This window comes from Rhizobium sullae (assembly GCF_025200715.1).
GTDB lineage: Bacteria > Pseudomonadota > Alphaproteobacteria > Rhizobiales > Rhizobiaceae > Rhizobium > Rhizobium sullae.
Genome location: NZ_CP104143.1, coordinates 167553 through 1074057, shown reverse-complemented (window position 1 = coordinate 1074057; position 906505 = coordinate 167553). Strand labels below are relative to the sequence as shown.

Annotated in this window: 872 protein-coding genes, 8 tRNA genes, 1 other RNA gene and 16 pseudogenes (1 of these 897 running past the window's edge); 378 read left to right on the top strand and 519 right to left on the bottom strand. The window is 61.0% G+C overall.

Annotated elements, in window-relative coordinates; genetic code table 11:
* From murG to N2599_RS05260, 15 genes are all read right to left on the bottom strand, one after another.
* Positions 1 to 848, bottom strand: partial view of an undecaprenyldiphospho-muramoylpentapeptide beta-N-acetylglucosaminyltransferase gene (gene murG / locus N2599_RS05330; RefSeq protein ID WP_027508734.1) — the 5' portion only. It extends 277 nt beyond the left edge of the window; only the first 848 of its 1125 coding nucleotides appear in the window; its start codon is at positions 846 to 848; the stop codon falls past the left edge of the window.
* A 6-nt stretch (positions 849 to 854) separates the two neighbouring features.
* Positions 855 to 2009, bottom strand: a complete 1155-nt coding sequence (gene ftsW / locus N2599_RS05325) for a putative lipid II flippase FtsW (protein WP_027508733.1) — start codon at positions 2007 to 2009, stop codon at positions 855 to 857.
* A gap of 1 nt (position 2010) precedes the next feature.
* Positions 2011 to 3423: a UDP-N-acetylmuramoyl-L-alanine--D-glutamate ligase gene (gene murD / locus N2599_RS05320; RefSeq protein ID WP_027508732.1), complete on the bottom strand. Its 1413-nt coding sequence runs from the start codon at positions 3421 to 3423 to the stop codon at positions 2011 to 2013.
* 7 nt (positions 3424 to 3430) lie between these two features.
* A complete protein-coding gene (mraY, locus tag N2599_RS05315) occupies positions 3431 to 4531 on the bottom strand; it encodes a phospho-N-acetylmuramoyl-pentapeptide-transferase (protein ID WP_027508731.1) in 1101 nt (366 codons plus the stop codon).
* A gap of 22 nt (positions 4532 to 4553) precedes the next feature.
* On the bottom strand, positions 4554 to 5987 hold the full coding sequence (locus tag N2599_RS05310) for a UDP-N-acetylmuramoylalanyl-D-glutamyl-2,6-diaminopimelate--D-alanyl-D-alanine ligase (RefSeq protein ID WP_027508730.1): 1434 nt from the start codon (positions 5985 to 5987) through the stop codon (positions 4554 to 4556).
* Positions 5984 to 7501: a UDP-N-acetylmuramoyl-L-alanyl-D-glutamate--2,6-diaminopimelate ligase gene (locus N2599_RS05305; protein WP_027508729.1), complete on the bottom strand. Its 1518-nt coding sequence runs from the start codon at positions 7499 to 7501 to the stop codon at positions 5984 to 5986. The genes N2599_RS05310 and N2599_RS05305 overlap by 4 nt, the downstream gene beginning before the upstream one ends.
* 6 nt (positions 7502 to 7507) lie before the next feature.
* Positions 7508 to 9259 carry a peptidoglycan D,D-transpeptidase FtsI family protein gene (locus N2599_RS05300; protein WP_027508728.1) on the bottom strand — a complete coding sequence of 584 codons (1752 nt, stop codon included), beginning with the start codon at positions 9257 to 9259 and terminating at the stop codon, positions 7508 to 7510.
* A gap of 2 nt (positions 9260 to 9261) precedes the next feature.
* Positions 9262 to 9711, bottom strand: a complete 450-nt coding sequence (gene ftsL / locus N2599_RS05295; protein WP_027508727.1) for a cell division protein FtsL — start codon at positions 9709 to 9711, stop codon at positions 9262 to 9264.
* Between the two features lies 1 nt (position 9712).
* Entirely contained in the window at positions 9713 to 10738 is a 1026-nt protein-coding gene (gene rsmH / locus N2599_RS05290) for a 16S rRNA (cytosine(1402)-N(4))-methyltransferase RsmH (RefSeq protein ID WP_027508726.1), read from the bottom strand.
* 14 nt (positions 10739 to 10752) lie between these two features.
* Positions 10753 to 11193 carry a division/cell wall cluster transcriptional repressor MraZ gene (gene mraZ / locus N2599_RS05285; RefSeq protein ID WP_027508725.1) on the bottom strand — a complete coding sequence of 147 codons (441 nt, stop codon included), beginning with the start codon at positions 11191 to 11193 and terminating at the stop codon, positions 10753 to 10755.
* A gap of 416 nt (positions 11194 to 11609) precedes the next feature.
* Positions 11610 to 12007: RNase P RNA component class A (gene rnpB, locus N2599_RS05280), an RNA gene on the bottom strand.
* Positions 12008 to 12060: 53 nt separating this feature from the next.
* Positions 12061 to 13236, bottom strand: coding sequence for an NAD(P)/FAD-dependent oxidoreductase (locus tag N2599_RS05275; protein WP_027508724.1), 1176 nt, complete (start codon positions 13234 to 13236; stop codon positions 12061 to 12063).
* 54 nt (positions 13237 to 13290) lie between these two features.
* A complete protein-coding gene (locus N2599_RS05270) occupies positions 13291 to 13854 on the bottom strand; it encodes a lytic transglycosylase domain-containing protein (RefSeq protein ID WP_027508723.1) in 564 nt (187 codons plus the stop codon).
* A gap of 262 nt (positions 13855 to 14116) precedes the next feature.
* Entirely contained in the window at positions 14117 to 14878 is a 762-nt protein-coding gene (locus tag N2599_RS05265; protein WP_027508722.1) for an N-acetylmuramoyl-L-alanine amidase, read from the bottom strand.
* Positions 14875 to 15582, bottom strand: a complete 708-nt coding sequence (locus N2599_RS05260; protein ID WP_027508721.1) for a J domain-containing protein — start codon at positions 15580 to 15582, stop codon at positions 14875 to 14877. The genes N2599_RS05265 and N2599_RS05260 overlap by 4 nt, the downstream gene beginning before the upstream one ends.
* 366 nt (positions 15583 to 15948) lie before the next feature.
* Here N2599_RS05260 and N2599_RS05255 point away from each other — a divergent pair, with 366 nt between their 5' ends.
* From N2599_RS05255 to N2599_RS05245, 3 genes are all read left to right on the top strand, one after another.
* Entirely contained in the window at positions 15949 to 17160 is a 1212-nt protein-coding gene (locus N2599_RS05255; protein ID WP_027508720.1) for a pyrophosphate--fructose-6-phosphate 1-phosphotransferase, read from the top strand.
* 58 nt (positions 17161 to 17218) lie between these two features.
* The gene (locus tag N2599_RS05250; protein ID WP_027508719.1) at positions 17219 to 17854 is read left to right on the top strand and encodes a LysE family translocator; all 636 of its coding nucleotides are present in this window, start codon (positions 17219 to 17221) and stop codon (positions 17852 to 17854) included.
* Positions 17855 to 17968: 114 nt separating this feature from the next.
* Complete coding sequence (locus tag N2599_RS05245) at positions 17969 to 18910, top strand: lytic transglycosylase domain-containing protein (RefSeq protein WP_027508718.1); 942 nt, start codon at positions 17969 to 17971, stop codon at positions 18908 to 18910.
* 3 nt (positions 18911 to 18913) lie between these two features.
* Here the strand turns inward: N2599_RS05245 and N2599_RS05240 are convergent, their stop codons facing one another.
* Positions 18914 to 20293 (bottom strand): serine hydrolase domain-containing protein, encoded by a 1380-nt coding sequence (locus tag N2599_RS05240; protein ID WP_027508717.1) that lies wholly within the window; start codon positions 20291 to 20293, stop codon positions 18914 to 18916.
* Positions 20294 to 20471: 178 nt separating this feature from the next.
* Between N2599_RS05240 and N2599_RS05235 the strand changes: the two genes are divergently transcribed.
* The 4 genes from N2599_RS05235 to N2599_RS05220 all read left to right on the top strand — a co-directional run bounded on the left by N2599_RS05235 (position 20472) and on the right by N2599_RS05220 (position 24644).
* Positions 20472 to 21716 carry a BtaA family protein gene (locus N2599_RS05235; RefSeq protein WP_027508716.1) on the top strand — a complete coding sequence of 415 codons (1245 nt, stop codon included), beginning with the start codon at positions 20472 to 20474 and terminating at the stop codon, positions 21714 to 21716.
* A 50-nt stretch (positions 21717 to 21766) separates the two neighbouring features.
* Positions 21767 to 22387, top strand: coding sequence for a class I SAM-dependent methyltransferase (locus tag N2599_RS05230; RefSeq protein ID WP_375714135.1), 621 nt, complete (start codon positions 21767 to 21769; stop codon positions 22385 to 22387).
* 125 nt (positions 22388 to 22512) lie between these two features.
* Entirely contained in the window at positions 22513 to 23310 is a 798-nt protein-coding gene (locus N2599_RS05225; RefSeq protein ID WP_027508714.1) for a glycoside hydrolase family 25 protein, read from the top strand.
* An 80-nt stretch (positions 23311 to 23390) separates the two neighbouring features.
* Positions 23391 to 24644, top strand: a complete 1254-nt coding sequence (locus tag N2599_RS05220; RefSeq protein WP_027508713.1) for a lytic murein transglycosylase — start codon at positions 23391 to 23393, stop codon at positions 24642 to 24644.
* Positions 24645 to 25160: 516 nt separating this feature from the next.
* On the opposite strand, the gene metF is transcribed toward N2599_RS05220, so the two are convergent.
* The 5 genes from metF to N2599_RS05195 all read right to left on the bottom strand — a co-directional run bounded on the left by metF (position 25161) and on the right by N2599_RS05195 (position 30616).
* Positions 25161 to 26063, bottom strand: coding sequence for a methylenetetrahydrofolate reductase [NAD(P)H] (gene metF, locus N2599_RS05215; protein WP_027508712.1), 903 nt, complete (start codon positions 26061 to 26063; stop codon positions 25161 to 25163).
* Between the two features lies 1 nt (position 26064).
* A complete protein-coding gene (locus tag N2599_RS05210) occupies positions 26065 to 27081 on the bottom strand; it encodes an ArsR/SmtB family transcription factor (protein WP_027508711.1) in 1017 nt (338 codons plus the stop codon).
* A 164-nt stretch (positions 27082 to 27245) separates the two neighbouring features.
* Positions 27246 to 28895, bottom strand: coding sequence for an energy-dependent translational throttle protein EttA (gene ettA / locus N2599_RS05205; protein ID WP_027508710.1), 1650 nt, complete (start codon positions 28893 to 28895; stop codon positions 27246 to 27248).
* A gap of 151 nt (positions 28896 to 29046) precedes the next feature.
* Positions 29047 to 29811 (bottom strand): methyltransferase, encoded by a 765-nt coding sequence (locus N2599_RS05200; protein WP_027508709.1) that lies wholly within the window; start codon positions 29809 to 29811, stop codon positions 29047 to 29049.
* Between the two features lie 64 nt (positions 29812 to 29875).
* Positions 29876 to 30616, bottom strand: coding sequence for a ribonuclease T2 family protein (locus N2599_RS05195; RefSeq protein ID WP_027508708.1), 741 nt, complete (start codon positions 30614 to 30616; stop codon positions 29876 to 29878).
* 150 nt (positions 30617 to 30766) lie between these two features.
* Between N2599_RS05195 and N2599_RS05190 the strand changes: the two genes are divergently transcribed.
* From N2599_RS05190 to N2599_RS05175, 4 genes are read left to right on the top strand one after another with little or no spacing between them, the layout of a single operon-like run.
* The gene (locus tag N2599_RS05190) at positions 30767 to 31696 is read left to right on the top strand and encodes an alpha/beta fold hydrolase (RefSeq protein ID WP_027508707.1); all 930 of its coding nucleotides are present in this window, start codon (positions 30767 to 30769) and stop codon (positions 31694 to 31696) included.
* A gap of 15 nt (positions 31697 to 31711) precedes the next feature.
* On the top strand, positions 31712 to 32665 hold the full coding sequence (locus tag N2599_RS05185) for a DMT family transporter (RefSeq protein ID WP_027508706.1): 954 nt from the start codon (positions 31712 to 31714) through the stop codon (positions 32663 to 32665).
* 18 nt (positions 32666 to 32683) lie between these two features.
* Positions 32684 to 33898 carry a succinate--glutarate CoA-transferase gene (caiB, locus tag N2599_RS05180; RefSeq protein ID WP_027508705.1) on the top strand — a complete coding sequence of 405 codons (1215 nt, stop codon included), beginning with the start codon at positions 32684 to 32686 and terminating at the stop codon, positions 33896 to 33898.
* Complete coding sequence (locus N2599_RS05175; protein WP_027508704.1) at positions 33895 to 35553, top strand: thiamine pyrophosphate-binding protein; 1659 nt, start codon at positions 33895 to 33897, stop codon at positions 35551 to 35553. Before caiB ends, N2599_RS05175 begins: the two co-directional genes overlap by 4 nt.
* Before the next feature lie 40 nt (positions 35554 to 35593).
* Here N2599_RS05175 and N2599_RS05170 read toward each other — a convergent pair whose 3' ends face one another.
* The 3 genes from N2599_RS05170 to N2599_RS05160 all read right to left on the bottom strand — a co-directional run bounded on the left by N2599_RS05170 (position 35594) and on the right by N2599_RS05160 (position 37242).
* On the bottom strand, positions 35594 to 35938 hold the full coding sequence (locus N2599_RS05170; protein WP_027508703.1) for a RidA family protein: 345 nt from the start codon (positions 35936 to 35938) through the stop codon (positions 35594 to 35596).
* Positions 35939 to 35992: 54 nt separating this feature from the next.
* Positions 35993 to 36331 (bottom strand): protein tyrosine phosphatase family protein, encoded by a 339-nt coding sequence (locus N2599_RS05165; protein WP_022714338.1) that lies wholly within the window; start codon positions 36329 to 36331, stop codon positions 35993 to 35995.
* 71 nt (positions 36332 to 36402) lie between these two features.
* Positions 36403 to 37242: a DUF4432 family protein gene (locus N2599_RS05160; protein WP_027508702.1), complete on the bottom strand. Its 840-nt coding sequence runs from the start codon at positions 37240 to 37242 to the stop codon at positions 36403 to 36405.
* Between the two features lie 244 nt (positions 37243 to 37486).
* Between N2599_RS05160 and N2599_RS05155 the strand changes: the two genes are divergently transcribed.
* Positions 37487 to 38860 carry a L,D-transpeptidase gene (locus N2599_RS05155; RefSeq protein ID WP_027508701.1) on the top strand — a complete coding sequence of 458 codons (1374 nt, stop codon included), beginning with the start codon at positions 37487 to 37489 and terminating at the stop codon, positions 38858 to 38860.
* Between the two features lie 59 nt (positions 38861 to 38919).
* Here N2599_RS05155 and N2599_RS05150 read toward each other — a convergent pair whose 3' ends face one another.
* Entirely contained in the window at positions 38920 to 39384 is a 465-nt protein-coding gene (locus N2599_RS05150) for a MarR family winged helix-turn-helix transcriptional regulator (protein WP_027508700.1), read from the bottom strand.
* Between the two features lie 79 nt (positions 39385 to 39463).
* Between N2599_RS05150 and N2599_RS05145 the strand changes: the two genes are divergently transcribed.
* Together N2599_RS05145 and N2599_RS05140 are read left to right on the top strand one after the other, a co-directional pair.
* Positions 39464 to 39601, top strand: coding sequence for a hypothetical protein (locus tag N2599_RS05145; protein ID WP_156915226.1), 138 nt, complete (start codon positions 39464 to 39466; stop codon positions 39599 to 39601).
* The gene (locus N2599_RS05140) at positions 39583 to 40266 is read left to right on the top strand and encodes a glutathione S-transferase family protein (protein WP_027508699.1); all 684 of its coding nucleotides are present in this window, start codon (positions 39583 to 39585) and stop codon (positions 40264 to 40266) included. The genes N2599_RS05145 and N2599_RS05140 overlap by 19 nt, the downstream gene beginning before the upstream one ends.
* 95 nt (positions 40267 to 40361) lie before the next feature.
* Here N2599_RS05140 and N2599_RS05135 read toward each other — a convergent pair whose 3' ends face one another.
* Positions 40362 to 41336, bottom strand: a complete 975-nt coding sequence (locus N2599_RS05135) for an AraC family transcriptional regulator (RefSeq protein ID WP_027508698.1) — start codon at positions 41334 to 41336, stop codon at positions 40362 to 40364.
* A gap of 231 nt (positions 41337 to 41567) precedes the next feature.
* Here N2599_RS05135 and N2599_RS05130 point away from each other — a divergent pair, with 231 nt between their 5' ends.
* Complete coding sequence (locus tag N2599_RS05130; RefSeq protein WP_027508697.1) at positions 41568 to 42071, top strand: DUF1097 domain-containing protein; 504 nt, start codon at positions 41568 to 41570, stop codon at positions 42069 to 42071.
* Between the two features lie 78 nt (positions 42072 to 42149).
* Positions 42150 to 43034 (top strand): NAD(P)H-binding protein, encoded by an 885-nt coding sequence (locus N2599_RS05125; protein ID WP_027508696.1) that lies wholly within the window; start codon positions 42150 to 42152, stop codon positions 43032 to 43034.
* A gap of 41 nt (positions 43035 to 43075) precedes the next feature.
* On the opposite strand, the gene N2599_RS05120 is transcribed toward N2599_RS05125, so the two are convergent.
* From N2599_RS05120 to N2599_RS05090, 7 genes are all read right to left on the bottom strand, one after another.
* Positions 43076 to 43789 (bottom strand): AAA family ATPase, encoded by a 714-nt coding sequence (locus tag N2599_RS05120; protein ID WP_027508695.1) that lies wholly within the window; start codon positions 43787 to 43789, stop codon positions 43076 to 43078.
* Positions 43790 to 44015: 226 nt separating this feature from the next.
* The gene (locus N2599_RS05115) at positions 44016 to 45170 is read right to left on the bottom strand and encodes an iron-containing alcohol dehydrogenase (RefSeq protein ID WP_027508694.1); all 1155 of its coding nucleotides are present in this window, start codon (positions 45168 to 45170) and stop codon (positions 44016 to 44018) included.
* Entirely contained in the window at positions 45167 to 46552 is a 1386-nt protein-coding gene (locus N2599_RS05110) for an aldehyde dehydrogenase family protein (protein ID WP_027508693.1), read from the bottom strand. Before N2599_RS05110 ends, N2599_RS05115 begins: the two co-directional genes overlap by 4 nt.
* Before the next feature lie 18 nt (positions 46553 to 46570).
* Positions 46571 to 46756, bottom strand: a complete 186-nt coding sequence (locus N2599_RS05105; RefSeq protein ID WP_244564431.1) for a PIN domain-containing protein — start codon at positions 46754 to 46756, stop codon at positions 46571 to 46573.
* Between the two features lie 229 nt (positions 46757 to 46985).
* Entirely contained in the window at positions 46986 to 48356 is a 1371-nt protein-coding gene (locus N2599_RS05100) for a glutamine synthetase family protein (RefSeq protein WP_027508692.1), read from the bottom strand.
* Positions 48357 to 48504: 148 nt separating this feature from the next.
* Positions 48505 to 50052 carry an amino acid permease gene (locus tag N2599_RS05095; protein ID WP_027508691.1) on the bottom strand — a complete coding sequence of 516 codons (1548 nt, stop codon included), beginning with the start codon at positions 50050 to 50052 and terminating at the stop codon, positions 48505 to 48507.
* Positions 50053 to 50176: 124 nt separating this feature from the next.
* Complete coding sequence (locus tag N2599_RS05090; RefSeq protein WP_027508690.1) at positions 50177 to 50944, bottom strand: N-formylglutamate amidohydrolase; 768 nt, start codon at positions 50942 to 50944, stop codon at positions 50177 to 50179.
* A 179-nt stretch (positions 50945 to 51123) separates the two neighbouring features.
* On the opposite strand from N2599_RS05090, the gene N2599_RS05085 reads away from it, so the two are divergent.
* The 8 genes from N2599_RS05085 (at position 51124) to N2599_RS05050 (ending at position 58225) form a co-directional block, all read left to right on the top strand.
* Entirely contained in the window at positions 51124 to 51996 is an 873-nt protein-coding gene (locus N2599_RS05085) for a MurR/RpiR family transcriptional regulator (RefSeq protein WP_027508689.1), read from the top strand.
* Positions 51997 to 52034: 38 nt separating this feature from the next.
* Positions 52035 to 52190: a hypothetical protein gene (locus N2599_RS05080; RefSeq protein WP_156915225.1), complete on the top strand. Its 156-nt coding sequence runs from the start codon at positions 52035 to 52037 to the stop codon at positions 52188 to 52190.
* Positions 52187 to 53290, top strand: coding sequence for an ABC transporter substrate-binding protein (locus N2599_RS05075; protein WP_027508688.1), 1104 nt, complete (start codon positions 52187 to 52189; stop codon positions 53288 to 53290). The genes N2599_RS05080 and N2599_RS05075 overlap by 4 nt, the downstream gene beginning before the upstream one ends.
* A 78-nt stretch (positions 53291 to 53368) precedes the next feature.
* Positions 53369 to 54262, top strand: coding sequence for an ABC transporter permease (locus N2599_RS05070; protein WP_022714326.1), 894 nt, complete (start codon positions 53369 to 53371; stop codon positions 54260 to 54262).
* The gene (locus N2599_RS05065; RefSeq protein ID WP_027508687.1) at positions 54259 to 55044 is read left to right on the top strand and encodes an ABC transporter permease; all 786 of its coding nucleotides are present in this window, start codon (positions 54259 to 54261) and stop codon (positions 55042 to 55044) included. The genes N2599_RS05070 and N2599_RS05065 overlap by 4 nt, the downstream gene beginning before the upstream one ends.
* Before the next feature lie 6 nt (positions 55045 to 55050).
* Positions 55051 to 56112, top strand: coding sequence for an ABC transporter ATP-binding protein (locus N2599_RS05060; RefSeq protein ID WP_027508686.1), 1062 nt, complete (start codon positions 55051 to 55053; stop codon positions 56110 to 56112).
* A gap of 403 nt (positions 56113 to 56515) precedes the next feature.
* Positions 56516 to 57859, top strand: coding sequence for an MFS transporter (locus N2599_RS05055; RefSeq protein ID WP_027508684.1), 1344 nt, complete (start codon positions 56516 to 56518; stop codon positions 57857 to 57859).
* 60 nt (positions 57860 to 57919) lie between these two features.
* Positions 57920 to 58225: an NIPSNAP family protein gene (locus tag N2599_RS05050; RefSeq protein ID WP_027508683.1), complete on the top strand. Its 306-nt coding sequence runs from the start codon at positions 57920 to 57922 to the stop codon at positions 58223 to 58225.
* Positions 58226 to 58251: 26 nt separating this feature from the next.
* Here N2599_RS05050 and N2599_RS05045 read toward each other — a convergent pair whose 3' ends face one another.
* From N2599_RS05045 to N2599_RS05025, 5 genes are all read right to left on the bottom strand, one after another.
* Positions 58252 to 59253 carry an ABC transporter ATP-binding protein gene (locus N2599_RS05045; protein ID WP_027508682.1) on the bottom strand — a complete coding sequence of 334 codons (1002 nt, stop codon included), beginning with the start codon at positions 59251 to 59253 and terminating at the stop codon, positions 58252 to 58254.
* Between the two features lie 11 nt (positions 59254 to 59264).
* Entirely contained in the window at positions 59265 to 60329 is a 1065-nt protein-coding gene (locus tag N2599_RS05040) for a Gfo/Idh/MocA family protein (protein WP_027508681.1), read from the bottom strand.
* Positions 60326 to 61168: a carbohydrate ABC transporter permease gene (locus N2599_RS05035; RefSeq protein WP_027508680.1), complete on the bottom strand. Its 843-nt coding sequence runs from the start codon at positions 61166 to 61168 to the stop codon at positions 60326 to 60328. Before N2599_RS05035 ends, N2599_RS05040 begins: the two co-directional genes overlap by 4 nt.
* 12 nt (positions 61169 to 61180) lie before the next feature.
* The gene (locus tag N2599_RS05030; protein WP_027508679.1) at positions 61181 to 62125 is read right to left on the bottom strand and encodes a carbohydrate ABC transporter permease; all 945 of its coding nucleotides are present in this window, start codon (positions 62123 to 62125) and stop codon (positions 61181 to 61183) included.
* Between the two features lie 200 nt (positions 62126 to 62325).
* The gene (locus N2599_RS05025; protein ID WP_027508678.1) at positions 62326 to 63585 is read right to left on the bottom strand and encodes an ABC transporter substrate-binding protein; all 1260 of its coding nucleotides are present in this window, start codon (positions 63583 to 63585) and stop codon (positions 62326 to 62328) included.
* Here N2599_RS05025 and N2599_RS05020 point away from each other — a divergent pair.
* The 4 genes and pseudogenes from N2599_RS05020 to N2599_RS05005 form a co-directional block, all read left to right on the top strand.
* The gene (locus N2599_RS05020) at positions 63575 to 63850 is read left to right on the top strand and encodes a hypothetical protein (RefSeq protein ID WP_156915224.1); all 276 of its coding nucleotides are present in this window, start codon (positions 63575 to 63577) and stop codon (positions 63848 to 63850) included. The genes N2599_RS05025 and N2599_RS05020 overlap by 11 nt on opposite strands.
* Positions 63851 to 64118: 268 nt before the next feature.
* A complete protein-coding gene (locus N2599_RS05015) occupies positions 64119 to 65003 on the top strand; it encodes a glucosamine kinase nucleotide-binding domain-containing protein (protein ID WP_027508677.1) in 885 nt (294 codons plus the stop codon).
* Positions 65000 to 65764 (top strand): GntR family transcriptional regulator, encoded by a 765-nt coding sequence (locus N2599_RS05010; RefSeq protein WP_027508676.1) that lies wholly within the window; start codon positions 65000 to 65002, stop codon positions 65762 to 65764. The genes N2599_RS05015 and N2599_RS05010 overlap by 4 nt, the downstream gene beginning before the upstream one ends.
* A 93-nt stretch (positions 65765 to 65857) precedes the next feature.
* Positions 65858 to 65926 (top strand): annotated as a pseudogene (locus N2599_RS05005) (type II toxin-antitoxin system prevent-host-death family antitoxin); the annotation flags it as partial.
* Positions 65927 to 66610: 684 nt separating this feature from the next.
* Here the strand turns inward: N2599_RS05005 and metH are convergent.
* Positions 66611 to 70384, bottom strand: a complete 3774-nt coding sequence (gene metH, locus N2599_RS05000) for a methionine synthase (protein WP_027508674.1) — start codon at positions 70382 to 70384, stop codon at positions 66611 to 66613.
* 173 nt (positions 70385 to 70557) lie between these two features.
* On the opposite strand from metH, the gene N2599_RS04995 reads away from it, so the two are divergent.
* Positions 70558 to 71817, top strand: a complete 1260-nt coding sequence (locus tag N2599_RS04995; protein ID WP_027508673.1) for an AGE family epimerase/isomerase — start codon at positions 70558 to 70560, stop codon at positions 71815 to 71817.
* 49 nt (positions 71818 to 71866) lie between these two features.
* Here the strand turns inward: N2599_RS04995 and N2599_RS04990 are convergent, their stop codons facing one another.
* The 4 genes from N2599_RS04990 to N2599_RS04975 all read right to left on the bottom strand — a co-directional run bounded on the left by N2599_RS04990 (position 71867) and on the right by N2599_RS04975 (position 74263).
* Positions 71867 to 72355 (bottom strand): heme-degrading domain-containing protein, encoded by a 489-nt coding sequence (locus N2599_RS04990; protein WP_027508672.1) that lies wholly within the window; start codon positions 72353 to 72355, stop codon positions 71867 to 71869.
* A gap of 87 nt (positions 72356 to 72442) precedes the next feature.
* Positions 72443 to 72844 carry a DUF4174 domain-containing protein gene (locus N2599_RS04985; protein WP_027508671.1) on the bottom strand — a complete coding sequence of 134 codons (402 nt, stop codon included), beginning with the start codon at positions 72842 to 72844 and terminating at the stop codon, positions 72443 to 72445.
* 95 nt (positions 72845 to 72939) lie between these two features.
* Entirely contained in the window at positions 72940 to 73323 is a 384-nt protein-coding gene (locus tag N2599_RS04980) for a BRA0787 family protein (RefSeq protein ID WP_027508670.1), read from the bottom strand.
* 241 nt (positions 73324 to 73564) lie between these two features.
* A complete protein-coding gene (locus N2599_RS04975) occupies positions 73565 to 74263 on the bottom strand; it encodes an SIMPL domain-containing protein (protein WP_375714134.1) in 699 nt (232 codons plus the stop codon).
* 203 nt (positions 74264 to 74466) lie between these two features.
* Between N2599_RS04975 and N2599_RS04970 the strand changes: the two genes are divergently transcribed.
* Positions 74467 to 74542: transfer RNA gene (locus tag N2599_RS04970), tRNA-Ile, on the top strand.
* Positions 74543 to 74674: 132 nt separating this feature from the next.
* On the opposite strand, the gene N2599_RS04965 is transcribed toward N2599_RS04970, so the two are convergent.
* Positions 74675 to 74893, bottom strand: coding sequence for a site-specific integrase (locus N2599_RS04965; RefSeq protein ID WP_027508668.1), 219 nt, complete (start codon positions 74891 to 74893; stop codon positions 74675 to 74677).
* Complete coding sequence (locus N2599_RS38190) at positions 74890 to 75120, bottom strand: anti-phage protein Upx-like protein (protein WP_027508667.1); 231 nt, start codon at positions 75118 to 75120, stop codon at positions 74890 to 74892. Before N2599_RS38190 ends, N2599_RS04965 begins: the two co-directional genes overlap by 4 nt.
* A 300-nt stretch (positions 75121 to 75420) precedes the next feature.
* On the opposite strand from N2599_RS38190, the gene N2599_RS04960 reads away from it, so the two are divergent.
* Both N2599_RS04960 and N2599_RS04955 read left to right on the top strand, forming a co-directional pair.
* Complete coding sequence (locus N2599_RS04960) at positions 75421 to 75675, top strand: type II toxin-antitoxin system Phd/YefM family antitoxin (RefSeq protein ID WP_027508666.1); 255 nt, start codon at positions 75421 to 75423, stop codon at positions 75673 to 75675.
* Positions 75668 to 76120, top strand: coding sequence for a type II toxin-antitoxin system VapC family toxin (locus N2599_RS04955; RefSeq protein WP_027508665.1), 453 nt, complete (start codon positions 75668 to 75670; stop codon positions 76118 to 76120). The genes N2599_RS04960 and N2599_RS04955 overlap by 8 nt, the downstream gene beginning before the upstream one ends.
* Before the next feature lie 604 nt (positions 76121 to 76724).
* Here the strand turns inward: N2599_RS04955 and N2599_RS04950 are convergent.
* Positions 76725 to 76952 carry a hypothetical protein gene (locus tag N2599_RS04950; protein ID WP_375714116.1) on the bottom strand — a complete coding sequence of 76 codons (228 nt, stop codon included), beginning with the start codon at positions 76950 to 76952 and terminating at the stop codon, positions 76725 to 76727.
* Between N2599_RS04950 and N2599_RS04945 the strand changes: the two are divergent.
* Positions 76937 to 77128 (top strand): annotated as a pseudogene (locus tag N2599_RS04945) (transposase); the annotation flags it as partial. The gene N2599_RS04950 and the pseudogene N2599_RS04945 overlap by 16 nt on opposite strands.
* A 76-nt stretch (positions 77129 to 77204) precedes the next feature.
* Here N2599_RS04945 and N2599_RS04940 read toward each other — a convergent pair.
* The 3 genes and pseudogenes from N2599_RS04940 to N2599_RS04930 form a co-directional block, all read right to left on the bottom strand.
* A complete protein-coding gene (locus N2599_RS04940) occupies positions 77205 to 77816 on the bottom strand; it encodes a hypothetical protein (RefSeq protein ID WP_027508663.1) in 612 nt (203 codons plus the stop codon).
* A gap of 417 nt (positions 77817 to 78233) precedes the next feature.
* A pseudogene (locus N2599_RS04935) lies at positions 78234 to 78576 on the bottom strand (integrase core domain-containing protein); the annotation flags it as partial.
* 32 nt (positions 78577 to 78608) lie between these two features.
* The gene (locus N2599_RS04930; RefSeq protein WP_027508662.1) at positions 78609 to 78869 is read right to left on the bottom strand and encodes a TFIIB-type zinc ribbon-containing protein; all 261 of its coding nucleotides are present in this window, start codon (positions 78867 to 78869) and stop codon (positions 78609 to 78611) included.
* A gap of 220 nt (positions 78870 to 79089) precedes the next feature.
* On the opposite strand from N2599_RS04930, the gene N2599_RS04925 reads away from it, so the two are divergent.
* Positions 79090 to 80025: a HEPN domain-containing protein gene (locus N2599_RS04925; protein WP_260307902.1), complete on the top strand. Its 936-nt coding sequence runs from the start codon at positions 79090 to 79092 to the stop codon at positions 80023 to 80025.
* A 46-nt stretch (positions 80026 to 80071) separates the two neighbouring features.
* On the opposite strand, the gene N2599_RS04920 is transcribed toward N2599_RS04925, so the two are convergent.
* From N2599_RS04920 to N2599_RS04910, 3 genes are read right to left on the bottom strand one after another with little or no spacing between them, the layout of a single operon-like run.
* The gene (locus N2599_RS04920; protein WP_027508660.1) at positions 80072 to 82237 is read right to left on the bottom strand and encodes a glycosyltransferase family 2 protein; all 2166 of its coding nucleotides are present in this window, start codon (positions 82235 to 82237) and stop codon (positions 80072 to 80074) included.
* On the bottom strand, positions 82222 to 83526 hold the full coding sequence (locus N2599_RS04915) for a hypothetical protein (protein ID WP_027508659.1): 1305 nt from the start codon (positions 83524 to 83526) through the stop codon (positions 82222 to 82224). The genes N2599_RS04920 and N2599_RS04915 overlap by 16 nt, the downstream gene beginning before the upstream one ends.
* A gap of 35 nt (positions 83527 to 83561) precedes the next feature.
* Complete coding sequence (locus N2599_RS04910) at positions 83562 to 84947, bottom strand: HlyD family secretion protein (protein WP_027508658.1); 1386 nt, start codon at positions 84945 to 84947, stop codon at positions 83562 to 83564.
* Between the two features lie 387 nt (positions 84948 to 85334).
* On the opposite strand from N2599_RS04910, the gene N2599_RS04905 reads away from it, so the two are divergent.
* Positions 85335 to 85553, top strand: a complete 219-nt coding sequence (locus N2599_RS04905) for a hypothetical protein (protein ID WP_027508657.1) — start codon at positions 85335 to 85337, stop codon at positions 85551 to 85553.
* Positions 85554 to 86091: 538 nt separating this feature from the next.
* Here the strand turns inward: N2599_RS04905 and N2599_RS04900 are convergent.
* The 8 genes from N2599_RS04900 to N2599_RS04865 are packed head-to-tail and all read right to left on the bottom strand — an operon-like array spanning position 86092 to position 95998.
* Positions 86092 to 87747, bottom strand: a complete 1656-nt coding sequence (locus N2599_RS04900; RefSeq protein WP_027508656.1) for a GMC family oxidoreductase — start codon at positions 87745 to 87747, stop codon at positions 86092 to 86094.
* Positions 87748 to 87761: 14 nt separating this feature from the next.
* The gene (locus tag N2599_RS04895; RefSeq protein ID WP_027508655.1) at positions 87762 to 88538 is read right to left on the bottom strand and encodes a 3-ketoacyl-ACP reductase; all 777 of its coding nucleotides are present in this window, start codon (positions 88536 to 88538) and stop codon (positions 87762 to 87764) included.
* Positions 88538 to 90043 (bottom strand): GMC oxidoreductase, encoded by a 1506-nt coding sequence (locus N2599_RS04890; protein WP_027508654.1) that lies wholly within the window; start codon positions 90041 to 90043, stop codon positions 88538 to 88540. The genes N2599_RS04895 and N2599_RS04890 overlap by 1 nt, the downstream gene beginning before the upstream one ends.
* Before the next feature lie 30 nt (positions 90044 to 90073).
* On the bottom strand, positions 90074 to 91582 hold the full coding sequence (locus tag N2599_RS04885) for an aldehyde dehydrogenase family protein (protein ID WP_027508653.1): 1509 nt from the start codon (positions 91580 to 91582) through the stop codon (positions 90074 to 90076).
* Positions 91582 to 92355, bottom strand: a complete 774-nt coding sequence (locus N2599_RS04880) for an enoyl-CoA hydratase/isomerase family protein (protein ID WP_027508652.1) — start codon at positions 92353 to 92355, stop codon at positions 91582 to 91584. The genes N2599_RS04885 and N2599_RS04880 overlap by 1 nt, the downstream gene beginning before the upstream one ends.
* On the bottom strand, positions 92348 to 93961 hold the full coding sequence (locus N2599_RS04875; protein ID WP_027508651.1) for an acyl CoA:acetate/3-ketoacid CoA transferase: 1614 nt from the start codon (positions 93959 to 93961) through the stop codon (positions 92348 to 92350). Before N2599_RS04875 ends, N2599_RS04880 begins: the two co-directional genes overlap by 8 nt.
* 1 nt (position 93962) lies before the next feature.
* Entirely contained in the window at positions 93963 to 94964 is a 1002-nt protein-coding gene (locus N2599_RS04870) for a Gfo/Idh/MocA family protein (RefSeq protein ID WP_027508650.1), read from the bottom strand.
* Positions 94961 to 95998: a LacI family DNA-binding transcriptional regulator gene (locus N2599_RS04865; RefSeq protein ID WP_027508649.1), complete on the bottom strand. Its 1038-nt coding sequence runs from the start codon at positions 95996 to 95998 to the stop codon at positions 94961 to 94963. Before N2599_RS04865 ends, N2599_RS04870 begins: the two co-directional genes overlap by 4 nt.
* A gap of 126 nt (positions 95999 to 96124) precedes the next feature.
* Between N2599_RS04865 and N2599_RS04860 the strand changes: the two genes are divergently transcribed.
* On the top strand, positions 96125 to 96325 hold the full coding sequence (locus N2599_RS04860; protein ID WP_156915222.1) for a hypothetical protein: 201 nt from the start codon (positions 96125 to 96127) through the stop codon (positions 96323 to 96325).
* A gap of 65 nt (positions 96326 to 96390) precedes the next feature.
* On the opposite strand, the gene N2599_RS04855 is transcribed toward N2599_RS04860, so the two are convergent.
* The 3 genes from N2599_RS04855 to N2599_RS04845 form a co-directional block, all read right to left on the bottom strand.
* Positions 96391 to 96705, bottom strand: a complete 315-nt coding sequence (locus N2599_RS04855; RefSeq protein ID WP_027508648.1) for a hypothetical protein — start codon at positions 96703 to 96705, stop codon at positions 96391 to 96393.
* A gap of 106 nt (positions 96706 to 96811) precedes the next feature.
* Positions 96812 to 97234 (bottom strand): secondary thiamine-phosphate synthase enzyme YjbQ, encoded by a 423-nt coding sequence (locus tag N2599_RS04850; protein ID WP_027508647.1) that lies wholly within the window; start codon positions 97232 to 97234, stop codon positions 96812 to 96814.
* Between the two features lie 12 nt (positions 97235 to 97246).
* Positions 97247 to 97600: a DUF1428 domain-containing protein gene (locus N2599_RS04845; protein ID WP_027508646.1), complete on the bottom strand. Its 354-nt coding sequence runs from the start codon at positions 97598 to 97600 to the stop codon at positions 97247 to 97249.
* Positions 97601 to 97990: 390 nt separating this feature from the next.
* Between N2599_RS04845 and N2599_RS04840 the strand changes: the two genes are divergently transcribed.
* From N2599_RS04840 to N2599_RS04830, 3 genes are all read left to right on the top strand, one after another.
* On the top strand, positions 97991 to 98989 hold the full coding sequence (locus tag N2599_RS04840) for an ABC transporter substrate-binding protein (protein WP_027508645.1): 999 nt from the start codon (positions 97991 to 97993) through the stop codon (positions 98987 to 98989).
* Between the two features lie 119 nt (positions 98990 to 99108).
* Positions 99109 to 99996 carry an ABC transporter permease gene (locus N2599_RS04835; protein ID WP_027508644.1) on the top strand — a complete coding sequence of 296 codons (888 nt, stop codon included), beginning with the start codon at positions 99109 to 99111 and terminating at the stop codon, positions 99994 to 99996.
* A complete protein-coding gene (locus tag N2599_RS04830; RefSeq protein WP_027508643.1) occupies positions 99989 to 101020 on the top strand; it encodes a quaternary amine ABC transporter ATP-binding protein in 1032 nt (343 codons plus the stop codon). Before N2599_RS04835 ends, N2599_RS04830 begins: the two co-directional genes overlap by 8 nt.
* Here N2599_RS04830 and N2599_RS04825 read toward each other — a convergent pair.
* The 11 genes and pseudogenes from N2599_RS04825 to N2599_RS04775 form a co-directional block, all read right to left on the bottom strand.
* Positions 101017 to 101415 carry a DUF427 domain-containing protein gene (locus N2599_RS04825; RefSeq protein ID WP_027508642.1) on the bottom strand — a complete coding sequence of 133 codons (399 nt, stop codon included), beginning with the start codon at positions 101413 to 101415 and terminating at the stop codon, positions 101017 to 101019. The genes N2599_RS04830 and N2599_RS04825 overlap by 4 nt on opposite strands.
* A gap of 69 nt (positions 101416 to 101484) precedes the next feature.
* On the bottom strand, positions 101485 to 102375 hold the full coding sequence (locus N2599_RS04820; RefSeq protein WP_027508641.1) for a DMT family transporter: 891 nt from the start codon (positions 102373 to 102375) through the stop codon (positions 101485 to 101487).
* Between the two features lie 71 nt (positions 102376 to 102446).
* Complete coding sequence (locus N2599_RS04815; protein WP_027508640.1) at positions 102447 to 103253, bottom strand: AraC family transcriptional regulator; 807 nt, start codon at positions 103251 to 103253, stop codon at positions 102447 to 102449.
* 64 nt (positions 103254 to 103317) lie between these two features.
* The gene (locus N2599_RS04810) at positions 103318 to 103482 is read right to left on the bottom strand and encodes a hypothetical protein (protein ID WP_156915221.1); all 165 of its coding nucleotides are present in this window, start codon (positions 103480 to 103482) and stop codon (positions 103318 to 103320) included.
* Positions 103483 to 103565: 83 nt separating this feature from the next.
* Positions 103566 to 104708, bottom strand: coding sequence for a DUF930 domain-containing protein (locus N2599_RS04805; RefSeq protein WP_027508639.1), 1143 nt, complete (start codon positions 104706 to 104708; stop codon positions 103566 to 103568).
* Positions 104709 to 104877: 169 nt separating this feature from the next.
* Positions 104878 to 105171, bottom strand: coding sequence for a GYD domain-containing protein (locus N2599_RS04800; protein WP_022714277.1), 294 nt, complete (start codon positions 105169 to 105171; stop codon positions 104878 to 104880).
* A gap of 220 nt (positions 105172 to 105391) precedes the next feature.
* Positions 105392 to 107446, bottom strand: coding sequence for an RNA polymerase sigma factor RpoD (rpoD, locus tag N2599_RS04795; RefSeq protein ID WP_027508638.1), 2055 nt, complete (start codon positions 107444 to 107446; stop codon positions 105392 to 105394).
* A 436-nt stretch (positions 107447 to 107882) separates the two neighbouring features.
* Positions 107883 to 108234, bottom strand: a pseudogene (locus tag N2599_RS04790) (GFA family protein).
* Positions 108235 to 108240: 6 nt separating this feature from the next.
* Positions 108241 to 109278, bottom strand: coding sequence for an L-threonine 3-dehydrogenase (gene tdh / locus N2599_RS04785; protein WP_027508637.1), 1038 nt, complete (start codon positions 109276 to 109278; stop codon positions 108241 to 108243).
* Between the two features lie 21 nt (positions 109279 to 109299).
* A complete protein-coding gene (locus tag N2599_RS04780; protein ID WP_027508636.1) occupies positions 109300 to 110487 on the bottom strand; it encodes a glycine C-acetyltransferase in 1188 nt (395 codons plus the stop codon).
* A 66-nt stretch (positions 110488 to 110553) separates the two neighbouring features.
* The gene (locus tag N2599_RS04775) at positions 110554 to 111282 is read right to left on the bottom strand and encodes a class I SAM-dependent methyltransferase (protein WP_027508635.1); all 729 of its coding nucleotides are present in this window, start codon (positions 111280 to 111282) and stop codon (positions 110554 to 110556) included.
* Between the two features lie 174 nt (positions 111283 to 111456).
* Here N2599_RS04775 and N2599_RS04770 point away from each other — a divergent pair, with 174 nt between their 5' ends.
* Complete coding sequence (locus N2599_RS04770) at positions 111457 to 112227, top strand: SDR family oxidoreductase (RefSeq protein ID WP_027508634.1); 771 nt, start codon at positions 111457 to 111459, stop codon at positions 112225 to 112227.
* A 60-nt stretch (positions 112228 to 112287) separates the two neighbouring features.
* On the opposite strand, the gene N2599_RS04765 is transcribed toward N2599_RS04770, so the two are convergent.
* The 3 genes from N2599_RS04765 to dnaG form a co-directional block, all read right to left on the bottom strand.
* Entirely contained in the window at positions 112288 to 112749 is a 462-nt protein-coding gene (locus tag N2599_RS04765; protein ID WP_027508633.1) for a cupin domain-containing protein, read from the bottom strand.
* 97 nt (positions 112750 to 112846) lie between these two features.
* Positions 112847 to 114688, bottom strand: coding sequence for a DNA helicase RecQ (gene recQ / locus N2599_RS04760; protein ID WP_245209211.1), 1842 nt, complete (start codon positions 114686 to 114688; stop codon positions 112847 to 112849).
* 14 nt (positions 114689 to 114702) lie between these two features.
* Positions 114703 to 116688, bottom strand: coding sequence for a DNA primase (dnaG, locus tag N2599_RS04755; RefSeq protein ID WP_027508631.1), 1986 nt, complete (start codon positions 116686 to 116688; stop codon positions 114703 to 114705).
* A 666-nt stretch (positions 116689 to 117354) separates the two neighbouring features.
* Here dnaG and N2599_RS04750 point away from each other — a divergent pair.
* A complete protein-coding gene (locus tag N2599_RS04750; RefSeq protein WP_027508630.1) occupies positions 117355 to 118212 on the top strand; it encodes a hypothetical protein in 858 nt (285 codons plus the stop codon).
* Position 118213: 1 nt separating this feature from the next.
* Here N2599_RS04750 and N2599_RS04745 read toward each other — a convergent pair whose 3' ends face one another.
* The gene (locus N2599_RS04745; RefSeq protein WP_027508629.1) at positions 118214 to 118666 is read right to left on the bottom strand and encodes a GatB/YqeY domain-containing protein; all 453 of its coding nucleotides are present in this window, start codon (positions 118664 to 118666) and stop codon (positions 118214 to 118216) included.
* A 274-nt stretch (positions 118667 to 118940) separates the two neighbouring features.
* Between N2599_RS04745 and carA the strand changes: the two genes are divergently transcribed.
* Positions 118941 to 120146 (top strand): glutamine-hydrolyzing carbamoyl-phosphate synthase small subunit, encoded by a 1206-nt coding sequence (gene carA / locus N2599_RS04740; protein ID WP_027508628.1) that lies wholly within the window; start codon positions 118941 to 118943, stop codon positions 120144 to 120146.
* A gap of 237 nt (positions 120147 to 120383) precedes the next feature.
* Here carA and aspS read toward each other — a convergent pair whose 3' ends face one another.
* Positions 120384 to 122174, bottom strand: coding sequence for an aspartate--tRNA ligase (gene aspS, locus N2599_RS04735; RefSeq protein WP_027508627.1), 1791 nt, complete (start codon positions 122172 to 122174; stop codon positions 120384 to 120386).
* 258 nt (positions 122175 to 122432) lie between these two features.
* Here aspS and N2599_RS04730 point away from each other — a divergent pair, with 258 nt between their 5' ends.
* The 4 genes and pseudogenes from N2599_RS04730 to N2599_RS04715 all read left to right on the top strand — a co-directional run bounded on the left by N2599_RS04730 (position 122433) and on the right by N2599_RS04715 (position 127893).
* Positions 122433 to 123824 carry a multicopper oxidase family protein gene (locus N2599_RS04730; RefSeq protein ID WP_027508626.1) on the top strand — a complete coding sequence of 464 codons (1392 nt, stop codon included), beginning with the start codon at positions 122433 to 122435 and terminating at the stop codon, positions 123822 to 123824.
* Positions 123825 to 124178: 354 nt separating this feature from the next.
* Positions 124179 to 125324 carry a ribonuclease D gene (gene rnd / locus N2599_RS04725; RefSeq protein WP_027508625.1) on the top strand — a complete coding sequence of 382 codons (1146 nt, stop codon included), beginning with the start codon at positions 124179 to 124181 and terminating at the stop codon, positions 125322 to 125324.
* Positions 125325 to 125416: 92 nt separating this feature from the next.
* On the top strand, positions 125417 to 126481 hold the full coding sequence (locus N2599_RS04720) for an adenylate/guanylate cyclase domain-containing protein (RefSeq protein WP_027508624.1): 1065 nt from the start codon (positions 125417 to 125419) through the stop codon (positions 126479 to 126481).
* Positions 126482 to 126835: 354 nt separating this feature from the next.
* Positions 126836 to 127893 (top strand): annotated as a pseudogene (locus tag N2599_RS04715) (esterase-like activity of phytase family protein).
* 106 nt (positions 127894 to 127999) lie between these two features.
* Here the strand turns inward: N2599_RS04715 and N2599_RS04710 are convergent.
* From N2599_RS04710 to N2599_RS04690, 5 genes are all read right to left on the bottom strand, one after another.
* Positions 128000 to 128878 (bottom strand): aldo/keto reductase family oxidoreductase, encoded by an 879-nt coding sequence (locus tag N2599_RS04710; RefSeq protein WP_027508623.1) that lies wholly within the window; start codon positions 128876 to 128878, stop codon positions 128000 to 128002.
* Between the two features lie 179 nt (positions 128879 to 129057).
* Positions 129058 to 130581: an exopolyphosphatase gene (gene ppx, locus N2599_RS04705; RefSeq protein WP_027508622.1), complete on the bottom strand. Its 1524-nt coding sequence runs from the start codon at positions 130579 to 130581 to the stop codon at positions 129058 to 129060.
* Between the two features lie 12 nt (positions 130582 to 130593).
* Complete coding sequence (locus N2599_RS04700) at positions 130594 to 132798, bottom strand: RNA degradosome polyphosphate kinase (RefSeq protein WP_027508621.1); 2205 nt, start codon at positions 132796 to 132798, stop codon at positions 130594 to 130596.
* A gap of 66 nt (positions 132799 to 132864) precedes the next feature.
* Positions 132865 to 133563, bottom strand: a complete 699-nt coding sequence (hdaA, locus tag N2599_RS04695; protein WP_027508620.1) for a DnaA regulatory inactivator HdaA — start codon at positions 133561 to 133563, stop codon at positions 132865 to 132867.
* On the bottom strand, positions 133560 to 134681 hold the full coding sequence (locus N2599_RS04690; protein ID WP_027508619.1) for an AI-2E family transporter: 1122 nt from the start codon (positions 134679 to 134681) through the stop codon (positions 133560 to 133562). The genes hdaA and N2599_RS04690 overlap by 4 nt, the downstream gene beginning before the upstream one ends.
* A 240-nt stretch (positions 134682 to 134921) precedes the next feature.
* Between N2599_RS04690 and purM the strand changes: the two genes are divergently transcribed.
* On the top strand, positions 134922 to 135995 hold the full coding sequence (purM, locus tag N2599_RS04685; RefSeq protein WP_027508618.1) for a phosphoribosylformylglycinamidine cyclo-ligase: 1074 nt from the start codon (positions 134922 to 134924) through the stop codon (positions 135993 to 135995).
* A complete protein-coding gene (gene purN, locus N2599_RS04680; RefSeq protein ID WP_027508617.1) occupies positions 135992 to 136654 on the top strand; it encodes a phosphoribosylglycinamide formyltransferase in 663 nt (220 codons plus the stop codon). The genes purM and purN overlap by 4 nt, the downstream gene beginning before the upstream one ends.
* Positions 136655 to 136659: 5 nt before the next feature.
* On the opposite strand, the gene N2599_RS04675 is transcribed toward purN, so the two are convergent.
* The 4 genes from N2599_RS04675 to N2599_RS04660 form a co-directional block, all read right to left on the bottom strand.
* Positions 136660 to 137823, bottom strand: a complete 1164-nt coding sequence (locus tag N2599_RS04675) for an alpha-D-ribose 1-methylphosphonate 5-triphosphate diphosphatase (RefSeq protein WP_027508616.1) — start codon at positions 137821 to 137823, stop codon at positions 136660 to 136662.
* Between the two features lie 336 nt (positions 137824 to 138159).
* Entirely contained in the window at positions 138160 to 139398 is a 1239-nt protein-coding gene (locus tag N2599_RS04670; protein ID WP_260307889.1) for an RNA-guided endonuclease InsQ/TnpB family protein, read from the bottom strand.
* Positions 139399 to 139483: 85 nt separating this feature from the next.
* On the bottom strand, positions 139484 to 140116 hold the full coding sequence (locus N2599_RS04665; RefSeq protein WP_051336411.1) for an NUDIX domain-containing protein: 633 nt from the start codon (positions 140114 to 140116) through the stop codon (positions 139484 to 139486).
* The gene (locus N2599_RS04660) at positions 140113 to 142251 is read right to left on the bottom strand and encodes a molybdopterin-containing oxidoreductase family protein (RefSeq protein WP_037140598.1); all 2139 of its coding nucleotides are present in this window, start codon (positions 142249 to 142251) and stop codon (positions 140113 to 140115) included. Before N2599_RS04660 ends, N2599_RS04665 begins: the two co-directional genes overlap by 4 nt.
* 83 nt (positions 142252 to 142334) lie before the next feature.
* Here N2599_RS04660 and N2599_RS04655 point away from each other — a divergent pair, with 83 nt between their 5' ends.
* Together N2599_RS04655 and N2599_RS04650 are read left to right on the top strand one after the other, a co-directional pair.
* Entirely contained in the window at positions 142335 to 143207 is an 873-nt protein-coding gene (locus N2599_RS04655) for a 23S rRNA (adenine(2030)-N(6))-methyltransferase RlmJ (protein ID WP_027507348.1), read from the top strand.
* Positions 143208 to 143263: 56 nt separating this feature from the next.
* Positions 143264 to 143860: a glutathione S-transferase gene (locus N2599_RS04650; RefSeq protein ID WP_027507349.1), complete on the top strand. Its 597-nt coding sequence runs from the start codon at positions 143264 to 143266 to the stop codon at positions 143858 to 143860.
* A 51-nt stretch (positions 143861 to 143911) separates the two neighbouring features.
* Here the strand turns inward: N2599_RS04650 and N2599_RS04645 are convergent, their stop codons facing one another.
* On the bottom strand, positions 143912 to 144547 hold the full coding sequence (locus tag N2599_RS04645) for an outer membrane protein (RefSeq protein WP_027507350.1): 636 nt from the start codon (positions 144545 to 144547) through the stop codon (positions 143912 to 143914).
* 366 nt (positions 144548 to 144913) lie between these two features.
* Between N2599_RS04645 and N2599_RS04640 the strand changes: the two genes are divergently transcribed.
* The 5 genes from N2599_RS04640 to N2599_RS04620 all read left to right on the top strand — a co-directional run bounded on the left by N2599_RS04640 (position 144914) and on the right by N2599_RS04620 (position 149395).
* Positions 144914 to 145681: an SDR family oxidoreductase gene (locus N2599_RS04640; RefSeq protein ID WP_027507351.1), complete on the top strand. Its 768-nt coding sequence runs from the start codon at positions 144914 to 144916 to the stop codon at positions 145679 to 145681.
* Complete coding sequence (gene uvrC / locus N2599_RS04635; protein WP_027507352.1) at positions 145678 to 147717, top strand: excinuclease ABC subunit UvrC; 2040 nt, start codon at positions 145678 to 145680, stop codon at positions 147715 to 147717. Before N2599_RS04640 ends, uvrC begins: the two co-directional genes overlap by 4 nt.
* 111 nt (positions 147718 to 147828) lie before the next feature.
* Positions 147829 to 148419: a CDP-diacylglycerol--glycerol-3-phosphate 3-phosphatidyltransferase gene (pgsA, locus tag N2599_RS04630; protein WP_027507353.1), complete on the top strand. Its 591-nt coding sequence runs from the start codon at positions 147829 to 147831 to the stop codon at positions 148417 to 148419.
* Positions 148416 to 148670 carry a molybdopterin converting factor subunit 1 gene (gene moaD, locus N2599_RS04625; protein WP_027507354.1) on the top strand — a complete coding sequence of 85 codons (255 nt, stop codon included), beginning with the start codon at positions 148416 to 148418 and terminating at the stop codon, positions 148668 to 148670. The genes pgsA and moaD overlap by 4 nt, the downstream gene beginning before the upstream one ends.
* Before the next feature lie 263 nt (positions 148671 to 148933).
* Positions 148934 to 149395 (top strand): molybdenum cofactor biosynthesis protein MoaE, encoded by a 462-nt coding sequence (locus tag N2599_RS04620; RefSeq protein WP_027507355.1) that lies wholly within the window; start codon positions 148934 to 148936, stop codon positions 149393 to 149395.
* Here the strand turns inward: N2599_RS04620 and N2599_RS04615 are convergent, their stop codons facing one another.
* Positions 149396 to 150292: a branched-chain amino acid ABC transporter permease gene (locus N2599_RS04615; protein WP_027507356.1), complete on the bottom strand. Its 897-nt coding sequence runs from the start codon at positions 150290 to 150292 to the stop codon at positions 149396 to 149398. It abuts the gene before it with no gap.
* A gap of 64 nt (positions 150293 to 150356) precedes the next feature.
* On the opposite strand from N2599_RS04615, the gene N2599_RS04610 reads away from it, so the two are divergent.
* Both N2599_RS04610 and N2599_RS04605 read left to right on the top strand, forming a co-directional pair.
* Positions 150357 to 150905 (top strand): CGNR zinc finger domain-containing protein, encoded by a 549-nt coding sequence (locus tag N2599_RS04610; RefSeq protein ID WP_027507357.1) that lies wholly within the window; start codon positions 150357 to 150359, stop codon positions 150903 to 150905.
* Positions 150902 to 151408, top strand: coding sequence for a hypothetical protein (locus N2599_RS04605; protein WP_027507358.1), 507 nt, complete (start codon positions 150902 to 150904; stop codon positions 151406 to 151408). Before N2599_RS04610 ends, N2599_RS04605 begins: the two co-directional genes overlap by 4 nt.
* 74 nt (positions 151409 to 151482) lie before the next feature.
* Here N2599_RS04605 and ndk read toward each other — a convergent pair whose 3' ends face one another.
* On the bottom strand, positions 151483 to 151905 hold the full coding sequence (gene ndk, locus N2599_RS04600; RefSeq protein WP_027507359.1) for a nucleoside-diphosphate kinase: 423 nt from the start codon (positions 151903 to 151905) through the stop codon (positions 151483 to 151485).
* An 83-nt stretch (positions 151906 to 151988) separates the two neighbouring features.
* Positions 151989 to 152678, bottom strand: a complete 690-nt coding sequence (locus N2599_RS04595) for a glutathione S-transferase family protein (RefSeq protein ID WP_027507360.1) — start codon at positions 152676 to 152678, stop codon at positions 151989 to 151991.
* A 245-nt stretch (positions 152679 to 152923) separates the two neighbouring features.
* On the opposite strand from N2599_RS04595, the gene N2599_RS04590 reads away from it, so the two are divergent.
* The 4 genes from N2599_RS04590 (at position 152924) to N2599_RS04575 (ending at position 157583) form a co-directional block, all read left to right on the top strand.
* A complete protein-coding gene (locus N2599_RS04590) occupies positions 152924 to 153970 on the top strand; it encodes a GGDEF domain-containing protein (RefSeq protein WP_027507361.1) in 1047 nt (348 codons plus the stop codon).
* Positions 153971 to 154019: 49 nt separating this feature from the next.
* Positions 154020 to 155903: an ABC-F family ATP-binding cassette domain-containing protein gene (locus N2599_RS04585; RefSeq protein ID WP_027507362.1), complete on the top strand. Its 1884-nt coding sequence runs from the start codon at positions 154020 to 154022 to the stop codon at positions 155901 to 155903.
* A 118-nt stretch (positions 155904 to 156021) separates the two neighbouring features.
* Positions 156022 to 156948 carry a Gfo/Idh/MocA family protein gene (locus N2599_RS04580; RefSeq protein WP_027507363.1) on the top strand — a complete coding sequence of 309 codons (927 nt, stop codon included), beginning with the start codon at positions 156022 to 156024 and terminating at the stop codon, positions 156946 to 156948.
* An 83-nt stretch (positions 156949 to 157031) separates the two neighbouring features.
* Positions 157032 to 157583 (top strand): GrpB family protein, encoded by a 552-nt coding sequence (locus tag N2599_RS04575; protein WP_027507364.1) that lies wholly within the window; start codon positions 157032 to 157034, stop codon positions 157581 to 157583.
* A 10-nt stretch (positions 157584 to 157593) separates the two neighbouring features.
* Here N2599_RS04575 and N2599_RS04570 read toward each other — a convergent pair whose 3' ends face one another.
* A complete protein-coding gene (locus tag N2599_RS04570; protein ID WP_027507365.1) occupies positions 157594 to 158043 on the bottom strand; it encodes a DNA polymerase III subunit chi in 450 nt (149 codons plus the stop codon).
* Between the two features lie 8 nt (positions 158044 to 158051).
* Entirely contained in the window at positions 158052 to 159545 is a 1494-nt protein-coding gene (locus N2599_RS04565; protein ID WP_027507366.1) for a leucyl aminopeptidase, read from the bottom strand.
* Positions 159546 to 159711: 166 nt separating this feature from the next.
* Between N2599_RS04565 and N2599_RS04560 the strand changes: the two genes are divergently transcribed.
* From N2599_RS04560 to rsmA, 7 genes are all read left to right on the top strand, one after another.
* Positions 159712 to 160479 (top strand): phosphatase PAP2 family protein, encoded by a 768-nt coding sequence (locus N2599_RS04560; RefSeq protein WP_280523760.1) that lies wholly within the window; start codon positions 159712 to 159714, stop codon positions 160477 to 160479.
* A gap of 99 nt (positions 160480 to 160578) precedes the next feature.
* Positions 160579 to 161757 (top strand): LPS export ABC transporter permease LptF, encoded by a 1179-nt coding sequence (lptF, locus tag N2599_RS04555; protein WP_027507368.1) that lies wholly within the window; start codon positions 160579 to 160581, stop codon positions 161755 to 161757.
* A complete protein-coding gene (gene lptG, locus N2599_RS04550; protein WP_027507369.1) occupies positions 161754 to 162842 on the top strand; it encodes an LPS export ABC transporter permease LptG in 1089 nt (362 codons plus the stop codon). The genes lptF and lptG overlap by 4 nt, the downstream gene beginning before the upstream one ends.
* Positions 162842 to 165199, top strand: a complete 2358-nt coding sequence (locus N2599_RS04545) for an LPS-assembly protein LptD (protein WP_027507370.1) — start codon at positions 162842 to 162844, stop codon at positions 165197 to 165199. The genes lptG and N2599_RS04545 overlap by 1 nt, the downstream gene beginning before the upstream one ends.
* A 174-nt stretch (positions 165200 to 165373) precedes the next feature.
* Positions 165374 to 166324: a SurA N-terminal domain-containing protein gene (locus N2599_RS04540; protein ID WP_027507371.1), complete on the top strand. Its 951-nt coding sequence runs from the start codon at positions 165374 to 165376 to the stop codon at positions 166322 to 166324.
* A 5-nt stretch (positions 166325 to 166329) separates the two neighbouring features.
* Positions 166330 to 167352, top strand: a complete 1023-nt coding sequence (gene pdxA / locus N2599_RS04535) for a 4-hydroxythreonine-4-phosphate dehydrogenase PdxA (RefSeq protein WP_027507372.1) — start codon at positions 166330 to 166332, stop codon at positions 167350 to 167352.
* The gene (gene rsmA, locus N2599_RS04530; RefSeq protein ID WP_027507373.1) at positions 167352 to 168179 is read left to right on the top strand and encodes a 16S rRNA (adenine(1518)-N(6)/adenine(1519)-N(6))-dimethyltransferase RsmA; all 828 of its coding nucleotides are present in this window, start codon (positions 167352 to 167354) and stop codon (positions 168177 to 168179) included. Before pdxA ends, rsmA begins: the two co-directional genes overlap by 1 nt.
* Here the strand turns inward: rsmA and gmk are convergent.
* The 7 genes from gmk to fabD all read right to left on the bottom strand — a co-directional run bounded on the left by gmk (position 168176) and on the right by fabD (position 174669).
* Positions 168176 to 168838, bottom strand: coding sequence for a guanylate kinase (gene gmk / locus N2599_RS04525; protein WP_027507374.1), 663 nt, complete (start codon positions 168836 to 168838; stop codon positions 168176 to 168178). The two genes, rsmA and gmk, sit on opposite strands and share 4 nt — an antisense overlap.
* Positions 168839 to 168841: 3 nt before the next feature.
* Complete coding sequence (locus tag N2599_RS04520) at positions 168842 to 169729, bottom strand: YicC/YloC family endoribonuclease (RefSeq protein WP_027507375.1); 888 nt, start codon at positions 169727 to 169729, stop codon at positions 168842 to 168844.
* A gap of 14 nt (positions 169730 to 169743) precedes the next feature.
* A complete protein-coding gene (gene mltG, locus N2599_RS04515; RefSeq protein ID WP_027507376.1) occupies positions 169744 to 170964 on the bottom strand; it encodes an endolytic transglycosylase MltG in 1221 nt (406 codons plus the stop codon).
* A gap of 117 nt (positions 170965 to 171081) precedes the next feature.
* Entirely contained in the window at positions 171082 to 172344 is a 1263-nt protein-coding gene (gene fabF / locus N2599_RS04510; protein WP_027507377.1) for a beta-ketoacyl-ACP synthase II, read from the bottom strand.
* A gap of 88 nt (positions 172345 to 172432) precedes the next feature.
* Positions 172433 to 172669 carry an acyl carrier protein gene (locus N2599_RS04505; protein WP_027507378.1) on the bottom strand — a complete coding sequence of 79 codons (237 nt, stop codon included), beginning with the start codon at positions 172667 to 172669 and terminating at the stop codon, positions 172433 to 172435.
* A 287-nt stretch (positions 172670 to 172956) separates the two neighbouring features.
* On the bottom strand, positions 172957 to 173694 hold the full coding sequence (gene fabG, locus N2599_RS04500) for a 3-oxoacyl-[acyl-carrier-protein] reductase (protein WP_027507379.1): 738 nt from the start codon (positions 173692 to 173694) through the stop codon (positions 172957 to 172959).
* Positions 173695 to 173724: 30 nt separating this feature from the next.
* A complete protein-coding gene (gene fabD / locus N2599_RS04495) occupies positions 173725 to 174669 on the bottom strand; it encodes an ACP S-malonyltransferase (protein ID WP_027507380.1) in 945 nt (314 codons plus the stop codon).
* A 201-nt stretch (positions 174670 to 174870) separates the two neighbouring features.
* Here fabD and N2599_RS04490 point away from each other — a divergent pair, with 201 nt between their 5' ends.
* The 5 genes from N2599_RS04490 (at position 174871) to rplI (ending at position 179425) form a co-directional block, all read left to right on the top strand.
* On the top strand, positions 174871 to 175914 hold the full coding sequence (locus N2599_RS04490) for an aldo/keto reductase (RefSeq protein WP_027507381.1): 1044 nt from the start codon (positions 174871 to 174873) through the stop codon (positions 175912 to 175914).
* A 1035-nt stretch (positions 175915 to 176949) separates the two neighbouring features.
* Positions 176950 to 177420, top strand: coding sequence for a 30S ribosomal protein S6 (gene rpsF / locus N2599_RS04485; RefSeq protein ID WP_027507383.1), 471 nt, complete (start codon positions 176950 to 176952; stop codon positions 177418 to 177420).
* 13 nt (positions 177421 to 177433) lie between these two features.
* Positions 177434 to 177682 (top strand): 30S ribosomal protein S18, encoded by a 249-nt coding sequence (gene rpsR / locus N2599_RS04480; protein ID WP_027507384.1) that lies wholly within the window; start codon positions 177434 to 177436, stop codon positions 177680 to 177682.
* A gap of 141 nt (positions 177683 to 177823) precedes the next feature.
* Complete coding sequence (locus N2599_RS04475) at positions 177824 to 178825, top strand: DUF2232 domain-containing protein (protein ID WP_375714133.1); 1002 nt, start codon at positions 177824 to 177826, stop codon at positions 178823 to 178825.
* 21 nt (positions 178826 to 178846) lie between these two features.
* Positions 178847 to 179425: a 50S ribosomal protein L9 gene (gene rplI, locus N2599_RS04470; protein WP_027507386.1), complete on the top strand. Its 579-nt coding sequence runs from the start codon at positions 178847 to 178849 to the stop codon at positions 179423 to 179425.
* A 79-nt stretch (positions 179426 to 179504) separates the two neighbouring features.
* Here the strand turns inward: rplI and N2599_RS04465 are convergent, their stop codons facing one another.
* The gene (locus N2599_RS04465; protein ID WP_027507387.1) at positions 179505 to 179948 is read right to left on the bottom strand and encodes a MarR family winged helix-turn-helix transcriptional regulator; all 444 of its coding nucleotides are present in this window, start codon (positions 179946 to 179948) and stop codon (positions 179505 to 179507) included.
* Between the two features lie 315 nt (positions 179949 to 180263).
* On the opposite strand from N2599_RS04465, the gene N2599_RS04460 reads away from it, so the two are divergent.
* From N2599_RS04460 to alr, 4 genes are all read left to right on the top strand, one after another.
* Positions 180264 to 181760: a replicative DNA helicase gene (locus tag N2599_RS04460; RefSeq protein WP_027507388.1), complete on the top strand. Its 1497-nt coding sequence runs from the start codon at positions 180264 to 180266 to the stop codon at positions 181758 to 181760.
* Positions 181761 to 181809: 49 nt separating this feature from the next.
* The gene (locus N2599_RS04455; RefSeq protein ID WP_027507389.1) at positions 181810 to 182082 is read left to right on the top strand and encodes a toxin-antitoxin system TumE family protein; all 273 of its coding nucleotides are present in this window, start codon (positions 181810 to 181812) and stop codon (positions 182080 to 182082) included.
* On the top strand, positions 182079 to 182354 hold the full coding sequence (locus N2599_RS04450; protein ID WP_245209195.1) for an HVO_A0114 family putative DNA-binding protein: 276 nt from the start codon (positions 182079 to 182081) through the stop codon (positions 182352 to 182354). The genes N2599_RS04455 and N2599_RS04450 overlap by 4 nt, the downstream gene beginning before the upstream one ends.
* Positions 182355 to 182587: 233 nt before the next feature.
* Positions 182588 to 183748, top strand: coding sequence for an alanine racemase (gene alr, locus N2599_RS04445; RefSeq protein ID WP_027507390.1), 1161 nt, complete (start codon positions 182588 to 182590; stop codon positions 183746 to 183748).
* 2 nt (positions 183749 to 183750) lie between these two features.
* Here alr and N2599_RS04440 read toward each other — a convergent pair whose 3' ends face one another.
* Entirely contained in the window at positions 183751 to 184386 is a 636-nt protein-coding gene (locus tag N2599_RS04440) for a LysE family translocator (protein ID WP_027507391.1), read from the bottom strand.
* A gap of 140 nt (positions 184387 to 184526) precedes the next feature.
* Between N2599_RS04440 and radA the strand changes: the two genes are divergently transcribed.
* The 4 genes from radA (at position 184527) to N2599_RS04420 (ending at position 189145) form a co-directional block, all read left to right on the top strand.
* Positions 184527 to 185930 (top strand): DNA repair protein RadA, encoded by a 1404-nt coding sequence (gene radA / locus N2599_RS04435; protein WP_027507392.1) that lies wholly within the window; start codon positions 184527 to 184529, stop codon positions 185928 to 185930.
* A gap of 96 nt (positions 185931 to 186026) precedes the next feature.
* The gene (locus N2599_RS04430; protein WP_027507393.1) at positions 186027 to 186647 is read left to right on the top strand and encodes a CvpA family protein; all 621 of its coding nucleotides are present in this window, start codon (positions 186027 to 186029) and stop codon (positions 186645 to 186647) included.
* A 173-nt stretch (positions 186648 to 186820) separates the two neighbouring features.
* The gene (gene purF / locus N2599_RS04425; RefSeq protein ID WP_027507394.1) at positions 186821 to 188311 is read left to right on the top strand and encodes an amidophosphoribosyltransferase; all 1491 of its coding nucleotides are present in this window, start codon (positions 186821 to 186823) and stop codon (positions 188309 to 188311) included.
* A 93-nt stretch (positions 188312 to 188404) separates the two neighbouring features.
* Complete coding sequence (locus tag N2599_RS04420; protein ID WP_027507395.1) at positions 188405 to 189145, top strand: SDR family NAD(P)-dependent oxidoreductase; 741 nt, start codon at positions 188405 to 188407, stop codon at positions 189143 to 189145.
* A 3-nt stretch (positions 189146 to 189148) separates the two neighbouring features.
* Here the strand turns inward: N2599_RS04420 and N2599_RS04415 are convergent, their stop codons facing one another.
* A complete protein-coding gene (locus N2599_RS04415; RefSeq protein WP_027507396.1) occupies positions 189149 to 189898 on the bottom strand; it encodes a glycoside hydrolase family 25 protein in 750 nt (249 codons plus the stop codon).
* Positions 189899 to 189983: 85 nt separating this feature from the next.
* Positions 189984 to 190208, bottom strand: coding sequence for a hypothetical protein (locus tag N2599_RS04410; protein WP_143533921.1), 225 nt, complete (start codon positions 190206 to 190208; stop codon positions 189984 to 189986).
* On the opposite strand from N2599_RS04410, the gene cysS reads away from it, so the two are divergent.
* From cysS to cimA, 6 genes are all read left to right on the top strand, one after another.
* Positions 190207 to 191598: a cysteine--tRNA ligase gene (cysS, locus tag N2599_RS04405; RefSeq protein ID WP_027507397.1), complete on the top strand. Its 1392-nt coding sequence runs from the start codon at positions 190207 to 190209 to the stop codon at positions 191596 to 191598. The two genes, N2599_RS04410 and cysS, sit on opposite strands and share 2 nt — an antisense overlap.
* Positions 191599 to 191809: 211 nt before the next feature.
* Complete coding sequence (locus N2599_RS04400) at positions 191810 to 192283, top strand: GFA family protein (protein ID WP_027507398.1); 474 nt, start codon at positions 191810 to 191812, stop codon at positions 192281 to 192283.
* Complete coding sequence (locus N2599_RS04395) at positions 192262 to 192768, top strand: GFA family protein (protein ID WP_375714115.1); 507 nt, start codon at positions 192262 to 192264, stop codon at positions 192766 to 192768. The genes N2599_RS04400 and N2599_RS04395 overlap by 22 nt, the downstream gene beginning before the upstream one ends.
* Positions 192765 to 193241: a GFA family protein gene (locus N2599_RS04390; protein WP_027507400.1), complete on the top strand. Its 477-nt coding sequence runs from the start codon at positions 192765 to 192767 to the stop codon at positions 193239 to 193241. The genes N2599_RS04395 and N2599_RS04390 overlap by 4 nt, the downstream gene beginning before the upstream one ends.
* Positions 193238 to 194197: a prolyl aminopeptidase gene (pip, locus tag N2599_RS04385; protein WP_027507401.1), complete on the top strand. Its 960-nt coding sequence runs from the start codon at positions 193238 to 193240 to the stop codon at positions 194195 to 194197. Before N2599_RS04390 ends, pip begins: the two co-directional genes overlap by 4 nt.
* A gap of 160 nt (positions 194198 to 194357) precedes the next feature.
* On the top strand, positions 194358 to 195971 hold the full coding sequence (cimA, locus tag N2599_RS04380; RefSeq protein ID WP_027507402.1) for a citramalate synthase: 1614 nt from the start codon (positions 194358 to 194360) through the stop codon (positions 195969 to 195971).
* Between the two features lie 3 nt (positions 195972 to 195974).
* Here the strand turns inward: cimA and N2599_RS04375 are convergent, their stop codons facing one another.
* Complete coding sequence (locus tag N2599_RS04375; protein ID WP_027507403.1) at positions 195975 to 196847, bottom strand: protein-L-isoaspartate O-methyltransferase family protein; 873 nt, start codon at positions 196845 to 196847, stop codon at positions 195975 to 195977.
* Between the two features lie 112 nt (positions 196848 to 196959).
* Between N2599_RS04375 and rarD the strand changes: the two genes are divergently transcribed.
* Complete coding sequence (rarD, locus tag N2599_RS04370) at positions 196960 to 197874, top strand: EamA family transporter RarD (protein ID WP_027507404.1); 915 nt, start codon at positions 196960 to 196962, stop codon at positions 197872 to 197874.
* A 10-nt stretch (positions 197875 to 197884) separates the two neighbouring features.
* Here the strand turns inward: rarD and N2599_RS04365 are convergent, their stop codons facing one another.
* Positions 197885 to 198508, bottom strand: a complete 624-nt coding sequence (locus N2599_RS04365) for an LOG family protein (protein WP_027507405.1) — start codon at positions 198506 to 198508, stop codon at positions 197885 to 197887.
* 155 nt (positions 198509 to 198663) lie between these two features.
* Between N2599_RS04365 and N2599_RS04360 the strand changes: the two genes are divergently transcribed.
* From N2599_RS04360 to N2599_RS04340, 5 genes are all read left to right on the top strand, one after another.
* Positions 198664 to 200655, top strand: coding sequence for a LysM peptidoglycan-binding domain-containing protein (locus N2599_RS04360; RefSeq protein ID WP_027507406.1), 1992 nt, complete (start codon positions 198664 to 198666; stop codon positions 200653 to 200655).
* A gap of 212 nt (positions 200656 to 200867) precedes the next feature.
* Positions 200868 to 202745, top strand: coding sequence for an ABCB family ABC transporter ATP-binding protein/permease (locus N2599_RS04355; RefSeq protein WP_027507407.1), 1878 nt, complete (start codon positions 200868 to 200870; stop codon positions 202743 to 202745).
* A 140-nt stretch (positions 202746 to 202885) separates the two neighbouring features.
* A complete protein-coding gene (locus N2599_RS04350; RefSeq protein WP_027507408.1) occupies positions 202886 to 203584 on the top strand; it encodes a phosphatidylserine decarboxylase in 699 nt (232 codons plus the stop codon).
* A gap of 17 nt (positions 203585 to 203601) precedes the next feature.
* Entirely contained in the window at positions 203602 to 204447 is an 846-nt protein-coding gene (gene pssA, locus N2599_RS04345; RefSeq protein WP_027507409.1) for a CDP-diacylglycerol--serine O-phosphatidyltransferase, read from the top strand.
* A 157-nt stretch (positions 204448 to 204604) separates the two neighbouring features.
* On the top strand, positions 204605 to 204748 hold the full coding sequence (locus N2599_RS04340) for a hypothetical protein (RefSeq protein ID WP_165928296.1): 144 nt from the start codon (positions 204605 to 204607) through the stop codon (positions 204746 to 204748).
* On the opposite strand, the gene N2599_RS04335 is transcribed toward N2599_RS04340, so the two are convergent.
* Genes N2599_RS04335 through N2599_RS04325 form a run of 3 tightly spaced genes read right to left on the bottom strand, consistent with a single transcriptional unit; the run spans position 204745 to position 206515 of the window.
* Positions 204745 to 205374 (bottom strand): LysE/ArgO family amino acid transporter, encoded by a 630-nt coding sequence (locus tag N2599_RS04335; RefSeq protein ID WP_027507410.1) that lies wholly within the window; start codon positions 205372 to 205374, stop codon positions 204745 to 204747. The two genes, N2599_RS04340 and N2599_RS04335, sit on opposite strands and share 4 nt — an antisense overlap.
* 27 nt (positions 205375 to 205401) lie before the next feature.
* Positions 205402 to 206163 carry an SOS response-associated peptidase gene (locus tag N2599_RS04330; protein WP_027507411.1) on the bottom strand — a complete coding sequence of 254 codons (762 nt, stop codon included), beginning with the start codon at positions 206161 to 206163 and terminating at the stop codon, positions 205402 to 205404.
* Positions 206164 to 206194: 31 nt separating this feature from the next.
* The gene (locus N2599_RS04325) at positions 206195 to 206515 is read right to left on the bottom strand and encodes a YnfA family protein (RefSeq protein WP_027507412.1); all 321 of its coding nucleotides are present in this window, start codon (positions 206513 to 206515) and stop codon (positions 206195 to 206197) included.
* 80 nt (positions 206516 to 206595) lie between these two features.
* On the opposite strand from N2599_RS04325, the gene N2599_RS04320 reads away from it, so the two are divergent.
* The 9 genes from N2599_RS04320 (at position 206596) to N2599_RS04280 (ending at position 212235) form a co-directional block, all read left to right on the top strand.
* Entirely contained in the window at positions 206596 to 207012 is a 417-nt protein-coding gene (locus tag N2599_RS04320; RefSeq protein ID WP_027507413.1) for an NUDIX hydrolase, read from the top strand.
* 36 nt (positions 207013 to 207048) lie between these two features.
* Positions 207049 to 207504 (top strand): TIGR02301 family protein, encoded by a 456-nt coding sequence (locus N2599_RS04315; RefSeq protein WP_027507414.1) that lies wholly within the window; start codon positions 207049 to 207051, stop codon positions 207502 to 207504.
* A 100-nt stretch (positions 207505 to 207604) separates the two neighbouring features.
* Positions 207605 to 207862, top strand: coding sequence for a hypothetical protein (locus N2599_RS04310; RefSeq protein WP_027507415.1), 258 nt, complete (start codon positions 207605 to 207607; stop codon positions 207860 to 207862).
* 11 nt (positions 207863 to 207873) lie between these two features.
* Positions 207874 to 208623 carry a hypothetical protein gene (locus tag N2599_RS04305; RefSeq protein ID WP_027507416.1) on the top strand — a complete coding sequence of 250 codons (750 nt, stop codon included), beginning with the start codon at positions 207874 to 207876 and terminating at the stop codon, positions 208621 to 208623.
* A gap of 78 nt (positions 208624 to 208701) precedes the next feature.
* Positions 208702 to 209541: a CAF17-like 4Fe-4S cluster assembly/insertion protein YgfZ gene (gene ygfZ / locus N2599_RS04300; protein WP_027507417.1), complete on the top strand. Its 840-nt coding sequence runs from the start codon at positions 208702 to 208704 to the stop codon at positions 209539 to 209541.
* Between the two features lie 26 nt (positions 209542 to 209567).
* On the top strand, positions 209568 to 210143 hold the full coding sequence (locus N2599_RS04295; protein WP_037140711.1) for an HD domain-containing protein: 576 nt from the start codon (positions 209568 to 209570) through the stop codon (positions 210141 to 210143).
* A complete protein-coding gene (locus N2599_RS04290; protein ID WP_027507419.1) occupies positions 210140 to 210670 on the top strand; it encodes a tyrosine phosphatase family protein in 531 nt (176 codons plus the stop codon). The genes N2599_RS04295 and N2599_RS04290 overlap by 4 nt, the downstream gene beginning before the upstream one ends.
* 32 nt (positions 210671 to 210702) lie before the next feature.
* On the top strand, positions 210703 to 211599 hold the full coding sequence (locus N2599_RS04285; RefSeq protein ID WP_027507420.1) for a mechanosensitive ion channel family protein: 897 nt from the start codon (positions 210703 to 210705) through the stop codon (positions 211597 to 211599).
* 60 nt (positions 211600 to 211659) lie between these two features.
* On the top strand, positions 211660 to 212235 hold the full coding sequence (locus N2599_RS04280) for a hypothetical protein (RefSeq protein WP_027507421.1): 576 nt from the start codon (positions 211660 to 211662) through the stop codon (positions 212233 to 212235).
* A 27-nt stretch (positions 212236 to 212262) separates the two neighbouring features.
* Here the strand turns inward: N2599_RS04280 and N2599_RS04275 are convergent, their stop codons facing one another.
* Together N2599_RS04275 and N2599_RS04270 are read right to left on the bottom strand one after the other, a co-directional pair.
* Entirely contained in the window at positions 212263 to 212778 is a 516-nt protein-coding gene (locus tag N2599_RS04275) for a superoxide dismutase family protein (protein WP_027507422.1), read from the bottom strand.
* 125 nt (positions 212779 to 212903) lie between these two features.
* On the bottom strand, positions 212904 to 213236 hold the full coding sequence (locus N2599_RS04270) for a hypothetical protein (RefSeq protein WP_027507423.1): 333 nt from the start codon (positions 213234 to 213236) through the stop codon (positions 212904 to 212906).
* A 435-nt stretch (positions 213237 to 213671) separates the two neighbouring features.
* Here N2599_RS04270 and N2599_RS04265 point away from each other — a divergent pair, with 435 nt between their 5' ends.
* The 3 genes from N2599_RS04265 (at position 213672) to N2599_RS04255 (ending at position 217048) form a co-directional block, all read left to right on the top strand.
* Positions 213672 to 215465 (top strand): putative bifunctional diguanylate cyclase/phosphodiesterase, encoded by a 1794-nt coding sequence (locus tag N2599_RS04265; RefSeq protein WP_027507424.1) that lies wholly within the window; start codon positions 213672 to 213674, stop codon positions 215463 to 215465.
* A gap of 71 nt (positions 215466 to 215536) precedes the next feature.
* Entirely contained in the window at positions 215537 to 216181 is a 645-nt protein-coding gene (locus N2599_RS04260) for an HD domain-containing protein (RefSeq protein WP_027507425.1), read from the top strand.
* 9 nt (positions 216182 to 216190) lie between these two features.
* Positions 216191 to 217048, top strand: coding sequence for an MOSC domain-containing protein (locus N2599_RS04255; RefSeq protein ID WP_027507426.1), 858 nt, complete (start codon positions 216191 to 216193; stop codon positions 217046 to 217048).
* Here the strand turns inward: N2599_RS04255 and N2599_RS04250 are convergent.
* The 11 genes and pseudogenes from N2599_RS04250 to rpoZ all read right to left on the bottom strand — a co-directional run bounded on the left by N2599_RS04250 (position 217045) and on the right by rpoZ (position 226371).
* Complete coding sequence (locus N2599_RS04250; protein WP_027507427.1) at positions 217045 to 218040, bottom strand: aldo/keto reductase; 996 nt, start codon at positions 218038 to 218040, stop codon at positions 217045 to 217047. The two genes, N2599_RS04255 and N2599_RS04250, sit on opposite strands and share 4 nt — an antisense overlap.
* Positions 218041 to 218139: 99 nt before the next feature.
* Positions 218140 to 218916 (bottom strand): DNA repair protein RecO, encoded by a 777-nt coding sequence (gene recO, locus N2599_RS04245; RefSeq protein ID WP_027507428.1) that lies wholly within the window; start codon positions 218914 to 218916, stop codon positions 218140 to 218142.
* A gap of 55 nt (positions 218917 to 218971) precedes the next feature.
* Positions 218972 to 219397: pseudogene (locus tag N2599_RS04240) on the bottom strand (response regulator); the annotation flags it as partial.
* Between the two features lie 232 nt (positions 219398 to 219629).
* Positions 219630 to 220571 carry a GTPase Era gene (era, locus tag N2599_RS04235; protein WP_027507430.1) on the bottom strand — a complete coding sequence of 314 codons (942 nt, stop codon included), beginning with the start codon at positions 220569 to 220571 and terminating at the stop codon, positions 219630 to 219632.
* Positions 220572 to 220579: 8 nt separating this feature from the next.
* Positions 220580 to 221299 carry a ribonuclease III gene (gene rnc / locus N2599_RS04230; RefSeq protein WP_027507431.1) on the bottom strand — a complete coding sequence of 240 codons (720 nt, stop codon included), beginning with the start codon at positions 221297 to 221299 and terminating at the stop codon, positions 220580 to 220582.
* Positions 221296 to 222039 (bottom strand): signal peptidase I, encoded by a 744-nt coding sequence (lepB, locus tag N2599_RS04225; RefSeq protein WP_027507432.1) that lies wholly within the window; start codon positions 222037 to 222039, stop codon positions 221296 to 221298. Before lepB ends, rnc begins: the two co-directional genes overlap by 4 nt.
* Positions 222040 to 222153: 114 nt before the next feature.
* On the bottom strand, positions 222154 to 222558 hold the full coding sequence (acpS, locus tag N2599_RS04220) for a holo-ACP synthase (RefSeq protein WP_027507433.1): 405 nt from the start codon (positions 222556 to 222558) through the stop codon (positions 222154 to 222156).
* Between the two features lie 25 nt (positions 222559 to 222583).
* Positions 222584 to 223174, bottom strand: a complete 591-nt coding sequence (locus N2599_RS04215; RefSeq protein WP_027507434.1) for a DUF2062 domain-containing protein — start codon at positions 223172 to 223174, stop codon at positions 222584 to 222586.
* A 143-nt stretch (positions 223175 to 223317) separates the two neighbouring features.
* Complete coding sequence (locus tag N2599_RS04210) at positions 223318 to 223467, bottom strand: DUF3563 family protein (protein ID WP_084606358.1); 150 nt, start codon at positions 223465 to 223467, stop codon at positions 223318 to 223320.
* A 165-nt stretch (positions 223468 to 223632) separates the two neighbouring features.
* Positions 223633 to 225846, bottom strand: a complete 2214-nt coding sequence (locus N2599_RS04205) for a RelA/SpoT family protein (RefSeq protein ID WP_027507436.1) — start codon at positions 225844 to 225846, stop codon at positions 223633 to 223635.
* Positions 225847 to 225966: 120 nt separating this feature from the next.
* Positions 225967 to 226371, bottom strand: a complete 405-nt coding sequence (gene rpoZ, locus N2599_RS04200) for a DNA-directed RNA polymerase subunit omega (RefSeq protein WP_027507437.1) — start codon at positions 226369 to 226371, stop codon at positions 225967 to 225969.
* Positions 226372 to 226667: 296 nt separating this feature from the next.
* Here rpoZ and N2599_RS04195 point away from each other — a divergent pair, with 296 nt between their 5' ends.
* Positions 226668 to 227249, top strand: a complete 582-nt coding sequence (locus tag N2599_RS04195; protein ID WP_022714635.1) for a LabA-like NYN domain-containing protein — start codon at positions 226668 to 226670, stop codon at positions 227247 to 227249.
* A 3-nt stretch (positions 227250 to 227252) separates the two neighbouring features.
* On the opposite strand, the gene N2599_RS04190 is transcribed toward N2599_RS04195, so the two are convergent.
* The 3 genes from N2599_RS04190 to dapA all read right to left on the bottom strand — a co-directional run bounded on the left by N2599_RS04190 (position 227253) and on the right by dapA (position 229153).
* The gene (locus N2599_RS04190) at positions 227253 to 227669 is read right to left on the bottom strand and encodes a DUF3830 family protein (protein WP_027507438.1); all 417 of its coding nucleotides are present in this window, start codon (positions 227667 to 227669) and stop codon (positions 227253 to 227255) included.
* A 3-nt stretch (positions 227670 to 227672) separates the two neighbouring features.
* Positions 227673 to 228152 (bottom strand): SsrA-binding protein SmpB, encoded by a 480-nt coding sequence (smpB, locus tag N2599_RS04185; protein WP_027507439.1) that lies wholly within the window; start codon positions 228150 to 228152, stop codon positions 227673 to 227675.
* Between the two features lie 116 nt (positions 228153 to 228268).
* Complete coding sequence (dapA, locus tag N2599_RS04180; protein ID WP_027507440.1) at positions 228269 to 229153, bottom strand: 4-hydroxy-tetrahydrodipicolinate synthase; 885 nt, start codon at positions 229151 to 229153, stop codon at positions 228269 to 228271.
* A 215-nt stretch (positions 229154 to 229368) separates the two neighbouring features.
* Between dapA and N2599_RS04175 the strand changes: the two genes are divergently transcribed.
* On the top strand, positions 229369 to 231444 hold the full coding sequence (locus N2599_RS04175; protein WP_027507441.1) for a lytic transglycosylase domain-containing protein: 2076 nt from the start codon (positions 229369 to 229371) through the stop codon (positions 231442 to 231444).
* Positions 231445 to 231503: 59 nt separating this feature from the next.
* The gene (locus tag N2599_RS04170; RefSeq protein ID WP_027507442.1) at positions 231504 to 232388 is read left to right on the top strand and encodes an alpha/beta fold hydrolase; all 885 of its coding nucleotides are present in this window, start codon (positions 231504 to 231506) and stop codon (positions 232386 to 232388) included.
* 94 nt (positions 232389 to 232482) lie between these two features.
* On the opposite strand, the gene N2599_RS04165 is transcribed toward N2599_RS04170, so the two are convergent.
* The 6 genes from N2599_RS04165 to N2599_RS04140 all read right to left on the bottom strand — a co-directional run bounded on the left by N2599_RS04165 (position 232483) and on the right by N2599_RS04140 (position 237528).
* Positions 232483 to 233580, bottom strand: a complete 1098-nt coding sequence (locus N2599_RS04165) for a porin (RefSeq protein WP_027507443.1) — start codon at positions 233578 to 233580, stop codon at positions 232483 to 232485.
* Between the two features lie 597 nt (positions 233581 to 234177).
* Positions 234178 to 234408 carry a type II toxin-antitoxin system RelE/ParE family toxin gene (locus N2599_RS04160; protein WP_198521649.1) on the bottom strand — a complete coding sequence of 77 codons (231 nt, stop codon included), beginning with the start codon at positions 234406 to 234408 and terminating at the stop codon, positions 234178 to 234180.
* Between the two features lie 78 nt (positions 234409 to 234486).
* Positions 234487 to 234741: a ribbon-helix-helix domain-containing protein gene (locus tag N2599_RS04155; protein ID WP_027507444.1), complete on the bottom strand. Its 255-nt coding sequence runs from the start codon at positions 234739 to 234741 to the stop codon at positions 234487 to 234489.
* A 192-nt stretch (positions 234742 to 234933) separates the two neighbouring features.
* Positions 234934 to 235024: transfer RNA gene (locus N2599_RS04150), tRNA-Ser, on the bottom strand.
* 82 nt (positions 235025 to 235106) lie between these two features.
* On the bottom strand, positions 235107 to 236324 hold the full coding sequence (locus N2599_RS04145; protein WP_027507445.1) for an NAD(P)/FAD-dependent oxidoreductase: 1218 nt from the start codon (positions 236322 to 236324) through the stop codon (positions 235107 to 235109).
* 88 nt (positions 236325 to 236412) lie between these two features.
* Positions 236413 to 237528: a Gfo/Idh/MocA family protein gene (locus N2599_RS04140; protein ID WP_027507446.1), complete on the bottom strand. Its 1116-nt coding sequence runs from the start codon at positions 237526 to 237528 to the stop codon at positions 236413 to 236415.
* A gap of 208 nt (positions 237529 to 237736) precedes the next feature.
* Here N2599_RS04140 and N2599_RS04135 point away from each other — a divergent pair, with 208 nt between their 5' ends.
* The 6 genes from N2599_RS04135 to N2599_RS04110 all read left to right on the top strand — a co-directional run bounded on the left by N2599_RS04135 (position 237737) and on the right by N2599_RS04110 (position 244691).
* A complete protein-coding gene (locus tag N2599_RS04135; protein ID WP_027507447.1) occupies positions 237737 to 238612 on the top strand; it encodes a MurR/RpiR family transcriptional regulator in 876 nt (291 codons plus the stop codon).
* 92 nt (positions 238613 to 238704) lie between these two features.
* Positions 238705 to 240639: a bifunctional 5-dehydro-2-deoxygluconokinase/5-dehydro-2-deoxyphosphogluconate aldolase gene (locus N2599_RS04130; RefSeq protein ID WP_027507448.1), complete on the top strand. Its 1935-nt coding sequence runs from the start codon at positions 238705 to 238707 to the stop codon at positions 240637 to 240639.
* A 24-nt stretch (positions 240640 to 240663) separates the two neighbouring features.
* Positions 240664 to 242514, top strand: a complete 1851-nt coding sequence (gene iolD, locus N2599_RS04125) for a 3D-(3,5/4)-trihydroxycyclohexane-1,2-dione acylhydrolase (decyclizing) (RefSeq protein ID WP_027507449.1) — start codon at positions 240664 to 240666, stop codon at positions 242512 to 242514.
* A gap of 67 nt (positions 242515 to 242581) precedes the next feature.
* Positions 242582 to 243499 (top strand): myo-inosose-2 dehydratase, encoded by a 918-nt coding sequence (gene iolE / locus N2599_RS04120; protein ID WP_027507450.1) that lies wholly within the window; start codon positions 242582 to 242584, stop codon positions 243497 to 243499.
* A gap of 122 nt (positions 243500 to 243621) precedes the next feature.
* Positions 243622 to 244419 (top strand): 5-deoxy-glucuronate isomerase, encoded by a 798-nt coding sequence (gene iolB / locus N2599_RS04115; RefSeq protein ID WP_027507451.1) that lies wholly within the window; start codon positions 243622 to 243624, stop codon positions 244417 to 244419.
* Positions 244420 to 244529: 110 nt separating this feature from the next.
* Positions 244530 to 244691 carry a hypothetical protein gene (locus N2599_RS04110; protein WP_167333877.1) on the top strand — a complete coding sequence of 54 codons (162 nt, stop codon included), beginning with the start codon at positions 244530 to 244532 and terminating at the stop codon, positions 244689 to 244691.
* A gap of 29 nt (positions 244692 to 244720) precedes the next feature.
* Here N2599_RS04110 and N2599_RS04105 read toward each other — a convergent pair whose 3' ends face one another.
* Complete coding sequence (locus tag N2599_RS04105; protein ID WP_027507452.1) at positions 244721 to 245155, bottom strand: glyoxalase superfamily protein; 435 nt, start codon at positions 245153 to 245155, stop codon at positions 244721 to 244723.
* A gap of 337 nt (positions 245156 to 245492) precedes the next feature.
* On the opposite strand from N2599_RS04105, the gene N2599_RS04100 reads away from it, so the two are divergent.
* Together N2599_RS04100 and N2599_RS04090 are read left to right on the top strand one after the other, a co-directional pair.
* On the top strand, positions 245493 to 245843 hold the full coding sequence (locus N2599_RS04100) for a hypothetical protein (protein WP_027507454.1): 351 nt from the start codon (positions 245493 to 245495) through the stop codon (positions 245841 to 245843).
* Between the two features lie 276 nt (positions 245844 to 246119).
* Positions 246120 to 246986, top strand: coding sequence for a LysR family transcriptional regulator (locus N2599_RS04090; RefSeq protein WP_027507455.1), 867 nt, complete (start codon positions 246120 to 246122; stop codon positions 246984 to 246986).
* Between the two features lie 44 nt (positions 246987 to 247030).
* Here the strand turns inward: N2599_RS04090 and N2599_RS04085 are convergent, their stop codons facing one another.
* Positions 247031 to 247477: a baeRF12 domain-containing protein gene (locus N2599_RS04085; protein ID WP_027507456.1), complete on the bottom strand. Its 447-nt coding sequence runs from the start codon at positions 247475 to 247477 to the stop codon at positions 247031 to 247033.
* Positions 247478 to 247747: 270 nt separating this feature from the next.
* On the opposite strand from N2599_RS04085, the gene N2599_RS04080 reads away from it, so the two are divergent.
* Both N2599_RS04080 and N2599_RS04075 read left to right on the top strand, forming a co-directional pair.
* Positions 247748 to 248155, top strand: coding sequence for a hypothetical protein (locus tag N2599_RS04080; RefSeq protein ID WP_027507457.1), 408 nt, complete (start codon positions 247748 to 247750; stop codon positions 248153 to 248155).
* Positions 248156 to 248251: 96 nt separating this feature from the next.
* The gene (locus N2599_RS04075) at positions 248252 to 249364 is read left to right on the top strand and encodes a pyridoxal phosphate-dependent aminotransferase (protein WP_027507458.1); all 1113 of its coding nucleotides are present in this window, start codon (positions 248252 to 248254) and stop codon (positions 249362 to 249364) included.
* A gap of 162 nt (positions 249365 to 249526) precedes the next feature.
* On the opposite strand, the gene N2599_RS04070 is transcribed toward N2599_RS04075, so the two are convergent.
* Complete coding sequence (locus N2599_RS04070) at positions 249527 to 249793, bottom strand: sel1 repeat family protein (protein ID WP_022714612.1); 267 nt, start codon at positions 249791 to 249793, stop codon at positions 249527 to 249529.
* 438 nt (positions 249794 to 250231) lie between these two features.
* On the opposite strand from N2599_RS04070, the gene N2599_RS04065 reads away from it, so the two are divergent.
* Positions 250232 to 250570, top strand: a complete 339-nt coding sequence (locus N2599_RS04065) for a DUF2147 domain-containing protein (RefSeq protein WP_027507459.1) — start codon at positions 250232 to 250234, stop codon at positions 250568 to 250570.
* Between the two features lie 159 nt (positions 250571 to 250729).
* Here N2599_RS04065 and N2599_RS04060 read toward each other — a convergent pair whose 3' ends face one another.
* Entirely contained in the window at positions 250730 to 251719 is a 990-nt protein-coding gene (locus tag N2599_RS04060) for a carbon-nitrogen hydrolase family protein (RefSeq protein ID WP_027507460.1), read from the bottom strand.
* Positions 251720 to 252062: 343 nt separating this feature from the next.
* Positions 252063 to 252764, bottom strand: a complete 702-nt coding sequence (locus tag N2599_RS04055; protein WP_027507461.1) for a glutathione S-transferase N-terminal domain-containing protein — start codon at positions 252762 to 252764, stop codon at positions 252063 to 252065.
* A 164-nt stretch (positions 252765 to 252928) separates the two neighbouring features.
* On the opposite strand from N2599_RS04055, the gene N2599_RS04050 reads away from it, so the two are divergent.
* Positions 252929 to 253099 (top strand): hypothetical protein, encoded by a 171-nt coding sequence (locus N2599_RS04050; RefSeq protein WP_165928101.1) that lies wholly within the window; start codon positions 252929 to 252931, stop codon positions 253097 to 253099.
* 64 nt (positions 253100 to 253163) lie between these two features.
* On the top strand, positions 253164 to 254669 hold the full coding sequence (locus tag N2599_RS04045; RefSeq protein WP_027507462.1) for an AMP nucleosidase: 1506 nt from the start codon (positions 253164 to 253166) through the stop codon (positions 254667 to 254669).
* 4 nt (positions 254670 to 254673) lie between these two features.
* Here the strand turns inward: N2599_RS04045 and N2599_RS04040 are convergent, their stop codons facing one another.
* On the bottom strand, positions 254674 to 254895 hold the full coding sequence (locus N2599_RS04040; RefSeq protein WP_027507463.1) for a hypothetical protein: 222 nt from the start codon (positions 254893 to 254895) through the stop codon (positions 254674 to 254676).
* Positions 254896 to 255050: 155 nt separating this feature from the next.
* On the opposite strand from N2599_RS04040, the gene N2599_RS04035 reads away from it, so the two are divergent.
* From N2599_RS04035 to N2599_RS04020, 4 genes are read left to right on the top strand one after another with little or no spacing between them, the layout of a single operon-like run.
* The gene (locus N2599_RS04035; RefSeq protein ID WP_027507464.1) at positions 255051 to 255416 is read left to right on the top strand and encodes a YciI family protein; all 366 of its coding nucleotides are present in this window, start codon (positions 255051 to 255053) and stop codon (positions 255414 to 255416) included.
* Positions 255413 to 255772, top strand: coding sequence for a YciI family protein (locus N2599_RS04030; RefSeq protein ID WP_027507465.1), 360 nt, complete (start codon positions 255413 to 255415; stop codon positions 255770 to 255772). Before N2599_RS04035 ends, N2599_RS04030 begins: the two co-directional genes overlap by 4 nt.
* 4 nt (positions 255773 to 255776) lie before the next feature.
* Positions 255777 to 256136: a YciI family protein gene (locus N2599_RS04025; RefSeq protein ID WP_027507466.1), complete on the top strand. Its 360-nt coding sequence runs from the start codon at positions 255777 to 255779 to the stop codon at positions 256134 to 256136.
* Positions 256137 to 256139: 3 nt separating this feature from the next.
* Positions 256140 to 257384 (top strand): RNA polymerase sigma factor, encoded by a 1245-nt coding sequence (locus N2599_RS04020; RefSeq protein ID WP_027507467.1) that lies wholly within the window; start codon positions 256140 to 256142, stop codon positions 257382 to 257384.
* On the opposite strand, the gene N2599_RS04015 is transcribed toward N2599_RS04020, so the two are convergent.
* Positions 257352 to 258314 carry a lysylphosphatidylglycerol synthase domain-containing protein gene (locus N2599_RS04015; protein WP_027507468.1) on the bottom strand — a complete coding sequence of 321 codons (963 nt, stop codon included), beginning with the start codon at positions 258312 to 258314 and terminating at the stop codon, positions 257352 to 257354. The genes N2599_RS04020 and N2599_RS04015 overlap by 33 nt on opposite strands.
* A gap of 74 nt (positions 258315 to 258388) precedes the next feature.
* Here N2599_RS04015 and N2599_RS04010 point away from each other — a divergent pair, with 74 nt between their 5' ends.
* From N2599_RS04010 to N2599_RS04000, 3 genes are read left to right on the top strand one after another with little or no spacing between them, the layout of a single operon-like run.
* Entirely contained in the window at positions 258389 to 259402 is a 1014-nt protein-coding gene (locus N2599_RS04010) for a glycosyltransferase family 2 protein (RefSeq protein ID WP_027507469.1), read from the top strand.
* 19 nt (positions 259403 to 259421) lie between these two features.
* Positions 259422 to 260909, top strand: a complete 1488-nt coding sequence (locus N2599_RS04005) for a glycosyltransferase family 39 protein (protein ID WP_027507470.1) — start codon at positions 259422 to 259424, stop codon at positions 260907 to 260909.
* Positions 260910 to 260922: 13 nt separating this feature from the next.
* Positions 260923 to 262419, top strand: a complete 1497-nt coding sequence (locus N2599_RS04000) for a glycosyltransferase family 39 protein (protein ID WP_027507471.1) — start codon at positions 260923 to 260925, stop codon at positions 262417 to 262419.
* On the opposite strand, the gene N2599_RS03995 is transcribed toward N2599_RS04000, so the two are convergent.
* Positions 262416 to 263783, bottom strand: coding sequence for an aspartate aminotransferase family protein (locus tag N2599_RS03995; RefSeq protein ID WP_027507472.1), 1368 nt, complete (start codon positions 263781 to 263783; stop codon positions 262416 to 262418). The genes N2599_RS04000 and N2599_RS03995 overlap by 4 nt on opposite strands.
* An 83-nt stretch (positions 263784 to 263866) precedes the next feature.
* Between N2599_RS03995 and N2599_RS03990 the strand changes: the two genes are divergently transcribed.
* Together N2599_RS03990 and N2599_RS03985 are read left to right on the top strand one after the other, a co-directional pair.
* The gene (locus N2599_RS03990; RefSeq protein WP_027507473.1) at positions 263867 to 265219 is read left to right on the top strand and encodes a glutamine synthetase family protein; all 1353 of its coding nucleotides are present in this window, start codon (positions 263867 to 263869) and stop codon (positions 265217 to 265219) included.
* Positions 265220 to 265383: 164 nt separating this feature from the next.
* Positions 265384 to 266250: a nickel-binding protein gene (locus tag N2599_RS03985; RefSeq protein ID WP_051336413.1), complete on the top strand. Its 867-nt coding sequence runs from the start codon at positions 265384 to 265386 to the stop codon at positions 266248 to 266250.
* Here N2599_RS03985 and N2599_RS03980 read toward each other — a convergent pair.
* On the bottom strand, positions 266216 to 267160 hold the full coding sequence (locus N2599_RS03980; protein WP_027507474.1) for a diacylglycerol/lipid kinase family protein: 945 nt from the start codon (positions 267158 to 267160) through the stop codon (positions 266216 to 266218). The genes N2599_RS03985 and N2599_RS03980 overlap by 35 nt on opposite strands.
* Positions 267161 to 267472: 312 nt before the next feature.
* Here N2599_RS03980 and N2599_RS03975 point away from each other — a divergent pair, with 312 nt between their 5' ends.
* Positions 267473 to 268693, top strand: a complete 1221-nt coding sequence (locus tag N2599_RS03975) for an MFS transporter (protein ID WP_027507475.1) — start codon at positions 267473 to 267475, stop codon at positions 268691 to 268693.
* On the opposite strand, the gene N2599_RS03970 is transcribed toward N2599_RS03975, so the two are convergent.
* Complete coding sequence (locus N2599_RS03970) at positions 268661 to 269056, bottom strand: winged helix-turn-helix transcriptional regulator (protein WP_027507476.1); 396 nt, start codon at positions 269054 to 269056, stop codon at positions 268661 to 268663. The genes N2599_RS03975 and N2599_RS03970 overlap by 33 nt on opposite strands.
* A 103-nt stretch (positions 269057 to 269159) precedes the next feature.
* Between N2599_RS03970 and N2599_RS03965 the strand changes: the two genes are divergently transcribed.
* The gene (locus N2599_RS03965) at positions 269160 to 270173 is read left to right on the top strand and encodes a zinc-binding alcohol dehydrogenase family protein (protein ID WP_027507477.1); all 1014 of its coding nucleotides are present in this window, start codon (positions 269160 to 269162) and stop codon (positions 270171 to 270173) included.
* A 268-nt stretch (positions 270174 to 270441) separates the two neighbouring features.
* A complete protein-coding gene (mgtE, locus tag N2599_RS03960; protein WP_027507478.1) occupies positions 270442 to 271818 on the top strand; it encodes a magnesium transporter in 1377 nt (458 codons plus the stop codon).
* A 420-nt stretch (positions 271819 to 272238) separates the two neighbouring features.
* On the opposite strand, the gene N2599_RS03955 is transcribed toward mgtE, so the two are convergent.
* A complete protein-coding gene (locus tag N2599_RS03955) occupies positions 272239 to 272712 on the bottom strand; it encodes an Lrp/AsnC family transcriptional regulator (RefSeq protein ID WP_027507479.1) in 474 nt (157 codons plus the stop codon).
* 143 nt (positions 272713 to 272855) lie between these two features.
* Between N2599_RS03955 and N2599_RS03950 the strand changes: the two genes are divergently transcribed.
* Complete coding sequence (locus N2599_RS03950) at positions 272856 to 273761, top strand: DMT family transporter (protein WP_027507480.1); 906 nt, start codon at positions 272856 to 272858, stop codon at positions 273759 to 273761.
* A gap of 64 nt (positions 273762 to 273825) precedes the next feature.
* Here N2599_RS03950 and N2599_RS03945 read toward each other — a convergent pair whose 3' ends face one another.
* On the bottom strand, positions 273826 to 275490 hold the full coding sequence (locus tag N2599_RS03945; RefSeq protein WP_027507481.1) for an electron transfer flavoprotein-ubiquinone oxidoreductase: 1665 nt from the start codon (positions 275488 to 275490) through the stop codon (positions 273826 to 273828).
* Positions 275491 to 275740: 250 nt separating this feature from the next.
* Between N2599_RS03945 and N2599_RS03940 the strand changes: the two genes are divergently transcribed.
* From N2599_RS03940 to N2599_RS38130, 7 genes are all read left to right on the top strand, one after another.
* Positions 275741 to 276529 carry an SDR family oxidoreductase gene (locus tag N2599_RS03940; RefSeq protein ID WP_027507482.1) on the top strand — a complete coding sequence of 263 codons (789 nt, stop codon included), beginning with the start codon at positions 275741 to 275743 and terminating at the stop codon, positions 276527 to 276529.
* A gap of 151 nt (positions 276530 to 276680) precedes the next feature.
* Entirely contained in the window at positions 276681 to 277964 is a 1284-nt protein-coding gene (locus tag N2599_RS03935) for an efflux RND transporter periplasmic adaptor subunit (protein ID WP_027507483.1), read from the top strand.
* The gene (locus N2599_RS03930) at positions 277961 to 281074 is read left to right on the top strand and encodes an efflux RND transporter permease subunit (protein ID WP_027507484.1); all 3114 of its coding nucleotides are present in this window, start codon (positions 277961 to 277963) and stop codon (positions 281072 to 281074) included. The genes N2599_RS03935 and N2599_RS03930 overlap by 4 nt, the downstream gene beginning before the upstream one ends.
* 536 nt (positions 281075 to 281610) lie before the next feature.
* The gene (locus N2599_RS03925; protein ID WP_027507485.1) at positions 281611 to 282903 is read left to right on the top strand and encodes an Hsp70 family protein; all 1293 of its coding nucleotides are present in this window, start codon (positions 281611 to 281613) and stop codon (positions 282901 to 282903) included.
* A 57-nt stretch (positions 282904 to 282960) separates the two neighbouring features.
* Positions 282961 to 283824 carry a uracil-DNA glycosylase gene (locus N2599_RS03920; protein WP_027507486.1) on the top strand — a complete coding sequence of 288 codons (864 nt, stop codon included), beginning with the start codon at positions 282961 to 282963 and terminating at the stop codon, positions 283822 to 283824.
* 134 nt (positions 283825 to 283958) lie between these two features.
* Positions 283959 to 284150 carry a hypothetical protein gene (locus tag N2599_RS03915; protein ID WP_027507487.1) on the top strand — a complete coding sequence of 64 codons (192 nt, stop codon included), beginning with the start codon at positions 283959 to 283961 and terminating at the stop codon, positions 284148 to 284150.
* A gap of 45 nt (positions 284151 to 284195) precedes the next feature.
* On the top strand, positions 284196 to 284345 hold the full coding sequence (locus tag N2599_RS38130) for a hypothetical protein (protein WP_245209197.1): 150 nt from the start codon (positions 284196 to 284198) through the stop codon (positions 284343 to 284345).
* Between the two features lie 3 nt (positions 284346 to 284348).
* Here the strand turns inward: N2599_RS38130 and N2599_RS03905 are convergent, their stop codons facing one another.
* Positions 284349 to 285239, bottom strand: coding sequence for a hypothetical protein (locus N2599_RS03905; RefSeq protein ID WP_027507488.1), 891 nt, complete (start codon positions 285237 to 285239; stop codon positions 284349 to 284351).
* A 212-nt stretch (positions 285240 to 285451) separates the two neighbouring features.
* The gene (locus N2599_RS03900) at positions 285452 to 286390 is read right to left on the bottom strand and encodes a DMT family transporter (RefSeq protein WP_027507489.1); all 939 of its coding nucleotides are present in this window, start codon (positions 286388 to 286390) and stop codon (positions 285452 to 285454) included.
* A gap of 304 nt (positions 286391 to 286694) precedes the next feature.
* Between N2599_RS03900 and N2599_RS37575 the strand changes: the two genes are divergently transcribed.
* The 3 genes from N2599_RS37575 to N2599_RS03885 all read left to right on the top strand — a co-directional run bounded on the left by N2599_RS37575 (position 286695) and on the right by N2599_RS03885 (position 293123).
* Positions 286695 to 287804, top strand: a complete 1110-nt coding sequence (locus N2599_RS37575) for a methyl-accepting chemotaxis protein (protein WP_027507490.1) — start codon at positions 286695 to 286697, stop codon at positions 287802 to 287804.
* Between the two features lie 168 nt (positions 287805 to 287972).
* On the top strand, positions 287973 to 290621 hold the full coding sequence (pepN, locus tag N2599_RS03890) for an aminopeptidase N (RefSeq protein WP_027507491.1): 2649 nt from the start codon (positions 287973 to 287975) through the stop codon (positions 290619 to 290621).
* 183 nt (positions 290622 to 290804) lie between these two features.
* Positions 290805 to 293123, top strand: a complete 2319-nt coding sequence (locus N2599_RS03885) for a PAS domain-containing sensor histidine kinase (RefSeq protein WP_027507492.1) — start codon at positions 290805 to 290807, stop codon at positions 293121 to 293123.
* Here N2599_RS03885 and N2599_RS03880 read toward each other — a convergent pair.
* The 4 genes from N2599_RS03880 to N2599_RS03865 form a co-directional block, all read right to left on the bottom strand.
* Entirely contained in the window at positions 293120 to 296077 is a 2958-nt protein-coding gene (locus tag N2599_RS03880; protein WP_027507493.1) for a bifunctional [glutamine synthetase] adenylyltransferase/[glutamine synthetase]-adenylyl-L-tyrosine phosphorylase, read from the bottom strand. The two genes, N2599_RS03885 and N2599_RS03880, sit on opposite strands and share 4 nt — an antisense overlap.
* A gap of 85 nt (positions 296078 to 296162) precedes the next feature.
* On the bottom strand, positions 296163 to 297572 hold the full coding sequence (locus tag N2599_RS03875; protein WP_027507494.1) for a sensor histidine kinase: 1410 nt from the start codon (positions 297570 to 297572) through the stop codon (positions 296163 to 296165).
* Entirely contained in the window at positions 297569 to 298246 is a 678-nt protein-coding gene (locus N2599_RS03870) for a response regulator transcription factor (protein ID WP_198521654.1), read from the bottom strand. Before N2599_RS03870 ends, N2599_RS03875 begins: the two co-directional genes overlap by 4 nt.
* A 153-nt stretch (positions 298247 to 298399) precedes the next feature.
* A complete protein-coding gene (locus tag N2599_RS03865; RefSeq protein ID WP_027507496.1) occupies positions 298400 to 299959 on the bottom strand; it encodes a Do family serine endopeptidase in 1560 nt (519 codons plus the stop codon).
* Positions 299960 to 300216: 257 nt separating this feature from the next.
* Between N2599_RS03865 and N2599_RS03860 the strand changes: the two genes are divergently transcribed.
* Positions 300217 to 300807 (top strand): ankyrin repeat domain-containing protein, encoded by a 591-nt coding sequence (locus N2599_RS03860; protein WP_027507497.1) that lies wholly within the window; start codon positions 300217 to 300219, stop codon positions 300805 to 300807.
* A gap of 41 nt (positions 300808 to 300848) precedes the next feature.
* Positions 300849 to 301370, top strand: coding sequence for a YHS domain-containing (seleno)protein (locus tag N2599_RS03855; protein ID WP_027507498.1), 522 nt, complete (start codon positions 300849 to 300851; stop codon positions 301368 to 301370).
* 2 nt (positions 301371 to 301372) lie between these two features.
* Here the strand turns inward: N2599_RS03855 and N2599_RS03850 are convergent, their stop codons facing one another.
* The 10 genes from N2599_RS03850 to N2599_RS03805 all read right to left on the bottom strand — a co-directional run bounded on the left by N2599_RS03850 (position 301373) and on the right by N2599_RS03805 (position 311640).
* On the bottom strand, positions 301373 to 303589 hold the full coding sequence (locus N2599_RS03850) for an adenylate/guanylate cyclase domain-containing protein (RefSeq protein ID WP_027507499.1): 2217 nt from the start codon (positions 303587 to 303589) through the stop codon (positions 301373 to 301375).
* A gap of 88 nt (positions 303590 to 303677) precedes the next feature.
* On the bottom strand, positions 303678 to 304175 hold the full coding sequence (locus tag N2599_RS03845; protein ID WP_051336414.1) for a cytochrome c-type biogenesis protein: 498 nt from the start codon (positions 304173 to 304175) through the stop codon (positions 303678 to 303680).
* Positions 304176 to 304318: 143 nt separating this feature from the next.
* Entirely contained in the window at positions 304319 to 306307 is a 1989-nt protein-coding gene (locus N2599_RS03840; RefSeq protein WP_027507501.1) for a heme lyase CcmF/NrfE family subunit, read from the bottom strand.
* Complete coding sequence (ccmE, locus tag N2599_RS03835) at positions 306304 to 306771, bottom strand: cytochrome c maturation protein CcmE (protein WP_027507502.1); 468 nt, start codon at positions 306769 to 306771, stop codon at positions 306304 to 306306. Before ccmE ends, N2599_RS03840 begins: the two co-directional genes overlap by 4 nt.
* Positions 306768 to 307901, bottom strand: a complete 1134-nt coding sequence (gene ccmI / locus N2599_RS03830; protein ID WP_027507503.1) for a c-type cytochrome biogenesis protein CcmI — start codon at positions 307899 to 307901, stop codon at positions 306768 to 306770. The genes ccmE and ccmI overlap by 4 nt, the downstream gene beginning before the upstream one ends.
* Before the next feature lie 114 nt (positions 307902 to 308015).
* Positions 308016 to 308435, bottom strand: a complete 420-nt coding sequence (locus N2599_RS03825; protein WP_027507504.1) for an RT0821/Lpp0805 family surface protein — start codon at positions 308433 to 308435, stop codon at positions 308016 to 308018.
* 119 nt (positions 308436 to 308554) lie between these two features.
* On the bottom strand, positions 308555 to 309955 hold the full coding sequence (locus N2599_RS03820) for an ATP-binding protein (RefSeq protein WP_027507505.1): 1401 nt from the start codon (positions 309953 to 309955) through the stop codon (positions 308555 to 308557).
* On the bottom strand, positions 309945 to 310616 hold the full coding sequence (locus N2599_RS03815) for a response regulator transcription factor (protein WP_027507506.1): 672 nt from the start codon (positions 310614 to 310616) through the stop codon (positions 309945 to 309947). The genes N2599_RS03820 and N2599_RS03815 overlap by 11 nt, the downstream gene beginning before the upstream one ends.
* Before the next feature lie 52 nt (positions 310617 to 310668).
* Positions 310669 to 310917, bottom strand: a complete 249-nt coding sequence (locus N2599_RS03810) for a hypothetical protein (protein ID WP_027507507.1) — start codon at positions 310915 to 310917, stop codon at positions 310669 to 310671.
* 270 nt (positions 310918 to 311187) lie between these two features.
* Positions 311188 to 311640 carry an Lrp/AsnC family transcriptional regulator gene (locus tag N2599_RS03805; protein WP_027507508.1) on the bottom strand — a complete coding sequence of 151 codons (453 nt, stop codon included), beginning with the start codon at positions 311638 to 311640 and terminating at the stop codon, positions 311188 to 311190.
* 120 nt (positions 311641 to 311760) lie between these two features.
* Between N2599_RS03805 and N2599_RS03800 the strand changes: the two genes are divergently transcribed.
* Positions 311761 to 312738 carry a nucleoside recognition domain-containing protein gene (locus N2599_RS03800; protein ID WP_027507509.1) on the top strand — a complete coding sequence of 326 codons (978 nt, stop codon included), beginning with the start codon at positions 311761 to 311763 and terminating at the stop codon, positions 312736 to 312738.
* A 66-nt stretch (positions 312739 to 312804) separates the two neighbouring features.
* On the opposite strand, the gene N2599_RS03795 is transcribed toward N2599_RS03800, so the two are convergent.
* From N2599_RS03795 to N2599_RS03780, 4 genes are all read right to left on the bottom strand, one after another.
* The gene (locus tag N2599_RS03795; protein ID WP_027507510.1) at positions 312805 to 312999 is read right to left on the bottom strand and encodes a hypothetical protein; all 195 of its coding nucleotides are present in this window, start codon (positions 312997 to 312999) and stop codon (positions 312805 to 312807) included.
* A 2-nt stretch (positions 313000 to 313001) separates the two neighbouring features.
* Complete coding sequence (locus N2599_RS03790) at positions 313002 to 313220, bottom strand: hypothetical protein (protein WP_027507511.1); 219 nt, start codon at positions 313218 to 313220, stop codon at positions 313002 to 313004.
* Positions 313221 to 313566: 346 nt separating this feature from the next.
* On the bottom strand, positions 313567 to 313875 hold the full coding sequence (locus tag N2599_RS03785; protein WP_027507512.1) for a Dabb family protein: 309 nt from the start codon (positions 313873 to 313875) through the stop codon (positions 313567 to 313569).
* A 16-nt stretch (positions 313876 to 313891) separates the two neighbouring features.
* Entirely contained in the window at positions 313892 to 314581 is a 690-nt protein-coding gene (locus tag N2599_RS03780) for a chitinase (RefSeq protein ID WP_027507513.1), read from the bottom strand.
* 129 nt (positions 314582 to 314710) lie between these two features.
* Between N2599_RS03780 and N2599_RS03775 the strand changes: the two genes are divergently transcribed.
* Positions 314711 to 314842: a hypothetical protein gene (locus N2599_RS03775; RefSeq protein ID WP_260307838.1), complete on the top strand. Its 132-nt coding sequence runs from the start codon at positions 314711 to 314713 to the stop codon at positions 314840 to 314842.
* A gap of 256 nt (positions 314843 to 315098) precedes the next feature.
* Here the strand turns inward: N2599_RS03775 and N2599_RS03770 are convergent, their stop codons facing one another.
* Together N2599_RS03770 and N2599_RS03765 are read right to left on the bottom strand one after the other, a co-directional pair.
* On the bottom strand, positions 315099 to 316013 hold the full coding sequence (locus N2599_RS03770) for an SDR family oxidoreductase (RefSeq protein ID WP_027507514.1): 915 nt from the start codon (positions 316011 to 316013) through the stop codon (positions 315099 to 315101).
* A 42-nt stretch (positions 316014 to 316055) separates the two neighbouring features.
* The gene (locus tag N2599_RS03765) at positions 316056 to 316529 is read right to left on the bottom strand and encodes a YcgN family cysteine cluster protein (RefSeq protein WP_027507515.1); all 474 of its coding nucleotides are present in this window, start codon (positions 316527 to 316529) and stop codon (positions 316056 to 316058) included.
* A 185-nt stretch (positions 316530 to 316714) separates the two neighbouring features.
* Here N2599_RS03765 and N2599_RS03760 point away from each other — a divergent pair, with 185 nt between their 5' ends.
* From N2599_RS03760 to N2599_RS03750, 3 genes are all read left to right on the top strand, one after another.
* A complete protein-coding gene (locus tag N2599_RS03760) occupies positions 316715 to 318850 on the top strand; it encodes a transglycosylase domain-containing protein (protein WP_027507516.1) in 2136 nt (711 codons plus the stop codon).
* Positions 318851 to 319243: 393 nt separating this feature from the next.
* Positions 319244 to 319831, top strand: a complete 588-nt coding sequence (locus N2599_RS03755) for a DUF1214 domain-containing protein (protein ID WP_027507517.1) — start codon at positions 319244 to 319246, stop codon at positions 319829 to 319831.
* Complete coding sequence (locus tag N2599_RS03750; RefSeq protein WP_027507518.1) at positions 319824 to 320375, top strand: DUF1254 domain-containing protein; 552 nt, start codon at positions 319824 to 319826, stop codon at positions 320373 to 320375. The genes N2599_RS03755 and N2599_RS03750 overlap by 8 nt, the downstream gene beginning before the upstream one ends.
* Positions 320376 to 320384: 9 nt before the next feature.
* Here N2599_RS03750 and N2599_RS03745 read toward each other — a convergent pair whose 3' ends face one another.
* Entirely contained in the window at positions 320385 to 320564 is a 180-nt protein-coding gene (locus tag N2599_RS03745; protein ID WP_027507519.1) for a hypothetical protein, read from the bottom strand.
* Positions 320565 to 321079: 515 nt separating this feature from the next.
* Between N2599_RS03745 and N2599_RS03740 the strand changes: the two genes are divergently transcribed.
* A complete protein-coding gene (locus tag N2599_RS03740) occupies positions 321080 to 321286 on the top strand; it encodes a hypothetical protein (protein ID WP_027507520.1) in 207 nt (68 codons plus the stop codon).
* A 228-nt stretch (positions 321287 to 321514) separates the two neighbouring features.
* A complete protein-coding gene (locus N2599_RS03735; protein WP_027507521.1) occupies positions 321515 to 322528 on the top strand; it encodes a DUF2336 domain-containing protein in 1014 nt (337 codons plus the stop codon).
* Between the two features lie 223 nt (positions 322529 to 322751).
* Here the strand turns inward: N2599_RS03735 and N2599_RS03730 are convergent, their stop codons facing one another.
* From N2599_RS03730 to N2599_RS03720, 3 genes are all read right to left on the bottom strand, one after another.
* Positions 322752 to 323108: a DUF1491 family protein gene (locus N2599_RS03730; protein ID WP_027507522.1), complete on the bottom strand. Its 357-nt coding sequence runs from the start codon at positions 323106 to 323108 to the stop codon at positions 322752 to 322754.
* Positions 323109 to 323141: 33 nt separating this feature from the next.
* Positions 323142 to 324575, bottom strand: coding sequence for a methyl-accepting chemotaxis protein (locus N2599_RS03725; protein ID WP_027507523.1), 1434 nt, complete (start codon positions 324573 to 324575; stop codon positions 323142 to 323144).
* A gap of 77 nt (positions 324576 to 324652) precedes the next feature.
* Positions 324653 to 325264, bottom strand: a complete 612-nt coding sequence (locus N2599_RS03720; protein WP_051336415.1) for a TetR/AcrR family transcriptional regulator — start codon at positions 325262 to 325264, stop codon at positions 324653 to 324655.
* Positions 325265 to 325573: 309 nt separating this feature from the next.
* On the opposite strand from N2599_RS03720, the gene N2599_RS03715 reads away from it, so the two are divergent.
* Positions 325574 to 326155, top strand: a complete 582-nt coding sequence (locus N2599_RS03715; protein WP_051336416.1) for a TetR/AcrR family transcriptional regulator — start codon at positions 325574 to 325576, stop codon at positions 326153 to 326155.
* An 85-nt stretch (positions 326156 to 326240) separates the two neighbouring features.
* On the opposite strand, the gene N2599_RS03710 is transcribed toward N2599_RS03715, so the two are convergent.
* The 3 genes from N2599_RS03710 to N2599_RS37570 form a co-directional block, all read right to left on the bottom strand.
* Positions 326241 to 327338: a porin gene (locus N2599_RS03710; RefSeq protein WP_027507524.1), complete on the bottom strand. Its 1098-nt coding sequence runs from the start codon at positions 327336 to 327338 to the stop codon at positions 326241 to 326243.
* Positions 327339 to 327710: 372 nt separating this feature from the next.
* On the bottom strand, positions 327711 to 328472 hold the full coding sequence (locus N2599_RS03705) for a TetR/AcrR family transcriptional regulator C-terminal domain-containing protein (protein ID WP_027507525.1): 762 nt from the start codon (positions 328470 to 328472) through the stop codon (positions 327711 to 327713).
* A gap of 593 nt (positions 328473 to 329065) precedes the next feature.
* Positions 329066 to 329425 (bottom strand): class I SAM-dependent methyltransferase, encoded by a 360-nt coding sequence (locus N2599_RS37570; protein ID WP_311319497.1) that lies wholly within the window; start codon positions 329423 to 329425, stop codon positions 329066 to 329068.
* A 165-nt stretch (positions 329426 to 329590) separates the two neighbouring features.
* Between N2599_RS37570 and N2599_RS03695 the strand changes: the two genes are divergently transcribed.
* Together N2599_RS03695 and N2599_RS03690 are read left to right on the top strand one after the other, a co-directional pair.
* Positions 329591 to 330931 carry an Ig-like domain-containing protein gene (locus tag N2599_RS03695; protein ID WP_027507526.1) on the top strand — a complete coding sequence of 447 codons (1341 nt, stop codon included), beginning with the start codon at positions 329591 to 329593 and terminating at the stop codon, positions 330929 to 330931.
* A gap of 238 nt (positions 330932 to 331169) precedes the next feature.
* Positions 331170 to 332135, top strand: coding sequence for a phytanoyl-CoA dioxygenase family protein (locus N2599_RS03690; protein ID WP_027507527.1), 966 nt, complete (start codon positions 331170 to 331172; stop codon positions 332133 to 332135).
* Between the two features lie 68 nt (positions 332136 to 332203).
* Here N2599_RS03690 and N2599_RS03685 read toward each other — a convergent pair whose 3' ends face one another.
* Positions 332204 to 332437 carry a hypothetical protein gene (locus tag N2599_RS03685; RefSeq protein ID WP_027507528.1) on the bottom strand — a complete coding sequence of 78 codons (234 nt, stop codon included), beginning with the start codon at positions 332435 to 332437 and terminating at the stop codon, positions 332204 to 332206.
* A 90-nt stretch (positions 332438 to 332527) separates the two neighbouring features.
* On the bottom strand, positions 332528 to 333415 hold the full coding sequence (locus N2599_RS03680; protein ID WP_027507529.1) for an NmrA/HSCARG family protein: 888 nt from the start codon (positions 333413 to 333415) through the stop codon (positions 332528 to 332530).
* Between the two features lie 99 nt (positions 333416 to 333514).
* Between N2599_RS03680 and N2599_RS03675 the strand changes: the two genes are divergently transcribed.
* Positions 333515 to 334444 carry a LysR family transcriptional regulator gene (locus N2599_RS03675; protein WP_027507530.1) on the top strand — a complete coding sequence of 310 codons (930 nt, stop codon included), beginning with the start codon at positions 333515 to 333517 and terminating at the stop codon, positions 334442 to 334444.
* A gap of 7 nt (positions 334445 to 334451) precedes the next feature.
* Here the strand turns inward: N2599_RS03675 and N2599_RS03670 are convergent, their stop codons facing one another.
* On the bottom strand, positions 334452 to 335021 hold the full coding sequence (locus N2599_RS03670) for an AAA family ATPase (protein WP_425327145.1): 570 nt from the start codon (positions 335019 to 335021) through the stop codon (positions 334452 to 334454).
* Positions 335022 to 335048: 27 nt separating this feature from the next.
* Positions 335049 to 336719, bottom strand: a complete 1671-nt coding sequence (locus tag N2599_RS03665; RefSeq protein WP_084606362.1) for a carboxylesterase/lipase family protein — start codon at positions 336717 to 336719, stop codon at positions 335049 to 335051.
* Between the two features lie 131 nt (positions 336720 to 336850).
* On the opposite strand from N2599_RS03665, the gene N2599_RS03660 reads away from it, so the two are divergent.
* Positions 336851 to 337744, top strand: a complete 894-nt coding sequence (locus N2599_RS03660) for a LysR family transcriptional regulator (protein ID WP_027507533.1) — start codon at positions 336851 to 336853, stop codon at positions 337742 to 337744.
* Positions 337745 to 337816: 72 nt separating this feature from the next.
* On the opposite strand, the gene N2599_RS03655 is transcribed toward N2599_RS03660, so the two are convergent.
* Positions 337817 to 338746 carry a peptidoglycan-binding protein gene (locus tag N2599_RS03655; protein ID WP_027507534.1) on the bottom strand — a complete coding sequence of 310 codons (930 nt, stop codon included), beginning with the start codon at positions 338744 to 338746 and terminating at the stop codon, positions 337817 to 337819.
* Complete coding sequence (locus N2599_RS03650; protein WP_037140607.1) at positions 338718 to 340262, bottom strand: sensor histidine kinase; 1545 nt, start codon at positions 340260 to 340262, stop codon at positions 338718 to 338720. Before N2599_RS03650 ends, N2599_RS03655 begins: the two co-directional genes overlap by 29 nt.
* A gap of 450 nt (positions 340263 to 340712) precedes the next feature.
* Between N2599_RS03650 and N2599_RS03645 the strand changes: the two genes are divergently transcribed.
* Both N2599_RS03645 and N2599_RS03640 read left to right on the top strand, forming a co-directional pair.
* A complete protein-coding gene (locus N2599_RS03645) occupies positions 340713 to 341195 on the top strand; it encodes a DUF5330 domain-containing protein (RefSeq protein ID WP_027507536.1) in 483 nt (160 codons plus the stop codon).
* A gap of 632 nt (positions 341196 to 341827) precedes the next feature.
* Complete coding sequence (locus N2599_RS03640) at positions 341828 to 342250, top strand: SufE family protein (protein WP_027507537.1); 423 nt, start codon at positions 341828 to 341830, stop codon at positions 342248 to 342250.
* Positions 342251 to 342258: 8 nt separating this feature from the next.
* Here the strand turns inward: N2599_RS03640 and N2599_RS03635 are convergent, their stop codons facing one another.
* From N2599_RS03635 to N2599_RS03620, 4 genes are all read right to left on the bottom strand, one after another.
* Positions 342259 to 342615 carry a hypothetical protein gene (locus N2599_RS03635; protein WP_027507538.1) on the bottom strand — a complete coding sequence of 119 codons (357 nt, stop codon included), beginning with the start codon at positions 342613 to 342615 and terminating at the stop codon, positions 342259 to 342261.
* The gene (locus tag N2599_RS03630) at positions 342612 to 342854 is read right to left on the bottom strand and encodes a hypothetical protein (protein ID WP_051336417.1); all 243 of its coding nucleotides are present in this window, start codon (positions 342852 to 342854) and stop codon (positions 342612 to 342614) included. Before N2599_RS03630 ends, N2599_RS03635 begins: the two co-directional genes overlap by 4 nt.
* Positions 342855 to 342873: 19 nt before the next feature.
* Positions 342874 to 343179: a hypothetical protein gene (locus tag N2599_RS03625; protein ID WP_051336418.1), complete on the bottom strand. Its 306-nt coding sequence runs from the start codon at positions 343177 to 343179 to the stop codon at positions 342874 to 342876.
* A gap of 678 nt (positions 343180 to 343857) precedes the next feature.
* Positions 343858 to 344316: an Rrf2 family transcriptional regulator gene (locus tag N2599_RS03620; RefSeq protein ID WP_027507540.1), complete on the bottom strand. Its 459-nt coding sequence runs from the start codon at positions 344314 to 344316 to the stop codon at positions 343858 to 343860.
* 168 nt (positions 344317 to 344484) lie between these two features.
* Here N2599_RS03620 and N2599_RS03615 point away from each other — a divergent pair, with 168 nt between their 5' ends.
* Positions 344485 to 345378 (top strand): NAD(P)/FAD-dependent oxidoreductase, encoded by an 894-nt coding sequence (locus N2599_RS03615; RefSeq protein ID WP_027507541.1) that lies wholly within the window; start codon positions 344485 to 344487, stop codon positions 345376 to 345378.
* A 178-nt stretch (positions 345379 to 345556) separates the two neighbouring features.
* On the opposite strand, the gene N2599_RS03610 is transcribed toward N2599_RS03615, so the two are convergent.
* Complete coding sequence (locus N2599_RS03610; protein ID WP_027507542.1) at positions 345557 to 346174, bottom strand: TetR/AcrR family transcriptional regulator; 618 nt, start codon at positions 346172 to 346174, stop codon at positions 345557 to 345559.
* A 366-nt stretch (positions 346175 to 346540) separates the two neighbouring features.
* Between N2599_RS03610 and istA the strand changes: the two genes are divergently transcribed.
* From istA to N2599_RS03585, 4 genes are all read left to right on the top strand, one after another.
* Positions 346541 to 348094 (top strand): IS21 family transposase, encoded by a 1554-nt coding sequence (istA, locus tag N2599_RS03600; protein ID WP_027507543.1) that lies wholly within the window; start codon positions 346541 to 346543, stop codon positions 348092 to 348094.
* Between the two features lie 13 nt (positions 348095 to 348107).
* Entirely contained in the window at positions 348108 to 348884 is a 777-nt protein-coding gene (gene istB / locus N2599_RS03595; protein ID WP_027507544.1) for an IS21-like element helper ATPase IstB, read from the top strand.
* Between the two features lie 80 nt (positions 348885 to 348964).
* Positions 348965 to 349513, top strand: a complete 549-nt coding sequence (locus N2599_RS03590; protein ID WP_084606363.1) for an NAD(P)H-dependent oxidoreductase — start codon at positions 348965 to 348967, stop codon at positions 349511 to 349513.
* A gap of 72 nt (positions 349514 to 349585) precedes the next feature.
* The gene (locus tag N2599_RS03585; RefSeq protein WP_027507546.1) at positions 349586 to 350164 is read left to right on the top strand and encodes a cysteine hydrolase family protein; all 579 of its coding nucleotides are present in this window, start codon (positions 349586 to 349588) and stop codon (positions 350162 to 350164) included.
* 392 nt (positions 350165 to 350556) lie between these two features.
* Here the strand turns inward: N2599_RS03585 and N2599_RS03580 are convergent, their stop codons facing one another.
* The 9 genes from N2599_RS03580 to N2599_RS03540 all read right to left on the bottom strand — a co-directional run bounded on the left by N2599_RS03580 (position 350557) and on the right by N2599_RS03540 (position 358375).
* The gene (locus N2599_RS03580) at positions 350557 to 350988 is read right to left on the bottom strand and encodes a Ros/MucR family transcriptional regulator (protein ID WP_027507547.1); all 432 of its coding nucleotides are present in this window, start codon (positions 350986 to 350988) and stop codon (positions 350557 to 350559) included.
* A gap of 431 nt (positions 350989 to 351419) precedes the next feature.
* Positions 351420 to 351752 carry a monovalent cation/H(+) antiporter subunit G gene (mnhG, locus tag N2599_RS03575; RefSeq protein WP_027507548.1) on the bottom strand — a complete coding sequence of 111 codons (333 nt, stop codon included), beginning with the start codon at positions 351750 to 351752 and terminating at the stop codon, positions 351420 to 351422.
* Positions 351749 to 352108: a cation:proton antiporter gene (locus N2599_RS03570; protein WP_027507549.1), complete on the bottom strand. Its 360-nt coding sequence runs from the start codon at positions 352106 to 352108 to the stop codon at positions 351749 to 351751. Before N2599_RS03570 ends, mnhG begins: the two co-directional genes overlap by 4 nt.
* Positions 352105 to 352578 (bottom strand): Na+/H+ antiporter subunit E, encoded by a 474-nt coding sequence (locus N2599_RS03565; RefSeq protein WP_027507550.1) that lies wholly within the window; start codon positions 352576 to 352578, stop codon positions 352105 to 352107. The genes N2599_RS03570 and N2599_RS03565 overlap by 4 nt, the downstream gene beginning before the upstream one ends.
* Positions 352575 to 354125, bottom strand: coding sequence for a Na+/H+ antiporter subunit D (locus N2599_RS03560; protein WP_027507551.1), 1551 nt, complete (start codon positions 354123 to 354125; stop codon positions 352575 to 352577). The genes N2599_RS03565 and N2599_RS03560 overlap by 4 nt, the downstream gene beginning before the upstream one ends.
* A 240-nt stretch (positions 354126 to 354365) precedes the next feature.
* Positions 354366 to 354743, bottom strand: coding sequence for a Na+/H+ antiporter subunit C (locus N2599_RS03555; protein ID WP_027507552.1), 378 nt, complete (start codon positions 354741 to 354743; stop codon positions 354366 to 354368).
* A complete protein-coding gene (locus N2599_RS03550) occupies positions 354743 to 355162 on the bottom strand; it encodes a Na(+)/H(+) antiporter subunit B (protein WP_027507553.1) in 420 nt (139 codons plus the stop codon). Before N2599_RS03550 ends, N2599_RS03555 begins: the two co-directional genes overlap by 1 nt.
* A 526-nt stretch (positions 355163 to 355688) precedes the next feature.
* Complete coding sequence (locus tag N2599_RS03545) at positions 355689 to 358055, bottom strand: putative monovalent cation/H+ antiporter subunit A (protein ID WP_027507554.1); 2367 nt, start codon at positions 358053 to 358055, stop codon at positions 355689 to 355691.
* Between the two features lie 110 nt (positions 358056 to 358165).
* Positions 358166 to 358375: a hypothetical protein gene (locus N2599_RS03540; protein ID WP_037140615.1), complete on the bottom strand. Its 210-nt coding sequence runs from the start codon at positions 358373 to 358375 to the stop codon at positions 358166 to 358168.
* Between the two features lie 257 nt (positions 358376 to 358632).
* Here N2599_RS03540 and N2599_RS03535 point away from each other — a divergent pair, with 257 nt between their 5' ends.
* Entirely contained in the window at positions 358633 to 359040 is a 408-nt protein-coding gene (locus N2599_RS03535; protein ID WP_027507556.1) for a lysozyme inhibitor LprI family protein, read from the top strand.
* A gap of 129 nt (positions 359041 to 359169) precedes the next feature.
* On the top strand, positions 359170 to 359580 hold the full coding sequence (gene msrB / locus N2599_RS03530; protein ID WP_027507557.1) for a peptide-methionine (R)-S-oxide reductase MsrB: 411 nt from the start codon (positions 359170 to 359172) through the stop codon (positions 359578 to 359580).
* Between the two features lie 315 nt (positions 359581 to 359895).
* Here msrB and N2599_RS03525 read toward each other — a convergent pair whose 3' ends face one another.
* From N2599_RS03525 to N2599_RS03515, 3 genes are all read right to left on the bottom strand, one after another.
* Positions 359896 to 360402, bottom strand: a complete 507-nt coding sequence (locus tag N2599_RS03525; RefSeq protein WP_027507558.1) for a GNAT family N-acetyltransferase — start codon at positions 360400 to 360402, stop codon at positions 359896 to 359898.
* Between the two features lie 88 nt (positions 360403 to 360490).
* Positions 360491 to 361159: a PAQR family membrane homeostasis protein TrhA gene (gene trhA, locus N2599_RS03520; protein ID WP_027507559.1), complete on the bottom strand. Its 669-nt coding sequence runs from the start codon at positions 361157 to 361159 to the stop codon at positions 360491 to 360493.
* 105 nt (positions 361160 to 361264) lie between these two features.
* Positions 361265 to 361675, bottom strand: a complete 411-nt coding sequence (locus tag N2599_RS03515; protein ID WP_027507560.1) for a universal stress protein — start codon at positions 361673 to 361675, stop codon at positions 361265 to 361267.
* Positions 361676 to 361947: 272 nt separating this feature from the next.
* Between N2599_RS03515 and N2599_RS03510 the strand changes: the two genes are divergently transcribed.
* Positions 361948 to 362808 (top strand): VOC family protein, encoded by an 861-nt coding sequence (locus N2599_RS03510; RefSeq protein WP_027507561.1) that lies wholly within the window; start codon positions 361948 to 361950, stop codon positions 362806 to 362808.
* 22 nt (positions 362809 to 362830) lie between these two features.
* Here N2599_RS03510 and N2599_RS03505 read toward each other — a convergent pair whose 3' ends face one another.
* Entirely contained in the window at positions 362831 to 363892 is a 1062-nt protein-coding gene (locus N2599_RS03505) for a class I SAM-dependent methyltransferase (protein ID WP_027507562.1), read from the bottom strand.
* 176 nt (positions 363893 to 364068) lie between these two features.
* Here N2599_RS03505 and N2599_RS03500 point away from each other — a divergent pair, with 176 nt between their 5' ends.
* On the top strand, positions 364069 to 365235 hold the full coding sequence (locus N2599_RS03500) for an AI-2E family transporter (RefSeq protein ID WP_027507563.1): 1167 nt from the start codon (positions 364069 to 364071) through the stop codon (positions 365233 to 365235).
* Between the two features lie 302 nt (positions 365236 to 365537).
* Here N2599_RS03500 and N2599_RS03495 read toward each other — a convergent pair whose 3' ends face one another.
* Complete coding sequence (locus tag N2599_RS03495; protein ID WP_027507564.1) at positions 365538 to 365927, bottom strand: DUF930 domain-containing protein; 390 nt, start codon at positions 365925 to 365927, stop codon at positions 365538 to 365540.
* Between the two features lie 245 nt (positions 365928 to 366172).
* Between N2599_RS03495 and N2599_RS03490 the strand changes: the two genes are divergently transcribed.
* Positions 366173 to 368281 carry a S9 family peptidase gene (locus N2599_RS03490; protein ID WP_027507565.1) on the top strand — a complete coding sequence of 703 codons (2109 nt, stop codon included), beginning with the start codon at positions 366173 to 366175 and terminating at the stop codon, positions 368279 to 368281.
* A 235-nt stretch (positions 368282 to 368516) separates the two neighbouring features.
* Complete coding sequence (locus N2599_RS03485; RefSeq protein WP_027507566.1) at positions 368517 to 369041, top strand: DUF1697 domain-containing protein; 525 nt, start codon at positions 368517 to 368519, stop codon at positions 369039 to 369041.
* 184 nt (positions 369042 to 369225) lie between these two features.
* On the opposite strand, the gene N2599_RS03480 is transcribed toward N2599_RS03485, so the two are convergent.
* Positions 369226 to 369498: a ribbon-helix-helix domain-containing protein gene (locus tag N2599_RS03480; protein WP_037140619.1), complete on the bottom strand. Its 273-nt coding sequence runs from the start codon at positions 369496 to 369498 to the stop codon at positions 369226 to 369228.
* A 56-nt stretch (positions 369499 to 369554) separates the two neighbouring features.
* Entirely contained in the window at positions 369555 to 370184 is a 630-nt protein-coding gene (locus N2599_RS03475) for a TetR/AcrR family transcriptional regulator (protein WP_027507568.1), read from the bottom strand.
* Between the two features lie 208 nt (positions 370185 to 370392).
* Between N2599_RS03475 and N2599_RS03470 the strand changes: the two genes are divergently transcribed.
* The 3 genes from N2599_RS03470 to N2599_RS03460 all read left to right on the top strand — a co-directional run bounded on the left by N2599_RS03470 (position 370393) and on the right by N2599_RS03460 (position 373169).
* Positions 370393 to 371349 (top strand): homocysteine S-methyltransferase family protein, encoded by a 957-nt coding sequence (locus tag N2599_RS03470; RefSeq protein ID WP_027507569.1) that lies wholly within the window; start codon positions 370393 to 370395, stop codon positions 371347 to 371349.
* An 8-nt stretch (positions 371350 to 371357) separates the two neighbouring features.
* The gene (locus N2599_RS03465; protein ID WP_027507570.1) at positions 371358 to 371597 is read left to right on the top strand and encodes a hypothetical protein; all 240 of its coding nucleotides are present in this window, start codon (positions 371358 to 371360) and stop codon (positions 371595 to 371597) included.
* Positions 371598 to 371666: 69 nt separating this feature from the next.
* Positions 371667 to 373169 carry a protein adenylyltransferase SelO gene (locus N2599_RS03460; RefSeq protein WP_100772603.1) on the top strand — a complete coding sequence of 501 codons (1503 nt, stop codon included), beginning with the start codon at positions 371667 to 371669 and terminating at the stop codon, positions 373167 to 373169.
* A 6-nt stretch (positions 373170 to 373175) separates the two neighbouring features.
* Here N2599_RS03460 and N2599_RS03455 read toward each other — a convergent pair whose 3' ends face one another.
* Positions 373176 to 373679 carry a GNAT family N-acetyltransferase gene (locus N2599_RS03455; protein WP_027507572.1) on the bottom strand — a complete coding sequence of 168 codons (504 nt, stop codon included), beginning with the start codon at positions 373677 to 373679 and terminating at the stop codon, positions 373176 to 373178.
* Between the two features lie 478 nt (positions 373680 to 374157).
* Here N2599_RS03455 and N2599_RS03450 point away from each other — a divergent pair, with 478 nt between their 5' ends.
* On the top strand, positions 374158 to 376503 hold the full coding sequence (locus N2599_RS03450) for a glucose/quinate/shikimate family membrane-bound PQQ-dependent dehydrogenase (RefSeq protein ID WP_027507574.1): 2346 nt from the start codon (positions 374158 to 374160) through the stop codon (positions 376501 to 376503).
* Between the two features lie 307 nt (positions 376504 to 376810).
* Here the strand turns inward: N2599_RS03450 and bla are convergent, their stop codons facing one another.
* The 4 genes from bla to N2599_RS03430 all read right to left on the bottom strand — a co-directional run bounded on the left by bla (position 376811) and on the right by N2599_RS03430 (position 379603).
* On the bottom strand, positions 376811 to 377701 hold the full coding sequence (bla, locus tag N2599_RS03445) for a class A beta-lactamase (protein WP_027507575.1): 891 nt from the start codon (positions 377699 to 377701) through the stop codon (positions 376811 to 376813).
* 77 nt (positions 377702 to 377778) lie between these two features.
* Positions 377779 to 378741 (bottom strand): CDF family Co(II)/Ni(II) efflux transporter DmeF, encoded by a 963-nt coding sequence (gene dmeF / locus N2599_RS03440; protein WP_027507576.1) that lies wholly within the window; start codon positions 378739 to 378741, stop codon positions 377779 to 377781.
* A gap of 20 nt (positions 378742 to 378761) precedes the next feature.
* Entirely contained in the window at positions 378762 to 379034 is a 273-nt protein-coding gene (dmeR, locus tag N2599_RS03435) for a Ni(II)/Co(II)-sensing transcriptional repressor DmeR (RefSeq protein ID WP_027507577.1), read from the bottom strand.
* A gap of 299 nt (positions 379035 to 379333) precedes the next feature.
* Positions 379334 to 379603, bottom strand: a complete 270-nt coding sequence (locus tag N2599_RS03430; RefSeq protein WP_156915187.1) for a hypothetical protein — start codon at positions 379601 to 379603, stop codon at positions 379334 to 379336.
* Between the two features lie 222 nt (positions 379604 to 379825).
* Between N2599_RS03430 and N2599_RS03425 the strand changes: the two genes are divergently transcribed.
* Together N2599_RS03425 and N2599_RS03420 are read left to right on the top strand one after the other, a co-directional pair.
* A complete protein-coding gene (locus tag N2599_RS03425; protein WP_198521640.1) occupies positions 379826 to 380401 on the top strand; it encodes a GNAT family N-acetyltransferase in 576 nt (191 codons plus the stop codon).
* A 34-nt stretch (positions 380402 to 380435) separates the two neighbouring features.
* Positions 380436 to 381014, top strand: coding sequence for a type 1 glutamine amidotransferase family protein (locus N2599_RS03420; protein ID WP_027507580.1), 579 nt, complete (start codon positions 380436 to 380438; stop codon positions 381012 to 381014).
* A 3-nt stretch (positions 381015 to 381017) separates the two neighbouring features.
* Here the strand turns inward: N2599_RS03420 and N2599_RS03415 are convergent, their stop codons facing one another.
* From N2599_RS03415 to N2599_RS03395, 5 genes are all read right to left on the bottom strand, one after another.
* Positions 381018 to 381359: a type II toxin-antitoxin system HicB family antitoxin gene (locus N2599_RS03415; protein ID WP_027507581.1), complete on the bottom strand. Its 342-nt coding sequence runs from the start codon at positions 381357 to 381359 to the stop codon at positions 381018 to 381020.
* Positions 381356 to 381514 (bottom strand): type II toxin-antitoxin system HicA family toxin, encoded by a 159-nt coding sequence (locus N2599_RS03410; RefSeq protein WP_244915058.1) that lies wholly within the window; start codon positions 381512 to 381514, stop codon positions 381356 to 381358. Before N2599_RS03410 ends, N2599_RS03415 begins: the two co-directional genes overlap by 4 nt.
* A gap of 116 nt (positions 381515 to 381630) precedes the next feature.
* The gene (locus N2599_RS03405; protein ID WP_027507582.1) at positions 381631 to 382545 is read right to left on the bottom strand and encodes a cytochrome c; all 915 of its coding nucleotides are present in this window, start codon (positions 382543 to 382545) and stop codon (positions 381631 to 381633) included.
* Between the two features lie 102 nt (positions 382546 to 382647).
* Positions 382648 to 383091, bottom strand: coding sequence for a c-type cytochrome (locus tag N2599_RS03400; protein ID WP_027507583.1), 444 nt, complete (start codon positions 383089 to 383091; stop codon positions 382648 to 382650).
* Between the two features lie 337 nt (positions 383092 to 383428).
* On the bottom strand, positions 383429 to 384067 hold the full coding sequence (locus N2599_RS03395) for a LysE family translocator (protein WP_027507584.1): 639 nt from the start codon (positions 384065 to 384067) through the stop codon (positions 383429 to 383431).
* Between the two features lie 131 nt (positions 384068 to 384198).
* Here N2599_RS03395 and N2599_RS03390 point away from each other — a divergent pair, with 131 nt between their 5' ends.
* Positions 384199 to 384900 carry a helix-turn-helix transcriptional regulator gene (locus N2599_RS03390; protein ID WP_027507585.1) on the top strand — a complete coding sequence of 234 codons (702 nt, stop codon included), beginning with the start codon at positions 384199 to 384201 and terminating at the stop codon, positions 384898 to 384900.
* Between the two features lie 29 nt (positions 384901 to 384929).
* On the opposite strand, the gene N2599_RS03385 is transcribed toward N2599_RS03390, so the two are convergent.
* The 3 genes from N2599_RS03385 to N2599_RS03375 all read right to left on the bottom strand — a co-directional run bounded on the left by N2599_RS03385 (position 384930) and on the right by N2599_RS03375 (position 387129).
* On the bottom strand, positions 384930 to 385445 hold the full coding sequence (locus N2599_RS03385; RefSeq protein WP_244915057.1) for an anthrone oxygenase family protein: 516 nt from the start codon (positions 385443 to 385445) through the stop codon (positions 384930 to 384932).
* 54 nt (positions 385446 to 385499) lie between these two features.
* The gene (locus N2599_RS03380) at positions 385500 to 386345 is read right to left on the bottom strand and encodes a metallophosphoesterase (protein ID WP_027507587.1); all 846 of its coding nucleotides are present in this window, start codon (positions 386343 to 386345) and stop codon (positions 385500 to 385502) included.
* Positions 386346 to 386526: 181 nt separating this feature from the next.
* Entirely contained in the window at positions 386527 to 387129 is a 603-nt protein-coding gene (locus tag N2599_RS03375; protein WP_027507588.1) for a superoxide dismutase, read from the bottom strand.
* Between the two features lie 212 nt (positions 387130 to 387341).
* On the opposite strand from N2599_RS03375, the pseudogene N2599_RS03370 reads away from it, so the two are divergent.
* From N2599_RS03370 to N2599_RS03360, 3 genes and pseudogenes are all read left to right on the top strand, one after another.
* A pseudogene (locus N2599_RS03370) lies at positions 387342 to 387670 on the top strand (hypothetical protein).
* A 116-nt stretch (positions 387671 to 387786) separates the two neighbouring features.
* Positions 387787 to 389088, top strand: coding sequence for a hypothetical protein (locus N2599_RS03365; protein ID WP_027507589.1), 1302 nt, complete (start codon positions 387787 to 387789; stop codon positions 389086 to 389088).
* A complete protein-coding gene (locus N2599_RS03360) occupies positions 389085 to 389888 on the top strand; it encodes a COG3904 family protein (RefSeq protein WP_027507590.1) in 804 nt (267 codons plus the stop codon). Before N2599_RS03365 ends, N2599_RS03360 begins: the two co-directional genes overlap by 4 nt.
* Positions 389889 to 389949: 61 nt before the next feature.
* On the opposite strand, the gene N2599_RS03355 is transcribed toward N2599_RS03360, so the two are convergent.
* A complete protein-coding gene (locus N2599_RS03355; protein WP_027507591.1) occupies positions 389950 to 390285 on the bottom strand; it encodes a GCG_CRPN prefix-to-repeats domain-containing protein in 336 nt (111 codons plus the stop codon).
* A gap of 88 nt (positions 390286 to 390373) precedes the next feature.
* Positions 390374 to 390523: a hypothetical protein gene (locus tag N2599_RS03350; RefSeq protein ID WP_156915188.1), complete on the bottom strand. Its 150-nt coding sequence runs from the start codon at positions 390521 to 390523 to the stop codon at positions 390374 to 390376.
* 515 nt (positions 390524 to 391038) lie between these two features.
* Here N2599_RS03350 and N2599_RS03345 point away from each other — a divergent pair.
* Entirely contained in the window at positions 391039 to 391770 is a 732-nt protein-coding gene (locus N2599_RS03345) for a sulfite exporter TauE/SafE family protein (RefSeq protein ID WP_027507592.1), read from the top strand.
* 163 nt (positions 391771 to 391933) lie between these two features.
* On the opposite strand, the gene N2599_RS03340 is transcribed toward N2599_RS03345, so the two are convergent.
* Positions 391934 to 392266, bottom strand: a complete 333-nt coding sequence (locus N2599_RS03340; protein ID WP_037140622.1) for a nuclear transport factor 2 family protein — start codon at positions 392264 to 392266, stop codon at positions 391934 to 391936.
* Between the two features lie 171 nt (positions 392267 to 392437).
* On the opposite strand from N2599_RS03340, the gene N2599_RS03335 reads away from it, so the two are divergent.
* The gene (locus tag N2599_RS03335) at positions 392438 to 393667 is read left to right on the top strand and encodes a multidrug efflux MFS transporter (protein WP_027507594.1); all 1230 of its coding nucleotides are present in this window, start codon (positions 392438 to 392440) and stop codon (positions 393665 to 393667) included.
* A 95-nt stretch (positions 393668 to 393762) separates the two neighbouring features.
* Here N2599_RS03335 and N2599_RS03330 read toward each other — a convergent pair whose 3' ends face one another.
* On the bottom strand, positions 393763 to 395856 hold the full coding sequence (locus N2599_RS03330; RefSeq protein ID WP_027507595.1) for a catalase: 2094 nt from the start codon (positions 395854 to 395856) through the stop codon (positions 393763 to 393765).
* Here N2599_RS03330 and N2599_RS03325 point away from each other — a divergent pair.
* On the top strand, positions 395855 to 396589 hold the full coding sequence (locus tag N2599_RS03325) for a hypothetical protein (RefSeq protein WP_260307802.1): 735 nt from the start codon (positions 395855 to 395857) through the stop codon (positions 396587 to 396589). The genes N2599_RS03330 and N2599_RS03325 overlap by 2 nt on opposite strands.
* 34 nt (positions 396590 to 396623) lie before the next feature.
* Here N2599_RS03325 and N2599_RS03320 read toward each other — a convergent pair whose 3' ends face one another.
* Positions 396624 to 397511 carry a branched-chain amino acid aminotransferase gene (locus tag N2599_RS03320; protein WP_027507597.1) on the bottom strand — a complete coding sequence of 296 codons (888 nt, stop codon included), beginning with the start codon at positions 397509 to 397511 and terminating at the stop codon, positions 396624 to 396626.
* A 252-nt stretch (positions 397512 to 397763) separates the two neighbouring features.
* Here N2599_RS03320 and N2599_RS03315 point away from each other — a divergent pair, with 252 nt between their 5' ends.
* Genes N2599_RS03315 through N2599_RS03305 form a run of 3 tightly spaced genes read left to right on the top strand, consistent with a single transcriptional unit; the run spans position 397764 to position 399753 of the window.
* Positions 397764 to 398804, top strand: a complete 1041-nt coding sequence (locus tag N2599_RS03315) for a zinc-dependent alcohol dehydrogenase family protein (RefSeq protein ID WP_027507598.1) — start codon at positions 397764 to 397766, stop codon at positions 398802 to 398804.
* Positions 398805 to 398816: 12 nt separating this feature from the next.
* Positions 398817 to 399548, top strand: coding sequence for a metallophosphoesterase (locus N2599_RS03310; RefSeq protein WP_027507599.1), 732 nt, complete (start codon positions 398817 to 398819; stop codon positions 399546 to 399548).
* Between the two features lie 22 nt (positions 399549 to 399570).
* The gene (locus N2599_RS03305) at positions 399571 to 399753 is read left to right on the top strand and encodes a PIN domain-containing protein (RefSeq protein ID WP_051336420.1); all 183 of its coding nucleotides are present in this window, start codon (positions 399571 to 399573) and stop codon (positions 399751 to 399753) included.
* Here the strand turns inward: N2599_RS03305 and N2599_RS03300 are convergent.
* Positions 399750 to 400634 carry a LysR family transcriptional regulator gene (locus N2599_RS03300; protein ID WP_027507600.1) on the bottom strand — a complete coding sequence of 295 codons (885 nt, stop codon included), beginning with the start codon at positions 400632 to 400634 and terminating at the stop codon, positions 399750 to 399752. The two genes, N2599_RS03305 and N2599_RS03300, sit on opposite strands and share 4 nt — an antisense overlap.
* 80 nt (positions 400635 to 400714) lie before the next feature.
* Between N2599_RS03300 and N2599_RS03295 the strand changes: the two genes are divergently transcribed.
* Positions 400715 to 401338, top strand: coding sequence for a cysteine hydrolase family protein (locus tag N2599_RS03295; RefSeq protein WP_027507601.1), 624 nt, complete (start codon positions 400715 to 400717; stop codon positions 401336 to 401338).
* A 17-nt stretch (positions 401339 to 401355) separates the two neighbouring features.
* Here N2599_RS03295 and N2599_RS03290 read toward each other — a convergent pair whose 3' ends face one another.
* Positions 401356 to 402018, bottom strand: coding sequence for a CREC-EF hand family protein (locus N2599_RS03290; protein ID WP_167333878.1), 663 nt, complete (start codon positions 402016 to 402018; stop codon positions 401356 to 401358).
* Positions 402019 to 402184: 166 nt separating this feature from the next.
* Here N2599_RS03290 and tam point away from each other — a divergent pair, with 166 nt between their 5' ends.
* Positions 402185 to 402955: a trans-aconitate 2-methyltransferase gene (tam, locus tag N2599_RS03285; protein ID WP_027507603.1), complete on the top strand. Its 771-nt coding sequence runs from the start codon at positions 402185 to 402187 to the stop codon at positions 402953 to 402955.
* A 354-nt stretch (positions 402956 to 403309) separates the two neighbouring features.
* Positions 403310 to 404821 carry a glucose-6-phosphate dehydrogenase gene (gene zwf / locus N2599_RS03280; RefSeq protein ID WP_037140635.1) on the top strand — a complete coding sequence of 504 codons (1512 nt, stop codon included), beginning with the start codon at positions 403310 to 403312 and terminating at the stop codon, positions 404819 to 404821.
* 15 nt (positions 404822 to 404836) lie between these two features.
* Here the strand turns inward: zwf (N2599_RS03280) and N2599_RS03275 are convergent, their stop codons facing one another.
* Positions 404837 to 405361 (bottom strand): DinB family protein, encoded by a 525-nt coding sequence (locus tag N2599_RS03275; RefSeq protein ID WP_027507605.1) that lies wholly within the window; start codon positions 405359 to 405361, stop codon positions 404837 to 404839.
* Between the two features lie 99 nt (positions 405362 to 405460).
* Between N2599_RS03275 and N2599_RS03270 the strand changes: the two genes are divergently transcribed.
* Positions 405461 to 406066 (top strand): TetR/AcrR family transcriptional regulator, encoded by a 606-nt coding sequence (locus tag N2599_RS03270; RefSeq protein ID WP_037140734.1) that lies wholly within the window; start codon positions 405461 to 405463, stop codon positions 406064 to 406066.
* Positions 406067 to 406221: 155 nt separating this feature from the next.
* Here N2599_RS03270 and N2599_RS03265 read toward each other — a convergent pair whose 3' ends face one another.
* On the bottom strand, positions 406222 to 406611 hold the full coding sequence (locus tag N2599_RS03265; protein ID WP_027507607.1) for a hypothetical protein: 390 nt from the start codon (positions 406609 to 406611) through the stop codon (positions 406222 to 406224).
* Between the two features lie 233 nt (positions 406612 to 406844).
* On the opposite strand from N2599_RS03265, the gene N2599_RS03260 reads away from it, so the two are divergent.
* Positions 406845 to 408413, top strand: coding sequence for a helicase HerA-like C-terminal domain-containing protein (locus N2599_RS03260; protein ID WP_027507608.1), 1569 nt, complete (start codon positions 406845 to 406847; stop codon positions 408411 to 408413).
* 207 nt (positions 408414 to 408620) lie between these two features.
* On the opposite strand, the gene N2599_RS03255 is transcribed toward N2599_RS03260, so the two are convergent.
* Positions 408621 to 408923 (bottom strand): alkylphosphonate utilization protein, encoded by a 303-nt coding sequence (locus N2599_RS03255; protein WP_027507609.1) that lies wholly within the window; start codon positions 408921 to 408923, stop codon positions 408621 to 408623.
* Between the two features lie 436 nt (positions 408924 to 409359).
* Here N2599_RS03255 and N2599_RS03250 point away from each other — a divergent pair, with 436 nt between their 5' ends.
* Entirely contained in the window at positions 409360 to 410883 is a 1524-nt protein-coding gene (locus N2599_RS03250) for an ABC-F family ATP-binding cassette domain-containing protein (protein WP_027507610.1), read from the top strand.
* 202 nt (positions 410884 to 411085) lie between these two features.
* Here N2599_RS03250 and N2599_RS03245 read toward each other — a convergent pair whose 3' ends face one another.
* The gene (locus N2599_RS03245; protein WP_156915189.1) at positions 411086 to 412243 is read right to left on the bottom strand and encodes a type 1 periplasmic-binding domain-containing protein; all 1158 of its coding nucleotides are present in this window, start codon (positions 412241 to 412243) and stop codon (positions 411086 to 411088) included.
* Between the two features lie 480 nt (positions 412244 to 412723).
* Between N2599_RS03245 and N2599_RS03240 the strand changes: the two genes are divergently transcribed.
* Positions 412724 to 413524 (top strand): transglutaminase-like cysteine peptidase, encoded by an 801-nt coding sequence (locus N2599_RS03240; protein WP_244915056.1) that lies wholly within the window; start codon positions 412724 to 412726, stop codon positions 413522 to 413524.
* A 62-nt stretch (positions 413525 to 413586) separates the two neighbouring features.
* On the opposite strand, the gene N2599_RS03235 is transcribed toward N2599_RS03240, so the two are convergent.
* Genes N2599_RS03235 through N2599_RS03220 form a run of 4 tightly spaced genes read right to left on the bottom strand, consistent with a single transcriptional unit; the run spans position 413587 to position 419073 of the window.
* On the bottom strand, positions 413587 to 414246 hold the full coding sequence (locus tag N2599_RS03235; protein WP_027507613.1) for a ribbon-helix-helix domain-containing protein: 660 nt from the start codon (positions 414244 to 414246) through the stop codon (positions 413587 to 413589).
* Position 414247: 1 nt separating this feature from the next.
* Positions 414248 to 415540 carry an HlyD family type I secretion periplasmic adaptor subunit gene (locus tag N2599_RS03230; protein WP_027507614.1) on the bottom strand — a complete coding sequence of 431 codons (1293 nt, stop codon included), beginning with the start codon at positions 415538 to 415540 and terminating at the stop codon, positions 414248 to 414250.
* Positions 415537 to 417693 carry a type I secretion system permease/ATPase gene (locus N2599_RS03225; RefSeq protein ID WP_027507615.1) on the bottom strand — a complete coding sequence of 719 codons (2157 nt, stop codon included), beginning with the start codon at positions 417691 to 417693 and terminating at the stop codon, positions 415537 to 415539. The genes N2599_RS03230 and N2599_RS03225 overlap by 4 nt, the downstream gene beginning before the upstream one ends.
* Before the next feature lie 18 nt (positions 417694 to 417711).
* Entirely contained in the window at positions 417712 to 419073 is a 1362-nt protein-coding gene (locus N2599_RS03220; RefSeq protein WP_037140743.1) for a TolC family outer membrane protein, read from the bottom strand.
* Between the two features lie 304 nt (positions 419074 to 419377).
* On the opposite strand from N2599_RS03220, the gene N2599_RS03215 reads away from it, so the two are divergent.
* A complete protein-coding gene (locus N2599_RS03215) occupies positions 419378 to 420157 on the top strand; it encodes a GGDEF domain-containing protein (RefSeq protein ID WP_244915055.1) in 780 nt (259 codons plus the stop codon).
* Between the two features lie 73 nt (positions 420158 to 420230).
* On the opposite strand, the gene N2599_RS03200 is transcribed toward N2599_RS03215, so the two are convergent.
* The 4 genes from N2599_RS03200 to N2599_RS03185 all read right to left on the bottom strand — a co-directional run bounded on the left by N2599_RS03200 (position 420231) and on the right by N2599_RS03185 (position 435385).
* Positions 420231 to 433052, bottom strand: a complete 12822-nt coding sequence (locus N2599_RS03200; RefSeq protein WP_311319496.1) for a T1SS-143 repeat domain-containing protein — start codon at positions 433050 to 433052, stop codon at positions 420231 to 420233.
* 279 nt (positions 433053 to 433331) lie between these two features.
* Positions 433332 to 434114, bottom strand: coding sequence for a VOC family protein (locus N2599_RS03195; protein ID WP_027507619.1), 783 nt, complete (start codon positions 434112 to 434114; stop codon positions 433332 to 433334).
* 45 nt (positions 434115 to 434159) lie between these two features.
* The gene (locus N2599_RS03190; RefSeq protein ID WP_037140636.1) at positions 434160 to 434630 is read right to left on the bottom strand and encodes a DUF1579 domain-containing protein; all 471 of its coding nucleotides are present in this window, start codon (positions 434628 to 434630) and stop codon (positions 434160 to 434162) included.
* Between the two features lie 29 nt (positions 434631 to 434659).
* Positions 434660 to 435385, bottom strand: a complete 726-nt coding sequence (locus N2599_RS03185; protein WP_027507621.1) for a DUF899 domain-containing protein — start codon at positions 435383 to 435385, stop codon at positions 434660 to 434662.
* 90 nt (positions 435386 to 435475) lie between these two features.
* Here N2599_RS03185 and N2599_RS03180 point away from each other — a divergent pair, with 90 nt between their 5' ends.
* Positions 435476 to 435922, top strand: coding sequence for a MarR family winged helix-turn-helix transcriptional regulator (locus N2599_RS03180; RefSeq protein WP_027507622.1), 447 nt, complete (start codon positions 435476 to 435478; stop codon positions 435920 to 435922).
* Here the strand turns inward: N2599_RS03180 and N2599_RS03175 are convergent, their stop codons facing one another.
* The 3 genes from N2599_RS03175 to N2599_RS03165 all read right to left on the bottom strand — a co-directional run bounded on the left by N2599_RS03175 (position 435923) and on the right by N2599_RS03165 (position 437668).
* Positions 435923 to 436675 (bottom strand): RES family NAD+ phosphorylase, encoded by a 753-nt coding sequence (locus N2599_RS03175; protein WP_027507623.1) that lies wholly within the window; start codon positions 436673 to 436675, stop codon positions 435923 to 435925.
* The gene (locus N2599_RS03170) at positions 436635 to 437018 is read right to left on the bottom strand and encodes an antitoxin Xre-like helix-turn-helix domain-containing protein (protein WP_051336426.1); all 384 of its coding nucleotides are present in this window, start codon (positions 437016 to 437018) and stop codon (positions 436635 to 436637) included. The genes N2599_RS03175 and N2599_RS03170 overlap by 41 nt, the downstream gene beginning before the upstream one ends.
* 227 nt (positions 437019 to 437245) lie before the next feature.
* Positions 437246 to 437668 carry an organic hydroperoxide resistance protein gene (locus N2599_RS03165; RefSeq protein ID WP_027507625.1) on the bottom strand — a complete coding sequence of 141 codons (423 nt, stop codon included), beginning with the start codon at positions 437666 to 437668 and terminating at the stop codon, positions 437246 to 437248.
* A gap of 124 nt (positions 437669 to 437792) precedes the next feature.
* Between N2599_RS03165 and N2599_RS03160 the strand changes: the two genes are divergently transcribed.
* On the top strand, positions 437793 to 438260 hold the full coding sequence (locus N2599_RS03160) for a MarR family winged helix-turn-helix transcriptional regulator (protein ID WP_027507626.1): 468 nt from the start codon (positions 437793 to 437795) through the stop codon (positions 438258 to 438260).
* Between the two features lie 43 nt (positions 438261 to 438303).
* Here N2599_RS03160 and N2599_RS03155 read toward each other — a convergent pair whose 3' ends face one another.
* Positions 438304 to 439704, bottom strand: coding sequence for an MFS transporter (locus N2599_RS03155; RefSeq protein WP_027507627.1), 1401 nt, complete (start codon positions 439702 to 439704; stop codon positions 438304 to 438306).
* Between the two features lie 117 nt (positions 439705 to 439821).
* Here N2599_RS03155 and N2599_RS03150 point away from each other — a divergent pair, with 117 nt between their 5' ends.
* Together N2599_RS03150 and N2599_RS03145 are read left to right on the top strand one after the other, a co-directional pair.
* Positions 439822 to 440787, top strand: a complete 966-nt coding sequence (locus tag N2599_RS03150; protein ID WP_027507628.1) for a LysR family transcriptional regulator — start codon at positions 439822 to 439824, stop codon at positions 440785 to 440787.
* 151 nt (positions 440788 to 440938) lie between these two features.
* Positions 440939 to 441811 carry a cell wall hydrolase gene (locus N2599_RS03145; RefSeq protein WP_037140648.1) on the top strand — a complete coding sequence of 291 codons (873 nt, stop codon included), beginning with the start codon at positions 440939 to 440941 and terminating at the stop codon, positions 441809 to 441811.
* A gap of 43 nt (positions 441812 to 441854) precedes the next feature.
* Here N2599_RS03145 and N2599_RS03140 read toward each other — a convergent pair whose 3' ends face one another.
* From N2599_RS03140 to N2599_RS03110, 7 genes are all read right to left on the bottom strand, one after another.
* Positions 441855 to 442568, bottom strand: a complete 714-nt coding sequence (locus N2599_RS03140; RefSeq protein WP_027507629.1) for a L,D-transpeptidase — start codon at positions 442566 to 442568, stop codon at positions 441855 to 441857.
* A gap of 170 nt (positions 442569 to 442738) precedes the next feature.
* Positions 442739 to 443578, bottom strand: coding sequence for a L,D-transpeptidase (locus N2599_RS03135; RefSeq protein ID WP_027507630.1), 840 nt, complete (start codon positions 443576 to 443578; stop codon positions 442739 to 442741).
* Between the two features lie 105 nt (positions 443579 to 443683).
* Positions 443684 to 443923 (bottom strand): hypothetical protein, encoded by a 240-nt coding sequence (locus N2599_RS03130; RefSeq protein ID WP_260307784.1) that lies wholly within the window; start codon positions 443921 to 443923, stop codon positions 443684 to 443686.
* Positions 443924 to 444047: 124 nt separating this feature from the next.
* Entirely contained in the window at positions 444048 to 444737 is a 690-nt protein-coding gene (locus tag N2599_RS03125) for a VOC family protein (RefSeq protein WP_027507632.1), read from the bottom strand.
* Positions 444738 to 444845: 108 nt separating this feature from the next.
* Positions 444846 to 445769, bottom strand: a complete 924-nt coding sequence (locus N2599_RS03120) for an alpha/beta hydrolase family protein (RefSeq protein ID WP_027507633.1) — start codon at positions 445767 to 445769, stop codon at positions 444846 to 444848.
* Between the two features lie 113 nt (positions 445770 to 445882).
* Positions 445883 to 447511, bottom strand: coding sequence for a cisplatin damage response ATP-dependent DNA ligase (locus tag N2599_RS03115; protein WP_027507634.1), 1629 nt, complete (start codon positions 447509 to 447511; stop codon positions 445883 to 445885).
* 200 nt (positions 447512 to 447711) lie between these two features.
* A complete protein-coding gene (locus N2599_RS03110) occupies positions 447712 to 448722 on the bottom strand; it encodes a ligase-associated DNA damage response exonuclease (protein WP_027507635.1) in 1011 nt (336 codons plus the stop codon).
* A gap of 143 nt (positions 448723 to 448865) precedes the next feature.
* Here N2599_RS03110 and N2599_RS03105 point away from each other — a divergent pair, with 143 nt between their 5' ends.
* The 3 genes from N2599_RS03105 to N2599_RS03095 all read left to right on the top strand — a co-directional run bounded on the left by N2599_RS03105 (position 448866) and on the right by N2599_RS03095 (position 452012).
* Positions 448866 to 449840, top strand: coding sequence for a glycerophosphodiester phosphodiesterase family protein (locus N2599_RS03105; RefSeq protein ID WP_027507636.1), 975 nt, complete (start codon positions 448866 to 448868; stop codon positions 449838 to 449840).
* A gap of 91 nt (positions 449841 to 449931) precedes the next feature.
* Positions 449932 to 451254, top strand: a complete 1323-nt coding sequence (locus tag N2599_RS03100) for a TIGR03808 family TAT-translocated repetitive protein (protein ID WP_027507637.1) — start codon at positions 449932 to 449934, stop codon at positions 451252 to 451254.
* Between the two features lie 98 nt (positions 451255 to 451352).
* Positions 451353 to 452012, top strand: coding sequence for a glutathione S-transferase family protein (locus N2599_RS03095; RefSeq protein ID WP_027507638.1), 660 nt, complete (start codon positions 451353 to 451355; stop codon positions 452010 to 452012).
* 25 nt (positions 452013 to 452037) lie between these two features.
* Here the strand turns inward: N2599_RS03095 and nadC are convergent, their stop codons facing one another.
* The 5 genes from nadC to N2599_RS03070 form a co-directional block, all read right to left on the bottom strand.
* The gene (gene nadC / locus N2599_RS03090; RefSeq protein ID WP_037140660.1) at positions 452038 to 452901 is read right to left on the bottom strand and encodes a carboxylating nicotinate-nucleotide diphosphorylase; all 864 of its coding nucleotides are present in this window, start codon (positions 452899 to 452901) and stop codon (positions 452038 to 452040) included.
* Between the two features lies 1 nt (position 452902).
* Positions 452903 to 454441 (bottom strand): L-aspartate oxidase, encoded by a 1539-nt coding sequence (locus tag N2599_RS03085; protein ID WP_027507639.1) that lies wholly within the window; start codon positions 454439 to 454441, stop codon positions 452903 to 452905.
* Complete coding sequence (gene nadA / locus N2599_RS03080; protein ID WP_027507640.1) at positions 454438 to 455409, bottom strand: quinolinate synthase NadA; 972 nt, start codon at positions 455407 to 455409, stop codon at positions 454438 to 454440. Before nadA ends, N2599_RS03085 begins: the two co-directional genes overlap by 4 nt.
* Before the next feature lie 69 nt (positions 455410 to 455478).
* On the bottom strand, positions 455479 to 456381 hold the full coding sequence (locus tag N2599_RS03075) for an NUDIX hydrolase (RefSeq protein WP_027507641.1): 903 nt from the start codon (positions 456379 to 456381) through the stop codon (positions 455479 to 455481).
* Positions 456382 to 456484: 103 nt separating this feature from the next.
* Positions 456485 to 457381 carry a LysR substrate-binding domain-containing protein gene (locus tag N2599_RS03070; RefSeq protein ID WP_027507642.1) on the bottom strand — a complete coding sequence of 299 codons (897 nt, stop codon included), beginning with the start codon at positions 457379 to 457381 and terminating at the stop codon, positions 456485 to 456487.
* Positions 457382 to 457558: 177 nt separating this feature from the next.
* On the opposite strand from N2599_RS03070, the gene N2599_RS03065 reads away from it, so the two are divergent.
* Complete coding sequence (locus tag N2599_RS03065; RefSeq protein ID WP_167333875.1) at positions 457559 to 457714, top strand: hypothetical protein; 156 nt, start codon at positions 457559 to 457561, stop codon at positions 457712 to 457714.
* A 221-nt stretch (positions 457715 to 457935) separates the two neighbouring features.
* Here N2599_RS03065 and N2599_RS03060 read toward each other — a convergent pair whose 3' ends face one another.
* Complete coding sequence (locus tag N2599_RS03060) at positions 457936 to 458556, bottom strand: glutathione S-transferase family protein (protein ID WP_027507643.1); 621 nt, start codon at positions 458554 to 458556, stop codon at positions 457936 to 457938.
* A 99-nt stretch (positions 458557 to 458655) separates the two neighbouring features.
* Positions 458656 to 459012: a hypothetical protein gene (locus N2599_RS03055; protein ID WP_027507644.1), complete on the bottom strand. Its 357-nt coding sequence runs from the start codon at positions 459010 to 459012 to the stop codon at positions 458656 to 458658.
* Between the two features lie 120 nt (positions 459013 to 459132).
* Here N2599_RS03055 and N2599_RS03050 point away from each other — a divergent pair, with 120 nt between their 5' ends.
* Entirely contained in the window at positions 459133 to 459888 is a 756-nt protein-coding gene (locus N2599_RS03050; protein WP_027507645.1) for a DeoR/GlpR family DNA-binding transcription regulator, read from the top strand.
* Here the strand turns inward: N2599_RS03050 and N2599_RS03045 are convergent.
* Positions 459863 to 460600 carry a hypothetical protein gene (locus tag N2599_RS03045; protein ID WP_027507646.1) on the bottom strand — a complete coding sequence of 246 codons (738 nt, stop codon included), beginning with the start codon at positions 460598 to 460600 and terminating at the stop codon, positions 459863 to 459865. The two genes, N2599_RS03050 and N2599_RS03045, sit on opposite strands and share 26 nt — an antisense overlap.
* A 140-nt stretch (positions 460601 to 460740) precedes the next feature.
* Entirely contained in the window at positions 460741 to 461748 is a 1008-nt protein-coding gene (locus tag N2599_RS03040) for an asparaginase (RefSeq protein ID WP_027507647.1), read from the bottom strand.
* A gap of 185 nt (positions 461749 to 461933) precedes the next feature.
* Here N2599_RS03040 and N2599_RS03035 point away from each other — a divergent pair, with 185 nt between their 5' ends.
* Positions 461934 to 463148, top strand: a complete 1215-nt coding sequence (locus tag N2599_RS03035) for an MFS transporter (protein WP_027507648.1) — start codon at positions 461934 to 461936, stop codon at positions 463146 to 463148.
* On the opposite strand, the gene N2599_RS03030 is transcribed toward N2599_RS03035, so the two are convergent.
* The gene (locus N2599_RS03030; RefSeq protein WP_027507649.1) at positions 463145 to 463765 is read right to left on the bottom strand and encodes a helix-turn-helix transcriptional regulator; all 621 of its coding nucleotides are present in this window, start codon (positions 463763 to 463765) and stop codon (positions 463145 to 463147) included. The two genes, N2599_RS03035 and N2599_RS03030, sit on opposite strands and share 4 nt — an antisense overlap.
* A 105-nt stretch (positions 463766 to 463870) precedes the next feature.
* Here N2599_RS03030 and N2599_RS03025 point away from each other — a divergent pair, with 105 nt between their 5' ends.
* Positions 463871 to 465292, top strand: a complete 1422-nt coding sequence (locus N2599_RS03025) for an MFS transporter (protein WP_027507650.1) — start codon at positions 463871 to 463873, stop codon at positions 465290 to 465292.
* A 50-nt stretch (positions 465293 to 465342) separates the two neighbouring features.
* On the opposite strand, the gene N2599_RS03020 is transcribed toward N2599_RS03025, so the two are convergent.
* The 5 genes from N2599_RS03020 to N2599_RS03000 all read right to left on the bottom strand — a co-directional run bounded on the left by N2599_RS03020 (position 465343) and on the right by N2599_RS03000 (position 470282).
* Positions 465343 to 466065, bottom strand: coding sequence for a class I SAM-dependent methyltransferase (locus N2599_RS03020; protein ID WP_244564484.1), 723 nt, complete (start codon positions 466063 to 466065; stop codon positions 465343 to 465345).
* A gap of 212 nt (positions 466066 to 466277) precedes the next feature.
* Positions 466278 to 467276 (bottom strand): NAD(P)H-quinone oxidoreductase, encoded by a 999-nt coding sequence (locus tag N2599_RS03015; protein WP_027507652.1) that lies wholly within the window; start codon positions 467274 to 467276, stop codon positions 466278 to 466280.
* A gap of 77 nt (positions 467277 to 467353) precedes the next feature.
* Entirely contained in the window at positions 467354 to 469159 is a 1806-nt protein-coding gene (locus N2599_RS03010) for a GGDEF domain-containing protein (protein WP_027507653.1), read from the bottom strand.
* 145 nt (positions 469160 to 469304) lie between these two features.
* Positions 469305 to 469547 (bottom strand): ribbon-helix-helix domain-containing protein, encoded by a 243-nt coding sequence (locus N2599_RS03005; RefSeq protein WP_027507654.1) that lies wholly within the window; start codon positions 469545 to 469547, stop codon positions 469305 to 469307.
* A 180-nt stretch (positions 469548 to 469727) separates the two neighbouring features.
* Positions 469728 to 470282: an HdeD family acid-resistance protein gene (locus N2599_RS03000; RefSeq protein ID WP_027507655.1), complete on the bottom strand. Its 555-nt coding sequence runs from the start codon at positions 470280 to 470282 to the stop codon at positions 469728 to 469730.
* A 141-nt stretch (positions 470283 to 470423) separates the two neighbouring features.
* Between N2599_RS03000 and betI the strand changes: the two genes are divergently transcribed.
* The 3 genes from betI to betA all read left to right on the top strand — a co-directional run bounded on the left by betI (position 470424) and on the right by betA (position 474462).
* Complete coding sequence (gene betI / locus N2599_RS02995) at positions 470424 to 471011, top strand: transcriptional regulator BetI (protein WP_027507656.1); 588 nt, start codon at positions 470424 to 470426, stop codon at positions 471009 to 471011.
* A 178-nt stretch (positions 471012 to 471189) separates the two neighbouring features.
* Complete coding sequence (betB, locus tag N2599_RS02990; protein WP_027507657.1) at positions 471190 to 472653, top strand: betaine-aldehyde dehydrogenase; 1464 nt, start codon at positions 471190 to 471192, stop codon at positions 472651 to 472653.
* A 159-nt stretch (positions 472654 to 472812) separates the two neighbouring features.
* Positions 472813 to 474462 carry a choline dehydrogenase gene (gene betA, locus N2599_RS02985; protein WP_027507658.1) on the top strand — a complete coding sequence of 550 codons (1650 nt, stop codon included), beginning with the start codon at positions 472813 to 472815 and terminating at the stop codon, positions 474460 to 474462.
* A gap of 3 nt (positions 474463 to 474465) precedes the next feature.
* Here the strand turns inward: betA and N2599_RS02980 are convergent, their stop codons facing one another.
* The 3 genes from N2599_RS02980 to N2599_RS02970 all read right to left on the bottom strand — a co-directional run bounded on the left by N2599_RS02980 (position 474466) and on the right by N2599_RS02970 (position 476050).
* Positions 474466 to 474831 (bottom strand): type II toxin-antitoxin system VapC family toxin, encoded by a 366-nt coding sequence (locus N2599_RS02980; protein ID WP_027507659.1) that lies wholly within the window; start codon positions 474829 to 474831, stop codon positions 474466 to 474468.
* Positions 474825 to 475040: a ribbon-helix-helix domain-containing protein gene (locus N2599_RS02975; protein ID WP_027507660.1), complete on the bottom strand. Its 216-nt coding sequence runs from the start codon at positions 475038 to 475040 to the stop codon at positions 474825 to 474827. The genes N2599_RS02980 and N2599_RS02975 overlap by 7 nt, the downstream gene beginning before the upstream one ends.
* A 101-nt stretch (positions 475041 to 475141) precedes the next feature.
* Entirely contained in the window at positions 475142 to 476050 is a 909-nt protein-coding gene (locus N2599_RS02970; protein WP_051336422.1) for a LysR family transcriptional regulator, read from the bottom strand.
* A gap of 203 nt (positions 476051 to 476253) precedes the next feature.
* Here N2599_RS02970 and ampC point away from each other — a divergent pair, with 203 nt between their 5' ends.
* Positions 476254 to 477441: a class C beta-lactamase gene (gene ampC / locus N2599_RS02965; RefSeq protein WP_027507661.1), complete on the top strand. Its 1188-nt coding sequence runs from the start codon at positions 476254 to 476256 to the stop codon at positions 477439 to 477441.
* A gap of 75 nt (positions 477442 to 477516) precedes the next feature.
* On the opposite strand, the gene N2599_RS02960 is transcribed toward ampC, so the two are convergent.
* The 3 genes from N2599_RS02960 to N2599_RS02950 form a co-directional block, all read right to left on the bottom strand.
* Positions 477517 to 477993 carry a DUF6644 family protein gene (locus N2599_RS02960; protein WP_027507662.1) on the bottom strand — a complete coding sequence of 159 codons (477 nt, stop codon included), beginning with the start codon at positions 477991 to 477993 and terminating at the stop codon, positions 477517 to 477519.
* A gap of 4 nt (positions 477994 to 477997) precedes the next feature.
* Positions 477998 to 478384: a DUF6152 family protein gene (locus N2599_RS02955; RefSeq protein ID WP_027507663.1), complete on the bottom strand. Its 387-nt coding sequence runs from the start codon at positions 478382 to 478384 to the stop codon at positions 477998 to 478000.
* Positions 478385 to 478523: 139 nt separating this feature from the next.
* A complete protein-coding gene (locus N2599_RS02950; protein WP_027507664.1) occupies positions 478524 to 478973 on the bottom strand; it encodes an RrF2 family transcriptional regulator in 450 nt (149 codons plus the stop codon).
* Between the two features lie 424 nt (positions 478974 to 479397).
* On the opposite strand from N2599_RS02950, the gene N2599_RS02945 reads away from it, so the two are divergent.
* Genes N2599_RS02945 through cysN form a run of 3 tightly spaced genes read left to right on the top strand, consistent with a single transcriptional unit; the run spans position 479398 to position 482637 of the window.
* Positions 479398 to 480138: a phosphoadenylyl-sulfate reductase gene (locus N2599_RS02945; RefSeq protein ID WP_027507665.1), complete on the top strand. Its 741-nt coding sequence runs from the start codon at positions 479398 to 479400 to the stop codon at positions 480136 to 480138.
* A 59-nt stretch (positions 480139 to 480197) separates the two neighbouring features.
* The gene (gene cysD / locus N2599_RS02940) at positions 480198 to 481151 is read left to right on the top strand and encodes a sulfate adenylyltransferase subunit CysD (protein WP_027507666.1); all 954 of its coding nucleotides are present in this window, start codon (positions 480198 to 480200) and stop codon (positions 481149 to 481151) included.
* A 1-nt stretch (position 481152) separates the two neighbouring features.
* Complete coding sequence (cysN, locus tag N2599_RS02935) at positions 481153 to 482637, top strand: sulfate adenylyltransferase subunit CysN (RefSeq protein WP_027507667.1); 1485 nt, start codon at positions 481153 to 481155, stop codon at positions 482635 to 482637.
* A gap of 136 nt (positions 482638 to 482773) precedes the next feature.
* On the opposite strand, the gene N2599_RS02930 is transcribed toward cysN, so the two are convergent.
* A tRNA-Pro gene (locus tag N2599_RS02930) sits at positions 482774 to 482850 on the bottom strand.
* Between the two features lie 269 nt (positions 482851 to 483119).
* Here N2599_RS02930 and N2599_RS02925 point away from each other — a divergent pair.
* Positions 483120 to 483521, top strand: a complete 402-nt coding sequence (locus tag N2599_RS02925) for a hypothetical protein (RefSeq protein WP_027507669.1) — start codon at positions 483120 to 483122, stop codon at positions 483519 to 483521.
* Positions 483522 to 483819: 298 nt separating this feature from the next.
* On the opposite strand, the gene N2599_RS02920 is transcribed toward N2599_RS02925, so the two are convergent.
* Positions 483820 to 483894 (bottom strand) — tRNA-Gln (locus N2599_RS02920).
* A gap of 159 nt (positions 483895 to 484053) precedes the next feature.
* On the opposite strand from N2599_RS02920, the gene N2599_RS02915 reads away from it, so the two are divergent.
* From N2599_RS02915 to N2599_RS02900, 4 genes and pseudogenes are all read left to right on the top strand, one after another.
* On the top strand, positions 484054 to 484350 hold the full coding sequence (locus N2599_RS02915; protein ID WP_027507670.1) for a cupin domain-containing protein: 297 nt from the start codon (positions 484054 to 484056) through the stop codon (positions 484348 to 484350).
* A 3-nt stretch (positions 484351 to 484353) separates the two neighbouring features.
* Positions 484354 to 485286 (top strand): MBL fold metallo-hydrolase, encoded by a 933-nt coding sequence (locus N2599_RS02910; protein ID WP_027507671.1) that lies wholly within the window; start codon positions 484354 to 484356, stop codon positions 485284 to 485286.
* Positions 485273 to 485559, top strand: a pseudogene (locus N2599_RS02905) (thiol-disulfide oxidoreductase DCC family protein); the annotation flags it as partial. The gene N2599_RS02910 and the pseudogene N2599_RS02905, both read left to right, overlap by 14 nt.
* Before the next feature lie 151 nt (positions 485560 to 485710).
* Positions 485711 to 485895 (top strand): annotated as a pseudogene (locus N2599_RS02900) (DUF4166 domain-containing protein); the annotation flags it as partial.
* Between the two features lie 9 nt (positions 485896 to 485904).
* Here N2599_RS02900 and N2599_RS02895 read toward each other — a convergent pair.
* Complete coding sequence (locus N2599_RS02895; protein ID WP_027507673.1) at positions 485905 to 486810, bottom strand: DUF1499 domain-containing protein; 906 nt, start codon at positions 486808 to 486810, stop codon at positions 485905 to 485907.
* A 221-nt stretch (positions 486811 to 487031) separates the two neighbouring features.
* Here N2599_RS02895 and N2599_RS02890 point away from each other — a divergent pair, with 221 nt between their 5' ends.
* Together N2599_RS02890 and N2599_RS02885 are read left to right on the top strand one after the other, a co-directional pair.
* On the top strand, positions 487032 to 487421 hold the full coding sequence (locus N2599_RS02890; RefSeq protein WP_027507674.1) for a hypothetical protein: 390 nt from the start codon (positions 487032 to 487034) through the stop codon (positions 487419 to 487421).
* An 87-nt stretch (positions 487422 to 487508) separates the two neighbouring features.
* The gene (locus N2599_RS02885) at positions 487509 to 487778 is read left to right on the top strand and encodes a hypothetical protein (protein ID WP_037140672.1); all 270 of its coding nucleotides are present in this window, start codon (positions 487509 to 487511) and stop codon (positions 487776 to 487778) included.
* On the opposite strand, the gene ppdK is transcribed toward N2599_RS02885, so the two are convergent.
* The 5 genes from ppdK to N2599_RS02860 form a co-directional block, all read right to left on the bottom strand.
* Positions 487766 to 490438, bottom strand: a complete 2673-nt coding sequence (ppdK, locus tag N2599_RS02880) for a pyruvate, phosphate dikinase (RefSeq protein WP_027507675.1) — start codon at positions 490436 to 490438, stop codon at positions 487766 to 487768. The two genes, N2599_RS02885 and ppdK, sit on opposite strands and share 13 nt — an antisense overlap.
* A gap of 403 nt (positions 490439 to 490841) precedes the next feature.
* Positions 490842 to 494303 carry a chromosome segregation SMC family protein gene (locus N2599_RS02875; protein ID WP_027507676.1) on the bottom strand — a complete coding sequence of 1154 codons (3462 nt, stop codon included), beginning with the start codon at positions 494301 to 494303 and terminating at the stop codon, positions 490842 to 490844.
* Positions 494304 to 494570: 267 nt separating this feature from the next.
* Positions 494571 to 495263, bottom strand: coding sequence for a DsbA family protein (locus N2599_RS02870; RefSeq protein WP_027507677.1), 693 nt, complete (start codon positions 495261 to 495263; stop codon positions 494571 to 494573).
* Between the two features lie 12 nt (positions 495264 to 495275).
* Positions 495276 to 495752 (bottom strand): ribbon-helix-helix domain-containing protein, encoded by a 477-nt coding sequence (locus tag N2599_RS02865; protein WP_156915190.1) that lies wholly within the window; start codon positions 495750 to 495752, stop codon positions 495276 to 495278.
* Positions 495753 to 495810: 58 nt separating this feature from the next.
* Positions 495811 to 496296, bottom strand: coding sequence for a DUF721 domain-containing protein (locus tag N2599_RS02860; RefSeq protein ID WP_027507678.1), 486 nt, complete (start codon positions 496294 to 496296; stop codon positions 495811 to 495813).
* 97 nt (positions 496297 to 496393) lie between these two features.
* On the opposite strand from N2599_RS02860, the gene mutY reads away from it, so the two are divergent.
* A complete protein-coding gene (gene mutY, locus N2599_RS02855) occupies positions 496394 to 497485 on the top strand; it encodes an A/G-specific adenine glycosylase (protein ID WP_027507679.1) in 1092 nt (363 codons plus the stop codon).
* Between the two features lie 2 nt (positions 497486 to 497487).
* A complete protein-coding gene (locus tag N2599_RS02850) occupies positions 497488 to 498105 on the top strand; it encodes an HAD family hydrolase (protein WP_027507680.1) in 618 nt (205 codons plus the stop codon).
* A gap of 124 nt (positions 498106 to 498229) precedes the next feature.
* Here the strand turns inward: N2599_RS02850 and N2599_RS02845 are convergent, their stop codons facing one another.
* The 3 genes from N2599_RS02845 to N2599_RS02835 form a co-directional block, all read right to left on the bottom strand.
* Positions 498230 to 499360 (bottom strand): site-specific DNA-methyltransferase, encoded by a 1131-nt coding sequence (locus N2599_RS02845; protein WP_027507681.1) that lies wholly within the window; start codon positions 499358 to 499360, stop codon positions 498230 to 498232.
* A 288-nt stretch (positions 499361 to 499648) separates the two neighbouring features.
* Positions 499649 to 499996 (bottom strand): antibiotic biosynthesis monooxygenase family protein, encoded by a 348-nt coding sequence (locus tag N2599_RS02840; RefSeq protein ID WP_027507682.1) that lies wholly within the window; start codon positions 499994 to 499996, stop codon positions 499649 to 499651.
* The gene (locus tag N2599_RS02835; RefSeq protein ID WP_027507683.1) at positions 499993 to 500322 is read right to left on the bottom strand and encodes an NIPSNAP family protein; all 330 of its coding nucleotides are present in this window, start codon (positions 500320 to 500322) and stop codon (positions 499993 to 499995) included. Before N2599_RS02835 ends, N2599_RS02840 begins: the two co-directional genes overlap by 4 nt.
* A gap of 71 nt (positions 500323 to 500393) precedes the next feature.
* Here N2599_RS02835 and N2599_RS02830 point away from each other — a divergent pair, with 71 nt between their 5' ends.
* Together N2599_RS02830 and N2599_RS02825 are read left to right on the top strand one after the other, a co-directional pair.
* On the top strand, positions 500394 to 501080 hold the full coding sequence (locus N2599_RS02830) for an ArsR/SmtB family transcription factor (RefSeq protein ID WP_027507684.1): 687 nt from the start codon (positions 500394 to 500396) through the stop codon (positions 501078 to 501080).
* Between the two features lie 118 nt (positions 501081 to 501198).
* Positions 501199 to 501888: an HAD family hydrolase gene (locus tag N2599_RS02825; RefSeq protein ID WP_027507685.1), complete on the top strand. Its 690-nt coding sequence runs from the start codon at positions 501199 to 501201 to the stop codon at positions 501886 to 501888.
* 20 nt (positions 501889 to 501908) lie between these two features.
* On the opposite strand, the gene N2599_RS02820 is transcribed toward N2599_RS02825, so the two are convergent.
* Complete coding sequence (locus tag N2599_RS02820; RefSeq protein WP_027507686.1) at positions 501909 to 502556, bottom strand: hypothetical protein; 648 nt, start codon at positions 502554 to 502556, stop codon at positions 501909 to 501911.
* A gap of 198 nt (positions 502557 to 502754) precedes the next feature.
* Here N2599_RS02820 and thrC point away from each other — a divergent pair, with 198 nt between their 5' ends.
* The 4 genes from thrC to N2599_RS02800 are packed head-to-tail and all read left to right on the top strand — an operon-like array spanning position 502755 to position 509032.
* Positions 502755 to 504155 carry a threonine synthase gene (gene thrC, locus N2599_RS02815; RefSeq protein WP_027507687.1) on the top strand — a complete coding sequence of 467 codons (1401 nt, stop codon included), beginning with the start codon at positions 502755 to 502757 and terminating at the stop codon, positions 504153 to 504155.
* A 25-nt stretch (positions 504156 to 504180) separates the two neighbouring features.
* Positions 504181 to 505479, top strand: coding sequence for a M16 family metallopeptidase (locus N2599_RS02810; RefSeq protein ID WP_027507688.1), 1299 nt, complete (start codon positions 504181 to 504183; stop codon positions 505477 to 505479).
* Between the two features lie 29 nt (positions 505480 to 505508).
* The gene (locus N2599_RS02805) at positions 505509 to 506123 is read left to right on the top strand and encodes a GNAT family N-acetyltransferase (protein WP_027507689.1); all 615 of its coding nucleotides are present in this window, start codon (positions 505509 to 505511) and stop codon (positions 506121 to 506123) included.
* The gene (locus tag N2599_RS02800) at positions 506120 to 509032 is read left to right on the top strand and encodes a sensor domain-containing phosphodiesterase (protein ID WP_027507690.1); all 2913 of its coding nucleotides are present in this window, start codon (positions 506120 to 506122) and stop codon (positions 509030 to 509032) included. The genes N2599_RS02805 and N2599_RS02800 overlap by 4 nt, the downstream gene beginning before the upstream one ends.
* A gap of 172 nt (positions 509033 to 509204) precedes the next feature.
* Here N2599_RS02800 and N2599_RS02795 read toward each other — a convergent pair whose 3' ends face one another.
* On the bottom strand, positions 509205 to 510290 hold the full coding sequence (locus N2599_RS02795; RefSeq protein ID WP_027507691.1) for a zinc-binding metallopeptidase family protein: 1086 nt from the start codon (positions 510288 to 510290) through the stop codon (positions 509205 to 509207).
* Between the two features lie 133 nt (positions 510291 to 510423).
* Complete coding sequence (locus N2599_RS02790; protein WP_027507692.1) at positions 510424 to 511029, bottom strand: YqgE/AlgH family protein; 606 nt, start codon at positions 511027 to 511029, stop codon at positions 510424 to 510426.
* 140 nt (positions 511030 to 511169) lie between these two features.
* Here N2599_RS02790 and N2599_RS02785 point away from each other — a divergent pair, with 140 nt between their 5' ends.
* Together N2599_RS02785 and N2599_RS02780 are read left to right on the top strand one after the other, a co-directional pair.
* Entirely contained in the window at positions 511170 to 512015 is an 846-nt protein-coding gene (locus N2599_RS02785) for a protein-disulfide reductase DsbD domain-containing protein (protein ID WP_027507693.1), read from the top strand.
* Positions 512016 to 512077: 62 nt separating this feature from the next.
* On the top strand, positions 512078 to 512563 hold the full coding sequence (locus tag N2599_RS02780) for a peroxiredoxin (protein WP_027507694.1): 486 nt from the start codon (positions 512078 to 512080) through the stop codon (positions 512561 to 512563).
* Positions 512564 to 512907: 344 nt separating this feature from the next.
* On the opposite strand, the gene N2599_RS37775 is transcribed toward N2599_RS02780, so the two are convergent.
* Positions 512908 to 513051, bottom strand: a complete 144-nt coding sequence (locus tag N2599_RS37775; RefSeq protein ID WP_143533964.1) for a nucleotidyltransferase domain-containing protein — start codon at positions 513049 to 513051, stop codon at positions 512908 to 512910.
* Between the two features lie 202 nt (positions 513052 to 513253).
* Here N2599_RS37775 and N2599_RS02770 point away from each other — a divergent pair, with 202 nt between their 5' ends.
* From N2599_RS02770 to N2599_RS02755, 4 genes are read left to right on the top strand one after another with little or no spacing between them, the layout of a single operon-like run.
* Positions 513254 to 513376, top strand: a complete 123-nt coding sequence (locus N2599_RS02770) for a hypothetical protein (protein ID WP_260307763.1) — start codon at positions 513254 to 513256, stop codon at positions 513374 to 513376.
* Positions 513373 to 514113, top strand: coding sequence for a metal ABC transporter ATP-binding protein (locus N2599_RS02765; protein ID WP_027507695.1), 741 nt, complete (start codon positions 513373 to 513375; stop codon positions 514111 to 514113). The genes N2599_RS02770 and N2599_RS02765 overlap by 4 nt, the downstream gene beginning before the upstream one ends.
* Entirely contained in the window at positions 514110 to 514982 is an 873-nt protein-coding gene (locus tag N2599_RS02760; RefSeq protein WP_027507696.1) for a metal ABC transporter permease, read from the top strand. Before N2599_RS02765 ends, N2599_RS02760 begins: the two co-directional genes overlap by 4 nt.
* A gap of 16 nt (positions 514983 to 514998) precedes the next feature.
* Positions 514999 to 515898, top strand: coding sequence for a metal ABC transporter substrate-binding protein (locus N2599_RS02755; RefSeq protein WP_027507697.1), 900 nt, complete (start codon positions 514999 to 515001; stop codon positions 515896 to 515898).
* A gap of 36 nt (positions 515899 to 515934) precedes the next feature.
* Here the strand turns inward: N2599_RS02755 and N2599_RS02750 are convergent, their stop codons facing one another.
* Positions 515935 to 516243 carry a Dabb family protein gene (locus N2599_RS02750; RefSeq protein WP_027507698.1) on the bottom strand — a complete coding sequence of 103 codons (309 nt, stop codon included), beginning with the start codon at positions 516241 to 516243 and terminating at the stop codon, positions 515935 to 515937.
* 276 nt (positions 516244 to 516519) lie between these two features.
* Here N2599_RS02750 and N2599_RS02745 point away from each other — a divergent pair, with 276 nt between their 5' ends.
* On the top strand, positions 516520 to 517719 hold the full coding sequence (locus N2599_RS02745) for an NAD-dependent formate dehydrogenase (RefSeq protein ID WP_027507699.1): 1200 nt from the start codon (positions 516520 to 516522) through the stop codon (positions 517717 to 517719).
* An 85-nt stretch (positions 517720 to 517804) separates the two neighbouring features.
* Here N2599_RS02745 and N2599_RS02740 read toward each other — a convergent pair whose 3' ends face one another.
* The gene (locus N2599_RS02740; protein ID WP_027507700.1) at positions 517805 to 518491 is read right to left on the bottom strand and encodes a GntR family transcriptional regulator; all 687 of its coding nucleotides are present in this window, start codon (positions 518489 to 518491) and stop codon (positions 517805 to 517807) included.
* A 216-nt stretch (positions 518492 to 518707) separates the two neighbouring features.
* Between N2599_RS02740 and N2599_RS02735 the strand changes: the two genes are divergently transcribed.
* Positions 518708 to 519478: an alpha/beta fold hydrolase gene (locus tag N2599_RS02735; protein WP_027507701.1), complete on the top strand. Its 771-nt coding sequence runs from the start codon at positions 518708 to 518710 to the stop codon at positions 519476 to 519478.
* Positions 519479 to 519503: 25 nt separating this feature from the next.
* On the opposite strand, the gene N2599_RS02730 is transcribed toward N2599_RS02735, so the two are convergent.
* The 11 genes from N2599_RS02730 to N2599_RS02680 all read right to left on the bottom strand — a co-directional run bounded on the left by N2599_RS02730 (position 519504) and on the right by N2599_RS02680 (position 527970).
* On the bottom strand, positions 519504 to 520229 hold the full coding sequence (locus N2599_RS02730) for an amino acid ABC transporter ATP-binding protein (protein WP_027507702.1): 726 nt from the start codon (positions 520227 to 520229) through the stop codon (positions 519504 to 519506).
* Entirely contained in the window at positions 520207 to 520866 is a 660-nt protein-coding gene (locus N2599_RS02725; RefSeq protein ID WP_027507703.1) for an amino acid ABC transporter permease, read from the bottom strand. The genes N2599_RS02730 and N2599_RS02725 overlap by 23 nt, the downstream gene beginning before the upstream one ends.
* Positions 520863 to 521534 (bottom strand): amino acid ABC transporter permease, encoded by a 672-nt coding sequence (locus N2599_RS02720; RefSeq protein WP_027507704.1) that lies wholly within the window; start codon positions 521532 to 521534, stop codon positions 520863 to 520865. Before N2599_RS02720 ends, N2599_RS02725 begins: the two co-directional genes overlap by 4 nt.
* A gap of 74 nt (positions 521535 to 521608) precedes the next feature.
* Positions 521609 to 522394 carry a transporter substrate-binding domain-containing protein gene (locus N2599_RS02715; protein WP_027507825.1) on the bottom strand — a complete coding sequence of 262 codons (786 nt, stop codon included), beginning with the start codon at positions 522392 to 522394 and terminating at the stop codon, positions 521609 to 521611.
* Between the two features lie 4 nt (positions 522395 to 522398).
* Complete coding sequence (locus N2599_RS02710) at positions 522399 to 523145, bottom strand: GntR family transcriptional regulator (RefSeq protein ID WP_084606365.1); 747 nt, start codon at positions 523143 to 523145, stop codon at positions 522399 to 522401.
* A 169-nt stretch (positions 523146 to 523314) separates the two neighbouring features.
* On the bottom strand, positions 523315 to 524118 hold the full coding sequence (locus tag N2599_RS02705; RefSeq protein ID WP_027507705.1) for an endonuclease/exonuclease/phosphatase family protein: 804 nt from the start codon (positions 524116 to 524118) through the stop codon (positions 523315 to 523317).
* A gap of 22 nt (positions 524119 to 524140) precedes the next feature.
* Complete coding sequence (gene rnhA / locus N2599_RS02700) at positions 524141 to 524581, bottom strand: ribonuclease HI (RefSeq protein ID WP_027507706.1); 441 nt, start codon at positions 524579 to 524581, stop codon at positions 524141 to 524143.
* Complete coding sequence (locus tag N2599_RS02695) at positions 524578 to 525543, bottom strand: homoserine kinase (protein WP_027507707.1); 966 nt, start codon at positions 525541 to 525543, stop codon at positions 524578 to 524580. The genes rnhA and N2599_RS02695 overlap by 4 nt, the downstream gene beginning before the upstream one ends.
* A 63-nt stretch (positions 525544 to 525606) precedes the next feature.
* Positions 525607 to 526611 carry a 4-hydroxy-3-methylbut-2-enyl diphosphate reductase gene (gene ispH / locus N2599_RS02690; RefSeq protein WP_027507708.1) on the bottom strand — a complete coding sequence of 335 codons (1005 nt, stop codon included), beginning with the start codon at positions 526609 to 526611 and terminating at the stop codon, positions 525607 to 525609.
* 230 nt (positions 526612 to 526841) lie between these two features.
* Entirely contained in the window at positions 526842 to 527594 is a 753-nt protein-coding gene (locus N2599_RS02685; protein WP_027507709.1) for an SURF1 family protein, read from the bottom strand.
* Positions 527587 to 527970, bottom strand: coding sequence for a DUF983 domain-containing protein (locus tag N2599_RS02680; protein WP_027507710.1), 384 nt, complete (start codon positions 527968 to 527970; stop codon positions 527587 to 527589). The genes N2599_RS02685 and N2599_RS02680 overlap by 8 nt, the downstream gene beginning before the upstream one ends.
* A gap of 126 nt (positions 527971 to 528096) precedes the next feature.
* On the opposite strand from N2599_RS02680, the gene N2599_RS02675 reads away from it, so the two are divergent.
* The gene (locus tag N2599_RS02675; protein WP_027507711.1) at positions 528097 to 528738 is read left to right on the top strand and encodes a chloramphenicol phosphotransferase CPT family protein; all 642 of its coding nucleotides are present in this window, start codon (positions 528097 to 528099) and stop codon (positions 528736 to 528738) included.
* Positions 528739 to 528797: 59 nt separating this feature from the next.
* Here the strand turns inward: N2599_RS02675 and N2599_RS02670 are convergent, their stop codons facing one another.
* The 6 genes from N2599_RS02670 to coxB form a co-directional block, all read right to left on the bottom strand.
* A complete protein-coding gene (locus N2599_RS02670; protein ID WP_027507712.1) occupies positions 528798 to 529673 on the bottom strand; it encodes a cytochrome c oxidase subunit 3 in 876 nt (291 codons plus the stop codon).
* Positions 529674 to 529733: 60 nt separating this feature from the next.
* Entirely contained in the window at positions 529734 to 530342 is a 609-nt protein-coding gene (locus tag N2599_RS02665; protein ID WP_027507713.1) for a cytochrome c oxidase assembly protein, read from the bottom strand.
* Positions 530343 to 530346: 4 nt separating this feature from the next.
* Complete coding sequence (locus N2599_RS02660) at positions 530347 to 530484, bottom strand: cytochrome c oxidase system small membrane protein (RefSeq protein ID WP_027507714.1); 138 nt, start codon at positions 530482 to 530484, stop codon at positions 530347 to 530349.
* Positions 530484 to 531440, bottom strand: coding sequence for a heme o synthase (locus N2599_RS02655; RefSeq protein WP_027507715.1), 957 nt, complete (start codon positions 531438 to 531440; stop codon positions 530484 to 530486). The genes N2599_RS02660 and N2599_RS02655 overlap by 1 nt, the downstream gene beginning before the upstream one ends.
* A gap of 66 nt (positions 531441 to 531506) precedes the next feature.
* On the bottom strand, positions 531507 to 533204 hold the full coding sequence (gene ctaD / locus N2599_RS02650) for a cytochrome c oxidase subunit I (RefSeq protein ID WP_027507716.1): 1698 nt from the start codon (positions 533202 to 533204) through the stop codon (positions 531507 to 531509).
* Positions 533205 to 533222: 18 nt separating this feature from the next.
* The gene (coxB, locus tag N2599_RS02645) at positions 533223 to 534110 is read right to left on the bottom strand and encodes a cytochrome c oxidase subunit II (protein ID WP_037140679.1); all 888 of its coding nucleotides are present in this window, start codon (positions 534108 to 534110) and stop codon (positions 533223 to 533225) included.
* A 320-nt stretch (positions 534111 to 534430) separates the two neighbouring features.
* Between coxB and N2599_RS02640 the strand changes: the two genes are divergently transcribed.
* The 4 genes from N2599_RS02640 (at position 534431) to N2599_RS02625 (ending at position 537740) form a co-directional block, all read left to right on the top strand.
* Positions 534431 to 535084 carry an invasion associated locus B family protein gene (locus N2599_RS02640; protein ID WP_027507718.1) on the top strand — a complete coding sequence of 218 codons (654 nt, stop codon included), beginning with the start codon at positions 534431 to 534433 and terminating at the stop codon, positions 535082 to 535084.
* 76 nt (positions 535085 to 535160) lie between these two features.
* Entirely contained in the window at positions 535161 to 536576 is a 1416-nt protein-coding gene (gene tldD, locus N2599_RS02635; RefSeq protein ID WP_027507719.1) for a metalloprotease TldD, read from the top strand.
* Positions 536577 to 536592: 16 nt separating this feature from the next.
* Positions 536593 to 537084: a GNAT family N-acetyltransferase gene (locus N2599_RS02630; RefSeq protein WP_027507720.1), complete on the top strand. Its 492-nt coding sequence runs from the start codon at positions 536593 to 536595 to the stop codon at positions 537082 to 537084.
* An 89-nt stretch (positions 537085 to 537173) separates the two neighbouring features.
* Entirely contained in the window at positions 537174 to 537740 is a 567-nt protein-coding gene (locus N2599_RS02625) for a DUF2442 domain-containing protein (protein ID WP_100772545.1), read from the top strand.
* Here N2599_RS02625 and N2599_RS02620 read toward each other — a convergent pair.
* Together N2599_RS02620 and N2599_RS02615 are read right to left on the bottom strand one after the other, a co-directional pair.
* The gene (locus tag N2599_RS02620) at positions 537737 to 538036 is read right to left on the bottom strand and encodes a nucleoside triphosphate pyrophosphohydrolase family protein (protein WP_027507722.1); all 300 of its coding nucleotides are present in this window, start codon (positions 538034 to 538036) and stop codon (positions 537737 to 537739) included. The two genes, N2599_RS02625 and N2599_RS02620, sit on opposite strands and share 4 nt — an antisense overlap.
* A gap of 74 nt (positions 538037 to 538110) precedes the next feature.
* Positions 538111 to 539379: a D-alanyl-D-alanine carboxypeptidase family protein gene (locus N2599_RS02615; protein ID WP_027507723.1), complete on the bottom strand. Its 1269-nt coding sequence runs from the start codon at positions 539377 to 539379 to the stop codon at positions 538111 to 538113.
* A gap of 220 nt (positions 539380 to 539599) precedes the next feature.
* Here N2599_RS02615 and N2599_RS02610 point away from each other — a divergent pair, with 220 nt between their 5' ends.
* Positions 539600 to 540646: a polysaccharide deacetylase family protein gene (locus N2599_RS02610; protein ID WP_027507724.1), complete on the top strand. Its 1047-nt coding sequence runs from the start codon at positions 539600 to 539602 to the stop codon at positions 540644 to 540646.
* A 5-nt stretch (positions 540647 to 540651) separates the two neighbouring features.
* Here N2599_RS02610 and pdxH read toward each other — a convergent pair whose 3' ends face one another.
* Entirely contained in the window at positions 540652 to 541272 is a 621-nt protein-coding gene (pdxH, locus tag N2599_RS02605; RefSeq protein ID WP_027507725.1) for a pyridoxamine 5'-phosphate oxidase, read from the bottom strand.
* A gap of 66 nt (positions 541273 to 541338) precedes the next feature.
* Here pdxH and N2599_RS02600 point away from each other — a divergent pair, with 66 nt between their 5' ends.
* Positions 541339 to 541797 carry an RT0821/Lpp0805 family surface protein gene (locus N2599_RS02600; protein ID WP_027507726.1) on the top strand — a complete coding sequence of 153 codons (459 nt, stop codon included), beginning with the start codon at positions 541339 to 541341 and terminating at the stop codon, positions 541795 to 541797.
* 54 nt (positions 541798 to 541851) lie between these two features.
* On the opposite strand, the gene N2599_RS02595 is transcribed toward N2599_RS02600, so the two are convergent.
* Positions 541852 to 542283 (bottom strand): RNA-guided endonuclease InsQ/TnpB family protein, encoded by a 432-nt coding sequence (locus N2599_RS02595; RefSeq protein ID WP_260307747.1) that lies wholly within the window; start codon positions 542281 to 542283, stop codon positions 541852 to 541854.
* 335 nt (positions 542284 to 542618) lie between these two features.
* Between N2599_RS02595 and N2599_RS02590 the strand changes: the two genes are divergently transcribed.
* From N2599_RS02590 to N2599_RS02580, 3 genes are all read left to right on the top strand, one after another.
* A complete protein-coding gene (locus tag N2599_RS02590; RefSeq protein ID WP_027507727.1) occupies positions 542619 to 543776 on the top strand; it encodes a J domain-containing protein in 1158 nt (385 codons plus the stop codon).
* Between the two features lie 122 nt (positions 543777 to 543898).
* A complete protein-coding gene (fabI, locus tag N2599_RS02585) occupies positions 543899 to 544717 on the top strand; it encodes an enoyl-ACP reductase FabI (RefSeq protein WP_027507728.1) in 819 nt (272 codons plus the stop codon).
* A 27-nt stretch (positions 544718 to 544744) separates the two neighbouring features.
* Positions 544745 to 545335 carry a histidine phosphatase family protein gene (locus N2599_RS02580; protein ID WP_027507729.1) on the top strand — a complete coding sequence of 197 codons (591 nt, stop codon included), beginning with the start codon at positions 544745 to 544747 and terminating at the stop codon, positions 545333 to 545335.
* Between the two features lie 6 nt (positions 545336 to 545341).
* Here the strand turns inward: N2599_RS02580 and N2599_RS02575 are convergent, their stop codons facing one another.
* Positions 545342 to 545602 (bottom strand): DUF1344 domain-containing protein, encoded by a 261-nt coding sequence (locus N2599_RS02575; protein WP_027507730.1) that lies wholly within the window; start codon positions 545600 to 545602, stop codon positions 545342 to 545344.
* A gap of 245 nt (positions 545603 to 545847) precedes the next feature.
* On the opposite strand from N2599_RS02575, the gene N2599_RS02570 reads away from it, so the two are divergent.
* The 3 genes from N2599_RS02570 (at position 545848) to ribB (ending at position 551385) form a co-directional block, all read left to right on the top strand.
* Positions 545848 to 549027, top strand: a complete 3180-nt coding sequence (locus N2599_RS02570) for a bifunctional diguanylate cyclase/phosphodiesterase (RefSeq protein ID WP_027507731.1) — start codon at positions 545848 to 545850, stop codon at positions 549025 to 549027.
* 145 nt (positions 549028 to 549172) lie between these two features.
* A complete protein-coding gene (aroC, locus tag N2599_RS02565) occupies positions 549173 to 550270 on the top strand; it encodes a chorismate synthase (RefSeq protein WP_027507732.1) in 1098 nt (365 codons plus the stop codon).
* A gap of 11 nt (positions 550271 to 550281) precedes the next feature.
* Positions 550282 to 551385 carry a 3,4-dihydroxy-2-butanone-4-phosphate synthase gene (ribB, locus tag N2599_RS02560; protein ID WP_027507733.1) on the top strand — a complete coding sequence of 368 codons (1104 nt, stop codon included), beginning with the start codon at positions 550282 to 550284 and terminating at the stop codon, positions 551383 to 551385.
* 285 nt (positions 551386 to 551670) lie between these two features.
* On the opposite strand, the gene N2599_RS02555 is transcribed toward ribB, so the two are convergent.
* A complete protein-coding gene (locus tag N2599_RS02555) occupies positions 551671 to 552867 on the bottom strand; it encodes a winged helix-turn-helix domain-containing protein (protein ID WP_027507734.1) in 1197 nt (398 codons plus the stop codon).
* A gap of 98 nt (positions 552868 to 552965) precedes the next feature.
* Between N2599_RS02555 and N2599_RS02550 the strand changes: the two genes are divergently transcribed.
* The 3 genes from N2599_RS02550 to N2599_RS02540 are packed head-to-tail and all read left to right on the top strand — an operon-like array spanning position 552966 to position 554836.
* A complete protein-coding gene (locus N2599_RS02550) occupies positions 552966 to 553640 on the top strand; it encodes an energy-coupling factor ABC transporter ATP-binding protein (RefSeq protein WP_027507735.1) in 675 nt (224 codons plus the stop codon).
* Positions 553640 to 554248, top strand: a complete 609-nt coding sequence (locus tag N2599_RS02545) for an energy-coupling factor transporter transmembrane component T family protein (protein WP_027507736.1) — start codon at positions 553640 to 553642, stop codon at positions 554246 to 554248. Before N2599_RS02550 ends, N2599_RS02545 begins: the two co-directional genes overlap by 1 nt.
* A gap of 24 nt (positions 554249 to 554272) precedes the next feature.
* Positions 554273 to 554836, top strand: coding sequence for a biotin transporter BioY (locus N2599_RS02540; protein WP_027507737.1), 564 nt, complete (start codon positions 554273 to 554275; stop codon positions 554834 to 554836).
* A 9-nt stretch (positions 554837 to 554845) separates the two neighbouring features.
* Here the strand turns inward: N2599_RS02540 and N2599_RS02535 are convergent, their stop codons facing one another.
* On the bottom strand, positions 554846 to 555187 hold the full coding sequence (locus N2599_RS02535) for a hotdog domain-containing protein (protein WP_375714114.1): 342 nt from the start codon (positions 555185 to 555187) through the stop codon (positions 554846 to 554848).
* 227 nt (positions 555188 to 555414) lie between these two features.
* Here N2599_RS02535 and N2599_RS02530 point away from each other — a divergent pair, with 227 nt between their 5' ends.
* Positions 555415 to 556350, top strand: a complete 936-nt coding sequence (locus N2599_RS02530) for a histone deacetylase family protein (protein WP_027507739.1) — start codon at positions 555415 to 555417, stop codon at positions 556348 to 556350.
* Positions 556351 to 556352: 2 nt separating this feature from the next.
* Complete coding sequence (locus tag N2599_RS02525) at positions 556353 to 556604, top strand: exodeoxyribonuclease VII small subunit (RefSeq protein WP_027507740.1); 252 nt, start codon at positions 556353 to 556355, stop codon at positions 556602 to 556604.
* A 3-nt stretch (positions 556605 to 556607) separates the two neighbouring features.
* Here the strand turns inward: N2599_RS02525 and N2599_RS02520 are convergent, their stop codons facing one another.
* Together N2599_RS02520 and N2599_RS02515 are read right to left on the bottom strand one after the other, a co-directional pair.
* Positions 556608 to 556958: an HVO_A0114 family putative DNA-binding protein gene (locus tag N2599_RS02520; protein ID WP_027507741.1), complete on the bottom strand. Its 351-nt coding sequence runs from the start codon at positions 556956 to 556958 to the stop codon at positions 556608 to 556610.
* Positions 556955 to 557281 carry a toxin-antitoxin system TumE family protein gene (locus N2599_RS02515; RefSeq protein WP_244915054.1) on the bottom strand — a complete coding sequence of 109 codons (327 nt, stop codon included), beginning with the start codon at positions 557279 to 557281 and terminating at the stop codon, positions 556955 to 556957. The genes N2599_RS02520 and N2599_RS02515 overlap by 4 nt, the downstream gene beginning before the upstream one ends.
* 77 nt (positions 557282 to 557358) lie before the next feature.
* On the opposite strand from N2599_RS02515, the gene N2599_RS02510 reads away from it, so the two are divergent.
* Together N2599_RS02510 and dxs are read left to right on the top strand one after the other, a co-directional pair.
* On the top strand, positions 557359 to 558282 hold the full coding sequence (locus N2599_RS02510; protein WP_027507743.1) for a pirin family protein: 924 nt from the start codon (positions 557359 to 557361) through the stop codon (positions 558280 to 558282).
* Between the two features lie 102 nt (positions 558283 to 558384).
* Positions 558385 to 560301, top strand: a complete 1917-nt coding sequence (gene dxs / locus N2599_RS02505; RefSeq protein WP_027507744.1) for a 1-deoxy-D-xylulose-5-phosphate synthase — start codon at positions 558385 to 558387, stop codon at positions 560299 to 560301.
* A 99-nt stretch (positions 560302 to 560400) separates the two neighbouring features.
* On the opposite strand, the gene N2599_RS02500 is transcribed toward dxs, so the two are convergent.
* A complete protein-coding gene (locus tag N2599_RS02500; RefSeq protein ID WP_037140761.1) occupies positions 560401 to 562326 on the bottom strand; it encodes a methyl-accepting chemotaxis protein in 1926 nt (641 codons plus the stop codon).
* 303 nt (positions 562327 to 562629) lie between these two features.
* On the opposite strand from N2599_RS02500, the gene N2599_RS02495 reads away from it, so the two are divergent.
* Together N2599_RS02495 and N2599_RS02490 are read left to right on the top strand one after the other, a co-directional pair.
* Positions 562630 to 563376, top strand: a complete 747-nt coding sequence (locus N2599_RS02495; RefSeq protein ID WP_027507746.1) for a TlyA family RNA methyltransferase — start codon at positions 562630 to 562632, stop codon at positions 563374 to 563376.
* A complete protein-coding gene (locus N2599_RS02490; RefSeq protein WP_027507747.1) occupies positions 563373 to 564623 on the top strand; it encodes a class I SAM-dependent RNA methyltransferase in 1251 nt (416 codons plus the stop codon). Before N2599_RS02495 ends, N2599_RS02490 begins: the two co-directional genes overlap by 4 nt.
* 87 nt (positions 564624 to 564710) lie before the next feature.
* Here the strand turns inward: N2599_RS02490 and mcpU are convergent, their stop codons facing one another.
* The 3 genes from mcpU to N2599_RS02475 all read right to left on the bottom strand — a co-directional run bounded on the left by mcpU (position 564711) and on the right by N2599_RS02475 (position 569549).
* Entirely contained in the window at positions 564711 to 566804 is a 2094-nt protein-coding gene (mcpU, locus tag N2599_RS02485; RefSeq protein ID WP_027507748.1) for a methyl-accepting chemotaxis protein McpU, read from the bottom strand.
* A gap of 205 nt (positions 566805 to 567009) precedes the next feature.
* Entirely contained in the window at positions 567010 to 567762 is a 753-nt protein-coding gene (locus tag N2599_RS02480; protein ID WP_027507749.1) for a crotonase/enoyl-CoA hydratase family protein, read from the bottom strand.
* 8 nt (positions 567763 to 567770) lie between these two features.
* Positions 567771 to 569549, bottom strand: a complete 1779-nt coding sequence (locus tag N2599_RS02475; protein ID WP_027507750.1) for an acyl-CoA dehydrogenase family protein — start codon at positions 569547 to 569549, stop codon at positions 567771 to 567773.
* 200 nt (positions 569550 to 569749) lie between these two features.
* On the opposite strand from N2599_RS02475, the gene N2599_RS02470 reads away from it, so the two are divergent.
* Complete coding sequence (locus N2599_RS02470; protein ID WP_027507751.1) at positions 569750 to 570745, top strand: transporter; 996 nt, start codon at positions 569750 to 569752, stop codon at positions 570743 to 570745.
* Positions 570746 to 570800: 55 nt separating this feature from the next.
* Here the strand turns inward: N2599_RS02470 and N2599_RS02465 are convergent, their stop codons facing one another.
* Both N2599_RS02465 and N2599_RS02460 read right to left on the bottom strand, forming a co-directional pair.
* Complete coding sequence (locus N2599_RS02465; protein WP_027507752.1) at positions 570801 to 571313, bottom strand: BA14K family protein; 513 nt, start codon at positions 571311 to 571313, stop codon at positions 570801 to 570803.
* A 155-nt stretch (positions 571314 to 571468) separates the two neighbouring features.
* Positions 571469 to 572713: an aromatic ring-hydroxylating oxygenase subunit alpha gene (locus N2599_RS02460; protein WP_027507753.1), complete on the bottom strand. Its 1245-nt coding sequence runs from the start codon at positions 572711 to 572713 to the stop codon at positions 571469 to 571471.
* A 382-nt stretch (positions 572714 to 573095) separates the two neighbouring features.
* Here N2599_RS02460 and N2599_RS02455 point away from each other — a divergent pair, with 382 nt between their 5' ends.
* From N2599_RS02455 to N2599_RS02445, 3 genes are read left to right on the top strand one after another with little or no spacing between them, the layout of a single operon-like run.
* Complete coding sequence (locus tag N2599_RS02455; RefSeq protein ID WP_027507754.1) at positions 573096 to 573704, top strand: DUF6656 family protein; 609 nt, start codon at positions 573096 to 573098, stop codon at positions 573702 to 573704.
* Between the two features lie 56 nt (positions 573705 to 573760).
* Complete coding sequence (locus N2599_RS02450; protein WP_027507755.1) at positions 573761 to 574738, top strand: L-threonylcarbamoyladenylate synthase; 978 nt, start codon at positions 573761 to 573763, stop codon at positions 574736 to 574738.
* A gap of 19 nt (positions 574739 to 574757) precedes the next feature.
* Entirely contained in the window at positions 574758 to 576188 is a 1431-nt protein-coding gene (locus N2599_RS02445) for an FAD-binding oxidoreductase (RefSeq protein ID WP_027507756.1), read from the top strand.
* Positions 576189 to 576200: 12 nt separating this feature from the next.
* Here N2599_RS02445 and N2599_RS02440 read toward each other — a convergent pair whose 3' ends face one another.
* Positions 576201 to 578417 carry a DUF1217 domain-containing protein gene (locus tag N2599_RS02440; protein WP_027507757.1) on the bottom strand — a complete coding sequence of 739 codons (2217 nt, stop codon included), beginning with the start codon at positions 578415 to 578417 and terminating at the stop codon, positions 576201 to 576203.
* A 311-nt stretch (positions 578418 to 578728) separates the two neighbouring features.
* Between N2599_RS02440 and N2599_RS02435 the strand changes: the two genes are divergently transcribed.
* A complete protein-coding gene (locus N2599_RS02435) occupies positions 578729 to 579295 on the top strand; it encodes a DUF6101 family protein (RefSeq protein ID WP_027507758.1) in 567 nt (188 codons plus the stop codon).
* Positions 579296 to 579352: 57 nt separating this feature from the next.
* On the opposite strand, the gene ubiA is transcribed toward N2599_RS02435, so the two are convergent.
* From ubiA to N2599_RS02410, 5 genes are all read right to left on the bottom strand, one after another.
* A complete protein-coding gene (ubiA, locus tag N2599_RS02430) occupies positions 579353 to 580312 on the bottom strand; it encodes a 4-hydroxybenzoate octaprenyltransferase (RefSeq protein WP_027507759.1) in 960 nt (319 codons plus the stop codon).
* Positions 580313 to 580369: 57 nt separating this feature from the next.
* Complete coding sequence (locus N2599_RS02425; RefSeq protein WP_037140686.1) at positions 580370 to 580855, bottom strand: class I SAM-dependent methyltransferase; 486 nt, start codon at positions 580853 to 580855, stop codon at positions 580370 to 580372.
* Between the two features lie 67 nt (positions 580856 to 580922).
* A complete protein-coding gene (locus tag N2599_RS02420; RefSeq protein WP_027507761.1) occupies positions 580923 to 581504 on the bottom strand; it encodes a histidine phosphatase family protein in 582 nt (193 codons plus the stop codon).
* A gap of 46 nt (positions 581505 to 581550) precedes the next feature.
* Entirely contained in the window at positions 581551 to 582810 is a 1260-nt protein-coding gene (locus N2599_RS02415) for a cyclopropane fatty acid synthase (RefSeq protein WP_027507762.1), read from the bottom strand.
* Between the two features lie 138 nt (positions 582811 to 582948).
* On the bottom strand, positions 582949 to 585258 hold the full coding sequence (locus N2599_RS02410; protein WP_027507763.1) for a Tex family protein: 2310 nt from the start codon (positions 585256 to 585258) through the stop codon (positions 582949 to 582951).
* Between the two features lie 413 nt (positions 585259 to 585671).
* On the opposite strand from N2599_RS02410, the gene glyS reads away from it, so the two are divergent.
* The 3 genes from glyS to N2599_RS02395 all read left to right on the top strand — a co-directional run bounded on the left by glyS (position 585672) and on the right by N2599_RS02395 (position 589095).
* Positions 585672 to 587984, top strand: a complete 2313-nt coding sequence (gene glyS / locus N2599_RS02405; RefSeq protein WP_027507764.1) for a glycine--tRNA ligase subunit beta — start codon at positions 585672 to 585674, stop codon at positions 587982 to 587984.
* 74 nt (positions 587985 to 588058) lie between these two features.
* Positions 588059 to 588439 carry a cupin domain-containing protein gene (locus N2599_RS02400; protein WP_027507765.1) on the top strand — a complete coding sequence of 127 codons (381 nt, stop codon included), beginning with the start codon at positions 588059 to 588061 and terminating at the stop codon, positions 588437 to 588439.
* Positions 588440 to 588600: 161 nt separating this feature from the next.
* A complete protein-coding gene (locus tag N2599_RS02395) occupies positions 588601 to 589095 on the top strand; it encodes a 2-thiouracil desulfurase family protein (protein WP_027507766.1) in 495 nt (164 codons plus the stop codon).
* Positions 589096 to 589162: 67 nt separating this feature from the next.
* Here N2599_RS02395 and N2599_RS02390 read toward each other — a convergent pair whose 3' ends face one another.
* The 9 genes from N2599_RS02390 to N2599_RS02350 all read right to left on the bottom strand — a co-directional run bounded on the left by N2599_RS02390 (position 589163) and on the right by N2599_RS02350 (position 599723).
* Positions 589163 to 590983 (bottom strand): methyl-accepting chemotaxis protein, encoded by a 1821-nt coding sequence (locus N2599_RS02390; RefSeq protein WP_027507767.1) that lies wholly within the window; start codon positions 590981 to 590983, stop codon positions 589163 to 589165.
* 357 nt (positions 590984 to 591340) lie between these two features.
* Complete coding sequence (locus N2599_RS02385; protein WP_027507768.1) at positions 591341 to 591805, bottom strand: plant virulence effector HPE1-like domain-containing protein; 465 nt, start codon at positions 591803 to 591805, stop codon at positions 591341 to 591343.
* Between the two features lie 107 nt (positions 591806 to 591912).
* Complete coding sequence (gene purD / locus N2599_RS02380; protein WP_027507769.1) at positions 591913 to 593184, bottom strand: phosphoribosylamine--glycine ligase; 1272 nt, start codon at positions 593182 to 593184, stop codon at positions 591913 to 591915.
* 195 nt (positions 593185 to 593379) lie between these two features.
* Positions 593380 to 595314 carry a DUF2207 domain-containing protein gene (locus N2599_RS02375; protein ID WP_027507770.1) on the bottom strand — a complete coding sequence of 645 codons (1935 nt, stop codon included), beginning with the start codon at positions 595312 to 595314 and terminating at the stop codon, positions 593380 to 593382.
* Between the two features lie 44 nt (positions 595315 to 595358).
* Positions 595359 to 596621, bottom strand: a complete 1263-nt coding sequence (locus N2599_RS02370; protein ID WP_027507771.1) for a 3-phosphoshikimate 1-carboxyvinyltransferase — start codon at positions 596619 to 596621, stop codon at positions 595359 to 595361.
* 92 nt (positions 596622 to 596713) lie between these two features.
* A complete protein-coding gene (locus N2599_RS02365) occupies positions 596714 to 597265 on the bottom strand; it encodes a LemA family protein (protein ID WP_027507772.1) in 552 nt (183 codons plus the stop codon).
* 332 nt (positions 597266 to 597597) lie between these two features.
* A complete protein-coding gene (locus N2599_RS02360; protein WP_027507773.1) occupies positions 597598 to 598557 on the bottom strand; it encodes a glycine--tRNA ligase subunit alpha in 960 nt (319 codons plus the stop codon).
* A gap of 95 nt (positions 598558 to 598652) precedes the next feature.
* Complete coding sequence (locus tag N2599_RS02355) at positions 598653 to 598844, bottom strand: membrane protein (RefSeq protein ID WP_027507774.1); 192 nt, start codon at positions 598842 to 598844, stop codon at positions 598653 to 598655.
* 18 nt (positions 598845 to 598862) lie between these two features.
* Complete coding sequence (locus N2599_RS02350; RefSeq protein WP_027507775.1) at positions 598863 to 599723, bottom strand: S49 family peptidase; 861 nt, start codon at positions 599721 to 599723, stop codon at positions 598863 to 598865.
* 164 nt (positions 599724 to 599887) lie between these two features.
* Between N2599_RS02350 and N2599_RS02345 the strand changes: the two genes are divergently transcribed.
* The gene (locus N2599_RS02345) at positions 599888 to 601228 is read left to right on the top strand and encodes an Nramp family divalent metal transporter (RefSeq protein WP_027507776.1); all 1341 of its coding nucleotides are present in this window, start codon (positions 599888 to 599890) and stop codon (positions 601226 to 601228) included.
* Here the strand turns inward: N2599_RS02345 and N2599_RS02340 are convergent.
* Together N2599_RS02340 and N2599_RS02335 are read right to left on the bottom strand one after the other, a co-directional pair.
* Entirely contained in the window at positions 601206 to 601997 is a 792-nt protein-coding gene (locus N2599_RS02340; RefSeq protein ID WP_027507777.1) for a tRNA1(Val) (adenine(37)-N6)-methyltransferase, read from the bottom strand. The genes N2599_RS02345 and N2599_RS02340 overlap by 23 nt on opposite strands.
* Before the next feature lie 7 nt (positions 601998 to 602004).
* Positions 602005 to 602232, bottom strand: coding sequence for a putative signal transducing protein (locus tag N2599_RS02335; protein WP_027507778.1), 228 nt, complete (start codon positions 602230 to 602232; stop codon positions 602005 to 602007).
* 108 nt (positions 602233 to 602340) lie between these two features.
* Here N2599_RS02335 and N2599_RS02330 point away from each other — a divergent pair, with 108 nt between their 5' ends.
* From N2599_RS02330 to moaB, 4 genes are all read left to right on the top strand, one after another.
* A complete protein-coding gene (locus N2599_RS02330) occupies positions 602341 to 603357 on the top strand; it encodes a polyprenyl synthetase family protein (protein WP_027507779.1) in 1017 nt (338 codons plus the stop codon).
* A gap of 132 nt (positions 603358 to 603489) precedes the next feature.
* Entirely contained in the window at positions 603490 to 605322 is a 1833-nt protein-coding gene (locus N2599_RS02325; protein WP_027507780.1) for a tetratricopeptide repeat protein, read from the top strand.
* Between the two features lie 6 nt (positions 605323 to 605328).
* Positions 605329 to 606216 carry a 4-(cytidine 5'-diphospho)-2-C-methyl-D-erythritol kinase gene (locus tag N2599_RS02320; RefSeq protein WP_027507781.1) on the top strand — a complete coding sequence of 296 codons (888 nt, stop codon included), beginning with the start codon at positions 605329 to 605331 and terminating at the stop codon, positions 606214 to 606216.
* The gene (moaB, locus tag N2599_RS02315) at positions 606216 to 606767 is read left to right on the top strand and encodes a molybdenum cofactor biosynthesis protein B (RefSeq protein ID WP_027507782.1); all 552 of its coding nucleotides are present in this window, start codon (positions 606216 to 606218) and stop codon (positions 606765 to 606767) included. The genes N2599_RS02320 and moaB overlap by 1 nt, the downstream gene beginning before the upstream one ends.
* 44 nt (positions 606768 to 606811) lie before the next feature.
* Here the strand turns inward: moaB and N2599_RS02310 are convergent, their stop codons facing one another.
* Together N2599_RS02310 and N2599_RS02305 are read right to left on the bottom strand one after the other, a co-directional pair.
* Positions 606812 to 607126 (bottom strand): hypothetical protein, encoded by a 315-nt coding sequence (locus N2599_RS02310; protein ID WP_027507783.1) that lies wholly within the window; start codon positions 607124 to 607126, stop codon positions 606812 to 606814.
* 185 nt (positions 607127 to 607311) lie between these two features.
* Complete coding sequence (locus N2599_RS02305; RefSeq protein WP_027507784.1) at positions 607312 to 607830, bottom strand: glycosyltransferase family 2 protein; 519 nt, start codon at positions 607828 to 607830, stop codon at positions 607312 to 607314.
* 138 nt (positions 607831 to 607968) lie between these two features.
* Between N2599_RS02305 and N2599_RS02300 the strand changes: the two genes are divergently transcribed.
* Both N2599_RS02300 and rnhB read left to right on the top strand, forming a co-directional pair.
* Positions 607969 to 609126: a PA0069 family radical SAM protein gene (locus N2599_RS02300; protein ID WP_027507785.1), complete on the top strand. Its 1158-nt coding sequence runs from the start codon at positions 607969 to 607971 to the stop codon at positions 609124 to 609126.
* Positions 609127 to 609314: 188 nt separating this feature from the next.
* Positions 609315 to 610007 (top strand): ribonuclease HII, encoded by a 693-nt coding sequence (gene rnhB / locus N2599_RS02295; protein ID WP_027507786.1) that lies wholly within the window; start codon positions 609315 to 609317, stop codon positions 610005 to 610007.
* 153 nt (positions 610008 to 610160) lie between these two features.
* Here the strand turns inward: rnhB and N2599_RS02290 are convergent, their stop codons facing one another.
* From N2599_RS02290 to apbC, 12 genes and pseudogenes are all read right to left on the bottom strand, one after another.
* On the bottom strand, positions 610161 to 610604 hold the full coding sequence (locus tag N2599_RS02290; protein WP_037140688.1) for a DUF4168 domain-containing protein: 444 nt from the start codon (positions 610602 to 610604) through the stop codon (positions 610161 to 610163).
* Positions 610605 to 610782: 178 nt separating this feature from the next.
* Complete coding sequence (locus N2599_RS02285) at positions 610783 to 611544, bottom strand: aminoglycoside phosphotransferase family protein (RefSeq protein WP_027507788.1); 762 nt, start codon at positions 611542 to 611544, stop codon at positions 610783 to 610785.
* Positions 611545 to 611808: 264 nt separating this feature from the next.
* Positions 611809 to 612877, bottom strand: a pseudogene (locus N2599_RS02280) (IS110 family RNA-guided transposase).
* Positions 612878 to 613088: 211 nt separating this feature from the next.
* On the bottom strand, positions 613089 to 613580 hold the full coding sequence (locus N2599_RS02275) for a F0F1 ATP synthase subunit B (protein WP_027507789.1): 492 nt from the start codon (positions 613578 to 613580) through the stop codon (positions 613089 to 613091).
* A 3-nt stretch (positions 613581 to 613583) separates the two neighbouring features.
* A complete protein-coding gene (locus N2599_RS02270) occupies positions 613584 to 614228 on the bottom strand; it encodes a F0F1 ATP synthase subunit B (RefSeq protein WP_027507790.1) in 645 nt (214 codons plus the stop codon).
* A gap of 79 nt (positions 614229 to 614307) precedes the next feature.
* The gene (locus N2599_RS02265) at positions 614308 to 614535 is read right to left on the bottom strand and encodes a F0F1 ATP synthase subunit C (RefSeq protein WP_027507791.1); all 228 of its coding nucleotides are present in this window, start codon (positions 614533 to 614535) and stop codon (positions 614308 to 614310) included.
* A 68-nt stretch (positions 614536 to 614603) separates the two neighbouring features.
* Positions 614604 to 615356 (bottom strand): F0F1 ATP synthase subunit A, encoded by a 753-nt coding sequence (locus tag N2599_RS02260; protein WP_027507792.1) that lies wholly within the window; start codon positions 615354 to 615356, stop codon positions 614604 to 614606.
* Positions 615357 to 615426: 70 nt separating this feature from the next.
* Positions 615427 to 615771: an AtpZ/AtpI family protein gene (locus N2599_RS02255; RefSeq protein ID WP_027507793.1), complete on the bottom strand. Its 345-nt coding sequence runs from the start codon at positions 615769 to 615771 to the stop codon at positions 615427 to 615429.
* Positions 615772 to 616053: 282 nt separating this feature from the next.
* Complete coding sequence (locus tag N2599_RS02250; protein ID WP_027507794.1) at positions 616054 to 617232, bottom strand: cell wall hydrolase; 1179 nt, start codon at positions 617230 to 617232, stop codon at positions 616054 to 616056.
* A 148-nt stretch (positions 617233 to 617380) separates the two neighbouring features.
* The gene (locus N2599_RS02245; protein WP_027507795.1) at positions 617381 to 619279 is read right to left on the bottom strand and encodes a potassium transporter Kup; all 1899 of its coding nucleotides are present in this window, start codon (positions 619277 to 619279) and stop codon (positions 617381 to 617383) included.
* 17 nt (positions 619280 to 619296) lie between these two features.
* A complete protein-coding gene (locus N2599_RS02240) occupies positions 619297 to 620274 on the bottom strand; it encodes a magnesium transporter CorA family protein (RefSeq protein ID WP_027507796.1) in 978 nt (325 codons plus the stop codon).
* Positions 620275 to 620684: 410 nt separating this feature from the next.
* The gene (gene apbC / locus N2599_RS02235) at positions 620685 to 621845 is read right to left on the bottom strand and encodes an iron-sulfur cluster carrier protein ApbC (RefSeq protein ID WP_027507797.1); all 1161 of its coding nucleotides are present in this window, start codon (positions 621843 to 621845) and stop codon (positions 620685 to 620687) included.
* Between the two features lie 512 nt (positions 621846 to 622357).
* Between apbC and N2599_RS02230 the strand changes: the two genes are divergently transcribed.
* Positions 622358 to 623332 carry a small ribosomal subunit Rsm22 family protein gene (locus N2599_RS02230; RefSeq protein ID WP_027507798.1) on the top strand — a complete coding sequence of 325 codons (975 nt, stop codon included), beginning with the start codon at positions 622358 to 622360 and terminating at the stop codon, positions 623330 to 623332.
* 63 nt (positions 623333 to 623395) lie between these two features.
* Here N2599_RS02230 and N2599_RS02225 read toward each other — a convergent pair whose 3' ends face one another.
* Positions 623396 to 624127 carry a helix-turn-helix transcriptional regulator gene (locus tag N2599_RS02225; protein ID WP_027507799.1) on the bottom strand — a complete coding sequence of 244 codons (732 nt, stop codon included), beginning with the start codon at positions 624125 to 624127 and terminating at the stop codon, positions 623396 to 623398.
* Positions 624128 to 624360: 233 nt separating this feature from the next.
* On the bottom strand, positions 624361 to 625155 hold the full coding sequence (locus N2599_RS02220; RefSeq protein WP_027507800.1) for an IclR family transcriptional regulator: 795 nt from the start codon (positions 625153 to 625155) through the stop codon (positions 624361 to 624363).
* 97 nt (positions 625156 to 625252) lie between these two features.
* Between N2599_RS02220 and N2599_RS02215 the strand changes: the two genes are divergently transcribed.
* The 5 genes from N2599_RS02215 (at position 625253) to N2599_RS02195 (ending at position 629332) form a co-directional block, all read left to right on the top strand.
* Positions 625253 to 626023, top strand: coding sequence for an SDR family NAD(P)-dependent oxidoreductase (locus tag N2599_RS02215; protein ID WP_027507801.1), 771 nt, complete (start codon positions 625253 to 625255; stop codon positions 626021 to 626023).
* On the top strand, positions 626023 to 626940 hold the full coding sequence (locus N2599_RS02210; protein ID WP_027507802.1) for a 2-dehydro-3-deoxygalactonokinase: 918 nt from the start codon (positions 626023 to 626025) through the stop codon (positions 626938 to 626940). Before N2599_RS02215 ends, N2599_RS02210 begins: the two co-directional genes overlap by 1 nt.
* 13 nt (positions 626941 to 626953) lie before the next feature.
* Positions 626954 to 627586, top strand: coding sequence for a 2-dehydro-3-deoxy-6-phosphogalactonate aldolase (locus N2599_RS02205; RefSeq protein WP_027507803.1), 633 nt, complete (start codon positions 626954 to 626956; stop codon positions 627584 to 627586).
* A gap of 4 nt (positions 627587 to 627590) precedes the next feature.
* Positions 627591 to 628478 (top strand): SMP-30/gluconolactonase/LRE family protein, encoded by an 888-nt coding sequence (locus tag N2599_RS02200; RefSeq protein ID WP_027507804.1) that lies wholly within the window; start codon positions 627591 to 627593, stop codon positions 628476 to 628478.
* Positions 628479 to 628720: 242 nt separating this feature from the next.
* Positions 628721 to 629332 carry a PRC-barrel domain-containing protein gene (locus N2599_RS02195; RefSeq protein WP_027507805.1) on the top strand — a complete coding sequence of 204 codons (612 nt, stop codon included), beginning with the start codon at positions 628721 to 628723 and terminating at the stop codon, positions 629330 to 629332.
* A gap of 167 nt (positions 629333 to 629499) precedes the next feature.
* Here the strand turns inward: N2599_RS02195 and N2599_RS02190 are convergent, their stop codons facing one another.
* Positions 629500 to 630861: a putative bifunctional diguanylate cyclase/phosphodiesterase gene (locus tag N2599_RS02190; protein ID WP_037140694.1), complete on the bottom strand. Its 1362-nt coding sequence runs from the start codon at positions 630859 to 630861 to the stop codon at positions 629500 to 629502.
* Positions 630862 to 630977: 116 nt separating this feature from the next.
* Positions 630978 to 632705: a response regulator gene (locus N2599_RS02185; protein WP_027507807.1), complete on the bottom strand. Its 1728-nt coding sequence runs from the start codon at positions 632703 to 632705 to the stop codon at positions 630978 to 630980.
* Between the two features lie 180 nt (positions 632706 to 632885).
* Between N2599_RS02185 and mutL the strand changes: the two genes are divergently transcribed.
* A complete protein-coding gene (gene mutL / locus N2599_RS02180; RefSeq protein WP_027507808.1) occupies positions 632886 to 634727 on the top strand; it encodes a DNA mismatch repair endonuclease MutL in 1842 nt (613 codons plus the stop codon).
* Between the two features lie 64 nt (positions 634728 to 634791).
* Positions 634792 to 635022 (top strand): DUF2093 domain-containing protein, encoded by a 231-nt coding sequence (locus N2599_RS02175; RefSeq protein WP_022716573.1) that lies wholly within the window; start codon positions 634792 to 634794, stop codon positions 635020 to 635022.
* Positions 635023 to 635436: 414 nt separating this feature from the next.
* Here N2599_RS02175 and lpxK read toward each other — a convergent pair whose 3' ends face one another.
* The 6 genes from lpxK to N2599_RS02145 all read right to left on the bottom strand — a co-directional run bounded on the left by lpxK (position 635437) and on the right by N2599_RS02145 (position 641299).
* Entirely contained in the window at positions 635437 to 636480 is a 1044-nt protein-coding gene (gene lpxK, locus N2599_RS02170; protein ID WP_027507809.1) for a tetraacyldisaccharide 4'-kinase, read from the bottom strand.
* Between the two features lie 103 nt (positions 636481 to 636583).
* Complete coding sequence (locus tag N2599_RS02165; RefSeq protein WP_027507810.1) at positions 636584 to 637303, bottom strand: HAD family hydrolase; 720 nt, start codon at positions 637301 to 637303, stop codon at positions 636584 to 636586.
* Positions 637304 to 637311: 8 nt separating this feature from the next.
* Positions 637312 to 638631: a lipid IV(A) 3-deoxy-D-manno-octulosonic acid transferase gene (gene waaA / locus N2599_RS02160; RefSeq protein ID WP_027507811.1), complete on the bottom strand. Its 1320-nt coding sequence runs from the start codon at positions 638629 to 638631 to the stop codon at positions 637312 to 637314.
* Positions 638632 to 638803: 172 nt separating this feature from the next.
* Positions 638804 to 639052: a DUF4170 domain-containing protein gene (locus N2599_RS02155; protein WP_027507812.1), complete on the bottom strand. Its 249-nt coding sequence runs from the start codon at positions 639050 to 639052 to the stop codon at positions 638804 to 638806.
* A 61-nt stretch (positions 639053 to 639113) separates the two neighbouring features.
* Positions 639114 to 639923 carry a 3'(2'),5'-bisphosphate nucleotidase CysQ gene (locus N2599_RS02150; protein WP_027507813.1) on the bottom strand — a complete coding sequence of 270 codons (810 nt, stop codon included), beginning with the start codon at positions 639921 to 639923 and terminating at the stop codon, positions 639114 to 639116.
* A 29-nt stretch (positions 639924 to 639952) separates the two neighbouring features.
* Positions 639953 to 641299, bottom strand: a complete 1347-nt coding sequence (locus N2599_RS02145) for a TldD/PmbA family protein (RefSeq protein ID WP_027507814.1) — start codon at positions 641297 to 641299, stop codon at positions 639953 to 639955.
* Positions 641300 to 641418: 119 nt separating this feature from the next.
* Between N2599_RS02145 and N2599_RS02140 the strand changes: the two genes are divergently transcribed.
* On the top strand, positions 641419 to 643227 hold the full coding sequence (locus tag N2599_RS02140) for a monovalent cation:proton antiporter-2 (CPA2) family protein (protein ID WP_027507815.1): 1809 nt from the start codon (positions 641419 to 641421) through the stop codon (positions 643225 to 643227).
* Here the strand turns inward: N2599_RS02140 and N2599_RS02135 are convergent.
* The 3 genes from N2599_RS02135 to N2599_RS02125 are packed head-to-tail and all read right to left on the bottom strand — an operon-like array spanning position 643224 to position 646562.
* Complete coding sequence (locus tag N2599_RS02135; RefSeq protein WP_027507816.1) at positions 643224 to 644105, bottom strand: patatin-like phospholipase family protein; 882 nt, start codon at positions 644103 to 644105, stop codon at positions 643224 to 643226. The two genes, N2599_RS02140 and N2599_RS02135, sit on opposite strands and share 4 nt — an antisense overlap.
* A gap of 26 nt (positions 644106 to 644131) precedes the next feature.
* Complete coding sequence (rsmD, locus tag N2599_RS02130) at positions 644132 to 644692, bottom strand: 16S rRNA (guanine(966)-N(2))-methyltransferase RsmD (RefSeq protein WP_027507817.1); 561 nt, start codon at positions 644690 to 644692, stop codon at positions 644132 to 644134.
* Positions 644673 to 646562 carry a pseudouridine synthase gene (locus N2599_RS02125; RefSeq protein ID WP_027507818.1) on the bottom strand — a complete coding sequence of 630 codons (1890 nt, stop codon included), beginning with the start codon at positions 646560 to 646562 and terminating at the stop codon, positions 644673 to 644675. Before N2599_RS02125 ends, rsmD begins: the two co-directional genes overlap by 20 nt.
* Before the next feature lie 91 nt (positions 646563 to 646653).
* Here N2599_RS02125 and N2599_RS02120 point away from each other — a divergent pair, with 91 nt between their 5' ends.
* The gene (locus tag N2599_RS02120; protein ID WP_027507819.1) at positions 646654 to 647091 is read left to right on the top strand and encodes a nucleoside deaminase; all 438 of its coding nucleotides are present in this window, start codon (positions 646654 to 646656) and stop codon (positions 647089 to 647091) included.
* Positions 647092 to 647404: 313 nt separating this feature from the next.
* Here the strand turns inward: N2599_RS02120 and N2599_RS02115 are convergent, their stop codons facing one another.
* From N2599_RS02115 to N2599_RS02100, 4 genes are all read right to left on the bottom strand, one after another.
* Positions 647405 to 648028: a hypothetical protein gene (locus N2599_RS02115; RefSeq protein ID WP_027507820.1), complete on the bottom strand. Its 624-nt coding sequence runs from the start codon at positions 648026 to 648028 to the stop codon at positions 647405 to 647407.
* A 139-nt stretch (positions 648029 to 648167) separates the two neighbouring features.
* Positions 648168 to 651068 carry an isoleucine--tRNA ligase gene (gene ileS, locus N2599_RS02110; RefSeq protein WP_027507821.1) on the bottom strand — a complete coding sequence of 967 codons (2901 nt, stop codon included), beginning with the start codon at positions 651066 to 651068 and terminating at the stop codon, positions 648168 to 648170.
* Between the two features lie 243 nt (positions 651069 to 651311).
* Positions 651312 to 652295, bottom strand: a complete 984-nt coding sequence (locus N2599_RS02105; RefSeq protein WP_027507822.1) for a bifunctional riboflavin kinase/FAD synthetase — start codon at positions 652293 to 652295, stop codon at positions 651312 to 651314.
* Positions 652296 to 652309: 14 nt separating this feature from the next.
* A complete protein-coding gene (locus N2599_RS02100; protein WP_027507823.1) occupies positions 652310 to 653158 on the bottom strand; it encodes a TIGR01459 family HAD-type hydrolase in 849 nt (282 codons plus the stop codon).
* A 350-nt stretch (positions 653159 to 653508) separates the two neighbouring features.
* Between N2599_RS02100 and groES the strand changes: the two genes are divergently transcribed.
* From groES to N2599_RS02085, 3 genes are all read left to right on the top strand, one after another.
* On the top strand, positions 653509 to 653805 hold the full coding sequence (gene groES, locus N2599_RS02095; protein WP_004675403.1) for a co-chaperone GroES: 297 nt from the start codon (positions 653509 to 653511) through the stop codon (positions 653803 to 653805).
* Between the two features lie 56 nt (positions 653806 to 653861).
* Complete coding sequence (gene groL / locus N2599_RS02090; RefSeq protein WP_100773020.1) at positions 653862 to 655502, top strand: chaperonin GroEL; 1641 nt, start codon at positions 653862 to 653864, stop codon at positions 655500 to 655502.
* 643 nt (positions 655503 to 656145) lie between these two features.
* Entirely contained in the window at positions 656146 to 656598 is a 453-nt protein-coding gene (locus tag N2599_RS02085) for a hypothetical protein (protein ID WP_027510010.1), read from the top strand.
* 102 nt (positions 656599 to 656700) lie between these two features.
* Here the strand turns inward: N2599_RS02085 and N2599_RS02080 are convergent.
* Positions 656701 to 657529: pseudogene (locus tag N2599_RS02080) on the bottom strand (isocitrate lyase/PEP mutase family protein).
* Positions 657530 to 657678: 149 nt separating this feature from the next.
* On the bottom strand, positions 657679 to 658392 hold the full coding sequence (locus tag N2599_RS02075) for a glutathione binding-like protein (RefSeq protein WP_027510009.1): 714 nt from the start codon (positions 658390 to 658392) through the stop codon (positions 657679 to 657681).
* A 217-nt stretch (positions 658393 to 658609) separates the two neighbouring features.
* On the opposite strand from N2599_RS02075, the gene N2599_RS02070 reads away from it, so the two are divergent.
* The gene (locus tag N2599_RS02070; RefSeq protein ID WP_027510008.1) at positions 658610 to 659056 is read left to right on the top strand and encodes a DoxX family protein; all 447 of its coding nucleotides are present in this window, start codon (positions 658610 to 658612) and stop codon (positions 659054 to 659056) included.
* 75 nt (positions 659057 to 659131) lie between these two features.
* On the opposite strand, the gene hisG is transcribed toward N2599_RS02070, so the two are convergent.
* From hisG to hisS, 3 genes are all read right to left on the bottom strand, one after another.
* Complete coding sequence (gene hisG, locus N2599_RS02065) at positions 659132 to 659827, bottom strand: ATP phosphoribosyltransferase (RefSeq protein ID WP_027510007.1); 696 nt, start codon at positions 659825 to 659827, stop codon at positions 659132 to 659134.
* On the bottom strand, positions 659824 to 660945 hold the full coding sequence (locus N2599_RS02060; protein ID WP_027510006.1) for an ATP phosphoribosyltransferase regulatory subunit: 1122 nt from the start codon (positions 660943 to 660945) through the stop codon (positions 659824 to 659826). Before N2599_RS02060 ends, hisG begins: the two co-directional genes overlap by 4 nt.
* Positions 660946 to 661188: 243 nt before the next feature.
* Positions 661189 to 662790 carry a histidine--tRNA ligase gene (hisS, locus tag N2599_RS02055; RefSeq protein ID WP_027510005.1) on the bottom strand — a complete coding sequence of 534 codons (1602 nt, stop codon included), beginning with the start codon at positions 662788 to 662790 and terminating at the stop codon, positions 661189 to 661191.
* A gap of 136 nt (positions 662791 to 662926) precedes the next feature.
* On the opposite strand from hisS, the gene N2599_RS02050 reads away from it, so the two are divergent.
* The 5 genes and pseudogenes from N2599_RS02050 (at position 662927) to copM (ending at position 664941) form a co-directional block, all read left to right on the top strand.
* Positions 662927 to 663685 (top strand): hypothetical protein, encoded by a 759-nt coding sequence (locus N2599_RS02050; protein ID WP_027510004.1) that lies wholly within the window; start codon positions 662927 to 662929, stop codon positions 663683 to 663685.
* Between the two features lie 48 nt (positions 663686 to 663733).
* Positions 663734 to 663805, top strand: a pseudogene (locus tag N2599_RS38185) (BrnT family toxin); the annotation flags it as partial.
* Positions 663783 to 664082: a BrnA antitoxin family protein gene (locus tag N2599_RS02045; RefSeq protein WP_311319501.1), complete on the top strand. Its 300-nt coding sequence runs from the start codon at positions 663783 to 663785 to the stop codon at positions 664080 to 664082. The pseudogene N2599_RS38185 and the gene N2599_RS02045, both read left to right, overlap by 23 nt.
* The gene (locus N2599_RS02040) at positions 664079 to 664492 is read left to right on the top strand and encodes a hypothetical protein (RefSeq protein ID WP_446250280.1); all 414 of its coding nucleotides are present in this window, start codon (positions 664079 to 664081) and stop codon (positions 664490 to 664492) included. The genes N2599_RS02045 and N2599_RS02040 overlap by 4 nt, the downstream gene beginning before the upstream one ends.
* A 74-nt stretch (positions 664493 to 664566) precedes the next feature.
* Positions 664567 to 664941 carry a CopM family metallochaperone gene (copM, locus tag N2599_RS02035; protein ID WP_027510002.1) on the top strand — a complete coding sequence of 125 codons (375 nt, stop codon included), beginning with the start codon at positions 664567 to 664569 and terminating at the stop codon, positions 664939 to 664941.
* A gap of 63 nt (positions 664942 to 665004) precedes the next feature.
* Here the strand turns inward: copM and N2599_RS02030 are convergent, their stop codons facing one another.
* On the bottom strand, positions 665005 to 666054 hold the full coding sequence (locus tag N2599_RS02030) for an aldo/keto reductase (RefSeq protein ID WP_027510001.1): 1050 nt from the start codon (positions 666052 to 666054) through the stop codon (positions 665005 to 665007).
* Positions 666055 to 666295: 241 nt separating this feature from the next.
* Here N2599_RS02030 and N2599_RS02025 point away from each other — a divergent pair, with 241 nt between their 5' ends.
* Entirely contained in the window at positions 666296 to 667000 is a 705-nt protein-coding gene (locus N2599_RS02025; RefSeq protein WP_027510000.1) for an HAD family hydrolase, read from the top strand.
* A gap of 1 nt (position 667001) precedes the next feature.
* Here the strand turns inward: N2599_RS02025 and N2599_RS02020 are convergent, their stop codons facing one another.
* Together N2599_RS02020 and N2599_RS02015 are read right to left on the bottom strand one after the other, a co-directional pair.
* Positions 667002 to 667505, bottom strand: a complete 504-nt coding sequence (locus N2599_RS02020) for a hypothetical protein (protein WP_027509999.1) — start codon at positions 667503 to 667505, stop codon at positions 667002 to 667004.
* The gene (locus tag N2599_RS02015; RefSeq protein ID WP_027509998.1) at positions 667502 to 668131 is read right to left on the bottom strand and encodes a DNA-3-methyladenine glycosylase I; all 630 of its coding nucleotides are present in this window, start codon (positions 668129 to 668131) and stop codon (positions 667502 to 667504) included. Before N2599_RS02015 ends, N2599_RS02020 begins: the two co-directional genes overlap by 4 nt.
* Positions 668132 to 668344: 213 nt before the next feature.
* Here N2599_RS02015 and N2599_RS02010 point away from each other — a divergent pair, with 213 nt between their 5' ends.
* Both N2599_RS02010 and N2599_RS02005 read left to right on the top strand, forming a co-directional pair.
* On the top strand, positions 668345 to 669088 hold the full coding sequence (locus tag N2599_RS02010) for a L,D-transpeptidase (protein WP_027509997.1): 744 nt from the start codon (positions 668345 to 668347) through the stop codon (positions 669086 to 669088).
* Positions 669089 to 669225: 137 nt separating this feature from the next.
* Entirely contained in the window at positions 669226 to 669897 is a 672-nt protein-coding gene (locus tag N2599_RS02005) for a L,D-transpeptidase (RefSeq protein ID WP_027509996.1), read from the top strand.
* Between the two features lie 96 nt (positions 669898 to 669993).
* Here N2599_RS02005 and N2599_RS02000 read toward each other — a convergent pair whose 3' ends face one another.
* From N2599_RS02000 to N2599_RS01985, 4 genes are all read right to left on the bottom strand, one after another.
* On the bottom strand, positions 669994 to 670425 hold the full coding sequence (locus tag N2599_RS02000; RefSeq protein WP_027509995.1) for a hypothetical protein: 432 nt from the start codon (positions 670423 to 670425) through the stop codon (positions 669994 to 669996).
* 38 nt (positions 670426 to 670463) lie between these two features.
* Positions 670464 to 671774 (bottom strand): glycolate oxidase subunit GlcF, encoded by a 1311-nt coding sequence (gene glcF / locus N2599_RS01995; RefSeq protein ID WP_027509994.1) that lies wholly within the window; start codon positions 671772 to 671774, stop codon positions 670464 to 670466.
* A gap of 216 nt (positions 671775 to 671990) precedes the next feature.
* Positions 671991 to 673190, bottom strand: coding sequence for an FAD-binding protein (locus N2599_RS01990; RefSeq protein ID WP_027509993.1), 1200 nt, complete (start codon positions 673188 to 673190; stop codon positions 671991 to 671993).
* The gene (locus N2599_RS01985) at positions 673187 to 674626 is read right to left on the bottom strand and encodes an FAD-linked oxidase C-terminal domain-containing protein (protein WP_027509992.1); all 1440 of its coding nucleotides are present in this window, start codon (positions 674624 to 674626) and stop codon (positions 673187 to 673189) included. The genes N2599_RS01990 and N2599_RS01985 overlap by 4 nt, the downstream gene beginning before the upstream one ends.
* Before the next feature lie 136 nt (positions 674627 to 674762).
* On the opposite strand from N2599_RS01985, the gene N2599_RS01980 reads away from it, so the two are divergent.
* From N2599_RS01980 to N2599_RS01955, 6 genes are all read left to right on the top strand, one after another.
* Complete coding sequence (locus N2599_RS01980) at positions 674763 to 675659, top strand: LysR family transcriptional regulator (protein ID WP_027509991.1); 897 nt, start codon at positions 674763 to 674765, stop codon at positions 675657 to 675659.
* A gap of 297 nt (positions 675660 to 675956) precedes the next feature.
* Positions 675957 to 676469: an NUDIX hydrolase gene (locus N2599_RS01975; protein WP_027509990.1), complete on the top strand. Its 513-nt coding sequence runs from the start codon at positions 675957 to 675959 to the stop codon at positions 676467 to 676469.
* A gap of 62 nt (positions 676470 to 676531) precedes the next feature.
* A complete protein-coding gene (locus N2599_RS01970; RefSeq protein WP_027509989.1) occupies positions 676532 to 678031 on the top strand; it encodes an inorganic phosphate transporter in 1500 nt (499 codons plus the stop codon).
* A gap of 15 nt (positions 678032 to 678046) precedes the next feature.
* Positions 678047 to 678784: a 16S rRNA (uracil(1498)-N(3))-methyltransferase gene (locus tag N2599_RS01965; RefSeq protein ID WP_027509988.1), complete on the top strand. Its 738-nt coding sequence runs from the start codon at positions 678047 to 678049 to the stop codon at positions 678782 to 678784.
* A 148-nt stretch (positions 678785 to 678932) separates the two neighbouring features.
* Positions 678933 to 680306: a glutamate--cysteine ligase gene (locus N2599_RS01960; RefSeq protein WP_027509987.1), complete on the top strand. Its 1374-nt coding sequence runs from the start codon at positions 678933 to 678935 to the stop codon at positions 680304 to 680306.
* Between the two features lie 85 nt (positions 680307 to 680391).
* Positions 680392 to 681252, top strand: a complete 861-nt coding sequence (locus tag N2599_RS01955; RefSeq protein WP_027509986.1) for a DUF937 domain-containing protein — start codon at positions 680392 to 680394, stop codon at positions 681250 to 681252.
* Between the two features lie 88 nt (positions 681253 to 681340).
* Here the strand turns inward: N2599_RS01955 and N2599_RS01950 are convergent, their stop codons facing one another.
* Positions 681341 to 681640, bottom strand: coding sequence for a DUF1127 domain-containing protein (locus tag N2599_RS01950; protein WP_027509985.1), 300 nt, complete (start codon positions 681638 to 681640; stop codon positions 681341 to 681343).
* 203 nt (positions 681641 to 681843) lie between these two features.
* On the opposite strand from N2599_RS01950, the gene N2599_RS01945 reads away from it, so the two are divergent.
* Positions 681844 to 682800, top strand: a complete 957-nt coding sequence (locus N2599_RS01945; RefSeq protein ID WP_037141876.1) for a LysR substrate-binding domain-containing protein — start codon at positions 681844 to 681846, stop codon at positions 682798 to 682800.
* 3 nt (positions 682801 to 682803) lie between these two features.
* Here N2599_RS01945 and N2599_RS01940 read toward each other — a convergent pair whose 3' ends face one another.
* Positions 682804 to 683433, bottom strand: coding sequence for a TetR family transcriptional regulator (locus N2599_RS01940; RefSeq protein WP_027509983.1), 630 nt, complete (start codon positions 683431 to 683433; stop codon positions 682804 to 682806).
* A 328-nt stretch (positions 683434 to 683761) separates the two neighbouring features.
* On the opposite strand from N2599_RS01940, the gene N2599_RS01935 reads away from it, so the two are divergent.
* Positions 683762 to 684667, top strand: a complete 906-nt coding sequence (locus N2599_RS01935) for a hydrogen peroxide-inducible genes activator (protein WP_027509982.1) — start codon at positions 683762 to 683764, stop codon at positions 684665 to 684667.
* On the opposite strand, the gene N2599_RS01930 is transcribed toward N2599_RS01935, so the two are convergent.
* From N2599_RS01930 to N2599_RS01910, 5 genes are all read right to left on the bottom strand, one after another.
* The gene (locus N2599_RS01930; protein ID WP_027509981.1) at positions 684668 to 685543 is read right to left on the bottom strand and encodes a dienelactone hydrolase family protein; all 876 of its coding nucleotides are present in this window, start codon (positions 685541 to 685543) and stop codon (positions 684668 to 684670) included.
* 83 nt (positions 685544 to 685626) lie between these two features.
* Entirely contained in the window at positions 685627 to 686046 is a 420-nt protein-coding gene (locus tag N2599_RS01925) for an MAPEG family protein (RefSeq protein WP_027509980.1), read from the bottom strand.
* A 67-nt stretch (positions 686047 to 686113) separates the two neighbouring features.
* Positions 686114 to 686674 (bottom strand): hypothetical protein, encoded by a 561-nt coding sequence (locus N2599_RS01920; protein WP_027509979.1) that lies wholly within the window; start codon positions 686672 to 686674, stop codon positions 686114 to 686116.
* A 2-nt stretch (positions 686675 to 686676) separates the two neighbouring features.
* Positions 686677 to 688158, bottom strand: coding sequence for an IMP dehydrogenase (guaB, locus tag N2599_RS01915; protein WP_027509978.1), 1482 nt, complete (start codon positions 688156 to 688158; stop codon positions 686677 to 686679).
* 178 nt (positions 688159 to 688336) lie between these two features.
* On the bottom strand, positions 688337 to 689329 hold the full coding sequence (locus N2599_RS01910; protein ID WP_027509977.1) for an MBL fold metallo-hydrolase: 993 nt from the start codon (positions 689327 to 689329) through the stop codon (positions 688337 to 688339).
* Between the two features lie 245 nt (positions 689330 to 689574).
* Here N2599_RS01910 and N2599_RS01905 point away from each other — a divergent pair, with 245 nt between their 5' ends.
* Positions 689575 to 690996, top strand: coding sequence for an MFS transporter (locus tag N2599_RS01905; RefSeq protein WP_027509976.1), 1422 nt, complete (start codon positions 689575 to 689577; stop codon positions 690994 to 690996).
* Between the two features lie 3 nt (positions 690997 to 690999).
* Here the strand turns inward: N2599_RS01905 and N2599_RS01900 are convergent, their stop codons facing one another.
* From N2599_RS01900 to N2599_RS01890, 3 genes are read right to left on the bottom strand one after another with little or no spacing between them, the layout of a single operon-like run.
* Positions 691000 to 691383 carry a VOC family protein gene (locus N2599_RS01900; protein WP_027509975.1) on the bottom strand — a complete coding sequence of 128 codons (384 nt, stop codon included), beginning with the start codon at positions 691381 to 691383 and terminating at the stop codon, positions 691000 to 691002.
* A 58-nt stretch (positions 691384 to 691441) separates the two neighbouring features.
* Positions 691442 to 692161, bottom strand: a complete 720-nt coding sequence (locus N2599_RS01895; protein WP_027509974.1) for an RlmE family RNA methyltransferase — start codon at positions 692159 to 692161, stop codon at positions 691442 to 691444.
* A 6-nt stretch (positions 692162 to 692167) separates the two neighbouring features.
* Positions 692168 to 693763 (bottom strand): Ppx/GppA phosphatase family protein, encoded by a 1596-nt coding sequence (locus N2599_RS01890; RefSeq protein WP_027509973.1) that lies wholly within the window; start codon positions 693761 to 693763, stop codon positions 692168 to 692170.
* Positions 693764 to 694011: 248 nt separating this feature from the next.
* On the opposite strand from N2599_RS01890, the gene N2599_RS01885 reads away from it, so the two are divergent.
* The 3 genes from N2599_RS01885 (at position 694012) to N2599_RS01875 (ending at position 694895) form a co-directional block, all read left to right on the top strand.
* Positions 694012 to 694085: transfer RNA gene (locus tag N2599_RS01885), tRNA-Gln, on the top strand.
* Between the two features lie 134 nt (positions 694086 to 694219).
* Positions 694220 to 694528 (top strand): DUF6538 domain-containing protein, encoded by a 309-nt coding sequence (locus N2599_RS01880; RefSeq protein WP_244915048.1) that lies wholly within the window; start codon positions 694220 to 694222, stop codon positions 694526 to 694528.
* Between the two features lie 34 nt (positions 694529 to 694562).
* On the top strand, positions 694563 to 694895 hold the full coding sequence (locus N2599_RS01875) for a transposase (protein ID WP_100772472.1): 333 nt from the start codon (positions 694563 to 694565) through the stop codon (positions 694893 to 694895).
* A gap of 644 nt (positions 694896 to 695539) precedes the next feature.
* On the opposite strand, the gene N2599_RS01870 is transcribed toward N2599_RS01875, so the two are convergent.
* Entirely contained in the window at positions 695540 to 697705 is a 2166-nt protein-coding gene (locus N2599_RS01870; RefSeq protein WP_100772470.1) for a mechanosensitive ion channel family protein, read from the bottom strand.
* On the opposite strand from N2599_RS01870, the gene N2599_RS37770 reads away from it, so the two are divergent.
* Complete coding sequence (locus N2599_RS37770) at positions 697692 to 698225, top strand: hypothetical protein (protein ID WP_156915264.1); 534 nt, start codon at positions 697692 to 697694, stop codon at positions 698223 to 698225. The genes N2599_RS01870 and N2599_RS37770 overlap by 14 nt on opposite strands.
* Positions 698226 to 698476: 251 nt before the next feature.
* Here the strand turns inward: N2599_RS37770 and N2599_RS01860 are convergent, their stop codons facing one another.
* Positions 698477 to 700666 (bottom strand): adenylate cyclase, encoded by a 2190-nt coding sequence (locus N2599_RS01860; protein WP_244915049.1) that lies wholly within the window; start codon positions 700664 to 700666, stop codon positions 698477 to 698479.
* Positions 700667 to 700915: 249 nt separating this feature from the next.
* Between N2599_RS01860 and N2599_RS01855 the strand changes: the two genes are divergently transcribed.
* The 7 genes from N2599_RS01855 (at position 700916) to N2599_RS01825 (ending at position 707259) form a co-directional block, all read left to right on the top strand.
* Positions 700916 to 701209 (top strand): hypothetical protein, encoded by a 294-nt coding sequence (locus N2599_RS01855; RefSeq protein WP_027509969.1) that lies wholly within the window; start codon positions 700916 to 700918, stop codon positions 701207 to 701209.
* Positions 701210 to 701312: 103 nt separating this feature from the next.
* Positions 701313 to 702125, top strand: coding sequence for a DUF2092 domain-containing protein (locus tag N2599_RS01850; RefSeq protein WP_027509968.1), 813 nt, complete (start codon positions 701313 to 701315; stop codon positions 702123 to 702125).
* A complete protein-coding gene (locus N2599_RS01845; RefSeq protein WP_027509967.1) occupies positions 702122 to 702457 on the top strand; it encodes a hypothetical protein in 336 nt (111 codons plus the stop codon). The genes N2599_RS01850 and N2599_RS01845 overlap by 4 nt, the downstream gene beginning before the upstream one ends.
* Before the next feature lie 195 nt (positions 702458 to 702652).
* Positions 702653 to 704611 carry a DUF3604 domain-containing protein gene (locus N2599_RS01840; RefSeq protein WP_051336559.1) on the top strand — a complete coding sequence of 653 codons (1959 nt, stop codon included), beginning with the start codon at positions 702653 to 702655 and terminating at the stop codon, positions 704609 to 704611.
* A gap of 16 nt (positions 704612 to 704627) precedes the next feature.
* Positions 704628 to 705380, top strand: a complete 753-nt coding sequence (locus N2599_RS01835; protein ID WP_051336553.1) for a hypothetical protein — start codon at positions 704628 to 704630, stop codon at positions 705378 to 705380.
* A gap of 8 nt (positions 705381 to 705388) precedes the next feature.
* The gene (locus N2599_RS01830; protein WP_051336552.1) at positions 705389 to 706243 is read left to right on the top strand and encodes a peptidylprolyl isomerase; all 855 of its coding nucleotides are present in this window, start codon (positions 705389 to 705391) and stop codon (positions 706241 to 706243) included.
* Entirely contained in the window at positions 706240 to 707259 is a 1020-nt protein-coding gene (locus tag N2599_RS01825; RefSeq protein WP_027509965.1) for a HupE/UreJ family protein, read from the top strand. The genes N2599_RS01830 and N2599_RS01825 overlap by 4 nt, the downstream gene beginning before the upstream one ends.
* Here the strand turns inward: N2599_RS01825 and N2599_RS01820 are convergent.
* The 3 genes and pseudogenes from N2599_RS01820 to N2599_RS01810 all read right to left on the bottom strand — a co-directional run.
* Positions 707260 to 707521 (bottom strand): annotated as a pseudogene (locus N2599_RS01820) (transporter); the annotation flags it as partial.
* Between the two features lie 56 nt (positions 707522 to 707577).
* Positions 707578 to 708366, bottom strand: a complete 789-nt coding sequence (locus tag N2599_RS01815) for a hypothetical protein (RefSeq protein ID WP_037141871.1) — start codon at positions 708364 to 708366, stop codon at positions 707578 to 707580.
* Between the two features lie 45 nt (positions 708367 to 708411).
* Positions 708412 to 709788, bottom strand: a complete 1377-nt coding sequence (locus N2599_RS01810) for an alpha/beta hydrolase (protein WP_084606449.1) — start codon at positions 709786 to 709788, stop codon at positions 708412 to 708414.
* 471 nt (positions 709789 to 710259) lie between these two features.
* Here N2599_RS01810 and pepT point away from each other — a divergent pair, with 471 nt between their 5' ends.
* A complete protein-coding gene (gene pepT / locus N2599_RS01805) occupies positions 710260 to 711492 on the top strand; it encodes a peptidase T (RefSeq protein WP_027509961.1) in 1233 nt (410 codons plus the stop codon).
* A gap of 24 nt (positions 711493 to 711516) precedes the next feature.
* On the opposite strand, the gene N2599_RS01800 is transcribed toward pepT, so the two are convergent.
* The 6 genes from N2599_RS01800 to N2599_RS01775 form a co-directional block, all read right to left on the bottom strand.
* Entirely contained in the window at positions 711517 to 713139 is a 1623-nt protein-coding gene (locus N2599_RS01800; RefSeq protein ID WP_027509960.1) for an ABC-F family ATP-binding cassette domain-containing protein, read from the bottom strand.
* Between the two features lie 177 nt (positions 713140 to 713316).
* Positions 713317 to 713481 (bottom strand): DUF1328 domain-containing protein, encoded by a 165-nt coding sequence (locus N2599_RS01795; RefSeq protein ID WP_022717247.1) that lies wholly within the window; start codon positions 713479 to 713481, stop codon positions 713317 to 713319.
* Between the two features lie 78 nt (positions 713482 to 713559).
* Entirely contained in the window at positions 713560 to 714087 is a 528-nt protein-coding gene (locus tag N2599_RS01790) for a hypothetical protein (protein WP_027509959.1), read from the bottom strand.
* A gap of 78 nt (positions 714088 to 714165) precedes the next feature.
* Positions 714166 to 714957: an anti-sigma factor family protein gene (locus N2599_RS01785; RefSeq protein ID WP_027509958.1), complete on the bottom strand. Its 792-nt coding sequence runs from the start codon at positions 714955 to 714957 to the stop codon at positions 714166 to 714168.
* Positions 714954 to 715559 carry an RNA polymerase sigma factor gene (locus N2599_RS01780; RefSeq protein WP_027509957.1) on the bottom strand — a complete coding sequence of 202 codons (606 nt, stop codon included), beginning with the start codon at positions 715557 to 715559 and terminating at the stop codon, positions 714954 to 714956. Before N2599_RS01780 ends, N2599_RS01785 begins: the two co-directional genes overlap by 4 nt.
* A 37-nt stretch (positions 715560 to 715596) precedes the next feature.
* Entirely contained in the window at positions 715597 to 716142 is a 546-nt protein-coding gene (locus N2599_RS01775; RefSeq protein ID WP_027509956.1) for a tetratricopeptide repeat protein, read from the bottom strand.
* 169 nt (positions 716143 to 716311) lie between these two features.
* Between N2599_RS01775 and N2599_RS01770 the strand changes: the two genes are divergently transcribed.
* From N2599_RS01770 to N2599_RS01760, 3 genes are all read left to right on the top strand, one after another.
* Positions 716312 to 717364 (top strand): type III polyketide synthase, encoded by a 1053-nt coding sequence (locus N2599_RS01770; RefSeq protein ID WP_027509955.1) that lies wholly within the window; start codon positions 716312 to 716314, stop codon positions 717362 to 717364.
* Complete coding sequence (locus N2599_RS01765) at positions 717361 to 717864, top strand: isoprenylcysteine carboxyl methyltransferase family protein (RefSeq protein WP_027509954.1); 504 nt, start codon at positions 717361 to 717363, stop codon at positions 717862 to 717864. Before N2599_RS01770 ends, N2599_RS01765 begins: the two co-directional genes overlap by 4 nt.
* Before the next feature lie 77 nt (positions 717865 to 717941).
* Positions 717942 to 719189 carry an NAD(P)/FAD-dependent oxidoreductase gene (locus N2599_RS01760; protein WP_027509953.1) on the top strand — a complete coding sequence of 416 codons (1248 nt, stop codon included), beginning with the start codon at positions 717942 to 717944 and terminating at the stop codon, positions 719187 to 719189.
* A 24-nt stretch (positions 719190 to 719213) separates the two neighbouring features.
* Here the strand turns inward: N2599_RS01760 and N2599_RS01755 are convergent, their stop codons facing one another.
* The 11 genes and pseudogenes from N2599_RS01755 to N2599_RS01705 all read right to left on the bottom strand — a co-directional run bounded on the left by N2599_RS01755 (position 719214) and on the right by N2599_RS01705 (position 728796).
* On the bottom strand, positions 719214 to 719603 hold the full coding sequence (locus tag N2599_RS01755) for an ester cyclase (RefSeq protein ID WP_027509952.1): 390 nt from the start codon (positions 719601 to 719603) through the stop codon (positions 719214 to 719216).
* Positions 719604 to 719641: 38 nt separating this feature from the next.
* Positions 719642 to 720175, bottom strand: coding sequence for a gluconokinase (locus N2599_RS01750; protein WP_027509951.1), 534 nt, complete (start codon positions 720173 to 720175; stop codon positions 719642 to 719644).
* Between the two features lie 29 nt (positions 720176 to 720204).
* Positions 720205 to 721158 carry a peptide ABC transporter ATP-binding protein gene (locus N2599_RS01745; protein ID WP_027509950.1) on the bottom strand — a complete coding sequence of 318 codons (954 nt, stop codon included), beginning with the start codon at positions 721156 to 721158 and terminating at the stop codon, positions 720205 to 720207.
* Positions 721155 to 722171 (bottom strand): ABC transporter ATP-binding protein, encoded by a 1017-nt coding sequence (locus tag N2599_RS01740; protein ID WP_027509949.1) that lies wholly within the window; start codon positions 722169 to 722171, stop codon positions 721155 to 721157. The genes N2599_RS01745 and N2599_RS01740 overlap by 4 nt, the downstream gene beginning before the upstream one ends.
* Positions 722171 to 723082 carry an ABC transporter permease subunit gene (locus N2599_RS01735; RefSeq protein ID WP_244564718.1) on the bottom strand — a complete coding sequence of 304 codons (912 nt, stop codon included), beginning with the start codon at positions 723080 to 723082 and terminating at the stop codon, positions 722171 to 722173. The genes N2599_RS01740 and N2599_RS01735 overlap by 1 nt, the downstream gene beginning before the upstream one ends.
* Before the next feature lie 10 nt (positions 723083 to 723092).
* Complete coding sequence (locus N2599_RS01730) at positions 723093 to 724097, bottom strand: ABC transporter permease subunit (protein ID WP_027509947.1); 1005 nt, start codon at positions 724095 to 724097, stop codon at positions 723093 to 723095.
* 86 nt (positions 724098 to 724183) lie between these two features.
* A complete protein-coding gene (locus N2599_RS01725; RefSeq protein ID WP_027509946.1) occupies positions 724184 to 725779 on the bottom strand; it encodes an ABC transporter substrate-binding protein in 1596 nt (531 codons plus the stop codon).
* Positions 725776 to 726081 (bottom strand): hypothetical protein, encoded by a 306-nt coding sequence (locus N2599_RS01720; protein WP_143533950.1) that lies wholly within the window; start codon positions 726079 to 726081, stop codon positions 725776 to 725778. Before N2599_RS01720 ends, N2599_RS01725 begins: the two co-directional genes overlap by 4 nt.
* Before the next feature lie 40 nt (positions 726082 to 726121).
* A complete protein-coding gene (gene rirA, locus N2599_RS01715) occupies positions 726122 to 726598 on the bottom strand; it encodes an iron-responsive transcriptional regulator RirA (protein ID WP_027509945.1) in 477 nt (158 codons plus the stop codon).
* Positions 726599 to 726744: 146 nt separating this feature from the next.
* Positions 726745 to 727172, bottom strand: a pseudogene (locus N2599_RS01710) (M48 family metallopeptidase); the annotation flags it as partial.
* 127 nt (positions 727173 to 727299) lie between these two features.
* Entirely contained in the window at positions 727300 to 728796 is a 1497-nt protein-coding gene (locus tag N2599_RS01705; RefSeq protein ID WP_027509943.1) for a CoA-acylating methylmalonate-semialdehyde dehydrogenase, read from the bottom strand.
* Positions 728797 to 728995: 199 nt separating this feature from the next.
* On the opposite strand from N2599_RS01705, the gene N2599_RS01700 reads away from it, so the two are divergent.
* Together N2599_RS01700 and N2599_RS01695 are read left to right on the top strand one after the other, a co-directional pair.
* Positions 728996 to 729328, top strand: coding sequence for a putative quinol monooxygenase (locus N2599_RS01700; protein WP_027509942.1), 333 nt, complete (start codon positions 728996 to 728998; stop codon positions 729326 to 729328).
* Between the two features lie 32 nt (positions 729329 to 729360).
* Positions 729361 to 730242, top strand: a complete 882-nt coding sequence (locus N2599_RS01695) for a LysR family transcriptional regulator (protein ID WP_027509941.1) — start codon at positions 729361 to 729363, stop codon at positions 730240 to 730242.
* On the opposite strand, the gene N2599_RS01690 is transcribed toward N2599_RS01695, so the two are convergent.
* From N2599_RS01690 to N2599_RS01670, 5 genes are all read right to left on the bottom strand, one after another.
* The gene (locus N2599_RS01690) at positions 730203 to 730403 is read right to left on the bottom strand and encodes a hypothetical protein (protein ID WP_027509940.1); all 201 of its coding nucleotides are present in this window, start codon (positions 730401 to 730403) and stop codon (positions 730203 to 730205) included. The genes N2599_RS01695 and N2599_RS01690 overlap by 40 nt on opposite strands.
* 25 nt (positions 730404 to 730428) lie before the next feature.
* Complete coding sequence (locus N2599_RS01685) at positions 730429 to 730863, bottom strand: DUF4174 domain-containing protein (protein ID WP_027509939.1); 435 nt, start codon at positions 730861 to 730863, stop codon at positions 730429 to 730431.
* A 135-nt stretch (positions 730864 to 730998) separates the two neighbouring features.
* A complete protein-coding gene (locus N2599_RS01680) occupies positions 730999 to 731244 on the bottom strand; it encodes a helix-turn-helix domain-containing protein (RefSeq protein ID WP_027509938.1) in 246 nt (81 codons plus the stop codon).
* Positions 731245 to 731437: 193 nt separating this feature from the next.
* Positions 731438 to 731514 (bottom strand) — tRNA-His (locus N2599_RS01675).
* A gap of 129 nt (positions 731515 to 731643) precedes the next feature.
* Positions 731644 to 732093, bottom strand: coding sequence for a phasin (locus N2599_RS01670; protein WP_027509937.1), 450 nt, complete (start codon positions 732091 to 732093; stop codon positions 731644 to 731646).
* Between the two features lie 214 nt (positions 732094 to 732307).
* On the opposite strand from N2599_RS01670, the gene N2599_RS01665 reads away from it, so the two are divergent.
* Positions 732308 to 735841: a sensor histidine kinase gene (locus tag N2599_RS01665; protein WP_260307682.1), complete on the top strand. Its 3534-nt coding sequence runs from the start codon at positions 732308 to 732310 to the stop codon at positions 735839 to 735841.
* A 226-nt stretch (positions 735842 to 736067) separates the two neighbouring features.
* Here the strand turns inward: N2599_RS01665 and N2599_RS01660 are convergent, their stop codons facing one another.
* The gene (locus N2599_RS01660) at positions 736068 to 738020 is read right to left on the bottom strand and encodes an acetoacetate--CoA ligase (protein WP_027509935.1); all 1953 of its coding nucleotides are present in this window, start codon (positions 738018 to 738020) and stop codon (positions 736068 to 736070) included.
* 162 nt (positions 738021 to 738182) lie between these two features.
* Here N2599_RS01660 and N2599_RS01655 point away from each other — a divergent pair, with 162 nt between their 5' ends.
* Positions 738183 to 740072: an AsmA family protein gene (locus tag N2599_RS01655; RefSeq protein ID WP_027509934.1), complete on the top strand. Its 1890-nt coding sequence runs from the start codon at positions 738183 to 738185 to the stop codon at positions 740070 to 740072.
* Between the two features lies 1 nt (position 740073).
* On the opposite strand, the gene N2599_RS01650 is transcribed toward N2599_RS01655, so the two are convergent.
* The 5 genes from N2599_RS01650 to N2599_RS01630 all read right to left on the bottom strand — a co-directional run bounded on the left by N2599_RS01650 (position 740074) and on the right by N2599_RS01630 (position 745698).
* The gene (locus tag N2599_RS01650; RefSeq protein ID WP_027509933.1) at positions 740074 to 740892 is read right to left on the bottom strand and encodes an ABC transporter permease; all 819 of its coding nucleotides are present in this window, start codon (positions 740890 to 740892) and stop codon (positions 740074 to 740076) included.
* 3 nt (positions 740893 to 740895) lie between these two features.
* On the bottom strand, positions 740896 to 741807 hold the full coding sequence (locus N2599_RS01645; protein WP_027509932.1) for an ABC transporter permease subunit: 912 nt from the start codon (positions 741805 to 741807) through the stop codon (positions 740896 to 740898).
* Positions 741808 to 741810: 3 nt separating this feature from the next.
* Positions 741811 to 742953, bottom strand: a complete 1143-nt coding sequence (locus tag N2599_RS01640) for an ABC transporter ATP-binding protein (RefSeq protein ID WP_027509931.1) — start codon at positions 742951 to 742953, stop codon at positions 741811 to 741813.
* A 95-nt stretch (positions 742954 to 743048) separates the two neighbouring features.
* Complete coding sequence (locus N2599_RS01635; RefSeq protein WP_027509930.1) at positions 743049 to 744146, bottom strand: polyamine ABC transporter substrate-binding protein; 1098 nt, start codon at positions 744144 to 744146, stop codon at positions 743049 to 743051.
* 139 nt (positions 744147 to 744285) lie between these two features.
* A complete protein-coding gene (locus N2599_RS01630) occupies positions 744286 to 745698 on the bottom strand; it encodes a helix-turn-helix domain-containing protein (protein ID WP_027509929.1) in 1413 nt (470 codons plus the stop codon).
* 185 nt (positions 745699 to 745883) lie between these two features.
* Here N2599_RS01630 and aceA point away from each other — a divergent pair, with 185 nt between their 5' ends.
* The 3 genes from aceA (at position 745884) to N2599_RS01615 (ending at position 748630) form a co-directional block, all read left to right on the top strand.
* Positions 745884 to 747173, top strand: a complete 1290-nt coding sequence (gene aceA, locus N2599_RS01625) for an isocitrate lyase (RefSeq protein WP_027509928.1) — start codon at positions 745884 to 745886, stop codon at positions 747171 to 747173.
* Positions 747174 to 747195: 22 nt separating this feature from the next.
* Positions 747196 to 747432, top strand: coding sequence for an SMc00767 family acetate metabolism repressor (locus tag N2599_RS01620; RefSeq protein WP_027509927.1), 237 nt, complete (start codon positions 747196 to 747198; stop codon positions 747430 to 747432).
* A gap of 106 nt (positions 747433 to 747538) precedes the next feature.
* Positions 747539 to 748630, top strand: a complete 1092-nt coding sequence (locus N2599_RS01615) for a helix-turn-helix transcriptional regulator (protein ID WP_027509926.1) — start codon at positions 747539 to 747541, stop codon at positions 748628 to 748630.
* Positions 748631 to 748632: 2 nt separating this feature from the next.
* Here N2599_RS01615 and N2599_RS01610 read toward each other — a convergent pair whose 3' ends face one another.
* The 5 genes from N2599_RS01610 to N2599_RS01590 form a co-directional block, all read right to left on the bottom strand.
* Positions 748633 to 749502, bottom strand: coding sequence for a LysR family transcriptional regulator (locus N2599_RS01610; RefSeq protein ID WP_027509925.1), 870 nt, complete (start codon positions 749500 to 749502; stop codon positions 748633 to 748635).
* Between the two features lie 303 nt (positions 749503 to 749805).
* Complete coding sequence (locus tag N2599_RS01605; protein WP_027509924.1) at positions 749806 to 751650, bottom strand: methyl-accepting chemotaxis protein; 1845 nt, start codon at positions 751648 to 751650, stop codon at positions 749806 to 749808.
* Positions 751651 to 751863: 213 nt separating this feature from the next.
* Positions 751864 to 754395 (bottom strand): methyl-accepting chemotaxis protein, encoded by a 2532-nt coding sequence (locus N2599_RS01600; protein WP_027509923.1) that lies wholly within the window; start codon positions 754393 to 754395, stop codon positions 751864 to 751866.
* A 295-nt stretch (positions 754396 to 754690) separates the two neighbouring features.
* Positions 754691 to 754834: a hypothetical protein gene (locus tag N2599_RS01595; protein ID WP_167333897.1), complete on the bottom strand. Its 144-nt coding sequence runs from the start codon at positions 754832 to 754834 to the stop codon at positions 754691 to 754693.
* 150 nt (positions 754835 to 754984) lie between these two features.
* The gene (locus N2599_RS01590; RefSeq protein ID WP_051336556.1) at positions 754985 to 756118 is read right to left on the bottom strand and encodes a BaiN/RdsA family NAD(P)/FAD-dependent oxidoreductase; all 1134 of its coding nucleotides are present in this window, start codon (positions 756116 to 756118) and stop codon (positions 754985 to 754987) included.
* A 173-nt stretch (positions 756119 to 756291) separates the two neighbouring features.
* Here N2599_RS01590 and N2599_RS01585 point away from each other — a divergent pair, with 173 nt between their 5' ends.
* The 5 genes from N2599_RS01585 (at position 756292) to edd (ending at position 763234) form a co-directional block, all read left to right on the top strand.
* Positions 756292 to 757728 carry a glutamine synthetase family protein gene (locus tag N2599_RS01585; protein ID WP_027509921.1) on the top strand — a complete coding sequence of 479 codons (1437 nt, stop codon included), beginning with the start codon at positions 756292 to 756294 and terminating at the stop codon, positions 757726 to 757728.
* A 13-nt stretch (positions 757729 to 757741) separates the two neighbouring features.
* Entirely contained in the window at positions 757742 to 759040 is a 1299-nt protein-coding gene (locus N2599_RS01580; protein ID WP_027509920.1) for an NAD(P)/FAD-dependent oxidoreductase, read from the top strand.
* Positions 759041 to 759175: 135 nt separating this feature from the next.
* Positions 759176 to 760651, top strand: a complete 1476-nt coding sequence (gene zwf / locus N2599_RS01575) for a glucose-6-phosphate dehydrogenase (RefSeq protein ID WP_027509919.1) — start codon at positions 759176 to 759178, stop codon at positions 760649 to 760651.
* Positions 760652 to 760662: 11 nt separating this feature from the next.
* Complete coding sequence (pgl, locus tag N2599_RS01570; RefSeq protein WP_027509918.1) at positions 760663 to 761361, top strand: 6-phosphogluconolactonase; 699 nt, start codon at positions 760663 to 760665, stop codon at positions 761359 to 761361.
* A 52-nt stretch (positions 761362 to 761413) separates the two neighbouring features.
* Positions 761414 to 763234, top strand: a complete 1821-nt coding sequence (gene edd, locus N2599_RS01565) for a phosphogluconate dehydratase (RefSeq protein WP_027509917.1) — start codon at positions 761414 to 761416, stop codon at positions 763232 to 763234.
* 49 nt (positions 763235 to 763283) lie between these two features.
* Here edd and N2599_RS01560 read toward each other — a convergent pair whose 3' ends face one another.
* The 6 genes from N2599_RS01560 to N2599_RS01535 form a co-directional block, all read right to left on the bottom strand.
* Positions 763284 to 763637, bottom strand: coding sequence for a hypothetical protein (locus tag N2599_RS01560; protein WP_037141864.1), 354 nt, complete (start codon positions 763635 to 763637; stop codon positions 763284 to 763286).
* Between the two features lie 168 nt (positions 763638 to 763805).
* Positions 763806 to 764894, bottom strand: coding sequence for an ABC transporter ATP-binding protein (locus tag N2599_RS01555; RefSeq protein WP_027509915.1), 1089 nt, complete (start codon positions 764892 to 764894; stop codon positions 763806 to 763808).
* A gap of 20 nt (positions 764895 to 764914) precedes the next feature.
* Positions 764915 to 766567 carry a beta-galactosidase BglA gene (gene bglA, locus N2599_RS01550; protein ID WP_027509914.1) on the bottom strand — a complete coding sequence of 551 codons (1653 nt, stop codon included), beginning with the start codon at positions 766565 to 766567 and terminating at the stop codon, positions 764915 to 764917.
* A gap of 35 nt (positions 766568 to 766602) precedes the next feature.
* Positions 766603 to 767766 carry a carbohydrate ABC transporter permease gene (locus N2599_RS01545; protein WP_027509913.1) on the bottom strand — a complete coding sequence of 388 codons (1164 nt, stop codon included), beginning with the start codon at positions 767764 to 767766 and terminating at the stop codon, positions 766603 to 766605.
* Between the two features lies 1 nt (position 767767).
* The gene (locus N2599_RS01540) at positions 767768 to 768781 is read right to left on the bottom strand and encodes a carbohydrate ABC transporter permease (protein ID WP_027509912.1); all 1014 of its coding nucleotides are present in this window, start codon (positions 768779 to 768781) and stop codon (positions 767768 to 767770) included.
* A gap of 166 nt (positions 768782 to 768947) precedes the next feature.
* Complete coding sequence (locus tag N2599_RS01535; protein ID WP_027509911.1) at positions 768948 to 770309, bottom strand: ABC transporter substrate-binding protein; 1362 nt, start codon at positions 770307 to 770309, stop codon at positions 768948 to 768950.
* 274 nt (positions 770310 to 770583) lie between these two features.
* On the opposite strand from N2599_RS01535, the gene N2599_RS01530 reads away from it, so the two are divergent.
* Positions 770584 to 771606 carry a LacI family DNA-binding transcriptional regulator gene (locus N2599_RS01530; RefSeq protein ID WP_027509910.1) on the top strand — a complete coding sequence of 341 codons (1023 nt, stop codon included), beginning with the start codon at positions 770584 to 770586 and terminating at the stop codon, positions 771604 to 771606.
* Between the two features lie 2 nt (positions 771607 to 771608).
* Here N2599_RS01530 and folD read toward each other — a convergent pair whose 3' ends face one another.
* The 4 genes from folD to N2599_RS01510 form a co-directional block, all read right to left on the bottom strand.
* Positions 771609 to 772508: a bifunctional methylenetetrahydrofolate dehydrogenase/methenyltetrahydrofolate cyclohydrolase FolD gene (gene folD, locus N2599_RS01525; protein ID WP_027509909.1), complete on the bottom strand. Its 900-nt coding sequence runs from the start codon at positions 772506 to 772508 to the stop codon at positions 771609 to 771611.
* Between the two features lie 120 nt (positions 772509 to 772628).
* The gene (locus N2599_RS01520; RefSeq protein WP_027509908.1) at positions 772629 to 774302 is read right to left on the bottom strand and encodes a GumC domain-containing protein; all 1674 of its coding nucleotides are present in this window, start codon (positions 774300 to 774302) and stop codon (positions 772629 to 772631) included.
* 118 nt (positions 774303 to 774420) lie between these two features.
* Positions 774421 to 775260 (bottom strand): WecB/TagA/CpsF family glycosyltransferase, encoded by an 840-nt coding sequence (locus tag N2599_RS01515; RefSeq protein ID WP_051336551.1) that lies wholly within the window; start codon positions 775258 to 775260, stop codon positions 774421 to 774423.
* 266 nt (positions 775261 to 775526) lie between these two features.
* Positions 775527 to 776459 (bottom strand): LysR family transcriptional regulator, encoded by a 933-nt coding sequence (locus tag N2599_RS01510; protein WP_027509907.1) that lies wholly within the window; start codon positions 776457 to 776459, stop codon positions 775527 to 775529.
* 95 nt (positions 776460 to 776554) lie between these two features.
* Between N2599_RS01510 and N2599_RS01505 the strand changes: the two genes are divergently transcribed.
* Positions 776555 to 777400 (top strand): NAD(P)H-dependent oxidoreductase, encoded by an 846-nt coding sequence (locus N2599_RS01505; protein ID WP_027509906.1) that lies wholly within the window; start codon positions 776555 to 776557, stop codon positions 777398 to 777400.
* On the opposite strand, the gene N2599_RS01500 is transcribed toward N2599_RS01505, so the two are convergent.
* The 23 genes from N2599_RS01500 to N2599_RS01390 all read right to left on the bottom strand — a co-directional run bounded on the left by N2599_RS01500 (position 777354) and on the right by N2599_RS01390 (position 798610).
* Positions 777354 to 777890, bottom strand: a complete 537-nt coding sequence (locus N2599_RS01500; protein ID WP_027509905.1) for a membrane protein — start codon at positions 777888 to 777890, stop codon at positions 777354 to 777356. The genes N2599_RS01505 and N2599_RS01500 overlap by 47 nt on opposite strands.
* Positions 777890 to 778255, bottom strand: a complete 366-nt coding sequence (locus N2599_RS01495) for a hypothetical protein (protein ID WP_027509904.1) — start codon at positions 778253 to 778255, stop codon at positions 777890 to 777892. The genes N2599_RS01500 and N2599_RS01495 overlap by 1 nt, the downstream gene beginning before the upstream one ends.
* Positions 778256 to 778266: 11 nt before the next feature.
* On the bottom strand, positions 778267 to 778830 hold the full coding sequence (locus N2599_RS01490) for a rod-binding protein (RefSeq protein ID WP_027509903.1): 564 nt from the start codon (positions 778828 to 778830) through the stop codon (positions 778267 to 778269).
* A gap of 31 nt (positions 778831 to 778861) precedes the next feature.
* Positions 778862 to 779275: a hypothetical protein gene (locus N2599_RS01485; protein ID WP_027509902.1), complete on the bottom strand. Its 414-nt coding sequence runs from the start codon at positions 779273 to 779275 to the stop codon at positions 778862 to 778864.
* A 5-nt stretch (positions 779276 to 779280) separates the two neighbouring features.
* A complete protein-coding gene (locus N2599_RS01480; RefSeq protein WP_027509901.1) occupies positions 779281 to 780033 on the bottom strand; it encodes a flagellar biosynthetic protein FliR in 753 nt (250 codons plus the stop codon).
* Positions 780030 to 782117 carry a flagellar biosynthesis protein FlhA gene (gene flhA, locus N2599_RS01475; protein WP_027509900.1) on the bottom strand — a complete coding sequence of 696 codons (2088 nt, stop codon included), beginning with the start codon at positions 782115 to 782117 and terminating at the stop codon, positions 780030 to 780032. The genes N2599_RS01480 and flhA overlap by 4 nt, the downstream gene beginning before the upstream one ends.
* 89 nt (positions 782118 to 782206) lie before the next feature.
* Positions 782207 to 782473 carry a flagellar biosynthesis protein FliQ gene (fliQ, locus tag N2599_RS01470; RefSeq protein WP_027509899.1) on the bottom strand — a complete coding sequence of 89 codons (267 nt, stop codon included), beginning with the start codon at positions 782471 to 782473 and terminating at the stop codon, positions 782207 to 782209.
* Positions 782474 to 782548: 75 nt separating this feature from the next.
* The gene (gene flgD, locus N2599_RS01465) at positions 782549 to 782974 is read right to left on the bottom strand and encodes a flagellar hook assembly protein FlgD (protein ID WP_027509898.1); all 426 of its coding nucleotides are present in this window, start codon (positions 782972 to 782974) and stop codon (positions 782549 to 782551) included.
* Positions 782965 to 783414, bottom strand: coding sequence for a flagellar biosynthesis repressor FlbT (flbT, locus tag N2599_RS01460; protein WP_027509897.1), 450 nt, complete (start codon positions 783412 to 783414; stop codon positions 782965 to 782967). Before flbT ends, flgD begins: the two co-directional genes overlap by 10 nt.
* Positions 783411 to 783758, bottom strand: a complete 348-nt coding sequence (gene flaF / locus N2599_RS01455; protein WP_027509896.1) for a flagellar biosynthesis regulator FlaF — start codon at positions 783756 to 783758, stop codon at positions 783411 to 783413. The genes flbT and flaF overlap by 4 nt, the downstream gene beginning before the upstream one ends.
* 36 nt (positions 783759 to 783794) lie before the next feature.
* The gene (locus N2599_RS01450; RefSeq protein WP_027509895.1) at positions 783795 to 784841 is read right to left on the bottom strand and encodes a flagellar hook-associated family protein; all 1047 of its coding nucleotides are present in this window, start codon (positions 784839 to 784841) and stop codon (positions 783795 to 783797) included.
* Positions 784842 to 784844: 3 nt separating this feature from the next.
* Positions 784845 to 786341 (bottom strand): flagellar hook-associated protein FlgK, encoded by a 1497-nt coding sequence (gene flgK / locus N2599_RS01445; RefSeq protein WP_027509894.1) that lies wholly within the window; start codon positions 786339 to 786341, stop codon positions 784845 to 784847.
* 19 nt (positions 786342 to 786360) lie between these two features.
* A complete protein-coding gene (locus tag N2599_RS01440) occupies positions 786361 to 787662 on the bottom strand; it encodes a flagellar hook protein FlgE (RefSeq protein WP_027509893.1) in 1302 nt (433 codons plus the stop codon).
* A 130-nt stretch (positions 787663 to 787792) separates the two neighbouring features.
* Positions 787793 to 788464, bottom strand: a complete 672-nt coding sequence (gene rem, locus N2599_RS01435; protein WP_027509892.1) for a transcriptional activator Rem — start codon at positions 788462 to 788464, stop codon at positions 787793 to 787795.
* A gap of 281 nt (positions 788465 to 788745) precedes the next feature.
* Positions 788746 to 789309: a transglycosylase SLT domain-containing protein gene (locus N2599_RS01430; RefSeq protein ID WP_027509891.1), complete on the bottom strand. Its 564-nt coding sequence runs from the start codon at positions 789307 to 789309 to the stop codon at positions 788746 to 788748.
* A complete protein-coding gene (fliK, locus tag N2599_RS01425) occupies positions 789251 to 790699 on the bottom strand; it encodes a flagellar hook-length control protein FliK (RefSeq protein ID WP_027509890.1) in 1449 nt (482 codons plus the stop codon). Before fliK ends, N2599_RS01430 begins: the two co-directional genes overlap by 59 nt.
* Position 790700: 1 nt before the next feature.
* Positions 790701 to 792005: a chemotaxis protein MotC gene (motC, locus tag N2599_RS01420; RefSeq protein WP_027509889.1), complete on the bottom strand. Its 1305-nt coding sequence runs from the start codon at positions 792003 to 792005 to the stop codon at positions 790701 to 790703.
* Between the two features lie 4 nt (positions 792006 to 792009).
* Positions 792010 to 793269 carry a MotB family protein gene (locus tag N2599_RS01415; RefSeq protein ID WP_027509888.1) on the bottom strand — a complete coding sequence of 420 codons (1260 nt, stop codon included), beginning with the start codon at positions 793267 to 793269 and terminating at the stop codon, positions 792010 to 792012.
* Complete coding sequence (locus N2599_RS01410) at positions 793266 to 793904, bottom strand: hypothetical protein (RefSeq protein WP_027509887.1); 639 nt, start codon at positions 793902 to 793904, stop codon at positions 793266 to 793268. The genes N2599_RS01415 and N2599_RS01410 overlap by 4 nt, the downstream gene beginning before the upstream one ends.
* Positions 793905 to 794097: 193 nt before the next feature.
* On the bottom strand, positions 794098 to 795051 hold the full coding sequence (locus N2599_RS01405) for a flagellin N-terminal helical domain-containing protein (RefSeq protein ID WP_027509886.1): 954 nt from the start codon (positions 795049 to 795051) through the stop codon (positions 794098 to 794100).
* A 300-nt stretch (positions 795052 to 795351) separates the two neighbouring features.
* Positions 795352 to 796257 carry a flagellin N-terminal helical domain-containing protein gene (locus N2599_RS01400; RefSeq protein WP_027509885.1) on the bottom strand — a complete coding sequence of 302 codons (906 nt, stop codon included), beginning with the start codon at positions 796255 to 796257 and terminating at the stop codon, positions 795352 to 795354.
* Positions 796258 to 796503: 246 nt separating this feature from the next.
* Entirely contained in the window at positions 796504 to 797415 is a 912-nt protein-coding gene (locus tag N2599_RS01395; protein ID WP_027509884.1) for a flagellin N-terminal helical domain-containing protein, read from the bottom strand.
* A 286-nt stretch (positions 797416 to 797701) separates the two neighbouring features.
* Positions 797702 to 798610 (bottom strand): flagellin N-terminal helical domain-containing protein, encoded by a 909-nt coding sequence (locus tag N2599_RS01390; RefSeq protein WP_027509883.1) that lies wholly within the window; start codon positions 798608 to 798610, stop codon positions 797702 to 797704.
* Between the two features lie 380 nt (positions 798611 to 798990).
* Here N2599_RS01390 and N2599_RS01385 point away from each other — a divergent pair, with 380 nt between their 5' ends.
* On the top strand, positions 798991 to 800922 hold the full coding sequence (locus tag N2599_RS01385) for an O-linked N-acetylglucosamine transferase, SPINDLY family protein (RefSeq protein WP_051336550.1): 1932 nt from the start codon (positions 798991 to 798993) through the stop codon (positions 800920 to 800922).
* A gap of 92 nt (positions 800923 to 801014) precedes the next feature.
* Here the strand turns inward: N2599_RS01385 and fliP are convergent, their stop codons facing one another.
* From fliP to flgF, 13 genes are all read right to left on the bottom strand, one after another.
* Positions 801015 to 801752, bottom strand: coding sequence for a flagellar type III secretion system pore protein FliP (gene fliP, locus N2599_RS01380; RefSeq protein WP_027509881.1), 738 nt, complete (start codon positions 801750 to 801752; stop codon positions 801015 to 801017).
* Positions 801749 to 802270 carry a flagellar basal body-associated FliL family protein gene (locus tag N2599_RS01375; RefSeq protein ID WP_027509880.1) on the bottom strand — a complete coding sequence of 174 codons (522 nt, stop codon included), beginning with the start codon at positions 802268 to 802270 and terminating at the stop codon, positions 801749 to 801751. The genes fliP and N2599_RS01375 overlap by 4 nt, the downstream gene beginning before the upstream one ends.
* 12 nt (positions 802271 to 802282) lie before the next feature.
* Positions 802283 to 802999, bottom strand: coding sequence for a flagellar basal body L-ring protein FlgH (gene flgH / locus N2599_RS01370; RefSeq protein WP_027509879.1), 717 nt, complete (start codon positions 802997 to 802999; stop codon positions 802283 to 802285).
* Entirely contained in the window at positions 802996 to 803538 is a 543-nt protein-coding gene (locus tag N2599_RS01365; protein ID WP_027509878.1) for a MotE family protein, read from the bottom strand. The genes flgH and N2599_RS01365 overlap by 4 nt, the downstream gene beginning before the upstream one ends.
* Positions 803535 to 804656 carry a flagellar basal body P-ring protein FlgI gene (locus tag N2599_RS01360; protein WP_027509877.1) on the bottom strand — a complete coding sequence of 374 codons (1122 nt, stop codon included), beginning with the start codon at positions 804654 to 804656 and terminating at the stop codon, positions 803535 to 803537. The genes N2599_RS01365 and N2599_RS01360 overlap by 4 nt, the downstream gene beginning before the upstream one ends.
* Positions 804653 to 805135, bottom strand: coding sequence for a flagellar basal body P-ring formation chaperone FlgA (gene flgA / locus N2599_RS01355; RefSeq protein WP_027509876.1), 483 nt, complete (start codon positions 805133 to 805135; stop codon positions 804653 to 804655). The genes N2599_RS01360 and flgA overlap by 4 nt, the downstream gene beginning before the upstream one ends.
* 18 nt (positions 805136 to 805153) lie before the next feature.
* Positions 805154 to 805942: a flagellar basal-body rod protein FlgG gene (flgG, locus tag N2599_RS01350; protein ID WP_022718690.1), complete on the bottom strand. Its 789-nt coding sequence runs from the start codon at positions 805940 to 805942 to the stop codon at positions 805154 to 805156.
* Positions 805943 to 805962: 20 nt separating this feature from the next.
* Positions 805963 to 806292: a flagellar hook-basal body complex protein FliE gene (gene fliE / locus N2599_RS01345; RefSeq protein ID WP_027509875.1), complete on the bottom strand. Its 330-nt coding sequence runs from the start codon at positions 806290 to 806292 to the stop codon at positions 805963 to 805965.
* Positions 806292 to 806708 carry a flagellar basal body rod protein FlgC gene (flgC, locus tag N2599_RS01340; protein WP_027509874.1) on the bottom strand — a complete coding sequence of 139 codons (417 nt, stop codon included), beginning with the start codon at positions 806706 to 806708 and terminating at the stop codon, positions 806292 to 806294. Before flgC ends, fliE begins: the two co-directional genes overlap by 1 nt.
* Before the next feature lie 4 nt (positions 806709 to 806712).
* Complete coding sequence (flgB, locus tag N2599_RS01335) at positions 806713 to 807105, bottom strand: flagellar basal body rod protein FlgB (RefSeq protein ID WP_027509873.1); 393 nt, start codon at positions 807103 to 807105, stop codon at positions 806713 to 806715.
* 159 nt (positions 807106 to 807264) lie between these two features.
* Positions 807265 to 807825 carry a hypothetical protein gene (locus N2599_RS01330; protein ID WP_027509872.1) on the bottom strand — a complete coding sequence of 187 codons (561 nt, stop codon included), beginning with the start codon at positions 807823 to 807825 and terminating at the stop codon, positions 807265 to 807267.
* A gap of 2 nt (positions 807826 to 807827) precedes the next feature.
* Positions 807828 to 809234 (bottom strand): flagellar protein export ATPase FliI, encoded by a 1407-nt coding sequence (fliI, locus tag N2599_RS01325; RefSeq protein WP_027509871.1) that lies wholly within the window; start codon positions 809232 to 809234, stop codon positions 807828 to 807830.
* Positions 809235 to 809250: 16 nt separating this feature from the next.
* Entirely contained in the window at positions 809251 to 809985 is a 735-nt protein-coding gene (flgF, locus tag N2599_RS01320) for a flagellar basal-body rod protein FlgF (protein WP_027509870.1), read from the bottom strand.
* 253 nt (positions 809986 to 810238) lie between these two features.
* On the opposite strand from flgF, the gene motA reads away from it, so the two are divergent.
* From motA to N2599_RS01290, 6 genes are all read left to right on the top strand, one after another.
* Complete coding sequence (motA, locus tag N2599_RS01315) at positions 810239 to 811111, top strand: flagellar motor stator protein MotA (RefSeq protein ID WP_027509869.1); 873 nt, start codon at positions 810239 to 810241, stop codon at positions 811109 to 811111.
* Positions 811112 to 812059: a FliM/FliN family flagellar motor switch protein gene (locus tag N2599_RS01310; RefSeq protein ID WP_027509868.1), complete on the top strand. Its 948-nt coding sequence runs from the start codon at positions 811112 to 811114 to the stop codon at positions 812057 to 812059. It abuts the gene before it with no gap.
* A 64-nt stretch (positions 812060 to 812123) separates the two neighbouring features.
* Positions 812124 to 812696, top strand: coding sequence for a flagellar motor switch protein FliN (gene fliN, locus N2599_RS01305; RefSeq protein WP_027509867.1), 573 nt, complete (start codon positions 812124 to 812126; stop codon positions 812694 to 812696).
* A gap of 28 nt (positions 812697 to 812724) precedes the next feature.
* The gene (fliG, locus tag N2599_RS01300) at positions 812725 to 813765 is read left to right on the top strand and encodes a flagellar motor switch protein FliG (protein ID WP_027509866.1); all 1041 of its coding nucleotides are present in this window, start codon (positions 812725 to 812727) and stop codon (positions 813763 to 813765) included.
* Positions 813766 to 813894: 129 nt separating this feature from the next.
* Positions 813895 to 814974 (top strand): flagellar biosynthesis protein FlhB, encoded by a 1080-nt coding sequence (flhB, locus tag N2599_RS01295; RefSeq protein WP_027509865.1) that lies wholly within the window; start codon positions 813895 to 813897, stop codon positions 814972 to 814974.
* 5 nt (positions 814975 to 814979) lie between these two features.
* The gene (locus N2599_RS01290) at positions 814980 to 815420 is read left to right on the top strand and encodes a BspJ family T4SS effector nucleomodulin (RefSeq protein ID WP_027509864.1); all 441 of its coding nucleotides are present in this window, start codon (positions 814980 to 814982) and stop codon (positions 815418 to 815420) included.
* A 70-nt stretch (positions 815421 to 815490) separates the two neighbouring features.
* Here the strand turns inward: N2599_RS01290 and visR are convergent, their stop codons facing one another.
* From visR to N2599_RS01225, 13 genes are all read right to left on the bottom strand, one after another.
* Entirely contained in the window at positions 815491 to 816240 is a 750-nt protein-coding gene (visR, locus tag N2599_RS01285; RefSeq protein WP_027509863.1) for a transcriptional regulator VisR, read from the bottom strand.
* A gap of 9 nt (positions 816241 to 816249) precedes the next feature.
* The gene (visN, locus tag N2599_RS01280; protein WP_037141857.1) at positions 816250 to 816990 is read right to left on the bottom strand and encodes a transcriptional regulator VisN; all 741 of its coding nucleotides are present in this window, start codon (positions 816988 to 816990) and stop codon (positions 816250 to 816252) included.
* 582 nt (positions 816991 to 817572) lie between these two features.
* The gene (gene fliF / locus N2599_RS01275) at positions 817573 to 819264 is read right to left on the bottom strand and encodes a flagellar basal-body MS-ring/collar protein FliF (protein ID WP_027509861.1); all 1692 of its coding nucleotides are present in this window, start codon (positions 819262 to 819264) and stop codon (positions 817573 to 817575) included.
* A gap of 110 nt (positions 819265 to 819374) precedes the next feature.
* A complete protein-coding gene (gene cheT / locus N2599_RS01270) occupies positions 819375 to 819764 on the bottom strand; it encodes a chemotaxis protein CheT (RefSeq protein WP_027509860.1) in 390 nt (129 codons plus the stop codon).
* A 16-nt stretch (positions 819765 to 819780) separates the two neighbouring features.
* Complete coding sequence (cheD, locus tag N2599_RS01265) at positions 819781 to 820335, bottom strand: chemoreceptor glutamine deamidase CheD (RefSeq protein ID WP_027509859.1); 555 nt, start codon at positions 820333 to 820335, stop codon at positions 819781 to 819783.
* Positions 820332 to 820721 carry a response regulator gene (locus N2599_RS01260; protein ID WP_022718672.1) on the bottom strand — a complete coding sequence of 130 codons (390 nt, stop codon included), beginning with the start codon at positions 820719 to 820721 and terminating at the stop codon, positions 820332 to 820334. The genes cheD and N2599_RS01260 overlap by 4 nt, the downstream gene beginning before the upstream one ends.
* Positions 820721 to 821764, bottom strand: coding sequence for a protein-glutamate O-methylesterase CheB (gene cheB / locus N2599_RS01255; RefSeq protein WP_027509858.1), 1044 nt, complete (start codon positions 821762 to 821764; stop codon positions 820721 to 820723). The genes N2599_RS01260 and cheB overlap by 1 nt, the downstream gene beginning before the upstream one ends.
* Positions 821761 to 822672 (bottom strand): protein-glutamate O-methyltransferase CheR, encoded by a 912-nt coding sequence (gene cheR / locus N2599_RS01250; protein WP_027509857.1) that lies wholly within the window; start codon positions 822670 to 822672, stop codon positions 821761 to 821763. The genes cheB and cheR overlap by 4 nt, the downstream gene beginning before the upstream one ends.
* Complete coding sequence (locus N2599_RS01245) at positions 822669 to 823136, bottom strand: chemotaxis protein CheW (protein WP_027509856.1); 468 nt, start codon at positions 823134 to 823136, stop codon at positions 822669 to 822671. The genes cheR and N2599_RS01245 overlap by 4 nt, the downstream gene beginning before the upstream one ends.
* Before the next feature lie 3 nt (positions 823137 to 823139).
* Positions 823140 to 825428 carry a chemotaxis protein CheA gene (locus tag N2599_RS01240; RefSeq protein WP_027509855.1) on the bottom strand — a complete coding sequence of 763 codons (2289 nt, stop codon included), beginning with the start codon at positions 825426 to 825428 and terminating at the stop codon, positions 823140 to 823142.
* 16 nt (positions 825429 to 825444) lie between these two features.
* Positions 825445 to 825810: a chemotaxis response regulator CheY1 gene (gene cheY1 / locus N2599_RS01235; RefSeq protein ID WP_003570362.1), complete on the bottom strand. Its 366-nt coding sequence runs from the start codon at positions 825808 to 825810 to the stop codon at positions 825445 to 825447.
* Entirely contained in the window at positions 825807 to 826103 is a 297-nt protein-coding gene (locus N2599_RS01230; RefSeq protein ID WP_027509854.1) for an STAS domain-containing protein, read from the bottom strand. Before N2599_RS01230 ends, cheY1 begins: the two co-directional genes overlap by 4 nt.
* A gap of 63 nt (positions 826104 to 826166) precedes the next feature.
* Positions 826167 to 827798, bottom strand: a complete 1632-nt coding sequence (locus N2599_RS01225; protein WP_037141850.1) for a globin-coupled sensor protein — start codon at positions 827796 to 827798, stop codon at positions 826167 to 826169.
* 643 nt (positions 827799 to 828441) lie between these two features.
* Between N2599_RS01225 and N2599_RS01220 the strand changes: the two genes are divergently transcribed.
* Positions 828442 to 829869, top strand: a complete 1428-nt coding sequence (locus tag N2599_RS01220) for an ArnT family glycosyltransferase (protein ID WP_027509852.1) — start codon at positions 828442 to 828444, stop codon at positions 829867 to 829869.
* Here N2599_RS01220 and N2599_RS01215 read toward each other — a convergent pair.
* Positions 829866 to 830174 (bottom strand): helix-turn-helix domain-containing protein, encoded by a 309-nt coding sequence (locus tag N2599_RS01215; RefSeq protein WP_027509851.1) that lies wholly within the window; start codon positions 830172 to 830174, stop codon positions 829866 to 829868. The two genes, N2599_RS01220 and N2599_RS01215, sit on opposite strands and share 4 nt — an antisense overlap.
* Positions 830175 to 830208: 34 nt before the next feature.
* Here N2599_RS01215 and ybaL point away from each other — a divergent pair, with 34 nt between their 5' ends.
* From ybaL to N2599_RS01195, 4 genes are all read left to right on the top strand, one after another.
* Positions 830209 to 832011 carry a YbaL family putative K(+) efflux transporter gene (gene ybaL / locus N2599_RS01210; RefSeq protein WP_027509850.1) on the top strand — a complete coding sequence of 601 codons (1803 nt, stop codon included), beginning with the start codon at positions 830209 to 830211 and terminating at the stop codon, positions 832009 to 832011.
* A gap of 15 nt (positions 832012 to 832026) precedes the next feature.
* Positions 832027 to 832446: a hypothetical protein gene (locus tag N2599_RS01205; protein ID WP_063829595.1), complete on the top strand. Its 420-nt coding sequence runs from the start codon at positions 832027 to 832029 to the stop codon at positions 832444 to 832446.
* An 87-nt stretch (positions 832447 to 832533) separates the two neighbouring features.
* The gene (gene secD / locus N2599_RS01200) at positions 832534 to 835089 is read left to right on the top strand and encodes a protein translocase subunit SecD (RefSeq protein WP_027509848.1); all 2556 of its coding nucleotides are present in this window, start codon (positions 832534 to 832536) and stop codon (positions 835087 to 835089) included.
* An 89-nt stretch (positions 835090 to 835178) separates the two neighbouring features.
* Positions 835179 to 835886 carry a sensor histidine kinase gene (locus tag N2599_RS01195; RefSeq protein ID WP_027509847.1) on the top strand — a complete coding sequence of 236 codons (708 nt, stop codon included), beginning with the start codon at positions 835179 to 835181 and terminating at the stop codon, positions 835884 to 835886.
* 6 nt (positions 835887 to 835892) lie between these two features.
* On the opposite strand, the gene N2599_RS01190 is transcribed toward N2599_RS01195, so the two are convergent.
* The 3 genes from N2599_RS01190 to N2599_RS01180 form a co-directional block, all read right to left on the bottom strand.
* Positions 835893 to 836330, bottom strand: a complete 438-nt coding sequence (locus tag N2599_RS01190; protein ID WP_027509846.1) for a response regulator — start codon at positions 836328 to 836330, stop codon at positions 835893 to 835895.
* A 14-nt stretch (positions 836331 to 836344) separates the two neighbouring features.
* Positions 836345 to 837040, bottom strand: coding sequence for a helix-turn-helix transcriptional regulator (locus N2599_RS01185; protein WP_027509845.1), 696 nt, complete (start codon positions 837038 to 837040; stop codon positions 836345 to 836347).
* A gap of 462 nt (positions 837041 to 837502) precedes the next feature.
* Positions 837503 to 837883, bottom strand: coding sequence for a response regulator (locus N2599_RS01180; protein ID WP_027509843.1), 381 nt, complete (start codon positions 837881 to 837883; stop codon positions 837503 to 837505).
* 189 nt (positions 837884 to 838072) lie between these two features.
* On the opposite strand from N2599_RS01180, the gene N2599_RS01175 reads away from it, so the two are divergent.
* The 7 genes from N2599_RS01175 (at position 838073) to N2599_RS01145 (ending at position 847923) form a co-directional block, all read left to right on the top strand.
* Positions 838073 to 840217: a PAS domain-containing sensor histidine kinase gene (locus tag N2599_RS01175; protein ID WP_027509842.1), complete on the top strand. Its 2145-nt coding sequence runs from the start codon at positions 838073 to 838075 to the stop codon at positions 840215 to 840217.
* Positions 840204 to 840629 carry a response regulator gene (locus tag N2599_RS01170; protein ID WP_027509841.1) on the top strand — a complete coding sequence of 142 codons (426 nt, stop codon included), beginning with the start codon at positions 840204 to 840206 and terminating at the stop codon, positions 840627 to 840629. Before N2599_RS01175 ends, N2599_RS01170 begins: the two co-directional genes overlap by 14 nt.
* A gap of 3 nt (positions 840630 to 840632) precedes the next feature.
* Positions 840633 to 842252 (top strand): response regulator, encoded by a 1620-nt coding sequence (locus N2599_RS01165; RefSeq protein WP_027509840.1) that lies wholly within the window; start codon positions 840633 to 840635, stop codon positions 842250 to 842252.
* Positions 842249 to 843892: a VOC family protein gene (locus N2599_RS01160; protein WP_027509839.1), complete on the top strand. Its 1644-nt coding sequence runs from the start codon at positions 842249 to 842251 to the stop codon at positions 843890 to 843892. The genes N2599_RS01165 and N2599_RS01160 overlap by 4 nt, the downstream gene beginning before the upstream one ends.
* A gap of 498 nt (positions 843893 to 844390) precedes the next feature.
* On the top strand, positions 844391 to 845323 hold the full coding sequence (locus N2599_RS01155) for a glycosyltransferase family 2 protein (protein ID WP_027509838.1): 933 nt from the start codon (positions 844391 to 844393) through the stop codon (positions 845321 to 845323).
* Positions 845324 to 845376: 53 nt separating this feature from the next.
* Complete coding sequence (locus tag N2599_RS01150) at positions 845377 to 846867, top strand: lipopolysaccharide biosynthesis protein (RefSeq protein WP_027509837.1); 1491 nt, start codon at positions 845377 to 845379, stop codon at positions 846865 to 846867.
* Positions 846868 to 846900: 33 nt separating this feature from the next.
* Positions 846901 to 847923, top strand: a complete 1023-nt coding sequence (locus tag N2599_RS01145; RefSeq protein WP_037141843.1) for a polysaccharide pyruvyl transferase family protein — start codon at positions 846901 to 846903, stop codon at positions 847921 to 847923.
* A gap of 1 nt (position 847924) precedes the next feature.
* On the opposite strand, the gene N2599_RS01140 is transcribed toward N2599_RS01145, so the two are convergent.
* A complete protein-coding gene (locus tag N2599_RS01140; protein WP_027509835.1) occupies positions 847925 to 848821 on the bottom strand; it encodes a DMT family transporter in 897 nt (298 codons plus the stop codon).
* 125 nt (positions 848822 to 848946) lie between these two features.
* Entirely contained in the window at positions 848947 to 849372 is a 426-nt protein-coding gene (locus N2599_RS01135; protein WP_027509834.1) for an OsmC family protein, read from the bottom strand.
* A gap of 165 nt (positions 849373 to 849537) precedes the next feature.
* Between N2599_RS01135 and N2599_RS01130 the strand changes: the two genes are divergently transcribed.
* From N2599_RS01130 to N2599_RS37565, 3 genes are all read left to right on the top strand, one after another.
* Positions 849538 to 850704: a TIGR03862 family flavoprotein gene (locus N2599_RS01130; protein ID WP_051336549.1), complete on the top strand. Its 1167-nt coding sequence runs from the start codon at positions 849538 to 849540 to the stop codon at positions 850702 to 850704.
* A 47-nt stretch (positions 850705 to 850751) separates the two neighbouring features.
* Positions 850752 to 851009 (top strand): hypothetical protein, encoded by a 258-nt coding sequence (locus N2599_RS01125; protein ID WP_051336548.1) that lies wholly within the window; start codon positions 850752 to 850754, stop codon positions 851007 to 851009.
* 257 nt (positions 851010 to 851266) lie between these two features.
* Positions 851267 to 851683 (top strand): hypothetical protein, encoded by a 417-nt coding sequence (locus N2599_RS37565; RefSeq protein WP_311319495.1) that lies wholly within the window; start codon positions 851267 to 851269, stop codon positions 851681 to 851683.
* Between the two features lie 918 nt (positions 851684 to 852601).
* On the opposite strand, the gene N2599_RS01115 is transcribed toward N2599_RS37565, so the two are convergent.
* The 10 genes from N2599_RS01115 to N2599_RS01070 form a co-directional block, all read right to left on the bottom strand.
* Positions 852602 to 852677: transfer RNA gene (locus N2599_RS01115), tRNA-Phe, on the bottom strand.
* Positions 852678 to 852858: 181 nt separating this feature from the next.
* Complete coding sequence (yacG, locus tag N2599_RS01110) at positions 852859 to 853068, bottom strand: DNA gyrase inhibitor YacG (RefSeq protein ID WP_027509830.1); 210 nt, start codon at positions 853066 to 853068, stop codon at positions 852859 to 852861.
* Positions 853069 to 853085: 17 nt separating this feature from the next.
* Complete coding sequence (locus N2599_RS01105) at positions 853086 to 853706, bottom strand: Maf-like protein (protein WP_027509829.1); 621 nt, start codon at positions 853704 to 853706, stop codon at positions 853086 to 853088.
* Between the two features lie 46 nt (positions 853707 to 853752).
* Complete coding sequence (infA, locus tag N2599_RS01100; protein ID WP_003545338.1) at positions 853753 to 853971, bottom strand: translation initiation factor IF-1; 219 nt, start codon at positions 853969 to 853971, stop codon at positions 853753 to 853755.
* A 119-nt stretch (positions 853972 to 854090) separates the two neighbouring features.
* Positions 854091 to 854567, bottom strand: a complete 477-nt coding sequence (locus tag N2599_RS01095) for an arsenate-mycothiol transferase ArsC (RefSeq protein ID WP_027509828.1) — start codon at positions 854565 to 854567, stop codon at positions 854091 to 854093.
* Positions 854568 to 854572: 5 nt separating this feature from the next.
* Positions 854573 to 855046, bottom strand: coding sequence for a UPF0262 family protein (locus N2599_RS01090; protein WP_027509827.1), 474 nt, complete (start codon positions 855044 to 855046; stop codon positions 854573 to 854575).
* A 3-nt stretch (positions 855047 to 855049) separates the two neighbouring features.
* Positions 855050 to 856348, bottom strand: coding sequence for a histidinol dehydrogenase (gene hisD / locus N2599_RS01085; RefSeq protein ID WP_027509826.1), 1299 nt, complete (start codon positions 856346 to 856348; stop codon positions 855050 to 855052).
* A 36-nt stretch (positions 856349 to 856384) separates the two neighbouring features.
* The gene (locus N2599_RS01080; RefSeq protein WP_027509825.1) at positions 856385 to 856822 is read right to left on the bottom strand and encodes a DUF2948 family protein; all 438 of its coding nucleotides are present in this window, start codon (positions 856820 to 856822) and stop codon (positions 856385 to 856387) included.
* 118 nt (positions 856823 to 856940) lie between these two features.
* The gene (gene murA, locus N2599_RS01075; RefSeq protein WP_027509824.1) at positions 856941 to 858233 is read right to left on the bottom strand and encodes a UDP-N-acetylglucosamine 1-carboxyvinyltransferase; all 1293 of its coding nucleotides are present in this window, start codon (positions 858231 to 858233) and stop codon (positions 856941 to 856943) included.
* Positions 858234 to 858338: 105 nt separating this feature from the next.
* A complete protein-coding gene (locus N2599_RS01070; protein ID WP_027509823.1) occupies positions 858339 to 858533 on the bottom strand; it encodes a hypothetical protein in 195 nt (64 codons plus the stop codon).
* Between the two features lie 152 nt (positions 858534 to 858685).
* Between N2599_RS01070 and N2599_RS01065 the strand changes: the two genes are divergently transcribed.
* The 5 genes from N2599_RS01065 to N2599_RS01045 all read left to right on the top strand — a co-directional run bounded on the left by N2599_RS01065 (position 858686) and on the right by N2599_RS01045 (position 861901).
* Positions 858686 to 858760 (top strand) — tRNA-Thr (locus tag N2599_RS01065).
* A gap of 431 nt (positions 858761 to 859191) precedes the next feature.
* Complete coding sequence (locus N2599_RS01060) at positions 859192 to 859857, top strand: nitroreductase (protein ID WP_027509822.1); 666 nt, start codon at positions 859192 to 859194, stop codon at positions 859855 to 859857.
* An 83-nt stretch (positions 859858 to 859940) separates the two neighbouring features.
* Positions 859941 to 860513 carry an NADPH-dependent FMN reductase gene (locus tag N2599_RS01055; RefSeq protein ID WP_027509821.1) on the top strand — a complete coding sequence of 191 codons (573 nt, stop codon included), beginning with the start codon at positions 859941 to 859943 and terminating at the stop codon, positions 860511 to 860513.
* Between the two features lie 543 nt (positions 860514 to 861056).
* Positions 861057 to 861401 carry a hypothetical protein gene (locus N2599_RS01050; RefSeq protein ID WP_027513345.1) on the top strand — a complete coding sequence of 115 codons (345 nt, stop codon included), beginning with the start codon at positions 861057 to 861059 and terminating at the stop codon, positions 861399 to 861401.
* Positions 861402 to 861658: 257 nt separating this feature from the next.
* Entirely contained in the window at positions 861659 to 861901 is a 243-nt protein-coding gene (locus tag N2599_RS01045; protein ID WP_027513344.1) for a DUF982 domain-containing protein, read from the top strand.
* 254 nt (positions 861902 to 862155) lie between these two features.
* On the opposite strand, the gene N2599_RS01040 is transcribed toward N2599_RS01045, so the two are convergent.
* On the bottom strand, positions 862156 to 862416 hold the full coding sequence (locus tag N2599_RS01040) for a hypothetical protein (protein WP_027513343.1): 261 nt from the start codon (positions 862414 to 862416) through the stop codon (positions 862156 to 862158).
* 174 nt (positions 862417 to 862590) lie between these two features.
* On the opposite strand from N2599_RS01040, the gene N2599_RS01035 reads away from it, so the two are divergent.
* Positions 862591 to 862716, top strand: a complete 126-nt coding sequence (locus N2599_RS01035) for a hypothetical protein (RefSeq protein WP_260307628.1) — start codon at positions 862591 to 862593, stop codon at positions 862714 to 862716.
* 3 nt (positions 862717 to 862719) lie between these two features.
* On the opposite strand, the gene N2599_RS01030 is transcribed toward N2599_RS01035, so the two are convergent.
* On the bottom strand, positions 862720 to 862983 hold the full coding sequence (locus N2599_RS01030) for a BON domain-containing protein (protein ID WP_027513342.1): 264 nt from the start codon (positions 862981 to 862983) through the stop codon (positions 862720 to 862722).
* A gap of 163 nt (positions 862984 to 863146) precedes the next feature.
* On the opposite strand from N2599_RS01030, the gene N2599_RS01025 reads away from it, so the two are divergent.
* Both N2599_RS01025 and N2599_RS01020 read left to right on the top strand, forming a co-directional pair.
* Positions 863147 to 863407, top strand: a complete 261-nt coding sequence (locus N2599_RS01025; RefSeq protein ID WP_027513341.1) for a hypothetical protein — start codon at positions 863147 to 863149, stop codon at positions 863405 to 863407.
* A gap of 92 nt (positions 863408 to 863499) precedes the next feature.
* A complete protein-coding gene (locus N2599_RS01020) occupies positions 863500 to 865560 on the top strand; it encodes an ATP-dependent helicase (RefSeq protein ID WP_027513340.1) in 2061 nt (686 codons plus the stop codon).
* On the opposite strand, the gene N2599_RS01015 is transcribed toward N2599_RS01020, so the two are convergent.
* The 4 genes from N2599_RS01015 to mscL all read right to left on the bottom strand — a co-directional run bounded on the left by N2599_RS01015 (position 865557) and on the right by mscL (position 869664).
* Positions 865557 to 866618: an enoyl-CoA hydratase/isomerase family protein gene (locus tag N2599_RS01015; RefSeq protein ID WP_027513339.1), complete on the bottom strand. Its 1062-nt coding sequence runs from the start codon at positions 866616 to 866618 to the stop codon at positions 865557 to 865559. The two genes, N2599_RS01020 and N2599_RS01015, sit on opposite strands and share 4 nt — an antisense overlap.
* A gap of 86 nt (positions 866619 to 866704) precedes the next feature.
* Entirely contained in the window at positions 866705 to 867739 is a 1035-nt protein-coding gene (gene galE, locus N2599_RS01010) for a UDP-glucose 4-epimerase GalE (RefSeq protein WP_027513338.1), read from the bottom strand.
* Between the two features lie 203 nt (positions 867740 to 867942).
* Positions 867943 to 869109 carry a pyridoxal phosphate-dependent aminotransferase gene (locus N2599_RS01005; protein ID WP_027513337.1) on the bottom strand — a complete coding sequence of 389 codons (1167 nt, stop codon included), beginning with the start codon at positions 869107 to 869109 and terminating at the stop codon, positions 867943 to 867945.
* Positions 869110 to 869229: 120 nt separating this feature from the next.
* Complete coding sequence (mscL, locus tag N2599_RS01000; protein WP_027513336.1) at positions 869230 to 869664, bottom strand: large conductance mechanosensitive channel protein MscL; 435 nt, start codon at positions 869662 to 869664, stop codon at positions 869230 to 869232.
* A 215-nt stretch (positions 869665 to 869879) separates the two neighbouring features.
* Between mscL and N2599_RS00995 the strand changes: the two genes are divergently transcribed.
* On the top strand, positions 869880 to 873383 hold the full coding sequence (locus tag N2599_RS00995; RefSeq protein WP_027513335.1) for a PAS domain-containing hybrid sensor histidine kinase/response regulator: 3504 nt from the start codon (positions 869880 to 869882) through the stop codon (positions 873381 to 873383).
* Here N2599_RS00995 and N2599_RS00990 read toward each other — a convergent pair.
* Positions 873343 to 873930 carry a TetR/AcrR family transcriptional regulator gene (locus N2599_RS00990; protein WP_027513334.1) on the bottom strand — a complete coding sequence of 196 codons (588 nt, stop codon included), beginning with the start codon at positions 873928 to 873930 and terminating at the stop codon, positions 873343 to 873345. The two genes, N2599_RS00995 and N2599_RS00990, sit on opposite strands and share 41 nt — an antisense overlap.
* Before the next feature lie 136 nt (positions 873931 to 874066).
* Here N2599_RS00990 and N2599_RS00985 point away from each other — a divergent pair, with 136 nt between their 5' ends.
* The gene (locus tag N2599_RS00985) at positions 874067 to 875269 is read left to right on the top strand and encodes an MFS transporter (RefSeq protein WP_027513333.1); all 1203 of its coding nucleotides are present in this window, start codon (positions 874067 to 874069) and stop codon (positions 875267 to 875269) included.
* Positions 875270 to 875603: 334 nt separating this feature from the next.
* On the opposite strand, the gene N2599_RS00980 is transcribed toward N2599_RS00985, so the two are convergent.
* The 7 genes from N2599_RS00980 to N2599_RS00950 all read right to left on the bottom strand — a co-directional run bounded on the left by N2599_RS00980 (position 875604) and on the right by N2599_RS00950 (position 883614).
* Positions 875604 to 875981: a VOC family protein gene (locus N2599_RS00980; RefSeq protein WP_027513332.1), complete on the bottom strand. Its 378-nt coding sequence runs from the start codon at positions 875979 to 875981 to the stop codon at positions 875604 to 875606.
* A 111-nt stretch (positions 875982 to 876092) separates the two neighbouring features.
* The gene (locus N2599_RS00975; protein WP_027513331.1) at positions 876093 to 877319 is read right to left on the bottom strand and encodes an HlyD family secretion protein; all 1227 of its coding nucleotides are present in this window, start codon (positions 877317 to 877319) and stop codon (positions 876093 to 876095) included.
* Positions 877320 to 877322: 3 nt separating this feature from the next.
* Complete coding sequence (locus N2599_RS00970; protein ID WP_027513330.1) at positions 877323 to 877763, bottom strand: hypothetical protein; 441 nt, start codon at positions 877761 to 877763, stop codon at positions 877323 to 877325.
* Positions 877764 to 878037: 274 nt separating this feature from the next.
* A complete protein-coding gene (locus N2599_RS00965; protein WP_027513329.1) occupies positions 878038 to 880254 on the bottom strand; it encodes an FAD-dependent oxidoreductase in 2217 nt (738 codons plus the stop codon).
* A gap of 34 nt (positions 880255 to 880288) precedes the next feature.
* Complete coding sequence (locus tag N2599_RS00960; protein ID WP_027513328.1) at positions 880289 to 880480, bottom strand: hypothetical protein; 192 nt, start codon at positions 880478 to 880480, stop codon at positions 880289 to 880291.
* Between the two features lie 26 nt (positions 880481 to 880506).
* On the bottom strand, positions 880507 to 881715 hold the full coding sequence (locus N2599_RS00955) for an acetyl-CoA C-acetyltransferase (protein WP_027513327.1): 1209 nt from the start codon (positions 881713 to 881715) through the stop codon (positions 880507 to 880509).
* A gap of 102 nt (positions 881716 to 881817) precedes the next feature.
* Positions 881818 to 883614: an acyl-CoA dehydrogenase C-terminal domain-containing protein gene (locus tag N2599_RS00950; protein WP_027513326.1), complete on the bottom strand. Its 1797-nt coding sequence runs from the start codon at positions 883612 to 883614 to the stop codon at positions 881818 to 881820.
* 202 nt (positions 883615 to 883816) lie between these two features.
* Here N2599_RS00950 and N2599_RS00945 point away from each other — a divergent pair, with 202 nt between their 5' ends.
* On the top strand, positions 883817 to 884293 hold the full coding sequence (locus N2599_RS00945; protein WP_027513325.1) for a VOC family protein: 477 nt from the start codon (positions 883817 to 883819) through the stop codon (positions 884291 to 884293).
* A gap of 33 nt (positions 884294 to 884326) precedes the next feature.
* Here N2599_RS00945 and N2599_RS00940 read toward each other — a convergent pair whose 3' ends face one another.
* The gene (locus N2599_RS00940; RefSeq protein WP_027513324.1) at positions 884327 to 885187 is read right to left on the bottom strand and encodes a DMT family transporter; all 861 of its coding nucleotides are present in this window, start codon (positions 885185 to 885187) and stop codon (positions 884327 to 884329) included.
* Between the two features lie 105 nt (positions 885188 to 885292).
* Here N2599_RS00940 and N2599_RS00935 point away from each other — a divergent pair, with 105 nt between their 5' ends.
* Positions 885293 to 886714 (top strand): aminotransferase-like domain-containing protein, encoded by a 1422-nt coding sequence (locus tag N2599_RS00935; protein ID WP_027513323.1) that lies wholly within the window; start codon positions 885293 to 885295, stop codon positions 886712 to 886714.
* Positions 886715 to 886810: 96 nt separating this feature from the next.
* On the top strand, positions 886811 to 887182 hold the full coding sequence (locus tag N2599_RS00930) for a hypothetical protein (protein WP_037143893.1): 372 nt from the start codon (positions 886811 to 886813) through the stop codon (positions 887180 to 887182).
* Between the two features lie 5 nt (positions 887183 to 887187).
* Here the strand turns inward: N2599_RS00930 and N2599_RS00925 are convergent, their stop codons facing one another.
* A complete protein-coding gene (locus N2599_RS00925) occupies positions 887188 to 888471 on the bottom strand; it encodes a cystathionine gamma-synthase family protein (protein WP_027513321.1) in 1284 nt (427 codons plus the stop codon).
* Positions 888472 to 888921: 450 nt separating this feature from the next.
* Between N2599_RS00925 and N2599_RS00920 the strand changes: the two genes are divergently transcribed.
* Positions 888922 to 892662, top strand: coding sequence for a peptidoglycan-binding protein (locus tag N2599_RS00920; protein WP_027513320.1), 3741 nt, complete (start codon positions 888922 to 888924; stop codon positions 892660 to 892662).
* Between the two features lie 63 nt (positions 892663 to 892725).
* Here the strand turns inward: N2599_RS00920 and N2599_RS00915 are convergent, their stop codons facing one another.
* Positions 892726 to 893289 (bottom strand): nucleotidyltransferase family protein, encoded by a 564-nt coding sequence (locus N2599_RS00915; protein WP_027513319.1) that lies wholly within the window; start codon positions 893287 to 893289, stop codon positions 892726 to 892728.
* A 243-nt stretch (positions 893290 to 893532) separates the two neighbouring features.
* Between N2599_RS00915 and N2599_RS00910 the strand changes: the two genes are divergently transcribed.
* The 5 genes and pseudogenes from N2599_RS00910 to N2599_RS00890 all read left to right on the top strand — a co-directional run bounded on the left by N2599_RS00910 (position 893533) and on the right by N2599_RS00890 (position 897568).
* Complete coding sequence (locus N2599_RS00910) at positions 893533 to 894099, top strand: cysteine peptidase family C39 domain-containing protein (protein ID WP_375714130.1); 567 nt, start codon at positions 893533 to 893535, stop codon at positions 894097 to 894099.
* Positions 894100 to 894135: 36 nt separating this feature from the next.
* Positions 894136 to 895206, top strand: a complete 1071-nt coding sequence (locus N2599_RS00905) for a D-alanine--D-alanine ligase family protein (protein WP_027513317.1) — start codon at positions 894136 to 894138, stop codon at positions 895204 to 895206.
* A pseudogene (tnpA, locus tag N2599_RS00900) lies at positions 895202 to 895449 on the top strand (IS200/IS605 family transposase); the annotation flags it as partial. The gene N2599_RS00905 and the pseudogene tnpA, both read left to right, overlap by 5 nt.
* Before the next feature lie 392 nt (positions 895450 to 895841).
* On the top strand, positions 895842 to 896762 hold the full coding sequence (locus N2599_RS00895; RefSeq protein ID WP_027513315.1) for a sulfite exporter TauE/SafE family protein: 921 nt from the start codon (positions 895842 to 895844) through the stop codon (positions 896760 to 896762).
* Positions 896762 to 897568 (top strand): TIGR02186 family protein, encoded by an 807-nt coding sequence (locus tag N2599_RS00890; protein ID WP_027513314.1) that lies wholly within the window; start codon positions 896762 to 896764, stop codon positions 897566 to 897568. Before N2599_RS00895 ends, N2599_RS00890 begins: the two co-directional genes overlap by 1 nt.
* On the opposite strand, the gene N2599_RS00885 is transcribed toward N2599_RS00890, so the two are convergent.
* Positions 897569 to 898075 carry a winged helix-turn-helix transcriptional regulator gene (locus tag N2599_RS00885; RefSeq protein WP_027513313.1) on the bottom strand — a complete coding sequence of 169 codons (507 nt, stop codon included), beginning with the start codon at positions 898073 to 898075 and terminating at the stop codon, positions 897569 to 897571.
* A 117-nt stretch (positions 898076 to 898192) separates the two neighbouring features.
* On the opposite strand from N2599_RS00885, the gene N2599_RS00880 reads away from it, so the two are divergent.
* The 3 genes from N2599_RS00880 to N2599_RS00870 all read left to right on the top strand — a co-directional run bounded on the left by N2599_RS00880 (position 898193) and on the right by N2599_RS00870 (position 899981).
* Positions 898193 to 898753, top strand: a complete 561-nt coding sequence (locus N2599_RS00880) for a dihydrofolate reductase family protein (RefSeq protein ID WP_027513312.1) — start codon at positions 898193 to 898195, stop codon at positions 898751 to 898753.
* A gap of 87 nt (positions 898754 to 898840) precedes the next feature.
* Complete coding sequence (locus N2599_RS00875) at positions 898841 to 899278, top strand: universal stress protein (protein WP_027513311.1); 438 nt, start codon at positions 898841 to 898843, stop codon at positions 899276 to 899278.
* 121 nt (positions 899279 to 899399) lie between these two features.
* The gene (locus N2599_RS00870) at positions 899400 to 899981 is read left to right on the top strand and encodes a transglycosylase SLT domain-containing protein (RefSeq protein ID WP_027513310.1); all 582 of its coding nucleotides are present in this window, start codon (positions 899400 to 899402) and stop codon (positions 899979 to 899981) included.
* Between the two features lie 165 nt (positions 899982 to 900146).
* On the opposite strand, the gene pdeM is transcribed toward N2599_RS00870, so the two are convergent.
* The 3 genes from pdeM to N2599_RS00855 are packed head-to-tail and all read right to left on the bottom strand — an operon-like array spanning position 900147 to position 904088.
* The gene (gene pdeM / locus N2599_RS00865) at positions 900147 to 900875 is read right to left on the bottom strand and encodes a ligase-associated DNA damage response endonuclease PdeM (protein ID WP_027513309.1); all 729 of its coding nucleotides are present in this window, start codon (positions 900873 to 900875) and stop codon (positions 900147 to 900149) included.
* Between the two features lie 19 nt (positions 900876 to 900894).
* A complete protein-coding gene (locus tag N2599_RS00860; RefSeq protein ID WP_027513308.1) occupies positions 900895 to 903405 on the bottom strand; it encodes a ligase-associated DNA damage response DEXH box helicase in 2511 nt (836 codons plus the stop codon).
* Between the two features lie 47 nt (positions 903406 to 903452).
* A complete protein-coding gene (locus N2599_RS00855) occupies positions 903453 to 904088 on the bottom strand; it encodes a YitT family protein (protein WP_027513307.1) in 636 nt (211 codons plus the stop codon).
* A gap of 70 nt (positions 904089 to 904158) precedes the next feature.
* On the opposite strand from N2599_RS00855, the pseudogene N2599_RS00850 reads away from it, so the two are divergent.
* Positions 904159 to 904404: pseudogene (locus N2599_RS00850) on the top strand (carboxymuconolactone decarboxylase family protein); the annotation flags it as partial.
* Between the two features lie 312 nt (positions 904405 to 904716).
* On the opposite strand, the gene N2599_RS00845 reads toward N2599_RS00850, so the two are convergent.
* The gene (locus tag N2599_RS00845) at positions 904717 to 905352 is read right to left on the bottom strand and encodes a YitT family protein (RefSeq protein ID WP_027513306.1); all 636 of its coding nucleotides are present in this window, start codon (positions 905350 to 905352) and stop codon (positions 904717 to 904719) included.
* Positions 905353 to 905569: 217 nt separating this feature from the next.
* Positions 905570 to 906496 (bottom strand): class I SAM-dependent DNA methyltransferase, encoded by a 927-nt coding sequence (locus N2599_RS00840; protein ID WP_027513305.1) that lies wholly within the window; start codon positions 906494 to 906496, stop codon positions 905570 to 905572.
* Positions 906497 to 906505 lie beyond the last annotated feature (9 nt).

The following is a 906505-nucleotide window of genomic DNA, read 5'->3' as shown; positions in this document are numbered from 1 at the left end:
AGCACGGCAGGACGGCCGATCACCGAAATTTCCGAAACGGTCGAAGCGCCCGAGCGGCAGATCACGAGATGCGCGTTCGCAAGGCGCTGCGCCATGTCGGTGAAGAACGGCGCGATATCTGCTCCCATCTCAAGCTTTGCGATGCAGCCACTCACCATCTCCATATCTTCGGGACGCACCTGCTGGGTGATGCGCAACCGGGCACGCAGTTCGTCGTCGAGCAGGCTGATTGCCGTCGGCATCGCCTTGGAGAAATACTGCGCTCCCTGGCTGCCGCCGAAGACGACGAGATTGAAGGGTTCGCCGGCGTGCGAAGGCCTGTACGGCACCTTCGCCGCTTCGATGATTGCTGGACGCACGGGATTTCCGGTCGTCACGGTCTTTTCCGGATAAGCGCCGCCATTTTCCGGCAGGAACCCGCCGGCGATCGCCTGGACGCGCTGCGCTAGCGCCTTGTTGGCGCGGCCCATCACAGCGTTCTGCTCGTGGATCATCGAGGGCACGCCGAGACGCGTGGCGGCAAGCAACGGCGGAACCGTCGGATATCCGCCGAAACCGACGACGACCGCAGGCTTCAGCTGCTGGATCAGTTTCTTCGCGGCCCGCATTCCGGTCCAGAGCGTCCAGAGCGAGCGCGCGACCGCAACCGGATTCTTCGAGCCGATCGTCGCGGACGGCACGACATGAATCTCCTCCGCCGGGAACTTGCCGGCAAAGCGCTCGGCACGGCTGTCTGTCACGAGATGCACGGAATAACCGCGCGCCTTCAGCTCATATGCCAAAGCCTCTGCTGGAAACACGTGGCCGCCGGTGCCCCCGGCGGCGAGCAGGATGATACCTTTGCTCATCGGCTTTTACTCCGCCGGCATTCCGTGCGGCATGCGGAAGAAGCTCCGCTCCTGTGCCCGTTTTTCCGGGCGATGGCGCGTCAGCGCGAGAATGAAGCCGGCGGTCACGCAGATCGCGACCATGGACGAACCGCCGTAGGAAATCAGCGGCAGCGTCATGCCCTTTGCCGGAAGCAGCTCGAGATTGACGCCGATATTGATGATCGACTGGATGCCCATCTGGAGCACAAGCCCCGCGACGGCAAACCGGTTGAAGTCGTTCTTCTCCTTATATGCGTGCGATAACCCCCTCAAAACAAGGACCGTGAAGAGCAGAACGAGCGCGATGCAGAAGACGATGCCGAATTCCTCGGCGGCGACCGAGAAGATGAAGTCGGTATGCGCGTCCGGGATGATGCGCTTGACGATGCCCTCGCCGGGTCCTTTGCCAAACCAGTCGCCGCGGATGATGGCCTCGCGGGCGGTGTCGATCTGGAACGTGTCGCCCTCGCCGGTCATGAACTTGTCTATTCGCCCCGCCACATGCGGGAAGACGTAATAGGCGCTGAACAAGCCGCCCGCGCCGCAGACGCCGAGCAGGACGATCCATATCCATGGCATGCCCGCCATGAAGAACATGCCGCCCCAAACGGCGGTCGTCAGGATCGTCTGGCCAAGGTCAGGCTGGGCAACGAGCAGTGCCGCGACCATGCCGAAGAGGATGATCGCAAAGAGGTTACCCGGGATTTCCGGCTGACGCGCGTGCTCGGCAAAGAGCCAGGCGCAGACGACCACGAAGGCGGGCTTCATGAATTCCGATGGCTGGACCGAGATACCGGCAAGCGTCACCCAGCGCCGAGAGCCCTTGACCTCGATGCCGAAGAAAAGCGCCAGCACCATCATGGCGAGCGAGATGACAAGCAGCAGGATGGCGGTCCGCCGCACCTGCCGCGGCGTCAGGAAGGAAAGTCCGATCATAACGGCGATCGACGGGATCATGAAAGCCGCGTGCCGCTTCACGAAGTGGAACGGCTCGAGCCCGATGCGCTCGGCAACGGCGGGCGAGGCCGCAAAGGAGAGCATGAAGCCGACGCCCATCAGGAAGATGAACATCGCCAGGAAAAAGCGGTCGATGGTCCAAAACCAATCGGCCAAAGGCCCACGTTCCGCACGGCTCACCATGTCATTTATCTCCTGTTGCCGAACCGATCAGCATGGTCACTCCGTCGAGCGCTGCCACATGGCTGACAAATGCATCGCCCCTGACTTCGAAGTTCTTGTACTGGTCGAAGCTTGCGCAAGCCGGGGATAACATCACCGCGACAGGACCAGTTTCATCTTTTTCCGCGTCGGCCGCGGCATGCGCGACAGCGCGCTCCATCGTCCCCGAAATCTCATAGGGCACGGCCTCGCCGAGCGTCGCGGCAAATTCCGCCGCCGCTTCGCCGATCAGATAGGCCTTGGCGATGTACGGGAAGAACGGCGCAAGCGTCGTGATGCCGCCCGCTTTCGGCAGACCACCGGCGATCCAGTAGATCCGATCGTAACTGGAAAGCGCGGGCGCTGCGGCATCCGCATTCGTCGCCTTCGAATCGTTGACGAAGATGACATTGCCGCGTGTCCCGACCGGCTGCATGCGATGCTTGAGACCGGGGAACGAGGCAAGCCCGGCGCGAATCTCTTCGTCCGAAACGCCCACGGCAAGGCAAGCTGCGGCCGCGGCGGCGGCATTCTGTGCATTGTGGCCGCCGCGCAACGTCTGGATGCCGTCGAGATCGGCAAGCGGTCGAACCGCAGCGGAAGAAGCCTGTATGAGCTTCGTACCCTCAGCAAAGATTCCATCGGCCAGCGGATGGCGGCGTGAAATGCGGACCACCTTCGTTCCAGCTCGCTCGACGCGGTCGGCGATCATTTCGCAATGACTGTCATCGACGCCGACGATGGCGGTACCGCTGCCAGCAACCAGCCGCTCCTTGATGCCGGCATAGTGCTGCATCGTGCCATGTCGATCGAGATGATCAGGCGTCAGGTTGAGCAGAATGCCGGCGGAGGGATTCAGTGTCGGCGCGAGGTCAATCTGGTAGGACGAGCACTCGACGACATAATAGCGTCCGGCCTTCGGAGGATCGAGCGTCAGTACCGCCGTTCCGATGTTGCCACCAAGCTGCGTGTCGCGGCCGCTGGATTTCAGGATATGCGCAATCAGGGCGGTCGTCGTCGATTTGCCATTCGTGCCGGTGATGGCGATGAACGGGCAATCCGGCGCGTGCGCCCGGCGCTCGCGCACGAAGAGTTCGACATCGCCGACGATATCGACACCGGCGGCGCGGGCGAGATCGACCGTCCAATGCGGCTTCGGATGCGTGAGCGGCACGCCCGGTGAGAGCACGAAGAGCGACTGAACGCTCCAATCGACGATTCTGAGGTCCTCGGTATGGATTCCTTCCGCGGCCGCCTTCGTGACGCTGTCTGGATTGTCGTCCCAGGCCGTGACATGGGCGCCGCCCAGGATGAGCGCGCGGGCCGTTGCAAATCCGGACCCACCAAGCCCGAACAGCGTGACCTTCTTTCCTGCAAGCGTCGTGACAGGAATCATGACCGCCTCACCGCAGCTTCAGGGTGGAAAGGCCGAGCATCGCGAGGCCGACGGCGATGATCCAGAAACGGATGACCACCTGGCTTTCGGTCCAGCCCTTCTTCTCGAAATGGTGATGGATCGGCGCCATCAGGAAGACGCGGCGCCCGGTCATCTTGAAGAAACCGACCTGGATGATGACGGAGAGCGTTTCCGCGACGAACAAGCCGCCGATGATCGCCATGACGATCTCGTGCTTGGTGGCGACGGCAACGGTGCCGATCGTGCCGCCAAGCGCCAGCGAACCGGTATCGCCCATGAAGATTGCGGCGGGCGGCGCGTTGAACCAGAGGAAGCCGAGACCCGCACCGATGACTGCGCCGAGAACCACGGCAAGCTCGCCAGTGCCGGGCACGAAATTGATCTGCAGATAGTTCGCGAAAACAGCGTTACCGGCAAGATAGGCGATGATGCCGAAGGAGGCGGCGGCAATCATCACCGGAACGATCGCAAGGCCATCGAGGCCGTCCGTCAGGTTGACGGCGTTGCCAGCCGAAACAATGACAAAGCCGCCGAAGACCACGAACATGATGCCGAGATTGACCAGGAAATCCTTGAAGAACGGGAACGCGACCGAGGAGCCGAAGGTCGAGCCTGCGGTACCGGAGGCAAGCGCGGTGCGCATCATGAAGTAGACGGCGATGCCCGCAATGACGAACTCGATGCCCAGGCGCGCCTTGCCCGAAAAGCCTTTGTCGCTCTGCTTCGTGACCTTGAGATAGTCGTCATAGAAGCCGATCGCACCGAAGCCGAGGGTGACGAGCAGTGTCGCCACCACATAGACGTTGGAAAGGTCGGCCCAGAGCAGCGAGGCGCCGACAATGCCGGCAAGGATCATCAGCCCGCCCATCGTCGGCGTGCCGGCCTTCTTGAAATGCGTCTGCGGCCCGTCGGCGCGGATCGGCTGGCCCTTGCCCTGCCGGATGCGGAGCGAGTTGATGATCATCGGCCCGAAAAGGAAGACGATCAGTGCGGACGTGAAGAGAGAGGCGCCTGTACGGAAGGTAATGTATCTGAACAGGTTCAGAAATTTCAGTTGGTCCGACAGTTCGACTAGCCAAATTAGCATTCAGGGCCCCTTGTTTACCCGGTCAACGTTCGCGTTGCGTGTCTGCAAATGGCGCAAACTTGTCAAGGAGCGCGGCGACAATCTTGCCGAAGCCTATCCCCAAGGACGATTTCACCATCAACACGTCGCCCGGCGCGACCGAGTTCAATACAAATTCCGTGAGTTCTTCTGTCGTCTCGCGGTATTCGACCTGCACGCTGTCGGGAAGCGATTCCTTCAGCGCCAGCATATCCTTGCCCGCAAGCCAGACATGTTCGATGCCGGCCGCAAGAAGCGACCCTGAAAGGTCGGAATGGACCTTTTGCGCGTATTCGCCCATTTCCAGCATGTCGCCGAGCACCGCGATGCGGCGCCCGCGGCCAGCCGGATCGGCTGCGGCAAGCAGCGCGATCGCCGCGCGCATCGAGGCGGGGTTGGCGTTGTAGCTTTCGTCGATCAGCGTGAAGCTGCCGTTGCCGATCGACAACTTGTGGCGGCGGCCCCTGCCCTTTTCGGGCTGCAGGGTGGCCAGCGCTGCGATCGCCTTGTCGAGGTCCGCATTGACGAGCGTCACAATGCCGAGAGCGGCCAGCGCGTTTTCCGCGATATGCCGCCCGGGCGCGCCGATCGCCACCTCGAACGTGTCGCCGTCGATCGTTAGCCAGAGTGCCGAGCTTTCGTCCGAGCCGTTGAATTCCGCAAGGCGGAACTCGGCCTTCGCGTGCTGGCCGAAGGAATGGATGTTCTCGATGTCGAGCGACTGCGCTGTCCGTTCGAGGAAATTGTACTGGTCGCTGTCTCGATTGAGCACGGCATGCCCGCCGCGCACCAGGCCTTCGAAAACCTCCGCCTTCGCCGCGGCGATTTCCTTGATGCTCTTGAAATTGCCGAGATGCGCCGGAGCGATGGTCGTGACGACGGCGACATGCGGCCGGATCATCTCAACCAGCGGACGGATTTCGCCCGGATGGTTCATGCCGACTTCGAAGACGCCGAAATGCGTATCGAGGGGCATCCGCGCGAGCGTCAGCGGCACGCCCCAGTGGTTGTTGAAGGAGGCGACAGAGGCGTGCACCTTGCCGGATGGCGAAAGAACGTGGCGAAGCATTTCCTTCGTCGTCGTCTTGCCGACCGAGCCGGTCACCGCGATGATCTGCGCCCGTGAACGCTGACGCGAGGCGACGGCAAGCCGGCCGAGTGCTGCCAGCACATCGTCGACGACGATCATCGGAACGGTCAAACGGCCGAGCCCCGGAAGGCGGGCTTCGCTGACGACGAGAAGTGCGGCGCCATTGGCCATCGCCATCGAGGCGAAGTCATGGCCGTCGACCCGGTCGCCTTTGATGGCGAAGAAGGCCTCGCCCGGCGTGATCGAGCGGCTGTCTATGGAAATGCCGGTGATGCCTTCAGGAAGCGTGCCGAACGGGCGGCCCGTCATCGCGGCAACCATGTCATCGGTGGTCCAGAGCCAGTTCACGATTTCAGCTCCTCCAAAGCTTCGCGCACTTCGGCATGATCCGAGAACGGCAGCGTCACGCTCCCGATGGTCTGCCCTTCCTCATGCCCCTTGCCAGCGACGATCAACGTATCGCCGGATTTCAGCATGGCGACGGCCTCGTAGATCGCCTGCGAACGATCGCCGATTTCGAGGGCACAGGGTGCAGCCGCCATGATCTCCGCGCGAATCGAAGCCGGCTCCTCCGAGCGCGGATTGTCGTCCGTGACGATCACTACGTCAGCCAGGCGGCAGGCGATCTCGCCCATGATCGGACGCTTGCCTCGGTCGCGGTCGCCGCCGCAGCCGAAGACGACGATCACGTGCCCGGTCGTAAAAGGGCGCACCGAATTCAGTACATTCTCCAGCGCATCCGGCTTGTGGGCGTAGTCGACATAGGCAAGCGCACCATCCTTCGTATGCCCGACGAGCTCGAGACGGCCCGAGGCGCCCTGCAGCTTTTCGAGGGCGGCCATCGCGATCTTGGCCGGAACGCCGGTGGACATGGCAAGCGCCGCGGCAACCAGCGCATTGGCGACCTGGAAATCGCCGGCAAGTGGAATATCGACCTCGAAAATTTCGTCATAGATATGCACTTCGGCGACCTGCTTGTGGCGGAAGTGCTCAACCCGCTTGAGCGTCAGATAATCGCCTTTGCGGCCCACGGTACGGACATCATGGCCCGCATCCTTCGCCGCCTTGATCGCCTGCGCGGACCAGGCATCGTCGGCGAAGATGACGGCGGGCGAACCTTTCGGCAGCAGCGTTTCGAAAAGCCGCATCTTGGCGGCCATGTAGCTTTCGACCGTGGGGTGATAATCCATGTGATCGCGGCCGAGATTGGTGAAGGCTGCAGCCGAAAGCTTCACGCCATCCAGCCGGCACTGGTCGAGACCATGGCTCGACGCCTCCATCGAAGCATGCGTCACGCCCTCGTCGGCAAGATCAGCCAGCAGCTTGTGGAGCGAAACCGGATCGGGCGTCGTCAGCGAACCATATTCATTGCGCGTCGGCGAAACGACGCCGGTCGTGCCGATCATCGCCGCCGGATGTCCGGCATAGGCCCAGATCTGGCGCGTGAAGGAAGCAACAGAGGTTTTGCCCGCCGTGCCGGTTACGGCAACCATCGTCTCCGGCTGCCTGCCATAGAAATGCGATGCGGCGACGGAAAGAAAACGGCGCGGTTCCTTGACCGCCAGGACGGGAATAGAAGCCTCGACGGCCTGGGCCGACACGGCAAGGGCTGCGCCATGCTTGGCGGCATCGGCGATGTAGCCCGCGCCGTCCGCCTTAGAGCCGGCCACGGCAACGAATGCCATTCCTGCTTCGATCTTGCGGCTATCGGCGGAAAGCCCGGAAATTTCCAGTCCTCCGACCGGCCCTTCGAGTTGCTCCTTGATTTCCGGAAATGCGCTTCCGGCAATGTCCCGCAGTTTCATCGAATGTCTTTTCTCTCTCACGCCGCCCACCCCACGCGAATCGGCGCTTTTATTCATTCACACTCAATAAGACACCAGCAAGGCCGATCCGTCTTCACCGAATTGCGGCTCTATACCGAGGATGGGCGCGGCACGCCGGATGATGTTCCTGACCATCGGCGCAGCCGTGTAGGAGGCGATGGTCTGGCCCTTTTCGCCGTTGTGCGGCTCGTCGCAGAACGTCAGCACGACATATTGTGGATTATCGATCGGGAACGCTGCGATGAACGCGTTGAAATTCAGGTCATTCGCGTAGCGGCCGTTGACGACCTTGTCGGCCGTGCCTGTCTTGCCGCCGACGTTGAAGCCCGGTACGTCGGCGTTGCGCCCCGACCCTTTGAGGCCATTTAGCTTGAACAGGTAGCGGATTTCGTCGCTGGTGCTCTTCTTGACGACGACCTCGGCCGTCTCGTCCGCCTGCTCGCGGGTGCGCGGCAGGAAGGTCGGCTCGATGAGCTTGCCGCCATTGACGAGGGCAGCACCCGCAACAGCCGTCTGCAGCGGCGTCGTCGAGACGCCGTGGCCGAAGGAGATCGTGACCGAGTTGATCTTTTTCCAGACTTTCGGCTGGCTCGGCATCTTCACTTCCGGCAGTTCCGTCTGCATCTTGGTGAGCAAGCCGAAGCGCGTCAGATATTCCTTCTGCAGCTCTATGCCGACGATATCGATCATCTTCGCCGTGCCGATGTTCGACGAATACTCGAAGATTTCCGGCACCGTCAGCCAGCGGCGCTTGCCATGGAAGTCGTTGATCGTGAACCCGCCGATGCGGATCGGACGGCTCGCATCGAAGCTATCGTTGATGCTGACCTTGCCGCTGTCGAGCGCCATGGCCGTGCTGAAGGTCTTGAAGGTCGAGCCCATCTCGAACGTGCCGTTCGACATGCGGTTCAGCCAGCCTTCCTTGGCACCCTCTTGCGGATTGTTCGGGTCGAAGTCCGGCGCAGAGGCCATACCGAGCACTTCGCCGGTATGAATATTGAGGACAACCGCGCCCGCACCCTTGGCTTCGTAATTGGTGACCGCGTTTATCACGACATCGCGCACGATGTTCTGGACGCGCAGGTCGATCGAGAGCTTGACTGGCTCGAGCGGCTGGTCACTGGTCATGCCCACCGATGCCAGATCGGCAAGACCCTGGTCATCGATGTATTTCTCCATGCCGGCGACGCCGCGGTTGTCGATGTTGACGTAACCGAGAATATGCGAGGCCGTCGGACCACCCGGATAGAAGCGACGCTTCTCAGGGCGGAAGCCGATACCGGGAATGCCGAGCGCCAGAATCTGGCTCTGCTGCTTCGGGGTGAGTTGGCGGCGAAGCCACGCGAAATGCGAGCTCTTGACCGAGAGCTTCTTATAAGTGCCCTTCACGTCGAGATCGGGCAGGATGGTCGAAAGCTTCTCGATCGCCTCGTCTGCATCGACGATCTTGTTCGGTTCGGCGAAGAGAGAAACCGTGCGGATGTCGGTCGCCAGCACCTCGCCGTTGCGGTCGAGGATATCCGGCCGCGACGCCATCAGGCGGTCAGGCGGCAGGATGCTGGAAACGACTTCCGGATCCTTCATCGCATATTCGACGAGGCGCCCGCCGATGACGCCGTAAAGCGCGGTGAACCCGAGGATCAGCAGGCCGACGCGACTTTTGGCCTGACCGGCCTTCTTCTTGCGCGAACCCTCGAGCGGCAAGCTGCCCGACGGGCCACCGAAGCGGTTATAGACGCCGGAGGAAAAATGCGCCTGGCTTTTCAGGACCATGATGCGAGAGAGAAACGACATGGCTACTCCACCGATCCAGTTGACATCAGGTTTTCGTCTTGCGGCTCTTCGGCGCGCGCCTGCGGAACAGGCTTCGGCAGCGCCTTGGCAGCGAGGGCCGTACCCGTGCTTCCATCGGGCTTTTTGCTGTTCTTGGCTTCGGTGATTTCCGGAACCGGAACCTGCGACTTCAACATCGGCAGCTCGCGCACCTGTACGAGCGCGGTCGAGTCCGTCGGCTGCAGCTTGAGCTCATCATTATAGCTGTTCACCAAACGCTCCAGCCGGTTCGGCTGCGATTGCAGCGCCCAGTCGGCCTTGAGCAGATCGATGGTATCCTTTTCGAGCTTGATCTCGGCCTCGAGGCGATTGACCTCTTCGAGCTTCAGTTCCGCGCGGTGCTTGATCGTATAGGTCACGGTGGCCGCAGCCGTCATGATACCGATAAGGACGACGTCGAACGTTCTCAGCATATCAACCTCCAAGCTTTCCAAGGCTGGCAAGACTGGGCAATCCGAAGATCGCCATATCCGCAGCTTCGGCCGGCGCATTGGTGCGCATTCCGGCACGCAACTTGGCGGAACGCGCCCGCGGATTGGCCTCGGCTTCAGCCTGGCTTGCAGCAATCATGGATTTTCCAACCGGTTCGAAAGTCGCGGCACGCTCATGCGCGATCGGCAGATGGCGCGAGCCGGACGCCTTGCCCGCGCGGTCGGAGAAGAATTTCTTGACGATACGATCTTCCAGCGAATGGAACGTGACGACAACGAGACGGCCGCCCGGCTTCAAGACGCGCTCGGCAGCAAAGAGCGCCTGCCCGAGCTCGCCGAGCTCGTCATTGACGAAGATGCGAAGCGCCTGGAAAACGCGGGTCGCCGGATGAATCTTGTCCTTCATCTTGCGCGGCGTCACCACCTCGATGAGCCCGGCGAGATCGCGCGTCGTTTCGAACGGCTTTTCGGCCCGGCGCTTCTCGATCGCGTGCGCGATGCGTGGCGCCTGATCTTCTTCGCCGAGGAAATGGAAGATGCGGATGAGCTCGGCGACTTTTGCGCGATTGACAACATCGGCGGCAGAAACGCCGGAAGCCGACATGCGCATGTCGAGCGGGCCGCTCTTCTGGAAGGAGAAGCCGCGTTCGGCCTCGTCGATCTGCATCGAGGAAACGCCGATATCGAGCACGACGCCGTCGAGCCCGCCGGCAGGCGCATAGTCAGCCAGATTGGAGAACTGTGCATGGACGAGGCTGAGACGGCCGCCATGGGCAGCGACCATATCCTGGCCAGCCGCAATTGCCGTCGGGTCCCGGTCCAGCGCGATTACATCGGCGCCAGCATCAAGAATGGCCGACGTATAGCCGCCGGCACCAAAGGTCCCATCGAGAATGATTTTGCCGGGAGCTGGCTGAAGGGCCGAAAGCACCTCAGCAAGAAGAACCGGAATGTGGCGAACCGGTCCGCCACCGGCATCAGTTGAACCTCCGCCAGGATTCGCCGCCATTCCGTACCCTCGTTCTATCCGGAGCGCCTGCCCGCCAGCCTGCGCTCCCCTCGTGCCTGTATCTGGGCCGCCTGGAATGCCTGCGGCTGCCACAGCTGAAAATGATCCGCCCGACCGACGAAGGCCACCTCGTCCGAGATGCCGGTAAAGTCGCGGATGAAATCCGTGACCATCAACCGCCCCTCGGCGTCGAGCTTCATGAAGACCCCGCCCCCATGGATAAGGAGCGACATCTCGTTCGCATCCGACGAAAACGGATCCTCCGCAGCAATCTGCCGCTCGAACCTTTCGAGAAGGTCCGGGCCGCCGACGCTGATCGCCGGAAACACAAAGTCCTGGAAGCAATAAAGTTCCTGGACGTTGCGCTGCGCCAGAATGGAGCGAAAGGCCGCAGGCACGGAAACCCTGCCCTTGGAATCGATCCGGTTGGTCGCATTTGAAAGGAAGCGGCTCATGACACGAAACATCCGTTCCCGAAAGGGCCCGAACCGACATCTTACGCCCGGAACCCCCAAATTCAGGCACAGCTTCGCCAGCCGGATGAACAGGATTCCATCCGGCGCCTCCGAAGAGGAAGACGCCTTGTCTTTGCGATTGATGGGCGCTTGATCGCCCTCGTGCAGTGCAGTTATGGGATAGCATGGGACCGTATGGGCGTCAATGGGAAACGCCCGTCTCGCGATGAGCGCAGTATCGAAAATTTATAAGCTGTTAAGTTTAATAAAGGGTTAGGACCGGCTCGCCCGCCGTCCCAGAAAGCATCGATGAAAATAGAAAAACATGCGTGCCTTCGGGCGTCGCCATAAAAGAAAATCTTGAAGAATCAGGAGAATGAGTGCCTCCCGACCGGAGGCCCTTGCCACAGAAGTTAATCGCCAGTTGGCCTGTAAGCCGGGTTCTGTATGGCTCCGGCCGAAACCGGAACGTGGCAGCCATTCCTCTGGGACAGCGTTCGCACGCTGCCTCACGCAACCCACCCGGATGACTGACCCGGAAACCGGCCGGCGGGCTTTCGCCCGCCACGTCATCCCTATTCGGTCTTGCTCCCGGTGGGGTTTACCGTGCCGTCGCCGTTGCCGGAGACGCGGTGGGCTCTTACCCCACCCTTTCACCCTTACCTGCGCAAGCGCAGGCGGTTTGCTTTCTGTGGCACTTTCCCTGAGGTCGCCCTCGCCGGACGTTATCCGGCACCGTATTTCCGTGGAGCCCGGACTTTCCTCACCTTACCGCCTTTCGGCATTGGTAAAGCGCGGCTGCCCGGCCAACTGGCAGGGCTCAAATAACCGAGAGCGCCGCCGATTGCCACCAGAAATATGCGGATGTTACCGGAAAGCGGCTGTGAAATCCGTTGCGTAGCCCTGATCCGCGATTTTGCCCTCAAGCAGCAGTTCGGCTCCGAGACGGCCGATCTCGTCGGAACTTTTCGCCGAAGTGCCTGCGCAGCCGGTGAGAACCGCAAGCCGCGGAGACGAAGTATAGCCGATCATCGGATAACCGCCCTTGGTGTGCGAGACGGCGCAGGCCGCTGTCGAAACGGAAAGCGGCCTCAAATCCGGAACAATACGGCGGGCGACCGACATCAGATAATCACGCGCCGCCGGGCGCCCCTCGGTGCGGAACCAGGCGCGCAGTTCCGCCTCCGTCCCAAGTCGGTAGTCATCGGGATCGCCGCCGATCTTCAGATAGAATTTTCCATCGGGATAGCAGATCGGCGGCAGCAGATAGATGTCGATCCCGGGCGCATTGAGGATCAGCGACGGCATGGCGACGAAATCCGCTGCCTGCGCCTTGCTCACCTCGAACAGTGTAACCGTTCGCCCATGAACCGACATATCGACGGATTGTGGCAACAGATTCTCGCCAATGGAAAAACCGCCCGCCGCAAGCAGCACCTTTTTCGCCGTGTACGTCCTGCCCTCCGAAGTCTCGACAGCGACCACCCCGCCCTCGTCGCGGATCGCCGTGACATAGTCGCGAACGACTGTTGCACCCGCCATTTCCGCGATAATCGACTGCGCCTTTACGAGCTTGCGGGGGCTGATATGTCCGGCGCCCTTTACCTGGAATACGCCCTCGCAGCCGTCCGGCAGGGCAAAGAACGGAAACGTTGCCTTGAGGCCTGCCTCGTCGAGCACTTTCGTTTCGACACCAAGCGATGCAGCGGCTTTTGCCGTGTTGGCGATATAATCACTCTGCGCCGGCGCCACGAAGACGCAACCCGCTTCGGTGTAGAATTCGAGGCCGCTTTCCGCTTCGATCTCCGCGTATCGGGCGATCGAACGATTGGCCAGCAGCGCCCAGTCGCGATCAGGATCGACGGTTCGGGTGATGCGGCCCTCGTCGTAATGGCTGGCGAAAACGCCCTGATGCGCCTTGCGGTTTTCCGGTTCGTCGGGACCGATCACGGCCACGCCGCCCGTCTGTTTCGCCAGATGCTTCGCCGCCGCCGCGCCCATCATCCCGCGGCCGACGACGATATATTTGAAATCAGCCGCCATATCTCACCTCGCTTCGAGGTCCAGATAACATGGCGGCCGATGTGATTCATATTCTTAAATCGAGGTTTGCGCCGCGCTTGACATAAGGACCAGCACTTTGCCGCAATAGGCTTTCGAGACCGGGTTCATCTTCCGTGCGCCGTGGCCGGCGTTGTATTTGAGGATGGTGTTGCAGGTCTGTCCGCCGCCGAGATCGTGGGCTGCCGCCAGATATTTCATGCCGTATTTGATGTTCGTTTCCGGATCGAAGAGTCCCTTCTTCGTTCCCGAGTAACCCATCATGCGCGCGGTGGCCGGCTTGATCTGCATGAGGCCGATTTCGCCTGCGCTACCGCGTGCGTTCGGGTTGAAATTGCTCTCGACTCGGACGACAGCGTGGGCAAGCTCGACAGGCACATCGTATTGCTTGGCGTATTTGACAATCAAAACGGAATATTTGTTGGCTGTGAAATCCGGCATTGCATAACCGCTCTGGCGGTCGACGGTCTTGAAAATGACCGTTTGGGTTTTCTCTTTCCCATCTTTGTTTTTATTAGCTGCATCGCCAGCAAAAGCGCAGCCGTACCCTGCCAGCAGCAAGCTTGCGCATGCCGCTGCACCAATAATCATATGTCTCATGTAGTCTAGTTACTCCGACCCAAAGAATTACCGGACTGCGCGCCTCGCCGTCTTCCCGTTTCACGTGCCAAGGACTGGCAACGTTCCGCAGCAATTCTTATCGTTTCATTTTGACTCTCGCAGCTACACACAAAAACAGCCGCGAGCGCCGTTCAGCGAGCGGGGTTAGACCATCGCAATGAGGAGATAATAGGGAAATCATGTGGCAGTGCAGCATTCAAGGCTGTTTGCGCAAAACCGTTGCGTGAGTGTCACACAGGCGTCATGAATAGCGCGGCAGCGCCGAAAGCAGGCGGTGCAGCGTATCGATCGTCGAAAAGTCGGCGATGCCGTCGACGCGATCCTGGCGGAAATGGCGCTGGAAGGCCTCCACGTCACCCGCCGTCTTGTCGGAGAATTCACCTGTGATTTCCGTAGCATAGCCGTAAAGCGAGAGCATCGACTGCAGGGCCTCGACCGGTTGGCCGCAATCGCCCCGCTGGAAGAAGCGCCCGCCGGTGATCGGTGCCGGTTCGACCCAGTGTCCTACCCCTGCGTGATGCAGTTCCGCCCACGGAAATTTCTCGCCCGGATCGACCTTGCGAACGGGTGCAACGTCCGAGTGCGCAAGCACCCTTTCCGGTGCGATCGACCAACGTTCGCCGCAATCGCGACACAATTCGATCACCGCCGCAATCTGTTCTTTAGGGAAGTCCGGCAAACCGCCCGGATGCCCGGCATTGGCGATTTCGATGCCGATGGAACGGGAATTGATATCGCCCTCGTCGTGCCAGCTGCCCGTGCCGGCATGCCAAGCCCGCCGCGCCTCCGGCACGAGCTGAACGACATCGCCGTTCTCATGGATGAAATAGTGGCAGGAGACCTGGCTTTCCTCGCGACAGAGCCAGTCGAGCGCCCCTTCCGCCGTCGGCATGCCCGTATAATGAAGAACGATCATATCCGGCTTGCGCCCGCCCGCGCGTTCACCATGGTTCGGCGACGGCTGCACGGAAGCCTTGCTGTAGTCGGCCTCGAAAGAGGTCATGCGGCGCGGCGTTCCTTCTCGATCGTCGCATAGGCGTCATTGAGGGCAGCCATGCGCTCATTGGCGATCGCATGGAACTCCCTGGGGACGCCACGTGAAATCAGCCGGTCGGGATGGTTCTCGCTGACGAGGCCACGATAACGGCGGCGGATCGTCGGGAAATCGTCGGAAGGGGAAACGCCGAGGACCTTGTAAGGATCCCGGCCGATCGAGACATGGCGCGCCGCGATCTGCTCGAAACGTTCTTCACTCATCTCGAAGATCTGGCCGATATGATGAAGGAAATTCATCTCCTTCTCATGGACCGCCCCGTCCGCCTTGGCGATGTGGAAGAGGCCGTCGAGCACGTCTTCCAGCACCGCGCAATTGGAGGTGCAGCTGACGCAGAGAGACGAGAGCTTCGCGGCATAGGCCTCGTAACCCGCAACGTCCTGGCGCGCGAGATTGTAGAGGCGGGCAACATTCTTCGCTTGGTCCTGAGGAAAGAAGAAGATGTCGCGGAAAGCCTGGACTTCCTTCTCGCTGACGACGCCGTCAGCTTTCGCCATTTTTGCGGAAAGCGCGATGATGGCGACGGAGAATGCGACCTTACGACGGGTCTCGGGATCACCCTCGAAAACCGTGCGGATCGCCTCGACCATCGCCGAGAGCGCGTTGCCCGCAGCGTTGCCAACAGCATTCAGCAGTTTTTCCCAGAAGGACATCGAAGTTTCTCGCATCGCAATATGAAAATACGTTGATCAAATAATCATAGCCTTTGCAAGGCGGCGATTGGTCGTAGGATTGAAAACACTTTTCACAATTCGGTAATTGTCGAGCCTTTTATCAGCCGAGAGACAGCACTCGGAGGCGCACTTCCATACGCCTTTCGAACAGGCTGCCATTGCTTGCTCGAGATTTTCCACAGCGCGTCTCGGCGGGCAAATCGGGCTTGAAACGATTAGATGCGTTCTTCCGGCGCAACCGGCCATTTTTCGTAAATTCTTTACTTTACAGGCCTCTTTCCCTGCCGCATCCATGCGTTACGTTAGCTGCATGTTATCGCGCCTCGAAGCGCTCAAGGAGGGAAAATGGCCAAACAGAAAGTAGCAATGCTGACCGCCGGAGGCCTGGCCCCCTGTCTTTCCTCCGCCGTCGGCGGTTTGATCGAACGCTATAGCGACGTGGCGCCGGACGCCGAGCTCATTGCCTATAAATCCGGCTATCAGGGCGTGCTGCTTGGCGACAGCATCCAGTTCAGCAAGGAAATGCGCGAAAAGGCGCCGCTTCTCCACCGCTTCGGTGGCTCGCCGATCGGCAACAGCCGCGTCAAGCTTACCAATGCCGCCGATTGCGTCAAGCGCGGCCTGGTCAAGGAAGGCGAGAACCCGTTGCGCGTCGCAGCCGAACGCCTTGCCGATGACGGCATTACCATTCTCCACACCATCGGTGGCGACGACACCAACACGACTGCCGCCGATCTCGCTGCCTATCTCGCTGCCAACAATTACGACCTTACCGTCGTCGGCCTGCCGAAGACGGTCGACAACGACGTCGTGCCGATCCGCCAGTCTCTCGGCGCCTGGACGGCGGCCGAAGTCGGTGCGCATTTCTTCGACAATGTCAGCAACGAGCAGAGTGCGGCGCCGCGCACACTCGTCATCCACGAAGTCATGGGCCGTCATTGCGGCTGGCTGACGGCGGCGACCGCCCGGGCCTATCTCAGCCGCACGAAGAACTACGAATATGTCGACGGGATGATGATGAATGCGGGCATGAAGAGCATCGATGCCGTCTATCTGCCGGAAATGGCTTTTGATCTGCAGGCCGAAGCCGAGCGTCTCAAGGAGATCATGGACAAGACCGGCCACGCGACCGTCTTCGTCTCTGAAGGCGCCTGCCTCGATGCCATCGTCGCGGAGCGGGAAGCCGCCGGCGAGACTATCAAACGCGATGCCTTCGGTCATGTGAAGATCGACACGATCAACGTCGGCGGCTGGTTCCAGAAGCAGTTCGCCAATCTGCTCGATGCGGAGCGTTCGCTGGTTCAGAAGTCCGGCTATTTCGCCCGCTCCGCGCCTGCCAATGCCGACGACCTCCGCCTCATCCAGAGCATGGTCGACTTGGCCGTCGAAAGCGCGCTCAATAAGATCTCCGGCGTCACCGGCCACGACGAGGGACAGGACGGCAAATTGCGCACCATCGAGTTCCCCCGCATCAAGGGGGGCAAGGCCTTCGATCTCTCGACCAGATGGTTCGCCGAAGTGATGGATACGATCGGGCAAAAATACCAGGAAGCATGATTGACGCAGGGCTAATATGGTGTCTTTGCTTGTTTCCTAGGGATTAGGAGGAGATTCCATGTCGCTCGAAGCCTGGCTCGCTTTTGCCGCCGCATCCGCCATCATGCTTGCCATTCCGGGGCCGACGATTCTCCTCGTCGTCTCCTATGCGCTGGGACATGGGCGAAAGACGGCGCTAGCGACGGTGAGCGGCGTGGCGCTCGGCGATTTCACGGCGATGACGGCTTCCCTCTTCGGCTTGGGCGCGGTTCTGGCCGCATCGGCAATGCTCTTCACAGTATTGAAGTGGGTCGGCGGCGCCTATCTCATCTGGCTCGGCATCAAGCTCTGGCGCGCGCCCCTCATCACCGAGCCGGTTGCCGACAACGACAACCTGCCGGAAAAGAAGTCGCTGAAGATCTTCCTGCACGCCTATATCGTGACGGCGCTTAATCCGAAGAGCATCGTCTTCTTCGTCGCCTTCGTTCCGCAGTTCCTCAATCCCGCGAAGCCTTTTTTCGAGCAGATGGTCATCATGGAACTGACCTTCCTCGTCCTCGCGGCCATCAATGCGTCGAGCTACGCCCTTCTTGCAAATGCCGCGCGCGGACTCATCCGAAAGGCCAGCGTACAGCGCGCCGTCAACCGTACTGGTGGCACGTTGCTCATCGCTGCAGGTGCCGTGACGGCCGGTTATCGCCGTATCGCCGCTTGACGATTTTCGCCGGGTTGCCGCGCAACAGCGAATAGGTTAATGGCAAATCAGGGTTCAGGGTTTCAATAATTTTCTAAACGCTGCCAGGGCGGCGCCATCCACGAAAGTGACCGAATGGTAGCGAACGGATTTTCCGGCCTGAAACGCGGCCTTGTCGCGACGACAATGGTCTGCGCTATCGCCGGATGCTCGACCGTCGAGTACACCTCACAGGCGGAATTGACCGCAGTACAAACCGTCGTTCCAACGCCGAAACCGGGCGAAAATGCCATGATGGCTGCCGTTCCGGCCGCCGAAGGCGCCGGCCAGTCCGAAACCGCATTCGCAGCTTCTAATCCGCAAGCAACGCCCGCTCTTACCGCCGCCGCAACGGCAATGCCAGCGACGGCAACGTCCGCCGATCTTGCCATGCAGCAGGCAATGGCCGCCGGCGCAACGCAGATCCCGCTGACGCCTGAAATGACAGCGATCCAGTCGGTCGTGCCGACCCCGCGTCCGGCAACTCCGGCATCGCCATCGACACAGCTTGCCTTCGCAGCGACGACCCCGCAAAGCGGCGCCCTGGCCGCTATCGCTTCCGTCGGTGCCACGCAGCGTTCGATGTCGGATTTCACCTTCGACGAATCCGGACCGATGGACCCGCCGGCTGCACCGCCAATGTTCAGCGATAGCGACGTCGACACCGCTCCGACCGCGGAAAAGAGCTTCATCAGCAAGCTAATCAGCAAATATTCGAAACTCTACGAAGTTCCCGAAACGCTGATCCACCGCGTCGTGCGCAGAGAAAGCCGTTACAATTCGAAGGCTTACAACAAGCGCGGCTATTTCGGACTGATGCAGATCAAGTACAACACGGCCAAATCAATGGGCTATGACGGCGCGCCCGCCGGCCTTCTCGACGCCGAGACCAACATCAAATATGCCGCGAAATATCTGCGCGGCGCCTGGCTTGTTTCCGACAACAAGGAAGAAGATGCCGTGAAGCTCTATGCGCGCGGCTATTACTACGACGCCAAGCGCAAGGGCATGGCCGATATCGCCCACGGCAATTACTGAGTCTCAATTGGCGGACAGCGCGGCCAGCAGCTCCTTCAGCACCACTTGCGGCTTGTAGCCGAGGCGGCCGGGCGTCAAGCCCATGCGGACGAAGACCAGATCGGCGGACGGCACGATCGCCATGCTTTGCCCGTCGTGCCCTTCCAGCCAGAACGTATCTTCCGGCAGCCCCGATTCGGCGCTCGTATCTCCGCCGGGCGCTGCGAGCCATGCCTGGCCTTGCGTATATTTGCCGCCCGACGATTGCGTTGGCGTGCGCATCGCCCTGACAAATCCGTCCGGCAACAGCCGCTCGCCGTTCCAGACCCCATCCTGGAGCAGGAGCTGTCCAAAACGCGCCCAGTCGCGTGCCGTCGCGTAGAGGTAGGAACTCCCCACAAAGGTTCCACGGGCATCGGCCTCCAGCACGGCGCTCGACATGCCGAGCGGCCTGAAAAGCGCGTCCCCCGGATAGGCGAAGGCCTTTTTTTGGTCGCCCACCCGGTCCATCCAGATTCGCGATAATAGGACCGCCGTGCCGCTCGAATAACGGAAACGTTCGCCGGGATTCGCCTCGAACGGCGCGTTGGCGGGCAGCGCAACCATATCGGGATCGAGATAGAGCATGCGCGTCACATCCGCGACATCGCCGTAATTCTCGTTGAAAGCGAGGCCGCTTTCCATGCCCAGTAGATCGCGGAGTTTGATCCGAGACCGCTCGTCATCCTTCCACTGCGGCAAGAGGCTGGCCGTGTCGAAATCGACCTTCCCGTCGAGCACGGCACGCCCGACAAGCGCAGCATTGACCGTCTTGGTCATCGACCAGCCGAGCAGCGGCGTCTTGGCATCGAACCCTTCCCCGTAGCGCTCCGCGACGATCCGGCCGTCGTGGACGACGACCATCGCCCGCATTTGCGGACCGGCCAGCACATCATCTGCCAGCAGCGATGCAAGCTCTCCATCGTTGGCGGCGGTGACACTTTCGCCGTCCGGCCATAGTTCCGCTTTTTCCTGAACAGACGGCAGCGGATCGGAAGGTGCGGCATTGGCGGCTGCCTCGAAATCGCCATCCGGCACGCTCGTGCACCCAAATGCCCCGCGATAGAGCGCATATCCTGGTGCGAAGAGCCCCAGGATGCGTGCCGTCACATGCCCTCGTTCCCGGTCAACCGAAACGCGCACCAACCGCAACAGCGGATTTCCCGGCGCCTGCACATCGTTATGGAGCACCGCCTGCGGATCGCGCCCTGCCAGAAAGACGTTCGAGCAGACCATCTTCGCCGCATATCCGTCGCCCACGCGCAACAGTTGCGGCGGACTGACGGAAAGCCAGGCCCCGCCTCCGATGACGATGACGGCGGAAGCCGCGGCAAGTGCCTTCAGGATACGCAGAACAGATCGCATGTCATTCCCTCCACGAACGGAGAGAAGCAGGAAATCTCTTCACAAAAAAGAGCACAATGACGCGAGTGCCGTTTCGTCTCGGGCAATTCCTGTGGACAGCGATACCCACAGTCTGCGTCATCAAACTGTAGCAGGGACGCGCTACACGCCCTGAACGCTAAAAGGGTGACAGACTCATATGACGGAATTTGCACCGGATACCGGCTTCCGCAAGAACCGGAAACTCAAGGACGCTCTTCTCCGCCACAAGGCATTTTCCAAGGACGGGTTTTCGGAACGGCTTTTCGGCCTGCTCTTTTCCGGCCTTGTCTATCCGCAGATTTGGGAAGACCCGGATCTCGACATGCAGGCGATGGAACTGCAGCCGCATCACCGCATCGTCACGATCGGATCTGGTGGCTGCAACATGCTCGCCTACCTCTCCAAGGCGCCAGCCTCCATCGACGTGGTCGATCTCAACCCCCATCATATCGCGCTGAACCGCCTGAAGCTTGCCGCCTTCAAGCATCTTCCCCGCCACACCGACCTCGTTCGCTTCCTCGCCATGCCCAACGAGCGCTCGAACAGCCAGGCCTTCGACCACTTCCTGTCGCCCAAGCTCGATGAAGCATCCCGCACCTATTGGAACGGCCGCAAGTTCGGCCGCCGCCGCGTCACCGTCTTCGACCGCAATATCTATGAGACCGGCCTGCTTGGCCGCTTTATCGGCGCGGCCCATCTGCTCGCTCGCCTGCACGGCGTCGATCTCAAGCAGATGACGAAGACCCGCTCGATCCGCGAGCAGCGCCAGTTCTTCGAGGAGCAGGTTGCGCCACTCTTCGAAAAGCCGGTGGTGCGCTGGATTACCGGGCGCAAGAGCTCGCTCTTCGGTCTCGGCATTCCGCCGCAGCAATATGACGAGCTTGCCAGCCTGGCCGCCGATCAGTCGATCGCACCGGTGCTGAAACATCGCCTCGAAAAGCTCGCCTGCCATTTTCCGATGCGCGAAAACTATTTCGCCTGGCAAGCCTTCGCCCGCCGCTACGCCTCGGATGACGAAGGCCCGCTGCCGACCTATCTGAAGCCGGAGCACTACGAGGTGATCCGCGCCAATGTCGATCGTGTCAACGTCCATCACGCAAGCTTCACCGAGCTTCTCGCCAAGGAACCGGCCGCCTCCCGCGACCGCTATATTCTGCTCGACGCGCAGGACTGGATGACCGATCAACAGCTGAGCGATCTCTGGGCGGAAATTACCCGCACCGCCCGCCCCGGCGCCCGCGTCATCTTCCGCACGGCGGCCGAAAAGAGCGTCATCGAGGGCCGTCTTTCACCTGCGGTCCGCAATCAGTGGGAATACTCCGAAGACAAGTCCCGTGATATGACTGCGCTCGACCGTTCGGCCATCTATGGCGGCTTCCACATCTACGGGAAGAAGGCGTGACCGAAATCCGCACCGTCGTGGACGAGAAAGCCGAAAAGCATGCCGATCTCATGGACGGCATGTACCGCTACCAGCGACACATCTACGATCTGACGCGCAAGTACTACCTGCTCGGCCGCGACCGCACGATCCGCAATCTGGACGTACCGCAAGGCGGCACGCTGCTCGAAGTCGGCTGCGGGACGGGCCGAAATCTGGCGCTCGCGCATCGGCTGTTTCCCGGCGCCAAACTCTATGGCCTCGACATTTCGCAGGAAATGCTGATTTCGGCGCGCAAGACATTCGCGACAAAGGCCGCTGTTGCCGATTTTCGCGTTGCCGACGCGACCGCCTTCACGCCACGGGAGTTCGGCGTCGGCGGCTTCGACCGCATCCTCATCTCCTATGCGCTCTCGATGATTCCCGATTGGGAACGCGCCGTCGATGCGGCGATCGCCGCATTGAACCCCGGTGGGCAGCTGCACATTGTCGATTTCGGCCAGCAGGAGGGGTTGCCGGCCTGGTTCAGGGCGATGCTGAAGTCATGGCTTGCAAAATTTCACGTCACTCCGCGCGCCGATCTGCGCGATGTTCTGGAAGCGCAAGTCCATGAAAACAACGCAAGATTGTCGTTCGAGACGATCGGCGGCGGCTATGCCTGGCGGGCGGCAATCATCGCGCGGCCTTCATAATTTACTTGAAACTAACCGATTTTTTACGTTGATATGTTGAAAGAGGGGGATTCCTCTACTGAAACTCGTCTTTCGAAGGTCAAGCTGTGGGGCAAGTCGATCATTCGGTCCACGACGGGACATTTATGCGCCGGATTTTGTTTTGTGTATTGCCGTTGGCCATCATGCTGGCCGGCTGTACCTCGTCCGGATATGATTATCTCGAGACTGCATCCGTAAAGCCGAAGACCCGCTTCAAGGATACCGACCCGCAGGATTTCGGGGCGAAGCATCCGCATCGGAGCGAGGTTCACGGCATCGACATCTCCAAATGGCAGGGCGATATCGACTGGCAGGCGGTGAAGACTTCCGGCGTTGCCTTTGCCTTCATCAAGGCGACCGAGGGGAAGGACAGGTTCGACCAGCGCTTCAATGAATATTGGCAGCGCGCCCGCGCCGTTGGCATCGCCCATGCGCCCTATCATTTCTATTATTTCTGCTCGTCCGCTGACGAGCAGGCCGACTGGTTCATCCGCAACGTCCCGCGGGAATCGGTGCGCCTGCCGCCGGTTCTGGACGTCGAGTGGAACGGCGCATCTCCGACCTGCCGTCACCGGCCCGATCCCGCCACGGTACGGGCCCAGATGCAGCGCTTCATGGATCGCCTCGAATCCTATTACGGTAAGCGCCCGATCATCTATACGTCGGTCGACTTCCATCGCGAAAACCTGCAGGGCTATTTCCAGGACTACCACTTCTGGGTACGCTCGGTCGCCAAGCACCCCGAGGTCACCTATGCTGACAGGCGCTGGGCCTTCTGGCAGTACACGTCGACCGGCGTGATCCCGGGCATCAAAGGCCCAACCGACATCAACGCCTTCGCGGGATCCTCAAAGAACTGGGCCAACTGGGTGGCTTCCGTTTCCAAGGACAGAAATTCTTAGTAACGTCCGTCGATCTTTCTTGCTTCCGTCACATTCATCTGTGAAAGCAGCGGACATATTTCGGATATAAGGACGATCTCATGCACCGCTCGCTCGCAAGCCGCTCTGCACTTGCTCTTTTGTTTGCAGTCACCGCGGCAACCACGGCATTGGCTCAGCAGCAGGCAATGGCTCCGACGGCCTCCCCTCCACCCGCCGCAACGCCTCAGGCTGCTCCCGCGGCCTGCGGCGGCGATCTTGCCGAATTCCTGGCCGGCGTGAAGGCCGATGCGATTGCTGCAGGCGCTTCGGCCGAAGCCGCCGACAAGGCGCTCGCCGGCGCGCAGATCGATCCGAAGGTTCTCAGCCGCGACCGTGCGCAGGGCGTCTTCAAGCAAACCTTCCTCGAATTCTCACAGCGTACCGTCAGCCAGGGCCGCCTGGATATCGGCCGCCAGAAGCTGAAGCAGTTTTCCGACGTCTTCGCCAGGGCCGAGCGAGACTATGGTGTCGCACCGGGCGTCATTACCGCCTTCTGGGCGATGGAGACGGACTTCGGCGCCGTACAGGGCGACTTCAACACGCGCAATGCGCTTGTCACGCTGGCGCATGATTGCCGCCGTCCCGAACTCTTCCGCCCGCAGTTGATCGCGCTCATCGAAATGGTCCAGCACGGCGACCTCGACCCGGCGGCCAACACCGGCGCATGGGCAGGCGAAATCGGTCAGGTGCAGATGCTGCCGCGCGATATCGTCGCCTACGGCATGGATGGCGACGGTGACGGCCATGTACGGCTGAAGGAGAGCGGCGCTGACGCCATCCTCACGGCTGCGAAGTTCATCCAGCATCTCGGCTTCGAACGCGGTCAGCCCTGGCTGCAGGAGGTCACCCTGCCCGACAACCTTCCCTGGGAAAAATCGGGGCTCGGCGGCACCATGACGGCGGGCGAATGGTTCGCGCTCGGTGTCCAGCCGCGCGACGGCAACACCAGCTTCGGCAATCTGGAGGGCGACCTCGTTCTCCCGCAGGGCCGCCATGGGCCGGCCTTCATCGCCTACCCGAACTTCAAGATCTATCTCGAGTGGAACAAGTCGTTCATCTACACGACCTCGGCCGCCTATTTCGCCACCCGCTTTACCGGCGCCCAGCCCTACCTCAAGGGGACGCCGGAACAGGGCCTCGTGAACGACCAGATGAAGCAGTTGCAGACCAAGCTGCAGTCCAAGGGCCACGATGTCGGCAAGATCGACGGTATCCTGGGCTCCGGCACCCGCGTTGCGATCCAGAAGGAACAGCAGCGCCTCGGAATGCCGGCCGACGGCTGGGCGACGCCCGGCCTCTTGAGCGCGCTCTGATCTGCTATTTCGCGAAGACTGTCAATTTCGATCGCGCCCTGGAAATTGCCGGAGCGCGTTTTCGTTTTCCCGCATCATATCAGCAGCTTCCGGCCATGCCTTGATGCAGCCGTCAACGTTAACGGGCCAATCGCCCAGTTTAACGTGCCGTTAAAATGTGTGAATAAAATTTCGTTGTGATTTAGCGCTTAATTCCAATTGGTTAGGCGACAGGACCCCGACTCATCCACAGCCCGCCGCTGCGCTGCAGCATAGAATCCGCTTTTCACGCGACACAATTCAGACATATTATGTGCTGGTTAACGCGAGGAGGCAGACATGGGTATCACACGATCCTTGAATGTCCTGTTGGTCAGTGCAGCGTTCGCGTTCGTCTTGTCCATGCTCTTCATTTGAGCGCTCGACGAGCCCTATGACTGGAATACCTAGCTCCTGAAAAGCTAACAGTTCAGCCAATTAAAAAGCGCATGTCACCGCCAGACATGCGCTTTTTTATTCGACGCCGATTGGCAGGTTTCAGGCGGCGGCGCCCGCTACCCTCTTCGCGCCTTCACGGCGGAGACCGAGATTGGTGAGCACTGCCGAAACCAGCGGCGAACGATTCATCGTATAGAGATGGAACTCGTCCAGGCCGCGGCGAACGAGATCCTCGATTTGCTCGACGGCGACATCCGCGGCAACCTTTGCCCGTTCGTCCACCTTGTCGTCGAGACCGGCAAAGCGTTCGTCGAGAAACGCCGGGATCACCGTGCCGCACGCACTGGCAAAGCGCTTCAGCTGCGTCAGGTTCTGGATCGGCATGATGCCGGGCACGATTGGGATTTTGACGCCTGCGGCCCGCACCTTCTCCAGGTATCGCTCGAAATTGTCGTTGTCGAAGAAGAACTGCGTCAGCGCGCGGTCCGCGCCGTTGTCGGCCTTGCGCTTCAGCATGTCGATATCGGACGCCACGTCCCGGCTCTCTGGATGCTTTTCCGGATAGGCGGACACCGAAATCTCGAAGTCGCCGATGCCGCGGAGGCCGGCCACGAGTTCAGCCGCATTGGCATAGCCGCCCGGATGCGGCTGGTAGGGAACCCCTGCCCCGCCGGGCGCATCGCCGCGCAATGCGACGAAATGCTTGACGCCCACATTGCGGAAATGGTCGATCACCTGATGCGTCTCTTCCTTGGTGGCGCCCACGCAGGTGAGATGCGACGCGGTCGAAAGCGGCGTCTCGTTGAGGAACCGCGTGACGGCCGTCAGGGTCGGCGCCTTCGTGGTGCCACCCGCGCCATAGGTCACCGAAACGAAATCCGGACTCCAGTCCTGCAACTCTGCCACAGCCTTCCAGAGCTGACCTTCCATCTCCTCCGACTTCGGCGGGAAGAATTCGAAGGAAATGCCGATATTGCGGCGGTCTCCGGTGTTCAAAGCCATATCATACCTCCCCGGCCAATACTGTTTCGGCGCCTTCGGATGCAACGAGGCGCCTCGGATCGCGCGCAAGCCAGATGGTGACCGTAAGCCCCTTCTCGCCCTGCTGACCCGGATGAAGATCGACGGTCTGCTCCACATCGAGCCCCGTCTTGCGCAGCCAGTCCGTCACCGACTGATGCGAGAAACCGAGGCGGACATGTGCATGCTCGTCGCGAAGATATTCGAGCGCGTGCGGCGCAAGGTCTATGACCATAAGACGTCCGCCCGGGGCCAGCATCCGCGCCGCCTCGGCGATCGCGATTTCCGGCTGATCGAAGAAATGCAGGACCTGATGAATGGTGACGAGATCGAAGTCCTGCCCCTCGAACGGCAGGTTCAAAATATCGGCATGCCGTACCGAAGCCTTGGTGATGCCCGCCCTGTCGAGATTGGCGCGGGCAACGCTCAGCATGTCACGGCTGGCATCGACCCCGATCGCCCGTCGATAAAGCCCGGAAAGCAGCTCCAGCATGCGCCCGGTCCCCGTGCCGAGATCGAGCAGCGAGTAGACCGGCTGAGTGCCGAGCAGCTTGATGACAGCGGCATCCACCTCCTCGTCGGCGGCGTGCAGACGCCGAAGCTCATCCCATTCGGCGGCGTTGCGGCTGAAATAGGCTTGTGCCCGCTCCGCACGCTGGCGCTTCACAGCCGAAAGACGCTCACCGTCGCGCAGGATCACAGGGTCGTTCGCGGAGGCATGTGCCAGCAGCACGCGCACCAGCGCTGCCGCCTTGCCGTCCTGCCTCAGCCGGAAATAAGCCCAGGCACCCTCTTGATAGCGATCGATGAGGTCGGCCTCGCCGAGGAGCTTCAGATGTCGCGAAATACGGGGCTGCGATTGGCCGAGAATTTCCGTAAGATCGGTCACAGTCAGGTCACTGGCGGCAAGCAGCGCGAGAAGCCGCAGACGCGTCGGCTCACCGGCCGCCTTCAAGACGTCCACCAGCGCATCCAGTCCAAGCCTCACAGCTTCAGCCATATTCGACCCAATCAACATATAAAGATATCTTTATGTGATTTGAACGCGAGTGGCAAGCATGAATCCGCTCCATTCACGAAATTCGCCGCTCTGAAAGCGACGGCACACAATGCAAAAAGCCCCGGCGTTTGCCGAGGCTCTTGATCTGAGAGGCCGTGAGAAGATCAGCGCGTCAGGCGCTTGTAGGTCACCCGCCTTGGATTGACAGAATCCACGCCAAGACGCCGCATCTTGTCCTGCTCGTAATCTTCGAAGTTCCCCTCGAACCATTCCACATGGCTGTCGCCTTCGAAAGCGAGGATGTGCGTTGCCAGGCGGTCGAGGAACATGCGGTCGTGGCTGATGATAACGGCGCAGCCGGCGAAGTTTTCGAGTGCGTCCTCAAGAGCTCCCAGCGTTTCCGTATCGAGGTCGTTGGTCGGTTCGTCGAGCAGGATGACGTTGCCGCCGGCCTTCAGCATCTTGGCGAGGTGGACGCGGTTGCGCTGGCCGCCCGAAAGCGTGCCGACCTTCTGCTGCTGGTCGCCGCCCTTGAAGTTGAAGGCGCCGCAATAGGCGCGCGAATTCACTTCGTGCTTGCCAAGCTTGATGATGTCGTTGCCGCCGGAAATTTCCTCCCAGACGGTCTTGCTGCCGTTGAGGGCATCGCGGCTCTGGTCGACATAGCCGAGATCGACGGTATCGCCGATTCGGATTTCGCCGCTGTCCGGCTTTTCCTGGCCTGTGATCATGCGAAACAGCGTCGTCTTGCCGGCACCGTTCGGGCCGATGACACCGACGATGCCGCCCGGCGGCAGCTTGAAGGTGAGATTCTCGATCAGAACCGTATCGCCATATCCCTTGGTAAGGTTCTCGGCCTCGATCACGACCTGGCCGAGACGCTCGCCGACCGGGATGACGATCTGGGCGTCGCCGGGACGGCGGTCGGCGGCTGCCGCAACCAGATCGTCATAGGCGCGGATACGCGCCTTCGACTTTGCTTGACGCGCCTTCGGGCTGGACGCAATCCATTCCTGCTCGCGGGAAAGCGCCTTCTGGCGGGAGGCTTCTTCGCGGCCTTCCTGCTGCATGCGCTTCGCCTTCGCCTGCAGATAAGCCGAGTAGTTGCCCTCGTAGGGAATGCCGCGGCCGCGGTCGAGCTCGAGGATCCAGCCGGTGACGTGGTCGAGGAAGTAGCGGTCGTGGGTGATCATCAGCACGGCGCCCGGATATTCGCGCAGGTGCTTTTCGAGCCAGGCGATTGTCTCGGCATCGAGGTGGTTGGTCGGCTCGTCGAGCAGCAACACGTCCGGCTGCGACAGCAGCAGCTTGCACAGTGCAACGCGGCGGCGCTCACCGCCGGACAGCGTCGTGACGTCCGCATCGGCCGGCGGGCAGCGCAACGCGTCCATCGCCATCTCGACCTGACTTTCCAAGTCCCAGAGGTTCTGGCTGTCGATAATGTCCTGGAGCTTGGCGCCCTCCTCCGCCGTCTCGTCGGAGTAGTTCATCATCAGTTCGTTGTAGCGGTCGAGGATCGCCGTCTTCGAAGCGACTCCTTCCATGACGTTTTCGAGCGCCGTCTTCGAAGCATCGAGCTGCGGCTCCTGGGCCAGATAGCCGAGTGTCGCACCGTCGGCGAGCCAGGCCTCGCCCGTATACTCCTTGTCGAGGCCGGCCATGATGCGCAGGACCGTCGACTTACCGGCGCCGTTCGGGCCGAGGATGCCGATCTTGGCATCGGGATAAAAGGAAAGGTGGATGTTCTCCAATACCTTCTTGTTGCCATAGGCCTTGCTGAGGCCGGCCATGTGATAGATGAACTGACGTGCCATTATATGCTGCTCCGGGCGGAAACTTAAAAACCGTGGCCGCTATGTAGGCGAAAGCCGGCGCCCGGGCAACGCCGAAACCGGCTTTCTATACGGCAAATCGATTTTGGTTCCGTTCGAAAAGCAACGGAACGGAGGGATTCTCCGGCTCTCGTCAGGCCTTCCGCCCAGTCGCGTGAAATAGCCGCGCGATCGCTCGATATGGGTCACGCAACGAAGCAGCGCGCTCAAGCGCGATGAGCTTGCCAGCGAGCGCCTCGTCAAAGCCGGGTTCGTCAAGATGATCGGAAAACATGCGGACTCCCCGCCATTGGCATTCCGCAAAGCCACAGGCCTCCATCTGCTGAACAACCGCCGAAGGATCATCGCCGCGCGTCTTGATTCCAAGGTTGCCCATGCTGGCCGCCGCGCCGGTTTCGATCAATTCCCTCGCCGTCGCGTAGTCTCCAAGCAGCGCTTCCCGAAAACCGCTGGAGAGTGCGTTTTTCGTCAGGATGCTAAGCAGCCCGCCGCGGGTTACATGACTTGCCAGGTTTCGGATGGCAGCGGCGCTGTCGTCCAAATACATCAGCACCCCGTGGCAGCAAACGGCATCGAACAGATGCTCCGATGCGAAATCGGTGATGTCGCCCGGCGCAAACTCAAGGCGGCCGCGGACTTGCTCCGGCAGTTCTGCCTTGCGCAAATTCGCCCGGCGTAGCATTTCCGGCGAAGCGTCAATGCCGAGAACTCTAAAGCCTGCTTCGGATAGGCGCGCGGATATCTCGCCATCGCCACACCCCATATCCAGAATTGTTCCGCCGGCAGGCGCAAGGCTGGCCACGACTTCGAACACCAGCTCGTGACGTATTCTGCCGCGTATCCCATCCGAGTATCTTTGGTAGGCGTCCCCGACGCTTCCGAAGTCGTCCAGCCGCATTGTTCTCCCTCCCTGCGCGGAAAGTATGCCGGTTCTCCAGTTTCCCGGCCGTGCCGACAATCCTTCAGAAGCCCGCAGCGTCGACAACGCCTTCATCGCAGCCGAAGGAGGTGCGACCGGCGCTTTGCATGAGTTTCGCAAGCCCCGCACCGGCACCGGCGGCCGAGCCCGCATCCTCCGACAGGCCGATCGTCAGCTCACTGATCACACGGATGCCGCCTGCACGGCGGCAGCTCATCTTCACGCGCTCGCCGGCCCCCACCCCGAAGCTCGTGTCGAAAGCCGCCTTGATCTGATCGGCCTTGACAGTCTTACCGAGATTCGCCGCAAAGAGGTCGCGCACCGCCGAACCGTTCAGGTCACTCATCAGGCGGATCGCTGCGCCGAAATAATCGTCGGCGCTCATCTTCGTGCAGGTGCCGTGCTTCGTCCATTCGTGACGTTCGAGACCCGATTGCGTTCCGGGCATGGCTTTTGCAAGGGCTGACGCGTTCTCGGCCGTCAGCTTGACCTCCGGCAGCTTCTGCCAATCGCCGTCCTTGTCGGCTGCCTGCAAGTCCTTCGGCACACCGCAGTAGTTCTGGCGCAGCGGCCAGAGGCCGTGCAGCGAGAAATTCGTCGCGTCGAAACGCTCCCTCGTCTGGCTGCTGCATTCCGGCCTTTTCTGGTTTGTCTGGCAGAATGCCGGCTGCCAGCTTGCAGCAAGGATGAAGTGAGTCCGCCCTTCCCGTTCCTGCGCAACCGCAAAGCCAGCCAGAATCATCGACAGAACAAACGCCATCAAGGGCAGAAACAACCTGCTCATCGCCACTCCCCGCAGACGGAACAATTCCGGAACAAATAAACACGGAGCCCAAAACTCTGCAACCCTGAATCGCAAGAAATTTCGCTGCAAACATGTGCCGGGATGTTGCATTTGGCCCTCGATCTGCTCTGTTGCGGCGGGAGGATAGCAATGTTTTCGCAAACACAATGGCTTAAGACGCCGGAGGCAACGCTCGCCTTTCATCATGAGACAGCCGGCGGCGGCTCGCGTGGCGTGCTGTTGATCTCCCACGGACTTGCCGAACATTCGAAGCGCTACGCACGCTTCGCCAAGGCGATGGCTGCACGCGGCTATCATGTCTATGCCCACGACCACCGCGGCCATGGCGAGACGGTGGCTAAGGGCGCACCGATCGGGCAGTTCGCCCCCCGCAGTGGTGTGCAGCAAGTCCTCGCCGACATCGTGGCCATGCGGGACTATGCGGCAGAGCTCCACCCGAATCTCCCGGTGATCCTCTTCGGCCATTCCATGGGCGGCCTGATTGCGCTCAACGCTGCCGTGACCTATCCGGAGAAGTTCGACGCCGTTGCCGTGTGGAACTCGAATTTCGCGGTCGGTCTCGCAGGCCGCGCCGCGCAAGCCATCCTGCTTGTCGAAAAAGCCCTGAAGGGTTCCGACGTTCCGAGTGGCATGCTGCCTAAACTCACCTTCAGTGCCTGGGGCAAGTCCATCCCCGGCCATCGGACGGAATTCGATTGGCTCTCCCGCGATCCGGCCGAAGTCGACAAATATATCGCCGATCCGCTCTGCGGCTTCGATGCTTCCGTCTCGCTCTGGCTCGATATCTTCGAGCTCACCTTCCGCGCGCCGCAGAAGCGGCATCTCGACAGACTGCGAAAGGATCTGCCGATCCACCTCGTCGGCGGCGGAAAGGATCCGGCGACCGATGGCGGAAAAGCCGTGGCCTGGCTGTCAAACCATTTGAAACGGCATGGGTTCTCCCGTATCACGACCGAAATATATCAGGACAAACGGCACGAAACGCTGAACGAGATCGGCGCCGAAGCGGCGATTTCGGCCTTTGCCGATTGGTGCGATGAAGCAACCGCAAGGTCCTGATAAGAGGACCATGGAATGAGCAGTGCCGCGATGATGAAGAATGCCACCTCCGACGTGACCATGGGCCTGCTGCTCATGTTCCTTTCGGTGCTCGTCTCGCCGGTGATCGACATTTTTTCCAAGCTTGCGATCACGACGATTCCGTCCGCGGAAATCACCGCGGCGCGCTTTGCCGTGCAGGCGCTCTGCATGCTTCCGATCGTTCTCTGGCGGAAAAACCTGGCGGACTTGTCGTGGCGGCAGAGCCTCTTCCACGCGATCCGCGGCGCCATCATCACCATTTCGATGATCTCGTTCGTCACGACACTGAAATACATGGCGGTTGCAGACGCGATCGCGATCTTCTTCGTCGAACCCATCATTCTGACGATACTAAGCAGTATTTTTCTCGGCGAGACAATCGGCTGGCGCCGCTACGCCGCCTGCGGCGTCGGCTTCTTCGGTGCGATATTGATCATCCAGCCAAGCTTCCAGGAGGTCGGCTACGTGGCGCTATTGCCGGTCGTCAGCGCAGTCTGCATCGCCATCTCCGCGATGATGAACAGGGCCCTGGCACAACGCGAGGATCCCTGGGCGATGCAATTTCATATGGGCCTTTGGGGCCTTCTTTTCTGCGTCACTTTGCTCTTCATCGGGCATGGGAGCGGCTCGGATGTGTTTGATCCGGTGACGCCGGACATGACAGGTCTCGTCTGGCTCCTCGGCGTCGGCCTAACGGCCGCGATCGCCGGCATTCTGGGCGTCTATGCCTATCGCTCCGCACCCGCCTCGACCTTGGCGCCGCTGCAGTATTTCGAGATCGTCTCGGCGACGATCTTCGCTTGGTTGGTTTTTGGCGATTTTCCCGATGCCATGAAATGGCTCGGCATTCTCATCATCATCGCATCCGGACTTTACATCATCTGGCGCGAGCGCCGCTTTGCATCCAAGCCCGTATCCGATACATCTGAGGCGACGCGGGCGCCGTGATCCGTTCTCGGGAGGAACATGACGGACAGAAGCAGGAAGCCGCCGCTTGACGGCATCAGGGTCATCGAGCTCGCCCGCGTTCTGGCAGGTCCCTGGGCCGGTCAGATGCTGGCCGATCTCGGCGCCGACGTCATCAAGGTCGAAAATCCGGATGGCGGCGATGATACGCGGCAATGGGGACCGCCCTTCGTCGAGGGTAAGGACGGCGAAAACCTTTCGGCCGCCTATTATCACTCCGCCAATCGCAACAAGCGCTCGGTCACGGCCGACCTGAAGACGGAGGAAGGCCGGTCGCTGGTGCGGCGCCTTGCAGCAACGGCCGATGTCCTGATCGAGAATTTCAAGCTCGGCGGCCTCGTCAAATACGGGCTCGACTACGAAAGCCTTCGCAAGATCAATCCGAAGCTCGTGTATTGCTCGATCACCGGCTTCGGCCAGTTCGGTCCCTATGCCGGCCTCGCGGGCTATGACTATATCGTCCAAGGCATGTCCGGCTTCATGTCGATCACCGGCGAGCCGGATCGCCAGCCGATGAAAGCGGGCGTCGCTATCGCCGATATCTTCACCGGCATCTATGCCGCATCGGCAATCGAGGCCGCCCTCATCCATACCCTGAAGACCGGTGAAGGTCAGCTCGTCGATATGGCGCTGCTCGACGTTCAGTCCGCCGTGCTCGCCAATCAGAACATGAACTACCTGATTTCCGGCCGCGCGCCGACGCGGCTCGGCAATGCCCATCCGAATATCTCTCCCTATGAGGTCGTGCCGAGCGCCGACGGCTACCTGATCCTCGCCGTCGGCAATGACAGCCAGTTCCGTCGCCTCTGTACGGTCCTCGGCCTCGATGGCATCGCCGGCGACGAACGCTTTTCGACCAACAGGGCCCGCGTCGCCAACCGCGATGAGGTGCGCCGCCTGGTATCGACCGAAACGCTGAAATGGCAGAAGGCCGATCTCTTGAAAGCCTGCGAAGAAAACGCAGTGCCGGCCGGCGCGATCAACACCATCGAAGAGATGTTCGCTGATCCGCAGATCGTCGCGCGCGGCCTGCGCATCGATCTGCCGGATGCGGCAGGAACCATGATCCCCGGCGTGAGGACGCCGGTCGTGCTCTCCGAAACGCCCCTGCGATACGAAAGGCCGAGCCCGCGGCTTGGCGAACATCAGGAAGAGGTTCTGGCCGAGCTCGAGGCATTGGAGCGCGCCGAACGGGAGAGGAAATCGGCACCATGAAGAAGACCGGCGGCGAGCTGATTGTCGAAGCGCTGAAGGCAAACGGGGTTAAGCGCCTTTCCTGTGTGCCCGGCGAAAGCTTTCTTGCCGTGCTGGACGCGCTTTATGACACCGATATCGAGGTGATCGTCTGCCGTCAGGAAGGCGGCGCCGCGATGATGGCCGATTGCTGGGGCAGGCTCACCGGCGAGCCCGGCATCTGCATGGTTACCCGCGGCCCTGGCGCGACGAATGCTTCGGCGGGCCTGCATATCGCCAGACAGGATTCGATCCCGATGATCCTCTTCATCGGCCAGGTCCAGCGCGATGCCCGCGAGCGCGAGGCCTTCCAGGAAGTGGAGTTCCGGCGCGCGCTGACAGAATATGCCAAATGGGTCGGCGAAATCGACGATGCGGCGCGCATTCCCGAATTCGTCACCCGCGCCTTTGCCGTTGCCACCTCTGGCAGGCCCGGGCCTGTCGTGCTGTCACTGCCCGAGGACATGTTGCGTGATGAAGTGGAAGCGCCGCGCGCAAAGCCTTATGCCCGCGTTCCGGCTCATCCCGGACGCCGTCAGGTCGACGATTTCTACATGCGGCTCCTGAAGGCCGAGCGTCCGATGGTCATTCTCGGCGGCACACGCTGGGATGCGGATGCCGTTGCCGATTTCCGCATCTTTGCCGAGCGCTTCAAGCTGCCGGTCGGATGCTCCTTCCGCCGCCAGATGCTCTTCGACCACCTGCACGCAGGCTATGCCGGCGATGTCGGCATCGGCATCAATCCGGCACTGGCGGAAGGGATCAAAGAGAGCGACCTGCTGATTTTGCTGGGCGGCCGGATGTCGGAAATGCCGTCGTCAGGCTATACGCTGATCGACGTCCCCTACCCGGCACAATCGCTCGTCCATATCTATCCCGACCCGTCCGAACTCGGCCGCATCTACCGCCCGGATCTTGCGATCTGCGCATCGCCGCAGGACTTCGTCGCCACCCTTGCCGATCTCGAAGCGCCTACCGAACCGCGCTGGGCCGAGCGGACGGAACGCATGCACCAAGCCTATCTTGACTGGTCGAAGCCGCCGCGGACAGGCCCCGGAGCCGTGCACATGGGGCCGATCATGGAATGGATCGAGGGCAACACGAAGGCCGACACGATCTTCACCAACGGTGCCGGCAACTATGCCACCTGGCTGCACCGCTTCCATCGCTTCCGGCAGTTCAATACGCAGGCAGCACCCACATCCGGCTCGATGGGTTACGGATTGCCCGCCGCCGTTGCCGCCAGGCGGCTTTTTCCGGAGCGCGAAGTCATCTGCTTTGCCGGTGACGGCTGCTTCCTGATGCACGGGCAGGAGTTCGCCACCGCAGTTCGCTACAATCTTCCGATCATCGCCCTCGTCATCAACAACGGCATCTATGGCACGATCCGCATGCACCAGGAACGTGACTATCCCGGCCGTGTCAGCGGTACGGATCTCACCAATCCGGATTTCGCGGCTCTTGCCCGTGCCTACGGCGGCCATGGCGAAACGGTGGAGAAAACCGAGGACTTCGCGCCCGCCTTCGAGCGCGCCCGCGCCAGCGGCAAGCCGTCGATCATCGAGGTGAAACTCGATCCGGAGGCGATCACACCGACGCGCACGCTCTCCGAAATCGCCCAAACAAAAAGCCGGTGAGCGAACCCACCGGCTTTCGAAATTGGCAATGACGCCGATCTCAGTCGATTGCCGCCGTGACGATGAACTCGACCTTGTACTTCGGCGCTGCGAGCTTGGCTTCGCTGGTCGCGCGGGCTGGCGTGTTCGTCGGATCGACCCAGGCTTCCCAGGCAGCGTTCATTTCCGCAAAGTAGGAAATGTCGGAGAGATAGATCAGCGTCTGCAGAATCTTCGATTTGCTGGAACCTGCAGCGGCAAGCAGGCGATCGACTTCGGCAAGCGCCGACTTGCACTGATCGGTCACGCTCTCGCCTTCGCCGACTTGGCCTGCGAGATAGACGGTGTTGCCGTGGATGACCGCGCCGCTCATGCGGGCGCCGACGTCGATACGCTTGATGCTCATGATGCTCTCCTAAGTTTTATGAAATAAAGGCGCGGTGGAGGCCGCGCCGGAAGATCAGCCGCGAATATGATGGGTCTTCTGATAGATTGCGGTGGAGCGCGCGCCGGAACGGCAATAGCCGAGCATCGGGCGCGGAAATTCGTCGAGCGCGTCGACCATGCCCTGCACGGCTTCCTCCGTCACGCCCATCGGGCCGACGGGCACATGCGCGATGTCGAGGCCAAGTTCCTTGGCGCGGGCTTCGATCACGGAAAACGGCGTCTGGTCCGGGCTTTCCTGATCCGGGCGATGGCAGACGATCGACTTGAAGCCCATCGCCTTGATCTGATCGAGATCCTCCAGCGTGATCTGGCCGGATACCGAATATTCGTCGTCGATCTGGCGGATGTCCATCGCACGTTCCTCCTGAGAATGAATGGCAGAAGCTCTACGATGCGAGACCGGAAGCGTCAATAACTGTTCGCCTAGAGGAAGGCGAAGCGAAGCGCATAGCTGCGGCTCTCGCCCGGCTGCAGCATGTTGAACTCGCCGCCCGCCTGAAGCTCGCTGCGCGAGACCCAACGATGCGAGACCGGTTCGATGCCGAAAACGTCCGCCGGCGTCTTCTGGTTCCGCCAGACCTGTAGATGCGGCAGCGTATCTGCGTGGAAACGCACGCACAGCGTCTTGCCGCCCGCTGCTTTCATTGGCCCGAGCCGGACTTCGGCAAAACCATCCTCGGCGGCCAAAGCCTCGACGCAAAAGAGGCCGCCAAGCTCTTCTCCGAAGCTCCACGGAAAACCCCCGCCTTCGAACATGGCCCCTTCCAGCCGCGTACCGGCATCGAGCCATTTGCCGCCGGTATTTATGTGGTACATCAGGAAGGTCGGTACCACTTGGCCGCTGGTGTTGACGACGGTGTCGTCCAGCAAAACTTCCCCCGTCGCGCCGTCGATGCGCCAAAGCCGTTCGATCCGCTGCGGCAACCCTTCGACGGTGACGATATCGATGTCGGCGCGGCACTCGGCATTGCCGTTCTCGAATTTGGTCCGGAGAACCTTGGCGGGATGACCGGACGCCGAACCATGAAGCGGGTAGACCTTGCCATCCGCGCGCGCAGGGATCGGCTCGCGATGGCGGATGTGGTCCGGACCGCAGGTGAAGAGAAAACCTTCGAGCGAGTGGTCGATACGCGGATCGCCGTCGTCCGGGATGGCGCGCTTCGGCGCGATATCGACGCCGTCGACGATGCATCCGCCGATATCCATCACCGATGTTTCGTCCAGCATCAGGCGCGGTCCCTTGGCGGCGGCAAACTCGATCATTGCATTCCTCCCGATCTTTAGGCTGCCGTAGGGTTAGGACCCGTCCGCACATTCGTCAATCGCGGCAAGCCCGTTGCGCACAACCGGCAATGCATGCCGGAACCCGCTTGCCAAACCAAACGTTTTGTCCCAGGCAGGAAACGCAATAATTTTCATCTTTTGTTTAGTACGAATTCATAAATTCCACATTAGCGTCAAGATTCGCAGGTGTGTGTCGGCCAAGTCACTGTTTGAGGTGTAAGACGTGAAGCGCTTTCTGAAATCGGGGATGTCCCTTGCCGCGGCCGTGCTGGCCCTTGCGGCCGCCGCACCGGGTGCCGATGCGCAGCAATACGGCCGCCGCCAGCGCGATGTCGTGATGGTGACCCCCGACGGGGCGATAATCGACTACATTCCGCCGGGTGCCGACGTCTATTATTCGCGGGATCGCAACGGCAAGCGGGTCCTGCTCGATGGCTACGGCAACGTCGTCGCGACCGAAATGCGCGGCAGCGGCTATTATCCGCCACCGCCTGTCCGCGAAACCTATAACAACGATCCCTATTATCCAGATAGCGGCAGCACACGTTACGTGGAACGCGGCGCCGTGACGGGCTCCATCCCGCGCGATGCGGAAATCCAGCGCGAGCCGCTTTACGACCAGCCTTATCCGGATGCCAACGGAGAAAGCTATCCGCAGAACGAGGACTATGCGTCGATCGAACCGGATCAGCCGTTCCCGGGCGACATGCAGCCGAAGCCGCCCTCAGAACCCGTCATCACGCTCAAGGGAAAATCGAAGCCTGAAATCGTCGCCATTCAGGTCTTCCTTGACCGCGCGGGCGTTTCTCCGGGCGTCATCGATGGCCATATGGGTTCCAACGTCACCAAGGCGATATATGCCTATGAGCAGATGACCGGCGAAAAGCTTGACCCCAACAATACCGAAGCGATCCTCGAGCAGCTTCGCCTGTCGGGCGGGCTACCCGTCACCAGCTACACGATCACGCCGGCAGATGCCGCCGGGCCTTATGTCGCCGCGATTCCGGAAGACTATTCGCAGAAGGCGCTTCTGCCGTCGATGGCCTACACGTCGACGACCGAAATGCTTGCCGAGCGCTTCCACATGGACGAAGCCTTCCTCAAGGAAATGAACCCCGGCGCCGATTTCACCGTTCCCGGCACGATCATCAAGGTCGTCAACCCTGGGCAAGCCAAGACCGGCGCCGTCGCCAGGATTCTCGCGGACAAGGCCAAGAAGCAGGTCTTCGCCTATGATGCTGCCGGCAATCTCGTCGCCGCCTATCCCGCCTCCATCGGCTCCAACGATACCCCTTCGCCCTCCGGCGTTGTCAACGTCGAACGCGTTGCCCTGAACCCCGGCTATACCTACAACCCGAAGATCAATTTCCAGCAGGGCGCAAACGACCGGATCCTGAATATCCCGCCCGGCCCGAACGGTCCTGTCGGAACGGTCTGGATCGCCCTTTCGAGGCCGACCTACGGCATTCACGGCACGCCGGAACCGTCGAAGATCGGCCGCACCCAGAGCCACGGCTGCATCCGCCTGGCGAACTGGGACGCAACGGAGCTCGCCAAGATGGTGAAGCCCGGCGTGACGGTCGAATTCGTCGACTAAGCCGAAAAGCCCAAGGCGCGCAGGAACCATAGGCCAGGCGCAAGGAATTTGGTGGGTCGTCAGGATTTTCGCGACAGTGCCGCCAGCAAGTCCGCCAACTGATTGGCGCGAACATCGTCCAGCTTCGCGCCTAGATGGCGTTGGAGCGCCGAGGCATAGACGGTCCACATGCGCGCTTGCATGGCGCGCCCCGCCTCCGTCACAGTGACCCACCGGCCGCGGCCGTCCTCGTGGAACATCTCGCGCTGAACAAACCCTTCCTTCTCCATTCGGTCGATAAGGCGTGAGAGATTGTGTTGCGCCAGCAGCGTGCGCTGCTCGATCTCATACGGCCGCAATTTGCCATCCTTGGCACGCGTCAACTCTAACAGCACGTCATACCAGCCGAGCGGCGGAAAGCCCGCCGCCTTCAAGTCCTGCTCGATCGCCATCAAGACGAGCCGTTGAGCACGCATGAGACGCACCCACGCGCGTGTGATGGACGGTGAAGGTTGATCGGTTGTGGCGTTTGAGCAATCGGACATAGATGCAATTACATCTATATTGACCCACGAAGCAAGCTCCAATATAGATGCATATGCATCTATATTGACGGAGACCTCCATGACCCAGAACCGCCTGACAGGCTATGGCGCGGCATTGCTGTGGCTCAGCTCGGCGACGGCCTTTTGGCGCTATGCCCTTCACGCCCCGATGATTCCGATTAATCAGGAGCTTTCATCATGTCCGACAACAAGCTGACCTTGGTCAGTCATCATCTCTGCCCCTACGTCCAGCGCGCCGCTATTGCGTTGATTGAGAAAGGCGTTCCATTCGAGCGCCGATATGTCGATTTATCTGCAAAGCCCGATTGGTTCCTCGCCATTTCCCCGCTTGGCAAGGTGCCGTTGCTGGTCGTGCGGCAGGAGGATGAAACAGAGGCAGCGTTGTTCGAAAGCGCCGTCATCTGCGAATATCTTGAAGAAACCCAACCTGGCGTTCCGCTCCATCCAGCCGATCCGCTCACGCGGGCGCGGCACCGCGGGTGGATCGAGTTCGGCTCGTCCATCCTCTCGGACCTGTGGGGGTTCGAGACCGCGAAGGATGCCGTAACCTATCAGACAAAACGCCAGATGCTGATTGAGAAATTCAGGCGTGTCGAGGCTGAGTTAGGCGCGAGACCATTCTTCGCCGGTCCCGCATTCAGCCTTGTCGATGCGGTGTTCGCGCCGGTCTTCCGCTATTTCGACGTATTCGACGCGATCGCGCCGAGCGGCATATTCGAAGATCTTCCTCGCGTGACGGAATGGCGCAAGACGCTGGCCGGCCGGCAAAGCGTGAAAGAAGCAGTGATGGAGGACTATGCCGATCGCCTCAAGGTCTTTCTCAAGAACCACGACGCATGGATTCTGAAACTGGCCGGCTGAGAAACTCGCAATCGACCGCCGCCTTTCGAAACCTGATCGAAAATCAGAATGTTGCTTCGATCCACTTTCAAGCAACATTCACACATTGTGGAAGCTCAGCCGGTGGCGGCCTCAAGTCGATCAGCGCGAAGAACGGTCGGCGCTCCTTGGGAAGAGGCGTGCTTTTGTTCCAAACTGTATTGCCGGGGTGAACCGCCCATCTCTCTCCTGAAGGCCGTGCTGAACGCGCTCTCGGATTCATAGCCCAGTGACAAAGCAATGGCCGAGATCGGATCGTTCGAGTTCGCCAGCCTGTCCGCCGCCAACAACATGCGCCAGCGAGTCAGGTAGTCCATAGGCGTCTCTCCGACCGTTGCCTTGAACTTCATGGCAAAGGCCGATCGGGACATGCAGGCGCGCCGAGCAAGCTCCTGCAACGTCCACCGGTAGCCAGGAGCGGCATGCATCGCCGTGATCGCCGCGCACATCTGCTTGTCGGCGAGCGCGAAGAACCATCCGACCCGGCCCTTTACCTCCTCCGCCAGATGAAGCCGCAATGCCTGGACAAGCATCATATGCGCAAGGTGCTGGGCGATGAGAAAGCTACCTGGCTGAGGCTCGCGCAGTTCGTGCATCATCCGCTCTACCGACCAGCGCAACGCGGCCTGATCGGAATCCCTTCGGATATGCACGATGGGAGGCAGTGTCCGCAGCAGCGCACCAGCGTTTTGCCCGCTGACAGCGAACCGGCTGCCGACCAGAAAAAAATCCCCGCCGCCATTCACCGAGACGACACCGCCCGCCCTTGCCGGCGGAAAGATCGTGCCGGCCTCGACAGGTTGCAGGCTCAAGTCGCTTGCGAGGCGAAAGGGCCGGCCGCTCGGCAGCACGAAGCAGTCGCCGCCCTCCAGACGGACCGGATCGGACACATCTTCCACCGACAGCCAGCATCCGCCGGAGACCACCGCATAACATTTGATGCGCTCGTGCTGGTCGGCGAACTGGATCGACCAGTCTCCGCCCGCATCGAAGCCGGCGGACACATAGCTGCGCGGTTTCAGCAGCGAGAGGACATCGGAGAGCGGATCCATCGTGAAACCTGGACGATCGCGAAAGTAATATAGACTTTAACGCATAGATCGTACTTCGGCAACCGCCTAAGTTCCCACCATAACGACTGCGATCGTCGTCATGACCTCGACGACTTCGCCTTGTTCGCGGCGCTGGCCAGGCCGCCGACGCCCAGAACAAGACCTCGCGGGAGCCGTTCCGGAACGGTTCGGCTCACCCTCATTGCTGTCAGCCTTAGGAAGGATTCTGCCGTGAGTACCACCGAAACCGCAAACATCCATCGTCAAACTCCAAGACAGTTCATCCTCTTCACGCTCATCGCGGCAGTTGTCGCGTCTTTCGCGGCCTGGAGCAGCGCGACCCTCGCGCTGGAAGTCTGGGTGATGTTTGCAGGCTTCATCGCCTGGTTCGTTCGCCCGACATCGTTGCGTGAAAGCCTTTCCGCCATGGTTTGCCTTTGGCTGGGAATAGGTCTGGCCGCGGTCGCGGAGGTCGCGACCGGAGCATTGATCCCGATAGCGGGAGGCTTAGCCCTGCCATTGGTTGTGTTCTTTGTCGCCATCCTCATCGTCGGCCTGCGAACTACGCGCATCGTCAACAACATGCTGACCTGGTTTCTCGGGATGGTCACCTTCTTCGCGGCGGGCTGGGATCTGTCCGCGGAGACATTCCTGCATCTCGGTGGAGCAACGGCGATTGGCGGTTTCGCGGGCTGGGCCTGCCAGGCGATCAATCGCCGCTGGGTCGAAAACTGACCTCGACCTTCACTACCCGCGCAATTCCTACAATTTCCGACTGCAAGAGGCGGTCGCCATACCGGACCGGAGATAAACATGATCGTCATTACCGCGCCCACCAGCATGATCGGCAGCCAAGTGCTCGACAACCTTCTCAAGAGTGAAGAGAGCATTCGCGTGATCGCCCGCGATCCATCACGCCTGCCTTTGCAGGTCCGGGAACGGGTCGAGATCATACAAGGGTCACACGGCGATATCGACGTCGTCGTTCGGGCGTTTGCGGGGGCGGATGCTGTATTCTGGCTGCTTCCTCCCGATCCACGGGCAGAAAGCGTCGAGGCCGCTTATGTGGGCTTCACACAGCCGGCCTGCGAAGCCTTCAAGAGCCGGGGCGTCAAGCGCGCAGTCGGCGTTTCTGCGCTGGGCCGCGGGACTCGCGTCGCCGGACGGGCCGGCTACGTCACGGCGTCCCTGGCGATGGACGATCTGATTGCCGGCACGGGGGTGAGCTACCGCGCGCTGACCATGCCCTCGTTCATGGACAACATTCTTCGCCAGGCCGGCGTGATCAGGAACCAGGGCGTATTCTTCTCCCCGATCTCCGGAGACCGTAAGATGCCGAGTTGCGCCACCCGCGACATCGCCGCCGCCGCCGCCGGGCTCCTGCTCGACCCATCCTGGAACGGATGCGGAGAGGTTCCCCTCCTCGGCCCTGAAGACCTGTCCTTCAATGATATGGCGGAAGTCATTTCGGAGGTGCTGGGCAGGCCAGTCCGCTTCCAGCGGATTTCATTCGAAGCCTACAAGGCACGCTTCATCGAGCTCGGCATGTCAGAGCCTATGGCGCAAGGCATGACCGACATGGCCCTCGCCAAGGACCAGGGTCTCGACAACGCCGAGCCGCGTACACCCGAAAACACCACCCTGACCAGCTTCCGACAGTGGTGCGAAGAAGTGCTGAAGCCCACCATCCTCCGTTGACCATCCGGCGGGGCGCCTCGCCCTCGCCTTTCACGGCAAAATCAGGCAGCGCTGCGGATCAGCGGGCCGGTTATGCGGGCGGAAGCTGGAAGGTTCATTGGCACCTTGCGCATCATCTCTTCAGCAAGACAGAGTGCATTCTCGCGGGCCTTGTCGAGATTAGAGACCCGCGCCGGGTCCATATCATACAGCGTGCCGCCGCAATCGAAGATGTCACGAAACGCGGCCCGCTCGATGATAGCGGTATCGAGAACCGGAACGTTCCGCTCGTTGAGCAGTGTCTTGACAAGTTGCAGTGCCCGAGTGGTCACCATGGAATTGACGCGGGTAAGCACCACCGAATGGCCGATCTTGATGCCCGCCTTCTCATCCAGATACTGCAGCAGTTCCAGGACCTGCGCCCCGCCGCGTGCATCCATGGCGCAGCCCTGGATGGGGATCAGGACGTGGTCGGAAAGACCGACGGCGGTGGCCAGCAGCGGATTGCGAGCACCCGGCAGGTCGATGATGAAGTAGTCGGTGGACTGTTTGTTTTCGCTGATGTGCTGCGGAAGCGATGCACAGGTCACGAAGTCGATGACCTCAATATTCGGGACATGGCCGGAAATGTCATGCCAGCGGGAAATCCAGTGCTGCGGATCGGCATCAAGGATGGTGATCCGATAGCCTTTGCGGGCAAGTTCCGTCGCGAGCAGGAGAACGGCCGTGGTCTTGCCGGCCCCGCCCTTGGTGTTTGCAAATGTGATGACTGCCATATTCGTTCCTCGAAGACGTCGCGAGCCGGATATCGCTCTTTTGCGCACTTTCGGGTTCATCGTGCGGTTAACGTATCCTTTCCGATGATGGTTAACAAAATCCAAACAAACGCGCCGAAATTGCAGTCCGCATTTTTCACATCCCTAAAAGTTGGGATGCCGGAAAATGAAAAAAGCCCGGAAAGCTTGGACTTTCCGGGCCAGCTTGACGGTCCGCCTTATGTGATCAGAAGCAGTCTTTGAAAAGCGTCTTGGTATTTTCGAGCGTCATCGGGACGGGATTACCCCCCGCGCTTGGGTCTTCGATTGCCATCGCCGAGAGCTCATCGATCCTATCCGGTGCGATTCCCATCGCCGAAAGATTCTCCGGAACCCCGAGCTCGCCCCGAAGTTTCAGGACATAGTCGTAGAAGCCGTCGAAGCCGCCGGAAATGCCGAGATAGGCCGCGGCGCGTGCGATCTTCTCTTCGATGGCGGCGCGGTTGAAGCGCAGGACGGCCGGCATCACCACGGCATTCGTCATGCCGTGATGCGTGTTGTAGACAGCGCCGATCGGATGTGACAGCGCATGGATGGCGCCGAGGCCCTTCTGGAAGGCGACAGCGCCCATGGCGGCTGCCGCCATCATGTTGGCGCGGGCTTCGAGGTCGGTTCCTTCCTTATAGGCACGCGGCAGGAATTCCTTGACGAGGCGCATGCCTTCCAGCGCGATGCCGGCCGACATCGGGTGGTAGAAGGGCGAGGAATAGGCTTCCAGGCAATGCGCAAAAGCATCCATGCCGGTGCCGGCGGTGATGATCTTCGGCATGCCGACCGTCAGTTCCGGATCGGAGATGACGACGCCCGGCAGGAACTTCGGATGGAAGATGATCTTCTTCACATGCGTGGCGGAATTGGTGATGACGCTCGCGCGGCCGACTTCCGAACCGGTGCCGGCCGTCGTCGGCACCGCAACAATCGGCGCAATGCCTTCGACGCTCGCACGCGTCCACCAGTCGCCGATATCCTCGAAATCCCAGACAGGGCGCGTCTGGCCGGCCATGAAGGCGACGCACTTGCCGAGATCAAGGCCCGAACCGCCGCCGAAGGCGACGACGCCGTCGTGGCCACCATCCTTGAAGGCCTTCACGCCGTCGGCAAGGTTCTTCTCGTTCGGGTTCGGATCGACGTCGGCGAAGATCGCCCGGCCGAGGCCGGCGTCTTCCAAAATGTCGAGCGCATTCTTGGTGATCGCCATCGAAGCCAGGCCGCGATCGGTGACCAACAGCGGCTTTTTCATACCGAGGCTCTTGCAGGCCTCCGCCAGTTCGTTGATGCGGCCCCGCCCCAGCTTGACGGCGGTCGGATAGCTCCAGTTGGCGGTGATGTTGCTGCTGCTCATGCTGTGACTTTCTTCAGGTGATAGGATTTCGGACGCGTCAGGTTGTGGAAGCCGATGATCGAGAGCGAGCCGCCGCGACCGGTTTCCTTGACGCCGGTCCAGCAAAGCGCCGGATCGAGATAGTCGGCACGGTTCATGAAGACGGTGCCGGTTTCGATTTCGCGGCCGAGCCGCCCTGCCCGCTCCGGATCCTTCGTCCAGAGCGACGCCGTCAGCCCGTACTGGCTGTCGTTCATCAGCGCGATCGCTTCCTCGTCGTTCTTGACCTTCATGATGCCGGCGGCCGGACCAAAGGTTTCCTCGCGCATGAAGGCCATCGAGTGATCGACATCGACGAGGATCTGCGGTGCGAGATAGGCGCCGCCGTCATCGGCCGGGAAGAGCTTCGGATCGACCAGCGCCTTGGCGCCTTTCGAGACCGCATCCGCGATCTGCTCGCGCACAACCTTGGCGAAGCGCTTGTTCGCCATCGGCCCAAGCGAAGTCTCCGGATCGAGCGGATTGCCGAGTTTATAATTGGAAACCCAGGCGACCGATTTTTCGACGAAACTGTCAAAGAGCGACTCGTGCACATAGATACGCTCGATGCCGCAGCAGCATTGGCCTGAATTATAGGTCGCGCCATCCATCAGCGTATCGACGGCCGCATCGAGATCGGCGTCTTCCATGACGTAGCCCGGATCCTTGCCGCCAAGTTCGAGGCCGAGGCCCGTAAAGGTGCCGGCTGCGGCCCGCTCCATCGAACGCCCGCCTTCGACCGAACCGGTGAAGTTGATGAAATTGAAGCTACCTGCGGCAATCAGCGCCGAGGTCGTTTCGTGATCGAGGAACACATTCTGGAAGACATCCTCTGGGACACCTGCCTCGACAAACGCCTGAACCAGCCGCTCACCGACAAGCAGCGTCTGCGATGCATGCTTCAGCACAACGGCATTACCGGCCATCAGCGCCGGAGCGATCGTGTTGATCGCCGTCATATAGGGATAGTTCCAGGGGGCAATGACGAAGACGACGCCATGCGCTTCACGCTCGATGCGACGTTCGAAACTCGCGCTGTCCTCGACCACCAAGGGCGCCAGCGCATCGGCGGCGATCGAAGCGACATAGTTGGAGCGTTCGTTGAAGCCGCGATACTCACCGCCATACTTGACAGGCCGACCCATTTGCCAGGCGAGCTCCGGCACGACAACATCCGACATTTCGTTGAGCCGCGCTACACCCTTGAGCACGAGCTGCACGCGCTCTTCCAGCGGCCGTTTCGCCCAGGCCTTCTGCGCCTTACGGGCGTGGACGACAGCTTCCTTTGCCGCCTCCAGCGAGAGCGCCGGGCGCTCCGCGTAAACCGATCCGTCGACCGGCGAAATGCATTGGATCATTGGCATTCTCTTCTAACTCCAGTTCTAACAGGCCAGGGATTTCACATGGCCGGCGGCGCCATAGGCGAGGATCGCTCTATCGCGGGTCATGATGGTCAGGTCGTGCTCGCGTCCAGTGGCAATAATGATACGGTCGATCGGATCCTTATGCAGAGACTGCGGAGGGAAGGAGGACGCGATGAAGATATCGGCGGCAACCTGCTGCTCCATGACCTTCGCCTCCGAGTCATCCTGCGTTCATCCTTCAAAAGGCGCGATACGGCGCTCTCGTCGGGTCTGAGAGCACGTGCCAGATCACCTTAGCTCATCGCCTGCTTGCTAAGCTGCTCGATAAACCAATCAGTATCGATTTCAAACTTCAGCATCGTCGCCCCCACTTATGCGAAAATCTCAACAAATATCGCAATTCATGGCAATTTCGACAACACGAATCGCGACATCACGCCCTTTCAAAGCCTCTCGCCACTTCCCAATCCGTCACGCGGCGATCGTACTCCTCCTGCTCCCATTCGGCAGCGCGCGTGTAATGATCGATGACGTCGTCGCCGAAAGCCTCGCGCAGCATCTTCGATTCCGTCATGGCGACTGCTGCAGCACGAAGCGTGTGTGGAATCTCGCGGATATCGCGCGCGCCATAGGCATCGCCAACGAATGGCGCTTCGAGTTCGAGCCTGTTTTCAATCCCGTCGATGCCAGCCGCAAGCAGTGCTGCGAAAGCGAGATAGGGATTGAGGTCCGAACCGCCGACGCGGCATTCGATGCGGATCGCCTTGGTGTCGTCGCCGCATAGGCGGTAGCCGGCCGTGCGGTTGTCCTTGCTCCAGATTGCCTTGGTGGGTGCGAAGGTACCGGCCATGAAGCGCTTGTAGGAATTGATATAGGGCGCCAGGAAATAGGTGATTTCGCTCGCGTGGGCGAGAAGGCCCGCCACATAGTTCCGCATCAGCGGCGACATGCCGTATGTACCCGCCTCGTCGAAGAACAACGGCGTCTTGCCGTCGGCGCTCCAGAGCGACTGGTGAATGTGCGAAGAACTGCCAGCCGACGTATAGCTCCATTTGGCGAGGAACGTGATCGCCTTGCCCTTCGACCAGGCAATCTCCTTGCAGCCGTTCTTGATGATGGCGTGGCGGTCGGCCATCGTCAGCGCGTCGGCGTAGCGGACGTTGATTTCTTCCTGTCCCGCCGAAGCCTCGCCCTTGGAATTCTCGACCGGAATGCCGGCGCCCTGCAGGCCGGTGCGGATCGCCCGCATCACCTCCTCTTCCTTGGTCGTCTGGAAGATGTGGTAATCCTCGTTGTAGGCGCTGGCGAGCTTGAGATTGCGGTAGCCGGCGGCATGCGCGGCTTCGTAGGTCTGGTCGAAAAGGAAGAATTCCAGCTCGGAGGCCATGAAGGCCTTCATGCCCATGTCTTCGAGGCGCTTCACCTGCTTCTTCAGGATTGCCCGCGGCGAATGGGCCACTTCTTCGTGCGTGTGATGATCGAGCAAGTCGCAAAGGACGAGCGCCGTGCCTTCGAGCCAGGGAATGCGGCGCAGCGTCGAAAGGTCCGGCTTCATCGTATAGTCGCCGTAACCCTTCTCCCAGCTCGTCGCCTTGTAACCGGAGACGGTTTCCATCTCCATGTCGGTGGCGACGAGATAATTGCAGCTATGGGTTTCCTTCCAGGCGCTTTCGACGAAATATTCCGCCTGGAAGCGTTTGCCCATCAGGCGGCCCTGCATGTCCACCTGGCATGCGAGAACCGTATCGATGCGCCCTTCGGCCACGTCCTGCTTGAGATCGTCGAGAGTGTAGCTGTTGCTCATGATTGTCCGCCTGAACTTTTGAATTGGAAACTCGGGTCAACGAAACGGCATGCCGCGACCGGCTTGGTTGGCAAGATGCCTTTTCGTTGAACCGGTGATGGGGCCGCTGAACGGCGGCCCCGCCACCTGAGGGGGAAGCCTCGGTTTATTAAGCTTCGCCGACCGCCTTTTCAGCAGCGACGATTTCAGCTTGGCGCTTGGCGACTTCCTCGCCGATCGGCGGGCCCTTGAAGCGGCGCTTTTCGAAGCCGTACCAGATGACGCCCGTTAGAATCAGGAAGCCGACGGTGATGTAGAGCGCCCAGTCGTTCGGCGGTTGGATGCCGAGGACGAAAATCAGCACCATCGCAATGATCGAGAGCACGGCAAAGAGCTTGAACATCCCCTCGCCGAGGTTCCACGGACCCATCTTATCCCACTTTGAGGTACCCCAGGTGAGGAGGCCGAGCGTGATCGGGATCACGAAGGAGAAGAAGAGGAAAATGACGGTGCACGAGACGACGATGGTATAGACCGGCGTTTCGCCGATCGAAACGAGCGACGAACCCCAGACGAAGAGGACGGCGAGGATAGACCCCGTCCAGATCGCGGCAACCGGCGCGCGGTGCTTCGGGCTGACCTTCGACAGCGCCTTGGATGCCGGCAGACCGCCGTCACGCGAGAAAGCAAAGATCATCCGGGAAACCGAGGTCACCGTCGCAAGACCACACAGCCACTGGCTGACCAGAATGGCAAGATACAGGATGTCCTTGACGATCGGATTCACCTGGCTGTCCATCGCCCAGAAGAACACGTTCCAACCCTGCTTGGCGGCTTCATCCATATTGGGCAGCATCAGGACGAACGAGCAAAGCATGATGTAGCCGAAGAGCGCCGACCAGAGCACGGAGGAAATCATGCCGCGCGGCACGGAATGCGCCGCCTTCACGGTTTCTTCGGAGGTATGCGCCGACGCATCATAGCCGGTGATCGTGTAGATCGGCAGCAGCAGCCCGAGCAGGAACACCCAGGTGCCAGACGTCGCAGGCCAGACATTGCCGCCGGTTTCGCCCGAATAGTTGGAGAAGGTGAAGAGACGGCCGAACTCGTAGGACGGAGCAGCGATCAGGCAAGCCGCGGCAAGCGCGATCGCCGTCGCGAAGATCAGGTAGCCAGAAAAGTCCGTGAGCTTGGCAGTCAGGCCGATGCCCATATGGTTCACGAGCGCCTGCGCACCGGTGATGATGATCAGGAAGACGACACGGACGACGGTCGTGTCCGTCAGCCCGAGATAGCTCGTGCCGAAGGAACCCATAAAGAAATAGTAGGTGCCGACGTTGATGGCGCCGAGCACCGTCACGAGGCCGAGCAGGTTGAACCAGGCGGTCAGCCAGCCGGTGAAGCGATTGCCGAGGATGGAGCCCCAGTGATAGAGACCGCCCGCGGTCGGATAGGCCGAGCTGATCTGCGCCATGGCGACGGCGAAGACGAGCGAAATGAAGCAGCCGAGAGGCCAGCCGATGCCGATCGCAGCGCCGCCCGCGCCGGCAGTCGCCTGCGCCAGCGAATTGATGCCACCGGAAAGAATGCAGATGATCGAGAAGGAGACGGCGAAGTTCGAGAACGAACTCATTCGCCTTTCCAGCTCCTGGGCATAGCCCATGGAATGCAGGATGTTCATATCCTGCTTCTTATCAAGTTCGGTATAGTCCGACATGACTTCCCCCTGTTCGACGATCAGCAGCGGAATTGCCGCCGATCCAGTGCCAAAATTGCCCGCGGCTGTTCGCCATACGGGCCGATCGCAGTTAGACTGCTCCCTGGGGTCTTTTCTTTTATAGTCAGGCTTCCAGGCTTTGCTGGAGGAGCCCTTTCAGATAGTCGGCCATGACCCCTTGGCCGGCAGCGTCGCTGATAAGGTCATTGCGGACCTCGATCATTACATTGCGGAGCCCGTTCGAAAGCCCGTGCAGGATCAGCGTGTGCGTTACGCCGTCTTGAGGACCGTAGGGCTCGTTGCGTTCGGTTTTGTAGAGCGGCGCGTCGACCGCGCCTGCCAGCATAAGGTCTGCCAGGCGGCTGTCGGCATCGTGCAGGATGCCGAGTTCGACCGTGCGCTCCTTGCCACTATAGACCGGCGTAAAACTGTGAACAGTGACGATCACTGTCTCCTGCCCCCGTCCGCGCCTGTCCTTTATGAGGCCCCGCACCACATCGTGAAAAGGAAGGTAGAGCGCTTCGGTGCGGGCTCGCCGCTCCTCCGCGCTCAGATTTTGATTGCCGGGGATGGCGTAGATCTCGCTTTTCTCGGGCATCGCGGCCGGCGATTCCGGCGGACGGTTACAGTCGTAGATCAGGCGTGAGAAGCGCTGGAAGACAAGCGTCGCGTCGAGCGCGGTCGAGATGCCCCGCGCAACCGCCAGAGCGCCCGGATCCCAGGCGATGTGGCTCTTCAACGCTTCCTCGGAGAGGCCGAGATCGCCGAACTGCTCGGGCAGCGTCCACGAAGCGTGTTCGCAGATGACCAGCAACGGGCTCTTGCCGTGCGGCCGCTCGATGCCGACGCAGTTTCCATCCGCTTCGCTTAGAACCTTGAACTGAGTGAGCACGTGCCCAGGCCTGCCATCTCTTAATAAAATCCTACAAGAAAAGAATTCTTCAGTATTCCGGCAGTGTCAAGCGCGCGCTGAAAATTTCTTTTCACGATAGTAGTTGACATGGATTGTGACAGCGTTGTTAACTTTGAGTGGGAAAGTGGCACAAGACCAATCCCGGGGAGCAAGATCGAGTGAACGCTGCGTCGAAGACGGTTTCGGACGTTATCCATTCGCATTTCGAAGCGCTGACACGCGCCGAGAAGCAATTGGCCGAGAGTCTGCTGGATAACTATCCCGTTTCAGGGCTGGGCAGCATCACCACAATTGCCGAAAACGCTGGCGTCTCGACGCCGACCGTTGTTCGCATGGTCCAAAAGCTCGGTTTCAAGGGCTACCCGGATTTCCAGGCGCATCTGCATCAGGAGGTCGAAGCGACGATCTCCAACCCGATCGCCAAGCACGACCGGTGGGCCTCCAATGCGCCGGGCACCCACATCCTCAACCGTTTTGCCGATGCCATCATCGGAAACCTGCGGCAGACGCTGAGCGGTCTCGACACGGCAACCTTCAACAGCGCGGCTGCGCTGCTTTCGGATCGCAAACGCGGCCTCTATTTCGTCGGCGGCCGCATCACCGGCGCGCTTGCCGAATATTTCTTCACCCATATGCAGGTCATCCGGCCGAATACCGCTCTTCTGTCGTCCAACTCGTCTAGCTGGCCGCAATATGTTCTCAACATGAATGCCGGCGATCTGCTGATCATCTTCGATATCCGCCGCTACGAGCAGGAGATGGTGAGCCTTGCCCAGGCCGCCCGCACGCGCGGCGCCGAGATCATCGTCTTTACGGACCAATGGGGATCGCCGGCGGCAAAGCTCGCAAGACACGCCTTCCGCGTCCAGATCGAGGCGCCGTCGGCCTGGGATTCCTCGGTCGTCACGCTCTTCATCATCGAAGCGCTCATCGAAGCAGTCCAGAATTCGACTTGGGACGAGACGAAGGAGCGCATGAAAACACTGGAGGGCCTGTTCGAGCAGACCAAGCTCTTCCGAAAACCTGGCTAGGAGGAGAGAGCAGGAACCAACAAAGACAAAGAGGCTGCATGAAAGAAATAGAAAAGCGTGTCGCGAACGAACCAGAGTTCGAAAATACTGAAAATCGTAAGAAGAACGAACGTCACGCAACCGTCATACAAGCTGCATGCAACGCCAGTAACAGCATCGCCGGACCACTAAAAACCGAAGGAGAACAACAGTGATCTCTAACATTTCTCGACTACTCTCGCTTTCTACTGCCATCGTCGTCGCTTCGACTGCGATCGCGGCAGCAGAACCGAGTGCCGAACTCATCGCTGCCGCCAAGAAGGAAGGCACACTGACGACCATCGCCCTCCCGCACAACTGGTGCGGCTACGGCGACGTCATTGCCGGCTTCAAGGCCAAGTACGGCATCGAAGTCAACGAACTGAACCCGGACGCAGGTTCGGGCGACGAAATCGAAGCCATCAAGGCCAACAAGGGCAACACCGGCCCGCAGGCTCCGGACGTCATCGACGTCGGTCTCTCCTTCGGCCCGTCGGCCAAGGCTGAAGGCCTCATCCAGCCCTACAAGGTCTCCACCTGGGATTCCATTCCGGACTCCGCCAAGGACGCCGACGGCTTCTGGTATGGCGACTACTACGGCGTTCTCTCGTTCGTCGTAAACACAGACATCGTCAAGAACGTCCCGAAGGATTGGGCTGACCTGAAGAAGCCTGAATACGCCAACACCGTTTCGCTCGCCGGCGATCCGCGCGCGTCGAACCAGGCCGTTCAGGCCGTCTACGCCGCTGGCCTCGCCGCCGGCGAAAAGGATGCCACGAAGGCTGGTGAAGCAGGTCTTGCCTACTTTGCAGAGCTCAACAAGGCCGGCAACCTCGTTCCGGTCATCGGCAAGTCCGCGTCGCTCGCTCAGGGTTCGACCCCGGTCGTCGTCGCCTGGGACTATAACGGCCTTGCATGGCGCGACAGCCTCAATGGCAACCCGCCGGTTGAAGTCGTCGTTCCGGCGTCGGGCGTCGTTGCCGGTGTCTACGTCCAGGCGATCTCCGCCTTCGCTCCGCACCCGAATGCTGCCAAGCTCTGGATGGAATACCTCTATTCCGACGAAGGTCAGCTCGGCTGGCTGAAGGGCTATTGCCACCCGATCCGCTTCAACGATCTGGCTGCAAAGGGTAAGGTTCCGAAGGAACTGCTCGACAAGCTGCCGCCGGCTGAAAGCTATGCCAAGGCTACCTTCCCGACGCTCGAAGAGCAGGCCGCAGGCAAGACGGCCATCACCACCAAGTGGGACAGCGTCGTCGGCGCCAACGTTCAGTAAGGCATGACATCCTGCCTCCCCGCCGTTATGAGCGGGGAGGCATTTTCTTTCACTCCGACGCCCCCGGATGAGCTTCGCATGAGCACCGTTTCAACGCCTATGGCGAGCACCGCCCCGCTGATCAACAAGGATCGCGTGATAGACTGGCTGGGTATCGCGCCCTTCGTCATCTTCGCTCTGCTGTTTCTGATCATCCCCACACTTTATCTCGTCGTCGGCGCCTTCCTCACGCCGGAAGGCGAATTCACCTTCAAGAATATCGGCGATCTCTTCACGCCGTCGATCATGAGCGCCTACTGGATCAGCATCCGGGTATCCGTGGCTTCCGCTCTCGGCGGCGCGCTGATCGGCTTTTTCCTGGCTTGGGCAGTCGTTCTCGGCGGCCTGCCCTCCTCGGTTCGCTCGACGCTTCTGACCTTCTCCGGCGTGGCCTCGAACTTTGCCGGCGTGCCGCTTGCCTTCTCGTTCCTGGCAACGCTCGGCCGTACCGGCCTCGTCACCATCTTCCTGCGCGACTGGTTCGGCTTCAATCTCTACGGAACCGGCTTCAACCTTTTGTCCTTCTTCGGTCTCACCATCACCTACATGTATTTCCAGATCCCGCTGATGGTGCTGATCCTCACGCCGGCGCTCGACGGCATGAAGAAGGAATGGCGCGAGGCCGCTGAGATTCTCGGCGCCACGAACCGCCAGTATTGGACGATGGTTGCCCTGCCGATCCTCTGGCCGAGCCTGCTCGGCACCACGCTGCTGCTTTTCGCAAACGCCTTCGGCGCCATTGCCACAGCCTATGCGCTGACCGGCAGCTCGCTGAACATCGTTCCAATCCTGCTTTACGCGCAAATCCGCGGCGATGTCCTTCACAATCCGAACCTTGGCTACGCGATCGCGCTCGGCATGATCGTCATCACCGGCGTCTCCAACGTCCTTTACCTGATGCTGCGCATGCGCGCTGAACGGTGGCAGAAATGAAAGCTCAACGTCTCGGCGCCTGGATCGCCATCTTTCTAGGTGCATCGTATTTCATCATTCCGCTGATCGGCACGATCGAGTTTTCGCTGCGAATGCGCCGCGGCGAATACAGCTTCGACGCCTATCAGTCGGTCTTTTCCGACATCCAGTTCCGCGAAACCTTCGGCTACTCCATGCTGATGGCTCTTTTGACGATCGTCTTCGGCATGTTGCTCGTCGTGCCGACGGCCTATTGGGTTCGCCTGCGCCTGCCGCAGATGCGCCCGATCGTCGAATTCGTGACGCTGCTGCCGCTGGTCATTCCGGCGATCGTCATCGTCTTCGGTTATCTGCGCATGTACAATTCGTCATCGGTTCTGCCGTTGACGGGTTATACGACCGGCACGAACATCCTGCTCGTCTGCTCCTATATCACGCTGTCGCTGCCCTATATGTACCGTGCCGTCGACACCGCCATGCGCGCCATCGACGTGCGCACGCTGACGGAGGCCGCCGAAAGCCTCGGCGCAAGCTGGCCGACCATCATGTTCCGGTGCATCTTCCCCAATGTGTTGAGCGGCGTGCTTTCCGGCGCCTTCATCACGCTTGCGATCGTCATGGGCGAATTCACGATGGCGGCACTCCTCAACCGGCCGGCCTTCGGGCCGTACCTACAGCTCGTCGGCGCCAACAAGGCTTATGAGCCGTCGGCGCTCGCCGTCATCGCCTTCTCGATCACATGGCTCTGCATGGGGCTGCTGAACCTCATCTCCCGCTTCCAAAAATCCGCCCCCGCAAGGTAACTGGCCATGTCATTCCTCACGCTGACCAATCTTCAGAAGTCCTTCGGCCAGGTTCAGGTCGTCCATAATTTCAACATGAGCATCGAGAAGGGCGAATTCGTCTCCTTCCTCGGGCCATCGGGCTGCGGCAAGACCACGGTGCTGCGCATGATCGCCGGCTTCGAAACGCCGACGGGCGGCAGCCTCTTCATCAACGGCAAGGATCAGCGCCCGCTGAAGCCGAACCAGCGCAACATCGGCATGGTCTTCCAGGCCTACGCGCTGTTCCCGAACATGAACGTGCACGACAACGTCGCCTTCGGCCTCAAGGTCGCGGGCATGCCGAAGGCCGATATCGATGCGCGCGTGAAAGAGATGCTGAGCCTCATCCGCCTCGATCACCTCGCAGATCGCTTCCCCTACCAGATGTCCGGCGGCCAGCAGCAGCGCGTGGCGCTTGCCCGTGCGCTCGCGGTCAAGCCGCAGGTTCTGCTGCTCGACGAGCCGCTCTCCGCGCTCGACGCGAAGATCCGCGTCTCGCTGCGCGAAGAAATCCGCCTCATCCAGCAGAAGCTCGGCATCACCACCATCTTCGTGACGCACGATCAGGAAGAGGCGCTGTCGATCTCCGACCGTATCGTCGTCATGAACGGCGGCAAGGCGGATCAGATCGGCACACCCTTCGAGGTCTACAATACGCCCGCGACCCGTTTCGTCGCCTCCTTCGTCGGCACGCTGAACATGATCGAGGCGCAGGTCATCGATCCGGCGGCGAACCGCATCCAGATCGGCGACCAGGGCGTGACGCTCAAGCAGTCGCTCGCAGCCTACAAGGCGGGCGACACCGTCTCGCTGGCGCTCCGTCCGGAAGCGGGCTCGCTTTCCGACAGCGTCAAGAGCGATACGGCGCTGACCGGGCAGGTCATCTCCGCCCACTTCCTCGGCTCCGTCATCCGCACCCGCATGAACGTCGGCGGCAACGTCATTTCCTTCGACATGTTCAACAGCCCGGGCATCACCCCGCCGCAGGCCGGCGAAACCGTCACGCTCCGCTTCATGGCCGCCGACCTGCTCGTCGTCCGCGATTGATCGTGCGAGCCGAAGGTCTGCTCGGCAAAGGCTTGATTGGCTGTTTCGATGTGTCCGTCGAATGCTATGTTAAAGCCATGACCCGCGGCGCTGCGATAGCCAAAGCAGAGGCTTACTTCGATTCCGGCGCCTTTCGGGAGGATTTGGCACGTCGAGTAGGGATGCCGACCGAGAGCCAGAATCCCGACCGCGCGCCGGATCTGGGTGAACCCAGCGTCACCGGGAGATCAGAGATTGCTTAGACCACTGAGCGCTAACTGATATTCCCTTCCGGTGCGTCGCGCCTCCTTCATTTCCAAACATCTTCAACAATCGTGATGCCGCCATCAGTAAAAAGCGCTTGAACTGACGGGCGCCATGCCGCATGGACCGAATGATCCCCGTCCATCAAAGGCGCAGCCTCATGTCTCCCACCACGACGCCCGCCGCGGCCCCTCGCCGTCTCACCTCCCAGGATTTCCGCACGCTCGGCCTTTCGGCTCTCGGCGGCGCGCTGGAATTCTACGACTTCATCATCTTCGTGTTCTTTGCCACCGTCATCGGCCACCTGTTTTTTCCGCCGGACATGCCGGATTGGCTGGTAACGATCCAGACCTTCGGCATCTTCGCCGCCGGCTATCTCGTCCGTCCGCTTGGCGGTATCGTGCTTGCGCATTTCGGCGACCGCTTCGGCCGCAAGCGCGTCTTCGCATTCTCAATCCTGCTGATGGCGCTTTCGACCCTCGGCATGGCGGCCATGCCGACCTATGCCTCGATCGGGGTCGCCGCTCCCGTCCTGCTGATCCTGATGCGCATGCTGCAGGGTGCCGCAATCGGCGGTGAAGTACCGGGCGCCTGGACCTTCGTCGCCGAACACGTCCCCTTCCGCCGCGTCGGCTTTGCCTGCGGCTTCCTCTGCTCTGGCCTGACGCTCGGCATCCTGCTGGGTTCCTTCATCGCGACGATCATCAATTCGATCTTCACGCCGGAGGATGTCGCTGCTTATGCCTGGCGCATCCCCTTCTTCATCGGCGGCGTCTTCGGCCTCGTCGCCGTCTATCTCCGCCGCTGGCTGCAGGAAACGCCGATCTTCGCCGAAATGAAGCGGAGCCGTTCGCTGGTGCCGGAACTGCCGCTGAAGGCGGTTCTCCGCGATCATCCGCGCGGCGTGGTCATCTCGATGCTGCTGACCTGGATCCTGTCGGCAGGCATCGTCGTCACGACGCTGATGACCGCGACCTTCCTGCAGAAGCTTTACGGCTATACCGCCCAGCAATCGCTTGCCGCGACAAGCTTCGGCACGCTGTTTTTGATCTTCGGCACGGCAGCCGCCGGCGCGATCGTCGACCGGATCGGCTCCGGCAGGTTCTTCACCGTCGCAAGCATCTTCTTCGGCGTCGCGACCTTCGCATTCTACACCTATGCCGCCGTCTCGCTGACCATACTCTTCGTGCTTTACGCGATCATGGGCCTTGCCGTCGGCATGGTTGGCGCCGTGCCCTATGTGATGGTCCGGGCCTTCCCGGCCCCCGTCCGCTTCACGGGCCTCTCATTTTCATACAACGTCTCTTACGCGATTTTCGGCGGCCTTACGCCGCTCGCAGTCGCTTCGCTTCTGCCGATCAACCCGATGGCGCATGCCTATTACCTGCTCTTCATCGCAGCGCTCGCTTTTGTTCTCGGTCTTTACCTGATGGCCAAGGGCGATAGCGTCGAAGCCGAAGTCGGCATCGAGGAACTCACCGAGCGGCTCGCGGCAAGCTCGTAAGCCACTTCCCAACGGCCGGACGGAAGTTTGCCCGGCAAATCATCATTCGAGGATATTTCAATGATTACCTGCCATTTGCGCTACGTCCTCGACCCTTACAAGGTCGCGGAATTCGAGGAATACGCCCGGCTCTGGATTCCGATCGTCAATCGGATGGGCGGCACTCATCACGGCTACTTCCTGCCGTCGGAAGGCGCCAACAACATTGCCGTTGCCCTCTTTTCGTTCCCGAGCCTTGCCGCCTACGAGGATTATCGCACGCGCATGGCGACGGACCCCGAATGCCAGGCGGCCTTCGAGCTCGACCGCCACAACCGCAGCATCATCAGCTACGAACGAAGCTTCATGCGGCCCGTCCTCGGATGAGCTGAGGATAACCGTATGAAAAAGCCCTAACGGATCGCCTGCTCGTTCTCATCAAAGCGATGCATATGCGCCTTGTCCGGCGTCGCGTAGACGATCTCGTCGGGCTCGTACTGGTGTTCGCCGAAGAGGCGCGCCGTCAGCAGGCCGCATTGGTCGGACTCAAGATAGACGATCGTATCGGCACCGAGATGTTCGACATGGACGATTTTCGCCTTCCAGGTCCCCTGCTCGCGCGAAAGCGTCAAATGCTCGGGACGAACGCCGATCGTCTTCGCCTCCCCGTCGCCGAGCTTTTCTGCCGGAATCAAGTTCATCATCGGCGAGCCGATGAAGCCTGCGACGAAGACGTTGGCCGGACGGTTGTAGAGTTCCATCGGCGATCCGACCTGCTCGATCGCACCGGCGTTCAGCACGACGATCTTGTCGGCCAGCGTCATCGCCTCGACCTGGTCGTGGGTGACGTAGATCATCGTCGCCTTCAGGCTGCGGTGCAACCGGGCAATCTCGAGTCGTGTCTGGACGCGCAACGCCGCATCGAGGTTCGACAGCGGCTCGTCGAAGAGGAAGAGTTCCGGTTCGCGCACGATGGCGCGGCCGATCGCAACGCGCTGGCGCTGGCCGCCAGAGAGTTCGGCCGGACGGCGCGCCAAGTAGGGCTCCAGCGACAACATTGACGATGCCTTGTCGACGCGCGTCTCGATCTGGTCCTTCGGCATTCCCGCCTGCTTCAGGCCAAGACCCATATTGTCCTTTACGGTCAGGTGGGGATAGAGGGCGTAGGATTGGAAGACCATCGCGATGCCGCGCTTGGCAGGCGGCGTCAAGGTTTCGTCCTTGCCGTTGATGAGAACGGTGCCGGACGTCACGTCCTCGAGGCCGGCGATGCTGCGCAGCAGGGTCGATTTTCCGCAGCCAGACGGCCCGACGAAAATGACGAATTCGCCGTCCTTGACCTCAAGGTCGATGCCCTTCAGCACTTCATGCGTGCCATAGGTCTTGCGGATGGATTTGAGTTGAAGCGATCCCACTAGTCGTTCCCTTACAGTTTGACCGGTTGCCCGGTGCGCACGCTCTCATCGGCGGCGAGGCAGATGCGCAGCGACGCGACGGCGTCTGCCATGTGGCGATTGAGGTCGATGTCCTCGCGAATGGCCTTCAGCACGAAGGCCTGCTCACGGTCGCAGAGCTCCTGATGGCCCGGTTCGCCGGCCATCGTCATGTCCTGATCCGGCGTAATGAACTTACCGTCCGGCCCGGTCTCGGCGCTATGGAGCCGGATAACGGAGGTCTTGGTGTGCGTGTCGATATCATCCGATTTCGCGTTCGGATCCATGACGATGGAAACGGCACCCTTCGGGGACATGACATCCTTCACGAAGAAGGCCGTCTCCGAGATCATCGGCCCCCAGCCGGCTTCGTACCAGCCGACGGAGCCATCTTCGAAGATCACCTGCAGCTGGCCGTAATTGTACATATCCGGCGCGATCTCGTCGGAAAGCCGCAGGCCCATGCCGCGCACCTCGACCGGCTTCGCGTCGGTGATCTGGCACATGACGTCTACGTAGTGAACGCCGCAATCCACGATCGGCGATGTCGTCTGCATCAGCGATTTGTGCGTCTCCCAAGTCGGGCCGCTAGACTGTTGATTGAGGTTCATGCGGAAGACGTAGGGTCCGCCAAGCTTCCGCGCTTCCTCGATCAGCTTCGTCCAGGACGGATGATGGCGAAGAATGTAGCCGATCACCAGCTTCCGCCCGGCTTTCTTCGCAGCCGCCACGACGCGTTCGGCGTCGGCGACGGTCGTTGCCAGCGGCTTTTCCACGAAGACATCGCAACCAGCCTCGAACGCCGCGACCGCATAATCGGCATGGCTGTCGGAATAGGTGCAGATGGCGCAGAGATCTGGCTTCAATTCGGCCAGCGCCGTCGTGAAGTCCGGATAGATGGTGTAACCCTCAAGCTCCGGCGGCAGGCTCGGCCTCGAACGGTTGACGAGACCGGCGATCTCGAAGCCCGGATTGTTGTGATAGGCGAGCGCATGGCTGCGGCCCATATTGCCGAGCCCCGCGACGAGAACGCGGACCGGCTTCTGCGAAACGGTCATTTCACTGCTCCGGACGTGATGCCGCGGATCAGTTGCCGCGAGAAGATGACGTAAAGCACGAGGATCGGCAGGATCGCCAGCGAAAGTGCTGCCAGAACGGCGTTCCAGTTGGTCACGAATTGGCCGATAAATATCTGCGAGCCGAGCGTGACGGTCTTGGTGGATTCAGACGGCGCCAGGATCAGCGGGAACCACAAATCGTTCCAGATCGGGATCATCGTGAAAACCGCGACCGTCGCCATTGCCGGGCGCACGAGCGGCAGCACGAGCCGGAAGAAGATTGCATATTCAGACAACCCGTCGATGCGCCCGGCATTCTTCAGGTCGTCCGAAACCGTGCGCATGAATTCCGACAGGATGAAGATCGCCAACGGGATGCCCTGCGCGGTATAGACGAGAACAAGCGCCGTCAGCGTATTGACGAGGCCGGCGGCCACCATGCCCTGCAGGATAGCCACCGTGCCGAGACGGATCGGGATCATGATTCCGATCGCCATGTAGAGGCCCAAGAGCGTGTTGCCGCGGAAGCGGTATTCGGAAAGCGCGAAGGCCGCCATCGCACCGAACAGCAACACGAAGAAGATCGAAACAACCGTCACGATGAAGCTGTTCTGGAAATAGGTTGCGAAATCGCCCTGCCCCAGCACCGTCTGATACCCGACAAGGCTGAAGGTCGAAGGCGTCGGCACCTGCAGCGGCGAGCGGAAGATCGCGTTGCGGTCCTTGAACGAGTTGATGATTGTCAGAAACACCGGAAAGATGGCGACGAGCGTATAGCCGATCAAAGCCAAATGCACGAGGCCGGCGCGGAGGGGGGACGTGCGTGCTCTATTGGACATGGACCACGCTCCTTAGAATTGATACCGGCGCATGCGCCGCTGGATTGCGAAAAGATAGAAAGAGACGCCGGCGAGGATGATCAGGAACATCACCGTCGCGATCGTCGCCCCCATGGAACGGTCGCCGAGCTGCAACTGGAAGCCGAAGAAGGTGCGGTAAAGCAGCGTTCCCAGGATATCGGTTGACATATTGGGACCGGCAAGCGCGCCCTGTACGGTGTAGATCAAGTCGAAAGCGTTGAAATTACCGACGAAGGTCAGGATCGAAATGATGCCGATCGCTGGCAGGATGAGCGGCAGCTTGATCTTCCAGAACTGTGCCCAGCCGGTGATGCCATCGCATTCCGCAGCCTCGATCACCTCTTCGGGAATGCTGAGCAGCGCCGCATAGATCAGCATCATCGGGATACCGATATATTGCCAGTTGGAGATCAGCGACACGGCGACCAGCGCCGGACCGGACTGGCCGAGCCAGGGCGCGAAGAAGGACTTCATGCCGACAAGGCTCATCAGCCATGGTGCGACACCCCAGATCGGCGAGAGGATCAGCTTCCAGATGAAGCCGACGATCACGAACGACAAGAGCGTCGGCAGGAACATCGCCGTGCGGTAGAAGGCGACGAAACGCAGCCGCGGCGTGGACAGAAGCGCTGCAAGCGCAACGCCGATCGGATTCTGCACGCACATATGAATGGCGAAAAAGATCAGGTTGTTGACAAGCGCATTCCAGAAATCATGCGCCCAGCGCGGATCGCCGAACAGCACCTTGTAGTTCGCAAGGCCGACGAAGGCGGGCGTGCCGTCGACGATGTTGTAGAACGAAAGCCTGAGCGTTTCGATCAGCGGCAGGACCATGATCGCCGAATAGACGATGATTGCCGGGAGAAGAAAGACGCCGATATGCCAGCGCACCGGGCGCCTGATCGGTATCGCGGTTTCCGCTGTCAGATCGGTCATTGTTCTGGCTCGCTTTGCTTCGTTCTCTCCCCTCGTCCCTGTCCTCGGGTTTATGTCCGGGGTTCACACAGGGATCCAGTTGCGCCGCGTTGGCGGCACGGGAGACTCTTCTCACGCGAAAGACTTCGCGTGGCTGGCTTCCTGTGACGAGCACAGGAATGAGGGCGGCGAAATCGCCGCCCTGCCTAATCGACGCCGGCTTACTTGCCCGGCTTGTACCAGCCGTCGAGACCCTTCTGGAGCTTTTCGGCAGCCACTTCCGGCGTGTCGGTGCCGTTGATGACATTGGCCGATTCGACCCAGGTTTCGTTTTCCAGGTTCGGCGTACCGCGCGACAGGATCTGGTAGGTCGAGCGGACGGTCGACTTGTACGGGCCGCGCCAGGAAACGAATTCCTGTGCCAACGGATCGCTCATCTTCACCGGGTTGGAGTTCAGGCTGAAGAAGCCCGGCAGCGAGTTCGCGTAGATGTCTGCGAATTCGGAGGAGGCAACCCAGCTCAGGAACTTCTTGGCTTCTTCGGCATGCGCGCTCTTCGTATTGAGACCGACGCCGATGTCCGGATGGTCGGAGATGTAGCCGGTGTCGCCAGCCTTCGGAACCGGCGGCGGGAATGCGCCCATCTTGAACTGCGCCTGGCTGTTGAACAGCGAAATTTCCCAGGAACCAGCCGGGTAGATCGCCGCACGGCCGAGCGTGAAGAGGTTCTGGCTGTCGGAATAGGTCTGCGCTTCGAAGCCATCGCCGAGATAAGGCTTCCACTTGGCAAGTTCCTTAAGGGGCTCGACCCACTCGGCATCCGTCAGCTTCTTCTTGCCTTCGATCAAGGCCATGCGGCCCTCTTCGCCCTTCCAATAGTTCGGGCCGATGTTCTGGTAGCCCATGGTCGCGGCCTCCCAGAGGTCCTTCGTACCCATTGCCATCGGAATGTAGGTGCCGTCCGCCTTGATCTTTTCGAGAGCGGCGTAGAACTCGTCCTGCGTCTTCGGAACGGCGATGCCGAGCTTTTCGAAGGCATCCTTGTTGTAGATGAAGCCGTGGATGACCGAAGCCATCGGTACGCAGAAGGTGGACTTGCCGTCGTCGGTCGACCAGGCAGCCTTCGCAACCGGCGTGAAGTTTTCCATGCCTGGCAGGCTGGTGAGATCGGCAAGCTGCTTCTTGTTGAAGAGTTCGAGCGACGCGTCGAACGGACGGCAGGTGATGATGTCGCCTGCAGAGCCGGCATCGAGCTTTGCGTTCAGTGAAGCGTTGTATTCCGTCGGAGCGGTCGGCGAGAAGACGAGCTTGATGCCCGGGTTCTTGGCTTCGAAGGCCGGAATGATCTTTTCCTGCCAGATCTGCAGGTCGTCGTTACGCCAGCTTTCGATCGTCAGCGTGACGTCCGCAGAATAGGCAAAGCCAGCAGACGTGAGCAGACTGGAGGCAAGCAGCAGGCTTTTCAGAGCAGTGTTTTTCATTTCCCTCTCCTGTTTTAAGCGCCGCAAGGCGCTATCTTGGTTCTGGTACAAGCAGTTGGCGTGCCTGAGGTTTACACCCAACGCCACCTTGGTGGGGCCGCCAGCAACTGCCGGCTCCGGAAGCTCGACGGACACGGAAAGCAAAGACGCCCCCGGCCAGAATGCGCCCTCCCAATACGCTGAACTGGGCGCGATATTCTCGAAAGGAAAAAGCTGCGGCGGCCTGATCTCCCATGAAGCGCGCGCCCTGAAGCGGCAATCGTGATGCGATCTTTCTTAAGACACCAGCAGATCATTTTAGCGCCGGTTTCTATCTGCCTCTAGGTGCTGTTCCCTTTTCCGGAATTAAGTCCAAAAAAATACCAATTGTCCAGCCAAATTTAACTTTTGGCGCATACAAATTTCGTTTAAAAATTTTATCATTTAAAATCAAATAGATAAAACGGCGAAATTTTCGAGCCAATTCCACTTGGTAAATGGTATTTTTTTGGTATTGTAGTAAAAACCAAGGGAATGCGGCATTCGGAGGTTCGATGACGGAACTTGCAATCGGGATAGACGGAGGCGGATCTGGCTGCCGTGCTGCAGTTGCGGACGGGAGGGGCAACGTTCTGGGCCGCGGCAAGGCGGGGCCTGCCAATATCCTTTCCGATCTCGACAACTCTCTCCTCAATATCGTGGAGTCAGCGCGCGAGGCTCTGCGGGATGCGGGCCTGCCTGCAGAAACCGTTTCCAAGGTCTCCGCTGTCGTCGGCGTCGCGGGAGCCAACGTCGGCGACTACGGAACCCGCATCGACCGCGCCCTGCCTTTCGCGGACGGCCATGTCGTCACCGATGCTCTGATCGCGCTTCAGGGCGCGCTTGGCGATTCCGACGGCGTCATCGGCGCCTTTGGCACTGGCTCGGTCTATAATGCACGCCGGGACGGCAAATTGCGCGGCATTGGCGGCTGGGGATTCGTCGTCGGCGACCAGGCAAGCGGCGCGCGCCTCGGCCGCGACCTATTGGAAAAGTCCCTGCTCGCCTACGACAAGGTGCGTCCGTCGTCGCCGCTGACCGCAAGGCTGATGTCTGAATACGGCGGCAACCCCGAACGCGTCGTGGAATTCGCCCATACCGCAAAGCCCAAGGATTTCGCGCGCTATGCGCCGCTGGTCTTCGAATATGCCGCCCAAGACGACGAGATCGCAATTGCCATCGTTAAGGACGCCGCAGCGGCGATCGACGAGAACTTGGACACCCTCCTCTGGCCGCAATGTCCGGCGATCTGCCTGCTCGGCGGCCTCGCAAAGGCCTATGGACCCTGGCTTGCGGAGCGGCACAAGGCACTGCTTGCAGAGCCGAAAGGCGACGTCCTCCAGGGCGCGGTCGATCTCGCAGTAAAATTTCTTCAGGAGCGACAGAAGGGTGCGGCATGACGGATGATTTCGCCAGCATCCTTTCGCCCGAGCGCCTCCAGGCCGGCGGCAGCGGCCCGCTCTATGTCAAGCTGCGCCGCACCCTTGAAGAGGCCATCCGCGCCGGTACGCTCGGCCATGGCGATGCCTTGCCGCCGGAGCGCGACATCGCGGAGTTTGCGACCGTCAGCCGCGTTACAGTCCGCAAGGCGATAGACGAACTCGTTGCGGACGGCCTGCTCGTGCGCCGCCACGGCTCCGGCACGTTCGTGGCCAAGCCGGTCTCGAAGGTCGAACAGCGGCTGTCCCAACTCACCTCCTTCACCGAGGATATGGCCCGCCGCGGCATGACCTCGCGCTCCGAATGGCTGCACAAAGGCATTCACACCCCCTCGCCCGACGAGATGATGATTCTCGGCCTCGCCGCTGATATCAAGGTCTCGCGGCTGAGCCGCCTGCGCATTGCCGACGATCAGCCTCTGGCGATCGAGAATGCTAGTGTTTCCGGCGAATTCCTGCCGGACCCTTTCGTGGTGACGACATCGCTTTATGCCGAACTCGAGCGGCGTCAAGTTCGTCCCGTCCGCGCGGTGCAGCGCATCTCGGCCACCAACATGAAGGAAGCCGACGCCCATCTCCTTGGCGTCCCTGTTGGTGCCGCCGGCCTGTCGATCGAACGTATCTCCTATCTCGGCTCGGGGCGGGCCGTCGAATTCACCCGCTCGCTCTATCGTGGGGACGCGTATGATTTCGTGGCAGAACTGACGATCGGGGCAAGCTGAGCTTAGGCGTAAAACGTCCTCGCAGAAGATCTGGATTATACGTATAGTTCGGATTTAGAACTTATTGGAAAGACCATCACCCAAACCACCGCATTGGAATTTCAGCGCAAAATCGGCGAATTCCAGCATCAGGCGCAGCGGGAGCCTATCGAGATCACCCGGCACGGACGCCGCGAACTCGTTCTGATGTCAGCCGAACATTATGATTGGCTAAGGGCCGCCGCGAAACGCACGCACCGCACCGCCGACGCTTTTTCCATTGTCATCGACGCCGTCGAGCGCGCTCAAACGGATCCAGCTCATTCAGATCTCGATGAATTGCTGTAGACCCGCATGGCATCGATCCCCGAACGAAACCGGGTCTTGTCGTCCGTTACGATTATCTGTGGTCGTGTGAAGCCCCTTCTGGCAGGCATCAAGGGAAGGACAGACCGCCATGTCTCGTCGCTGCAAGCGACAGCGGCAGCCAGCCCCGTTATGTCGTTCTCTTGCCAATCACTCATGCACCGCCATCCGGAAGCACGGTCGGTGTCGAAATACCGTTGAAAGTAAAGCAGGCAATCGGTCTCAACGATGAGCCGAGTTGGGTCATCGTCTCAGAATACAATGTCGACGAATGGCCGACTGTCACCAGTACCTGGCAGCTAGGGAACATTCCCTTACGGTTTCATTCCTCCAAGCCTCTTTGGCTGGGTCAAAGCCAAATTCCTCGAACTTGCGCGGGGTAACAAGACAGCCTCGGTACGCCGGTGACCGAGACTTGTCTTTCGATTCAAATAGATAAACCCGGAAAATGAGTCACTTTCCGGCTTTTTTGAATCGACCTGAACATCGCGCGCTCCGCCCTTACGCCGCGTCGTCGATCTGCTCAGCCGCCTTGCGCGGCACGTAGTTGAGCACCGGCCCGAGCCAGCGTTCCACTTCGGAAATCTCCATGCCCTTACGCGCAGCATAGTCCTCGACCTGGTCGCGTTCCACCTTGGCAACGCCGAAATAGTAGCTGTCGGGGTGGCCGATATAGAGGCCGGAGACCGAAGAACCGGGCCACATCGCGTAGCTTTCCGTCAGCTTCACGCCGGCTGCTTTCTCAGCGTCGAGCAGGCGGAAGAGCGTTGCCTTTTCCGTGTGGTCGGGCTGCGCCGGATAGCCAGGTGCGGGGCGGATGCCGGCATATTCCTCGGTAATGAGTTGCTCGTTGCTGAGCGTCTCGTCTTTGGCATAGCCCCAGTATTCACGGCGGACCCGTTCGTGCATGCGCTCGGCAAAGGCCTCCGCAAAGCGGTCGGCGATCGCCTTGACGAGGATCGAGGAGTAGTCGTCGTTCGCCCGCTCGAAGCGCTCGGCAATGGCGATTTCCTCGATACCCGCCGTCACCACGAAGCCGCCGACATAATCCTCGACACCGCTCGAAACCGGCGCGACGAAATCCGACAGAGCCACGTTCGGGCGGCCGTCGCGCTTCGAAAGCTGCTGGCGGAGCGTATAGAAGGTTGCAAGCTCTCTGTTGCGCGCCTCATCCGTGAAGAGACGGATATCGTCACCGACAGCGCCAGCCGGCCAGAAGCCGATCACGGCGCGCGGGCGGAACCACTTCTCGTCGATCACCTTCTTCAGCATCGCCTGCGCATCGACCCAGAGCGCTCGCGCCGCTTCGCCCTGCTTCTCGTCTTCAAGGATCGCGGGATAACGGCCACGCAATTCCCAGGTCTGGAAGAACGGCGTCCAGTCGATGTACTTGGCGATTTCCGCCAGATCGTAGTCCTCGAACACCTTGGTGCCGATGAACTGCGGCCTGGTCGGCTTGTGGGCGGCCCAATCCACCTGCTGCGCATTCTCGCGGGCGCGAGGGAGCGGCAGGCGAACCTTCTCCGCTTCGCTGCGCGCATGGGCGGCAGCAACCTTGGCATATTCGCCGCGAATGTCATCGATATAGGACTGGCGCGTATCCGGAGAAAGCAAGGACGAGACGACGCCGACGGCACGGCTCGCATCCGTCACATAAACCGTCTGGCCCTTGTTGTAGCCCGGATGGATCTTCACAGCCGTATGAACGCGGCTCGTCGTCGCGCCGCCGATCAGCAGCGGGATATCGAAGCCCTCACGTTCCATTTCGGCTGCCACATGCACCATCTCGTCAAGCGAAGGCGTAATGAGACCCGAAAGGCCGATGACATCGACCTTCTCGGCCACCGCCGTCTCGAGGATTTTCGTCGCCGGCACCATCACGCCGAGGTCGATGATCTCGTAATTGTTGCAGGCAAGTACGACGCCGACGATGTTCTTGCCGATATCGTGCACATCGCCCTTGACGGTCGCCATCAGGATCTTGCCGGCAGTCTTCCTCTCATCGCCGCCGTTCAGGCGCTTTTCCTCTTCCATGTAAGGCAGCAGCACGGCGACCGCCTGCTTCATGACGCGCGCCGACTTGACGACCTGCGGCAGGAACATCTTGCCCGAGCCGAAGAGATCGCCGACCACGTTCATGCCGGCCATCAGCGGGCCCTCGATGACATGCAGCGGACGCGCCGCCTTCTGGCGGGCCTCCTCGGTATCGGCGTCGATATATTCGGTGATGCCGTTGACCAGCGCGTGTTCAAGACGCTTCTCGACCGTCCATTCGCGCCAGGAAAGATCCTGAACCCTGGCTTCCTTGGTCCCTGAACCGCGGAAACGTTCGGCGACTTCGAGCAGGCGCTCGGTACCATCCGGACGGCGGTTCAAAACGACGTCCTCGCAGGCCTCGCGCAGTTCCGGATCTATCTGGTCGTAGACCGCGAGCTGGCCGGCATTGACGATGCCCATGTCCATACCCGCCTGGATGGCGTGGTAGAGGAATACGGCATGCATCGCCTCGCGCACCGGCTCGTTGCCACGGAACGAGAATGACAGGTTGGAAACGCCGCCTGAAATGTGCACCAGCGGCATACGCTGACGGATCGTGCGCGTCGCCTCGATGAAATCGACGCCGTAGTTGTTGTGCTCCTCGATGCCGGTCGCGACCGCGAAGATGTTGGGATCGAAGATGATGTCTTCAGGCGGAAAGCCCGCCTTCTCGGTCAACAGCTTATAGGCGCGCGTGCAGATTTCCACCTTGCGCTTGTAAGAATCCGCCTGCCCCGTCTCGTCGAAGGCCATGACGACGACGGCGGCACCATAGCGGTGCAGCAGCTTCGCCTGGGCAAGGAAATTCTCCTCGCCTTCCTTCAGCGAGATCGAATTGACGATCGGCTTGCCCTGGACGCATTTCAGGCCCGACTCGATGATCGAGAACTTCGACGAATCGATCATCACCGGCACGCGGGCAATATCCGGCTCGGCGGCAATCAGATGCAGGAACTCGACCATCGCCTTTTCCGAATCGATCAGGCCCTCGTCCATGTTGATGTCGATGACCTGAGCGCCGTTTTCGACCTGATCGCGCGCCACATCGAGCGCCGCATTGTAGTCGGCATTGGTGATCAGCTTGCGGAAGCGGGCCGAACCGGTGACGTTGGTGCGCTCGCCGACATTGACGAACGGGATATCCTTGGTCAGCTCGAAGGGCTCGAGGCCGGAAAGCGACATGAACGGCCGGTGCTCCGGGATCGGCCGTGGCTTGTACTTGGCAACCGTTTCGGCGATCGCGTGGATATGCTCCGGCGTCGAGCCGCAGCAGCCGCCGACGATATTGACGAGGCCCTCGCGCGCGAAGCTGTCGATCTGTGCGGCCATCAGCTCCGGCGTTTCGTCGTACTGGCCGAATTCGTTCGGCAGGCCGGCATTCGGATAGGCGCAGACGAAGACGTCGGCAACGCCCGAAAGCTCCTGCAGGTGCGGACGCATCGCATTGGCGCCGAGCGCGCAGTTGAGACCGATCGTAAATGGATTGGCGTGGCGCACCGAATTCCAGAAGGCCGATGGCGTCTGGCCGGACAGCGTGCGGCCGGAAAGGTCGGTGATCGTGCCGGAGATCATCACCGGCAGGCGGATGCCCTTCGCTTCGAACCGCTCCTCGCAGGCAAAGATCGCTGCCTTGGCGTTCAGCGTGTCGAAAATGGTCTCGATGAGGATGATGTCGGCGCCGCCATCGATGAGGCCGTCGATCTGCTCGCCATAGGCGATACGCAGTTCATCGAAGCTGATCGCACGGAAACCCGGATTGTTGACGTCAGGCGAAATCGAGGCGGTACGGTTCGTAGGGCCGATGGCGCCGGCGACGAAACGGCGGCGGCCATCCTCGCGCTCGGCTCGGATCGCCGCGCGGCGCACGATCTCGGCGCCCTCCTTGTTCAGCGCGTAGACTTCGCCTTCCATCTGATAATCGGCCTGCGCGATGCGGGTCGAGGAGAAGGTATTGGTTTCGAGAATATCCGCGCCGGCCTTGGCGTATTTGTAGTGGATTTCCTCGAGCGCCTGCGGCTGCGTCAGGATCAGAAGGTCGTTATTGCCCTTCTGGTGACAGGCGCAGCCGATGAAGCGCTCGCCCCGGAACTGGTCCTCATCGTAGCCAAGGCCCTGGATCTGCGTGCCCATGGCGCCGTCAAGAACGAGGATTCGCTCGCTTGCGGCTTTCCGCAGAGCTGCAAAGACTTCGCTGCCGTCGCGTTTTGCCCCTTCGGGACCGAAAAGATTGTCGAACACGGGCGGACTCCTTGACGTCGTTAAAGACCAAAGTGACCAAATCACATAAAGATATCTTTATGTCAATATATGCCTGACGTTTAATGCTTTGCAAGGCTTGGCGGGTGACAGACTCGAGCGTGCCCTATATAGGCCTTTTCGCAAGGCGTTGTGCACGAAATGGGAGAAGTAACATGGCACCTGCAATCGGCGGCACCGGGCTCGGAAACTGGAGCGCCCGTGCCTATCACCGGAACTGGCTTCTTGCCCAGGCGAACGGCCTTTTCGATTTCTTCCAGCACAATTCTATCAATCCCAAAGGCGGCTTCTACGATCTCGATGATCATGGCAAACCGCTTGATGCCGAGGGTCAGGTTCGCAGCATCCATATCGCAGCGCGCGCGGTCCATTGCTTCTCGATCGGCGTCCTTCTTGGCCGTCCGGGTGCCGCCAGCGTCGTCGATCATGGGATGGACTATCTCTGGAACCATCATCGCGACAAGAAGAACGGCGGTTATTTCTGGTCGCTAGACAACGATGGTCCCGTTGATTCCAACAAGCAGGGCTACGGCCACGCCTTCGTATTGCTCGCCGCCTCTTCCGCCAAGACGATCGGCCATCCGCTGGCCGACGGAATGCTGGCCGACATTACGGAAATCCTAAACACGAAGTTCTGGGAGGCGCAACACGGCGCCATCGCCGAGGAATTCACCGCCGACTGGCAGCCGCTCGACGGCGGCGCCTATCGCGGCCAGAACTCCAACATGCATCTGACCGAAGCGCTGATGGCCGCCTTCGAGGCCACCGGCGACAAGGACTATCTCGCCAAGGCCGAAAGCATTGCCGACCTCGTCATCCTCCGCGCGGCCGGTTCCGTCGGCTGGCGCGTTGCGGAACATTTCAGCGCCGATTGGGCCCTCGACAAGAATTACTATCATCCGAACGAAATGTTCCGTCCCGCCGGCACCACGCCCGGCCACTGGCTGGAATGGGCTCGCCTCATCCTGCAACTCTGGTCGCTCGGCGGCAAGCGCCACGACTGGATGCCGGACGCGGCAAAGGGCCTCTTCTCGCAGTCCATGGCGCTCGGCTGGGACAGCAGGAAAGGCGGCTTCTTCTATACGCTCGATTGGGACGATAAGCCCGCCAAGCGCAACAAGCTCTGGTGGCCGGCCTGCGAGGGTGCCGCCGCCGCCCACTTCCTCAACGAGCACCTGCCGAGCGACTTCCACGAGCAAAGCTACCGCAAGATCTGGAATGTCATTGAACGCGCCTTCATAGACCACGAGAACCGCGGCTGGCACGAAGAGCTGACGGAAGACCTCGTTCCCTCCCACAGCCTCTTTCCCGGCAAGGGCGATATCTACCATGCCCTCCAGGCCTGCCTCATTCCGCTCTTCCCGGCGGCCGGCAGCCTGACCAAGGGTATTATCGAAGCCGGCGGGAGAATTTAAAGCAAGTGGCGGGCGCAAGGCCGGTAAGTGCGCCCCACAGTTAAATCCCTCAGCTCAACCGCAAGGAATCCAAATCCTTCGCCAGCATCAGCGATAGCGCCTCGACGACGAGATTGTGGTCGTCGCGTTGCGGCAGGCCGGAAACCGTGACGGCGCCGATGCAGCCGGTCCCTTTGACGTTGATCGGGAAACTGCCGCCGTGCGGCGCGTAGTCGGCACCAGAAAGCCCGTTGTCCTCGACCGTCTTGCCGTCTTTCTGCAGCTTCAGGCCGCACGCATAGCTGCTCTTGAAATAGCGGAGCACCATGTTGCGCTTGCGACGCACCCACTGGACGTTGTCGGGTGTTGCACCGGGAAGTGCCGCATAAAAGGCCGGCATTGAGTGGAGTGTTACGTCGATTGCCACGCCGAGGCCGCGTTCGGTCGAAAGTTCCTGCAGCAGCTTGCCGAGCTGCCAGGCGGTCGCAAGGTCGAAGGTATCGAAACTCAGCACCTTTTCTTGCTCCGCGATCCGGCCGAGATCCTCCTCGATGGTCATAGCCCTACTCCTCTTCTGCAATCGGACGGCAGAAAACATCCGCATGCGGAGCCGAAAAGTAAAGCAAAATCGTGGTGATACCTGCGATCAATGCGGCATCGACGACAGCGCCCCGATGATTTCCGCCGGCTGCATGGGTTCGCTGGAACGCAGCTTCACCTTGCCGTCGCGATCGAGCAGCACGAGCCCGAACTCGCCAGGCCGCGGTCCTTCGAGGCCGTCGCGGATGTCGTCGGCATCGAGCTCGTAGGAGCCTTCGAAAAGCGGGAACACCCCGCCGCCGGCAATGCTGAACACCTCGATATCCTCCTCGATGAACCGCAGATGCGAGGTGCGCAGCAGTTCGTCCTGAACGGTCGCGCGATCGTCATCCGCATCCGCGAATATGATGAGCAGCCGTTTGTAACCGATGAACGGTTTGAGACAGTCCGGCGAAACGGGCGCACGCGGCGCCGGACCCATGATTTCGCGTATGATTGATTTTAGCATGGGGCTCACATCCTTCGTATTTGTCTTCAACGATTGGAAGTGAGACCGGTTCCCTGCCGGGTGGGGACCGCGGTCCGGCCGCGATCCCTCAAGGCTCATTCGGGCGGTTTGCGTTCGGCCGTGCGGCTGGTGACGGCGACGATATCGGCGCCGCCATTGGCAAGAAGGCGCTTGCGCACCAGCACGCGCATGACGCGGGCGGCCGTCGAGAAGCTCATCTGATCGAGCGGACCCTCGCCTTCCCAGGGTTTGGTCAGTCTTTCGGTAACGGCGCCGACAATGTTCATCGGCACGATATCGTCGCATTCACGCATAGCCTCGAAGACGAGACTGATCGGGATGACCCGGCCTTCGAACGTGACGATCGGTTCGGTAAGTTCCGTATCCCATTCCTCGAAGGCATAGAGCGCTTCGCGGAAGAGTTCCTGAAGGGTGATCGGCGCGTGTCCGTTGTGAAGTGGCGGCAAGGCATTCGTCATGTCTGTCTCCTCTCGTGGATTAAGCCAGTTCCTCCTCATCGGCCGGGATCGAAGCAGGACACACAGAACCCCAGGGGTTCTCTCCGGACCGAATAACACGATCGATTTTATAGTGTAACACTCGCGTGATAAAGCGATTTATGCCCGCCGGGCTGCCAACGGGTGCCTTAAAACGGATAAGCCATTGATATCGCTTAAGGACATCAATGGCTTTTTTTCACTTTGAAGTGGAGATTTGAGCTTACTGTTCGAGCGCGAAGGTCACGTTGACCGTAACATTATAGGTGTTTTCACCGCCCTGGACCGGCACGGAAGCGTCGCTCGCCTCCTTCATCATCGCCGCGCGATAGGCCGGCTGCGGCAGGGGCCGAACGTTGTTTTCGCTGATCTCGATGATGCGGCCGAGCTTCACGCCGGCAGCCTCCGTCAGCGTCTTTGCCTTCTTGATCGCCGCCGCAACGGCATCTTTGCGAGCCGCCTCGATCACTGCCTCCGGCTTGTCGTTGGTGAACTGGATGTCACCGCCCTGGTTGATGCCGAGCGTCACGGCCTGGTCGATGATGCCGCCCAGCTCGCCAAGATCGCGCACGCGCACCGTCAGCCCGTTCGAAACCTGGTAGCCGATCAGCTCCGGCGGTTTCGGCTGGCCATCGGTGTTCTGCGGATAGTTATACTGCGGCTGCACCGAAAAGCCCGATGTCTGCAGATCCTTGTCGGCAATCCCGCCCTTCTTCAGCGCTGCCAGGACGCTCGCCATCGCCTTGTTGTTCTCGTCAAGCGCTTCGCGCGCCGTCTTCGCCTGTTTGACGACGGCAAGGTTGAGCACAGCCATATCCGGCGCCACCGCCGACTGGCCCTCGCCCGAGACCATGATCACCGGCTCGCGCGGCTTCGATTCGTCCGCCGCCGAAGCCGAAGCCCCCGCAAGCGCGGCCGGCATGCCGATCAGCACGCCGAAAGCCAAGTTCCTGATAGTCCGCAGCGCCATTTTTTCACTCCTTGGTTGTCGCCATTTCACCTCACTCTTTGCCGATTGATTGTGAAGCTATTGCGGCAGCGTCTTGTCGCTGCATCCGAATTACGTTAGAGCGAAATCGCACCGGGGAACCATTGCCCCGCTGCCCGCGAGGCAAAGCCACGTGAGGGCCTGTAGCTCAATGGTTAGAGCCGGCGGCTCATAACCGCTTGGTTGGGGGTTCGAGTCCCTCCGGGCCCACCATTTCCGTCTTCGAACGTTGTTTTTGCGTCGTTTTTTCCTCGATGTGTCTCACCGGCTCGATGAAAGTGGGACATTTTTGCGCGCCACATAGGTTTTGCGGCGCTCGAAACCGGCATCGATGATCCCCTTGGATTAAGCGGCTTTCGTGTAGTGCTGCGCCATCTTGGAATCAGACCAGCCAAAGATCGCCATCAACTGATGTTCGGTCGCGCCGGCCCCGGCGAGGATGGTCGCGGACGCCTTTCTGAGACCGAGTGGTTTTTCCCGATCGGGAAATTTACAGAAGCAAAAGAGATTGCCATCAATAATTTTCCCGGTCGGGAAAATATAGCCTCGAATTTGGCGGCTCACTGACCGATAAAAACTCGCGCCTGCAAGAGCGACCTTGGAACTTGGCCGAGCTTCAAATGAGCGGTGAATGCAGCTTTATTCTCATTTACCAACCTCACACATTTCAGATGCTTGGCCAACAAATCCGGCCGTCCTTTCGCGTTCGTTTTGCCACGAAATTTTGATAGCTGCTTTGCTATCTGGCCTGGCGTCTTCGCAAACTGAAGATCTTTGCATTCCAAAAGCATGACACGGCCATCCGCGCTGAAAGATGCGCCTTCATTTATCGAGGCGGAATTTCCGGTTGGGCGACTTTCAGCAGAAGCTTACAAAGAGCGGAAAGCAATCATCGGTCAAACGTAAACGGCGCTGGGGTTCCTACTGGAAAGGCCGAAAGCCGCTTACGGTGTCGCTTTTGGCGCAGCCACGAACGATTTTGGCCTGACGATCCCCTTACTTTATTTTGGGTTCCAATTCTGCCACCGCTCTTGATTCCGTCGGTGTCAATGTCTAATTTGACTATATATGGTCACATTCAGGAAGCCGCAATGTCAACAATCAGCGTAGCAGAGGCAAAGGCCGGTTTCGCCGCTCTGGTGGATGAAGCAGCGAACGGCGATTTCGTCACCATTACACGGCACGGCAAGCCCGCTGCGGTGCTTGTCAGCGTCGAGGCGGCGGAAGCTGCCAAAAAGGCTTTGAAGAAGCCACGGCCGAATTTCGGGGATTTCCTGATGTCGTATCCCGGCCCCGCCGATCTGGAACGAAACCCCTCGAAAATGAGGGAAATCGACTTTGAATAATGGCCTGCTGTTGGACACTAACATCATCAGCAAATTCTCGCCTGATAAAAAAGAAAAGCCATCCGACGCGGTGAAAGCGTGGTTCCATGAGCAAGGCGAAGCGGACGCGCTTTATCTGTCGGCAATAACCATTGCCGAAGTCGAGAAAGGCATGCGCAGCCTTCACAGGCGGGGAGTGATCGAAAGGGCCAAGCGTCTGAATGCATGGCTGGATTTCATCTTGGAATCGTTCGGAGATCGTATCTTGAACGTGGACCCCATCGTTGCCCGGATAGCCGGAGCGATGGAGGATATGGCGACAGCTAAAGGCCGTCATCCCGGCCTCGGTGATGTCATCATAGCCGCAACGGCTAAAGCTTACGGCCTAACCGTAATAGCGGAGAACCTAAAACACTTCGTGCCACTCGGTGTGGCGGTCGATCTCCCGGCAGTCTTCAAACCCTGAAAACGATAATGGACGAGCGCTGCCGACAAGTTTGTAAATGGCGCTCACAATGCCAAGGTCTCGAAATCGGCCGAAAAGGGACCCAGGCGGCAATCGGCTAGCCAAGTCCCCGGAGGAAAGGTCCCGAATGCTTTGGTTTGCCCGTGACGAAGGCAAACGTTTGCTGTTCTTTGCAAGACTCCACGTCCATTCGTCAAGCTTTAGAACGGTTTTTTGACAGTGCTACGGACAGTAAGGCTAAAAAGCTTCTCGACGTACTGGAGTCGGTAAGCGCTCCCGATCCGTATCTCAAAGGCATCTCGGAATCTCGCGAGTGATGTCAACGCTTCCGCAGGTACTCCATTACGTCGATTGGCATTCGAATATTGGTGCCGCTTTTGCGTGAGCGTCCGGTGAGTGGATTTTTTGAACGAGCCGGTTAGGCGATGTGACACCCACGCGGCTTGCCGGGCCGAATCCCAATCCAGCCGTCGCTCAGGTGTTGCCGCCCTAACATGGCAGCATCAAATAGCCGCAGCCCGGTAAACATGAAAATTGCCAGCGCCAGGCGCGCAGTAGTCCCCGGCTGGTGACAAGCCTCGTATTGCTCTGTCTCCTCAAGCGTCTATGTGTGAAACCCGTCGCCGGACTTAAGCCGCTTGGTGCCGTTACAGGGATGCGCCTTTGCCTCGCCAACCTCAATTGCCCCATCGAAAAGAGCGCTGATTGCCTTCACTATTTTGTTGGCCGCGCCGGGGGCATCTATGCGGGTGACGCAGATCGCAGCCACATGCTTGCGCTCAAGATGCTCAAAGGGCTTGTCGCCGTGCTTGATGCAGATTGCATCTGGCACTGGATGCATAGCGGCGAGATCATTGCCCATACTCTGACCGACCAAGACACAGGCGATGCTTTTCAGGCGGACCACTGCTCGGCCAGATCGGGGTCCCGACCGGACAGATCACTGCCGACGACGCCTATGGCGGAAAGCCAACCTACGATGCCGTCATCAACCACAGCGCTGCTGCCCATCCGGCGAGGGGTCCCGCACCTGTGGGACACGGACCGCCGTGAACGTCGTCGGATTGGAGATGAAGAAGGTCCTTCAGAAATTGAACCGCACGCCGACGACATTTGCACTGGAGCCGCCGTGCATGTCGCCGAGCGTCCCCCAGGCTCCGGACCGGTGGTGTATCCGCCAGAAGAAATCGACGTCGGGCATGGCGTTGAAGGAAAGGTTCAACTCGGGGCCGAGATAGAACAGCGTTCTGGCGTCCCCGTTACCCTCCAGTTCGTTCTTGCGCTCCCGTCCCTCCTGGGTATGCGTGACATGGCTGATGCCAAACGTAAAGGCTGGTGAAATACGGACGGTATCACCAATCTCGAAACCGTCGTAGCGACCGACGACGCCGCCCCAGAATTCCGCATTCGGATGCCCGCCGTATCTCCCGGCGAGCCCCGCTTCCAGTCCGAACCTGAAGGAGCCCATCCTAGCCGGGAAGTACTGGTAGCCGAGGCCGAAGATCGGGAGGTCTTCGTATGTGACGCCGAAAGGATTGGATGCCTGGAGGATGTCGGCGTCGACCATCGTGCCGCCGAAGGCGAATACCGACTGATTGACGTCGCGGCTCTGCGCCTGCGCGTCGGTTGTTCCCAAGAACGGCATCGTGGCAGCGCCGAGCAGCAGAGCAAGCGGGATGGCGTTCGAAGGCTTCATATCGGATCGTTTCCTGGACTTCATTTTTTCTCTCTAGGGCGCGCATTCACCGAGAGCTCTGGAACGGCGCCTGACTGGGCGGAAGACACCTTCCGCTAGCCCTGCATGCGGCCCCGCAGTATCGTCAACAGAGTCCTTCGGGGATCGCGGAATTTTACCATCGACGTGCTCACGGCATTTTGCCATTCCCAATCTAGAAAATGTTCCATTTTGCAACGCGTTGCAAATCCCGTTTGAATGGCTGGAAGAACGACGTTTCAGAACTGCTTCTCATCGGGGTCTGTTGGCCAGGCAACCGACGATGAAAGCCCGGCCACGAAGTCGATTGACTGCCGGTGCGGCATGCTCTGCCGCCTGGCTTCAACAGACATGCCGGCGACCGTCGGCGGAGAGGACCCGGTCGCTTTTGCCGCCCTTGAAGCGGGCCTGCTGCTGGAGGATGTTTTGCCCGGTGTCTGGTCGCCTCGTTCTTCAGCGTCAGGTGCATGCGCTCATGCCGGCCGTTTTCTTGGGGACGGCCCGGCCTGATGCGCTCCAGCGTGATCCCGAGCCTCAGCCACCACACCGACAGCTTCGACAGACTGTAGAGCCCGTTTGGGCTGGCGAACGGCAAGCTGTTGTCGCTGCGGATCGCCGTCGGCAGGCCGCATTCGGTAAACAGCCGCCGGAACGCGTCGAAGACAGCCCGTTCTCGCGTCGACTCAAAGGCTTCGCAGGCGAGAAGACAACGCGACGCCTGGTCGGTGACCGCCAGCGGGTACGCGCGTGTCACGGATCGCCGGAGCCGGAGCCTTAAAAGTCGAAAATCTCTCCGAGAAAGCCGCCTTTTTTCTTCTTATAGGGCTGCGACGCGTGCGTGCTCCCGTGCGTCCCGTATCGCTCCTGTTCCCTCTGCGGCTCGCGGTACAGCGCGGGCTCACCACTAGAGCGTTCGATGATTTTGTCTAGCTCGCCGCGGTCCAACCAAACGCCTCGGCACTTCGGGCAGTAGTCGATCTCGATTCCCTGGCGATCACTCATCACCAAGTCGGACTGATCAATCGGACATTTCATCGCTAATTCCTTTAGATGTCAGGGGTTGAATATGGGGCTCCAACCGCCACACACAAGAGCACTACCTAAGCTTGGCGATCTCAAGTTTGTGGATGAGCATTTTTTCTTGAGAGGCGCGCGTTTTGTCTTGCGACTCCCTAGCCAAGAATAGCACTTGGTTGCATTTATCAATACATTCTCGTAAAGAGTTTAGATGCGCAACAACCGATGAGCCGCTACGATGGATGAGATTCCCACCGAAGGCTTTGATGCGGCAGTGACCCTGACAGACCATCTCGACCACCTGCCCGACAAGAAGCGCCGCGAGCTTGCCCGGGTTCTGCAGATCGTGTTTTTCGAGGTCGAGCAGTTCCGCGCCACCAAGCTGTCCGGCAGGAAGGCAGCCGGTAAGGTACTCAAGGTGGTGCTCTACGGCTCGCATGCCCGCGGCGACTGGGTCGAAGATCGTGCGAGCGGCTACCGCTCCGACTATGATCTTCTCATCGTCGTCAACACCAAGAGCTTTGCCGAAGAGCATGAGCTGTGGGAGGCGCTGGAAGAGCGGCTGTTGCAGGAGCAGATCAGCCACCGGATCGAAACACCGGTGATCCCGATCGTGCACTGCCTCTCGGACGTCAACGACCAGCTTTCGCGCGGTCGGCCCTTCTTCACCGACATCGCCAAGGATGGCATCGTGCTCTACGAGGAGCCCGGCCATCCCCTCGCCCAGCCGAAGGCGCTGACAGCGGAGGAGGCAAAGGCCGAGGCACAGCGGTATTTCGATAAATGGTTTCTCGATGCGTCTTACTGTGTCAGGCAGGCTGAAAATGCTGTTGCCGATCAGATGTCAAACCACGGCGCCTTCGATCTGCATCAGGCCACAGAGCGCTTTTACCACTGCGTCTTGCTGACCTTGACGCTCTACAGCCCGAAGTCTCACCGCATCAAGGTGCTGCGCTCGCAAGCCGAAAGCGCCGATGCCCGACTGGTTTCCGCCTGGCCGCGCGACACGCGTTTTGCCCGCCGTTGCTTTGAGCTTTTGTCTCGCGCGTACGTCGAGGCGAGGTACTCGTCGAAATACACGATCAGCAGTGAAGAGCTGCAATGGCTTGTCACGCACGTGAAGGACTTGCAGGCGCTCGTTGAGGAGATCTGCAAGGAGCGCCTGAACGGGTGAAACTGCCGTATAGTTCGATACAACCGACTCCCGCGCGCAATCATACTCACTCCGCTAGCTGCGCAGCACTCGCCGCTCCGATCTGCAAAAGCGGCACCCTTGGTGCAACGTCACGCGGCCTCTGCCACCGTCGCGGCGCCTGCTGCGATCTAACGCTGACGGCGTGCTTCTCGATGCCCCTGGCGAGTTTCGACGGGCGGTCGAACATACGGCGCCAGAGGCCACGGATGGCGGCGATCGGATAGGCGCGGGCGGGCATCGCCAGCGGCATCTCGCTGAACAGGCGCTGGATCATCTTGCGGCGGATCTCTTCGGCGGTCTGCCGGATCTCCCAGTCATATCGGCGGTCGCGGACGGCGACGATTGAGATGGATAGGCCGAGGCGCACCCTGTCCGCGCCCGTCACCCTGCCTGCAACGTCGAAGTCAGCAAAAGGAGAAAAGATCAGGATGTCGCCCGGGCGAACCTGCCCTGCCGCCCGCCCGTCATGCAACGTGATCTCTGCCTTGCTGATTGAAATCGTGTCGACAGTGCAAGGGGTGGAATTGCCGTCGCGTGCAAGATTTGCCTGCCGGGCAAGCGGAAACTGGATGCTGTCCAGCGGTTCGCGCGGAAGTTCGATGCAGACGAGCAGGGAAACGAAGGCATAGACCATGACGACCATGCCCCAGGCGACGCTGAAGCCGTCGAGGTCGTTGTAGGTGCCCATCAGGGGGCCATTCAGCATGCCCACGAAGGTCAGGATGATGACCAGGAGGAACGTGCCGGCGATCGGGTAGAGGATATCGACGCGCGCCCGGTCCTCCCCTTTAGCCGTAACCTTGAACGGCCGCCCGAACGGATGGATGAGGGCGTGAAGCAGGGCGATGGTGATGGGGATCGCCGACACCATCTGCGACACTTCGGTAAAGAGCGGCATGCTGCGCCGACCGGAAACCCAGGCATGAAAGGCCCACATGCCGCCGACCATCGGCAGCGCATAGAGAAAGAAGGCTTCCGGCTCCATCTGGATCGCCGGCAGGCCAAGGAAATAATAGAGGATCGGCGCCGCCATCAAAAGCAGGATGAACGGGCGGCAGAACCAGAACAGTAGTCCGTGGAAATAATGCAGCCGCTGCAAGAAGGTATAGCCACGGCCGAAGAACGGGCCGTCCCGGAGCAGCGCGACCTGAATGGTCCCGAGGCACCAGCGGCAGCGCTGGGTAATATAGCCGGAAAGGCTTTCGGCCGAGAGGCCGACGCTGAGGCGTTCGTTCAGCCAGCGAGTCTTCAAGCCTTTCTGCAGCAGCCGATAGGTGAGATGGATATCTTCCGTCACCGTTTCCTGCGGCATGCCGCCGATCATGCCGAGCGCATCGCGGCGCACGATGCAGGAGGTGCCGACGCAAAAGGCAGCTCCCCATCCGTCCTTCGAGGGCTGCATGACATCGAAGAAAATGCGCTGATCATCGACCCATGCCTTCGATGCCAGGAGGTTATGTTGGACGGGGTCGGCATTGTAGTAGAACTGCGGCGTCTGGATGAGCCCGATTTCCGGATCGGCGAACTGACCGACGGTGCGCTTCAGGATGGCGCGCTGCGGCGCGAAATCGGCGTCGAGAATGAGGATATAGGGCGCGTTCGTCTCCTTGGCCGATTGCCGGATGGCATTGTTGAGATTGCCGCCCTTGGCGCCGACATTGTCGCTACGCCGCAGATATCGCACGCCGACCTCGGCGCAATAATCCTCCAGCCAGTCGCGGCGTCCGTCGTCCAGCACCCACACGGTGAAATTCTGGTAATCGATCGCCTTCGCGGCAAGGATCGTGCGCTCCAGAATGGAGAGCTCTTCGTTATAGGTACAGATGAAGACATCGACGGCTGGCGGCGATGGGGAGCCGGCGATGAAGAGCTCGCTCGCATCCGCAGCTGCACTGTGGTCGGTCCGCCGGAAGAAGAAGACGATCGAAAGCACCGTATAGAAGATGACGACGATCTCGAAGCAGAGATAGGCCCGCGGCCACAGCGCATAGGCGCTCCATTCGAAGTCCGGCAGCGTTTTGGTGACGCGGAAATAGAGATAATTCAACAACATGACGATGAGGATCGCGCCGAATATGACGCGGTCTTTACCCCGGCGGCTATCGAGCAGCCAGGCGCAGCCCATGATGAGCGCAAGCGCCAGAAGCGAGAAGAGAATGGCGTCCGATAGAGTCACTACTTCGGGGGACATGGGCTATCCTTGCTGATCAACGCCTGGCCCGCGCGGCCGAAGAAAGGGTTGAGATCGAGCGCGGCAAGCACGGCCCAGGCGGTCGCCCCGACATGCGGAAGACGGTAATATTTGAAATCGCCGGGCGAGGAGTTGGGGCCAACCTGAAGGCCGGTGGAAAGCTGCTCGTTGACCGTTGCATAGATAAGGCTGCCGGGCGTGACCTGAGCGGCGATGGTCTTGAACAAAGGCTCGGCTTTTTCCGGATGTCCAGCAAGACGCAGGACGAGTGCCGCCTGCGCGGTACCTTCGAGCCAGATCCCGTCCCGGTCGCTGTTGAAGTCGAAGCCGCCGTCGACGCCATGGTTCAACTCAGTCCATTCCATGACTTGCCCGGCCTTTGTCTTGAAATCCGGCACGGCAATCAGCGGCCACAGTTCGGCATCGAGCCCCGCCATTTCGACGTTCGGCGCGTTGCTGCCGGGCACGCTGCCGATGTAGAAGCGCCCCTCGTCGTCGTTCCACATGGCATGAAGGAACTTGAGCGCAGTGTCGCCGCGATGGGTCCAGTCGCCACCGGCGTCCAGGCGCGCAAGCCAGCTATCCGCGGCGTAGACGTCCAGATTATGTTCCGTCGATTTCCAGGTCAGGCGCTCAGGCGCCGGCTCGTGGCCGAAGAAGCCGCCGAAATAGCCCGGGTTTTGCGGATCTACCGTGCTGCGGTGGATCCAGTCCATGATCTTGCGCGCGGTATCGAGATAGGCAGGCTGCTCCGTCTCCTCGTAGGCCATCAGCAGCGCCAGCGCGCCCCATGCCGTGCTGCCCGTCGCACTGCCGACCTGGTAGCCGTCCTCGATCCAGGAATTGCTGGCAGCGCTCCAATAGCCGGGCAGCAGCATTCCCTCCTTGCCCGGCATGACCGGGCCGGACCGGTAGGCATTCCTCAGCCGCCCGTCATGATAGTGGCGGTCCGTCTCCACAGCGAGCACCAGAGCATCGGCGATGCGGCGGGCTTCGGCTTTCCGCTTGCAGCCGTAAAGCGCCATCAGTGCGAGCGCGTTGTCATAGGTGAAGCCGGTGTTTTCCAGAGCTGGATGCAGCGCCGAACCACCGTTTGCCGGTTCGAAACTGCGCAGGACGAAGGGCTGTCCCGGATCGCCGCCCATCTGGGCAGCCAGACCGTCGCAAAGCGTGCAGGCAAGCTCCTGATGTTCGCTATCGGCGAGCACAGGGAATGCCGGCAGGACGATCACCGTCGCTGCGAGCAGCAGCAAGCGTCCCTTGTTCATGGTCGATCTCAGATGCTTCATTGTTGACCCTCGTCAATGCAGCGGCGAAACCGGCGTTACGGATTGGCGGGTTCGGCGGCGGCGGAGCGCGGCGCCGTAGCCTTGTCGAAAAGCGTGGACGCGGAAAGCATGGCGCTCTGCGACGCCAGCCTGTTCATCGCCAGCGTCGAATAGCGGGTGATCCGTGAGACGATCGTCTCGCCCAATGAGACGATCACATCCTCGCCGACGTGGCACCCGAAGAATTTGTCGTTGTTCTGCTGCGCCGGACCGCCGCCCACGCCGGCAGGCTCGTCGATTTTGACGAGCACGTAGACCTCGTGGCCTTCGGCTTCCGGAAATTTCGCATAGTAGCGATTTTCGGGGCCTGAATTGAAGTACCGCACGATCTTGTAGATATGGGCGTCGCGCTTGACGCCGAGGCTGCGGAAATTGACCATCGCCGGCATGCCGATTTCCAGCGATGTCACGTCGCGGCTGCGATAGACGGCGGCGGCAAAGGCCTCGTTGCAATCCAGCGATTTTGCCACCGGCTGACCCTGCATCACGAAATCGCCGAAGGATGCGTCGACGCTGACGATCTGGCCATGGCGTTCGGCGACGACCTCGGCCGCACCAGTCTTGCCGAGCCGCCCCTCCTCCCGCGCAATCAGGTTTTCGACCTGCTGCTTGCGTTCCGTCATCTGGTTGATCTCGATATTGTCTTCGGCGATCTCGCCGGCAAGCTTCGTGCGCTGCATTTCAAGCGTCAGCAGATTGGCGGCAACGGTACCGCCCGTGTAGATGTCGCGTTCGACGAGCGACAGGACAATCTCGTCGCGGCGCAGTTCGCCGCGTGCGGAGTCGAGTTCGTACTGCGCAGCGTTGCGCTTCTGGCGTTGTGGTTCGATGCTCGCCTCGGAGATCAGTTTCTTCTTGAGAAGCACCAGCTGCCTCTGCAGCAGAGCGTTCTGTTCATTGAGCCGCGCCTCGTAGGTCTGCACGTTGTAACGGGCATTTTCGATGACCGCCGAAAGCTCGCTGATCACGCCGTTCTTGACATCCGCGATCTGGCTCTTGACCTTCTGGAGCTGCCCGGTGCGTTCCTGAACGACGCTTCTCGTATTGTTCAGCTTTTCGGTGAGATCGAGCTTCTCGAGCCGCAAGCCCGTCAGCGACGTCTGGTCCTGGTTGGGATTGGACACGGTCGCCATCACGTCGCCGAGCTTGACGACCTGGCCGACCTGCAGCGAAATCCTGTCCACCCTGCCGTAGATCGGCGAGGCGATCATTTGCACCGGCGCATTGATGACGGCGCGCGTGGAGACAATGAAAAACTGATTGGGGATCATCGCCATGGCGATAACGAAAATCAGCATAAAGGCAAACACATAACCAAGCGCCCTTGATACTGAAAGTATCTTATGATCACGCGGATCAAGCACTATAGTTTCGTCCTTCATTTTCGTCATTCCTGACTTTTTACACTGCAGGTCGAAGTGAAGGGCGTTTCCATGTATATTTTTTATTTATTATGTTTTATATCCATGAAATCCTAGTATGCAAATGAATTTTTTTCTGCAATGCCGTTGCTTAGTTTCAGTATCAGTACGATCAACATCGGTGAGACTACTATGGACATATATTGTCTTAAGTAATTCACACAATTATTGCGCGCAATTTTGGATGGAATCGAATTTCATCCATCCAACCATTGTTTTAATTTGTCTTTGATTTTGCGGTGATTTTTGTGACGCACCTGAAGAGACAGCCGACACGGCGCCTCATCCCTCATCTGTCGAAGCGGGCCGTACACAATCAGAAAAAGAGAAGCCCGCCATCGAAGAAAATTGGCGGGCTTTTTATTACTTTACTGCTGCGCCGGAGGCGTTGCCGGCGGGGTTGCAGGTGCCGGTTCCGTAGCCGGCGGTGTTGCCGGTGCCGGAGTTGCCGGGGCCGGGGTTGCCGGGGCCGGCTCTGTGGCTGGCGGCGTTGCCGGCGCAGTGGACGTTGCCGGCGGCGGCGTTGTCGTTTCGCCGGCTGGGGGTGCGCCCGCGCGCGGCCAGTAAATTGCGGCCAAGGCTATGATTACAACAACAGCCGCGATGCCTATCCACATCGCCCATGGTGAGCGGCGGTCGCTGCCCGGAGTGCCGCGGGCATCTTGGCCAGGCCTATTAAAATCATTGGTCATAGTAGTCCTCCTGTACACTCTAAAACTACCAAGTGCATAAAAGGTTCCATGCGGCGTTATGATGCGATGCTCGACTAGTGCAAGCCACCACAGTTCGGACGCTATACTTCTTCAGGCTTCCGGACAGTAGCGCCTGCTGCGCATCGCATCAGAAGCGATTATACCATCTTTTCGCCCTTCCCATCGCAAAAAGGAGGAACTCTATATTCGAAAGGTGATTTGCACCGGTACCGATGCCGTGGCAGCATTCACCTCCAGCGTTGCGGCCTGGCCGATAGCGCGACTGTCACCGAACAAGCATGAAACCGCGCCCGTGGGAGGGAACCATGTCCGATCAACTGCCGATGTTCATCCTGCAATCGATCGTCATCTTCGGTCTCGTCGGCGCGCTCTTCATTCGCGCCTGATCCCGTCTACCGGACCTCCGCCCTTGCTCTCGGCCGCGTATCGTTGCGTTCCCAGGAGAAGATGGCGCGTGGCAAAGGCGCCCGCCCGCGTATGATGTCGGCTCCCTTCTCGCCGACCATGATCGTCGGACCATTGGTGTTGCACGAGGGAACACGCGGCATGACGGAGCTGTCGCACACCCGCAGTCCCTCCAAACCCCTCACCTTCAGATCGAGCCCCACCACGGCCATCCCATCCGTGCCCATCTTGCAGGTGCCGACCGGATGGTGGTCCGTCTTGGCATTGGCGCAGCCATAGTCGAAAAGCTGCTCGTCGGTGACTGCGCCGGCTCCGGGGAGCTTCTCCTCCAGCACATAGGGCTTCAACGCCGCCTGCTGCATGATCTCCCGGGCGATCTTCAACCCCTCGATCGACATCTTCCGGTCATGCGGATCACTCCAGTAATTCGGGTCGATCAACGGCGCAGCCGCCGGGTCGGCGGATGAGAGGCGCACTGTACCGCGCGAGCGGGGATGCAGATAAGCGGAATTCAGAGTCACCCCTGCATTCTTCAGCCGGGCAACGCCCGCCTCGATGCCGGAGCCGAGGCCGAGATGGAACTGGACATCCGGCGAGCGCGCGTTCGGATCCGCATACCAGAAACCACCGGTCTCGAAGAGCGACGAGGCCACCGGACCCGAACGGAAGAGCAGATACTGCAGCCCCGCCCAAAGCGTGCGGTGCAGCTTGGCGACGCCGTCGTAGGTGTGGTCGCCGGTGCATTCGGCAATGACGAAGAGATCGAGATGATCCTGCAAATTGCCGCCGACCCCGGGCAGGTCATGCTTCACATCGACGCCAACAGCTTTCAGATGATCCGCAGGCCCGATGCCCGATTGCAGCAGCAGCTTCGGCGAGCCGATCGCACCAGACGAAACAAGGACTTCACGCTCGGCACGGATGATCTCGATGCCGTTCCGCCCGACAACTTCGACGCCGACCGCTCTCGTTCCTTCGATCACGATCCTGGCAACGCGGGCATTCATCCGGATGGTGAGGTTCGTTCGGTCCCTGATCGGGGACAAATAGCCGAGCGAGGCCGAAGAACGGCGGCGGTTTCGCTGCGTCAGCTGATAAAAGCCGACGCCCGCCTGCTGCCGGCCGTTGAAATCCTGGTTGTAGGGAATGCCAAGTTCCTGCCCCGCACGGATATAGGCATCGCAGATCGGTAGCGTTGAAACCGGCATCGACACCCCGAGCGGCCCGCCATAGGAATGGTAGTCGTCGGCAAAACGCTCATTGTCCTCGCAGCGTTTGAAATAGGGCAGAACTGAGCGGTAGTCCCAGCCCTCGCAACCGTCCTCGCTCGCCCAGAGATCGTAGTCTGCGGCATTGCCACGGGTATAGAGCTGCGCGTTGATCGAGGAGCCGCCACCGATGACTTTAGCCTGGGTATAGCGCAGCACCCTGCCCTTCATGTGTTTTTGCGGCACCGTCTCCCAGCCCCAGCTGGCGACGCCCTTCGTCATCTTGGCAAAGCCGGCCGGCATATGGAACAGGGGGCTCCAGTCACTGCCGCCTGCTTCGAGCAGCAGCACTTTGACATCGGGATCCTCCGTCAGCCGGTTGGCGAGCACGCAGCCCGCCGGGCCTCCGCCGGTGATGATGTAGTCGTATGCCATCGCAACTCCCCCGCTCAAAGGCGGCCGATCGAAAGCCCGCCGCCGGCATCGATCACCGAGCCCGTGGCAAAGCCGAAACTTCCCGAAGCCAGCGCTGCGACGATCGCGCCGATGTCCTCAGTCTCTCCCCAACGCTTCATTGGAACGAGCCCGCCCGCAATCAACGCATCATATTTTTCAGAAACCTTCTCGGTCATCGCCGTGCGGATGATGCCAGGCCGCACCTCGAAGACGCCGATACCGCTCTCGGCAAGCCGCACCGCCAGCCCCTTGGTGAAGGCTGAAAGTCCGGCCTTGCTGATGCAGTAATCAAGACGCTCCGGCGATGTCAGCTCCGAGGATGCCGAGGTGATGTTGATGATCGAACGGGTCGCCTGCCTGGCGCCGCTCGTGAGCATCACCTTGACGACCGCCTGCGTGAAGAACACCGTTCCCCGTAGATTGACGTCGAGCACGGTGTCAAAATTCTCCGGCTTCAGCTCGAGGAAGTCGCCGCGCACCACTGAGCCGATGCCGGCATTGTTCACCAGGCAGTCGATCGCCCCGAATGTCTGCAGGACTTCATCAACCGTTGCAGCATGCCCGACAACATCCGCCAGATCGGCCTGCAGATAGACGGCCTTGGCGCCGAGCGAGCGCAATGCCCCGACCACCGGATCGTTCGGCTGGTCATCTTCTATTCCGGTGATCGCGACGTCATGCCCCGTCTTCGCCAGTGCCTCGGCGATCGCCAATCCGATGCCACATCTCCCGCCGGTGACAAGCGCAACCGGCCGCCTTCTCTGCGCCATCACGCTAGATCCTTTTGCATGATATGTTCTCCGACACGCAGCGCCTGTGCTGCCACCGTCAGTGCCGGATTGACGGCGGCGGACGTCGGCAGGTAGCTCGCATCGACGACGAAGAGGTTCGGATGGTCGTAGGCACGGCACCAGATGTCGAGCGGCGCTGCCGCCGGATCGTTGCCGATCTTGATCGTGCCGCATTGATGCGACGGCGTCCGCTTGTCGAAAGGCCGGGAGAGAACCAGCGGAAAGCCTGCCGCCCGAAGCGCCTGCTTCAGCTTCTTCACCAGCATCAGATGCACCGGCCAGTTCGTCCGCACCCACTGCAGGAGGATACGGTCGCCGTCGACCATAATGCGGCTTTCGGGATGCGGAATGTCCTCGCTCATCGCGTAGAAATCGATCGCGTGCGCCGACAGTTGGTTCAGCATCCATTCCGGCACCGACGGCATATTGGCCTTCAGGATGGTGCCAGACACGCGGCCGAGTAGTTGTACGTTGCCGAGCGGCGGCCCGCCCTCGCCGTCCGAGAGGTAGTAGTCGTTGAAGCCGAAGGTCTTCTGATAGATGGACGTATTTCGAAAGCCTGGCGAGACGGCGATAACCGCGCTCGAATTGTGGTTCATGAAATTGCGGCCGACCTGATCCGAGCTGTTGGCGAGCCCTTTCGGATGCCTGTCATCTGCCGAGCGCAACAGCAGGACGGCAGATTGCACCGCGCCTGCCGAAAGGATCACGAGCTTCGGAGAGACCGTCTCCTCGGCACCATCCTTCCGGTAATGAACCGTCTCGATGTGCTTGCCGTCCGCCGCCGTTTGAAGCCGCGTCACCTGCGATCCGGTCTGCAGCCGAACGTTCGGATGCTGCAGCGCCAGCGCGAGGCCGATCGTCTCGGCATCCATCTTTCCGTCGAAACTGTTCGGATGTGCGTCCCAGGGCGTCTTCGCCTTGGCAAGCCAGCGCTCGATATCGATGCCGAGCGGCAGCGAATAGGGATGCAAGCCGTTCCGCTTCATCCGCTCGCGCACAAGCGCGATCGGCGGCTCGTCAGGCACCGGCGGAAAGGCATAATTTTGCGAATGCACCGGTTCCGTAGGATCCTCGCCGACTTGCCCGCGCACTTGGTAGAGGTGCTCCGCCCGACTGTACCAAGGCTCCAGCTCTTCATAGGCAAACGGCCATGCAGGCGAGATACCCTCGAGATGCCGCATCTCGGAAAAGTCCTCGCGCCGGTAGCGCACCATGACCGCCCCGAAGAATTTCGAATTGCCTCCGACATTATAGTAGTTGCCGGGATTGAACGGCTTGCCGTCCATCTCGTACCAGGATTCCTTCGGCCGGAAGTGGCCGCGCTGGAAGATCGCGCGCTGGTCGCGGTTTTCCGGCCGGTCCTCGATATGCCCGCCTGCCTCAAGGATAAGAACGTCAGCGCCCGAAGGCGCAAGCGCGGCGGCGACGGTCGCCCCGCCGATTCCCGAGCCGATAATGACGATGTCCGGCTGCTTCACCAAGCGATCCTCCCAGAACGCAATGCCTGCGGCTCAGCGCGGCATCCACCAGCCCGTCCGGGCGCCGATATGCATGTTGAGCGTCTTGGTCTCCGTATAGTCCTCTACCGCATGCCGCCCGAGTTCGCGGCCAAGGCCGGATTGGCGATAGCCGCCAAACGGCAGTTCCGCCGCGCCATCCATGAAGGTATTCATCCAGATCGTGCCCGCCTTCACCTTGCGGCCGATCGTCAAGCAGGTGTCGAAGTCGCGGCTCCAGACGCCGGCCGAAAGGCCATAGTCGACGGCATTGGCGATGCGGATCGCCTCTTCCACGGTCTCGAAGGTCAATATGGAAAGCACTGGCCCGAACACCTCTTCGCGGGCAACAGCCATATCCGGCTTGACGCCGGCAAGGATCGTCGGCGCCATGTACTGGCCGAAGCCGAAATCGATATGGCTGCCGCCAAGCGCAATATTTGCGCCGCTGTCGGCCGCCGCAGAAACATAACCCTGCACCTTTTCAAGGTGCTGCGGCGTGATGATCGCGCCAACCTGCGTCGACGGGTCCAGCGGATCACCGACCTTCACCTTCTGCGACAGAGCCGCCACGCGCGAAGTTACTTCTTCCGCAATGTCGCGATGCAGGATCAGGCGCGAACCGGCATTGCAGCATTCGCCCGCATTGAAATAGGCGCCGAACACGGCGGCATCGATGAAGGCGTCGAGATCGGCATCCGGGAACACGATCTGCGGATTCTTGCCGCCAAGCTCCAGCGAAACCTTCTTCAGCGTCTTTGCGGCATTTTCCATCGTCAGCCGGCCGACGCCGGTGGAACCGGTAAAGGAGACCATATCGACATCCGCATGCCCGGTCATCGTTCCACCGACGGCTGCCCCCGTGCCGACGATGATGTTGACGACACCATCTGGAACGCCAGCCTCCATCAGGATTTCGCCGAGTACGAGCGTCGAGCCGGAGGTGAGCTCAGACGGCTTGACGACCGCTGTGCAGCCCGCCGCAAGCGCAAAGGGCAGTTTCTGGCTGACAATGAGGAACGGGAAGTTCCAGGGCGTGATGATCGAGACGACACCGACGGCCTCCCGCAACACGACGCCGAGCGTGCCGTCGCCGAGCGTATTGTAGCTCTCGCCGTGCAGATCGCGGGCAAGCGCTGCCGCATAGCGCCAGATGTCAGCGGCACCGGCGATCTCGCCTTTCACCTGCGTGATCGGCTTGCCGGCTTCGATCGCATCGAGATAGGCAAGCTCACCGGCACGCGCGGCGATCATATCCGCCGCCTTGAGCAGAATGCCGGAGCGTTCGGAGGCCGTCATGCGCGGCCACGCACCGTGATCGAAGGCCTTTCGGGCGGCGGCGATCGCCTTCACCGCATCATCCCTGGTCGCCGCCTTGTAGCGGCTGACGGCGACGCCATGGCTCGGCGCCACGCGCTCGATCGTGCCTGCCTCAACGCCCTCCACCCACTTGCCGTCGATCAGCATGCTGAACTCGCGCACCTTCGCGTCCGCCAGCTTCTGCGGCTTCACCAGCACCGTCATCACCATTCTCCCTTGAATTGAGCTGGGCGCTTTTCGGCAAATGCCGCAACGCCCTCTTTGAGATCGCCGGTCTTGGCAGCCAGGATCGACCCAAGTGCCTCGACCGCCACGCCATTGTCCTCACCATTCGCCGATGCGATCAGAAGCTTCGAGATCTCAAGTGCGGCCGGACTACGCTGAGCAATCCGCGCCGCATGCTCCTTCGCCGCGGCAAGCGAAGTGCCGGTCTCGACGACGGCATCGACAATACCGTTCGCTCGCGCCTCCTCCGCCGAAAACATCTCGCCGCCGAGCACCATTCGGCGAACGATCTGCGCGCCGAAGCGCTTGACCAGCCGCTGCGTGCCGGACCAGCCGGGTATCATGCCGAGACCCGTTTCCGGCAGGCCGATCCTGATCTGCGTTTCGGCGATGCGGATATCGGCAGCGCCGGCCAATTCCAAACCACCGCCGAGCGCATGACCGTTCAGCGCCGCAATCACCGGCATGCGCAGCGTCGCTAGCCGCTCGAAAACGCGGTGCCCGAAGCGCACCCAGGCATGACCGAATTCATTGGCCTCCATGCCGCCCCAGGCCTTGATGTCGCCGCCCGCAGAAAAGGCCTTGCCCTCGCCCGTCAGGATAGCGACGCGGACGGTGGCATTCGCCTCCACCTCGTCGCAGGCCGCGGCCAACGCCTTCAGCATGTCGATATCGAAGGTATTGAGCTTTTCCGGCCGCGAGACGGTCATGACCGCGATCTGACCTTCGATTGAAACCTTTACCTCACCCATGGGACGTCCCTTCCAGAACCCGCTGCGGCTTCTGCGAGAGCTTGAGACCGATCGGCGCCTCGCCGAACAAAGCGGCATCCATCACCTTCAGATTGTCGGAAACGATCAGCGGAAACTCCGACTGATCGAGAATGTGCGCCTGCAGGTCGACGCCGGGCGCGATCTCCGTCAGCACAACGCCCTCAGGCCTCAGCTTCAGCACGCACCGCTCGGTGACATAGGTGACATCCTGCCCCTGGGTCACGCCGCGCGGACCGGAGAAGGTCACATGCTCCACCGTTTTGACGAGCTTCTTCAACTTGCCTTCCTTCTCGATCACCAGCCTGCCGTTCTCGACGCCGAGCTTTGCACCAGCATTGAACATGCCCGAGAAGACGATCTTCTTCGCCCGCGCTGTAATATCGACGAAGCCGCCGGCGCCCGCCGTCACATGCGGACGGAAGGAGAGCTTGGAGACGTTGACCGATCCGTCGCGGCCGATCTCAAGGAAGGATAGCAGCGAGGCGTCGAAGCCGCCGCCCTGGAAATAGGTGAACTGATAGGGCGACGGCATGAAGGCATCGGCATTCGAGGCACAGCCGAAGGCAAAGTCGAGCAGCGGAACGCCGCCGACGGCACCCTGCTCGATCACCCATGTCACCGCCCCGTGAAGTCCTTCTTCCAAGAGAATGCGCGGCACGTTGGCCGAAATCCCAAAGCCGAGATTGACGGCACTGCCGCCCTGCAGATCTTGCGCCACTCGGCGTGCAATCGCCTTCTGGATATTGAATTCCGGCAGGCGGAACGTATCGAGCGGCCGGAAGATTTCGCCGGAGATCGCCGGATCGTAGAGCGTCTGCGTCGTCTGCTTCTGGTCGGGATCGACCACGATGTAATCGACAAGCACGCCGGGAACACGCACGTCGTGCGGCTTCAGAGAGCCCTCCTTGGTGATCCGTTTCACCTGCGCGATGACGATGCCGCCGTTGTTGCGAGCGGCGAGCGCCTGGTCGAGGCCGCCGAGATAGGCGCCTTCGTGTTCATAGGTGAGATTACCACGCTCATCCGCCGTCGTCGCCCGGATGATCGCCACCTGCGGTGCGATCGCCTTGAAGAACAGCCAATCCTCGCTCTCGAAGCTGATCTTCTTGACGATTGGCTCAGCGGCGGCCTTCGGATTCATGGCGCAGCCTTCGCGCGCCGGATCGACGAAGGTTTCGAGTCCCACCTTGGTCATCACCCCCGGCCGCTTGGCGGCTGCCTCGCGGTGCATGTCGAAGAGGATGCCCGAAGGCACGTTATAGGCGGCGATCTCGTCGTTGCCGATCATCTGCCAAATCAGCGGCGGCTCCGCGCTGGACGGGCCGGAGGGATAGGAGCCGCCGATGATCTTCTTCAGCAGGCCCTTCTTCGCGATGTAATCCACGCCCTTGATGCCGCTCATGTCGCCCGCCGCAATCGGGTGCAGCGTCGTCAGATCACGCGGATGGCCGGTCGCTTCGAAACGCGCGCCGATCGCCTTCAGCATCAGGTCCGGGCAGCCGAGGCCGCTGGACGACGAGACCGAGACGATTGCGCCGTCGGGGATCAGTGCTGCGGCTTCGGCGGGTGTTACGTGCTTGTCCATGTCAAAGCCCCGGCTCGATCTTGACTGCCTTGCCGGTTCTTGCGGACTCGACGATGGCAAGGCCCGTCGCAAGCGACCAGACGCCGTCTTCGCCCGTCGCCGCCGGCTTGCCCTTCCCGGCAACCGCATCGTGGAAGGCCCTAAGAGCCACCTCGTAGAGATTGGTGTTTTCGCATTCGAGTTCGGTTTCGCCGTCCGCATTCCGTAACGTCACGCGGCCGACCGCACGCTGGGTCATCACGTTATGGGCGACGAGCGATCCCTCGCTGCCATGCACCTCGAAACCGGTCTCGGCGTATTTCGTGGTGAAACCGTCATGGAACTGCGCGATGACGCCGGACTTGAAGCGCAGCACGCCCATGACGGCATCCTCCAGCCCGACCTTGCCCATGCCGCCGCTCTGGCCGAAGGCGATCGCCTCCACCGGATCGTCGCCGAGCACGAAGCGCAGCGTATCGGCATCGTGCACGCTGATATCTAGAATGACGCCGCCACCCGCCTCCGGCCGGTCGAGCCGCCAGCCCTGCAGATGCGGCGGCAGATAGACCGCATGAAAAACGCGGGCGCCGAGCGGCTTGCCGATCCTGCCCGCTGCAATCGCATCGCGCATGGCGCGGTGGGTGGAAGCATTGCGCAGGTGGTGGTTCGTCGCCATCACCACGCCCGCCTCCCTTGCCGCCTTCACCATGGCGTTCGCATCCGCCAGGCTGATCGCCAGCGGCTTCTCGCAAAGTACATGCTTGCCCGCCCGGATCGCCGCCAGCGCCTGGTCGCGATGCAGCTCGTTGGTGGTCGAGATGTAGACCGCCTCGACATCCGGGTCATTGACGAGGCCGGCGACGCTGGTCACCGATTTCTCGATGCCGTACTCGGCCGCGTAAGTCTTGCCGCGCGCCGCATCCGTGCTCATTACGGAGACGGCCTCACCGCCGGCTGCGCGGATCGCATCGATCATCCATTCCCTGGCGATCGTGCTGGCACCGATCAAACCCCACTTCGTCATCGCACTCCTCCTTGAATGCCTGTGCCGCAGCTTTGACGGACGACGAGGCGCACGCTGCTGACCAGCGCTTCCGGCTCCGACGCCGCCGAATTGATCTGCTTCAGCAGCAACTGCGCCGCCCGGCGCCCCATGCCTTGCGGATCGACGGAAACGGTCGTCAGCGCTGGCACCGCCGTCTTTGCCTCGATAACATCGTCGAAACCGATCACCGCGAAATCGGCGCCCGGCTCCATCCTGCGGCTTCGAAGCCCGTCGCAAACGCCGAAGGCGACCGCATCGTTGAAACAGACCGCAGCCGTCGGCGGGTCGGCAAGCCGCATCGCCCGCTCGATCGCCTCGACGCCGCCCGCCCGCGAGGGCGCCGCCCCGATGAGCAGATCCACGTCGAAATCCAGTCCTGCCTCGATCAGCGCGTCGCGATACCCCGTAAAGCGCTCGGTGAAGACAGCGGTATCCGGAAAGCCGCCAAGAAAGGCGATGCTGCGATGGCCGAGCTTTGCAAGGTGCGCGACGGAGGCGGCCGCTCCCGCGTGATTATCCGATGTCAGCGACGAAACCCGCGCGCCGGGCACATTGCGCACAGCCATCACAACGGGAATCCCGGCATTGGAAAGCGGCCAGAAATCCGCAGCCTCAGTGCCTCGCGCCGGCGAAATGATGAGCCCGGAAATCCCATGTTCGCGCATCGATGCAATGACCTCGCGCTGCCGGTCGATATTCTCGCCGGTATTGGCGAGAAACTGCACGTAACCTGCCGATTGCATGACACTGTCGATGCCGACGGCGAGTTCGGCGAAGAAACTGTTCGTCAGGTCGTTGACGACCATGCCGACGATCTTCGACTTGGCATTTGCCTGCCTTAGATTGGCAGCGCCGCGATTATAGACATAACCAAGTTCGCGGATCGCGGCATTCACTTTCGCCCGCGTCGTCTCGTTGACGAGCGAGCTTCCCTGCAGCACGAGCGATACGGTCGACTTCGAAACGCCGGCGGCGTTCGCAATGTCGATGACTGTCGCCCGCTCCCTGCTCATGATTGCTCCTCCAAGAATACGCAGAGTTAATTGGAACGTTCCAAATTTGTCAAGAAATGAATTACTTTGCAGTCATATGTTTCTCATAACGATTTGGAACGTTCTAAACTGAGGTGATAAGTCCGTGTGAAAAAATATATCCTCGAACACAAAAGCGTACCGGAATTGACAAAAGTGCACTTTGCAGCCGTACTCGACGGTACTAGTGAAATGAGCGTCGCTTCTTCTTTTCCCCGAAGCGGCCTAGAACTCAGCCTCGCCCGTCGCGAGGCTTTTTTCATTTTTTGCAGCCAGAATCCCGGCAACAAAAAACCGCCCTTGCCATGATCCGAGGAGAATTGGCAAAGGCGGTTCTTGTGCCGCCGCGTCAGGAAAGGACCGGCGGCTGCTACTTAGCGGCGGATCAGCGGGCAGCCGCGGACATTCGCAAAGGTCATGCGGTCCCAACCGCGGCGGTCACGGCCGGCAACGACGACGCGGCGCGGCGTGACATTGACGACGCGCACGTCGCGCAGGCCGGACCAGCGAGCCGCGCGGACAGCGATGACCGGCGAGCAGCCGCGGTAGACCGGCGGCGGACGATGGTACTGGGCGTCGACGATAAAGCCGCGCTCAGCCCCTGCCGCAGCAGCGGTGGAGACGGTGGCGGGGATCGAAGCAATGGCAAGCAATGCGGCAAACGACGCTTTGGCAATGAAATTGGTCATTGGAGACTTCCCTCGTGTCAATGGACGCTCGAACTCCCTTTCAGGGATGATTCGACCATAGAGGGCCAAAGCTGAACGATGTTCGAATTGCGCATTCAGGCTCTGTTCACGCGCTGAGATGCAGCACGATCTCGCGGTGATGGGGACGGTCTCGATGCTCGAAGAGAAAGAGACCCTGCCAGGTGCCGAGCACCATCCTGCCGTTCGTAACGGGAATGCCGAACGAAACCTGTGTCAACGCCGCCTTGATATGGGCGGGCATGTCGTCCGGGCCCTCAGTCGTATGGACGATCCAGCGCATCGACGGGTCCGATGAAGCCGGCACGAGCCGGCGGAAGAAGGCACTCAGGTCCGTCTGCACATCGGGGTCCGCATTTTCCTGGATCAGCAGCGAACACGAGGTGTGGCGCACGAAGACCGTGAGCAGGCCTTCATCCACGCCGCCTGCGCCGACGAAAGCTGCCGCCTGGTCCGTGAACTCATAAAGACCCTGGCCGCGGGTCGGGATGCTGATCGTCGTCTGGGGCACCAAACTCCTCTTTCAAAGTTCGATGAGGGTTTCAAAACCACCGTAGATCAACCGCTTGCCATCAAAAACCGTTTTCCATTCATCGCCCTGCAGGCGTGGATCGGACATGACCTTGGCGACTATATCGTCGCGTTCCTTCCTCGATCCATAGGCGATCCAGGAAAACACGACCACTTCATCCTCCTTCGCCATCACCGCACGCGGAAACGAGGTGAGTTCTCCATAGGGCACGTCGTCGGCAAGGCACTCGACATATTTGTGTGCACCATGCTCCTTCCAGATCGAGCCGGCTAAATTCGACAATTTCTTGTAAGCCTCGATATTGGCTTTCGGAACAGCCACCAGGAATCCGTCGATGTAAGGCATTGTCGTTCTCCTATCTTCTGTTGACGATCATAAGACGAATAGCGGACGCAAAGGCCGACAGTCTCGATGAGAAAATATGCGTGATCCGACTATGTTCCAGTCCTGCAGCGTCCCGGCCTTGGCGAGATCAGGGAAAAGACCCGTCCCCGTCTGAATGATCCGCTTGCCGACCGTAGCGAATGCGCAGGCGCAATTTGCGACTAATGGAACGATTGTTCCGATCGCGACAACGCGCTCAAATGCACATTGAAAGAAAGCGTCAATGCGCCATTTTCTGGCGTAAACGGAATGGTGCATGGCAACTGAAAACATGCTCAATAGGCGCGCTGGCGGACGCGGTGCCGCAGGCGCCCGGGTTCACGTTACACCGCGACCAGAGGGAACAAGAAAATGAAAGCACTTTTGGCCTCAACCGTCCTTGCTGCCGGCCTGTTCGGCCTTGGGGGCGTGGCTTCGGCCGCCGAATGCGGAAATGTGACCATCGCAAGCATGAACTGGCAATCCGCCGAAGTTGCAGCAAACCTCGACAAGATCATCCTCGAGGAAGGCTATGGATGCACCGCCGAGATCGTCAGCGGCGATACGGTGCCGACGCTCACCTCCATGGCTGAAAAGGGTGAGCCGGACATCGCGCCGGAAGCCTGGGTCAGCCTTCAGCCGGAACTCGTGAAACGCGGCCTCGAAGGCGGCAAGGTGGTCGCTGCCGCGAAGATCCTTTCGGACGGCGCGATCCAGGGCTGGTGGATCCCCAAGTACATCGCTGAAGCGCATCCCGACATCAAGACGATCCCTGATCTCTTCAAGCATCCCGAACTCTTCCCCGCCCCGGAAGACAAGAGCAAGGGCGCCGTCTTCAATGGCCCGCAAGGCTGGGGCGGAACGGTCGTGACCTCGCAGCTCTTCAAGGCCTATGGCGGCGACAAGGCCGGCTTCACGCTGGTGGATACCGGCTCGGCAGCCGGCCTCGACGGCTCGATCGCCAAGGCCTACGAAGGCAAGCAGCCCTGGGTCGGCTACTACTGGGCCCCGACCTCCCTGCTCGGCAAATATGAAATGGTAAAGCTCGGCTACGGCGCTGAATATGATGCGGCGGAATGGAAGCGCTGTACCTCAGTTGCCGATTGCGCCGACCCGAAGCCGAACGCCTGGCCGGCTGACGACGTTCAGACGCTTGTGAGCAAGACATTCGCCGATCGCGCCGGTCCTGCCATGGATTATCTCAACAAGCGCGCCTGGACGAACGAAACCGTCAACAAGCTGATCGCCTGGATGACCGACAACCAGGCCACCGGCGAAGATGGCGCCAAGCACTTCCTCAAGGAAAACGAAGCCCTGTGGAAGGAATGGGTCTCTCCGGAGGTCGCCGAGAAGATCAAGGCTTCCCTCTGATCCCCGATGATCCGCAAGCAGGCGGTGCCTTGACAGCAAGGCACCGCCCGCCCGATCTTTTCAAGCGACGGCCATAAGAAGAACAGGCCCGCCGCCGCTTTAGCCATGGGGAACGAGACATGGACTGGCTCTGGAAATTTCCAACAATGGATGCCGATACGCTGCGTATCTTGAAAAAGAACGTGGACGAAGGCTTTCGCGCTTTTACCCGCGCTTACGGCGACAGCATCGAAGGGCTGTTCAGCCCGCTGCAAAGCTTTCTGATCTGGGCTGAAAGGCTGCTCACCGGCGCGCCATGGCCGCTGGTGATCCTAATCGTCGCCGGCATTGCCTGGCTTGGGAGCCGCAATTGGAAGATCGTCATCGGCTGCGCCGCGACGCTTCTCCTGATCGGCTGGTTCGACATGTGGGAAGACACGATGAAGACCGTTTCGATGATCTTCGTCTGCACTGTGATTTCAATCGCGATCGGCATTCCGATCGGCATCGGCATGTCGCGTTCCAACCGGCTCCAGAACGCCGTCAATCCGGTGCTCGACGTCATGCAGACCATGCCGAGCTTCGTCTATCTGATCCCCGTCGTCATGCTGCTCGGCATCGGCCGCGTGCCTGGGGTGATCGCCGTCGTTATTTACGCCTTGCCGCCGATGATACGCCTCACCAATCTCGGCATCCGCATGGTCGACAAGGACGTTCTCGAAGCGGCCGACGCCTTCGGCTCATCGAGCTGGCAGAAACTGCGCAACGTACAGCTGCCGCTTGCCCTGCCGACCATCATGGCCGGCATCAACCAGACAATCATGATGGCGCTCGCCATGGTGGTCATCGCCTCGATGATCGGCGTCCAGGGCCTTGGACAGCCAGTCCTCAAGGCCATCGCCAACCAGTACTTCACCCTCGGCGTCTTCAACGGTCTCGCCATCGTCGGCATCGCCATCATCTTCGACCGCATCAGCCAGGCCTATGGCCTCAGGCTGCAGAAGCACCGGGAAATCGTGCATGGCTAGCCAATCGATCGAAATACGCAATCTCTACAAGATCTTCGGTCCGCGTGGCGACGATTTCATCCAGGCGGTCACCAAGGGCATGTCGAAAACCGAGCTCAACAAGAAGCACGGGCACGTCCTCGGCCTCAAGGATATCAACATCTCGATCCCCGGCGGCAGCATCACCGTCATCATGGGGCTTTCCGGCTCCGGCAAGTCGACACTGATCCGCCACATCAACCGACTGATCGACCCGACGGCCGGCGAAGTGCTCTATGGCGATACCGACATCTGCAAGATGGGCGAAGAGGAACTCCGCGAATTCCGCCGCCGCAGAACGGCGATGGTGTTCCAGAAGTTCGGCCTGCTGCCGCATCGCAACGTGCTGCAGAACACCGTCTACGGGCTAGAAATCCAGGGCGTCGCGAAGGCAGAACGCGAAGAGCGCGCCAATGTCTGGATCAAGCGTGTCGGCCTCGATGGCTTTGCCGGACATTACCCGAACCAGCTTTCGGGCGGCATGCAGCAGCGTGTCGGCCTGGCCCGCGCGCTCACCAACGACGCGGAGATCCTGCTGATGGACGAGGCCTTTTCCGCCCTCGACCCGCTGATCCGCGTCGATATGCAGGGCGTTCTGCTCGACCTGCAGAAGGAGTTGAAGAAGACGGTGGTCTTCATCACCCATGATCTCGATGAAGCATTGCGGCTTGGCGACAAGGTCGCCATCCTGCGCGATGGCGAGGTCATCCAGCAGGGAAGTGCGGCCGACATCGTGCTCAATCCCGCGGACGGCTACATCGAGGCCTTCGTCAAGGAAGTGAACCGCAGCCGCGTTATCCGGATCGAGGCCCTGATGGAACCGCTCAGCAATCCTGCAAGCGACACGGTGATCCGCATCCCCGGCCAATCGACGGTAGAGGAAGGAATGCGGATGATGACCGAAAGCAATGTCACCCGCGCGACCGTCACCGGTGCCGACGGGCGGCCAGCCGGCCGCGTCTCGCTGGAAGGTCTCGTGCGCTGTCTTGTTGGGACGGAACGCTAGAACTCGCCGGCCTCGGGCGCCTGCAGTTCCTCGATCGAATCCACGCGGTCCGGATAAAACGCCATTCGGTCCTTGATTTCACGCACCGCATCGTGCGGTTTTTCATAGGTCCAGATGGCGTTCTTCGAGCGCTCGCCGCCGGGCGTGATGCTGTAATAGGAGGCGTCGCCCTTGTACGGGCAATGCGTCGAATGATCGGTGCGTGCAAGCAGCGACATGTCGACGTCCTTACGCGGAATATACTGCACCGGCGGATAGGAGGCTTCGCGCAATGTCAGCGCATCGCGCGTATCGGCAATGACGCGTCCGCCGAGCCTGACGACGACGCGCGCGGGATTGTGGTCTATGGTGATCGGATGATCAGGCCCGGGAATCTTGATCGGCTTGTCTGACATGGGGTTCGCCTTCGAAAGATTGCACCGTCCTTAGATAGGGTCGTGTCTGGCGCTTCCCAAGGGGCGCCGTCACGCGCGCCGCACCCGGACAAGTGCGGAAAACCCGAGCCCCAGAATTGCGGCAAGCACGCAGGCGACGCCGAAAATCTGATGGAGGCCGACCGGTTCGCCGAGCAGCACGAAAGCGAGGATGACGGCTGAGACCGGGGCGATCGCCGTAAACAGCGAAGCCTCGCTGCCGCTGACGCGCTCGGCGCCTGCGTACCATAAAATGAAGCCGCCGACAGTCGGCACCAGCGCATAGTAGAGAACGGCCGAAAGCGCCGCTGCGGAAAACCCGATTGCGACATGGTTTTCGAAGAGAGCCGGAATACCGGCAACGAGGAAACCGATGCCGGTCATCAGCGATGACTGCGTGAGCGGCGGGATTTCGGTCCGCATGCGCTTGTTGAGAAGGATGAACAACCCTTCGCAGACGACGGCGCCGAGGATCAGCGCATTGCCTGCCAGCGAGCCGCCTGCGGATGCACCCGGCGTCACCGCGATCGAGAAGACGCCGAAAGCGGCGAGCGCGATGGCAACCAGCAGGAAGCGATGCGGCCTTTCGCCGAGAATGAGGATCGAGATCACCGCCGAGACGACCGGCAGCGTGCCGATGATGACGCCGGCATTTGCCGCCGACGTCAACTGCAGACCCGAGATCAGCAGCGTCGTATAGCCGACGCTGCCCGCCCCTGCCTGCGTCACCAAGATAAGCCAGTCGTGGCGCGACAGCCTCGGCAGCCGCGATCGGGTGAGATGCATCAAAATCAGGAAAAAGGGAAAGGCTGCGGCGAAACGCAGCGCCGTCGCCGTGAACGGCGCAAGGCCGGACGCGATGATCTTGCTGGCGATCACCGTGCTGCCGACGGTGATCATCGCCAGCGTCAGATAGATGTAGCCCTGAAATGCTCTTGTCATGGGATCCTCCGTTTCGATGAACGGAGAGAACCGCAAAGACGGCGAAGCTTCTTGAACGAAATTGCAGGCCGTCAGGCAAGCGCCCTGGCATAGACACGCGGCGACAGGCCGTATTTGGCGGTAAAGACGCGTGTCATGTGGCTCTGGTCGGCAAAGCCGCTGGCAAAGGCTGCCTCGGCAAGCGGCATGCCGGAAGCGATCAGACGGCGCGCCATGTGAATGCGGGCCTGGACGAGATAGGCATGCGGCGTCATGCCGGTCGCCTTTGCGAAACCGCGCAGCACCTGAAACCGGCTGAGGCCGCTTTCTCGCGCAAGATCGGCGAGCGAGACGTTGGCGAGAGGATCATCGTCGATCAGGCTTTGCGCCTTGTGGATCGCGGCCGGCGCCATGCGCGCCACTTCCGGCATCGGCTGTTCGCGCATGACATCCGCAACAACGCCAAGGAGCAGTTCTTCGCGTGCAAGGTCATCCTGCGTTGAGCCGCTGGTGATTGCGGCAAAGAGGCCTGCGAAACGCGCTGTAAGGGTGGCATTTTGAATAACGGGGCGCGGAATTTCCGAGCGCATCGCCCTGCCCTCGCCAGCGTCCTGCATGAGATCGCTGATGATCGTCGGATCAAAATAAAGGATGCTCCACGACCGACCCTCCCCGATCGGCGCGCCGTCATGGACCTCGTTCGGATTGACGGTGATGAGATCGCCTGCTTCCGCCTCGACCATGCCGCGCCCGCTCAGCGACTTCTGCGCGCCGGAGACAATCAGGCCGATGCCGAATTGTTCATGCGTATGCCGCGCGAAACTGTGGCGCGTTTCCGCCTCCACCGCCTCCACCCCGGCAATCGCCGAACGGCGCATCGTGAACTGACTTTTGGCCACGCAGCGTCTCCTTCCGGCCGGACTCTGCCAGCGGCAGGCGAAGCACGCAACGTCTTTACCGAGATCAGTGAAGGGTTTCAGGCCGGATTTCGTTGGAGAGAATTTTCAGGGCGTCTTCGAGCGCAGCGACCAGAATATCGGTCAGCTCATCACCCTTGTTTTCGAGGAACGCCAAGCTCACGGCCTCGTCCTGCGTTTCAAAGAAGTGCTCGATTTCGTTCGACATCATCGTCCTTTCATTCACCGGAACATTCAGCGATGTAAGCAGGATTACGAGAAGTCACTTGCGCAGGGCTGACGTAGCCGGCGCCATCAGTATTCCGGGAAGCCGCGGCTCCGCCACTGGCTGCTTGGAATCGGATCGCCGACATCGACGGCGAAGGACACGATCTTGGTCACTCGTTCATCGACCTCGCAGCGGAATTGAACGTCATACCAGCCCTCGCGCGTGCGGAAAGCGCCACGCCGCACGTCCAGCACCGTGCCGCGCGGTAGCGCATAGGCTGGGACGATCACCGGATTGTAGGCGGGCGAGCCGTGAACCAGCTGCTCGCGGAGTTCGGTACTGCAAAGCTGGGCGGCCCGCCTGCTGCGCGGCATGTTGCCCATCGCGGTCCGGGCGATGGGGTCGTCCGTTTCGTTCTGCGAAAAGAGCGTCTTTGCTTCCTTTAGCTTTGTGGGCTTTTCAACCTTCGCCACTTCCGTCTGATCGGTGTTCGGCTTGTCCGCGGGCTTTGTCTGTTCGAAGCCGGTCTTGGCGTCGTCTTCCGCGCCGGCCGCAGGCCCGTTATTCTCCGGATTGACAGCGGTGATATCCACCTGCGGCAGATCGACATCATCCGGCACTGGATTTGCCGGCGGCCTGTCGGTGACTGGCGGCTTTATCGCGGCTGTTTCCACCGGCTTCGGCTCCTCGGGTTTCGGCTCGTCCGGCAGCGTCACCGGTGGCTTGCCTGCTTCCGCTGAAGCATTGCCCGTTTCGGATTTGCGCTCGCCGCTATCCTTGTCGCCGAATTCGAAGACGGGCCTGAGAACTGGCATGGGCTGTCCCTTCCCTTCCTTGCCGGAGGGATCGTTCCTGGCTTCGGATTTCGGCGGTTCGGACGGCTTTTCTTCCGGCTTGGCTTCCGGCGGCGCCGGAGGTGGTGGCGGCGGCGGAGGTGGTGGCGCCGGCGGTTTCTGCTCGGCCTTCTCCTCGATCTTCGGCAGTTCGGGAGGCTTCTCAGCCGGCTTTTGTTCTTCCGCCTTCTTTTCTTCGGCCTTCTCCTCCTCCGGCTGTTTTTCCTCTTCCGGCGGAGGCACGAGATCGACGTTCACCGTCTCCTCTTCTGGCGGCTGCGGAGCCTTGTCCGGCAGCTTCACCAGGAAAAACGCAACGACGGCAATATGCAGCGCAATCGAGGCTGTGACACCCCAACTGATTTCTCTCCAGCGCTTTCCGACGATCTTCTGCATGCCCGCGAATGATGCTCTCCGATAAGGTACGGATGTGGCCTTTTAAGGAGGCGGCATCAAGCCGTAAAACAAAAAAGTGCTTTGCCGCGCGACCAAGCGAAGGCCGCACGGCGGATGCTCCACATCTTTTCACCTTTACGAGGCTGCGATCGCAGGCCGATCGCCACGGTTAGCCGAGCGAGCCTATGATTTCGCGATAGGCGGCCTCCGGAAACGCCTTCAGCGTTTTCGTGCGAACATTGCCGGCCGTCGCAAGCTGCAACGTGAACCGCGCCATCACGGCGTCGTCCGGCGCCTCGCATATGGAGACCATGTCGTATTCACCCATCGTCAGAAAGAAATCCTTGAAGGAGCCGCCCATCTCGCCGAGCGCCTTCTTTGCCGCGTCCAGCCTTTTTGCCGAGTCGCGTGCACTGCGAACGCCTTGATCCGTCCAATTGATAAGCATGACGTAAGTGGTCATTCCACACCTCCCTACGGAGGGTTTTGGTCCACGCAGGTATGTGGCGACCTTCGCTCACGCGCTGCGGCCGGTCCCGTCCCCCGTATCCTCCGGACTATACCATTGAGGCGCCCGGAAAGCGACGAAATGTCGGATGGCCCAAAAAGAAAAGAGCCGGGACCAACCCGGCTCTCCTATCATCGATCGGTCACCGCACGGCTGCATCGCAGCCGGTACGGCTTTAACTGTCCAGGAAGCTGCGGAGCTTTCTGGAGCGGCTCGGATGCTTCAGCTTGCGCAGCGCCTTCGCTTCGATCTGGCGGATACGTTCTCGGGTAACCGAGAACTGCTGGCCGACTTCCTCAAGCGTATGGTCGGTGTTCATGCCGATGCCGAAGCGCATGCGCAGCACGCGCTCTTCGCGCGGCGTGAGCGATGCCAGAACACGCGTCGTCGTTTCGCGCAGGTTCGCCTGGATTGCAGCGTCGATCGGCAGCAGCGCGTTCTTGTCCTCGATGAAATCGCCGAGGTGTGAATCCTCTTCGTCGCCCACAGGGGTTTCGAGCGAAATCGGCTCCTTGGCGATCTTCAGGACCTTGCGGACCTTTTCAAGCGGCATCGCAAGCTTCTCAGCCAGTTCCTCCGGCGTCGGCTCGCGGCCGATCTCATGCAGCATCTGGCGCGAGGTGCGGACGATCTTGTTGATCGTCTCGATCATGTGCACCGGAATGCGGATCGTGCGGGCCTGGTCGGCGATCGAGCGGGTGATCGCCTGACGGATCCACCACGTCGCATAGGTCGAGAACTTGTAGCCGCGGCGGTACTCGAACTTATCGACCGCCTTCATCAGGCCGATATTGCCTTCCTGAATGAGGTCGAGGAATTGCAAACCTCGGTTCGTGTACTTCTTGGCGATGGAGATGACGAGGCGAAGGTTCGCTTCGACCATTTCCTTCTTGGCGATGCGCGCTTCGCGCTCGCCCTTCTGCACCATGTGCACGATGCGGCGGAATTCCGATATCGAAATGCCGGTTTCCGTAGCGAGGTTCTGGATCTCCTGGCGGATGTCGCGGATCGTCGTGTTTTCGCCCTTGGCGAATTCCTTCCAGCCGCGCGCAGCCAGATTGCCGATCGACTTCATCCAGTTCGGATCGAGCTCGGCGCCCTGGTACTGCTCCAGGAAGCTGTCGCGCTTGACGCCGTAGGATTCGGCCAGACGCAGCAGGCGGCCCTCGTTCTGCACGAGGCGCTTGTTGATGTCGTAAAGCTGCTCGACCAACGCCTCGATGCGGTTCTGGTTCAGCGACAGCGACTTGACGGCCTTGATCAGCTCGTCCTTGAGCTCCTTGTAACGGCGCTCCTGGGCGGAAGACAGCGTGCCGGTCGCGGCAAGACGTTGCTCGACCTGCTGGTCCTGCAGCTTGCGCAGCTTCTTATAGGTCTCGGCGATGAGGTCGAGCGTCTCCATGACCTGCGGACGCAGTTCCGCTTCCATGGCTGCGAGCGAGAGGTTGGATTCGTCCTCGTCCTCTTCCTCTTCTTCCGCGGGCAAGCCCTCGCCGCCGACATCGGTGATGTCGTCGTCGCCGAAGCGCATGCGCCGGGTCTTTTCCTTCTCTTCGGCAGCCTTGCGGTCAGCCTCGATTTTTTCCGGGCTCTGGAACTGCGGGGCGGCCTTGGCTTCCGGACCGGAATAGGTCGTTTCGAGATCGATGATCTCGCGAAGCAGGGTCGTGCCCTCGTTCAGTTCGTCGCGCCAGATGATGAGCGCCTGGAAGGTGAGCGGGCTTTCACAGAGCCCGGCGATCATGGTTTCGCGGCCGGCCTCGATGCGCTTGGCGATGGCGATTTCGCCTTCGCGCGACAGAAGCTCGACGGAACCCATTTCGCGCAAGTACATGCGCACCGGATCGTCCGTACGATCCGTCGGCTCTTTCTTCTTCGCCGTTGCGAGCGCGGTGCCGCCGGAAGGCGCGAGTTCGCCGCCTTCGCTCTCCTCGTCACCGCCCGCGTCGTCGTCGTCACCGCCGCCCGGGCTTGCCTCTTCGGCTTCCTCGTCTTCGACAACATTGATGCCCATATCGGACAGCATCGCCATCGTGTCTTCGATCTGCTCGGACGTCACTTCTTCGGACGGAAGAACGGCATTCAGCTCGTCCATCGTCACGTAGCCGCGCTTCTTCGCGGCCTTGATCATTTTCTTGACCGCGTCATCGGAAAGATCGAGAAGAGGGCCGTCGGATGCGCCGTCGCGTTCGACTTCCGCTTCTTCGTTCTCTTTGACCTTGGTTGCCATTTATATCGTCGCCTTCCTGACGCTATTCAAACTCGCTGCGATGAACGGCCCGAAGCCTGGGTAGAACCCAAGCCTCGAATCACCTTATCCACCTAACGGGATGAGCTTTAAAGCCTGATTAACCACGATCGCTGATGCCGGACGACAGAGCTTTAGTGCTTCGAAATTTCCGGCCATGGTTATGTGCGATCCGCCTCGACCCAGTTCACCGCTTTTCAAGTCGAACGGTGATTCCCACATTTTTAGTTCTCGTCAAGCTTTTCTAGTAAAAAAGCCGCCGAAAACACGGAAAAAGCCTTATCCACAGGCTAGGAACCGCTCAAGCGATTGCTTCGCTTAGATAGGATGTCACCGCAAGAAGACAAGGGGAGCGAGGATTCTTGCCACGGCAGCAGGCGTTTTCCACTGCCGTTGCCAGGATACATGCAGCCCGCAGCTATCGGGACACACCATCGTAAGGCATGATTTCCAGAGAACCGAGATCGATCACAGGAATACAACGGAGATTGATCGATGCCATGGGATCGCCGTTCGGCAGAACGCCTTCACCGAAGGGTGCATTACCGCAGTTGGTGCAGAAGTAATGTTTGATGACGTGGTTGTTGAAAGTATAGGTCGACAGGTCTTCTTCCGGCGTCTGCAGCTTCAGCTTGTCATGCGGAACGAAAGCAAGCAGGCCGCCCCCCCCCCGGCGGCAGAGCGAGCAATTGCAATCAATCGCCCTGCTTGAGGTCTCTGTCCACCTCGAATGCGATCTTGCCGCAGTGGCGACTTCCTTGGTAGATCATCGTCCCTTAATTCCAATCCATCACGACCTTGCCGGAATTGCCCGAGCGCATCGCCTCGAAGCCGTCCCGGAATTCGTCGATCTTGATGCGGTGCGTGATGACCGGCGACAGATCGAGGCCGCCCTGCACGAAGGCGATCATCTTGTACCACGTCTCGAACATCTCGCGGCCGTAGATGCCCTTCAGGTTCAGCATCTTGAAGATCACCTTGTTCCAGTCGATCTCGAAGCCGGCCGGCGCAATGCCAAGGATGGCGATCTTGCCGCCATTGTTCATCTTGTCGATCATGTCGCGGAAGGCGGGTGCCGCCCCCGACATTTCCAGGCCGACATCGAAACCCTCTGTCATGCCGATCGCCTTCATGACGTCGGCAAGATTCTCCTTCGATGCATCGACGACGTAGTCGATGCCCAGCTTGCGCGCCAGATCCAGCCGATGCGGGTTGATGTCGGTGATGACGACCTTGCGGGCGCCGGAACGCTTGGCCACCAGCGCGCCCATGATGCCGATCGGGCCGGCGCCGGTCACAAGCACGTCCTCGCCGACGAGGTCGAAGGAGAGCGCAGTATGAACCGCATTACCGAAGGGATCGAAGATTGCGGCGATCTCATCGGGAATGTCGTCCGGTATCGGCACAACATTGCTTTCCGGAATGCAGACGAACTCAGCGAAGGAGCCGGGACGGTTGACGCCGACGCCAAGCGTGTTGCGACAGAGATGCCCCCTTCCCGCGCGGCAGTTGCGGCACTTGCCGCAGACGATATGGCCCTCGCCAGAGACCCGCTCACCGACATGGTATTTGGTGACGGCAGAGCCGATCTCGGCGATCTCGCCGCAGAACTCATGACCGACTACCATCGGCACCGGAATGGTCTTCTGCGCCCACTGATCCCAGTTCCAGATGTGAACATCGGTGCCACAGATTGCCGACTTCTTCACGCGGATCAGAACGTCGTTCGGTCCGACCTCAGGCACCGGCACGTTTTCCATCCAGAGCCCGACCTCGGGTTTCGACTTGACCAGCGCCTTCATCATGTTCGACATGATCTGACTCCCCCCAACCCCTTAAATGACTCCGAGTTCCCGTCCAGCCTCAGCGAAAACCGCAATCGCGCGCTCAACATCCGCCTTCGAATGCGCGGCTGACATCTGCGTGCGGATGCGTGCCTGGCCCTTGGGTACGACGGGGAAGGAAAAGCCGATCACGTAAACGCCCTTCTTCAGCATCAGAGCCGCCATATCCTGGGCGAGTTTGGCATCGCCGAGCATGACGGGGATAATCGGATGCCCCTCACCCGCCAGCGTGAAGCCAAGCTTGGTCATCTCTGAACGGAAGAGCGAGGCATTGGACGAAAGCTTGTCGCGCAACGCATTGCCGTTCTCGATCAGGTCGAAGACCTTCAGCGATGCGGCGGCAATTACCGGAGCGAGCGTGTTCGAGAAGAGATAGGGCCGCGAGCGCTGACGCAGCCATTCGACGACCTCGGCCCTTGCCGAAGTATAGCCGCCCGAAGCGCCGCCGAGCGCCTTGCCGAGCGTGCCGGTGATGACGTCGATCCGGCCCTCAACGCCGCAATATTCCGGCGAGCCACGGCCGTGTTTGCCGACGAAACCGACGGCATGGCTGTCGTCGACCATGACCATCGCGCCGTATTTCTCGGCGAGATCGCAAACACCTTGAAGATTGGCGATTATGCCGTCCATCGAGAAGACGCCGTCAGTGGCGATCATCTTGAAGCGGCTGCCTTCGGCCTTTTTTAGCTCCTCTTCGAGAGCCTTCATGTCATTGTTGGCATAGCGGAAGCGCTGGGCCTTGGAGAGCCGCACGCCGTCGATGATCGAGGCATGGTTCAGCGCATCGGAGATAATCGCATCTTCTTCGCCAAGCAGGGTCTCGAACAGGCCGCCATTGGCATCGAAGCAGGACGAATAAAGGATCGTATCCTCCATGCCAAGGAACGACGAAATGCGCACCTCAAGCTGCTTATGCTCCTCCTGCGTGCCGCAGATGAAGCGCACGGAGGCCATGCCGTAGCCGTAGCGGTCGAGCGCCTTCTTTCCGGCTTCCGTAAGTTCGTCGTTATCCGCAAGACCGAGATAGTTGTTGGCGCAGAAGTTCAGCACGCGCTCGCCGGATGCGACGGCGATTTCACCGGCCTGCTTGGACGTGATGACCCGCTCGGCCTTGTAGAGCCCGGCGTCTTTGAGGGCCGAAATCTCGGAGCGCAGATGGGAGAGAAACTGCGAGGTCATTGGCTGCCTTTCTTCTGATACTTCCCGTTGGCGGTCGAGTAGCACATCGACGAAGGCTTGTCTCGCTCAACGCTCGGCGGAAATCAGTAGGAACATCGGCCGGTCGAGCTCCTCGGCCCAGTCGGGATTGGCCGCGAGTTCCTCGGCATTCGGCGCCCATTCCTCCACATGGCGGATGGCAAAGCCGGCGCCGATCAGCGTGTTCAGCGTCGTCCCGAGCTTCCGGTGCTGTTTGACGACGCCTCTAGCGAGCCAGTCGGTGGTGCGGCTGCCCTCCAAGGAATAGCCGGCGAGCGGCCAGATGCGCCGCCCTTCGGCATCCGTCGTCCAGGTCGGGCGGGTGGGCGCCATGTAGATCGGATGCTCGATTGTGAAGACGAATTGCGAGCCGGGAACGAGGCTGCGATGGATGGTCGCAATCACCTGCGCGAAGTTCTCGATGTAATGAAGTGCAAGCGAACTGTAGGCGAAATCGAAGACCGCCTTCGGCAGTTGCAGGTGCTCGAGGTCCGAGATCTGGTACGTGATCGCCGCATGGCCGTTATCCGCCTTCGCGCGGGCGATCATCTTTTCGGATATGTCGAGAGCGAACACGCCTGCCGCGCCCCGCTCCACGGCATAACGCGAAAACCAGCCGAAGCCGCAGCCGAGGTCGACGACACGCTTGCCGGAAAGATCCGGCAGAAGCGCGCGGACCGCCGGCCATTCGGCGGCTCCCTCGAGCCCGAGCACGGACCGGCGCATGTTGCTGTAGCCTTCGAAGAATTCAGGCTTGTCGTAAATGTTCTGCGTCATCGGGCAGCCTCCCGGCCGATCCTTATAAACGGCCACGCCCCGATCTCAAGGATCAGGCCTCAGGCAATCTCGATAAATGCATTCTCCATCCTCGCACTATTGCCAAAATTACTTGACTCAGTCCATTATTGGAGCCGCCGGCGAACGGATATCGGTTTCAGCATGGAGAGAGCTATGAGCATTTTCCAAAGATTCTCCCTGAGAGGCCGGATCGCCCTCGTCACCGGCGCAGGGCGCGGGCTGGGGTTCGAGATGGCGCGGGCGCTTGCTGATGCCGGGGCACATGTCCTCGTCAACGGACGGACGGCTGCAACGCTCGACGAAGCCGTCGAGGCCATCCGGGCGTCCGGCGGCAGTGCCGAGGCTGCCGCTTTCAATGTGGCCGACCGCGATGCGCAGCGCGCAGCGATGATCGATATCGAAAAGAACCACGACCGGCTCGACATCCTGATCAACAATGTCGGCGCCCGCGACAGACGCCCGCTTGCCGATTTCGAAGACGAAGCGATCCTCCACCTCCTCCAAACGGATCTGGCCGCTGCGATGACCCTCTCCCGGGATGCCGCCAGGCTGATGAAGCGGCACAACCATGGGCGGCTGATTTCGGTGACGTCGATCAGCGGCCACGTCGCTCTTCCCGGCGACTGCGTCTATCCCGCTGCAAAACAGGGGTTGACCGGTCTGATGCGGGGGATGGCAGTGGAATTCGGCCCACATGGCATCACCAGCAATGCCATCGCGCCCGGTTGGTTCGCGACGGAAACGAACGCGGCGATGGCCGCGAACGAAGAGCTGATGCCCTTCGTGAGGCAGCGGATTCCGGTCCAGCGCTGGGGGCGGCCGGACGAGATCGCCGGTGCCGCCCTCTTCCTTGCCAGCGACGCCGCCTCCTTCGTCAACGGCCATGTCCTGACGGTCGATGGCGGCATGACCGTCAGGATGTGAAAGCTTGCTCCTCCGGCTGGCCTTCGACCGGCGGTGGACCGCAAAATGCAGGTCCCGATCCTAGAGTTCGGCTTCCATTTCGACGTCCATGAGGCCAAAACGTTGCTGGATGAAAAGGATGGCCTCCGGCGTGCTGGCGCCGGTGCGTTCGAGCTCCATGAAGAAATGTTCGAAACCACCGGGCGTTACGACGGCCATCATGCGCCCTGGGGCGTCGCTGATGTTTTTCCACGCATGCGGCACGTTCGGCGGCAGAACGACCGTGGTGCCTACCGGCGCATCGATCACCTCTTTGCCGCACCAGAAACGATAGGCTCCAGCAATCACGCGGAAAACCTCAGTCTCCCGCGTGTGCATGTGCGGCCCCGGTCCTGTGCCAGGCGCCGAAAATGTCTCCCACATGCCGAGCACGCCACCCGTCTCTTCTGCCGTCGCATGAATGAAGACCTGCCCGTCATGCAGATGTCTGGCAATCCGCTCACGCCCGGGCAACGAAACCACCGCTTTATTGAAATTTGTCATCGAGGGCCCCCAACTTTAGGAAAACATATCAGAGGTCCGGCGCGCAGAATATCACCCGATTGCATTAGGCAGGCCTATGCAACCGCCTCATTCCGGTCTACTCGTCGTGGGCCAGAATGACGTCCAGAAACGCATCGCCATAGCGCTCAAGCTTCGATTGCCCTACGCCGGATATGCCAAGCAGTTCCTTGCGGCTGCGCGGCCGTTCGGTGGCGAAGGCGATCAGCGTCGTATCGGGGAAGACGACATAGGGCGGAACGCCGAGGGATTTGGCGATCGACGTCCGCTCCGCCCGAAGGGCCTCGAACAGAATGCCGTCGGCGCCGGAAAGGCCGGAACGGCGCTCGCTACGTTCGGCTTTCTTGGTGCGGCGCTCCGAGGCCGGGCGGTCCTTGCGGAAGAATACCTGGCGTTCATGCTTGAAGACGGCGCGGGCATCCAGCTCCAGTTTAATAGCGCCATGGGCGTCATGATCGACGCGGGTCAGACCCATGGCAAGAAGCTGGCGGAAGACGGATTGCCAAACACGGGCCGGGATATCCTTGCCTGCGCCGAAGACCGGCATGTGGACATGGCCGAAGCGCTCCGTCTTTTCATTGATATTCCCGAGAAGCACATCGATCACGTGGCCGGTGCCGAAACGCTCGCCGGTGCGATAGACGGCGGCAAGCGCCTTGATCGCCGCTTCCGTCCCGTCCCAGGTTTCGACAGGCTTCAGGCAGGTATCGCAGCTGCCGCAATTGCCAGCATGCGCCTCGCCGAAATGCCCAAGGATCGCCTGGCGGCGGCAGGAAGCCGTTTCGCAGATGGCGAGCAGCGCATTGAGCTTGCCGCGTTCGATGCGTTTGATCTCATCTGCCGCACTGCCCTGATCAATCATGCGGCGGCGCTGGATGACATCGGCCATGCCATAGGCCATCCAGACCTCCGATGGCAGCCCGTCGCGCCCGGCGCGGCCGGTTTCCTGATAATAGGCCTCGACGGAGCCTGGCAGGTCGAGATGGGCGACATAACGCACATTCGGCTTGTCGATTCCCATGCCGAAAGCGACGGTGGCGACGAGGCAGAGTTCTTCCTCTTTCAGGAAGGCATCCTGATTGGCGTCACGCAGTGCCCGGTCCATGCCGGCATGATACGGCAGTGCGCGAATGCCCTGTCCGTTCAACCAATCTGCCGTGTCATCGACCTTGGCGCGCGACAGGCAATAGACGATGCCGCTATTGCCTTTGTGGCCCGAGAGGAAGCGTAGCAGCTGCTGGCGCGGCTGATCGCGCTCGACGATCTCGTATGCAATATTCGGGCGATCGAAACTGGTGGTGAAGACCTTGGCGTTGTTCAGCGCCAGCCGCTCTATGATGTCGTCGCGCGTATGCGGATCTGCGGTCGCCGTCAAAGCGATGCGCGGCACGCCGGGATAATGTTCCGCAAGCCTGCCGAGTTGGCGATATTCCGGGCGGAAATCATGACCCCATTGCGAGACGCAATGGGCTTCGTCGATCGCAAAGAGCGCGATCCTCGCCCTGCCGATGATATCGCGAAAACCGTCCATCAGGATGCGTTCAGGCGTGACGTAAAGCATGTCGAGCGCACCGGAAGAAAGCGCCCGGCGGATGTCCGCATATTCCTCTCGCGAAATCGACGAATTGAGCGCGGCGGCGCGGATGCCGAGCTGCCTCATCGCCTCCACCTGATCGCGCATCAGGGCAATCAGCGGCGAAACGACGACGCCGAGGCCGTCGCGGCAGAGCGCCGGGATCTGGAAGCAGAGCGATTTGCCGGCACCTGTCGGAAAGAGCACGACAGCGTCGCCGCCCGCCACGACCTGTTCAATCACCTGCTGCTGCTTGCCCCGAAATGCCGGATAGCCATAGACGCGCTTCAGGATATCGAGCGGATCCCGGCTGCTGCCGAAGAGCGCGCCTGCGGCCGAAAATGCCATGTCGCCGCCGTCCATCAATGGCTTGCCGCGCCTTTGACGCGGCCGGAAAGCACGCCGAAGCCATCGATGATGGCTTCCTGGTTTTCCAGCCGAAGGCCTTCGAAATGGACTTCCTGCAGCGCGCGCATCAGCTGGTCGATGACGTCGCCGTCCCCGGCTTCCGTTGCCTCGGCGATCTCGCGTTCGAGCTCGATCTTCTGCCAGCGTAACGCCTTGGTGCGCTTGTGGAAGGCAAGCGCCTGGCGGTAGCCCTCACGGGCATCCTCCATGGCCGCCTCCTCCGTCGCGATCCAGAGGCGGGCATTGCGGATCTGCTGCTCCAGGCCTTTGAGGAGCGCGCCGAAGCCCTGCTCCTCCAGGCGCTCGATCAGATATTCGCGCGTCAGATGCTGTGCGGCGACTGCCGCCGCAGCGCCCAGCACGCCGGACCAGAGGCGCTGAAGCTCGCGATTGTCGTAGTCGATCGAAGCGATTTCGTCATACTCGTCCTGCATCAGCGCCGGATGATTGACGATAGTGAGGGCGAGCACGCTTTCCCGTAACGCCGGAATTTCCTGATGTCCGCGCACGAGGCCCGATCGCGCAAGGCGCTCGGAAATACCGCCGCCGGAGATGCGCGCACCACGCGCCTCCTGCTGCCCGCCACGCCCACCCGGCCGGCCGCCCCGATCGAAGCTCCGGCGTTCGCCTCCGCGGTTCTGGAATTGCGGCTGGAAGAATGCCTTTAGCCTGTCGCGGATATCCTGCTGATAATGGCGGCGGACATTTTCGTCGGCGATGACAGCAACCATCTGCTTCAGGCGCGCTTCGAGTTCGGCGCGCGCTTCCGGCGTATCGAATTTGCCCGTGTTGATCTCGCGGCTCCAGAGCATTTCGGCCAGCGCATTTGCCTGGCTCATCACCTTGTCGAACGGCGCGCGGCCGTCATGGCGCACGAGGTCGTCAGGATCCTTCCCGTCGGGCAGCAGCGCAAAACGCAAGGTTCGGCCGGGTTTCAGGTGCGGCAGGGCCAGATCCCCGGCGCGGTTGGCCGCGCGGATGCCGGCGCCGTCACCGTCGAAGCAGAGTACCGGCTGCGGCGTCATCTTCCAAAGCAGCTCGAGCTGGTTCTCGGTAAGGGCCGTGCCGAGCGGCGCGACGGCATTTTCGATGCCGGCCTGATGCAGCGCGATGACATCCATGTAACCTTCGACAACGATGATGGTCTGCGCGCCGTCCGCACCTTGGATCGCTCGCCGGGCGCGCGCGAAGTTGTAGAGTACGTTGCCCTTATGGAAGAGCTCGGTCTCATTGGAATTGAGATATTTCGCCGGCGCATCCGACGACATGGCGCGGCCGCCGAAGGCGATCACCTTCTCCCGCGACGAGAGGATGGGAAACATGATGCGGTCGCGGAAACGGTCGTAGCTGACTGGCACCTCGGGGCCATGCACGACGAGGCCGCAGGCCTCGATCTGCTCCTTGACCACACCCTTGCCCGCTAGGAACTCCTTGAGCGCATTGCGGCTGTCCGGCGCAAAGCCCAAACGGAAGGTGTCGATTGTCCGACCCGTCAGCCCGCGGTCGCGAAGATAGGCCCGCGCCCGGGCGCCGTTTGCCGTCTGCAGCTGGTCCTGGAAGAACTGCGTCGCAAGCTCCATCACATCCTGAAGCGAGCCGCGTTCCTTCTCGCGCTTTTCCATCACCGGGTCGGCGATCGGCATCGCGACGCCTGCCATATCGGCAATCTGCTGCACGGCTTCGGGGAAACTCAGGCCCTCAAGGTCGGTCAGGAAACGGAAATGGTCGCCCGTGACGCCGCAGCCGAAGCAATGATAGCGGCCCTTGCGGTCTTCGCAATGAAAGCTCGGCGATTTTTCGCCGTGGAACGGGCAGCAGGCCCAGTAATCGCCGCGCGGCACGTTGGTCTTGCGCTTGTCCCAGCTCACACGACGGCCGATCACATCCGAAATCTGGACGCGGTCGCGTATCTCGTCGAGAAAGGAATTGGAAAAGCGCATATGAACCCTCGTGACCAACCATCATATACGCAGGTTTGGTGGAACGTGCCATGAACTTTGACGGAAAGACGCGCTATTCACAGGCTTTGGCCGCGCAGCGTACATCGAAGAATGTCAATCAAAGAAAGCGTGAACCACCAGGGAGACGGGCTGCGACAATTGTGCACAAAGATGCGCGCCGCCTCGTTTCCACAATTTCTCCAGACAGGAATAGGGATCTCATAAAAATCTTTAAAAACAAAACTTTATGATATTATTCCGGGAACGATAGAAGCGGCTACCGCCCGACCATTGTCTCTCATCTGCAGGTGCAGAGGTAGCATGCGATCGAATTATTATATTTTTGTAATTTGAATCCCCTGCCGCACCGCAATACCGTCCACCCCAACAAGCGATCCCCGAGCGAGGCTCCATCCCTACCCCCGGCGCCGCCTCGCAAGGGTGCCTTTGCAAATACGCCGCTGGTTTGGGTTTCGGCCCGCGTCGCCAGCGACAGCAAAGAGCAAGAAGGCAGGAGCACCCCCCAGCTCCTGCCTTCTTTAATTTTGCGCTTTAACCTTGCCGGTTAACTGACCGAAGCAATTTTGCAGCATCCTTGTGCAATGTAACATTGACAGGCGCATCCTTCGTGCCAGATGGAATACGTGTGCCCGCCTGGATTGTTCGATGTCTAATACCGCAGAAAAACTTGCAGCCGATGATCGTTTTTTTGAAGCGGTACTGCTCTGCGCCAATGAAATGCTTGCAATTTATCGCGACAGCCCACGCATTGCCTCGATCTTTGCCGCGCAGCAGCGCTGGTTGATGGCGCACGCCGGGTTTGCGCTGCACTACGGCTATCCGGACGGCACGACGAAGGGGCTTTATTCCGGCCGCTTTGTGGAATTCGTCGTCGCCAACAAGATCGCCAGCCGCAATACCGCTGCCGCTTTCATGCAGGAAATGCTCGCCTATCGGTTTCTGAGGCCGGCAATCGGGCAGAGCGATCGGCGCACGCGGCTGCTTGAGCCGACGGAAACGGCCGAACAACATTTCCTGAAATGGCTGCTCGCCCATCTGTTTATCCTCGATGGGCTCGACGGTGGAAAGCGTGTCGAGCGGGCAAGTGCCGACCCATCGACCATCGGCAAAATTCAACCGCTGATTGCGAAGGCGATCATCGAGACCGATGCCGTGCGCGATCCCGGCAAGACCTTCAATCTCTTCAACTGGGCAAATTCGGGAGGCCTGGTCATGGATTATCTGATGACGCGCCTGCCGGGCTTCGACCGGTCGAAGGAGCGGATCGCTCTTGGTCCCGTATCGCTCGGCGAAATCCGCGCGCAGTTCATGATTTCGAACACGCACCTGAAGCGCCTGCTTTCCCAGGCTGCCGAAATGGGGAGCGTCGGCTGGGAAGCGCCGCCGCGCAAGGGCGATCTCTGGCTCTCGCGCGGCTTCATTCTCGAATACTGGAATTATCAGGCCGCGAAGTTCGCGGTCGTCGATGCCGCGGCCGAAGCGGTGCTTGGCCCGGCAGTTTAGCCTACTTCAGCAGCTCCTTGACTGTGCCGGAGGCCTTGGCGAAGTCCATCTGCCCGGCATAACGCTCCTTGAGCGCCGCCATGACCTTGCCCATGTCCTTCGGCCCCTCTGCGCTGGTTTCCTTGATGATCGCGGCGACATTCGCCCGCACTTCCTGCTCCGAAAGCTGCTTGGGCAGGAAGTCCTGGATGACAACGATTTCGGCCCGTTCCTTGGCGGCGAGTTCCGGACGGGCGTTCTCTTCGTAGATCTTCGCCGATTCGTCGCGTTGCTTCACCATCTTGGCGAGGATCTGCAGGATCTCGTCGTCCGAAGCCTCGCCTTTGCCTGTGCCGCGATTGGCGATATCGCGGTCCTTGATCGCCGCCTGGATCAGGCGGACGGTCGAGAGCCGTTCGGCATTCTTGGATTTCATCGCGTCCTTGAGCGCGGTGGCGAGCTGATCGCGCAGCATTATCTTCACTCCTGTTGAATGGCGCTTCATAAACCAGCCCGATGGCAGGGATCAAATAAATTGCGAGATTCGCGTAAGAAAGCGCAGGAAAAGCCCACCGATCCGCGCTACAAAGATTGACGCCGGGGCATAGCGCGGCTATCTACCGCCACCTGCACCAAAATTCGTGATCAGGCCTGAGATGCGCTGCGACAAGCTGCGCTCATACGCTTGCGAACACAAATGGCAGTCTGACGGCCCCGAGACGTCGACACCTGCCGGAAACGGGATGAAGATGACCGCGACAGCACCCTGGACAACCGAAAAGCCGACCGCCCTGCTCGTTCTGGCAGATGGAACCGTGATCGAAGGCAAGGGCATCGGCGCGACCGGCAAGGTTCAGGCCGAAGTGGTCTTCAATACGGCGCTGACCGGCTACGAGGAAATCCTGACCGACCCCTCCTATCTCGGCCAGATCGTTACCTTCACCTTCCCCCATATCGGCAACATCGGCACCAATGACGAAGACATCGAAGACCTGACGCCGGCAGCACGCCACGGCGCGGTCGGCGTCATCTTCAAGGCCGACATCACCGAGCCTTCCAGCTACCGCGCCGCAAAGCACCTCGACACCTGGCTGAAGGCCCGTGGCGTCATCGGCCTCTGCGGCGTCGATACCCGCGCGCTTACCGCCTGGATCCGCGAGAACGGCGCACCGAACGCGGTCATTGCCCATGATCCGAACGGCGTCTTCGACCTTGAAACCCTGAAGGCGGAAGCCAAGGCCTGGAGCGGCCTCGAAGGCCTCGACCTCGCCAAGATCGCGTCTTCCGGCCAGTCGTCGCAGTGGGCTCAAACGCCGTGGATATGGAATGAAGGCTACGCGGAACTCAACGCCGACAAAACAAAATACCATGTCGTCTGCCTCGATTACGGCGTAAAGCGCAACATCCTGCGCCTCTTTGCCGGCCTCGATTGCAAGGTCACGGTCGTTCCGGCGACGACGAGCGCCGAGGATGTGCTTGCCATGCAGCCGGACGGCATCTTCCTGTCAAACGGCCCGGGCGATCCGGCGGCAACCGGCGAATATGCCGTGCCGGTGATCCAGAAGCTGATCAAAACGGACATCCCGGTCTTCGGCATCTGCCTCGGCCACCAGATGCTCGGCCTCGCGCTCGGCGCAAAGACCGAAAAAATGCATCAGGGCCATCACGGCGCGAACCATCCGGTCAAAGACCACACAACTGGCAAGGTCGAGATCGTCTCGATGAACCACGGCTTCGCAGTCGACACGAAATCATTGCCGGAAGGCATTGAAGAAACTCACGTTTCTCTCTTCGACGGCACGAATTGCGGCCTGCGTGTTTCAGGCAAGCAGATCTTCTCCGTTCAGCACCATCCGGAAGCCTCCCCCGGCCCGCAGGACAGCCATTACCTCTTCCGCCGCTTCATCAACATGGTGCGCGAGAAGAAAGGTGAAGCAGCGCTCGCCGAGCGTTGAACCGCCCCTGACGGCCAAGTCAAAAGCCCGGATGCCCTCAAGACAGTTGCCTTTGCGTGACATGCTCTTTGCGGCGCCGCGCGTCTGAAGCCGGCGCTGATAGGCCGCGTCCGGTGGTCCGGCCGCTGATCGGCGTGCGGGATCGGCCGTTCATTGTTGCCGGCCGCCCCCGAAGTGGATGTCCAACTTTCGGGGGCCATTTCATGGCTGCGGGCGTTTTACTCCGTTACGAAGAACTCAGTCCTTCTTGATCGGCGGGATCGGCCGGATCGCCAGTTCGCGCAGCTGCGTCGGCGTTGCCGGCGACGGGGCGCCCATCAGGAGGTCCTGCGCCTGCTGGTTCATCGGGAACAGCGTCACTTCGCGCAGGTTCTTGGCGCCGACGAGCAGCATCACGATACGGTCGATGCCGAAGGCAGCGCCACCATGCGGCGGCGCGCCGTATTGGAAGGCACGATAGAGACCGCCGAAGCGATCCTCGACGTCCTGCTGGCTCAAGCCCACCTTTTCGAAGGCGGCGACCATCAGTTCCGGCGACTGGTTACGGATCGAGCCCGAAGCGATTTCGAAGCCGTTGCAGACGGCGTCGTACTGGAAGGCCTTGATTGTCAGCGGATCCTGGTTCTGCAGTGCCTCCAAGCCGCCCTGCGGCATGGAGAAGGGGTTGTGCGCGAAGTCGACCCGCTTCTCTTCCTCGTTCCATTCGAAGAACGGGAAGTCGACGATCCAGCAGAGCTCAAAACGGTCGCGGTCGATGAGGTTCAGCTCGTCGGCGGCGCGGTTGCGTGCTTCGCCTGCGAACTTGTAGAACTTGTCCGGCTCGCCGGCGACGAAGAAGCAGGCGTCGCCGTCATCGAGGCCGAGCTGGGTACGGATTGCATCCGTGCGCTCTTCGCCAATGTTCTTGGCAAGCGGGCCTGCGCCTTCGAGCTTGTCGCCCTCCTTGCGCCAGAAGATGTAGCCAAGGCCCGGCTGGCCCTGGCTCTGCGCCCAGGCGTTCATGCGGTCGCAGAAGGCGCGGGAGCCGCCGGTCTTTGCCGGGATCGCCCAGACCTGAACCTTCGGGTTGGATGCGATCATGTTCGCGAAAACCTTGAAGCCTGAACCGGCGAAGTGTTCGGTCACCGCCTCCATGACGATCGGGTTGCGCAGGTCCGGCTTGTCGGAGCCGTATTTGCGGATTGCCTCGTCATAAGGAATGCGCGGCCACTCCTTGGTCACCGGCTTACCTTCGGCAAACTCCTCGAACACCTTGGTCATCAGCGGACCCGTGGCATTCCAGACGTCCTCCTGGGTCACGAAGCTCATTTCGAGGTCGAGCTGGTAGAATTCACCCGGCAGGCGGTCGGCACGCGGGTCTTCGTCGCGGAAGCAGGGTGCGATCTGGAAATAGCGGTCGAAACCGGCAACCATCAAGAGTTGCTTGTAAAGCTGCGGCGCCTGCGGCAGGGCATAGAAGGTGCCCGGATGGATGCGGCTCGGCACCAGGAAGTCACGTGCGCCTTCCGGCGAGGAGGCCGTCAGGATCGGCGTCGAATATTCGGTGAAGCCGATATTGCCCATTTCGCGGCGCATGGCAGAGATGACCTGGGTGCGCTTGACGATATTCTTGTGCAGCGTCTCGCGGCGAAGGTCGAGGAAGCGGTACTTGAGGCGGACGTCTTCCGGATAGTCCGGCTCGCCGAAGACCGGCAGCGGTAGTTCCTTGGCGGCGGAGAGAACTTCGATCTCCTGCGCGTAAAGCTCGATCTCGCCAGTCGCCATCGCCTTGTTGACGGTGTCTTCGGTACGTGCCTTCACGAGGCCGTCGATGCGGATGACCCACTCGCCGCGAACGGTTTCCGCCATCTTGAAAGCCGGCGAATCCGGATCGGCAACGACCTGCGTGATGCCGTAATGGTCGCGAAGGTCGATAAAGAGAAGGCCGCCATGGTCGCGAACGCGGTGGACCCAGCCGGAAATCCGGACATTCGAGCCGACATCCGCCTTGCGGAGGGCTGCACATGTGTGGCTGCGGTAGCGATGCATAATGTCTAATCCTGGTATTTTGGCTTGAGACGGCAGCAAGGGGCTCGAATGGCTCTCCGGTGCCGACAAGAAAATCGGGCGGAAAAGCGCATGGACGGTCCGATTTGTCAAGGCTTGGGCCGCATCGAGCAGCACTTTGGCGTGGTTTATTCGGAAGCCCAATGCAAGGCAACTGCGGCAGTTTAGCCTTCACTTCTTTATTGATGAAACCTGCAGTCAACTTTAAAGATGACGCCATTGTTGTTGCCGGAGCGCCAGATGCCCCTACTCACCCGCCGCAATCTGCTGAAGGCGTCCGCCATCGCCGGCGCTTATGGCGCCGGCATGGCTGTCGCCGGCAAGTTCGGCTTTGCCGGCTCGGCACCCGAACCGCGGGTGCTGCGGGCGGTGAAGACCGAGGCTTCGCTGACCGCTGCCGGGCCGACGAGGGGTGTCATGACCTGGGGCGACGGTGGTCCACCGCCGGTGCTGCGCATGACCCGTGGCCGGCCCTATGCCGCGCGCCTGACCAATGCTCTAGACGAACCGACGACGATCCACTGGCATGGCCTGCGCATCGACAACCGGATGGACGGCGTGCCCTTCATGACGCAGCCCTACGTCTATACCGGCGACAGCTTCGACTACGCCTTCACGCCGCCGGATGCCGGCACCTTCTGGTACCACCCGCATTGCAACACGCTCACACAGATAGGGCGCGGCATGGCCGGCGCGATCGTCGTCGAGGATCCGGCCGATCCGGCATTCGATGCAGAAATCGTGCTCAACCTGCGCGACTGGCGGCTCGGCGGAGACGGGCAGTTCATTGCGCCCTTCCGTCCGCGCGACGCGGCAAAGACCGGCACCTACGGAACAGTGCGCACCGCGAACTGGCAGCAGGAGCCGCAAAATGATGCGCCGGCCGGCGGCCTTGTCCGCCTGCGCGTCGCCGTGACAGATGTCACCCGCGTCTTCTCGCTGCGGATGGAAGGCGCCGAGGCGACGGTGATTGCCATCGACGGCAATCCGGTGCCGCAGCGCTTTCCGCTTGACCTGCTCCAGATCGGCCCCGGGCAGCGGCTGGATCTTGCCGTCAGGATGCCGGACAGCGAAGGCGCTGTAGCGATCCTGGAGGATATTCGGGGGACTGCGCCGAAAACAATCGCCAGCCTGCGCGCCGTCGGACAGTCTCTGAAACGCAATGCGGGCGACCTTGCCCCGCTTGCCGCCAATCCGGTCCCGCACGCCGATCTGTCCTCCGCCGAGAAGATCCCGCTGGTGCTCAGCGCCACGGCGGAAAACGCATCCGCCGACAGCATATGCGGCACGCTGGGCTACACTTTCTGGGCGATCAACAGAGTGCCATGGCCGGGCGACATTGCCGGTTCGGCAGCTCCGATTGCCGAGCTGAAGCTCGGCAAGAGCTACGTCTTCCAGCTCGAGAACGTGACGCCGCACCTGCATCCGATCCATCTGCACGGCATGAGCTTCACCGTTATTTCATCCTCGACGCGACAGGTGATGCCGCTCGTTTCCGACACCTATCTCGTCCAACCCGACGAGAAGGTCCAGCTCGCCTTCGTCGCCGACAATCCGGGCGACTGGGTGCTGCATTGCCATATCATCGAGCATCAGAAAACAGGCATGACGAGCTATGTGCGGGTTGTTTAAGATGGAGCGATAGCCCCTTCATCCGCCTGCCGGCAACCTCGCCGCCCTTCTAGGCCATTTGGCGAGGCAAGTCCCCTCGCCCCGCTTGCAGGGAGAGGGCGAGGAGAATCTTCGGCACGACGAAACCTCTCTTTTATGTTGCATACAGCTTTCCGCCATAGTTGCATTACCTTTAGCAGAGAGTCGTGCACTGAGAGGCCTCCGCCAACGAACGCAGCAATTGTAGGAAGCATCGTATCAATCCCGGCGAATAACCCGCCAGCCGTGCCGCCACAGGCGCCTTCAACGTATTGACATATCGAACGTAAAGGAGAAGGAAGGTTAACCGATCTTTTTCCTTGCGAATGAATTGACATGATAGAAACAACCGCCGAATTGGCGGCCGCCTGCAAAGAGCTGGCCAAGTCCGACTTCCTTACAATCGACACTGAATTTCTGCGTGAGACGACATTCTGGCCGGAGCTCTGCCTGATACAGATGGCAAGCCCGACGACGGAAGTCATCATCGATCCGCTTGCCAAGGGCATTGACCTTGCGCCCTTCTTCGAGCTGATGGCCAATCCGAATGTGCTGAAGGTTTTCCATGCGGCGCGCCAGGACATCGAAATCATCTTCCATCGCGGCGGGCTGATCCCGCATCCGATCTTCGACACACAGGTCGCCGCGATGGTCTGCAGCTTCGGCGACAGCGTATCCTACGACCAACTCATCAGCCGGACAAAGGGCGTGCAGATTGACAAATCCTCGCGCTTCACCGACTGGAGCCGGAGACCGCTTTCCGAAAAGCAGCTCGATTATGCGTTGGCGGACGTTACGCATCTGCGCGACGCCTATCTCTATCTCAAGGCCGAGCTGGAGCGCGAAGGCCGCTCGTCCTGGCTTTCCGAGGAGATGGATATTCTCGAATCGCGCGAAACCTACGACATGCATCCGGACGATGCCTGGCAGCGTTTGAAGATGCGGCTGCGCAAACCGCAGGAACTCGCGATCCTCAAATATGTCGCGGCCTGGCGCGAGCGCGAAGCGCGCTCCCGCAATGTGCCGCGTTCGCGCGTACTGAAGGACGATGCGATCTATGAGATTGCCCAGCAGCAACCGAAGGACGCCGAAGCGCTGAGCCGCCTTCGCACGGTTCCAAAGGGCTGGGAGCGTTCGACTGCCGGCACCATGGTTCTCGAAGCGGTCAATACTGCCCTTGCCCTGCCGAAGGCCGACATGCCGCATGTGCCGCGCCAGACGCAGGCGCCGGAAGGTGCTGCAGCCGCGGTCGAACTGCTCAAGGTGCTGCTGAAGCTGATTTCGGAAAAACACGGCGTTGCGCCGAAGGTCATCGCCAACAGCGAAGATCTCGACAAGATCGCGGCGGAAGGCGAAAAGGCGGAGGTCGCAGCACTCAACGGCTGGCGGCGCGAACTGTTCGGCACGCCCGCGCTGCAGCTCATCAAGGGCGAGATTGCGCTTCGCTTCGCCGGCAAGAAAGTCGATACCGTTTCGCTTTGACGGCCGGCGCTCTTCCGTCGACTGGCAAAATCGCTTGACCGAGGCGCCTTGCGTGGAAGAATGCGCACGGGCGCCAACACAGGTCGGACATCATGAAAGAGATTTCTCCAGCGCAAAACTGGCTTCTCTTAACGGCCGTGATGGCTGCGAGCGGCATCGCCTATGGCATGGTCGCCTATCCCGGGGAACCGCTCATCATCAGCGCGGTCTTCGCGATCTGCATCGGCATGCCGATTTTGGCCTTCGAGCGGAGAGCCTTCCTGCGCCCACTCTACCGGCGACTCCAGAAACTTCCGACGGCGGCGTTCATCATTTCAGCTTTGCTGATCTACGAAACTCTCATGAACATCGGCTATGCGCTGGCCGCCTTGCTGCTTTCGGCGGTCGGGCTGATCAAGCCCGAGTCGCTCATGAACATCCTGGTAATGCCGTTCAATGTCTTCATGTATGCGCTGGGCGTCTGCGCCATCATCATCTTCGTGCTGCGCGTGCGCGAACTGCTCGGGCGCGACGTTTTTCTCAGCATGTTTTCCGGCCGCTACCGCAACCCCGTCCAGGAGGAACGCATCTTCCTCTTCATTGACCTCGTCGATTCGACCCCTTTTGCCGAGAGACATGGCGATCTTCGAGCACAGCAATTGCTGAATTCTCTGTTTGCCGCCTTTGCCGAACCGGTGCGGCGGAACATGGGGATGATCGACGATTATGTCGGCGATTCCGCCATCATTACCTGGCCGCTCGCGCGCGGGCTGAAGGACGGCCGCTGTGTTCGCTGCGTCTTCGACATCCTGAACGATATCGAAGCCGATGCGGAAAGTTGGCTGAAACAATATGGACAGGTGCCCCGCCTGCGCGCAGCACTTCACGGCGGCTTCGTCATCACAGCGGAAATCGGCGTTGATCACCACAAGATCACCTATTTCGGCGACACGGTGAATACGACCTCCAGGCTTGAATCCCTCTGCAAGTCGCTGAACCGGCCGGTGCTGATCTCGAGCGAGCTTGCCCAACGCCTGACGCTGCCTGAAACGATCAGTGCGCAGGACCTTGGCGTTCATGCGCTCAAGGGCCGGGGCCAGGGGCTGGGCGTCATGGCGCTGGCGCAAGCCCTGCCCGCATCGGCAGCGTCACCAAAGCTTCATTCAACCTTCAATTAGACGCCATCAATGGACTGCTAAGCGAAACCGCCATTTCATTTTCTGGAGGTTTCCATGAAGGCTTCGCTTTTCACTTCCGTCTCCCTTTTCTTCCTCATTGCCGCCTCCCCTTCCGCCGGTGAGCAGGCTTTTCCGGCCAAGCTCGCCGGCCAGGCAATCCTGCCTGCCAACACGCTGGTTCCGGCGCCTGCGGACGCGCCAGAATTCCTCAAGCACTCCGGCAAGTTCACAACGCCGGACCGTAAGCGCACCGAGACGCTCGGCACCGTTCCGGGCAAGGACGGCCAGCGCGTCACCGACATCAAGCTACCGCTCGACGGCCAGCCTATCCAGGGCTTCTCCGGTATCAAGACGATGGAAGACGGCACATTCTGGACGCTTTCCGACAACGGCTTCGGTTCCAAGGCCAACTCCAGCGACGCCATGCTCTTCCTGCACCAGATGAAATTCGATTGGGAGAACGGCAAGGCCGACGTCGTCAGGAACCTCTTCCTCTCCGATCCGAACAAGATTGCACCCTTCCCGATCACCCTCGAAGGCGCCGAGAAGCGCTATCTGACCGGCGCGGATTTCGACATCGAATCCATCCAGCCGGTCGCCGACGGCTTCTGGCTCGGCGACGAATTCGGTCCCTATCTTTTGAAGGTCGATGGCGAAGGCCGGTTGACCGATGTGATCGCCACCACGGTCGACGGCAAGCCAGTGACGTCACCGGACAATGCGCTGCTCTCGGTCCCTGCAAACCCGGCCGCAAAGATGCCAGCCTTCAATCTAAAGCGCTCCGGCGGCTTCGAGGCCTTGCCATGTCGAAGGACGGGACGAAGCTTTACGGCCTTCTGGAAGGCGCGCTCTACCAGGATGACGGCAAGATGGAATCGGTCGACGGCCACACCGCCATCCGCATCGTCGAGTTCGACGTCGCCTCCAAGAACTGGACGGGCCGCAGCTGGTTCTATCCATTCGAAGACAAGGGTGCCGCGATCGGCGACTTCAACATGCTGGACGACACGACAGCCCTCGTCATCGAGCGCGACAACGGCGCTGGCACGAAGGACAAGGCCTGCCCCGATCCCAAGCAACCGAAGCCGGACTGCTTCCAAGCTCCGGCGGAATTCAAGCGCATCTACAAGATCGAATTCAACGAGGCGAATGCCGGCAAGGCCGTGCGCAAAATCGGCTACGTCGACCTGATGCGCATCGAGGACCCGAACAACAAGAAGAAACAGGGCGGTGGCGAAGGCTTCTACGACATGCCCTTCGTAACGATCGAGAACGTCGACCGCGTCGATGCCACGCATATCGTCGTCAGCAACGACAACAACCTCCCCTTCTCCGCCGGCCGCGCCGTCGACAAGGCAGACGACAACGAGTTCAGCCTACTGGAAGTGGGTGGTTTCCTGAACGCGAAGTAAATCGAATCCTGAACGACAATGGGCGCCCGGTAAAAGCCGGGCGCTTTTTTGCTTATGATGCGAGTGACGCCCGCAATACGCCGAATTCACCTTGGGATCTATGAGATTAAGCAGCCTTAGCCGATGCTATGCCGTCGAGTTTTTTTAAGGCATCGGCCGGCAAGACGAGGTCGGCGACAGCCAGATTTTCCCTGAGGTGGATGCGTGATGAGGTACCAGGGATAAGCAGGATGTTCGGCGCGCGTTGCAATAGCCAAGCAAGAGCAACCTGCATCGGCGTTGCGCCAAGGCGCGTTGCAACATCCGAAAGCGTGGATGACTGTAATGGCGAAAAGCCGCCGAGCGGGAAGAATGGCACGTAGGCGGTGCCCTCCGCCGCGAGCTGGTCGATCAACGGATCATCCTCGCGATGGACAAGGTTGTACTGGTTCTGAACACAGACGATGCTGGTGATCTTTCGCCCGTCGGCAACTTGTTTGGCGGTTACGTTGGACAGGCCAATGTGCTTGACAAGGCCTTGTCGCTGAAGATCGGCGAGAACGGTCAGCGGTTCCTCAAGGGATCCTTCCGCCGGACCGTGAGCATCGAACATGGCACGCAGATTGACCACCTCGATCACATCGAGGCCGAGATTGTTCAGGTTATCATGGATCGCCTGCGTCAGCGCTTCTTTTGAGAAGGCCGGATTCCAGGACGCATCCGCGCCTCGCGCTGCCCCTATTTTGGTGACGATCGCAAGATCGTTCTTGTATGGGTGCAACGCCTCCTTGATGATCTGGTTGGTGACATGCGGACCGTAGAAATCGCTCGTGTCGATATGGTTGACGCCACTTTCGACTGCTTCGCGCAATACGGCTATTGCCTCCGCGCGATTTTTCGGCGGACCGAAGACGCCCTTTCCAGCAAGTTGCATGGCACCGTACCCGAGCCGCTTCACGATGCGGTCACCAAGGGTGAATGTACCCGACTTTTCGAGATTGAACATGATCTACCTCCGTTTCAAGACAGACTAGAGATAGACCAGGCTGGTTCTCGCGATAACTGGATACAATCCGCACGGGCTGTTCGAATTTTCGGACAATGGAAGCATCGGGCAAGGAGCAGACGGCATGATGACTGCTGCCGATGCCCGGCCGTCGTCGCCCGCACCATACAGCAACGCCTCTATTCAAAAACGAAGGCTAGGCGCTTATTGGTCAGTTTCGAGAGCTGCTGCAGGCGACCGTCGAGGCGTTCTCCGGCGAAGTCATGATATTCCGACGGCACGACGAATTCGAGGTCGATGTCCGGATTGGAGGACTTGCGGAACGTCAGGTTCTTCACCAGTCCCGGCATGGAGGCGGAGAAGAGATAGACGACACGCAGCATGCCGCCGAGAAGCTTGGCGCGCTCGACATATTGCGGGCCGGCGATTGCGGCAAGCGGTGCCGTCGAGCCGTCGTCGTGCAGGCCTTCGAAGCGGTAGTAATTGGCGAGCGCGATGAAGGCCCGGCCGGGGTGGCTAATGCCGACGAAGGAGGAATGGGCAATCAGGTTCAGCGCCTGCAGGCCGCGATAGTCTGGATGCGCACGCCAGCTGATGTCGGCGAGCAGGCACGCCGCCTGGCGGTAGCGCGCCTCCTCTTCCGTTTCAGTGATGCCGAAATACGGCATCATATAACCGGTCCATTCCGCAAGCTCGCGCGCATGCTCGGGAGAACGGGCGCGCAGGATCGCAAGCTCGCCGGCCGCCGAAAGCAGCGGGTCGGCGCGGCGCTCGCCGTCGGATAACAGCGAATAGAGATAGCCTTCGCGGACGCCCTGAGCGGAGAAGGAAATGACGGCGGGCTTCATTGCGCTCAACACTTCCTGCATCGCAACGGCACCGAAGGGCAGCAGCGCGCGGCGATGCTTCGAGACCGCCTGGAACGCCGGATCCTTCGACTCCCTGGCAATTTCCACCTGGTCGAGAAACTGCATCATCGCCTCGAGCGAGACCTCGTAGCCCTGCATCATGTGAAGCGGATACTGGGTGAGTTCCATGTGCAGCTTGGCGACGTTACGCCAAGTGCCGCCAACCGCGTAAAAGGTTCGCCCTGCACCCTTTTCCAGGATTTTCGTAGCGCTTCGAACGTGCTTGCGCGCGAACGTGCGGGCCCTCGCAAGAGACCCCCCAGCATATTCCGAAAGGCGCAAGCCGCCGAGCGGCAGGGTGATCCCCTTACCAATCTCGCGTTCCTTGATGTCGATGAGTTCCAGCGACCCGCCACCGAGGTCGCCGGCAATGCCATCCGGATGGAAAAAGCCGCTGATGATGCCGAGCGCGGAAAACTTCGCCTCCTCCTCGCCAGAAAGCACGCGGACTTTCCGCTGGAGGATCGTCTCGGCCTTGTGGATGAAATCAGGCCCGTTGGAGGCTTCGCGCGCCGCAGCCGTCGCCAGAACATACATGGTCGCAGCGCGCGCCTGGTCCGACAAAGCCTTGAAGCGATGCAGGGCGGCCAGCGCGCGGGCGACGCTTTCCTCATCCATCCTACCGGTCAGCGCAATGCCCTTACCGAGGCCGCAGAGTACCTTTTCGTTAAAAAGGATTGCCGGCGATCGGGACATGCCTTCGTAGATGACCACGCGGATCGAATTCGACCCGATATCGACGACGGAGACCGGGGCAATCCCTGGCAGGCGCCCCTGGGCTTCTGATTCAACCATGCAGGTCCAGTTTTATCTCTTGGTCCGGCCGGAAAGCAGGCCGGCAATCAGCTTTGGCGCGCTGGATTTCAGGGCTTCACCGCGGCCGGAGAGGCTAGGGTTGGTCATGAAATACTGCTGCGCATTGAACGGCTCTTCGCCTTTGCGCACTTCCATGCGCCGAGACGTGCCGTCGGGCAATATCTCGTAGCTCTGCTGATTGTCAATGATATTGCCCAGCATGATCTGGGACAAAACCTGCTCGTGCACAGTCGGATTGGTGAGCGGCACAAGCGTTTCGACACGGCGGTCGAGATTTCTGGGCATCATGTCGGCCGAGCCGATATAGACGAGCGCCTTGTCGGAAGGAAGCCCGTGGCCATTGCCGAAGCAGAAGATGCGGCTGTGCTCCAGGAAGCGCCCGACAATCGACTTGACGCGAATATTGTCGGAGAGACCCGGCACCTGCGGGCGCAAGCAGCAGATGCCGCGAATGACAAGATCGATGTCCACGCCGGCCCGGCTTGCCGTATAGAGCGCATCGATGATTTCCGGGTCGACGAGCGAGTTCATCTTCATCCAGATCGCTGCCGGCGCGCCGCTCTTGGCATGTTTGATCTCCTCATCGATATGACGGAGGATGCGCGAGCGCAACGTGTAAGGCGAGACGGCGAGCTTCATGCTCTGCTCCGGTTCGCCATAGCCGGTGATGAAGTTGAAAATGTTCGCCATGTCATGAGCGATCACCGGATTGCAGGTGAAGAACGACAGGTCGGTGTAAATCTTCGCGGTGATCGGATGGTAATTGCCAGTGCCGAGATGGCAGTAGCTGCGGAGCCTGCCTTCCTCGCGGCGAACGACGAGCGACATTTTGGAGTGCGTCTTCAACTCGATGAAGCCGAAAACCACCTGAACGCCGGCGCGCTCGAGGTCGCGTGCCCAGCGGATGTTCGCCTCTTCGTCGAAGCGGGCCTTGAGCTCGACCAGAGCGGTCACCGACTTGCCCGCTTCGGCAGCATCGATGAGAGCGCGGACAATGGGGCTGTCATTTGAGGTGCGGTAAAGCGTCTGCTTTATCGCCAGAACGTCAGGATCGTGCGCAGCCTGCAGAAGAAACTGGACGACCACGTCGAAGGATTCGTAAGGATGGTGGACCACCATGTCCTTTTCGCGGATGGCGGCGAAGCAGTCTCCGGCATGTTCGCGAACGCGTTCGGGAAATCGCGCATTGTAGGGCTGAAATCGAAGATCGTCGCGCGGCGCCTTGGTGATCTCGGAGAGCGTGTTGAGCGCCAGCAGGCCCGGCAGAACCGCGACACGATTATCCGGAACGTTCAGCGCCTGCACGACGAATTGGCGGAGCGAGGCAGGCATCTCGGAATCCGTCTCGATGCGGATCACCTTGCCGCGGCGGCGGCGCTTCAGCGCGGTTTCAAAGAAGCGAACGAGGTCTTCGGCCTCTTCCTCCACTTCGATATCGCTGTCGCGGATGAGACGGAACGTACCGGAACCCTGCACCTCATAGCCTGGATAGAGCCGATGGATGAAGATGTTCGCGACATCCTCGAGCGTGATGTAGCGGATTGTTGCGCCGTCATCCGGCAGGCGCACGAAGCGGTCCAACGCCGGCGGCAGGCGCAGCAGCGCAGTCATCGGCTCGCGGCCATGCTTGCTGGTGAGCTGCAGGCCGATCGAAAAGCCGAGGTTCGGAATGAAGGGGAACGGATGGGCCGGGTCGATCGACAGCGGCGTCAACACCGGAAAGATCGCCTGCTCGAACTCTGCCGCCAGCCACTGCCGGTCGGCGTCGCTGAGGGCGCCGGGGCGCACGATAAGAATATCTTCCTTGGCGAGATATTGCTGGAGGACGGCGAGCGAGGCCTGCTGCTCCATCTGCAGATTGTCAATCTCCCGCAGGATGGCATCGAGCTGTTCGGCGGGCGTCTTGCCGTCCGGCGTGCGGATTACGATGTTCTGGCGCACCTGGCCTTCGAGGCCTGCAACGCGCACCATGAAGAACTCGTCAAGGTTGGCGGCGGAAATCGACAGGAAACGCACACGCTCAAGTAGCGGGTGCTCGGTATTCAGCGTTTCCTCGAGAACGCGGCGGTTGAATTGCAGCCAGGAGAATTCGCGGTTGATGAAGCGTTCGGGACTTGCAAGGAGATCCTCAAGCGGCGAGACACGGGCCGGTGTTGTCGGAATGACTTCCTGATGCTCTAGCGCTGCATTGTCCATGGTCCCGATCACCCCGTTTTCCTCGCCCCTGCGCAGTATATCAGTTTCACGACGGAACTGTGACAGTCAATCAAGGGGCGCCGAATTACCCAATTCATTCAATACTTCGGCGGCTAGAGACCGGGTGATCTTCGTGCCCCGCGCAAGGGCCAGGCGGTCGAGCCGTTCGACGATCGTCTGGGCCGCGTTGAGCGACCGCTCCATCCGGTTCACGATATAAAGCACGAGTTTGTCATCTATATTAAGCTGCCGGTCGGAGAAGAGCTTGACGATGACCTGCGACAGGAGTTCCTCGTCCGGCTCGCCGATTTCGACAACGGTCGCCGCCTTGAGCCTCGATCGCAGATCGGGAAGCTCCACCGGCCACGACATCGGCCAGAGGCGGCTCGTCATCAACAGGCTGTTGCCGTTTTCGCGCACGCTGTTGATGACGTGAAAGAGCTCGGTGTCGTCGAAGCCGTGACGATCGACATCCTCGAAAAGCACTGGCCCGTTTGCCGCAGCGACGGCAGCATCCGATCCCCTCTTGGGATGGATGCCGACGGCACCGGTATGCTCTTTCCAGATACTTGCGAGATGCGACTTTCCGGAACCGACAGGGCCGGCCAGAATGACGACTGGCGACGGCCATTGCGGCCAGGCGTCGATGATGGTCACGGCGGCGCTCAGCCGGTCGGAGACCAGCAGATCGTCACGGCCGTTTGCCGCATCATGGGAAAAGACCAGCGGGAGCTGTTCCCCCGCCTTGCGCTTCACGTCGTTCATTTGGAATCGGCTTTTGTCTTCCGGGTGTCGGCAAGTTGCGAACGGCCCGCGTAAAGATCGCTTTGAAGGTAGCGCGAGAGCGCAAACCGGACAAGGACACCGACGACGGCGGCGGCCGGAACGGCAACGAGCAGGCCGACGAAGCCGAAGAGCGCGCCGAATGCAAAGAGCGCGAACATCAACCAGACCGGGTGAAGTCCGACGCTATGGCCGACGAGTTTCGGCTGCAGGATATTGCCTTCCAGGAACTGGCCGCTAAAAAAGACAACGAGGACCGCGCCGACCCAGAGATAATCCGGCCAGAACTGAACGAGCGCAACGCCGACCGCAAGGACCAGCCCGACGAGCGAGCCGACATAGGGGATGAAGCTGATCATGCCGGCGAAGAGGCCGATGAGCAGGCCGAAGTTCAAGCCGACGAGCGACAGGCCGACGGCGTAGAAGATCCCGAGGATCAGGCAGAGGGAGCCCTGCCCGCGGATGAAGCCGGCGATCGCCTGATCGATCTCGCCGGCGATCTGGCGAACGTCGCTGACATAGTCGCGCGGGATCCACTGATCAACCTTGGAAACCATGCGGTCCCAATCGAGCAGGATGTAGAAGGCAACGACCGGCGTCACGACCAGCAACGAGATGAGGTCGACGATCGCCTTGCCGGAATTCCAGATCTGGCCGAAGAGACCGGTCAGGAAGCCCATGCCTTCCGACAATATGCCGGAGAAATTGTCCTTGATCGTACCGAGCTGGCTCCTGATCCAGCCGGGCAGCAGCGAGTCCTGTAAGTTGGTGATGAAGGCCTGCAATTGGCCGATATAGCCGGGCAGGCGCTGGGCGAAATCGTTGAACTGATTGATCAGGACCGGAATGAGGATCATCAGCGCCAGCGCGAAGACGATGACGAAGGCGATCAGGATGACGATCGTCGCCATCAGGCGGCTGAGCCCCAGACGCTGTAGACGGTCGGCCACGGGATCGAGGAAATAAGCGATCGCCATGCCGGCGACGAAGGGCAGCAGGATCGAGCTGAAGATGTAGAGAAAGACGATGAAGAAGACGAGCACGCCCAGCCAGAAGTAGACCTGCCGTTTGAGACTTGCGCCGCTGACCTGATGTGGCATCGCTTTCCCCGTTCGTCCGCTCGTGACGCAATCGTTTCGCGCCGCTACTCGAAGCACATAGGATGCAGGCCGGAATATGGTCAAGTCTGCGGCGGAAAATCCAACTCTCCTGTATGGAAAGAGCGGGAAATTAGGGCTTTTCTCCATGCGCCGCCTTGCATAAAGCGCACTCTCATGCAATTGCGACCCGCATGTGACAGCGGTTTATTTACCGCCCCCGAACCTGCATCGGAGATCAGCATGAGCCAGTCTGGAAAAAACGGCCTGACCTATAGCGACGCAGGCGTCGATATCGATGCCGGCAATCTTCTGGTTGAGAAGATCAAGCCTGCCGTACGCTCGACGCGCCGGCCCGGCGCCGACGGCGAAATCGGCGGCTTCGGCGGCCTGTTCGACCTGAAGGCTGCCGGCTTTACCGATCCGGTTCTCGTTGCCGCCAATGATGGCGTCGGCACCAAGCTGAAGATCGCGATCGACGCGGACTACCACGAAACGGTCGGCATCGACCTTGTCGCCATGTGCGTCAACGACCTCGTCGTCCAAGGCGCTGAACCGCTTTTCTTCCTCGATTATTTCGCGACTGGCAAGCTCGACCCGGACCAGGGTGCGGCGATCGTTGGCGGCATTGCGGCCGGCTGCCGTGAGGCGGGCTGCGCGCTGATCGGCGGCGAGACGGCGGAAATGCCTGGCATGTATTCTTCCGGCGATTACGATCTCGCAGGCTTTGCGGTCGGCGCTGCTGAGCGCGGTCAGCTTCTTCCTTCTGGCGATATCGCCGAGGGCGATATCATCCTCGGCCTTGCTTCCTCCGGCGTCCACTCGAACGGCTTTTCGCTGGTACGTAAGATCGTCGAGCTTTCGGGTCTCGGCTGGGATGCGCCGGCACCTTTCGCCGAAGGCAAGGCGCTCGGCGAGGCGCTGCTGACGCCGACCCGTATCTATGTGAAGCCGCTTCTGAAGGCGATCCGCGAAACCGTCGCCATCAGGGCGCTGGCGCACATCACCGGCGGCGGATTTCCCGAGAACATTCCGCGCGTGCTGCCAAAGCATCTCGCCGCCGAGATCGATCTTGCCGCCGTCAAGGTTCCGCCGGTGTTCTCCTGGCTTGCCAAAACGGGCGGCGTCGAGGCGACGGAAATGCTCCGGACCTTCAATTGTGGCATCGGCATGATCGCCGTTGTCTCGGCTGAAAATGCCGCTGCAGCGACCGCCGCCCTGGAATCAGAAGGCGAAAAGATCATCACGCTCGGCCGCATGATCGCCCGCGCAGAAGGTGCTCCGGGGACCGTTTACAAGGGCACGCTCGCTCTATGACCATGCCGCGCAAACGCGTCGTCGTCTTCATTTCCGGCGGCGGTTCGAACATGATGGCGCTCGTTGCGGCAGCGAAAGCTCCGGGCTTTCCCGCTGAGATTGTCGGCGTGATTTCCGACAAGGCGGATGCTGGTGGCCTTGAGAAGGCCGCTGCGGAAGGCATTTCCACGTTTGCTTTCGTCCGCAAGGACTATACCAGCAAGGAGGCCCACGAGGCGGCGATCTTCGAAGCGCTCGACCGGCTTTCGCCGGATATCCTCTGCCTTGCGGGCTACATGCGGCTTTTGAGCGCGACATTCATCCAGCGTTACGAAGGCCGGATGATCAATATCCACCCTTCTCTACTGCCGCTTTTTCCGGGGCTGCACACGCATCAACGCGCCATCGACGCAGGCATGCGGATCACAGGCTGCACCGTGCATTTCGTCACCGAAGGCATGGACGAAGGTCCGGCGATCGGACAGGCCGCAGTGCCCATCCTTTCCGGCGATACAGCCGATACGCTCGCCGCGCGCGTTCTCACGGTCGAGCATCAGCTCTATCCGCAGGCGCTGCGGCTCTTTGCCGAAGGCAAGGTGAGGATGGAAGGCGGCAAGGCGGTTGGCACGGGTGTGTCCGCTCAGCCGAACTCCAATCACATCATCTCCCTGATCGCCTGACTGCCTCAGGCAGCGAGCGCCCGAAGCTGATGCAAGGTGCCGTCGCTGTAGACGAAACGTCCGCCGCGGAACGTGGCGCGGATGCGGTGCACGTCGCCCGGCTCAACGACAACCAGATCTGCACGTTGGCCGACGGCGATCTCGCCGCGGTCTGTCAGACCCGCGGAACGGGCAGCGTTCTTGGTCGCCATGGCGACTGCGACCGGCATTGCGCTTTGCTCGGCGATCTTGAAGATGCCCGGTACGAAAGCCGCCGGGTGATAATCGGCGGCAATCACCGTCAATAGCCCGGCCTTGGCGGCATCAAGGGCGCTGAGATTGCCGGACATGGACTTGCCGCGAAGCGCGTTCGGGGCGCCCATGAGCGTCCAGAGCCCGCGGCGACGCGCCTCCTCGGCAGCGGGCAGCGTGACTGGAAATTCGCTGATCGTCACGCCGAGATCATGCATCTCGGCCACCTTTTCGGCACTGTCGTCATCGTGGGAGGCAAGCGATAGCTTCCGCTTCAGTGCGAGGGCGACAATCTCCTTCAGCTTTGCCTCGATCTCGGGATTGCTTCGCATGGCAATGCGCTTAGCGACCATTTCCGCCGCCATTTCCTCCGAAATTGCCCGCCGCTCGGCGATGCTCAATACGTAGCTCTGGATATTGTTGTACTGTCCCTGGCCCGGCGTATGGTCGGTTAGCGACACCATGTCGATATGACCGGCTTCAAGCAGCTTTTGGAGCTCAGGAGCGGCACCCACATTGGTGATCTCGTAGCGGGCATGGACGCGATGGTCGATCAGCAGATTGTGCTTGAGCCGGTTGATTCCCTCGATGACAGCGCCGGTGGTCTCCAGGGAGCGGACATGGCCGTAAACGCTCTCGGTCGCGAAGGAAATCGCCGCAAAAGCCGTCGTCACGCCTGCGGCCGCGAGCTTTTTGTCAAGCTCGTGGATGCCGAAATCGATCGGCATCGTAGCGTTCGGCCGCGGTGCGATCTCGCGCTCGATCATGTCGCCATGCAGATCGACGAACCCCGGCATCAGCAGCCGCCCGCCGCCGTCGATCGCAGCGTTGGCGACCGGCTCAGGCCTTATCTCGGCGATCACGCCGTCCTCGATCCTGATCGAGCCTTGGCCCACCACCTCTTCGGGAAGAACGAGCGTGAAATTGCTGAGCCACATGACTTTTCTCCTTCGGCAACGACGATCGGCAAACAGCAGCGGATAGGCCTGCTTCGTGACAGCTGGATGAATGGGGCTCGATAGCCTGCCAATCCGAATCATAGCCGACAGCGATCACGTTACGATCTTTCGGCCTTCTCGCGCCAACCAGTTATCGGCATACGATGCAGCATATCTTGCGCTCGCGATGTCCCAAGGCACATCAGCTGCGATCCTCGATGCGAAGCTGATCGGGGCTGCGGTCGCAGAAAAAGTCGCGCCGCCGGCGCCGCGCCGCCCCTGGTTACGGCTTAGGTGACTACTCCCCGGCCTGAAGGCCGGAGCTTCTGGTCTTGATCAGGCCGCTTGCGCGACCTGACTGCTACCGTCTTCTTCCTGCTTCCGACCTCCAGCAAGGTTCGATCCACAGGCCATCCCCGGATGTCCTCCGGTTCGGGCCTTGCGGCCCAGATGAAGAATGTTGCGGCCGGCGTTGTGGTCGGCGCAGGCGGCGTGGCCGCATCTGACGCATTCGAACCGGTCGCGGTCGATCCGGTTCTTCGGATCGACATGCCCGCACTCGGCGCATCGCTGCGACGTCCGTGCGGGGTTGACGTAGAAGACGGCGCCGCCGCGGCGGCGCATCTTGTATTCGAACTGCAGACGCGTCGCTCCGGGCGACACGTCGAGGATCGCCCGGTTCAGTCCGGACTTCTGCGCGACGTTGGTGCCCGGCTCCTCGACGGTCCCCTTGGCCGAGGCGGTCATGTTCTTCAGCTTCAGGTCCTCGAGATAGAGGACGTCGCAGCGACTGACGACGTCGGTCGTCATCTTATGCTTCGCGTCCCGTCTGCGCCGGACGATCCTGGCCCTGAACCGCCTGAGATCCCGCTGCGCCCGCAGACGGTTCTTCGAACCCCTGCTGCGGCGCGAGACGCGCCTGGCGAGGTTCGCCTCTCTGCGCTTCTCCTTCTCGGTCATTCTTGGCAGGTCGTAGACCGTGCCGTCGGAGAGCGCGAGCGCGTTGACCACGCCGAGGTCGCCCCCGAGCTCGACGAGATCCGGCAGGTCGAGCACGCTCGCAGGCTCGTCGACCTCACGCTCGGTCTGCACCGCGACGTACCAGTGGTCGCCGTCGGCGGAGACCGTGACGTTCTTCACCTCGCCGAGGAAGGGCCGATGGAGAACCAGCTTCACCCAGCCCGCCTTCGGCAGCAGGATTCCCTTCTCACCGAAGGAGATCTGCTTCGGGTCTGGGAAGCGGAAGGATTCGTTCTGGAACTTCCGTCTCGCCTTCGGGTACGCCGCGTGGCCCTTGAAGAAGTTCTTGAACGCCTTGTCGAGGTCGACGGCCGCCTGCTGCAGGCAGTGGTTCGGAACGTCCTTGAGGAACGGCAGATGGGCCTTCAGGCCCGGCAGTTCCTTGATCTGGTCGAACGAGGACAGGCGGTGCCTGGACGGCATCGCATACGCCATGCTCCGCTGCTCGAGGCAGAGGTTGTAGACGAGGCGGCAGCAGCCGACGGTCTGGCGGAACAGCCGCGCCTGCCGCGCGTCCGGGTAGATCCTGTATCGGTAGCCAAGCCGTTTCTTCATCGGAAAACCATAGGACGTTCTTCATATGTTCCGCAAGCGCCGGCGGATGCCGGACCGGAACATGGTTAACGGCGTCCCGTCCGCCTTACCCCGCCCGGAAGGACGAGGTTTGCGGCGGACACGTTCCGATCAAGCTATCCCTATTCATCGCCGCCCATTGCAGCAGGATGATCGTTTTCATGTCGCGGATTTCGCCGGTTTCGATCATGGCGATCGCCGTATCGAGCGGAACCTCAAGCACTTCGATATCCTCATGCTCCTCTTCCAATCCGCCGCCGTTCGAGACGCGGTCCGTCGTATCGATCAGTGCGGCGAAGAAATGCACGACTTCGCCGTTGGAGCCGGGTGAACTATAGGCCTTGAAGAGAAACCGGACGTCGCGGATGCGGAATCCGGTTTCCTCTGTCGCTTCGCGGCGGATCGCCGCTTCGGGCTCTTCGCCGTCGAGAAGCCCTGCCGGCGTTTCGATTATGAAGGCGGGTTCGCCCTGCAGATCGGGCGGCAGGCGGAACTGTTTGACGAGGACGACGGAGCCGCGCTTCGGATCATAAAGTAGGATCGTGGCGGCCGGCGTGCGGTGATAGACCTCGCGATGAAGGCGATGGGTGACGCCGTTCGAATCCGTATAGTCAAGCTCGTAAACGCTCAGCCGCGTCCAGCCTTCGGCAAGCGTCGTTTCGCCGACGACTTCCGCCTTTGCCTTCGCGAACTTCGTCATGCGGGATCCTTGCGCAGCCAGACCTTGTTGTCGTGGATTGCAGCCCCGCCATAGGGCGCTACAGGGTCCGCGCCGGTGAGCACATTGATGCCCTCCCCGTTGACGTGCGCCTTGTTCGGCCACAGGCCCTCGGCGATCACCACCCCCGGCTTGACCTCCGTCGTCACGCGGGCGTGCAGGCGCACCTCGCCGCGCCGGTTTCCGACCTGGACGAGATCACCGTGGCCGATCCCGTTCGCCTCGGCGTCCTGCGGATTGATCATCAGCTCGGGACGCCCCTCCTTTTGCCGCGAGGTTTTCGTTTCCGAGAAGCTGGAATTCAGGAAATTGCGCGCCGGCGAGGTCGCCAGGCGGAAGGGATGCTCGGCATCGGCCACTTCGATGACGTCGACCTGATCGGGAAAGGCCGGCAGCTCGGAATGCGGCCCGAGCAGACCGACGGAATCCGGTGGGCGGTTCGGCGCCGGCTGGTTTGCCCAATCCGGCCGGAAGCGGAACTTGCCGTCCGGATGCGCGAAACCGTTGAGAAAATGCGCATCTTCGAAGACGGGCTGGCGGTCGAACCATTTGTGTTCGAGGAAGTAATCGTAGCGCGGAAGGCCGCTTGATTCGAGAATGCGATCGACCATTTCCCGCGCGCTAAAGCCGAAGCCTGGCCGATCTGCGACGCCGAGGCGCTTTGCCAGCTCCTCGATGACGAAAAGGTTGGTGCGCACCGTCGGCGGCGGCTCGACGAGTTTCGGGCCGAGCAGGATGTGGTTCTGGCCGCCGGCGCGATAGATATCGTCATGCTCGACGAACATCGTCGCCGGGATGACGATATCGGCCATCTCGGCGGTCTCGGTCATGAACTGCTCGTGCACGGCTACGAAGAGGTCGTCGCGAGCGAAGCCGCGTTTCACCAGCCGCTGCTCGGGCGCGATGTTTACCGGATTGGTGTTCTGGATCAGCATGGCGGTGACCGGTCCGCGATGGCGGAGTGCCACTGGATCTCCGGTCAGCACGCGGCCGATCTGCGATTGGTCGAGCATGCGGATATCCGGATCCTTCATCGGTTTGCCGGTGAGCTCCGCATTGTTCATGCGGAAGATATCGCTGTTCGAATGGAAGGCGCCGCCACCTTCATATTGCCAAGAGCCAAGCACGGTGGCGATCGAGGCTGCTGCGTGCATGGCGACTGCGCCGTTGCGCTGCCGGGTAAAGCCGTAGCCGAGGCGGAAATAGGTCTTCTTCGTCGTGCCGACGAGCTTTGCGAAAGCCTCGATCTCTTCAACCGGGAGCCCGGTGATCGCGGCTGCCCATTCCGGCGTCTTCGTCTGGAGGTGCGCTTCGAGGCCGGCCGGATCATCCGCATATTTCGCCATATAGGCGCCGTCGGCATAGCCGTCGCGGAAGGCGATGTGCATGACGGCGCACGCGAGCGCCGCATCGGTGCCGGGCCTGACGATGAGCGCCATGTCCGCCTGCTTCATCGTCGGATTGTCGTAGATGTCGATGACGACGATCTTGGCGCCGCGCTCCTTGCGGGACTTGATCGCATGCGTCATGACGTTGACCTGCGTCGAAACCGCGTTCGTTCCCCAGATGACGACGCAATCGGTACGGCCCATCTCGCGCGGATCAGGACCCCGGAGCGTGCCCGTTGCCATAGTGAAGCCGGTCCAGGCCGGGTTGGTACAGATCGACGAGAAGAAGCCGGAATAGCGTTTGGCATGGCGCAGGCGTTCGATGCTGTCCCGCTGCACCCAGCCCATGGTGCCGGCATAGTAATAGGGCCAGACCGCCTCGCTGCCGTTCTTCGCTTCGGCCTTCACGAAGGCTTCGGCGATCTCGTCCAGAGCCTCGCCCCAGGAAATCTGCTGCCAGCGCCCCTCGCCTTTCGCGCCGGTGCGGCGCAAAGGGTGCATCAGCCGGTCCGGATGATAGAGTCGCTCGGCATATCGCGCGACCTTGGCGCAGATGACGCCGGACGTATAGCTGTGATCGTTGGCGCCGCGCACGCGGCCGATGCGGCCGTCCTCCGCGATCTCCACCTCCAGCGCGCAGGTGGAGGGACAGTCGTGCGGACAGGCGGTGTGCCCGACCTTCTTGCCGGGATCGGCGGATTTGGCGTGAATGGGGGTCGCAATGTTCATGGCTTTTCTATATTCCAAGCCGTCATCCCCCAAAAGCCGGAAATGACGGCGATGACACAAATTCATAGCAGGCATCAGCGAAAATGAACTACCGCCATATCTATCACGCGGGCAATTTTGCCGATGTGCTGAAACACGCCGTTCTGGCGCGGCTGATCCGTTACATGCAGAAGAAGGATGCGGGTTTCCGCGTGCTCGACACGCATGCAGGCGTCGGACTCTACGACCTTTCTTCGGAAGAGGCGCAAAAGACCGGCGAGTGGCAGGACGGCATCGGAAAGATCATGGAAGCTGAGTTTGCGCCGCAGGTGGCTGACCTGCTCGCGCCCTATCTTTCTGCGATCCGGGAACTCAACCCGGAGGGCGGCATGCGCTTCTATCCCGGTTCGCCGAAGCTTTCGCGCATGCTCTTCCGCCCGCAGGACCGGCTTTCGGCGATGGAGCTGCATCCGGAAGATTATGCCCGCCTTCACCGGCTGTTCGAAGGCGATCACCATGCCCGTATCACAGAACTCGACGGCTGGCTGGCGCTCGGCGCGCATCTGCCGCCGAAGGAAAAGCGTGGCATCGTGCTCGTCGATCCGCCTTTCGAGGAAGACGGCGAATATGAGCGCCTGGTCGATGGCCTGGTGAAAGCCTACCGGCGTTTTCCGGGCGGCACCTATTGCCTCTGGTATCCGCTGAAGAAGGGGGCACCCATCAAGGAGTTCCACGAGACGCTGCAGGAAACCCAAATTCCGAAGATACTGTGCGCCGAACTCAGCGTGCGCAGCGACCGCGGCGGCGTCACCGGGTTGACGGGCTCCGGCCTCGTCATCGTCAATCCGCCTTTCACGCTGAAGGACGAACTGCACGCGCTGCTGCCGGCGCTCAAGGATGAGCTTGCCCAAGACCGGTTCGCCTCACAACGCACCTTCTGGCTGCGCGGCGAGGCGAAGGCCGGAAAGGCAGATTGACCGCCTGCTGCACTTGCGAAATAGTCCCGCGCCGAAACCGCTTTCCGAGGTGAAACATGAAGCTGCTTTGCTCTCCGACATCGCCCTACTCCAGCAAGGTGCTCATGGCCGCGCACTATCTGGAGCTCGGCGTCACCGAAATCCGCGTCGATACCAATGCCGGCCCGGCGGTCCTCGTTGACAACAACCCGCTCGGCAAAATCCCGACGCTTTTGACCGATGAAGGGCTTTCGGTCTTCGACAGCGTGACGATCATGCATTATTTCGGGCGGCTCAAGAACAGCAAGCTCTACCCTTCAAAGAACGGTAAGCGAACCGAGGCGGAGATTCTGGAAGCGCTCTGCGACGGCATTTGCGATTGCCTGCTGGCGATCATTTATGAGCGCCGCTTCCGCGAGGAGGTGAAAGTGCACCAGCCCTGGATCGACCGGCAGTGGAAGAAGGCCGTCAGCGGCCTGAACCATATCAGTGCGCATCCGCCGAAGATCGGCAAGAGACTGAACGGCAGCCATTTCGCGCTTGCGGCGACGATCGGCTATCTGGAACTGCGCTTCAAAGACCAGTGGGAAGCCGACCATCCGGAACTGATCGACTGGGCACGCAAATTCGAGAAGAAATTCCCTGCCTACGGGGAACTCAAGCCGCACGGCTGAGGCGAAAAAGCCGGGCGCGAGGCCCGGCTTTCATCATGTATTTTCGGCAACTTAGAACTTGACGCCGATACCGACTTTGACGCTGTGTTCGTCATAGCCGCGCGATACGTTCGTAGCGCCGAGATCGAAGTCCTTGTTCTGATAGTCGCTGAAGCGGTATTCGACACGTGCCGTAATATTGTTCGTCACGAGGGCTTCCGCACCCGCGCCGACCGTGTAGCCGAAGGCCGTGTTGGTGTCGGATTCGCCGAAGCCGCTGACCTTGTTGTTCGCCGCAGCGGCACCAGCCGTCGCGTAGAGCAGGAACGGGTTCAGGTCGTAACCGACGCGGCCACGCACGGAGCCATTGAAGCGGTTCTTGTTGGTGATGCCGTCCGACGTGCTGTCGAGGCCGGAATAACCGAGATCGGCTTCGACACCATAGACGATCTGGCCGCTCTGCCAGTTGTAACCCGTGTAGAGCTGGCCGCCCAATGCGTAACCGTCGCGGTCTGCACCGAAGTTGCCCTTATTATAGGTGCCCGCGCCGCCGAGATAGAAGCCTTCCCAGTTGCCTGCCGGAGCGGCCGGCTCGGCCTGCGCTACCGGAGCTTCCGGAACCTGGTCGACCGCGTCGGCAGCGTTGGCGGCGGAAAAACCGGCGATCAAGAAGGCGGATGCCATCAGGCTGGCAATAAATGTACGCATACTTATTCTCCTTTCGATCCCGCGCCCTTCGTAAACTATCCTACGCCGAAGCATTCGCGAGAAATTACTAGATGTCCCTCTCGGATCGAGGTCGAAAGTGGAGAGCAATTGCGGATTTGAGAGAGCCAAATTGTGAAATGATTGTGGCGGAGAAGCGGCTGAAATTCGATGTTGCTACAGAGCAACAGAATACTTGTTAACCATAACGATTGGTTAATCTGACAATACTTAATTTATGAACTTCATTTCTCAAATACTACATAGAATAAATCGGCAACAGAGGCAACCGTCACGGCCTATTTATATAGTCTGTGCCTGCCCCTATATAGAAACGCACCGAGAATCGCAGGACCAGAAGGCACGCTTTTGAACGAGAAAAGACTTAAGGCGGCGCTCGTAACCGGAGCTGCCAAGAGAATAGGCCGGGCGATAGTCGAGGATTTGGCGGAAAACGGCTTTTCTGTTGCCATTCATGCCAATAGCTCGATCGACGAGGCCGAGGCCGTTGCGGCGGAATTGCGGCGCCAAGGCAAAAGCGCCGTCGCAATGCAAGGCGACCTCACGAAAATAAACGAGACGGAAGCCCTTATAAAAAGAGCCGTAGACCAGCTTGGCCCCATCGATCTGCTCGTCAACAATGCCTCGGTCTTCCGCGAAGATTCGCTGAGAAAGATGGATGCCGGTGTCTGGGACGAACATTTCGCCGTGCATGTCCGGGCGCCTTCGATCCTCGCCGCGCAATTCGCGGCCCAGCTGCCGGAAACGTCCACCGGCCTCGTTGTCAATGTCATCGACCAGCGCGTCTGGGCGCTGCGGCCGAGCTTCTATTCTTATACTCTGTCGAAGTCGGCGCTTTGGACCGCAACGCAGACGATGGCGCAGGCACTTGCTCCGAAGATTCGCGTCAACGCCATCGGGCCCGGTCCCTCGATCCCAAGCGAACGGCAGTTGCAGGAAGACTTCCAAGCGCAGGTGGCAGCCCTTATCTTGAGGCGAGGACCTGCGTTGGAGGAATTCGGCCGGACGATTCGCTTTCTGTTCGAGACGCCCTCGATCACGGGTCAGATGATTGCACTCGACGGCGGCCAGCATCTCGCGTGGCAGACGCCGGATGTGCTGGAGATCAAGGAATGAATGCCAAGAAGCTGCCCGATGGCGGCGTTCTTTACGATGAAACCGACGAAAACGAAGACGATATCGAGGTGGAAAGCGACCTTTCCGCCGCGCCGGTGCCGGCTGCAATCGACTGGAATGAAGGCGGCGGCAACGAGAGCGGGCTTGCCGGCGCGGAACTCATCGGCGAATTCGTCAAGCGGCTGCCGAACAGCCCCGGCGTCTACCGCATGTTCAATGCCGACGGCGACGTGCTCTACGTCGGCAAGGCGCGCAGCCTCAAGAAGCGGGTCGGCAACTATGCGATGGGCCGGGTCCACTCCAACCGCATCGCGCAGATGGTCCGCCTGACCTCGCATATGGAATTCGTGACGACGCGCACGGAGACCGAGGCGCTGCTTCTGGAAGCGAATCTGATCAAGCGCTTACGGCCGCGCTTTAACGTGCTTTTGCGCGACGACAAGTCCTTTCCCTATATCCTCATCACGGGCGACCATCGCGCCCCGGCGATATTCAAGCATCGCGGCGCCCGCGCCCGCAAAGGCGACTATTTCGGCCCCTTCGCCTCCGCTGGCGCAGTGGGCCGCACGATCAATTCGCTGCAGCGCGCCTTCCTGATCCGCACCTGCACAGACAGCGTTTTCGAGACGCGCACGCGACCCTGCCTTCTCTATCAGATCAAGCGCTGTTCAGGGCCCTGCACCCGCGAAATCAGCGACGAAGGCTATGCGCAGCTGGTGCAGGAGGCGAAGGACTTCCTTTCCGGCAAGAGCCAGAAAGTGAAGGCGCATATGGCGGAGGAAATGAACGCGGCTGCCGAAGAGCTCGATTTCGAGCGCGCCGCGGTCTATCGCGATCGCCTGGCTGCACTCTCACACGTCCAGAGCCATCAGGGCATCAATCCGGCAGGCGTCGAGGAGGCGGACGTCTTCGCGATCCACCACGAGGGTGGGATTTCCTGCATCCAGGTCTTCTTTTTCCGCACCGGGCAGAACTGGGGTAATCGCGCCTATTTCCCGAAGGCCGACCCGCAGCTTTCGGGCGCCGAGGTTCTGAACGCCTTCCTGGCGCAGTTTTACGACGATAAGCCCGTGCCGAAGCAGATCATGCTGTCGGAAACTGTCGAGGAAATAGAACTCCTGGCGGCGGCACTTGGCGAAAAGGCCGGACACAAGGTTTCCATCGTGGTGCCTCAGCGCGGCGAGAAGCGCGATCTTGTCGATCACGTCGTTGCCAACGCGCGCGAGGCACATGGCCGAAAACTTGCCGAAACTGCGTCGCAATCACGCCTGCTCGAAGGCTTCAAGGAAACGTTCGGTCTCGCCTACGCCCCGCAGCGGATTGAAATCTACGACAATTCGCACATCATGGGCACCAATGCGGTCGGCGGTATGGTCGTCGCGGGGCCGGAAGGCTTCGTGAAGAGCCAGTACCGCAAGTTCAACATCAAATCGACCGACATCACGCCCGGGGACGACTTCGGCATGATGCGCGAGGTAATGACGCGGCGGTTCTCGCGGCTGATCAAGGAGGAAGGCATTCCGGACAGGTCGCAGCCGGTATCCAGCGCTGAGGCCGCCGATATGCCGTTCCCCGCCTGGCCGGACACAATCCTGATCGACGGCGGCCAAGGTCAGATGACCGCGGTGCGCGCAATCCTCGAAGAACTCGGTATCGCGGACAGCGTCATTGCCATCGGTGTTGCCAAAGGCGTCGACCGCGATGCCGGGCGTGAGCGTTTCTTCCCGCCGGGGCGCGAAAGCTTCACGCTGCCGCCGCGCGATCCCGTGCTCTATTTCATCCAGCGCATGCGGGATGAAGCCCACCGCTTTGCCATCGGCTCGCATCGCGCACGGCGCAAGAAAGAGATGATCAAGAACCCGCTCGACGAGATCGGCGGCATCGGCCCGTCGCGCAAGCGGGCGCTGCTGCAGCATTTCGGCACTGCAAAGGCGGTTTCGCGCGCAGCGCTTTCCGATCTCATGGCGGTCGACGGCATTTCCGAAACGGTCGCAAAGCAGGTCTACAACCATTTTCACGACGATGCCGCTAAATAGGCGGCTGCGGTCGCAAATTCCACGCAAAGGCGGCAGAAAACCAGAAAGAATGTTGACGGCTTGCGATCAAACCCGTCATCTACGGGCACAAGCATTCAGAGAAACGGTTTCATGGCATCGCGCGCATATAGTCTTCCCAACTTACTGACCTACGGCCGTATTCTCGCGGTACCGCTGATCGTCCTCTGTTTCTTTATCGAAGGACGGCTCGCCATCAGCAATACGGCGCGATGGGTTGCCCTCTGGATCTTCGTCATCGCCTCGCTCACCGATTTCCTGGACGGCTATCTGGCGCGCATCTGGAACCAGACCTCGAATATCGGCCGCATGCTCGACCCGATCGCCGACAAGCTGCTCGTCGCCTCGATCCTGCTGCTGGTGGCCGCGGATCAGACAATCGCCGGCTGGTCGATCTGGGCGGCGATCACCATCCTCTGCCGCGAAATCCTCGTTTCCGGGCTGCGGGAGTATCTTGCCGCGCTCAAGGTTAGCGTTCCCGTCACGCGGATCGCCAAATGGAAGACGACATTGCAGTTGGTGGCGATCGCGTTTCTGCTCGCAGGTCCAGCGGGCGACGAGATTTTCCCCTACACGACGCAGATCGGCATCGGCCTTCTATGGATCGCCGCCATTTTGACCATATATACCGGCTACGACTATTTCCGCGCGGGCCTGAAGCACATCGTGGACAACGAAGAATGACACGGCTTGTCTATTTCGCCTGGGTGCGCGAACGGATCGGCAAGAGCGAGGAAGACATCGCGCTTCCTTCCTCCGTCGTCACCGTTGCCGATCTTCTCGGCCACCTGAAGACGCTCGGCGAAGAATACGAGACGGCGCTTCAATACGAAAACGTGATCCGCGTGGCGCTCGACCAGGAACATGCCGAACACGACGAGCCGATCGGCAATGCCCGCGAGATCGGGATTTTTCCCCCGATGACGGGCGGGTGAGATATGTCGGGCAGAACGGCCGAGTTTCCGAGAAGACGAATGGAAACACTGCGCATAAAGACGACTGCCCCGCACTCCTCCCTCATTCCTGTGCTCGTCACAGGAATCGAGTGCGCCCAAGTCCTTGGGCGCACGAGAAGTTCTTGCAAAAGTGAAAGAGTCATTCAAGGCGCGGAGACGCCGTCACCGGATTCCTGTGACGAGCACAGAAATGAGGGAGCATGCGGGAACCTCGCCGTCCGTCATCGAGCGGAGAGTGTGCTGTGACCATCTCCCCCACCATCCGCGTCCAGCGCGAAGATTTCGACCTGCAGACCGAAGTCGATCGGCTGACGAGGGCTGAGCCCGGTATTGGCGCGATCGTGACCTTCTCCGGCCTCTGCCGTGACGAAGGCGGCATGCTCGCCGCGCTCGAACTCGAGCATTATCCGGGCATGGCCGAGGCGGAGATGACCCGCATCGCAAATCTCGCGATCGAGCGTTTCGGCCTGCTTGGGCTCACCGCCATCCACCGCTTCGGAAAAATCGCCGCGGGGGAAAATATCGTGCTGGTGATCGCCGCCGCCCCGCACAGGCAGGCGGCATTCGACGGCGCAAACCTCGTCATGGACTATCTGAAGACCGCCGCGCCCTTCTGGAAGAAGGAGCATGGCACGGACGGCTCGGCAGGCGATTGGGTCTCCGCCAAGGATGCAGACGACGCGGCACGCGACAAGTGGAAATGATCAGGGAATGGCCCGCTCGCGCCTGCTCAGCACCAGCAGGAAGACGAGCAGCGAGAAGATAACGAAATCCCGCCAGAGAAACGGTCCGTAAGCGGTCCACAGGGTTTCGGCAAAGCCGATGCCGGCCGCGCCGCCCGCGGATCTCAGCGGATCGGAATAGCCGCCCGCCGCAGCGATCATCAGCACCTTAAGGCCGAAGAGCAGGCCCGCGCCGAAATTCATCGAGCCGTAGTAAAAGGTCGTCAGGATGCCGCAACATGTGGCGACGAAGACGGCGGCCACGTAGGCACCCAGGAAGACGCGGCTTGCGCTGACGCCGCAGAGCTCGGCGGCGAACGGATCATCCGTCACCGCGCGCCAGATACGACCCCAGGCGCTGCGCCGGAGCACCAGGCCGCCAATCGCGATCAGCGCGCACATGAGCGCCGTATTGATGAGTTGAATATAGGTTAGCGTCACCTTGAACGACGCGTCGCTCCAGAACACGACGGTGCGGTTGAAAAAGGGCGACAGCCAGAGTTCCCGCGTATCGGACGCCAGCCGCGCCGTCTCCATGAGCAGGATGGTCACGCCGAGGGCTGCGACGATGACCGTATTTGGCGAACGGCGAACGAGCGGCTGCATAACGGAGCGGCCGATCCAGAAGCCGGTGCCGAGAGAATAGACGAAGGACATGAGGACGCCGATCGCGATCGACGCGGGCAGGACGAGCCAAAGCCGGTTATAGGCAAAATCGGTGAACAGCAGCAGGATCTGCCCGGCGAAAGCAAACATCGCACCATAGGTGATGTCGGCGCGTTTGGTGACGCCGAAGGCCAGTGCATAGCCGAAGGCAAGTGCCGCATAGAGCGCTGCCAACGGCACCGCGTTTGCCAGCTGCTGCAAAAGATAACCCATCGAGAACTCCGGACCCTTTGCAAATATAACTGGCAAAAACCATTTTGCCAGTTATATTTTCACCATGACCTTTGCCTGGACCGCACATCGTTTTTCCAGCGGCGCGCTGGCGCTGGATGTCGCCAACAGCGTCGTTCTGCGCCATAGTACATCACGCCGCATCGACCGTTTTGCAGCAGGTGAACAGCTGGAGAGTTTTCCGCTAGCGGCGGCAAAATTCTGCGCCGAGCGCGCGCTTTTCGGCGACGTGCTGCCGGTGGCTCCGGAAAACAGGCCGAACTTCATTGCGCTGCGTGAGGCGACAGACCGCTATTTCCGGCAGAAGGTGCTGACCGGCAACGACGATCGTCTTCTCGCGGAACTGCTCGAAACACTTGCCGTGACGCTGCGCGATGCAAAGCCCAACGGGCTCGACGCCGCGACCGCGCATTCGGTGCTTCGGCTCATTGCTATGCCCGATCCAGAGCGCATGAAGATATGCCGCAATTGCGGCTGGCTGTTCATCGATCGCAGCAAGAACAAAAGCCGTGCCTGGTGCGACATGGCCGTCTGCGGCAACCGCGCCAAGGCGAGCCGGCACTACCGCAGGAAGAAGGAGGAGGAGGCGACATGAAGATCAAGGCCGTTACGGCGCTGGCGCTGGGTGCGGTGCTGATTGCCGGGTGTCAGCGCAAAATGGAAAAGATGGTCGAAGTCAGCGGCCACATGTTCGTGTTCAACTACCGCGTCGCGACCGCCACCTATCTCGTCACGCTCAAGAAGACATCGCCTATTCCAGACGGCACCGTGGCGATCGCGGAATTCGAGAATCCGGCCGGCGGCGATCCGATCATCCTCAAGGAGAAAGTCTTCCCGGCCTGGGACAAGATCACGCTGCAGAGCCCGAGCCTGCACTGCGTCCGCAAGGACAGGCCCTATTCCGTTAATATCCGCCTTGTCGATGCCGAGGGTACGACGCTGCAGGAGTTGAAGACGCAGTTGGTCTCGGACGTAGATCAGTCGGTGCTGCCGAGCAAGCCGCTCGTCGTCGGGCCGCTCTATACGCAGAACCCGGAGGTCTTCAAGCCGGACGGAACGACCGACTTCAGCAATGCCGACAAGTGTCCCGCGGTATAATGAAAAAGCCGGAGCGAGGCCCCGGCTTTCGAGAGTCATTTCAAAGGCTTCAGCCTTACGGCTGAGCTTCCGATTCAGCCGACGATTTCAGTGTCGGAGAACCAGTACTTGATTTCCTGGGCAGCCGTTTCCGGAGCGTCGGATCCGTGCACGGAGTTTTCGCCGATCGAAAGAGCATGGACCTTACGGATCGTGCCTTCGTCAGCGTTTGCCGGGTTCGTCGCACCCATGATTTCGCGGTTCTTGAGGATAGCATCTTCCCCTTCGAGAACCTGAACGACGGTCGGGCCAGAGGTCATGGTTTCGACGAGTTCGCCGAAGAACGGACGCTCTTTGTGAACGGCATAGAAGCCCTCAGCTTCGCGCTTGCTCATCCAGACACGCTTGGAAGCAACGACGCGCAGGCCGGCATCTTCCAGCATCTTGGTGATAGCGCCCGTCAGGTTGCGCTTCGTTGCGTCCGGCTTGATCATCGAAAAGGTGCGTTCAATCGCCATTGGGTCAAATCCTCTGGTTTAGCGGGAAAAGTGGGCGGTCTTTACCCGCCCGCAGCCCCGAAAACAAGGGGGACGCGGCAATTTCACGCCGCTGTCATAGTGCGGCCCCTGCCCTCATGCAGATCAAGGCAGCGCTCGAACCACGTCATCACCGGATCGTCCGCGGCAAGCATGGAAAGACCGGCGACGACACGCAGCCACTGCACCGCACCAAAGACGATGTAATCGGCAAAGAGCGGGCTCTCGCCACCGATGAAAGGCTGGAACTTCAGCATATGCCGTATGGGCTCGAGCTTAGCCGGGAATGCGGCCTTTTCCGCCTCGCGATCGGCGGCGATCTCCTCCAGTGTCTTACCGAGCCGCTGCTCGCGGCTTTCGCGGAAATAGGCCTTATCGCCTTCATCGAGAACCGCATGAATGTCGAGCAGCGCGATGCGCATGATCGCGGTGTGGACCACCATCTGGGAGTAGCCTTCAACCATGCGCGACAGCGCCTTGCCGCCCTCGCCCCTGAAAAGCGAGGGACGATCCGGATAGGCCTCCTCCAGATAAAGGGCAATTGCAAAGCTGTCGGAGACCAGACGGCCGTTGTCCTCCAGCACAGGAACCGTCGGCGAAAAACCGCCGCCGATCTGGCGGATTCGGGCATAGGTCGTCGGAATCTCCTCGAAACTCAGCCCCTTGTGGGCCAGCGCCATGACAGCTTTCCAGCAATGCGGGGAAAAGAAATTCTGCGGGTCGGCACCGCACAGGGAATAGAGCGCTCTGGTCATCATCTGCCTTTTCAAAAGGGGTTTCGGTTTTGCATTTCACGACAGATGCTGGCCGCGATCAAATCAGGAAATTTCATGGGCGCCATTGTTTCGAGTTGCAGCGCTTCAAGGTTGCATTAACTTCATTTCAGCGATCCGTAATAAGCGAGACAAAACCACTGAAAATTCAAGATATTTTAAAATATTGACGGGATAGTGGAGCTCAAGGCCGCAGCCGGATAGCGCTGGCACAGCGAGGGACCGTCATGCAGAATGCAACTAGAAATGCAATGCAGCACGAGGGCGCCCGCCCTGCTCCCTTAACCGATACCCAGAAGATCGCGCAGCACATGGCGCGGCTGAGCATTGCCGGCCTGCCGCGGAACTACGAACTGCTGTACGAGGCGGTTGCCGGTCACAATGCGGCGCTTGCCAGCGACATCGCAGCACTCGGCTCCCATCCGCAGCAGGCGAAGCTCGATGCACTCGGCCTGCAGTATCGCCTCGTCAGCCATTGCGGGCTTGCCGCGGAAGCCGCCGGCAGCGAAGCTGGCAAACTCCTTCGGGAAGCCGCCGAACGGCTGGCGGATGGCGTCAGGCAGAAGCACGCCTTTTTGCGCGCCGCGGAGGCCCTGCTGGAATCGATCTCCGGCAATGGCGACCAGAGTCTTGCAGCATTCATGAGCGAGATGGAATTCCTCGCGGCATCGCTCACGAGCGTGCTTTCGTCCGAAGCGGGACTCGAGGTCAAGCTGCTTGCCGATGCCGAACGCATCGAGATGCTGGAGCGCGGGATGTCCGCCGTGCAATCAGCATCGGTGACGGATGCGCTGACGGGCCTGCCAAACCGCATCGCGCTGACGAAGGCGATCGGCGAACTTTACGAGCTCAAGGAAGGCGTCGCCGGCAGTGCGCTAATCATGGTCGATATCGACGACTTCAAGCAGTTGAATGCCAAATATGGCGTGCAGGCGGGCAACAAGCTGATGAAGAAGCTCGCCGACCTTTTCCGCAAGTCCATCAAGAAGAACGACCATGTCTCGCGCACCGAAGGTGACGAGTTCGGCTTCCTGTTTGCCAATGTGGGTATGCGCGAAGCGCTGGCGATCGCCGAGCGGCTGCGCCACTCGGTGGAGGACAACATGGTTTTCGCGACCTCCGACAAAGGCGATCCCGGCAGGCTCACCATTTCTCTCGGTATCGCGCTGAGTTCCGACGCGGCAACGCCCGCGCAACTGGAGGCCAATGCCCGTGTCGCGCTTCTTGCCGCCCAGTCCAATCGCCGCCAGCCTGTACAAGCTTTCGGCCGCTAATACGCGCACGGTCTTGCCTTGATCGCGGCTTTCGGCCAAAACGCCGCGCATGATCACGATTACCGACATCTCCGCCCGCATCGCCGGGCGCCTTCTCCTCGACAATGCCAGCGTCACGCTTCCCGCGGGCACGAAGGCTGGCCTTGTGGGGCGCAACGGCGCGGGCAAATCCACGCTCTTCAGGATCATCACCGGCGATCTCGGCGCGGAGACGGGCTTGGTTTCCATACCGAAGAACGCCCGTATCGGCCAGGTGGCGCAGGAGGCGCCGGGCACGGAAGATTCGCTGATCGACATCGTCCTTTCCGCCGACAAGGAGCGCGCAGCGCTTCTTGTCGAATCCGAGACCGCGACCGATCCGCATCGCATTGCGGAAATCCAGATGCGCCTTGTCGACATCGACGCGCATTCGGCGGAGGCGCGCGCGGCGAGCATTCTCGCGGGTCTCGGCTTCGACCAGGAGGCCCAGCAGCGCCCGGCCTCGGCGTTCTCCGGCGGCTGGCGCATGCGCGTTGCCCTTGCCTCGGTGCTCTTTGCCGAACCGGATCTGCTGCTTCTCGACGAGCCGACGAACTATCTCGACCTCGAAGGCACGCTCTGGCTGGAAGACTATGTGCGGCGCTATCCGCATACGGTCATCATCATCAGCCATGACCGGGACCTTCTGAACAACGCCGTCAATTCGATCATCCATCTCGACCAGAAGAAGCTGACCTTCTACCGCGGCGGCTATGATCAATTCGAGCGGCAAAAGGCGGAAGCTGACGAACTGCAGACAAAAGCGAAGGCCAAGAACGAAGCCGCGCGCAAGCATCTGCAGAGCTTTATCGACCGCTTCAAGGCAAAGGCTTCCAAGGCGCGCCAGGCACAGAGCCGCGTCAAGGCGCTCGAGCGCATGGGCACCGTCGCCGCAGTGATCGAAAGTCACGTCCAGCCGATTACTTTCCCGGAGCCGGAAAAGCAGCCCGCGTCGCCGATCGTCGCGATCCAGGGCGGCGCCGTCGGTTATGAACCGGGCAAGCCAATCCTCAAGAGCATCAGCCTCCGCATCGACAACGACGACCGCATCGCGCTGCTCGGCTCCAACGGCAACGGCAAGTCGACCTTCGCGAAATTCATCGCCGGTCGGCTTTCGGCCGAAAGCGGCGACATTAAACTCGCACCCAGCCTGAAGATCGGCTTTTTCGCCCAGCACCAGCTCGACGATCTCGTTCCCGACGACTCGCCGGTCGCGCATGTGCGCCGCCTGATGCCCGCGGCGCCCGAGGCCAAGGTGCGCGCCCGTGTTGCGCAGATGGGGCTTTCGACGGAAAAGATGTCGACCGCCGCCAAGGATCTCTCCGGCGGCGAGAAGGCTCGCCTGCTGATGGGGCTTGCCGCATTCCACGCGCCGAACCTGCTCATCCTTGACGAGCCGACCAACCACCTGGACATCGACAGCCGCCGCGCATTGATAGAAGCGCTTAACGACTACGATGGCGCCGTCATTCTCATCTCGCACGACCGCCATCTCATCGAGGCGACGGTCGACCGTCTCTGGCTGGTCAACAACGGCACGGTTTCGGATTTCGACGGCGATATGGAGGAATACCGCAACCTCGTTGTCTCTTCGGGCAAAAAAAAAGACGAAAAGCCTGAGCTGAATGACGAAGCGTCCTCCAAGGCGGATCAGCGCAAGGCGAATGCCGGCAAACGTGCCTCGCTTGCACCGCTTAGGAAAAAGATCAACGAAATCGAATCCTTGACGGCGAAGCTGGAGAAACAGATTCAGGCTCTCGATGCCGAGCTTGCCGATCCGGCGCTCTACGAAAAGACACCGGCAAAGGCCAGCGAGAAAGTCAAGCAGCGTGGCGAGGCAGCAGCAAAACTCGCAGCCTCCGAAGAGCAGTGGCTCGAGCTTTCCGCCGAATATGAGGACGCCATGGCGGGCTAACCGCAGCGCCTTGTCGATCTGCAGGTGACAACGCCGCTTGCCCGGCGGTAACATTCTGATAAAACACCGCGCAATAAATCATACTTTTGAGCGAAACACCGAACGCGAGCTTTATCCCATGTCACCCATCAACCTCGCCATCGTCGGCGTCGGCAAGATCGTCCGCGACCAGCACCTTCCCTCGATCGCCAAGAACCCGGATTTCAAGCTTGTCGCGACGGCGAGCCGCCACGGCACCGTCGATGGCGTCCAGAGCTTCACGTCCATAGAAGCCATGCTCGACGCGGTGCCGGCGATCGATGCGGTGTCGCTTTGCATGCCGCCGCAATATCGCTACGAGGCAGCCCATAAAGCGCTTTCCGCCGGCAAGCATGTCTTCCTCGAAAAGCCGCCGGGCGCGACATTGAGCGAGGTCGCCGACCTCGAAGCGCTGGCGGCCGAAAAGGGCGTCTCGCTGTTTGCAAGCTGGCATTCACGTTACGCGGCTGCGGTCGAGGCCGCGAGAGCATTCCTCGCCTCGACCAAGATCGAAAGCGTTCACGTCGTCTGGAAGGAGGACGTGCGCCACTGGCATCCGAACCAGGACTGGATCTGGCAGGCCGGTGGGCTTGGCGTTTTCGATCCCGGCATCAATGCCCTGTCGATCGTCACCCATATCCTGCCGAAGGCGATCTTCCTGACGAGCGCCACGCTGGAGTTCCCGGAAAACCGCGACGCGCCGATTGCCGCCGACCTGCATTTCAAGAATGCGGACAACGTTCCGGTTCACGGTGAATTCGACTGGCGCCAGACCGGAAAGCAGAGCTGGGACATCATCGCCGAGACGGCAGCCGGGACGATGGAGCTTACGGAAGGCGGATCGAAACTCTCCGTCAACGGCGAGCTGAGATTCTCCGCGCCGGAGGAGGAATATCCTCAGCTCTACCGGCGCTTTGCGGAAATCGTCAAGGCGGGCAAATCCGACGTCGATCTCGCGCCGCTGCGCCACGTCGCCGATGCTTTCATGCTCGGCAAGCGGAAGTTCGTCGAGGCGTTTCACGACTGACCGGCAGATCGCCGGCCAGATGCCAAACCGGCCGTTGAATGTTAGAGTGACGAGATCGACCCTCGCCAAGGACGTCCAATACCATGCCGCAGGAGCAAGACGAGTCTTTTGGATTGGGCGTGCGGCATCTGACCGTCACGCTCGCCGCTCCCGACGCGAGATGGCAGAAAGCCTATGCGCTGGAAGAGGTTAGAATCCGAGGTGCGCTCGGATCTCTGGCGCTCGACATCCAGCATTTCGGCAGCACCGCCATCCCGGCGATCAAAGCAAAACCAATCATCGACATTCTGATCGGCATCAGACGTTTCGAAGACGGGGCGACCTGTATCGGACCGATGGAGCGGATCGGCTACGACTATGCTGGAGCAGACGTCGTGCCCAACGATCACATCTTCGGCCGCGGCATCAAGGGCGAAACGCGTACGCATCTCGCCCATATCGTCGAACATAACGGTTATAACTGGAAGCGGAATATTCTTTTCCGCGACAGGCTTCGGAGCAATCCAGCTCTCGTCAAAGCCTACGAAGAGCTGAAGATCGATCTTGCGCGGAAGTATGCCGAAAATCGCGCCGCTTACACCGCGTCGAAGAAGGCCTTCATCGACAAAGTCGTAACGGACGGTGATCTCGCCTGACCTTCGGCGGTCAGGCCTTCTTCTCCCAGCGTCCCTCCGGCGTCTGCTGCCAATAGGTGAGGCTGTGCCCCTCGCCTTTCAGCTTCTTCCATTGGGCGCGCGCGGCTTCGAGTTGTTCCTGGTCGTATCCGTCGAACATGAAGACGATCCGTTCATAGGTGTCGACCGGCGGCGGTTCGGCGGCGTCGACGACGAAACGCACGGTCGCGGCGTTGGCGTTTCCAGCGGATGCCGTCAGCAAGACGGGCTGGTCTTCGGCAAGTTCAGCCTCATCCGTGCCATGCGGCAGAAAACTGTCTTCACGGAACGTCCAGAGATGCGCATCGAGCGCGTCCCTTCGGGCCGGCTCCTTCACCTGGATCGCGACACGCCAGCCGCGCCCGACGCTCTTGTCGACGAGCGGCGGCAGGGCGTCTTCCAGCTTGGATTCGGTCAGATGATAGAACAGGACTTCCGTCATGCGCGCGATCAGGCTTCGTAGTGGTCGCGCACGAGGCGATCCAGCAGCCGGACGCCAAAGCCGGAACCCCAGGACTGGTTGATCTCATCCAGCGGCGAACCCATTGCGGTGCCGGCGATATCGAGATGCGCCCAGGGGGTGTCCTGCACGAAGCGCTTCAGGAAATGCGCCGCCGTGATCGAACCCGCGTAGCGGCCGCCGGTGTTCTTCATGTCGGCGAACTTGCTGTCGATCATCTTGTCGTATTCCTTGCCGAGCGGCATGCGCCAGACCTTCTCACTCGTGGAGAGGCCGGCCTCCGTCAATCGGCTGGCAAGCGCGTCATCGTTCGAAAACAAGCCGGCATGGACGCTGCCGAGCGCCACGACGACGGCGCCCGTCAGCGTCGCAAGGTTGATCATGAACTGTGGCTTGAAGCGGTCGTTGCAATACCACAGCGCGTCGCAGAGCACGAGACGGCCTTCGGCGTCAGTGTTGATGACCTCGACCGTCTGGCCGGACATTGAGGTGACGATATCGCCCGGGCGCTGGGCATTGCCGTCCGGCATGTTTTCGACGAGGCCGATGATACCGACGGCATTGACCGCTGCCTTGCGGGCGGCAAGCACATGCATCAGGCCGGTGACAGCGGCCGCACCGCCCATGTCTCCCTTCATGTCCTCCATGCCTGCCGCCGGCTTGATCGAGATGCCGCCGGTGTCGAAGACGACGCCCTTGCCAACGAAGGCGACGGGACGCTCCTTGGCCTTTCCGCCCTTCCACTGCATGATGGCAAGGCGCGGCGGACGAGCGGAACCTTGGGCGACGCCGAGCAACGCCCCCATGCCGAGACGCTTCATCTCGCGCTCCGTCAGGATTTCGACCTCGACGCCGAGTTTTTCCAGCTGCTTTGCCTTTGCCGCGAACTCGACGGGGCCGAGCACGTTCGGCGGTTCGTTCACGAGATCACGCGCAAGGTTGACGCCATCGGCGACAACTTCAGAATCGGCAAAGGCCTTCGTTGCGCCGGCCGCAGCGGCGGTAATGATGGTGACCTTGGTTGCCTTGCCGTTCGCCTTGTCCTCGTCGTCGGTCTTCTTCGTCTTGTAGGTATCGAAGCTGTAACCCCGCAGCAGAATGCCGAGCGCGAAATCCGCGGCAATCTTTGCATCGATATCAACGCCTGGGGCATCAATGAAGATGGTCGCCTTCTCGACGCTCTTGATCTTCGAGGCAGCCGTACCGCCTGCCTTCAGCCAGTCATGCGCCGTCAGTTCTTCGGCCTTGCCGAGACCGATCACGATAAGGCGTTCGGCCGGCGAGCCTTCGGGGGCGACAATATCGAGCGTGCTCACCGGTTTTGCCGAGAATTTCGCAATTTTCATGGCCCTAGCGATGACGCTGGCCGGGTCGGCGATCCCGGCTCCCGCAGCCAAATCGGCGTCGCTTGCCTTCAGCAGAATGCTCAGTCCGCCGCTGATCTTGGCCGACTTTGAAAATGAGATATCGAATTTGGCTGCCATGTCTTCTCCATTCGGATTCTGTGGAATCCAACCGGCGGCGATAATTTCGGGTTTCAGCGCTGAAAACAAGCGTGATCTGGAAACCATGGACAAATCTGCAGGACCGAGTCAAAAAGCAACTGTGCTTGCTATGGCGCGCCGGAAACCATGAGAAGAATGCCCTGACGTGACCGCTAGTCTTGCAGACAAGTCATCCGCCCAAGCTCGCTTTCCATCCAGCGCGGGATATATTTTTATAGCGCTCTTCTGTCTGTGGTGGGTGCTGCTTCTGATATTCCATTCTTTCCCGCAGGTCGATATCGTTGCCTCGTGGCATTTCTTTCTCGTCGAGACCTGCAAACCCTCCAACGCAGCGGCGCAGATTTGCGGACATTTCCCCTCACGTCAGCCCTTTCTGGAAACGCTCAGAACGATTTTCTTTCGGCTGCCGTATGTTGTGGGGGCCTTTCAACTCGCCCTGCTGATTGCGTGCTACCGGCATCACGGCGGAACCTTCAACGCGCTCCGGGCCCGAAACCTCAAGATCGCCCTGGCATCACTGCTGCTTGGACCCGGCCTGATCGCGAACCTCATCCTTAAGGCACATTGGGGCCGGCCGCGGCCGATCGAGACCCTCAACTTCGGCGGCAGCTTCGATTTCGTGCAGGCGGGATCGCTTGCCGGAAAGTGCATGTCGAACTGTTCGTTTGTCTCCGGAGAGGCGGCAAGCGCCGGCTGGCTGCTCTGCCTCGTCATGCTGATACCGCAACCGGCGCGAACCGGACTGTTTTTGCCGATTCTGGCGATCTCTATCCTCACGCCGCTGATGCGGCTTTCCTTCGGCGCGCACTACCTGTCCGATCTCGTGCTCGGCTGGCTTTTGGCGATTGTGGTTTTTGCCGGTGTCTATGCGTTTACCGATTCGTCACACCGGCCAAAAAATTCTGAAATTTGAGCGAAATTTTGACACCTGCTTGTCGCAAATGCGCAGCAAACAGCTTAGATGGGTTCCTGCTGCGATGCCTCCGCTTCGCAGGTGCTTTCAAGGGCAGGCATGAAACTACTAGAGATCTACATATTGCGGCGCGTCGGCCAGATGTTTCTCGTAGCGCTGCTGCCGGTGCTCGCGATCATATGGACGACCCAGGTCCTGCAGCGTATCAACCTGGTCACCGATAGCGGTCAGTCGATTGGCTCGTTCGCCAAGCTTGCGACGCTGATCCTGCCATCGATCATTCCTGTCGTCCTGCCCTTCGCCATTGTGATCGGCGTCACTCAGACGCTGACGACGATGAACAACGATTCGGAGCTGACCGTTATCGATGCGGCCGGCGCAAAACGGAACATCATCATCCGCCCGATCCTGCTGCTTGCGGCCGTGATAAGCATATTCTCGTTCTTCGTCGACAACGTCGTCGAGCCGAAGGCTAAGACCGGCGCGCGCCAGATGATCGCGGCAGCCTATGCCGATCTGCTGTCCACCGTCATCGAAGAGAAGAACTTCCGCAGGATCGATGAAGGTCTCTACGTGCAGATTTCGGAACGGTTGGCAGGCCGCGTGCTGAGGGGCCTGTTCGTCGTCGACGAGCGCGATCCCGCCTTCGACATGATCTATTACGCACGCGAGGGCGCGGTCGACGATGCGGGAACATCACTCATCATGCGCGACGGCGAGGTTCAGCGCAAAGCCCGTGACGGCAACGTCTCCATCATCAAATTCGACTCCTATTCCTTCGATCTCTCCGATCTGACGCAGAACCGCGGGCAGGCGACGCTTCGGGCCAGCGACCGCGATCTGGCCTTCCTGTTCAATCCGGATCCTGCCGACAAGGATTACATCGCCAAGCCGGGGTCGTACCGCGCTGAACTTCACCGTCGGCTCAGCGATTGGGTTCTGCCTTTCGTTTTTGCGCTGATTGCGCTGGCGGTCGCCGGTGACGCGCGGTCGCATCGCGAGGCGCGTCTCCATCCGATGGTCGCGGCTCTGACCCTTGCCTTTGCCCTGCGCTGGGCGTCGTTCTACGCGGCAAACCAGATCGACACGGATCCGTTCTACATCAGCGTGCTGTATGCGATACCCGTCGTGGCCGGCATCGCCGCTATCGTCTTCCTCAGCATGCACAAGCGTCTTTTGATTCCAGCCGCCGTGGGAGAACGCGCCGCCGGCATCTGGCATAGAATCGAGCGACTGCTGCCTTCCGCAATCGGAAAAACGCCCGGAGGCCGCGCATGATCTTCGGCACCCTGGGACGCTACTTCTTCCGCCGGTATCTTGCGATCACGATCTGGTTCTTCCTCGGAATCATCTCGATCGTCTACCTTATCGATTTCAGTGAGACGGCAGGCCGGATGTCGGGCCTGCCGGGCTATACAGTTGCCGGAGGCCTGCTGATGACGGCCGTCAGGCTGCCGCTCATCATTCAGCAGACCGTGCCTTTCATAGCGCTCTTCGTCGGGATGACCGTGCTGATCGGATTGAACCGCAGGTATGAACTGGTGGTGGCGCGCGCAGCCGGCATCTCGGTGTGGCAGTTCATGTCGCCTTTCATCGCCGGCGCCTTCCTGCTCGGCATCCTGACGATGACCGTCATCAATCCACTCGCGGCTTGGGGTCAGCGGCAGGCAGCACTCGTGGAAACCGATTGGCGCGGCCAGGAAAAAGCAACAAGCAACAAGCCGCAGGTTCCCTGGCTGCGCCAGATCAGCGGCCAGGACGACGTCATCATCGGCGCGCGCACGATTCAGGAGAACGGGACGCTGCTGATCGATGCCGTTTTGATCCACTTCGATTCGGCCGGCCGCGTCATTCTGCGACAGGACGCAGCTTCGGCAAAATTGGAAGATGGTTACTGGCTTCTTAAGAACATTACCGAACGCCGGCCAGGCGAAATCGCGGTTCGAAAGGATACTCTTCAACTTCGCACCAATCTGAAACAGGATTTCGTCCAGGAACGGTTGACAGCGCCTGAAACCGTTGCCTTTTTTGATCTTTCCAATCGAATAGCAATTGCCAAATCCTTCGGCGTTCCGACGAAGGCACTGGAGACGCAATTCCACTCATTGCTGTCCCAACCGCTGCTGCTTGTCGCGATGACTCTCATTGCTGCAACAGTGTCGCTAAAATTTAGCCGGTTCAACCAGTCGAGGTCGGTGATTCTGGGTGGAATCCTTTCGGGCTTCGTGCTTTATGTCGTCAACGTGCTTGTAAAGGCATTTGGAAGCAGCGGAGTCGTACCGCCTTTCGTGGCGGCTTGGATTCCGGTCGTCGTCGCATTGGCTCTCGGCGCAACGATTCTGCTTCATCAGGAGGACGGCTAGTGGCGGCAGGCGACCGCAAGACTTTTAGTAAACAGTTGGTTGCCCTGCTCGCAGGGACGACTCTGCTCAGCTATTCCGGAAACATTCCCGCCGTATTCGCGCAAGATTCGACGCTGCAGAGGCTGCAGCCGAGGGTCGATCCCGAAGCGAAGATGATGCTTTCGGCCAACGAGCTCGTCTACAACCGCGATCAGCAGATCGTCTCCGCAATCGGAGGCGTACAGATCAACTATGCGGGCTACAAAATGGTGGCCCAGCGTGTGGAATACAACCAGAAGACGGGCCGGATGATGGCGATCGGCAATATCGAGCTGATCAGCCCCGACGGCAATCGCATGTATTCCGACAAGCTCGACGTGACAGACGACTTCGCCGAAGGCTTCGTCAATGCGCTGCGCATCGAGACTACGGACAACACGCGCATCGCCGCTGAAAGCGGCGAGCGGGTCAACGACAATCTGATGATCCTCAACAAGGGCGTTTACACGGCATGCCTTCCCTGCGCCGAACGCCCCGAACGCCCGCCTTTCTGGCAGGTCAAGGCCGAGCGCGTCATCCAGAACGGCGAAAAACATACCATCCGGCTGGAGAAGGCACGCTTCGAACTGCTCGGTCATCCGATCGCCTTCCTCCCCTGGATCGAGGTTCCGGACCAGACGGTCAAGCGAAAGTCCGGCTTCCTGTTCCCCAGCTTCAGCACATCGCAGAACCTCGGCTTCGGCCTGACGGTTCCCTACTACTACGTTTTCTCGCCGAGCATGGACCTGACAGTCAGCGGCACCGGCTACACGAATCAGGGCTTCCTGCTCGATGCTGAGTTCCGGCAGCGTTTCGAAAACGGCACGCATACGCTCCGCGTTGCGGGCATCAACCAGATACATCCGCAGAGCTTCACCGAGGACACGAGCGACCGTGAAGCCGATAACCGCGGAATGATTGGATCCCAGGCAGAGTTCAAGATCAATCCCCGCTGGACATTCGGCTGGGATGTCATGGTCCAGAGCGACAATAACTTCTCGCGTACCTACGAACTCAAAGGCTTCAACGAAACGACCCACAACAACCAGGTTTATCTGACGGGTCTCGGCAAGCGGAATTACTTCGACATCAGATCGTTCTATTTTGACGTCCAGGATGCCGATCCCGATAGCGAGGCAGAAAAAGAGCAGGCGATCGTCTATCCGGTGATAGACTATCATGCCGTGGCACCGCAGCCGCTTGCCGGCGGCGAGCTGTCGCTCGATGTCAACTTTACGAATATTTCGCGCACCCACGACAGCTTCTTCCTCAACCCTGCGGGCGAAAACCGCTTCCCAGGCCTCGAGGGACAGACGTCCCGCCTGACGGGCGAGTTGGAATGGAAGCGTACTTTCGTGACGCCCCAGGGCGTACTTATTACGCCTCTCATCGCCGCACGAGGCGATGCACTCGCGCTCAACATGGACGATCCAAGCGTGCTTGGAACTTACGACGGCAATTACGACGACGGCAAAAGCGCAACGCGCGGAATGATCACCGCCGGCCTGGAAGCGCGCTATCCTATCCTGATGACCACGGCAAACAGCACGCACGTCTTCGAACCGATCGCACAAGTCTACGCCCGTCCCGACGAGCCGCTGGCAGGCGCCCTACCCAACGAGGACGCGCAAAGCTTCGTTTTCGACGCGACGTCGCTTTTCGAGCGTGACAAGTTCTCGGGTTACGATCGCATCGAGGGCGGCACGCGCGCCAATATTGGCTTCCAGTACACCGGCACGTTCGACAACGGCTACAAGCTTCACGGCATTTTCGGCCAGTCCTATCAGCTTGCCGGTCAGAACTCGTTTGCCGAGGACGATCTCGTGAATGTGGGGGCGGATTCGGGTCTCGAGACCACCCGTTCCGACTATGTCGGACTGGCCGGTGTGGAGACGCCGCAGGGGCTTTCCTTCGCCGCCTCGTACCGCCTGGACGAGGAGGATCTTTCCTTCCGTCGCGGCGATCTGACGACCGGTTTCCAGACCGATACGTTCCAGAGCCAGCTTCTCTACACCCATATTTCCGCACAGCCGGACTACGGGTTTGCTGAAGACAGCGATGAAATCCAGGCCAAGGCAACGGTCAAGTTCAAGGACTACTGGTCCGTCTTCGGTGGCATCGCATGGGATCTCAACAACGATGTCGTCAGCAGGAAGACACTCGGCCTTTCCTATGAAGACGAATGCACGATCTTCACAATCGCCTATAGTTCGAAACGCGATACGAGCGACCAGTCGGCAAGCGATTGGAGCATCGGTGCCAGACTCACGTTCCGCACGCTTGGCGATATCAACGTTGGATATTCTGACGATATCGAAAAGAATATCTACAATAATTGATCGCGACATTGGACGGCGAAAGAAAGTGGGGCCTTTCTTTCGCCGCAACACTATGCAGGACATTGCCGTCAATCGGGTTATGAGGCATAGGGATGTCGCTTGGCGGTATCCGGCCTCGGCAAAGCTGTGTACACGCGCACTTGCTGCCGCAGCGTCTATGGGAAGGATTGACACATGATTGGCGCGAGAAAAATTGTCACAACTCTGTTTGCCGGAGCTGCCTTGTGCGTGCTCGGGGCGCTTGTTCAGCCCCAGGGCGGTTCCGCTTTTGCCGCCAGCGAAGTCAAGGCCGTCGTCAACGGGGTGGCGCTGACCACAGGCGACGTCGCAACGCGCCAGGCGTTCCTTCGTCTCCAGCGCCAGAAGGCCGATGCGAAGACGGCAGAAGAATCGCTTGTTGAGGAAACCCTGAAGCGTCAGGAAATCTCGCGGGTGCGCATGTCCGTCTCCCAGGATGACGTCAATGCGTCCTTTGCGCGCTTTGCATCCGGAAACAAGCTCTCGACCGAGCAGCTTACCCAAGTTCTCACTCAGGCCGGGGTCGGCGCCGATCATTTCAAGCAGTATATTGCAGTGCAAATGAGCTGGCCGCGTGTCGTCAATGCGCGCTATGGGTCGAGTGCCCGCATGTCGAGCAGCGATCTCGTCAGTCGCATGATGGAAAACAACAAGCAAAAACCGGTCACGACCGAATACATGCTTCAGCAAATCATCTTCGTGGTGCCGCAAGCGAAGAAGGGCATTACGGGCAAGCGCAAGAGCGAGGCCGAAGCCTCACGTTCGAAATATCCGGGCTGCGAACAGGCAAAGGTCTTTGCAGCAACAATGCGCGACGTCTCGGTCCGCGAACTTGGCCGCATCCTGGCGCCCGAACTTCCGGCCGAGTGGAAGCCATTGGTCGAGCAGGCCAAGGGCAATACCACGGCGACCCGCGTGACGGACAAGGGCGTGGAGTATCTTGCGATCTGCAGCCAGCGCGAGGTGTCCGACGATACGGCCGCTGAGATCGTTTTCCGGCAGGAAGACCTCGACAAGGCCAAGGCCGGCAAGAGCGCGCCGGAAAACGAAAACGCCGCCAAATATATGGAAGAGCTGCGCAAGAAGGCGCAGATCATCTATCGCTGACCGCCGTGGCTACCCCATTTTCGCGCCCGCTTGCGCTGACGCAAGGCGATCCGGCCGGCATCGGCCCGGACATAACCCTGATGGCCTGGCTGAGGCGGCGTGAGCTTGGCCTGCCACCTTTCTTTCTGATCGGCGACCCAGACGTGCTGGCGGTAAGAGCGCGGCAGCTCGATCTTTCCGTCGCGATAGCTGAGGCGAGCGCTGCAACGGCTCCGGATGTCTTTGCCGATGCCCTGCCCGTCCTGCCAATTCCTGCCGGCGTCGAAGTGGCCGCCGGCGAGCCGCATGTCGCGACGGCGCCTGCTACGATTGCCGCGATCGAAACCGCCGTATCGCTGGTCGTCAAAGGCGAGGCGGCAGGCGTCGTCACCAATCCCATCGCCAAAGCCGTCCTTTACGAGGCTGGCTTCAAATTTCCCGGACATACTGAATTTCTTGCCGATCTCGCTACCCGCGCGACCGGCAAACCGGTCAGGCCCGTTATGATGCTGGCGGGCCCCAAGCTGCGGGCGATCCCGGTTACCATTCATATCCCGATCAAGGACGTTCCCCAGGCTCTGAGCGGCGAACTGATTGTGGAAACGTGCCGCATCGCACACGCCGACCTCCGAAAGCGCTTCGGCATCGAGAGACCGCGCCTTGCCGTCGCCGGTCTCAATCCGCATGCTGGCGAAAGCGGAACGATGGGACGCGAGGACGAAGACATCATTCATCCCGCCATACAGCTTCTTCGCTCCGAGGGCATCGACGCGATCGGCCCCCTTCCCGCCGATACCATGTTCCACGACGAGGCCCGCGCCCGGTATGATGTCGCGGTCTGCATGTATCACGATCAGGCCCTGATCCCGGTCAAGGCCCTTGGCTTCGACGATTCCGTCAATGTGACGCTCGGCCTGCCCTTCGTGCGGACATCGCCGGATCACGGAACGGCATTCGGTATTGCCGGTAAGGGCCTTGCGCGCGAACAGAGCCTGATTGCCGCCCTCAAGCTTGCAGCCCATCTCAGTCGTTCGGCGGAACATCGCTGATGGCCGCACTCGATGGTCTGCCGCCGCTTCGGGACGTGATCCAGCGTCACGGCCTCGATGCACGCAAGGCGCTCGGGCAAAACTTCCTTCTCGACCTCAACCTGACGCAGAAAGTGGCACGCACGGCAGGATCGCTGGAAGGCTGTACCGTCTTCGAGGTAGGCCCTGGACCCGGTGGGCTGACGCGTGCCATCCTGGCGCTAGGGGCGAAGAAGGTGATTGCCGTCGAGCGTGATCCGCGATGCCTGCCCGCGCTAGCGGAAATATCGGACCACTACCCTGACCGGCTCGAGGTTATGGGCGGCGATGCGCTGAAGACCGATTTCGAGGCGCTGGCGCCCGAGGGACCTGTCAAGATCATCGCCAATCTTCCCTACAATGTCGGCACGCAACTGCTGGTGAACTGGCTGCTGCCAAAGGAATGGCCGCCGTTCTGGGATTCCCTGACGCTAATGTTCCAGAAGGAAGTTGGTGAGCGTATCGTCGCCGCACAGGACGACGACCACTATGGTCGGCTCGGCGTGCTTTGCGGCTGGAGGACCGATGCGTACATGGCCTTCGACGTCTCGCCGCAGGCCTTCACGCCGCCGCCGAAGGTGACGTCGACGGTGGTGCATCTGACGCCGAAGGAAAACCCCATCCCCTGCGCCGTCGCCAACCTTGAAAGAGTAACGCATGCTGCCTTCGGTCAGCGGCGCAAGATGCTACGCCAGAGCCTCAAGCCGCTGGGCGGCGAGAGCCTGCTCAATAAGGTAGGCATCGATCCGCAGCGCCGCGCAGAAACGCTTTCCGTCGAGGAATTCTGCCTGCTTGCGAATTCGCTTTAGAGAGCGGGCGTTTCTTCCAGCAATTTGGTGACGAAATCGTAGATGCCGTGCCGCCGGTCGCGGCGCAGGCGTTCGGCCTTCACGATCGACTGGACGGCGTCGAAGGCGGTGTCGAGGTCGTCGTTGACGATGACATAGTCATATTCCCGCCAATGGGAGATCTCGGCGCGTGAATTGGAAAGGCGCTGGGCGATGACCTCTTCCGAATCTTCGGCACGCCGGTGAAGGCGCGACTGCAATTCAGTCATCGTCGGCGGCAGGACGAAGATCGACACGACGTCTGCCGACATCTTCTCCTGCAACTGCTGGGCGCCCTGCCAGTCGATATCGAAAAGCATGTCGCGGCCTTCGGCCATCGCAGCTTCCACCGGCTCGCGCGGCGTGCCGTAGAAATTGCCGTGCACTTCGGCCCATTCCAGCAGCGCATCGGAATCGCGCAGCCGCTCGAATTCGCGAATGCTCTTGAAATGGTAATGAATGCCCTCGACCTCGCTCGGGCGCCGCTGGCGGGTCGTCACGCTGACGGAGAGGCCGATCTGCTTGTCCTGTGCCAGCAGCGTCCTTGCGATCGTCGACTTGCCCGCGCCCGACGGCGACGAGATGACGAGCATCAGACCGCGGCGGGCGATCGGAACGGGCGAAGCTTTCGCCGGTTTCATGTCCTACTCCAGATTCTGGACCTGTTCGCGGAACTGGTCGATGACGACTTTCAGTTCGATGCCGGCAGCCGTAACCGCCGAGGCATTCGACTTGGAACAGATAGTATTCGATTCGCGGTTAAATTCCTGTGCAAGGAAATCGAGCTTGCGGCCGACCGGACCACCGCGGCCCAACAGATCGCGCGCAGCCGCGACATGCGCCTTCAGCCGGTCGATCTCTTCGCGAAGATCGGCCTTGGTCGCGAGCAACGCCGCTTCCGCATGCAGCCTGTCGCGGTCAAGCGCGCCTATCCCGTCCATCAGCAAGGCAACCTGCGCCTTGATGCGCGAGGAAATCTCCTGCGGCGTGCGCGACGGGTCGCGCTCGATCGCATGCGTCAGGTCTTCGATCGTCGAGACGTGATTGAGCAGCACGCGGGACAGCGCGGCGCCCTCCTGCTCCCGCATATGCTTGAGGTCGGCGAGCGCGGCGAACAGGCCGTTGGTGATGTCTGAATCGCGCGCGGCGATCTCTGCCTCGCTGTCCTCAGTCTCGCGAAACTCAACGAGCCCGCGGATGGAAAGCAGTGTATCGAGGGTCAGCGGCGCCGGATCGATGACGCCTGCAAGCTGGTCGCGCATGGCGAGCACGTTGGCCAGCGCTTCCTGGTTGAGAACAGTTTCGAAGCGGTTCTCGCCGGCCGAGACCGAGAGGTTGACCTGCATGTTGCCGCGGCTGAACTGTTCGCCCGTGACACGGCGGACATCGGTTTCCATGCGCTCGAGGCCGGGCGGCAGGCGAAGCCGCAGGTCAAGCCCCTTGCCGTTGACCGACCGCAGTTCCCATGCCCAGCGCCAGCGGCCGCTCGTTCCCTCGCGCCGCGCAAAACCAGTCATGGACTGCAAAGCCATCCGAGCCTCCGAAATCAATTCGTCTTCTTTTTCTTCTGCTGAGCCGGCGGCTCGGCCTGAGCTTCCGGCTGGCCGTCGACCACGATATTCGGATCGGCGCCCTTGTCAGCTGCAAGCTTGCGCCAGCGCTTGACATTGGCATTGTGTTCTTCAAGCGTCGCCGCAAAAACGTGGCCGCCGGTGCCATCGGCAACGAAATAGAGATCCGCCGTCTTCCACGGATTAGCAACTGCTTCCAGGGCATCGCGGCCGGGATTTGCGATCGGCGTCGGCGGCAGGCCCTTGATCAGGTAAGTGTTGTAAGGCGTTTCCTTCTTCAGGTCCGACAGGAAGATCGGCCGGTCGGCGGGCTTTCCGTCGCCACCGAAGAGGCCGTAGATGATCGTCGGATCGGACTGAAGCCGCATGCCTTTGGCGAGCCGGTTGAGGAAAACGGACGCGACGTGCGCGCGCTCATCCGGAATACCTGTCTCCTTCTCGACGATCGAAGCGAGTATCACGAACTCTTCCCTGGATTTCAGCGAGACCGAAGGATCGCGCTTCTCCCAGATCTGATCGACGAGCTTCGTCTGTGCCGCGGCCATCTGGTCGATGATCTCGGGGCGTTTCGTGCCGCGGGAGAACTTGTAGGTGTCGGGACGCAGGCTGCCTTCGGGTGGCAGCGCCGTCGGCAGCTCGCCTTCGAGGACGGTATCCCCGTTCATGCGGTTGAACATCTGGCGCACCGTCAGGCCCTCCGGGAAGGAGATCGAATAGAGGATCGATTTGCCGGACTTCAGCAGTTCCATGATGTCGTTCATGGAAGCCTTCGCCTTGATCTCGTATTCACCGGCCTTCAGGCTCTCGCCCTCTTTCAGGTACGTCGCCGTGAGGTAGCGGAAGATGCGGGCATCGGAGACGATGTTGTTGCGCTCGAGATTGGTGGCGATCTCCGAAAGACCGGCGCCGCTGCGCACGATGAAATTGGTGTTCGTCTCCAGCGGACCGGGTTCCTGGTAGCTGGAGATCGCGTAATAGAACGCGAAGATGCCGGCGGCGCAGGCAAGCACGACCATCGTCATCAGGAAATTCAGGAAGATGACGACCTGGCTGCGCGCCTTCTTCGAGCGCTTCGGCGGCTCCGGAACGCGTTCCGGGCGCAGCGCTTCATTGGGCGACTTCGGAATGATCGGCCCATTCTGCGCAGGCTGGCTGTTGTGGCCCGCCGCGTCGTTGCTCTGATTCGTATCGCTCACCGGCAATCCTCTAAACTTGGCCCTGTCCGCTGTTTTAAGAAGCAATACGGCAAAAAGCAGGTAGGGCCATCCTCCCGAAGGTACTGGCCCGTCCTCCTGTCGCTTCAAAAACCGCCGTCAGGCGGTGTAGCGGCGCAGCACCAGCGATGCATTCGTACCCCCGAATCCGAAGGAATTCGAGAGTGCGACATTGATTTCTCGCTGACGAGCCTTGTGTGGAACGAGATCGATGGCGGTTTCTCGCTCGGGATTATCGAGATTGAGCGTCGGCGGGGCGACGTTGTCGCGGATCGCAAGCGTCGCAAAGATCGCCTCGATGGCGCCTGCAGCCCCCAGCAGATGACCGGTCGCCGACTTTGTCGAAGACATCGAAATCTTTGACGCCGCGTTGCCGACCAGACGCTCGACAGCGCCAAGCTCGATCGTATCGGCCATGGTCGACGTGCCGTGCGCGTTGATGTAATCGACATCCGCAGAGGTCAATCCGGCGCGCTTCAGTGCCATGGCCATGCAGCGCTGCGCGCCGTCGCCGTCTTCCGCCGGTGCGGTGATATGATAGGCGTCGCCCGAGAGGCCGTAGCCGACGACTTCCGCATAAATCTTTGCGCCGCGCGCCTTGGCATGTTCCAACTCTTCGAGAATGACGATGCCAGCTCCCTCGCCCATGACGAAGCCGTCGCGGTCACGGTCGTAGGGACGCGACGCCTTCTCAGGATCGTCATTGTGCTGCGTAGAAAGCGCCTTGCAAGCCGCGAAGCCCGCGAGCGAGATGCGGCTGACCGGCGATTCCGTTCCACCCGCGACCATGACATCTGCGTCCCCGAGCGCGATCATACGGGCGGCATCGCCGATGGCGTGGGCGCCGGTCGAACAGGCGGTGACGACCGAGTGGTTCGGCCCTCTGAGCTTGTGGCGGATAGAGACCTGACCGGATACGAGGTTGATCAGACGGCCGGGGATGAAGAAGGGCGAGATGCGGCGCGGACCCTTATCACGCAGCGTATAGCCCGCTTCTACGATGCCCTCGATGCCGCCGATGCCTGAGCCGATCAGCACGCCGGTCGCGATTTGATCCTCATCATTGTCAGGATGCCAGTTGGCGTCGTTCAGTGCCATGTCGGCGGCGGCCATGCCGAAGATGATGAAGGGATCGACCTTGCGCTGCTCCTTCGGCTCCATCCAGTCATCCTGGTTGAACGTGCCGTCGGTGCCGTCGCCAACCGGAATGCGGCAGGCGATCTTGGCAGGAAGGTCGCCCACCTCGAATTCGGTGACAAGACGAGCGCCGCTGCGTCCGGCGAGCAGCCGCGACCACGTCACGTCAGTTCCGCATCCCAAGGGTGATACCATGCCGGTACCAGTGATGACGACCCGTCTCATCGACAGCTTCCCCGCCTGTTCTTTCGTTAACGCAATGCACAAACAAAAAGGGCGGACTCATGGCCCGCCCTTTGAAAATCACACAGGATTAAGCCTGGGCCTTTTCAATGAACTTTACTGCGTCGCCGACCGTGAGGATCGAGTCTGCTGCATCGTCCGGAATTTCCACGCCGAATTCTTCTTCGAAGGCCATGACCAGTTCGACCGTGTCGAGCGAGTCAGCGCCCAGATCGTCGATAAAGCTGGCGCCCTCGACAACCTTCTCGGCGTCGACGCCAAGATGATCAATAACAATTTTCTTTACGCGTTCTGCGATATCGCTCATGTCGGTTTCCTCGACCTTATATCCTGATGAGAATGCCTTCCGGCATCCCTACCCTGCTTCAGCCTTCGGCGCCCTCTCGGCACTTTCAGCAAACTCGTTAGCCCGGCTCTCGAAGATGTCCCATGCTGGCAAAAAGCCCGCCGGTCCGCCTTGTTTCCCGGAACGACTGTGACAGTCATGGCCCGCTTAACACGGTTTATGTCTGCCGCAAAGCCTGAAAATCAACCCCGTTCGATTGCTCAACACGCTATTCCGGCGAAAAACGCGAACAGGGCCGGTTTTCCGTTTCAGATCATGGCCATGCCGCCGTTTACGTGCAGTGTCTGACCCGTCATGTAGCCAGCTTCCGAGGAGGCAAGGTAGGCGACTGCCGACGCGACTTCGGCGCCTGTTCCCATGCGCTTCATCGGGATCGCGCCCATGATCGCTTCCTTCTGCTTGTCGTTCAGCTTACCGGTCATGGTGGATTCGATGAAGCCAGGCGCGACGCAGTTGACGGTCACGTTGCGGGTCGCGATCTCCTGGGCAAGAGACTTGGTAAAGCCGATCATACCCGCCTTGGAGGCGCAGTAGTTTGCCTGTCCCGGGTTGCCGGTAACGCCGACCACGGACGTAATGTTGATGATGCGGCCGTAGCGGCGGCGCATCATCGGATGTGTCAGTTCACGCGTCAGGCGGAACATTGCCGTCAGATTGACCTCGATGACGCTGTCCCAGTCCTCGTCGCTCATGCGAACGAAGAGGCCGTCCTTGGTGATGCCTGCGTTGTTCACCAGGATATCGACGCCTTCGAGCTCGGCTTCGGCCTTGACGCCGAGCGCCTTGACCTCGTCACGATCGGAAAGGTTCGCCGGGAATATCTTGACGCGATCGCCAAGTTCGCCCGCCAGCGCTTGGAGCTTTTCGACGCGCGTGCCGTGAAGGCCTACGACGGCGCCCTGTTTGTGGAGAATGCGGGCGATTTCCTCGCCGATGCCGCCGGATGCACCGGTGACGAGCGCCTTGCGGCCGGAAAGATCGAGCATGGATGCGTTCCTTATATTTGGTGAAACCAATCAGGCCATGAGGGCGGCAACGGCCGCGTCGATATCGGCGGGCGTATTGACGGTGATGCCGTTCACCGTCTTGTCGATACGGCGCGCAAGGCCTGTCAGAACCTTGCCGGAGCCGAGCTCATAAAGCGTCGTGACATTGTTTGCGGCAAACCATTCCACCGTTTCGCGCCAGCGGACCTGGCCGGTGACCTGCTCAACAAGCAGCCTGGCGATCTCGCCGGCATCCGTCACCGGCGCGGCGCGGACGTTGGCAATCAGCGGCACGACCGGGTTGGACTTCGAAACGCCTGCGAGCGCTTCGCGCATCGCATCTGCGGCCGGCGCCATCAGCGAAGAGTGGAAGGGAGCGGAAACCGGCAGCAGGATCGCGCGCTTGGCGCCCTTTTCGGTCGCAAGTGCCGCGCCTTTTTCGACGGCTGCCTTTTCACCGGAAATGACGATCTGGCCGCCGCCATTGTCGTTGGCGATCTGGCAGGCACCTTCGACCGACGCGGCTTCGCACACTGCAACCACGTCGGCATGTTCCAGACCGATGATTGCCGCCATGGCGCCGACGCCGACAGGGACTGCCGCCTGCATGGCGTTGCCGCGAATACGCAGCAGACGCGCGGTGTCGGCAAGCGAGAAGGTGCCGGCGGCACAGAGCGCGGAGTATTCGCCAAGCGAATGGCCGGCGACGAAGGACACCTTTGACTTGAGATCGAGACCCTTCGCCTGAAGGACACGAATAACCGCGAGCGATACCGCCATCAACGCCGGCTGAGCATTGGCCGTGAGCGTCAGCGTATCTTCCGGGCCTTCGAACATGACCGTCGAGAGCTGTTCGCCGAGCGCATCGTCAACCTCTTCGAAGACGGCACGGGCTTCGGCATAGTTTTCCGCGAGTTCCTTGCCCATGCCAACGGCCTGGCTGCCCTGGCCGGGAAATGTGAAAGCGACGGTCATCTATATGTCCCTTATTATGTCATTTGGACTATTTCGCCTCCAATTGACGTTCTTGCCGGGAGAGTCAATAGCCGCGCCAGGGTCTCCAGAGCCTTTGCCGGCGCGAAAAGCCCCAATTTTTTCCTTGCGCTTGCGCAATTCGCGCCTAGATTTGCGCCGCCCTCCCCGGACATGTCCGCTCATCCATTTTCAAGGTATCCAATGAAGTTGAATCGATTAGGCCGTACCGATATTTCCGTTTCGCAAATCTGCCTCGGCACCATGACCTGGGGCACACAGAACACCGAAGCCGAAGCGCACGCGCAGATGGATTACGCGGTCGAGAAGGGTGTCAACTTCTTCGATACCGCCGAACTCTATCCGACGACCCCGGTCTCGCCGGAAACGCAAGGACGCACCGAGGACTATATCGGCAGTTGGTTTTCAAGGACGGGCAAGCGCAAGGACATCGTGCTGGCAACCAAGGTCTCCGGCGAGGGCCGCGACTACCTCCGCAACGGCGAAGGCGCAGACGCCAAGAACATTCGCCTCGCGCTGGAAGCCAGCCTGAAGCGGCTGAAGACAGACTACGTCGATCTCTACCAAATACACTGGCCGAACCGCGGCCATTTCCATTTCCGCCAGAACTGGACCTACGATCCCTTCGGGCAGGATCGTGAAAAGGCGCTTGCCAACATGGCGGAAATCCTGGAGACGATGGACGACCTGCAGAAGGCCGGCAATATCCGCGCCTTCGGGCTCTCCAACGAAACGGCCTGGGGCACGCAGAAATACCTGACGCTCTCCGAAGAGAAGAACCTGCCGCGCGTCGCAAGCGTCCAGAACGAGTACAGCCTGCTTTACCGCCACTTCGATCTGGACATGGCGGAGCTGTCGCATCACGAGGACGTCGGCCTGCTCGCCTATTCGCCGCTTGCGGCTGGCCTTCTCAGCGGCAAGTACCTGAACGGCGCCAGACCCGCCGGCTCACGCGCCTCGATCAACGGAAATCTCGGCGGCCGCCTTCAACCGCTCCAGGAAGCACCAACCAAAGCCTATGTCGAGATCGCCGCGAAATACGGTCTCGATCCCTCCACCATGGCGCTTGCCTTCTGCCTCACCCGCCCCTTCATGACCTCCGTCATCATCGGCGCGACGACGATGGAGCAGCTGAAGATCGACCTGAGCGCCGTCCAGGTGAACCTTTCGAGCGATGTCCTCTCCGAGATCGAGAAGGTTCGCCGACAGTATCCGATGCCGATGTGAGGGCGTGAGCCTGCCAGCAGCGTACATCACCGAAGTTCCACCCGACGGGTCAGGTCACTGAGCCGTCAACGCGGATGCCGCGGCGGCTTTCGTGACCGGCGGTGGATTCCACTTTCCCGTTAGCGCATGCGGATTCGGTGCGTACAGCCGCATTGTCAAGGAGGGTGGTCAGCCGTCATTGAGACATTGACACGAGGTGCGAAAAAGCAACGCCAATACAGCTGGTTAGTTACGACGTAGGTACTCTCGCAGATATGGTATTGGCCGTCCGGGGATTCCTGTACACGGTCCCGTGGGATGGTGAAATTATGCGGCAAATAAGTGTAACCACCATCTACCCTGGACCGCACTGAAGACGGAGGTATGGCGCGGCAATCAGAACCGCCGCAACACTTGAATTTCGTCTGTGGGTCAATCGTGCCTTCGTACCAATCATGGGCGTTCGCGGCCGTTGCGGCGGCGATACAGATTGCCGTGAAGATGAACCTTCGCATGGCATTCCTCAATCATTTGGCGGCGCGGCTCGTTCAAGCGTCCAAGTATATTAGCGCTCCGTTAAAAATACCATTGGCCTTCGACTGACTAACGCAGCTCCAGCAGGCGACGCTCGCAGCTGAAAGACCGCATTGGGTCACGGCTTCAATGCTCCGAAGGACTGGCAGAGAAGGGTCGAACTTCTCCTTTCGTCGCTGGCCGAAGATCGGACACACGTCGAAAACCAACACACGTTGCGATACGCGACTGCCCTCAACTGTGCGCGAAGGGAATTTGCCTCTTTGTCGCGGTGCTCTTGCCTTCTGCCGAAAAACCCGTATAAGCGCCCCTGTTCGCAAACCCGGTCTTCTGGCTGGTGGCTGAACGGAGGGCCGGTTTCTGTGGAAATCGTTCGGAACGGAAGCGTTCCAGCCTCCCGTGTCTCCGCTCTCGACCGTCTCGGAAACGCTTTTCTTGCCTGGGCTCAGCCCGTCAGGAGCAGTCGTTGAGGCTTAGCCGCCGAAGTTCGGGTTGAACCAACGCAAGAAAGGCAAAGCTGTCATGGCTCTTTATGAACATGTATTCCTTGCCCGGCAGGATATTTCCGCTCAGCAGGTCGATGCCCTCGTAGAACAGTACAAGGGCGTGATCGAAGCTAACGGCGGTAAAGTCGGGCGCATCGAAAACTGGGGCCTCAAGTCCCTCACCTACCGCATCAAGAAGAACCGCAAGGCTCACTACGCCCTGATGGACATCGATGCTCCGCCGGCTGCCGTCCAGGAAATGGAACGCCAGATGCGCATCAGCGAAGACGTCCTGCGCTACATGACGATCGCTGTCGAAAAGCACGAAGAAGGCCCGTCGGCCATGATGCAGAAGCGCGACCGTGACGACCGCGGCCCGCGTGACGGCGCCCGTGGCCCGCGCGAAGGCGGCTTCGGTGATCGCGACCGTGGTCCTCGCCCGCCGCGTGAAGGTGGCTTCGGCGACCGTGAAGACCGTCCGCGCCGTCCGCGCGAAGACCGCGTATAAGGAGATTTGAGATATGTCTGAAGCTTCCTCCGCTCCGGTCCGCCGCCCGTTCCATCGCCGCCGCAAGACCTGCCCGTTCTCCGGCGCAAACGCTCCGCGAATCGACTACAAGGACGTGCGTCTCCTGCAGCGCTACATTTCCGAGCGCGGCAAGATCGTTCCGTCCCGCATCACGGCTGTTTCGCAGAAGAAGCAGCGCGAGCTCGCCCAGGCGATCAAGCGCGCCCGCTTCCTCGGCCTGCTGCCTTACGTCCTCGCCTAATCGGCTGACGCAGTTGAATTGAGGGAAGGCAGCGATGCCTTCCCTCCTCCCTTCCGCGATGGGCGCGGATCGGAACCCTGAAAACCCATGTTGAGGCGGGTTTCTCTGAATTTGATTCAGGAAACATCCTCTAACTGCTTGATGAAGCAGGACAGCGACGTGACCAAACTGAACTTCAAGACGCTGCTGACCGGCGCGCTCGCCGGATTGACCGCCGCACTCCTCGTGCTCGGCGCGAGCGCGCAGTTGTCGTTCAGCGCCCTGCTTTACGCCGCTTCCGCGCTACCCATCCTTCTCGTCGGCCTCGGCTGGGGCAATGCCGCGGCAATCTCGGCCGTCGTGACGGCCGCCTCCGTCGGCGCTACCGCCATCTCGCCGACCTTCGCGCTGATGATGACGCTGGTGACGCTGATCCCGGCCGGCTGGATCAGCCACCTGGCAAATCTTGCCCGCCCTGCCGCCGAACTCGGCGGTCCCGACCACCTGACGGCCTGGTATCCGCTTTCCGATATCCTGCTGCATCTCTGCGGGCTGGTGACGCTCGCCGTCATTGTGACCGGCTATATGATCGGCTACGGCCCGGAGCTTATCGGCCAGATGGTCGATACGCTTTTCGGCTCCTTTGCGCAGCAGCAGCCTGATTTCACCTTCAATGACACGGCCACCGCGCAGACGAAATCGTTGCTGCTCCTGATGCTGCCAGCGATCCAGGGCGCGATGTGGGTGCTGATGCTGTTTGCGGCCTACTACATCGCGACACGCATCGTGAATGCATCCGGCCGCGCGCTTCGCCCGCGCGAAGACATTCCGTCGGCCCTGCGCATGAACCGCAATGCGATCTTCGTCTTCCTCGCCGGTCTTGCCGCCACCTTCTTCGGCGGCGTTCCAGCGATGATCGGAGCAACCGTCGTCGGCACCTTCGGCGCCGGCTTCCTGCTTTCCGGCTTCGCCGCGCTGCATTTCCGCACGCGCGGCAAGGATTGGCGCCTGCCGGCGCTCGTCCTCTGCTACCTGATGTCGCTCATCCTGATGCTGCCAGCCTTTTTCATTCTCGTCGTCGGTCTGTCCGATACGCGCAAAGCGATCGCCCTGACCCCGAACAAGAATGCCGATGCCCCTCAATCCACAGACAAGAAAACCTAGAGACACGAAAGGAAAACGAAGATGGAAGTCATTCTTCTCGAACGCATCTCCAAGCTCGGCCAGATGGGCGAAACCGTGAAGGTTCGCGACGGCTTTGCACGCAACTACCTCCTGCCGCTCGGCAAGGCTCTGCGCGCAAACGCCGCCAACAAGGCCCGTTTCGAATCCGAGCGCGCCACGCTCGAGGCCCGCAACCTCGAACGCAAGTCGGAAGCCCAGAAGGTTGCCGACGTCCTCGGCGGCAAATCCTTCATCGTCGTTCGCTCCGCAGGCGAAACCGGCCAGCTCTACGGCTCGGTTGCTGCCCGCGACGTCGTTGAAATCCTCGCCGCCGAAGGCTTCAACATCGGTCGCAACCAGGTTCACCTGAACACGCCGATCAAGGCAATCGGCGTCCACAAGATCGAGCTGCAGCTTCACGCCGAAGTCGAAATCCACGTCAATCTCAACGTGGCCCGCTCCGCCGACGAAGCCGAGCGCCAGGCAAAGGGCGAAACGCTCACCTCCGTCGACGCCATCTACGGCGTTGATGAAGACGCCCTTCGCGCGGAAGACTTCTTCGATCCGGATGCCGACGGTAACGCCGAAGACGAAGCATAAGCTTCGGAAGCATCTTACAGAAACAGAAGCCCGGCTCCAGCCGGGCTTCTGCCGTTTTGCAGATTGGTCTGGCCCGGTCTCATTGTCCCCGGACTACAGCAAGGTTAGCCTGCATTGCGCGGATGACGTTCAATGTCGTCCTGAGGTCGTTTTCGAGAATGCCCGCGACGACCCGGGCGCGCACGTCTGCGGCTAGATCCTCAACCTCTCCGGCGACGACCCTGCCCGCATCCGTCATGTAGATCTCCTTGGCGCGGCGGTCGGAACCGGCGACGCGGCGTTCCAGGAAGCCTTGTGCTTCCATGGCATCCAGAATCCGGACGAGCGTCGGCGTTTCGAGCTCCAGCCGTTCGGCGAGTTCCCGCTGATTGATGCCATCCTTCTTGTTCAGGGTAAAAAAGACTCGCGCGCGCGGCAACGTCATGTTCCTCTGGCGCACGAGCGAATCGAATGTCGCTCTCAATTTTCGGCTAAACGCCGCGATGTTCTCGATAAGCTCGCGCCTGAGCTGCATATCCGGCATGCATTTCCCCTATTATTTAGTTAGTATGCTAATTATATTTCCTCTGTCTAATTCAGTCCCAGCGCTTTTACAAGTGCCACGCTCAACGCATTCGGGCTAAATTATATGGGTTGGATGAGTCGCGGTTCCACGCCGTGTCCTCAAGGTGACACCGTCGATATTTTCTCCCTGGCGGCTTCAAGCGCTGTGGAGAAGTCGAACAATGTGCAAAGCGTTACGGATTTCACGGCAAGCCCAAGGCTGTTGCTGAGCTGCACTTGCATTTGCCTTGGCGAGCCTGCAAATCCGGGGACGGAAAAGACAGAACGGATCAAGATGAACGACGCAGCGCGAAAGATTGCCGCCGTTGCTCCAGCGGAGCAGCATTACCGCGAAGCACCCAACAACATCGAAGCCGAGCAGGCGCTTCTGGGTGCCATCCTGATGAACAACGACGCCTATTACCGGGTGTCTGACTTCTTGAAGCCGATCCACCTCTATGAGCCGCTCCACCGCAAGATCTACGAAGTTGCGGGCGATATCATCCGCATGGGCAAGATCGCCAATCCGGTGACGATCAAAACCTTCCTGAAGGCAGACGAGAAGGTCGGCGACATGACTGTCTCCGAGTATCTCGCGCGCCTTGCCCGCGAAGCCGTGACGATCATCAACGCCGAGGATTACGGCCGGGCGATCTACGATCTGGCGCTACGCCGGGCGCTGATCACCATCGGCGAGGACATGGTCAATATCGCCTATGACGCGCCGCTCGACATGCCGCCCCAGACGCAGATCGAAGATACCGAGCGCCGCCTCTTCGAGCTTGCCGAAAACGGTCGCTACGACGGCGGCTTCCAGGCCTTCAACGACGCTGTGGCGCTGGCGATCGATATGGCTGCGGTCGCCAAGGAGCGCGACGGCGGTCTCTCGGGCATTTCGACGGGCATTCATTCGCTCGATTCGAAGATGGGCGGACTGCAGCGATCGGACTTGATCATCCTTGCCGGCCGCCCGGGTATGGGCAAAACCTCGCTTGCGACCAACATCGCCTACAACATTGCCGCCGCCTATGAGGGCGAAGTCCAATCCGACGGCAGCATGAAGGCGAAGAACGGTGGCGTCGTCGGCTTCTACTCGCTTGAAATGTCTTCCGAACAGCTCGCCACCCGCATCATCTCCGAGCAGACGGAAGTCTCCTCCTCGAAGATCCGCCGCGGCGACATCAACGACGCGGATTTCGAAAAGCTCGTCGCCTGCTCGATGATGATGCAGAAGGTGCCGCTCTATATCGACCAGACCGGCGGCATCTCGATTGCCCAGCTTGCCGCCCGCGCCCGCCGCTTGAAGCGCCAGCGCGGTCTCGACGTGCTGGTCGTCGACTACGTGCAACTGATGACCGGCTCGGGCAAGGCGAACGAGAACCGCGTCCAGGAAATCACCCAGATCACCACCGGCCTCAAGGCTCTCGGCAAGGAGCTTAACGTTCCGATCATCGCGCTGTCTCAGCTCTCGCGTCAGGTCGAAAGCCGCGACGACAAGCGCCCGCAGCTTTCCGACCTTCGCGAGTCTGGCTCGATCGAGCAGGACGCCGACGTCGTGCTCTTCGTGTTCCGTGAGGAATATTACGTCAAGAACATGGAACCACGCGATCCGGCCGATCCGAAGTATGCGGAATGGGAAGCGCTGTTCGACAAGGTGAAGGGCACGGCGGATGTCATAATCGCCAAGCAGCGTCACGGACCGACCGGCACCGTGAAGCTCGCCTTCCAGGCGGAATTCACGCGCTTTGCCGATCTCGCCGACTCGTCCTTCGTTCAGTACGAGGAACACTGAGTTCCAGTGCGATTTCACAAGCTGCCCTCATGTTGGCATCATCGCCAACATGAGGGCGCAACTGCTTTACCGTTCGAAAAGCGTGCTGTCGGACGGGGCCATCGTGGAAGTGGTGATCTGGAACGTTCCGCGGCCATTGCTGGGCAGCCAGCATAATTACAAATATAGCCTGTTCTGCGGTTATCCTGGAAAGCGCGTCGTTGGATACGGCGACCACAAGCATATCCGAGGCCATGAGGAGACGTATGAATTCTCGACGATCGACAAGCTTATCGATGATTTCCTCACAGACGTAGTGATGAGGAGGCAACCCCGCCGATGACAACCGCCACGATCCGAATTCAGCGAAACGACGAAACTGCGCTCCGGCAAGCCCTTGAGGGATTCGCTGCAGCCTGGAAGACGGGTGAAGCACAGGACCATGTCTTCAGCTTTTCCTCCCCCGAGCAGCTCTTTATGATCCTGACGCCCAAGCGCTGGACCTTGATCGAGACACTGCAGAGACTCGGCCCCTCGACGTATCGTAGTCTAGCCTCCGCCCTTTCCCGCGACGTCAAGCGGGTGCATGAGGACACGGCGGCGCTCATCGAATGAGGGACGTATTCATGTGCCCTACGACGTCATCCACGCGGATTTCGACCTTCGCAGCGTTGCCTGATGCTGGCTTTCTTCTGAAGGATTGTGCAGCGCAAAGTTTTGCGACGACCGACGAAACTTCATTCACTCCGAAGAACCAAGCTGCAGTGCGGCGCCGGACTTCCTATTGACCAAGTTGGCCACTAAACTGGCTGGAGACTCATCTTCCGGCCATTTTTTGATGTGGATTCATGACTGAATTTTCCGACGATTTCGAAGAAGACAGGTTTGCTTCCGCCGGCGTGCGGCTGACGGTCGATCTGACTGCACTGACGGAAAACTGGCAGGACCTGGCACGGCGCTCCAGCAAGGCGCGCGCATCCGCAGTTGTGAAGGCGGACGCCTATGGCATGGGCATCGAGGATGCAGGTGAAGCGCTCTACATGGCGGGTGCCCGGGATTTCTTCGTCGCAACAGTCGATGAAGGCGTGACATTGCGCCTCTACGCGCCTGAAGCCCGCATCTTTGTGCTCGCGGGCATCTGGCCGGGCACGGAACGGCGCTTCTTCGAGAACGATCTTGTGCCGGTCATCTCCTCCGAGGAACAGCTTGCCTTCTGGATGGCCGTGCTTTCGGAATATGGCGACTATCCTTGCGCGCTTCATGTCGACACCGGGTTCAACCGGCTCGGCCTTCACATAGACGAAGCACTTGCATTGGCTGATGACGTCTCTCGCCCGGCCAGCTTCGCCCCGGTTCTGGTCCTAAGCCATCTCGCCTGCGGCGACGATCCGTCATCGCAGATGAACAAGCAGCAGCTTGAATCATTCCGCAAGGTTAGCGCCGCTTATGAAGGTATCGAATCAAGTCTCGCGGCTTCCGGCGGCATCTTTCTCGGCGAGGATTATCATTTCGACCTGACTCGCCCCGGCATTGCCATCTACGGCGGCGAAGCGGTGAGCGGCATGGCGAACCCCATGCGGCCGGTTGCGACGGCGGAGGCCCGCGTGATCCAGGTCCGCACCGTGCGCGCCGGCGAATCGGTCAGTTATGGACGGGCTCTGAAGCTTGACCGCGATAGCCGCCTCGCCATCGTGTCCGCCGGTTATGCGGACGGCTACATGCGCTGCCAGTCGAGCGGCGGCGTGCCGCTTCGCCAGGTTGTGCCGCGGGGCGGCCAAGGCTTCTTCGAGGGCTACATGGTTCCGGTTGCCGGGCGCATCACCATGGACCTCACCATCTTCGACGTGACCGATCTGCCGGAAAACCTCATCCGTTCCGGCGATTACATCGAGCTCTTCGGCAAGAACATCCCCGTCGACGATGCTGCGCGGGCGGCCGGCACGATCGGCTACGAGATGCTCGCGGGCGCTGGGCTGCGCTACGAGCGCAAATACATCAGCGAAGAATGAACTCAACGGCTCGTCAACGCCAGCCGCACGCCGAGGGCGACGAACAGTGCGCCAAGACCGCGGTCGAGCCACAGGCCGATCTTGCTGTTGTGCTTGACGAGATCGGCAAGCCGCCCTCCGGCCAGGATCAGCGGCGGCTCGATGAAGGCCGCAACCACAATGATCAAGGCGCCGTGCACGGATAGCTGCAGCCAGGCCGGTCCTGCTCCCTCGACGACGAACTGCGGCAGGAAGGCGAGAAAGAAGATCGCGACCTTCGGGTTAAGCAGCGAAACGAGCACGCCCTGCCGGTAGATCCGTCCCCAGCCCAGCCTTTCGCCCGCCGCCTTGAGGAAGGCGCCCTCGCCGCTCGACCGCAGGGCCTGGATGCCGAGCCAGACGAGATAGATCGCACCGATCCATTTCACTGCCGAGAAGGCAACGGCGGAGGCGGCAAGTACCGCCGAAAGGCCGAAGGCGGCAAGAAGCACGTGCAGACAGGCACCGGTCCAGATTCCGAAGACGGCCGAAAAGCCGGCGCGCGTGCCGCTCTTGATCGTATGGCCGAGGATAAAAGCCATATCCGGACCCGGCGACAGGTTCAAAAGCACGGCGGCGGTGAAGAAGGCGATCCAGTGGGCGAACGAATAATCGAGCATTGGCAATCCATCAGATGATCCTCCCATGCTGCCACGTGAGCACTTGATGGGAAAATCATTAGTTTTGATCGATCCCGCAAGCCATTATCTACGGCAATCTGATTCGGGCGCACCGGCGCTCATGGACGAAAGCATCATTGATGGCGAAGGCCAGGACACAATTCATCTGCCAGAGCTGCGGCACGATCCATAACCGCTGGGCCGGCAAATGCGAAAGCTGCGGCGAATGGAACACCATCGTCGAGGAAGACCCAATGGGCGGGATTGGCGGCGGACCGGCAAGAACGCCCAAGAAGGGCCGGCCGGTGACGTTGACGGCGCTTTCCGGCGAGATCGAAGAAGCGCCGCGCATCCATACCGGCATTTCGGAGCTCGACCGGGCTCTCGGCGGCGGCTTCGTGCGCGGCTCGGCGGTGCTCGTCGGCGGCGATCCCGGCATCGGAAAGTCGACGCTGCTGATGCAGGCGGCGGCGGCCCTTTCGCGGCGCGGCCACAAGATCATCTATGTCTCGGGCGAAGAGGCCGTGGCGCAGGTGCGCCTGCGCGCCCAGCGCCTGCGCGCTGCCGATACCGACGTGATGCTTGCCGCTGAAACCAATGTCGAGGATATCCTGGCGACACTCGCAGAAGGCAAGCGGCCAGACCTCGTCATCATCGATTCGATCCAAACGCTCTGGAGCGAACTGGCGGAATCCGCGCCCGGAACGGTCACGCAGGTGCGCACCGGCGTGCAGTCGATGATCCGCTTTGCCAAACAGACAGGAGCCGCCATGGTTCTCGTCGGCCACGTCACCAAGGACGGCCAGATCGCAGGTCCACGGGTCGTGGAGCATATGGTCGACGCGGTGCTCTACTTCGAGGGCGACCGCGGCCATCACTACCGCATCGTGCGCACGGTGAAGAACCGCTTCGGCCCGACGGACGAGATCGGAGTCTTCGAAATGTCCGACGGGGGCCTGCGCGAAGTCGGCAACCCGTCCGAACTTTTCCTCGGCGAGCGCAATGAAAAGTCGCCAGGAGCGGCGGTCTTCGCGGGCATGGAAGGCACGCGCCCGATCCTCGTCGAAGTGCAGGCGCTGGTGGCGCCGACATCGCTCGGCACGCCACGCCGCGCGGTGGTCGGATGGGATTCGGCCAGGCTTTCTATGATCCTTGCGGTGCTCGAGGCGCATTGCGGCATCCGGCTCGGCCAGCACGACGTCTATCTGAATGTCGCCGGCGGCTATCGCATCGGCGAACCGGCGGCCGATCTTGCCGTCGCATCCGCCCTGGTTTCCTCGCTTGCCGGTATTGCCCTTCCCGCCGATTGCGTCTATTTCGGCGAAGTCAGCCTGTCGGGAGCCGTCCGTCCGGTTGCGCATACCCCTCAGCGCCTCAAAGAAGCCGAGAAGCTGGGATTTTCTGCAGCGCTGCTTCCGTCAGCCTCCGCCGATTTGCCGAAGGGTTCGGGCGGACGCTGGAGCGAAATCGAGAGCCTGCCGGATCTGGTCGTGCGCATCGCCGGATCCAAAGGTGCGCTACGACGTGTGGAAGACGAGGTTTGATCCTTTCATTGCCATAAACGGTGGTGATATAGGATGCACACGAATGAAGCCCGACCGAACCGCATGACCAAGCGGCGGTCCTGGAGTTGAATTTATATGCCCATCACGATTTTCGACGGTATTGTCATCGGCGTCGTCCTCTTCTCCGCCGTTCTGGCGATGGTCCGCGGTTTTTCGCGCGAGGTATTGTCGATCGCAAGCTGGGGTGGCTCGGCCGCCGCTGCCTACTACCTCTATCCGTATCTCGTGCCTTACGCGAAGCGGTACACCGACGACGACCGCATCGCCATCGTCGGCTCAGCCGCCGTCGTGTTCCTGATTGCGCTAATCGTCATCTCCTTCATCACCATGAAGATTGCCGATTTCATCATCGACAGCCGGATCGGCGCGCTGGACCGCACTTTGGGCTTCCTCTTCGGGGCGGCACGCGGCATACTGCTTCTCGTCGTGGCGGTGGCCTTCTGGAACTGGCTCGTCGATGCCGATCACCGGCCGGCTTGGGTAAACAACGCCAAGTCAAAGCCGTTCCTTGACTCGATGGTCGTAAAGCTGCAATCGGTCTTGCCTGAGGAATTCGCACAGATGGTGAGAGCCAGCGTGCTCGAGAAGGTTCAGCCGCAGGGCCAGGGCGCTGGAGGCAGCAACGCACCGGCCGGCGAACAGGCCCCGGCGGATGATGCAGCCCCGTCTGGCGGCGCGCAGCCGCAGTCGAATTGACGCAGTGTTCAACAGCTTGACCTGCCGCGTGGCAATTGCCATTTGAGCGGGACGCGAAATAAGGGTCCGGCCGGGCATTTGCTCTGCCGGGCCTCCGACGTTTAAAATGCCTGAATCCGGCATCATACCATGGAAAAGCCGATCCATTCTTGTGAGAGCAAAGGCCCGCATCAATGAACCAGTCCCATTCCTTGACGCTCAACGATGAACTCGATGGAGATACGCTCCACGAGGAGTGCGGCGTCTTCGGCGTTCTCGGCCATCCAGACGGCGCCACGCTGACAGCGCTCGGGCTTCACGCTCTCCAGCATCGCGGACAGGAAGCGGCCGGTATCGTCACTTTCGACGGCCGCCAGTTCCACACCGAAAAGCGCATGGGGCTCGTCGGCGACCACTATACCGATCCAGCAACGCTCGCGAAGCTGCCGGGCTTCATCTCCATCGGCCACACGCGCTACTCGACGACGGGCGAAGTTGCGCTCCGCAATGTCCAACCTCTCTTTGCCGAACTGGAGGTCGGCGGCATCGCCGTCGCCCATAACGGCAACTTCACCAACGGCCTGACGCTTCGCCGTCAACTGATTGCCGATGGCGCCATCTGTCAGTCGACCTCGGATACCGAAGTCGTTCTCCACCTGATCGCCCGATCCAAGCAGGCCTCCTCCTCCGACCGTTTCATCGATGCTATCCGCCAGATGGAAGGCGGCTATTCGATGCTGGCCATGACCCGCACGAAGCTGATCGCCGCGCGCGATCCGATCGGCATCCGCCCGCTCGTCATGGGCGAGCTCGACGGCAAGCCGATCTTCTGTTCGGAAACCTGCGCGCTCGACATCATCGGTGCGAAGTACATCCGCGACGTCGAAAACGGCGAAGTCGTCATCTGCGAAATCCAGCCGGACGGCTCGATCAGCATCGATGCCCGCAAGCCCGAGGCGCCGAAACCGGAACGGCTCTGCCTTTTCGAATTTGTCTACTTCGCTCGCCCAGACTCCGTCGTCGGCGGCCGTAGCATCTATGTCGCCCGCAAGAACATGGGCATCAATCTTGCCAAGGAAGCGCCGGTCGATGCCGATGTCGTCGTTCCGGTTCCGGACGGCGGAACGCCGGCAGCGCTCGGATACGCCCAGAAAAGCGGCATTCCCTTCGAATATGGCATCATCCGCAACCACTATGTCGGCCGCACCTTCATCGAGCCGACGCAGCAGATCCGCGCCTTCGGCGTCAAGCTCAAGCATTCGGCCAACCGGGCAATGATCACAGGCAAACGCGTCGTCCTCGTCGACGATTCGATCGTGCGCGGCACCACATCGCTGAAGATCGTCCAGATGATCCGTGACGCAGGCGCCAAGGAAGTCCACATCCGCGTCGCAAGCCCGATGATCTATTTCCCGGACTTCTACGGCATCGATACGCCGGACGCCGACAAGCTGCTTGCCAACCAGTACAACAGCCTGAAAGCGATGTGCGATTACATCGGCGCAGATTCGCTCGAATTCCTGTCGATCGACGGGCTTTATCGCGCAGTCGGCGGGGAAGATCGCGATAACGAGAATCCGCAGTTCACCGACCACTATTTCACTGGCGACTACCCGACGCGCCTGCTCGACAAGGAAAGCACGAGCAACGTGCGCAAGCTCGCCGTGATGGCCAGCAACGGCTAAGGGACTTCATAAATCTGAATGAGCGCCGGCGCCTCCTCTTCCCCTCGTGAGGGTGAGATGCGTTTTCGCGCAAGCGACACGGACGACACGATCATGACCATCGACCTCAAGAACCGCATCGCACTCGTGACCGGCGCATCGCGCGGCATCGGCTATTTCACGGCACTGGAACTGGCAAAGGCCGGAGCGCACGTCATCGCCTGCGCTCGCACGGTCGGCGGCCTCGAGGAACTCGATGATGCCATCAAGGCGGCAGGCGGCAGCGCTACGCTGGTGCCCTTCGATCTTGCCGACATGAACGCCATCGATGCGCTCGGTGCCTCGATTTTCGAGCGCTGGGGCAAGCTCGACGTCCTCGTTGCCAACGCCGGCGTGCTCGGCGTCATCTCGCCGATCGGCCATATCGAGGCGAAAACCTTCGAGAAGGTGATGAACATCAACGTCACCGCCACCTGGCGGCTGATCCGCTCTGTCGATCCGCTGCTGACGCGCTCGGACGCCGGTCGCGCCGTGATCATCTCGTCGGCTGCCGCTCACAAGTGCCGCCCGTTCTGGGGTCCCTACTCCGCGTCGAAAGCCGCCGTCGAAGCGCTCGCCCGCACCTGGGCCGGCGAAAGCCGGTCGACGGCCCTTCGCATCACCAGTGTCGATCCGGGCGCCACGCGCACTGCCATGCGTGCCCAGGCGGTGCCCGGCGAAGATCCTTCGACGCTGCCGCACCCTTCCGAAGTCGCCAAGGCGATCCTGCCGCTCGTCGGCCCGGATGTGACCGAGACAGGCAAGCTCTTCATCGTCCGCGAGAACAGGCTCGTGGACTACCGTCTGCCGGAATAAGGGCTACTGGGTCGCGTTTTCGGCGAACCGCGCCGCAAAGCCCTTTTGCGCGGGGCATAGCGCATTGAGGTCCACCGGCCCCTCAATGCCGTCGACTTTGCCGTTGTCGGCAAACTGCCATATCGACCAGCGGCCGCATCTCTCCTGCTCTGGTTCTTTGAATACGCTACGCAACCAGAGGTAGTGATCCGGGAAGCGGGATTCGTTGCCTTTCAGATATTGATCAAAGAACTCTTGGGTGACGTAAAAGATTGGCTTTTCGGGAAAGGTGCCCTTAAGCTCCGCGACGAACGCGTTTACTTCAGCAGTCATTTCCTCGAGCGTCGGGACCTTGTCGCAGTTGCCGACAAATTCGAGATCGATCGCGATCGGCAGCGTGCCCTGCTCTTTGGGAACTGTCGCCAATACGTTCTGCGCCTGCTCGCGGCCAGGGCGGCAGAAGGTGAAGAAGTGGTACGCCCCGCGCACGATGCCGGCCTCTTTCGCCGCCTGCCAGTTTTCCGCGAAACGTGTATCCTTGTGGTCGCCGCCCTCAGTCGCCTTCATAATCGCAAAACGCACATTCGGCCGCGCGGCGAGCGTCTTCCAATCGATAACGCCCTGATGATGACTGATGTCGATTCCCTGGATGGGATAGTCTTCGAGTGAAGGAGGAACAAACGGCGCCATGGCTCGATCGTATGCCAGATACGATGCCGATGCGACAGCCAGAATGGCAATGCCAATTACGGCGCGGTGCAGGATCTTCCTCACGCGGCTTCCTTCCCGGTATTTCTGTTTTTTCTAGCAGAATTTTATGCGCAACGACGAATGGCGACGTCCCGGCCCTGCAATCGATTCACTGGATCGAATACAGCCGCTTACGCGGCACTTGACCAAACACCGTTCCCGCGCCATAAAACGCGCCATGAAAACGGTTATCTGCATTATCTGCCGGAAGATTATCCGCTAGCGCGCTCGCTGGCCTGGCCGTTTTCGTCTCCCAAATACCCAAAGATGAGAAACGCCCCGGCCCGCGGGTGCCGGTATTTTTCGGATCATTGCATTTTGGGAGAATAGACATGGCCGGTCAGCCGGAACAGAAGAAGCCGAAAATCAAGCTGTACAATACGCTGACGCGCGAGGAGACGGTCTTCAAGCCGATCGATCCGCAGAATGTCCGCATGTATGTCTGCGGCCCGACTGTTTATGACTATGCCCATATCGGCAATGCGCGTCCCGCCATCATCTTCGACGTGCTCTTCCGGCTGCTCAGGCACGTCTATGGCGCCGAGCACGTCACCTATGCGCGCAACATCACCGACGTCGACGACAAGATCAACATGCGGGCGCTGCGCGACCACCCCGGCCTGCCGCTGAACGAGGCGATCCGCCTGGTCACCGAAAAGACCGAGACGCAGTATCTCGAAGATGCCAAGGCGCTCGGCTGCCTCGATCCGACTATCCAGCCGCGGGCAACGGAAAATATTCCGCAGATGGTCGAGATCATCGGGAAGCTGATTGCCAAAGGCCACGCCTATCAGGCGGAGGGCGAAGTGTTGTTCGACACGAAATCCATGGCGGATTACGGCGCGCTGTCGAAGCGCAATCTCGACGAGCAGCAGGCCGGCGCCCGCGTCGCCGTCGATGCGCACAAGAAGAACCCCGGCGACTTTGTTCTCTGGAAGCTTTCAAGCCACAACGAACCCGGCTGGGAAAGCCCCTGGGGCCGCGGCCGTCCGGGCTGGCATATCGAATGCTCGGCAATGAGCGAACGCTATCTCGGCGAGGTCTTCGACATTCACGGCGGCGGGCTGGACCTGATCTTCCCGCACCATGAAAACGAAATCGCCCAGTCGCGTTGCGCCCACGGCACGGAGGTGATGGCGAATGTCTGGATGCACAACGGCTTCCTGCAGGTCGAAGGCCGCAAGATGTCGAAGTCGGAGGGCAATTTCGTTACCATCTACGAGTTGCTGCACACCGAGAGATTCGGCGGCCGCAAATGGCCGGGCGAAGTGCTGCGCCTTGCGATGCTGATGACGCACTACCGCGAGCCGATCGATTTTTCGATCAAGCGGCTGGAAGAGGCGGAACGCCTGCTGGCGAAGTGGCCAGTGGCGGATGCCGGCGACGCAGTTCCGGATGAGAGCGTGTTGAACGCGCTTGCCGATGACCTGAACACGGTCGCCGCCGTCCAGGCGCTCCACGCCCTGGCGCAATCCGGCAATGCCGCCGCTTTCGCGGCGAGTGCTGCCCTTCTCGGTGTGGAGATGAGGGAAACGGAGGTCGACGAAGCGGTCGCCGCCGAAATCGACAGGCGCGTGCGCGCCCGCCTTGAACTCTTGAAGGCAAAGAACTTCGCCGAGGCCGACAAGATCCGCGAGACACTGCTTGCCGAGGGCATCCAGCTCAAGGATGGCAAGGATGCGGCAACCGGCAAGCGGGTGACGACGTGGGAGGTGAAACGGTGAGTTTGCTGACATCCAAGACCCCTCCCCAGCCCCTCCCTACAAGGGGGAGGGGCTACTATGCCGCGACGCTGCGGAATAGCCTCACCGCGAATCTTGCCATATCTACCGACGTTGACGCAGGGGATAACGTCGGCGCCACTAGTTGGCCCTCCCCCTTGTGGGGAGGGTTGGGAGGTGTCTTTTCGCCCACGCCAAACTGGAGGAGGCCGCAATGACCGTCTACACCGGCGGCTGCCAATGCGGGGCGATCCGCTTTCGGCTCGAAGGCGGGCTTACGCATTCGTCGATTTGCCATTGCCGCATGTGCCAGAAGGCATTCGGCGGCTATTATGCGCCGCTGGTTTCCGTACGTGGAGCCGATTTTGAGTGGACGCGCGGCGAGCGGAAGACATTCCGGTCGTCCAATTTCGCCGAGCGCGGCTTCTGCGGCGATTGCGGCACGCCGCTGACCTATGAGGCACCGGACGGGATGGCGATCGCCGCGGGCGCGTTCGACGATCCGTCGGCGCTGCCCCCGACAACCCAATACGGCATCGAAGGAAAGCTGCCGTTCACGGACAAACTGCACGAGCTTCCCGGCACCCGGACTGAGGACGACACCGAGGCGGCCGAATTCATCAACGAGATCGTCTCCTATCAGCATCCGGATCACGACACGGCGGAATGGCCGGAGGAGCGCAAGTGACGGCGGGAGCAAGCCATAGCGGCGGATGCCAATGCGGCGCGGTGCGCTATCGCGCTTCCGGCGAGCCCGGCTATCCGCATGTCTGCCATTGCCGCATGTGCCAGAAGGCGGCCGGCAACTATTTTCTGCCGCTTGGCAGTTTCATGCGCGTCGATTTCGCCATCACGCGCGGCGAACCGAAGTGGTTCCGCTCCTCCGATCTCGTGCGCCGCGGCTTCTGCGGGGATTGCGGCACGCCGCTCTTCTACGACATTCCCGAAGCCGATTCCGTCAATATTACGCTGGGATCGCTGGACGAGCCCGATGCGGTCAAACCGGTGATGCAATCGAATACCGGCCGCAAGATGAGTTGGTTCCACGCGCTGGACACGCTGCCGGTGGAGCCCGACGACGAAAGTTCGGAGCGCGAAGGCGCGATCGCGGCGAGCAACCATCAGCATCCCGATCACGATACGAGCCACTGGCCGTCCGGAGGACAGACATGAGCGAAATCATTCGAACAGGCGGTTGCCAGTGTGGCGCCGTACGTTTCCGCATCAAAGGCAAGCTGGGGCGGCCGTCGATCTGCCATTGCCGCATGTGCCAGAAGCAATTCGGCGGCTTCTTTTCCGCGCTCGTCACCGCGCCGGACGAGGGCGTGGAGTGGACACGCGGCGAGCCGAGTTACTTCCAATCCTCGGTCAATATCGACCGCGGCTTCTGCAGCAGTTGCGGCACGCCGATGACCTACCGGCATCCGGGCGGACTGGAGCTCGCCATTGGCACCTTCGACGACCGCAGCGATCTCGCGCCGCAGATACAGGTGAACTACGACTCGCGCCTGCCCTGGGTCGAAACGATCTTCGAGGCACCGGTTCATCGGGATCCTGATTACTATTCCCGGCAGGAGCAGATCATCTCCTTCCAGCATCCCGACCATGATACCAAGGCCTGGCCCGCGAAAGGCGTGAAGATATGACCGAAGTGCTGCGTACGCTCTATCCTGAAATCGAACCCTATGCATCGGGCCATCTCGATGTCGGCGACGGCCATGTGATCTACTGGGAGCGCAGCGGAACGCCGGGCGCCAAGCCGGCCGTCTTCCTGCACGGCGGTCCGGGCGGCGGCATTTCGCCAGTTCACCGCCGCCTCTTCGATCCGGCGCTCTACGACGTGACGCTGTTCGACCAGCGCGGCTGCGGCAAGTCCACGCCGCATGCCGACTTGAATGCCAACACGACGTGGCATCTGGTCGCCGATATCGAGCGGCTGCGCGACATGGCGGGGGCCGAGAAATGGCAGGTCTTCGGCGGCTCCTGGGGCTCGACGCTGGCGCTCGCCTATGCCGAGAAGCATCCCGAACGGGTCTCCGAACTCGTCGTGCGCGGCATCTATACGCTGACGAAGGCGGAGCTCGACTGGTATTACCAGTTCGGCGTGTCCCAGATGTTCCCGGACAAGTGGGAGCGCTTCATCGCTCCGATCCCGCCGGAAGAGCGCCACGAGATGATGCATGCCTATCACCGCCGCCTGACGAGCGATAACAAGGCGATCGCGCTCGAAGCCGCACATGCCTGGAGCATCTGGGAAGGCGAGACGATCACGCTCCTGCCCGAGCCGTCGACCAGCGGCAAGTTCGAGGAGGCGGAATTCGCCTATGCCTTCGCCCGCATCGAGAACCACTTCTTCGTCAATGCCGGCTGGCTGGAGGAAGGGCAGCTCATCCGCGACACTTACAAACTCATTGATATCCCGGGCGTCATCGTGCACGGCCGCTACGACATGCCCTGCCCCGCACGCTTCGCCTGGGCGCTGCACAAGGCCTGGCCGAAGGCGGAGTTCCACCTGATCGAAGGCGCCGGCCACGCGTTTTCGGAACCCGGCATCCTGGATCAGCTGATCCGGGCGACGGACAAGTTTGCGGGGAAGGTCTGACGCATTGCCGCGAGGCCCCTAGCCTCTACCCGAGAGAGAGGGGACAACCCAAACGAGACCGGCGCAGCCCCCTTTTCCCCTCGGGGAGAAGGCCCGAAGGGCGAATGAGGCGCCACGCACACCAACAGAGACTAAAGGACCCGCTTGCCGGGAGGACGCTATGAAAGAACGCATCTACCTCTTCGACACGACGCTCCGCGACGGGCAGCAGACGCCCGGGATCGACTTTTCGGTCGAGGACAAGATTGCGATTGCGACCATGCTGGACGAGTTCGGCCTCGATTATGTCGAGGGCGGATATCCAGGTGCGAACCCGACGGATACCGCCTTCTTCGCAGAGAAGCGCACCAGCCAAGCAGCGTTCGTCGCCTTCGGCATGACAAAGCGGCCCGGCGTTTCCGCCTCTAACGATCCGGGGCTTGCCGTTCTCTTGCAGGCACAGAGCGATGCGATCTGTTTCGTTGCCAAGAGCTGGGACTACCACGTCAAAGTCGCGCTCGGGTGCACCAATGAGGAAAACCTCGAATGCATCGCTGAGAGCGTGAAGGCAGCCGTTGCCGCCGGCAAGGAAGCGATGGTCGATTGCGAACATTTCTTCGACGGTTACAAGGCCAATCCCGCCTATGCGCTCGCCTGCGCAAAAACGGCCTATGAAGCGGGCGCGCGTTGGGTCGTGCTCTGCGACACCAATGGCGGCGCGCAGCCACCCGAGATCCGCGCCATCGCCGAGGCGGTGATCGCTGCGGGCGTCCCCGGGCACTGTCTCGGCATCCATGCGCATAACGATACCGGCCAGGCGGTGGCCAATTCGCTTGCCGCCATCGAGGCCGGCGTGCGCCAGATCCAGGGAACGCTTAACGGCATCGGCGAGCGTTGCGGCAATGCCAACCTGGTGACACTGATCCCGACGCTGGCCCTGAAGGACAGCTACAGCACGCGCTTCGAAAGCGCCATCGATACGGAACGGCTGGTCAACCTTACGCTGCTTTCGCATGCTTTCGATGAACTTCTCAACCGCTCGCCGGACCACCAGATGCCCTATGTCGGCGCTTCGGCGTTCGCCACGAAGGCGGGCATCCATGCCTCCGCGCTGCTCAAGGATCCGCGCACCTACGAACATGTGCCGCCGGAAAGCGTCGGCAATTTCCGCAAGGTCATGGTCTCCGACCAAGGCGGCAAGGCGAATTTCATCAATGCGCTGAAGCGCCGCGGGATCGAGGTCACCAAGGACGATCCGAAGCTCGACCGGCTGATCTCCATCGTCAAGGAACGCGAGGCCACCGGTTATGCCTATGAGGGCGCAGATGCGAGCTTCGAGCTGCTGGCGCGCCGCACGCTCGGCACGATCCCGGAATTCTTCTCGGTCGAAGGCTTCCGCGTGATGGTCGAGCGCCGCTTCGACTCGCACGGGCGGGTGAAGATCGTTTCCGAAGCCGTGGTGAAGATGGTCATCGACGGCCACACGATCATGTCGGTGGCAGAAGGCGACGGCCCGGTCAACGCGCTCGACCTGGCACTGCGGAAGGATTTCGGCAAATACCAGCACGAAATCGACGATCTGGTCCTCGCCGACTTCAAGGTGCGTATCCTCAACGGCGGCACGGAAGCTGTCACCCGCGTTCTCATCGAATCCACCGATAGCGACGGCGTGCGCTGGTGGACGGTCGGCGTCTCGGAAAACATCATCGACGCCTCGTTCCAGGCGCTCATGGATTCGGTGATCTACAAGCTGATGAAGAACCGGCAGCTGGCGGGCAAGATCGCGGCGGAGTGAGGATCACGGCTCCTCGAAGGAAAGCCCCCAGTCCTGCTCGCCATAGCACTCCTCCCCATGGGGCGCGGTCCGCCAGCGGAAACTGCGAACCTGAAACAGCCGGCGGCTGTGGAAGGCTTCCCCCAGTCCCTCGTGGCGGCCGGCCGGTGGCGGTTCCTGACCCTCGGCCCAAACGAAGGAGACAGGCTGAATGAAGCGGGCGCCAAAACCCCTGGCGCGCCGGTCTATAAGCAGGAAGCCTGCCGAACGGGTGAAGCCGGTCGACCTGCCATTCTTGACTGCCGGGATTCCGAGCGGAAACAACAGCCGCCCACTGATGCCCAGGTTTTCGATCCAGGCGGCCGGCGGGTGATCGAGCGCGAAATTGACGTAGATGACGTCGGCGTCCTCCTTCGGCCATTCGGCCGCATCGCCCTGCACCACTTCAACATTGGGATAACCGGAAAGGTTTTCTCGCGCCTTTTCGGCCAGCGCCTTGTCGTATTCGATCGCGACGATCTTGCCAGAGGAGCCGACGAGTCCGGCAATGATCGCGGTGTAATAACCGGTCCCGACACCCAGATGGGCAACCGTCTCGCCCTCCCGGATTCCAAGCGTATTCAGAGCAGACGCGTGAAGGGAGGGCATGCCGTTGTTGACCCCGCGCCGGGTGTCGAGGCCTATCAACAAGTCCTGATAAAGCACGAGCGGATCGGTGGAAGCCATTTCCCGATAATTACGGAAGTCGTTATAGACCCAGGGCGGCGGGCCGACGAATTTCTCACGCGGTACTTCGGTAAAGGCCGCAAGCAGCCTGTCGTTCTTCGCAACACCTGCCTTCGCCAGTATCTGGCGGGCATAAATCTGCCGGTATGGCGGCTCATCCTCGAAAGCCATGCAAACTCCTCCGCTTCAAATCCGCTGACGATCCATTCACCGAAATGAATTGGTCTATTCACGGCACTTACGCTAATCGAGATCAGAAGAAGAACAAAGATGGAAACACCCGATGTCTGCCGAAGCGAGCCCTGCTGCCGTCAAGAACGAAGATAGCACGCGCGGTTTCGCGTTTGCGCTGGCGGCCTATCTTCTGTGGGGATTCCTGCCGATCTACATGAAGGCGCTGGCGCATATTTCGCCGGCGGAGGTGATCGCGCATCGCGTTCTCTGGTCCGTTCCGATTGCCGGGCTCGTGCTGCTCGCGCTCGGCCGCACGCAGGACATCCGTGACGCGCTGCGCTCGCCGCGCATGCTTGCCATGGCGGCGCTGACGGCGGCGCTCATCACCGTCAACTGGGGCACCTATGTCTGGGCGATCGGCGCCGGGCATTCGCTCGATGCCGCGATGGGCTATTTCATCAATCCGCTGATCAGCATCTTCATGGGCGCGGTGCTGCTCAAGGAGAAACTGCGCCCAGTCCAGATCGTCGCCATCGGGCTGGCGGCAGTTGCTGTTGTCGTTCTCGCCGTCGACGGCGGCGGGCTTCCGTGGGTGGCGCTGACGCTCGCCTTCAGCTGGGCTTTCTATGCCTTCTTTCGCAAGACACTGCCGCTTGGCCCCAACCAGGGCTTCCTGCTCGAAGTGCTGATCCTCAGCGTTCCAGCCATCCTCTACATCGTGTACCTGGAGTTCTTCAGCGGACAGGGCCACTTCGTTCAAACAAGCTTTAGTGACACGGCCCTGCTTTTCGGCTGCGGTATCGTCACCGCCGCGCCGCTGATGATCTACGCCAACGGCGCAAAGCTTCTGAAGCTCTCGACGATCGGCATCATGCAGTACATCGCGCCGACGATGATCTTCCTGATCGCGATCTTCGTCTTCCACGAGCCACTTGATACAGCGCGCATGATCGCCTTCCCGCTCATCTGGGCAGGCCTCGTGCTTTACACTTGGTCGATGCTGAACGCGACGCGCGGGCGCTGAGCGCCTCGCTTCACATCTTCGAAATCACAGCATCCTCGCCCTCACGGTCGGCAGCGAGTTCGGCTGCCTGCGCCATAATGGCGGGAATGATGCCGGAGATGTCGTCGATCACGAGCGGCTGCACGCGGTGGGCCGTGTGCACGAAGCCCTCGTCAGTCATGTGCTTCATCAGTTCCATCATCGGGTCCCAGAAGCCCTTGATGTTGGCGAAGACCATCGGCTTCTCGTGACGGGCAAGCTGCGCCCAGGTCATGATCTCGACTATTTCCTCCAGCGTGCCGATCCCGCCCGGCAGCGCCACGAAGGCGTCGGAGCGCTCGAACATCAGGTGTTTGCGCGCATGCATGTCCGGCGTTACAATGAGCTCGTTGAGCTGGCCGAGGGAATGGCGCGTCGCCTCCATGTCGATCAGGAATTCGGGGATGATGCCGGTCACCTGCCCCCCATTGGAAAGCACGCCGCTCGCAACAGCACCCATGATGCCTTTGGTGCCGCCGCCATAGACGAGCCGCAGGCCGTATTCGGCGATTTCTTTGCCGAGCGCGCGCCCGGCGGCCATGTATGCTGTATCCCGCCCGGGCCTCGACCCGCAGTAGACACAGATGGACTGAATTGAATGAGATTGATCGCTCATATGGGAAAACAACTATTCCATGCCTGCGCAGTCAAGAAAAATGACAGAAAAGCTGCGCGTCGAGCCTGCGTCATTGCTTTGAATGCTTGTGAAAAGCAATGGGAATCGCTAGCAATTTTTAGTACTACGGCACATTTGCCGGCTGGGGAGAGTAAATGATGAGAAATCGTGCCGGCTTGCTGGCTTTCGCAGTGCTTGCAGTTGCAATCCTTCTGATGGTCTTCGTGGTCATGCCCCGGATCGGCGAAGACGCGGCAAAAGTTGGCGATGCCATCAATCAAGCAGGCTCCGAGGTCAAGAACACGGTTGAAGAAGCCGGCAAGACCGCGCGTAACACGGCTGCCGACGCGGCGGCTACGACTGAGAAGCTCGGCCGTCTTTCCGCCGACGCAGGTCAGTCTCTCACGCAACTTAAGGCGCTCTTTGCGGACGGCAAGGGTCCGACGGCCGAAGCATTCGATGCCGCCAAGACAAAGGCGGCAGGCTCGCTGAGGGCGCTCGCTGACTTCGCGATCCCCGAAGGGACCGATCCGGCAACTGCGGCCACCGCCTCAAAAGCCAAGGACGGCGCGGCAAAGGCGCTGGCAATCGTCCAGGCCCTGCCAGAAAACATCGCCGACGCGCTTGCCGCCATCTCCAAGGCTGAAGCCGAACTGTCCGGTGCAAGCCAGCCCGCGGCACCGGCAACTGATGCGAATGCCGGATCGAAGCTTCCCGCTTTCGACGTCCTGCGCGTAGAGCCGGACGGATCCACCGTCATCGCCGGTTCGGCCACGCCGAACAGCAAGCTCGAAGTGATGGATGGCGACAAGGTTGTCACCACGACGAATGTCGGCCCGACCGGCGATTTTGCAGCCGTCCTCGACAACCCGCTGCCGCCCGGCGACCATCAGCTCGTGCTCAAGGCGACCGGCCAGGACGGCAAGAGCCAGACCTCGGAAGAAGTCGCAACCGTCTCCGTTCCGAAGGATGGCAGCGGAGCCGAACTTCTTGCCATGGTTTCCAAGCCGGGCGCGGCGAGCCGCATCATCACGGCGCCGACGGCCGGCACGCCGGCTGCCCAGCCCGCAGCAGGCGGCGACCAGGCTTCCGCTCAGCCCGGCCTGCCGGCCGGCTCGCCTGAGATCGCCAATACCGCACCCGCAGTTCCGTCCGCGCCACAGGCAGGCGCACCTTCGGCGCCCGCCGAGGTGATGGTCAATGCGGTTGAAATCGAAGGCAAGAAGATCTTCGTCGCCGGCACCGCCAAGCCGAACGCCAACGTGATCGCCTATGCGGACGACGCCCTGATCGGCAAGGCAACAGCAGGTGGCGACGGCCATTTCGTCATCGACGGCGTCATGGAGCTTTCGGTCGGCGACCACAAGATTCGCGTGGATGTCGTCGACGGCAGCGGCAAGGTGGTCATTCGCGCTTCCGTCAACTTCACCCGCCCGGCAGGCGACCAGGTCACCGTTGCGGCACAGCCCGGAAAACCGCCCGCAAACGGCGCCGGTGCCGCGATGGTTCCGCTCGATGAAGGCGAACTCGGCAAGCTGAGGGCCGATGCGGGCAAGGCGTTTGGACTGCTGAAGGGCCTTTTTGCCGACGGCAAGCTCCCCGGCGCCGAGCAGCTTGCAGCAGCGCGTTCGGCAACTGAATTCGCGCTCCGCTCGATCGCCGACTTCCGTCCGGCAGCAGAAGCAACGCCTGCCCTCAAACAGACGGCGGGCACGGCCTCCCAGTCGGCATCCAGCGCGCTCGCCATGCTCCAGGCGCTGCCGAAGGATGCAAAGTCCGTAGGCGATGCTCTCGGCAAGCTAGGGACGACGATCGACAGTCTTACGGCCATGCCAACGCCAAAGGCAGCCGGCGCACCGGCTTCAAACGAAGCAGCCGCCGACCCAAGCCAGCCAAAGACGATCGAGCAGGCGCCGCTGACGGCGGACAACACCGCCGTCATCATCCGCCGCGGCGATACGCTGTGGCAGATTTCGCGCCGCGTCTATGGCCTCGGCGTGCGTTACACGACGATCTACATCGCGAATGAAACCCAGATCAACAATCCGGACCGCATTCTGCCCGGCCAGATCTTCGGCCTGCCGAAGGAAGCGCTGCCGAACGCCGAAGAGCTTCATCGCAAGCGCCTTTCCGGCGAGCATCTCTAAGCCGAAGCAAATGATGGAAAGGCCGGGCCGATATCGCGCCCGGCCTCTGTCCGCCCCGGCTTTTCACATGTTGCATTCGCACGCCGCGCACCCTATCTGGCGGAGACGGCGATCCTGTCTGCGGAGGCTCAATCGGGCATCTCCGCCTTTTGCACTTTTGCCGTATCGAAACGCCGCATTCGCGGCCGGGCCCGACCGGGCTGGAGATGGGCATGGCAAACGGCAAGACGGTTTCGGAATCCAACCTGCTGCGGACGCTCTTCAATCTTTGGCCCTACATGTGGCCTTCCGGCCGGACGGACCTGAAGATGCGCGTCGTCTGGGCGACGGTCTACTTGGTCGTCTCCAAGTTCGTGCTCCTGCTTGTTCCCTATTTCTTCAAATGGTCGACCGACGCCCTGAATGGCCGCGTGGATCTCGCCGGTACGCTGCCGCCGCTCCTCGTCGGCGCGACGGTACTGGTGATCGCCTATAACCTCACCCGTCTGATCCAGCTTGGCCTCAATCAGCTGCGCGACGCGCTCTTTGCCAGCGTCGGGCAATATGCGGTGCGCCAACTCGCCTACCGGACGTTCGTGCATATCCACGAACTCTCGCTGCGCTTTCATCTGGAGCGCAAGACCGGCGGGCTGTCGCGCATCATCGAGCGCGGCACCAAGGGCATCGAGACGATCGTTCGCTTCACGATCCTGAACTCGGTTCCGACCGTCATCGAATTCCTGCTGACGGCCGTGATCTTCTGGTGGGGCTACGGCTTCTCCTATCTCGCGGTGACGGCCTTCACCGTCTGGGCCTATATCTGGTTCACGATCCGCGCGTCCGACTGGCGCATCGCCATCCGCCGGGCGATGAACGACAGCGATACCGACGCCAACACCAAGGCGATCGATTCCCTCCTCAACTTCGAGACCGTCAAATATTTCGGCAACGAGGAGATGGAGGCCAGACGCTTCGACAGGTCGATGGAAAGCTACGAGAAGGCGGCGACCGATGTCTGGACCTCGCTCGGCTGGCTGAACTTCGGCCAAGGCGTCATCTTCGGCATCGGAACGACGGTCATGCTCTTGTTTTCAGCCTTTGCCGTCCAGCGCGGCGAGCAGACCATCGGCGACTTCGTTTTCGTTAATTCCATGCTGTTGCAGCTTTCCGTGCCGCTCAACTTCATCGGCTTCGTCTACCGTGAAATCCGCCAGGGCCTTACCGATATCGAACAGATGTTCGACCTGCTCGACGTGACGCCCGAAGTAACCGATGCGCCCAACGCTGCACCGCTCAAGATCGGCCAGGGCGCGATCAGCTTCAAGGACGTGCATTTCGCCTACGATCCGGCGCGGCCGATCCTCAAGGGGATATCCTTCGAGGTTCCGGCCGGCAAGACGGTCGCGGTTGTCGGCCCCTCGGGCGCCGGCAAATCGACGCTTTCGCGCCTGCTCTACCGTTTCTATGACATCCAGAGTGGGGCGGTCACCGTCGACGGCCAGGATATCCGCCATGTCACGCAGAAAAGCCTTCGCTCGGCGATCGGCATGGTGCCGCAGGATACCGTGCTCTTCAACGATACCGTCGCCTACAATATCCGCTACGGCCGCCCGTCGGCCAGCGATGCTGAGGTGAAGGCGGCTGCGGAAATTGCCCAGATCGCGCATTTCATCGAACTGCTGCCGGAAGGCTTCGAAACCAAGGTCGGCGAACGCGGATTGAAACTTTCGGGCGGCGAGAAACAGCGCGTCGCCATCGCCCGAACGATTCTGAAGGCGCCGCCGATCCTGATCCTCGACGAGGCGACTTCGGCGCTCGACACGACGACGGAGCGGGAGATCCAGACGGCCCTCGACGTCGTTTCGAAAAACCGCACGACACTCGTCATCGCTCACCGCCTGTCGACCGTCATCGGCGCCGACGAGATCATCGTGCTAAAGAGCGGCGAGATCACCGAGCGCGGTACGCATGCGGCGCTGCTCGAGAAGGACGGCCTCTACGCCTCGATGTGGAACCGCCAGCGCGAAGCGACGCAGGCGGAGGAACATCTGAAACAGGTACGCGAAAGCGACGACCTGGGCATCGTTGCCCGTCTCGCGCCGGCAAGCTGAGCGTTCGAACCAAACGACCGCTTTGCCGTTTTGCTGTTTAGAACCATGCCATAAGGTTGAGCGGAAGCGGCACGGCATTGCTCCCGCAGGACTTTTTCTATAACCAGCGGGAACGAAAAAGCGCGAGGAGACCAGCGTCGATGAGCTTGCTCAATACCGTTCGAAACACCATCGTTCCGGTGCACAAGGAAGGCTATGTATTCGTCGCCGCGTTCTTCGTAGCCTCGCTGATCCTTGGCTGGATATTCGAGCCACTCTTCTGGGTCGGTCTCGTCCTGACGCTCTGGTGCGCTTACTTCTTCCGCGATCCCGAGCGCATGACGCCGCAGGATGACGATCTGGTGATCTCGCCGGCCGACGGCAAGGTTTCCTCGATCCAGATGGTCACCCCACCCGCCGAGCTCGATCTCGGCAGCGAGCCGATGCTGCGCATCTCCGTCTTCATGAACGTCTTCAACTGCCATGTGAACCGCTCGCCGGTGCGCGGCCGCGTCGTCAGCATCAACTACCGGTCGGGCAGCTTCGTGAATGCCGAGCTCGACAAGGCGAGCGAGGACAACGAGCGCAATGGCCTGGTGATCGAGACCGTCCACGGCCAGGTCGGCGTCGTGCAGATCGCTGGCCTCGTCGCCCGCCGTATTCTGTGCTGGGCCAATAACAACGAGCCGCTGGATGCCGGCGAGCGTTTCGGCCTTATCCGCTTCGGCTCCAGACTCGACGTATTCCTTCCTGCCGGCGCGGCGGCGCGTGTATCGCTCGGCCAGACGGCAATTGCCGGCGAAACGGTGCTTGCTGAATTCGGCTCCCCCAAAGGGCCGGTCATCAGCCGCCGCAGCTAGAACGAATGGAGCGCGCTATGGAGACGCCTTTTCCGCCCTTTGAACCGAACGGCCCCAACGATTCGGCGCGCGGTCCGCGGCTCCGCGAAATTCCGCTGCGGCTCGTCGTTCCCAATCTCATCACGATCCTGGCGATCTGCGCGGGGCTGACCGGCATCCGCCTCGCTTTCGAAGGCCGCTACGAGCTGGCGGTGATGATGGTGCTGCTGGCCGCCTTTCTCGACGGCATCGACGGGCGCATCGCCCGCCTGATGAAAGCAACCTCCAAGTTCGGCGCACAGATGGATTCTCTCGCCGACATCGTCAATTTCGGGGTTGCGCCGGCGCTTGTCGTCTATGTCTTTGCGCTCGACAGCGCGCGCTCCATCGGCTGGATCGCCGCGCTGATCTATGCGATCGCCGCCGGCCTCCGCCTTGCCCGTTTCAACGTCATGGCGGAACGGGAAAGCCGCGCGCCCTGGCAATCCGAATATTTCGTCGGCGTGCCCGCGCCTGCCGGGGCCATGCTGGTGCTCCTGCCCGTCTATCTCGGATTCCTCGGCCTCACCGAGGACCGCACCTTCGCCTATATCTCTTCGGCCTATACGGTCCTGATCGCTTTCCTGCTCATCAGCCGCCTGCCCGTCTGGTCCGGCAAGTCGGAAGGCAGCCGCCTGCGGCGCGATCTCGTGCTGCCGCTGATGCTCGGTGTCGTGCTTTATGTCGCCCTGCTGATGAGCTTCACGTGGGAAGTTATGGTGTTCACCGTCATCGTCTACCTGCTGTCGCTGCCCTTTGGGGCACGCAAGTGGCGGCTGAAGTACGGCACGCTCACGATCGAAGAGCCGGGCGACGGCGACGACGATATCGGCCGCCACATCTGATTTCATGCTCCTCCGATACGCCGCACCGAGCGCGGGGCTTCGCCTCGCGCGATGTGATTGGCGTACACAATTCCTGACAAGCCATGCCTCTATTTTGTCGTCTTTGGCGACAAAAGAGCAAAATAATAAAAGTCTAGGGAAACGTAAGGAGAGTATCGTGAGTTCGAATAAGACGGATCAGGCGGAACAAGCGGCAAAACCGGATCTGAGTACACATTACCGCCCGGTCGGCCTCAAGGCCGTACTGGCCGCCGCGCTGATGCTGAAGAGCAAGCCGCCCATCGTCAAGAAAGTCTCCTAAGCCGGACGGAAGAACCGAACGAGTAGGCTGATTGCCAGCAGGCTCATGACGATACCGATGATGACATCGAGGACCCGCCACGCGGCGGGTTTTGCGAAGACCGGCTGCAGCAGACGCGCGCCATATCCCAGCCCGAAAAACCAGAGGAATGACCCGACGGCAGCCCCTGCCCCGTAGGCGATTCGATCCGAACCCTGGTAGGCGGCCGAAAGGCTGCCGAGCAGGACGACCGTATCCAGATAGACATGCGGATTGAGGAATGTGAAGGCCAGGCAGGTGGCAACGGCGGCCTTCAGGCTCAGTCCGTCTGGTGCTCCCGCCTTCATGACGCCGGGATGCAGCGAGCGGCGGAAGGCCATGACGGCATAGACACCGAGAAAGATCGCGCCGCCGAGCGTCACGACGGAAATCAGCCCCGGCGAATGCGAGATCAGGGTTCCGAGGCCGGCGACGCCGGCTGCGATCAGCAGCGCATCCGACAGAGCGCAGATCAGGCAGATGACGAAGACATGCGAGCGCAGCAGCCCCTGGCGTAGCACGAAAGCATTCTGTGCACCGATCGCAATGATGAGGGATGCGCCGAGGAAGAAACCGAAAGGGCAGCCGAGATCGAGAACATTTGTTATCCGGAAAATGCTGAATGATGTGAGGTTTCAGAAGAAGCTGAGTTGATCGCCGCCAGGTTTCTTGCCGGGCGGTTTCGGCGGCTTCTCGACAACGACGGGCGTTTGCAGATCGGCCCCCATATTGATGACCTTATTGACTTTGTCAGAGACGGGGATCGCTTCGAAGAAGTCCTCTTCTGCGGGCCGCATCAAGCCAGCGACATCCCGCGGCTCCTGCGTTTTGCAGTCGAGCCAGCGAGCGAAATCCTCCGGCTTGATGACGACCGGCATGCGGTCGTGGATCGATGCAATGGACGCGTTGGCGGCTGTGGTCAGGATCGCGCCCGTATCGACTTCCGAGCCGTCCGCGGACGACCAGGTTTCCATCAGGCCGGCGAGAGCGACCACGCCGCCGCGGCGAGGCCTGATCCAATAGGCCTGCGGTTTCTCTCCGCTTTCCTTCGAGGGACGGTGCCACTCGTAAAAGCCGGAGGCCGGGACGAGCACGCGGCGATGGCGCATCGCGGCACGGAAGGATGCCTTGCCGGTCGCGGTTTCGGCCCGCGCATTGATGAGCAGCGGAAATTCCTTGGGATCCTTCACCCAGGATGGCGTGAAGCCCCAACGCACCAGCACGGCGCGACGATCCGGAAGATTGCTGCCCCTCACCTGCGTTTCGCCGGAAACGACGACGAGAATCGGCTGTGTCGGCGCAATATTGTAGCGAGCGGGAAAGTCCTCAAGCTCCAGAAGCCCAAGTATCTCCTTCAACTCCTCGGGGGTCAGCGTCAAGGCATAGCGTCCGCACATGACGTTGTCTTTGCACCCTGTTTTGCAGCGGTCAAGGCCGCGGCCCGAAGAGGATGATCGCCGCCCCTGCAAGGCAGACGGCCGCGCCGCCGATATCCCAGCGGTCCGGAACGCGATTTTCCACAAGCCACAGCCATAAAAGTGATGCGACGATATAAATGCCGCCATAGGCTGCGAAGGTGCGGCCGGCCGCCTCGCTCGGCACCAGCGTCAGAAGCCAGGCGAAAAGCGCAAGCGAAACCATGCCCGGCGCGAGCCACCAGACCGGCTTGCCTATCCGGAGCCATGCCCAGAAGGCGAAGCAACCGGCGATTTCAAAAAGGGCCGCAAAAGCGTAGATGATGTAGGTCAGGCACGCTTCCCTTCGAATCGGCGATTGAATATTCAAAACGAGAATACGGAAATCCCGGCTGAGTGTAGAGACGGCAGGTCATGACTTCAAATCCAAGAGCAGCGTCTTCGGCGATCCTTGAGCGCGACGGCCGCTTCCTTCTCGTACTCCGCCGCAACCCGCCGTCTGCTGATATGTATGCCTTTCCCGGCGGCCGGGCGGAAAATAGCGAGACACCGGACCAGACCGCGCTGCGCGAATTCGAGGAGGAGACCGGCATCCGCGCCTATAATCCGCAGCTCTTTGCGGCCTACGACCTGAAGGCCCATGCCGCCGACGGCAGCGTCAGCAGCCATTTTCTCCTTTCGGTTTTCACCGTAGAGGCTGACGGGAAAGCGATCGCCGAAGCTTCGGACGACGCGGCCGCTCTCGGGTGGTACACCGTCGAGGAAATCCGCCGCTTGCCGGTGCCCCAGTCGGTGCTTGAATGCGCCGAACGGCTCTCCGTGCGACAATAACGGCGTGGATAGTCATCAGCCCGCCTTGTTCCGGTCATGGCGAGGGTATCAACTATCAGCATGATTCCCGTTCGACGCGTCTTCTTGTCTCTCGTTGTCTGCGCCGGTTCGGCTATGGCCGCTGTGGCATGGGCGCAGGACAAGGCACCGCCGGTCGAGCCCGAAACCATACCTGCAGCGCCCGCCATCGTGCCTTATGACGACAAGCTTTTGCGGCTGGCGGAAGTGATCGGGTCGGTTCATTACCTGCGCACGCTCTGCAAGGCGCCGGGCGGCAGTGAATGGCGAAGCGACATGCAAAGGCTGCTGGATTCGGAGACGAAAGACGAACCGCAGCGGAAGGAAAAGCTGACGGCGGCGTTCAACCACGGCTACCGCGCTTTTGCTTCGGTCTACACCGATTGCACTCCATCGGCCATCGTGGCAGAAGAGCGCTACCGTAACGAAGGTGCAACACTCGCCACAGAAATTACCTCGCGCTTTGGAAATTAGCGTTTAATTAACCTGTTTTCACTCGCGCGCGTGTCGTTTTGGGAAAAGGCTGATAGACTTGTTAACCAGGCAGTAAGGCATGCAATTTGAGGAAGAAATGATGGAACCAAGCCTCAATGACATCGACGATATGATCGTCCACGAAAAGATGCAGGCGGCTCTGGAGTACCACAACGAAGCCTGGGCCGACGGTATGGCTGATGGTATCGAGCCAGAGATCATTGCCGATACGGCAATCGTTCAAGCGTTGCGCGAAACGATCCGCCGTCATGGCGAAAAGGGCGCAGAGGCACTGCTTGATTCGTTGCGTGAACGTATGTTGGGTGGCGAATTTTCTCCGAACCGCACCCTGCAATAATAGAGAGTCCCATGCGTACCGGTAAGGACACCGTATCGCGGCCTTCGATCGCGCCGCTCCTCCTCGCTGTTTGTTTCAGCGCCGGCATTCTGGCGGCTCCTTCGGCAAATGCTCTTTCTGAACTGCAGAAGATTCCGGGCCAAGCCGATCCACAGGCGGCCGATCAGGAAAACCCCGAGCAGTCCCAGACACCGCCTTCCACGTCCCCCGGCGTGCCGATGCCGGATCCCCTCGTCAACAAGGACAGCAGCCAAAGCGCGGACACGACACCCGGCGCCAACGACGATTCGAAGCCGGTCGACGTGATCTACGACATCAGCAAGGTGCCGGAACCCGTGCGCCGCATGCGCGAGCAGATCGTGGAAGCCGCCGCGTCCGGCGATCTGGAACGCCTGCGACCGCTCTTCGGCACTGGTGCCGAGCAGACGCAGGTGACAGTGGGCGAGCCGACAGACGACCCGATCGGCACGCTGAAAGACCTTTCGGGCGATCCAGACGGCGACGAGATCCTTGCTATCATGCTCGACGTGATCTCGACCGGCCTCGTGCATGTCGGCGCAGGCACGCCGGACGAGATGTATGTCTGGCCTTATTTCGCCGAGAAGGACCTCAAGACGCTGACGCCGCCGGAGCGGGTGGAACTGCTGCGCATCGTTACCGCGGGCGATCTTTCCGACATGCAGGAATTCGGAGGCTACAACTTCTATCGTCTCGGCATCACGCCTGCTGGCAAATGGAAGTTCTTCACCGCCGGCGACTGACTTCAACCTTTCAATCCCGCTTGCAGCAGGTGCACGGAAGACCTACTTCTGAGCGATAACGAACGCACAGGTTTCGCCATGCCAGCCGTCTTTCTGAACGATCGCGCGCTTATCCGCGTCTGCGGCGCCGACGCCGAATCCTTCCTGCACAATCTCATTACGACCGACATCATCTCGCTTTCCGCGAGCGAAGCGCGGCCGGGTGCACTGCTGACGCCGCAGGGAAAGATCCTGTTCGACTTCATGATCTGGCGCGACGGCACCGATTTCGTCATCGAGACGGACGCGGGGCAGCGGGAAGCGCTCGTGAAGCGGCTTACCATGTACAAGCTGCGTGCCGCTGTGACACTTGAGGTAGTCGAAGAGCCTGGCGTTACCGTTTCTTGGGACGACGACACCGCCGAAGGCGTGGCCGACAGCCGCTTTGCCAAGGCCGGGGTGGTGCTTCTGCGCCGCGGCGGCAATCACGGCGCGGCGGATGCCGCACTTTACGATGCGTTGCGCGCTGCGCACGGCGTTGCGATTTCCGGTGCGGATTTCGCCCTGCAGGACGCGTTTCCGCATGACGTGCTGCTGGATCTGAACGGCGGGCTTTCCTTCAGGAAGGGATGCTATGTCGGTCAGGAAGTGGTTTCCCGCATGCAGCATCGCGGCACCGCGCGGCGGCGTGTCGTATCGGTCAGCGCGGATGCTGATCTTCCGGCAACAGGGACCGAAATCACCGCGACCGGAAAGCCGGTCGGCACTTTGGGCACGGTCGCCGGCAGAAATGGACTTGCGATCGTCCGCATCGATCGCGTTGGCGAAGCGATCGCAAATGGCACTCCGCTCTTGGCGGGAGAGACGACAGTTTCGCTGACGCTGCCGCCCTGGTCCGGCCTCACCTTCCCTGCCAGCACCGACGAGGCGAGCGCGTGAGCAAGGAGCCGCGTGCATGGCAACGCATGCTTTCCGGCCGGCGCCTCGATCTGCTGGATCCCTCGCCGCTTGATGTCGAACTCAGTGATATCGCCCATGGTCTGGCACGTGTCGCGCGCTGGAACGGCCAGACCTCCGGGAACCACGCCTTTTCCGTCGCCCAGCACTGCCTCGTCGTCGAGGACATCTTCCGGCGGTTCAACGATGCGACGCCGGACGACTGCATGATGGCCCTGCTGCACGATGCCCCGGAATATGTGATCGGCGATATGATCTCGCCTTTCAAGGCGGTGGTGGGCGGCGGCTACAAGGTCGTGGAGAGGCGGCTCGAGGCGGCGATTCACCTGCGCTTTGGCCTGCCGCCGCATCCTTCGCGGGAACTCAAGGACAAGATCAAGAAGGCCGATACGATCGCTGCCTATTTCGAGGCGACCTGCCTTGCCGGTTTCACGCCGGTCGAAGCGCAGAAATTCTTCGGCCAGCCGCGTGGCGTCAGCAAGGACATGCTGTTGATCGAGCCGCTTCCGGCGCTGGAGGCGCAGCGGCTGTTCTGTGAACGCTTCGAAGCGATCGAAACGATGCGTAGGCGCGCGAAACCATGACAAGGATCGTCGTTTCACCGCTTTCGCGGATCGCCGAAATGGCGGTGCGCTACGGGGCGCGGGAGATGATCAGCCTGATGGCGAAGGAACAGGCCTTTCACCGTCCGGGCGTGATTGCTGCCGACCGTCATCTGCTGCTGCACATGAACGACATCGCCTTCAAGGGAACGGGAAACTTGGTTGCGCCCGAGGAGGCGCATGTGCGCCAGCTGATCGACTTCGCCGCCGCCTGGGATCAACGCTCGCCTTTGCTCATCCATTGCTGGATGGGGGTTTCGCGCTCCCCCGCAGCCGCCCTGATCGCGGCTCTTTCGCTTGCGCCGGACCAGGACGAGATTGCGCTGGCAAAGCGCCTGCGCAGCGCCTCGCCCTATGCGACGCCCAATGCGCGCATCGTCGAGATCGGCGATGTGCTTCTTCAGAGAAAGGGCCGTCTGGTGGAGGCCGTCCGGGCCATCGGACGTGGCGCGGATACCGACGGCAATGCGCCTTTCGTGCTGCCGGTCGCCGCGGAATTCGGCGGTTGACGCTTCTGCCGCCTGCCCCATCTAGCCTTGGCATGGAGCAGGCAACCGACGTCATCGCGGCAACCAGAACGGCACTCAACGAAGCAAGCGCGCTAGCCGTGCAATACTCATTCTCGATCCTCGGGGCGATCATCCTTCTGATCGGCGGCTGGCTCATGGCGCGTTTCGTGAGCCGTTGGGCCTATGAAGGCATGTCGCGGGTGCGCGGCATCGACGAAACGTTGGTGCGTTTCTTCACAAATGTGTTGCGCTATGCATTGCTGATCCTCGTTTTTGTCACGGTTCTTGCCCAGTTCGGCGTTCAGACTGCGTCGATCATCGCCGCTCTTGGTGCTGCGGGCCTGGCGATCGGACTGGCGCTGCAGGGCACGCTGCAGAATATCGCGGCGGGCATCATGCTGCTCATCCTGCGCCCCTTCCGGGTCGGCGAGTATATCGAGACGAGCAGCGTCTCGGGCACGGTGCGCGAGATCGGTCTCTTCGCCACGGAGTTCAAGACGGGTGACGGGCTCTATCGCCTCGCGCCCAATTCGATCCTCTGGAACACGCCGATCACCAATTACAGCCGGGAACCGACGCGCCAGAACGAGTTGAAGATAAGCCTTGCCTACGAAGACGATGCCGATGTGGCCATGGAGCGATTGCTCGGCTTTGCCAAAGCCGATCCGCGCGTGCTGAAAACGCCAGCACCGGCCGTCTTCATCGACAGCATGAGCGGCGCCACGATTGGTCTCACCCTGCGCTATTGGGCCAAGACCGGAGACTGGTGGGGCGTGAGCCGCGACATGATCAAGCGCGCCAAGCTTGCGATCGATGAGGCCGGGCATCTCATTCCTCCATCCGGCGCTGCAGCGCAGCCCGGACCGGCCGCCGCCGATGCCGAAATGACAGCAGACGAGCCAAAAATGCGAGAACGGAAAAGCCGGTAGGCCACTGGCGCACGGAACGTTTTGACTCGCCATCGGTTAACTTCCCAAGGAGACTGACCGATGCCGCTGCCGAACTACCGCGATACGTTTCTGCAGTGCCTGGAAACCCTGAAGGGTCTTACCGGGCGGTCGGAGGACTATGCCCGTTTCCGCTGGCAGGCGATCTATCTGACGCGCGGCCGCTTTTCCTATTTCTTCCGCGGCGCGTCCGACGGCCAAACGGCCCGCTTTTCCGGCCAGCAGATCGATCTGACGAACGGCGAAATCACCATCATTCCCGTCCGCTCCGCCGGTCTCTACGGAGCAACTTTCGGGCTTAACGAGGCGATTACGGCGTATGGCGGTCCGGCGAAGTCTGTCATCGATGTTGCGCATGCCTTCAATGAGGCAAGCGAGATGAGCTACCAGCCGGAGTTCTTTTATGTGCGGATGGACCTGCTTCACAGTGCCAACGACAGCCGGATGGGCCGTGCGGAGAATCCGCGTCTTCGGGAAAATACCAATCTGATCTTCGTCGGCCTCGAGGACCAGATAACGGCCGATTTGCTGGAGGAGAGCGATATCGCCCGCTGGGTTGCGCAGGAAAAGCCTATGGCTTCGACGGACTGGTACGCCGAGCGTTTCTACTACAGTTGAAAAAGGCGGTCTCAGCCGCCCTCACTGTCATTCGACAACACCGCAAGCGAGCCTTGCGCCCGCATCGCCCGCCGGCTGGCTGCGATAATCGTCCGAATTCGCATGGATCATCAGCGCGCGGCCGCGAATGCCGTCCTTCTTATCATCGAGCGACACCATGCCGTCAAAGACCTGCGCGCGCAGGACGCCATCCTGGCCGACATACTGGTTCGGCATGTCACCGGCGTGCGGACCCTTGGCGGTCAGTATGCCGTGCTCGGCCTGCGTCGGATTGAAATGCTTGCCAGCCGATTCATGATGGGTGGCCGCGTCGCATTTGCCGACTTCGTGGACGTGAAAACCCACCCACCTGTTTGCCGGAAGTCCAGAGACTTCGAGTTCGATCAACAAGCCGCCATTTGCCGCAGCCGTCAGCATCGCACGGCCGTTCTCCTTGCCGTCTTCGCCGACAAAATTTGCAACCGCTGTCTGCTTATCCTGCGCAAATGCCATCGACGCTGATGCGGCAACTGCGAATACCGCAATCGTGACTATCCTTGCCATCGCGATTCCTTCCATTTTTGGGAGCTTATTGTTCCCAACGCCTCATGGAGGAAGGTGTTCCTGCCGCAGATCAGGCAAACAAAAAGCCGGCCACGCGGGTCGGCTTCAATTGCCGCAGGTCAGGATCAGGACGCAATATCGAGGTCGTACTGGCCGTATGTATTGCGGTAGAGTTCGAAGGCATGATCATCGGCCTGACCTGCCGTATCCTGAGAATTCGAAGCAACGCTCCCGGCGTCGCGGTCGCCTAGACCGATCATGAGTGCAAGAACATTGTCGCCAGCCTTGGAGCGCGACTGGCGTTCCGCGTCGTCTTCGCCGAACTGCTTGAGAATGCCGGGCTTTTCATCAGCTGCACGCTCCCCGCGGCTCAACACGCCGTCGCCATTCGCGTCCAGCCGCGAAAGGGTTGCCAAATAGGCATAGGATGTTTCTGAAACAGATGAAACTTGAGTCATACAAACCTCCGTACACCGCCTTTTGCCGGTGATGTCTGTACGCAATACGATAGGAAACAATCAAAACTGACTCGGTGGATAAACTGATTTGCGAGTCGGGTCAATAAGCTGTTAACTTCTCAGTAACCAAGATTGACAAACCCTTTATACGAGATTTGCTGCCTTGCATCCAACGCGTGCGCATGGCATGGCATGACATATGCGATTTCCTATATGTTTTGCAGGCAACCGATTGTTAATTCGGCTAACAGATAATGATTGCAACGGGTTGCCGCAGCAGGACCGGTCATTTCCGGCATCGTTTAAATTGATTATTTCAAAGATTTTCAGAAAGGCCTTTGCATGCGCGGTGCAAAGCGCAGCGCTTCCTGCCCAGACTTGAGGTGATGGGGCCTGCGATGAGTTGCAGCGGTCTGCATGCAGGATATTACCCTCATGGATGCTGAAACGCTCTTTTGGCAGCAATGCACCCAAGCCGTAAATGATGACGGTTCTGTCGATGCGCAGCGCCTGATGGCGCTTGTCATCGAGACCTATCGAAGCCATGGCCGCGGGCGGGCCCTCTTCGCACTCGTGCTCGACAACCTGCCGCTGGGTCTCAGCGTCTTCGATTCGGCACAACGCCTGACCCTTTGCAACGGTCGATTCCGTCAGATCTTCGGTTTCTCCGACGATCAGGCAGTCCCCGGCGTTCCTGTGCAGGCTCTCAGCACCAATATCCACGGAAAGGAGAGGAAGGTGGCACGATCCGCGTTCCGCTCCAAAGATGAGCGTACCGCGCCGCCCGGCCAAGGGAAAATCCGCCGGCGCGAATGGCTGATGGACGACGGCCGCGTTATCTTGAGTGTTGTGACCGTCTTGCCGGACGGCAGCAATATCGCGATCCATTCCGATATCACCGAAGAACGAAAGGCAGCCGAGCGGATCGCACATCTTGCCCATCACGATCCGCTGACCGGGCTGCCGAACCGCATCCGTTTTCGCGAGCAGGTCGATGCTGCCCTTTCCGAGCGTGCGCCAGACGAGCAGATCGCGCTCGTACACCTCAACCTCGACCGATTTAAATCCATCAACAATACGATGGGCGTTTCGACCGGCGACACCATCCTCCGCCAAGTTGCCGAACGCATCCGCGCATCGGCTGGCAGCGAGAACATGCTGGCCCGCCTCGGCTCCGACGAATTCGCGATCCTTCAACGCGGAAGGCAGCAGCCGTGGAATGTTACCGCGCTTGCCGACCAGATCCGCCGCGAACTTTCCGAGCCCTTCTTTCGCGGCGACAAGCAGATCGAACTCAGCGTCTCGATGGGAATCGCAGTCGCTCCCGAGGACGGCGCCGAGACGGACGTGCTGCTCCGCAATGCCGGCGTCGCGCTCTCGCAGGCCAAGGCGGACGGGCGCAAACACGAGCGCTTCTTCACGAGCGAGATGGCCTCCCGCATCCAGGCCCGTCACGCGCTCGAAGCCGACCTTCGCCTAGCGCTGCAGAACGACGAATTCGAGTTGCACTACCAGCCGCTCTACGATCTGCGCCAGCAGCGCATCTGCGGCTTCGAAGCGCTCGTGCGCTGGAACCATCCGACGCGCGGACGCGTGGCGCCGATGGAGTTCATTCCGCTCGCCGAAGAGGTCGGCCTTGTCGTCGATATCGGGCGCTGGGTCCTGAAAAAAGCGTGCAGCGAAGCAGCGTGCTGGCCGGAAGACATCAAGATCGCCGTCAACGTCTCGGCGATCCAGTTCACCAGCAGCGATCTGCTGGCCGATGTCGATGAGGCAGTCGCGGAGGCGGCGATATCGCCGGCGCGGCTGGAACTGGAGATTACCGAAAGCGTGCTGATGGAAAACCTCGGCGATACGCTGCCGATCCTCCATGCCCTGAAAGAGCGCGGCACCAGGATTTCCATGGACGATTTCGGCACCGGCTATTCGTCGCTGAGCTACCTCAGCAGCTTTCCCTTCGACAAAATCAAGATCGACAAGTCCTTCGTCAGCGGTATAGCCGAAAACAAGGAAGCCTACGCGATCATGCACGCGATCATCCTGCTCGGAGATGCGCTCGGCATGCGCGTCACGGTCGAGGGCGTCGAGACGGCCGAGCAGAAGAGCCTGCTCGAAAGCGAGGAATGCGACGAAATTCAGGGCTACTACATCAGCCCGCCGGCGCCGGCACCTGATGTCGCTCGCCTGCTTTCGGCATCACGCTCCGGATCCATGGCGAAGGCGAGCTGAGTGCTTCATTGCGACTCGTGTCCGGAAGCTTTATGCGGTAGCCCAGTTTTTGCAAAATTCCGGTGACACGCATGTTCGAGGCCAAGGCCTTCTCTCCCTTCGAAAGCCTCGCGGCCGAACTCATTCCCTATGCCACGGAGGGCGATGATGGGTCTCATGATCTTGCCCATATCCTGCGCGTCTTCCGCAATGCGATGCGCATACACGCGACAGAGGGCGGAAACGGTCGAATCCTGTCCGCCGCCGTGCTGCTCCATGACTGCGTCGCGGTCGAAAAAAGTTCGCCGCTGCGCTCCAAAGCTTCGGCGCTCGCGGCACAAAAGGCGTCCGGCATCCTGAAGGAACTGGGCTGGACGGCAGAGGAAATTGCGGCCGTTGCACATGCGATCACCACACACAGCTTTTCCGCCAACATCACGCCGGAAACCCTCGAAGCGCGGATATTGCAGGATTCCGACCGCCTCGACGCAATCGGCATGGTGGGCGCGGCGCGCTGTTTTTATATCGGCGGGCGCATGGCTTCCGGCCTTTATGATCCGTTCGACCCGGCTGCCGAACACCGCCCGCTCGACGACCGGCGCTACGCCATTGACCATTTCCAGACAAAGCTGTTCAAACTTGCCGACGGATTTCAGACGGCGGCAGGACGCGCCCTTGCAGCCGAACGCGACAAACGTCTTCGGGATTTCCTCGCGGCGTTCATGGACGAGATTTAGGGGAACAGAATGCGCGTCAGCGATCTTTTTATCTATCCGCTCAAGAGCGCCCGCGGCATCGCCATTCCTTTCTCGGCGGTCGACGCATTCGGCCTTCCCGGCGACCGCCGCGCCATGGTGACGGATCCGGCCGGTCATTTCATCACGCAGCGCGAATTGCCCGCACTTGCCCGGATCGAAGTGCGACCCGAGCCGAACGCTTTCCGGCTGCTGATGGCCGGAAAGCCGGATATTGCCGTGCCAGTGCCGCAGCCCGACCGCCGGATGGATGTCGTCGTCTGGAAATCCTTGGTAAATGCCGCAGTTGCCGACGACGAAAGCAATGCGCGGCTTTCCGAATGGCTCGGACGTGACGTGAAGCTGATTTTCTTCGATGGCCAGGCGCGACGCATCGCAAGTGCCGAATGGGCGGGTGATGGGACGCCCGTGACGTTCGCCGACGGCTATCAGATCCTGGTGACAACGACCGGTTCGCTGAAAGCGCTCAACGCCAATCTCGCCAAGCATGCGGAAGGCAGCGTCGGCATGGAGCGCTTCCGGCCGAACATCGTCATCGACACCGACGAAGCCTGGCCGGAAGACCGCTGGGCGGCAATCGAGATCGGCGGCATCCGCTTCGATCTCGTGAAGCCCTGCGCGCGCTGCATCATGACGACGCAGGACCAGATGACCGGCTCGCGCGAGGTTCCAAGCCCGATGCCCGCGATGGGCCGCATCCGCATGTCGGCAGACCGCCGCGTGCCGGGCCCGATTTTCGGCTGGAACGTTACGCCGCGCGGCACCGGCAGCATCGCGATCGGCGACGCTGTGACCGTCGTCGAGGAACGGCCGGAAGGCTGGGCGTTCAAGGTGCGCGCGGCGGATTAACGGCCCGCCAGCGCGGCATCGATCTTCGTCATCACCTCGTCAGGCAGCGGTCCCTTTTCCAAGGCGCCGGCGTTTTCCTCAACCTGGGCGACGGTGCGGAAGCCAGGAATGGGCAGCGTGCGCGGCGAGCGTGCCCATAGCCAGGCAAGAGCCCCTTGTGTCAGCGTGCGGCCGCCGGTGGTCAGCAGATCGCGAACGGCCTCCAGGCTTGCGGCGAATTCCGGCGCGATGCGCCCATCCTTGAAATAGACCATCCAGTCGAGGCTTGCGCCGCGGACATCCTTGGCGCCGACTGCCTTGTCTGCGGTGAACTTGCCGGTGAGAAGCCCCATGGCCAAGGGGCCGCGGTTGATCGACAGCAGGCCGTTCTTCTCGATCACATCGATCATGGCCGGGACTGGCTCGAAGACATTCATCGTATGCTGGACGGAAACAAAACCATTGTGGCCTGCGTGGCGGGCGGCGCGATCCGCGAAATCCGTGCTCCAGCCGAAGGCGTCGATCTTGCCTTCGGCCCTCAAGGCCTCAAGCACGCCGAAAACTTCGTCTGAAGCTTCCAGCGGAAAGTCGTTCAGGTGGAATTGCAGGAGATCGAGCCGCTCGCGCTTCAGCCGGCGCAGCGAGGTTTCCGCCGATTTGCGGATGAAAGCCGGATCGGCAAAGGCGCCCGTTGCCTGCTTCGTTTTCTCGTCGGTGGCAAAGCCGAATTTCGTGGCGATGACGATATCGTGGCGGTTGCCGATCGCACGGCCGACGACCTCTTCCGAATGCCCGGCGCCATAATTCGAAGCCGTGTCGAAAAAGCAGATCCCGAGATCGAGGGCGCGGTGAATGGCCTCGATCGACTCTTCGTCATCGACCTCCCCCCAGCCGAGCGGCACGTCGCCTGCGAAAAAGGGCCCGCCGATCGCCCAGCAACCCATGCCGAGCCGCGGAATCTCGCGGCCATTCCAGAGCATGATCGTTGTCGCATTATCTGTTTTCGTGAGCATGAAAATCCTCCTTGAACAATACGGGCAGACATAGGGAGAGCGCCGGACCGGATAAACCGCCAATTCCGCAACATGTTTTTCAGCAGTGAAAAACGGCTCTCAGACCGAGAGTTCGTCCGGCGCGGCAGGAACGGCTGCCGTGAGAGATGGATTGAGCGCCTTCAGGGCAGCCTGAATGAACCCCTCGCGGGCTACAGCCGGTTCGATGCCGCGCGGCTCGTAGACATGGCGATGCAGGAAAAAGCCCGTCAGCCGAAAGGCCGCGCTCAGACTGTCGACGTCTGCGGCATCATTGCCGTCGGCGCGCAGAAAGGCCGGAAGCACGAACATCTTGTCGGCCCAGGGGGCACCGGCTGCCCGGCTGACCGCCCGGCCGGATTTCGGCGAGACGTAGGCAAGATCGGTCCGCGCACCGGTTGCGGCGCATTCGGCAAGATCAAGGCCGAAGCCGAGATCGTTGAGCACGGCAAGCTCGAAGCGGACGAAGAGCTCGCCGGCATCCGCTGGATTGTAGAGATTGTCGAGGATGACTTCGAGCGCATCGTAAAGATGCGGATGCGGGTCGCGCTCTGGCAGAAGCCGCAAAAGCGCTCCCATCGCCTGCACGCCGTAGACAGCGGTGGCCGTCTCCATCAGACGCGCGGCGCGCAACCGCAGCGGTTCGACGCGGAACTCGCCGAGGTGCTCGTCGAGGCGCGCGCGCCAGATGACATCCACCTCGTTGCCGGGCTGAAGCACCGGCTGCATCGCCCGTGAGCGGCCGGAACGCACGAGGCCGAGATGCCGGCCGCGAGCACGCGTCATCACCTCGGCGATGACGCTGGTCTCACCGTGGCGTTTGACGCCAAGAATGATTGCATGATCCTGCCACTGCATCAGAAAACGAACCTTTAGCCCTGGGCATCAATCCTAACGCAGGCCGGGCCTTATGTCATGAAGCCGGGCCCAATTCGGCCGTCGGAAACAGCTTCTCGAGGAATTCGCGCATCGCGCTTTCGTCGAAGGGCTTTACGAGAAGCGGCACGTCCTGGAGGTCCGGCGGGAAATCCTGCGTATCGGAATAGCCGCTGACGAAGCCGAACGGAATGCCCGTGTCATTCAGATGCCGCGCAAAGCCGAAGCTCATCGTCTCGCCCAGATTGACGTCGAGCAGCGCAAAATCATAGTTTTCCGACTTCACGGCATCCATCGCCTGATCGAGGCCGCTTGCGATATCGATGGCCTTCACGCCGACGGCGCGGAGCATATCTTCCGCTTCCATCGCGATGATGAGACTGTCTTCAAGGACCAGAACACGGCTTGCGTTCATGATCTCCGCGCCCTTCGCTGAACGCCGCGTACGGCGCACACCGCCTGCTTAACCCGCATCTCTACCTCTGGTACCCCAAATAACCCGACTGCCGGGCCATAGCCATGCGACCTGAGTGAGCCGCTTTTCCGATTTTTGTCGATAGGCAGCAAAATCGGAGGAAAGGTGGCAGACTGACCTTATTTTTAGTTTGACCGATTTGCATTCAAAAAAGACGCGACCGCAGAAATTTTATGGGCGGTCGCTTCGTTTGGCCAAGCCGGCGGCCTCTTTCAATCGGTCAACGCGGAAAGTCGAGCCCCATTTCCCGGAATCGCTCCGGGTCGTCGCCCCAGTTCTCGCGAACCTTGACGAAGAGAAAGAGGTGGACCGGCTGCTCGAGGATTTCGGCGAGTTCCTTGCGGGACGCCGAGGAGATCGCCTTGATCGTCTCGCCGCCCTTGCCGAGCGTGATCTTCTTCTGGCTGTCGCGCTCGACATAGATCACCTGTTCGATGCGCACTGAGCCGTCCTTGCGCTCTTCCCACTTTTCCGTTTCGACGTGGGAGGAATAAGGAAGCTCCTGGTGCAGACGCAGGAAGAGCTTTTCGCGGGTGATTTCGGCCGCGAGCTGGCGTATCGGCAGATCGGAAATCTGGTCTTCCGGATAGTACCACGGCCCCTCCGGCAAGGTCTCTGCCAGGTAATCCATGAGGTCGTCACAGCCAGAGCCATTCTCCGCCGAGATCATGAAGGTTCGGTCGAAGGCGATCTTTTCGTTTGCGGCGGCGGCCAGCGCCAGAAGGTCCTCGCGCTTGACGCGGTCGATCTTGTTGAGCAGGAGTATCTTCGGCTGCCGCACCTCCTTCAGCCCTTCCAAGATCGCTTCCGCGTCGCCGCGCAGGCCGCGCTCGCTGTCGATCAGCAGCACGATGAGATCAGCATCCCTGGCGCCGCCCCAGGCCGACGTCACCATGGCGCGGTCCAGCCTGCGGCGCGGCTTGAAGATGCCGGGCGTATCCATAAAGACGATCTGCGCATTGTTGTGGATCGCAATGCCGCGGACGATGGCGCGCGTCGTTTGCACCTTATGGCTGACGATCGACACCTTTGCGCCGACAAGGCGGTTCACCAGCGTCGATTTTCCGGCATTGGTGGGGCCGATCAGGGCGACGAAGCCGGAATGCGTTTCGCCATTGGTTTCAGGGGCGACTTCATGCGCCATGTCGTTTTCTTCGGTCATTGTCCCGTTCAATTTCCGGCAGAGGATTTCTGCCAAATGCCTTCGCGTTCCAGCATCTTCGTCGCGGCGACCTGTTCGGCCGCACGCTTCGAGCGCTCGACGCCCGTTTCCGGCTTCACGCCGGCGACTTCCACCGTCACCGTAAAACGCGGATCATGATCCGGCCCGGTGCGTTCTTCAACCCGATATTGCGGCGTGACGCCGAATTTCGCGTGAGACCATTCCTGCAGCTCGGTCTTGGCGTCCCGTTTTGCGCCATCGGCGCGGGCCGCCCGCTTCTCCCAGTATTTCAGGATGAAGCTGCGGGCGACTTCGAGGCCGCCGTCGAGATAGAGCGCGGCGATCAAGCTTTCGACTACATCGGCGCGCACGTTCATCATGCGCTTGCCGGTAAGTTTCTTTACGTCGGCGCCTGTGCGGATGAAGAGATGCAGGCCAAGCTCGTCGGCCACTTCCGCGCATGTGTCGGCGCTGACGAGCTGGTTCAGGCGCACCGACAGTTCGCCTTCCCCGGCCGTCCCGAAGGTGCGGAAAAGCAGTTCGGCGATGCAAAGGCCGAGCACACGGTCGCCCAGGAATTCCAGGCGTTCGTAATTGCCGCCCTTCTGAGCGCGGGCGCTCGCATGCGTCAAAGCCCGGTCCAGGCGCTCCTTCTCGGCGAACTCGTGGCCGATCAAGGCCGCAAGCCTCATCCGGTCCGCCGCCGAAAGCGTCTGCACTTTGCTCATTCAACAACCTTGAAGAGGCGGTCCCACCGCATGTTGGCCGGCCATTTCCAGATTTCGCGGAACGATGTGTCGTTGCCAAGCGAGAAGAAGATGACGCTGGCGCGGCCGACAAGGTTTTCCGCAGGAACGAAGCCGACGTCGAAACGGCTGTCGAGGGAATTGTCGCGGTTGTCGCCCATCATGAAGTAATGGCCTTCCGGCACGACGAAGTCCTGCGTGTTGTCGCCACGCGAAACGGGCGACTGGTCGAGCGTGTCGTAAGTCTTGCCGTTGTCGAGCGTTTCGCGGAATACCGGCACGTCTTCGCCCGGATCGAGCTTGTAATCCGAAGTAAAGGCGCCGTCCGTCACCTTCGGAACCGGCTTGCCGTTGATATGAAGCACGCCATCCGTCACCTGGATGTGATCGCCCGGCAGGCCGACGACGCGCTTGATGTAATCGATGTCCGGGTTCGGCGGGAAGCGGAAGACCACGATATCGCCGCGATTCGGCTCGGAGCCGAAGATGCGGCCGCTGAAAAGGTTCGGCGAAAAAGGCAGCGAGTATTTCGAATAGCCGTAAGCGAACTTGTTGACGAAGATGTAATCCCCGACGAGCAGGGTCGGCATCATCGAGCCAGAGGGAATGGTGAACGGCTGGAAGAAGACCGTCCGGATCACCATCGCCAGCAACAATGCCTGAATAATGACTTTAATATTTTCCCAAAGGGCGTTCGGCTTGGTTTCGGCTTTTTCGGACACGCAGTCTTGTTCCTTAAGGGCGCCGCAGCGGCGTATTCTCTATTTGCTTCTCTCTAGCGGCTTCGGCCGGTGGCGGCAATGCCGCGAACATTAAAAGCGACGGCACGCTGTTCCTCATGCGCTTTCCGGCAGGGCTTCAATGATCACGAATGCCTGAGCAAGCGGGTAATCATCGGTGATCGTCAAATGGACCATTGCCTTGTGCCCGGTGGGCAGCATGGACTGAAGCACGACGGCGGCACCGCCCGTCAGCTGCATCGTCGGCTTGCCGCTCGGCAGATTGACGACGCCTAGATCCTTCCAGAAAACGCCCTGCGCCATGCCCGTTCCGAGCGCCTTCGAGCAGGCTTCCTTGGCGGCGAAACGCTTCGCATAGGATTCGGCGCGGTTGGCGCGGCGGTCGGAACGCGCCCGCTCGATCTCCGTGAAGCAACGATGGGTGAAGCGCTCGCCGAAGCGCTCGAGCGACTTTTCGACGCGGCGGATGTCGATGAGATCGCTGCCAATGCCGATGATCATGCGATGCCTCCCTGTCGAAACGAAATCATACGGTCGGAATATCCTGCGCGGGATGGGCAAGGCGACGGCGCGCCCGCTCCATCAGCCTCTCGCGGCGGCGGACCTGAAAGCCCTTCACGGTGTAAAACGTCAGGACATAAAGCACAACGGAGATGATGACGGCCGGAGGAATGGCGCCGACGAGCATGGGCTCCAGCACCGGCTTCCAGAGCTCGGTGAAACGGAGCTTATGAAAAAGCTCCGTCAGATCGACGGACTGCCCGGTCATCGCATTTTCGCGCATGAGAAGCCGATGACCTATTTCCCAAGTCGCCGCCCAGATGAAGGGATAAGTGAGGGGGTTGCCGAAGGCTGCCGTACCGAGTGCCGCCGCCACCATGTTTCCGGAAAGGACATAGGCGAGCACGAAGGCCATGATGAAATGCACGCCGATGAACGGCGTCCAGGATACGAAGACGCCGGCAGCAACGCCCATTGCCACGGCGTGTGGCGGAGCCGTCAGGCGAAGAATGCGCATCTTCAAATAGCGCAGCGGACGCAGAAAGCCTTTGCGGGGCCAGAAGAGTGCCCGCATCCTTTCGTAAAATCCTGCAGATTTTCTGCGGCGAAACAGCATGGCGGCTATTTAGTGCAACGCACGTCGCCATGACAAGAGCGGTAAACTCACGGGGCTCGCCTCAGCCGCCGTCGGAGCTCTCCACCAAAGGGCGCGCGTCATGCATGGCGCCCTTTCGCGTCCTTGGAAGTATAGACCCGCAATCAACGGCTACGGAACAGGCCCCGGTCGACCTGACGCTGACGGTATTCAAGATCGATACGGTCATACGAACCGTTGAGGTATGCCATTTCACGTTCCTGTACGCTCGGAGCGCGAAGAGCGCGGGCGATTTTCTTGATCGGAGTAAACATAGCGTTGGCTCTTTTCTTTCGTTCATTCTCTGATGATCCGAAGATAGGTGCTGCAGTGCACAATTACCAACGCTCTAATATAGGTGCAGCCATGCAGAGGATGCACGCCTCGCCTTTCTGGCGCGCGAATTCTGCAATAAAGCGATCATAAAATGTGCAGACGCCTCAGTCGTAGAGGCGCCTTACCGTCGCAATGCAATCCAGATCCTTCAGCTGGGCCAGCAGCTGGTTGAGCTGGCGGAGATCCCAGACTTCGACATCGACCGCCATTTCAGTGAAGTCCGCGGCGACGCGCACCGTGTTCAGGGAACGGATATTCACGTCAAGGCCGGCAACGGACTGCGCCACCTTGGCCAGCGTGCCCGGCTCGTTCAAAGCGTTGATGAGCACGCGCGCCATGAAGCGCGACTTGTTGGCCTCGTCAAGATCCCAGCGCACATCGATCCAGCGATCGGGCTGATCATCGAAACGCTGCAGTGCGGACGACTGGATCGGGTAGATGGTGATACCCTTCGCCTTCTCCATGATGCCGACGATGCGATCGCCGGGCACGGCGCCCGCCGGCGCGAACTGCACGGCGATATTGCCGGAAATGCCGCGGATCGGGCCCATATCGGCATCAGTCTCCGCCTCCGTCTTGGCCTTGTCCGGCACCTTGAAGATCATGCCGGAGGCACTGCGGACATTGAACCAACCGTCATCGCCACTCGGCTTGACGGTAACGCGCTCATCCTGATGGTCGGGATAGACGGCGCGCAGCACATCGAGCGACGACATCTCACCCCGGCCGACGGCGGCGATCGCGTCTTCGACATCCTTCTGGCCGAGGCGGTGCAGCGCCGGCTTCATCGCGTCCCGGGAAAATATCTTTCCCGCCCGCTCAAAAGTGCGCTCCAGAATGCGATGGCCGAGACCGGCATATTGCTTGCGGATCGCCAGGCGCGTGGCGCGGCGGATGGCCGCGCGCGCCTTGCCGGTCACGACGATCTCTTCCCAGGCGGCTGGCGGCACCTGCACACCGGAGCGGATGATCTCGACCTCGTCGCCGTTTGCAAGCCGCGTCACCAGCGGCATGATGCGGCCGTTGATCTTGGCGCCGACGGTGGTGTCACCGATATTGGTATGGACGGCATAGGCGAAGTCGATCGGCGTTGCGCCGCGCGGCAGGGCGATCAGCTTTCCCTTCGGCGTGAAGCAGAAGACCTGGTCCTGAAACAGCTCAAGCTTGGTGTGTTCGAGGAATTCTTCGGGGCTGTCGCCTTCGGCAAGCGCCTCGATCGTGTGGCGGAGCCATGAATAGGCATTGGATTCGCGCGAGAGAAGGTCGCCCTCGGTATTGGTCGCACCGTCCTTGTAAAGCGCATGCGCAGCGATGCCGTATTCGGCGATCTCATGCATGCGCTTGGTGCGGATCTGCAGCTCGATGCGCTGGCTGGACGGTCCGACGATCGTCGTGTGCAGCGAGCGGTAGTCGTTCTGCTTCGGCGTCGAGATGTAATCCTTGAAGCGGCCAGGCACGACGCGCCACCGCATATGGACGATGCCGAGCGCGCGATAACAGGCTGGAACGTCTTCGACGAGGATACGGAAACCGTAGACATCCGAAAGCTGCTCAAAGGAGAGCGACTTCGACTGCATCTTGCGGAAAACCGAATAAGGCTTCTTCTGGCGCCCTTTGACCTTGGCAGTCGTCAGGCCGTTGGCCACCAGCAGGTCATGCAATTCCGTTTCGATCTTCTTGACCAGGCCCTCATTGCGCTGCGAGAGTTCCTGCAGACGCTTGGTGACGGTTTCGTAGGCCTCCGGATTGATGTGGCGGAAGGAGAGTTCCTCCAGCTCATCGCGCATGTCCTGCATACCCATGCGGCCCGCGAGCGGCGCATAGATCTCCATCGTCTCCTCGGAGATGCGGGCGCGCTTGTCCGCCGTCATATGGTCGAGAGTGCGCATATTGTGCAGGCGGTCGGCCAGCTTGACGAGCAGCACGCGCACATCGTCGGAGATCGCGAGTAGCAGCTTACGCAGGTTCTCCGCTTGCTTGGCTTTCTTGGTGACAAGATCGAGCTTCTTGATCTTCGTCAGGCCCTCGACCAGCCGGCCGATATCCTCGCCGAAGAGCTCATCGATTTCGGCACGCGTCGCCGTCGTATCCTCGATCGTGTCATGCAGCAGGGCGACGGCGATGGTCGACTCGTCGAGATGCATGTCCGTCAGGATCGCGGCGACTTCGAGCGGATGCGAGATATAGGGATCGCCACTGGCACGCTTCTGCTGTCCATGCTTCTGCATGGCATAGACATAGGCTTTGTTCAGCAGAGCTTCATTGGCGTCGGGCTTGTATTTCTGCACCCGCTCCACGAGCTCGTACTGCCGCATCATCCCGGAACTACTCCAATAAAAACAAAAGCGCGCCAATCACCGATTGGCGCACGCACAGGCAATAATATGCCTTAGCACTAAAGGCGCAAGATTGACGATTGGTAATCGTCCCGCGACTTCTTAGTAGTCGTCGCTCTTTTCCGGCGGCACGAGGCCTTCGATACCGGCAAGGAGCTCTTCTTCCGACATCTGATCGAAAGTGACCGTCTCGGGCTGATCGTCCTGCTCCTCGCCGTCCGCAGCAGCAGCGCCGCCAGCGGCAATAAGGCTGGCCGGATCAGGCTCAGGCTCGTCGACTTCGACGTGCTTCTGCAGCGAGTGGATCAGGTCTTCCTTCAGATCGTCGGGAGACAGCGTCTCGTCGGCGATTTCACGCAGCGCCACGACGGGGTTCTTGTCGTTGTCACGATCGATGGTGATCGAGGCACCCTGGGAAATCAGCCGGGCGCGGTGGCTGGCAAGTAGAACCAGCTCGAAGCGGTTCTCAACTTTGTCGATGCAATCTTCAACTGTGACACGGGCCATTGCCTGTCCTTTACGGTCGTGATTTCGGGATTAGCATGCCCGATACAATTAAAAGCCGGCGAATTCAAGTTTTTCGTGCACGGCCCCGCCGTTTATGCGCCGTCCTGCTAAAATTTTCGGAGGAATGTGACAATTCCACCGTTAGTTGCTTGGAATATGCCGAATCGTGCCCTAAATCTCCTTTATATGAATAATTCATAAATTAAGAATTATTCTTTCTTCGTTTGATTAAGCCATTGTTTTTATGGAATTTTGACCGAAGAAATTTTGGATTACTCTAATTGGATTGGCAAGCGATGTTCGACCCACGCGAAAAAATTGCACTCTTCATAGACGGCGCCAACCTCTACGCTGCATCCAAGAGCCTTGGCTTCGATATCGACTATCGCAAGCTTCTGAAAGCATTCCAGAAACGCGGATACCTGCTGCGCGCCTACTATTACACCGCGCTGATCGAGGACCAGGAATATTCCTCCATCCGCCCGCTGATCGACTGGCTCGACTACAACGGCTACAAGGTCGTCACCAAGCCTGCCAAGGAGTTCACCGACTCCATGGGCCGCCGGAAGATCAAGGGCAACATGGATATCGAACTGGCGATCGACGCCATGGAGCAATCCGAAACCGTCGACCACTTGGTCATCTTCTCCGGAGACGGCGATTTTACGACTCTGGTGGAAGCCCTTCAGCGCAAGGGCCGCAAGGTGTCGATCATCTCCACGATGGCCACCCAACCGCCAATGATTGCCGACGACCTGCGCCGCCAGGCGGATCACTTTATCGATCTGCTGTCGCTGAAAAGCGAGATCGGCCGCGACCCGTCCGAACGCCCGCAGAAGCCTGTCGAGATCGCCCCGGCGAGCGACTTCGAGGAGTAATCCTCAATCCAAAGCCTCGAACAGGATCGGCTGGGCGCCCTTCCAGAGCACCAGGTTGCCCATATCCGCGAGCTGCTCGCGGCCTTCGACGATCGTCAGGAAATGATTGCCGGCAAGGGCGCCCATCTTGCTCGCAAATGACGAGCTGCCATAGGCAAAGAGCAGTTCCGTCTCGCTGTGTCCGCCCGGATAAAGCAGGATATCGCCGCGCGACGGATGGCGGGTGTGGTTTTCGAAATCCACGCCGAACTGATAATCGCCGAGCGGCACCCAGACCGCCTCCCCGCTCCAGCGCGAATGGATGGTCTGATTTCGAAAAGGCAGCAGCGACGTGAACGCCGCGCAGGTCTTCGGCGCCCTCTCAATCTCCAGCTTCGCCACGAAGACATGCGACGCGACCAAAATCTTCAACCTTCGCATCGGTCAACGATTGTCCTTCAGCAGGCGGCTCTTCTGCCTATTCCAATCGCGTTCCTTCTCGGACTCGCGCTTGTCATGCAGCTTCTTGCCCTTGGCGAGCGCCAGTTCCATCTTCGCCCGGCCGCGGTCGTTGAAATAGATCTTCAACGGGATCAGGGTCATGCCTTCACGGTTGATGCCAGCGCGCAGCCTGTTAATCTCGCGACTCGACAGCAGCAGCTTACGGCGGCGGCGCGGCTCGTGATTGAAGCGGTTGGCCTGCAGGTATTCCGGCAGATAGGAATTGATCAGCCAGATCTCGCCGCCTTCATCCGACGCGTAAGATTCGGCGATATTGGCCTTTCCTTCGCGCAGCGACTTGACCTCGGTGCCCTTCAAGACGATCCCGGCCTCATACGTATCGATGATTTCGTAGTTGAAGCGGGCCTTGCGGTTTTCGGCCACGACCTTCTTGACGACGCGCTCGCTGCCTCTGGGGGCCATGATTTATTCCAATTCCTTGCAGGGGCGCGCGCAAAACCGCGCCCTCATTTCCTGCCCTTATGTAGGGAAACAGCCGGAACTTGTGAAGACGGACGCCGCCCGCCTTCACGCTCCGCTCAGTTCAGCAAACCGGCGTGGCGCATGGCGGCGTCGATTGCCGCTTCCGTCGCCGGCTCTAGCGTGGAGATGAGCGGGGAGCGCACGTTGCGGCTCATGCGTTCGAGTTTATGGAGGCCGTATTTCGCGCCGCAGAGGCCGGGCTCTAGGAAGATCGCCTTGTGCAGCGGCATCAGGCGGTCCTGGTATTCGAGCGCCTTCGTGTAATCGCCCGCAAGCGTCGCCGCCTGGAACTCGGCACAAAGACGTGGTGCGACGTTCGCCGTCACCGAAATGCAGCCGACGCCGCCATGGGCGTTGAAGCCGAGGGCCGTCGCATCCTCGCCAGAGAGCTGGCGAAAATCCTTGCCGCAGGTGATGCGCTGTTCGGAGACGCGCTCGATCTTGCCGGTCGCATCCTTGACACCCACGATGTTCGAATGCGCCTTGGCAAGCGCGCCCATCGTTTCCGGCGTCATGTCGACCACCGAGCGGCCGGGAATGTTGTAGATATAGATCGGCAGCCTGACGGCCTCGGCGACGGCCGAGAAATGCGCGATCAAGCCTTTCTGCGTCGGCTTGTTGTAGTAAGGCGTGACGACGAGCACGGCATCAGCACCGGCCTTCTCGGCGTGCTGGGCAAGCTCGATCGCCTCGCGCGTATTGTTCGAGCCTGCGCCTGCCATGACCGGCACACGCTTGGCCGCCGCTTCGATGCAGATTTCCACGACCCGTTTGTGCTCGGCATGCGAGAGCGTCGGAGACTCGCCGGTCGTGCCGACCGGAACGAGACCGCTGCTGCCTTCCCTGATCTGCCAATCGACATGGGCGGCGAAGGAGGCTTCATCCACCAGTCCGGCATCAGTGAAGGGGGTGACGAGGGCGGGAATGGATCCCTGGAACATGCGCAACTCCTCACGGCTGATATCCACGCTTCAGCCGCATTCCTTGAATATAGGTTGCGCACCATAAAGCGGCGAAATCGCCGCGACAAGCGCGCATAGATCGGTTTAGGGCAAATTCCGACATCAAATGTGAACGAATTTTACCGGTTTCGGTAAGGTTTCATTAAGAGGCCTGTTGCGAAACTCAAGGCATATTTTCCTCGCGAGTATCCCGGATGAAAAGAGCTGTGTTGATCTTCTCCGCCCTCGGCCTTGCGGCCGCCGCGTGGAGCAGCGTCGCCGCGCCGCTGCCTGAAGCGGGCACTCCAGCACCCGGAGTAAAGCCACTCGGCTTCGTGCCGCAAACCTCCGTGCCGGAATCGATCATGACCGGCGCCATTCCGCGCAGCACGACCGTCGCGCCCGTGAGCGGCAGCTTGAAGGCCGGATTAGACGCGCTTTCCGACAAGAATCCGCAGCAGGCCATCTCGATCCGCAACGGCATGGGCAAGGGGACGCTCGACCGGCATATCCTGACATGGGCGATCGCCGTTTCTGGCATCAAGGGCGTGCCTTCCTACGAGATTGCCGGCGCCGCACAGGAACTCAAGGGCTGGCCGGGGCTTTCCAAGCTGCGCGCGAATTCCGAGCGCGCGCTCTACGACGAAAATCCGGACCCGGCAGCGGTCCTTGCGGCCTTCGGCGATACCGCACCGGAAACGACCCCGGGCGCGATGATCCTTTCGCGCGCACTGGTTTCTGCGGGCAAGCAGGCGCAGGCCGAGAAATATATCCGCAAGGTCTGGCGCAGCGAAGCGCTGGACAAGGAGACGGAAGACAAGATCCTGACGGAGTTCTCCGCTCTGCTTGGTGCGGCCGACCACAAGGCGCGGATGGAATATCTGATGTATCGCGGCCGGACGGCACAGGCCAAACGCTTCGGCGACATGGGCCAGGCGCAGTCTCTCCACAAGGCGTGGTCGGCAGTCGCAGGCAAGGCTGCCAATGCCGGCGCGCTTCTGAATGGAGTCGACAGCAAGTGGTCGAAGGATCCGGGCTATCTCTTCGCCCGCATCGAATATCTGCGCAAGCAAGACAAATATGTCGAAGCCGCCAAGCTTCTGGGTCAGATGCCCTCCGTGCGCGACGCGCTGGTCAATTCCGGCGAATGGTGGAACGAGCAGCGTATCGTCAGCCGCGGCCTCGTCGACCAGGGCCAGTTCAAGGAAGCCTACCGCATTGTCGCCAACCATGTCGCGACGAACCCGACGGACATCGTCGAAGCCGAATTCCATGCCGGCTGGTACGCGCTGCGCGGACTGCAGGATCCGGCAACGGCCGAGACGCATTTCCGCAAGATTCTGCAAGTTTCGAACGGTCCGATCTCCGTTTCGCGGGCCTGGTATTGGCTGGGTCGCGCGGCCGAAGCGGGCGGGCCTGGCAAATCCAGCGAATTCTACGCAAAGGCAGCAAACTTCCCGAGCACTTTCTACGGCCAGCTCGCGGCCGAGAGGCTGGGCCGCAAGACGCTTAACGTCTCCTATCCGTCGCCGAGCGCCGAAGACCGGCAACGCCTCCAGTCCCGCGAGGCGGTGCAGGCGATTTCACGGCTTGAGGCCGCTGGCCACGGCTGGCGCGCGGCCAGCCTTTACCTGGCGCTCGCCGAGCAGCTGCAAAGCGCCGGCGAACTTGCGATCCTGACGGCGCAGGCCGAACGCTCCGGCGACCATCACCTGTCGCTCCAGGTCGGCAAGATCGCCTATTCGCGCGGCATGGATGTCGCCGCACTTGCCTTTCCTGTAGGCGTCATCCCCTCGAACGCGAATATCTCCGGCTCCGGCAAGGCACTTGCCTATGCGATCGCCCGGCAGGAGAGCGCCTTCAACCCCGCCGCCGTCTCGGCCGCAAACGCCCGCGGCCTCCTGCAGCTTTTGCCCGGGACCGCCAAGGCCGTCGCCAAGCGCCACAACATTACCTATTCCGCCGACAAGCTGACGGCGGACGCCGGCTACAACGCCACGCTCGGCGCGCATTATCTCGGCGAACAAATCGACGCCTTCGGCGGCTCCTACATCCTGACCTTCATCGCCTACAATGCCGGACCGAAGCGCGTGCCCGAATGGATCAGCCGCTACGGCGACCCGCGCGGCAAATCCATCAACGAGATCATCGACTGGATCGAGCGCATCCCCTTCCCCGAGACGCGCAACTACGTGCAGCGCGTGATGGAGAATTACGAGGTCTACAAGGCGCGGCTCGGGCAGACGCCGGATATCGAGCGCGACCTGATCGGCGGACGATCTTCATCCTGATCGATTTGCTTATCTCCTGAAGCGGGCTAGATTTCCCAAGTCTCAATTGGGAAATCGCAATGTTTTCAAGCACCACTGACGGCTTCGAGGAAAAGACATACCTATCGGCCGACGGCCTCAAGCTCTACGCCCGCGACTATGGCGCCGGGAATTCGGCTTCCCCGCCGGTGATCTGCCTTTCCGGTCTGACGCGCAATTCCCGCGATTTTCATCAGCTCGCGCTGACGCTCTCGAAGGATCCGGAGCGCCCCAGGCGCGTGCTCGCGCTCGACTCCCGCGGACGCGGCCGCTCGGCGTGGGATGAGAACAAGCAGAATTACAATCTCGCCGTGGAGGCGAACGACGTCCTGACCGCCTGCGCCGCCTTCGGCATTCAACGCGCAGCCTTCATCGGCACCTCGCGCGGCGGGCTGATCCTTCATCTGGTCGCCGAGATGAAGCTGGAATTGCTGGCATGCGTCGTCCTGAACGATGTCGGCCCCGTGCTCGAACCGGAAGGGCTTCGGCATATTCAGAACTATCTCGCAAATCCGCCAAAACCCCGCGACTGGGATGAGGCGACCAGATTGCTTCGCGAACTGCACGAAGCGGAATTTCCCGCTCTTTCCGCCGACGATTGGCGCGGCATGGCTCACGCGATCTATCGCGAGACTGGCGATGGATTGGCCGCGGATTTCGATCCGGCGATCGCAGAGGCGATGATCGCCGCCGACTTCAGCAAGCCGGTGCCGGATCTCTGGAAACAGTTCGACGCAATGGCGGAGATACCGCTTTTGATTATCCGCGGCGAGAACTCGAAGCTGCTGTCAAAGGCAACGGTCGAAGAGATGCTGAGGCGGCATCCGGCAGCACGGCAACTCATTGCAAGACATCAGGGACACGTACCGCTGCTGCACCGCGATGATGTGGAAGCGGAAATCCGTCGTTTTCTCCAAGATCTCTGACGGCAAAGCCGCCTCCGAGCCGCCGGATGCGAACATCCACAGCGCAAAAAGCCCGGCTCGAAAGCCGGGCTTCCCGATTTGACCGATGGTCAGATTAGAACGAACGCTGCAGGCGGAAGAAGCCCGTTACGCCGTCAACGTCTTCAGCATCGTCGAAATCCTCGGCGACGTAGTTGACAGTGACCTTCGTGGAGAGGTTCTCAACGATTTCGTAGTCGAGCGTGACACCAGCGCGCCATTCGCTGCCGCCGTCGAATTCGCCTTCATCGTCGGACTCGATGTTGTTGGTGTACTGAACAGCCGGGGTGATAGTGAACTTGTCGGTTGCCTTGACAGCGTACTGAGCAGCGATTGCCCATTCGCCGTTGGCGTAGTAGTCCGACACACCGCTTGCCCATACACCGGCAAGACCGAACGTGCCCGGGCCGATGTCTGCATAGATGATGCCACGGATGGCGCCATCTTCACGGTCGATGTCGTAACCGCCGAGAAGTTCCCAGCTGATGGCACCGAACTTGCCGCCAACAGCAGCGTCGATACCGACGTTGTTACCACCATTAGAGGGGAAGTCCGTCCCCACAACAACACCGCCAATCGAACGGGTGTCGTCGTCATCGGTGCGTGTCAGCTCTTCAACAGCGATACCGGCGTAGAAGTCGCCAGAGTCGTACTGGTAACGGATCGCGTTGAAGTTGGTGTTGTTGTTGATGGATTCGGTTTCACCGGAGAAGTCAGCATCCCACCAGTTGACGAACTTACCAACGCGGAAGCCGGCGATGTCGATGTAAGCTTCATCGATGATCGTGTCGTTCTGATCGTCCTGGCTGTTGGCAACGCCGTTCGGGCGGAAGTTCGCCTGATAGACGATAACACCTGTCAGCGGACCGTATTCGGTGTCGCTCTTGGCCGTGAAGGCAACCTGACCGCGAGTACGGGCAGACCAGTCTTCGCCGCCGTAAATCTGGTCAGCAACGTCACCAGCGGACCAGTCAACCTGGAAGCGGATGTAACCCTGGATCTTGAGGCAGGTTTCGGTGCCTGGGATGTAGAAATAACCAGTGCCGTAAGCGTCGCAGACGCGGACGTATTCAACCGGCTCCGGCTCGGCAGCGACGATGGCGTCGGCAGCCTGGGCGCCGGAAACTACTGCGAGAGCAGCAGCGGAGCCGAGAAGAAGGCTCTTGATTGTCATAGTGACCTCCAATTCAAAGTTTCGATCGGGTCTGGGATTTTTCGCCGTTAGAGCAGCGTTCCCTGCCCCATCCCCATGTTTCAAGAAGTCGGACGATCAACCGCCCTCGCTTCCGAAGTTGAAAATACAAGACCGCGCCTCTCACGCAATCACCAACTTACGCCTTTGTGGTATTTGCATCCGCCTTACCGGCGTCCTGTTGCTGAAAGGCCACAAGTTGGGCAGGCGCCGCCGCATTTCTTTATGGTTTGTTAAGAAACTGCCGGTTTTGCAGGGGTTTAGCATCGCCTCACATATGTGGCACGACGCCTCCTGTGCCGCATTGATACCAATTTCCGGTCGGATTCGGCGGCGTTTACGACGGCCCCGCAATGCGGGCATGGATGAGGGGGCACCCGAATTGACGATGCTTCACCGCACGAATCACTGCCTAGCAAGGATTGATTCTTCGCACGCGATTCTGATCGCGGATGAATTCGGTTTCACGGCAAGCGCATTGCCGGGACGATGTACGATCCTGCGTAGCCGCATGACGTCCATGGGAACTTCAGCGTGAATTGTGGCTTCGCAATTTTCCGCTGTTGCGGCATCACTTCATCACAATCCGAAATCCTCTCGAAATCGCTCGATCTGGTGCATGCGCTGATGCAGGATCGTCACGATACCGATGTCGCCGTTGCTGAGCCGTCGCCAATAGACGAAATGCCTTTCGTAGCGAAAGACATAGCCATCGACTCCGAACTCCGCGGGAACCGGGCCTGACAGCACCTCGTGCGTTTCTATTCTGTCGAAAGCTGCGAACAGGCCGGTGAGATAGCGGTCGGCCACTCAGCACCCCATGTACTGGTAGATTTCGTCCAGACGGTGAGACGCCGCCTGCTGGATGCGGACGGGCGCCATTCTTGACTATGTCGCGTTGCGCGCGATGACGTCGGCCGCCGAGAGCGGATGGTAGGCGGACTCGGGGGCGGCGAAGGCATGAGTCAATTCCGCTTTCAGCCGATCGAATGCTTCTTTGTCCGCCCGTTCCTTGTCGCGGCGGATCAGGTCACGAATGTACTCGCTGACATTTTCGTAGGAGCCCGTCTCGCCGACATTGGCGGCAACGAAGTCGCTGAGTGCTCCGCGGAGACGGACCGTCATCGTCGTTGTACGGGACATGGCGGCATCCTCGCATGCTTTCTGTCTTCAATATAAACTAAAATGAACACGCGAAGCACGAATGGGCTGCCTACCCCGCGCCCTCATCACCGGCTTTGTAGGAAGCATCGACAACCCGTTCGGCACGAGGCTGTCACCCATGTCTTAGGTACGATCTGTTACCGATGTCTCCGGGTCGGACAATGGGGGTGGTGGCGGAGAGGAAGGGATTCGAACCCTCGATACGCTTTTGACGTATACTCCCTTAGCAGGGGAGCGCCTTCGACCACTCGGCCACCTCTCCGGTGGGAGCCCTGATAGAGTCATTCGACAGGTGAAGCAAGCGCTTTTTCGGCTTCCGCCCGAGAGAAAACGATGCTGCGATCTCAGACCAGCAACTGCTTAAGATCGGCGGCGGCGTCCGCCAGCACGGCCTTGTCGGGATTGATTCCCGATTCCAGCAGCTTCTTGCCCGTCACATAGGCTTTCGCGTCGTTGATCGCGTCGACGGCGATGAACTGGCCGTTCCGGAAATACCAGATGGAATGGGCGCCTTCGCGGGCGCCGGGGCGAAGGAGGGTTTCGTCGTAGCCGAGGTTGAAGCCGGCGATCTGCAGCTTCACGTCATACTGATCGGACCAGAACCACGGCTTCGGCTCATAGGGCACATGACCGCCGGCGATGACCGCGGCGGCGGCGTCGGCCTGGTCGACGGCGTTCTGCACCGATTCGAGCCTTATCTGCCCATCGTGCCAGGGCTGCACGGCGCAATCGCCGGCGGCAAAGATCGAAGGGTCCGAGGTGCGGGCGAATTCGTCGACGAGGATGCCGTTCGCAACGTCGAGGCCGGCTTCCTTGGCCAACTGGTCGTTCGGCACGACGCCAATGCCGACGATGACGAAGTCAATGTCGATCACTGAGTCGTCGGAGAGCTCGGCGCCGCAAACATGTCCGTCCCTGCCGACGAGACGCTTGAGCCCGGTCTTTTCGCGGATCACCACGTCATGGCTCTCGTGGATCGCGCGGATGATGTCGGCCGTCTCCTTGGCGGCGACACGCTGCAAGATGCGGTCGGCCATTTCGATGACGGTCACTTCGAGGCCGCGATGGCGCGCGACGGCTGCCGCCTCGAGACCGATATAGCCGCCGCCTATAATAAGGACGCGCCGGCCGGGGCGCATCTCGTCGGCCAGAAGGTCCGCATCGCGCTTGTCGCGGGCGACATAGACGCCGTTAAGGTCGCCGCCGACGGCTGCCGGCAGCTTGCGCGGCGTCGAACCCGTGGTCAGCGCCAGCGTGCCGTAGTCAAGAATCGAGCCATCCTGCAGCGCCACCTGCTTCTTGTCGCGATCGATCTGCTCGACCCAGGTCGCGAGACGGATTTCGACATTGTTGTCCGGATACCAGTGTTCCGGGCGGAACAGCAGGCGATCGAAGGTCATCTCGCCGAGCAAATATTTCTTCGAAAGGGGCGGACGCTGGTAGGGCAGAACGTCCTCGGCGCCGATGATTGTGATCGGCCGGGTGTCCTGTAGCGCGCGCAGCTTTGCGGCCATCGCGAAACCAGCCTGCCCCGCGCCGATGATTACCAGTCTGTCCGTCACGATCCCACTCCCAGAAGCAGCGTCATTATATAAAGGCGAGAGGTACCCCCCGCCCCTGGCGCCGTCAACAGGAAGCCGATCTTGCCCGTCAGCCGATCTCGATCCAGCGGCGCTCGTGGAACGACTGTGCCATGGCGTGAACAGACTTCTCTATCCTGAGACCGTCTTCGAATGTCACCAAGGACGACGGGGCGCCGGAAATGGCGCGGATCAGTTCGCGGCATTCGATGATCTTCAGGTCGTTGAAGCCGAGGCCATGGCCGGGTGCGGGAATGAAGCGGTCGTAGGGCTGGTGTGCGGGCGCCGCGAGGATCTTGCGGAAACCCTGCTCCGTGCCACGGCCTTCGGCCTGGTAGAGCTCGAATTCGTTCATGCGTTCCTGATCGTATGCGATTGAGCCTTTCGAGCCGAATATCTGCAGTGCGATGCGGCCCTTGCGGCCCCAGGCGGCACGGTTTGCCATCAACACGGCGGAAATGCCGCCGCCAAGTCGCATCAGAACGTTCGCGCCATCGTGATTCTCGACAGCACGGCGACCTCCCTCCTTCGTGGGGCGGTCGGCATAAGGCTTCACCATATCTGTAATGACGGCCTCGACGTGGCCAAAAAGATACCAGAGCAGCGACAGCGGATGCACGGCGAAATCGTCAAGCGCGCCGTAACCGGAAGACAGTTCGCTCTTCCAATAGAAGACGCCGTCCGGGTCGGCCATGAAATCCTCGTCCATCTCAACGCGGATGTGGTTGACGGTGCCGATCGCGCCCTCGCCGATCAGCGTCTTGATGTGCCGCATCACCGGGTTCTGGATATAATTGTAGCCGAGCACGGCGACTTTGCCGGAGGCCTTTGCCGCTTTCAGCATCTGCTCGGCTTCGGCAAAAGCGGGCGCCATCGGCTTTTCGCACCAGACATGCTTTACGGCTTCGAGCGCCGCAATCGCCATTTCGGCATGGAACTGGTTCGGTGTAGTAACGGAGACGACGTCGACCTCCGGATCGGCAATCAGCGCTTTCCAATCGGCCGCCGCCTTTTCGAACCCGAATTCGGCGGCGCGCGATTTTGCGAGGTCCGCATTGGCTTCGGCGAGGTGCACGAGCCTTGGGCGCTCGACATCACCGAAGACAGTTTTCACCGCATTCCAGGCCAGCGCGTGGCACTTGCCCATATAACCGGTGCCGATCAAACCGATGCCAATTGGCTTCATTTCCACCACCTCCTCCATGTCCGTGGCGATTTTTGGAATATTTGGACCGTTTTGACAAGCCGGCATGGCTGCGTCATCTGCGCCAGGCAACGCCGAACACTGTTCAAAACCCTTCAATTCCACGGGATTAAAAACAGTTAGGATCGAAAAGCGAAATCATTTATGCTTTTGAATATGGAATATTTGTTTCATCTTCTGGACCGCCTGCATGGATAACGACCCCAAGAGATTCGTGCGCGTGCCCCGCGATTTCGAAAGCCTGCGCAGCACGATCATCGAGCGCAAGGCAAGCATGCCGAAGCGGCTGGCGCAGGTCGCTGCCTTTGCGCTCAGCCATCCCGACGAGATCGCCTTCGGCACAACGGCAAGCATTGCTGCTGCTTCGGATGTTCAGCCGTCGACGCTGGTGCGACTTGCGCATCACCTCGGCTATGAGGGCTTCTCCGATCTCCAGAGCATTTTCCGCGAGCGGCTGCGCGACAGGACGCTGAGCTATGAGGAGCGCCTCGCCACGCTGGAGCAATCCGGCGGCGCCGGCGAGGACGCCAATCTGCTTTCAGGGTTCATCGCCGCGGCCACCCAGTCCATCAACCGCATGGCGGCGACGGTCGGGACGGAAACATTCACCCGGGCCGTCGACATCTTGGCTGCGGCGGATACCATATATCTTATAGCGAAACGCCGCTCCTACCCGCTGACGGCGCATATGACCTATGCCTTTTCGAAACTCGGCATCCGCCACCAGATCGTGGCCTCACCGAACGGGGTCGATCCGGAGATGGTACAGTTCGCAACGCCGAAGGATGCGGCAATCGCGGCCAGCTTCTCACCTTATGCTGCCGATAGCCTCAGTCAGGCCGAAGGGCTGGCTGATCGCGGCGTGCCGGTCGTCGCGATCACCGATTCGGCTTTCTCGCCGCTTGCGGCCTGCGCTGCCTGCTGGTTCGAAGTTGCCGAAGCTGACTTTGCCGGCTTCCGCTCGCTTTCCGCCTCCATGGCGCTGGCGATGGCGCTGCCTGTGGCGATCGCCGAGCGCCGACGCAAGTTTCACCACCCGAAAACCTCAAAAGAGAAAATGGAATAAACATTCCGAATTGACAAAAATACGGAACTAATGTTTCATTATTCAAAATTTGCAGGCGGCAATGCCCTGCACGAATCCAGCGGGAGGACATCATGGCACAACCGAATCCGGGTCCGCGGCCCGAGCCGTCTCTTGATGTGATCACCATCGGCCGCTCGTCCGTCGATCTCTATGGCCAACAGATCGGCTCACGGCTGGAGGACATCGGCTCTTTCGCCAAATCCGTCGGCGGCTGCCCGGCCAATATCGCGATCGGCACAGCTCGCCTCGGCCTCAAGTCCGGCCTGATCACCCGCGTCGGCAATGAGCAGATGGGCCGTTTCATCATCGAGCAGTCGGCGCGCGAAGGTGTTGCGACCAAGGGCATCAAGACCGACAAGGAACGGCTGACGGCGCTCGTGCTGCTTGCGGTGGAAGGCGAAGGCGTTTCACCGATGATCTTCTATCGTTCGGACTGCGCCGACATGGCGCTCGACGAAGACGATATTGACGAGGACTTCATCAAGTCGTCGCACGCGGTTCTCGTGTCCGGCACGCATTTTTCCCGCCCGAATACGGAGGCCGCGCAGCGCAAGGCGATCCGTATTGCCAAGGCGAATGGGCGCAAGGTGATCTTCGACATCGACTACCGGCCGAATCTCTGGGGGCTTGCCGGCCATGCCGAAGGCTTCGAGCGCTATGTGAAGTCCGACCGCGTCTCTTCCAAAATGAAAGAGACGCTGCCGGATTGCGATCTCATCGTCGGCACGGAAGAAGAAATCCTGATTGCTTCCGGCGCGGACGACGTGCTTGGAGCACTGAAGGAGATCCGCCGCCTTTCCGCGGCAACGATCGTGCTGAAGCGCGGCGCGATGGGCTGCATCGTCTACGATGGGCCGATTGCCGACGATCTGGAAGCGGGCATCATCGGCCAGGGCTTCCCGATTGAGGTCTTCAACGTGCTCGGCGCCGGCGACGCCTTCATGTCCGGCTTCCTGCGCGGCTGGCTGAAGGACGAACCGCTGAAGACCTGCGCGACCTGGGCCAATGCCTGTGGGGCCTTCGCCGTCTCCCGCCTGCTCTGCTCACCGGAATATCCGACCTGGGCGGAGCTCGACTTCTTTTTGAAGAACGGCAGCGAGCATCGGGCGCTGCGCAAGGACGAGGCGATCAACCACATCCACTGGGCATCGACGCGCAAGGGCAACATTCCGTTGCTGATGGCGCTCGCCATCGACCATCGATCGCAACTCACCAGCGTCTGCGACGAGCTGGGTATCGACTACAAGAAGATCGTCGCCTTCAAGCGGTTGGCCGTCGAGGCGGCGGCACGCGTTGCCGATGGCCGCGATGGTTATGGCATGCTGATCGACGAACGGTTCGGCCGCGATGCCTTCTTCGATGCGGCGGCCAAAAACTTCTCCTGGATCGGACGGCCCGTCGAATTGCCGGGTTCAAAGCCTTTGCGCTTCGAGTTTAGCCAGGACATCGGCTCGCAACTCGTCGAATGGCCGCTCGACCACTGTATCAAGTGCCTCTGCTTCTATCATCCGGACGATCCGGCCGATCTGAAGAGCGAGCAGCAGGAGAAGCTGCGCACACTCTTCGAGGCGGCGCGCAAGGTGGGCCGCGAACTGCTGGTCGAAATCATTGCCAGCAAGAACGGACCACTGACCGACGGCACGATCTCGACTGCCATGGAAGAGCTTTACGCGCGCGGTATCAAACCCGACTGGTGGAAGCTGGAGCCGCAGGCTTCGACAGCTGCCTGGAAGAAGATCGAGGCCGTGATCGCCAAGAACGATCCGTGGTGCCGCGGTATCGTGCTGCTGGGGCTGGAGGCGCCCGCCGAAGAGCTCGTGAAAGGCTTCGAGGCCACGCTCGCCGCGCCCTCCGTCAAGGGTTTTGCCGTCGGCCGCACCATTTTTGCCGACGCGGCGCGCGCCTGGCTCTCCGGCAACATGAATGATGAGGAAGCGATCGCCGATATGGCCGGACGCTTCCGCCGACTGACCGAGGCCTGGTTGAAAACCCGCGGGCTGCATTAATTAAGAGCATTTGGGAGGTGCCCGATGGGCAAGACAATCCGATTGACGATGGCGCAGGGTGTTGCGCATTTCCTAAAGAAGCAGATGACCGTGATCGACGGCAGGAAGGTACCGATCTTCGGCGGCGTCTGGGCGATCTTTGGCCACGGCAATGTCGCCGGCATGGGCGAAGCTCTCTATCAGGTGCGCGGCGAGCTGCCGACCTATCGCGCACATAACGAACAGGGCATGGCGCATGCGGCGATCGCCTATGCCAAGGCGAGCTTCCGCCAACGCTTTATGGCCTGCACGAGCTCGATTGGCCCCGGCGCCTTGAACATGGTGACGGCAGCCGGCGTCGCGCATGTCAACCGCATACCGGTGCTCTTCCTGCCCGGCGACATCTTCGCCAACCGCGCGCCCGATCCGGTGCTGCAGCAGATCGAGGATTGGGGCGACGGCACGGTTTCGGCCAACGACGCCTTCCGCCCGGTCTCGCGCTATTTCGACCGCATTACCCGCCCCGAGCAGATCATCACGGCGCTCAAGCGTGCCATGCAGGTGCTGACCGATCCGCTCGACTGCGGCCCGGTGACGCTCTCGCTCTGCCAGGACGTCCAGGCGGAAGCCTTCGATTATCCGGAGAGCCTCTTCGAAGAAAAAGTCTGGACGATCCGCCGTCCGCATCCGGACACCGATGAGCTCGCTTCCGCGATCGCGCTCGTCAAGTCGGCCGAAAAACCGGTGATCATTGCCGGCGGCGGCGTGCTCTACTCACAGGCGACGAAGGAACTGACAGCCTTCGCCGAGGCGCACGGCATTCCTGTCGCCGTCAGCCAGGCCGGCAAATCGTCGATCGACGAGCGCCACCCGCTGGCGCTCGGCTCCGTCGGCGTCACCGGCACGTCGGCTGCCAACGCCATGGCAGAGGAAACCGATCTCATCATCGCCGTCGGCACCCGCTGCCAGGACTTCACCACCGGCTCCTGGGCGCTATTCAAGAACGACAAGCTGAAGATCCTGGGCCTCAACATCGCCGCCTACGATGCCTATAAACATAACGGTCAGCCGCTGGTCACCGACGCCCGCGAGGGCCTGAAGGCGCTGTCGAAGGGGCTTGGCGGCTGGAAGGCGCCGGCAGCACTTGCGGAAAAGGCGACGAAGGAAAAGAACGTCTGGATGGATGCAGCCAACAAGGCGATGGCTTCCACCAATGCCGCCCTGCCCTCGGATGCGCAGGTTATCGGCGCGGTGACGCGCTCGATCGACCTGGAAAAGGCGATCGGCCTTTGTGCGGCAGGCGGCCTGCCGGGCGAGATGCACAAGCTGTGGCCAGCCACAGCCCCCGGCAGCTACCATATGGAATACGGCTTTTCCTGCATGGGTTACGAAATCGCCGGCGGCCTCGGTGCGAAGATGGCGAACCCGGACAAAGAGGTCTTCGTTCTGGTCGGCGACGGCTCCTACATGATGCTCAACTCCGAGCTTGCGACCTCGGTGATGATGGGCATCAAGGTGAATATCGTTCTGCTCGACAACCGCGGCTACGGCTGCATCAACCGCCTGCAGATGGAAACGGGCGGCGCGAACTTCAACAACCTGCTGAAGGACTCCTATCACGAAGTGATGCCGGAAATCGACTTCCGGGCGCATGCCGAGAGCATGGGCGCCATCGCGGTCAAAGTTTCCTCGATTGCCGAACTGGAAAAGGCGATTGCCGATTCGAAGAATAACGAGGGCACCTCGGTCTTCGTCATCGACACCGACCCGCTGATCACGACGGAAGCCGGCGGCCACTGGTGGGATGTCGCAGTGCCGGAAGTGAGCCCCCGCCAACAGGTCAACAAGGCGCATGCGGCTTACGTAAAGGCACGCGCCGCCCAGCGCGTCGGCTGATCGGCTGCTGCCATTTTACCGGAAGAGCGGTCCCGCTCTTCCAACAATGCCTTTAAGGAGACTATTGATGAAGGCCAAACTTGGCATGTCGCCCATCGCCTGGTGGAACGACGATCTTCCTGAGCTCAGCGACGATGTGTCCCTCGAGGAATGCCTGCGGCAGTCGCGCAGCGCGGGCTTTACCGGCATGGAAAAGGGCCGCCGTTTCCCCGAAGACCCGCAGGTAATGCTGCCCATCCTGCGCGCCGCCGACGTGACGCTGTGTGGCGGCTGGTTCTCAGGCACGCTAGTCGACGAGGAACTTGCCGCGAACAAAGACCGCATCACCCCGATGATCGAGTTGTTCAAGGCGGTCAATGCGCCCTGCATCGTCTATGGCGAGGTCGGCCGCTCCATACAGGGCGACCGCTCCAAGCCACTCGCGACCAAGCCGCGCCTCTCCGATGACGAGATGAAGGCCTATGCGCGCCGCGTCACCGAGTTCGGGGAATGGTGTGCCGACCAGGGCATGCCGCTCTCCTATCACCATCACATGGCCGCCGTGGTCGAAACCGAGCCGGAGCTCGACGCCTTCATGCACAATTCCGGCGAAGGCATTCCGCTGCTGCTCGATGCCGGGCATCTGGCCTTTGCCGGCGGCGACGTGCTGCGCGCTGTCGACAACCACCACGCCCGTATCAACCATGTTCACGTCAAAGACATCCGCAGACCTGTCGTGGATGGACTGGACCGCAGCCGGCAGTCCTTCCTCGACGCGGTGGCGCTTGGCGCCTTCACCGTGCCTGGCGACGGCTCGCTCGATTTCGGCGCCATCGTCCAGCGGCTCGCCGATTACGGCTATGAAGGCTGGTTCGTGGTCGAGGCCGAACAGGACCCGCGTAAAGCGCCCCCGCAGAAGATGGCCGAGATCGGCCATGCTGAATTGATGCGCGTCATGACGGCTGCGGGTTACACGGTGGAAACGGAAGGTTTTCCCAAGGGGTAACGGGAGACCTACCGGGTCTTTGGAGCAAGACGCAGCGCGGCACATCCCTTCTCCCGTCGGGGAGAAGGTGGCGGCAGCCGGATGAGGGGGCCGCCCCCCACTAACGCACGAGGAGAAACACCATGCCAAACCTCAAGGTGAAGCCGTCCGGCACGAGCGGCCGCGTCATCCATGTCACGCCGGAAAGCGCCGGCTGGACCTATGTCGGCTTTGACCTCCACCGGCTGAAGCCGGGCGAAACAGCGTCCGGCGAGACCGGCGACCGCGAGATCTGCCTCGTCTGGGTGAGCGGCAAGGGCAAGGCGACGGCCGGCACGAAGGATTTCGGTACGCTCGGCGAGCGCATGAGCCCGTTCGAGGGGGCGCCGCATGCGATCTATATCCCGATGGAATCAACCTGGTCGGTGACGGCCGAGACCGATCTGGAGCTCGCTGTCTGCTCCGCTCCCGGCGGCGGCACTTACCAAGCCAAGGCGATTCCGCCCGGCACGCATCCGTCGCTCACACGCGGCAAGGGCACGAATGTCCGCTACGTCAACAATATCATGCCGGAGGACGACGGCTCGGCGCATTCGCTGCTGGTCGTCGAAGTCATCACGCCCGGAGGCCATACCTCTTCCTATCCGCCGCACAAGCACGACCAGGACAACCTGCCTCACGAAAGCTTCCTCGAAGAGACCTATTATCATCGCCTGAACCCGCCGCAGGGCTTCGGCTTCCAGCGCGTCTACACCGACGACCGGTCGCTGGACGAGGTGATGGTGCTGGAAGACGGCGACGTGACGCTCGTTCCCAAGGGCTATCACCCCTGCGCCGCGACGCATGGCTACGACCTCTACTATCTCAACGTCATGGCCGGTCCGAAGCGCATCTGGAAATTCTACAACGCACCCGAGCACGAATGGCTGCTGAAGGCCTAGCGCCGCGTTCGATCGCTAAATAATCTGACAGCGCGAAAGCCGCGCAGGTGGTTCACTGCGATCTCATGGTCCCGTCCCGATCAGGGGACGATCAACCGGAGGATCATCAGATGAAGAAGACCACATGCGCTGCCTGCGACTGCGAACTCGGTCCCGGAGCCATTAGCGTCAAACTCGGCGGCAAGATCGTCGAGGTCTGCTGCGAAGAATGCGGCGCAGCGCTGAAGGAGGCCGACGCCGCTGCAACCACAGCGGCGACCGGCAAGAGCTAGACCTCTCCGGCAGCTAGAGCCTTTCCGGGCTAGATATCGAGCGCCAGATGCGGCCGGCCGTTCGATGTCTTGCGCGGCGAGACGCCGTTCGTGTCAACCTGCGCGTTGATGCGCTGGCGGAAGGCGGAAAAGCTCTCGAAGGTCACGACATCCACCGGTTCATCGAAATGGATTGTGATCTTGTGAAGCCCGCCGCCGGTCTCTGCGAGTGCCAGAATCTTGCCGGTAAACGGCTGGTTCAGGTAGCGGCCGCGCACGTGCGAGCCGACGGAGAGCGCTGTGATGGGATCGGCGTTCGGTTTCGTTGCGAGAGCCGAGAGTGTGTTCCAGTCACGCACGCCATGCTGCTGGGCAACGAGTTCGAGTGCGGCGCTGTGCGAAATCGCGCTACCGCGCGTTTCCATCGCCTGGCGAAGCCGCTTTGCCTGCGCCTTCAGTTCATCGATGGGAAGATAGGTCGTCATGTGTTCAGCCTTTCGGAAGGCATGCCATTTCGACTGCAAAGGGGAGCTCGCATTGCCGTCAGTCAGCATGCACCAATTGGCTGCGATGTGAACTTCGAGGACCTCACCATGGACTTTCATCCGCGAGCGGCCGGCGCCTCGAACCAGCGCCTGATATGGGCGACGCCGCTCGTCCTGTCAAGAACGCCCCAGAATGGACCGTCCTGCCTCCACCGATCGCTGAAAATCAAGGGATTTCTTGTCCAGCCACGCATAAGGCTCAAATTCTATTGATCCTGTTCAATACCTGTCAGCATTCTTGCGTTACCTTTCAATCGGACAACGAGTGGAGGCTAATATGGCCTTTCAGACGCACCTCAACGACGACAAGAACGAGCAGGAGAAATCCTACCGGGATTTCTCGCTCGACCGGCCCGGCAAGATCATTTTCGTCGGCCATCACCTCAGCACCGGCACGCAGGCCCGCTGCCTGATCCGGACCATCAATCTCGCCGGCGCCGTCCTCGAAGTGAGCCCGACGCTCGAGGTTCCGAACCACTTCTTCCTCGAAATTCTCGGCATCCGCGACGAGATCGGCTCGACGGTCGTCAAGCGGGAAGGCGAGCTCGTGACGATCAGCTTCAACATGCTGATCAATGCGGAATTCCTGCACCATGTGCTGCGCCTGAGCTTCGAAGCGGACGTCTGACGCGCTTCGCCTTCCGGTCGGGACGGCGGGCGCTGTCGCGCGCGGCAAACCATACGATCAACGGCAGGAGCCACCGCAGGCCGTCCCATTCCGGCCCGTCGAGCGGGTCTGCGAAAGGGTCGTGGCGGCCGCTTCTGTTTCTTGTCTCCAGCCCGTTCCAGAGAGCTACCCAGTTGAGAAGCATTGTCAGGTTCTCCATCTATCTGTTGGAGCACTTGAACTAAGCCTTCGCCGTCGCCGAATGTAGAGCTTGCGGAAGAAAGGGGGTTTTCAGAAATGAAAGACGCGAACTGGGACGATCTGCAACTCTTCTTCCACGTGGCGACCGCCGGCGGACTGTCGGCAGCTGCGGCAAAGACCGGCCTCAGCCCGCCGACGATCGGCCGGCGCATGCTGGCGCTGGAGCGCGCCACGGGCCGCGCGCTTTTCACACGCGGTCCGACCGGCTATCTGCTGGCAAAGGACGGCACGGCGCTTCTGGAGCGCGTGCGCCTGATGCAGGAGGCCGCGCAATCGATCTCCGACTGGCGCGGCGAGGTGCTAACCCTGCCGATCGTTTCGACGGCGGCCGACAGCTGGACGTCGCGTTTCATCGCCGACCACCTGGCAAGAATCTGGACGCCGAAAGACCGGTTCCGCATGTGCTACAAGACCTGCGATATGAATATCGATTTCACCTATCGCGAAGCGCATATCGCCATCCGGCACAGCCGCCCGGAAAACGGCAATATCGCAATCCGGCGATCAGTGACGGTCGCGCACGCCGCCTACCAGGCGGCAAGCTTCGATAATGACAACCGCAATTGGATTTCGCTCGGCACCGACAGCGCCATCACGCCGGCGGACAAATGGACCTTCGAGCAGCCGGACTCCTGGATTACCGGCTGGACGAATACGCCGCACATGCTTTTCCACCTGATCCGCGGCGGCGCCGGGCGCGGCGTGCTTCCGTGCTTCATAGGCGATGCGGAGCCCAGCCTGACACGCGCCGGACCGATCATCGAGCCGCTCACCTATGACATGTGGATCACCGCGCATGACGACGAACGCCAGCGGCCGGAGGTGCGCGCAGTCATCGACAGACTGGCAGCGCTATTCGGCGAGAATGAGGATTTGTTCGCGGGACGGAAGAGCAGCGGGTGAGAAGAGCGCGAGCCCTTGTACACGCTCTTCTTCCGGTGGACCGATCAGGCAACCAGGCGGCGCTCGATCTCATCGACCGGCATGTTGGTATAATCCTTGGGGACTTCCGCCGAGATAGCTGCCAGCGCTTCGGCGCTCAGGTTCGGCCTCAAAGTACCGAGCGCCTTGGGCGGCGCCACCAGGATGATACGGCGAGCGTTTTTTTCACGGACCAGCTTATCCAGCTTCGCAGCGATCTGCCTCAGAAAATCGGCTTCCGCCTGCGCCTGCCAGTCCGTTTGCTCCATGGCGCTGCCGCTCGTGCCGTCCGGAGCGTGGGCCCGTCCCGGCTTATCGGAGCCGAGTTCGCGGGTGGGCTCGCTGGGTTGGCTCAGCGTTTCATACACCTGCAGGTTCATGAGAAGCGCATTGCCTGCATTGCGCATGATCAAAGCCTTCGCACCATCACAGACCACAACCCATGATTCCCACGGCACTTTGATGTCAGCCATTTTCGTTTCCTCTTGATGGATTATTCGAAGCGAAACGCTTCATCGACAGAGGCAAAACGTACAGTAATTGAAAGAGTTCGGAGGGTCCACGCATAAATCGATTCGGAGAGGTGATCCGATACCTGAACTCGCGAAATCAGGCTTGTGCGCCTAAAAACAAAATTAGCTTTCATTAAAATTGTCCCGATCCGTTTGACGAATGCGAAAAGCATTCATGTGACGCTATGCGACAACAGGGCCAGGATGAGCTGGCCTAGGGAGAGCCGCGTCATGTCCATGCTCCGAGCAACGCACCTTGCTACGGTCAGATCGGAAGTCTACGACGTACGCTGGGAGCAGTTCAATGTGCAGCGCCCGGCCCGCATCGTCGCCGTCCGTCCATGCCTGACAGGCATCTCGCTTCGAAGCGCTGAAATCCTCGATATTTCCCGCGGCGGTGCCACCTTCGTCGTCTCGTCGACGGCCGGGCTGCCAAAACACTACTATCTCAACATTCTCGGCCTTGCCTATCGCATCGGTTGCGCGGAGGTCTACCGCAACAACGAGCGCATCGGCGTCCGCTTCATCAACGTCATGGATCCTGAAATCCTTCGACGCGTCGTGCGCGCCGATTTCATGGCCGGCAACATAGAGGCAATGGAAGCGCGCCGCTCGACGCGCATCGAAAGCAGACCGTAAGTCAGTCCGCGCGCTATGAAATAATCTTCCTTGCCTTGAGGATGCCAGCGCCTATTGTTGGCGCGATTTTTCATCATCCCGGGAATCTGCATTTCGATGTCCGCCTTTTCGCGCTTCACGCCACTGGTCAGCGCCCTTCCTTCCACCGTTCCCTTTGTCGGTCCCGAGGCCATCGAGCGCCAGCGCGGCCTCAAGGTCGAGGCCCGCATCGGCGCCAATGAAAACGGCTTCGGCCCCGCGCCCTCCGTGCTTGCCGCGATGCGCGAGCAGGCGGGCGACATCTGGAAATACAACGATCCGGAAAACTTCGATCTCCGCGAGGCGCTGGCCGCCCATCTCGGCGTGATGGCTGCTAACATCGCGATCGGCGGCGGCATCGACGAACTGCTCGGCCAGATCGCCCGCATGGTGATCGAGCCGGGAATGCCGGTCGTCACGTCGCTCGGCGGTTACCCGACGTTCAACTTCCATGTCGCTGGCTTCGGCGGGCGGCTGGTGACGGTGCCCTACGCCAACGACCACGAGGACCTCTCCGGCCTGCTCGATGCGGCGAAGCGCGAGAACGCACCGCTCGTCTACTTCGCCAACCCGGACAATCCGATGGGTAGCTGGTGGGATGCGGACAAAATCATCGCCTTCGCCCGCGCCCTTCCCGAAACCTGCCTGCTGGTGCTCGATGAGGCCTATAGCGAAACCGGCCCTGCCGGCTCGCTTCCCTCGATCGAGGCACTGATCGGCCTGCCGAACGTCGTCCGCACCCGTACCTTCTCCAAGGCCTACGGTCTCGCCGGGGCACGCGTCGGCTATGCCATCTCGACGCCCGGCACGGCTTTGGCCTTCGACAAGATCAGGAACCACTTCGGCATGAACCGGCTGGCGACAGCGGCAGCACTCGCCGCGCTCAAGGACCAAACCTATCTTGCTGAGGTCGTCGGCAATATCCGCGCCGCGCGCGAGCGCATCGCCGCAATCGCCCGCGCCAACCAGCTGTCGCCGCTGCCGTCCGCCACCAACTTCGTCGCGATCGATGCCGGACGCGACGGTGCCTATGCTCGCGCCATCGTCGACGGGTTGATGCAGCACGGCGTCTTTATCCGCATGCCGGGGGTCGCGCCGCTCAACCGCTGCGTCCGCGTCAGCGTCGGGCCGGAGCGGGATATGACCCGCTTCGAGGACGCCCTGCCCCAGGTTCTCCGCTCGCTGGGTTAGATTGAAGCGTTCTGTTGGCTCTAAACGGAAAAACCGCGCCGGCCTTGTTTCTGCCGGTCGCGGTTTCCGTTCTCCCGGCTCAGGCTCCGTCCAAAGCGCCCGCCAGCCCCTCTTTTTGAGGTTGTTATTTCTCTCGATTATTCCTTCGTGCCGGAGACAGCCTCAGTGGACCGTCATCCACTCGCGGGCGGCGCGGAGTGCCGCGGCGAGCTGCATCTTGTCCATCGTGGCGGCGACATCGGCGCGAAGCTCGGCAGCACGGTCATTGCCCTTGATCGCGGCGATGTTCAGCCACTTGTGGGCGGCGACGAGATCGACGTCGCAGCCGCGGCCTGTTGCATACATCAGGCCCATTTCGCAGAAGATATCGGCGTTGTTGTCGCCACCCATGGTGGCCATTTCAGCATTGTGCATTTCAAAGCGTGCCATCGGTTTAATCCCTGTTTAGCCTGTTATCGACTTGCCCTGTTTTACCTTCCGCGCCGTGCCGTCTATCGCAGCTTTCGGTCCCGTCGGTGTGGCGGGTTTGCCCCGCTCGTTTGATGGCTCCACTATGCCGGCACGCTTTCAAAAAACGCCTAAAATGCATGATTAATTTGAGACAAACAAAGTGCAAACACTTGGTAAAATTGGGTTTTTGTTAAACATCGGAGTCCCTGCGTATTAAGGACTTTTCGCACAATTTTACGAAAGATTCATATTTGAAAATCAACCTTTCGTTCACCACAAAATCAGCCCGCAAAAAGAGAAATGGAAAAATCCGGCGCAAAAGCACGCTGGAAATCGCCGATTTTCACCGACGCGGATATTCACCTTTACGTTCGCGTCAGTTATTTTCGCCGCGCTCAGGACATCAGGGAGGAAAAGATGATCCGCACACTTATTCTTGCCAGCGCAATGGCGCTTTCGGCCAGCCTTGCTTATGCGGAGGAGCCGATCGTTGGCAGTTGGAAGACGGACTCGGGCGAAACCGCCCAAATCGCTTCTTGCGGTGGCAGCTACTGCGTCACGCTGAAGACCGGCAAATTCGCCGGCAAGAAGATCGGAACGCTTGCCGGCACCGGCGGCACTTATAATGGCGAGATCACCGACCCGAAAAACGACAAGACCTACAGCGGCTCGGGAAGCGTTACCGGCAATTCGCTGAAGATGAAGGGCTGCGTGCTCAAGGTGCTCTGCAAGTCGCAGAGCTGGACGCGGCTTTAAGACGCCCAGTCCGTCGCAAAGTCGACCTTGCGCTGATTTTTTTGCGACGGACATTTTCCTTGGAATTTACTGACAACGAGTTTGGCACGAATGTCAGGAACCCACGACAACATCGTGGTGTCAGGGGACCCAGTCGGCCCCGAAACGGTCGGAGATCATTTAGAATAGGTTTTTGCCGTCGCTCCTCGGATCACCGTTTACCTGATGAGGCGTGTAAAGATCGGTCCGGACCCGTCGCCGCCATGGCCTTGCAAGATTTTCCGGATCAATTTTGATGTCAGCGACAGCAATAGCGGGCATACCGTTCTTAGGGCATTGTGCTGCCCACTGACCATCTGGAGCGGCAATTCCCGAGGGAACGGCCGTGCTCTGGGGTGCAAGGGTGGAATAGCTGACCCAGTAAATATTGCTTGCCGCATGCCCCAATACCTCAGCGGCAAATGCCGGAGCATTAGAAGGGCTATCTCCTGCTGTCGAGAACAGGACGCAATCGACATTAAGTTTCTCGTATTCGATGAATATCTCGGGATAGTGCGCTTCCATGCCGATCGCGCAGCCGAAACGGAAGCCATCCACCTCAAAAGTCACGGGGATCCTCCCTGGCGAGTACATGAACGAGATTTTCGTGTTCGATAGCAGGCGCTCATCATAGCGCGTCACCAGCTCCCCACGGTCGGAGACGACATAAAGGCTGTTATGCGGCCGGTGCGGCGAGGTGAGCTGATGGACGGAACCGAATACCGTCCAAAGCTTAAGCTCGTTCGCAAGTCTTCTGGTGACTTCCAGTTCCTCGCGCAAAGCGCCCCATTCGAAGCGCGTCCAGTCGGAAGGCCCGATTTCTCTCGGCCCGATTTCGGACATGATTCGTTTATGTGGCCAGCAGGTTGTTCCTTCCGGGAAATGCAAGAGGCGAGCCCCGGCTTTATGGGCGTCACGCATGAGGCGGCGCATCTCCGTTCCACTGGCATGAAACGCCGAAATGTCACGGGGATCATTGAACAGGGATGTTTGGGCTACAGCCATCCGTATCGAACGGATAGCGGGCTCGTCCGGAGGTTGGCGAATATGTTGGAGAGCTGCGGTGTATGATTCGCCGGTTTTGGCCGCGCGAGCACGTACACGGCGTTTGAGATTTCCGTTTTGCGTCATTGTCAGGCCTTTCACGTCCCGGACGCAGTTCCCCAGCAACCCACCCGAAACGATCGGACCAAGAGAGCGACCGGAGACAAAAGTCCCTTTGCCTCCGTTCAAGACCATTCTGAGGAAGGTCTGGGAGGTTAGGCGCAGGCCACGCCAGGACAAGATTGTCGGGCAAGTGCCGATTCGTCAAGCTGTCGCAAAATCCCCCCGATTAAAGCGACACTTGTGTGTCTGACTTTTGAACATTGCAAAACCAATCCTCCACCCGCGCCGAAATATCTTCAGCAGCGATGGCCGCCCTCAGCACCATGCTTCGAGTGACCGTCGCTTTCAGCCCTCGGGCTTTCGCATATCAGCGGGCGCGCTGGTTGAAGAGGATCTTCTGCGCTTCCTTGTCGTCAGCAATATTCGCCTGGCGTTCGCGCTCTTCCTTGCCGACTTCGATTCCCCTTAGAACCGCCGGGCGCCGGTGCATGCGCTCGAACCAGGCCTTGAGGTTCGGAAACTCGTTGAGGTCCTGGCCCTGGCGTTCATAGGGGATGACCCAGCCGATTGAGGCCATGTCGGCGATCGAGTATTCGCCGGCGAGATAGTCCCGCCCTTCCAGCCGCCTGTTCATGACGCCGTAGAGGCGGTTCACTTCGTTGGTATAGCGGTTGATGCCGTATTCGATCTTCTCCGGCGCATAGCTGCGGAAGTGGTGAGCCTGGCCGGCCATCGGGCCGAGGCCGCCGACCTGCCAGAAGAGCCATTCTTCCACCTGCACGCGCATCCGCTCGTCCGTGGGATAGAACTTGCCGTATTTGCGGCCGAGATATTGGAGGATGGCGCCGGATTCGAAGACCGAGATAGGCTCGCCGCCGGGGCCGTCCGGGTCGATGATCGCCGGCATGCGGTTGTTCGGCGCGATCTTCAGGAAGTGCGGCGCGAACTGCTCACCCTTGCCAATGTTGATGTACTTCACCTCGTAGGGAACGCCGAGTTCCTCGAGCATGATGCTGATCTTAAAGCCGTTCGGGGTCGGCCAGTAATAAAGTTCGATCGGTGCCGTCATCAAAATCTCCTTTGCAGGACTCAACACATAAGTGGCAGGGCGCCGCCTTCAAGCCGTCAACCATTGTGAACGCCAAATGAACCGGGACCTCAGCACCCGTTCAGCCGGGGTGTGGCAAGACTTATCTCAACGATAAGACGCATCTCGGCCCAAGGAACATGGACGTGCTTATTCTGGCAAGACGCTTCACCGTCATCACGCTGTTCGCGGCGGTTTTCGCGATCACATTTTCCGCAGCCGTCGTGCGCGGCGGCGGGGGCGGCGCGCAGTCGCATTTTGGCGCGAACTACACCTGCCTCAACGTGACCAGCCCCTTCTGCACCGGTATGCGCTAAAATATTCCCCGACGGGCTGCAGGCGCGTCGCTTGCTTGTTAGTAAGGGCAATCTATAATGCGCCATGAGCAAAAGAATCTCTCCATTACCTCTTGATATTTCCTCGCCGCCTGCCTTTGAACCGCAAAGCTTCGACGATCCGGCACAGGCGGTCGACGCGCTAACAGCGCTTTACGAACGCAATACCACCTTCCTGATCGACAGTTTTTCGGAGCTTGCCAAGGGCGCGCCGATCACCTCGCGCTACCGCGCCTTCTACCCTCAGGTCAGTATCGAAACGACTAGCTTCGGCCATGTCGACTCCCGCCTGTCCTACGGGCATGTGACGGCGCCGGGCGTCTATACGACAACGGTCACCCGGCCGAAGCTTTTCCGCCATTATCTGAAGGAGCAGTTGGCGCTCTTGATGAGGAGCCACAACGTCCCAATCGTCGTGTCCGAATCCTCGACGCCGATCCCGCTGCATTTCGCCTTCGGCGAAGGCGCGCATGTCGAAGCCTCCGCCTCGACCTTCATTGACATCCCGATGCGCGATCTCTTCGACACGCCGGACCTAAACACGACCGACGACGAGATCGCCAACGGCGAATATATCCCGCCGCCGGGCGAACCCTCGCCGCTTGCGGCTTTCACGGCGCAGCGCATCGATTATTCGCTGGCCCGGCTTGCCCACTACACGGCAACGAGCGCGCAGCACTTCCAGAACTTCGTGCTCTTCACGAACTACCAGTTCTACATGGATGAGTTCTGCGCCTGGGCGCGCGAGACGATCGCCAAGGGCGGCGGCGAGGACGGCTACACAGCCTTCGTCGAGCCGGGCAACATCATCACACACGCCGGATCGAGCCAGCCGGAAACCGATGCCACGCCCCCCCGCCTGCCGCAGATGCCGGCCTATCACCTCAAGAAGAAGGGCCATGGCGGGATCACCATGATCAATATTGGCGTCGGCCCCTCCAACGCCAAGACGATCACCGACCACGTGGCCGTGCTGCGCCCGCATGCCTGGCTGATGCTCGGCCACTGCGCCGGCTTACGCAACAGCCAGCGGCTCGGCGACTACGTGCTGGCGCACGCCTATATGCGCGAGGACCATGTTCTCGACGACGACCTGCCGGTCTGGGTGCCGATCCCCGCACTTGCCGAAGTGCAGGTGGCGCTGGAAGCGGCCGTCGCCGAAATCACCGGCTACCAAGGTTTCGAGCTGAAGCGCATCATGCGCACCGGCACCGTCGGCACAATCGACAACCGCAACTGGGAACTGCGCGACCAGCGCGGCCCGGTGAAGCGGCTGTCGCAAGCGCGCGCCATCGCACTCGACATGGAATCGGCAACGATAGCCGCCAACGGCTTCCGCTTCCGCGTGCCTTATGGAACGCTGCTTTGCGTTTCCGACAAGCCGCTGCATGGCGAGCTGAAGCTGCCGGGCATGGCGACGGCCTTCTACCGAACGCAGGTCAACCAGCACCTGCAGATCGGCATCCGTGCCATCCAGAAGCTCGCGGCAATGCCGCCGGAAGCACTGCATTCGCGCAAGCTGCGCAGCTTTTTCGAGACTGCCTTCCAGTAAGGTCTTACCTCGCCGTCTCCAACTTTGTGCGATCCGCAACCATCTGCGGATCGGCATCGCGTGAGTCCGCAACTTGCAGGCCGGCGATGACTGCCGCAAATATCGCGAAAGCAACCACGAGCCGCGCAAAAAACGAACGGATATCTGTCTCGTAAAATTCTTCGCGAGCCTGCTCGTTGCGCCGCGCCCAGATGAAACTTGCAATGGCGACTTCCAAAACTCCCATGTCCTTCACTCCTTCGAGGTTATCGATGGAGCTTTGTCGAATCCGCGACGGCGATTTCGACAATCAGGCCTGAACAAAGATTTTTTTCTTTGCTGTCGAATTGCGTCTAGTCTCTTCGTCAACAGGCTGTGACAGGAAGCCGGGAGGAAGCAGCCATGAAATATCTGTGCCAGGTCTGGTTCGAGCCGTCTGTGCTCGAGCGCATGAGCGAAGGGGAGAAGACGAGGCTCGACAAGGATTCGCTCGCTTATGACGAGGACCTCGTCGCCAGCGGTCACATGATCCGGGCCGAGGCGCTGCAATCGCCGAAGAGTGCCGTGACCGTTCGCGTTCGCAATGGCGAGATGTCGGTGACCGACGGCCCCTATGCCGAAACGAAGGAACAACTCGGCGGCTTCATCCTCATTGACGCGAAAGACCTGAACGATGCCATCCGCGTTGCCGCCGGCATTCCGCTGGCAAAACTCGGCAGCATCGAAGTTCGCCCCATCTACACGTTCGGCTCAGGAGACGCCTCATGAAGTTTCTTTGCCAGGTCTGGTTCGATACGGAAAAAAGCAAGCTGGTTCCGCAGCAGGAATGGGAGGCGCTGACGCAGGAATGCATCGCCAGCGACGATCTCTGGCGGGAGCGCGGTCCGCTACAGCTTGCGCTTGCGTTGCGCGAGCCCGCGTCGGCCGTGACGTTGCGCATCGGCAAGGGTACGATGGCCGCGACGGACGGTCCCTTCGCGGAAATCAAGGAACATCTGGGCGGTTTCGTCCTGATCGAAGCCAGGGACATGGAAGAGGCGAAGTCCATCGTCTCGACCTTCCCGATCCTGAAATACGCTTCGGTCGAAATACGCCCCGCCTATTCGATCACGGACGGGAGATAGCTCAATGCGCTATCTCTGCCTGATCTATAATCCCGCCGACATCGACGGTACGCTGACGCCGAAGGAGAGCGACGACCTCGTCAAGGCGCATTTCAGCTTCGATGAAGAGCTGAGCCGCGACGGCATCATGATCCACTCCGATGCGCTGGAGATGCCGGAGAAAGCGACCGTGCTGCGAGTCCGCAACAACATGCTGCAGGCGACCGACGGCCCTTATGTCGAAACCAAGGAGCATCTTGCAGGTTTCTACGTCATCGAAGCACGGGACGATCAAGCGGCGAAGGAGATTGCGGCACGCATCCCCTCCGCGCGTGTCGGCGCCGTGGAACTCAGGCCGGTGCGGATACTGACTTTACCGGAGTAGCGCTTGGAGAAACTGATCGAGGACATATACCGGTCGCAATCGCGCAGGGTTCTGGCAACGCTCATCCGCCTGCTCGGTGATTTCGACCGGGCGGAGGAAGCGCTGCACGACGCCTTTGCGGCGGCGGCTCGCACATGGCCGCGCGACGGTGTTCCCGCCAACCCGTTTTCATGGCTCGTTTCCACGGGCCGCCACAAGGCGATAGACCATATCCGGCGACGCAGGCGCTTCGATGCGTCACTGCAGGATATCGAGGACAGTTTTTACGGCGAGGCCGATACGACGGAGATCGGCGACATGGAGCTTATTGGCGACGACATGCTGCGGCTAATCTTCACCTGCTGCCATCCGGCCATTCCGTCGGATGCGCAGATGGCGATGGCGCTGCGTGAAGTCTGCGGGCTGACGACCGAGGAGATCGCCCATGCATTCCTCGTTCCGGCACCGACCGTGGCACAGCGGATCGTGCGGGCGAAAAGCAAGGTACGGACGGAGCGCATCCCGTATGAAGTTCCCGACCTCGACGAACTGCCCGAGCGGCTCGACCGCGTGCTGCACGTCATCTATCTCGTGTTCAACGAAGGCTATTCAGCGTCTTCGGGCACGGAAGTGGTCCGAACGGACCTGACGGCCGAGGCGATCCGGCTGGCGCGGCTGGTGGAAGGCCTGCTGCCGCACCCCGATGTTGAGGGACTGCTTTCGCTAATGCTGCTGCAGGATTCCCGCGGGCGGGCGCGCCGCACTGAGGATGGCGGCCTGATCCTACTTGCCGAGCAGGACCGGTCGGCCTGGGATCGCAGGAAGATAGAGGAAGGCCTGGACCTGCTGCGGCGGGCGATGGAGCCCAGCGAAGTCGGTCTCTACACCGTCCAGGCCGCTATTGCCGCCGAACATGCTAAGGCCGAGACGCCGGAGGCCACGGATTGGCCGCGCATCGCCGCCTATTACGACCTGTTGACTACGGCACAGCCCTCGCCGATCGCGGAGCTCAACCGGGCGGTTGCTATCGCAATGTCGGAGGGGCCGCAAAGAGGCCTTGAGATCGTCGACGGCATCCTGGCATCCGGGAAACTCGGCAGCTACCACCTTGCGCATGCCGCACGCGCCGATTTCCTGCGCCAGCTCGGCCGCCGGGCAGAGGCGATCGCTGCCTATGAACGCGCGCTGTCCCTCTGTCAGCAAGGGCCAGAGCAGGCTTTTCTGCGCAAGCGGATATCAGAACTGACGGCGGCGTCCGAGCGGCAATGAGATCGCGGTTCCCGTCAGAGCGGAAACGATGATCAGCAGATGCGCATTGATGCTTGCCTGAGCAAGCCCATCGAGCGCCGCCTTGCCGGTCGATGCGCCCAGGGCAACGGCGCCTGCCGTAATGCCTGCCGGATAAGTGCCAACGCCGCCCGGCGCATGGACGGGCAGTACTGAGGAAAGCTCGCCGCCGAGCGCACCGCCGAAACTCGCCGTCAGCGGCGAAATTCCCATGAGGCTGAGCGCCCAGGCAAGCACGACGACCTTCACCAGCCAGTTCACCGCCGTCATGGCCCAGGCGCGTGCGAAGGCTCTGGCATTTGCGGGCAGGCCGATTTCGATTTCCGACAGGAAGCCCTGCGCCTTGGCGGGAAAAAGTCTGAAGCCGAAGCGAAGCAGCGGCCTGCGGATCACGAAAGCCGCGACCGGCAAAAGCAGGAATGCGGCCCACAAAAGCCAGGCCAGAAGGGCGTTCGGAGCGGCTGCCGCAAATCCGATGCCGGCTGCGGCGAGCAGCGCGTGCAGATCGAGCAGGCGCATGACCAGAAGAGCGGAGGTTGCCCGCGTCAGCGGAATGCCGAATTCCGCGCGCATGAGAACCGGAAAGCTCGTCTCGCCGGTGCGGAACGGCAGCATGATATTGAGCAGGTTATGAATCTGCGTCACCCGGAAAAGCGTGCTGAACTGGCCTGCCGTCTCCCGCGGGAAGTAATCGAGAATGCGCCACGTCCGCAGGAAGTAGGTGCTGGTCAACAAGGAAAGCGCCACAAGGATCGGTATCGCGCCGACGGTGGCCCACTGGGCGATGATGGCCGACCATCCCCAGAACCACTCGATGAAAAGCGCATAGGCTGCGACGATTACGACCGTCAGCAGCGTCATGCGATTGCGCGCCAACCAGGATTGTCGGCTAGCGCCAACCGGAGAGTTCATGTACTAGGCTTCCTGACTTCAGCGGCCAAAACGCCGCTCGACTGGCCGTTACGGCCTTTTAGGAGCAATAAGAGTTGCAGACAACGTCAGAGTCGCTTCGAAGCGCAAATGATCTAGACCAATCGCTCGAACTTTCGCTTGTGGTGCCGGTTTTCAACGAGGAAGAAAGCGTCGGCCCGCTTGTCGAACGGATATGCGATGCGATGGTGACATACGCTTCCCGGTGGGAGCTTATCCTGGTCGATGACGGCAGCACGGATGCCACACTCGTCAATGCCCGCAAGTATCTCGGCCGTGAAGGGCTGGCGCTCAGGATCGTGGAGTTGCAGCGCAACTTCGGCCAGACTGCCGCGATGCAGGCCGGCATCGACACGGCGCGGGGCCGGCTGATCGCAACGATGGACGGCGACCTGCAGAACGACCCGAAAGACATTCCGTCGATGGTTTCCGAACTCGAGCGCCGCGAACTCGATCTCCTGGTCGGCTGGCGCAAGAACCGCAAGGACGCTCTGCTGCTGCGAAAGATCCCGTCCTGGTGCGCCAATTACCTGATAGGCCGTATCACCGGCGTGAAGCTGCACGACTACGGCTGCAGCCTGAAGATCTACCGCGCCTCGATCATCAGGCAGGTGAAGCTGATGGGCGAAATGCACCGCTTCATCCCCGCCTGGGTTGCCGGCGTCGTCCCGAGCTCGCGCATCGGCGAAATGGCCGTCAGTCATCACGCCCGCCAGCACGGTCAGTCGAAATACGGCATCTCGCGGACCTTCCGCGTGATCCTCGACCTTTTGTCGGTCATGTTTTTCATGCGCTACAAGGCGCGGCCCGGCCATTTCTTCGGCTCGCTCGGCCTCGGCCTCGGCGCGCTCGCGGTGCTGATCCTGCTTTACCTGTTCTTCGACAAGTTCATTCTCGGAAACGATATCGGAACCCGTCCAATGCTCATGGTCGGCGTCGTCCTGCTGCTGTCGTCCGTGCAATTAATCACCACCGGTATTTTGGCGGAGATGATCGCCCGCACCTACTATCGCGACGACGCCTCGCCGAATTACATCGTCCGGCAGATTTTCGATGGAAGCGACGTTTGACAGGCGGCGGGGCGACCCGCTGATGCAACGGTTCTGCGGCACGATTGGCAGCGCGAGCATGCTGCTTGCCGGCTATTTCCTGCTGAACATCCTACTGCGCGCCGCCCTGCCCCACTCGCTGGAGCTCGACGAGGCGGAGCAGACCTTCTACGCGCAATATCTGCTCGCAGGCTACGGTCCACAACCGCCGTTCTACAATTGGATGCAGTATGCCGTCGATGCCGTTGCCGGACCGTCGATCTGGGCGCTGAGCATTCCGAAAAACGTCCTGCTCTTTCTATGTTACCTCTTTTACGGTTTTGCCGCGCGCGAGATGCTGAAGGACCGCACGCTACAGGCTGCGGCGATGCTCGCGCTGATTACGCTTCCGCAGGTCTCTTACATGGCGCAGCAGGACCTGACTCATACGGTGGCGCTACTTTTCGCCACTTCGCTGTTCCTCTTCGGCTTCTTCCGGACGCTGGAGCGCCCGAGTCTCCTCAGCTATCTCATTCTCGGCATCGCAACCGGGGTTGGCATCATCGCGAAATACAATTTCGCACTGATGCCGCTCATCGCGGTGGCGGCTGTGATCCCGGATCGGGAATGGCGGCAGCGTCTCCTCGACTGGCGGATTCTGCCGGCGTTTGCGATTGCGCTGGCAATCACATTGCCGCATCTCCACTGGCTTTACGGCAACGTCGAGCTGGCTTCCCACGGCACGCTAAGCAAGATGATCGATAGCCGCGAGGCGAGCGACCTGTTCCCGGCAGGTAAGGGCCTACTCTCCCTTCTTATTGCAATCATTGCTTTCGCGGCCCTGCCGATCGCGATTTTCGCCGCTGCCTTCCGGCGCGATTTCATCCATGCACTTTCGGCGGGCGATTGCTGGACAAGACTGATGGAGCGGATGATAGTCATCAGCCTGATCGCGGTCGTCGCGGTGATCCTCGTGACCGGCGCAACCCATATCCGCGAACGCTGGCTCGATCCGTTCCTGCTCATTCTGCCCATTTACATCTTCCGCAAGCTCGAAGTGGCAGGCGCCGATCTCTCGCTTGGGCTCAAGCGTTTTCTCAACGTCGTTCCCGTGCTGATGGCACTCGTACTGATCGCGCTTGCGGCAAGGGTAATCGGGGCGGAGTTCATCGGTTCCTACACGAAGCTGAACGTTCCCTTCGCTGATTTCGCCAAGGCGATGACGGACAACAGGCAGCCTCCCGCCCTCATCATTGCGAGCGATCGCTATGTCGGCGGCAATCTCAGGCTCCAACTGCCGGACGTGCCCGTGATAATATCCGGCTTTCCGAACCCCGGAATCGCGATGAACGCTGCGGCCGCGGGGCCGATCCTCGTCGCCTGGCGGGGGCCAAATCCGAAAGAAGCGCCGATGCCGCCGGAAATCTCGACCTGGTTGAAGCAAAACGGCTTGGAACCCGACGCGATCGGCTCGCTGGCGCTCCCCTACCACTTTGGCAAGAGCGGCGACACCTATGCGCTCGGCTTTGCCTGGCTTGAACGGAAATGAAATGAACGAGGACATGGACAAGGCCCGCGACACCGACATGCGGTGGGTTTTCGCGCTGCTTGCCGCATATTTTCTCGTGCAGATTGCGGTCCGCCTGGCCATGCCGCCGACGCTCGGACTCGACGAAGCCGAGCAGGCCTTCCGCTCGCAATGGCTCGCCGCCGGCTATGGACCCCAGCCGCCTTTCTACAACTGGCTGCAATATGCCGTCTTTTCGCTCGGCGGCGTCTCGCTGCTTTCGCTTGCCGTCGTCAAGAATGCCCTGCTCTTTACATCCTACCTGCTTTACGGCCTGACAGCACGGATGATCCTGAAAAACAGCACGCTCGCCGCAATCGCGACGCTGGGACTTTTGACGCTTCCGCAGGTCGCATTCGAAATGCAGCGCGACCTGACGCATACGGTCGCGGTGTTCTTCTCCGGCTCAGTCTTCCTCTACGGATTTATCCGGTCGCTCAAGAAGCCGGATATGCTCTCGTATCTCGTGACGGGCGTCGGCATCGGCATCGGCCTGCTGTCGAAATATAACTTCGCCTTGCTACCAGCCTCGGCGCTTCTGGCGGCACTGCTCGATCCGCCGATGCGCAAGCGCGTCTTCGACTGGCGTACGGTCGTGACCGCGGTCACAGCATTCCTTATCACCCTGCCGCATCTTTTCTGGCTAAAGGACAATCTCGGCTTCGCCACGGCCCGGACACTGGAAAAGCTGACCGACAGCGGCAACGCGAGCTATGCCATGCAGGTCGTCATGGGTTCAGGGTCGCTCGTTCTGGCCGTGATTGGCTTTTGTGCGGTCACGTTACTTGTCTTCGCGATCGCATTCGGCAAGCCGTTTCTCTCGGCATTCTCCGGCAGATCGGCATGGACACGGCTCCTTGAGCGCATGATGCTCTTTTCCATCCTCGGCATCCTGCTTCTCGTCCTCTTCGGCGGAGCGGCCCATGTCAAGGACCGCTGGCTGGTGCCGCTCTTCTTCATCATCCCGCTTTATCTGTGCCTGAAGATCGAGGCATCGCATGTCGAGTATTCGAATCCTCTGCGCCGTCTTTTGCCGATCCTCGCGATAATCATGATTGCCGTTCCCGGTATTCTCTTCGGACGCATTGCGGCTGCCACCCTGAACGGCGACTACGAGCGCTTGAACATGCCCTACGCCCAACTCGCGGCCGTACTCCGGCAACAGGGTGAGCCTGCCGCGGTTTTGGCGGAAGGCAGCCTGCTTGCGGGGAATTTGCGGAAGGACCTTCTTCCGGCGACCGTGATTTCAACGGACTATCCAGGGTTCAAGCCTGCAGTCTCGATCTCGAAAAAACACCCGCTTCTCATTGTCTGGCCGCTCGGTGCTGCGGAAGGCAATGTCCTGCCCGGCAGAGCGGCCGAATGGCTGAAATCGGTGCCAGAACTCAGCAGCATCGCGCCGGAGATTTCGATGATCGAGGTTCCGTATTACTACGCCCGGAACGGCGATACCTATCGTTTCGGCTACGCGTGGGTCGCCCCGGCGGATTAGGTTTTCAGCTCCTTCCACGCCGCATCCAGCGCAATCTTTGCAATCCGCGCCATTTCATCGACCTGCTCATGGGTGATGACCAGCGGCGGTGAAGCGAGCATGCGGTCGCGGGTGGCTCGCAGAACGAGGCCGTTCGCAAGCGCGTGGTTGCGGACGAGCGCGCCAGCCGCATCGGGCTTTTCGAAGCGGGCGCGCATCTTCTTATCCGCAGTGAGTTGCAGGGCGCCCATCAGGCCGATGCTGACCGCTTCGCCGACGAGGTCATGATCGGCGAGCGCGCCCCAGGCTTCGGCGAAGTAAGGGCCAATATCGCTGCGAACGCGGTCAACCAGCTTTTCGTCCTCGATGATGCGCAAATTTTCCAGTGCCGCAGCGGCGCAGACCGGATGGCCGGAATAGGTGAAGCCGTGATTGAAATCGCCGACCTCGTTGATCAGCACATTGGCGATGCGATCGCTGACGAGCACGCCGCCGATCGGCAGGTAGCCCGATGACAGGCCCTTTGCGATCGGCGCCAGATCCGGCTCGACGCCGAAATACTGATGGCCGAACCACGCGCCGAGGCGGCCGAAGCCGCAGATGACTTCGTCGGTGACGAGCAGGATGTTGCGCGCCTTGCAGATGCGGCCGATCTCCGGCCAGTAGGTTTCCGGCGGAATGATGACACCCGCCGCACCCTGCACCGGCTCCGCAACAAAGGCGGCGACATTCTCCTCGCCGAGTTCATCGATCTTCGCCTCCAGTTCGCGGGCCGCCTTGAGGCCGAATTCCGCAGGCGAAAGGTCGCCGCCCTCGCCATACCAATAAGGCTGGCCGATATGGACGATGCCGGGGATCGGCAGGTCGCCCTGTTCATGCATGTATTTCATACCGCCAAGGCTGGCGCCGGCGACCGTCGAACCGTGGTAGCCATTCCTGCGGGCAATCACGATCTTCTTCGACGGCCTGCCATCGGCACTCCAATAGACGCGCGCCATCCGGAACCATGTATCATTGGCTTCCGATCCGGAGCCGGTGAAGAAGACATGATTGAAGCGCGGGCCGGCATGCGCGGTCACCTTCTCGGCGAGCAGGGTCGTGGGCGTGCTCGTGGTGCCGAAGAAGGTGTTGTAGTAGGGCAGCTCGTTCATCTGCCGCGCGACGGCATCGGTGATCTCCTTGCGGCCGTAGCCGACATTAACGCACCAAAGGCCTGCAAAACCGTCGAGATATTTCCTGCCGTGGTTATCCCAGATATAGACGCCTTCGCCGCGCTGGATGATGCGCGTGCCATCCGCATTCAGCTTCTTCATGTCGGAGAAGGGATGCAGATGGTGGGCGGCGTCAATGGCGGCGAGATTTGAGCGCTGGTAAGTATCGGACATGATTTGCAAAACACCTGCGGAGATTGAAAGGCCCGTCTCAATGAGCTACGACCTTGGGCTTGTCCGAGGGGATTTTCAAGATCATGACGGCTGACATCATGCACGGCAAAGCTGCGGTGGGCGAACCGCGGATCGAAATCCTGCTCGTCGGCATGAATGGCGATTTGCGCGGTAAGCAGATGCCACTGGACGCTCAGAAGAAGATCCGGGAAGGCGAGGTGCGGCTCCCCTCCTCGACGCAGTCGCTCGACATCTGGGGCGACGATAATGACGACATCACCGGCCTGTCGCTAACGATCGGCGATCCGGACGGCAATTGCATAGCTGACGAGCGCAGCCTTGCGCCGATGCCCTGGGCGCCGGAAGGCTCCATGCAGGTGCTGGCGACGATGCACGAATTCGACGGCAGCCCGAGCTTCATGGATCCGCGGGCGATCCTGGCAGCGGTGCTGAAGCGCTACGACGAACGCGGCCTCACACCGGTCGTCGCGACGGAACTCGAGTTCTACGTGATGGAACAGGACTGGCGGGATACCGGCCGTCCTTCACCGCCGAAAAGCCTGACCTATCGCCGCGAGCCGAACGGATTCCAGCTCTACGACATGAGCGCCGTCGATGCGCTCGACGATTACCTGCAGACGGTGCGCGCCTATGCCAAGGCGCAGAACCTGCCTGCGGAGGCGACAACGGCCGAGTTCGGTCCCGGACAGTTCGAGATCAACCTGTTGCACCGGCCCGATGCACTGGCGGCGGCCGACGACTGCATTTACCTGAAGCGCATCGCCGAACAGGCGGCTCGCAAGCATGGCCTCAAATCGACCTGCATGGCCAAGCCCTATTCCGAACACGCCGGTTCCGGCCTGCATGTGCATGCCAGTGTCATCGACAGAGAAGGCCGCAACATCCTCGACGCCAGGGGCGGAGAGCCGACGAAGCTGAAATCCGCCTGCGCTGGGATGCTGAAGACGATGTGCGAAGCGCAGCTGATCTTCGCGCCTTTCGCCAACTCCTACCGCCGCTTCCAGCCAGGCTCCTTTGCGCCTATCGATCTCACCTGGGGCAACGGCCATCGCGGCACGGCTATCCGCATCCCGGACATGAACGGACCGGCAGCGCGGATCGAGCACCGCGTCGCCGGCGCGGACGCCAATCCCTACCTGCTGCTGGCCGCCATCCTCAGCGGCATGCTGCTCGGCCTCGATAACGAGCTCGACCCCGGCGAAGAGACGACGCCGTCGCATGTGCCGGCAAACGCGACGCGGCTGACGCATGACTTCCTGACGGCGGTGGAAGCCTTTCGCGCATCACCCTTCATCGCCGACATCTTCGGCGAGCGCTACCGGAAGCTCTACGGCGACACCAAGCACAAGGAAGCAGTCACCTATCTGCGCACAGTCTCGGACTTCGACTATCGGACTTATCTGCCGAGGGTTTAAAGCTTGCTGAGATACGCGTTAAAGCGAGAACTCTCCCTCTGTTGATGTTACGCGCCGCAGCGCGGCAAACACCTGCCTCATAACCATCTCAAAGGTGGACCGGGCTGTGTACAAGTCGTAGAATAAATTTCCTGAGGCGGAGGCTTCCGAAAGGAGCGCGGCAAATGGCTATCTTCATGGACCGGCATGAACTGACGGGAACCACAGCCGCCGACGTTGCCGAGGCACATCGAAAGGATCTCGAGATTCAGGACCGGTATGGGGTCAAGTTCCTCACCTACTGGTTCGACCAGCGGCGTGGAACCGCATTTTGTCTCATGGACGCGCCCGACGCGGAAACCGCTCAATGCGTGCACCGCGAAGCGCATGGCTTCGTCGCCGGTGAGGTTGTCGAAGTCGCTCTGTCGGCGGTTGAGGCGTTTCTCGGCCGCATTCATGACCCTGAGCCGGCGCCTGGGCAAGTCTCAAGCGAAGTGGATTCAGGCCACCGGGCAATCCTGTTCACCGATATCGTCGGCTCGACCGCGATGACAACGCGCCTCGGCGACCGAATGGCGACCGAATTGGTCAGGGCGCATGACTCGGTTGTGCGCAGATGCCTCGACCACTGGTCAGGCCGCGAGGTGAAGCACACCGGCGACGGCATCATGGCGACGTTCGCCTCGATAGCTGCGGCCGTCGATTGCGCAAGAAACATCCAGCAGGAATTCAAACGTTACAACCGCGGAAATCCTGAGCCGATTCATGTTCGCATCGGATTGGATTGCGGCGAACCCGTCGAGGATAGCAACGATCTGTTCGGCTCCACGGTGCAACTTGCAGCACGATTGTGCGCAGCCGCCGCAAGCGACCATATCCTGGTGTCGGAGAACATTTTTCGGGAGTACAGCACCACCGATATCTTCACGCACGCGATGCGCCGGCGGTTGAAGGGATTTTCGAAGCCCGTGCTCGCCTTCCAATGCGACTGGGCCGATGGTGGCGTGAAGAGGGAAACTAAGCCGCAGGCTCCCGCCGCTCGGCCTCATTGACCTGCGCGGCAAGACCCTGCTTGACCAGCACCTTAAGCTCTTCGGGATGCAGCTTGATGGAAATGTCGCGTGCGAGCGGCAGAAGCTCGCCGTCCATGACGCAATTGGCCTTTGCCCTCAGCTTCGGGAAATGCAGATGCACTTCGGCCGGATGCATGACCATCACGTCGGCGTTTTCGCGCACCTTGCCGCGCAACATGTCGATGGCAAGGCGGGCGACGCCGATCGGCTTCAGCGGCTTTGCCGTGTAGAAGCCGAGCTCGCCGCTGCGCAGGTTGTCGGCATACAGCAGCGCGTTCTGGCCAAAGGGGTTGTTGGACACGGAAACGGCCGATACGCGACGCGTCTCGCGCATGCCGAGCGCCTGGAATTCGACTTCGAATTCAGGCGGGTTGAGCACGACGCCGAAGGCTGCGCGGACGCTGGCGCGCATCTTGCCGAAGCGGGAGCGATAGCTGAAGGAGTTGCGGTAGCGCACCATTCGCGCATGAAGCCCCGCCGAGAACTGATGGATGAAGGGCCGGCCGTTGGCGCTAGCAATGTCGACATGATCGACCTCACCGGTCGCCAGCACATCCAGCGCCTGCCAGATATCGAGTGGCACTTTCAGCGAGCGGGCGAAGAGGTTCATGGTCCCGGCCGGTACGACACCGAGGGCGACGCCGTTCTTCCAGGCGATCGAGGCCGCCGCCGAAATCGTGCCGTCGCCGCCTCCCGCGACGATGCCGTCGATGTCGTCGCGCCGGGCAGCGCGCTCCATCGCCGGAACAATCTCCTTGCCGGAAAAGACGATAGCCTCGAAGTCATGTCCCGCTTCCCGGAAGGTCGCCTCTGCCCGCTTTTCGTAGGCCTCCATATCGGTGGTCCGGAAGGTACCACCGTCTTTGTTGAAAAAACCTACAAGCTTCATCAGGCGTGCCGTTCCTCGCGTCGTGGCGTCTCGTTCCAAGTCCCTTAAGATGGTTGGAGCCGCCTCGTTTTCAAGCGCGGCATGCCTTTAGCGGCCGTTTGTCTGCGAGACCCAAACGTAAATATTGCAATTGACATATGCACATAGCAGGACGCTGCACTGCAAAAAACGCACTCGACGCCCATGGCGCGGTCCCCCATAACATCAATGATGGAGACCCCTGTTTCCACCTCCCGCCATAGAATGGCCGACATCCGCCTCAGCGCCCGCTCTCCGGATGGGTTGCCCTGCAGACATGCCTCAGGAGCTCCCGTGAGCCAGATCGCCGTAGACGATTCCATCGATTCCAGTTTGGCTTCGGAAGCCCCCTCGCCGATGGCGGTCGCTCTGGTGCAACTGGCACTTGCCTGTGGCGGCTTCGGCATCGGCACCGGCGAATTCGCCATCATGGGCCTGCTACCGAATGTGGCGAACACATTTTCGGTCACGACACCGCAGGCAGGTTACGTCATCAGCGCCTATGCGCTTGGCGTCGTCATCGGCGCGCCAGTGATCGCCGTTCTCGCCGCCAGGATGACGCGCCGCTCGCTGCTTCTGCTGCTGATGGGCATTTTCGCGGCCGGCAATATCCTGAGCGCTCTTGCGCCGACCTTCCAGAGCTTCACCGTGATGCGCTTGATCACCGGCCTGCCGCACGGTGCCTATTTCGGCGTCGCGGCAATCGTCGCCGCCTCGATGGTGCCGGTGCACAAACGGGCGCGCGCCGTCGGCCGGGTCATGCTGGGTCTGACAATCGCAACCCTGCTCGGCACGCCGCTCGCCACCTTCTTCGGCCAGTCGTTCGACTGGCGCGTCGCCTTCACCTCTGTTGGCGTCATCGGCCTCGTGACCGTGGCACTCATCTGGTACTATGTGCCGCGCGACCAAGTCGCGGACGGCGCCAGCTTCTTGCGCGAGCTCGGCGCCTTCAAGCGGCCGCAGGTCCTCTTGACGCTCGGCATCGCTGCCGTCGGCTATGGCGGCATGTTCGCGATGTTCAGCTATATTGCCGGCACGACCACGAAGGTCGCCATGCTGCCGGAGAGCATGGTTGCCCTGATGATGGTCCTCTTCGGCGTCGGCATGAATGCCGGCAACGTCATCGGCTCCTGGCTTGCCGACAAGTCGATCATGGGGACGATCGGCGGTTCGCTGGTTTTCAACATTGCCGTGCTGACACTATTTTCGCTGACGGCATCAAGCCCTATCATGCTGGCAGTCTGCGTGTTCCTCGTCGGCTGCGGCTTTGCGGCCGGTCCTGCGCTACAGACGCGGCTGATGGATGTCGCCGCCGACGCACAAACACTTGCCGCCGCCTCCAACCACTCCGCCTTCAACATCGCCAATGCGCTCGGCGCCTGGCTCGGCGGCCTCGTGATTGCCTGGGGCTACGGCTTTGCGGCAACGGGTTATGTCGGCGCCGTCCTGTCCTTCCTCGGCCTCTTCGTCTATTTCGCGTCGCTACGCCTGGAGCGCAGCAGCCGGAGCGCATGAAGGATCGCGCAGTTCGTGGCCCTCCGGGCGGCAGAGAGCATATTCGTCGCCCCAGGCCGCCAGTGCTCGGATGACCGGCTTCAACGTTTCGCCGAGCGGCGTCAGTGCATATTCCACGCGCGGCGGCACGACCGGATAGACGGTGCGGGAGACGAGGCCGGATTCTTCCAGTTCCCGCAGCTGCTTGGTCAGCATGCGCTGCGTCACCGCAGGCAGCTTCCGGCGCAGCTCGTTGAAGCGCAATGTTCCGTCCATGAGGTGGAACAGGATCACGCCTTTCCATTTTCCATCGACATAGCTCAGCGCCGCCTCGACCGGACAGCCGGGGAAATTCTTCGTCAGCTTGGCGCGGGGCAGCGACATTTGACAGTATCCTTTTTGGTACTACGTACAGAATTTGTGCATTCTTGCGCTCTTGGAACATAAGACGCATCTAGCCTCTGTGCAACGAACACAGGAGTTTTCCATGCGCGCCGTCGCCTACAATATCCCACAGCCCATTTCCGCCGAAACCTCGCTGATCGATGTCGACCTGCCAGTGCCGGAAGCGACCGGGCATGACCTGCTCGTCGAGATCAAGGCCGTCTCCGTCAATCCGGTCGATGTGAAAGTGCGGGCGCACATGGCACCGCCTGCAGATGAATTGAAGGTTCTCGGCTGGGACGCCGCCGGCATCGTCAAGGCCGTCGGAGCGGATGTCACGCTCTTCAAGCCGGGAGACGAAGTCTACTATGCCGGTGCGATCAATCGCCCGGGTTCGAACGCGGAGTTTCATCTGGTCGACGAGCGCATCGTTGGCCGCAAGCCGAAGAGCCTCGATTTCGCGGCCGCTGCCGCACTGCCGCTGACGTCGATCACCGCTTATGAAGCCTTGTTCGATCGGTTGAAGGTTCAAGATCCCGTGCCGGGGGCCGCACGCTCGCTCCTTATCATCGGTGGCGCCGGGGGTGTCGGCTCGATCGCCATCCAGATCGCCCACGTGCTGACCGATCTGACGGTCATCGCAACTGCCTCCCGTCCCGAAACACGGGTCTGGGTGAAGGAACTTGGCGCACACCACGTCGTCGATCACTCGAAGCCGCTCGCGCCGCAGATTGGCGCCCTCAGCATCGGCGCTCCGGGCTTCGTCTTCTCGACAACCAACACCGACAGCCATATCGCCGACATCGTCGAGTCGATCGCACCGCAGGGCCGCTTCGCGCTAATCGACGATCCAAAGGTGCTCGATATCGTGCCCTTCAAGCGCAAGGCAGTTTCGGTGCATTGGGAACTGATGTTCACACGTTCGCTCTTTTCGACACCTGACATGATCGAGCAGCATAAGCTGCTCAACAGGATCTCGAAGCTTGTCGATACCGGCAAGATCCGCACCACGCTCACCGAAACCGTCGGCACGATCAATGCAGCCAATCTGAAGAAGGCGCATGCAAGGGTCGAAAGCGGCAGGATGAAGGGCAAGGCGGTACTCGCCGGTTTCTGACCAACGCCGATGTTCACGCACAATGCCGCGGAAGGTGCGGCATTGTGGCTCACCAACCGCTGCCGCTTGACTTTTCTCAATCGAAGGGGCAGGTCTTGCGGCACGCGGATGACAGCTGTTTTCCGCGAATAATCAATGGAGCCATCAACACGATGCCAAGCGACAGTAGCAGTCGATTGCCCTTGCCGTACGCGGCCGCCGTGCGCTGACCGACTCCTGTCGGGCTCGCCCGTCGGACGCTGCGGCGGATCGACGGAAAGGCGAGCCAATGAACTTCAATCGCTTCCCCTTGCGGGCAGGCCATGCCGCCCGTTTCTTCACCAACGACAGCCTCGGAGCGGTTACCACCGCAGAGCACGTCGAGCGTCTAAATACACTCGAAGCCTCGGAGGCAGCGGCGATCCTCGCCGCGCTTCAGCAGCTGAAGGCCGTCCGTATTCTCGGCAGGCCGGAGCTGCACAACGCTGCCGCAATCCTCGCCAAGATGCCGGTCGAGCATGCAGCGCGGCTCCTCAACGCCACTGCAAACGACCGCGTCGCCGATCTCTTCCTTGAACTGAACGAGGATGCGCGCGCGACCCTCTTCGCAAAGCTCGACGACCCGACTGCGCTCGCCGTCAAACATCTGATGGGCTATCCGCCGCGCACGGCCGGCGGCATCATGACGACCGAGTTCGTCAGCGTGCCGGATAGTTGGACCGTTGCCGAAACACTGGACCATGTTCGCCAGGTCGAGCGCTCGCGCGAGACGGTCTATGCGATCTACGTCCTCGATGTGGCAACGCAGGTGCTGACCAATGTCGTCACACTGCGCCGCCTCATCACCGGCGAACCGCAGGCATCGGTTCTTTCCGTTGCGCAGAAGGGCGGCCTCGTTCGCTGTCACCCGTCGATGACGCAGGAGGACGTCGCCCGGCTGATCCGCAAGCACAACCTGCTGGCGCTGCCGGTCGTCGACGATGACGGTCGCATGCTCGGCATCGTCACCGTCGACGACGTGATCGACACGATGATTGCCGATACGACCGAGGACGCCCAGAAGTTCGGCGGTATGGAAGCGCTCGGCAAGCCTTACATGAAGATCGGCTTTCCCGGCATGATCCGCAAACGGGCCGGCTGGCTTTCGGCCCTCTTCCTCGGCGAGATGCTGACGGCAAGCGCCATGCAGTATTTCGAGGGCGAGCTGGAAAAGGCGATCGTGCTGACGCTCTTCGTGCCGCTCATCATGAGCTCGGGCGGCAATTCCGGATCGCAAGCAACTTCGCTCATCATCCGCGCCCTGGCGCTCGGCGAACTCAAGCTTTCGGACTGGTGGCGCGTGCTCTTCCGCGAGTTGCCGACCGGCATCGTGCTTGGCGCCATCCTCGGGCTCGTCGGCCTTGCCCGCATCGTGCTGTGGCAGAAGATCGGGCTCTATGACTATGGCGAGCACTGGCTGCTGGTCGGCGTCACCGTGTTCGCAGCCCTGATCGGCATCGTCACCTTCGGTTCGCTCTGCGGCTCGATGCTGCCGTTCCTGCTGCAAAGGCTCCGCCTGGACCCCGCCAGCGCCTCGGCCCCCTTCGTCGCCACGCTGGTCGACGTGACCGGTCTGGTGATCTACTTCTCGGTCGCGCTGCTCATCCTCAGCGGGACGTTGCTTTAGGCAAACCGTTCCTTCGAGGCTCCGCAGCTTCGCCTTTGGGCACCTCAGAACGAGACGAGTGACGAGGGTGCAGAAGGTCTCGGCGTCTCCGCATTCTCCCTCATCTCTGTGCTTGTCACAGAGATCCAGCCGCGGCGCGTCCGCGTCGTGATTGATTCTTCAATGAGAAGGGAGACTTGCGCGCCCAGGATTTGGGCGCGCTGGATTCCTGTGACAGGCACAGGAATGAGGGAAGAACATATGACAGCGCCAGACGGCAAGCTCGTATTTGCCGCAGCTTTGCCTGGGACCGAAGCGCTTGAAATGCTCCCCTCATCAACTGACTTGATGAGGGAGGCAGGGACAAGCTGCCGGCACCATCAAAGGCCGGCTCGCATGCCTGCGTCCGCTTGGCGGCCGACGTGGCGAACGTGCAAGATCCTACCTTCCCTTCGGCAGCTTCAAAGGGCCATGGGTCTTCATGCTGCGGATGGCGAAGTTCGAGCGGATGTCGCTGACATTCGGGAGCGTCAGCAGCGTGTCGGTGAGAAGCCGCTCGTACGCCGCAAGGTCCTCGACGACGACTTCGGCCAGAAAATCCGCGCTTCCCGAGATCAAGAAGCAGGAGACGATCTCCGGGATCGCCAGGAGAGCCGCCTGCTGGGACTCCGCATTTTCGCGGCTGTGATGGATGACCTTGAATTCGACGAAGACCGTGAGCCCCAGTCCCACCTCCTTCCGGTCGATATCGGCACGGTAACCCCGGATCACACCCGCCTTTTCCAGGTTGCGGATGCGCCGCAGGCAGGGCGACGGCGAGAGGTTTACCTTTTCGGCGATTTCGACGTTGGTGGCGCGCGCATCCTGCTGCAGGCATTCAAGGATGGCCAGATCGAATTTATCAAGATTTGGCATATTCAGTAACTTCTGTTTTTATTATTGGCATATCATTGCTGATAACATGTTTTTCACGCCATAGATAGCAAGGACATGCTTCGGCCTTTCGGAATAGTCTTTTCCTCAGCCGGAACCGATCCGGACCAAGGAAGGATAAATCGATGACCAGCTTCAGCGTCACCAACGAGAAGTCCCCATCCCTCATCACCGGCTATGCGGGCGGAACCGTCACGGTGCTCATCTGGGCAACGTGGCTTCTTGCGACCCGCCACAGCGCGGCAACGCCGCTCGGCTCGATCGATATCGGGCTCATCCGCTACGGCGTCCCGGCACTTGCCCTTTCGCCCGTTTGGCTCAAGACCGGCCTGCTGCCGAAGGGCGTTCCCTTGCATCTGCTGGCATTGATGGTAGCCGGCGCCGGGGCCGTCTTCTTTCTCGTCGCCACGCTCGCCATCCACGCGACCCCGGCGGGTTCGTCGGGCATCCTGCTCGGCGGCTCCATGCCGCTTGCAACGGCGCTGATCGGCGTGTTCATCTTCGGGGAGCGGCCCGATATTACTCGCAAGCTCGGCCTCGCCGCGATCGTCGGCGGCGTGCTGATCTTGCTTGTGCAGAGCCTTGCGGATGCATCGCTGCCATGGACGAGCTTCGTGCTTTTGCCGGCGGGCGCCGTTCTCTGGGCAAGCTATACGCACGCCTTCCGCCGCAGCGGGCTCACCGCCATCCAGGCAAGCGCGCTGATCGCCATCTGGTCGTTCCTGATCATTGCCGCACTTGCCGGCGTCTTCGGCACCTCGCTGGCGCAGGCAAGTGCTGAAGATCTCGGACTGCAGGTTCTGAGCCAGGGCATCTTGTCAGGCCTTGTCGCCATGGTTGCCTATGGTACTGCCGTCAAAACGCTGGGGGGAATACAGGCGGCTGCCTTCACCGCGATCACGCCGGTGCTTGCGACGCTTGGCGGGGGAGTCCTGCTGGGGGAGGAAATCGGCCCTGCGGAGATCGCCGCCGCTGTCATCACCGGGATCGGCGTAGCATTGTCGACCGGCATCGCGGCCCGGCGGCGCTGAACAAAAAACAAGGAACCCGGCGTTTGCCGGGCTCCTTATGCTTGAAAATCAAGCCTGCTCGACCTCACATGTTCGGATAGACCGGCCCCTCGCCACCCTGCGGCGGCACCCAGTTGATGTTCTGGTTGGGATCCTTGATGTCGCAGGTCTTGCAGTGCACGCAGTTCTGGGCGTTGATGACGAAGGTGTCCTTGCCGTCCTTCTCCACCCATTCGTAAACGGCGGCCGGACAGTAGCGTGCCGACGGGCCGGCGTAGATGTCGTGTTCGGACGATTTCTGCAACGCCATGTCCTTGACCTGCAGGTGCACCGGCTGGTCTTCCTCGTGATTGGTATTCGACAGGAACACGGAGGAGAGACGATCAAAAGTCAGCACGCCGTCCGGCTTCGGATAATCGATCTTCGTGTGCCGGGCGGCCGGCTCCAGCGAGGCGGCATCGGTCTTGCCGTGTTTCAGCGTACCGAAAAAGGAGAAACCGAACAGCGTGTTCGTCCACATGTCCAGGCCGCCGAGCGCCACGCCGACAGCAGTGCCGAACTTCGACCAGAGCGGCTTGACGTTTCGGACCTTCTTGAGGTCCTTGCCGATATCGCCCTTGCGCCATTCGTTTTCGATCTCGATGACCTCGTCATTGGCGCGGCCGGCAGCGATCGCTTCGGCGATCTTCTCGGCCGCCAGCATGCCGGAAAGCACCGCGTTGTGGCTGCCCTTGATGCGCGGCACGTTGACGAAGCCGGCCGAACAGCCGATCAGCGCGCCGCCGGGGAAGGAGAGCTTCGGCACCGACTGGTACCCGCCTTCGGTGATGGCGCGGGCGCCGTAGGAGAGTCGCTTGCCACCCTCGAAGGTGCCGCGGATCGCCGGATGCGTCTTGAAGCGCTGGAACTCCTCGAAGGGATTGAGATAGGGGTTCTTGTAGTTCAAGTGGACCACGAAGCCGACGGCGACGAGGTTGTCTTCCAGATGGTAGAGGAACGAGCCGCCGCCGGTCTTGAAGCCGAGCGGCCAGCCGAAGGAGTGCTGCACGAGGCCCGGCTTGTGGTGATCCGTCTTCACCTGCCAGAGTTCCTTGAGGCCGATGCCGAATTTTTGAGGTTCTCGGTGCTTCGAAAGGTCGAACTTGGCGATCAACTGCTTGGCGAGCGAACCACGCACGCCTTCGCCGATCAGAGTGTATTTGCCGAGCAGCGCCATGCCGCGCGTATAGTTTGGGCCGGGCTCGCCGCTCTTGTCGATGCCCATGTCGCCGGTGGCAACGCCAATAACGGCGCCTTCGTCATTGTAGAGCACTTCGGTTGCCGCGAAGCCCGGATAGATCTCGACACCGAGCGCTTCGGCGTGGCCCGCCAGCCAGCGACAGACGTTGCCGAGGGAGACGATGTAGTTGCCGTGGTTGTTCATCAGCGGCGGCATCAAAAAGTTCGGCAGGCGGACGGAACCGGCCGGGCCGAGTACCAGGAAATGATCGGCGGTCACCTCCGTCTTGAAGGGATGATCGCTTTCGCTGCGCCAATCCGGCAGCAGCCGGTCGATGCCGATCGGGTCGACCACGGCGCCGGAGAGGATATGCGCACCGACTTCCGCGCCTTTTTCCAGAACGACGACCGAAAGCTCCGGGTTGACCTGCTTCAGCCGGATTGCAGCCGACAAACCGGCAGGTCCCCCGCCGACGATCACCACGTCGAATTCCATGCTCTCGCGTTCCGGCAACTCAGTCATGTCGGTCATTCATCCGTCTCCGCTCGGCCGCCGATGCGGCCATAATCCCCTCGTCGGGTCATTGTCTTGTCAAAACCGGAAAGCATTGTCGAGCCGGGAAGCGACAGCCGATCCTCCATTTCGCACAATGCTCAACTCCTCTGTCGTATATAACGCTTACGTTAACGTCAATTATTCTTCGGCCAATGCGACCAGGATGTGCCTTCCCTTTCCCGGGCGCTGCGCTTTATAGAGAAAGCCGAAGCACTTGGAGGATATCATGGATCTCGGCATCAACGGCAAACGCGCACTCGTCCTGGCCTCGTCGCGCGGGCTCGGCCACGGCATTGCGGTTGCGCTGGCGCGCGAAGGCGCGAACGTGCTTCTCTGCGGCCGCAGCGGCGAGCAGCTGGAGGCGAACTGCAAAGCGATCAACGCCAACGGCAACGGCAAGGCCGACTGGATCTGGGCCGACCTTTCCGACGAGAATTTTGTGGAGACGGTGGCTGCCGCCGTCAAGGAAAAGTTTGGTGGCTTGGATATCCTGGTGAACAACACCGGCGGCCCGACACCTGGGACCACGGAAGACATGACGCCGGAGAGGCTCGAGACCTATTTCTTTTCGATGGTGCTGCGGGTTATCTCGCTCACCAACGCCCTGCTTCCGGGCATGAAGGCGCAAGGCTGGGGCCGCATCCTCACCGTCGCATCGTCGGGCGTCATCGAGCCCATCGCCAACCTGGCGCTTTCCAACACGCTGCGCCCTGCCCTTGCCGGCTGGTCGAAGACGCTCGCCTCGGAAGTCGCAAGCCATGGCGTGACGGCCAATTTGCTCCTTCCCGGCAGCATTCTGACCGGACGCCTCGACGAGCTCGACGGTGCCGCCGCCCAGCGCACCGGCAAAAGCATGGAGGAAATCCGCAGCGACAAGGAAGCCCGCATTCCTGTCGGCCGCTACGGCAAAGTGGAGGAATTTGCCGCAACCGCCGCCTTCCTCTGCAGCCAGCCGGCGAGCTATATCACCGGCTCGCTGATCCGTTGCGACGGCGGTGCGGCGCGTTCGGTTTGATAGCGGGCGCGAAGCGCCGATCATTACAAAACTTTTAGCCGTTATAACTGCTTAGTGATCGCCTTCGGCAAATTATGTCTTTTTCACGCCGCATATTGGCGTCTCAATTGGGGCCGGAACTTAGCGCAACCCGTCAAGACCGGTCTCATCTATGAGGAAATTCTGGATCACCCTCAGCGTTATTGCTGTTGCTGCCGCCGGCATTTGGCAGTTCGGAAACAGGATTCCGTTCGTCGCCGAGCTTCCCTATGTCTCGCAATTCATCAAGGCGCCCGCGCGACAAGGCGGCGGGACGCGCCAGGCCGCGGTCGGCCAGACGCCAACGGATCAGCAAGGCGGACAGCGGAACCGGCGGGGCAACGGCGGACCTACTTTGGTGAAGACGGTGGCCGCCATGAAAACCGTGCTGCCCCGGGACGTTACGGCGTCTGGCTGGGCGGATGCCAACAACACCACGACGATCGCCGCGCAGGAACAGGGCCTCGTTACGTCGATTGTTGCGGCTGATGGCGCAACGATCAAGCGGGGTGACCTGATCGTCAAGCTCGATGACCGGACCGCACAGGCGGCAGTCGACAGGGACAACGCGACGATCATCCGCGATACCGCAACGCTTTCGGAAGCGGAGACCGCGCTGAAACGCGCCGGCGATCTGCTGGCGCAGAGGGTCGGCACGCAAGAGGCTTACGACCAGGCGAAAGCCGCCCGCGATACGGCCGCAGCCACCGTCGAGGCTGACAAGGCCACGCTCGCCGCCGATCAGGTCCTGCTCGAGCACACCGAAATCCGTGCACCGTTCGATGGCCGGCTTGGCGATATCACCGTCAGCCCTGGAGCGTTCCTCGATGCCGGATCGGCGATCGTGACGATTGCCGAGTACGATCCGATCTACGTGAAATTCCATCTGCAGGAGCGCGACCTGCACCAATTGAAGCAGTCGCTCGCCACAGGCCCCGTCGATGTCACGACTGCGCCGGATTCGGCAAACGGCAGCGTGCGCCACGGCGCGATCAGCTTCTACGACAATACGGTCGATGTTGCCTCGGGCACGATTCTCGCAAAAGCGCGCTTCGAAAACGCATCCGGCGCACTCTGGCCCGGCCAATCGGTCAATCTCGTGGTTCACTTCAACAATAAGGAGGAGCAGATCGTCGTCCCGACCGTCGCGGTCAGCCCCGGCGCGGATGGCTTCTTTTCCTATGTCGTGAAAGACGGCAAGGTGAAGATGACGCCCGTCACCGTCGCCCGCGAGAACGGCGGTTTCACCGCTGTTTCCGCCGGGATCTCGGAAGGCGATCATGTCGTCATCGAGGGACAGGCCCAGCTTGCCGACCAGCAGGCGGTCGAAGAACAGTTCGACGATAAGGCGCTGAAAGTCGCTTCCGCCATCCAGCCGGCCCATCAAACCGAAACCCTGGCGGGGGCGGAACAATGATCCCGAACTTCTGCATCCGGCGGCCAGTGGCAACGACACTTCTCGCAATCGGCGTGATCCTTGCAGGCCTCGCCGGTTACCGGCTCCTGCCCGTCGCGGCATTGCCGCAGGTCGATTTCCCGACGATCAACGTCTCGGCCGCGCTCACCGGCGCCTCGCCGCAAACCATGGCGAACTCGGTCGCCACCCCGCTGATAAAGCAGTTCGAGACCATCCCCGGCATCAGCGAAATCAGCGCAACCAACTCGCTCGGCAATACCAGCATCGTCCTGCAGTTCGACCTCAACCGCAACATCGACGCGGCTGCGGCCGACGTTCAGGCGGCGATCTCGAATGCGACACGGCAATTGCCGGACAACATGACAACGCCGCCGAGCTATCGCAAGACGAACCCGGCCGACGCGCCGGTTATGCTGCTTTCGGTGCAGAGCGATACGATGCCCCGCGCCAAACTGGACGCGATTGCCGAAAACATCATATCACCGTCGCTCTCCACCCTGCCCGGCGTGGCCGAAGTGTCCGTGTTCGGCGCGCAGACTTATGCGGTCCGCGTCGAGGTCGATCCGAACAAGCTACTTGCCCGCAACATCGGCATCGATACGGTCAACCAGGCAATCAGCGCCGCAAACAGCCAGGTGCCTGTCGGCACGCTGCAGAACAGCTCGCAGAGCATGACGATCAATGCCGACACGCAGCGCACCAACGCGAGCGAATTCCGCTCCCTTGTTATCGCAAATCCGAACGGCGCGCCGATCCATCTCGGCGACATCGCCGAAGTGAAAGACAGCGTCCAGAACCAGTACACCGGCGGCTGGTACGACGGAAACCGCGGCATCGTCCTTGCGATCCAGCGCCAGCCAGATGCGAACACGGTCGAGGTCGTGGATGCGATCAACGCCAAGCTGCCGACGCTTCATGCCGAGATCCCGGCATCGGTCACGATCAAGGTCATGAACGATTCCGCGACGCCGATCCGCGACGCGATTTCCGACGTGAAGTTCACCCTGCTGCTGACGATCGGCCTCGTCGTGCTCGTCATCTATCTCTTCACCGGCCACCTGACCGCAACGATCATTCCGGGCCTTGCCGTTCCGCTGTCGCTGATCTCGACCTTCGGTATGATGTACGTGCTCGGCTACAGTGTCGACAATATCTCACTGCTCGGATTGACGCTCGCGGTCGGCCTGGTGGTGGACGACGCGATCGTGATGCTGGAAAACATTCTTAGGCATATCGAAGAAGGAATGCCGGTCCTCGATGCAGCTATCAAAGGCGCGGGCGAGGTCAGCTACACGATCATTTCTATGTCGGTGTCGCTGATTGCGGTCTTCATCCCGATCCTACTGATGGGCGGAGTCGTCGGCCGCATCTTCAACGAGTTCGGCATGGTCGTTGCGATCGCCATCGCCGCTTCCGCCATCGTCTCGCTGACAGTGACGCCGATGCTCAGCTCACGGCTTTCCAGCGGTCACGGCGAGCCGCCGTTCTTCATCCGCTGGTTCGACGTAGGTTTTGAACGCACGCTCAGAGGCTACGACCGGGCGGTTGGCTGGTGCCTCAGCCACCGGCCTACGATCCTCGGCCTGTTCCTCGCCTCGGTCGGGTTGACGGCCTATCTGTTCGTGGCGCTGCCCACGAGCTTCTTTCCGTCTGAAGACATCGGTCGCCTGAACATCTCGACGCGCGCACGCCAGGATATCTCCTATCCGGCGATGGAAGCCTTGCAGAACCAGGCGGCGGCGATCGTGAAACAGAATGCCGCCGTCAGCCACGTCATGTCGATCGTCGGTGGCAATGCCCGCAGCCCGCTCAACAACGGCACGATGTTTGTCGAGTTGAAAGAAAAGGGGCAGCGTCCGCCGCTCGACCAGACCTTGCGCGAACTCAGGGCAAGCATCGCCAAAGTACCAGGCCTGCAGGCCTTTATTACGCCGCAGCAGAGCCTGCGTTTCGGTGGCCGCCAGACCGCGAGCCAGTATCAGCTGGTCGTTCAGGCGCTCGGCGCCGACCAGACCAATCTCTGGGCCAACAAGATCCAGCAGGCAATGCGCAGCGATCCGCGTTTCACCGACGTGACGACCGATGCGCAGAACAACGCGCTCCAGGCCAATGTCGTCGTGGATTTCGAAAAGGCAGCCGCCTTCGGTATCGACAACAACCAGTTGCGCACCACTCTGCAGGAGTCGTTCAGCGGCTATACAGCAGCGCAAATCCAATCCACCGGCGACAGCTACGACGTCATCGTCGAATACGATACCAATAGGCCCTGGGATGATCAGAAGCTCCAGGACATCCGCGTCGCCTCCACCAACGGCACGCTCGTTCCGCTGTCGAATTTCGCAACGGTCGAGCGCAACACCGGTCCGGTGACGATCAATCAGACGGGGCAGCTCGTCTCGACGACCGTCTCCTTCAACCTGCCCGCCGGCGAGGCGCTCGGCGATGCGACAGCCGCGATCGACCAGATCAAGAAGGACATCAACATGCCGTCGGACGTCTTCACGTCCTATGGCGGTACGGCACAGATCTTCGAGCAGTCGCAGGGCAATACGCCGCTTCTGATCCTCGCTGCGGTCCTGACGATCTATGTCGTGCTTGGCGTCCTCTACGAGAGCTTCATCCACCCGCTCACCATTCTGTCCGGCTTACCGGCCGCCGCTCTCGGGGCGCTGCTGGCTTTGAAGGTGATGGGCTTCGACCTCTCGATCATCGCGCTCATCGGCCTCTTGATGCTGATCGGAATTGTGAAGAAGAATGCGATCATGATGATCGACGTGGCGCTGGAGAACCTGCGCTCCACGTCGATGTCGCCCATGGAGGCCATTCACGAGGCCTGCGTACGGCGCTTCCGGCCGATCATGATGACGACCTTCTGCGCGCTGCTCGGGGCCCTTCCGATCGCGCTCGGCACCGGCGCCAGCTCGGAACTGCGCCAGCCCCTGGGCATCGCCGTCGTCGGGGGCCTCATTGTTTCCCAGGCTCTGACGCTCTTCATCACCCCCGTCATCTTCATCGAGATGGACCGGCTGAGCAGTTGGCTCCAGACCCTTGGACGGCAAAGGAAGCCGGTCCGGGAGGAAGAGAAACCGACGGCGATCGCGGCGGAGTAAGGACGAAGCAGCGGTCGGTGGTGCGTGGCCGGCCGGAATATCCGCTACGCGCGCCGGCACACGCGCAATTGCTGTCGTGGTTGGCTTATCTCCTTCCCTCGTAGAGCCAGTTGAGGGGAACATTGCGAGCGCTTCGATTCGAGGTAAGGCTACGGCAGACATGAGGTTGCCGTCTGGCGCCGCCATATATCCTTTCCTCATTTCTGTGCTCGTCACAGGAAACCAGCAGCAGCGCCAAAATCCTTGGGCGCAGGAGACTCATTCAAGGCAAATGACTTATTCACGACGCGGACGCGCCGTGGTTGGATCTCTGTGACGAGCACAGAAATGAGGAAAAGAAACAAACCGCCGCGTCACCCGCCATCCTCGTTCAGACCACAAAACCTCTCACTTTCCGCCTGCACTCAATCCTGCGCCCCCTTGAATGTGTGGTCCCTCTATGGCATCACGCGCCCTCCTAATTCTGGGCGCGCGGGCGCCCTTCATGCGGAGCATGGCTCCGGTCTCAATCACAATCGGCATGAAGAGGTGCGGGCATGGCTCAGGCGCTGGGTTTCGACTTCGGCACGACAAACACGGTTCTCGCCACGGCAAATGGCGGGACAACGCATTCGATGGCGTTCACAAACGCGGAAGGCACGGCCGACAGCATGCGCACGGCGCTGTCCTTCATGAAGGATCCGCGGCTCGGCGCGTCGACCCCGAAAGTCGAGGCCGGACATGCGGCGATCCGTCAGTTCATCGACAATCCCGGCGATTGCCGCTTCCTGCAGTCGATCAAGACATTTGCGGCAAGCACCCTCTTCCAAGGCACCTTGATCTTCGCCAAGCGCCACAGCTTCGAAGACCTGATGGAAATCTTCATCCGGCGGCTGCGCGCCTATGCGGGCGAAAACTGGTCGGGCGATGTCACACGCATCGTCACTGGGCGGCCGGTGCACTTTGCCGGCGCCAATCCCGACCCGGCTCTCGCCACCGAACGCTACAACAAAGCGCTCTTGCGCTTCGGCTTTCCGGAAATCCACTATGTCTACGAGCCGGTTGCCGCCGCCTTCTACTTCGCGCAGAACCTGAAGTCAGACGCCACGGTGCTTGTTGCCGATTTCGGCGGTGGCACGACGGACTATTCGCTGATCCGCTTCGAAACCGTTGCCGGCAAGCTCACGGCAGCGCCGATCGGACACTCGGGCGTCGGTGTCGCGGGCGATCATTTCGACTACCGGATGATCGACAACATCGTCGCGCCGCAGATCGGCAAGGGGAGTTATTTCAGGAGCTTCGACAAGATCCTTGAGGTGCCGTCGAACTATTATTCGAGCTTCGGTCGCTGGAACCAGCTTTCGATCTTCAAGACCTCGCGCGAATTCGAGGATCTGAAGAAACTGGTCCGCACGGCGCTCGAGCCGGAGAAGCTCGAAATCTTCATCGATCTCGTCGATCATGACGAGGGCTATCCGCTGTATCAGGCGATCTCGGCCACCAAGATGGCGCTGTCGTCAGCAGACGAAGCGCCCTTCGATTTCGGCCCGCTCGGCCGCGGCGGCCATCACATCGTTCGCCGGAAGGATTTTGAAAGCTGGATCGCGGAGGACCTGGCTCGTATCGAAGGCGCGCTCGACAACGTTCTGGAAAGGACGGAGACCCGACCCAGCGAGATCGACAAGGTCTTCCTGACCGGCGGCACGTCCTTCGTGCCCGCCGTCCGCCGCATCTTCAACGAACGCTTCGACAGCGGCAAGATCGAGACCGGCGGCGAGCTTCTCTCGATCGCCCACGGTCTTGCCCTGATCGGCGAGCGCGACGACATCGCGCAATGGACTGTGCAATAGCCACAGGCCACGCCGCCCACTCTTTCATTGCCGCCGCCACTTCGCTAAGGTCGCCGCATGGTCTCCGTCAACGAACTTTCCCCGGCCGAGCTTGCCGCACTTCTGCATTTCCATGCGGACGCCGGCGTCGAATGGCTGCTGGAGGAGGAGGCGGTCGACCGCTTCGCCGAGTTCGAGGCGATGAAGCAGGCCCGGCGCAACGCCACCGCTGCTCCGCAAAGCCCAGCCCAACCGGCAGCGCAACATCAGGCGGCAGCGCCGGCTGAGCGCGCAGCCCCTCGTCCGCAACCTGCCATTCCGGATGGCGAAGCTGTGCAGCAGGCACGCTTTGGGGCCGAGAGTGCGCGATCGCTTGCCGAGCTCAAGACCGCGATCGAAGCCTTCAACGGCTGCAACCTCAAGCACAGCGCACGTTCGACGATCTTTGCGACGGGCAACGCAGCAAGCGGCATCATGGTGATCGGCTCGGCGCCAGGCGCCGACGACGACCGCGAGGGCATGCCCTTTGCCGGGCGGGCGGGACAACTGCTCGACAAGATGCTGATGGCGATCGGCCTCGACCGCGAGGGCATTCTCCTGACGCAGGTCATCCCCTGGCGCCCGCCGGGCAACCGGGTCGCCTCGCCTGCCGAAATGGAAATCTGCCGTCCCTTCATCGAACGCCAGATCGCGCTTGCCGAACCGAAAGCCATTCTGTTGTTCGGCAATTTCGCCGCCCGCTTCTTCTTCGGCGAGAACGACACCATTCACGGCCTGCGTGGCCAATGGAAGGAAATCGGCGCCGGGCCGCTGACGATACCGGCGATCGCGACGCTCCACCCGCAGGATCTTCTGACCGCGCCGATCAACAAGCGGCTGGCCTGGAGTGACCTGCTGGCATTTCAGGCACGGCTCAAGTCGCTCGGCCTGATTAGAAAATAGACAACTGTTAAGTTCTTATGAAACAACCCATGCGCTCATCGCATGGCTGTATCCTATTTTGGTGCATTGCAGAATCGATGCTGCACTGCAATATATAGTCTTGTCTTGGGAGGAATGTGACAGGAACCAAGGCAATGAACGCACGTTTTCGTCCTATCCACTGCGGGTTTGAAACCCTCCGCCTGGCAGGCGATCCGGCTCGTACTACGCAAGGCTACAGCCGTCTGGGCTTTGCAACCAACGAGCAGATGATCGCGCGTGGGACCGGCATCAGCGGCCGTACGACGCGGCCCTCGGCAATCTTCGTCGATTTCCAGGAATACTGAGATGAGCGCGCAGCCCGGCTTCGGGCGCGCGACCGGAGTTTTGTGATGTCTGCAGTTCTCATTTCGCTTCTGCGCAACATTAATACCATCGAGCATATCCGCGCTGCCGTCTGCGCCGCAAAGGAGTATCAGCGCGAGCTTTCCTCCGCCAAGCCGATTTCGCTGCTCAAGGACATCGCGGCGATCGCGCTTTAGAGACTAAGCTTCCGCGGGCACTTTGGCCGGCACACCCTTGAGCGTTGCCCTGGCGAAATGGAAGGCCTGCTCGACATAGGCAAACTTGACCGCCTGCCATCCGCAATATTCCCTCACGAAATCGCGCGATATCCATAACTGCGTCTTCTTGGGCTCATCACGCCAGCCGAGGCAGCCTTGCTGCGCCGCCTTTGCAAAGAGGCGCTGCAGGTGCGTTCGCGACATCATGAAATCGCCGGCGAGATTGCGCGTTTCGACGCGGCCGACGTCGAATCTCTCGGTGTCGGCGCCGCTGAGGTCAATTCGGGCCATCAGATGGTCCACCACCAGACCGCCCGCCTCCGTCCATAGGAAGAGCGCAATCGGCGCTGGCGGCTCCCGCCAGGCCACATCTTCGAGGCAACTGCGGGCAACCAGCGGCTGGGCGATCCGAAGGAGCTCCGGATGGGCCTGCAGGCAGCCGGCGCGGTCGCCGCCGTCCAGCATGTCGAGGGCGGCGAGATTGGCGAGAAGCCAGCCGTACATAGCCTGATTGCTGACTTCGGTCGGTTCGAAATGGCGCGGGCGGCGGCGCTCCTCACCCGGCGCGTGGGCGATGAAGCGATAGGTGAAGAGTTCTTCGATGAAGTTCAAAACCGTGTTGCGGCTCGCGACCTTGTGCTGCGTTATCAGCGTCGTCAGCGAAACCGCGGAAAAACCCGAAGAGGGATCGCCGGGATCGTACTGCATGGCGAGCGCATAGGCCGTCTGGGTAAGCAGCCAGCGCTGGTGCGAGGTGAGCAGACGGGCAAGGCGCGGACCGGCTTGGAACATGCCGCGCAAAGTCCCGGCCAGGTGACGGATGCTGAGCAGAAAATCAGGGTGCCGCGCCAGTTCTTCTGCCGTAAATTTCATAGGCGTCCCGCTTGCAAGCCAGCGTTCGGAGCAGCTAAGCACGGGGACCAAAGTCTGGCGTTAGCGGCCAATCAGACATGCAAGGCTTTGAATAAATGAAGTTTCGTCATATTTAGAAACCACATTTGGGGGCCGATTGGTATCCTTAAATTTCGCCAGTGCATTCGCCAACGGGCGGCACAATCAGCAGACAGATTTCCGCCTTGATCCGATCAGGGCTGCGGCGTGCCGGCTTTCCGGGCTTTGCGGCGCTCCAATCCGAGTTGATGCTCGCGGTAGATGATGAATATGCCGGCTGCGACGACGATCGCCGTTCCTGCCATCATATGGACGCCCGGGACATCACCGAACACGAAATAGGCGATAACGCCGCCAAGCAGGATCGACGTATATTCGAACGGCGCCACCGTCGACACGTCGGCGTGACGGTAGCTCTCTGTCAGAAGGATTTGCCCGACGCCGCCGCAGAAGCCGGCACCGACCAGCAGAAGCACCGTGTTGAGATCGAGTGAGGCCCAGCCGAACGGCAGCGTCGCGAGCGAGAAAAGCGATGCAATCATCGAGAAATAGAGGACAATCGTCGCCGTCCTTTCCTCTTCGACAAGTTTGCGTACCTGGATCATCGCCATGCCGGCGAGCACGGCGGCCGTCAGGACGCACAACGCCCCCACCGCCTGCTCCGCTTCCATGCCGCCTTGTCTGAGAAGCGTCAGCTTGGGCCACGAGACGATGGCAACGCCGATGATACCAAAGAAAACCGCGCTCCAGCGATATGCTCTGACCGTCTCCCCAAGAAATACCGCCGCGAAAATGACCGCGACCAAAGGCGTCGCATAGCCGAGTGCAATCGCTTCCGGCAACGGCAGATGCAGCAGGCCGTAGAAGCCGAAGGCCATGGAAAGGATGCCGATCGTGCCCCGCTTCAGATGGCCGAGCGGGTTTGCCGTATAAAAGGCCGTCCGCAACTGTCCGCGATAGGCAAGATAGGCCATGATCGGGAAGAGCGCGAAGAAGGAGCGGTAGAAGGTCACCTGCCCCGGCGCGATGTCGGACCCGGCGAGCTTGATGAAGGTCTGCATGCCGAGGAAGACCACCACCGATGAGACCTTCATCAGGATTCCTCTCATCGGATTTTCGAAAGCCGACTGCATGTCAGAAACTCGTGCGTCAGTTGTTTGAAGCGGGGGAAATACGTCAGACTCGACGCAACCTGACTGTGGCAGGCGTTGCGCTCGAAGAACAGGCCAAAAGTGAAAAAAGGCGCCAGCCGATTCAGTTCCCACGCTTTTCGGCTCAAAGTTGCACAAAAAAACATCATATGAGGGATATGCCCAAAAATGTTCGCCTGACTATTTAACTCTTAATCTTTTGAAAACCATAAGCTCGCATTGATTTTCAGCAGCACCGCTGCCGTCATTTTCACAGTCACGTGAAATTATTGCCAGGATCATTTGCATGTTGCCGCTTAAATCAAGTGATGGCGATCGAACGCAGCAGAACGCAACGCCACGCTCCATGCGGGTTGTGACGGAGGGGATCGGAACCGATCTTGAGCATTTCAGCGCGGCCAACACGCATGTGGTGAAGCAGATCAAGCTGCTGGCGATCAACGCGCTGATCGAGGCCGCCCGCGCGGGCGAAGCCGGCAAAGGTTTTGCGGTCGTCGCCAACGAAGTGCAGCGGCTGGCGCAGGTTGCCAGCGATATTGCTGGAAAATTCGAGAGCAACGTTCTTGGCCGCATCGGGCTTTCGCGGACGATGGCGGAATCGCTGGTGAACGAGATGGAGGGGGTGAGGCTGACGGACCTTGCGCAAACCCTCGTCCAGCTTATCGTGCGCAACCTCTTCGAACGGACGGCTGACGTGCGGTGGTGGGCGACCGATACCGCGCTGTGGCAGGCGGTGCAGGGGCCGGGCAGCGGCACGGCGAGCTTTGCGGCCGAGCGGCTGGGCATGATAAACCGCTTCTATACGGTTTATCTCGACCTCGTGCTGACCGATCTTTCCGGGCGTGTCGTCGCCTCGGCCAATCCCGAGTTCCAGCGCAAAATCACCAGCCGTTCGCTTGCCGGCGACGCCTGGTTCCAGGCGGCAGCCCATTGCAAGTCCGGCGACGATTACATCGTCGACGAGGTGCGGCCCAGCCCGCTGCACAACGGCAGGAACGCCCTTGTCTACGCCACAGGCGTTCGCGAAGGCGGCAAAGTCGACGGCAAACTCGTCGGGACGCTCGGCGTTTATTTCGACTGGCAGAACCAGGGACAGGCGATCGTCGAGAAAGAGGCCAACCTGCCGGCGCAGGTCGCCGAAAAGACGACCGTGATGTTGCTCGATGGAGCAAACAGGATCATCGCGGCAAGCAATCCGGCGCTTCTCTTCACGCACTTCGCGCTGCAAAATCAGGCAGGCCAATCCCGCGGCAGCTACTACGACAATAACGGGTCGATCGTCGCCTATGCAAAGACTTTGGGATACGAGGATTACGACGGTCTCGGATGGCACGGCGTCGTCGTCCAGCGCACAGAAGACGATGCTGCCATTAGGGCCGCCCTCAATCTCAGATAGTGCACGCGCGTCAGCCAAGCATCTCCGCCAATTGCGCCATCAAAACTTGCGCTCCCTCCATTTCGCTTTAAGTTTAGTTCAGACTTTAATGTAATGATGCCGCAAAACTTACGGCAGAGCATTCGCGTCTGTCCCAGCCCATATCGATAAAGGTCTTCAGGGAACATTATGCGTACAGACACGGGCCAGGTCATCAATCTGGCAGACTACCGCCCCACCGACTTCGTTCTGGAACGTGTGGACCTGACCTTCGAGCTTGATCCCACGGAAACAAAAGTCGAAGCGCGCTTGATCTTTCATCGCCGCGAAGGTGCTAATCCAAAGGCGCCGCTTGTTCTCGACGGCGACGAGCTTTCGCTTGCCGGCCTGCTGTTCGATCAGGTGGAAATGTCGGCGGAGCAATATACAGCAACGGCCGAGAGCCTGACCGTTTATGACCTCCCGGCAGCCGAGCCTTTCGAACTGACGATCACGACGATCATCAATCCGGAAGCAAATACGCAGCTGATGGGCCTCTACCGCACCGGCGGCATCTACTGCACCCAGTGCGAGGCCGAGGGTTTCCGCCGCATCACCTATTTCCCCGACCGCCCGGATGTTCTGGCTCCCTACACCGTCAACATCATCGCCGACAAGGCCGCCAATCCGCTTCTGCTTTCCAACGGCAACTTCCTCGGCGGCGCAGGCTATGGTGAGGGCAAACATTTCGCCGCCTGGTTCGACCCGCATCCGAAACCGAGCTATCTCTTCGCGCTCGTCGCTGGCGATCTCGGCGTCATCGAAGACACATTCACGACGATGTCTGGCCGGGACGTCGCGATGAAGATCTATGTCGAGCACGGCAAGGAGCCGCGCGCCGCCTATGCCATGGATGCACTGAAGCGCTCCATGAAGTGGGACGAGGAGGTCTTCGGGCGCGAGTACGATCTCGACATCTTCATGATCGTCGCCGTTTCCGACTTCAACATGGGGGCGATGGAGAACAAGGGCCTCAACATCTTCAACGACAAGTACGTTCTTGCCGACCCGGAAACCGCGACGGACGCCGACTACGCCAATATCGAGGCGATCATCGCGCATGAATATTTCCACAATTGGACCGGCAACCGCATCACCTGCCGCGACTGGTTCCAGCTCTGCCTCAAGGAAGGCCTGACCGTCTATCGCGACCATGAATTCTCGTCCGACCAGCGCTCGCGCCCGGTCAAGCGCATTGCCGAGGTCCGGCACCTGAAGTCGGAGCAGTTTCCGGAGGATGGCGGTCCGCTCGCCCATCCGGTCCGACCGACGCAATACCGGGAAATCAACAATTTCTATACGACCACGGTCTACGAGAAGGGCAGCGAGGTGACGCGCATGATCGCCACCCTGCTCGGCAGGGAGACCTTCAAGAAGGGCATGGACATCTATTTCGATCGCCATGACGGCCAGGCCGTGACGATCGAGGATTTCGTCAAGTGCTTCGAGGATGCGAGCGGCCGCGATCTTGCGCAGTTCTCGCTCTGGTATCACCAGGCCGGCACGCCGCTTGTCACCGCCTCCGGCAGCTACGATGCGACCGCCAAGACCTTCAGCCTGTCGCTGGAACAGATGGTTCCGGCAACACCGGGCCAGACCGACAAGAAGCCGATGCATGTCCCGCTCAGCCTCGCTCTCTTCGGCGAAAACGGCGGCAAGATCGAACCGGCCTCCGTCGAAGGCGCGGAATATGCAGGCGAAGTGCTGCATCTGACAGGCCGCACGCAGACCGCTGTTTTCCATGGCGTCGGCTCCCGGCCGGTCGTTTCGATCAACCGCAGCTTCTCTGCGCCGATCAACCTGCATTTCGACCAGAGCCCCGCCGACCTTGCGCTGCTCGCCCGTTACGAAACCGACCACTTCGCCCGCTGGCAGGCGCTGACCGATCTGGCATTGCCGAACCTGTTGAAAGCGGCGCGTCATGCACGCGACGGTAAAGCAATCGTCTGCGAACGGACCTTCATTGATGCGCTGCTCGCTGCCGCTGCCGACAAAAACCTTGAACCCGCCTTCCGCGCTCAGGCGCTCGCACTGCCGAGCGAAGCCGATATTGCCCGCGAACTCGGCAGCAACAACGATCCCGACGCGATCCATGCCGGGCGTCAGGCCGTCATGAAGCAGATTGCCGATCAGGGCGCCGAGGTTTTCGCCAAGCTCTTCGAGACGATGACCACGCCCGGCGATTTCAGTCCGGATGCACGGAGCGCTGGCCGCCGCGCGCTGCGCAATGCCGCGCTGACTTACCTTTCCTACGCCCAGTGCAGCCCGGGACACGCCAAGGCCGCTTTCGACGCTGCCAACAACATGACCGAACTGCTGCACGCGCTGACGATCCTGGCGCATCGCTTTCCCGAAAGCGGCGAAGCGATTACCGCTCTTTCGGCGTTCCGGGACCGCTTTGCGCAGAACGCGCTCGTCATCGACAAGTGGTTCTCCGTACAGGCGACCATCCCGGGCGCGGCCACGCTCGACCGGGTGCGCAAGCTCATGGAAAGCCCGCTTTTCAAACGCACCAACCCGAACCGCGTGCGCGCCCTTGTCGGCACCTTTGCCTTCACCAATCCCACCGGCTTCGGCCGGGCCGACGGCGAAGGCTACCGCTTTATGGCGCGCGAGATCCTCGATATCGACCAGCGGAACCCCCAGCTCGCCGCCCGAATCCTAACCTCCATGCGTTCTTGGCGCGCACTGGAACCGGTGCGCGCCGGTTTCGCCCGCGCGGCCCTGGCGGAGATCGAACAGGCACCTGCCCTTTCGACGGACGTGCGCGACATTGTCGAGCGCACGCTGAAGGGGTGATTTGCCCGCCAGGAACGCCGCACGACCCTGCGGCGTTTCGAAATGACTCGGCAAAAAAATCAGCGCTTATAAATGGTTAATAGATTTTTACCTTTCCCTCTGGACACGACGAATCAGTAGTGATTCATTGAGTCAGGTTCGGGCGAGCGGCGTCGCGAATCACACGAGGGATCAAAGCTGGTGATGATGAACGTGCGGCGGGCAACTGCGGCCGAAGGGCGGCTGCGTGTCGATTTCGAGGGGCTTCGTGCCTGGCACGGCAATGCCTCCAAGCGAACCGCGGCGATCTCCAAGCCGATTGCTAACCGTCTTCCGCAAGCCGAGATTATCCTGAAACGGGCCATCCCGGCTCTGATCGTCGCCTTCCTGACCGTCGTTGCGGCCTCGCATTTTTTCGGGATGATGTCGGATTATGCTCGCATGGGCACAGCCGCCCGGCACGCGACCGCGCTTTCGGCCGCGACCGCAGCCGCCGTCTTCGCCGACTCGACCGACCTCTTCGAAAGCGGAAACGCCGAGCAGGCGCAGGCGAAGCTGGCGAAATTCCTGCCGCAGGACCGCCTCGGCCGCGGCTCCTTTGTTCTCCTCGTCCAGACGAGCGGCAAGGTCTTCGCAGCATCGACCGCGGGTCTTGCATATGTCGGATCGAATGCTGGCGATTTCTTTCCCGAGGTTTCCGCCATCCGCCGCTTCGGAGATCGCGCTGGCGTCATCGAAACGACGATCGGGGGCGATCCGCACTATGCCGAAATCACCCTGGTCGGCAGCACCGGCGGCTATATCATCGCCGCAACCTCGCTGGACGAGATCGGAAGGCTGTGGCGCGAAGAGCTGACCCTTAACGTCACGCTGTTTGCCGGCATTTCCTCGATCCTGCTGGTGATCCTTTACGCCTACTACATGCAGGTCAAGCGCGCCCGCGACGCCGACGAGATCTTCGTCGAATCGAACCAGCGCGTCGAGACGGCACTTTCGCGCGGCCGCTGCGGGCTTTGGGATTTCGATTTCGACAACCGCGAATTCTTCTGGTCGCGCTCAATGTACGACATGCTCGGCCTGCCGGCTTCCGACAAGACGATGTCCTTCGGCGATGCGGCCCGGCTCATGCATCCTGAGGACGGCGGGCTGCACGAGATCGCGCGCTCGATCGCCAAGGGCAGTTCCGGCCAGGTCGACCAGGTCTTCCGTATGCGCCATGCCGGCGGCCACTATGTGTGGATGCGTGCCCGCGCCCAGATGATCCGCAGCAATTCCGGCCGCGTGCACATGATCGGCATCGCGATGGACGTGACCGAGCAGCACCGTCTCGCGCAGCGCTACGCTGAGGCCGACCAGCGCCTTGCGGACGCCATCGAATGCACGTCGGAAGCCTTCGTTTTATGGGACAAGAACGACCGCCTGGTGATGTGCAACGCCCACTTCCAGCAGGCCTACGGGCTTCCCGATAGCGTCCTCGTTCCAGGCACTGAGCGCAGCGTGGTCAACGCCGCCGCCGCCCGGCCGGTCATCGAGCGCCGAATGGCCGATGCCGATGGCGCCGGCCATTCTCGCACGACAGAAGTCCAGCTTGCCGACGAGCGCTGGCTGCAAATCAACGAACGCCGCACCCGCGACGGCGGCATGGTTTCCGTCGGCACTGACATCACGCTTCTGAAGCGCAACCAGGAGCGCCTGCGCGAATCCGAGCGGCGCCTCATCGCTACCATCGGCGACCTCAAGGCATCTCGTCAGACGCTCGAAAGCCAGAAGGCGGCTCTCTCGGTCGCGAACGCCAATTATCAGGCCGAAAAGGAGCGTGCAGAAGCGGCCAACAAGGCAAAGTCGGAATTCCTCGCCAACATGTCGCATGAGCTGCGCACGCCGCTCAACGCCATCCTCGGCTTCTCCGAAATCCTGCAGAACCAGATGTTCGGCCCGCTCGGCTCGTTGAAATACGACGAATATGCCCGAGACATCCATGACAGCGGCAAGCACCTGCTCAATGTCATCAACGATATACTCGATATGTCGAAGATCGAGGCCGGGCACATGAAACTGCACCGCGAGAAGATCGATCTTGCGCCGCTCATCGAGGAAAGCCTGCGCTTCACCGCCATTCCGGCGGCCAAGAAGAACATCATTATCGAACAGCGGGTTTGCGAAGGCATGACGCTGACGGCAGACCGCCGGGCCATGAAGCAGATCCTGCTCAACCTTCTCTCCAATGCGGTGAAGTTCACGAACGAGGGCGGCCGTATCGCGCTCCGCACCCGTCGCGATGCGGAAGGCGTCGTCGTCACGATCGCCGACACCGGCATCGGCATCCCCTACGAGGCGCTCACCAAGATCGGCCAGCCCTTCGAGCAGGTGCAGAACCAGTATGCCAAGAGCAAGGGCGGCTCCGGTCTCGGCCTCGCGATCTCCCGCTCGCTGACGGCGCTTCACGACGGCAAGATGCGCATCCGCTCGCGCGAGGCGATCGGCACTGTCGTCTCGTTCCGCATTCCGGACGGCGCGCGCTAAGAATTCACCGTCGTCTGGAATATCTTCCGGACAGCCTTGGAAAGCCGTTTGACCTCGCCTTCAAGCGTCTTGATGTCCGGGCAATCTCCGGCCCGGCACACCAGCTCGGTCAGGCCGGACGGCGCATCCTTCGGATCAAATGGCCCGTCGATGCAAAGCCGGATCAGCTGCGACAATTCCGTGTAGAGCGTGAACGCCTCCAGGCAGAGATCGAGGTCGGCTGCCGGCATCAAGTTGCCGCCAAGCGTCTTCAGTGCATCGCCGGTATTGTTCATTCCACCCATCTTCGCAGTCACGTCCCTGGCCGGAGCAATCAGCGCCAGATACTGCGCGATGAATTCAATATCGATCACGCCGCCGGAAATAAGTTTCAGATCCCAAAGGCCGTCCGGCGATTTCTCCTTGTCGATCAGTTCGCGCATCTCCGCGACGTCACGGCTTACCTTTGTGACGTCACGTCTCTTTGAAAGCACATCGCCGATGATCCGCTCCGCCTCGCTCACCAGGCTCCGATCGCCGCAGATCAGGCGGGCGCGGCTGAGCGCCATATGCTCCCAGGTCCAGGCTTCGTCGCGCTGATATTTCTCGAAGGACCTGATGCGCGTGGCGACCGGGCCCTTGTTGCCCGAGGGGCGAAGCCGCATGTCGACTTCGTAGAGAACGCCCTCGGCAGTCGGCGCCGAGAACGCCGCGATCAACCGCTGCGTCAGACGGGTGAAGTACCTTGTCGCGTCCAACGGCTTCGCGCCGTCGGACTCGGAAGCGGCGTCGTCATAGTCGTAGAGAAGGATGAGGTCGATGTCGGAGCCCGCCGTCAGCTCGAAGCTGCCGAGTTTGCCCATGCCGGCAATGGCGACCCTTCCGCCGGGAAAATCGCCGTGCGCCGCGCGCATTTCCTGCCTCACCGCTTCGAGGGCGGCTTCGATCGCAAGATCGGCCAGATGGGTGAAGGCGCGGGCCGCCATCAGCCCGTTGATCGCGCCGGTCAGCAGCCGGATGCCGATCAGGAAGCGCTGTTCGGCGGCAAAGATGCGCAGCCGATCCAGCACCTCCTCGTAATGGCTCGCCTGCCCCAGCGATGCCTTCAGGCGTTCGCCGAGATAGTCGCGTGTCGGCAGCTCCGCCATCAGTCCCGGATCGAGCATGCCGTCGAAGACGTGCGGCTTGGCGGCGATCACCTCAGCAAGCTTCGGCGCCGAGGACATGATGTTAACGATCAGCGAAAGCAGCGCCGGATTGCTGCCGAGCAGTGAGAAAAGCTGGATGCCAGCAGGCAGGCCGGAAATGAAGCTGTCGAAGCGCAGCAGCGCCTCGTCGGCCCGCTTGCTTTCACCGAACACGCGAAGCAGCTCCGGCGCGAGTTCCGTCAGCCGCTCCCGCGCTTCGACGGATTGCGTTGCGCGATAGCGGCCATAATGCCAGGTGCGGATGATACGGGAAATGTCGGACGGACGCTTGAAGCCGAGCTTCTTCAGGGTCTCCAGCGTATCCGGATCGTCGGCCTGGCCGGTGAACACCAAATTTCCGGTCTCGGTCGACAGTCTGGTTTCCTGCTCGAAAAGCCGCGCATAACGCCGCTCGACGGTCCGCAGAACCTCCACCAGCCGCTCGGCGAAACTCGACGTATCGGTGAAGCCCATCATGAAGGCGATGCGCTTCAGGTCGGCCTCCGTTTCCGGCAGCAGATGCGTCTGCTCGTCGCGCACCATCTGGATGCGGTGTTCCACATCGCGGAGAAACCAGTAGGTCTCCGTCAGTTCGTCACGTGTTTCCGCATCGATCCATTTCGCCTTGGTGAGTTCGGCAAGGGTCTCCTCCGTACCGCGGCTGCGCAGCGCCGGCATGCGCCCGCCGGCGATCAGCTGCTGCGTCTGAACGAAGAATTCGATCTCGCGGATGCCGCCGCGGCCGAGTTTGACGTTGTGCCCCTTCACCGCAATGGCGCCGTGGCCCTTGTGAGCGTGGATCTGCCGCTTGATCGAATGGATGTCGGCGATCGCCGCATAGTCCAGATATTTGCGGAAGACGAAGGGGGCGAGCCCACGCACGAACGCCTCGCCCGCCTTCATATCCCCAGCGACGGGCCGCGCCTTGATGAAGGCTGCCCTCTCCCAGTTCTGGCCACGTCCTTCGTAATAGACCATCGCCGCATCAACCGGGATCGCAAGCGGCGTCGAGCCTGGATCGGGGCGCAGGCGCAGATCGGCTCGGAAGACATATCCGTCGGCTGTCCGCTCCTGGAGGATCCGCACGAGCCGCCTCATCAGCCGCGGAAAGATGTCGATCGCATCCTCGGGATCTGGCACGATGCCGGCCTGCTCGTCGAAGAAAATCACAAGATCGATATCGGACGAATAATTCAGCTCCGATGCGCCGAGTTTTCCCATCCCGAGCACGACCAAGCCGGAGCCTTCGCTGGGATTCTCGATGTCCTTCACCTGCAGTTTGCCGCTCTCATGGGAGGATAGCAGCAGATGGTCGATCGCCGCTTTGACCGAGGCCTCGGCCAGAGCGCTCAGCCAGGCCGTCGTCTGCCGCCCATCGAAGAGCCCGGCGAGATCGGCAAGCGCGATAAGGAAGGACACTTTCCGTTTGATGATCCGCAACCGGCTCATGACGGCAGACTCGGAAGGCGAAATCCCGGCCTCCGGTTTCCAGCAGCCGCGCGCTTCGGCGATCAGCACGTCGATCTGCGGCTCGAGCGGCGATGAAATCGCAGCAGCGAGAACTGCATTGTCAATATTCGCGACGTCGCGAAGATGGGGCGAAAGCGTCAGCACCGCAGCAATGAAATCGCACATCGGGCCACCGGCCTGCAGCATCGCCGCGACCGCCGGTTCGTGTCTGCCGATATCCTGAAGGTGGGCGAGCGCCAGCTTGAGTTCGGATTGGTTCAATGGGCGCAGCAGGCCGCTGCGCACAACCTTCAGGCTATGTGTCGATTTCGTCAGCATTCCACCTCCCCGAGGACGGCAGCACCCGGAATCAGCGCCGCCGTACCAGCCCCTAACCTAGGGTCACAATCTGGAGCGGCCAACCCTAAGCAGGCTTGACGGGGAAAATCATGCTGACGGTGAGGCCACGGCCGTCTTCTTTTTCCAGATCGGCGTCTGAAAGCTCCAGCGTGCCGCCATGCAGCTCCATCACCGCCTCGACCAGCGAAAGGCCAAGCCCTGTGCCGGGCTTCGACCGGCTCTCGTCAAGCCGCACGAAGCGCTTGACGACGTCCGCGCGCTTGTCGGCCGGAATGCCCGGCCCGTGATCGGTGACCGAAAGGCAGATGCCGTCGGGCCGGCGCACCAGCTTCAGACTGATTTCACCGCCCTTGGCATCGCCGGAATATTTGATCGCGTTGTCGATCAGATTGAAAATCGCCTGGCCGACCAGTTCGCGGTTACCTTGCACGCATATGTCGGGTTCGATGCTGCATGTCAGCGCCAGCCCGGCCTCTTCCGCAACGGGCTCGTAGAGCTCGGCGCTATCGGCAACGATCGCCGACAGTTCGATTGGCGACATCTCCGCTGCGACTGAGCCCGCTTCCACGCGCGAGATCATCAGAAGTGCATTGAAGGTTCGGATCAATTGATCGGATTCCGAGATGATCCCCTCTAGAGCCGCGCGGCGCTGGTCTTCATCGGCCGTGTCCATCGCATCCGTAGCCTTGTTGCGCAGGCGTGTCAGCGGCGTCTTGAGGTCGTGGGCGATGTTGTCGGAAACCTGCCGCAGCCCTTCGTTCAGCTTTTCGATGCGCTCCAACATCGTGTTCAGCGAAACCGACAGACGATCGAACTCGTCACCCGACACGCCGACCGGCAGGCGCTGCGAGAGGTCGCCCGCCATGATCTTCTTGCTTGCGGCCGACATGCGATCGATCCGCTTCAGCGCGTTGCGGCCGATACCGAACCAGATGATGATCGCGCCGAGGCCCATGATCGCCAGCGCGATCATCAGCGCCTGGCGCACCAGCACGCGGAAGCGCTCCGGTTCGCCGAGATCACGGCCGACGAGAATGCGCAGGCCGTTGTCGAGCACGAAAATATTGGCGATCGCCATATGGCGGCGTTCGCCGCCGCCGCTGTCGGTGTAGCGCTGATAGGAGAAGGGAACAGACGTCCAGCCAGTTTCCTCGAAGACGCCCGCCTGTACCGAGGCGACGTTGCCCGCAAGGATATCGCCCGACGGACCGGCAATGACGTAGAGATTGGCGCCCGGCTGGCGCGTGCGGCGCTCCATCGCGCGCAACAGCGCGTTAATGCCGCCCAGATCATAGGCGCGCCTGACCACGTCGACTTCTTGCTGGACGGCTTCGCGTATCTGCCCGTTGAGCAGCCGTTGAGACATCGCCGTCACATAGAAGACGAGCGTTGCGGCGCAGATTGCAAAAAGCAGGATGTATAGTGCCGAAAGACGGACTGCGGTGGACTTGAAGAGAAACCAGAAGCGGTTCATCCCTCGTCCTTGATCATGTAACCCGCACCGCGGATCGTCTTCAGCAGCGGCTGGCTGAAGTCCTTTTCGATCTTCGAGCGCAGACGCGAGACATGCACGTCGATGACATTCGTTTGCGGATCGAAATGATAGTCCCAGACATTCTCGAGAAGCATGGTGCGCGTGACTACCTGCCCGGCATTCTTCATGAGATATTCGAGAAGCCGGAATTCCCGCGGCTGGAGCGGGATTTCCCTGCCACCGCGCCGGACTTCATGGGAAAGCCGGTCGAGTTCGAGGTCGCCGACCCGGTAGACCACATCCTGCTCCGGCGTGCCCTTGCGGCGTCCGAGCACTTCGACGCGTGCAAGAAGCTCGCTGAAGGCATAGGGCTTCGGCAGATAATCGTCGCCGCCGGCGCGAAGGCCGGTCACGCGGTCATCGACCTGCCCAAGGGCGGACAGGATGAGAACCGGCGTATGAATACCCTTGCGCCGCAACTCGCTGATGACGGAAAGTCCGTCGCGGCGCGGCAGCATGCGGTCGATGACAATCACGTCGTAGCTGTTTTCGGACCCCATGAAGAGGCCGCTTTCGCCGTCGCTTGCATGATCGGCGACGATGCCCGCCTCGCGAAAGGCCTTCGTGAGGTAGGCCGCGGCTTCAAGATCGTCTTCGATGATGAGAATCTTCATGCGGCCGACATTACCTGCCGGTTGCGTTTGGGCAAGGCTCAAAGCGTCGTCCTGTTGCAGTGGGGTCATCGCAGTCGTCCTTGTAAAGGATGGAGAAAGGGAGCCGCGTAGAGGTCGGATCGCGGCTCCCCTTTTCAGACCAAGGTGGGAGGATCAGCCTTGGCCGTTGATCGGCAGCGCAACGAAGCGGCTGCCGTCCTGGGACTGGATCTGGAAGAGCGCCCGGGTGCGGCCATCCTTCTTCGCCTGGTTCAGAACCTTGACGATATCATCGGCGTTCGCGACCTGCTGGTTGTTCACCGAGGTGATCTTTTCGCCTTGCTTGATGCCCTTGTCGGCAGCATCCGAGTCAGGGTCGATACCGGTGATCGTCAGGCCTTTGCCATCTTCCGAAGGACCGACGGTCAGGCCTAGATCGGCAAGTGCCTTCTCGGATGCCGGTGCCTCGGGCTGCGCCGGACCGCCGTCGTCGCCGTTGGAAGCGTCCTTTTGGTCAACCGGCAAGGTGCCGAGTTCGACGGTGAGGGACTGCGCCTTGCCATCGCGCCAGACTGACACTTCGACCTTGCTGCCCGGCTGCATGGCGCCAATGCGGCGGCTGAGGTCGCGAGCATCCTTGACCGTTTCGCCGTTGACGGCGGTCACGACGTCGCCAGCCTTCATGCCGGCCTTCTGGCCCGGCGTGCCGTCCTGCGCGGAGACGACCAGCGCACCGTTCGCTTCCGACAGGCCAAGCGAATCGGCGATGTCCTTGGTGACCGGTTGGATCTGCACGCCGAGATAGCCGCGTGAAACAGCACCGTCCTTCATCAGGTCGGCAACGACGTCCCTGGCAGTCGAAGCCGGGATCGCGAAGGCGATGCCGACGCTACCGCCCGACGGCGAGAAGATCGCGGTGTTGATACCGACGACCTGGCCGCTGAGGTTGAAGGTCGGACCACCAGAATTGCCGCGGTTCACGGCTGCGTCCACCTGCAGGTAGTCATCATAAGGACCGGAGCCGATATCGCGGCCGCGCGCCGAAATGATACCTGCCGTCACCGTCCCGCCAAGACCGAAGGGGTTCCCGACCGCCACAACCCAGTCGCCGACGCGGACATTGTTGTCGTCGGCCCAATTGACATAGGTGAACTTGCGGCCCTTGCCATCGACCTTGAGCACGGCAAGGTCCGTGCGCGGATCCCGGCCGATCAGCTTGGCGTCAAACTCGGTCCCGTCGGTCATGACGGCAACGAAAGCCGAGCCGTCGGAAACGACATGGTTGTTGGTGACGACATAGCCGTCCTCGGAAATGAAGAAACCGGAGCCCTGTGCGACCGGGCGCAGACGGCCCTTGCCATCTGGCGGGCCAAACCTTCTGTTCGGGCCGCCCTGCGGACCGTTCGGGCCCTGTTCGCCGAACTGCTTGAAGAAGCGCTTCAGCGGGTGGTCGTCCGGCAGATCGTCGAAACCGCGGCCGTTGAAATCGAAGGCAAAGCCATCGGTGCTGTCGGCAGCCGGATTGATGCGGGATTCGACGCGAACGGAGACGACGGCCGGGGAAACGGCATCGACGACATTCGCAAAACTCGGGACCGACGGAGCTTGGACATTGACCGCTTCGGCGTAGGAACGCGTGATCTCCAGCGGCACGCCGGTTGCAAACACGGCGGCAGCGAGACCTGCGACAGTGGACGCCTTCAGCATCGTGTTGAGGGATGGAGTCTTGAACATTTTCGGCACCTTCTCTTCTACTTGTCTTCGTCCCGGCCATTGCCGGTTCGGTCGATGAATGAAGATATAGGATGCCGCACCTTACTGCGAACTGTCCGCACAATGAAAAATTCGTAATGTAGGAACGATCGCTCTATAAATTTCAGTGCAACCCTGAGCAGGTTGAACACCGTAATCCTTGCTCCCCTAGATATATTCATGATATCTTAAATATTCTTCCGCTCGTACGGGGACGGCATATGCGGCAAGGGCATGCGATGAGGGTCGTCGGCATATCTCTGCTGGGAATTTTGCTCGGGCTTTCGACAGCCTGGGCCGGTCCACTGCACGATGCGGCAAGGGACGGCAATCGCGAACGCGTCGGCCAGCTTATCGATCAGGGCGCGAACATCGCCGAGCCGGATGCGTCGGGAGAGCCGGCTCTGCTAATCGCGGCACTTGCCGGAAACACGGATACCGTCACGCTTCTGCTCGAAAAAGGCACCGATATCGAGATTAGAAACAAGGGCGGGCTGACGGCATTGCATGCAGCCGCCTATGGCGGACATCTCGATGTCGTCGAACTGCTCGTATCGAAGGGTGCGCTGATCAATGATGAAAAGAACTTCTACCAAATGTCGCCGCTTCATGCTGCAGCCGAAGAAGGTCACGCCGATGTCGTCGCCTTTCTCGTCGCACACAAGGCGAACATAGAGGCAAAGGAACGCAACGGCTACACGCCGTTGACGCAGGCCGGATGGCGATCCCACTGGGATGCCGCCGACCTGCTGTTGAAAGCGGGCGCTGTTTGCCAGCAAGCCGACCTGGTCGGCGACTGGCTGTACGGCGAGTGCACGAAGCGGAAATAGCGCTGGCTGCATCTCATCGCCCGAACTGGGAGAATGGATACATGTCATATCGCAAGCAGACAGGCGGCGCTGCCGCCTCCATTATCGCTGGTGCCGCGATCCTCTTCGCGTTCGCGCAGCCGGCATCGGCGGAAGAACCGGTGAATACCGGCTATTTCGGGGACGTGGCGATCAAGGGCTACGATCCGGTGGCCTATTTCACCGAAAATAAGGCCGTGGAAGGATCTCCGGTCTATTCGCATCGGTGGCTGGGTGCCGAATGGCATTTCACCAGTTCCGAAAACCGCGACCGATTCATCGCCGACCCCGGCAAATATGCGCCTCAATACGGCGGCTATTGCGCCGACGGCGTGTCCTTCGGGACGGTCACGACCAATATCGACCCGAAGGCATGGCGGATCATCGATGGCAAGCTCTATCTCAGTTACGATCCCGGTGCCGCGGAAGGCTTCGAAAAGAAACCTACCAAGGTCGTCGATTCCCAAAAGCACTGGTCGGAGGTGCAGAGCACCCTGATTTCCGACAAGTTGCACAAGGACTGGCAGCATATCGCGGCCGAATGAATTCAAGGCGCCAACGAGAAGAACTTCAGCGCCTGCGGGGTCACGTGAACATACTGGGCGCCGGCTTGTCCGGCGTCCTTGTTTCTGTAGACCTGCCCGCACACCATGCGGTCGAGGAAATAGCCGCCGAACCGCTCGCAGAGCCTGTTTCCCTGCACCTCGACCGTGCCGGTAATATTGGTGTTGGCGCTGCGGTAGGCGGTATTGCCCGCCTTGTCGAAATACTGGACGAACACAGTTCCGTTCTTGTGTTTTCCGCTCCACGTCTTGTCGCTGATCAGGTCGCGTAGGGCGTCCACGTCCAGTCGATCGACCTCCGAGCCCACGAACCCGAAGGGCCACTCCGGAATCCCGGCCGCGCGCAATCCGCTCAGATGGTGCTCCAGGTCGTCTTCGCGCCAGTAGTCGTAGAGATAGCTGTAGTAGGTAAGGTTGGCGTCCGGAAACAGCTCCAAAAGCTTGCCCTTCTCCTGCTCGGCGCGAACCCGGTCCCCTTCATAGGCATAGGCAGCCGTCAGGTACTCGCGCGCAGGCTCCGCATTCGGCAGCGCATCCCGTGCCGCCTCGATGAGCGGGATTGCGCGCCTGTTGTCCCGCGCCGTGTAAAAGACGATCCCCGCCAGCAGCCGGACGCTCGGCTGCGGCTCGGGATCGAGCCGCAGGGCCTTTTCCATCTCGGTGACCGCCTCGTCGTGGCTTCCCGTATGGGCAAGGATCAAAGCCAGGTTGCCGAAGGCCTCCGCGCTGTTCGGCTGCGCCTCGACCGCGCGGTTTGCCGAATCCCGCGCCTCGGCGGCGCGCCCGTCCACCAGCTGCAACAGGGCGAGAACGGTGTGGGCACGCGCATTGTCGGGGTCGAGCTTGAGCGCCTGTCCGGCGGCGTCATAGGCGATCTTGCGTGCCACCGCCGCCGACCAGAGGAAGTTATAGTCGTTGCGCCAGACGTCGACGGCAACGCGCGCGATGCCAGCATGCGCATCGGCAAAGTTCGGATCGAGGTCGATGGCCTTCTGATAGTAGGATAGCGTCCGGCGATAGGTATCCACGTCGCTGTAGGCAATGCCCTCGTGCTCCGCCCGCATGTAGTAATCGTAGGCTTCCAGGTTGTCGCTCGGTATCCGCTCCAGCTGCGTGCGCTCGCCTTCGCTGAGCTGAACCGAAAGCGCAGAGATGATCTTACCGGTGACGTCATCCTGAATGGCGAACAGATCGACATACTGCCGGTCGTAGCGCTCAGCCCAGACCGAAAGCCCGCTCAGCGCGTCGATCAGCTTGACGTTGATCCGCAGCCGTGGCCCCGCGCGCTGCAACGTGCCTTCGAGCACGTAGTGCACGCCGAGTTCCGCCGCCACCTCCTGAATCTTGCCCGCACTGTTCTGGATGGCAAATACCGAATGTCTGGCGATGACGAAAAGCCCTGAAACCTTGGATAGCTCGGTAATTAGGTCGTCGGTCAGCCCCTGGGCCAGGTGATCCTGCTCCGTATCGCCACTGACATTGATGAAGGGCAGCACCGCCACCGAAGGCTTGTCCGGCAAAGGATAGGCGAAGCGCTCGACCAGCGTTGGCGTCTGGCCAAGCTCCCACGGCTGTAACCAGTAGGCTACGGCAGCGGCCAGCAACAGGAAGGCAATGGCAGCCGTAAGGCCGGCAGGTTTCCGCAACAGGCGCTTGAAGCGCTTCGGCGCTGCTCTCGCCGAGACCGGGTCGAGCACGACCTGGTAGACGCGGATCGGCTCTACGATGCTGCGCACCTTCTGCATGCCGAGTGACGTATAGCCGACGTCGAGTTTGGTTTTCACCTGATCGTAGGTCGTGCCGGAGATCGCGATCCCGCCCGGCTCGGCCAGCGCTTGTATGCGGTCAGCGATATTGACGCCGTCACCCTGAATGTCATCGCCTTCGACGATGATATCGCCAAGATTCACACCGATGCGGAAATCGAGGCGCATCGCTCCATCGCCGGATTTCTTTCGCGCCGCCTTCTCGCGCTGTACGTCAATTGCGCAATGCAAAGCATCGACAACGCTGTGAAATTCGACCAGCAGGCCATCACCCATGGTCTTGACCAGCCGGCCATGATGTTCGGTAATCTTGGGCCGGATAATGTCGTCCATATCCGCCTGGAAGTGGCGACGCGTGCCCTCTTCGTCGATCTGGCTCAAACGGCTGTAACCGGCGACGTCAGCGATCAGAATTGCTGCAAGACGGCGCTCCATGTCATCCCCGCATCTGCGATGGCCCGCTCGGGCATCTTATCGCAGGTTGATTGGCGAAGCCATTATGCTGTCAGGGGACGCGGCCGGCTCACTTGCCGAGCAGTTCGTCGAGCTTTGCCTGCTCCTCCGCTGTCAGGCGGCTGCCGGTCGGCTTGCCGGCCCGCCGCCGCGCAAAGACCGTGAGCGCGACGCCGCCTGCGGCCACCAAGAGCACCGGGGCACCCCACAGCAGGATGGTCCGAAGACTGAGCCTTGGCTTCAGCAGCACGAATTCGCCGTAACGCGAGACGATGTAGTTCAGAACCTCCTCGTCGGTGTCGCCATCGGAGATGCGCTCGCGCACCAGGAGCCTGAGGTCCTTGGCAAGGTCGGCATTGGAATCGTCGATCGACTGGTTCTGGCACACCATGCAGCGCAGTTCGGCCGACAGTGAGCGGGCGCGGGCTTCGAGCGCCGGATCGGCAAGCACCTCGTCGGGGTTCACGGCGAGGGCGGGAAAAGAGGCGAAGAGTATAAAGAGGGCTACGAGAATGCGAGAGAAAAAGTGCGACGTTCTAGGGATGCGCCGAACGTCTCCTCCCCTCATTCCTGTGCTTGTCACAGGAATCCAGCCACAGCGTGTCCGCCCCGTGAATGGTTCTCTGTCCGCAGATGAGTCATCTGCGCTCAAAGACTTGGGTGCGCTGGATTGCTGTGACAAGCACAGGAATGAGGGAGACAATGAACCTATCACTCCGCCGCCTCCATGGCCGGTCTTGCCGGTTTCGCCTTGCGGCGCGGCGCGCCGACGCGCAGCCGCCTGTCGGAGAGCGACACGAAGCCGCCCGCCGCCATCATCAGCGCCCCACCCCAGATGCAAAGAATGAACGGCTTCCACCAGATGCGAACGACGATGCCGCCGTCATCGGTCGGATCGCCGAGCGACACGTAGAGTTGGCTTGCTCCGAAGGTCAGGATGCCGGCTTCCGTCGTCGGCATCTGCCGGGCAGCATAGACCCGCTTCGACGACCAGGTGTCGGCGACCTCTACTCCGCCGCGCCGCACGCTGAAGTGCCCGCGCTCCTCGCTGAAGTTCGGTCCGGTCGCTGGCTGCATACCGTCGAAATGCAATGTGTAGCCGCCGGCCTCGGCAATCGCGCCGGGTTTCATCTCGAGCACATGTTCGGTCGCAAAGGTCGACACCGCGACGATGCCGAGCACGGTCACGCCAAGCCCGGCATGCGCCAGCGCCGTGCCGAAGGCCGAGCGCGGCAGACCAGTGAGTCTCTTCCAGACGACATGCGCCTTAACCTTGCCGATGCCGGCGCGATACCAGAGATCGGCAACGGCGCCGAAGACGAGGAACAGCCCGGCCGCCAGCCCCAGCACCGACAGCACCGGCCCCCCATGCTCGGCATAGAAAAAGACGAGCGCCGCGACGAAAGCGAGGCCGGCAACCACATAGAGCCGCTGCAGCGCGCCCAGAAGATCGCCGCGCTTCCAGGAAAGCAGCGGTCCGAAGGGCACGATAAGCAGCAACGGAGCCATCAAAAGCCCGAAGGTCATATTGAAGAACGGCGCGCCGACGGAGATCTTGTCGCCGGTGAGCGTCTCCAGCAGCAGGGGATAGAGCGTTCCGGTCAGGACGGTGCCGCATGCAACCGTGAGGATCAGGTTGTTGAGCACCAGCGCGCCTTCGCGCGAAATCGGCGCGAAGAGACCGCCCACGTTCAGACGCGGTGCACGGAACGCAAACAGCGACAGCGCGCCGCCGATGAAAATCATCAGAATGCAGAGAATGAAGACACCGCGGCTCGGGTCGCTCGCGAAGGCATGAACCGAGGTCAGCACCCCGGAGCGCACCAGGAAGGTGCCCATCAGCGACAACGAGAAGGTGAGGATCGCCAGGAGCACGGTCCAGATCTTCAGCGCCTCGCGCTTTTCCATCACCAGCGCCGAATGCAGCAGTGCGGTTCCGGCAAGCCATGGCATGAAGGAGGCGTTCTCGACCGGGTCCCAGAACCACCAGCCGCCCCAGCCGAGTTCGTAATAAGCCCAGTAGGAGCCCATGGCGATGCCGAGCGTCAGGAAGGTCCAGGCGGCCAGAGTCCAGGGCCGCACCCAGCGCGCCCAGGCGGCATCGATCCGGCCTTCCATCAATGCTGCGACGGCAAAGGAGAAGCACACCGAAAAGCCGACATAGCCGAGATAGAGCAGCGGCGGATGGATCGCCAGCCCGATATCCTGCAGCACCGGATTGAGGTCGCGGCCCTCGGCCGGTGCCGGGTCGAGGCGGGTAAACGGGTTCGAGGTCAAGAGGATGAAGAGGATGAAGGCCGCCGAAATCCAGGCCTGCACCGACAGCACGTTCGCCTTCAGCCTGTCCGGTAGATTGCGGCCGAAGAGCGCCACCAGCGCGCTGAACAGCGCAAGGATCAGCAGCCACAGCATCATCGAGCCTTCGTGATTGCCCCAGACGCCGGAATATTTGTAGACCAGCGGCACCAGCGAATGCGAGTTCTCCCAGACGTTCTTGACGGTAAAGTCGGAGACGACATGCGCATAGGTCAAAATGCCGAAGGAGAAAGCCACCAGCGCAAAGAGCACGACGGAACCGAGTGGCGCCACATCCATCATCGCCTGATCGAGCCTGCGTGCGCCGATAACCGGCACGATCGAAAGAACGATCGCCGTGGCCAGCGCCAGAACGAGCGCGTAATGGCCGATCTCGATGATCATTGCGTACCCTCGCCTTCCTGCCCCTTGCTTTCCTGCCAGAGACCCTGCGCCTTCAGCCGGTCGGCAACGTCCTTGGGCATGTATTTCTCGTCGTGCTTGGCCAGCACCGTGTCGGCGATGAACTCCCGGCTGTCGGCCGCAAACTTGCCTTCGGTCACCACCCCCTGCCCTTCGCGGAACAGGTCGGGCAGGATGCCGGTATATTTGACCTTCACGGCATCGCCGCTGCCGTCGGTGAGGGCAAATTCCACCGTCGAGCCGGCGCCGCGCACCACACTGCCCTCGCCGACCAGCCCGCCGAGGCGGATGCGCGTTTCCGGCGCCACCGGCGTCTTGGCAAGATCGGCCGGCATGTAGAAATAGGCGACCGACTGGCTGAAGGCGAACATGACGAGCAGCACCGCGGCGAGGATGAAGCCCATGCCGCCGCCGATCACCGCCAGACGCTTCTGCTTGCGCGTCATTCCGTCTCCCCCTCCGCCGCAACGCCGAGCTCACGCCCCAGCGCAATCAGCTGCCTGCCCTCTTCGCCATCCGCCGGAAACACTGCCAGCCCGCGCTTCAACGCGCTCGCTGCGCGATCCTTATCGTTCAGTACGGCATAGGAGCGAACGAGCCGCATCCAGCCCTCGAAATTATTGGGATCTGCCGCCAGCTTGTGATCTAGGCTTTCCACCATGCCGCGGATCATCTGCTGTTGGTCGCCGGTGCTCATATCCTGGGCTGCCGCGAGGTCCTCCTCCGTGGGATTGCCAAGCGCCGTGCCGTCCGCCGCCGGAGCACCACCGTTCTTGGCGATGTGCTCGTTGACGAGCGGCAGCCACGGCGCATCGGCCGGCGATTCCTTTGCTAGCGCCTCGAAGGCTGCCTTGGCCTCGGCCGCCTGCCCCGCCTGCTCCATACTCAGCGCGACGTAGAATTTCGCACGCGGGTTTTGAGGCTCCAGCGTCAGCGACTGCTCGAGCACCTTGCGGGTTTCCTCGGTCACGACACCGTTCGCGCTCGCCATCAGCGTTTCGGCAAGCCCGTCGAGACGGATCGGGCTCGGCCCAAGCAGCCGGATCGCATTGCGGTACGCCTTCTCCGCATCGGCGATCCGCAACGCATTGTAATAGATAGGCGCCAACACATCCCAGCCCTTGCCGTCCTCCGGATTCGCCGCCAGATGCCGCTCCGCCTTAACGATCAGCACCGCCATATCGTTGCCGGGGTTTTCCAACCGCGCCGCCAACGGCTGCGACGGCAGTTCCGGCCTGCCCATCGCGATGTAAAGACAGAGCCCGAGAACCGGAAGCAGCAGGAGAACGAAGGCCTCGCTGAGGCGGTGGTGCCGTGCAAGTTTGGTTACCGCCTTCGGCTCGGCAGCCGAGACGGCAATCAGCCTGCGGCCGATTTCCGCCCGCGCATAATCCGCCTCGTCGGCCGAAATCAACCCGCCGGCCAGATCGCGGTCGAGTTCGCGCAGCTGATCGCGGTAGACCGCCGCCTCGCCGGCACGGTCGTCCTCGGCCGCCGTCGCGCCGCGCAAAAGCGGATAAAGCAGGAGGGCGGCAACAGCCGCCGTCATCACGGCCACCAAAATCCAGAACATCATACCGGCCCAAATACTTGAAGCGCGGGGCCATTCCAACTGGCAAAGCCAGAATGACGAAGATTTGAGGCGTTTGGCCGCATTTTAGAAGGAAGTTATGTGCAGAACCGGCCAAATTCAGCCGAGCGGCGACCAGCTTCCGTCGCTGTTGCGGCAGGCCGCGCCGCGCGCGATGGTATCCTTGCTGTCCGCAGTCAGCGTATGCGTGTATTGACGGCAGTTCTGCGAACCAACCTGATAAGGTGCGGCCGCCACAACCTTGCCGCTTACATTGCGTCCGCTCCAGACGACCGGCTGGCCAACGGCCGCGCCTTCGAGCGCCCGATATTCGGCTTCGAGAGCCCGTTGTTTGTCGCTGTCGCTCAGCTGCACGCCGCTGCGGCCGGCAATCCCGCCCTGCAGTGCCGTAATGAACGCCGCCGATGCCGAAGGTTTGCGGGAAAACAGCCCGCCACCACCCTTCGCGGTCGTGCACGACGACAGCGCAACGGCAACAAGAAGCGAGGAAACGATCAGAGCATTTGGTCGTAACGTCATTCGGTCAAACCAGCATCGGGGTGTCGAATCGGTGCCGTCAGATGCGCATCGCCCCTTGTCGGCATTAAGGCAAAGCATGCTATGCAATTGCCTATGTCTTTGTGGCATCAAGCAATTGTTCATGCAACATCCTTTGTGACGCCGGGCAAAATCAGCCGCGCCTTGAGGCCGCCCCACTCGCCGCGGGAGAGCTCGAGCCGGCCCTGATACTCGTTGGAGATCTCAGTGACGATCGAAAGCCCGAGGCCCGTTCCCGGCTTGCTTTCGTCCAGTCGCCGCCCGCGCTTGAGCGCCTCGCGGATCTGGTCGGGCTCCAGGCCCGGCCCGTCGTCCTCGACGACAAGCTCCACCCAGTGCCGCCGCGCGCTCGCTTCGGCGCCCTTTACATCTCCTGTTACTTCAGCAGCGCTCAACCGCACCTTCGTCGCGGCAAAGCGCGACGCATTCTCCAAAAGGTTGCCGACGGTCTCTTCCAGATCCTGCTGCTCCATGGCGACCGCGAGATGTGGCGATATGCTGAGCTCGAATTCCTTGTCGACGTTGAGCCGCCGCATCACGCGCACCAGCCGCTCCAGCGCCGGTTCGGCGTCGGTTCTCGCCAGCACGGATTCGCGTTGGGCGGCAATGCGTGCCCGGTTGAGATAGGATTGCACCTGTCCCTGCATCGCTTCCGCCTGGCTGCGCACCAGGTCGCCGTGCGGGCGTTCCAGAACCCTTGCCTCGTTGAGCAGGACCGCAATCGGCGTCTTCAGCGAATGCGCCAGATTGCCGACCTGCATCCGCGCGCGCTCGACGATGCGCCGGTTGCTGTCGATCAGCGCATTCACCTCGTTTGCTAGCGGCAGGATTTCTCGCGGGAAATCGCCCTTCAGCTGCTCGCTCTCGCCCGCCCGGATGCGCTCCAGCGCCGCGCGCGCTTTGTCGAGCGGCTTCAGGCCATAAAGAATGGCGAGCGCGTTGACGATCAGGCTGCCGACCCCGAAGCCGGCAAGCGCCAGGTAGAGACTGTGGGAGAAGTTGCTGACGTCGCTCTCGACGACCTCGACATTGCCGCTCACCCTGAAGCGCGCCGCGCGTCCGTCGGTGTCGAGCACGACTTCGGTTTCGGCCACCTGTACGCGGTTTCCCGTCGCGTCCGTCACCTGGTAGTAGCGCTCGTAGTTCTTGTCGAAGGGCGCTTCCAGCACGGAGGGAACGGGGATCGTCGCCGATCCCAGCGACGGCGAAACCAGCGGGGCTGCCGTATAGGTCCCAAGCGGCTCCACCACCCAATACCAACCGGTCCTCGGCTGGGCGAAGCGCAGGTCGCCAAGCTGCGGGCTGCCGCTCAAGGCGCCCTGGTCGCCGATCGTCACGGAATTGATGACGTTGTAGAGCTGGGCGCGCAGCAGATCCTGGAAACCGCGTTCGGCGCTGCGGCGGTAAAGCGTGGAAATCAACAGGCCGATCACTACAAGCGCCACGGTCGACCAGACGGTCGTCAGAAGCAGAACGCGTGCGGTGAGCGACTTAATTCGCATTGGTCGGCGCTTGGATGCGGTAGCCGAGACCGCGCACCGTTTCGATCAGGTCCACGCCCATCTTCTTGCGCAGGCGGCCGACGAAAACCTCAATCGTGTTGGAATCGCGATCGAAATCCTGGTCGTACATGTGCTCGACCAGTTCCGAGCGGGAAACCACCTCGCCCATGTGGTGCATCAGATAGGCGAGCAGCCGGTATTCATGCGAAGTGAGCTTCAGCGTCACGCCGTTGACCATCGCCTTGGAGGTCTTGGTGTCGAGCCGCACCGGGCCGCAGATGATCTCGGAGGAGGAATGCCCGGCCGCGCGCCGGATCAGGGCGCGAATGCGCGCCAGCACTTCCTCGACATGGAAAGGCTTTGTCACGTAATCGTCAGCCCCGGCATCGATGCCGGCGACCTTGTCGCTCCAGCGATCACGGGCGGTCAGGATTAGAACCGGCATGCCGCGCCCCGCGCCGCGCCATTTTTCGATAACGGTGACGCCGTCCATCTCGGGCAGGCCGATGTCGAGGATGATCGCGTCGTAAGGCTCGGTGTCACCGAGGAAATGCCCTTCCTCGCCGTCGAAGGCCTGGTCGACGACATAGCCCGCCTCCTTCAGCGTGTCGGCGAGCTGCCGGTTCAGATTGACGTCGTCTTCGACTACCAGAATGCGCATCGGTCCGCTTTCACCTCGACTATATCACTGGTGCTTCATAGGCCGATTCCGCCTACATCGGAACCCTGACGGTCACCTTCCGCGGCCGCTGGCCGTTGCCCTGGACGAGAACGGTGATGATACAGGTGTTACCGGATGGCTGCACGGACAGAAGCTGTCCGCCCGTCTGCTCGACGACCTGCTCGGCCGCCGCGCTGCAATCGCCCGCGACGCGCACGATCAGAGGGCGCGAGTCGTCCGGCGAGGGCGCCGGTGCCGCCAGCCCAGCGGCCAAAGCTACGACGCTCAAGAGAGAGGCCATGTATATGCTTCCAACGTAATTCCAACTTGCTCCGACTATGTACTCACGTGACCTGAATGGCAAATGAATGCACTGTAAAGCCGGGCCTTTAGAACAATTCTGGACTGTATTTTCCCAAGGCGTTTCGCAGCCGAAAGACGAGAGGGGGACGCCCGGAACCAAGGGCACCCGCCACGGAATTCGCGGACTTCGGTAGAAGCTGCCCCGGCTTTCGAAGGATTTTTGAAGGCTGCTTCGCGCCTGAAGCGGTCGGCTGGGAACGGCATACGATCATAGCCAAATCGCCGTTTCTTCCTTGGCGGTTCGAATGATCATCATGGTGAAGAAGCGGGCTACATTGGTCTGATCGCGAAAAAGCCGCTCGCAGAGTGCGTCCAATTCTTCCATGTCGCGCAGACGCACCATCAGAACGACGTCGGTTTCGCCCGTCACGGCATAGGCTTGTGAAACGGCCTCTTCTGAAGCCGCGATTTCCAGAAAGCGGCGCATGTGCTGCTCACCGTGCAACTTCAGCTCGACGGTAATCAGCGCCTTGATCCTGCGGTCGGCCTTGGTGGGATTGAGGATTGCTACAGTTCTGTCAATGAAACCTGATTTGCGCAGCCGCTGCACACGGCGCAGACAACTGGAGGGCGACAGGCCTACTTCCTCGGCCATGTCGACATTGGTGCGCGATGCGTCGCGCTGCATCAGGTTCAAAAGCTTCCGGTCGATCCGATCCATGTTCTCATCTCATCCATCAGTCACATCTTTGCAATAAAATTGCACCGATCTGCAATCTTTGACCACAAATTCGAAACAGCCAGGAGTAGCAGATTGAGGCAACCGCTATGCAGGTCTCGCATGCCGTTCTTGATGCCCATCTTACGCACAACCCGAGAAACCCTCGAGATTTACTGGGTGCTTGTCCGCGTCATGGTTCCCATCACGCTTCTGACGGAACTGCTGGCGAGAATGGGCCTGATCAAGGCCGTGGCGCCTGCATTTGCGCCCGTCATGCACCTGATTGGCCTGCCACCGGAGCTCGGGCTGGCGTGGCTGACAGGAATGCTTGTCGGTATATGGGGCGCGATCCCGCTGATTTTCGCGCTGATTCCCGCATCCTCGCTGAGCGTGGCGGACGTCACCGTGTTCTCGGCGCTCATCCTCTTCGCGCATGGCCTGCCGACCGAGCAGAAGATCATCCAGCAAGCTGGACCGGGGATGATTGTGACGACGCTGCTGCGCATCTTGGGCGGCCTGCTCTACGCCTTCATCCTCCATCATGTCCTCGTGGCCACGGGGTGGCTGCAGGCTTCGGTCAACCCGACCTGGATCCCCATGAGTGCCGCGGTCAGTTGGGCTGCATACTTCTGGGCTCTTGCCGAGACCATGATGTGGATGCTGGCAATCCTTCTCCTTCTGTCGTGGAGCCTCGAACTCATACGGATAATCGGGCTATTAGACTTGATGATGAAAGCCCTATCGCCCTTGTTGCGCCTTGCCGGCATCCGTGGCGAAGCAGAGCATCTCACCGCTGTCGGCTTATTCCTGGGTATTTCCTACGGTGCCGGTCTTCTGATCCGCGAGGCGCGATCGGGTGCAGTATCGCCGCGCCAGGTCTTTCTCTCGTGCGTGTTCATGGGCTTCGCGCATAGCGTGATCGAGGACACGATCCTCGTGATCTCGCTCGGCGCGGATGTCTACGGCGTTCTCTTAGGTCGTGTCGCTTTCGCCATAGCGGCAACCGCAGTGATTGCCGCTCTACTTCGCCGCCTTTCCGATGAGACATTTTTCGCGCAAGTTTTCCGACCGCCGCACGCGCAGCCAGAAGGAGGATAAGCTATCATCTGCAAAGACCGCTTCGGCCGGAAAGCTGCCACTTGCTAGCGAACGCCTGAAATTCCCTCAGCGAAAGGCCTGCCGGATCGCCAACGTCGCCGTCAGCCTGCCATGGACCGCCAGCAGGCCGCCGATGGCTCCCGCGATATTCACGATCGGCTGAAATGTCGAAGCCCGTCGTATGCAGCCTAGATGCGCCGCGGCGGAAATCAGTGCGCCCCAGATCGTCTTCGAATGATACCAATACTTCAAATCATCCATCGTTATCTCCTTCCGTCGAAAGTCAAAGGCCGCCGCCGCACGCAGCGATGCGCCCCCGGGTTCTTCATGAACCCCTCGCGCGCCAGCGCCGCAGAAGAGCGCCCCGTCCACCTCGCCTGCCCCTGTGCTGTCAGCGACAGGAACCCGGACGCCGCCTTCTTCTCGGCCACAGTCTTTCGACCCGCCGCGAAGCCCCACGGCAGGAAGGATTGGATATTCATGTTGGGATTCCTGTTGGTTGAAACTCTTCCCCCTTTTCCCTACGGGGAGAAGATGTCCGAAGGACAGATGAGGGGGATGCAGAGCGAAAGCGACGCGTGGCCTTGAGCGACGAGCGAAAGGCGGCCGGTGCCGCGAAACCCCCTCATCCAGCCTGCTGGCACCTTCTCGCCGATGGGGAGACGAGGATATATGGCGCCCACTCTCACACGGCCAGCAAGCCAGCGTGGGGCACGTCCCTCGCCCGTTTTAACGGGGAAGGGTTAAGGTGCGGGGCAAGCGATCGGCCATCACAGTGCCCTCATGGTAAGGAGGCCCGCAGTGCCGTCTCGAACCATCAATCGCAAATCAGCCGAACGGCTTTCTCACCGCTGTTTCGACATCATAATCCGCCGCAATCCGCATTCCCCGGACCGGCCGCACCAGGTCGATCGAGCGCTGGTAGTCCGGATGCGCCTTGTAAGCCGCAAGTGCCGCTTCGTCGTCGAATTCGCCGTAGACCACTAGGTCGACATCGGTGCCGAACTGGTCGGTTTTCACATTGGTACCGATTTCCAGCAGCCGCGCATGCGGTATCGCCGTCAGCACCGAAAGCCCGGCGCGCACCTTTTCCAGGTTTTCCGCGCTGGCGGTGAAGAAAACGATATGGCGGATCACCGGGGCACTCCTTGACTCAGTCTCGACAAAGCCGTGCGATAGCACGCACGATCCACCCCTTCAACCGCTGCCAGACGCCCGGCGCGGCCTCGCGGCGCAAAGCCGCATGGAAGGCCTTGCCGTAACCGGCGAGCTTTTCCGCCCGGTCCGTGCCGTTGACGATGCGCCGCGCGTTCATCCAGTCTTCCTTTTCGGCGTTCAGGTGATCGGCCAGCCTGTGCCCGGTGAAACTGCCCGCCACCATTCCTTCGATCAGGATCGTCACGGCGGCCGGCATCTCCATCGACCGGTCCGGCTCGGCGACGAGATCGATGCCGGTCACCCTGCTCATCGCCTCGTAATTGCGCTTGTGGGTGAGTTGCACCAGGCCACGCCCCAGCCAGCATTTTCCATCCTCGTCCGGTTTCCAGTAGACTGTCTTCACCCAGGAAAGCCTGCCCGCCGCATAGGCGCGGTCGAGAATCTCGATCGCCCTTGCATCGCTGTCGGCCAGCGTCTCGCGCACCGGCTGCATCGTGAAGGCCGTCTCGTGGAAAGCCGTCGCCATTATATAGGCGAGCCAGCGCCAGTCCGCCTCCGGCATGCGCGCCTCGAAGTAGTCGAAAATCGCCGCCATGCCCTCGACTTGGCCGTCTGAAAGGGTGCCTTTGAACAGGCTTTGCCGCACGGTGTCGAAGAAGAATGTCCGGTCGATGTGGATAACCATGAAATTCGTCCTGGTCCTAATCGATTAAAATAATTTCAATCGTTTAAAGCACTTAAGCCCCTGATTTACACCGCATTTGGCCTATGTCATTCGTTATCTGTCGAAGCTCGCCGAAGGACAGGAGACCGAATGCAAACGCCCGCCAACAGCCAGCCCACCATTCCCCAGCACCTCGTCGACCAGATGGAAAACGAGTGGCGCCAGATCCGCCCGGAGCGCGAAACGCCGCGCCCGGCGCCGCAGCCGCCCAAGCAGCGATAAACCCGTAAAACACAAAAGGCGACACGGCGGATCATTCAAATCCCCCGCACCCTCGGTTCGCCGCCGCCGTCGAAGATCAGCGCCGTCAGCGCCCAGACGAGCGCGTCCACCGCGCCGTTCGGCCAGACGCAACTTTGCCGCCGCCTCGTCGCCATCGTCAGCCGTCTCCGCCACCTTGCGTAGCTTCTCACCGGGCACCGCCTCCGCGCCTGCTCCTCGCTCCAGCCCCCGACCACCTCGCCCGCTGAGCCCACCCTCACCGATACCCGGTAGCATCCGCCTCTTTCCCCGCCTCCATCACCTCGTCCATGTACCGCCAGCAGTCCGGCCGCGAGCCATCCAGATCGTTGAAACCATAGATCTTCGCGAGCCCGCCGCTCGACAGCGATTGGCCGTTCCAGCGGGCGCGGTCCGGGTCGGCGGCAAGGGCTGCGACGGCGCGGCCGGTGAAGCGCGGGGTTTCGGAGATGACGAAATGCGGCTGCACCTTCGCCGCCTCCCGCCAGTTCTCCTCGCGCACCTGATAGGCATCCAGCATCATTTCCGAGCGCATCCAGCCGGGCGTCAAGGCAACGGCCATCGCGCCATGTGGCGCAAGGTCCTTGGCATGCGCCCAGGCCATGCGGATCACGCCGGTCTTCACCAGGTCGTAATAGGGGTTCAGCCGGTAATGCGTGGCGTTGTATTCCGCGGTTCCGTCGGTCAGCTCCACCAGCAAGCCGCCCGGCCGCTCGATCATCAGCGGCAGCGCGTAATGGGCGGTGATGAGATGGGTGTCGATCGCCAGCCGCAGCATGTGCAGCCCCTTCTCCAGCGAATGCTCCCAGGCCGACTTGTTCCATTCCGTCAGCTTCTCTCCGCCCCAGATGTCGTTGACGAGAATGTCGAGCCGTCCTTCCTCGCGACGGATGCGCGCTACGAGCGCCTCGACCTCGGCGGCCTCCAGATGATCGACGCGCACGGCAATGCCCCTGCCGCCGGCGGCCGTTACCATTTCCGCCGTTTCCTCGATCGTCTCGGGCCTGCCGTACTCCGATTGCCGCTCCCGGGTCGTGCGGCCGGTCACATAGACGGTCGCGCCCGCCGCGCCAATCTCCACGGCAATCCCGCGTCCGGCGCCGCGCGTGCCGCCGGCAACGAGTGCCACCTTTCCCTTGAAGTCTGCTGCCACTGTCCCGTCCTCTACGCTAGAAAAGCTTCCGCGACGCCTGGACTACCCCTTCGCCCGCTCGCCGCCGCCCACCGTCAGCGGCCAGTCGACGACATAGTCCTCCAGGTCGTCCGGATCGATCTCCGTCTCGCTGATCGTCCGCCCTCGGGCGGAGATGCCTGCCTGGTGCACGGTTTCCGGATCGCCAGAGACCAGCGGATGCCACCAATAGAGGTCGTGGCCCTCGTTCACCAGCCGGTAGCCGCAGGTCGGCGGCAGCCAGGCGATTTCCTGCACGTTCTGTTTCGTCAACTGCACGCAGTCCGGCACGAAATCCCGCCGCTTCTCGTAGTTCGAACAGCGGCAGCTTTCGCCGTCGAGGAGCTTGCAAGCGACCGAGGTGAAATAGACGTCACCCGAGTCCCACTCCTCCAGCTTGTTGAGGCAACAGAGCCCGCAGCCGTCGCAGAGGCTTTCCCATTCCTCGCTGTTCATTTCATTCAGCGTTTTTCGCTTCCAGAAGGGTACTTCGTTCATCATCCGTTTTCTTGCAACAGCGCCCGCAAATTCGCGTGAGACGCCTTCAATTCTCTTGTTATCGGCCGCTAAATCAACCAATTATTCAGCATCCTTCATTTATCGAAGAGCGCAGTGCCGAAAGATGGCTGTGCTCTGACGCCTGGCTCGCCAGCCGTCAAGCGCGATCGGGCGGGAAGAAGAACGTGCAGGATCCGGACAATCCAGAAAAGCGCCCGCGCAAGAGCCGGCACATCCTGCTGAAGATCGATTCCTGGATCGATTCCAGCCTCTGGAATGCCGGCTTCCGTTCCGCCGAGATCTGGGAAGACGTCACCATCTTCTTCCGCCGCTTCCGCGTGCGCGGCTGGAAACGCATCGTCTTCGAACTTGGCGGCGAAGCATTGACGCTCGGGGCTGCCGGTTCGGTGCTGATGCTCCTCCTCGCCCAGCCTGCGCTAGAGGCTACCAAGGAAGATTGGCGCAATCGCGGCGATTTCGCCGTCACCTTCACCGACCGCTACGGCAATGTCATCGGCCACCGCGGCGTCATCCATCAGAATTCGCTGCCGATCGACGAATTGCCGGATTCGCTGATCAAGGCGGTGCTCGCCACCGAGGACCGCCGCTTCTTCGACCATTTCGGCATCGATTTTATCGGCCTATTCCGCGCGATGAGCGAGAATGCGCGGGCTGGCGAGGTCGTCCAGGGCGGCTCGACGCTGACGCAGCAGCTTGCCAAGAACCTGTTTTTGTCCAACGAGCGCTCGATCGACCGCAAGATCACCGAAGCCTTCCTGGCGCTCTGGCTCGAAGCCAACCTGTCGAAGAAGGAGATCCTCTCGACCTATCTCGACCGCGCCTATATGGGCGGCGGCACTTTCGGCGCGGCGGCGGCGTCGCAGTTCTATTTCGGCAAGAACATCACCGACGTGAACCTCGCCGAGTCCGCCATGCTTGCCGGCCTCTTCAAAGCGCCGGCGAAATATGCGCCGCACGTCAACCTGCCGGCGGCGCGTGCCCGCGCCAACGAAGTACTCACCAATATCGTCCAGAGCGGATTGATGACCGAGGGCCAGGTGATTGCCGCCCGCCGCAGCCCGGCGACGATCGTCGACCGCAACGAGCAGGAATCGCCCGACTTCTTCCTCGACTGGGCCTTCGAGGAGGTGCAACGCCTCGCCGCCCGCTTCCACCAGCATTCGCTGATCGTGCGCACCACGATCGACATGGGCATCCAGAAGGCTGCGGAAGACGCGGTCGAGACGTCGCTGCGCGAATATGGAGAGTCCTTTCATGCCAAGCAGGGCGCGATGGTGATGCTTGAAAACGGCGGCGCAGTGCGCGCCATGGTCGGCGGGCGGGACTACGGCGAAAGCCAGTTCAACCGCGCCACAAGGGCGCTGCGCCAGCCGGGCTCCTCCTTCAAGGTCTTTACCTATGCGGTGGCGATGGAGAGCGGCATGACCCCGCAGACCACCATCGTCGACGCGCCGATTTACTGGGGCAACTGGAGCCCGCACAACTATGCTAACCGCTATGCCGGCCGCGTGACGCTCGAAACGGCGATCGCGCAATCGATCAACACGATCCCGGTGCGGCTTGCCAAGGACAAGCTCGGCATCCAGCCGATCCGCGCCATGGCCAAGGCGATGGGCATCGAATCGCCGGTGCGCAACGACGTGACGATCCCCATCGGTACGTCGGAAGTCACCGTGCTCGACCAAGCGACGGCTTATGCGGTGTTTCCGGCAGGCGGCTACCAATCTCGCCGGCATGGCATCGCGCAGATCCTCGATTACGGCGGAGACGTGCTCTACGATTTCGACCGCGACGAACCTGCTCCGAAGCGTGTGCTGTCAGAAAAAGCCGACACCTACATGAACCAGATGCTGACCCGCATCCCCTATTTTGGCACCGCCCGCAAGGCAGCGCTCGACAACGGCATCCTCACCGGCGGCAAGACCGGCACGACGCAGGCCTATCGCGACGCCTGGTTCGTCGGCTTCACCGGCAACTACACCTGTGCCGTCTGGTTCGGCAACGACGACTACACCTCGACGAACAACATGACCGGCGGTTCGCTTCCGGCCATGACCTTCAAACGCGCCATGGATTACGCCCACCAAGGCATCGTGCAGCGCGCCATTCCCGGCGTCGAAACCCCGGCACCGCCGGCCAAGGACACAGCCAAGACCGCCGCCAAACCCGAAGACAGCATCCCCCAGCTTATCCGCCCCCGCATGCTCTCGGTGGAATCGACCAGGATGCTCAAGGACCTCGGCGAAAAACTGAAATCCGCCCCGCCGCTCGAAGCGCAGAAAGTGGCGAGCGCGGGGTAGGTTTCACTGCAAGGCTGATGGTGGCGGCGTGTTTGCCCTCATTTTTGTACCTGTCACGGGAATGAGGGAAATTGGGGGAAGCGCAGCGAAAACAGCAACGTCGCTGCGGACGTAACGCTTCTGAAGAAGTGAGCGCTTGCCTGATACTCCTCGTTCCTGAGCTCGTCACAGGAATCCAACCGGCTTGGGTCCGCAAGCCGAGAAGACTCAAACAATCGGCCTGCATCTTGCCCTGTAGCCCATGAAGATACCAGTGCACAGTCCAAAACCCCAGCAGGCGGCCTATCACTCCGATCCTCCAGCCCATATTCCGCCGCGCCCCTCACCCGCACCATTCCACCCTGCCGGAAACAATGCTAACCCTTTCACCTGATTTGTTTCCAAGGGCATGCAGTGTTTCGATTCCCGCTTTTTATCGCGATCACGCTGATTGTCGCTTTCGGCGGCGGGATCGTGGTTTCGCTTTACGCGCTCGACGCGACGCAAGGGTTCGGCGCGTTCAAGCTCGGGGCCTGGGAGGCCTTTCCCGAGCTGCAGACGGCCGATGCCGATCCTTACGCGAAATCCCACCGCGCCCGCGCCGGCAAGCTGCTTTATGGCAGCGCCGAGGGACTGACATTCACGGCAAGCGTCGACGACAGTGGCGACCGGCTGAACGCGACCTGCAGCTACCGCATCAGCGGCCAGACACCGCCTGCCCGGCTGTGGACGCTGTTCACATCGGACAACAGCGGCAATCCCGCCTCAGTGCGCCCCGGACTGCCTGCGGCGCTGAATTCCTGGACGGTGCTCCGCCAGGCCGACAGCAGCTTCACGATCGACATTTCCGCCAATGCAAAACCGGGCAACTGGCTGGCGCTACCCGCTGCCGGCACGTTCCGGCTGGTGCTGACGCTCTTCGACACGCCGACTGCCGGCAGTTCGGGCGTCATTGACCTTGCCATGCCGAAGCTTACGAAGATCGGATGCGGCAATGCTTAGGCTGATATTCGCGATCCTGGCCGGCCTCTTCGGCGCCGCACTGCTGCATCTCGTCATTATTCTCGCGCTGCCGCACTATACCGGCAGGGACGCGCAGACCCGGGTACTTGCTGAGGGTAGTCCGAACCGTTTCTATCTGCTGTCGGCGCAGAACGACGATGCGGGGCTTTCAAGCAGCGATCCTTTCGTACGCACCGCCGTCTGCGCCTTCGATCTGGAAAACAATCCGGTGCGCTTCACGGCGAAAGGCAACGTGCCGTTCTGGTCGATTGCCGTCTATGACGGTGCGTCGAACGAAGTATTCAGCATGAATGACAGGACGTCTGTGGGGGGAGCGCTGGATGTTCTTGTCGCAACGCCGATCCAGCTGACCGGTTTGCGCAAATCCCTGCCAGCGGAGCTGCAGCCGACCATTCTGGTCGAAATGCCCCATCCGCAAGGCTATGCGGTGCTCAGAACGCTTGCGCCGCAGGCAAGCTTCGACGAGGCAGCCAGAAGCTTCCTCGCGGGCGCTGGCTGTGAGGCCTATGCACCCGTCGACTGAGGCGTCGCCTCACTCGTTCTCGACGCGGTTCTCCACACGCGATGCGCGTTGCGCCGGGTGCTTCGGCATCTCCGGAAGGCGCTCGTAACGCACGCCCGTGAACAGCAGAATCTGAGCCTTGACCGGCTTCTTCTCCCTGCGGCGTGGCGCCCGCGGCCGCCGGTCCGCCAATGCGACTACTATGGCCATTCTCGTCTCCATGCACTGCCCGAGACGGATGAACGTGAGCGGATTTCACCCTGCCCGCCTGCGCGGGCCAGCGCGTCCTGCGGTGCGGAATATTCCAGACCGAGGGCATTCGCGCCTTTCTCACGGCACCTATTCGACCGTGAAGCGGAATCTTGACGACTGAAGCACTCAATCGCGCCGTTCCTATCCGAATTGAGACACACGATAGTTAACAGTTTACTAATATTTCAGGCTCGCGGCGTCTGCACGACACCGCTTATTAAACGCCGTTACCGGCCGTTTGGTTTCAAGCCGCGTCAAACAAAAACAGAATTATAATTTTCCATCGATTTCAATGACTTGAAAGAGTGCGTCACCCAAAATGCCGGAAGCGTCGCCTGTTGCATATTTACGTCACAAAAATATTAATTGTAGTCGTCCCATTTGGGCGTATCGTTATCTTGCCGGTCGAGTTTCAGGGCAACGGCCGGTTGGGAGACCATGCATGCTCTTGCCGTAAGAACGGAGGGCAGATGATGTCTTTATTGTTGAACTCGTCATATTCCCCGGAAGACCTCGATGTGCTGAGATGCGCATTGGACGCGTGGTGCGCGGAAAAGCGGATCGACATCAAAAGTGCGGAAGCGCGATTTGCCGCCTCTGCCGCACTCGACCTTTACCAGGCAGGCCATACCGATAACGAAAAGCTGCTGGCGGCCATGCGCTCGCACAAGGGTCTTTGAATTGCACCCAGGGGAACGTTCGCAAGCGCCTTGCCGCCGCAAGGTGCTTTTCGTTGCGCTGGCGACCCCTCCTGGTGCACGCCATGCGTGCACCATCGTCTCGCATTTGACTAAAATCTTCAGCAACCGTTAACCCTGCCGGTGTAGGATTTGTTCATCTTCGTATGGGTTGATGTGCGTTCCGCCAGCGCATGGAAGCCCCAAGTTCCGCGTTTCCAGGGTGTTCGTGTGCGTGACCGGTTTCGAGACCTAGAAGGCCCCTTGGCCATCCGGAAAAAGGATGTGGTATTGATGGCGACCATCAGCAGCTTCGAAGGATTGGCGCATCCAACGCGATCCGAGCTGCGCCAGTTCGCCGAACTGTTCATGCCGCTTTTCCAGGCCTCCTCCGACGAAGCGCGCCGCCAGGCGGTTGCAGCACTTTCCCAGTGCGAGAATATGCCGCCGGCGGTTGCCCTCTTCATCGGTAGCCAGCCGATCGCGATCGCCGCACCGTTCCTGACGGCCTCGCAGGCGATCGACGACGATACGCTGATCATTATCGCGCGGTCGCAGGGCGCCGCACATGCCAGGGCGATCGTCAGCCGCGACAGCCTTTCACCGAAGGTCATCGACGCCCTCGTTGCGCTGCGTCAGAGTGCGCCTGCAGCCATTTCCGAAGAACCGGCCGAGCCGCTTACGCCGCCGCCGACCGCTGCCTCGATGGAAGCCGCCGAATTCGCGGAACGCATCGCCAGCGAAGAGGCGATGCGCGAAAGGATCAAGGGTCTTGCAGGACATCTTGGACGCAACGACGGCGACCGCCTCGGACTGCGCACGCTGTCCGGCATCCAGGAGGCGTTGCTCGTCCGCTTCGCCCGTGCACGGGAGGCTGGGCCCTTCGCGACGGCACTTGCCGATGCGCTCTCCACCAGCCGCTGGCTTGCCGAGCGAATCATGCTCGATATCTCCGGCCAGCAGCTCGCAACGACACTGACCAGCCTCGGCATGGGCTTTCTCGATACCGTCTTCGTGCTGGAAAAACTGTACCCGCATCTTGCCGAGCCACAGCACAACGTGACCCGCGCCTGGATGGTACTGGATGCGCTCGATCCGGAAGAATGCCATCAGCGGGTCGAAGCCTGGCGCCGCGCCGACAGCTATACCTACAAGCCGCAAGACCAGGCGCCGGCCGAGCAGCCCGCCGCTTCCGTGCGCCAGATGCCGCCGGCGCGCGATATCCGGATGGTCGGCCGCCGGTAGGAACTTTACGGGCTTGGGAACCTCCTGTCTGATGATTGAGAAGACTCCAATCCTGAGCCAGGACTGCAAACCCACACATGCACGACGTTCAGATCATTGCTGCCCCCTCACCACGGGCGCCAGTGCCGCGCGAGCGGCTTCGTGCTTGGGCCGACAGCTGCCCTAAGGTGACGGATTCCAGGCGGGGCTCACGTTGGTGGCACTGCTACCGAAGACCGGAGGTCTAAAGCGGGTTCTTCCGTTCGTCCGCCAGCGGAACGATCTCCGCGACGTCATCGGCTTCGAGTTCGACGATCCAGAGGTCCGGGTCGAACTTTCGCTCGCGATCGAGCAGTTCGCGCACCTTTTCGGCCTCCGCCTTCTCGAGCCTGATTTCGAAAAGACGCATGCCGCTGTCCTCCTCGTCAAAGAAACTTTGCGGCGCAGGGGCGTAGAGCGTTTCGAGCCCGTCGCGGAAATGCTGGCGGATGAAGATGGCGCCCGCCGCCTCCGCCCCCTTCTTCTCGACAGCAGCGAAATCACCGCGCGCAAAAACGCGGCGCACGAGGGCGGAAACGAAGATGTCGGTGCGAAGTCTCATTGATCCCGTATAGGGCAAGCGGCGGCGGCAACGCTAGACCTTTACCGCCAGCCTCAGCCCGCCCCAATGCCGTCCGCGGACGATAATCGGGGCGGAGATGTCCTTCATCATCACGAAATTGCCGCCGCCCATATCGCGGCGGTAGGTCTGCACGAGGAAGGGTGCGGTGCTTTTGCCCGCGGCAAGCCCGACCCGGTCGTTGAAGATGCGCCGGTTGCGGCAGTTGGCGGTGTTCCACACCGTATCGCCCAGCCGCTGCGGTTCGGAGAATTTCCGGTTATGCGTCGGCAGGTAGCCGTTTTCATCGACGGCAGCGCAAAAGGCGATACGCTTGTCGGAGGCCGCTACCGGTTCCTGGATCAGCGGCAGCAGGCGATCAGTGAGTTCCGTGAAAGCCGCCATCAGTTGCACCGGATCGGTGCCCGGGACCGGCCGGTATTGGCGGTTGAAGAGCGCCTCGAAGCCAATCCGACCTTCGACGACAGCATGCTCGAAGGCTTCGGAAATCGCGCCTGCCACGGCTTGCGCCTTGGCGATCCAGAGGCTGTCAGAGGTTTCCACGCCGGCGCTCGCGGTCAGCTGCACCAGCTTCTCGGAAAGGCCGACGACGCTGTCGACGCGCTTTGCGGCATGCTGGAGCTTGACGTTGGAATTCAGCACTTCGGCGGACATCTCGCCGAGTTGGGCGACGAAACCGGCGCATTGCTGGTCGACGGCCTCGGTTGTCTTTGCCATGACCGTGGAGCTGTCGAGGATCCGGGTGATCACATGCTCCATGTTGCCGAATGCGCCGCGCATCGCTTCCGACTTGTCCTTGACGCCGGCAGCACTTTCGCGCGCGCCGCTGCCTGCCGCCGAGAGCCGGTCTATCTTGATGCGCAATTCGTCCAGCGTTTCCTGGATGGAGCCGGTCGCCTTGGAGGTCTGCAGCGACAGCGCGCGGATTTCGGAGGCGACGACGGCAAAGCCCTTGCCCGCCTCGCCGGCGCGTGCTGCTTCGATCGCTGCGTTGAGCGCCAGAAGGTTCGTCTGCCGGGCGATGGTGCTAATCTCGGCGGCAACCTTGTCGACGTCGGCAAGCGATTTCGAAAAGGTATTGATCTCGGCGCTGATCTCCTCGGAGGAGCGCACCATATGACCGATTTCCTCGATCGAGCCGGAAAGCCGGCCGGCCGATTCCTTCAGCATGTGCCGGGCCTCGGCCGTCGTGCGGTCCGTCTCGCTAAGCGACACGGCAACTTCCCGGTTCGTTTCGGCGATCGAAAGTGCCGTCCGCGTCACGTCGTCGAATGCCGTCGCATGGCGCGCCGACATCGCCGCCATGTCCTGGATGGCGCCGGCGATATCGACGAGATCGATGCCGAGCGTGGACGCCTCTTCCGCGAGCCGGGACAGGACGTGGCGCAACGCCTCCGCGTCGTGCCCTTCCGGTTCATCGGCGACCTCCACCGTCTTCAGCGCATACATGACCGGCTCCTCCAGTAGATTAGAGAAGGTTCAGGTAATATGGTTAATAAGTTGCAAACGAAGGCGGCGGTTTAGACTTAGGTTGTAGGGCGCACGCTTGAATCAGGGCAAACGTCCTCGTTCTTGTGCTGCGCATCCGGCTTCCCGGTGGTTGCCAAAAGCTCAGACCTCAGGTTTTTTGCATCGGTGATTTTGATCTTGTAGAGATGGGAAAGCCAGATGCCGTCGGCGGCCAGGCGGGCGATCTTGAGGCGCGTATCGCCGTCGGTATCGTTGTGGCGCTGCGCCCGTTCCTCGACCCAGTTTGCCATGAGATCGCGCAGATACGGGTCCGTCAGCGCCGAAATCGTCAGGGGCGCCCATTGGCCGCCCTTGGCGCAGAGGTTATTTTCGAAGACCGAGTCGATATAGGCGCGGGTGAACGAGCCATAGGGCTCCGGGTCCTTGGCCATGCGTGTATCGATATCGTCATCGATCGCTTCAAGGAGTTCTCCGAAGACGGCGTCGATCAGATCCTTCTTGCTCGGAAAATGATGGATGAAGCCGCCCTTGGTCACGCCCGCAGCGTCCGATACAGCCTGAACGGTCACCGAGGCAAGCCCTTCCCGCACGGCCAGTTTTGCCGCTTCGTCTATCAGGGTCCGCTTGACCAGCTCCGGCTGCTTCCTGCGCCTGTATGAACTTTCCATCGTCTATCTCTTGCCCCCCCGCACGCAATCACAACGTGCTCCGCGCGATGGTAATGTGTGCCGGATAAAATAACATCTGTGTTGCTTCGGGCAAACTCTTTTGAGAAGCTTGAGGCCGTAACGCAATGGTGACAATGCGTGAGCTGGGCGAGAAAGGCGGCGCGTGCGGGCGAGAGGGTCCGGATGCCTGTACCCGCCACGACGGTTCATGTATCAGTGCGGGGCCGGGATAAAAAATACAGGCGATGAGGGATCGTGAGTTCGAAAGCTGGGGAAAATGTAAAGAGGCCGCGCGGGCGCCCTAAAAGCGTGGACGCTGATCAGCGGCGAGATGAGATCATCGGCGTGGGGCGCGATGTCTTTATCGAATACGGATACATCAATACGACGGTTGACGTGATTGCGGCCAGATGCGGCATCTCCAAAAGAACCTTCTACGAGTTCTTCGACGGAAAAGCCGACCTTCTGCGGGATATACTGAAATCGCGAAGCGATTCGATTTTCTTCATACCGGAAATAGATGACCAGCTGCCGCTGGAGGAACGGCTCGCCAGTATCTTCTTTATCGACGAGGATGGTGCGCTGGATGCGGCCGGCATGAACGATTACTTCATGATAGAGGTCGGCTGGGAAGCGGCGGAACAGGTCGCCGAATTGCGGGACGATTTCAGCGTCGCGCATGCCAAGCTCGCCGAGTGGTTCCGGCAGCTGAGGCGAAACGGCCGCATAACGGTTGTCGATGCGGACGCCGCCGCCACCATGCTGATCGGCATCGTCTTCGGGAGCTTGAGCATCGACCGCGCCGGCACCGGCTTGGCGGAACGCGCCACGCGAACGAAAGCCTACCTTCGCTCAAGCCTCAAGATCTTCGCCAAGGGATTGTATGTCTAAACAATAGACAGAGAGCCCGGCTGGGATACCGGGCTCTCCTCTCGAAACTGATCGGAGGTCAAGCTGATCAGTTTTATCTCTTCGATTAGAAGTCGCGCTGCAGGCGGAAGAAGCCTTCGACCCAGTCCTGATCCGCCGCGTTGTCGTGGTCGTCCTTGACATAGGTTGCGGTGAGCTTCGTGGAAAGGTTCTCTACGATCTTGTAGTCGAGCGTAACGCCGGCGCGAATCTCGTTGCCGCTGTCCCAGCTGCCGTCAGCGTCGGCATCGATGTTGTCGATGTACTGAACAGCAGGCGTGACCGTGAACTTGTCGGTTGCCTTCAGCGCATACTGAGCAGCAACGGACCATTCGCCGGCGTCGTAATAGCCGTTGAAGCCCTGATCGCCCAGACCCGTGGAGTAGATACCGGCAACCGAGAGCGTGCCCGGGCCGACGTCAACGCCGACCTTTGCGAGTACGGCGCCTTCCTGGGCGTCGGTGTCGTAAGCGCCGAGAACCGCGTAGGTGAAGCCGCCGAGCTTACCGCCGATGGAACCGTCGATACCGAGGTTGTTGGCGTTTCCACCGTCCGTCTGAACGAGTTCTTCGAGAGCGATACCGGCATAGAAGTCGCCAGCGTCGTACTGATATCGGATGGAGTTCTGCTTCGTCGAACCATCGAGGGTCGTCATGATGTCGGTTTCGCCCGAGAAGTCGTCATCCCACCAGTTGGCAAACTTACCAACGCGGAAGCCGGCGAGGTCGATGTAAGCTTCGTCGATGACCGTGCTGTTCTGAGAACCGCCGAACGTGGAAGATGCACCAGCCGTGCGAGCGTCGCTGTCTACACCATTCGGACGGAAGTTGGATTCAAGAATGATCGCGCTCGTGAGAGTGCCGTATTCCGTATCGTTCTTTGCGACGACGTTGATGTGCGCACGCGTGCGGGCATCCCAGTCCTCGGAGGAATTGTTGTCGAGTGCATCGCCGAAGCCGAAGCCGACGTCGAAGCGGAGGTAGCCGCCGATCTGGAGGCAGGTTTCGGTGCCCGGAATGTAGAAGTAGCCGGTACCGTAAGCGTCGCAGACGCGGACATACTCAACCGGTTCCGGTTCGGCAGCGACGATGGCGTCGGCGGCCTGAGCACCGGAAACTGCTGCGAGAGCAGCAGCGGAGCCGAGAAGAAGGCTCTTAATATTCATTTTTGTCTCCGTTCCAGAGGCCAACCCCAAGGTTGGCTCTTGCTAGCGCGATGGATGCGGTCCCCTGAAATTTCAGTCCGCCAGGAGTTACCGGGCGATTTGCCCCGGCAACGCGACCTTTAGAACAGGCGATGCGCCAGCCCGTCAATTATTTAATAAACGTCTTCGTACCAAAAATAAGCTCGAACCGGCGGGCGTTGTATTTTTGCCACAATCAGGCCCGTCCGAGCCACGATTCACCATCAAGATTGCCGGGGCCTGGGCAACTTCAAGATACCGCTAAGAGAGATTCCAACAGAGGAAAGCCAAGCGCACGGCGGCTCACGAAAGAAGGTGAACGGCCGTCGGCAGCGCCATGTCCGGCTCCTCCGGTCAGGCGGCCTCCTTATAGCGGCAACCTCTCACGAAGAGATGGATGCAGTCCTTGAGATAACCAATAAGGCTCGATCTGTCCGGCAAGCCGCCACCTGCAGTCATGCGGGATGCAATTCCCCCAAACATCATCGAGATGAGCATCGTTGCCGCGTGGTCCGGATCTTCGATGTCAAGCACGTGTTTTGCGTCTTGGAACGACAGCCAGTCCGCGAGCTGCGCTATCGCTTTTTGGCCGTTATAGTCGTCCCCCTGCAATCGCGGACCGGAGGGATAGAGCGCGCCGATGCATGCCATGATCTTTCGTTCAGCTTCGACCTGGTCGGCCTGATCAAGATGGAAGATCATCATCAGCACATCGTCGGGAGCCCGCGTTTCATCCAGCGGACGCGGAAGCTGAAGAAGCTCCCGTGGAGGCGGGATGCGCGAGGTGTTCCACTGAAGAGCAAAACCCTTGATGTATTTCTTTGCCCGTGAATTCAACGATCGGGTGATCGAGGCAAACCGGGAAATGTCGGAATAGACAATCTCGAAGGTGATATCCTTCGACCCTCGAAGGAGCCGAAAAGTCTGATCGCCCCCCAAGTGAAACTCGGCCGCGCTCGATTTGGCGATTGCCGGGTAGAGGGACGAGAAATGGTCGAAAAGGACCTTGTAGAGTCGCGGGTTGTCCGCACTGCTCAGGGAGGCGATTGATTTATACATGACACGATCATCAATATGTGTTTCGGGTATGGCATTGCCGGAATCTTCGAACAACATTCGAACTATCCCGACAGGCAAAATCTCCAGCCAGACCGGCTATGAGGCCGGCCCGGCGAGCGGTATCGAGCAAGAAAAGATACCATACGTATGGTATCTTTCGAGCGGATTGACCGCCGTCTTTAGCGCGCTTTTTCGCCCCCGAAACCAGCGGCCACTGACAATCGAAATTACATTTCGATATTGCCCTAATGAATTTCAAGGCCCAGCAGGCACGTTGTCGCAGCATTTTTCTTGCAGGTGCGAAGCCCGCACGCGAAGTGATCAAATCGCAGAGCTTTCGCTGTTTTCCGGCAGGCCGTTCGTGCTTGCGAAATCGGTGGGTGCTGCGATCTAAGCAAACTTCTCGAATGTGCTAAACTGGAACTGCTGCACCGATCGCCGTGGGGTCCTATGCTGATGCCGGCAAGTTGCGGCGAGCTTGAACCCACTGCCGAGAACGGCCTGCAGGCTTTCGGCATCGTAGCGGGCAACCGGCAGGCCGCTGCACCTTTCCGGTCCGTCAGGTGCAAAGGTGCCAATCACGGCCTTGCCGCCGTTCCTGAGAGCTTGCGCCAGTACGCGAACATAGGCCTGCTGGTCGGCCGCCTCCGTCAGGAAGTGAAAGTGGCGCGGTCGTGCCAGAAGTCATATTGGCGGGCGGGCATCCATGCAGTCACGTCCGCGATGATCCACTGCACCTGCTTGGCGCCCGGCAGCCGCGCCTTGGCCGTTTCGAGGGCTGCTGCGGAGAGATCGAGAACGCTGACATGGGCCTGGCCGGATGCCACGAGGGCATCGACCAACCGCGAGGTCCCGCCGCCGATGTCGATGACGGACATGTCCGACGTCAACCCGGCCTGGCGCAGCAGAACCATCGAGAGGTCCGGCGCATCCTCGTACCAGCTAACTTCGGTCTCCGCCTTTGTCGTGTAGACAGTCTGCCAATGGGCTTGCCGGTCACTTGTGGACATATCCACTCCTTTCGAGGAAGAAAATTTACCAGATTTCGAGCGCGCGTGCCGAAGGAAGCGTCGGCGTGATCGCCGCGCTTGATCACCCTGTGCGTCGGGCTATCCTGCCTCTCCGTAAAGATGTCCCGGAACCGTTTCCCTTTCCCTGCAACGAAGGAAAATACGATGCCCACTTTGAGCAATGGCAGCGAGCTTAGCGTATGGGAAGACGTCAACAACGAGAGCCCCGATGCGATCCTCTTCAGTATAGCGGAAACGGACGGCGTCGTCCTTGGGCCGGGGACCGCGCATACGGATTACCCCTACGGCTGGGTCGATCTTGCTTCGGTCGACGTGTTCGACGGCTTCTTTACCGTGACCACCTTCACCAATGACGGCAGGACCGAGATCTTCACAACGGTGGAAACCTTCGTCTTCGATAACGAGGGCCGCTATATCCGCACGCTGTCAGATCAGGCGGCCTATCTTTCGACCGAGATCATCTCCATCACCGCCGAAAGCCCCGACGACATCGTGGTGACGTGGCAGGGCGCCAACGAATATTTCGGCGGCGACAACACCCAGTACGGTCCGCACCAGATCGTTCTGGAAGGCGGTGCGCTGCAGCCCGACACCTTCGTCAATCATGCGCCCACCGCTGCCGACCTGAGCTTCATGCTTTCGCCGGGGCAATCGCTCGACGACGTCAAGTTCAGCGCGGCGGACGCCGATTTCGACCTGTTGAGCTTCGTCGTCGTGGACGGGCCTGACCATGGCACGCTGCAGCAGGAGACGCTCTACGAAGCAGGCTACTATCCCTTTCACCAGGGCCAGTATGTGGGCAGCCTGCATTATCACCAGGACTACCTGAACGGTAACCTCTTCGACTATTCTCCAGCCGCCGGCTTCACAGGCACCGACAGTTTCTCGGTCTACGCCACCGACGGCCAGGGCAACAGCAATCTGGCGACGATCACCATCACGGTCGTCCCGCCGGCCGAAGAGATCGCGCTCACCGACGCGAAAGACGTCGTTAGCTATGAAGCCTACGATCACTCGGTCCTCGTCGCCGCGATGGGCGGCAATGACCGGATCACCGGCAGCCGGCTCGACGATTTGCTCAACGGCGGCGCGCGCGAGGACCGCCTGCGCGGCGGTGAAGGCGACGATACTCTCAACGGTGGAACCGGCCGCGACATCCTCTCCGGCGGGGCAGGCGACGACATCTTCGTCTTCGACACCAGGCCCGGCCGGGCGAACTGCGACAGGATCCTCGACTTCGCCTCCGCCGACGACACCTTGCGGCTGGACAGCTCCGTCTTTACCGGGGCCGCGGGCGGAACGCTCGACCCGGGGGCCTTCGTGAAAGGCAGAGCCGCGCTGGAAGACGACGACCGCATCCTCTACGACACGTGCTCCGGCCGCCTGCTCTTCGATTCCGACGGGAGCGGCGATGCGGCGGCCGTGGCGTTTGCGGCCGTGAGCCACGGCACATCGCTTGCCGCTGACGATTTTCATTTCTTCTAGGCGCTCCAACCGGCTTCGAAATCGGCACGCTGCCCTCATGTTGCCACATGCATAGTGGGCAACATCGCTGTTTTCCGAGACTCAGCGTCCGAAATTCGTTAACTTATTCAATTGGTTATAAAACATAGCACAGACTGCAATTGCCATGTTGCATTGCATCATGACCCAAATCCGTCTAGCGTAAGCTCGGGTGCCGCGGGGAAAACTTCATGGGAAACCGTTCGAATAAGGATGTCAGATGCTTGATACGCCCAAATCCAAGCCGAAAGACCTCGAAGCCATTGCCCGCACCGGCGGGCCCCTTCGCCGCATGGCGGCTCGCGTGCCAACCTATTTAACCGATCTCAAGGAAAATCCCGCCTGGCTGCCGATGTTCCTGCTCGCCCGCACGATGCCGTTCCGCCGGGCACATTGGCTCACCGCCCGACGTGTTCCGTCTTCGGCAACAGTAGCACCGTCGATGTTCGGCGACATCAGGGCGGATGAAGCGGCCGCGGAATTGCGACGAACGGGCATCTTCACAGGCCTCACGCTGCCGGCGGACGTCCAGGAGGAGATCGCCCGCTTTGGGCACGAGACGCCGTGTTTTGGCAATTTCGAGCGCAAGCTCGAGTTTCTCGCCGGAGAGCATGCCGAAGCGGAACGCCGCTTCGGGCGCACCATCCTGAGCGGCCATCACTTCGAACGGGTTCTGCAATGCGAGGCGGCGGTCGCCGTGCAGCAAGACCCCCTTCTCCTCGATATCGCCCGGCGCTATCTCGGCGGCGAGGCGAAATTGATCACCACGCGGACATGGTGGAGCTTCCCGACGAAATCCGCCTCGGAAGCCGATCTCAGCCGCGCCTCGTTCAAATTTCACTTCGATCTCGACGACTGGCGGATGCTGAAGTTCTTCTTCTACCTCTCCGACGTCGATGCGGATGCCGGTCCGCATGTTTATGTTCGCGGCAGCCATAACCGCCGCCGGATGAAGCACCAACTGACGCTGCTCGTCGGGCATTCGGCCGACGACGTGCTGAACTTCTACGGCAAGGAGAGCGCCGTCACGCTGACCGGAAAGGCGGGCACCGGCTTCGTCGAGGACCCCTTCGGCTTCCATATGGGAACGCTCGCGAAGCATACGCCGCGCCTGATGATGGAAGTGGGATTCGGCGTATCGAAGCCGTCAAAGCGCCGTTATCACGGCGAGCCGGTGATCAGGTAACCGCTACGGATCCCGAAGCCGGTCCGGTTGGGCCGGCTTTTGACTGATCGGATATCCGCCGCCGCGGCTCAGGCCGTCGGGCAGCCGTCGCGCAGTTTCCGCCAGGTCGTGACGTTCAGCTCCATTTCACAGCGTGCGAGATAGGACGCCCCACCCACCCTGATGCAGGCGATCTCGCCAAGCTCGTACTTCATGCCGTCGCGGTTGCGGCAGGTGCAGCGCGAGTCCGGGTGCGCCGCGGCGATGCTCCCTGCAGCCACAAGCAATAGCGTTGCGATCCATTTGGCGTACCGGCGTTCCATCTAGTTAATATACCGCAAATGGCCCGCGACGGAAACGAACGATGCCGGTTGCTGTTGCAACCGGCATCGCCCGGCGATGTCTAGGAGAACTCAGCGGGCAGCGGGCGTCCGTTCAAGGACACTCCAGTCGAACTCGCGCGCCCAATCGGCAAAACCGTGCCAGCGGACCTCGGGAAAATCCTTACGCAAGGCGGCGATGTTGGCGTCGTATCCGGCCTTGTCAAACCACTCGAACATGAGTGCAACATCCTCGCTTTGCTGGCGGGCGACGGCGATCGGGATTTCCTGATAGCTGATCGGACGGCCGATGGCTTGCGAGAGGATTTTCGCCTGCGCCTCGCCGGACAATTCGTCACCGGCGAAATCGAAACGCTTGCCGAACACCTCCTCGCGCCGCTCGACCAGGGCCGCGACGAAAGCCCCGATGTCCGCCAGGGCGACCAATTGAAGGACGCGCTTGGGCGGCATCGCGAAAGCGTGCGTTCCCTGGCCGAGCGCGCCGATCGACCACGGCGCGACGAAATTCTCCATGAAGGCGACCGGCGCGCTGATCGTGTAGGGAATGCCGAGCCCGGCCACATGTTTTTCGACGAGATACTTGCTTTCGAAATGCGGGATGCCTGTCTTCTTGTCAGCATCGGCAACGGACGAATAGATCAGATGCCCTATGCCGGCGGCCTTCGCCGCATCGGCGGCAATGATGCCCTGGCGGGTCTCCTCCTCCACCCCGGCCTCGTAGCTGTTGCCCATCAGGAACATGGTGTCGACGCCGCTTGCAGCCTTCACGATCGAGGCGGCATCGCCGAGATCGCCCACCACGATCTCAGCACCGGCCGATGCCAGCCGCCGCGCCACATCGCTGTCCGCCCTGCGGGTCAGCGCCTTGACGCGATGTCCTCTCGAAAGGAGTGCGTGCGCAACCGCGCCTCCCTGCTGGCCGGTGGCGCCGGTAACCAGAACGCTTCGTTTGTTGTTCATGTGTCTGCTCCTTTTCGTTTCCGATCGAGCAAAGTTAGTGTCTGTCACATTGATCCATAATGGCCTACAATTGGAAAACATCGTCCCAAAGGTGGCACAATGCTCGATCTCAACGATATCCTGGTGTTTGCCCGCGTCGTCGAAGCCGGCAGTTTCACCGGCGCCGCGCGCCTGCTCGGCATGCCCAAGACCACGGTCAGCCGCCGCATTGCCACGCTCGAGCGCGAGCTGGGCATCCGTCTCCTCCAGCGTACGACGCGCAGCCTCAGCGTGACGGATGCGGGACGTCTCTACTACGAGCGGAGCAGCCAGGCGCTGCGGACGATCGAGGATGCGAACCTGCGCCTTGCGGAAGCGCGGGCGGAGCCATCGGGAACGATCCGGATATCCGCGCCCGTCGGCTTCGGCAGCTTCCTCTCCGGCACGGTGTCCGGCTTCCTTGCGATGTATCCGAAAACCATGGTCGAACTGCGCCTGACCGACGACAGGCTCAATCTCGTCGAGGACAGCATCGATCTCGCCTTCCGCACCGGCATCCTCCCGGACTCGACGCTGATCGCCCGCAAGCTCGGCTCGACGCATCGTATCCTGTGCGCCAGCCCGGACTATCTGGCGCGCCTTGGCGTGCCGGAAGCGCCGGCGGACCTTGCTTTCCACCACTGCGTCATCGCAGGCCCGTCGACGACCAATGCGCACTGGGTTTTGCAGGGGCCGCATGGCGAGGAAAGCGTCATGGTGTCCGGACGCTTCGCCGCCAATGAAATGCAGGCGGTGATTGCCGCGGCGATTGCTGGCTACGGCATCGCCCAGCTGCCCTACAGGATGGCCGAAGCGTCCATCACGGACGGGCGGCTCTGCCGCGTTCTCGGCGATTACACGACGCGGGCCGGCGGCCTTTATGCCGTCTACCCGAGCAGCCGGCACCTTTCGCCTGCGGTCAAGGCATTCATCGAGCTTGCGGCGGAGCGATTGAGTGCTGCCGGAGCCAGCGAGAATGAGAATGGCAGGGGTACGGCCGTATCAAGCTAAGTCCGGCTCAGGGCGCCAGGCGGAATTCTCCGCTCTCCACCACGCCGATCACCTGGCGCAGCACGTCCTCGCGGCTCAGCCCCTCTACCGGAAGAACGTGCCGTTCCAGCTCCCCCAGCAAGGAGAGCTGCTGGTGCAGCTCTGCAATCGGCCCGGGATCGGCCAGCGTATCACCGCCGCGCGCCTTGCAGCGCCGGATCGCGTCGTCGAGCGCTGGACGCAGGACGACGTAGTGAAGCGGTACGGAAAGCGCCCTGAAGGGCGCCAGGAACCAGGGCCCGACGATGCCGTCGAGGATGACGTAATAGCCGCCTCTGGCATAGCCTTCGGCCGCCTTAGCAAGTACATCGATCACGATCCTGTTCTGCTCACGCGCTTCCGGCAGATAGGGCGCGATTACGCCGTTCTTGATGAAACACCAGAAATCGTCGGAGTGGAGATGCACCTTGGACGAGCCGGGCTGATTTGCGAGCGCCTGTGCCGTGGTGGTCTTTCCCGATCCGGGCGCACCGGTCAGGATCAGAACTTCGCCTGCGTGATCGATCATGCGCGCGGTGTAGCATGACGGGGTGATCATTCAAAGGCCGGCAAGCGGGTCGAGGCGTCACGCCTCGTAGCGATAAAGCGCCGCGCGGTTGAACGGGTCGATTTTCAAATCCGCGACAGCAAGCCGCGCCGAGCCCCGGTAATCGTTCGCGGCCTCGCAGGTGGCATTGACCAGCATCGTCGTACGCGTCTTGCTGTCGTAGGGACGCCATTCCGGCATCCGGGCGTTGTTGGGATTGCCGGAGCGGGCGAAACTGACGAAGGCCGCCATCATGTTGAGGGAGGTCTCAATCGGTGCGGCGCCCGGTCCGGCCATCGCGCCAGCCTTGTCGACGTTTCCGAATGCGAAGGGAATGTCGACCGCGTGTGGTGACCCGAGGACGCCGCCCTGGAACGGAATCGCCCAGTTGAAGCTGTACATGTAAACGGGGGACTGCCCCTCGACGCCCGACTTCGTCTCGGCTGCGGTCGTAAGCGGCAGTCGGAACTGCACGTCGGACGCGACCGCGACCAGGATGTCCGACGGCGTCATGTCCGGATCGGTCCTACGGTAGGCCGACATGATCGCGCCGATCTTCGCGTCATCGACATTGAAGACCTTGCGCATCCGCTCACGCATCTGCGATTCGGTCAGCTCGAAATTGCGCATGTCGCTCATGAAGAACAGGGTGGATTCGGTTTTGGTCGACCCCAGCAGCAGCGGCACCTTCGCATGCATCGCCAGGCCATCCGGGCTCATGGGCCGCGTAACGATGTGCCGGCCGTCGATCACGGGCCGCGCCCCTTCGAGGCCCGACTTGGACACGGCCCGGGTCCGTGCTTCGAGCAGGGTTCCGAACGGGACATCCTGGATGGCCGAAAGGTTGTCCCTGCCGAGACCGAGTTGCGAGACCAACGCGTTGACATAAGGCTCCATCATCGAAGCCTCGTCGACAATGAGGCCAGCCGCGCCGCTCATGCTGATCGCGCGGTGGAAGAGACCCCGGGCCTCCGGCATCGAGAGAAGGATCATGATTTTCGATCCGCCGCCTGACTGCCCGAAAACGGTCACGTTGCCGGGATCGCCTCCAAAGACGCTGATATTGTCCCGCACCCACTTCAAGGCCGCGACGATGTCGAGATGGCCGGCATTGGCCGCGTCCCCGAAGCTCTCGCCATCCAGGTGGGAGAGATTGGTGTAGCCGAAGACATTCAGCCGGTGGTTGATCGTCACGACGATGACATCCCCGAAATTGGCAAGGTTCGTGCCGTCAAGGCCTGCACCGCCACCGCCCCCGTTGATGTAGCCGCCACCGTGAATGTAGAACATCACCGGCCTGCGCGCGCCTGCGTCGAGGCCGGGCGTGAAGACATTCAAAACGCAGCAGTTCTCGCCGAGCGGCTCGTTCTGGTCATACCATTCGAACATCGGGCCCTCGCCCACAGTCGTTCGCACTTGCGGGCTGAGCGCGCCATAGCGTGTTGCATCAAATTCACCGCTCCAGTTCGGTACCGGCTGCGGGGCCTTGAACCGGTTGGCTCCGGACGTGTTGGCGGCGTATGAAACGCCTTTGAAACTGAAGACCCCGTTGTCATGCACACCGCGCAATATGCCATTCGCGATCCTTATAGCTGCCGGTTCGGCGGCTTTCGCGCGGCCCGCGGCAAACAGGGCCGGCGATCCAAGGGCCGCCGCCGCGGCGGAAAGGAACTGGCGTCTGCTCGGGTGAGGAAGGGAGTTCAAATTCATGGCGTCCTCCGTGACGAAGCTTTCTGCCCGAATGTCCGGACATGGATATTCCGCTTGTCCCGAAAGTAGAGCCTTCGATATACGTTGATTAGATCCTGCAATCGGCATGAACTTGTTAGGAATTCTAAACAATGGAAAACGGCGGTTATGACTCGCTAGCGGCCTTTGTGGCGGTCGCTCGGGAGCAAAGTTTCACGAGGGCAGCGATCAAGCTGGGTGTCTCGCCGTCCGCGCTCAGCCAGACGATCCGCAACCTTGAAGATCGGCTCGGCATGCGCTTGCTGGCGCGCACGACACGCAACGTTTCCCCGACGGAGATCGGAGAACGCCTTCTGCAGACACTCGCGCCGCGGTTTCAGGAAATCGAGGCGGAGCTGGCGCGCTTGCACGACTTGCGGGATAAGCCCGCCGGTACCATTCGGATCACAACGAATGAACACGCCGCGGAAACAATCGTCTGGCCTGCCTTGGAAGGCCTGTTGCAGGAATATCCCGATATACGGATCGAGATTACGTCCGATCCGTCGCTTGTCGACATTGTTGCAGACCGTTACGACGCGGGCATACGGCTCGGCGAGCAGGTGGCGAAGGACATGATCTCTGTGCCGATCGCGCCTGATATGCGCATGGCAGTGGTTGGTTCGCCGTCCTACTTCGCCCGGCGTCCGCCTCCAGCCACGCCGCAGGATCTCACGGCGCATGAATGCATAAACATCCGGCTGCCGACTTCGAAAGGCCTTTCCATCTGGGAATTCGAGAAGGACGGCCGCGAGCTGAACGTTCGCGTCGAAGGCCGTCTCGTCTTCAACAGCGGTCGGCTAAGGCTGCGGGCAGCAATGAACGGATTCGGCCTTGCCTACATGCTCGAAGACCATGCGCGAGACTATATCGCCGACGGCCGGCTCGTCCGCGTGCTGTCCGACTGGTGCCCACCCTTCCCGGGTTACCACCTCTATTATCCGAGCCGCCGCCAACACTCGCCGGCCTTCGCACTGGTAGTGGAGGCCCTGCGGTATCCGAAGTGATTTGGTCCGCGTCGGCGACGGATTGGCTAACGACTAAGGCCGCCCTTGGCGCCGAACCGCCCTCACCCAGCCTCAAATCGCCCCAATCTCCTTGAGCTTCTTCAGCACCGCCTCGTTGGGCTCGCCGGTTTCGGGCAGGTTATAGTGCTTCTGGAAGCGGCGGATGGCGGTGCGGGTTTGTTCGCCGGCCACGCCGTCGACGCCGACATTGGCGTAGGCCATGTTGGAGAGGCCCTTCTGGATCTTCAGCACCAGGTCGGCATTGGTGAGTTCGGGCGGCGGCACCTGCTTCGGGGCGGCCGGCGCGGTCTTGATCTGCTTTTCGGCACTGCGGATGGCGGCCGCGACCGGGTCTTCGGCCGAGGCTTTCGAGGTCACGTCCTCACGCGGCTTCTCGGCGGGAACGGTTAAGGGGCCGATGGAATCGGTCCTGAGGGCTGCAAGCACGTCGGGCGTCGCATTGCCGCTTTGCGGCATGCCGACGGTTTCCTCGAAGAACAAGATAGCGGCGGTGGTGCGCGGGCCGATGATGCCGTCGGCCGTGCCGTTGTAGAGGCCGCGGCGGATGAGCTCCTGCTGGATGTCCATGACGAGCTGACTTGGCTGTTCTCCGGTTGCGGCGGCCGGCGGCGTCGCATTGGTGGTCGCGGCAGCGCCCTCGTCGCCCGGACGCTCGATCTTGAAGGTCGTGACCTCGTTCGGGTGCGGTTCTTCGACGGTTGGACGGCCGATCGAGAACGGCGAGAGCACATCGCGGGTGCGGAAGAAGGGGTGCGGATGCGTGCCCGGCTGATACCAGAGCGCGTTGGCGGCGACGAAGCTGAAGATGACGATGAAGGCGGTGGTGCCGCCTGCCACCGACGGATTGCGCGCAATGACGCCGCCGAGCGCCGATGCACCCGTCATGCCCACGCCGCCTAAGGCGGCAGCCCCTGTCAGAAGCAGACCCGGCTGCTGCCGGCCTCTCCTTCCCTTAGGCGATTTTCGCTTGCGCGCGGCCATCGAAAAGCCCCTCTTCCAGTCCGGCAACATTGGTCGCCGCAGCCTTCAGGCGCGGCGGGAAATCGGTGGCGGCCCCGTCCTTTGCCGCATGTGCGGCATCGGCCCCGGAGCCATCCGCTGCGATCGAAATGGTGATGATCGTGCCTTCGCCGGGGACGCTGGCGATCGCGAAGTGGCCGCCATGTAGCGCCACGAGGCCCTTGACCAGCGACAGGCCGAGGCCCGTGCCTTCATAATGACGCGTATAATCGTTCTGCACCTGCATGAAGGGTTGGCCGAGCGTTGCGAGCCTGTCGGCGGGAATGCCGATGCCGGTGTCACTGACGCTGATCTGCAGAATGCCGTCCCGCACCGCCGCGTCGACGGTGACGGCGCCGCCCGCATCGGTGAACTTCACGGCATTGCCGACGAGATTGATGAGTATCTGCTGGACGGCGCGCTGGTCGGCAACGACCTCGTCCAGGCCGCGCTGGATGCGGCTCGTCAGCGTCACGCCCTTGCCCTTGGCCTGCAGCGAAAGCATCGCCTCGCAGGAGCGGATCGAGGCGCCGATATCGAAAGGTTCTAGCAGCAGTTCGTAGCGGCCGGCCTCGATCTTACTCATGTCGAGCATGGTGTTGACGACGGAGAGCAGGTGCGCCCCGGATTCGCGCACCAGGGTCACGTATTCGCGCTGCCGCTCATTGTCGAACTTGCCGAAATATTCGCCGAGCAGGATATCGGAGAAGCCGAGGATAGCGTTCAGCGGCGTGCGCAGCTCGTGGCTGACGGCGGCGAGGAAGCGCGACTTGGCGTCGTTGGCCGATTCGGCGTCGTCAGCCCGGCTCCGGGCTTCCATGCGCAGCTGCTGTTCGACCGAGACGTCGCGGAGCTGGGCGACGACGGCCAGGAGCTCGCCGTCCTGATCGCGCCGCGCCGTCATGTCCATTCTCAGATGCGCGAACTGGCGGAGATCGCGGAAGACGCAGGGACGGTCGAGGCGAAGGTCGACGCTGGCGCTCTCCTCGCCCTGGCGCAAGCCGTCGAGCGCCTGCAGGAAGAGGATACGGTCGGAGACATGCACCTGCTCGATGAAGCCCCTGCCCTTCGGATCGCGCATCCAGGCGAGGAATTCGCGGCAGTCGCGGCCGCCGGCGGTGGTGACGCTCCCCTGCGGATCGAGGAAGAGGACGAGACCGGCGCTGGTTTCCAGGAAGAAGTCTTCGGCGGGCGCTGCGACGACGGTTGCCGCGGCGGCGCCCTGACGCGCAAGCGCGATGCTGCCGACCGCGGAAAAAAGGAAGGCGGCGCAGACGGTCGCGACACCTGCGGGCAGAGCAACGGCCGGGCTGGTGACGAAGGAGAGGCCGGCCGGCGCGGCAACCAACGCTGCGGAGGAGAGGAAGACGAGTCGGCGCAGGATCGCAAGCTCTCGCTCGGCAACAGCTTCGCCGCTTCCCGTGCGGGAAAGCCAGCCTGCCGCTGCCCGGTCCACGAGGGCTGCCGCCCGTCCGCCAATGTCACTCAATACTTGCACGCAATACCCGCCGAAATGGCTCTTTAGACACCCGGACAATAGGCCTCGGCGGCTTAAAGAAAGGATAAGGCAACGCGGCTCTCCACAGCCGAAAAGCTGCAAAAATCCCATTTTGAGCCATCCGCAGAGCCCTTCGGGTTTTGTGGTTAATAGCGGGTAAGCGGCGGATTTCGCTTGCATTTCGGCTTTGTGTTAACCTTTGTGGCACACTGCCCTTAGGGAATCCCTGCAATTACAGCGAGCCGCCCCGGCCATGCTTAACGCCGATGGCTACAATTTGACTGAAATGCGGTCCGAATGCCTTTATTTAAAATTCGAATTAAATTTGCCGCAAATGCGATCGAGTTTTGAAAAGTGGCATTCGCATTTCCCCGCTAGGGTGAAAGCACACCGGAAAACCGGGCCTGATTCGGCAAGAAGACCGGACGGGAAACAGGATGGGCAACGACGATGTGGTTTCTGATCAAAGGATCGTTCTGGTTCGGCCTTGTGCTGGTAGCGCTGTCGCTCTTCAGCTCGGAGAGCTCGACACGGCTTGCCAGCGACCCGCAAATCCAATTCTCCGACGCCTTCACCGCCGCAAGCGGCGCCTATGACTATCTCACCGGCATGTGCAGCGAGAAGCCGGAGGTCTGCGCCAAGGGCGCGGAAACGCTCACCGCCCTCGGCTACCGGGCCCGCGAAGGCGCCCGCGTCGCCTACGAGCTGCTGGACAGCCAGTTCGCCGACGACAACGCGGCCGCGCCGAAACTTGCAGAGGCGACACCGGCCGCACCGCTTGCCCCGGCTGCCGCTGCTCCTTCCATAAAGGAAGAAAAGGCTGCCGCGCTGAACCAGCCGATGCCCTACCGCCCGCCGGTCGATGACGAATCGGCTTCCGACCAGGTCGTGACTGGCGCCATTCCGCTGCCGACGCCGAAGCCGGTCCTTTAAGAATTCCGCGGAGGTTTTCCGCCCCGAGCTTGCACCGGCGGTCCGCATGAGGCGGAGAGCCCCGTGCCTGACGTGCCTGCCCTGTTTGATTTCAGCATTTTGCTGCGCCGCAAGGATGCTCATCCTTCGCGGCGTTTTTTCTATGCGGCCATTCGCCGGCAAGTGAGATTTGGCGCCGAGGTAGGCCGGCGGTGGAATTCTGCGAAAAATCGACTCTGCGGTTGGAGCTTCAAAAGATCGATTCGGAGGAATCATGGGCAACGAGCAGGCGGCGCTAGCCACGTGCAGTTACGCCATTCCAGAAGCACAATGGGCCGAGCTATCTGCGGAAAGCCTTGGCTGGTCGCCAGGGCGTGTCTCTCTCTCTCTCTCTCTCTCTCTCTCTCTCTGGATTTAGGACATGGAGATCGTCATCGTCCACAGATCGGCCCCCCTTGAGGAGTGGCAATGGCGTAAGCCATGCTCGAATGGGGGAAATCTGACGCTTTGCGCTTTCCGCAATGCCCGGTCGTCAATGACTGTCGACCGCGCAGTAGCGCGACCTAAGTCCTGCCCAGCGGTGTTTTTCTTTTTAATGGTTCAAAAGCGGCGTCGGTTCACCTATATCACTCACAATAGTGAAAGGCCCGCTTATGGCAGCTCTTGACGAGATCATCGACGATTTCTCTTTCCTCGACGACTGGGAAGACCGCTACCGCTATGTCATCGAACTCGGCAAGGCGCTGCCGGACCTGCCGGACGAGAAGAAAACGTCCGCGAACAAGGTGATGGGCTGCGCCAGCCAGGTCTGGCTGGTGACGCATCCCGAAGGGGATCCGGAAAATCCGGTGCTGATCTTCGAGGGCGATTCCGACGCGCATATCGTGCGCGGCCTCGTTGCTATCGTGCTCGCCACCTATTCCGGCAAGAAAGCTTCGGAGATCGCCGGCCTCGATGCCTTCGATATCTTCTCCAAGATCGGCCTGGTCGAGAACCTCTCGTCGCAGCGCTCCAACGGGCTGCGGTCCATGGTGAACCGGATCCGCGAAGAAGCGCGGGTAAGAGTGGCGGCTTAAGCGCGCCGTCATTCGTTCGGCAATGCGCTGGTCTCGCGCGGAAACAGCCTGATCAAATGCGTCCGCTCCATCTGCAGCCGTGAAGGACCGGACATGATATTCTCTTCGAGGCATAGCGTAATGTCGCTTGCCAGAGCCTCGGGAACCTCGATGCCACCGGCCTTGAGCACTCGATGCTCCATCGCCGCAAGCGAGGCAACGGCACCATTGCAGCCGTCTGCGGAGAGTTCCGCCATACGGGTTCTGCGCTCGGCGGCATTGGCGGTCTGAATGCGCTCCCGCTCCCGATAGGCGGCGATCTGCCCCCATGCCAGATAAAGGGTCGCGGAGATGCAAAGGAACGCGACGAGAGGGCCGGTCCTCATGCTTCGCCCGCCCGAGCGGTATTGCAGTTGGCCGCAACCGGCACCGCATGGGTGCCGGCCGCGATATGCATGACGTAGCGCTCGGCGGCGTCAGCGAGGGCCAATGCAACCTCGCCCTCCAGCCACCCCGCGTTTACCGCTTCAATCGCGACCTGCTTTGTCAGATGGTCGAAGGCGCAAGCACATTCATTCGCGCGCCGGACATCGTCGATGTCGAAGGTGGGTGGCCCTATGTTCATGTGCGCCTCTGACGTCGCTTCAGTGAACGATCCCGGAAAGGGAGGACGGAAGGCCCTGAATGGCAAAACGGTGAAATGGTGAAACGGCCGGAGGCATGGCGGCGACACGCTTTGCCTTGCCGAAGTGACGGTCGAGTTCGCCTGCAAGCTTGGCGGGCGAGGTCGTGCCGTCCTGGAACAGCCGGACGAGCAGCAGTGCCGCAGTATTAAAAGTCCGAGGCTGCTCGAAAAGCATATCGCCGGTATAGCCAGCATCGCTCAGCACCTGCTGCAGCATGCCAAGGTCGTCGTTTGTCAGATATTTCATGGTGACTTCGGAAGACATGCAGTCCTCCTTTCGGTCGGGGCTAGGGCACGACAGGCCCTTAAACAGCAGCGCCCGGGAAAATGGCTGCTGGAGGCGGGACAGTGCGCTCTCAGGAAAAACAAAGCAAATGATATCTTTCGCATTCTCTTATATATAGCCGGGCAGTTCGCGGCAGTGGAGCGGGACGCTGCGTCAGACTTGTTTTGAACACAATGGCCGCCTATATGAACCCGCGTCGGCATGGCTGATTGAGCGCTTGAACGAATTCGAAGCGCTCGCGATGCTGGCAGTCGCTTCAGACTTTTGACCACGGATGTACTGGCACTGGTGTGAGAAGCGATGATGAGGAAGGTCGGTGCGATTTCGCCCCGGCCTTTTTTATTGCCTCACTCTCCGGGCGCGAGAGCCTGCCGCCGCCGAGTGCCACGGGGGAGCAGCCGCATTGTCAATGCGGTAAAAGCCACATGCTCGAACTTGACGAGGCGCCCGCTGCCCGCCGCACTGGTGCTGGATCCGATGAACGCCCGCGTGGAGATGTAGCTGATTGTGCCTGGAACGCCTGAGGGAGGCCATCGCGACAAGGCCCCGGCGCGCCAAAAAAATCGAAGTCGGGTGGCGGACCTGGTTCGAGGAAACCTTCAGCGGGCCTGGAGGCGGAAATGCGTCCGGTCCGGACAATAGCCTCGAAGGGCAACTCTAGGACTGCTCCATTGCTAGAGAGCAGTTCGTCGTATCCGCCCATCGCTTGGAGGATTCCTCGGCGAGCGCACCCAATGTGACCTCGCCAAATTTCGCCAGCAGAATGGCTTCCGCCTCATGCATCGCCCCGGCAAGCGACGCGTTGACGGCCTGCTCGATGACGCAGTTCGGATTATCGCCCGCCAGGCCGATCGAGAAGAGTTGCGGCGCACCGAGGGCATTGTGGATGTCGAGCAGGGTGATCTCCCGCAAAGGGCGCGCAAGCACCCAACCGCCGCCGTGCCCCTTCTCGGAGCGGACATAGCCCTGATCCCGCAGACCGGCCATCGTCCGGCGCACCACAACCGCATTGGTGCCCAGCATCGCTGCAATGGTTTCGGATGTCGCCGCACGTTCGTGGCGATCCATGTGAACAAGCACATGCAGCATGCGGGATAAGCGGGTGTCGTGTCTCATGGCTGATTTATCTCGTTTGCGGATCACAGATGTAACAGAGACATGATCATGTAACAATATTAGTTGCATGATCATTGACAAGCTATTTCACGTAACTTAAAAAGTTTCATGATAACGTCCGGCTGTCGCGCCGGGCGATGAAACGGAACGAGTGTGAAAGGATTGTTTATGCAGTTCGACGTCATCATCATCGGCGGCAGCTTTGCAGGCATTTCAGCCGCCCTGCCGCTCGCCCGTGCCAGACGGAAGATCCTGGTGATCGATGCCGGCGAGCGCCGCAACCGCTTTGCCGCTGCCTCGTACAATTTTCTAGCGCAGGACGGCCGTGAACCCGGCCTGATCGTATCCGAGGCGCGCGAACAGCTCGAACGCTATCCGACTGTCCACTGGCTGAGTGCCAAGGCTCAAGCTGCAAGGAGGACCAGCAATGGATTTGCCATCGAAATCGATGGCGAGCCTATGAAGGAAGGAAAGCGTCTGATCCTGGCAGCAGGGGTTGCAGATCGGCTGCCCGCCATTCCGGGCCTGCAGGAGCGCTGGGGAAAATCCGTCTTCCATTGCCCCTATTGCCATGGTTACGAACTGAATCAGGGGCGGATCGGCGTCATCGCATCCGGGGAGCATTCCATGCATCATGCCCTGATGCTCCCCGACTGGGGCGAGACGACTTTTTTCACCAACAGTGTCTTTGTCCCGAATGCCGATCAGTCGGCGCAATTGCGCGGGCGCGGGGTCACGGTCGAGACGACACCAGTGCGCGAGATCGCAGGGGATCGTGCGGATGTTTGTCTGGAGGACGGCAGGATCGCCGCAATGGACGGTCTGTTCGCCCTGACGCAGACTTCGGTGCAAATTCCATGGGCTGAGCAACTGGGCTGCGCGCTCGAACAGGGGCCGCTCGGCCAGTTCATCACGACGGATGCCGCAAAGCAGACAACCGCGAAGGGCATCTTCGCCTGCGGCGATGTCGCAAGAGCCGCAGGCTCCGTGGCTCTCGCCGTCGGTGATGGGGCGCTCGCGGGAACGGCAGCGCACCAATCGCTGATGTTCGGGAGCGATTGACGCTTTTTACTGTCCGCGCCTAGTCGGCTCAGGCGATATACCGCGAGACAAGCAGCCGCCTTCGCGCCGGCAGGTGGCTACTGCCACGCGTCCTTCATGTCCGGATCGTTTCTTCTCTTTTGCCTGAGTGCAGGCGTTGCTCACGTCTTCACCTATGGCACTGAGTTCACCTAGCACTTCATCGGCTTCTGGCGACCATGGCGAGGATGATTTCGAAGAGTTCGTCCTGCGCCTGCTTGGCCGTGATCTCGCCGGCTGCGGCGGCATAGGACAGGGCCTCGGCGGCACCGAGCATCGCGCGAAGGCCGGCTGGAGCTATAGTGCCGGCGGCGGCGAAGGGAGCAAGGACGATGCGGCATTGCTCCATGAAAACCGCTTCGCATTCGCGCTTGACCTTTTCGAGCTCCGGGGAACTGGCCAGGGCAGCGATCACGCCGGGTATCTCGCGGCCTTGGGCAAGCACGCAATCGACATAAGAAGAGGCAATCACCGCCGCCCTGTCCGTCAAAGTCGGTTCACTCGCCCGAAGTGCTGTTTCCATGAGCGCCGTCTGGCGCGCGTCGAATTCCCGGTAGAGCGCTGCAAACAGTCCTGGCCGCGTGCCGAAATGGTCGTAGACGACGGGTTTTGCAACGCCGGCCTGCTCGGCGAGCCGTCCGAGCGTGAGTGCTTCCGTTCCCTCCTCCCGAACCACCGCCCACGCGACATCCAGAAGCTGGCGATGCCGCCTGTCCCTCGTCAGGCGGCGGCGCAGCCTTGGAGCGGCCGTCTGTTTTCTTGTCTCGGTGCTTGACACATTAACCTACCAAACGTAACTACTAAACGTAGCTTACTAAAAGTATATAAGTTCTGACCTGCGTCCGCAATCAGCCTGGGAGCCTTCGACATGCACGCGCTCATCATTCTTGCGCATCCCGATCCCAAGTCACTCAGCCACAGCGTTGCCGCACATGTTGCCGAAGGTGTGGCACTCTCCGGTCCGGATAATAGCTGCGGGTTTCACAAAGTTCGGGACAAGGATTTCAGTAAGTCGCGGACACGCATTTCAGTAAGTCCGGGACAGCGATTTCACTAAGTCGCGGACAAAATTGTTGGCGGATTTAGATCGATTTTCGTGAGCGCCGATCTGGCATTTTGCCCTCGTGTATTGAGCGAGGACCCGATGCCCAGACGGAAGCAAGCGAGACATACTGACGTGAAGGACATCCGGTCGATATTGCGGCTGACGTTTGAGCAAGAACTGCCGATACGGGCAGTCGCGGAACGTCTGAAGATAAGCAAGACGTCGGTCTCGACGTACTTGCTGCGGGCTCGAGAAGCAGGACTTGCAGTGTGGCCGCTGCCACCTGGCCTGAACGAAGACGACGTTCTCGAGCAGCGGCTGTTCCGCCGGATGGGACGACCTCCGCGCGACACCGATGAGCCGAATTGGCCGAAGATCGCCAGCGAACTGAAGCGCAAAGGCGTAACGCTCAATTTGCTATGGCAGGAATATCGTGAGACCCATCCAGACGGATACGGCTACACGTGGTTCTGCTGCCGCTTTGCCGAATATGAAAGCCGCGTCAAACCCACTTATCGCAGCCGGCACGTGGCTGGTGTTGCGATGGAATGCGATTATGCCGGCCATACGGTTCCGTTGATTGATCCGCTGACCGGCGAGATCCGCGCGGCCCAGATCTTCGTCGCGGTGTTGAGCGCGTCGCAATTGACCTTTTCCTATGCGAGCCTCAGTCAGAAGCTGCCGGATTGGATCGAGGCGAACCAACGGGCCTTCAGCTACTTCGGCGGCGTGACGAAGACAACGATCTGCGACAATCTCAAATCTGCCGTAGCAAAAGCTCTCTGGTTCGAGCCGACATTGAATGCGACGTTTGCCGCCTTCGCCGAGCATTACGACACAACCGTCGTTCCAGCCCGGCCCAAACGTCCTCGGGACAAAGCATCGGCCGAAGGGACGGTGTTGATCGTCGAGAGATGGGTTCTGGCCAGGCTTCGAAACGACCGCTTCTTCAGCCTTGCCGATCTCAATACTCGGATCACCTCTTTGATCGAGGATCTCAATAACCGCACCATGCGCCGCTACGGCAAATCCCGGCGTGCTTTGTTCGACGAGGTTGAACGCAACCAACTCAAACCGCTGCCCGCCACACCATTCGAGTATGCGGAGTGGAAGGTCGCCAAGGTCCATCCCGATTACCACGTCGAAGTCGACAAGACCTTCTATTCCGTTCCGCACGGTCTCATCGGCCGGCGGGTCGATGTTAGGCTGTCGTATCGGGCCGTCGAGATCTTCGTTGATCACAAGCGGGTTGCCAGCCATATCCGCAGCTCTCAGCGCTCCGGCCATGTTACCGTCAATGAGCATATGCCGAAGTCGCACCAGCGCTATGCAAACACGACACCCCACACATTGCGCAAGGAAGCGGCAAAAGTCGGGAGCAATACGGCGATCTTTATCGAGCGTTTGCTGAGCGACCGGCCGCATCCCGAGCAAGGCTACCGATCTGCGCAAGGGGTTCTTTCCCTTGCGCGGCGCTACAAATCCGAGCGCCTGGAAATGGCCTGCGAGCGTGCGCTGATCATCAACGCCCTGAGCTACTCGTCCGTCGCCAACATTCTCAAATCCGGTCTCGACCAAGCCCCGGCGATGAGTGAGGCCGTCAAGCCGGCGCCGGCGCACGGCAATATCCGCGGCAAAACCTACTACCAATGAGAAAGGAAACCAGATGCTGACACACCCAACCCTCGACCAGATGAATGCCCTTGGCCTTGCCGGAATGGCGACTGCCTATCGCGAGCTGAGCGAACAGGTTCATGGAAATGATCTTAGCTTCGACGAACGGCTTGGCCTGATGCTCGATCGTGAGATTGCCATGAGAACGGACAAGCGGCTGACCAATCGATTGGCAGCGGCAAAGCTTCGTTTTGCCAATGCCTCAATCGAAGACATCGATTTTAGCGCCCATCGTGGCCTCGATCGCCGCAACGTTCTCGCCTTGGCGCAAGGAGCATGGTTGAAGGCAAATGAGAATCTGATCCTGACAGGGCAAACGGGCACCGGAAAGACCTGGATCGCCTGCGCCTTCGCGCGACAGGCAGCCCGCCTCGATTATTCCGTGCTTTACGTTCGCATGCCACGGTTGTTCGAAGATCTTGCACTTGCACGGCTCGATGGCCGCTTTCCGCGCCTCATCGACAAATTGGCACGTGTTCAGTTGCTGGTGCTGGACGACTGGGGAACCCATACCTTGAACGACAGGCAGCGCCTCGATCTCCTGGAGATCTTCGAGGAGCGGTATCGGCGCAGATCGACACTGATCACGGCTCAACTCCCCGTCGCCGCCTGGCACGAAATGATCGGAGAAGCCACCTTAGCCGATGCCATACTCGACCGTATCGTTCACAACGCACACCGCATAACGCTCGAAGGCGACAGCATGCGAAAGCGAAAAACACCGACGCTCTTGACCGGCGGCGAAATAACCGAAATCAATCACTCCTAACAGAAACATGGCAACCGGAACTCGATCGCATCCGTTGTCCGCGACTTAGCGAAACGCTTGTCCGCGACTTTCTGAAACCGATGTCCTTATTTAGCGAAATCCGCAATAATAGCTTCGAAGTCGCAGACCTTGCGGCGGAGGCCTTCGATCCCAGGTTCACCGCGGCCGATATCGCCGTCCATCGCAGGGAGGCGATGCCGCCCGCCGATGTCATAGCCGAGCAGGCGAGGATCGATCGCGCCGATGCGCTTGTGCTGGTCTATCCCGTTTACTGGTGGTCCATGCCGGGACTTCTCAAGGGATGGATCGACCGCGTGTTCGCCAACGGCTGGGCTTACGACGAAGGCCAAGATACCAAGCTGGTGAAGAAACTCCGCCACCTCCGCATTCATCTCGTCGGCATCGGCGGCGCCGACGCCGGGACCTATGCGCGGCATGGCTATCTCAGCGCCATGAAGACGCAGATCGACCATGGCATCTTCGATTATTGCGGCGCATGCGTCGTGACGTCCGAGCTGCTGCTCGCATCCGATGGACGGTGTCCTAAGGTCCATTTGGACACTGCACGCACGATCGGCCGCAATATCTTCAGCGCGGCCAAGCAATGCGAGGCGGCAGACGCGGCGTGAATAAGAAACGTTCCAAACCGGCATGCCGCCCGGCGTCACACCACTGCAACTGTTGTGACGTCTAATCGCATAATGACCAAACGCGCCCTTGTTATCATCGACCTTATCAATGACTACCTCGACCATTGGAGCGCTGACAAAGCAGCCCGGCTGATCAGCGAAACCAACACGTTGGCTGTGGCCTTTAGAGAAGCCGGGTTACCCGTCATATGGGTGCGGCAGGAATTCCGGCCCGATCTCAGCGACGCCTTTCTCGAGATGCGGGACAAGAACCTAAAGATCGCGATTGAGGGAACTTCAGGCGCCCAGCTTCATGCCGGCCTCGATTGGGGGCCAGGCGATACGATCATCGTAAAGAAACGCTACAGTGCGTTCTTCCGGACCGACCTTGAAGATATTCTGTCGGCGATGGGAGTTGGCGAGCTGGTATTGTGCGGCATCAACACGCACGCTTGTATCCGCATGGCCGCTATCGACGCCTACCAGCGCGACCTTCGCGTGGTCCTGGCGGAGGAATGCATCGACTCCTATGATGCCGAGCATGGACGGGTCTCGGTTGATTACATGAATGGTAAGATTGCCAAGGTGGCTACTGTTCCCGAGATAATCCAGGCTCTCCGCCCGCTTCAGGCCACGAAAGTCGTGCCATGATCGCCGGAGCTTCTCAGCCCCTTTTTGCAGAAGATTCAGTACACCATCCCTTCGTGCCAAATACCTGTCGCATCTACGCCCGCACCCTCCGGGTGATATCGGGCTTCGGGTCCTGTGGCCACTCGCCCGGATGCGGACGCCTCATATGCGCTTCCTGTTCGTCAGGCCGGCACTTTGCCTCCAGCTTCCTTCAGACCCTACCTCGCGATAACGCCCTTGCTGTTCGGCTAACGGTTCCCATCACCGGGGCCTGTAGAGGACTTGCACGTCCAAGTCATCGACCGGATACCATCCCGGTCAAACAGTGCTTACGCACAACGCGCCATGCCTGGCGCACCACAAAAAAAGCCGGGCCTTGCGGTCCGGCTCTTGCGCTTCGTAGCGTGTCGGGTTTAGCCGCGGCCGCGTTTGCGGCGCTGGCCGAGGCCCATTTCCTTGGCGAGGCGCGAGCGCGCCTCGGCATAGGCGGGAGCGACCATCGGATAATCGGCGGGAAGATCCCATTTCTCGCGGTATTCTTCCGGCGAGAGACTGTGATGGGTCATCAGATGGCGCTTGAGAGACTTGAAGTTGCCGCCGCATTCCAGGCAGGTGATCTGATCGTCCTGTACTGACTTGCGTACCGAAACGGCGGGCTTCTGCTTTTCAATGGTGGCTGCGGCGGGTTGCGGTGCAGACGTGCTGCTCAGTGCGGTATGCACGTCGGAAATCAAATTGGCCAGGTCACTGACCGGGACCACATGATTGCTGACATAAGCCGCTACGATATCGGCCGTCAGTTCTACCAGCAATTCCGGCCCGTTGCCGGTCGCGGTATCCGTCATATTCTGTTTCTCCTGTTCGCATGCGTGGATGACCCTCTTTCGGAGGATCGCCTTCGTAGAGGCAAACAGTAAAAGGCCCAGACAGCGGCATCATGTCCTAAAACGCGAATCCACCCCTAGATTCTTGAGACCGAAACCTGCTCTAATACTGCCTGAATACGAATCACAATCGCCGCATTCTTCGACCACAGCCTTCATTAGACATTCGAAATCAAAGCTAGAGATGGAATAGGCGAAACGATTCTAATTCGAAATCAGAACTCTACTTACACTTCAATTATCACTGTTTTACCGAAAGTCCAATTCTTATTTGTAGTTTTTCTACTTAAAAAACCCAAATCCCCAAGATTTCGCAAGCAAGGGCAAGACTTTAGTTGAGCGCCGCATACGTAACTTGCGTAAAGCGGATCAAATCGCTGAAATTTATACTCTCACCCGCCATCCATATCGTCGCGAACCGAGAATTCCCACAACCTATGCGCGGTATCATGCGCAGCCTTGGCCAGCAGGTGCGCGGCGACCGGGGCGGTCAGCAGCAGAAAGACGACGCCTGCAGCGGTGCGTGCAAAGATAGCAAGTTCGCCGGAATAAAGGCCCGCGGAGAGAAGCAGCAGACCGGAGCCCACGGGACCCGCCTTGGAGGCTGCATGCATGCGCGAGTAAAGGTCCGGCAGGCGGACGACGCCGATCGCCGCCGCGAGCGCGAAGAAGGCGCCGGCAAGCATCGTGAGGGAGGTTGCGATGGCGAGCGCGTATTCCATCATCTTGGCTTTCTTGTTGTTTTGCCGGGCGTCTGCGCCACTGCTTGTTCTTCCCCGGCCGGCGGCGGACCGGTTCTCAGCGCGCCGCGAGACAGGACGAAGCGGGCGAAGGCAACCGTGGCGAGGAAGCCCACCAGCCCCAGCGCGATCGCGATATCGACGTAAAGCGCGAAGCCCGTCTTGACGGCAATCACCGCGATGAAGCCGATGGCGATGCCCGTCAGCGTGTCGAGGCCAAGGATGCGGTCCGGCAGCGTCGGTCCGGTGATCACGCGATAGGCGGTGAGCACGAAGGCAATCCCGAGGACAGCCAGCGTGACTGCAGCGGCAGCCGAGACGATAGCAAGCGGCGCGATCACCGGAAGGCCTCCATGATCTTGCGTTCGAAGCCACTCGCAATGGCGCGCTTCGTCGCCTCGGGGTCGGAGCAGTCGAGCGCGTGCACGTAAAGCGTCCTACGGTCCTCCGAGACATCGACGGAAAGCGTGCCCGGCGTCAGCGTGATGAGATTGGCGAGCAGCGTGATTTCGAGATCGCGTTCGACCGTCAGGGGGAAGGCGAAGATGCCTGGACGGATCTCCATCTTCGGCCGCAACACCGTCCTGGCGACGGTCCAGGCCGAGAGCGCCAGTTCCTTCAGGAAAAGCAGCGCGAGCGACAGGACGCGGCGCGCGCGGCGAAGATAGCCCTTGCTCCCGAAAGGCTCGCGCACGATCGCCAAAGCGATTGCCCCGAGGACGAAGCCGAGGACGAGATTGTGCAGCGAGGCGCTGCCGGAAACAGCGACCCAGGCAATGGCGAGCAGCAGATTGAAGAGGAAGGCGATCAAGGTGCTGCTCCTTCCGGGAAGACAGAATGAATGTAGGCCCCCGGATCGGCAAGGCTCCCGGCGGCTGCCTGCGCCAGCGACAGCAGCTGCTCCGGCAGGATGCCGAAACCGGTGACGAGTGCAGTCAGTGTCAGCAAGGGCAGCGCCGATTGCCAGCCGATCGCGACGGTCTCCGCCGGCGCCGGCGCCGGGCGCCAATAGGCGAGCAGGAAGACGCGGCCGAAGCAGATAGTTGTGAGAAACCCGCCGGTCAAAAGGGCGGCGGCAAGCCACCACGCGCCGATATCGAGAGAGGCCTTGACGAGGATGACCTTCGGCCAGAAGCCGGAAAACGGTGGCAGGCCGCAGGCGGCGAGGAAGAGGATCAGCGAGACGGCGGCAAACCAGCCGCGTTCGCGATAGAGCCCGCCGAGTGCGGTGAGCTGGAAGCTGCCGCCGAGGCGCGCCGCCTGCCCCACCAAGAGATAGAGCGCCATCATCAGCACGACGGAATGCAGCGCGTAGAAGACCGCGCCGCTGACGCCGCCCGGTGTACCGATCGCGATGCCGGCGAGCATGCTGCCTATGCCGGAGATGACGACATAGCCGAGCAAGCGGCGGATATCGGTCTGCGCCAGCGCGCCGAGCGCGCCCAGGATGACGGTTGCGGCGCCGGCGAGCGCGATCATCAGGCTCAGCGCCTCGCGCTCGACCGGCAGCAGCATCACCATCACCCGGATCAGCGCATAGATGCCGACCTTGGTGAGCAGGCCGGCAAAGAGCGCGGAGACGACGATGCGCGGCGTATGATAGGAGGCCGGCAGCCAGAAGTTCACGGGGAAGGCAGCGGCCTTCATGGCGAAGGCGAGCAGGAAGAGGGCCGCCAGCGTCATCAGCGGCGCCGTATCGCGCAGGCCGGCGGCCTTCAGGGCGATATCAGCCATATTGAGCGTGCCGAAGATCGCGTAGAGATAGCCGACGGCGATCAGGAAGAGCGTCGTGCCGATCAGGTTCAGCACCGCATATTTCATCGCGCCGTCGATCTGCTCGCGCTCGGAGCCGAGGATCAGCAGGCCGAAGGACGAGATCAGCAGCACCTCGAACCAGACATAAAGGTTGAAGATGTCGCCGGTGAGAAATGCGCCAGTGACGCCTGCCATAAGGAGCATCAGGAAGGGGAAAAAGCCAAAGCGCCGCCCGCCCGGATCGATGTCGGAGAGCGCATAAAGGCTGCCCGCAAGAGCCGCAATCGCCGCTGCAAGCGCCATCAGCGCGCCGAAGAGATCGACGGTAAAGGCAATGCCGAAGGGCGGCAGCCAGCGCCCCATCACCATCGTGACCGGGCCGCCGTCGATCACCCGTTTGAGGAGCAACGCGTCGATGAGCACCAGGACCGCAAGGCCGAGAACGGCGATCAGCGCATGCACGCGGACATGGGCGCGCAGCATCAGCATCAGCGCGCCAAGCACGATGCAATGCGCAACCGGCAGGATCACAAGCCAGTTGCCCGGGGGGACGGGTGCGGTGAGGAGCGCGGCGGAAAGGTCGGTGGTGATGGGGGCGGCCATTTTAGGGCGCCCCGACTTTTGAACGGAAAACAGCGGCCGCTGTGTGCGCAAAGCCGCCCTCTTCCCTGCCGGGCACCTCCCCCACAGGTGGGGAGATGACAAGCGGCGCGCTCCCCATTCCAATGATCGAACTGGCGTTTGCCACCAGCCGATCTCTCCCCTTGTGGGAGAGATGCCCGGCAGGGCAGAGGGGGCGTATCATCATCCGCATCATTGTCTTCATTCGCGCCATTGTCATCCTCAATATCCCAGCGGCGGAAGCGGCGGATCGTCGGGTTCGGCGATGCGCATCTCGTCGGTATTGTCGGTGCCGATGTCCTGATAGGCGCGGTAGGTCAGCACCAATAGGAAGGCAAGGAAAGAGAAGGAAATGACGATCGCCGTCAGGATGAGGGCCTGCGGCAGCGGGTTGGCGGCATCGGCGGGCAGCGTGTCGAAACCGGCCGGAATGATTGGCGGCACTTCGCGCGTCACGCGGCCGGCGGTGAAGAGCAAGAGGTTCACGCCGTTTCCGAGGATCGCGATGCCGAGCATGATGCGGATAGAGAATTTCGACAGCATCAGGTAGACGGCGGCGGAAAAGAACAGGCCGACGAGGATCGCAAAAAGCGGCTCCATCACTCCACCTCCCTTTCCTCGAGGGCCAGAGCAATGGCGGTGATCGCGCCGACGACGACGAAATAGACGCCGATATCGAAAAGCATGACGGTCGAAAGCGGCACCTCGACGCCGAAGATTGAGGGATAGACCCACAGGCCGGTCATGAAGGGTACGGCAGCGGCAATCGAGATCAGACCGGCGGCGGTCGACATCATCAGTCCGGCACCGGCGATCGACAGCGGATGAAAGAGGATCGCCCGCCGCACGGCCGGCACGCCGCCCGCGATGCCCAAGATCGCCAGCGCCGAGGCCGCAATCAGCCCGCCAATGAAGCCGCCGCCCGGCTCGTTGTGGCCGCGTAGCAGGATGAAGACCGAAAAGAGCAGCATCAGCGCGACGAGGAAGGGGGCGATGGTGCGGAAGACGAGGGTGTTCATCGGGTGGGCACTCCGCTTGGCGGCGACTGGCGGGCTGGGTTACCTTCTTCCCTCATCAAGTCAATTGATGGGGGACGCAAGGAAAACCGCACCTCATCACCAGCCCTCGTCCTTCGAGGCTGCGCCCTGCGGGCTTGCACCTCAAGATGAGGGCTGATCTCCAGCGCCCGCTGCACGGCGCTCATCCCGAGGCGCCCGAAAGCGAAGCTGCAGGGCCTCGAAGGATCACCTCCTCGTACGCCGCCTTGGCGATATGAATGCTGCTGAACGCGGGCCTGTTGCCACCAGCGCCCATCCCATACTCCCCTCATTCCTGTGCTTGTCATAGAAATCCACCCACGGCGCGTCTGCGCGGTGAATGAATTCCTTTTTGAAGGAGTCTTCCGCGCCCAAAGACTTGGGCACGCTGGATTCCTGTGACAAACACAGGAATGAGGGCGGTTGAGGGGATGCCGTCCCCAGACAACAGCACTCGGCACAGCAAGCCTGCCGGAATGGAAACCTACGAGGTGGAGACAAAACCTGTTCATTCCGCCACCTCCACCTTATCCGGATCATGCGCGACCAGCTTCCGCTCGCCGCCGGCCCGCATGCGGATCAGCGCGATGATGGCGAGGCCGGTGATGGCGACAACGGCGATTTCGCCGAGCGTGTCGGTGCCCCGGAAATCGACGATGATGACGTTTACGACATTGGCGCCGTGGGCGATGGTTTTCGAATAGGTGTTGAAGAAATCCGTCAGCGCCGCGTTGAACGGCCCTTCTGTGGCCCTCATCAGCAACAGCGCAAAACCGAGGCCGCAGGCGAGCGCGATGACGCCGTCGCCGAGCCGCTGGCGCAGCGGCCGGGGATCGGTCGGCGACAGGCGAAGCCGCGTCATGACGAGCGCCAGGATGACGACCGAAAGCGTCTCGACCATGAACTGGGTGAAGGAGAGATCGGGCGCGCCGAAGAGTAGGAAGATCAGCGCCACGGAAAAACCCTGGATGCCGAGCGAGACGATCGCCGTCAGCCGGTCGCGGGCGGCAAGCACCGCCGCAAGACCGATCACGGCGAGCAGGAAGACTGCCCATTCATGGAGCTGCACGCCGCGCGGCCAGACCGGAAACGATGGCAGTTCGCCATAAAGCAGCGGCGGCACGAGGAGGATCAAGGCGACGCAGAGGAAGGTAGCGGTCACGTAGATTTCCAGCCGCCCGGGCTGGACGATGCGGGTGACGCGCCAGGCAAGGCGGACGAGCCCGGCGATGAAGCCGTCGAAGGCCCGGTCCGGCCCCGGCCCTGCCGCCTGCAGGAAATATACCATCAGCGCCCGGGCCTGCTCTATCTTCCAATAGACCGCAATGCCAAAGATCACGGTCAATACGGAAAGCGCAAGCGGAAGGCCGAGATGCGGCATCGGCGTGATCGCAACCGCGATTGCATCGCTCTGGACGGCCGAAGCCATCGGCGACGAGACGTAGTTATGCGTGAAGCCGGAAAAGAGCGCGCCGGCAAGGCCCAGCACCGCCAGAACGCCGGGACCGAGCCAGAGCAGGACGGGCGCCTCGTGCGCATGCTTCGGGGTTTCGGTCGCCCGACCGGTGAAGGGTTTCAGGCCGACCGAAAAGGCGATCGCAAACATCAGCGCATTGCCGAAGATCGCGACTGCGGTGAACACCAGCGAACGCAGGTTGCCACCGGCGAGCGCGGCATAGATCTCCTCCTTGGCGAGGAAGCCGAAAAAGGGCGGAAGACCCCCCATCGAAATCGCCGCGAGGATCGCGATCGCGAATGTCAGCGGCATCGCGCTCATCAGGCCGCCGAGCCTGGTAATGTCGCGGGTGCCCGTCTCATGGTCGAGGATGCCGGCAACCATGAAGAGCGCGCCCTTGAAGAGCGAGTGGGCCACCAGATAAAGCACCGCCGCTTCCACGGCATATTCCGAACCGAAGCCGGTGAGCAGGACGAGAAGGCCGAGCGAGGACACCGTCGTATAGGCGAGCTTCAGCTTCAGGTCGGCATGGGCAATCGCCAGCGCCGAACCGGCAACGAGCGTCATGCCGCCGAAGAAGGGCAGCAGGATTTCCCAGGCGGATGTCGCGCCCATCACCGGGTTCAGCCGCATCAGGAGATAGACCCCGGCCTTCACCATGGTTGCGGAATGCAGGTACGCGGAAACCGGTGTCGGCGCCTCCATGGCGTTCGGCAGCCAGAAGTGAAACGGAAACTGCGCCGATTTGGTAAAGGCGCCGCACAGCACCAGACCGAGCGCCGCAAGATAGAACGGGCTGCCGCGGACGACGTCGCCGAACGGCGACAGCAGCGACATCTGCGTGACGCCGGTGATGTTCCAGAGAAAGAGCAGACCAGCCAGCAGGCATAGCCCGCCGCCGCCGGTCACCACCAGCGCCTGGAGGGCCGCCCTTCGCGCCGCCCCCCGCTCATGGTCGAAGCCGATCAGCAGGAAGGAGGTGATGGAGGTCAGCTCCCAGAAGATGAAGAGCATCAGGAAACTGTCCGAGACGACGACGCCGAGCATCGCGCCCATGAACAGGAAGATGAAGGAGAAGAAACGGCCCTGCTGCGGATGCCCCCTCAGGTAGCCGCCGGAATAAAGCACGATCAGCGTGCCGATGCCGGTGATCAGCAGCGCGAAAGTGAGCGACAGGCCGTCGAGAAACCAGGAGAAGCTCAGATTGTAGCTCGGCACCCAGTTGTATCCGCCGGTCACTACCTCGCCGCGGGCGACCTCTGGTGCGAAGTGGAGGAAATGCAGGAACGACAGGAACGGCACGGCCGCCAGCAGCCAGGCGCCGTTCGCGCCGAGCCGGCGAATGACGAAAGGGGAAATCAAGGCGCCGAGAAGCGGCAGGCACAAGGCCAAAAATGTCAGACCAGTGACACCGGCCATGTCCCCTCCTCATTGCCAGAAAATGATGCGTTGGCGCGAACTTAGGGTAATCGGCAAGCGCCCTCAAGCAATTTCGGAGGAGGTTTGGAGAATGATCGGAGGCGGCCCGGTCAGGCCCGGCTGGACGTAGCAGCCGAGGCAAGCATGTGCAGCAGCAGGAAAACCACCGTCAGCGGCCAGAGAATGCAGGCGACCGCGCCCGCGAGGCGGGCCAACGTCCAGCCGTCGTGGTTGGCCCAGCCTTCCAGCAAAGTCATCGTCATAAAGAGCGCAGCCACAAGACCATAGGTCCAGGGCAGAACACCGATGAACACGTCCATATCCCCCGCCGGCATCAGCCGCCATGGTTAAGAGTACGTTAACGGCACGGTCGGGGTCAAACCGCCCTTTCGGATTAGCTCTGCCGGCAATTGCGTGCTCAAACGCAAAGCACGACACAGGGCCGGCGCCGCATTCACCGTTCGCTAACCGATTGTTGCGGAAAACGGTGGAGAAAGGCGATCCCTTGTGGCGCATCAGGTTAAGAGATCTATTTCGCTCAAACACGGCAAAGTTGTTCTAAACGGAGAGGAAGATCATGAAAATCTCATTGGTGACCGTTGCCCTGATTTTGACCACGTCAGCCGTTGCACATGCCGAACAAGTTTGCGGAGACCTGACGAATCAAACGGACATGAACATCTGTGCCGGCAAGGCCTATCAGAAATCGGACGCCGAACTGAATGCTCTTTACAAGCAGATCGAGGCGCGGCTGAAGGACGATGCGGATACCAAGAAACTGCTGGTAGCGGCGCAGAAGGCCTGGGTCCGCTTTCGCGATGCGGAGTGCAATTTCTCAAGCTCGACGGTCGCAGGCGGCACTGCATATCCATTTATTTCCAGTACTTGCCTGGACACGATCACCAAAAGCCGCATCGAAGATCTCAAAGGGTACTTGAAATGCGAGGAGGGCGACTTGGATTGCCCCGTTCCGGCGGCGAACTGACGAGCGGACCTGTGGCCTGTTCCAGATCAGCGGCACCGCTCTAACCTGCCTGCCTTGATCCCGCGTGTCCTGCGCCCCACATTCTGGCCAAGACGGGATCGCCTCTCCGGCGCGAAAGGAGCATGCCTGATGTCCGAGACCACGAGCGCCAAAGTCCGCAAGACCGATGCAGAATGGAAAGAACAGCTGACGCCGGAGCAATACCGCATCACGCGCCAGCACGGCACGGAACGCGCCTTTACCGGCCCCTACTGGGATACTTTCGAGGCCGGCCTGTACCGCTGCGTCGGCTGCAACGCGCCGCTCTTCCGTTCCGATACCAAATTTGACGCCGGCTGCGGCTGGCCGAGCTATTTCGAGCCGGTGTCGCCGGATGCCGTGACCGAGCACCGCGACAGCTCCTATGGCATGGTCCGCACGGAGATCCGCTGCGGCAGATGCGACGCGCATCTCGGCCACGTCTTCCCCGACGGCCCGCCGCCGACCGGCCTGCGCTACTGCATCAACGGCCATTCGATGGTGTTCGAGCCGGGGAAATAGGCGAGGATGCAGGAGGGGGTTACCGCCTGCGTCGACCCTGCTCGCTCTCGTCTCTGTGCTTGTGACAGATATCTGGCGGCGGCGCTTCCGCGCCGTTTATGACTCATTTGCCTTGAAGGGAGTCTCCCGCGCCGAAGGACTTGGGCGCGCTGGATTCCTGTGGCAGGCACAGGAATGAGGGAAGAGTACACGACAGCGTCCGAAGGCAACCTCGTATTTGCCGCAGCCGTGCCTCAGATCGAAGCGCTTGGAATGTTCCCATCAACTGACTTGATGAGGCGGCCGTTCAGCGTTTTAGATAGCGGACGACGAGCCTCACTTCGGAACCCTGAATTCCATGCAGGTGAGATCGAGCCAGCGGCCGAACTTGGTGCCGACTTCGGAAAAAGTGCCGGCGGTGCGGAAGCCGAGCTTTTCGTGCAGGCGGATCGAGGCGACGTTTTCCGATTCGATGCCGGCGATCATGACGTGGATGCCGTTCTCTTTGGCCTTCTCGATCAGCGCCTGCATCAAGAGCTTGCCGATGCCGCCGCCGCGGCAGTCCTTGTCGACATAGACCGAGTGCTCGACCGTGTGGCGATAACCGTCGAAGGGCCGCCAATCGCCATAGGAGGCGTAACCCGCGACCCGCCCTCCCTTTTCGGCGACCAGAATCGGAAATCCCTTCGCCTTGCGTGCCCTGAACCATTCGGCGCGGTTTTCGAGGTCGACGAGGGTTTCGTTCCAGATCGCTGTCGTATGTTCGACGGCGTCGTTGTAGATGTCGCGGATCGCCGCAAGGTCGGCTTCGGTGGCGTCGCGCACGAGGACGGCGTCGGTCATGTCATGTCCATTCCGGTTCGTTCCGGCTCAAGCGCATACGCCCGGCATCCGGCGATGTAAACCGTGAATTGGGGCGACGAAAGAGCGATCAGAGCCTGGCGGCGCTCATGCTGAAGCAGGTGAGCACTGCCGAGTAATGCACCGCAGCGGCGGCAACCACGAAACCGTGCCAGATGGCGTTCTGGAAGCGCAGCTTTTCCCAGACGTGGAAGATCACGCCCGCCGAATAGATAAACCCACCTATGAGGATCAGAAGCATCGAGGCGAAGGGAATGCGCGACGAGACCGGTTCGGCAACCAGAATGCCGCTCCAGCCCATGGCGAGATAGAGGAGGATCGCAAGCCTGTCGTAGCGCCCCGGAAAGGCGCATTTCAGGAAAATGCCGGCGGCCGCCATCACCCAGATGGCGATCAGCATGCCGAAGAGCAGCGGGTCGTCGGCACCGCGTTGAAGGAAAGGCGTATAGGTCGCGGCGATCAGGAGGAAGATCGCCGAATGATCGAACCGGCGCAGGTACCATTTGGTGCGCGAGACCGGCCAGGCATTGTAGGAAAAGGAGATGCCGAGCGTCAGCACGAGGCCGACGCCGTAAATCCATGCGGCCGCGATCTCGCCGTAGGAGCTCCAGACCGTCGCATAGAAGATCAGCACGGTCGCGCCGACGAGCGCGAACACCAGGCCGACACCATGCACGATGCCGTCGGCGATCAACTCGTATTTGTCATAAGCCCAGCGAATGCCGTTGAACTCGCCCATCAATGCGTACCCATTCCTCAACAGCGCCAATGCTCTCACCGAACGGGCGGCGGCGCAACAGGCGGCAGCACCGTGCGCGGTAAAACTTCGTAAAACGCTTTAATCCTACCGATCGACCAGCACCGAGCATTTCGCGTGGCGCACCACCCGGTCGGCGGTTGCGCCGATGAAATAGTTCGAGAAATCCGGAACATGCGAGGCGACGATGATGAGGTCGGCGTCGTGCGCCGCTGCGGCGGCGAGGATGCCGTGCGCCGCCGGGCCGCGGCCGATCTCTACCTTTGCCGGGATGCCGGTCCTCAGCCGCAGCTGCTCCAGCTGCGCCCGCCCATCATCGATCGCATTGTCGATCAACTCGGCCGGAAGGTCGACCGCGATATAGGTCGGCACGTCTTGCACGACGTTGAGCAGGATAATCTCGCCGCCGGCATCGAGCAGCGTCGCGGCCTTGCGGAATGCTCTTTCTCCCCTCTCGATCGTGCCCATTTCGACAGGGACGATGATCTTCTTGTACATGCTTTTCCTCCACAGCGGGCTTACCTACCTAAGAAGATAACGCACGCCAGACAGGTTCAAGTGGGCACAAGCGGTCGTCAACATCTGCTCAACGCTTTATCTTCAAAAACCGCTCTTCTGTGAACAATCGGAATCCGCCATATAGTATGGAAGTACAGCGGCCCGAAGGGACTTGGAGGCGACATGGACCGGCGACGATTCTCGGGCTTGCTACAGGCAGCGCTTTCGCTGCCGCCCATAAGCCTTTCCCATCCATGGCGGGAGATCAATTGATGACGACGGAAACCTCCTATGCGCTGACGCAGCCTGCCTATGTCGACCAGTCGCATCTGGTCGTCACCGACCTGCCGCTGGTCTCGGGCTTCTATCAGTCGATGCTCGGCCTCAAGGTGATCGAGAAGGCGCCAAGCGGCGACGTGCTCGGCGTGAACGGCCTGCCGCTGCTGACGCTGACCACCGACAGCAAAGCGCAGATCGCCCCGCGCAATGCCGCCGGCCTCTTCCACACCGCCTTCCTGATGCCGAACCGCACGGAACTTGCCTGCTGGCTGCGCCATGCGGCGCACAACAATGTCGTGCTCGACGGGGCTTCCGACCATCTCGTCAGCGAGGCCATCTATCTCTCCGATCCCGAAGGCAACGGCATCGAGATCTATGCCGACCGGCCGCACGAGGCGTGGAAATTTCACGAGGACGGACAGGTGGAAATGGCGACGATCCGCCTTGACCTGCAGGCGCTCTACGACAGCGCGCCGGAGGATGCCTGGGGCGGCATGGCCGACGGCACCGCGATCGGCCACATCCATCTGCAGGTCGGCGACATTCCGGAAGCCGACGCGTTCTATCGCGACGTCCTCGGCCTGACGCTGATGGCGCGCTACCCCGGCGCAAGCTTCTTTGCGACCGGCGGCTACCATCACCATGTCGCCGCCAACATCTGGAACAGCCGCGGCGCCGGCGCCCGCACCGAGGGCATGACCGGCCTTTCCGGCTACACGCTGCGCTTCAACGACAAAGCCGCGCTCGACAATGCGGTGGCGGCGCTCGAGCGGCTGGAGATCAAGAACGACAAGCGCGACGGCGGCGTGTTCCTCAAGGATCCCTGGGGCATCGGGCTGACGCTTTCGGCTTGAGGCGACGGTCTCGGCAGTCCCGTTACGCTCGCGCTTCGAACACCATGTTGAACGGCGTTTCCGTCGCGCGGCGGAAATGCGAGAAGCCGGCATCGAGCGCCACTTTCCTGAGCCTTATCTCGCCCGCCTGAGCGCCGAGGCCGAGGCCGACCTCCTGCGACAGCGACGCCGGGGTGCAGATCATCGTCGAAGCACCGTAATAAACGCGGCCGATCGGATTGAGGTTGTCCTTCAGATTGTCGTGGGCAAACGGCTCGACGATCAGCCAGGTCCCGCCGGGCGCCAGCGTTTCCTTGACATGACGGCCGGCGCCGACGGGGTCTCCCATGTCGTGCAGGCAGTCAAACATCGCGACCATGTCATAACCCTGAGGGGCGAATTCGGCCGCAGTGCCCTGCTGGAAGGTGACACGGTCGGCGACGCCTGCCCCTTCGGCCGTGGCCCTGGCTCGTTCGATCGAGGGCGCGTGATAATCGAAACCGAAGAAACGCGAGGCGGGATAGGCTTGCGCCATCAGGATCGTCGAAGCGCCGTGGCCGCAGCCGACATCGGCGACCTTGGCTCCCGCGATGAGTTTGGCTTCAACGCCGTCCAGCGCCGGTATCCAGCTCGAAATCAGATGGGTGTTGTAGCCGGGCCGGAAGAAGCGTTCAGTGCCGCGGAAGAGGCAGGCACTGTGTTCATGCCAGCCGACACCCTGTCCGTTGCGGAAGGCTTCGGCGATCTTCGGCTCGTCCATCCACATCGACTGTGTCACCTGGAAGGCGCCGGCGAAGAAGGCGGGGCTATCCTCCTGCGCAAACACCATCGCCTGCTCGGGCGTGAGATGGAAGCGGTCCGTCCCCTCGTCATAGGTTATGTAATCGGCCGCGGCCATTGCCGAGAGCCATTCGCGGAGATAGCGCTCCTTCAGTCCGGTCTCCTTCGCGAGGCGCGCCACATCCCGCGGCTCGCCGTCCGCTAAAGCCTTGAACAAGCCGAGATCATCGCCGAGCACAACGAGCGCGCCGGAAACCGCGGCTCCGACATCGCCGACCAGCCGTTCGACGAGTGCATCGAGCTTCTTGATATCGGGACCGCGCATGTCACCCTCCATTGCGACGAGGAAAAACCAGCCCTCGAGAATTATTCTGAGCCTGCCTCGCGGTTGTCAATTTGCCCAAACTGAGTAGCGGTCAGGCAACCTGGCGCCGCCGGAACCAACACGCATTCCGTGCGTTTTCGTTTTGAGTTAATGGGGCTTTCGGGAACATTCCATAAATGCGCTTCGCCAATGGCATCCGGAAACATGCGAAGAAAATCGCAATCGGCGAGCGGCCGACGAGCGCATGGGAAGAAACGCTGACCACCGCGACGGAAGAAATGCCGCAGGCGCCGGCGCACCGCGTCGAGAAGGACGCGCTCGACGTGAGCATGGCCTGGGCGGTCATCGGCATCTTCGCAATCCTTAGCCTTACCGCCGTCTACCAGATGTCGCTGATCCTCATCCCCGTGACGCTTGCCGTCGTCGTCGGCATGATCCTCGGCATGGCGGCGGAGAAACTGGGCAAGCTCGGCGTGCCGCCGGTCACCAATGCCGTCATCCTTTCCAGCGCCGTTGCGCTGGTGATTCTCCTACTCGCCAATTCGCTCGCCGAACCCTTGACGACGCTGGCCAACGAGGCTCCGGCATTCATCGAACGAACGATCAACCGGATCATGCCCCATCTGGAGCAGATACGCTGGCTGCGCATTACGCCGGCGACCTTTGAGAGCGGGCCGGTGTCGATCGACGCGCTGCTCGAAAACACCGGCAATGTGCTGCATCTGGTGACAACGAACCTGACACCGGCGCTGGTGCAGGCGCTGATCTTCTTTGCGGCGCTGCTGCTCTTCCTTTCGGGACGTGTCAAGCTGCGCCGGACGATCATCCTGGCCTTCCGGACGCGGCGGCAGCGGCTCGCAGCCATCCGTGTCATCAGCTCCGTCGAGCAGGTGCTCGGTTTCTATTTCGCGACTGCCTCGGTCATCTATGCGGGGCTCGGCGTCGCCATGGCGATGATCGCCTGGGCGGGCGGACTTTCGGCCCCGGTGCTCTGGGGCTTCTTCGCCTTCCTTTCGAGCTTCGTTCCCTATCTCGGCATCACCATGATGACCTTTGCAATCGCGGTCGCGGGCATCCTTACCCATGACGGCATCATCCTCGGCCTTCTGCCAGCGGCTGCCTTCTTCGTCGTTCACCTCGTCATGGAAAACCTGGTCTTCCCCGCCGTCATGGGGCGGCGGCTGGAGATCAATCCCTTCATCGTCTTCGTCGCCATCATCTTTTGGACATGGATGTGGGGCGCGGTCGGCGCCATGCTCGCCTTGCCGCTGTCGCTGATCGTCATGACGATCATCGAGGAACTCTTCATCGAGGAAAAGGTGCAGCCGCAATTGCCGAAGTAATTCGGGGCGGGACGCGTCTCTCCTACTCCTCATTCGTGTGCCTGTCACAGGAATCCAGTGCGCCCAGGTCCTTGGGCGCATGGAGACTCATTTGATGTGGGAAGAGAGTTATTCACCGCGCGGACGCGCGGTGGCTGGCACTGGCACAGGGATGACGGAAAAGGGCAGCGCCAAACAGAGACGCCGTGTTTGCCGCCCCCTCACTGCGATGGAAGTGCCGAGAGTGCTGCCTTCCCATCCCCTCGCTGACCTGATGAGGGGAGCAAGGGGCGAAGGCAGCGCATCAAGCCACGCCCCGGCCCTCAGTCATACAAATAATACGTGCTCCACTTTTCCCGCGGCACTTTCTCTCCAATCTCGTACTGCAGTTCGCGCACGTTGATGTGCTGCGGGCCGGTGATGCAGGTGTAGGACAGGTGATACCAGTCGCCGTGGCTGCGGAAAACGGCGCCCGGGGCTTCGAGCTTGTCGTCGCCGGGAATCGGGTCCTTGAAGGTGTAGGCGATCACCTTATCCGGCTTGAATCCGGTCTTGTCCTTGTTGATGCGGCTCATCGCCTCGGTGTCGCAGCTCTGTTCGAGGCGGGTGGCGGGATCGAGTTTTTCCAGCTGCTTCTTGATGGCCGGATCGACCGCGAAGGCGGAAGAGGCAAGGCTGACGAGAGACAAAGACAGGACCAGGCATTTCGGCATTACGGCAAATTCCTCTGCATGCTCATGGCGGAATCCGACCGGTCCTGGTCCTCAGCCCAAGCCAGAACGAAGCGTAAATTCCGCGCGACGGTAGCGGACTTTGTTAAATAATGTGGTGACATCAAGGCACATGAGGAAAGCTTCGATTTTGCCGCAGGCGCCCCGAGACCTGCCTTGGCGCTTGATCCGGGCCGCCCGCACCTCTATCTCTTTTCCACCCCGCAATTCCGATCCGGAGCTTTTCCTTGTCTGTTTTCAAGAACCTGCCGACCCCGCCTGCCGCCGCCAAGAAGCCCGTTTCAGATACCCGCCACGGCATTACCCGGACGGACGACTATGCCTGGTTGCGCGCCGGCAACTGGCAGGCGATGTTCAAGGATCCGTCGATCCTCGACCCCGAAATCCGCAGGTACCTGGAGGCGGAAAACGCCTATATGAACGCGGCGATGGAAGACACCAAGCCGCTGCAGAAGACGCTCTTTGCCGAGATGCGCGGCCGCATCAAGGAGGACGACAGCTCGGTGCCGATGAAGGACGGCGCTCACGCCTACGGCACCTTCTTCGTAACCGGCGGCGAACAGCCGCGCTATTTCCGCATCCCGCGCGACGGCGACGTCAAGGACGAGACGATCCGCACCGTTCTGCTCGACGGCGATAAGGAGGCGATCGGCAAATCCTATTTCCGGCTCGCCGGCCTCGACCACTCCACCGACCACAGCCGCGGCATCTGGGGCTATGACGACAAGGGATCGGAATTCTTCACGCTCAAGGTGCGCAATCTTTCGACCGGCGAGGACATGGCCGACGTGATCGAGAACACCGGCGGCGGCGGAGTCTTCGCACCGGACGGCAGGAGCTTCTTCTATTCGGCGCTCGACGAGAACCACCGGCCCTCCAAGGTGTTCCACCACATCGTCGGCACACCGCAGAGCGAAGACCGGCTGGTCTACGAGGAACAGGATGCCGGCTTCTTCATGAGCGTCGGCGGCTCGCTGCTCGACGACTTCATCTACATCGACATCCACGACCATGAAACCAGCGAATACCGGCTGCTCTCGACCAAGGACCTGACGGCCCAGCCGAAGCTCGTGGCGAAGCGCGAGACCGGCATCGAGTATACGCTGACGGAAGGCGGCGATGTCTTCTACATCCTCACCAACGACGGCGGCGCCAAGGATTTCAAGATCATGGAAGCGCCGGTTGACAATCCCGGCAAGGAAAACTGGCGCGAGGTCGTATCGCACAAGACGGGCACGCTGATTATCAACCATATGGCCTATGCCCGCCACCTGCTGTGGCTGGAGCGCAAGGACGGCCTGCCGCAGATCATCGTCCGCGACCGCAAGACCGGCGAGGAACATGCGATCGCCTTTGCCGAGGAAGCCTATTCGCTCGGGCTGCAAGGCGCTGCGGAATACGACACCGACGTCATCCGCTTTTCCTATTCGTCGATGACGACGCCCTCGCAGCTCTACGACTACAACATGGTGACGCGCGAGCGGACGCTGTTGAAGACGCAGGAAGTGCCGTCGGGCCACAATCCGGACGACTACGTCACCCGCCGGGTCTTTGCGCCGGCATGGGACGGCGAAAAGGTGCCGGTTACCCTGCTTTACCGCAAGGACACGCCGCTCGACGGTTCGGCGCCCTGCCTTCTCTACGGCTACGGCGCTTACGGGATCAGCATTCCGGCCGGCTTCAATACCAACTGCCTGTCGCTCGCCGACCGCGGTTTCGTCTATGCCATCGCCCATATCCGCGGCGGCAAGGACAAGGGTTTCGCCTGGTACGAGAACGGCAAGATGGCCTTCAAGACCAATACGTTCAAGGACTTCATCGCCGCCGCTGACTATCTGAATCAGCAGAAGTTCACCTCCTACGCAAAGATCGTCGCCGAGGGCGGATCGGCGGGCGGCATGCTGATGGGCGCCATTGCCAACATGGCGCCGGAGAAGTTCGCGGGCATCATCGCCGCCGTTCCCTTCGTCGACGTGCTGAACACAATGCTCGACGACACTCTGCCGCTGACGCCGCCGGAGTGGCCGGAATGGGGCAATCCGATCGAGAGCAAGGAACACTACGAGCAGATCGCCTCCTATTCCCCCTACGACAATATCGGCGAAAAAGCCTATCCGCCGATCCTGGCGCTCGGCGGCCTGACCGACCCGCGCGTCACATACTGGGAGCCGGCAAAGTGGGTCGCCAGGCTCCGCGACAAGACCACAAGCGCGGCGCCGGTCCTGCTCAAGACCAACATGGATGCCGGCCACGGCGGCGCCGCCGGCCGCTTCCAACGGCTGGAGGAGATTGCGTTTGAGTATGCGTTCGCGATCAAAGTGGCGGGGAAGGTGTGAGTTTGCCGTGTGGCCTCCCCCTCTGCCCTGCCGGGCATCTCCCCGATATGGGGGAGATCACTGGTGGCCACGGCATCCCGCCTCTTGAACCCCAAGCCAGGATGATCGCTGATTGAAGCCGCGCTGAACCGCTTAATGTTTGAGGAAGCCGGTGCAGCCAGCCGATCTCCCCACCTGTGGGGGAGATGCCCGGCGGGGCAGAGGGGCTTGATACAGGCACTTTGAGGAGGACAAAATGCCAGTCTACGTCGCCTTGCTTCGAGCCGTGAATGTCGGCGGCACCGGCGCGCTGCCGATGGCGGAGTTGAAGGGCATTTGCGAAGGGCTCGGCTTCGAGCATGTCCGGACCTACATCCAGAGCGGAAACGTTGTGTTCCTTTCGGATGAAAGCGAACAGGCAGTCGGCGAAAAGCTCGACGAGGCTCTGGCCAAGAAGTTCGGCAAGAAGCCGGGCGTGATGATCCGCAACCGCAACGAATTGCAGAAGATCGTCGACGAGGCGCCCTTCCCCGATGCCAAGCCGAATTTCCTGCTGGTCAACTTCTTACCCGACATGGCGCCTGCCGACGCTCTGGAGCAGATGGTGGCGCCGGATGGCGAGGAAGCTGTGATTTCCGGCCACGAAATCTACGTGCACTATCCGATCGGCTCCGGCAAATCGAAGCTCAAGCTGCCGGCGCTCAAGGCGGGAACGTCACGGAACCTCAATACCGTGCGCAAGCTCGCCGAGATGGCAGCGGCGATGGAGGATGGCAGTTAGCGCTGCAGCAATTTTTCAAGATCGCGGCGACCATCAAAGACGCGGACGATTTCGATATAGTCAACGGCTCACCGTCAGGCACCAGCCTATAAAGACGAATATAGCGCGCCTCGACCAGCATCCGCGCATCTTCCTGAAGATCGGGACGTCGAGGTCATCACCCGCCTGTGGTGTCCATCTGACGTCAACGACCACGGTTGGCCGCTTCCAGTCGATTGCGCGCTTCCTCACGCAGCTTACCGACATCAAGTGGTTCGCCAGGTCCGCTTGCTATTTCCTGATCCCACAGCTTTTTCAGAACGGCGGCGTCGCCGAATTCGGCGCTATGCCACAGCAGCCATTTGTCAAGCGCTTCGGCAAGAATTTCATCGGGCTTTTCATATTCGCCGGATGCAATGAGCCGGCACAGGCTCTCTGCCTGTCGCGAGGTCAGCTCGATATTGAGTTTCTCGTTCAAAGCGTCTGCATCGCCGGTGCCGAAGCCACGCTGTCATCTTCGTTCCGATCCCTAGCCTACCCCCTCGACACCTCCGCTGCCGGTTGGAACAGCAGCTTGACGAACGTTCTGAGCATCAGGATCTGCTCGGCAAGCGTATTCGGTTCCTTGAGCGTCTTCGACAGCACAATGCCGCCCTCCAGGACGGAGGAGACCATGTCGGCAAGTTGATCGATCTGCACCGGCTCGCGCGGCGTGTAGACGGCCACGATCTCTTCGAACATGCCGCGGAAGCGGCGGCGCCAGGCGAGCACCGCGTTCCGGTTTGTCTCCCGGATCTCGCGATCGAAGAGCCGTTCGTAATAGCAGACGGTCGCGACGAGGCAGCCGGGATGCCCGTTCGGCAGATCGGAGAGCAGCTCGGACAGGAGCTTGAGGCCGAGCAAGAAGGATTGCAGCGGATCGTCCACCAGGTCGCGGGCGCGGCTGAATATTTCGTCGTAGATCCGCTCGTCGTTTTCGATGTAGCGGTTAAGCAACGCTTTCGCGAGCTCGTTTTTGTCCTTGAAATGATAAAAGAACCCGCTCTTGGTGATGCCGGTCTCGGCGATCAGCTCCTCGATGGAGGTGCCGCCGAAACCCTTCTGGAGCACGGCCGCCTCCGCCACGTCGAGAATGCGGGTTCTCGTTTCCTCGCCCTTGCGCATAAACCCCTCCTGTACCGCCGGTACAGTTTTCATCGCGGCCCAACGCATCACCCATGCCGCCTCATCCTCCCAACCGATTGATTCAAATCGTCAACCCTGGAAATCGCCACCAGTATACCGCAAGCAGGCTAGTTTAGCAGGCTCTAAAGGAGGAGAAATTTCACCCGGCCGATCGATCCGACCGGTCAAAATGAGGGCGGGCCTACAGATGAGCAAATACAGAGACAGACTGCCGCAGTTGAGCGGCGGAACATTCATCACCGACGGCGGCATGGAAACCACGCTGATCTTCCACGAGGGCATGGAGCTTCCGCATTTTGCTTCCTTCGTTCTTCTCGCCTCGCCGGAAGGGCGGCGGAAAATGGCGGAATACTACAGGCGCTATCTCGACATCGCCCGGCGGCACGGCATCGGTTTCGTGCTCGACACGGCGACATGGCGGGCCAATGCCGATTGGGGCAACAGGCTCGGCTATTCACCGCAAGCACTGAAGGCTGCAAACGAGGCGGCCGTGGACCTGCTTGTTGAGCTCAGGCGCGAATACGAGCGGCCGCAGATGCCGATCGTCATCAGCGGCGCGATCGGCCCGCGCGGCGACGGCTACAAGGCGGGCGCGACGAGCGCGTCGGAAGCCGAGGACTACCACGGCGAGCAGATTGCAGCTTTCGCCGGGTCGGAAGCCGACATGGTGGCGGCCTTCACGCTCACTAATATCGACGAGGCGATCGGGATTGCCCGCGCAGCCAAGGCGCATCGCATGCCATCTGCGATCTCCTTCACGGTGGAAACCGATGGCAGGCTGGTGACCGGCCGCAGCATCCAGGATGCGATCGAAACGACGGACACAGCGACCGACGGCGCGCCGGCCTATTACATGATCAACTGCGCCCACCCGATGCATTTCGAGGCGGCGCTCGATCACGGCAGCGGATGGGTGAAGCGTATTTACGGCATCCGCGCCAATGCCTCGATGATGAGCCATGCCGAGCTCGATGACAGCGAGACGCTGGATGCCGGCGATCCGATCGACCTCGGCAACCGCTACCGGAGGTTGTTGTCCCGCATGCCGCAACTGCGCGTGCTCGGCGGCTGCTGCGGAACCGATCACCGGCATGTCGCGGCCATCTGCGAAGCATGCCTGCCGCCGCAGGCTGCGAGTGCCTGAGGTGTGTCATGATTACGATTCAGAAATGGCGGCCGAGCCATCTGTTTCATGAAGCAGTTCGCTATGCCTTCAGCCATCACAGGCACAAGCACGAAGCCTTCGAGCTGTTCGATGCCGGACTGATGCCTTTCGAGGGTCTCGACGGTCATCTGCTGCGGGACATCGGCATCGGCCCGAACGGGTACCATGCGCATGTCGCAGATCAGCCAGCCGGTCCCGACAAATCGGGGCCGGTGCATGCTCCGTGACCGATGGCGACGGATGTGTCCGCTGCCGTGCGGCTTGCATGCACAGCGGAGCGGCCCTACCTATGGGCCATGACCTCCGTTCTTGAAAAAACCGCGCCAGTGCGCACCTTTCCATTCGACAACAGCTATGCGCGGTTGCCGCAGCGCTTCTTTGCGCGGCAGGAGCCGTCGCAGGCGGCGGAGCCTTGGCTGATCAAGCTGAACGAGGACCTCGCCACCGAGTTGGGCCTCGACGTGGACTTGCTGAGGCGCGACGGTGCTGCGATTTTTTCCGGCAATCTCCTGCCCGAAGGCGCCGAGCCGCTGGCGATGGCCTATGCCGGGCACCAGTTCGGCGGTTTCGTGCCGCTGCTCGGCGACGGGCGCGCGATCCTGCTCGGCGAGGTGATCGACAGGAACGGCAAGCGGCGGGACATCCAGCTGAAGGGCGCCGGACAGACGCCGTTCTCGCGCCGCGGCGACGGGCGCGCCGCACTCGGGCCGGTGCTTCGCGAATATATTGTCAGCGAGGCGATGCATGCGCTCGGCATTCCGGCGACGCGAGCACTGGCGGCGGCTTCGACCGGGCAGCCGGTCTACCGCGAGGAAGTGCTGCCGGGTGCCGTTTTCACCCGCGTCGCGGCAAGCCATATCCGCGTCGGCACCTTTCAGTTCTTCGCCGCCCGCGGCGACGCAGAAGGCATCAAGGCGCTCGCCGACTACGTGATCGAGCGGCATTATCCGGAGCTGAGGGCCGCAAAAAACCCCTATCTCGCACTCTACGAGACGGTCTGCGAACGGCAGGCGGCGCTGATTGCCCGCTGGCTGCATGTCGGCTTCATCCACGGCGTGATGAATACCGACAACATGTCGGTTTCCGGAGAGACGATCGATTTTGGGCCTTGCGCCTTCATGGATGCCTATGATCCGGCAACCGTGTTCTCCTCGATCGACCATCACGGCCGCTATGCCTATGCCAACCAGCCCGGCATTGGCCAGTGGAATCTCGCCCGCCTTGGCGAGACACTGCTGCCGCTCTTCGATGCTGATCAGGACAAGGCCGTCGAGCGCGCGAACGACGTCATTACGGGCTATGGCAAGCGGTTCCAGGCGCATTGGCTTGCCGGCATGCGCCGCAAGATCGGGCTTGCCTCGGAGGACGACGGCGATCTGGAGCTGATCCAATCGCTACTGGCGCTGATGGAGGCCGGAAAAGCCGACTTCACGCGGGCCTTCCGGCGCCTCTCAGCGCTTGCGGGCGACGCGATGGAGGAAGCGGCCTTTACCGCGAGCTTCCGCGAGCCGGAGGCCTGCGGCGAATGGCTCACGCGCTGGCGGGAACGGCTTTCGCGCGATCCACAATCGCCAGCCGAGCGTGCTGACGCGATGCGCAAGGTCAATCCCGCCTTCATCCCGCGCAATCACCGCATCGAACAGGCAATCATTGCCGCGACCGAGGACGGAGACTTCTCCTTGTTCGAAGCGCTGCTGACGGTTCTTTCCAAGCCTTACGAGGACCAGCCGATGTTTGCGGCCTACATGGAGCCGCCGAAGCCGGAAGAGCGGGTGCTGCAGACGTTTTGCGGGACGTGATACTCGTCAGATCGGCCGCGACATGAAGACCTCGGTGTGTGCAATGCTGTCCGGCATCTGGCGGAACGGCGGGCAGCGGGTGAAGCCGAAGGCCTCGTAGACCGAGATCGCGTTTCCCATATAAACCGTCGTGTGAGCCACGATTGCGCGGCGATGGCCTTTTTCAACTTCAGCCAGGACCGCTCGCATCAGCGCACTGCCGATGCCCTTGCCGCGGAATTCGGGATCGACATAGAACTTGCGAATCTCCATGGTTGCGTCATCGAATGGAGCAAAGGCCAGGCATCCCGCGGGCGCGCCCTCCCATCTGGCAATAAACATCATGGCATCCGCCACACTGTATCTTGCTGCCAGGCTACTGCTGGTTTCGCCGTGGTACATGGCCAGCACTTCTTCCGGAGCAACGCCGTAGGCCTGCACCTCGGCTGCATCCCATGCCGCGAGCGCATCGCAGAATCCCGCGGCAATCTCGAAATCGGCCGCGCCAACCGCCTTGGAAACAGAAATCATCCCGTGATCCCACCATCCAATGATGCGATTGCATATCACGGCTGTATATTTCGTGCGAGCGGCGTCGCGCGCTTCACGCTGAACGGAAGGTGCCGAAGAAGCAATACGACAGGGCGTTTTTGAGAAACGTGAGTGCCCCCATCTTCCTCATCGAGTCGGCCGATGGGGGACGCATGGAAACCGTACACCTTCATCACCCGCCCTCGCCCTTCGAGGCGCCGCCCACGGGCTTGCACCTCAGGGTGAGGGCTGATCGCCAGCGCCCGCGGCACCTCGCTCATCCAGAGCTGTCCGAAGGCGAAGCCGCAGCGCCTCAAAGGATCATCCCACTCGCGCGACGTTTACGGCAACATGGCATCCACGCCATCCTGCGCCAATTGTGGCCATTGAACGGTAGCCCCTTCGCCCTAAGTCGCTGATTCGGCGGAATTGTCCGCATCCCCCCATGCCCAGCTCATCTCAGCGGGAGACCGGCCTTATGGCGATCGTCATTACTTCCATCCTTTTTCTCATCATCGGACTGGCACTCGGCGGCGGCGGGCTTTGGCTCGTGGTGCTCGGCGGCAGCGTTTTTTATCTGTTTGCAGGCTTGATGTTTCTCATTACCGCTACGCTGCTTTTCATGCGCAGGGCCGCGGCGCTGTGGGTCTACGCGGTGCTGGTGCTCGTGGCGCTGATCTGGGCCGTATGGGAAGCCGGTTTCGACTGGTGGCAGCTCGGGCCGCGCGGCGGCTTGATCATTCTGCTCGGGCTTTGGCTATTGACGCCGTGGATCCGAAGGCCGCTCGGGTTTTCGAGCCCGAGCGGCCTTCCCTACCCCGCCAATCCCAATCCCTGGCCGCTCGCCGTGCCGGTGATCATTGCCATTCTCGTTGCCGGCTATTCGATGACGACCGATCCGCATGATCTTGCCGGCGAGTTGCCCAATGAGGTCGCGGCGGCCGCGCCGCCCTTCGGCGGCAATGTGCCAGACGGCGAGTGGCATCAATATGGCCGCACGCCTTTTGGCCAGCGCTATTCGCCGCTCGACCAGATCAACAAGGGCAACGTGAAGGATTTGAAAGTCGCCTGGGAGTACCAGACCGGCGACGTCAAGCGGCCCGACGATATCGGCGAGACGACCTATCAGGTGACGCCGCTCAAGATCGGCGACACCCTCTACCTCTGCACGCCGCACAACTGGGCGATCGCGCTCGACGCCAAGACAGGCCAGGAGAAATGGAAATACGATGCCAATTCCGGCATGAACCCGGACCGGCAGCACCAGACCTGCCGTGGCGTGACCTATTATGCCGATCCAGCGACCCCAGCCGCACAGCCCTGCGCCGCGCGGGTCTACCTGCCGACGTCCGATGCGCGGCTGATCGCGCTCGATGCCGCCGACGGCAAAGTCTGCGAGAGCTTCGCCGACAAGGGCGTCCTGCATCTCGAAACCGGCATGAAATATAATCCCGCCGGCTATTACTACTCCACCTCGCCGCCGGTCGCCGTCGCGGGCAAGCTCATCATCGGTGGGGCGGTCAATGACAACTATTCGACGCAGGAGCAATCCGGCGTCATCCGCGCCTTCGACATCAATACGGGCGCGCTCATCTGGAACTGGGATTCGGGCAATCCTGACCAGACCGCACCCCTGCCCGAAGGTCAGACCTATGTCACCAACTCGCCGAACAGCTGGTCCGTCTTCAGCGTCGATGAAGGGCTGGGAGCGGTCTATATCCCGCTCGGCAATCAGGTGCCGGATCAGCTCGGCATGAACCGCAGCGCCAATGTCGAGAAGTTCTCCTCCTCGGTCATCGCGCTCGACATCAATACCGGCCAGCTGAAATGGGTGCAGCAGTTCGTCCATCACGACCTCTGGGACATGGACGTGCCGGCGCAGCCCGTGCTTTTCGACATGACGAAACCCGACGGCAGTGTCGTTCCGGCTCTCGTCGCCCCGACGAAGCAGGGCGATATCTACGTTCTCGACCGGCGCACCGGCCAGGCGATCATTCCCTTCAAGGAAATCCCGGCACCGGGCGGTGCGATCGCCGAGGACCATACGGCGCCGACCCAGCCGATCTCCGACCTCACCTTCTCGCCCGATCCGCTGCAGGAGAAGGACATGTGGGGGGTCACGCTCATCGACCAGCTCGCCTGCCGCATCGCCCTGCACCGCTACAAATACGAGGGCCGCTATACGCCTCCTTCGGTGGAGGGCACGATAGTCTTTCCGGGCAATTTCGGCACCTTCAACTGGGGCAGCGTCGCGGTCGATCCGGAGCGGCAGATCATGTTTGGCATGCCGACCTATCTCGCCTTTACCTCGAGGCTCGTTCCCGCGGCCGAAATCCCGCCGAAGGGGCAGGATGAAAAAGGCAGCGAACAAGGCCTGAACCGCAATGACGGAGCGCCATACGGCGTCTTCATGGGACCGTTCCTCGGCCCGCTGCAAATCCCTTGCCAGGCGCCACCGTGGGGTTATGTCGCGGGCGTCGATCTCAGGACCGGCAAGATCGCCTATATGCACAAGAACGGCACCGTGCGCGACATGACGCCATTGCCGCTGCCCTTCAAGCTCGGCGTGCCGGGCATCGGCGGGCCGATACTCACCAAGGGCGGGGTCGCCTTCCTGGGCGCTGCCGTCGACAACTACCTGCGCGCCTATGACGCTACCAACGGCAACCAGCTGTGGGAAGCGCGGCTTCCGGCCGGTGGTCAGGCTACGCCGATGACCTATACAACCAGCGACAACAAGCAATATGTCGTCATGGTTGCCGGCGGACACGGGTCGGTGGGGACGAAGCCGGGGGATTACGTGATCGCCTATACGCTGCCGTAGGCGTTATGGGCGGCCGCTGGAGAGCAGTCGTCATAGAGGGTCCCACTCAAGCTCGCGCAGCAGCGCCTGCCTGACGACTCCGTCTTGCTTTTTTTATTCAAGCCGGCGAGTCGTTCTGCCAGTTCGTCCACTTCACGATCTTCGACGTGGAGAGCCAATGGGAAGTCCTCTTCCAATACCCCAATATTATAAGTGGGATATCCCTTCGTCACGCTACTCCGCCAATTCGCTAGTGCAAGTTCGCAAAATGATTCAAGACGATGCGGCGTAGATTCATATCTTCGCCGCATGCTTTTGAATTTGCTGGTTATCCCGCCATGCCCGCGACTATCTTCGCAACTTCGGCGAAGACGGGGTTCAACTCCTTCACCGGTGCCGTCGCCTCGGCGATATAGGTCGTCACGAGGATCGGGCCGCGGCCCTTCGGCCAGGTGATGGCGATGTCTGCGGCGGTGCCGTTATTGCCGGTGCCGGTCTTGTCGCCCACCTTCCAGCTTCCCGGCAGACCGGCACGGAGGCGCGCGCCGCCGGTGGTGTTTGCCATCATCCACCCTATCAGCGTGTTGCGCGAGGGCTCGGACAGCACTGAGCCGAGCGCAACATTGCCGAGCGTGTCCAGCATCGCATCTGGCGTCGTTGTGTCGCGCGGATCGTCCTTCTTGCCTTCGTTCAACGCCGTCTCCCAGCGGTCGAGGCGTGTCGAGCGGTCGCCAATCGAGCGCAGCCATTTGGTCAGCGCCTCCGGGCCGCCGAAGCTTTCGAGCAGCAGGTTGCCGGCGGTGTTGTCGCTAAGCGTAATCGCCGCCTTGCAGAGTTCGGCAACGCTCATCCCCTCACCGCCGACGTGTTTTTCCGTTTCCGGCGAATAGGAGACGAGCTTGCTCTCATGATAGATCACGCGGCGCTCAAGATTTTCCTCGCCCTTGTCGACGCGCGAGAGCACCATGGCCGAGGCAAGCACCTTGAAGGTGCTGCACATCGGGAAGCGCTCGGTTTCGCGATAGCCGAGCGTGACCTTCGTCTCGGTGTCGATGACCGAAACGCCGAGCCGGCCGCCGGTGCGCTTTTCAAGCCCCGCCAACCGGCGCTCAATGTCGTCGTCCGTTCCGGAGGCGCGGGCGAAAGGGGCAAGGGAAAGTGCGGGAAAAAGCATCGCCGTCTTCAAGATCAGGCGGCGATGGATTGAAAAGTCATTCATGAAATCACTCCGGCTGAATCAACAGACAAAGAGCTAAGCCGCGATTGTGGCGCCTTGCCGTCACGTTTGCGGCTTCATCAAGCCGCCTGTCGTTGCGTGACCTCGACGGTTACATGCGACAGCTCGTACAGCGCTTCGAGCTTCGCCTTGTAGAAGGCGGGCTCGCGCGGCTCGGACGTCGCGACGGCAACGATCGCGGCGTGATGGCCCGGGCCGACCTGCCAGACGTGCAGGTCGGTGATGCGGTCACTGCCGGTTTCGATCACTTTGCGGATTTCGCCGGGCAGTTCCTCTCCATCGGCAATCGCATCCAATAATACGCGGCCGGAAGACTTCATCAGACCCCAGGACCATTGCGCGATGATGAGGCCGCCGGCGATGCCCATCAGCGGATCGAGCCAGAGCCAGCCGTAAAGGCTGCCGAAGGAAAGGGCCGCAATTGCGAGCACGGAGGTCAGCGCATCGGCAAGGACGTGCGTGTAGGCGGCGCGCATATTGTTGTCGGTGGTCCCGCGGGCGTGGGCGTGGTCGCCGTGATCAGCATGCGCATGGTCGCCGTGGCGATGATGGTGGCCACGCCCGTGATGATGGTTGTCGTCATTGAGCAGCCAGGCGCTGACGAGATTGACGGCAAGGCCGATGACGGCGACGCCGATCGCCTGTGCGAAGCTGATCGGCACCGGATTGACGATGCGCAGGACGCTTTCCCAAGCCATCAGCAGCGCGATCATCGCGAGAATGATGGCGCTTGCGAAACCCGCCAGGTCGCCGAGCTTGCCGGTGCCGAAGGTAAAGCGCGGATTGCGGGCCTCTTTGCGGGCATAGAGATAGGCGACCGCGGAGATCAAGAGCGCACTTGCATGCGTCGACATATGCCAGCCGTCGGCGACGAGCGCCATGGAGCCGAAAATTGTGCCAGCGCTGATTTCCACAACCATCATCACCGCCGTCAGCACGATCACGAACCAGACGCGGCGCTCGTTGCGCTCGTGGTCGACGCCCAGGAAGACATGGTCATGTTCCAGCGTTTGTGTGCTCATCGCGCGCTCCTTCGATGTCGTCAGCGGATGTAGGTCCGCAGTACTTGCGAAATTTCCTCGACCGCCTCGGCGCGGGCCTTCTCGTCGGCCGCGTGCAACACGTGCTCGTGCAGGTGATCTTCCAGCACCTCGCCGGTCAGCCCATTCAGCGCGCCGCGGATCGAGGCCAGCAGTTGCAGGATATCGCCGCAGGGACGGTCCGCCTCCAGCGCGCGCTCGACGGCCTCAAGCTGGCCCTTTAGGCGGCTGACCCGGGCGATGAGCTTTTTCTTCTGTCGGATGGTGTGGGACATGAGGGGCCGTTTGTTAATATAGGGGGGTATGGTATATTCAATGATTGAGAAAGGGAAGTGCGAAACTGGCTGCGACGCTTGCAACATTCCCCCTTCTCCCCTCGAGGAGAAGGGGCCTGAAAGGTCGGATGAGGGGGACGGTGGGCATCGTCTTTGCTTGCCGCCAGACGTTCGCTCCTTCGTTGCTCACCCTCATTGACCTTCGGACATCAACCGGGATCGCGCCACGGGTCTCGACCCGCCCTTCGGACCCCCGCTGGGAAGAAGCGAGAAGCCGCCGGATGTTCTTCGGTCTGCCTTCAGCGGATAGAAAAAATACTCATAGCGCCGGTCCAGCTTTGCCGTGAAATCGTCCCAGACGAAGCTCTGCACCGGTGATCGCAGGTGGTGACGACGGTCTTCTCGTTCGGCTTCGGGATGACGCTTGCGAAGACCTTCATGCCATAGACGAAATAGCGCTGGTTTTCCGTCGGGTCGTAGCGCTCAACCGCGAAACCCAAGGGGCCTTTCGTATCGGCATTGACACCGGTGACCGCGAAAATGCGATATCCTTCCACCTCCTCAGACACGAACGCATGATGCCCTCCGTAAAAGCGTTCGTCTGGAATTGCCGAATTTCTAGATAAAGCTGCAGCATCACGTTATACAACTTAATTGACCGTATTGATGGATGATGACAGCCCATTGACAAACGGCGCGTTCTGGAGAATCTATCGCGCATGATCGAGAACGCGCACATCACCAGCACGTATTTTTGGCTGTACCTGTAAAGGGCGGCCGGACAGATCATTTTGTCAACAAGCCGCCGTCAGGCGGCTTTGTTGTATCGGCAGCGTCCTGACGGCAGAACACCAAGCAAGGACGCTAAGGCCATGATTGCAACCGAAGACAGCGAAATTTCATTGCTCCGACCACCGGTAGTGACGATCCGCACGGCAAAACCACGGGACCTGCCGGCGCTCAACGAGATGATCGCCCTACTTGCCGCCCATCACGGCGACGCGGCCGCCGCCACGCCCGAGCAGCTGGAGCGCGATCTCTTCGGCCCGGTTCCGTGGATCACGGCGCTGGTGGCCGAAACCGATGAAGAGTTGATCGGTTACGCCATCCTCGTGCCGCTCTACAGGGCGCAGGAAGGCAAGCGCGGCATGGACCTGCACCACCTCTTCGTGCGCGACGGCCATCGTGGCCACGGCATCGGCCAGCACCTCGTCAACCGCGCCCGGGAAACCGCGAAGGCTGCCGGCTGCGATTACCTCTCGGTCAGTGCTGCGACCGGCAACATCCAGGCGCACCGTTTCTACCAGCATATGGACTTCACCCCTCGTCCGGTCACGGGCATGCGCTATATGCAGGCGCTGGCTTGATCGCCCGCCGCTCCAACGAACGAGGGAGAGACATATGACACGGCTTGCTGTGGTTCTGACGGAAGCTTTCGCGGATTGGGAAGTCGGACAGCTGATGGCTTCCGCCCGCACCGAATTCGGCTTCGACGTGGTGACGGCGGCGCCGGGCGGTGCGGAGGTCCGTTCCATGGGCGGCCTGCGCGTGACGCCCGATACGGCGGCCGAAGCGCTCGGGGCCGGAGCTTTCGACGGGCTCGTGCTGTGCGGCGGGATGATCTGGGAGACCGAAAAGGCGCCGGATCTGAAGCCCGTCATCGACGATTTCATGGCCCGCGGCAAACTGGTCGCGGGGATCTGCGGCGCGACGTTGGCGCTCGCCAAGGCGGGCGCGCTGAACAATGCCGCGCATACGAGCAACGCCCTGCGTTTTATTGCCGACCTCCCCGGCTATTCCGGACATCGACATTACAAGGACGTGCCGGCCGCGGTGCGCGACGGAATGCTGGTCACCGCTCCAGGTTCGGCGCCCACCACCTTCGCCGCCGAAATCTACCGGGCGCTCGACTTCCGCAACGAGGATCTCGACCAGTATCTCCTGATGTTCGGCGCGGAGCACCAGCCGAAGGCGGCGTGAGGCTCAGGCGGCCGTCTCTCCAGCCGCTCTCGACAGTATCTCTTCCGCCCATTGGTTGAGGCTCTTGCCGGCTAGCTCCGCCGCCTTGGCCGCACGTGCATGGACTTCTGGGTCGACACGGAACATCATCTTGCCCGAATAGGACCTATGCGGTTCCTTGCCCAGCTTGCGGCAGGTTTCGATATAGTCGTCGACGGCCTTGTGGAAAGCCTCCTTCAGGCCATCCACCGTATCGGCATGAAAGCCGACGACATCCGAAATTCCGGCGATGTTTCCAAAGAAAATCTCACATTCGGCATCAAACTCGACGCGAGCGGCATAGCCTTGGTAATTCATCACGTTCATGGTTCTATTCCCAACGCCTGCAGGAAGCGGCGTGGGTCCTTGATCTGATAGCGCTTCGCCTCCTTCGGCGGATGCGGTCGATGGAAGAGTGCCAACTGACCATCTTTGTCGAAGCGGACGCGCGAACCGTTGCCTTCGATGACCGCACATCCCACTACGATAAGCTGACTCTCGACATCGGTACGGGGTCACGAAAGATCGCTTCCAATGTCTTCCGCTGCCGGCCGTTCATGCCGGCAAGATATGCGGATGCTATCACTTTTTGCAAGCATCACCGGCTCGGCACCGCCTTCAAATACGCAGCGATGGCTTCGAGGTCGCTTTTCGGCAGATGCGCGAGGCTCCGCTGGACCTCAGCCATCGACCCGCCAACCGTGTCGAAGTCCGGAGTGAAGCCGGTTTCGAGGTAGTTGGCGATGTCGGACTCGCTCCAGGAGCCGACGTCTTTCCCTGCCGGGGTGATATTCGGGATGCGGCCCCGGCCCTCCGGGTTGGGGGCGCCTGCAAGCCACATGTCCGGCTCGAAGCCGCCAAGTGTGTTGCGCGGCGTATGGCATTCGCCGCAATGGCCCGGGCCTTCAACGAGATATTGGCCGCGCTTCAGCTTGTCATCGGCGTTGGCGAGCACAATTCGGGGCGCGTCGTTGAAATAAAGGAACTTCCAGCCGCCGAGTGCAAGCCGGATATCATAAGGGAACGGCAGTTGGTGCGGCGGTGCGACATTGCCGCTTTTGGGCAACGTCTTGATGTAACCGAAAAGGTCGTTGACGTCCTTGTCGCTCATGCGCGCATAGGAGCCGTAGGGGAAGGACGGATAGAGGTGCTGGCCACCGGGGGCGATGCCGCGCTTCATGGCATTGCCGAATTCGGCGAGCGTCCAAGAACCGATGCCGGCCTTCTCGTCCGGCGAGATATTCGGAACGTGGAAAGTGCCAAAGGGGCTTCTCAGCGCAAGCCCGCCGGACAGCGTCAGCTTGGCGTCGCCTTGGGAACCCGGCGCGGCGTGACAGCCGACGCAGCCGCCGGCCCAGAAGACCGTCTCGCCGTTCTTCACATCCGGCTGTCCGAGAGCGGCCCAATGACTTTCCGGCAAAGGGTTCGGCGCCGTGACGAAATAGAAGGCCGCACCGCCGAGGACGACGACGCCGACGAGACAGAGCACAAACCGGATGAATCTGCGGACCATGCCGCTCCCCTTTTCAGCGACTGCCACGGCCTAAGATAAACCGGTCCGCACCTGCGGCAAGGCAGGCGCGGCCGGCGGATCGGATTAGGGACGGCCTGTGGCTCAATCCGTCTTTATGCGGTAATTCTCATGACAGCCGCCGCAATTGGCGCCGAGCGTCTTCAGCGCGCCGCCGACGCCGGCGGCATCGGCCGGCAGCTGGGCGAGAATCTTATCGGCATCGCTACCAAGCTTTGCGGCGCGTGCCTTGAAGTCATCCATTTTCTCCCAGATCTTCGGGCTCGCCGCCTTGTCGCCGGTTTCCGTGCCCGGCTTGAACTGGTCGGGGAAGACCTTGGCTGTCTCGGAGATCGTCGTCAGCGCTGCCTTCACCACCTCGGCATCATAGGGTTTTTCGCCCTTGGCGATTGCCGTCATGGCGCCGGCGGAGCCGCCGACCTTCTTCATCAACGCCGAGCGCGATTCGTGCGTGCCTTCCTGCGCAAGAACCGACGTCACCCCCATGCCGGCGACGAGCACAGCCGCCGCAATTGCTTTGAATTTCATAGATCAACTCCTCTTCGATACCGAGGTCTTTCGAAGACCGGCACCTGACATTCGCGGCCGCATGATGGCAAATTTATACAGGGCGAGAAGTAACAAGTGGGTGATATGACAAGGAATTCAAAATGGTAAAGCGGGCGCATGGCTTATCCCTCACCAACGAAATCCAAGCTTGGCCGGAGGCCAAGGACAAGATTTCATATCCTCTCCCACAGCGGGAGAGGAAGGGACGCCGAACGCGCCGCACGTTCCTCTCCCCTTATGGGAGAGGAAGCAATTTCAACATTTAGCCGCAAGCCAAGTGTTAGAAATTGCAGGTGAAGGGATCTGTCGGCAAGCCTCAGGCCGCCATCTTCCACCCGTGCCAGGCCGTCAGCAGCGAAACGGCGATCAGCAGCGCCCCGGCGGCGCGGCCGACGACGATGGTGGCGCCGGGATTGGAGATCAGCAGCGTGCGGCTTCGCGAGGCGGTGAGTGCCACTGCGCCGTAGATCGCGAACTGGGTGGCGAGCGTCATGGTGCCCATGATCAGCCCCTGAAGCCAGATCGGTCCGTAGACGGGTTTGAGGAACTGCGGATAGACGGCGAGCATGAAGAGATAGGCCTTCGGGTTGATGAGGCAGGTGATGGCGCCCTGCCGGAAAGCGCGCCAGCCGGAGCGTACGCTCCCCTCCCCGACTGTATCCACCGTGATCGAGCTGCGGATCAGGGTGAAGCCGATCCAGATCATGTAGGCGGCGCCCAGGAAAAGCAGCGGGTTGAAGAGCGAGGGCAGCAGGCTCGCGAGGATGCCGACGCCGACCGCTCCGTAAATCGAATGCACCGCGCCGCCGGCCATGATGCCGGCCGTTGCCGCCATGCCGCGGCGGCGGCCGCCGGTCAGGGAATTCGCGAGCACGAAGAGCATGTCCATGCCCGGCACGATGATGATGCCGAAGAGCAGGGTGAAGTAGAGCCAGAGGTTTTCCGTGTAAGTCATGTCAGTTGTCTGCCTTCGAGCTGGCGGCCGTTTTTCGCGGACCGCCTTGGATTTCAACAGGATTTGCAGGTGCTATACCGAAACACAACTGACAGTGTATTGTCAGGAGCCTTGGAGGAGACCGGCAAAAAATGCGCAAGGCGTCACGCCTTTTCGAAATCATCCAGATCCTGCGACTGGCGAAGAAGCCGGTGACGGCGCAGGCGATGGCGGACGCGCTGGAAGTGACCATGCGCTCCATCTATCGCGATATCGCCGCACTGCAGGCGATGCGCGTGCCGATCGAGGGCGGGCGCGGCATTGGCTATATCATGCGCCCCGGCTTCGACCTGCCGCCGCTGATGTTTTCGATCGAGGAGATGGAGGCGATCGTGCTGTCGCTGGCGCTCTTGGAGCGCACCGGCGACGCGGAGCTGAAGCGGGCGGCCAAGCGCGTGAACCACAAGATCGCCAGCGCGGTGCCGGTGCCGCTCCGCCAGGCGATGGAAAACAAAGCGCTCTTTGCCTGGGGCACCGTCGCGCCGCCGCCTGCCGGCTTCGATCTCGGTATGGTGCGCCGAGCGATCCGCGACGAGCAGAAGCTGGCACTTCACTACCGCGACGAACTGGGACGCGCCACCGAGCGCACCATCCGCCCGATCGCGCTGATCTACTATTCGCACTATGCCAACATCGTCGGCTGGTGCGAACTGCGCCAGGCGATCCGCAATTTCCGCAGCGACCGCGTCGAGCATTGCGAAACGGCAAACGCCTTCTTCCGGGGGGAAGGCGACGGGCTGCGGGAAGAATGGATGAACGGCTGGGCGGAAAGGCCGTTTGCCGCCTCGTCCTAACATCAGGACAAGGCCCTGCCGGCGATGCGTCAGACGGCGACGGCGGCGACGAGCAGGATCAGGCTGATCAGGCCGAAGACGGCGCGGAAGACATGGGAGCGCTCCCAGCGGTCACGCAGAACCGTCCAGTCCGGCGCTTCGACCTCCCCATGGGACCTGAAGCTGAAAAAGCGTTTCCGGGCGCCTTCCAGCTGATTTTCCTTAAGCCAGAAATTGTTGACCGGATGCGTCACCATCCAATAGATCGCATGCATGGCGAGCAGCGCCACGAAGGCGCCGGCGGTCAGCCAGTAGGTGCCGCTGAAGGGCGGCGTCAGCACGATCAGCGCCAGGATCATGATCAGGCCAAGCGGCTCGGTTACGCCGCCGAAGGTAAAGCCGGGATAATAGATGGGCTGCACGGCGAGGTACTGCTCCTTCGTCAGCCGCATCTTGCCCGGCAGTTCCAGCGCGTGGGCAAGGGCGAGCGCCATGGCGACGGCGACGACGAGGACGGTCAGTATTTCAAGAGCCTGGAACATCGGCATGGCCTCCTGAAGTCTCATGACTAACTTTTCAGGAGAGGCATCGGTTCCATCCGGCGGGTAACGATGACGTCTCTACAGCGCCAGCGTGCGGCATTCCTCGCGGCCGAAACCGCGGATTTCGAGGCGGTCTTCGAAGACCTCGACGAGCGCGAAAGCATTTTCCTTCTCGGTGTCGACCATGCCCTTGAAATTGACGAAGTGGCAACCGCCGGTCCTGCCGTAGTTGCCGGCGTGGTTGTGGCCGCAGAAATAGGCAACGGCGTTGTCATGGCCGGAGAGCCGGCCGACAATGCGCTCCCGGTCCCACATGTCGTGCTCGTTCGGCGGATAGACGGGATAGTGGTTCATCACGATCACGCGGCCGCCGGCCGCTTCCGCCGCCTCCAGTTGGGCCGCAAGCCATGCGAACTGCTCGTCGCTGAGCGATGCATTCCAGCGATGGGCGTTAATCGCGCCCGTTGCCGCCAGCGCCGCCAGCCGCTCGGCCGCAAGCTCGCGGTGCGGGTGGCCTTCCGGCGGCGCGGAGGTGCTGACTTCGCTGCCGTTCAAAACGACGAAGCGCCAGCCGTGGTGCGAGAAGGCGTAATAGGGCGATGGCATGCCGACGCGGGCGGAAACAAGGGCAAGACGCTCGACCGGGACCGCGAAATCGTGATTGCCGAGCAGGAACAGGTTCTCGTGCCGGAGCTTTTCGTAGACCGGCAGGATATCGTCGAAGCTCTCCCAAATGCCGTCGATGAGATCGCCGAGCGTCATCACGAAGCTCAGTTCCTCGCCGTTGAACACCTCGATCGCCTCGGCGAGCTTTGCGAGGCTGTTGGCATAATAGCGGTCCATCGCGACATTCGGCGCGATCGCTGCATATTGCGGGTCGGCGATGATGCCGAAGCGGAAAAGGGGAAAATCGGAAGAGGGCATGGCGGTTGCATTAGGAGCGTCGGGTGACAGGGCTGTGACAGTGTGGCGGCGATGTATTCATACCGGCAAAGCTTGCGCGGACGGTCCTGCTACAACAGGCACCCTGCCCGACTTGATCGTAAAGACGAAAACACCCGGCGCTTTTGACGCCGGGTGCAAAATCCGTTTCGCGATGAGCCGCTTACTTCGTAGCTTCTTCGTAGCGCTCCAGGACGTAGTCCCAGTTGATCAGGCTGTCGATAAAGGCTTCGAGGTATTTCGGGCGGGCGTTGCGGTAGTCGATGTAGTAGGAATGCTCCCAGACATCGACGCCGAGGATCGGGGTGGCGCCGTGCACGAGCGGGTTTTCGCCGTTCGGCGTTTTGGAGATTTCGAGCTTGCCGTTCTTGACGGAAACCCAGGCCCAGCCGGAGCCGAACTGGGTGGCGCCGGCATTGGCGAAATCGGCCTTGAACTTGTCGTAGCCGCCGAGGTCGGAGGCGAAGGCCGCTTCCAGCTTGCCCGGCAGCTTGTTGCCGCCGCCGCCCTTTTTCATCCACTTCCAGAAATGGACGTGATTGTAGTGCTGGGCAGCATTGTTGAAGAGGCCGGCATTGGTGCCGAAGGACTTCTTCACGACCTCTTCGAGCGAAAGATCGGCGAGGCCTGCTTCAGCCGCGAGCTTGTTGCCGTTGTCGACGTAAGCCTTGTGGTGCTTGTCATGGTGGAACTCCAGCGTCTCCTTCGACATGAAAGGTGCGAGAGCTTCGTAGTCGTACGGGAGTGCGGGCAATTCGAAAGCCATTGTAGATCTCCTCTTGGCAATAGATTGCGGGATCGGCAGGTGAGGCGGAACATAGGAGCGGAAACGGAGGGTGGCAACGGTGGAAACATCAAAAAAAGGCCGCCTCCGAGGAAAATTTGCCTCGCCCGCAGATCTAGCTTCGGCGGCCAAAATCGCCCATCATCGGCATGCAGCCGCGCTTCCGGCAAACACCATGGCCCAAGGGAACCAAGATGCAGAGGAATAATATCCGTCTTTCCGCAGCGATCCTCGTTTTTTTGACCGCAGGCGGCGCCCAGGCGTCCTCCGACGAGGCATGGAAGGAATTTGCCGCTGATGTGGAGGCCAAGTGCAGGCAAGCGGCGGCCGCATCCATCGCGGATGCGGGGCGGTCGTCGATCCGTTCGGCAGCGAGCATTACGGGCTGGCGCTGGTGACGGGCAGGCCGAAAGGCGCCAACGGCTTCGTCACCCATATCTGCGTTTACGACAAACAATCGAAAGCCGTGGAAATCGGCAGCGAACTGGACACGCCGACCCTCAACCTGCTTCCGGAAGAGTAAGGCGCGCCGCCCGCCCGGCATACCTCCAGCGGCGTAAGCGATCCGCTGCTTTTGCGGGCCTTGTTTTCGCCGGGATTTTAATGGTTTCTTAACAGGATACCACCGGGAGGAAACCCATGGCGCTCGGCGCATCCCATCGCCTGCAGGACGGCATCGACGCCGTCGAAACAATGACGCGTTTCGCGTTCGCCGTCCTAGCGCTCGCATCCGGCGTCTACACGTATCTCGGCGTGCGCAGCATCCTCGACGGTTCGGCGACGGCCGTCTTCTTCGCCGCCCTCATCTATTCCAGCGCGGTCTCGGTGGCAATCTATGCCTTCTGGACCTACATGGCGCGCTTCTATCCGCATGTGACGGGTGCCGCGGGACGCGGTGCGATGCTGGGCGTCATGGCCCTCGGCTGTGCGATGATCATCGCCATGTCGAGCTGGCTGAACGCGGCAGCACTCGCGGGCTCGGCCGCACTCGAACAGCATCTTGCCGAGACGCTGGAGGATTACACCGCCGACCTCGACAAGGCGCATCAGAACGCCCTGGCGGCGCAAAGCCTGCTGCCGGACATCCAGCGCACGCAGGAGCGATTCGAGCGGCTGGCCGACCAGGAGCGGGAAACCGGCGCGCTGACCGGCACGACCGGCGCCGGCAGCGTCGTGCAGCTTCTGTCGCAGATGGCATCGCAGCTGACGGAGCTCGAAAACGGCATCACTGCCTCGCGCGAGCGCGTCACCTCGCTGTTCGACGAAGGCCGCAAGCACCTGGGAACGATGCGCACGCTGGTTTCGGCACCGGGCGCCATCGATCCGCGCGCCGACCAGTTCGCCGCCGAAGTCGTCGGGCTTTCCGGCGTCATCACCTCGCTGGAGCAGACCTCCATCGCGCCGTCGGTGAAGCGGGCGGCGGAAGACCTTTCGCTCGGCTTCATCGCCCCCGTCGCCGATGGCCGCGAGGCGGATCTTGCCACAAGGCAGGATCAGGTCATGGAGACGATCCGATCCTCGGTCGCGGCGCAATCCAAGGTGCTGTCACAGGCCGCCGACCAGATCCTTTCGCGCCAACCGGTCGCCGAACGGCGGTTCGTGCCGCTCTCCTCGGCCGAAGCGGTGTTGCGCTATGCGTCCGACTTCATCCCGAGCTGGGCCGGCGCAATCTCGATCGATATCCTGCCGGCGGTGCTGATCTTCATGCTGTCGATCGTCCACTCGACGTTGCGGCGCCAGGAACAGCGCCTGCCGTTTGCCGAGCGCATCACCGCGGCAGAGCTTCTGCAGGCGCTGGAGGTGCAGCGGGCCGTCCGGCTGAGCGGCGTCGATCTCGAAACCGCGCTCGCCGAGGCAGAGAAAAGCGAAACGCCGGACCAATCGAACATTGCGAGCTTCGATCTTTCCGGCAAAGGCCCGAGGAAGGGACCGCCTGCATGAGGCTGGAGACTGCAGGACGGCGGCTGAAAGAATACGTGCTTTCGGCAGATGACGGCGCGCTGATGCGGCATGTTTTCCACGCCCTGCTTTCTGCGGCGATCGTGCTTGCCGTCATCGACTGGCGCGAAATCAGCGCCGCCAATGCGAAACTTCCGGGCTTCGACCCGGCGCAGCCGGAGACGATGCCGGTGCTGCCGCCGGCGCTGACGGAGGGCGGGCCGCAGGCAGCACCCTCCGAGATCACCACCGGCATCGAGCTCCTCAAGCAGCCGATCCGCTTCGAGCTCAAGCCGGGTGGCGTGCTTCTGGCGCAAGGGGCGATCGAGTCGGGTGCGGCCGCCCGCTTCGAAAAGGAGATCGCGGCGCGCGGCGAATATGTAAAGACCGTTTCGCTGGATTCGCCGGGCGGCGCCGTCGGCGATGCGCTGGCGATGTCGAAGCTCATCCGCGAACGGAAGATCGGCACAAGGGTGGCGGGCGGCGCGCTCTGCGCCTCCTCCTGCCCGATCATCATGGCCGGCGGCGTGACCCGCGAGGCCGAGAACGGCGCCGTCATCGGCGTGCATCAGGTCTTCAACGGTTCGAAGGAGAAGCTTTCGCCGGAGCGCGCCATGTCAGAGGCGCAGCGCACGACAGCCGACGTCACCCGCCATCTCGGCGAGATGGGCATCAAGCCCGGCCTGTGGCTGCATGCGATGGAGACGCCGCCCGACCGGCTCTATTATCTGACGCCGGAAGAAATCAGAAAATTCGCGCTGGCGACGGCGCCGGAAAAGGTGGCGGCCCGGAAGACAAAATAAAGCCGGGGCAACATTTCGTCCCGGCTTCGCCAATCTCAGCGTTTACCGATCGCTGCGCCGCTCAGAAGCTGCTGCGCTCGTAGCGGTCATAGCGGTCATAGCGGTCGTGGCGGCCCCAGTCACGGTCGCGGTCGTGGCGATGGTGACGCGGGCGCTCCCAACCCCAACCCCAGCGCTGGGGCGGCGGACCCCAGTAACGCGGCGGCGGGCGGTAGAAGCGCGGGCGGCATTCGCCCCAGCGGGTCAGACGCCAGCCCGGGCCGCAGGCATAGTCGACCTTGGTGATGGCAGACGGGGCGGCGGGTTCGGCATGCGCCGGCGCCATCGGCATCGCTTCGGCGGAAACTGCCGAAAGGCCTCCGATAACGAGCGCTGCTGCCAGCGAGATAATCTTCATTGCGTGTCTCCATAAATCCAGCCGAAGCGAGATTTAGCCCCGCGGCCCTGAACCGATAATGAATTGCCCGTTCATCAACGCGCAGGCATCAACGCGCAGGCGTGGGCAGAACGCGCGAGGTCTTCACCGGGTGGATTTCCGGCCACGCCGGATTGTCCGGCGCCGGCTTGGAGCCGATTGCCGATACCGATACGACGATCGCGGTTACAGCCGAGAAGAGCACGAGTACATGGGTCATAGCTTCCGATCCTCAATGGTTGGTTCCCAGCCACAGGGGCGCAAACTGATGCGGGAGGATGAACGAAAGCCTAAGCGGTATGGTTAAGGTCAGAATTATGTAGCAAAATTCCACAGTTCGAATCAGAACGCCAAGGCTCTTCATCCCGCGGCGAGAAAGAGCCTCTTCCTTTTATTTTCCGCGACGATTGCAGCTTCGACCTGGCTGAAGAAATCCTCGGGAATGAACCCGCAATCAACGCGTTGGGATCATCAGGCCGTGGACGAAAGTCATAGCCGGGCCAGATAAAGCGGTTCAATTGGGTTAGCCGCAGCCAATGGCGCGCACCGTCCAGACCAACGCGTAATCCCTCTACAAGAAATAAGTGGTGGACAGTCTCGATATCCATCAGATTCGTTAGCGGGCGGCACGAGAATGATGATCACAAATAAAAGGCCTTATCGCGCGCGACTTGGGAAGGAACTTTTCTCGCCCGCCATGTGTTGATTGGGGAAGCCGCCGGTTCGGGGACTTTTATGACGCTTGATTTCATCTTCTTCGTGCTGGTCGGTTTCTGCGCGCAAATCGTCGACGGCGCACTCGGCATGGCGTTCGGGGTGCTCTCGACGACGAGCCTCCTGGCGCTTGGCGTGCCGGTCGCCAATGCCAGCGCGATGACGCATGTGGCGGAGATCTTCACGACCGCGGCGTCGGGCGCATCGCATGTCTATCACCGCAATGTCGACTGGAAGCTCGTGGTGCGGCTGGCGCCTGCGGGCATGATCGGAGGGGCGGTCGGGGCCTATATTCTCGCCAATGTCGACGGCAAGGCGATCGAGCCCTTCGTTTCGGCCTATCTGATCGCGGTCGGCCTCATCATTCTCTTCAAGGCGTTCCAGCCGCGCTGGCCGCGCGACGTCAAGGACTGGATCGTGCCGCCCGTCGGGCTTGGCGGCGGTGTGCTCGACGCGATCGGCGGCGGCGGCTGGGGTCCGATCGTTACCAGCACGCTCGTCGGCCGCGGGCACGATCCGAAAAAGGTGATCGGCTCCACCAGCCTCACCGAATTCGCAGTGACCACGATCATCTCGCTCACCTTCATCCTGACGCTCGGCTGGTCAGAGCTGAGCTCGGCGATCGGCCTCATCGTCGGCGGCGTAATCGCCGCGCCGCTCGGCGCGATGCTCGTCAGGCGCCTGCCGGTCAAGCCCTTGATGATCACCGTCTCGCTCGTCATCATCTCGACGACGGCGATGCGGTTTTTCTAGGGGATGAGCGGCACAGCCTTCCAAGATGTCGTCATCGCTTATTGCTTCGACGTTCGCGCCTTGCGTCGCTCACCCCCTCATCCGACCCTCCGGGCCACCCTCTCCCCTCGGGGAGAGGGCAGGGTGAGTGGCGGAATGCAGAGCTGTGATACCACTCCCACAACTAAGCTTCCCGCCCGAAATAAACCTCCACTGCAGCAAGCTTGCCGTTTTTGAAGCGCAGCGTTTCCATGTTGCGGAAGGCGCTGCCGTCGTGCTTTGCGGCACGGTAGCGGACGACGGCTTCCTCGCCGTCGATCGCCAGGAATTCGATCTCCATGCCGCGAAACGGCGGCGGTTCCGGCCAGCATCGGTCGAAATATTCGTGGCGGCCGATATGGTCGTCGCGCGGGCTGGAGAAGGTAAAATCGTCGCTCAGCATGTCCCGGACGATGTCCTTCCGGCCTTGGACATAGGCGTCGTAGAGGCCACGGACGGTTTCTTGACGGATCGTCATCGCAGTTCTCCTCCTCTTCAAATCCGATTGCAGATCGCAATCAGTTTATAGCAGAAAAGGACACCAGGCGCAAATCGCCGGACGGTTGCGGGCTCGATCCGTCCTTGGCACCGGAGCCGGCGGGGCGTAGGCTCGTGCCTCTTCCAAAATAGTACCCCTAGAGATCCCGACATGACAGAGACGCAGATGGACGCGGCGGACGCGGCGGCCGGGTCAGCCTACTGGAAACGCAACCTCGCCATTTCGCTGACCGGTTCCTTCACCACCATCGTGGCGATGACGCTGCTGCTTCCCTTCCTGCCGCTCTATGTCGAGGAACTCGGCGTCGGCGACCATGCGGCGATCGTGCAGTGGTCGGGCATTGCCTATGGCGCGACCTTCTTCGCCGCCGCGCTTGTGGCACCGCTCTGGGGGCGGCTCGGCGACATCTACGGGCGCAAGCTGATGCTGGTGCGCGCCAGTCTCGGCATGACGATCGCCATCTCGCTGATGGGCATGGCGGGGAACGTCTGGCAGCTGGTGGCGCTCAGGCTTTTCGTCGGGCTTGCGGGCGGCTATGCCTCGGGCTCCATGGTGCTGGTCGCGACGCAGACGCCGAAGGACCGCTCGGCCTGGGCGCTCGGGGTGCTGTCCTCGGGCATCATGGCGGGCAATCTCGTCGGTCCGTTGATCGGCGGGGCGCTGCCGCCCGTCATCGGCATCCGCGGCACGTTTCTCGCGGCAGGCAGCGTGATTTTCCTCGCGTTTCTCGCGACCGCCTTCCTGATCAAGGAGGAGAAGTCCCCTGCCCGCAAACAGGCGGCGAAAGCTAGCGGCGGCTGGCGCGCGATCCCGGACAAGGGCCCGGTAGTCGCCATGCTTGCGACCGGCCTGCTTTTGATGCTCGCCAACATGTCGATCGAGCCGATCATCACCGTCTATGTGGCGCAGCTGGTGGAGAACCAGGGGCAGGTGACGATGACCGCCGGCATCGTCATGTCGGCGGCGGCACTCGGCAGCATCCTTTCGGCGTCGCGCCTCGGCAAGCTCGCCGACCGGATCGGGCACTGGCCGGTGATCGCTGGTGCGCTTGCCGTTGCGGGCCTCCTCCTGGTTCCGCAGGCCTTCGTCACCGAGCCCTGGCAGCTGATCGTGCTGCGCCTACTGATGGGCATTGCGCTCGGCGGACTGCTGCCCTGCATCACCGCCGTCATCCGCCACAGCGTGCCGGACTGCGCCGCCGGTAGCATTCTCGGGCTTTCGATCTCGACGCAATATGCCGGCCAAGTCGCCGGACCCGTGCTCGGCGGATTCGTCGGCGGCCATATCGGCATGAGGGCGGTCTTCCTCGGCACCTGCGTGCTGCTCCTGGCGGGTGCGGCCTATGCGTGGATGGTGCGGCCGAGGGAGGACAACTTATGATAGTTCGTGGCGGAAGCCCCTCACCCTACCCTCTCCCGAGGGGAGAAGGTGCCCGAAGGGCGGATGAGAGGCGACACGGCAGATCAGGCCAATACTCACGCCAGCATGCGCACATTCGGCTCGCGGTACCAGTAGCGCTTGGCGGCAGCATCGAGGAATGCGCCGTCCAAGATGATCACGCCCTCATCCGGTTCGACGCCGGCCTTGTGAAGCAGGGGCAAGGCTTCCTGCGTGTAGCCGATCGCCTTCAGGTGCACGAAGGCATTCATCACCCATTGCACCGCGGCACCTTCCTTCAGCAAGATCCCGGTTCCTTCTCCGGATAGGAGAACCGCCACAGCGTCGAATATCTGCGACGGAGAACCTGCGAGCTGGCCATCGGCTTTTATGACGCTGCCGTCCGACAGCCTTACCTTCCCGACCTTCGGGGCAACGACAAAGGCCGTCGCATTCGCATCCTCGATCGAGTTCACCAGAGATTGCAGGGCGTGGGCGTCGCTGCCGTCGGCGATCAGGATGCCGATCTTACGGCCTTCGACCGTCTGCTTCATGTTCTTCTGGATCGAAAGCGCCGGCGAAGGGGCCATGTCGACCGGCTCGCGGGCGGCGGGATTCTTCTCTGGCAAGTCAATGCCGAGACCTTCGGCGACACGCTTGGCAAGCTCGGGATCGACGTTCAAGAGGTTACCGACCATGCGCGGCGGCACTTGCTTCAGGCCGACCTTGGAAAGCTCGAAGACGAAGGACGAGGCGATATGGGCCTGTTCCGAATGCGTCTGCGATTTCCAGAACAGCCGCGCCTGGCTGTAGTGGTCGGCGAAAAGTTCGGCGCGGATGCGCAGCTTGTCGCCCTGTTCCTCGGTTCCGGTTGCAGCTTTGAACGTCGGGAAGCCGGTTACGGGACATTCGCGTGGTCCGCCACCCTCGCCATGCGTCACAAGGCTGTTCGGCTCGTAATTGGCGCGGCCCGCCGGGACATTCATCTGCATCTGTCCGTCACGCTGGAAGTTCATGACCGGACATTTCGGCGCGTTGATCGGCAGCTGATGGAAATTCGCTGTGCCGAGGCGCGACTTCTGCGTGTCGAGATAGCTAAAGAGGCGCCCCTGCAGCAGCGGGTCATTGGTGAAATCGACGCCGGGCACGATATTGGCAGGGCAAAAGGCAACCTGTTCGGTCTCGGCAAAGAAATTGTCCGGATTGCGCTCCAGCACGAGGCGACCGACGATTTTCAGCGGCAGCACTTCCTCCGGGATGATCTTGGTGGCATCGAGCACGTCATAGGGCTGCTTGCCGGCGAAATCCTCGTCGAAAAGCTGCAGGCCGAGTTCCCATTCCGGGAAATTTCCGGCTTCGATCGCCTCATAGAGATCGCGGCGATGGAAATCGTTATCGGCCGCCTGCAGCTTCAGCGCCTCGTCCCAGACGGTCGATTGGAGACCGAGCTTCGGCTTCCAGTGGAACTTCACGAAGGTCGACTTTCCAGTCTTATCGATGAAACGGAACGTGTGGACGCCGAAGCCCTGCATCATCCGGAAGGAGCGCGGGATTGCGCGGTCGGACATCGCCCACATCAGCATGTGGGTGCTTTCGGGCATCAGCGACGCCCAGTCCCAGAAGGTGTCATGAGCGCTGCCGGCCTGCGGATAGGCACGGTCGGCCTCCATCTTCACCGCGTGGACGAGATCGGGAAACTTGATGGCATCCTGAATGAAGAAGACCGGGATATTATTGCCGACCAGATCCCAATTGCCTTCCTTCGTATAGAACTTGACCGCAAAGCCGCGAACGTCGCGCGGGGTGTCTACCGAACCGGCACCGCCGGCAACCGTCGAGAAGCGCACGAAGACCGGCGTCTTCTCGCCCTTGCGCTGGAAAAGGTCGGCCTTGGTGATGCCGGAAAGCGATTCCGTCAGTTCGAAATACCCGTGTGCCGCGGAACCGCGGGCATGGACGATCCGCTCCGGGATCCGCTCATGGTCGAAATGGAAGATCTTCTCGCGCAGCACGAAATCCTCGAGCAGCGTTGGGCCTCGCGTGCCCGAGCGCAGGCTGTTCTGATTGTCAGAAATCCGGATGCCCTGATTTGTGGTCAGGTGATCGAGGCCCTCGTGCGGACCTTTCTCGGGGATACGCTGATGCGTCTCGCCGCCATTGCCGCGGCTGGTATCGAACGGGTTGTCGGACATGATACGTCCCTCATTTTGCGTGATAGACGCCAAACGAGGACGGTGGGCTAATGTTCCTCCCGGGATGTCTGCAATCGAGCTCCGCCACCTTACCCCTGCTGAGCGCTTGAAATTCGCCGCGCGGCTGCGATACTCCCCTGAAGGAACTCGATCGATGACGCGTCACCTGCGAATCCTGGCTGTGTTGCTGACACTGTCGCTCATCAGTGCCGGACCGGCTGACGACGGACGCTGGTATGCTGGGGATTATTCCTTCTCCGATGAGCTTGGCGGCTTCCGCATCCTGTCAGTGACAGGCTCAGGTACAAAAACCGATCCGATCGAAATCAACGAGGAACTCGACTCGGCCAGCCCCGTCACGCTGGTGATCAGGGCCGCAAGGCCAATTCAATATCACGGGTTTCCCGAGGGGGCCTTCCACTTGCGCGTTGTCGCCCTGAACAAGAGCGGATTGGCCTGGATCGAGTTCGAATTCGAACTTCAAGAGATTCTCGGCAAACCAAGCGAGTTCTACGACGGTCTGTCGTTCGATCAGACCAACCCCAATCCGAACTTCATTTCGTCCAGCCGGTTTGCCCGTTTCGAGAACCGCTTCGAGAGCTTTGACCGGCTGCGCTTCACCAGCGGCCACGCTGATCCCCTTGACCGGCCGGCGTTTGGCTTTTTTATCACTGACGTCACGCCGGTTCCCGAGTTTTACTTGGTGCAGGACCCACGCGTACCTTTTTCGTGAGGACCCACCAAAACGCGGTCCCTGCACATGATCGCTACTCGCCGCTATGAGTGCGCCCGTGGGCCCAGTCCATGTAGAGATCGAGCGCCTTGCGGGTGACCGGGCCGTCTTCGAAATCGCGGCCGTCGAGGCGGTGGACGCCGACGATCTTGGAGTAGTTGCCGCTGGTGAAGATTTCGTCGGCATTCATGAAATCTTCGACGGAAAGCGCCACTTCGCGCACGTCGAAGCCTGCCTGGCGCAGCAGACCCATGACGCGGGCGCGGGTGATGCCGGCGAGGAAAGTGCGGTTGGCGGCAGGCGTGGAGACGACGCCGTCCTTGACCATGAAGATGTTGGAGGATGCCGTTTCGGCGACGTTGCCGTTCAGGTCGCGCATGAGGGCATTGTCGAAGCCGCGGCTTCGCGCTTCGGCGATGGCGCGGCCGCTGTTCGGATAAAGCCCGCCTGCCTTGGCGTCCGTCGTCGCCGTTTCCGGCGACGGACGGCGGAAGGGCGAGACGGTCAGCGACGAGCCGCTGTGGCCGCCCATCGGCGCTTCGAAAAGGCAGAGCGCGAAACGGGTCGATTCCGCATCGACGGAGACGACGCTACCCGGCGAGCCGTGCTCGCCCCAATACATCGGCTTGATGTAGATCGGCGTTTTGCCGTCGAATTTCCCGATCCCCTCCCAGGCAAGCGCCTCGATCTCCTCGGCCGCCTTCAGAGGCTTCAGGCCCATGTTGACAGCGGAGTGGTTGACGCGCTGGCAGTGCAGGTCGAGATCCGGCGCAATACCGTCGAACCAGCGGGCGCCGTCGAAGACCGTGGACGCAAGCCACATGGCATGCGAGGTCGGGCCGATCAGCGGCGGATTTCCGGGAAGCCACTCGCCCTCGACATGGGTCCAGGTGGCCGTGCGGGGCGATGTATCGACGGGCATGATCTTTTCCTCCCAAAAGTCGGAGAAGCAAAATCCTTCCCGGCAGGCAGGGTCAAGCGGAAATTCGGCCGCTCCTAGCGGACGCAACAAAAATGCCGCAGCCGGCCATGCCGCCGCAACAATCATGCGCGTCCGTCTGCATGAAAACGATGAGTGCATCAGCGAAAATGATCGAACGGTGTGTTGGTGCGAGATGCTTCCACGTGGCATCATAAAGGCGGAATCTCAAACAACAGAGCAGGAGGCCGTCCGATGAAAGCCATGTATTACGAAGCCTTCGAGCAGGCTCCAGACATCCGCACCGTGCCTGACCCCACGCCGAGCGAGGACGGCGTGGTCATCGCCATCGCCGCGACCGGCCTTTGCCGCAGCGACTGGCACGGCTGGATGGGGCACGATCCGGATATCCGCCTGCCGCATGTGCCGGGACACGAGCTCGCCGGAAAGATCGTCGCCACCGGCAGGGGCGTGATGCGCTTCAAGGCGGGCGACCGGGTGACCGTGCCCTTCGTTTCCGGCTGCGGCCATTGCAGCGAATGCCATTCTGGCAACCAGCAGGTCTGCCCGAACCAGTTTCAGCCCGGTTTCACGCGTTGGGGCTCGTTTGCCGAATATGTCGCGATCGACTATGCCGACACCAATCTCGTGCATCTGCCCAACAGCGTCGACGATGCTACGGCGGCAAGCCTCGGCTGCCGTTTCGCCACCTCGTTCCGCGCCGTTGCCGACCAGGCGCGCACCGGACCCGGCGAGTGGATCGCCATCCATGGCGCGGGCGGCGTCGGCCTTTCGGCAATCATGATCGCCAGCGCGCTCGGCGCCAATCCGATCGCGATCGACATTTCCGAGGAGAAGCTTGCCTTTGCGCGCGAATGCGGGGCAGTGGCGACAATCAACGCGGCGGCTGTCGCCGATGTCGCAGAAGCCGTGCGCGAGATCACCAAGGGTGGCGCGCATGTCTCGATCGACGCGCTCGGCCATCCCGTCACCTGCTTCAACTCGATCAAGAATCTCCGCCGCCGCGGCCGCCATGTGCAGATCGGGCTGATGCTCGGAGAGCATTCGACGCCGCAAATCCCGATGGCGCAGGTGATCAGCCATGAGCTGGAAATCTACGGCAGCCACGGCATGCAGGCCTGGCGCTACGACGCCATGCTCTCCATGCTTGCCGCCGGCAAGATTGCTCCGCAGAAGCTGATCGGCCGGACGATCAGCCTGGAAGAGGCGGTGCCGGCGCTGATGGCGATGGACAGGGCGGAAGGAACCGGGATCAGTGTGATTACGCGGTTCTGAAGAGGTGGTGCCATGCTGATCGCCCAGATAAGCGATATCCACGCCAGCCCCAGCAATGACAACCTTGCCCGGCTTGACAGGGCGATTTCCTGGCTGGCCACGGTGCAGCCGGATGTCGTCGTGGTGTCCGGGGATCTCGTCAACGGCGGCTGGCGGGAAGGCTACGTGCAGATAACTGCCGCGTTGCAAAGTCTCGCGTGCCGCACTTCATTCCTCCCCGGCAACGCGGACGACCGCACCGTCATGCGCGCGGCGATGCCCGAGGCCGCCTATTGGGCCGATGGCGAAAGAATGCATTTTGCCGAACGCCATGGCGCCGCGCTGATCGTCGGCCTCGACACATGCGTCGACGGACACGCCCATGGCGATGTCACGGAACATCTCCCGTGGTTGCGGCAGACTCTGGCGAGCGATCCGTCAGCCATACCGTTGCTCTTCATGCATCATCATGTCTTCCCTACCGGCATATCGCCTCTAGATGATGTCATGTGCGTAGGTGCGGATGCGCTGAGCGACCTGCTATCGAGCGGCATAAGACGCCCCATCGCAATCTGCAGCGGTCATGTCCATCGGCCAATGGCGAGCCTGATCGCAGGTATTCCGGCGTACATATCCGGCTCGATCTGTCCCGCCAATCCTTTGCTGCTCGATCCGTTACGCGAACCGCCTGTCACCGACCCTCCCGCCCTCATGATCCATGATCTTCGGAACGGCCGGCTGGTCAGCAGTCACGTTTCCGTCTGAGGCCCGGATCGAACTTGTTCCCATGGACGAGCGCACGGCAAGCCTCGCTATCAAAGCCATCGCCGATTACGGAAGGGGCCGAGGCCACCCGGCGCAGCTCAATCCCGCCGATTGCTTCTCCTATGCCTGCGCCAAGGCACTCGGCATTTCTCTCCTTTACAAAGGGCGCGATTTCGCAAAGACGGACCTAGCTGGACCGGCCTAGAGTCTTTCCCTCGACGCAGAGAACACCTGAGCCAAGCCATCCCATATCGCGCGGATGCGCGGGATATCGACCAGATTGGCGGGGGCAAGCATCCAGAGTTCGCGATCGGGCATGGCCTCGCCATAGTCGATCTCGACCAGAGCCGGGTTATGCTCGGCGACGAAGCGCGGAAGCATGGCGATGCCGAGCCCGGCGGCTGCGGCACTTGCCTGCACGATATTGCTGCTCGAGCGGAAGGTGAAGGCATCCCGGCCGAACCTCGTTTCCAACCAGCGGGCTTCGGCAACGCCATCGGTGTCCAGGTCAAATCCGATGAGCCGGGCTGGGCCGCTTTCATCAACAGTCTCGGCAGCCGCTTTCGATGCATAGAAGGCGTATCCGATCGTCGCCACACGCTTCCCGGTGAGATCGCTATCCTTCGGGTGTCCGAGCCGCAGTGCGATATCGGCTTCGCGCTGGGCAAGGCTATGCACGCGGATATCGGTGACGATTTCGAGTTCGACGTTCGCAAGCCCGCCCAGCACGTCACCGAGCCGCGGCGCGATGACGAGATCGGCGATGGAACGGGTCGTCGTCAGCCGCACACGGCCGCTCGGGCCATTCGTATAAGCCAGCCGGTCGCGGATCGCCGATGCAGCACTCTCCATGGCACCCGCCTCGGACAGGATCGCGGTTCCGTGGCGGCTGAGCTGATAGCCGTCGGCACGCCGCTCGAAGAGCGCGAAGCCGAGGACGCTTTCCAGCGCGGCGATGCGGCGTGCAACGGTCGCATGGTTGACCTTCAGCGCCCGCGCCGTCGCCGAGAGGCTGCGGTGCCTTGCCAGCGCCGCGAAAAAGCGCAAATCCTCCCAATCGACATCTGTGCGTTTTTGCTCAGTCATTGTGATACGATAGCGAGTATTCGCGCAGCGGGAAAGCGGTTAGCGTCCTTGGCGATCCATCCATCCAAGGAGATATGCCAATGGTTCCCCTCACCCTTCTTCAGCATGCGGGCGTCACGCCGAAAACCGCCGACTGGTCGAAGTCGGCCGTTGTCGTGATCGACGCGCAGAACGAATATGTGGACGGCGGACTGCCGCTTCACGGCGTCACGGCAGCCGTCGAAGAAATCCACGCACTGCTCGATGCCGCCCGGCGCGATGGCGTTCCGATCATTCATATTGTTCACCACGCCCCGGGCAGCGGCCTCTTCGCGACCGGCTCGTATGGTGCGGAGATCATTCCCGCGCTGACGCCTTCTGGCGGTGAGGCCGTTATCCCGAAGACGCTTCCCAATGCCTTTGCCGGAACCACGCTTGCCGCGGCTCTCGCAGCAATTGCCGAGCAGACCGGCCGCTCCGATGTGATCCTCGTTGGCTTCATGACGCATATGTGCATCAGCGCCACGGCGCGCGCGGCACTCGATCTCGGCATCAAGGCGACTGTCATCGCATCCGCTGCTGCGAGCCGCGATCTGCCGGACCCGCTCGGCGGCATGATCCCGGCCGAGACGGTACACCGAACGGCTCTGGCGGAGATTGCCGACCGTTTCGCGACGGTCGTCCCCGGCATTGAAACGATAGTCAACCGGCACGCAACGGTCTGAGTCCGGCAGATGCCGGCTTACGGCTTCTCCCGTTTCTCCTGCTCTTCCCTGTATTGCCTGACCGTTGCGGCGCGCTTCGCCTTTTCGGCTTTCGAAAGGGCACCGTCGCCGTCCTTGTCGTAGAAGTCGAAGGCGGAGAGGAGGAGCGTCCTGAACTCATCCTCCGTCAGCTTGCCGTCCTTGTTGGGGTCGAGCGCTATCAGGGCGGCGACGCGATCCGCGCCGCTCAATCCATAAGCCAACGCCGCTTGCGGCAGCGGTGGCGATGTCAGCGCTTCGTCGAGTGTCACGATACCGTCGCCGTTACGATCAAAATTCGCGAAGCGGGCCTCCATGCCAAGTTCGACCTGTTCGCGGCTTTCGTAGAGGTTGGCGAGCTTGTATTCGTCGAGCGTCATGCTCCCGTCGGCATCGAGATCGCCGGCGAAGAATGGCATCGCGTCGGCGGCCCTTTGGCGCGCGGCGTCGACCTGCCGGAGCCTGTCGATATCGCCTTGATCCAAAGTACGGTCGGCGCCGGTGTAGACCGCAAACGGCTCGAGATGCTCGGACACATACCCGTCGCGCGTATTGCCCATGCCCTCCACAAGAAAAATCGGCGGAGCAGCCGGCGTCCCGGCCCGTGCTGGCATTGCGGCGGCCGACAGACAGATTGCGGCAAAGACGAAACCGGCTCTCATGAATCCCTCCAAGCCATGAGCGGACATCAATAATGCAACCCATTCGTGCAGCAATTCGAAGACAGCTGCAACACGCCGCATACAAGTCGCCAAGAATTGCTGCTAAGCATGACGCGCTTGAACCATCGTCGCATCACGGAAACGGGACAATAACAGGAGGTGCCTCATGGCCTGGTCCGCCAGCCAATATGTGAAGTTCGAGGATGAGCGGACACGCCCGGCGCGCGATCTCCTGGCGCAGGTGCCGCTGGAGCGGGTCGAACGCGCGATCGATCTCGGCTGCGGGCCGGGAAATTCGACCGAACTCATCATCGACCGCTACGGCAAGGAAGGCGTGTCCGGGCTCGACAGCGACCTCAACATGCTGGAGGCCGCGCAGAAGCGGCTTCCAGGCACTGCCTTCACCGAGGCCGACCTTGCGATCTGGCAGCCGGAGGAGCCCGCCGATCTGCTCTTCGCCAATGCCGTCTTCCAATGGCTGCCCAACCATCTCGACATCTTCGACCGGCTGATGGACGGCCTTTCCAAGGGCGGTGTACTGGCCGTGCAGATGCCCGACAATCTCGGCGAGCCGACACATCTGCTGATGGAGGAAAGCGCCCATGCCGGACCATGGAAGACGGCGTTCGAAAAGAAGAGCGTGCGCCGCAACCCCCTTCCGCCGCCGCCGGCCTATTACAGCCGCCTGATCGGCAAATCCGCGCGCGTCGATATCTGGCACACGATCTACAACCACCCGATGGCGAACGCCGGGGCGATCGTCGAATGGGTGAAGGGAACGGGTCTGATGCCCTACCTCGCCCATGCCGGCGAGGAACACCGCGAGGCATTTCTTGCGGATTATCTTGCGCGTGTAGAGAGAGCCTATCCGAAGATGGCGGACGGGCGGGTGCTGCTGCGCTTCCCGCGGCTGTTTCTGGTGGCGGTGAAGGGTTAGTAGTGCGCCGGTACGCAAAGTCGCCGCGCTGTGCCGCCAGCATCTCGCGCAGTGGTATATGCTTCCTGTCAACGTTAGCCCGTCTCCCCGAGGGATAGCTTGGTAGGGCAGCACCTACAGATTCCCTCATTCCTGTGCCTGTCACAGGAATGAGGGAAGAATATATGACAGTGCCAGTCGGCAACCTCGTGTTTGCCGCAGCCTCGCCTGAGATTGAAGCGCTTGGAATGTTTCCCCTCAACTGACCTGATGAGGGAGGGCTAGTAAGCGGCCTGCGCAAGGCCACCGGCCACGCTTGCGGTAGCGCCCGGCGGCCTTATATTCCGGCGCTGACAATCACGGAGCGCGATCCCCATGCCAAATGCCAAGCCCACGCCGCCCACCACTCTGGTCATCTTCGGGGCGACCGGCGACCTTACCCGACGGCTTCTCGTTCCGGCGATCATCAATCTCACCCGCGGCGCTATGGTCGGCGACGATCTCGACATTCTCGGCATCGGCATCGAGCCCGGCGACGACGAGACGCTGCGGGGGCGACTGGACGATTTCCTGGCCGGCCTCGGGGATGGCGAACCGCTCGTCAAGGATCCAGCCTGGGCACGGCTGCGGCAGCGGATCAGCTATATTTCCGGTGATTTCACCGGCGAGGGAATCTATCTGGAGATCGCCAAGCGCCTGTCTTCGGCGCCGAGCGGCAATGCGGCCTTCTATCTCGCCGTGCCGCCGCGCTTCTTCGGTGGGATCGTGGAGAAGCTCGCGGGTCACGGACTCGCCGCCGAGAACGAGAACACCTTCCGCCGCATCGCCATCGAAAAGCCCTTCGGAACGGACCTCGCCTCAGCGCGGGCGCTCAACGCGCAGATCCTGAGCAACGTCGACGAGAGCCAGATCTACCGGCTCGACCATTTCCTCGGCAAGGAGACCGTCCAGAACCTGCTCACGGCGCGTTTTGCGAACATGATGATCGAATCGCTGTGGAACAGCCGCTATATCGATCATGTGCAGATCACGGCGGCCGAAACCGTCGATGTCGGCAGCCGCGGCGCCTTCTACGACGCGACGGGGGCGCTGCGCGACATGGTGCCGAACCACCTGTTCCAGCTGCTCGCCATGATCGCCATGGAGCCGCCGAACAGCTTCGACGCCGAAGCGATCCGCAACGAGAAGAGCAAGGTGCTGAAGGCGCTGCGCGTCTATACGCCAGAAGAAGCGGCAGCACACGGCGTTCGCGGCGTCTATTCCGGTGGGTGGCTGAACGGCGCGGAAATCCCCGCCTATCACGAGACGCCGCAGGTGGCGCCGGACAGCAAGACCGAGACCTTCGTGGCGCTGAAGCTCTATGCCGACACCTGGCGCTGGGCGGGCGTGCCCTTCTACCTGCGCACCGGCAAGGCGATGACGGCGCGCGACACGGAGATCGTCGTGACATTCCAACCCGTGCCCTTCGCACAGTTCCGCGAGACCGACGTCACGCGGCGCCTGCCGCCGAACAAACTGGTCATCCAGGTGCAGCCGGACGAAGGCATGAGCCTGGAGATATCGATCAAATCGCCCGGGCTTTCGGTCGACACCGTGCCGGTTTCGCTGGACTTCCGCTATGCCGACCAGTTCGACATCGGCAAGATGACCGGCTACGAATCCCTCATCTACGACCTGCTGATCGGCGACCAGACGCTGTTCCAGCGCGCCGACGGCATCGAAGCCGGCTGGGCGGCGGTGCAACCTTTCCTCGACCTATGGGCGAAGGGCGGAGACCCGGAAGCCTACGCCCCCGGCAGCATGGGCCCTGCCTGCGCCGACGGCCTCATCGAACGCGACGGACGGCACTGGCATGGGCTTGGCGTGCTGCAGGCGAAGAAAAAATGAGCCGCAAGTGAAGATTCAAGCAGAAACAGACTGGTTTCCACCCTGCAGCCGGCGACCCGGTTCGGTCCGGTGAAGATAGACCGCAAAAGTATCCCACGGCGGTGAAATGGAAAGCTGAGAAAGTATCCGGCCGACCTCGCCCCGGTGGTAACCCCCGTGCAGCACAACGTGCGTAAGCATCTCCTCTCTCGTCATGTATCCCTTGTCGCCATCCGTAAAGGCGAACTGAACAGCCTCGGAAAGATCCGCAGTCGTAACCTTCCCGACATAGTCCAAATACCACTGATCGGAAGCCTTCACCGCCGCATCCAGTACGTCTAGCGTCGGAGTTTCGATTGTATTGTCGGACGTATAGTGATGCCGAGCGCCGCTCAGATGAGCAGCAAATATTTGGGCGACGACATAATAGTGGTTAATGAGCCGCAAGGCCGTATGAATTTCTGCCTTATGCCTCTCCCGGTCGAGCGTTGCCAACTTACCGAATAGGTCACGGTTGGCCCATGCATGATAGCCATACAAAGTATGAAGCAATGTGCTCATTGTCGGACTCCCTTAAAATTCCTAGAATGCGAGTGATATGCTCATATTCTGTCTGGAGACGTTCTGTTGTCTACTCGCATTGCAAAGCAGCCGCCGGTGATGCGGAAAGAACCGCGCCAGGCGCGCTCCCGAGCGACCGTTGAAATGATAATTGAGGCCGGTGCTCGCATTCTGAGTAACGAAGGGTGGGCCGGGTTCACAACCAACAAGGTCGCTGACACGGCCGGGTTGAGTGTTGGCTCGCTCTACCAGTATTTTCCGGACAAACTCTCGTTGATCGAAGCGATCCGCCGCCGTCATCTCAATGATTGTCTTGCCGTCATGCGGAAGTGCCAGATCGAAGGGCTAACAGCGGCGCAATTCGTCGCAAACCTGGTCCAGGGAATGATCGCCGCCCATAGCACCTGCCCCGGGCTCCATAGAGTTTTGCTCGATGACGCCCCCATCTTCGATGGGTACATGAATCCTAACAGCACATTTGAGGTGGAGTATCTCGCCTACTATGAGAAAGCCGTCGCCACCTATCGGAGACGCGAGCTCGATATGATCGACCGCACAGCCGCGTTGCTCATCTCCGATGCTATTGACGGCGTCATCCACAACGCCGCCCGCCGTGGCACGTTAAGGGACCCGGCCGTGCAGAGCGAGCTTATCCGCCTGGTCAGCCTGTACCTCGCAGATGGAGGCGAAGTAGCCGCACCTTAGGCGGCCCAAGCGAGTCAAAAGATCTAAAATTTTGGATCTGATTGAGATGCCTTTGGTAGCACCCGCTCGCAACGTTCTGGTGCGAGCGGCTTCAGTATCCGAAAGCGATTCGCTTCACGCTTTTTTAGAGCCCGGAAGCGGCGTAAATTCCGCGATCAAACGAACTGGCTCAAGCCCGGGACCGAGGCGACGACCTCGTCGACGACTTCTTCGCCGGCATATTGCTTGGCGATGGCGATGGTTTCCTTGGCGAGTGAGGTGATTTCGCCCATGCCGAGGCCCTGGCTCATCAGTTGCTGGCCGAGGCCCATGATGCCGCCGCCGCCAAGAGCGCCCATCAAACCGCCAAGCAGGCCGCCGCCGGCACCTTCGCCGTTGTACTGGGCGACGAGATCGGCGCCGCTCGGGATGGCTTCGATCATCTTGGCGACTGCGGCGTCATCCCCTTCGCGCTGCAGGAAGCCGAGCATCATGCCCAGCGCCTTCTCCGCCAGATCGGGCGCAATACCCACGCGATCGGCAATCTGGGTCACAACTTCATTCATCGTCAGCCTCCTGTTATTTTGACGTTAACGTCAACGTTATTCGAGTTTCTTCTGCAACTCAAGCCGCGCCGCCGGGAGAGGGTATTTTCCCCGGATTTGCTTTCAATGCAAACAGTTGTCGGCATCCCGGTCCCTGCTTATAACAGGTGGACGATAGTAAGATGAATGCGGCTTATTGCGATCTCCGCATTTCAAACGCAAGCGGCGGCATCGGCCCAAGGGAGAACTGTTTCATGCTCGAGGATGGCAAGATTTTCATCGGCGCCAGCCGCAATCCGGACGACAGCATCAACAAGCCGGAATATCTCGACCTGAAATTCGGCAACCGCCACGGCCTGGTGACGGGCGCCACCGGCACCGGCAAGACGGTGACGCTGCAGGTGCTGGCGGAAGGTTTTTCCAGAGCCGGCGTTCCGGTCTTTGCCGCCGACATCAAGGGCGACCTTTCCGGCATCGCCGCCAAGGGCGAGCCGAAGGATTTCCTCATCAAGCGGGCCGAGCAGATCGGTTTTGCCGATTACGAGTTCGACCAGTTCCCGGTGATCTTCTGGGACCTCTTCGGCGAGAAGGGCCACCGGGTCCGCACCACGATCGCCGAAATGGGACCGCTGCTTCTGGCGCGCCTGATGGATGCCTCCGAGCCGCAGGAGGGCGTCATCAACATCGCCTTCAAGATCGCCGATCAGGCAGGCCTGCCGCTGCTCGACCTCAAGGATTTTTCCTCGCTGCTCAACTATATGGGCGAGAATGCGAGCGAGCTTTCCAGCCAGTTCGGCCTGATTTCCAAGGCTTCCGTCGGCTCTATCCAGCGCGCGCTGCTCGTTCTCGAGCAGCAGGGTGCCGAGCATTTCTTCGGCGAACCGGCGCTGAAGATTTCCGACATCATGCGCACCGGCAATAACGGCTACGGCCAGATTTCCGTGCTTGCCGCCGACAAGCTGATGATGAACCCCAGACTTTACGCCACCTTCCTGCTCTGGCTACTCTCCGAGCTTTTCGAAGAGCTGCCGGAAATCGGCGATCCGGACAAGCCGAAGCTCGTCTTCTTCTTCGACGAGGCGCATCTGCTCTTCAATGATGCGCCGCGGGTCTTGACCGAGCGCGTCGAGCAGGTCGTGCGCCTGATCCGCTCGAAGGGCGTCGGCGTCTATTTCGTCACGCAGAACCCGCTCGACGTGCCGGAAACGGTGCTCGCCCAGCTCGGCAACCGCGTGCAGCACGCGCTGCGCGCCTATTCGCCGCGCGAGCAGAAGGCGGTGAGGACAGCCGCCGATACCTTCCGCCCCAACCCGGCCTTCGATTGCGCCACCGTGATCACCAATCTCGGCACCGGCGAGGCGTTGGTTTCGACGCTGGAGACCAAGGGCGCGCCGTCGATCGTCGAGCGCACGCTGATCCGCCCGCCATCCGGCCGCGTCGGCCCGGTGACGGAGGTGGAACGCCGGCAGGTTATGGACCGGAGCCCAGTGCTCGGTGTCTATGACGAGGATGTAGACCGCGAATCCGCCTTCGAAATGCTGACCGCCCGTGCCAGGAAGGCTGCCGAAGCAGAAGCCGCAAAGCGGGCGCAGGAGGAGGCTCAAGCGCAGCAGACGAGCGCCGGAACGACCTCCGGCTGGAGCCTGCCCGGCTTCGGCGGCAGCGATGATGAACAGCCAAGCCGCGGCCAATCGCGCGGACGTTCGTCCGGTTATCAGCGCGAAACCGTCGTGGAAGCCGCGATGAAGAGCGTAGCACGGACGGTTGCGACGCAGGTCGGCCGGGCGCTGGTACGCGGCATTCTGGGGAGTTTGAAGCGGTAAGTCTTGGCAGCGCGGTTCGCGGCCTCTTGCCATGGGGACCGCCCTCACCCTAACCCTCTCCCCGTTCTGACGGGGAGAGGGAAGGTGCCCCACCCTGCCTCGGTGATTTGAGAAGACGGCGCGGCATATTTCCTTCTCCCCGCGGGCGGGGAGAAGGTGCCGGCAGGCGGATGAGCGGCAAGCCGGCGACCATAAGAGGAAATCCGCCTACCGCTTGCGGACGAATTCCGTGCGCAGGACGAGGCCCTTGATGGTATCGTGGCGGCAGTCGATTTCTTCCAGGTTTTCCGTCAGGCGGATCGACCTTATCACCGTGCCCTGCTTCAGGGTCTGATTGGCGCCCTTGACCTTCAGATCCTTGATGAGAGTGACGGAATCGCCGTCCTTGAGGACGTTTCCGGCAGCGTCCCGGACCTCGGCGGCCGTCTGCGCGGCAGCAGCCAATTCCGAAGCCGGACGCCATTCGCCCGTCACTTCGTCATAGACGTATTCGTCGTCATTGCCCGCCATGGTCGTCTCTCCTAAATCAGAATTTGGCCGCTTATAACAGCCAGGCCGGCTTGCGCAAGTTCGGCCGGAAAGACAAGGGCCTCGTGCCGCGTACCGTGTTTTTGAAGAAAGCCTAATGCGACCGCCATGGTTGCATTCCTGCATAGGCGATGGTATTTCGTGTGTGCACTCAAATTGAAAGGAGGGTCGCGTGCAAAATTACTGTTTCCGGTTCAACCGGCAGCGTGGCCCCGTCAACGCCCTGCAAATGCGTTTGCAGGGCTGACCAGAGACCGTTTCTCGCCAAACTCTCTTCCTGGTCCGCCCTTTGTGGCCAGCAGCGCCAAGCTTTATCGCTTGAGCGGCTGCGATTTCAGATCCACCGCTGATGCATCGCATCGATGATGGCCCAAGAGCCCTCGATGGATGATCGCGCGGTCAAGACCAGAGAACGAGTATGACCCTTCTCAATATCCGCAACCTCGGCATCACGCTGTCGAACCCGCTGTTTTCCAGGCTCAACCTCGTCGTCAATGCAGGCGACCGGATCGGCATCGTGGCCGCCAACGGCCGCGGGAAATCGACGCTTTTCCGCTGCATCGCCGACACGCTCGATGCGACGGAAGGCGACATCACCAGGGCGCGCGGGCTGACCGTCGGCTATGTCGAGCAGAACGTGCCGCCTGCCCTTTTCGCCAGGACCTTTTATGACGCCGTTCTCGATGCACTCTCTCCGGAGCAGGTGGAAACCGAGAGCTGGCGCGTCGATGTGGTGCTGGATTCGTTCGAGGTGCCGGAGGAGTTGCGCCAGCGTTCGCTCGCCGCCCTCAGCGGCGGGTGGCAGCGGCTGGCGATGCTTGCCCGGGTCTGGGTTACCGAGCCGGACCTCTTGATGCTCGACGAGCCGACCAACCATCTCGATCTCGGCAAGATCGCGCGGCTGGAGGAATGGCTGAACGCGCTCCCTCGCGACGTGCCGGTGATCCTTGCCAGCCACGACCGCGCCTTCCTCGACGCCGTGACGAACCGCACGCTCTTTCTGCGTCCGGAGCAATCGCAGCTCTTCGCCCTGCCCTATTCCCGGGCGCGGGTTGCGATCGATGAGTTCGACGCGGCGGACGCGCGCCGCTACGAGCGCGATATGAAGACGGCCGAGCAGCTGCGCAAGCAAGCGGCGAAGCTCAACAATATCGGCATCAATTCCGGCAGCGACCTTCTGGTGGTGAAGACCAAGCAGCTGAAGCAGCGGGCGGATAAGCTTGAAGACGCGGCGAAACCGGCGCATCTGGAGCGCTCGGCCGGCGCCATCAAGCTCGCCAATCGCGGCACGCATGCCAAGGTGCTGGTGACGCTGGACGATGCGGCGGTTGGGACGCCGGACGGCACGCTGCTCTTCAAGACCGGCAAGCAGTTCATCTGCCAGGGAGACCGGATCGTGCTGCTCGGCGAAAACGGCGCCGGCAAGACGCGGCTGATCGCGATGCTACGCAAGGCGATCGCCAACCCGCAAACCGCCGAGAACGGCATCAAGGCCACGCCGTCGCTCGCGCTCGGCTACGGCGACCAGGCGCTTGCCGATCTCAGCGATGCCGATACGCCGTTGGAAACGATTATCCGCCGCTTCGACGTCGGCGATCAGCGGGCACGCGGGCTTTTGGCCGGTGCCGGCATGTCGATCGAGATGCAGGGCCGCCCCATCGGCCAGCTCTCCGGTGGGCAGAAGGCGCGGCTCGGCATGCTGGTGCTCCGGCTCTCCAACCCGAACTTCTACCTGCTCGATGAGCCCACCAACCATCTCGACATCAACGGGCAGGAAGCGCTGGAAGGCGAGCTGATGGCGCATCAGGCAAGTTGCCTGCTCGTTTCTCACGACCGCAGCTTCGTGCGCGCCGTCGGCAACCGCTTCTGGCTGATCGAGAAGCGGAAGCTGGTGGAGGTGGAGAGCCCGGAGGGGTTCTTCGCCTCGGCGGGCGGGCGGTGATTGGCGCGTGGGTTGCGGGACGTGGTTATCCGCTTACCCCTCCGTGGCCAAGTGAGGAGAGGTCGTGCAGTGCGGCCCCCTCATCCGACCCTTTGGGCCACCTTCTCCCCGCCGGGGAGAAGGGATGAGGGGGCAGCAAACCGCTACTTCCGCCTCCATTCCTGTGCTCGTCACAGGAGTGGAGTGGAACAAAAGAGCCATTTTAAAACGCCTTCGGCGCAGCGCCCAGCAGGTTCAGCTTGCCGCCGGTGATCGTGAAGAGGCTGAGCTTGCGTTCGACATTGCCGCCCGGGCTCAGGCGGAAGAGCCCGGTCACGCCGCGGAAGCCGGTCTTCATCGTCAGGTTCTCGGCCGTCACGCCCGCCGGGCCCTTGACGCGGATGATACCTGCGGCGATGGCGATGGCGTCGTAGCCGTAGGCGGCGTCCGTGGACAGCGTGCGGCCATGGTGGCGCTTGTAGCGGTCGGCGATCAGGCTGGCATCGTCCGGCTCGACCATGGCGATCGTGGCGCCCGCGACAGCGGGGTCTGCATAGGCCTGAGACGGCCAGGCGCTGGTGCCGATGAGAACGAGATTGCCCTGGCCGCTCGCCTTGATCGCACCGGCAACCGTCGGCACGATGACGCTCTTGCCGAGGATGACGACCGTATCGGCCTGCTGAAGCTGGGCCTTCGACTTCTGCACGGCATCGGCAGCGGCTGCATCGCTGAGATCGTAGCGCGCGGTCCCGGCATAGGTGCCGCCAGCGCGGATGGCGTCGGCAAGCCGCATCTCATAGGTCGGCGGAAAGTCCCTCGGGGCGAAAACCATCACCTTCTTGTGCCCGCCCGTAGCCGCCGTACGGATGCCTTCAAGCGCGCTGTCGAGCTCGTCCGAGGCGAAGTTGTAGACATTGCCGGCAGTTGCCGGAACGTCGTCGCCAAGGTTGACCAGCGGCGGACGCTGATCGGAGGGCATGGCGGCAATCGCTGAGGTGACGGCGGGCGGAGCATAGCTGATGAGCAGCGCTGAATTGCGCGCCTTGGCGGCGCTCACGGCGGCAGGCACCGCACCCGCGCCGCCCGAAACATCGATGACCTTGACAAAAACCTGACCGTTGCCGAGTTCGCCGACACTGAGAGCTGCGCCGTCGCGCACATCGCGGGCGGCACCCTCGTAAACACCGCTCGCGCCTCTAGGCAGCAGCAGCGTGACCTCCGTACCGGTCTCGCCGAAGGTCTCTTCGACCTTGCTCGACGGCGCCTTGATGTCGGTATTCTTCGCCGTGCCCAGCCCATCCGCACCCGACTGGCAGCCTGCGGCGGCGGTAAGGAAAATCAGCAGCGGCAGTGTGTGGGACAGGCGCCGGGGTGCAGACAAGGCGACCGAAAGCGCGTCAGCGAGCCTGCCGCATAAACCATACGATGGTTCGGTCCGTAGCTTTGAATGCGATATCACTGTTTCCCCCGAAATGCGGCATCCCGGCCTTTTGCGGCCTTTTAGACGGCGCTTATTTCTGCACCGGGCGCAGGCGAAAATCAAACCCTTCCCCCAAACTTGGTTGACGGCAAAGCTAAAGTTTTACGCGCCTTTGAACGGAAGATTTATACTTGGATTACCCACGCTTCCAAACTGCATATTTATAGCTATTGGGTACATTTCTCTCACACGGGGAGAACTAAACTGATGAAGCGCAGCACAAAAGCAAAAATACTCGCGTCTTTTACTTTATCATCTTTCGCACCATTGCTTCTCAGCTCGAATGTTGCGGCACAAATGCCAGAAATGCAGATCAGCGCGACGTCATATACATCAATACTGGCGACCAATACTATTTACACGCTAGCACAGGCAGGCAGCATGGCAGGCGTTTTCAATCTCCTCAGAACGGCCGCCAGCGACGTTTCGAGCGCCGTTCAGAGGATTAATCTTGCCGCCGTGACGCAATTGCCGCAGGCGGAGACTGCGTCGTTTACCGCGGAGACGACCGCCTCCATCAAGCCGGGTGTGCCGCGCAAGGCGGTCCCTTCGAATGATGCTGTCTTCGGCTCCGTCACCATTCCGTTCAAGCGGCTTGCCGCGGTCAAGCGCTTCGCGCCTTCGCTGGCGGAAATGGCGAGCGGCGCGGCCATCAAGTGCGGCGCAAAGGGTTGTTCGGATGCGGCTGAGGTCGTCAAGGCGACGCTCGACAAGACCGGGCACGCTTCGATCCGCGACAAGCTGAATGCGGTGAATGTGGCAGTCAATCGCGCGATCCGCTACCGCCGGGACGCCGACACCTATCAGACGGCGGACTACTGGGCGACGCCTTCCGAGACGCTTGCCCGCCAAGCGGGCGACTGCGAGGATTTCGCGATCCTGAAGATGGCGGCACTTCGCGCCGAAGGCGTCGACATGAAGGACATGTCGATCGTCGTGCTGTTTGACCAGAAGCGCCAGTTCTATCACGCGGTGCTTTCGGTCGAGGTCAACGGCAACTACTTCATTCTCGACAATATGCGCGATCAGGTGCTGCCCGACAACCGCCTGCCCGACTACCAGCCGCTTTTCTCCATCGCCCGTGGCAAGGGATATCTGCATGGGCTGCGTGCCGGCAACAAGCAGGTCGCTTCCCGCATTCCGCTGGAGAAGGTCGCACCGGGCGAAGGCGCGGCGTACTGAGACAAGCCAAAACGCGTGATGTTCAAGGCGGTCGCGCGATGCGGCCGCCTTTCATGCGTCAGTCAGTAGCGGGAGATGTAGCCGATCAGCATCGACTTTTCGTGCGTCGGCGCCAGGGCGAGATTGATCTGGCCCCGCATCGACTGCGTGCCGACACCGATGCTGAAGCCGGTGTTCAGCGTCTTGCCGCGGTTCAGGTTCAGCGTCGTGATCGCCTGCTCGATTTGCGTGTCGACGGAAAAGCGCAGGCTCTTAGTCAATTGCGCCGTATCACCCATGGGCAGGCGCTGGCGCAGCATCGAGAGAAACGGATCGTTGAAATACTGGATCCTCTTGTCGTGGGTAAGCAGGATCGCCGGCGATGGCGACGCCTGGATGACGGCATTGAGGTTCGTCATCGAGGCTATGTCCTCGACGGCGTCCAGGCGGCGCAGCGCCCATTTCAGACTGAGAACGCGCAGCAGCGAGGCGAGATTGCCGGATTCCGGCATCTGCGACGCCGTATATTGCACCAGATCGGCGGTCGTCATCTTGCCAGCGGAGGACATGCGGCCCAGGCCGTCCCAATAGATGCGCTCCAGGCGGATGCCGCGGCGCTCACCTGCCCGGCCGACGACGGCCCGGAAGCGCGGCTCGATTTCCTCCGCGCCGATAACCGGCAGCGGCTCGTCGGCGGGTTCAGCCTTCGTCAGATCGGTCGCGCGGGGTTTGGAAATCAGCATCTCACCGCTCCGTCAGCGCTTCGGAGCGCGCCTTGTTGATCGGCTTCAGCAGGTAGCTGAGGACCGTCTTGTTGCCCGTCATGATTTCGACGGCGGCGACCATGCCCGGAATGATGGGATAGAGCTTGCCGTCGCGCTCCAGCTCCGATGTGTCGGTCTTCACCTGCACCACGTAGTAGGTCTCGCCTTTTTCCTTTTCGACCAGGCTGTCGGCCGAGATGTTTTCCACCACACCTTCAAGCCCGCCGAAGATCGAGAAATCATAGGCCGTGATCTTGACGATCGCCGGCTGACCGCGACGGACGAAAGCGACGTCGCGCGGGGAAATCTTCGCTTCGATCAGCAAGGTATCGGCAGTCGGCACGATGCCGGCGATGACGCGGCCCGGATCGACATAGGCACCTATCGTATTGACTTCCAGCGTGTTGACGATGCCATCGACCGGCGAGCGGATATCGGTGCGTTTGACACGGTCGGAAGCACCGCGGATCGTTTCGTCGACGACGGAGAGTTCTGCAAGCGTCGTCGCCTTCTCGGTCAATGCCTGCTGGCGGAGTTCAAGCGCCAAGTCGCCGAGCTGGAGCGTCGCCTCCTGCACCGCGGCTTCCAGGCGATCAATGCTTTCCTGATAGACCTTGAGCTGGCCCTGCTGGTCCGTCAGGTCGCGTTCGACCTTCAGCATTTCGGTTTGGGCCACAAGCTTCTTTTCGCTGAGCGGCTTGATCAGGTCGTATTGGCGCTGCGCGCCCTCGATATTGTCCTGCAGGCGGGCGATATTGGCATGCGCCTCGTTGAGCTCGTTTTCGCGCTGCTTGACGCGCTCCTTGAGAACGCCGAGCTTGTTTTCGTAGCTCGCGCGGTCGGCAGCAAAGAGGCTCGCTTCGTTGCTGCAGACATCCTTGGCGACGGCAAGAATCTCCTCCGGGCAGATATAAGGCATCTCGTACCGACCCGCCTCCTCCAGCTTCAGCCTGGCGACCTTGGCACCGAGCGCGCGGGCCTTGGCGACCGATTCTCCGAGCGTCGAGGTGGTCGTGGTATTGTCGAGCTGGACCAGAAGCTGGCCCTTGCGGACGACCTGGCCGAGCGTCACGGCAATCTGCTGGACGACGCCGGGTTCGGAGGACTGGATGATCTGGGTTTTCGAAACGGGAATGACCTTGCCTTCGCCGCGGGCGATCTCATCGACGCTGGCGATCGCCGCCCAGCCGATGAAGCTTGCAATCAGCAGCGCGCAGAGCGCAAGGATGGCGCGGGCGAAAAACGGTGGATGGTCGAGACGGTTCGCGCTCATTGCTGCCCCGCCGGTTTGCGCATGGCCTCGATCACGGCCTGCTTCGGACCGTCGGCGACGATGCGGCCCTTGTCGATAACGATCAGGCGGTCGACAAGCTCCAACATGCTGTGGCGGTGCGTCGCGATCAGAAGCGTCGTTTCGCGGCCGAAGGCGCCGGACAGCCTAGAGATCAGATGACGCTCGGTCGCAAGGTCCATCGCGCCCGAGGGTTCGTCGAGGAAGACGATCTTCGGCTTGGTCAAAAGCAAGCGGGCTATCGTCAGCGCCTGCTTCTGGCCGCTCGACAGATTGGTTCCCCGCTCACCGACCGGCATGTCGAAGCCGCGCGGATGGTTGGAGACGAATTCATCGACGCCGGTCATGCGGGCGACCTCAAGGATTTCCTCGTCGGTTGCGTCGGCGCGGCCGATCAGCAGGTTTTCCTTCACAGTGCCGGAAAACAGATCGGAGGACTGGCCCGCAACCGCTACGGCGGCGCGCACCTCCGCCATGTGATACTGCCGGATATCGACGCCATCGATCAAAATGCGGCCGGCGGACGGGCAGAAAAGGCCGTCGAGCAGACGGCCGAGCGTCGTCTTGCCCGAACCGATGCGGCCGATGATGCCGATCCTCTCGCCGGGCCTGACAGTGAAGGACAGGCCATTGATGACCGGATAATCCGAACCCGGATACTGGAAGGAGACGTTCTGGAAGCTGAAGCCGCCCTGTTTGATCTGACGGTTGACGAAGCCGATCGTAGAGGGCCGGTCGTCCGGCTGCTCCATGATCTTGTCGAGGATGCGCAGCGACATGGTTGCCTGGCGGAAGCGCGCCAGCGTCATGGCGATCTGGCCAAGCGGCGCGCCGGCGCGGCCGGCGAGCATCACAGTCGCGACGATCGCACCCATGGCGATGCGGCCCTCGGAGAACTCATAGGTGCCGGCAATCACGATCAGCACGCTCACCATCTGCTGAATGAAGGTCGTCAGGTTGATGGCGTTGGTGGAGATATGCTTGATGTCTTCGCTGGTGCGGCTCGAATATTTGGTGAGTTCCTGCCAGCGGCGCAGCATCGTCGCTTCGGCGCGAAGGCTCTTCAGCGTCTCGATGGTGGAGATGGTCTCGACGAGCAGCGACTGGCGGCGGGACGCTTCGTTTGCGGCGGTTGCCATGCGCTTGCCGATCTGCGCCTGCGCCCAAAGGCCGATCGCCACCGACAGCACGAAGGCGGCGGCCGGGATGACGACCAGCCAGCCGGCAATCAGGTAAATAACTGCCAGAAAGATGAAGACGAAGAGACTGTCGATCAGCACGCCGATGGTGTTGGATGTGAAGAATTCGCGGACGAACTCATATTGCGTGACGCGGTTCGCATATTCGCCCGTCGACAGCGGGCGCGATTCCAGCGTCGAGTTCAGCACCTTGTCAAAGATCAACTGGGAAAGCCTGAGGTCGGCCTTGCGGCCGGCGTAATCGATCAGCGACGAGCGTGCCGTTTTCAGCAAAAAATCAAAGATATAGGCAAGCGAGATGCCTGCCGCGAGGACCCACAGCGTCGCCACCGCCTTGTTGGGCAGCACGCGGTCATAGACGTTCATGGTGAAGAGCGGCGAGCCAAGCGCAATCAGGTTGATGAAGAGCGCTGCCACCATGACGCGGACATAGGTGCGCCAGTAGGGCATCAGCGTCGTCGCCAGCCAGTGGCGCTTTTCGATCTCCACCGCATTGCCGACCAGCGCCTCTTCCGAAGCGTTCTGGTAATAGAGCGTGAAAGCGAAGGCCATCGCGGGCTTCAGCGCAACGAGTTCCTCGCGCGTCAATCTGATCGGGGCGCCGGCGATCGGAACGATATCAATGAGATAGGAGCCATCCTCCGCCACTTCCAATAGAGGAAGAACGCCGCCATCGGCAAAGCAGACGATGGCTGGGCAATCGAAATTGCCCAGGCGGCAATCGCGTTCCTGATGCCTGATGACCTGAAGGCCGATGCGCTCGGCCATCTGCTCCACGTCGTCGAGCTCGAGCGATTCGGTGATCTCGTCCGGCAGGCCGGAGAAGAGAACCGTATCGGAGCTCGGCCGGCCATAGAACGCAGCCACTGACTTGAAGGCAGCCTTGAAAGTCTGGAGCGGGGTGCCGCTTGAAGTCTCGAGCGCTACGTTCAGCATTGTTCCATGCCGTTTCGACTACTGCTGTCGAATCGGCGCCAGAAGGTCCAACGGCATGCCGGCTTTTTGATGCGACTCAAGCTCGACATATCCCGGATCTGCGACGCCCGCGGGGACAACAAACTCTTCCCGCGCATATTCTTTTGCCTGCTCGACCGGCCTCAGCTTCATCGTCTGGAGCAGATTGCCGGACGCGGCCAGGATCTTGTACTCGGCAAAGACCGATGCGAGACGGGCCGTATCGGCAAGAACTCTGGTATTGAAATTGGTGTTCTGCGCATCAAGCACATCGAGTAGCGAGCGCTGGCCGACGCTGAACTGCTGCCGGTAGGACGACACGAGCTGGGCATTGGTCGAGGCCTGCTGGCCGAGGATGCCGGCAAGCTTGCCGCGGCTGACGCGCTCGTTCCAGGCGGAGCGAACCGACTGCTCGACCTCGCGCTGCACCTGCGCCAGCGCATAACGCTGCTCACCGGCACGGCGGATCTGCTCCTGCTCGCGGGCAACATCGATACCGCCGCGATAGAGGTTCCAACGGGCGACTACGCGCACCTGGTAATCATTCGTGTTGCCATCGTCACCGTTGATGTCGTCGCCGACACGGGCGGTGCCTTCGAGGTCGACCTTCGGCAGGTAGTTGGCGCGCGCGCCGCGCACACCTGCATCGGCCGCATCGACATCCGCATTGGCGGAATAGATGCGCGGGCTGTTCTTGGCGGCGACGAAGACCGCATCATTCAGCGTCTTCGGCACATATTTGGCAACCGAAGGCGGGGTCTGCGCACCGGTGATCGGCTCGCCGACGTCCTCAAGGAAACGGATCTTCGTCGCTTCCAGCTCTTCCTTGGCCTCCTGTAGGCGGGCAGCGGCAGCCTGCTGGCGCTCGACGCCCTGCAGGCGGTCGGCGTCAGTCAGCGTGCCGCCCTTGATGCTCTGCTCGATGTTGCCGAGGATCTGGTTGTGGAAGGCCATGTTATCCTGGGCGGCCTTCACGATCTGATTTTGCAGGATGTATTCGAGGTAATCCTGCGTCACTTCGAGTGCAAGCGATTCGGAGCGCTCCAGCACGCGGAACGAGGCGCCATCGACGCGCGATGCCTGCTGCTCCACCTGCGCGCGGCGGCCGCCGCCATCGAAAAGCCGCTGCGAGATGGTGAGGCCGACATCGCCCGGCGACAAGTAATCAGTATCGGAAGTTAAAGTGCCGGTTGTAGAATTCGACAGCCGACGGCGACCGATCCCTGCGTCGAGATCAATAGAGGGCAAATAAAGCCCGCGCGCCTGGCGAAGTTCAAATTCGATTGCTTCACGATCCTTCGCAGCCTGCAAGATCTGCGGGTTCGTCTTCATTGTCTTTTCGATTGCCTGCTGAAGAGAAATAGCATTGGCGTCAACGCAAAATGCAAAATTTAAAGCAACAGTCGCAGACAAAGCTGCAAAAATTCTTTTGCCGTTAAACAAGTTTGATGCCCCTCATCATTCGTAATTAGCCCCGGCTACCCCATATACCGGAATCTCTTCTCGGTTAAGTCAGTAGCATTATGTTATCAACACTCCAACTGAGCTGAGCCAGCTTCCTGAGAAGACAGTTAACTCATGAGGTTTCCACAGCCAAAGCAACAATTTTACAGGATTTTTTAACCTGCGCTTGTTGTGCTCGCGGTTAGCTTCACACTCACCCCTAGTGAGTATCCCGACGACCATGATTTTTATTAACCGTTACTCCCCCGCCACAGTAAAACCCGCTTTGCTGCGCGCTGCAATCGGCGCAACATGCTGCCTAGCGGGATCCGTTGGTCTTTTACTTATCTTAAACCTTCTAATCCCGGATAAACCATTTTTGGTAGGATTCGTGAGTATTCCTCCAATTTCGTTTGTTGTTGCATTTCCGCTTCTTTTCGCGCTGCAACTGCAAAAAGCGGAACTTGAAACGCTACGCTCCAGAATGAGCCATGCCACCCGCCATGACCCCGTGACGAACGCGCTCACCGGCACCGCTTTTGCGGCTGCGATGCAGAATTACTCCGACCGCCGCCGGAAGATCGCAACGGATACCGGCGGCATCATGATCGCCGTCGTTATCGAGACGCTCGACGCGATCAGCCGCCGCTATGGCCCGCAATGGGCCGACACCGTGATGCAGTCGCTGGCCGACATCATCAAGAGCTCGGTCAGGAGCGGCGACCTCGTCGCCCGCCTCGCCTCCAACGAACTCGGCATCTTCCTGCCCGGCGCCACGCCCGAAAATGCCCAGGACATCGGCGCCCGCATCCGCAGGCGCGTCTCGCTGGCAGCCTTCGAGACCGAGGAAGCCCCCCTCGATCTCAAGATCAAGCTCGGCGGCGCTCTTTTCGAAGGGCCGGAGGATTTCAACCGGATCCGGCAGCTTGCGGACGAGATGGCGTTCGACAGCGCGACCGAGGACGGCGAGCCGATCACCATCGCCAGATTGCCGGCGGCGTGAGCGGAATAAAAAGCAGAAAAGGCGCCGGGGCGCCTTTTCCAGATTCACACCTGAAGAGTGACTCACGAACCGATCAAGCGGTCGGCGTCGTCGTTGAGTGATGATCGTCGTCATAGAGGATCTTCACCGTCGACGTGTAATTCTGAAGCACCGCGACATCGTGCCAGGTCCCGTTGTCGTTGACACTGATGGTCGTACTGCCTGCGGCAACCGTGCCCTTCACGTTCGCAAGCGCCTCCGCCTGGCTCGCTTCGTGACCCAAGAGCGAGTTGAGGAGGTTGGAGACGTCCAGCGTATCGCCCTGACTGTTCTCGAAGTCCGTGATGACATCGGTAAGGTTCACCTCCTTGAAGGCGGCAGCATCAATGACAAAGGTGTCGCTGCCGCCGCCGCCGGTCATCATGTTGAGGCCGGAACCGCCGACAAGAATGTCGTCGTCGGCGCCGCCAAAGAGAATGTCGTTGCCACTACCGCCGCGCAGCTGGTCGTCGCCGGCGCCGCCAAGAAGAAGATCACTTCCGTCGCCGCCCCAGAGCGTATCGTTACCGCCGCCGCCGGCCAGTATATCGTTGCCGTTGCCGGCGATATCGCTGTCGCTCGAACCACCGGAAAGCGTGTCGTCGCCGGTCGTGCCAACGATCAGATTGTTCGTGTCATTTCCGGCGGAACCCGCCACGTAATCCGGCAGATTTTCGCCAATTGCTGCGTAAGTCACAGTGGACGTCGTATGTCCATTGTCGTCAACGACCGCCAGCGAAAGCGAGGCGTCGCCAAACATCGCAACCTTCGCGTGCCAGCTCGAGCCTGACAAATCCAGGGTGCGATTTGCCGAATCGCCGCTTCCGATGCCACCGTCAAGGAAATCCTGCAATTCAGCTCGATATGTCGAGCTGAGGAGGATTTCCTGAAGTTGTTCCGCAGAGAAAACAATATTGACGTAGTCTTGGTTGTGGCCCGCATCGCTCACGGTGTCGCCGCCATAATAGGATGTGACACCACCATCATGGTCCCAACTGGTGGTGAGTTTGTCCTTGCCGTTACCCATCAAGATCGTCCAATCGCCGTTGAAGGCGGTTGTCGAAAAGTCCCCGATATCCGGTGCGTTACCGAAGTTGATTACCTGGCTGGTTACCGATCCCCCGGAAACGATAATCGAGACCGTCACCGGATTGCTCTGCAATGCGCCGTCCGTCGCATAATATGTGAACGTATCCACACCTACGAAGCCAGCCGTCGGCGTATAGGTGAAGGTCCCCGTGGCAGCGTTGAAGCTGCTTATCGCTCCATGCTGCGGGCCAGTGTCTATGACCGCCGTCAGCGTCTGGCCGTCTGGATCGCTATCGTTGGCAAGCAACCCGGTCGTAACGATCAGGACCGTATTGGCCAACGTTGCAAATGGGCCATCCTCGTTGGCAACCGGAGCTTCGTTGACCGCCGTCACCGTGAAGCTGGCGTGGCCGATGCTGGTCTTGAAGTCGTCACTCCCGTTCGTCTTGCCGTTGTCGCTGATCGTGTAGTCGAACGACGCAGTGCCATTGAAGTTTGCGGCAGGTGTGAACACCACCTGACCGTTGACGATCGCCACTGTGCCGCCGATCGCATTGCTGACGGCCGTCACAGTCAGCGATTGGCCGGTTTCGTTCGCCGGGCCGGTGCTGTCGTTATCCGTCAGCGATGCGAACGAAATCGTCCGGGCGCCGCTGTCTTCGGCAACGCTCGTCAGGACATCGGACACCGCCACCGGCGCGTCGTTGACCGGCGTCAGGTCGAGCGTCGCGCTGCCGGCAACGCTCGCCGTGCCGTCCGACACCATGTAGCTGAAGCTGACCGCAGTATCGTCGTTGGCATCAGGCGTGAAGGTCCAGGTGCCGTTGCCATTGTCGACCAGCGTGCCGGAGGAGGCCGAAAGGCCGCTCACCGTCAACGTGTCGTGTTCGACATCGGTCGCGCCAGCCAGAAGATCGGCCGTCGTGATCAGATGCGCGCCGCTGTCCTCGGCAATCGCCGCCAGCGTCACGGCCGGGACAACCGGCGCGTCGTTGACCGGCGTCAGGTCGAGCGTCGCGCTGCCAGCAACGCTCGCCGCGCCGTCCGACACCGTGTAGCTGAAGCTGACCGCAGTATCGTCGTTGGCATCAGGCGTGAAGGTCCAGGTGCCGTTGCCATTGTCGACCAGCGTGCCGGAGGAGGCCGAAAGGCCGCTCACCGTCAACGTGTCGTGTTCGACATCGGTCGCGCCAGCCAGAAGATCGGCCGTCGTGATCAGATGCGCGCCGCTGTCCTCGGCAATCGCCGCCAGCGTCACGGCCGGGACAACCGGCGCGTCGTTGACCGGCGTCAGGTCGAGCGTCGCGCTGCCAGCAACGCTCGCCGTGCCGTCCGACACCGTGTAGCTGAAGCTGACCGCAGTATCGTCGTTAGTATCAGGCGTGAAGGTCCAGGTGCCGTTGCCATTGTCGACCAGCGTGCCGGAGGAGGCCGAAAGGCCGCTCACCGTCAACGTGTCGTGTTCGACATCGGTCGCGCCAGCCAGAAGATCGGCCGTCGTGATCAGATGCGCGCCGCTGTCCTCGGCAATCGCCGCCAGCGTCACGGCCTGAGTTTCGGGCGCGTCGTTGGTGCCGGTTACCGTCCAGGAGACGGAGGCCGGTGTCGTCGTGATCCCGTCGGAGACGCTGTAGTTCACCGTCACCGTCGTCGTCGCGCCGGCCGCCAGAGACTGGTAGGCCGGGTGGTTCGGATCGAGCGTGAAGGAATGCGTCGCCGCATCGTAGCTCACGCCGGCCGGCAGGGCACCCGGCGAGCCGCTGACCGCCAGGCCGTCGACCGACAGGGTGGTGCCGAGATCGACGTCGCTCGCATTGGCAAGCGCGTCGAGCGTGACGCTTGCGCCATTCTCGGTGGCCGTGCCGGTGACTTCCCCGCTGACAACCGGCGCATCGTTGGTGCCGGTCAGCTTGATCTGGACTACATGGGTGTCGGTGCCGCCGTGGCCGTCACTCACCTCGACAGTGTAGCCGATGAGCGACTGCCAGCCGTTGGGCAGGAAATTAAAGGCTTCGGAATTGGAATTGAACGTCCAGTGAATATCGCCGGCCGTATGCGCGCCATCGATGACCGCGCCACTGCCGATGCTGAAGAAGCTCAGCAACTGAGCCGAAGTAAAGCGGGCCTCAATACCCGCGCCGCCGGCCGTGACACCGGTGACACTCGCTGTGACGTTGTCGGTCACGTCGACATCGGCGACGCTCAGAGTACCGGTCGTGCTGAGGCCGGCGTTCGTTTCCGTGAGGGCGGCAAAAGCGCTGTCGCCAGCATCAACCGTGATGATCGGCCCATCGTTGGTACCGGTGATCGTCGCCGTTACCAGCTTTGAGCTGAGTGCACCACTGGCGTCCGTGACTATCACCTTATAGACCTGCGTCACCGTCTGGCCCTCGGCAAGAAAGTCCAACGAGCTGTCGGCCGCCTGCAGCTTCCAGTCGATCCGGCCCGAGTTGGACGCGTCCGTCGGCGAATGGTTCAGCCACGCCGAGAACGCGCCGAGATAACTACCGCCCGGGTTGCTGGTGCTGACCTGCTCGATCGAGACCATATGATGATCGCTGGCATCCGGATCGACGAAAGTCAGATGACCGGTCTTGACTCGAATCTCGCTCGAACCAACCTGGCCGGCATGCTCCGTCAAGGGAGCGGCAGTCTCGCCCCAACCGAAAGCCGGTGCGTCGTTGGTGCCGTTGATGGTGACCGCGATGTCCTTTGTGACCGAGTCGTGATCGCCATCCGTCACGGTGTACGGAATGTGCAGGACTACGGTCTGTCCTGCCGGCAGACGGTCGAACGCCGTGCCGGGATTGATCGTGATCGTGTGACCGTCGGCGCCGAGCGTGATCGACGGCGTGCCCAGGATCAGCCCGGCCGGAACCCCTGTGTAGCTCGGCGTTCCGAAGGACAGAGCGGCACCAATCTCATCCGCACCAAAGGTGAAGTGGGTGCCTTCGATGAGCGTGACGCTCTTGCTGTCGTTCTCCGACATAGCCGCAGTCACGTTTGCAGCCGTCGGCAAGCTGTCGGCGACGTTGATGACGAACTGACTGGCGCCGAGCGTCACCGCATCGTGGTCGCTGTCGACCGCCTTGACATAGGCACCGAGATCGAGCGGCAGGCTATCGCTGCCGGCGGCGTGATCGAATTCGCCGTGCAATACAAAGGTCGCCGTTCCGTTTGCCGACACAGTCAGCGTGAAGAGCGGCGTTCCGGGCGCACCTTCGGCATAGCCGGTAAGCGTGGTTCCGTCGGAAACCACCTTCACCTGCTGGCCGCCGGCCGTAACCGTGCCGAGACTTTCCGCGGTTGCGATGGTTTTCAGCGCGAATACCGCAGTACCATTGCCATCGTCGGCACCGACCGAGACCAGCGAGGAAAGATCGACATTCGCAGACGAGACGTCGTGGCCAGCCTCGACCTGCAGGCTCCAGTCGCGCAGAGTGCCCACATCAGCTCCAAGATCGTCCCTGATTTCCAGCGTCCAGGTTCCCGCCATGCTCTTACCGTCGAGCAGGGAAAGCTGGTCGATCGCTGGACGCCATGTGCCGACGAATGGAGGGGGAGCGGAGGTAAAGCTGTTTGCCGCTTCGTCGTCGAACATGATGGTGCCGTTCGGATCGCCAGCTCCGCCATTATCGTCGACAAGCCGAATCCGAGTGCCATCCGGGGCAATCAGCGTGATCTCAAGGTCCGCCATGAAGGTGTGAGTGAGATTGATCGAGACGTTGACGTCGTGGATCGTTCCCCCGGCAGGCACCGTGATGGTCGAAGTGATCGTGCTGACGTCCGGGATGGCAAGATTGACCGTACCCGATGCGAAGCTGTGCGTCTCAAGCGTAGAGCCGCCTTCCATCACATTGCCGGAAGCCGTCATGTTGGCGACCAGCGTCGGAACGCTGTCGGCAACATTGATGGTGAAGGGCTGATCGACATAGTCGCCGTCGCCGTCGAAGACGCGGGCGACGAGGTTCAGCGAAATGTTATCACTGCCGTCCGGGTGATCGAGGTTCTGGAAGAGCGTCGCGGCAAAGCTGCCGGGATGCAGGACGCTGACGATGAAGACCGGATTATCGGCAGTATCGCCGGCCTTGAACGCAACGATTTCCTGATCGACGCCGTTCGTCGTGCGAAGGAGGTATTCCAGGGCCACGCCGTCGGAGGTGAGGCCGCTGTCGATGATCGGGTTTCCGTTGCCGTCCGTGCCGATCGCGACATGCGCCGCCTTGCTATCGACCCCGACATTCACATGGAGATCGCCGAAGACGGAACTGACCGAAGGCAGGCCAGTCTCCGAAAGCGTGCCGGTGGCAGCCGGTGCCGCAACGGACGGACCACCGTCGTTGATGTCGATCTGCAGGCTGTTCGTTGCCGTGTCGCCGTCGCCGTCGGTGACGGTGAAGACGATCTTCATGCGGCCGCCGTCGGCAGCACCGGTCTCATTGGCGTCGGCCTGGTCGATCGGGCCATACTGCGTGAACTTGTAGGCGCCGGTTGCCGGATCGGTGACTTCGACCTTGAAGATCACCGTACCGTTGGCAAGCTTGCCGAACAGCGTCAGGCCGTCCGGCTGATCGATGTGGATGTCCTTGCCACCCGACTGCAGAGCATGGGCGGCAAACTGGGCCGCATCGGCATCCGCAATCAGCGGGTGGCCAGTGCTGCCGAGGCCGTAGGCGATCGAGGTGACCTTGGCGCCGTCCGCGCCGCCGTCGAACACCATCGTGCCGGTCGCGGAGGTCTCAATGAACGAACCGTTGGCATTGGCGGTTTCCTGGACCGTGATGCGGCCGGAATAGCTTGCTTTCGGACCATCGTCGGTAATGTCGATCTGCAGGCTGTTCGTCGCCGTGTCGCCGTCGCCGTCGGTGACGGTGAAGACGATCTTCATGCGGCCGCCGTCGGCAGCACCGGTCTCGTTGGCGTCGGCCTGGTCGATCGGGCCATACTGCGTGAACTTGTAAGCGCCGGTTGCCGGATCGGTGACTTCGATCTTGAAGATCACCGTACCGTTGGCAAGCTTGCCGAACAGCGTCAGGCCGTCTTGCTGGTCGATGTGTATGTCCTTGCCACCCGATTGCAGAGCATGGGCGGCAAACTGGGCCGCATCGGCATCCGCAATCAGCGGGTGGCCAGTGCTGCCGAGGCCGTAAGCGATCGAGGTGACCTTGGCGCCGTCCGCGCCGCCGTCGAACACCATCGTGCCGGTCGCGGAGGTCTCAATGAACGAACCGTTGGCATTGGCGGTTTCCTGGACCGTGATGCGGCCGGAATAGCTTGCGGTTGGCATGTCGTCATTGACTTCAACGCGGATGATGCTGGTGGTCGTATCGCCGTCGCCATCATGGAAGGCGACGGTTGCATCGACGCGCAGCATGTCGATCGGCGAGCCGTCGGCTTTTGCGAAATGGTCGACCGCCTGCAGAAGCTTGGCGGTGACAGTCGTACCATTTGCGGCGAGCTCGATCACGGCGTTGCCGATAGTGCCGACGTAACCGGTAATCTTCGTGCCGTCGGCGGAAAGCTGGAAGGTGAGCGGCTGGCCGTCTGCCTTGAGTGGCGAAACATACGTCGCGCCGGGGCTCGCCAGCGTGAAGTCGATATTGCCCTGCATGCCTGGGCCGAGGTCGAGATGGACTGCGCCGGTGAAGGTGGTCACGCCTGCGCCGTCAGCACCGTAATTCACCGTGAAGCTCTTCGATTCCGTATCCGGCGTCGAGCCGTTGATGTCAGCTTCACTGAGCGTGATGTAGCGGTCAACATTTCCGGCGACCGGAACGTCGTCCTTGATGCCGACCCCGAAGGTGCCGGTGATCTTGTCGCCGTCGCCGTCCGTCGCCGTGTAGGTGACGCTGATCGCCAGATTATTGGCGCCGTTGCTGGCCGGGCCATGCGCCAGCGTGTTGTCGAGCAGCGAGAAGGTGTAGGTGCCGTTGCTATTCAGCACGATCTTCCACGAGCCGTCATTGGCCGTCAGCGAATGGGTCGCATCCGACCAGGTCGCCTGGCTGGCGGCGAGAACGACCTTGCCGCCGTCCGCACCGAGCGAGATGTCGAGATAGCCGGTCGCCGAAAGACCAGGCGTATGCGGCGAGGTGCCGTCCGGCAGGTCGTTTTCGGACAACGAGGGGCCGGAGGTAACTGGCCTGTCCAGAACCGGGCCGTCGTCATCAAAACGGATGGCGTTGCCGATCGAGACCGACTGGCTGGCAATATCGCCGTCGCTGTCGATGGCGGTGACCACGGCGGAAACCCTACCTGCGAGGTCGATCCTGTCGTCGTCCGCCTTGTTCACGTTCGGGTTGGACAGCGACAGATACTGGGCCACGCTGACGCGTCCGTCGGAGTCGACGTGGATTGCGAATGCCGCCTCGCCCGTCGGAATGCGGCCGACGACGATGCCGTTTTCCAGTGTCAGCGTGATCGGCGCGCCGGCGGTCGTGGTGAGGCCCGAAGCAGCATTGTCGATCCGAAGCGTTAGGCTGGCGGCTGCCGGTCCATCCGCGCCGACGGAAACAGTCGTATCCACAACATCGTCACGCGCATACACCACCCGCATGTCCGGATCACTGCCCGCATGCGTGACGCCGGCGAAGAGGTTTCTAACGCTCCGCTCTCTCGTGTTGTCGTTATCGTCGCCTCCACTCTCGTCGATGGTGACCGAGCCGTCCCGGAAGATGCTGACGACCGGCGCATCGTCGATGATCGTCACGATGAGCTTGCCGCCGAGCGTGATGCTGTCGCCGTCGCGGTCGATCGCCTGGATGACAGAACCGAAGTCAATGCCGGAAACCGTCGCCGAACCGGACTGCAGGTCATTGCCGCCGCCCGATGCATGGTCGAGCTGGTCATACTGCTGGAACTGGAAGCTGCCGTCGCTTTCCAGCGTCAGAGACAGGACCGGGCGGTCGGCGAACGGATTATAGGCTGGGCTGCCGGTATTGACATAGCCGATGATCATGTTGCCGATCACGGTGTAGGACAGTTCGCCGCCCTGCGACGACAAATGCAGTGCAGCGAGCGTCTGGGTGGCATTGGCCGTGACGGAGAAGCCGCCACCTTGAGCCGCGCCGTCGGCGCCAAAGGCGACCGTCGAGGCGACGGAGCCGGTAACCGTTGCAGAAAAGCCGGTGGGCAACAGATTGAACTCGGAAGAGGAGCCATCCTGCTCACCGTCGAACGGGCTGTTGCCCTGCGACAGGAAGTTGAAGATGTCGCCTTCATCGGATGTGACCGCAACTGCCGGGCCGGACAGGACCGGAGCGTCGTCGCGGAATTGGATTTTGCCGCCGATGTCGATCGACTTGGTCGCGACATCGCCGTCGAAGTCGGTCGCGGTGACAACAGCAGAAATCTTACCGACAAGGTTCACCAGGTCATTGGAATCGCCGCCGTTCGGATGCTGAATCGCCTGGTACTGACCGATACTGACGCGGCCGGAGCTGTCGATGCTGATCGCAAAGACGGCATCGCCATGGGCATCGCGGCCAATGACAAGGCCGTTTTCTTCCGTCAGCGTAACCGCTTCACCAGAAATCGTCTTCAGGCCGGAATTGGCATCCGTGACGTCAAGCGTCAGCGAAACGCTCTTCGGTTCGTCCGCACCCGCGCTCGAGCCGGAATTGACGATCGCATTGCCACCGCGGGCATAGCCCAAGGCCTGCAGGCTTTCGCCGCTTTCCAAGCCTGCGAAGACCGAAAGCGCGCCGGTGTCGTTGCTGCCAACATTCTGGCCGGCGGTTTCGTCATGCGTAACTGTTCGGCCCGTCAGCGAAATCGAAACGGTCGGCAGATCATCGGTGATCGTCACGACGAGTTTGCCGCCGAGCGTGACGCTGTCACCATCGGCATCGGTTGCCTTGATGACCGAGCCGAAGTCGATGCCAGCAATCGTGTGGCTTTCCCCTGCCTGCAAATCATTCCCAGCGCCTAGAGCATGGTCGAGCTGATCATATTGCTGGAAGGTGAAGCTGCCGTCGCCCTTCAGCATCAGCGACAGGACCGGACGGTCGAAGAGAGGGTTATAGCCCGCACTGCCGGCGTTGACATAGCCGATGATCATGTCGCCGATCACCGTGTAGGACAGTTCGCCGCCCTTTGACGATAGCTGCAATGCAGAGAGTGTTTGGGTGGCGTCGGCAGCAAACGAGAAGCTGCCGACTCGAGCTGCACCGTCAGCGCCGAAAGAAACGGTCGAGGCAACCGAGCCCGAGACAGTCGCCGCATCGCCGAGACCAAACACCGAGGGCTCCGAAGACGAACCATCCGCCGTGCCGTCATTGGGGCTGTTGCCCTGCGACAGGAGGAGATTGGAAATATCGCCTTCGTCGGCAGTAACTGCAATAACCGTTTGCGAAACAACCGGCACATCGTCGTTGACGTTGATCGTCAGCGAGCCGGTCGCAGTGTCACCGTCGCCGTCCGTCGTCGTAAAGCCGATGGTGACCGGCAGGTATTCTTCCGAAGCACCGGCGGTCGTGTGTACCAGCGGAGCGGAGAGATCGAACTTGTAGCTGCCGTCGGCGCCAACTGTGAGGGTGAAGACGGTATTGTGGCTGTTTACGCCGGTTGCGGTCAGAATGGTTTCGCCGTTCTCGTTTGTCGTCGTGGCATAGCTCAACGCCTCCTGCACGCCGCGGCCATTGACATCGTAAATGGCTTTCAAACCTTCCGGCGCATCGAAGGAAACGGATGCGACGCCGTCGGCGCCGGCCGTGAACAATGCGCCGGCTGCGCCGGTCACTGACTTCGAATCGGCAACGTCACCGGTTCCGCCGTTGTTGCCAGGGAAGGCCGTCTGCGCTTCGTCGTCCAGCACCGTTTCGGCCGTGACTACGTTGGCGACAGGGACGTCGTCGTTGACGCCGATCGTCAGCGAACCGGTTGCCGTGTCGCCATCGCCGTCCGTCGCCGTGAAGCCGATCGTGAGCGGCAGGTTTTCTTCGGAGGTGCCGGCCGTCGGGTGAACCAGCGGGGCGGAAAGATCGAACTGATAGCTGCCATCGGCGCCGACCGTCAGGATGAAGACGACGGCATGAGTGTCGACGCCGGTGGCTGTCAGGACGGTTTCGCCGTTCTCGCCGGTGGTCGTCGTATAGCTCAGAGCTTCCTGAACGCCGTGGCCGTCGACATTGTAGATGGCCTTGATTCCCTCGGGCGTGGTGAACGAAACGGATGCGACGCCGTCGGCGCCGGCCGTGAACAATGCGCCGGCTGCGCCGGTCACGGACTTAGCATCGGCAACGTCACCGGTTCCGCCGTTGTTGCCCAAGAACGCCGTCTGCGCTTCATCGTCCAACTCGGTTTGAGTGGTGACGATGCTTGCCGTCGGCGTGTCGTCGTTGATGGTGACGGTGAGCGATCCAGTCGCCGTGTCGCCATCGCCGTCCGTCGCCGTGAAGCCGATCGTGAGCGGCAGGTTTTCTTCGGAGGTGCCGGCCGTCGGGTGAACCAGCGGGGCGGAGAGATCGAACTGATAGCTGCCATCGGCGCCGACCGTCAGGGTGAAGACGACGGCATGAGTGTCGACGCCGGTGGCTGTCAGGACGGTTTCGCCGTTCTCGCCGGTGGTCGTCGTATAGCTCAAAGCTTCCTGAACGCCGTGGCCATTGACATTGTAAATGGCTTTCAGACCTTCCGGCGCATCAAAGGAAACGGATGCGACGCCGTCGGCGCCGGCCGTGAACAATGCGCCCGCAGCACCGGTCACGGACTTCGTATCGGCCACGTCACCGGTTCCGCCGTTGTTGCCAGGGAAAGCCGTCTGCGCTTCATCGTCCAGCACCGTTTCCGCCGTGACGATGCTTGCCGTCGGCGTGTCGTCGTTGATGGTGACAGTGAGCGAACCCTTCGCGGTGTCGTTGTCGCCGTCGGTGACTATGTAGTTGATCGCCAGGGAGAGATCGTCCTCGGCCGTGTTGCTGTCGGAATGAACGAGCGGCGCGCTGACGGTGAATTCGTAGGAGCCGTCGGCGTGGACGACGAGGGTTGCGACAGTCTGGCCGCTGGTGCCGCCGATCGCCGTGAACGTCGTATCCGTGCCACTGATCGAAGGCTTGCCCCACTGGACGGATTCCGTGTGCGCGAAACCATCCTCACCCTGGTAGATGGCGCTGAAGCTCATCTGTTCGCCGAGCACGATGCTCTTGAAACCGTCGGCGCCGGGCGTGAAGAGCGAGCCTGCGCCGCCGCTGACAGTGGTAACGGTTCCTGCATCGCCTTCGCCGCCGGCATTGCCGGGGAAGACCTCCTGCAGGTCGTCGTTGATGACGGCTTCGTTTGCGGCCTCATTGCCGTTCGGTACGTCGTCGTTGACGGTGACCGTGAAGCTCGTACCAACGGTATCGCCGTCGGCGTCGCTGGCAGTGACGCCGAACGAGAGGTCGATCTGCGTGTCCTGCGATTGCGTTTCACCCTGCGGATGGTCGATGCTGGTCAGCAGCTGGAAGCTGTATGTGCCGTGCGCGGCCTTCGGATCGAGCGTGACGACGAAGACGTTGATGCGTCCTTCGCCGGATTCAGGGCCCGTATAGGCCGTCAGCGTGTGGCCGTTGCCGGAGATTTCGTAGTGGATTGCCGCACCGTGCGAGGTCAGGCCTCCGGGGGCGTTCTGGGCGTCGAACGTCAGGTCGCGGTTGACGCCGTAGTCGGCGCCCCAGTCGACGCCGAGCGAAATGCCGCCAGTGATTGCAGGGCTCTCGCCGCCGAGGAGACCCGCTTCGCTAACCGTGCTGTTGTCCGTGGCGTCGCCGAGGTCGATGCTTGGACCATCGTCATTGATATCGATCGAGGCGATGCCGGTTGAGGAATCGCCGTCCTTGTCGGTGACGGTGTAGCTGAACTGCAGGCGAAGCGCGTCGGCAGCACCGGTCTGGCCCAGATCTGGATGATCGAGCGGGCCGGACTGGGTGAAGGTGAAAGCGCCGGTTTCGATGTTGGTGACCTGGAGGACGAAGACGGGCGTGTCGCTGCCTTCGACCGTACCGGTGATCGTCAGGCCATCGGCCGAAACGGTGACGGTGATGGGCTGGCCGCCGGAGGTCAGGCCGTTCGGCACGCCGGTCGTGCCGCCTTCTTCGTCGATATTCGTCGTGCCGACGAAGGCAATGCCGGTGATGACGCCGACATCCTCACCGCCGTCGAAGCCGAACTGGCCGTTGACAGTCTGCTCTTCGAAGCCGCCCTCGCCGTTTGCCGTTTCTGTGAGCGTCAGAAGCTGCGACCCAGAGATCACCACTGGGACGTCGTCGAACAATTCCGGGCCATTGTCTGGGCTCGCATCCGGCTGCTGCGTATCCGCCAGAAGCTGAGCCAGTTCGGTCGGGGCGTCGCCGTCGTCTTGGATCGTGTCCTGGAATTCGGCGCCGGAACTCGGCGCTGCCGGGGTTGCGGTATCCCCGCCATCCGGGCCAGCGGCGACGTTGATGTTGCTGTCGTTCAGCGCCGCGATAACGGTGTCGCGCGGAAGCTCGACGTCGCCGAGCATGAAGGCCGGGACGTGCAGCGCGCCGTTGACGATGACGATTTCCGTGCCATCGGCTTGGACGAGCACTAGGTTGCTGCCCTCGATGCGTATGTCGTCGAGCGAGACGTCGGCTGGAAGGTGGGCAATGTTGTTCTGATCCGGAACGACCTCGTTCGGGCTGCCACTGGGAGGTGCGGGTGGAACGTTCTCGACGCGGTCAGTCTTCGGGGTCTGTTCGCCGCTCTGCGCCTGGGCGAGCTCGACGCGCTCAATTTCGGCCGACTTTGCTTCGTCGTATCCTGCGGCTTCGCGAATGTCCGAAAGAAATTCGTGCGGCGCGTTTTCGCCATCGACGTTCGAAATGCGCAGATCTTCTTCGATAGACATGACAGTACCCCAAATGAACAACTGGGGTGCAATCAATTACGCGGACGTCCCGATTGCAATACTTCCTTAACCACGCAGATATAGCCGATTATGCATCCCCCCAAAAATGTTCAGGAAGGGTTAACCCTGCGGGGCAGTTTTCGGGCGGGAACGATAAAATTTGAATAAAATTAAGAGATTAGCAGGACAGGCTTTACCCTCAAAAGTAAGTTGCGGCCCGTTTCAACGAGCCGCCACCGGTCATTTTCAATATTTCGATTCGCCGTTTCAGTGAGTGGATCAGCGGCCCGGCGCCACGAGGCAGAAGAAGGCGCCCTGCGGGTCCGTCGCATTGATGATCCAGCTGCCGCCGGGCACTTCCATGGGACCGACGACTATCTTACCGCCGCCCGCATTGACGCGTTCGATGGCGCTGTCGATCGCAGGCACGTTGAAGTAATAGCCCCAATAGCACATCGGCACATTGGCGGGTTTGGTCATCATGCCGCCGATCTGCTTCCCATGTTCGGCGAAGATGCGATAGGCGCCCATCTCGCCCATGTCGAAATCGTGGTCCTTGGTCCAGCCGAATATCTTCGAATAGAAGGCGAAGGCTTCCTCCATGTTGCCGCCCATCAGTTCGTGCCAGCCGATATGGCCGGGCGTATTCATGGGCAGTTCCGGCTGCGGGTTTTCCATCGGCAGCGGCGTCATGATGCCGAGGACGGCGCCATGCGGGTCGGCAACGATGGCGAAGCGGCCGATCGTCGGGATATCTTCCGGCGGGCGGCGCACCTGGCCGCCGTTTGCCTCGTAATCCTTCGCCGTCTGGTCGACGTCGTCAACGCAGACATAGCCCGTCCAATTTGGCGGAATGCCCTGCCCTTCGAGTTCGGCCGGGAACGTCATCATGCCGGCAACGCCGCGGCCGTCCGCCTCGAAGATGGTGTAGGGAGGCATCTCCCCTATCGTCATCTCCTTCGTCGTCCAGCCGACGACCGAGCCGTAGAATTTTTCAGCCGCCGCGGTGTCGGGCGTCATCAGTTCGCACCAGATGAATTTTCCATGTGTATCGGAAGCCATGATCTTTTTCCTTTTCGTGCGTGTGAGGTCGGGCTTGGTTCGGAATCACGGCTTGCGCGTGTAATGCGCCTCCATGAACTGCTTCCAACTGCCGTCCGGCTGCTTGGCCGCCGAGTTGAACGTGCGGTGATCGTCGTCGATGAAGATGATCTGCTCGCGGTAATCCTGTTCGGCACCTTTGTTCTCGAAATCGGGGCCGCGGGTGTAGAGGCTGAGCACCTTGCCGTCCGGCGAGGCATCGCCTTCATAGACCCACAGATGGTCCATCATCGAGCCGATCCAAGTGCCGACATATTTACCCTTGGTGGCATTGTAGCCGAGGGTGAGCATGGTGGTGGCGGCACCTCCGCCCGGCATTTCGCCGTTGCCTTCGGCCACGAACCAGATGCCGTGCAGCGACCGCACGATCTCTGTCCATTGCTGGTCACCGCTCATTTCGGGCGCGGTGACATCCCATACGCCCACCAGCTTTTCGAGGAAGCGATGCTCCTCCAGCACTTGTGCTTTTTCCATCATCCTTCTCCCTTGGGTGATGTTCGCAGGTTTCAGTGACGGGATTGCGTCTTCGGAGCATCCTCGTATTCGTCGTGGCGCTTGACGAAATCCATCGTGCCGTTTTCGTTTCGGCCTTTCGGCGCGCGGTCGAGGATCATCAACGTGCCGATCAACTCCTCCGGCCCACGAGCGTAGCTAGAGTAGGTGTGGAAGATTTCACCCTTCTCGTTCTTGTAAAAGGAGCTGATGCCCGGCAGTTCGTCATGGGCCTCGGCGGGATCGATCGCCGTGAAATTATAGAAGACCTTGTCCTTGGCGAGATCTTCCTTGGTGAAGGAGACGTGGTAGTCGAAATTGAAATCGCTGCCGAAGGACGAGACCCACGGGAATTTCCAGCCCATGCGCTTCTTGTAGGCCTCGATCTTGGCAAGCGGCGCGCGCGAAACCGCGACCCAGGTGACGTCGTGATGGTTGAGATGCGGCAGCGCGCCATCCACGTGGTCTGAGAGGAACGAGCAGCCGGGGCAGCCGGCCTCCCAATCGGGACCGAGCATGAAGTGGTAGATCATCAGCTGACTGCGGCCATCGAAGAGATCGGAAAGGCTTTTCTTTCCATGCGGCGTGTCGAAGACATAGTCCTTGTCGACCGTGACCCAGGGCATGGCCAGGCGCTCGGCATTGATCCTGTCTCTGAGATGCGTTTCTTCTTTCTCCTTCAGAAGAAGCGCACGGCGGGCTTCGAGCCATTGTTCACGGGAAACGACTTGATTCTGCATCGCTTGCGCCCTCCTCCGGCGCCGCCGGCTCGGACCGGCATTCGTTTTCATTCACTTGACTAAATACATTGATATCAATAGAAATAGAGCATGTCAAACGTGATAGAAATTCCCCTTTCGACGACACTGCTGGTGCGGGACACCTGCCTGTGCCTGCATGTTCAGCGCGCCGCTCGGGCGCTTGCGCGGCTCTTCGACGATGCACTTCGTCCGGTCGGCCTCACCAACGGGCAGTTCTCGCTGATGATGTCGCTCAACCGGCCGGAGCCGCCGCCGATGGGTCCCGTCGCCAATCTTCTCGCCATGGATCAGACGACGCTGACGGCGGCGCTGAAGCCGCTGCAGCGCCGTGGCTGGGTAAATGTGACGCAAAATCCGAAAGACAAGCGGGGGCGGCTGCTCAGCCTGACGCCGGAAGGCAAAGCGGTGCTCACCGCGGCACTGCCGATCTGGAAACGGACGCATGCGGCGCTGGACGAGATGCTGCCGGACGGCAGCGGCGACCGGCTGAGAAGCGATCTGCGGGCGCTGGCGTAATTAGCGCGTAATGCGCTGGTCGTTGCCGAAATCGCCCCTGGCAAAGCCGATCCGCATCTTCGGAAACTCGCACAGCGCCTGAACGCCTGTTGCTGAAAGCCGGATGCGCCACGTCTGACGCTCGACCGGCTCGCGGGCGCTGAAGGCTCTCGCCGTCAGGAGCGCGATATTTTTGCCGTGGTGCGGATCGCGGACGGATTCGTAAAGGATCGCCTCAGTGCCGATCGCGCGGGCAGAATCGGCAAGCGCCTGGCAGGGTTCGTAGTTCAGCGGATCGGTCCATGCCGGGCGGTCGCGGTTCAGCGGCGGCACGGTCAGATCGAGCGCGGCCTTCGTCGCGACGAGAGTCGCAAAGGCGGTGTATTCGGCCGCATTCGCAGGCAGCGGCGTTTCAGGCGAATCCGCGAAAAAGAGCAGGCGATAGAAGGCCATTTCGGCGAGCGCCGTCTCCACCTTTTCGGAAGCGTAGAAGACACCGAGCGTGCGCCCGGCCCTGCGGAAGCGCGAGCCGTGCGGATAGACGGCACCGTAGCGGAACGGCGTGGCGAGCAGATAATCGAGACCGGCGCATTCCGGCGGCAGCGCCGGCTTGCTTTCCTCAAGGAGTGTCTCGAGCAGCGCCTGCTCCTCCAGCGTATCGACGAGCTTCAGCGTGGAGATATGATGCTGCGCCTCCACCAACCGCCAGAAACCGCCGGAGGCCGCGCAGGTTTCAGACGAGAGCGCGGCGGGCGTCCAGATAGGCAAGGACATCGGTTAATCCGGAAATGCTGACGATCTTTTCGAGCGGTGCGGCGCCGAGCACCCCGTTGGCATTGCGCAGCCATTGCCTTGCAACCGCCTCGTCGCCACCGACGATCGCGTCGAGCGAGCGAAAGAGGCGGACAAGCAGGACCGCCAGCTCAAAGGACTTGCTGCCGCGCTCCAGCAAGTGATCCTGCCGCTTCATGCGCGAGACGGTGGCTTCCGACACGCCGAGAACGGCAGCGAGCACACGGGCACTGATGCCAAGCCGATCCGCGGCACTGACCGCCGCCTTGGTGATCACCGCGGCTTCGGAGGTCCTGCGGCTGTCCTGAAGGTGCAACGAGGTCATCGGCATATCCTTTCCTTGGAAAGAATATAGCGAATTTATTTCAGATGAAAAGAGGGCGGCTTGTTTCTTCGCCCCGGCGGGAAGAAATGCAGAGCGCAGCGAGGCGATGAGGGGCTAGCGGCGCAGAGTGAACGTCTGAGCGAAACAAGGGCCGCGTTTGCCGCGCCGCCCCCCTCATCTGTCCTGACGGACATCTTCTCCCCAATGGGGAGAAGGGGAAGTTCGATTTAAGCCACCGTGACCGGAACTTCGGTCGAGGTGCGCATGGCGTGGCTGTAGGGGCAGACGATGTGGGCGGCGGCGGCGAGCTTTTCAGCCTCGGCCTTGTCCAGGCCAGGAATATTGACGGTGAGCGCCACTTCGATGCCGAAGCCCGTACCGTCTTCGCGCGGGCCGATGCCGACCTTGGCAGAAACCGTGGTGTCCTCCGGAATCTTGACCTTCTGCTGGCCCGCGACAAATTTCAGGGCACCGAGGAAGCATGCGGAATAGCCGGCGGCAAAAAGCTGTTCGGGATTGGTGCCCGTTGCGCCGTCGCCGCCGAGTTCTTTCGGAACCGTCAACGTCACGTCGAGGACGCCGTTTTCCGAAACGGCGCGGCCTGCGCGGCCACCGGTGGCGGAAGCTTTGGTCGTATAGAGAATGGGCATGTCTGTCTCCTTTGCGTTGGGGTTGGATTTCGTATAATGCACAATTAAATTGTACGCAAGTGAATTTTGCAAATTGCATTCGGAATCTGAAAAGAGGAGAATTGCACCTCAAAGGAACAGGATCATGAAAGCGCAGATGGCAAAGACGATGGAAATCCCGGAAGAGGAAAAGCGCCTGGAAAAGCAGCTCTGTTTCGCGGTCTATGCGACGGCGCATGCCTTCACGCGCGCCTACAAGCCGATCCTCGACAAGGTGGGCCTCACCTATCCGCAATATCTGGTGATGCTCGTGCTCTGGGAAAAAGCCGAACTGCCGGTAAAGACGATCGGCGAGCAGCTCGACCTCGATTCAGGCACGCTCTCACCGCTGCTCAAGCGGCTGGAGCAGACCGGGCTGATCAAACGCACCCGGGACGCACGCGACGAGCGGCAGGTGATCGTTTCGTTGACGCCGAAGGGCCGGTCGATGAAGAGCGAGGCGGGAACGATCATGGCCGCCATCGGCCAGGCGGCCGGTTGTACGCTCGACGAGATGGCGGAAATCCGCGGAGCCTTGCAGAAGCTGCGCGGGAACCTGAATGCAGCGGTGTGAGAAATCGCCCGCGCCTTTAAGCGCGGGCATTGGCAGAAAAGGCCTACTCGGCAGCCTGATAGGCAGGGGCGCGCAGCGGTGATGTCCGCGGGCCGAGGGCGGCGAGAATTACGACCGCTACCGCAAGCAGCGCCGTGAAGGCCACGCCTGCCACATACGGATCCCAGCCGAAGGACGGTGCCGCACCGAAGACCGCCGAAGCGGCTGCGAGCACGATGCCGCCGCCGATCTGGAAGGCGGCAAAGAGCATGCCAGAGGCCAGGCCCGATTTGTCTTCCTCGACATCAGCGAGTGCTGCGACCTGCACGGAGGGATAGGTCAGCGCGTAACCAAGGCCGAGCGGGATCTGCGATAGGACGACGAGCAGGATCGGATTGATGTGGCCGACGGCCGCGACCCAGAGGACGTAGCTTGCTGCCTGCAGCGCCACGCCGAGCGCCATGAGACTCGTGGTGCCGCGGCTCTGCGCGATCGCGGCAAAACGCGGAGCCAGGAACATGACGAAGACGCCGCCTAAAGCGAAGCAGAAGCCGGTGGCGAAGGCCGACCAGCCGAGTTCGTTCTGATAATAGAGCGTCGCGATGAACTGAAAGCCGACATAGACGCCCTGAAAGAGTGCGGCGACGGCATTGGCATGGCTGAGTCTTGCCCGGCGGAACATGGCAAGCGGCACCATCGGATCGGCATGCCGCGCCTCAACGGCAAGGAAGAGCAGGATGAGGACGGCTGCTGCAGCCAGCGCGCCCCAGGTGGGAAAGGCACTCCAGCCCTCGGCTGCGGCGTTGGTGATCCCGAAGACGAAGAGCAGCAGGCCGGGGGTGATGGTCAAGGCGCCTGCCCAGTCGAAGCGCGGGCGGGCTTCACCACGGCGTTCGTCGGCAGGCAGGACGAAGGGCGCGATCGCCAGCGTGAGGATCGCCACCGGAGCGCCCATGACGAGCGTCGCCCGCCAAGTGAAGATGGTGGCCGCACCGCCGAGTACCATGCCGAGCACGAAGCCGGCGGCGCCGGTGGAGGAGAAGACGCCGAGCGCCTTGGCGCGGGCGCTGCCCTCCCCGAAGACGGATAGCAGAAGCGCCAAAGCGGCCGGTGCGGTGAAGGCGGCGGCGATGCCCTTGACCAGACGGGCGGCAATCAATGTCGGCCCGCTGTCGACGAAGCCGCCCGCGATACTCGTAGCCGCGAAGACGGCAAGCGACCAGAGAAAGACGCGGCGATGGCCGAAGACGTCTGCAACGCGGCCGCCAAGCAACAAGAAGCCGCCATAGCCGAGAACATAGGCGCTGACGGCCCATTGCAGCGAGGTCGCCGGCATGCCGAGTTCGGCCTGGATGGCGGGAAGTGCGACGCCGATGGTCGAAACGTCCATGGCGTCAAGGAAATTGGCGGCGCAAAGCAACAGCAATGCCAGCCCCGCCCCGTTTCGAGATTTTGTGAGAGTCATCGAGATCGTTCCTTTTGCTGCCGCGAGGTTGGGAGGAGGAGCGGCAGAGGAACGAGAAAATGTACAGCTCCAAACACTATTGCAAATTGATAGTAACCATGTCAGGTATTACTGATAATGATGAATGACGCGATCCTTCGGAAAATCGACTTGAACCTCCTGCTCGCCTTTTCGGTGCTGATGCAGGAGCGCAATGTCAGCCGCGCAGCCGAGCGGTTGCTGCTGGGCCAGCCGGGACTTTCGGCGGCGCTGCGGCGGCTGCGCGAAGCGCTCGACGACGAATTGTTCGTCCGCGTCGGGCGCGGCCTGCAGCCGACGCCGAGGGCGCTCGCCATCGCGCCGGCAATCGAGGATGCGCTTTCCGGTATCGAGCGGGCCATCCGTCCGCCCGCCGCCTTCGACCCCGCCGACTGGAAGGGCGAGTTCCGCATCGGCCTGTGCGACAATCTCGAATCGGCCTTCTTCGGCCCGCTTGCCGCGCGCCTGCGCGAACTGGCGCCCGGCGCCCGGCTGGTGGGCGTTGCCTTCCACAAACGCGAAGCTGCACGCCTGCTCGACGAGGGGGCTTATGATTTCAGCGTCTCGATCCACGATGAGCCCGCCTCCTGGCATATCCGCGAGCCGCTCTTCGACCAGCGTTCGATCTCGATCTACGATCCGAACCAGGTCAGGCTGAAGACGCCGATGAGTATCGAGGACTTCACGCAGGTAGATCATGTCGGCGTGTCGTTCGAAGGCAGCAACAGCTCGACCAATGTCGACGTCGCCCTTGCCCGCCTCGGCCACAGCCGGCAGGTGGTGGCAACGGTGCCGCGCTTTTCCGCCCTACCGACGGCGCTGCAAGCCATGCCGGCGATCGCAACGATCCCGGAATCGATTGCGCGCTGCATGGCCAAATTGCACGGGCTAACGGTCTCGGTCCCGCCGATCCCGCTGCCGGCCGAACCGGTGACGATGCTCTACCGGCGCGTCGACCGGGCAGATGGACGTTCCGTCTGGTTCCGGCGCCTTTTCCTCGAGGTTGCCAGCGCCGCCCTCGAAGCATCCGGCTGCAGCGTGGGTATTTCCAGGGCCGCCGCCTAGCTGCGCCGCCACCAGAAGCCTCTTCTTCTCCTTGAAATATAAAGCCTTTTCCGTAATTCACGAAATGTGTTTGGAATATTGAGGAACGTGAGTTAAAACGTTTGCGCGACGTGATTTGGGGCTGGACGATCACAAGAGGAGGCACCGGCCGTTGAGGGCGCGATACGCATTGGGCAAATCCATCTCCGGGATTCTCTTCGCCGGATTGGCTGCGACAGGGTGCACGACGGCCGCCAAGGCGCCGACACCGTCAACACGCACTTCTTCAATCGTAAAACCTACCGCAGCCAAAGTGACCTACAATTACACTGCGCGTGACCGCGACTGCCTGAAGCGCGCGATGTATTTCGAATCCGAGCACGCGGATCGCGATGGCTATATGGCCGTCGGAACCGTCGTGATGAACCGGCTCACCTCACCCGCCTATCCCGACACGATTTGCGAGGTCGTAGCGCAGGAAAGGCAGTTCGCCCCCGGCGTCATGACCAGGACCGTTGACGCGACGGCCGGACCGGAACTCGATTCCGCCGTGGACGGCATTTTGCGCGGGCAACGGCATCCCGGCGTGCAGAACGCGATGTTCTTCCACACCGAGGGCCTGAAATTTCCCTATCGCAACATGCATTATGTCGTGGAAGCGGGCGGCAATGTCTTCTACGAAAAGCGCGGCAGGGATGGAGCATTGCAAACGCCGGCACCGCTGCCTGCCTATGAAGTGGCGATGAACTACGTTTCCGACCCGCGGCTATCTGGCTCGGTCCAGTTCGCAGGCGTGCAGCCGTTTACGACGTCCGCACAAATCGACGTGCTGCTGCCGGAGAAGGGGCCAATCCCGGAGGCCATGCCCGATGTGGCGGCCACGCTGGCACCGGACTCCACCACGACCTCCGCAATTCCGGCCGCCGCTCCAGCGGCCCCAGATATCGTCATGCCGCCTGAAGGCGCGCCGATCGCGCTGCCGACGCCCCGCCCCGCCTACAACAGCGCAGGGCTGGCTTCCGGTCATCTGCCAACGGGCGGCTGAGGAAGGGCCTCCTCCCGAGACCGGAGGAGGCCGAGGTTATTCATCACTGCCAGACGACGACCGGCGTCTTGGGGGGGACGCGATCATAAAGGTCGATGATGTCCTGGTTCAGCAGGCGGACGCAGCCAGACGAGACAGCCTTGCCGATCGAGCGCCATTCCGGATTGCCGTGCAAGCGATAGAGCGTATCCTCGCCATTCGAGAAGATATAGAGCGCGCGGGCGCCGAGCGGGTTCAGGAGGCCGGGCTCCATGCCGCCGCGTTCGATCGAATATTTGGCGAGTTCCGGCTGGCGGGCCACCATCTCGTTCGGCGGCTTCCAGCGCGGCCACTTCTGCTTCCACTGGATGACGCCGCTGCCGGACCAGGCAAAGCCTTCGCGGCCGATGCCGACGCCGTAGCGCATCGCCGTGCCGCCCGGCTGGACGAGATAGAGGAAACGCGACGGCGTATCGACGACGATCGTGCCGGGGCGCTCGCCCGTCGGGTCGATGACCTGCTGGCGATAATAGCGCGGGTCGATCTCCTGATACGGAATGGCGGGAATCAGGAAGCCGCCGTCCTCGATGGGACCGTATATCACGTCAAGCTCGGCATCCGAGGGAGCGGGCGTCGTTTGGAAAGGGCGTGGAAAACGGAAACCGGCGGGCTGGACGCTCGGTGCCGACGTTGAGGCGCAGCCGGCGAGCGCGGAGGCCGCCGTCAAAGCCGAAAAAGAGAGAAAGCTGCGGCGGGAGAGAGATTTTTCGAGACTCATGCGCGGGACGGATTTCCTTCTGTCGCGGGGATGGCCGTCATACAGCACCCCGGTTGGTTCATTCAACGCCGGTGACGGGCAGAAATCTATCTGCCGCCGCCAAATAAACCATCCCTTCACGCAGTCGTGTCCCCGTGCGGGCAGACGATATCGCCTGCCCTGTTGCGCGGCTACATCACAACGATCTCGGCCTTTGCCGGAACGCGGTCGTAGAGATCGACGACGTCCTGATTCAGCATGCGCACGCAGCCCGACGAAGTCGCCTTGCCGATCGACTGCCAATCCGGTGTGCCGTGCACGCGATAGAGCGTATCCTGGCCATCCTTGAAGATGTACATAGCGCGAGCGCCGAGCGGATTTCCAAGGCCCGGGTTCATGCCGCCGTTCTCGGCCGCGAAGGGGCGGATATCCGGCTGGCGCGACACCATTTCGTCAGTCGGCGTCCAGCGCGGCCATTTCTGCTTCCATTGGATGATGCCGCGGCCCGACCAGGCGAAGCCCTCGCGGCCGATGCCGACGCCGTAGCGGATCGCCTTGCCGTTCGGCTCGACTAGGTAGAGATGGCGGGCTCGGGTATCGACGATGACCGTGCCCGGCCTTTCCTGCGTCGGGTAATCGACTTCCTGACGGAGATATTCGGAGCTCACGCGGCTAACCGGAATGGCAGGCAAACGAAAATCGCCATCGCGAAGCTCACCGTACAGGGCGGCGTTTACCGGATTGGTAACCGGCAGGCCGTAGGTCCGACTATAATTCGCACCCGGCAGACCGTAGGTCTGATTATACAGCGTTGGCGGCTCGATATCGCGCCTCTGCGGCACCGGCGTATCCACCGCCTTGACGCGCATCGGGTCGACACCGGGTGGACTATAGAAGACCGGCGACGTCTCCTGCACGAAGCGGGCCGGATCGGTCGCGCCCGTATCTGGGATGAGGATGTTGCAGCCACTTAGGCCGAGGGCCGCCACGGCAAGGCCGGCAAAGGGGAACACCCGGCGCGAAAATTCCATAAACCCACCCTTTATGCATGGTCAGCGGAGCGATATCTGGCGGGAGGATGGCATTTGCGGCTGGCGTGAAGCTGGCGGCGGCGGCCAGTTTCACGAAATGGACCATTACACGAGAACAACACCGTGGCCGTAGACGGCCGCCAGTTCGCGCACGAGCTGTGCTTCATGTTCGGTGAGCTTGCGGACATCGACAAAGCGCCAGTTGCGCTCATAGAGCGCAAAGGCTTCCTTTGCGGAAATGGCACATTGAGGATCGCGATCCATCAGGAGCGATTTCAGCTCCGGAAAGTCGTTCGGAATGATCTCGTCTGTCATCTGCTCAGTCATGCAGCCAATATAGTCCATCGCGTCCAAAATTGCAGTACCTTGTCAGAACATCCTGCGCTCAGGCAGACTCGCCTGAGCGCAGATAAGACACTCTAATTTCAACAGCCGCCGTGGGTTCCGGTTCCGATAGCGTCGTAGCTGCTTATACCGGCAACGGCTTGCCGGCCTGCTCGCTGACGATGTACTCGGCGTACCAGTTCGGCCAGCCCTCATCGTGCTCGCCCGTCAGCTTCTCGTGCTCGCCATGCGCGGCTGCCGCACGCTGGAGCGCGGCTGAAAGCTCCGTCGGCGAGGTGAAAGTCGTGGCGTCCGCATCCACGCGCCCGGGCAATCGGGCGGTGATCTCCTGGAGCAGCCAGCCGTTGCCGTCCGGATCGCTGAACGAGGCGAACGAGCGGTAGCTACGATGTTCGGGATCCCGGCCGCTGAGCCGGAGCCGCCCGAACAGGTAGGGTTCGTCCGTGCCGGCATACAGGCCGCCAGCATCGTGGAACACCTCGCTGATCTCGACGCCGCGATCAAGGAGCTGGTTGCGGGCTGCCTCGATGTCGGAGACGATCAGGTAGAGGCCCTGAGCGGAGCCTGGCGCTGCTGCGGTGACGTTTTTGCCGAAGATGACCGAGCCATTGGAGCCCGGCGGCGTGAACTGAATCACTCGGTAATCATCGCCGGAGGCGTAGTCGGCGTCGAGCCGCCACCCGAGGTTCGCGTAGAACTCCTTGGCACGATCCACGTCCAAAACGGGGATGACGACAATCTCGAGCTTCATGTCGATGGTCGGAACTCTCGGGGTCTCTATTACAGTTTCGCTATGCACCTGGGTATTGCTCATGTCGAGCTCCTTCGGTTTGGGTGCTTTTGAGAGTGGCGAAAAATGCAAAGCGAGTGGAACACAGCGCAGGCGCGCAGTCGAATCAATTATCCTTCGGCTTTGGCGGGCTCATGCCGCCACACTGCGGAAAAAGCGGATGCTTTGCTCAATCTCGGCAGGAAGCGCCGAGGTGTGGTTTCCGGCGGCCGTATCCGCCTCGATGTGGATGCCGACGGCACGGGCGCGGCGGGCAAGCAGGCCGGCACGATCGTTGAAATGATCCTCTTCCGTGCCGTGAACGACGCGCACCGGGCATTTGAAGCTCTGTGCGTAGCAGAGCGCCGAGCGAACCTCGAATTCATGCCTGTTGCCCTCATCGAAGCGGATGTCCTGCGGATAGCGGTTGAAGAAGCGGAAGGCGTCCGGATTGCCGGAAATCGGCGCGGCGGCGCGGAAACGGTGCGTACTCATGGCGGCAAGCATGGTCAACGTGCCGCCGATGCTGTGGCCAGCGACAAACAGCCGGTTCGGATCGACGCCGGGCAGATGCGCCAGCCGGTCGGCGGCGGCAAGAACGTCGTCCACCTCGTCATAGAAGCCGGAAAAATTGCCCATCTGGCCATTTTCGCCACGGACGGATGGCATCAGCACCACGAAACCTCCATCGGCATAGGGCTTCAAGAGTTGCCACTGGCCGACCCCCATGGCATTGCCGCCATGAAGGAAAAGCACGCCAGGCTTTGCGTGGCGCCCGCGTTTGTATTTGCTGATCCAAGCGGCCAGTTCGAGCTCGCCGCCGGCGTGGGAGCGGTAGAATATCTGCTCGCCGTCCGGTGGTGCGGCCAAGGCCTCGTATTTGTCCGGCGCAGGACCTTTTTGAAGCAGCCTGGTGCGGAAACGGTGGCGGACCTTGGCATAGTCGCGGGCGATCAGGCGCGGCTGATCAGGAACATTAAAGGCGGAGGCTGCGTGGGGCAGCACGAGAGCGCCTGCGATACCGGCGAGTACAGCGCGGCGTTGGTGAAAAAAGGCATTTCGATCGTCGAAGGACATGACACAGCACCCAACAACCCCCGGGGCATTCAAATATCTGCACCGGAACGCGGCTGCGGCCAATACACATTGCGTTGAACATCCGGCCCTGCGTCATTGTCGCGCAGGCAGCGCTATTCAATGGCTTTCGCGTCTATCATCGCGACCAGCGTTTCAAGGCGGTCGGCCTCGTAGGACGGTTTGTCGGGGCGCAGCCGGGAGATGCGCGGAAAGCGCATTGCGACGCCTGACTTGTGCCGCGTCGAGCGATTGATGCCTTCGAAGGCGACCTCGATGACAAAGCCGAAATCCCGGTCGGCCCGCACGGCACGCACCGGGCCGAAGCGCTCGGTCGTGTTGTTGCGGACGAACTTGTCGAGCAGTTCCAACTCCTGGTCGGTGAAGCCGAAATAGGCCTTGCCGACGGGCACCAGCTGTTCGCCGTCCGGCGTCTCTGTCCAGACGCCGAAGGTGAAATCGGAATAGTAGCTCGAGCGCTTCCCGTGGCCGCGCTGGGCATACATCAGGACCGCGTCGACGTTGTAAGGATTGCGCTTCCACTTGAACCACGGCCCCTTCATGCGGCCCGCTTGATAAATGCTGTCGCGGCGCTTGATCATCACGCCCTCGATGACCGGATCAGGCGGAGAAGCCCGCAGGTCGTCCAGTTCCTCCCATGTGGAAAAGGCGACGAGTGGCGAAAGGTCGAAACGATCGTGCGGCGCCTGCTCGATGATTTCCGAAAGCCGGTCGCGGCGGTCGATGAAGCTGTTGCCGCGAATATCCTCCTCGCCGTCGAACAATAGGTCGTAGGCTCGGATGAAGGCCGGATATTCCTCCAGCGTCTTCACTGTCACCGTCTTGCGGTTCAGGCGCTGCTGGAGGTCGGAAAAAGTTCTCGTCGGGCTGTTCGAGCGCGCCGTGCCGCCGACGAGCAGTTCGCCGTCGATTACGCCGTTGAAGCTGATCGATTCCAGAATGTCCGGGAAGGCATTGGAGATATCGTCGCCGGAGCGCGAATAGATCTTGCGCGTTTCGCCGGAGCGGGAAAGCTGCACGCGGATGCCGTCCCATTTCCATTCCGCCGCGTAATCCGCCGGATCGAGCTTGGCAAGATCGTTCTCCTCCACGGGATGGGCGAGCATGACGGAGTGGAAGATCGCCGGCGTCGCCAGCACGGGCTTGCCGCCCCTGCCCTCCAGCCATTCGAAGAGCGATTCATAGGGCGGCTCCAGACCGTGCCACAGGGTCTCGATCTCGGTCACGTCCTTGCCGCCGAGATCGGCCAGCGCCTGCTTGGCAAGCCGCGCCGAGACGCCGATGCGCATGGCGCCGGTGGCAAGCTTGATGAAGGCGAAGCGGCCGGAGGGATCCAGGCGGTCCAGCGTATCGCGGACGAAGCTGCGGACTTCGGTGCGCCCGAGCGAATTCATGCGCGTGACAACCTCGCCGAGGCGCGGCTGGACGAAAGCAGAGCGCTCGACGTCCCTTTCATTGTCCCACACGAGCGAGATTGTCTCGGCGAGGTCGCCGACATAGTCGTAGGAGTAACGGAACAGCACCTCGTCCATGCGCTCGAGCACGAGATCGCGAAGCATGGCAGGCTTGACGTTGCGCACTTCGAGCGTGCCTGCGATCGCGGCAAGGCCGTAGCCGCGGTCCGGGTCGGGTGTGCCGCGGAAGTAGTCGGTCAAGAGCTTCAGCTTGCCGTTGCGGCTGGGCGTCAGGACGAGACGGTCTAGGAGGTCGGCGAAGGGTTTCATGGAGCCGCTCCAGCGGGTTCTGAAAACCCCTCCACAACCCCTCCCCACAAAGGGATGCGGCTCAGCTGCCGCGCCCACCGCACACCATTCGCAGCGATGCAGCGCGAGGCAGCGCGGTATTGGAGCAGGAGGGAGCCGCGTCCTTGCCCCTCCCCCTTGTGGATTGGGGAGGGGCCTTCAGAAATAATCCAGCACATTCCTCAATCCCCCTCATCCTCATAGCCCACCAAATGCAACGGCCTCGCCTTGATGCCCCGCAGCTCGCACCAGCGGACCAGGGCCTCTTCGCGGCCGTGGGTGACCCAGACTTCGGCGGGGGAAAGTTCCGTGATCGTCTCAGTGAGTTCCGGCCAGTCGCAATGATCGGAAATCACCAGGGGAAGCTCGACGCCCTGCTGCTTGGCGCGCTGGCGCACCATCATCCAGCCGGAGGCGAAGGCCGGGAGCGGTTCGTTAAAACGGCGCGCCCAGCGGTCGGCAAAGGCTGACGATGGCCCGACGACGACTGCTCCCTTGAAGACGGATTTGTCGCGGCTTTCAATGGTTGCAGGCCGCAAGTCGCCGAGATCGATACCCTGCCCGGCGTAGTAGTCGCAGAGCTGCTCCATGGCGCCGTGGATATAGATCGGCTCGCCGTAACCGGCATCCCGCAGCAAGCGGATGACGCGTTGCGCCTTTCCGAGCGCATAGGCGCCGATCAGATGCGTGCGCTCCGGAAACTGCCGGAGCGAGGCAAGCACCTTGCCGATCTCCCCCATCGGATCAGGATGGTGAAACACCGGCAGCCCGAAGGTCGCTTCGGTGATGAAGACGTCGCAGGGCACCGGTTCATAGGCAGCGCAGGTCGGATCCGGGCGGCGCTTGTAATCGCCGGAAACGACGATGCGCGTGCCGTTCTTCTCGACGGCGATCTGGGCGGAGCCGAGGACATGGCCTGCCGGATGGAAGCTTACCTTGACGCCGTTCAAATCCAGCTCTTCGCCGAAACTGACGGCTTGCTCGCTGCCGGAGAACCCGTCGCCACAACGCAGACGCATGATGTCGAGCGTCTGGCGGGTGGCGAGAACATGCCGGTGGCCCGGGCGGGCATGATCGGAATGGCCGTGGGTGACGAGCGCCCGCTCCACCGGCCGCACCGGATCGACATAGAATCCCCCGTCGGGGCAATAAAGCCCTTCGGGAGCCGGAAAAAGCAGAGCATCGGGTCGCATCATGAGACGGAAGATAGCGGGAAACCGGCCAAGAGCCAGTAGCTTACTGCAATTCCATCGGCCTGCCGCCGTGCTGCTCCGTGCCGCAGATCGACCCGAATCTCGCTCTAGCGATTCGCCACATTCGTTTGAAGGAAACCGATTTGAAAAAGAAATTGCGTTTTGGCATAGCGGCAATCGCTGTCTTCGTCGCAGCCGTTTATCTGAACAATACCGATTTTTTGGCATCGCACCGGGATGGTAAGCCGGTGCTGCTGGCGCATCGCGGAATCGCGCAACGTTTCGACGAACGGGATTTGACGAACGACACCTGCACGGCGGCGCGTATGCTGCCGCCGAAGCACGACTATCTGGAAAATACCATCCGCTCGATGCAGGCGGGATTCGATGCGGGCGCGGACATCGTCGAGGTCGATGTTCATCCGACGACGGACGGGCAATTCGCGATCTTCCACGACTGGACGCTCGATTGCCGCACGAACGGGCACGGCGTCACCCGCGAGCACTCGATGGCGGAGATGAAGGCGCTCGATATCGGCTATGGCTATACCGCCGACGGCGGAAAGACCTTTCCTTTCCGCGGCACCGGCGTTGGCCAGATGCCGACGCTTGCCGAAATGCTTCAGACGTTTCCGGACAGGCGGCTGCTGATCAACGTCAAAAGCCGGGATCCATCCGAGGGCGAGAAACTGGCCGCCGTCCTCAATGCCCTGCCAGCCGAGCGCCGGGAACTGATCATGGTTTATGGCGGCGACGAGCCGATCGATGCGGTGAGGCGGCTGGCGCCGGACATCCGGACGGCATCGCGAACGAGCCTCAAATCCTGCCTGCTCGGCTACATCGGCTACGGCTGGACGGGCATCCTGCCGGAAGCCTGCAGGAACACGATGATGCTCGTGCCGGTCAATATCGCGCCGTGGCTCTGGGGCTGGCCGGACCGTTTCCTCAATCGCATGGAGGGTGGAAACAGCTTGGTCTTCGCACTCGGCCGCTATCGCGGTGGCGATTTTTCGACGGGAATCGACACGCCGGAGCTGCTGGCAAAGCTGCCTCCCGGTTATTCCGGCGGCATCTGGACAAACGAGATCGAGGCGATCGGTAAGCTGATGGGAAATTAGGCTGCGCAAGATACTTCGCGGCAAGGATTTTGTGCCAGAACAGGTATTCGGTTGGCAGGAATGGTGCCTCCAGTTGGCGAAAGGGTCCTCGATGTATCTGCGGCGCACTTTGCTTAGCTTTCTCGGCATGGCGCTTGCCATGCCAATGGCTGGCCGTGCGTTTGCGGAATCAAAACCGGCGTTACGCGGGGCGCTAGATGCCTCCGGCGCCGCAGGAAACAGGTTGCAGGCCCTGATCAACGAGGCGGCGCGGAGCGACACGCCGCTTTATCTTCCGGCCGGGACCTATGAGGCCGCAAACCTCGTGCTGCCGGATAATACCCGTATCATCGGCGTTCCGGGCGCTTCGCGGATTTTGCATCGAGGCAGCGTCAATTCGGCGGAAGGCGCGCGGCGGATCGAGTTGTCCGGCGTCGTCATCGAGGGACATGGCGCGATGATAGAGGAGAACAATGCCGGCCTCGTGCAGTTGACTGGCGTTGCCAAAGTGCAGATCGACAACTGCGAAATCCGCGGCAGTGACAAGCACGGCCTGCGCTTGGAGCGCTGCGGCGGCCAGATCGAACGCAGCCGCCTTTCGGGGGCGGCGCAGGCAGGCATCTTCGCAGTCGATTCCACCGGGCTTGCGATCGCCGGAAACGCGGTTGCCGATTGCGGCAATGGCGGCATTCTCGTTCACCGCTGGGACAAGGGCGAGGACGGCACCGTCGTTACCGGCAACCGCGTTATCCGCATCCGGGCGGATGACGGCGGCACGGGACAGAACGGCAACGGCATCAACATCTTCCGCGCCGGAGGCGTGATGGTCGCCAACAACCATATTGCCGATTGCGCCTTTACGGCCGTTCGCGCCAATTCCGGCGACAACGTGCAGATCACCGGCAACCAATGCCTGCGCTCCGGCGAGACGGCGATCTATGCCGAATTCGATTTTCAGGGCGCCGTCATCTCCGGCAATCTCGTCGACGGAGCGGCGAACGGCATCTCGATCGCCAATTTCAACGAAGGCGGAAGGCTTGCGGCGATCACCGGCAATATCGTGCGGAACCTGAGGCGCGACGGCCCTTATAAAGCCGAGGTCGGCTTCGGCATCGGAATTGGCGCTGAAGCCGACACGGTCATATCCGGCAATGTCATCGAAGGCGCGCCGCTCTGGGCGATGCAGCTCGGCTGGGGGCCGTATCTGCGCAATCTCGTTGTCACCGGAAATGTCGTGCGCAAGGCGCCTGTCGGCTGCGCGGTTTCCGTAGCGGAGGGAGCGGGCGCGGCGCTGATTGCCGACAACATCTTCCAGGACATGAGCGAGGGCGCGGTCTTCGGCTTCGAATGGGAGAAGAAAGTCTCCGGGGACCTCACGAAGACCGGGAGCGCGCGATACCCGCATCTCACCATCGAGCGGAACCGCAACAGCTAAGACGCATCAAAAGCTTTCATTGGTCCATCAGGATCAACCGCTTTCGCTTCGCCCGGCAGCGCTCTAATTTTGCGCATAACGTTCAAGGAGCAACAGACATGCTGACAATCTACGGCGTTTACCGCTCGCGCGCCGCGCGCGTCTACTGGATGGCAGGAGAGCTCGGTATTCCGTTCAAATCCGTGCCGGTGATCCAGGCGAGACGGCTTGCCAATCCCCTGGCGCCCGACGCGCCGCTCAACACGCTCTCGCCGGAATTCGTGACCGTCAACCCGATGGGGATGATCCCTTCGATCAAGGACGGCGACCTCGTGATGCATGAGTCATTGGCGATCAATCTTTACCTCGCCCGCAAACATGGCGGGCTGCTTTCCGGCCAAACCGTCGAGGAGGACGGTTTTTTGACGATGTGGACCATATGGGCGCTGGCGGAACTGGAGCCGCATACGGTGAAGATCGTCTATATCTACGACGACGGGCACGAGAACACGGACACAGGAAAGGCCACGATCGACGTCGCCTGCCGCTCCATGAAGCGCCCGCTCGCCGTCCTGGAAAGGCAGCTCACCGACAAGGACTGGATCGTCGGCGACCGCTTTACGGCAGCCGATCTCAATGTTGCGGAAGTGCTGCGGTACGGCCAGACGGAACAGGCGCTGTTCGAGGCGCATCCAAAGGTCAATGCCTGGCTGAAGCGCTGCCAGTCCCGCCCAGCTTATCTCGCCATGCAGGCGACTCGCTCGAAAGAGCCGGTCTGAACCAGATCGCGCCGGCTTAATCGCTCTATCCCGAGTGGTTGGATTTCCAATCGAGCCCAATGTCTAGCGTCGGCGCGCTGTGCGTCAGCCAGCCGACCGAGATCAGATCGACGCCGGACGCGGCGATTGCACCGGCGGTTTCCGGCGTGACCCGTCCCGAGGCTTCGGTGATCGCCCGCCCGGCGACGATTTCGACCGCCTCGCACAGCTCACGCGGCGCCATGTTGTCGAGCAGTACGGCGTCGACGCCGGCCTCCATCGCTTCACGCAACTGATCGAGCGTGTCGACTTCGACTTCGACCTTCACCATGTGGCCGGCGCCGGCCTTGGCCCGGCGGATGGCCTCGGCGACGCCGCCTGCAATTGCGACATGATTATCCTTGATCAGTACGGCATCGGCGAGCGCAAAGCGGTGGTTCACGCCGCCACCGGCGCGCACGGCGTATTTCTCCAGCGCGCGCAGCCCCGGTGTTGTCTTGCGGGTGCAGGCGACAGAGGCTTTCGTGTCCTCGATCGCGGCGACGATCCCGGCCGTCACCGTGGCGATGCCCGAAAGATGGCCGAGAAAGTTCAGCGCCGTCCGCTCGCCCGTCAAAATGGCGCGCGAGGGACCTTCGATCGTAGCGATGACCTCGCCGGGTTTCACCGCCGCGCCGTCCTCGACATGACGAGCCATGACGACCGCGGAATCGACAAGCTGGAAGGCAAGATCGGCTGCATCAAGCCCGGCGATCACGCCCTGCTGGCGAGCCATCATGACGACGGTGGAGCGATGATCGGCCGGAATGACGGCCGCCGAGGTGATATCACCGGCAAGACCGAGATCTTCCAACAGCGCGTTACGGACAAGCGGCTCGATCAGCAGCCGCGGCAAGGGAGTAAGCGTCATGTCAAGCGCTCCTGGCAAGGTGATTGGATGCGACGGCCCGCGCAAAATTCAAAACATGAGAGAAATTCATCTTTCGGCGTTTGGAATGCGCATGCTTGAGCGGGAAGTCGGTTCGTGCATGGGCGCCGCGCGATTCCGTCCGCAGCGCCGCGAAGGCGGCAATCAGCAGCGCGACGGTGGCGGGATCCGTCGCCGGCCCCTCCTCCTCGATGAAGGGCAAAAGAGCGCCGATCGCGCTGTGGATCGTGCCGCCGTGCCGCAGCACGCCGAGATGGGCGGAGACAATCCGCCGGATCGGCGATGCGTCGGGCCGCGGCGGCAGCGGTTCGATCACCGTTGGCCGCAGGGATGTCGCCGTACCGGCGATATCCCCGGCCGAGCGCATGCCCATGACCGCGGCTTCGAGCAACGAATTGCTGGCAAGCCGATTGGCGCCGTGGAGGCCGGTCGAGGCCGCCTCGCCCGCAACCCAGAGGCCGGGAACGGAGCTGCGGCCGTTCTCATCCGTGGCCACGCCGCCCATGTGGTAGTGCACAGCCGGGGCGACAGGGATCAGCTGACGCGCCGGATCGATCCCCGCATCGCGGCAGAGAGTATCGATCACCGGAAAGCGGCTTGCGAAGCGAGCGCCGAGCGCCTCTCGGGCATCGAGATAGACCTTGCCGCCGCGCGCAATCTCGGCGCTGATCGCGCGCGCCACCACGTCGCGCGGCGCAAGTTCGGCAGCAGGCTCACCCGCCATGAAGCGCTCGCCGAGCTCGTTGATGAGCACAGCTCCCTCGCCGCGCACCGCCTCGCTGACGAGCGCCAGCGGCCGTCGCTTCGAGCGGAGCGCCGTCGGGTGAAATTGGACGAATTCCATATCCGCAAGCTCGGCCCCCGCCCTTGCCGCAAGCGCTATGCCCTGCCCGAAATTGCCGACGGGATTGGTGGTCGCCTCGTAAAGTCCGCCTACACCGCCGGTAGCGAGCAAGACATGCGGCGTCGACACGATGAAAGCCTGTCCGCCGGACGCGCATAGGACACCGCCAATCGCACTGTCTGCGAGAAGCAGGCGCCGGACCTCGAAATTGGCGAGTACGGTGATCGACGGCGTGTCCGAGACGGCCTGTACCAGCGCGCGGATGATGGCAGCACCCGACCCGTCGCCTTCGGCATGTACGATGCGCGGGCGGGAATGGGCGGCCTCCAGCCCGAGTGCAAGCCGACCTGCGGCATTCCTGTCAAAGCGGACGCCGTATTTCTCCAGCGCGGCGATCATCGCTGGCGCTTCGCTTACGATGCCGGCGGCAACCTCCGGATCACACAGGCCGTCACCGGCGGAAAGCGTATCGGCAAGATGCAGGACGGCGCTGTCACCCGCACCGATGCTTGCCGCGATGCCTCCCTGCGCCCAGGCACTCGAAGTTTGAGCGCCGAGGGCGGCTTGCGTGATCAGCACGACCGGCTGCGGCGAAAGCGTGAGCGCCGCCATCAGCCCGGCAATGCCGCTGCCGACGATGACAGGGCGGCCGGCAAGATGCGTCAGGATTTCGGTCATATCGCCAGCATCCTTTCCACGGCCCGCCGCGCAGCGACGGCGATGGCGGGGTCGACGGTGACTTCGTGGCGGTTTTCTTCCAGCGCCGTGCGGATATTCGAAAGCGTGATCCGCTTCATGTGCGGGCAGAGATTGCAGGGGCGGATGAACTCGACGTCGGGGTGATGGACGGCGACATTGTCGCTCATCGAACATTCGGTGAGCAGCACGACGCGCGCTGGGCGCTTTTTCCCAACATAATCGGACATGACGGCCGTGGAGCCGGCGAAATCCGCTTCCGCGACGACATCCGGCGGGCATTCGGGATGGGCGAGCACGGTGACGCCGGGATAGTTTTCGCGAAGCTGGCGGACGTCATCGGCATTGAAGAGCTCGTGCACCTCGCAGTGGCCGTGCCAGGCGATGATCTCGACATCGGTTTCCTTCGCAACGTTGCGGGCGAGATATTCGTCCGGGATCATCAGCACGCGCGGCACGCCGAGCGATTCGACCACCTGCTTGGCATTGCCCGAGGTGCAGCAGATATCCGAAGCGGCTTTCACCGCCGCCGAGGTGTTCACATAGGTGATGACCGGGACGCCGGGATGAGCCTGCCGCAACAGCGCGACATCCTCTGGCGTGATCGAATCGGCCAGCGAGCAGCCGGCGCCCATATCGGGAATGAGCACCGTCTTTCCGGGATTGAGGAGTTTTGCCGTCTCGGCCATGAAATGGACGCCGGCAAGGACAATGACCTCGGCATCCACCTCGATCGCCTTGCGGGCCAGCGCCAGACTGTCGCCGACGATGTCGGCCACGCCGTGGAATATTTCCGGCGTCTGGTAGTTATGGGCGAGGATGACCGCGTTGTGGCGGCGCTTCAGATCGAGGATCGCTTCGACATCATCCTGGAAGCCCAACCATTCCGCCTTGGGAATGACGCGGCTGACGCGGTCATAGAGAGAGGACGCGGACACGGGAGAATTCATGGCGAGCTCCTTTATACTCCAAATGAGTATATATAGGGCAAAGCTAATTATTCTCGATTTGAGTTTATGTCAAGCGCGGGAGAGTGGGAGTTTCGAGCCGGACAGCGCGCGCTCTTCGAGAACGGCATGCCGATAACGGAAGAGCTTTGCTGGGCGGCCGCCAGTTTCGCTCGCCATCTCGCCGGTTTCCTCGATCAGTTGCTGCTGGTCGATCAGCCGGCGGAAATTCGGCTTGTGGAGCGTCAGTCCCGCCAGTGCCTCGACGCTGCGCTGAAGCTGTAGCAGCGTGAAGCTCTCCGGCATGAGCTCGAAGACGACCGGGCGATATTTGATCTTCGCCCGAAGCCGGGCGATGCCGGTCGCGAGAATCCGCCTGTGATCGGCAAACATCCGGCGGCCCGGGTTTTCCGCTCCAGTTGCGCCTGCCTCCGCGACCAGGCCCGCCTCATACAAGAGCTCGTAGCGCTGCAGGGCAAGATCTTCGTTCCAAACCGCGCCATCCAGGCCGAAGGTGAAGGCGACCCGGCGCTTGCGGTGCTCCTGCCAGGCGGCATCGGCCGTTTCCCAGCGCCGCAGCCGGTCGACAAGCGCATCGAAGACCGGCGGCTTGCCTTTGCGGTGGTCTTCCCACGGAAAATACTCGTACCAGCTATGCCAGCCCGCACGCCCCGCACCCGGCGCCGGGTGCTCCCGCACGAGCCCCAGATAGCTGATCGAGATCGTTCGTCCGCCGAGGATCTCGTTCTGCCGGTCGCGATCGGCGAATGTATAAAGCTGCTCGAGATAGCCGACCGGATGCGCCGTCTGCTCCTGGATCCATTCCCGCAGGCCGCTCTGCAGCGTGCGGTGCCCCATCTCGAAGGAGCCGGAAGGCAGCGCCTCACCGGTGCTGACCGTCATGACGCGCGGGTCGTCGCCGGTGACGGCGGCAAGGACTGCGATCAGTTCTGCGTGGGCGACGCCAATGGGCACGGGCGAAGATCATCCTCTGTCAGTGCAGTTGTCTGGACAGCTTTGCCACACATGTCAGGCAAAGCCAATGCAGGCGCGAGTACGCAATCCGGCCAGTCCAGCTTCAAGAAAAGAGCTTCACCGTTCCGGCCATCTCCTCGCGAATCCAGGCCTTGAAGTCCCTCACCTTCTTCGGCTCCCGCGCACCTTCGGCGGTCACGAAATAATGCCCGAAGCCGGTCTTCGCGCGGATGCCGAAGGGGACGGCGAGCTGGCCGGCCTGCAGCGAATAATCCGCGAGCGTCTGCCAGGCGAGCATGACGCCCTGCCCGGCGATGGCCGCGTCAAGACAGAGCGAAGCATCGTTGAAAACATGGCGCGTTGCCGGCGCCGAGCCCGAGAGTGCTGCCTCGCGCATCCAGACCTCCCAGCCGAACATGGCACGGCCATCGATGACAGCCGGCAGCTTCAGGATATCGGCCGGCGCCGTCAGATCGCGCGCCATCTGGGGCGCGCAGACCGGAAACACTTCCTGCTCCAGAAGCAGTTCAGCCTTGACGCCCGGCCACTCTCCCGCACCGACACGGATGCCGATATCGACATCAGAGGCCGAAAGGTTGATGAGGTTCGTGGTCGCATCGAGACGCAGCTTGATATCCGGGAAACGCGCCGCGAAGCGATCGAGCCGCCAGACGAGCCAGCGGGCAGCAAAAACCGGAGCGACGGAGATCGTCAGCACCGTATCGTCGCGGCGCTGTGCGATCAAGACGGCCTGCGACATGCGGGCAAGGCCTTCCGTCAGGGCGGCAAGCACGGGCGCGCCCGCTTCCGTTATCACCATGCCCTTCGGCGTCCGCTCGAAGATCAGCTGGTCGAGCTGTCCCTCCGCTTTGATGACCTGCTGGCTGACGGCGCCGACCGAGACGCCGAGCTCCTCGGCGGCAAGCTGCAGCGAGCCGAGACGCCCGACGGCTTCCAGCGCGCGCAGCCCGTTTAAATGCACCGAGTTGAGATTCCGCATATAGCTTTTCTATAATGCATCACTGGTAATCTCAATTGAAAAGGTTCCTCATGGCTCCGATATTGGGATCATCAACGATGATCGGAGCGCTTGCATCGGTGAGGCAGTTTCGCCCCGGCTCTGCGCATTTCCGAACCAGAGAAAGCGAGGCATACCATGTCATTGCTGAAGTTTTTCTTGAGCAACTCATGCGACGCGAAGGCTTCCGAGGGCGAGGACCCGCTGTCGCATCCGGAGATCGCCACGATGTCGCTGCGGCAACTGGCCGACCTGCCTTTCAACTTTCCGGCGCCGAAGCCGACGCGCTACGAAGTGCGGCCGCTTTCGAAATGAGTGTGATTTTCGTGGGAGCCTTTCCACGACGACGGTAATGGCTTGGCTCTACCAGTCCTCTTCCCCCTCATTCCTGTCCTTGCGACAGGAATGAGGGGGAAGAGAGGGCAGCGCAAAAATGCTACGCCGTGCTTGCCGCTCCCTTGCCCTTGCCTGCTATTGACGTGCCGAGGGTGCCTCCGCCTCGCCTGACGTGATGAAGAGGCAGCAAAAACCCTCCCTCACCCCTTTTCAATCGTCAGCGCCCGCTGCACCGCCGGGCGGTCCATCATGCGGGCGTAGTGGGCGGTGGCTTTGGCGAAGCGCATGGGGTCGACGCCGTCGCCGCGCAGCCAGCCGGTCATGGTGAAGAGATAGGGATCGGCGACGGAATACTGCTCGCCCATAACCCAGGGACCCTCGAGCATCGTCTCCTCGATCAGCTCAAAGCTTTCCGCCATGGTCTGCGGCACCTTGGCCTGCATGGCCTCGTGCGCGGCGGGATCGTCGGCCCAGCGGGAGCCGCGCCGTTTGTGTGCATGGTTCACATGCACGGTCGAGCAGAGATAGTTGTTGAAGGCCTGCAGGCGGGCGAACTCGAAGGGGTCGTCGAGCGGCGCAAGCCTAGCCGCCGGGGCAGTCTGCGCGATGTAGGAGAGGATCGCCGGCGTTTCGGTGACGATGCCGCGATCCGTGACGAGCGCGGGCACCCGGCCCTTCGGGTTGATCTTCAGGTATTCCGGAGATCGCTGCTCATTGTCCTGGAAGCTGATCTTCCTTGCTTCAAAGGTAAGGCCGGATTCCTCCAGCGCGATAAGGCTTGCCAGCGCACAGGTGCTTGGCGCGAAATACAATGTCAGCATGATCGAGACTCCATTTCGGGAGGTTTATATAGCGCAGCCGTCACGCCGTGCCCATGGCGGAAATCGGGGCCGCTGCCAGCCCCGGCCCGATCATGCGGCTCACCCGCAGCCCGGCACGTCTTCCAGCTTGTACCAGACCGGAATGCCGCGCTCGCGGGCGATACGGACGTCGTTGTCGGCACCCTTGGAGTCCCCCGGCAGCCGCAGCACGCCCTCGCAAAGCTGCAAAAGGCGGTGGGCGACCGGGTGGAAGATTCCCTCGTAGAGATCGTCACCGATCGACTTGCCGCCGGCTGCATTCCAGACCGGCAGGGCCACCCATTCGCCGATCATCGGCACATGACCCGCCTTGAAGAGCGCGTAGGACGGCTCCTCCAGCCGCTTCAGGTTGGCCGCCATTTTTACCTGATCATCGCCGGTTCCGGACCTGTATGGCCCTGCAATCAAAATCAACATCGTCAGACTCCATAATCCCCGGCTTCATGCACGGGATTTCGCGATAATGCGCGAAATCGCTTGCATGTCGAGTCATTTCAGGCATTATCGTGATAATTCGTTTATTTTCGTGCAGAGCAGATGCTGACAACGCAACGCAAATCCCTGATCCTCGACATCCTGCGCCGTGACGGCCAGGTGATCGCCAAGCGCCTCGCCGAAGATTTCGCGCTGTCCGAAGACACGATCCGGCGCGACCTTCGGGAGATGGCGGCGGAAGGGTTGCTGAAGCGGGTGCATGGTGGCGCGATGCCGATTGCGCCCGACCTGCCGGATTTCTCGGCGCGGCGGAGCGTTTCGTCCGATGCCAAGCAGCGGCTCGGCGCCAAGGCGGCGCAAATGGTGAAGGCGGGGCAGATGATCTTTCTCGACGGCGGGACGACGACGGCGGAGATCGCCCGGCATCTGCCGCGCGGCATCTCCTTTACCGTCGCAACACACAGCCCGACGATCGCGGTAGAGCTGGAGCACCACCCGACCGCCGACATCATTCTCGTAGGCGGGCGGCTCTACAAGCACTCGATGGTGACAACCGGCGCTGCGGCCATGGCGGCGATCTCGCAGCTCAGGCCTGATATCTTCTTCCTCGGCGTGACCGCTGCCCATCCCGTGCACGGGCTGTCGACCGGCGATTTCGAGGAGGCGGCGATCAAGCGGCATATCGCGCATTGTGCAGCCGAAACCCATGTGCTGCTGACCGAGGAGAAATTCGATCTCGTTTCGCCCTGCCCCGTGCTCGGTATTGCGCATGTTGCGGGACTGATCGTTTCGGCGGGAATGCCGGAAGAGCGGCTTGCGCCCTACCGGGCGCTCAATGCCGCGTTCCTCGAAGCATGAAGGGTGCCGCTAGCCGCGCGACCTCCCGCGGCGGGAGGCTTGCCAAAAGCGCCGCCACCAAGACCGCGAGCACGGCATAGGCCGGCAGCATGCTGCCGGTGCCGAGATCGAGGATTGCCGCGAGACGAGGCTGGAGCTCGGCAATCGCGGAAGCGATCCACGGCATGCCGAGCATGCGCGCCGGGAGGGCGCCGAAGCCTGCCGTTTCAGCGATTGCTGCAAGTACGCCGTAGCCCGCGGCAATCCAGATGACGGCCCGCAGCCAGGCCCATTGGCCAAAGGGAACAGTCTTCCCCTCTTCGAATGCGATGACGAGATAGCTGCAGAACACCGTAACGAAGAGGAAGGCCACCGGCAGGCTTTCAAGAACCATTTCCGGCCGCAGCTGGCCGGTCCAGCCGCCCGCGAGAATTCCCGGGAAGGCCGCCGACGCCGAAAACCAGACGAGCACGACGGCTGCCCAGAGCCAGTTAACCGACAGGTAGCGCAGACGGGCGAATGTGCAGAGGACCATGATGGCGCCCGCAAGCCCGATGCCCGCAGGTTTTATCGCGCCGGACATGGTGATCACGATCGGGCCGCAGGAACCGGCGATCTCGGCGCAGCCGGAGATCGCGACGATCGCCCAGGTCACGTAATCGAAGCACATAGAAAAGAACAGGAAGATCGCGACGGCGATCAGCATCCACCAGAGATAGCGGCCTGCAAACATATTCTGCCCTCATGGCGCGGGTCGAACGCCGCACCATGGTAGGACAAATGCGCAGGCGCGCATCCATTCTCGCGGGATTTGGTTTAATGCATATTAGGAATTACTGATATCAACAGCACCCTGTATCGTAACGGCACGTCCTAAGCGAGAAGCGCAGCCGTGACGCGAATGTCGCCGACATGGATGCCGTTCCAATTGTGCATCGGCTTGACGGCCATCGCCATCAGCTTCGCGTGAACCTCGCTGTGCTTTTCGAAGAACCGGGCAAGCGCTGCCGCCACCATGGCCTCGGCGGCGCGGGTCGTCCCGTCCTCACACTTCACGGCAATCGAGATGCCCTCGTCGGGAATTGCTGCGCAGAAGACGCCCTCGGCGCCGGTTTTGGCGAAAATCCGGCCCGGCGCGATCTGCATCAGCTCCGTGCAGGCGCGGCCCGTGCCAGCGACATAGAAGGGCTCTGCCATGCAGGCGTCGAAAAGACGGCGCGAGGCCTTGGCGCGCAATGGCTCGAGGCCGACACCGGTCGCCATCTTGGCAAAGCCATGCGCAAGGCCGCGCAGCGGCACGGCATAGGTCGGGATCGAGCAGCCGTCTGTGCCACAATTGTCGCGGCCGAGCACGGCGCCGGTGAGGCTCTCCATCGTCCCGCGTATCTCCTGCTGCAGCGGGTGCTCGTAACTGGCATAGCCCTTTGGATCGATATCGCGATGGCAGCAGGCACAGACGAAGCCGGCATGCTTGCCGGAGCAATTGTTGTGCAGCGCCGTCGGTGCTGTGATCGCGCGCGCTTGGTGGATCAGCGTCTTCTGACTCGACGACCAGTGGGCGCCGCATTCCAGCGTTTCGACGCCGCGGCCGGTGCGCGCCAGCATGGCGGCGGCAAGGGCCACATGCTCGTCCTCGCCGTTATGCGAAGAGCAAGCGAGCGCGAGCTCCTTGTTGCCGAAACCATAGGCATCCGCAGCGCCGCTTTCGACCAGCGGCAGCGCCTGCATGGCCTTGCAGGAGGAACGCGGGAAAAAACCGGCGTCGACATCGCCGAGCCCGAACACCACCTTGCCATCGCCGTCGACGGCGACCACCGTGCCGCGATGGCGGCTTTCGACGAGCGAGCCGCGAGTGACTTCGACAGTGACGGGATTGGACATGAGCAGGAATCCGGATGATGGAGCGGGTGAGCCTTGATACTGGCTGCCGAGGCTTTTGCCAACCGCAAGGATTACGCCGATCGACCCTGCGAACACCTATCAAATGAATTGACTGCTCTCATCGTAAACTATCGTTTTTCGGGCAGGGACGTTGGCCTTAGAGGTGTGGCGCAGGGAGCCATGCCATGCCATCCGCCTTTTCGTCCATTCTTCACGATCATCGAATCCGCATTCCGGTACTGACGCTGATTGCGTTGGCCTTTACCTATGCCTCAACGCTGCCTTATCAGTCGATTATCGGCATTTCCGAACTGGGAATGAGCGACGGCAACTATTCCCTGCTGATCTTCGGTTCTGCAATCATCAATGTGACAACAAGCCTGACGCTCGGCATCTGGTCCGACAGGCTCGGTGACCGGCGGCCGCTTGTCCTGTGCCTGTCGGTCGCTGGCATGCTCGGCTTCGGAATGATCTATGCGTTTCACACCCCGGCCGTCTTCATACTCTGCGTGCTGTTTCTCATTCCAATGAGCAATTCGACCTATTCGATTCTATTTGCCAGCGTCCGGGTGGCGACGAATGCCATGGACCGCGGCGGGGCGGCATCAATCGTATCAGCTGTGCGGGCGCTTTATTCGGGTTCATGGGCTCTCGCACCAGGGCTGATCGGCCTTTATCTCGTTGATTCGCAATCGATGACACCTGCCTTTGGCATTGCAGGCCTGGCGAGCTTCACCTGCTTCTGCCTCTATTTCTTCTTTGCCGAGAAGACACTGAAACATGAGGGACTGCCATCAAGCCAAAGCGGTTTCTTCTCTTCGCTCTGCCGGATACTGTCTCCTTACGTACTCATCAGGATCGGCAGCATATCGCTGTTGCTCGGTCTGCATCGGCTGAGCGGAGTCCTTTATCCCCTGATCATCACCCATGCGGCGGGCGGTTCGGCTGTCGATGTCGGTTTCGTTGCGGGTCTGGTCGCCTTCCTGGAAATGCCATTCATGATGATGTGGGGCATGCTGCAGCGCCGCTTTCGCAGTGTGCATATCCTTGCCGCCGGCACGCTCACCTATTGTATCTACCTGGCGCTCCTCGGCGTTGCCTCCGCAACCTGGCATATCTATGCCCTCGTGCTGGTCAATGCCTGCGGCGCGTCTGCGCTGCTGAGCGTTCCGATCACCTACCTGCAGGATCTGATCGCCGACCGGCCCGGGCTCGGCAGCTCGCTTATTTCGGTCACCTCCTTCGTCAGCAGCGGCGTAAGCGCGCTCATCTTCGCGGTGGGAACGACGATCACAGACTACTCGGGAACGGCGGTGCTTGGAGCGGTGACCGGACTATGCGCGATCGGCATGCTGCTCTTCCTTGAAAGTAGCAAGCGACAGGTTCGCCAACTGGCTTAAAGCGGACTGATACGGTAGGCGCAGCGGCGAGCGCCGAGGAGAATATGCTCGGACCGCTCGACATTGGCACCGAGCACATTGCGGAAGGTCTCGATCTCGGAACGGCAGAAGCCGGCGCAGGCGCTCGCCGCGGCGCAGATAGGGCAGTGATTTTCGACCAGCATGAAGGAGCCGTCCTCTTCCATCCAGCTGTCGGCCATGTAACCTTCGCGGGTGCGGACCGCCGCAAGCTGACTGACGCGCAGAGCGAGATCGGAAGCCGAGACCTCCTCCCGGTATCGCTTCATGGTTTCGGCTTCGCGGGCCGCGATGATGGTATCGAGCGCATTGCTGCCCAGCGTCTTGACCACGGTGCTCAGAAGGGTCGCGGTCAATTCCGCGTGGCCATCCGGAAAGGTCTGGTTGCCGGCGGGGGTCAGATGCCAGAGCTGGCCGGGCCGCCCCCTGCCCGCACCCGGCTCGGCCAGCGGCGCGACAAGACCATCGCCGGCAAGCTTAGTCAGCTGCTGGCGCGCCGCTTCCGACGAAATACCGAGCGCATCTCCGATCGACGCGGCGCGTTGCGGCCCATCGGTCTTCAGCAGAAGCAGGATACGGTTGGCAGGCGATTGACGCATTTATTTTTCCAAGTCGTCGCTTGCTTTAATGAGGCAGGCATGTAATTTTCCAACTTATAACTTGGAAAATAATGATCCGCTAGGGAAAACATCAAGGTAATTGTCATGGCCAGTGTCGATCAGGCCGCCGCGCCGCAATCATCCGTCTTCCAGCTTTTCACGCCGTCCTTACTGCCCGCCACGCTGATGCTCGGCGGCGGCGTGACGCTCTATGCGGTTGAGAGCTATATCACGGCCACCGTTGCGCCCTCGATTGTCCGCGACATCGGCGGATTGGCGCTGCTTGCCTGGGTGACGACGCTCTTCGTTGCCGCCGCCGTTCTCGGTTCGATCTTCGTCGCCATGCGACCGCGCGGCATGGGCTTGCGTGGCGCCTATGTCTGTGGCGCCCTGATTTTCGCAACAGGCAGCCTGCTCTGCGCTGCAGCACCTGTCATGGAAGCGGTGCTCGCCGGGCGCGCCATTCAGGGTTTCGGTGCTGGCATCCTCGCAGCGCTTGCCTACGCCTTCGTCCGCTTCGCCTATCCGGAGCCGCTGTGGTCGAAAGCCTCGACGCTTTATGCCGCGATCTGGGGTGTTGCGACCCTGCTAGGCCCCAGCGCAGGCGGCCTGTTTTCGCAAGGAAGCGCGTGGCGATACGCCTTCATCATCATCGTGCCGCTCAGCCTGCTGATGGCCGCTCTTGCGCCATGGCTGCTGCCGAAGGCGACAGATGACCGTGTGCACGGCAGGACGCCAATCCTGCAGATCTGCCTGCTGCTTGCAGCCGTGCTCCTCGTCAGCATCGCGGGAACCGTCGAGCATACGGGAACGAAGGCTGCTCTGATCGGCCTCTCCGTCATCTCGATTTCGCTGATGCTGGTGATGGAACGGCGGGGCGGCAACCGGCTTCTGCCGACAGGCTCGGTCACGCTCGCCAAGCCGGTCGCGCGCGTCTATCTCACTATGTTCGTGCTGCTGTTCATCCTCGTCAGCGACATCTATATTCCCTATTTCCTGCAGGTTTTGCATGGGGTGACGCCGCTGATCTCCGGCTATCTCACGGCGCTTGTCGCTCTCGGCTGGACGATTGCCGCCTTCTTTAGCGGCTCCTTGACCGGCCGGCGTGCCAGCAATGCGATCGTCGCCGGCTGTATCGTCGAAGCGCTGGCGACCGTCTCTCTCGCCATCTTCCTGGCACAGAACAACCAGATGGCAAGCCTTGCCATTCTCGGACCGGCGGCTGTCGCAATGCTGATGATGGGCTTCGGCGTCGGCCTCGGATGGGCGCATCTTGTCACAAAAGTGCTGCGCCTCGTCAACAGCGCCGAACAGGATAAGGCATCCGCGGCGATTTCGACCGTGCAGTCGCTGGGCGGCGCCTTCGGGGCGGCGGTCGCGGGCGTCATTGCGAACGGCACGGGACTCGTCACACCGGGCGGCATCGCCGGCAGCATCTCGGCAGCCCAGTGGCTCTACACCGCCATGGCGCTGCCGGGCATCGTGACGATCGCGGCGGCACTGACACTGAGAGAAGGCCGAAATTGAAGAGAGGCGCCTCGGGGCGCCTCTTCCACAACTGAGAGGTCGTCGCGATCTCAGGCGACGTTGCGCTCCGGCTCTTGCTGGACTGCCTGCTGCTTCACGCCGAGATAAAGAACGGAGCGGAGACCGATGCCGTAGGTATCGCAAACCTCGGGCGTCAGGAATTCGGTGACCGGAACTTCCTGCACCGCAAGGCCTGCCCGCCGGATCACGTCTATGAATCCCGGTTTTGAGAAGATGCGCACATGGTCGTCCTGGCCAAAATGCTGCCAGCGGCCTTCCGGCGTCGTCACTTCGGGGTTTTCATAATTGTCCTCGATCGACAGGCAGATCGGCGCCATCAGGATAGCGATGCTGTCCTGCTTCAGAACACGCCGGATTTCGGCGGTGGCGCGCACCGGATCGTCGACGTGTTCGAGCACGTGCGAGCAGAGAACGAAATCGAAGGTCTCGTCCGCATAAGGCAGATTGTGGATGTCCGCCTTGTCGTCCGCCTCCGGCATATACATGTCGCAACTGCGGTAGAAGATATGCGGGTGGGTTTTCAACCAAAAGCTTAAAGAGCGGCCGGGGGCGATATCCAGGAACCGGAACGGCTGCGCCTGATTGAGGCGCTGAAACACCGGCGTCAGGAACAGAGCGTAGAGCCTGTCACGGTCGCTCGAGTGACAATTGGGGCAGCTGTAAGCCTGATGGTTGATGGTTTCGAATTCGTCGATCCGATAGGGAAAGCCGTGTTCGGTCGCCTTATCGACATAATAACGCGGAAGCGGCACGAAATGCGGAATCCTGCTGCGGCAAATGGGGCAAGAGTGGAATAGAGCCATTGTATTCCTCGTAGGGACCGTACAACGCGCAATCAACGCCACATCAGGATGCGCAGTCTCGGGGCCGGGTTTCGGTCAGACGACAGTTCTGCGATCCCGGAGACTCATACTCGGCCAAGATCGGCTCTATCTTGTGCACCGATGCTGGTCCGAAGCTGACGTTAAACAATCAACATGATCTTGCCGATATGGCTGCTCGTTTCCATCAGCCTGTGCGCTTCAACGACATCCTCGAAGGCGAAGGTCTTGTGGATGACGGGGGCGACCTTGCCGGTTTCGAGGAGCGGCCAGACCTGCGAGAGTAGATCGTCGCGGATGGCGCGTTTTTCCTCCGCCGTACGCGGACGCATTAACGAGCCTGTGACGGTCAGGTGCTTGACCATGACCGGCGCGAGGTTGACCCTTTCGGCCACGGCCCCGCCGAGCAAGGCGATGATCGACAGGCAGCCGTCCCTGGCAAGCGAAGCAAGGTTCTTTTCGAAATAGGCAGCACCGATCATGTCAAGCACGACATCGACGCCATGGCCGCCGGTTTCGGCCTTAATAACGTCGGCGAAATCCTCGCTCTTGTAATTGATCGCCCGCTTCGCGCCGAGCTTTTCGCAGGCATCGCATTTCTCCGCCGCGCCTGCGGTCGCATAGACCTCGGCGCCGAAGGCACGGGCGAGCTGGATCGCCGTGGTGCCGATGCCGCTGGAACCCCCGTGGATGAGGACGCTTTCGCCCTCCGTCAGCCCGGCCATCTGGAAAAGGTTCGCCCAGACGGTGAAGAAGGTTTCCGGCAGGGCTGCGGCTTTCACCGCATCATAGCCCTTCGGAAAGGGCAAAACCTGGCCTGCGGGCAGCAGGCAATATTCGGCATAGGCGCCCCCATTGGCGAGGCCGCAGACCTTGTCGCCGACCGCGTATCCGGCGACGCCCGGACCGATGGCCGCCACTTCGCCGGAAAGCTCCAGTCCGAGAATGGGGCTTGCATCCTTCGGTGGCGGGTATGTTCCCTGGCGCTGCGCCACATCCGGACGGTTGATGCCGATCGCCTGCGCGCGGACCAGGATCTGCCCCGCGCCGGGCACCGGAACAGGTCCGGTCGCAATCCTCATGGCTTCCGGCGCGCCGAAGCTCGGCAGATCGACGAAACGCATGTTCGCTGGCAGGGGCATGACCGGTCTCCTCATTCCGAAAGCACAGGAGATAATTCAGCCTCCGGTGCTTGGGAAGGCGAGAAGTGCCAGAGGCGTCAATTCGCCTCGCCCAGCGGATGGAAGATCAGCCCGTCGGCGCTATCCTTCGCTTCGGCCTTGATATGGGCGATTTCGGCGCTGACCCGATTGATATCGTCGATCACCAGACCTTCCGGCAGTTCAAGCACGCCGATCGAGCAACGCATCAACGGGAAAAGCGCTTCCGTGCCGGCGCGGTCGTGACCACGGATGCGGCCGGCAGCACGGTCTTCGTCGGAGTAGAGATCGAGCACATCGTCGTGGAAATCGCTGATGAGCCGATTGAGGATTTCGGTCAGCTCTTCCTTCGTCCAGCCGACGACGCCGACAAAGAAATCGTCGCCGCCGACATGGCCGAGGAAATGACGCTCAGCGAAGAAGTAACGGCGCATCAGCGCGGCAAAGAGCGAGATCGCATGATCGCCGAGATGGAAACCGTAGGCATCGTTGAAGGGCTTGAAGTTGTCGAAGTCGCAATAGCAGAAATGCCGCACCTCGTCGCCGTCGCGCCCGCACTGGCGCATGAAATCGCGGATGGCGCGGTTGCCCGGCAGGCTGGTCAGCGGGTTCTGGTCCTGCGCGGTTTTCAGCTGCTTCTCGTTGATGACCTTGATGAGAGAGGCGGCGGAGACGACGCCGGCATAGCGCATGTTGTCCGTGAGGATCAGGCAGTTGCTCCCTTCCATATTGGCGAAGATCGTCATCAGCCGTTCGGCGTCGGAATCGAGGCCGACGATTGGCGCCATTTCGACGAAGTGCGAGATCGTGCGCCCATAGACCTTGTTCTTCAGGAGATCGCGGCCGAAGGGCTGGTAGATATATTCCTTGAGATGATGCTCGTGGATGATGCCGCGCGGTTCGCCGTTGGCGTTCAGCACCGGGAAGTAGGCTTGGCGCGGATTGCGGTGGAAGAGTTCGAAGACCGTGTCGATGCTGTCGTTCTCATAGACGGTCGGCAGCACCTCGATCTGCTTGCGGATGAGGATTTCATCGAGCGATTGCGTGTTGTGCTTGCTCTTGCCGAGATCCTGCAGATGCGGGAACGAGGACACAAGTTCGGACGTATGCGGCGTCGGCCGGGCAATGAACCAGCCCTGGACGAGATCGACGCCATATTCGCGGCAGGCGAGGAATTCCGCTTCGGATTCGATGCCCTCCGCGATCACCCGGGTGCCGAGCACATGGGCGATGTTGACGATATTCTTCAACAGGTGGCGCTTGCGCGGCTTGCGGTCGATGTCGGCGACGAAGTGGCGGTCGATCTTGAGGTAATCGACGGCATAGTCGCAAAGCAGCTTCATTTCGCCGTGACCGACGCCGAAGTCGTCGATCGCAAGCTTGAAGCCGGTCTTGCGGAGCTTGGAGACCAGGGCCTCGAATTCCGGCACGCTGGTATTGTCGAAACGCTCGGAGAATTCGAAGCAGACCGACGACGGCGGGATGTTGGCGGCCTTCAGGTGGTGGAGCAGCGTTTCAATCAGGCGATCGCCGTGCGGGATCAGGCGAACGTCGAGATTAAGGAAAAGCGTCGAGCCCGAATAATTGCCGAGTGTCGCGAACTTGGCGAGCGCACGGCTGGCGACCATCTGTTCGAGCTGCAGCAATTGGCCTGCTCGATGCGCCTCATCAAGGATTTCAACAGGGGAATCGAAGCCGATGCGCTCCTGCCCACGCATCAGGGACTCGTACCCGAAGACCGTGCCCGTACCCGCTTCGACGATCGGCTGGAAAGCATTTTCGATGACGAGCTTCGCAAGCGTCACGATCTGATCGCTGGCATAACGGCGCAATACGCCCGGTTCGACGGCGGCAGCCAAAGACATGCCAAATTCTCCACTGTGAAGTCTTCTTTTTCGCAGCGAAGATGATGACAAAGGGTCAATGAACCCTTTCGCGAATATGAAACTTTTGTGAAAGCTTCGGACCGGAGCGCGTCAGCGTCCCGATCCAGTCCGATCAAAGGCTTAGTCAGGCTGAACGGCGACGTTCCGCTTCGTGATCGGCAAACATGTCTGCAACGCAGCGGCTTCCACTCGCGCGGTCCTCGTCATTCAGAACGTCGTCGCGATATTCTGCGAGCTTGCGGGCAGCATCCCAGAGGCGCAGCGCCTCACGGACGACTTCGCTGCTCGATGCATAGCCGCCATGATCGACGGCTTCGCGGATGCCTGCTGCCTGAACCGGTGATATGGAAACTGTGACCATCGGCATGAACTTCCTCCCTTCGTTTTTCTTTTGGGGCAGAACCTGCCCTACGCGGGATGCATGACCACTCATGACATCTGTTCCGGCAATGTCATCTGCCGGCGCCTTGGTATCTTTTGAATTTTAGTCCCGCCTCACATGCTTGTCAAAAAAGAAACATTCCGTGAGCACAGCCTGCGGACAGCCTCATTGCACGCTTCGAAGGCCGATGCCGAAAGCAATCATCGTCCAGCCCTGGAGAATGAGATCGACCGCCAGGAAAAGACCGAGGACCCAGAGGCTGTTCACCGGCCAGCCGAGCGCGATCACGAAGCCTGCAAGCGCGGTAACGACGCCGCTTGCGACGATCCAGCCCCATCCCTTGAGTGGCTTCATGCGGCGGCCGATAAAGACGCGGAAAACACCGGCGACCAGCAGAGCGACGGCGAGAAAGAGCGTCAGCGCGGCCGAGGTGAGGATCGGATTAATGAAGGCGAATATGCCTGCGAGCACGTAAAGCACGCCGCTCAGCGCCCAGAAGAGGATGTGCTCCCAGCCGCGCACCTGAAAGGCGTGGATGAGATAGATGATCCCGCCGAAAAGCATCAGCATTCCCACGTAATAGACCGATACCACCGTGGCGAGAAGCAGATTCCCGATCGCAATCAGGCCGCAGATCAACAGCAGTACGCCGAGGCCTACGAACCAGATCCACTTCGACTGCAGTGACGAGGATGGTACTCCATCGAAGACGCCAGCCATGACACACCTCCTGATCGCCGTTGATATGCTGCAGAATCGCGCACAGGAAAGGTTGAGGCCTCTCAAACTCTCTAAAAGATTTTTATTGATTGATCAGTCAATCAAAAATAAGATGCATCGAACTACCGGGAGCTGGCCGTCATGCCGAAAGTCGGAATGGAACCTCTGCGCCGCAAGGCGCTCGTCGACGCTGCGCTGCGCGTGATCGGGGATCATGGCTCGCTGAGCGTCACCATGTCCGAGATCGCGCGCCAGGCCGGCGTTTCCCCTGCCCTTGCGCATCACTATTTCGGCAGCAAGGAACAGCTTCTGATCGAGACGATCCGTTCGCTGCTCAGGCAGTTGCACGACGACACGGTGACGGCGCTGAAAGCGGCAAGGACACCGCGCGAGAAGCTCTCGACCGTCATCCGCGTCAGCTTCCAAGCCGATCAGTTCGCGCCGGAAACGATCGCCGCATGGCTCGCCTTCTATGCGGAGGCGCAGCGCTCGGAAGAGACGCGCCGCTTCCTCGTCATCTATGCCCGCCGGCTGCGTTCGAACCTGCTTGCCAACCTCAAGGCGCTGTGCCCGCGAGATGCCGCGGAACGCATCGCCGAAGGCGCGGCTGCGATGATCGACGGGCTCTATATCCGTCAAAGTCTGAAATCGGCACCGATCAGCATCGAGGCTTCGATCGGACTGACGGAGGATTATGTGACGATGCAATTGGACAGGGTGAGGGAATGACGTTGCGTCCTTCAATGCCCCTCATCCGGCCTGCCGGCCACCTTCTCCCCGTTTTGACGGGGAGAAGGAGAGTCGCCCGCAGCGTCCCAGTCCCCGCTCGCGGGGAGAGGGTTAGGGTGAGGGGCAGATGCATGTCGCAGCCTCGCCTTACAAAAACGCCAAACCGAGGACCGAACCCATGAAAGCCCAGCCGAAAGCGTCGCACTTTATCGACGGTGAATATGTCGAGGACGAAGCAGGCAGCGTCATCGAGAGCATCTATCCGGCCACCGGCGAAGTGATCGCGCGGCTGCATGCGGCAACGCCTGCCATTGTCGAGAAGGCGATCGCGGCTGCCAAGCGCGCGCAGCCGGAATGGGCGGCGATGAGCCCGACGGCACGCGGCCGCATCCTGAAGCGCGCTGCCGAGATCATGCGCGAGAAGAATCGCGAGCTTTCCGAACTCGAAACACTCGACACGGGCAAGCCGATCCAGGAAACCATCGTCGCCGACCCAACCTCCGGCGCCGACAGCTTCGAGTTCTTCGGCGGCATTGCGGCGGCCGGCCTCAACGGCTCCTATATCCCGCTCGGCGGCGATTTTGCCTATACGAAGCGCGTGCCGCTCGGTGTCTGCGTCGGCATCGGCGCCTGGAACTATCCGCAGCAGATCGCCTGCTGGAAAGGGGCGCCTGCGCTGATCGCCGGCAATGCGATGGTCTTCAAGCCGTCGGAAAATACACCGCTCGGCGCGCTGAAGATCGCCGAAATCCTCCACGAGGCAGGCCTGCCGAGTGGCCTTTTCAACGTGATCCAGGGCGACCGCGACACCGGACCGCTCCTTGTCAATCATCCGGACGTGGCGAAGGTGTCGCTCACCGGCTCGGTGCCGACTGGCCGCAAGGTCGCCGCCTCTGCCGCCAGCCATCTCAAGCATGTAACGATGGAACTCGGCGGCAAGTCGCCGCTGATCGTCTTCGACGATGCCGATCTCGACAGCGCCGTCGGCGGCGCGATGCTCGGCAATTTCTACTCCACCGGCCAGGTCTGCTCGAACGGCACGCGCGTCTTCGTACAGAGGAAGCTCAAGGGCGAATTCCTGAAGCGGCTGAAGGTCCGCACCGAGGCGATCCTGATCGGCGATCCGATGGACGAGGCAACGCAGCTTGGCCCGATGGTTTCCTTCGACCAGCGGCAGAAGGTGTTGAGCTACATCGACAAGGGCAAGTCCGAGGGGGCGATGCTCGTCACCGGCGGCGGCATTCCGAACAACGTTTCGGGCGAAGGCTATTACGTCCAGCCGACCGTCTTTGCCGACGTGACCGACGGGATGACGATCGCCCGCGAGGAGATCTTCGGGCCGGTGATGTGTGTGTTGGACTTCGACGACGAGGCAGAGGTGATCGGCCGTGCTAACGCCTCCGAATTCGGCCTTTCCGGCGGCGTCTTCACCGCCGACCTGACGCGCGCCCACCGCGTCGTCGACCAGCTCGAAGCCGGTACGCTGTGGATCAACACCTACAACCTCTGCCCGGTCGAGATCCCATTCGGCGGTTCGAAACAATCTGGCTTCGGACGGGAGAATTCGATTGCGGCGCTGGAGCATTATTCGGAGCTGAAGACGGTTTACGTGGGCATGGGGCCGGTGGTGGCGCCTTATTGATCGCGGGTTAAGAAGACCCTCCCCAACCCCCACAAGGGGGAGGGGCTAATGTGTGGCACCGCTTTCAACCTCAAGCGCCTTCAGAGTATTCGGCGCTGCTTTCAGGTAGGACGATGCAGCAGGTTGGGGAGGGGAAGAGACAACTACCGAGGGTACATCATGCAAGCAGACTTCGTCATCATCGGCTCCGGCTCGGCAGGCTCAGCGCTTGCCTACCGTCTCTCGGAAGACGGCAAGCATACCGTGATCGTCATCGAGGCGGGCGGCAGCGATTTCGGGCCGTTCATCCAGATGCCGGCGGCACTCGCCTGGCCGATGAGCATGAAGCGCTACAACTGGGGCTACCTCTCCGAACCGGAGCCTGCCCTCAACGACCGGCGCATCACCGCGCCGCGCGGCAAGGTGATCGGCGGCTCCTCCTCGATCAACGGCATGGTCTATGTGCGCGGCCATGCCGAGGACTATAACCGCTGGGAGGAGCTCGGCGCCAACGGCTGGGCCTATGCCGACGTGCTGCCCTACTTCAAGCGCATGGAGCATTCGCACGGCGGCGAGGAAGGCTGGCGCGGCACCGACGGCCCGCTGCACGTTCAGCGCGGCGGCTTCCGCAATCCGCTGTTCCACGCGTTCATCGAGGCGGGCAAGCAGGCGGGCTTTGAGGCGACCGACGACTACAACGGCTCGAAGCAGGAAGGCTTCGGTCTAATGGAGCAAACCATCTTCCGCGGCCGCCGCTGGTCGGCGGCGAGCGCCTATCTGAAGCCGGCGCTGCGGCGGCCGAATGTCGACATCGCCTACGGCCTGGCGCGCAAGATCGTCATCGAAAACGGCCGCGCCACCGGCGTCGAGATCGCGCGCGGCGGCAAGACCGAGATCATCAAGGCGAACCGCGAGGTGATTGTCTCTGCCTCCTCCTTCAACTCGCCGAAGCTTCTGATGCTTTCCGGCATCGGCCCAGGCGCGCATTTGCAGGAGCACGGTATCGAGGTGAAGGCAGAGCGGCCGGGCGTCGGTGCCAACCTGCAGGACCATATGGAATTCTATTTCCAGCAAATCAGCACCAAGCCAGTCTCGCTCTATTCCTGGCTGCCCTGGTTCTGGCAGGGGGTCGCGGGCGCGCAATGGATGTTCGCGCGCTCGGGTCTCGGCACCTCCAACCAGTTCGAGGCCTGCGCCTTCCTGCGTTCGGCGCCCGGCATCAGGCAGCCGGACATCCAATATCACTTCCTGCCGGTGGCGATCAGCTATGACGGCAAGGCGGCGGCGAAGAGCCACGGCTTCCAGGCGCATGTCGGCTACAATCTGTCGAAGTCACGCGGCGCCGTCACCTTGCGCTCGCCCGATCCGAAGGCCGATCCCGTCATCCGCTTCAACTATATGAGCCATCCGGAAGACTGGGAGAAATTCCGCCACTGCGTGCGCCTCACGCGAGAGATCTTCGGCCAGCAGGCCTTCGATCCGTATCGCGGGGCGGAGATCCAACCGGGCGAGAAAGTGCAGACGGACGACGAGATCGATGCGTTCCTGCGCGAGCATCTTGAAAGCGCATACCACCCCTGCGGCACCTGCAAGATGGGCGCCAAGGACGATCCGTTTGCTGTGGTCGATCCGGAAACCCGCGTCATCGGCGTCGATGGCCTGCGCGTCGCCGACTCGTCGATCTTCCCGCATATCACCTACGGCAACCTCAACGGCCCCTCGATCATGACCGGCGAAAAGGCGGCGGACCATATCCTCGGCAAGCAGCCGCTGCCGCGCTCGAACCAGGAGCCCTGGGCCAATCCGCGCTGGGCATTGAGCGAGCGGTGAGGATCAACGCAGATATGGGACGCGGATGCCAGGATTATCCGCCGGAAAGTCCTTGGTGTTGCGCGTCACCAGGAGCAGGGAATGGGTATCGGCGGTGGACCAGATGATCGCGTCCGGCAATTTGATCCGATGACGCTGCCTTAAGCAAACAGCGCCCTCCGCTATCGCACTGTCAACCGCAATGACCTGGAAGCTATTCAAGAAGCTTCGTGTCGCCGCCTCGACCTCGTGAGCAGCGCCAATCAAAACGTCCATCCACGTGATGATGCTGATAGCACGGCGTTCATAGCGATCAAGTTCGTCGCGGGCCTCCGGTATGGCGTTGAGATAGTCGATCAGGATGTTCGTATCGAAGAGCGCTTTCACCATTCGTTTCGAACTTTATCCTGGTATTCAAGTCCGTCAATTTTTCTGTCGCCCCAAAGCCCGAAAGCCTCGTCTTGCCTGATACGTTCATGACGCGCCAGAAAATCGTTCACAGCTTTGCGGACGAGCGAGGCGCGCGACACGTTCTCGCTCTTCGCCATCTCATCCAGCGCCTTTAATTCTGCTTCGCCGATATCTATCAGGGTCCGCACGATATACTCTCCTGCTATCGAATGATTTCAGCGAGCAAGATTCTTATGAACCTGGAAACCGTGGCTGCGAGCGCAAATCCCGCGGCACGCTCGAACCAGCGTCAGCTTTCGCGGTCAGCCACGGCTAGCCCGGTCTCCGCCGTCACGACTTCAACAAGCCAGTCCCGGAAGGCAACCATTGCTGCCGACTCGGGGCGCGATTGCAGGCGCGTCAGCCAATAGCTTCCCATCGTCACAACGATGTCGAAAGGCTGCCGGATGACTTCTGCGTGCAAATGACGGGAAAACAACAATGGCGGCGCCAGGGCAACGCCTGCGCCCTGCAGCGCAGCTTCCATCATGGCAAGCGAGGAGTCGAAAACGATGCTGCTCGGTAGGGGCACGTCTGCCGGCACGCCTGCCGCAGAAAACCATTGCGGCCATTCGTCGGCCCTGTAGGAACGCAAGAGCGTATGCTTGAACACATCGGCCGGTACTTTCAGTTGCTCGGCGATTTCGGGAATGCAGAGAACGGAAAGCGGTGCATCCAAAAGCCGCAACGCGTCAACGCCATGCCATGCGCCCGTTCCGAAACGGATCGCATAATCGAGGCCTTCGGCGGCGACATCCACGCGGTTGTTGTTTGTTGAGAGGCGCAGGTCGACGAACGGCATTTGCGCTTTGAAGGCAGGCAGGCGCGGCAGCAGCCAGCCGACGGCAAAGGTTCCGACAGCACCCACCCTGAGAACCTCGCGGTGGCGGCCGCCTTCGAAACGCTCCAACGCCCCGGCGATACGGTCGAAGGCCTCCCGCAATGTTGGCAGCAGCGTCTCGCCTTCGCTCGTCAGCATGAGACCGCGCGGAAGCCGCGTGAACAAGGTGACGTTCAACTGGCTTTCCAGTGCCTTGACCTGGTGACTGACGGCAGCCTGCGTAACGCACAATTCGATTGCCGCTCTGGTGAAACTCAAATGTCGCGCCGATGCCTCAAAGGCTCGAAGCGCATTCAACGGCAGATGAGGACGGACCATTCAAACCCAAATTTTTCTAATAGCGCGGGCAAAATATCGTCGTTTGTTGAGCGCGTATAGACTTCGTATATCCGCCTTACCTGTTCCGGTCCCTCGATAGCGTCCAACGCAGCAAGCCGGGTTTGCAGGCATCGAAAGACATACTGATTTCCTGTTGTCGCTCGCAAAACGCGATTGCGCAAATACGAAGGCTTGTATCCGCCATGAAAAAGATTTGCACTCCAAAGTTTGGGATTATTTTTGCCGCCTCCTTTTTTGCCGGTGCCTGCGCCCATGCCGCTGACGAAGACCAAAGCCGGATCGAGCGCGTCGTGAACGCGGCGATCCGGCCCATCATGGAAGAGTATAATGTTCCGGGTATCGCTGTGGCGATCACGACCCCAGAAGAGCGATATTTCTTTGGTTACGGCGTCGCCTCCAGGAAGAGCGATGCAAAGGTCACCGGGGACACGATTTTCGAGATCGGCTCCATCAGCAAGACCTTCACCGCGACGCTTGCCTCCTACGCGCAGGCAAAGGGAGCTCTTTCCCTTTCCGACAACGCGAGCAAGTATCTGCCGGCGCTTTCCGGCAGCAGCTTCGACAAGATCAGCCTTCTTGATCTCGGCACTTACACGGCCGGTGGCCTGCCGCTGCAGTTTCCGGATGATGTGAATGATCAGGAGGGTATGGTCGCCTACTTTAGAGGCTGGCGCCCGGGCTACGCCACCGGTACGCGTCGGGTCTACTCTAATCCGAGCATCGGCCTCTTTGGCTATCTCGCGGCCAGAAGCATGGGCAAGCCATTTGACGACCTGATGGAAAAGAAGCTCTTTCCGTTGCTTGGCCTGACCCGGACCTACATCACGATTCCGCAGGACCGCATGAACGAATATGCTTACGGCTATTCGAAAGATGGCAAGCCTGTTCGCGTGACGCCGGGCGTTCTGGATTCGGAAGCCTATGGCGTGAAGACGACGGCGCCTGACCTGCTCAGGTTCGTCGAGGCGAATATGGATAACGCCAAGCTGGACGAAACGCTCCAGCGCGCGATCGCCGCAACGCATACCGGATACTACAAAGTCAGCGATATGGTGCAGGGCCTGGGATGGGAGATGTATGCCTATCCGGTGGAGCTCGACCGGCTGCTTGCGGGAAATTCCGCGGAGATGGCGCGCCAGCCAAATGAGGCGACTAGGCTAACCCCGCCGCTTGTGCCACGGGGCGACATACTCGTCAATAAAACCGGCTCCACGAACGGCTTCGGCGCTTATGTCGCCTTCGTTCCCGCCAAGGGTATCGGCGTCGTGATGCTGGCGAACAGGAACTATCCCAATCCGGCGCGTGTGAAGGCCGCATACCGGATACTGACGGCGCTGGATGGCCGGCCCGGTTCGACGAGTTCTCGCTGAGAACCCTCTCCGATTTGAAAGATGGCCCACCGCGCGCATTCGGCATGGCGGGCCAATGCGCTTTCAGAGATCAAGCTATATGAAGCCGATCCATCGCCCCGCGACGACGGCAGCAAGCCATATCATTGCTGAAAACAGGGCTCCCACACGCAAGCGCGCTGCAGTGACCGCTCCGGCAATCGACTTTCGCCATGCATATCCGGCATGCGCAATGCCCGCGTTCAAGACACCGAGGACGAGCAACCCGATCTTTGCCAGAAACGCCGGGTTTCCTGCATATTCCATCGGCCGGACGCTGAAGAGGCAGAAGCCGGTAACGATGGCCGCGGCCAGGCCGATTGCCGCCGCGCGCGACAGGAAGGGCCCAACCACCGAGAGCGGGACCGACGGAAAGAAGCCCATCAGCTTCAGATCGAGCGGTAGGATCGCGCCGATCAGCAGGCCGATAGACAGAATGTGCGAGGCGTTGACGAACATGTAGAGGAGTGCCGAGCGCCGCAACGCGACGGCGAGCGGCGTTGCTGCAAGCCATTCCAGAAGCGCGATCGTCATGCGGTCAATTCGTCCGGATTCGTTCGGGATAGAGATCGTAGCGCTTCTCGCCGACCGTTATCCGCACGGCTTTCATGCGCTTTTCATTCCGGTCCAGCGAGCGGTTTCCGATCGCGACGATCTGGTCGCCCTTCTTTGCCGAGCCCTCGACGAAGCCTGAGCGTTCCGTCTGGCGCGGATTGGCGAGTTCGACGCGCCAGACGCCGTCATCGGCGGTTGCGACGTCGAGCGCGGGATGCGGACCGCCCATGGAGATATTCTGGATGGTCCCTCTCAACTCCATCTGCTCGGCCTCTGCCCAGGACCAACCGTGATGGGCCGCGGCGCTGGCGGCAAAAGCGCCCGCCAGGAACGCCCCTAAGACGATCTGCTTCGTGGATAAGACACGCATTTCGGTTCTCCCTGCCCTTTTTGCGAACAGGTCCGAATTGGCGCAGACCGGCGGCTTTGAAAGGTTTTTCACCAAATGTTGAAACGCGATTTTCGGGGCGCGCGGCCGGCACTGAGGAAGGACGAAGCGCAGGCTAGGGTCAGGCAAGGAGCCGGGTGATTTCTGCGCCACGTTTTGCCGGAGCAACCGCATCAGCGATCGTCGTCGAAAACAACACCTTGCGCGTTGCGTCCGCCACCTTGGCGAAGACGTGACGGATTTCGCAGGTCTGCTCGCCGTCGCAATCGTCGCATTTGCGGTAAGCGGTGATCGAAAGGCACGGAAGCGGCGCGATCGGGCCGTCGATAATGCGCAGGATTTCCCCGAAGGTGATCATGTCGGCAGGTTTCAGAAGCAGATAGCCGCCAGCCTTGCCACGGCGGCTTGCCACGATGCCCTGATGCTTGAGATCAAGCAGGATCTGCTCGAGGAATTTCTTCGGGATTTTCTGCTGCGCTGCGATATCCGAAATCATGACGGGCTCGCCGGCGTCGGCTTCCGCCAGGACCGTCAGCGCCCGGAGCGCGTATTTTGCTTTCTGCGTAATCATTTTGGACCGTCACACACACGAGCGATGCGACTCGCCGCACCACCTCTGAAGCTTACCTGTCCCCTATCGCACAACCAGCATGAACGGAACTTGAACGCGCAGGCGAAAGCCTTGGAAGACAAGCATTTTGGCCTTGTTTTTCTCGCTCGGCCAAGAGGCAGAATTCTACGCCGAAATTGCGCCTCCTGCATCTTTTTTCGGCATCACTTCAGATTTCGAATTGACAGGCGGCGTGTAACTCTACTAATTTTATAGAGATTGAAACTGCCTGAGCCAGATTGTTGGTATGGGCGGCTGCTTTTCTGCGTTGCAGCGGCTTCGGAGAGATATTTGCTCCCGCATGCGCTGCTTTCGAAATCCGTTTTTCTGTGCGATCCGTCCTCAAGCTGCGATACTCCGGCCAACATCGAGGACAGGATTCCCCATGACTGTTGTCAATATCATCGAAGAAGCGGAAACGCTGAACGCGAAACTTGCGACTCTCAGCCTGGCCGAACGATTGTCGTTTGTCGCCGGCCTTGGCGTAAGAGTCGTCTTCACGACGTCGCTTGGCATCGAAGACCAGGTGATCACCGCCGAGATCGGCAATCATCGCCTGCCGATCGACGTGGTGACGCTGCAGACCGGCCGCCTCTTCCCGGAGACACTGGCGCTGATCGCCGAAACCGAAAGCCAGTACGACATTCACATTACCCGCTACGAGCCCGAGCAGGCCGATATCGATGCCTATGCGGCGAAATACGGCATGAACGGCTTTTATGAGAGCATCGAAGCCAGGCATGCCTGTTGCGGCGTGCGCAAGCTGAAGCCGCTTGCGCGGGCCTTGGCGGGCGCAACAATCTGGATCACCGGGCTGCGCCGCGGCCAGTCCGCCAACCGCGCTGAAACGCCTTTTGCGGAGTATGACGCCGAGCGGCATCTCCTGAAGATGAATCCGCTTGCCGACTGGGATATCGACACAATCAAGTCCTACGTCGCCGACAACAGCGTGCCAGTCAATCCGCTGCATGCCCGCGGCTACCCTTCCATCGGCTGCGAGCCGTGCACGCGCGCCATCAAGCCCGGCGAGCCCGAACGTGCCGGGCGCTGGTGGTGGGAACAGGACGAAAAGCGCGAATGCGGCCTGCATGTTGCCGAAGAGGCGACGGCGGTTGCAGCGCAATAGTCTGGAAAGAGTGAGGGGCAAATGCCTCCCCACCAATGATCGAAAGTCTGGAGTAGGAAATGCCCAATAGCCGTCCGGATACGGAGCTCAACAATCCGCAGAGCGCCAAGCCGCCGCTCGATCCGCACCTGAAGGCTCTGGAAAACGAGTCCATCCACATCTTCCGCGAGGTTGCGGCCGAGTTCGAGCGCCCGGTGATGCTCTATTCGATCGGCAAGGACTCGTCGGTTCTGCTACATCTTGCCCGCAAGGCCTTCTATCCGGGCCGTGTCCCCTTCCCGCTGCTGCATGTGAACACCGGCTGGAAATTCCAGGAGATGATCGCGTTTCGCGACGAGACCGCGAAGAAGTACGATCTGGACTTGATCGAACACATCAACCCGCGCGGCGCCGCCGAAGGCATCACCCCCTTCAGCCATGGCTCTGCGACCTTTACCGACATCATGAAGACCGAAGGCCTGCGCCAGGCACTCGACGCCGGGCAGTTCGACGCCGCCTTCGGCGGTGCACGGCGCGACGAGGAGGCGAGCCGCGCCAAGGAGCGCATCTACTCCTTCCGCACGCCGGACCATCGCTGGGATCCGCGCAACCAGCGCCCCGAACTCTGGAACATCTACAACGGCCAGATCCGCAAGGGCGAAAGCGTGCGCGCCTTCCCGCTCTCCAACTGGACCGAAGTCGATATCTGGCGCTACATCCAGGCCGAAGACATTCCGCTGGTACCGCTCTACTACGCGAAGAGGCGCCCTTACGTCGAGCGCGACGGCATGATGATCCTCGCGGAAGACGCGCGGCTGGAACTGCTTCCCGGCGAAACCCGCCAGGACGGCATGATCCGCTTCCGCACCCTCGGCGATTTCCCGCTGACGGGTGCTATCCGCTCCACCGCCACCACCCTTGAAGACGTCATAGCGGAGTTGGAAATCGCAACCGTTTCCGAACGCCAGGGCCGCGCCATCGACCGCGATCAGTCCGGCTCCATGGAAAAGAAGAAGCGTGAAGGATATTTCTGAGATGACTGCAGCAGCACCTGCAACCGCCGTCGCCCTGCCCGCCGCCGAGCCACTGAAGGCCACGCGCGACACGCGGCCGTTGCGCCTCATCACCTGCGGCAGCGTCGACGACGGCAAATCCACGCTGATCGGCCGGCTGCTCTGGGACACCAAGGCCGTCAAGGAAGACCAGGCGGCGACGCTCCAACGCGATTCCACCGGCAAGCAGAATGATCTCGGCCTGCCCGACTTCGCACTGCTGCTGGATGGCCTCCAGGCCGAGCGCGAACAAGGCATCACCATCGACGTCGCCTATCGCTATTTCCAGACCGACAAGCGCGCCTTCATCGTCGCCGACACACCCGGCCATGAACAATACACCCGCAACATGGCAACCGGCGCCTCGACCGCCGATCTCGCCATCCTGCTCGTTGATGCCCGCATGGGAATTCTCGAGCAGACGCGTCGCCACGCCACCATCGCTTCCCTGCTCGGCATCAAGCAGTTCGTGCTCGCCGTCAACAAGATCGACCTGACCGGCTACGACCGCGCAGGCTTCGAGAAGATCACGCATGACTTCAAGGAATTTGCGCTCTCGCTCGGCGTCAAGCAGATCACCGCGATCCCGATGTCGGCGCTGAAGGGCGAAAACGTCGTCTATTCCGGCCAGGCCGCCATGCCCTGGTACACGGGGCCGACGCTGGTCGAGACGCTAGAGCTTGCCACGGTGCGTTCTTCGCAGACCGTCGGCTTCCGCCTCTCGGTGCAGCGTGTTTCGCGCCCCGGCGAGAGCTTCCGCGGCTATCAGGGCACGGTTGCCGGCGGCGCGGTGAAGCCGGGCGACAGCGTCATGATCCTGCCGTCCGGCATGGTCGCCAATGTCTCCAGGATCGTCACCTTCGACCTCGTGCGCAACGCGGCCGTCGCGGGCGACGCAATCACCCTCGTGCTCGACCGCCAGGTGGACGTCGCGCGCGGCGACATGATCGTCTCGATCGACAGCCAGCCGCAGGTGGGACTTGCCTTCGACGCGCAAATCGTGGCGCTGCAGCCCGAAGGCATCGAGGCCGGCAAGCGCTACTGGCTGAAGAGCGGCAGCCGCCGCCAGCGCGTCCAGGTTCAGCCGGTCAGCCAGTTGGAGCTGAAGACCGGCGCCTGGAACCCGGCCGAGCGGCTTTACATGAATGCGATCGGCAAGGTGCGCCTCGCCTTCGATGAAGCGGCGATCTTCGATCCCTACGAGCAGAATCGCTCCTCCGGCGCCTTCATTCTCATCGACCCGGATACCAACAACACGGTGGCCGGCGGCATGATAACCGGCAAGCGCTCGGAACTCGGCGGCCTCCACGCCGGCGACGCGCGCGTCATCCTCTCGCTGCCCGCCGACCTCGCCGAGCAGATCATGGCGAGTGAAGTCTTCGCCAACCGCCGCGACGAGGCGCACGTACACCGGATGACCGCTGCGGAAGCGGCGGAACTCTGGAAGAACGCCGCAAGCGATATCTGAGAGTGAAGATGGGGCCGGAAGGCCCCTTTTTCTTGCGTGTCGAGGCGCATTACGCATCCTGGCGCAAACAGATCGCTGCGCGCAGTGTGCGGCGCAAATACTCGTGCGGGATCAGGGAAAGTCGGGAAAAATCGGCTGGTCGGAGTGGAGTGATTCGAACACTCGACCCCCACGTCCCGAACGTGGTGCGCTACCAGACTGCGCTACACTCCGTGACCAGCGGCGCCTCTATAGACCGGCCCATCTTATTGCGCAAGCACCAAATTTCAAAACCGGACGCATTTTCTGACAGAGGCGTGACAGGGCCGCGCGCGGCCCAAAACGTCAACAAAAAGCCACAGTCGCGGCAAATTTCGCAATCGCGAAGGCGGGGCAATTTTCTTTTGCAGGGTTCCGCGCTAATGGGCTTTCGGGACAAGCGGAAACCGTTGGCTGACAGCGATTCCCGCCGTCGAATGCGCGACAAATTCAGGGACGATTAGATGAAACTCCGCACCATTGCCGCGGCCGGGCTTGCCATTGCGCTTGCCGGCTGCACGACCATTCCTTCTGCAGGCGATCCGATTTCCGCACGCTGGGTCGGCCAGTCGGCCGGCAAGTTCTTCGCCGCCTACGGTCCGCCGATCGCCGACACCGAAAACGGCTCGGCCACCGTCTACACTTGGAAGGGCGGCTACAAGAGGGTCCGCGTCCCGGCAAAATATGCCGAAGGCGAAAACGGCAAGCGCGGCAAGCAGATCGCGGCGACCCGCACCCTTTATCTACGCTGCCAGGCCGAAGTCATCACCGATTCCAGCTATACCATCCGCAGCATCCGCACGGTTGGCGACATCCCCGGCGAAAAAAGCAAGTCATATTGCGCGGAGTTTCTGGCACCGGCATAGCAAGGGGCAGTGATGTGACAGGCATTGGTGTCTAGCGATAGGCGGCCTCTCGGCCGCCTATCTTTTTAGGCCACCGGGATCAAAAGCAGCCTCCTATGTCTCGCAGCGGATATTTCGAAGCCGCCAGAGCAGATAAAAAGGGGCTTCTTTTACCGCGTCTCGTTTTTCTCTAACGCCAGCTTGCTGCGTCGCTATCAAACCGAGGCTGCCTTGGGCCGGTTTCCGTCAGCCGGAAAAGTGTTCCGGAAGCGATTTTTTCAATCCGCCTAAGTGACTGATTACAAACGAAAATAAGCAGTGGCTGGGGCGCCAGGATTCGAACCTGGGAATGCCGGTACCAAAAACCGGTGCCTTACCGCTTGGCGACGCCCCACCAGCTTGAGAGCGGAAACCCGCTTGCCGAAGCGAGGCCTGATTAGCAAAGGTCCGGCTGCCTCACAATCACTAACTTGCGCTTACGGCATATTTCTGTGCGCTTGTTCCGGCGCCGTGCTAGGTCTTGTCCCGCCCCGCCATAGTCTCAGGAGAGATGATGAGCCAGTACCGTGCCCGCCCGCCTGCAGTTGCCACGCTCCTTCTCGACGATGCAGTGGTGCGCATCACGCGCTGGGATTTCGAGCCGGGTGCGGATACCGGCGTGCATACCCACGGCTTCGGCTATGTCGTCGTGCCGATGACCGATTGCAAATTTCTGCTCGAGGATGCGGACGGCAGCCGGCGCGTCGACATCGCCAACGGTGCCGCCTACCGGCGCGAGGCGGGCGTAGAGCACAATGTCGTCAATGCCGGAAGCGAGCCGATGTCCTTCATCGAGATAGAATACAAGTAAGCCATGCCGAGCCCGACATTCGATCTTGCCTTCGAGCCTCACTATGGCCGCGCGGTGGATGTGGCGCCGGGGGTCCAGCGCGTCACGGCCAACAATCCGAGCCCCTTCACCTTCCACGGCACGAACAGCTATATCCTCGGAACCTCGTCCGTCGCGGTCATCGATCCGGGGCCGGAGAACGAGGCGCATTTTGAGGCGCTGATTAAGGCGCTCAAGGGCCGGGCGGTCACGCATATTGTCATCACCCATACACATCGCGACCACTCGCCGCTTGCCGCACGGCTAAAGCGGGAGACCGGCGCCGTTACCGTCGGCGAAGGACCGCACAGGGCAGCGCGGCCGCTCCATGACGGCGAGGTGAATCCCTTTGCCGAAAGCTCCGATACGCATTTCGTGCCGGATATCGCAATCGGCGACGGCGAGACCATCGAGGAGGACGGCTGGGCGCTGACGGCGGTGCTGACACCCGGGCACGCCGCAAACCACGCGGCCTTTTCGCTCGACGGCACCGGCATCCTCTTTTCCGGCGACCACGTCATGGCCTGGGCGACGTCCATCGTGGCGCCGCCGGACGGTTCGATGGCCGACTACATGGCCTCGCTCGACAAACTGATTTCGCGCCGCGACCACCTGCTTTTCCCGGGCCATGGCGGGCCGGTGAAACGCCCCGTCTCCTTCATGCGGGCGCTGAAGACGCACCGCCGCATGCGCGAGCGCGCGGTGATGGAGCGCATCAAAGCCGGCGACCGGCTGGTTCCCGACATGGTGAGGGTGATCTACCGCGACACCGACCCAAGGCTGCACGGCGCGGCAGCACTCTCGGTCTTCGCGCATCTCGAGGACCTGGTGGAACGCGGGATCGTGCAGACGGACGGACCACCTTCGCTCTTCGGGGGGTATCAACTGGTGGCTGGGGCGGACGATGAACCGAAATGACTACAGCTATTGGCACGATGCGGCTGTTCCGCCCTTTCCAGACGACAAGCCGCTCATCATCTTCTACGGCGAATGTGTCTTCTGTTCCGGCGGGGTGAAAGTTGCGCTGAAGCATGACAGGCGCAACGCTACTGCTTCCTCGCTGCGCAATCAGCGCTCGGCGCAGCACTTTACCGCCACTACGGCCTGGACGAGCGGGACTACGAGACGAACATCCTGATCGAAGACGGCCGCCCGCATTTCAAATCCGAGGGTTCGATCCGCTTAACATCTTCCCCGCCGTGAAGGACGAGGATTTTCAGGGGCGGCTTTAGGCCGCCCTTTCGAGTCCTCGGCTCCCGCCGGAAGTCTCCGACGCCGCCGATGGCCGTGTTCCAGCCAGGAGTATGTTGCCCGCCGCGTTGACGTCGGCGTGGTCTGCGCCAGGCTGCGGTTTGTCGTGCGCGGCTGGCGATTTTTCGGCATTCCCCTGCCTCTGGTGCTGGCGCCCGGCGGCGATACCTACGAGGAGGAGCGCGAAGGCCGGTCCATTTTCATGTGGAAGTCGGCGGACCCCTTACCGGGCTGATCGTGCGCTATGCCGGATGGCTGGAGAAAGAAGGCGGCTGAGGCCTGTTCTTACCCCGCGATGCCCAGCAGTTCCATATCGAGGGCTTCGAGATAGCGGTCGGCGATTTCGGCGCTGAGGCCGAGGTCGTGCTGGCCGTAGCGGGAGGCGACGCGGACGTCGACGAAGGTGGTTTCGGCTTCTTCGCGCAGCCGGATGACGACGTCGAAGTGCAGGCCGAGGATAAGCGTGCGGGCTTCACCCTGCAGCGTCACGCCGTTTGCGCTGCGGATGAGCTCTGCGACATCGTCCTCATAAGGCCGCGGCGTGGGAACGGGGACCTGATCGGGCGCTTCGGCGACAGCATCGCCATCAGGCGCTGGCCTTGCCGGCGCATCCTCGAGATCGCGGACCGGTTCGCCTTCGCCGGCACTTCTGGTGATCGTGATGCCATCCAGCTTCGCCACTTTCCTGACGGCTTCGAGCACCCGGTCGATCGCGCCTTCATAACGCCGGCCAGTTAGTTCCGGATAGGCGGCAAGCTGCTGTTCGCGCTCTTGCGGCGTGACGTCGGGATTGCGCTTCATCCAGATCTGATCGGCATGTGGCGGCGAAAGCCAGTCGGGCGCGGAAACGACGTCCGTCGACACGTCGTAGATCGCCGGCAGCGTGAAATAGCGCTCAGCGGCAAATCCGCCGAAGCCCAAGGGAAGGATCGCAAAGATCAGCGCTTTCAGCGCATCGAGGCCGGCTTCGGCTCCTCGCACCCAGAGGCTTCTGAGGCCGACGGCCGCAAGCAGGGCGGCCAGCATGGCAAAGCCGATGGAAACGAGAAGCAGTAGCACGAGATAGGGCGTGGCGAGCCCGCCGAAGCGATGGGCGACGAGCACCGCGACCCAAAGGACGAACGCAAACGCCCCGAAGCGCCGCGCGAAGCGGGCCGAATTGGAAACGGGGCGGTCAAAGCGGATGGCCATCAAACTTACCAGTTATGCGCAGGCGCATACCGCCTGCGAGGGCGCAATAAGCGCCCACACTTGTTTATGGCAAGATTCGCCTAAATTGAAACTGTTGTCTCCGCGCAAGGGCCGCAATCCACCAAAAGGCTGTTATGGCTTTCATAAGCGACATCTGATATGTCACTAAAAAGACAGCTCCAGCGGATTTGTGGACAACAGGACGGATCAGGAGTAACGCGATGCTTTCATCGGAAACACCCGAAAGACCGCAAGTATCATCGCTTGGCGCAAGCGATCCATCCGAGGCCTTCCTGCCGATGGAGCTTCTCGAGCTCGAGCTTTCGCTCGAAGGCTATGACGGCGGGGAAGAAGGCTTCTGCGAGGCGGTGCGCGCAGCTGCCGCCAATGCAAATGGCGAATTCCTGTTCGATCTTCCGGCAGCCGGGCTGATCGAGGATTGCCGGCGCCTCGCCGTTTTGCGCATCCCTTCGGTAAGTTCCGAAATGCGTGTCGTGCTTGCCGTTCTTGATCGCGATGGCTCCGAAATCCGCGTGCAGGCGCCGGATGAGGAGACAGAACATCTCGTGCAGTTCGCCGATGCCTTCATCGAAGTGCTGGAACGAATCTGATCTCAACCGCGTTCTTCGATGTTTGTTGACGTGAGCCGGCAAATCGCCTCTTGTCTGGCGACCGGCTCATGCATCGGAGAATGTGCTATGCGTCTTTCCGCTCTTTCCCTGCCCCTCGCCGCAATCGCGATCGGCCTTTCGGCCTGCCAGAGCCTCACGCCGGAAGAACGGCGGGCTGCCGACGAGCGGCAGTGCCTCGGCTACGGCTTCAAGCGCGGCACCAATGCCTTTGCCACCTGCCTGCAGCGCATCGATCTCGACAGGCGCGCCGACGCGCGAGCATTTCGCCTGCAGGCGGACGAGAACTTCGACGATTTCACCCGGCCGATCTACTATCCGCGCTATTACCGCCGCTGAGCAGCACCTATGACCGCCTGCGCCGCCGCCAGCCGCGCAATCGGTACGCGGAACGGAGAACAGGATACATAATCGAGGCCGATCTCCTCACAGAAATGGATCGAGGCCGGATCGCCGCCATGTTCGCCGCAAATGCCGAGCTTCATGTCGTTGCGCGTGCGCCTGCCGCGCTCGGCAGCGATGCTGATCAGCTCGCCGACGCCATCGAAATCCAGCGAGATGAAGGGATCGTGCTCGATGATGCCCTTGCGCTGGTAGGTCGGGATGAAGGCAGAGGCGTCGTCGCGCGAGATGCCAAAGGTCGTCTGCGTCAGGTCGTTGGTGCCGAAGGAGAAGAATTCGGCCGCCTCAGCGATCTTGTGCGCACGAAGGGCCGCACGCGGCAGCTCGATCATGGTACCGACAAGATAATCGATCGTCATGGCCGCTTCTGCCATCACATCCCTGGCGATCGCGTCGATCCGTTCCTTGACGTAATCCAATTCCGAACGCAGGCCGACGAGCGGCACCATGATTTCCGGCACGACAGGCGCACCCGTTTCCTGGGCGGCTGCAACGGCCGCTTCGAAGATGGCGCGCGCTTGCATCTCGACGATTTCGGGATGGGAAATGGCAAGCCGGCAGCCGCGGTGGCCGAGCATCGGGTTGAATTCGTGCAGCGCGTCGACGCGCTGGCGAAGTGAGGCAGCCTCCATGCCCATGGCGGCGGCGACATCCGCGATCTCTTCCTCGGTTTTCGGCAGGAATTCGTGGAGCGGCGGGTCGAGCAGGCGGATCGTGACCGGGAGACCGTGCATAACGCTGAAGAGGCCTGTGAAATCCAGCCGCTGCATCGGCAGCAGCTTGTCGAGCGCCGCACGTCTTCCCTCCTCGTTTTCGGCGAGGATCATCTCGCGCATGGCATGGATGCGCTCGCCTTCGAAGAACATGTGCTCGGTGCGGCAGAGGCCGATCCCTTCCGCGCCGAAGGCACGCGCAGCGCGTGCGTCGGCGGGGGTATCGGCATTGGTACGCACGGCCATGCGACGGGCCCTGTCGGCCCAGCCCATGATGCGGCCGAAATCGCCTGAAAGCTCCGGCTGGATCATCGGCACCTCGCCCTTCAGCACCTGCCCGGCCGAGCCGTCGATGGTGATGATGTCGCCCTTCTTCAGCGTCACGCCGACGCCGATGAGGCGCTCGTTGCGCAGATCGATGCGCATGGTTCCGGCACCGACCACGCAGGGGATGCCCATGCCGCGGGCGACCACCGCCGCGTGGCTGGTCATGCCGCCGCGCGTGGTGAGGATGCCTTCTGCGGCATGCATGCCGTGGATATCCTCCGGGCTGGTTTCGACGCGGAGCAGAATGACCTTGCGGCCCTCCTCCTCCGCCACGACGGCCTCTTCGGCGGTAAAGACGATCGCGCCGGTCGCCGCCCCCGGTGAAGCCGGCAATCCGGTGCCGATCACTTGGCGGTCGACGCGCGGGTCGATCGTCGGGTGCAGAAGCTGGTCGAGCGTCGACGGCTCGATGCGCATCACCGCCTGCTCTTCCGTGATCAGCTTTTCGTCCACCATATCGACGGCGATCTTCATCGCCGCCTTTGTCGAGCGTTTGCCGGAGCGCGTCTGCAGCATCCAGAGCGTGCCGCGCTCGATGGTGAATTCGATGTCCTGCATGTCGCGATAATGCGCTTCGAGCTTGGTGCAAATGCGGGTGAGTTCCTCGAAAGCCTCCGGCATTAGCTTTTCCAGCGACGGGCGGTCGGAGCCGGAGTTGATTCGGCCCTCCTCGGTGATGCTTTGGGGCGTGCGGATACCGGCAACCACATCTTCGCCCTGCGCATTCACGAGGAATTCGCCGTAGAGGGACTTCTCGCCGGTCGACGGGTTGCGCGTGAAAGCAACGCCGGTTGCCGAGGCATTGCCGAGATTGCCGAAGACCATGGCCTGGACGTTGACGGCCGTACCCCAGGCTCCCGGAATGTTGTGGAGCTGGCGATAGGTGACGGCGCGTGCGCTCATCCAGCTTGCGAAGACGCCGCCGATGGCACCCCAGAGCTGCTCCTCGGGATCCTGCGGGAACTCCTCGCCGAGCTCCTCCTCGATCAATTCCTTATATAGCGAAACGACATGCTGCCAGTCAGTGGCAGCCAGCTCGGTCTCGAATTCATGGCCGAGACGGGCCTTTTCGTCCTCCAGAATCTCCTCGAAAATCTCGTGATCGAGGCCCATGACGACATCCGCATACATCTGGATGAAGCGGCGGTAGCTGTCCCAGGCGAACCGCGCGTCGCCCGCGTCATGTCCAAGCGCCTGCACGGTTTCGTCGTTGAGGCCGAGATTGAGAACCGTATCCATCATGCCCGGCATGGAAACGCGGGCACCGGAGCGGACGGACAAGAGCAGCGGCCGGTCTTTTGCGCCGAACTGCCGGCCGGTCGCTTTCTCGATCGTCTCCAGTCCGCGGCGGATCTCGTCCTTCAGGACGGCATTGATCCGCTTGCCAAGCTCGTAATAAGCGCTGCAGGCATCGGCGACGATGGTGAAGCCCGGCGGCACTGGCAGGCCCAGGCTGCACATCTCGGCCAGATTGGCGCCCTTGCCGCCCAAAACGTCATGGTCCCGTGCGCGACCTTCCGCCTGCCCGTTGCCGAACGTATAGACCAGTTTGGTCATCTTCCCCCCGATATCAAAATCAGGACTAGCTTATTCCCTTGGTCCTGAAATGAAAATCGACAAATACGGCGAAATGTTGCACCGCACAATGGATGCGCACAGTTTCGAACCGTTTGAATGGAGGAGGGAAGAAAAAAAGCTTTGCGGGACTGCAACAACCGTCCCGCAAAGCCTTATTTCCGTCCAGCCAGGAAACTGGACGGGGGGTACGCTAAACCGGGTCAATCGGACCACCCTCGTCCAACATTATACCCGGCAAATCCAACATGCGCATAGCCGACCCTCAGGCCCGCCGCATGGAAACAACTTCTAATTCAATTCCGCAAAATGTGCATCACCCAATTGGGTTAACGCGTCCTTTGCGACCTGACCTTTTTTGGGTATTTATGAAAGCGCTTATTTTTCAAGCTGTTTCGCGAAGGCGTTCGGCAGTTTGCAGGTCGACGGAAACAAGCTGCGATACGCCCTGCTCCGCCATCGTTACACCAAAAAGTCGATTCATGCGTGCCATGGTGATCGGATTGTGAGTGATGATCACGAATCGGGTCTCGGTCGATGCGGCCATTTCATCCATCAGGTTGCAATAGCGCTCGACATTGTGGTCGTCGAGCGGCGCGTCCACTTCGTCGAGCACGCAGATCGGCGCCGGATTGGTGAGGAAGACGGCGAAGATCAGAGCCATGGCGGTCAGCGCCTGCTCGCCGCCGGAAAGCAGCGTCATCGTCTGCGGTTTCTTGCCGGGGGGGCGCGCGAGGATTTCGAGGCCCGCTTCCAGCGGATCGTCGGATTCGATCAGTTGCAGCTCCGCCGTACCGCCGCCGAAGAGGTGGGTGAAAAGGCGCTGGAACTGGCCGTTGACGACATCGAAAGCGGCGATCAAGCGTTCGCGGCCCTCGCGGTTGAGGCTCTGGATCGCACCGCGGAGCTTGCGGATGGCATCAATGACGTCGTCGCGCTCCCTGATCAGCGCTTCCAACTTTTCGGTGAGCTCCTTCTGCTCTTCCTCGGCGCGCAGATTCACGGCCCCAAGGCGCTCGCGCTCCATCTTCAGCCGCTCCAGCTCGCGCTCGACCTCGCGCAGGTCTGGAACGGTCTGCATGGCCTGCAGGCCCGTCAGGCGGAACGCCTCGTGCGGCGGAACATCGAGCGCTTCCCGGATGCGGCTCTCGCTCTCCTGCCGCTTTTCGCGCGCCGAGACGAGGCGCTCTTCGGCGCGGCCGCGACGCTCTCGGCTTTCTGCGAGTTCGGAAAGGGCGGTGGCAGCCTTGTGATCGGCTTCGCGCTGCACGAGTTCGGCGGCAGCCAGAAGATCTGCGGCCCCCCGGCGTGCAGCTTCTGCTTTCTGCAGTTCGTTCAGCAGCGCATGGCGCTTGTCTTCGAACTCATCAGGCGCCATTTCGAGTTCGACGGCTTCTTCGCGGGCCTCCTCCTCGCGGTCGCGCAGGGTCGCTATGTGCTCTTCGGCGCTTGCGGCGCGCTGGCGCCAGGTCTCCCGCTCCTGGCCAATCGCCACGATACGGCGCTGGCGGGCCTCGTTTTCGCGGTTCAGGCTTTCATGGCGAGCACGAGCTTCAGCCGCAAGGCCGCGATCGGTTGCGACCTCGGCCTGCTGAATGCGCAGCCGGTCGTCGAGCGCGACGATATCCGGCGCGTCCTCAAGCTCGATACGCGCATTCTCTTCCTGAACGGCAAAGTCTTCCTGCTGCGACTGGATCTGGCTGACGGCTTCCGCGATCACGTCGCGGCGGCGGATGAGATCACCGGCGGCGCGTTCGGCAGCGGCCAGCGCGTCGCGCGCCTCGGCAAGGTGCCTTGCCGAAAGGCGGCTCATGTCCCGCGCTTCGTTGAGCCTGCGTTCCTCGCCGCGAATGGCCTCGGTCGCCATTGCAAGCCGCTCTTCCGCTTCGGCCAGAACGTCGCGGGCAAGTGAAACTTCGCTTTCCAGCTCGTCGAGACGGTTCTTCTGAGCGAGGCGCAAGGCAGCCGCGCTCGGCGCGTCGGCGCCGGTTACATGGCCGTCCCAGCGGTAGACGGCGCCGTCCTTCGTCACCAGCCGTTGCCCGGGCTTCAGCTCCTTCATCAGCCGCGCGGCGTCGGCATCGGTGACGAGGCCGATCTGCTTCAAGCGGCGCGTTAGTGCAGCCGGCGCGCCGACGTGGTTCCGCAAGGGCTCGGCGCCCACCGGCAGCGCGGGGTCAGACGCGCCGTCGCCATTTCCCGACCAGTGGGCCGGCGCCCTCGGGTCGAGAGGCGATTCCAGATCGTCGCCGAGTGCAGCACCCAACGCCGTTTCGAAGCCTCGATCGACACGGAGATCATCGGCAACGGATTGAAATTCCCCCGCCGCCGCACCTGCGGCAAGCATGCGCGAGATGGTGCGAGCTTCGGTTTCCAGCGCATTCAGCTTCGAGCGCGCCTCCTCGACCGGCCCGCGGGAAAGCGCTTCGGTTTCGCGGGCTGCGGCGAGCGCCTGTTCGACCGCCTGAATCACCGTTTCGGCTTCTGCGACGGCGATCTCCGCGGCCTCGACAACCGCTCGCTTTTCATCGGGATCGGGCAGCGCAGCGATCTTTTCGGTCACGATCGAGAACTCGCGGCTTGTCTCGTCCAGCTGCCGTTCGAGGCGCATCTTGCGGTCGGCGAGATCGCGGATCGCGCGTTCCAGCTGATGGCGTCCGGCCGCGGCCTCGGCGCGCTCGGCGGTGAGTGCCGCGAAAACGTGTTCGCTGTCGGCAAGCTTTGCCGACACACCTTCGAAAGCTTCGCGCAACTCGTCGGCATGGCGACCGGAATCCGCCAGTATTTCCGTAATATCCGCGTCCTCTGCGTCGAGGCGCGCTAGGATTGCGGCATTGTCCGAGATCAGCCGCTCCTCGCGCTGAATGTCCTCGGCAAGCTGCGCCAAGCGGCGGGTCAGCTCGTCGCGGCGGCGCAGGATCCGGTTCGCGTCATCCTCGAGCTGGGTCTTGGCGATCTGCAGCCGCTGGAGGGCGGCAGCGGCACGCGCCTCGCTCTCGCGCAGCTCCGGCAGCTTCAGGCTGGCGACGCCTTGTGCCTTTGCCGCCTCCATCTGAATCTGGGCCTTTTCCGCAACGACGACGGTCGCCTGGTTAAGGGCGCTATCGGCCTCGGCTTCCGCCTCCTTCGCCTGCACCCAGCGGATATGCAGGAGTGTCGCTTCACGCGCACGGATTTCGGCGGACAGCGTCTTGAAGCGATTCGCCTGGCGTGCCTGGCGCTTCAGGCTCTCGATCTGGCCTTCGAGTTGCGAGGTCACGTCATCGAGGCGTTCGAGGTTGCCTTCGGCGGCGCGAAGCCGCAGCTCTGCCTCGTGACGGCGGGAATGCAGGCCGGAAATGCCGGCCGCCTCTTCCAGCAACTGACGGCGGGCCTGCGGTTTGGCCGAAATCAGCTCGCCGATCCGCCCTTGGCCTACCATCGACGGTGAACGCGCGCCGGTCGAGGCATCAGCGAAGAGGAGCTGCACGTCCTTGGCACGGCTTTCCTTGCCATTAATTCGATAGATCGAACCCTGCTCGCGCTCGATGCGGCGGGTAACCTGAATTTCGTCGCTGTCGTTGAAGGCGGCAGGCGCCGTGCGCTCGCTGTTGTCGAGATAGAGCGCGACTTCGGCCGTGTTGCGCGCCGGGCGGTTTCCCGAACCGGAGAAGATCACGTCGTCCATGCCGGAGGCGCGCATGTTCTTGTACGAGTTCTCGCCCATCACCCAGCGCAATGCCTCGACAAGGTTGGACTTGCCGCAGCCGTTAGGCCCGACAACGCCGGTGAGGCCCCGCTCGATGATGAATTCCGTCGGCTCGACGAAGGATTTGAAGCCGATGACGCGGAGCTTGTTGAACTTCATGCGAGGGCTCCGGAAGAAGCGGCGGAGGGTTTGATACCTCCCTCTGCCCTGCCGGGCATCTCTCCCATTGGCGGGAGGCGGCGGCTTCCCCAAACAACCGGGCCATCGGCTAAAACACTTGTGACGGGCGGGAGAGCTGCCCCATCCGATCTCCCCCCTTGTGGGGGAGATGTCCAGCAGGACAGAGGGGGGTGCTCGCGCCAAGCCTTGAAACGAAAAACAGGCGGACAGCCACGGACAGCGCCCGTCATCGCCAAACGGTACGGATCAAAGCAGGCTGTCGATGAGGGCCGACATGGTGTCAACCGGCATGTCTCCAGAATAACGCTTCCCGTTGATGAGGAAAGTCGGCGTGGCATCGATGCCGAACTCCTTGGAGCCCCTTTCCCGCGTGGCGTTCACTTCATCCAGAAGCTTCTGGTTCGTCAAGCACTTCGTAAAACTATCCTCACTAAATCCAGCGAGTTTAGCCATCTGGAGAAGTGCAGCACGCCGATCTTCGGCGGCGGCCCAGGTTTCCTGCTGTTTGAAAAGCATGGAAACCATCGGGAAATACTGTTCCGGCGTGCTCAATTCTTCCGGCTTGGAGGCGTTGCAGCGGGCGAGCATGAAGGCTGCGGCAGCCGCCGGATCGAACGGGAATTCGCGGATGATGAAGCGCGCCTTGCCGGCATCCACGTACTTCTTCTTGATCTCGTCGAAGGTCGTATTGTGGAAGTGGGCGCAATGCGGGCAGGTCATCGACATATATTCGACAATGGTGACCGGGGCATCTTCCTTGCCAAGCGCCATTTCCGGCAGCGGACCGGGCTTCAACACTTCCGTCATGTCGACATCGCCAGCCGGCTGCGGAAGTTCGGCTGCTGCGTTTGTCGCGCTTGCGACCGCAAGTGTCGCCGTCGCGGCGGCCATGCCGCTCAGAAGCTGGCGTTTCGTCAGTTGCATTTCAGAGATCAGCATGGGTTCCCCTAATCAAGAGTGGCGGCTGAATGTGCGATATAACGGCGCGCAGCCGCGAACAAGGCACGCTTCGCCAACTTTCTTCAAAGAATTGTGACCTTGGTGGGACGAAAGCTTGCGTTGCAGGCCACATCTGCAATTTTCAGTTTCGCCGCTTGCTATGTACTCGTAGATTTCGAGCAAATCCTTTTCTGACCTGGGGCGGAATACGACGCCGGCTGTCACTGTCCGCTCTTCATTCGCTCGGCATGGAGACGCTCGATACGAGCAAAAAGCGACATCCGCATTGATATCGGGAGCCGGATCATCAATCGCTTCACGGATTTTCTCGCGCATGATTTCGTTGAGCGCTTCCTCTTCGCGATCGAGCGCCCTCAGCGCTGCGCGCAAGACCTCACTGGCGGAACTGTACGCGCCGGATTCAAGCCGCGCATCCAAACTTTTCTGCTGGGAGCCGAGTGTGACGGTGATCGGTTTGCTGGGTCGCACCAACCCTGCCTTCTGTTGATAATTATACTGCAATATAGAAAGGCAAGTTCAAGCGGCGCTATCGCCGCTTCCCCAATATCGCGGTGCCCAGCCGCTTCACCGCCTCGCGCAGCTTGTCGCCTTCGATGCCTTCCATCATGCTTTCAAGCTTTCGGGCCGCCTCGCCCTTCAGCGGCTGCGGCGGACGCGATCGTTTGGCCGCCTGCGAAACCGGCTTCTGGACGATGCGGATCTGGTGGACGGCGGCGAAGCCGAAGAAGCTGTTGATGCGCTGGATGAGTTCGCCCTGCGCGTGGCTCAGGAACAAAGCGCGTGCGCCTTCGCAGGCGATCGTCAGGACGCCGGGCTTATAGGTGCCATTTTCATTGCCGCGCACCCAGGCGATCTTTTCCGGCCGCGTGCAATCGGCGAAATCCTCGCCGACGATTTCGTCCCAGCAGCCGAGCAGCGCGGTGTTGATACCGGCGCGTTTTGCAAGCACCGGATCGATGAGCCCGTTCGCCAGTTCGGATATCTGCTTTTCACCTTTACGTGGATAACTCATCGAAACCTTCAGGTGCCGCCGCCATTCGGCGCTGCCGCCTTGATCGCGCAGCATTGCTCCGCCAAGTATAGGGCACTTCCCCGTCCCGCGGCAAATGATGACATCAACGATACTCGACGCGCCGACCGCGCAGCCCCTTCTCGACTGGTACGACCGGCATCACCGGGACCTGCCCTGGCGCGTTTCGCCGCCTATGGCGCGACGCGGCGTGAGGGCCGATCCTTATCGCGTCTGGCTTTCGGAGGTGATGCTGCAGCAGACGACCGTGCAGGCCGTGAAGCCCTATTTTGCCAATTTCCTGACGCGCTGGCCAACGGTTCGCGACCTCGCCGACGCGCCGACCGAGGACGTCATGGCAGCCTGGGCGGGACTCGGCTACTACGCCCGCGCCCGCAATCTCAAGAAATGTGCCGAAGCGGTCGCCACGCAACATGACGGCGTCTTTCCGGATACGGAGGACGGCCTGAAATCTCTGCCCGGTGTCGGCGACTATACGGCAGCGGCGGTCGCGGCGATCGCATTCAACCGGCAGGCCGCCGTCATGGACGGCAATGTCGAGCGGGTGATTTCCAGGCTCTACGCGATCGCCACGCCACTTCCGGCCGGCAAGCCGCTGATGAGGCAGAAGGTGGCGCTGCTGACGCCGGCCACCCGCCCCGGCGATTTTGCCCAGGCCATGATGGATCTCGGCGCGACGATCTGCACGCCGAAGCGGCCGGCCTGCTCGCTCTGTCCGTTCAGGGGATCGTGCGAGGCGCTTCACCTGCATGACCCCGAACAGTTTCCGGTGAAGGCGGCGAAGAAGGAAAAGCCGGTGCGCCTCGGCGCGGCCTTTGTCGCCGTGACGGCGGATGGCGAAATCCTCCTTCGGCGGCGGATCGCAAGCGGGCTGCTCGGCGGCATGACAGAGGTGCCGACGACGGCATGGACGTCGCGGATCGACGGCGAGACGTCCGCGGATGCGGCGCCCTTCCCCTCTCAGTGGGAGGCATGCGGCACCGTCACCCATGTGTTCACGCATTTCGAGCTCCGGCTTTCGATCTACCGCGCCGCGATCCCATCGCACATTCAAATCGATGACGGATGGTGGGAAGCGGTTACAAATCTTGAAGCGCAGGCGCTGCCGACCATCATGAAAAAAGCGATCGCGACCGCTATTCCTCGTGCGTTTGCAATGCCCAAGGGGTGACCATGACTGCATCAATCCATCATATCGTTTTTGATATCGGCAAAGTTCTTATCCATTACGATCCGAATATTCCCTACAGCCGCCTCATTCCCGACGAGGCAGAGCGCAAGTGGTTCTTCGACAATGTCTGCACCCACGACTGGAACGTCGAGCAGGACCGCGGCCGCACCTGGGCGGATGCCGAAGCGCTGCTGATTGAAATCCATCCTTCGCGTGAAGAGCATATCCGCGCCTTCCGCAAGCACTGGCACGAGATGGTGCCGCATGCCTATGAGGGCAGCGTCGCGATCATGGAGGGACTGATCGCGGAGGGCCGCGACGTGACGATGCTGACGAACTTCGCCTCCGATACGTTCCGCGAAGCGCAGAAGCGCTTTGCCTTCCTGACCAAGCCGCGCGGCGTCACCGTTTCCGGCGATGTTGGGCTGATCAAGCCGGATATCGCGATCTACGAAACGCATACGAGGAGCTTCGGACTCGAGCCGGCGGCGACGATCTTCATCGATGACGCGCCTGCGAATGTCGAAGGCGCCAAAGCGGCAGGATGGAACGCCGTGCTCTTCACCGGCGCCGACAAGTTGCGCAGCGATCTTGCCGACTATGGCGTGGGTGCAAGGTGACGGACTGCTTGGCCTTCTGAAAGAAAAGGCGCCCGGGGATTGATCCCGGGCGCCGTAAGCCTTCTTCCGCAACTGGAGGTACAAAAACCGGAAGAAGGTAGTCTCGATAAGGTCAGGCCGCTGCTCATCCCGCCTTTGCCAGATCACTGCGGATCACGGACCGCAAGTCGTCGATGGGGCGCAGGGATTGCCCATCGTCAAAGTGCCAGAATGTCCATCCGTTGCATGCATCAAGCCCCTGCACCTTCGCGCCGAGACGATGAATCGAACCGGCCTCGCCACCGGAGGCCACCGTGCCGTCGGCGCGGACGATCGCGCTGTAGCGGCGGCGGGCATCTGTCAGCACCTGGCCGGGCTTGATGAGGCCGCTTTCCACCAGGACGTTGAAGGCGACGCGAACCTCCTGCTTCTTGCCGGTCATGACGGTCAATTCCGCCTTGCCGAGCGGCTCGACGGCGGCGATGCGGGCGGACGCCGCATCGATATAGTCCTGCTCGCGCTCGATGCCAACGAAGAGGCGGCCCAGGCGCTTGGCGACAGCGCCCGTGGTGCCGGAGCCGAAGAACGGGTCGAGGATGATGTCGCCGGGCTTCGACGACGCCATGATGACGCGGGCGAGCAGTGCTTCCGGCTTCTGCGTCGGATGCGCCTTCTTGCCGTCCTCGCCCTTCAGCCGCTCGGAGCCGCTGCAGATAGGGAAGAGCCAGTCGGAGCGCATCTGCACGTCGTCGTTCGCAGCCTTCATTGCATCGTAGTTGAAGGTATAGCCTTTGGCCTTCGCGTCCGGACTTGCCCAGATCATCGTCTCATGGGCATTCTGGAACCGGCGGCCCTTGAAATTCGGCATCGGGTTGGTCTTGCGCCAGACGATGTCGTTGAGGATCCAGAAATTCAGGTCCTGCAGGGTGGCGCCGACACGGAAGATATTGTGATAGGAGCCGATCACCCAAATGGTGCCGGTCGGCTTCAGCACGCGGCGGCAGGCAAGCAGCCAGGCGCGGGTGAAGGCGTCGTATGCTTCGAAGGACGCGAATTGATCCCATTCGTCATCGACGGCGTCGACGAGTGACTGGTCCGGACGGTGGAGCGTGCCGCCGAGCTGGAGATTGTATGGCGGATCGGCAAAAATGACGTCGACGGAGTTGGTCGGCAAAGCTTCGAGGGCTGCAACACAATCACCCTTGATGATCGTGTTGATCCAAGAGCCCGGTGTTGCGGAGGTCTTGAGATCGGCAAGCGGAAAAACAGACGCCATATGGATACTCGCTCATACACATTACGCTTTTTACTCGCCGTTATGGTTACTCAAGTTGGTTACCAAAGCCTGAACCGGTGGATGATTTCGGGAAATTATTCGTAGTTGAGCGTGGCGCTTTAGCCGATTTGTCCCTTCTGGTCGCTGGCGATCCCCTCGGACTCCGTCATCCTCGGGCTTGACCCTAGGATCCACCCATTGCCAAAATGCTTGAAGAATGGGTCCTCGGGTCAAGCCCGAGGATGACGGAGAGTGGGCTTCCTCTCCAAGCGAAACCAAGCCTCTAGACTAAGCCGTGTGCACCTTCAGGCTATCCGCCGGCGCCTCATCCCGCTCGAACATGCCGTAGTCGCGGACGACGTGGCCGATGCGCAGGCGGTAGTCGGCGAAGATGCCGTTTCGGCCGGCCTTCTGCGCGGCGCGGTGAGCTTCGAGGTTGCGCCATTCTCTCACCGCCTCTTGGTCCCGCCAGAACGAGAGCGACAGCAGTTTGCCGCGCATCGTCAGGCTCTCGAAGCGTTCAATGGAGATGAAGCCGTCGATCTTTTCCAGTTCGGCGCGCAGGTCACCGGCAAGGTCGAGATATCTGTGGCGTTCGCCCAGATAGGGGACGACTTCGAAGATGACGGCGATCATGGCAGCACCAGCGGGGAATGAGGGACGGACACGTTCTTCAGGAAGATGCGGTCCTCCTTGAGAATGAAGCGTTCGCGTTTGGCGAACTCGTAGTTTTGCTTACCGAGCGGATCGGCTGCGAGGCGGGCGCGATAGGCCTCGTAAGCGGCAAGGCTTTCGATGTTATAGACGCCGTAGGCGGTTGTCGCAGACCCCTCATGCGGGCCGAAGTAGCCGATGAGATCGGCGCCGTTGCGTGGGATCGCCTGCCCCCAAACACGGGCATATTCGGTAAAGGCATCCTTAGTGAAGGGGTCGATCTCGTAGCGGATGAAGCAGGTCAGCATCTCTTTCTCCTTGCTTGTGAAAGGCGTTTTCGCACATTGCACGACGACAATGCTTCGGTTACGATCGAAGTATGAAAGAAGGACCGGACATTGCCCAGATTGGAGCGCTGATCGGCGATCCTGCGCGCGCCAACATGCTGGCTGCGCTTTCTGGCGGCCGGGCACTGACGGCGACCGAGCTTGCGGCAGTCGGCGGCATCACCCTTCAGACGGCGAGCACGCATCTCGCCAAGCTCCAAACCGGCGGCCTGCTCACCCAGCGCAAGCAGGGCCGACACCGCTATTTCACACTCGCAGACGAGGCGACTGCCCGGCTGATCGAGAGCATGATGGGCTTCGCCGCCAGCCGCGGCCATCTCAGACACCGGATGGGTCCGAAGGAACCGGCGCTGCGCAAGGCGCGCATCTGCTACGATCATCTGGCCGGCGATTACGGCGTGCGCATGCTCGACAGTCTCGTGGCTTCGGGCGCGATCGACGCCCTCGGCGAAAGCCTGTCGGTCACGTCGAAAGGTGAAAGCCAACTGAAATGCATCGGCGTCGATATCTCCGATCTCAAGTCGTCACGCCGCCCGCTCTGCCGCTCGTGCCTCGACTGGAGCGAGCGGCGCGCGCATCTTGCCGGCAGCCTCGGCAAGGCGCTGCTTTCCAACTTCTTCGACAAGGGCTGGGCGCGGCGGACGGCGGGAAGCCGTTCGGTGATCTTCTCGCCAGAAGGCGAGCGGCAGTTCCTGTCGCTCTTTCCGCTGGAAGCCTGACGACCGACAGCAGCAGCCAGCCGTCCGCGAGGCGCATCCCAGCCATGCCCGCCTGCCGGTTGAGCTTTCGGCGTCCATCGTGTAAGTCGCATCATCCCCCAACAAGGCTTGAGAGTACATGGACGGCTTCGACCTCATCATTTTCGACTGCGACGGCGTTCTGGTCGATTCCGAAATTATCGCGGCGGACGTGGAGTCCAAGCTTCTGACGGACGCGGGCTATCCGATCAGCACCGAAGAGATGGCCGAGCGGTTCGCAGGCATGACTTGGAAGAACATCCTTCTCCAGGTGGAGCGCGAGGCGAGCATCCCGCTTTCCGCGTCGCTGCTCGACAAATCCGAAAAGCTGCTCGACCTGCGCCTCGAGCGCGACGTGCAAGCCATTCCGGGCGTCGAGTTCGCCGTCTCGCGCCTTGATCTGAAGCGTTGCGTCTGCTCGAATTCCAGTTCGCACAGGCTCGACATGATGCTCGGCAAGGTGGGATTGAAGAAGCTGTTTGCTCCGAATGTCTTTTCCGCAAAAGATCTCGGGCCGGATCGCGTCAAGCCGAAGCCGGACATCTTCCTGCATGGCGCCGAAAAGATGGGCGTTTCACCGTCGAAGACGGTCGTCGTCGAGGATTCCGTCCATGGCATCCATGCGGCACGCGCCGCCGGCATGCGCGTCATCGGCTTCACCGGTGCATCGCATACCTATTCCTCGCACGCCGACCGCCTGACGGATGCCGGTGCAGAGACGGTCATCTCGCGGATGAACGACCTGCCGGGCGTGGTTGCCGCCCTTGCGGAATGGGCTGGCGTCCTCTGACGAGGAACGCCGAAGCGCCCTTAGCTGCCCTTCTTGGTCTTTGCGGCCTGCCCCTGATCGAAGCCGATATTGATGCGCACCAGTGCACCGGAGCCGACCGGCAGCTTGAAGCCGTCCTTGCGGAAGAGGACTTGAGCGGCCGTCTGCCCTGCCGGAATTTCGGCGGTAAACGGAACCACTTCCGAAGAGACGACATCCTGGCCGTCGTAGGCGGTGATCCGCAGCGGCAGCGTGACGCGGCCCGGGCCGCCGGCTGGACCGGCGATCAGGCGGATCTGCGCCACGACTGTCATCGACAGGTTCTGTTCGTTCAGCGTGCACTGGCGCGTGTAGTCGCCGATTGCCGCCTGATGGACGATCTGGCTGTTGTCACCCGTCTTGCCCTTGGCATAGGTGCGGAAGATCGCGTCCTGATCCTTCATGAAAATCTGCGGGCAGGTGCCCTGGACGACCGGCTGGGCGGCACCCTGAGCGTTGGTCGCCGTGCCGATCGGCGTGTTGCTGGAAGAGGGATTGGCGGGCGCAAGCGGCATGATCTGAGCATTGCCGTTCGTCTGCGCCGCTTCGGTGGACTTGCTTTCGCCGCCGACACCCAGGGAGTTGCAGCTGGCAAGAAGAGCGGCGACAGATACGGAAACGATGAGACGCGAGACTTTGCCGAACACGATTATTCCACCCTCTTACAAAGTTTCTGGCAGGCCTCGAAGTCTTGTTTGCGGGGCCTTTCGTGACAGTTTGCGATGGTCTATATCAGCGGCGCAAAGAAAAATCGATCGGGTAAGCACCGTTTTGACGCACATTTCGATCTGCTGCAATTCCGGCGCTTGGCTCCTCCATCCGGATCTCTTCCGGCCATAACGTCAAGGATGAAGAACGTGGACTATATCTCGACCCGCGGCGAGGCCCCATCCCTCGGCTTTTGCGATGCGTTGCTGACGGGTCTTGCGCGCGACGGCGGTCTCTATGTTCCTCGCCAATGGCCGCATTTCTCCAAGAAGGAAATCCGGGCCCTGCGCGGCAAGAGCTACCAGGAGATCGCGTTTGCGATCCTTTCGCCCTTTACGACCGGCGAAATTCCCGCCACCACCTTCCGGGCGATGATCGACGAAGCCTATGGCACTTTCCGGCATCCGGCGATCGCCCCTCTCGTACAGACGGGAGCGAACAGCTTCGTCATGGAACTTTTCCACGGCACCACGCTCGCCTTCAAGGACGTGGCGATGCAGCTTCTGGCGCGTCTGATGGACTATGCACTGGAAAAGCGCGGCCAGCGCGCGACGATCGTCGGCGCGACGTCGGGCGATACGGGCGGGGCTGCGATCGACGCCTTCGCGGGCCGCGAACGCACCGATATCTTCATCCTCTTTCCGCACGGCAAGGTTTCGCCGGTGCAGCAACGGCAGATGACCACCTCGACGGCGGGCAATGTCCATGCACTGGCGGTCAAGGGCAATTTCGACGACTGCCAGAACCTCGTCAAAGCGATGTTCAACGATGTGGCCTTCCGCGACAAGGTACGCCTTTCCGGCGTCAACTCGATCAACTGGGCGCGCATCATGGCCCAGATCGTCTATTATTTCACGACGGCGATCGCACTCGGCGCGCCGGACCGCAAGATTTCGTTCACCGTGCCGACCGGCAATTTCGGCGACATCTTTGCAGGCTACGCCGCGAAGCGCATGGGCCTGCCGATCGGCAAGTTGGTGATCGCGACCAACGAGAATGACATCCTCGCCCGCACGATGAGGACCGGCCGCTACGACATGAAGAAAGTGAAGGCGACAACCTCACCATCGATGGACATCCAGATTTCCTCGAACTTCGAGCGGCTGCTTTTCGAAGCCTACGACCGGGATGCTTCCAAGGTGCGCCATGCGATGGACAGCCTGAAGCAGTCGAACGGTTTCGAGATCACGCCGAAGGCGCTTGCCGCGATCAGGAAGGATTTCCGCGCCGGCCGCGCCAGCGAAAAGCAGGTGGCGCAGACGATCAAGACTACCTATGCCGAAACCGGCTATCTTCTCGACCCGCATTCGGCGATCGGTGTCTTCGTCGCTGCCAAGCACGAAAAACCGAACACGCCGATGGTGACGCTTGCGACCGCGCACCCGGCAAAATTCCCCGCAGCGGTAAAATCCGCCTCCGGTATTGACCCGGCGCTTCCGACGTGGCTTGCTGGTCTGATGCTTAAGGAGGAGCGCTTCCAAGTCGTCGATCCGGAACTTAAGGCCATTGAAGGCTTTATCGGCAAACACGCCCGGACGTGATGCGGCAAGCGCAGAAAGATAGCCAATGACAGTTGAGTGCACCCGGCTCAAATCCGGGCTGACGGTAGTAACCCAGACCATGCCGCATCTTGAAAGCGTCGCTCTGGGCGTCTGGATCAAATCGGGTTCGCGCAACGAGACGGAAGACGAGCATGGCATAGCGCACCTGCTCGAACACATGGCGTTCAAGGGCACGGCCCGGCGTTCGGCCCGCGACATCGCCGAGGAAATCGAGGATGTGGGCGGCGAGGTGAACGCTGCCACCTCGACCGAAACGACGTCCTATTATGCCCGCGTGCTGAAGGATTACCTGCCACTTGCCGTCGATATTCTCGCCGACATCCTGACCGAATCGGCCTTCGAGGAAGACGAACTCGAACGCGAGAAGCAGGTCATCCTGCAGGAGATCAACGCGGCGAACGACACGCCGGACGACGTGGTCTTCGACAAGTTCTCCGAGACCGCCTATCGCGACCAGACGCTCGGCCGCGCCATCCTCGGCACGCCGCAAACCGTCGTCTCCTTCTCGCCGCAGCAGATCCGCAGTTATCTCGGCCGAAACTACACCACCGACCGCATGTTCGTCGTCGCCGCCGGGGCGGTCGATCATGACGAATTCGTGCGCATGGTGGAACGGCGCTTCGCGAGCCTGCCGACCGCGCCGAGCGCGCCGCCGGTCATCGAGACAGCCCGCTACATCGGCGGCAGCGTGCGCGAGACGCGCGACCTGATGGATGCGCAGGTCCTGCTCGGATTCGAGGGCAAGGCCTACCATGCCCGCGACTTTTACTGTTCGCAGATCCTTGCCAATATCCTCGGCGGCGGCATGTCGTCCCGCCTCTTCCAGGAAGTGCGGGAAATTCGCGGCCTCTGCTATTCGATCTATGCCTTCCACTGGGGCTTTTCCGACACCGGCATCTTCGGCATCCATGCCGCGACCGGCGGCGAGAACCTTCCCGAACTCGTGCCGGTGATCGTCGACGAGCTGCACAAGTCGGCAGGCTTCATCGAGCAGAAGGAGATCGAGCGCGCCCGCGCGCAGATCCGCGCCCAGCTTCTGATGGGGCAGGAAAGCCCGGCCGCACGCGCTGGCCAGATCGCCCGCCAGATGATGCTCTATGGCGAGCCTATCTCCAATCAGGAAATGATGGAACGGCTCGAGGGCATCACCATCGAGCGTCTCACCGACCTCGCCGGCCGCCTGTTCTTTGACACCGTGCCGACCCTTTCGGCAATCGGCCCGCTGGAGCGGCTTGCACCTATGGAAGACATCGTCGCCTCGCTGTCCGCTCCCTTAGCGCAGTCGAAAACAGCAAGCCGCTGAGCCGCGTTCCATCCTGCCGGGAGTGATCGATGCCAAAATCGGTTTTTCGGTTCCTGTCGCGGCAGCCGGAAGCGGTGGAGATCGAGAACGACCGCTATGCGCTGAGGCTTCCGCGCTACCAGGATTTCAACCAGTGGCACAAGCTGCGCGCCGCCAGCCGCAAGTTCCTGGAACCCTGGGAACCCACGTGGCGGCGCGATGAGCTGACGGAGGGCGCCTATCGCGCCCGTGTCATCCGCGGCAAGCAGGAATACGCCTCCGGACAGGCGATCCCGCTGTTCCTGTTCCTGAAACCGGACATGGAGCTGCTCGGCGGGATCACGATCGGCTATATCCGTCGCGGTGCGGCGCAGAGCTGCATGATCGGCTACTGGATGGGCGAGAAGCATGCCGGCCAAGGCCATATGTTCGCCGCACTTCAGTTGGTTATACCCTATATCTTCGCAGGGCTTGAGTTGCACCGTATCGAGGCAGCCTGTATTCCGGAGAACGCACGAAGCATTCGCCTGCTTGAAAAGGCTGGGTTTCAGCGGGAAGGCTATCTGCGCGGATACTTGAAAATAAACGGTCAGTGGCATGACCACGTGATGTATTCACTGCTTGCCACCGATGCGGATACAGGCAGGAAAACCGACAGCCGATGACCACGAACCGCATGCTGCCCAAATCACCGTCCGGCCGATTGATCGCGGTGATCGCAGCTCTTTTCCTGTCGATGCTTGCATTGGCTGCAGGCGTTGCGCAGGCGGCGGAACCGGTGAAGATTTCCCGCGACGACACGGCGCTCGATCTGACCGCGACGACGGAAATCTATGCCAACCAGGGCGAGGCCTTCCAGGTTTCGACGGCTGCAGGCGCAGACGGCATCCGCCGGCGCATCGAGGTGCGCGCCAGCTCCGAAAATCACCAGGGTGACTGGGCCGTCTTTGCGCTCGCCAATGTCTCGGAAGAGCAGCTCGAGCGCGTTATCGTCGCTCCGCATTTCCGCCTTGTGAATTCCAAGCTTTTCTGGCCGGACCTCGGCTCGCAGCGCATCATGGCGATTACGCCGAGCGAAGGCTTTGCGCTCGACCGCCAGCCAAGCGACGAGGCCGACGTCTTCCGCATCACTCTGAACCCCGGCGCGGTCATCACCTTCGTTGCCGAGCTTGCGACGCCCGAGCTGCCGCAGATCTATTTGTGGGAGCCGGACGCCTATAAGGACACGATTAACGCCTTCACGCTCTACCGCGGCATCGTGCTCGGGATTGCCGGCCTGCTTGCCGTGTTCCTGACGATCCTCTTCGTCGTCAAGGGAACTTCGATGCTGCCTGCGACGGCGGCACTCGCCTGGGCGGTGCTCGGCTATATCTGCGTCGATTTCGGTTTCCTTGGCAAACTCGTGAGCGTTGCCTCGGCAGACCAGCGAATATGGCGCGCCTGTGCGGAAGTGGCGCTGGCGTCGAGTTTCGTGATCTTCCTGTTCACCTATCTGAACCTCAACCGCTGGCACACGCATCTCGGCTACGCCACGCTCGCCTGGGTGCTCGGCCTTGCGCTGCTCTTCGGCGTCGCGATCTACGATCCCTCGATCGCCTCCGGCATTGCGCGGCTTTCCTTCGCGCTGACTGCGACGATGGGCATAGTGCTCATCATCTATCTCGGCTTCAACCGCTACGACCGCGCCATCCTGCTGGTACCCGCCTGGGCGCTGATCCTGGTCTGGTTGTTCGGAGCATGGCTGACCGTGACAGGCCGGCTTGACAACGACATCATCCAGCCGGCGCTCGGCGGCGGCCTCGTCCTCATCATTCTGCTGATCGGCTTTACAGTGATGCAGCACGCCTTTGCGGGCGGCGCCTTCCAGCAGGGCCTGTTCTCCGATCTCGAACGGCAGTCTCTGGCACTCACGGGCTCCGGTGATATGGTCTGGGACTGGGACGTGGCGCGCGACCGCGTCGTCACCATTCCGGATGTTTCCGTGAAGCTCGGATTGTCGCCTGGCACCATGCATGGTGCAGCCCGCAACTGGCTGCCGCGGCTACACCCGGACGACCGCGACCGCTTCCGCGCGACGCTGGACGTGCTGCTCGAACATCGCCGCGGGCGGCTGAACCATGAGTTCCGCATCCGCGCCGAGGACGGACATTTCCATTGGCTGCTGATCCGCGCCCGGCCGGTGCTCGGCTCGAACGGCGAGATCATCCGCTGCGTCGGCACGATCGTCGATGTCACGGAGCAAAAGAATTCCATCGAGCGGCTGCTGCATGACGCATTGCACGACAATCTCACCGGCCTGCCGAACCGCCAGCTCTTCATCGACCGCCTACAATCGGTACTGGCGCTTGTGCCCGGCGGCGAAACGCTCAGGCCGACGGTGATGGTGATCGATATCGACCGCTACAAGCTGGTGAACGATTCGCTCGGCGTTGCAGCCGGCGACAACATTCTGATCGCGCTCACCCGCCGCCTCCGCCGTCTCCTGAAACCGCAGGATACCCTGGCGCGCCTTGCGGGCGACCAGTTCGGTCTCATCCTCGTTTCCGAGCGCGACCCGGCGAAGGTCGCCGATTTTGCCGATGCCGTCAGCAAGGCGATCATGGTGCCGATCAATTTCGGCAATCGCGAGATCATCCTGACGGCCTCGATCGGTCTTACCTCATGGGTCGATCAGCAGGAAAACGCCGCCGGCATGCTGAGCGATGCAGAGCTTGCCATGTACCGTGCCAAGCGCGCGGGCGGCAACCGCGTCGAACCCTTCCGCCCCGCCTTCCGCGATTTCGGCGCCGACCGCCTGCAGCTCGAATCCGACCTCCGCCGCGCCATCGAGCGCAAGGAACTGTCGATGGTCTACCAGCCGATCGCGCGGCTGGAGGATGTCGAGATTGCCGGCTTCGAGGCGCTGATGCGCTGGGAACATCCGAAGCGCGGCAACATTCCGCCATCGGAATTCATCCCGATCGCCGAAGCGTCGGATATCATCGGCTCGCTTGGCTTGTTCGCGCTCGAACAGGCGACCAGCGACCTGATGGCCTGGCAGAACCAGACCGGCGAACTGCCGATCTTCGTCTCGATCAACCTGTCGAGCGTGCAGCTCCTCAACAACGAACTCTATGACGACGTGCGCTCGGTTCTTTCGAAGACCCATTGCGAGCCGTCGCGCTTGAAGCTGGAGCTGACGGAATCCATGGTCATGGAAAATCCGGAGCAGGCGCGGCTTGTGCTGCAGAAGCTCAAGGAGGCCGGCCTCGGCTTGGCGCTCGACGACTTCGGCACGGGCTACTCGTCGCTCGCCTACCTCACCCGCTTCCCCTTCGACACGATCAAGCTCGACAAGGCGCTGGTTCGCGACGACAGCGACAAGAAGGCAACCATCCTCAGGTCGGTCATCTCCATGGCGCGCGAGCTGGACATGCAGGTCGTCGCCGAAGGCATCGAATCCAATGAGGATGCCATCGAGCTTGCCAAGATGGGCTGCAGCTACGGCCAGAGCTATCTTTTCGGCCCGCCGATGGGCTCTGATTCCGTGCTGCGCCTGCTGAAGGAACGCTTCCCGCTGACGAAGCGGGCTTAGGGCATTTCAAATCAATGCTGGTGTGAATGGCCCCTCACCTTCCCCTCTCCCGAGGGGAGAAGCGAAGCCGAGATGCCGGTTACCTCGTCGATACATCCCAGAGCTTTGTGAGCGTCAGCCGCATATCCCTTCCCCCGGCGGGTAGAAGGTGCCGGCAGGCGGATGAGGAGGCTCACGCCGCAGTTCTCGGTGACAGCGCCGACGCATCCTGAATGAGCTTGTGCAGATATTCGAGCTTCGCAACGACGGCCCGGGACAGCACGAAAGGATAGGCGTCCGGCTGGCCCATGCTGCGCTGGATGGCGTTGATTGCGACGCTGAGCGGAACCCAGGCGCTGACGAGCTGTTCGGCGCTTTCCGCCCTGTATGGATTGAAATCCACTTCCGAAGCCATTTCCTCATGGCCGCTGGGATCGATGGCGATGCCGAAAGCTCGGGCCGTCTCCAGCGTATCGACGATGTGGAGGTAGTGGGCGAAGCACTCGGCGAAGTCTTCCCACGGGTGTGAAGATGCATAGGCGCTGATGAACCTCTCCCGCCAGCCGACGGGCGGGCCGTTGGCATAGTGGTTCTGAAGGGCTGAGCGGTAATCCTGGCGTTCGTCGCCAAAGACGGCGCGGAAGGCATCGAGGCCGTTAACGTCGCGCACCAGCTTGTTCCAGACGAAGTGGCCGGCCTCATGGCGGAAGTGGCCGAGCAGCGTGCGGTAAGGCTCGTTCATCATGGCGCGGGCCTGCTCGCGCGTGGCGTCGTCGGCTTCCGCCGCGCGGATGGCGATCAGGCCCTCCTCATGTCCGGTCCTCGCGGGAAGGATGTTGCCGTCATTCTGAACCGTGTCTTCGAGGAAATCGAAAACGAGACCGCCGGCGGGATCTTCCTGCCGGTCGGGATGCGGCAGGTTCCAGCGCAGCAGCGAATAGAAGAGATGGCGTTGCGCCTGGCTGATGCGGCGCCAGCGCGCAATGCCGTCCTGGGTTCCGGTATTCGGCACCAGCCTATTGTGGCGGCAGGCGATACAGAATTCATGGGTGTCATCCTCCGCAAGCAACCAGTTGCAGATATCAAGACCGGCATTGGCGCAGAAACGGATCCTGCGTTCCGGATCTGTGACGAGCCGCCAGTGCATTTCGTCGCGCGGCTCGAGCGCGTGCATGCAGAGATCGTCCGGCAGGAAGCCGAGGCGATGATTGCAGCGGACGCAATGGCGGTTGTCGAAGTGGACGACCTGGTCGCAATTGTCGCAGGCGAAGAGCCTCATGATTACCCTCAACGAATGCCGACGAACCAAAATGCCTGCTGCGCGGCGCGCAACAGGCATTTCGGCGGCGCGCCATCTGGCACGCTTGCCGGAAGAAAACGTCATGTCAACGAAATCGTTCCTGGATTAGAGATCACGCATGCCCGGCTTCGGCGGAAAGCATGGCGGCGGTAATGCCCATGCCCGCAAGCGCGCGTTCGTATTTGTCATCGAGATTGCGGTCGAAGATCAGCGCCTCATTGGCAGCGCAGGTCAGCCAGCCGTTGCTCGCGACTTCCATTTCCAACTGGCCGGCACCCCAGGAGGAATAACCGAGCATCATCGTTGCCCTCTTCGGACCGCCGCCCTTGGAAATCGCGCGGACAATGTCGAGCGTTGCCGTCAGGCAGATATCGTCGCTGATCGGGATGCTGGAGTCGCTGATGTAATCATCGGAATGCAGCACGAAACCGCGGCCGCTTTCCACGGGACCGCCTGTCTGGATCGGGAAATCCCGGGCGTGCTCCGGCAGGACGATCGGCTCCTGGTCGTTGACCATTTCGAGATGCAGCAGTACGTCGGTGAAGGTGAGGTTCTGGGGGCGATTGATGATGAAGCCCATGGCACCGGCCTCGGAATGGGCGCAGATATAGATGACCGAACGGAAGAAGTTGCTATCTTCCATGCCCGGCATCGCAATCAGGAACTGCCCGTCGAAAAAGCCGCGTTCCCGTCTGTTTTTCAGCGTGGATAGGGACATATTTCCTCCTGCTGCCAGACGTACCAACAGCCCTATAAAAGAAACATGGGGCAATGTTGCAGATCAATCAACCGAAAATGAAGAATTTAGATGGCCGAACTTCTGGCGGCGAAAGGCGATTTTCGATAAACCGTTGTTCCATGACGACTATTTCTTTCGAATTTCGCCGGCTTCTGTACACCGCCGTCTGCGTGACCGCTCTGGCCACCTCCGTCGGGCCGGTGCGCGCCGAAATGAGCGGCTGGGCCGACAATCAAGGCGGACGGATGCGGATGATCGCGCTGCCGCCGGACCTCGACGGCACGATGCGCGGCGCGCTGCAGATCGAGCCGCGGCCCGGCTGGATCACCTATTGGCGCGAGCCCGGCAACAGCGGGATACCGCCACAGATCACGGTTGCGCCGGAAAGCGGCATCGAGCTGAAGGCAATCCGCTACCCGGTGCCGAAGCATCTCGTCGACGGCAAGATAGACGACATCGCCTATGACGCGCCCGTTTCGCTGCCGCTGACCTTCTCGGCGGAGGACGCCTCCCGGCCGCTCGAACTGAAGGCGAGCGCATTCATCGGCATTTGCAAGGATATCTGCATTCCGTTCCAGGCCGAATTCTCGCTTCCTGTTGCTTCCGCCGCCAATCAATCCCGCCCGGAGGAAGAAGCAATCCTCAAGAATGCCGAGGCCTTCCTGCCGGAAGAGCCATCGTCGCAGTTCAAGGTGACGTCCCACACGTTTTCGGCAGACATGAAGCAACTCCGCCTGCAGGTTGCCCTGCCCGACGGCGGCGACACCGCGCCGGAGGTGATCCTCACGGGGCCGAACGGATACGTCTTCACCAGGAAGCTGATGAACAAGCGCGACGGAAAGAACTTTTCGACATCGATCGCCATCGACAAGCTTCCGAGGAACTATGAGGTCACCGGGAAAAGCTGGAGCGTCCTGATCATCGACGGCGCCCGCGCCATGGAGACGCCGCTTGCCTTTGACTGACCGGCTTTTATAGTCGGCTCCAACCCGTCCCCGCCGCAATCATCAAGACCGAGGAGAAACCCATGACCATCGCGATCGGCGATAAGCTTCCTGCCGCCACATTCAAGGAAAAAACCGCGGATGGCCCCGTGGAGATTTCGACCGAGCAGCTCTTCAAAGGCAAGCGCATCGTGCTTTTCGCCGTACCCGGCGCCTTTACGCCGACCTGCTCGCTGAACCATCTGCCGGGCTATCTCGAAAACCGCGATTCCATCCTCGCCAAGGGCGTTGACGATATCGCGGTTCTCTCCGTCAACGACTGGCATGTCATGGGCGCCTGGGCCGAACAGTCCGGCGGCATGGGCAAGATCCACTTCCTCGCCGACTGGGACGCAGGCTTCACCAAAGCACTTGGCCTCGAAGCCGACCTTTCCGCCGGCGGCCTCGGCGTGCGGTCCAAGCGCTACTCGATGCTCGTCGAGGACGGCGTCGTGAAGTCGCTGAACGTCGAGGAAAGCCCCGGCCAGGCAACTGTCTCAGGCGCTGCGACGATGATGGAGCAGCTCTGAGACGAGCGGCAAAGACGGCGGCTGAACCCAGCCGCCTCAGGCCGGTAAATTGGTTTATTTCGGCAGGTTCTTGTCGACCAGGAATTCAGGCAGGAACCGGCGCATGAGGCTGACTTGGCCCGCGAGTTTTCCCGCAGTGTAGCGCCTGTTCGGCGCGCGCGATTGTCGCCGTGGGCGCTCGGCCGGAAAACCCTGTTGACGGCATAATGATCAAGTCGCAACGCAGCCAATCCACATTGACTGCATTCGACAGCACACGGCCCTGGCCACTTTGGTTCAAGAAGACAATCGGGGTAATGCTCTCTAAAAGGCTGTGCCATCGGGTGGCAACTGCAGCATGCTCATTAGAATCGACAAGGGATCAGATCGACATCGCTGTATGCGTCAGCTGTCCCTCGACCATAGCTTCCTCCGAGAAAGAGCGCCTGAACCAATTTTTGGTCCGCTGTCCTGATCGTAATCTGGCTTATCAAAGCGCTCTGATCCATAAGCCCGCCTCCGTCGCAGCACTTCCGGCTAACGGCGATATTTTCTACGTCTGAATTTTGCAACGGGACAAGGCAAGCTTTTTGGCTTCCAGTCCTTATCGGTATCCGCCCTTTTTGATTTTCGGCCGGCTCGACAAGGCCGTCAATTTGCCATATTCGTTATAACATAACTTGTAATGTTATTACGTTAAGGGCATCACTTATGAACAGATTACCTTTCGCCTCCGGTGTGCTCCTGCCCTCCGCCGCATCCCGTGTTGCCTGCGTGCTCAGTGTCATCGCCCTCCTCTGGGCGGCGATCCACTGGGCAATCGTCCTGCCATGAGCGGCCAGCTGATCGGGCTCGACAACCTGACCGTCGCTTATGATCGGCACCCGGCGGTGCACCATGTTTCCGGTTCCATTCTCGCAGGCAGCCTGACTGCGATCGCGGGGCCGAACGGTGCGGGAAAATCGACGCTTCTGAAAGCCATCATGGGCGAGCTGCGGCCCGCCGAAGGGCGGATTTCCCATCGGCTGCAGCGCACGGATTTCGGCTACCTGCCGCAGGCGGCCGAGATCAACCGGCGTTTTCCGATCTCGGTGTTCGAGGCCGTGCTGCTCGGTGCCTGGCGAAGCAGCGGCGCTTTTGGACGCGTCTCCGCGCACGAGACCGCCAAGGCCCGCGAAGCGCTTTCCGCGGTCGGGCTCGAAGGTTTCGAGAAACGCCATATCGGTTCGCTGTCGGCCGGGCAGTTTCAACGTGTGCTTTTTGCCCGGCTGCTGCTGCAGGACGCCAAGCTCATCCTGCTCGATGAGCCCTTTACCGCCATCGACGCTCGCACGACGAAGGATTTGCTCGATATCGTCGCGCGCTGGCACGGCGACGGGCGGACCGTCATTGCCGTGCTTCACGACTTCGACCAGGTGCGGGCGTATTTCCCGGAGACGCTGCTGATTGCCCGCACGCTGATCGGCTGGGGGCCGACCGGCGATGTGATGTCGGCCGCCAATCTTCTCAAGGCACGCGCCATGGCCGAGCGCTGGGACGAGGACCCGAGAGCCTGCGAGCCTGCGGCATGACGGCCTACGACATCTTCCTCGCGCCATTTGCCGATTACGGCTTCATGCGCCGCGCGCTCGTCGCCTGCCTTTGCCTCGGGCTCGGCGCCGGCCCGATCGGCGTCTTCCTGATGCTGCGGCGCATGAGCCTGATGGGTGACGCAATGAGCCATGCCGTGCTGCCGGGTGCGGCGATTGGCTACCTCGTTGCGGGATCGCTATCGCTCACCGCCATGGGCATCGGCGGCCTTATCGCCGGGCTTTCCGTCGCGCTGCTCTCGGGCATCGTCAGCCGGACGACGGTGCTGCAGGAGGACGCGAGCTTCGCAAGCTTCTATCTCGCCTCACTGGCGCTCGGCGTGCTGATCGTTTCGCTGCGCGGATCGAACGTCGACCTGCTGCATGTGCTCTTCGGCACCATTCTGGCGATCGACGCCCCTTCCATCGTCCAGATCGGGGCGATCACCTCGGTGACGCTCGTCGTGCTTGCCGTCATCTACCGGCCGCTGGTGGCTGAATGCTTCGACCCCGGGTTCCTCAGGGCCGTCGGCGGCCGGGGACCGGTCTATCACGTGCTTTTCCTGTTCCTCGTCGTGCTCAACCTCGTCGCCAGTTTTCAGGCGCTCGGCACGCTGATGGCCGTCGGCTTGATGATGCTTCCGGCGGCGATCGCGCAGCTCTGGTCGCGCAGCCTGCCATCGATGATGGTGATCGCGGCGATCAGCGCCACCTTCTCCGGTTACCTCGGGCTTATCGCCTCCTATCATCTCGAGCTCGCCTCCGGTCCGACCATCATCATGACGGCGGCGGTGATCTACGGGCTTTCCATCCTCTTCGCGCCGTCGGGCCTTGCCCGGCGCCTTTTTCCCCGCCCGCATCTGAAGGGCTGAACTCAAGGAGACTTCGATGATTTCCCGCAGACTGCTTCTTTCCACGGCCATTCCCGCGCTGATCGCCCTTTCGGCCTCATCCGCCTCTGCCGGGACGCTGAAGGTGGTCGCCTCCTTCACCGTGCTTGCCGATGTCGTCAGCCAGGTGGGCGGCGACCACGTGACTGTCACAAGCCTCGTCGGCCCGAATGGCGACCCCCACGAGTTCGAACCGTCGCCCGCCGATGCCAAGCATCTGAAGGCCGCGCAGGTGACCTTCGTCAGCGGCGAAGGCCTTGAAGGCTGGATGGACCGGCTGATTTCCGCCTCCGGCTACAGAGGAACGCCGGTCACCGTTTCCGACGGCATCAAGACGCGCACGATGGAAGAGGACGGCGAGACGGTCACTGATCCGCACGTCTGGAACAGCCCGGTCAACGTCAAGGTCTGGGTCTCCAATATCGAAAAGGCGCTGTCGGCCGCCGATCCGGCGGATGCCGGCGCCTTCAAGGCGAATGCCGAGCGCTACACGAAGACGCTCGACGCGCTTGACGCCTATGCGCGTTCGAAATTCGACGCGGTTCCGGATGACCGGCGCAAGGTGCTGACGAGCCACGACGCCTTCGGCTATTTCGGCCGCGAGTACAATGTCAGCTTCCTCGCGCCGCTGGGCATGTCGACCGAAACCGAAGCCTCGGCCGCCGACGTCGCCAAGCTGATCGAGCAGATCAAGACGGAACATGTGAAGAGCTATTTCTTCGAAAACTCTAACGATCCGCGCCTCGTCAGGCAGGTCGCCAAGGCAACGGGCGCCGAACCCGGCGGCGAGCTCTATGTCGAATCGCTCTCGGATGCAAAGGGACCGGCGCCTAGCTATGAGAAGATGTTTCGCTACAATGTCGACCAGATCGCCGCGGCGCTGGGGAAATCGAGCTGACTGCAGACCCGGCCGCGGAGAAATCCGCGGCCTCTCTCAGAGATTGAAATCGAAGACTAGGAGGCCGGCAAGGCCTCCATCCGTCGAGGAGATAATGCGCTCGCCGACGGCCACATGCTCGGGATGCACGAGATAGGCATCCCGTGCGCCTGCACTTTCGAAGGTCACAACGAAGCCATCGACGAAGCCGCCATGCAGCCCCTCCGGCGAGACATTGGGGCCATGTTTGATATCGAGAATGCCGGGAATCACCTGCTTCAATGCGACGACCGATTCGAACAGCGCCTGCTTCTCCTCGCCCGTCATCGCGGCCTTCAGCCTCAGAAATACGCAGTGCAGGATCATATGGTGGCCTCCCTATGGTGTTGGCGGCAGAATAGAGGGAACGAGGCAGAGGGCAAGGGGATTGCTGTGGACTTTCCGGCTGCTCTCCTTGAAACCGTGTCCGGGTCCTCCACCTTTCCAGAGTGGTGCCAATTACGAATGCGGGAGCGCCAGGAGCGAGCCTGCTGGCCACAGATCATTCAGCAGAGCACATCGCCCTGCTGTCCATCCGCATTGACCGGCGGCTATGAAAGATTCGAGGCCCTCCCTCTTCGTTTCAAATGAAGGGAGATGGAAATGGCAAAGGTCGTTTGCGTCCTCTATGACGATCCGGTCGACGGATATCCGAGCGCCTATGCGCGCGATGGCCTGCCGAAGCTCGAACACTACCCCGACGGCCAGACGCTTCCCACCCCGAAGGCCATCGATTTTCAGCCGGGCGTGCTGCTGGGCAGCGTTTCCGGCGAACTGGGCTTGCGGACGTTTCTCGAAAGCCAAGGGCACAGCCTGATCGTGACCTCGGACAAGGATGGTCCCGGCAGCGTCTTCGAACGCGAGCTTGCCGAGGCCGAGATCGTAATCTCGCAGCCTTTCTGGCCAGCTTACCTGACCGCCGAACGGATCGCCAAGGCGGCCAAGCTGAAGCTGGCAATCACCGCCGGCATCGGCTCGGATCATGTCGATCTCCAGGCCGCGATGGACCGCGGCGTCACCGTCGCCGAAGTGACCTACTGCAACTCGATCAGCGTATCCGAACATGTGGTCATGACGATCCTCGGCCTTGCCCGAAACTATATTCCCTCCTACCAGTGGGTCGTGAAGGGCGGCTGGAACATAGCCGACTGCGTCGCGCGTTCCTACGACATCGAGGGCATGGAGATCGGCACGGTGGGCGCCGGGCGGATCGGCAGCGCAGTGCTGCGCCGGCTGAAGCCGTTCGACGTCAAGTTGCACTATACCGACCGCCACCGGCTTCCCGATGCGGTCGAGAAGGAGCTTGGCGTTACCTTCCACAAGACCGCGGCGGACATGGTGCCGATCTGCGATGTCGTGACGATCAACGCGCCGCTCCATCCGGAGACGGAAAACCTCTTCGACGCGGCGATGATCGCCAAGATGAAACGCGGCGCCTACCTGGTGAATACGGCGCGCGGCAAGATCTGTAATCGCGATGCCGTCGCGCGGGCACTGGAGAACGGCCAGCTTGCGGGTTATGCCGGCGATGTCTGGTTCCCGCAGCCTCCGCCTAAGGACCATCCGTGGCGATCGATGCCGTATCACGGCATGACGCCGCATATTTCAGGATCGTCGCTGTCCGCCCAGGCGCGTTACGCCGCCGGTACGCGGGAAATTCTCGAATGCTGGTTCGAAGGCAGGCCGATCCGCGAGGAATATCTGATCGTCGACGGCGGCAAACTCGCCGGCGCCGGCGCGCACTCCTACAGTGCCGGCGATGCGACGCGCGGCTCTGAAGAGGCGGCGCGTTTCAAGAGCTGAAGGCGCGTTATTCGGAAGGCTGGACCGGCTCTCGTTGCTCGCCGAGAGCCGACGCGGTTGCAGGCATGCATTACCGTCGGCAATGTTATGCCGACTTGTTCGCTTCAATGAAACGACGGAGCGCTGTGGCAGCGTTCAGCATATGTGCTCGCATGCGCCGAGATGCCATTTCGCCGTCACCCTCCGCGATCGCCTGCATGATTGCATCGTGCTCGTCCCGAGATTTACGCATCCGATCGCCTTGTCGAAGTTGCGTGCGCCGGAAGGCGTTCAGCCTCGTGCGCACCGCTATCGCTTGTTCGGCAAGAAAGCCGTTGTGGGTGGCGCGATAGATCGTCTCATGGAATTCGCGGTTGAAAGCATCGTACGCGTCAAAATCACCGTTCTCGACAATCTCGTGGGACATGTCGTGCAGTCCGATCAGGTGGCTTCGCTCCAGCGGAGTCATACGGTAAGTCGCAAGCCGCACGCACATGGCCTCGATTTCGGCCGACGTCTCAAACATGTCCATGATGCGCTCGGGGGTCATGCGTGCGACGACGACGCCTCGCCGTGCGCGAACCTCGACGAGGTCGCTGGCCGCCAATTGACGCAGCGCTTCCCGAACCGGAGTACGGGAGGCACCGAAACGGTCGGCGAGCTGCTGTTCGTCCAGCGAAGCACCCGCTGCCAGCGTGCCCGCCGCAATTTCATCCGTCAGCGCGTTGCGAATACGGTCAGACAGGAGTTCCCGATCATCGCCATCATCTCCAGCTTCTGATCCGTTTGCCATGCAAATCCTCCCTGAACCGGTCGTGCTTCCGGCCCGTATGCGAATATGCGTAAACACAGGTTAAGCGCATGCAAAACCATTATCACGAAGCTGTTATGCATTCAATTATTGAAAAAATCGCGTCATGAGAATACATTCTTCCGATCAATGTTACATCCTGCATACATAAAAGCTTGCAAAGCCTTCCAACTATTCGACGCAGAAGGAAGCCAAATCATGATGATGACAAGACGTACTTTCTCAGCCGCCATCGTTGCCAGCGCTGCTGCCTCTCTTCTCTCAACCAGCAGCATGGCCGCACCCTCTGGTACGGTGAAGGCCCGCAACGTCGTCCTGGCGCATGGGTTGTTCGCCGATGGGTCGTGCTGGTCCGAGGTGATTACCCGACTGCAGGCGGCGGGGTTCAATGCGACGGCCGTGCAAAATCCGCTAACGACGCTGCCTGAAGCGGTATCCTCCGTTGAGCGGGTGCTGGCACGGCAGGATGGCCCGACGGTTTTGGTCGGGCATTCCTTCGCCGGAATGATAATAACGGAAGCCGGGATGCATCCTAACGTATCGGCACTCGTTTATGTCGCGGCGCGGGCGCCGGATGCGGGCGAGGATTATACGGCATTGGCCAAGACATTTCCCCCGCCGCCGGCTTCCGCAGGCATTGTTTTCGATGGCGACGAAGGGCGCCTCAGCGAGGCGGCATTCCTGCATGATTTCGCGGGCGACCTACCGGAAGCAAAGGCGAAGGTGCTTTATGCAGTCCAGGCGCCATTCAACAAGGCTCTCCTTACAGGCAAGACCACACAGGCGACTTGGCGTTCGAAGCCAAGCTGGTATGCCGTATCGACAGAAGATCGCACGATCAATCCAGAACTCGAACGCTTCATGGCCAAGCGCATGGGAGCCAAGACCATCGAACTGAAGGCCAGCCATCTTTCACTGATTTCCCATCCCGATGAGATCACCCAGCTGATCATCGAGGCGGCGGGATAACATACATGACCTGGCGGCGCGCCCCTCAATGCATGCCGAGAAACTGCTTGAGTTCGGCGGTCTTCGGATTTGCGAAGACGTTTTCCGGCCGGCCGATTTCGTGAACGCGGCCTTCGTGCATGAAGACGACCCGGCTGCAGACGTCGCGGGCGAACCGCATTTCGTGCGTCACCATCAGCAACGTCATCCCCTCGGCGGCAAGCTCGCGCACGACAGCCAGGACTTCGGCGACGAGTTCCGGATCGAGCGCGGAGGTGATCTCGTCGCAGAGCAGCGCGATCGGCTGCATCGCAAGCGCACGGGCGATCGCGACGCGCTGCTGCTGACCGCCGGAAAGCTCGTCGGGATAGGCGTCGAATTTGTGGCCTAGGCCGACCCGGTCGAGCATCTTGCGGGCGACCGCTGCGGCCTCCGCCTTCGGCGTCTTCTTGACGACGGACTGCGACAGCATGACGTTGCCGCCGGCCGTCAGGTGCGGGAAAAGATTGAACTGCTGGAAGATCATGCCGACCTTCAGGCGCAGCGCCTTCAGGTGCAGTTCGTCGTCCAGAAGCTGGGCTCCGGCCACCGAGATCGAGCCTTGGGTGATGCTCTCAAGGCCGTTGATGCAGCGCAGCAGGGTCGATTTGCCCGAGCCGCTCTTGCCGATGATGGCGATGACTTCGCCCGGATCCACATCCAGGTTGATGCCCTTCAGCACCTCGTTCGTGCCGTAGCTCTTGCGGACTTCAGTGATTTCGATGAGCGACATTGAGCTTCCTTTCGAGGATCTGGCTGCTCTTCGACAGAGGCCAGCAGAGCGCGAAATAGATGAGTGCGACGAGCCCGTAGACGGTGAAGGGCTGGAAGGTGGCGTTGGTGACGACGGTGCCTGCCTTCGACAGCTCGACGAAGCCGATGATCGAGGTGAGCGCCGTTCCCTTGACGACCTGGACGGAGAAGCCGACCGTCGGTGGCACGGCGACCCTCAGGGCCTGCGGCAGGATCACGTAGCGCATCTGCTGAAGCCGGCCCATGCCGAGGCTGGCGGAGGCCTCCCACTGGCCTTTTGCGACCGATTCGACGCAACCGCGCCAGATTTCGGCAAGGAAGGCGGCGGTCCAGAGGATCAGCGCCAGGCCGGCGGCAAGCCAGGCCGGGACATTGATACCGAACAGGCCGAGGCCGAAGAAGGCGATGAAGAGCTGCATCAGGAGCGGCGTGCCCTGGAAAAGCTCGATGTAGTATTTTGCAAGCGCCCGCAGCGATTTGCGCTTGCTGATGCGCAGGAGGAGCAGTCCGAGCCCGACCGCGCCGCCGCCGATGAAGGAAATGAGCGAGAGCAGAACTGTCCAGCGGGTGGCGAGCAGCAGGTTGCGCAGGATATCCCAGAGCGTGAACTCGATCATCGGGCAAGCCTCCTCGGGAAGATGAACCCACCGGCCACCGCCAGCACCTGCCTAAGCAGGATCGCCAGCGCCAGGTAGATGGCCGTCGAGACGATGTAGGCCTCGAAGGCGCGGAAGGTTCGCGACTGGATGAAGTTGGCGGCAAAGGTCAGGTCCTCGGCGGCGATCTGCGACACGACGGAGGAGCCGAGCATGACGATCACCACCTGTGAGGAGAGTGCCGGCCAGATGCGCTGCAGCGAGGGCACCAGAACGACGTGGCGGAAGGTTTCGAACGGCGTCATGGCGAGACTGGCGCCCGCCTCGAACTGCCCCTTTGGCGTCGCCTGGATGCCGGCGCGGATGATTTCGCAGCTATAGGCACCGAGATTGACGACCATGGCGAGATTGGCGGCCGTCAGCTCGGAAAGCTGCAGACCCAGCGACGGCAGGCCAAAGAAGATGAAAAAAAGCTGGATCAGGAATGGCGTATTGCGGATAAGCTCGACGTAACCCGCGACCACAGGCTTCAGCCACGCCGGACCGAGCGCGCGCACCCAGGCACAGAAGGTGCCGAGCGAGATGCCGAGCACACCGCCGATCGCGACAAGCTCCAGGGTGATCACTATGCCCTTGACGACCTGCGGATAATACTGAAGCAGCCAACCGAATTCGAAATGGTAGCTCAAAACACGTCCCCTCTTTGAATACCGACGGCGAGTAGTCACCCCGCGGCGGCGGGGTGACCATGCTGGACCGGCTTTTAGAGGTCTTTCGGGAGATCGGTGCCGAGCCACTTCTGGGCAATGGCGTTCAGCGAACCGTCGGTCTTGGCGGCGGCGATGATGCTGTTCACCTTTTCGAGAAGCGCAGGCTGTTCCTTGCTGAGGCCGATATAGCAGGGCGAGTTCTTAATGAGGAACTTCAGTTCGGGACGCTTCGGCGGGTTCTTGGCAAGGATGGCGGCGGCAACGACATTGCCGGTCGCAACAGCCTCGACCTGGCCGGAGAGGAAGGCGGAGATCGTGCCGTTGTTGTCCTCGTAGCGCTTGATCGTGACATCGGCAGACGCAATCTTCGTCAGCTCGAGGTCTTCGACGGCGCCGCGGGTGACACCGACCGTCTTGCCGGCCAGATCTTCCACCTTGGCGACGGAAAGATCGCCTGGCGCGAATACGCCGTTGAAGAAGGGCGCATAGGCGGTCGAGAAATCGATCACCTTTTCGCGGTCCGGATTCTTGCCGAGGCTGGAAATAACCAGATCGACCTTGTTCGTCTGCAGGTATGGAATGCGGTTGGCACTTGTGACTGGCACTAGTTCGGTTTTGACGCCGAGCTTTTCGGCAATCAGATTGGCCATGTCGATGTCATAGCCCATCGGCGCCATGTCAGTACCGACGCTGCCGAAAGGCGGGAAATCCTGCGGGACGGCGACACGCAGCGTACCGCGCGCGGTGATGTCGGCCAGCGCATCGGCGTGGGATGCGGAGCCGAAGCCGACGGCGGCCGCGAGCGTTGCGATTGCAAAGAATGTTCTTCTCGTCAGCATGTGTTCATTTCTCCTTTGAAGTTGCGGTTTTTCGTATGCCGGATGATTGGGAAGGCACGGTCCTGGGAGGAAGGGACAGGGAACTGCGCAGTTCCGAGAGAGGGTCCGGACGCGTCGTGAGGTCCAGGCCCGTTTCCACCTCGTCCAGATGTTCGACGGAGAGCTCGGCGGCCCTGACGAAATCGCCGGCTGCCATGGCCTCGAAGATGCGGCAGTGCCCCTCATGGGATTGCACTGCATGAAATTCCGACTGATAGAGCATCGAAATGAGGATCGTGCGGGCAGTGAGATCGCGCAGGATGTCGACAAGGATCGGGTTGCCGCCGAGTTCGGCAATGCAGATATGGAAATCGCCCATGAGGCAGGTGAGACGCTGGCGATCCCCAACGGCCATCGCAGCCTTTTCCTCGTCGAGGTGCGCGGTGAGAACCTTGCGGCCCTCGTCCGTCAGCGCCCGCATGCCGCGCAGCAGGCCGGATTCGATGACGCGCCTCGCCTGGTAGACGGTCATCGCCTCCTCGGCGGACGGCTCGACGACGAACCAGCCCCGGCGCGGGCTTACAGTGACGATGCCGCGCGTTTCCAGCCGCATCATCGCCTCGCGCACGCGGGTTCGCGAAACGCCGAACACGGCTGCAAGCTGGTTCTCGCTCAGCCGCGTACCGGGTCTGATCCGGGCGGAAAGAATGCCCGAAATGATGGCCTCTTCGATGGTGTTCTGCGCGGTCTCAGCTGTATGGCTATCTTGCATACAAGACGGGTAAGCAAGCGATATGCCAATTTCAGAAATGCTTCATCTACAAGGGTTTGCCTGCCCGCCGCAGAAGAAAGTGGCAGCAGTGATGACTATTTAAGCAGTTTTGTGCCCTGAATAATTTGGGAGCGCCGCTATCAACGGCAAGGCGTGAAAAGATAGGCGGCTAGCCGATCTCCAGCAGGAGGGGCCGATGATCCGACACTTCCGGTTCCGCGACCACATCGAATCTCGCAACCGCAACGTCAGGCGTCACCAGCATGTAGTCCGCAAAGCGCCCGTCTTTCGCGTAGTGCGATGTCCTCGTATCCGTGAAGCCGCGGGAGGTGACGAGATCGGTGAGGCCGAGCCCGCCGAGCGCATCGAACATGACGCTTCCGGGTAGCACGTTGAAGTCGCCGCAGACGACGAGGCGCTCGCCCTTACGCCAGATCTGCCGGATCAAACTGACGAGTGCATCGGCCTGTCCCCGGCGCGCGGGCGTATCGCCCTTGCCGGCCAGGTCACGCAGGCCATGCAGTTGGGCGATTGTCACCGGATGGCTGGCCTTATAGTCGAACAGGCGGATGGCATGAGCGTTGCGGGCGCGCGGATGCGGACCATAGCTGTCTGCAAAGAAATCGCCATGCACGAAATCCATGGCATGGCCGATAACCGCAACCGACCTGCGCACGAACGTCGCCAGCCCAAACTCCGAAGGCACGCTGCTCCCGCCATCGAAGAGCTCGCCTTTCGCCGTCGGCGCGAAGAAGACGTCATGCTCCGGAAGAACCGCCTTGATCTCCTCGAGGAGGTTGGCGCGCTGGGGCAGGATGTGGCTGCCGTCGCGATATTCCAGCCAGTCGCTCTTGACAGTGACTGAGCGGGTGACCTCCTGCAGGCAGAGCACGTCCGCCTCGATGGTTCCGAGATAGTCGATCAGCGGCTGATGCAGCTTGCCGCCCCAAGCATTCAGCGAAATGATGCGCAATGTCGCCTCCCCGGATTTCGCCCTACCGTTTCTTGAAGGGCGCCATGGCCATGCGCGCCAGTTCGTCGGCACGCTCGTTTTCCAGATGGCCGGCATGGCCCTTGACCCAGTGGAGCGTCACCTTGTGCTTGTTGCGCGCTTCCTCCAGCGCCTGCCACAGCTCGGCATTCTTCACCGGCTTCTTGTCCGCGGTCTTCCAGCCATTTTTCTTCCAGCCGAAAATCCACTTGGAAATACCGTCCTTGACGTAGGCGCTGTCTGTATAGAGATCGACCTCGCAGGGCGTCTTCAGCGCCGAAAGCGCCGAGATCGCGGCCATCAGCTCCATGCGGTTGTTGGTCGTTTCCGCCTCGCCGCCGGAAAGTTCCTTTTCGATGTCGCCGTAACGCAGGATCGCGCCCCATCCGCCGGGACCGGGATTGCCCGAGCAAGCGCCGTCGGTAAAAATATCGACGTGCTTCATGCCGAAAGCCCGTATTCGGCCGCCGATGCGACTTGCCGGTGGAAGCGCAGCTTGCGCAGATATTCGAGCGGATCCTTCTTGGTGACCATCGCGCCCTCCGGCGTCGTCAGCCAGTCATAAAGGCGGGTCAGGAAGAAGCGAAGCGCGGAGCCGCGGGCGAGCACGGGAAGTGCCGCGAGCTCTGCAGCGCTGAGAGGGCGGATGCTCTGATAACCTTCCAGCATGGCAGTGCCCTTGCTGATGTTATAGGCGCCGTCCTTTTCAAAGCACCAGGCGTTCACGATGATCGAGACGTCGTAAGCGAGCAGATCGTTGCAGGCGAAATAGAAATCGATCAGGCCGGATAGTTCGTCGCCAAGGAAGAAGACGTTGTCAGGAAAGAGATCGGCGTGAATGATGCCCGCCGGAAGATCCTTCGGCCAGCGGGCCGACAGGAAATCGATCTCCCCGCGAATTTCGGCGGACAAGCCCTTTTCGACCTCGTCGGCGCGCGCCTCAGATTTGTCCCAGAGCAGCTTCCAACCCTCCAGAGACAGCGCGTTCGGCCGCTTCAGCTCGAAACTTTCGCCGGCAAGATGCATCTGTGCCAGGGCCTTGCCGACTTCGCGGCAATGTTTTGCTTCGGGCTTTCTCAGCCACATGCCTTCGAGGAAGGATATCAGCGCCGCGGGACGATCCGAAAGCGTGCCGAGCAGCGTGCCGTCCCTGCGCGGCAGCGGCAGCGGGCACGATACGCCGCGGGCGGCAAGATGCTGCATCAGGCCGAGGAAGAACGGTAGGTCGGATTTTTCGACACGCTTTTCATAAAGCGTCAGGATCAGCGGCTTTTTGGTAGTGTGCAGCAGGAAGTTGGAGTTCTCGACGCCTTCCGCGATCCCCTTGTAGGAAAGCAGAGTGCCGGCGTCATACTCCGTCAAAAACCACTTCAAATCATCTTCTGAAATATCGGTATAGACGGCCAAGGCGGACTCTCACATTAAATTTTGTTCTACGGCGGTTTGGGCTCGGAGTATGCGACACCCCCTCTAATCCCCGTTCACAAAGGCCATGTCGGCCGTCGTCAGCTCGATATTACGCAGTTCCCGGTTCACGAGGAAATGCTCGTTTTCCTGCACGGTCTCCGCAAGCTCGACCTTGGCACTAAAGCGCGACCGGAAGGCCTCGATGATCTCGTTGACGATCACTTCCGGTGCCGAAGCGCCGGCAGAAAGGCCGAGCGTCGAAATCGGGCCGATCTCGTTCCAATTGAGTTCAGCAGCGCGCTGCACGAGGATCGATTTCTTTGCCCCCGACCTCAGCGCGACTTCGACGAGGCGCTTGGAGTTGGACGAATTTGGCGCGCCGACGATGATGAAGAGGTCGCAGCCGGGTGCGGCCTGCTTGACGACTTCCTGACGATTGGTCGTGGCATAGCAGATCGAATCGGCCGCCGGTGCGGTCAGGTTCGGGAAACGCTGCTCCAGTCGCGCAATCACGCCGGCCGTGTCATCGACCGACAGCGTCGTCTGGGTGACGTAGCCCAGATTGTCGGGATCGGCGGGCTGATACGCATCGGCATCTTCGACGGTTTCGATCAGCGAGACGGAACCTTCGGGAAGCTGACCCATCGTGCCGATGACTTCCGGATGACCGGCATGGCCGATCAACACGACATGGCGTCCGAGACGGTTATGCCGCATCGCCTGCTTGTGGACCTTGGAAACCAGCGGACAGGTGGCATCAAGATAGAAAAGATTCCGCGCGTTCGCGTCTTCCGGAACGGACTTCGGAACGCCGTGCGCAGAAAAGACGACCGGCTGGGCGCGGTGCTCTTTCGGGATCTCGTCGAGTTCCTCGACGAAGACCGCACCCTTCGCTTCCAGTCCCTCGACGACGTAGCGGTTGTGCACGATCTCGTGGCGGACATAGACCGGCGCGCCGTAGGATTTCAGCGCCAGCACGACGATCTGGATGGCGCGGTCGACGCCGGCGCAGAAGCCGCGCGGACCGCAAAGCCTGATCGTCAAAGGAGGTTTCGCTGCGATGTTCATGTCGTTCCTTTAAGGCTGCCCTCATTCCTGTGCTTGTCACAGGAATCCAGTGCGCCCAAGTCCTTGGGCGCGAAAGACTCATTCACGGTGCAGACGCGCCGTGGCCGGATTCCTGTGACAAGCACAGGAATGAGGGAAAATTGAGCTTCGTGCAGCACCACGGAAGAGACAGTCCCACGTTTACGACTTGAGCGACCTCTAGCCCAATATAGAAAAGAATTGAAGCGATACTATTGCGAAGTCCTGCCGCGCCCGCGGAACCACGAGATCACAACGATCACGACCAGCACCGCCGCCAAGCCATACCAGGTAAAGGCGTATTGCAGGTGGTTGTTCGGCAGGTCGACTTCGGTGACGCCGCCGATCGGCAGGCCCTTCGGGTTGGGCGTCGAATCGGCATCGACGAAGAACGGCACGACGTTCGCCTTGTCGAGGCCGGTGCTTGTCGCCATGACGTCGAGGTCCTTCCAATAGAAGATGTTCTTGGCCACATCGTTTTCCGGCACCACCCAGGAAGGCTTTCCGGGCAGCTTGTTGCGCGCCAGGCCGGCGACGGTCTGCTCGCCGGTCAGTTGGCCCTGCATGCGTTTTTCTGGCTCCTTGTTTTCAAAAGGAACGAAGCCGCGGTTGACGAAGAGATAACGTCCGCCGGCAACCTCAAGCGGCGTGTAGACGTAATAGCCGGTCCGGCCGCGCCAGGTGGCGAAGAAATGACGCTCCTTGTCGTTCACATAGCGGCCGGTTGCCGTTACGGGGCGATATTCGATATCCGCGCCCGAGGCGAGCATCCGCTCGATATCGGCGAGCGGTACCGGAGCCGATGCGCGGCGTTCCGCGATGTCGGCGATCAGGCTCTCCTTCCAATACAGGCGTTCCACCTGCCAGGTACCGAGCGAAATGAGGATGGCGAGCGCGATCAGCACGGCAATGCCGGTGAAGACCGGCAGGCTGCGGCGTGCGGCGACGATCTCAATGTCAGTCACTGGAGATGCGTCCTTCGCGGGCATTATGGCGGAACTGCATGGCGATCAGGATTCCCTTGCACCAACGAAGCGCCACCAGCGAAAGCATGATCGTCAGCGGAGCGAACAGCAGAATGTGCAGCCAGATTGGCGGCGAATAGTTCACCTCCAGCCAGAGCACAGAGCCGATGACGATGACGCCGACGATGAGAATGACGAAGACGGCAGGGCCATCGCCCGAATCGGCAAAGGAATAATCGAGGCCGCAGGCAGCACAGCGCGGTTTCAGCGAGAGCAGGCCGTCAAACAATTTTCCCTGTCCGCAGCGCGGGCAGCAGCCCCGCACGCCGGTCTTTACGGGATCCACTGGGGGGAAATGTGCACTGTCTTCGCTCATCGTCTTCCTTTCGGCCGGGGTCATTTCCGGTCGTGCCTTAACTCTCCCATAAAGTATCCGCAGGACGAATGGAAATAGCTGCGCGATTTCGCCTCAGTGATTCGCGCCAACAGAAGAAGAAAACGGATGAGCAATGATAGCCCTGCCGGCCAGATCGTGATCCTGAACGGCGCGCCGCGCAGCGGCAAGACGACGATCGCGAGAACCATTCAGCAACAGTTCGAAGGACCGTGGATGAACCTCGGCGTCGATGTTTACAATGCCGCGACGCCGGCACGCTACCTGCCGGGCATCGGACTTCGCCCCGGCGGCGAGCGACCCGACCTTGAAGAATTGGTGCCGTTCTTATACGCGGCGCTCTACGAATCCATAGCCATCCATGCCGGGCTTGGGCTCAATGTCGTCGCCGATCTCGGCCATCACGACGCCTATTCGCGGCCGCTCGGAATTCTTACGGATTGCGCCCGGCGGCTTGAAGGCTTCTCGGTTCTCTTCATCGGCGTGCTCTGCCCGCTCGACGTCATCATGAAGCGCCGCGACATCGATGAGCCGGGACGCGAGCATCTTTACGCAAGAGGTAGCGACGAGGTTCCGGTTCCGGATGCCGTGCGGCGCTGGCAGGAAGAAGTGCACCGGCCGGGCATCTACGACCTCGAGGTCGATACGTCGGTGCTGACGCCATACGAATGTGCCGAGGCGATCCGGCAGCAACTCGATCTCGGCATTCCGGAGCCATCGGCCTTCGAGCGGATCGCTGCTGCAAGGTAGTCCATAGAAAAAGGCGGGCATCGGTTGGCGCCCGCCTTTTTTGATTTTCTTTGCGTTTGTCAGCCGGCGACAGGTGCGCCCCAGCCGCCCCAGACATAGATGGAGAAGAACAGAAACAGCCAGACGACGTCAACGAAGTGCCAGTACCAGGCGGCCGCTTCGAAGCCGAAGTGCTGCTTCGGCGTAAAGTCGCCGCGGATCGCGCGGATGAGGCAGACTGTCAGGAAAATCGTACCGATCAGCACATGGAAACCGTGGAAGCCGGTCGCCATGAAGAAGGTCGCGCCGTAGATCGAGTTCTTGAAGTCGAACGGAGCGTGAGCATATTCGTAGCCCTGGACGCTGGAGAACAGGATGCCGAGAAGGACGGTGAGCGTCAGACCCTGCACCAGCCCCTTGCGGTCGTTATGCAAGAGCGCATGGTGCGCCCAGGTGACCGTCGTGCCGGACAAAAGCAGGATTACGGTGTTGTAGATCGGCAGGTGCCAAGGATCGAGAACCTCGACGCCTTTCGGCGGCCACTGGCCACCTGTGTATGCAAGGCGCGACGCCTGGATCGCTTCGTTCGCAAAGAGGCTCGCGTCGAAATAGGCCCAGAACCAGGCAAGGAAGAACATCACTTCCGAAGCGATGAACATGATCATGCCGTAGCGCAGGTGCAGCGAGACGACGCGGGTATGGGCGCCCTCATGGGCCTCCTTCACCGTATCGGACCACCAGCCGTACATGACGTAGAGGATCAGCGCGAGGCCGATGTAGAACAGCCAGGGCTGGGCCCATTCGATGCCGAAGAGATGCAGCGAACCGCCATTCAGGTAGCGCATATAGCCGACGCCGCCGAAAGTGACGATAAAGGCGCCAAGCGACGCCAGAATCGGCCAAGGGCTTGGGTCGATGATGTGGTAGTCGTGATTTTTCTGATGCGCATCGGCCATGTCAGATCCCCGGATGTCTTCCTTCGCTTCGCCTCCGGCATAGCCGGAAACGATCCTCAATCAAAGTTTCTTTTCAACCTTCTGCGCCCCACCCTCGTTCAAAGCCACGGGCTTCGGTCCCTCTTTCGGGTAGAACGTATATGACAGCGTAATCGTGTGGATGTCTTTCGACTCGACGGCCTTTGTAATATCCGGATCGATATAGAACACCACTGGCATTTCAAGCTTCTCGCCCGGCTTCAGGTCCGTTTCGTTGAAGCAGAAGCACTGGATCTTGTTGAAATAGGCGCCCGCCTCGCCCGGCGTCACGTTGAAGACCGCCTGTCCGCGTTGCGTCTCGTTCGACTTGTTTTCCGCGACGAAATTGACCTGAATGGTCTCGCCGATGCGCGGATTGACCTCGCGCTGCACCGGCTTGAAGTCCCAGTACAGGCCCGACGCCACATTAGCGTCGAAGGTGACGCGCATTTTCCGGTCGAGGATGACGCTTGACGCCTGCTCGACGCGCTGCGTCGTGCCGTTATAGCCGGTCATCTGGCAGAAGATGCGGTAGAGCGGAACCGCGGCATAGCTCATCGCCGTCATGCCGACAACGAAGCTCAGGCACATGAACACGACGGCGCCGTTGTTGCGGCCCCGCTTCTTCGGTGCGTTTGCGGTGTCGCTCATCGGTTCAACCTCCGTGCCCGGTGAACTTCACGATGGTGATGGCGTAAAAGAGCACGCAGAGGCCCGCAAGCGCGAGGCCGAGGGCGACGTTCCGGTTGCGGCGCGACTTGCGCTGCGCGTCCGTGAGCTTGACGGTTTCCATCAGAACAAACCTCCTGCACGGGAGACCAGCATGGAAGCGAGCCGGTCTATCAACAGGGCAGAAAAGATGGCGAAGAGATAAAAGATCGAGAAAGCAAAGAGCTTCTTCGCCGGGATCATCTTGAGATCGCCATCCGGCATACGCCAGACGGCGATGGAACAGTATATGAAGACCGCGCCGAGCGCCGCTGCGACGAGGCCGTATCCGACGCTCGCAAAGCCGAGGAAGGACGGAACCACGCCGCACATGGCCGTCAATACGGCATAGGCGACGATCTGGTGCTTGGTAACGCGCTCGCCGGAGACGTTCGGCAGCATCGGCACACCGACGGCCTCATAATCGCGCATCTTGAACAGGGCAAGCGCCCAGAAATGCGCCGGCGTCCAGAGGAAGATGATGAGAAACAGGACGGTGCTTTCGATCGTCACCGAATTCGTCACGCAGGCCCAGCCGATCATCGGCGGGAAGGCGCCGGCGGCACCGCCGATGACGATGTTCTGCGGCGTCAAGCGCTTCAGCCACATCGTGTAGATGACGACGTAGAAGAAGATCGTGAAGGCGAGGATCGAGGCCGAGAGCCAGTTGACGGCAAGGCCGAGGATGACCACCGAAAAACAGGAGAGGATCAGGCCGAAGGCCAGTGCTTCCTTCGGCGTGATGCGTCCTGCCGGAATTGGCCGGCGGGCGGTGCGGGTCATGATGGCGTCGATATCGGCATCATACCACATGTTGAGCGCACCCGAGGCGCCTGCGCCGATCGCTATGCAGAGGATCGAAATCAGGCCGAGGACGGGATTGATGTGGCCAGGTGCCAGCACCAGGCCGGCAAAAGCCGTGAAGACCACGAGTGACATCACGCGCGGCTTCAGAAGCTCGAAATAATCGCGCGCACTGGCTTCCGACAGGAGATGTTCGCCGTCGTTCACAAGTACCTCGTGATTGTTTATGACCCTCATTCTTCCGTCCTGCATTCTTCAAGGCCGGACGCCGCATTTGCAAGCGGCGCCCGGAATATCAGCATCTTACTTGATGCGCGGGAGCTGTTCCCACTGGTGATACGGCGGCGGCGAAGGCAGCTGCCATTCGAGCGTCGTGGCACCTTCGCCCCACGGATTGTCGCCGGCGAGGCGCTTCCTGGCGAAGGCTTCGAAGACGCCGAAGAGGAAGATCACTACGCCGAAAGCCGAGATGTAGGAGCCGATCGAGGAAACATAGTTCCAGCCGGCAAATGCATCAGGATAGTCGATGTAGCGGCGCGGCATACCGGCAAGTCCGAGGAAGTGCTGCGGGAAAAACACCAGGTTAACGCCGATGAACATGATCCAGAAGTGCAGCTTGCCGACGAACTCGTTGTACATGTAGCCGGTCATCTTCGGGAACCAGTAGTACCAGCCGGCGAAGATGGCGAAGACGGCGCCGAGCGACAGAACATAGTGGAAGTGAGCCACGACATAATAGGTGTCATGCAGCGAGCGGTCGAGACCGGCATTTGCCAGCTGGACGCCGGTAACGCCACCGACCGTGAACAGAAAGATGAAGCCGATCGCCCAGATCATCGGCGTGCTGAAGGTGATCGAGCCGCCCCACATCGTCGCGATCCAGGAGAAGATCTTCACGCCCGTCGGAACGGCGATGACCATGGTTGCGAAGACGAAGTAGCGCTGCGCATCGAGCGACAGGCCGACCGTGTACATGTGGTGAGCCCAGACGACGAAGCCGACGGCACCGATCGCGACCATGGCGTAGGCCATGCCGAGGTAGCCGAAGACCGGCTTGCGCGAGAAAGTCGAGATGATGTGGCTGACCATCCCGAAGCCCGGCAGGATCAGGATGTAGACTTCCGGGTGACCGAAGAACCAGAACAGATGCTGGTAGAGGATCGGATCGCCGCCGCCTTCCGGTGCAAAGAAGGTCGTGCCGAAGTTACGGTCGGTAAGCAGCATCGTGATGCCGCCTGCCAGAACCGGCAGCGACAGCAAGAGCAGGAAGGCGGTGATCAGGACGGACCAGGCAAAGAGCGGCATTTTGTGCAGCGTCATGCCCGGCGCGCGCATGTTCAGGATCGTGGTGATGAAGTTGATTGCACCCAGGATCGACGAAGCGCCGGCCACATGCAACGCGAAGATCGCCAGATCGACCGCGGGGCCTGGTGTACCGGAGGTCGCAAGCGGCGGATACATCGTCCAGCCGCCGCCCGCGCCGTAGGCGCCTGCCGGTCCCTCGACGAACATCGACAGGACGAGCAGCAGGAAGGCCGGAACGATCAGCCAGAAGGAGATGTTATTCAGGCGCGGGAATGCCATATCCGGCGCGCCGATCATGATCGGCACCATCCAGTTGGCAAAACCGCCGATCATTGCGGGCATGACCATGAAGAAGATCATGATCAGCGCATGCGCGGTCGTGAACATGTTGAACATCTGCTTGGCGCCGTCGATAGCAGCATCGCCTTCGTAGCCGTAAACCATGGAAGCCAGGCCGTGGAAGATCTGGATGCCCGGCTCCTGCAACTCCATGCGCATAGCAACGGAGAGCGCGCCGCCGATGATGCCGGCGACAATCGCGAAGATCAGGTAGAGCGTGCCGATGTCCTTGTGGTTCGTCGAGAAGAACCAACGGTTGACGAAGCTCGGCTTGTGCGAGTGGTCGTGATGATCGTCATGCGCATTCGCGTCATGCGAGTGATCATGAGAGTGATCGTGAGCGGAAGGTCCAGCCATTGTCCCGAGCCCCTTCTATTACTGAACGTTTTCGGCGACGTCGACGGTCTTTGCCTGACCGTCGGTGGCAGCCATGAGAGCCTTGTAGGCTCCGGGAAGATCAGAAGCGGCAGCCGTCAGCCACTGCTTGTACTTGTCTTCGGAGACGACGCGGATCGCGATCGGCATGAACGCATGGTCCTTACCGCAAAGCTCGGAACACTGGCCATAGAACAGGCCTTCGCGCTCCGTCTTGAACCAGGTTTCGTTCAAACGCCCGGGAACGGCGTCGATCTTGATGCCGAAGGACGGCATGGCGAAGGCGTGAATGACGTCGGTCGGCGCGGCGGTCACGAGAACACGGACCGTCTTGTTGACCGGCAGCACGACTTCGTTGTCGACGGCAAGCAGGCGCGGATAGGTAGCGAGGTCGACCTTGCCGGCGGCCGCGCGATCCGGATCCTTGAGCAGATAGGAATCGAAAGTGAGAGGCGTCTCGCCCGTGCCCGCGTATTCATAATTCCACTGCCACTGGGTGGCCGTCGCCTTCAACGTGACATCCGGGTTTTCCGGCAGGGTGAGCTGCGCCGTCAAAAGGTTGAACGACGGAACAGCGAGGAAGAGGAGAATGAGAACTGGCCCGACGGTCCAGATGACTTCGATGATCGTGTTATGGCTCGTCTTCGATGGCACCGGATTTGCGCTGGCACCGAACTTGAAACACACGACGATCAGCAGCACGAGAACGAAAAGCGTGATCGGAACGATGAACCACAGCGTATATTGTTCGAACCAGCGGATTTCCCGCATGATCGGCGTCGCCGCCGGCTGCAGAGTTGCCTGCCACGGCAGCGGCTGATCGGCAAAACTGCCGGAAGCAAAAAGCAGACAGACCAGCGCGGTCAGTGCTGCATAAGCCTTCTTCATCACTTTAGTATCTCCCTCGAGCGCTTGATCTGCCACAAATCGAACGCAGAACCCTTGCCATCTTCAGCGCTTCAAACCACAGTTTGCCATCTACCGCAACAGGCCAGAGCGATTGTCTATGCGGCATTTTTGCCCAAAGTCAAATTCCGCAGCCAGGGCAAAACATTGCTGAAGATTTTCATGGTCATACGAAAAAGACCGGCCGGGGCCAATACGCCATTTCGACATTCTCGGCGAAAGGTCCTATTTCTGCCGTAGTCCCCCGGTTTTGACGGGGCGGGGCTTTTCATTTCCGATGGCGGCCTCCAACAATAGCGGCACTGATTCGAATTCCAGAGGTTTCCATGGGTTTCCGTTCCCTCGCGCGGTCGCTTATTCTGACCAGCAGCATCGCAGCCGCGGCGACAATCCCCGTATTTGCCCAGCAGCAGCCTGCACCGAAGCCGCCCGCGCAACAACCGGCACCGGCACCGGCCCAGCAACCGGCACCGGCCCGGCCGGCTCCGCCGCAGCAGGCAGCGCCCGGACAAAGCCAGCCGCAGGCTCCCGGAACCGTGAAGTCGAACCACGGCGCCTGGTCCGTCGTCTGCGACAAGCCGGCCGGCGCTTCGGCCGAGCAATGCGCGCTGATGCAGAACGTGATTGCCGAAGACCGGCCGGAAGTCGGCCTCTCGGTCGTCGTGCTGAAGACCGCCGACCGCAAGTCGAAGATCCTCCGCGTTCTGGCGCCGCTCGGCGTGCTGCTGCCGAACGGCCTCGGCCTCAATGTCGACGGCAAGGACATCGGCCGCGCCTATTTCGTGCGCTGCTTTGCCGACGGCTGCTACGCCGAAGTCGTGCTCGAGGACGAGCTGCTGAAGACATTCCGCAGCGGCACCAGCGCGACTTTCATCGTCTTCCAGACACCGGAAGAAGGCATCGGCATTCCCGTCGACCTCAAGGGCTTTGCCGAAGGCTACGACGTCCTGCCCTGATAAGGGCTTGCTCGAACAGCCCTGCGGACCTACATCGGCTTGGAAGCGTTTCTGCTTCGAAGCGGAGAATATGATCATGAATACCGACCTGCTGACGCTGTTCGACGCCGACGAAGCGACAATGCGCAAGCATGTTGCCGAGGCGCTTTCCGGCTCCGATGACGGCGAGCTGTTCATCGAGCATGCGCAGGCGGAATCGCTGATGTTCGACAACGGCCGCCTCAAGGGCGGTAGCTTCAACACCGAGCAGGGTTTCGGCCTTCGCGCGGTTGCCGGCGAGGCCGTCGGCTACGCCCATGCGGGCGATCTTTCGGTCGCGGCGCTGAAGCGCGCCGGTGAGGCTGTCGGCGCGGTCACGAAAGGTTATTCCGGAAGCTATGCCGCCGCACCCCAACGCACGAACAAGAAATTCTATGGCGACGAGAACCCGATCGGCTCGCCGACCTTCGAAGAGAAGGTCAAGGTGCTGACCGATATCGACGCCTATCTGCGCGGCAAGGACGACAAGGTGCGCCAGGTGACGGCATCGGTCGCTGCGAGCTGGCAGGTTGTCGATATCCTTCGTGCCGACGGCCATCGCGTTCGCGACATCCGCCCGATGACGCGCATCAACATCTCCGTCATCGTCGGCGAAGGCGACCGGCAGGAGTCGGGCTCCTATGGCAGCGGCGGGCGCGTCGGCTTCGGCGATTTCATTGCCGAGGGAAGCTGGCGGTACGGCGCAGACGAGGCGCTGCGCCAGGCGCTCGTCAATCTCGAGGCGATCGAAGCCCCGGCGGGCACGATGGATGTCGTGCTCGGCTCCGGCTGGCCAGGCGTCATGCTGCACGAAGCAGTCGGCCACGGTCTCGAAGGTGATTTCAACCGCAAGAAAACGTCTGCCTTCGCCGGGCTGCTTGGCCAAATGGTCGCCGCACCAGGCGTGACCGTCGTCGACGACGGCACGATCGACAGCCGCCGCGGCTCGATCACCATCGACGACGAGGGTACGCCGTCCGGCTACAATGTACTCATCGAGAATGGCAAGCTCGTCGGCTACATGCAGGACCGGCAGAACGCCCGGCTGATGGGCATGCAGCCGACCGGCAACGGGCGCCGCCAGGGCTATGCCCATGTGCCGATGCCGCGCATGACCAATACCTACATGCTCGGCGGTGACAAGACGCCGGAAGAGATCATCGCCTCGGTCAAAAAGGGCGTCTATGCCGTCTCCTTCGGCGGCGGCCAGGTGGACATCACGTCCGGCAAGTTCGTCTTCGGCTGCACCGAAGCGTACCTGATCGAAAACGGCAGGATCGGCGCACCGATCAAGGGCGCGATGCTGATCGGCAACGGCCCGGATGCCATGAAGCGCGTCTCGATGATCGGCAACGACATGAAGCTCGACACCGGCATCGGCAATTGCGGCAAGGCCGGGCAATGGGTTCCGGTCGGCGTCGGACAGCCGCATCTGCGCATGGACCAGGTGACCGTCGGCGGCACGAAGGCCTAACGATCCGGAGGTGGCGATGAGCGAGATCGAGATCAGACCCTTCGCCGCCCCTGATATCGATGCCGTGTTTTCGGTCATTCTGCCGATCCAGCGTGACGAATTCGGCTTCGCGATCACCGCTGACGACCAGCCGGACCTGCAGGTCATCCCGGATTTCTACCAGTCCGGCAAAGGCCAGTTCTGGGTCGCGGAGCTTGACGGCGTCATCGTCGGCACAGTCGGCCTCAAGGACATCGGCAACAACCGGGCAGCGCTCCGCAAGATGTTCGTCGCCGCACCCGTGCGCGGCCCCGGGCATGGCGTTGCCGCAAAGCTGCTCGACACGCTCCTTGCCCATGCCAAAGCGCACGGCATCCGAGACATCTTCCTCGGCACGACCGATAGGTTCCTGGCCGCGCATCGCTTCTACGAGAAAAACGGATTCACCGAGATTAAGCGCGGCGACCTCCCCCGCTCCTTCCCGCTGATGGCCGTGGACAACAAGTTCTATCGGCGGGCTGTGGGTTAGGTTCGCTTCTTTTTCAAGCATGGTGACAATCTATCGCTCAGACCGGGCTTCGGTTCGTCATCTTTATCGACGACCACGAGCCGGCGCACGTGCATGTGTTCGGCGATGGCGAAGCGACGATCAATCTCCTGAGCGCGGATGGCCACCCGGAACTGATGTGGGCCGATGGAATGAAACGCAACGATATTCGCCGTGCCATGACGATCACCGGCGACTGGCAGGACGATTCCTTGCACGATGGAGGAAGATCCATGAATGGGCTTACGGATGCCCAAATCGATGAAGCTTTGGAACGTGGCAAGCGCAATCGCGAAAACGAACACCGCGCCGTGTCCGCGCGATACGAGGGCCATGCCGGGCGATTGATCGTCGACCTTGCAAACGGCTGCACTTTCGCCTTCCCGCCTCAGCCTGTACAGAGCCTTGGTGCCGCCAGCGACGAAGAATTGACCGACGTCGAAGTCCTCAGGGTAGGCTATGGCCTCTATTGGAAGGCATTGGATGTCGACATCTCTGTTCCCGGACTGTTTGCCGGAATATTTGGCACACAGGCTTACATGGCGCGGCGCGCCGGGCAGACGAAATCTGTCGCGAAATCCGAAGCTGCCCGGGTAAACGGTTCCAAAGGCGGGCGTCCGCGGAAAGCCGCAAGTTAGAGCCTGAAGCGCCACTTCCGTTCGATCGCCGGATCGAGATCGATGTGGTTGCGGCGGGCAAAGAGCAGGATGTGGCCGAGCATGTCGGCCGTTTCGTCGGCGAGGTCTTGCTTCAGTTCGTCCGGCGTCTTGCCTTTCGAGCGCCCTCTGCCGCTCACGCGGTTCCAGGCCTGGGTGAGTTCGCCCATTTCTTCCTGCAGCTTCAGGAGATACCAGTCCGGATCCCGTTCAATGCCATTCACTTCGGCGTAACGGCGGGAAGAGGATTCGAATTTTTCGGCGAGATCGGCAAGCATCGGTGTTCTCCTTTTGTATCCAAAACAGGAGAATGCCGATTCGTCCGGATTGTCCAGCGAATGGCGTTCGGAGCTTAGCCTTGATTGGCGAGCAGCACGCAGTCGTAGGAGCGCTTTTTGAGGGCTTCGCAGGCGGTGGTGGCGGCCTTTTCGGTGGCGAAACCGACGAAGCGGGCGCGGTAGATGGCGTTGGCGCCAGTGCCGAAGGCTTCGGTATAGGGAGTTGCGGACTTCAGTGCCGCACCGCCTTCGGACTTTGCCTGGGCAAGCAGGGCACGGGCGGCATCGGCGCTCGGAGCGGCGGAAATCTGGATCTGCCAGCCTTGGGCCGACTGCTGCGGCTTGCCGGCGTTGACCATTTCCTCAAGTGCTGCCGGACGCTCCAGGGGAACGGCTGCAGTGTCGGAATAACCGAGCGCGAAGGGAACATTGCCGGCTTCGACTTCGCTCTTCGTCGTGACGCCCGGAAGCGAGACGTCCGTACCGGCGGCGGCGGATGCAATCTCGACGGGTTGCTTCGCGCCGGCGCTTGCAAGCAGCCTGCCACCGCTGGAGGCGCGGCCGAGATACTTGTCGAGAAGGGCTTCCATCTGAGCGTCGCGGCTGCGGGCCGTGCGACCGCCGAGGACGACGCCGACGACGCGGCGGTTGCCGTCGCGCACGGCGCTCACGAGATTAAAGCCGGAGGCATTGGTGTAGCCCGTCTTGATGCCGTCCATGCCCTGGTAGCGAACCATCAGGTTGTTATGGCCGCGAATGGTCTTGCCGCGGAAGGTGAAGGCCGTCATCGAGAAGAGACGGTATTCGCTCGGATAGTGCTTGAGCAGCGCAACGCCGAGCGTCGACATGTCGCGGGCCGTTGTCACCTGCCGCGCATCCGGCAGACCGGAGGCGTTATAGAAGGCGGTGCGGTTCATGCCGAGCTGACGGGCCTTCTGCGTCATGATACGGGCGAAGTTGCTTTCGGAGCCCGCGAGCTTTTCGCCGACTGCGGCCGCGGCATCATTCGCGGACTTGACGATCATGCCATAGACGGCTTCGCGAATGGTAATCGTTCCGCCCGCCTTCACGCCGAGCTTGGTCGGCGGGCGGCTGGCCGCGTATTTCGACATGACGATCGGCGTATCCCAGGTGATCTTACCGCGCTTCAATGCCTCGAAGGTGAGGTAGAGCGTCATCATCTTGGTGAGCGAGGCCGGATGGTTCAGGACATCGCCGTTCTCTGAAGCGAGAACCTTGCCCGTTCGGGCATCAAGGATGAGGGAGGCGTTGCCGGCGATCGCCGCGAGGGGTGCCGAAACCGCAAACGTCACGGCTAAAAATGCGGCCACCAACCTTTTCATGAAATCCCCTCAATCAAAATGCCGCACCGGCGAAGTCAGATGTGTGTCCCGTTCTGCGACAGAAGCCGCTAATCTGGCGCGACTTTGAGGCAACGGACACCAATTTTTTGAGTTTTCTTTGCTCCTGGTGAACGGAACGTAAAGATTTCACTCGGAAATGCAACGTTCAACAACGCTTAACACCATAATTGATAGGCTCGCCCGTCTTCAGGGAGGCGGTATGCACAGGCTGTGGAAAAATCGCGCGAAACGGATCGCCATCACCGGCGGGCTCGAGGCCGCTCATCTTGTCGCGGCTCTCCGGCTGATGCGCAACGCGCGCGGACGCGGCGCGATCTTTACCCTGCATCATGTCAGGCCGCACGAGCCGCATGCCTTCGAGCCGAACAGACACCTGGAAATCACCCCCGAGTTTCTCGATGTGGCGCTGACGCGGCTTGCCCATGACGGTTACAGGTTCGTCGCGTTGGACGAGATTCCGGCATTGCTTTCCGGACCGGCCGGCGACCAGCCCTTTGCAGCGTTTACGCTGGACGACGGCTACCGCAACAACCTCGTTCACGCCTATCCGATCTTCGAGAAGCACGAGGCGCCCTTTACGGTATTCGTGACAAAGGGCCTCACGGAGCGCACCCACACGATCTGGTGGGAGACGCTTGCCGCCATCCTGCGGAAGGCGGAACAAGTCCGTTTCGATTTCGGCGCAGGCGAAGAGACGATCACGCTTGGCACACTGGCCGATCAGCATGCGGCATTCTCGCGATTTGCAGCGCATGTCCACCGCACCGACGAGGCCTCAACGGTTGCGAAGATCGATGCGCTCGCCCGTCACCGTGAGGTCGATCCGGCCGAACTCGTCGACGATCTCGTGATGGGTGCGGCGGAACTCAATCTTCTCGACGCAAGCCCCCTCGCCTCCATCGGCGCCCATACGGTCAGCCATCGCGCGCTTGCGCGGCTTCCAGAATCCCAAGCGCGGGAGGATATGGCGCTTTCTGCCGATCACGTAGAGGCGATCACCGGCAAACGGCCAGAAGCGTTCGCCTTCCCTTATGGCACGCCCGAGGCCGCAACCTATCGCGAGGCGAAAATCGCGGCCGAACTCGGGTTCAAGGTCGCGGTGACGACACGGCCGGGCATCATGCGTCCGGACCTGCCCGGCGGCACGGCCTATCTGCCGCGGCTCTCGCTCAACGGGTTTTACCAGAGGCCGCGTTACGTCTCGGCGCTCGCCTCCGGCATCCCGCTGAAGCTGATGGGCCGATAAGCCCGTTACGGATACATCCTGACCTTTTCCCAATCGCCTTCCGCCGTTGTGCGGCGGAACTCGATGCGGTCGTGCAGGCGGAAGTTCTGGTCCTTCCAGAATTCGATCGAGACTGGCTTGATGCGGAAACCGGACCAATAGGGCGGCCGCGGTATTTCGCCGATGGCATAACGCGCCGTATATTCGGCAACGGCTTTTTCCAGCGCGAAACGGCTTTCCAGCGGGCGGGATTGCTTGGACGCCCAGGCGCCGATGCGGCTACCGCGTGCGCGGGTCTTGAAATACGCGTCGGCTTCCTCGTCGGTCACGATTTCCACAGGACCGCGAACGCGCACTTGCCGGCGCAGCGTTTTCCAATGAAAACACAGGGCTGCTTTTTTCTGTCCCAGGATTTCGCGGCCTTTCTGACTTTCAAAATTGGTGTAGAAGACGAATCCGTCGCTATCGAATCCCTTCAGGAGAACCATGCGGACATTGGGAAGGCCATCTTCATCGACCGTTGCAAGTGCTACCGCATTCGGATCGTTTATCTCCGAACCCTCGGCATCTTTCAGCCATTCCGCGAATAGCTTGAACGGCTCGTCGCGCTCGGTGAAGTCACTGCTTGTTAACTCATTTGCCGACATATTATCTCAAATGCCCCGGGTTTATTGGTTTAATGCCCAGCTTTTCACGACTGGACAGGACGCAGGGTGAAAGTCATAGCAAAGTCAAATCGCCATACAAAGGGCCGGCTGTGCCGTTGTACCATGTTGTTCGTCATCGGAGCGGCGATGCTGCCGCTTTCCGGCTGCATGACGGGCGGATTTGACTTCTTGAGCGATTCCAAGGTGGACCGTTCAGTCGCCACCGGTACCGTGCCGCAGGCGCCGCCGAGCACCGATACTCTTTCCGACGAAATGACGGTCCGCAACGCGGTCACCTCCGCCGACATCCAGAGGATGGCCGGTCAGCCACTGCCTTGGGCGAACTCCTCCACCGGCAGCGCCGGCGTCATCGACACGATCGTCGAGAACAACGACCAGGGCCAGGTCTGCCGCCAATTCCGCACGACACGGCACTCCTATGCGGGCGTTGCCAAATTCTACGGCAAGACTTGCCTCGTGGGCGGCGGCAACTGGCAGCTGCTGAGCTTCCAGCCGGAAGGCTGATCCGCTTCAAAACTTAACATCTTCCCGCCCTGACGGGGATTTTCAGGGGCGGCTTTAGGCCGCCCTTTCGAGTCCTCGGCTCCCGCCGGAAGTCTCCGACGCCGCCGATGGCAGTGTTCCAGCCAGGAGTATGTTGACCGCCGCGTTGACGTCGGCGTGGTCTGCGTGTCCGCAGGAGAGGCAGAGGAACTTCGCTTGGTTTTCGCGGTTTGCCTTGTCTCTCGACCCACACTTTGAGCAGGTCACGGACGTGTATCTCGGATCGACCTTCACGACGCTTCCGCCGAGGAAGGCAAGCTTGTCAGTCAGCAACAGCTCGAAGCGGTACCACGCCGCCGCGAGGATCGAGCGACTGAGGCCAGCCTTCCGGGCGACGTTCCTGCCCGGCTCTTCGACGGTCCCTTTCGCCGAGGCGCTCATGTTCCTGATCTTCAGGTCCTCGAGGACGGCCGCCCCGAAGCGCTTCGCGATGCGCGTCGTCGTCACGTGTTGCCAGTGCAGCCGTTGGCGCGCCGCCTTCGCCGCGTCATGCGGCGGCGCGCCTTTGGACATTGTCCGGCAGTATGTCGAGACCCAAGGTCGCGCGCTTCCGATGATTAATCGCCGCCGCGATGCTTAGCAGAAAGCTAACCATTTGCGGAGAAAGCCGCATTCCCCTCCCCAAAAATAAGGACTGATTAGTAACTCTGACGCACGATCGGCTCACAGACGCGTGTTCCGGTTCCTCTCAAATGGGCCAGATGGCGCGCAGAGAGTTGTCATTGGGCATCGGGGTGCTGGGCAAGGACAGGCACACCGCATCGGAACACCGGCGGTTTATTATGCGCGATCCTTATAAGATTTTGGGCGTTCCTCAGGACGCAGGGGCAGACGAGATCAAGGCCGCTTGGCGCAACAAGGCCAAGGCCGTCCATCCGGACCATAACCAGGGCGACCCGACGGCAACGGCGCGTTTCGCCGAGGTCGGTCGCGCCTATGAGACATTGAAGGACCCCAAGAAGCGCAGCCTTTTCGATACGGCCGCACGGATGGCGGAGGCGCGCGTGAGCGGCGATACGATCATGCAACAGCGGCAGGCCGCCCGCGAGGCGGCGGTCCGGGCGAAGGCAGCACAGGCGAATGCCGAACGGGTGATGGAAGAACTCACCCGCGCCAACGCGCAAAAGGCGGCGAGGGCCGCCGCCGAAGCGGCAAAGCAGCAGCAGGCCAGTCCGGAATCCGCCGAAGACATGGTCGAGCGCATTTTTGGCGCGCAGGCTAAAGCTGCAAGCGCAGGCGCGACGGTTCATCCACAGGCAAATGCCAGCCGGCGACCGGAGGCGGAGGCAGGCAAACCGGAGGCGGAGGCAATCAAGCCCGAGGAGGAAGGTGCAGAAACTGCTGCCGTCGCGGCTGCTGGCGGCATTCTTCAGCCCTTGAGCATCCTGACGTCGCTCGTGCGCCGCTTCACCGGCAGCACGCCCGCACCGGAAAAGGCGCCGGATCAGTTTGCTCAGACGACCGTAACAATAGAAGATATACTGAAAGGTAACTGGGCCACCGTGCAGCTCGGCGAGAGCCGCGAGGCAAGCTTCGCACTATCGGCCGGAACGCGGGAGGGCCATCAGGTCCGGCTGAAGGGTCAGGGCTACAAGCTGCCGAACATGCAGCGCGGCGATGCAGTCGTCAGCATCCACATCGCGCCCGACGCGCGTTTCACCGTCGATGGCTTCGACCTGCATACCGTGCTTCCTGTGACGATCGAAAATGCCGTTCTCGGCACCGAAGCACGCATCGACGGACCGAACGGGCCGGTCGACGTCACCGTTCCCGCCTGGTCAGGATCCGACAAGACGATCCGAATCTCCGGCCAGGGCCTGCCCGACGACACCGGCGGAAAGGGCGACCTGGTCGTCGAACTGCGCATTATGTTGTGGGAAAAGCCGGACGATAAAGTCACGGATCTCATGCGAAGCATGCGCGAAGGGCTGTTTCTGTGAAATTTTCGTGACAAGCGCACCCTTTATTACGATCCCTTACAGTTGATGATTGCCCGCAATCTTGAACCGGTGGACGGCCTATGCCATAGCCAATTTCCAATTGGATCATTAGGGGGCAAAATATGGCTCAAGCAACAGGCCTCATGTCAGGCAAGCGCGGCGTCATCATGGGCGTCGCCAACAATCGTTCGATTGCGTGGGGCATTGCCAAAGCCATTCATGCACAGGGCGCCGAAATTGCATTTACATATCAGGGCGATGCCCTGAAGAAGCGAGTCGAGCCGCTGGCTGCCGAACTCGGTGGCGTACTCGCCGGCCACTGTGATGTCAGCGACGAAGCGAGCATTGATGCCGTTTTCGAGAACGTCGAAAAGATGTGGGGCAAGATCGATTTCGTCGTTCACGCGATCGGCTTCTCGGACAAGGACGAGCTGACCGGTCGCTATGTCGACACTTCGCCGGACAATTTCGCCAAGACGATGCAGATTTCCGTCTATTCGTTCACGTCTGTCGCACGCCGCGCCGAGAAGCTGATGACAGAGGGCGGATCGCTGCTGACGCTCACCTATTACGGCGCCGAGAAGGTCATGCCGAACTACAACGTCATGGGTGTTGCCAAGGCAGCGCTCGAGGCGAGCGTCAAGTATCTCGCCGTTGATCTCGGACCGAAGAACATCCGCGTCAACGCGATTTCGGCAGGCCCGATCAAGACGCTCGCAGCCTCCGGCATCGGCGATTTCCGCTATATCCTGAAGTGGAACGAGTACAACGCTCCGCTCCGCCGTACCGTCACCATCGAAGATGTCGGCGATGTCGGCCTTTACATGCTGTCGGACCTCTCGCGCTCGGTCACGGGTGAAGTACACCATGCCGACAGCGGCTATCATGTGATCGGGATGAAGGCGGTAGACGCGCCGGATATTTCGGTTATCAAAGACTGATCGAAGTCCAATCAAGCGGAACCTGCCTTGCTCATCTATGTGGTCCGACACGGTCAGACCGACTGGAATGCCGAACGCCGCCTGCAGGGCCAGAAGGATATTCCGCTGAACGCCATCGGCCGCGAACAGGCGCGGCTGAACGGCATCGATATGGCCGAGATTCTCAGGGTCGAAGCCATTTCCTTCGATTTCGTCGCAAGCCCGCTCCAGCGCACGCGCGAGACGATGGAGATCATGCGCGCGGCGATGGGCCTGCCGCCAAAGGACTACCGCCCGGACGATCGGCTGGTCGAGGTTTCCTTCGGCGACTGGGAAGGCTTTACGATCAAGGAACTGAAGGCGACGCAGCGCGAGCGCATCAACGAGCGCAATATCAATAAGTGGGATTTCATTCCGCCGGGCAACGATGCTGAAAGCTACGAGATCATGTCGTGGCGCATCCGCTCATGGCTGAATTCGATCGAGTGCCCGACCGTTTGTGTCACGCATGGCGGCGTCATCCGCAGCCTTTTCAAGATGATCGCGGACCTGCCGAAGCACGAGGCTGCCGAGGGGGAGATTCCGCAGGACCGCATCCTGAAGATCGACACCGCAAGAAGACTGATCGGCTGGATATAATCCCTCTCACTGCACGATATCGAGGTCGTTGATCACCCGCTTGCCATCGACTTCCGTGTAGAAGATCACCACCTTCACGCCGGCCTTCAGCCCCTCGAAGTTGAACTCCTCCGGCGCCTGATAGGTCTTGCCGTCATCAAGCGTCAGGCTGAGGCTGTTCATGTCGACCGTTTTGATGGTCGCTTCGACGTCGGCGCTTTCCGCAAAGCCGCTGATGGGCGACAGGAAACTTGCTGTAGCCAGCAGCGTGGCAACAAAAAAACGCATCGCGGCAACCCTCATGAAACTCGACGCAAAAATCCGGTGAAACACAGATAAGCTCCTGAATATGGCGAAAATTGCCCGGAAGAATGACTTTCCGCGCCTCATTGATGAATAGCATTTTAACAATAAGCAAGAGCAACCGCTAACCATTAGGGCGCACTTCATTACAAGCAGCGAAGACGAACCATCGGGAAATCGTAAATTAACCGGTTCCTCCTAGAGTTCCGCCGAACAAGGGGGACGTGTTTTTGCTTTTGCGGCTCAGCGCCAATATTCACTTACGGCGGCTACTCAAGAATACCTGGGTCTCACTGCTGGTTTCCACTCTCGTCGCATTTGTGGTCGTTGGGGTCGGCTTCACACTCGATCGCGCAAATACGGCCGCCCATCTGCGGGAACTGCAGATTCGCACGGAAAACGAAGCAAGCCTTATTCGCGCTCGCATGGCGGCACAAATCAACATGGACATCACCGTCGCCCGCGATCTGTCCAACATGATTTCCGTGAGCGCGAAAACCAACCAGGAGGAAATGGAGCGCCAGATCAATTGGGTGCTCATCCAGAACCCCCATTTCATCAGTATCGCCGTCGCACCGGATTTCGTCGTCAGCAGCGTCTTCCCACCGCAGCCCGGCAAGAGCCGCATTGGCAAGGATGTGCGTCAAACGCTGATGCTGCGCCAATCCGTCAGGCGCAATACGGGAGACCAGCAGGCACGCTTTTACGGCCCGGTCACGACCGGAAGCGGCAAGGATGCGTTCGCGATCTTCTTCCCGATCTTCGTCAAGGAGAACGGGCAGCGCAACGTCTGGGGTGCAGTCGAAGTCACCATCGACCGGGATATGTTCTACGAGAACACCGGCCTAAAACCCGCGCGCAACAGTGAAAACCAGGAGCGTTATCCGCATCTCGGCCACCTTTCGATCGCGGTGCGCGACCTGGGCACGGCGGCCGAGGGCTCCTCCCTTCCCTTCTTCGGCAGCGCCGATGTGTTCGACAAACAGCCGCTCCGGCGCAAGATCACTTTTGCTGGCGGGCGCTGGGAACTTTCGGCTGTGCCGATGACCGGATGGAACGAACCCCCGCCGAACCAGCTTCAGCTTCGCTTGATCATCATCGCCGCCGGCTGCGTCATCATCGTCCCGATCTTCTTCGCGACCCTGCTGCTTGGCGAGCGCAACCGCAATATCAGCGAGCTGGAGGCGCGCGAGGGGAAGCTGCTCGAGCTTTCGCAGCGGCTGAACCTGGCGCTGGATTCCTCCAATATCGGCATCTGGGAACTGCAGGATCATGGCCACAGCCTTTACTGGGATACGCGGGCCTCGGCTCTTCACGGCCAGCCTTCCGGCGAGGGCAGTCATCCGCTTGAAAGCTGGCTCGAGGCAATCGTGGCGGCAGACCGGCCGATCGCCGAAACACACTTCTTCAACTGCAGCCTGGCGGGCACCTCCTGCACGGCTCAGTACCGCGTCAGGCTTTCGAACGGCGGCGTCCGGCATCTGCGGTCGGTCGGCTCCTTCTATACGGATGCGGGGGGAACCGGCAGGACGATCGGCATCGTCGCGGACGTGACTGCAGACGCTGAGGCCGCCGATATGCTGCGCAAGGCGAAGGAAAACAGCGACATCAAGAATGCCGAGCTGGAATTGGCACTGGACGAACTCTCCCGCCGCGAGACGCAGCTTGCCGAACTCTCAACCCGCCTCGACCTGGCGCTCGATTCCTACCAATGCGGTATTTGGGAGACGACGCTCGGCGCCGCCGGCTCCGTCTGGGACGAGCGCATGCATGAACTCTACGGGTTAGAACCAAGGCATGGGTTCATGACCCAGGATGTCTGGCTTTCCCGCATTCATCCGGACGATCGTGATCTTGCGCTCGAAAGCGCACGGCATTTCAAGAAGCTCGGCGACAAGCACACGCTCATCTGCCGCGTGCCGGCGGAGGACGGCAGCATTCGCTACGTCCGCTCGACCGGCAAGGTGCACCAGGCGGCAACAGGACAGCTGAAACTCATCGGCGTCGCGTTCGACGCCACCGAAGACGCGCTGCTGACAGCCGAGCTCAAGGCAGCCAAGGACGATGCGGTTGCCAAGAATATCGAGCTCGAACTTGCCAAGAATCGCATCGAGCACAATTCGCTGCATGATCCGCTGACGGCGCTTGCCAATCGCCGCAAGCTCGACATCGCGCTGGAAAACCTGACTGCCGGCAGCCAGTCGCAGCGGCAGAAATTCGCGATCCTCCATATCGACCTCGATCGCTTCAAGCAGATTAATGACACGCTCGGCCATGCAGCAGGCGATGCGATGCTGGTGCATGCTTCGAAAGTGCTTTCGGAGAATGTCCGCGGCAGCGATGTCGTCGCGCGTATCGGCGGCGACGAGTTCGTCATCCTCGCCCTCGATGTCGGCGATGAGGATATGGCCGCGCTGGCGGGCCGGATCATCGAAGAAATGCGCCAGCCCGTTAATTTCCAGGGCTTCCCCTGCCGCTGCGGCGTTTCGATCGGCATCGCGCTTGCAAACGGCATCCATGTCGACGCGCGCAAAGTGCTGATCAATGCCGATATCGCGCTCTATCGCGCCAAGAGCCTGGGTCGGAATCGCTACGAATTCTTCAACCAGAACCTCCAGGCCGACATCATCAACAGCAAGCGCACCGCCGACGAGATTCTCGCCGGCATCGAGAATGGCGAATTCACGGCCTGGTACCAGCCGAAATTTTGCGCACAGACTATGCAGCTCACCGGCGTCGAAGCTCTGGTGCGCTGGCACCATCCGGCCCGCGGCTTGCTGACGCCGGACAAATTCCTGCGCATCGCCGACGAGATCAACGTCGTGCAGGAGCTCGACCGCATCGTTCTCGAAACCGCACTGAAGGACAAGATGCGCTGGTCAGCACTCGGCGTTGCCGTGCCGCAGGTCTCCGTCAACGTTTCGGCGCGGCGGCTGCACGACGGCAGCCTTTTCGAATCGCTGAGCGACCTGCAGATCCGGCCCGGCGAAATCTCCTTCGAGCTAGTGGAATCGATCTTCCTCGACGAGAGCGAGGACGTGGCGGCGCACAATCTCGACCGTATCAAGGCGCTCGGCATCGATATCGAAATCGACGATTTCGGCACGGGCCACACCTCGATCGTAAGCCTTCTGAAGCTGAAGCCAAAGAGGCTCAAGATCGACCGCCAACTGGTGCAGCCAATCCTCCATTCGCCGCAGGAACGCGCGCTGGTACGCTCAATCATCGATATCGCCCGCTCGCTCGGCGTCGAAACGGTGGCGGAAGGGGTCGAGACGATTTCGCATGCGGACATGCTGCGCGATCTCGGCTGCGACCTGCTGCAGGGCTACGCCTTCTCGCGGCCCCTCTCCTTCGACGACTTCACCGCCGCTGCAGCGGACGGCGCGCCATGGCGGCTCGCCTCCTGAGCGCATCGTTTGCAAATTGCGGAAACAGCATTTCTTCCTCACGCGGATTTCGCGCAAAGAAAGGCTTTTGCCTCCACCTCTTTTTGGCCTATGAGTGTCGCGCATTTTGGAGAATGGCGCGGGTTGACGCGCGTGGTCGGAACATATGTCGCACAATACATTCGGTCATCTCTTCCGCGTGACAACCTGGGGCGAGAGCCACGGGCCTTCGCTCGGCTGCGTCGTCGACGGCTGCCCTCCCGGGCTGCGCTTCAGGCTGGAGGACATTCAAACCTGGCTCGATAAGCGCAAGCCCGGTCAGTCGCGTTTCGTGACGCAGCGCCGCGAGGCGGACCTCGTGAAGGTGCTTTCCGGCGTGATGCTGGACGCCGACGGCGAGACGATGACCACGACCGGAACGCCGATCTCGATGATAATCGAGAACACGGACCAGCGCTCCAAGGATTACGGCGAGATTTCCCGGCAATACCGCCCCGGCCATGCCGACTACACCTACGACGTCAAATACGGCATCCGCGATTATCGCGGCGGCGGCCGCTCCTCCGCGCGCGAAACGGCGGCCCGTGTCGCGGCCGGCGGCATCGCCCGCCTCGTCGTGCCGGACATGAAGGTTCGAGGCGCCCTCGTGCAGATCGGCAAACACAAGATCGACCGCCAGAACTGGGATTGGAATCAGGTCGATCAAAATCCTTTCTTCTCACCGGACGCCACGATCGTTCCCGTATGGGAGGAATATCTCGACGGCATCCGCAAGAACGGCTCCTCGATCGGCGCCGTCGTCGAAGTGGTGGCGGAAGGCGTTCCGCCCGGGCTCGGCGCGCCGATTTACGCCAAGCTCGATCAGGACATCGCCTCGCTGCTGATGTCGATCAATGCCGTGAAAGGCGTCGAGATCGGCAACGGCTTCGGTGCGGCCGAAATCACCGGCGAGGAAAATGCCGACGAGATGCGCATGGGCAATGACGGCAAGCCGCTGTTTCTTTCCAACCACGCCGGCGGTATTCTAGGCGGCATATCGACCGGCCAGCCGGTCGTCGCGCGCTTTGTGGTCAAGCCGACGTCTTCCATTCTTACCGAGCGGCGCTCGATCGATGCCGATGGCAACAATGTCGATATCCGCACCAAGGGCCGGCACGACCCCTGCGTCGGCATCCGCGCCGTGCCGATCGGCGAAGCCATGGTCGCCTGTGCTATCGCCGACCATTACCTCCGCGACCGCGGCCAGACCGGCCGGCTGAAATAGGAACTGCTCCCATGCCTTATGACCAGAAGCGTGTCGTCGATGCCATCCGAGCCTTCGAAGCCGGCGAGATCGTCGTCGTCATGGATGACGACGACCGCGAGAACGAAGGCGACCTTATCGTCGCCGCCGTCCACTGTACGCCGGAGAAGATGGCCTTCATCGTGCGCCATACCTCCGGCATTGTCTGCACGCCCATGCCGAAGGAAGAGGCAAAGCGCCTGAACCTCAACGCCATGGTGGCAGAAAACGACTCCGCGCATACGACGGCTTTCACCGTGTCCGTCGATTTCAAGCACGGCACGACGACCGGCATTTCCGCTGACGACCGGACGCTCACGGTGCGCAATCTCGCCAATCCGAATGTCGGTGCGGCCGATTTCGTCCGTCCCGGCCACATCTTCCCGCTCGTTGCCCGCGAAGGCGGCGTCCTGATGCGCTCCGGCCATACGGAAGCGGCTGTCGATCTCTGCAGGCTTGCCGGACTGCCGCTGATCGGCGTCATCAGCGAGCTCGTCAACGATGACGGCACGGTCACGCGTGGGCAGCAGGTCATCGATTTCGCGGAAAAACACGGCCTGAAGGTCCTCTCGGTCGCCGACCTCATTGCCTATCGCCAGCGCAAGGAAACTCTGATCGAACTCGGCGACAGCTTCGATATCGAGACGCCGTTCGGCAAGGCCAAGGCACATACCTACTCACTCCCCTGGGACCCGATGCAGCACCTCGCCGTCGTCTTCGGCGATATCCGCGACGGCATCGACATCCCGGTTCGCCTGCATCCGGAAAACGTCGCCGAGGACCTTTTCGGCAAGAAGAGCCCGGTCGACCACTACATGCAGAAGATCGCCGAGGAAGGTCGCGGCATCATTGTCTACCTCCGCGAAGGCTCCGTCGGCGTCGGCCATTACGACAATGGCCGCAAGAGCCGCAGCCAGGACCGCGAATCCCACGCCGAAGCCAAGACCCGCGAAAGCGAATGGCTGGAAATCGGATTGGGCGCACAGATCCTGAAAGACCTCGGCGTCAGCTCGATCAGGCTGCTGACGAGCCGGGAGCGCCACTATGTCGGCCTCGAGGGCTTTGGGATTAAGATATCGAAGACGGAGATTTGGTGAGATTCAGCTAAATAGTGTTGGCTGAGATTTGGATATCGACAAGGCGATTGCTGCGATAGGTTATCGAGAAGTTGTACGAATAGGGCTGCAGAATGTAATACCAGCGCCGCCACTGTCTCATTAGGCTCCTGCAGCTCTCGGTATTCTTAGTGCATAGGAAGCTAAGCGTGCGATCGGAAACGTTTGGTTGAACGCGTGTAAAATCGTTGTAATCGAGATGCTGTGCGCTCAGCCAAGCCGCTCGAAGAATGCGGCGAAACTCGATAGAAGCAAGCATCGCTTTTTCTAGCCTCTCGTGTACCAGCCGTCGAGAAGCACAACCCTCTCCACCCCGGCAAACTTTGCCACGCGCTCCAGTTCCGCCTGCAGCCTTTCCAGGCGCCCAGCAGACGCCTTTACGCCAGGCTCCAGCCATAGCCGCTTGACGTCCAGCGTCCCCTTCTTGCGATCCGCCTTCATGTCGAGACGGCCGATGAGCTTGTCGCCTTCAAGCAGCGGGAAGACGTAATAGCCGTATTCGCGCTTCGGCTCCGGCACGAAGACTTCGATGCGGTAGAAGAAGCCGAACAGGCGTTCGGCGCGGTTGCGGTCGCGGATCATCGGGTCGAAGGGGCTCAAGACGCGAATGCGCGCCGGTGCATCGGGATAATCGTCAAGCGTCGACAGGAAATCCATAAAGGCCCAGGATGGGCGCGGTTTGCCGCCGAGTGCCGGTTCGATCAGTATTTCGGTCAGTTCTTCGCGATGCGCGCTGACCCACGCCTTCGCCTCGTCCGGCGAAAGCAGGTTCCAGAAAGCAGCAATCTCGCCATGAGTCGCAAAGCCGAGCCGCTTCAACGCGCTTCGGCAGGCCCAGTCGACAAACTCCTCGCGGCTGACCTCCGGCTCGCGGAACTCCGCCGGGATGACACGTTCGACCAGATCGTAAATCTTCTGGAAATTGGATCGGCCGGCGATCGCGAACTTGCCGGTGTGCCAGAAATATTCGAGTGCGGTCTTGTTGGGGTGCCAGTTCCACCAGCCGCCGGAAGTGTGGCCATCGGCCTTGATCTCGCGCGCCATGATCGCGCCGTCGCGCGCCACGCGCTCGTAGGTCTCATCGAAGGCATGCTCGAAGCCCTCACCGCGCCATTTGCGCCAGCGCTCGACAAGCACTTCCTCCTGGTGCCGGAACTTGTGCTTCCAGTATTTAAAGAAGGCGCTTGGCAGGATCGAGGCGTCGTGCGTCCAATGTTCGAAGAGCGCGCCGTCCTTCTCCAGGAGCGCGGTCAGGTGTTCGCGTCTGTATGTCTGGTTGCGGGAAAAGAGGATCTGGTGATGCGCCCGTTCCACCGTCTGGATGCTGTCCACCTGCACGAAACCGATTTCATGGATCAACTGCAGCAGTCCCGCCTTGGTCAGGGCGCGGTTCGGCGGCGTGCTGAGACCCTGTTTGGCTAGGAAGACGCGGCGGGCATCGCAGTTCGAAAGGAGATTCGTCATGAGCACATCATATTCGGGAAAATGTTCCTAGCCACCCGGTTTTGCACTTTTGCCGCTGCGGTTATAGAACCAGCATCGGATTGTGACAGGGGAATGATTTGGACATCCGCTTTGAAGGAGCTGCAGTCAGATATGGGACGCGGGAGGCGCTCTCACCACTCACCCTCACCCTCACTGAAAACCGCATCGGTGTGATTGGCCTCAACGGCTCGGGAAAGACGACCTTCGCGCGGCTGATCAACGGGCTAACGAAGCCAACGATAGGACGGGTGATCGTCAATGGCCGGGACACGGCCACCTCCCATTCCGCCCTTCCTGATGTCGGCTTCATTTTCCAGCAGCCGCAGAACCAGATCATCCTGCCGATCGTGCGCGACGACATCGCCTTCGGATTGAAGGGCCGCGGCTTTTCGAAGGCCGAGATCGAAGCGAGGGTCGAAGCTGCGCTCGGCCGTTTCGATGCCGCCCATCTGGCAGCGCGCCGGGCACACGAGCTGTCCGGCGGCGAGCTACAGATCGCCGCCCTCTCCGCGGTTCTGGTGACCGGTCCGGATATCTTGATCCTCGACGAGCCGACGAACCAACTCGACCTCAAGAACCGCGCACTGGTACAGAAGATCATCAAGGGCCTGCCCGAAAACGCCATCGTGATCAGCCATGATCTGGAACTGGTCGCGGATTTCGGCCGCGTCCTGCTCTTCCACGAGGGCAGGCTTGCGACCGATGCGCCAGCGGCCGAGGCAATCGCGCGCTACCGGGAGATTACCTGCTGATGCAATCGCTTTATGTCGAAGGAGACAGCTTCATGCACCGGTTTCCGGCGCGCTCGAAGCTGCTTGTTCTCGCGATTCTCGGCATCATTCTCTTCACCACCCGCAACATTCCGCTGCTTTCGATCGGCGTGCTGATGACAGGCGCCGTCTATTTCAGCCTTGGCCTGTATTTCGGGCAAGCGATTGCGCGGCTGAAGCCCGTGCTGCTGACAATCCTCGTCGTGGCGCTCTTCAGCCTATTGTTCAATCCATGGCACGGTGCGGTCGTGGCGCTTTTGCGGCTGACGGCGCTGATGCTCTTTGCGGCGGCAGTCACGGCAACGACGACGATCAGCGAGTTCATCGACGAGATCACGCTGCTTGCCCGTCCGCTGGAGCGAGCCGGCCTCGTGGCGGCGAACGACGTCGGCCTGGCGGTCGGTCTCGTGGTCCGTTTCGTGCCGGAAATTCTGAGCCGCTACCAGGCGATCAAGGAGGCGCATGCGGCGCGCGGCATCAAGGTGCGGCCGGTCACGGTGCTTGCGCCGCTCATCATTCTCACGCTCAGAGATGCGGATAATATCGCGACGGCAATTGACGCGCGCGGCGTCCGGCGGCATGTCAGTTAATATTCTGTAAACACGGAGCCCATGATGAGCACCCGCGACCTCGTTCTCTCAGCCCTCTTTGCCGCAATCATCGTGGCGCTCGGCATTCTGCCGCCAATCACGCTCGGCTTCATCCCGGTGCCGATCACCGCGCAGTCGCTCGGCGTCATGATGGCAGGCGTCGTGCTCGGTGCGCGCCGCGGCGCAATCGCTGTGCTGATCGTCCTGGTTCTGGTCGCAATCGGCCTTCCGGTGCTTTCGGGCGGACGCGGCGGCCTTGCGGCCTTTGCCGCACCGACGACCGGCTTCCTCGTCGGCTGGCTCTTTGCCGCCTTCGCCACCGGCTATATCGCCGAGCGCCTCGTGAAGGCGGAGCAGTCCGGCCTGGTGCAGACGGTCGGGTTCTTCCTCGCATCTGCGATCGGCGGCATCGTCGTTCTCTATGCTTTCGGGATCGCCTATCTCGCGTTTGCAGCCGGCATCGGCTTTCAGCAGGCTTTCGTCGGCTCGATGGCCTTCATTCCCGGCGACGTGATCAAGGCATTCGTCGCAGCGCTTGCCGGCCGCGCCGTCATGGCGGGCTATCCGCTGCTGCCGGCTCGTACCTAGGATCAGGGGCTAATCAACGAAAGTGTAGAGCCAGTCGCGCGTCACTTCGGGGAGCGCGGCAGGCGAGAGGTCTTCGCGGTTGCGCGCCTGCCAGATGATTTCGACCTCGGCGGCGCGTTCACCTTCCGCCTCGACTGCAATCAGGAAGCCGACGGAACGGACTCCGATCTTGTCGACCGCGGTGGTGAATTCCACCAGTTCGTCGTAATGCAAGGGCCGGTGTAGGATGCACGAAATCTTGCTTGCAGTATAAATGGGCTCGCCTTCCACTTCCGGCCGAGTCAGCCAGAAATTTGCAAGTACGGACTCGGCATAGGAAATATAGGACGAGATAAACATCTCGCCGTGCATGTCCACATCTCGAAACGGGACACGTATTTCCGCTCCATTTGAGCCGGTTGACTTTGCCGTTAGCATCCCTGTCCTTGCTCCCTTGCTCCCTGGCTGAAAGACTAGCGCAATGCAAGCCGAAGTAAACGGTGGAGATGACGGGCTCACGACAGCGTGCGTGTTGAAATTGCGGCTATTTGCGCCATCTGGTGTGGAACATGACTGGGGCAAGCGATAAGAGTATCCGCATGAGCACCCGCCTTTACGAACACCCGATCTTTCTCGAGCACGTCACGCCGGCAGGCCATCCCGAGCGCTCGGACCGGATGCGGGCGATCAATGTTGCACTCGGCCATCCGAATTTCGAGCAGTTGGATCGGAAGCAAGCGCCGCAGGCAAGCGAGGACGCCGTGCTGCTTGCCCACCCGGAAGAGCATCTGCGCGCCGTCATGCGCCAGATTCCCGAAGGGGACGGCGAGATCAACCAAATCGAGGCCGATACCTATGCGAGCCCGAAGAGCCTACAGGCGGCGCTGACTGGCGTCGGTGCGGCCATGGCTGCTGTGGACGACGTCTTCACAGGCAAGGCCGATAACGTCTTCGTCGCCGCCCGCCCGCCCGGCCACCATGCGGAAAAGACGACGGCGATGGGCTTCTGCTTCTTCAACAACGCGGCGATCGCCGCCCGGCATGCGCAGAAACGCCACGGCGCCGAGCGTGTGGCGATCGTCGATTGGGACGTGCACCATGGCAACGGCACGCAGGACATCTTCTGGGACGACGCGTCCGTGCTCTTCTGCTCGACGCATCAGATGCCGCTTTATCCGGGATCAGGAGCGAAGGACGAAAGCGGCAAGCACGGCACTATCGTCAACGCACCGCTTTCGCCGAACGTGGGCAGCGATCATTTCCGTGAGGCATTCAAATCGCGCGTGCTGCCGGCCCTTGTCGATTTCCGGCCGGATCTCATCATTATCTCCGCCGGTTTCGACGCGCATCACCGCGATCCCTTGGCGCAGATCAATCTCGTCGGCGAGGATTTCGACTGGGCGACCGGAAGATTGCTGGAGATAGCCGACAAAAGCGCCTCCAACCGGGTCGTCAGCCTGCTGGAAGGTGGCTATGATCTGGAAGGGCTTGCCGAATCGGCGGGCCTGCATGTGCTTCGATTGATGAAGGGTTGAGTATGACTGACAGCGCCAAACCGGAGGTTTCCGGTCTTTCCTTCGAAGCAGCGGTTGCCGAACTCGAAAGCATCGTGGCCCGCCTCGAGCGCGGCGACGTGGCGCTCGATGAATCCATCGAGATCTACGAGCGCGGCGAAGCGCTGAAGAAGCACTGCGAGACGCTGCTTTCGGCCGCCGAGAACCGCATCGAGAAGATCAGGCTCGACCGCGCCGGAAAACCGCAGGGCACGGAACCGCTGGACGGGGCGTGAGGCCTAGAGAGCGATTATAGTCCTGATTTCGTCGTAGCCTGCTCGCAGACCATCATGATCCCGTTTGATAAGGCCTGCCTCCGAGAGGATTTCCACATCTTCGTGGACGCGGCGATAATCGCGCTTCAGGCTTTTCGCCAAAGCGGAAATGCTCGTCTGAGGATTGCGGTGCAGATGGCGGAGAAGTTCAAGCCGCTTTGCAGTCATCGTTCGCGAGAAAGCCTCCCACCCGACGAAGGCAAGATGATCCTCAGTGACAGGTGCGCCCATCTCGGCCTTGTGCCAGGCATCAGTGACGCGCCTTGCGACATCCTCAAAGGAGGAGCCGATATGCAGTTCTATATCCTTGCTCATATCCGTTCTCCTCTCAGCTTTTCCACGTCGCTCCGGAAATCTGCGAGCATCTGCTCGATCGAGATAAATCCATAGCGTTCTTCGTGCTGATCGTAGTGCCGGTGATCGCCCTTGCCCCGCTCATTGTCATAGCAAATCAAACGCAACGCGGGCTTTCCGTAGAAAAGCAAATACTTCAAAAAGTGCTTGGAGCCTGGCATTTGCGCCGGCACACGCCACACCTTGATATCGATGATCGCGCCGTCGCCAAAAACGATCCGTTCGCAAACGACGCGCTCAGCCTTCATAGGTACATTATGACATCGTCCGCCATATGTCGTCAATCGACATAAAGTTTTTGCTATCCGTGAATGGTCATTGCCGCTAGTTTCGCCCTTGCAGTCCCCTTCGGAGAACCGCCATGTCCTTCTTCCCCGGTAAAGACCCACTGCCTGGTGACGCCTTCGCCTGCGACGCCATCGAGAATCTGATCATCCCGCGGACCAGCGACATCGGCGGTTTTCAGGTGCGGCGCGCGCTTCCGACGCGGCAGCGGCGGCTGGTCGGGCCGTTCATCTTCTTCGACCGGATGGGTCCGGCGATCCTGAAGCCCGGCGAGGCGCTCGATGTGAAGCCGCATCCGCATATCGGTCTTTCGACGGTCACTTATCTCTTCGATGGCGAAATCCGGCATCTGGACAGCCTCGGCACCGAAAAGATCATTCGCCCCGGTGACATCAACCTGATGACGGCCGGGCGCGGCATCGTGCATTCGGAGCGCACGCCCGACAATCTGCGTGGCCACCCGCTGCTGATGTCGGGGCTGCAGACCTGGCTGGCACTGCCGGACGACAAGGAGGAAATCGACCCTTCTTTTGTCCATTCTGAGAAAAGCGAGATGCCGCTGATCGATGAACGTGGCGTGAGAGGGCGCGTCGTCATCGGCTCCTTCGAAGGCATGACGTCGCCGGTCAAGGTGTTTTCGGACACGCTCTATGCCGACCTCGATATTGAACCGGGTGCGAGGTTCCCCTTCGGCGCGGCTCATGAAGAGCGCGCGGTCTATGTGCTTTCGGGCGAGGTCGTCATTGCCGGCGACCGTTTTGCCGCAGACCAGCTGCTCGTCTTCCGGCCAGGCGACGCGATCACGCTCGAAGCAGGCCCTGCGGGCTGTCATCTGATGCTTTTCGGGGGTGCGGCCCTCAACTCCAGGCGCTACATCTGGTGGAATTTCGTTTCCTCCTCCAAGGAGCGGATCGAGAAGGCGAAAGAGGAATGGCGCACCGGCCGCTTCGATATCGTTCCGGGGGACGAAGAGGAATTCGTGCCTTTGCCTGAAGAATGAACTCCTTTAGAATTATGGGGTTGCGGTTCTTGAAATGCACTTGTTTTGCCGCAATCTAGTCGAATAAGCAAAGCCAAGAACCATAAGAAAGAGCTCCCGCCCGTGACACATCAGCCGAAAACCCCGCTGCTCGACCAGGTCAAATATCCCGCCGACCTGCGCAAGCTCGAGGATCGCGACCTGCCGCAGCTTGCGCGCGAAGTCCGGGATGAGATGATCGATGCGGTCTCGCGCACGGGTGGCCATCTTGGCGCAGGCTTGGGCGTCGTCGAGCTGACAATCGCCATCCACAGCGTCTTCGATACGCCCGAGGACCGGCTGATCTTCGACGTCGGCCACCAATGTTATCCGCACAAGATCCTCACGGGCCGTCGCGAGCGCATCCGCACACTGCGCCAGGAAGGCGGCCTCTCGGGCTTCACACGGCGCGCGGAGAGCGAATACGATCCCTTCGGGGCGGCGCACTCCTCGACCTCGATCTCCGCCGGCCTCGGCATGGCGGTTGCCGCAGAACTCAGCAACACCGACCGGCGCGTGATTGCCGTCATCGGCGACGGCGCCATGTCGGCCGGCATGGCTTACGAAGCGCTGAACAATGCCGGCGCACTCGATGCGCGGCTGATCGTCATCCTCAACGACAACGACATGTCGATCGCCCCGCCGACGGGGGCAATGAGCGCCTATCTCGCCCGCCTCGCCTCGGGGCGGACGTATATGGGCTTCCGCGATTTCGGCAAGAAGCTGACTGCCTATCTCGGCGAGAAGGTCGACCGGGCGCTCACCCGCGCCGTCGAACATGCGCGCGGTTATGTGACCGGCGGGACGATGTTCGAGGAAATGGGCTTTTACCATATCGGCCCGATCGACGGCCATTCCTTCGAGCATCTGCTGCCCGTGCTGCGCAATGTGCGCGACAACGCCGAAGGTCCGGTCCTGATCCACGTCGTCACGCAGAAGGGCAAGGGTTATCCGCCCGCCGAAGCAGCAGCCGACAAGTATCACGGGGTCAACAAGTTCGACGTCATCACCGGGGCGCAGGCCAAGGTGAAACCGAATGCGCCGAGCTATACGAGCGTCTTCGCCGAAGCGCTGGTGCAGGAGGCGACGCTCGACGAAAAGATCGTCGGCATCACGGCGGCCATGCCGAACGGCACGGGCCTGGACAAGCTCGCCGAGGTCTTCCCTGCCCGCTGTTTCGACGTCGGCATTGCCGAGCAGCATGCCGTCACCTTCGCCGCCGGCCTTGCCACCGAGGGGTACAAACCCTTTGCGGCGATTTACTCTACCTTTCTGCAGCGCGCCTACGACCAGGTCGTCCATGATGTCGCAATCCAGGGCCTGCCGGTCCGTTTCCCGATCGACCGCGCCGGCTTCGTCGGCGCCGACGGCCCGACGCATGCGGGATCGTTCGACACGACTTTCCTTGCGACACTTCCCGGTTTCGTCGTCATGGCTGCGGCCGACGAGGCGGAGCTGAAGCATATGGTGCGCACGGCAGCGGCTTATGACGAAGGCCCGATTTCCTTCCGCTACCCGCGCGGCGAAGGCGTGGGGGTCGAGATGCCCGCGCGCGGCGAAATCCTGCAGATCGGCAAGGGCCGCATCGTCAGGGAGGGCACCAAGGTTGCGCTGCTCTCCTTCGGCTCGCGGCTTGCCGATTGCCTGCTTGCCGCGGAAGACCTTGAAGCCGCCGGCCTTTCGACCACGGTTGCCGATTCGCGCTTCGCCAAGCCTCTGGATCATGACCTGATCCGCCAGCTCGCCCGCCACCACGAAATGCTGATCACCGTCGAAGAAGGCGCCATCGGCGGCTTCGGCAGTCATGTGCTGCATTTCCTCGCGACCGAAGGGCTGCTCGAAAGCGGCCTGAAGGTCCGCTCGCTCACCATGCCCGACATGTGGATGGAGCAGGCAAAACCCGAGGTGATGAACGCCCATGCCGGCCTCGACCGCGCTGGCATCGTATCGACCGTCTTCCGCACGCTCGGCCACGGCGCCGCCGTGGGCGTTGCGGGCTGACGGCAAGCGCTAAGAAAGGCAAAGGGCAGTGCAGCATACACCGCACTGCCCTCATCCGACCCTTTAGCTACTTTCTCCCGCCTGGAGACGGGAAGCCAATCAGAATTCCGTCCAATCGTCCTGGACGGCCGCGGCGGTTGCCGCCTTGCCGCCGAAGGCGCTGGCGAGCTTGCTGGTCAGCGCGCGAGCAGGCGATGCGACAGGGCGGGCGCCGGATTGTGCGGCAACTGTACGGGGCGTGGCCGCAGGTGCTGTCTGGCCGAGCTTGAACTGTTGCAGCAGGGCGTCCAGCGCGTGGGCTTCTTGGGCGAGCGAGTGGCTTGCTGCCGTCTGCTCTTCAACCATAGCGGCATTCTGCTGCGTTCCCTGGTCCATGTTGTTGACGGCGGTATTGATCTCCTGCAGGCCGATTGACTGTTCGCGCGTTGCCGTGACGATCGCACCGATGTGGCGGTTGATCTCCTGGACCTCGCTCACGATCTCGGCGAGCGCCTTGCCGGTTTCATCGACAAGCGAGACGCCGGTGTTGACGTGATTGCCGGAGGTATTGATCAGCGCCTTGATCTCCTTCGCCGCGTTGGCGGAGCGCTGAGCCAGTTCACGCACTTCCTGGGCGACCACGGCAAAGCCCTTGCCAGCATCGCCGGCGCGGGCGGCCTCGACGCCTGCGTTGAGCGCGAGCAGGTTCGTCTGGAACGCGATGTCGTCGATGACGCCGATGATGTTGCTGATCTCGCTCGACGATCTCTCGATCTGCTGCATGGCGGTGACGGCCTTGCGGACGACATCGCCGGAGCGCTCGGCGCCGAGACGCGCACGCTCGACCAGATGGCCGACATCTTCGGCGCGCTTGGCGCTGTCGCGGACGGTCGTCGTAACCTGCTCAAGTGCCGCGGCAGTTTCCTCGACGGCAGCGGCCTGCTGCTCGGTCCGGCGAGCGAGATCGTCGGCGGCAGAGCGGATCTCACCGGCGCCAGCATTGATCGCGGAAGCGTTGCGGCCGACCGCTTGCAGCGCCGACTGAAGCTTCTCGGCCGCATGGTTGAAGTCGTTTCGCAGGCTGTCGAACTGAGCGGAGAACGGCGCTGCAATGCGGCTTGCGACATCGCCGTTGGCAAGGTTCGAAAGACCGCTTGCGAGGCCCTCGATCACGATGCGAATTTCGGCCGCCTCGCGGGCCTTCTCCTGGTCGGAGAGCTGGCGCTGGCGTTCGGCCTCGTCGCGCATGCGGTCCGTCTCGCCGGAAAGGCGCTGCTTTTCGATCGCGGCTTCCTTGAAGACGAGCACTGATTTTGCCATCAGGCCGACTTCATCGCCGCGGTCGAGCGCCGGCACGTCGATGTCGTTATGGCCAGCCGCCAAGCGGCCCATGGCCGCAGTCATGCCGACGATCGGCTGTGCAATGGTGCGTGATAGAAGCCATGCCAGCACGGCTGCGGCGAGCGATGCGGCGATGCCGCCCGCAATCAGGGTAAAGGTCAGATCCTCGTTGGCGTCGAGCTGGGATGCAGCAAAGGCCGCCGACTTTTCTCGGGCGACTGCCTTGATCTTGGCCGAGGCCTGACGGAAACCGTCGAGCTGTCCCTTGGTGGCGTTCACACCGATCTTGACGACGTCAGCGATCGGCGTCTCGGTTTCCTTGCGGGCCTTGGCCTGCGGTTCGGCAAGTTCGTGGAAATAGAGATCGGCGGCTTTCTGCATGCCGTCGATCATTCCGACCAATTCCACCTCGCCTGCAGCCGTCTGCTTGGCGGCGGCAATCGCCTTCAGCATCCGCTCGCGATTGGCGAAGAGATCGCCATAGGTGCTATCGCTGCGGAAGAGGATGAAGCCGCGCAGGTTGACGGCCTGCTCCAGCATCGCCTGCAGCGCATCGTCGATGTGATCGACGAGAAGCTGCGATTTCTCCTGTTCGGCGGCGGCAGCGGCTGAGGCGCTTGCCTTGCTGTACACATAGGCTGAGACGGAAACGAAGATGAGGATCAGCGCGGCAAATGTTGCGGCAAGCTTTCCCTTCAAGGACATGTTGGCGAACACCGGTCAACTCCTGACAAAAACGGCGAAGCGGGCCGCGCGGGACGCAGCGGCACAGCGAATGAATCTGAACATGATCTGCAGGTGGAGGTTATGATGCCATCATGGCAGGAAACGGCCGGGTGGACCGTTGCAATCGCGGCAAAGCTACGTGGGCGGGCTTTAAATTTGTTTAATCCGCGCCGCATAAAAATTGGGGTGCCGTTATGTGCGGCTGTTGGCAGACCGCGCGGTCAGCACGGCCACGGCAACAAAAGGCTTGCAAGCAGCGGCTTTGCCGGTCATGCACAGCCAATGTCTAATCAGAACACCCAGCGCCTCGACCAGCTTCTCGTCAGCCTCGGCCTTTTTGCCAGCCGCTCACGGGCACGCGATGCCGTAAGCCGCGGCACCGTGAAGGTTAGCGGCGCTGTCGTCACCAAGCCGGGCGCGCTCTTTGCCGGCGATGCCGTAATCGAGATCGATGATCCTGCACAGGATTATGTCTCCCGTGCCGCGCTCAAACTCATTGCGGCGCTCGATCATTTCCATCTCGATCCGGCGGGCCACCACTGTCTCGACGTCGGCGCTTCGACGGGCGGCTTCACGGAAGTGCTGCTGGAGCGCGGTGCAGCGCATGTGACCGCCATCGACGTCGGTCACGGGCAGATGCACCCGCGCATCGCAAGCGACCCGCGGGTCAGGAATATCGAGGGGCTGAACGCCCGAAACCTAAAGGCAGAGGAAATTGGCCGGCCGATCACCTTCGTCGTCTCGGACGTTTCGTTCATTTCGCTTAAGCTGGCGGTGGCGCCTGCGTTGCAAATCGCCGAGCCCGGCGCGGTTGCTGCGCTGCTGGTAAAGCCACAATTCGAGGCCGGGCGCGAAGCGATCGGCAAGGGCGGCCTGTTGAAGGACCCCTCCTCCGCGCGTGCGGTTGCCGACGAGCTCGGGCGCTGGTTCGCCAAAGACATGGGCTGGAAGAGTCTCGGGCTCATCGCCTCGCCGATCGCTGGCGGCGACGGCAACCAGGAATTTCTACTCGCAGGAACGAAGCCGTGAGCACCGAAACAATCACGATCCTAAAGCTCGGCGCCCAGGGCGACGGGATTGCCGACGGCGCGGACGGCCCGATCTACGTGCCTTTCTCGCTGCCTGGCGAAAGCGTGGCGATCGCGCGCGTCAAGAACCATGGCACGATCATGTCGATCGCCAAGCCTTCGCCCGACCGGCAGGAGCCGCCCTGCCGCCATTTTGGCCCGGACGGTGTCAACGGGACCTGCGGCGGCTGCACGCTGCAACATATGGTCGATCAGTCCTACCGGGCCTTCAAGCGGCAACTGGTGCTCGATGCGCTGAAATCGAAAGGCATATCGGCCGAGGTAGGCGAGCTCGTCGCGGCGCATCCCGGCGAGCGGCGGCGCGTCGTCTTTGCGGCACGCAAGACCGAGAAGGATATGTTGATCGGTTTCAACCAAGCCGAAAGCCACCACATCGTTGCGATCGAGGAATGTCCCATCTCGTCGGCAGCGATCCTCGCGCGGTTGCCGGCGATCAAGGCGATTGGCGCGACACTTGCGACCAGCGCCGAAGCCTTCCGCATTTCAGTTCTTGAGACACTGTCCGGGCTCGATCTCGCCGTCGACGGGATCCAGAAGCTGCCGGACCCGCAGCGGCGCAAAGCGATCGAAACCGTGCTTGGCCTTCGCGGCATCGCGCGCGTTTCGGTGAACGGCGAAATCCTGGTCGAGCCGTCCAAGCCGACCGTCGATTTCGGTGGCGTGCAGGTCTCGCCGCCGGCTGGCGGCTTCACGCAGGCGACGAAGCAAGCCGAAGAGGCGATGGCCGATCTGGTACTTGCCCATGTGGGCAAGGCAAAGCGCATCGCCGACCTCTTTGCAGGCGCCGGCACCTTTTCCCTTCGGCTTGCCCGGATCGGACGCGTGCATGCCGTTGAAGGCGACGAGAAAGCCCTTTCCGCACTCGACCAGGCAGCGCGCAGGACGCAAGGCCTGAAGCCGGTCAGCGTCGAGAAGCGCGATCTCTTCCGCCGCCCGCTGATGACGTCCGAGCTGAAAGTCTATGACGCGGTGGTCTTCGATCCGCCGCGGGCCGGAGCGGAACTGCAGTGCCAGGAGCTCGCTCGCTCCGCAGCGAAGAAGATTGCCGCCGTCAGCTGCAATCCGGTGACACTGGCGCGCGATCTCGCCATACTCATCGAGGGCGGGTACCGGATCACCGGCGTCACGCCGATCGACCAGTTTCTCTGGACCTCGCATGTCGAGGTGGTGGCGACGCTGGAAAAATAGACGCTGGCCGCTCCGCCATTGCGATCGAGCGCGCAAACAAAAATGCCCGCGGCGAGCGCGGGCACCTTCTGGTTTGAAGCGTCAGGATCAAGCAGCGCGGCGGCTGGCCAAAGCCGTCGTTGCGCGTCCCCCGGACTGCAGGTTGAACTGCGCCAGAACCTGCATCAGTTTTGCGGCCTCCGTTGCGAGCCCGTGGCTTGCTGCCGTCTGCTCTTCGACCATTGCGGCGTTCTGCTGCGTGCCCTGATCCATCGTGTTGACGGCTGTATTGATCTCGTGAAGGCCGGTCGATTGTTCGCGAGTGGCGGTGACGATTGCGCCGACATGACGGCTGATTTCCTGCACCTGCAGAACGATCGCCTCCAGCGCCTTGCCGGTATCGCCGACCAGCGTTACGCCGGAGCGAACCTGGGAATTCGAGGCGGTGATCAGGCTCTCGATCTCCTTTGCCGCCTTGGCGGAACGCTGCGCCAGTTCGCGGACTTCCTGCGCGACGACGGCAAAGCCCTTGCCTGCCTCGCCGGCACGCGCGGCCTCGACACCGGCATTGAGTGCCAGAAGGTTGGTCTGGAAGGCGATGTCGTCGATGACGCTGATGATGCTGGAAATCTGCTCGGATGACTGCGCGATCCCGTTCATCGCGACGACTGCCTTGCGGACGATCTCGCCGGATTCTTCGGCGCCGGCGCGCGTGCGGTTGACGAGATTGCCGGCTTCCTCGGCGCGGCGGGCCGTGTCCTTGACGGTCGTCGTGATCTCCTCGAGAGCCGCAGCGGTCTCTTCTACCGAAGCGGCCTGCTGCTCGGTGCGGCGGGCAAGGCCATCGGCGGCCGTGCGGATTTCCGAGGCACCGGCGTCGATCGCATGTGCGTTGTGGCCGACCGTCTGCAGCGCTGCGTGCAGCTTGCCGACGGCCGTGTTGTAGTCGCTGCGGAGACGGTCGAGATGTGCGGCGAACGGCGTTTCGATACGGTGGGCGAGATTGCCCTCCGACAGCGCACCGAGAGCTCCAGCCAGCGCATCGACGACGGTGCGGATTTCCGTTGCCTCGCGCGCTTTCTGCGCTTCCCGGTCCTGACGCTCGCGCTCAGTCAGCGCACGGCCGGTCTCGGCCTCGCCTTCCAGACGCTCGCGATCGATCGCATTGTTCTTGAAAACGGCAACCGCTTCGGCCATCGAGCCTATCTGGTCACGGCGCTCCTCGCCGGGAATGGTGGCGGAGAGATCGCCAGCGGCCAGCTTCTGCATCGCAGCCGTCATAGCGGTGACCGGACGGATCACGAGGCCGTGCAGCAGCCATGCCATGGCGGCGATCATCAGACCAACGGCAAGAAGCGTGGCGATGGTCGCGGCGATGCGGAACTCGTCCAGAGACGCGAAGGCCTTGTCGCTCTCGACGACGAAGCCGAGATGCCACTGAACTGTCGGCAGGCCATCGACCGGCAGGAAGCTGATGAGAACCGGCTTGCCGTCGAATTCGCTCTCGATCAGGCCGGAACCGATCGACGGCGTTGCATTCGGGAAGGTATCGGCAAGCGTCTTGGTAACGAGCTTGGCATCCGGATGGATGAGAATCTGGCCGCTCTTGTTGACCAGGAAAGCCATGCCTTGGCCGCCGAGATCGATCTCCTTGATCATCTTCACCATGGTATCGAGCGAGAAATCGCTGCCAACGACGCCGGCCAGCTTGCCGTCGCGCTTGACCGGAACGGCGGCGCTGATGATGAGATCACCGCTCGAGGCGTCGGTATAGGGCTCGGTCAGCACAGGCGCGCCGGCTTTGACCGCGTCCTGATACCACGGGCGCTTGCGCGGATCGTAGTCCGCCGGGAGCGGCAGGTCCGGCCAGGAGGTGAACACGCCCTGCTCATCGCCCAGGTAGGTGCTGACGAACTGCTTCGTCAGGACGTCATTCTGCAATACGCTGACGACACCGGCGCGGTCGGCAGCCTTGGCGGAGGCGTTTGCGACCATGGCAGTCAGCGTGACGCGGCCGTTCATCCAGTTGGCAAGGCTGCGTGCGGCCTGCTCGCCGGAAGACTGGATATTCGCTTCGATCGAGGCCGTCGTGACACTGCGCTGGACCGAATTGATGTAATAGGAAAAGGCGGCAAAGGCCGCGAGAACGACGGCGGACGCGGCGACAAGGATGCGCGTCATCAAATTCGTTTTCTTTTTCAAGATAGGTTCCTTTCGGATCGACTGCCGTCCCGCCGGCGCGCAGGCATGCGGGCGGGAGCGCTGAACGGGCAGAGGGCTCATGGAGACAGGCTGCGCAAAGCGCCTCATGCGCCCGGACGACCGAATGGAATCAACTCGTCACCCCCTGATTATTAGGGGTTGCTTAAAACAGGCTTAAAATTGAGCAGATATCCTTGCTTCGGCATCACCGGCGCATGAAGGCCTCGAAGGCAGCACGGGCTTCCGCGCTCTTCAACTGTGCGGCAAAATGCCGGGCCTCATCATCGATGCGCTCGATGATTTCCCCACGATCGCCGCGGATGAGATTGCGGGCGATCTTCAAGGCCTCCGGCGGCTTGGCAGCGAGTTTTGCGGCAGCTGCAAGTGTGAGAGATTCAACGTCAGGCGCGGCACAGACTTTCCAGAGCAATCCAGCGTCCTTAGCCTCCCCCGCCGAGAAGGCTTCGCCGGCAGCGAGAAGCGCGAAAGCGCGCTGATGACCCATGATACGCGGTGCAAGCAGACTGGAGGCGGCTTCGGGCACAAGCGCCAGATCAACGAAGGGCGTGCGGAACTGGCTGCGGTCGGAGGCGATCGTCAGATCGCAATGCATGTGCATCGTCGTGCCGATGCCAATCGCCAACCCATCGACGCCGGAGATCAGCGGCTTTTCGGCATTGACGAGCGCATAAAGGAAATCGAGAAGCTCATGGCCGAGGCTGCCGCCCATCGCGGCCGCAAGGAAATCAGCAATATCGTTGCCCGCCGAAAAGGCGCCTTCTGTGCCGAGGAAGACCGTCGCGCGGACGGCACTGTCCTCGTTCGCGGCCTTCAGCGCTTCCGTCATCCGCACATACATGGCGCGGGTGATCGCGTTTTTCTTTTCCGGACGGTTGAAGCGAATGATCTGGACGCCGGGATGGTCGGCGGATTGTTCGACGACGATGTGATCGGACATGATGATCCTCAGGCAAGAGCAATGCGGGCAGCGGCGAGGCTTGCTGCGCCGTTGACGACGCTATCCCTCAACGCCGCGGTTTCCGGCAGTAGATTTTCTGCGGCGAAGCGGCAAAGGGCAATGCGGCTTTCGCCCGCGCCGTCAGACACCCCGGCAAGCCCGCCCTTGGCGAGATAGCAGCCGGTCAGGACAAGGCCGAAGAGGCGCTGGTAGGGTGTCGCGCCGGAAAGGGCTTCTGCCAGTTTGCCGTCCGCCTGCGCCTTCAGCAGCCAGCCAGTTGCCTGTTCCAGATCGGCGATGGCCGCATCAAGCCGCGACGCTGTTTCGCCGAAGCTATCGAGGTTGGAACGGCGCACCTGATCGGCGGTATCGCGAAGCTCGGCGATGAAACCCTTGACTTGGCCGCCATTCGAAAGCGGCAGCTTGCGGGTGACGAGGTCGATCGCCTGGATGCCGTTGGTGCCCTCGTAAATCGGCGCGATGCGGGCGTCACGCAGGAAGCGGGCGGCGCCTGTTTCCTCAATGAAGCCCATGCCACCATGAACCTGGATGCCGAGCGAGGAGACATCTACGCCGGCATCGGTCGAGAAGGATTTGGCGATCGGCGTCAGAAGCGCAGCGCGCTCCTGCCAGTGCTGCTTGTCTCCACTCGCGCGATGCGACATGTCGATCGCGTGGGCGCAGACGTAGGAAATGGCGCGTGAGCCCTGCGTCAGCGCCTTCATCGTTAACAGCATGCGGGCGACGTCCGGATGCTCGATGATCGGGCTCATGCCGCTGCCGGTCCAGCCAGGTGCCCTGCCCTGCGTGCGCTCCTTGGCATAGGCGAGCGCCTTCTGCGTTGCGGCTTCGGCGATCGCGACACCCTGCATGCCGACCGTCAGGCGGGCATTGTTCATCATCGTGAACATGCAGTTGAGGCCCTTGTTCTCTTCGCCGACGAGCCAGCCGACCGCACCTTTCTCCTCGCCGAACCTGCCGTCACCGTAGATCATCGTGCAGGTGGGCGAGCCGTGGATGCCCATCTTGTGTTCCAGTGAATGGCAGAAGAGATCGTTGCGGCGTCCGGGCAAACCATCACTGTTGACGAGGAATTTCGGCACAAGGAACAGTGAAATGCCGCGCGTGCCGGCCGGTGCATCCGGCAAGCGGGCAAGAACGAGGTGGATAATGTTGTCGGTCGCGTCGTGCTCGCCCCAGGTGATGAATATCTTCTGGCCGAACAGGCGGTAGGTGCCGTCGACGCGCCGCTCAGCGCGGCTCTTCAGGCCGCCGACGTCGGAACCCGCATGCGGCTCGGTGAGGTTCATCGTTGCGGTCCACTCGCCGGAGACGAGCTTCGGCAGATATTTGCTCCGAAGCTCCTCACTGCCGTGAGCGCTCAGCGCCTCGATCGCTCCCATGGTCAGCGTCGGGCAGAGCGCGAAGGCGGTCGCACCGGAATTCCACATCTCAAGCGCGGCAACGTTCAGCATGTTGGGCAGGCCCTGGCCGCCATATTCCTCGGGGGCCGAAAGACCGTTCCAGCCGCCGGCGATCCAGTCCTGATAGAGCTTTGCCCAGCCGTCCGGGGTCTTCACGTTGCCATCGACGAGACGAGCCCCCTGGCTGTCGCCGATCTCCGCCAGCGGAGCAACCTCTTCCGTTGCGAAACGGCCGGCCTCGCTCAGGATCGCATCGACGAGATCTTCGCCGAGATCGCCAAACAGGCCCTTATCGATCGCGTCGCTCAGTCCTGCGACACGTTTCAGGGTGAACGCGATGTCCTCGACGGGCGCCTTGTACATATCATCTCCTCGCATCTCAAACGGAACCATGGTTCCGCGCCTCCGGTGGAAGAGCTAATTGATTTTTACGTAAACGTCAATTTGGAATCCGTGTTTCTGCATTTGGCGATATTTTGCCGTTTACGGACCTTCGCACTTGCACAAACAACCGTCATGGAGAATCTCTACGAAGACTGATCGCATCGAAAGGATCGCGACCGATGGACACATTGCCCGCCAATATACCAGGCCTCGTTTGGGCCTACAGCTTCCCGGCAGGAAGCGGCAAGGCGGTACGCCTGCAGAACAGCGCCTTTCCGGCCGAGCTGCTGTCCGGCGAAGGGTTTTACTGGCTGCATCTCAACCTCGCCGATGCGCGAGTTCCCGCCTTGCTCGATACGCTGGACGGCCTTTCCGAGGATGCCAAGGCGGCTCTGACGACGCGGGATACACATGCCGCGATCACCGTCGACGAACAGATGCTCTTCGGCACGCTGATCGATTGCCAGCGCGAATTCGACCAAGACACCGCCGATCTCGGCTGGCTGCATTTCGCGATCTCCGATCGCTTCATTATCACCACGCGGCTACAGCCGCTACGCAGCCTCGAGCGGGCACGCGCGATGATCGAAAAGAACTCGGCAAAATTCTCCCGGCCGGTCGACCTTTTCGAGCTACTGGTGATCGAGTTCCAGCGTACGCTGATTGCCGTCGTGATGGAACTCACCGAAGAGCTGAACCTCATCGAAGACTTCGTCTATGACAACGTTTCTCGCGACGAACGACGGCGGCTGGCGCCGGCACGGCGCACGATCGTGCGGCTTCATCGGCACCTCAGGAACGTGCTGACGCTCATGCGGCGCGCCTCGGCCTCCGACGAGGACGAGATGCCCTTCGGCTTCGAGGACATCGCCGGCAGGCTGACGAGCAGGCTGGAGGCGGTCGACCACGATATCTATGCGCTGCAGGAGCGCGCGCGCTTGCTGCACGAGGAAATCGACTCGAAGCAGTCCTCCGAGACCAATCGCCACCTCTATATCCTGTCGCTGATGACCGCCTTCCTGCTGCCGCCAACGCTGGTGACCGGCTTCTTCGGCATGAATACCACCAATCTCCCCTTCGCCGAAGGGGCCAGCGGTACGGCATATGCGGGCGCGTTGATCGTCGCTTCGGTACTGCTCGCCTGGTGGCTCCTTAAGCGTGTCAATATTCTTTGAAACGAAAAAGCCCGGCATCGCTGCCGGACTGATCGATCCAAAGGTACGCCGAGCCTCAGTTATAAGGCGAGTAGCACTGCTGGCGCGGGCCGTTATAGGGCTGGAACGTATTGTCATAAGCGCGGTATGAACGGTAGCGGTTTGCGCACCAGGCAACATGGCCACCGCCGCCGCTGTAGGCCGGCGGGGCAACGTAGCGCGGCTGGGAAGCGATAGCGCCGCCGATGATCGCGCCGGCGCCGAAGGCAGCCAGAGGGTACCAGTAGCCGTTATACTCGCGATAGCCGCGGCGGTAGTAAGGGTAGCCGCGATAGCCACCATACCAACCTGGACGATAGGCCGGGCGATATGCGGGGCGGTAACCGGGGTAGTATCCGGGACGATAGCCCGGACGGTAAATGGGGCGATAGCCCGGCGGATAGTAGCGGCGGTACTGGACGTTCTGCACGTCCGATTTTTCGATCTGCGGTGCTGCCGGCATCTGAATGGCCTGCGACGGCACGAAGCTCGTCAGGACGACAACGGCGGAAAAGACGGCACTCGCAATCTTCTTACTGAGCCCATTCATTGTATTCTCCAATCCCAAGCGCGAATCTGGCCTCACCGGTAACGCAGAGGTGCGGAACACTTTCCCAACACGCTCCGTTCGGCATGAATCGGATTTCTACTGGAGTGCAAATGAACCGGGGATTAACCGGTTCATTTTCCGCAGAACGGGAAAAATCAGGCAACGACGGAAAGCTGCGCCTGGTCGCCCTGGAGGCGGTTCACCATGAAGTTCGAATACCATTCGAGGAACTGCATGACGCCCCCTTCGTGGAGCATCGAATAGGGACCGGGCTCATAGGCCGGTGAGTGAATGCCGAAGGCATTTTCCTCGACGATGCGGCGATCCTGGTCGTTGGTTTCCGTCCAGACGTGCGTCAGTTCCTCGAGATTGTAGTCCACGCCCTCGACGGCGTCCTTGTGCACGATCCACTTCGTCGTGACGGCTGTTTCGTTGGCGCTGAGCGGCAGCACGCGGAAGGTGATCGCGTGGTCGCCGAGCAGGTGGTTCCATGTCGTCGGATAGTGGAAGAGCAGCATGGTGCCGATGCGGTCGATTGTGACGTCCTCGGACAGCTTGCGCTTGACGGCCGGGCGGCCGGACATGGTGTAGCTTTCGGCATCCTCGATCAGCGGCATGCGGGCCGTGCGGAACTGGCCGTCGGGCGAGATCTGGAACTTGCTCGGAAGGCCCGCCGCCTCGCAGCGCGCCCAATGACCGGCGATTTCCGGATCGTCGGCACCTCCGTCCGTACCCGTGACGCTCGGGGCTTCCGGATAGGTGCGGCAGAGTTCGGGATGGTTGGCGGCGCAGTGGTAGCACTCGCGATTGTTTTCCCAGACGAGCTTCCAGTTGCCCTTCTCGATAATGGTGCTTTGGAAGGCGACCTTGCCTTCGCTGAGACGGTGGGGAAGCATATAGGGGCTGACCATGTCGCGAACCGGCTGGAAGTCCGGCGCCGTGTCAGCCAGGCAGATGAAGATGTAGCCCGCGAAGCTCTCGCAATGCACGGGCTTCAGGCTGTAGCCGCTCTTGTCGAAATCATCCCCCATGTGGCGGGCAAAGGCGAGCTTGCCGTCGAGGTCATACGTCCACTGGTGATAGGGACAGACGAGACGGACCGACGAGCCGTGCTCCTTGGTGCAGACGCGCGAGCCGCGATGGCGGCAGCTGTTGTGGAAGGCACGGATGACGTTGTCGCGGCCACGGACGATCACAACCGGATACTGGCCGATCTGAACGGTGAAATAGGCGCCCGGCTTCGGCAGTTCGCAATCGTGGCCCATGAACAGCCAGTCTCGATAGTAGATCATCTCCATATCGAGCTTGAAGTAATCTTCGTCGATATAGAAAGGCTGCTCAAGGCTGAAGCCTGCGTGCCGGTTCCTGAGCTGCCGCAAAACGTTGCTGCGAATATCCATCTGCTTATCCTCGTGCCATAGGCCGCCGCCGCGAAGGCGGGATGGAGGCGCCCGCTTCTTCTCCGTGCGGGAGAATTATCATGGCGCCATTTAAACACCGGCCATGATTGCGGCTTGGTTGTAATGCGACATCGGCTTCGAAATTGACGACAGCGCGGCGAGGCAAGATGATTTTCGGCATCCCCGCCGCGAAGCCTTCAAATGCGACATCCGAAAAGTTCAAATATGACGGCGGAATCAACCGCCCTCCAGCGCATTATCGCATCTGCGACGCCCTTTCGCTACGGGCGCCCACCATCATGCGCAAGAGACGGGTTTAACAGGCCATTAAGCATAAACTTCTATTCTTCCCTTATCGAACAAAGCAGATGGAATGCGAGCCATGGCGAAACTTCGCTATTTCGACGCCAAAGAAGATGCCAGGCCACAGGACAAGAGACCTGCCGCACCGCATTCCGAATTTCTCCGCACCGGCAAGATCACTCGCGATCGGGCGCACTGGCTCGCCGAAGAACGCCGCTACCTGACGCATAAGGAAGTAAGCGAGAAAACCGGCCGGAAGCTGCAAACGGCAGGCATCAAGGCGCATCAGCAGATCAACGGCTTCCACCGCACGATCCAGTTTCCCAAGATGGTGTTTCACCGCACGCTCGCCGACAGCCCGCATCTCGGCTACTGCCATGTCACGGCCGCCCGCACAAAGTTCGACCGCTACGAGGACGTCAGTTGGGCCTTCTACATCGCCAACTTCTATGCAGACATCGGCGACAACGACAATTTCTTCCATCACATCGATATCAAATATTCCCGCATGTATTTCGCCGTCGCGATCAAGCCGGGCGAACATACGCCGGAGAAAATGACGATCGACCGCTCCATTCGCGGCAACGGCGTGCTCTTCAGAACCGACGATCCGCAGGTGGCCATCAGGAACGTGCTTCTGCTCGGCGCGCGCAACGAACAGCTTCGCGAAATCATCCGCCAGCTCTGATATTGATCGAAAGCTTTCAAAGGCCTATGGGACTGCCTGGAAACAACGGGCGGTACATGGCACGTATAATCGACATCGCAGAACATCGAGATGAAGCGCTGCAAATGGCGGCCGCCGTGCTTTCGGAAGGTTTTCCGGTCGCCATCCCGACCGAGACCGTCTACGGCCTTGCCGCCGATGCCACCAATGCGGCGGCGATAACCCGTATCTACGAGACCAAGGGACGGCCGCGCTTCAATCCGCTGATCTGCCATATGAGCGACCTTGCGATGGCAGAGGACTATGCGGAGTTCGATCCGGTTTCGCGCGCGTTGGCGGAAGCCTTCTGGCCGGGGCCGCTGACGCTCGTCCTGCCCTTGAAGGCGGATAGCCATATCCATGCGCTGGCAACCGCCGGTCTGGATACGGTCGGCATCCGCGTGCCGAAGGGATTTGCGGGCGATCTGATCCGCGCCTTCGGCAAGCCGCTCGCAGCGCCCAGCGCCAACACATCCGGCAGGATCAGCGCCACCAGCGCCGCGCATGTCGACGCCGATCTCGGCAGCAAGATCAAGCTCATCATCGATGCCGGCGCCAGCACCGTGGGCGTCGAATCCACCATCGTCAAGGTGGAGGACGGCGAGTTGAAGCTTCTGCGGCCCGGCGGGCTTCCGGCTTCCGAGATCGAACGCGTCGCCGGCAAGCGGCTGCGGCGCGCCGGAAAGGCATCAGCGGCGATCGAGGCTCCCGGCATGCTTGCCTCGCATTATGCGCCGGGTGCCAACGTCCGTCTCGATGCCGGAGCCGTCACACGCGACGAGGCCCTGATTGCCTTTGGCTCTACCGATGTCGTGGGTGCCAGCGAAGCCGCCATAGTGCTCAACCTCAGCCCCCGCGGCGATCTGGCCGAGGCGGCAGCCAATCTTTTCGACTACATGAAAAAGGCCGATGCCAGCGGCGCAGCAACGATCGCCTTTTCGCCGATACCGGACGAGGGTCTTGGCGAAGCGATCAACGACCGTTTGCGGCGCGCTGCCGGGCCGCGTGACGAATAACCAGGAAGGAATGAGCTCGATGAGCGCTGCCGTCTCCCCCGAACTTCTTGACCGCTTCGCCGCCATCGTCGGCGAGAAATACGCGCTGCGCAGCGAGGCCGAGCTTGCGCCGCACCTGATCGAGAACCGCGGGCTTTATCACGGTTCCTCCCCTCTCCTGCTCAAGCCGGCGAACGTCGAGGAAGTTTCGGCGATCCTGAAGCTTGCGACGGAAACCGGCGCGGCGGTCGTGCCGCAGACCGGCAATACCGGCCTTGTCGGCGGCCAGACGCCGCGTGAGGGCAAGTCGGACATCATCATCTCGCTCGAACGCATGAACAGGATCCGCGACGTCGATCCGGTGGCGAACGTGCTGGTTGCCGACGGCGGCGCGATCCTTGCCGACGTGCAGAAGACGGCCGAGGCGCATGGAAAGCTTTTCCCTCTTTCGCTCGGTGCCGAAGGCTCCTGCCGGATTGGCGGTAACCTCTCCACCAATGCCGGCGGAACGGCGGTGCTGGCATACGGCAACATGCGCCAGCTCTGCCTCGGCCTCGAAGTCGTGCTGCCAACCGGCGAAATCTGGGACGGCCTGCGCCGCCTGAAGAAGGATAACACCGGCTACGATCTTCGCGATCTCTTCATCGGCGCCGAAGGCACGCTCGGCATCATCACCGGTGCCGTCCTCAAGCTTTACCCGCAGCCACTTGGCCATCAGGTCGCCTTCGCAGGGCTCAACTCCGTGGAGGAGGCGCTTGCCCTCTTCAATCTCGCGGGCAGCCTCTGCGGCACCTCGTTGACCGGCTTCGAACTGATGCCGCGTTTCGGCGTCGAGATCACCGCCAAGCATATCGAGGGCGTGCGCGATCCGCTGGAAACGGCTTACCCGTGGTATGTGCTGATCGACATCTCGACCTCGGATTCAGCCGAGACCGCCGAGCGGATGATGAATGCGCTGCTTGAACAGGGGTTTGAAGCCGGACTCGTGCAGGACGCGGCGATTGCCTCCTCCGTCGCGCAGCAGAAGGCGCTCTGGCACATGCGCGAGAGCATGTCGGAAGCCCAGAAGCCAGAAGGCGGCTCGATCAAGCACGATGTCTCCGTGCCGGTCTCGAAGATCCCGCATTTCATGCAGGAGGCCGGCGATGCCGTCATGGCGGCAATGCCCGGTGCTCGCATCTGCGGGTTCGGCCACATGGGCGACGGCAATATTCACTACAACATTTCCCAGCCGGTCGGCGCCGACAAGGACGCCTTCATTGCCCGCTGGCATGAGATGAACGAGATCGTGCACGGCATCGTGCTCTCTCACGGCGGCTCGATCTCGGCAGAGCACGGCATCGGCCAGCTGAAGCGCGACGAACTTGCCGCGATCCGCCCCGCCATCGAGATCGATCTGATGCGCCGCATCAAGCGCGTCTTCGATCCGGCGAACATCATGAACCCAGGGAAAGTGGTCAATGTGGAGTAAAAACGTGGCGACTTAGCCGCCACCGGTCAGAATCTGCAGTGCCGGCGATTGCGTCGTGACATTCTGAATATCGTACATCGCCGTGAAACGCTTCACCAGCTTGTCGACCTTCTTCGAGTCAGACAGGTCCTCTAGGTCGACGAAACGCTTCAGCAGATCGACCTGCTTGGTGACATCCATGCTCGATATCTGGCTTGGCAGGTTGTAGGCGGTGGTGACGACCTGGAAAAGCGCCTTGTCGCCCAGGATGGAGTAGAGCGAGGTGATGTCTGGCGCCTTGCGGGCGAAGTAAAGTGCGAGGCGGGTTCCATCGTTCGTCGCGCCTTCCTGCGTCTCGAGCGTCTGCCGCAGATAGGCATCCTGGGTGCGATCGAGCGCACCTTGATCCTGAACGGTGCCCAGCTTGGCGCGCGTGAGATCGCCAGCTGTGTCGAAGTTAAAGTCGGCGACGATGTTCTTGAATTTCGAGTCAGCCTTGGTGTTCAGATAGCTCTTTGCATTGTCGGGATCGGACGTGAATATCTTCTTCAGCGTCTCTTCGTCGTAATCCTTGGGATCGAGACCGACGGATTTGAGAATCAGACCGGTCAACCGGTCGTCCTCCAGGAAATCATCGAGGGACTGCACCGATTCCATGGTCTTGGCGAAATAGTCGACTTCCTCGGTCGCATCCTTGGATGCCTTATCCTTCAGGGGACCGTCCTTCATCAGCATGATTACATGCGACTTATAGGTCGTCGCATACTTGGCCATCGCCGCGGGTGACAGTGCCTGCAGCTGGATTGACGCGTTACCTTCGCTATCGAAATTGAAGGCCCTTGCCAATTGGGTTATGCGGTCGTCTTTGAAGGATGCGACATAGCCCTCGGGGTCGTAAGGATCGCTTGCCAGCAGCTTGCGCATGACGGATTTCGGCAGCGCCGCCTCCGTCAAGCCGAAAGCCTGAAGCGCAACCTGATAGAGGTCGGGCAGATCGTCGTTCGTCTTGTCTAGATCGCCGGTCTTGTTGTTGTTCAGGAAATCGTTGACGCTGTCGACGTCGGAGAAATTGTTCAGCGTCCTGGTATCGGACATACGTGTCTTGTAGTTGGCGACGATTTCCTCGATGGCCGCTTTCGCCTCGTCGTCGTAACGGGCCATGTAATTTACGGAAGTCGCCTGGATCAGGGAGTCCGATTGCGGGCCATCCGTCCCGAGGACGCTTCCATCAGCCTCGAAGGCGAATGCCTGATAGACAGCCGTGGCGCCCATCGTATTGGCATAGGCCGGATCGACAAGGATTTGCCTCAAGGCCGCATCGCTCAAGTCCGTGCCGAAGCTGCTCGGGCCAAGACTGTAAGCGGCCCTGATGTAGTCAGTCAGGCGCTCGTCGGCGATGAGGCTGTCGACATTGGTGACCGTCTTGATCTTGGATTCGTAATAGGTCTTGTTGTAGTCGGCGGCGGCCTTCGTCGTATAGACGATATCCGGAAACACGTCGTTGTCGACAATGACGGTCGACGAATTCAGATTGTACTGCTCCATGACCGTGTTTTTCTGGGTCGCCGTCTGGGCCGAGCCATTCACCGTGCCATCGGCATTGAAATTGAACTGCGCCGCAAGCGCCTGGTATTTCTCGCCGCCCTGAAGGTTCACCACGCTGTTCGGATCGTTGAGATCGCTCGTCAGCACATCGCGCAGAAACTGCTTGGACGCGTAGGTCGTATCAATGCCGAACGTCTCCAGCACATAGGCCCGCAGCCGCGTGTTATTGATGAGATCATCGACAGACTGCACATTGGCGATCGCCGCACTGTAATAGTCGGTATCCTTGATCGCCTGCTTTTCCTGATCGGTAAAGGACGCATTATACTTGTCGAGAAGGTCAGTTTCCTGAGCGTCCGTCTGCGCATCCTTGGCCGTACCGGTGCTAAAATTGAACGCCGCAGCAAAAGTTTTGTAGCGCTGATCCGAAAGCTTGTTGGCGAAACTGTCGGGATCGGTCAGGTCGCTTTCCAGCACCTTCTTCATGAAGGCCTTGGCATAGGTCATGTCGTCAAGGCCATAGGCCTGCATCGCATAGCTATAGAGCTTGTAGTCGCCGAGGAAGTCGTCGACGTCCTTCACCTTGTTGATATTGGCGGCGTAATATTCGGCGTCCCTTTTGATCGTTGCCTGCGAAGCAATGCGATCAAGACTCGTCTTCGGGTCGCGACTTATGATCGCGTAGGCAACGGAGGCGGAAATCATGAATGCGCCCTTAAACAGCAAAACCTAAAAGAACAATGCGGGATCCTGCGCGTATTTTGCCATGGAAAGCTTACCTGAGACTTACCTGATGCTGTCCCGCTTTGACGCGACCGCCCTCGCCGATCCGTTCATGGTCCGGAAACCCTGCCACATTGGTTTTTGATAACCATCAGGGAAGGCAAAGTTTTCTTAACCGCAAATTTTAAGTGGTCCGGAAGAGGCCCCGCCTATTGTCGAGGCATAGAGGGCGAAAAAGCCCCGAGGAGAAGACCGGAAACCGGCTCTCAGGTAAGACAAGGGTAGAAATGAACATGAACAACACCGTTATGAAGCCCGCTTGGGCTGGAACGACACTGCGTCTCGATCCGTCGCGCTTTCCCCAGCAGGTCAGCTACGCCATCCACGACTCCACAAGTGACGTCAGCATAACGATCGATGAACGCGGCGCCATCCTCCGCAAGATCCTTCCCTCCAGCGGTCTGCCGCTTTCCATCGCCCTGCCAAAGCGCGCCTTCAAAGGCGTTGCGGCCCGGGCGATCGACCATGGCGACGGAGAAGTGACCGTCACGCTGGAACTGCACCATGAAGACCCGGACCTCTGCGTGCCGCTGCTTGTCGCACATGATCTCTCCGATATCGCCGCCGACTGGCGGGGCTGGTCGGAAGCATTCCGCATTCCGATGCTGATGGTGGAGGCCGACGGCATTGCCCGTCCGCTCGAAGATCATCTCGGCGATCTGCGCACCAGCCACATGAAGCCACGCCGCCGCCATTCCTACTTCGCCAATCGCCGTCCGCGCTTCCTAGTGCGCCGCACGATCGGCAAACTCGGCGTGACGATGAAGATCGAAGGCAAGGAAATTATCGCCCGCAATTAAGAATTCGGCGAGTGACCCAATCTGAAACCCGGCTTCGCGCCGGGTTTTTTGTTTCAATCAGGGAAGGGAAAAGAGCACCGAGACGAACAGTCCCGCAAAGATGATCAGGCCGACGCGGTTGTTCGACTGAAAAAGCGCCAGGCATTGCGTGGCGTCGTTTATATCGAGCCTGGCGATCTGCCAGGCGAACATGCCGGCGGCAATCAACAGCCCGATATAGGACGCGAAACCGGCGCCGGCCAAAACAAAGGCGAGCAGCATGAGGACTAGCGTTGTGCCATAAAGGCCGATCAGCCACTGCCGCGTCTGATCGCCGAAAAGCCGCGCGGTCGAACGTACGCCGATCAGTTCGTCGTCTTCCTTGTCCTGATGCGCATAGATCGTGTCGTAGCCGATCGTCCAGACGACGGAGGAAAGATAGAGCCCAATCGCAGCGAAAGAGAGCGCGCCGAATATGCCGGCCCAGCCCATCAGTGCGCCCCAGGAAAAGGCGAGGCCAAGGAAAAACTGCGGCCAATCCGTGAAGCGCTTGGCAAACGGGTAGAGCGCGACGATGCTAAGCGACAGCACGCCTAGAATGACTGCGAACCAGTTGAACTGGAGAAGCACCAGCAGGCCTGCCAGCGCCTGCAGCACCATGAAGACCTTTGCCTGAGTGCGCGTAACGCGTCCGGACGGCAGCGGCCGTGAACGTGTGCGCGCGACCTCCATGTCGATATCGTGATCAACCAGATCGTTGTAAGTACACCCTGCCCCGCGCATGGCAACGGCCCCGATGAAGTAGAGAAGCAGGTGAAACAGCATCTGCGAGCCGGAAAACAAGCCCTGCGCCGCGGCCGCATTCGCGGCAAGCGCCACCGACCAGAAGCAGGGCCACATCAGGAGCTGCCAGCCGATCGGCCTGTCCCAGCGCGCCAGCTGCGCATAGGGCCAGAGCCACGGAGGCAAGATCCGATAAACCCAATTGTCCGAAGGCGCATCGGCGACGCGCCCGTTAAAGCCGCCAATCTGTTGCATGCGGCCATCTAGCGACGGGGCGCGGCGCGGGTCAATAGCGCAGTCGGCACCAGGCGCTCATCTTCGCCGATAGAGGAAGTAGCGGCCTTTCCCGACGGATGCCGGCAGCGGCATTTCCTCCAGTTCAGGATGCATCAATTCCAGGCCGCTTACCGCCAATCCACCCGGCGCCAGCACCGCAACCACTCTCGACGGCAGCCACTCCCGGATGACCGCATCCTTCTCCGGATACCCGGTGCCGATATCGGCATGCCCGATAGCTGCCCTTTTACCGGTATAGCTCAGGCAGGTTTCCTTGATATCGCCGAGCACCACATCGCCATCGTCGGGCCGGCAGCTTCCATGGGCGCCGTTTTCGCGATCGAATGCAATGATGTGGCGATTCGGGAAGCGCACTCTTAAGTGGCTGTAGGTTCTGCCGTTGCCGAGGCCGATTTCCAGTATCGGTCCATCGGGCAGGCTCGCCTGCTTTTCCGCGATGTAATCGAGAATGTCCCTCTGCGCGGAAATCCGGCTGATGAAGTCGTCGAGACGTGTTCGCATAGACAGCTCCGGTTCTCGAGCTCGAAATAAGCTTTAAATTCAATAGTTCAATCACACCGCTCCGCTGCTAACGCTGGTTCCAGCGCCGGATGACCGGCTCGGTCAAGTCGTGCTCATAGCCGAGGGTGCTGATACTTGCAGTGTCGAGGACGAAGCGCGAGCCGTCTTCCGGCGGCAGGCCGAGCCAGCGGGCGGCAAGCACGCGGAGGAAATGGGAGCTGGAGAAGATCAAGATCGGCACGTTGGCGTCGCGAATTTCGCTGACGATATAGTCCGCCCTTGCACCGATATCCGGGGCCATCTCTCCCTCTGGACATCCGTCGCGGAATAATCGCCAGCCGGGTCGGGCCGCAAGGATTTCCTTTGTCGTGATGCCCTCGTAAGCGCCATAGTCCCATTCGGCGAGATTGGGCTTTATCATGGCATTTGCACCGAAACCGGCAAGAGCACAGGTGTTTCTCGCCCTTTGTGAGGGGCTCGACCAGACCGCGGAAGCCTCCAGTCCCTTCAAGCGGTCTGCGAGTTTGCGGGCGGCCGCCTCGCCGTTCGGGGTCAGGGGGATATCCGTTCTGCCGGTATGTTTTCCGGAGAGCGACCACTCCGTTTCGCCGTGACGGACGAGATGGATTTCGGGGAATGCACTGCTCATCTGCACACCTTCCTTAAAGAAAAGGCGCGGTCGCCGCGCCGTGATGTCAGAAAATCACCTTTTCCAAGGGCGGCCGTGTGGCCTCGAACTCCTTCAGCTTCGCCTCATTCTCGGCAATATAATTGCGGTTGTCCGGTGTCGAGTACTGGTTCTTGGAAATCTGGATCTGCATGACGAAGAGTTCGTCCCAGCGGAAGCCCATTTCAGAGCCGGCGAGATAAAACTCCCACATGCGGAAAAACCGCTCGTCGTAAAGGGCAACGGCCTCCGCCTTTCGCGCCACGAAGCGCTCCCGCCAGTGGCGGAGCGTATGAGCATAATGTAGCGGCAGGACTTCGATGTCCCTGATCAACAGCCCGGCCTTCTCGATCGCAGGCACCGTCTCGCCGATCGAGGGGATGTAGCCCTGCGGGAAGATGTATTTCTCGATGAAGGCATTCGTCGCAAAGCTCCGCTTTGGGCGGGCGATGGAATGCAGGAGCATGACGCCATCGTCGGCGAGAAGTTCGTGCACCTTGCGGAAATAGTTGCCGAAATTGCCGATGCCGACATGCTCGAACATGCCGACCGAAACGATGCGGTCGAACTTCATGCCTGTCATCGTGCGGTAATCCTGCAGTTCGAAGCGGACGCGATCCGCAAGGCCACGCTTTTGGGCGCGCTCGCGCGAAATTTTCAACTGCTCCTCGCTGAGCGTGATGCCGGTGACGTCGACGCCTGTCGTCGACTCCGCCAGATACATGCCCATGCCGCCCCAGCCGGAGCCGATTTCCAGAATGTGCTGATTGGGTTCCAGCAGAAGCTTGGCGGCGATATGTCGCTTCTTGGCGAGTTGCGCCTCCTCCAGACTGATGCCCGGCGGATCGAAATAAGCACAGGAATATTGCCAGTCTTCCTCAAGGAAAAGTGCAAAAAGCTTTTCCGACAGATCGTAGTGGTGGGCGACATTGCGCTGGTTGTGATTGATCGGCAGCCGGCTCTTCAGCTGCTGTAGGGCGATGCGGCCGACCAGACGTGCGGCCATCGGAATATCGAAGATTTCGTTGGTGGTGTTTTGCTTCACCATCGAAAGGAAATCGTAGATGTTGCCCTGCTCAAGAATGAACCGGCCGTCCATGTACATTTCGCCGAGCTTGAGTGTGGGATCGCGGCGGATGAGCTTCTCGGCCTCCTCGTCTGCTACGCGGACGACGACCAGATCCCCGCTGCCATCGCCAATCGCATGTGTCTCGCCATTGGCCAGCGTGAGCTTCAGATTACCCTTGCGGATGATTTTTTTGACAATCGATAAAAATCCCGACGCCATGCACTGGGCCTCGCAAATGTGACAGGATGATACGGATTAAACTTAGTCCCTCTCCTCCGCCACACAAGCGCCGTATTTGGCAGTTCCGCAACAAGGCTGCCAAACTGTGACATTTTTGCAATGGGCGCAGCTAAGCCCTTATTTTCGCTTCATGGCCTCTGCGAGCGCAGCGCCGAAGGCGCCTTGTGTTTCCTGTCTCGGGACAAGCGGACGCCGGTCGTTCTGCGGCCGTGCACCCTGATTTCCACGGGGCTCGCCGCGCGGTGCCGAAGCCGGGGAACCGTCATCCTTGCGCATCGAAAGACCGATGCGCTTGCGCTTCGCATCGACTTCGACGACTCGCACCTTCACCACATCGCCGGCCTTGACAACGTCGTGAGGATCTTTGACGAAGCGGTCGGCAAGCTGCGAGACATGCACAAGGCCGTCCTGATGCACGCCGATATCGACGAAGGCACCAAAGGCCGCGACGTTGGTCACCGTGCCTTCCAGCACCATGCCCGGCTTGAGATCAGAGATTTCGTTGATGCCTTCGGCAAAGGTGGCCGTCTTGAAGTTCGGGCGCGGGTCGCGGCCGGGCTTTTCCAGCTCGGCGAGGATATCCTTGACCGTCGGCAGGCCGAACTTCTCGTCGATGAACTGGCGCGGATCGATCGCCTTCAAAGCGGCGCTGTCGCCCATCAGCGAACGCAGATCGCGGCCACAGGCGGCGACGATCTTCTTCGCCACACCATAGGCTTCCGGATGGACCGATGATGCGTCGAGAGGCTCCTTACCGTTCGGAATGCGCAGAAAGCCCGCCGCCTGCTCGAAGGTGCGGTTGCCGAGGCGGGCGACCTTCAACAGGTCGCGGCGGCTTCCGAACGGACCGTTCTGGTCGCGATGGACGACGATGGCTTCGGCAATCGACGGGCCGAGGCCGGAGACGCGTGACAGCAGCGGCGCGGAAGCCGTGTTGAGATCGACGCCGACGGCATTCACCGCGTCTTCGACGACGGCATCGAGCGATCGCGACAGCTTCTGCTGGTCCACGTCATGCTGGTACTGGCCGACGCCGATCGACTTCGGCTCGATCTTGACGAGTTCTGCCAGCGGATCCTGCAGGCGGCGGGCGATGGAAACGGCGCCACGCAGCGATACGTCGAGGTCTGGGAATTCGGCTGCAGCAGTCGCGGACGCGGAATAGACCGATGCGCCGGCTTCCGAAACGATAACCTTGGTGGGCTTTGCGCCCGGAAGATCGACCAGCATGTCGGCTACCAACTTTTCGGTTTCGCGGCTGCCGGTGCCGTTGCCGATCGAGATCAGTTCGACATTGTGCTTGCGGATGAGCGAGGCCAATTCCACCTGAGTGCCACGCACATCGTTCCGCGGCTGGAAGGGGTAGACCGTGGAGGTTGCTACGACCTTGCCGGTGCCGTCGACGACCGCGACCTTGACGCCCGTGCGGATGCCCGGATCGAGGCCCATCGTGGCACGCGAACCTGCAGGCGCCGCAAGCAGCAGATCCTTCAAATTACGTGCAAAGACGTGGATCGCTTCCTCTTCGGCGCGTTCGCGCAATTCGCGCATGAGGTCGAGCGACAGCGACATGGAAAGCTTCACGCGCCAAGTCCAGCTTGCGACATCCATCAGCCAGCGGTCGCTGGGGCGGTTCGGACCGATCTCGTAAGCTTCGGCGATCATCCGCTCGACTGGCTTGTTGGGTGAGGCGGTCTCCGCATCGGCTTCGATCGTCAGCGTCAGCACTTCCTCGTTCCAGCCGCGCAGCATGGCAAGCGCGCGGTGGCCGGGCACCGTCGCCCAGCGTTCGGAATGGCCGAAATAGTCCGAGAACTTCTCGCCCGCCGCCTGCTTGCCATCCACGACCTTGGCCTTCAGAAGCGCGGCTTTGCGCATATGGGCGCGGAGCTTACCGAGCAGATCGGCATTTTCCGCAATGCCTTCCGCGATGATATCGCGTGCGCCTTCGAGCGCCGTTTTCACATCCGGCACATCGGCAGTGATGTAGCCTTCAGCCAACGCAGCGGGTTCCTTCGAGCGGTCGGCGGCGATCGCTTCGGCCAGCGGCCCGAGACCGCGCTCGCGGGCGATTTCGGCACGGGTGCGGCGCTTCGGCTTGTAGGGCAGATAGAGGTCTTCGAGCTCCGCCTTGGTGGCGGCGCTCGCGATCTTGGCCATCAACTCGTCGGTCATCTTGCCCTGGCCGGCGATCGATTCGACAATCGTGTCGCGGCGGGCCTCCAGCTCGCGCAGATAGACGAGGCGTTCGGCGAGCGTGCGCAGCTGCGTATCATCCAGCCCGCCCGTCACTTCCTTGCGGTAGCGCGCGATGAAGGGAACGGTCGCGCCCTCATCGAGCAGCTCGATCGCGGCTTTGGCCTGGTCCGGCCGGGCATTGATTTCGGAGGCGATGACTGCGGCAAGCGAGCGAAGGTCTGCGGCCATGGGATTTCCCTGAATTCACGAAAGTGCCGGGACCATAGCGGCGAAAAGCGGCAAGGCAATGCCCGAGATGGGTTTCCACAGAGCGGAGGCCCCACTAATGCGAAAACCGCCACCCCTTCTGGACGAAGACGCCTCCCCAACCCGCGAAAGACCCTCCCCAACCCCCACAAGGGGAGGGGCTTAACTGCCACCATCGTTCGCCGCAAAGCGACCTCTTCGTGGAACAACGCTGCGAGAGGGCATTAAGTGAGCGGCATCGTAGCCCCTCCCCCTTGTGGTGAGGGATCCGGGAAGGGCCTTTATCGTGATCGCCCTCCTCCGCTTTTTTGCGGTTGTGCGAGGACCGCTTTCTTTGCTAGCAGAAGCCACCGTTTCAGACCGCTTTCTTCCGACGGTGCAAGGATCATAGTCACATGCCGAACCTGCTTCTCGAACTTCGCTCCGAAGAGATTCCCGCCCGCATGCAGCGCAAGGCCGCAGGCGATCTCAGGAAGCTGGTCACCGATGCGCTGGTGGAGGCAGGTCTTTCCTATGAGGGCGCCCGCGAATACTGGACGCCCCGGCGCCTAACGCTCGACATCCACGGCTTGACCGCCCGCTCCGCTGATGTGCGCGAAGAGCGCAAGGGGCCGCGCATTGACGCCAACGAGAAGGCAATCGAAGGCTTTTTGCGCGGCGCCGGCCTTTCCTCGATTGCCGAGGCGCAGGTGCAGAGCGACCCGAAAAAGGGCGATTTCTACGTTGCCGTCGTTTCGAAGCCCGGCCGCGCCGCCGACGAAATCATCACCGAGGTGATGCCCCGGATCATCCGCGATTTCCCCTGGCCCAAATCCATGCGCTGGGGCACGGCCTCATCGAGGCCGGGATCGTTGCGCTGGGTACGCCCGCTGCAATCGATCGTCTGCACCTTCGGCACCGAGCATGAGGAAACCACGGTCATCCCCTTCGAGATCGACGGCGTCGTTGCCTCCAACGTCACCTACGGCCATCGCTTCCATGCGCCCGGCGCCATTACCGTCAAGCGCTTCGACGACTATGCCGCAAGCCTCGAAAAGGCGAAGGTCATTCTCGACGCCGAGCGCCGCAAGGACATCATCCTGCACGACGCCCGCGACCTTGCTTTCGCGGCCGGTCTGGAACTGGTCGAGGACGAAGGCCTGCTCGAAGAGGTCTCCGGCCTCGTCGAATGGCCGCAGGTGCTGATGGGTGCCTTCGAGGAGGACTACCTCTCGATCCCCTCCGAAATCATCCGGCTGACGATCAAGACCAACCAGAAGTGCTTCGTCACACGCAAACCGGGCGACGAGACGCTTTCAAACAAGTTTGTCCTCGTTTCCAACATTGAAGCGAGCGACGGCGGCAAGGAAATCATCCACGGCAACGGCAAGGTCGTCCGCGCCCGCCTTTCCGACGCGCTGCATTTCTGGAAGCGCGACCAGGGGAACTTGCCTGACCTGGAGACGCTGGAGGTTTCAGCCAAAAAGTTCGGGCTTGATCTGAAGAAGCCGCTGGATCAGCGGATGGCAAAGCTCGATACGCTGCATGTGACGTTCCATGCTCATATTGGAACGCAGGGCGAACGGGTAACCCGCATTCGCACCCTTGCCGGCGAAATCGGGAAAGTGGTCGATGCAGATGCCTTAAAGGTCAGCCGTGCCGCAGTGTTGGCAAAAGCGGACCTGCGAACTGAGGTGGTCGGCGAATTCCCCGAACTGCAGGGCACAATGGGGAAGAAATACGCGCTGCTGCAAGGTGAAGAAGAATCGGTGGCGGCGGCCGTGGAGGACCATTATAAGCCTCAAGGCCCCACAGACCGCGTGCCCACCGACAAGGTCGCCATAAGCATCGCTCTTGCTGATAAGGTCGACACGCTTGTTTGGTTTTGGCGCATAAATGAAAAACCCACCGGCTCAAAGGATCCGTTCGCGCTAAGACGCGCAGCGCTAGGATCTATACGGCTGCTGCTGGAACGAGGAATTAGAGCATCCCTCATCCCGCTGTTTCGCGCCGCGTTTCGCAGCGAATGGGCTGTGGCCATCGCCAGCCATGAAGCTTCGATAAGACTCTTCGAGCTTAGGATCCAACAGGGTGAGGATAAGTCCGAATTCGAGAAGCTCATAAAAGAACAATACGCCGCTATCGAATACTGCGAGACCTATCTCGCTGACGGCCACCCAAAGACAATCGAGGAAGAATATGAGCTGGCGATCAGCCTCCTCTCCTTCTTCCACGACCGCCTCAAGGTCTATCTCCGCGATCAAGGTGCCCGCTACGATCTGATCGACGCCGTTGTCACTCCCGAAGCCGACGACCTCCTGATGATCGCCCGCCGCATCGAGGCGCTGACGGCATTCATCACCTCGGAAAACGGTAAGAACCTTTTGGTCGGCACCAAGCGCGCGACGCAGATTCTCGCCGCCGAGGAGAAGAAGGGCACAGTGATCGCCGACGGCGTTTCGGAAAATCTGTTCCGGCTCAATGCCGAAAAAGAGCTCTTTTCAGCCATCACCGAGGCCTCGGCCGAGGCTTCCGCTGCAATCGCCAAGGAAGACTTCCGTTCGGCGATGGAGGCGCTTTCGAAGCTCCGCGCCCCGGTCGACCGCTTCTTCGACGACGTGCTCGTCAACGATGAAGACGCGGCGATCCGCGCCAACCGCCTCGCCCTGCTGCGGCTCATCCGCGAGGCGACGGGGACAGTTGCGGACTTCTCGAAGATCGCCGGATAGAATCCGGTCACAAACGTACAAGACGGCTGATTCATCCTTGTTTATCGACTGCAGGCTGCAGAATGGAGATCAAGATGGATCAGACGACCAAGACCTACGCGCCCATCAACTTTGCCGACAAGCTTTCGAAGTTCAGCGATCAGTGGCAGCCACGCGTCATTGCCGAACTCAATGACTATCAGTTCAAGATCGTCCGCATTGAAGGGGACTTCATCTGGCACGATCACCCGACGACAGATGAAGCTTTCATCGTTCTCGACGGTGTGCTCAGGATCGATTTTCCGGATGGCTCCGTGTCGATCGGCCCCGGAGAAATGTACATCGTCCCGAAAGGCGTCAAGCACAAGCCTCACGCAGCCTCCGAAGTGAAGATGCTGCTCATCGAGCCGCGCGGAACACTGAATACCGGTGATGAAGGCGGCGAAAGGACGGCACAGAACGACATCTGGATCTGACCGCCGCAAGACTTCGGAGCTAGATTTTCTGGTGGGCAGAGAGACGTACCTCCCGCCCGGCGCTGGTTTCGGAATTCGATCGCATCGCTGCCGCCTGCTTCCGATGTCTGATAGCCACACTGGCACTGGCATTTGAGGCGCAGCAGAGCTATCAGACAATCATGACCGGAAAAATTCTCGTCAGCGCCTGCCTCATCGGCCATGCCGTCCGTTATGACGGCCGGGCGAAGCCGCTTGCGCATCCGGCGATCGAGCGGTGGCGGGCGGAGGGCAGGCTCGTGACGATGTGTCCGGAGATGTCGGCAGGCATGCCCGTGCCGCGGCCGCCGGCGGAAATCGCGGGCGGGGCGAGCGGCGAAGATGTGCTTGCGGGTAGAGCGCGCGTCGTCGAGATCACCGGCGACGATGTAACGGCGACATTCCGGCAGGCGGCAGAGAATGCGCTCAGGCTGGCTCAAGAGACGGGCTGCGCCTACGCTCTGCTCATCGACGGCAGCCCCTCCTGCGGTTCCGGCTTCATCTATGACGGGTCTTTCAGCGGCGCGCAGCATAGCGGCAGGGGCGTCACCGCTGCCCTGCTGATGCGCGCGGGAATCCAGGTATTCTCCGACCGGGAAATCGACCGGCTGGTGGAAAGCCTCGCCGCGGCCGTCTGAGAAAAAAAGAAGCGGCCGCCGGATTTCTCGGGCGGCCGCTAATATGTTGCCTTTGAAAACGACTGGCTTAGGCCGCGCGGCGTGCCGGAGCGGTGATCGTCTGAGCTGCACTGCCGACACGGAAGCCGTGGATGAGGCCGAGCAGTTCGTCGGTATCGGCCGCCAGCGTTTCCGCCGATGCCGTCGTTTCCTCGGCCATCGCCGCATTCTGCTGCGTTGCCGTGTCGAGCTGGTTCATCGAGGACGATATCGAGCGCAGCGTCGTGTCCTGCTCCGAGGCGCTGTGGGCGATCTTGGCGACGATCTCGTTGGCAGCCTTGATCTGATCCGAGATGCGCTTGAGCGCTTCCCCTGCCTCGCCGACAAGGCGGACGCCCTGATCGACCTGGCTGGAAGAACGGGCGATCTGATCCTTGATCTCCTTGGCTGCAGCGGCGGAGCGCTGAGCCAGCTCGCGGACTTCCTGGGCGACCACCGCAAAGCCCTTGCCGGATTCGCCGGCGCGTGCAGCTTCGACACCGGCATTCAGCGCCAGCAGGTTCGTCTGAAAGGCGATATCGTCGATGACTCCGATGATCTTGCCAATCTCGTCGGACGATTTTTCGATGCCGCTCATCGCTTCGATCGCTTCGGTGACGACCGCATCGCTGCGGTTCGCTTCGGTGCTGACGGCGTGTACGCGCTTGGCGGCCTCGTGCGCGCCTTCCGCCGTCTGGCGGACGGCGACGGTCAGTTCGTCAAGAGCGGCCGAGGTTTCCTCCAGACTCGCGGCCTGGCGCTCGGTGCGCTGCGACAGTTCGTTCGAGGCGCGGCGGATTTCCTCCTTCGCCATGCCGATATCACCGCCCTTGGCGCTGACCTTGGCCATCGCGGCTTCGAGATGCGAAAGCGCGTCGTTGAAGTTGTCGCGAAGGGCGGCGTATTTCTGGCCAATATCGCCGCAGCGAACCGTCAGATCGCCGCGGGCAATCAGTTCCAGTGCCTCGCCGATCGTGGAGACGACGCCTGCCTGCATCCGGGCTTCTTCCTGCTGCAGGCGGAGATTGTTTTCGCGCTCGGCACGCAGTGCCAATTCCTGCTCGGCCTGATGCAGGGCCAGCGCCTGCCTTTCGCGGATTTTTTCCTGAAGCGCCTTCGTAGCCTTGGCCATCATGCCCACTTCATTACCCATATCGGCGTGGGGGATAGCAACCGACACATCCTCGTCGGCGACGGCCTTCAGGGCTGTGTGGACATCTGAAAGCGGCCTGGAAATACCGCGGATGACGAAATAGGCAGCCGCGATCGCAAGGATGAAAAGGACGAGACTGCTGATGAGCGCCGTCATGATCCTGCCGCGCACTTGCACATCGAGATCGTCCATGTAGACGCCGGTGACAACCACGACCTTCCATGGCGCGAAGTCGAGCGCATAGGCGGTCTTCCGGAAAGTCGCATCCTTGGGCTCGCCTGGCTTGCTCGCATAGTAATCCGTCATACCGCCGCCGCTTTGGCCGAGCTTGACGAGTTCCTCGCGATACAAGTGGTTCTTGACATCCGGCTGGCCCTTCACGTTCTGGCCGACCTTGGTCTTGTCGTAGTGAAAGACGATGGTGATGTCGTAGTCATAGGCAAAAAAGTAACCGTCTGGATTATACTTCATGCCGGTGAGCGTGGCGTACGCCTGCTTCTTCGCGTCGTCCAGCGTCAGTTCGCCAGCTTCGACCCTGGACTGATAGAGCTTAAGGACGGAGACGGCGGATTCCACTTCCGTGCGCAGCATTTCGTAACGCTCGTTGTAGATGCCGTCGGCAGACGATTTGAGTTGCAGGCTGGTGGCGATCGCAAAGGCAATCATCAGGCCCGTCACCAGCAATATCAGTTGTTTTGAAATCTTTAGGTTTTTCATGAATGTCTCGCGAAAAATGGTGAATTTGCAACACCGGATCGGTCAACTCCCGTCCCTTCGCGCGTGTCACCACGCACGTTCAGCAAGCGCAATCATGCTCACTCCGGTCCTCCGTAAGTAAAATTATTGTGAATGGCTGAATGATTACTTAACGCTTCTGTGATTGCTGAAGATCAACAGTGCCAAATCTGAGTCATGCTTTCTTGCACAATTTGCTCAGGTTGCATGAGTACTTTGCAATTCAATTAAAAAAGAATGCGCCCCTGCTTCTCTTCAGGAGCGCATTCAGTCCGCCAAAGAGGCGGAACCCCGAACGATCAAAACTTTGATCGGGTCAGGGGCAGGGAACTTTGGAAATTACATCCGCAGCTTGAAGCCGGAAACGTCGAGCGGCGCGGTTTGTTCCATCGAGACGGACATGCCGGCAACAACAGGCTTCGCATCGCCTCCGATCACGGAGGTCGTTGCCGTGGGGTCGATGCCCTCGGCGGGAACGGTTTCCTTGAAGGCTGCAATGACTTCGGGCGTTGCCTTGGTCACGAAAACGACGGGCGAGCCGCCCATCCAGCCTTCGGTGCGGTAGAGCTTCGGCTCTCCTGCCACATCGCGGAGCGCGCTTTCCTGGATTGCGCCGGGCGGCAGCGCCGGCACCGTGTAGTCCTTCTTACGCTCGGTCGATTGCAGCGGCGGGCAGCTAGCGCAGGTCTCAGTCACGATGCTTTCGCCGCCGGTGCGCGGCGTCTTGCCGATCACCTCGATCGACGAGGCCATCGCCGAACCGGCTGCCAGAAGAATTGCCGCACCGAGAATGAATTGACGCATGGAAGCTGCTCCGACTTACTATGGGAGCAGAATAGAGCGCCTTTATTTCCATCCCGTCAGGGGAAAGGGTAAAAATTTAGAGAACTGACCCGATTTTGGGCCGGAGATTAAGCTTTTTCGCGCTCGATCGCCCGCCAGCCGATATCGCGGCGGCAAAAGCCGTTTTCCCATTCCACCTTGTCGACCAAGGCATAGGCGCGGTTCTGCGCCTCGCCGACGGTTCTGCCGGTGGCGGTCACGTTCAGCACGCGGCCGCCGGTGGCGACAAGTTCGCCGCCCTTTAATGACGTGCCGGCATGGAACACTTTCGCGCCGTCGCCTGCCTCCGGCAACGAGACGATCGGCGTGTTCTTCTCGTAGGAGCCAGGATAGCCCTTGGAGGCCATCACGACGGTCAGCGCCGGATCGTCGCTCCACTCGGCCATGACTTTGTCGAGGGTGCCCTCAGCGGCTGCCAGCAGCAGCGGCAGCAGATCGCTCTTCAGCCGCATCATGAGCACCTGGCACTCGGGATCGCCGAAACGGACATTGTATTCGATCAGTTCCGGGCCTTTTGCGGTGATCATCAGTCCGGCGAAGAACACACCGGAGAAGGGGTACCCGCTTTCGGCCATGCCACGGATCGTCGGCTCGATGATTTCCTTCATCGTCCGCTCGATCATTTCGGCAGTCATCACCGGCGCCGGCGAATAGGCGCCCATGCCGCCGGTATTGACGCCGGTATCGCCCTCGCCCACCCGCTTGTGGTCCTGGACGGTTGCCAGCGGCAGCGCGTTCCGGCCGTCACACAGGCAGAAGAAGCTTGCCTCCTCGCCGTCGAGATAAGCCTCGACGACCACCTCGGCACCGGCTGCGCCGAACGCGCCTTCGAAACAATCGTCAACGGCGGCAAGTGCCTCCTCAACAGTCATCGCCACCGTCACGCCCTTGCCGGCGGCAAGACCATCAGCCTTGACGACGATCGGGGCACCCTGTTCGCGAATATAGGCTTTTGCTTTCGGGGCGTTGTTGAAGCGTTGGTAGGCGCCCGTCGGGATGTTGTAGCGGGCACAGATATCTTTGGTGAAGCCCTTGGAACCTTCGAGCTGGGCCGCGGCAGCGGAAGGGCCGAAAACCTTCAAGCCATAGGCACGCAGGCGGTCGGCAAGGCCTGCAACCAGCGGCGCCTCGGGGCCGACGACGACGAAGTCGATCGCTTTTTCCCGGCAGAAGGCGGCGACCGCCTCGTGATCCTCGACATTCAGGGAAACGAGTGCTGCGTGCTCGGCAATACCCGGGTTGCCCGGCGTGGCATAGAATTCCGTCAACAGCGGCGATTGCGCCAGCTTCCAGGCAAGCGCATGCTCGCGTCCGCCCGAACCGATCAACAGAACCTTCATACCCGATCCTTTCCCGTTTCCGTCTGGCGGTTAAGGGGCCAAGAGCGAAAGGTCAAGTGTTGGTGGCGAGTGGGAGGGCTTAATCGCCTGCGATATACCGCGCGGCCCCCTTATCCGGCCCTTCAGGCCGCCTTCTCCCCGGCGGGAGAAGGCGGCGGCAGCCGGATGAGGGGCTGCCAAGCCGCCGCGCGTCTTTTACCAGCCGCCGCCTCCGCCGCCTCCCCCGCCACCACCGGAGGAGCCACCGCCGCCGGAAAAACCGGAAGAGGAACTGGAGGGTGGCGGCGAGGGAATGGTCGAGGCGATGGTCGACGCCATCGACGACGAGAAGCCGCCGATGCGATCGGAGAAGCTGCCGCTGCTGAAGTTGCCAGAATACCAGGACGGTGCATAGGCCGCGGCCGCACCGGCAGCAGCCGCCGCGAGCCAGGTTTCGAACGTGCGGGTCCAGGGCTTCTCGACACCGAGCGCAACCGCATAGGGCAGCAGCTTCTCGAAATGTTGCGGCGACATTTCCGGCGCACCGGCCATGTTCATCCGGTCCTTCTCGGCAAGCGTCAGATACTGGCGAAGGCCGTCGATGCCATCCATCATCTTCGAGCCGAGCGGCGTCGGCGCACCCATGATGAAGACATAGAGCAGATTGAGCAGCACGATGCCGCCGACGGCAAAGAGCATTGGTGTCTCGTGGAATTCCAAGAGCGTGGAGAAAAGCGCCAGACCCAGCGATGAAATGATGCTGAAACCGACGAAGACAGCGAAGGCGATCGCGATCACCGCGACGATCTTGCCGCCCAAGGCCCCGCCGGGGCGGATCGATCTTGCAAAGCCTGCCACGAAGATGGCAACGAAGACGGAAACGACGATCGGGATGATCATAAGCGCGATCGTATCAGGCTCCAGCGTGCCGAAAACGAAGAGAGCGACGAGTGCTGCGACGCTGAGCGCGATGCCGCCTGCGGTATAGGCGGTGTTGGAATTATAGTATTTGCCGCGATGCTCCCGCTCGATCGAAGAGCGGAAGCTTTGGCCGACCGACTTCACACGTTCGCCGTTTGCCTTGTCGATCGTCAGTGATCCCTTGTTGCCGACGGCGTTCAGGAGGCTGGTATCGCCGGCTTCCAGCTTCTCTTTACCCGCCGGCTTTTCCGTGCGGCGCACAATGATCGATTGCTTGAGGTCTTCAAGAACGACATAGCCGCGAACCGCAAGGTTCAGTGCCGTTGCCGAAAGCGCCGTCCAGCCCCCGCCGGAAAAGCCCCTGTTGTCGATATAATTGACGAGCGCAGGCGAGATGCCGTCCGGGGCGTCCCAGCGCGGCACAAGGACGCCGCGGGAAGGATCGCGCCCGACCTTCAACCAGGCGCGGGTGTAGTAGAGGAAAACAAGGACGAGGCCGCCGAAGCCGATGAAATAGTCCCGGTTGTCGCTCAACCACCATCGCTGCCGATCTTCGGCGCTCGGCGGATCGATCGCACCCTTCGGAAACTTGACAGCGATCGTCAGGCCCTCGTTGGCATTGAGCGGCTTGGTTGTCGAGAAAATCGGTCGAGTGTCGCTGCCCGAGATGCGGGCATTCTTGTCCGTCGCGCCAAACGGGCCGGTGAAGAAATTCGTATCTATTGCGCTAACACCATCCGGTAGAGTCACGGTCGCAGTCGCGGCCATGATCGGAAAGATCCAGCCATTGCCGGTGACGTTCCAGTAAAGCTCGTCGTGATCTTCGAAATACCGGATCTGGCGATTGGTGGTGTAGGTGAAGGCATATTGATGGCGGCCGGGCGGAAGCATGACGTCTTCCGACCCAGCATAGATGCGGATGCCGCCGGAAATGGATTCCGTCTTCCACGGCTCGTCATTTCCGTCGCGCTTCACCGAGACGACGTCGAAGTCGACGGTGCGGCGGCGGTCCTCTTCATCGACGAACGTCAGCGGAAAGTCGCGGAAGATGCCGCGCCTGATACGGTCACCTTCGGCATTGACGGTGATCGTCTCCGTCACCGTCATCGCGCCGCTCTTTTCGAGCTTTATATCCGATGCGAAGGAGTTGATGACCTCCGCAGCACTTCCCCTGTGCGCGACAAACGCCAGAAACAGAATGAAGCAAAGGCCGAAAAGCCGCCGGATCATCATACCTCGCCCCCGCCGGCGGCGCGCTGCCGCCTCAGAAAATGTCAGCCCTCGTTCGCATATCTGACGCCCAGTCCCGCCAGCGTCCGCCAATAGGCAGGAAACGTCTTGCCGACGCAATCCGGATTAAGGATCGTGATACCGTCGATCTTCAGCCCGGCAAGCGCGAAGCTCATGGCGATGCGGTGGTCGGCGAAGGTGTCGATCTCGGCGGGAAGGTGCTTTCCGGCCAGCGACGGATCGGATTGAACGATGAGATCATCGCCTTCCTCGCGCGCCAGATCCGAGCGGATCTGCGTCAGGCCGGTCGATAGCGCGCGGATGCGGTCGCATTCCTTAACGCGCAGATTGGCGATGCCGACGAAGCGGACGGGCGTCCCGTTGAACGCTGCGAGCACGGCGAGCGTCGGGACAGCATCCTGCATCTGCGAGCCGTCGATTTCGGCCGGCAGGTGCGGGAATTTGGCGATCATATCGTAAGCCTTAGCGTCCGGCTGCGTGAAAGCGCCATTCGGAACGCCGAGGTCGATGGAGCCGCTGGTCAGGACTTCGGCCGCCCAGAGATAGGTTGCAGCCGACGCATCCGGCTCGATGACGAAATCGGCTGCGGAGTAACCGGTCGGCTCGACGCGCCAGACGACCGGGCTGGTCTTCTCGACACTTGCGCCGAAGGCGCGCATCGCCGCCGCGGTGAGATCGATGTAGCCGAGTGCGCCGATATCCTCACCGAGGAGTTCGATATCGACCGGACGGTCGCCGCCGGCCGCCATCATCAGCAGCGCGGACACATACTGGCTGGAGAGACCGCCATCGATCCCGATTCGGCTCGCCTCGAAGCGGCCGGTGCCATTCACCACCACCGGCGGGCAGCCGGTTTCGGCCGTCGCATCAATGCCGAGCGACCGCAGCGCGTCGACCAACGGGCCGATCGGGCGCTTGCGCATATGCTGGTCGCCGTCGATAACGACAGTGCCATCAACGAGCGCCGCAGCGGCCGTCAGGAAGCGCGTCGCCGTGCCCGCATTGCCGAGGAAGAGCGGTGCCTTCGGCGGCAGCAGCTTGCCGCTTCCGGTGACAACGAAGCTGGTATCGTTCGGCTCATCGATGGAGACCCCCATGGCGCGCAGGGCATCGGCCATATAGCGCGTGTCATCGCTCTTCAGGGCGCCGGTCAAGCGGCTGGTGCCCTTTGCGAGGCCCGCCAGAAGCAATGCGCGGTTGGTGATCGACTTCGAACCGGGCGGCACGGCGCGCCCAACGAGCGGCGCCTTAACCGGGATGATGCTGAGTTTCTTGTCCTTGCTCATGACGCCTGTCTATTCCGTCCACTGCGCTGGCCGCACTGCGGCCTTAACCGGCCCTGCTCATAGCAGCTTTTGCGCAAAGGCAAACGCCCATATCAGAATTTGACGGCCGGAACGGCGCGGTCGGCCTCGTTGGTGATCTCGAAATATTCCCGCTTCTGGAAACCGAACTGCCCGGCGACCAGATTGGACGGGAAGCTCTCGACCTTCACGTTGAGATCACGGGCAGCACCGTTGTAATACCGGCGAGCCATCTGGATTTCGCTCTCCATGGTTTCGAGCGAGGCCTGAAGCTCGGAGAAGTTTTCGTTCGCCTTGAGGTCCGGATAGGCTTCCGCCAGCGCCAGAACGCGGCCTAGCGCCTGGCCGAGAAGGCCTTCCGCCTGCGCCCTGCCCGCAACATCGCCTGCCGGCACCGCCTGCGCCTTGTTGCGCAGCTCGACGACCTCTTCCAGCGTGCTCTTTTCGTGGGTGGCGTAACCCTTGACCGTTTCAATGAGGTTCGGGATCAGATCTGCACGGCGCTTCAGCTGCACATCAATGCCGGACCATGCTTCCTCAGCCATCTGCCGAGCGCGGACGAGACCGTTGTAGACAAAGACAAGATAAAGCGCGATCAGAGCGATCGCACCGAGAAGGATATACATCGCGAATCCCCCGCAACGGCGCAAATGTTGGTTGGAGACTATGCGGCTTCGGCCGGATTGTCATCCCGCATTTCCGCTACTTCTCCGACAAATTCCACCATAACTAGTGAAATTTCGCGATATCGCGCGCGGAGAACGGGCTGTATCTTTCTGTTACGCGACTGGTTGCGGCATACTTGAAACTCATGACGAGGAACAGTCAGACAATGAGCACAGCAATCTTCTTATTGAGCCTGTCGGCGATCGCATCTCTTGTCGTCTTCCGGAACACCCCGCGGCCGGCACCCCGGCGCGTTATTATCCGGTCCAACAACCGCCACTGAGCGGTATTTTCAGGCGGCGGCGCTCGCGATATTCACGCCACCCGCATCCGTCAGCAGGAAGGCTTCGCCGCAGGCCTTGGCGAGCGTGCGCACCCGCAGAATGTAACTCTGACGTTCGGTGACCGAGATCACGCCGCGCGCATCCAGCAGATTGAAGACGTGGCTTGCTTTGATGCATTGGTCGTAGGCCGGAAAGACGCATTTATGCAGCCGCTGATTGTCGCCGTCGCCCGGAGCACCGGCTGCGAGAAGCGCCTGGCATTCCTTCTCCGCATCGATGAAATGGCGATGCAGCATCTCGGTGTTGGCGAACTCAAAGTTGTGGCGCGAATATTCCTGTTCGGCCTGCAGGAAGACTTCGCCATAGCTGATCTTCTCGTCGCCTTCGCGGCCGTTGAAATTCAGGTCGTAGACGTTGTCGACAGCCTGCACATACATCGCCAGACGCTCGAGACCATAGGTCAACTCGCCGGCGACCGGCGAGCATTCGATGCCGCAAACCTGCTGGAAGTAGGTGAACTGCGAGACTTCCATGCCGTCGCACCAGCACTCCCACCCAAGCCCCCAGGCGCCAAGCGTCGGGCTTTCCCAATCGTCCTCGACAAAGCGAATGTCGTGCAGCAACGGATCGAGACCGATCGCCGCCAACGAGCCAAGATAGAGTTCCTGCAGATTCGGCGGGTTCGGCTTCAGGATGACCTGATACTGATAATAGTGCTGCAGACGGTTCGGGTTCTCGCCATAGCGGCCATCCGAAGGGCGGCGCGACGGCTGGACATAGGCAGCCTTCCACGGCTTCGGGCCGAGAGCGCGCAGCGTCGTCGCCGGATGGAACGTACCGGCGCCGACTTCCATGTCGTAAGGCTGCAGGACCGCACAACCCTTGTCCGCCCAGTAGTTATGAAGCGTCAGGATCAGCGCCTGGAACGAGCGCTTCGGGTTCATATGGTCGGGGATCGATGCAGACATGGACGGCTTCCGAATTCGTACGAAAAGTGCGCGGACAGGTGCCACGGCAGGCGATAGGGGTCAAGGCTTTTGCGGAAATGCCCGTGACGCCAAGCCTACTCATCCTCCCGCTTCACACGATACTCGCCGGTCGCCGGGTCTTTGACCAGCGTGCCGACGGCGCCAGTCTGGCGTTCCTTTTCGGCACGGCGGGATTTTTCCTGCAGGCGCTTGGCATCGGAGATGAAGCGGCGGTAGAGCCACCAGGCGGCGCCGACCAGGATTATGATTGTTATAAGCTGCGCCATCTCCCTTCGCTTCTCCTCTCAGAGCCCGTAGCGGCCCCACAATGCTCTTTCTTCCGCCGCTTCGACAAGTCCTGCTGCGAAACCTGTTGCCACGCCATCAAACGAGATGGGCGATACACCTGGCACCCGCCGGCCAAAAAGGCTGCGGGCGGCGGTGACGAGCTGCAACCTAGTCTTCGGGCCGTAGCGCCTTTTCAACTCCTGGCGCATGTCGCCCAGGCTGTCGACGAGGCCAAGTTCAAGCCCGCGCGTGCCGCTCCAGAATAGGCCGGAAAAGACGGTTTCGTCACCCTTCAATTTGCCGGCGCGGCGTTCGCGCACCATGGCGATGAAGACCTCGTGGATCTCGAGCTGAAGGCTTTTCAGATATTCGATGTCCTTCTCCTTTTCAGGCTGGAAGGGATCGAGGATCACCTTGTTTTCACCGGCGGTATAGACGCGGCGCTCGACGCCGATCTTCTTGAGGAGTTCGGGAAACCCGAAGCCGCCGGAGACAACGCCGATCGAACCGACGATAGAGGTTGGGTCGGCAATGATTTCATCGCCGGCAAGGGCAATCATATAACCTCCAGAGGCCGCCACATCTTCGATGAAGACCAGCACCTTCTTCTGCTTCTCACGGGCAAGCTCGCGGATGCGCGTGAAGATGAGCCGCGACTGGACCGGCGAGCCGCCAGGCGAATTGACGGCGATGGCGACAGCAGGAGCATCCTTGTCAGAGAAGGCTTTTTCCAGCACAGGCGCGACATTGGCGAGATTGAGCATCGGGCGGAACTGGCCGCCGCCGCTCATGATTGCACCCTGGAGCCTGACGACCGGGATAACCACCCCTTCCTTGCGGAAACGCTTCGGCACCAGTCTTCTCAAAAATCCGGCCATTTCAAATCCTTCTCGCTCTCGAGGTCGCAATCCATGTATGCAATGGAACGGCAAACGCAATGGCCCCCTTCCCAAGGTGCATCTGATTTTTCATTTTGCGAATGACTTGCATTATCATTCTAATCGGGCATATTGCGGACATTGGCACCAAAAGCGGAAATCACATGGATGTTTTGAAGCGTACTCCAAAAGGCGGTTGGCGGCACGACCGCGAAGAAGCCTCGCTTTCAGACGTTTATCGCACGATAGGAACAGGCCGCCCGGGATCGAAACTCCGGCGGATTGCCGCCTTTGCCGGCCCCGGCTACATGGTCGCGGTCGGCTATATGGATCCCGGAAACTGGGCGACGTCACTCGCCGGCGGCTCGAAATTCGGCTATACGCTACTCACGGTCGCGTTGCTTTCGAACCTCATGGCGATCGTGCTGCAATCGCTTTGCGCCCGGCTTGCCATCGCCTCCGGCCGCGATCTGGCGCAGGCCTGCCGGGACGCTTTCCCAAAATTCGTTTCCGTGCCGCTCTGGGCTTTTGCGGAAATCGCCATCATCGCGACCGACATCGCCGAGGTGATCGGCACGGCGATCGGCCTCAACCTGATTTTCGGGATCCCGCTGGAACTCGGCGTGCTGATCACGGCACTCGACGTTTTCCTCATTCTCTATCTGCAAAAGCTCGGCTTCCGCTGGATCGAAGCCTTCATCATCACGCTGCTCGGCGTCATTGCGCTTTGCTTCGGCGTGCAGATATTCCTGGCTGATCCGCAGTGGGGCGCTGTCATCAAGGGCTTCTTCCCGACGACGGAAATCATCAGCAATCCGGAAATGCTTTATCTGGCGCTCGGCATTCTCGGCGCGACCGTGATGCCGCATAATCTCTACCTGCATTCCGGCATCGTGCAGACCCGCGCCTACGGTCATACCGTGCCGGAAAAGCGGGAGGCGCTCACGTATGCGACGATCGACTCGACCTTCGCGCTCTGCTTTGCCCTGCTGATCAACGCCTCGATCCTGATCCTGGCGGCAGCCGCGTTCAACGCCCACGGCCGGACGGATATTGTCGAACTCGGCGAGGCGCATTCGCTGCTCTCACCGCTGCTTGGGCTTGCGATCGCGCCGACGCTTTTCGGTATCGCGCTGCTCTGCTGCGGCCTGAATTCGACCGTGACGGCAACGCTTGCGGGCCAGATCGTCATGGAAGGCTTCCTGAAGATCAAACTCCAGCCATGGGTTCGTCGTCTGATCACCCGCGCCATCGCGATCGTGCCGGCAGCCATCGTGACGATCTGGTACGGCAATCAGGGCACGGCACAATTGCTGATCCTGACGCAGGTCGTACTCAGCCTGCAGCTTTCTTTCGCCGTCTTCCCGCTGGTGATGTTCACCGCCAGCAAGGCAAAGATGGGCGAACTCGTCGCGCCCCGCTGGCTGAGCGCCATTGCCTACGTGATTGCAATCGTCATCGCTGGACTGAATATCAAGCTGCTTATCGATTTCGTGACCGGCTAAGCCTCGCATAGGCCGCGCGGCCATTGTTCAGATCATCGACGAAGGGGGAGAACTTATGTGTTCCCTCTTCGTGCATGATGAGCGGTGTGCGCAATGAAAGCCGCGCCCGCGAGCCCTTGATCGCCGTCACCAGGATTCGGACGGCATTCTCGCCCTCGCGCGGGTGGATGGCGGTAATCTCTATGCCGCCGAATCGCCGGCCGCAGGCGGTGATGACCTCGGCGATCGATTGCGGCCGCGCAATCAGCGACAATTGCCCTCCAGGGATCATGATCGCGCAGGCGGTACGAATCCAGCCTTCGAAAAGATCATCCGTCATCGCGTGCGCCTCGGCCTTCAGGGCATCCGGCGTCCGCCGGTCGCCTGCGTCGTTGAAAGGCGGGTTCATGATGACGTGATGGAAGACCTCATCGGCAAGGCCCGCATCGTTTCGCGCCTTCGCCGTCAAGGTGACATCTGCCTCGACGACCGAAACGCGGCCTGCCATATGGGCGTTTTCGGGTAAGGCAATGCTGCGCCGGGCGTAATCGGCCATTTCCGCAGAGCGCTCGAACAGCACAGCTTCCGCCTTCGGCAGCCGGGAAAGCACGGCTAACCCTGCAGCACCGGCGCCAGCACCGAGATCGGCGACCTTTATCGAGCGGTCGTCGGCGACGAGGGCGGCCAGCAGCATGGCATCCATGCCCGAACGGTGCCCCCTGCCCTTCGGCTGGACGACGTGGAAGCGGCCGCGATGGAAGGCATCGATCGTGTCGGAAGCGCCGTTCATGGCCGCGTCATTTCGACGTGCGGAGTTCACCGGCGAGGCCGGCATCCGTCAGGATGCGGCGGGCCTGATCGGCCCGCTCCTCCTCGACAAGCAGACGGCGCGGCAGCATGCCGAGCGAGCCTTCGAGAATGCTCATTCCCTGATCCGCGACAAAGCAATGAATCCCCGCATCCTCCAGCAGACTCTGCGCATAGGACAATAGAACAGGGTCATTGGCGCGGATAAGTTCATGCATTTGCGGTCATTTCCATTTCAATTCTGTGTTGCGCGACAATTCACCCCTTGCCGCTTCAATCGCCCCTTTCTATTGTCAATCCCAAAGAATGAACAGGAGTCCGGGTCGTTGGGCGTGGTCATACCGCTTGAAGAAAGCAAAAACAAACTGGCATCCGTCAAGCCCCTAGTCGATTTGACCCGGGCGGACATGGAGCGGGTCAACCAGCTTATCCTTTCGAAGGCCGGTTCCAACGTGCAGATGATCCCGGAGGTCGCAAACCACCTGATCTCTTCCGGCGGCAAGCGCCTGCGCCCGATGCTGACGCTCGCCTCGGCCTGTCTCTTCGACTACAGGGGCGAGAACCACGTCAAGCTCGCAACCAGCGTCGAGTTCATGCACACGGCAACGCTGCTGCATGACGACGTCGTTGATGAAAGCGATCTTCGCCGCGGCAAATCGACAGCGCGCACGATCTGGGGCAACCAGGCAAGCGTTCTCGTCGGCGACTTCCTGCTCGGCCAAGCCTTCCGCATGATGGTGGATGTCGGCTCGCTGGATGCGCTCGACGTCCTTTCGTCCGCCGCCTGCGTCATCGCAGAAGGCGAGGTGCTGCAGCTTTCCGTCGCCAAGAACATGGAGACGACGGAGGACGACTATCTTTCCGTCATCCGCGCCAAGACGGCAGCACTGTTTGCCGCTGCTGCCGAAGTCGGCCCGATCGTCGCGGACGCCGGCAAATCCGGCCGCAACGCGATGAAATCCTACGGCATGAACCTCGGCCTTGCCTTCCAGCTCGTCGATGACGCGCTGGACTATGGCGGCAAGGCTGCGGATCTCGGCAAGAATGTCGGCGACGACTTCCGCGAAGGCAAGATCACGCTTCCGGTCATCCTTGCCTATCGCCGTGGAACGCAGGTCGAGCGGGCCTTTTGGCGCGATGCAATCGAGGGCGGCGACAGCACGGATGCCAACCTGGAAAAAGCCCTCGGCCTCATTACTAAATACGGCACGCTGAGCGACACGATTGCCCGGGCGGTCCATTATGGCACGATCGCCCGCGACGCACTGGCGCCGCTTCCCGAAACAGCCTGGAAATCGGCCCTCATGGAAGTGATCGACTTCTGCATCGAGCGGGTCAACTGATCAAAGGTCCTTGATCGCGGGCTGATTTTCTTGCGGGGCCGCTTCAAAAAAGCCATCCTATTGTGAATCAGTCATAACAACTGATTTCGCAGCCGGCCGGATGAATCGGTTGCCCTGATGAAAGGTTTTCTAATGCGGCAGAGATATGCCATCCGTCTTCTTTCGAGCGCAGCCCTTGCAGCGGTCCTTTCGCTCGGCGCGCTTGGTGGCGTGAATGCCGAAGAAGCGGCCAAGACGGATGATGCCAGCAAGAACGTGATCTTCGACCCGGATACGGTCGGTACTTTCGCAGGCGCATTCCTCGCTGCCCGCACGGCCGATGTCGACCATGATTACAAGACGGCGATCGAGCTCTACAAGAAGGCCCTGCAGATCGAACCGGGCAACCCGGAGATCCGCCAGCGCCTGATGATCTCGCTGCTTTTGAACGGCAACATCGAAGATGGCGTGAAATATGCCAACGACCTGAAGAAGGACCCGTCCGTCGAGCGCATCACCACCGTCGTGCGCAGCATGGATGCGATGCGCCGCGGCGAGTTCAAGACCGCCGAAGCGATCCTGAAATATGACGGCCCGAACGACCTCGACCGCATGATGAACGACCTGTTGCTCGCCTGGGCGCGCGCCGGCGCCGGCCGGAACAAGGAAGCGCTGTCGATGGTCGAGAAGATGAAGGGCCCGGAATGGTTCGGCATCTTCCAGAACTATCATGCGGGCGCGATTGCGATTGTGACCGGCAATGTGACGGCCGCGCGCAAGCATCTGAACGACGCGGTTCTGGACAAGGACGGCGGCGCGACCGCGCCCGATACCTTCATGCGCTCGGTCATGGCGCTTGCCCGCCTCGAAGCATCGCAGGGCAACAAGCAGAAGGCACTCGACGCGATCTCGGTCGGCGACAACATGCTGCCCAACTATGCTCCGCTGAATGCGCTGCGCCAGAGCATCGAGAAGGGCGAAAAGCCGGAACAGCAGGTGCGCACCGCAGCCCAGGGTGCTGCCGCCGTGCTTTTCTCTATCGGCAGCGCGCTGAACCGCGACGGCGCCGAGGACATCGTCTCGCTCTATCTGCAGACCGCCAATACGCTTGACCCGAAAAGCGCCGATACGCTGGTCCTCCTCGGCGGCATCGCCGAAAAACAGGAGCAGACGGACCGCGCAATCGAATTCTATAGGCGCGTGCCGGAAAACTCGCCGATGCGCCGCATCTCGGAGCTTCAGCTCGGCCTTGCCTTGGCACAGGGCGGCAAAACGGACGAGGCCCGCAAGCATCTCAAGGCGCTGATCGATTCCGACCCGAAAGACGTCCGCTCCTATCTCGCTTATGGCAGCGTGCTTTCCGACGCCAAGGACTACGCGGAAATGGCGGAGAACTACGACAAGGCGGCGGAGGTGATCGGCCCGCTGCCGCGCCGCGCCGACTGGACGGTCTTCTTCCAGCGCGGCATCGCCTATGAACGCCTGAAGAAGTGGGACCAGGCGGAGCCGAACTTCCGCAAAGCGCTCGACCTCAACCCGGATCAGCCGCAGGTTCTGAACTATCTCGGCTATTCCTGGATCGACATGAACCGCAACCTCGACGAAGGCCTGACGATGATCAAGAAGGCCGTCGACCTGCGTCCGGACGACGGCTACATCATCGACTCGCTCGGCTGGGCCTATTACCGCCTGAACCGCTACGACGATGCCGTTGCCGAACTGGAGAAGGCCGCCGAGATCAAGGCTGGCGACGCGACGATCAACGACCATTTGGGCGACGCCTACTGGCGCGTTGGACGCAAGCTCGAGGCCGTCTATCAGTGGAACCGGGCGCTGGGCTCGGAGCCGGAAGAGAGTGAGATTCCGAGGATCAAGGACAAGATCGCCAACGGCCTGACGACGCAAAACGACGACGCCAAGGCTGCGGACAAGAAGCAGCCGGATCCGGCGCCTGTTACGCCGCCGCCGGCCGATAAGAAGTCCTGACGAGCCATGCCTGATGCGGGCATGAGCACCGGCTTCGCGGTTACCGAAGATGCTCTTGCGAAAATCAATCTGGCCCTGCATGTGACGGGCCAGAGAGCCGATGGCTATCACCTGCTGGACATGCTGGTGACCTTTGCCGGCCATGGTGACAGGCTGGGCTTTTGCACTTCGCCGTCGGACGGATTCACGATCAGCGGACGGTTCGGTTCCGCTCTCGGCATCGATTCGCGCAGCAATCTGGTGCTCAAGGCACGCGACATGCTTCGGCAGGCAGCGCTGGCGCAGGGCGACCATGCACCGCCGGTTCATATCCATCTCGAAAAGAACCTGCCGATCGCCTCCGGTATCGGCGGCGGCTCCGCGGATGCGGCAGCCGCCCTTCGCGGCCTCATGCGGCTTTGGAACCTCCGCCTGCCCGGCGGTAGGCTGTCGGCCATCGCTCTTGGGCTCGGCGCCGACGTTCCCATGTGCCTTGCAAACCGGCCGCTGATTGCGCGCGGGATCGGCGAAGAGATCGAACCCGTTTCGCTGCCCTCCTTGGCGATCGTGCTTGCCAATCCGCTGAAGGCGGTCTCGACGCCCGAAATATTCCGGCTGCTGACGGCGAAGAACAATCCACCGCTTGCCCTGCGCGGCGGCGACTGGCTGGCGGCGATCGAGGCCAGCCGGAACGATCTCGAGCCGCCGGCCCGCGAACTTGTTCCCGAGATCGAAGACGTCTCAGCGGCATTGAAGAGCGCAGGCGCAAGACTTGTCCGCATGTCCGGCTCCGGTGCGACGTGCTTCGGCATTTTCGGCTCAACTAAAGCGGCTGAGGCTGCCGCGGCAAAGCTTCACAGCGAACGGCCGGACTGGTATTTCCAGGCGACGGAAACGCTCTCGGGAGGCAGGTGATGGCAGGTATCGATGAACAGCGGCCGTTCATTCCTGTCGGCATTGCCGTGCTGACCGTTTCGGACACGCGCACGCTGGAGAACGACAAATCCGGCGACACGCTTGTGGCGCGGATCGCCGCGGCCGGCCACAGGCTGATGGACCGCGCCATCGTGCGCGACGACAAGGCAGCCATCGCGGCCCGGGTCAACGCCTGGACGGAGACCGACGGCATCGACGTCGTGATCACCACCGGCGGCACCGGCTTCACGGGCCGCGACGTGACGCCCGAAGCGCTGGAGCCGCTGTTCGAGAAGCGCATGGACGGCTTCTCGGAGGTCTTCCACCGCATTTCCTATGACAAGATCGGTACCTCGACGATCCAATCGCGGGCGACGGCGGGGGTCGCCAAGGCGACCTTCATCTTCGTACTGCCCGGCTCGCCCGGCGCCTGCAAGGATGCCTGGGACGGCATCTTGAAGGCGCAGTTGGACTACCGCCACATGCCCTGTAATTTCGTGGAGATCATGCCGCGGCTCGATGAGCATCTGAGGCGCGGTGCGGCGAAATAGAAAAAGCATTGCCCTCGCCGCGCCAAGGGCAACACTTGCGTTCGCTATGTATGCAGGCCCGGCAGAGCGGGTATCGTTTCCCAGCTATCACCCGACAGCAGCAAGCAGCTGACGCCGTGAACGTCCGTTATGATGAGCGTCCAGGTACCGCTTTCGGCGGCATAGACTTCAAGAATGGCGTTCTGGTTGATCAGACCGACTGCCGTGAGCTTTTCGGCAAAGTTCTTGTCCAGGAAACTGACGACTTCGGATCGGCCTGCGCAACTGCGCATCATCTGCGATGCTGCCGAATGCGGATGCGCGATGATCAATGTCGTCAATATGAGGGCGAGCGGGCCGCGGATCATATTGCGTTTCATGACGCACCTCCTTCCACCGGAAAACCGGCAGAAGAGGAGACTTCCGCTGTGACCTGTTCTGCCGTCTACCGGCATTCCATGGTCGACCGCCATAAAGCGGCGCGCTCGGGCGGCGCCACGAGCAAATTATAGCGCGAAATCGTATCGGGCGCCATTTTTTTGCGCATTCATCGAAACGGCAATGACTACCGTGCGGCGCGGGCGACCCAGGAAGGAATCAGCTCGCTGGAAAGCTTGCGCAGCTTCTGTCCCGTTGCGAATTCCGAAAGGCGCATTCCGCTTCTTGCGGCGGCGATCGCCTGCTTCTTCGGCAGGAGAAGACCGAGTTCCAGAGGCGGCGGCGAACGGCCGACCCTCTGAAAGAACGGGCGTCTGTATCCGCGCGAGGCGGTGAAGCGCGCCGGCACCTTGTTCAGGGCGACATATTCGGCGATCTCATCTATCCAGCCGGTCTGCGGCCGCGCGCCGGGCTCCACGAAAAGCAGCCACTCGCCGCGGGCCGAGCGCAATATGTCTTTGATATCCCACTGTGAATGGAACCGGCATCCAGCCGCATCGGCCACGCTGGACGTGCCATCGCGCGAGCCGTGGTCGAGCACGACCACGTCGCTTACAAGCCCTTCGACTGCACCCGCCACCAGCACCGATAAAGTCTGCGCCAGCTCGGGTTCCTGATCCTGGCACTCAAGAACGACCGTCAACATTGCCTGTTTATAAAGCGCCGCACAAAAATTTGCCAGCGCCACTTTCCTCATTTTGTTCTTGCATTGTTCTCATTTCCACGATAGGAATTTAATCATCGAGACGGACGAAGGCAATGGCCTTGGTCGCGGGAGAATCCGATGAACAAACAGTCCCTTGCAGGGCAGGCCGCGTTTGCGCCTGCCAATACGGCGGATGTTGCCGAAGCGATGATCACCTCTTCCGGCCTTCGCATCGAGGTCGACCGGCGCCGCGGCCGTGCGGCCGGACTGAACCCCAGTGGGCGCTTCGAGCCGACGCGCCGCGAGACTTTCGACGACGGCTGGCAAACGCTGGAAGAACTGCCGCCGTTCAAGACCGAAGTGCAGATCGAAAAGCCGCGCACGGCAATTACTCGCAATGAGTCGCCGGACATTCCCTTCGACCGTTCGATCAATCCCTATCGCGGCTGCGAGCATGGCTGCATTTACTGCTTCGCCCGGCCGACGCACGCCTATATGGGCCTTTCGGCGGGCCTTGATTTCGAAGCCAGGCTGTTCGCCAAGCCGGATGCGCCCAAGCTTCTGGAGCGGGAGCTTGCGAAGCCTGGCTACAAGCCGCGGGTGATCGCGATCGGCACCAATACCGATCCATATCAGCCGATCGAGAAGGAATGGCGCATCATGCGGCAGATCCTCGAGGTGCTGAACAAGGCGAATCATCCAGTCTCGATCGTCACAAAGTCGGCGCTGATCCTGCGAGACATCGATATTCTCAAGGAGATGGCTGCCAAGGGCATTGTGCGCGCATCACTTTCACTGACCACGCTCGACCGCAAGCTCGCGCGCACGATGGAACCGCGCGCAGCAACGCCGCCGCGGCGCCTGGAGGCAATCCAGGCCCTGAGCGAAGCGGGCATTCCGACCTCGGTGATGGCCGCCCCCATGATCCCCGCGCTCAACGATCACGAGCTGGAACGCATTCTCGACGCGGCGAAAGCTGCCGGTGCGCTAGAGGCGGGCTACGTCATCCTGCGTCTGCCGCTGGAAGTCGCTCCGCTCTTCCGTGATTGGCTGCTACAGAACTATCCGGACCGCTACCGGCACGTCATGTCGCTGGTGCGCTCAATGCGCGGCGGCAAGGACTATGACGCGGACTTCGGCAAGCGCATGAAAGGCGTCGGCCCCTATGCCTGGCAGATCGCCCGGCGCTTCGAGATGGCGACGAAAAGGCTCGGCATGACGAGGCGCAGCATGCCGCTTCGCGATGATCTCTTCGTACCACCGGACGGCAGCGGCGTGCAGCTTTCGCTGCTTTAGCCGCCCGTCCGACCGCCGGCGTTCCCTCAGATCGCCCAGCATAACGAGTTACCCCCCGCAGGAGGCCGCCGCCCTGGCCTCTTGCAGCCGCGAACGGCTCCCCTGCCCGTTTGCGGTCTAAGCCCCCCGTACGCCGCCCTGATCCGGGGGCTTGCAGGAAATCGGGTTGGTGTGCGAGGTTCAGCCGCATGAAACCTCGCACGCCACCCGATTCTCCTCTGCTTTTCGAAGAGGTGCCGCTCGTTCCGGACTTCAAGCTGGAATTGAAGGCGCGAAAGGCCGGCCACTGGCCGGTCGCAGGCGCCGATGAAGCAGGGCGCGGCCCTCTGGCCGGGCCTGTCGTCGCCGCCGCCGTCATCCTCGATCCCAGGCGTATCCCGGACGGGCTGAACGATTCCAAGCAGCTTTCGGCGCAGCGGCGTGAAGAGCTCTTCGTCCAGATCCTCGCAACCGCGACGGTTTCCATCGCGTCGTCCAGCTCCACCCGCATCGACCTCACGGATATCCGCAAGGCGAGCCTAGACGCCATGCGCCGGGCGATCTGCGGCCTTGCTATCCCCGCAAGCTATGTGCTGACCGACGGCCTCGACGTGCCGCCGGGCCTCGAGTGCCCAGGGCAGGCCGTCGTCAAGGGCGACGCGCGCTCGGTCTCGATCGCCGCGGCCTCGATCGTTGCCAAGGTGACGCGTGACCGGATGATGGCGCGCGTACATCTCGTCTTTCCCGACTACGGCTTTGCCGCGCATGTAGGCTATGGCACGGCGCAGCACCGCGCCGGGATCGAGCAGCATGGCCCCTGCTCGCTGCACCGCATGAGCTTCCGGCCGTTGAAGAAGAACGGCACCGAAGGCGCCATGATGGACGAAATGTTGGAGGAGTAACTGCTGCCAGTGCGGAACTGGCTTGCGACAGAAACCTGCGTCCGGCTTCAAGAAGCGGCATCTTCCGCTCACCGTGATGATTGAAGCGGCCATTCAGGCCGCTTCAATGGAACCAGTAACCGCACCGACTCAGGTGCAGTCCCGGCGCACAGCTTACTGCTGCGTCGCGGGCGGCTGCTGTGCGGGCGCGGATTCCTGAAGCTTATCCTGAACTCTCTTCACGAGCGCCGGATCCTTCTGCGCGGCGGTTAGAATTGAGTTATATTCATCCAGTGATATCGGGGAGGCTTCCACGGCCTGAACCATTTGCTTGCTGGCCTCGGTCTGCAGCTGTTGCTTCGCTGCCGTGTCCTGTGTTGCTCCGATCTTGGCCGAGTATTCCTGCCGAACCTTGTCGACCTGGAGATAGGCGACCGCAAAGGCCTCGATCTTCTGATCGCTGACGGCCGCGGGTGCACCTTGGCTTCCTGTTTGTCCTTGTTGGGCCGGCTGCTCCGGAGCAGCCTGCTGTGCGGAGGCAGGGTTGCTGAGAAACATCAAGCTGAGAGCTGCAGCGGTCAACGATGCAACAGGGGTATATCGAGTGATCATATTCATTCCTCTGTGATGGCGTGGACGACGGCATACTGCCTTGGCCGCCGGTTAGGGTTGAGGAACGATCCGGCGACAGTGTGACTCTCAGACGTTTTCGGTGTGGCAATAGCAAGGCGATCTGCCGACCATCGAGCGGCAGCTTTATGGCAGGCTTTGCCGATTCGGCTTGCTGCCCGCCCAATCAAGTGGCCATGAGTCCGGCCGCGATTTGATCCCGATGCACACGGATGTAGCCGACATCATCGCGATAAAGCCGATGATGGCCCTGCTCGATATCCCTACGGTATTTTTCCGATCCCTGCGCTGCCTCCGCTTCCATGAAAGCGACGAGCCCCTTCAAACGCGCAATGACAAGATCGGGCAAAGCGGCGCGCTGATCGGCTGGTAGGCCGTAAGTGTCGAGGAAGTCCCGCGCCCGGCTGATCTGCTCTTCTATCGTGACGATGCGCTCTGCCGCGATATGCCTCGACAGAGGCGCCCACCGATAGACGGCATAAGCGATATCCCAGGTTCTTGGGCCGGGATGTGCAGCCTCGAAATCGATGATGCCTATCGCTTTGCCAGCATGTATGACAACGTTGTACGGTGCAAAATCGCCGTGACAGATGACTTCAAACGGCGGCTGCGGCTTCAGCTGCCAGATGCCTTCGGCGAGCGGCTGAAAGGACGCCGAGCAATCGTGGTAGATGCGCAGCAATCGCGCCGCAGAAGTCAGTACCGTGACCGAACGCATTTGGAGATTATCGAGGTCGCCGCTCTCACCCTCGATAAAAGTCACGCGCTCGAAATTCTCGTCATAGCCCGCCGATCGGGGCGCAGCATCGAAGCCGCCCTGCTCCACGTGCTCAAGCAAAGCGTGCACATTCGTAGTCCATGGACGCGTGGCACGCCATACAAGCCCGTCACGCAAGATCGGTCCGGGACCCGTCTCATCCGTCGGCATCGGCAACTCCAATGAAAGAACGCAAGGGGTAAAACACCACCGTTTGGCGGCTTTTCCTTGGGTTCTGTTATGTTTTGACCGGCCTTTTGACCGATCGAGTAAATCTCTTCCTTCCGTGCGACAGGGCATCTGCCGTTCGGTTCTTGAACCATTCTCCAATGCGTGACCTGATGCCTTAGCTTTGGTCACAGAGTGGCGTTCGGCTCCCGGTTTCCCATTCTCGAAGGAGCGCAGCCCAGACCTGCCGGGCTCGCTAGCTGCCGATCAGGACAACCGGGATCTCGTCGACGCGCCTTCCATGGGGCTTTCGCCGCGCCGCTCGTAAGCGCGCTGGTCACGCAGGATCTGGAAGGCGATCGTCAAAAGCTTGCGCGCGATGGCAACGCGCGCCTTGTTTACACCTCTGAACTTCAGATGCTCGTATTGGGCGCGAAGCTGCGGATCGCTGGCAATGGCCGGGGTCACCGCCTCGACGAAAGCCCAGCGCAGCCACTTGTTGCCCTGCTTGATGATCTTGCCGTGGAAGGTCTTGCCGCCGGAGGAATAGGTCGACGGCACCAGCCCGGCATAGGCGGCAAATTTTTTGGCATTGCGGAAGCGGCCGATATCATCGATCTCTGCATCGATCAGTCGGGCGAAGAACTCGCCGATGCCGGGGATCGTCTTCAACAGCTTGACATTAGCATTGGCCTTGGTCATCGCCCGGATCGTCGCCTCTGACTGCTTGATCCGTGCGTTGATGTCGTCGATGAACTCAAGGCCACGGTCGATCTGGACGCGGTCGATCTCTGAGACGTTGACCTGCGCCAGCTGGACGCGGCCGGCCTTGCCGAACAGGTCGCCGAGCTTCTCCAGCTGCGCCGTCTGCTCCGGATAGCGATCGAACACCGTGACGATGCGGTTCTTCGTCATCGTGCGCAGCCGCACGTAAAACATCCGCTCGCGCAGGGCGACCCGCAGTTCGCGGGCCTTGTGGTTCGGCGGCCCAGGCCTCCGGCACCAGATCGGCCCGCAGCAGATGCGCCAGCACCGTCGCATCGATCTTGTCGGTCTTGATCTTGGCGTCGGCAATCGCCTTGACCTTCAACGGATGGGCGAGAACGACATCATCACAAATGTCGTCGAGCCAGTCGTACATCACCATCCAGTTGCGGGTCGCCTCGACAACCGCATGCGAGTTCTCTCGGTAGCGTTCGAGAAACCCGCCGAGCAACTGGCGATCGTTCTTCACCCGGCCGGATCGTAGCGTCTTGCCGCTGCTGTCCTGAACCACCAGGTGGCTATAGGATTTGTGGTAGTCGACGCGGATATGGTATTCATAAGAGGCAGTCATGCTTCCAACTCCCTTATTGAGATCTTCGAAACCCCAATAGGATAAGCCGAAAGGCTCGAAGTGTGACTGTCCCTCGATCATCACCTGCATCTCAGTGATCCGGTCTCTCAGCGGGCGCGGCCTCTTTCATGCCATCTCCCTGGCAGCTGCACCGCCGCCAATAAAAAAGCCCCGTTGCCGGGGCTTTTCCAGATCAACATGAAAAGAGTGCTTAGTTCAAGCGTGTCTTCACTTCGCCGACGGCACCCTTGAAGAGGTCGGCCTGGACCTTGCCGTCGGCCTTCTTCGCGAGGACCGTTTCGGCCGCGGCAATCGCCAGATCGACGGCGGCCGAACGGACAGCCTTCATCGCATCGACTTCCGCCTGCTTGATCTTCTGTTCCGAAAGGGCCGTGCGGTTGACGACGAACTCCTCCGTCTTCTTCTTCGCTTCGGCGGTCAGCATCTCGGCTTCGCGCTCGGCGGCGGCGACGATATGCGCAGCCTCCGCTTCGGCTTCCTTGCGCTTGCGCTGGTATTCGGCCAGCAGATGCTGGGCCTCCTCGCGCAGACGCTTGGCTTCGGCCAACTCGTTACGGATCTGATCGGCGCGGTCGTCGAGCGACTTTGCCATCATGCCCGGAACCTTCAGGTAGACGACGAGGGCCAGGAACAGGACGAGGCCGACAAAGGCGAAGAAAGTTGCATCAAAAGCAAATTCCATCGATCAAGCCTCCTTCTTGGCGGCTGCGACAGCAGCAGCAACATCGGTCTTGGCGGTTGTGCCGCCGATCAGCTGTTCGATAACGGCAGCGGCCGTATCCTCGGCAATTGCGCCGACGTCTGCAAAGGCCTTGGCCTTGATCTCGCCGATGCGGCCTTCGGCAGCCTTCAGCTTCTCGGAGAGGCTGGCTTCGACGGCGCGGCGATCGTCTTCGGCCTTGGCCTTGGCGGCGTCGCGAGCGGCCGAGCCGATCGAGTTCGCCTTGGCCCGGGCCGCAGCGAGTTCAGCTTCATAGGCTGCAACATCCGCATCGGCTTCCGCCTTCAGGCGGCTTGCCTCGTCGAGATCCTGCGAGATGCGCTTGTGGCGCTGCTCCAGGATACCGCCGATGCGCGGCGTGATGACCTTTTGCATGAGCAAGAAGAAAATGGCGAAGGTGATCGCCAACCAGAGAAGCTGGGACGCGTAAGTCGACGAATCGAAAGGCGGGAAAACGCCGCCGCCGCCATGCTCGCCACTGGGAACGCCGGTCTCGGTATGGACCGAGCCGGGCGCCGGAGCGGCATGCGGGTCCGTCGCGGGCGCTGCACCCGGTTCTGCCGTTCCCGCCGGAGCTTCTTGAGCATAGGCCGGGGTCACAAAAAACATGCTCACCTCCAGGTGTACTGCAAATACAAAGGATCACGGCTTGCTGGTCGCAGGCCGTGATCCCTCAATCCCGCCAATATTAGACGGCGAAGAGCAGAAGGAGAGCGACGAGCAGCGAGAAGATGCCCAGAGCTTCCGTAACGGCGAAGCCGAAAACCAGACGGCCGAACTGGCTGTCAGCAGCAGACGGGTTGCGCAGAGCGCCGGCGAGGTAGTTGCCGAAGATGTTGCCAAGGCCGAGAGCCGTACCGGCCATACCAAAGCAAGCCAGACCTGCACCGATGAACTTTGCTGCTTCCGCTTCCATGTTGAACTCCTTTGAAATGGTTGTTGCGGCGAATTGACTGACGCCCTTTGACGTCAATGTCGGTATCCTTAGTGGCCACCCGGGTGAATTGCGTCGTTGAGGTACATACAAGTCAACACCGCAAAAACGTAAGCCTGGAGGAAGGCGACGAGGAACTCGAGACCGGTCAGGGCGACCGTCATGATGAGGGGAAGGATGGCGCCGCCAACACCGAGTGCACCGAAGGCTCCAAGCGAGGCGACGAAGCCTGCGAACACTTTCAGCGTGATGTGACCGGCGAGCATGTTGGCGAAAAGACGAACAGAGAGTGAAATGGGGCGGGACAAGAAGGAGATGATTTCGATCGTCACCACCAACGGCAGAAGAATGCCCGGAACGCCCGAGGGCACGAAGACATTCAGGAAATGGAAGCCGTGCTTGTAGAAGCCGTAGACGAGAACCGTGCCGATGACGAGCAGCGCCAAGGCGAAGGTGACGATGATCTGGCTCGTCACCGTGAAGAAATACGGGAACATGCCAAGCAGGTTCGCCGTCAGCACGAACATGAAGAGCGAGAAGACCAGCGGGAAGAACTGCATCCCCTTGGTTCCTGCACCTTCCTTCAGCATTCCGGCGATGAACTCGTAGGACATTTCCGCGACCGACTGTGAGCGGCCGGGAACGATCGCACGGTTAGACGTCGAGAAATAAAGGAAGCCTGCGGCAACGGCAGCGGATGCCGCCATGAAGAGAGAAGCGTTGGTGAACGAGAAATCAATTCCGCCGATTTCGATCGGCACAATCTTCTGGATCAGGAACTGATGGGTCGGATCGTTAGCCACCGCTTGTTCTCTCTTCTTTGGCCCGCGATTGCGGGGTCATCACACTGGGCAAGGCGCCTGCCGCCCTGCCCTATTTCTTGCCGTTTTCGGCCTCTCCAGGCCCCGGTTTCGCAACCTTGCCTGCAGAACGAAGAACGTTCAAAACACCGGCACAGAATCCGAGAAGCAGAAGAACAATCATTCCCCAAGGCGCCGTGCCGACAAAACGGTCCAAAAGATAGCCAAGAAGGGCACCGACGACGATCGCGGAAATGAACTCGCTCGAAAGCTTCATCGCCTCAGCATAGCCTTTGCGGCTTACCTCGGCGCGGGCTTCGTTCGCCTCGTCCTCTCCCGCATCTATGCGCTTGGCTTTGAGCTTCGCTCCCAGCTGCGCACGGCGCTTTTCAAGACTTTCCTCGCGGTCATCCGTCATGGCTTCCTCCTCGTCTTCCGCTGTCCGCGATCCCCGCTACCCCGGTTTTCAGGACAACGGACACAAGGTGCGAAAACCTTTCGGCCCGTTCTGAAGTCGCGCGCAACATAGTTTTAGGGGAAACCATAGTCAAGGCGTAGGAAGCTTATGTCCAGCCATAAAATTATCGTTCGGAATCAATGATTTGATCCGAACTTTTGGCCACCTTGAAAATTCGAGCGAAAGAATCCGCTTTCGAAGCCGATGATCGGCGGTGAAATCCGCTGCCGGACCGACATTTCGTCAGCTCCACCCGCCGCCATAGGTGCGATAGAAGACGTGCAGGCCGATGCGGCCGACCTTTTCCATGGTCCTTGCCCATTTCGGCCGGACATAAACGGCATGGTAATGGGTGGCGGACCCGACCTGCGGAAGCCAGATCTTGCCGGCCGTGACTGCCATGGCGACGTCACGGGCAACGCGCCAGTGATTTTCGGAGTTCACGCGGTCGCGGATATTGTCGCAGGCAAAGGAAAACTGGCAGCGGTTCCGCCAGTCTTCGTTCTGGTAGACCACGCCGCAGATGGTTTTCGGATAGGCCGGGTTCCTGACGCGGTTGAGGATGACCTGCGCAACCGCCGCCTGCCCCTTTACCGGTTCGCCGCGAGCTTCGAAATAGATGCCGGACGCAAGGCACTGCTGCTCGCGCGCCGAAAACACGCTGGCGGGCAGGATGCTCGCCGCCCAGGCATGATCGCCGGCGCGTATCTGGGGAACGAAACGGCCGTCATTTGCCTGATCGGCAAGGATCGAATCGAAGGGCGATTGACGGGCGTAGTCCGGGGCTGCCGGCGCATAGGCGGTCGCCAACACGTCCGCCTTGTCGTTTGTAACAAGGCTTGCAAGCATCGCCGAAACACCAGGCGCCGGCATGACCGGCTGCTTCCTGTAGAAATTGGTGGCGATTTCGATTTCCTTGCCCACGATCTTCGGCTTCACGAAGGCGGACTTGTCCTTGAGATCGAAGCTCGGCTGGAACAGGAGCTGCGTGCGCTGGAGAATGGAGCCTGCGGAGAAATCCTTCGGCGGCTGCATCTTCTCGACGGCCACGATGCGGCCCTTCTTGGCCCCGCGGTTGACGCGCTCCTCATCGGGCGTCGCCTCGTGGCCCTTGCCCTTCGCGACGAAGGCGACCTTGCGGCCATCCGGAAGAACCATGCCCGCGCCGGCCGCTATCGTTCCCGTCACGATCGGATCTGCGAAAGCGAGTTCGGCCTGATGAATGGAGCCGGCGGGTGAATTGGTCATCACCATGCGCCAGTTGTCACGGCTTTGATCAAGCCCCGCGAGCATGGCGGCGAGATCGGCATGCGATGCGACGGTGGGGAATGCGAGCCACCCGCAAATGCCGAAGATGGCGGGTGAAATCCAGCTCTGAGGGAGGGAACGCAGCTTGCTGCGAACAACGCGATTTCGACGCAACGCCAGACTCCGGACACGGGACGCTTCAACAGTCAGACGAAAATCACCCATTAACCTTGATGCTTGGTTAATGCGGTGTCCCAGAATTCATCCGTGAGCGGTTTTTCGGCTTCTCCCCTGGCGGGGAGAAGAATGTTTGGAAGGAATGTCAGATGATGACGTGCGAGCCGAGTTCGACCACGCGATTCGCCGGAAGGCGGAAGTAGTCGGAGGGGTTCGCCGCTGCGTTGGCGAGCGCGATATAGAGCCGGTCTTGCCAATAGGGCATTCCGGACTTCGCATCCGGCACTAGCTTGCGCCGGCCGAGATAGAAGGAGGTCGTCATGATGTCGAACTTCAACCCGGTCTTTCTGAGTGCCGCGAGCGCTTGGGAGACGTTCTGCGTTTCCATGAAGCCGAAGAGCAGTTCGACACGCGAGAAGCGCTCGGAAACCTGATCGACCTTGTAGCGTTCAGAGTTCGCAACGCGCGGCTTGTTGACCGTGCGGATCGTCAGGATGACGTTGCGGTCATGCAGGACGTGGTTGTGCTTCAGATTGTGAAGCAGGGCGGCAGGCGCCGACTCCGGATCGCTGGTGAGGAAAATCGCAGTACCGGGGACATGGGCGGGCGAATGATCGCTCTTGCGTTCGATAGAGCTGACGAATGACGGCAGCGGGATGTCGGTGTGCCGGGTCTTTTCCATGAGCAGCGCCGTGCCGCGGCGCCAGGTCCACATGACAACGATGAAGGCGGTGGCGATCAGGATCGGGATATAGCCGCCGTCATGGATCTTGAGCAGATTGGCACCGAGGAAGATCAGCTCCAGCACAAGCAGCGGCACAAGAACGATGGCAGCCACCGGAATCGACCAGTTCCAGCGCGTCCGCACGAACTCGAAAGCCATGATCGTGGTGACGACCATCGCGCCAGTGACCGAGATACCATAGGCCGTTGCAAGAGCTTCTGACGTCTGGAACGTGATAACCAGGAACATGACGCCCAGAAAGAGCACGGTGTTGACGGTCGGCAAGAATATCTGCCCGGTATTGGTCTCCGAGGTGAAGAGGATCTCCATGCGCGGCAGGAATCCGAGGTTGATGCCTTGGCGCACAAGCGAGAAGGCGCCCGTGATTACCGCCTGGCTGGCGATGATCGTTGCGGCCGTCGCCAGAATGACAGCGAAAGGCAGCGCCCACTTCGGGAACATCAGATAGAAGGGGTCGGACATCGCCTCCGGATTGCCGAGGACGAGCGCGCCCTGGCCGAGATAGTTCAGCGCGAGCGCAGGAAAGACCAGTACGAACCAGGCCCACTGGATCGGGCGGCGGCCGAAATGGCCAAGGTCGGCATAGAGCGCTTCGGCGCCGGTAACCGTCAGGAAGACCGCGCCCAGAACGACGATGCCGTAGAATCCTTCGTCGAGCAGGAAGCTGACGGCATAATACGGATTGAAGGCTGCCAGGATGCCGTAGTCGTCGGAGATGTGCGAGACGCCGGCAATCGCTAGGACGATGAACCAGAGTGCGGTGATCGGTCCGAAAAAACGGCCCATGGCGCCGGTACCGTGCGATTGGAAAACGAAGAGCAAGACAAGAATGGCGGCCGAAATCGGCACTATGTAAGCCGACAGGCTCGGGGCCATCAGCTTGACGCCTTCAACGGCAGACAGAACCGACAGCGCCGGCGTGATCATCGCGTCGCCGAGGAACAGGGCCGCACCCGCCATGCCGAGCGTAAGCAGCAACGCGGTGTGCCCGTTCGCCGTCTTCATCAACAGAGCAAGCAGGGAGAGCGTACCGCCCTCGCCTTCGTTATCGGCGCGTAGCAGCAGCAGGACATATTTGAGGGTGACGATGATCGTCAGCGCCCAGAGCATCAGCGAGATAAGGCTGATGATCTCGAAACGGGTGAGACCATCATGCGCGACCGGTTTCAGCGCTTCGCGGAATGCGTAGAGCGGGCTGGTGCCGATATCTCCATAGACGACACCGACGGAGCCGAGCGCAAGATAGAAGAGTTTGCGCGGCGTCATGTGGCGATCGTGCGAATGGCTTTCGTTGGACATTAGTGACAACAGGCTCCTTAGAGCCAGCCTTTCCATCGGAAAAAGAGGAACGGAATGACCGCGGATAGCACCATCAGGCCCAGCGAAGAGGGGTAACCTGCGGCCCATTGCAGTTCCGGCATGAATTCGAAATTCATACCATAAATCGATGCGACAAGTGTGGGCGGCAAGAACACGACGGATGCGATCGAGAAGATCTTGATGATCGAGTTCTGCTCGATATTGATGAGGCCGAGCGAGGCGTCGAGCAGGAAGGTGATGTTTCCGGCAACGTAAGAGGCGTGCTCCGTCAGCGACTGGATATCGCGCGAGACAGTGCGCGATAGTTCCTTCGTCGCCTGATCCTTCTGAACCGCGGGGATCGTGTAGAAGAAGGTCATGAGGCGCGCGAGCGAGGCGAGGCTGTCTCGCACCTTGCTGACAAGGCGCTGGTGGCCGGCGATGTCGCGGAGCTTTACCTCGAGATAGTTCGAGGGTTTGCGAACCTTCTTGGCGCGGTCGCCGAAGACGTGCATCGAAAGGATGTCGATGCGGGCAACCGAGACCTCGAGGATTTCCGCGGTCCGGTCTGTGATCGTCTCAAGCAGCTTGGCAAGCAGGGCAGCGCCGCTTCGCCACTCCTCCGGCACCCGATGAAGGGCTGCAATAAACAGCGCAAAGGATTTCGGATGGGCGTAACGAATAGTGATCAGCCGATTTCCGATAAGGATAAAAGCGACATCCGTCAGCGTCGGCGCCTCGGTCTCGGCCTTCCAGACCAGCGAAGCCGTCATGAACGTAGCACCATTTTCAGTGTAGAGGCGTGCCGACGGTTCGATATCCTTCAGGTCGTCGCGGGTCGGAACCTCGATACCGACGATCTTTTCGACGTGGAGCTCCTCCTCCCGGGTCGGTTCTAGCAGATCGATCCACACCACATCGTCCGGAAACTCCGCGCCGTGCGACAGATCGCGGATTTCGACCGACTTGCAATTTGAACAATAAGCAGTGATCACCGGGCGTTGCTCCAGCCGCCGGCATGCCTTGCAATGCCTGCGCTTTTCATCGAAAGCCTTTCACTGGAACGGCCGCCGTCACGGCGCCGTACGGGCTAACAGTCTTCGATCTTGCCGGACGCGGAAAAACGTTCATACAACTCCAGCTGCATCCGGTCACAACCCGGCCGTGCATTCTGCTCAACCGCATCGCAGTCACCAATCCTTCGATCGACAAGATAACTCCGAACATGCAGGCTGGCCGAAACTTTTCAAGCAGGGCGGCCATCATCGAGCATCCGCAGAAACCGCCATCATGGCGACGGCGGGCCATATGACGGAAAGCTGTGAAATAATCAAGTCATCTTACGTGAACCGGGCAATTTCACCACATTTCCCCCATAATTTGGGTATGCGGCGGACTGAAACAGCTACTCGAAAACGATCGTTGGCGCCTGGCGCTGCGGCTGACCGCCGAGCTGTTCCCAGACCTTCAAAGCGATATTGCGATAAATGCCCGCCACAATGCCGTTCGGCTCGGAGGCGACGAGCGGCGTGCCTGCATCCGAGGTTTCGCGGATGTTGATCGTCAGCGGAACCTCGCCAAGGAAGGGCACGCCAATGCGCTCGGCTTCCTTGCGCGCACCGCCATGGCCGAAAATGTCGTAACGCGTACCGGTATCCGGCGCGATGAAATAGCTCATGTTCTCGATGATGCCGAGAACCGGGACTTCCACTTTGCGGAACATATTAAGCCCCTTGCGGGCATCGACAAGCGCCAGATCCTGCGGCGTGGAGACGATGACAGCGCCCGCAAGCGGCACCTGCTGGGCCATCGTCAGCTGCGCATCGCCGGTGCCGGGCGGCATATCGACGACCAGTACGTCCAGTTCGCCCCAGGCGACTTCACGCAGCATCTGCATGATTGCCGACTGCACCATCGGGCCGCGCCAGATCATCGCCGTCTCCTCATCGACGAGGAAACCCATCGACATGACCTTGAGGCCGTAATTTTCCATCGGATTGATGATGCGGCCGTCGATCTGCGTCGGGCGGCCGGAAATCTTCAGAAGACGCGGCATAGAGGGGCCGTAGATATCGGCGTCGAGAATGCCGACGCGAAGCCCGTTCGCTTGCAGGCCGAGCGCGAGATTGACGGCTGTCGTCGACTTGCCGACGCCGCCCTTGCCGGAGGCAACCGCTATGATCGCATTGATGCCGGGCACGCCGATCTTGCCGGCGCGCGGCGGCTGTTGCTGCGGGGCATGTGCATGGCCCTCATGGCCGTGGCTGGCATGAGCTGCTGCGGGACGCGCGGCGGGTGCGGATGCGGGGGCCGCCTTCTTGTCGGCGGTCAGTGCCACGAGCGCACCCTTCACGCCCGGCAGTTCCTTGATGACGCGCTCGGCGGCCAGACGCAGCGGCTCGAGCTCTTTGGCGCGCTCGGCCGGAACGGTGATCGAGAAATAGACCTTGCCGTCCGAAATGAAGACGTCCGATATCATGCCGAGCTCGACGATATTATGTTCGAGATCGGGACCACGCACGGTCTTCAGCGTTTCGAGAACCTGTTCCTTGGTGACGTCCGTCATTCCACCCTCACGCACAGTCTTTGAAAAGAGGTAGATAGTGGAGGGCTGTGGCTTCGCCAAACGAAATCGGCATCAAGGGCGACGGAAATCGCGCTCGATCAAGTTCGTGGCGAAATCCGTTGCGGCCATCTGGTCCGCCGGGCTTTCGCCCCGATGGCCGCAACGGTCTGCCCGATACCCGGCGCAACGCAGGCCGAAGTAGAACAATGTCCGGAAATGACCAGAGGGAAAATCACCCCAAAACACGGGGTGGAGCGACATCATGGGAGGGTCGTTACAAAAAGGCAACAACCGCCGCCGGCAACGGCTGCAGGAGACATGCATCAACGCTGCCGGACGGCGGGTTGCCGATGGCGCCGTTCTTTTTTGGCGCTCTTCCAAAGTCCCCTCTGGACCTCTGCAGACTAGGAAGCAAGGCTCGTGCCAGATGATGATAGGCAAGCGCTTCATATGCCGCTTGGCATGGCAGTTACCCGGCTGTATGGCGTGATCGATCAACACGGGCGACAGCGATGGAATTGCCAAGAATATTGCGCGAACAGGTAGAGGAGATGCTGGAGGGCCAGCCGCTCGACGGGCTGAAGCGCGCCGCAGCACGCCTTTCCAGCCGTTATCGCCAGGAACTGCGCGACGGCAGCTTCCACATCAGCGACGGTCTTGCAGCCAAGGCTTATCTCGCCGCACGGCTGCCCGCCACATATGCCGCGATCCGCGCCGCCTATGAAATGATTTCGGAAGTCCGGCCCGATTTCGCGCCTGAGCATTTCGTGGATGTCGGGGCTGGTCCAGGCTCGGCACTCTGGGCCGCCGCTGGCTGCTGGCCGGAGATCAAAAGCGCCGTGATGGTGGAGGCAAGCGACGCAATCCGCGACGTCGGAAGAAAACTCTCGGAGAGGCTCGACCTCCAGACAGATTGGCTGGATGGCAATCTTATCAAGGCGTTGCCGAAAATCGCGCCCGCCGATCTTGTCACCATCGCCTATGTGCTCGATGAGATAGAGCCGCATCAGATCGCCGCGTCGATCGACAAGCTCTGGGCGCTGACGCTAGACACGCTCGTCATCATCGAACCCGGAACACCGGCCGGCTGGGACCGTATTCTCACGGCGCGTGATCTGCTGCTCTCAAAAGGGGCGCACCTGGTAGCACCCTGCCCGCATGCAACGGACTGTCCTCTCACGCGGCCGGATTGGTGTCATTTTTCACGCCGCGTCGCCCGTTCGAAAATGCACCGGCTGGTCAAGGATGCGGACGTGCCGTGGGAGGACGAAAAATATATCTTCATCGCCGCAAGCCGTTTGGCAGACGAGGCTCCCCAGGCCCGCATCATCGCGCCGCCTCAGGGCCCGGGCGGGGTGATCAGACTGAAGCTCTGTCAAAGCGACGGAACGGCCGGCGAGCGCACCTTCTCCAAACGCGATGGCGCCACCTTCAAATGGGCGCGACGGGCGAATTGGGGCGACGCGCTGGAAAGCGACCGAGAATAGCAACGAATGAAGGAAGCAACCCTGCTCATCTTTTGAGCCAAACTGCCAATATTTTCAGCAGGGTCACTTGATGATGCCGATGCGCAGCGCCTTGGCGACGGCCTGCGTCCGGTTGACCGTGTCGAGCTTCTTCGTTGCGCGATTCAGGTAGTGATTGACGGTATGCTCCGAGAGATTGAGGATATCGGCGATTTCGGCACTGGTCTTTCCTGCCGCCGTCCAGTTCAGGCAATCGATTTCGCGATCCGTCAGCGCATCCGTCATGCGTGTATCGAGGCTGCGGATTTCGGCGAGCCTGTCGAAGACATGGATAGAGATATAGAAAAGGTCCCGCATCTCCTCGGGCGCGAAGGGTTCGCGATCGCCCGCGAACGAGACCGCACCCCGCATGCCTGATGGCTCGTGTGTCGGGAAAAACGCGCAACGCATCATCTTGAAGCGCTCGAAAAGCGTCACGGCCGTTGAAGTCTTGCCGTCGTCCCGCCGATGGCCCTTGGTGACGTCGACGAAAAAGGGAACCGACGACGTGCGCAGACGGCGTATGACAGGGCTGTTCGCCAGCAGGTTTTCCTGATCGTAAAGCGACAGGAGCTCGGCCGGCCAACTGGTGATCACCGTCGCACTTTGGAGTTCGAATGACGTGACCGGTGGCAAGTTGAGGACCATGAACGCCCTGCTCCGGCAAGCTTCCGTCACGCGCTTCATGAAGCGGAAGATGTCGAACTGGGTCTTCAGACCCGCAATTTCCTGAATATATCCATCTGCATCGAAAGATGCCCGTGACAGTGCTGTCATCTACTTTTCGTCTTCTCAAGAGCGGCGGCGCCGTTTCAGATCAATTTGTGCCCGCAAGCCAAACGCGCCCGCATGAAATAAAAAACAACCTGGCCGAAATACAATGGCCGAAGAGACTATACGATTTAACAAACTACCGCAGTTGGCGTGATTCGCAGCCAAATCTCAATATCGCACGCATCATAAGCGTGCTCTGTGAAAGCGTCCACCCGAATGCATCGTCACGTAGGCTGCTATCGGCGCGGGCCGAGACGGACGCGCATCGCATCCGCGATGCATGCCGCAGCCTGCTTTATGGGGATCGCCCATTCCTCGAGACGCTCGATCGTCAGCCTGTAGGCCGGACCGGTGATCGAAACGCCGCCGGTAAAGCTTCCATCCTCCATCCCGATTGGCGCCGCGATGCAGCGGATACCTGGCTCGTGCTCCTCGCGGTCGAAGGCGAAGCCGGTTTTGCGGATTATCGTCACTTCGGCCAGCAATGCCTCGGCCGAAACTAGGGTCTGCGGCGTGAAGCTATCGAAGGAGAGCCGTCGCACCAGCGCTTCCAGCGCATCGTCCGGCAAAACCGAAAGAGCAGCCTTGCCGACGCCGGTGCAATAGACGGGCGAGGCGTTGCCGATCTGCGAATACATGCGGACAGACTGCTGACCTTCGATCTTGTCGAGGTAGATGATAGAGGCTCCGCGCAGAACGCCAAGATGGACGGTCTCGCCGCTCATCTGCTGCAGATGCCTGAGATGCGGTTCGGTAATCAGCCGGAATTCGTTCTTCGCCCAGCTTCGCGATGCGAGATCGAGAAGCCGCAAGCCCGGCGCATAGCGTCCGTCGGCGTCGAATTCCAGGAGCCCTTCTTCGACGAGATGGCCGAGTTGGCGGTGCAACGTGCCGCGCGGCTGGCCGGCGAGAGCAAGAATATCGGTAAAGCGCAGGGGACGTTCGGCATGCGTCACGAGGTCGAGTAGCGCTATCGCCTTGCCCAAGGTCCCCGTTTCATTTTCTCTCGATATATCTTTTCGTAGAGCCATTGATTGCCTACCGTCGGCCTTGACACAGCTGGCAGCGTAATCGGATAATTCCACATAGTCAAATTGAGTTCCAAATAACGGAACATTGGAGAGTACCGTGAGCGGTGTAGTCGCGCAGTTTCCGGAATTCACGGATCGTAGCGTGCTCGTAACGGGCGGCGGCGCCGGCATCGGTGCGGCGATCGTCGAGGGCTTCGCCCGGCAGGGTGCGAAGGTTTCCTTCATCGACATCGCCGAAACGGAAAGCCGGGAACTCGCGATGCGGCTCTCCCGCGATTGCGAGCATCCTGTGCATTTCTTCAAGGCCGACCTTCGCGATATCGGCGCGATCCGGCAGACCGTTGATGCCGTGGTCGCACAATCGGGACCGATCACTGTGCTCGTCAACAATGCGGCCTGGGACGACCGGCATGATTTCGACGCAGTCACCGAAGAATACTGGGACAACAACCAAGCGACGAACCTCCGCCATGTCTTCTTCACCGCCCAAGCTGTCGCGCCTTCCATGCGGGCGGCAGGCGGCGGCGCGATCATCAACATGTCATCGATCGCATTTCTCCTGAACATGCCGGATTTTCCGGCCTATTCCACTGCCAAGGCCGGCGTGATCGGTCTCACCAAGAGCCTGGCGGGCAAACTTGGTCCGGACAATATCCGCGTCAACTGCATCCTGCCAGGCATGATCGTGACCGAACGGCAGATGAAGCTCTGGCTGACCGAAGAGGGCATTGCGCAGACCATCAAGCGGCAATGCCTCAAGAAGGTCCTGCATGCCGATGCGATCGTCGGTCCGTGTCTGTTTCTTGCATCCGACTGCGCGACCGCGGTGACGGCGCAGTCCTTGATTGTCGATGGAGGCATTTTCTGATGGCAAATCCCGCTTATGTCGCGGTGGATTGGGGTACGAGCAGTTTCAGGCTCTGGCTGATCGGTAAGGACGGCAGCGTTCTTGGCGAGCGCCGCAGCGGCGACGGCATGACAACGGCGGCCAAGTCCGGCTTTGCCGATGTGCTGGCGTCGCATCTCGCCGCACTCTCGGTGCCCGAAAACGTGCCCGTCATCGCCTGCGGCATGGTCGGCGCCAAGCAGGGCTGGATCGAGGCGGGCTATATCGACGTGCCCGCCTCGATTTCTTCGATCCTCGCCGGCGCCGTTTCCGTTCCGGGCCAAAGCCGGGATGTCCGTATCCTCCCCGGCCTTGCCCAGCGCGACAAGGCATCGCCCGACGTCATGCGCGGAGAGGAAACGCAATTGCTCGGCGCACTTGGCCCCGACAGCAAGGGATTGCAGGCCGTCTGCATGCCAGGCACGCACTCGAAATGGGTTCATGTCCAGGATGGCGAAGTGATCGGGTTTTCGACCTTCATGACCGGCGAACTCTTCGACGCGATCAGCAAGCATACGATCCTGTCGCATGCCGTTGCGGGCGCCGACGAGGCTCAGGCGGGCAATTCCGCCTTCAAGGCAGCGGTTTCGGCCGCTTTTAGGCAGCCTGCCATTGCGTCCAACCTTCTCTTTACCGCACGCTCGGGCCAGCTTCTTCACGGACTGACAGCGGCCGGTGCGCAGGCAAGGATTTCCGGCACACTGATCGGTCTCGAAATCGCCGGCGCGCTTTCCGATGCTCCGAACGACACGCCTGTCACGCTCGTCGCTTCGGGCCACCTCCAGGGCCTTTATGAAACGGCCTTCAAGTTCCTATCTGTAAAATACACCGCCATCGATGCCGACACGGCCGTGCGCCGCGGGCTTTCGGCCGCTGCCGAAGCCATCTGGCCGAATTGAGGAATTTCTCATGATCAACCGCATCCCTTTCCCTTCCATGAAGCGTCCGCTCATCGCCATTCTGCGCGGCATCAAGCCGGAGGAAACCGAAAGCGTCGTCAGCGCGCTGATCGACAACGGCCTCACTGCGATCGAAATCCCGCTGAATTCGCCCGAGGCCTTCAAGTCGATCGAAATTGCCGCGAAAATGGCACCGCCGGGATGCCTGATCGGCGCGGGCACCGTGCTGACGGTCGATGCCGTCGACAGCCTTCACAACGCCGGCGGCAAATTGCTCGTCACGCCGAATGTCGAGCCTGACGTCATCATCCGCGCGCGCAGCTACGAGATGGTCTCGATGCCGGGCGTCTTCACGCCGACCGAGGCCCTCGCCGCCGCCCGCGCAGGCGCTACGGGCCTGAAGTTCTTCCCCGCCAGCGTGCTTGGACCTTCGGGCATAACGGCCATTCGCGCCATTCTGCCGCCCGATCTCGTGATTGCGGCGGTCGGCGGAGTCTCCGACAAGAATTTCGCGGACTACACGAAAGCGGGCATTCTGGCCTTCGGCCTCGGCACCAGCATTTACATGCCCGGAATGACGGCCGCGGAGGTTGCCGAGCGCGCCAAGGCTACCATTTACGCCTATGACGCAGCCGTAGGAGCGTAGGCATATGACTGAGATTTACGAGTTCGAGGGCAAAACGCTTTGCAATACCAGTTCGGTACTTGGCGAAGGCCCGACCTACGATCCGGACACCGACACCGTCTGGTGGTTCAACATCCTCGGCAAGGAACTGCACGAATTGAACCTCGGCACTGAAGAAAAGAAGATGCATCCGCTTCCGATGATGGCGAGCGTGCTTGCGCGCATCGACGACAAGCGCCAGTTGCTCGCAACCGAAGAAGGGCTTTTCGTCCGCGATATTGGCAACGGCAATCTGACCTTCTATGCCGCGCTTGAAAACGACAACCCGGAAAACCGCTCGAATGACGGCCGAACGCACCCATCCGGCGCACTCTGGATCAGTACGATGAGCAAGCGGGCGGAGAGCCAGGCAGGCGCGATCTATCACGTTGCAGGCGGCAAGGTGACGAAGATCTTCAGCGGCATCAGCATTCCTAATTCAATCTGCTTCTCGCCCGACGGCACAATCGGCTATTACACGGATACGCGCATCAGCCGCCTCATGCGCGTGATGGTCGATCCGCAGACAGGGCTTCCGGCGGGCGAGCCGATCGTGATGGTCGACAGCATGGATGATCCCGGCGGCCTCGATGGTTCCGTCTGCGACGCGGACGGCTATATCTGGAATGCACGCTGGGGTGCAGGCGTCGTCGACCGGTACAGCCCGGACGGCCTGCGTATCGCCCGCTACAAGGTTCCTGCCGCACAGCCCTCCTGTCCGGCCTTCATCGGCGTCAATGCGGACCGGCTGGCAGTGACGACCGCCTGGGAAGGGCTCGACGACACCGCGCGCTCATCGCAGCCGCAGGCCGGTGCGCTGCTGGAGCTTGGCGTGACGGTTAAGGGCGTTTTCGACCCGGTCTACGTGCTCTGAAAAGCAAATCTTCAACGAATACGGCGCGTTTCCGGCGGAAGCGCGCCGTATTCGTTGCAGCCGCCAAAATCACACGCATATCGATAAAAATTCCGTGAAGATCGCGCGATTTTCGGTGTCTATTCCCGGAACCAAAAGCCTATCCAGTCATTTTCCTTTTGAACCGGCACGGAAAAAGACGCCAAGAACAGAACCGGCGGCCGCGCTTAAGACCACTCGAGGAACACAAAGGTAGGTTCGAAATGACACGCAAACTTCTGACGACCGTTGCCGCTGGCGCCTTGTTTGCCACGGCTTTCGCGCCGGCGGCGTTCTCGCAGACCGCACCGCAGCCGGCCACCCCCGATGCAACCCAGACGGCTCCGGCCGACCCGGCAGCACCAAAGATGCCGAATGCAACCGCTCCGGCTGGTAACGAGGCCCAGGCTCCGGCCCCGGCCCCAACGACAGATACGGCGCAGGCAGGTGCTGGCGGATACCTGACAGAACAGGGTCCGGACCAGATCAGCGCCAATTCCTATATTGGCCAGTCTGTCTATAGCGGCCAGAACGAAAGCATCGGTAGCGTCAACGACCTGATCATGAAGAAAGATGGCGGCTTGGTTGCTGCTGTGATTGGTGTTGGCGGCTTCATTGGTCTCGGCGAAAAGAACGTCGCAGTGCCGATGGACAAGATCACCGTTGCCCAGAACACTCAGGACGGCAGCCTTAAGCTGACGACCTCCGAAACGGTAGACTCTCTGAAGGCCGCTCCCGAATTCAAGACCCTGCAGGCCCTGGCTGCTGAAAGGGCTCCGGCGCCTTCGGGCACGATGCCGTCAGACCCGACCGCTACGGGTTCGACCAATAAGTAATCCCGCGCGGTGAGTATAGCGTAGGCGGCGGTGCCCAGTTGGGCGCCGCCGTTTTCTATAGAGAGTAAAAGCGCGAGGCGTCGTAGATTGCCGCATGGACATCAGTGTCAGATGCTTGAACAAGCATCATGGCGCGGGCAGGATGAATTGCATGCCTTGCGCAGGTTTCAGGCCGGCACGCGATCGATCGCGGTCGCATCGTAATAGTTCTCGTGGAGGAAGCGCAACGTCGCGATACTGTCTGCAGGCTTGCCGAAATGGTAGCCCTGCCCCATGCCGCAACCGAGCGACCGCAGCTTCACGGCCTCCGAATAATCTTCGATGCCCTCGGCAACCACTTCGAGATCGAGCCCCTCGCACATCGTCAGGATCGCCTTGATGATATGCTCGGAGGCGCGATCGGAATTGATGCGCGAGACGAAGGCGCGGTCGATCTTCACCTTGTCGAAGATGAAGTCGCGCAGGCGCCCGAGGCTCGATTGACCGGTGCCGAAATCGTCGAGCGAGATGCGCACGCCCGCCTGCCGCAGATCGGAAAGGATGCGGTGGGCGGTGTCGGCAGAGCTCATGACGGCCGTTTCGGTGATTTCCAGCTCCAGCCGGTGCGGATCGAATCCGACGCGGCCGAGGATGGAGAGCACGTTACTGCTCGTGCCGGGATCCATGAGCTGCGCGGAGGACAAGTTGAAGGACAGGAACAGTTCGCGGGGCCAGGAGAGTGCTGCCTCCGCCGCCTTCCGAAGCAAGGTTTCCGACAGCGCGTCGATAAAGCCGCGTTCTTCGGCAAGCGGCACGAAGACGCCCGGCGAAACGAAACCGAGATCAGGATCGTTCCAGCGTGCCAAGGCCTCAAAACCGACGACCTGACTATTCGACAGGGAGACGATCGGCTGGAAATGCACATCGATGGCGTCCGAGATGATGGCATTTCGGAGCGCCTGCTCGAGTTGCGTCGCGCGCTTCATCTCCTGCGCGATCTCGCTCGAATAGACGGTAATCTGGCTGCGGCCGCGGCGTTTGGAACGATAGAGAGCGGTTTCAGCGCTTTTCAGAAGCTCATCGAATTCTGCGCCGGCAAAAGGGTAGATCGCAAAGCCGAAGGAGGAGGAAAGCCGGACATTGCGGTCGCCGAGATCATAGGGCGCAGACAAGACCTCGCGGATCATTTGGCCGAACTTTTCAGCACTCGCGCGCTCGAAGATCAGCGGCAGCACAAAAGCGAATTCGTCACCGTCGTGGCGGGTGACCAGTGCACCGTCCGGAATACATGCCTTGAGGCGATGAGCCACCTGGCAGAGAATTTCGTCGCCGGCTGCAGAACCGAAGAGGTCATTGATCGGCTTGAAAGAATCGAGGTTGGCGATGCCGACGGTGAACGGCGCCGGATCGCTCGCGCGTTCGGTGGAAATCTGGGTGACCCTGTCGCGCATGCGGTGTCGGTTGCCGAGCCCGGTCAGCGGATCGGTGTAAGCCATGGCCTGTAGCTCGTTCTGGCTCACAGGCAAGAAGGGTATGTCCACCGACTTCATCGTTCAACCTGAGATTTCGTCACTCCCTTCGGGAAGAATGGCGGGCAAGTCTTAACAAACCGATAGTAAGCCGGCTCGAAGCCGCCCCCGGCATGAGCCAGCGGCAACGTTTCCGCTCAGAGGCGTGCCCGCAGCGGCTCGCCGGCAAGATGCTTCTGGAACAGCGTCTCCAATATGTCCGGGCTGATCGGCTTCATGATGACGTCGTCCATTCCCGCCTTCGCACACTCGGCGCGATCCCGCTCGAATGCTTGCGTCAGGACGCCGATGATTGGCGTCCTGTTCGGATGGCCATCTTCCATCTGGCGGATCATGCGCGCCGCCTCGAAGCCGTTCAATCCCGGCAACGAAATGTCCATCAGCACGATCTGCGGCCTGTGTTCCGCCCAGAGACGTACCGCCTCGTCGCCGCTCGGCGCGATCAGGTAGCGATAGCCCAATCCCTCCAGGATCTGGGAGAAGACGATCTGGTTGATGTCGTTGTCTTCCGCTACCAGCACCTCCAGCAGATCTGTCTCGGAAGCGATGTTGATTTCCCAGTCAGCCTCGCCGCCCACGGCTGCGGCAGCACGGTTGTTACGGTTGAAGTGGCGGGCGATCTGGAAGGTCAGCTCATTGGCAAGCTGGAAGCCGTCCATGACCAGCGCCGGGATACCATAATGTCCAGCGAGCTCCAGGCAGCGCATGCCCATCTGATTGTCGACGATCAGAAGATCCAGCGAGATGCCGGACGAGGTTGCGATTTCAAGGAAGCGCTCCTCCTCGTCATCGCCCCGAACCGAGCAGGCCTCGAAGCCATATTTCGCAAGGGTGCGGAGTGCGGCCGTTTCGGCAGCGAGGTCGCCGGTGACGACCAGAATCTTGCGGCCGGAGAAATTCTCCGGAACGATCGTCTCCATGGCGGCCGGCGGCCGGCGCTCGTTGTCGCCGTTCAGCGGTACATAAGCGCGGCGAAATGACTGGCTGCTGGAAGCGGTAACGGAAGTTGCCTGCTCGAATTCGTCGAGATCGGCGCCATCACGCGGCAGATCCTGCATCGTTGATACGATGAAATAGCGCCCCGGCTTGCCAATGCGGTGCTTGCGGCTGACAATGTCGCGCTCCGAACCGTCGCGGGCGACCTGCCGCTGACGCACGACCGACATTTCGCCCGTCTCCAGGACATGCCGGTCGCTGTCTTCGAAGCGTTTGGCGATATCTGGGGAGAAGAGGTCGCCGCTCTTACGGCCGAGCACTTCCTCGGCGGTCGTCTGGTATTTCTCGCAGAAGGCGATGTTGACCGCGACATAGGTGAGATTGCGATCCTTGACGAAGAGCGGGAACGGCAGATTGTCGAGGACATCCTCGGTCAGCTGCACGCGTTGGAGGTCGGAGCGCCACTGCTCTTCGCGCTTCTTCTCCTCGGAAATGTTGGAAATGATCGATACGCAATAGCCGCTCGGCAGACGGCGCTTGACCAGACGGATCCAGCGGTCGCTGCCATGGCGCTCGACGATTTCGAAGCGCTCGCGCCAGTGGGACGCAATCTTCTGGGACAGCCAATCCTCGCGTCCGAGCGGCACGCCCGGTCGCCTGGCTGCATATTGCTGGCGCACGCCGGTGTCGTAGACGGCGCCGAGAAAATCGCGAAGCCGGGTTCCGGGCTTCAGCGTCACGGATGAAATCGGGAAGAAATCGAGCACCTGACGGCTCGCGAAGATCATTTGATCGTTCTTGTCATAGATGATAAGAGCAGCCGAAAGGCCATCCGAAATGGCGTCGAAGAGCGCTGCCTGCAGGTCGATTTCGGCCGGCATTTCATCGCTCACGGATGATGCGTCCGCCTTTTCGAAGCCGGCACTCATTCCTTCACGTCCCACATCTATCCGATTTCATAGCACTGTCTGGTTGTGTGCGATCAAAATGCCAGCTTTCTCCTAACGGCGGCTTAACGCTAAGTACCCCAATTCATGGGGGAAACACAGTCCCTGCCGATGGAGCGTTTTCGCCCTTCCCTCGGGCACGCGAATCCACGAAAATGAAGCATGGCCATCAGACAGCTCTCCGAAACGCTCATCAACCAGATCGCCGCCGGCGAAGTCATCGAACGCCCGGCAAGCGCGGCGAAGGAGCTGATCGAAAATGCGCTGGACGCCGGCGCGACGCGCATCGAGATCGCCACGTCCGGCGGCGGCAAAGGCCTGCTGCGGGTCAGCGACAACGGTTCGGGCATGGAAGCGGCCGATCTCGAACTTGCCGTGAAGCGGCATTGCACCTCGAAGATTTCCACGACGCTCGACGACATCCGCACACTCGGCTTTCGCGGCGAAGCGCTACCTTCGATCGGCTCCGTGGCGAAGCTCAGCATTTCCAGCCGCCGCAAGGATAGTGCGGATGGCAGCGAGATTGCGGTTGCGGGCGGCAAGGTGCTGCATCTGAGACCCTCGGCCGCCAACCCCGGCACGATCGTCGAAGTGCGCGACCTGTTTTTCGCAACGCCCGCACGATTGAAATTTCTCAAGACAGAGAAGGCGGAAGCGGCGGCCATCACCGACGTCGTCAAGCGCATGGCGATTGCCTTTCCCGGCGTTCGCTTCGTGATCTCCGGCACCGATCGCAGCACGCTTGAATTTCCGGCGACCGGAGAGGATCACCTCGCGCGCATGGCGCAGGTGCTCGGCAAGGAATTCCGTGACAATGCGATCGAGCTCGATGCGGAGCGCGAAGGCATCACACTCACCGGCTTTGCCGGCGTGCCGACCTTCAACCGCGGCAACTCCGCCCATCAATACGCCTTCGTCAACGGACGGCCGGTCCAGGACAAGCTGATCCTTTCGGCGATCCGCGGCGCCTATGCCGAGACGATCCCGGGCGGGCGCTATCCGGTGGCCGTCCTGGCGCTGACGCTCGATCCGGCGCTGGTTGATGTCAACGTGCATCCGGCGAAGTCGGACGTGCGCTTTCGCGATCCGGGCCTTGTGCGCGGCCTGATCGTCGGTGCGGTGCGCGAGGCGCTGGCGCGCGATGGAAGCCGGGCGGCGACGACCGGCGCGGACGACATGCTTCGCTCCTTCAGGCCCGGTTTCAAGCCGAACTACCAGCGGCCGCAGCAAGCCGCATGGTCGGCCGAGACCTCCCCATCGCGCCCCTTTCAGACCGCAAACGGCGGTTTTGGTCAGATCCCAAATGGCCGTTTTGGCGAAAGGCTGCAGGCGTCCTTCGACGGGCTCAGCATGCCGACCGCACGCGCTGAACCGCAGGCGCAGGCATGGCAGCAGCCCACATCGGCCGAGGAGCCGCCGCGGCGTTACCCACTCGGCGCCGCTCGGGCGCAGATCCACGAAAACTACATCGTCGCGCAGACGGATGACGGGCTTGTCATCGTCGACCAGCACGCCGCGCATGAGCGGCTGGTATTCGAGGCGATGCGCAAGGCGCTGCATTCGAAGCGGCTGCCGTCGCAGGTGCTGCTAATCCCGGAGATCGTCGACCTTCCGGAAGAAGATTGCGACCGGCTGATGGTGCATGCTGAAGGCCTCGGAGAACTTGGGCTTGCGATCGAGCGCTTCGGGCCGGGGGCGATTGCCGTGCGCGAAACGCCGGCCATGCTCGGCGAGGTCGATGCGCAGGGCCTCATCCGCCAGCTTGCCGACGAGATCGCCGAATGGGATACTGCTTCCGGCCTTTCGGCCAAGCTCGAATACGTCGCCGCGACTATGGCCTGCCACGGCTCGGTGCGCTCCGGCCGCAGGCTCCGGCCGGAGGAAATGAACGCGCTGCTTCGGCAGATGGAAGTGACGCCGGGCTCCGGCCAGTGCAATCACGGGCGGCCGACCTATATCGAACTGAAGCTGGCCGATATCGAGCGCCTGTTCGGACGCAGCTGAAAAGGCTGGCAATAATGCTTTCGGCGCGATATTGGCAGTCGAAGGCAACAGGGAACGGAGCAGGATGAACTTGTTTGAAGGAAACGGAAACCGCGAGGCGAAGATCCGCTATCTCGATGCAGATTTCCAAATCCTGTCGCCGGGCTCCTACGTGATCTGCGCCATGACCGGCAAGCACATCCCGCTCGACGAGTTGCGCTACTGGAGCGTCGCCCGCCAGGAACCCTATGCCGACGTCGTTTCTTCGCTCGAAGCCGACAAGCGCGCCGGCGTTCTGCCGAATCAAAAGCGCTGATCCAGGAAACGCTGGTGAACGAGCGCTCGCTCGGCCGCCCGATCATTCATGCCGCGAGGCGCATTCCGGAGCGCAATATTCACGAAGGCCGGAGCGTCAGTCTCGAGCGGCTGAGCGAGGCACATGTTGAAGCGCTGCGGAGCCCGGCAGCGAACGCCCCTTCGTCGTTCGACTATCAGCCAACGACGCATCGCCGCGCGCGGCAGCACGCTACGGCTTCGTGTTCGAGGGCGTCTAGCGGAACGCGGTGATCGTTAAGGGATTTCAACGCGATGTCGCCTGGCACTCCATGCTCATAGGAGAGTGGCCCGGGCACAAGGCGGTGATCGAAGCCTGGCTCGACGAGAACAATTTTGGCTCTGACGGCATTGCCAACGTCAGTCTTTCCGAAATCCGCGGCAGGCGCCCCTAAACTCACCGGGACTTCCGGCCTTTCCTCAGCCGCCGCTCCCGGCAGGCTTCAATCGCACGATCGATTATGAGACCGGGCGCCTGCGGGTCTTCGAAGGCCATTTCGACTTCTATGACGCGGCATTTGGCGGCGAGTTCCTCTGCCTTGCCATGGTGTCCGGCAAGCCGCACGAAGTCCTTCGAGGTCGTGACGATCAGCAGGTTTTCGCGTTCGGCGGTCGACAGCAGATCGGTGATCTCATCGTCGCTCAGGTGTTCGTGGTCGCCGAAGGATCTGCCAATTGCGATTTCGGCGCCGAGCGACTCCACCGTCCGGAAAAACTTGTCCGGATCGGCAATGCCTGCGAAAGCCAGCACCTTCCGGCCGGTAAGATCGTTCTCGCCGCAAACCTTCAGCGATGCGGTAAAATAGGGTTTCGCGGCGCGGGCAGCCATGCGGACGATGGCGTCGGCGGCATTGGCCGTCCCCACCTTCAAAAGCGCGCTGGCATAGCGCATCTGCACGGAAATCGGCGCGCGCACTGGGCCACCCGGCACCGTATGCCCATTGCCGAGGCCGCGCGTCGCGTCGATGACGAGCAATGCGTAGTCGATCTCCAGCCGTGCGCTCTGGAAGCCGTCATCCATGATAATGAGGTCCGCGCCTTCTCTCACCAGCCTTTCGGCGCCTTCGACGCGGCGGCGGGAAACGACGGTCAGCGCCTCGCGGGCAAGCAGCAGCGGCTCGTCGCCGACGGCGACCGCACGATGATGGGCGGGATCGACAACCACCGTGACGTCCAGAGAGCCGCCATAGCCACGGCTCAGAAAGCCGGGCTTCAGTCCCTTGGCCTTGGCGGCACGGGCGATCGTCAGCGCCGTCGGCGTCTTTCCGGCACCGCCGACGGTGAAGTTGCCGATGCAGATGACGGGAACAGGAAGGGAGGCGCGGCGCGCATGGATCATCCGGTAGCCGGCGATCCGTCCATACAGGAAGGAAAAGGGCGAGAGCGCCCATGCCCGCCAATCAGCTTTCGTCCACCAGAACGGCGGCGCCTCGGATACCATATTTGCCGCCCTACGCTCCTCCGGTGCCCTCCGGCAACCGGCTGCCCCCTCGACTGGCGGGAAAGAAAGGGCAAAATTGCAGAAAAAGCAAGCTTCGGTGAAATCACGCCGGCTGATGGTCCGGAAGAAGCGCCTCGAGTTCGGTGATATCATTGAGGCAATAATCGGCGGCCGCCGCCAGCGATTCCCGCGAGCCTGTGCCCGTCAGCACGGCGACCTTGAGCCCGGCCTCGGCATTGTGGCCCATATGCAGATCGTGATTGTTGTCGCCGACGACCGCCACTTGGGCTGGCGTAAGCCCCGTCGCCTTACAGAAGCCGAGGACCATTCCAGCATCCGGCTTGCTACCGAAACCACTGTCGTAGCCGGCGATGTAGTCGATGAATTCCGCGAAGCCGAAGCGCTGCGCCGTCTGGCGGATGGAACGCTCGTTGTCGCTTGACGCGACCCCGAGCTTGAAGCCGCGGCGATGCAGGCGCCCGAAGAAGGCGGCAAGATCGGTGACCGGGACGGAGAAGTCTGCAGCATGGGAAAAGAGTGCGTCGAGCTTGATCGTCATTTCCGCGACATCGAGCCTGGAACCCGCCGCGACCAGCCCCTCGGCGATCTGCCTGGTGTTGCCGGCGGCCAACAGACTGTCGGGTACGATATGGCCGCTCACCGGGTCCATCCCGGTCGCCTTCAGCAGATGGTCGGCCAGGGCCGGATCGTCTTGCGAGGCGATGCGCGCCAATTCGCGGTTCACCGGCAGCCAGCTTTCATCGTAGTCGAGCAGCGTGCCATCCTTGTCGAAGAGAATTCCCTTGATGTTCGCAGCCGTCATCTTTTCCTTCAGCCCTCTGCCATGGTCTTCGGCAGCAGTCTTGCCTTCACCGTGAGCGGGTTGATGTAAGGCTCGAGAGACTTCACCGTCGCCGTCAGCGCGCCGCGCATTTCCTGCACGGCCATGATACCAGCCTCGATCATATTGCGCCGCGCCTCGTCATTAATAAGCAGATAATGCACGCCCTTGGCCAGCATCTCGGTATCGCGCACCATGCGGGCGCTGCCGCGGCGGGCGAGCTTCTGATAGGTCTCGCGGAAATTCTGGACGTTGCTGCCGGAAAGCACCGCACAGCCGAGCATGGCTGGCTCCAGCGGGTTTTGCCCGCCTTCGGCAAAGAGCGAACGGCCGACGAAGGCAACTTCCGTCAGTCGCAGGTAAAGACCCATTTCGCCGATCGTATCACCGAGAAAGATGTCGATATCCGGCGACAGCACGTCGTTACGCGTGCGGCGGGCAACCTTGAGGCCCTGCTTGACGAGCATTTCCTCGATCTCATCGGAGCGCTCGGGATGGCGCGGCACGATGATCGTCAGCTGGCCGTTGCGCTCCTTCAGCGTTCGATGGACGACTGCCGCGGCATTCTCCTCGCCCTCGAAGGTCGAGATCGCGGCCCAGGTTTTGCGGTCCCCGATCTGCTTCTTGTAGCGGGCGAGGACGGATGCGTCATAAGGCGGTGCGTCGGTATCGACCTTGAGATTGCCGGAGGTCGTCACATGCCTGGCGCCGAGATCGCGAAACCGCTCGGCATCAATATCCGACTGCGCGATGACGAGCGCGAGATTTTCAAAGAGCGCTTCGGCAATGGACACGCGCCGCTGCCAGCGCGCGAAGGAGCGATCCGACATGCGCGCATTGACGAGGATCTGCGGAATGCGGCGGCGGCCGAGCTCCATGACGGTGGCCGGCCAGATCTCGGATTCCGCGATGATGGCGCAATCGGGCTGCCAGTATTCCAGGAAGCGGCTGACGGCAGGTTTCAGGTCGAGCGGCACATATTGGTGGATCGCCTCGTTGCCGATGCGCTCGGCGGCGAGCTTTGCCGAGGTTATCGTGCCGGTCGTCAGGATCACATGAATATCGCGGCGGCGGATTTCGCGGATGAGCGGAATGACAGCGTTGGTCTCACCGACGCTTGCGGCATGGAACCAGACAAGCGGCCCCTGCGGCCGGTTTGCGCTAGCATAACCAAAGCGCTCCGTGCGGCGCGCACGCTCTTCCTTGCCCTTCGCGGTCCGGTAGGCGAGATAGGCACCGACCAGCGGCGAAGCGACTACCCCCGCGGTCCGGTAGACGCCCAGCGCGAACCGCGCTCTCGGCGAACTCATCTAAAATGCCTCCGATCAGCAACGATCGACATCAAACCCATTCCCCAATTATTGTTGCGGCCGGAATGACCGAGTAATTTGTTCAGAATGCGTCAATCGATAGCGCGCATCTGGCAATGCGCAGGACGGCGCTGCCGATAGAGCGGCCATCGATGCATAAAACGCTTAAAAATCAGTTGGTTCCGGACTGATCCTGCGGATCGAGCAAGCGGTGCATATGAACAATGAAATAGCGCATATGCGCGTTGTCCACCGTCGACTGCGCCTTGGCCTTCCAGGCCGTCAGCGCAGAGGCATAATCCGGGAAAATGCCAACGATATCGAGATCGTTCAGATCGCGGAATTGAACGTCGGTCAGGCTTTCCAGTTCGCCGCCAAATACGAGATGCAAGAGCTGCTTTTTGCCGCCAGATTCCGTCATTTTCTTCTCTTTCTTTTCTGGTCTCCTCCGCGCTTTCATCTGCGGGATTTTGACGCAAACGTCAACTGCTTCGTATGCCAGCAAGCCCTTCGAGAAACTCCACAACGCGAGGGCCGGCAGCGCCGCAAAGCTCGGCATGACTGACCTCAGGACGGTTGTAGAGCACCGCGCGCCCATCGAGATCGGTCAGCCGGCCGCCGGCGCGTTCGAGGATGAGATCGGCGGCCGCAAGATCCCAATCATGCGAATTGCGCTTGACGAAGGTGCCTTCGAGACGGCCGTCTGCAACCATCGCGATGCGATAGGCGAGCGAGGGCACATGCTTCACCCTTTCGATCTTCCGCCGGAAAGGATCGGGGAACGCCTTCAGGATGTCTTCGCCGATCGCAAAACGGCTGACGGTATCCGGTCCCTTGGCGGATACCGCTATTGGCTTGCCGTTCTTCGTCGCGGCACCGGCTTCGACCGCCTCGAAAAGCTCGCCTAGGGCGGGTGCGTAAAGCACTCCGGCAACCGGCCGGCCGCGGTGGACGACGGCGACGCTGACACACCAGAGATCCAGGCCGCCAAGGAAAGCGCGCGTGCCGTCGATCGGATCAATGACGAAAAGCGTCTCAGCCGACAGACGGGCGGCGCTGTCTTCAGTCTCTTCTGAGAGCCAGCCGTAATCCGGCCTGGCGAGGCGCAGGATGGATTCAAGCTTTTCGTTGGCGGCGAAATCGGCAGCGCTGACGGGCGAGCGCCCCCCATTCTTCCACCAGACTTCCGGCGACTGATTGAAGAAGCCGAGAGCGACATCACCTGCCTGCTTCGCGGCATCGGCGATCAATTCGAGATCGCTCCGCCAGCGGGCCGTTTGAACGTCACTCATTGCATCAATCCAATTCAAGGTCAGGGCGCCTAGCGTCCCGCCAGCGTCATACCCTCGATCGCCAGCGTGGGAGACGCAACGCCGTACTTGCGGTCGATGTCGTTTGCGGGCGTCACGTGCATGAACATCTCCTTGAGGTTCGAAGCGATCGTCACTTCGGAGACAGGGAACGTCAATTCACCGTTTTCGACCCAGAAGCCGGTCGCGCCACGGCTGTATTCGCCGGTGAGCATGTTGACGCCCTGGCCGATCAGCTCTGTCACATAGAAGCCGTTCCCGACGCTCCGGATCAGTTCCTCGGGCGAGATATCACCCGGCTCCAGAGCGAGGTTCGTCGAAGCGGGCGTCACCGAATTGCCGCTGCGCACGCCGCGGCCGTTGGTTTCCATGCCGATTTCACGCGCCGTCGCAGTCGAAAGGAACCAATGCTTCAGGACGCCGTCCTCGATCATCACCAGCCGCTCGCCCGAAACGCCTTCACCGTCGAAAGGACGCGAGGACGGGCCGCGGACGATCAGCGGATCATCGGTAATCGAAAGGCCATATTTCAAGACCTGCTGGCCCATCTTGTCGCGCAGGAAGCTGGATTTGCGTGCAACCGACGCGCCATTGATGGCGCCGGCGATATGGCCGACAAAACCGCGAGCGATGCGCGGATCGAAGACGACGGTAACGTCCTTGCCGGTATCGACCTGGCGCGGATTGAGGCGCTTGACCACGCGCTCGCCGGCGCGGCGGCCGATCTCGGCGGCATCGTCGAGCTCGGAATAATAAAGACGGCTGTCGTAATCGTAATCGCGCTCCATGCCGGTGCCTTCTCCGGCAATGACGCTGACGGAGCGGCCGAAGCGCGAGCCCATATAGCTGCCCTCGAAGCCGTGCGAAGTGACGAGGACCATTCCGCCGTAGCCGGCGGAAGCCCCGCCGCCGGACGAGTTGGTGACACCCTTGACCTCAAGTGCCGCTGCCTCCGTCGCAAGGGCTGCCTCGCGCAACATGCCGGCGGAAACCTCCGCCGGATCGAACAGCTCCAGATCGGGATAGGATTTCGCAAGCCGCTGCTCGTCCGCAAGGCAGGCGAAGGGATCTTCGGGCGAGACTTTCGCCATCGCGACAGCACGTTCGGCGAGCGCCTGCAGATCGAAACCGGGATTGGCGGAGACGCTCGCGACCTTCCTGCCAACGAAGACGCGCAGCGAGAAATCGTCGCTTTCAGACGATTCGGTGCCTTCGACTTTGCCGAGGCGGACGCTGACGGATTGCGAGCGCGAGCGCACGACAACCGCATCGGCGGCATCGGCACCAGCCTTTCTGGCGAGATCGATCAACTGGCTTGCACGGGAAAGAAGTGTCGAGGAGTCTATTTCTGAGGACATGAGTTGGCCTTTCCTTGGGCTTCCATTTATTGTGCACTTCCGAAAGCATCAAGGCCGCGGCCGCCGATTCTTTTTCGCGCGGCTTGCGCGCATCCTGCCATTGAAAGAAACTCCGCGACATGTCCGCCTCCAATGCCCTCTTTTCCGAAACGATCCTGCTGCTTGGCGGTGCGGTCGTCGCCGCGCCCATTTTCAAGAAGCTCGGGCTCGGCACGGTGCTCGGCTATCTTGCCGCGGGCGTCGTCATCGGCCCGATATTTCACGGCATTACCGACGGCGAACAGATTTTGAGCGTTGCCGAGCTCGGTGTCGTCTTCCTGCTCTTCATCATCGGCCTCGAGCTGAAGCCGTCGCGGCTCTGGCAGATGCGCCGGGATATCTTCGGTCTCGGCACCGCTCAGGTAATGCTGACGGGATTGGCACTGACGGCGCTTGCTTATCTCTCCGGCGCACTCGATTGGCGGGGGAGCATCGTTGCGGGCTTCGGGCTGGCGCTTTCCTCCACTGCCTTTGCGATGCAGATTCTCGACGATGAGGGCGAGGTGAACACAAAATACGGGCAGCGCGCCTTTTCGATGCTGCTCTTCCAGGACCTGGCGATCGTTCCGCTGCTCGCGCTGATCACCATCCTCGACGGCGAAACCGGCAGCAATGCGCCGCTTCTGGATTTTGCTATCGCGGTCGGCGCGGTCGGCGCGATGATCGTCATGGGACGCTACCTGCTGACGCCGCTTTTCCAAGTGATCGCAAGGACTGGCGCACGCGAGGCGATGATCGTCGCCGCCCTCTTCGTCGTTATGGGATCGGCAAGTCTGATGCAGTTCGCCGGGCTTTCCATGGCCATGGGCGCGTTCCTCTCCGGCGTCATGCTCGCCGAATCCTCCTACCGGCACGAACTTGAGGCGGATATTGAACCTTTCCGCGGCGTGCTGCTTGCTATCTTCTTCATGGCGGTCGGCCTGTCGCTGGAACTTGAGGTGCTGATCGACAACGCGCTCTTCATCGTCGCCGCCGTGCCGATCGTGATGGCCGTCAAGGCGCTGATCATCTACGGCCTCTGCCGGGTGAGCGGCTCTTCGCACGACGATGCTATCCGCATTGCTTTCCTGCTGCCGCAGGGAGGCGAGTTCGGTTTCGTGCTGTTCACGACCGCGGGTGCCGCAGGCCTTATGCCCTTTAGCACCGCATCGCTTCTCGTGGCGATCGTGACCCTCTCGATGGCGCTGACGCCGCTCGGGGCAGCACTTTCGAAGCGCATGCTGAAAGGCGACGAGCAGGAGGAGCTCGATGAGGATTTCGAGGGCGCGGGCGCCGATGTGCTGATGATCGGCTTCTCGCGTTTCGGCCAGATCGCCGCGCAGATCCTGCTCGCGGGCGGGCGGGACGTAACCGTCATCGATTTCTCCGCAGACCGTATCCGCCAAGCTTCGTCCTTCGGCTTCCGTATCTACTTCGGCGACGGGACACGAAAGGACGTGCTGCGCTCGGCCGGCATCGAAAGGGCGAAAATCGTCATCGTCTGCACGCAGAAGCGGGAAATCACCGACAAGGTCGTGGACCTCGTGCAAGCCGAATATCCGCATGCGAAGCTGTTCGTGCGCGCCTATGACCGCGTCCATTCGATCGCGCTTCGCAACAAGAACGTCGATTATGAATTGCGCGAAACGCTGGAATCCGGCCTGCTGTTCGGCCGCCGCACGCTTGAAGCACTTGGGGTCGACGAGGCGGCCGCTTTTGAGATCGGCGAGGATATCCGCAAGCGCGATGAGGAGCGGCTGGCGCTTCAGGTAACCGGCGGGCTGCAGGCGGGGCGCGACATGCTCTTCTCGCAGCCGGTCCGGCCGGAACCGCTGGTGAAGCCGAAGCGAGCCATGGATTTCGACGAAGACCCGCTGGCGGGCACGGCGGAGGTCACGGCAGACGCCTAAGCCCTGAGGCGGGCTTCGAATTCCTGATCGAGTGCGCGCTTCAGTTCGTCCTTGACGCCCGCCGACATCGCCAGCACTTCGCGCGCCTTGAGAAAATCCATGACGCCGGTGCGGCCGACGGCGGGGCGCAGGAAGATATGCGGCGACTGAAGCTTGAGTTTCAGCGTGATTGCCGTCTGCATCATCAGCTGGCCGGAACCGAAAATGCTTTCCATGCGGTTTGGAATATGCGTACCGTCGCCTTCCGGCGCGCCGACGACATCGACGCCGATGATGATATCGGCGATATCCATCAGGCACTCGTAGGGAACCGGATTGCTGATGCCGCCATCGATCATCACCCGGCCGTGGAGGCGCACGGGCATGAAGACTGCTGGGATGGAAGACGATGCGGCGAGCGCCGGAAACAGCGCTCCTTCGCCGATGATGACTTCGCTCTGGCCGTAGTAATCGGTCGTGATGACGTTCATCGGAATAGGCAAATCTTCGAAGCGATCGGGCAGGCCGGCCGGCAAGAAGGCCTTGAGGATGCGCTCGAGATTGAACTGGCCGATACGGATGCCCTTTGCGACGGCATCCCGGACCGTCTGCGGCCGAAGACCCCAGATGCGGCTGACGACAGCTGTCTTGTTGCCGACCGTCATCAGCGCGTGCTCGCGGATCGCTTCGCCCGTCATGCCGGCCGCCATGCCGACACCCATGATCGCGCCGATCGACGCGCCGGAAATCGCGACAGGGCGGATACCGAGCTCATCCAGCGCCTCAATCACGTGTATATGGGCAAGCCCACGGGCGCCGCCGCCGCCGAAGGCGATGGCCACGGTCGGCATGCCGCTTGGAACAGGCATGTCGTTACTCGCAATAACCGCCTGCCGCACGAACTCAACTCCGGATGACCCGCCGCCTACAGAGGCTGGTAGCGGAAGAAATGTACCCTTGTATCGCCGAAGACACGGTCTTCCAGAAAGAGATAGGAAGGATCGGCGGAAACGGCAACATCCGAACGCTCTTCCAGAATGGCGATTGCGCCCGGCGCGAGCCAGCCGCCCTTGGCGGCAGCGGCCATCGCCTTTTCGCCAAGACCCTTGCCATAGGGCGGATCGGCGAAAAGCATGTTGAACGGCTCGAGATTGCCAACGGAGCCCAGATCCGTGGCGTCACGCCGCAGGATGCGGGTGCGGCCGTGAAGACCGAGGGCGTCGATATTCTCCCAGAGAAGCCCCCTTCCCTCTACGCTGTTTTCGACGAAGAGCGCATGACGGCAGCCGCGCGAGACGGCTTCAAGGCCAACGGCGCCGGTGCCGGCAAAAAGATCGAGAATCCGGGTGCCGTCGATGCATTCCGGATAGGCGTGACTCAGGATGTTGAATAGGCTCTCCCGCGTCCGGTCGGCAGTCGGCCTGATATCATTCGACTTCGGTACGGCGAGCGACCGTCCGCGAAACTCACCGCCGACGATCCGCACCGCGCGTCATTCCCTTTCCTTTTGGTCCACCCCGCGAAGGCCCACCCGAAGGCTTGCCGCCACCGCCCGGCCGATCGCCCTTGGGCTTGCCGGAGAAATTCTTGGAGCCGCCGCCCGGCTTGCCGCCGAAGCTCTTGCCACGCGGTTTGTCGCCCGCAGGTTTATCGCCAAACGGCCTTTCGCCGCGCGGACGTTCGGAGCGACCCTCGCCGGGAGCGCTGCGGGCAGTGCGCGGACGATCGCCGAAGGAACGGGGACGCTCCTCACCCTCTTCGCGTGGTCTGCGGTCAACACGGGGCTTGTCGCCAAAAGGACGGTCACCACGCGCGGGACGGTCACCGAAAGAACGGGGACGTTCGTCACCCTCAGCACGTGGTCGGCGATCGCCGCGAGGCTTGTCGCCGAAAGGCCGAGCCCCACGCGGAGGACGGTCACCGGACGGGCGGTCGCCACGAGCCGGGCGGTCGCCAAAACCGCGATCCGGGCGTGCAGGACGATCGCCGAATGAGCGCTTGCGGCCAAAACCCTCCCCGTCATCCTTGGACTTCGGCGAAACTTCGCTGGAGCGGATCCACTCGCCTTCTTCGTCGCGGGCGCGGTTGATCTGCACACGTGGCCGGTCGTCGCCGTAGCTGGAGGGCTGCGGCTTACTGCCGCCCGGCTTCTCGCCACGCTTGCGGGCGGTCTCGGCATTCTTCGCAGCCTTGGCGGCCGCCTTTTCGCCGAGCGGACGGGCGCCGGGTGCCATCCACACGTTGGCGTTCCTGCGGCTGCCAACTGGGGGGCGCTTGGGCCGGTCGTCTTCCTTTCTGCCACCATCGCGGCCGCCTTCACGACGGTCATCCCGGCGATCGTCGCGCCGATCGTCACGCTTGGTGTCGAGGCGGCTCAGTGCACGCTCGCGCTTGTCTTCCGGCTTCCACGAACGTTCGCGGCGCTCCGGTCTTGCTTCGGCCTCTTCTTCGGCAGCAACAGCGGGGCTATTGTAGATCGGCGCGTCGAAATTCGCCTTGGCGTCCTCGATCAGGCGCGGACCAAGCTGGTCGCGGAGGGTGCGTCCGCGCACTTCGACAACCTCGCGCTCCGGCAGGTCGCCGAGCTGGAACGGGCCGTAGGAAATGCGAATGAGGCGGTTTACGTCGAGGCCGAGCGCACCGAGAACGTTCTTGATTTCGCGATTCTTGCCTTCGCGCAGGCCCATCGTCAGCCAGACATTCGAACCTTGCGTACGGTCGAGCGTCGCTTCGATCGCGCCGTAAAGCACACCGTCGACGGCAATGCCGTCCTTCAGCTTGTCGAGCGCCTCCTGATCGATCTCACCGTGGGCACGGACGCGGTAGCGGCGCAGCCAGCCGGTGGTCGGCAGTTCGAGCGCGCGGGCAAGACCGCCGTCATTGGTCAGCAGCAGCAAACCTTCGGTATTGATGTCGAGCCGGCCGATCGACATGACGCGCGGCAGCTCTTCCGGAAGATTGTCGAAAACCGTCGGACGGCCTTCCGGGTCGGAATTGGTGGTCACGAGGCCGGCCGGCTTGTGGTAGAGCCAGAGGCGCGTGCGCTCGATGCCGCGGATCGGAACGCCGTCCACTTCGATCTTGTCGGCGAGCGTCACGTTGACGACTGGCGTGTCGAGCGTCTTGCCATTCAGCGTGACGCGGCCTTCCATGATCATGCGCTCGATGTCGCGGCGCGAGGCAACGCCTGCGCGCGCCATGACCTTGGAGATGCGTTCCGCCTTGGTCTCGCCTTCGGCCTCTACGGCTGCAGCCTTCGTGGGCACGCTTCTTGCCGGTTTGCCTTCGGTTTTCGGCCGCGCATCGCGCTCGAAGGGCTTGCCGCCCGGCCGTTTTGGCTTGTCTTTGAATGTCATTTGTTGTTTGCCTGCCTTTTGGGGCCTGTCTATCAGGTCGCGCCCCTGCGGTTAAGTGGGAATTTGCCGGATCGTGAAGACAAATTGGTTTATGGAGATGGCGCTCGACGAAGCGCGGGCGGCGGGCGAACGCGGCGAAGTGCCTATCGGCGCCGTGGTGGTGCTTGATGGCGCCGTCGTCGCGCGCGCGGGCAACCGGACGCGGGAACTCAACGATGTCACGGCGCATGCCGAGGTCGTTGCGATCCGGATGGCCTGCGAGGCCCTAGGGCAGGAGCGTCTGGTTGGAGCCGATCTCTATGTGTCGCTGGAACCTTGCACCATGTGCGCGGCGGCCATCTCGTTCGCGCGCATCCGCAGGCTTTACTACGGCGCAGAAGATCCGAAGGGCGGGGCGGTCGACAACGGCGTGCGGTTCTACGCACAGCCAACATGCCATCATGCGCCGGAGGTCTATTCCGGTTTGAACGAAACGGAATCAGCAGATATTCTCAGGACGTTCTTCGCCGAAAAGAGGCAGCTGCCATGACACCGGCCATCCTTGTCCTCGCCGCCATGATTGCGCCCGCTGCCTGGGCTTACTGGGGCGTCGCGCCGGGTGCCGAAAAATCCCGATGCAATGGTCTTTGCGGGGCAATGTGAATTGGTCGGCGCCGCGGCTTATCGCTTTCGGCTTTGTGCCGGTGCTCGCCATCGCCATTAGCATCCCAATAACTGCGAGCGGCCTGATCGGCGCAAATGCACTTCTGATCCCCGCCTGCATTCTCTTCGGATGTCAGTTGCTGCACATCGTACTCGTGCGCCGCTGGTCCGCGGCGCGGCAAGCCTGAGATGGCCTGAACTTACTGAAGGAAGTTCCACCACTTCTTGCCGGTACCGGCGACGGCGGCATCCTTCTTGCGCTGCTTCGCCTTCTTGAGTTCGGGCTCGCCGAGATCTTCCAGCTTGGCGGGATCGTCAACCTGACGATAGGCCGTCGGCGGATCGGAAATGTAGCGGCGCTGATCGAGATAGGCACCCTTCTGCAGGGCGCGGGCTTCGCGATAGGCCTTGGTCTGCGCTTCCGTCGTCTGGCGGCCGCCTTCCACACCGTTCTTGGCGAGCGGCGAGACGTAGGTGTACTTGTCCTCGTTGTCGTCCGCTTCCTTAACGAGGCGCGCACGGGTTTCTTCCGGCGACTCCACCCACTGAGGATTTTCCTTGCTGGCGATCGTCTGCTGCGGCTCGACCAGCGTTTCCTTCGACGCTTGGGCCGGCAGGACCAGCGTCGGGCGCGGCGTGTACTTGACGCCCTTGTTCTTCGGCTCCCGGGGAGCCAAGGACACGGACTGGCCGAGATCGTCGCCGAGCTGCGACATCGCCGTCGTGCCGGTGCCGTAGGTCGGGCTGCAGCCGGACGCTATCGAGCCAGCCGCCACAACAACAGTCAGGCAAGCGCCTACACGGAACCAACGCGTTGCTAACATGAAAACCCTTCCAGCCATGCCGGTGCAATCATCGCCCTACCGGATAATCGTCCCCCTGACGTAAAAATCCGGCCATTTTCAGGCAGCTTCTACCGGATGAACTGCAAAAGAGCAATTCATCCGGCAATTTTCTTCCGTATCACAATCCGAGTTCACGCAATGCAGCAGCATCGCGTGCCGATACATCCGGATACTGCGGATCGGAGCCGACATCCTTGGTGATACGCCAGGAACGGGCGCATTTGGTGCCCTCGGCAAGCTTTGGCTCGACACTGACGCCTGGAACTTCCGGTAGCCGGAAGGCTTCAACCGGACCTTCGCCGCCGTCAACGCCGATGTCCGAGGTGATGCAGATTTCCGAGAAATCCAGGCCGCCGAGAGCGGCACGAAGCGCGCCGTCAGTGACATGCACGACGGGTGCCGCTTCCAGCGACGAGCCTATCCGCTTGTCCTTGCGCTCGATCTCCAGAGCGCCGGTGACAACCGAACGGATCGCACGGACCTTCTTCCACTTGGCAGCCAGCGCCTCGTTCCTCCATTCCGCCGGGATTGCCGGGAACTGTTCGAGATGAACCGAGACCGCCGATGGATCGCGCGATAGCCATGCCTCTTCCATCGTGAAGGGCAGCATCGGCGCCATCCAGGTCACCATGCAATCGAAGATGTTGCGGATGACATGGAGGGCCGCACGGCGGCGCAGGCTCGACGGCGCGTCGCAGTAGAGCGCGTCCTTGCGGATGTCGAAGTAGAAGGCCGAGAGTTCGACATTGGCGAAGTCGATCAGCGCGCGGGCGATCTTCTTGAAGTCGAAGGCATCGTAATTTTCGCGGACGAGCTCGTCGAGTTCCGCCAGGCGGTGGAGCATTAGCTGCTCCAGCTCCGGCAGGTCGGCGAGCGCGATCACCTCGCCCTTGTCGTGGGCAAGCGTGCCGAGCATCCAGCGGATCGTGTTGCGGAGCTTGCGGTAGGCATCGACGTTCGTCTGGATGATCGTCTTGCCGACGCGCAGGTCGTCCGCATAGTCGGAGGTCATGACCCAGAGGCGGAGGATATCCGCACCTGCATCCTTCATGACTTCCTGCGGCGCAGTCACGTTGCCCTTGGACTTCGACATCTTCTCGCCCTTCTCGTCCATGGTGAAGCCATGGGTGAGGACGGCATTGTAGGGCGCGCGGCCGCGGGTGGCGGCCGATTCCAAGAGTGAGGAGTGGAACCAGCCGCGATGCTGGTCCGAGCCTTCAAGGTAGAGGTCGGCCGGCCACTTGAGGTCCGGTCGGTCTTCCAGCGTGAAGGTATGCGTCGAGCCCGAGTCGAACCAGACGTCGAGGATATCCATGACCTGCTTCCACGGCTCGTTCGCCTTCTTTCCGAGGAAGCGCTCACGCGCGCCTTCGGCGAACCAGGCGTCGGCACCTTCCTTTTCGAAGGCTTCGAGGATGCGGGCGTTGACCTCGTCGTCCTGCAGGATCTGGCCCTGCTCATCGACGAAGACGCAGATCGGCACGCCCCAGGCGCGCTGACGCGAAAGCACCCAGTCGGGGCGCTGTTCGATCATGGCGCGCAGGCGGTTCTGGCCGGCGGCCGGCACGAAGCGGGTTTCGTCGATCGCGTTCAGCGCGCGGGAGCGCAGCGTCGTGCCGTCGCCGAGTTCCTTGTCCATATAGACGAACCACTGCGGCGTGTTGCGGAAGATGACCGGCTTCTTCGAGCGCCACGAATGCGGATAGGAATGTTTGAGGCGGCCGCGCGCGAAGAGCGCGTGACGGGCGATCAACGCCTTGATGACGCGCTCGTTGGCATCGCCCTTCTTGCCGCTGTCGTCGATGACGCGGGCCGCGCCGCCTTCCGCATCCGGACCAAATCCTGGCGCATCGACGGTGAAGAAGCCCGCGTCGTCGACCGGGAACGGGATCGTGGAGGAGATGCCGCGTGCTTCGAGCTCCCGTACATTGTCCATCCAGGCATCGAAGTCTTCGCGGCCGTGGCTGGGGGCCGTATGGACGAAACCGGTGCCGGCATCATCGGTCACATGCTCGCCATCAAGCAGCGGCACATGGAAATCATAGCCGCCGCCCAGGCCATGCAGCGGGTGCGCGCAGGTTACGGCGGCAAGTTCATCCGCTTTGATATCGCGAACGAAATTGAAGGTCACCTTCGCCTTGGCTGCGGATTCCTCAGCCAAGCGCTTGGCAAAGATCAGCTTCTCGCCCGGCTGCGGACCGAAGTCGTTCTCGGCGGTCGCAACTTCATAGAGACCGTAGGGGTAGCGCGACGAGAACGCGATCGCGCGGTTCCCGGGGATCGTCCAGGGAGTCGTCGTCCAGATGACCACGAAGGCGCCGGCCAGGGCGGCAGGGCCTTCCGCGACCGGAAACTTCACCCAGATCATGTCGCTTTCGACATCGGCATATTCGACCTCGGCTTCCGCCAGCGCCGTGCGCTCGACGACTGACCACATGACGGGCTTGGAGCCGCGGTAGAGCTGGCCGCTTCTCGCGATCTTCAGAAGCTCGCCGGCGATGCGGGACTCCGCGTGGAAGTTCATCGTCGTATAGGGATTGTCGAAGTCGCCTTCGATTCCGAGGCGCTTGAACTCCTCGGACTGCACCTTGATCCAGCCGGCGGCGAAGTCGCGGCATTCCTTGCGGAATTCGTTGACCGGGACCTCGTCCTTGTTCTTGCCCCTCTCGCGGTACTTCTCCTCGATCTTCCATTCGATCGGAAGGCCGTGGCAGTCCCAGCCGGGAACATAGTTGGCGTCAAAGCCGCGCATCTGGAACGAGCGGTTAATGACGTCCTTGAGGATCTTGTTCAGCGCGTGGCCGATATGGATGTTGCCGTTGGCATAGGGCGGGCCGTCGTGGAGGACGAATTTTTCGCGCCCGGCGGCAGATGCGCGCAGCTTCTTGTAGAGGCCCATCTGCTGCCAGCGGGCGACGATTTCCGGCTCCTTCTGCGGCAGGCCGGCACGCATCGGGAAGTCGGTTTCGGGCAGGTAGAGAGTCTTCGAGTAGTCGATCTTTTCGGCTGTGTCGGTCATGTTCAGCAATCGTTTCTAGGCGCCTTCAAGGCGCGACGGCTTCAAAAATGTCTGGTGACGGAAGCGCTCGTTTGCCCAAGCGCCAAAAACCCGGACCTTCCGGCGGCTTAGCGCGCGCGGAAGGCCGGGCCGATAATTCGCATCGCACTCGGCAGCCGGACGTTATTCATAGCGCCGGTTCATAGGCGTTTTTACCGGGAAAAGGAAGAGGGATTTGAGCCCGCGCGAACCAGCGTCGCGGCATCAGACGAAACAAAGCTTGAGGTCGAGTTCGCCAAGCGGCCGGACACCCGCAAGCAGCGCCCTCGCCTCCTGCTCGTCGCGCTTGATCTGCTCAACGAGCGGCTCCAACCCCTCGAACTTCAGTTCGGGCCGCAGGTAGCCGAAGAAGGAGACGGAACAGGTCCGGCCGTAGAGGTCGCCACCGAAATCGAAGAGGTAGGTCTCCAGTAGCGGCGTTCCGTTTTCGATCACCGTCGGGCGGCGGCCGTAGCTCGCAACCCCATCGTAAAGCCTGCCGTCGTCCAGGCGGAAGCGGACTGCATAGATGCCGGCGGCAAGTTCGGCCTCCGGCGGAAGCTGCATGTTGGCGGTTGGGAAACCAAGCTGGCGGCCAAGCTTTTCGCCGCCGATCACCTCCGCCTCCACTGTGTAGCGGTAGCCAAGCTCCGCTGCGGCTTCGCTGACATTGCCATCCTTCAGGAGCGTGCGGATATAGCTTGAGGAGACGACCTCGGCATTCTCGTCGCGGAAGGCGTCGATCAGCGTGACGCCGAAGCCGTATTTGTGACCGGCATCCATGAGGAAGGCCGGGCCGCCCTCGCGGTTCTTGCCGAAATGGAAATCGAAGCCGGTGACGACTTCGGAGGCGCCGAGCCAATCCTTCAGGATGCCGTGGATGAAATCGTCCGGCGAGCGCTGCGAGAATTCGCGGTCGAAGGGATATTCGATGACGGCGTTGAAGCCGAGCGTCTCCAGGATGCGAGCTTTCAACGGCGCCGGCGTAAGACGGAAAACCGGCGTTTCCGGCCTGAAGACGGTGCGGGGATGCGGCTCGAAGGTCAGCACTAGCGCCGGGATGCCACGCTCCTTGGCGATTTCCAGTGCGCGGTTCAGCACCGATTGATGGCCGCGATGCACGCCGTCGAAATTGCCGATGGCAATCACCCCGCCCTTCAGATGAGCGGGCAAGGGTTCGCGGGTTTCATTGCGGTGGAAAACGGTCATCGGCGGGCTTCTTCTTATGCGAGGCGCGGCATCCACCACTTGGGCGCGGCCCTCTCGCGTTCTAGATAGGCATGCAGGATCGCCTCGTCGGTCTCGCCGTTCAACGTGTATTCTTTCGCGTGGATACCGCCGCTGATATAGAGAAGATCGAGGCCGTAATCGAGAGCGCCGCGCACATCCGTCGGCATGCCGTCGCCGATGGCGAGAATGCGGGTCTTCGGGAAATCGCCATGGAGTTCGTGCGCGGTTGCCAGCACGGCGTCGTAGATCGGCGCGTGCGGCTTGCCTGCAATGCGGATCTCGCCGCCAAGCTGGTGGTAGTAGGCAGCCATGGCGCCGGCGCAAGGTATGATGCGATGGCCGCGCTCGACGACGAGATCGGGATTGGCGCAGATCATCGGCACGTTGCGCGCCTGAAAATACTTGAGCATCTCCGTATAGTCTTCCGGCTTTTCCGTCTCGTCGTCGAAGAAGCCAGTGCAGACCACGGCTTCAGCCTCCTTCGCATCGACGCGCTCAACACCGAGGCCTTCGATGAGGGCCAGATCGCGGTCAGGGCCGAGCAGGAAGACCTTTTTCGGGCCTTCGGCAATCAGGCGCCGGGTAACATCGCCGGAGGTGACGATCCGGTCATAGGCACCGTCTTGGATGCCGATCTGGCGAAGCTGGGCGACCACCTGCGGGGCGATGCGCGGGGAATTGGTGATGAGGATGACAGCTAGCCCCTCGCCGCGTGCGGCCTCCAGTGCGGCGGCGGCCTTCGGGAAAGGATCGACGCCATTGTGAAGCACACCCCAGACATCGCAGAACACCGCATCATACTGACTGGTGATCTCCGCAAAACTTCCAATCCGCTTGGCCATCCGATTTCCCGATTTGCTTTCAGTCAGGCGTGACATTGCAAAGGCATGCGGCGATGGCAAGGGATTTTCAGACGATCGCCGGCAAAAACCGCGGGAGGATTGCCAGAGAAACGCGACGGCTTCCGCAAGCCCGCCGAAGCTCAGGCAGTCAAAGGCATCGAATCGGCCAATGCTTCAGACAATTCCCACGCTCTTCACAATTCCGGCACAAAATTCCGTGATGGGTCTTCTTGACTCCTTCTGGAGCCATCCCTAAATGCTCGGCGTTAGCACTCCTCAACGGAGAGTGCTAGCACTCATCCATGTGGGCCGCCCGGCCTGCGAATGTCATTTGATCGAGGGATTAGACAATGGCAAGCACCAACTTCCGCCCCCTTCACGACCGCGTCGTCGTTCGCCGCGTTGAATCCGAAGAAAAGACTAAAGGCGGCATCATCATTCCCGACACCGCCAAGGAAAAGCCGCAGGAAGGCGAAATCGTCGCCGTCGGTTCCGGCGCTCGCGACGAGTCCGGCAAGGTCGTCGCTCTCGACGTCAAGGCTGGCGACCGCGTTCTGTTCGGCAAGTGGTCCGGCACCGAAGTCAAGATCAACGGCGAAGATCTGCTGATCATGAAGGAAGCCGACATCATGGGCATCATCGGCTGATCCAGCCGATCGCTTTTTCCCGAAATTGCTGACAACCCTATTCTGGAGTTTTCAAAATGGCAGCTAAAGAAATTAAATTCGGCCGCACCGCGCGCGAAAAGATGCTGCGCGGCGTCGATATCCTCGCTGACGCAGTCAAGGTAACGCTCGGCCCCAAGGGCCGTAACGTCATCATCGATAAGTCCTTTGGCGCTCCGCGCATCACCAAGGACGGCGTCTCGGTCGCCAAGGAAATCGAACTTGACGACAAGTTCGAGAACATGGGCGCCCAGATGGTCCGCGAAGTTGCTTCGAAGACCAACGACATCGCCGGCGACGGTACCACGACCGCGACCGTTCTGGCTGCGTCGATCATCCGCGAAGGCAACAAGGCGGTTGCCGCCGGCATGAACCCGATGGACCTCAAGCGCGGCATCGATCTTGCCGTTGCTGAAGTCGTCAAGGATCTCCAGGCCAAGGCCAAGAAGATCTCGACTTCGGAAGAAGTTGCGCAGGTCGGCACGATCTCTGCGAACGGCGACAGGCAGGTCGGTCTCGACATTGCCGAAGCGATGCAGAAGGTTGGCAATGAAGGCGTCATCACGGTCGAAGAAGCCAAGACTGCCGAAACCGAACTCGAAGTCGTCGAAGGCATGCAGTTCGACCGTGGCTACCTCAGCCCGTACTTCGTGACTAACCCGGAAAAGATGGTTGCTGACCTCGACGACGCCTACATCCTTCTGCACGAGAAGAAGCTCTCGAACCTGCAGTCGATGCTCCCGGTTCTCGAAGCCGTCGTCCAGACCGGCAAGCCGCTGCTCATCATCGCTGAAGACGTCGAAGGCGAAGCGCTTGCAACACTCGTCGTCAACAAGCTGCGCGGCGGCCTGAAGATCGCTGCCGTCAAGGCTCCGGGCTTCGGCGACCGCCGCAAAGCCATGCTCGAGGACATCGCCATCCTGACGGGCGGCACGGTGATCTCCGAAGACCTCGGCATCAAGCTCGAGTCCGTTACCCTCGACATGCTCGGTCGCACCAAGAAGGTTTCGATCTCCAAGGAAAACACCACGATCGTCGACGGCGCCGGCGCCAAGTCGGACATCGAAGGCCGCGTTGCCCAGATCAAGGCGCAGATCGAAGAAACCACCTCCGACTACGACCGCGAAAAGCTGCAGGAACGTCTTGCCAAGCTCGCCGGTGGTGTTGCCGTCATCCGCGTCGGCGGCTCGACGGAAGTCGAAGTGAAGGAAAAGAAGGACCGCATCGACGACGCCCTCAATGCGACGCGCGCTGCTGTTCAGGAAGGTATCGTCCCCGGCGGCGGCGTTGCCCTGCTCCGCTCCTCCGTCAAGATCACGTCCAAGGGTGTGAACGACGACCAGGAAGCCGGCATCAACATCGTTCGCAAGTCGCTGCAGTCGCTGGTTCGCCAGATCGCTGACAACGCTGGTGACGAAGCTTCGATCGTCGTTGGCAAGATCCTCGACAAAAATGACGACAACTACGGCTACAACGCCCAGACGAGCGAATATGGCGATATGATCGCCATGGGTATCGTCGACCCGGTCAAGGTCGTCCGCACGGCTCTGCAGAACGCAGCTTCGGTTGCTTCGCTGCTGATCACCACGGAAGCCATGATCGCCGAGCTGCCGAAGAAGGACGCTCCGGCTGGCATGCCGGGCGGCATGGGCGGCATGGGCGGTATGGACATGATGTGAGACTGAGGTCTCGCATCTGAGCCATCCGGTTCAGTTCAGGAGGGGCGGTCTTCGGGCCGCCCTTTTTGTTTTGAGCGCGACCCACAGCTGCGCATGTGCAGGGGCAAAGCCGCCGACTTGGTAAAACGTTTAACTTGGCCTGCTCTCCTGCCGCCACCAGTCTGGAGCTTGCGCCAAGCTTGCGCCGCCAGATTTTCGGTAAGCGCTCAAATTCCGATCCGAGACGCATTCGCCTAGGCAGAAACTGCATCTTTGAGATGTGAAATTCATCATAATCGATCAGAAATTGATGATTTTTCACCTTCTGTCGGCTGTTTCAGGACGCGTTGCCGGCCGCACGGCCTTGGCGCGCTAGGGAATTGGCCTTGAAAAAGCCGTTGCCGTTTGGCGAAAAGCTCCTATAAATCCGCGCTGCAATTGATGCGCGTTCGAGGAACGTTTTTCGCCCGCCAGCGACGCAGCAACGCGATTGTAACATGCGCGAACATTCGGCCACGAACGTCTCCGCGATAAGCAAGAGCAAGCCTCAGTGCCCCCGCCGGCGATCGAGGTTCCAGACCGCAGGCATGATGCCTGGCGCCGTATGACCCTGTTTCGCTCAGACTACAGCGCAGCGAAGACTGCGCCCGAACCGGGGAACCCCTTGTTTAAGATCGCCAAAGCAACTGTTGCCGCCCCCTTGATGCCTGGCTCGCTGGAATTAGCCCATCACAACCAGGAAATGCTTGCGCAGTTTTCGGTTTCCGAGTCCTGGACCGGAGAATTTTCGAGCGGCATCATCCGCCTCGGCGATTGGAGCAGCATGCTGCATGGCTTTTCGATGCAGGAATGCGGCCTTCTGAGCCTGCTGCGCTGCTACGATCCGAAAGATCGCGCCCATATCCTCGCGCTTTTCGAGCAAGCTGCAACGCTTTCATCGTCCTTCTGTTTTTCCACCACGATCATCATGCCGAACGGCCTGCTCCAGCCGGTTTTCTGCATGGGCGAGTCGAGCGGAGTGGAGGAAAAATTCAGCGGTAGCATGGCGGGAGTCTTCCTCTTCCCACGCTTCAAGCTGGAAGGCGCCAACCAGACCGCAGGCCGCCACGCTTCCTAGGAATAGAAACGGCCGCTCCTGTGGCCGGCCTTAACTAGAATGCAGGAGGCTTTTCAGCGACAACGGAATTGGAAGCGAATGTCAGGGAGTTCTGCGACATTCTCATGCCTTGGTCGCTCCGGTGAAAAACCCCTCCAACTCCGCAAAGCCCACAGCCTGGTCTGAGAAATGGAAGGTACCTGCCGATCGCATTTCCCGCGCCGCATTCACGAACGTGCCGAAGGCGAGCCTCGCCAGCCCCGAACCGACGCTGATCCGTTTAACGCCCGCTTCCGCCAACTCAGCTACGCAGAATGTTGCGCCGGGCATTCCCATCACAACGTTGACGGGTTTCGTCACGGCCTCGCAAACCAATCGGATCGTGCCTAGGTCATGAAGGCCGGGTGCGTAGAGCACGTCGGCTCCGGCTTTCTCGAACGCGTGCAGTCGCCGGATCGTGTCATCGAGATCGGCGCGGCCCCATAGAAAATTCTCGCAGCGCGCCGTTAGCACGAAATCGTGAGACAGAGAACGGCGGGCCTCGACGGCGGCCTCTATGCGCTCTACCGCCCGCCTGTGTGAAATCATAGATCGGATCATCGAGCCGGCCAGTATGATCTTCAAGCGAACATCCGGCGAGGCCGACGTTGGCAGCGGCTTGTATTGTCTCGGCAGCACTCTCCGGACTGTCGCCGAAGCCTTTTTCGAGGTCGGCTGAGACGGGGAGCAGCGTTGCGGCCACGATGGATCGGCAATGGTCCAAGGTGTCTTCTCGTGAGACGGCTCCCTCCGCGACGCCCAGAGAAAACGCCATGCCGGCGCTGGTGGTGGCGAGCGCGGGAAAACCCAAGGCAGCTAAAATCCGGGCTGTGCCGATATCCCAGGGATTTGGAATGATGAACGCCCCCGGCGCTTCATGCAGTTTGCGAAATGCATTGCGCTTGTCTTCCATCTGCTACCTCCCAGACTCGCCTCGGAGAGGCGAACATTGCACGAGAGGCGGAACAAATAAAGAACAACCGCTACGAAAAGATTACGTGTCAAGCAAAGCCGCAAATTTTAGAGACCGGTCCCGCGGCCGGCCTCTTCCTTTGGGCCGGACTACTCCTCCGGCTTCACGGGGATGTTCAGGCCGTTGGCGCTGGCCGGGCGCGCGATGCAGCGATCGAGCCAGGCCATGACGGACGGGAACTTCGCGTAGTCCAGGACTTCCCGGCCGCCGTAGAAGACATCGGCGCCGCGAATCCATGGGAATGTGGTGATGTCCGCGATGGTGTAGGCGTCGCCCATGATCCACTGCCGTCCCTTCAGGCGAGCTTCCAGCACGCTCAGCAGCCGCTTGGCTTCGTCGCGGTAACGCTCCATCGGATAGGAATTGTTGGCGACCTTGTCGGCCGCGAATTTGTAGAAGTGGCCGAACTGGCCGAGCATCGGGCCGATGCTCGCCATCTGGAAGAATACCCACTGGGTGGTCTCGTAGCGACCCGCAGCATCCGGCGGTAGGAGTTGGCCGGTCTTTTCCGCGAGATAGACGAGAATCGCACCGGATTCGAAAAGGCCGATCGGCTTTCCGCCCGGCCCGTTCGGATCGATGATCGCCGGGATGCGGCCGTTCGGATTGAGCGAGAGGAATTCGGCGGACTTCTGATCGTTGGTTCCGAAGGAGATGTAATGAGGCTCGTAAGGCAGGCCAAGTTCTTCCAGGGCGATCGATACCTTCACGCCGTTCGGCGTTTGCAGCGAATAAAGCTGAACCACATTCGGGTTCTGCGCCGGCCAGCGCTTGGTGATCGGAAATGCGGAAAGGTCTGCCATGCGGTTTCTCCTGGGGGTTGGAGGCCGAACATAGAAGACCGGCGGAGCAAAAGACAAGCCGTTCAACGGGAGTGATCGTTTCAGATTAGTGAACAAACCATCCTCTTTTGTTTATCTTTTCACTGCAGGTAAAAAAGGCGACAACAACGGCCAATCGGGGTTCAAGCGGTGCCGGGGCACGGGGACCTCCAGAGCAATTCAAACGGAGATCACGTCCATGTCGAATACCAATAACATCGTCCTTCTCGTTGCCCGCATCCTGCTTTCGTTCATGTTCATCATGTCCGGCTTCGGCAAGCTTGCCGATCCGGCCGGTACGGCCGGCATGATTGCCGGCGCCGGCCTTCCTGCCGCGACGCTTCTGGCCTTTGCCGCTGGCCTCTTTGAGCTTGTTGCGGGCCTTGCTGTCCTCGTTGGCTTCCAGACCCGCATCGCCGGCTGGGCGCTCGCCGTCTTCTGCGCCTTCACTGCGTTCGTCTTCCACAGCGGCACGATCAACCTTCCGGATTTTCCGGCTGCAGCCAATGGCTGGATCAACCTGCTCAACCAGATCATGCTGATGAAGAACCTGACACTGGCTGGCGCCTATATCCTCCTCGCCACCTTCGGCCCAGGCACCTATTCGCTCGACGCACGCCGCGGCGCATATGCCGTCGCCGCCTAAGCGCGCAACACCTCCCAAACATAAGACAACCCGCTGTCGGAAGACGGCGGGTTTTTCATTTGGTCTGCGCTGAAATTAAAGGGCGCTGCGGACCGCGTCGACAATCCTTGCCACAGACGGCTCGTTGGCGTGACTGTCCTTGCGGGCGCGGACAAGGCAGGCTTCCGAGCGCAGGATCACGCCGTCGTTCAGCACCCGCAAGTGGTTTGCCCTCAAGGTGGAGCCCGTCGTGGTGATGTCGACGATGATGTCGGCCGAGCCGGAGGCGGGAGCCCCCTCCGTCGCGCCAAGGCTTTCGACGATACGATAAAGCTGGATGCCATGCTGGCTGGAGAAGAACTGCTGCGTCAGCCGCCAGTACTTGGTCGCGATCGCCAAACGCCGGCCATGGCGGGCGCGGAAATCGGCCGCAACGTCGCCGAGATCGGCCATCGTATCGACATCGAGCCAAATCTCCGGAACGGCCACCACCACGTCGGCGCGGCCGAAACCGAGGCGGGCGCAGATCTCCACCCGTTTGTCGGCTTCCGCCAGGCCTTCCCGCACGAGGTCTTCACCGGTCACGCCGAAGTCCACCGTACCGTTGCCGAGTTCGCGGGAGATTTCAGAGGCGGAGAGGAAGGCGATCTCGACGTCGTCCCAGCCCTCGACACGGCCGCGATAGGAGCGGTCATTGCCGACCGAGGCGATCGTCATCCCGGCGCGTTCGAAGAGCGCCGAGGCATCGTCCTTCATCCGACCCTTGGAGGGCAGCGCGATGGTGATAGTCATGGGGCCGCCCTTTCCGTTTCGATGCGGTCGAGCCAGAGCGAGAAGCCGACGGCCGGAATGCGGTCCCTGGCGCCCAGCAGCGTCAACAGCCTGTCAAAGCGGCCGCCGCCTGCGAGCACGGCGGACGATCCTTGGATGCCCACCTCGAAGACAAGGCCGGTGTAATAATCGAGCGGGCGACCGAAGGCGGCGCGATAGCCGATGGAGGCAAGGTCGATTCCGGCATTGCCGAGGGCGGCCACCCGGCCATCGAAGCGGGAGAGCGCGTTGCCGAGCTTCAGGCCGGCAGTATCGGCAAAGCCCGCCAGGGCAGCCGACGCGTTGACAAGCGGCACCCTGAGGGACAGGAACTCTTCCAGCACGCGGAAGGCCGCGTCATTGAGGCGCGTTTCGGAAAGGACCAGTTTCTCCTTCAGGCGGCGGGCGATCTCTGCCGGCGAGCGGCTGGCGTTCGAGGAATAACCCGTCCTCTGCATCGTCGCGTCAATGTAGGCGATGAGTGCCGCCTCGTCGTCGGCGGCAACCAGCCGGGCGACATCGTCATCTAGGCCGGTCACGAATTGCGGGCTGACGAGGCTTGCGAGCAGCGCTTCAAGCTGGCCCATGTTGCCGAAGGCGTGGATCAGCCGCTTCTGCCAGCCGAGCGGCAGGCCGAGCGCCTGGACCACGGCTTCGAAAACGGCTTGATCGCCAAGCGTGACTGACAAGCGCTTGCCGGGAAGAAGCCGTGCGAGAATATCGGTCGCATCGCTGATTGCGCGGGCGTCGGCGCTGGCGATATTGATGTCGCCGAGGTCTTCGATGCCTGCCTGATAGAATTCGTTTCCGCCCTCGCGGCGCTGGCGGAAAACCTCGCCGAGATAGGAATAGCGCTTCGGCGTACCGGTCGCCGCCTCGATGTGGCGAATGCAAACGGGAATGGTGAATTCCGGGCGCAGGCAGAGGCTAGCGCCGGTCTCGCTCTCCGTCATGAAGATGCGGCGGCGGAGATCTTCGCCGGCGATGTCAAGGAAGGGCTCGGCCCGCTGGATGACCGGCGTATCGATCCGCTCCGTCTTGCGGGCGGCAAATTCATCCAGGAGATCACCGGCGAAGTCGGGCAGGTTGATTAGGGACATGGGGTGGCTCCGAAATAAAGTCCCCTCCCCGACCCCTCCCCACAAGGGGCAGGGACTAACCCCTGGCGGTCGCCGAAAGAGAAAACCCCTCCCCTCCGCCTCGCTCCGACCCTCCCCACAAGGGGGAAGGTTAGAACTGCCGCGCCGCTGCGGAACAGACCGCAACGCAAGAAGGATGGAACGGTAAGCGCCAACCGCCAACATGCCCCCTGCCCCTTGTGGGGAGGGTTGGGGAGGGGAAAACTACGCATTCGACCCCGCCCTCGCGCGATCCTCCGTCTGCGCCGCCAAAATCTCTTTCACCTTGGCCACCAGATCTGCCTCGGCGGCGGTTTCCTGCGCCACACGCGCCTCGCGCCAACTGGCATTGTCCTCGATCTCGCCGGACAGGCGCTTGCCTTCGATCAGATCCTTGATCTGCACGACGCCCTCAGCACGCTCGTCGCCGCCCTGGATGATGGCGATCGGGCAGCCGCGGCGGTCGGCATATTTCAGTTGGTTGCCGAATTTCTTCCAGTTGCCCTGGTACATCTCGGCGCGGATGCCGGCGGCGCGCAGCTCTTGCGTCATGCGCTGATAGCGGCCCATGCTTTCGACATCGCCATCCATGACGGTGACAAGCACGGGCTCGATGACCTCGCTCTGGCCGAGCTTGCCGAGGTTCTTCAGCGCCGTCATCAGGCGCGAGACGCCGATGGAGAAACCCGTCGCCGGAACCGGCTGGCCCATGAAGCGGGAGACGAGGCCGTCGTAACGCCCGCCGCCGCCGACGGAGCCGAACACGATCTTTTCGCCTTTTTCGTTGGTGACGTCGAAAAGGAGTTCGGCTTCGTAGACCGGGCCGGTGTAGTATTCGAGGCCGCGAATAATCGTCGTGTTGATAGCTATTCGATCTGGCCCGTATCCTGCCTGTTCGAACAGCGCCAACATCAGCTCAAGTTCCTCAATCCCGGCGTTCCCGCTTGGCGTTTCACCCACAGTCCCCCTAGCAGCCTCGATGGAGTTCCAAGAATTGTCGACCCAAAGGATGTCGTCTTCTTTGGAAGGGCGTCCTATCAACGGACGGACCCGGCTTCGAGACTGATCTGCGGGTGTGAGGCCAGAGCCGGATAAAAAAGGAATGATCAGGCCGATTTGGGTCTGAGCAAGACCTGCACCTTTAGTGAAATCACCACTTTCATCTTTGCGGCCAGTCCCCAACAGCTGGATTACGCCGTCTGCACCAAACTTATCGTGCTTATCCAGAGCGCGAAGAACGGCAAGCTTCTGAAGGGGGTCCGACACTTCGATCTTTTCCATCAGACCGTCAAGAACCTTGCGGTTATTCACCCGGATCACATAATCCCCGCGCTTGATGCCAAGCGCTTCCAGCGTATCGGCCATCATCATGCACATTTCGGCATCGGCCTGGACGCCCGGGGCACCGACGGTGTCGGCGTCGAACTGCATGAACTGGCGGAAGCGGCCGGGGCCCGGCTTTTCGTTGCGGAAGACGTAGCCGGCGCGGTAGGTGCGGTAGGGAAGCTGGATCTCGTTGAAATTCTCCGCGACGTGGCGGGCGAGCGGCGCCGTCAGGTCGTAGCGCAGGCTCATCCACTGGTCGTCGTCGTCCTGCAGTGAGAAGACGCCCTCGTTCGGGCGGTCGCTGTCCGGCAGGAACTTGCCGAGCGCATCGGTATATTCGAAGAGCGGCGTTTCGACGGGATCGAAACCATAATGCTCGTAGACTTCGCGGATCTTCGCGGTCATCTCGTTGACGGCGCGGATATCGGCGGCCGAACGGTCGATGAAGCCGCGCGGCAGGCGAGCCTTGAGCTTTTGTGGTTTCTTCTGCTTGTCGTTCATTTCCAACGCATTCCGCTCAATCGTGACAGTGGCGGTTTCCTAGCGGATTGGGCGGGGTGCGGCAAGGGCGAAGGGACTTGAAGCGTGAGCCGGAATCGAAGATCGAAGGGCAGCCCACCGAATTGCGGGACCGACCATGATCACTGAAGCGCTTCACTATCTCGCGACGCTGCCCGTTACCGGCAAGGCGAACCGCAGGTTCATCCGCTATTCTATCAATCTATGGTCCCGCGCCCGGCGCTGCAGCCGCGAATGGGCGACGCATGAGGAGAACAGCCGTACAGCTATCCTCTCCGCGATGGACGGCCTTCGTCAGAAACGCACCGCCCTCGTGCTCGGCTCCGGCCTGCTCCGCGACGTGCCGATTGACGCACTTTCGAAGAGTTTCGATACGGTCGTTCTTGTCGATCTCCTGCACGTTGCTTCGGTGCGCCTTTGGCTGCACGCGAAGGGCTACCGCAATGTCCGGCTGATCGAGCGCGATCTCTCCGGTTATGACGAAGTTGCGGCAGGGCAGAACGCCGACCCGCTCGGCTTCCTGCGGACTGTGCCCTATCTCGATTTCGTCGTCTCTGCGAACCTGCTCTCGCAGATCGGCCGCGGCGTGAAGCAGCGTATCGAGGCGGAGCAGCCGAACGGGATGCCGGACGACACCGTCGCGCGACTGCTCGGCGCTCATCTATCCGGCTTGGCTGCCCTACCCTGCCGAACTTGCCTCCTCACCGACGTCTCCTATGCCGTCATCGACCGCAACGGCAAAACCCACGAAGAAGCCGACCTCTTGCATCGCATTGCGCCGCCTGCAGCCCGGGCCAACTGGTCATGGCCGGTCGCACCGCTCGGCGAAGAAAGCGCCGACTACCAGATCATCCACAAGGTCATTGCCGCCTACTGAATTGCAGGCCACCGTCGATACAATCATGATTTATCGTATATTCTGCGGATGAGAATTGTCTGGGATGAGCCAAAACGGCTGGCAAATATCGACAAGCATGCTCTCGATTTTGCCGATCTTGATGGTGGGCAGAGGCTATTCCAAGCAGCACCGGGACGAGGTCTCCGACAATCCGAATGGACTGACGAGGACTTCAAGAAGGCTCGCCCGTTTGCCGAAGTCTTCCCTGAGCTTGCCGAGGGCATCCGCCGTTCGCGCGGGCGGCCGGGGGTCGAAAAAACCGAAGCGGCAGATCTCGCTGCGGCTCGATCCGGATATGATCGATGCCTTCAAGACGACCGGCAAGGGCTGGCAGGGCCGCATCAACGAGGCACTGCGCAAGGCGGCCAAGCTTTGAAATTCACACATGGGCCGCTTGGCTTCCCTGCCGGGCGTGCCTATCTTGGTGGCATGCGTGTCTTCGCCATCACGACGATGCTTTTCGGCTGGCTGTTCTACAGCGCGATGTCCGCCCTGGCGGGCTGCCCCATGTGCGCGTCGATGCAACAGCCTATCGTGGCCGAAACTCATCGCGATATGGGCGGTATGGACATGGCCGCTCATCAAAAGACTGACACGAGCGAGGATCCCTGCACAACAGGCGACGCAGCGCATATGGCCTTTTGCGCTGTATGTCTTATCGTACCGCCGCCGCTCATGATCGATACCAGCGCGAAACCTGTTTTCGCCTATCCTTCACCGGGCGTTGCGCATGCGCTCGCCGATCTTCGTCCTGCCCCGCACGCGCCGCCTCCCCGCCTCGTCTGACAATACGTTCCGTGTACCGAAGCGCGGTATCTGCCGCGCATCAGCACTCCTGTCAGACAGAGGAAGGAAGTCCCATGTCTTTGAAAATTATAGCCTTTACTGCAGCCTTCGCCTTCGCCGCCTCGGCGCTTGCCCAGGATAAGCCGATGCATATGAATATGCAGATGAACATGAGCAAGCCGACGGGCGACCAGGGGCCTTCAAGCCAGGCCTTTGCCGAGGCGAACGCCAAGATGCACGAGGATATGGCGATTGAAATGACCGGCGATGCCGATGCCGATTTCGTTCGCAGCATGATCCCGCATCATCAGGGTGCGATCGACATGGCAAAGATCGAGCTGCAGTACGGCAAGGATCCGAACATCCGCAAACTCGCCGAAGCGGTGATCAAGGCCCAGGAAGCGGAGATCGCAGACATGAACGCCTGGCTTAAGGCCCATGCGAAATAAGCTAACCGCCGAAGGCAACGGAAACGCCGATGCTTCACGCATCGGCGTTTCCGTTTTCTATTCTCAGGTGTTCGGCTCGAAGGGTTCCGGACGGCGGGCGGCACCTTGGCGGGTCAGCATCCAGCCTGGATATTCCGGTGCTAGCGCGCTGACCTCATCGAGCTTTTGCATGTCGCCGGCATCGAGCTTCAGCTTGACGGCGGCAAGGTTCTGGTCGAGCTGATTGATGCGTCTGGCGCCGATGATGACGCTGGTGACGAAGGGCTTGGCGAGAACATAGGCGAGTGCGACGGTCGCAACGCTGCTGCCGTGTTTTTCGGCGATCTCGCGCATGACGGCAACACAGGCCCAGGCTCTGTCCTTGTCCACCGGCGGGAAATCGAAACTGGCGCGGCGGCCTTCGCCGTTCCCAGGCGCGCCCGGGCCAAACTTCCCGGAGAGCAGTCCGCCGGCGAGCGGCGACCAGACCATCAGCCCGATCTTCTCCTCATTCATCAGCGGCACGATTTCGCGTTCGAGATCGCGGCCGGCGATGGAGTAGTAGGCCTGGACGGTCTCAAAGCGGGCAAAGCCGCGGCGTTCGGAAATGCCGAGCGCCTTGGCGATCCGCCATGCCTGCCAGTTGGAGACGCCGATATAGCGCACCAGACCGCGTGAGATGAGATCGTCGAGAGCACGCAACGTCTCGTCGATCGGCGTCACGGGATCGGTTGCATGGATCTGATAGAGATCGATGTGATCCGTCTGCAACCGCTTCAGGCTGGCTTCGACGGAATCCATGATGTGGCCACGCGACGCGCCGCGGTCGTTCGGCTTGTCGCCCATCACGCCGTAAACCTTGGTGGCGATGACGACGTCCTTGCGTGGGACGTCGAGGTTCTTCAGCGCTTGGCCGAGCAACCTTTCGGACTCGCCAGAGGAGTATACGTCAGCGGTATCGATGAAATTGACACCGGCTTGAAGCGAGCGCGCGACGATCTGATCCGCCGCCTTCTGGTCGACGTCGGCAATGGAGGCCCACATTGTGCCGCCGACCGCTTCGCCGAATGTCATGGTGCCGAGGCAGATTTCCGAGACGAAAAGCCCCGTATTTCCGAGTTGGTTGTATCGCATGGAGAAATTTCCTTGTGTCGGCCGCAGGGGGGCGCTTGCGGACTGCTGAACGATATTTTTTGGTTATTGGCCTGCACGTATCAGGCACAGCCGGGGCTGGCTGCAGGGTAGGCATTATTTACCTAATCCCGATTGTTTGCTTTTCAACGCCGCCGCAGCGTGCTGCGACGAAAAAGCAAAAGCCCTTGTCTCGACGCGGCCGCTCAATAGATTGCGGCTTCATGGGTTGCAGGAGCCTGAGATGAGCAAGCATGCGCTGACGACGATTGGCTTCGATGCCGATGACACGCTCTGGCAGAACGAACAATACTACCGGCTGACCGAAGAGCACTTCAGGGAATTGCTCGCCGATTTCGCCGAGGGTCCGAAGATTTCGGAACGCCTGCTGGAATCCGAAAAGCGCAACCTCAGCCACTATGGCTTTGGCATAAAAGGCTTCACGCTGTCGATGATCGAGACGGCGATCGAAATCACCGAAGGCAAAGTGCCGACGAGCGTGATCGCGCAAATTCTGGATACGGGCCGCGATCTTCTGTCCCATCCGGTCGAGACCATGCCGCATGTGCGCGAGACGCTGGAAGCGCTGGCCGGAAATTATTTGCTGGTACTGATCACCAAAGGCGACCTGTTCGACCAGGAACGCAAGCTCGCCCAATCCGGCCTCGGCGATTTCTTCGATGCCGTCGAGATCGTCTCAGAGAAGACCGCGGTCACCTATCGCCGGATTTTCTCGAAGGTCGGCGATGGACCGGAACGGGCGATGATGGTCGGCAATTCACTGAAATCCGACATCGTGCCGGCAATTGCCGCCGGCAGTTACGGCGTCTTCGTGCCACATGAGCTGACCTGGGTTCTCGAGCACGTCGACGAACCGAAGGATGCGCCGCGCTTTCGCAAGATCGCCCATCTCGGCGAGCTTCGCGGCCTGCTCGACGGATTACCCTGACCTATTCGCCGGTGCCGGATTTCGAAGGGGCGGGCGGAAAAAGCGAAGGGCGCTCAGGCTCTTGCGGGGTGGCGGGCTGCGGCTCGCCGGCTGGCTGAGGCTCGACGAGCAGGGTATAGGGCGCTCCAAGGCCACGGCGCGGCGAGGCCTTGGAATAATAAGGCCGCAGAAACCACGTGGTGTTTTCCTTTACGGTCACATCAAGCGTCGTGCCGTCCTCGTCGGTGCCGAAGAAGGCTTCGTCATCCGGCTTCGAAAGGTCGAAGATCGCAAGAAAGGCGAACTGGCTCTTGGTCGTGAAACTGATCTTCACGTGCTGGCCGGCGCGCACCGGCAGGGTATAGACATGGCTGTTGCCGAATTTGGTCCAGCCTTTGATCTGCATGGTAACGGCCGGAAACTGGAGCTTCTCCAGCTTCTCGCCGGGATCGAGCTGCGGCGCCTGGGCAAATGCCGCCGTAGCGGACAAAAGGACTGCCGCAACGGTTCCGATCCAAGCTTTCATGGGCGCAGCAATGCCGCGCGCATCGCCTCCACCTCGGCTCGGCAGAAGCAGCCTTCGATATGATCGTTGACGAGACCCATTGCCTGCATGAAGGCATAAACTGTGGTCGGACCGACAAAGGTCCAGCCGCGCTTCTTCAAATCCTTCGATATCCTGATAGAAACCGGCGTCGTTGGATTGGCCGCCACATGCTGGCGGTCAACACGGGTCGGACGTTCGTGAAGTTGCGGCTCATAGCTCCAGAAGTAATGCGCGAGCGAGCCGAATTCGGTCCGTAGCGCGATCGCGCGCCTGGCATTGTTGATCGTTGACACAATCTTGCCGCGGTGGCGGACGATTCCGGGGTCGGCGAGGCAGCGCTCGATATCCCGCTCGTCGAAGAGCGCGATCTTTTCGAAATCGAAGTCTGCGAAGGCGGCGCGGAAATTCTCGCGCTTGCGCAGAATCGTCAGCCAGGAGAGACCGGACTGAAAACCCTCGAGGCAGATTTTCTCGAAGAGCCGGATATCATCGGTCACGGGACGGCCCCATTCCTCATCATGATAACGCATGTAGTCGGGGAGATTGGCGTGCCAATGGCAGCGGCTCTTGCCGTCTTCGCCGGTGATAGTGCCCGATTCGCTCATTCTTCTCCGCAGCTCCTGCACTCGAAAATCGGGCTTTACCATTTGCCAACCTTCTTTCCAAACCGAACAGTAACCCTGACGAAAAGTTTATTCCGCCGGCCGGCTTCCAATGAATCGATCTTTACCATTCGCTCGCGGGATGGTGGCAGCATCCCAGCAGGCGGGAAATGCCGCCTTCATGCATTTTCGGCCATTTTGTAGAGAGCCCGTCCGATGATGAAATCCATCTTGATTGCCGCCGGCCTGATTGGCCTTCTTGCCTCACCGACGCTCGGCGACGATCGTTATGCGAGCCGCCCGCCCGTCGTTCTCAGCCCCGATCTCACCGCGCCGTGGCTCAACCAACTCGGCGGCGGTAGCGTCCGCCCTGTCGTCTATCAGCGCCCTGCCGTACAGCAGCGTGGCTTCGGCTTCTTCCAGCGCCGGTTCTTCCGCCGCGCACCGGCCGCGCAGCAGGTCGCGTCCGTTCATCCCGGAGTACCGGTGATCCGCCATCAGATCGAGCCGCAATATCTACCGCAGATGGTCGATTACCAGACCAAGGAAAGACCGGGGACGATCGTCATCGACACCAACAACCGCTTTCTCTATCTCGTGATGGCGAACGGCAAGGCGCGACGTTATGGCGTCGGCGTCGGCAAGCCGGGCTTCGAGTGGGCCGGCGTGCACAAGATCACCCGCAAATCGGAATGGCCGATTTGGACGCCACCTTCCGACATGATCAGCCGCGAAGCCGCGAAAGGGCATTACCTGCCCGCACGCATGGATGGCGGCCCGGAGAACCCGCTCGGCTCCCGCGCCATGTATCTCGGCTCGACGCTCTACCGTATCCACGGCACCAACGCGCCCTGGACGATCGGCAGCGCCGTTTCCTCCGGCTGCATCCGCCTGCGCAATGAAGACGTTGTCGACCTTTACGAACGCGTCACCGTGGGTACGCGCGTTATCGTCATGTAACGGCCGGAATTTAATTCCGCTCTGCAAGAACAGCCGGCCGGCACACTCAAAAATTGCTACAGTGGCGGCAACTGATCTTGAATCGGGCTGAAGTTCAGGTAGCTTCAGCCCGATCTTGCTTTTGAGGGGAATCAATCATGCTGAAAGTCGCCTCCGGCCTCATGGCCGCCGGCATTGCGTTTTCCGTTGCAATAACGCCCGCCGTTGCCCAACCGGCGCGCGATGCAGCGCCGGTCGTCCGCGTCGCGCAATCGAAGTTCGTCAAGCCGCAATATAAGCGCAAGCTCGTGCGGCTCGTAACCGACGAAGCACCCGGGACGATCATCGTCGATACCAACAACAAGTATCTCTACTTCGTCGAGTCGAAGAACCGCGCCACGCGCTACGGCATTGGGGTCGGCCGCGACGGCTTCGGCTGGTCGGGCGTCGTCAAGGTCGGCCGCAAGGCAGAATGGCCGAGCTGGACGCCGCCAGCCGAGATGCGTGTCCGCGAAGCCCGCAAGGGCCACATCATTCCGGCCTTCCAGGAGGGCGGCGAGGACAATCCGCTCGGTGCACGCGCCATGTATCTCTATAAGGGCGGCCGCGACACCATTTTTCGCATCCACGGCACCAATCAGCCCTGGACGATCGGCCTCAATATGTCTTCCGGCTGCATCCGCATGATGAACAACGACGTCATGCACCTTTATTCACGCGCTCCGGTCGGCACGAAGGTGATCGTCATCGGCCCCGGCAACAAGCAGGGCAACGTCGCGTTCCAGGACAGGGGCATCGACGTGCTGCGCACCGTCTTCGGTGGCGGCTGATACGTCGCTGATGACCTGATGACGAGGGCGGCTTTGCGCCGCCCTTTCATATCGACGTCAGGTGAAATTGTTACGGCCTGTTCAATCCAGCGCGGCTCACTTGGACCCGCAGCTGACCTTGCCGCTGGCGGTGAACGGCTTTCCGTCCCCGCTGATCATCAGTCCGTAGGTACCTGAAAAGTTCTTCCCGCGGCCTGCGGCCAGAATGACGAGGCTCAGCGACTGGTCTTTGGCGTCTTCGCCGCCATCATCGAAAATCTCGAGGCGGAGTTCACCGTCATGCGACCAGCGGTTCGTCAGTTTGCTGGAATCGAACACGCGTTTCCTGAAAGCCCCGGGAACCGAGGCGTTCTTGACCATCAGCGCGCCGCGGAAATGATTAAGCTTATGGCCTGCCTCGTCCTGGAAGCCGCTTTCGATCGTGAACCGGGCGCTATTATCGTCCGTCGAGCAAAAGAAGCGGCTGTCGGCGTGAGCGGCACCTGCCGCGCCAAGCAAACCTGCAAGCAAAGTGATTGTACGCCGCATAGCGCCGAACTCCGTGACCGGCCGAAAACCGGCCGGTCTCACGCTAGCGGAAAACCTCTTAATTTTTGCGGTATATCGCCACCATAGGCCCAATCAAGCAATTCAACCGTATGCAGAATTGGGATCGCCGTACCGGTGGCGATCTGCGTGATGCAGCCGATATTGCCGGTCGCGATCACATCCGGCTTCGTTACCTCGATATTCTTCACCTTGCGCGCCTTCAGTACCTCAGAGATATCCGGCTGCATGATGTTATAGGTTCCGGCTGAGCCGCAACAGAGATGACCTTCCGCCGGATCGCGCACCGTGAAGCCGGCCGCTTTCAGAAGCTGTTTCGGCGCCATGGTGATCTTCTGGCCGTGCTGCATGGAGCAGGCAGAATGATAGGCGACCGTCAGGCCCTTCGGCATAGTGGCAGGCAGGTCCAGCGAGGCCAGGTATTCCGTGACGTCCTTCGCCAGTGCCGAGATGCGCGCCGCCTTTTCTGCATAGGCGGGATCGAGGCGGAGCATATGGCCGTAGTCCTTAATCGTCGTGCCGCAGCCGGAGGCGGTGATGATGATTGCGTCCAGACCGCCCTTTTCGATCTCGCGCATCCAGACGTCGACATTCTCTCTTGCGCTTGCAAGCGCCTGCTCCTCGCGGCCCATGTGATGCACCAGCGAGCCGCAGCAGACCTCACCAAGAGGCGTCACGACCTCGATGCCGAAGCGCGTCAAAAGCCTGATCGCCGCTTCGTTGATGGCGGGATCGAGGACCGGCTGGGCGCAGCCGGTCAGGATCGCGACCCGGCCGCGCATTTCCACCTTCGGAGCATGGACCGCCGGCCGTGAGAAGGGCGACGGCGCTGGAATATGCCGCGGCGCAAGCGCCAGCATCGCGGCAAAGGGCTTCAAGGCCGGCGCACGCATCAGACCCTTGAGCGGTCTACCGACCTGCGCAAGCTTCAATGCCAAGCGGAAGCGGCCCGGATAGGGCAGCACCGCCGCCAGAATGCCGCGCGTGACCCGGTTCATGAACGGACGTTTATAGGTCTTCTCGATATGCGCGCGGGCATGATCGACGAGATGCATGTAGTCGACGCCGGATGGACAGGTCGTCACACAGGCAAGGCAGGAAAGACAGCGGTCGATATGCATGACCACTTCGGCATCCGCAGCCCGGCCGTTCTCCAGCATGTCCTTAATGAGATAGATGCGGCCACGCGGGCTGTCGAGCTCGTTGCCGAGCGTCACATAGGTGGGACAAGTCGCGGTACAGAAGCCGCAATGCACGCATTTGCGCAGGATCTTCTCGGATTCGGCAACGTGCGGATCGGTTAGCTGCTCGGCGGTGAAGTTGGTTTGCATCAGGCAACTCCCGGCCGTAGGGAGGCGTACCGCCCTCTGTCCTGCCGGACATCTCCCCCACAAGGGGGGAGATCGGATGAGGCGGGCTCATTGTCTTTCAGGGCACGCGGGTGCGGAAGTGGGGCAACCCGTCTTGTGCCGATCTCCCCCCTTGTGGGGGAGATGTCCCATAGGGACAGAGGGGGGTGCTGCCACGATCGGATAACGGCCATCATATCACCCCATCTTTCCCGGATTGAGTATTCCCGCGGGATCGAATTTCTCCTTCACCCGCGCCGAAAGCTGCGCGACGGCTTCAGGCTGCGGCTGGAACGCCGACACGGCAGCGCGCGCCGTGTCACTTGCCCGGATCAGCGTGACATGGCCGCCTCCGAGCACCTTGACGAAGCGGCGGCTCAGCTCCGCCTCCGGATCGGCCTCCATTCGCATCCAGACCAAGCCGCCCTGCCAGTCGTAAAACGCATCGACGCCGACTTCGAGGCGGAGGGCGGCGACGAGCTGATGGCCGATAGTCGGGGCGACGGACGCGCGCCAGACCGGACGCATCGTTCCATCAGCATAAGGAAGCACATCGCGGATTTCGCGCCAGAGCTGGCGGCTGGCGAACTCACCCAATCTCGCGACCGTGCCGAAGGCCGACATCGCCGAGGCCAGCTTTTCAGCCCGCGCTTCGACGGAGCCAGGCAGACCTTCGATCCTGAGAACGGTCGCCTCGCCCTCCGGCAGCTTGCCGCCAAGGAATTTCCAGGTAACGGTCAAGGGAAGGTGAGCAGCCCCTGAGACCTCGACTGGCTGCGCCATCGCCGCGGCCATCGCCCCCGCCGCTTCCGCGTCGTTGAGGCTGGAGATGACGATCGTCTCTTCTGTTTTCGGCCGCGGCGGCACGCGGAAGGTGACTTCCGTCAATAGACCGAGCGTGCCGTGCGAGCCGGTGAGAAGCTTGACGAGATCGAGGCCGGTGACGTTCTTCATCACCCGTCCTCCCGCCTTGACGATCTCGCCCTTGCCGTTGACGAAGCGGATGCCGAGCAGGCTGTCGCGTGCGGCGCCCGCGACGAAGCGGCGAGGACCGGAGACGTTGGCGGCAAAGACGCCGCCGATGGTCGGCTCACCGGACGTGCCCATGACTGGGCGGTGGTCCATCGCCTCGAAAGCCAGCATCTGGCCGTTTCCCGCAAGCGCCGCCTCGACCTCCGCAAGGCGCGTTCCGGCACGCGCGGTCATGACCATCTCGCCGGGATTGTATGAGACGATCCCGGTCAGACCAGTCGAGCACAACCGGTCCTCCGCCTTCACGGCATTGCCGAAGCCCGAGCGCGTGTTGCCGCCACATACGGCAAGCGCCCTGCCCGCGGTCGCGTGTTCACGGATGATCGAGGCTGCGTCCTCTTCCGTCTCCGGCAGAAAATCGGTCATGTGGCGCCGCGTCCGTCTAGCGGAAAGACCTTGGATGGATTGAGCAGCCAGCCGGGATCGAAGGCGGCGCGCACCGCCATCTGCTGGGAGAGATCCACGTCGGAGAATTGATGCCGCATCAGATCGCGCTTCTCTATACCGACGCCATGTTCGCCCGTGAGACAGCCGCCGGCATCGACGCAGAGCTTCAGGATGTCGTTGCCCGCGGCCTCCGCGCGCGCTGCGTCTTCCGGATCGTTGGCATTGAAAAGGATCAAAGGGTGCATGTTGCCATCGCCGGCGTGAAAGACGTTTGCGACGCGCAGGCCGTAGGAATCGACAATCTCCGACGTCTTTTTCAGCACGTAGGAAAGCTGACTGAGCGGCACCGTGCCATCCATGCAGATATAGTCCGCGACCCGGCCCGTGGCCCCGAATGCGGACTTGCGGCCCTTCCATATCTGCGCCGCCTCCGTCGCTGACTGGCTTTCGCGGATGGTCTTTACGCCATGGCGGCGGGCAATCTCGACGATGCTTTTCAGCGTGTCGTCCATTTCCGCCTCCGAGCCCTCGACCTCGACGATCAGCAGCGCGCCGGCATCGAGTGGGTACCCCGCATGGGCAAAGGCCTCGCATATCTCGATCGCCGGCTTATCCATGAACTCGATCGCCACGGGGATGATGCCCGCCGCGATGATATCGGCAACACAGGAGCCTGCCTCCTCGGACGTATCGAAACCGAAGAGCACCGGCCGTGCGCCCTCGGGCTTGGCGATCAGACGGACCGTCGCTTCGGTGACGATGCCGAGTTGGCCCTCGTGGCCGCAGACCAACCCCAGCAGGTCGTAACCTCCGGCATCCAGCGCCTTGCCACCGAGCTCGATGACGGTTCCATCCGTCAGCACCATCTTCACGCCGAGCAGGTTGTTGGTCGTGACGCCGTATTTCAGGCAGTGCGCGCCGCCGGAGTTCATGCCAATGTTGCCGCCGATGGTACAGGCCAATTGCGAACTGGGATCGGGTGCATAGAAGAAGCCGTCCGCGGAGACGGATTCTGAGATGTTGAGGTTGGTGACACCTGCTTGGACGACGGCCGCGCGGTTTTGATAATCGACCTCCAGAATGCGATTCATCTTCGAAAGGCCTATCACGACCGCATCCTCCTGCGGGATGGCGCCGCCCGAGAGCGACGTGCCTGCCCCGCGCGGCACGACCGGAATGCCGTAGCGATGGCAATATTTCATCACGGCCGCGACTTCGGCGGTGGTGCGCGGCAAGGCGACGGCAAGCGGCATACGGCGATAGGCAACGAATGCGTCGGTTTCGAAGGGCACGAGTTCGCGCGCTTCATGAACGAGACATTCGGGCGGCAGCAGGTCGACGAGATCGCCGACGATCTGGCGGCGGCGAGCGAGCACATCGGCACGTGGAGCGAGAAAAGAGATGGCGTCGGACATGGCGCGCTTCCTTCGGACGAATGGCGGCGAAACCGGCGCGTCCTCCACGACAACCGGCCCGTTCGGCTTAGCACTTTCCCGAAACTGGCGCAAATGCTAGGCATTTATGCCAAAAGGGAAAAAGTCTAAAACCAATATGACAAATCTGGGTGATCTCGAGATATTTGCCAAGGTCGTTTCGACCGGCAGCATGTCGCTTGCCGGGCGTGTGCTCGGCTTTTCGCCGGCCGTTGTGTCGAAGCGTATCAAACGGCTGGAAGACAGGCTCGGCACACGGCTCTTGCAACGCACCACCCGGCAGATTTCGCTGACGGAGGCCGGCCAGGGTTTCTATGATCGCGTGCTCGGCATCCTCGCCGGTCTGGAGGAAGCGGAATATTACATCTCCGGCCGCTCGGCGCTGATGCACGGCACATTGAAGATCTCGGCACCAACCTCGTTCGGCCGCATGCATATCGCGCCGCATCTCAAGACATTCATGGACGCGCATCCGGAGCTTTCGATCAACCTCGTGTTGACGGATGAATTCAGCGATATCGTCGGCGGCGGTTTCGACCTTGCAATCCGCATTGCCGAGCTTACCGATTCGAGCCTCGTCGCCAGACGGCTTGCGCCGGTCCGGCGCCTACTCTGTGCTGCACCCTCCTATCTCGAAGCGCATGGGATGCTGCAAAGCATTGAGGACCTGAAGAACCATCGCTGCCTGCCCGCACATAACAACGATGCCTGGCGGCTCGAAGGTCCAGGCGGCGCGATGACCCTGCGGCCGGAGGGCATGCTTGTTACCAATTCGAGCGAGGTGATCCGCGAGGCGGTGATTGCCGGGCTGGGCATCGCGCTGCGCTCCACCTGGGATATCGGCGAGGAACTCAAGAGCGGCAAGCTCGTGCAGGTGCTGCCGCCCTATGAAGGATCGCGCAACGTGGCGCTGTCTGCGGTCTATCCCAGCCGGCAGTTTTTGCCGGCCAAGGTTCGCCTCTTCATCGACTATCTGGCCGAGCTCTATGGCCCGGTTCCCTACTGGGAACTTTAGGCAACAGATGAGAGTTGAGCAGTGGAAGACGCATAGCCACCATATCTTGAAAGAATCCGGAGGAACAATTGCCCCCGGCATTGAATGAGACGTCAGCCGGGAGCATATTGAACACCTGTGCAACGACGGAATCAGGACATGATTCGGCGGGATTCCAAAGCGTAGCGGTCATGAATTTCCTTATTTGGAAATCAATCGTGTTCCGCACCGTCGAACGGCGTATGGATCGCGCAAGTTTTCCATGCGATGATTATATTAGTGATTCATGAGGTAGACTCAAAAAAGGTGACCCGACAATTGACGATCCTAGCCCGACTGGCTTCCGATGTGCAGCTGATGTTCCGGCGCCCGCCGCGCCTGCAATATGCCGCGCTCTGCTACCGGGTAAAGAAGAAGGTCAATGCCGTCGAGGTCCTGTTGATGACGAGCCGCGATACGGGCCGCTGGGTCATTCCCAAGGGCTGGCCGATGAGCGGCAAGTGCTCCTATGAGGTCGCAGCCCGGGAGGCCTTTGAAGAAGGGGGCGTCCGCGGCGCTGTCGAGCACGAGCCGCTCGGCTCCTACACCTATCCGAAGGTACTGAAGGACGGGCTGAAGGTGACCTGCAAGGTTCAGGTCTATGTGCTCGAAGTCGCCGATATCGCCAAAAACTTCAAGGAAAAAGGCGAGCGCAAGATCGAGTGGGTCTCCTGCGACGAGGCAGTCAAGCGCGTCAACGAGCCCGAGCTTCGAGATCTCTTCCTGCTCTTCAAGAGTAAAATGGCTGAGCGGCTTCAGGCAAGCTTACCCAAGCAGATTCCGGCGGAATGATTCCTGCCATCTTGCGCTGCTAGAAATAACGGCGCTAATGCAGGCTTCGACCAAGGAACAGCATGCCCAGCCGCACTCCCGTTTTAACGAAACGAACGCTCGACAAGGACCTCGACAAGATCACCCATGCCGAGGATGCGGCGAAGTTCGTCTCGCGGAAGCTGGTGGCGCCGGGCCTCGGCCTAATCTTCCTTGGCTTGGCCATGCTTTTTGCGGGCGTTTACGTCTTCGACCGGCCAGGTGCCGTTCTCATCATTGCAGCCGCCGCGCTCGGGGCCTACATGGCCATGAACATCGGCGCGAACGACGTGACGAACAATGTCGGCGCTGCCGTCGGCGCGCGTGCCATGACGATGGCGCAGGCGCTTGTCATTGCGGCCATCTTCGAAGTCCTCGGCGCGACGATTGCCGGTGGAGCGGTGGTCAGGACGATCTCGTCGAGCATCGTCGATGCCGTGCAGGTGCCGGAAGGGCGGCTTGCCTGGATCATGATGGCGGCATTGATGGCCGCCGCGCTCTGGATCAATCTTGCGACATGGCTGAATGCGCCGGTCTCTACCACGCATGCGATCGTCGGCGCAGTGATCGGCGCCGGAATTGCCGCTGTCGGGCCTCAGCCCGTCAACTGGCAGGTCATGATAGAGATTTCCTCCAGCTGGATGACCTCGCCCCTGATCGGCGGTGTGATCGCCGCCGGCCTGCTTTTCCTCGTCAAGACCTTTATTATCTACCAGGACGACAAGGTCGCCGCAGCGCGGCGCTGGGTTCCAGTGCTGATCGCCATGATGGCAGGCGGTTTCACAGCCTACATGGTATTGCAGCTTGCATCTCCGGGCCGATTTTCGGCGCTAACTATCCTTGCATTGGGGCTACTTGTTTGTTTCGTTGCCTGGATTGCAGCAATGCCGATCGTCGCACGGCAATCGCAAGGCCTCGAAAACCGCAACAGTTCGCTGCGCATTCTCTTCAAATTCCCGCTGATCGGCTCTGCGGCGCTGCTTTCCTTCGCGCACGGCGCCAACGACGTTTCGAACGCCATCGGCCCCCTTTCGGCGATCGTGCGCGCAACGAGCGATCTTTCGGTGATCGGGGAAAGCAGCGCGCCGCTCTGGGTGATGCTGATCGGTGCCCTTGGTATTTCCGTCGGCCTGCTGCTTTTCGGCCCTCGCCTCATCCATCTCGTTGGCGAGCAGATCACCAAGCTCAATCCGATGCGGGCCTATTGTGTCGCGCTCTCGACGGCCTTTACCGTCATCGTCGCTTCTTGGTTCGGGCTGCCGGTCAGCACGACGCATATCGCGGTCGGCGCGGTCTTCGGCGTCGGTTTCTTCCGCGAATGGTACACGCGCAATTCCAAGCGCCGTATCGAATACATGCACCGCAAGGCTGAGGCCTGGGCGATCGATGAACCGGAAGATCCGAACGTTCATGAGGCGCGCCGCCGCTATCTGGTGCGGCGTTCGCATTTCATGACCATTATTGCCGCCTGGATCATCACTGTTCCGGCTTCGGGCGCGCTTGCGGCGTTGCTCTATTGGGTTATGTTCGCCCTTTTCGTTTGATCGGGATTATTTGAGATGCGCGCCAATTTCCGCATGCAGCGGCTTTTCGTCGATGCTTCCTTGTCGCCGGGCGCCGCTGTGGAGGCTAGTTCCGACCAGTACAATTATCTCGCCAATGTGCTGCGCATGACGGACGGCGCCGAAATTCTGGTGTTCAACGGCCGAGACGGAGAGTGGAAGGCAAGCCTTTCCTTTCCGACCCGCAAGCGCATCGTGCTGATGCCGACCGAGCAGACCCGGCCGCAGCCGGCACCGTCCGACCTGCACTACCTCTTTGCGCCGCTGAAGGTCGGCCGCCTGGATTACCTCGTGCAGAAGGCGGTCGAGATGGGCGCAGGCGTGCTGCGGCCGGTCATGACGCAACATGTTCAGGGCAAGATCACCAATCTCGACAAGCTGAAGGCCAACGCCGTCGAGGCCGCAGAGCAATGCGGCATCCTCGCCATCCCGGAAATCACCGAGCCGGTGAAGCTCTTCGACCTGCTCGACAACTGGCCGAGGGAGCGGCGGATCGTCTACTGCGACGAGGGCGATACCGGGCAGAACCCGCTGCCGCTGCTTTCAAAGATCAAAGAACGGCAGCTTGCGCTTCTCGTCGGGCCGGAAGGCGGCTTCTCGGAGGAGGAGCGTAACCGGCTGCGCGGTTTGGATTTCGTGACGGCCATCCCGCTCGGGCCGCGTATCCTGCGCGCCGACACGGCTGCGGTCGCGGCCATGGCGGTGATCCAGGCGGCGGTCGGCGACTGGAATTAACCTTCAAATCAGGCTCCGTTGAAACAGCCTGCTATTTTTTTGATGCGTCGTTGAAAGAATTTCACTTGCAACATACGTGAGAGCGGCACTAATCACCCTTCCAATTGTCCGGGCTACCGGGCGTTCCCCAGAATACAGGTTACGTTGAATGGCTCGCGATACTACAGACCAGACGCCGATTTCTTCGGTGCAGGAGCTGACCGATTATATCGCCGCGGGGAACAAGCCGAGCGAGAAATTCCGCATCGGCACCGAGCATGAGAAGTTCGCCTTCTTTCGGGCGGGCAACAACCCGGTTCCCTATGCCGGCGAAGCCAGTATCTCAGCTCTTTTGAAGGGCCTGCAGGCGAAGAACGGCTGGGAGCCGATCATGGACGGCGACAATATCATCGGCCTTTCCGAGCAGCACGGCATGGGCGCGATCTCGATCGAGCCGGGCGGCCAGTTCGAGCTTTCCGGCGCGCCGCTGGAAACGATCCACGAGACCTGCAGGGAATCCAATTCGCACCTCGCGACGCTGCGCGAAATCGCCGAACCGATGGGCATCCGCTTCCTGGGCATCGGCGGCAGCCCGAAATGGACGCTCGCCGAAACGCCGCGCATGCCAAAATCCCGCTACGATATCATGACCCGCTACATGCCGAAGGTTGGCACCAAGGGTCTCGACATGATGTACCGCACTTGCACGATCCAGGTGAACCTCGACTTCTCCTCCGAAGCCGACATGCAGAAGAAGATGCGCGTGTCGATGAAGCTTCAGTCGTTGGCAACCGCGCTCTTTGCCTCCTCGCCCTTCACAGAAGGCAAGCCGAACGGGCTGCTTTCCTGGCGCGGCGACATTTGGCGAGACACCGACAACCAGCGCTCCGGTCTACTCGATTTCACCTTCCGCGACGACTTCGGCTTCCATCACTATATGGAATGGGCGCTCGACGTGCCGATGTATTTCATTGTCCGCGACGGCCACTATCACGACTGTACTCACGTCACGTTCCGCCAGTTCATGAACGGCGCGCTGAAGGGCGAGGTTGCCGCTTGGGAGCCGACGATGGGCGACTGGACGAACCACCTTTCGACGCTCTTCCCCGATGTTCGCCTGAAGCGCTTCCTCGAGATGCGCGGTGCAGACGGCGGCCCGTGGCGCCGCATCTGTGCCCTGCCGGCCTTCTGGGTGGGCCTGCTTTACGACGAAGCGGCGCTCGATGCGGCCGACCAACTGACGAGGGACTGGACTTTTGCCGAAGTCAATGTGCTTCGCGAGGCCGTTCCGGCAGCGGGCCTGAGGGCCGAATTCCGCGGCCATGCCCTTTATGAGACCGCCCGCGAGGTCATCGGCATTTCGAAGGCAGGTCTGAAGTCGCGCAACCGGCTGAACAAGGAAGGCCAGGACGAGAGCATCTTCCTGTCGCCGCTCGATGAGGTGATGGCGAAGAAAGCCACGCTCGCGGAGGACCTGCTGGCGCGTTACAACGGCCGCTGGCAGCACTCCGTCGAGACGGTCTTCGAGGAATATCAGTACTGAAGCCTTCGGCAAAAAGCCGTTTGCGCATTCCCATTTCCGTTTATAGTGGCGATTCACAAGCACTACCAAGCGGGGGAGGACTGTCATGCTGCCACTCTTCGACATGATGATGCAGGCACAGAATGGCGCGGCGATGGATGCCATCTCCAAGCAGTTCAATCTTGCCCAAGAACAGGCAACCAAGGCGATGGCGGCGCTCATGCCCGCCTTTTCCGCCGGGCTGAAACGCAGCACGAGCAATCCCTATGACTTCATGGGCCTGATGCAGGCGGTCGCGTCCGGCAACTATGCCAAATATTTCGAAGATATGACGAAGGCCTTCACGCCGGAGGGCATCTCCGACGGTAACAATGTCCTCGGCCAGCTTTTCGGCTCCAAGGAGGTCTCGCGCGCCGTCGCCGCACAAGCCGCGCAGATGACCGGCATCGGCCAGGAGATCTACAAGCAGATGCTGCCGGTGATAGCTGATACGCTGATGGGCGGGATCTTCAAGCAAACAACCGGACAGATGGCCTCGCCCGTCAACCCCTTCGTCAATACCGCGATGGGCGAGACGATCCAGAAATGGCTGGAAAGCACCGGTTTTGCGCCGAAACCGAAAACGGCACCCGAGCCGAGCATCTTCGACAATCCGTTCACGCAGGCCATGCAGCTGATGTTCAGCACGCAGCGGCCGGAATCCAAGAAGGCTCCCGCCAATCCGTTCCTCGACAATCCTTTCGCCAAGGCCTTTCAGGACATGATGGGCGGCCTCAACCAGCCGGCGGCGCAAAAGGCGTCGGAGCCGCCGAGGGAAGAGGCCAAGGAACAGGCGGAGAACTATGTGAATATGCTCAACACCATGTTCGACAGCGGCCTGGAAGTGCAGAAGAATTATCAGAAAAGCATGGAAGCTATTTTCGACTCCTATCTACCTAAGAAGGGCCAACCTTCCCCCAAAACATAAAAAAACCCGGAGACGGCTTGGGAAAGCCGGTCACCGGGTCAAGGGGCAGGGCTATTGGCTATCACCCTGCGGGGAAAACTGGCCGCTCCTAATCGACGCAGGAGCGGAATATCGCGAGGCGCCAGCGGCGGCGCGCCGAGTTCGTCAGATGTGCCGACGGGTCCTCGACGAAGGTCGACGTCAACAGTGCGGCGGTGACGTCGGCCCGTGTCAGGCCGATATCCCGCAACTGATTGTCATCGAGATCATTCAGGCCATTGATCGCTCTGCGATTGCGGAATGAGCGAAAGAGAGCCGTCAGCGGCGCAAGGGTTCCGCCGAGACGTTGGGAAAACGTCGCAGGCTGCCTGGCACAGTCGAGTTCTACTGTCTGGTCAATCATGCGCATCGAACTCTCCTTTCTTTCGGGCGCAACAGCCCGCCCCTCCCGCGAGGTCTGAGCGGGAAGAAGGAGGGCTGAAACCTAGGCGGGACAGCAGGGTGTCTGTCCGTCACTTTGCTTGATTTGCATCCCGAAGATGCCAAAGACCTATTGATCAGTCCAACGAATGTTTCTAATGATTATTATCAGAGATCGTTATAGGTGAGCCCATGTCCGCGCCTCTTGATACTGACCAGTTGCAGACTTTCATTGCCATCATAGATTCCGGCAGCTTTACCAAGGCCGCGGATCGCGTCTACAAGACGCAATCCGCCGTCTCGATGCAGATGCGCCGCCTGGAAGAGCGGCTCGGCAAGCAGCTCTTCATCAAGGACGGCCGCGGCAACCGGCTGACGGTCGAGGGCGAGAAGCTTCTGAATTACGCTCGCCGTATCATCCGCCTCAACAACGAGGCGATCGCTGCTTTCGACGACAACCGCCTCGAAGGCATGCTGCGCATCGGTACGCCGGACGACTACGCCGACCGCTATATGCCGGAGATCATCGGCCGTTTCGCCAAGACCCATCCGAATGTCGAGCTTTACATCGTCTGCGAGCCTTCGGTGGATCTGGCCGAGCGCATGCACAAGGGCGAGCTCGACATCGCGCTGGTAACGCATAACCCGCGGGAACGCATGTCCGATGTCGTCAGAACCGAACCGCTCTGCTGGGTCGGCTCCGCCAACCACCCGATCCGCGACGACGCGCCGGTGCCGCTCGCTGTCGGCCGCCGCGATTGCCAGTGGCGGCAGCTCGCCTGCTCGGCGCTCGATGCCGTGGGCCGCGAGCACCAGATTCTCTTCACAAGCTGGTCATGCACAGTGGTTGCCGCTGCCGTGCTTGCCGGCATGGCGGTTTCGGTGATGCCAGAATCGGCATTACGGACCGGCATGAAGGTGCTGAGCCAGGCTGATGGCTTCCCTGCCCTACCGCCGGTGCAGATCGGCATCATGAAGCGCCCGGGAGTTTCTATCTCGCTGATGAATGCGATCACGGCGCATATCACCGCCTGCCTCGACAACATCACGCCTGCGGTGGTCGACGACAATCTGGAGCCGGATGTGAAGACGGGTTATGCGCGGCAGTATCCGCGCCTCAAGGCCGCCAATATGGTGCCGAGCTGGTAGGCTTCAGGCTGCCTCGGCAAAAAGCGAAGCGCGGATGACGCGCTTCCATTCGTCCAGCATCCTTTTTGCCAGCTTTTCTTCGCTCTTGACCGCGAGGCGGATCGACGCGCCGATCAGGTGGCTGAAGAGGTAAGTGCGCGCCTGCATGTCGACCTCCGGCATCTCCGGGGCGATGCGTTTTATCGCCGCGAGGAAGATATCGGCCACGCGATTGCTGTGGTCGATATTGAGCTGCAGAAGGTCCTGGTCGGTCTCCGTTCCCATCCAGACACCGAGATAGGTGGGATCGTTGCGGTATTCATCATAGTACCAGTCGATCATCACCGAGATCAGATCCAGTGCTTCATCGAGGGACTGGACGTTGGCAAACATGGCAGCCGTTTTCGCCTGGACTGCGGCCGCATGCCGGTCGAAGAGCGCTTTGACGATCGCCGCCTTTTCCGGGAAGTACTGGTAGACTGAACCGATCGGAACCTTGGCGGCGGCGGCAAGCTCGGTCATGCGCATGGCGCTGACGCCCTTTTGGGCGATCAGCTCTGCGGCAGCGGCAAGGATCAGATCGAGTCTCTGGATGCTGCGTTCCTGCTTCGGCTTCCGGCGGAGGCCGATGCGATCCATACCCTGCGCGCTCATATCGCTCCCACAATTTATCGTTGAGCGGCGGCAGATGACTCAAGCCGACGCATCCGAGCGATATGGCACGCAGGCATTCATGCGCCGTAAATCGAAAAGCTTGCATTTTAACGGATGCCGGAAGCATGTGAAAATCGGGGCGATTTGCCCCGATTTGGTCAGTCAAAGCTGTGAATCAGTTATTCGGCAGCCGGCCATCGGACATGAAATCCTCCTTACGGAAATGAGTTTTGAAACCCTCTGCGAGTTCCAACGGCATTGTTCTCCCATTGACATTCGATAATTTCCAATTCGTATTTAATGAAGGTATCAATCGGAAAAACTTATCATGTTGACGCTTCGCCAGATGCGCTATTTCGATGCCCTTGCGACCGCCCGGCATTTCGGGCGGGCCGCCGAGATGGTTCACATCAGCCAGCCGGCGCTTTCGGTGCAGATCATGGAAATGGAGGAATATCTCGGCGCCAAGCTGATAGAGCGGATGCGCACCAACACTATGCTTACCCAAAAGGGCGAGGAGGTTCTGCTGCATGTGCGCGCAATCCTCCAACAGGTCGATCTGCTAGAGCAGACGGCCAGGAAGGGCGGCGGCCCGCTGGAGGGGCTGATCCGAATTGGCATCATTCCGACGGTGGCACCCTATCTCGTGCCTCAGTTCATTCCGCATCTGCGCCGGACCTATCCGTCCGTCGACGTGGAGCTCAAGGAAGCAGTGACCGACCGGCTCATGGCCGATCTTTCGGCAGGCAGGCTAGATGCCGTCATCGCCGCCCTGCCCCTCGACATCGAAGGCATCAATACGCGGCCGCTCTTCACCGACCGCTTCTATATGGCGGTCGCCGAGAACGGCGAAAACGTGTTGCTGTCGCCGCTCACCGAGAACGAGGTGAATGTCGACCGGTTGCTGCTTCTGGAAGAGGGCCATTGCCTGCGCGATCAGGCGCTTGCCGTCTGCAGCGCCAGCAAGCGGAGCCTGGTCAATTTCGGTGCGACCTCCATGGCGACGCTGCTGCAGATGGTGTCGCACGACATGGGCATGACACTGATCCCGGAAATGGCGATCGCCACGGAGACCAGCCGCAACTCGATCCGTATCGTGCCTTTCGCCGAGCCTCAGCCCTCGCGCGAGATCGGACTTGCCTGGCGGCGCAGCAGCCACCGCGCCAAGGAGATGGACGCGCTGGCGGAGGCGATCATTGCCGCCTCGCCCGTTGCGCGCGATGCCGCCGCCTGATCAGGCAAGGTTCTTCTTCAGGAACTCGACGGTGCGGCCCCAGGCAAGATCGGCCGCTTTCTTGTCATAGCGTGCTGAAGACGTGTCGTTGTTGAAGGCATGGTTGGCGCCGTCGTAGATGAAGATCTGGACGCTCTTGCCATTTGCCTCCAACGCCTTCTTGTAGGCGTCGATGCCGGCGTTGATGCGGTCGTCGAGACCGGCATAATGCAGCATCAGCGCCGCCTTGATGTTCGGCACCTCTTCCGCTTTCGGCTGCGGGCCGTAATAGGCGACGGCCGCCTTCAGCTCCGGTGATTTCGTCGCAAAATTGTTGGCCACCCCGCCGCCCCAGCAAAAGCCGACAACGCCGACGTTGCCGTTCGAAACCGAGAGTGTCTTCAGGTATTTGAGGCTCGCTTCGGCATTCGCGACAGTCGCGGCAGCCTCAAGCTTGCTGAACATTTCCCGCGCCTGATCTTCGTTTTCCGGTGTGCCGCCGAGCGGCGAAAGGAGATCCGGCGCCAGCGCTACGAAGCCTTCCAGCGCCATGCGGCGGGCGACGTCGCGGATATGCGGGTTGAGGCCGCGATTTTCGTGAATGACGATGACGCTGCCGAGCTTTCCGGAGGCGTCCTTCGGCTCGACCAGATAGCCTTTCATCTCGCCGCTGCCGCCGGGATAGACGACGTCCTCAGCCTTCAGCCGCTCGTCGTTGGCCGGGACCATTTCGGCGCTCGCCTTGTTCGCCGCCAGCATCGGCGCGATGACGGCGGCAGCACCCGCCGATCCTGCAAGCTTCGTCAGCTTGTCCATGAAACTGCGGCGATCGAGCGTCAGATGCGTATATTCATCGTAGGCGTTTATCATCGCCTGCGTGATTTCCGGCTTGTCCATTTGAACCTCCTGTTCCCTGCGCAGCTCAGTGCCAAGTGAGGGAAGATAGGTCAGGGCCTGGTAACGCGAGGAACAAAACTGCGTTACCCGCTGAACGCCATCCAGCCGGCGAGCCACGCCCACATGACGGCAAGCACCACATAGCCCGCAGCAAAGAGTGGACTTCGGAAACGCATGCGATTGCTTGTCACATGTACGAACGCGTGGGCGTACCGCAAAGCGACAAAACTCCAGGCGAGCACGAGGGCAGCCAGATTGTCGGCCTCGGTGATGTAAAGCAGGATGCAGCAGACATAAAAGAGAACCGGCAGCTCGAACTGATTGGCGATGCTGTTCTTGACGAAGAGGCTTTCCGGCGGCTCGCTGCGGTTTTCGCGATAGTCCGAAAGCCGCGCCTTGCCCGCCTGCACCGCCTTCCGGCGGCGGACGCTGAGCAGTATGAAGAGGCCATAGACCAGCGCGACATGGGCGATGATGGGCCAGAACATCTCGTAGCCGGCCATGGTGTCTCCTTCGCGGCTTCTCTCATATTTTTCAAAGCAGTAGAGGAAAATCCCGGCACTTGCCAGCCTATCGCCGGTCGATATCGCCGGGTGAGAGACGGATCAGAAGGAAGCGAAGGATGACGATTGCCGAGACGACGAGTGCTGCGAATTTCAGCTTTGTCATCCAAGGCAGCAACGCCGCGGCGGATGAAGCGGCGTTGTCGTCGCCGAAGGCAATCAGGCTGGAGATATTCTCGGCATAATCGGCAAGGCCGTAGATGAACGGCAGGGCATAGATCGCCTTGATCAACGCTGGATGCATCGGCTTGCCGAAATAGCTGCCGCCTGGCTGGAGCTTCAGGACAATCGCGAAGAGCAGCATCGTCACCAGCGCAGGAAGGACGAGCTCCGGGCCGAGATACATGCCGCGCAGCAGCGCCTGCGCGACGTCGTTCTCGCTCAGCAGCTTCTGCATGGCGGCAACCGTGGGCTGATCATAGCCGGTGAAATAGGTATCGAGAACCGCTTCGCCGGTTTCATGCTGGAAAGGCAGGACGAAGCCGAAGGTCGTCCATGCCAATACTGCAAGGCAGAGAATGGCGAGCAGCCCGATCATCCAAGATGGTATCCGGCTACCCGCAGTCATGATCAGGCGCCTACGCCCGGATAGTTTGGGCTCTCGCGGGTGATCGTCACATCGTGGGCATGGCTTTCGCGAAGGCCGGCGCCGGAGATGCGCACAAAGGTCGCGCGTTCCTGGAACTCCTTGATATCCCTGCCGCCGACATAACCCATGGCCGCCCTCAGTCCTCCTGTGAGCTGGTGCAGGACGCCCGATACAGGCCCCTTATACGGCACTTGGCCTTCGATGCCTTCCGGCACAAGCTTCAGCGTGTCGCGGACTTCCGCCTGGAAATAGCGGTCCGCCGAACCGCGCGCCATGGCACCGACGGAACCCATGCCGCGATAGGCTTTGAAAGAGCGGCCCTGATAGAGGTAAACTTCGCCCGGGCTTTCATCGGTGCCGGCGAGCAGCGAGCCGACCATGACAGCCGACGCGCCGCAAGCGATCGCCTTGGCAAGGTCGCCGGAGAACTTGATGCCGCCGTCGGCGATCACCGGAATATCTTGGGCACGTGCGGCTTCGACAGCCGACATGATGGCCGCGAGCTGCGGCACGCCGACACCGGCGACAATGCGCGTCGTGCAGATGGAGCCCGGGCCGATGCCGACCTTGACGGCATCCGCGCCGGCATCGATCAGCGCCTTGGTGCCATCCGAGGTCGCGACGTTGCCGGCCATGACGCGGACCGAGTTGGACAGTTTCTTGACGCGGGTGACGGCGTCGAGAACACGCTGCGAATGGCCGTGCGCGGTATCGACCACGAGCAGATCGACACCGGCTTCGATCAGGCGCTCGGCGCGCTCAAAGCCATCATCGCCGACGCTGATGGCGGCAGCAGCGCGAAGACGGCCCTGCGCATCCTTGGAAGCATTCGGGTTCAGCTGCGACTTTTCGATATCCTTGACGGTGATGAGGCCAACGCAGCGGCCTTCCGGATCCACGACGAGCAGCTTTTCGATGCGGTGCGAATGCAGCAGGCGCTTGGCCTCCTGCTGGTCGACATTCTCCTTCACCGTGATGAGGTCCCGCGTCATCAGCTCGTGGATCTTCTGCGCCGGTTCGGAAGCAAAGCGGACGTCGCGGTTCGTCAAGATGCCGACGAGGCGGCCGGACTTTTCAACGACCGGAATGCCGGAAATACCGTGCGTCTTCATCAGCGACAGAGCTTCGGCGAGCGTCGCATCCGGGCCGATCGTCACCGGATTGATAACCATGCCGCTTTCGAACTTCTTGACCTGCCGGACCTGCTCGGCCTGCTCGATCGGGGTCAGATTGCGATGAATGACGCCGAGACCGCCGGCCTGCGCCATGGCGATCGCCAATCGGCTCTCAGTGACGGTGTCCATCGCCGAGGAGAGGATCGGGATGTTCAGGTCGAAATCGGTTGCGATGCGCGTTGCAATGTTCGTCTGACCGGGCATGACCTCGGAGTGACCGGGCTGCAGGAGCACGTCGTCGAAGGTGAGCGCGTCCGCTCCGGTTGCCGTTTCTATGATGCGAGCCATGGCCAATTTCCTTCAATCGAGAAAAATGCGACCCACCCGGAACGAATCGTCCGCACCGGTGGTGTGCAAGGGTTGCTTTGGAAGTTGGCGAGGGCTCGTAACACGTCTGTGAGAGGAAGGGAATAGCAAAACGCCCGGCGCATGCACCGGGCGTGTAATGGCTGCCATGCGCCTGGGATCAGATGTCGAACTGGTAGGTTTTCGGCACGAAACGGTAGCCCGTTCCCTCCTTCACCGCGAAGCCGACGGCAGGGAACGGCATATGGTAGCCGAGGAAGGCCGCCTTGTCGGTCGCGATCATATCGAAGACCTTCTTGCGCGAGGCAGCGGCCTGCGCCTTGTCCATGTCGAAGCGAACCTCCCATTCGGGATAGAGGAGCGACAGGATGTAGTGGTTGGCGGTGTCGCCGGCAAAGACGATCCGCTTGCCATCCGATTCGGCATGGAAAATCATGTGGCCCGGCGTATGGCCTGGCGCCAGCATCGCGGTCACGCCGCTCACGATCGAATCGCCTTCCTTGATGAAGGTGGTCTTTTCGGCGAGCGGAACGACATTGGATAGAACAGCCTTGTGACCGCCTTCGGCCGGCGTTCCCTCACGCGCCTTGCTGGACCAGAAATCGTATTCCGCCTGACCTGCCACATAGCGCGCATTCTTGAAGGCCGGAGCGCCGTTTTCCATGAGGCCGCCGATGTGATCGCCGTGCATATGGGTCAGCGCGACGACGGTAACGTCGTCGGCCGAATAGCCCGCAGCCTTGAGGCTGTCCTGCAGCTTGCCGAGGCCCCGCTCGCGGCCGGCGGCACCGAAGCCAGTGTCGACCAGAACGACGTCCGAGCCGGTATCGATGAGCGCCGGCGCATAGCTGTTCACGAATTTCTCCGCCGGCAGGAAATTGTCGCCGAGCAACTTCCTGACCACTTCGGGATCCTGGTTTGTCCCGAAAGTTTCGAAGGGCTTGTCCAGAACATTGCTGCCGTCTCTGATCGCAACGATCTTGAAGGAGCCGAGCTTGAACTGGTTGATCTCGGGCAGCGCCATTGCATTCATATTGCTTTGTTCTCCGCTTACGGCCGCTGAAGCCGTTGCTCTTAAAATAACCGGCGCAGCGAGCAGGCCGATGCCTGCGGCAAAAAGCGTGCGCCGCTTCATCCCCAAAGAAGCTGCCATTTATCCATCCTCCAATAGTGTGCGGTGCGTCGCCGCACCGACGCTGATGATTCTTGCAACCGGGATTCTCGCCCCGGCGGCTCAAACATATGTCAATTTTGAAAGGAGAAGTTGTCCGGCAAGCCGTCTCACGCACTAGTGATACGAACGTGTAACTCCAGCAGTTTCGGGGATTGGCAGAGGCGGCAACCGGGACTAAACAGCACATGCTCCCCGCCACCTCCGAGTCGTCAAGGCTTTTGCCTATGAACCGCATCGTTCCGCTGATACTCGCCGTCGCGCTCTTCATGGAGCAGATGGATTCCACCGTCATTTCGACCGCCCTGCCCGCGATCGCCAACGACCTGCATGTCGGGCCGATTACGCTGAAGCTGGCGCTGACCTCCTACATGGTGTCGCTTGCGGTCTTCATTCCGGTCAGCGGCTGGATGGCGGACAGGTTCGGCGCCAAGCGCATCTTCCGGCTTGCGATTTGCGTCTTCGTCATCGGTTCGATCTTCTGCGCGGCATCCTCAAACCTGGTCGAATTCGTCTTCGCCCGCTTCCTGCAAGGCATGGGCGGTGCGATGATGACGCCGGTCGGCCGCCTCGTTCTCCTGCGTACCACCCAGCGGAGCGAACTGGTTTCCGCCATGGCGCTGCTGACGATTCCTGCCCTTGTCGGTCCGCTCGCCGGTCCGCCGCTCGGCGGCTTTATCACCACTTATTTCAGCTGGCACTGGATCTTCCTGATCAACGTGCCGGTCGGCATCATCGGTGTCTGGCTCGCGACAATCTTTCTGCCGGAGGTTGAAGCAACGATGCCGCCGAAACTGGATTTCACCGGCTTCATGCTGACCGCGCTTTCCGCCGCTGGTGTCGTTTTCGGCCTTTCGGTCGTCAGCCTTCCGGCACTACCGCCGGCGATCGGCGTCACGTCCACCTTGATCGGCTTCCTTTGCGGCTATCTCTATGTGCGTCACGCCAAGCGCCATCCGGCCCCGATCCTGAACTTGAACCTCTTCCGTAACCCGACCTTCCGCACTGCGACGACGGGCGGCAACCTGTTTCGCATCTGCATCGGCGCCATGCCATTCCTGACTCCGCTCATGCTGCAGCTCGGCTTTGGCCTGACACCGTTCCAGTCCGGCCTCATCACTTTTTCCGGCGCAATCGGCGCAATCACCACCAAATTCATGGCGCGGCGCGTTTTCGCCGCTACCGGCTTCCGTACAACGCTTCTTTCGGCAGCCGCGGTCACGACTATCGTTACAATCGCGACAGGCTTCTTCACGCCCGCAACGCCGCATCTCGTCATCATCGCGGTGCTGCTCGTTGGCGGCTTCTCACGCTCCTTCATGTTCACCGGCGTGAACGCGCTCGCCTTTGCGGATATTGACGACAAGGAGGCAAGCCAGGCAACCTCGATGAGTTCGGCGATGCAGCAGATCAGCCTCGCACTCGGCGTTGCCCTGGCAGCAGCGATCCTCGAGACGTCCATCTATTTCCGCGGCGAGGCGCTGCAAGTCGCCGACTTCCACCTGGCCTTCTACGTCATCGCCGGACTGACGGTCGTGGCGATGATCCCCTTCATCCTCATGGACAGGAATGCAGGAGCACTGGTTTCCGGCCATGGCGCCAAGCGGGTCGGGCCGGCCATCGAGGCCGAGCAGCAGGCCGTGAGGTAGCGGCTATTCCGGACTTTCGCAGACGGCGGCAAGCTTGTTGCCGTCGGGATCGCGGACATAGGCGGCGTAGAAATTCGCGTGGTAGGAGCGCAAGCCGGGCTTACCGTCATCAGTACCGCCTTCCGCAAGTGCTGCCGCATAGAATGCATCGACATCCGCGCGAGTTTCGGCGCTGAGTGCCACCATGGAACCATTGCCGCCGGTGGCGCGGCGGCGATTGAATGGCGTGACGATCCACAGGCGCGACCGCGTGTCGCCGTCGGCGGAGTAACCGATTTCCTCGTCAGAGAGACGTTGTAGCTTGTAACCGAGCACCGGCAGCACGGCGTCATAGAAGCGCCGGGCGCGTTCGATGTCGTTGGTTCCGAGAGTGACATAGAGAAGCATGAGGTCGCGGCATTCCAATCCTGTAAGCCGTCATCATCGCCATAGACGATACCAAAGATCAAGCTTCCGCAACGTCGGTGGCCGACTTGCGGCCTTTAAAGCCCTTCGCCAGCAGGAACATCTCGACCGATTCGGCGCGCGAGGAAGCGGGCTTGACGTGCACAACCTGGCGGAAATGCTGTTTCAGCATGTTCAGCAATTCGCGCTCCGTGCCGCCCTGAAAGGTCTTGGCGAGGAAATGGCCGCCCTCGCCCAGAACCTCAACGGCAAAGTGCGCCGCCACTTCGCAGAGATGCATCGTGCGCAAATGGTCGGTGCGGTGGTGGCCGGTGGTGGGGGCCGCCATGTCGGACATCACCAGGTCCGGCGTGCCGCCGACCGCTTCCATCAGTTTCGCCGGCGCTTCCGGATCAAGAAAATCGAGCTGCAGGATCTTCACGCCGGGAAGCGGCGCCATTTCCAGGAAATCGATGGCCGCAACGCGGATATCCTCGTCGGTCGAGCCGGTCACCTTGGCGGCGATCTGCGACCAGCTGCCCGGTGCGGCCCCGAGATCGATGATGCGGCGGGCGCCTTTGAGGATATTGTGCTTCTCGTCGATCTCCAGCAGCTTGAAGGCAGCGCGGGCCCGATAGCCTTCGAGCTGCGCGCGCTGCACGTAAGGATCGTTGATATGGCGCTGCAGCCACTGGCGCGATGAGGCCTTGAGCTTCTTTTTCTTGACGCGCTGGCCGAGCTTGCGGCCGGTGCGGTTGCCCGCGATCGGTGCCTTTGTCATTCATTCCTACCTTGCGCGCTGGCCGCGGCGGTTTCGATGACGCCGCCAGACGCCGTCGTCCGCCATCATGTCGGTCAAGAGGCCTTCCCTCAAGCCGCGATCGGCAACGCGCATGCGCGGGCTCGGCCAGCGGCGGCGGATCGCCTCCAGAATGGCGCAGCCGGCGAGCACCAGATCGGCGCGGTCCGGCCCGATGCAGGGATTGGCGGCGCGGCTTTCGAAATCCCAGGAGAGGAGCTTCGCCTGCATGGCCGAGACCTCGTCATCCGAAAGCCAGATGCCATCCACCTTGCGGCGGTCGTAGCGCGGCAGGTCGAGGTGGACCCCAGCCAGCGTCGTTACCGTGCCGGACGTGCCGATCAGGTGAAAGTCGCCCGAATGTGCGATCTCAATTTCTGGGCAGTCGAAGCGCGCAAGCATGCCGCCCACTTCCGACACCATGGTCTCGAAGCTCTCGGGTGTTACATGTTGCCCGCCATGGCGCTCGGACAGCGTGACGACGCCGACCGGCAGCGAGGTCCAGTGGGTGATGTGATTGGCAAGGCGGCTGAAGCGGCTCTCGCCGATACGGATCACAGCGATTTCCGAGGAACCGCCGCCGATATCGAATAGCACGACTGAACGTGTTTCGCGGCCGACCAGTGACGAGCAGCCGGATACGGCAAGGCGCGCTTCGGTTTCGCGGTCGATGATTTCGAGTTCGAGGCCGGTTTCCGCCACGACGCGCTCCAGGAAGATGTCGCCGTTTGCGGCCTGACGGCAGGCTTCGGTAGCGATCAGCCGCATGCGGCGGATCTCGCGGCTCTTGAGCTTTGAGGCGCAGACACGCAGCGCATCGACGGCGCGGTCCATCGCCTCGCTGGAAAGGCGGCCACTGGCAGCAAGCCCCTCGCCGAGGCGGACGATTCGCGAAAAGGCATCGACGACGCGGAACTGGCCCGGCCGGGTGGGTTGGGCAATGAGCAGGCGGCAGTTGTTCGTGCCGAGGTCAAGCGCGGCATAGAGTTCGTCCGGCCAGGGATGCTCGCCGGCGCGATCGCGGCGCTCGCGTTCAGGCGGCCGGCCGCTGCGATTGAAGCCATCGTCTCGAGGCTCGGAATGCCCATTGGCTTTTGCGATCACTGGGGCTTTCGCGATCGCTGGAGCTCTCGCAATGGCGGAATTCTTGGCAGTGGCAGTAAGCTCGGCCGCGATCGCTGGCTGATCGACGGCCTTGCCGGGCGCCAGTGGTCGTCCCTGCAGGCCGCGTTTTCCGCGGTGCTTGCGCCGGTTGCGGCGGCTGGACGAAGCCTCACCATCTGTCCGCGCGACTGGAGCCGGCTTTTCATGCTGCTGGATCGCTGGGGATGCGCCGTCAGGGCGCTGGCCGCCGTTACTGCGGCGGCGGCGTTTGCGCTTGCGGGCCGGGTTCCCGGCCGCAGCTTCCATCGGGCGCGCTGCCTCTCCGGATGTCTCGGAGGAGGCATGCGAAGCGGCATGAGGCGCGTTGCGGGACTGGTCGCCCCGTTTGCCCTTGCGGCGCCGGGATTTCTTGCCGTCCCTGCGCACTGCCGCTGACGCCCCGTCAAATTGCGGCTTTGCGCCGCCTTCGGGGTCTTCCACGTTTCGTTTTCCACGCGCCGCGCAAGTCCATGACGGTATGCAGCAGGCGCTCATTAGATTTTTGCGTTGCCGCGAGAATACCAGCGCGATGCAAAATCGCCAAATTCTTTTTGGATTCAAAAATAGAGACCTGCTCAACCTCACCCGATCAGGGTGTGGAAATTTTTCCAAACAGGTATTTGCATTCCTCCGGCTTTTGTTTATAAGCGCCGCACACCAGCGGAGCCGCTTTGCCGGCCGCACGCTGCTGGGGAATAGTTCAATGGTAGAACAGCGGACTCTGACTCCGTCGATCTTGGTTCGAATCCAGGTTCCCCAGCCAATTCTCTCTAAATCCCTTTAATTCCTTGATTTTCCAGTCGTGCCGGATATCGTTTTGGCATCATTGGCGACCTGATGCCCAGAACTGTAGCCCACAGGTGATGCCGACGCGAAAACTGCGTAGCGGCGTCGCAGGTGGCAGGCAAGGGCAACTTTCCCATGGCGGTCCGCCACGACGTCGAGAACCTTATTCGCCGCGGCAATATCCTTTACTGGCGCGCACGTGTTCCCACTTCATTTGTCAGGTGCCGTCCAGGCGGCCGGCTTTCACTGAGCCTTCATTGTTCCGATCATAAAAAGGCGCAGATGATTGGCCGAAAACTCAACCTGCGCCTGGCCGAACTGAAGACAGATCCGAAGGAAGTCATGTCGACGAAGGATCAGCTTCGAAAACTCTTCGAGCATGTTCTGCTCCCACGTTGTCCTCGCCGCCCTAATCTGTGATCGCCTTTCCATGGACAAGCGACGGGGATTCTCCATGGAGACTACATTGGAGGTTCTCACGACCAGAAATTCTGGACGTGAGGTTCACCGGCAATGGCCGGACGAGGTCAAGGCGCAGATCGTTTCGGAGAGCCTTCGGCCTGGTGCGATGGTGAAAGAAGTGGCAGAGCGGCATGGTTTGAACCCAAACCACTTGTCCACCTGGCGAACGATGGCGCGGCAGGGCAAGCTGGTTCAAGGGATCGGGATGGCTCGAGATGACTGGCATCTCTATCAATGGGGCGACAAGGTTGAGGTGATCGCGCCCAAGGGACTGCAGACCCCAGTTAATGGCTATCAAAGGTCGGATTTCAAAGCCTTGCCATGATCGGCTTCCGAGCACGGACCTCCACGCAGAATATTTCAGGCCGCATTTCCAATGCCCCGTTCGCGGTTGCCGGCGCGCGCACCGCGAAGCTGGAAGGTTGCATGGATTGGTCGCACAAAGACAACGTCTGCTTCTCGAGATGAAACATCGCATGGCAACGGCAGATTGGGACGCAAGGCGGAGAAACGCGCGGTGATCGCTAGAGGGAAAGTTGGGACCCCAAAAGCGAAAATAATTGCCGCAAGATCCCTCCTGTTGACTGAGGCCCAAAGCCAGGCACAAAGCTGGGATCCACGGTCGCTCGCGATGGGAAAACAGAGGGAATTTCAAGGCGATTTTGATAGGCCATTGAAATCATGTGAGGATCCAAGATCCCAGGCAGGCGCAATTTAGGCCTGTAACGCTTCTTCTCGCTGTACTAAGTATTCCCAGTAATTCTGCAGTTTTTTCAGCTATTTGGTTGGATTTTCCCACGCGGCGCTGGCGGGAACGTCATTCTAGTTCGTAGCAATCTGCGATCACACAAAATGATGGCTGGGGATCCGATCCTGAGCATCCGAAACCGCTTTCGGAATGCGCCCAAATGCTGACTCCCAAAGATTTTCGCGCCTCCTATGGCAGACCCTTCGCCTGTCGCCCTGCGCTCAGGTCGACGCAGCCGCGATTGCCTCATTGTGTTTGGCCAAGGCCTGCTGGGCCGCCGCGGCGACGTCCTGTCCCCTGTCGCCTGCAACTTGAACCGTCGGAAAGGCCGGCTTGATATCATTGTCGTGAAAGGCCTTGTTGATCATCATCAGCGCCCGCCGCTTCAGGGTGAACTGCTCGCCAGGAACAGTCGTGAACTTCATCCGCAGGATCAGGCCCGAGTCGCCGAGACTGTCGATGCCCTGCATCTTGAGGGGCTCGATGGTGATCGGAGCCAGTTCCGGATCGACGAGCAGTTCCTGTCCGATCTTCTTGATAATCTTGCGCGCCTTGTCGACGTCGGTATCGTAACCGACCGTGACCGTGAGCTTTTCGACGACCCAGTCGCGGCTGAGGTTCTGGACCGCGCCAAGCTCGCTGAACGGAACGATGTAGATCGCGCCGCGATGATGGCGCAACTTCACCGACCTTAGGCTGAACGACTCGACGGTGCCCTTGTAGCTGCCGCTTGATATGTATTCTCCAACCCGGAAGGCATCATCGAGCAGGTAGAACATGCCGCTGATGATGTCCTTGACAACGGTCTGCGCGCCGAAGCCGATGGCGACGCCGACGACCCCTGCCCCGGCGATCAGGGGCGCGATCTCGACGCCGAGCGACGACAACGCCATCATGATCGCGACTGCGACGAACAGGATCATCAGGACATTCTTCAGGATCGGCAGGAGCGTTCTGATCCGGGCCCGCCGCCGCTCCCGCTCGCTGCCGGCTTCGTGCGCTGATTCCGTCTCACCAAGCTTCCTGTCGATCAGTACCTTCACGACATTCCAGATAAGGTCAAGCACAAGCAGGATAATGCCGGCACTCAGCGCTCCGCGCATCAGCCGCAAGGCCCCGGTATCCTGGGCGGCGATCGAGGTCAGATTAATGTCGAGGACGTCCGCCAGCAGAATGATAGCACCGACGATGAGCGCCGCGCGAATTCCCCGTTCAACCATGACCGAGACGACACCCGGCCTGGTCTTCTCCTCCGAATCGGGGATGCTGCCCTGCAGAAAATTGTCGACCGCCGCCCGTGTCAGGGCAATCGCGCCGGGTAGTGCCGCGGCGGCGACGGCGATCCAGAACAGCTTCATGGCCCCTGCCACCCACAGAAGCCAGAGCGCGGTGAAGTAAACCGTCCACAGCCAGTTGCGCGCATGTTGGCCGATGCGGCCGAAGCGACTTGCCTGATCCGTCGGTTGGAGCGTCACCGGACGCCGCCAAACCGCCTCGATGCTGAGAATGAGGAGAACAATCCCGAGCGCGTATGCCGCCACCTGCCGGGCGGGTTCCGAAAAGCCGAGAGTTACGAGAAGATGCACCGTCACCGAACCGAAGGCGAACCATCCCACCGCATAGCCGAGCCGCCTCGTCCAATGGGCCGCGGCCTGGTCGGTGATGGGGACGACGCGGAAACGCTGCGCATCGGCGAAATTACCCGATCCGGACGGCGCAAGCAGGAAATCGAAAGCGACGCCAGCGAGCCGGAAGATCATCACCGCGAACAGGTAGCCGACGACGATCTCACGGACGAGCGGCGGCCATTCGAAGGCGAGGAAGAAGCCGATGCTGCCGAGGGCGAAGGCCAGCACATAGCATGTCGACCACAGCAGTCTTGCGGAGATTGCGGCGAGCCTGTCGCGCACGGTCAGAAGCTGACCCGATGCGATCCATGCGCGCCAGCCCCTGCTGATCCACCGGAAGCTCCATTGAGCCGCCAAACCGGCAGCGACGAAAGCAAGAACGAAGAAGATCGGTCGCGCGCTCTGGCTCGCGTCGAGCTCGCGTTGCAGGACGGCGGCCGCACCTCCGGTTTCCGACGGAAACGAGCGGACACCCTCCAGCAGGTCGGCGGCGTGGGCGCGGAACCTCGTCGCGAATTCGGCATACGAGACGCTCGGCCCCTCCGGTATTGCTGCAGGGGACGAAGCCGTGGCGGCAGGATTGGCGCTCAGCAACCAGGATCGCACCTGCGGATCGTCGACCAGTTCGAGAAAGCGCCGAACTTTCTCCGCCTGCGCCGCGTCCGGAGCCACCGCCTGCGCGAAGGCCGACGGAGAAACCAGAAGAACGCCGACCGCAATGACAACGCCGGCAACGGCCATTCGGATGAACGCGAACATTCCCTTTGAAAGCAACATTTCCATCGTGTTTCTCTATTTTCGGGCATTTGCCTCAAGTCAGACCGATTGCGCCTGTCGTCTATTTCCTGCAGTGCGGATCCGACCCGAGCCGACAGTCTGGCGGCCGCTTCGGCCGCGAAGTATTTTTACCGCCGAGCGCGTCGAGCTGACAGAGGCACTGAGCCTGGCCTTGGCGGCGTTCACGTCCACCTCTTCCGCCTTCAGCACCGCGAAATCTGTCGCCGGATTGGAAGGCAGCTTGTTTGGCCAGGCGACGTCCCCGACCTTTCGGGCGCTCGCTGGAGGGATGGACACGGTGATGTCGGCGAAGGCCGGAGCGCGGGCGCGTTCGCCGCTAAACATCTCGCCGGGGATCGCAGACCGGCTGCGCGTCGTCGTGATCAGCATATCGACGCGACTCAATTTGAAAGACGTGTCTGCGACCGGCGTCAGGACACCCTTCGGATGCCATCTGCAACCCGACAGAACGATGAGCATCCCGCATACGAATATCCGTTGAAGATGTCGGGCAGGTGCCGACGTCATCGTGCGGCTATTTTTGCTGTTCACCCAGCACCCCCGTAGTGATCGCGCGGTGTCTGTCCCGCGCCCCGTTCCGATGCCGGGCTCTGAAACACTACGCGACGACGAAGCCGCACGCCCGTAACATCCTGTAGGTTACGGGGTGGCTTGCCGCGTTTCCCCTGCCGACCCGCGCGCCCGCAGTCGCGACTGGGCATCAAAGCGGCCAGCGAAACCCATGCTCGAGCATCAGTGGCCGTCCGACACCACGGTCGAATCCGTGATGGCGGCTTCCACGCCATCCGGAACCGGCATTCCCGCCTTGCGTATTCCCGTGATCAAGCGCAGTTGATCCCCCGGCTGGATGTTTCTGATCTTGAGTTCGGCCGCAATGTTCGGAACGAAGTCGGGCCGCATCTGCATGAACGTCTCCCCCTCCCGGCGGGCGTCCTCCGGCATCCCAGCCTCGGCGTAGATGATCGCCGCCACCACATGGAAAAGCGGGAATTTCTGCAGATCCGCCTGTCTGATCCCGGCGACCGCAGCCGGATAATCTCCCAGCATGAAGGCGGCGAGCGCGCGGGTTCCATGGTAGTAACCGGCAGCACCTGGATTGAGGGGAAGGGCCTGATCCAGAAGCGCCGCGCCGCGCTGCCATTGCCCACCCATGGCCAGTCGGGTTCCGAACTCCGCCATGAGTTCGGTGTCGTTGGGGTTCGTCGCAAGCGCCAGCTCTCCGATGCGCATGGACTCGGCAAATTGCTGATTGAAGAACAATGCGGTCATCAACGCCTGAAGACCGCGGGTGTTGTCGGGATCGAGCTGGATTGCGCGTCGCGCCGCCTGAAGCGCCCGCTGCATAGGCGGAGGCATCTCGGATCGCGAATTGAACTTGAACCGCTCCTCATCCAGATAGACGATGGACAACATCGCCCATGCGGTTGCATAGCTCGGGTACTGTGTCACCGCCTTCTCGAGACACACCCCGACGTCCGCATGACGCTCGACGCTCAGCTCGGCACGATAGGCATAGAAGCTCAGCGTGCATTCGTAAGCACCGCGATCGTCGGGAGGAGGCTTTGCGGAATCGACCTGCGCCATGACGCCGTATGGTTGGGCGACAGTTGCCGCGACCTTGTTTGCGACCGCCATCTGGATGGCGAACAGATCACGTGTCTGCAGGTCGTTCTCGTAGTCCTCGGACCATAGGATGGAGCCGTCCGAGGTGTCGAGAAGCCGCACCGTCACTCGAATGCGGCTGCCAGACGTCCTCACGCTACCATCCAGCAGATAGCGCGCGCCGAGTTCATTCCGGATTTGCGACACACCAACGCCTGGCGAGAGAGATGCCGACGTTTCACGTCCGAACACCTTGATCTCCTTGAAGCGTGGAAGGGCAGTAAGGAGTTCTTCGGCCAACCCCCGCGCATAAAGCTCGGCACTAGGTCCATCCCCAAGATTCGCGAACGGTGCGACCACCAAGGTTGGACGAACCGGTATGCCGGTCATCCTCACGGAATCAATCATAGGTCGGACGTTGATCCAATAGGCAGATCCGACAAGACCGGCGACGACGGCGAGAGCCGTCGGGATCGGCCATCTCATGCGCCACCAAGGAGCGGCGATCTGATCCAATGGCCTGGGCCGTGGCACAGCCTCGGCGATGATGGGTTCGGCAGGTTCGTTCCAAGCAAACGTCGGAACGTATCCGCCCTTGGGAAGGCCGATCCTGACTGGATCGTTCCGGCCAGCCACCAGATAGTAGCGTTCGAGTTCCCGGCGCAGCGTGCCTGCCTCGATCCGCACGACAGGATCGTCCTGGGTGAAGCTCTCGGGTCGCTTGAACACCTCGATCGCAATCGAATAGCCCTTGATCCGGTGTCCACGTCCGGCGAGGGCCTCCTCGACGAGGTAACTAAGGAAGACGCCTGTGCGTCCTACCCTGCGAAATTCAGGGCTTGAGACGATCCGCTGAAGCTGAGCGAGGACGTCTTGCGAACTGGGGACGGCGCCCGCCGGAATGTTCGATCCAGCTTGCTCGCTTGTTGATGGCCGCATCGGTTTATACACGTCCACCGCCATGGCTGAAGCAGTGTCTTCCGTCGGCGCCCGAACAGAGAACACGGGTATATAACTACCTTTCGGAATGCTGAGGACAACAGGATCTGCCCTCCCGCCAGTCAGGTAGTAGTGCTCCAAGGACCGGCGAATGTGACTGGCAGCGATGCGTACGATCGGATCATTTTGGGGGTCGAACGTGCTGTTCCGCCCGAATACTTCCACGGCGACTGAATATGCCTTTATCCGTTCTCCTCGACCGGACAGGCTCTCATCGACCACATAGTCAAGAAATCGATGTTCTCGTTCCGTCGCGCGGAAATCGGTGCTTTGCTGGATACGCGAAAGCTGCTCGCGGCAGGCCCCTTCGGCGGGCCGCATGTCACCCGGTTCTAATGCCCCTGCATGAGTCACGGCACCCCCCAGTGCGTGCACGATGGTTCGCCCGCATCGTCCAATTGCAAGCTATATACTACGCGCATGGTCCAAATAGCGATAGCTAATGTTCGGTTTCATGAGGCCGGGCATCGACCCGGATTGGGGAGTCTGCTCCCGATACACCACGTAAACTACAGCAGTTCTCTACGCTGGCAGCAAAATCGCGCCTAGTCTCCCTTCAACGGTGGCGCGATGGCGACGAATGACGAAGTGACTCGCAAAGAGCAGGCATTCTCGGCTGCGGCCCGACGGTTTCCGCAGGCGGAACTGTCGATCCGAAGACTGATGGGCAGGAGCGAGGACTTCTGCGATCTCTGCGCGGATCTGGCCGAGGCCGAACGGGCGCTCGCCAATGTCGTGGAGACAACGGCCGCACTTTGCGAAGAGCGACGGCGTGAATGGCAGGAGCTGATCGACCATCTCGTCAACGAAGTCGCCGAAGCGATAGGAGAAAGCGAAGGTCGGGGGCCGCGCCCGACAGGATGACCGCCGATGCCGCCATAGGCGAGGCGCTGGAAAACCGACACCCGACGCGTGGGAAGTTCTAGGGCAAGTCAGTGAACATACCCTGAAACGGAGGTTGAATGACATGAAGCAAGAGAACATCAGTGCCAGTGTCTGTGTCCGATCACGGCGTCGAGCCGTCGGCCTGGCGGCTGCGGTGATCACTGCGGGCCTGGCGGCTGCGCCGGCCTGGAGCCAGAGCGTCATCGATCCCGACGCGGATTCCGTCCTGCGTGCCATGGCCGACCAGTTGAAGGCGCTCAAGGAGCTCAATGTCGAATACGACACCGATCACGAGATCGTCGACAGGCAGGGCCAGAAGATCCAGTACAGCGCCTCCGGATCCATGGCCATCTCGCGTCCCAGCGGCCTGTCGATGACGCGGAAGGGACCATATGCAGACGTTCAGGTCACCTTCGACGGCAAGGTCGTGTCGCTCTATGGGAAAGGTTTGAACGTCTACGCGCAATTTGACAGCCCCGGACCTTCAATCGACGAGGCTGTTCAGGAGTTCCGAATGCTGACAGGCCTCGATGCCGTCGGCGCCGACCTGCTGGCTGCCGATCCCTATGCCGCCCTGACCGACGGGGTAATATCGGGATCGCTTGTTGGAACCTCCTATGTCGGAGGCGTCGAATGCGACCATCTGGCGTTCCGCAACGACGTGGTCGACTGGCAGCTCTGGATCAGCAAGGGCGATCAGAAGCTGCCGATGAAATACGTGATAACCACGAAATGGGTGACCGGCGCGCCGCAGTACACGCTTCGTCTGCGCGACTGGAGCACCAACAAGGTTGATGCCAAGACGTTCTCCTTCACCCCGCCGGCGGAGGCCAAGAAGCTCGATGCAGTCTACTCCGACGCGATCGGCGACCTCGTACTGGAGTCACATGAATGAGCACGCAGCGAACCTTCCGAAAGTACGTCTCGGCCGCGGCTATCGTCGCCGCCCTCGTGGTGACCGACGGCTGGGTGGCCGGACAATCAGGCCACGTCAGTTTCATCATCACCGAGGCGGAGGCTCGGGTCGGCCGGCCGTCGACTCCTGGCAGCGTGGCGGGCGTCGCAAGGCGCACAACGCGCCGCACGGTCCGTCGCTCGGCGATCTACGTCGCCGCGCTGCCGGCCGCCTGCGTTAGGACGAGCATCAGCGGTGTCTCCGTCTGGCGGTGCGGCGGCACCTACTATCAGTCCTATGGAGGCCGCTACGTCGTTGTCTACGTGGACTGACCGAATGCGATTTTGCGGCCCCACCGGTTCAACAAGACCTGGCAGCCGCGCGATTTCGAGCTGGCGGAGTAATCCATTCGCCCGCCGTTGAGACGATCAACAGTTGATACGGTGATCGTCGGCGGTGGTTTCGCCGGGGTGACTGCCGCGCGCGAATTGACGATGCGCGGTCTCAATAGGGGAAGGAACACCATCATGAGGCCTATCCGTAACCAATCGCGCCTCTATCGCGCTTTGACTATCGCAAGCGTCCTCGTCGTCTCACCGGCGGCTGCGCAGACGACGAACACCGATGCCGGCACCCTCGATCCTTCGTCCGCCGCACCGGGTAAGGCGCCGGGCTATTCGCCCTACGCGCAACGCAATTTCCCGAGCCGCGTGTTCTGGGGAGACACGCATCTGCACACCAGCGCGTCGCTGGACGCAGGGGCCTTCGGCACCCGGCTCGGCTTCGAGGACGCCTACCGCTTAGCCCGCGGCGAGGAGCTGACCGCTTCCGGCGGCGAGCGGGTGAAACTGTCGCGCCCCCTCGACTTCCTGGCCATCACCGACCACTCCGACAACATGGGCTTCTTTCCGGCTCTCTTCGCCGGGAAGCCCGAAATGCTCGCAGACCCGACGGGCCGGCGGTGGTACGACCTGGTGCAAGCGGGCGGCCAGGACGGCGTTACCGCCGCCCTCGAGATCATCGACAGCTTCTCACGCGGCAAGTTTCCGAAGGCGCTGGAGTTTTTGCCGGGCTCGGAGGGGTTTCGCTCGACCTGGGATCAGATCATCGCCGCGGCGGAAAAATACAACGAGCCGGGTCGTTTCACCGCCTTCATCGGTTATGAGTGGACCTCGCAGGTGCCGCCTGGCAACAATCTTCATCGTGTCGTGATCTACCGCGACGGTGGAGACAAGGCGGCGCAGACCCTTCCTTTTACGACCTATCCTCCGCTCGGCAGTACGACCCCGGAGGATTTGTGGAAACATCTCCAGGCCTATGAAGACAAGACCGGTGGGAGGATCCTTGCCATTTCGCACAACGGCAATCTCTCAAACGGCTGGATGTTCCCGACGGAGACCAATCCCGCCACCGGTCAGCCGCTGTCGGCGGACTATGCGGAGAAGCGCGCCCATTGGGAACCGCTCTACGAGGTAACGCAGATCAAGGGCGACGGCGAGGCGCATCCCTATCTCTCGCCCACCGACGAATTCGCCGGCTACGAGCTATGGGACAAGGGCAACCTGAACCTCAGCGAAGTGAAGAAGCCGGAAATGCTGCAGAGCGAGTATGCGCGCACGGCGCTGCAGACCGGCCTTCAGCTCGAGGCGAAGCTTGGCGTCAACCCCTACAAGTTCGGCATGATCGGCTCGACCGACAGCCACACGTCCCTCGCCACCGCCGAGGAGGACAACTTCTTCGGCAAGCACACCGGCGCGGAACCGAGCCCTGATCGCGCGCATCACGAGTTCATGCGCAACGGCGACGTGTTCCTGATGGGTTGGCAGCAGGTCGCGTCCGGCTATGCCGGCGTCTGGGCGACGGAGAACACGCGCGAGGCGATCTGGGACGCCATGCGCCGCAAGGAGGTCTACGCGACCACCGGTCCGCGCATGCTGGTGCGGTTCTTCGGCGGCTGGGACTTTACCGATGCCGACGCCCAATCGCGCAGCCCAGCCTTCGCAGGCTATACCAAGGGCGTGCCGATGGGCGGCGACCTCAGTGCGGCGCCGACCGGCAAGTCCCCGACCTTCCTCGTCGCGGCGCTTAAGGATCCGCTTGGCGGCAATCTCGACCGTATCCAGATCGTCAAGGGCTGGATCGACGACGCCGGCGCACGCCAGGAGAAGGTGTACGACGTTGTCTGGTCCGATGATCGGGCACCGGGCGCCGACGGCAAGCTGCCTGCGGTCGGCAATACGGTCGACGTGGCGAGGGCCACCTGGACGAACACCATCGGCGCTTCCGAACTGATCAAGACGTGGACCGACCCGGAATTCGATGCCGCGCTGCGGGCGGTCTATTACGCCCGCGTACTTGAGATCCCGACGCCGCGCTGGACCGCTTATGACGCGGTGCGCTTCGGCATCAAGATGCCTGCCGAAGTGCCGATGTTCGGGCAGGAACGGGCCTACACTTCGCCGATCTGGTACACGCCTGAACGATAACTGCGGAGGCTACGCCATGTGGAAAAATGCTCCAGCAAGCACGGTCCCACGTCACCGACGGTGGTCCCGGCTGCTCGCGACGGCGGCTCTTCTCGCCGCCGTCGCCCCGCCCTCCGCTGCCGCTTGCGGCTATGAAAACCCCAACGATATAGCCCTCGGCCTGCTGAACTGGGTTTTTCCGAAGTCGCTCTATGTACGCACCGCGGTCTCCCAGGCAGAGCAGGCCGGCATGCTGCCGCCGCGCCCAGAGAATCCAGCAAAAAGGGATCTGTTCGGGAGCGGATTCCGCCGGGCCGCCGAGAGCATGACCGGACTCGGCGCGCGGATGAACGCCGCCGCTTCGGCGACCGGCAAGAGCCCGAGCTTCTCGGTCGTGCTGATACCGGCCGTGATGTGGACAACTTACACGCCGACGGAAGGGGGCTATTCCGTCCACGTCCATGCCGACGGGCCGGCGAAGGGCGATATTGTCATCGTAACGGACGAAAAGGTCGTCCGCGCGCTTGTCGATGGATCGTTCGATTCCGCCGCTGCAGAAAGACACGGCCTGGTTCGGTTCTATGGTTCGGCGAACGGCCAGGATCAGGTCCGAGCGGCGCTTGCAGCCCCGCCGACGGCGTTACGCCGGCTGGGCGATCACGGCATGCCGGCGCTGCAGGCAGAGGAATCCGACCCGCTCTACTGTGGACCAGGCGACCACGACGTGTTGATTCTGCAGGCGGGGGAACCCGCCCGGCTGTACTCGTTGCCTTCGGTCGAGCAGAAATGAGGAATGTCATGAAGCTGCTGCGCGAACCGCTGCTGCATTTCCTCGTCATCGGCGCGGTCCTCTTCGGAGTGTACCAATGGGCGACCGGTGACGAGACGGCTCCGGACGAGATCGTCGTCAGCGCCGGCCAGATCGCCAGTCTGCAGGCGATCTTCAGCCAGACCTGGCAGCGGCGGCCCACGGCCAAGGAAACGGAAGCACTGGTGGATGAATACATCCGCGACGATGTTTTCTATCGCGAGGGCATCGCCATGGGCCTCGACCGCGACGACGCCATTGTCCGCCGCCGGATACGGCAGAAGATGGAGTTCGTCGCCGACCTCGCCGCCGATGTCCAACCGACCGACGCCGAATTGAGGGCGTTTGTGGCCGATCATCCGGATCGGTTCAGCGGCAAGCCAAGCGTATCCTTCACGCAGGTCTACTTCCCGTCAGGCGCGCAAGCAGCAAACGAAGTAGAGGTGGAACGTTTGCGCCTGGCCCTGGATGCAGGGACAACGGACGCCTCGACGGCCGGCAGCCCGTTGCTCGCAGGTTCCGATTTCCGTGACCTGACGAAGTCGGAAGTGGCGCAGACATTTGGGGCTGATTTCGCAGCTTGGATCGACCGCGCCACGCCAGGTACCTGGCAGGGCCCAGTAATCTCGGGGTACGGCACGCATCTGGTACGGGTCAGCGAGCGTGTCGAAGCGCGCGAACTCCCGTTCGAGCAAGTCCGCGACGCCGCGCGCAGGGAATGGCTCCATGCCCGCAAGGTCGCGGCCAACGATGCCCTCTACAAGAAACTTCGGTCTCGCTACGTCATCAAGGTCGAGAAAATGCCAGGCGCCTCTACAGAGACAATTGTTGGGGTGGCGGAATGATCCGCCTGCTGGGAGTCGTCTTTCTTCTCTTGGCCGCCGCGATCTCCGGACAGGCGCAAGCTCATGATCTGCGCCCAGCCTATCTCGCCATCACCGAAAGCACGCCTGATGTCTATGCGGTCACCTGGAAGGCGCCGGCACTAGGCGAGCGGCGGCTTGCGATCTATCCGCGGCTGCCCAAGAGCGCGGTCGAAGCGACGCAACGCGATGGTACTTTCCTGAGCGATGCCTACGTCGAGCGGTGGACCGTTCATGCCCCAACCGGCTTCGCCGGCGAAATAATAACGATCGACGGTCTTCCCGAGAGCCGAACCGATGTCCTGGTGCGCATCGAGAGACTGAACGGAGACACCAGTACGGCGCGCCTGACGCCGGCAAGCCCTTCCTTCGAGGTTCCGGCTTCGATGGGGTTGAGGAAGGTGGCCGCCGCCTATCTCGGGTTCGGGGTCGAGCACATCATCTTTGGCGTCGACCATCTTATTTTCGTTCTGGCGCTGATCATGCTGGTGCGGGGGTGGAAGGACATATGTCTTACTGTGACCGCCTTCACCGTCGCCCACAGCATCACGCTTGGCGCGGCGACGCTCGGCTACCTCAATGTGCCGGGACCGCCGGTCGAGGCCGCGATCGCGCTCAGCATAGCTCTCGTTGCCGTCGAGATCGTGAATGTCAACAGAGGTCAGGAGAGCCTCGCTGCTCGCATTCCGTGGCTCATCGCCTTTGCTTTTGGCCTGCTGCACGGGCTTGGCTTCGCCGGCGCGCTGAGCGAGGTCGGGTTGCCGAACCACGCCATCCCGGTCGCGTTGCTATTTTTCAATGTTGGAGTGGAGCTTGGGCAGCTCCTCTTCATCGCGATCGTGATGGCTCTGTTCGCGATCCTGCGCCGGCCTTGGGTTCGCGTCGTCCGTCCGGACGCAAGCTGGTCGCACTCTATGCCACTGGTTGTCGGAGCCTACTGCATCGGTGGCGTGGCTTCGTTTTGGTTGATCGAGCGCGTCTACGGATTTTGGACATGAAGGAAGGATGGTGCGCGAAATGACGTTCCAGTCTCGTTCAGCGATATGGAATGACCGGCTGGATATTGAGCGTCGCCTTATCGCCATCGAGGGGGCCATGGCCGTGGTCGCGGTTGAACTGAAAGGGTACGCTGATCAGCGATGCGATCGGGTTTGAAAGCTTCTTTGCGAGTTCAGTACTCGAATCCTGGGCATGAAGCGAACCCGCCCAAGCGATGAATACCGGCACAGAGGCGAGGTGCTTGAAGGACGTGATCGACATTGCTTCCCCTTTATCTGTGGACCCTTTTTCATTGGTGCTCCGCTTTGACCGGTGGGCTAAAACTTTATGGCCAGCCCCAGGATCGGTCCTTGCTGGACGACGTCGAAAATGAAACCGTCATCGCTATAATCAACTCCAAGCGCTCGATATCCGGCGATGGCTGAAATCCTGGCGTTGAAATCGTAGCCGACGCCCAAGGCTACATCCCAGTCGATGTCGGCTCCACCGCCGCCGACCAGTCCCCATCCCGTCAGATAGACCTCCGGCGTGAAGGAATACTTCCCGCGCAAGCCGACCATACCATCCACCCATGTGGCGCTGTCGCTTGTCTCGCCGGTGCCTAGGAAGCCGCCGCTGAACGAGAGTGTTGTGTCGACCGACCAGAGCCTCACGCCACCGACGACGTCCAGGTGTCCCGACGGGCCGTCAAGGACGGCGTAGCCCACGCCGAGCAGGCCCGCGAACGTCTTCGAAGTCACCTCGACATCGGTCGCCAGTACTCCGAATGGTGTTTCGCCGTCAGCGGAGAGCTTCGTATAGATAACGTCGCCGATGACGCTGAACCGGTCGTATCGGGCTTCCCCTGCCGCCATGAAGGCGAAATCGAGATTCTTCAGGATATCCCCGAAATCGGCATCGATGTGTACCGGGAGACCGAATTGCGCCGTATCGCCGGAGATGCCGGCCATCCAGAAATATGGAGCGATCGAAAAAGTCCAGCCATCCGCGGCTTCGGCTGGCTTTGGTTCCTGCGTCAGGAGAGGCGCTATGTCGGCCGCCTGGACACCGCCGCAAATCATGGCGGCGACAGCCGCGCAGTGCCCGAGTTTCAAACACTTCGTCATCGTCCTATCCCTTCTGTCGGAAGGCACCGCTGCCCCGTTGCTTCCTCAGTTCCGCGCCGGGCGGCATGCCGGATCCCGTGTCGCTGCCTGCTTCGATGTGCAATCGTTCACCGCAATCTTCTGCTCTCCACCGACGTGTCCAGCCATCCCGGGTACGTGGTGGGCGTAGTTGTCTCGGGTATCCGGATCCACCGCGGCGACCGGCGCGGCAAGGATCAGACCTGCGGCGTTGCCGGCCGCTGTCGCTACCCCCGTCGTTCCCGCAATGAGATGATCCCCAAGGCCCATCCGGCTGTCGGTCAGCGTCTGGCCCTCGGAGATGCGTGCGCCGATGAGCTGGACCACCTGCGGCGATTCTGCGAACTTGCTGTGGTGGAGACCGTCGCCGGCCTCCACCTTCGTCAGATCGATGACGGTGATGCTGTTGTCGGCCAGTTCCTGCTTGTACGGATCGGATTCAGGATCGATCGAGCCCAGCCGCGGGATGTCGCCCCAGACCCTGCGCGAAAAGGCCAGCGCGCGGTCATCGCGGGATACGAACAATGTGAATCGTGGCTGCCGCTTGCCCATGTCTTCGATCTGCGAGCGGAACACGTCGACATCGACGTCCGGAGCAGCAAGCATCACATTCTTGAACTTCGGGGGCAGACCACCGTTGCGGATCGCCATTTGGCGTAACCCTTCGAGGGCCAGCCAGTTGCCCATCGAATGCGCGAGGATAGAGACCTCCTTCACTTCCGGATCGGCGGCCAGATACTGAAACAATTTCTCCAGGGCGTTGCGCGTGTAATTGGTGCTTTCGCGGTCGTAGCCATATGCAAGCAAGCTACCCCGCGATGGCCACGTCACCAGCACAGGCGCACTCTTGACGCCTGAGTCATGAACGATCTGCGCGAAGCGGTAGACGGAGTCCTCGAAGCGGTTGTTGAACCCGTGGATGAAGACGAGCACGCTGCGATCGGGGCTCTTCTTCACCGCGGCATTGAGCCAGGTCTTTGCCTCCTCTTGGCTGATCTCTTCCGCCTTGAGCGTCGCGAAATCAGTCGCTGGATTGGAAGGAAGCCTCTTTGGCCAGGCGACATCGCCCACCTTGCGGATCGGAGGAATCGACACCGTGATGTCTGCGAACGCAGGCGCGCGCGCCCGCTCGCCCGTGAACATCTCTCCGGCATGCTCCGAGCGGCCACGCGTGGTGGTGATCAGCATGCTGACCCGGCTCGAACCAGGCGACGCGTCGGCAACGGGCGCCAACACGTGCTTTGGATGCCCGCCACATCCCGCAGGGACGATGAGCGCAACGCAAACCGACAGCCGCCGAAGACAACGGAGAGGCGATGATACGGTGACGCGGATGCCACCACTGCGTAGACTGCTCACGCTTCCCCCCGAGCCTAAGTCATGTTCATTGAGCGCAGCAAGCATCCCCAAGCCGTCTGCGCATTCGCAAAGACAAATCAGCTCTCTTCAAATAGCAAGTATTGCGGCAGAAGCACAGCAATACTTGCTCGTGCTGAGGCGACCGGCCCGGCCGTATTTCTTTGTCATCATTTCGTGCCGGTTACTTCCCGCAATTGCCTGACCACCTCTGCAAGCTGTGGACCGCCTAGCCGCAGGCTGGCAAGCGCCTCGGCATATTCCAGTCTCTCCGGAAAGCGTCTGAGCTTCAGTCCATACCTGACCGCGGTACGGAGCAGATCGCCGTCCGGCTCTCCAAGGTTGAGTTCATATTCGCACGGGTATTATGTAAGTCTACAATCTAAGATTTAATTTGAAAAGACTTACAAGCTATTCCTTTCTCGTGCAAAGCGCGCTGGAAATCAGAAATTCCTTCACCACGACGCGGATGAAGGTTACAGCAATCCATCGCTGACGATCATGCATTGGACCTCGCCCATGACCGACACTGTTACCGATCGCTTCCTCCGCTATGTCGTTATCGACACGCAATCGGATCCCGCATCGTCGACGCAGCCTTCCACCGAAAAGCAGAAGAACCTCGGCCGGATGCTGGTCGATGAACTGCTGGCAATTGGTCTTGCAGATGCGCATCTCGACGAGCACGGCTACGTCTACGCGACCATTCCGTCCAATGTAGACAAGCCGGTGCCGGTCATCTGCTTTTGCTCGCATATGGACACGGCGCCGGACTTCACCGGAACCAACGTCAGCCCGCAGATCGTGCGGAAGTATCGCGGCGGCGACATAAGGCTCTCAGGCGATCCGCAGCAGGTCATTCGCGTCAGCGACAATCCCGCGCTCAACGACCAGATCGGCAGCGATATCATCACCACCGACGGTACAACGCTGCTCGGCGCCGACGACAAGGCCGGCATTGCCGAGATCATGACGGCGGCGCAAATCCTGGTCGACAATCCGGATATCAAGCACGGGACGATCAAGATCCTCTTCACGCCGGACGAGGAAATCGGCCGTGGCGTCGACAAGGTCAATCTTGAAAAGCTCAGCGCCCGGTTCGCCTACACCATGGATGGCGAGACGGCCGGCCATGTCGAGGACGAGACATTCTCTGCTGATGGCGTCGAGATCGCCATTCAAGGCGTGGCCATCCATCCCGGCTTCGCCAAGGGAAAGATGGAGAACGCCATCAAGATCGCCGGCGCGATCATCAGCCGGCTGCCGAAGGATTTGGCACCGGAGACGACGGCGGGCAGAGAGGGATTCGTGCACCCGACGGGCGTCACGGGCTCAATGGAAAAGGCAGCCCTCAACCTCATCGTCCGTGATTTCAATGACGATGGCCTCGCGGCCAAGGAAGCCATGCTGGAGACGATCGTGAAGGAGATCATGGCGGACTATCCCGGCTCCTCCTACAGCTTCAAGGTCAAGCAGCAGTACCGTAATATGAAGGTGATCCTCGACCGTCATCCGGAGATCGTCGAGAACGCCGTCGAGGCCGTTCGGCGCGCAGGCATGGAGCCGGTACGCGGCAGCATTCGGGGCGGCACCGACGGCTCGCGGCTTTCGTTCATGGGCCTGCCCTGCCCCAACATCTTCGCCGGCGGCCACGCCTTCCACTCGCCGCTCGAATGGGTCAGTCGGCAGGACATGGAAAAGGCGGTGGCGACTCTCGTCGAACTGGCGAAAATCTGGGAAGAGCGCGCTTAATCGCACTCTTACTGCTCTCTTTACTCAACTGCGCAGGCCGGGCGCCTCATGGCCGGTGCGCGCCACGTATTCCGTGTAGCCGCCGCCAAATTGGTGAATGCCTTCTGGGGTCAGTTCCAGCACCCGATTGGACAGAGCGCCCAGGAAGTGCCGGTCGTGCGAGACGAACAGCATCGTGCCCTCGTACTCGGAGAGAGCCTTGATGAGCATTTCTTTGGTGTCCAGATCCAGGTGGTTCGTGGGCTCGTCCAGCACGAGGAGGTTCGGCGGATCGAAGAGCATCGTCGCCATGACGAGCCGCGCTTTCTCGCCGCCCGAGAGCACCCGGCATTTCTTCTCGACATCGTCGCCGGAAAATCCGAAGCAGCCCGCCAGAGCCCGCAATGAGCCCTGCCCTGCCTGCGGGAACTTATCTTCCAGCGACTGCAGTACGGTGCGTTCGCCTTCCAGAAGGTCCATGGCGTGCTGCGCGAAATATCCCATCTTCACGCTGGCGCCCAGCGCGACGCTTCCCTCGTCCGGCTCTGCCGAACCCGCAACCAGCTTCAGAAGCGTCGACTTTCCGGCACCGTTGATGCCCATGATGCACCAGCGCTCGCGGCGGCGAACCATGAAATCCAACCCCTCATAGATGGTTCGGCTGCCGTATTTCTTGTGCACGTTCTTCAGGTTGATAACATCCTCGCCCGAGCGCGGTGCCGGCAGAAACTCGAACGAGACGACCTGGCGGCGCTTGGGCGGTTCCACCCGGTCGATCTTCTCCAGCTTCTTCACGCGGCTCTGCACCTGCGAAGCATGCGAGGCGCGGGCCTTGAAGCGCTCGATGAACTTGATTTCCTTGGCGAGCATCGCCTGCTGGCGCTCGAACTGCGCCTGCTGCTGCTTCTCGTTCTGCGCCCGCTGCTGCTCGTAAAAAGCATAGTCGCCCGAGTAGCTGTTCAAGTTGCCGCCATCGATCTCGATGATCTTGGTGACGATGCGGTTCATGAACTCGCGGTCGTGCGAGGTCATCAGCAGCGCACCATCGTAACCTTTCAGGAACTCCTCCAGCCAGATGAGACTTTCCAGATCCAGATGGTTGCTGGGTTCGTCGAGCAGCATGGCGTCCGGGCGCATGAGAAGAATGCGGGCGAGCGCCACACGCATCTTCCAGCCGCCCGACAGCGCACCGACATCACCGTCCATCATTTCCTGGCTGAAGCTCAGACCGGCCAGTACTTCGCGTGCGCGTCCTTCGAGAGCGTAGCCGTCCAGTTCCTCGTAGCGCGCCTGCACCTCGCCGTAGCGCTCGATGATCACATCCATGTCGTCGGCTTGTTCGGGATCCGACATGGCAGCCTCGAGCTCCCGCAATTCGGCCGCAACGATGCTCACGGGGCCGGCACCGTCCATCACCTCGGAAACGGCGCTGCGGCCCTCCATCTCGCCGACATCCTGGTTGAAGTAGCCGATGGTCACGCCCTTATCGGCAGAAACTTGCCCTTCATCAGGCTGCTCCTCCTGCGTGATCATCCGGAAAAGGGTCGTCTTGCCGGCGCCGTTCGGACCGACGAGACCGACCTTCTCGCCTCTGTTGAGCGCTGCGGTCGCCTCGATGAAGAGGATGCGGTGGCTGTTCTGCTTGCTGATGTTTTCGATACGAATCATATGCGGATAAGGACCCAGAAAAGTTTTTCGGAGGCCTTATGCCACGGGTTGCAGGGTCTGTCGCAAACTTTCGGCATCAAAATCTGTTTGAGATGCCGGATGGCGGCATCGCGCCTCATCGATACAAAAAACCCGGCGCCGCGGCACCGGGTTTTTTCAACGTCTCATTTCGTCGCACTATTCGCGGCGCATCAGGCGCATGACGAGCGATACGACGAACAGCACCAGGAATATGAAGAAAAGAACCTGTGCTATGGAAGCCGAAGCGCCTGCGATGCCGCCAAATCCAAGAACGCCGGCGATCAGGGCTACGACGAGAAATACCAAAGCATAGTAAAGCATGGTGAACTCCTCTTTCGATTCTGACCTATCAACGGGTATCCTTGGCAATTGGTTCCAGAACGCCGGGTTTCAGGGGCATCAGCCAAACTGGAGGAGACGCTGATGCGAGCCGTCACCTTGGTCGGGGGCGGGCGGCTCGGCTGCTTCTAGGTAGAACTTCACGGGCGCGGTCAGCACGAACCAGATGCATGCGCCTGTCATGAAGGCTGATCCGACCGGATCGTCGATGCGTGTTGCGAACGGCAGCCCGGCCGAGGCGAAGAGAACGGTCATCCGCAGAGACCATTCCGCCTCACGCTTGCTGATCGCTCGGGCTCGGAGCGATTTGTAGCGCCGCGCGTCATAGCCGCCGCTTCCCACGCATGCGGAGGAAGCCAGCTTCCAGATGGACGGCAGAGCCAGCATGAACAATGCTGCAAGGCTGAGGGCAAGGGGCTGACTCGAGAGATGGTACCGGCTTGCGATTGCTAGGAAGGAAAGCGCCGCCAGGTTCCACACCGGCTCCAAACGCTCCGGATGCTGTGCCGTGTAGACATGCCAAACCCGCAGCGTGCGCGCCGCGCCGGAAAGCAGCGGCTCGTCGATATAACGATTGATCCAATCCATGCTGAAATGCCGGTCCCTGTCGCATCGAGATGATCGGCAACACCATGCAATCTCGTCATCATGATGGCGGCACGGCATTCATGCCGTCAATTTTGACCTGAGGTTATCGACGATTTCCTGCATGCGGTCTGCCGGGGCATGGCCGATCAGCATGAAGGCATGGCTCCGGCTGGACCAGTAGATGACGTTCATGCCATTGCGGCCCTCAATGTCTGGCGTCTTTTCGCCCTTGTCCGAGCGGATGATGCAGAGCGCCATCGGGCCGGTCTCGGGATCAAGATAGGCAATCTGCGCAAGCGGTTTTTCGTCATATTCCAGGAGCAGTACGCGCTTGAAGTCGACCCCCTGCAATGCAACCATACCGGGAGAAAGTGCAAGGCCGAGCTTTCGGTCGATCTGGGCAAGCTGAATGCTCTGCACATCGGCAGGCGGAACGGGACCTGCCAGCGTGTCCGGCGTGTAGAGCGAGATATATTCGGCAACGACAGCGCGCCATTCGGCCCCCTCGTCCTTCGATAGGTTGCGGCTGATGCCGAGATAGGCGCGGTCTGCAATGACGCCGGCGACGACCGAGGCGGCCAGAGCGCCGAGAAAGCCGCGTCGGCTCATAAAGCTAGGCGCTTTGCCTTCCTGCTTCGAGAGGATCGCGGCAAGCATCGATTCCAGGCTGGCTTGGGGTGCCGCAGCAAGTAGCGGAGCAAAGGAATCCTTGAACGGCAGGTTGCTGCGAGACAGGAATTCCAGCCGCGCGGCCACGCGTTCGTCGGCATTAAGGAGCGCTTCGATGCGCGCGGCATCCTGCGGCGGAAGTTCGCCGTCGATGAAGGCAGTCAGCTCTTCGTCAGAGGGTATGTTGATGTCGTTGCTCATTGCCGTCCCTCGTCCGAAATGGCGCCGGAAAGCGTCGCACGCGCTGCCGCCAGCCGGCTCATCACCGTTCCGATCGGTATAGCCAATACATCCGCCACCTCGCGATAGGAGAGCCCTTCCACATAGGCGAGGAAGACGGCGCTGCGCTGTGCTTCCGGAAGCGCATGCACCTGCCGCAGCACCTGGTTTGCCATGACATGCGTTTCGGTGTCGCGGGCTCCGTCGAAGACCAGCGCTTCCTCCGGAGCAGCGAAACCCGCGCCTTGGCGAACCTTGCGGGAGCGGATCTCGTTCAGCCAGATCGAATGCAGGATCGAAAACAGCCAGCGATCGAGCCGCGTTCCCTGTTCGAATTGCCCGCCGCGTTCCAGCGCCCGGACGCAGGTCTGCTGCACGAGGTCGTCGGCCACATCGCGCTGCCGCGAGAGCACGAGACCATAGCGCCAGAGCCTGGCAAGGTTCTCCGTCAGGCCTTTCCTGATATCCGCTTCGCTCGCGATGGCCGCCTCCGCCCCAGTTCCTCCTCCGGGGATCGCCAACCGAAGCGGCGATCCCGTTTCCAGACGACTATAGGCAGGAAATGTGGTGCGCGCGACCGGCATTCGATTATCTCTCCTTGCCGCCCCGCGCCGCCTCGATTCAGATCTTCGACGGATCGAGGATCACGGCGTTGAGATCCTGATATTCCTCGCAGCCCGTGCCGCAGATCGCCTTGATCATGTTCAGCTGCTCCTTGGCGAGATCGACGCGGCCTTTGACGACGTAGGCTTCGCCGAGATATTCACGGACCTTCGCATATTGCGGATCGAGCTTTACCGACTGAAGGTAATAGGAGATGCCTTCATCTGTGCGGCCGAGCTTGCGGGTGGCATAGCCGCGATAATTCAGCACTTCCGCATTGTTCTGATCCTTGACGGTGTCGAGCATGGCCAGCGCTTCTTCGTATCGGCCAGCCTTCGCCAGCGAATAGGCATAGTCGGTACGGTTCTCATCCGTCACATTGGCGCTCTGCTGCCTCACACACTGCTTCGACCTCTTGTCATAGATCTGACCTTTCTTGCAGGTGGGTGTGCCCGCGCCGCCGCCACCACCGCCGCCGACGGCGAAGACCGGGGTGGGAAGCATGGAAGCGGCGATGCAGCCGCCGAGGACGAGAGAAGCGATACGGACAATCGTGGTCGTCATGGGATATCTCCGGGAAAATGACGTTGCCGCGAAAGAACACCCCTACCCCGCATTTTATTCGGGTGGCGCAAGGCATTTCCCATCACATTTTTGTGACGTCGGCCGCGGGAATAAATCGCCGTCAGAAGTGTTCTTCGTATTGCCGTCGGGGGGCAAAAAGGAGAATGCCGTGAACGATACGGTCAAATTTCTGAGCCTCGCCGTTGCCGTGCCCGAACACATCATCACGCAGACGGAAGCAGCCGAGGCATCGGCCCGCCTCTTTGCCGGCCGCTTCGAGGATTTTCGGCATCTTGCGAGCGTCTTCGACAATGCCGGCATCGCCAAGCGGCATGCCGCGCGGCCGCTTTCATGGTTCGATGAGCCGCATGGCTGGCAAGACCGGATGGAGGCCTATGCCGAGGTTTCGAGCCGCCTTTTCGTCGAAGCCGCGACCAAGGCGCTGCGCCAGGCCGATCTCAAGGCAAGCGACGTCGATTGCGTCGTCACCGTCTCCTCTACCGGGTTTATGACGCCGAGTCTGGATGCGCAGCTTGCAGAAAAGATAGGGTTCCGGGCGGATATAGAGCGCGTGCCGGTATTCGGGCTCGGCTGCGCCGCCGGCGTCTCGGGATTCGGCATCGCGTCGCGCCTGGCGAAGGGCAAACCGGGCAAGACCGTGCTCTTCGTGACGATCGAGCTTTGCACCCTCGCCTTTCGGCTGGACGAGCTGACGCGGCCCAATATCGTCGCAACCGCGCTCTTCGGCGATGGTGCCGCAGCATGCGTGCTTCGAAACGGCGGAGATGGCATAGCCGAAGTGGAATCGAGCGGCGAACATCTGTTTCCCGACACGCTCGACATCATGGGTTGGAAGATCGACGACACGGGCTTCGGCATCGTGCTTGCGCAGTCGCTGCCGCCCTTCGTGGAGACGGAGCTCGGTCCCGCTGTGGACGGGATACTCGCCCGCAATGGCCTTTCACGCCCGGACATCGGCCGCTTCATATGCCATCCGGGCGGGACCAAGGTGCTGGCGGCAATGGAAAGCGCGCTTTCGCTCGCGCCAGGTTCGCTGGATCACGAGCGCGCGGTGGTTTCCGATTATGGCAACATGTCCTCGCCGACCATGTTCTTCGTGCTGGAACGAGCGATCCGCGCGGGCCTGCCCGAACGCGCGGCGATGATCGCCATGGGACCAGGTTTCTCCGCGAGCTGCGTCACGCTGCGGAGAACTGCATGATGCCCGCCTCTATTGCGCTTCTGACCTTCGTCACGCTCCAGCGCCTCAGTGAGCTTGTCCTTGCCAGGCGCAATACGGCCGCGCTCTTTGCAAAAGGCGGACACGAGACCGGGGCAGAACATTACCCCTACATGGTCGCACTGCACGCGACCTGGATCGGCGGATTGTGGCTGCTTGCCACGGACAGGCCGATGAACTTTTTTTGGCTCGCCATCTTCCTGTTGCTGCAAGTCATCCGCCTCTGGGTGCTTGCCACTCTCAAGGAGCGGTGGACGACGCGGATCATCGTTCTGCCTGGGGCACCGCTCATCCGCAGCGGACCCTATCGCTTCATGCGGCATCCCAATTATGCGGTGGTCGCCGGCGAGATTGCGGTTCTGCCGCTTGCCTTCGGCATGCCGCTCTACGCAGCCGCTTTCACGATCCTGAACGCGCTCATGCTTGCCATTCGCATCCGGGCCGAAAATGCCGCACTCAAAACGGCAATGATTTTGAAATGAAATGCGATTTTTCAATTGCGCCTTCGCGATCCTAAGGGCATTTTCGACCCTTGGAATTCAGTGGGCTGCAAGAACAAATGACCAAGAACGCAATCGTGCTCGGTGCCGGCATCATCGGTGTCTCGGCCGCAATTCATCTGCAACGGCGTGGGCGGCAGGTAACGCTGATCGACCGCAAGGATCCCGGCAGCGAGACCTCGTACGGCAATGCGGGATTGATCCAGCGTGAAGGTGTCGTGCCCTACGGCTTTCCCCAGCAGATCGGGCTGCTGCTGCGCTATGCGCTGAACAACCGCATCGACGCGCATTATCACCTGAAGGCGCTCCCAGGCCAGCTCGCCTTCCTTGCCCGCTATTGGTGGAACTCCAATCAACGACGCCACGAGATGATCACCCGCGCCTATGCGCCGCTGATCGAGAACTCGATCCTAGAACACAAGGACCTGATCGAGGCGTCCCATGCAGAGCAGTTGATCCGGAAAGACGGCTGGATGAAGATCTTCCGGACCGAGGTAAGGCGCGACGAAGAGCTTGCCGAGGCCGGAAGCTGGCAGAAGGAATTCGGCGTCAGCTACGAAACGCTGTCTTCCGCGGACATTGCACGCATGGAGCCGAGCCTCATGCAGACCTTCGCCGGCGGCATTCGCTGGCGCGACCCCTGGTCGGTCCTTGACCCGCAGGCGCTGACTGCCGCCTACCGCGCCTATTTCGAAAGCCTTGGCGGCCGTTTTGTCATCGGCGATGCCGCTTCGCTCGGCCAGTCGGGTTCCGGCTGGAAAATCATGACGTCCGAAGGTTCGCTCGAGGCAGACGACGCGGTGATGGCGCTCGGCCCCTGGGCTGCGGTTGCCACCAAGCGGCTCGGCTATTCCTTCCCGCTTGGCGTCAAGCGCGGCTATCACATGCATTATGCCGCGGAAGGCAATGCGGTCCTCAACAACTGGACGCTCGATGCCGAGCGCGGTTATTTCCTCGCGCCTATGAACCGCGGCATCCGGCTGACCACGGGTGCGGAATTTGCCGCGCTCGACGCGCCGAAGACGCCGGTTCAGCTCGACCGCGCGGAAAAGGTCGCCCGCGCCGTCTTCCCGCTCGGACGCCGGCTCGATCCCGAGCCATGGATGGGTGCGCGTCCCTGCACGCCGGACATGATGCCGATCATCGGCAAGGCGCCGCTGCACAACGGCCTGTGGTTCGCCTTCGGTCATGCGCATCACGGCCTGACGCTCGGTCCGGTGACCGGCCGCGTGCTGGCGGAACTGATCACCGGAGAAACGCCGTTCATCAATATTTCCGCCTATTCGCCGCAGCGCTTCAATCCGTAGCGGCAGGACAACACGTGGCGAATTTCATCGGAGCTGTGCTTCGATCGCCGCCTTGTCGATGATCGACCATACCTCGTCGATCTTTTCCCGATCGAAGCGATAGAAGACGTTTTCGGTGAAAGTGACGCGCTTTCCGTTGACTGGAAGGCCGAGGAACGTACCCTGCGGCGTGCAATCGAAAGCGAGCCGGCTAGCGACAAGGGGCGGGTCGGATGTGAGCAGTTGGACGTCGAAACGAAGGTCGGGGATCTCCTGGAAATCCCGCGCCAGCATCGCCTGATAGCCTGGCAGGCCGAGCTGCCGGCCATTGTGGCGCACGCGGTCGCCGACGAAGCGCCCCAGCCGATGCCAGTCCTGCGCATTGAGACACGCGAGGTAATCGCGATAGATCGCTGAAAGTTCATCTTTGCTCAACGCGAGTCCTCCGGCTCTGGCTTCTGCGGCGGCCGTAGTCAGGAAACGCCGAGCGGCGCGAGCTTCTTTCGAGCCTCTTCGGCAATGCCTTCGACTGTGTCATCGATATCGACGGTCACTACACCAGGTTCGCCCGTTGGCGCTTCCAGCGTTTCGAGCTGGCTTTCAAGCAGGGACGACGGCATGAAGTGCCCCTTGCGATGCCCCATCCGCTCGGCCAGCAGTTCCCTCGAGCCTTCGAGATAGACGAAAAATAGATTGCCGCCGGCCGCAGCGCGCAGGCGCTCACGATAGAGGCGCTTCAGCGCCGAGCATGTGACGATGACACCCTCGCCTTTTGCTAGGGCGTCCTTCATGGCTTCGCCAATGAGATCGAGCCAAGGCATGCGATCCGCATCGCTCAATGGAATGCCTTTCGACATTTTCTCGACGTTGGATGCCGGATGAAGCTGGTCGCCTTCGATGAAGCGGAGGCTCAGCGCCTCCGCCAGCTTCTCGCCGATCGAGGATTTTCCGGAGCCGCTGACGCCCATGACAATGATTGCGTGGGCCTGGTTCGTCCGCTCCGGCATTTCAGTCCTCCGTCGTCGCCTGCATCCGCTCAGTCGAGCGGGAAATGACAGGCGTATTTTTGTTCACCCTCTCCACTTAGTTCAGGCTCTACCCGGCGGCAATAGTCCTGCGCCTTCCAGCAGCGCGGGTTGAAGTGACAGCCGCTCGGCGGCTTCAGCGGCGAGGGAAGCTCGCCTTGGAGACGGATACGGTTCTTAGCGCGATCGGGATCGGCGACAGGCGTCGCCGACAGAAGTGCCGCCGTATAGGGATGACGCGGATGCGCAAAGACTTCCGCTGCGGGCCCGGTTTCGACCGGGCGGCCGAGATACATGACCATCACATCGTCGGCGATGTGGCGGACGACCGACAGGCCGTGCGAGATGAAGAGATAGGCAAGGCCCATCTCCTTCTGCAGGTCCATCAACAGGTTCAGCACCTGTGCCTGGATGGAGAGGTCGAGCGCCGAAACCGGCTCGTCGAGCACCAGCACCTTCGGCCGTAGCATGAGTGCGCGAGCAATGGCGATACGCTGGCGCTGGCCACCGGAGAACATATGCGGATAGCGGTCATAGTGCTCAGGCCGCAGACCGACGCGCGCCATCATTTCCTCCGCCTTCCGGCGTCGCTTGGCGGCATCCAAGTCGGTGTTGATCTTCAGCGGCTCTTCAAGGATTGCACCGACCTTCTGGCGCGGATTGAGCGATCCGTAAGGATTCTGGAAAACGATCTGAACCTGGCTACGCAGGGTGCGGTCGCCGACGCGGGCAGGCTTGCCATCGATCAGCAGTTCGCCGGCCGTCGGGTCTTCGATCATGGTGACGAGGCGCGCAAGCGTCGACTTGCCGCAACCGGATTCGCCGACAACGGCGAGCGTCTTGCCGGAATAGAGGCTGAAGCTCACGCCGTCCAGCGCCTTGACGGTCGCCTCCGGTTTGAACATGCCGCGATTGACGGTGTAGAAACGGGCAAGATCCTTGCCCTCGAGAACGGCGCCGGTCATACGAAATCTCCAGCGGATTGCTTCGGCATCACGCCGGGGTGACCGAGCGGCTTGCCGTCTTTCAAAGGATAGTTACAGAGTGCGAGGCCGAGCTCCGGCCCCTGGCGGACAACGCCGCGATCGCACTCGACCGTGGCATAGCCGCAGCGCGGTGCGAACAGACAGCCGCGCGGCCGGTCATGCTGACCGGGAACGACACCGGCTATCGACGGCAAATGCTGGCCGACTTGGGCACGCTCCGGCAGGGCGGAAAGCAAGGCGGCGGTGTAGGGATGATGCGGGTCGCGGAAGAGCGCCTTGACCGGCTGCTCCTCGACCTTTTGTCCGGCATACTGAACCTGCACGCGCTCGGCGGTTTCGGCGACGACACCCATATCGTGGGTGATCAGCACCAGCGCCATGCCCTGCTCCTTTTGCAGGCGCACGAGCAGGTCGAGGATCTGCGCCTGGATAGTCACGTCAAGTGCGGTCGTCGGCTCGTCGGCGATCAAGAGCTTCGGATTGCAGGCGAGCGCCATGGCGATCATCACGCGCTGGCTCATGCCGCCGGACATCTGGTGCGGGAAATTCGACAGGCGATCTTCCGGCGCCGGGATGCCGACGAGGTTCAGGAGCTCGATCGAGCGCTCGCGGCGCTCCTTGCGGTTGAGGCCCATGTGCACCCGCAGACTCTCGCCAAGCTGGAAGCCGACGGTAAAGCACGGGTTCAGGCTCGACATCGGCTCCTGGAAGATCATCGCCATGTCCTTGCCGATGATCCTGCGGCGCTGGCGGCCGGAAATGCCGATGAGCTCCTTGCCGTCGAAAGTCATGCGGTCGGCAGTGATCTTCGCCGTCCAGGGCAGAAGGCCCATCATGGCGAGCATGGCAACGGACTTGCCGGAGCCGGATTCGCCGACGATCGAGAGGATCTCGCCCTTGTCGCAGCTGAGCGATACGCCGTCGACGGCGCGGAAGAGGCCGGAAGACGTCTGGAATTCGACGGTCAGATTCTGAATATCGAGAAGTGGCATCATGACCTCTTCAGCTTGGGATCGAGCGCATCGCGCAACCCGTCGCCCATCAGGTTGATGGCGAGAACGGTGACTAGGATGGCAAGACCCGGGAACGTTACGACCCACCAGGCGCGCTGGATGAATTCTCGCGCTTCGGCGAGCATCGTGCCCCATTCGGGTGTGGGAGGCTGCGCGCCCATGCCGAGGAAGCCGAGGGCAGCCGCGTCCAGGATCGCCGCCGAGAAGGCGAGCGTCGCCTGAACGATCAGCGGCCCGAGACAGTTCGGCAGGATGGTCTTGAACATCAGCCGCAAGGTGCCGGCACCGGCAACGCGGGAGGCAATGACATATTCCTTCTCACGCTCGGCCATGACCGAGGCGCGTGTCAGGCGTACGAAATGCGGCTGGTTGACGATGGAGATTGCAATCATCGCATTGACGAGACCGGGTCCAAGGACCGCGACCAGCACGAGGGCCAGAAGCAGCGACGGGAAGGCCAGGATGATGTCCATCAGGCGCATGATGGCGATATCAATGCGGCCGCGGAAATAGCCGGCCACGAGGCCGATCAGAACGCCTGCGATCACCGAGATCGTCACGACGACAACACCGATGAACAGCGAGAAGCGCGCGCCGTAGATCAGGCGCGAGAGAATGTCGCGTCCGACAGCGTCCGTCCCAAGCGGGAAGGACGAGCTGCCGCCTTCCATCCAGAAAGGAGCGAGAAGCAGCATCTGCCGGTTCTGCTCGTTCGGCGTATGCGGCGCAACGAGCGGCGCAAGCAGCGCCACGACGAGAATGACGATGAAAACGGCGAGGCCGATGACGGCGCCCTTGTTTCGCGAGAAATAATACCAGAATTCCGCAAGAGCGGATGGGTGGGTGATTTTTGCAGCGACCGTGCCGGTTTGGATGTTTGTCGTACTCACGGGACCGCTCCTAGTGCCGAATGCGTGGGTTGATGAAGCCGTAGGTGATGTCGACGATCAGATTGACCAGCATGATGATGCCGGCAATCAACAGAAGACCACCTTGGACGACTGCATAGTCCCGCCTGAACACCGAATCGACCATCCACTTGCCGATACCGGGCCAGGAGAAGATCGTCTCGGTCAGGATCGCGCCCGCGAGCAGGACGCCGATCTGCAGACCGATGGTCGTCACAACCGGTATCATGGCGTTGCGCAGCGCATGCACGCCAACGACCCGAAGCGGCTTCAGGCCCTTGGAGCGGGCAGTACGCACATAGTCTTCGCCAAGCACTTCGAGCATCGCCGAGCGCGTCTGGCGCGCAATGACAGCAAGCGGGATGGTGGCAAGCACGATCGTGGGTAGAATGAGATAGCTGACAGCGGAGCGGAAAGCGCCCGCCTGACCGGATAGCAGGCTGTCGATCAGCATGAAGCCGGTGACCGGCTTGAAGAAATACATGAGCGAGATGCGGCCCGAAACAGGAGTCCAGCCGAGATAGCCGGAGAAGAAGATGATGAGCAGCAGACCCCACCAGAAGATCGGCATCGAATAGCCGACAAGGGCGACCCCCATCACGCTTTGGTCGAACCACGTGCCTCGCTTGACGGCGGCAAAGACGCCGGCGGGCACGCCAAGACAGACCGCGAGAAGAATGGCACACAGCGAGAGCTCGAGCGTTGCCGGGAAGAGAGCGCCAAAATCACCGAGAACCGGGCGCTTCGTGACGATCGACGTTCCGAAGTCGCCCTGTAGCACCTTGCCGAGGTAATCGAAGTACTGGATGTACATGGGCCGGTCGAAACCGAGATCGTGCATGATCTGGGCATGACGCTCAGGCGCCATCACGCGTTCACCCGACAGAAGCATGACGGGATCGCCGGGAAGCATGCGGATGAACGAGAAGGCGATGAGCGTGACGCCGAGGAATGTTGGGATCAGGACCGCGAGGCGCCCGATGAGAAATCGCAACATGGCAGATGTTCCAATAGTTTCCGGCGGTCAGGGAACCTGACCGCCGGCCAGCCCGGCTTTCACCGGGCATTCTTGCATAGTTCTTGTTATTCGGAAATGTCGACGCCGTCGAAGCGGTGGTAGCCGAGCGGATCCTGCACGAAGCCGGAAACCTTCTTGCTGACGGGGATGAAGACGAGCGAGTGATCGAGCGTTGCCCAGGGAGCTTCCTTCTTGAAGATCAGCTGGGCCTGTTCGTAGAACTTGGTGCGCTCTGCAACGTCGGCCGTCGTCTTGGCCTTGATCATCAGATCGTCGAATTCCTTGTTGCACCACTGCGCACGGTTGTTACCGCCGACAGCATCGCAACCAAGCAGGGTGTGCATGAAGTTGTCCGGATCGCCGTTGTCGCCGGTCCAGCCGAGGATGACGGCACCGTCACGGTCCTTGGCAGACGAGAGCTTCAGATATTCGGCCCATTCATGGGTGACGATCTCGACGTCGACGCCGATTTTCGCAAGGTCAGCCTGCATCAGTTCAGCCGCGCGGCGGGCGTTCAACATGTACGGACGCGAGACGGGCATCGCCCAGAGCTTCATCTTGAGATCCTTGACGCCGGCATCGGCAAGCATCTTCTTTGCCGCATCCGGATCATACTTGTCGTCTTCGACGGCATCGTTGTACGACCACATCGTCGGCGGGATCGGGTTCTTGGCAACCGCTGCAGCGCCCTGGAAGACGGCATCGATGATCGCCTGTTTGTTGATCGCCATGTTGAGAGCCTTGCGGACTTCAACCTTGTCGAACGGTGGGACCAGCGTGTTGTAGGCAACGTAGGAAACGTTGAGGCCGGCCTCTTCAAGCACGGTCAGGTTCTCGTCCTTTTTCAGTTCGGCGACATCTGCAGCATTCGGGTACGGCATGATGTGGCATTCGCCGGCCTTCAGCTTCTGCGCGCGGACGGCAGCGTCGGAGGTGATCGCAAAGACGAGATCATCAATCTTTTCCTTGCCCTTGAAGTAGCTCTCGTTGGCCTTGTAGCGGATGACGGCATCCGGCTGGTAGGCGACGAAGGTGAACGGACCGGTGCCGAGTGGCATCTGGTTCATCTGGTTCATCTTGCCGTCGGCTGCGAGCTTGTCGGCATATTCCTTCGACAGGATCGACGCAAAGTCCATGGCAAGATCGGCCATGAAGGGTGCTTCAGAGTGCGTCAGCGTGAACTTGACCGTCAGGTCATCGACCTTCTCGATGGACTTGATGAGCTCCGGGAAGCCCATGCCGGCGGCGTATTCATAAGAACCGCCCTCGACATACTTGTTCCACGGATTGTCGGCCTTTAGCTGACGCTCGAAGGAGAAGATGACGTCGTCGGCGTTGAGATCGCGCGTCGGCGTGAAGAATTCAGTGGTCTGGAACTTGACGCCCGGCCGCAGCTTGAAGGTGTAAACCGTACCATCATCGGAAACGGTCCAGCTTTCGGCGAGACCCGGCTCGATCTCGGTGCTGCCGTGCTTGAATTCGACGAGGCGGTTGTAGACCGTGCGCGAGGTCGCATCGAAGGTCGTGCCTGCGGTGTAGAGGCCCGGATCGAAGCCTTCCGGCGAACCTTCAGAGCAATAGACAAGGGTTTTTGACCAGGCCGACGTCGCCATGACCGAAGCCAGGGCCGTCGCTGCCAGCAGGACGGAGAGCTTTTTCATAATTTTGTTTCCCAGGTTTGTTCTTTTTTGATCTTTGGAGATCGAGCACAAATATTCCCGATCAGCGGGCCGATGGAACGATATTTATTTGCTGAAAGCAACGGTATCCGCAGAAAATTTTTCCAGTTGGACAACTTTAGAAATTTTCCGTCAAAAATCGGCCTCATTTGGAAATAATCGGGCGAATGAGGCTGAACTTTTGTCGCTTTTGGTATAATTTCGCGCTTTTTGGATACGCAAAAAGCCTCTCCGCATTCAATTCGGCAGGCCGAAAACGCAAGAACCGCAGTTGCATGTTGCAACTGCGGTTCTTGCGTATATTCGACTATTACGTGCCGGAGGTTAAGCAGCCGGAACGCTAATTGCGGGCTTGCGGTAATTCTCACCGGTCAGGCCGAGGAGGAAGTTGATCTGCGGCCGCGCCCTCACGAGATCGTCGATCGAATATTCGGCCAGCACGTCGAAGAAGGCGTTGAGCGCTTTGCGAAGCGCCGAGTTCAGACCGCAGCTGTCGACCAACGGGCATTCGGCTGCGCTGTCTTCAAAGCATTCGGCCATCGCAAAGCTGTCTTCGGTGACTTTGACGACGTCGAAAAGGCTGATCTCCTTAGCCGGTTTGCCAAGTCGCACGCCACCGTTGCGGCCTCGAACTGTTTCGACAAGGCCCGCCTTGTTCAGCGGCTGGAGAATCTTGAACAGGAAGAGTTCAGAAACCCCGTACGCCTTGGCAATTTCGGGAATCCGGCTCAGACGCCCTTCATTGGCAGCGCAATACATCAACATGCGAACCGCATAGTTGGTCTGCTTCGTCAATCGCATGCCGTTCTCCTGAATCGCGTGGGCTCAATGCCCGTATGGAAGCTATATAGTGGCTTTCCTAGTTTTGAACAATTCCAAAATATGAAATTTGCATTCACGTTTGTGCCGCTGGCCGCTGCCGTCCGATTTCAGTCGGCGTCTCCTGCTTATTTCGGGATGGCTTCTTTCCTGTCAGGCGTACCAGGACGCGTGGAAAAGCATTCTGGTTTGGAGTGGTCACCGAGCTTCGGCTCGATCGTATCGAAAAAGCGCGATCGCGGCCGGGTCCATGCCGGACTTCCTCATGAGATCGAGGGACCGGCGATCCGCTTCGCCTTCGGCGGATCGCGAGTAGGAAAGCGCCAGCAATCCGCCCCGTTGGGTCAAGGTCTGATCCGACGTCGCCAGGGACCAGCATCACCAGACCGCGACGCCGGCGGCGCGATAGGTTTGGCACAGGCTGTGGCTTATGCTCGATATGGCCGATTTCATGGACAAAAACGGCAGCAGTCATTTCAGTGTCGCCGCCTGCCAATTCCACGAGTTCGTCCGTGACGATATTGCCGTCCGGAAGCGCAAAGGCATTCGGGCCAATCGGGCGTCTGGACGAAAACTCGCCATTCTTCCTCAAGTCGAGAAGCACGCGTTTGCAAATTTAACAACTTAACATCGTAAATTGGGGGCCGTGTGGCCCCCAATCGGTATCAATCTGCTTTTCGATCCTACTTCATCGTCGGCATGACGAATTCGGCGCCGTCCTTGATGCCTGACGGCCAGCGGGCGGTGACGGTCTTGGTCTTGGTCCAGAACTTGATCGAGTCCGTGCCGTGCTGGTTGAGGTCACCGAAGCTCGAGGACTTCCAGCCGCCGAAGGAGTGGTAGGCAAGCGGAACCGGGATCGGGACGTTGATGCCGATCATGCCGATGTTGATACGCGAAGCGAAGTCGCGGGCGGCATCGCCGTCGCGGGTATAGATCGCAACGCCGTTGCCATACTCGTGCTTCATCGGCAACGACAGGGCTTCTTCGTAGTTATGAGCGCGGACGACAGAAAGCACAGGTCCGAAGATTTCGGTCTTGTAGATGTCCATGTCCGGCGTGACGTGGTCGAACAGCGAGCCGCCGACGAAATAGCCGTCTTCGTAACCCTGCAGCTTGAAGCCGCGGCCGTCGACGACGAGTTTCGCCCCCTGCTCGACGCCGCGATCGATCAGGCTGTTGACGCGGGCATAGGCTTCCTTGGTGACAAGCGGCCCCATGTCGGCCTTCTCATCGGTGTAGGGGCCGATGCGCAGCGACTCGATCTTCGGTGTCAGCTTCTCGACGAGGCGGTTTGCGGTTTCCTCGCCGACCGGAACGGCAACCGAGATCGCCATGCAGCGCTCGCCCGCCGAACCATAACCTGCGCCCATCAACGCGTTGACGGCTTGGTCCATGTCGGCATCCGGCATGATGATCATGTGGTTCTTGGCGCCGCCGAAGCACTGGGCACGCTTGCCGTTCATGGCGGCCGTACCATAGACATAACGGGCGATCGGCGTGGAACCGACGAAGGTGACGGCGCCGATATCCGGGTCCATCAGGATCGCATCGACGGCGGCCTTGTCGCCGTTGACGACGTTCAGGATGCCTGCCGGAAGTCCGGCTTCGATCATCAGTTCGGCAAGACGCAGCGGAACGGACGGATCACGTTCGGAGGGCTTGAGGATGAAGGCGTTGCCGCAAGCAATTGCGGGGGCAAACATCCACATCGGGATCATGGCCGGGAAGTTGAACGGAGTGATGCCGGCGCCGATGCCGACGGCCTGGCGGATGGAGTACATGTCGATCGCCGGGCCTGCGCCTTCGGTGAATTCGCCCTTCAGCAGATGCGGAATGCCGCAGACGAATTCACAGACTTCAAGACCGCGGACGATATCGCCCTTGGAGTCTTCGACGGTCTTGCCATGCTCCTTGGAGAGCAGTTCTGCAAGCTCGTCCATATGCTTGTTCAGGAGTTCCACGAACTTGAAGAAAACGCGGGCGCGACGCTGCGGATTAGTTGCGGCCCACTTCGGCTGCGCCGCCTTGGCATTTTCGACCGCGGCGCGGATTTCCTCGACGCTTGCGAGCGCCACGGATGCCTGAACTTCGCCGGTGGCCGGATTGTAGACGTTGCTGCTGCGGCCGCTTTTGCCCGCAACATGCTTGCCGCCAATGAAATGACCGATCTCGTACATGGATGTGCCTCCTCTTGAATTCCCTTGATAGCGCCACAATCGCACTTCAATTTGCACAAATCAATGCATTGCGATAAGCAACCGTTGTGCAAAAATCGAAGCCCTAACGTGCGAGCACTCCTCCAGCAGGCCTTCTCCAAGGCGCAACCCTGGACAGCCGCGCGCAAGAGGCTGAACTCAAGAGGAGGGTCGTCCATCGATGAGCGGCAAACGTGTCGTGAGAATGGCGGAACTGGAGATAGACCCCGCCCAGCTCGATGCCTATCGTGCGCTCCTGTCTGAAGAAATCGAGGCGGCGGTCGCGTCCGAACAAGGCGTGCTGACCTTATACGCGGTCTCGATCAAGGATCGTCCAGAAAAAATCTGCATCTTCGAAGTCTATGCCAGCCAGGAGGACTACGAAGCGCATCTCCAGACGCCGCATTTCCTCAGGTACAAGACGTCGACCGCCCACATGGTCACGTCGCTGTCACTCATTGATGTCGATCCCATCATTCTGCGCGGTAAGACCGGCGATCATTTGGCGACGTAGGTTCGGGACTCGGGCAGCAAGGACTTAAGGACATGAACTGGGACGACGTCCGCATCTTCCTCGCCGTAGCCAGAACGGGGCAGATCCTTGCCGCCTCCAAGCGGCTGGGGCTCAACCACGCCACCCTCTCGCGGCGCGTGACGTCGCTCGAGGGGGCACTGAAGTCTCGGCTCTTCACCCGCCGCACCAATGGCTGCGAGCTGACTGCCGAAGGCGAAGTGTTCCTCGCTTCGGCTGAGCGGATGGAGACGGAAATGCTCGCCGCGCAGGCTAACCTCGGTCGCACCGACACGGCTATCGCCGGCACGGTCCGCGTCGGGGCGCCCGACGGCTTCGGCGTTTCCTTTTTGGCCCCGCGTATCGGACGGCTGATCGAGCGTCATCCGGAGCTGAAAATCCAGTTGGTGCCAGTGCCGCGCTCTTTCTCACTATCGCAACGCGAGGCGGACATCGCCATCACGCTGGAACGGCCCGAACAGGGTCGCCTCGTATCCTCGAAGCTGACCGACTATACGCTGGGGCTCTATGCCTCGCGCCGCTACGCCGAACTCAACGGCTTGCCCGACAACAACGAGGCGCTCAAGCAGCATCGCCGCATCGGTTATGTGGAGGACCTGCTCTTTTCTCAATCTCTGAATTTCACCGGCGAGGTCATGCGCAACTGGAGCGCTGGCTTTGAGATCTCCTCGGCGACCGGCCAGACGGAGGCAGTGCGCTCCGGGGCTGGTGTCGGCATCCTGCACGACTACATCGCCCGGCAGTATGACGAACTGGTTCGTATCCTGCCCGACGTCTCGATCCGGCGCGCCTACTGGACGACCTACCACGAGAGCGCCCGCGATCTGGTGCGCGTGCGCACTGTCGCCGACTTTCTTCAGGAACTGGTCGGCGCAGAACGGCAGATATTCCTTTGACCGCCGGCCTGCTTTGGAGGCTCTTCGTTTTCGTCCGGATTGGGATTGGGCGTCTCGTCCGGCAGGCGATCGGGATCGGGCTCCTTGACGGGCGGCTCCGGTTTCCAGCCAGGTCCGGGCATCGGCGGCTGATCGGGAATGGGTTCGTTGGGAACGGACATCCTGCTCCTTCCGTCTTCTATTTGCTTATTTGTCGGGTTTCAGGGATTCGGCCGCACGCATCGGCATGCTGTCGATGATGGCAAGAAGTTCGCCGTTGCTCACCGGCTCGCTCACCTTGAGTTTCACCGTTCCATCCTTGCCAACCAAGACAGCTCCGAATTCGCCGGCCTCGGGAGCATGGAGCTCCTTTCGAAGCGCCTTCTCGTTCAGATTGCCGCCTCCGCCGAAGATCGGCTTGACCGTGCTGCCGGAAATCTTGAGAACGACCATATCGCGCTCCTCCAGGCCGGTGCGATCGGCAAGCAGCTGGTTTTCCTGACGGGCGGCGCGGCTGTTGTCCTTGTCGGCGAAAATGACCAGAACCCGGCTCTTCCACCGAAACTGTTCGAGGCTAGCGACCGCCTGGGCGCCGCTCGTCTCCTCGACCTTGGTCGCACCGTAAAGAAAGGTTTTCGGCATCCTCATTCTCCCGTCAGTCTGTAGAACGGCCGGAGGGATGGGCAGGTTCCATCATTTCGGATGGCATGGCGCAAAGCCACACGAAAAAAGCCGGTCAAAATCTGACCGGCTTTTTAGTTCGTTCACATTGTCATTTTACATAGGAACGAAGTCGGACGGCGGAACCTGCAGGGCGGCAGCAATGCGCCGCAGCTTTGCGGGATCGGCATTTTCCCCATTTTCGATTTCGATGATTTCATTGGTGACGAGGCCACAGGTGACCGCTAGGTCATCGACGCTGTAGCCTACGGCTTCGCGCGCTTTCCTGACCTCGGCGGCAACGTTGATCGCTGAAACCACCGTTGCTTTGGATCCATCCAGATTCTTGAGAGAAATGGACATTAAAGTCTCCTTCTAAAAGCACTCTTGATGTAACCCCCGGCGCAAAATGACACTCCCGCTCACATTTTGCAACGCAATATAACACAAAGTTTACCTGCGTTGCCGGGAGTAGATAGGCGGCACATGCCGGAGGGCAATGGTCAGCAAACGATAAGCCGAATGGCTCGATATGCTGAATTCGTTTTGAGAGGAATGGTACGGTTGGGTGGTCTCGAACCACCGACCTCAGGTGCCACAAACCTGCGCTCTAACCAACTGAGCTACAACCGCACAAATCGCGCCCGGCGCGACGGGGGTCACATACGAGGACTTGGAAATTAATTCAAGCCCTATCTCCCCTCAATGTACAAAAAGGCCGGACATGCGGTCCAGCCTTTGTTTTGTCGCACCGGTCGCGGATCAGGCAACCTTGAAGGAGGCCATGACCTTTTCGGCAGCTTCCTTGGTGGGCTTTGCGAGCTTTTCAGCGACCTGCTTGGAGGTTTCCTGCATCGACTTCGCCTGCTCAACGGTCAGTTCCGCCTGCTTGCGCAGGAAAGCGGTCTGAAGTTCGACGAGCTCTGCAATCGACTTCACGCCGAGCAGCGCTTCCATGTGCGACAGCGAATTTTCAGCGTTTATGCGGAGCGCGTCAATCGCCTTCAGGCCGATTTCGACAGTGCCGGCCTGCGCGGTCTGAACCGTGGCTTCGAGGGTCTTTCCGGCATCTTCGCCAGCGGCCTTCATCTTTGCATAGGCTTCACGCGACTGCTGGGCGCCTTTTTCAGTGAAGTCACGGAAGGATTCAGCGAACTTGGACGGGTCGAAAGAGGACATTGAAAAAACGTCGTCGATCTTTATGTTAGCCATCGAATTAAGCTCCTTGGGTTCAGGCGGATAACGCCTGCGTAGTTTGGATGTATCTTATATAGGCAAGTTTATTGTGCATTGCAACATAATTTGTGCGCCGCACAACGAATTAACCTTTCCGCCCGAAATCCGACCCCCAAGCTGGACCCGTTTCCGGCTCATCGTTATTAATAGACTGTTAACTTGAAGAGGCCGAAAGGGACAAGGTTCCGACATGCCCGCAGTCCAGTACCCGTTCATCGACATCGCCGTGCATCAGCGGGTGCGGGAACGCTTTTCGCGCGGCGAAGCGTTATTGCTTTTCTCGGCCGACCTTTCCCGTTTGCTCTGGGCCAACGGCGCCGGCGCGGAACTCTTCGGCCAGACGGCGGTCTATGATCTTCTCGATCAGGGCGTGAACCGCGCCGACATCACCTTCCGTCAGATCGAGACCACGGCCCGCCAACTCGCCGCGGTCGGCGACAGCAGGAACCTGATGATCCGGATTGCCAAAGGCTTCCAGCGGGCGCCGGCGCAGGCAACAGCCGAACTGATTGGGCTCTCCTCCGGCGAGCGCGCCATTCTGTTCTCGGTCCCCGTTTCCTCAAAGCCGCTTTCCGCCGCGGAGTCCGCAGCGCGAATGCTTGAGGGGCTCGACGATCCCGATACGCACATGGCCGTGATCGGCGCGGAAGGCGAAGTCATTGCCTCCTCGCCCGGCTTTGCGTCGCTCGGCATCACCCAACAGACGGCGAAGGCGCTGACTGGTCTGGCGGGCACCCATCCCGACCGGCTCGTCAAGCGGCCGGTCGCCACCGGCAAGGGTTACCTGCCCGCTGCCGTCGGTAAGCTCAGCGACGAACCGGCGCTGAATCTTCTCTTCGCCGTCGAAACCGTGCTCGGCCATCTTGACCCGATCGACGCGGCAGCGCCGGAAGAACCGTTATCCACAGCCGCCGTTAACCATATCGATGAGCCGAAGGGCGCGAAATTCGCCGACGCGCTCGATGCTGTTGCGGACATCGTGGATGTGGAAGAGGCGCTGGAGAGTGTCGACGGCGAGGAAGCCGAGAGTGCAACGGAAGCGGCGGATGAGCCAGTCACCGACCATGAGGAGCAGCAGGAGCCTATCCTATCCGAGCCGGAAAGACCTCCTGTCGATGAGGCGGAGCCCGTCGCAGGCGATACGGCGGAGCTGGAGACCGGGACGGAACCCGCCTCAGCGCTGATCGAGGCCGAGCCTGCCAAAAACAATCCAGGGCATGGAACCGAGCCCGGCGGCGAAGACAGGGCTGAGGGCAAGCCTGTATCCGAGGGCTTTAAGTTCAAGCCGAACAGCCGGGCGACGCGCTTTGTCTGGAAGATCGATGCTGACGGCCACTTCAGCGAAGTGTCGGGCGAATTCGCAGATGCCGTCGGTCCGCACGCTGCCAATATTATCGGCGCGGCCTTCTCTGACATTTCGGCGCTCTTCAATCTCGATCCCGAAGGGAAGATCGCCGACGCGCTCGAACGCCGGGACACATGGTCCGGCAAGACAATCCATTGGCCGATCGAGGGAACGAGCCTGATTGTTCCGGTCGATCTCGCCGCGCTGCCTACCTATACGCGCAACCGGGAATTCGACGGTTTCCGCGGCTTCGGTGTTGTCCGGCTGTCCGACACGACCGAGGATCCGTTGGCGCTCGGCCTGACCCTCGGCCCGGATGCCGCCGGCCGCGACCCGACCAGCCACCAGCCGCCGGAAAAATCTGCGGAAGAGGCTGCTCCAGAAGCATCTGACGTGCAGCCTCAGCCGGAAGCGCCGGCCGCCGCACTTGAGCCCGAGGCAGCCTCCGAAGCCGAGCCTCGCGAAGAGCGGCCAGCCCTGCGTGTCGTGGAAACGCCGAGCCGGCGGCTGACGGACAAGATCATTCAACTCCATGGCGCGGGTCCGACGCTGAGCGCGGCAGAGCAGGCAAACTTCCGCGAGATCGCCAAGCGGCTGGAAGCTTTCGGCGTTCGCGACGAGGAGCCCGCACCCGCAGAGGGCGCGGCTGCTGCTGGACCGGTGGAGCCTACCGAAGGCGAACCGGACGAGCCAGTCTTCGAGAGTGCGATTGCCGCCGAAGAACCGGCCGATACGGCGGAATCTGCTGACGAAGGTGATGAGGCGACTCAGCCGTCCGAGCTGGACGAGGACGATGCCACCGAAGGCCTACACGAAACCTTCAGCCCGATCGAAGTGCTGCACAGCGCCATTCCGCCGCGGGTGAAGATGACGGACGGGCTATCGGCCGACACCGTCGACCAGTTGCCGGTTGCCGTGCTGGTCCATGCTGGCGATGCGCTGATCCATGCCAATCCCGAATTCATGCGCCTGACCGGCTATGCGTCCCTTGAGGATCTCAGCGATGTCGGCGGGATCGACGCGCTGCTGCAGCGCCGCGACCTGGACGAAAAAGCCGGACGCCCGGGCGCAATGATGCTCGTTAGGGCCGACGACACACTTATGCCGGTCACCGCCCGCCTTCAATCGATCCGCTGGGAAGAATCCAGCGCACTCATGCTTGCGCTGATGCCGGTCGAAGGCAGCGACGTGGCGCCGGCCCAGAACGAAGAGGCACGCCTGGACAGCCGCTCCGACCGCATGGTCGAGAAGGTTGCCAAACTGCAGATCGAGGTGGAAGAGCTTCGCTCCATCCTGGAGACGGCGACGGACGGCGTGGTCGTCATCGGCGCCGAGGGCGACATCCGTTCGATGAACCGCTCGGCGAGCGCGCTTTTCAACTACGATGAGGAAGAAACACGCGGCAAGCCCTTCGTAATGCTCTTCGCGCATGAGAGCCAGAAGGCGGTGCTCGACTATCTGAACGGCCTTTCCGGCCATGGCGTCGCCAGCGTTCTGAACGACGGGCGCGAAGTGATCGGGCGTGAGTCATCCGGCGGCTTCGTGCCGCTGTTCATGACTATGGGCCGGCTGACCTCCTCCAGCGGTTATTGCGCCGTCATCCGCGATATAACGCAGTGGAAGCGCACCGAGGACGAGCTTCGCAATGCCAAGGGCGCCGCTGAAACGGCGAACGCCCACAAGACGGATTTCCTGGCGCGTATCAGCCACGAAATCCGCACGCCGCTCAACGCCATCATCGGCTTCTCGGACATGATGGCGAGCGAGCGCTTCGGGCCGATCGGCCATCCGCGCTACATCGAATATGCAAACGACATCGGCCGCTCCGGTCGCCATGTGCTCGATATCGTCAACGACCTGCTCGATATCTCGAAGATCGAAGCGGGCGAGATGGATCTCGATTTCGCATCCGTCGGCCTCAACGAGGCGATTTCGGAAGCCGTGGCGCTGGTCCAGCCGCAGGCGAACGGCCAGCGCGTCATCATCCGAACGGCGCTGTCGCAGTCGGTTCCGAATGTCGTTGCCGATCTCCGTTCGATCAAGCAGATCGCCCTCAACATCCTTTCCAACGCCATCCGCTTCACCCCGTCGGGCGGCCAGATCGTCGTATCGACGTCGTATGAAGCCAGTGGCAGCGTCGTGCTGCGCGTGCGCGATACCGGCATCGGCATGACGCGCAGCGAACTCGACCAGGCGATGAAGCCGTTCCGGCAGGTTTCCACGCAGTCGCGCCACCGCGGCGACGGCACGGGTCTCGGCCTACCGCTGACCAAAGCGATGGTGGATGCAAACCGGGCGATCTTCTCGATCAATTCGGCGCCGAACGAGGGCACGCTTGTGGAGGTCACCTTCCCGTCGCAGCGCGTGCTGGCAGGCTGAATCAAAAAAGGCAGCCGAGAAAGGCTGCCTGGAGTTTGGTGCTGTTCAACAAGATCTTAGTCGATCAACATCATGTTTCGGGGAGCCCGGTGGCCCCCAAGCCGCGTTGTTCATTTGCAGCCCTAAGTTACCTTTACCTTTGACAAACCTTTCTTAATAAAAGGTTTCCTGGCCGATGAAGCTATGAACGGTGAAAGCTTGTAGTTTCCACTGCATTTGATTGAAGTCAGAAGCGCAATTCCTCGAGCCCGACGAACAGGTCGAGCGCCTCGGGATTGGCGAGCGCCTCCTTGTTCTTCACCGGCCGGCCATGCACGACCTCGCGCACCGCCAGCTCGACGATCTTGCCGGATTTCGTGCGCGGAATATCAGGGACCGCGATGATCTTCGCCGGCACATGGCGCGGCGAGGTGCCGGTGCGGATGCGGCTCTTGATGGCTTTGACGAGTTCGTCCGTCAAGGCTGCACCCGGCGCGAGGCGAACGAAAAGCACCACGCGCACATCGTCCTCCCAATCCTGGCCGATGCAGAGCGCTTCGGCCACTTCCTCCATTTGCTCGACCTGATTGTAGATCTCGGCGGTGCCGATTCGCACACCGCCGGGGTTCAGCGTCGCGTCGGAGCGGCCATGAATGACGAGACCCCCATGCTCGGTCCATTCGGCAAAATCGCCATGACACCAGACATTGTCGAAGCGCTCGAAATAGGCCGCCTTGTATTTCGCGCCGTCCGGATCGTTCCAGAAGCCGGCCGGCATCGACGGGAAGGCCTTAGTGCAGACCAGTTCACCCTTCTGTTGGCGGACGGGCTTGCCTTCATCGTCCCATACGTCGACGGCAAGGCCGAGGCCCGCTCCCTGAATTTCGCCGCGCCAGACAGGCTGCAGCGGATTGCCGAGCACGAAGCAGGAGACGATATCCGTGCCGCCCGAGATCGAGGCCAGCTGGATGTCTTCTTTGATGCCCTCGTAGACGAAGGTGAAGCCTTCGGGCGAAAGGGGCGATCCCGTGGATGTCATCAGACGCAGGCTCGAAAGATCGTGGGTGGTCCGCGGCGTCAGCCCGCCCTTGCGCACCGCATCGATATATTTTGCGGACGTGCCGAAGACCGCGAATTTTTCAGCCTGCGCATAATCGAACAACACATTGCCGTCCGGCGCGAAGGGCGAGCCGTCGAACAGGCAGAGCGTGACGCCGGTGGCAAGGCCGCTCATCAGCCAATTCCACATCATCCAGCCGCATGTGGTGAAATAGAAGAGCTTTTCGCCCCGCTTCAAACCGCAATGCAGCACATGCTCCTTCAGATGCTGCAGCAGCGTGCCGCCGGCGGAATGAACGATGCATTTTGGCACGCCGGTGGTGCCGGAGGAGAAGAGAATATAAAGCGGATGCTCAAAAGGAAGCCGCACGAACTCGACGGCTTTGGGCTGGTACGGCCTAATGAATTCTTCCAGCGTCTTTGATTTGGGCGTTTCGCCCGCAACCGCTGCGGCATCGCCGGCATAGCGGACAACCACCGCCGGAGCGCCGAGGCTCTTTGCGACCGCAGCAACCTTCGCCTTAACGTCCTGCAGCTTGCCACCATACCAATAGGCGTCGCAGGCAATGAATAGCTTGGGGCCGATTTGACCGAAGCGGTCGAGGACACCCTGTTCGCCAAAATCCGGTGAACAGGACGACCAGATGGCGCCAATCGAAGCGGCAGCCAGCATGCAGGCGACCGTTTCCGGCATGTTCGGCATCATCGCGGCGATGCGATCCCCCTCGCCGATACCAAGCGCGCGATAGGCCTGCTGCAGCCGTGATACGAGCGCGTGGAGCCGGTCCCACGACCAGCGATATTCGACTTTGTCCTCGCCGCGGAAGACGATTGCGTCAGCCGGCCCTTCGCTCGATAGCAGGTTCTCGGCGAAATTCAGTTTCGCATCAGGAAAGAAGCGAGCCTTGAGCATGAGATCGCCATCGGCGAGCGCTCGTGCGCCTTGCTCCCCCTTCACGCCACAGAATGCCCAAACCGAGGTCCAGAACTTTTCGCGCTCAGCGATCGACCAAGCGTGAAGGTCCGGATAGGTTTCGAGCTTCAGACCAAACTCGGCGTTGCAGCGCTGCATGAAGGCATGCATCGGGCTTGCTTCAATCGACTCTCTCGAAGGTACCCAAAGCGGCACTGTATCACTCATTCAATCTCCTCCCCTATTATTTGCTATATACCATGCTGCACCGCATTATAAAGTGTGCATCGCCCCGGACGCGGCTCTCCGGATTTGCATCTATCCGCCGTTTCATATATCCGGCGAAATCAGCACATAACGGATAAGCAGCTGAAAATACTGGCGGAGCTTATGGGTACGTCAAGACAACCAAAATGGCGGCGCAAGATGATACCCGTTTCCCGCTGGCTGCCCGGGTTTGCGCGGGTTGCAACTGGCCTTCTCCTTATTGCCGCTATCGTTTTCGTGGCGCTGCGCGTCGCAGCCCCCTACCTCGTTTCGAGCGGGCTGGTGCGCTCCGGCATCGAGGACGTCGTGTCGAAATGGACCGGCTATCAGGCCGAAATCAAGGGCACGCCAGTCCTGGAATTCTGGCCGTCGCCGCGCATCAGGTTGAATGAGATCACCATCCGGCAGCCTGAAGGCAGCGGCAACAAGCTGCTCGGCACGATCGAGAGCCTTTCGGCCGATTTCAGCCTCATCGACGCCATTCGCGGCCGTGCCAGCTTTCACGAGTTCCATCTGCTGCGCCCCAATCTTTCCCTTACGCGCGACCAGCAAGGGCTGATCGACTGGACCTATGCGGGGCAGCTTGCGAAGGCGATCGACGGCGCGCGCCAGGAAGGCGGTACCGAAATCCTCGATCAAAGGCTCGACGCAACCATCGGTGCAATCACCGTCGAGGACGGCACGCTCAATGTCGCCGATCTTGCGAGCGGCAAGACCTATCATTTCGAAGGCGTAACCGCCGATATCACCTGGCCGCGGCTTTCAAGCCAGATGACGGCGGTGCTGATCGCGAGAACGAGCGGCGAAGACCTGAAGCTCGACTTCTCTTCCAACAGCCCGCTACTGATTTTCGGCGGCAAGGTTGCTCAGATCAAAACCGCGCTCACCTCCAGGCTCATAACGGCAGAATTCACCGGTATTGGCGGTATCTCCAGCCTCGCCGGACTGTCCGGCAACACGGCGGTCAATATTCCGGACCTGCCAGCGCTATTGGCCTGGTCCGGCAAATCCATTCCGGGCATCGAGACGCTGAGATCGTTTTCGATCGAGAGCGATGTATTTTCCGCCGCCAATGGACTGCGCTTCAATGAAGTCGCGCTTGGGCTCAACGATGCGAATGCGACCGGCGTCATGGACATTTCCGTTGGCACGAACGCGCGGGCAAAGCTCGGCGGCACGCTGGCCTTCGACCATATGAACCTCAAGCCCTTCTTCGACGCCTTTGCCCTTCGTCTGGCCGCTGGCGAGGCAGGCGCGCCGGAAGACGGCGGTCCGCTGCAAAAGCTTGATGTCGACCTCAGGCTTTCCGCCAAGGGAATGCAGCTTCCGCCTTTCCAGCTCTCCGATGTCGGGGCAAGCATCATCGTTTCCAGCAACGAGGCCAAATTCGATATCGGCGACAGCCAGTTCGAAGGCGGCGAAATGACGGCGCATCTCGAGGCAATGCGCGGGGACTTCGACGGCGGCGGCAAGCTGCAAGTTTTGATCCGCGGCGCCGATTTTGCGGGGTTGACCGAGCGGCTACAGTTGAAGGGTCCGCTACCGCTCGCGAGCGGATCGCTCGACATTTCGCTGAAAACCAGCAAGCCAATCTGGACGGCAGGCGCTGCCGACGTGAGCGGACAGCTGACGTTCCATGGCAACGCGGGCTCGATTGCCGGTCTTGACGCCGAAGCCATCCGAAGCCAGGCCGCGCTGCAGAAATTCTTCCCGCTGAGTGCCGTTTCGGGCCGGGCATTCGACTTCAACGGTATCGACATAAGCGCTACCCTCGCGGATGGCTCGGCGGAGCTTCGCGGCGTCAGCGTTCAAGGCGCAGACGAGACGCTGACCCTTTCGGGCATCATCCCATATGAATCCAACGGACTGGCCCTTTCCGGATCGCTGCAGGCGACGGATGCCGCCAAAACGGCAGAATTGCCGCCCCTGCCGTTCTTCGTCGGCGGCTCTTGGCCGAATCCGGTGATTTCGCCGGTGCCGGTGATCGATCAGCAGGCTCCCGGCGTCCAGTGATTCAGGCGGCGTTCGCCGCCGTACGCTCATCGCGCTCCCGCTGCACCTCGCGGCGCTTGGTTACGATCGAGGCGCAGATGACGCCAAACGTCACGACGCCGATCAGGATCGTGCAGACCGCGTTGATTTCAGGGGTCACGCCAAGACGGACCTGGCTATAAATTCGCATCGGCAGGGTCGTGGCGCCCGGACCTGACGTAAAGCTCGCAATCACAAGGTCGTCGAGCGACAGCGTAAAGGCCAGAATCCAGCCAGAGAAGACGGCAGGCGCAATGATCGGCAGCGTCACCTCGAAGAAAGTCCGAACCGGCGGAGCGCCGAGGTCCTGCGCCGCTTCTTCGATCGAATGATCGAAACTCACCAAGCGCGACTGCACGACGACCGCCACGAAGCACATCGTCAGCGTCGTATGCGCCAGCGTGATCGTCCAAAAGCCACGGTCAAATCCGATCGCCACGAAGAGCAGGAGCAGCGAAAGACCCGTAATCACCTCCGGCATGACGAGCGGCGCGTAGACCATCCCTGAGAAAAGCATGCGGCCGCGAAAGCGCCGATAGCGCACGAGCGTGAGCGCCGCGAGCGTGCCGAGAACCGTCGCCAGCGTGGCGGAGAGCACGCCGACGCGCACCGTCACCCAGGCGGCATCGAGCAGCGCCTGATTATACAGCAACTGCGTGTACCATTTCGTCGAGAAGCCGCCCCAGACGGTGACGAGTTTCGACTCGTTGAACGAGAAGATCACGAGCAGCACGATCGGCAGATAGAGGAAGGCAAAGCCGAGCGTGATCGAGACGATATTGAAGCGGGTCCATTGCAGCATGGCTTACCTCCCCTGCTCGTCGGCTTTGGCTTGCGCGTTCTGGAAGAAGACGATCGGGATCACCAGGATCAAAAGCAGGATCGTCGCCACCGCGGAGGAGACCGGCCAATCGCGGTTCGAATTGAACTCGCTCCAAAGCGTCTTGCCGATCATCAGCGTCTGCGATCCGCCGAGCAAGTCGGGGATGACGAATTCGCCGACGGCCGGGATGAAAACCAGCATGCAGCCGGCGATAACACCGGGTAGCGACAGTCGGAACGTGACGCGCCAGAAGGCCGTGATCGGCGGGCAGCCGAGATCCTGCGCGGCCTCGACCAAGGTGCCGTCCATCTTCTCCAGCGAGGAATAGAGTGGCAGCACCATGAACGGCAGGTAGGAGTATATGATGCCGATATAGACCGCGATGTTGGTGTTCAGGATGATGAGCGGACTGTCGATGATGCCGCTGGCGAGCAGCACCTGGTTCAGCAAGCCTTCCGGCTTCAGGATCGCGATCCAGGCGTAGACGCGGATCAGGAAGCTCGTCCAGAACGGCAGGATAACGAGCATGAGCAGTGTCGGGCGAATGCTGCGCGGGGCCTGCGCCATGCCATAGGCGATCGGATAAGCGATGAGCAGTGTGAGAAAAGTCGAAATCCCGGCAATGACGACGCTCGAGACATAGGCGTTGAAATACAGCGGATCATCGATGAGATAGTTGTAATTGTCGAAGGACAAGGTCGATACCTTGTCCCAGAAGCCGGCCCAGCCGTCGCCGGGCGAGAAGACGGGCATATAGGGCGGCATCGCGATCGCCGTCGTCGACATCGAGATGCGGAAGACGATGAAGAACGGCGCGAGGAAGAAGATGAGCAGCCAGGCATAGGGAATGATGATCACAAGGCGGCTGTAGATCGCGGAACCGAGCTTGCCCATGGATCAATCCCTCAGAAGCACGCCGGCATCATCGGCGAAGGAGATCCAGACTTCCTGATCGTATGTGAAGGGATCGTCGACCGCGCGCTGCGCGTTGAGCGAGGAGGCCTTCACGACCTTGCCGCTCTTCAGCTTGACGTGGAAGACCGTCATGTCGCCGAGGTAGCCGATGTCCCAGAGTTCACCGGAAGCCGCATTGACGGATGGGTTTGGCGGCGGATGACGGAGCACCTTCAGTTTTTCCGGACGGACCGCAAAGCCGGCGTTGCTGCCCTTTGCAGGCTTGTCAGATGTCGCGACCTTGATGGTAAAGCCGCTCTCGACCGCAATCTCGACTGTGTCGCCTTCGGCGGCGGTCACCTGGCCGTCGAAGATGTTCACATCGCCGATGAAATCCGCAACGAATCGCGAGTTCGGCGCCTCGTAGATTTCCGCCGGCGTCGCCACCTGGACGACCTTGCCGTGGCTCATAACGGCGATGCGATCCGCCATCGTCATCGCCTCTTCTTGGTCATGCGTCACGACGACGAAGGTGAGGCCGAGATTCTGCTGAAGATCCATGAGCTCGAACTGCGTTTCCTCGCGCAGCTTCTTATCGAGCGCGCCGAGCGGTTCGTCGAGCAGCAGCACTTTCGGACGCTTGGCGAGCGAGCGGGCGAGCGCCACGCGCTGACGCTGCCCGCCGGAAAGCTGGTTCGGTTTGCGGGAGGCGAACTGCTCCAACTTCACCATCTTCAGCATCTGCAAAACGCGCTCGATAATCTCGTCCTTCGGCATGCCGTCCTGGCGAAGGCCGAAGGCGATGTTCTTCTCTACCGTCATGTGGGGAAAGAGCGCGTAGGACTGGAACATCATGTTGACGGGCCGCCTGTAGGGCGGGGTACCTGCCAGGTTCGTGCCATCGAGGATCACTTCGCCGGAGGTCGGCTGCTCGAAGCCCGCCAGCATGCGCAACAGTGTCGACTTGCCGCAACCCGATGCACCAAGCAATGCAAAGAACTCGCGATGATAGATATTCAGCGACAGATCATTCACGGCGGTAAAATCGCCGAACTTCTTCGTCACGTTCTTGAAGGAGATAAACGGTTTGGAAGCCGGATCGGCCCAAGGCGCGAAGGTGCGGCGAATATTGCCAAGTGACTTCATTTGGTTCCCCGAGACATGATTTGAGAACCGGCCCTGCCCACAGCCGGCAGCCGTCAAGAAAAGGCCCGGGCGTTTCCGTCCGGGCCTGAATTTCCTTATTGGCCGGTGACGACTTTCGTCCAGAGCCGGGTCGCGGTGCGCTGCGTTTTCGGCTCCCAGGGCGAGACCGTGAAGAGCTTCTTCATCACGTCTTCGGTCGGATAGATCGCCGGATCTTCGAGCACGTCCTTGCTGATGAACTGCTGGGAAGTCTTGTTGCCGTTGGCGTAGAAGACATAGTCGGTCGCCTTGGCGATGACCTCCGGCTTCATGATGTAGTTCAGAAACTCGTGCGCTTCGGCAGCATGCGGCGCATCGGCGGGGATCGCCATCATGTCGAACCACATCTGGGCGCCCTGAGACGGGATCGAGTAGTTGACCTCGACATTATTATTGGCTTCGGCAGCGCGGTCGCGGGCCTGCAGCATATCGCCGGAATAACCGAAGGCGATGCAGATGTCGCCGTTGGCGAGCGCATTGATATATTCGGACGAGTGGAACTTGCGGACGAAAGGACGGATGGAGGTCATCAAGTCCTCAGCTTTCTTGAAGTCATCCGCGCTGGTCGTGTTCGGATCGACGCCGAGATACTGGAAGGCAGCAGAAAGGACATCCTTCGGCGCATCGAGCAGATAGATGCCGCAATCCTTGAACTTCTCGGCAACCTTCGGATCGAAGATCACTTCGAGCCCCGGCGTGGCGTCAGGCCCGAGAATTTCGGCAACCTTTTTGACGTTGTAGCCGATGCCGTTCGTGCCCCACATGTAGTCGATGGCGTACTCGTTGCCCGGATCATACTGCGCCGTGCGCTGCTGGATCACATCCCACATGTTGGAAATGTTCGGCAGCTTCGACTTGTCGAGCTTCTGGAAAACACCGGCCTGGATCTGGCGCTGCAGGAAGTCTGCGGTCGGCACGACGACGTCATAGCCGCTGCCCCCCGCAAGAAGCTTCGTCTCGAGCGTCTCGTTGGAATCGAAGGTGTCGTAGACAACCTTGATGCCGGTTTGCTTGGTGAAATCCTCGAGGATGGAACTGTCGATATAGTCCGACCAGTTATAGACGTTGACGACGCGCTCCTGCGCGAAGCCCGGCGCCGCAGCGAAAACGGCAACGACGGCCGTGGCCGCAAGTCTTGCGATTCTTGACCTCATATTATCTCCTGTCCGTTCTTATTATTGGCAATTGCAGGCATCACCCCGGACACCTTTTCCCTCTGGATTTTGGATTAGAGTAGAAAGGATTCTGTGAGGCGACAAGCGCAAAATCCTGCACTCTCAATGATTTCACCGATCACTGAAAATCGAAGGCACCGAGCCCCGCCACCATCTCATCTAAGCCAAGCGGGCGAGTGACAGGCGGCTCGGCACGCGCAAGACAGCCCTTCCTTTCGCAGAGGCGGCAGGCCGGCCCGATTGCCACCGGATGCGGGGTCTCAGAAAGGGCCTGGCCATATGTCGTGCTGTCTTTGAACGCGATGTCGCAGCCGAGCAGAACTGCAGTACGCCGGACCCGTTCGCCAAAGGGCGCATGCGGCCCTTCGAGCGTCCGCGCTATGGTAAGATAAGCGGAGCCATCCGGCATCTCGGCAGCCTCGGCCAGAACCTGGCCCGGCTGGAGAAAGGCAGGATGGATGTTGAGCTTCGGACAGCCGCCGCCGAAGCGGGCATGCGGAAAACCTGCCGCTCCGCCCCGCCGCAGCCGATGGCCCGCGGTATCGATCTCCATGATAAAGAACGGAACGCTGGCGTTCGCCGGTCGCTGCAGCATCGTCAACCGTGTCGCAGCCTGGCCGAACGAACAGCCGAAGCGAGCGCAGAGAATATCGATGTCGTAACGCGATGTCTTTGCTGCGGAGAGAAACGCGTCATAAGGCATCATCAGCGCAAGGGCTGCGTAACGCGCGAGCTCGAAGCGGGCAATGCGCCTCGCCTCCTGCGTCGAGAGGTTGAGTGTTTCCAGCTCTCGCATAATGGCTTCGCGAAGCGCGAGCATCGCGACCTCGACGGCGACTTCCTGGATCTGATCGGACGCCGCAAGGCGCTCCGAAATGAAAAGCCGCATCGAATGCCGGTCGAAGCGGCGGCGCAGATCGGGCATCACATGCACCGGCAGGATGCGGACGCTGATGCCGTGCTCCTTCTGCAACCAGCCCTTAAGGACCTGCGCGCGCTCACCCGCCGGCAGAGCGACGAAGAAAGCCTCAGCGGCCTCTTCAAGCGCGCCAAAATAGGCAGAACGGCGCTCCAGCACGTCGCGCACTTCATCTGCCGGCAGCCGCGCGCCGGCGGCCGGAGCCTGTCCGTCGCCAGCCATCAGGACTGTCAAGTCGGAGAGTCGCGCAGCCTGCTCGCGATAGGCACGATAGAGCTTCACGACGCCGCTTGCAGCATTGGGTGCGGCTTCGGCGACTTCGATGAGTTCCTGGTCTCCGGGTAGTTCGCCCGAAAGCAACGGATCGGCAAAGACTTCACGCAGCTGGGCGAGATTGTTTCCGGGCTCGCTCTGCAGTTCCTCCAGGTCGACCTTGTAGACCGACGCGAGCTTCAAGAGGAGTTGCACCGTCAATGGCCGCTGATTGCGCTCGATCAGGTTGAGGTAGGATGGCGAAATTCCCAATCCCTCGGCCATCGCCGTCTGGGTGATCGCCAAGCCGTTGCGAATGCGGCGAACTTTCGGACCGGCGAATATCTTCCGCTCGACCATTCGACACCTCCTAGATCGACATGAATTTACAAGCATTTACATATTTACAAACTTACCTTGTAAATGCTCCCGCAACCTAACCTCAATTTCCTCCCAAAAATCAAGCTTTCTCTGGCGGCTTCGAGGATTTTTGTAAATTATGTCACACAGCCGAATGAGGCACATTCATCGAGAAGGAGGAAATCGTGACAGAATTTGACAAGCTTATCCGCAATGCGCCGGCAGGCCGTTTCGACGGTATCGAGCGACCCTATTCGCCCGAGGACGTGAAGAGATTGCGGGGCTCCGTCGAACTCCGCTATTCGCTTGCCGAGATGGGGGCGAACCGGCTGTGGCAACTGCTGCATCAGGACGATTTCGTCAATGCGCTCGGTGCACTTTCGGGCAATCAGGCAATGCAGATGGTCCGTGCCGGGCTGAAAGCGATCTACCTCTCCGGCTGGCAGGTCGCAGCCGATGCGAATACGGCTTCGGCGATGTATCCCGACCAATCGCTCTATCCCGCCAATGCTGGACCGGAGCTCGCCAAGCGGATCAACCGCACGCTTCAGCGCGCCGACCAGATCGAGATATCGGAAGACCGCGAACTTTCCGTCGAAACATGGTTTGCGCCAATCGTTGCCGATGCTGAAGCCGGCTTCGGCGGACCGCTCAATGCCTTCGAGATCATGAAGGCCTATATCGAGGCCGGCGCTGCCGGTGTCCACTTCGAGGATCAGCTGGCATCGGAAAAGAAGTGCGGGCATCTCGGCGGCAAGGTGCTGATCCCGACGGCGGCGCACATCCGCAATCTGAACGCGGCGCGGCTTGCCGCAGACGTGATGGGTGTTCCGACCCTCGTCATTGCCCGCACGGATGCGGAAGCGGCCAAGCTTCTGACCTCGGACATCGACGAGCGCGACCAGCCTTTTGTCGATTACGATGCCGGCCGCACGGTCGAAGGCTTCTATCAGGTGCGCAATGGCCTCGATCCCTGCATCGCCCGTGCGGTTGCTTACGCCCCGCATTGCGATCTCATCTGGTGTGAAACGTCCAAGCCGGATCTGGAGCAGGCGCGGCGCTTTGCGGAGGGCGTGCACAAGGTCCATCCCGGCAAGCTGCTCGCCTACAACTGCTCGCCGTCGTTCAACTGGAAGAAAAACCTTGACGACGCGACGATCGCCAGGTTCCAGCGGGAGCTCGGCGCGATGGGCTACAAGTTCCAGTTCATCACGCTAGCCGGTTTCCACCAGCTGAACTTCGGCATGTACGAACTGGCACGCGGCTACAAGGACCGGCAGATGGCGGCCTATTCGGAACTGCAGCAGGCGGAGTTCGCCGCCGAGGCACAGGGCTACACCGCGACCAAGCACCAGCGCGAAGTCGGCACCGGCTATTTCGATGCCGTATCGCTCGCCATCACCGGCGGCAAGTCCTCGACCACTGCCATGAACGAATCGACCGAACATGCACAGTTCAAACCCGCAGCCGAGTAGCCACACCAAAGGAGAAAAGGCCATGGCTTCCATCGCACGTGTCCGCGAAAGAGCGGAAGAACAATCCTCCAGCATGAGCGCCGATCAGCAGACGATGATCCGCATGCTCGCAAACGATCTGCACAGGCTGAACCAGTCCGTCATGAAGGCCGTCGAGGCCGGGGTCTCGGTCGAGCTCGTGCGCTCCGCCCGCCACCATGGCGGAGACGGCAATTGGGGCGATCTCCTGATCCCTGTCATCGTCGCCAACAGGATGTAGGGATCAAAGATGGCGGTGCCGCGGCGCCGCCATCTGCGTTATTCGACGTATTTGTCACTGTCATGAAAGGCGGGCATAATAAGCATCCGCTCATATGAGATGTCTGATGCCCGCCACGACGCATGCCAATCTCGAATCTCTCACTGACCTGGTCTACGGCGCATTGTTTGGCGAAACGGACTGGCAGGACTTCCTCGACACCCTCAACACGAGGATGCCCGATGCGAAGACGACGCTCTTTTATCACGACAGCGTCGCGGGTGCCGGTGCCTTTTCGCTATGCTCAGGTTTGGACGGCTCCAGTCTGGACGACTACAACCGGTATTATTGCACCGTAAACCCGTGGATGCCGAAGGCAGCCGTCCGGCCGGTCGGCCTCGGCGTCATCGCGGACCAGATGCTGCCGCATGCCGAACTCGTCAAGACGGAATTCTACAACGAGTATCTGCGCAGCATCGGTTGCCGGAGCAGCGTCGGCGTGACGATTCTGCGCGAGAACAGCAGGTCCTTCAATCTCTCGACTCTGACATCGAGCACCGACACCGGCTTCAATCGCCTCAACGCGGATCTCCTGACACAACTCGCACCGCATTTGCAACGAGCCTTCGATTTCATGCGCAGGGAAAAAGCGAGCAATGAGACGGGCCGTTCGCTGTTCGACGCCATCGGTGTCGGCCTCGTCTATATCGGCGAAGGCTGCCAGATCCGGTCGATGAACCTTGCCGCGGAACAGATGTTCGCCGAAGATGCCGGGATCAGTGTCACGCCAACAGGACATCTCGTCTGCAGCGACCGGGATTTCCTCGAGCGTCTTACCTCCGCTTCACGCTACCGCGCTCCCGCCGCGGCAGAACCGTTCATCGCGAGATTCAGGTCTTCCTGCGCGTCGTTCAAATGCACGCTCGTGCGCCTTACGTCCGATTTGATGACCGAGTTCCTGCAGGGGCCGACGGCGGCACTCATCATCGAGCGCATGCCCGTGGCATGCCCTGAACTGAACGACCGTTTGTCCGCAAAGGAGCAACTGACCGCAGCCGAGCTGCGGATCGCCTCCTCCATCGCGGCAGGCCTTTCGCCGCGCGAGGCGGCCAGGCTGCATGGCATCAGCTACGAGACGGCCCGGACGCATCTGAAGAACATCTATTCCAAGCTCGGCGTGAACAGCCAGGTCGCGCTCGTGAGACGTCTGATGCCGTAGAATCAGCTGCGGCTGGCGCGCTTTCCGGCGAACAGATCAGCATAGCTTTTCAGCAGCTTTGTCATACGGTCGGCGACGGTGCGGATTTCCGGGCGGTGGCGATCCTCGTTGTTCAACACGATCCATTGCCGGTGGCGCAACTCCGTCAGTTCGCCGCCGAGCCGCTGCAGCTCCGGATCGAGATCACCCACGAAGCAGGGGAGCACCGCCTTTCCCGCACCGGCCCGGACGAGGTCCGGCAGCGAACGCGGCCTGTTGACCGTCGCAACGATGGGCTCCGACGCCTGGCGGTGCGGCCAGCGGAGATAGGCGGAAATGGCATCATCCTCGGCGACCGCAATCCAGCGGTTTTCGACCTCGCCGGCATTGCGCCGGACATAGACGGCATAGGCGACTTCCCCCAAAAGCCGAGCAGCGAGATTGGATTCGTCCGGCTCGAAGGCGCGAATGCCGATATCGCTCTCGCGGTAGGCGAGATTGGCGCGTGCCTCGCCGATCGTCAGCGCGATGTTGAAACCGTCGGCAGGCATGCGGATCGCGGAGAAGTTTTCGGTCAGCATCCAGGCAACCCAGGTTCCGGCTGCGATCTTTACCGTTACGCCTCCTTCGCCTGCCTGGCGCCAGGCATCCACCTTCCGGGCAGCGGCTTCCATCTCCTGAAGGTGGTCGAGGAGGATCTGGCCATCGGCCGTCAGGCGGTAGCCGGTCTGGCTGCGGGCGAAAAGCATCCGCCCCGTTTCCTGTTCCAGCTCAAGCATGCGCCGTCCAATCGTGGCTGGGCTCAAGCCGGTCGCCGCGCTCGCGCCGGTCAGCCCGCCGAGGCGCGCGACCTGCAAAAAAAGCTGATAGGAGTCCCATGCGGCGTTTTTCATTGATGAAAAACATAGCCGGATCTTCGATGTTTATGAAGCGATTTTTGATGTGTATTTGAAAGGATGTCTTTTAATGGAGGACATCACAATGATCGATCAGATCATGATTGCCAGTTTCCTCGGCCTTTCGCAGAGCTGCCAGCCCATCCAAAAACGTGCCAGGACTGAGGACGAATTCTACAGGGATTTTGGAAGCTCGCCTATCGTTAGCTTTGGCAGGTGGCTCAACAGCATCGGCGCAAAAAAGCAAAAGGACCGCGCGTTACCGGCGCGATCCTCCATACCATCAAGCTGCAGGCCCCATCAGGCTGCCCGCCTTGCCCGGCCGTGAGATTGTATCGACGCTTCGATGCGGAACTGCTGCAGCAGCCTCATCAGCGTGTCGGCCTCGTCGGCGAGCTGACGGCTTGCCTGTGTGGTTTCCTCGACCATCGAAGCGTTCTTCTGGGTCATCTGGTCCATGGCATTGACCGAACCGTTGACCTCCTGCAGCGCCGCCGACTGATCCTGGCTCGCGGTGGCGATGGTTTCGACGTGTTTGCTGATCGCAATGATCTCCTCGCTGATCGAAGCGAGCACGCTGCCGGTCTTCTGGACCAGCGCAGAGCCGACTGTGACCTCCTCGCTGGATTTCTCGATCAGGCCCTTGATCTCGCGGGCGGCATCGGCCGAGCGCTGCGCCAGTTCGCGGACTTCCTGAGCGACAACCGCAAAGCCCTTGCCCGCCTCGCCGGCGCGCGCCGCTTCGATACCGGCATTGAGGGCCAGGAGGTTCGTCTGGAAGGCGATGTCATCGATGACTTCGATGATCTGCTCGATCTGCCGCGACGCCTGCTCAATGCGGCCCATTGCGGCGACAGCGTCGCTGACGACCACTCCGGAGCTGTCGGCAGTCTTTTTCGTGGCGGTGACGGCGTTGTTGGCTTCGCGAGCGCGCTCAGCGGACGAGCGAACGGTCACGGTGATCTCTTCGACGGCAGCCGCCGTTTCTTCCAGGTTTGCCGCCTGCGCTTCCGTGCGCTTCGAAAGCTCGCCGGCAGAAGTCAGCATTTCTCCGCTGTTGCGCTGGATGGCATTGGCGTTCTCGCGGATCTTCACGAGGGTATCCTGCAGGCGGACAAGCGATGTGTTGAAGTCGACCCGAAGCTGCTCCAGCCGGCCAACGAACGGCGTCTCGATCGTCTCTGAGACATCGCCCTGGGCGAGGCGCCCGAGGCCAGCTGCAAGCTGGTTCACGGCGAAGTCGATCTGACCATCGAGCGAACGCTTATCGGCATCGTTGCGGGCACGCTCGGCTTCGCTCAGCGCGCGCTGTTCCGTAGCCTGCGTCTCGAGATCCTGCCGGGCGCGGGCGCTGTCGCGGAAGGCAACTAGGGCGCGGCCGATCTCGCCGAATTCGTTGTTCTTCTCAAGACAGGGGATCGTGCTGTCGAGTTTACCGGCGGAAATCGAGTGGACCGTTTCCGTCAGCGCAAGCAGCGGCCTCACGGACGCGCGGATCGCGAAGAAGGCAAGCATGCCGACAAACAGCATGACGGCAGCGCCGGCGCCGAGAACCATAGTCTGCAGATGATTGATGCGGGCGAAATAGACCTCCATCGGAATGCCGATGAAGAGGATGCCGACATTGGCGCCGGCCGCACTCTTGACCGGGAAGTAACCGGTCATGAAGTTCTTGCCGAAGAGCTGCGCGGGACCGTAGTAGGCCTTGCCGTTTGCGAGAACCGGCTGCGCCGGATGATCGGCGGCAAGCTTGGTGCCAACGGCACGGCTGCCGTCTTCCTTCTTCACATTGGTCGAAACGCGGACATAGTCGTTGCCCTGCTTCTGAAAGACTGTTGCAACGCCGGCAATTGATTGGGCCGTGCGATCGACGAGAGCGTGATCCTTGAGTTCGAGAATGCCATCTTCCGTCACGGAGAGAAGTTCGTCACCCGTGACACCGACAGCCGCATTCGCATCCGCGGCACCATAAAGCACCGCCATGGTGCGGCTTGCGCCTTTTGCGTCCGAAACGGCGCTTTCCATCACGTCGCGGCTGAGATTGTGATAGGTGACAGCGACGATCGCGGCGGTGCTGACGACGAGCAGAGCGAGCGTGATCGCAACAACCTGACGCACGATGGACGTCGAAAAGAAACGCGGCATGAAGGCCTCCGGTAAATACAACTATAGTAAGAATAGGCTAAAAGCGTTAAGGAATTCCTCGGTTTCCGGCTTCTTCAAAGGAAGCGTCCCCTTTCGCCTGCTGGGTAACAACTGGCGAGGTTCTGGAATGCGTAGACCGGCACAGCAAATTGCAACCATAGGAAAGCGGCCCCGGAAGCCGGAGCCGACTCGCGAATTGCAAGATGATGCCGATTATGCCGCGCGGTAGATCGCCGCCTCGGAACTTTCGCCGTCGATCTTGAACTGCTGGACGAGACCGAGGAGCGCATCCGCCTGACCGGCAAGCTCGCGGCTTGCGGCGGTCGTCTCTTCGACCATCGCGGCATTCTGCTGGGTCATCTGGTCCATCTGATTGACGGTCGAGTTGACTTCCTGCAGCCCGCTCGACTGGTCATGGCTTGCGCGGGCGATCATCTCGACATGCTGGCTGATCGTCACGATCTGGGCGCTGATCTTGGCAAGCACCGTGCCGGTCTCCTGAACGAACTGCGAGCCTGAGCTGACCTCCGTCGTCGACTTATTGATCAGGCCCTTGATTTCCTTTGCAGCAGCGGCGGAGCGCTGCGCCAGTTCACGGACTTCCATGGCAACGACCGCGAAGCCCTTGCCTGCGTCGCCGGCACGTGCGGCTTCGATGCCGGCATTCAGCGCCAGGAGGTTGGTCTGGAAGGCGATCTCGTCGATGACGCCGATGATCTGCTCGATCTTGCGGGACGCGTCCTCGATGCGGGTCATCGCATCGATGGCATTGCTGACGACCGTTGCCGAGTCGTCGGCGCTGCGCTTGGCCTGGCGAACGATCTGGTCGGCATCCTTGGCACGCTCTGCCGACGAACGGACAGTGACGGTGATCTGATCGACGGCCGCAGCCGTTTCCTCGAGAGAGGCGGCCTGATGCTCCGTCCGTTTCGCAAGGTCCTCGGCGGACTGCGCCATCTGATTGCCGTTGCCCTGAATCATTTCAACATTGTCGCGGATCTGGCTCATCGTTGCCTGGAGACGCAGCATCGAACCGTTGAAGTCCTGACGCAGCTGCTCGAGGCGGCCGATGAAAGGCGTTTCGATCGTGGTGGAGATGTCGCCCTGCGCCATCCGCTCAAGGCCGGCCGCAAGCTCGTTGACGGCGAACTCGATCTGGCGATCCATCTCGCGCTTTTCGGCGTCGTTGCGCTGGCGTTCCTGTTCGGCAGCCGCGCGCTCTTCTTCGCTCTCTTCCTCGATGCGGATCTTCGAGATCGCATTTTCCTTGAAAATGCCGAGGGCGCGGGCCATGTCGCCAATCTCATCGGACCGTTTTTCGCCGGAAATGCTGGTATCCAACGAACCGTCGGCGATGCGGCGCATGGCGGCCGTGATCTGGCCAATCGGACGCTGCAGCGTCAGCACGAGGGCGAAGCCGCCGATGATCGAAACGAGGATGCCGAGGCCGGTCGTCAGAACGGAGATGCTGTTTGCCTGCGTGCGCTCAGTTCCGGCCGACTGCTTCTGCAGCTCGGCGAAGGTGGTGAGTTGGCCCCAGACGCTGTCGAGCTGCTGACGGGCGGCTGCATAGTCGGTAGTACGCTGGGCGATCGTCGCGACCAGCTTTTCGCCGTCGCTGTCCATGGAAGCAAGTGCGGGCGACATGACGGCAACGATGTCTTCCGCGAAGTCCATGCCCTTGGCGCTTGCCAGCAATGTGTTGAGGTTGGTGCCAAGCGTCGTGATTTCCTGATGCAGGCGAACGCGGTTGTCCGGGTTCGGCTTGGCGGTGAAGTCGCCGAGCACCAGCTGCAGCGAATAGATGGAGGTCTCGAGGCGGCGAGTATCCTCTAGAACGGAGTTCGTCTGAGCAATGCGGCCGTCGAGTTCGACGAACGTCGTCGTCGCTTCCCGCATCATCTGCGTCGCCGTCAGCTGCGTATAGGTCGACATCTGGCGGAAGCGAGAAACGAGGCGGCCAAGGTTGGCTATCGCTTCGTCGGTCGCTGCATCAGGTGCCGCGGCCTGCGTCTTGAGGTCGCTGATCGTCTGGGCGATCGACTGCGTCATGCTCTTCTGGTTCTGCGGCACGGAGATTTCGATGAGGCGCTGAGCTTTGGCGATCTGCGGGATCGCGTCGGTGACGACTTTCAGCTTGTCGGCGGGCGCCTGCGCCTTGTTGAAGGCTGCCATGACGGAGGCAAGCGTATCGCCACCCTTCAACAGCCGGTCTGCGGCGCGGAGCGTCGCGGTGGCATTGCCTTCATCGTTGCGGATATTTTCCTGGAGCTGCTGTGCGTCGTAATTGACGTTGAACCGGCTGCTTATCAGCGTCTTCTGTGCGTCGTCGATCGACTTGCGGAGCGCCAGCTCCTGTTCATGAAGAGACCATAGCTTGCCGACGGTATCCGCAATCCCGGCCGTGCCGTTTGACGCGGCCTGCAGGTTTTCGCGGCCGTCCTTGTCGCCGATCTGGTCCAGGGTGGCTTTCAGCGTATCCTGCTGCGTCTTGATGTCGGCGTAGAGCTTGTCGCGCGCTTCCTGGTTGGTAACCTGCAGGAAATCGCCCATCGAACCATAGAGATCCTTGAAGCCGCTCAGCGATTGGAGAACGCTGTTCGAAATCTCCATGCGGCCCTGCAGCAGGCCGGAAGCATAGAGACCTGTCAGGCCAACGGCGGAAATGGCGACCACGAAAGGCAGGACGAAGATCAGGACCTTGGTCTTGATCTTGAAGCGCGAAAGAATCTTGTCAATAAACATGGCGATACCGGCCTTCCATACACCACTCCTCCCACCGGCTGAAATCGGCGCCGGCCGAGTGCATCGAGCTGACTGTGAGACACTGGGGAAACCCGAGGGGGTCAGGCGGCAATCATTGCCAAATCATCGCAAGCAGAATGCGGCGATGCCCAAACATTCGCGGTGAATGTGGCAGAGGATATCTTAATTTTCGGATAAGCTGATGCAATCGAATCCCATCGTTGCATGGCGGGCGCCCGCGCAACCGGTTTGCCGCGCAAGGGCAAACCTCAAAAAGTATGACGAAGGAAATGCCTTAAACGGCGTGAGCGATCAGGAGGGCCACAAGTGCGGCCGTTGCGCCGGTCGCGAGCATGAGGAAGCGGACGGCTGCGAGCTTTGTATCAGGTCTTGCCTGAGCGATTGCAATGGCGCGGGCGCGTTGTGTGTTCCTGTTCATGCGTAGAACCTCACTTCCTTCAAGACTCAACAATCCACCAAAACGGCTTGCCGGTAAAGCTTAATTTAGGAAGCTCTTTCCATACGGCCATTGGGACACGATGGCGCACCGTGCTTAAGAAGTCTTGAATCCCGTTCCCCAGATTCGTCCCTACAAGGATTCGCCTGCGGCAAAGCCCGAGGCCCAGGCCCATTGGAAATTATAGCCGCCGAGCCATCCGGTCACGTCGACGCATTCACCGATGAAATAGAGGCTGGGCACGCCTTTTGCCTGCATCGTACGGGAATCGAGTCCGGCGGTATCGATGCCGCCGAGCGTCACTTCCGCGGTGCGATAACCTTCGGAGCCGGAAGGCTTGATCTTCCAGTTCTGTGCTGCATCGCAAAGACGGATGAGCACCTTGTCGGAGAGGTCGGCCATGTTGCCTGATATGCCTTCGCGCTCCGTCAGATATTGCGCCAGCCGTTTCGGCAGAATTTCCCCGAGCACCGTCTGGGCCGACTGACGGCCGTTTAGTTGCTTGGCTTTCTTTAGATGCAGAAGAAGATCGACATCCGGCTCGATACCAATGGCGATCTCGTCTCCCTCCCGCCAGTAGGAGGATATTTGCAGGATCGCCGGGCCGCTGAGACCGCGGTGGGTAAAGAGCAGGGCTTCACGGAAGCCGGTTTTTCCATGCCGGATTTCGGCGGGCGCCGAGATGCCGGATAGCGGCGCAATGCTCTCCAGCAAGAGGGGATCAAGCGTCAGCGGGACGAGACCGGGGCGCGTTTTGACCAAAGAGAGACCGAACAATTCGGCGATGCGGTAGGCAAAACCCGTTGCCCCCATTTTTGGTATCGACTTGCCGCCGGTCGCCACGACGAGCGAAGTACACTCGTATTCGTCGTCGGATGTCCTGACGCGAAAGCCGTCGATGCCTTTTTCGACGGCCAGGATTTCGGTCTGCAACCGCAGTTGTACGCCTGCCGCCTGCATCTCGTCGAGCAACATGCGGATGATATCCCTGGCGCTGTCATCGCAGAAGAGTTGGCCGAGCGTCTTCTCGTGCCATGCAATCCCATATCGGTCGACCATGGCGACGAAATCGGCCGGCGTGAAGCGGGCGAGCGCGGATTTGCAGAAATGGGGATTGGCCGACAGGAAATTCTTCGGGCCGGCATTGACATTGGTGAAGTTGCAGCGGCCGCCACCCGAGATGCGGATTTTCTCGCCCGGCGCTTTCGCGTGATCGAGCACGACGACTGAGCGGCCGCGCTGCCCGGCGCGGATGGCGCACATCATTCCGGCGGCGCCCGCGCCTATGACGATCACGTCGCTCTTCAGTCTCAAACCATTTTCCTTCCGTGAATGGGCTTTCTTTTTCTATCGAATGGCGAAAGTCAACGCTGCCGCCCCTCGCCAATTGCCAAACTCCGGCTATGATGACCTTCCGATCAACCGCGAACATGTGTGTCATGTCACCAAAAAAGACGACGCTGAAACCTGCTAGAAACGTGCCTGCCTCTACGAAAATTCCCCCGGATCCCGGATCTTCGCGCGGTGTGGCAAACTGGAAGGAAGCGGCGCAGTGGCTTCGCACACGCGGCATCGAGGACATCGAATGCATCACTCCCGACCTCGCCGGCGTTCCGCGCGGCAAGATGATGCCGACCTCGAAATTCACCTCCAATACGTCGCTCGCCCTGCCCTCGGCGATCTATCGCCACACGATCTCCGGCGAATATCCCGAGGAGACCGAGAGCTTCCGCTACGAGCCGCGCGACAGTGACCTGAAGCTGATGCCCGATCTTTCGACGCTTTCTGTCGTTCCCTGGGAGACGGACCCGACGGCGCAGGTGATCTGCGACATCGTCAACTCGGAAGGCGAGGAGGTCCCCTATACGCCGCGCAACCTCCTCAAGCGGATCATGGGTCTGTACGCCGAACGCGGCTGGAAGCCGGTTGTCGCACCGGAGATCGAATTCTATCTCGTTGCCAACAACGACGATCCCGACTATCCGCTGCGCCCGCCGAAGGGCCGCTCAGGCCGCTCGATCCTCGGCGGTCAGGGCTATTCCATCGCCGGCATCAATGAATTCGACGAACTGATCGACGACATCTACCACTTCTCCGAGAAGCAGGGCCTAGAGATCGATACGCTGATCCACGAAGAGGGTCCGGCGCAACTGGAGATCAACCTGCGCCACGGCAACCCGATCGAGCTTGCCGACCAAGTCTTCATGTTCAAGCGCACGATCCGCGAGGCGGCGCTGAAGCACGATATCTACGCGACCTTCATGGCGAAGCCGATGCAGGGCCAGCCGGGCTCGGCGATGCATATCCACCAGTCGGTCGTCAATATCGAGACCGGCAAGAACGTCTTTTCCAATCCCGACGGATCGGCGTCGAAAGAGTTTTTCCACTTCATTGGCGGCATGCAGAAATACGTGCCTAGCGCGCTTGTGATGCTCGCGCCTTACGTCAACTCCTACCGGCGCCTCGCTCCGAACATGTCCTGCCCGGTTAACAACGCCTGGGGTTACGACAACCGCACCACGGCATTCCGTGTGCCGGTTTCCGACCCGCAGGCGCGGCGTGTCGAAAACCGTCTGCCGAGCTCGGATGCTAACCCTTATCTGGCGTTGGCCGCGTCGCTGGCATCCGGTCTTCTTGGCATCATGAAGGAAATCGAGCCCACGGCACCGACCGAGGACGCCGCCAACGAAGGGTCGATCGACCTTCCGCGCGGCCTGCTCGAAGCCGTTGCCCTGATGGAAGATGAACCGGCATTCGAGGAGGTCTTCGGCAAGGAATTCATCGGCCTCTATGCAGGCGTGAAGCGGGGAGAGTTCGAAACCTTCATGCAGGTGATCAGCCCCTGGGAACGCGAATTCCTGCTGCTCAACGTGTGAGGAGGCTCACCTCATGACGGTGCAAGAAAACTGGCAGAGCCCCATCGCGCCCGGCGTTTCCTGGTATCAGGCGACGGTGGGGGAGCGGCCGACCTATCCGGAGCTCGACGGATCGAAGACATGCGACGTCGCCATCGTGGGCGGCGGCTATACCGGTTTGCAGGCGGCATACAATCTGGCGAATGCCGGCGTTTCGGTCACGCTGATCGATGCCTGCCGTTTCGGAGACGGGGCATCCGGCCGCAACGGCGGGCAGCTCGGCACCGGCCAGCGCTCGTGGCCGGAGGAGTTGGAAGAGAAGATCGGCTACGAACGTTCCAAGGCACTCTTCGATCTTGCGGAGGCTTCCAAGAAACACCTGCTCGATTTTGCGAGCGAGCATCAGATCGACATCGAATTCATGCCCGGTCAGATGAACGTCTCGCACAAGGAACGCTACAAACGCTACTATTACGAGAATGCCGAGATTGCCGCGTTGCGCTACGATTATCCACATCTGCGATTCATGGACAGGGAAGAGACGCAGGAACGCCTTGGCTCCAAGCGCTACTACTGCGGCGTGCGCGACACCGGCACCGGCCACATTCATCCGCTGAAGCTGCTGATCGGGTTGGCGCGCGTTGCGGCCAATGCGGGGGCGCAGATTTTCGAGATGACCAAGGCGACCGCAATCCGCCAGGGCAGCGGCAAGGTGACGATCGAAACGCCGAAGGGCACGATCACCGCCGGCCGCGCGCTGATTGCCTGCAACGGCTATATCGGCAATCTGGAGCCGGTAACGGCAAGCCATGTCATGCCGATCCGCTCGTTCATCGGCGCAACCGTGCCGCTCGACAAATATCCCGCCGTGCTTCCCGGCGGGGAGGCCGTCGCCGACTCGCGTTTCGTCGTGCGCTATTTCCGGAAATCCAAAGACGGGCGGCTGCTCTTCGGCGGCCGCGAAGCCTATACCGCCGACAATCCGCGCGAAATTAGCGAACATATCCGCCGCCAGATCGCCGAAATCTATCCGGATCTCAAGGACATCAAGATCACGCATGCCTGGGGCGGCAGTGTCGGCATAACAATGCCGCGCCAGCCCTTCGTGCGCGAAGTGATGCCGGGCGTTACCTCGATCGGTGGTTATTCGGGCCATGGAGTGATGCTGTCAAATTACTGCGGCAAACTTTATGCAGAAACGGTGCTTGGAAAGTCCGCCGATCTCGAGCTCTTCAAGGCGCTCGATATTCCGGCGTTTCCCGGTGGTGCGGCAATGCGCGCACCGTTGCTTTTCCTGGCCTTGTCGTGGTTCGCGCTGCGCGACAAGTTTTAGGGACGATTGCGGGATTTCCTCCCGGGGCAATTCGCTTTAAAACCGGGACCGGACAGATTCATTGCATCGCACACTGGCTTTTTTAAATCGATTAGATTAAAACGGCCGCAACCAGCCTGATTGAGAGAAGAGCTCATGAGCAGCCAGATCATTCCCGTCGAACCCTTTGATTATGTCGTCTTCGGCGGCAGCGGCGATCTTGCCGAGCGCAAGCTCCTTCCCGCCCTCTATCACCGCCAGATCGAGGGCCAGTTCACCGAGCCGACGCGCATTATCGGCGCTTCGCGCAGCCCGCTTTCCGACGACGAATACCGCAAGTTCGCCAAGGATGCCCTCAAGGAGCATCTGAAGAAGGGCGAGTATGACGATGCGGAAGTCGAGAAATTCTGCAGGCGCCTTTTTTACGTCCCCGTCGACGCGCGTTCTGACGGCGGCTGGGATCAGCTGAAGAAGCTGCTGGACGAGGGCAAGGACCGCGTCCGTGCCTTTTATCTTGCCGTCGCACCCGGCATCTTCGGCGACATCTCCCAGAAGATCGCCGACCACAAGCTGATCACCAAGTCGACCCGCATCGTTGTCGAAAAGCCGATCGGCCGCGACCTTTCCTCGGCGCTGTCGCTGAACGACACGATCGGCCGCGCCTTCAAGGAAGAGCAGATCTTCCGTATCGACCACTATCTCGGCAAGGAAACGGTGCAGAACCTGATGGCGCTGCGCTTTGCGAACGCCCTCTACGAGCCGCTGTGGAACGCCAATTACATTGACCACGTGCAGATCACGGTTGCCGAAGCTGTTGGCCTCGAGGGACGCGCAGGCTACTACGACACTGCCGGCGCATTGCGCGACATGGTGCAGAATCACATCCTGCAGCTCCTCTGCCTGACAGCCATGGAGGTGCCGTCGTCGATGGATTCCGAAGCTGTCCGCGACGAGAAACTGAAGGTACTCCGTGCCCTGAAACCGATCGATTCGTCGAATGTCGAGCAGGTAACGGTTCGCGGCCAATATCGCGCCGGCGCTTCTGGCAGTGGCCCGGTCAAGGGCTATCTGGAAGAGCTCGAAGGCGGCGTTTCCAACACCGAAACCTTTGTTGCCATCAAGGCCGAGATCAACAACTGGCGCTGGGCAGGCGTTCCTTTCTTCATACGCACGGGCAAGCGCCTTGCCGGCCGCATGTCGGAAATCGTCATCACCTTCAAGCCGATCCCGCACGCGATCTTCGATCAGGCGGCCGGACGCATCAACCAGAACCAGCTCATCATCCGCCTGCAGCCGGACGAAGGCGTCAAGCAATCGCTGATGATCAAGGACCCCGGCCCCGGCGGCATGCGCCTGCGCAACGTTTCGCTCGACATGAGCTTTGCGTCAGCCTTCAACGTGCGCAATCCGGACGCCTACGAGCGCCTGCTGATGGACGTCGTCCGTTCCAACCAGACGCTCTTCATGCGCCGCGACGAAGTTGAAGCCGCGTGGCGGTGGGTCGACCCGATGCTCAAGGGTTGGGAAACGACCGGCCAGCTCGTTCAGGGCTATACCGCCGGCACCTGGGGCCCGAGCCAGGCCATCGCCCTCATTGAGCGTGAAGGCCGCACCTGGCACGACAACATCTAGGATCGCGAGCGATGGCAGCCACCTTGCATGCTTTTACCAATGCCGCGGAACTCGCAAGCAGCCTTGCAGACAAGGTGACGGAGCGGCTTTCTGCAGCGATCACGGCCCGCGGAGTGGCCAGCATCGCCGTTTCCGGCGGTTCGACCCCGAAAGCCTTCTTCCAGGAGCTCTCCACCCGCGGCCTCGACTGGAGCAAGGTGACGGTCACGCTTGTTGACGAGCGCTTCGTTCCCGCGGACAATGAACGTTCGAACCATCTGCTGGTCGCGAACAACCTGCTGCAGAACAAGGCGAAGGCAGCGCGCTTCGTGCCGCTCTACCAGAAGACGGACTCTGCCGAATATGCGGCAAAGCTCGCGACTGCCGAGACGAAAGCGATCAGCAACCCGTTCGACGTGGTGATCCTCGGCATGGGCGGCGACGGCCACACCGCATCGTTCTTTCCCGGCGGCAGCAACCTTGCTGCCGCACTCGATCCGGCAACGCCGCGTGGCATCATCACAATGGAAGCCAAAGGCGCCGGCGAGCCGCGCCTGACCTTCACCTTCTCCAGCCTTCAGGATGCCGCGCTCCTGGTGCTTCACATCGAAGGCGCGGGCAAGAAGGATACGTTGGCGAAAGCGGAAGATGCCGGAGAAGACGCAGAGATGCCGATCCGGGCCGTTCTGCGCCGGGCGGCTTCCCCGGTCGAAATCTACTGGGCGCCGTAAGGCAGAGCCGGCGAACATAAAACTTGAGAGCAACTAAGGCAGGATACCTCCCATGTCCGCTAACGCACGCATTTCCGCGATCACGTCCCGCATCGTCGAACGATCGAAACCGACGCGCGAACGATATCTGGAGCGCCTGCGCGCCGCAGCTTCCAAGAGCGTGAACCGCTCGATCCTCGGCTGCGCCAACCTCGCGCACGGCTTTGCGATCTGTTCCCCCGCCGAGAAGGATGCACTGGCGGGCGATCGCGTGCCCAATCTCGGCATCATCACCGCTTACAACGACATGCTCTCAGCCCATCAGCCATTCGAGACCTATCCGGCGATCATCCGCGAAGCTGCGGCGGAAGCCGGCGGCATTGCCCAGGTCGCCGGCGGCGTCCCTGCCATGTGCGATGGCGTCACGCAGGGCCAGCCGGGCATGGAGCTGTCCCTCTTTTCCCGCGACCTGATTGCCATGTCTGCAGGCATCGGTTTATCGCACAACATGTTCGACGCGGCGCTCTTCCTTGGCGTCTGTGACAAGATCGTGCCGGGTCTGGTGATTGCTGCGCTTTCCTTCGGCCACCTGCCCTCGATCTTCGTTCCGGCAGGGCCTATGACCAGCGGGCTTCCCAATGACGAGAAGTCGCGTGTCCGCCAGCTCTATGCGGAAGGCAAGGTCGGCCGCGCCGAGCTGCTCGAAGCAGAGTCCAAATCTTATCACGGCCCGGGCACATGCACCTTCTACGGTACCGCGAATTCGAACCAGATGCTGATGGAGATCATGGGTTTCCATCTGCCCGGCTCTTCCTTCATCAATCCGGGCACGCCGCTGCGCGAAGCGCTGACGCGCGAGGCGGCAAAGCGCGCGCTGGCGATCACCGCGCTCGGCAACGAATTCACGCCGGCCGGTGAAATGATCGACGAGCGTTCCATCGTCAACGGCGTCGTCGGCCTGCATGCGACCGGCGGCTCCACGAACCATACACTGCATCTCGTCGCCATGGCGCGCGCTGCCGGCATCCAGCTTACCTGGCAGGACATCGCCGAGCTCTCCGAGGAAATCCCGCTGCTTGCCCGCGTCTATCCGAACGGTCTGGCGGATGTGAACCATTTCCACGCCGCAGGCGGCATGGGCTTCCTCATCAAAGAGCTTTTGAAGAAGGGCATGCTGCACGATGACGTGCGCACTGTTGCCGGCCAAGGTCTCGAAGCCTACACGATCGACGTCCGCCTCGGCGACAACGGCACGGTAGTTCGTGAACCGGCGCCGCTGAAGAGCCACGATGCCAAGGTGCTCGCCACCATTGAAACGCCGTTCCAGGCGAATGGCGGCCTAAAGATGCTGCGCGGCAATCTCGGCAAGGCGGTCATCAAGATCTCCGCGGTAAAGCCGGACCGCCATATCATCGAAGCGCCGGCGATCGTCTTCCACAGTCAGCAGGAACTGCAGGACGCCTTCAAGGAAGGCAAGCTCAACCGCGACTTCGTGGCGGTCGTCCGCTTCCAGGGTCCGAAGGCGAACGGCATGCCAGAGTTGCACAAGCTGACGCCACCGCTCGGCGTGTTGCAGGACCGCGGTTTCCACGTCGCGTTGCTGACGGACGGACGCATGTCCGGTGCGTCGGGCAAAGTGCCGGCTGCGATCCATGTCACGCCGGAGGCCGTCGAAGGCGGGCCGATCGCCCGCATCCAGGACGGCGACATCATCCGGCTCGATGCGATCCGCGGCACGCTGGAAGTCCTCGTCGATGCCGCCACCCTCGCAGACCGCGAGCCGGTGACGGCCGACCTCTCCGACAACGAATTCGGCATGGGCCGCGAGCTCTTCGCCCCGTTCCGCCGCGCCGTCGGCGCCTCGGACCACGGTGCCAGCGTCCTCTTCCACTAACGCAAAAAAGCCCGCGCTCGCGGGCTTTTTTAATTCCAGTGCCGTCCGATCAGGCGCGGACGTCGAGAACGTAGTCGCGGTGCGCCGGATGCGTGCTGTAGACGAAGATCTTGTTCATCTCCTTCTGCGTCAGCAGGCGCAAAAAGCGAACTTCGATGGTGTTGTTGGTATTCACCCGCATCAGCATGCAGCCGACCTTGGTGATGCGCGCGTCCGGAATATCCAGATAAAACTGCTTCGGCAGAGTGAATTGCGTCAAGATCGCAAGGACCGCGCTGCTCATCGAGATTCGGATAATGTCGCAGCGCCGAGACGCCATGTGCATGACGCCCTTCTCGGTATATTCGATTCGCGCCGCGTTCATCGTATCCTCCATTTTGAACCGCTGTTCGCGGTCGTACATGAAGGATTCTTCCTTGTTCAGAAAATGCCCTGGAGGCAATGGATTGGATGCACCCACGACCCTAATTCCCCTTAAAACTATAAGGCGAAGCTAGCAGCGGATGTTTAACAGAAGGTGATGATCGCGGCGTTTCCGGCGCTCACAAAAGAAGCGCCCAAAAATGGCTTCCTACTTTCTGTAAGTGTGGCCTTCCGCATCGAAAAGATGCAGCTTCGAGCGATCGGCGGCGAACCTCATGTTCTGCCCCTTCTTGATGTCGGTAATGCCCGGAAGCTTGACGATGATCGGTTCTCCCGGCACCAGGCCTTCGATGTAAAGCAGCGTGACTTCGCCGAGCGCTTCGACGATCGAGACCTTGCCTTCGAAGATGTAGTCGTCGCCATTGGCGATCTGAAGGTCTTCGGGGCGCACGCCGAAGCTTACCGTCTTGCCCTTTTCGGAAGCGGCGGTCGGAATGTCGAGCGTGACGGACTTTCCGCCTGTCAGCGTGATCGTCGTGGTGGCACCCGCTTCACTGACGGTCGAGGGAATGATGTTCATGGCCGGAGAGCCAATAAACTTCGCGACGAAGAGGTTTGCCGGACGCTCGTAGAGCTCCAGCGGCGCGCCTACCTGTTCGATGTGGCCGGCCGATAGCACGACGATACGGTCGGCAAGCGTCATCGCCTCGACCTGGTCGTGGGTGACGTAGATCATCGTCGTATCGGCCATCTGCTCGTTGAGGCGGGCGATCTCGATGCGGGTTGCGACGCGTAGCGCGGCGTCGAGGTTCGACAGCGGCTCGTCGAAAAGGAAGACCTTCGGATCGCGGCAGATGGCGCGGCCGATCGCAACGCGCTGGCGCTGGCCACCGGAAAGCGCCTTCGGCAGGCGATCGAGATAATTGGTAAGTTGCAGGCTTTCGGCAGCGGCCCTCACCCGCCTGTCGATCTCCTGCTTGCTTTCGCCGGCGATCTTCATGCCGAAGGCCATGTTGTCGTAAACCGTCATGTGCGGATAGAGCGCATAAGACTGGAACACCATGGCGATGCCGCGCTTCGACGGCGGCACGTCATTGACGAGCTGGCCGTCGATATACATGTCGCCGCCGGTGATGTTCTCCAGGCCGGCTATCATCCGCAACAGGGTCGACTTGCCGCATCCGGACGGTCCCACGAAGACGATGAACTCACCCTGATTGATCTCCAGGTCGATACCATGCAGCACGTCCACCGATCCATAAGATTTGCGGATTTCCTTAAGCGTCAGTCCCGTCATCGAATGCCTCCCTCTGATCCTTACGCGAGGCGGGCGAAGTGTGCCCCCCAAGCCGGAATATCGATCTTCCCGCCGTAGTTATTGCTGGTGAACCCATGCCCCGTCAATGTCTGCCAATCGCCTGCGGGCAATGTTACGGCAGCTTCGGCCGGGCTCATATTGAAAATGCAGAGCAATTGCTCGTTGCCATGTCTGCGTGTGAAGACAAGCGCATCACCTTGCGGCTGCTCGAATTCGATCTCGCCTTTGGCAAAAGCCGGGTAATGCCTGCGGAAGGCGAGGAAGCGGCGATAGTGCTCGAGCACGGAATTCTCGTCGCCCTGCTGCACGCTGACGGCGCGCAGGATATGCTCGACCGGAACCGGCAGCCACGGCGTGACGGTTGAGAAGCCGCCCTGGGAAACCTGCGAGTCCCAGACCATCGGCGTGCGGCAACCGTCGCGTCCCTTGTATTCCGGCCAGAACTGGATGCCATAGGGGTCCTGCAGGTCCTGATAGGCAAGATCGGCTTCGGTCAGGCCGAGCTCCTCGCCCTGATAGAGGCAGACGGAGCCGCGCAAGGTCATCAGCAGCGAGGCATATTGCTTGGCAAATGCGTCATGATCGGCGACGAGCGAACCCCAGCGGCTGACATGACGCATGACGTCGTGATTGGAGAATGCCCAGCAGGCCCAGCCATCGGGCGCGGCGGCGCCGAAATCCTTCATCACCTCCTCGACACGCTCCGGGGAAAGCGGATCGGGAGCGAGGAACTCGAAGGCATAGCACATATGCATCTTGTCGTTTCCGGACGTGTATTCGCCGACGATCTCCAGGCCCCGCTGGCTATCGCCCACTTCGCCGACGGCTGCAATTGCTGGAAACTCTTCCAAGACAGCGCGGAAACGCGTCAAGAACGCGATATTCTCAGGGCGGTTCTTGTCGTAGACGTGTTCCTGAAAATTATAGGGGTTGACCGCCGGCGCGGTCGAAGCATTGCGGCGTGCAGGCGGCAAAGCCGGGTTGTCGCGCAGTTGCTGGTCGTGGAAATAGAAATTGATCGTGTCGAGACGGAAGCCGTCGACGCCGCGCTTTAGCCAGAAGCGGACGACGTCGAGCAGCCGGTCCTGCACTTCCGGATTGTGCAGGTTCATGTCCGGCTGCGAGGTCAGGAAGTTGTGCAGATAATACTGCATGCGCCGCGGATCCCACGCCCATGCCGAGCCGCCGAAAATCGACAGCCAGTTGTTCGGCGGCGTGCCGTCCGGCTTGGCATCCGCCCAGACATACCAGTCCGCCTTTGCATTCGTCTTGCTGGAACGGCTTTCGGCGAACCACGGATGCTGGTCCGAGCTGTGCGAAATGACGAGATCGATCATCACCTTGATGCCGAGGCGATGGGCCTCTGCTATCATCGTGTCGAAATCCACCAGCGTGCCGAAGATCGAATCGACGTTCTCGTAGTCCGAGACATCGTAGCCGAAATCGCGCATCGGCGAGGTGAAGAAGGGCGAAATCCAGATCGCGTCAGCGCCGAGGCTTGCTACATGCGGTAAACGGGCGGTGATGCCCTTCAGGTCACCGATGCCGTCGCCGTTCGAATCCTGAAAGGAGCGCGGATAGATCTGATAGATTACCGCGCCGCGCCACCAGTCCTTATCAACCGTCAAAGTGGATTGGGATGCTATGCTCATGTGTGTTCCTGTGGGATGTGTCGTGTTGGGATGGATCAGCCCCCCTTGACCGAACCCGCAAGCAGCCCGCGTACCAGATAGCGCTGTAGCCCGAAGAACACGAGCAGCGGCACGACGATGGTAACGAAGGCGGACGCCGTCAGGATTTCCCAGTTGCCGCCGCGCGAGCCAAGCAGCGCGTTCAGCGCGCCGGTCAGCACGAGGTGCTGCCTATCGGTGCCGAGGAAGACCATGGCGACAAGCAGGTCGTTCCACACCCAGAGGAACTGGAAGATCGCGAAAGACGCGAGCGCGGGAAAGGATAGGGGCAAAACGATGCGGACGAAGATCTCAAAGTCGCTTGCGCCATCGACGCGCGCCGATTCGATGATCTCCTTCGGCAGCCCTGCGATATAGGCGCGGAGCAGAAAGATGGCGAGCGGCATGCCGAAGGCCGTGTGTGCCAGCCAGATGCCGGGATAGGTCTTCGACGGAACGTCGAAAGCCGAGCCCACCATGTTGTAGAGACGCAGCAGCGGGATCAGCGACATCTGCAATGGCACGACAATAAGGCCGACGACGAGGGCGATCAGCAAGGCACGGCCCGGGAATTCCATCCAGCTCAGGGCGTATGCCGCGAAGGCGGCAATCAGGATCGGAATAATGGTTGCCGGAATGGTCACAGTCAGCGAGTTAATAAACGACTGGCCTATCCCCTCGCCTGTGAGCACGGTCTTGTAATTCTGCAGCGTGAATTCGGGCGGCGTGGAAACCGCGACATAGACGCGGCGGCCGGCGTCGTCATCCGTGAAGGCGGCGTTCTTCATATAGCGATAAGTGCCGTCCTCATTGACCTGGAGGCTGAGGCCTTCGCCGAGATTGGCTGTCTCGCCCGCCTGGTAGGCTGACGGCTGCTGGATGCGTGTGCCGAAAGCCTTCAAAGAGCGACCATCCTGTCCCTCCAGCAGATTGCCGGAAATGACGTAGGTGGCGCCTTCCTGTTTCTGCTGGTCGGCGGTACCGAGACGGGCGGCAACCGTGCGTGTCGAGCCGGCAAAGGCCGTCCACCAGCCGGAAACGACGATCTGGTCCTTATCGCGCACGGCGCTGACGAAGATGCCGAGCGTCGGGATCAGCCAGATGATGACGATCAGAAGGACGCAGACGTGAACGAAGAGACGCGCCGGGCCGATCTTGAGGAAGCGTGCTGACAATGTCATCTCAGTTGCCTCCGAGTTCGCGGTTCGCGCGGCGGACGTTCCACACCATGATCGGCGTCACGGCCAGCATGATGATGAGGGCGATGACTGCGCTTCGGCCGGAGTCGCCACCACCGCGGAACATCCAGTTGAACATCAGGTTGGCGAGTACCATCGAGTCCCACTGACCGTTGGTCATGGTCAGGACGATGTCGAAAACCTTGAGGACGAGGATGGTGATCGTGGTCCAGACGACGGCGATCGTGCCCCAGATCTGCGGCACCATGATGCGCCAGAAAATCTGCCACCCATTGGCGCCGTCGATGACGGCAGCCTCGATCGTTTCTTCCGGTATGCCACGAAGGGCGGCCGAGAGAATGACCATCGCAAAACCGGTCTGGATCCAGATGAGGATTACCATCAGGAAGAAATTGTTCCAGAAAGGAACGGATATCCAAACCTCCGGCGTGCCGCCGAAGAGCTGTACGATTGCATTCAGGAGGCCGATCTGGACGTCGTTGCCGCCGCGATACTCATAGATGAACTTCCAGATGACCGAGGCGCCGACGAAGGAGATTGCCATCGGCATGAAGACGATGCTCTTTGCGATATTGCCCCACCAGATGCGGTCGGTCATGACGGCGATGACCAGGCCGAAGAACGTGCAGGCGGCCGGAACGACGGCGAGCCAGAGGATGTTGTTTAAAATCGATTGGCGGAATTCGCGGTCGCCGAAGGCCCACTGATAATTGGCCAAGCCCACGAAACTCGAGCCGGAACGGTCATAGAATGACAAAATAAGCGTCGCGATGACCGGATAGACGAGATAGACGATCAGCAGAAACAGCGCCGGGCCGAGAAAGAGCCATGGGCGGATCATCGCGCGGCGGTTAAGATTGCGCGTAGCCGCGCGCATGCCGCCGTCTTTGACTGGCAGCGCCAGATCCAGAATCTTGTTCGAGAAATAGAAGTAGGCCGAGCAGGCGAATACCGCCACGACCACAACGCCCAACGCGGAAACTATCTGCGACAGCATTCGTCCCTCCCGTGCTACCCCTGACTATCTTGAAGGGCTGGCACCAGTTACCGTCAACTTCTTTGTTGCATTTGAACACAGTATCCGGCGTTGGCCGGACCCCCACAGCTCCGGCCATCATACCAGCAATGCCGCGGGTTTCCCCCGCGGCACCGGTTATCGATGATTACTTGATGGCATCCCAGGCGGCCTGGACTTCCTTGCCTGTGTCTTCCGCAGACTTGCCGCCGACGAAATCGACCATGCCGGTCCAGAAGGCACCTGCGCCGATCTTGCCGGGCATGAGGTCAGAACCGTCGAACCGGAAGGTCGTGGCCGTCGTCAAGATCTCGCCTTCGCGCTTCATCTGCTCGTTGGCGTAGGCCGCGGTGCTGACGCCCTTGTATGGGGTCAGGAAGCTCGACTGCGCCATCCAGACCTCATGCGCGATCGGCGTCTTCAGGAACTCGACGAATGCGCGAGCGGCCTTCGAGTCCTTGGTGATCGACACGAGCGTGCCGGCACCGAGAACCGGCTTGCCGAGATCGGCGTGCGCTGCGAAGGTCGGCATGTAGAAGAAGTCGGCATCCTGGCCGAGCTTCGTGCCCTCCGGGAAGAAGGAGGGGATGAACGAAGCCTGATGGTGCATATAGCACTTCGGCGGAACGGCGAAGAGACCCTTCGGACTGTCGCGGAAATCGGTCGAAGCAACGGCCGCAACGCCGCCATCGACATAGCTCGCGTTCTTGGCGAACTTGCCGAATTCATCGATCGCGGCAATGACCGCCGGGTCGGTGAATTTCACTTCGTTCGTAGTCCACTTGTCATAGACATCCGGCTTCTGCATGCGCAGCATGAGGTCTTCGATCCAGTCGGTTGCCGGCCAGCCGGTCGCACCGCCGGAGCCGAGGCCGATGCACCACGGAACGCCACCATCCTTGACGATCTGGTCCGTCAGGTCATGAAGCTGTTCCATCGTGGTCGGAACCTTGTATCCGGCTTCCTTGAAGTTTTCCGGAACGTACCAGACAAGCGACTTCACGTCGGCCTTGTAAGGGAATGCGTAGTAGCCGTCCTTGCCGTCCTTGCCTTTGTAGGTGCCGTAACCGACCCAGCTATCGCCGGCGCCGTAATTTTCCTTCACCCACTTGGAATTCTCCTCTCCAAGCGGCGTCAGGAGCCCCTTGCTGGCGAGATCGGCAAGAAGGCCCGGCTGCGGCAGGATCGCGACGTTCGGCGGCGAGCCCGCTTGCGTATCGATGACGATCTGCTGTTCGTAGTTTTCGGAGGACGAATAGGTGGCATCAACGCCCGTCGCCTCGGTGAAATAAGCGAGAATGCTGCGGAAGAAGGCTTCGTCCTCACCGCGCCACGGCCCGAAGATCGTCAGCGGCTCACCTTTCAAATCGGCGTGAGCAGCTTTGAACTCGTCATAGCTCTTCCAGTTGAACTTCGTATCCTGACCGGGCGGAAACTTCAGGTCGGCAGCAGAAGCTGCCCCGGCAACCAGCGCCGCCGCGGCAACGCCCATCAAAAGAATCTTCTTCATGTGATCAACCTCCCATCACAATCCCAACGGCGCTTCCCAACCTCCCGAGAGCGAATTTTCAAAGCGCTTTGACACTCATTTCACTTTCGGCAGAAAAGAGTCAAGCCATTTCCAAAATACCGCGGAATGAGACGCTTTGATTGCCCATTGCGGCGGCACCTGAAGGGGAATATGGAGCGATTTTTCTTGAGTCAAGCGCCATAGCTGATACATAATTGAAAGCGCTTTGGGCACACATGGGAGGTGTGTAAGCGCTGAGGAGGAAACGCGGCCGGTGAATCTCAAACAGCTCTCGGAATTGCTTGGTCTTTCGCAGACGACCGTCAGCCGCGCGCTCAATGGCTATCCTGAAGTCAGCGAGGTAACGCGCGAACGGGTGCTGCGCGCTGTGAAGGAAACCGGATACCGGCCAAACAAGGCGGCTCAGCGTCTTGCGACCGGTAAGGCGGGCTCGATCGGACTGGTGATGCCGATGGCGCATGGCCATCATTCAGACGTCCATTTCGGCGAATTTCTGGCCGGCCTCGGCGAGGAAGCCGTCCGGCAGGACTTTCATTTTGTCATCATGCCCTCGGACCCGAACGATGAAGTGGCAGCGCTGCGCCGCCTGGCGATCAGCGGCAATGTCGATGCGCTTTTCGTCGCCTATATGCGCGCCCATGATCCGCGGCTTGTCATGCTGAAATCGCTGGCGATGCCGTTCATCGTCCATGGCCGTTCGTTCGGATCGGAGCCGGACTATCCCTACCTCGATGTCGACAACGAGGCCGCTTTCTACGATGCGGCGAAACTGCTGCTGCAGCTTGGTCACACGCGGTTCGCGCTGATCAACGGACCTGAGCATCTCGATTTTGCGATCCGACGGAAAAATGGCGTCGCCGTGGCGCTCTCCGAACGTGGGCTGACGCTCGCCGAAACCTGCGTCAGCCACTCGCTGATGACCGACGAGCAGGGGCTGATCGCGATGGAGCAGTTTCTGCAGCTTCCGAAGCCTCCGACCGCCCTGCTCTGCTCCAGCACCGTGCTCGCACTCGGCGCGATCCGCGCCCTGAACCAGGCCGGATTGAAGCTCGGTGAGGATATCTCGCTCATCGCCCATGACGACGAGCTGCCGCTTCTGAAGCCGGAGAACTTTTCGGTGCCGCTGACGACGACGCGCTCGTCCCTTCGTGCCGCCGGCGCCCGCATTGCGCAGCGCCTGATCGGCACCGTCAAAGAGGCCGGCTCCTATCCGGAGCAGGAGCTGTGGAAAGCTGAGCTGATCGTCAGAGCCTCGACCGGCCCTGCCCCGCAATAGGCTCAGAACGTCGGCGGTGTCTGTCCGGCTGCGCGATGCGCGGCAATGACGGTATTGGCCATCAGCATGGCGATCGTCATCGGACCGACGCCACCTGGAACCGGGGTGATCACCGCGGCAACATTGGACGCTTCCTCGAAGGCGACATCGCCGACCAGCCGTGTCTTGCCCTCGCCCCTTTCCGGCGCAGCAATGCGGTTGATACCGACGTCGATGACGGTAGCGCCGGGCTTTACCCAATCGGCTTTGACCATCTCGGGGCGGCCGACGGCGGCCACCAGTATATCGGCATTGCGGCAGACGTCGCGTAGATCCTTGGTACGCGAATGAGCGATCGTCACCGTCGCATTGGCATTGAGCAGCAACTGCGCCATCGGCTTGCCGAAGAGGTTCGACCTGCCGATGACGACAGCGTTCAGCCCGGACAGGTCCTCGCCGTGCATGCGGCGGACGAAGACCATCGCGCCAGCCGGTGTGCAGGAGACGAGGCCGGTTTCAAGGTCGCCGGTTGCAAGCTTTCCGGCATTGACGACGTGCAATCCGTCGACATCCTTTTCCGGCAGGATCGACTGGATGATCGGCTCGGATTTCAGATGCTTCGGCAGCGGCAGCTGCACGAGGATGCCATGAATTGAGGGATCGGCGTTGAGCGACGAAACGAGTGCGGCAAGCTCTTCCTGCGTCGTCTCGACCGAAAGCGTGTGCTGCACCGACTTGAAGCCGCATTCCTTGGCCATCCTGCTCTTCGAGCTGACATAGGCATGGCTTGCCGGATCGTCGCCGACGATCACTACGGCAAGGCCGGCCTTCACGCCGCTCTGCTTTTCCAGCGAAGCCGTCGCCATCTTTACCGTTTCGATTACCGAAGCCGCTACCTGCTTGCCATCGATCACTGTCGTCACGCGATTCTCCTGCCCTGCGTCGCGCGCAAGCTAGGCTCTCGCCAGCCGCGCTGTTTGCCTCAGAACGCCGTATCCTGTTTAAAAGCGGCAAATGCAAGCGCTATGATGCCGCGGCAGGGATCAACGAAAGTCTGCGCCGTGGGATTGCAGCCTGTCGCGCAGGCCGGCGAGTCGATCGCGCAGCAGTTCGAGTTCGCCGGCTATCGCCTCCGGCTGTTCCGGGACCGTTAGCGTCTCCGCTACAGGTACGGGGCGCCGTCGCACGCGGCGGAAACCAAGCATGCCCGCAAGACCGATCGCCATTCCGAGTGCAATCCCGGCGGCGGAGCGAACCAGCAGTCCGGGGCCGGCAACAACGGTAGTGGTTTCTATCGGCTTCACGGCGGTGATCGGAGCGGCGGTGGAAGCCGTCACCGTAACGGCATCCGCCATCCGCGATCTCGCCGCCTCCGTCTTGTCGCGCAGTTCCGTCAGCTTCGCGAGATCGACGCCGGTGTCCCGGCTCTGAGCGATCAGCGCATTGCGCTGATCGTTCAGCGTCTTTCGTGCTTCTGCGACGGCCTTGAGAGCGGCATTTGCCTCCTGTGCCTGACGCGCCAACTCTTTCGTGACCTTGTCTTTGAGGCCATCAACGACAGCCTGCTGTCCGAGAAGGCGCGGATGGCGCGGGCCGAGCTCGGTCGAAAGCAGCGACAGCGTCGCCTTCTCGGTGACGTATTTGTCGCGCAAGTCCTGCAGCGCCGGCGAGATCGCTTCGAGCGCCAAGGAGCCATTTAGCACATCGCCGGGCTTGGCCGCCTTCAGGCGATCGGCCTCTTGCTTGGCAAGCGCGATTCGCTGCTCGGCGATCTTAAGATCGGCGTCAAGCTGGTTGATGCGCTGCTGAAGGTCGCTTGCGACTTTGACGTTGCCTTCGCCGCTGCTTGCGGTGAAGGCGGCCAGTTTCGCCTTCGCATCGTCATAGGCCTTGCGCAACCCGGCACCTGCTTCCGCCGATACAGGAGTGCCGCCGGACGTCAGCATACCGGAAAGCCAGGAAGCGATACGCGAAGACTTGGCGCTATCGGCCGTCGTGACTTTCAGACGGACTGTGCCCTGCGTTCCATCCGCATTAACCTCGACCATTCCCGCAAGAGCCGCTTCCGCGCGCGACGCCGAGTCGGCCGCCGCGCCGCTGCCCGAAAGGAGATCGAGCGCGACGCCGATCGTGGATTGCCTGCCAGTGAACTCCGGATCGCGATCGAGCTTCAAAGCTCCGACGGCAGCAGACATGGTGCGGGCGGAAAGCAGGCGTTTCACGGCTGCCGCGGTCATGGCGCCGCGCTCCGCATTGTCCGCCTGCACATGAAATGCCGCCTCCGCCGCATAATGCGCGGGTTCCGCCGGCATCAGCAAGGGAACGCCCGCGCCGATCGAGGCAGCAACGGCGATCGCGCCGATCGGCTTTGCCAAACTGCGGCGACGGACGGGACGCGCGTTGAGATTTGCTTCATCTACCGGCCGGACGTCGACAGGCGCAGATGATTTGGGCTGCGGCGGCTCTGGGGGACGGACATCGTTTGCGGCATGCGGCCGGGTTCCGAGGATTGTCTCGATGCGGTCGACCAGATGCGGCGGCTCTGGCAGTGCGCTCCGCTGTTGGCGCTGCTCTTCGAGTGCTTTCCCGATCACCTTCAGCAGTTCGGCCTCCGAGGGGCGAATCGGCAGGGTGTCGAGATCGCGGCCTCGAACATCGACACGCATCGTCGCTGCAGACCGTCCCTGAGTGCTGCTTCTTAACCTGCTGTCATACATGACGCCATTATCTCATGCGCACGAGCCGAGTCACCTGTCCGCAGGAAGCGGATGATTAAGGCACTCTAAATATTCATGGCAAAGAAATGGTTAACCGTGTGAGGCAAGAAGCAGGGTTTCAGTGAGCTGCCTCGTTCTGCTCCTGCGGTAAGGGCAAGGGAACGTTGCTGCCCACCTGGCTAAGGATGCGCTCGCGGCGGTTGAAGCGGTACTGCATCACGTAAAACAGAAAAACCGGGATGCCGAGAACATAGCGCCGCCACAGCCTGGCTGGCTCCTGCAGCAGACGGTAAGCCCATTCCAGACGCATCACGCGAACCGTTTCCGGAGCGCGGGGAACAGCCTCCGAGATGAAATCAAAAAGCGCCCCGACAGTCAGAACAAGCCGGGCGTGATCGGCGCGAATGTGATGATGCGCCCACTTCTCCTGCAGCGGTGTTCCCATGCCGATGATCAGGATGTCGAGCTTCTGGCGCCCGACCTCGTCAATGAGCTCCGCCGGGTTTTCCTTGTCGAAATAACCGTCCGAAACGACCACGAATTCGTGCCAGGGCGCATGCTTGCGGAGATTCGCCGCCGCCTTTTCGACGACCTCGCGCCGGCCGCCGATCAAGCCGACACGGCGCGGATTTTCCATATAGGTCAGAAACGCGGGAACGAAGTCCGTTCCATTCAGATTGGCAGGAAACGGAGCGCCGTGCGCTATCTGTGAAGCGATGTTCATGCCGATGCCGTCCGGCAGAACGAGATTCTGCAGCAGGATATCCCGATATTCACCATCGCGCAGCGTCATCAGCATGTTGTGAGCATTGACGAAGGAAATGACGGTCTGGCCGACAGGAAGCGACGCAAGCTCGTTGATGAAAACGAGCGCGTCGTCCCATCCGAGGTCGCATACCGGCACGTCGAAGATCGTGCGGCGCGATGCGAGAACCGCGAAATTCGCGATCAGGTTCATTCCAACCTCCAGCCAGGGGTGCTTCATGCGCCCAGCATCCCGGAAAACATAAGATCCATTCTGCACCAGCAGGTTTCATGAACCAGCAGCGTCCCGCCCGCCGCCGCAAGTCCCGAATGCTGCGCCAAGCCTATGAAGCGAGCTATAGCAGGTCTGTTTCAAGCAACCTTTAGGAAAGTCGCTCGAATTTCGCTGCTGCCGTCAAGGTTTTGTTAAATTTATGCGCCAAAGCAAAACTGTATTGAGGCGCTATTGATGCACACCGATTAACGCTCCGGCTGCGGCTGCCCGATCCCCGGAATGCCGCCAATCTGCCCGACGAGAAAATCGACCAGCAGCCGGACTCTGGCGACGCCTGCCCGCTCCGGAACGATCAGCATGCTCAGCGGGATGTGCGGCAGCGAATAGTCCGGCAGGATCGCCTCAAGCCGGCCGGCTGCCAGGAGGTCATCGACAAGCCACCGATGGGCGGGTGCAATGCCGCGTCCGGCGACGAGGGCCTCGCGCGCTGCGAGCCCATGGTCGACCCGGAAGCGACCGCCGAACGGCACGACATGGCGCTCGCCGCTTGGTCCTTGCAGGGCAAGCGTGTCGCTGCCCGCCACGTTCGACATGCGGATGCCCTCATGGGCGGACAAATCCTGCGGGACGGCAGGCCTGCCCCGCGCTGCCAGATAGTCCGGCGCTGCGACCAGTAAGCGCCGCGACTGGCCGAGCGCCCGCAGCTTCATGGAACTGTCGGTGAGCGGGCCTAACCGAAGCGCGATATCGACGCCTTCCCGCACAAGGTCGACGCGCTCATCGGTGAGGCTGAGGTCGATCCCTATATCTGGATAGCGGTCCTGAAACGCGAAGGTCAGCCGGCTGACGTGCAGAACCCCGAAAGCCGCGGTACAGGATATCCGGATCGTGCCGGCCGGCGCGCCGCGCGTCCCCCGCGCCTCATCGCCGGCCCGTTCCACAAGGCGCAGAATCTGGAGGCTATTGGCATAATAACGGCTGCCTTCGTCTGTCAGCGTCACACGCCGGGTGGTCCTACTGAGTAAAGGTACGCCGACGGCCTCTTCAAGCTCCCGCAAATGCCGCGTGACAGTCGACTGACCGACGCCGAACTCGCGCGCAACTGCCGACAGGCTGCCACGCTCGGCAACGCGGACGAATGTGCGCATACGTTCCAATGTGACGTCTGAATTATCCATTATTCGGCATAATCTTATGCATTATGAACATCTACTGGATGGTTTATGTCCTGTCTACCTATGAGCCAGTTCTCACACTCACAGGATCACTGACCATGAAAGTTCTGCTTGTCTTCGCTCATCCTGAACCGCGCTCGCTCAACGGTGCGCTGCGCGACATCGCCATCAAGGAGCTCGAGGCCCAAGGCCACGAGGTGCGCGTGTCCGACCTATATGCCAAGGGCTGGAAATCCGAGGTCGACCGCGCCGACTTTCCGTCGTTGGCATCCGAGACGCGGTTCATTCCGGTTGCGGCATCCAAGAAGGCCTTTGAAACCGGTGAGCTGACGGAAGACGTCAAGATCGAGATCGATAAGCTTCTATGGGCCGATATGCTGATCCTCCAGTTTCCACTCTGGTGGTTCAGCATGCCGGCCATCCTCAAGGGTTGGGTCGAGCGGGTCTATGCCTATGGGTTCGCCTATGGCGTCGGCGAGCACAGCGACAACCGATGGGGCGATCGCTACGGCGAAGGAACTTTGGCGGGCAAGCGGGCGATGTTGATCGTAACCGCCGGCGGCTGGGAGGAGCATTACTCGGCCCGCGGCGTCAACGGGCCGATCGACGACCTGCTGTTCCCGATCAATCACGGGATCCTTTATTACCCGGGCTATGACGTCCTTCCGCCTTTCGTGGCCTACAGGGTCGATCGTCTCGACGAGGCCGGCTTCGAGCGCGCCGCCGAGCACCTGCGCGAGAGGATGCGCACGCTCGAGTCCACCTTGCCCATCCCTTACCGGCAGCAGAATGGCGGAGACTATCTGATCCCCAGTATGCAGCTCCGCCCCGAGCTGGGCGAATCGGGCGCGTCCGGCTTTGCACTTCACGTGAACGGCGCAGGCGAAGCCGGCGAGACTAGTGGGCAGCGGCCGCCGCAGCTTCAGGCGGCGGGGGCTCGATGATCTTGACCGGATCGGCCGTTTTCCTCTGCTGACCGGAGGCGTTGGCTTTGACGTCGTCCTTGGAAAGGTAGTCGAGCTGCTCCAGCATGACCTCGGAGACATATTCGCCGCCGAGTTTCTCGTTCATGCCTTTCTTGATCGCCTCGCGGAAGGCTTGGGGATCGAAGGATTTCAGCTTGCTGATATCGACCATCTTGTTGCCGACGAGCAGGGTAAAGAGCTCGTCGGTCGTCATTTCGGTCAATGGCAGGGTCATTCCCTTCACCGTGTCCTTGTTCATCATGAAGGACACCCGCCCGAGGAAATAGCCGGTCACCGCACCATCGCCGATGATCGGAACGGTAATCGTCTCGCCCTTAACAAGCTCGAGCTGGCCCTGTTTCGAATCGTCAGCCGGCGGCACCGGCGCCGTCGCCAGTTTCACGGAGAAATAGACCGAAGCCAGCGTGATGGCGCAGACCCAGATGCCTGTCAGGACGAGCTTCACCATCAGGCATCACGCGCGACGAACTGTTCCTGGGAATAGGTGCCGTCGGCGTCCGCATCCTGGACCGCGTTCTTCAGAAGGTCGGCAACCGCACGAACGGCTTCGAGATGGGCCTCAACGCGCCGGGCGTTGAGCGTCAGCTTCTGCTTCAGTCCGTGAAGCTGTTCGAGATGCGACGCGGCAAGCTCGGCCGGATCCGTATCGCGAAAGAGCGTCGACAGCTCATAAAGGCAGCGGCTCTTATGCGCATTCGAGACCTTGAGATCGAATTGCGGGTCGCTGCCGATCCGCGTGTTCTCGTTGTCAATGATCATTTCCAGGCGGCCGAGGACCGACTTGATACGATATTCGTTCGAGATGATTTCCATTTTATCCTCGGCTATGCTTCATTATTGATCTTGGCATCCGCCGTCGGCGTGCCGAATGTCTTGCGCTGGAATTCGTCGATCATGCTGAAGGCGACCTTGCGGTCATCCTGGTCCGCCGACGCGTTCACGATGGCGCCTTCCTTCTTGCGAAGAGCCTCGTTATACATCTGCTTGGCTATGCCGACGCCGTCACCTTCGGAGATCACGTTGCCGAGCTGCTCGGCCATCATGCCCTTCCAGATGTCGCCCGTGGCGCCTTTGCCGTAAACCTGCTCGCTGTCGCTGGGCAGCATGTTCTTGATGAAATTCTGAAGCACCATGGCCTCGAACTTCCGGTAGGTTTCCGGAATCTCTTCGGTCCTGGCGCGATTCTTGACGTTGTCGAGACCGGTCTTCTCGGTGGCGCCGTCAAGCACGTCGACCTTAGCAGAGAAGCCGTCGCCGTTTTCGGTAAGGCTCGTTGCGCGGAACGCGGCGCGGCTCGCTTTCAATTTTTCCTGGGCCACCTGAACCTCCATCGGGTCGGCGGCTTTGACAACATCCAGGACCAGATCACTCGGGGGTGAAATAGCCAATGTCACAATCCTCTAAATTAAGTTGTAGGGATTATGGTTTTTGAAGCTTGCTGGAGGCTGGTGTTGCAAATTTCTGATCGATGACGTCGTAGACCGCGTTGTCATCGGCCTCGCGCCTTTCGGCTTCAAGGGCTTCCTTCATGCCCTCTTCCAGCCGGTCGCCCTTTGCCCGCTCGCGCTGCAGGCGCATCTCGTGCAGCTGCTGCATGCCGGTCAGTTGCTTGTCCTTCGTGCTCAATCGCTCGAAGCGATCGGCATAGCTTTGCGAAAAAGCGCGATGGACGGGATCCAAGGAGCCGAGCGCCGTGACGACGTTGTCGATCGATTGGTTGACCTCGGTGCGCTGCCGGCTCGTTTCGGCAAGGTCGTATTCCGCCATCTGCTCCAGATGCCGCTGGACTGCGACGAGCCGCTTCAGTTTTTCGGAACGCGTTTTGTCCGCCATCCACGCTACCTTCCGATGAATACGCTCGGGAAGGACTGCGCGTACTGGCTGATCAAGGCGGCAACCGCAAAATAAAACAGGAACAGGCCGCCAAGCAGCATGTAGGGCGTCGAGATGAAATAAACCGGAATCTGCGGCGCCAGCTTGTTGATGAAGCCGATCGAGACGTTGAACATCATGCTATAGATGAGGAACGGGCTTGCGAGCCGGAGCATGATGTAGGTCGTCGATTGCAGCGTATCGGTGAGCGAAATCAGATTGGCGCGCATATCTGCGATGCCGCCGAAGGGCATCGTCGTGTACGAATCGATCAGCGCCCGGAACACGACGTGATGGAAGTCCATCATGAAGAGGATCATCATTCCCGCAAACGTAATGAAGCCGGAAAGACTCGTTTCCACCGAATCTTCGATGATATCCGACGCCCCCGGCGAGGTGTATCCGACCATCATGGCGATGATGCTGGCGGCGAACTGAAAGCCGAGCGTGTAAAAACGTGCCAGCAGGCCGTACATGACGCCGATCAGCGATTCGCTGACGATGAGCCCGATATAGGTCGCGCCGGTATTGCTGACTGCCGGATAGACCGTATCCCAAAGAACCGGCAGCACGGCGATCGACAGGCCGCCGGCAACAAAGACTCTCAGCAATTCCGGCACCCGCGCTGAAGAAAAGCCCGGCATCACAAGGATACAGCCGCCAATCCGGCAGAAAACCAGAAAGAGCGCCAGGACAGTCCCCTGCGGGTCGGAAATCATGAAATAGAGCCCAAAATCTTTATCTCGATGCCCTTGGCAAGTTCGACGTGCGAGAGAACCGGAAGCGTGGCGAACAGCCGTTCGATGATCATGCGCACATAGGAGCGTGTTTCCGGCGACGTGACAAGGGCGAACGGCAACCCGCGATCCATGAATTCACGGATAACCTTCGTTGCCTGCTCGCTGAACTCCTCAAGGCTGCGCGGGTCGATGTCGAATTCGACGACCTCGCCTTTGTTGTCGCGCTTGAGCGCCTGGTGGAAGGCCATGTCCCATTTGCTGCCGAGCCGCAGGACGCGCAATACGCCGTTGTCCGCCAGGTCTCCGCAGAGCTGCTGTGCCATGCGGATGCGCACATGCTCGACGATCTGTTCCGTCTTTCGGACATGTGGAGCAAGCTCGGCCACGGCTTCCAGGATCAGATGCAGGTTGCGGATCGAGACGCGCTCGGCGAGCAGCAGTTTGAGGACGGCCTGCAGGCCCGAATAGGACATATGCGAGGTGCAGATCTCGTCCGCGAGCTTCTTGTATTCGGGATCGAGACGATCGATCAGCACCTTCACGTCCTTGTAGGATAGAAGCTGAGGCAGGTTGTTGCGGATGACCTCGCTCATGTGGGTGAGGACCACCGAGACGTTGTCGATCGGCTGGAAGCCTTCGCGTTTCAGGTCCTCCGCGAAAGCCTCAAGAATGGAAACCGCAGGCATACCGAAGGCCGGTTCGCGGATTTCGTCGCCGGGAATGCGCGGCTTGCGACCGGAGCCGGTGACGACCAAGACTTCGCCGACGCGCAGTGCGTTCGACGCCACCGTCGTGCCGTGGATGCGGATCTGGTAGGACTTTTCGGGAATGTTGATATCGTCCGTGACCTTGATCTCCGGAACGACGAAACCGTATTGCGTCGCAAATTTCTTGCGCATCTTGCCGACGCGGAAGGCGAGTTCCTGATGCGCGCCGAGGAGGCGGGTCGACACCATCTTGCCGAGCGCGAGTTCGATTTCCGAGGTGCGCAAGACCGATTTGACGGAGTCCTTTTCGAGCTCTTTGGTCTGAACGACCTTCTTTTCCTCCTGCTCGCGGCGGACCTTATTTTCCGCTTCGATCTGACGCGGGATGAACCATGCGCCGAATGCCATAAGGCCGCCGAGGGATAGGAACGGAAGCATCGGCAGGCCGGGCATCAGACCCAGGACTGCCATCAGCACGGCTGAGACTGAAAGTGCACGCGGATAACCGCTCAGCTGATTGACGACGGCCTGGTCCGTCGAGCCAACGGTGCCGCCGCGTGAAACGAGAAGGCCAGCGGCCAGGGAGACAATGAGGGCCGGCATCTGAGCGACCAGACCGTCGCCGACCGAAAGCTTGACGAAAACATCGGCTGCTTCGGAGATCGGCATGCCATGGCGGAAATAGCCGATGATGATGCCGCCGAAGATGTTGATGGAGGTGATGATAAGGCCGGCAACCGCATCGCCGCGGACGAATTTGGAGGCACCGTCCATAGCGCCGAAGAAGGAGCTTTCCTCTTCCAGCTCCTTGCGGCGGCGTTGCGCCTCCTTCTCGTCGATGATGCCTGCCGAAAGATCGGCGTCGATCGACATCTGCTTGCCGGGGATGGCGTCCAAGGTGAAGCGCGCGCCGACTTCAGCAATACGCGTTGCACCCTTGGTGATGACGATGAAATTGATGGTGATCAGGATCAGGAAGACGATCAGACCGATCACGAAGTCACCGGACATCACCAGGCTTGCAAAGCCCGCGATCACGCCGCCGGCGGCATCATGTCCCTCATTGCCATGCGAAAGGATCACGCGCGTCGTCGCAATGTTCAGCGACAGCCGCGTCATGGTCGCGATCAGCAGGATGGTCGGAAAGGACGAGAATTCGAGAGGCTTCTGGATCCAAAGCGCAACCATCAGGATCAGAACGGAAAACGCGATCGAAAATGCTAGCCCCAGGTCGATCAGAAATGGCGGAATCGGCAGGAAGAGTACGCAGATGATGACCATGATGCCGAGGGCAAAACCGACATCGCGTAAGCTTGGAGCAGATTTCGGAAGAGGTAGTGCGGGTGGTTGCGCCATTTCGATTCCGTCTCTTCATGAGAGGAGGCAGGTACAGCCCTGCCCAATACGGATCGAGAATTAACCGGCGAAGCTTGCGCGAAGGTGGTTCAGAAGCCGGACTGGATGCGCGAGAAGACCATGTCGGTGAAAATGGAGATCTGAGAGCCCACGAACGGAGCGGATATGCCAACGGTAATGAGAACGGCGACAATCTTCGGAACGAAAGTGAGCGTCGCTTCCTGAATCTGCGTCAGCGCCTGGATCAGCGCGATGACGAGGCCGACGATCATTGCCGCCGCGACGGCGGGACCGGCTGAGATCAGAACGGTCCAGATCGCCGCCTGGAAAAGGTCGAGTGCATCGGCTTCATTCATCGTCAGGCAACCTCATATCGCCTTCCGGTCCGCCCCGCAGAAGACGGACCGCTATTATGTTTATTGCAAGTCAGTTCAAGACGACGTGTCTGTCGCCGGCGCTTTATCCGCGAGAGTGATTCCCGCTTGTATGAGAATACTCTTCCCGTCCGTCGTCGTCGCGATAATTCCGTCGGAATACACCTTGACTGAGGCGACGGTGCCTTTGACGGTGCCGTCGGCGCTTTCCATGTACTTGCCGATATAGCTGCCTGCCTGGGTGAGGCTGGAGCTTGCGAGCAGCGTGTCCAGTTTCGTGTTGGTCTGGATCGTCTGCTCGACCTGCGAGAAGCTCGCGAGCTGGGACATCTGTTCGCCGGCGTCCATCGGATCCGTCGGATCCTGGTTCTTCATCTGTGCGATGAGCAGCTGCAGGAAGTTGTCGTAGTTGAGCGTCGCCTTCTGCTGTGCAGTCGTCGTGGTCGACGTCGTGCCGACGTTGGAGACGCCATCTACCGCCATGGGGCGATCTCCTTGCGGATCTGCTCGACCATCGCCGGATGCATTTCCTGGTTGTTCAGGATACCGTCCTCGATTGTGTAGAGCGCGCGGATGGCCTTCAGGGCATCGAATGCGCGGCCCGTCGAGACGAGGCCATCGATGCGCTTCAGTTCGGCGAGAACCTCCTCGTTCTTGAAGCAGGTCAGCAGCATGGTGATCGACTTGCGGAACATCGTCGTCGACTGCTCCTTGCCTTCCGGATTGATCAGGATCATCTGCGCGATGAAATAGAGCTGGCGCAGCGGCGTCGTGGCGTCTTCCGGCTGAAGAACATGATTTTCAAGAAGAAATGTCACATCATTCAGGAACTCCAGCGCGACCTTGCGGTCAACGCGCAGGACCGCGCCGTTGATGAAGATCCTCTCTCCGGCTTTAAGCGAAATGCGAAGTGTACTTTTCATTTAAGTCCATCCCTGATGATGGTGGTAACGTCGATAATGCCTTGGTAGTTACTTGACTGACGTCGCCTGATCTTGTCGCATTCCTTCAAAATCCAGATTGCGATCGAAATCAGGTTGGCCCGCAGCTCGATCTCGAGCTGATTGTCGGGGTGCTTGAGATCCTCGACAAAACTCACCCAAACACGCCGGGTGTAGAACAGTGCCTCAACGGATTCCCGGCTGTACTTTTCCTTGTCGCGCGCCAGTGAGAGCAATTCGATTGACCGGTCGAGAACTTGCCGCTCCCGCTCTTTCGCGTCGGTCACCGAGTCTTGCATGACCTCGGCATAAGAGAATTGATACATTCATGCATCCTTCTTTGTATTGCGCGCCTTTGATCATCAAAGGTAGTTCACGAGACTCAGCTGCTGTATTTTCGAGACGATCGTGTAAGCCGTTTCCAGCTGCGTTTCCAAAGTCTTGACGAGGGTCGAAGCTTCCGCCGGATCGACACCCTGGAGGTCCACAACCTTGTTGTTGATGATGGCAGCCTGAGCATCGAGAGCGTCGTTCGCTTTCTCGACACGCTCCTGCGACAGGCCGAGCTGGCTCTGTTGCGATACGAGGCCCGAGGTTGCCTGTGCGGCATAGCCGATGGCGCGTGAGGAAACCGCGTCCATGGCGTCAGTGGAAAGACCCTGGTCGATCAGCGCATTCGTCATGACTGTCGCCATTGCAAGGTAGCGCATGCCGTCGGAATTGGCGTTCGTGGACGAGGTGATGACTTCCGAGTTGCTGATCCGGCTCGTCATGTTCTGGTCGGAAGCCTTGGACCAGCCGGTGGTCGGATTCGTCCACGCGGCAGCGCTGAACATCGGCTCCACGGTGTTGGTCATGAAGGTATTGATTTCAGCCGCCGACAGCGCGCTGACCGGCTTGCCCAGCCCGGTTGCATAGGAGTTCAAATCGGTGACGATCTGCGCCTCGACGGTCGCGCTGCGATCCGTCAGCGGCGGGACATCCGTATTGATGCCGGAAAACAGGTATTCGCCGTTGGTGATCATGTTCCCGGAGTCCATCAGCTGCGAAAGTGCCGCTGCCGAGGACTGGAGGGTCACGGTGATGGCAGTCGAGGCCTGGCTTCCCTTGAGCGCTGTCAGGTTCTTGACCAGAGCGTCGCTGGCCTTCTGCATATCGGCCAACCCGCTCTGGGACATCTCAAGACGAAGATTGACCGTCGAGTTGCTGTCCTTGAACGAGGAGATACGATCAAGTTCGCGCGCGTAGTTCACGCTCTTGGCGGCGTCGATGCCGAGCGACACACCGATATCGGCGTAGGTCTTCGTCGTCGCTTCGATCGAAGCCTTGACCATCTGGTTCTGCGACTGGCGGATCGTCAATCGCATGGCGTTCTGAATGGCTGAACTAGAAATAAAAGAGCTCTTCATGGCTTAACTCGCTATATCCAGCAATGACTTCAACATTTCATCGACGGCGTTCAGAATCTTCGTCGCCGCCTTGTAGGATTGCTCGATGTCGAGAAGCAGCGTCAGTTCCTCGTCCAGGTTGACGCCGGTCTCGTTGGAATAGGCTTCGTCGGACCGGGAATACGCTGCCGCGGTGTTCTCCGCAGCGCCGCTTGCGTCGCTGCGGTACTGTTCGAACCAGCCGATCGAGTTCGACGAGAAATCCATGATGCTAACGTTCGAATCGATGCCCGTTGCCGAGTTGAAGCCGATGACGCCGGCGCCTGGATCGAAATCCATCTTGGCGCCCATGGCCGTGTAGAGCTTGTCGAGCTGCGCGGTGTACCCGCCGTTAGCGGCGGCATTCTGATTGAAGGCGGCGCCGTTGATCGAACCGTCACGCAGCTTCATCGGATCGCCGCCCAGAGAGGTCACCACCGCCGGATTGACCGAGATGGAACCGGCAATGCCGTCGATGATCGTGGCCGTCGTCGGCGTTCCGCCGGCAGCACCGCTCGGCAAGGTCCAGGTAAAGAGACCGGGCTGCGTGCTGGTTGCAGTCGTGTTCGTTTCCGAAAACAGGGCGACGAGGCCTTTGGCGATTTCGTCGAGCTGGGATTGGAATGTCGGTGCGACCTCGTCGCGAAGTTGGAGAAGCGCCTGGAGACTGCCCTGCGCCGACGTCGTACCGCCAGAACCCTTGCCGAGCGCCACGCCATCGATGTAAACGCCGTTGCCGTCGGTGGAGGCGCCGTAGCTCTGGGTCGGCTTGAACGTCACCGTGCGCGGAACGGTCTCGAAAAGCGTCACCCCGTCCGAGGTGTAGAGCACCATGTCATTGTTATCGCGCGTAACAGTGGTGACGCCCACAATCCCCGAAATCTGCTTGAGCAAGGCATCGCGCTGATCGAGCGCTTGCGACGGATCGGCACCGGAGGACGTGGCGGACTTGACGGCGTTGTTCGCGGTCTCGAATTGCGCCAGCAGCTCATTCAGCTCCTCGACGGAATTCGCAATCGATTTGTCTGCATTCGTCCGCACCTGCTGGACGGCGCTGGTTGCATTGTTGAGCGAGTTCACGACGTCCTGTGCTGCCGTGATCGCCCCCTGGGCCGCGATCGTGCTGTTCGGCGCGGCTCTGAATGCACTAAGCTTGTCGCGGAAGGCAGTCAGATAGGTGGAGGGTGCGGTCTCGTATGCGTTGCCGCCGATGACCGACTTGATGTCCTCGAGACCATTCAGAAGGGTCTGCTGCGCACTGTCCTGAGAATTGCTCTTCAGATACTGCCGCAGAAGAGCGTCCTCCTGCGCGCGGTTGATCTTGACCACCTGCGCGCCGTTCAACGAGGTGGTGAGCATCGCCTGCCGACGCACATAATCCTTGTTGCCGGCATTGGCGATATTGTTCGATACGACGCTGCTCTGAGCGCCCGTATTGTTGAATATGCTCTGTGCCGTATTAAGTGCGGAAGTGAGCGACATGGCTTAGCCGTTACCTTACTTATCTCTTGAGGTTGACGAGAACGTCCATCAAGTCCGAACCCGTCTGGAACACTTTCGAGTTTGCCGTATAGCTGCGCTGCGACTCGATCATTTCCGTCAACTCGCCAGCCATATCGACGTTCGAGCCTTCGAGAGCGCCCGACTGAATCTTGCCGAAGCCGCTTGTCTGCGGGAAGCCGGTCACGGTGACGCCGGACCTGCCGTTCGCAGAATAGACGTTGCCGGACATCAGCGTCAGCAGATCGGGGCTTGGAACCGTTGCGAGTGGAATTTGGAAGATCGGCTTGGTGCTGCCATCGTCATACTTGGAATACACCACGCCATCAGCGTCGATCGTAATGTCGATCGGAGAATTCGCGCCCTGTCCGTCCACGTTGCCAGTGCCGGAGAAGGTGTCGCCGACCTGGGAAAGATCGAGGCTCATATTGATGGTGAGACCCGTCACTGGATCGATGATGTCCGTCGCCGCGGTATGCGTTGCATCCGTCACCATCTGCCCCGAGCTGTTGAAAAACACGCGCTTTACGTCAACCGCAGCAGAGGAGTATGGGAAGGAGCTCGTACCAGTCGCGGCCTTGTCGGCATTGCGGAATACGGCCATTTCCCATTCATAGGTGGAGCCAGCCGGCGCGCCGGCCGCAAGCGGAACCTTCGTGAAGTAGATGTCATACATCACCTTGCTGCCGAGCTTGTCATAGGTGACGATCGAGTATTTCTGCGTATCGGACGTGGCCGTTGCGAGGTTTGCGCTCGGTGCGGTTGCTGGAGCCGTGAGAATCGGCGAACCTGGCTTGAGATTGCCTGTCCACGTCCCATTCGCCGTCGGAACGGCTTCCAGCTTCTGGTCACCAAGGACATTGATCGGAACGAGGCCGTCGAAGCCGTTGACGACGACAGCCGGGGCGGACGAACCGTAAGGATAACCCATCAGCGTGTAGCCTGCCGAGTTGACGAGGTTGCCTTCGTCGTCCTTCGTGAAGTCGCCGGCGCGGGTCAGGACCGGCGTGCCGTCGGCGCCTTCCACGATGAAGAAGCCGTCGCCGGAGATGGCGAGGTCATAACCCGAAGTCGTGTAAGAGATGTCGCCCTGATCGGAAACAGCCTGACGGACGGACGTCTGCACACCACCGGAATTGTAGTTGCCTGCCGTGGACGGCAGGACGAGGGAGGAGAAAGCCGTCGAGACGGCCTTGTAGCCCGTGGTGTTTGCGTTCGCGATGTTGTCGGCAACGGTGCTCAGGCGGTTTGCCTGTGCATTCATGCCGGACACTGCCGTCTTCATGCTGCCAAAAATGCTCATCTGAAAACCCCGTTTTCCTTGATAGCTTGGAGAGTATTTGGCGGGCCTTGCGTGAAGCTGTCTGTAGCGGAGCTGCCGGATCGAAATATTGAAAGGCACGTTTCCGCGAGCCGGGCCCGCCGCTGAAAAATCAGTTCCAGTCGATGCAGTAGCCAAGGAAGCGCTTCGAATCGATCGGGTCGACGCTGAGCTTCTTGCGCAGCTTCTTGCGCAGCTTGGAGATATGGCTTTCAACGACGTTTTCTTCGACTTCCTCGTCGAAGATGCCGTAGATGGCATTGAATATCTGGGTCTTGGTGACGCGGCGGCCGCGATTGGCGATCAGGTATTCCAAAATGCGGCGTTCGCGGCGGGGAAGTGCAAAGACTTCGCCGTTGATTTCCGGATCGCGGCCGTCCGAAAAGACGCGGATCGCGCCGATATCGGTGTGGGTCGAAATCGCCTTCAGGCGGCGGCGGATAGCAGCAGCGCGCGCCAGGATTTCGCGGGGGTGGACCGGCTTGCGGACAACGTCGTCGACGCCGCAATCAAAAAGTGCAAGGGTGTTTTCGAGCGAATGCTGGTCGCTGACCGCGATCACCGGCGCCTGGGAGCGATCCCTTATCGCCCGCGGCAGCTCAAACATTTGCTGACCTTGGCCGATCAGGAAAGCTTCGACGGCCGCTATATCGGAATCCGCCGCCGTTTGCACCCACTCGCCAAATTCGCCTGGATCAAAGCCGGTTGAGGGAATGCCCTCCCGGCCAAATAATGATGTGTAACCATCTTTCACGAGCTCACGCTCATCAACCACTACGATCATTCGTCCGCCTCCGAATCAGTGTGGCACCTCGATGATCTATGGGTACGAATCGCACGAATCTGGGACAAGCTGCTGGAACTTAATGGCAGGAATTAATAGTTGATTAAGAATTGGGTCCCGATTTGATCTATATGTAGTATGCCTTGTCGGTTATGCACACAAAAATTTCGTGAAAAAGTTAACAGGCGGTAAATTAGTCCTTGTGCATCCAATTTTCGGCCAATTCCTGCCACATTATGGCACGATTCCGTTTTGTTCACGGTTTACTATTTTTGATTGCATCAGTTCCGGCAGAAGTTACTCGCATTGGGAGTCCACTTGCCATAGCCAGTGGCGACCAAATTGGCGATCACGCGGCAGACATACCGCTTCTGCGCAGGGTCGTTGTTCGGTCCGGCGTGGTATCTCGCTACCGCCATCGTCCAGGTTTCATGCCGGTCATGAAGATTACGGAGGAACTTCGCCGCATATTCGACATTGCGGTGCGGGTCGAACATGGCTTCCGCTGAGCTGAAATTCTCTCCATGAAAGTAATGGTTGATCTGCATGCAGCCGATGTCGATGAGCTTGGCTCCGCTTTTGCGCGCCGAGTAGAACTGCATCATGGCGTCCTGCTCGGACGGCGGGAAGACTGCCTTGCCTTCTATATTGAGCGCAAAAGGATAGAGCGACCCCTTGCGTCCGGTCTCCGTCAGGCCCACGGAATAGAGAATGCCTTCCGGTATGCCGTATTTGGCGGCAGCGGATTGGATTTCGTTTTCGCAGGCTCCGTTGGAGGCGCTCGCCTCAGAGGTAAACGCCGCCAGGAGTACTGCCGCCAATGGCGCCAGAAGCAAGATCTTCAACATCGGTCCCCCCTGCATCGCTGAAGCCTCCATTGCCGCGCTGTGCCGTCTGAGTGTGGCGCTCGCGTGCTTCACCGCCCTGCCCTTGCTGCAGAGATTGCTGCTGGGAAGACTGCTCTTGCGCATTTGCCTGGTTGCCCGCATCCGGCTTTTCGACCGGCGCCATGCTGATGGTGACGTTGTCGATGGCATAGCCCTGGCTGCGGAGCGCCTCGACGATCTTGCCATGGTCCTCCTTGAGCTGCCTATAAGCCGCACCGGTTTCGACCTTCAGATCGACGTTCAGGGCATCGCCGGAGAGGCGCATCGTTGCCGTCACAAGGCCGAGGTCGATCGGCGTCATCTGGATCTTGAGGGTGTTAACCACCTTGCCAGTGCTCGTCCATTCGGCGGCATTCGAGAGCGCGGAGCCCGGCTGCATTGCGCGCGTCCACTCGCTGTCACCGAGGATTGAAGCAGTCACGGATGCGGAATTCTGCGCGATGCCGATATAACGGCGTGAATCGAGAACCGTGACGTTTTCGATATCGGTCTTCGCCTTGCCGGCGGGCGCTTCCTGATCAGCACCGATATGGATGTCCATGGACTCGCCGCGGCCGTCGGCGCGGCTCAGACGGAACGTCTTGCCGTCGAGATTGGCTGCGCCATCAACGGCCGGCATCTGCGCGTCGTCCTTGCCGGCGCTGATCGCTGCCAGGGCATCGGCCGCGGGCGCGATACCGGTGTCACGGCCATGGAAGTTGACACCACCCTTCTCCTTGCCAGCGCTATCGTCCTTCGCATTCACGTGGACCGCCGACAGGAGTGCCGCAGGGAGTGCGGCAACGGAGGTATCCTTGTTCAGAAGCCCAAGCGCATCGGCGGCAGAGGTCGTGTCCGAGAGCGAGTCTTCATCGTCTCCGGCCGTACTCTCCAAAGCTTTCTCCGGCTTGGCGCCCTTTGCAGCCTGCGCTTTCGCGTCTTCCACGACCTTGCCGGTATCGCCCTTGGCGCGGAACTTCACCGAAGCCGTATCGACGCGGCCCTTTACCTGTTCGTTGCCGGATTTGCCCGTGGCAGTCGCAATCGTCTGCGGCTGCTGCACCGCGGCCTGTTGCTTCAAAGATGCGTCACCGAATGCGATCATCGGTTTGCTGCGGGCACGCTCTCTCAGGTTAAGAGCGACGATATCGGCGGCGCTTTCATCGCCGGCTGCCTGGGGGGCTTCGGCCGTGGATGTCTTTGCGGTCTCGTCGCCGGTGTTTTTTTGAGAATTGCTTCCCGCCTTGGATAGCACGTCCGAGAAGCCACCCTTGCCGGCGGCGTCGTCCGTTGCTGCGTGGCCATTGCCTCTAGCAGGCTGCGGCGCTTCCGTTGCGGCCGCTCCGCTCAAAACGTTGATATCGATCATTTCAATTGCTCTCTTGGCTCAAGAGACCGTCGATTTCATCGAGTTTCGAACGGCTCGTCGTCACAAAGGATTTGAATGACGGGTCAGCCTCCTGCTTCGCGCCGTCCGGCATCAACGCCGGCGCCGCCCCATCGTCAACAGGCTCGGAGGGCGCCGCAATCTGTGCGGGTTGCGATCCGCCTACCGCAGAAGCGGCGGCCTGTTCAGAAGTGATTTCTTCATTAGAAGGTTTAGATCCGGACGCTTGCGTCAAGCTTGCCGGATCCGGTGGCTGCAACACCTGTTCCGCAATTGATTTGGCCGCAGCGCGTAGCGCGCGGTCGCGCGGGGAGAGCTCACTGTCGGCAACGCTGCTGATGCTCTTTGCGGCAGCGTCCACGTCAGGCGTGGAGACAGACGCCATGTTGCCGTAAAAATCTGCGAGCGCGCCGAGCGCATTGTTCGCATCACCGGCAAGCGATTGCGCATATGCGGCCGCCGTCCTGGCAAGCTCCGCCTTGCCGGCAATGCCGGCGGCGCGTGCAATGCGAAGATAGACCTCGCGCCGCCGTGGCTCGTCCATGAAGGAGAGGATGCTGACGACATCCTCCGTCTTCACCTGGTTATGGTCGACGATCAGCTTGACGAAGAGATCAGCGAACTGGCTTGCATAAGGCGAATGGAGGAAGCGCCGCACAAAGCGCTGCGAATAGGCAAGCCCCTTGTCGACGAGGCCAGCCTCTACGCAAATCGCCACCGAGCGGCGGAGGGCTGCTTCCTCGACGATGGTACCCGGCGCGGAAAGCCGAGCCTGGTCGTAGAGCTTCAATGCTTCGTCAGGACTCCGCGCCACCATGACATTGCCGCCGACAAGAGCGAGATAGGGGCCGATTTTCTTGTCGCGATATTCGTTGGCAGTATCAACCAACGTCTTTGCGACGAGCAGACCCTTGCCGCTCAGGTATTTGCGCAGGACATCGGTTACGCGACTATCGAAATAGCCGTTCACATCCCGGGCGATGAGATATTCGAGCGTCGCTGGATTGCCGCCGCTCATGGCATAGACGAGGGCCGCATCGACATTGCGGTCATCATCGAAGATCGAGGCGTCGGCAGAACGCAGGCGCTGGTCGATCGTACCGAGCATGAAGCGCTGCATCTCCGCCGCCGAATGGTCGCCAAGGGCGACCGAATCCTGCACGAACTGCAGCGAGCGCAGCATCTTGTGCGGTGCCAGGCTCTCCTGCTCCTCACCCGCAGCGACGGCCGGCGAAGCGATCGCCAGTCCGAGAGCCAGGAGAAGATGCCGGTGCTGCGGGCGCGCCATGAGACTATCCTTGATCTGCCTGAACCAGGATTTCGATACGGCGGTTGGCGGCGTTGAACGGATCGTCGGGAAGCTTCAGCCTGCGATCGGCGAAGCCGGAAACCTGGGAGACGCGCTTCTCGTCCACTCCGCCGCGAACGAGCATGTAATAGGCTGCCTGCGCGCGATCCATCGAGAGACTCCAGTTCTCGTTGTCGGCGCCCTTGTATTGACGGCCGTCCGTATGGCCACGGATCACGACTGCGCCCTGACGGCTCTTCAGGATTTCGCCGATCTTCTCCATCACCAGCACCATTTCCTTGCGCGGAACGGCGGACCCGATGTTGAACATGGAGCTGTCGCTCTGATCAGCGATGCTGACGAGCAGCCCGCCTTCGGCTGCCGTAACGGTCAAGCCCTCTGCAAGCTTGCCCGCAACGCCGCTGATCTGCTTGGCGATCTGCTGCTGCAGTTCTTCGGCCTGCTTCTGTTCATCGCCAAGCTTCTGCACATCGGCCGGCGACGGGTCGCCGGGTTTCCGTTCGTCGGCTGCGTCCGGCTTGTCTTGCGGTTCGCCGGCGGTGGCGGACGCCTGATTCGAGGTCGCGGGCTTCATAGCCTCCGCCTTGGCCAGTTCGGTCGCATCGGGTTTCTTCTCTGGGTCGGCCTCGCCGGCTGCGGCCTGTTCGGCCTTGTCCGTTTGTGTGACCTCGACCTGCTTCGTCCAGAAGTCCGGATCGAACGGATCGCGATATGCTTGGCCACCATCCGCACCGGTTGCAGGGCCGGAATCGCTCGCTCCGCCCTCGCCTTTCGCGCTGACATTTGCCTGCTGGCCGACTTCCTGGGCGATTTCAGCAAGGACCGAATAGGGATTCTCGAAGAAATCGGCTTCGGAGTAATTCGTCTGGTCGCCCGAGGTCGATGTCTGATCGTCGCCATTTGCTGCGGACGCACCCTTGGTAGGTTCGTCCTCCTTCTCCTTCGACTTGTCCTGCTTCTCCTGGCCATCGGCCTGATCGACAGGCTTCTTCAAGCCCCTTTCGGTGGGCTTTTCATCGGCGAGTTTGATCGGATTGAAATAGGTGGCGACCGAGGCCTTGGTTTCCTCGTTCGCCGCGTTGACCAGCCACATGACGAGGAAGAACGCCATCATCGCTGTCATGAAGTCGGCATAGGCGATTTTCCACGCACCGCCATGTGCGCCGTCATGATCGCCGCCGCCGTGCCGCTTGACGATGATGACTTCGTTCCTGCCGTGGTGGTGGTTTTCGCTTTCGCTCATTCAAGAACTTTCTTCAGGCTGGCAGACCAGGCGGAAATGCGCGTGACCAGCACGGAATCACCAACTTCAACGGCAAGATCGACATCATCGCTCTCCTGATGACGCAACAAATCCGGCCTTTCACCCATTTCGGCCTTCAGTAATTCGAAGAGCCGCACCGGCCCTTTGACCGTCATTGAGCCTGCCGCGCCTTCCGAAATCGCTTCGCGCAACAAGGTCGCAAGACTTGAGACCGCCTGAGCCGCGAGCGCTTCCGTCAGCACCGGCGCAACCGCCTTTGCGGTCGCCGCGCTCACGAGATTTGCGACCTCGGCGGCGATCTCATCGAGACGGCGCGCAATCACAGCTGCCGTCTCTTCTTCGTGTCTTGCCGTCAGCTCTTCGATCTCGCGCTGGTGCACAAGAGCGACTGTCTGAGCCTCCAGCTCGTATTTTTCCGTCAGCTCGACTGTTGCCGCGGCATAGCCCTCGCCATAGGCCACGCGGCGCTCGGCTTCGAGATCGACCGGAGGTTCTTCCGGGATGTCCGGCAAGCCGCCGAAGACGTCATCTGCGAAACTGTCCTTGTCGACCGGCGGCGCGGCAGGTTTCGTCTCACCGAAGTCCTTCAAATACCGGGAAAGCATAGCGCTCATCAAAACCACCCGGCATCTGCAATCAATTCCGACATGCGCGCCCCGCTTGCACGAACCAAATCCTCACGCCGGCAACGAACACGAAGGCATTCTTCAGCCCTCGGCACAGGTCACAGCGTCTCTTGTTCAGACTAGAAAGCCAAACTTGCGCGAGGATGAATGGCAGGCTTTTCGCCTGCCGTTCAGGCTGACACTACTCAAGCAGGATCAGGACCTTGCTCGCGGACGTATTCATGATCGAAAGTGCTTCGGTTGCCATGTCACGTGCCGTTTGAGCTGCAGACAGGCGGATCGACGCTTCGTCCATATCGGTATCGACAAGGGCGCCGATACTGGTCTTCAGCGATTTCGAGAGCGTGGCGACGAAATCCTGCCGGTCTTCGATACGCGCATTCATCGTGCCGAGACCTGCGGCGTCCGTATTGAGGCTGGAGAGGATATTGTCCAATACCGTCAGCATGTCCTGCAAGTCCTGCGACGTCGAACTCGCGGAAATCGATATTTCAGTGCCGGTCGCCGGTGTCGTCGAGCCTGCATCGAGCAGATAGTAGTTGCGGGCCGGTACGGCATCCGGATCGGCATTGATCGATTTCGTCAGGAGACCGCGGCTGGCATCGTTCGTGTCGATCATGATCGTATTGGCCGCCGGGTAGGTAATATTCTGCGGGTAAACTTCACCGTTCGAGCCCCGGACGAAGCCGCCGATGACCGATCGCTGCACCGGCGCCGTCGCGTCCCGGTTCAGGAGCCAGTTCTCGCCGGAAAAGTTGACGGAGTTTACGGCGCTTTCCAATTGCGTCTTGTACTGCTCCATCGTGACGCTGAGCTTGTCGCGATCGTTGGCCGGGTCGGTCGCTGATACGACGGTCTTGCGGATCTCGGAAACCACATCGATCAGCGATGTCATTGCCGTATAGGCGGTATCGACCTTCGCGGCACCGAGACCGAGCGCATCGCCGATCGTCTTCAACGCATTCTCGTCTGACCGCAAGGTCGTTGCGGAAGCCCAAGAGGATGCATTGTCCGCCGCCGTCTGGACGCGCAGCTCCGATGATACCTGCCGCTGAACGGTGTCGGCTTCCTTGCTAACGCCGCGAAGAACAGTGAGCACGTTCAACGCGCCTACGTCTGTGATCGTGTAGGCCATCGATAAATCCCTGAAACGAAATGAATGGGACAGGCCGGATTGCCGGCAGCGACTTAACTGGCTTCATGCCGCCGGCTGGTCCCTCCAGGCCGGTGTGTCGCAAGCAAATCAACTCTACAATGACGTTAACCCGACATTCACCTTGACGGCAAGAGGTTGAAAGCGCTCGCCGAACGCGTTGGCAAGCTTGACGCAAGCTCTTGATTTCCAAAACCGAAATCGCGCCAAAGCGGCGCGATTTGCTGTCTGTCGCTGCGGCTGTGGATCGCCGCATGAATGGTTGTAGCTTCAATCAGAAGCTTAATTTTGGAAGAGCGACAAAATATTCTGCGCGCTGGAATTCGCAATCGACAGCGACTGGATCGCAAGCTGCTGCTGTGTCTGCAGCGCGGTTAGCTTGCTGGACTCTTCTTCCATGTTCGCATCAACGAGACGGCCGACGCCTGAATCGATCGAATCGCTCAGAGCCGAGACGAAGCCTTCCTGCAGCTGGATGCGCGTCGAAATCGAGCCAAGCTGGGAAGCTGCTCTTGTCATCGCCTCAAGGCCGAGTTCAACCGCCGTGAGCGCCAAGGAAATTCCATTCGTTCCGAAGGATGTAATGTCCATCGAGTAGATGGAACCGATGGTGCCGTTCGAGGAACCGATGATACCCGTCGAGGTTTCGATCGCGCCGCCGCTCATCCCGAACAGAACGTTGCCGGTCGACGAGGAGTCGAGCTTATAATCGGTGGTCGTAACGGATGTGTTTCCGTTGCCATCGCGGACGAACGAGGAGACAACGCTTTTCGTCTCGCTGCCTGCGACCCAGTTTTCGCCGGAGAAGGATGCGGACTGCGCAATGCTGAGGAGCTGCGCCTGCAGCTGCTTGACCTCTTCCTGGATTTTCGTTCTGTCGACACCCTTTTCGGTCGCAGCAACCAGCTTGGCCTTGATTTCAGTCACAACGTCGACGGCGCTGTCCATGGCGGAATAGGCGGTATCGACCTTGGCGGCACCAAGCCCGAGAGCGTCGGAGACAGCCGAAAGCGCCTTGTTGTCAGAGCGCATGGTCGTTGCGATCGACCAATAGGCAGCATTATCGGCTGCCTTTTCCACGCGATAACCAGATGAAACATGATTTTGAGTTTCTTCCAGGCTGTCGTTGATGCCGCGCAGCGTCTGGAGAGCGGCCATTGCCGCGACGTTGGTCAAAATGCTGGTCATAAAATGATTGCCCCTTGTTGGCACACATTCAGGAAGGGACATTCCGGACTACCGGGAGCGGCGGTCAGCTTTCATGCCTGTTAACCGAAAATCAATATTGGTTAACCCGCCGTCTCGTTGAGCGCAGAAGATGCCAAAATGGTTAACAAATAGTTAACGCCAACAGAAAAAGCCGCGCTTCGACGGAGCGCGGCTTCCTGATTGTGGCCCGCCGGCAGCGCCGGCAGGCGATTTTTCGTCGACCTATTAGCCGCGGAAGAGCGACAGGATGTTCTGCGAAGAGGAGTTGGCGATCGAGAGAGACTGGATCGCCAGCTGCTGCTGCGTCTGCAGGGCGCTGAGCTTGGAAGATTCTTCTTCCATGTCGGCATCGACGAGACGGCCGATACCGGAGTCGATCGAGTCGCTCAGAGCCGATACGAAATCGTCCTGTAGTTCAATGCGGGTGGAGATCGAGCCGAGCTCTGCGCCAGCCGAAGTCATCGCCTTCAGTGCGGATTCGACGTTGGACAGAGCCGTCGAAAGCTGGCCCAGCGTGAAGTTGGTGATGTCCATCGAGTAGACGGAACCGGTTGCGCCCGTCGAAGTACCGAGGATACCGGTGGAGGTTTCGATCGTGCCGCCGCTCATGCCGAACAGGACGTTGCCCAGCGAGGCATTGTCCAGGATATATTCGGTGGTCTTGACGGACACGCCATTCGAACCATCGCGAACGAAGGACGAAACAACGCTCTTCGTGGTGTTGTCTGCGCCGGCAACCCAGTTTTCACCGGAGAAGGAAGCCGACTGAGCAATGCTCATCAGCTGTTCCTGAAGCTGATCGATTTCTTCCTGGACCTTGGCCTTGTCGACGCCGTTTTCGGTCGCGGCAACCAGCTTGGCCTTGATTTCGGAAACGACGTCGATGGCGCTGTCCATCGCGGCATAGGCAGTGTCGACCTTGGCAGCACCGAGGCCGAGAGCATCGGAAACGGCCGAAAGCGCCTTGTTGTCGGAACGCATGGTCGTTGCGATCGACCAGTAAGCAGCGTTGTCAGCAGCCTTGCCGACGCGCAGGCCAGACGAAACGTGGTTCTGGGTTTCGCCGAGACCCTGGTTAATGCCACGGAGAGTCTGGAGAGCTGCCATTGCAGCATTGTTGGTAACGATACTCGTCATGTCTATTTGCCCCTTTGGCAGGAAAAACAAGGAAGGGACATTCCGGAATTTTTAGCCGGCCCACCGCGATCAGCATCATGCCTGTTAACCATTTCTATGAAGGTTAACTCGCCGTTTCGATGGGGCCTAGAAAACAGCAAGATGGTTAAGGAATGCTGAAGTCAAATAGGAAATTTAGTTAATGAAATCTGAACGTTAAATGCAGTTTTGTTAACCTGTTCTTAAAACAATTTCTCGGCCGGGAATAACCCGGCCGAGAAACCCGTACTTGTCGGTTCGACCGCTCTTAGCGGAAGAGCGACAGGATGTTCTGCGAAGAGGAGTTGGCGATCGAGAGAGACTGGATCGCCAGCTGCTGCTGCGTCTGCAGGGCGCTGAGCTTGGAAGATTCTTCTTCCATGTCGGCATCGACAAGACGGCCGATACCGGAGTCGATCGAGTCGCTTAGAGCCGATACGAAATCGTCCTGCAGCTCAATGCGGGTGGAGAGCGAGCCGAGCTCGGCACCAGCCGAAGTCATCGCCTTCAGTGCGGATTCGACGTTGGACAGAGCCGTCGAGATCTGGCCCAGCGTGAAGTTGGTGATGTCCATCGAGTAGACGGAACCGGTTGCACCGCTCGAGGTACCGAGGATACCGGTGGAGGTTTCGATCGTACCGCCGCTCATGCCGAACAGGACGTTGCCCAGCGAGGCGTTGTCGAGGATATAGTCGGTGGTCTTGACGGACACGCCATTCGAACCATCGCGAACGAAGGACGAAACGACGCTCTTCGTGGTGTTGTCTGCGCCGGCAACCCAGTTTTCGCCATTGAAGGAAGCCGACTGAGCGATGCTCATCAACTGCGCCTGCAGCTGGCCGATTTCTTCCTGGACCTTCGCCTTGTCGACGCCGTTTTCGGTCGCGGCAACCAACTTGGCCTTGATTTCGGAAACAACGTCGATGGCGCTGTCCATCGCGGTATAGGCGGTGTCAACCTTGGCAGCACCCATACCGAGAGCGTCCGAAACAGCCGAAAGCGCCTTGTTGTCGGAACGCATGGTCGTTGCGATCGACCAGTAAGCAGCGTTGTCGGAAGCCGCGCCAACGCGCAGACCCGTCGAAACGTGGTTCTGAGTCTGGTTCAGGCCCTTGTTGACGTTACGCAGCGTCTGGAGAGCTGCCATGGCAGAGTTGTTCGTATTAATACTTGTCATAAGTCTGTCCCCTGGAAAACTAGATACAAAAGGAGGACATTACCGGACTGCTTACCGGCGATGACGGACCAGCTTCATGCCCCTCGGTGCCCTGTATTCTTGGCCCAAACCCGTCATGTCGGGGAGCAATCTCGCAGGCAATGCTTGCCAACTTCTTAAAAACGAAGCAGTGCCCGAACGCGGGCAGCAGGCGTAGTTAATGCGCGGTAAATATCTGTAATCTCAGGCTAAAAGCATTTCATAGCGCGCATTCACTGGCCACCTGTTTCAAGCAAGCTTCGCCCGGCATTATGCGATAACCAGGGTTGGGATAATTGCGTCTTTGCGGCGCCGTGGCCCCGCGCGACCCTGAATGGCGACATTCAAACGGACATTTCCGCATGGAGTTGGTTTTGAACAGCAAAGTTTCGTTTTCGGCAGCCTCCAAAGACTACCAGATGGGCCGCTACACCCAATCGCTTGTCACACTGAACCAGCTCATCGACAGGCAACAGGACGCCAAGACCTACGCGCTGCTTGCGAAGAACCTTCTACAGTTGGGCTTCAAGGCGGACGCGGCAAGATCCTATGCGCTCGCTGCTCAATATGACAGCCCGAATGCATACGAATACCAGAAGCAGGCTGCACGTCTGCATTTCGAGAGCGGGAACGAAGACGACGCATTGCTGATCGGCATGCGCAATCTTTCGAAGGCGCAGGATGACGCGGAACTCGCCTATATCCTGACCTCGATCTACCTGAACCGCCAGCAGCGCGACATCGTGAAGCCGTTCAAGAGAGTGCTGTCGGAAAGCGCCAATCCGGACCACTCCAGGCTCGCCGCCCTGCTTCTGACTGACGATCTGCATGACCAGACCAACCAGATGCTCGCGCGCAATCTTTTCAAGCGGTACCCCGGCAATATCGCTTTCCGCTTTCTCTATCTAGTCTTCTTGCGCGAGTTCAACGATTTCGACGAAACCGAGAAGCATAGCGGCCCGATCACCGAGCGCATCGCCAAAGGCGATCTCGACGTGCTTCGCAAGGACAACCCGTTCTACCATCTTCACTGGAATGGCGACGAGAGCCTGAACCGGTTTGCCACGATCGGTACGACGCCCCTCAATCCGGAACGCGTCGCCATGCGACGGAAGATGCCGCATGCTTGGACCGACAAGATCCGCGTCGGCTACATGTCCTCGGACTTCTGGGATCACCATGCGACGATGAAGCTCCTGCAGCGCATCCTCGAACTGCACGACACGGGTCGCTTCGAAATCACCCTGTTCTGCCACACCGAGCCGGAGCATCTCACGAAGAACACGACCGATCGCAGCCGTTGGGGAAAGGTCGTCGATGTGTACGGCCTTTCCAATGAAGCAATCGCTGCCATCGTTCGCGAGCACAACATCGATATCATGGTGGACCTGAAGGGCCACACCGCTGGCAGCCGGGCGTCGTCTTTCAATCTGCCGCTGGCGCCTGTTCACGTCGCCTGGCTCGGTTTTCCGGGCAGCACGCTCAACATCGATCTCGACTACGTCATCGGCGACCGCTTCGTCCTTCCGGATGCCGCAAAGCCGTATTACCACGAGAAGTTCTGCCGGATGCCGGAAAGCTACCAGCCGAATGACCCGACGAACCGTCCGAAACCGAAGCCGGTCACGCGGGCCGATCTCGGCCTGCCGGAAGATGACTTCATCTTTGCTTCGTTCAACGGCAACCGGAAAATCATCGCCGAGACGATCGACATCTGGTGCAATATCCTGAAGCGCGCGCCGAACAGCGTCCTTTGGATCATGTCAAACGGGGCGCGGAACCATGCAAATCTCTCGAAGAGGTTCCAGGAGGCCGGCATATCGCCGAAGCGCATCATCTTCTGCCCGCGCGTCACCTACGAAGAGCATATCACGCGCCAGCAGGCGGCCGATATCGGCATCGACACATTCCCGGTCAACGGCCACACGACCACGTCGGAGCAGCTCTGGGGTGGTCTGCCTGTCCTGACAGTCAAGGGCACGAACTTCGCGTCGCGCGTCAGCGAGAGCCTGCTGCAGGCGATCGGCCTGCCCGAACTGGTGGCCGAGGACCTGAAGGCTTATGAAGACATGGCCGTCGAGCTGGCCCAAAATCCTGAAAAGATCGCCGAGTACAAGGCGCGCCTGAAAGCCAACGGCCCGATCATGCCGCTTTTCGACGCCGAACGCTTCTGCGATCACCTGGAGACGGCCTACATGATGATGGCTGAGCGTGCCAGGAACGGCCTTGATCCCGATCACATCGACGTGCCGGCTTTGCCGCCGCGTGCAGAGCCGTTTTACTCGGCGGAATAACGGCCGCATAAGATGAAGGAAACCGCCGGGTGCGCGCCCGGCGGTTTTTCATCGCGGCAATGTCGCCCGATCGGGATTTTCGTTAGCGAAGATCAGCTGAAGGATCGCACCAGACTGCCGACCAAGAGGTTCCAGCCATCGATCAGCACGAAGAACAGGATCTTGAACGGCAGCGAGATCGAGGTCGGCGGCAGCATCATCATGCCCATCGCCATGGTGATCGTCGCAACGATCAGGTCGATGACGAGAAACGGCAGAACGATCAGGAAGCCGATCTCAAACCCGCGCCGAATCTCCGAAATCATGAAAGCCGGAATGAGAACGCGGTAGTCGATCTGAGCACCGGTCTGGACGGTCTGGCCGCGCTCGCGCGCGAGGTCGACGAAGAGCGCCAGATCCTTGTCGCGCGTGTTGGCAGCCATGAAGGTGCGGAAGGGCTCGGCGATGCGCTGCACGGCTTCCTGTTCCTGGATCTGGTTGGCAAGCAGCGGCTGCACGCCGTTCTGCCAGGCCTGATCGAAGGTCGGCGACATGACGTAGAAGGTCATGAACAGCGCCAGCGAAAGCAGGATCATGTTGGAAGGTGTCGACGAAAGCCCCATGCCCGTGCGCAGGATTGAAAAGGCGATGACGAAGCGCGGGAAGCTCGTCACCATGATCAGGATGCCGGGAGCGATCGAAAGGACAGTCAGAAGGCCGAAGGTGCGGATGATCCAGGCCGCGACAGAGCCATCGACAGGTATGTTCAAAAGATCCGTCGGCAGCTGCTGGGCAACCGCCAATTCCGGCGCCGCCGTCATGGCAACGAAGAAAATTATGAATCGAATCATTCGATGACAAAGGTCCTGAACATGACCTTCGATACTCGTCCTTGCGAGCGCAGGTCAACACGTTCCTGTATGTCATCCTTGAGATATTGAAAGCCGCGCGGCCCTTCGATCTGCTGAAGGGAAACGGTGCGGATGTAAGCCAGGATATCCTGGTGAATATCTTCGGCCACCTTCACATCCGGCGGGCCGTTGAAAAGCAGCGCCACTTCGAGGCGGATCCAGTTTTCCGAGGGATAGGCGAGGTTCGACGTGATCGGCTCGAGCTGAACGACGTTGTTCGCCTCGGTGGAGATGTGCGGCAGCCCGCCCTCTCCTTCCGGCTTCTCTTCGCCGCCCGCCGAAACCGTTTCTGCCGCCGCCTCGGCCTGCTCGGCGCTCTTGACGTTCGGCGCAATCATGGTGCCGACGAACCAGCCGCCGCCGGCACCAAGAACGGTGAGCGCGAGCAAGCCTGCCCCCATGATCAGCATGGCGGATTTCGTTTTCGGCTTGCCTTCGGTTTCTTCTGCGTCTGCCATTGTCGTCCGGCCCTAGAGCGGCGAGAAGAGATCGATGGCCTGCTGGCCGCGCGGCGGCTGCTGCACTTCCATCAGACGACCGCGGCCGCCGTAGGAGATGCGCGCTTCGGCGATCTTCTCGTAAGAGATCTGATTGTCGGAATCGACGTCCTGCGGGCGCACGATACCGGCGACGTTGAGGATGCGGATCTCCTGGTTCACGCGGACTTCCTGCGAGCCGCTGATGACGAGGTTGCCGTTTTCGAGGATGCCTGTGACCACGGCGGCGACGAGAAGCGTCAGCTTTTCCGAGCGTTCGATCTTGCCCTTGCCATCGGTGCTGGTGTCTGAGCCATAGGTTATGTCCGTCTGGGAATTCGGATTCCAGCCCAAGATGTTTGCGTCTACGTCCCAATTGAGGCCGCTCGAATTCTGGCGGCTGCGATTGGTTTCGTTGTCGAACGTCGCCTTGTCGTTGATCTGGATATTGACCGTTAGGATATCGCCGACGTTGAGCGCGCGCGCATCCTTGAAGAGGGCCGCCTGGGAATCGCTCCACAGCGAATAGCCTTGCGCTACTTGGCGCGGCTGTTTCGGATAAAGTGCCATCTGGGGTGTCTGGCCATAGGCAAGGCCGCTGCCGATCGGACTCATGGCGGGTGCCCGGCCGATCTCCCTCACAGCCTGCGGCGACTGGCAGCCTGCAAGAAGGGCAACGGCGGCAATGGCAGCCGGGAAACGCTTGTTCATGAGGGATCCTTCGACGTATTGGGATCGGACGCGCTGGCGATGATATTGGCGATGACTGCCGCTTTCAGCGGGTCCATCTCGTTCAGGATCACGCTCGATTGACGCGAGCCGAGCCGCATGATCACCGCTGCTGCGACCTCGATCTTGACTTCCTGAAGCTGCAGCGCCGCCGCATCCGGCTTCATGTTCTTGTAGATATCGATGAGACCGGCCTCGGCCTGCTTGACGAAGTCGTTGCGGCGCTTCAGCCAGTCCTGATATTCGGCCTTGCGCTTGTCCATTTCCGCCATGCGGGAGTCGATATCGGCGCGCAGCTTCTCGAGTTCCTGCTTCTGCAGCAAATAGCGCTGGTCGCGCGCCGGATCGGCGATGTTGGTGCAGAATTGCCTGATTTCCTCTTCCGACGTCAGGTCTCCGGCTGGCCTTGCCGCTTCCTGGGCGAAAGCGCTAGGGATGGAGAGAAGGACGACTGCGGCAAACGGTAGCGAGAACCGCCGCAGCAGATCAGAGATATTCATGTCGAACTTCGAGCCGATCATTGCAGTACGAGCTCCGCCTGCAGCGCGCCAGCGGACTTAATGCCCTGCAAGATCGCGATGATACCATCCGGTTTGACGCCAATGTTGTTGAGACCTGCAACCAGAGTCCTGAGGTCGGGACCGTCGAGGATCGCGACGCGCCCGCCGTTCTGCTGTGCGGCGATATCGGTCTGCGGTTGAACGGCAGTGACGCCGCGCGAGAAGGGTTCCGGCTGGATGATCTGCGGCAGCTCGGTGACCTGAACAGTTAGCGTTCCGTAGCTCACCGCAACCGGCGAGATGCGGACATCCGCTCCGATGACGATCGTGCCCGTGCGTTCGTTGACCACGACCTTCGCCGGCGTATCGGTCTCGACGACGAGGTTTTCGATATCGGCCATCAATCGCGTCAGGTCCGCCACGCGCGGCTTCTGGACGACGACTTCCTGCGCGTCCCTCGCCTCGGCGAGCGGACCGCCGAAGCGGGCAGCGGCATAGCCGTTCACCACATCGGCAATGCGCACGGCCGTCGAGAAGTCCGGATTGCGAAGCTGCAGCACGAGATTGACAGAATCCTTGAAGTGCGAGGGAAGCTCGCGCTCGATAATTGCACCGCCCGGAACGCGGCCGGCGGTCGTGACGCCCTCAGTCAGGGTTGCTGCCTGGCCCTGGGCCTGAAAGCCGGACACGACGACGGAGCCTTGCGCGACCGCGTAAATCTGGCCGTCGGCGCCCGATAGCGACGTCATGATGAGTGTGCCGCCGCGCAGCGAAGTCGCATCGCCCAGCGAACTGACGCTGACGTCGATGCGGCTGCCGGGGCTGGCGAAAGGCGGAAGGTTCGCCGTGACCATGACAGCTGCCGTATTCTTCGCGTTGGACTCGCCGCCTTGCGTCGAAATGCCGAGGTTCTGCAGCATGGCGCGCATCGACTGTTCCGTGAATGGCGAGGCGCGGAAGCCGTCGCCCGTTCCCTGGAGACCGACGATGAGACCGTAGCCGATGAGCTGGTTGTCGCGTCCGGCCTGCAGTGAGGCGATGTCCTTGATGCGCGAAGTCAGCGCAAACGCCGGCGTCACATGCGCCATGCACATGGAAAGGGCCGCGAGCGCGGTGAGAATGCGAGAGACAATCTTCATTTTGCCGCCACGTGTATGGTGCCGTTGGCAAGCACTGTGCCGCTGACGATGACGCCCGAATCCATGTTACGAGCGCGGATGACCTGACCTGTCGAGCCATCCTCTAGCGGAGAGCCCGCTGCGGAGATGGTCATGTTGCCGATGTTGAAGACGAGGCGGATCTGCGAACCGCGCGTCACCGTGTAGGGCTCACGCAACGCCGAGATGGAGATGGTCCGGCCGGGCAGCAGCGTGCGCTTCGAGATCATGCCGCGAACTTCCTCGATGGATTTCGCGTAGCCGCCCGCAAGGTTCGGGTTGGTCACTTCGACTTCCTGAAGCTGGCCGCCGCTGATCGTTTCCCCGGGATAGATGATAGCCGTCGGCACGACCGCATAGCCCGTGCCGGCGCTCGCCGCGCCGGGGATGAAAATGCCTGCAGCAGCAACCGCGGCCAATGCCGTCAAAGCGACGATATTTCTCGCCCGGCGAAACATCATGTTCGGCCCTTTCCTCGTTTACTTCAGGTTCTTGCTGACGATGGAGGCCATTTCGTCGGCAGTGGTGATGACCTTGGAATTCATCTCATAGGCCCGCTGGGCCGATATCAGTTCGGTAATTTCCTTCACCGGATCGACGTTCGAGGATTCCAAGTAGCCCTGCTTCATGTATGCGAAGCCCTCTTCGTCCGGCGTGCCGACGACCGGGTCGCCGGAGGCGGGCGTCTGCTGAAAGAGGTTGTCGCCGAGCGGCTGAAGGCCGGCCTCGTTGACGAAACTCGCAAGCGTCAGCTGGCCGAGCGTTGTCGGATCCGTCTGGCCCGGGAGCTTGGCGGTGACTTCACCGGAGCGGCTGATCGTCAGTTCGGTCGAGCCGGTCGGAATGGTGATGCCGGGCACGACTTCGTAACCATCGACGGTTACGAGCTGGCCCTGATCGTTCTTGTTGAAGGCGCCGGCACGCGTATAGAGCGTCGTGCCGTCTGGAGCCTCGATCTGGAAGAAACCCTTGCCGATCAGCGCGACGTCGAGGTCGTTGCCGGTCTGGCTGAGTTCACCCTGGATGTGCAGGTTGCGGATTGCCGATGTTTGCACGCCGAGACCGATATTGGCGCCTTCCGGAACGATCGCCTGATTGGCGCGGTTTGCCACGCCCTTGGCGCGTTCGGTCTGGTAGAGAAGGTCGGTGAACTCGGCGCGTGCGCGCTTGAAGCCCGTCGTATTGATGTTCGCGATGTTGTTCGCGATCACTTCGAGGTTGGTCTGCTGGGCATCCATGCCGGTTGCCGCAATGGCGAGCGCTCTCATCGGTTCGTCCTTAAATCCAGTTACATCTGCATCTTGGTGACTTCGAGAAAGGCCGACACGACCTTGTCACGGATTGCTATTGCGGTTTGAAGCGTCTGTTCGGCCTGCAGCATGGAATCGACCACTTCGCGGGTCGTCGCCGTGCCCTTGATGCCGGCGAAGGACATGCTTTCGGCGCCCTTCATGGTGTCAACGGCCTGAGTTGCCATGTTGCCGAGAATGGCGGCGAAGCTCTGGTCGTTCCTGGCGCTTTCGGCTGCCGAAGAAGCCGTGGAGGAATTCTCGGTCGCAACGCTGCCGATGCCGCGCGTGAGAGAGAGAGAACTGACGTTCTGTACGTTATTGATCATTATTGGCTCTTCAGAAGATCGATCGTGGAGGAGATCAGGTCGCGGGTCTGCTTGATGGTCTGCAGGTTGGCGTCATAGGAACGGTTGGCTTCGCGCATGTCCGCCATCTCGACCAGCATGTTGACGTTCGGGAGCTTGACGACGCCGCGCTCGTCGGCGGCGGGGTTGCTCGGATCGTATTCGGTGGTGAAATCGGCCTCGTCGACGCCGAGCTTCTTGACGCCCACCGTCGTCACGCCGCCTGCGCGATCAACTTCTTCGCCGAACGTGATCGTCTTGCGGCGATAGGGATCGGCGCCGGGCGTATCACCGGTCGAGCGGGCGTTTGCGATGTTTTCAGAGACGATGCGCAAACGCGTCGACTGCGCTTCGAGTCCGGAACCTGCGATCTTCATGGCTGCTGTCAAAGGATCCACGGCATTACTTCCTTACGGTCATCAACATCATTCGATGAAAGGAGCCGACCAGCGAGGTATTCAGCTCATACTGACGCTTGATTTCGCCACTCTTGGACAGTTCCTCGGCCAGACCGACGGTGTTGCCGGATTCCTGAACGCCGATCTCCTGGTCGAGAGCCGCTTCCTTGACGTCGATGTCGCCGCTGGTGCTGAAATCGTTGCCGCTGAAATGCACCGGGTTGGTGCGGGCCATCGTGATATCGGCCTTGTCGAGAACGGCCTCGAAGGGCGTCACGTCCTTGGCACGAAATTTCGGCGTGTTAGCATTCGCAATGTTGCCGGCCACAACCTCCTGACGGATCGTCAGCCATTCCGCCTGCCGCGAGGCCAAGTCGAAAAGTTGAATCGGTTGCATGGGAACTCTCCGTGTTTACTGAGAGGACCCTACGGCGGTAATCTTGCGTCAGACTTACGGAGAATTCAGGCTTCGCTGCGGTCAGCTTTATTGGCCGTACCAAAAAGGAAAGAGGCCCGTCGCCTTCGCGCGGAGCCTCCAGCAGGATCGCTGCAGCGATCACTTGTTTTGGTAGATTTGGCCCCTGGAAGTCACGATCACCCATTTGCCGTCGCGCTCTTCCAGCGTGGCGAGGTGGCTTTCGTCCGGAAGGATCGATCCGACGCGCACGACATACATGCCCGAAGAATCCTCGATCAAGGCGCGGCCGTTTGCAACGTGCAGGAGCTTGAAGCCGGAAACGGCAGGGAACGGCTGGTCTTCGGGCACCATGGCACCCCTGTCGCTCTCCTTGCCGACATTCGAAACCGTCGCGGTCGTCAGCGGGTCAAAGGGAAGCTCTGGCTTGTTCTCGACCTCGTTCTTGTTGACCATGGCAAGCGGCGAGACACTGAAAACATTGCGCGCCGGCCAGTCCGGCAGGTCACGGCTCCGATCGCTCTGCGCGACGTCAATGCCGAACTTGTCCTCGTTGAAGAAGACGTACCAGGGGAAAAACGCCGCAGCACCTGCAAGCGTGAGCCCTGCCACAGTCAACACGCGGTCGAGCATCAGCGCTTGCCGCTTTTCCCGTGGCTTCAAGGGAGCGATGCGCTCATCATCGTCTTCGAATTTCGTCAAAGCTAACCTCTGGATCTCGTCGGGATCGTTGCCGGCTGGTTCGGAATTCCGGCAGCGGTCTTGAGAGCAGCCGCCAGGTCAGCAAAGGCATCGACCGACGCGCGATCTCCCGGAGACTGTTTCAAAACATCGTAAATAATTGGTACCTGCTTGACCGCCATGTCCAAATCCGGATCAGCGCCCGGCCGGTAGCCGCCGATGAGACGCAGGTCGCGCGTTTCCTCGAAGCGATGGATCAGCGCCTTCAGGCGCGAGACGAGCTTTTCCTGATCCGGCGTCCAGGCCTTGCGGGCAAGGCGCGAAATGGACGCCAAGGGGTCGATCGGCGGGTAACGGCCTTCTTCCGCAAGGCTTCGCTGCAGGACGATATGGCCATCGAGAATGCCGCGCGTCGAGTCGGCGATCGGGTCGTTGTGATTGTCGCCATCGACGAGGATCGAGATGATCGCGGTGATCGTTCCCGTGCCTTCCGGGCCGGGACCGGCGCGCTCTAGCAGCCGCGGCAGCTCGGTGAAAACCGATGCAGGGTAACCGCGGGCGATCGGCGGCTCACCGGATGCGGTCGCTACCTCGCGGATCGCATGGGCAAAGCGCGTGACGCTATCAACGATCAGCAGTACGTTGTCGCCCTGGTCGCGGAAATGTTCGGCGATCGTGACCGCCGTCAACGGCGCCATCTTGCGCAGCATCGGGCTTTCGTCGCTGGTCGCGACCACGGCGATCGATTTCTTCATGTTCTCGCCGAGCGTATCCTCGATGAATTCGCGCACCTCGCGGCCGCGTTCGCCGACGAGCGCAATCACTACCTTGTCGAAGGTATCGGCCATTGCAAGCATCGAGAGAAGCGTCGATTTGCCGACGCCCGAGCCTGCGAAGATGCCGAGGCGCTGGCCGTGGCAAAGCGGAGAAAAAATGTCGATGGCGCGGACGCCTGTCCGGAAGCCCTTCTCGACGCGTTTGCGGGTCATCGAAGGCGGCGCGGTATTGGAGATTGAACGGCGATCGAGGCCATCGACGATCGGGCCAAGGCCATCGATCGGTTCGCAGAGCGAATTGATCGTGCGGCCGCACCAACTTTCGGCCGGCGATATGCGAAAGGCCCCTTTGCGGATGACCGTATCGTGGATGCCGATCGGTTCGCCCGGCTCGATCGGGCAGACATATGCCAGTTCCGGTTCCACGCGGACGACCTCGCCGAGGTGGATGCCAGTCGCCGACTTGTGGGCGACAAACTCGCCGAGACGGACCTGCCGGGAAAGGCCGCTCACCGTATAGTGGCCAGCGGCAATGGTCTGCACATGGCCACCATGCGCGACCGCAAATTCCGGCTTAGCATAGCGGCTGACGAGGCCGGCCAGGTGTCCCAGCTTCGGCGAAAGCTCGTCTTCGGTCAGCATTGTCTTACTCATCCGTCAAACCTTCCGCTTAGCGGCTGCCGCCTAGCGTCTTGATCGCCTCGTTGAAGGAGTTTTCACTGTCGGTCGTCAGCGAGGCGATGCTTTCGAACGCGCGGTTGACTTCTATCAGCTGGGTGATTTCGCGCATGGCGTTGACGTTGGAGTTTTCGAGATAACCCTGCTCGACGCCGATATTGAACCGGTCGGTCACGGCCCGCGGTGTTTCCGTGGTCATGACGCCGCTGTTCTCATAGCGGAGGTAGCCCTTGTCGATATCGGCTTCAAAGAGACCGAGCGACGCGACCTGCCGGCCGCCTTGATAGATCATGCCGTCATTGCCGACCCTGGGTTCGCCGCCCGCCGTGTTCAGCTGGATCGGGGCACCGCCGGCGTCAAGGACCGGGTATCCGCGGATCGACACAAGCTCGCCTGTGTCCTTCATGGTGAAGCGGCCATCCTTGGTCAGAACCTGGCCCGCCGGCGTATCCAGAGCGAACCAGGCATCGCCCTTGATCGCAAAATCCAGCATGTTGCCGGTGTGCTGCAGTTCGCCGCTGTCTCCGGAGAGATAGTCGTTGCCCTGTGAGACGAAGGCAACCTTCGCGTTCAGCTTGTTGTCCGTGTCGCTAAGCAACTGATTGAACTTGACTTCCGTCCCGCGAAATCCGGTCGTGTTCACGTTCGCCATGTTGTCCGCGATCGTCGTCAGGCGCTTTTCGAGTGCCATCTGGGATGACAAGGAAACATAAAGACCGGATTGCATCTGAATAAGCTCCTGGCATTGGCGATGAACGGAACGAAAACCGGGGTCCCTGTCGTTTGTTCGACCACGGTTTTCGCTGAGGCGGCATCTCAGAAACGGGCGGATCGGCCCATTCGTCACCCTCAATCTGACAGCAAATCCTTGCGCGAAACTGGCATGCAAAATGCAAGCCGCAAGCGCCTAGCCATCAGCCTCACGCAAGCCAGCAACCCTATCCCTTGGGCTGAAAACAACGTTCAGGTTTGGACTGACGATGAATATCATTATCGGATTGGTGATCACGGTCGGCTGTATTATCGGCAGCTTCATGGCGATGGGGGGAGAGATCGAGGCTCTGTTTCAGCCTTTCGAGTTCGTCATCATCGGCGGCGCCGGTCTCGGCGGCTTTATCATGGCGAATCCCATGAAGGTCGTGAAGGATTCCGGCAAGGCGCTCGCCGAGGCGTTCAAGCACTCCGTTCCGAAGGAGCGCAACTATCTGGATACGCTCGGCGTTCTCTATTCGCTGATGCGCGACCTGCGCACCAAATCGCGCAATGAGATCGAAGCACATATCGACAATCCGGCGGAATCTTCGATCTTCCTGTCAGCTCCGACGATCCTGAAGAACAAGGAACTGACGGCATTCATCTGCGACTACGTCCGTCTGATCATCATCGGCAATGCCCGCTCGCATGAGATTGAGGCACTGATGGACGAAGAGATCAACACGATCCTGCACGACAAGATGAAGCCTTATCACGCCATCTCGATTATGGGCGACTCCTTCCCGGCGATCGGCATCGTCGCGGCCGTCCTCGGCGTCATCAAGGCCATGGCGCATATCAACGATTCGCCGGAAGTCCTCGGCCACCTCATCGGTTCGGCCCTCGTCGGCACGTTCCTCGGCATCATTCTGTCCTATTCGGTCTGCGCGCCGCTGGTTTCGCAGATCAAGGTCGTGCGCACAAAGCAGCATCGCCTCTACGTGATCGTGAAGCAGACACTGCTTGCCTACATGAACGGCTCCGTTCCGCAGGTGGCTCTCGAATACGGCCGCAAGACGATCTCGGCTTACGAGCGTCCATCGATCGACGCGGTCGAACAGGAAATGATGAACCCGGGTGGCGAGAACAAGGCGGCCTAAGTGACCATGAGCAACCTTTCCCCTCAAAGGCCGGCGATGGACCCGGTCCTCCTTGCGAAGCTGACCGGGCGCCTCGGCGACCGGGCGACCATAGAAAAGCTCTGCGTTTCACTGTCGGAGGTCTATGGCGAATTCCTGCCGGATATTTTCAAGAGCGAAACCGGGCTAGACATTGCCGTCGCCTATCTTGGCTGCAGTTCCAGCTACAAGAACGACCTGATCGCCGACCTCGGCACCAATGTGACCCTTGTCGATGCGACGCTGCGCAACTGGTCGCAGAATATCACCTTTGCCTGCGGCAACAGCTTCGTTATCACACTGATGGAAAACCTGCTTGGAGCTGCGTCCGATACGATCGAACAGCCGGCCGACAGGTTGCTCTCGGTCATCGAACTTGAACTTGCGGTCATGGTTTTCGAGAAGATCGCCAATGTCTTCCGCTCCGCGGTCAATCCACCGGGCGGTTTCGAGCCCAGCCTTGAGCCCCCGCATGCGCTGGATTCGCGTGCCCGGCCCTCCAAAGACACGCCGGACGAATTCGCCTCGGCGATCAACATGACGATCACGCTTTCGGGCATCACATCCGAATTCTCGGTGATCGTGCCCCAGGCGCCGCTGCTGAAGACGCAGATTTCGGCGCCGAAGGCGAAGACCCAGTCCGCCAAGTCTGAGGCATGGACCGAACAGCTCAGCGAACAGGTCCACCGGTCGCATGTGACGCTCGACGCGAAAATCCGCCTTCAGGACCTGACGTTGCGCACGATCTCCAAGCTCGCACCGGGCGACGTCATCCCCTTCCGCGACACCGGCGACGTCCGCGTTGAGGTCAGTGCCAACAGCAAGGAATTGTATGTGTGCGAGTTCGGGCGTTCCGGCGAAAATTACACCGTCCGGGTCAAAGATACGATCAGCTCCGATGACGAGCTCATCCGTCATTTAATGAATTAATCGGTTCCCGTCCCTTTCGCTGCAACGGCAGTTTGAGGCAAGTTTCAACTGGAATAGTGATTTCATGGCTACGAAGAAAACACAGCAGAACGACGATCTGTCACTGGAGCTTCCAGGCAACGAAGCTGACCTCGATCAGGCGATCGATGATCTCCGCGGGGTTCTGAAGCAGGATTCGGACGGCGAAGTTCCAGAGTTGGGCGAAGAAGCCGATGTTTTCGGCGCCGGAACCGGTACCGATCTGTCGGCTTTCGGCGACTTCGGCAGTGACAGCACAGCCGAGACACCCTTCGGCAACGGCGACTTTGGCGGCTCTTCGGATTTCGGCGATACCGGTTTCTCCGCGGCGATCGTCGAACCGGCACCGCTTGGCAGCGCGCTTTCTTCGAACTTCGAACTGATCATGGACATTCCGATCGACGTCCAGATCATGCTCGGCAGCAGCCGCATGCAGGTTTCCGGCCTGATGAATCTCAACGAAGGCGCCACCATTGCCCTCGACAAGAAGATCGGCGAGCCGGTTGAGATCATGGTGAACGGCCGCAAGATCGCACGTGGCGAAATCACCGTCCTGGAGAATGACGACACCCGCTTTGGGGTTAAATTGATAGAAGTTTTGAGCACCAAAAAAGCCTGACCCCGGTTAGGGGCGGAGAGGTTAGACCATGATGGACTTTGACGATTTCGGCGGCGCACTTGCCGGGAAACCGTTGACCCAGGCTGAAAAAGCGGCGGCTGTACTCCTCGCTATGGGGAAGGGAGTCGCAGGCCGGCTGTTGAAATATTTCACCCAGGCCGAGTTGCAGACGATCATATCTTCCGCTCAGGCTCTGCGAGCCATTCCGCCGGACGAGCTGCTTGGCCTGGTGGCCGAATTCGAAGACCTCTTCACCGAAGGCGCCGGCCTGATGGACAATGCCAAGGCCATCGAGAGCATTCTCGAAGAGGGCCTGACGCCGGACGAGGTAGACAGCCTTCTCGGCCGCCGCACAGCATTCCAAGCATACGAAACCTCCATCTGGGACCGTCTCGGCGAGGGGGATCCGGCCTTCATCGGCAAGTTCCTGCTGCGCGAACATCCGCAGACCGTTGCCTATATTCTTTCGATGATGCCGTCTTCCTTCGGCGCCAAGGTGCTGATGCAGCTTCCGGACAGCCGCCGCGCGGACATCATGAACCGCACCGTCAACCTGAAATCCGTCAGCCCCAAAGCCGCTCAAATCATCGAGAAGCAGGTGGTGACGCTGCTGGCCGAAGTCGAAGCCGAGAAGAACTCGATCGGATCGAACAAGGTTGCCGAACTCATGAACGAGATGGACAAGCCGCAGGTCGACACGTTGCTCACTTCGCTGGAGTCGATCAGCCGCGAATCCGTCAACAAGGTTCGCCCGAAGATCTTCCTCTTCGACGACATTCTCTACATGCCGCAACGCAGCCGGGTCATGCTGCTCAACGATATCTCCGCCGACGTTCTCACCATGGCTTTGCGCGGCGCGTCGGCCGAAATCCGCGAGGCAGTTCTCTCCTCGATCAGCCCGCGCCAGCGCCGCATGATCGAATCGGACCTGCAGAGCGGCACTGCCGGCATCAATCCGCGCGAGATCGCCATTGCCCGGCGTGCCGTCGCCCAGGAAGCGATTCGCCTGGCAAACTCCGGCCAGATCCAGCTCAAGGAGGCGGAGAGCGGAGCGCCGGCAGCAGCCTAAGCTTCTGCTTCTGTTGACAACCCGGCGAGAAACCGTTCCCGGCGTTGATCACGATGTACCGCAAGACTACGCTTTTCGGAACGGGCCGCGCCTTGCTGCGGCCCTTTCCATTGATGGAGGGCCGCGAACTTGGCTGATGAGGACAAGGACAGCAAAACAGAAGCCCCGACGGCGAAAAAGCAGGCCGACGCAGCCGAGAAAGGTAATACGCCCTTCTCACGCGAAGTGCCGATCTTCGCCACCGTTCTTGCGACCTTTATCTATCTGACCTTCTATCTGCCCGATGGTATCAGCCGGGTCAGCGAATCGCTTCGTGACATCTTCGAACAGCCGGACCAGTGGAAGATCGAGACCGGGCCGGACGCGATGTCACTCTTCGTGCATCTCGGCTGGGTGAGCGCTGTGCTTCTCACCCCGGCCATGCTGCTGTTCATGATCTTCGGCGTCGTAGCCTCCATAAGCCAAAATCTTCCTACTCCAGTTCTCGAACGCATCCGTCCGCAGCTGTCGCGCCTTTCGCCGGCCAAGGGCTTTGCGCGCATCTTCAGCGTGCCCGGCCTGATCGAATTCGGCAAATCGCTCTTCAAGATCCTGATCGTCGGAGTGATCATGTTCTTCGTGCTGAAGAGCGAATATTTCAACGCGATCGATGCGATGTTCTCCGACCCACAAACCTTCTTCGAGCGGACGATGACGATCATGCGCAAGATCGTGCTGGTCGTACTTTTCGCAACGGCCGTCGTTGCGATCGCGGACTTCTTCTGGTCGCGACATCACTGGTTCACCGAACTCAAGATGACGCGGCACGAAGTGAAGGAAGAAAACAAGCAGGCGCAGGGCGACCCGTTCGTGAAGGGCCGCCAGCGCTCGCTGATGCGGGACCGTGCCCGCCGCCGCATGATTGCCAATGTCGAACGCGCCACGCTCGTCATCGCCAACCCGACGCACTATGCCGTGGCGCTGCGTTATGTGCGCGAGGAAAACGATGCGCCGGTGGTTCTGGCCAAGGGTCAGGACCTTATTGCGTTGAAAATCAGAGAGATAGCCGAAAAGAATGGGATTCCTGTTTTCGAGGATCCGCCTCTTGCCCGCTCCATGTTTGCGCAAGTCTCGATCGATAGTGTCATCCCGTCAGTATTCTACAAGGCCGTGGCAGAGCTCATTCACCGGGTTTATGCTGCCGACGCCAGGAACAAACGGGTAAGATAAGCCGAATGAAGAAATGCCCCTACTCTTCTCAGCGTGAAAGAATTCTTGCCGAAGCCATCAGCCCGGTTGCGACCGAGCTTCGGCTTCTCGACGCTTCGGATCTCATTTCGCTGCTGCGCTTCGAGTATTACGGCAGCATCGCCGATCTGGTTGCGTCGGCTGCAGAGCTGTTCTTTCATCCCGGCACCGTCAATTTCGGCCTTGGGGGCAGTTACACGCTGGAATGGGGCGGCAAGCCCGAGGTCGTCCTCGATCTCGAGATCAAGCCACGCGGCGTGACGGTCTATGCGCAGCTCACGATGGCGGAGCAGCATGCCGGTATCGAGATCAACCATATCGCCTTCCAGGATCCGTCTGCCGATCCGGACGTGAACACGGCCTTCCTCGAACGCAGCCTGCGTGAAAGCCGGTACAATACCCGGCCGCTTCAGGCGCTTGCGGGCTGATCGATACTTCAGTTTCAGGCTTGGAAGAACCCGGCCGGTTTATCCGCGCCGGGTTTGGCAATTGGCCCCTTCAGCTGATGTAGCCGAGGCGGATCGCCTTGGCGATCGCCTGGATGCGGTTGACCGAATCCAGCTTGATCGTCGCCGAGCCGAGGTAAGCATTCACGGTATGGACTGAAAGTCCGAGCTTGTCGGCAATCTCTTCGCTGATGCGCCCGTCGCCCGCAAGCTGCAGGCAGGCAATCTCGCGCTCGCTCAGTGTTTCCGCCGCCGCTACGCGGCGCTCATCCATCGAGAGCAGATCCATCATGACCTGGCAGCTGCGGCCATGAAGCTCCACGATCATGTCGCTGCCGGGATCGAGGTAATCGCCCATGAAGATGACGAACCCGTTTCCTGCCGTACCGAGCCGCACAGGAAAAGCGAGGCCTGAAAATGGCAGAATGCCGTCCTTCAGTCGCGTCATGAACGGCGCGAAATCGGTCGAGCCGGGCGCGGTGCGATCATGGCCGCCGGCCCACGACAAGGGCAAAAGGGATTTTTCGATGTGTTCCAGCAGCGCATCGCCATAGGCATCCACAAGTGCCTTGCTGGAGGCCACCGCAGCCGACAGCCCCCAGTTTTCCAATTCGCAGACCAGACGCTGCTTCGCAGGTAGGCCCGAGCCGCTCATCCGGTAGACCGCGAAATTCTGGGCGTCCGCCAGCTTCTGCATCGCGACCAGCCGCGGGAAGAGATCGGAGCGGCTGCTTACCCTGTTCACACGTATGCTGCGGATGTGTTCGGTACTACCCATCGCCCTGCTTGACGAATGCCCCATAAATTCCCCTCAGACGAGATTATTTCTCACCGCAAACGCTATCGCCTCGGAGCGAGTCTTAGTCGCTGTCTTTCGCATGACGCTCGTAATGTAGTTGTTGATCGTATTGCGGGAGATGCCCAGGATCATCGCGATCTCATCGCTGGTTTTGCCTTCGGCGATCCAGAAGAGACATTCGAGCTCCCGCTCCGTCAGCTCGAAATCGCGGTCCACCCGGGTGCCGGCGCACTGGAGGGAGCTCGCGAGATAGCCTGCAAGAAGCCCGACGTCCCTCAGCCGTTCCGGCGACAGGATAAACCCGTCATCGAAGAGAAACATCAACGATAGCCGCGAGCGACCGACATTGAACGTCAAGGAACAATACTGGCGGCTGGCGCCATCCGGCACATGGGTATTGTCGGGGAGGAGTGCAAAATGCGGCTGGAAGAGCTGCATGCATTTTTCCAGCTCGGTCGTGCGCGCATAGCTGTTGGTCAATGCCGCCGCCAGATCCTTCACGAGGTCGAACGGCCAGTCCGAGGATACGATAGAATCGAGGCCGGCTTCCTGAATGAGATCGGAGCGCGCCAGCAGGTAATGCGACGCCCCAACGTAATCCGTCAGCGTGCGAAGTGCCGCCTGCAACCTGCCGCTGTTGGCAATTTCGCTAAGTTGCCCAATGAGCTCCTCGCGGGAGCAAAGGCTGATAGCCTGGAGACCGACGAAATTCGCGGACTGATTTTCGCCCTTAAGCAGTGTGTGCATATCCATAGGCAGCGTCCCGCGCGGCTGAGTGCCCGTCTCTGCAAGGCATTGTTGCGCAGGACCTACGCGGCCTGCCGCAATGACTAGACGAATCACCCAAGGGTAAGTCAGACGTCAGAAACTACCATATCCGAGTTCTTGGGATTTACTCTTGCCGCTTTCCGTGCGCGTGATTCGCGCTCAGACATCGCTTGATTAGATAGTCTTGAACCTATGGTGATTCTCTCAGTCTCGCAACACAACACTCGTTATAGGCGAGTCATCAATATGAGCAATTCTTTGACGCAATTCATACATACTTTAAATTCAGCTAATTCTAATTTGAATATCACGAACAAATCCGCCGATACTGCACGTCACATATGACTATGTATTTATGAAATAAAACTTTCGACCTTAAACAATCTTCCTGCCAAGCGATTTCTTCTGATTTATAAGAGTGAAACGTTCGCTCTCGCCTGATCCGGCAACAATCAAGCACCTTTTCAATCTTGTGCAAAATATGTCCCGCTCGGGTGCCTGCTGATAACAAATCCGTGATCACGCTGACGGTGGACATTAAAAAAGGCCGGTCCCCCGGCCTTTCGTTTAAGCGGCGTTGTCCACGGCCCATTTCCTGAGGATTTTCGCGGCGCGCTCCTCGTTGATCTCGACCATTCGCGCGAGCTTCCGTTCCGGGCCTTCCTTGACGCGGCGGTTGAAGTTTCCGTCGTCGTCGCCCAGGCTGAGCAGATCCTCCGTGCTGTCGAAGCCGAAGTCCGAGCCGAAGCCGTCCATGAGTGCGCCGCCGGCAGCCGTTCCTCCGGCCGGTGCGAAATCCGGCAGTTCCAGGCCTACGCTTTCGGCAGACGTGTCGCCGATTGCGCCCACGCCGCCACCGCTGATGCTGCGCACCAGAGGCCGCACGCCCATCCAGACTACCACGAAGGCGACGCCCAGGAAGGCAAGCGAGTTGATGATGCCGGCCAGGTTGCGGCTCAGCATGTCGAGGATGCGAACGCCGCCGGCGGCATCTTCGAGAAGCTGGTTCTCGAGGAAATCCATCGCCGTGACCGTGACCACGTCGCCTCGATCGGCACTGATACCGGCTGCAGACGTCACGATCTTGTTCATCTCGGCGAGATAGGCGTCGATCTTTGCCTGATCGGCAGGTTCGCCAACCATCTGGGCAACACGGCCCTTGTTGACGACAACGGCGATCGAAAGCTTCTCGATCTTGTAGCTGCTACGGGTCGTGGCAGTGGTCTTGCTGTTGATCTCGTAGTTGGTCTGCTCTTCCTTCTTGTCCGACTTGTCTTGTGATTCCGGATTGTTGCTTCCGCCCTGCTCGGGTGCGGCCTGCGGAACGTTCTGCTCGACGGTCGTCGCGTTGTCGGACTGCTTCTGCTGCGACTGCGAGGCTTCCTTGGTGGTGCGCACGGACCGCTCCACCTTCGATTCCGGATCGTAGACCGTCTCCTGGATCTGCTGCGCGTCCGTGTTGAGATCGGCCGTCACGCTGGAGCGGAAATTGTCCATGCCGAGGAAGGGCGCCAGCGCCTTGTCGATATTCGATTCGACTTCCTGCTGGACGTTCTGGACGATGTTTAGCGAGCGGTTCAGCGAGCTGTTGCTCGCCTCGTCGCCGGAGGCCAGCAGCTGGCCGGCGGAATCGAGAATCGTCACGTCATCGACGTCAAGCCCCGGCACGGCCGAGGCGACGAGGTGGCGGATCGAGGTGGCTGCACTTCGGCCCGCCGCAGCACTCGCCCGGATCATGACGGAGGCTGTCGGCTTCTGCTCCGCCTTGCGGAAGTTTCCGACCTCCGGCATGACGATATGGACGCGTGCGGCGGTGATTCCGGAGATGGACTGAATGGTGCGGCCTATTTCACCCTCGAGCGCACGGACGCGCGTGACTTCCTGCATGAACGAGGTAAGGCCGAGCGAGCCGACATTGTCGAACAATTCGTAGCCTGCGTTGGCGCTGTTCGGCAGCCCGCGCTCGGCAAGCAGCAGGCGGGCCTTGCCCGTCATGCCGGCGGGCACCGTAATGCTCGAACCGTCGGAACCGACCTGGAAGCCGATATTGGCCTCCGCAAGAGCCATGCTGATTTGATTGAGGTCAGGAGTATCAAGGCCGACATAGAGCATTTCCTGTGCCGGCTTGTTGACGAAAAAGGCTGCAGCCAAAATGATTGCGATGGAAAAAACGCCAACACCAGCGAGTGCCAACAAGCGGGTTCGCCCCAGCGAACCTAAGTTCCTAGTGAGCTGAACTAATTGATTTAACAGATTCATTCTGTTCTCGCACGATCCGTCAAAGACAAAACAGGCTTATTGCCTCATTCCTTGATAGACGGCGAAACTTGTGCGAGCGTTTCGTCAGAGCAGGCTGAGAAACTGAAAAATCAGAAGAAATCGAAGTCGCCGGCCGCCTTGCTGAGCGGCTGGGAATGGCCGTGGCGCGTGGCGCCGCCGAGCGCTTTCTGCATCTCGGCAAGCTTGACGAGACTGAGCGCGGTCGCGACGTCAACAGCCCAGCTTTGCGGAATTTCACCTGTGATCGTGTCGATGAATTCAGCCAGACCACGGGCTTTCTGGACGGCAAGATCGATGCCCTGCATGATTTTCATGCTGTCCGGCGAATTCAGGACATCGGCGCCGCCGATTTCGAGAAGCTGCGGCTCGATGCGTTCGATGAGGTAAGCGACATCATGCAGTTCGGAAACGATGCGCATGAGGATATCCGGAAGCGCCTCGACCGGCGAAGGCGGCTCGATCGGTCCACTGAAAGTCATAGAAAAATCCTTGTCATCAGAAAAATTCGATACTTGTTTCGACCGACTTCTGCGGCGTGACGGGACGCTGTTCGAGAGCCACCGTTTTCTGCGTTTCGGCGCCCGTCAGCGGGTACTGGCGCGCGCGGCCTGAAACCGGCCAGTATTCGAGCTTGCGGCCATGTTCGCCGCCGGTGCTGGAGCTGACGACCGGGATGCCTTCGTCCCTCAGGAACTGCATGGCGAAGGCGGCGTTCTGTTCGCCGACATTGGAGAATGTCGAGATCGTCTTCGCCCCGCCGAAAATCTTTGCCTCCAGGCGGTCGCGGCGCGCGCCCTGCTTCAGAAGGCCGTTGATCAGCAATTCCATCAGATGAACGCCATAGCGTGTGGCGTCCCCGCCGCTCATCGGCGTATTGCCCGTGCCTGGCAGCAGGAAGTGGTTCATTCCGCCCACACCGGCCACGGGATCGCGCAGACAGGCAGCCACACACGAGCCAAGAATGGTCGTCAGAACCGCGCCCGGATCATTCAAGACCTTCCATTCGCCTTGAATGATATGAACGCGGCGGGCTGCTGCCTCGACATTCATTTCAGCGCTCCAAACACGGCTTCGATAGCCGCTTTCATCTTTTCGATGGTGAAGGGCTTCGCAAGCACGTTGTTGGCGCCGAGCTGGGCAGCCTTCTGCACGAGAGCGCGATCGCCCTGCGCCGTCAGGATGATGAAGGCGGCCTTCTTCGTTGCCGGATTGGTGCGCACGGCCTGCAGCAGGCCTAGACCATCCATCTTTGGCATGTTGAAGTCCGAGATCACCAGGTGATGCGGCTGCTGGGCCATGATCTTCATGCCCTGCTCGCCGTCGCCGGCAGCCGTGATCTGCTTGAAGCCGAGCTGGGTCAGCGCATCGCTGAGCAGCAACCGGCTCGTGACCTGATCGTCGACGATCAGAACTTTGATTTTCTCCGCAATCGACATTATTCTGTCCCTTCCTTTCGGGCGGCTGTCATTTTCAGTATTTCTTCGCCGATGGCATTCAGTGGCAGCTGCTGCTCAACGGCACCGAGTTCATAGGCCACTCGCGGCATTCCGTAGACCACGCAGGTCTTTTCGTTCTGTCCGAGAGTGCGCGCGCCTGCATGGCGCATCTTCAAGAGACCAGCCGCGCCATCGCGGCCCATGCCTGTCAGGATCACGCCGACCGCATTGCGTCCGGCAAGTTCGGCAACGGAATCGAAGAGAACGTCGACCGAGGGGCGATGTCCGTTCACCGGATCGCGCTCGACGAGACGGCAACAGGGAGCCGACGCATTTGCGACCTGCAAATGACGTTCTCCGCCTGGTGCCAGATAAATCTTACCAATCTCTAAACGTGCGCCATCCGTCGCCTCTTCGACGACCGGAGCACAGAGGCGGTTAAGGCGCTCAGCAAAGCTTTTCGTGAAGGTCGGCGGCATATGCTGGGTAATGACCGTCGGCGGGCAGTTCGCCGGAAACTTCTGAAGCACCGCGATCAGTGCTTCTACGCCGCCCGTCGACGAACCGATCGCAACGATCTTGCGGCCGACCCGGAAATCGGCGACCGATACCGGCGGAACCGGAGTTGCAGCCGGCTGCACGAACTGGCGTTGCGTGCGCGCGGCAGCCTTGACCTTCTCGGCGAGGTCGCCGAACGGGCGCAGCTCGCCGGGGGCAGGCTTCCCGACGCAATCGAAGGCGCCGATTTCGAGCGCAGCCAGGGTTGCTTCCGCGCCGCGGTGCGTCATGGTGGAGACCATGATGACCGGCATAGGGCGAAGCCGCATGATCTTCTCGAGGAATTCCAGGCCGTTCATGTTCGGCATCTCGATGTCGAGCGTGACGACATCGGGATTGAGCTTCTTGATTGCCTCGCGCGCTTCCAGTGCATCGCCCGCCTGGCCGATGACGCTGACCTCCGGATCGGAACTCAAGACGGCGCTTATCAGCCCGCGCATCGTCGGGGAGTCGTCAACGACGAGAACTCTTGCCGGTGCGCTCATCCCTTTCTCCCCAGTCCCTTCGTCGTGTGGCGATACGTCGTGACGCCGATATTGTCGAAGACGTGCTTTGCTTCGCCGGATACGCGCTCGGAATGGCCGATGTAAAGATGTCCGCCTTCAGGCAGCAGTTCGGCAAAGCGCGACCAGATCTTCATCTGCGTCGGTTCGTCGAAATAGATGACGACGTTGCGGCAAAAGATGATGTCGAACTTGCCCTTGAAGGGCCACTGCGCCATCAGGTTCAGCTCGTTGTAGGTGATCAGGCGCTTGACGCGGTCATCGACCTGGAATTTACGGCGGCCATCCACGTTGACTTCCGTGAACCACTGCTTGCGCATGGCCGGCGACACGGTTTCGAGAGCCGTCTCGTCGTAGGATCCGGCGCGAGCGAGATTGAGTATCTTTGGGTCGATATCGGTTGCCAGGATCTTGAAATCGTAGTCGGCGACATTCGGCATCATCGAAAGCACGGTCAGCGCAATCGAATAGGGCTCCTGCCCGTCGGAAGATGCGGCCGACCAGATACGGACACGCCCGCCCATCTTGGCACGGTTCAGAAGCTCCGGCAGCACATGGTCACGCAAGTGCTCGAAGTGGTGGTTCTCGCGGAAGAAGCGCGTGAAATTGGTGGTCAGATGCGAAAGCATTTCGCGGCGCGGCGCCGCACCGGCGGGTGAGGAGACCAGCGAACAGTATTCGCGGAAGCCCGAAAGGCCGAGATTGCGGATATGCTTGGAAAGACGCGAATAAACCAGTGAAGCCTTGGTCTCGTTCAGGAAGATCCCCGCATCTGAGTAGATCATCGCAGCGATTTCCGTAAGGTCGCGGCGCGTCAGCGGATATTCGCCGCTCGCCAGAACCTCGTCCGGGCTCCCCTGCCTGAGATCTTTTGCACTCAACGCATTCATGCAGCTTCGCTTTCCGTATCGGGGAAGAGGGCTTCCAGTTCGACCAGGCAGATCATCCGTTTTTCGATTGCAAGAACGCCGCGGGCGAACTGGCGTTCTGTGTCGGAAGAGATTTCCGGCGTCGGTTGAATATTGTCGTCGGTCACGGTGAGGATGTCCGAGACCGCGTCGACGAGCAGACCGACGACCTTCCGCCGGACCTGCGCGACAATGATGACGTGGCGTACCGACGGCTCGGCGGGCTTCATGCCGAGCCGCGCCGAAAGATCGATGATCGGCAGCACCGCGCCGCGGAGGTTGATGACGCCCTTCATGTAGCCTGGCGAATGCGGCATGGTCGTTGCCGGCGTCCAGCCGCGAATTTCGCGAACCGACATGATGTTTACGCAAAATTCCTGGTCGCCGATGCGGAACGCGATGAGTTCGCGATCCCCCTGGCTCAGATTTTTCACGGCGTACGACATGGCTTATCCCACTGCTGCCAACGACATTTCAGGCTTCAGGGCCTGGCCGCGCGAGGCGCCGACAACGGCATCGACATCGAGGATGAGCGCCACGCGCCCGTCACCGAGGATGGTTGCCGCGGCGATGCCCGGCACATGCGTGTAGTTCGCCTCCAGGCTCTTGATAACGACCTGCCGCTGACCCTGGATCGCGTCGACCATAAGCGCGCGCTGGCCGCCACCTTCGGATTCCACCAGCAGTGCGACCCCTTCGACCGGATTTGCCTGCGTGGCGCGGAAGTTCAGGATGCGGCCGACATCGACCAGCGGGCAGAACGAGTTGCGGATCGAGATCAGGCGGTGGTTCGCACCGAATGAGTGGATCGCAGCTGCTTCCGGCTGCAGTGTCTCGACGATGGCTGTCAGCGGAACGACAAGCGTCTGGCCGGCAACCGTGACCACCATGCCGTCGAGGACGGCGAGCGTCAGCGGCAGACTCATCGTGAAGACGGAGCCTTGGCCTGGCTTGGACGTGATGTTGATGCGCCCGCCAAGGGCCTGGATCGAGCGCTTGACGACGTCCATGCCGACGCCGCGGCCCGAAATGTCGGAGATCTTATCGGCCGTCGAGAAGCCGGGCAGGAAGATCAGGTTGTCGATCTCCTCGTCCGAAAGGTTTGTGTCGGCGGGGATCAGGTCGTTGTCGATCGCCTTCTGGCGCACCTTCTCGCGATTGATGCCGGCGCCGTCGTCGGCCAGCTCGATCAGGATGCGGCCGGAACGGTGTTTTGCCGTCAGGCGAACCGTGCCTTCGGTATTCTTGCCGGCTGCGGCACGCTTTTCCGGTGTTTCGATGCCGTGGTCGACGGCATTGCGGATCATGTGCGTTAGCGGTTCTGCCAGTTTGTCGATGACAGTCTTGTCGACTTCGGTGTTTTCACCTTCTGTAATCAGGCGGATGGTCTTGCCCGTCATGTCGGCGATTTCGCGAACGATGCGCGACATGCGCTGGAAGACCGGCTTTACCGGCTGCGCGCGGATCGCCATCACCGAATCCTGGATCTCGCGGGTGAGCTGCTGCAGCTCTTCGAGGCCCATATTAATGGACGAGGTGCCGGTCGTGTCGTTTTCGATGACGCTCTGCGACAGCATCGCCTGGTTGATGACCAGCTCGCCGACGAGGTTGATCAGGCGGTCAACGCGATCGAGATCGACGCGGATCGTCTGACCTGCGCCTGCTGCGGCATTGTTCTGGGCAGCAGCGGCACTTGCTGCAGCGGCCGCAGCAGATTCCCTCTTTTCGACGCGGGCGGCCGCGGCCGCCATCTGGGTTACGTTCGAGGCCGTCTCTGCGGCAGCGACGGCAGTAGCCGCATCCGACGTCGGCTGGTGGGCGGGAAGCTCGGCGGCACCCTCGTCTAAGATCGAAAGGTCGAAGGGAACCGGGATCATCGGCAGTTCGTCGTTGGACGATGCGGCGGACTCGGCTTCGACAGCCTCGACCGTCAGATCGCAATCCCATTCGGCGAATTCGAACACGGTGCGAATGGCGTCCTCGCCCTTGTCCGTCATCAGCGTGATGTTCCAGCTAAGATAAGCAGCCTCCGCATCAAGATCGTCGAGACCCGGCAGATCGTCCATGTTGCAGTAACTGCTCATCTCACCGAGGCGCGAGAGATCGCGCAGCAGAAGCGTGGCATCGTTGCCCTTAGAATAGAGGTCGGAGCGCGGCTTGAAGGTGATTTCATAGACAGGAAGACCGGAGCCGGCCTCGTCCTCACCGCCGAAATCATCGAAGGAAAAGGGTATCGGCTGGAAACCGCTGTCGTCGGCCGTCTTGGGCGCCTCCACTGCTGGGGAAAGCGCCGGAGCCGCCTTTGCGGCAGGTTTCGATGCCTGCGCTTCAGCGGCTGCGGACGGAGACAGCAGCTCTCCATTCGCCAGCGCTTCCAGTTCCTTCACCAGACCGCGGCTGCGGCTTTCGTCGACGCTGCCGCCGTCGCGGGCGGCATTGGTGAGGTCCGCCAGCACGTCGGCCGATTTCAGCATGACCTTCAAGACATCCTGTGTGGGCTCAAGCTTATTGGAACGAACGCAATCAAGTGTGGTCTCGAACACATGGGCGAAAGCGACGAGATCGTCCAGACCGAAGGCGCCGGCGCCGCCCTTGATCGAATGGACGGCACGGAACACCGCATTGATGGTTTCCGGATCGCGATCGCCATCATTCATTTTCATGAGACCGGATTCCAGTTCGGCGAGCTGCTCCTCGCATTCCTGGAAAAATATCTCTTTGATTTCGTTCATATCCATGGAGAAAATCCTGGGTTTAAGCGGTTACGCGCTCAATGGCATCGATCAGCTTGGCAGGGTCGAACGGCTTGACGATCCAGCCGGTGGCTCCGGCTTGGCGGGCACGGTTCTTCTTTTCCGCGTCGCTTTCGGTCGTGAGCACCAGGATCGGGATCGCCCGGTATTTCTCGTTGCGGCGGACACCTTCGATGAAACCGAAGCCATCGAGGCGCGGCATGTTGATGTCGGTCACGATGACGTCCGGGTTGGATTCTTCCAGGACTTCAAGACCTTCGACACCGTCTTCGGCCTGAATCGTCTCGAAGCCCGCATTGTTCAGCGTCACGAGAAGCATGTTTCGGATTGTCCGTGAATCATCCACGGTGAGCACTTTTTTCTTCATTGCCGGGTCTCCTTGGCAAGCAGGTGGTCGATGTCGACGCCAACCAGCTGCATGGTTTTGTGAAATGCATCGGACACTTTCGTGAAGGTGAACGAATACTTGTCCTGGTCCCAGGTCTTCGCCGCAGCCATCAGAACCTGAGCGCACAGGCCGCCGAGGCGCTCGACGGCGGATGCATCGACCGAAAGGTCGCCGCCGCGCACTGACATGAGCTTGTCGCGCAAGGCCGAAGCCTCGTTGAGATCAAGCACCGCCGCCAGATTCAGTGTCTTCCCACTCTTCCTTGCTGCCATCAGCTTTTCCTTGTCCCGTTGTCCCTTGCCCGCAAAAATGAGGCGAGGTCGTATTCCGATAGGTCAATAAGCATTTCGGGCGCCTCCGAAACTCGCAGCCGGACGCGAAAACCCGAAATCCTCGTTGTCGTATTCCTCGTCCAGTGTGGCGGGACGGGCCGTGATCTCGATGCTGCGTTGGCGGGAAGCGCGAGGCGGCGCCGTTTCGACCCGCCCATTTTCGCGGGCGCTGCGGAATTCGCGGATCGTCTGCCCGAGTTCGAGGATCACCGTGTGTAGATGATCGGCACCTTCGGCCGCGCGGTTGGCGGATGCCGCGCTGTCGGCAACCTGCCCGCCAAGCGCCTTGACGTCCGCCGTTACCATATCGAGGCTTGCAGCGTGCGCGCCCGTCTGGCTTGCAATCGTTGCGATCGCAGCATTGATGCCGGTTACCTGCCGCACGATGCTGCCGATCGAATCCTGCGTGCGGCCGACCATCTGAACGCCGGCATCGACCTGCGCCTTGGTGGTCGTGACAAGGGTTTTGATTTCGCGGGCGGCTTCGGCAGAACGCTGGGCGAGTGCGCGCACTTCCTGCGCCACGACCGCAAAGCCGCGACCGGATTCGCCGGCACGTGCAGCCTCGATGCCGGCGTTCAACGCAAGCAGGTTCGTCTGGAAGGCGATCTCGTCGATCGCGCCGATGATCTGGCCGATCTTTTCGGCGGACTGTTCGATATCCGCCATCGCGCTGATAGCACGGCCGACAACCTGACCGCTCTCTTCGGCGGCGGCACGGGTGGAGGCCGCGGCCTTTTCGGCCGCGCGGCTTTCCACTGCGCCGTCGCGGACACCCCCGGCGATCACTTCGAGCGCTGCTGCTGATGTCATGAGCTGCGCGGAATGACCGGCCGCATTACCCGAAAAGCTCTGCGAGGCAGCCGCAAGCGAACGCGTGGAAAGTTCGGCTTTCGTGGTGCGCTCGCTGATTGCGACAAATTCCGCCTGAAAGCCGTCGAGTGCCGCGTTGAGCGCACCGGCGATATCAGCGTAGGTATCTTCGCCATCGGTGGCTGCGCGCACGGTCAGGTCGCGGGCTGCAAGGCCGTCGACCACGTTACCGAAAATCCGGGTGATCTCCGTCCGGTCGTTTTCGCGCTGCTCGGCAAGCGCGCGTTGCTGCGAGGCGCGCAAGGCATTGAAACGCAGCGAGACGGCGATTTCGACATCCACCATGACGAGGCGGATGATCGCCGTCATCATCTCGGAGACCTCTTTCGCGCGGCGCTTGGCGCCTGGCAGCAACGGCTTGCCTGCAAGCTCGCCCGCCAGACCCGAAATGATGTGCTCCAGCATGACGCCATGGCCAGCAACGTGCCAGCGCGGATCAACCCCCATCTTGCTTTCGGTATCGGCAAGAACCTTGACACGCTCGGCGTAGAGGCTGTCGAAGCGGGCATCCGTCAGCACGTCCCAATGGGAGGACTGGAGATCATGCAGGCGATCGAGTTGGCGCTCGTTCTGGAAATTGCGGGCTGCGTCCGGAAAGGACTGGAAGCGCTGGAACAGGTCGCGAAGACCGCTCTTCAGCCGGGCCTCGAGCATCGGCCGGTGACGGCGCACTGCCTCGCATTGTGCGTCATCGAGACCGGCAAAGCGCAGGCGATCGCGAAGGCTGCCTGCCTGCGCGCCTTTGGCCTGATCTGATGGCATGTCCTGCCCCAATGCCTATCCCCAACCACATTCCGGATACGATCCGGTGAAAAACCTTTGTGCTCCATCCGATAGAGCGCACTGCAGGGAAACGACCTGTGTAACCGCCGGCGCAAACCGGAGGGCGGACGTATCCCGATCAGCAAATCTGTTTCGGAAAAGAGACGGATACCGGATCGAGCCGGTACGGCGGGTCGGCGTCATGCCTGGTGGGAACGAGCAAACATCTTCCCATTCCGACGTGTATCGCAATGTTTATGGTTAATTCCTTGCTTGAAGGTTAATTGGCGCTTTAACAATCCGCCCTTTCCCAAGCATTCCGAGCGCCTTCAGCGAAATAGTCTCTGGGCGTTGCAGGCGCGCTACAAGTCCCGCACAAGCTCTGTGTTATATCCCACCTGTTAGACATGACATGATGTCGTTAAGGATAGAGCAATGATTGTTCTCGGACTGGGTTCCTGCCTCATCGCAATCGCGACGCTGGCCGCCGTCGCCCTGCTCGAGCGGATCGAAGCCAGTCGCGGCGCAACCACCCTTCGTGTGCTCTGAACCTGCGGCATAGTGCGGCGTTCTGCGCCGCCCCTGTTGGCAGCCCCCTTCCTCTGATGTATCGCAGGCGCCTCAAGCTCAGCGGACGTTGTTCATGACTGCCAGGACAGGCCTTTTCATCATTCTCGCCGTCACTCTGTGGCGTATCGTGATGCTCCATTTCGACACGACGGATTTCTTCGTCGACGAGGCACAGTACTGGTTCTGGTCGCAGAATCTCGACTTCGGCTATTACTCGAAGCCGCCTATGATCGCCTGGCTCATCCGCGCGATGACGGAAATTTCGGGCTCCACCGACATTTTTTGGGTGCGCCTTTGCGGGCCCCTCGTGCACGTGGCCACCGCGCTGTTGCTGATGCAGTTCGCCAGGCGAGTTGCCGGTCCTAAGATCGAAGGCTGGACCGGCGCTATCTACATCACGATGCCTGCCGTCGCGCTCTCGTCCGTGTTCTTTTCTACCGATGTCGTTCTTCTGTTCTTCATGACGATCGGCCTTTGGGCCTATTTCGGCCTGAGCGAGAAGCGTTCGGTCGTGCTCGCACTTGTCATGGGCGTTGCCTTCGGGTGTTCCTTCCTGTCGAAATACGCGATCCTTTTCATCGTGCCCGGCGGATTGATCGCGCTGCTTCTTGTTCCGGCTGCGCGTATTGCCTGGCGCGACTTCTTCATTTCCGTGGCGACCGCGCTCACCGTCGCCTCGCCGAACCTTTGGTGGAACGTCACCCACGACGCGACAACCGTCCGCCACACCGAGGACATCGCGAAGTGGGACCAGATGCAACTGAACTTTGGCGGTGCGCTCGAATTCTTCGCCGCCCAGTTCGGCGTCGTCGGGCCGATCGTCTTCTTCGCCATGCTTTGGGCGACGTGGCGCATGATCAAAGGCAAGAGCGACGAGAAGGAAAAACTTCTCATCTGGCTTTCCATGCCCGTCGTCCTGCTGATTACGCTGCAGGCCTTCGTCGCCAAGGCCGAGGCGAATTGGGGCGTATCGGCCTATGTCGCAGGCACGGTTCTTGCTGTGTCAGTCCTCACGCAGCTCTGGCCGAAGGGCCTGCGCATCTCGCTCATCATCGGCGGCCTCGCAAGCTTCCTGTTCCCGCTCGCCGCGATCTTTGCACATCAGCTTGTCCTTCCGGGCGGAAATGAAGCGATGAAGCGCTATCTCGGCCGCAGCGAGATCAGCCGAGAGGTCGGCACGCTCGCCAAGCAGGCCGGTGTCGGCACCGTCGTTACCGACAACCGCGATTTCGTCGCCGACATGTTCCATACGCTGAGAGACGAGCCGCTCAAGATCTACTCGCGTCCGCCCGCCGGCTTCCCGGCCAATTACTATGAGCAGAATTTCGCCCTGCCTGCGGATGTGCAAGATCAAGTCCTCTTCGTCACGCACAATGAGCTGACCTGTACGACCGCTGCGCCTGAGTTGGTCAAAAGCTGGCAACCGGCGGACGGTTACTACCGCGGCAAGACGATCAACGCCTACAAGGTGCCGGCCGTCTGCCTGCGACCGCAGGGTTAAATGCTGCGCGCGGGAGGCAGGCAGAGCCCTATCCCCGCCCCTTCGATCTCAACGAAACGGACGCCGCCGTCCTCGAAGGCGAGGCGCAGCTGCGCCTCGGTGGCGCGATGGATTTCATGGTACTGCCCTTCGTAGTCGCGTATCGTGCTGCGGGAGACCGCCGCCTTCGCGGCAAGGTCCGCCTGCGTCCAATCGAGCAACCCTCGTGCGGCGCGGCATAAAGCAGGTGTCAGAATAGTTTCCTTTGCGCCTTGACCCATAATCCCAAACCACCCATATTGGTCAACATACGCCATATATGTCATGTTTTGAACGGGAATTCCAGATCGGGAGGGAGCAATGCCGCACGATACGCCTTTGATTTCGACGATCGTCGGAGGTCTCGTGCTGGCCTTTATCCTGGGCGCCATCGCCAACCGGTTGAAGCTGCCGCCACTCGTCGGCTACCTGCTCGCCGGCATTCTCGTCGGGCCGCATACCCCGGGCTATGTCGCAGATCAGGATCTGGCGCCCGAACTCGCCGAAATCGGCGTCATCCTGCTGATGTTCGGTGTCGGCCTTCACTTCTCGCTCAAGGACCTGCTTTCGGTTCGGGGCGTCGCCGTGCCAGGCGCCGTCGTTCAGATCGCCTTTGCAACTCTCCTCGGCTGGGGCCTCGGCGCGCTGATGGGCTGGCCAACAGGCGGCAGTCTCGTCTTTGGTCTTGCCCTCTCCGTCGCTTCGACCGTCGTTCTCCTAAAAGCGCTGCAGGAACGCCGTCTCGTGGAAACCGAGCGAGGCAAGATCGCTGTCGGCTGGCTGATCGTCGAGGACTTGGCCATGGTCCTCGCGCTCGTGCTGATACCCGCAGCCGCCAGCATCGGTGGTGGTGAGCACGCGCCGGTCGAACCGCTTTCGGCCGGCCTCAACCGCCTGTTCGGGCTCGACCTCGGCATCGGCGGCATTATCGGCATGACGCTGGTGAAGGTGGCGCTCTTCGTCGCCCTCATGCTGGTCTTCGGCCGCAAGCTCATTCCCTGGACGATGCATAGGATCGCCCATACCGGCTCGCGCGAACTCTTTCGCCTCGGCGTGCTCGCCATCGCGCTCGGCGTCGCTTTCGGCGCCGCGAAGCTCTTCGGCGTGTCGCTGGCGCTTGGCGCCTTCTTTGCCGGCATGGTGCTTGCCGAAAGTGAGCTCAGCCATCGCGCCGCTCAAGAAAGCCTGCCGCTTCGCGACGCGTTCGCTGTTCTCTTCTTCGTCTCCGTCGGCATGCTCTTCGATCCGAACATCCTGATCGAAAAGCCGCTGCCGCTCCTGGCAACCGTCTTCATCATTGTCATCGGCAAGTCCGTCGCCGCCTTCCTCATCGTGCTGCTCTTTAGAAAGCCGGCCGGCACAGCCCTGACAATCTCCGCAAGCCTGGGGCAGATCGGCGAATTCTCCTTCATCCTCGCCGCCCTCGGCGTCGATCTTGGCCTGCTGCCGCAAGAGGGCCGCGACCTCATCCTTGCCGGCGCGATAATTTCGATCATCCTCAATCCGCTGCTCTTCTTCGCCTGCGATCGCATGCGCCCGCTTCTCGAGCGTCCAAAGCGGGAGGAGGCTCCGGTCGACGCAGCCGAGGCACCCATCGAGCCCGCCGAACCCGAAGACGAAATCCAGCCGACGTCGCTTTCCGGTCACGCCATCCTCGTCGGCTACGGCCGGGTCGGCAGCATCGTCGGTCAGAACCTCAAATCTTCGGGCACGCCTTTCTTGGTCATCGAGGATTCCGAAAAGCGGATCGAAGAGCTTGCCACGCAGGGCGTCGAGACGATAATCGGCAATGCCGCCGCCCGCGAAGTGCTCGATCTCGCCAATCTTCCCGGCGCGCGCAGCCTGGTGATTGCCATTCCGAATGCCTTCGAAGCCTGCAGCGTTGCCGAATACGGCCGCAGTGTGAACCCCGCAATCCTGATCGTCGCCCGCGCGCATTCGGATGCCGAGGTCGACGAGTTGAAGCAATACGGCGCCGATACCGTCATCATGGGCGAGCGAGAAATCGCCATGGGGATGGTTGACCGGCTCGCCCAAGTGCATCATGACAGTCCGGCCTATGAAGATGGGCATGGGACTGATACAATTCCGGGCACGGCCGCAGCGCCGTCCGAGAAAGAATGACGGGTTTTTGCGCTTTTGAGCCGATTTGAGAGCGAGATCGCAAAGAATGACGGGGGAGGACTCGATGCGCGCCGCTTGAGCGCCCGCATCGCTGTTTCGCTCGTCCTTGCGATTACCGCTTATATCGGCCTTCTCATCGGCGGCAATCTCATTCCCGGTCCCGCGGCCCCAGACAATAATGCGCTGACCCTGCCCGGCAAGGAACCGCAGCCGCTCCAGCTGACCGCGCGCGAGGCGGTTCGCGGCATTCTCGCCGCCGATCGCAAGGTTGCGCCGAAACAGACGCTTCACGATTTTGGCCCGGTTTCCCTGCCGGTGCCGTCGCATCTCGAATTCGCAGAGTGGGGCCCGTCTGCGGCTCTGCCGCCGGTCGATACTGCTCTTCGTCCGGCCGCTCTGCCGGGCAATCAGCCGCGAGCCCCGCCCGCCGCTTGATGTCGCGACCATCGCGCCTCCGCAACATCACATGACACACCGCCAGCGCACCGCGCCGGTATATGCATATTCAAGGAATACAACGACATGCGCACCTCACCATGGCTGGTGCTCACCTATACGGTGATCATTCTCTTCGGCATTCTCACGGCATTGCCGAACGTCGTGCCGCAAAACGTCCTCGACCGCGTGCCTTCCTGGCTGCCTCATGATCAGGTCTCTCTCGGTCTCGACCTTCGCGGCGGCTCTCACCTGGTTCTCGAAGTCGATGAATCGGAACTGACGAAGGAACGCCTGCAATCGCTCCTGCAGGATACCCGGCGCGTGCTGCGCGAAAAGGGTGTTGCAACCAGCTCGGTCGCCCGCAACCAGAGCCAGATCGTCGTGACGCTGACGGACCCGACACAGCGCGATGCTGCCATCACCGATCTGCAGGCGCTGGCGAACCCGGTTGGCGTCGGCCTCACCGCCGGTCAGTCCGATCTCGATATCGCTGCCAGCGGCACGAACAACATCACGATGACCTTCTCGGAGGCCGGCATCACGCAGAACGTAAACTCGGCCGTCGAGCAGAGCCTCGAGGTCATCCGCCAGCGCGTCGACCAGGTCGGTGTCGCCGAACCGACGATCCAGCGCGTCGGCGGAAACCGTATCCTCGTCCAGCTTCCGGGCACGCAGGATCCGACCCGCCTGCGCCAGTTGCTCGGCTCCACCGCCAAGATGACGTTCCACATGCTTGCCCCGAGCAATGCCCCAGCACCGGGCGTCACCATGATGAAGGACGATGAGGGCAATACCTATCCGGTGGAAGACCGCGTCGAAATTTCCGGCGACCGCCTTTCCGATGCCCGCGTCGGCTTCGACCAGAACACCCGAGAGCCGATCGTCAGCTTCCGCTTCGATAGCGCCGGCGCGACCCGCTTTGCGGATATTACCCGGCAGAATGTCGGCAATCCCTTCGCCATTGTCCTCGACGGCAAGGTATTGAGCGCGCCCGTCATCCGCGAACCGATCACCGGCGGCTCCGGCCAGATTTCCGGCAGCTTCACAGCAGAAAGCGCCACCACGCTTGCGGCCATGCTGCGCGCCGGTGCACTTCCCGCCAAGCTGACGGTCATCGAGGAGCGCACTGTCGGCGCCGATCTCGGCGGCGACGCCATCAAGAAGGGCCTGACCTCCGGTCTCATCGGCTTCGCGCTGGTCGTCGGCTTCATGTTCTTCCTCTACGGCGGCTGGGGTCTGCTCGCCAACGTCGCGCTCTTCCTGAACGTGATTTTGACCTTTGCCGGCCTGACGCTGATCGGCTCGACGCTGACCCTGCCTGGCATTGCCGGTGTCGTCCTCGGCATCGGTCTGGCGGTGGATGCGAACGTTCTCATCAACGAGCGTATCCGTGAAGAGACCCGGAAGGGCCGTGGCGCCTTCGCCGCCATCGACGCCGGCTTCAGCCGCGCCTACTCGACCATCGTCGACAGTAACATGACGGCACTGATCGCGACCGTGCTGCTGTTCTGGTTCGGCTCCGGCCCGGTTCGCGGCTTCGCCGTCACCATGGGCCTCGGCATCATGATCTCCATGTTCACTGCCGTTTCCATCGTCCGTGTCGCGATGATGGCGATCGTCCGCCGCAGGAAGATGAAGGTCATCAACATCAAGCCACTGCTTCCGATCAGCCTCGTCCCGGACGGCACGCAGATCCACTTCATGAAGGCGCGTTTCTTCGGACTTGCGCTTTCCGCCGCGCTTTCCATCATTTCCGTCGTGCTGTTCGTCACGCCTGGCCTCAACTACGGCGTCGACTTCCGCGGCGGCATCCAGTTGGAAGTGAAGACGGCACAGGCTGCCGATCTCGCCTCCTTCCGTGAAGACCTTGATGCACTCGGCCTCGGCGAAGTGGCGCTGCAGTCCTTCGGCGACAGCAATCATATCCTCATCCGCGCCGAGCGCCAGCCGGGCGGCGAGGAAGCGCAGACGACCGCCGTCAATCAGCTGAAGGCGGAGATCGTCAAGGTCGATCCGTCGGCAACGATCGAGCGGACGGAAGTCGTCGGCCCGAAGGTCAGCGGCGAGCTCGCGGTCGCCGGCATTCTTTCGGTCGTTCTCGCAAGCCTGGCGATGCTCGTCTATATCTGGGTGCGCTTTGAATGGCCGTTTGCGGTCGGCGCCATCGCGACCCTCGTCCTCGATGTGACGAAGACCATTGGTTTCTTCGCGCTCACCGGGCTCGACTTCAACCTGACGGCCATCGCGGCGCTTTTGACGCTTGTCGGTTATTCGGTGAACGACAAGGTCGTGGTCTATGACCGCATGCGTGAAAACATGCGCCTCTACAAGTCGATGCCGCTTCGCGAGCTCATCGACAAGTCGATCAACGAAACGCTCGGCCGAAGCCTCTACACCTCCGCCACCGCCTTCCTCGCCATGCTTCCGATGGCGATCTGGGGCGGCAGCGCGGTCGAGAGCTTCGCAATCCCGATGGTGTTCGGCATTGCGGTCGCCGCGCTCTCGTCGGTTTTCATCGCAGCGCCGATCCTGCTCTTCCTCGGTGACTGGCGCCGCCGCCACGCCAAGGCCGCGGCGGCCTCCGCCGAGGCGGAGATCATCCCACCGGAAGCCACCGAGCCGCGCAAGTCAATCGGCTAAGAAACCTTCGACAGACATGTTCCCAGAGGGCGCCGGTTGCCGAACCGGCGCCCTCTTTCTATCTTCCCTTCAATGAAGTGAGAGGTTGTATGTCATCCGGTCCAATGCCAACTGCTGTTACCAGCGCCAGCGAGGAGCGCATGAGGCGTTTTCTGGCGACCGCTTCGCACGACCTCCAATCGCCGCTCCGGCACATCGCGATGTATGCGGAAATCCTGCTGGACGAACTCAGTGAGACGCTCGATAGCGAACAGCGCGAAAGCCTCACGGCAATCCTTCAGAAAGCCCAGACCGCGCAGCGCCTCACCAAGGCACTGATGAGCTTCGCCGCGGGCACGCCGCAGGTTTCGCCCGCCCCGGTGGAACTCGGCCCGATCGTTGACGGTCTCTGGACTGAATTGAAGGCCGAGGTGGGGGCCAATGACGCGACCTTCAGCCATCACACGCTTCCAAGCCTCAACAGCGATGCCGCCCTTCTTTCGACCGCGCTGAAGAACATCCTCGCCAATGCGCTGCTTTATCGGGGCGCGGCGACACTGCATGTCGAACTGGCGGCGGAAAGGAGCGGTAGCGATTGGCTGATCCATATTTCCGACAACGGGCGAGGCATTGAGCCAGCCCATCAGGAGCGGATATTCGAACCTTTCTGGAAGCTGCCCCAGCCAGACGCCGTGGCCGGCTCCGGCCTGGGGCTGACGGCCGCGCGCGAGCTCTTAACCGCGCTCGGCGGCGACCTGACGCTCAGCCATTCGGACCGAACGGGAAGCCGTTTCACGATCCGGCTGCCCGCCACCTGATCGCGATCAGATCGTATAGTCATCTTTCCAGTAGTCGGGCAGGTTGTACTTTACGTACTCGCGGATAATGTATTGCAGCGTCCGCGCGTCGATTTCATCCTTGCCGATGCGGAAATCGACGCCATAATCCGGAAACTGCTGAAAATAGCCGCCTGAAATATCCGTAGAAACGACGCCGATCGGCCCCGTGTAGCCGATGGCGCGAAGCTCCGGCACCGTCTCGCGGAAATCGGCATTCGGCAGCAGCCGGTTGTCGAGCAGAATGAGGTCGAACCGCTCGCCCTTGACCTTCTCCAACGCGTCGCCGATCGACTGCGAATATTCGATATCGACGGCAGGCTCGGAAAGGCTGCCGATCTTCTTCTTCAGCGACCTGAATTCGACGAATTCGTCATCCACGAACAGGACTTTGACGGCGTCTTCCGGACCCGCTGCGGTGCTCATGCTGTTATCTCCGGTCACGAAACCAAGCCATTCCTGAGGGCGATCGCCACCATATGAACGCGGTTCACGGCATTAAGCTTCCTGACCGCCGCCGTGATATGGGAATTTACGGTATGTTCCGACAATCCGAGAATGATCGCGATCTCCGCTGAAGTCTTGCCTTCGCTGGTCCATTTGACGATTTCCGCCTCCCGCTGCGTCAGGCGCCCTGACATCTCTTGCGTCAAGATTTCCTCGTAAAGCTTGTCGAAAATGCGCATGGCATCGAGCAGAACGTCGGCAACTTCTCCCTGATCGGGCTCCGGCCGCGTGCCGCTGAGGACGAGGCAGTAGCGCCGCCCCTCCGGCGTGAAGAGAGGAATGAGCAGAAACGTATTGCGGTTGAATTCATTGAATACGAGGTCAGCCTCGATCGACCCGCTCTTGCCGTAGACAGGCGTCGTCAGAAACTGCGCGGTTTTTGCCTTGACGGGACCCAGCGCTTCCTTGAGCATCTGGATGAAAAGCGGAGCCCGGCGTTCAGCAATATTGGTGATGACGATTTCACGCTCGCCGAAAGGTGCATTCGCCTCGGAAATGCGCGCAAGCGCGAAATTGTCAAAGCGATAGTGCTGCGCCGCCGCCTTGAAGAGGCGGAAAAAGTCGGTGCGATTGATCGCCCGGCTAAGCTCGGGCCCGGTATGGAATGGAACCGCCGCAGCATTGGTCATTACAGCAAAATCCCTATGTCGAATCTCCGGAAATCACCGTCATCCCGAAATCTTGGGATATACGTCGCGCATGCAAGAAGTTACAAAAATTGCGAGACAATTGATAAGGATAACGGAGTGGGGACTTCCAGTATCCTGAAGGCGGAACGGCATCAATTCTCTCAACCGCAAGTGATACACAGGACAGTCGTAATTCTTACCTAGGTATCACAATTCCGTTGTTCACCATCCATGAAGAGCGGAAGAAGTGCCGGAAGTAAGCACGAGAGAGCTGATAGGTCCACTCAGCTAGGGGTTGGCTGGAATTCGTGGCGGCGAATCTGGACAGGTCGGCTCTCTCAGTGCTCAAATCACTCCTCTTCCCCAGTGGTTGTATCTTGAAATCCTGAAACAGCCTTGTCAATCGCCGTTTCCAGCCGCGCTTGGCGCCGGTTTCACAGCTGTTTGCGTGCTATTTTGCATTCAGCGCAACGTTCGAGGACGCAGAATTGCCGCAAAGTCGAGAGGTTTTTGCAGAAAGGAATCAGCGCCTGCAGCCAGGGCGCGCTCGCGATCTTCCTCCGCATCCGAGCCGCTGCAGACACAAAGCCGTATCGGGATGAACCGAGCCTCCATGCGAAGCCGCGCGACGAGTGCGAGACCACTGTCGAGGGGCATATAAAGATCGGCGATCAGCATGTCCGGAAGTGCTGCGCTTTTGGCAAATCGCTGCTCCAGGGCGGTCAAAGCCGCCTCTGCTGTTGTAAAACAGAAAAGATCAACAGCGATCCGCTCCTTCTTGCGGATGTAGTCGAGGTAGAAAAGATCATCCCTGCTGTCATCGATATAAAATATGACCGGCATCGGTGCTTGCATCCGGCGACCCCGGAATGCTCCTCGATTGTGCGTTTTTGCCAGACTAGCCGTATTTTGCGGCAATCGATAGCGGCGGCAGGCCTCAACCGCTGAATCAGCCGCGCAACCATACGTTTTCCTATTGTGTCTTTCGGGATTTCAGCAAGAATTGGCACCCGACCGGGGAGGCTTGACGACGTGTGGAATGCGGCAGGGCTACAGGACGACCCGCAAAGGACGGGGAAGCGCTATCGCTCCGCCGTCATCGTCATCGGCCTTCTGCTCGTCCTTCTCGGCCTGACTGTACTTGCGGGCTGGTTGTTGCAGGTCGAGGTCATCACGTCGTTCGTTCCTGATTTCCCCTCGATGGCGTTCAACACGGCGCTCTGTTTTGTTCTGTCAGGCATCGCGCTTTCCACGTCCGCCAGGCGCCGGCCGCTGGCATCCCTTCTCTCAACGATCGCCTCCGCGTCCGTCGTCCTGATTGTGCTCGCCCGGTTGATCGAGATCGCCACCCTCGGTCGCACCGTTCATAACGTCGACCGGCTGTTGACCAACATTCTTATTCCTCCGGATTTTGCCGCGCAAATCGGCGGCGGCATGGGGCCGAATGCTTCGCTGATCTTCCTGCTCGGAAATCTGTCGCTGATCGCAGCCCAGAACTGGCGGGAAGCCCGGGCAACGCTTATCCAGGAACTGATAAGCTATGTCGTCGTCACGCTCGGCATGATCGCGCTTGCCAGCTATGTCACGAATGCCGAACAAGGCTACCGCTGGGGGCCTTATGCAGCGATGGCGCTGCCGACGGCAATTGGCGTGGTGACCTTCGGTGGGGGATTGCTCGCAAGCGCCTGGTGGCGGCAGCCCGAAAGCCGCGGTCGGATACCGCTCTGGGTTCCGGCGCTCGTGTGCTTCACCGGACTTCTCGCAGATCTCTACACGCCCCTTGGAGTGGCGAACGGCATTCTCTACGTGCCGCTGGTGTTGACCGCCCTCTGGTTCAGGAACCGGAAGGCGTCGCTTCTCTTCGCCCTCGTGTGCACGATCCTCGTCCTGCTCGGCTTCTTTGCCGTCCGCCACGATAGTGCGAGTCTCTGGCACGAGATCACGAACCGGTCGATCACCGTCGTCATGCTGTGGCTGATTGCCTTGCTTGTGTTCTACTACGTTCGGAACAGGATGAGCCTGGAGACCGAGCGCATCCGCTTCAGTGCGTTGGTGCGCAATACGCCGGACGCGGTACTCACGATCGATGAAAAGGGAACGATCTCGAGCTTCAATCCGGCCGCCGAACAGATGTTCGGCTACGTGCCGCAAGAGGTGATCGGCAGGAACGTCAAGATGCTGATGCCGGAGCCCTATCATTCGGAGCACGACGGCTATCTCAGCCACTATGCCGAAACCGGCGAGCAGCGGATCATCGGCACGACACGCGAGGTTTCCGGGCGGCGCAAGGACAATGCCGTCTTTCCACTCGACGTTTCCATCAGCGAGGTGAAGAGCGGCGGAATAAAGACCTTTGTCGGGATCCTTCGCGATATCAGCGAGCGCGTGAACCAGGAGGAGCGGCTGAGGACGACGCTGGCGCAGCTTGAAGACTATACCGCCGATCTGGAGCGCAGCAATCACGACCTCGACGAGTTCGCCTATATCGCTTCGCATGATTTGAAGGAGCCGCTGCGCGGGCTACATAACCACTCGCGCTTCCTGTTGGAGGACTACGGGGGCCAGCTCGATGACGATGGCGTGCGGCGCCTCAACCGCCTGGTGCGGCTCAGCCAGCGCATGGAGAAGCTGGTCAACGACCTCCTCTATTTCTCGCGGATCGGCCGCCAGCAGCTCGCGGTGAAGCGCACTGATATCAACCTCGTCGTTAAGGATGTGGTCGCCACCATGGAATTGCTTCTGGAAGAGCGGCATGCCAAGGTCGTCATCGACGGTCAATTGCCTGAGGTGGTCTGCGATGCGCCGCGACTCACGGAAGTCTTCCGGAACCTCATTACCAATGCGATCAAATACAACGACAAACCCCGACCGCTCGTCAGCATCGGCTATCTCGAGCGCTTCGTCGCCAGGGACGGCACGACGGCGCGTAACGTCTTTTTCGTCAAAGACAACGGCAAAGGCATAGCCAAGGAATTCCATGAGGATATTTTCCGCATTTTCAAACGCCTGGAAAAATCGCAGGATTCGGATGACGGAACGGGGGCCGGTTTGACCTTCGTCCGCAAGATTATCGCCCGTCACAATGGCGAGATATGGCTGGAATCGGAAATCGGCATCGGTACGACGTTCTATTTCACTTTGGGCAGGAAGCGCGAGGGCCAGAATGCAGCAGCGTGACACGCAACCAATCCTCATCGTCGAGGATAGCGAGGACGACTTCGAGGCGACGATCCGCGCTTTCAAGCGCACGAACTTGCGCAACCCGATCCACTGGGCGCCTTCGGGACAAGAAGCTCTCGATATGCTGACGGCCATGAGCCCGCGGCCGGGCCTGATCCTGCTCGATCTCAACATGCCGGGGCTCGACGGCCGCAAGACGCTGGAGGCGATCAAATCCAATGCGCACTGGCACAAGATACCGGTCGTCATCCTGACGACCTCCGACGATGAGCGTGACATCGAAGGCTGCTATGCCCTCGGCGCCAATACCTATGTGCAGAAGCCCGTCGATCTGGACGGCCTTTTTGCAGCCATACAAAGGCTGAAGGAATACTGGTTCGAGATTGCCATACTGCCCTTAGAGGAGTGACGATTGGCAGAAGTCTGCTCGATACTGATCATCGACGACAACATCGACGACCGCGAGGTCTACCGGCGCATGCTGGACCGCGTGCCGGGCACCGCCTACGCCGTATCCGAGGCCGAAACCGGAGACGAGGGCCTCGTGCTGATCAGGGGAAAACGGCCGCACTGCATCCTACTCGATTACTCTCTGCCCGGCCGCGACGGCCTCGGCATTCTTGCGGAGATCCTCAAGCTCTATCCATCCGCCAATGTCATCATGCTGACGGGCCAGGGCAACGAGACGGTTGCCGTCGAAGTGATGAAGAGCGGCGCGCGGGATTATCTGACCAAGGATGCGCTGTCGCCGGAAGCGCTGCACCGCTGCATCCAGAATGCCATCATGCATGGCGCGCTGGAAACCAAGCTGGAGCAGAAGCGCCAATCTCTCGAAATCTTCACGCGTGCGATGGCGCACGATCTCAAAGAACCGCTGAGAACCATCAAGTCCTTCAGCAAGATCCTGCACGGTTCCTCTTCACTGCCAGCCGAGGATCGCGAGCTTCTCGACTACGTGCTGAGCGCCGCCGACCACATGGAGGACCTGATCGTCAAGGTTTCGGGTTTTACCAAGCTCGAAGTTGCCGCCGACCTCGAGCTGAAGCCCGTCGCGCTCGCTTCGGTGCTCGATCAGGTGGAGGATAATCTCCATCGGCAGATCGAAAGCGGTCAGGCAGCGATCATTCGCGGGGACCTGCCGGAAGTAATGGGCGATGCGACGTTGCTGATCCAGCTTCTGCAGAACCTCGTCTCGAATTCCATCCGTTATTGCGAGAACCGCACGCCGGAGATCAGGATCGCCGCGACGGCAAACAGCGGCATTTGCCGTCTTTCCGTCAGCGACAACGGTCCCGGCATCGATCCCCAGCATTGCGAGCTGATTTTCCAGCCGTTCAAACGACTCGTCGGCCGCGGCATCGAAGGAACCGGCCTCGGCTTGGCCATCTGCCGTCGCATAGCGCAGCTGCACGGCGGCGCGATCTGGTGCGAGGCGTGTGGCGGCGAAGGCGCGACCTTCATCCTCGAAGTGCCCCTTGCCCTGGCAGCCGCCGCAGCACCCATGGCAATGCCTGCCGCTCAAAGCGTCCGGCCGTACGAACATGCGACGGAGGCGACTCGCAGGCTTGCTGAAGTATTGCTCGTCGAAGACAGCCCAGCCGACATACAGCTTCTGAAACTGAAGCTCATGCGCCGCGAGAAGGTCAGCTTCAATCTTCACGTCGCGGCGAACGGCCGCGAGGCGATGAGGCTGCTCGAACAGCGTGCCGCAATACCGGATCAGCCGCCGGTGGACCTGATGCTGCTCGACATCAACATGCCGCTCATGGACGGCTTCGAGGTCCTGAGTGCGCTTGCAGCTGACGGACGGCTCCGCGGCATTCCGGTCTGCATCCTCAGCACATCAAGCGACGAAGGCGATATTCAAAGAGCGAAGGAGCTCGGCGCGCTCGCTTATATGGTGAAGCCGCCAACCCTGCAGCAACTGGAACAGATGCTGGAGGACGTTGGTACGTTGAAACTGCAACCGCTCGGCGATTCGCTCGTTCTGTGTGTAGAACAATCAAGGCAATCTTCTACGGCACTGGCATGACTTTCATATCGGCTCTCGTTCTGGCATTGCTCGCTACTCCTATCCAATCCGGACTGCTCTCAATGGTTTCTGGCATACATCACGTGACGGCGATTACCCGCAAAGTGCAGGCGAACGTCGACTTCTACGCAGGCTTCCTCGGCCTGCGGCTTGTCAAACGGACGGCCGGATTCGAAGACGCGACGCAGTTGCATCTCTTCTATGGCGACGCTGCCGGCACACCCGGTTCGCTTCTCACTTTCCTCGCGTGGGAAGACGGTTCACCAGGACGCGCGGGCTTCGGGCAGATCAGCGAGATCGCCCTTGCCATCGACCCTACGAGCATCGGCTACTGGCTGACGCGGGCCATGAGTTTCGGCCTGCGCATGGAGGGGCCGGGAGACGAGTTCGGCGAGACGGTGCTGCGTCTCAAGGATCCCGACAACATCATCCTGAAGCTCACCGGCAACAAGGAACTGAAGAGCGGCGCGCCCTGGCGTGGCGGTCCGGTGCCGATCGAGCACGCCGTGCAGCGCATCCGCGGCGCGACCATGCTGACGGAAGTGCCTGAGGAAAGCCGCAGCTTCCTCGAAAGACACTTCGGCTATCGCTTCCAGGTGAGCAAGGGCGCGATCGATCGTCTCGTCTCGCAATCGGGCGACGTCATCGATGTCCGCAATGCCCGCGGCTTCTGGTCCGGTGCGCCGGGAACAGGCACGGTCGATCACGTGGCTTTCCGCGCCACCGACGATGCCCAGTTGTCGACAGTTCACGAAGCGCTCCGGGAGACGAAATTCTCGGCAACCAGCATGCATGACCGCAAATATTTCCGCTCGCTCTATGCCCGCGAGCCTGGCGGCACGCTGGCCGAACTTGCAACGGACAAGCCCGGCATGACCGTCGATGAACAGGCCGAAACCCTCGGCTCCATGCTCTTCGTGCCGCCGAAGGATCCAATCACCAATCTCGAGGACCTGAAGGTGGTCCTGCCGCAGTTCTCCATGCCCGGCGAGCCCCGCGTGAACTATCGCGACCTGCCCTTCGTCCACCGCTTCTACACACCACCGGATCCGGACGGCAGCGTGTTCGTGCTGCTTCACGGATCGGGGGGCAACGAGACGACGCTGATGCCGCTGCTGCATAAGGTGTCGCCGCGCGCCACACTGCTCGGCGTGCGCGGCCGCGCAACGGAAGAAGGCTTCCCGCGCTGGTACAAGCGCATAACGCCGTTCGCCTTCGATCAGGACGACATCAAGAACGAGGCGGAAGCCTTCGCCGCCTTTATCGACAGCGCCGTCAAATCCTACGGCCTCGATCCGAGGAAGATCGTCTATGTCGGCTATTCCAACGGCGCCAATCTGCTGAACTCGCTACTCTACCTGCATCCGAGCCTCGTGCACCGCGCCGTGCTGCTCCGCTCCATGCCGGTCCTGACGGACTATCCGCGTGCCGACCTTACGGGCACGGATCTGCTCGTCATCAGCGGCAAGACCGACGCCTATGGCCGGTATGCCAACGAGCTTCAGACACGGCTGAAAACCGCCGGCGCGACCGTCGATTCGGACGTCATCTCCGGCGGCCATGACCTCGGCGATGCCGATGTGCCGATCATCCAGAAGTGGCTTTTGCAGAAAACCCGCCAAGCCAGCGCCCCGCAATAACGCCCTGGAAAGCCTTCCGAAGCGTGATGATTTCTTGGAATGGACTTCCTCCAACGAGTTTAGTGCAGATGTATTTCCAACCATTATCTTTGCCAGAAGGACTTTTCTGCTCAACTCTTGTCGGCATCACTCAATTCGATGATCTCTGCATTTACCTCAATGAAAACGGAAACATTCCATCGCTCTGTAATAAAATATTATCTGAATAATTTTAAAGAAAAATACGATACATCCATAAAATAAAAAATAACAAGACACAGGTAAATTTCCTAAAGGCTATACACTCGGTCACTAAATACAATAGCCATCAAATATTATTACATGTTTCTTCGTTGGAGTTTCTAACTCTCGTCAAACGACACGTCTTCGTCAACAAATTACCTCATTTCTTCTATTTTTACCGTATCTGTTCTATTTTGCTGCAGCGCAAAAAATCCTTGCCGAACCTTGATGTGCGGCCTATCTTCACCCGGACATCGATCGCAGAAGGGGAAATAAATGCCTCCTCGGCCTGTTGACATCAGCCTGATCATCTCTTCGAGAAATCGGGCCTATGGCCTATTGAACTGCCTGGATGCCATCGCCGCCGCCGCGCGGCAGGCAGGCCATTTGCACCTTGAACTCGTCTTCGTGGACAATGGGTCGACCGACGACACCTCGGACGTCTTCCGCAAATGGGCGGCCTTGGCGCCGATCGATACCAATCTCATCTACGAAACGCTGCCCGGCCTCGCCAATGCCCGCAATAGCGGGATTGCTGCCGCCGCCGGCCGTCTCCTTGCCTTCACAGATGATGATTGCGAAGTGTTCCCCGAGTACTTCACGACCATTGATGCCGCCTTCGCCGATGATACCGAGATCGTCATGCGCGGAGGGCGGGTCGAGCTCGGTGATGCGCGCGATCTTCCGGTCACCATCAAGACCGAACGCGAGCCCGCCGCATTGACCAGCGAGCTTCATGCCGGCGGTTTCATCCACGGCTGCAACATGGCCTTCCCGAAGGCGCTTTGCGAAGCGATTGGCCTCTTCGATCCACGCTTCGGCGCCGGATCGCCCTTCCGCTCGGGGGAGGATACGGATTACATTCACCGCGCCTTCAACGCCGGCATCCGTGTCGAATATTCCCCCGATGTCGTCGTCAAGCACTTCCATGGCCGCCGCAAGATCGAGGACATTCACCGCCTGCACGCGGGCTATGCCTTCGGTAATGGCGCGCTCTATGCGAAATACATGTTCGACCGGCGCTCCAACATGCGCGGCATGCTGCGCTGGGATATCCGCCAGGCAATCAAGGAAGCAATCAGCGGTCGCAGGATGAGCGACGAGATGGGGCTCACCTATCGCCGCCAGCTTCGCGACAACATCACCGGCATGCTCGCCTATTGGCGGAGCGCCAAGGCGAAACGCGCGACATCAGCGATCCGCAGCTGATCCGTCATCGCCGCAATGCCCTCGATTGCGCACCACATTCGATTGGAGCCTGAATGGCAGATAATGCAGTTGCGCATGCCGACCTGAAGAAGAAGACGGCGCTCTCCGTCCTCTGGTCGGTGGTCCGCGTCGCGTGGAGCACCGTCGCAACCTTTGTCATCTTCGTCATCCTTGCCCGCATCCTCGGGCCTGCTGATTTCGGAACCTTCGCGCTCGCAAGCCTTTTCGTCGAGATCGGCCGTGTGCTCGCCTATGCCGGGCTTGGCGATGCGATTACCCGGCAGCTCGATCTCGACGAGGAACTCGCCGATACCTGCTTCTGGGCAACGGTCGCCTTCAGCGCCGTCGTCGCCTCCCTCGTCTTCGTCTTCGCGCCCTATTACGGCCAGCTCGTCCGCGATCCTTCGGTGGCGGGCATCCTGCAATGGCTGGCGCCGCTGCTGCCCCTCTCGTCGCTTGCAGTTGTTCACAATGCGCGGCTGGCACGCGATTTCGGCCACAAGAGCCTTGCGGCGCAGAGCATCGCTGCGAGCCTGCTCTCCGGCATCACCGCCGTCGTCTGCGCCTGGCTCGGCTGGGGCATCTGGGCGCTGGTGGCGCAGACTGCGGTCACTGCCGCCGTCACCGTCGTCCTCGGCTGGGTGTCCTACCCGTGGATGCCGCGCCTGCGCTTCAATCTCGAGAAGTTCCGTTCAGTCTTCCTCTTCAGCGTCAGCCTCGTGGTCACGCAGCTCATGTGGATGCTGCTTGCCCGCGTGCAGGATATCTTCATTTCCCGCTGGTACGGCGCCGTTGAAGTCGGCCGTTACCGCATCGCTTGGCGGCTGATTGAACTAATCGGCCAGGCCGTCCTTGCGCCCATCGGCAGCGTTTCGCTCGTCACGCTGTCGCGCCTGCAGAACGATCGCACCGCCTTTCGCAATGCCTACAACAAGATCGTCGGTGCGGCCGCTCTCGGCACGATCCCGCTGCTCTTCGGTTTCGGCGCGCTGTCGAACGACATGATCGCCCTGCTCTTCGGCGACAAATGGGGCAATGCCGGCGATATCGCCACCGTGCTGGTGCTGATGTCCGTGCCGTTTGTGACGAACTTCTTCGCATCCTCGGCGCTTTCCGCGGCCAACCGTGCGGAATCGATCCTCTCGGTGGCCGCCCTCCAGCTTGTGGCGACGCTGATCCTCACTTGGCTACTGATCCCCTACGGCATCCTCGCGGTTGCGGCAGGCTATGTGCTGCGGGCCTGGCTGACGATGCCTTACCAGCAATATGTGCTGAGCAAGTATGCCGGGATCGATGCAGCCGGCACATTCAAGGCGGTCGCCCTTCCCTTCTGTGGCAGCGCGGTTATGGCTGTCTGCGTCTGGTTCGCCCATCCCTACATCGCCGAACATCTGCAAAGCCGCTGGATAGCTCTCGGCGCCAGCATCGGGCTCGGCGCAATCGTCTATCTGGCTTTTCTGCCGATCTTCGGCAGAAAGGCCATCCGTCCCTATATCGCACTCGGCAAGTCGCTGCTGCCGTTCGGCAAACGCGCCGAGGCCTAGCTTCGCAGCTGGGCCAGTAAACAGGAGCCTTTCATGCAGGAAACCAACATTACGATCATCAACCGCCTTCAAGGACTGATCGCCAACAACCTCTCCGATCTCGTCGATCCGGCGGAGCGCTTCGCGCTGCTCGATTTTCCCAACCACTACAATATCGGCGACAGCGCCATCTGGCTCGGCGAGCTTGCCTATTTCGACCGCCGCAAGACGCGGCCGGCTTATGTGACCGAGATTCCGACCTATGACGAGGAGCGGATGCTCGCGACGATTGGCAGTGGCCGTATCTTCCTGCACGGCGGCGGCAATTTCGGCGACATATGGGCCGGCTACCGTCAGTTCCGGGAAGGCATGCTGACGAAATTCAAGGGCCGGCCGATCATCCAGATGCCGCAGACGATCCATTTCAAGGAACAGGCCAATATCGACAGCACGGCCCGCGCCATCGAGCAGCACGGCAACTTCACCCTCCTGGTGCGCGACAAGAAGAGCCTGGAATTCGCGCGCCGCTGGTTCCAGTGCGACACGCGCCTTTGCCCGGATATGGCCTTCTGCATCGGCCCTGTCGCGCGCCCGGCACCGCAGCACGAGCTGCTGCTCAATCTCCGCGAAGATCAGGAAGTCGGGACACCGCAGGATCTCACCGCTGCCACGGGACGTCCCGGCACCGTCAAATCCGACTGGCCGGATGAGCCCGCGGATTTCCAGCGGCAGACCAAGCATACCGCGATCCTGAAGGGCCTTCTGTCCGGCAAGATCGGCGGGCGTGCCCGCATGACGGAGCTTGCCTATCGCGAGCGCGCACAGCAGCGTTTCGATCGCGGCGTGGCGCTGCTCGGCTCGGCCCGCCAGGTCATCACCGACCGCATGCACGGCCACATCATGTGCGTATTGATCGGCGCCGATCATTGCGTGCTGGACAACAGCTACGGCAAGACGAGCAGCTTTATCGAAGCTTGGGGCACCTGCAATACGGAAAAGGCAACGCTTGCCGCCACCGTCGACGAGGCGCTTGCCATCCTCGATGCCCGGCGTGTAAGGCCTGCCGCGGTCGCCTGATCTAACCTCGCCGGGCGATCATGATCCCGGCGAGCACCACTGCGCCGCCGATCGCCTGCATTGGACCGATCGCTTCGCTCAGCAATATCCACGCAAGGATCGCCGCGACGACCGGCTGGAGCAGCAGCGTCAGCGAGGAGAAGGCGGCTGGCAGATAGGCGAGCGCATAAGCGATCGCTACTTGCCCGCCGGCATGGCTGACGAAGGCGAGGCCGAAAACCATCGCCCAGCCATAAGCGGTGGCCGGCAAGATCTGATCCTCGAAGGCCAAAGCCAGCGGAAAGATGGTAACCGCGGCAGACGCCGTGCTCCAGAGCATGATTCGGATGGTATCGAACCGGCTTCTAAGCCTGCCGATCGCAAGGATATAGCCGGCGTAGAACAACGCCGCGACGGTCGCGATACCATCACCCGCCAGATCCCCGTTCCCAAAGGCCGAAGGCCCGCCCTTCAGAATGACGACGCCGGCCAATGCCAGCGCCAGACCGATAACGAAGAGCCGCGTCACGACCGCGCGGAAGAACAGGAAGCCGATAATCGTGACGAAGACGGGCGCAAGGTTCGCCAGCAGCGTCGCATTGGCGACCGACGTCATGGTGATCGAGAGATGCCAGGCAGCAAGATCCAGGGCGAGGATTACGCCCGGCAGGACCAACAGCCCATAATCCGAAAGCTTTTCCGGTTTCGGTCCGGCATCCTTGCCCTTGATCAACGAGAATAGGACGATCGGTATCAGGGCGAGCGCAACGCGCCAGAACGCGGTCGCCATCGGCCCGACTTCCGACAGCCGCACGAAGATCGGCGAGCCGCCGATCGCCGCCCCGCCAAGGATCAGTGCCGCGAGGGCAAGGCGATTGGAAGGTGCTGTTTCGACGGTTGCGGAAGCGGCTTGCGACATGATCTCGATGCTTTCTGCGCCGCGTCCAGTGAAAGCGGCGATCGGCAGCGAATTACCCGATGAAAGCAACCGAAGATAGCGCAGGAGCGACAATTGCGGACAAAAGTGACTGATGTCCGGCTGCGTCAGCCGGAAATCGCCGTTGCGAATTCCGGCTTGCCGCGGATCGTATTGCTCACCGTGCAGATCTCTTCCGCCGCATGAGCGATCTTCTGCCGCGTCTCCTCGTCGATATCGCCCTTGATGCCGAAGGCGATATTGAACTTCTTGACGCGCGAAGGCCCTTCCGTCGCCTTCTCGCCCGTCACATCCGCCGTCAATTCGGTGATCTTGTCTAGCACGCCCATCTGGCTTGCGGCGATGCGCGCGCTCAGCACCAGGCAGGCGGAAAGCGAGGAATAGAGCAGGTCCAGCGGGTTGAAACCCGGCTGCGACGGGCTTGTGACGATATCTAGCTCACCCTTCGTCACCGAGGTGACATGCGGAAAGCCGGTGCGCCCGAGAACGGCGGTGGCGCCAGTCGGTCTTGGTTTTGCCTTGAGGTCGGCCATGCCGCGAAACTCCGTTGATCGTGGGATCTCAAATTAGTGAGTTTGCCGGTGGCCCGCAACGAATCCGCTTTCCGCAAATCCGGAGACGCGCGGGCGTGAATCCTGTATCAGGCGAACCATGAAGAAAAACAGATCGCGATCATCGGCGGCGGGCCGGCGGGCCTGATGGCGGCCGAGGTGCTTTCGGCATCCGGCCACGCCGTCACCGTCTACGAAGCCATGCCCACGGTGGCGCGCAAATTCCTGCTCGCTGGAAAGTCCGGCCTCAATATCACTCATTCGGAAGATTACGCGCGCTTCGTCACCCGCTTCGGCAAGGCGTCCGACCAGTTGTGGACCGCCTTGGACGGCTTCACACCCGACGACGTCCGCGCGTGGGCGGAGGGACTGGGCACCGAGACCTTCACCGGTTCGTCCGGCCGCGTCTTTCCGAAGGTCATGAAGGCCTCGCCGCTGCTGCGCGCCTGGATCGCACGTCTTGAGGCGCAGGGCGTCGAAATCCTGACGCGCCACCGCTGGACGGGTTTCGAGGCGGATGGTTACGCGTTCGAGACGCCGAAAGGCGGTCTCGTCGTCCACCCTGATGCCGCCTTGCTGGCCCTTGGCGGCGCCAGCTGGCCGCGCCTCGGCTCGAATGCCGCCTGGGCGCCTTGGCTCCGGGAAAAGGGCGTGAGCATCGCGCCGTTCCGCCCCGCCAATTGCGGCTTCGACGTCGATTGGAGCGAAACCTTCCGCGAGCGTTTCGCTGGCGAGCCGCTCAAATCCGTCACCGCCACCTCGCCCGCCGGCACCTTTCCCGGCGAGTTCGTCATCACCCGCCACGGCATCGAAGGCAGCCTCGTCTACGCCCATTCCGCAGCACTACGCGACGCTCTCGAAACCCGCAAACTCGCATCTCTCATCATCGACCTCGCACCCGGCCGAAGCACTGAGCGCCTGGCAAAAGACCTCGCCCGGCAGGATAGGAAAGCCAGCCGCTCCAACCGCCTGCGAAAAGGCGCCGGCCTCGACGGTGTCAAGACCGCCTTGCTACGCGAACTCGCAAACGAAACCGACCTTCAGGACGCTTCGAGGCTCGCAAACATCATCAAATCCCTACCGATCCCACTCACCCGCCCCCGCCCCCTCTCCGAGGCCATATCCTCCGCCGGCGGCATCGAATGGAGCGCGCTTGACGACAGCTACATGCTAGCAGTCAACCCCGGCCTCTTCGCTGCTGGGGAAATGCTCGACTGGGAAGCGCCAACGGGTGGGTATTTGCTGACGGCGTGCTTGGCGACGGGCAAGGCTGCTGCGCATAGCATCATTAATTGGCTCAGGGCGAAAAGCTGAGACCAGACGAGTGTGCAATCCTTCCTTTTGCATCAGGGAGCCGAGCAATGATCCGTTCGTTCAAAGATGCCAAGACCGAGGCAGTAGCCAGCGGTAAGGCTCCCAAGGGCTTTCCGGCTGACCTTGTATGGCCCGCTGTTCGGAAGCTCATGGTGATCGAAACGGCTTGTATTCCCGAAGACATCCGCCCGATGTCGGGTACCGTAGCCCATGACGGCACACGTGATGAGGAGAACCACGAAGAGATATGCGAGGATGCCGGTGATGTCGGCCCTGAGTCTAACGCTTGGTTGAACTCGGCTTGAGAGGACGTCACGTGGGTCATGATGCCCCATTTTTCGAATGTGTTTGACCTCCCAATGCAGAGAGCTAAGCATCATCCGCGCTTCAATTGGAGAGCTTTATTGATCTTTTTCAAATAGTTAGGTTGCATTGTGAGGCGGATCGAAGGAGTACCGGGGATCATCGCGCGTGCCGTACATTGGATGGTTGTCAGATGAAGTTGCAACAAAACGTTCCGGGTCGGCGTTTTAGGCTTACCTAAAGTAACCTACGGTGACCAATGCCCTACAGGCGGTACGGTTTAGAGGAGAACCCTGACGGCACGTGGCGTGTCATAGACTACCGCGAAGGAAAGGCTGCGGAAACGAACGGAGCGGTTCTCGATCGGTTACCTCACGATACCGCTAGCAACCTTGAGTTTATCCTTAACGCCCAAGAGAAGGGGATGAAGAAGCGGAACAGGAAGAGGAGAGCCAGGTTTGCGCCACAGCACCCAAAGGCACACCTCATGGCAACCGAGCGGTATAGCCGTCACAAGAACCTGAACGTCTACTGGACGGTAGTCGACGCGATAACCGGACAGCCGGTCGTTATCGATGGGATTGTCATGGACATGCTATCCGAAGAGGAGGCCGACGAGTTGGTCGAGCGGCTGAACCGTGATGAGAATGAAGGGGGACCCTTCAAGCGGCCCTAAGGTTGTCTCAACATACTGGGCGAACAAGAAAGAGCCACCAACGCTATCGACCGCTTCCCTCACTGCTGGCAACGCATCGCCGACGAGCGGCACCTTACGAGTAGACCCTTTGTTCTTCAGAAGGCGATGCGGATGGAATACGAGGTCGACGTGGGGGTTCTCGTGGTCATGCTTTACATCGGCCACGAGCAGCCCCGCTATCTCGGCTAGACGGCACCCAGTCCCTTCCAGCAAACGCCATATCCGCTGGAGGCGTCACTAGCGTGCGTTAGCACTCGCACACGCTCCTGCTCAGCTACTCCTGGGAGAACGGGTTGCGCGCATCTTTGGCAAGCTGCTCCGTCCTCACTTCCAGCTTGTTGAATGGGTTCGATTGCATAGTTGATGACGGCCCTAATGTCACTCAGGTACCGGTGGACGGTCTCCGGCTTCATTCCAAGCTCGCTGATCATGTGATCGCGTACTTCGCGGGGCGTCGGCACGGGTCAGTTTGGATAAGAATGGGTCGTGTCCAAGCGCGGTTCTGATTATGCCCTACTACTACGATCCACACGCTGGGTCTTCTTGTCCTCATCCTGCGTACCGTCGACCTCCTCTTTCAGCTAGAACTTGCGTGCATCTTCCAGAGTAGCCTCAGGGGGCGTTGCGGCTGCCCGTACGGGTGAGCGGAACTGACGCGACAGTCCTCCGCGCTTTGGCGCTCGGGGCAACCTCAGCCAGGTCTTCGCCGCGAGATCGTCGGCATCAAACAGGTCGAAGACCGGATTTGGCTCGCAAGCTTTATCGAATATGATCTCGGATATTTCGACGACGAGACGTGCAGACTCGAACCACTTCCCAACCCCTTCAGGCCGAAAGTGTTACCCATGTCTCAAGAATAATCCGTAACCTATGTGTGTGGTATGGACCGATGGGAAATGGTGCCCAGAGCCGGAATCGAACCAGCGACACGCGGATTTTCAATCCGCTGCTCTACCAACTGAGCTATCTGGGCATCCGTGCTTCGCAGGCCATTCTTCGCTGAAAGAAGAGCGGGGCCTTGGTTCACCCCGGAAGCGAGCGGGGTTATAGCATCTTGTTCGGCCATGGCAAGCATCAAATGACAGTTTTTCGGCGGCTGGGGATATTTTGCGGATTTGCCAGCAAATTGAAGGGGTTCGCTGTGGATTTTCCCGCTACTCTTCGTCGTCGTAGTCCGCCTTCTTCTCGTCCTCGGTGACCGGAATGGCATAGGCGCCGGTCAGCCAGCGGGAGAGATCAACCTCGCGGCAGCGGTTGGAGCAGAAGGGGTAATGGTCGCGGTGCGAGGGCTTGCCGCATTCCGGGCAGGGGCGCGCCTTGCGCAGCGGTGCAACATTGGCGGCTGGTTTGTTCTCTTCCGACATAACTGTCTCCTCTGGGCTCAGCCCTCGGGCCACCGGCTATGCACGTCGAAGCCTTCGCCGGTCAGCAGCAGGATGGTTTCATAAAGCGGCAGGCCGACGACATTGGTGTAAGAGCCCACCATTTTCTGCACGAAGCTGCCGGCCAGGCCCTGGATGCCATAGGCACCCGCCTTGCCGCGCCACTGCCCGGAGGCAAGATAGTTCTCGATCTCGAAAGCGGAAAGACGTTTGAAGCGCACCTTCGTCTCGGCAACCTTCTGGCGGACCTTACGGTCGGGCGTTACCAGGCAGACGCCGGTATAGACCCAGTGGCTGCGGCCGGAGAGCAAATGTAGCGAGGCAGAGGCCTCGTCGGCGAACTCGGCCTTGCCAAGAATGCGGCGGCCGACGGCAACCACCGTGTCGGCGGCAAGAATATAGCTGCCCTTCCAGGCCATATCGCCCTTGATCGCGGCAAGGGCGGCTTCCGCCTTTTCCGTCGACAGGCGCCGGGCGAGCGAGCGCGGATGCTCGGATTTCCTCGGCGTCTCGTCAATATCCATCGGCAGCAGGCGCGAGGGCTCGATGCCTGCCTGGTTGAGCAGGTCGACACGGCGCGGCGAGCCGGAAGCCAGAATGAGCTTGTATGTGAGCGCCATGGACCCTCGACCGGAAACGGAAGCCCTTCAGGCTTCCGGGCCAAGCCTATTTGAAACGATAGGTGATGCGGCCCTTCGTGAGATCGTAAGGCGTCATTTCCACAAGAACCTTGTCGCCGGCGAGCACCCGGATGCGGTTCTTGCGCATGCGGCCTGCCGTGTGGGCGATGATTTCGTGCTCGTTTTCGAGCTTCACGCGAAAGGTCGCGTTCGGCAGAAGTTCGGTCACAATACCCGGGAATTCGAGGACTTCTTCTTTAGGCATATAAAGGTTTTCTTCCTGTCGGTTGAGATGGCGGCATTGGCCGCCTCAAAATTTGCGCGGAAACTACACAATCAGGGGTCATTTGTGAACCTCGTTGATCGGGCTTTCTTCCTTTTGTTTCACGCCGATTGCGCGGCGATGCCATTTCTCCTGACGAGCCGGGTTTCGATGAGCTGTTCAAGGTGGTCGCGCACCTCACGGTAGGCATCCAGAATCTGCTCGCGAGTCCCGGTTGCGACCGTCGGATCCATCGTCGGCCAGTAGACGACATCGACGGCGCTTGCCCGCGTCAGCTCCAGTGCGGCGTGATGGGCTGGCGGCGAGAGCGTGATGATGAGATCGAAGTAATCGTCCTCGAGTTCGTCAAGCGTCTGTGGCTGGCGACGCCCAAGCGAAAGGCCGATTTCCTCGAGCACGACGTCGACAAAGGGATCGCGCTCGCCGGCGCGAACGCCTGCGGAACGTATATAGGTATTCCTGGGCAGGATGCTACGGGCGATCGCTTCGGCGATCGGCGAGCGGATAGCGTTCAACCCGCACATGAAGAGAATCGCGCCGGGCGCCTTTCCTACTGCCGTGGTCGGAGCCGGCGCCATCGCGATCATCCGCGCCAATAAAGCACGCAGACCAGCGTGAAGATGCGGCGTGCCGTGTCGAAATCGACCTCGATCTTGCCGGCAAGCCGGTCTTTCAGCGTCTGCGAGCCCTCGTTGTGAATGCCGCGCCGTCCCATGTCGATCGCCTCGATGCGGCTAGGCGAGGCGGAGCGGATCGCCTCGTAATAGCTCTCGCAGATCATGAAATAGTCCTTCACGATCCGGCGGAAGGGCGTCAGCGACAAGATATGGGTCGCAACATCCCGTCCGTCTTCCGTGGTGATCGCAAAGACGAGCTTGGAGTCGACCAGTGAAATCTTCAGCCGGTAGGGTCCACCGCTATGGCCAACTGGCTCGAAGCTGTTTTCCTCGATGAGATCGAAGATTGCAACGGCCCGCTCATGCTCTACATCGGGCGTCGAACGGCCGATCGTATCGTCAAGGACGATATCAGAAAGCCGGAAGTCGCCCTTCGCCATGCCTCACCTTTCGAGATTGAGGCGGATCGCGACCGATCGCGCATGGGCATCGAGGCCTTCGGAAACCGCAAGCGCGATCGCCGCCGGACCGAGGTCGCGCAGCTGCTGCGGGCCGAGCCTAAGGATCGAGGTGCGCTTGACGAAATCGAGCACGGAAAGGCCGGAGGAGAAGCGGGCAGAGCGCGCCGTCGGCAAGACGTGGTTCGAGCCTCCGACGTAATCGCCGATCACTTCCGGCGTATGGGCGCCGATGAAGATCGCGCCGGCATTGCGGATTCCGTCGAGCAGCACATCCGGATCAGCCACGGCAAGCTCCAGATGCTCGGCGGCGATGCGGTTGGCGAGTGGGATGGCGTCCTTCAGGTCCTTCACCAAGATGACCGCACCGAAATCCCGCCAGCTGCGGGCGGCGGTTTCCGCGCGGTTCAAGGTCTTCAACTGGCGTTCCACCGCGGCTTCGACGGCCTTGCCGAATTCGGCGTTGTCGGTGACGAGGATCGCTTGCGCGCTGGCGTCATGTTCGGCCTGAGCCAGAAGATCGGCCGCGATCCAGTCCGGATTGTTGTCCTTGTCGGCGATCACCAGTACTTCGGACGGACCGGCGATCATGTCGATGCCGACCGTGCCGAAGACGTGCCGCTTGGCGGCTGCAACATAGGCGTTGCCCGGGCCGGTGATCTTTGCGACCGGCGCGATCGTCTCCGTGCCGTAGGCAAGCGCGGCGATAGCCTGCGCGCCGCCGACACGATAGATTTCCGAAACGCCGGCAAGCTTGGCCGCGGCGAGCACCGCCTGATTGACCGTGCCGCCGGTAGCAGGGACCGCGATGACGATGCGTTCGACGCCGGCAACCTTTGCCGGCACCGCATTCATTAGCACCGAACTCGGATAGCTTGCCGTGCCCCCCGGCACGTAGAGGCCGACCGCCTCGATCGCCGTCCAGCGCGAGCCAAGCTCGACGCCCATAGCATCCTCGTAGATATCGTCCTTCGGCAGCTGGCGGCGGTGATGCGATTCGATGCGGACGGCCGCAACCTTCAGCGCGCCCAGCACTTCGGCAGGCACGGCTTCCACTGCGGCATCGATTTCTGCTTCGCTCACACGCATCGGCACATTGGCAAAATCGATGCTGTCGAATTTCTTCGAGTATTCGGCAAGCGCTGCGTCGCCGCGGGCGCGCACGTCGTCGATGATGGCGCGAACCACCACATTCACGTCTTCCGAAACCTCACGCTTGGTTGTCAGAAATGCGGCAAAGCGCTGCTCGAAACCGTCCGATGCCTGATCCAGCCAGATTGCCAACGCAGATATTCCTTCTCAATTCGACACGGGAAGTCTTCAGGCGCCGGGGTGGCGCGGCTTGGAGGTGGTTTCCCACGCTCCACCGATATCCGCAAGCAGCACTTCGATGCATTCGACGTCGAGGAGGATCTCGGCTGTGCCGGCAAGCGTCAGCTCGATCGTCCCCTCCGGCCCCTCGCCTTTCTGCTCGAAGCCGATGGACAGCAGCGACAGCACCTCGTCGCGCCGCTTGCGGTCGATCCCGGCGGAGCGGACGGCCAGAACCCGCTTGAGGACCAATGCCGCCCGATGGCGCTCGAAGCCCTTGCCTTTATTGAGGGCATCTTCCCAGACAAAGCGGTTGGCGGCTATTGAAAACTGCCCGCTGCGCGGCGACCATGTCATGTCGCCGACCTTGAAGACGCTGTCCTGCATATGGGCGGAGACCACCGCGAGGTCTTCACTATCGAGCGCAAGAAGCTTCAGATCTGTCATGCAGGCAAAACCCCTAGGTCTATCGCGCACCGCCGGGATGGCGATGCGTCAGACAAGGGAAATAGGATGCTACGGCGGAATGCGCAACCAGGATTAAGGGCGTAGAGACGCCCCTTCCCTATTCGCTGACGCGCTCGACGATCGCGCCGCAGCGGGTGAGCTTTTCTTCCAGCCGCTCGAAGCCGCGATCGAGGTGATAGACGCGCGAGACCATCGTCTCGCCTTCGGCGGCAAGACCGGCGATTACCAGCGAGACGGAGGCGCGAAGATCGGTGGCCATCACCGGTGCGCCCTTCAGCCGCGGCACGCCCTCGATCTTCGCCGTCTGTCCGGAAAGCGAGATCTTCGCGCCGAGGCGGGCAAGCTCCTGCACATGCATGAAGCGGTTTTCGAAGATGGTCTCCGTCACGTGTGAAATACCGGAGGAGCGTGTCATGAGCGCCATGAACTGCGCCTGCAGGTCCGTCGGGAAACCTGGGAAGGGATCGGTCACGATATCGACCGGCCTGATACCCGCGCCGTTGCGCCTGACGCGCACGCCGTTGTTGGTCGACGAAATTTCCGCGCCGGCGCGGCGGAGTGTCTCGAAAGCCGTTTCAAGCAGAGCCGCATCGGTGTTTTCCAGAACGACGTCGCCTCCCGTCATGGCAACGGCCATGGCGTAGGTGCCGGTCTCGATGCGGTCCGGCAGAACGCGATGGCGCGCGCCGGAAAGCGACTGCACGCCTTCGATGGTGATCGTCGAGGTGCCGTGGCCGGATATTTTCGCGCCCATGGCGTTCAGGCAGTTGGCGAGGTCCACAACTTCCGGTTCGCGGGCGGCATTGCCGATGACCGTGGTGCCGCGGGCAAGGGTCGCAGCCATCATCATCACATGGGTCGCGCCGACGGAAACCTTCGGGAAGGTATAGCGCGTGCCGATCAGGCCGCCGTTCGGCGCCGTCGCGTTGATATAGCCGCTGTCGATTTCGAGGTTTGCTCCGAGCGCCGCAAGCCCTTCGAGGAAAAGGTCCACCGGACGCGTGCCGATGGCGCAACCGCCAGGCAGAGACACGCGGCAGTGGCCTTCGCGCGCCAGAAGCGGTCCGATGACCCAGAAGGAAGCGCGCATCTTCGAGACCAGCTCATAGGAGGCGGTCGTATCGACGATGGTGCGGCAGGTGAAATGGATCGTGCGCGCATAGGAGTCTTCCTGGCGCTCGCGGCGGCCATTGACAGCAACGTCGACGCCATGATTGCCGAGAATGCGCATCAGCAGTTCGACATCAGCCAAATGCGGCACGTTTTCGAGCGTCAGCGTATCGCTGGTCAAAAGCGAGGCGATCATCAGCGGCAGGGCGGCATTCTTGGCGCCGGAAATCGGAATGATGCCATTGAGCTCATTACCGCCGACAATTCTGATACGATCCATATGGACTTACGGGCTGTGCCCGCCTTTCTGAAAGTTCTGCCTTTAAAAGGGATGGGGGTCTTTAGACGAATTCCGGGCACGCTTCAATTCGCCGTGGACCGAACATTATGATTCGTCCATTTTTGCGGCAGGAAGGCCATTCGTCTCGTCTGCTTGCCCCGAACGGCGCGCGCGCGTCTGCTGTTTGCGGCGGGCGAGATTTTCACGGAGCTTTTCGGCAGCGCGCTCGCGGCGCCGTTTCGCCTGCTCTTCGATCACGGCCTTGCGGCCCTTTGTGGCATTTTCCGTCTTGTCGTCCATGTTTGATGTTTAGCGGATTCCGCCTCCCGCAAAAAGGGCCGTCGCCTTAATACATGCGAAGTTGGAATTTGCGGCTTGCGCTTGTCAAGAAGCTGTGGCAATAGGCCCCCCGTTCACGCATCGCAGCCGTCCGGCTCATGCGTCTTGGTCCTGCTGCCGTAGCTCAGTGGTAGAGCACACCCTTGGTAAGGGTGAGGTCGGTGGTTCAATCCCACTCGGCAGCACCAGTTTTTCAGAACAAAATCAATAGCCTGACCGTGCCCATCTGATCACAGCGCTGCATGAAGCGGCACAAAAGCGCAGAACAGAACGCGAATCGTACGGGAAATCCGTGCAGCTTGTTCCCCGGGCGTTCTCAAATCACGACATCATTCTCCGTAAGCGCCAAGCCGAGGCCGTCCAGGGGTGTAATTCCAGGCCGGGATGCAGTGGCGCGGGAGTCCCGCGATGCTTCGCTCACATGCCCCTCAAACGCATCGATCCCTGATATACGTTTGATGTACGCCTCCTAGACCACGGTGTGATTACGCCTCCATTGCGAACGGAGATAATGAATCACATCAGGAACGGAACAGTCAGGCGGAGCCGACCATGAGTATGGACAATACTTCATCCCCCGGTAGACCGAAACCCGACGGCCGGCGGCATGGAGGCGATCATGGACGTATATGAGGCAGTCACAAGCCGACGGGCGGTGCGCGGATTCAAGGACGAGCCTGTGAAGAGGGAGGTGCTTGAGCGTGTGATGTCCGCCGCAGCTTGGTCGCCGTCAGGATCGAACATCCAGCCGTGGAACACCTACGTGATGACCGGCGCACCGCTGGCAGAGCTCAAGACATCCGCCATCGAGCGCGTGGCTCATGGCGACCCCTGGGACAAGCGGCAGTACGAGATGTATCCGCCCGTGCTGAAGTCCCCCTACGGGGAGCGCCGGTCCGCCTTCGGCAAGGAGCGCTACAGCGCGCTCGGCATTGCGCGCGAGGACTGGGAGGCGCGCCAGCGGGCAGCAATCGCCAACTGGAACTGTTTCGGCGCGCCCGCCGCCCTGTTCTGCTACATCGACCGTGACCTGGGCCTACCCCAATGGGCCGACGTCGGCATGTATCTGCAGACCGTCATGCTGCTGCTCCGCGCAGAAGGTCTGCACAGTTGCCCGCAGATGGCGTGGTCGCAGGTTCGCGAGACGGTCGCGGAGGCCCTGTCACCGCCGGACGGGCTCATCCTCTTCTGCGGCATGTCGATCGGGTACGAGGATCCGACGATAAGTTACGCCCGTACAGGCCGCGCCCCGATCGACGAGACGGTCACGTTCGTCGGCGATTAGTGACTTGCGATCAAAGGACAAGAGCCCCCGTCTATGTTCCTGCGTATGATACGTCCTTATCATGCCAGATATTGGAGAACGCCATGACCACGCATAAAGTAGGCTATCTCATTGGCAGCCTTGCCAAAGGATCGATCAACCGCAAGCTCGCCAAGGCATTGGTACGATTCGCCCCGCCGGAACTTGAAATGTCGGAGATATCCTTCAAGGACCTGCCGCTCTACAGCTACGATTATGACGCCGACTACCCTCCGGCTGGCAAGGCATTCAAGGCGGCAATCGCGGCCGTCGACGCCGTGCTGTTCGTCACGCCCGAATACAATCGATCCATACCCGGCGGGCTGAAAAACGCAATCGACTGGGCGAGCCGCCCCTACGGCACCAATTCGTTCACACGTAAGCCATCAGCGGTGATCGGCACGTCGCCGGGCGCGATAGGCACAGCAGTCGCCCAGCAGAATTTGCGCAGTGTGCTCAGTTTCTGCAACTCTCCCCAGATGAATGCCCCTGAAGCCTATATCCAGTTCACACCGGGGCTGATTACCGATGACGGTGAGGTCACCAACGACACCACCGCCGATTTCCTTCGCACTTTCATGCAAGACTTCCATGTCTTCATCGCAAGGGTTCGCTCCGTGCTGCCGAAAGATGCCTAGCGCATCGGCCCAAAATCGGAATCGATTTTCGGGCAAGATGCGTAGATTCAAACATCCTTCGCGGCGGATGCCATCAGTTCGCACGCAACCGGAAACGGCAGGCGCAGTGCGCCAGCTTCCGTTTCCGCTCGCCAAGCTGTGACCTGGCGTTTTGCCGCCGACGCTTAAGCATTTTTGCCCGGCACTAGCGCCATGGCTGATGAGGGTAGGCCTCGTCGGCGGCATGTCAGAAAAAGACCAGCAGAGAACGAAACACATCACATCCTGACGTCACCGACGACTGGATGTTCAAGAACAGGATCCGTACGCGCGGCGAGGCAAGGCGTTATACTTGTCGCGACAGATGGGCACCAGCATCCGCGGTAAGGGTGAGGTCGGTGGTTCAATCCCACGCGGCAGCACCAGCTTTTCCCGGAAAAAAGTCTTCGCGATCCGTCCCATGATAACGCGTGGTCATACCTGAGGCCCTTGCTCAACTCCTTGTGATCGAACCCTCCCCGCGGACTGCGGTTCTATGATTAGGCAATCACGGAGGACGCTCTCATGTTTATTCGTCTCATCGCGGGTTCGATCGTGGCGGCTGCCGTCGCAACCACTGCCTTCGCACAAACGACCGGCACCCAAGGAGGGTCCGGCAGCGGAACCACGATAGCTCCCAATCTCAACGATACCGGCTCGGGCACGACAACACGCACGAATCCCGGCATCTCCAACAGCACGATCAATCCCGGCGCCGTCGATCTGAACAGGAGCGGCAGCACGGTCAACCCAGGCGGCGTCAACCCTGCAATCCCGTCACCGTCGACGACATGCACGAATTCAGCAGCAGAGCAGGATAGTGCGGCAACAGGGACCTCCGGGCTCGGCTGCCCGCCTCTTCCTCGATAAGGACTGGCGACACGCCAATCTGGCTGCAGGGCGCGCTGATTGCAAAAACGAGCGGTCATCCGATAAACGTGATCCGCTCGCCCGCGCCATTCTGTCATCAAATTCAGTCCGGTTTCACGCCTCCACGCCCGTCGCGATCAAACCCGATTGCCGACAATAAATAACCAGCTAATATAACCCATGTGTGCACAGCCCTTGCGAGGGGAACGCAACGGGCTGGATGTGCGTTTTGGCGTAAACACCGGAGGAATACGCCTATGGCAACGGAAAGATGGGACAATCCAGTCAAGGTCGGCTTCGAAAACGCCGATGCGCGGACTGTGAACGGCCCGTTCGATGCATTGAAATGCCTCACCGATCTTTGGCCCGCAACGCGCGGGCTTCGCTATCTCAAGGCCCGCAGCGCCTGCCGCGCGGCCTTGGATGGACGCAAGACCGCCGAGGAAGCCCGCGCCGAGTTTCTGGCAGCGGCGGAAGAAGCCAAGCTGAAGCTGCACTGACGAGCGCGACAGGCGCTTGCGGCATCAACCGGAACATGCTTCTCCGTGCCGTTTTGGCACGGCCGACTATTTTCATTAACTGTTGAACCAGGATAGGCTGGAAACCCATTTTAAAGCGGTTGCGCGTCTGCGGCCGCCGCCAATAGAACGTCGCAGCCATCATGATGATGGTTAGAGGCTCGTTCCCTCTGCTCCAAGCAGGCGAGCCTCGTCCGAGCGCCATCACGCAGACACCCCATGGCTATTTTTGTTTTTCAGCAGCCACTGTCGTTTTCCATTTCGACATAGCCGACGCCGATGATGGTGCCGTCCGGGGCACGGATGAAGGATGGCAGATAATGCGCTTCGGCCGGAGTACAGCCGGGCGCGGCCGTATATTCATTGAGTGCAATCTGATCCTGCGGCAGCGCAGAATAATAATTGATACCGATTTCGAGCGCAGCGGACGCCGATGTGGCAAATGCGGCAGATGCAACAAGAACGGCGCCGCCGCCCAGATGGAATATCATCCTCATAACAGTCTCCAGCGTTGAAATTCAGACGCTCAAACACATGAGATGCAGTTTTTGTTCCAGTTTTTTCTTGCGCATTTTCGTAAGAATCTTTCGGAACTTTTCCCGCTAGAGAAAGTTTAATTAAATTAGTCCGGAATCACGTCATTCAAAGTAGACATTGCTATGAGAACACTGATGCTTGTCATTATTGCAGCGATGGTCGCGTCGATTCTCAGTATCCTGGTGATCAAACCTTTCGACAAGGGCGCGGGAAAAGACGACACGCCGGCGGCGACCATCCAGCAGCCGGAACCGAACTGACTGTCACCGCCGCAGCAGCCGGCTTTTGACATAGCCTTTGCCTACGATGTCCTCTGCAATCTCCGCAGCGCGATCCTCGTCGCCTTTCCGACGGACGAAGCCTTCCAGAACGACATAGCGGCCGAGAACCGCAACCGTGATTTCGCCGGCGTCCAAGTCGTAGGCGGCGCGGAGGGCGCTTTCCACCGACGCTTTCGTGGCTGAACTGCTATGCCCCTCATTGCAGCAACTCTCATATTCCTTCCAGGTTTCGAGCCGAAGTACCACGGCCGCTGCCTCCACCACAGGATCATGCCGTTAACGCTCCAACCCGGCTTTTCGTTGCGTGCCCGGGGTAGCTCATTGGGAAACAAGCATAATCTCGGAACTGCCCTTGGCGTGCACTGGCAGGTTGCCCATATGCGATGGATCGGTAGCCGAGGGTGGTTCAATGAAAGTGATCATTTCTGCTTTTCTCGCGGCGGTTCTGCTCTGCGCTTGCACGTCCTCCGGCACATCGGAGCCCACGCCCATTCCTGGCAGCCTGACGTATGGCGGGCAGCCGCGAACGAAACTGGCCAAATCGCCCATCGGCAGCGCCGTCTACAACAATTTCAACGATTCAAGCGGCAACCGGGTCGAGGAAACATATATCCTTCAGCCGGATCGCAGTCTCAAGCTCATGCGGCAGCAAGTCATGTCAATCCACTGAAGCGCGCTTGACAGGAATCATTATCGAGAACATTCAAGGAACACCTAATCTGTCCGTGCCGTAACGGCGCGCGGACACCAACGGACGGCTGGATGTATCTCGAAAAGCTCAATCCACAGCAACGCATGGCGGTCGAACACGGCACGCTTGCCAGCGGCAGCCATGTCGCCGGCCCGCTGCTCGTCATCGCCGGCGCGGGGTCCGGCAAGACCAACACGCTGGCGCACCGCGTCGCGCATCTGATCGTCAAGGGCGCCGACCCGCGCCGCATCCTGCTTATGACTTTCTCCCGCCGGGCGGCCGGCGAGATGGCGCGCCGCGTCGAGCGCATCTGCACCCAGGTTCTCGGCAGCAATTCCGGCATCATGGCCGATGCGCTGGCCTGGAGCGGCACCTTTCACGGGATCGGCGCGCGGCTGCTTCGCGACTATGCCGAGCAGATCGGCGTCGACCCCGCCTTCACCATCCACGACCGCGAAGACAGCGCGGACCTGATGAACCTCGTTCGTCACGAGCTCGGCTTCTCGAAGATGGAAAGCCGCTTCCCGACCAAGGGGACCTGTCTTGCGATCTATTCCCGGGCCGTGAATTCGGAAACGGAATTGCCTCTGATCCTGCGTGACGCCTTCCCCTGGTGCGCTGCATGGGAAAAACAGCTCCGCGAACTTTTCGCCGCCTATGTCGGGGCCAAACAGAACCAGAACGTCCTCGATTACGACGACTTGCTGCTCTACTGGTCGCAAATGGTTGCCGAACCAATGATCGCCGAGGATATCGGCGGCCGCTTCGATCATGTGCTCGTCGACGAATATCAGGATACGAACCGGCTGCAGGCCTCGATTCTGCTTGCTTTGAAGCCTGAGGGACAGGGGCTGACCGTCGTCGGCGACGATGCGCAGTCGATCTATTCCTTCCGCGCCGCCACAGTCCGCAACATCCTCGATTTCCCGGCCTTGTTCACCCCGGCAGCCAGCATCGTGACGCTCGACCGGAATTACCGGTCGACGCAACCTATTCTCGCCGCGGCCAATGCCGTTATCGATCTCGCCTCGGAACGTTTCACGAAGAACCTCTGGACGGAGCGGCAATCCGGCGAACGCCCGCGCCTCGTCACCGTGCGCGACGAGGCCGACCAGGCCCGATATGTCGCCGACAAGGTGTTGGAGAACCGCGAAGAGGGCACGCGGCTGAAAAGCCAGGCCGTGCTCTTCCGCGCCTCGCACCATAGCGGCGCGCTGGAAATCGAGCTCACGCGCCGCAACATTCCCTTCGTGAAATTCGGCGGCCTGAAATTCCTCGATAGCGCGCATGTCAAGGATATGCTGGCCGCGCTCCGCTTTGCTCTCAATCCGCGCGACCGGGTTGCCGGCTTTCGGCTGATGCAGATCCTGCCGGGCGTCGGGCCTTCGACGGCCCAGCGGGCGCTCGACCAGATGGCGGAGGACCCGAACCCATTGCAGGCGCTCGCAGCCATGTCCGCTCCGCCGCGCGCCGGCGAGGATTGGGCCTCGTTCGTTTCGGTCATGCAGGAGCTGAAGACCGGGAAAGCCGGCTGGCCCGCCGAAATCGGCCTGGTCCGGGAATGGTATCAGCCGCATCTCGAGCGGCTGCACGAGGACGCCGCAACGCGTCAGGCCGATCTCCTGCAACTCGAGCAGATCGCCGGCGGCTATCCCTCGCGCGAGCGCTTCCTGACCGAACTGACGCTCGATCCTCCTGACGCGACCAGCGACCAGGCCGGCGTGCCGCTGCTTGACGAGGACTATCTGATCCTTTCGACCATCCATTCCGCCAAGGGCCAGGAGTGGACCAAGGTCTTCATGCTGAACGTCGTCGACGGCTGCATTCCGTCGGACCTCGGCGTCGGCACCAGCGCGGAAATAGAGGAGGAGCGGCGCCTGCTCTATGTCGCGATGACGCGCGCCAGGGACAATCTCGATCTCGTCGTCCCGCAGCGTTTCTTCACGCATGGGCAAAACGCGCAGGGCGACCGGCACGTCTATGCCTCGCGCACCCGCTTCATCCCGGCGACGCTGCTGCAGTTTTTTGAAGTCTGCGGCTGGCCGCAGGGCAAAAGCGAGAACGCTTCGGCGCAGCAGGCGCGCCAGATTCGAATTGATGTCGGCGCTCGCATGCGCGGCATGTGGCGCTAGAGGGCAAGAGGGCTACTGGGCGGTTTGAGGAACGGCGCGATCACCTCTTCATTCACCGCCTCGATGGTCGCGGGCAACCATTTTGGATTTCGATCCTTGTCGATCACCGCCGCCCGCACGCCTTCATAAAAATCCGCGGACTTCAATGTTTGCAGGCCAGCACCTAGCTCGCGGTTCAGGCATTCGGCGAGGCTTGCGCTTCGCCGCCCCTCCCTCAGCAGACGCAGGGTCAGTTTTAGGCTCGTTGGCGAACGCGTCTGCAGGGTCTTCCGTGTCTTGGCGGCGAATTCGCCTTCGTCAGCGGCAAGCGCTTCCAGAATCTCTTCGACGCGATCGAAACAGAAGGCATGGTCGATCGACGGACGAATGGCCTGCAAGCGGCTTTCGCCCGGCTTGCCGGAAAGATGTTTCAGCAGCGCATCGCAAGCTACCGGCGACGAGCCGGCCGGCATCCGCGCCAACGCATCGATGACATCTGGCAGCCGCGACGACGGGATCTCAAAATCGGCAAGGCCGGCATAGATGGCGTCGGCCGCATTCAGCTCCTGCCCGGTCAATCCTGCCCAGGTTCCCGTTTCGCCGGGCATGCGCGGCAGCAGCCAGGTCGCTCCGACGTCCGGGAAATAGCCGATGCCGGTCTCCGGCATCGCAAGCCTCGTCCGCTCTGTCACGATGCGGTGCCGCCCGTGTGCGGAAAGGCCGACGCCGCCGCCCATGGTGATGCCGTCCATCAGTGCGATATAGGGTTTGGCGTAGTTTGCGATGCGGTGATTGAGTGTGAACTCCTCGCGCCAGAACGTCTCGGCGACGTCGGTATTCGAACGCCCGCTTTCATGCAGCACGCGAATATCCCCACCGGCGCAGAAGCCGCGATCACCCTCGCCGGTCACCGCCACACTTGTGATGCCGTCGTCCTCCGCGAACTCGTCAAGTGCGGTCTCGATCATGCGCACCATGTCGAGTGTCAGGCTGTTCAGAGCTCGCGGCCGGTTGAGCCGGATGATGCCCGCCGTGCCGCGCCGTTCGATAATGACTTCGCGCTCGTGATTGTTCTGCATGTCCGCGGTCCGCCCTCGATTAACCCTCCTATCAATAAACAGGCGGGCCGCTTCATTCCAGTGGACTTTGCGTCAACAAAGACCTGTCAGAAGGATGCGGCGGCAAGCGCGCGGCGCATTTCGTGCAGATCCTCGACCCGACGCGTGATCAATTCCAGTTCCCAATCCAGCGCGCTACGGACGATCGTCTCCAGTGAGTCGTATTTTGGCGTCCACTCCAGCATGCGATGCGCCAAGCTAGCGTCGGCGACGACGCTTGCGGCATCGCCTGGACGGCGGGGCGCCATATGGATCTTGAACGCGTGACCATGCAGGCGCGTCACCATGTTCAGCACATCCAGCACCGAATAGCCCGAACCATAGCCGCAATTTGCCACCAGCGATCCTTTACCCCTGCGCAGGTGCTGCAGCGCCTTGAGGTGAGCCTGAGCGAGATCGGTGACATGGATATAGTCGCGCACGCCGGTGCCGTCATGCGTCGGGTAGTCGATGCCGTAGACATGCACGCTGTCTCGCCTGCCGAGTGCGGCCTCGCAGGCGACCTTGATGAGATGCGTCGCACCGCTGGTGGATTGTCCGGCTCGCCCGTGCGGATCGGCACCCGCGACGTTGAAATAGCGCAGCGCCACATAGTCGAAATCATAGGCCGCAGCAGCATCGCGCAGCATGAATTCGGTCATCAACTTCGATTGGCCATAGGGGTTTTCCGGATTGAGCGGCGCGGTTTCCTTCACCGGCTCTGAACCCTTCTGCGGACCGTAGACCGCCGCCGTCGATGAGAAGACGAAGTGGCGCACCCCGGCAGCGATCGCCGCGCTCATCAGCGCACGCGTCTTGCCGGAATTGTTGTCGTAATAGGAAAGCGGATCGGCAACCGAGGCCGGAACGACCGCGGAACCTGCGAAATGGATGATCGCCTCGATATCGTTCTCGATGAAGATCGTCTTCAAAACCTCGGCATCGGCGACATCTCCTAGGTAGAAGCGCGCCGCTGGCGCGATCGCCCAGCGAAAGCCGGTGGAAAGGCGATCGAGGACGACGACGTTCTCGCCTGCATCGAGCAGTGCCCAGACCATGTGGCTGCCGATGTAGCCGGCGCCGCCCGTCACCAAAATTGCCATGTCCCCGCCCCCTTTTTCTATCGGACAGGGGTATCTGACGCGGTTATTCCTTTCAGATTTTCTTATCGAGTGCCCGTTCTGGCACCTTTGGACCGGTAAGTTTGATGCTGTGGTTAGAGGCTGATTTCCACCTTTGCTACAATTTTAGCGAACTATCGTTTCGGGCATCAAAAAGGCCCGGCAGCGAGGCCGGGCCTTGGTGGTCAGAGCTTCAGAATGTAATCGCAGAGCTTGTCGGCTGCTGCGTTGACCTGCTGCGGATCGCGCAGGAAGCAGGCTCGCAGGAAGAGTTCGCCGCCTGCGCCGAAGGCGGTACCGGGCGCCAGGCCAACGCCTGTTTTGTCGACGATATCCAACGCCGCCTTGCGGCTGTCGGTGACGCCGTCGATCTTCAGGAAGGCGTAAAGCGCACCATCCGGCTTCAACGTCTCGACGCGGTTTGTGGCCATTAGCGCATCACAAAGAATGTCGCGGGAAAGTGCCGCTTTCCGGACATTGGCCTCGACGAACCCGTCGCCTTCGTTCAGGGCTGCGACCGCACCCTTCTGCATGAATTGCGCAACGCCCGAGGTCGAATACTGGATCAGGTTTTCAAGCACCTGCCCCGTTTCCGGCGGCGCTACGATCCAGCCGACGCGCCAGCCGGTCATCGACCAGTTCTTCGAGAACGAATTGACGAACATGATCTTGTCGTCGGGCGCCATGACGTCGAGGAAAGAAGGTGCCCGCCCGCCGGCATAGAAATAGCGGGCGTAAATCTCGTCCGCCATGATCCAGAGATCGTGCTTGCGGGCGAGGTCGAGGATGTCCGCGAGGTCTTTTCTTGTCGCGGTCCAGCCTGTCGGGTTGGATGGCGTGTTAACGAAAAGCGCTCTTGTTTTCGGCGTGATCGCCTCACCGATACTGTTGAGATCGACCGCCCATTTGCCACATTCGAACTGTAGCTGGACGCCGACCGAACGGGCTCCGGCAATTTCAAGTGCGGCGGCGATATTCGGCCAGGCGGGCGTCAGATAGACCAGCTCGTCTCCCGGCGAGGTCAGCGCCTGCACAGCGATCTGGATCGCCTGCATGCCCGATCCGGTCACATAGAAATGCTCCCTCGGCAGCGTGACGCCGAAATGCCGGGCGTAGTAATCCGATAGCGCCTGACGAAGCTCCGGAATGCCGCGCTGCCACGTGTAGAAGGTCTCGCCGTCTGCCAACGCATCCATTGCCGCCGTGCTGATGAAGTCCGGCGTCGGAAGATCGCCCTCGCCGACCCAGAGCGGCAGCAGGCCGTCGCGGCCACGGGCATAATTGACGACTTCGACGATCCCGCTTTCTGGCGCCGAAACGGCGCGCGGGCTGAGGCTATTCATAATCGACATGAAGATCTCCGGTTTTCGCCTTCATAAAGCAAAACCGGAGACGAATCCCATGAGAATGCGTGATGCGGGATCGATTTTCGTCATGAATGAGCCCTGTTAAATACAGAGCTCCGAGCCCGATCAAACTGCCGGGCGCCTGGCCAGCAGATCGCGGATTTCCGTCAGGAGCGCGACATCGGCCGGCGGCGGTGCATCTTCCGCTGCCTTTTGCTCGTTGCGCTCTACTTGTTTGCGCAGCATGTTCACGCCCTTGATCATCAGGAAGATGATCCAGGCAAGGATCAGGAAATTGATGACCACGGTGATGAAATTGCCATAGGCGAAGACGGCGCCCTGCGCACGGGCGGCGGCAAGCGTCGGCGCGTTGACCGCAGATGAAAGTCCAACGAAGTAGTTGGAAAAATCGAACCCGCCGAACAGGGCACCGACGATCGGCATGATGATATCGTCGACCAGCGATTTGACGATGCCGCCGAAAGCACCGCCAATGATGACGCCAACGGCAAGGTCCATGACGTTGCCTCGGGCGATAAAGGCCTTGAACTCATTGAGCATCCGATCTGTCTCCCTCTGATGTACCCTGACGATAGTCCGTTGTTTTTATTAGCTACATCTCTTGATTGATTATTCAATTGCAAAATTGAAACAGCCGGGGTCTTCCCGCATCTTGGACTTAATGCCTAGATCATCGCAATTTCCAAGTCAGACGATTTCCCTTAGTCTTGATGTCTTCTGGGAGAACCGGCGGATCGTGCGCCGGCGGAGGGTCAATGCTGCCAGGCTGGGTCATCATCGCTTTTGCCTTCGCCTACCTGCTGCTGCTGTTTGCGGTCGCAAGCTATGGCGACCGTAGAAGCCAGAAGCTGGGCATACCAGACGGTGGCTGGCCGGTCGTCTATGCGCTCAGCCTTGCGATCTACTGCACGTCCTGGACCTATTTTGGCAGCGTCGGGCTTGCCTCTCAGCGCGGCCTGGAATTTGCCGGCATCTATATCGGCCCGATCCTCGTCTTCACGCTCGGCATGCCGGTGCTGCGCCGGATCATCGAGCTTGCAAAGGCCGAAAAGCTTACCTCCGTCGCGGATTTCATCGCCGCCCGCTACGGAAAGAATCCGACGGTCGCGACGACGGTGGCGCTGATCTCGCTGGTCGGCACAATTCCCTATATCGCACTGCAGCTGAAGGCGATCAGCAGCACCGTGACCGCAATCGTCAATCCGTCGGATTACGGCATTGGCAGCGGCAATCTCTACTTCCTCGACCTGCCGCTGATCGCGACCTTGGTGCTTGCCTGTTTCGCCGTCATGTTCGGCACGCGGCATACCGATGCGACCGAGCACCAGGACGGCCTGATCCTCGCCGTTTCGATGGAATCGCTCGTCAAGCTCGTCGCCTTCCTAACCGCCGGTATCTGCGTCGTCTGGTTCCTGTTCGACGGGCCTGCCGATCTTTGGCGGAAAAGCGTGGACAACGAGTTGGTCAACGCAACCCTTGACTTCCGGACGCCGGTCAGCCGCTGGATCACGCTGATCGTGCTGTCGGCCTTTGCGATCATCTTGTTGCCGCGCCAGTTTCACGTCACCGTCGTTGAAAACCGCTCGGCGAAGCAGCTGCGGCTCGCGGGCTATCTCTTTCCGATCTATCTCGTCGCCATCAATCTCTTCGTACTTCCGGTGGCAATCGGCGGCCTGCTGATCTTTGGCGGCGCGGGCAACGCCGATTTTTACGTACTGTCGCTGCCCATTGCCGGCCAGATGTGGCTGGTCTCGCTGATTACCTTCATTGGCGGTTTTTCGGCAGCGACAGCAATGGTCATCGTCGATTCCGTCGCGCTTTCGATCATGGTGTCAAACGACATTATCATGCCGATCTTCCTGCGCCGGAAGCTCGCCGGACGTGCCGGCCAGCGCGACAATTTTGCGAAGAGCCTCCTCAACATCCGCCGCAGCGCGATCTTCGCTGTGCTTCTGCTCGGGTACGCCTATTACCGATCGACTGACAGCACGGCGGGCCTCGCCTCGATCGGTCTTCTGTCCTTCGCCGCGATCGCCCAGATCGCGCCTGCGCTTTTCGGCGGCCTTATCTGGCGGCGGGCGAACGCGCGCGGCGCCATCCTCGGCCTGACGTCCGGCTTCGTTGTCTGGTTCTACCTGCTTTTCCTGCCTTCGCTCGGCGGGCCGGATTATTCCTATGTCGCCTCCGCCTTCCTCAGCTTCATCTTCCCGGGCACGGCGCTCTTTGCATCGGTGAACGCCGATCCGCTGGTCAACGCCACGGCGATGAGCCTGCTCATCAATACCGGCTTCTTCATCATCGGCTCGATGACGCGCAACGCTCGTCCACTGGAGCGCATCCAGGCCGGCATCTTCGTGAAGCGGCAGTCGCGCTCGCAATTTGCGACCCGCGGATGGAAGACCCGCATCAGCGTCGGCGATCTGAAAACGGCAATCTCGCGCTACCTCGGCGAAGAGCGCATGCAGCGGTCGCTTGCGACATACGAACAGAATTCCGGCCGCAGGCTGGAGGACGACCAGCCGGCCGACATGGCGCTTATCCATTTCACCGAACAATTGCTCGGCAGCGCCATCGGCTCCTCCTCCGCGAGGCTGGTACTTTCGCTGATCCTGCAGAAGACGGAGGACGCGTCCGCCGATACGGCTTGGCTGCTCGACCAGGCAAGCGAGGCGCTGCAATATAATCAGGACATGCTGCAGACGGCGCTTTCGCAGATGGACCAGGGCATTGCCGTCTTCGACAGCTCCAATCAGCTGACGATCTGGAACCGTCGCTTCCGCCAGCTTCTCGACCTGCCGGAAGATGTCGGCCGTGTCGGCTTTCCGCTTTCGGAGATCGTGGCAATCTTGAGCCAGCGCGGCGACATCCCGGCTGCCCAACTCAGCCAAACCGTCCGGCATTTTCTGACGCTCGACAAACCCTTCTCCCTCGTTCTCGGCGGCGGCGAGCGGATTATCGAAGTGCGGTCCAACGCCATGCCGGACAAGGGCATCGTTGCAACCTTTACCGACATTACCCAGCGCGTGGCGGCCGACCAGGCGCTGAAGCAGGCGAACGAAACGCTAGAGCAGCGCGTCGCCGAGCGAACGGCGGAACTGACGCGCGTCAACCGCGAACTTGGCGAGGCGAGGGCGGCCGCCGACGAGGCGAACATCGGCAAGACCCGTTTCTTTGCCGCTGCCGGCCACGATATCTTGCAGCCGCTGAATGCGGCGCGGCTCTATTCCTCCGCCCTCGTCGAGCGTATCGCGCAGTCCGAAAACGGTCCGATCGTGCGCAATATCGATTCCGCGCTGGAATCAGTCGAGACCATCCTGGGTGCCGTTCTCGATATCTCGAGGCTCGACACCGGCGCCATGCGGCCGCGACTGACATCCGTGCCGCTTGCCGGCCTGCTCGCACGCATCGAGACCGATTTCGCGCCGGTTGCCCGGGCGAAGAAACTGAAACTTGTCATCATGCCGACATCGCTAAAGGTCCGCTCCGACCCCAATCTGCTGCGGCGCCTCGTGCAGAACCTCGTTTCCAACGCCATCAAATATACGTTGACCGGCAAGGTCCTCGTCGGAGCCCGGCGGCGGGGCAACCAGGTGGTGATCCAGGTGATGGATTCGGGCATCGGCATTCCGCCTTCGAAATTCCGCACCGTGTTCAAGGAATTCGCGCGGCTCGAGGAAGGCGCGAAGACGGCCTCCGGCCTCGGGCTCGGCCTTTCGATCGTCGACCGCATCGCCCGCGTCCTCAACCATCCGGTCGAGTTGCATTCGACGCATGGCAAGGGCACCGATTTCCGCATCGTCGTGCCGCTCGATGTTTCGAAAGTGAGCGAGACCTCTCCTTCCCACGCGCCGGCCGATCGTGTTCCGCAGCCCCTCAAAGGTCTCAGGATCCTCTGCATCGACAACGAAGCGAAGATCCTCGAAGGCATGCGTCTCCTGATTTCCGGCTGGGGCTGCGAGGTGGAGGCCATCCACTCCCTTGCCGCGGCCTCGACCTTCGGCACGCGTCAACCCGCGCCCGATCTCATCATCGCGGACTATCATCTCGGCGACGGAACTGGGATTTCCGCGATCCTGAATTTGCGGGAGCGCTTCGAGACCGATCTTCCGGCGCTGCTGGTGACCGCCGACCGGACACCGGAGGTCAGGGTGGAGGCGGAGCGCCATGGCATCGCCATCCAGCACAAGCCGGTGCGCCCGGCGGCGCTTCGCGCCTTCATCACGCAGATTTCCGGGCTGAAGCGTGCCGCGGCGGAGTGATCTCCATGACGCCGTTCACCAAGTCGCGGACGCGGTCGACCGAGGGCGCGTTGCCGAAGAGAATTCGATACATGATCGGCGAAACGACACGGTCCATGACGGCGTCGACCTCCGGAAAACTCTCGCCGCGAGACGCGGCGCGCGCGGCGATCATTTTGATCTGCTGCATCGTATAGCCGCAGCACTGGTAAGCGCCGGTGCCGCCCTGTGCAGCGAGCACGTCGCGGATCATCTCACGGCCCGGGCCTGACGACATTTCCTCGGAATATTGCTCCGCCCAGGTCTGCAAGTCCTGCTGCGCGCTGCCGGTGTCGATCGGCTCCATATCCGGACGCAAGCGCTCAACGGCAACGTCGGCCAGCAATTCCTGCAGGTCGCCCCAGCGGCGATAAATCGTGGAGGGCGTCACGCCGGCTTCCGCAGCGATCAGCGGGACGGTGACCTCCGCACGATCCATCTTCGAAAGCAGTGACCGCACGGCTTTATGGACCGACGCCTGGACCCTTGCGCTCCTGCCTCCCGGACGCGGGCCTTCCTTTCCTGCCATGCCTTCAACCCACCTTTTCCACCCGGCGCTTATGGTTCAAAAACTTTGATAGTACCATTAACGCAAATAATTTGCTTTTAACGCGGCATCCCCTACATCAGGCAAACGCAACGATTTAGCTTTAAGGGGTATATAGATGTTCTCGGTCAGCAAATCCAGAGAGACTGCCGCTTCCCCGAAAAACCCGATCGCCTTCCATGCCGTGACGCTCGCCACCTTCTTCGGCGCGTCGGCAGCACCGACGCCGCTTTACCGGATCTACGAGGAGAGCTTTGCGGTTTCGCCGGTGCTGATCACGGTGATCTTCGCGGTCTATGCCTTCGCGCTTCTGGCGGCGCTGCTGATTGCCGGGTCGATCTCCGATCATCTCGGCCGCAAGCCGGTGATCTTCGGCGCGCTCACCATGGAGATCGCGGCAATGGCACTGTTTACGGTAGCAAGCGGACCGGGCTGGCTGATCGCGGCGCGGATCGTGCAGGGGCTTGCGACCGGCATTGCGGGCGCCTCGATCGGGGCGGCACTTGTCGACGTCGACCGGGTAAAAGGCCAGCTCGTCAATTCGATCGCGCCACTTTCCGGCATGGCGGTCGGCGCGGTCGGCACCAGCGCGCTCATCCAGTACGGCCCCTTCCCGCTGCATTTCGTCTACGGCCTGCTGCTTGCCGCCTTCGTGGTCCAGGCGCTGGCAATCTGGCTGACGGCGGAAACCGGCGGCACGCGGCCGGGCGTCATCGGCTCGCTGAAACCCCGTATCGCGATCCCGGCGCAGGCGAAGCGGCCACTGGCACTCGTTACGCCGATCAATATCGCCAACTGGACGCTCGGCGGTTTCTACCTCTCGCTTGTGCCTTCCCTCGTGGTCTCGACGACCGGCAGCCGGGCGCCGCTGACGGGCGGAGCGGTGGTGACGGCATTGATGCTTTCGGGGGCGGCCGCCGTCTTCCTGCGCCGGGCCAAAAGCCCGCGGGCGAACCTCACCTTCGGCGTTTCGGCGACAACGCTTGGCATTCTGACAGTCGTCGCCGGCGTGCATCTGACGAACGTGCCGGTGCTGATCCTCGGCACGCTTTTCACCGGCATGGGCTTCGGCACGAACTTCCTTGGCTCGGTCGGAACCATCCTGCCGCTTGCCAAGCCCGACGAGCGCGCCGGACTGCTTTCGGCCTTCTACATCCAGAGCTACCTCGCCTTCAGCCTGCCCGCAATTCTCGCCGGCTTCCTGGCAAAATCGCTCGGTTACGCGCCGACGACCGATATCTATGCGACGGCGATCATTCTGGTCAGCCTCGCTGGGCTGATGGCCGTGCGCGCCGAACGGGCAAAGACTGCCGTCGTCTGAGCCCTGCGCTTCATGCGCCGTTTTCCTCATTCTCCGCATCGCGCATCGCGCAAAGTCCCAGGAAGAGCATCACCAAATTCTCGAGTTATGCCGAAGCCGCAAGGCAAAACCGGCTTGCCGGCTCCTGAAAGATCACATCGTAGCAACGGGTGAACTCCTCATCGAGAAGCTGCGCCGAGTAGACGCCTAGCTTTCCCCGGACTCTTCGTCTCCGTGACAGCAGCTTTCGTCTTTAGAGCTGTATAAACGCCTCCCTCACCGGTGTGGCGCTTATCCCGAAAACCTGCCCGAGGATGACAGAGCAAGGGGACTGCGACGGTGCCAGACCGAAGGCCTATCGCCGAGGCACGATGCAGAACTGGTTGCCTTCCGGGTCCTTCATGACGGTATAGCCTGCTTCCCTTCGCTGGACGCTACCGCCAAGCACGGTGATGCGTTCGATCGCGGTCGGAACATCATCGACGGCGATATCGAGATGGACGCGGTTGTTGCTGTAGTCGCGCAGCGGGACGCGCTGGAAGCAGAGCGACGGGCCAGGGCCATCCACCATCACCGTCGGGTCCGTCTCCGGCGTAAAGCCAAGCTTCGCCAGCCGGCTGATTTCGGCCTCGTCATAGGGGCGGATTTGATAGCCATCGAGGAGGGCCGCCCAGAAGGCGGCAAGGCGCGAGGGGGTTTCGGATTCGAAAACGATCTCAGCGATGGTGGCCATGGAAGGTCTCCCGAAGGTGGTGCGGGCAGCACAGAAATGCGAACCATCAAGCCTCGCTTGCGGCTGCGGGCGAAGCGGTCATTTCACTTCTCCCGAGACTTCGGCAGCCCTTCAGTGGCCTGATAACACGAGGGTCTGGACGGGGAGGAGCATCGCCTGCATCCGCAAGATCATGGCGTGCACGAGCCCGACGGCGTCCACCACGTGCAGGAACAGCCATCGCATCGTACCGATATTCTCGTCGGCGAGCGCCTCGTGATTGCTCGTGTAGGCGTTGGCGATGCAACTGCTTCCCGGTGGAATGTCATCAAGTTCTCCAGGAAAGAGCGGCTGCAGGAAGACGGTCAGGGTTCCCGGACGCGCCATTTGCTGGACATCGATAAGTTGATCCGTCGGACGTAACTGTCCAGCCGCGATCACATCCTGAACGTCAGTCACGACCAGTGGAATGATGGTAAACGGCTTTCCAATACAGGTCGCTTCGGCGATCATTCCCCGCTTTATCACCTGCGCTTCGATCTGGCCGAAACCGGCGATCAGTGTGCCTCGCCCTGCTTCCGCAGGAACGAGAATGCCGGCCGGACGCAGCATCATATTGAGGACATCGCCCCGACGCAGCGCGAACTGCTGGACGGTTCCCGCAACGCCGGCCCGAACGAGCGTCTTGTCCAGTTCCACCTGAGCCTGCGCCTGCGCAGCTTCGGCGCTTGCCTTTTGCGCCGGCAACAGGACATTGATCTTGGCTTCGAGAGTCTGCTTGTTGGCAAGCACAGCACTCACCGCACCCTTGCGGCTTTCGACGGTGTTTTCCAGACGGACGACCTCTCTTCGGGCGACGGCATCGTTCCTCAACAGCTGGGACTTCATCTCGTATTCGTCCACTGCAACCTGAAGGGCGCCCTCGGCCTCCTGGATCTGGCCGTCTGCAGCGGCCAGTTCGGTTTGAGCCACCGTGGTTTCCGCTTCGACTTCCGCGATCTTTCGACGTGCCGTCTCTAGCGCTGCTTTCTGCAGCGAGTCGTCCAGGCGGAACAGCGGTGCGCCGGCGGCCACCTTCTCGTTCACCCCGACATAGACGTCCACGACGCGTCCGGCTGCTTCCGGCAGGATCGTCACCGTGCGGAATACAGCTGTGACATTCTTGGTCGTGGGATGGAAATAGAAGATCATGGTGATCAGCGAAATGGTGAGGATCAGGCAGGCGGAAATACCCCAGCGCAGTTCGTACCACACGCTGTAAAGCGTGATCTCGCGACCGATCCGCTTTCCCTGAACATAACGCCGATAAAGATAATCCGGGAAGACGGTGAGCATAGAGCAGAGCAGCAACTCGAACATGTATCAGACACCCTCTCCGTGCACACCGGTCTTCGACTTCACCTCGGCCGGCCCCACCGGCTCTTCGGTTATCAATGCGGGATCGCCGCTGGTTACTGGATCACGGCCGGTAAGCTTTGCCAGCGATTGCGCGATCGAGTAGAGCGGCGTCGTAAAGTCCGGGATGCGCACAAAGGCCAGCAGGAGGCCGGCAATCCAATAGAGATGGTTGTGCGTGAAGAGCGAGATCAGCACCAGGACCGCCACAACCTCCATCTGCACCTTATTGGTGCGATGCGCGATGCGCTCCGGAACGGCATGGAGCCGGAAGTAGAGGTTGCCAATCACGAGAACGGCAACAATCAGAAAAATGGCAACGCCATTGAAGAGATAATCGGCTTGTCCTGGCTCTGTAATAAAGCCTGGCACGTGATCAACCGCGGCCGGATGCATCGATTGCGCCATTTACACTCCCCCTCCCAGCTGGAGAATCATGATGACTTCAGCAATACAAGCAGTATGGGCAGAAAACTCTATATATTTTCACAGAATCGCAGGTTTTGATTATTCAGACACCAAGTCCGGTAAATTTGTTGGCTTCAAGTTCCCCGCATGAAGAATTTACCATCCAGAATGCCATACAATTCTGCGTATGCTTCTCACTATATCATACGAAGGCGACCGCCTGCCATAACTTGGATGACACGGGCTCATGCAGGTGGAGGCTCAAAGAGGCGGCTCAAGCCGCCTCTTTCTCCTTCCCATAGGGGTCAAACCGCCCGTAGAATGTCTCGCCCTTCACCGCCATCTCCTTCAAGAGCGCCGTCGGCTTGAAATGCAACCCGTAAGCCGTAGCTAACGTTTCGCAGAGCTCCACGAAGGTCTTCGTGCCCATGCCGTCGATGTAGCTCAGCGCGCCGCCGGTATAGGGGGCAAAGCCGAAGCCGAGGATGGAGCCGACGTCAGCTTCGCGCGGGTCGGTGACGATGCCTTCTTCCACGGTGCGGGCAGCCTCGAGGGCGATGGTGACCAGGAAGCGCTGCTTCAGGGTGTTGATGTCGATCTTGTCCGCATTTTTCTGCGGGTAGAAGGTCTTGAGGTCGGGCCAGAGCGACTTCTTGGCGGGCTTCGGCGGGTAATCGTAGAAGCCCTTGGAATTCTTGCGGCCGAAGCGGCCTTCCTTTTCGACCATGCGGGAGACGAGCTCCATGTGGCGCGGGTCGACGGCTTGGTCGCCCAGGTCCGCCACCGTTGCCTTGAGGATCTTCAGCGACAGGTCGATGGCGACCTCGTCGTTCAGCGCCAGCGGTCCGACCGGCATGCCGGCCATCTTGGCGGCGTTCTCGATCATCGCCGGCGGCACGCCTTCGATCAGCATGTCGTAGCTTTCGGCCATGTAGCGCAGCACGCAGCGATTGACGAAGAAGCCGCGGGTGTCGTTGACGACGATCGGCGTCTTCCTGATGGCGGCGACGTAATCCAGCGCTACCGCGAGCGCCTTGTCGCCGGTTTCCTTGCCGAGGATGACTTCCGTCAGCATCATCTTTTCGACGGGGGAGAAGAAGTGGATGCCGATGAAATCGGCTGGGCGCTTGGAATTCTTTGCCAGGCCGGTGATCGGCAGGGTCGAGGTGTTGGAGGCGAAGATCGCGCCTTCGGGCAGCACTTCCTCGACGGCTTCGATAACGTCCTTCTTGACCTCGCGATCTTCGAAGACCGCTTCGATGACGAGATCGGCGTCCTTGAGATCGGCGTAATCGACGGAGGGCGTGATGCGGGCGAGGATGGCGGCGCCCTCCTCCTGCGTAAGACGTCCCTTACCGATAGAGTCCTTCACCAGCCCTTCGCCGGTCGTCTTGCCCTTGTTGGCCGCATCCATATCGCGATCGATCAAGGTGACGTCGATGCCCGCTGCGGCCGTGACATAGGCGATCGAGGCGCCCATGAAGCCGGCGCCGACGACGCCGACTTTCTTCAGCTCGGTCTTGGGCACGCCTGCCGGGCGGCGGGCGCCCTTGCCGAGTTCCTGCATAGAGATGAAGAGCGAGCGGATCATCGAGAAGGCTTCGGTAGTCTGCAGCACCTGCGTGAAATAGCGCTGTTCGATCTTCAGCGCCGTATCGAAGGGCACCTGCAGGCCTTCATAGACGCATTTGAGAATGGCGAGCGCGCCGGGATAATTGCCGGCGGTCTCCCGGCGGAGGATCGCGGGTGCGGCGGGCCAGAGCTGGGCGGCCGCCGGAGTCCAGATGCCCCCGCCAGGCGCCTTGAAGCCCTTCTCATCCCAGGGGGCCACGGGTTTGAGCCCGTCCTTGATCATCTGCTTGGCGGCGGCGATCAGCTGATCCGGTTCGACCACCTGATGCACGAGGTTCATCGCCTTGGCGCGGGAGGCCGAGAGCGACTGACCGGTCGTCATCATCTGCAGCGCCGACTGGGCATCGGCAAGGCGCGCGACGCGCTGCGTGCCGCCGGCTCCCGGGAAGATGCCGACCTTGACCTCGGGGAGTGCGATCTTGACCGACTTGGCATTGGACGCGACGCGACCATGGCAGGCGAGCGACATTTCCAGCGCGCCGCCCATGCAGGTGCCGTTGATCGCCGAGACCCATGGCTTGCCGCAGGTTTCGAGCTTGCGGAAGAGGCCGGTCATGCGGCCGACCTGATCGAAGAGTTTTTGCGCAGCTGTCTCAGGGTTTGCTGCCTTTTCCTGTTGGTAGAGCGTAAACATCGACTTGATCATCGAAAGGTCCGCACCGCCGGAGAAGGTGGACTTGCCGGAGGTGATGACGACGCCCTTGATGGCGGTATCGGCCACGGTCGCGTCGACGATGGCGTTCAGCTCGTCCATCACCTCTTCGGTGAAGACGTTCATGGACTTGCCGGGCATATCCCAGGTGACGAGGGCGATGCCGTCGGCGTCGGTTCTGACGGTGAAGTTCTTGTAGGTGCTCATTGGGGATTTCCTCTTCCCTAAATTTCTCAAGCTTTCAAAAGACGCCGAGCAGGTAACAACTCACGCCAATGACCAAGACGAGGAACAGCAGCAGGAAGCGATTCTCGCTCCGCAGTCGCCGCGCCTGCTCCTTCGGATTGACATGGGATGCCTCGGCAGAAGCTTGTTCCATGTCCTTATCCAGATTCCGAAGCTCGAAGTGACGTTTCGTCTCGTTCTGGCTCATTGGCTCGTCTCCGCTCGGCAATCCCCTTAGACGCGTTCAATCACCGTCGCCGTGCCCATGCCGGCGCCGATGCAGAGGGTGACGAGCGCGGTGTTGAGATCGCGGCGTTCGAGCTCGTCCAGTACCGTGCCGAGGATCATCGCGCCGGTGGCGCCGAGCGGGTGACCCATGGCGATGGCGCCGCCATTGACGTTGATCTTGTCGTGATCGATGCCGAAGGCCTGCATGTAGCGCAGCACGACGGCGGCGAAGGCTTCGTTGAGCTCGAAGAGGTCGATGTCGGAAAGCTGCATGCCAGTGCGCTTCAGCAGCTTTTCGGTCACGTCGACGGGGCCTGTCAGCATGAGGGCCGGGTCGGAGCCGATATTGGCGAAGGCCCTGATGCGGCCACGGGGCTTGAGGCTCATGCTTTCACCGCCGACCTTGGAACCGAGCAGCACGGCGGCGGCGCCATCGACGATGCCCGAGGAATTGCCGGCGTGGTGGACGTAGTTGATGCGCTCGACCTCCGGATGGGCCTGGATGCCGACGGCCTCGAAGCCGCCCATCTCGCCAGGCATCTGGAAGGAGGGGTTGAGAGAGGCCAGCGCCTGCATGTCGGTGCCGGGGCGCATGTGCTCGTCATGAGCGAGGATCGTCAGGCCGTTCTGGTCTTTGACCGGGATGACGGAATTCTTGAAGTAGCCCTTCTCCCAGGCGTTCGCCGCGCGCTTCTGGCTCTCGACGGCATAGGCGTCGACGTCGTCGCGGCTAAAGCCATATTTGGTGGCGATCAGATCTGCCGAGACGCCCTGCGGCATGAAATAGGCGGGAAAATTGACCGACGGGTCCATAAACCAGGCGCCGCCGGACATGCCGAGGCCGACGCGCGACATGCTTTCGACGCCGCCGGCAATGACGATGTCATCGGCCCCTTGCGAAATCTTGCCGGCCGCGAAGTTCACGGCATCGAGGCCGGAGGCGCAGAAGCGGGAGATCTGGATGCCGGGGGCGTGCGTCGAATAGCCGGCCTCGAAGGCGGCGGCCTTGGGGATGACGGCGCCGGCATCCATCACCGGATCGACGCAGCCCATGATGATATCGTCGACCGTCTTGGTGTCGAGCCCATTGCGGTCGCGGATCGCCTCCAGCGTCTTGGCGGCGAGGCGGACGGAGGGCACCTCGTGCAGCGAGCCGTCCTTCTTGCCGCGGCCGCGCGGCGTGCGGACGTGATCGTAAATGAAAACCTCGGTCATTGTCTCATCTCCCTGGGTGGCAAACGACTTGCCTCAAATCTGGTCACGGCGGGGAGAGAAAGACCCCCGCCCAACCCTCCCCACAAGGGGGAGGGAGCAGGATCAAAATGCCTCGGCGGGCAAGGTCATCATCGTCTCGGCCCCGGTTTCGATGCGGGCCTTGCGCAGCGCGGTTTCCGGCATGATGCGCTCCATGAAGAAGCGGGCGGTCACGAGCTTGTTCCGCAGATAGCTTTCGCGCGAGGTATCGCCCAAGGCAAGGCCATCCTCGGCGGCTTTTGCCATTTTCGCCCACATGTAGCCGAGAACGACGAGGCCGAAGAGATGCATGTAGTCCGTCGAGCCGGCGCCGGCATTGTCGGGCTTTGCCATCGCATGCTGCATGAACCACATGGTCGCCGCCTGCACGTCGTTCAAGCCCTTCTTCAGGTTCTTGGTAAAGAAGGTCATCTTCACGTCGTTGCGGTTCTCCTCGCAGAAATCGCCGATCTCTTTGAAGAGCGCCACGACGGCGCGGCCGCCGTTCAAGCCAAGCTTGCGGCCGACGAGGTCGAGCGCCTGGATGCCATTGGCGCCTTCGTAGATCATCGCGATGCGGGCGTCGCGCACGTACTGGCTCATGCCGTGCTCTTCGATGTAGCCGTGGCCGCCGAAGACCTGCTGGGCCATAACGGCATGATCGAAGCCCTTGTCGGTCATCACGCCCTTCAGGATCGGGGTGACGAGGCCGAGAATATCGTCCGCCGTCTGGCGTTCGGCATCGCTTGCGGAGCGGTGGGCGATGTCCGACTTCAGCGCAGTCCAGAGCAGGAAGGCGCGGCCGGCCTCATTGAAGGCGCGGATGGTCATTAGCGTGCGGCGGATATCGGGATGGACGATGATCGGATCGGCTTGTCTATCCAGCGCCTTCGGGCCGGAAAGCGAACGGCCCTGGATGCGCTCGCGGGCGTAGTTTACGGCGTTCTGATAGGCAATTTCCGAGATCGAGAGGCCTTGCAGGCCGACGCCGAGGCGGGCCTCGTTCATCATCACGAACATGGCGTTCAGGCCGCGGTTTTCCGCGCCGATCAGGAAGCCGGTCGCCTCGTCGTAGTTCATGACGCAGGTGGCGTTGCCGTGGATGCCCATCTTGTGCTCGATCGCGCCGCAGGAGACCGCATTGCGGTCACGGGGCATGCCGTCGTCCTTGATGAGGAATTTCGGGACGATGAAGAGCGAGATGCCTTTCGTTCCCTCGGGCGCACCCTCGATGCGGGCCAGGACTAGGTGGACGATATTGTCCGTCATGTCGTGCTCGCCGGCGGAGATGAAGATCTTCTGGCCGGAGATCTTGTAGCTGCCGTCACCCTGCGGCACGGCTTTGGTGCGCAGCAGACCGAGATCGGTGCCGCAATGCGGCTCTGTGAGGTTCATGGTGCCGGACCATTCGCCGGCAACCATTTTCGGCAGATAGGTCTGCTTCTGCTCATCCGAGCCATGGACAAAGATCGCGGCGATCGCGCCCTGGGTCAGTCCGGGATACATCATCAGCGACATGTTGGCGGCGGAGGTATATTCGCCAACGGCACAATGGAGCGTATAAGGCAGCCCCTGGCCCCCGAATTCTTCGGGGACCGCCAGGCCTACCCAACCGCCTTCGCAATAGGTCTTGTAAGCTTCCTTGAAGCCCTTCGGCGTCGTGACCGAGCCGTCGTCCGCCCGCCTGCAGCCTTCCTGATCGCCGGAATAATTCAGCGGGAAGAGCACTTCCTCTGCTACCTTTGCCGCCTCGCTCAGAATGGCCTCGACCATATCCGGCGTCGCGTCGCCAAAGCCCGGCAGATTATTGTAGCGCTCGATACCGAGCACGTCGTTCAGCACGAAGAGCGTGTCGTTAACCGGGGCCTTGTAGATTGGCATCGTTCGAATTCCTCCAATTCGGCAACCGGACGGCACCGGCATTTGAGAGTCTCTTACAAAATATTGACGTTTGCGTAAACGTCAAATTCTGTATTCGCGCAAATTTGTAGGAAAGAATCCACTACGCCTGTCGGGTGACCTGCGCTTGAAACGTCCTTCGACTGTCAAAACACTGACAGTAATGGACGAGGAGGCCATGTAAATGACTAAGGTCAGCACGAATATCTGGTTCGAAAAGGACGCAAAGGACGCCGTCGAATTTTATGTCTCGATGGTGCCGAATTCTTCCATCCGGCGCACGACCGTGGTTCCCGCGGATACGCCGAGCGGGCCGGAGGGCAGTTGCAAGGTAATCGAGTTCAGGCTTGGCGACCAGGAATTCACGGCGCTGGAGGCCGGGCCGCTCGACCCGCTCAATCATTCCTTTTCAATCGTTGTCGCATGCGAGACACAAGCCGAGATCGACCGGCTGTGGGACGGCTTCCTGGAGAACGGCGGCGTGGGGGAGGCATGCGGCTGGCTGAAGGATCGCTGGGGGCTTTCCTGGCAGATCGTGCCGCGCGTGCTCGGCGAGATGATGGCCGACCCGGACCGCGCCAAGGCGCGGCGCATGACCGAAGTCATGCTCAGTATGGTCAGGCTCGATATTGCGAAGCTGGAAGCGGCGTTCCGCGGCTAAGCGGGATGCCGGATCCGCAGTCCGCCTGCGGCGCTATCGAGCAAATTTCTTCGCGCCAGCGACGCAGGCGACCACGGCCAGCGTAACCGCAAACATGCCTGCACTTACCGTCTCATGCAGGAGTGCAGCGGCAAGTGCGAGGCTGAAGAAGGGCTGCAGCAATTGCAACTGGCCGACGGCTGCGATACCGCCGAGCGCAAGGCCGCGATACCAGAATATGAAGCCGATCAGCATGCTGAAGAGCGAGACGTAAGCAAGGCCGATCCATGACGTGCTCGCGGCATCCGGGAAGGACGGCGGCCTGACGGCGACAGACAGCACGAGCATGACCGGCAGTGAGAGAACGAGCGCCCAGGAGATCACCTGCCAGCCGCCCAGCTTGCGCGACAGCCGCCCGCCTTCGGCATAGCCCAGCCCGCAGACGACGATTGCCGCCAGCATCAAGAGATCGCCGACCGAGGATGCGGAGTCTTCTCGCATCAGCGCAAAACCCGCGACGATGGCGCTGCCGAGGCAAGAGAACAGCCAGAACACCGGACGCGGGCGCTCGCCGCCGCGCAGCACGCCGAAGACGGCGGTCGCGAGCGGCAGCAGACCGATGAAAACCGTCGAGTGAGCCGAGGTGATATGCTTCAGCGCAAATGCGGTGAGCAGCGGAAAGCCTATGACCACGCCGAGCGACACGACCGCGAGCGAGAGAAGATCGGCGCGGCCGGGACGCTTTTCGCGAAAGGCGAGCAGCAGGCAAAGGGCAAGGATGCCTGCAATCGCGGCGCGGGCGACGGTAAGGAACAGCGGGTCGAAATTTGCGACCGCCACGCGCGTCGCCGGAAGCGATCCGCTGAAGATCAGCACGCCCAGAAAGCCATTGATCCAGCCGCCTGTCTTATCCATCGTCATGCTCCTTAGCTGCTGCCGCTATGAACCGAAGGGCATGGCGGCGCCAGCGACAATGCTGTACAGTTTCGACAAACTGTTATGGATACGGATGCAGTACAGATGGAACAAGCGGTCAAGGGAGCAGAGGGCGGCAAACGCATTGAAGCGGTGATGGCGGAAATCCGCAGCCGGATCACAGCTCGCAGGCTCGTGCCGGGGTCACGCCTGCCTTCGGTGCGCGCCTTCGCGAAGACGATGCAGGTCTCGCCTTCGACCGTCGTGGAAGCCTATGAGCGGCTAGGCGCCGAAGGCCTGATCCGTTCGCGGCCGGGTTCCGGCTTTTATGTTTCCAGTCCGCTGGCGCCGCTTACGCTTTCCGAGATCGGGCCGAAGCTCGATCGGGCGATCGATCCATTGTGGGTCTACCGGCAGTCGCTGGAAGACGGCCCCGAACTGCTGAAACCCGGATGCGGTTGGCTGCCGGCGAGCTGGATGCCGGAAGCGGCAATACGGAAAGCGCTTCGTGCCATCTCCCGTGGCGAAGGACGCGTGCTCGCAGACTACGGAACGCCGCTCGGCCTGCCACCGCTGAGGCAACTGCTCGCGCGCCGCATGGGCGAGCGCGGCATTCCAGCAGCTCCCGACCACATCATTCTTACGGAATCGGGTACGCAGGCAATCGATCTCCTGTGCCGCTTTCTGATCGAGCCCGGTGATGCCATATTGGTGGACGACCCGCGCTACTTCAATTTTCATGCACTGCTGCGCGCTCACCGGGCCAATGCCATCGGCGTTCCGATGACGCCCGACGGGCCGGACATCGAGGCATTCGCGCGGGCAATCGATGGGCACCGGCCGCGGCTCTACATCACCAACTCATCAATCCATAACCCGACAGGCGCGACGTGTTCACCGGTTGTGGCACACCGCCTTCTGAAGCTTGCCGAGCGGGCCGGGCTAACAATCATCGAGGACGATATCTTCGCCGACCTTGAGCACGAACCCGCCCCTCGTCTCGCCGCCTTCGACGGGCTGGAGCGCGTGGTGCATATCGGGAGCTTCTCCAAGACGCTTTCCGCTTCTGTCCGTTGCGGCTTCATCGCCGCCAGGCCGGAGTGGATCGAGCCGCTCACCGATCTCAAGATGGCGACAAGCATCGGCGGCGGGCGGCTCTCATCCGAACTGATCCTGCTGCTCCTCAAGGACGGCAGTTATCGCAAGCATCTCGATGCACTGCGCGTTCGTCTCTCAAAGGCCATGGACGAGACGGTTGCGCAGCTTGCGCCGCTCGGCATCACGCCATGGATAAGGCCGCAGGCCGGCATATTTCTCTGGTGCAGGTTGCCGGACGGCATAGACGCTGCCGATATTGCGCAAGCCTGCCTTGCCGACAACGTCGTCCTAGCCCCGGGCAATGCGTTCAGCCTGTCGCAGACAGCACGCGGCTTCCTTCGTTTCAATGTGGCGCAATCGGCCGATCCGAGGATTTTCCGATCGCTGGAAAGGGCGTTGAACAATGCGGCGCGCGGCGCGGGCCGCTGACTCGGCAATCACTGGCCGAAAGCAGCGTTTGCTTCTCCGGGCGAACACGCTACATTTCGCTGGCTAACCGAAGAGAGCCCTGGGAGGAGCGATTTCATGAGACGAATGTGGCCTGAGGAGTTCAATTCCATCCTGAGCGGTGCAGAGGAAGTGACGTTGACGTTGCCGGCGGTCATCCATGAGGACGGATCGCGGAGCGAGGCGATCAGCAGGCAGGCTTTGAAAATCCGCATTCCGATGGAGGATTACGAGCGCATCTGGCCATTGGCGGAAGCACGCTACCGGCTCGGCGGAGAATTTGCCGGCAAGGCAATCACGCTGATCACCACCAATCCGCATTACCATGCCTGGCACCCGGCTGACGGCGGCAGCGTCGAGAACACCTCCGATAGCGGCAGGCACTACACGACGAATTACATCGTCGCGCATTTTCTGCTCGACGATGTACGGGAGACGGCTGCGGCCTGAGCCCCTTACGCTTCGTCCAGAGCGAGCGCCAGATCGGCGATCAGATCATCCGGGTGCTCGATGCCGATCGACAGCCGGATGGTCGATTCCAGAACGCCGATGCGCTGGCGCACATCTGCCGGCACACCGGAATGGGTCATCGCAGCCGGATGGCTGGCGAGCGATTCCGTGCCGCCAAGGCTGACGGCAAGCTTGAAGATCTTCAACGCGTTCAGGAACTTGAACGAGGCCGGCTGGCCGCCATTAATATCGAAAGAGAAAGTGGAGCCGGCGCCGGTGCACTGCGCGGCAAACGTGCGGCCAACCGGCGATTCCGGATCGTGATACGGCAGATAGTGGATCTTCTCGACCTTCGGGTGGTCGCGGAGGAAGTCTGCGACGGCGCGCGCATTGCTGTTTGCCCGCTCCATGCGGATCTGCAGCGTTTCCAGCGAACGGCCGAGCATCCAACAGGAATGCGGATCGAGTTGCGTGCCGATCGAGCCGCGCAGCGCCTTCACCTGTTTGACAATCGCCTTGGGACCGAGGACGGCGCCGGCGATGAGATCCGAATGGCCGCCGACATATTTGGTCAGCGAATAGAGCGAGATATCCGCGCCGTGTTCGATCGGTCGCTGGAAGACCGGGCCTAGCAGCGTGTTGTCGCAGACGACGATCGGCGTGTGGCCCTGCGTCTTTCCGACCGCATCGGCGATGCGGCGGATCATGGCGACATCGACGAGGCTGTTCGTCGGGTTGGCGGGCGTTTCGACGAGGATGACCGAGACGCGGCCTTTCGACACGGCCTCGTCAGCGGCGGCCCTGACCGAAGCCTCTTTGACGCCATCGGCGAATCCGACGGTAGCAACGTCGAGATTGTGGAAGGTCTTCGCCAGCAGCGTTTCGGTGCCGCCATAAAGCGGCTGCGAATGAAGGATCGCATCGCCGGGCCGGACGAAGGCAAGCAGCGTGGTTGCAATCGCCGCCATGCCTGACGAGAAGAGCGCGCCGCTTTCCGTCCGCTCATAGACGGCGAGCCTGTCTTCGACGATCTCGCTGTTCGGGTGGTTGAAGCGCGAGTAGACGAGGCCTGCCCCCTTGCCTTCCGGCGGTTCACGGCGGCCCGACACATAGTCGAAGAAATCGCGCCCATCCTCTGCGGTGTTGAAGACGAAGGTCGAGGTCAGGAAGACCGGCGGCTTGACCGCGCCTTCTGAAAGCTCCGGATCGTAGCCGTAGTTCAACATCAGCGTTTCCGGATGCAGCGCGTGATTGCCGATATGGGTTCTCGAAGGATGCGGCGCGGTCATGACGGTCTCCTCGGCCGATGGATTGGAACTGAAACGGCAAATTATATCAAATGCGAAGGCACGTTCCTGCTATTTGGCGCAGGAGGATGTCTTTGGAAGCGACTCCCGCGGAGCAATGCGAAATTTGGTGCAGACGATTGCCGCTGAGACCGACCGGCCAGCTTGGTGATGAACCCATCAGGGAATGGCGCATTCGGCCCGAAATCTGTGCCGGATTATTCAAACGTTAAAAAAATATCGCCGAAATTAACGGCTTGTTTACCACGTTTCGTGAAAGGTGCGGGGTGAGCAGTGGTGATCCGCATTCCTTTTTCAAGTTTCGCGTTTACTTGGAGTGCCGCTACGCCGTTCAAGTTGAGAAAAGTCTAATCAACTGCTCTCTGGTGAACGGTCTCTCAAGCCAATGGCCTGGCCCTGACGGGGGTCCGAGCAGACGAAGCGAGCAGGAAGATGAACGGATCGCGATCCAATATCCCCCGGCATCCCGACAGGGCATCGCTCGATGCCCTGAACCGCACGATCGAGGGGTTAGAGGCGCGCATCGAAGGGCTGATGGGCAAGGGCAACCGCGAACCGAGGCAGCAGCCCGCCGCGCCCGAGCGCGAAAGCTACAGCAGACCCTACGAACCGAGACAGCCTTATGCGCGGGCGGAAACCCGACCCGATCCGCTTGCAGAAATCCGCGAGCGCCAGCGCACGCTCGACGCCGGCCGTGAACGGCCAGCCTACCATGAACCGGCGCCGGTTTCGCGCATGCCGGCACCGCAGGCTGCACCTGTCTATGGCACCTCGCCCGACACGATGACCGAGATCGCCCAGGCTCTTGTCAACCTGCGCCAGGACCTGAAGCGCGACATTTCGGAGGGTGTGGCACGCGAGATGAATGCGCTGCGCACGGAACTGCGCGAGATCAAGACGAGCGCGCAGGACGGACGTTTCGCCGACGACATCCGCGAAGACATGAGCCGGCTCGCCCAGAGCATCAATCAGCTCTCCAGCCGTTCTGCTGGGCCTGAGGCTGCGGGTCTGCGCAGCGAATTCGAAGAGCTGCGGTCGCTGATGGACGGGCTCGCCCGCGAACATTCCATCCGCCACATGGAACACCGCTGGGACGGCTTCGAGAACCAGCTGCATGCGCTGGATACGGCAGGCCTGCAGGAAGAGTTGGTCTCGCTCGCCTACCGGCTCGACGACATCAAGCGCCACATCGGCGGCATGGGCGAAAGTCCGGCGGTGCGCGCGCTGGAAGACAAGTTGATCTCGATCGCGACCGCGATGGAACAGTTCGGCAGCATGATCCAGCCGCATGACCGCGCCATGGCCGAGCAGTTTGCCGCGATGGATACGCGCCTTGACGAAATCAGCCGTGCGATCGCGGCAAGCGGCCGAAGTGCTGCAAGCGGCGACCCGGCGCTGATGCATCGCCTCGAAGGCCGGCTGAATGCGCTGGCCGAACAGATCGACATGGTGGGCCGAAGCGCGGAAAGCCGCGCCCTGCCCGCCGAAGGCCTCGCCGACCGGCTGGAAATACTGACGCTGCGTGTCGAGGAGATGGCCAATACAAAAGCGACGGCACGGCTCGACGAGCGGCTCGAGCAGCTTTCCTTCATGCTCGAACGCGCCCAGAAGGCGGTTCCGCAGGCAGATCTCAACGGCACGCTCGCAGACATCTCCCGCAAGATCGACGCGTTGGAGAGCGGCGCGGTCAACGACGTACTGGCGGAGCGGCTGGATTATCTCGCTCGCCGTATCGACCAGATGGAAGTCCAGCCTTTGACCGCTGCGGCTGCCGACGATGGTGCGTTCCGCCGCATCGAGGGACGGCTCAGCGACATCGCGGCACGCCTTGAGGAAAGCACGGCCGCACCTGCGACGGATTCGCGAGCACTCAAGAACCTCGAAGACCAGATCGCCAACCTCTCGGCGCTGATGAACACGCCGCGCGCGGGTGACGGCATTCCGGTCGAGCTCGACCGCCGCATGGGCGCGCTCGAAGACTACATGGCGACCAGCGACGAATACATCATCGAGGCTGCCCGTCAGGCAGCCGAAGCCGTCGTCGAGGCCTATTCCCGCAATGGCGGTTTGCAGGCCGGCACGGTCCCAGCCGCCGACATGTCGGCACTGAATGCGCTCGCAGAAGATCTGCGGCAACTGGAAGAGCTCAGCCGCAGCAGCGAGGATCGCACACACAAGACCTTCCAGGCGCTGCACGAGACGCTGGTCCAGATTGCCGAACGCCTTGACGACATGGACACCCGCAGCCGGCCAGCGGCCCGCATGCCGGTCGCTAGTGCCGATTTCGAGATCGATCCTTACGCACTGGTCCCCGCCGGCGCCGAGGAAACCGAAACGCAGGCCGTGTTCGGCCAGAAGGGTGCCTCGCCGCTGATGCGTGCGGCGGATTCCGTCAGCGAGCCTGTGGTTCCCACAGCCGAGACGAGCGCGATTGCGATCGAAGCCGCGACCAAATCCGCTCCCCCCGCAGTGCCAGTGAAGGGGAGCCTGCTTGCGGCTCTCGGCAAGCGGCTGATTCCGGGCAAAAGGCAGGAGAAGGCGAAGGCTGTCGAGCGGACCGTCATCGATCCCGCGCCGTCGATCGATCCAGTCGATCTTATGCCCAGCGACGAAGCGTCGAACGAGCCGCTGGAGCCGGGCTCGGGCGCACCGGACGTGAAGAAGATCCTGGAGCGGGTGCGCGCCAGCCAGGCGGCGGCCCGCAACAATCCAAAGCCGGCAACGGAGAACGAGCGCGCCGACTATATCGCCGCCGCCCGCCGTGCGGCTCAGGCGGCGGCCATGGAAGCCGATCCAAGGGCGCAGCCAGTCAAAGCCGAGAAGAAATCCAAGGCGCCGAAGCCTGCCGGCGGCGCCAGCGCCTTCAGCCGCTTCCGCCGTCCGCTCCTGCTCGCTGCCGGTGCCGTGCTGCTCGCCATCATGGCCTTCCCGCTCGCCCGCACGCTGACGAGCGGCGAACAGGCGCCTCCGGCCGAAGTCTCGGTGCTTTCGGATGCCGCACGGAACCCCGTTGCAGCCGACAGTTCAGCCATGCCCGAACAGAGTGTGGAAGCAACGGCGGCCGGCATTCCGGCAGAATCCACGGAACCCGAGGCCATGGCAGAGCCCATAGCCGAGACGGCGCAAGCCACGACCGAGGCCATGCAGCCTGCGCCGACCGATCACCTGACCGACACCGTACCGCTTGACGGTGAAGGCGCTTCGACGCTGACGCCGGGGGGACCGGCGCAGGATGCGGCTGCGTTCGCACCCAATGATGCTCCGGCTTCCGCAAACGTCACGCCAGCGGCACCTTCCATCTCCGTGCCGGGCACCATTCAGCCGCAGGCGCTTGCCGATGCCGCCCGCCACGGCGATCCACTCGCACTCTTCGAGATCGGCGCACGCTACACGGAAGGCCGCAACGGCCTGACGGCCGACCAGGCGCAGGCTGCCAACTGGTATCAGTTTGCAGCCGACAAGGGCTTTGCTCCGGCGCAGTATCGCCTCGGCAGCATGTACGAGAAGGGGACCGGTGTTACGCGCGACATCGGCAAGGCCAAGGCCTTCTACGAGCAGGCCGCCTATCAGGGCAATGCCAGCGCCATGCACAATCTAGCCGTGCTCTACGCCTCCGGCGCGCTCGGCGAGCAGGATTATGCGGCCGCGGCAAACTGGTTCACGAAGGCTGCCAATCTCGGCATCACCGACAGCCAGTTCAATCTCGCCATCCTTTGCGCCCGCGGCAACGGTGTGGCCCAGGACCTCGGCGAAAGCTACAAGTGGTTCGCCATCGCCGCTGAGGGCGGCGACAAGGATGCAGGCGCCAAGCGCGACGAAGTGGCAAAGGCCATGAAGCCCGCCGATCTCGAAAAAGCCCGTGCTGCAGCGGGCGCCTGGAAGCCGCAGCCTCTCGACAATAAGGCAAACGGCATCGAAATTCCGGATGGCTGGGCGGGCAACGGCACGAAGACCTCGACCGTTGACATGAAGAAGGCGATCCGCAACATCCAGGCAATCCTCAATCACAGCGGCTTCGACGCCGGGACGCCGGACGGCGAGATGGGCGCGAAGACGACGGCGGCGATCAAGAGCTTCCAGAAATCGATCGGCCAGGAGCCGAGCGGCAGAATCAACGACGACACGGTAAAGGCGCTCCTGGAGCGCAACGCCAAGAACACGACCAAGGCTTGATGGAAGAACAAGGAAAGCGTCCGATCCCGACTGTGGTCGAGCACCGCCTTTTCTTCCGTCAGCTCACAAAGTGATGATCGAGATCCATGGCCAACGAGCGAGATACTCGTCACATTTCCACCTGAACAAATCCGGCTGAGGATTGAGTGGGTTCATTCGCAGAATGCCGTGCCACATGTCGTCGAGCTTGTCCGGTGCGTAGAGACCGCGGTCCTCGATGCGTATTCCAATCCGCGTGCATAAGGTAAGATAGCGGTCGATGCCGTCTTCGACGTTCTTCAGGAACGGATATGGCTTCCCGAATTTCTCTGAGTACCACAGGTGAACGCGAGCCTGGTTCTTGATCTCGACCTTTTCCGAGAGTTCGCCCAGCAATTCCCTGGCACGGCGGATGACCATGTCCTCCGCTTCCCAGGAGAGGTCACGGTCGTCGAAGTAAAAGACATCGTAATCCTTGATGCCAAACTGCGCATCATTCCCGCTTTTGAGATTCCAGACGGTTTGGACGAGGCACCCGGCAGTCAGCATGCACTGCGGTAGCTGCAGAGCGGACAGCTCCTCCAGCAACTGGACGTTAATAGGATTCTCTCTGACGTAAGCGAAGAACTGCTGCTCGGTGATCGACAAAGTTGCTCTCCTTGCGATCAGGTTGGGATTGCCTTGGTTCTCGATGTCAACGACCCTCCGACAGTCGCCCACCTTCCTTGTGGCATACTATCTATACCGCAATTTCGAACGGCCTTTTTGCGTCCGCCGCAAAAGGGTCGTTTTGCTTGTGGAATTTCCCGGCGTGATTTGATCACCGATGGGGGATTCGTGAATATTCGGCGAGCCGACGTGCCTTATTTCAGCCAATGGGAAACGCCGGAGATGACGCTGCCGGTCGTGGCGGAGGGTTCTGCTGCGCTCATGCGCGATCCGCTGTGGCGGCATTCTGGCGCGGAGACGATCGAGGAATATGCCCGCTGGGCCATCAATGTCTGCGGCATGGCCTGCCTGAAGATGATCCTTGCCGCGCGCGGCGAAATCCATCCGACACTCGAGCTTGCCCGCGGCTGCACGGCCTATGGCGGCTATGTCGTCAACGAAGCCGATGCCTCGATCAAGGGACTGATCTATGCGCCTTTCGTCAAGTTCGTCACCGAACGTTTCGGGTTGGGTGCGGAGACAAAGACGAATGTCGATACGGCCTCCATTCCCGAGCTCCTTTCGAAGGGGCAGTTCTTCATCGCCTCCGTGCATCATGCAATCCGCTGGCCGGAGCGCGCGCCGCCGTCCAAAGGTGGCCACCTCGTTCTGGTAACAGCCGCCTCGCCAGAGACCATCCGCTTTCACAATCCGTCAGGACACAATCCGGAAAGCCAGGCGCATGTAACGCTGCCGCTTGCCGTCTTCGACCGCTTCTTCGCCAACCGCGGCATCGCCGTCGGCTTCTAAGTCTTTTCAACGACAAGTCATCCCGGAGACACTTACATGATCGATGCATCGAACCGACTGCGGATTGCGGTGCTATTCGGCGGGCGCTCGACCGAGCACGATGTCTCTGTGCTTTCGGCGACGAACGTGATGCGTGTGCTGGGACCTCAAAAATACGATGCCATTCCAGTGTTCGTTACCCGCGAAGGACAATGGCTGTTGAGCAGCTTCGAGGATGGAACGCTTGCGAAACCCGAAAAAGGGACCGAGGTCTGCCTCGTACCGGGCGGACGCGGGCGTGTGTTCGCAATTCCTGCTGGCGGACCGGCTTACGAACTGCCCACGATCGACATCCTCTTTCCGGTCCTTCACGGCCTGCATGGTGAGGACGGCTCGGTGCAGGGCCTTGCGGAGGTTGCCCGCGTGCCGCTCGCCGGCTGCGGCATTCTCGGATCGGCGACTGCGCTGGACAAAGACATCGCCAAACAACTGCTAAAGGCGGCCGGGGTGCCGGTCGCGCGCTCGACGACGATCCATCAGGGTACAGAACCTTCACTCGCCGCACTGGAAAGCGAACTCGGCCTCCCGCTTTTCATCAAGCCGGCGCGGCAGGGCTCGTCGGTCGGCGTCAGGAAGATCCATGCCAGCCAGGAATTCGAGGGGGCACTAACCGAAGGCTTCAAGCACGATCGCAAGCTGCTGGCCGAGGAATTCGTTCGCGGGCGCGAGATCGAATTCAGCGTGCTGGAGGATACGGCGAGCAACCTCTTCGTCTCGCGGCCGGGCGAGATCGTGCCGGCGGAAAGTCATGGCTTCTATAGCTACGATGCGAAATATATCGACGAGGAAGGCGCTGCGCTGAAAGTGCCGGCCGAGCTGCCGCCGGAGGTCGAGGCCGGCATGCGGGATATGGCCGCAAGGGCTTTCAGGGCCGTCGGCTGCGACAGCCTGGCGCGCATCGACTTTTTCCTGACGCCAGACATGCAATTCCTGGTCAACGAGATCAACACCATCCCCGGCTTCACCGATATCAGCATGTATTCCAAGGCAATGGCGGCAAGTGGCGTCAGCTACGCCGAGATCATAGACCGGCTCGTGGCGCATGGGCTGGCACGCGCCGGTCGATGACGATGACGTCCATCTGCTGGTGAACTATCCTCCGACCGTCCAGCTGTCGAAGCTCGTCAACAGTCTCAAGGGCGTGTCGAGCCGACTGCTACGCGAAGCCAGGCCGGAAGTGGCCGGGCGCACTTCAAGGGCGTGTTGTGGTCGCCGTCATATTTCGCCGCGTCATGCGGCGGCGCGCCTTTGGACATTGTCCGGCAGTATGTCGAGACCCAAAGAAGGTCGCGCGCTTTCCTCCCCGCCTGAAGGACGGGGTTTCCGCGCGTGGTTCCGACGAAGGACGAGAGCGCCATGCCGAACAGCTCCGCGAGGTCGCTGATGCTAGCCAGGCCCTCGCCCAAGGTCCGCGAGCGCCAGAAAGATACCGCTTAGCTGTTCTGAATACTGATCCATAAGGCTAAGTATCATGGGGGAAACACGTAGCGCAGGAGCTAAGTGTTTCCCGGCGAAGAAACACCTCGCGCCGTCGTCACAAAATCTGAAAAAAGCCAAATTAATCGGAACTTATCGCTCGCGTCATACGCGGGTCGCGTGTCGTTTATCGAAAGCCTCTGGCAACGATTTCACCGTATGATACGCCATTCGAACGGTACGCAAGACGCCTGCCCGGCGGGGCAGTTCATAATTCGGGGTCGGCTGTGACAATCTATCTGCCCATAGCAGAATTGTCGGTGAACATCTTCATCATCCTCGGCATGGGCGCGGCCGTCGGCTTCCTGTCCGGCATGTTCGGCGTCGGCGGCGGGTTTCTGATCACGCCACTGCTCATCTTCTACAACATCCCGCCCGTGGTCGCCGTCGCGACCGGCGCGAACCAGGTGGTCGCCTCCTCGATCTCCGGTGCGATTACGCATTTCAGGCGCGGGACGCTGGACGTGAAGCTTGGAACCGTACTGCTTGTCGGCGGTCTTACAGGCGCGACGATCGGCATCTGGATCTTTTCGCTGTTGCGGCGGGTCGGCCAGCTCGATCTCATCATCTCGCTGATGTACGTTATCTTCCTCGGCACGGTGGGCGGGCTGATGCTGCTTGAAAGCATCAACGCCATGCGGCGCGCCGCCAAGAACGTGCCGCCGACACGGCGCCGGCCCGGGCATCATCACTGGGTCCACCGCCTGCCGCTCAAGGTGCGCTTCAAGAAATCGAAGATTTTCCTCAGCGTCATCCCGATCGTTGCGCTCGGCTTCGGGATCGGAATCCTGACTTCCATCATGGGCGTCGGCGGCGGCTTCATCATGGTGCCGGCGATGATTTACCTGCTGCGTATCCCGACCAATGTCGTGGTCGGTACATCGCTGTTCCAGATCATATTCGTGACCGCCTACACCACCGTGGTGCAGGCCGCGACGAACTTCTCCGTCGATATCGTGTTAGCCTTCATCTTGATGGTGGCCGGCGTCGTCGGTGCGCAATACGGCGTGCGCGTCGGCCAGAAACTGCGCGGCGAGCAATTGCGGGCGCTGCTGGGGCTGCTCGTTCTCGCTGTCGGCATCCGCCTTGCGGTCGCGCTGGTTGTGACGCCCGCCGACGTCTATTCCGTCGTGATGGGGGCGTATTGATGAGACGGTTGCGCCTTTGCCTTTTCGGTCTCTTCTGCCTCTTGCCGGGGCTTGCCGCCGCGCAGATGCTGCTGCCGGGGCAGAACTCCGAAGAAGGGCGCGAGGGGCTGGAGATCGGCACCTCCAGCAGCGAAATCGCCATCACCTCCGATTTCCGCGGCGCGGATCTGACGATCTTCGGGGCGCTGACCAATACCGACAACCTGCTGCTTGCCGTCGGCCAGTACGACGTCGTCGTCGTCCTGGAAGGGCCGCGCGAGGATGCGACAGTGCGCAAAAAGCAACGCGTCTTCGGCATCTGGATCAATACCGATTCGATGACCTTCGAGGGCGTACCGCATTCCTATTCGATGTCGAGCTCGCGCTCGATCGACGATGTCGTGACGCCGCTCGACGTCGCCGACCAGGGGATCGGCATCGACCATATCCCGCTGACGCCCGTCGGCTTCGTTGGAGACGGCAGCAGCCTCGGCGAGTTCCGCACTGCTTTCCGTCGGCTGCAGCAGACCGGCGGGCTCTACGAACGCGACCCGACCGGTGTGCGCTTCGTCAGTTCCAATCTTTTCAAAGCAAGCCTCCGCCTGCCGGCCAACATCCCGAACGGCGTGCACACGGTGCGCGCCTATCTCTTCAAGAGCGGCATGTTCATAACGCAGAAATCGGTGCCGCTACGCGTCATCAAGACCGGCATCGAACAAATGATCACAGACGCAGCCCATGAGCAGCCGATCCCATACGGCATGTTCGCCGTGTTCCTGGCGATCGTGACCGGCTGGAGCGCCAGCATCGTCTTCCGTAAGGATTGATCAGGCGGACTTCTTCTTTTTCGCAACGACATCGAGATAGGCCTCGGTCAGGCGGCCGAGCACCGAGAGCGTTCCGGGCGGCAACTCTTTGCCGAGGTGCTTTGCCCGCAATTCGTTCATGAAATCTTCCCAAAGCTGCGGGCCGCCATTTTCCAGTAGTTCGGCACGAATGGAAAGCTCTTCCGACACCGGCAGATGCTTGCGGCCCCAGGCGCCCATATGGGCGAAGAGCGGAACGAGATCGATCGCCATTTCGGTAAGGCTATAGATTGCCTTCTGCTTGTGCGTGGGGTCGTCTTCCCTGGTCAGCAAGCCCTTGTCCATGAGGCGGCGCAGCCGGTCGGCAAGGATGTTCGATGCTATGCCCTCCTCCGAATTCTGCAACAGCTCGCGGAAATGACGGTGGTTGCCGAACATGATGTCGCGGATGACGATCAGACTCCAACGGTCGCCGAGGATTTCCAGCGTCAGATTGATCGGGCAGCCGGAGCGGTGAAGGTCGTTCATTTTCATCTCCAAAAACCACTTGCATTTTGCCATCAGTTTATCTAGCTTTCAACCGATTGCTATTTGCAACTGGTTTTGATTGTGATATGCCTAAACAAGCGGATGGAGGAAATGGACATGAGAAAGCTTGTGATCTGGAATCTGATGACGCTCGACGGCTACTTCGAAGGCACGAAGCCGTGGGATATCGACTTCCACAATCTGGCCTGGGGACCAGAACTGCAGAAATATTCCGAACAATTGGGTGAGGAAGGCGACCTGCTCGTCTTCGGCCGGAAGACCTACGAGGGCATGGCCGCCTACTGGCAGACGGCGGAAGAGGACGGCAGGATCAAGGACTACATGAACAGCATCCCGAAGATCGCGGTGTCGCGGACGATGACGGAGCCGGGCTGGAACAATGCCCGCGTTGTCAGCGATCCGGTTTCCGAGCTTCAAAAACTCAAGAAGGAGGACGGCAAGACGATCTTCATCTTCGGTAGCGCCGAACTCTGCGACTCGATGCTGAAGGTCGGTCTCGTCGACGAGATCCGCATCTGCCTGGTGCCGGTGATCCTCGGCGCCGGCAATCCGCATTTCAAGGCGACGAAAGAACAACTGCCGCTGAAGCTGCTGGAGGCAACGCCGTTGAAGACTGGCGGAGTGATCCTGCGTTACGAGCCGGTCAAGGCGGCGTGACGCCGGCATTCGTGACAGTTTGATGCAGATCAAGGTGTTAGGCTGATTCCTCCGTCAACATGTGAGCGTTGAAGGAGGAACCAGTCTATGCACAAACACATTCTCATCCCGACCGAGGGTTCGCAGCTTTCCACCGATGCGCTTGAAAAGGCTCTTGCCTTTGCGAAGGAGATCGCCGCCAAGGCAACGGTCCTGACCGTTGTCGAACCGTTCCATATCTTTTCCACGAATATCGATCAGCTCGAATCCACGCGCGAAAACTATGACCGTCACAGCAAGGAAGCGGCAGACCGGATCCTGGCGGATGCCGGCGCCCGGGCCAGGACGCATGGCGTCGATTGCGACACGACCCAGGTGACCAGCCACGAACCGGCGAAGGCGATCATCGATACGGCCGCGCAACGCGGCTGCGACCTGATCGCCATGGCATCGCACGGACGCGAAGGCTTCACCGCATTCATGGTCGGCAGCGTGACGATGAAGGTGCTCGCCCATTCGAAGACCCCGGTTCTGGTCTACCGGTGATCGGATCGAGCGCCTGCGGCGGCGGGGGCAAGCTTCGGCGCGATGTGCAAGTTCACCTTTGACTAAAAACCGAGTGTTAAGATTTACGAGTTAGTAATCTCTCGAAACGAGAGGTTCTGTTTTGCGTACCCGTAGTCTTCTCGCCCTGGTGCTTCTGGCGCTTGCAGCCGGCTGCGCTACGGCACCTAGCCAGACCAGAGACATCTGCGCCGTCTTCGACCAGCGGAACGGTTTCTTCAGCAATTGGCAGCGCGAGGCCGAGCGGGCCCAGAAGAAATACGGCGTGCCGGTTCCGATCCTGATGGCGACGATGTATGTGGAATCCGGCTTCCAGCCGAATGCCCGTCCGCCGCGCACGAAACTTTTCGGCTTCATTCCCTGGACGCGCCCTTCGACTGCCTACGGTTATTCGCAGGCGCTCGACGGCACCTGGGACCACTATCAGTCGGCGACCGGCAATTGGGCTGCGCGGCGCACCAACTTTGCCGACGCGATCGACTTCATCGGCTGGTACCATTACAGCAACAGCCAGGCGACGGGCATCCAGCTCAACGACGCCTACAGCCTTTATATCGCTTACTATTCGGGACCGGCAGGCTACAGACGCGGCGACTGGCGCTCGAATGCGCAGTTGCAGAAGACGGCGCGAAGATTTGCGAACATGGCGGCGACCTATCAGCAGCAGTTGCAGGGGTGTGATTGAGGGTTTTCCTTCTTCCCAGCGGGGAAAAGGTGGCCTGAAGGGTCGGATGGGGGGGCGGCAGGGCAAACTCGTCTTCGCTCTCCGCTCGGACGCTCGCTCCTTCCTCGCTCCTTCATCTGTCCTGACGGACATCTTCTCCCTGCTGGGGAGAAGAGAGAACCGGTGCTACCCCCGCAAATTCCCGTATCTTACCGAATAAATCCGATCCCGCCCCAGCAGATGAGCGACCAAGGACGGCCCATCGAACAGGCCCGTCATCGCCTTGTGGCCGAGGTCCAATCCGCCGGTCATGACGCCGAAGGCGGGCATGAGGAGGCGGGCGCCGTCGGTAGCGAAGCACGGGCGGCGAACGGCTTTCTCCCGGCGGCGGACGGTGGCGGCGGGGTGCAGGTGGCCGGCGATTTCGCCTTGCTGCAGGCCGCCCCTTGGCTCATGACGGAAGGTCAGGTTGCTGTAATGCATCTCATCGACGGAAGAGCCGGGCAGATCGACCGTGCCGTCAGGGTCGTGATTGCCGTTGATCCATATCCATTCGCGGCCGCGGGCCATGTCGACGATCAGGGTGCGGGAGTTTTCCGGCAGATGCGCCGAGCCGACGCGGTCGTGAAAATTATCGCCGAGCGAGACGACGAGCTTCGGATTGTAGCGGGCGATGACGGCGGAGAGGACGGTGAGCGTCGCCAGCGTGTCGTAGGGCGGAAGCAGCATGCCGCGGCGGGCGAAGGCCGCACCCTTTTCGAGATGCAGGTCGGAAACCACGAGGATGCGGGCATCCGGCAGATAGAGCGCGCCGAGCGGATCGCAGACGGCCGCGACGCCATGAACAGAGGTCTCGACGCCGGGCATCGGGACCAATCCGTTCAATTCACATGCAAGCGCCAGGCGGTTCATCATTCTCGTCTATCCTGCGTTATCAAGCCAGCGCTTCAGCGATCAGATCGCCGGCCGCTTCGGCGAGCACCGCATCGTGGGCCTCGCCATGAACGGGCTCCTTGCCGATCTCCAGCATCACCGGTACGGCGAGCGGGGAAATGTGATCCAGCGCGCGATGCGTGATGTGACCCTTGATTCGTCTCAGCATATCGCCAAGCCGGGAAATATCCAAAAGGCCGCTCGCGGCGTCCTGGCGCGTCGCCTGCAGCAGAATGTGGTCCGGCTCGTGGCTGCGCAACACGTCGTAGATCAGATCGGCGGACACCGTCACCTGCCTTCCGGTCTTTTCCTTGCCGGGGTGGCGGCGCTCGATCAAGCCTGCAATCACGGCGCAATTGCGGAAAGTGCGCTTCAACAGGAAGGATTCGTCGAGCCAGGCTTCGAGATCGTCGCCGAGCATGTCCTCATCGAAGAGGTCGGAAAGGCTGAGACGGCCGTTCCGGATCATCAGGCCCATGTCCTCCAGTCCCCAGATGCCGAGCGAATAGTCTGTGGCGACGAAGCCGAGCGGCTTGGCGCCGGCCCGCTCCAGGCGGCGGGTGAGAAGCATGCCGAGCGTCTGATGCGCGAGGCGGCCCTCGAATGGATAAGCGACCATATAGTCGCGGCTACCGCGCGGAAAAGTCTCGATCAGCAGCTCGTCGCGCTTCGGGAGCATCGACTTGTCCTTCTGCAGCGACAGCCAGTCACGCACCTGATCCGGCAAGCGATGCCAACGGTCGGGATCGGCGAGCATGGAGCGCACCTGATCGGCAAGATAGGTCGAGAGCGGAAACTTGCCGCCGGCATAGGACGGGATTTTCGGATCGAAGGAGAAGGCCTGGGAGACAAGCGCTTCGTTTTCCCGGATGCCTTCGAAGCGGAGCACCTTGCCGGAGAAGATGAAGGTGTCGCCCGGTGAAAGCTGTTCGAGGAAATATTCCTCGACCTTTCCAAGGGTGCCGCCGCCGCGGCCGATCTTGCCTGTCTCGCCGCGCTTCACCATCCGGATATTGAGCATCGGGCTTTCGACGATCGTGCCGAGATTCAAGCGGTACTGCTGGGCGACACGCGGATTGGAGACGCGCCAGAGGCCGTCCTTCGTCTTGCGGATCCGGGCGTAGCGCTCGTAGGTGCGCAGCGCATAGCCGCCGGTCGCGACGAAATCGACGATCCGCTCGAAGGTTTCCCAGGAGAGATCGGCATAGGGAGAGGCGCTGGTAATCTCGCCGTACAGCTCCAGCATGTCGAAAGGCTCGGCGCAGGCCATGCCGAGGACGTGCTGGGCGAGCGCATCGAGCGCGCCCTTGCCGACGGGCGGAGTGTCCTGCGCTCCGATATAATTGGCGTCGAGGGCTGCCTGGCACTCCATGACCTCGAAACGGTTGGCGGGAACGAGGATCGCCTTGGAGGGCTCGTCCATGCGGTGATTTGCTCGGCCGATGCGCTGGGCAAGGCGCGAGGCGCCCTTCGGCGCGCCGACATGGATGACGAGGTCGACGTCACCCCAGTCGATCCCGAGATCGAGCGTCGAGGTGGCAACGACAGCCCGCAGCCTGTTGGCGGCCATGGCCGCCTCCACCTTGCGGCGCTGCGCGACATCGAGCGAGCCGTGATGCAGCGCGATTGGCAGGTTCTCTTCGTTCACCGTCCAGAGTTCCTGGAAGAGCATTTCGGCCTGCGATCGCGTGTTGACGAAAAGCAGCGTCGTCTGGTGCTCAGTCAGCTGCCTGTAGACATCGGGGACGGCGTATCTGGCGGAATGGCCGGACCAGGGGATATGCTCCTCCGTCGTAAGGATCGAGATATCCGGCTTGGCGCCGCCTTCGACGGTCACCAGGCCGGCGTGCCGTTCCCTGCCCTCCTCCTGCGCAACCAGCCATTTCTGCAGGTCCATGGGCTCGGCGACGGTGGCGGAGAGGCCAATGGTCCTGAGCTCGGGCACGAGGCGGCGCAGCCGGGCAAGGCCGAGGGACAGCATATGGCCGCGTTTCGACGTGACGAGCGAATGCAGCTCGTCGAAAACGACATATCTCAGATCTTTGAAGAAGCGTTCCGCCTCCCTGTTGGCGAGCAGCAGCGCCACCTGCTCCGGCGTCGTCAGCAGGATATCGGGCGGATTGAGCCTCTGGCGCTGGCGCTTGGCGTTCGGCGTGTCGCCGGTGCGGTTCTCGACGGTGACCGGCAGGCCCATCTCACCGACTGGCTTCATGAGGTTGCGTTCGATATCGACAGCGAGTGCCTTCAGCGGCGAGACGTAAAGCGTGTGGATGCCCGTAAAGGCGGAGCCCGACAGGCGTTTGCCGCGGCGCGTGAGATCGGTCAGCGCCGGCAGGAAACCGGCGAGCGTTTTTCCGGCGCCGGTCGGCGCGATCAGCAGCGTGCTTTCGCCTGCTTCGGCGCGGGCCAGCAATTCCAGCTGATGGGCGCGGGGCCGCCAGCCCTTTTCCGCAAACCAGCGGATGAAGGGGGCGGGCAAGGCGGCGCGGGCTTCGGAATCGATCTGGTCCACGGGACAAAGGTAGTGAAACCGACGTGAAAGAGAAGAGCGGCCGCGCCTCACATGGCGATATAGCGGTCCTTGCGATGGTTGATGGCGAGCGTGAGGTTCAGCACCATGGCGCCGAGCACCGAGCAGGCGATAATGAAGGGGCTGGCGACAAAGAAGGAAAGTGCCAGAATGAGGCCATCGAAACCCAGCTGCACGATGCCCGCACGCCAACCGAAGCGATCCTGGATGTAAAGCGCCAGGATGCCGATGCCGCCGAGGCTTGCGCGATGGCGGAAAAGCGCCAGCATGCCGGCGCCGATGACAAGACCGCCGAAGAGCGCACCGGCGACCGGATCGACATGCGAGAGGCCGAGGAAGCGCGGGGCGATCTCCGACAGTGCAGAAGTGAGCGCGATCGCAATAAAGGTCTTGATCGTGAAGGCAGGGCCGAGGCGGTGGAAGGCGAGATAATAAAACGGCAGGTTCACACCAAAGAAGCAGAGGCCGAAGCCCCAGCCTGTCGCATAGTGCAGCAGGAATGCCATGCCTGCGGTGCCGCCTGCCAGAAGGCCGGCGCTGGAGAGAAGCGAGACGCCGAGCACGGCAAGCATGCTGCCCGCTACAAGCCCCTGCGTGTCATCGAAAAGCGAGTGTCTGTCCGGCGACGAGTTCAGAAGTCCGGCAAAAGCGGCTTTTGCTGCCATTGTTTTCCCCTTGGTATTTTCGGTTGTTCTATCTTGCCTTTCGGCCTTGGCAAGCAGGATTTCGTTTATCTGCGCCTGGAAGGAATCGCCGGTCTACGACGCAAAGGAACGTGTCCTGCTCGGCTGGGTCGATGCGGTGACGAGGATCGCGGAGACCGGCGCACCGGATGCGGTCTTCGAAGCCCTGAAGGCGCATTTCAGCGAAGAGGAAATCACCAAGATCACGGTGGTGATCGGCGCGATCAACGTCTGGAACCGGTTGGCCGTCAGCTTCCGCAGCCAGCGCCCAATCGATCAGCCAGCGAAGGCTGCGTGAGGAATTTTGCGCGCAGCAAAAGTTTGAGGCATTGCTTGAAGCGACCGACCCGATGGAAATCGGGTCGGCAAAATGTCGATCAGCTGCGACGGGCACCTGATCCGTCGAAGTTATTGATAAGTTCACGGATGACTTGGGCGATCTTTTCCGCGGAGGAGCCCTTAGCATACTCCTCGTTCATGCGGCGTCTGATAAGTTTTTCCAACTCTGACATATCTTCACCTCATCTATCCGGCGCGAGGCGAGTGTCGCTCTCGGCCTGAGAGGAGGCAAGTTACGATTTGTTTATGATTGAACTGCCGCTTCGCGAACCTACAGCGCGATATAGCGATCCGCGCGGTGGTTGATGGTCAGGAAGAGATTGAGGACGACCGCGCCGAGAACGGAATAGAGAACCACCGGCGGCGTCGTGACGAAGAAGGCGGCGGCAAGCACGCACATGTCGACGGAAAGCTGCACAAGACCGGCGCGGATGCCGAAACGCTCCTGCATGTAGATACCGAGAATGCCGACGCCGCCGAGGCTGGCGCGATGGCGATAGAGCGCAAGCAGGCCGAAGCCGAGCAGTAGGCCGCCGAGAAGCGCTGCCCAGGCTGGATGGATGCTGGAAATCTCAAAGAAACGCGACTGCGCATCGGCAAGCGCCGAGGTGAGGCCGATGGCGACGAAGGTCTTGATCGTAAAGGCGATGCCGAGGCGCTTCCAGGAAAGATAAAAGAACGGCACGTTGAGCAAGAAGAAGGCAAGGCCGAAATTCACGCCGAAAGCGTAATAGAGCAGGAAGGCGATACCGGCGGTGCTGCCGGTGAGAAGGCCGGCGCTGGCGAGCACATAAAGGCCGAGTGCGGAAACGAGGCTGCCGGAGAATATGCCCTGCACATCCTCGAGCGGCGTATGGCGCGTCGCGCTGGTGTTCCAGAAACCGAGGGCATTGATGAGCTGAGCCATGCCGGCAATCTCCAACAGCAGAAGAATTCAAGCGCGCCGGAGAGCGTTTCCCGCGCAACGGATTGTCTATGGTGAACAGACTGAGGCGCTCCTGATTGTTCTTCCGCGGCGCCGGTCAGCTATGATGGGAATTATCAAGCTTTTCGCAGTTGCGAGCAAGCAAAATATGTAAGTAATGCTGACCTATTTTCAAATCGCAAGATTTGTGCATGAAGCATCATCGCCGTGCAAGGAACAGAATGCCGGCAACCGGTTTGCCGCCATCCTGTCGAATCGTGGTTTTGATGGTCTCTATAACCTCAAGGGTATAGCGGCTGCAAAGACCGCGAACATGGGCTTCCGTGTGCGCATAGCGCAGTGATGGCGCGAGGTGGAAACCGTCGCCCTCGCCCGCGTCTTCGACCGAGAAGACGAAATCTGCGCTGGCGGCGGCGAGGCGATCGACGATCGCGAAAACGCTTTCGAGATTGCCGAGATACATGAGCACATCGGCAGCCGTAATCAGATCAGCGCGGTATTCTGCACCATCGGCAAAGACGCCGCAGGCTTCAGGCGCAAGAGAAAGGTCGGCCTGGGCCAAGTGATCGTAGACTGCCTTCTCCTCGGCCTTGGCGAGCATTTTTTGCGAGAGATCGTAGCCTTCAAGCCGCCCGGCGCGGGCGCGGATCTCCGGTCCGAGAAGGCCGGTGCCGCAGCCGAGATCAATGGCGAGCGAATATTTGCGGCCGGTAGCGGCAAGGAGCGCTGCGAGTTTCTGCGGAACGCTATAATCCAGCTTTTCGACGAGCGAGGTTTCGAAACGGGCGGCATAATCATCGAAAAGCCGCTCGACATAGCGGCTCGGCGGTTGCTCCGGCATTTCGGCGTCGCCAAGCAGGGCAAGCTTGAGGCTTGCGCCGAAAATATCCTCCGGATCGAGCAACAGCGTCTTCCGATAGGCTTCGATCGCGGATCCCACCTTACCGGCCCTCTCCCGGTAGGTCGCGAGGCGATACCAGCCGGCGGCCCAGGCGGGCGTCAGCTCCAGCGCCTGCTCCATCAGTTCGGCGGCCGCATCCGCCTCACCGCCCTCGTCGAGCATCTTCGCATAATCGGCGCGGCGATCGGCGATGACGTCGCCTGAGGAAAACTGGCTTTGCTGCATGATGTGGCC

Excerpts from the sequence above, each read along its gene's own strand:
- visN (WP_037141857.1), bottom strand. The coding sequence starts at position 816,990 with ATGGATATGCACACACTGCTTAAGGGCGAAAATCAGTCCGCGAATTTC.
- N2599_RS02850 (WP_027507680.1), top strand. The coding sequence starts at position 497,488 with ATGACTGCATCAATCCATCATATCGTTTTTGATATCGGCAAAGTTCTT.
- N2599_RS01590 (WP_051336556.1), bottom strand. The coding sequence starts at position 756,118 with ATGATGTGCGCCATCCGCGCCGGGCAGCGCGGCCGCTCAGTCGTCGTG.
- guaB (WP_027509978.1), bottom strand. The coding sequence starts at position 688,158 with ATGGCTCGCATCATAGAAACGGCAACCGGAGCGGACGCGCTCACCTTC.
- thrC (WP_027507687.1), top strand. The coding sequence starts at position 502,755 with ATGAAGAACGTGGACTATATCTCGACCCGCGGCGAGGCCCCATCCCTC.
- acpS (WP_027507433.1), bottom strand. The coding sequence starts at position 222,558 with ATGATCATCGGCATTGGCAGCGATCTCATCGACATCCGCCGCGTCGAA.
- N2599_RS03265 (WP_027507607.1), bottom strand. The coding sequence starts at position 406,611 with ATGAATGAAGTTGTGACCCAGATTGCCGATCGCGTGGGTATTGCGCCC.
- N2599_RS02050 (WP_027510004.1), top strand. The coding sequence starts at position 662,927 with ATGATCACTGAAGCGCTTCACTATCTCGCGACGCTGCCCGTTACCGGC.
- N2599_RS03540 (WP_037140615.1), bottom strand. The coding sequence starts at position 358,375 with ATGGACGTGTTCATCGGTGTTCTGCCCTGGACCTATGGTCTTGTGGCT.
- N2599_RS04700 (WP_027508621.1), bottom strand. The coding sequence starts at position 132,798 with ATGGACAATGCAGCGCTAGAGCATCAGGAAGTCATTCCGACAACACCG.
- N2599_RS01815 (WP_037141871.1), bottom strand. The coding sequence starts at position 708,366 with ATGACGAAGTGTTTGAAACTCGGGCACTGCGCGGCTGTCGCCGCCATG.
- N2599_RS01225 (WP_037141850.1), bottom strand. The coding sequence starts at position 827,798 with ATGCCATCAGATCAGGCCAAAGGCGCGCAGGCAGGCAGCCTTCGCGAT.
- N2599_RS01185 (WP_027509845.1), bottom strand. The coding sequence starts at position 837,040 with ATGACCAATGCTGCGGCGGTTCCATTCCATACCGGGCCCGAGCTTAGC.
- N2599_RS00990 (WP_027513334.1), bottom strand. The coding sequence starts at position 873,930 with ATGGCAGGAAAGGAAGGCCCGCGTCCGGGAGGCAGGAGCGCAAGGGTC.
- N2599_RS03400 (WP_027507583.1), bottom strand. The coding sequence starts at position 383,091 with ATGAAATTCAAAGCAATTGCGGCGGCTGTGCTCGTCGCCGGCATGGGG.
- N2599_RS04780 (WP_027508636.1), bottom strand. The coding sequence starts at position 110,487 with ATGACCTCGCAGTTTCTCTCCCATCTGCGCTCCGAGATTTCGGCCCTC.
- N2599_RS03005 (WP_027507654.1), bottom strand. The coding sequence starts at position 469,547 with ATGCCGATGGTCACAGTTTCCATATCACCGGTTCAGGCAGCAGGCATC.
- N2599_RS02495 (WP_027507746.1), top strand. The coding sequence starts at position 562,630 with ATGTCTAATCAGAACACCCAGCGCCTCGACCAGCTTCTCGTCAGCCTC.
- N2599_RS01135 (WP_027509834.1), bottom strand. The coding sequence starts at position 849,372 with ATGGCCGACCTCAAGGCAAAACCAAGACCGACTGGCGCCACCGCCGTT.
- N2599_RS02960 (WP_027507662.1), bottom strand. The coding sequence starts at position 477,993 with ATGACGATCGCGCTTCTGGAATGGCTTGCAGCAACGCCGCTCGCCGTC.
- N2599_RS03315 (WP_027507598.1), top strand. The coding sequence starts at position 397,764 with ATGAAAGCCATGTATTACGAAGCCTTCGAGCAGGCTCCAGACATCCGC.
- N2599_RS00910 (WP_375714130.1), top strand. The coding sequence starts at position 893,533 with ATGACGCTGCCGGTCGTGGCGGAGGGTTCTGCTGCGCTCATGCGCGAT.
- mgtE (WP_027507478.1), top strand. The coding sequence starts at position 270,442 with ATGAACTTCAATCGCTTCCCCTTGCGGGCAGGCCATGCCGCCCGTTTC.
- N2599_RS04750 (WP_027508630.1), top strand. The coding sequence starts at position 117,355 with ATGTCTAATACCGCAGAAAAACTTGCAGCCGATGATCGTTTTTTTGAA.
- moaB (WP_027507782.1), top strand. The coding sequence starts at position 606,216 with ATGGCAGGTATCGATGAACAGCGGCCGTTCATTCCTGTCGGCATTGCC.
- N2599_RS05030 (WP_027508679.1), bottom strand. The coding sequence starts at position 62,125 with ATGACCGATCTGACAGCGGAAACCGCGATACCGATCAGGCGCCCGGTG.
- N2599_RS04410 (WP_143533921.1), bottom strand. The coding sequence starts at position 190,208 with ATGTCTATTCTCCCAAAATGCAATGATCCGAAAAATACCGGCACCCGC.
- N2599_RS03380 (WP_027507587.1), bottom strand. The coding sequence starts at position 386,345 with ATGCCCTCTTCCGATTTTCCCCTTTTCCGCTTCGGCATCATCGCCGAC.
- N2599_RS02715 (WP_027507825.1), bottom strand. The coding sequence starts at position 522,394 with ATGCTGACGAGAAGAACATTCTTTGCAATCGCAACGCTCGCGGCCGCC.
- N2599_RS04665 (WP_051336411.1), bottom strand. The coding sequence starts at position 140,116 with ATGACGAAGTTCGCGAAGGCAAAGGCGGAAGTCGTCGGCGAAACGACG.
- hdaA (WP_027508620.1), bottom strand. The coding sequence starts at position 133,563 with ATGAACGACGTGAAGCGCAAGGCGGGGGAACAGCTCCCGCTGGTCTTT.
- N2599_RS01600 (WP_027509923.1), bottom strand. The coding sequence starts at position 754,395 with ATGTTTATTGACAAGATTCTTTCGCGCTTCAAGATCAAGACCAAGGTC.
- era (WP_027507430.1), bottom strand. The coding sequence starts at position 220,571 with ATGACCGAAGAAAACGACATGGCGCATGAAGTCGCCCCTGAAACCAAT.
- flgA (WP_027509876.1), bottom strand. The coding sequence starts at position 805,135 with ATGATGTTTCGCCGGGCGAGAAATATCGTCGCTTTGACGGCATTGGCC.
- fliF (WP_027509861.1), bottom strand. The coding sequence starts at position 819,264 with ATGAATCTGTTAAATCAATTAGTTCAGCTCACTAGGAACTTAGGTTCG.
- N2599_RS02555 (WP_027507734.1), bottom strand. The coding sequence starts at position 552,867 with ATGACGAATCTCCTTTCGAACTGCGATGCCCGCCGCGTCTTCCTAGCC.
- N2599_RS04995 (WP_027508673.1), top strand. The coding sequence starts at position 70,558 with ATGGCACCTGCAATCGGCGGCACCGGGCTCGGAAACTGGAGCGCCCGT.
- N2599_RS03725 (WP_027507523.1), bottom strand. The coding sequence starts at position 324,575 with ATGTATGCGCTGAAGACGGTGGAGGTCGCCGATGAACCGGAAGGGCAC.
- N2599_RS02610 (WP_027507724.1), top strand. The coding sequence starts at position 539,600 with ATGCACAGGCTGTGGAAAAATCGCGCGAAACGGATCGCCATCACCGGC.
- N2599_RS03165 (WP_027507625.1), bottom strand. The coding sequence starts at position 437,668 with ATGCCCATTCTCTATACGACCAAAGCTTCCGCCACCGGTGGCCGCGCA.
- rnhB (WP_027507786.1), top strand. The coding sequence starts at position 609,315 with ATGAAACCTCGCACGCCACCCGATTCTCCTCTGCTTTTCGAAGAGGTG.
- N2599_RS01140 (WP_027509835.1), bottom strand. The coding sequence starts at position 848,821 with ATGTCGCAAGCCGCTTCCGCAACCGTCGAAACAGCACCTTCCAATCGC.
- N2599_RS03965 (WP_027507477.1), top strand. The coding sequence starts at position 269,160 with ATGCGCGCCGTCGCCTACAATATCCCACAGCCCATTTCCGCCGAAACC.
- N2599_RS00965 (WP_027513329.1), bottom strand. The coding sequence starts at position 880,254 with ATGAGCACCTACAAGAACTTCACCGTCAGAACCGACGCCGACGGCATC.
- N2599_RS03680 (WP_027507529.1), bottom strand. The coding sequence starts at position 333,415 with ATGAACAACAAACGAAGCGTTCTGGTTACCGGCGCCACCGGCCAGCAG.
- N2599_RS01935 (WP_027509982.1), top strand. The coding sequence starts at position 683,762 with ATGTTGACGCTTCGCCAGATGCGCTATTTCGATGCCCTTGCGACCGCC.
- N2599_RS04710 (WP_027508623.1), bottom strand. The coding sequence starts at position 128,878 with ATGTTCAATCTCGAAAAGTCGGGTACATTCACCCTTGGTGACCGCATC.
- N2599_RS00940 (WP_027513324.1), bottom strand. The coding sequence starts at position 885,187 with ATGGATAAGACAGGCGGCTGGATCAATGGCTTTCTGGGCGTGCTGATC.
- N2599_RS05250 (WP_027508719.1), top strand. The coding sequence starts at position 17,219 with ATGTCGCTCGAAGCCTGGCTCGCTTTTGCCGCCGCATCCGCCATCATG.
- N2599_RS04295 (WP_037140711.1), top strand. The coding sequence starts at position 209,568 with ATGCTTTCCGGCCGGCGCCTCGATCTGCTGGATCCCTCGCCGCTTGAT.
- N2599_RS02665 (WP_027507713.1), bottom strand. The coding sequence starts at position 530,342 with ATGAGCGACACCGCAAACGCACCGAAGAAGCGGGGCCGCAACAACGGC.
- N2599_RS05040 (WP_027508681.1), bottom strand. The coding sequence starts at position 60,329 with ATGACCGTTTCGCAGAAGCCGGTCCGCGTTCTCGTCGCGGGGCTCGGC.
- N2599_RS03270 (WP_037140734.1), top strand. The coding sequence starts at position 405,461 with ATGCGGAAAGAACCGCGCCAGGCGCGCTCCCGAGCGACCGTTGAAATG.
- N2599_RS05010 (WP_027508676.1), top strand. The coding sequence starts at position 65,000 with ATGACGGATGATTTCGCCAGCATCCTTTCGCCCGAGCGCCTCCAGGCC.
- N2599_RS03930 (WP_027507484.1), top strand. The coding sequence starts at position 277,961 with ATGATCCCGAACTTCTGCATCCGGCGGCCAGTGGCAACGACACTTCTC.
- N2599_RS01450 (WP_027509895.1), bottom strand. The coding sequence starts at position 784,841 with ATGAAGAGCTCTTTTATTTCTAGTTCAGCCATTCAGAACGCCATGCGA.
- N2599_RS01860 (WP_244915049.1), bottom strand. The coding sequence starts at position 700,666 with ATGCGGCCCGCCGAAGGGGCCTGCCGCGAGCAGCTTTCGCGTATCCAG.
- N2599_RS01930 (WP_027509981.1), bottom strand. The coding sequence starts at position 685,543 with ATGGACAAGCCGGAAATCACGCAGGCGATGATAAACGCCTACGATGAA.
- N2599_RS04355 (WP_027507407.1), top strand. The coding sequence starts at position 200,868 with ATGGCAAACGGCAAGACGGTTTCGGAATCCAACCTGCTGCGGACGCTC.
- N2599_RS00875 (WP_027513311.1), top strand. The coding sequence starts at position 898,841 with ATGCACAAACACATTCTCATCCCGACCGAGGGTTCGCAGCTTTCCACC.
- N2599_RS03465 (WP_027507570.1), top strand. The coding sequence starts at position 371,358 with ATGATTACGATTCAGAAATGGCGGCCGAGCCATCTGTTTCATGAAGCA.
- N2599_RS05255 (WP_027508720.1), top strand. The coding sequence starts at position 15,949 with ATGGCCAAACAGAAAGTAGCAATGCTGACCGCCGGAGGCCTGGCCCCC.
- N2599_RS03820 (WP_027507505.1), bottom strand. The coding sequence starts at position 309,955 with ATGCGAATTAAGTCGCTCACCGCACGCGTTCTGCTTCTGACGACCGTC.
- N2599_RS01990 (WP_027509993.1), bottom strand. The coding sequence starts at position 673,190 with ATGACCGATTTTCTGCCGGAGACGGAAGAGGACGCAGCCTCGATCATC.
- N2599_RS04395 (WP_375714115.1), top strand. The coding sequence starts at position 192,262 with ATGGCCGGAGGAGCGCAAGTGACGGCGGGAGCAAGCCATAGCGGCGGA.
- N2599_RS03860 (WP_027507497.1), top strand. The coding sequence starts at position 300,217 with ATGAGGGTCGTCGGCATATCTCTGCTGGGAATTTTGCTCGGGCTTTCG.
- N2599_RS04275 (WP_027507422.1), bottom strand. The coding sequence starts at position 212,778 with ATGGCAAGGATAGTCACGATTGCGGTATTCGCAGTTGCCGCATCAGCG.
- N2599_RS01150 (WP_027509837.1), top strand. The coding sequence starts at position 845,377 with ATGGCAGATAATGCAGTTGCGCATGCCGACCTGAAGAAGAAGACGGCG.
- N2599_RS02890 (WP_027507674.1), top strand. The coding sequence starts at position 487,032 with ATGCTTTCATCGGAAACACCCGAAAGACCGCAAGTATCATCGCTTGGC.
- N2599_RS03330 (WP_027507595.1), bottom strand. The coding sequence starts at position 395,856 with ATGTCCGACAACCCGTTCGATACCAGCCGCGGCAATGGCGGCGAGACG.
- N2599_RS05015 (WP_027508677.1), top strand. The coding sequence starts at position 64,119 with ATGACGGAACTTGCAATCGGGATAGACGGAGGCGGATCTGGCTGCCGT.
- N2599_RS02675 (WP_027507711.1), top strand. The coding sequence starts at position 528,097 with ATGAGCAATGATAGCCCTGCCGGCCAGATCGTGATCCTGAACGGCGCG.
- N2599_RS03695 (WP_027507526.1), top strand. The coding sequence starts at position 329,591 with ATGCCCACTTTGAGCAATGGCAGCGAGCTTAGCGTATGGGAAGACGTC.
- istA (WP_027507543.1), top strand. The coding sequence starts at position 346,541 with ATGCCCAGACGGAAGCAAGCGAGACATACTGACGTGAAGGACATCCGG.
- N2599_RS01385 (WP_051336550.1), top strand. The coding sequence starts at position 798,991 with ATGGAGTTGGTTTTGAACAGCAAAGTTTCGTTTTCGGCAGCCTCCAAA.
- N2599_RS04305 (WP_027507416.1), top strand. The coding sequence starts at position 207,874 with ATGCGTACCGGTAAGGACACCGTATCGCGGCCTTCGATCGCGCCGCTC.
- N2599_RS01760 (WP_027509953.1), top strand. The coding sequence starts at position 717,942 with ATGACCAAGAACGCAATCGTGCTCGGTGCCGGCATCATCGGTGTCTCG.
- N2599_RS03815 (WP_027507506.1), bottom strand. The coding sequence starts at position 310,616 with ATGCGCATTCTGGTAGTCGAAGACGACGTCAATCTGAACCGGCAGCTC.
- fliI (WP_027509871.1), bottom strand. The coding sequence starts at position 809,234 with ATGAGTAAGACAATGCTGACCGAAGACGAGCTTTCGCCGAAGCTGGGA.
- N2599_RS01500 (WP_027509905.1), bottom strand. The coding sequence starts at position 777,890 with ATGGTGAAGCTCGTCCTGACAGGCATCTGGGTCTGCGCCATCACGCTG.
- N2599_RS03190 (WP_037140636.1), bottom strand. The coding sequence starts at position 434,630 with ATGATGGAAAAAGCACAAGTGCTGGAGGAGCATCGCTTCCTCGAAAAG.
- N2599_RS01850 (WP_027509968.1), top strand. The coding sequence starts at position 701,313 with ATGAAGCAAGAGAACATCAGTGCCAGTGTCTGTGTCCGATCACGGCGT.
- N2599_RS05160 (WP_027508702.1), bottom strand. The coding sequence starts at position 37,242 with ATGATCGAGTTTGCCGCCGCCAAGGGACCGCGCCTGATGCTGGACGAA.
- N2599_RS01190 (WP_027509846.1), bottom strand. The coding sequence starts at position 836,330 with ATGAGCACCGCAGCGGGTCCGGAAGACGCCGTCAAAGTCCTGTTCGTG.
- rnd (WP_027508625.1), top strand. The coding sequence starts at position 124,179 with ATGATAGAAACAACCGCCGAATTGGCGGCCGCCTGCAAAGAGCTGGCC.
- nadA (WP_027507640.1), bottom strand. The coding sequence starts at position 455,409 with ATGAATTCTCCCGTGTCCGCGTCCTCTCTCTATGACCGCGTCAGCCGC.
- N2599_RS03585 (WP_027507546.1), top strand. The coding sequence starts at position 349,586 with ATGACCAAACGCGCCCTTGTTATCATCGACCTTATCAATGACTACCTC.
- ispH (WP_027507708.1), bottom strand. The coding sequence starts at position 526,611 with ATGAACATCGCAGCGAAACCTCCTTTGACGATCAGGCTTTGCGGTCCG.
- N2599_RS01195 (WP_027509847.1), top strand. The coding sequence starts at position 835,179 with ATGTCATCCGGTCCAATGCCAACTGCTGTTACCAGCGCCAGCGAGGAG.
- N2599_RS03970 (WP_027507476.1), bottom strand. The coding sequence starts at position 269,056 with ATGTCGCTGCCCCGCGCCAAGCTGACGAAGAATTTCCCCGGCTGTCCG.
- N2599_RS03390 (WP_027507585.1), top strand. The coding sequence starts at position 384,199 with ATGCGCAAGGCGTCACGCCTTTTCGAAATCATCCAGATCCTGCGACTG.
- rsmH (WP_027508726.1), bottom strand. The coding sequence starts at position 10,738 with ATGGCGGCGAATCCTGGCGGAGGTTCAACTGATGCCGGTGGCGGACCG.
- N2599_RS01680 (WP_027509938.1), bottom strand. The coding sequence starts at position 731,244 with ATGTCCATTTCTCTCAAGAATCTGGATGGATCCAAAGCAACGGTGGTT.
- N2599_RS03420 (WP_027507580.1), top strand. The coding sequence starts at position 380,436 with ATGACACGGCTTGCTGTGGTTCTGACGGAAGCTTTCGCGGATTGGGAA.
- fliQ (WP_027509899.1), bottom strand. The coding sequence starts at position 782,473 with ATGAATGAAGCCGATGCACTCGACCTTTTCCAGGCGGCGATCTGGACC.
- N2599_RS00970 (WP_027513330.1), bottom strand. The coding sequence starts at position 877,763 with ATGGCGCAATCGATGCATCCGGCCGCGGTTGATCACGTGCCAGGCTTT.
- pepN (WP_027507491.1), top strand. The coding sequence starts at position 287,973 with ATGCGTACAGACACGGGCCAGGTCATCAATCTGGCAGACTACCGCCCC.
- smpB (WP_027507439.1), bottom strand. The coding sequence starts at position 228,152 with ATGGCCCCCAGAGGCAGCGAGCGCGTCGTCAAGAAGGTCGTGGCCGAA.
- ctaD (WP_027507716.1), bottom strand. The coding sequence starts at position 533,204 with ATGGCTGGACCTTCCGCTCACGATCACTCTCATGATCACTCGCATGAC.
- mutY (WP_027507679.1), top strand. The coding sequence starts at position 496,394 with ATGACATCAACGATACTCGACGCGCCGACCGCGCAGCCCCTTCTCGAC.
- N2599_RS02015 (WP_027509998.1), bottom strand. The coding sequence starts at position 668,131 with ATGAGCGAATCGGGCACTATCACCGGCGAAGACGGCAAGAGCCGCTGC.
- N2599_RS01650 (WP_027509933.1), bottom strand. The coding sequence starts at position 740,892 with ATGCTGCAATGGACCCGCTTCAATATCGTCTCGATCACGCTCGGCTTT.
- N2599_RS04505 (WP_027507378.1), bottom strand. The coding sequence starts at position 172,669 with ATGAGCGATATCGCAGAACGCGTAAAGAAAATTGTTATTGATCATCTT.
- N2599_RS02590 (WP_027507727.1), top strand. The coding sequence starts at position 542,619 with ATGCGCGATCCTTATAAGATTTTGGGCGTTCCTCAGGACGCAGGGGCA.
- N2599_RS04800 (WP_022714277.1), bottom strand. The coding sequence starts at position 105,171 with ATGACCACTTACGTCATGCTTATCAATTGGACGGATCAAGGCGTTCGC.
- N2599_RS04960 (WP_027508666.1), top strand. The coding sequence starts at position 75,421 with ATGTCAACAATCAGCGTAGCAGAGGCAAAGGCCGGTTTCGCCGCTCTG.
- N2599_RS04025 (WP_027507466.1), top strand. The coding sequence starts at position 255,777 with ATGCGCTATCTCTGCCTGATCTATAATCCCGCCGACATCGACGGTACG.
- N2599_RS01940 (WP_027509983.1), bottom strand. The coding sequence starts at position 683,433 with ATGAGCGCGCAGGGTATGGATCGCATCGGCCTCCGCCGGAAGCCGAAG.
- N2599_RS04310 (WP_027507415.1), top strand. The coding sequence starts at position 207,605 with ATGGAACCAAGCCTCAATGACATCGACGATATGATCGTCCACGAAAAG.
- N2599_RS01920 (WP_027509979.1), bottom strand. The coding sequence starts at position 686,674 with ATGACTGCGGGTAGCCGGATACCATCTTGGATGATCGGGCTGCTCGCC.
- N2599_RS01985 (WP_027509992.1), bottom strand. The coding sequence starts at position 674,626 with ATGTCCGACGCCATCTCTTTTCTCGCTCCACGTGCCGATGTGCTCGCT.
- N2599_RS04260 (WP_027507425.1), top strand. The coding sequence starts at position 215,537 with ATGTTCGAGGCCAAGGCCTTCTCTCCCTTCGAAAGCCTCGCGGCCGAA.
- dmeF (WP_027507576.1), bottom strand. The coding sequence starts at position 378,741 with ATGAGCACACAAACGCTGGAACATGACCATGTCTTCCTGGGCGTCGAC.
- N2599_RS02175 (WP_022716573.1), top strand. The coding sequence starts at position 634,792 with ATGAACTTGTTTGAAGGAAACGGAAACCGCGAGGCGAAGATCCGCTAT.
- N2599_RS01485 (WP_027509902.1), bottom strand. The coding sequence starts at position 779,275 with ATGGCGGACAAAACGCGTTCCGAAAAACTGAAGCGGCTCGTCGCAGTC.
- iolE (WP_027507450.1), top strand. The coding sequence starts at position 242,582 with ATGAAGGCCAAACTTGGCATGTCGCCCATCGCCTGGTGGAACGACGAT.
- N2599_RS03620 (WP_027507540.1), bottom strand. The coding sequence starts at position 344,316 with ATGAGACACGACACCCGCTTATCCCGCATGCTGCATGTGCTTGTTCAC.
- rpsR (WP_027507384.1), top strand. The coding sequence starts at position 177,434 with ATGTCTGAAGCTTCCTCCGCTCCGGTCCGCCGCCCGTTCCATCGCCGC.
- rnhA (WP_027507706.1), bottom strand. The coding sequence starts at position 524,581 with ATGAAGCACGTCGATATTTTTACCGACGGCGCTTGCTCGGGCAATCCC.
- N2599_RS00855 (WP_027513307.1), bottom strand. The coding sequence starts at position 904,088 with ATGGCAGCAAAAGCCGCTTTTGCCGGACTTCTGAACTCGTCGCCGGAC.
- N2599_RS02345 (WP_027507776.1), top strand. The coding sequence starts at position 599,888 with ATGGATGTTTTGAAGCGTACTCCAAAAGGCGGTTGGCGGCACGACCGC.
- N2599_RS02915 (WP_027507670.1), top strand. The coding sequence starts at position 484,054 with ATGAGCCAGTACCGTGCCCGCCCGCCTGCAGTTGCCACGCTCCTTCTC.
- N2599_RS02200 (WP_027507804.1), top strand. The coding sequence starts at position 627,591 with ATGACTGAGATTTACGAGTTCGAGGGCAAAACGCTTTGCAATACCAGT.
- N2599_RS04585 (WP_027507362.1), top strand. The coding sequence starts at position 154,020 with ATGATCACGATTACCGACATCTCCGCCCGCATCGCCGGGCGCCTTCTC.
- N2599_RS04315 (WP_027507414.1), top strand. The coding sequence starts at position 207,049 with ATGGCGAGGGTATCAACTATCAGCATGATTCCCGTTCGACGCGTCTTC.
- N2599_RS01215 (WP_027509851.1), bottom strand. The coding sequence starts at position 830,174 with ATGACATATATGGCGTATGTTGACCAATATGGGTGGTTTGGGATTATG.
- N2599_RS01960 (WP_027509987.1), top strand. The coding sequence starts at position 678,933 with ATGGCTCGCGATACTACAGACCAGACGCCGATTTCTTCGGTGCAGGAG.
- N2599_RS02285 (WP_027507788.1), bottom strand. The coding sequence starts at position 611,544 with ATGCCGACGGATGAGACGGGTCCCGGACCGATCTTGCGTGACGGGCTT.
- uvrC (WP_027507352.1), top strand. The coding sequence starts at position 145,678 with ATGAATGCCAAGAAGCTGCCCGATGGCGGCGTTCTTTACGATGAAACC.
- N2599_RS03495 (WP_027507564.1), bottom strand. The coding sequence starts at position 365,927 with ATGCCGAAATGCCTGGTCCTGTCTTTGTCTCTCGTCAGCCTTGCCTCT.
- N2599_RS04400 (WP_027507398.1), top strand. The coding sequence starts at position 191,810 with ATGACCGTCTACACCGGCGGCTGCCAATGCGGGGCGATCCGCTTTCGG.
- N2599_RS01595 (WP_167333897.1), bottom strand. The coding sequence starts at position 754,834 with ATGAACAGGAACACACAACGCGCCCGCGCCATTGCAATCGCTCAGGCA.
- N2599_RS00905 (WP_027513317.1), top strand. The coding sequence starts at position 894,136 with ATGATCGATGCATCGAACCGACTGCGGATTGCGGTGCTATTCGGCGGG.
- cheR (WP_027509857.1), bottom strand. The coding sequence starts at position 822,672 with ATGAATGCGTTGAGTGCAAAAGATCTCAGGCAGGGGAGCCCGGACGAG.
- N2599_RS03085 (WP_027507639.1), bottom strand. The coding sequence starts at position 454,441 with ATGACCGAAATCCTGACGCATCTTGCCGGCCGCCCTGTCATCGTCGGC.
- flgB (WP_027509873.1), bottom strand. The coding sequence starts at position 807,105 with ATGCAACCGATTCAACTTTTCGACTTGGCCTCGCGGCAGGCGGAATGG.
- coxB (WP_037140679.1), bottom strand. The coding sequence starts at position 534,110 with ATGAAGAAGGCTTATGCAGCACTGACCGCGCTGGTCTGTCTGCTTTTT.
- N2599_RS03580 (WP_027507547.1), bottom strand. The coding sequence starts at position 350,988 with ATGACGGATACCGCGACCGGCAACGGGCCGGAATTGCTGGTAGAACTG.
- N2599_RS03120 (WP_027507633.1), bottom strand. The coding sequence starts at position 445,769 with ATGTCCTTCGACGATCGAAATGCCTTTTTTCACCAACGCCGCGCTGTA.
- N2599_RS02255 (WP_027507793.1), bottom strand. The coding sequence starts at position 615,771 with ATGACGGATGACCGCGAGGAAAGTCTTGAAAAGCGCCGTGCGCAGCTG.
- N2599_RS01145 (WP_037141843.1), top strand. The coding sequence starts at position 846,901 with ATGCAGGAAACCAACATTACGATCATCAACCGCCTTCAAGGACTGATC.
- N2599_RS03840 (WP_027507501.1), bottom strand. The coding sequence starts at position 306,307 with ATGATCATCGAGATCGGCCATTACGCGCTCGTTCTGGCGCTGGCCACG.
- N2599_RS04135 (WP_027507447.1), top strand. The coding sequence starts at position 237,737 with ATGGATAACGACCCCAAGAGATTCGTGCGCGTGCCCCGCGATTTCGAA.
- N2599_RS05170 (WP_027508703.1), bottom strand. The coding sequence starts at position 35,938 with ATGAGCATCAAGCGTATCGACGTCGGCGCCCGCATGAGCGGCGCGGTC.
- N2599_RS01160 (WP_027509839.1), top strand. The coding sequence starts at position 842,249 with ATGACTTTCATATCGGCTCTCGTTCTGGCATTGCTCGCTACTCCTATC.
- N2599_RS02150 (WP_027507813.1), bottom strand. The coding sequence starts at position 639,923 with ATGAGTGACGTTCAAACGGCCCGCTGGCGGAGCGATCTCGAATTGATC.
- N2599_RS05070 (WP_022714326.1), top strand. The coding sequence starts at position 53,369 with ATGAGCACCGTTTCAACGCCTATGGCGAGCACCGCCCCGCTGATCAAC.
- murA (WP_027509824.1), bottom strand. The coding sequence starts at position 858,233 with ATGGATCGTATCAGAATTGTCGGCGGTAATGAGCTCAATGGCATCATT.
- cheB (WP_027509858.1), bottom strand. The coding sequence starts at position 821,764 with ATGAGCGCACCGGCAAGAGTTCTCGTCGTTGACGACTCCCCGACGATG.
- N2599_RS04830 (WP_027508643.1), top strand. The coding sequence starts at position 99,989 with ATGGCTAGCCAATCGATCGAAATACGCAATCTCTACAAGATCTTCGGT.
- N2599_RS01635 (WP_027509930.1), bottom strand. The coding sequence starts at position 744,146 with ATGAGGTCAAGAATCGCAAGACTTGCGGCCACGGCCGTCGTTGCCGTT.
- N2599_RS01620 (WP_027509927.1), top strand. The coding sequence starts at position 747,196 with ATGGCTTCCATCGCACGTGTCCGCGAAAGAGCGGAAGAACAATCCTCC.
- N2599_RS03525 (WP_027507558.1), bottom strand. The coding sequence starts at position 360,402 with ATGACCGACGCCGTCCTCGTGCGCGACGCCACCGAAGCCGACCTTGCG.
- N2599_RS04350 (WP_027507408.1), top strand. The coding sequence starts at position 202,886 with ATGAGCTTGCTCAATACCGTTCGAAACACCATCGTTCCGGTGCACAAG.
- cheD (WP_027509859.1), bottom strand. The coding sequence starts at position 820,335 with ATGAATGTCGAGGCAGCAGCCCGCCGCGTTCATATCATTCAAGGCGAA.
- N2599_RS03845 (WP_051336414.1), bottom strand. The coding sequence starts at position 304,175 with ATGAGGGGAGGAGACGTTCGGCGCATCCCTAGAACGTCGCACTTTTTC.
- N2599_RS03640 (WP_027507537.1), top strand. The coding sequence starts at position 341,828 with ATGGCAGCTCTTGACGAGATCATCGACGATTTCTCTTTCCTCGACGAC.
- N2599_RS04100 (WP_027507454.1), top strand. The coding sequence starts at position 245,493 with ATGGCCTTTCAGACGCACCTCAACGACGACAAGAACGAGCAGGAGAAA.
- N2599_RS02195 (WP_027507805.1), top strand. The coding sequence starts at position 628,721 with ATGACACGCAAACTTCTGACGACCGTTGCCGCTGGCGCCTTGTTTGCC.
- N2599_RS01155 (WP_027509838.1), top strand. The coding sequence starts at position 844,391 with ATGCCTCCTCGGCCTGTTGACATCAGCCTGATCATCTCTTCGAGAAAT.
- N2599_RS01360 (WP_027509877.1), bottom strand. The coding sequence starts at position 804,656 with ATGAAGATTGTCTCTCGCATTCTCACCGCGCTCGCGGCCCTTTCCATG.
- N2599_RS03295 (WP_027507601.1), top strand. The coding sequence starts at position 400,715 with ATGGTTCCCCTCACCCTTCTTCAGCATGCGGGCGTCACGCCGAAAACC.
- N2599_RS01810 (WP_084606449.1), bottom strand. The coding sequence starts at position 709,788 with ATGCTTGCTGCGCTCAATGAACATGACTTAGGCTCGGGGGGAAGCGTG.
- N2599_RS01510 (WP_027509907.1), bottom strand. The coding sequence starts at position 776,459 with ATGGATAATTCAGACGTCACATTGGAACGTATGCGCACATTCGTCCGC.
- N2599_RS02415 (WP_027507762.1), bottom strand. The coding sequence starts at position 582,810 with ATGGCGTCGGGATTTTTATCGATTGTCAAAAAAATCATCCGCAAGGGT.
- fliN (WP_027509867.1), top strand. The coding sequence starts at position 812,124 with ATGGCTACGAAGAAAACACAGCAGAACGACGATCTGTCACTGGAGCTT.
- N2599_RS02420 (WP_027507761.1), bottom strand. The coding sequence starts at position 581,504 with ATGAGCAGTGCATTCCCCGAAATCCATCTCGTCCGTCACGGCGAAACG.
- N2599_RS37575 (WP_027507490.1), top strand. The coding sequence starts at position 286,695 with ATGTTGCCGCTTAAATCAAGTGATGGCGATCGAACGCAGCAGAACGCA.
- waaA (WP_027507811.1), bottom strand. The coding sequence starts at position 638,631 with ATGAGTTCGCCGAGAGCGCGGTTCGCGCTGGGCGTCTACCGGACCGCG.
- N2599_RS02070 (WP_027510008.1), top strand. The coding sequence starts at position 658,610 with ATGTCGAATACCAATAACATCGTCCTTCTCGTTGCCCGCATCCTGCTT.
- N2599_RS01080 (WP_027509825.1), bottom strand. The coding sequence starts at position 856,822 with ATGACAGATCTGAAGCTTCTTGCGCTCGATAGTGAAGACCTCGCGGTG.
- N2599_RS04925 (WP_260307902.1), top strand. The coding sequence starts at position 79,090 with ATGGATGAGATTCCCACCGAAGGCTTTGATGCGGCAGTGACCCTGACA.
- purD (WP_027507769.1), bottom strand. The coding sequence starts at position 593,184 with ATGAAGGTTCTGTTGATCGGTTCGGGCGGACGCGAGCATGCGCTTGCC.
- N2599_RS03135 (WP_027507630.1), bottom strand. The coding sequence starts at position 443,578 with ATGGAATTTTCGCGCCGGGTGTTCCCCTTTGCCGGCCTTGCCGTGGCG.
- N2599_RS03935 (WP_027507483.1), top strand. The coding sequence starts at position 276,681 with ATGAGGAAATTCTGGATCACCCTCAGCGTTATTGCTGTTGCTGCCGCC.
- N2599_RS01005 (WP_027513337.1), bottom strand. The coding sequence starts at position 869,109 with ATGTCGATTATGAATAGCCTCAGCCCGCGCGCCGTTTCGGCGCCAGAA.
- fliG (WP_027509866.1), top strand. The coding sequence starts at position 812,725 with ATGATGGACTTTGACGATTTCGGCGGCGCACTTGCCGGGAAACCGTTG.
- N2599_RS00845 (WP_027513306.1), bottom strand. The coding sequence starts at position 905,352 with ATGGCTCAGCTCATCAATGCCCTCGGTTTCTGGAACACCAGCGCGACG.
- N2599_RS04320 (WP_027507413.1), top strand. The coding sequence starts at position 206,596 with ATGACTTCAAATCCAAGAGCAGCGTCTTCGGCGATCCTTGAGCGCGAC.
- N2599_RS04660 (WP_037140598.1), bottom strand. The coding sequence starts at position 142,251 with ATGAACATTGCGACCCCCATTCACGCCAAATCCGCCGATCCCGGCAAG.
- N2599_RS01825 (WP_027509965.1), top strand. The coding sequence starts at position 706,240 with ATGATCCGCCTGCTGGGAGTCGTCTTTCTTCTCTTGGCCGCCGCGATC.
- N2599_RS05305 (WP_027508729.1), bottom strand. The coding sequence starts at position 7,501 with ATGAATAAAAGCGCCGATTCGCGTGGGGTGGGCGGCGTGAGAGAGAAA.
- N2599_RS02810 (WP_027507688.1), top strand. The coding sequence starts at position 504,181 with ATGACAGTTGAGTGCACCCGGCTCAAATCCGGGCTGACGGTAGTAACC.
- N2599_RS03685 (WP_027507528.1), bottom strand. The coding sequence starts at position 332,437 with ATGGAACGCCGGTACGCCAAATGGATCGCAACGCTATTGCTTGTGGCT.
- N2599_RS02660 (WP_027507714.1), bottom strand. The coding sequence starts at position 530,484 with ATGGAAACCGTCAAGCTCACGGACGCGCAGCGCAAGTCGCGCCGCAAC.
- N2599_RS04210 (WP_084606358.1), bottom strand. The coding sequence starts at position 223,467 with ATGTTTACTCCGATCAAGAAAATCGCCCGCGCTCTTCGCGCTCCGAGC.
- N2599_RS01015 (WP_027513339.1), bottom strand. The coding sequence starts at position 866,618 with ATGCAGAACAATCACGAGCGCGAAGTCATTATCGAACGGCGCGGCACG.
- N2599_RS03240 (WP_244915056.1), top strand. The coding sequence starts at position 412,724 with ATGGCAGGCGTTTTCAATCTCCTCAGAACGGCCGCCAGCGACGTTTCG.
- N2599_RS02735 (WP_027507701.1), top strand. The coding sequence starts at position 518,708 with ATGATGATGACAAGACGTACTTTCTCAGCCGCCATCGTTGCCAGCGCT.
- tdh (WP_027508637.1), bottom strand. The coding sequence starts at position 109,278 with ATGTCGAACATGATGAAGGCGCTGGTCAAGTCGAAACCCGAGGTCGGG.
- N2599_RS03360 (WP_027507590.1), top strand. The coding sequence starts at position 389,085 with ATGAGGCTGGAGACTGCAGGACGGCGGCTGAAAGAATACGTGCTTTCG.
- rnc (WP_027507431.1), bottom strand. The coding sequence starts at position 221,299 with ATGAGCAAAGTGCAGACGCTTTCGGCGGCGGACCGGATGAGGCTTGCG.
- N2599_RS05225 (WP_027508714.1), top strand. The coding sequence starts at position 22,513 with ATGCGCCGGATTTTGTTTTGTGTATTGCCGTTGGCCATCATGCTGGCC.
- N2599_RS00975 (WP_027513331.1), bottom strand. The coding sequence starts at position 877,319 with ATGTTCGAGTTGCTGCTCTGCTCTATGCTCACCGTCTTCCCGGATTAT.
- mutL (WP_027507808.1), top strand. The coding sequence starts at position 632,886 with ATGGCCATCAGACAGCTCTCCGAAACGCTCATCAACCAGATCGCCGCC.
- ribB (WP_027507733.1), top strand. The coding sequence starts at position 550,282 with ATGCCTTATGACCAGAAGCGTGTCGTCGATGCCATCCGAGCCTTCGAA.
- glyS (WP_027507764.1), top strand. The coding sequence starts at position 585,672 with ATGCCGAACCTGCTTCTCGAACTTCGCTCCGAAGAGATTCCCGCCCGC.
- N2599_RS01835 (WP_051336553.1), top strand. The coding sequence starts at position 704,628 with ATGTGGAAAAATGCTCCAGCAAGCACGGTCCCACGTCACCGACGGTGG.
- N2599_RS01905 (WP_027509976.1), top strand. The coding sequence starts at position 689,575 with ATGAACCGCATCGTTCCGCTGATACTCGCCGTCGCGCTCTTCATGGAG.
- N2599_RS02525 (WP_027507740.1), top strand. The coding sequence starts at position 556,353 with ATGACTGACAGCGCCAAACCGGAGGTTTCCGGTCTTTCCTTCGAAGCA.
- N2599_RS03350 (WP_156915188.1), bottom strand. The coding sequence starts at position 390,523 with ATGACCCATGTACTCGTGCTCTTCTCGGCTGTAACCGCGATCGTCGTA.
- ccmI (WP_027507503.1), bottom strand. The coding sequence starts at position 307,901 with ATGATGTTCTGGATTTTGGTGGCCGTGATGACGGCGGCTGTTGCCGCC.
- mscL (WP_027513336.1), bottom strand. The coding sequence starts at position 869,664 with ATGCTCAATGAGTTCAAGGCCTTTATCGCCCGAGGCAACGTCATGGAC.
- N2599_RS02955 (WP_027507663.1), bottom strand. The coding sequence starts at position 478,384 with ATGCGTGTCTTATCCACGAAGCAGATCGTCTTAGGGGCGTTCCTGGCG.
- N2599_RS03455 (WP_027507572.1), bottom strand. The coding sequence starts at position 373,679 with ATGATTTCTGTTTCCAAGGCGGTTGGCGCGGCCGATTTCGAGATTGCC.
- N2599_RS03095 (WP_027507638.1), top strand. The coding sequence starts at position 451,353 with ATGCTGACAATCTACGGCGTTTACCGCTCGCGCGCCGCGCGCGTCTAC.
- N2599_RS03825 (WP_027507504.1), bottom strand. The coding sequence starts at position 308,435 with ATGACGTTACGACCAAATGCTCTGATCGTTTCCTCGCTTCTTGTTGCC.
- N2599_RS02310 (WP_027507783.1), bottom strand. The coding sequence starts at position 607,126 with ATGAAACGCAATATGATCCGCGGCCCGCTCGCCCTCATATTGACGACA.
- N2599_RS03780 (WP_027507513.1), bottom strand. The coding sequence starts at position 314,581 with ATGGTTATCCACATCGACCGGACATTCTTCTTCGACACCGTGCGGCAA.
- N2599_RS02165 (WP_027507810.1), bottom strand. The coding sequence starts at position 637,303 with ATGACGGCTGCGAACATCAAGGGAATTCTCTTCGACAAGGATGGCACG.
- pdeM (WP_027513309.1), bottom strand. The coding sequence starts at position 900,875 with ATGATGAACCGCCTGGCGCTTGCATGTGAATTGAACGGATTGGTCCCG.
- N2599_RS02220 (WP_027507800.1), bottom strand. The coding sequence starts at position 625,155 with ATGGCTCTACGAAAAGATATATCGAGAGAAAATGAAACGGGGACCTTG.
- N2599_RS02795 (WP_027507691.1), bottom strand. The coding sequence starts at position 510,290 with ATGAGGCTCTTCGCCTGCGACAATTGCGACCAGGTCGTCCACTTCGAC.
- N2599_RS04870 (WP_027508650.1), bottom strand. The coding sequence starts at position 94,964 with ATGACGAAGTGGGGTTTGATCGGTGCCAGCACGATCGCCAGGGAATGG.
- N2599_RS02680 (WP_027507710.1), bottom strand. The coding sequence starts at position 527,970 with ATGAGCGAAGACAGTGCACATTTCCCCCCAGTGGATCCCGTAAAGACC.
- N2599_RS38130 (WP_245209197.1), top strand. The coding sequence starts at position 284,196 with ATGTCTGCAGTTCTCATTTCGCTTCTGCGCAACATTAATACCATCGAG.
- N2599_RS04920 (WP_027508660.1), bottom strand. The coding sequence starts at position 82,237 with ATGTCCCCCGAAGTAGTGACTCTATCGGACGCCATTCTCTTCTCGCTT.
- N2599_RS03225 (WP_027507615.1), bottom strand. The coding sequence starts at position 417,693 with ATGCTGAACGTAGCGCTCGAGACTTCAAGCGGCACCCCGCTCCAGACT.
- N2599_RS05230 (WP_375714135.1), top strand. The coding sequence starts at position 21,767 with ATGGACGGCATGTACCGCTACCAGCGACACATCTACGATCTGACGCGC.
- N2599_RS01945 (WP_037141876.1), top strand. The coding sequence starts at position 681,844 with ATGTCCGCGCCTCTTGATACTGACCAGTTGCAGACTTTCATTGCCATC.
- recO (WP_027507428.1), bottom strand. The coding sequence starts at position 218,916 with ATGCAGTGGCAGGATCATGCAATCATTCTTGGCGTCAAACGCCACGGT.
- N2599_RS02480 (WP_027507749.1), bottom strand. The coding sequence starts at position 567,762 with ATGTCCGATCACATCGTCGTCGAACAATCCGCCGACCATCCCGGCGTC.
- ampC (WP_027507661.1), top strand. The coding sequence starts at position 476,254 with ATGAAAAAGATTTGCACTCCAAAGTTTGGGATTATTTTTGCCGCCTCC.
- N2599_RS05200 (WP_027508709.1), bottom strand. The coding sequence starts at position 29,811 with ATGCGGCTGGACGACTTCGGAAGCGTCGGGGACGCCTACCAAAGATAC.
- N2599_RS02630 (WP_027507720.1), top strand. The coding sequence starts at position 536,593 with ATGAGCGAGATCGAGATCAGACCCTTCGCCGCCCCTGATATCGATGCC.
- N2599_RS01125 (WP_051336548.1), top strand. The coding sequence starts at position 850,752 with ATGATCCGTTCGTTCAAAGATGCCAAGACCGAGGCAGTAGCCAGCGGT.
- N2599_RS03050 (WP_027507645.1), top strand. The coding sequence starts at position 459,133 with ATGCTGACAACGCAACGCAAATCCCTGATCCTCGACATCCTGCGCCGT.
- N2599_RS02470 (WP_027507751.1), top strand. The coding sequence starts at position 569,750 with ATGGACACATTGCCCGCCAATATACCAGGCCTCGTTTGGGCCTACAGC.
- N2599_RS01540 (WP_027509912.1), bottom strand. The coding sequence starts at position 768,781 with ATGCTGTCGCAGATAGTTTCCGCGTTGGGCGTTGTGGTCGTGGCGGTA.
- N2599_RS04765 (WP_027508633.1), bottom strand. The coding sequence starts at position 112,749 with ATGACAAATTTCAATAAAGCGGTGGTTTCGTTGCCCGGGCGTGAGCGG.
- N2599_RS04655 (WP_027507348.1), top strand. The coding sequence starts at position 142,335 with ATGAACTACCGCCATATCTATCACGCGGGCAATTTTGCCGATGTGCTG.
- N2599_RS04730 (WP_027508626.1), top strand. The coding sequence starts at position 122,433 with ATGCCCCTACTCACCCGCCGCAATCTGCTGAAGGCGTCCGCCATCGCC.
- N2599_RS02730 (WP_027507702.1), bottom strand. The coding sequence starts at position 520,229 with ATGTCGCTCATCGAAATCACTGAAGTCCGCAAGAGCTACGGCACGAAC.
- N2599_RS02025 (WP_027510000.1), top strand. The coding sequence starts at position 666,296 with ATGAGCAAGCATGCGCTGACGACGATTGGCTTCGATGCCGATGACACG.
- galE (WP_027513338.1), bottom strand. The coding sequence starts at position 867,739 with ATGGCAATTTTGGTGACGGGCGGCGCCGGCTACATCGGCAGCCACATG.
- N2599_RS02765 (WP_027507695.1), top strand. The coding sequence starts at position 513,373 with ATGAGCGGCCAGCTGATCGGGCTCGACAACCTGACCGTCGCTTATGAT.
- N2599_RS02370 (WP_027507771.1), bottom strand. The coding sequence starts at position 596,621 with ATGAGCAAGGACAAGAAACTCAGCATCATCCCGGTTAAGGCGCCGCTC.
- N2599_RS03545 (WP_027507554.1), bottom strand. The coding sequence starts at position 358,055 with ATGGCCGGTGTCACTGGTCTGACATTTTTGGCCTTGTGCCTGCCGCTT.
- N2599_RS05140 (WP_027508699.1), top strand. The coding sequence starts at position 39,583 with ATGTCCGACAACAAGCTGACCTTGGTCAGTCATCATCTCTGCCCCTAC.
- N2599_RS04595 (WP_027507360.1), bottom strand. The coding sequence starts at position 152,678 with ATGACCAGAGCGCTCTATTCCCTGTGCGGTGCCGACCCGCAGAATTTC.
- N2599_RS00880 (WP_027513312.1), top strand. The coding sequence starts at position 898,193 with ATGAGAAAGCTTGTGATCTGGAATCTGATGACGCTCGACGGCTACTTC.
- N2599_RS02785 (WP_027507693.1), top strand. The coding sequence starts at position 511,170 with ATGACGACTATTTCTTTCGAATTTCGCCGGCTTCTGTACACCGCCGTC.
- trhA (WP_027507559.1), bottom strand. The coding sequence starts at position 361,159 with ATGGGCGAGTTCAACGGCATTCGCTGGGCTTATGACAAATACGAGTTG.
- fabI (WP_027507728.1), top strand. The coding sequence starts at position 543,899 with ATGGCTCAAGCAACAGGCCTCATGTCAGGCAAGCGCGGCGTCATCATG.
- N2599_RS02530 (WP_027507739.1), top strand. The coding sequence starts at position 555,415 with ATGAGCACCCGCCTTTACGAACACCCGATCTTTCTCGAGCACGTCACG.
- N2599_RS04390 (WP_027507400.1), top strand. The coding sequence starts at position 192,765 with ATGAGCGAAATCATTCGAACAGGCGGTTGCCAGTGTGGCGCCGTACGT.
- N2599_RS03990 (WP_027507473.1), top strand. The coding sequence starts at position 263,867 with ATGACGGCTGACATCATGCACGGCAAAGCTGCGGTGGGCGAACCGCGG.
- N2599_RS05300 (WP_027508728.1), bottom strand. The coding sequence starts at position 9,259 with ATGTCGTTTCTCTCTCGCATCATGGTCCTGAAAAGCCAGGCGCATTTT.
- N2599_RS01180 (WP_027509843.1), bottom strand. The coding sequence starts at position 837,883 with ATGCCGGTCATATTTTATATCGATGACAGCAGGGATGATCTTTTCTAC.
- cysN (WP_027507667.1), top strand. The coding sequence starts at position 481,153 with ATGACTGCAGCAGCACCTGCAACCGCCGTCGCCCTGCCCGCCGCCGAG.
- N2599_RS02510 (WP_027507743.1), top strand. The coding sequence starts at position 557,359 with ATGTCCTTCTTCCCCGGTAAAGACCCACTGCCTGGTGACGCCTTCGCC.
- N2599_RS05270 (WP_027508723.1), bottom strand. The coding sequence starts at position 13,854 with ATGAGACATATGATTATTGGTGCAGCGGCATGCGCAAGCTTGCTGCTG.
- N2599_RS03030 (WP_027507649.1), bottom strand. The coding sequence starts at position 463,765 with ATGCGTCAATCGCCTGCCAACCGTATCCTGCTTCTGCTGAAGACCGAT.
- N2599_RS04985 (WP_027508671.1), bottom strand. The coding sequence starts at position 72,844 with ATGCTAAAATCAATCATACGCGAAATCATGGGTCCGGCGCCGCGTGCG.
- N2599_RS00840 (WP_027513305.1), bottom strand. The coding sequence starts at position 906,496 with ATGCAGCAAAGCCAGTTTTCCTCAGGCGACGTCATCGCCGATCGCCGC.
- N2599_RS03355 (WP_027507591.1), bottom strand. The coding sequence starts at position 390,285 with ATGAAGATTATCTCGCTGGCAGCAGCGCTCGTTATCGGAGGCCTTTCG.
- N2599_RS02045 (WP_311319501.1), top strand. The coding sequence starts at position 663,783 with ATGCTCTCGATTTTGCCGATCTTGATGGTGGGCAGAGGCTATTCCAAG.
- N2599_RS04810 (WP_156915221.1), bottom strand. The coding sequence starts at position 103,482 with ATGATGTCGAACGAAATCGAGCACTTCTTTGAAACGCAGGACGAGGCC.
- N2599_RS00925 (WP_027513321.1), bottom strand. The coding sequence starts at position 888,471 with ATGACCGCGCCGCATCCTTCGAGAACCCATATCGGCAATCACGCGCTG.
- N2599_RS01970 (WP_027509989.1), top strand. The coding sequence starts at position 676,532 with ATGCCCAGCCGCACTCCCGTTTTAACGAAACGAACGCTCGACAAGGAC.
- N2599_RS01545 (WP_027509913.1), bottom strand. The coding sequence starts at position 767,766 with ATGACATTGTCAGCACGCTTCCTCAAGATCGGCCCGGCGCGTCTCTTC.
- N2599_RS02375 (WP_027507770.1), bottom strand. The coding sequence starts at position 595,314 with ATGATCCGGCGGCTTTTCGGCCTTTGCTTCATTCTGTTTCTGGCGTTT.
- N2599_RS03340 (WP_037140622.1), bottom strand. The coding sequence starts at position 392,266 with ATGACGATCCGTCAAGAAACCGTCCGTGGCCTCTACGACGCCTATGTC.
- N2599_RS00985 (WP_027513333.1), top strand. The coding sequence starts at position 874,067 with ATGTTCTCGGTCAGCAAATCCAGAGAGACTGCCGCTTCCCCGAAAAAC.
- N2599_RS05220 (WP_027508713.1), top strand. The coding sequence starts at position 23,391 with ATGCACCGCTCGCTCGCAAGCCGCTCTGCACTTGCTCTTTTGTTTGCA.
- N2599_RS02460 (WP_027507753.1), bottom strand. The coding sequence starts at position 572,713 with ATGGATATTCGCAGCAACGTTTTGCGGCAGCTCAGGAACCGGCACGCA.
- N2599_RS02225 (WP_027507799.1), bottom strand. The coding sequence starts at position 624,127 with ATGACAGCACTGTCACGGGCATCTTTCGATGCAGATGGATATATTCAG.
- N2599_RS04465 (WP_027507387.1), bottom strand. The coding sequence starts at position 179,948 with ATGCCGGATATGCAGCTCAGGCGCGAGCTTATCGAGAACATCGCGGCG.
- N2599_RS05120 (WP_027508695.1), bottom strand. The coding sequence starts at position 43,789 with ATGGCAGTCATCACATTTGCAAACACCAAGGGCGGGGCCGGCAAGACC.
- N2599_RS05150 (WP_027508700.1), bottom strand. The coding sequence starts at position 39,384 with ATGTCCGATTGCTCAAACGCCACAACCGATCAACCTTCACCGTCCATC.
- N2599_RS01245 (WP_027509856.1), bottom strand. The coding sequence starts at position 823,136 with ATGTCGTACGCCGTGAAAAATCTGAGCCAGGGGGATCGCGAACTCATC.
- N2599_RS03665 (WP_084606362.1), bottom strand. The coding sequence starts at position 336,719 with ATGAATTTGAACTCCCTTCCTCACCCGAGCAGACGCCAGTTCCTTTCC.
- flhA (WP_027509900.1), bottom strand. The coding sequence starts at position 782,117 with ATGGCGCAACCACCCGCACTACCTCTTCCGAAATCTGCTCCAAGCTTA.
- N2599_RS04805 (WP_027508639.1), bottom strand. The coding sequence starts at position 104,708 with ATGCAGAAGATCGTCGGAAAGCGCTGGAGAGAAATCAGTTGGGGTGTC.
- N2599_RS02000 (WP_027509995.1), bottom strand. The coding sequence starts at position 670,425 with ATGCGGCGTACAATCACTTTGCTTGCAGGTTTGCTTGGCGCGGCAGGT.
- N2599_RS04840 (WP_027508645.1), top strand. The coding sequence starts at position 97,991 with ATGAAAGCACTTTTGGCCTCAACCGTCCTTGCTGCCGGCCTGTTCGGC.
- hisG (WP_027510007.1), bottom strand. The coding sequence starts at position 659,827 with ATGACTATCACCATCGCGCTGCCCTCCAAGGGTCGGATGAAGGACGAT.
- N2599_RS02670 (WP_027507712.1), bottom strand. The coding sequence starts at position 529,673 with ATGGCCGATGCGCATCAGAAAAATCACGACTACCACATCATCGACCCA.
- N2599_RS01910 (WP_027509977.1), bottom strand. The coding sequence starts at position 689,329 with ATGGCAGCTTCTTTGGGGATGAAGCGGCGCACGCTTTTTGCCGCAGGC.
- N2599_RS04130 (WP_027507448.1), top strand. The coding sequence starts at position 238,705 with ATGGCACAACCGAATCCGGGTCCGCGGCCCGAGCCGTCTCTTGATGTG.
- pip (WP_027507401.1), top strand. The coding sequence starts at position 193,238 with ATGACCGAAGTGCTGCGTACGCTCTATCCTGAAATCGAACCCTATGCA.
- N2599_RS04720 (WP_027508624.1), top strand. The coding sequence starts at position 125,417 with ATGAAAGAGATTTCTCCAGCGCAAAACTGGCTTCTCTTAACGGCCGTG.
- N2599_RS03810 (WP_027507507.1), bottom strand. The coding sequence starts at position 310,917 with ATGGCCTCTCTCTTGAGCGTCGTAGCTTTGGCCGCTGGGCTGGCGGCA.
- N2599_RS04565 (WP_027507366.1), bottom strand. The coding sequence starts at position 159,545 with ATGGCAGCCAAATTCGATATCTCATTTTCAAAGTCGGCCAAGATCAGC.
- N2599_RS00960 (WP_027513328.1), bottom strand. The coding sequence starts at position 880,480 with ATGAGCCAGAACGAGACGAAACGTCACTTCGAGCTTCGGAATCTGGAT.
- N2599_RS02950 (WP_027507664.1), bottom strand. The coding sequence starts at position 478,973 with ATGATTACGCAGAAAGCAAAATACGCGCTCCGGGCGCTGACGGTCCTG.
- N2599_RS03730 (WP_027507522.1), bottom strand. The coding sequence starts at position 323,108 with ATGAGACTTCGCACCGACATCTTCGTTTCCGCCCTCGTGCGCCGCGTT.
- N2599_RS03375 (WP_027507588.1), bottom strand. The coding sequence starts at position 387,129 with ATGGCTTTCGAATTGCCCGCACTCCCGTACGACTACGAAGCTCTCGCA.
- mraY (WP_027508731.1), bottom strand. The coding sequence starts at position 4,531 with ATGCTAATTTGGCTAGTCGAACTGTCGGACCAACTGAAATTTCTGAAC.
- ppdK (WP_027507675.1), bottom strand. The coding sequence starts at position 490,438 with ATGACCAAACTGGTCTATACGTTCGGCAACGGGCAGGCGGAAGGTCGC.
- N2599_RS04215 (WP_027507434.1), bottom strand. The coding sequence starts at position 223,174 with ATGCTGTTTCGCCGCAGAAAATCTGCAGGATTTTACGAAAGGATGCGG.
- N2599_RS00935 (WP_027513323.1), top strand. The coding sequence starts at position 885,293 with ATGGAACAAGCGGTCAAGGGAGCAGAGGGCGGCAAACGCATTGAAGCG.
- N2599_RS00955 (WP_027513327.1), bottom strand. The coding sequence starts at position 881,715 with ATGACCGAGGTTTTCATTTACGATCACGTCCGCACGCCGCGCGGCCGC.
- N2599_RS04915 (WP_027508659.1), bottom strand. The coding sequence starts at position 83,526 with ATGAAGCATCTGAGATCGACCATGAACAAGGGACGCTTGCTGCTGCTC.
- N2599_RS02885 (WP_037140672.1), top strand. The coding sequence starts at position 487,509 with ATGCGTCTTTCCGCTCTTTCCCTGCCCCTCGCCGCAATCGCGATCGGC.
- N2599_RS04990 (WP_027508672.1), bottom strand. The coding sequence starts at position 72,355 with ATGACCATCGAGGAGGATCTCGGCCGGATCGCGGAGCAAGAAAAGGTG.
- N2599_RS01055 (WP_027509821.1), top strand. The coding sequence starts at position 859,941 with ATGACCACGCATAAAGTAGGCTATCTCATTGGCAGCCTTGCCAAAGGA.
- N2599_RS04645 (WP_027507350.1), bottom strand. The coding sequence starts at position 144,547 with ATGCGTACATTTATTGCCAGCCTGATGGCATCCGCCTTCTTGATCGCC.
- ndk (WP_027507359.1), bottom strand. The coding sequence starts at position 151,905 with ATGGCGATTGAACGCACCTTTTCGATGATCAAGCCGGACGCAACGAAG.
- N2599_RS03070 (WP_027507642.1), bottom strand. The coding sequence starts at position 457,381 with ATGCGGAATCTCAACTCGGTGCATTTAAACGGGCTGCGCGCGCTGGAA.
- N2599_RS05135 (WP_027508698.1), bottom strand. The coding sequence starts at position 41,336 with ATGGATCCGCTCTCCGATGTCCTCTCGCTGCTGAAACCGCGCAGCTAT.
- N2599_RS03325 (WP_260307802.1), top strand. The coding sequence starts at position 395,855 with ATGATACGTCCCTCATTTTGCGTGATAGACGCCAAACGAGGACGGTGG.
- N2599_RS04845 (WP_027508646.1), bottom strand. The coding sequence starts at position 97,600 with ATGCCTTACATCGACGGATTCCTGGTGGCTGTTCCGAAAGCCAATATC.
- N2599_RS03290 (WP_167333878.1), bottom strand. The coding sequence starts at position 402,018 with ATGAGAGCCGGTTTCGTCTTTGCCGCAATCTGTCTGTCGGCCGCCGCA.
- N2599_RS02805 (WP_027507689.1), top strand. The coding sequence starts at position 505,509 with ATGCCAAAATCGGTTTTTCGGTTCCTGTCGCGGCAGCCGGAAGCGGTG.
- N2599_RS00930 (WP_037143893.1), top strand. The coding sequence starts at position 886,811 with ATGAGACGAATGTGGCCTGAGGAGTTCAATTCCATCCTGAGCGGTGCA.
- N2599_RS02060 (WP_027510006.1), bottom strand. The coding sequence starts at position 660,945 with ATGTCCCTAATCAACCTGCCCGACTTCGCCGGTGATCTCCTGGATGAA.
- lpxK (WP_027507809.1), bottom strand. The coding sequence starts at position 636,480 with ATGGTATCCGAGGCGCCGCCGTTCTGGTGGACGAAAGCTGATTGGCGG.
- N2599_RS03015 (WP_027507652.1), bottom strand. The coding sequence starts at position 467,276 with ATGCCCCTGCCAGCGAACATGCGTTTCGTCGATCTGCCGAGCTTCGGC.
- N2599_RS02435 (WP_027507758.1), top strand. The coding sequence starts at position 578,729 with ATGAACAACACCGTTATGAAGCCCGCTTGGGCTGGAACGACACTGCGT.
- N2599_RS04290 (WP_027507419.1), top strand. The coding sequence starts at position 210,140 with ATGACAAGGATCGTCGTTTCACCGCTTTCGCGGATCGCCGAAATGGCG.
- N2599_RS05115 (WP_027508694.1), bottom strand. The coding sequence starts at position 45,170 with ATGAGCAGCAGCAACATCACCGCCAACTGGAGCTATCCGACCGCCGTC.
- N2599_RS04265 (WP_027507424.1), top strand. The coding sequence starts at position 213,672 with ATGGATGCTGAAACGCTCTTTTGGCAGCAATGCACCCAAGCCGTAAAT.
- N2599_RS03320 (WP_027507597.1), bottom strand. The coding sequence starts at position 397,511 with ATGCCCGTCGATACATCGCCCCGCACGGCCACCTGGACCCATGTCGAG.
- N2599_RS01605 (WP_027509924.1), bottom strand. The coding sequence starts at position 751,650 with ATGCCGCGTTTCTTTTCGACGTCCATCGTGCGTCAGGTTGTTGCGATC.
- N2599_RS00945 (WP_027513325.1), top strand. The coding sequence starts at position 883,817 with ATGACTAAGGTCAGCACGAATATCTGGTTCGAAAAGGACGCAAAGGAC.
- N2599_RS02520 (WP_027507741.1), bottom strand. The coding sequence starts at position 556,958 with ATGAGCAAGGATATAGAACTGCATATCGGCTCCTCCTTTGAGGATGTC.
- N2599_RS01035 (WP_260307628.1), top strand. The coding sequence starts at position 862,591 with ATGCTTGTCATTATTGCAGCGATGGTCGCGTCGATTCTCAGTATCCTG.
- N2599_RS03995 (WP_027507472.1), bottom strand. The coding sequence starts at position 263,783 with ATGTCCGATACTTACCAGCGCTCAAATCTCGCCGCCATTGACGCCGCC.
- N2599_RS03945 (WP_027507481.1), bottom strand. The coding sequence starts at position 275,490 with ATGACCGACATGACTGAGTTGCCGGAACGCGAGAGCATGGAATTCGAC.
- N2599_RS03875 (WP_027507494.1), bottom strand. The coding sequence starts at position 297,572 with ATGAACCGCTTCTGGTTTCTCTTCAAGTCCACCGCAGTCCGTCTTTCG.
- N2599_RS01750 (WP_027509951.1), bottom strand. The coding sequence starts at position 720,175 with ATGCCGGAGCGGACGAACCAGGCCCACGCAATCATTGTCATGGGCGTC.
- N2599_RS01775 (WP_027509956.1), bottom strand. The coding sequence starts at position 716,142 with ATGACGACCACGATTGTCCGTATCGCTTCTCTCGTCCTCGGCGGCTGC.
- N2599_RS04690 (WP_027508619.1), bottom strand. The coding sequence starts at position 134,681 with ATGCCACATCAGGTCAGCGGCGCAAGTCTCAAACGGCAGGTCTACTTC.
- N2599_RS04360 (WP_027507406.1), top strand. The coding sequence starts at position 198,664 with ATGATGAGAAATCGTGCCGGCTTGCTGGCTTTCGCAGTGCTTGCAGTT.
- N2599_RS03250 (WP_027507610.1), top strand. The coding sequence starts at position 409,360 with ATGACCCTTCTCAATATCCGCAACCTCGGCATCACGCTGTCGAACCCG.
- ygfZ (WP_027507417.1), top strand. The coding sequence starts at position 208,702 with ATGCCAGCCGTCTTTCTGAACGATCGCGCGCTTATCCGCGTCTGCGGC.
- N2599_RS05025 (WP_027508678.1), bottom strand. The coding sequence starts at position 63,585 with ATGAAAAACACTGCTCTGAAAAGCCTGCTGCTTGCCTCCAGTCTGCTC.
- N2599_RS04040 (WP_027507463.1), bottom strand. The coding sequence starts at position 254,895 with ATGGGAGTTTTGGAAGTCGCCATTGCAAGTTTCATCTGGGCGCGGCGC.
- cimA (WP_027507402.1), top strand. The coding sequence starts at position 194,358 with ATGAAAGAACGCATCTACCTCTTCGACACGACGCTCCGCGACGGGCAG.
- N2599_RS05050 (WP_027508683.1), top strand. The coding sequence starts at position 57,920 with ATGATTACCTGCCATTTGCGCTACGTCCTCGACCCTTACAAGGTCGCG.
- N2599_RS03500 (WP_027507563.1), top strand. The coding sequence starts at position 364,069 with ATGCGCTTCGCCAATGGCATCCGGAAACATGCGAAGAAAATCGCAATC.
- metF (WP_027508712.1), bottom strand. The coding sequence starts at position 26,063 with ATGGCTTTGAACACCGGAGACCGCCGCAATATCGGCATTTCCTTCGAA.
- N2599_RS05210 (WP_027508711.1), bottom strand. The coding sequence starts at position 27,081 with ATGGCTGAAGCTGTGAGGCTTGGACTGGATGCGCTGGTGGACGTCTTG.
- N2599_RS01845 (WP_027509967.1), top strand. The coding sequence starts at position 702,122 with ATGAGCACGCAGCGAACCTTCCGAAAGTACGTCTCGGCCGCGGCTATC.
- rplI (WP_027507386.1), top strand. The coding sequence starts at position 178,847 with ATGGAAGTCATTCTTCTCGAACGCATCTCCAAGCTCGGCCAGATGGGC.
- N2599_RS03485 (WP_027507566.1), top strand. The coding sequence starts at position 368,517 with ATGCCAGTCTACGTCGCCTTGCTTCGAGCCGTGAATGTCGGCGGCACC.
- copM (WP_027510002.1), top strand. The coding sequence starts at position 664,567 with ATGTCTTTGAAAATTATAGCCTTTACTGCAGCCTTCGCCTTCGCCGCC.
- N2599_RS02335 (WP_027507778.1), bottom strand. The coding sequence starts at position 602,232 with ATGCATGAACTTATCCGCGCCAATGACCCTGTTCTATTGTCCTATGCG.
- N2599_RS01785 (WP_027509958.1), bottom strand. The coding sequence starts at position 714,957 with ATGAGCAACGACATCAACATACCCTCTGACGAAGAGCTGACTGCCTTC.
- N2599_RS02290 (WP_037140688.1), bottom strand. The coding sequence starts at position 610,604 with ATGAATATGATCACTCGATATACCCCTGTTGCATCGTTGACCGCTGCA.
- N2599_RS03115 (WP_027507634.1), bottom strand. The coding sequence starts at position 447,511 with ATGAAACCCTTCGCCGACCTCCTAGACCGTCTCGTCCTGACGCCCAGC.
- N2599_RS01410 (WP_027509887.1), bottom strand. The coding sequence starts at position 793,904 with ATGAGCGCTATGCTTTCCCGGTATTTGAAGGACTTCGGTGAGACGAAA.
- N2599_RS03365 (WP_027507589.1), top strand. The coding sequence starts at position 387,787 with ATGGCGCTCGGCGCATCCCATCGCCTGCAGGACGGCATCGACGCCGTC.
- N2599_RS03660 (WP_027507533.1), top strand. The coding sequence starts at position 336,851 with ATGGAAAACGGCGGTTATGACTCGCTAGCGGCCTTTGTGGCGGTCGCT.
- rirA (WP_027509945.1), bottom strand. The coding sequence starts at position 726,598 with ATGCGATTGACGAAGCAGACCAACTATGCGGTTCGCATGTTGATGTAT.
- carA (WP_027508628.1), top strand. The coding sequence starts at position 118,941 with ATGACCGCGACAGCACCCTGGACAACCGAAAAGCCGACCGCCCTGCTC.
- N2599_RS05100 (WP_027508692.1), bottom strand. The coding sequence starts at position 48,356 with ATGAGCAACAGCTACACTCTCGACGATCTCAAGCAGGACGTGGCCGAA.
- N2599_RS03940 (WP_027507482.1), top strand. The coding sequence starts at position 275,741 with ATGGATCTCGGCATCAACGGCAAACGCGCACTCGTCCTGGCCTCGTCG.
- N2599_RS03035 (WP_027507648.1), top strand. The coding sequence starts at position 461,934 with ATGCCATCCGCCTTTTCGTCCATTCTTCACGATCATCGAATCCGCATT.
- N2599_RS04895 (WP_027508655.1), bottom strand. The coding sequence starts at position 88,538 with ATGGCGCAGAGAAGGCGGCCGGTTGCGCTTGTCACCGGCGGGAGATGT.
- N2599_RS04085 (WP_027507456.1), bottom strand. The coding sequence starts at position 247,477 with ATGGCTGACATCAAAGTGCCGTGGGAATCATGGGTTGTGGTCTGTGAT.
- pepT (WP_027509961.1), top strand. The coding sequence starts at position 710,260 with ATGACCGACACTGTTACCGATCGCTTCCTCCGCTATGTCGTTATCGAC.
- N2599_RS01695 (WP_027509941.1), top strand. The coding sequence starts at position 729,361 with ATGAACTGGGACGACGTCCGCATCTTCCTCGCCGTAGCCAGAACGGGG.
- purM (WP_027508618.1), top strand. The coding sequence starts at position 134,922 with ATGAGCCAGTCTGGAAAAAACGGCCTGACCTATAGCGACGCAGGCGTC.
- N2599_RS02355 (WP_027507774.1), bottom strand. The coding sequence starts at position 598,844 with ATGGCGCAGCTTATAACAATCATAATCCTGGTCGGCGCCGCCTGGTGG.
- N2599_RS04520 (WP_027507375.1), bottom strand. The coding sequence starts at position 169,729 with ATGGCTTTGCAGTCCATGACTGGTTTTGCGCGGCGCGAGGGAACGAGC.
- rarD (WP_027507404.1), top strand. The coding sequence starts at position 196,960 with ATGTCTGCCGAAGCGAGCCCTGCTGCCGTCAAGAACGAAGATAGCACG.
- N2599_RS05265 (WP_027508722.1), bottom strand. The coding sequence starts at position 14,878 with ATGACCTCTTTCGAGGCCGACTACAGCAAGGCTTCCGTGCAGCCGTCG.
- rsmA (WP_027507373.1), top strand. The coding sequence starts at position 167,352 with ATGGCCGCACTCGATGGTCTGCCGCCGCTTCGGGACGTGATCCAGCGT.
- N2599_RS01875 (WP_100772472.1), top strand. The coding sequence starts at position 694,563 with ATGGAGACTACATTGGAGGTTCTCACGACCAGAAATTCTGGACGTGAG.
- N2599_RS04930 (WP_027508662.1), bottom strand. The coding sequence starts at position 78,869 with ATGAAATGTCCGATTGATCAGTCCGACTTGGTGATGAGTGATCGCCAG.
- N2599_RS03555 (WP_027507552.1), bottom strand. The coding sequence starts at position 354,743 with ATGGAGCCGCTTTTTGCGATCCTCGTCGGCCTGTTCTTTTCCGCCGCC.
- N2599_RS02365 (WP_027507772.1), bottom strand. The coding sequence starts at position 597,265 with ATGTATATCCTTCTCGGTGCGATCGCTCTGATCGCGCTTTATCTTGTC.
- ppx (WP_027508622.1), bottom strand. The coding sequence starts at position 130,581 with ATGGTTGAATCAGAAGCCCAGGGGCGCCTGCCAGGGATTGCCCCGGTC.
- N2599_RS01765 (WP_027509954.1), top strand. The coding sequence starts at position 717,361 with ATGATGCCCGCCTCTATTGCGCTTCTGACCTTCGTCACGCTCCAGCGC.
- N2599_RS04825 (WP_027508642.1), bottom strand. The coding sequence starts at position 101,415 with ATGTCAGACAAGCCGATCAAGATTCCCGGGCCTGATCATCCGATCACC.
- N2599_RS01375 (WP_027509880.1), bottom strand. The coding sequence starts at position 802,270 with ATGGCAGACGCAGAAGAAACCGAAGGCAAGCCGAAAACGAAATCCGCC.
- N2599_RS03805 (WP_027507508.1), bottom strand. The coding sequence starts at position 311,640 with ATGGATCGGATCGACCGGAAGCTTTTGAACCTGATGCAGCGCGACGCA.
- N2599_RS04835 (WP_027508644.1), top strand. The coding sequence starts at position 99,109 with ATGGACTGGCTCTGGAAATTTCCAACAATGGATGCCGATACGCTGCGT.
- flgH (WP_027509879.1), bottom strand. The coding sequence starts at position 802,999 with ATGAACAAGCGTTTCCCGGCTGCCATTGCCGCCGTTGCCCTTCTTGCA.
- N2599_RS02190 (WP_037140694.1), bottom strand. The coding sequence starts at position 630,861 with ATGAAGTCGGTGGACATACCCTTCTTGCCTGTGAGCCAGAACGAGCTA.
- N2599_RS04865 (WP_027508649.1), bottom strand. The coding sequence starts at position 95,998 with ATGAGCAGGGAGCGGGCGACAGTCATCGACATTGCGAACGCCGCCGGC.
- N2599_RS02620 (WP_027507722.1), bottom strand. The coding sequence starts at position 538,036 with ATGCTTGCCGATCTCGCCGAAAAATTCGAATCCTCTTCCCGCCGTTAC.
- N2599_RS00885 (WP_027513313.1), bottom strand. The coding sequence starts at position 898,075 with ATGAACGACCTTCACCGCTCCGGCTGCCCGATCAATCTGACGCTGGAA.
- N2599_RS04035 (WP_027507464.1), top strand. The coding sequence starts at position 255,051 with ATGAAATATCTGTGCCAGGTCTGGTTCGAGCCGTCTGTGCTCGAGCGC.
- N2599_RS01365 (WP_027509878.1), bottom strand. The coding sequence starts at position 803,538 with ATGATCGGCTCGAAGTTCGACATGAATATCTCTGATCTGCTGCGGCGG.
- N2599_RS01240 (WP_027509855.1), bottom strand. The coding sequence starts at position 825,428 with ATGGATATGAACGAAATCAAAGAGATATTTTTCCAGGAATGCGAGGAG.
- N2599_RS03515 (WP_027507560.1), bottom strand. The coding sequence starts at position 361,675 with ATGTACAAGAAGATCATCGTCCCTGTCGAAATGGGCACGATCGAGAGG.
- N2599_RS02500 (WP_037140761.1), bottom strand. The coding sequence starts at position 562,326 with ATGTCCTTGAAGGGAAAGCTTGCCGCAACATTTGCCGCGCTGATCCTC.
- N2599_RS01025 (WP_027513341.1), top strand. The coding sequence starts at position 863,147 with ATGAAAGTGATCATTTCTGCTTTTCTCGCGGCGGTTCTGCTCTGCGCT.
- N2599_RS03745 (WP_027507519.1), bottom strand. The coding sequence starts at position 320,564 with ATGGCCATAGTAGTCGCATTGGCGGACCGGCGGCCGCGGGCGCCACGC.
- radA (WP_027507392.1), top strand. The coding sequence starts at position 184,527 with ATGGCGAAGGCCAGGACACAATTCATCTGCCAGAGCTGCGGCACGATC.
- N2599_RS02450 (WP_027507755.1), top strand. The coding sequence starts at position 573,761 with ATGGCACGTATAATCGACATCGCAGAACATCGAGATGAAGCGCTGCAA.
- bglA (WP_027509914.1), bottom strand. The coding sequence starts at position 766,567 with ATGAGCATAGCATCCCAATCCACTTTGACGGTTGATAAGGACTGGTGG.
- N2599_RS04165 (WP_027507443.1), bottom strand. The coding sequence starts at position 233,580 with ATGACAATCAAGAGCCTTCTTCTCGGCTCCGCTGCTGCTCTCGCAGTA.
- pdxH (WP_027507725.1), bottom strand. The coding sequence starts at position 541,272 with ATGTCGGCAAATGAGTTAACAAGCAGTGACTTCACCGAGCGCGACGAG.
- N2599_RS03870 (WP_198521654.1), bottom strand. The coding sequence starts at position 298,246 with ATGAAGATTCTCATCATCGAAGACGATCTTGAAGCCGCGGCCTACCTC.
- N2599_RS02125 (WP_027507818.1), bottom strand. The coding sequence starts at position 646,562 with ATGACATTCAAAGACAAGCCAAAACGGCCGGGCGGCAAGCCCTTCGAG.
- N2599_RS01515 (WP_051336551.1), bottom strand. The coding sequence starts at position 775,260 with ATGAACCTGATCGCGAATTTCGCGGTTCTCGCATCGCGCCGCACGATC.
- N2599_RS04910 (WP_027508658.1), bottom strand. The coding sequence starts at position 84,947 with ATGAAGGACGAAACTATAGTGCTTGATCCGCGTGATCATAAGATACTT.
- N2599_RS03450 (WP_027507574.1), top strand. The coding sequence starts at position 374,158 with ATGGCGATCGTCATTACTTCCATCCTTTTTCTCATCATCGGACTGGCA.
- pgl (WP_027509918.1), top strand. The coding sequence starts at position 760,663 with ATGGCAGCCACCTTGCATGCTTTTACCAATGCCGCGGAACTCGCAAGC.
- N2599_RS01745 (WP_027509950.1), bottom strand. The coding sequence starts at position 721,158 with ATGACCGGCGCCGTTCTCGAGGGCAAGGATCTTGCCCGTTTCTACACC.
- N2599_RS03855 (WP_027507498.1), top strand. The coding sequence starts at position 300,849 with ATGTCATATCGCAAGCAGACAGGCGGCGCTGCCGCCTCCATTATCGCT.
- rpoZ (WP_027507437.1), bottom strand. The coding sequence starts at position 226,371 with ATGGCCCGTGTCACAGTTGAAGATTGCATCGACAAAGTTGAGAACCGC.
- N2599_RS03025 (WP_027507650.1), top strand. The coding sequence starts at position 463,871 with ATGGCCAGTGTCGATCAGGCCGCCGCGCCGCAATCATCCGTCTTCCAG.
- N2599_RS03125 (WP_027507632.1), bottom strand. The coding sequence starts at position 444,737 with ATGAGCAATACCCAGGTGCATAGCGAAACTGTAATAGAGACCCCGAGA.
- N2599_RS02020 (WP_027509999.1), bottom strand. The coding sequence starts at position 667,505 with ATGAAAGCTTGGATCGGAACCGTTGCGGCAGTCCTTTTGTCCGCTACG.
- N2599_RS03230 (WP_027507614.1), bottom strand. The coding sequence starts at position 415,540 with ATGAGCGCGAACCGTCTCGACCATCCACCGTTTTTCGCCCGCGCCATC.
- fabG (WP_027507379.1), bottom strand. The coding sequence starts at position 173,694 with ATGCTCGATCTTTCCGGCCGCAAGGCGCTCGTCACCGGTGCATCCGGC.
- N2599_RS04375 (WP_027507403.1), bottom strand. The coding sequence starts at position 196,847 with ATGGCTTTCGAGGATGAGCCGCCATACCGGCAGATTTATGCCCGCCAG.
- N2599_RS04675 (WP_027508616.1), bottom strand. The coding sequence starts at position 137,823 with ATGTGGCTCAGCAATTTCACGCTCGTTCTTCCCGAAGAGGTGGTGGGC.
- N2599_RS05105 (WP_244564431.1), bottom strand. The coding sequence starts at position 46,756 with ATGGAGCAGCAGGTTGCCGCCGATATCTTCATCGCGTCCTCCTTCCCT.
- flgD (WP_027509898.1), bottom strand. The coding sequence starts at position 782,974 with ATGGCGGTAGATGGCGTCTCCAACGTCGGCACGACGTCGACCACGACG.
- N2599_RS03405 (WP_027507582.1), bottom strand. The coding sequence starts at position 382,545 with ATGGTCCGCAGATTCATCCGGTTTGTGCTCTGTCTCGTCGGCGTCGTC.
- rpoD (WP_027508638.1), bottom strand. The coding sequence starts at position 107,446 with ATGGCAACCAAGGTCAAAGAGAACGAAGAAGCGGAAGTCGAACGCGAC.
- N2599_RS02710 (WP_084606365.1), bottom strand. The coding sequence starts at position 523,145 with ATGCAAGATAGCCATACAGCTGAGACCGCGCAGAACACCATCGAAGAG.
- rpsF (WP_027507383.1), top strand. The coding sequence starts at position 176,950 with ATGGCTCTTTATGAACATGTATTCCTTGCCCGGCAGGATATTTCCGCT.
- N2599_RS01170 (WP_027509841.1), top strand. The coding sequence starts at position 840,204 with ATGCAGCAGCGTGACACGCAACCAATCCTCATCGTCGAGGATAGCGAG.
- N2599_RS04190 (WP_027507438.1), bottom strand. The coding sequence starts at position 227,669 with ATGCGAAGGTTGAAGATTTTGGTCGCGTCGCATGTCTTCGTGGCGAAG.
- N2599_RS02210 (WP_027507802.1), top strand. The coding sequence starts at position 626,023 with ATGGCAAATCCCGCTTATGTCGCGGTGGATTGGGGTACGAGCAGTTTC.
- N2599_RS03905 (WP_027507488.1), bottom strand. The coding sequence starts at position 285,239 with ATGAAATTTACGGCAGAAGAACTGGCGCGGCACCCTGATTTTCTGCTC.
- N2599_RS02540 (WP_027507737.1), top strand. The coding sequence starts at position 554,273 with ATGAGCACCCGCGACCTCGTTCTCTCAGCCCTCTTTGCCGCAATCATC.
- N2599_RS04615 (WP_027507356.1), bottom strand. The coding sequence starts at position 150,292 with ATGGGTTATCTTTTGCAGCAGCTGGCAAACGCGGTGCCGTTGGCAGCG.
- betB (WP_027507657.1), top strand. The coding sequence starts at position 471,190 with ATGAAAGCCCAGCCGAAAGCGTCGCACTTTATCGACGGTGAATATGTC.
- flgK (WP_027509894.1), bottom strand. The coding sequence starts at position 786,341 with ATGTCGCTCACTTCCGCACTTAATACGGCACAGAGCATATTCAACAAT.
- N2599_RS02925 (WP_027507669.1), top strand. The coding sequence starts at position 483,120 with ATGAAACTCCGCACCATTGCCGCGGCCGGGCTTGCCATTGCGCTTGCC.
- N2599_RS03310 (WP_027507599.1), top strand. The coding sequence starts at position 398,817 with ATGCTGATCGCCCAGATAAGCGATATCCACGCCAGCCCCAGCAATGAC.
- N2599_RS02350 (WP_027507775.1), bottom strand. The coding sequence starts at position 599,723 with ATGGCCGGATTTTTGAGAAGACTGGTGCCGAAGCGTTTCCGCAAGGAA.
- ettA (WP_027508710.1), bottom strand. The coding sequence starts at position 28,895 with ATGGCACGTCAGTTCATCTATCACATGGCCGGCCTCAGCAAGGCCTAT.
- N2599_RS00995 (WP_027513335.1), top strand. The coding sequence starts at position 869,880 with ATGCTGCCAGGCTGGGTCATCATCGCTTTTGCCTTCGCCTACCTGCTG.
- N2599_RS04070 (WP_022714612.1), bottom strand. The coding sequence starts at position 249,793 with ATGGCACGCTTTGAAATGCACAATGCTGAAATGGCCACCATGGGTGGC.
- N2599_RS03705 (WP_027507525.1), bottom strand. The coding sequence starts at position 328,472 with ATGTTGTTCGAAGATTCCGGCAATGCCATACCCGAAACACATATTGAT.
- N2599_RS02870 (WP_027507677.1), bottom strand. The coding sequence starts at position 495,263 with ATGCTGATCTCTGAAATGCAACTGACGAAACGCCAGCTTCTGAGCGGC.
- N2599_RS01555 (WP_027509915.1), bottom strand. The coding sequence starts at position 764,894 with ATGACGGGACTGACGCTTAAGGAAATCCGCAAATCTTATGGATCGGTG.
- N2599_RS02300 (WP_027507785.1), top strand. The coding sequence starts at position 607,969 with ATGAACAAACAGTCCCTTGCAGGGCAGGCCGCGTTTGCGCCTGCCAAT.
- N2599_RS03010 (WP_027507653.1), bottom strand. The coding sequence starts at position 469,159 with ATGTCTTTGGCTGCCGCCGTCGAACCGGGCGTATTGCGCCGTTATGCC.
- N2599_RS03275 (WP_027507605.1), bottom strand. The coding sequence starts at position 405,361 with ATGAGCACATTGCTTCATACTTTGTATGGCTATCATGCATGGGCCAAC.
- fabF (WP_027507377.1), bottom strand. The coding sequence starts at position 172,344 with ATGAGACGGGTCGTCATCACTGGTACCGGCATGGTATCACCCTTGGGA.
- N2599_RS37565 (WP_311319495.1), top strand. The coding sequence starts at position 851,267 with ATGCCCTACAGGCGGTACGGTTTAGAGGAGAACCCTGACGGCACGTGG.
- N2599_RS05240 (WP_027508717.1), bottom strand. The coding sequence starts at position 20,293 with ATGCGATCTGTTCTGCGTATCCTGAAGGCACTTGCCGCGGCTTCCGCC.
- N2599_RS01105 (WP_027509829.1), bottom strand. The coding sequence starts at position 853,706 with ATGGCGCTCACATACAAGCTCATTCTGGCTTCCGGCTCGCCGCGCCGT.
- N2599_RS02140 (WP_027507815.1), top strand. The coding sequence starts at position 641,419 with ATGTCCGCCTCCAATGCCCTCTTTTCCGAAACGATCCTGCTGCTTGGC.
- N2599_RS03000 (WP_027507655.1), bottom strand. The coding sequence starts at position 470,282 with ATGGCTGGCGTCTTCGATGGAGTACCATCCTCGTCACTGCAGTCGAAG.
- N2599_RS02410 (WP_027507763.1), bottom strand. The coding sequence starts at position 585,258 with ATGGCCGCAGACCTTCGCTCGCTTGCCGCAGTCATCGCCTCCGAAATC.
- N2599_RS01520 (WP_027509908.1), bottom strand. The coding sequence starts at position 774,302 with ATGTATGACAGCAGGTTAAGAAGCAGCACTCAGGGACGGTCTGCAGCG.
- N2599_RS03535 (WP_027507556.1), top strand. The coding sequence starts at position 358,633 with ATGAAAATCTCATTGGTGACCGTTGCCCTGATTTTGACCACGTCAGCC.
- N2599_RS04900 (WP_027508656.1), bottom strand. The coding sequence starts at position 87,747 with ATGGCATACGACTACATCATCACCGGCGGAGGCCCGGCGGGCTGCGTG.
- lptF (WP_027507368.1), top strand. The coding sequence starts at position 160,579 with ATGAAACTACTAGAGATCTACATATTGCGGCGCGTCGGCCAGATGTTT.
- N2599_RS04075 (WP_027507458.1), top strand. The coding sequence starts at position 248,252 with ATGTCCGCCTTTTCGCGCTTCACGCCACTGGTCAGCGCCCTTCCTTCC.
- N2599_RS04590 (WP_027507361.1), top strand. The coding sequence starts at position 152,924 with ATGCAGAATGCAACTAGAAATGCAATGCAGCACGAGGGCGCCCGCCCT.
- N2599_RS00950 (WP_027513326.1), bottom strand. The coding sequence starts at position 883,614 with ATGCCAATCTACAAGGCCCCGGTTAACGACACGCTCTTCGTGCTGAAC.
- N2599_RS03645 (WP_027507536.1), top strand. The coding sequence starts at position 340,713 with ATGTGGTTTCTGATCAAAGGATCGTTCTGGTTCGGCCTTGTGCTGGTA.
- N2599_RS05095 (WP_027508691.1), bottom strand. The coding sequence starts at position 50,052 with ATGTCGGACTATACCGAACTTGATAAGAAGCAGGATATGAACATCCTG.
- N2599_RS04475 (WP_375714133.1), top strand. The coding sequence starts at position 177,824 with ATGAAGCAGGACAGCGACGTGACCAAACTGAACTTCAAGACGCTGCTG.
- N2599_RS04420 (WP_027507395.1), top strand. The coding sequence starts at position 188,405 with ATGACCATCGACCTCAAGAACCGCATCGCACTCGTGACCGGCGCATCG.
- N2599_RS01415 (WP_027509888.1), bottom strand. The coding sequence starts at position 793,269 with ATGAGCGAAAGCGAAAACCACCACCACGGCAGGAACGAAGTCATCATC.
- N2599_RS03865 (WP_027507496.1), bottom strand. The coding sequence starts at position 299,959 with ATGTTCAAGACTCCATCCCTCAACACGATGCTGAAGGCGTCCACTGTC.
- N2599_RS02030 (WP_027510001.1), bottom strand. The coding sequence starts at position 666,054 with ATGCGATACAACCAACTCGGAAATACGGGGCTTTTCGTCTCGGAAATC.
- N2599_RS05245 (WP_027508718.1), top strand. The coding sequence starts at position 17,969 with ATGGTAGCGAACGGATTTTCCGGCCTGAAACGCGGCCTTGTCGCGACG.
- N2599_RS03415 (WP_027507581.1), bottom strand. The coding sequence starts at position 381,359 with ATGAACGTGATGAATTACCAAGGCTATGCCGCTCGCGTCGAGTTTGAT.
- N2599_RS01220 (WP_027509852.1), top strand. The coding sequence starts at position 828,442 with ATGACTGCCAGGACAGGCCTTTTCATCATTCTCGCCGTCACTCTGTGG.
- N2599_RS03925 (WP_027507485.1), top strand. The coding sequence starts at position 281,611 with ATGGCTCAGGCGCTGGGTTTCGACTTCGGCACGACAAACACGGTTCTC.
- N2599_RS03150 (WP_027507628.1), top strand. The coding sequence starts at position 439,822 with ATGATGAATGACGCGATCCTTCGGAAAATCGACTTGAACCTCCTGCTC.
- N2599_RS01645 (WP_027509932.1), bottom strand. The coding sequence starts at position 741,807 with ATGGGCAAGCTCGGTTCCGCGATCTACAGCCGCCTTGTGATCATCATT.
- rem (WP_027509892.1), bottom strand. The coding sequence starts at position 788,464 with ATGATCGTAGTGGTTGATGAGCGTGAGCTCGTGAAAGATGGTTACACA.
- N2599_RS05185 (WP_027508706.1), top strand. The coding sequence starts at position 31,712 with ATGAGCAGTGCCGCGATGATGAAGAATGCCACCTCCGACGTGACCATG.
- N2599_RS00920 (WP_027513320.1), top strand. The coding sequence starts at position 888,922 with ATGAACGGATCGCGATCCAATATCCCCCGGCATCCCGACAGGGCATCG.
- N2599_RS01480 (WP_027509901.1), bottom strand. The coding sequence starts at position 780,033 with ATGATTTCCGACCCGCAGGGGACTGTCCTGGCGCTCTTTCTGGTTTTC.
- groES (WP_004675403.1), top strand. The coding sequence starts at position 653,509 with ATGGCAAGCACCAACTTCCGCCCCCTTCACGACCGCGTCGTCGTTCGC.
- N2599_RS04065 (WP_027507459.1), top strand. The coding sequence starts at position 250,232 with ATGATCCGCACACTTATTCTTGCCAGCGCAATGGCGCTTTCGGCCAGC.
- N2599_RS04745 (WP_027508629.1), bottom strand. The coding sequence starts at position 118,666 with ATGCTGCGCGATCAGCTCGCCACCGCGCTCAAGGACGCGATGAAATCC.
- N2599_RS04255 (WP_027507426.1), top strand. The coding sequence starts at position 216,191 with ATGCGCGTCAGCGATCTTTTTATCTATCCGCTCAAGAGCGCCCGCGGC.
- pgsA (WP_027507353.1), top strand. The coding sequence starts at position 147,829 with ATGGCATCGCGCGCATATAGTCTTCCCAACTTACTGACCTACGGCCGT.
- N2599_RS03915 (WP_027507487.1), top strand. The coding sequence starts at position 283,959 with ATGAACGCACGTTTTCGTCCTATCCACTGCGGGTTTGAAACCCTCCGC.
- N2599_RS01925 (WP_027509980.1), bottom strand. The coding sequence starts at position 686,046 with ATGGCCGGCTACGAGATGTTCTGGCCCATCATCGCCCATGTCGCGCTG.
- N2599_RS03885 (WP_027507492.1), top strand. The coding sequence starts at position 290,805 with ATGATGAACGTGCGGCGGGCAACTGCGGCCGAAGGGCGGCTGCGTGTC.
- fliE (WP_027509875.1), bottom strand. The coding sequence starts at position 806,292 with ATGATCAATAACGTACAGAACGTCAGTTCTCTCTCTCTCACGCGCGGC.
- N2599_RS03720 (WP_051336415.1), bottom strand. The coding sequence starts at position 325,264 with ATGGAAAGTTCATACAGGCGCAGGAAGCAGCCGGAGCTGGTCAAGCGG.
- N2599_RS03950 (WP_027507480.1), top strand. The coding sequence starts at position 272,856 with ATGACCAGCTTCAGCGTCACCAACGAGAAGTCCCCATCCCTCATCACC.
- N2599_RS02155 (WP_027507812.1), bottom strand. The coding sequence starts at position 639,052 with ATGACGGAATCTGGCGGCAAAAAGCAGCTCTTGCATCTCGTATTTGGC.
- N2599_RS03625 (WP_051336418.1), bottom strand. The coding sequence starts at position 343,179 with ATGTCTTCCGAAGTCACCATGAAATATCTGACAAACGACGACCTTGGC.
- N2599_RS03195 (WP_027507619.1), bottom strand. The coding sequence starts at position 434,114 with ATGGCTTCCGATACACATGGAAAATTCATCTGGTGCGAACTGATGACG.
- N2599_RS03160 (WP_027507626.1), top strand. The coding sequence starts at position 437,793 with ATGAAAGCGCAGATGGCAAAGACGATGGAAATCCCGGAAGAGGAAAAG.
- N2599_RS02395 (WP_027507766.1), top strand. The coding sequence starts at position 588,601 with ATGACCGGAAAAATTCTCGTCAGCGCCTGCCTCATCGGCCATGCCGTC.
- N2599_RS02075 (WP_027510009.1), bottom strand. The coding sequence starts at position 658,392 with ATGGCAGACCTTTCCGCATTTCCGATCACCAAGCGCTGGCCGGCGCAG.
- N2599_RS02945 (WP_027507665.1), top strand. The coding sequence starts at position 479,398 with ATGACTGTTGTCAATATCATCGAAGAAGCGGAAACGCTGAACGCGAAA.
- N2599_RS02440 (WP_027507757.1), bottom strand. The coding sequence starts at position 578,417 with ATGATTTCCGCCTCCGTTGCCTACGCGATCATAAGTCGCGACCCGAAG.
- N2599_RS05235 (WP_027508716.1), top strand. The coding sequence starts at position 20,472 with ATGACGGAATTTGCACCGGATACCGGCTTCCGCAAGAACCGGAAACTC.
- N2599_RS03170 (WP_051336426.1), bottom strand. The coding sequence starts at position 437,018 with ATGACCTCGTTGCACCTTCAGGACAGCCGCAGGACCTCCGAAGCCGCG.
- N2599_RS03235 (WP_027507613.1), bottom strand. The coding sequence starts at position 414,246 with ATGCTGATTTCCAAACCCCGCGCGACCGATCTGACGAAGGCTGAACCC.
- N2599_RS01965 (WP_027509988.1), top strand. The coding sequence starts at position 678,047 with ATGCGCGCCAATTTCCGCATGCAGCGGCTTTTCGTCGATGCTTCCTTG.
- iolB (WP_027507451.1), top strand. The coding sequence starts at position 243,622 with ATGCCAAACCTCAAGGTGAAGCCGTCCGGCACGAGCGGCCGCGTCATC.
- N2599_RS01685 (WP_027509939.1), bottom strand. The coding sequence starts at position 730,863 with ATGCCGAAAACCTTTCTTTACGGTGCGACCAAGGTCGAGGAGACGAGC.
- N2599_RS02615 (WP_027507723.1), bottom strand. The coding sequence starts at position 539,379 with ATGAAAAGGTTGGTGGCCGCATTTTTAGCCGTGACGTTTGCGGTTTCG.
- N2599_RS04875 (WP_027508651.1), bottom strand. The coding sequence starts at position 93,961 with ATGGACAAGCACGTAACACCCGCCGAAGCCGCAGCACTGATCCCCGAC.
- N2599_RS02325 (WP_027507780.1), top strand. The coding sequence starts at position 603,490 with ATGCGGCAGAGATATGCCATCCGTCTTCTTTCGAGCGCAGCCCTTGCA.
- N2599_RS04770 (WP_027508634.1), top strand. The coding sequence starts at position 111,457 with ATGAGCATTTTCCAAAGATTCTCCCTGAGAGGCCGGATCGCCCTCGTC.
- ftsL (WP_027508727.1), bottom strand. The coding sequence starts at position 9,711 with ATGCTGAGAACGTTCGACGTCGTCCTTATCGGTATCATGACGGCTGCG.
- N2599_RS04580 (WP_027507363.1), top strand. The coding sequence starts at position 156,022 with ATGTCACCCATCAACCTCGCCATCGTCGGCGTCGGCAAGATCGTCCGC.
- N2599_RS03635 (WP_027507538.1), bottom strand. The coding sequence starts at position 342,615 with ATGAGGACCGGCCCTCTCGTCGCGTTCCTTTGCATCTCCGCGACCCTT.
- N2599_RS04195 (WP_022714635.1), top strand. The coding sequence starts at position 226,668 with ATGTTCGACCCACGCGAAAAAATTGCACTCTTCATAGACGGCGCCAAC.
- N2599_RS01640 (WP_027509931.1), bottom strand. The coding sequence starts at position 742,953 with ATGAAGTCACTTGGCAATATTCGCCGCACCTTCGCGCCTTGGGCCGAT.
- N2599_RS01660 (WP_027509935.1), bottom strand. The coding sequence starts at position 738,020 with ATGAGTGATACAGTGCCGCTTTGGGTACCTTCGAGAGAGTCGATTGAA.
- N2599_RS03305 (WP_051336420.1), top strand. The coding sequence starts at position 399,571 with ATGGACGAGCGCACGGCAAGCCTCGCTATCAAAGCCATCGCCGATTAC.
- N2599_RS05145 (WP_156915226.1), top strand. The coding sequence starts at position 39,464 with ATGACCCAGAACCGCCTGACAGGCTATGGCGCGGCATTGCTGTGGCTC.
- N2599_RS04455 (WP_027507389.1), top strand. The coding sequence starts at position 181,810 with ATGAGGGCGCAACTGCTTTACCGTTCGAAAAGCGTGCTGTCGGACGGG.
- N2599_RS05260 (WP_027508721.1), bottom strand. The coding sequence starts at position 15,582 with ATGTCCTTCTGGGAAAAACTGCTGAATGCTGTTGGCAACGCTGCGGGC.
- visR (WP_027509863.1), bottom strand. The coding sequence starts at position 816,240 with ATGGGGCATTCGTCAAGCAGGGCGATGGGTAGTACCGAACACATCCGC.
- edd (WP_027509917.1), top strand. The coding sequence starts at position 761,414 with ATGTCCGCTAACGCACGCATTTCCGCGATCACGTCCCGCATCGTCGAA.
- aroC (WP_027507732.1), top strand. The coding sequence starts at position 549,173 with ATGTCGCACAATACATTCGGTCATCTCTTCCGCGTGACAACCTGGGGC.
- N2599_RS03110 (WP_027507635.1), bottom strand. The coding sequence starts at position 448,722 with ATGCGACCCGATGCTCTGCTTTTTCCGGCTCCCGAAGGGCTTTATTGC.
- N2599_RS03670 (WP_425327145.1), bottom strand. The coding sequence starts at position 335,021 with ATGATCACCCCGTCATGCTACACCGCGCGCATGATCGATCACGCAGGC.
- N2599_RS03980 (WP_027507474.1), bottom strand. The coding sequence starts at position 267,160 with ATGAAGCTTGTAGGTTTTTTCAACAAAGACGGTGGTACCTTCCGGACC.
- fliK (WP_027509890.1), bottom strand. The coding sequence starts at position 790,699 with ATGATCGATATCAACGTTTTGAGCGGAGCGGCCGCAACGGAAGCGCCG.
- N2599_RS04090 (WP_027507455.1), top strand. The coding sequence starts at position 246,120 with ATGAAAGACGCGAACTGGGACGATCTGCAACTCTTCTTCCACGTGGCG.
- N2599_RS01495 (WP_027509904.1), bottom strand. The coding sequence starts at position 778,255 with ATGGAAATCATCTCGAACGAATATCGTATCAAGTCGGTCCTCGGCCGC.
- N2599_RS01630 (WP_027509929.1), bottom strand. The coding sequence starts at position 745,698 with ATGGTCGAGCGGAAGATATTCGCCGGTCCGAAAGTTCGCCGCATTCGC.
- tldD (WP_027507719.1), top strand. The coding sequence starts at position 535,161 with ATGAATACCGACCTGCTGACGCTGTTCGACGCCGACGAAGCGACAATG.
- N2599_RS03800 (WP_027507509.1), top strand. The coding sequence starts at position 311,761 with ATGCCGTTCTTGATGCCCATCTTACGCACAACCCGAGAAACCCTCGAG.
- N2599_RS05110 (WP_027508693.1), bottom strand. The coding sequence starts at position 46,552 with ATGCCAATGATCCAATGCATTTCGCCGGTCGACGGATCGGTTTACGCG.
- yacG (WP_027509830.1), bottom strand. The coding sequence starts at position 853,068 with ATGTCGGAAGAGAACAAACCAGCCGCCAATGTTGCACCGCTGCGCAAG.
- N2599_RS03550 (WP_027507553.1), bottom strand. The coding sequence starts at position 355,162 with ATGAACACCCTCGTCTTCCGCACCATCGCCCCCTTCCTCGTCGCGCTG.
- N2599_RS03060 (WP_027507643.1), bottom strand. The coding sequence starts at position 458,556 with ATGCTGACATTGTATTTCGCGCCAAGCACCTGTGCGCTGGCAAGCCTT.
- N2599_RS02655 (WP_027507715.1), bottom strand. The coding sequence starts at position 531,440 with ATGAGGGTCATAAACAATCACGAGGTACTTGTGAACGACGGCGAACAT.
- motA (WP_027509869.1), top strand. The coding sequence starts at position 810,239 with ATGAATATCATTATCGGATTGGTGATCACGGTCGGCTGTATTATCGGC.
- N2599_RS04365 (WP_027507405.1), bottom strand. The coding sequence starts at position 198,508 with ATGAGCGATCAATCTCATTCAATTCAGTCCATCTGTGTCTACTGCGGG.
- N2599_RS01795 (WP_022717247.1), bottom strand. The coding sequence starts at position 713,481 with ATGCTTTACTATGCTTTGGTATTTCTCGTCGTAGCCCTGATCGCCGGC.
- N2599_RS02390 (WP_027507767.1), bottom strand. The coding sequence starts at position 590,983 with ATGAAAAACCTAAAGATTTCAAAACAACTGATATTGCTGGTGACGGGC.
- N2599_RS01020 (WP_027513340.1), top strand. The coding sequence starts at position 863,500 with ATGTATCTCGAAAAGCTCAATCCACAGCAACGCATGGCGGTCGAACAC.
- N2599_RS01535 (WP_027509911.1), bottom strand. The coding sequence starts at position 770,309 with ATGAAGAAGATTCTTTTGATGGGCGTTGCCGCGGCGGCGCTGGTTGCC.
- N2599_RS01130 (WP_051336549.1), top strand. The coding sequence starts at position 849,538 with ATGGCGGCCGAGGTGCTTTCGGCATCCGGCCACGCCGTCACCGTCTAC.
- N2599_RS04440 (WP_027507391.1), bottom strand. The coding sequence starts at position 184,386 with ATGCTCGATTATTCGTTCGCCCACTGGATCGCCTTCTTCACCGCCGCC.
- N2599_RS01095 (WP_027509828.1), bottom strand. The coding sequence starts at position 854,567 with ATGGCGCCGGCTCCGACCACGGCAGTAGGAAAGGCGCCCGGCGCGATT.
- N2599_RS02120 (WP_027507819.1), top strand. The coding sequence starts at position 646,654 with ATGGAGATGGCGCTCGACGAAGCGCGGGCGGCGGGCGAACGCGGCGAA.
- N2599_RS01070 (WP_027509823.1), bottom strand. The coding sequence starts at position 858,533 with ATGGACGACAAGACGGAAAATGCCACAAAGGGCCGCAAGGCCGTGATC.
- N2599_RS01390 (WP_027509883.1), bottom strand. The coding sequence starts at position 798,610 with ATGACAAGTATTAATACGAACAACTCTGCCATGGCAGCTCTCCAGACG.
- N2599_RS03460 (WP_100772603.1), top strand. The coding sequence starts at position 371,667 with ATGACCTCCGTTCTTGAAAAAACCGCGCCAGTGCGCACCTTTCCATTC.
- N2599_RS01090 (WP_027509827.1), bottom strand. The coding sequence starts at position 855,046 with ATGGCGAAGGGCGACTTCCGGCTTTCTGATATCGTCCTTGACGATACG.
- istB (WP_027507544.1), top strand. The coding sequence starts at position 348,108 with ATGCTGACACACCCAACCCTCGACCAGATGAATGCCCTTGGCCTTGCC.
- N2599_RS04885 (WP_027508653.1), bottom strand. The coding sequence starts at position 91,582 with ATGACGGTGCTGGTGAAGCCGCAGAAGCTGGCGGACGCGAAGGTGCGC.
- N2599_RS02115 (WP_027507820.1), bottom strand. The coding sequence starts at position 648,028 with ATGTTAGCAACGCGTTGGTTCCGTGTAGGCGCTTGCCTGACTGTTGTT.
- N2599_RS01040 (WP_027513343.1), bottom strand. The coding sequence starts at position 862,416 with ATGAGGATGATATTCCATCTGGGCGGCGGCGCCGTTCTTGTTGCATCT.
- N2599_RS03185 (WP_027507621.1), bottom strand. The coding sequence starts at position 435,385 with ATGCAGAATCAAGTCGTTTCCCGTGAACAATGGCTCGAAGCCCGCCGT.
- N2599_RS03510 (WP_027507561.1), top strand. The coding sequence starts at position 361,948 with ATGACGACGGAAACCTCCTATGCGCTGACGCAGCCTGCCTATGTCGAC.
- N2599_RS02895 (WP_027507673.1), bottom strand. The coding sequence starts at position 486,810 with ATGGCCATCCGCTTTGACCGCCCCGTTTCCAATTCGGCCCGCTTCGCG.
- N2599_RS38190 (WP_027508667.1), bottom strand. The coding sequence starts at position 75,120 with ATGCTTTTGGAATGCAAAGATCTTCAGTTTGCGAAGACGCCAGGCCAG.
- cheY1 (WP_003570362.1), bottom strand. The coding sequence starts at position 825,810 with ATGAAGAAAAAAGTGCTCACCGTGGATGATTCACGGACAATCCGAAAC.
- cysD (WP_027507666.1), top strand. The coding sequence starts at position 480,198 with ATGCCCAATAGCCGTCCGGATACGGAGCTCAACAATCCGCAGAGCGCC.
- N2599_RS37570 (WP_311319497.1), bottom strand. The coding sequence starts at position 329,425 with ATGTCCACAAGTGACCGGCAAGCCCATTGGCAGACTGTCTACACGACA.
- N2599_RS04490 (WP_027507381.1), top strand. The coding sequence starts at position 174,871 with ATGAAGTTGAATCGATTAGGCCGTACCGATATTTCCGTTTCGCAAATC.
- N2599_RS01440 (WP_027509893.1), bottom strand. The coding sequence starts at position 787,662 with ATGAGCATTTTTGGCAGCATGAAGACGGCAGTGTCCGGCATGAATGCA.
- N2599_RS03675 (WP_027507530.1), top strand. The coding sequence starts at position 333,515 with ATGCTCGATCTCAACGATATCCTGGTGTTTGCCCGCGTCGTCGAAGCC.
- N2599_RS01730 (WP_027509947.1), bottom strand. The coding sequence starts at position 724,097 with ATGTTGCGATTTCTCATCGGGCGCCTCGCGGTCCTGATCCCAACATTC.
- N2599_RS04285 (WP_027507420.1), top strand. The coding sequence starts at position 210,703 with ATGGAGCAGGCAACCGACGTCATCGCGGCAACCAGAACGGCACTCAAC.
- N2599_RS03630 (WP_051336417.1), bottom strand. The coding sequence starts at position 342,854 with ATGAACATAGGGCCACCCACCTTCGACATCGACGATGTCCGGCGCGCG.
- hisS (WP_027510005.1), bottom strand. The coding sequence starts at position 662,790 with ATGAACGACAAGCAGAAGAAACCACAAAAGCTCAAGGCTCGCCTGCCG.
- N2599_RS02575 (WP_027507730.1), bottom strand. The coding sequence starts at position 545,602 with ATGCGTTTTTTTGTTGCCACGCTGCTGGCTACAGCAAGTTTCCTGTCG.
- N2599_RS04055 (WP_027507461.1), bottom strand. The coding sequence starts at position 252,764 with ATGACGGCACCGATCGAACTTTATTACTGGCCGACCCCGAACGGCTTT.
- N2599_RS03795 (WP_027507510.1), bottom strand. The coding sequence starts at position 312,999 with ATGGATGATTTGAAGTATTGGTATCATTCGAAGACGATCTGGGGCGCA.
- N2599_RS04540 (WP_027507371.1), top strand. The coding sequence starts at position 165,374 with ATGATTGGCGCGAGAAAAATTGTCACAACTCTGTTTGCCGGAGCTGCC.
- N2599_RS01260 (WP_022718672.1), bottom strand. The coding sequence starts at position 820,721 with ATGTCGATTGCGGAGAAAATCAAAGTTCTGATCGTCGACGATCAGGTC.
- ftsW (WP_027508733.1), bottom strand. The coding sequence starts at position 2,009 with ATGGTGAGCCGTGCGGAACGTGGGCCTTTGGCCGATTGGTTTTGGACC.
- N2599_RS01400 (WP_027509885.1), bottom strand. The coding sequence starts at position 796,257 with ATGACCAGCATTTTGACCAACGTCGCGGCAATGGCCGCTCTCCAGACG.
- N2599_RS02340 (WP_027507777.1), bottom strand. The coding sequence starts at position 601,997 with ATGAACGGCGCTTCCGACACGATCGATGCCTTCCATCGCGGCCGCTTC.
- fliP (WP_027509881.1), bottom strand. The coding sequence starts at position 801,752 with ATGATTCGATTCATAATTTTCTTCGTTGCCATGACGGCGGCGCCGGAA.
- N2599_RS01670 (WP_027509937.1), bottom strand. The coding sequence starts at position 732,093 with ATGGCTAACATAAAGATCGACGACGTTTTTTCAATGTCCTCTTTCGAC.
- N2599_RS03505 (WP_027507562.1), bottom strand. The coding sequence starts at position 363,892 with ATGCGCGGTCCCGATATCAAGAAGCTCGATGCACTCGTCGAACGGCTG.
- N2599_RS02455 (WP_027507754.1), top strand. The coding sequence starts at position 573,096 with ATGGCGAAACTTCGCTATTTCGACGCCAAAGAAGATGCCAGGCCACAG.
- bla (WP_027507575.1), bottom strand. The coding sequence starts at position 377,701 with ATGAATGACTTTTCAATCCATCGCCGCCTGATCTTGAAGACGGCGATG.
- betI (WP_027507656.1), top strand. The coding sequence starts at position 470,424 with ATGCCGAAAGTCGGAATGGAACCTCTGCGCCGCAAGGCGCTCGTCGAC.
- N2599_RS03560 (WP_027507551.1), bottom strand. The coding sequence starts at position 354,125 with ATGGCCGCCCCCATCACCACCGACCTTTCCGCCGCGCTCCTCACCGCA.
- dnaG (WP_027508631.1), bottom strand. The coding sequence starts at position 116,688 with ATGCGCTTTTCCAATTCCTTTCTCGACGAGATACGCGACCGCGTCCAG.
- recQ (WP_245209211.1), bottom strand. The coding sequence starts at position 114,688 with ATGGCATTTTCGGCCGCAGGCGCGCTCTTCGGCAGCAGCCGGGATCCG.
- N2599_RS01870 (WP_100772470.1), bottom strand. The coding sequence starts at position 697,705 with ATGTTCGCGTTCATCCGAATGGCCGTTGCCGGCGTTGTCATTGCGGTC.
- N2599_RS01405 (WP_027509886.1), bottom strand. The coding sequence starts at position 795,051 with ATGGCCTACACGATCACAGACGTAGGCGCGTTGAACGTGCTCACTGTT.
- N2599_RS02010 (WP_027509997.1), top strand. The coding sequence starts at position 668,345 with ATGATGAAATCCATCTTGATTGCCGCCGGCCTGATTGGCCTTCTTGCC.
- N2599_RS01705 (WP_027509943.1), bottom strand. The coding sequence starts at position 728,796 with ATGTACGAGATCGGTCATTTCATTGGCGGCAAGCATGTTGCGGGCAAA.
- N2599_RS02275 (WP_027507789.1), bottom strand. The coding sequence starts at position 613,580 with ATGGAATTTGCTTTTGATGCAACTTTCTTCGCCTTTGTCGGCCTCGTC.
- N2599_RS02545 (WP_027507736.1), top strand. The coding sequence starts at position 553,640 with ATGCAATCGCTTTATGTCGAAGGAGACAGCTTCATGCACCGGTTTCCG.
- N2599_RS04670 (WP_260307889.1), bottom strand. The coding sequence starts at position 139,398 with ATGAAGAAACGGCTTGGCTACCGATACAGGATCTACCCGGACGCGCGG.
- motC (WP_027509889.1), bottom strand. The coding sequence starts at position 792,005 with ATGGCGCGCCCGCAGCACCGGCATCTTCTCCTGGCTCTCGGACTGGCG.
- N2599_RS04155 (WP_027507444.1), bottom strand. The coding sequence starts at position 234,741 with ATGTCCCGTACAACGACGATGACGGTCCGTCTCCGCGGAGCACTCAGC.
- N2599_RS02980 (WP_027507659.1), bottom strand. The coding sequence starts at position 474,831 with ATGGTGAAAGCGCTCTTCGATACGAACATCCTGATCGACTATCTCAAC.
- N2599_RS02245 (WP_027507795.1), bottom strand. The coding sequence starts at position 619,279 with ATGTCCAACGAAAGCCATTCGCACGATCGCCACATGACGCCGCGCAAA.
- N2599_RS04045 (WP_027507462.1), top strand. The coding sequence starts at position 253,164 with ATGAGCAAAAGAATCTCTCCATTACCTCTTGATATTTCCTCGCCGCCT.
- gmk (WP_027507374.1), bottom strand. The coding sequence starts at position 168,838 with ATGAAACCGGCGAAAGCTTCGCCCGTTCCGATCGCCCGCCGCGGTCTG.
- N2599_RS03470 (WP_027507569.1), top strand. The coding sequence starts at position 370,393 with ATGAGCAAATACAGAGACAGACTGCCGCAGTTGAGCGGCGGAACATTC.
- N2599_RS37775 (WP_143533964.1), bottom strand. The coding sequence starts at position 513,051 with ATGGATCAGAGCGCTTTGATAAGCCAGATTACGATCAGGACAGCGGAC.
- N2599_RS03175 (WP_027507623.1), bottom strand. The coding sequence starts at position 436,675 with ATGTCCTTGCCTATCTGGACGCCCGCCGCGCTCTCGTCTGAAACCTGC.
- glcF (WP_027509994.1), bottom strand. The coding sequence starts at position 671,774 with ATGCAAACCAACTTCACCGCCGAGCAGCTAACCGATCCGCACGTTGCC.
- N2599_RS04105 (WP_027507452.1), bottom strand. The coding sequence starts at position 245,155 with ATGACGACCTATCTTCCCATCGATGAACTGAAGGCGCAGGCAAAGCGG.
- N2599_RS05035 (WP_027508680.1), bottom strand. The coding sequence starts at position 61,168 with ATGTCCAATAGAGCACGCACGTCCCCCCTCCGCGCCGGCCTCGTGCAT.
- N2599_RS01950 (WP_027509985.1), bottom strand. The coding sequence starts at position 681,640 with ATGCGCATGATTGACCAGACAGTAGAACTCGACTGTGCCAGGCAGCCT.
- N2599_RS04605 (WP_027507358.1), top strand. The coding sequence starts at position 150,902 with ATGAAGATCAAGGCCGTTACGGCGCTGGCGCTGGGTGCGGTGCTGATT.
- N2599_RS02230 (WP_027507798.1), top strand. The coding sequence starts at position 622,358 with ATGGAATTGCCAAGAATATTGCGCGAACAGGTAGAGGAGATGCTGGAG.
- N2599_RS04775 (WP_027508635.1), bottom strand. The coding sequence starts at position 111,282 with ATGACGCAGAACATTTACGACAAGCCTGAATTCTTCGAAGGCTACAGC.
- N2599_RS03055 (WP_027507644.1), bottom strand. The coding sequence starts at position 459,012 with ATGTTGATTTTGATTGCAGGGCCATACAGGTCCGGAACCGGCGATGAT.
- N2599_RS01955 (WP_027509986.1), top strand. The coding sequence starts at position 680,392 with ATGCTGCCACTCTTCGACATGATGATGCAGGCACAGAATGGCGCGGCG.
- dmeR (WP_027507577.1), bottom strand. The coding sequence starts at position 379,034 with ATGTCCCACACCATCCGACAGAAGAAAAAGCTCATCGCCCGGGTCAGC.
- N2599_RS37770 (WP_156915264.1), top strand. The coding sequence starts at position 697,692 with ATGAACGCGAACATTCCCTTTGAAAGCAACATTTCCATCGTGTTTCTC.
- N2599_RS02860 (WP_027507678.1), bottom strand. The coding sequence starts at position 496,296 with ATGAGTTATCCACGTAAAGGTGAAAAGCAGATATCCGAACTGGCGAAC.
- N2599_RS01690 (WP_027509940.1), bottom strand. The coding sequence starts at position 730,403 with ATGTCCGTTCCCAACGAACCCATTCCCGATCAGCCGCCGATGCCCGGA.
- N2599_RS01045 (WP_027513344.1), top strand. The coding sequence starts at position 861,659 with ATGGCAACGGAAAGATGGGACAATCCAGTCAAGGTCGGCTTCGAAAAC.
- infA (WP_003545338.1), bottom strand. The coding sequence starts at position 853,971 with ATGCCTAAAGAAGAAGTCCTCGAATTCCCGGGTATTGTGACCGAACTT.
- N2599_RS01585 (WP_027509921.1), top strand. The coding sequence starts at position 756,292 with ATGTCACCAAAAAAGACGACGCTGAAACCTGCTAGAAACGTGCCTGCC.
- mnhG (WP_027507548.1), bottom strand. The coding sequence starts at position 351,752 with ATGATGGAATACGCGCTCGCCATCGCAACCTCCCTCACGATGCTTGCC.
- N2599_RS01580 (WP_027509920.1), top strand. The coding sequence starts at position 757,742 with ATGACGGTGCAAGAAAACTGGCAGAGCCCCATCGCGCCCGGCGTTTCC.
- N2599_RS05165 (WP_022714338.1), bottom strand. The coding sequence starts at position 36,331 with ATGGACATCCGCCAGATCGACGACGAATATTCGGTATCCGGCCAGATC.
- N2599_RS03740 (WP_027507520.1), top strand. The coding sequence starts at position 321,080 with ATGTCTTTATTGTTGAACTCGTCATATTCCCCGGAAGACCTCGATGTG.
- N2599_RS04270 (WP_027507423.1), bottom strand. The coding sequence starts at position 213,236 with ATGACTCAAGTTTCATCTGTTTCAGAAACATCCTATGCCTATTTGGCA.
- N2599_RS02360 (WP_027507773.1), bottom strand. The coding sequence starts at position 598,557 with ATGTCTGCATCGATCCCCGACCATATGAACCCGAAGCGCTCGTTCCAG.
- N2599_RS03385 (WP_244915057.1), bottom strand. The coding sequence starts at position 385,445 with ATGAGACTTCAGGAGGCCATGCCGATGTTCCAGGCTCTTGAAATACTG.
- N2599_RS05060 (WP_027508686.1), top strand. The coding sequence starts at position 55,051 with ATGTCATTCCTCACGCTGACCAATCTTCAGAAGTCCTTCGGCCAGGTT.
- N2599_RS03590 (WP_084606363.1), top strand. The coding sequence starts at position 348,965 with ATGTCCTTATTTAGCGAAATCCGCAATAATAGCTTCGAAGTCGCAGAC.
- ccmE (WP_027507502.1), bottom strand. The coding sequence starts at position 306,771 with ATGACGCGCAAGCAGAAGCGTCTGGCGGTGATCGGCGGCGGCATGGGC.
- N2599_RS01395 (WP_027509884.1), bottom strand. The coding sequence starts at position 797,415 with ATGACGAGTATCGTTACCAACAATGCTGCAATGGCAGCTCTCCAGACT.
- N2599_RS04570 (WP_027507365.1), bottom strand. The coding sequence starts at position 158,043 with ATGACGGAAGTCCTGTTCTATCATCTGACCGAATCCAAGCTGGAAGAC.
- N2599_RS03140 (WP_027507629.1), bottom strand. The coding sequence starts at position 442,568 with ATGAGTCTCGAAAAATCTCTCTCCCGCCGCAGCTTTCTCTCTTTTTCG.
- N2599_RS04820 (WP_027508641.1), bottom strand. The coding sequence starts at position 102,375 with ATGACAAGAGCATTTCAGGGCTACATCTATCTGACGCTGGCGATGATC.
- N2599_RS03130 (WP_260307784.1), bottom strand. The coding sequence starts at position 443,923 with ATGGACTATATTGGCTGCATGACTGAGCAGATGACAGACGAGATCATT.
- N2599_RS02845 (WP_027507681.1), bottom strand. The coding sequence starts at position 499,360 with ATGGCGTCTGTTTTTCCGCTTGCCGATCTCAAGACCTCCGCAACACCG.
- N2599_RS05175 (WP_027508704.1), top strand. The coding sequence starts at position 33,895 with ATGAAGAAGACCGGCGGCGAGCTGATTGTCGAAGCGCTGAAGGCAAAC.
- N2599_RS04880 (WP_027508652.1), bottom strand. The coding sequence starts at position 92,355 with ATGGGTGAGGTAAAGGTTTCAATCGAAGGTCAGATCGCGGTCATGACC.
- N2599_RS04175 (WP_027507441.1), top strand. The coding sequence starts at position 229,369 with ATGAAAAGAGCTGTGTTGATCTTCTCCGCCCTCGGCCTTGCGGCCGCC.
- N2599_RS01840 (WP_051336559.1), top strand. The coding sequence starts at position 702,653 with ATGAGGCCTATCCGTAACCAATCGCGCCTCTATCGCGCTTTGACTATC.
- N2599_RS03180 (WP_027507622.1), top strand. The coding sequence starts at position 435,476 with ATGTCAAACGTGATAGAAATTCCCCTTTCGACGACACTGCTGGTGCGG.
- N2599_RS03880 (WP_027507493.1), bottom strand. The coding sequence starts at position 296,077 with ATGCTGACGAAATCGACACATAGCCTGAAGGTTGTGCGCAGCGGCCTG.
- N2599_RS01655 (WP_027509934.1), top strand. The coding sequence starts at position 738,183 with ATGGGTACGTCAAGACAACCAAAATGGCGGCGCAAGATGATACCCGTT.
- murD (WP_027508732.1), bottom strand. The coding sequence starts at position 3,423 with ATGATTCCTGTCACGACGCTTGCAGGAAAGAAGGTCACGCTGTTCGGG.
- N2599_RS02825 (WP_027507685.1), top strand. The coding sequence starts at position 501,199 with ATGGACGGCTTCGACCTCATCATTTTCGACTGCGACGGCGTTCTGGTC.
- N2599_RS02425 (WP_037140686.1), bottom strand. The coding sequence starts at position 580,855 with ATGCGAACACGTCTCGACGACTTCATCAGCCGGATTTCCGCGCAGAGG.
- zwf (WP_037140635.1), top strand. The coding sequence starts at position 403,310 with ATGCCAAATGCCAAGCCCACGCCGCCCACCACTCTGGTCATCTTCGGG.
- N2599_RS01665 (WP_260307682.1), top strand. The coding sequence starts at position 732,308 with ATGCCCGCAGTCCAGTACCCGTTCATCGACATCGCCGTGCATCAGCGG.
- N2599_RS02105 (WP_027507822.1), bottom strand. The coding sequence starts at position 652,295 with ATGACCGTTTTCCACCGCAATGAAACCCGCGAACCCTTGCCCGCTCAT.
- N2599_RS03345 (WP_027507592.1), top strand. The coding sequence starts at position 391,039 with ATGACGCTTGATTTCATCTTCTTCGTGCTGGTCGGTTTCTGCGCGCAA.
- N2599_RS02745 (WP_027507699.1), top strand. The coding sequence starts at position 516,520 with ATGGCAAAGGTCGTTTGCGTCCTCTATGACGATCCGGTCGACGGATAT.
- alr (WP_027507390.1), top strand. The coding sequence starts at position 182,588 with ATGACTGAATTTTCCGACGATTTCGAAGAAGACAGGTTTGCTTCCGCC.
- cysS (WP_027507397.1), top strand. The coding sequence starts at position 190,207 with ATGGCCGGTCAGCCGGAACAGAAGAAGCCGAAAATCAAGCTGTACAAT.
- N2599_RS01900 (WP_027509975.1), bottom strand. The coding sequence starts at position 691,383 with ATGCTTCTCTATGTCACTCTCGGAACCAACGACATCGAACGCGCCCGG.
- N2599_RS03155 (WP_027507627.1), bottom strand. The coding sequence starts at position 439,704 with ATGACTCTCACAAAATCTCGAAACGGGGCGGGGCTGGCATTGCTGTTG.
- N2599_RS01060 (WP_027509822.1), top strand. The coding sequence starts at position 859,192 with ATGGACGTATATGAGGCAGTCACAAGCCGACGGGCGGTGCGCGGATTC.
- N2599_RS03040 (WP_027507647.1), bottom strand. The coding sequence starts at position 461,748 with ATGTCCAATCCCGTCACTGTCGAAGTCACTCGCGGCTCGCTCGTCGAA.
- N2599_RS02320 (WP_027507781.1), top strand. The coding sequence starts at position 605,329 with ATGCCTGATGCGGGCATGAGCACCGGCTTCGCGGTTACCGAAGATGCT.
- N2599_RS02970 (WP_051336422.1), bottom strand. The coding sequence starts at position 476,050 with ATGGTCCGTCCTCATCTGCCGTTGAATGCGCTTCGAGCCTTTGAGGCA.
- N2599_RS03765 (WP_027507515.1), bottom strand. The coding sequence starts at position 316,529 with ATGAACGAAGTACCCTTCTGGAAGCGAAAAACGCTGAATGAAATGAAC.
- N2599_RS01980 (WP_027509991.1), top strand. The coding sequence starts at position 674,763 with ATGACAAATCTGGGTGATCTCGAGATATTTGCCAAGGTCGTTTCGACC.
- N2599_RS04205 (WP_027507436.1), bottom strand. The coding sequence starts at position 225,846 with ATGATGCGGCAGTACGAGCTCGTGGAGCGGGTGCAGAAATACAAGCCC.
- N2599_RS02910 (WP_027507671.1), top strand. The coding sequence starts at position 484,354 with ATGCCGAGCCCGACATTCGATCTTGCCTTCGAGCCTCACTATGGCCGC.
- apbC (WP_027507797.1), bottom strand. The coding sequence starts at position 621,845 with ATGACGGACGTCACCAAGGAACAGGTTCTCGAAACGCTGAAGACCGTG.
- N2599_RS01830 (WP_051336552.1), top strand. The coding sequence starts at position 705,389 with ATGAAGCTGCTGCGCGAACCGCTGCTGCATTTCCTCGTCATCGGCGCG.
- N2599_RS04015 (WP_027507468.1), bottom strand. The coding sequence starts at position 258,314 with ATGAACTCTCCGGTTGGCGCTAGCCGACAATCCTGGTTGGCGCGCAAT.
- N2599_RS02465 (WP_027507752.1), bottom strand. The coding sequence starts at position 571,313 with ATGAATGGGCTCAGTAAGAAGATTGCGAGTGCCGTCTTTTCCGCCGTT.
- aspS (WP_027508627.1), bottom strand. The coding sequence starts at position 122,174 with ATGCATCGCTACCGCAGCCACACATGTGCAGCCCTCCGCAAGGCGGAT.
- N2599_RS02475 (WP_027507750.1), bottom strand. The coding sequence starts at position 569,549 with ATGTACAAGGCGCCCGTCGAGGACATCGCGTTCACCCTGAAACGTGTC.
- N2599_RS05125 (WP_027508696.1), top strand. The coding sequence starts at position 42,150 with ATGATCGTCATTACCGCGCCCACCAGCATGATCGGCAGCCAAGTGCTC.
- N2599_RS01740 (WP_027509949.1), bottom strand. The coding sequence starts at position 722,171 with ATGCCACTTCTCGATATTCAGAATCTGACCGTCGAATTCCAGACGTCT.
- N2599_RS04170 (WP_027507442.1), top strand. The coding sequence starts at position 231,504 with ATGTTTTCAAGCACCACTGACGGCTTCGAGGAAAAGACATACCTATCG.
- N2599_RS02005 (WP_027509996.1), top strand. The coding sequence starts at position 669,226 with ATGCTGAAAGTCGCCTCCGGCCTCATGGCCGCCGGCATTGCGTTTTCC.
- N2599_RS03045 (WP_027507646.1), bottom strand. The coding sequence starts at position 460,600 with ATGTTTGCAGGCCGCTATCTCTGGTGGATGCTGATCGCCGTCGCGATC.
- N2599_RS01505 (WP_027509906.1), top strand. The coding sequence starts at position 776,555 with ATGAAAGTTCTGCTTGTCTTCGCTCATCCTGAACCGCGCTCGCTCAAC.
- N2599_RS02185 (WP_027507807.1), bottom strand. The coding sequence starts at position 632,705 with ATGAGTGCCGGCTTCGAAAAGGCGGACGCATCATCCGTGAGCGATGAA.
- N2599_RS04060 (WP_027507460.1), bottom strand. The coding sequence starts at position 251,719 with ATGACGCAAAACGGAAATCTCAAACGCCGTGTACGTGCTCGCGCGGCC.
- N2599_RS01790 (WP_027509959.1), bottom strand. The coding sequence starts at position 714,087 with ATGGATTGGATCAATCGTTATATCGACGAGCCGCTGCTTTCCGGCGCG.
- N2599_RS02750 (WP_027507698.1), bottom strand. The coding sequence starts at position 516,243 with ATGATCCTGCACTGCGTATTTCTGAGGCTGAAGGCCGCGATGACGGGC.
- N2599_RS03790 (WP_027507511.1), bottom strand. The coding sequence starts at position 313,220 with ATGAATATCCAATCCTTCCTGCCGTGGGGCTTCGCGGCGGGTCGAAAG.
- N2599_RS04610 (WP_027507357.1), top strand. The coding sequence starts at position 150,357 with ATGACCTTTGCCTGGACCGCACATCGTTTTTCCAGCGGCGCGCTGGCG.
- N2599_RS02740 (WP_027507700.1), bottom strand. The coding sequence starts at position 518,491 with ATGGCAAACGGATCAGAAGCTGGAGATGATGGCGATGATCGGGAACTC.
- N2599_RS02790 (WP_027507692.1), bottom strand. The coding sequence starts at position 511,029 with ATGTCCCTATCCACGCTGAAAAACAGACGGGAACGCGGCTTTTTCGAC.
- tam (WP_027507603.1), top strand. The coding sequence starts at position 402,185 with ATGGCCTGGTCCGCCAGCCAATATGTGAAGTTCGAGGATGAGCGGACA.
- N2599_RS02840 (WP_027507682.1), bottom strand. The coding sequence starts at position 499,996 with ATGATCGCCGTCATCTTCGAAGTCGTCCCCTATCTGGGCGAACGCCAC.
- N2599_RS01290 (WP_027509864.1), top strand. The coding sequence starts at position 814,980 with ATGAAGAAATGCCCCTACTCTTCTCAGCGTGAAAGAATTCTTGCCGAA.
- N2599_RS02800 (WP_027507690.1), top strand. The coding sequence starts at position 506,120 with ATGACCACGAACCGCATGCTGCCCAAATCACCGTCCGGCCGATTGATC.
- N2599_RS03100 (WP_027507637.1), top strand. The coding sequence starts at position 449,932 with ATGTATCTGCGGCGCACTTTGCTTAGCTTTCTCGGCATGGCGCTTGCC.
- N2599_RS04000 (WP_027507471.1), top strand. The coding sequence starts at position 260,923 with ATGGACAAGGCCCGCGACACCGACATGCGGTGGGTTTTCGCGCTGCTT.
- N2599_RS03395 (WP_027507584.1), bottom strand. The coding sequence starts at position 384,067 with ATGACTTACACGGAAAACCTCTGGCTCTACTTCACCCTGCTCTTCGGC.
- secD (WP_027509848.1), top strand. The coding sequence starts at position 832,534 with ATGCGCACCTCACCATGGCTGGTGCTCACCTATACGGTGATCATTCTC.
- N2599_RS01615 (WP_027509926.1), top strand. The coding sequence starts at position 747,539 with ATGCCCGCCACGACGCATGCCAATCTCGAATCTCTCACTGACCTGGTC.
- N2599_RS04330 (WP_027507411.1), bottom strand. The coding sequence starts at position 206,163 with ATGTGCGGACGCTATGCCTTGACGCTGACCCCCGAGGAGTTGAAGGAG.
- flbT (WP_027509897.1), bottom strand. The coding sequence starts at position 783,414 with ATGAAAAGTACACTTCGCATTTCGCTTAAAGCCGGAGAGAGGATCTTC.
- groL (WP_100773020.1), top strand. The coding sequence starts at position 653,862 with ATGGCAGCTAAAGAAATTAAATTCGGCCGCACCGCGCGCGAAAAGATG.
- N2599_RS02780 (WP_027507694.1), top strand. The coding sequence starts at position 512,078 with ATGACCATCGCGATCGGCGATAAGCTTCCTGCCGCCACATTCAAGGAA.
- N2599_RS01895 (WP_027509974.1), bottom strand. The coding sequence starts at position 692,161 with ATGACAAAGGCACCGATCGCGGGCAACCGCACCGGCCGCAAGCTCGGC.
- N2599_RS00890 (WP_027513314.1), top strand. The coding sequence starts at position 896,762 with ATGAGACGGTTGCGCCTTTGCCTTTTCGGTCTCTTCTGCCTCTTGCCG.
- N2599_RS05065 (WP_027508687.1), top strand. The coding sequence starts at position 54,259 with ATGAAAGCTCAACGTCTCGGCGCCTGGATCGCCATCTTTCTAGGTGCA.
- N2599_RS02305 (WP_027507784.1), bottom strand. The coding sequence starts at position 607,830 with ATGTTGACGGTCGTTCTTGAGTGCCAGGATCAGGAACCCGAGCTGGCG.
- N2599_RS01780 (WP_027509957.1), bottom strand. The coding sequence starts at position 715,559 with ATGCCGGTCGCGCGCACCACATTTCCTGCCTATAGTCGTCTGGAAACG.
- N2599_RS02830 (WP_027507684.1), top strand. The coding sequence starts at position 500,394 with ATGAAAGAAGGACCGGACATTGCCCAGATTGGAGCGCTGATCGGCGAT.
- iolD (WP_027507449.1), top strand. The coding sequence starts at position 240,664 with ATGGGCAAGACAATCCGATTGACGATGGCGCAGGGTGTTGCGCATTTC.
- N2599_RS02265 (WP_027507791.1), bottom strand. The coding sequence starts at position 614,535 with ATGGAAGCGGAAGCAGCAAAGTTCATCGGTGCAGGTCTGGCTTGCTTT.
- N2599_RS01610 (WP_027509925.1), bottom strand. The coding sequence starts at position 749,502 with ATGAAAAACGCCGCATGGGACTCCTATCAGCTTTTTTTGCAGGTCGCG.
- cheT (WP_027509860.1), bottom strand. The coding sequence starts at position 819,764 with ATGACTTTCAGTGGACCGATCGAGCCGCCTTCGCCGGTCGAGGCGCTT.
- msrB (WP_027507557.1), top strand. The coding sequence starts at position 359,170 with ATGTCCGAGACCACGAGCGCCAAAGTCCGCAAGACCGATGCAGAATGG.
- N2599_RS03920 (WP_027507486.1), top strand. The coding sequence starts at position 282,961 with ATGGTCTCCGTCAACGAACTTTCCCCGGCCGAGCTTGCCGCACTTCTG.
- N2599_RS05080 (WP_156915225.1), top strand. The coding sequence starts at position 52,035 with ATGAAAGAAATAGAAAAGCGTGTCGCGAACGAACCAGAGTTCGAAAAT.
- N2599_RS05275 (WP_027508724.1), bottom strand. The coding sequence starts at position 13,236 with ATGGCGGCTGATTTCAAATATATCGTCGTCGGCCGCGGGATGATGGGC.
- N2599_RS04140 (WP_027507446.1), bottom strand. The coding sequence starts at position 237,528 with ATGAAGCCAATTGGCATCGGTTTGATCGGCACCGGTTATATGGGCAAG.
- N2599_RS05055 (WP_027508684.1), top strand. The coding sequence starts at position 56,516 with ATGTCTCCCACCACGACGCCCGCCGCGGCCCCTCGCCGTCTCACCTCC.
- N2599_RS03615 (WP_027507541.1), top strand. The coding sequence starts at position 344,485 with ATGCAGTTCGACGTCATCATCATCGGCGGCAGCTTTGCAGGCATTTCA.
- N2599_RS02100 (WP_027507823.1), bottom strand. The coding sequence starts at position 653,158 with ATGGCCAAGCGGATTGGAAGTTTTGCGGAGATCACCAGTCAGTATGAT.
- N2599_RS01725 (WP_027509946.1), bottom strand. The coding sequence starts at position 725,779 with ATGAAAAAGCTCTCCGTCCTGCTGGCAGCGACGGCCCTGGCTTCGGTC.
- purF (WP_027507394.1), top strand. The coding sequence starts at position 186,821 with ATGAACCAGTCCCATTCCTTGACGCTCAACGATGAACTCGATGGAGAT.
- N2599_RS05195 (WP_027508708.1), bottom strand. The coding sequence starts at position 30,616 with ATGAGCAGGTTGTTTCTGCCCTTGATGGCGTTTGTTCTGTCGATGATT.
- N2599_RS04030 (WP_027507465.1), top strand. The coding sequence starts at position 255,413 with ATGAAGTTTCTTTGCCAGGTCTGGTTCGATACGGAAAAAAGCAAGCTG.
- N2599_RS04855 (WP_027508648.1), bottom strand. The coding sequence starts at position 96,705 with ATGACCAATTTCATTGCCAAAGCGTCGTTTGCCGCATTGCTTGCCATT.
- N2599_RS03710 (WP_027507524.1), bottom strand. The coding sequence starts at position 327,338 with ATGAATATTAAGAGCCTTCTTCTCGGCTCCGCTGCTGCTCTCGCAGCA.
- N2599_RS02835 (WP_027507683.1), bottom strand. The coding sequence starts at position 500,322 with ATGCTGACCTGCTTCATCCGCTACGAGATCGACCCCTTCACTAAGGAT.
- N2599_RS01855 (WP_027509969.1), top strand. The coding sequence starts at position 700,916 with ATGGCGACGAATGACGAAGTGACTCGCAAAGAGCAGGCATTCTCGGCT.
- N2599_RS03900 (WP_027507489.1), bottom strand. The coding sequence starts at position 286,390 with ATGCAGTCGGCTTTCGAAAATCCGATGAGAGGAATCCTGATGAAGGTC.
- N2599_RS04450 (WP_245209195.1), top strand. The coding sequence starts at position 182,079 with ATGACAACCGCCACGATCCGAATTCAGCGAAACGACGAAACTGCGCTC.
- N2599_RS04980 (WP_027508670.1), bottom strand. The coding sequence starts at position 73,323 with ATGACGAATGCCTTGCCGCCACTTCACAACGGACACGCGCCGATCACC.
- N2599_RS02385 (WP_027507768.1), bottom strand. The coding sequence starts at position 591,805 with ATGCGTCAATTCATTCTCGGTGCGGCAATTCTTCTGGCAGCCGGTTCG.
- N2599_RS04250 (WP_027507427.1), bottom strand. The coding sequence starts at position 218,040 with ATGCTCACGAAAACAGATAATGCGACAACGATCATGCTCTGGAATGGC.
- N2599_RS03655 (WP_027507534.1), bottom strand. The coding sequence starts at position 338,746 with ATGGCCGCGCGCAAGCGAAAATCGCCTAAGGGAAGGAGAGGCCGGCAG.
- N2599_RS03255 (WP_027507609.1), bottom strand. The coding sequence starts at position 408,923 with ATGGCGGGCAATGACGACGAATACGTCTATGACGAAGTGACGGGCGAA.
- N2599_RS02875 (WP_027507676.1), bottom strand. The coding sequence starts at position 494,303 with ATGAAGTTCAACAAGCTCCGCGTCATCGGCTTCAAATCCTTCGTCGAG.
- N2599_RS01700 (WP_027509942.1), top strand. The coding sequence starts at position 728,996 with ATGAGCGGCAAACGTGTCGTGAGAATGGCGGAACTGGAGATAGACCCC.
- flgG (WP_022718690.1), bottom strand. The coding sequence starts at position 805,942 with ATGAGAGCGCTCGCCATTGCGGCAACCGGCATGGATGCCCAGCAGACC.
- N2599_RS04940 (WP_027508663.1), bottom strand. The coding sequence starts at position 77,816 with ATGAAGCCTTCGAACGCCATCCCGCTTGCTCTGCTGCTCGGCGCTGCC.
- ubiA (WP_027507759.1), bottom strand. The coding sequence starts at position 580,312 with ATGCAACAGATTGGCGGCTTTAACGGGCGCGTCGCCGATGCGCCTTCG.
- N2599_RS03475 (WP_027507568.1), bottom strand. The coding sequence starts at position 370,184 with ATGCGCAAGGGCGAGGAAACGAGAACCCGCATTCTCGACGTGGCGGAG.
- dapA (WP_027507440.1), bottom strand. The coding sequence starts at position 229,153 with ATGTTCCAGGGATCCATTCCCGCCCTCGTCACCCCCTTCACTGATGCC.
- moaD (WP_027507354.1), top strand. The coding sequence starts at position 148,416 with ATGACACGGCTTGTCTATTTCGCCTGGGTGCGCGAACGGATCGGCAAG.
- N2599_RS03335 (WP_027507594.1), top strand. The coding sequence starts at position 392,438 with ATGACAGAGACGCAGATGGACGCGGCGGACGCGGCGGCCGGGTCAGCC.
- N2599_RS04975 (WP_375714134.1), bottom strand. The coding sequence starts at position 74,263 with ATGCCGGCCGCGCTTGCGGGGGCTTCGGCTTCGGCGGCGGACGAATCG.
- N2599_RS02145 (WP_027507814.1), bottom strand. The coding sequence starts at position 641,299 with ATGTCCTCAGAAATAGACTCCTCGACACTTCTTTCCCGTGCAAGCCAG.
- purN (WP_027508617.1), top strand. The coding sequence starts at position 135,992 with ATGACCATGCCGCGCAAACGCGTCGTCGTCTTCATTTCCGGCGGCGGT.
- N2599_RS03200 (WP_311319496.1), bottom strand. The coding sequence starts at position 433,052 with ATGTCTATCGAAGAAGATCTGCGCATTTCGAACGTCGATGGCGAAAAC.
- N2599_RS03260 (WP_027507608.1), top strand. The coding sequence starts at position 406,845 with ATGCTCGAGGATGGCAAGATTTTCATCGGCGCCAGCCGCAATCCGGAC.
- N2599_RS01800 (WP_027509960.1), bottom strand. The coding sequence starts at position 713,139 with ATGATTCGTATCGAAAACATCAGCAAGCAGAACAGCCACCGCATCCTC.
- ybaL (WP_027509850.1), top strand. The coding sequence starts at position 830,209 with ATGCCGCACGATACGCCTTTGATTTCGACGATCGTCGGAGGTCTCGTG.
- lptG (WP_027507369.1), top strand. The coding sequence starts at position 161,754 with ATGATCTTCGGCACCCTGGGACGCTACTTCTTCCGCCGGTATCTTGCG.
- N2599_RS01050 (WP_027513345.1), top strand. The coding sequence starts at position 861,057 with ATGTTTATTCGTCTCATCGCGGGTTCGATCGTGGCGGCTGCCGTCGCA.
- N2599_RS03955 (WP_027507479.1), bottom strand. The coding sequence starts at position 272,712 with ATGCCAAATCTTGATAAATTCGATCTGGCCATCCTTGAATGCCTGCAG.
- fabD (WP_027507380.1), bottom strand. The coding sequence starts at position 174,669 with ATGACCGTCGCTTTCACATTTCCCGGCCAGGGCAGCCAGGCCGTTGGC.
- N2599_RS05190 (WP_027508707.1), top strand. The coding sequence starts at position 30,767 with ATGTTTTCGCAAACACAATGGCTTAAGACGCCGGAGGCAACGCTCGCC.
- N2599_RS03300 (WP_027507600.1), bottom strand. The coding sequence starts at position 400,634 with ATGACTGAGCAAAAACGCACAGATGTCGATTGGGAGGATTTGCGCTTT.
- N2599_RS04080 (WP_027507457.1), top strand. The coding sequence starts at position 247,748 with ATGTCCATGCTCCGAGCAACGCACCTTGCTACGGTCAGATCGGAAGTC.
- N2599_RS02755 (WP_027507697.1), top strand. The coding sequence starts at position 514,999 with ATGATTTCCCGCAGACTGCTTCTTTCCACGGCCATTCCCGCGCTGATC.
- N2599_RS02770 (WP_260307763.1), top strand. The coding sequence starts at position 513,254 with ATGAACAGATTACCTTTCGCCTCCGGTGTGCTCCTGCCCTCCGCCGCA.
- zwf (WP_027509919.1), top strand. The coding sequence starts at position 759,176 with ATGAGCAGCCAGATCATTCCCGTCGAACCCTTTGATTATGTCGTCTTC.
- N2599_RS01230 (WP_027509854.1), bottom strand. The coding sequence starts at position 826,103 with ATGGCAGCAAGGAAGAGTGGGAAGACACTGAATCTGGCGGCGGTGCTT.
- mraZ (WP_027508725.1), bottom strand. The coding sequence starts at position 11,193 with ATGAGCCGCTTCCTTTCAAATGCGACCAACCGGATCGATTCCAAGGGC.
- flaF (WP_027509896.1), bottom strand. The coding sequence starts at position 783,758 with ATGTATCAATTCTCTTATGCCGAGGTCATGCAAGACTCGGTGACCGAC.
- N2599_RS03850 (WP_027507499.1), bottom strand. The coding sequence starts at position 303,589 with ATGGAGCGCCGTCTTGCAGCAATTCTGATCGCTGACGTCGCCGGTTAC.
- flgF (WP_027509870.1), bottom strand. The coding sequence starts at position 809,985 with ATGCAATCCGGTCTTTATGTTTCCTTGTCATCCCAGATGGCACTCGAA.
- N2599_RS04430 (WP_027507393.1), top strand. The coding sequence starts at position 186,027 with ATGCCCATCACGATTTTCGACGGTATTGTCATCGGCGTCGTCCTCTTC.
- N2599_RS04650 (WP_027507349.1), top strand. The coding sequence starts at position 143,264 with ATGAAGCTGCTTTGCTCTCCGACATCGCCCTACTCCAGCAAGGTGCTC.
- N2599_RS03750 (WP_027507518.1), top strand. The coding sequence starts at position 319,824 with ATGCTTAGGCTGATATTCGCGATCCTGGCCGGCCTCTTCGGCGCCGCA.
- N2599_RS03690 (WP_027507527.1), top strand. The coding sequence starts at position 331,170 with ATGCTTGATACGCCCAAATCCAAGCCGAAAGACCTCGAAGCCATTGCC.
- N2599_RS04575 (WP_027507364.1), top strand. The coding sequence starts at position 157,032 with ATGCCGCAGGAGCAAGACGAGTCTTTTGGATTGGGCGTGCGGCATCTG.
- ileS (WP_027507821.1), bottom strand. The coding sequence starts at position 651,068 with ATGACCGACACAGCCGAAAAGATCGACTACTCGAAGACTCTCTACCTG.
- N2599_RS02445 (WP_027507756.1), top strand. The coding sequence starts at position 574,758 with ATGAGCGCTGCCGTCTCCCCCGAACTTCTTGACCGCTTCGCCGCCATC.
- caiB (WP_027508705.1), top strand. The coding sequence starts at position 32,684 with ATGACGGACAGAAGCAGGAAGCCGCCGCTTGACGGCATCAGGGTCATC.
- N2599_RS03775 (WP_260307838.1), top strand. The coding sequence starts at position 314,711 with ATGCAAACGCCCGCCAACAGCCAGCCCACCATTCCCCAGCACCTCGTC.
- N2599_RS02535 (WP_375714114.1), bottom strand. The coding sequence starts at position 555,187 with ATGCACGGCGAGATGTTTATCTCGTCCTATATTTCCTATGCCGAGTCC.
- N2599_RS02400 (WP_027507765.1), top strand. The coding sequence starts at position 588,059 with ATGGATCAGACGACCAAGACCTACGCGCCCATCAACTTTGCCGACAAG.
- N2599_RS03985 (WP_051336413.1), top strand. The coding sequence starts at position 265,384 with ATGGCTATCTTCATGGACCGGCATGAACTGACGGGAACCACAGCCGCC.
- N2599_RS00980 (WP_027513332.1), bottom strand. The coding sequence starts at position 875,981 with ATGGCCACCATCGCTGAGATCGTTTTCGAATCCGAAACCCCCTCGCGC.
- N2599_RS02270 (WP_027507790.1), bottom strand. The coding sequence starts at position 614,228 with ATGTTTTTTGTGACCCCGGCCTATGCTCAAGAAGCTCCGGCGGGAACG.
- N2599_RS04280 (WP_027507421.1), top strand. The coding sequence starts at position 211,660 with ATGCCGCTGCCGAACTACCGCGATACGTTTCTGCAGTGCCTGGAAACC.
- N2599_RS04110 (WP_167333877.1), top strand. The coding sequence starts at position 244,530 with ATGAAGAAGACCACATGCGCTGCCTGCGACTGCGAACTCGGTCCCGGA.
- N2599_RS02760 (WP_027507696.1), top strand. The coding sequence starts at position 514,110 with ATGACGGCCTACGACATCTTCCTCGCGCCATTTGCCGATTACGGCTTC.
- pssA (WP_027507409.1), top strand. The coding sequence starts at position 203,602 with ATGGAGACGCCTTTTCCGCCCTTTGAACCGAACGGCCCCAACGATTCG.
- betA (WP_027507658.1), top strand. The coding sequence starts at position 472,813 with ATGCAAGCAGACTTCGTCATCATCGGCTCCGGCTCGGCAGGCTCAGCG.
- N2599_RS04460 (WP_027507388.1), top strand. The coding sequence starts at position 180,264 with ATGAACGACGCAGCGCGAAAGATTGCCGCCGTTGCTCCAGCGGAGCAG.
- N2599_RS01560 (WP_037141864.1), bottom strand. The coding sequence starts at position 763,637 with ATGTACGACCGCGAACAGCGGTTCAAAATGGAGGATACGATGAACGCG.
- nadC (WP_037140660.1), bottom strand. The coding sequence starts at position 452,901 with ATGACGCTTACTCCCTTGCCGCGGCTGCTGATCGAGCCGCTTGTCCGT.
- N2599_RS02725 (WP_027507703.1), bottom strand. The coding sequence starts at position 520,866 with ATGATCGAGTTCACGCTCTGGGATATCCTGCGCAACCTGCTGCTCGCC.